This is a genomic window from Delftia sp. NA_296.1 (assembly GCF_052692095.1).
Window position 1 is genome coordinate 1 of the sequence record NZ_JBQZGF010000002.1, and the last position, 728,193, is coordinate 728,193.

The following is a 728,193-nucleotide window of genomic DNA, read 5'->3' on the forward strand; positions in this document are numbered from 1 at the left end:
AGGCATCCGGGTCGCCTTCTTTGACCTGACCTTTCTTGGCGAATCAAGAAAGGGCAGTCGGCTGCCGGGCCGAGACCCGGCCTCGAAAAACCACCACCCGGCAGGGTCAGATACAGCCCTATTACCCTGCAACAACGGCATGTGCAGCACCCGCCACATCCCGCGTGCGCCGCAACCCAGTCCACTGCAACTCAGCCAACACCACAACCACCAGCGCCTGGGCCAACACCCACGCCACCCCCCAGGCAGACAACCCCAACCCACCAAACGCCAACAGCGCAACACAGCCCACAGCCCACCCCAAATTCCCCACAACCACCAGCCCGATCAACCGCCGCGGCACAGGCGAGCGCGCCGCCATCCACGCAGCCAGCAGCGCATAGCCCAGCAAAAACCAGCCTGTGGACTGCAGCAGCGCCAGAGGCAACCCCGTCACATCCGACAGCGGCTGCCCCGCCACCAGTTGCAAGGCGCCCGAGGCGGCGCAGGAAGCAGCATCGGCCCACATCACGCGGGGCAGGAAACGGGGGGAAGCGAACATCGACATGGCGAACTCCTTGAGAGCAACAGGCACACACCGTGCATGCCATGGACTGCATGGTCCGCCGCAGGCTGCACAGGGTCGATAACCTCGCAGGTCATGGCCGCCACGCCGGCCCCGCCGCTACGATGCGGGCCATGACCTCCACCGCCCATCCCCCGTCCGCGCGCTCGCCCTTCGGCGACCATCTGCGCCACTGGCGCCAGCACCGCCGCCTGAGCCAGCAGGGCCTGGCGCTGGAGGCCGAGATCTCCACGCGCCACCTGAGCTATGTGGAAACCGGCCGCGCCCAGCCCAGCCGCGAGATGGTGCTGCGCCTGGTGGAGCGCCTGGGCGTGCCGCTGCGCGAGCGCAATGCCCTGCTGGTGGCCGCTGGCTATGCGCCCATGTACCAGGCCCGGCCGCTGGACCACCCTGACCTGGCCGCCGCGCGCCAGGCCGTGGACCTGGTGCTCAAGGGCCACGAACCCAATCCGGCCCTGGCCGTGGACCGGCACTGGAACCTGGTGGCCGCCAACGCCATCGTGCCGCTGCTGCTGGCCGGCGTGGCGCCCTGGCTGCTGGAGCCGCCCGTCAATGTGCTGCGCCTGAGCCTGCACCCCGAAGGCCTGGGCCCGCGCCTGGCCAATGCAGCCCATTGGCGAGCGCATCTGCTGCACCGCCTGCAGCAGCAGATTGCCGCCACGTCGGATGCGCAGTTGCAGGCGCTGCACGACGAGATTGCCGCCTATCCGGTCAAGGAAGATGAAGCGGACTCACACGGCGCAGCACCTGCCAGCCACATCGCCGTGCCCTTCGCGCTGGACACCGACCATGGCCGCCTGAACTTCATCAGCACCATCACCATCTTCGGCACGCCGGTGGATGTGACCCTGCAGGAGCTGGCCGTGGAGTCGTTCTTTCCGGCGGATGCGCAGACGCAGGAGGTGCTGGGGCGGTTGAGGAAGGCGAATTGATCCAGAAGGCAGGAAGCCCACCCAAGCGGGCCTCCAACGGAGACTCCCGCGTGCGCCGCCTCAAGGCTTGAGCCTGTCGGCAAGCCGCGCCATCAAATCCATGCGCTCGTGCAGTATGGCGACCACCAAGGCGGGCGCATCTTCGCGCAGCAGGCAAAACACATGGTGATGTTCGCACCGAGCCACGCGCAAGCCGGGGAAGACTTCGCCGAGGTCCTTGACGCCTGCCTTTCCTGCCACCAGGCCGGCAATCCCCCGCTCCAATGCACTGATGTATTGCCGTACCTGTTCATCGCCCCATTGCCTGCGCGTATGGCGGATGATGCCGCGCAGGTCGGCCTCTGCCGCAGCGGTGAGCCGGTAATGTCTCAACGCCGCCCCTCGCCCAGCTCTTCATCAAGAATCTCGCCAATGCTCTTGCCGGAGACCTTGCCAGCAAGTCCTTCATTGATGCGCTCTCCCAGCACGGCCGCCAGTTCCTGCCACGCCTGACCGGCATCCGCGTCGCCGGGAAACAGCCGCTCAAGCGTGTATTGCTCGATCGTTTTGCCCTGCAACGCGGCAGACGCCTGGAGGCTTTGGTGCTGCTGCGGGGTCATGTCGATGGTCAGGCGGCTCATGGCGAGGCTCCACTGGTTCACTTGGTTTCCACGTTAGCACATGCTCAAAAGCATGCTTGCAGACATGCCAGATGCCCAGACAGACCCATCGCAAAAGACAAAGCCCGCCGAAGCGGGCTTTGCTCATGGAGCCGGATCAGGCCGGACTCAGGCGCTCACGCCCCTGGCCACGTCCGCGTACTCTTCGATCTGGTCGAAGTTCATGTAGCGGTAGACGCTGGACTTGTCGGCATCGATCACGCCCATTTCCTTGAGGTATTCCTCCTTGGTGGGCAGCTTGCCCAGGCGCGATGCGATGGCGGCCAACTCGGCCGAGCCCAGGAACACGTTGGTGTTCTTGCCCAGGCGGTTGGGGAAGTTGCGGGTCGAGGTGGAGATCACCGTCGCGCCTTCGCGGACCTGGGCCTGGTTGCCCATGCACAGCGAGCAGCCCGGCATTTCGGTGCGAGCACCGGCCGTGCCGAAGGCTGCGTAGTGGCCTTCCTTGATCAGCTCGTTCTGGTCCATCTTGGTGGGCGGAGCCACCCACAGCTTGACGGGGATGTCGCGCTGGCCGCCCAGCAGCTTGGCTGCTGCGCGGAAGTGGCCGATGTTGGTCATGCACGAACCGATGAAGGCTTCATCGATCTTGGTGCCGGCCACTTCGGACAGGAACTTGGCGTCATCGGGATCGTTGGGGCAGCAGACGATGGGTTCCTTGATGTCGGCCAGGTCGATCTCGAACACGGCAGCGTATTCGGCGTCCTTGTCGGCTTCGAGCAGGTCGGGCTTGGCCAGCCAGGCTTCGACCTTCTCGATGCGGCGCTGCAGCGTCTTGGCGTCGGCGTAGCCGTCGGCGATCATGTTCTTCATCAGAACGATGTTCGAGGTCAGGTACTCCTTGATCGGCTCGGGGTTGAGCTTGATCGTGCAGCCGGCAGCCGAGCGCTCGGCCGAGGCGTCGGACAGCTCGAAGGCCTGTTCCACCTTCAGGTCGGGCAGACCTTCGATTTCCAGGATGCGGCCCGAGAAGATGTTCTTCTTGCCAGCCTTGGCCACGGTCAGCGCGCCTGCCTTGATGGCGTACAGGGGAATGGCATGCACGAGGTCACGCAGGGTGACGCCGGGCTGCATTTCGCCCTTGAAGCGCACGAGCACGGACTCGGGCATGTCCAGGGGCATCACGCCCGTGGCAGCGCCGAAGGCCACCAGGCCGGAACCTGCGGGGAAGGAGATGCCGATGGGGAAGCGCGTGTGCGAGTCGCCGCCCGTGCCCACGGTGTCGGGCAGCAGCAGGCGGTTGAGCCAGGAGTGGATCACGCCGTCACCGGGACGCAGGGCCACGCCGCCGCGGTTGCTGATGAAGGCAGGCAGCTCGCGGTGGGTCTTGACGTCCACGGGCTTGGGGTAGGCAGCCGTGTGGCAGAAGGACTGCATGACCATGTCGGCCGAGAAGCCCAGGCAGGCCAGGTCCTTGAGCTCGTCGCGGGTCATGGGGCCGGTGGTGTCCTGCGAACCCACGGTGGTCATGCGCGGCTCGCAGTAGGTACCGGGGCGCACGCCCTGGCCTTCCGGCAGGCCGACGGCGCGGCCGACCATCTTCTGGGCCAGCGTGAAGCCGGCGTTCGAAGCAGCGGGCGCCTGGGGCAGGCGGAACACGGTGGATGCGGACAGGCCCAGGAATTCGCGGGCCTTGGCGGTCAGCGAACGGCCGATGATCAGGTTGATGCGGCCGCCGGCGCGCACTTCGTCGAACAGCACGTCGCTCTTGAGCTGGAACTCGGCGACGGTCTCGCCGTTCTTGACCAGCTTGCCGTCATAGGGCAGCACGTCGATGACGTCGCCCATCTCCAGCTTGGTGACATCGACTTCGATGGGCAGCGAGCCCGAATCTTCCTGCGTGTTGAAGAAGATGGGAGCGATCTTGCCGCCCAGGGTCACGCCACCGAAGCGCTTGTTGGGCACGAAGGGGATGTCCTGGCCCGTGGCCCAGACGATGGAGTTGGTGGCCGACTTGCGCGAGGAGCCGGTGCCGACCACGTCGCCCACGTAGGCGACCAGGTGGCCCTTCTTCTTGAGGTCGTCGATGAACTGCATCGGGCCGCGCTTGCCGTCTTCCTCGGGCTTGAAGGCCGCGTCGGGACGGGTGTTCTTGAGCATGGCCAGGTAGTGCAGCGGGATGTCCGGACGGCTCCAGGCATCGGGCGCGGGCGACAGGTCGTCGGTGTTGGTCTCGCCGGGCACCTTGAAGACGGTGACGGTGATCTTCTTGTCCACTTCGGGGCGCGAGGTGAACCACTCGGCGTCAGCCCAGCTCTTCATGACTTCCTGGGCCTTGGCGTTGCCGGCCTTGGCCTTGGTGGCCACGTCGTTGAAGAAGTCGAACATCAGCAGCGTCTTCTTCAGCGCATCGGCGGCCACGCCGGCGACTTCGGCGTCGTCCAGCAGCTCGATCAGGGGATGCACGTTGTAGCCACCCACCATGGTGCCCAGCAGCTCGGTGGCCTTGGCCTTGGAGATGAGAGCCACCTGGATGTCACCGTGGGCCACGGCTGCCAGGAAGCTGGCCTTGACCTTGGCGGCATCGTCCACGCCCGGAGGAACGCGGTGCGTGAGCAGGTCGAGCAGGAAGGCGTCCTCGCCAGCGGGCGGGTTCTTGATCAGCTCGATCAGTTCGGCAACCTGCTTGGCTTCCAGCGGCAGCGGGGGGATACCGAGCGCGGCGCGTTCGGCCACGTGGTCACGGTAGGCTTTCAACATGATTCTCTCTCCATGGTTTTCTAAAGTGGGGCTGCTTGCGGGACGCTCAGGTCCGGGCCTGGATTACTGGCCGGCGGGCTTGGGCGCTTCCAGCAGGCTGGGAGGCGGGTTCTTCTTGATGGCCTCGGCCACCTGAAGCTGATCGGGGCTCATGCATTCGTCGGCCAGGCGCTGGCCGACCTTCTGGTTCATGAGCATCGATTTGTTGGCGATCTGCAGCCAGACGGCGCCGGCATGCTTGTCTTCCAGACGCACGGTGCCGGTCGAGGTCTTCACGGGCGACATGTGGTACTTGAAGCCCTTGCCGTCGATGTTGAAGTAACCCGGGTTGGCCTGGTCGGCCGTCACATTGACGAAGGCGCCCAGCTCGCAGGGGATGCGGCCGGTGTGCACGCGCTCGGAAATGGCCAGGTCTTCGGCGGACAGCGGCTGTTGGGCAGCAGTTGCGACGGCGGCCGCACCGCCGACGGCGGCAGCGCCGGCAGCGGCCTTGGCCGTGGTGGCCTTCTTGGCGGGGCCCTTCTTGGCCGCAGGCTTGGCAGCGGCCTTGGCCGGTGCCTTCTTTGCGGTGGCGGGCTCGGCGGCGCTGGCACCCAGGCCCATGGCCAGCAAGGGGGCTGCGATCAGGATGGAGGCGATAGCTGTCTTCATACGTTGGGCTCCTGCAAATTCCCGGTGTGGGCTAAGCAAGTGATTCTGATGCAAACCAGGGCTGCACCTGTGGGGGCAGCGCCTGGCCGGTCTGGTGGGCACGTGTGAGCAACTGCCAGAAATAGCGGTAGCTCGCCCGGTCATGTAATACACCATCCACGCTGACGGGCGCCCAATCGGCGGCCTCGGCGGCGGTAAGTATTTGTGCGGCCTGCGCCACTTCGTCGGCCTGGGGCGCGAAGGCGGCGAGGATGGGGCGGATCTGGTCCGGGTGGATGCTCCACATGCGGGTATAGCCGAGCCGCCGTGACGCCTGTGTGGCAGCGGCCTGCAGCGCCTGTGGATTCCTGAATTCGGTGACCACGCAGTGCGAAGGCACCTTGCCGTGCGCGTGGCAGGCGGCTGCGATCTCCAGCTTGGCACGCACGACCAGCGGATGGTCGAACTGGCCGGCCGAGCCCATGGCCGAGGCAGGAATCGCACCGCCATGGGCCGAGACGAAGTCCATCAGGCCGAAGGAAATGCTCTGCACGCGCGGGTGCGCGGCGATGTCGAAGGCACGGTGCACGGCGGCGGGCGACTCGATGAGCACATGCAGCGGCAGTTCGCGGCAGCCCAGGCGACCCAGATGCCGCTCGGCCAGCAGCACGTCGTCCACGCTTTCCACCTTGGGCAGCATGAGGTGGCACAGGCGGTCGCCGGCCTCGCCGACGATGATGTCCAGGTCCTGCGCGAAGCTGGCGTGGTCCACGGCATGCACGCGCGCAGCCACGCGGGCACCGGGCGCGGCATCGCGCGCCAGCGAGGCCACCAGGCGCGCATGGGCCGCCTCCTGGCCCACGGGGGCGCCATCCTCGCAGTCCAGCGTGACGTCGAAGACGCAGGTGCCGAACTCGGCCATCATCTCGGCCTGCAGCTGCAGGCTCTTGCGCATGCGCACTTCCACGCCGCTGTAGTGGTCACAGACGGGCAGGTGCAGGGCACCGCCCTGCGCATCGAGCAGCACCTGGGCCGGGTGTGCGCGAGAGGGTGTGGACGTGGCGGCGGTCATGGCTTGCGCTGGGCGACGATGAACAGGCGGGGGAAGGCCAGCAGGCGCCGGCCGTCGGCGCGCACGCCGTAGGCGGCGTCCACGCGGTTTTCGTATTCGGTGAGGAAGTCGGCCTGCAGGGCTTCGGGCAGCCCTTCGACGAAGGGCTTGAGGCCGGTGCCGCGCAGCCACTGGACGATGGCGCCGGCCGAGTCCATCGGATGCTGGTAGACGGTGTGCCAGACATCGACGGCGCCGGCCTCGACGCCGGCCTGCTCCTGCGGACCGGCCAGCAGGTCGTAGTAGCTGCGGATGGGCAGGATGTCGGCCCGCACCTTGGCGGCATCGCCGATGTAGGCGGCAAACTTGGGCAGGCTGGCGATCTCGCGCATCACGCGGTGCGTGGCTTCCTGCCGGTTGTCGGGCATCTGTATCGCCAGCACGCCCCCTGGCGCCAGTTGGGCGAACAGGCGGGGTATCAGCGTTTCATGCTCCCCCACCCACTGGAGGGAGGCATTGGCATAAATCAGGTCGGGAGCGCTCTCGCCGGGGGCGGGCGTCCAGGAAGCAATGTCGGCCAGCGCGAAGCGGGCCTCAGGCAGATGCTGGCGCGCGGTGGCCAGCATCGCCTGGGAATTGTCTATGCCGGTGATCGTGGCACCGGCATAGCGCTGTGCAAGCAGCTCGGTGGAATTGCCCGGCCCGCATCCCAGGTCCACCACATGGCGGGCCTGGGCCAAGGGCACACGCGCCAGCAGCTCGGCTGCGGGGCGCGTACGCTCATTGGCGAAACGCAGGTAAAGCGCGGGATTCCAGTCGAGCATGGCTTGCCGGCGGCTTACAGCAGGTGCTTGACGCCGTCCTGTTCGCCTTGCAGCTCGGCCAGGGTCTTGTCGATGCACTCTTGCGAGAAGGCGTCGATTTCCAGGCCTTCGACGATCTTGTATTCGCCGTTCTCGGTGGTGACCGGGAAGCCGAAGACGATGCCGGCGGGGATGCCGTATTCGCCGTTGGAGGGCACGCCCATGGTGACCCATTCGCCGCCCGAGCCCAGGGCCCAGTCGCGCATGTGGTCGATGGCAGCGTTGGCAGCCGAGGCAGCGGAGGACAGGCCACGAGCGGCAATGATGGCGGCGCCACGCTTGCCGACGGTGGGCAGGAACACGTCCTTGTTCCAGGCCTGGTCGTTGATCTTGGCCTTGACGCTTTCACCGTTGACGGTGGCGAAGCGGTAGTCGGCGTACATCGTGGGCGAGTGGTTGCCCCAGACGGTCAGCTTGCGGATGTCGCCCACCTTGAAGCCGGCCTTGGCAGCCAGCTGCGAGGCAGCGCGGTTGTGGTCCAGGCGCAGCATGGCGGTGAAGTTCTTGGCCGGCAGGTCCGGAGCCGACTTCATGGCGATGTAGGCGTTGGTGTTGGCGGGGTTGCCGACGACCAGCACCTTCACGTTGCGCGAGGCAGCGGCGTTCAGCGCCTTGCCCTGGGCCGTGAAGATCTGTGCGTTGGCAGCCAGCAGGTCGGCACGTTCCATGCCGGGGCCGCGGGGACGCGCGCCGACCAGCAGGGCGTAGTCGGTGTCCTTGAAGGCTTGCAGGGGGTCGGAGTGGGCTTCGATGCCGGCCAGCAGGGGGAAGGCGCAGTCTTCGAGTTCCATGATCACGCCCTTGAGCGCGTTCTGGGCCTTCTCGTCGGGAATCTCCAGCAGTTGCAGAATGACGGGCTGGTCCTTACCCAGCATTTCGCCGGAGGCGATGCGGAACAGCAGGGCGTAACCAATTTGACCGGCGGCACCGGTGACGGCGACACGAACGGGCTTCTTGCTCATGATGAAACTCCAGGGATGGGGAAAAAATCAGGTGTTATCGGCGCCAGGTCGCACCAGCGTCAGAAACCAGCAGCCCGTGCTCCGCAAACAACGCGAAAGTGTACTCCCGATTTCGAAGCCCGGTCAATTTGTCTTATGTCTTATATAAGATATGATCGACGTCTGTTTCCAAGTCTTTCATCTGCGTCGCCGGGAGCCTCCCCACCCCGAACTTTTCCATGCCAGTCCTGCCTCCCCTCGCCTCAGACAACGCCGCTCCCACCATCGGCGCGGGCGCATCGACCCCGGCCTTCAGCCCTTTGTATCAGCAGATCAAGGGACTGATACTGCAAAGCCTTGAAGCAGGCGAGTGGCGGCCCGGCGAACTGATTCCCAGCGAAATGGAGCTGGCCGCGCGCTTTCGCGTGAGCCAGGGCACGGTGCGCAAGGCCATCGACGAGCTGGCCGCGGAGAACCTGGTGATGCGCCGCCAGGGCAAGGGCACCTTCGTGGCCACCCACGCGGCCCAGCATGTGCAGTACCGCTTTCTCAAGCTGCAGCCCGACGGAGGCGACCAGCAGGGCGAGGGCCGTGCCGAGCGCCGCATCATCGACTGCCGGCGCCTGCGCGCATCGGCGGACGTGGCGCGCGGCCTGGCGCTGCGCAGCGGCGATGCCGTGATGCATGTGCGCCGCGTGCTGTCGTTTTCCGCAATCCCGACCATTTTGGAAGACATCTGGCTGCCGGGCCACGCCTTCAAGGGCCTGACCGCCCAGCAGATGTCCGCCTACCAGGGCCCCACCTACGCCATGTTCGAGCTGGACTACGGTGTGCGCATGGTGCGCGCCGACGAAAAGATCCGCGCCGTCCTGCCCGAGGCAGAACAGGCCCTGCTGCTGGATGTCCCCAGCACCACGCCCCTGCTGAGCGTGGAGCGCACCGCTTACACATACAACGATGTTCCCATGGAGTTACGCCGTGGCCTGTACCGCACCGACACCCATCACTACCGCAACGCGCTGAGCTGAACGATCCGTTCCCCAGAGAAGCGGGCGAAAATACGCAATTCCCAGCAAAGCTGTTTTTATTGCATTGCAATAGAATTTTGCATCGCCGCCCCTGAGCGATTACGAAGCAGTTACATCCACGAAAGTACCCTGCCATGACTGAGCAAGCCAAAAAGCGGCCAGAGTTCCGCAACATCAACTTCTTCAAGGACCTCCCCACCTACCGGTTGCCGCCGGCCGGCATCGTGTCCATCCTGCACCGCATCAGCGGCCTGCTGATGTTCATCCTGCTGCCTTTCATCCTGTGGATGATGGACATGTCGCTGACTTCGGAGATCTCCTTCGACGGCTTCACCTCGGTTTTCGCGGGTCCCTTCGGATGGTTCCTCAAGCTCGTGTGCCTGGCATTGATCTGGGCCTACCTGCACCACTTTTGCGCCGGCGTCCGCCACCTGTTCATGGATGTGAACCACCACGCCGTCAACAAGCAGTTCGGCAAGTCCTCGGCCCTGGTGGTGCTGGTCCTGAGCGTTGGCCTGACCCTGATCCTGGGTGCCAAGCTGTTCGGCCTGTACTGATTCACGATCTCTCCCTCACGATAAGGAAAAAGAACCATGTCCGTGAATTACGGCTCCAAGCGCACCGTGGTCGGTGCGCACTACGGCATCCGCGACTGGATGGTGCAGCGCGTCACCGGCGTGCTGATGGCACTGTTCACCATCGTGCTGCTGGCCAAGCTGATCTTCAGCACCGGCTCCGTCGGCTATGACCTGTGGGCCGGCATCTTTGCCCCGCAGTGGATGAAGTTCCTGACCTTCGCCGTGATCGTCTCGCTGGCCTGGCACGTCTGGGTCGGCGTGCGCGACATCTGGATGGACTACGTCAAGCCCGTGGGCCTGCGCCTGGTGCTGAACGTTTTCACCCTGGTCTGGCTGGTCGGCTGCGCCGGCTGGGGCATCCAGATCCTGTGGCGTATCTGATAGAGACGCGGTCTCCACGATTGAAGGTTAAGAATGAGCTACTCCAAAGCAAACATCACCAAGCGCAAGTTTGACGTCGTCATCGTCGGCGCTGGCGGCTCCGGCCTGCGTGCCGCGCTGGAACTGTCGCGCGCCGGCCTGTCCGTGGCCTCGCTGTCCAAGGTCTTCCCCACGCGCTCGCACACCGTGGCTGCGCAGGGCGGCGTGTCCGCTTCGCTGGGCAACATGAGCGAAGACAACTGGCACTACCACTTCTACGACACCATCAAGGGCTCCGACTGGCTCGGCGACCAGGATGCCATCGAGTTCATGTGCCGCGAAGCGCCCAACGTCGTGATCGAGCTGGAACACTTCGGCATGCCGTTCGACCGCAACCCCGACGGCACCATCTACCAGCGCCCCTTCGGCGGCCACACGGCCAACTACGGTGAAAAGCCCGTGCAGCGCGCCTGCGCCGCGGCCGACCGTACCGGCCACGCCATGCTGCACACGCTGTACCAGCAGAACGTCAAGTCCAAGACCAACTTCTTCGTGGAGTGGATGGCGCTGGACCTGATCCGCAACACCCAGGGCGACGTGGTCGGCGTGACCGCCATCGAACTGGAAACCGGCGACCTGTACGAGCTGCACGCCAAGGCCGTGCTGCTGGCCACGGGTGGCGCAGGCCGCATCTTCCAGGCATCGACCAATGCCTTCATCAACACCGGCGACGGCCTGGGCATGGCTGCACGCGCAGGCATCCCGCTGCAGGACATGGAGTTCTGGCAGTTCCACCCCACCGGCGTGGCCGGCGCGGGCGTGCTGCTGACCGAAGGCTGCCGTGGCGAAGGCGCCATCCTGCTCAACAGCGAAGGTGAACGCTTCATGGAGCGCTACGCTCCCACGCTGAAGGATCTGGCACCGCGTGACTTCGTGTCCCGCTCCATGGACCAGGAAATCAAGGAAGGCCGTGGCTGTGGTCCCAACAAGGACTACATCCTGATGAAGCTGGACCACCTGGGTGCAGACACCATCCGCAAGCGCCTGCCTTCGGTGGAAGAGATCGGCCACAACTTCGCCAACGTGGACATCACCAAGGAACCGATTCCCGTGGTGCCCACCATCCACTACCAGATGGGCGGCATTCCCACCAACATCAACGGCCAGGTCGTGGTGTGGGACGGCCAGCAGAACAACGTGGTCAATGGCCTCTATGCCGTGGGCGAATGCTCCTGCGTGTCGGTGCACGGCGCCAACCGCCTGGGCACGAACTCGCTGCTGGACCTGCTGGTCTTCGGCAAATCGGCCGGCAAGCACATCGTGCAGTTCGTCAACGGCTTCGGCGACCACAAGGCCGTGCCGGCCGATGGCTCCGAGCGCACGCTCACGCGCCTGAACCAGCTCGACGACTCCAAGGAAGGCACCTACGCCCAGGACCTGGCTGGCGACATCCGCGCCACCATGCAGCAGCATGCCGGCGTGTTCCGCACGCAAAAGAGCATGGACGAAGGCGAAGTCAAGATCAACGCCATCCGCGAACGCGTGGGCTCCGTGACCCTCAAGGACAAGTCCAAGGTCTGGAACACCGCCCGCATGGAAGCGCTGGAAGTGGACAACCTGATCGAAGTGGCCCAGGCCACCATGATCTCGGCCGCTGCCCGCCACGAATGCCGCGGCGCCCACACCGTGTACGACTACGAGCATCCTGCCGACCACGCCGAGTTCCCGCTGGGCCGCAATGACAAGGAATGGCTCAAGCACACCCTGTGGTACAGCGCCACCAACAGCCTGGACTACAAGCCCGTGAACCTGAAGCCCCTCACGGTGGACAGCGTGCCGCCCAAGGTCCGCACGTTCTAATCCAGCAGCCCACGAGAGAACAGACAAATGAAGCGCACTTTCAAGATCTACCGCTACGACCCGGACAAGGATGCCAAGCCCTACATGCAGACCGTCGAGGTCGAGCTGGACGGCCACGAGCGCATGCTGCTGGACGCCCTGGTCAAGCTCAAGGAGATGGACCCCTCCATCTCGTTCCGCCGCTCCTGCCGCGAAGGCGTGTGCGGCTCGGACGCGATGAACATCAATGGCAAGAACGGCCTGGCCTGCCTGACGAACATGAAGACCCTGCAGGGCGACATCGTTCTCAAGCCCCTGCCCGGCCTGCCCGTGATCCGCGACCTGATCGTGGACATGACGCAGTTCTTCAAGCAGTACCACTCGATCAAGCCGTACCTGCAGAACGACAGCTTCGCGTCTCCCACCAAGGAACGCCTGCAGTCGCCTGAAGAGCGCGAAGAGCTCAACGGCCTGTACGAGTGCATTCTGTGCGCCAGCTGCTCCACCAGCTGCCCCAGCTTCTGGTGGAACCCCGACAAGTTCGTGGGCCCGGCCGGCCTGCTGCAGGCCTACCGCTTCATCGCGGACAGCCGCGACGAGGCCACGGGTGACCGCCTTGACAACCTGGAAGATCCGTACCGCCTCTTCCGTTGCCACACCATCATGAACTGCGTGGACGTGTGCCCCAAGCACCTGAACCCCACGCAGGCCATTGGCAAGATCAAGGAACTGATGGTCCGCCGGGCCATCTGATGACCATGACGAATACTCTGCTCGACGAACGCGAGCGAGACCTGCTGCGCTGGCGCTGCCGGCGTGGCCTGGTCGAGAACGACCTGTTCATCGCGCAGTTCTTCGCCACCTACGGAGACCAGCTCACGCGGAGACACGCGAGCGGTCTGTCTGCCTTGATGGACCTGGCAGACAACGACCTGATGGACCTCTTCTTGCGCCGCAAGGAGCCTGAAGGTGAACTCGATACCCAAGAAATCAGGGAAGTTCTGGAACTGGTGCGCAAGCGCAAGCCCGGTTCTCTCCCGCTAGTAGGCTAGGCAATCTAGAGAAGGAAGTTTGGAAATGAAACTCGCAGACAACAAAGCAACGCTGTCATTCAGCAACGGCGCTCCCAGCGTCGAGCTGCCCGTCTACCAGGGCAACGTCGGTCCCGACGTGGTGGACATCCGCAAGCTGTACGCGCAGACCGGCATGTTCACCTATGACCCGGGCTTCCTCTCTACCGCCTCGTGCCAATCCGCCATCACCTACATCGATGGCGACAAGGGCGAGCTGCTGTACCGCGGCTACCCCATCGAGCAGCTGGCCAAGAACTGCGACTACCTCGAGACCTGTTACCTGCTGCTGTACGGCGAGCTGCCCAACGAGTCCGAGAAGGCCGACTTCGTCGAGCGCGTGACCAAGCACACCATGGTCAACGAGCAGATGCAGTTCTTCCTGCGTGGTTTCCGCCGTGACGCCCACCCCATGGCCGTCCTGACGGGTCTGGTCGGCGGCATGTCGGCCTTCTACCACGACAACATGGACATCAACAACGCCGAGCACCGCGACATCGCCGCGATCCGCCTGATCGCCAAGATGCCCACGCTGGTCTCCATGGCCTACAAGTACGGCATCGGTGCGCCGTACATGTACCCCAAGAACGACCTGAGCTACGCCGGCAACTTCATGCGCATGATGTTCGGCAACCCCTGCGAGGAGTTCAAGGTGAACCCCGTGGTCGAGCGCGCGCTGGACCGCATCTTCATCCTGCACGCAGACCACGAGCAAAACGCCTCCACCTCCACCGTGCGCCTGTGCGGCTCGTCGGGCACCAACCCCTTCGCCGCCATCTCGGCCGGCGTGGCCTGCCTGTGGGGCCCTGCCCACGGCGGCGCCAACGAAGCCTGCCTGAACATGCTGGAATACCTGCAGGCCAACGGCGGCGTTGCCAAGGTCGGCGAGTTCATGGAACAGGTCAAGGACAAGAACAGCGGCGTCAAGCTGATGGGCTTCGGCCACCGCGTCTACAAGAACTACGACCCCCGCGCCAAGCTCATGCAGGAAACCTGCAATGAAGTGCTGGCCGAACTGGGCCTGGAAAAAGACCCCCTGTTCGCCCTGGCCAAGGAAGTCGAGAAGATCGCCCTGGAAGACGACTACTTCGTGCAGCGCAAGCTCTACCCGAACGTGGACTTCTACTCCGGCATCGTGCAGCGCGCCATCGGCGTGCCCGTGAACCTGTTCACCGGCATCTTCGCCCTGGCCCGCACCGTGGGCTGGATCGCCCAGCTCAACGAGCAGATGGCCGACCCCGAGTACAAGATCGGCCGTCCCCGCCAGCTGTTCACGGGCTCCGTGTCCCGCGACGTCAAGCCGATCGGCCAGCGCTGATCGCAGGTCCGGGCCTAGCGGCCCGGCACCCAAAAGCCCCATGCCTTTGCATGGGGCTTTTTTCATTTGCGAGCCCACCGCTCCAGAAGGCCGCACCAGTCCTAGGAACACCATTTTCCCTATCGTGGCATGCCCATTGATTGAGCCTATCCACCTTAAGGTGGCCGTTGACCCTCCCTCAAACGGGATGGAGCCGCAGCGCAATGCCCGCTGCCATTCAACGCAACCCCGGGACTCACATGCTTGTCGAAATCAACAAGGACGGAATGCTCATCCATGCGCGCGTCAAGAATGCGCGCAGCCCCGCCATCGAGAGAGGAAAGCGGACCGCCGCCATCACCGGCATCGTCGTGCATCAGACCGATGCCAACACGGCCCAGTCTTCGCTCAACAGCTACAGGAACCCGAAGGCCAATGGGGCGCACTTCCTGATCGACAAGGACGGCACCATCTACCAGACTGCTGCCATCTATCAGCGTGCCAACCATGTGGGCCCGCTGAAGGCGAGATGCCTGCTTGTGGGGAAATGCAAGGCCAGGGACTATGAAGGACTGAAGGCAAAGGGGGTACACCGCATCGAGATGCTGAAGGCTCCTGGTGAACGCTATCCGAGCAATATGGAGGCCATAGGTATCGAGATGGTCGGCCGAGCGGAGCTGCCGAAGGGGTTCAAACCTTCCTCCAACGAAGCGGATTTGCCCCCCGAGAGATTGCGAGGAGAGCGCGGCCTCTATCCCGCCCCGACCCAAGCTCAGAACCGGTCACTGACATGGCTTGTTGAAGCACTGCAGGACTCCATGCAACTGTCGCCCGGTGAAGTCTTCAAACATCCCGAGGTAAGTTGGAAAAATCTGACCGAAGCAGAAGGTGCAAACTGGAACCTTCCTACGAACACACCATGAAGTACCACCAATTTTTTTGGGCAATAACTTCAGCGATGGTCATGGCCTCGCCGATTCATGCTGCTGACGCCCGGTATTCTGCAAAGAACATCCAGAAAATCAATATCTTCGCCCCCTCATCAAGCAACCCCCCTTGGGAGGATAAAAAATGGCTCGATTGCGACGATGTGATCCTGACCGAGGAGGATGTGCGATATGCATTGCAGCATATACGCCGAATTTCGGAAAAAGCCTATTTCAGCGAAGAAAACATGGATAGATCCGGATGCTCCGGAGGTGCGTCCGTCACGTTCAAGAGCGGAAAGATCATCGTCATGGATATCGAGCCAACAGGGCGAATCAGAATCTTCGAGGCGAACAGGAAGCTTGAGCCCCTTGGAGTGCCCTCACGCTACTACGACTGCGCTCCTTGCAACAAACGCAAGATGCACCTGCTGCAAGACGCCTTGGACCGCGCCACGGAAAGGCGGCTCAAGGAGCTGAAGAGGCTGGGCCGGCTCCCGCCTTGAGTCACGGTCTGGTCTTCTCTTGCGCGCCGGTTTTGGCAATGGCTCTGACGCTTTACTCAACGCTTCGTGCGGCCGATGCCAGATTGCCGCTCAGGCACGCGCCACCGACCCGGCTGCAACGGCAGGCGGCCTGGTGAACGACCTGCTGGCCGGCCGCGCCGCCTGGCCTGAGAGCCAGGGCCAAGCCCCCTGCTTCACGCAGCGGCGCGGTTTCGCCGACAATGCCCCCCCGGCCCTCGTGGCCGGCCCTTTCTTGCGCCGGGGTTCCGGCCCCAGCCACTCCCTGCACACCATGAACTTTGCCTCCCTTGGCCTGAGCCCGGCGCTGGTCTCCAGCCTCCAAGACCTGGGCCTGGTCGATCCCACGCCCATACAGACCCAGTCCATCGCCCCCGTGCTTGCGGGCCGCGACCTCTGGGCCTGTGCGCCCACGGGCTCGGGCAAGACGGCCGCCTACCTGCTGCCGCTGCTGCAGCGCTGGATGGATGGCGGCAAGGCCCAGGGTGTCCAGGGCGGCTTTGTGCGAACCCTGACCACGCTGATCGTGGTGCCCACGCGCGAGCTGGCCCAGCAGGTGGGCGAGACGCTGTCCGACCTGGGCCGCGCGCTCAAGCAGCCGCCGCGCATCGGCGTGGTCTATGGCGGCGTGTCCATCAACCCGCAGATGATGATGCTGCGCGGCAGTGCCGATTTCCTGGTGGCCACGCCGGGCCGCCTGCTGGACCTGGTGGAGCACAACGCAGTGCGCCTGTCCGCCGTGCGCCACCTGGTGCTGGACGAGGCCGACCGCCTGCTGGACCTGGGCTTTCAGGAAGAGCTGCAACGCGTGCTGGCCCTGCTGCCGAAGCAACGCCAGACCCTGCTGTTCTCAGCCACCTATCCCGATGCCGTGCAATCGCTGGCCACGGGCCTGCTGCACGATCCCGTTCAGGCCCGCGTCGATGCCGCCGAAGGCCAGGATGCCGCCAGCCCGCAAAGCATCACCCAGCGCGCCATTGCCGTGGACCGTGCGCGCCGCACGCAATTGCTGCGCCAGCTGGTGCAGGGCGACACCGCTGCGGGCACCGACCCTGTCACGCTCGAACGTGCCCTGGTCTTCGTGGCCACGCGCCACACGGCCGAACTGGTGGCTGAAAAGCTCTACAAGGCCGGCATCTTCGCCACGGCCTTCCATGGCGACCTGAGCCAGGGCGCACGCAAGGAAGCGCTGGCCGACTTCAAGGCCAAGCGCTGGCAGGTGATGATCACCACCGACCTGGCGGCGCGCGGCATCGACATCACCCAGCTGCCCCTGGTCGTCAACTACGACCTGCCGCGCTCGGCCACCGACTATGTGCACCGCATCGGCCGCACGGGCCGCGCGGGCGAGGACGGCACGGCCATCAGCTTCGTGACGCCGGCCGACCAGGCGCACTGGGCGCTGATCTGCAAGCGCAACCAGCTGGACCTTGAACTGGAGCAGCTGCCGGGCTTCGAGCCCACCGAGCCCGTGCCGCCGCCTCCGGTGGCCCAGGACGGCAACGGCGGCATCAAGGGCCGCCGCCCAAGCAAAAAAGACAAGCTGCGTGCCGCGGCCGCCGAAGCAGCCGAGACCGCAAAAAAGAACTGAGCGTTTCCGGTTCAGCCCGCGCCGCCTCGCCCACCAAAGCGATCCCGGTACGCCACCGGGGTAATGCCCAGGTGGCGCACGAACAGGTGGCGCAGCGCCTGCTCCGAGCCCAGGCCCACGCGCGCGGCCACGGTCTTGAGCGGCAGATGGGCCTGGCTTTCCAGCAGCTGCTTGGCCGCCTCCAGCCGCGCGCTCTCCACAAAGGCCGTGGGGCTTTGCCCGGTTTCCTGCTGGAACACGCGGCGCAGGTGGCGCTCGCTCATATGGGCCTGCTCGGCCATTTGCGCAAGGGTCAGGGGATCGGCCAGATGGGCCATCACCCACTGCTGCACGGCCTGCACGCCGCCGTGCTGCGCGGCCTGGGCCGCCAGCGGCACGCTGAACTGCGACTGGCCGCCGGGACGCTTGAGGTACATGACCAGGTCACGCGCCACCTCCAGCGCCAGCGCGTGGCCGAAATCCTCCTCCACCACGGCCAGGGCCAGGTCGATGCCGGCCGTCACGCCGGCCGAGGTCCACAGCTGGCGACTGCCTTCGCCATCGCGGATCTCCTCGCGCAGGTAGATGGCATCGGCATCGACCTGCACGCGCGGATGGCGCTGGGCCAGTTGCGCCGTCACGCTCCAGTGCGTGGCCGCGCGCCGGCCGTCCAGCAAGCCCGCCTCGGCCAGGAAGAAGCTGCCCGAGCACAGCGCAATCAGCCGCTGCACGCGCGGCGCCACGCGGCCCAGCCAGGCGACCAGCTCGGCCGAGCCGCCCAGCACCTGCTCGATATGGCGCGAGCCCACGACGACCACGGTGCAGCCCATGCCTGCAGCCTCCAGCCCGGCCAGCGTATGCGTGGCCTCCAGCGACATCAGCGTGTCCGAGCGCACGGGCCCTTGCCGCTGCGAGACCACGCGCACCTCGTAGCCGTCGCTCTGGCCGCGCGCGCGCAGGTGCACGTTGGCATAGTCGAACACCGACATGGGCCCTATGGCCTCCAGCGCCTTGAAGCCGGGGTAGACGACAAGATCGATGCGGTGGGCGCTGGCGTGGCGGTGGTCCATGGGAAACGGCGGGCTCGGAGGCGGTCAGGGTGGAAAGAATGGGGCGGACTATACGAAAAGACGCAAGCACCCACGGCCAGCAGGCCCGGCCGAAGCCGGCCACACCCCTCAGATTCGGACATATCACCTGGGGCTGCGGCCATGATGCGGCCGGGCCGCCCGGCCATGGCCTACATTCAAGGCTTCGCGGAGCGCGCGCACTGCCGTTCCTGAGCCACCCCGACAGAAAGACACGCCCATGAAATCCAAAGCCGCCGTCGCCTTCAAGGCTGGAGAACCCCTGCAGATCGTCGAGATCGACGTGGCCCCCCCGAAGAAGGGCGAGGTCCTGATCAAGATCACCCACACCGGCGTCTGCCACACCGATGCGTTCACGCTGTCGGGCGACGACCCGGAAGGCATCTTCCCCGCCGTGCTCGGCCATGAAGGCGCGGGCATCGTCGTCGAGGTCGGCGAAGGCGTGACCAGCGTCAAGCCCGGCGACCACGTGATCCCGCTGTACACCGCCGAATGCGGCGAATGCCTGTTCTGCAAGAGCGGCAAGACCAACCTGTGCGTTTCCGTGCGCGCCACCCAGGGCAAGGGCGTGATGCCCGACGGCACCACGCGCTTTTCGTACAACGGCGAGCCCATCTACCACTACATGGGCTGCTCCACCTTCAGCGAATACACCGTGGTCGCCGAAGTCTCGCTGGCCAAGATCCACCCCGATGCCAACCCCGAGCAGGTCTGCCTGCTGGGCTGCGGCGTGACCACGGGCCTGGGTGCCGTCAAGAACACCGCCAAGGTCCAGGAAGGCGACACCGTGGCCGTGTTCGGCCTGGGCGGCATCGGCCTGGCCGTGATCCAAGGCGCCAAGCTGGCCAAGGCCGGCCGCATCATCGCCGTGGACACCAACCCCTCCAAGTTCGACCTGGCCCGCACCTTCGGCGCCACCGACTGCGTGAATCCCAAGGATTTCGACAAGCCCATCCAGCAGGTCATCGTCGAGATGACGGGCTGGGGCGTGGACCACAGCTTCGAGTGCATCGGCAACGTCAACGTGATGCGTGCCGCCCTGGAATGCGCACACCGCGGCTGGGGCCAGTCGGTCATCATCGGCGTGGCCGGCGCGGGCCAGGAAATCTCCACACGCCCCTTCCAGCTGGTGACGGGCCGCAAGTGGCTGGGCACGGCCTTCGGCGGCGTCAAGGGCCGCAGCGAGCTGCCCGGCATGGTCGAGCAGGCCATGAGCGGCGAGATCCAGCTGGCCCCCTTCGTCACGCACACCATGGGCCTGCCGGAAATCAACGAGGCTTTTGACCTGATGCACGAAGGCAAGTCCATCCGCTCCGTCGTCGTGTACTGAAGCTCCCCCTGAGGCGCTGCGCGCCTTCCCCCGTTGCACGGCGCCTCTCTACTCGCTACGCGAGGGAGGGGGACGACGCCCTCGGCTGGGCGCCCCCGCCGCGAGGCGGCTCTTGCTCGGCGCCTCTCGCCTGGGCAGCGCCAGTTTCATGGGCCGTTGACCGTGTATAGCGTATCAACTCCCATCTTTGAATGCTGCACGCACCGCTTGCCAAGGTGCCCGTAGCATTTTTCTTTTTGAGGAACACCATGTCCGCACTGCCGCCCCTGGAACTCAAGAACGCCCATGCCTGCTTCGGCGGCGCACAGCGTTTCTACGAGCATTTCTCCGCCGAGATCGGCCTGAACATGAAGTTTTCGGTCTTCCTGCCGCCCAAGGCCGTGGCCGGCGAGAAGGTGCCTGCCGTGCTCTACCTGGCCGGGCTGACCTGCACCGAAGAGACCTTCATGACCAAGGCCGGCGCCCAGCGCCTGGCCGCCGAGCTGGGCATTGCGCTGATCGCGCCCGACACCAGCCCGCGCGGCGCAGGCCTGCCCGGCGAGGCCGATGCCTGGGACTTCGGCGTGGGCGCGGGCTTCTACCTGGACGCCACCACCAAGCCCTGGGCACTGCACTGGCGCATGGAAAGCTATCTGCTGGGCGAGCTGCTGCCGTTGATCGCCGCACGCCTGCCCATTGACGCGCAGCGGCTGGGCATCTTCGGCCACTCCATGGGTGGCCACGGCGCGCTCACGCTGGCGCTGCGCCATCCGGGCCGCTTCAAGAGCCTGTCGGCCTTCGCACCCATCGCCAACCCCGTCAACTGCCCCTGGGGCCAGAAAGCCTTCTCAGGCTATCTGGGCGATGACCGCAAGGCCTGGGAAGCGCATGACGCCAGTTGCCTGATGGCCGCGCAGACCCAGGCGCCCTACCCGGCCGGCATCCTCGTGGACCAGGGCCTGGCCGACAAGTTCCTGATCGAAAAGCAGCTGCTGCCCGAAGCCTTCGAGGCTGCCTGCGCCCAGGCCGGCCAGCCGCTGACGCTGCGCCGCCACGGCGGCTACGACCACGGCTACTACTTCATCCAGAGCTTCATTGATGACCATCTGCGCCATCATGCAGAGCAGTTGAGTACCCCCTGAGGCGCTTCGCGCCTTCCCCCTCTCTCGCTTCGCGGGAGGGGGACGACGCCATCGCCGCGAGGCGGCTCTTGCTCGGCGTCCCTGTTTTTTTGGCCGCGCCAGTTTCAAAGGGTGATGAGCCCAACAGGTGCAGGGCAGATTGCCTCAACCTGGCCTATGGCCAGCGCGCATGTCCTGCGCAATACGCTCCAGCACCTGGGGCAGGTCCTTGACGCTGGCGATCACGTGGTGGGCGCCGGCTGCGCGCAGCTTGGCCTCGGCGCGGGCCACGCGCTCGCGCACTTCTTCGGTGGGGGCGGCGGCCAGTTCGGCGGGGGAGTAGCCGACTTCGTTGCCGGACAGGGTCAGGCCCACGGTCCACATGCCGGCGTTGCGGCCTTCCTCGATGCCGGGCACGGTGTCGTCCACCTTCACGCAGGCACGCACGTCGCCGATGCCCAGCGCCAGCACATTGGCCAGCGCCATGAAGGGGCCGGGGCGGCCGCCTGCGGCCATTTCATCGCCGGCCACCACATGGTCGGGAGCCAGGCCGTTGGCCGCTGCCTGGGGCAGCAGCTGGTTCAGGACTTCACGCGGATAGCCCGAGCACGAGCCCACCTTCAGGCCCTGCGCGCGCAGCCAGCCCAGCAGCTCGGGTGCCCCTTCGATGGGTGCCGAGAACTCACCGACCTTGGCGATCTGCATGGGCATGAAGCGGGCGTAGATGGCATCCACGTCGGCGTCGCCAGGCTGCTGGCCGAAGGCCTTGTGCCATTGCGCGCGGATGCCTTCGTCCTGCAGCAACTCGTGGATGTGCTGCCACTTGGACAGGCCCATGGGGCCGCGCGCCTGGGCCAGGGTGATGGTGATGCCGAAGCTGGCAAAGGCCTCGACAAAGATCTGCGTGGGCGCCAGCGAGCCGAAATCGACCAGGGTGCCGGCCCAGTCGAAGATGACGGCCTGCAGCGGCGACAGATCGGCGGCGGCGGCGGTGGAGACGGTGGTGTGGTTCATGGTGCTTTTTGACTAGGAAAGAGGTTCAAACAGAAGAGGGCCGCACGCGCCTGTTCATTCCAGCGTGCGGATGAAATTGCGCCCGCGCGGGCCGGATGCGGCCGACTGCAGCAGCTGCTGCCACTCATCCCCAGGCACGCCGTAGTGGGCGGGATCGGTGGCCACGCCCAGGCCTTCGAGGAAGTTGCGCAGGCGCTGCACGGCCAGCTCGCCCGTGGCGGCATCGAAGACGGACAGCAGGGCCGCGTCGGCCTCGTCGTCGGCGCCCAGGGCCATCTCCAGCACCAGCGGCAGGCTGAACGAGCAGGCAATGCCGTGGGCCACGCCATGGCGCAGCGTGATGTCGTAGGACAGCGAATGCGCCAGCGCCGTGCGGGTGTTGGAGAAGGCCAGGCCGGCCATCAGGGCGGCCTCGGCCATGCGGCTTCGCAGCGGCAGGCTGCCCAGGTCCTGCATCAGCGCGGGCAGCGTGGCCAGGGTGCGGCGCGCGGCGCCCACGGCCAAGGTGGTGGAGACGGGATTGCGGTGCCGGTTCCAGATGGACTCCAGCGCATGCGACAGCGCATCCAGCCCCGATGCCAGCGTGGCGCCGGCCGGCAGGCTTTGCATGAGCTGCGCGTCGATGATGGCCGCCTCGGGCCAGGTCCAGTGCTGGTGCAGCGAGTGCTTGCGGCCAGCGGCCTGGTCCCAGATCGTGGCCCAGGGCGTGACCTCGCTGCCCGTGCCGGCCGTGGTGGGAATGGCGATCAACGCCTTGTGGCCTGCGGCCGGCAGGGCCAGCCCCTGCTCCAGGGCCTGCAGCAGCTCGCCGAAACGCCGCGTGGGCGTGGCGCACATCAGCGCCTTGGCCGAGTCGATGGCGCTGCCGCCGCCCAGGGCCACGATGCACGGGACCTCGGCGTATTCGCGGTGCACGCGGTCATACAGCGGGGCCAGCCACTGCACATCGGGATTGGGCGCAATGCCGTCCACCACGCCGCGCAGCTGGCTGCCCAGCCGTTGGCGCAGCTGCTGCACCAGGCCCAGGGATTCGGCCTCGGGAAACGTCACCAGCAGGCAGTCGCGCCCGGCCAGCAGCTCGGGCAGGCGGTCCAGGCGGCCGGGGCCGGCATGGATGGCAACGGGGTTGTGATAGGTCCACACAAATCGGTCCTTTGAATGAAACGGGGGCGCCGAAAAAAGCGCTGCCCTCAATGGCGGGTGCCCTGCTGGATGCGGCTGCGCAGCCAGTGGGAGACGAGATCGGCGGCGATCACCATCACGGTGATGACCACGATGCAAGTGGCCGTCTCCTGGTAGCGGAACAGCTTGAGGCTGCCGACCAGCTCGAACCCCAGCCCGCCCGCGCCCACCATGCCCAGCACCGTGGCCGAGCGCAGGTTGACCTCGAAGCGGTAGAGCACGACCGCGATCCAGGCCGTGATGGCCTGCGGTATCACGCCGAAGACGATGAGCTGCAATTGCGTGGCGCCTGCGCTGCGCAGGGCCTGCAGCGGGCCGTCGTCGATCTCTTCGATGCTCTCGGCGAAGAACTTGCCCAGCATGCCCATGCCATGCAGGGCCAGAGCCAGCACGCCGGGAAACGGCCCCAGGCCCACGGCCGAGACAAAGACCAGCGCCAGGATCAGCTCGTTGATGCTGCGCACCACGTTCAGGAACTGCCGCGTGATGCGCCGCAGCCAGTGCCAGCCATGCAGGTTGCTGGCCGCGATGAAGGACAGCGGCAGCGCCAGCACCACGGACAGCAGCGTGCCCCAGATGGCGATCTGCACCGTCTCCAGCGCGGGCGCCATCAGGCGCGGCAGCATGCTCCAGTCCGGCGGCACGGAGCGCGCCACGAAATCCGCGATCTGGGGCATGCCTGCCGCCAGTTCGCCCCAGCTCATCTGCGCGCCGCCCGCGCTCCAGTGCAGCACCCAGGCGATGGCCAGGGCCGCAGCCGCATAGCCTGTCCAGCCCAGGGCGCCGTGGGGGCGCGGCGCCGTCCATTGCCAGCGGTCGCGCGGCTCAGGGCTCCAGGAATTGGCGCTGGTCATCACAGTCCTCCTGCGGGCGCGCTGGCCCGCATCCACGAGGCAGGCACCGGCGCCTGCGCATGCAGGCCGGCAGGCACTATGGCCGCCGTGCCCGGTGGTGTGTCCGGTTCTGCGCCCTGCCCTGCAGTGGGCTGCGCATGGTAGATGGCCTGCAGCGCGGCCTCGTCCAGCGCCTGCGGCGATCCGTCAAAGACCATGCGGCCCTGGGCCAGGCCCAGCACACGGTCGCCGAACTCCCGCGCGTAGTCCACCTGGTGCAGGTTGCAGACCACGGCAATGCCCAGCTCGCGCGTGGCATCGCGCAGGTACTGCAGCACGCTGCGCGCGGTCTTGGGGTCCAGGCTGGCCACGGGCTCGTCGGCCAGGATGACCTGGGGCTGCTGGGCCAGCGCGCGGGCAATGCCCACGCGCTGCATCTGCCCGCCCGACAGCGCCTCGGTGCGCTCCAGCGCCTTGTGGGCCAGGCCCACGCGCTCCAGGCACTGGTCGGCCAGGCGGATATCGCTTTCGCGGAACAGCTGCAGCACCGAGGCCAGGGTGCCGGTCTGGCCCAGGCGCCCGGTCAGCACGTTCTTGCGCACCGACAGGCGCGGCACCAGGTTGTGGTGCTGAAAGACCATGGCCACATGGCGAGCCAGCTCGCGCCGGCTGTGCCTGCCGCCGCCCAGCATCAGGTCCATGCCGCCCACCTCCAGCGTGCCGCTGTCGGCGCGGGCCAGGCCGTTCATGCAGCGCAGCAGCGTGGACTTGCCGGCCCCCGACAGGCCCAGCATGACGACGAACTCGCCGGGCTGCACATCCAGGTCGATGCCATGCAGCACATGGTTGCTGCCATAGCTCTTGCGCAATTGGCGGATGCGGATCATTTCATGCTCCCCAGGTCGAGCTTCAGGGCCTTGGCCGTCTGGCGGACCACGTCATAGGCCTTGTCATCCGTGGCCGCGAAGCCGTCGAGCACGCCCTGGTCGCCCCAGGGCAGGTCCTTGACCTCGGCCAGGGCCGCAGCCACCTTCTGCTTGGTGCCTGCGTCCAGGTTCTTGCGCCAGGTCATGGGCGACTCGGGAATGGGCTGGGAGCGCCAGACGATCTGGAAGTCCTCGCGCTTGACCAGGCCCTTGCTCACGGCCGAGTCGAAGATGCGGTCGGCCACGGCCGCCGCATCCACCTTGCCGTTGGCCACGGCCATGATGCTGGCGTCGTGCGAGCCCGAGAAGATCACGCGCGAAAAGCCCTTGTCGGCATCGAAGCCCTCGGCCATCAACCCGGCCTTGGGAAACAGGTGGCCCGACGCCGATGTCGGGTCCACAAAGGCAAAGCTGCGGCCCTTGAGATCGGCCACGCTGGCGGGGCCCTTGTCCTTGCGGGAGATCACCATGCTGTGGTACGCGCTCTTGCCCGTCTTCTTGGTCACGGCCACGGCAAAGGCCTCGGCGCCTGCCACCTGGCTGGCCAGCACGTACGAGAACGGGCCGAGGAAGGCGATGTCGATCTTGTTGGAGCGCAGCGCCTCGATCACGCCGTTGTAGTCATTGGCCACGAAGGGCCGCACCTTCATGCCGGTGCGGGTGGCCAGCTGGTCCATGACCTGCTGGCTGGCGCGGATCATGGCCTGCGCGTCCTCCGAGGGGATCAGGCCCACGCGCAGCTCGGCGCTCTGGGCAAAGGCGGCAGTGGTAGCGGTGGTAGCGGTGGAGGCGGTGGCGGCCAGGGCCAGCACGGCTGCGGCATGGCGCAGCCAGGTCTTGCGGTTCATCTTCATGAGAGCGTTCCTTTGCATCAGGTCAGGCACATCGGCAGATCGGTGGATCCGTGAATCGCCGGCCAAATCGCCAGGCGGGTGGGGATGGCTGAATGCTAGGAGCGACATATTTCTGCCATGTGAAAGTTTCAGAATCGGTTTTGACAGCATCCATAGACAAAACCTTGAGATACCGACTTTCGTGAGCAACGCCCGCTACCGCGCCTTCATCGCCGTCGCCCACCACGGCAGCCTCAGCGCTGCCGCCCGCGCACTGGGCGTGAGCCAGCCCACCATCTCCACCCAGATCGCCACGCTGGAGCGCCAAAGCCAGATCGAGCTGTTCCACCGCCGCGGCTACCGCATGACGCTCACGGGCGCAGGCGCCAGACTGCTGCCCATGGCGCAGAAAATCATGGCACTGGAGGCCGAGGCCGAGTTCTTCCTGCGCGACTCGGGGCAGTTGCACCAGGGCGAGCTCAAGATCGGCGCCGTGGGGCCCTTCCATGTGATCGAAATGGTGGCCGCCTACCGCGCACGGCACCCGGGCATGCAGCTGTCCATCCGCATGGGCAACTCGCAGCAGGTGCTGGCCGACCTGGAACGCTACGACACCGACGTGGCCGTGCTCGCCGGCCTCTACGACCGCCCGGAGCTGCTGGCACGCGAGTACGCGCGCCACGCCATCGTGCTGTTCGCCCATGTCGCCCATCCCTTCGCGCGGCGCAGCGAAATCGCGCTGTCCGAACTGCAGGGCCAGCCTTTGCTGCTGCGCGAGCACGGCTCGACCACGCGCACCGCGCTGGAATCGGTGCTGCAGGCCGCCGGCGTGCAGCCGCGCACCGAACTGGAGATCGGCAGCCGCGAAGCCATACGCGAAGCCGTGGCGCGCGGCCTGGGACTGGGCGCCGTGTCCGAAGCCGAATTCATCCCCGACCCGCGCTTTCGCCCGCTGCGCATCGCGGGGGACCCGGCCAGCACCACCACCTATGTCTACTGCATGCGCGAGCGCAGCGACAGCCTGCTGGTGAGGTCTTTTCTGGAGGCGATTTGAGGGCCGCGCCGGGCCACCTCGGCAACCCGCCTCAGCCCTCCACCCTGATTCCGCGCGCCTGGATCAGCCGGGCCCACTTCGCCCGTTCATCGCGCATGAAGGCGTCAAAGCGCTGCGGCGTCCCCCCTCCATCCTCTGCGCCGAACTCTTCGAGCTTGGCCACCACATCGGGCATGGCCAGGATGCGGTTGACGTCCGCATTGATGCGGGCCACCAGATCGGCAGGCATTCTTGCGGGGCCCACCAGGCCGAACCAGATGCTCGCGTTGAACCCGGAATAGCCCTGCTCCGCCACGGTGGGAATCTCCGCGAAGGCCTTGGCGCGCTTCACACCCGTCTGAGCCACGGCATGGACTTTTCCGCCCTTGATGAAGGGCGCTGCCGTGGTCATCCCCTCGAACGCATAGTCGATCTGGCCGCCCAGCAGATCCGTCATCACGTTCGACGCGCCCTTGTACGGGATATGGAGCGCGGACACCGCCGCAGTCTGCTCGAACAGCGCCAGCGCAAGGTGCTGGGCCGACCCCGTGCCCGAGGAGCCGAAGCTGACCTCCCCCGGCTTTTGCTTCAATGCGGCCAGCAGGCCCTGCATGGTGGCGGAAGCCTTGGGGCTGGCAACCAGGACCTGCGGGGTCTGGCCCACCAGGGCGATGGCGGAGAAGTCCCGCTCCGGCGAGAAGCCGAGCCTGGGGTTGAGCGCAGGGGCAATGCCCAGGGCATTGATGTGGCCCATCATGAGCGTCTGCCCATCGGGCGCGGCCCTGGCGGCCTCGGCAGCGGCGATCAGCCCCGCCGCCCCTGGCCGGTTCTCGACGATGACGGGAATGGCCCACAGCTGGTTGAGCCGGTTGGCGATGATCCGCGCCAGGATGTCCGTGCCGCCGCCTGCCGAGAAGCCGACGAGGATTTTGACCGGGCCCGCTGGCGGCCTGGCCTGTGCAAAGCCCGGATGGGCATGCAGGGCGGCGGCTGCGGCGGCCGAGGTCAGGAACTGTCTGCGTTGCATGGCTTGTCTCCTTGGATGATGGGCTGGCGGCGGTCTTACGCCACCGAGGTCCAGCGGCCGAACCGGGACACCTGCGCCTCGTCGAAACTGAAGCCGAGCCCCGGCGTCTGGTGCAGCACGACACGGCCCTTTTCCTGCGCCAGCTGGCGGTCCAGCAGGCGGCGGAAGTTCAGCACCTGGTCATCCCAGAAGAACTCGACATAGCGCGCATTGGGGGTCGCGGCCACCAGCGGCGCGTGCACATCGTGGAACCAGTGCGGACACATCTGCAGCCCACAGCCCGCCGCCATGGCGGCAATGCGCTTCCACTCGGTAATGCCCCCGCAGACTGCGGCGTCGGTCTGCAGGATGGATGCGGCGCCCATGTCGAGCAGATGCTTGTGGTACCAGCGGCCATAGCCGATTTCCGCGGTGGCCACGGGAATTCGGGTGAGCTTTGCCAGGCGGGCGTGGCTTTCGACATCGTCGGGGCTGAACGGCTCCTCGATGAAATAGGGGTCGTATGCCTCCATGCGGCGCAGGTACTGCATGGCCTGCACGGTGTCCACCCAGCCGTTGTTGCAGTCCAGCATGAGCTCCACGTCCGGGCCGATGGCTTCGCGCGCCGCCTTCACGCGCGACTCCTCGCCCTGGGGCGACCAGCGGCCGGTCTTCATCTTCACGGCCTGAAAGCCCAGTTCGACATAGCCGGCCATCTCCTCGCCGACATGGCCGGCGGTCTTGCCGTCCACGTAGTAGCCGCCGCTGGCATAGGCCGGCACCGTGTCCAGCTCCACCGCGCCCAGGTACTTGTGCAAAGGCAGCTGGGCGGTTCGGGCATTGAGGTCCCACAGCGCAATGTCGAGTGCGCTCAGTGCCCGCATCACGGTGCCCATGCGGCCTTGCAGCAGCGCCTCCTGGTACATCTCCTTCCACAGCCCTTCGACGGCCAGGGACTCGCGGCCCAGCAGCACAGGACCGAGCAGCTGCTCGACCGCGACGCGGAACAGCTCGCCCGCCGCATTGCCGACATAGCAAAAGCCGATGCCTTCGACGCCGTCGCTGCTGCGGACCTTGACCAGCCCGTAGTGGCGGTCGACCACGGTGCGGTTCGACAGATAGGTGACCTTGTCCAGCGGCACGCGGGCAACGCAGACTTCAATGGATTCGATGAGGGGCATGAGCTCTCCTGACATGGTTTGGAAGCGGGAACGAGCGAACTTTGCGCTTCAGGAGATCTGCAACAAAGATGGTGTCCCATGGTTCAGATGACGCAAAATGCGTCGCATGGATTCGCGCTTTCTCCAGAGCTTCATTGCCGTCGTGGACTGCGGCTCGATGGCCGACGCCGCGCGCAGGCTGGACCTGCCGCCCACCACCGTGGCCCAGCAGATGCGTGCGCTGGAGGCCGACGTGGGCTGCGCACTGCTCACGCGGGTGGGCCGGACGGTGCGGCCCACCGTCGTGGGCGCCCGGATCGTGGAGCATGCGCGGGAGGTGCTCAAATCCGTGGAGAACCTGAGGTCGGCCGCCTCGGCCACCGAACTTCCCGCAGGCCCATTGAGGCTGGGGGCAACGCCCACGGCGCTGATGGGCCTGGTGCCCCCGCTGCTGCGCCGGTGGATGAGCTCCCATCCGGCCGTGCGCGTCTACATCGAACCCGGCACTTCCTCACTGCTGCTGGACCAGGTGCAGGCCGGCCATCTGGATGCGGCCATCCTTGTGCACCCGGCCTTCGCCATGCCCAAGACCTGCGAGTGGCGGCTGATGCGCAGCGAGGCGCTGATTCTTCTCGCGCCCCGGGACATGAAGGTGCGCGATCCGCTGCTCACGGCCGCACGCGAGCCCTTCATCCAGTACGACCGCAAGGTGGTGGCAGGAAAAATGGCGGATGAATACCTGCGGGGCCACGGCATCAAGCCAAAGGTCCGCTTCGAGCTGGACGGCATCGAGCAGATCGCACAGCTGGTTGCGGAAGGCTTCGGTGTCTCCATCCTGCCGGACTGGCCCGTGCTGGGACCGCCGGATGCCAGAACGCGCCGATGGCCGCTGCCCCCTCCGAGCCCGTCCCGCGAAGTGGGCATGGTGTGGCTGCGCTCTTCGGTGCGCTCCCCGCTGGCGGCCGCCTTGTCCGAGCTGATCGATTCCCGCTAGCGGACCATGCCCTGACCTGTGTCTGGCACGCAGGCTCTCAGAACAGGCTGCGTTGCGGCAGCAAAAGCGACGGGTGGTAGAGGCTGCAATCGAGCCGCAGCGGCTCGCGGTTGAACCCATGCCGACGGCAGGCCAGGGCAAAGCGCTGGCGCAGCAGCTCGGCCCAGTGGCCGGTACCTTTCATGCGCTGGCCGAACTCGGCGTTGTACACGCGGCCGGCCTCGCGCTGCTCGCCCTGGATGCCATGCAGGTCGCGCACGCGCTCCATCACGCGGCGGGCGCGGTCGGGGTAGTGCACCTGCAGCCATTGCTCGAACAGCGGCGCCACTTCCCAGGGCAGGCGCAGCACGGCATAGAAGGCGTGGCGCGCGCCTGCGTCGGCGGCCGCCTCCAGCACCTTCTCCAGGTCTTCGTTGATGAAGGGAATCTGCGGTGCCAGGCTCACGCCCACGGGCACGCCCGCCTCGGTCAGCGCGCGGATGCTGCGCAGCCGGCGGTGCGGCGCGGCGGCGCGCGGCTCCAGGTGGCGTGCCAGGTCGGCATCCAGCGTGGTCAGCGTGATGTGCACCGAGGCCAGGCCCTGGCGCGCCAGCGGGGCCAGCAGGTCCAGGTCACGCTCCACCCCGCTGCCCTTGGTGACGATGGAAAACGGGTGGCGCGCCTCGGCCAGCACTTCGATCAGGCGGCGCGTCAGCCCCAGTTCGCGCTCCACGGGCTGGTAGCAGTCGGTGACCGAGCCCAGCATCACGGGCGCGGCCACATGGCTGGCGCGCGACAGCTCGGCGCGCAGCAGCTCGGGCAGGTTCTGCTTGGCGATGAGCCGGGTCTCGAAGTCCAGCCCCGGCGACCAGCCCAGGTAGCTGTGCGTGGGCCGGGCATAGCAATAGATGCAGCCGTGCTCGCACCCCCGGTAGGGATTGAGCCCCATGTGAAACGGCAGGTCGGGCGACTGGTGGCGGCTCAGCGCCGAGCGGGCCTGCTCCCAGCGCAGTTCGGTGCGCAGGGGCGCGGCTTCCTCGCCTTCGGCAGGCGCCTCAAGGCTGCCCCAGCCGTCATCGAAGGCCTCGCGCGGGTCGGTGGTGAAGCGGTGGGCCAGCTGGCTGGCTGCGCCCCGGCCCTTGATGGCGTGCAGGGGAATGAAGGCCGGCTCCGGAGAGAGGTCTGGGTTGGCGCGCATGGGGTTCGCTCCCGCAACGATGAATACTGTACAAACATACAGATCATAGCTGCGCAGCAGCCCGTTATCCAGAACGATGACAATGCCCCTGATCCATGCCATCCAGACCCATGCACCACATCCGCCCTGCCATCGAGAGCGACTTCCCGTCCTTGCTGGCCTGCGATCCATATGCCCGCAGCCATGCTGAACGCCAGGCCTTTCTGCGGGAGAAAACGGCCGCTGGCGCGGTATTGCTGGCCGAGCGGGATGGCTACGTGCCGGGTTTTGTCGTGCTGGAGCCCGGATTCTTCGGCCATGGGTTCATCTCCCTCATCGCCGTGGCAGATGCAGCGCGGCGCAGCGGCGTGGCGCTTGCACTGCTGGCGGCGGCCCGGCAGCGCTGCACCACGGACAAGCTCTTTACCTCGACCAATGCATCGAACCTGGCCGCGCAGGCGCTGTTCGCCCAGGCGGGCTTTGTGCCCAGCGGGCGCGTGGACAACCTGGACCCCGGCGACCCCGAGCTGATCTTTTTCAAGGCCCTGGGCAGCACGCGCGCGCAGTAGCGCTCGCAGCAGGCCGCGTCAAGCCCACGCCAATCCGCACCGCACCGTGCGGGTTCGCTTGGCAGAACCCACACGGGCCTGCACAATGGGCCTATCGCACCAACTTGGTGCTTTTCTCTTTTCTGAAGATGCCTTGGCCCGGACAACCGCGTTGCCCGGGCTTTTGTCCGTTTGGGCGCCGCTGCCCTTCACTGCAGCCACGGCGCAAGCACACAAGGGAGCCAACACCATGGAGCGCAAGCCCCACATCATTCTTTCGTCCCTGGACCTGGAGCGCATCGAGGCCCTGCTGGACAAGCAACCCGCCTTCCCCGGCCGCGAGGCGCTCGAGGCCGAGCTGGACCGCGCCGACGTGCTCGAACCCAAGGAAATGCCGCCCAATGTGGTGACCATGAACTCCACCGTGCGCTTCACGCTGCTGGAGTCGGGCAAGTCCAATACGCTGACCCTGGTCTATCCCAAGGAGATGGATGGCAGCTCCGACAAGGTGTCGGTCTTCGCGCCCGTGGGCATTGCCCTGCTGGGCCTGAGCGTGGGCGACCAGTCGCGCATGGCCGGCCCCTCGGGCCAGGTCACCGTGCGCGTGGATGCCATCGAGTTCCAGCCGGAAAGCGCGGGCGAGCTGCACCGTTGAACGCCGACCGGCGTGAAGCGAAAAAGGCAGCCAACCGGCTGCCTTTGTTGTTTGTTGACTGACGCACGGCGCCTCAGCGCAGGCCTGCCAGAAACGCCGCGATCAGGCCGGTGCCCACCAGGCCCGCCTGCCAGCGCAGCGCCATGTGCCAGCTGGGAACGTGGCGCTCCACGCGCTCGTACAGCAGATGGCCGGCCGCAATCGACAGCACAAAGGCCGTGCACATGCCCAGCAGAGCGGCGGGAATGGAATGTGGCCAGAAATGGCTTTCCACGGCATTGACCAGCAGGCAGACCGAGAAGTGCACGAGAAACACCGAGTACGAAATCTTGCCCAGCCGACGCAGCGGCGCCCAGCCTTGCGCCTGCGCAAACGCGGGGCTGCGCATGGCCACGACCAGGGCCAGCGCCGTGGCACCGGCCAGCGCGATGCGGTCGCGCCACTCCAGTGCCAATGCCGCCACGACCAGGGCCACGATCAGCAGGGACCAGCTCCAGGCCGTCGAGGACTTGTCCGCATGCGCGGCCCAGTAGGCCAGCATGCCCAGGCCGTAGGCGCCAAAGAAGTACGGCGCCCACACATCCCATTGCGCATCCAGATTGAAGCCCAGCAGCGAAGCCGCCACGCCGATCACCACCAGCGCCTGCGCCACGCTCAGCGCCCAGGGCCAGCAGCGTGACAGGGCGTCGCCGCCAAAGCGGCGGCGCAGCAAGGCACCGCCCCAGCGCGTGCCGGCCAGCAGCAGCGCCGTCAGCGCAAAAAGCTGGAAGTCGATGGACACATACCAGACGCCCGCAGACAGCGACTCCTCGCCCACGATGTTCTGCAGCAGCAGCGCATGCGCCACCAGTTGCCAGAGATCGGGCTCGCCGGAGACCGAGGCATGGTCGAACCAGGGCCGCACGACCGCCGAGACAACGACGGCCACGACCAGCGCCACCGCATAGGGCACGACCAGGCGCACGAAGCGGCGCCCGATGCGGGACCACGGATCGCTGTGCTGCCCATGGCCTTGGGGCGCCATGCTGGCTGCCGCCAGGTAGCCGCCCAGCACCAGGAAGATCTGCACGGCCATGCGCGCATATTCATAGAGCCAGTCGATGAGTTCCGGCGCGGCCGGATGGGCGATATCGGACATGGGGCCGTAGAAGGCCAGGTGGTGCCAGACGATGGCGGCACAGGCCAGGCCCTTGGTGCAGTCGATCAGCGCACTGCGGCTAGCGTGGGACATGGGGCAATCTGCAATCTGCGAACGGGTCGGTAAGCGGGAGGCGCTGGGCCCGGGCCGCCTGGCCGCAAGCCCGCAAAGGCGCCATTGTGCGCCTTTTGACCGCGTCTTGCAGAAAGCTGACGCACCGCTTTCCAAGCCGCCCAGGACATGCCGGCACGCGAAGGCACAATGCATGCCATGACGCAATCCAAACCTCTTCCGGCGTTGAACCGGCAGTTCGTCTCGCACTTCGGCGAGATGGGCAGCCGCTGGGGCATCAACCGCACGGTAGGCCAGATCTACGCTCTGCTGTTTCTTTCGCCCGAGCCGCTCAATGCCGACCAGATCGCCGAGACGCTGGAGTTCTCGCGCTCCAACGTGAGCATGGGGCTCAAGGAATTGCAGGCGTGGCGCCTGGTGCAATTGCGCCACCAGCCCGGCGACCGGCGCGAGTATTTCGAGGCGCCGCAGGATGTCTGGGAAATCTTCCGCCGCCTGGCCGAGGAACGCCGCCGCCGCGAGATCGAGCCCACCCAGTCCATGCTGCGCGCCGCCATGCTGGAGGAAGTCACCACCGAAGAGGAACGCTACGCCCAGCAGCGCATGCGCGACATGTACGAGCTGATCGACCGGCTCATGAACTGGTTCGACGACGTGCAGCGCCTGTCGCCCGAGACCGCCATGCAGCTCATGGGCATGGGCACGGCCGTGACGCGGCTGCTGGATCTGAAGGACCGCATCACGGGCGGCAAGGGCCGCGCCAAGGCGGACGACACCGACGATTGAACCTGGCAAGCCTGCGTACAAAAATGAGCTCCCGAGGGAGCTCATTGTGTTTACAGCAATGCTTCATTGGCGGTAAGCGCGTGCAAAAACTGGCGTAGCCCAAAGCGAGGGACACCGAGCAAGGGCCGCCCCCGCAGCGAGGGTGTCGTCCCCCTCCCGAAGAGAGAGGGGGAAGGCGCGAAGCGCCTCAGGGGGAGCTTTATTTCTCCCGGGCCAGGAGTTCGCGGCGCGTGGCCTCGTCGTCCATCAGTTCGTACCACATCGCGTTGAGCACCGCGAAGGCGGCCGCCAGCGGCAGGCCGAGCAACCAGGCGAAGTACCACATGGTGTTGTGTCCTTTCTTGACGTTGAATGTCGTTGCTTGATTCGGTGGATCAGTACGAGTGGCCGCGGCCCTCGATGATGGCCATCGGGTCGACCTTGCCGCGCAGCACGCTGTAGACCCAGCTGGTGTAGGCCACGATGAGGGGCACGAAGATCAGCGCGCACACCAGCATGATGAACAGCGTCACATGGCTGGACGAAGAGTCCCAGACCGTGAGGCTGTGCTGCGGGTTCAGCGACGAGGGCAGGATGAACGGGAACATGGACGCCCCCACGCTGGCGATGATGCCCGCAATGCCCAGGCCGCTGGACAGCAGGGCCAGCCACTCGCGGCGCAGCCACAGGCCCAGCGCCGCCAGCAGCGGCATCAGCAGGCCGATGGCCGGCACGGCCCAGAGCACGGGCCGGGCCTGGTAGTTGGCGAACCAGGCGCCCGCCTGCAGCGCAGCCGTCTTGAACAGCGGATTGGACGGTCCGGTGGTGTTGACCTCGCTGGTGATGCGGTAGCCGTTGAGCGCGGCCAGCCACACGCCGGCCGCCGCGAACAGCACCGTGGTGGCGACGGCAGCCACCATGCCGAAGCGGCGCGCGCGCGCGGCCACATCGCCCTCGGTCTTGAACACCAGCCAGGACGCACCATGCATGAGCAGCATGCACAGCGAGACCAGGCCGGCCAGCAGCGCAAACGGGTTGAGCAGGCCGAAGAACGTGCCCTCGTAGTAGATGCGCATGTCGGGCGCCAGGCGGAAGGGCACGCCCTGCAGCACATTGCCAAGGGCCACGCCGAAGATCAGCGCGGGCACCACGCCGGCCATGCACAGCACGGCATCCCAGCGCGCGCGCCAGGCCGGCTCCTCGCGCTTGCTGCGGAACTTGAAGGCCACGGGCCGCAGGATCAGCGCCACCAGGGCCGCGAACATGGCCAGGTAAAAGCCCGAGAACGAGACCGCGTACAGCTGCGGCCAGGCCGCAAAGATGGCACCGCCGCCCAGGATGAGCCAGACCTGGTTGCCTTCCCAGACCGGGCCCAGAGAGTTGATGACGACGCGGCGCTCCACGTCGGTCCTTGCCGCCAGCGGCAGCAGCGCGGCAGCGCCCAGGTCAAAGCCATCGGTGACGGCAAAGGCGATGAGCAGCACGCCCAGCAGGCCCCACCACAGCAGGCGCAGGATGTCGTAGCTGATCAGTTCGTGAAGAATCATGGTGACAATCTCCCTTGGTCATTGCCCGCGGGCGAGTTTTTGCATCAGAGGGAAGTAGGTGGTCAGGTGCGGCGCGCTTTCCTCCTGAGGTCCCTTGCGGATGGCCTTCACCATGAGCTTCATCTCGATGACGAAGAGCACGGAGTAGATGGCGATGAAGCCTGCAATCGTCAGCAGCAGCGTGCCTGCGCCCAGGTTGGAGACGGCCAGCGCCGTGGGCAGCACGCCTTCGATGATCCAGGGCTGGCGGCCCACCTCGGCCACGATCCAGCCGCACTCGGCCGCGATCCAGGGCAAGGGAATGGCGATCACGGCCAGCTTGAGCATCCACGGATGGGCGTCCAGCCTGCGCCGCACCGACAGCCAGAAGAAGGCGGCCGTGAGCGCGATGAAGAACATGCCCAGCCCCACCATGATGCGGAAGGCCCAGAACAGCGGCCCCACGGCCGGCACGGTGTCCCAGGCGGCCTGGGCGATCTGCGCGTCCGTGGCCTGGCGCGGGTCGTCCACGTAGCGCTTGAGCAGCAGCGCGTAGCCCAGTTGCCCGCCCTTGTCCTCGAAGACGGCCTTGGCGTCGGCCGGCACCTGGCCCGTGGGGCCGGCGGCGCGGATGGCCTCCAGCGCGCCATAGGCCTCGATGCCGTTGCGGATGTACTGCTCGGTGCGCTGGACCAGGTCGTTGATGCCGGGGATCTCGGTGGTCAGCGAGCGCGTGCCGATCAGGCCCATGACCCAGGGAATGTGCACGGCATAGTGCGTCTCGCGTGCGGCCTTGTCGGGGAAGCCGAAGGCCGTGAATGCGGCCGGTGCGGGCTCGGTGTCCCACATGGCCTCGATGGCGGCCAGCTTCATCTTCTGGTGCTCCGACGACAGGTAGCCGCTTTCATCGCCCAGCACCACCACCGACAGCGCGGCGGCAAGGCCGAACGAGGTGGCCACCGTCATGGAGCGGCGCGCCAGCTGGATGTGCCGGCCCTTGAGCAGATACCAGGCCGAGACGCCCAGCACGAAGATGGCCGCCGTCACGTAGCCGGCCGAGACCGTGTGCACGAACTTGGCCTGGGCCACGGGGTTGGTCAGCACGGCAAAGAAGTCGGTGACCTCCATGCGCATGGTCTGCGGGTTGAACGCCGCGCCCACGGGGTTTTGCATCCAGCCGTTGGCGATCAGGATCCACAGCGCCGAGAAGTTCGAGCCCAGGGCCACGCACCAGGTGGTCACCAGATGGCCGACCTTGCTCAGGCGATCCCAGCCGAAGAAGAACAGGCCCACGAAGGTGGCCTCCAGGAAGAAGGCCATCAGCCCCTCGATGGCCAGCGGTGCGCCGAAGATGTCGCCCACGTAGTGGCTGTAGTAGCTCCAGTTCATGCCGAACTGGAACTCCATCACGATGCCCGTGGCCACGCCCATGGCGAAGTTGATGCCGAACAACGTGCCCCAGAACTTCGTCATGTCGCGCCAGATGGTGCGGCCCGTCATCACGTAGACGGTCTCCATGATGGCGATGATCACGGCCAGGCCGATGGTCAGCGGCACGAACAGGAAGTGGTAGAGCGCCGTTACCGCGAACTGCAGCCGCGATAGATCGACGATGTCGAGGTCCATGGTGAGATCCTTTCTCTCGGGGTACTTGGTGAAATCCTTGATCAGCCGTCCTGCCGCAGGCGCGCCAGGGCCGCCTCGAACGGCGGTGTGCCGCGCAGCGCCTCGGACACCACGCGGCCCTGCTCCACCCACAGCAGCCGGTCGGCCAGTTGCGCCTCCCGCAGCTTGTGGGTGGCCAGCACCAGGGTGCGGCCCCGGGCTGCACTGTCCAGCCGCACCAGCAGGTCGGCGGCCGTGCGTGCATCCAGGCCTTCGGTCACTTCGTCCAGCAGCCAGCAGCGCGCGGGGCTCAGCAGCAGCCGCGCCAGCGCCAGGCGCCGTGCCTGGCCGCCGGACAGGCCCAGCCCGCCCTCGCCCAGCCGCGTGTCCAGGCCCTGCGCCATGGCGCGCACATCGCCGGCCAGCCCGGCGACTTCCAGCGCCGCCCACAGCGTGTCCTCGGCGGCCTCGGGGCAAGCCAGCAAAAGGTTGTCGCGCAGGCTGTCCTCGAACAGTTCGGTGCGCTGCGTCATCCAGGTGCAGCGCCGGGCACGCACGGCGCCGGCCAGCGGCTGGAGCTCGCCGGCCATCAGGGACAGCAGCGTGGTCTTGCCTGCGCCGCTGGCGCCCAGCAGGGCGACACGCTCGCCTTCGGCGATACGGATGTCCTGGGCCAGCACGGCGGCACGGGGTGCCACGACCTGCTCCAGCTCAACCGCCAAGCCCTGCCTGGGCGCAGCCGGTTCGCAGGCACCTTGCGCAGCGCCGTCGCGCAGGGCAGGCGCCAGCCGGCGCGCGGCCAGCCAGCTGCGGCCGGCCTCCAGCGCGCCACGGCGCAACGCAGCAAAGGGCTCCATGGCCGTCAGCGCCAGCAACAGGGCCAGCGCAGCCACGGGGGCGCCCAGCAGGCCGGCCTCGGCCAGCCAGCCCACGCCCAGCAGCACACCGGCCAGGGCCAGGGCGCCGCACAGGCCTTGCACGAAGGAGGTTCGGGCCTCCAAGCCGTGGAGCTCGGCGTCGGCCTCGGCCACGCGGGCGTCCAGGGCAGCAATGCGTTCGCAATGCGCGGCCAGGGTGCCGGCCATGGCCAGCTCTGCCTGCCCGGCCACCAAGTCGGCCGTGCGGGCGCGCAGGGACTCCAGCGCCAGCGCGCGGCGCACGGCGGGCCGGCGCGCACTGCGCGCCAGCCACAGGGCACTGCCCAGGCCGGTGGCCAGCAGCCACGCAGCCAAGGCCATGCCCAGCCACCAGCGCATCAGGCCCAGCGCCAGGGCGGCCATCAGCGTGGCACCCGTGGCGGCCAGCAAGGGCACGAACAGGCGCAGGTACAGGCTGTCCAGCGCATCCACGTCGGCCGTCAGCCGCTGCAGCAGGCGCGCGGGCCGCAGGCGCAGGCTCAGGGCGGCGGCGGGCGTGGCCCAGCTGCGCAGCAGCCGCTCGCGCAGGGCGGCCAGCACGGCAAGGGTGGCGTCATGGGTGACCAGCCGTTCGGCATAGCGCGTGCCCGTGCGGCCCAGGGCCAGCAGGCGGATGCCGGCCGAGGGCATGAAGACGTCGAAAACGATGGCCGTGGCCGGCAGCAGCCCGGCCAGCGCCGTGGCCGTGATGAACCAGCCCGACAGGCCCAGCAACGCCATGCCCATGAGCACCGTGAGCAGGGCCAGCAGCGCGCCGCCCAGCCACAGGCGGCGGGGTGCCATGCGCGCCAGGGCGGCAAGCACGGGCCGGAGGGTGGAGCGGGGCTTCATGCGGCCAGCTCCTGCGGGGCGGCATGGCCCGCCAGCTCCACCACGCGGTGCATGGCGGCCGCCAGTTCGGCATCGTGGGTGGCGACGATCAGCGTGCGCCCGCGTGCCAGCTGCAGCAGGGCATCGGTGACCTGGGCGGCCGTGGCCGGGTCCAGGTGGGCCGTGGGTTCATCGACCAGCAGCAGGCCAGCATCGCGCGACAAGGCCAGGCGTGCCAGTGCCAGGCGCACGATTTCGCCGCCCGACAGGCCGGCTCCGCCCTCGCCCAGCGTGGCGCCGGGCCGGGTCTCGGCCAGCTTGCCCAGCCCGGCCAGCCGCAGGGCCTGGCGCAGTTCGCCGAAGGTGAATCCCGGGCGGCCCAGCCGGAGGTTTTCGGCCACCGAGCCGGCGAACACATGGGGGCTCTGCCCCATCCAGGCCATGCGCGCGCGCAGCCGGCCGGCCGATTCGCCGTCGAGCAGCTGGCCGTCGATATGGATGCGCCCAGGCTCGGCCACCGGCAGCAGGCCTGCAATCTGCGCCAGCAGCAGCGACTTGCCGCTGCCGCTGGGGCTCCACAGCGCCACATGCTCGCCAGGCCGCACGTCCACCGTGAGCGCCGGCAGCGTGACCGCGCCGCCTGGCGCCTGGGGCCGCACCTGCTCCAGGTGCAGGGCGCAGGCCTGGCCGGCAGCCCTGCCGGGCGCAGCCAATGCGCCGGGCAGCGGCTGCGCATCGCGGCCCAGATCGCCCAGGGCCTGCAGTGCGGCCTCGCCGCTGGCGCGGTCGTGCCAGACGGCAGACAGCTCACGCAGGGGATCGAAGAAGCTGGGCGCCAGCAGCAGCACGAACAGCGCCTGGCCCAGGCTCAGTGTCTGGCCCCAGCTGCCAAAGGGCAGATGGCCCAGCAGGTGAAAGCCCACGTACACGGCCACCATGGCCACGCCCAGGGCCGAGAACAGCTCCAGCACCGCAGAGGACAGAAAGGCGAGGCGCAGCACGCGCATGCTGCGTTCGCGCAGGGATTCGGCATTGGCGCGCAGCCGCTGCGCCGTGGCATCCACCGCGCCCAGGGCGCGCAGGGTGGACAGGCCGCGCAGCCGGTCGAGCAGGAAGGCGTTCATGCCGCCCAGCTCCAGCATCTGCGCCTGGCTGGCCGCCTTGGCGCGCCAGCCGACGATGGCCATGAACAGCGGGATCAGCGGTGCGGCCACCACCAGGATCAGCGCCACCACCCAGCTCTGGCTGGCCACGGCCAGCGCAATCACCAGCGGCACGGTGCGCACGCGCCACATGGCGGTCTGGTAGCGCGACAGCCAGGGCACGATGGCCTCGGCCTGCTCGGCCATGGCGCTGGCCGCCTGGCCCGAGGCCGCGCGCTGGCGGTCCAGCGGCGAGGTGCCCGCCAGCGTGCGCAGCACCTGCGCGCGCAGCGCACTCACCAGGCTGCGCGCCTGCAGGTTGGCGCGGCGTGTGCCGCTGGCATCGCACCAGGCGCGCAACCCGCCCAGCAGTGCCACGCCGGCCGCAAGCTGCCACAGTGGCCACAGTGGCCACAGTGGCCACAGAGGCTCCCTGCCCGCGCCGTCGGCCATGGACTGCACGGCCAGCGCCAGCAGCGCCGCCTGGGGCAGCCACAGCAGCGAGGCCAGCACCAGGCGCCCCGTACCCGCCATCGGACGACGCGCCAGTTGGTGGAACTCAGGCAATGACGGGGTACAAGGTTTGTTCATTTATTCTGTAATTTCAGTATTTACTGAAATTACGCAAAGAATTCTAAACAAACTTGCTCCAGGCAAGTCGCTCGTAGGGGGAAGCCGAGTGAAGCAGTCAAGCGTGCGCAAGGGGTTTTGCGCAAACAACTTCGAGAACCGGTCCCGCACAGCGTGGGTAATACCCAAAGAAAACGGCGCCCGAAGGCGCCGTCTGGCAGGGTAGGAGAAGAGCCCGTCCTGGGCTCCCCGACCTTACGGGGTGGACAGCAGGCGGTCGCGCGCCTGGTTGTATTCGCGCTTGAGACGCTCGACCAGCTCGCCCGCACCCGTGACTTCGCGGATGGCGCCAATGCCCTGGCCGCAGCCCCAGATGTCCTTCCAGGCCTTCTTGGCATCGCCGCCGAAGTTCATCTTGCTGGGGTCCGACTCGGGCAGGTTGTCGGGGTCCAGGCCTGCCGCACGGATGGACGGCGCCAGGTAGTTGCCGTGCACGCCCGTGAACAGGTTGCTGTAGACGATGTCGTCGGAGGTGCCGTCCACGATGGCCTGCTTGTAGGCGTCGTGCGCACGCGCCTCATGCGTGGCAATGAAGGCCGAGCCGATATAGGCGAAGTCCGCTCCCATGGCCTGGGCCGCCAGGATGGCGCCGCCCGAGGCGATGGAGCCCGACAGCGCCACGGGGCCGTCGAACCATTCGCGGATTTCCTGGATCAGCGCGAACGGGCTCTTGACACCCGCATGGCCGCCGGCGCCCGCCGCCACGGCGATCAGGCCGTCGGCCCCCTTTTCGATGGCCTTGTGCGCGAACTTGTTGTTGATGATGTCGTGCAGCACCACGCCGCCCCAGCTGTGCACGGCCTGGTTCACGTCCTCGCGCGCACCCAGGCTGGTGATGACGATGGGCACCTTGTACTTGGCACACATCTGCATGTCGTGCTCGAGCCGGTCATTGCTCTTGTGCACGATCTGGTTGATGGCGAACGGCGCCGAGGGCCGGTCCGGATGGGCCTTGTCCCAGGCGGCCAGGGTCTCGGTGATCTCGGCCAGCCAGTCTTCGAGCTGCTCGGCCGGGCGCGCGTTGAGCGCGGGCATGGAGCCCACGATGCCGGCCTGGCACTGGGCGATCACGAGCTTGGGGTTGCTGATGATGAACAGCGGCGAGCCGATCACTGGCAGGGCCAGTTTCTTCAGCGCCGGGGGAAGCTTGGACATGCGTTGTCTCCGTTGGTTCTCGGTGTCTCTGTCTGCGTTGTGCCGTGCGCAAGCGCCGGGTCAGAAGGCGTCCATGGGCAGTGCCATCACGCTGGCGCCGCCGTGCACGATGGCATCGCGCAGGCCCGCCGCCTTGACGAGGATGTGCTCGGCATAAAAGCGTGCCGTCGCAATCTTCGCGCGCATGAAGGCCGCGTCCTGTCCCTTGTGCAACAGCTGCTCGGCCGCCAGCAGGGCGCGGCCCATCTGCCAGCCTGCGACGAGGTTGCCCGCCAGCATCAGGTAGGGAACGCTGCCGGCGTACACGGCATTGGGCTCGGCCTTGGCCTGGCCCGAGACGAAGTGCACCGCCTCCACGAAGGCCTGGCGCGCGGCGGCCAGCTGGCGGGCCACGGCCAGTGCCTCGGGCGTGCCGCTGGCGGCCAGCTCGGCCTCGGTCTTCTCGATCTGGCCCGCAATGGCCAGCGCGGTCTGGCCGCCATCGCGCGCCGTCTTGCGGCCCACCAGGTCATTGGCCTGGATGGCGGTTGTGCCTTCGTAGATGGTCAGGATCTTGGCGTCGCGGTAGTACTGGGCGGCGCCCGTCTCCTCGATGAAGCCCATGCCGCCGTGCACCTGCACGCCCAGGCTGGTGACTTCCAGGCTCATCTCGGTGCTGTAGCCCTTGACCAGGGGCACCATGAATTCATAGAAGGCCGCATTGGCCTCGCGCACCTGGGCGTCGGCATGGTGATGGGATGCGTCGTAGGCCGCGGCGGCCGTGGCCGCCATGGCGCGGCAGCCCTCGGTGTAGGCACGCATGGTCATGAGCATGCGGCGCACATCGGGGTGGTGGATGATGGTGGCGCTGGCCTTCACACTGCCGTCCACGGGGCGGCTTTGCACACGCTCGCGGGCATAGGCCACGGCGTGCTGGTAGGCGCGCTCGGCCACGGCAATGCCCTGCACGCCCACGGCGTAGCGGGCCGCGTTCATCATGATGAACATGTATTCGAGGCCGCGGTTTTCCTCGCCCACCAGGTAACCGATGGCGCCCCCGTTGTCGCCGTACTGCAGCACGGCCGTGGGCGAGGCCTTGATCCCCATCTTGTGCTCGATGCTCACGCAGTGCACATCGTTGCGTGCGCCCAGCGAGCCATCCTTGTTGACCAGGAACTTGGGCACCACGAACAGGCTGATGCCCTTGACGCCCTCGGGCGCCCCGGCCACGCGGGCCAGCACCAGATGGACGATGTTCTCGGCCATGTCGTGCTCGCCATAGGTGATGAAGATCTTGGTGCCGAAGACCTTGTAGCTGCCATCGGGCTGCGGATCGGCCTTGGTGCGCACCAGGGCCAGGTCGGAGCCGGCCTGGGGCTCGGTCAGGTTCATGGTGCCGGTCCACTCGCCGGTCACCAGCTTCTCGAGATAGGTGGCCTTGAGCTCATCGCTGCCTGCCGTGAGCAGGGCCTCGATGGCGCCGTCGGTCAGCAGCGGGCACAGCGCAAAGCTCAGGTTGGCGCTGTTGAGCATTTCGACGCAGGCCGCGCCAATCGTCTTGGGCAGGCCCTGGCCGCCAAAATCCTGCGGATGCTGCAGCCCCTGCCAGCCGCCTTCGGCGTACTGGCGAAAGGCCTGCCTGAAGCCCGCCGTGGTGGTGACCACGCCGTCCTTGAGGCTGGAAGGCGCCACGTCGCCCGGCAGGTTCAGAGGTGCCACCACGCCTTCGCACAGCTTGGCGCATTCCTCCAGCACGGCCTGGGCCGTCTCCAGGCCAGCCTCCTCGAAACCGGGCAACTGCGCCACCTGGTCGATCTGCGCCAGATGCTCCATGGCGAACAGCATGTCTTTGAGGGGAGCCGAGTAAGTCATTGTTGAACCTTCCTGAACAGAGCCTGGACCGCCGGCGCGCAGCGCGCGGCGACCTGGGACAGCGGGCACGCCGCCACGGCACTACTGCATTGCAGCGTTATTGCGTGACGCGGCCCGATGCGTTGACGATGGACAAATCCACGAATTTCGAGCCCGCCTGCGAGCCCGGACGATAGGTAACCCAGTAGCCGCCCAGATCGAAGGCGTCCAGGCCGCGCAGCGAAGCGGCCAGCTTGTCGCGCGTCAGCGGCTGGGTGCGGCGCATGGCCTCCACGATGACGCGGGCGTTCACATAGCCTTCCATCATGGCGTAGCTGACCGGCACGGTCAGCGACTTGCCTGCGGCGGTGGCCGCGTCCCTGAACTCCTTGTTCAGGCGCATGGTCACCTTGTAGGGACTGGGCACGACCTGGGCAATGGACAGGCCGCTCATGAACTCCACGGGCAGGCGCTTGGCCAGTTGCTCGATATCGGCTTCGGACGTCGCGTAGATCTGGGCCGTGCCACCCGCCATGCGGTACGCCTCGACAAAGGCCGAGGTCACGGGGCTGGAGGCCACCACCATCACGGCCTGCGCCGAAGGCTGGGCCTTTTGCAACTGGGACACGGCCTTGTCCATGGCGCCCTTGCCCGTGCTCAGCGAGGCGCTGACCACCAGCTTGGCCTTGGAAGGCGCAATCGCCTTGTCCACGAGTTCCGCCACGGCCTTGGCATCCGGGCGTTCGTCATGCAGCAGGGCCAGGCGCGTGATGCCCACGGTGGCCAGGTGCGAGGCGATCTTGGCCATTTCCTCGGGCAGGTTGGCGCGCGTGCTGAAGATCTGGGGATTGCTCAGCACCCGCGTGTCCGTGCTCTGGTAACCCACGAGGGAGATCTGGGACTGGTCGAGCAGCTTGCTGTCCAGCAGCGCCGCCATGTTGCGGTTGCCGAAGTAGCCGGCCAGCACCACGGGCTTGGACTCGTCCAGCAGCTTGCGGGTCTTGTCCACGGTTTCCTCGGGGTGGCCCACATCGTCCACGGTGACCAGTTGCACGGGCTGGCCCTGCACGCCGCCGGCCTTGTTGATCTGGTCGAAGTACAGGCGCATGCCCTGGGCATAGGCACGGCCCTGCGTCGCACCGGCTCCCGACATGGGTGCCACCTGCCCCACCACCCAGGCATTGGCCTCGGCGGCCAGCGCCATGGCGCCACAGACAAAGGCCACGGCCGTGCGGGCCAGGCGCAAGCGCATCATCTTCATTTCAATCTCCCTCTCGGTTCATGCCATCGCCAGCACCGGCTGGCGGCCAAGTCCGTTGTTGTAGTCGGTGGTGCGCGCCGTGACCAGCGGACCATCCCGGAATCCATGACGGAAAAAGAGGGGCCTATGCCCCTCATTTTTCAGCTTCAGCCGCTTACAGCGCCTGCACCAGTTCCGGCACGGCCTGGAACAGGTCGGCCTCCAGGCCGTAGTCGGCAACCGAGAAGATCGGTGCCTCAGGGTCCTTGTTGATCGCCACGATCACCTTGGAGTCCTTCATGCCGGCCAAATGCTGGATGGCGCCCGAGATGCCCAGGGCGATGTACAGCTGCGGCGCGACGATCTTGCCGGTCTGGCCGACCTGCAGGTCATTGGGCGCATAGCCCGCATCCACCGCTGCGCGCGAAGCGCCGATGGCGGCACCCAGCTTGTCGGCCAGGGGGGTGATGACTTCCTGGAACTTCTCGCTGCTGCCCAGCGCACGGCCACCGGAGACGATGATCTTGGCGGCCGTCAGTTCCGGGCGGTCGTTCTTGGTGACCTCGCGGCCCACGAAGCTGCTCTTGCCGTTGTCGCCAGCGGCTGCCAGCTGCTCCACCTGGGCGCTGCCGCCCGTGGTGGCCGCTGCGTCAAAGCCCGTGCCGCGCACGGTGATGACCTTGATCTTGTCGCTGCTTTGCACCGTGGCAATGGCGTTGCCGGCGTAGATGGGGCGCTCGAAGGTGTCGGCGCTGTCCACCTTGGTGATGTCGCTGATCTGGGCCACGTCCAGCTTGGCGGCCACGCGCGGCGCAGCGTTCTTGCCGCTGGCGGTGGCGGGGAACAGGATGTGGCTGTAGTTCGAAGCAATCGCCAGCACTTGCGCCGCAATGTTCTCGGCCAGGCCGTCCTTCAGGCTGGCGCCATCGGCGTGGATGACCTTGGCAACGCCGGCGATCTGGGCCGCGGCCTGCGCAGCGGCGCCGGCATTCTCGCCCGCCACCAGCACATGCACGTCGCCGCCGCAGGCCAGGGCCGCAGTGACGGTGTTGAGCGTGGCGCTCTTGATGGAAGCGTTGTCGTGTTCTGCAATAACGAGGGATGTCATGTCGCTGTCTTCCTTAGATCACTTTGGCTTCGTTCTTGAGCTTGCTGACCAGGGTCGCCACATCGGGCACCTTCACGCCAGCGCCACGCTTGGCGGGCTCGGCCACCTTGAGCGTCTTCAGGCGCGGGGCCACATCCACGCCCAGCTCTTCAGGCTTGACGGTGTCCAGCTGCTTTTTCTTGGCCTTCATGATGTTGGGCAGCGTGACGTAGCGCGGCTCGTTCAGGCGCAGGTCGGTGGTGATGACGGCCGGCAGGCTCAGGGCCAGGGTTTCCAGGCCGCCGTCCACTTCACGCGTGACATTCACCTTGTCGCCAGCGACTTCGACCTTGGAGGCGAAGGTGGCCTGGGGCAGGTCGGCCAGGGCCGCCAGCATCTGGCCGGTCTGGTTGGCATCGTCGTCGATGGCCTGCTTGCCCAGGATGATCAGGCCGGGCTGTTCCTTGTCCACCAGCGCCTTGAGCAGCTTGGCGACGGCCAGGGGCTGCAGCTCCTCGGTGGTCTCGACCAGGATGCCGCGGTCGGCACCGATGGCCATGGCCGTGCGCAGGGTTTCCTGGCACTGGGCCACGCCGCAGGAGACGGCGATGACTTCGGTGGCCACGCCCTTTTCCTTGAGGCGAACGGCTTCTTCGACGGCGATTTCGTCAAAGGGGTTCATGCTCATCTTGACGTTGGCGATGTCCACGCCCGTGCCGTCCGACTTCACGCGGACCTTCACGTTGTAGTCCACGACACGTTTGACGGGTACAAGGATTTTCATGAGAAAGCTCTTTCCTGGTTTTTGAAGTACGACTTACGCAAGAAGGAACAAGGCAAGCGGCTTGCCAGGGGGCGCAGCACGTTGTCGCATCCTGTTTGCGTAAGCCCTGTGAAGATGGGCGGTCAGCGGGCCAGGCCTGCCAACCGCTCGTTGATCAGTGCATGGGCCTGGTCCATGATGCCGGAGATCAACTGCTGGACCGTGGGCACGTCGTTGATCAGGCCGGCCACCATGCCACAGGACCAGACGCCTGCGTCCATGTCGCCGTCATGCATGATGCGCGGATAGACGCCGGCCACTTCGGGCGCGATGTCGGCGAAGGTGATGGCCGCGCCCAGCTCGCGCTCCTTTTGCAGCAGGCGCTCGGTGGCCGGGTTGGTCAGCACGCGCTCGGTGTTGCGCAGCGGGCGCATGACCAGGCGCGTGTCCAGCTCGCTGGCCGCGACGATGGCCTGCTTGACGTTGTCGTGCACGGGCGCTTCCTGCGTGGCGATGAAGCGCGTGCCCATGTTGATGCCCTCGGCGCCCAGCGCCAGCGCAGCCACCAGCGAGCGGCCGTCGGCCATGCCGCCCGAGGCGACAAAGGGAATCTTCAGTTCTTCGGCCGCGCGCGGCAGCAGGATGAAATTGGGGATGTCGTCCTCGCCCGGATGGCCGCCGCATTCGAAGCCGTCCACGCTGATGGCGTCGCAGCCGATGGCCTCGGCCTTGAGCGCATGGCGCACCGAGGTGCACTTGTGGATGACCTTGATGCCGGCTTCCTTGAGCGCGGGCAGCCATTTCTGCGGGTTGTTGCCCGCCGTCTCCACGACCTTGACGCCGCCTTCGATGATGGCCTTGACGTAGCCCGGGTAGTCGGGCGGGTTGACCGAGGGCAGGAAGGTCAGGTTGACGCCGAAGGGCTTGTCCGTCATCTCGCGGCAGCGCGCGATCTCGCGCGCCAGCAGCTCGGGCGTGCGCTGGGTCAGGCCCGTGATCAGCCCCAGGCCGCCCGCGTTGGAGACGGCGGCGGCCAGCTCGGCCAGGCCCACATGGTGCATGCCACCCTGGATGATGGGGTGCTCGATGCCAAAGAGTTCGGTGATGCGTGTCTTCATGTCGTTGTCACTCCACTGCAATGCCCTTGTCGCGGATCAGCTGGCCCCAGCGCGTGTAGTCCTGCTGGATGCGCTGGCCCAGCTGGGCGGGGTTCTGGTAGGCGGCGATGGCGCCTGCGTTGAGCAGCTTTTCCTGGATGTCCTTGTCGGCCAGGATCTGCTGAACTTCGCTGGCGATACGGTCGACCACGGCCTTGGGGCTACCCTTGGGCGCCAGCAGGCCGCCCCAGGAGACAGCGTCGTAGCCCTTGATGCCCTGCTCGGCAATGGTCTTGGTGTCGGGCAGCATGGCCACGCGCTGGGGTGATCCCACGGCGATGGCGCGCAGCTTGCCGGCCTGGATGTGGGGCAGTGCGGCCACGAGGTCGGCATACATGATGGGCACCTGGCCGCCGATGGTGTCGGTGATGGCGGGCACGCCGCCCTTGTAGGGCACGTGCTGCATGTCGAAGCCGGCCATCTGCTTGAGCAGCTCCATGCTCAGGTGGCCGAAGCTGCCTGCGCCCGAGCTGGTGTAGTTGAGCGCGACCTTCTGGGCCTTGGCGTGGGCGATCAGGCTCTTGAGGTCGGTGACATCGGGCAGCAGCGTGGGGTTGACCACGATGACGATGGGCAGGTCATAGACCGTGGCCACGGGCGTGAAGTCCTTGACGGTGTCGTAGCCGGCCTTCTTGTACAGGTGCGGCGCCAGCAGCGTGGGCGTGGCCAGCATCATCAGCGTGTAGCCGTCGGCCGGGCTCTTGGCAACCTGCACGGCCGCGATGGAGCCGGAGGCGCCAGGGCGGTTTTCCACCACCACGGTCTGCTTGAGGCGCTCGCCCAGCTTCTGGCCCACGATGCGCGATGCCGTGTCGGTGGGGCCGCCCGCCGGGAAGGGCACGACCAGCCGCAGCATCTTGCTGGGCCAGCCGGTCTCGGCCAGGGCGCCGCCGGCCATGCCGGCCAGCAGCGGGGCTGCGGCCAGGGCCAGAACGCTGCGCCGCGTGGGGCGTGCCGGGGATGCGGGATTGCGCGTGTACATGAAGTCTCCTCTCAAAGCTGTCTCAGCAGTCGTCGGTGGCGGCCCGCTGCCGCGGGCCGGAAAAATCAATCAAGCTTCGCGCCAGCCTCATCGACCAGCGCCTTCCAGATGGGCATGTCGCGCTGGTAGTTCTCGCGGAAGGCCTGCGGGCTGTTCATCAGCGGCATGAAGCCTGCGCCCACGGTGCGCTCCAGCACCTTGGGGTCCTTGGCGATTTCGCGCAGGTGGCCGTAGAGCTGGTCCACGATCTCCTTGGGCACGCCGGCCGGTGCGCCCATGGCCACCCAGCCGTAGATGGCGTAGGCGTCGTCGGTCACGCCCTGTTCATGGATGGTGGGCAGCTTGGGCAGGATTTCCATGCGCTCCTTGCCCGTGACGCCGATGGCCTTGAGCTTGCCCGAGTCGATGAAGGGCTTGGTGTTGAGCGCGCTGGAAAAGCACATCTGCAGCTGGCCGCCGATCAGCTCCTGGATCATGGGCGCCTCGCCCTTGTAGGCGGCGTGGGTCATGTCGGCGTCCATGGTCTTGCTCATGTAGGCACCGGCCAGGTGGGCATACGAGCCCACGCCCCAGGAGCCGTACGAGAGCTTGCCCTTGTTGGCCTTCACGTAGGCCAGCAGCTCCTTCATGTTGTTGGCCGGCACCGAGGGATGGACCACCAGGGTGACGGGCGCCGCCGCGATCTGGGTGATCAGGGCGATGTCCTTTTGCGGGTTGTAGGGCAGCTTGGTGTAGAGGAACTGGTTGATCAGCATGGAGGTGCTGAGCGAGACCAGCAGGGTGTGGCCGTCGGCGGGCGCCTTGACCACGGCGTCCGTGCCCAGGATGCCGGCCGCACCCGCGCGGTTGTCGATGACCACGGGCTGGCCCACGCGCTTGGCCAGGGCCTCGCCGATGGTGCGCGCAATGATGTCGGTGGCGCCGCCCGCGTTGAAGGGCACGACCACGCGGATGGGCTTGGTGGGCCACGCTGCCGGCTTGCCGGCCTGTGCGAGGGCGCTGGTGGCGCCCGTGGCCAGCAGGCTGGTGCCGCCGATGGCGGCCAGCCCTTGAAGAATGTCGCGGCGTGTGACTTGGTTGCTCATGGTTTTGTCTCCTGGGTATTGCTGTCTATGGGTGCCGTCTTGGTGCGGCATGCAAACCTGGCGGGTCGGGAGCCGGGCATCAATGGCCCCCGTGGAATCAGTCGCGTGATCGGTCCTCTTATCCCTGTTGCGCGGGGGTCTCGGGCAGGGTCAGCACGCCCTTGGACTGCAGCTGCTGCAGCTGCTCGTCGCTCATGCTCAGCAGCCGGTGCAGCACCTCGCGCGTGCCCTCGCCCAGCGTGGGCGGTGCATGGCGGATGGGCAGGCGCTGGCCGTCCAGGCGGTAGGGGGGCGCGAACACGGGCGTGGTGCCGACCACGGGGTGGGGCATGTCCTGCAGCAGGCCGCCACGGCGCGTGCGCTCGCTGGTCAGGGCCTCGTGCAGGCCGGCCACGCGGCCGCAGGGGATGCCGGCGGCCGTCAGGCGCTCCAGCAGCAGATCGCGCGGGAAGGAGCGGATCAGTTCCTTGAGCATGGGGCCCAGTTCCAGGCGGTTCTTGGCGCGGTTGACGTTGGTGGAGAAACGCTCGTCCTCGACGATGTCGGGGCGCATCACCACCTGGCGGCAGAACTTGTCGAACTGGGCGTTGTTGCCCACGGCGATGATCAGCGGGCCGTCAGCGGCCTCGTACATGCCGTAGGGAACGATGGAGGGGTGGGCATTGCCGTAGCGCTCGGGGTCGTGGCCGAGCTGCATGGCGTCCAGGCCGTAGTAGCCGGTGATCATGATGCCGCTGTCGTACAGCGCCATCTCGATGAGGCGGCCCTTGCCCGTGCGCTCGCGGCGGAACAGCGCGGCCAGGATGGCCTGGGCCGCGTACATGCCGGTCATGAGATCGACCACGGCCACGCCGAACTTGAGCGGCGGCGTGCCGGCCTCGCCGTTGAGCGCCATGAGGCCGGCCTCGCCCTGGATGACCAGGTCGTAGCCGGGGCGCTTGGCCTCGGGGCCGCTGCTGTCATAGCCGGCCACGGCGCAGTAGATGATGCCGGGCTTGATGGCCTTGAGCTGTTCGTAGCCCAGGCCCAGCTTCTCGGCGCCGCCGGTCTTGAAGTTGTGGATGACCACGTCGAACTGGGGCAGCAGGTCGTGGACGATCTTCACGCCCTCGGGGGTCTGCAGGTCCAGCGTGATGGACCGCTTGTTGCGGTTCATGCTGTTGTAGTAGGTGGTCTCGGTCTTGCCGATGCGCAGGCCCCAGTCGCGCGTGTCGTCGCCGCGGCCCGGGTGCTCGACCTTGACCACTTCGGCGCCGAAGTCGGCCAGCACCATGCCGCACAGCGGCCCCGCGAACACGCGCGAGAGGTCGAGCACGCGCACACCCTCCAGCGGGAAGTCGATGTCCTGGTTCTGATCGTTGTGGCTGTCGGCCATGTGCGTTGTCTCCTTGGAAAGTCTTTTAGGTCTTGAGCGGTTTCAGCCGCGCAGCTTGGTGAAGTCGGCAGCGCGCTTTTCGAGGAAGGCGCCAATGCCTTCGCGCGATTCCTCGCTCTCCTGCGAGCGCACCATGTACTGCGCCTCCAGCTCCAGCTGCTCTTCCAGCGTGTTGCGCGGCGCCTGGCGGCACAGGTCCTTGATCAGGGCCATGGCCTGATCGGGGCCGGTGGCCACCTGGGCGGCCAGCGCCACGGCGTCGGCCTGGGCCTGGCCCGGTTCGGACAGGCGGTTGACGGGGCCCAGGGCATGCAGGCGCTCGCCGCTGATGCGCTCGCCGGTCAGGCACAGCTCGGTCAGCACCTGGCGCGAGACGAATTCGGCCAGGAAGGCGGTGGCGCCGCCATCGGGCGTGAGGCCGACCTTAACGTAGGCGACCGAGAACACGGCGTTCTTCGCCGCCACCAGCATGTCGCAGGCCAGGGCCAGCGACAGGCCCGCGCCGGCCGCCGCGCCTTCGACCGCGGCGATCACGGGCTTGGGAAAGTCGCGCACGCTGCGGATCAGGTCATGCAGGCCTTCGAGCTTGGCGCGTCGCTCCTGCACCGGCAGCTCGCGGCGCTTGGCCAGCTGGCGCAGGTCGCCGCCCGCGCAGAAGTGGCCGCCCTCGCCCGTGAGCACCACGGCGCCCACGGTGGGGTCGGTCGCCGCGCTCTTGAGCGCCGCCGAGACGGCCGCGTAGAACTCGGGCGACAGCGCATTGCGCGCGGCCACGTTGTTGTTGGACAGCACCAGCACGGCGCCTTCGCGGCGGGTCAGCAGGACTTGGTTCGCTTCGGTCATGGCGGCTTTCCTTGGCTCAGTGTTGCGAGCCGAGTGCGATGTAACGCGACAGATGGTGGTCCTCGTCGCCGAACTGGTGGTCGATCATGACCAGGCGCTTGGCGTAGTGGGCCAGGGGCAGCTCCCAGGTCATGCCGATGCCGCCATGCATCTGGATGCTTTCCTCGGCCACCAGGGTGCCGATGCGGCCGATGCTGTACTTGGCGGCCGACAGGGCCTTCTCGCGCGCCACGCGGTCTTCGTCCGCAATGGCGGCGGCCGCGTTGATCACGGCCGAGCGCGCCTGCTCCACTTCCAGCAGCAGGTCGGCCATGCGGTGCTGCAGGGCCTGGAAGCTGCCGATGGGCACGCCGAACTGCTTGCGCGTGCGCAGGTACTCCAGCGTCTGGTCCTTGGCCACGTCCATGGCACCCACGGCCTCGGCGGTCAGCGCCAGCACGGCGTAGCCGCTGACACGTTCCAGCAGGGGCAGGCCCCGGCCTTCTTCGCCCAGCAGGGCGTCTGCGCCGACCTGCACCTTGTCCAGCAGCAGCTCGGCCGCGCGGCCGCCTTCGATGCGGTTGTAGCCGCGTTTTTGGATGCCTGCGGCATTGCCGGGGACCAGGAACAGGCTGATGCCGGCCTCGTCGTACTGGCTGCCCGAGGTGCGGGCCGAGACCAGCAGCAGGTCGGCCTTCTCGCCGAAGGCGACCACGCCCTTGGCGCCGTTCAGCACCCAGCCGTCGCCGCTGCGCACGGCCGTGGTGGCGACGTTGTTGAGCTCGTAGTGGCTGCCGGGCTCGTCATGGGCCAGGGCCGCAATGGACGTGCCGTCGATGATGGCTGCCAGCTGTTCCTTTTGCGCATCGCTGCCAGCCGCGATCAGGGCCTGGCCCACGACCAGGGCGCCCAGCAGCGGCTCGGCCACCAGGCCGCGGCCCAGGCATTCGAAGACCACGCTGATGTCGAAGCCCTGGCCGCCGAAGCCGCCAGCGTCCTCGGGGAACAGCGCGCCGATGGCGCCGATGTCCGCGAACTGCCCGTACAGCAGCGGACTGTGGCCTTCCTCGCCATAGGCGACGTGGTTGCGCGCCTCGATGGCGTACTGCTCGGAGACGAAGCGGTTGAGGCTGTCCGCCAGCATGCGGCGGTCTTCGGTGTGTTCGAAGTTCATGTTCCGTTTTCCTTGCTGCCGATCACAGGCCCAAGATCATCTTGGAGATGATGTTCTTCTGGATTTCGTTGGAGCCGCCGAAGATCGACAGCTTGCGGTAGTTGAAGTACGCGGCGGCGGCCGTGGCGGCAGCCGCGTCGCCGATGGCGGGCTGGTCGTAGCCGGCCTGCAGGGCCTCTTCGATGAAGGGCGCGGCGTACGGCCCCATGGCGCGGCGCACCAGGGACAGGATTTCCTGGCGGATCTCGGTGCCGCGGATCTTGAGCATGGAGCTTTCGGCGCCCGGCACGCCGCCGCCGGCCACGGCGGCGATCACGCGCAGGTTGGTGGTCTTCATGTTCTCCAGGTCGATCTCGACCTTGGCCAGGCGGGCCGCGAACAGCGGGTCCTGCGTCAGCGGCTTGCCGTTGCGCAGCATGCGGCCGGCGACGGCCTTGAGCTTTTCCAGGCCGGCCACCGAGAAGCCCACGCCCGCGATGTTGGTGCGCTCGTAGGTCAGCAGGTACTTGGCGTAGGTCCAGCCCTTGTTCTCCTCGCCGACCAGGTTCTCCACGGGCACCCTGACGTCGGTGAAGAAGACTTCGTTGACCTCGTGCTCGCCGTCCAGCGTGATGATGGGGCGCACCTCCACGCCGGGCGAGTTCATGTCCACCAGCAGGAAGCTGATGCCCTGCTGCGCCTTGGCTTCGCGGTTGGTGCGCACCAGGCAGAAGATCATGTTGGCGTGCTGGCCCAGCGTGGTCCAGGTCTTCTGGCCGTTGACGATGTAGTGATCTCCATCGCGCACGGCAGACGTCTTGACCGAGGCCAGGTCCGAGCCCGAACCCGGCTCCGAATAGCCCTGGCACCACCAGTCGGCGCCATTGAGGATGCGCGGCAGCCAGTGGGCCTTCTGCGCCTCGTTGCCGTACTTGATCAGGACGGGGCCCAGCATGCTCAGCCCGAAGGGCACGATGCGCGGCGTGCCCGCCAGTGCGCATTCATGCTCGAAGATGAATTTCTGCACCGCGCTCCAGCCCGGGCCGCCGTGCTGCTCGGGCCAGTGGTTGGCCAGCCAGCCGCGCTCGTTGAGGATGGCGTGCCAGCGCTCCATGTCCTGCTTGCTCAGCTGCAGGCCGTTCTTGACCTTGTGCGACAGGTCCTCGGGCAGCTTGTCCTTGAGGAAGCCGCGAACCTCGTCGCGGAAGGCCAGTTCTTCAGTCGTAAATTGCAAATCCATTGCTATTCCCCAGTAATCCGTGGCGTTGTAAGCCGTTTGCAGCCCTGAAATTGGCGTGCCCTAAGCGAGGGACGCCGAGCAAGGGCCGCCCCGCAGCAAGGGCGTCGTTCCCCTCCCGCGAAGCGAGAGAGGGGGAAGCGGCGCCAGCCGCTCAGGGGGTGCTTATTCAATAAATTTCGAACAGGCCTGCGGCGCCCATGCCACCTGCGATGCACATGGTGACCACGCCCCACTTGGCCTTGCGGCGCCGGCCTTCCAGCAGGATGTGGCCGGCCAGGCGCGCACCCGTCATGCCGAAGGGGTGGCCGATGGAGATGGCGCCGCCGTTGACGTTCAGGCGCTCGTTGGGAATGCCCAGCTTGCGCTGGCAGTACAGGGCCTGGGAGGCGAAGGCCTCGTTGAGTTCCCACAGGTCGATGTCCTCGACCTTGAGGCCGTGGCGCGCCAGCAGCTTGGGGACCGCGAAGACGGGGCCGATGCCCATTTCGTCAGGCTCGCAGCCGGCCACGGCAAAGCCGCGGAAGGCGCCCAGCGGGGACAGGCCCAGGCGCTCGGCCTGCTTGGCTTCCATCAGCACGCAGGCCGACGATCCATCGGACAGCTGCGAGGCATTGCCAGCCGTGATGAACTGGTCCGGGCCCTTGACGGGTTCCAGCTTGGCCAGGCCTTCCAACGTGGTGGAGGCGCGGTTGCAGTTGTCCTTGGTGGCGACCACGTCGCGGTAGGTGATCTCGCCCGTGTCCTTGTTCTTCTCGGCCATGCGCGTGGCGCAGGCAATGATTTCGTCCTTGAACAGGTCGGCGGCCTGGGCGGCGGCCGTGCGCTGCTGGCTTTGCAGCGAGAAGGCGTCCTGGTCCTCGCGGCTGATGCCGTAGCGGCGCGCCACGATGTCGGCCGTGTCGATCATGGCCATGTACAGCGCGGGCTTGTGCTCGACCAGCCAGGGGTCCATGTCGGTGGGCAGGTTGTTGCCGGGGCGGATGCCCGAGATGGTCTCGATGCCGCCGGCCAGCATGGCGTCCACGCCCTCGGCCACGATGCGGCCCGCCGCGATGGCGATGGACTGCAGGCCCGAGGCGCAAAAGCGCGTGATGGTCGTGCCCGCGATGGACAGGGGCAGCTCGGCGCGCAGCACGGTCTGGCGGCCCAGGTTGCGGCCCTGGAAGCCGTCGGGGTTGCCGCAGCCCAGGATCAGGTCCTCGATCATGGCCGGGTCGATGCCCGAGCGCTCGACCGCGGCCTTGACCGAGAAGGCCGCCAGCTGGGCGGCGGGCGTGACGTTGAACTCGCCGCGGTGCGACTTGGTCAGGGGCGTGCGGGCAGTGGAAACGATGACGGCTTCGCGCATGGTCGGTCCTTGCTTGTCTCTGGAAAATTGTTGTGGTTGTGCACGGCCCTGCCCGCTCTGCGTTGGACGGAGCGGGTCAAGGGCATGGCGGGGAAACGCGGGGGCGGCTTACGCTGCCTTGTTCAAGCTTTCGAAATCGCGGCCTTCTGCCACGAGCTTTTCGAGCAGGGGAGCGGGCTTCCAGAACAGCGCGTCTTCCTTGGCGAATTCGCGGATGTCGGCCAGCACCTTGTCCAGACCTTGCATGTCAGCCCACTTCATGGGGCCGCCACGAAAGCGCGGGAAGCCGTAGCCGGACAGGAAGGTCACGTCCACGTCCAGCGGGCGCAGGGCAATGCCCTCCTCCACCACCTTGGCGCCTTCGTTGACCATGGCGGCCATGTAGCGGCGCATGATTTCCTCAGGGGTGAACTTGCGCGGCGTCACGCCCTTCTTGGCGCGCTCGGCATCGACGATGGCCAGCACTTCGGGGTCGGGCTGGCCGACGCGCGCGCCCTGCGGGTAGAGGTAGAAGCCACGGCCCGTCTTCTGGCCGAACCAGCCGCGCTCGCAGACGCGGTCGGCCACTTCGACGTAGCGGGCCTTGGGATCGCGCGTGGCAGCGCGGCGCTTGCGCGTGGCCCAGCCGATGTCGCCGCCGGCCAGGTCGGTGACCTGGAACGGGCCCATCGGGTAGCCGAAGCCGCGCACGGCCTCGTCGATCTCGTAGGGGCTGGCGCCGTCTTCCATGATGTAGTCGGCAGCCTGCTTGTAGACGGCCAGGATGCGGTTGCCGATGAAGCCGTCGCAGACGCCGGCGCGCACAGGCACCTTCTTCATGCGCTTGGCCAGCTCGAAGGCCGTGGTCACCACGTCGGGCGCCACCTTGGCGGGCACCACGATCTCCAGCAGCTTCATGATGTTGGCGGGGCTGAAGAAGTGCAGGCCGATCACGTCCTGCGGGCGCGAGGTGGCGGCGGCAATGGCGTCGATGTCCAGGTAGGAGGTGTTGGTGGCCAGCACGGCGCCCGGCTTGCAGACGCGGTCCAGTTCCTTGAACACGGCCTTCTTGACTTCGAGGTCCTCGAACACTGCCTCGATCACCAGGTCCACATCCTTGATGTCGTCATAGGAGGTGCTGGGCGTGTAGCGCGCCATGACGGCGGCCTTGGCCTCCTCGGTCATGCGGCCCTTGGCGATCAGGCCGTTGTAGACCTTCTCCACATTGGCCTGGCCGCGCGCGATGGAGTCGGCGTCGCGCTCGATCATGGTCACCGTGAGGCCCGCGTCCAGCGCGGACACCGTGATGCCGGCGCCCATGGTGCCGCCGCCGATGACGGCGATCTTGGCAAAGTGGCGCGGCGCGGCAGCCTTGGCTTCGGGAATCTTGGCGGTTTCGCGCTCGGCGAAGAAGGCGTGGATCAGGCCTGCGCGCTGCGGGCTGTTCAGGCATTCCACGAACAGGGCACGCTCCTTGGCGATGCCTTCGTCGAAGGGGAGCTCCACGGCGGCGCGCACGCATTCCACGATCTTCAGCGGCGAGAACAGGCCGCGGCTCTTCTTGGCGGTGTCGGCGGCCAGCGCGTCGAGTTCGGCCAGGGCGGCAGCCTTGTCGGCGATTTCAATGTCACGCGTGCGGCGCGGCGCGGTATTGGTTGCCAGCAGCTCGTTGGCATAGGCAAGGCCGGCGGCCGTGGCGTCGGTGCCGTCCACCAGCTTGTCCACCAGGCCGGCAGCGAGCGCGGCCTTGGCCGACAGGTGCTTGCCGCTGAGCATGAGGTCGGCGGCCGCCTTCACGCCCATCAGGCGCGGTGCGCGCTGCGTGCCGCCAGCGCCGGGCAGCAGGCCCAGGTTGACTTCGGGCAGGCCGAGCTTGGCAGCCGGCAAAGCCAGGCGGTAGTGGGCCGACATGGCCACTTCCAGGCCGCCGCCCAGGGCCGGGCCATGGATGGCGGCGACCACGATCTTGTCGGAGGCTTCGAGACGATTGAGCACCTCGGGCAGCGAGGGCGGCATGGCGGGCTTGCCGAATTCGCGGATGTCTGCTCCGGCGATGAAGGCCTTGCCCTCACCCACGATGAGCACGGCCTTCACGGCGGCATCCGATTCGGCCTGCTCCACGGCAGCCAGCAGGCCGGCGCGCACGGCCTGGCCCAGGGCATTCACGGGGGGGTTGTTGATGCTGACCACCAGCACGGCACCATCAAGGCGGGTCTGGACCACGGAAGCCTGGGCTTGTTCGCTCATCTGTATGTCTCCGAACTTGGGTTTTCCACTCAAAACATCCATTCTTGCCACGACAATGGTTCTTTACAATCCCATGAATGATTGACAGACTGTAAAAAAATCTTTGACATTGAAGCGCTTGCGCGCCTTCCCCCTCTATTTGCTGCGCGAGGAGGGGGACGACACCATCGCTGCAGGGCGGCACGGCCGGCGTAGGCCCTTGCTCGGTGTCCCTGGTTTTGGAGCCCCGCCCATTTCATAGGCTGTGGGCGAAGCAAAGTATCTGGACATATCCATGGATCTGAACTCGCTGACCCTGCTGGTGGAAATCATCGATAGCGGCAATCTGAGCCAGGCGGCGCGCAAGCTGAAGATGACGCGGGCCAATGTGAGCTATCACCTGACGCAGCTGGAAAAATCGGTGGGGGTGCAGCTGGTGCGGCGCACCACGCGGCGCGTGGAGCCGACCGAGGTGGGGATGCGGATGTACGAGCATGGCCGCGCGATCCAGAACGAGATGATGTCGGCGCGCGAGACGATCACGTCGCTGGGCCAGGGGATGGCGGGCCGCGTGGGGCTGAGCGTGCCCAGCGGCTATGGGCAGATCGTGATGAGCGACTGGCTGATCGAGTTCAAGCGGCTGTATCCGGGCATCGTGCTGGATGTGCTGTTCGAGAACCGGGCCGACCATTTGCGCGACGAGGTGGACATCGCCATCCGCGTGATCCAGGAGCCGCCGCTGTCGGTGATTGCGCGCAGCCTGGGCAATGTGCACTACGTGGCCTGCGCCTCACGCGAGTATGCGCAGCAGCACGGCCTGCCCACCACGCTCTACGAGCTGCGCAACAGCCCGCTGATCACGGCCGGCGTGATGGGCCGCCAGCTGCGCCTGTCGGCCTACCAGGGAACGGACCGCCAGGAGGTGCTGCTGGCGCCGACCATGATCTCCGAGCACTTCCCCTTCCTGCGCCAGGGCATTCTGGCGGGCCTGGGCGTGGGCCTGGTGCCCGACTACGTGGTGCAGGACAAGGTGGCCAGCGGCGAGGTGGTGCTGACCCTGCAGGAGTACCGCCTGAGCATCTTCGGCACCCACATGTACTTGCTGTACCTGCCCGACCGTCATCAGACGCGGGCCGTGCGCACCTGCATCGACTTCCTGCTGGCCAAGGCCGGCCAGGGCGGCAGCGGCGACGCTGCCGCCACCTGACTCAGCGGCGGTACCAGCCGCCCGGGCGCTGGTACCAGCCACGCGGGCCATGGTCCCAGCCGTGCGGACGCCAGCCATAGCCAGGGTGCGGCGGCGCGGCCCAGTAGCCGGGGCGCCATGCATAGCGGCCACCGCCCCAGCCCCAGGAGCCACCGATCCAGACATGGACGGGCGAGGGAGCGACCGGAATGACCTCGGTCTGCAGCGGCGGCGGCGCCATGGGCGCGTAGACCACCTCCCCCGAAGGACCTACGGGATAGGCAGGCGCCACCACGCAGCCGGTCAATGCCACGGTGGCGGCAGCCAGGACCAGGGCCGGAACCAGGCGACGGCCCGGCGTTTGAATCGATACAGACTTCACGATGCACTCCTGGCCGCGCTTAGTGCGGCGATGCAGATACAACGAAAAAGCCCCTGCCGGTTGTTGACAGGGGCTTGTGAAGTCTGGGTAAAGATCCGCCGCCAAAGGTAGCGGTGGGATCGGTCGCTCAGAGGTTCTGCGCGTTTTGCAGCGCGGCAATGCGCTCTTCGATCGGCGGGTGGGTCGAGAACAGCTTGCCGATGCCGCCGGCAATGCCCATGGCGGCCACGCTCTTGGGCAGCTCGCCGGGGTGCATGCCGCCCAGGCGGGCCAGCGCATTCATCATCGGCTGCTTGCGGCCCATGAGCTGGGCGGCGCCCGCGTCAGCGCGGAATTCGCGCTGGCGCGAGAACCAGGCCACGATGATGGCGGCCAGGAAGCCCAGCGCGATGTCCAGCACGATGGTGGTCACGTAGTAGCCGATGCCGGGGCCCGAGCTGCTTTCGTCGTTCTTGCGCAGGAAGCTGTCCACGGCATAGCCGATGACGCGCGACAGGAAGACCACGAAGGTGTTCATCACGCCCTGGATCAGGGTCATGGTCACCATGTCGCCATTGGCGATGTGGGCGACCTCGTGGCCGATCACGGCCTCCACCTCTTCGCGCGTCATGCCTTCCAGCAGGCCCGTGGACACGGCCACCAGGGCCGAGTTCTTGAAGGCGCCGGTGGCGAAGGCATTGGGCTCGCCCTCGTAGATGCCGACTTCGGGCATGCCGATGCCGGCACGGTCGGCGAAGCCGCGCACGGTGTTGACGATCCAGGCCTCATCGGCGTTGCGCGGCTCGTTGATCACGTGCACGCCCGAGCTCCACTTGGCCAGCGGCTTGGAGATCAGCAGCGAGATGATGGCGCCGCCAAAGCCCATGATGAAGGCGAAGCCCAGCAGGGCCCCGAGGTTCAGGCCATTGGAAGTCAGGAAGCGGTTGACGCCCAGCAGGCTGGCGACGATGCCCAGCACCACCACGACGGCGACGTTGGTCAAAAGAAAAAGTGCGATGCGTTTCATCAGTGGGTTCTCCACAAAGTGGGGAAAGGGGGAAGGATCTGGGCCCTGCAGCGTTGAAAAGTGAGGGCCCCACCGGCTGTTTTCAAGCCGGGTCCTGCGCCGTTGCCATTCCTTGTTGTGATGCTTGTGCGGAACGGGGCGCCCGGAACACGAGAGAGTCATCATAGAAGGAAAAGTTCTCGTTCTCGTGGCACCAGCCGGGCACGCCCAGCACGGGCAAGGGTGCAAAAGGCTTGCACGCCAGGGTGTCAGCCTCCAGCCAGATGCTGCCGGCCAGCCAGGCGTCGATGTCCGCCGTGGCGGGGCCTGCCGTGGCGCCTGCACCATCCGTGTGCACGCACAGCACATGGGCCGTGATGGGCTTGCGCGGCTGCACCAGCTTTTCCAGCAGCGCATGGCCTATGGGCAGCAGCCTTGCCTGGCGCCACAGCGCGCGCCGCTCCACGAAGAGCTGGTGCCAGCGCCGGTAGCGCAGCGCCTCGCACAGCGCGGCCGGCGCCAGCAGCAGGGCGCCGTTCTCGTCCAGCACGGTGACGGCATCGCGCAGCGGCCCGCGCTGCGAACCCACGCCCGCCTGGGCAATGGCGCGGGCCTGCAGGGTATTGCAGCGCTGCTTGAGCGCGGGCCAGCGCAGCCAGATCAGGCCGTTGAAGAAGTCATGCAGGTTGTCGCGCGTGGGAATGCAGCGCGTCTCGAAGATGAATTGCTCGTAGGCCGTGCCTTCGGGCAGATCGTGCTGGGGCACAAAGCGCCAGGGCAGCGCCTGCGCATCGGCCAGCGACTGCAGGGCCCGCCAGACCGGCCAACCCTGCGCCACCCGCTGGCAGGCCGCCCTGCCCTGCGTTTGCAGCCCCTGCAGCCAGGGCGCATTCCAGTCGATGGGAAACGTCAATTGCCGGACGGCCTGGACTGCGCCTTGGCCAGGCGCTTGTCGCGCACGGCCACGCGCGAGGTGCCTTCGTCGCGCATCTCGAACGCCTGCGTGGCCGCCAGCAGCTTGGTGAGCGTGGCGTAGCCGTAGTTGCGCGCATCGAACGAGGCCTTGTTGCCGATCTGCGCGCCTACGGCGCCCACATGGGCCCAGCCGCTTTCGTCCTGCGTGGCGTTGACGGCGCTGCGCAGCATGCTCAGCAGGCGCGTGTCCTGGCGCAGTTCCTGCGAAGGAACACGCAGGCAGGGGCGCTGCGGCTCGGGAGCGGACAAAGAGGAAGGTGCCTGCTCGGCCTGGGCGCGCTCCTTGCCCGTACCAGCGGAGGGCTGGACAGAGGCCGCCACCGCAGCTGCAGCCACGGGCGGCACCGCCGCCTGGCCCGCCTCATGCGCGGCGTCCTGGCCATTGCCGTTGGCGGGCGCCGCCTCGCCCAGCGCCTCCAGGTACAGGAAGCGCGAGCAGGCATTGACGAAGGGCTGGGGCGTCTGCGCCATGCCGAAGCCGTAGACGGCCGCGCCCTTGGAGCGCAGGTGCATGACCAGCGGGGTGAAGTCGGCGTCGGAGGAGACGATGCCGAAGGCGTCGGGCCGCTCGGTGTAGAGCAGCTCCATGGCGTCCACGGTCATCGCCATGTCGGTGGCGTTCTTGTGCTTGGAGTAGTCGAACTGCTGCATGGGCCGCAGTGCGAAATCGAGCAGCTTGCGCTGCCAGCCGCTGAGCGAATGCTTGGTCCAGTTGCCGTAGGCGCGGCGGATGTCGATGACGCCGAAGGTCGACAGCTCGGTCAGGATCTCGTCGATCATCTCGGCCGGCGCGTTGTCGGCGTCGATCAGCAGGGCGATGCGTGGTTGCGGCTCAGGCATGGCAATCCTCTGGCGGGTGGCAGTCCCGCCAGCTTAAACCAGCTTCCAGGGCAGGGCTTCGCCGGAGCGCAGGGGCTTCAGTTGCGCCTCGCCGAAGGCGAAGCTGTCCGGCGGCGTCCAGCTTTCGCGCACCAGGGTGATCTTGCCGGTGTTGCGCGGCAGGCTGTAGAAGTCCGGGCCGTTGAAGCTGGCGAAGGCTTCGAGCTTGTCCAGCGCGCCGGCATTGTCGAAGGCCTCGGCATACATCTCGATGGCGGCGTGGGCGCTGTAGCAGCCCGCGCAGCCCGTGGCGTGTTCCTTGAGATGGGCCGCGTGCGGCGCGCTGTCCGTGCCCAGGAAGAACTTGGGCAGGCCGCTGGTGGCTGCCTCCACCAGGGCCAGGCGGTGCGTCTCGCGCTTGAGCACGGGCAGGCAGTAGTAGTGGGGACGGATGCCGCCAGTGAAGATGGCGTTGCGGTTGAACAGCAGATGCTGGGGCGTGATGGTGGCGCCCACGAAGCGGTCGGCCTCGGTCACGTACTGGGCGGCTTCGCGCGTGGTGATGTGTTCGAAGACGATCTTGAGTTCGGGGAAGTCGCGGCGCAGCGGGATCAGGTGCTGGTCGATGAAGGCGGCTTCGCGGTCGAACAGGTCGATGTCGCTGCTGGTGACTTCGCCGTGCACCAGCAGCAGCAGGCCTTCGCGCTGCATGGCTTCCAAAGTGGGGTAGATCTTGCGCAGGTCGGTAACGCCGTGATCGCTGTTGGTGGTGGCGCCTGCCGGGTAGAGCTTGCAGGCCACGACGCCGGCCGCCTTGGCGCGCACGATTTCCTCGGGCGGCAGGTTGTCGGTGAGGTACAGCGTCATCAACGGCTCGAAGGCCATGCCTTCGGGCACGGCCGAGAGGATGCGCTGCTTGTACTCCAGCGCCTGCTCGGCGGTGGTCACCGGCGGCTTGAGGTTGGGCATGATGATGGCGCGCGCAAACTGCGCGGCCGTATGCGGCACCACGCTGCGCATGGCTTCGCCATCGCGCACGTGCAGGTGCCAGTCATCGGGACGGGTGATCGTGAGGGTGTTGGTGGAGGCGGTCATTCCGCCATTTTCCCATCGCCGCGAAACCGCGCGCCAATTGCGGGGCACGCCACCCTCGGGACTGGCGCGTGGCTAACGCGGTCGCAGGTGCTGCGGCCCCAGCTGCTGCAGGTTTTGCACGCCGATCAGGGCCATGTTGCGCCGCATCTCGGCCGCCAGGATGGCGATGGCGTGCAGCACGCCGGCCTCGCCGCCCACGGCGCCCGCATAGTTGAAGGGCCGGCCCACGAAGACGAAGTGCGCGCCCAGGGCCAGCGCCACCAGCACGTCGTTGCCCCTGCGAAAGCCGCTGTCGATCATCACCGGGTAGTCCGGCCCCAGCGCACCCACCACCAGGGGCAGCATGTGCAGGGGCGCGACCGCGCCATCGAGCTGGCGGCCGCCGTGGTTGGACAGGATGATGGCGTCGGCCCCGGCATCGCGCGCGGCCAGCGCGTCCTGCGGGCTGAGGATGCCCTTGACCACGAGGCGGCCCTTCCAGCGCCGGCGTATCAGGGCCAGGTGTTCCCAGCTCAGGTGGTCGCGTGCGCCGAAGTCGCGCGTGACGGTGGACGAGAGAATGGGCGCGCCGCGCGTGGCCTGCGAGTTCTCGAAGTGCGGCATGCCGTGCCGCACCAGGGTGCGCAGCGCCGTGCCCAGCAGCCAGCGCGGATGGGTGATGCCCTCCCACGCCAGGCGCAGGCCGGGCCGCAGCGGCGTCGAGAAGCCCGCGCGGATGTTGTTCTCGCGGTTGCCCGACACGGGCGTATCCACGGTGACGACCAGGGTGGCGAAGCCTGCGGCCTCCACGCGCCCCAGCAACTGCACGATGCGTTCGGTCTCGCCGGGCACATAGGCCTGGAACCAGGCCTGTGGATTGGCCTGGACCACCTCCTCCATGCGGATCAGCGAGGTGCCGCTCAGGATGGCCGGGATGCGGGCGGCCGCCGCCGCGCGCGTCTGCACCAGGTCGCCCCGGTAGGCCGACAGCGCGCTGATGCCCATGGGCGCGATGCCGAAGGGTGCGGCCCAGGTCTGGCCCAGCAGCGGCGTGGCCAGCGTGCGCCGCGAAGTGTCGGTGAGCACGCGCGTCACCCAGCGGTGGGCATCGAAGGCCTCGCGGTTGGCGCGCAGGGATTTGTCGGTCTCGCAGCCGCCGCTGACGTAGGCGAAGATCGGCGCAGGCAGGTGGTGGCGCGCCGCCCGCTCGAAATCATCGAGCGACAGGATGCGCCTGAGCCTGCGCGGCGTGGCGGAGGCCTGGCCTGCGCCTGCGGGTGCGGAGGAACTGGGGGTGTCGAGCCGGTCGACCTCGATTGGGGCTGCCATGGTCAATTGATCTGGAACTTGCCCTCGCGGATCAGCTTGCCCCATTTGGCGTGCTCGCTGCGAATCCACTCGCCGAACTGCGCGCCATTGGCAGGCGTGGCCATGCTGCCCTCCTGGGCCAGCTTCTCTTTGACCTCCTTGGTGGCCAGCAGCTTCATGGTCGCGTCGGCAATGCGCTCGGCGATGGGGGAAGGCAGGTTGGCCGGCCCCACCAGGCCCAGCCAGGTGGAGGCCTCGAAGCCCGGATAGCCCTGCTCGGCCACCGTGGGCACGTCGGGCAGGGACGGCACGCGCTGGGCCGAGGTGACGGCCAGCGCACGGATCTTGCCCGTGGCCAGCTGCGACATCACCGACACCGTGTTGCCGAAGTACAGGTCCACCTGCCCGCCCATCAGGTCGGTGAGGGCGGTATTGGCGCCCTTGTAGGGCACCTGCAGCACCTCGATGCCCGCGCGGCGGGCCAGCATTTCCCCGGCCAGGTGGCCTACCGTGCCATTGCCGGCCTGGGCGATGCCGTAGGTGCCGGGCCTGGCCTTGGCCGCCTTGATGAAGTCCTGCAGGTTCTTGAAGGGCGAGTCGCGCCGCACGGTCAGCACCACGGGCTGCAGGGCCACGCTGGCGATGGGCGTGAAGTCCTTGAGCGCATCGAAGGGCATCTTGGCGTAGAGGCTGGGATTGATGGCCAGGTTGGCGGCCTGCCCCATGCCGATGGTGTAGCCGTCCGGCGCGGCCTTGGCCACGGCATCCAGGCCGATGTTGCCGCCCGCGCCGGGCTTGTTGTCTATGACCATGGTCCAGCCCATGGCGAGGTTGAGCCGGTCGGCCACCAGGCGCGAGGTGGCATCCGTGCCGCCGCCGGGCGGAAACGGCACGACCAAGCGCACGGGCCGCTGCGGCCATTCGCCCTGGGCCAGCGCCAGTGCAGGGAAGGCCGTGGCCAGGGCGGCGGCAGCGCCGCCCAGAAGATGCCGTCTGCGCATTGTCATTGTTTGTCTCCTTGGAATCGTTTTGGCGGGAAAAAGTCGGGCGCAGCCTGCGCAGGGGACGCTAGACCGGCAGGCCCTTGGCGCGCAGCACGGCGTCGAAGCGCTCGGGGTCGGCCGTGCCGCTGCGGTTGGTCTCGCGGATGACGGCCTCGCGGGCCAGGTGGGCCTGGCTGCGGCGCAGCACCTCGGCGGCCTCGGCCGCGGGCACGGCGATCACGCCGTCGGCATCGCCCACGATCAGGTCGCCGGGCAGCACGGCCAGGCCGGCGCAGGCCACGGGCACATTGATCTCGCCCGGGCCGTCCTTGCTGGGCCCGCGGTGCGTGTGGCCGCGCGCAAAGATGGGCATGCCGTCCTGCGCCCATTCGCACAGGTCGCGGATGGCGCCGTCGATGACCAGGCCGCCCAGGCCGCGCGCCAGGCAGGTGGTGCGCATCAGGCCGCCGACCAGGGCCTGCGAGACATCGCCGCCGCCGTCGATGACCAGCACGTCGCCGGGCTGCACCATCATCAGCGCCTTGTGGATCATGAGGTTGTCGCCGGGCCGCACGCGCACGGTGACGGCGGGGCCGCAGAGAACGGCCTCCAGCCGCGCGTGGTACTGGCGCAGGCCGATGGCGCCGACATTGCGGCTCATGGCGTCGCCGATGGCGGCCACGGGAATGGCCTTGAAGGCCTGGACGACGCCGGCCTCGGGGCCTGCGGCGCGCGGATGGATGCGGTAGCCCGCAGGCCATTGGCTGGATGGGGTGGTCATGGCAAATCTCCGGGAAAAACAGCTCAGCGCAGAACCTCGGGGTTCACGCAGTGGGAAGGGTCGGCGGGGCTGCCCTGCAGCCAGCCCAGCACATTGGCGGCGGCCATGCCGGCCATGGCCGCCAGCGCAGCGGGCGTGGAGCCGCCCACATGGGGCGTCAGCACCACGTTGTCCAGCGCGGCCAGGGCGTGGCCTACAGGCAGGGGCTCCTCGGCCATGGTGTCCAGGCCGGCGGCGGCCAGGTGGCCGCTGCGCAGGGCGTCGATCAGCGCCGCCTCGTCCACCACCTCGCCCCGCGCGGTGTTGACCAGCAGGGCGCCGCGCGGCAGCTGGGCGATGCGGCCGGCATCGAGCAGATGGCGCGTGCGAGCATTCAGGGGCACGTGCAGGCTGAGCACATCGGACAGGGGCAGCAGCTCGTCCACCGAGCCCAGCATGCGCACGCCCGCCACGGTGCCGGGCCCTGGGGCGCAGGCCGGATCGAACGCTGGATCGAAGGCCACCACCTGCATGCCCAGCGCCAGCGCCACGCGCGCCACGCGCTGGCCCACCTGGCCAAAGCCCAGCAGGCCCAGGGTGCGGCCGCTCAGCTCCAGGCCGTCCTGGGCGCGGGACCAGCGGCCGGCGCGCAGCTCGGCATCCATCCAGGCGATGCGGCGGGCGGCCGCGAACATCAGGCCCAGCGTCATCTCGGCCACGGACTGGGCATTGGCGCCCGGCGTCACATAGACCGGAATGCCCCGCTGGCTGGCCGCGGCCACATCGATATTGCTCACGCCCACGCCGTGCTTGGAGATGACCTTGAGCGTGGGACAGGCCGCGATGGCAGCGGCCGACAGCGTGGCCGTGCGCGAGATCACGGCATCGACGCTCTCGCGTGCCAGCACGGCGGCAACCTCGGCCTCGCCGCCGCCGTCTTGCAGGTACAGCACGCGGCAGTGCGCCGCCTGCAGGCGCTGCAGCCCGGCGGGCGCCAGGCGTGGCGCGGTCACGAAAACGGTGGGCGGGTGGGTAGTGGCGGTCATGGAAACGGGCAATTCGCTTTGTCGATGCACCGCATTCTTGTGAGCGCCACCCATTCCGTCCATTCGATAATGTTCATTCAAACATCACTTTTATTCATCGATGGACCTGCACCTGCGCGACCTGCGCTTCTTCGAGATCGTGGCCGACCTCGGGCACCTGGGCCGGGCCGCAGAACAGCTGGGGCGCACCCAGCCCGCGCTGAGCAAATGCATACAGCGCCTGGAACTGACTGTGGGCGGCGCGCTGTTCGAGCGTGCCGGGCGCGGCATACGCCTCACGCCGCTGGGCGATGTGCTGCTGGCCCGCGCGCGCATGCTGCGCAATGCCAGCCAGGAGGCGCTGCGCGAGGTGCGCGACTTCAACGAAGGCCATGCCGGCCATGTGCGCATCGGCAGCGGGCCGGTGGCCGCCGACCACCTGCTGCCCGAGCTGTGCAGCAAGGCACTGGCCGACGGGCGGCGCATCACCATCAGCATCGTGATCGGCCCCAGCTGGGAACTGCGCGACCGCCTGCGCGAGGGCCAGCTGGACCTGCTGATCGGCCTCACGGCCGAGGGTGATCCGGAGCTGGTCTCCCACCCGATCGCCGAGGACGTGGTGGTGGTCGCGGCGCGCCAGGACCATCCCGTCTTCGAGCGCCAGCGCATCACCATGGCCGCGCTGCTGCGCCATCCCTGGGCCCTGCCCAGCGCCAACATTCCCAGCCGGCAATGGCTGGACCAGGCCTTCACCTCGCGCGGCATGCCGGCGCCCACGGTGCAGGTGGAGGCGGGCTCCATCCCGCTGCTGCCGCGCATGGTGGCCAAGACCGATCTGCTGACCTTCGTCTCGCGCCACACGCTGCGGCTGGAGCGCAGCCGCACGCTCAGGGAAGTGCGACTGCCGGCCACCACGCTGCGCCGCCACCTGGGCGTGACCTGCCGGCGCGACGGCTATCTGTCGCCCGCGGCCCGGCACATGCTGGAGCTGCTGCGCGCCGACGGACAGGCCCTGTTCGGCGAGGATGCATCGCCTCTGGACGAGGACTGATTCCCGCGGACCGGGGCTAGGGCCCCGGCCGCGCGCCCGCATCGGCCAGGCGCAGCAGGCCCGCCAGGTCGACGATGGTCAGCCGGCCATAGGCGGCCTGCAGCAGGCCGCGCTGCTCCAGCAGGCGCAGCTCCTTGTTGATGGTCTGGCGCGAGACCGACAGCATGGCGGCCAGGTCGCTCTGCGAGATGCGCAGCACCACGCCCTGCCCGTCGGGCGCGGGCTGGCCATGCGTGGGGGCCAGCCGCGCCAGCAGCTCGGCCACGCGGTTGTCGATGTTGCTGAAGGCGTGGCGCTGCTGGACGACGATCAGCTCGTGCATGCGCGCCAGCACCAGCAGGCAGATGTCCTTCCACAGCGGCGGATGGGCATCGAGCAGGGCCAGGAAGGACTCGCCGGGGATCTCCACCAGCACGGTGGGCTGGTGCGCGTGGTAGTCGTAGACGAATTGCGTGTGCTCCAGCAGCCGCGCCAGGCCGACGATGTCGCCCGCGCTGTGCATGGACAGCACGAAGCGCGAGCCCGTGGCGTCCACGCCGCCCACTTCCACGCAGCCCGAAGCCACCACCAGCACCTCGCGCCGCTTGGGGTCGGCGGCGCGCACCTGCTGGTGGCGCTCGTAGCGGCCCAGGCGGGACAGCGCCGTCAGCTCATCCAGCACCTCGGGCGGCCAGTTGCGCAGCATGCGGCACAGGCCCAGGGCGCGGCGGATCAGCGCCGAAGGGTCGGCCACGGGAGCAGGCTTGGAGCGCATGGTTCTCTCACGATGTCGAAGGCCCCGGGTTAGTCCGGTGCCCATGTACCGCCATTTGTCAATGGCTTGACAGAGTGCATCCCCTGTCGCTCGGGATAGTAGCAAGCAAGCCACCGGGCAAAGCATCCGGGGCGCTACCAAGGAGACAAGTTCGTGAAGCACAAGCATTGGCTGGCCGCCGGCGGCATGGCGGCCCTGGGCACGTCCGCGTGGGCCCAGAGCAGCGTGGAGATGTTCGGCATCGTCGACGTCCACATCAACAGCGCAAGGTCGGGCGCCACGCGCCTGAGCCGGCTGGAGGACGGGGGCAGCGCGGCATCGCGCATCGGCTTTCGCGGCAGCGAGGACCTGGGCGGCGGCCTGCGCGCCCAGTTCATGCTGGAGGCCGGCGTGGCGCCGGACACGGGCCTGGGCACCATTCCCGGCCCGGGCCTGGCCTTCACGCGCCAGGCCTGGGTAGGACTGAACAGCGGCTGGGGCGCCGTGGAGATGGGCCGCATGTACACGCCCATGTTCGGCGCGCTGTTCCGGGCCGATCCGCTGGGCATGAACGCGCTGTTTTCCTCGCTGAACCTGGTGTCGGCCACCGATGCCCAGGCCGGACTGCGGCCGTTTGCGGCGCGGGCCAACAACCTGGTGCGCTACCGCACGCCGGCAGGCCAGCCCTGGCTGGCGGACCTGGCCTATTCCTTTGGCGAAGTGGCTTCGCCGAACAGCAGCAACGGCCGCCTCTATGGCGCCACGCTGGGCTGGAACCAGAAGCCCTGGTTCCTGGCCTACAGTTTCCAGAAGTCCGTGGAAGGCAGCGCCGCCGCACCCGTGGCCGCGCCCGCCACCAGCCAGTACCAGGCACTGTCGGCCAGCTGGGAGGCCCTGGACGGGCTGCGCCTGACGGGCAACTACGTCATCAACCGCGTGGACCGTGCAGGCACACCCAAGGCGAGGCTGGCCCAGCTGGGCGCCGATTGGAGCGTGGATGCGCGCTCCAAGCTGCTGGTCTCGGTGGCGCGGCGCGAGGTGGGCGGCACGGACCGCGCCCAGAACACCTGGACGCTGGGCTACGACTACGCGCTGAGCAAGCGCACCGTGCTCTACGCGCGCTGGCTGCAGCTGGGCAATGCGGCCAATGCCTCGGCCGCCATTGCCAACGTGCCGGTGGCCGCCAACAGCGGCGACGGCGTGCGGTCCCTGGCGCTGGGCGTGCGCCACAACTTCTGAGGGACACCCATGACCGACAGCCATTGCTTCGACACTTCCCGGCTCGACGCGCTGTTCGCGCCGCGCTCCATCGCCGTGGTCGGCGCCTCGGACCAGGCCAGCAAGATCGGCGGCATTCCGCTGGACTACCTGCTGCGCTTCGGCTACGGCGGCGCGCTGTATGCGGTGAACCCGCGCGCCAGCCGCGTGCAGGGCCTGCCCGCGCACGAGCGGCTGGCCGCCATCGGCGCGCCGGTGGACCTGGCCATCGTCGCCGTGCCGCAGTCGCAGGTGGCCGGCGTGCTGGAGGATGCGGCCGCCGCGCGCGTGCAGTCCATGGTGCTGTTTTCCTCGGGCTATGCCGAGACCGGCTCCGACGGCACGGCCGCCCAGCAGGCGCTGGCGCGGCGCGCGCAGGAGGCGGGCATACGCCTCATCGGCCCGAACTGCCTGGGCTTCATGCGCCCCGGCCACCAGGTCTACGCCACGTTCTCGCCCGCGCCGGGCGGCGGCCTCGTGCGGCCCGGGCGCATCGGCATGGTCAGCCAGTCGGGCGCCTTCGGTGCCTATGCCTACAGCCTGGCGCGCGAGCGCGGGCTGGGCCTGTCGCTGTGGGCCACCACGGGCAACGAGGCCGATGTGCAGCTGGCCGATGGCCTGGCCTGGCTGGCCCAGGACCCCGAGACCGACGTGATCATGGCCTACATGGAAGGCTGCCGCGACGGCCCCCGGCTGCGCGCGGCCCTGGCCCTGGCGCAGGAGCGCGGCAAGCCCGTGGTCATGTGCAAGGTGGGCACCAGCGCCCTGGGCGCGGCCGCCGCCGCATCGCACACGGCCTCGCTGGCGGGCAACGATGCCGTCTATGACGCGGTGTTCCGCCGCTACGGCGTGCTGCGCGCGCATTCCATCACCGACTTCTTCGCGCTGGCGGCCAGCGCCTCCATCGCGCGGGCCCCCAAGGGGCGGTCCATCGGACTGTTCACGGTCTCGGGCGGCGTGGGCGCCATGATGGCCGACGACGCCAGCGCAGCCGGCCTGGACGTGGCACCGCTGTCCGATGCGGCCCAGCGCCAGTTGCGCGAATGGGTGCCGTTTGCCGCGCCGCGCAACCCCGTGGACATCACGGGCCAGGTCACCAACGACATGACGCTGCTGGAGCGCAGCGCCCGCCTGATGCTGGCCGACCGGCAGTTCGACAGCTGGCTGGGCTTCTTCGCGGCAGGCGGCCTGTCCGACGCCTTCTGGCCCGTGCTGCAAAGCCTGGTGCAGACGCTGCGCACCCACCATCCCGACACCCTGCTGGCCGTCAGCACGCTGTGCCCGCCCGAGCGCCGCGATGCGCTGGAGGCGCTGGGCTGCCTGGTGTTCGCCGACCCGGGCGCGGCCATACGCTGCATTGGCGCGCTGGCCCGCCTGCATGAAACACCGCAGGCGCTGCCCGCGATGGCCGATGCAGGCAGCGCACTGCACCTGCCGGCGGGCACTCTGTCGGAGCAGCGCAGCATGGCCCTGCTGGCCGAGGCCGGCGTGCCCGTGGTGCCGCACCGGCTGGTGCGCACGGCGGCCGAGGCAGCGCAGGCCGTGCAGGCCGCGCAGGAGATGGGCGGACGCATTGTCCTCAAGGTCTGCAGCGATGCCATCGCCCACAAGTCCGACGTGGGCGGCGTGGCACTGAACCTGACGGATGCGGCCGGCGCCCAGGCCGCCTTCGACCGCATCCTGGCCAATGCGCGCCAGGCCAGGCCCGATGCGCACATCGACGGCGCGCTGGCCGCGCCCATGGTGCAGGGCGGTGTGGAGTGCATCGCCGGCGTGCACCGCGACCCGGTATTCGGCCCGGTGCTGATGTTCGGGCTGGGCGGCATCCATGCCGAGATCCTGCGCGATGTCTCGCTGCGCCTGCTGCCCATCACGCGCGACGACGCGCTGGCCATGGTGCGCGAGCTGCGGGCCTTTGCCGTGCTGGACGGCGCGCGCGGCCGCCCCCGCGTGGACCTGGACAGCATTGCCGACACGCTGTGCGCCCTGGCCGGCTTTGCGCAGCGCGCAGGCGCCACGCTGGAAAGCGCCGAGATCAACCCCCTGATCGCCCGCCCGCGCGAGGACGGCGGCTGCGTGGCCGTCGATGCGCTGGTCATCGGCAGGGAGGCTGCATGAAAGCCAATGCCCATTCCATCTCCCGCCCGGAGGCCACCATGAACACACCCCTGCTGCGCACCGCCGCGCTGACCTGCCTTGCCCTGGCCTGCAGCGCCGCGCTGGCCCAGGACGGCTATCCCGCCCGGCCCGTTCGCATCGTCGTGCAATACCAGGCCGGCGGCTCCACCGACACCGTGGCGCGCATCCTGGCCGAGGGCCTGGCCAAGCGCCTGGGCCAGCCCGTGGTGGTGGACAACCGCAGCGGCGCGGGCGGCATCATCGGCACCGAGCATGTGGCCAAGAGCGCGCCCGACGGCCACACCCTGCTGCTGACCGTGCCCGGGCCCATCACGGCCAACCTGGTGCTCTACAAGAAGCTGCCCTACGACCCGCGCACCGAGCTGCGCATGGTCTCGGACGTGGTCTCGCCCTCCATGGTGATGGCCGTCAACCCGGCCGTGCCGGCCAAGGACTTCAAGGGACTGGTCGAGGCCGTGCGCCAGTCGCCGGGCAAGTACGCCATGGGTTCCTGGGGGGCGGGCACGCAGCCGCACCAGGTCCAGGTCTTCATGGACAAGGCCTACGGCCTGCAGTCGCTGCACGTGGCCTACAAGGGCGAGGGGCCCATGTCCATCGACCTGATCAGCGGCGTGATCCAGATGACGCTGGGCTCGGCCGCCACGCTCAAGCCCTTCATCGACGCCGGCAAGCTGCGCGCCCTGGCCGTGGCCGGACCGCGCCGCAGCAAGGCCCTGCCCGATGTGCCCACCTTTGCCGAGCAGGGCTACCGCGAGCCCGTGTATGCCATCACGGGATCGATCTCGCTGATGGCGCCCGCGCGCACGCCCGACGCCATCGTCGAACGCCTGGGCCGCGAGGTGGCCGCCGTGATGCGCGAGCCCCAGGTGCGCCAGCGTGTCGAGGCGCTGGGCCTGGAGGCCCAGGGCAACAGCCCGGCCGAGGCCAGCGCCGCCTACGCCGCCTTTTTGCCCGTGGCGCTGGACCTGGCGCGCTCCACGGGCGTGACCCTCGACTGACCCCCTCATCCCCTGAAGAAAACAATGGACACGAACCTGACCCCTCCCTCCCTGCCCGAAGTCCGCCGCGCCCTGGCGCGCTCCATCGGCCTGGCTGCCTTTGTCTACGGCTATCCGCTGATAGAGACCTACCGCACCTGCCGCCTGCAGACCGATGCCGGCGCCGCACGTGCCACCGGTTTGGGCCTGGACATGCGCGGCGACTTCGACACGCTGCACCACAGCCAGCGCCCCTCCACCCATGAGGACCGCGACGTGGTCACGCCCGCCAACGACCTGCTGTACTCGCTGGCCTGGATCCACCTGGCCGACGGCCCGCGCCTGCTGACCGTGCCCTCCAGCGCCGCGCATCCGGGCCGCTATTTCGTGCTGGCCCTGTACGACGCCTATACCGAGAATTTCGAGAACCTGGGCCCGCGCAACTGCGCGCCCGAAGGCGAGACCGTGGTCCTGGTCGGGCCGGGCGGCCAGGTGCCGGAACACCTGGTCGGCCACCGTCTGGTGCACTGCCCCAGCAACCTGGTCTGGCTCATCGGCCGCACCGTGGTGGGCGATGCGCCCGACTGGCCTGCGGCCCGCGCACTGCAGGCCGACATCCGGCTGGAGCCCGCGCCAGGCACGCCGAAAGGAGGCCGCCCGGCCGCCGTCGCGAACTGGGTCGGCCCGCCCGTGGACGCCATGGCGGCCGCCTTCGAGAACCAGGAGCCTGCGGCCGAGGTTGCACCGCGCTTTTTTGCCAACCTCTGCCATGCGCTGGCCGAGGCACCTGGCCGCAAGGAGGACCAGGGGCTGCTGGCCTGGTTCGGCCAGGCCGGCCTGGTGGCCAGCGCCCACATGGCGTGGGAGCAACTGGAGGAGCCCGTGCGCGAAGGCCTGACCGAGGGCTTTGCCGACGGCGTGCGCACCGTGGCCGCCATGGGGCGCAACCGCCGGCCCCGGCCCTGGACCATGACGCCGTCCACCGGCCGCTACGGCAGCGAGTACCTGGGCCGCGCACGCACCGCCTACCTGGGCCTGGGCGCGCTGGCCACCAGCGAGGCCATCTACGCCGCCGCCCACCACGACGCAGGCCTGCAGCCGCTGGACGGCAGCCAGCGCTATGTGCTGCGCTTCGATGCCGCCGACATGCCGCCGGCCGATGCCTTCTGGTCCGTCACCCTGTATGACGCCGACCGCTTTCTCTACGGCAACGAGATCGGCCGCCACTCCATAGGGGACCGCACGCCGGGATTGCTGCGCGAGGCCGACGGCAGCCTGCAGATCGACCTGGGCCATGCCCGGCCGGCACAGGGCGCCGCCAACTGGCTTCCCACGCCGCACGGGCGCTTCTATCTCATCCTGCGCATGTACCACCCGCAGGCAGGCGCGCACCAATGGCCTGTTCCGCCCCTGCAGCCCGTGGCCGCATGAGACACGCCATGGACCTGAGCACCCTGGCCGAGGAGGCCGTCACCCACACATGCCCGCTGTACGAGATGCGCCGCATGCGCGCGGCCACCTCGCCCCGGCGCAATGCGGCGGGCGAGGCCGCGCCCGCACCGCTGCGCTGGTGCAACCAGTTCGTGCATGCACGCCAGCTGCTGCGCGCCGGCACCAGCCGCGTGGTCACGCCCAACAACGACACGCTCTACACCAACGCCTGGCTGGACCTGGGCGCCGGGCCGCTGGTGATCGATGTGCCCGACACGGCGGGCCGCTACTACGTCCTGGGCCTGCTGGACTTCTTCACCAACCCCTTCGCCCACCTGGGCCAGCGCCTGACGGGCACGGCTGCGCGCTCCTTCCTTGTCACGCCGCCCGGCTGGCAGGGGGCGCTGCCGCCACCGTTCGATGCGCCCGGCGCACACATTGCCGCGCCCACGCCCTGGCTGTGGGTGATAGGCCGCATCCTGGTCGATGGCGAGCACGACCTGCCCGCCGTGCACGCGCTGCAGGACGGCTTTGCGGTGCGCCCGCTGGCCGACTGGCAGGCGGGCACTCCCTCGCAGGCCCGTGCCTTCGACCCGGACTGCAATCCCCAGGCCGCACCCGACGCCGTGCCCAATGCCGTGCCCAACGCTGCGTACTACGCCGCCCAGGTCAATGCCGCGCTGCGCGACAACCCGCCACCAGAGGAACACACCGCACTGGTCGCACGCTTTGCTGCCGTGGGCCTGGGCGCCGGGCTGGGCGCACCCGATGCGGAACAGCAAGCCGCACTGCAACGCGCCCTGGACAGCGTGCTGCCCCGGCTGCGCGCGGCCAGCACGGGCCGGCGCCTGGACTCGGGCTGGGAACTTCCCGCTCTGGTCGAAGGCAGTTTTGGCGACGACTTCCAGGCCCGCGCCGAAATTGCGCTCAAGTACATCGGCATGCTGGAAAGCCGCGAGGCCATCTACCCGCTGGCCTGGCATGACGCCCAGGGCCGGCCCCTGCATGGCAGCCGCCGCTACCGGCTGCGCTTTGCCCCAGGCGCGCTGCCGCCCGTGCAGGCCTTCTGGTCCCTGACCCTCTACGGCGCCCACGACTGCATGCTGGCGGACAACCCCATCGACCGCTATGCGATCGGCGACCGCACGCCGGGCCTGCGCCCCGACACTGATGGCGATGGCGGGTTGACTATCCACATCAGCCACGCGCCACCGGCCAGCGAAGACCACCGCGCCAACTGGCTGCCCACGCCGCGCGAAGGCTTTTACCTGTGCCTGCGCGCCTACATGCCACGGCCCGAACTGCTGGACGGCCGCTACGCCCTGCCCCCCATCGAACCAGACCCGGAGACCCCATGAGCGCCAGAGACGACGACAAGCCCTTTTTGCTGGTGGGCACCGGCAGCGAAACCGTGGCGCCGGGCCTGCACATACTGCGCGGCCAGGGCCAGTCCTTCGTGGCCGAGACCGACGCGGGCCTGGTGGTGATCGACGCCGGCCCCGGCGGCAAGGTCAGCCAGGACATGATCGCCAGCCTGCGCCAGCTCAGCGACGCGCCCGTGCATGCGCTGTGCTACAGCCACGGCCACATCGGCTACAACGCGGGCGTGCCCGCCTGGCTGGAGCATGCGGCCGCGCGCGGAGAACCCGTGCCGCGCCTGATCGCCCACCGTAACCTGCCACGCCGCCAGGCACGCTACCGCGAGACCCGGGCGCTGCAGCACCGCATGGCCGAGATCCAGTTCAACCGCAGCGCGGGCTTTTTCGAGCACCGGCTGGACATGCACGAGCCCACCGAAACCTTCGACACGCGGCTGGAGATAGGCAGCGGGGACAGCCGCATCGAGCTGTTCTGGGCGCCGTCCGAGACCGACGACGCCATCGCGCTGTGGAGCCCCGGCCAGCGCGTGCTGTACGGCGGCGCGGCGCTGCTGGACTCCATACCCAACATCGGCACGCCCTTTCGCACGCTGCGCGACACCGTGCGCTGGGCCGACACGCTGCAGGCCATGGCCGCGCTGCGCCCGCTCAAGGCCGTGCGCGAGTTCGGTCCCGTGATCGAGGGCGAGCAGGCCGTGCAGCAGGTGCTGCTGCACACCGCACAGGCGCTGCGCTGGCTGCGCGCCGAAGTCGTGCGCCTGATGAACGAGGGCCTGAACGAGCAGCAGGTGCTGGCGGCCATGGACTATCCGCAGGAGCTGTTCGGCGTGGAGTGGATGAAGCCCACCTATGGCGACCCCAGCTACATCGTGCGCGACATCTACCGCTCGGAAAACGGCTGGTGGGACCGCAACCCGACCACGCTGCACCCGGCCCCGCCCGAGGCCGCAGGCGCCGCCATTGCCGAGGCCATCACCGACAAGCCCGGCCTGGTGGCCAGCGCCCAGGCACTGGCCGACGCGGGCCAGTGGCAGCTGGCCCTGCATGTGATCGACGTGCTGGCCACGGCGGCCGGCGACGCGCCCGAGATCGGCCAGGCCCGCAGCCTCAAGGCCGCCTGGCTGCGCGAGCGTGCGCGCGAGGTGGACAGCTATGTCTCGCGCAACCTCTACCGCGTGGGGGCCGACATGATCGAGCAGGGCACGCAGGCGCGCCTGGGGCTGCGCTGACGGGGCCGCGCACAGGAAAGGCGTCACAAGGCGTCACAAGGCGACACAAGGAGACAAGTGCATGAAGATGATGAAGAAGCACGGCATGGCCCTGGCACTGCTGCTGGCCATGGCCTGCACGGGCCACGCCCAGCCGGCACAGGATGCCGGCAACTACCCCGCCCGCCCCGTCACGCTGATCGTGCCCACGGCCGCCGCCGGCGGAACGGACACCATCGCACGGGTGTTTGCCGAAGGCCTGACCCGGCTGCTCAGGCAGCCCTTCGTGGTGGACAACCGGCCCGGCGCCAACGGCCTGGTCGGCGTGGAGCAGGCCGCGCGCAGTGCGCCGGACGGCTACCGGCTGCTGTTCACCTACACGGCGTCGATGGCCGTGAACCCCAGCCTCTACCGCAAGGTTCCGTATGACCCGATCAAGGACTTTGCGCCCATTGCGCAGATCGGCCGCGCCGGCAATCTGCTGCTGGTCTCGCGCGACCTGCCCGTGCACACGCTCAAGGAGTTCGTGGCCTATGCAAGCGCCCGGCCCGGCCAGCTCAGCTACTGCTCCTGGGGCCAGGGCTCGGGCGGGCACCTGACCATGGAATTCCTGCTCAAGCAGGCCGGCCTGCAGATGCAGCATGTGCCCTACAAGGGCAGCAGCCCCTGCGTGCAGGGCCTGCTGGGCGGGCAGGTGCAGGCGGCGTTTGCAGACACCTCGTCCACCGTGGAGCTGGTGCGTGCGGGCCGCGTGCGCGCCATCGCCCACAGCGGCGACAAGCGCATTCCCAGCCAGCCGGACCTGCCCAGCCTGACCGAGGCGGGCTACCCGTTCCACAACTATTCCTGGTACGGCGTCTTCGCGCCCGCCAAAACGCCGCAGCCCATCGTGGACAAGCTCAACGCCGCCATCAACCAGTTGCTGCAGGACCCGGCCACGGCCAAAAAGCTGGGCGAGCTCAACCTGACCGATCTGCCCCGGACCACGCCCGCGCAATTCGCCGACACGCTGCGCCAGGACCTGGCGGACTGGGGGCGGCTGGTGCGCGAGGTGGGTGTGCAGTTGGACTAGCAGCTCACTCGGCGACGATGCCCGTCCTGCGCACCACCTCGCCAAAGCGCTTGAGGCGGTCGGACATCATGGCCTCGAAAGCCGCGGGGCTCATTTCCTCGGGCGGGGTCACGCCCCGGTCCTGCAGGCTGGCCACCATGGCCGGCGCCGTGGCGGCCTGGCGCACGGCCTTGAAGAGGGCCTGCACCACGGGTGCAGGCGTGCCGGCCGGCGCGGCCAGGCCGGTCCAGGAGCTCATGTTCAGCTGCGGGTAGCCGACCTCGGCCAGCGTGGGCACATCGGGAATTTGTGCCACGCGCTGCTCGGAGGCCACGGCCAGGGCGCGCACCTTGCCCGCCTGGATATGGGGCAGCATGGAGATGAGGTTGTCGAAGAACACCTGCACCTCGCCCGCCAGCACCGAGGTGACCAGCAGCGTGCCGCCCCGGTAGGGAACATGGGTGATGTCCAGGCCCGCATCGGCCTTGAACATCTCCATGTTGAGCTGGCCCATGCTGCCCGTGCCGCCGCTGCCGTAGTTGAGCTGGCCAGGGTGCTTTTTGGCATAGGCGATGAACTCCGCGAAGCTGCGGATGGGCAGGCTCGCGGGCACGACCAGCACATTGGGCAGGCGGCCCAGGATGGCGATGTTCTCGAAATCCTTGATGGGGTCGTAGCCCACCTTGGGCTGGGTCAGCGGATTGGCCAGGTGGCTGCTCTGCGAGGACACGACCAGGGTGTAGCCGTCCGGCCTGGCGCGCGCCACGGCCAGCGCAGCCACCGAGCCGCCCGCGCCGGGCCGGTTCTCCACCACGATGGGCACGCCCAGGATGCGCGCCATGGGCTCGGCGTACTGGCGCGCCATGGCGTCCACCGAGCCACCGGCCGGAAACGGCACGATGAAGCTGATCTGGCGCGTGGGGTAGCCGGCGGCCTTGCCTTCGGCGGCCAGCGCCGCAAGCGGGGCCAGCACACCCAGGCCCAGCCCCGCGCCGAGCACGCGGCGGCGGGAAGGGTGGCTGCCAGCCTGGCGGGCGATAGGGGTCATGCTCATGTCTCCTCCTTATGGAAATACGTCGGCTGCGCCCGGCCATCCAGGGCGCCCTGGGGGCTCCCTGGGCGTGCCCTGCTTACTCGGCCACGATATGGGCCTTGCGCACCACCTCGCCGAAGAGCTTCAGGCGCTCGGCCATCATCTTCTCGAAGGCGGCGGGGCTCATCTCCTCGGGCGCGACCACGCCGCGCTCCTTGAGGCTGGCCACCATGGCCGGCGCCGTGGCCGCCTGGCGGATGGCCTTGTACAGCGTCTGGACGATGGCGTCGGGCGTGCCCGCAGGCGCCGCAATGCCGGTCCAGGAACTCATGTTGAGCTGGGGATAGCCGACCTCGGCCATGGTGGGCACGTCGGGCAGCATGGGCAGGCGCTGCTCCGAGGCCACGACCAGGGCGCGCACCTTGCCCGACTGCACGTGGGGCAGCATGAAGACCAGGTTGTCGAGGATGAACTGCACCTCGTTGCCGATGGCCGCCGTGACCAGCGGCGAGCCGCCACGGTAGGGGATGTGCGTGGCGAAGATGCCCGTGGCGGCCTTGAGCATTTCCACATTGAGCTGGCCCATGCTGCCGATGCCGGCGCTGCCGTAGTTGACCTGGCCGGGGCGCTTTTTCACGTACTCGATGAACTCCTGGAAGTTCTTCACAGGCAGGCTGGAATGCACCATCAGCGCATTGGGCTGGCGGCCCAGGATGGCAATGTTCTCGAAGTCCTTGATGGGGTCGTAGCCCACCTTGGGCTGGGTCAGAGGATTGGCCAGGTGGCTGCTCTGCGAGGACACGACCAGGGTGTAGCCGTCCGGCTTGGCGCGCGACACGTACTGCGTGGCCACCGAGCCGCCCGCGCCGGGCCGGTTCTCCACCACGATGGGCACGCCCAGGATGCGCGACAGGGGCTCTGCGTACTGGCGGCCCATGATGTCCACCGAACCGCCGGGCGGAAACGGCACGACCAGCGTGATCGGGCGCGAGGGGTACTTGTCATCGGCGCGTGCGGCCAGCGGCGCCAGCGCGGACAGGCCCGCCAGGCCAAGGCCTGCGCCCAGCAGCTTGCGGCGGGTGTTCAGGGAGGGGTTCACGGACAGATTTTTCATGGGTATCAGCGCAATCAGGGGTGATCAAAGATGGCGAGGGCCACGGCCTGCGCACGCGGCACGAAGGTGGCCAGCTCGCAGTACTCGCGCTCGGTATGGGGATGGCCGCCCACGGGGCCGGTGGCGCACAGCGTGGGCACGCCCACCGACGCGGTCAGGCCGCTGTCGGCCGCACCGCCCGTGAACTCGCCCTGCACATCAAAGCCCAGCGACTGCGCGCCGCGCCGGTACAGCTGCAGCAGCGCATCAGGCGTGGGCGCCATGGGCAGGGTGCGGCGCACGGCGGTGACGCGGCCCTGGGTGCGGGGCACGGACTCTTCCTCCACGATGGCGCGGATGCGCTCCATCAGCGCATCGGGATCGGTCTGGGCCGTGTAGCGCACATCGAGCTCGGCCTTGGCGTGGGGCGCCACCATGTTCGGCACGATGCCGCCCTGCAGCACGCCCACATTGGTGGTCGTGCCCGTGGCGGGATCGGTCAGCGCATGCAGGGCCAGCAGCTTGCGCGCCATGGCCTCCAGCGCGCTGGCGCCGGCCGCGTGGTTGATGCCCGCATGGGCGGCCACGCCCTGCACCTCGAACTCCACGGCCATCGATCCCTTGCGGCTGGTCACCAGGTTGCCGCTGACGCGGCCCGGCTCGGCGTTGAAGACGGCGCGCGCACCGCGCACCGTGTCCATGATGGTCTGGCGCGTGGCGGGCGAGCCGATTTCCTCGTCGCACGAGAAGAACAGCTTGAGCGGCGCCTTCAGGCCGCCACAGCGCGCAAAGGCCTCGGCCACGAAGACGTTGAGCACCAGGCCCGACTTCATGTCGGCCACGCCGGGACCGTAGGCCCTGCCCTCTTCCACGCGGAAGGGGCGGCGCGCCACGGTGCCCGCCGGGAAGACCGTGTCCATATGGCCCATCAGATAGATGGGCGCGCCTTCGGCCGGGCCGTCCCCGTCGGGACCGACGACATCGGCATGCAGCAGCACGCCGTAGCCGGGCACGTCCTCGAAACGCACGGCCACGCCGGCCGCCTCCAGCCGCTCGCGCAGCGCCTGGGCCACGGCCAGGATGCCGGCTTCATCGCGGCTGCCGCTGTCGATATCGACAATCCTGTGCAACAGATCTTGCATGGCCTGCTGCTGGCCGCCCAGCCAGTCCAGCAGTCTCGCGCGCTGCTGCACGCGGCTTTGTTCGAGGGTATCGTGCATGGTGGAATCTCCAGAGTGCATGCAGTGTTGCACGCGACCCCCTATTTTGCAACACACGTTGCATATACAAGAAAAATATGAAATCACCATTGCAAAAAGCCACACTGCTGCTGCCGCAGCGCCTGGCGCAGCAGGGCGCGGAGCTGACGGCCAGCGAACTGACGCTGGCCCAGACCCTGGGCAGCAACTACCCGCATGCGCTGCTGGAGTCAGCCACGGCGCTGGCCGCGCACACGGGCACCAGCGCCTCGACCGTGGTGCGCCTGTTCGCCAAGCTCGGCTATGCCAGCTATGCCGAGGCCCAGCGCGAGGCGCGCGGCGAGGTGACGGCGCTGCTGCAGACGGCCGCCCAGCGCGCGCCCGTGCTGCTGGGCGCGCAGCGCAGCCTGAGCGAGTGCGTGGACGATGCGCTGCTGCACGACCAGCACAACATCCAGGCCACGCGCGAGGGGCTGGACATGGCGGCCTTCGAGGCCATGGCCCGCAAGCTGGCCCAAAGCGAGGGCCGCGTGTTCGTGCTGGCCCAGCTCAACAGCTCGCCGGTATCCGCCTGGCTGGCCCTGCACCTGAACATGTGCCGCCCCGGCGTGCAGGAGCTGGATGCCGGAGCCATCGCGCCGGCCGACCAGCTGCTGTGGATCGGCCCCTCGGACACGCTGCTGGCCTTCAGCGTCAGCCAATATTCGCGCGGCACCTTCGAGATAGCGCAGCGCTTTGCCGACGCCGGCGCCCAGGTGCTGGCCCTCACCGACAGCCCCGCCGCGCCGCTGGCCACCGTGGCCCACCACTGGCTGCAGGTACGCACGGCCAATGCCTCGCCCTTTCACTCCTACACGGCGGCCTTCTACCTGTGCAACGCCCTGGTATCGGCCGTGGCCCAGCTGCGCCACAAGGATGTGTCCGAGGCCCTGGCCCGGCGCGACGCGCTGTGGAAGGAGTTCAACCACCAGCTGATCAGGACGCCCGAGCCGCGCGGGCCGGCTCGCGCCGCGCGCAAGCCACCCGCGCGCAGGTCTTCTACATAGACCAGTAGTACTTGAAGCTCAGCGTGGCCTCGCGATCCACGCCGCGGAAGATGCCTGCGAAGTACTTGCGGTTGAACAGGTTGTTGATGTTCAGCGCGATGCGGTACTGCGGCGTCTCGTAGGCCAGCGCCAGGTCGGCCAGTGTGGCGGAGTCGTTGATGTTCAGCGTGCCGTCCGCTGCCACGTTGTAGGGAGAGCGACCCTTGTAGCGCAGGCCGCCGGCCACCATCAGGCCCGGCACCGCGCGCGGTCGGTAGTCCAGCCACAGGCTGGCCATGTGGCGTGTGGTCTGTATGGTCTGGCGGCCGATTTCGGCGGGCCGGTTGCTCTGCGTGGTGCGCGGGTCCAGGTAGGTGTAGCTGGCCAGCGCGTTCAGCTCGCGCGTGAGCGCGAAGCGGCCTTCCAGCTCCAGCCCCGTGGAGCGCACCTCGCCCGTCTGGATGCTGAAGCGCGGGTGGTCAGGGTCCAGCGTGGTGACGTTGGTCTGGCGCAGGTCGAAGACCGAGGCCGTGATCAGCGAGGTGCTTCCCGGAGGCTGGTACTTCACGCCCGCCTCGTACTGCTTGCCGCGCCGGGGCTCGAACGGATTGCCGTCGTACTGCAGGCCCGTGACCGGATCGAAGGAGGTCGCGTAGCTCGCATAGGGCGCCCAGCCGCTGTCGAACAGGTAGAGCAGGCCCGCGCTGCCGGTGGTGGCGCTGTCGCTCATGCGCGGCTGGGTGCTGCTGTTCTGCGTGGTGCGCGCCTGGTCATGGCGCAGGCTGAGATTGGCCACCCAGCGGTCCCACTTGAACTGGTTGAGCGTGTAGATGCCGGTCTGGCGCAGGTCCGTGCGGCTGTCCTCCAGCTCTGGATAGGCGATGGACTGGCCATAGGCGGGGTCGAGCATGTCCAGGTCGGGCACATCCCAGCCAAAGCCCAGGCCGCCGCGCTCCCTGTACTTCACATGGTCCATGCCGAAGGCCATCCGGTGCTGCAGCCCGCCCCAGCGCAGGTCCTTCTGCAGGCGGGTGTCCAGCGCCAGCGTGCGGCCCTTGGTGCGCTGGGCCAGGCTGGCGCGCGAGACGCTTCGGCCGTCGGCCAGCACGTCCATGGCGTAGATGTGGCGGTAATCGATGTCGATGGTGGAGTAGCGCAGATTCTGCGTGAGCTGCCAGCCGCTGTCGGTCTGGTGCGAGAACTCGTAGCCCAGCGATCGCGTGTCGCGGTCGAAGCGGTCGAAGGACGGGTCGCCGGCCGTCAGGTGCGCGGGCAGGTCCTTGATCTGCGGGTAGGTGAACAGGCTGGGCCACCAGGACTTGGGCGTGCCGCGCTCGCGCGAATAGCTGCCCAGCACGGTCAGGTGGGTGCGGCCGGAGAGGTTCCAGCGCAGCGAGGGCGCGATGGAGATGCGGTCATCGCGCGAGCCCACGGTGCGTCCGTCGCTGTCACGCGCCTTGAGGTTGAGCCGGTACAGCAGGTCGCCCGAGGCATCCAGCGCGCCGCCCAGATCGGCCGTGGCCTGGGCGCGCTGGTAGCGGCCATAGGACAGGCCCACGCTGTTCACATGGTCGGCCTCGGGTTTCTTGGAGACCACGTTGATCACGCCGCCCGGCCGCCCTTGGCCAAAGAGCACGGAGGCCGGGCCCTTGATGACCTCGATGCTGTCCAGCTCGTCGATCTCGTCGTTCCACGAACCATAGGTGCCGGCTGAAAACTGCCGCAGGCCGTCCTTGTAGTAGGAGCTGCCATCGCTGAAACCCCGGATGATGGCGCCCGTCATGCGCAGGTCCGCGCCCGTGACTTCGGTGGACACGCCGGCCGTGTACGACAGGGCCTGCTCGATGCTCTTGGGCGCCTGGTTCTGCAGCTGCTCCTGGGTGACGATGGAGATGGAGCGCGGCGTCTCGATCAGCGGCGTGTCCAGCTTGGTGCTGGCGCTCCTGCCGCTGCCCACGTAGCTGCCCGGCGCGGCCATGCGCTGCGATGTCACGTTGACCGTGGACAGCGTGGTGCCCGCCGACGGCTGAGGCTGCGGCGCAGGCGCCTTGCGCAGCGTGAACGTGCCCTGCTCGGTGCTGTGCGCGGTCACACCGGTGCCAGCCAACAGCCGGTCCATGGCCTCCTGCGGCGTGAAGCTGCCTTGGAGGGCCGGCGCCTGGCGGCCGCCCAGCACGGCTTCGTCGTACAGCACCTGGAACTGGGTCTGGCGGCCAAAGGCGCGCAGCGCGTTGATCAGCGGCTGCGCCGGCTGGTCAAAGGCCAGGCGCTGTCCGGATGACGGCATCGGTGAAGAGGCGGCCGGCTGCTGAAGCTGTTGCGCACGGGCGGACGGCGCGGCCCCCATGCCGGCCACGGCACCAGCCACCAGCCACGCCAGCAGGCGCGGCCTGGCCTGCGGGCCGGCGCCCTGCTCCTTCATGTTCCTGTGTCGGGCATGCGTGCCCCTGCCTGCGAATTCCCTGCCTGCTGCTTCTTGCGCTCTCATTGCCACTCCGTTGCTGTGCCGTTGCACGGGCACGCGACGGGCAGGCTGCAGGCAGCCGTCGCGGGCGATCAGGAACCGCGTCGGACAAGCCATTCCAGCCCACCCGCGCATGCGCGTCAGGTGTTGCGGCCGTTGGCTGGGGCGTGAGGGACGAGCGCCCTCGGTGGTCCTTGGCTGGCAGCCGTGCGGGCCTGGAAAATCCACGCCCCTGCCCCTATAGAAGCCAAGACCGGTGCAAAGCTGGAACCTGGGGTTGGCCGTCAGTTTGAAACAAATTGTTTCTCAACCTTCGATTCATCCCCGCACGATCAGCCACCCTCCGCCGCTGCGCGGCTGCACGCGTACCGCAATCAAGGCAGGCAGCGCGCGCACAAAGCGCTCGGGCGCGGCCGTGGCCAGCAGGCCCGAGACACGCAGGCGGCCCAGCGACTCGTCGCCCAGCTCCACGGGTGCACCCAGATAGCGCGACAGCTCCTGCGCCACCTCCGCCAGCGGCGTGCCGCTGAAGCGCACCTGGCCCGTGCGCCAGTCGCCCACGCTGTCCGCATCGGCCACCACGGAGCTGTGCCGGCCGGCGCTGTCCACAGCCACGCCCGCGCCTGCCGCCAGCAGCAGAACATCGCCCCCGGCCCGCTCCCGCTCGGGCCGCAGCTGCACCTTGCCCTCCAGCACCTTCACCACCAGCCGCGGCGGCCCGGCGCGCACATTGAACGCGGTGCCCACCACCCGGACGCGGCTGGCGCCGGAGTCCACGGTGAAGGGCCGGTCCGGGCCGGGCGTGACCTCGAAGAAGGCCTCGCCCCGATCCAGCACCACCTCGCGGCGGCGCGGGTAGTAGCGCACCTGAAGTTCGCTGTCCACGTTGAGGGCCACGCGCGAGCCATCGGGCAGCTCGATGCTCTGCGTCTGCCCGGGCGCCGTGCGGGCCTGCAGCGTATAGCCCGGCGTGTGATCCCAGCGGTACCAGCCACCCCAGGCCAGCAGCGAGACCACCGCCAGCACGGACAGGGCTGCTGCAGGGCGGCCGGGCCAGCGGGCATGAACGCGCTGGCCCGGCGGCGCGGCCGCTGGTGCAGCGCAGACGGCAGGCGCGGCGGGCGGCACCGCTGCGCCAAACTCATCGGGAAACAGTTCCCTGAGCTGTGGCGCGCCATGCCAGTGGCGCGACATGCCTTCGAAGATGCTGCGGTGCAGCGGGTTGGCGCCCAGCCACGCATCCAGCGCGCGCTCATCGGCGCCCGTCCAGTCCGGCTGCTGGCGGCGCACGAACCAATCGGCCGCCCTGTCATGCAGCCCCACCAGCTCCTGCGGCGAAACGCCCGGGGGAAGTTCGTTGCTCATCGTGTGTTCTCTGCGGCGCCCGGCCGCTGCTCGTCTGCGCGCAGCAGGGCACGCATTTGCTCGGCGCTGGCGTAGCGTACGCGGATCTCGCAATAGGACAGTGCCCGGCTCAGGTGGCGCGAGACCATGCGCACGGTGATGTCCATGCGCTCGGCCGTCTGCTCCAGCGTCAGTTCCTGCACGCGGTGAAGCACGAAGGCCTGGCGCTGGCGCTCGGGCAGCTCGTTCAGGGCATCGCGCAGCCGGGCCAGGCGCTGGCGGCGCTCATCGTCCAGCGCATGATCGGCTCTGTCGCGGGCCGGCAGGGACTCGACCTCGTCGCGGCAATCCTCCACGGACACCAGCCGCACACCGGCCTGCTGCGGCGCCGTGCGGTGCGCGAAGGCCGCCACGCTGCGCACGACCTGATGCAGATAGGGCCGCTCTTCGTCCACGGGCAGGCACTTGTCGGCCGACAGCATGCGCACGAAGACCTCCTGGGAGGCATCCTCGATATCGGCCGGGCTCTTGAAGTACCGCGCCAGCATGCGCTGCAGCGGCTTGCGCCAGCGGGTGTAGAGACTGCGGGAATGGCCACCGGGCTCTCCCGGGGCGTCGTCGCGCTTCATGGCAGGCATGGCACGGCGGACGTGGAAGTTGTCCGGCGGCGGGGTAATGGGGGCGGAATCTGGAGCACGATGCAAACAGCTGAGCCGGCGATTGTATCGAGAACGATTCTCATCATCAGCTCGCCTTGGCCACAAAAAAAGGGCGCCGAAGCGCCCCTTGATTGCCGTGCCCGCAAGGGCCGCACCGGTTCAGTGCTGCAGGATCTTGTTGAGGAATTCCTTGGTACGCGGCTGGCGCGCTTCGGGGTTGCCGAAGAATTCGTCCTTGGAGCAGTCCTCCAGGATCTTGCCGCCCACGTCCATGAAGATCACGCGGCTGGCCACCTTGCGTGCGAAGCCCATTTCGTGGGTCACGCACATCATGGTCATGCCTTCGTTGGCCAGGCCAATCATCACGTCCAGCACTTCACCGACCATTTCGGGGTCCAGCGCAGAGGTGGGTTCGTCGAACAGCATCACGATGGGGTCCATGGACAGCGCGCGCGCAATGGCCACGCGCTGCTGCTGGCCACCCGACAGCTGGCCCGGGAACTTGTCCTTGTGCGCCGTCAGGCCCACGCGGTCCAGCATCTTGAGGCCACGCTTCTTGGCATCGTCCGGGCTGCGACCCAGCACCTTGATCTGGGCGATGGTCAGGTTCTCGGTCACCGACAGGTGCGGGAACAGCTCGAAGTGCTGGAACACCATGCCCACGCGGCTGCGCAGCTGGGGCAGGTTGGTCTTGGGATCGTGCACAGCCACGCCGTCCACGAAGATCTCGCCCTTCTGGAAGGGCTCCAGCGCGTTGATGGTCTTGATCAGCGTGGACTTGCCCGAGCCCGAAGGGCCGCAGACCACCACGACCTCACCCTTCTGGATGTTGGTGGAGCAGTCGGTCAGCACCTGGAAGCTGCCGTACCACTTGGAAACGTTCTTGAGTTCAATCATTGGTTCACTCCGACTCGTGTCAGTTGTCCATCGCCGCGCCGACAAGGGGCGCGGTCATGGGGGCGGGACGGCCAGCAAGGGCCGCCCCGCAGCCAAGGCCGTCGTCCCCCTTCAAGGGGGAAGGCGCGAAGCGACTCAGGGGGTGGTGTGTCATCGAATGATGGCAATCTTTTTGTGCAGGCGCTTGACTGCCCACGAGAGCGAGTAGCACAGCACGAAGTAGGTCACGCCAGCGGCCAGATAGGATTCGATGGGACGGCCATAGTTCTTGCCCGCCACTTCGAAGCCCTTGAGCATGTCGTAGGCACCGATGGCATAGACCAGCGAGGTGTCCTGGAACAGGATGATGGTCTGCGTGAGCAGCACCGGCAGCATGTTGCGGAAGGCCTGGGGCAGGACCACGAGGCGCATGTTCTGGCCGTAGGTCATGCCCATGGCCTGGCCCGCGGAGACCTGTCCGCGCGGGATGGACTGGATGCCCGCGCGCATGATCTCGCTGAAGTAGGCCGCCTCGAAGGCGATGAAGGTGATGATGGCCGAGACCTCGGCGCCGATGGGCCGACCGATGATCAGCGGCATCAGCAGGAAGAACCACAGGATCACCATCACCAGCGGCACGGAGCGCATGCCGTTGACGTAGAGCGTGGCGGGCACATCAAGCCACTTCTTGCCGGACAGGCGCATCAGCGCCAGCACGGTGCCGAAGAGCACGCCGCCGATGGTGGCGATGACGGTCAGCGTCAGGCTGAAGTACAGGCCCTTCAGCACGAAGTTGCTGAACAGGTCCCAGGTGAAGAACGACCAGTCGATTTGCAGGTTCATGTCAGTGTCCTCCGCCGCTGGCAGCGATCAGGCCCGGGACGCGCGAACGCTTCTCGATGAAGGCCATGATGCGGTTGATGGCAAAGGCGGAAACCACATACAGGCCGGTGACGGCCAGATAGATCTCGATGCCGCGCGAAGTCTCTTCCTGCGCCTGCATGGCGAACATGGTCAGCTCGGCCACGGACACGGCGAAGGCCACGGACGAGTTCTTGAACACGTTCATGGTCTCGCTGGTCAGCGGCGGGATGATGATGCGGAACGCCATGGGCAGCAGCACGTAGCGGTAGTACTGGAACGTGGTGAAACCCATCGCCATGCCCGCATAGCGCTGGCCGCGCGGCAGCGCCTGGATGCCCGAACGCACCTGCTCGGCGATACGCGCCGAGGTGAAGAAACCCAGCGCCAGCACCACGAGCACGAAGCCCGGCAGCGACTTCAGCGCAGGAACAAAGGACGGAACCACGTGGTACCACATGAAGATGTGGACCAGCAGCGGAATATTGCGAAACAGCTCCACCCAGGCATTGCCCAGCCGCACGATCCACGGCCGGCCCTCCAAAGTGCGCAGCGTGCCGATCAGCGATCCGACGACCAGTGCGATCAACAGCGACAGCAGCGACACGGAAATGGTCCAGCCCCAGGCCGACAGCATCCAGTCGAGGTAGGTGATATCGCCGTTCTTGCCGAAGCAGCTTTGACCGACCTCTTGGGTAATGGTGTCCTGGCAGAACACCTGCCAATCCCAACTCATAGGAGCACCCCTTCATTCAAAACACGAAATGCGTGCCGGCAGAAAAACCGGCGACGCAACAAAAAACGCCCCTTCCAACCGCATGGCAGAAGGGGCGGCATTCAGCTGGTGCTTACTTGACTTCGTACGACTCCATGGGCTTGTCGTTGGGGTGGGCCCATGCGTCCTTGGTGGCGTCGGACAGTGGCAGGCCGACCTTCACGTTGGCCGGGGGAATCGGCTGCATGAACCACTTGTCATAGAGCTTGGCCAGCGAGCCGTCGGCGATCTGGCGCTTGATGGAGTCGTCCACGGCCTTCTTGAAGGCGGGGTCGTCCTTGCGCAGCATGCAGGCGATGGGCTCGACCGACAGGGTTTCGCCGACGATCTTGTACTCGGCAGGTGCCTTGGACTTGGAGATGTTGGCGGCCAGGATGGAGCCGTCCATGATGAAGGCATCGGCACGGCCGGTTTCCAGCATCAGGAAGCTGTCGGCGTGGTCCTTGCCCATGACTTCCTTGAAGGTCAGGCCGTCGGCGCGCTTGTTCTTGCGCAGGGTCTGCACCGAGGTGGTGCCCGTCGTCGTGACGATGGTCTTGCCGTTCAGGTCCTTGATGCCGGTGATGCCGGAGTTGCCCTTGACGGCGATGCGCACTTCTTCCACGTAGGTGGTCACGGCGAAGGCCACATCCTTTTGGCGGGCCTGGCTGTTGGTGGTGGAGCCGCACTCGATGTCCACGGTGCCATTGGTCACCAGGGGGATGCGGTTTTGCGAGGTGACGGGCTGGTACTTGATGTCCAGCTTGGCCAGGCCCAGTTCCTTCTGGATGTCGGCCAGCACGCGCTCGCCCATCTCGGTGTGGAAGCCCACGTACTTGCCATTGCCCAGCGTGTAGCCCAGGCCGGAGGATTCACGCACGCCCAGCGTCACGGCGCCGGAGGACTTGATCTTGGCCAGGGTGTCACCAGCCTGCGCGAAAGCGCTGCCTGCAGCCAGGGCGGTCACGGCGATGGCCAACAAATGCTTCTTCATACGGGTCTCCTGAGATGAGAACGAAAACGGTCTTGATGAGAACGGTCGAGTCGCCTTGTGGGCTTGCTCGAACTATCAACGATGTGACACATATTGTGCAATCACGCACGGTGCTGGAGCACCGACACGTGCTAGGGCTTTCCAGCACGTCAGCCGGATTCAGGTAAGCAACTGCCGTGCCATGGCACGCGTTTTTTGCCCGATCCAGCGCACCGGCGGTCCTGCACACGGCGTGGTTGCTGTGCGCGCACTCTAATGCCAGGGCCGGTGGCACAGCCAATGCCGTTTGCAAAAGCCCTTATGCATGCTATGCATAATAGGTGTTTACCCTAGGCATAACCCGTGCACCAAGTCGGGCTCTTGCCGGGCACCCGCATGCACCAACGTGCAGCAAAAAGGGGCTGCGAGAGCCCCTTTTTTCCTGATGCGTGCCGTTTGGCGTGTCAGCCGATGGTCTCGCCCTGCTCCAGCAGGAAGTTCCACAGCGCGCCGGCCACGCCCTGGGGCGCGTCCTTGCTGGCGGGTTTTTCACGGTAGGCGCGCACTTCCATGTCCATGCGAAAACCGTTGTCGCCCGCAGGCGCGGCGCTGACCAGGCGCCCGGCCTCCAGCTCGTTGCGCACGGCGCTGAACGGCAAAAACGCGACGCCATGGCCTTCCAGCGCCATCGCCTTGAGGCCTTCGGCCATGTCGGTCTCGTAGACGCGTTCCAGGTGCACGGCCTCGGCCGCTTCCTTGAGGATGAGCTCCGTCACCCGGCCCAGGTAGGCGCCGGGCGCATAGCCCAGATAAGGCAGCGGCTGGCCCTGGCGGCCCGGCAGCTGGTGCAGCGGCAGGCCATCGGCGTCGGGCTTGGCGTAGGGGGCGAGCACCTCATGGCCCAGGCTGACCATCTCGTAGCGCGCCGGGTCAAGCTGGAAAGGCTGGGACGGATGGAAGTAGGCGATCAGCAGGTCGCAGCCGCCTTCGACCAGGCGCATCACGGCGTCATGCACATTGAGCGCGAACAGCCGGCTGCGGAACGGCCCGAACTTGGCCTGCACGCTGGAGACCCAGTTCGGGAAGAAAGTGAAGGCCAGCGTGTGCGGCACGGCAAACCCCACCATGCCCTTGCCCGCGCTGACGTGGGCACGCAGCATGGTGCGCGTGCTCTGCAGCGACTGCAGCATCTCCAGCGCCTGGTCATACATGGTCTTGCCGGCCGGCGTGAGCCGGGTCGGGTAGGAGCTGCGGTCCACAAGGTCGGTGCCGGCCCAGGCCTCCAGTGCCTGGATGCGGCGCGAGAACGCAGGTTGCGTCACGTGCCGCAGTTGGGCGGAGCGGCTGAAACTGCGTGTTTCAGCCAGGCTGACGAAATCTTCTAGCCATTTGGTTTCCATGCCCGCCATTATCCGCCGGGCCGTGACGGGTGCCTGACAGGGCAGGGATGGTCCCTCTGGCACACCGCATGGATGCGCACATAATGGCGCTGCGCCGCATTTACCCAATGTGACATTTTTTCCTCACGGCCCCCGGCACACGACGCCGAGGAAGCTCAGTGACTGCATCTGCCCCGCCATGTGTAATTTTCTGACTCCCCGCGTCCATGTCATCCCCTCCCACCGAAAACGGCGCCGCTGAGACGCCTTCGCAGCCGGACGAGCCGCGTTCGCTGCGCATCGAGGACTGGCTCACCGTGGTGATCATGGCCCTGCTGGCCCTGATCACCTTCGCCAATGTGCTGGTGCGCTACTTCACCTCCTCCTCCTTCGCCTGGACCGAGGAAATCTCGGTCTTCCTGATGATCCTGCTGGCCATGGTCGCGGGCTCGGCGGCCGTGGCGCGCAACGCCCATATCCGCATCGAGTACTTCGCCGAAGGCGGCAGCGCCCTGCGCAGGAAGCGCCTGGCGCGCTTCGGCACGCTGATGGTGGCCCTGCTGTTCGCCGTGATCGCCGCACTGAGCGTGCGCGTGGTCTGGGACGACTACCGATTCGAGGAAACCTCGCCCGGCATCGGCGTGCCGCAGTGGTGGTATTCGATGTGGCTGCCGATTTGCTCGGCCCTGATCACGGTGCGCGCGCTGCAGCTGTTCCAGCGCCAGGGCCGCCCTGGCGCCTTCGATGACAGCACCGGGGAGAAGGCGCAATGATCGCAACCCTGCTCTTCATCGCCTTCCTGGGCCTGATGTTCCTGGGCGTGCCGATCGGCGCGGCCCTGGGCCTGGCGGGCGCCGCCGCCATCGCGCTGGCCAGCCCCGACACGCAGTGGTTCGGCCTGCTGGCCGTGCCGCAGAACTTCTATGCGGGCCTGGGCAAGTACCCGCTGCTGGCGATTCCGATGTTCGTGCTCGTGGGCTCGATCTTCGACCGCTCTGGCGTGGCGCTGCGCCTGGTGAACTTCGCCGTGGCCATCGTGGGCCGCGGCCCCGGCATGCTGCCCCTGGTGGCGATTGCCGTGGCCATGTTCCTGGGCGGCATCTCGGGCTCGGGTCCGGCCAATGCCGCCGCCGTGGGCGGCGTGATGATCGCGGCCATGAGCCGCGCCGGCTATCCCGGCAGCTTCTCGGCCAGCGTGGTGGGCGCGGCTGCGGCCACCGACATCCTGATCCCGCCGTCCGTGGCCTTCATCATCTACTCGGTGCTGGTGCCCGGCGCCTCGGTGCCGGCGCTGTTTGCGGCCGGCATGATCCCCGGCATCCTGGCCGGCGTGGCGCTGATCATTCCCGCCGTGTGGATGTCGCGCAAGCACAAGATGGGTGCGCTGGAGTCGTCCATGCCGCGCCCGCCGTTCTGGCGCAGCCTGCGCGAGGCCTCCTGGGGCCTGGCCGCTCCGGTGCTGATCCTGGGCGGCATGCGCGCCGGCTGGTTCACCCCCACCGAGGCCGCCGTGGTGGCCGTGTTCTACGGCCTGTTCGTGGGCATGGTGATCCACCGCACCATCACGCTGCGCGACCTCTACCCCATCCTGCGCGAGGCCGGCGAGCTGTCGGCCGTGATCCTGCTGGTGGTGTCGCTGGCCGGCATCTTCGCGTTCTCGCTGTCCACGCTGGGCGTGATCGATCCGGTGGCCAAGGCCATCGTGGACTCGGGCCTGGGCGAGTACGGCGTGATGGCTCTGCTGATCCTGCTGCTGATCACCGTGGGCATGTTCCTGGACGGCATCTCCATCTTCCTGATCTTCGTGCCGCTGCTGCTGCCGATCATGCAGCACTACAACTGGGACCCGGTGTGGTTCGGCGTCATCCTCACGCTCAAGGTGGCGCTGGGCCAGTTCACGCCGCCGCTGGCCGTGAACCTGATGGTGTCCTGCCGCATCGCGGGCGTGCGCATGGAGTCCACCGTGCGCTGGGTCGGCCCCATGCTGCTGGCCATGTTCCTGGTGATGATCGCCGTGATCGCCTTCCCGCAGCTGGCTCTCTGGCTCCCAGCACGCCTGGGCTACTGATTTCCCAAAAATTCAACAAGGAGACCTTCGCAATGAAACTTCGCACTTTCCTCGCCAGCGGCCTGGCCGCGGCTGCGGCCCTGGCCCTTTCGTCCGCTCCCGCAGTGGCGCAGACTCCGGCCAAGTACAAGAGCGAGTACCGCATGTCGCTGGTGCTGGGCACGGCCTTTCCCTGGGGCAAGGGCGGCGAGATCTGGGCCAACAAGGTGCGCGAGCGCACCAACGGCCGCATCAACATCAAGCTCTACCCGGGCGTGTCCCTGATCCAGGGCGACCAGACGCGCGAATTCAGCGCGCTGCGCCAGGGCGTGATCGACATGGCCGTGGGCTCCACGCTGAACTGGTCGCCCCAGATCAAGGAGCTGAACCTGTTCGCCCTGCCCTTCCTCATGCCCGACTACGCCGCCGCCGACGCGCTCACGCATGGCGAGCCCGGCAAGCGCCTGTTCCAGCGCCTGGAAAAGGCCGGCGTGGTGCCGCTGGCCTGGGGCGAGAACGGCTACCGCGAGATCAGCAACTCCAAGCACGCCATCAAGACCCCTGCCGACCTCAAGGGCCTGAAGATCCGCGTCGTGGGCTCGCCGCTGTTCCTGGACACCTTCACCGCGCTGGGCGCCAACCCCACGCAGATGAGCTGGGCCGATGCCCAGCCCGCCATGGCCAGCGGCGCCGTGGACGGCCAGGAAAACCCCGTCTCGGTCTACATGGCCGCCAAGCTGCAGTCCGTGGGCCAGAAGCATCTGACGCTGTGGGGCTACATCAACGATCCGCTGATCTTCGTGGTCAACAAGGACATCTGGGCCACCTGGACCAAGGAAGACCAGGACATCGTGCGCCAGGCCGCCGTGGACGCCGCCAAGGAGCAGATCGTGATCGCGCGCAAGGGCATGATCGAGGCCGACAAGCCGCTGCTCAAGGACCTGGCCGCCAACGGCGTGACCGTGACCCAGCTCACGCCGGCCGAGCGCGAAGCCTTCGTCAAGGCCACGCGCCCCGTCTACGACAAGTGGAAGCAGCAGGTCGGCGCCGACCTGGTGGATGTGGCGGAGAAAGCCATTGCCGCGCGAACTCGTTAGAATGCTATCGGTTGATCGCACACTCCGGTAGAAGCAAAAGGCCCCGCTCTGCGGGGCCTTTTTTTCGCCATCCTCCTGCGCAGGAACGGCCCGGGCCTCCGGCACGCCATCAACGAACGCCATGCCCCATGATGGCCTCGGCGAATGGAACAGCCTCTATGAGGCAGCAGCGCCGGCGCCCTGCACGCCACCCAGCAACATGTCTGTCCCCATCTCGCACAGCAGCTCCTCCAGTGCGCCCGAGGCAATCAGCGGCGAAGCCTCCAGCGAGGCGAAGCGCACCGTGCCCAGCACGGCCCGCGTGGCCACGTAAAGGCGCGCATAGGACAGCGAGGGGCCACCCCAGCGCTGCAGGTGGGCGGCCATGCGCTCGGCGGTCTCGCGCATGGACAGGGCAATGCGCTCGTCACCATCCTGGCGCCAGGCAAAGCGCGCCAGCTTGCGCCGCGCGGGCGTACGGCCCGCAAAGCCCTCGACGATGCAGGCGACCACGCCGCGCGCCACGGCCTCGCGCGGCAGGCCCTGCTCCGACGCCTGCTCCAGCCAGGCCTCGATGGCCGCGACGGCCGCACGGCGCTGGCCATCGACCATGGCACGGAAGACAGCCTGCTTGTCGGGGAAGTACTGGTAGAGCGTGCCGATGGAGACGCCTGCGCGCTCGGCAATGCGGTTGGTGGTGAGCGCGGCTTCGCCCTCCTTGACCAGAATCTGAGCTGCTGCCTGAACAATGGCCTGCAGCGTGCGCTGCGCACGGGCCTGTACGGGCTGTCTTCTTCTCTGGGATTCAGTGGTAGCGGAGGTATGGGAGGGCATGCGGCAAAACCTGAGCACAAGGCGAGTTTTCTGCCCGGAGTTTAAGCACTACAGTGGCCGGCCATTGCAGCAAATCCCAAGGAATACACCATGAAGAAGCATCAGCACACCGGCGCGTGGGAAGCCCTGCCGTGAAGGGCGTGCAACTGCTGGCCCTGGTCGCCGCCCTGTTCGACACGGCGGCCGCGCTGGCCCACTTCGCCTGCATCGTATGGGGGGGACGTGGGCTGCGGCTCATGGGGGCCGGCGAGCGCATGGCGCGCATGGCCGAGGCCGGGCACTGGTATCCGCCACTGGTGTCGGCGGCCATCGGCGTGGTTCTGTCGCTGCTGGCGGGGTATGCGCTGGCAGGCGCGGGCCTGCTGGGACCCCTGCCCTTCATGCGCCCGGTGCTGGCCGGGGCCGGCCTGGTGCTGGTGGCGCGGGCCGTGGCCTTTCCGTGGCTGAAACCACGTTTTCCGGACAACAGCGACCGCTTCTGGCACGTGTCCTCAGCTATCTGCCTGGTCATGGGACTGCTGCACCTGGCAGCAGCCCTTGGGAGGTAAAGGGCTGAATCCAGCCTCAGGCCGTGACGGGCGAGACCAGCGGGCGGCCTTCCAGGTGGCAGCGCATGTTGGCGATGAAGCGGTCCACCGAGGCCTGCACGGCTTCGGGCGACCAGCCGCCCACATGGGGGGTGAGCACCACGGCGTCCAGGTCCAGCAGTTCGGCCGGGGGCGCGGGTTCGCTTTCGTAGACATCCAGGCCCGCGCCGGCGAGGCGGCCTTCGCGCACGGCGGAGGCCAGGGCGGCGGTATCGACCACGCTGCCGCGCGCGATATTGACCAGATGGCCCTGCGGGCCCAGCGCATCCAGCACCTGCGTGTTGATGAGGTGGCGCGTGCCCGGGCCGCCCGGCGTGGCGACCAGCAGCACATCGGCCCATTGCGCCAGGGACAGCAGGTCGCCGAAGTAGCGGTGGGGCAGCTCGCTGCGCTGGCTGCGGTTGTGGTAGCCGATCTCCATCTCGAAGCCCAGCGCGCGCTGGGCGATCTTGGCGCCGATGGCGCCCATGCCGAGGATGCCCAGGCGCTTGTGCGAGACATTGGGCGGCAGCGGCATGGCGGTGCGCCAGACGCCGTCGCGCGTGGCGCGGTCCAGGCGCACCAGACCGCGCACGGAGGCGATCAGCAGGCCCATGGCGTGGTCGGCCACGCAGTCGTCATTGGTGCCCGCGCCATTGCCCACGGCAATGCCATGGGCCTGCGCATGGGCGACATCGATGTTCTCGTAGCCCGCGCCCAGTGCGCAGACCAGCCGCAGCGCAGGCATGCGCTGCATCTGCGCGGCCGACAGGCCGATGGAGCCGATGGTCAGCACGGCCTGGATGCGTGCGCCGTGCTCGGTGAGAGCCGCCTCGCATTGGCTGGCGTCGGGCGTGTAGAGCAGGTCGAAGGAGGGAAAGGCCTGGGCCATCTGGCGCAGATGGCCTTCGGCGTTGAAGTTCAGGACAAGCAGGGCAGGTTGCATGGCGAAAGAGCGGCGCCCGCTGCCGCGGGGAAATCAGCGGCTTCAACGGGCTGTGGGCAAGGGAAAACCCATTGTCCACCCGCCAGGGGCCCTGCGCAGTGCCGCCCTACAGGTCCAGCACCAGCCGGGCGGATTTCGCGCGCGAGCAGCAGGGCAGGAACTGGTCGCAGGCGGCCTGCTCGTCCTCGGTCAGGTACATGTCGCGGTGCTCGGGCTCGCCCGAGAGCACACGCGTGAGGCAGGTGCCGCACACGCCCTGCTCGCACGAGGTCTGCACCTCCACGCCGATGCCGGCCAGCGCCTGGACGACGGTCTGCTCCGGCGCCACGCGCACCACCTGGCCGGTGCTGGCGATCTCGATCTCGAACCCGGCATCGCCCTCGCGCTGCACGGCCTCGCCCGCGAAGAACTCGTAGTGCAGGCTGTCCTCGCCCCAGCCCGACGCGCGGGCATGGCCCAGCGCCGCGTCCATGAAGCCGCGCGGGCCGCAGACATACAGGTGCAGGCCCGCCTGCGGGGCGCCGAGCAGCTGCGCCATGTCGAGCGCGCCCTCGCCATCCACATGCAGGTGCACGCGGTCGGCCCAGGGCATGGACTGCAGCAGGGCCGTGAAGGCCATGCGCTCGCGCGAACGCGCGCAGTAGTGCAGTTCAAAGTCGGCACCCTCGCGCGCCAGCTGGCGCGCCATGGCCAGCACGGGCGTGATGCCTATGCCGCCGGCCAGCAGCAGATGCCGCGCAGGGCCGTCTGCATGCAGCGCGAAGTGGTTGCGCGGCGCGCCGATGGCGATCTGCTGGCCTTCCTGCACCTGTTCGTGCACGGCGGCCGAGCCGCCGCGCGAGGCGGCTTCGCGCAGCACGCCGACCACGTAGCGGCCCGTGTCCTGCGGGTCGTTGCACAGCGAGTACTGGCGCACCAGGCCGCCGGGCAGGTGCAGGTCGATGTGCGAGCCGGCCGTGAAGGCGGGCAGGCTTTCGCCGTCCAGCGGCACGAGTTCAAGGCTGCAGATGTCCTGCGCCTCGGCGCATTTGCGCGCGACGCGCACCTGGAGGATGGGGTTGGCTTGCATGGGGAAACGTGGGAATGGAGGGGTTCGGAAAAATCAGGCCGCCGCCCGCGCCTGGGCGCTGGCCTCGCGCAGCCGGTGGATGACGCGGCGCGCGCGGTTGGGGCCGGCGTCCACGTGGATGTCGATGACGGGGCGCGCGCCAAAGCGCTGCTGGTTGCGGAACTGGGCCTCGATGACGACCTTGTCCTCCTCGAAGGTGGCGGCCGTCTGGTCGATCACCAGGCGCATGGTGTCCTGCATGTCGGGATGCGGGTTGGTGGCAATGGTCCAGAAGTAGTGGGCCGAATGCTCGGTCTCCGGCGTCACGCCGTGAAATCCCCGCATGTGAAAGCCTTCGCGCTGCGGATCGTCCAACTGCCCGCTGCCTGCGTCCATGGCACCGGTCCAGATGCGCACATGCGAGGGGTGGAACTCCACCTCCTGCCAGCGGTCGATGCGGCCCGCGAACGGCCAGGCCGCCGCATAGGTGGGCGGCGGGTCGGAGTCGGGCATCCAGCGCAGCACGGTGACGCTGTCGCCCTCCTGGCGCACCTTGAGCTCGGCATTCATGTGGACGCCGGCATTGCCGCCGATGGTCTTGAGGTGCACATAGCCCAGGTGGCTGAGGTCCAGCAGGTTGTCGTGGATGAGCTGGTAGGGCGCGTCGTAGTGGTAGACATCGCCGCCGAAGCGGTAGCGCGCATCGCCGTGCACGGGATAGGCGGGCGGCTCCTGCGCGGGCACGGAATCGGGCGTGGCGCCCATCCAGATCCAGAGGATCTGGTCACGCTCGCGCAGGTCGAAGGACTTGACGCAGGCCTTGGGCGGTATGCGCTGCTGCCCCGGAATCTCCAGGCACTGCCCGGCGCGGTCGAACAGCAGGCCGTGGTAGCCGCAGCGCAGGCCGCGCGCCTCCACCGTGCCGCAGGACAGCGGCAGCTCGCGGTGGCAGCAGCGGTCTTCCAGCGCGGCGACGCTGCCATCGGGCGTGCGAAACAGCACGACGGGCCGGTCCAGCAGGGTGCGGGCCAGTGGCGCGTCCTGCAGCTCCCAGGCAAAGCCGGCGACATACCACTGGTCCAGCGGGAAGGCGGGCGTGGAGGCAGGTGCAATGGTGGTGCATTCGGTCATGGGGTTCTCCTTCTTGTCTGCAAGTCGCGCTCAATGCGCCGACAGCGCGCGGCCCGCGGCTGCGGACCTGCCGGCTTCGGGCCCTTGCAGCCGGTGCAGCGACACGATGCAGGCCGCGAACACGAAGGCCGCGCCATAACCCACGTACAGCTGGCTGGCCGACCAGGAGGCGTCGAGCAGCGAGCCCGCGACCATGGGCGAGACGATGGCGCCGATGCGCCCTATGCCTATGCCCCAGCCCACGCCGGTCACACGCACCTCGCCGCCATAGACCATGGGCGCGATGGCATAGAGCCCCGCCACGCAGCCGTTGACGAAGACGCCGATCAGGAAGGCCAGCGCATACGACAGCAGCAGCGAGCCCGGATTGCTCACGATGAAGCACAGCAGCACGGCCGTGGCCAGCATGAAGCCGGCCAGTGCGCGGTGCACGGGATAGCGCGCCGCCAGCAGGCCCAGCAAGGTGGCGCCCAGGATGCCGCCCAGGCTCAGCAGCACGCCGCCCGTCACGCCCTGCTCGGGCGTGAGACCCGAGGCGGCCAGCAGCTTGGGCGTCCAGCTCATGACGAAGTAAAAGCCGAACATCACCGCGAAGAACGACAGCCAGACCAGCAGCGTGGGCCGGCGCAGGCCCGGCGCGAACAGCTGCAGCGGGCCACGCCGCGCCGACCCCGCCGCCGAGGGCGCGGCAGGCGGCAGCGCAGCCAATGCGGGCAGGCCCAGCCGGCTGACCAGGGCGTTGAGCCGCTGCAGCGCGCCGGCCGGGCGCCGCGCCAGCAGGAAGTCCATGGATTCGGGCAGTCGCCACCAGGCCAGGACCAGCACGCCCAGCGTCACGCAGCCGCCGAAGAGGAAGACCGCGCGCCAGTCATGGCGCCCCAGCAGCCACACCGCGATGGAGCCGCCAATGCTGGCGCCCAACGCATAGCCCGTGGACTGCAGGGTGACGGCCAGGCTGCGCCAGCGCTGCGAGGCGTATTCGCTGGCGATCACGTTGCTGCAGGCCAGGATGCCGCCCACGCCCAGGCCCGTGAGCACGCGCAGCGCCGCAAGCTGGATGGCGCTGTGGCTGAAGGCCGAGCCCAGCATGCCCACGCCCGAGAGGGCCAGGCAGGCCAGGATCAGCGGTCGGCGGCCCAGCCGGTCGGCCCAGGGCGCGATCAGCAGCGATCCGCCCGCCATGCCGAACAGGCCCGCGCTGAGCAGAAAGCCCAGCTGGGCGCCGCTGAGCTGCCAGTGCGCCGACACGGCCGAGGCCGTGAAGGCCATGACCAGCACGTCGAAGCCGTCGATCATGTTGAGCACCATGCACAGGGCTATGACCGACCACTGGAAGCGTGTCATGGGCCGCTGGTCCACGCTGGCGCGCAGATCGGCGCTCATGGCCGCACCCCCTGCGAAAAGGGGATGGAAGATGCGGCGGCGCGGGGCCGCTGCAGGCGAGGGGCAAGCAGGCAGGCAGTCATCGTGGGTCTCCTTGGGGTGGAAGCTCTGACCGAGCTTTCTTGTGTTTTCAGCCGTTTTCAGCAGTTCATTACGTATGCTGAATGTGATTCAGTTTACTGAATGATGATGTACGTCAAATACCGGGTTTCCCCGATCAGGATCGGCTCGCCATGCGCGCTGGCGGCCAGGCCGCCCTCAGTCGGGGGACGATGTTTCCGTGGATTCGCGCACGTCGTGCAGCTGCACGAACTTGCGCAGCAGGCGCTTGAACTCGGCCTGCTCTTGGGGTTCGAGCGCGGCCAGCATGCGCTCGTGCAGTTCGTGGACATTGGGCACGAAGCCGGCCAGCATGGTCTCGCCCTCGGCCGTGAGTGTCAGGCGCCGCTGGCGCCGGGGCAGGATCTCGCGCAGCACCCAGCCCTTGGCCTCCAGGCGCGCCGCGATGTCGGCCGTGGTGGAGTTGTCCAGCGCCACCAGCCGCGCCAGCGTCACCTGGTCGATGCCCGGCTTTTCCTGCAGCATGCGCAGGATGGCGTACTGCACCGGCGTCACGTCCGGCCCCAGCACGTCGCGGAACAGCTGCGCCGCGATCTGCTGCGCGCGCCGGATCAGGTGGCCCGGCTGGTCGTAGAGGTCGATGGAAAGCGGATCGGAGGCGGAGTGGACCATCGGTGGCGGCAGGCCTTGCGGCCCTGGGGTTGAAGCCCGCCGAGGTTACCCCATCCCCGGCACCGCCCGCGCCTGCTGGCCTGGCCATGCCGGCAGCCTCAGGCCACGGTGGCGGCAGGCTGGGCCGCTGCTGCGGCCACCGCCGCCGCCTGCTGCTCCTGCGCAATCCATTTGTCGATGACCTTGCGCGACTGCACGCCGCCCGCATCAATGTTGAGCTTGAGCAGCTTGCGGTCGGGGTGGGCACTGAGGTTGCGCTGCTGCAGCTCCAGCATCTGCAGGTCTTCGCTGAAGATCTTGTGCTGGCCCTCGCGGATGCGGTCGGTGACTTCGGCATCGCCCGGATTGAAGCGGCGCGCCATGCCCCAGAAGTACCACATGGACTCCTCGGTCTCCGGCGTGATGAAGTCCACCACCATGCTGTAGACCTTGTGTTCGTCGGGCGCGTCGTAGCCGCCGTGGCCTGCATGGGCCACGCCGACCTCGATCAGCACATGGCTGGGCGGGGTGAAGCGGCAGACCTGCCAGCGGTCCACGGGCACCTCGTCGGCCAGGCCGTTGCTGCGCAGCGCCATCTTCCAGAACGGGGGGGCGGGGATGTCGTTCATGAAGCGGCTGGTGACGACCTCGACATCGGCGCCCTCGCCGCGCGTCTCGGTCTTGCAGGGCGTCTCGTCGATCTCGGCCTGGCCGATGGAGCTGGCGTGCACATAGGTCTCGTGCGTCAGGTCCATGAGGTTGTCGATCATCAGCCGGTAGTCGGCCTGGATGTGGAACATGCCGCCGCCGTAGGCCCATTCGGGGTTGTCGTGCCAGGGCAGCTTCGGAATCAGGGCGGCATCGGCCAGCGCCTTGTCGCCAGGCCAGACCCAGATGAAGCCGTGGCGCTCCTCGACGGGATAGCTGCGGATCTCGGGGAAGCCGCGCACGCGCTGGCCCGGCATGGCAATGGTCTTGCCGTCGCAGCCCATCTCCAGCCCGTGGTAGCCGCAGACCAGCTTGCCCTCGCAGACAAAGCCCAGCGACAGGGGCGCGCCGCGGTGCGGGCAGAAATCCTCCACGGCGGCAACGCCGTGCTGCGCGCGGTAGAACGCAATGCGCTCGCCGCAGATGCGACGGCCCAGCGGCTTGTCCTGGATCTCGTCGGACGTGGCGGCCACGTACCAGGTGTTCTTGGGGAATGTGCTCATGGGGGGTCTCCTTTATGGGTGGGTCCGCAGTCCTTGGCGCTGCGGTGGCTGGGGCACGGGCGGCCGAGGCCGCCGGCACGTATCAAGCGCAGATCAAGCGCAGATCAGACTCGAATCAGGCTCGGATCAACTGCACGCCGGGAACCGCATGGCTGCCGGGCTCGCTCACGGCCTCGCGCAGGTTGCGGCGCGCAATGCGCGAGTGCTCCTTCATCAGCGCCTCGGCCCGGGCGCCCTCGCGCGCGGCAATGGCGTCCAGCACCTGGCGGTGCTGATCCTGGGCCACCATCAGGCTGTGGCGCGCACGCGGCGATTCGGCCCGCGCCAGCACAAAGCCCGAGGGCGAGGCGAAGGGCATGCGCACCACGCGCTCCAGCTCGCGCTGCATGACGCTGCTGCCGGCCATGGAGTGCAGCAGGTCGTGAAATTCGGAGTTCAGCGCCACATAGCGCGAGAAGGCCTCATCGCCCCAGTCGGCCGTCTCCAGCACACGGTCGATGGCGTCCAGGCAGCGGCCGGCCTGCGCCAGCAGCGGCTCTGCCACGCCGCGCTCGGCCGCCCAGCGCGCGGCCAGGCCTTCCAGCGTGCCGCGCAGCTCGATGGCATCGGCCACATCGGCTTCGGAGAACAGCCGCACGCGGTAGCCGCGCCCGCCGGCCATGGCTTCGAGCAGGCCTTCCTGCTCCAGCCGCATCAGCGCGGCGCGCACCGGCGTGCGCGAGATGCCCAGGCGCTGCACCACGGTCAGCTCGGCGATGCGCTCGCCTGCGGGCAGTTCGCCCGCAAGAATCATCTCGCGCAGTTGCAGCTGGGCCTTGATGACCTGGGAGTGGCTTTCCGCTTCGGAGGCGGCGGGGGCAAGCTGGGGGCTCATGGGGCTTTGTCTGGATGGAATGGCGTGAATGTATACATCCAAGGCGATTCATGGTGCATTTTTCCGCAAAAACACGGGAAAACACCAATCAAATGTATACAACCAATCCCAGCAAAGACAGTGACCCGCCTGTTTGTATACATCGCCATGGCATCATGGCCGGCTCCCTTTTTCCCCTGCCGCTGCAACCCAGGAGGTCACCCTTGCCGACGTTTTCCCGACACCCCGCCATGGCCGCCCACATCCTCAACCTGGCACGGGATGCCAGCGCCGATGCGCAGGCTCCGCAGGCCTATCCGATCAAGGACTTCTTCCGCAATCCGGAGCGCGGCTTCTTCCGCCTGGCCGATGACGGAAGCATGCTGGGCTTCATGCAGCCCGTCAGCGTGGACGGCCATCCGGCGCGCATGAACATCCATGTGCAGGCGCTGGCGGGCAGCACCCCTGTGGGCGAGCCGCGCCGCATCACGGCCGAGACCGAGCGCGACATCAGCAACTTCTTCTGGAAGGGCTCGGATGTGGTGCTCTACCAGAAGGACTTCGGCGGCGACGAGAACTTCCACGTGCTGGCGGTCAACGCGCGCAGCGGCGAAGCCACCGACCTGACGCCCTGGGACGGCGTGCGCGCCAGCATCGAGGACGACCTGGAAGACGACCCCGACCATGTGCTGATCAGCCACAACCAGCGCGATGCCGAGGTCTTCGACGTGTACCGCGTGAACGTGCACACGGGCGCGGCGCAACTGGTGGCGCAGAACCCCGGCAACATCGTCGGCTGGCAGACCGACCATGCGGGCCGCGTGCGGGCCGCCGTGGCCAGTGACGGCCTGAACAGCGCCCTGCTTTACCGCGACGACGAGGCCGGCGAGTTCCAGACCCTGATCACCACCGACTACCGCACCAGCGTCAGCCCGGCCTTCTTCACCTTCGACGACCAAAAGCTCTACGCCCTGTCCAACCGGGGCCGCGACAAGCTGGCCCTGGTGGTCATCGACCCGGCCCGGCCCGACGAGGAAGAGGAAATCTTCGTGCCCGAAGAAGTCGATCTGGGCGCGGCGGCCTATTCGCGCAAGCGCCGCGTGCTGACCCTGGCCGCCTACCAGACCGACAAGCCGCAGTACCGCTTCTTCGATGCCGAGACCGAAGCCCTGTACGGCCGGCTGGCTGCGCAGCTGCCGGGCTACGACTTCGCCATCCAGGGCGCCAACCGCGCCGAGGACAAGTTCATCGTTGCCGCCTTCAACGACCGCACGCCGGGCGCGCGCTACATCTACGACGCGGCCGCCGATGCGCTGACCAAGCTGGCCGACATCAACCCGGCCATTCCCGAGTCCGCCATGTCGCGCGTGCAGCCCGTCAGCTACACCAGCCGAGACGGCCTGACCATCCACGGCTACCTGACCCTGCCGGCCGGCCGCGAGCCCAGGAACCTGGCCTGCATCATCAACCCGCACGGCGGCCCCTGGGCCCGCGACGGCTGGGGCTACAACCCCGAGGTGCAGTTCCTCGCCAACCGGGGGTTCTGCGTGCTGCAGGTGAACTTCCGGGGCTCCACGGGGTATGGCCGCGCGTTCTGGGAAGCGGGATTCGGCCAATGGGGCCTGAAGATGCAGGACGACATCACCGATGGCGTGCACTGGCTGATCGACCAAGGCATTGCCGACCCTGCGCGCATCGGCATCTACGGCGGCAGCTATGGCGGCTATGCCACGCTGGCCGGCGTGGCCTTCACGCCCGACCTGTATGCGGCGGCCGTGGACTATGTGGGCGTGTCCAACCTGTTCACCTTCATGAAGACCATTCCGCCCTACTGGAAGCCGCTGCTGGACCAGATGCACGCCATGGTGGGCGACCCCGAGCGCGACAGGGAGCGCCTGGCCGCCACCTCGCCGGCCCTGCATGTGGACCGCATCAAGGCCCCGCTGTTCATCGCCCAGGGCGCGCGCGATCCGCGCGTGAACAAGGACGAGAGCGACCAAGTGGTGAAGGCGCTGCGCGAGCGCGGCGTCGAGGTGCAGTACATGGTCAAGGACAACGAGGGCCACGGCTTTCACAACGACGAGAACAAGTTCGAGTTCTACGAAGCCATGGAGCAGTTCCTGGTCACGCACCTCAAGCCCTGAAGCCGTCCAGGCGCCCGGCCACCCGGTCGCCCGGCCGCCCGGTCGCACCGCGCTACAGCACGGCGGGCTCCCCGCTTTGCTGCAGCGCCCACATGTCCGCATAGCGCCCGCCCGCCGCGACCAGCTGGGCGTGGGTGCCGCGCTCGACGATGCGCCCGGCATCCATGACCAGGATCTCGTGCGCATCGACCACGGTGGACAGGCGGTGGGCAATCACCAGCGCCGTCTTGTTGCGCGCGGCGCTTTGCAGCTCGGCCTGGATGGCGCGCTCGTTGGCCGAGTCCAGCGCCGAAGTCGCCTCGTCAAAGATCAGGATGGGCGGGTCCTTGAGCAGGGTGCGCGCAATCGCCACGCGCTGCTTTTCGCCGCCCGACAGCTTGAGGCCGCGCTCGCCCACGCGCGTGGCATAGCCCTGGGGCGTGGCCTCGATGAAGTCGTGGATGCGCGCGGCGCGCGCGGCCGCCACCACCTGGTCGCGGCTGGCGCCGGGGCGGCCGTAGGCGATGTTGTATTCCACCGTGTCGTTGAAGAGCACCGTGTCCTGCGGCACGATGCCCACGGCGCCGCGCACGCTGTCCTGGGTCAGCTCGCGCAGGTCGCGCCCGGCAATGCGCACATGGCCGGACTGCACGTCGTAGAAGCGGAAGATCAGCCGCGCCAGCGTGCTCTTGCCCGAGCCCGAAGGGCCGACCACGGCCACGGTCTTGCCGGCGGGAATGATGAAGCTCACATCCTTGAGGATGGGCCGCTCGGGGTCATAGGCAAAGTCCACATGCTCGAAGCGCAGCTCGGGCGGTGCGCCGTCGGCCGGCAGGGGCCGGGCGCCGGGCGCGTCGGCCACCTCGCGCTCCTTGTCCATGAGGGTGAACATGCGCTCCAGGTCGGTCAGGCTCTGCTTGATCTCGCGGTAGATCACGCCCAGAAAGCCCAGCGGGATGTAGAGCTGGATCATGAAGGCATTGACCATGACCAGGTCGCCCAGCGACAGCCGCCCGTCCACCACACCCTGCGTGGCGCGCCAGAGGATGGCGACCAGGGCCGTGGCGATGATCAGCTGCTGCCCGCAGTTGAGCATGCTCAGAGTGGTCTGGCTCTTGAGGCGCACGCGGCGCAGCGCCTCCAGGTTCTCGTCATAGCGCCGCGCCTCGAAGCCCTCGTTGCCGAAGTACTTGACGGTCTCGTAGTTCAGCAGCGAGTCGATGGCCTTGGTGTGCGCCGCCGACTCCTGGGCATTGGCCTCGCGCCGAAAGCGCGTGCGCCACTCGGTCACCGTGACCGTGAACGTGATGTAGAACACCAGCGCCGCCAGCGTGATGACCGCGAACCAGATGTCGAAGCGCAGCGCCAGGATGCCCAGCACCAGCGCCATCTCGATGAAGGTGGGCAGGATGCTGTAGAGCGAATACGAGATCAGCGACTCGGTGCTGCGCACGCCGCGCTCGATGTCGCGCGTCATGCCGCCGGTCTGGCGCTCCAGGTGAAAGCGCAGGCTCAGCGCATGCAGGTGTTCGAAGGTGGACAGCGCAATCGCCCGCGAGGCGCCCTGCGTGGCCTTGGCAAAGACCAGGTCGCGCAGCTCGGTGAACAGCGAGCTGGAAAAGCGCAGCAGCCCGTAGGCCAGCAGCAGGGCCACGGGCACGACGAGCACGGCCCGGGCGTCGCCGGCCTTCAGATCCAGCGCATCGACCAGGTGCTTGAGCAGCACCGGCACGCCCACGTTGGCGAGCTTGGCCCCGATCATGAAGCCCAGCGCCGCCAGCACGCGCCACTTGTATTGCCACAGGTAGGGCAGCAGGCGCCGCAGCGCGTTCCAGTCCCGCGACGGTGCCGGGGTTGGGACTAAGGGTAAATCCGTAGGGGAAGCGCTCTCGCGTCGCATGAAAGACAATTCTCGGTTGTTATATTGACCCGATTGTGCCCATGCCACCCCGCCCCGACCTCCCGCCCCATCCCTTGCCCGCAGACAAGGAGCTGGTTCTCAAGGTCATTCCCATGCCCGCCGATGTCAACGCCAATGGCGACATCTTCGGCGGCTGGGTCATGGCGCAGGTCGACCTGGCAGGTTCCGTGCTGCCCTCGCGCCTGGGCCAGAGCCGCATGGTCACCGTGGCCGTGAACGAGTTCATCTTCAAGCAGCCCGTGCGCGTGGGCGACATCCTGTCGTTCTACTCCAGCGTGCAGCGCGTGGGCCGTACCTCGGTCACTGTCGATGTCGAGGTCTATGCCGAGCGCTTTGCCGACCAGGGCCGCTTCGTCAAGGTGACCGAAGCCCTGCTGACCTACGTGGCCATCGACGGCCAGGGCAAGCCCCAGTCACTGCCGGACAACGACCAGGTGCGCTCCTGGCGCGCAGCGGCCGAGCGCAATGCAGAACGCAAGCAGCAGCAGGCCGGCTGAACCCGCCCCGCCTCTGCAGCCATGAAAAAAGCGACCTTCGCAGGTCGCTTTTTCATTTCCGGCAGCAGAGATGGCTCATGCCAGCGACGGCGTGACGCGCGGCTGCAGCGAGGCCGCTGCGGTGGCCGCAGCAGCCAGGGCAGCGGAACTGCTGGCGGCGCTGTCGCTGGAGACGGCCGACGAGGAGGACATGCTGGAGGCGCTGGATGCCACGGCCGAACCCGAAGATGAACGCGGCGAGGAACCGGCCTCGATCTGGCCCGTGAGCTCGCCGCCCTCTTCGATCACCACCTTGCCATAGCGGATCTTGCCGCTGACCTTGCCCGTGCCGTAGATGACCAGCTTCTCGCGCACGGTCAGCGTGCCGTCGAACACGCCATGGATCTCGGCGATGTCGATCTCTGCCGTGCCATGGAAGGCGCCCTGCTCGGCGATCTGGATCACGCGCGAGTCCATGGTGGCCTCCACCGTGCCTTCGACCACCAGCGTGTCGCAATCGGTGATCTCAACGCCCTTGAGCTTGATGTTGGGGCCCACGGTGAGCTTGCTGCCCGGAGAGTCCTGCGACACAGGCGAGGCCTGGCGCTGGGTGGATGCCGGGCTGCTCACGCTGGAGCTGGGCATGACGGCTCCCGAAGGGCTGCCGCCCGTGCTGGCGGCGCCTGTGCCGCTGCCCAGGGTGTTGCGGGAGGTGAAAGCATCGTTGTCGCGCTTGCCAAAGAACGGGTTCTGAACAGCCATGGGTGGGTCTCCTTCGGAAAAATCCGATGCTACGCACACGAACTGGCAACAAATGCCGGCATCTCGCAAGAACGGTAACGAGATGGTTCTCCCGTTTCATGTGCTTGCAAGCCTTTCTCGATCACACACCGCGCATGCGCAGGTCGCGCAGCGGACATGCGCAAATCGATAGGTGCATCTACACTCATTTCCATTCCAGGCCACCTGCCCCACGCCCCATGACCTCCTCCACCTCAAGCGCCGCCAGTCCGGTCTGCACCTGCTTCATGGTGCGCAGCCTGTCGCGCAAGATCTCGCAGCTCTATGACGACACGCTGGCGCCCAGCGGCCTGCGCGGCACGCAGTTCAGCCTGCTGGTGCAGGCACGCAATGCGCCCGACGGCCCGCCCACGGTCTCGGCCCTGGCCGAGCAGTTGCACACCGACCGCACGACGATGACGCGCAACCTGCGCACGCTGCAGCAGGCCGGCTTCATCGACCTGGTTCCCGGCGCGGATGCGCGCAGCCGCTGCGTGGTGGTCACGCCCGAAGGCCGCGCCCGCATCCGCGAGGCTGCCGCCCTGTGGCGCCAGGCCCAGCAGCGCGTGCGCGAGCTGTGCGGCAGCGAGCAGATCGGCGCGCTGGAAAGCCTGGTGCTGGGCATGCTGCCCGTGCTGGAAACCGCCACGCAGGAGAGCGCGGAATGAGCGCCGCCCTGCCCTCCGCAGCCCCTGGCGCTGCGGCCAGCGGGTCCGCGCATCCGTTGGTCAGCGGCCCCATCGCCTCCACCCTGATGCGCCTGGCCGTGCCCAACATGGTGGCGCTGAGCATGTCGGTGCTGGTCGCCGTGGCCGAGACCTACTACGTGGGGCAGCTGGGAACCGTATCGCTGGCGGCCATGGCCCTGGTGTTTCCGCTGGCCATGCTCACGCAGATGATGAGCAACGGTGCCATGGGCAGCGGCGTGTCCTCGGCCATCAGCCGCGCGCTGGGTGCGGGCGACGGCGCGCGTGCCTCGGCACTGGCCCTGCACGCCATCGTGATCGGCGCCATCGCGGGGCTGCTGTACTCGCTCATCTTCGTGCTCTGCGGCGCCACCTTCTACGGCTGGCTGGGCGGGCGCGGCGAGGTGCTGGCAGCGGCCACGGGCTTTGGCGCCGTGCTGTTCAGCGGCGCCATCCTGGTGTGGCTGTGCAATACGCTGGCCTCGGTGGTGCGGGGCACGGGCAATATGCGCATGCCGTCGGCCGTGATCTTTGCGGCCTCGCTGGTGCAGATCGCCGTCGGCGGCACGCTGGGGCTGGGCCTGGGGCCCATGCCGCGCTGGGGCATGCCGGGCGTGGCCGTGGGCAACATCGTGGCCATGGTGCTGGCCGTGGCGGCCTTCCTGGCCTACCTGCAGTGGGGCCAGCAGCGCCTGCAGCTGGACTGGCGCACGCCGCGCCTGGCCTGGCCCATGTTCCGCGACATCCTGCGCGTGGGCGCCCTGGCCTGCCTGTCCCCCGTGCAAACGGCGCTGGCCGCGCTGCTGCTGACAGGCATGGTCGCCCGCCTGGGCCCGCTGGCCCTGGCCGGCTACGGCATAGGCCAGCGGCTGGAGTTCCTGCTGATTCCCATGGCCTTCGGCGTGGGCATGGCCGCCGTGCCCATGGTGGGCATGGCCATGGGCGCCGGCCAGGTGGCACGCGCGCGCCGCGTGGCCTGGTCGGGCGGCGCCATGGCCGCTGCCCTGCTGGGCGTGCTGGGGCTGGTGGTCATGGTCTGGCCGCAGCTGTGGTCAGGCATCTTCACCGGCGACCCGGCCGTGCGCGCCTACGCCGACCTCTACCTGCGCACCGTGGGCCCGGCCTTCGGGCTGTTCGGCCTGGGACTGGTGCTGTACTTCGCCTCCCTGGGCGCAGGCCGCGTCTGGGCTCCCGTGCTGGCCGGCACGGTGCGCCTGCTGATCGTGGTGGTGGGCGGCGGCTGGCTCATGTCCAGCGGCCTGGGCAGCGCCCAGTCGCTGTTCATCCTGGTCGCCGTGGCCATGGCCGCCTATGGCGCGGGCACGGCCTGGGCCGTGTGGCGCGCGCGCTGGGGGTGAAGACACGCAAAAAAGAAGGCCCGCAGTCAGCGGGCCATGCTTCAAGAAACGATGTACGCCGCCGTCCCCGTGGACAGCAAGCTGCCATCGGCCCCCAGGAATTCCATGCGCGTATTGGCCACGCGCGAGCCCAGCCGCAGCACCTCGGCGCGCAGGATGAATTCGCTGCCTATGCCGGGGCGCAGGTAGTCCACGCGCAGGTCGATGGTGCCCAGGCGCGAGAAGCGATGCAGGCGCTGCAGCGGCGCATCGTCCATGTGCTTGGCGCCGATGGCGGCCATGACGGCCAGGCCGCCCATGGAGTCCAGGCCGGCGCTGATCACGCCGCCGTGGATGCGCTGGTAGGCGGCGTGGCCTATGAGCTCGGGCCGCATGGTGATGCGGCCTTCAACCCGCTCGGGCAGCACTTCGGTGATGCGCAGGCCCAGCACCTGGTTGAAGGCGATCTGGCGCTCGAACACTTCGCGCAGCCCGGCGATGAACTCGGGCTCGAACTGCACGGGCGCCTCGGAGGCCTTCGTGGATTTCAGCACTGGCTGAAGTCCGGCTTGCGCTTTTCCATGAACGCGGTGAACGCCTCCTTGGCAGCAGGCCCGCCCATCAGCTTGCCGAAGCTCGCTCCCTCCTCGGCCATGCGCTCGCGCACCAGCCCGGACTGGCCGGCCTTCATGAGGCGCTTGGTCTCGATCAGAGCCGACAGCGGCTTGGCCGCCAGCTTCCTGGCCTGGGCCTGGGCCAGCGCATTGCATTCGCTGGGCGGCACGACGCGGTTGACCAGGCCCACTTCCAGGGCGGCTTCGGCCAGGAAGGGCTCGCCCAGCAGCAGGGCCTCGGCCGCGCGGTGGTAGCCGAGCATCTGGGGCAGCAGCAGGCTGGAGGCCGCTTCGGGGCACAGGCCCAGGTTCACGAAGGGCAGCGAGAAGGCCGCGTTGTCGCCTGCATAGACCAGGTCGCAGTGCAGCAGCAAGGTGGTGCCGATGCCCACGGCCGGGCCGCAGACGGCGGCGATCACGGGCTTGGGAAAGGCGGCGATGTTGTGCAGGAAGCGCCAGACGGGGCGCTGCTCGCCTTCCGGCCTGGCGGCGCCGCCGGCCGACTGCTTGAGGAAGTCGGCAATGTCGTTGCCCGCGCTGAAGATGGCCATGTCGCCCTGGAAGACCACGCAGCGCACGGCGGCGTCTTCGCCGGCCTGGGCCAGCGCATCGGCCATGCTGGCGTACATGGCCTCGGTGATGGAGTTCTTCTTGTCTGCGCGGTTGAAGGTGATGGTGCAGACACCGGCTTCGGTGTGCACGAGGATGTCCTGGGTGGTTTCGCTCATGATGGTCTTGCCTTGCTTATTCCTTGAAATACACGATCTGGTGGCTGCTCGCCAGCATCACGCCGGCCTCGCTCCACAGCTGGGCGCTCTGGTCGAAGAAGCCGTTGCGAAATTCCTGGCCGCGCGCCTGGGCCAGCAGGTGGCCCGTGCCTGCCGCGGCCAGTTCCTCACGCCCCGCATGGAAGTAGACGGTGATGGACACCGTGCCCGCCGGGGTGCGCTGTGCGCGGCGCAGCCACACGCGCGGGAAGAATACGTCAGCCAGGCCGGCCAGCGCGCAAAAATCCAGTGCGCGCGGCGGCTCGTCGCGCACCCACAGGCGCGTGAGGCTGTCGGTCTCGCGGCCATCCCAGGTCTGGGGAATGATGCCGTCGAGAAAGCGCATGTCGTAGCGGTTGAGCCATTCCACGCCGCCCAGCGGCGGCACGCGCGGCACGGCGGCGGGCGACGGCACCTCGGGCATGGCCAGGTCGGTACCGCCCCAGGTGCTGCGCCGCACGGCCGTGACGGCCGTGGCCGTGGTCACGACCTGGGCATCGCCGTCCTGGTCGGGCTGGGTGATGGTCAGCAGCCAGTGCTGGGTGGAGCGGTTGGTGCGCACGGGGCGGGCCTCGATATCGAAGCGCCCCGCGCCCAGCGCGGCCGCGTAGTTGACGGTGATGGACAGCGGATCGCCCAGGCACAGCGGATGCTGCTGGATGGCCTGCACCAGTGCGGCGGCGGTGATGCCGCCGTACGGGCCCACCATGTTCCAGTAGTCCTGCGTGGTCTGGCCCTGGTAGTGGCCAACGGCGCCGGTGGGCGTGAGCGCCACGGCCTGGTCGAGAGGATGGATGTCTGTGCTCATGGCAAACGAGTGTGATGGCAAGCGTCGCCCGCGTCCGTCAAGCCGGCGACTCTGCGGGTGAGGGAAAGCGCGGGTGGGCCGCGGCGGCCGGCGCCTTGGTCCAGCCCGAGAACACGTCCACGGCCCGGCCCCAGAGCGCGTCGCGCATATCGGCGCGGAAGAAGCCGAAATGCCCTATGCGCCGCAACTGCAGCGCCTTGGGTTCGATGCGCTCGATGCGGCTGGGGGCATTGGCATAAAGCGCGAACAGGTGCTCGGTGCCGCGCCAGGTCATGAGTTCGTCGTCGCTCATGGACAGCGCCATCACCGGAAAGCGCACGGCGGCGTAGCTGCGCGCGGCGGCCTCGCCCTCGGCACCCACGCTGTAGCGCGGGTTCAGGCACCAGCGGCGCCACTGCAGCATGACGCCGGCCGGCAGGTCGCCCACCTTGCGCAGGCGCCGGCCCGGAAAGTAGCCGCACAGGCGCGTGGCCACGGGCACCAGCACATGCCAGAAATAGGGAACCATGCGCTTGAGGCGGGGCGCATTGTCGCGCCAGTAGCCGCTGCCGGCCGCAATGCTCAAAAGGCCGTCCACCAGCTGCGGCGTGCGCAGCAGTCCCGGCAGCTGGGCGCCCAGGCTGTGGCCGATCAGGAACAGCGGCTGGTCCGGCAGCTGCGCCTTGGCATGGGCGATGACTGCCTCGTAGTCGCGCGCCCAGTCGCACAGGTCGGCACGCACCTGGCGCAAAGAGCCTTGCAGGGAATCGCCATGGCCCCGGTAGTCAAAGCTGGTCACCCGATAGCCCTGGCCAGCAAGCCAGGTGGCAAAGGCCTCGTAGAAGGCCTGGCGCACGCCCATGGCCCCGCCGATGACCACGCTGGCGCGCGGCGGGCCAGCGGGCGTGTAGACGCGCAGCGCCAGCGTGGCGCCATCGCTGCTGAGTTGGTGTTGTTCCATGGCTGTCTCCTGGTCGGTGCCGTTTCTGTGCCGGCTCGCATGGATGGGAAAGAATGGGATGAGCGAAAAAGACAAAGCCCCGCGAACGGGGCTTTGAGCAACGGTCAGACCCGCTCGAAGATGCCGGCGGCGCCCTGGCCCATTCCGACGCACATCGTCACCATGCCGTAGCGCAATTGCTTGCGGCGCAGCGCATGCACCACGGTGGCCGAGCGGATGGCGCCCGTGGCACCCAGCGGGTGGCCCAGGGCAATCGCGCCGCCCATGGGGTTGACCTTGGCGGGGTCCAGGCCCAGCGTGTTGACCACGGCCAGCGACTGGGCGGCAAAAGCTTCGTTGAGTTCGAACCAGTCGATGTCGTCCTGCTTGAGGCCCGCATAGCGCAGCGCGGCCGGAATGGCCTCGATGGGGCCGATGCCCATGATGGCCGGCGGCACGCCCTTGCTGGCATAGCTCACGAAGCGCGCCAGCGGCGTGAGGCCGAAGCGCTGCACGGCGGCGCCGCTGGCCAGGATCAGCGCGCCTGCGCCATCGCTGGTCTGCGAGCTGTTGCCGGCCGTCACCGAGCCGCGCGCCGCGAACACGGTGCGCAGCTTGCCCAGGCCTTCCAGGCTGGTGTCGGGGCGTGCTCCCTCGTCCAGCTCCACGGTGCGCGTGCGCACCACGGGCTCGCCCTTGGCCAGGTCCAGGCCCCGGTCGGTGACCTCGATGGGCGTGATCTCGTCCTTGAACTCGCCGGCCTGCTGCGCGGCCAGGGCACGGCGGTGCGACTCCAGCGCAAAGGCGTCCTGCGCATCGCGCGAGACCTTCCACTGCTGGGCCACCTTCTCGGCCGTCAGGCCCATGCCATAGGCAATGCCCACGTCGCCATCACGCTCGAAGATGGACGGCGACAGCGAGGGCGCGTTGCCCATCATGGGCACCATGCTCATGCTCTCGACGCCGGCCGCGATCATCACGTCGGCCTCGCCCACGCGGATGCGGTCCGCCGCCATGGCCACGGCCGACAGGCCCGAGGCGCAGAAGCGGTTCACGGTGATGCCGCCCACGCTGGTGGGCAGGCCCGCCAGCACGGCGCTGATGCGCGCCACGTTCAGGCCCTGCTGGGCCTCGGGGATGGCGCAGCCGCAGATGATGTCCTCGATGGCAGCCGGATCCAGCCCCGGCACCTGGGCCAGCGCGGCCTTCAGCGTGGTCGCCAGCAGGTCGTCGGGACGGTAGTTGCGGAAAAAGCCCTTGTGCGACTTGCCGATGGGCGTGCGCGTGGCGGCGACGATGTAGGCGTCTTGGATTTGTTTCATGGAGATTGCTCCTAGATCTCAGTTATTCGCGGCCCGCAACGCAGGCATGTCCCAAGTCAGGGACAGCAAGCAAGGGCCGCCCCGCCGCGAGGCTGTCGTCCCCCTGGGGGGGAAGGCGCGAAGCGACTCAGGGGGGACATATCAATTCCGGACGGGCTTGCCGGTGTTCAGCATTCCGAGAATGCGTTCATGGGTCTTCGGATGGCCGATCAGGTGGCAGAACGCCTTGCGTTCGAGCTTCATCAGATAGGCCTCGTCCACCAGGGTGCCCGCATCCACGTCGCCGCCGCAGACCACGTTGGCGATCAGGCTGGCCACATGCTGGTCGAACTCGCTGATGAAGCCGCCGTCACGCATGTTGACCAGCGAGCCCTTGATGGTGGCCACGCCGCTGCGTCCCGCCACGGGGAAGCTGCGCGGCAGCGGCGCGCGCCAGCCGCCTGCGGCCATGGACTTGGCCTCGTTGATGGCGACGAAGAGCAGCTCGTCCTTGTGCGGCACGATGAGGTCGCTGTCCAGCAGGTAGCCCAGCTTGCGCGACTCGATGGCACTGGTGCCCACCTTGGCCATGGCCGCGGCCGTGAAGCCTTCGGTCAGGAAGGGCAGCAGGTCCTTGCCCGTGCTGGTGGCGGCGTTCTCTGCCGCGCGGCGCGCGATGTAGGTCAGGCCGCCCGCGCCGGGCACCAGGCCCACGCCGACTTCCACCAGGCCGATGTAGCTTTCCATGTGCGCCACGCGGCGCGCGCTGTAGACGGCAAGCTCGCAGCCGCCGCCCAGCGCCATGCCATGGATGGCCGCAACCACCGGAACCTGGGCGTAGCGGATGCGCAGCATGAGGTTTTGCAGCTCCTGCTCCACGCTTTCGATGGCGTCGGCGCCGCCGATCACGAAGGCCGGCATGGTGGCCTCCAGGTCGGCGCCCACGCTGAACGGCGCATCGCCTGACCAGATGACCATGCCCTGGAAGTCGGCCTCGGCCACGTCCACGGCCTCCATCAGCGCTTCCATGACTTCGGGGCTGATGGCGTGCATCTTGTTCTTGATGCTGGCGATCAGGATCTGGCCGTCCAGCGTCCAGGTGCGCAGCGCCTTGGATTCGGCGATCGTGGTGCCGGCCGTCTTCCAGTCGGGCAGGCTGTCTTCGCCCAGCAGCTTCTCGGGGAAGATCTGGCGCTCGTAGACGGGCAGCACGCGGCGGGGCACGAACTGGCCCTTGGCAGGGCTCCACGAGCCCTGCGCCGTGTGCACGCCGCCGGCCTCGGCCACGGGGCCTTCGAAGACCCACTTGGGCAGAGGTGCCTTGCTCAATGCCCTGCCGGCATCGATGTCCTCCTGGACCATCTTCGCCACTTCCAGCCAGCCCGCTTCCTGCCACAGCTCGAACGGGCCCTGCTTCATGCCGAAGCCCCAGCGCATGGCCTGGTCCACGTCGCGGGCGGACTCCGCAATGCTCTCCAGGTGGATGGCCGCGTAGTGGAAGCTGTTGCGCAGGATGGCCCACAGGAAGCGGCCCTGCGCGCCCTCGGCATTGCGCAGCAGCTTCAGGCGCTCGGCAGCGGGCTTCTTGAGCATGCGGCCATAGACCTCGTCGGCCTTGCCGCCGGCGGGCACGTAGTCCTCGCTGTCCAGCTCGAACTGCAGGATGTCGCGGCCGACCTTCTTGTAGAAGCCCTTCTTCGCCTTCTGGCCCAGGTTGCCCAGCTCGATCAGCTTGGCCAGCACGGGAGGCGTGCCGAAGCTGCCGTAGAAGGGATCGGTCTCGGCGCTGAGGTTGTCCTGCAGCGTCTTGATCACATGGGCCATGGTGTCCAGGCCCACAACGTCGGCCGTGCGGAAGGTGCCGCTGGATGCGCGGCCCAGCTTCTTGCCGGTGAGGTCATCGACCACGTCGAAGGTCAGGCCGAAGTTCTCGACCTCTTTCATGGTGGCCAGCATGCCGGCGATGCCGATGCGGTTGGCGATGAAGTTGGGCGTGTCCTTGGCGCGCACCACGCCCTTGCCCAGGCCGCTGGTGACGAAGGCTTCGAGCTGGTCCAGCACCACGGGCTGCGTGGTCGGCGTGGCGATCAGCTCCACCAGCGGCATGTAGCGCGGCGGGTTGAAGAAGTGGATGCCGCAAAAGCGCGGCTTGATCGCGTCGGGCAGCGCCTCGGACAGCTTGGTGATGGACAGGCCCGAGGTGTTGGACGCCACGATGGCGTGCTTGGCCACATGGGGCGCGATCTTGGTGTACAGGTCGAGCTTCCAGTCCATGCGCTCGGCAATGGCCTCGATGATCAGGTCGCAGCCCTTGAGCAGCTTGAGGTGCTCCTCGTAGTTGGCGGGCTGGATCAGGTCCGCGTCCTCGGCCACGCCGATGGGCGAAGGCTTGAGCTTCTTGAGGTTGGCGATGGCGCGCTCGGCAATACCGCTTTTCGGGCCTTCCTTGGCAGGCAGGTCGAACAGCACCACGGGAACCTTGACATTGACCAGATGGGCCGCGATCTGCGCTCCCATCACGCCAGCGCCGAGCACGGCGACTTTCTTCACATTGAATCGGGACATGGATGTTCCACAAGTGGGAGGAAGGCGGCCGCTGCGGCCGCCCTCCGGAATGGTTACTGCACGCGCACCCAGGTCTGGGTGCGGCCGAAGGGGCCGATGGAGCCGCGCACCTCGAGCTTGGCGCCGCCTTCGATGGGCGTCAGGCGCAGCGTGTAGGTCTTGCCGTTTTCAGGGTCGAGGATCTTGCCGCCTTCCCAGACGTCCTTGCCCTCGGCCTTCTTGGCGCCGCGGATGATCTCCAGCCCCTTGAGCGGCTGGCCCTTGCGGTCGTCCGAGCATTCGGTGCAGGTGGCGGCCGGATCGGCGCCCTTGCGCAGGATCTGCTCGATGCGGCCCGTGACCACGCCGTCGTTCTCGGCCACGCGGATCTCGGACTTGGTCTCGCCGCTCTTGTCGTCGACGCTCTTCCACAGGCCCACGGGCGTCATCTGCGCCTGCGCTGCGGCAGCCGTGAGGCCCAGGACCATTGCTGCCAGTGCTTGATATGCCTTCATTTCAAACCCCCTTCGCCTAGAAAGGTGCGCAGGCCAGGCTGATGCGCACAGCCCGCGCTCCCATGTTGGAGTGAAGCCGTTCAGGCCAGCGCTGCGTCCGTGTCCATCAGCGACTTGCTGCCCGCGCGGGCCGTGCGCATCAGCGTGGCGGTCTCGGGCAGCAGCTTGGCGAAGTAGAAACGCGCGGTCTGCAGCTTGGCCTGGTAGAACGGGTCGGTGTTGCCCTTGGCGATTTCGCGCAGCGCCACCTGGGCCATGCGGGCGAAGAAGTAGCCGAACACCAGGTGGCCCGCCACACGCAGGTAGTCCACGGACGCGGCACCCACCTCGTCGGGGTTTTGCATGCCCTTGAAGCCGATCTCGGTGGTGAACTTGGTCATCTGGTCGCCCAGGTAGGCGATGGGGTTGATGAACTCGGCCATCTTCTCGTTGACGCCCTCTTCCTCCACCAGCTGCGCCACCAGCTTGCCGAACTTCTTGAGCGATGCGCCCTGGTTGCCCAGCACCTTGCGGCCCAGCAGGTCCAGCGCCTGGATGCCGTTCGTGCCTTCATAGATCATGTTGATGCGCGCATCGCGCACGAACTGCTCCATGCCCCATTCGGTGATGAAGCCATGGCCGCCATAGACCTGCTGGCTCATGGTGGTGGCCGTCCAGCCGTTGTCAGTGATGAAGGCCTTGACGATGGGCGTCAGCAGCGCCACCAGCTCGGCGCTGTCCTTGCGCACCTTCTCGTCGGGGTGGTTGAACTCCTTGTCGATCAGGAAGGCGCAGTAGGTCACCAGCGCGCGGCCGCCTTCGGCATAGGCCTTGGCCGTCAGCAGCATGCGGCGCACGTCGGGGTGGACGATGATGGGGTCGGCCGGCTTGTCCTTGGCCTTGGTGCCCGACAGGCTGCGCATCTGCAGGCGGTCCTTGGCATAGGCCAGGGCGTTCTGGTAGGCCACCTCGGTCAGGCCCAGCGACTGGTTGCCCACGCCCAGGCGGGCGGCATTCATCATCACGAACATGGCCTGCAGGCCCTTGTTCGGCTGGCCCACCAGGGTGCCGATGGCGCCGTCGATATTGATCTGTGCCGTGGCATTGCCGTGGATGCCCATCTTGTGCTCCAGCGCGCCGCAGAAGATGGGGTTGCGCTCGCCCAGCGAACCATCTGCCTTGACCACGAACTTGGGTACCACGAACAGGCTGATGCCCTTGGAGCCGACCGGCGCATCGGGCAGGCGGGCCAGCACCAGGTGGACGATGTTGTCGGTGAAATCGTGCTCGCCCGCGCTGATGAAGATCTTGTTGCCCGTGATCTTGTAGGTGCCCTCGGGCGCGCCGGCCACGGGCTCGGCCTTGGTGCGCAGCAGGCCCAGGTCGGTGCCGCAATGGGGCTCGGTCAGGCACATGGTGCCGGTCCACTCGCCGCTGGTCAGCTTGGGCAGGTACAGCTTCTTTTGCTCTTCCGTGCCGTGCACATGCAGGGCCTCGTAGGCGCCGTGCGACAGGCCCGGGTACATGGTCCAGGCCTGGTTGGCGCTGTTGAGCATCTCGTACACCGCCGAGTTCACCGCAAAGGGCAGGCCCTGGCCGCCGTAGGCCGTATCGCAGGACAGCGAAGGCCAGCCGCCTTCCACGTACTTCTGGTAGGCCTCCTTGAAGCCCTTGGGCGTGGTGACCTCGTGGGTTTCCTTGTTGAGCACGCAGCCCTCGGCATCGCCGCTGATGTTCAGCGGAAACGTCACATTGGCCGCGAACTTGCCCGCCTCTTCGAGCACGGCATTGATGGTGTCGGCATCGACCTCGGCATGCGCCGTCATCTGCTGGTAGTCGTCCGTGACCTTGAACACCTCGTGCATGAGGAATTGCATGTCGCGCAGGGGCGGGTTGTAGCTGGGCATTTGTCTTCTCCTGTGATGGCGGGGTTTGCAGTGGATGCGGTGAAAACGGTGGAAGCGAAAAAATCAGGCCGGGCTAGCGTAGCGCGCCAGAATGCTCTCGAAGCCGTCGATGGCGCGCTGCATGGAGCCTTCATTGCGCAGAAAGCGCGCCTCGTAATGCAGGGCCAGGATCAGGCCGTGGATCTCGAACAGCAGCTGGTTCTCGTCCAGGTCGGCACGCAGGTCGCCGCTTTCGCGGCACTGCACGATGGTGCGGCGCATGGCCGCGTGCCAGGTCTGGACCGAGGCCGTCAGCGCATCGCGCACCGGCCCCGTGCGGTCGTCGAACTCCACGGCGCCGCTGATATAGATACAGCCCGAGTCCAGCTCGATCGAAGTGCGCTTCATCCAGTTGTCGAACAGCGCCCGCAGACGCGCCACGCCGCGTGGCGCCTCCAGCGCGGGAAAGAACACTTCCTGCTCGAAACGGTCGTGGTACTCATGCACCACGGAAATCTGCAGCTCCTCACGCGAGCCAAAATGCGCGAACACGCCGGACTTGCTCATGCCCGTCAGCTCGGCCAGAGCGCCGATGGACAGGCCCTCAAGCCCGATGTGCGTGGCCAGGTTGAGGGCAGCCTCCACAATAGTGGCCTTGGTCTGCTGCCCCTTGTGCAGCGCGCGGCGGGGCGCGGGCGCGGCAGCTTCGTGCACGGAAGAGCCCGCCTTGGGATCGGCCGTGGCGTCAGCGGTCAAACGGGTGGTGCGGCGTGGGGCGGAAACGCTGGACATGCGAAATTCTTGTTAAAACGAACGTTCGTGCTATTTTGCATGGAAAGCTTGTCGCGGCGAAGACATGCGGGGGAAAACACCTAGCTTGTGGGCAGGCGCAAAAAAGCCAGCAGGTGCCGGCTTGGTTGTTTGTCACGCCTCAGAGCAAGTCATGCCTCCACGGCAAATACCTTGATGCCCTTGAAGCGCATGTGGCGTTCGGGTGGCAGGTCGGCGTTGATCATGGCTTCGGTCAGCTCCCAGACACGACTGTCCTCGAAGTGAATGGAGAAAGTGATGATGCCTTGCTTTATCTGGGCCGCAACTACGCGCTCGCGCCCATCTCGGCTACGGAACGCAAAACGAAATGAGTCATCGACAAGCAATATTTCTCCCGACTTTCGCAGTTCCGCTCTAAAAAACAATCTCCCCCCTACAGATACAAATACCTCAGAGAGCTCCTTTGAATACTCAAATTCTGAATTCTGATCAGAAGCAATTTCTACAATATGAACTTCTGGCATATTATTTTCAATTGACAAAAAACTCACACCATCCCATTTTTTACCAATGTCAGATTCATCATATTTTTGACGATTAATCATATTGCTCTCTTTTATGAGATATGGCGTCTGCAAAATTGAAAATGCAATTCCATTTTCGTCAATTTGCGCATAATAATACATAATCCAATCCTTCAATTAAACTCTATAACTTCCCATGAGGTTGAAATCGGACCAAATCCGTTGTTATTACCTTTAAAAGAAGTTATTTCCAACTGGCTTGAATTAATAAGCTGCGCCTCAATAGTCGAGTAGTTTTCACCACCAGGATAGCCCTGCGTAAGTACATTAACCATTGTTTTCGCAGGATTCACAGGAGATATCGTTACATTGATCGAAAAATGTCCACTTTGTGGAGCTGTCTTTCCTCTCTGTACGCCCTTCACTCCACCACCCCCAAAAAGCTGAGAAAAATTCGGCATTTCTTACACCCATCCTTTCGCTGAGCCGGAATACACAAGCGAGCCGGCTGCCCGCAGAACATCGAGAGTCATCACGCCGCTCGCTCCGCGGATGAGAGCGCCATTGGGATGGATGGCCACGGCCATCGAATCGGACAGGTCCGTGATCTGGACCACATCGCTCAGTGCCGGCGCTGCCGGCAAAGTGAGCGTGAGCGCCGCTTCGATCACGTAATGCATGCGTGTCTGCGCCAGCGTGTCGGAGCTGATGCGCTGGATGGGGGCCGACATGGGCGCCCCCATCACCCACCAGTTGACGGTATCGGAGCTGGGGTCATTGCCGCCGCTGCCGGCAAGCTTGCGGCGGTAGTTGAGGCCATTGGCCGGACTCCAGACCACGGCGCCCTCCGCATAGGCTGTGCCCGCAGTCCATTTCACGGCACCAGCGGCTGCCGCAGCAGCTATGGCGCTTTGCGCGGCGGCGGCCTCGGACTGCGAGGCACCGCGCGCAGCGCCCTCGGCTGATCCGGCGCGCTCCTCTACATGCAATGCGTTGGTGTAGGTCGCATCGTTCGTGGCGTTGATCTGCTGGCGATGCGATTCGAGCTGCCCCAGCAGGGCATCGGCATGCGCGTCGAAATCGGGATCTCCGACATAGGGAGCGACGGGAAGTTGTGCAATCAGAGGTGGTTTGACAATAGGCATTACATGGACTCCAAATCAATTTGGCTGTACGAGTCTTTCGCGTTGTTGAGGTCGATGGGAAAGCGCCGGTAAGGGCCGAAGATCGACGCGGCTTCGGCATATCCATCGGTGGTGTCGTCATCCAGTGCAGCCCACAGTGCCGGGGCCGCATCCAGCTCCCTGCGCAGACGCAGTGCGGTATCGACGTTGTCCTTGGGGATGCGGACCTTAATTGAAAGAGTTGGAACGCTGCGCACCGGCTGCAGCTTGATGCCGCCGTACTTGTCGCGCTCGACCACCGAAAAATTCAGCGCGTCATTGCGCGGCGCCCATTCCGCATCGCCAATCCAGCTCTTCATGCCTAGTGCCGCATGCTCCACACGTACCGGGCGGCCACCTGCACGCACCAGCGTGACCACGATTTCCGCTCCGGTGAATGGAGGCAGGTCCGATATCAGAACCGTGGGAATCAGCGGAAATTCGCCAAAGAAATAGCCTGACCAGGTGCGCGTGGCGCGCGCGTTCAGCTTGCGCTCGCGTTGGGCGACGACGGCGCCCGCGGACTTGACCTGCATCACCACCTTGTCGGCCTGTACCCCCCGCATGAACAGGGTGTCGAAGCGCTTGCCTGGGCGCAGGGTGAAGCTCAACGTCGCAGGGGCTTCGGTGGCATCGTTCGTGAGATGGCGGAACATGGCCCAGCGATTGCTGGGACGCAGGGGCATCCAGCGCCTGGAGTCCTGTTCGGGAGGCGTCGCATCGACTCCCGCAATGCTGTTCTCATAGCGCATCTGCGTCTCCAGCCGCAGAACCTGCGCGCCACGTTCATAGTGGGTTATTGGCGACCACAGTTTCTCGCCTGCAGAGGCATCCACCTCCGGAACACTGCAGTCGATCAGGCCAGTCGCCGTGATGGGCATGGGGGGGACAACTATCATGGTTTCCTCAAACGATGTTCCACCAGATGTTGGTGCCGTCCTTCCAGACGCACACCAGCCGAAAGCCACCCACGGCCACGTCGCAGACGAGATGGCTGTCGTGGCCATGGATGTAGGTGCCCGACTCCTGCCGGGCAACGGTGAACTGCGCGGACGCAGGCCAGGTGAGGTGAAGATTCGTGAACTCGACGAAATCGCCGAGCGCAACCTCGCTCTTCTTGGGCAGATGCATGGTGATCGCGCCGCCACCCGTCCAGATGGCATAGCGCCCCCCGAGCTGAAGCACGCCACCATTGGCCTCGCGCAGATAGCCGGCTCTTGCCAATTCGCGACCCCACGCCAGGGTTGGAATGGCCACCGGGCCCTGGGGTCCGGGAACGCCGGCATCTCCCTTGGCACCTGCCGTGCCCGGTAGACCCTGGGGTCCTGTTGCTCCCTGCGGCCCCTGCAGTCCCTGAGCCCCCACATCCCCCTTGGGCCCGGCAGGCCCCTGAAGTCCTTGCTGCCCCTGCAGGCCTTGCACGCCGGCCTCGCCTTGAGGACCTGTCGCCCCACGCGGACCTGTTGCTCCCGCAGCGCCCGGATCACCCTTCGGTCCCTGCGGGCCGGCGATGGCCGCCGCAGCGATGGCATACGTGCGGCCCGTCCGGCGCAGCAGTGTCAGGTCGCCCGGCATCAACGATGCCGCCTGCTCGAGTTGATCAATCGTTGGCATCAGAGCTCCAATACGGCGCTGCCGCCAGCCGATTGCATGGCCATGCCGCCACGCGTTACACGCAACAGCACCTCAGCCGTATCGCGCACATGCTGTTTGATGTCCTGCAAGGCAGGATCCTGCTGTTCGATAGCGCGAATCAGGCGCTCGATAGCCAAAAGCAAGGGATTGCCAGCAGCATCCGCACCACCGATCAGCGCCTGTCCCAGTTGGCTCTGGTTCCAAAGGCGCGCCGGTCCGGTGGCTTCGATCTCCCAACCGCTTTCACCCACCATGCGCAAGCCACCACCGTGCAGGCCACCTTTCGCGAAGGCCGGAATGCCAGCGCCTTCGAACCACCTGCGCCAATCGGATTCATAAAGACCGGAAAGCTCCGCCAGATCTGCGGCGGTCAGCTTGTTGTCCTTGATCCATTGGTTCAGTCCGCTGGCGTCCCCGGTTCCGTCGAAGGCGTGGTAGCCATCGTTGTACTTGTCCAGATGCGCTACACGATCCTTGTCAGTGACTGGCTCATACCAGGTGCCACCCGAACCATCCGTGCGTGCCCGGCGGTAACGCGCATCCTGGCCCGCTCCAGGCGAAGGCGCCCCCCCAGGCCCCAGTACGGCCACATCGCCTCCCCCAGGGCCGGACTTTCCGCCGCTCTTCTCCTCCAGCAGCTTTGCCTGGAAATCACGCACCGCTTCATCGACGCTGCGCACGCTGATGTCTATGCCACGAGCAGCGTCCAGTTGCTGCTTGGCGGAAAGGATCAGTTCATCCAACCGCGCCAAGGAAGTCTCTTCGGCCGCCAATTGCTGTTCGGCCACGGACAGCTGCTCCTGCCCCTTCTCACCGAGTTGTTCCAGATCTGCGGCCAGCGCTCGCCTTGCCCGCTCCTCATCGATACGACTGGCGTAGGCCGTGCGCGAAAGGCCATCGCGCGCCGCAGTGATGGCTTCGTCGAGTGCTTTTTGCTCTGGCAGGTAGCCGGTATTTCGGACAGCCGAGACTGCATCCTGGATGAACCGTCCGGCCAACGATGCATCCATTGCAGCAACCGTATCGACCTCACCCCAGAGATCACGTGCGGCACCGCGCGCCAGGTCCACCACGCCACGTGCAAGCTCGACCTGCTCGCGGGCGGCATCCAGACGCGCCTGAGCCAGGGTGCGCTCCGCATCGACGGAACGCTGCAGCAGGCTCCACGCCGCATCCGTATCGGCCTCGTTCTTCTTCCTCGCCTCCTGCGCCTGCTCCTCCTGCTTGCGCTTGGCTTCCTCCGCCTGTTTGGCCGAAGCCGCCGCAGCATCCTCGGACGTCTTGGTAACGGCCTTGAACGTGTCGTTGAGCTTGAGCAGCTCGGCAGCGGTCTCGGCCGAAGACTTACCGGTGCCGCCGATATTGCCGATCAGCTTGTCCATACCGGCAGTGAAGTCGGCCAGCGACGTGCTGGTGTTTGCCAGGTTCTCGAGATCAGCCGCGAGTTTCCCGATATCGCCCGAACCTTCTCCCAGGGTGGAGCTGGCCCAGTCCTTGAAGGCACCAGTCTTGGCCATGTCCTTGAGGCCTTGCGTGCCCTGGACCTTGGAGATGGCGTCCTTCAATACCTTGGCATTCGCCTCCTCGGAGTTGGCTGCCTTGAGCTTGTCCTCCACCAGCTTGCGGAACCGGGCCTGGGCGTCGTCGGCATCCAGGTCGATGTCCACGCCCAAGTCCTTGAGCTTGCTGCCCACCTCGCGCTTGGCGATGGTCTTGCGCTCGTCCTCGCTGTAGTAGTTCTGGTAGAAGCTGCCGGCGTTGGCGTTCAGCGCCTCGATGCCGCCCGAGGCCTTGATCAGGGACTCGAAGGCCAGGTCGGTAAGGTCGGCAAAGCCCGTGATCTTCTTGCCCAGTTCCTCGAAGGAGCGGCCGATCAGGTCGATGGTCTGGAAGGCTGCCTGCAGAGCCTCGACATTGGGTGCTTCGCCCAGCGAGTCCAGCGTGGTGCGCATCCAGCTGGGCAGGTCCGCCTTCTTGAGTTCGGACACCAGCAGGGAACCGGTCTGGCCCAGGAAGGCCTTGTAGGCCTCTTCCGGGTTGTTGCCCAGCGAGCGGTTCTCGAAGCCGGCCAGCACTGTGCCCGTCACCTTGTCGATGATCTTGGCATAGCCGTAGGCATCCTCGTCGGTGTACTTTCCGTTGACGGCAAAGCCGCCGACCAAGTCAATGCCGCGCGCGCTACCCGTCGCGTATTTGCTGAGGGACCCATAGACCGAGGCCAGGCCATCCAGGCTGGTCTTGAGCTGCTTTTCGACGGCATCGCTGTGGCGCTGCGTCAGGTCGTCATACCAGTCTCCGGCCGCACGGCCGAACAGCTGTTCGGCGGCCTTGTCGTTGCCGACGCCAGCGGTGCTGTAGGCGGCACCGGCGTGGTTAGGGCCGCGGGAGCCGAAAACATCGCTGCTGAGCAACGAATACAGTGCCAAGCCCCCAGCGATCCATGGCATCGCAGCGCCCAACCCCATTGCGCTACCCGCGGTTCCGGAGCCCAGCCCAGCGCCGATGGAGCTCGCACCTGCCCCGGAGGCAGTCAAGCCCAGCCCGCCTCCAGCCGTAAGGCCTAAACCGCCTCCAGCGGTCAACCCAAGACCTGATGCAGCTGCTGTCGAACCGCCGAAGCCAAGCCATCCCCCAACGGTTCCCGCCAGACTGCCTAGCATTCCGCCGCTGCCAGCCAGAGACAAAAAGTTGCCTGCGTTGCCGGCCAACCCGAGCAAGCCGCCTGAACCCGCCCCGCCGAGCCCCAGCGCCGCGCCAAGGTTGCCGATGAATCCTTGCAGTTGCGCTATCACAGGCATGACAAGCGGCCGCGCGAACGCCTTGTACATCTCATCGGCCACCGTGGCCTTGAACGTCGCGCTCAGGTTCTTGGTGAACGTGCGCCAGCCTTCCGTACCGTTGGCCAGCATGTCTGCGAAGCCCTTGCGGAACATCTCGTCCATCTGGTCAACGGACTTCTGGGTTTCCTGCATGCGGGTGCGCTCGGCGACATTGGCCTTGGCCTGGTTCGCAGCGGCGGTGGCGTCTTCCTTGAGCTTCTGGGCAGCTGCGGCGTCCGTGGGATTCTTGGCCGCGATGCCCTGCAGCTTTTTCTGGAGATCTATCTCGATCCTGTACTGCGCCAGGGCAATCTCCCGATCGCGCTGCGACATGGCGGCCAGGGACTGTTCGAACTGGGTCGCCTCGTTGGCCTCCTTCACGCTTTGCGCGTACTCGGCCACCATGCGTGCCGAGTCGTTATAGCCTTTGACCCTGGCGAGTTCGCGCGTGGCATCGGCCTCTTTGCCCACGGCCTCGGCGACGTCCTTCGAGCATCGGACGCTCTCTTGCTTGGCTGCGTTGTCTTGCAGTTCCGCGATGATCTTTTCGACCTGCTCCTGCCGCAGCTGTCCCAACGCATCGCCAGTCAGACCGATCGCGAGGGTCTCCTGCCGGGCGAGGTCCAGGTTCTTTTCTGCCAGTTCGGCCTTGGTCTGGTGTTCCTTGACGAGCTGCGCCACCTCCTGCTGCCTTTTCTGCAGTTCCTGATCGCGCTTGAGCTCCTCATTGTCCTGCTGCGTTCTGGCTGGCGCGGCCGGTGGTGCGTAGCTGACGGTGCGGGGTACCGCAGGCGGCTCTTTCTTCTGCGCAGGCGCATCGGTTTTCTTGCTTTGCTCCTGCGGCTGTGGCTGTGGCTGTCCCACCAGCGGCGGATTGATGAACCCGCGGCCACCGCCTGCATTGCGCTGACCCTGTGCCGCCATCAATTCGCGCTGCACCTGCTGCAGTTTTTCGACCAGGCGCTGGGCATCGTCATGGGCCGTGCGCACCCACACATTGCGCGATGTCGCTGCCCCCTTGGCCTGCAGCATCTCCAGTTCAGCCCTGGCGCGCGGAAGCTCCTTGGCCAGATAGGCTGCCTTTTCCGCATTCGACTGGAAGGCCGTGCTGATGTATTGCAAGCCCGCCGCGCGCCCGGCGATGTTTCCCAGCCCGCTGCTGATCTGGCCCAGGAAGCCCGACCCGTTGTCACGCGCGCGCGACATGGACTCCGAAAAGGCGTTCATGTCGTTGGCCGCTGCATTCATGCCAAAGGAGATCATCTGGCTGATGCCGGAATCTCCCACGGCGGACTTGAGCTTGTCCCAGGCGTTGGCCATGCGTTGGGTGCCGGCATCCAGCCTGTCCGCCGCCTTGTCCGTCCCCTCTCCCAGGGAGCTTTGCAGCGCCTGCGAGAAACGGGGCAGAAAGTCCTGCGTCACGACCTCGCCGGTCTTCAGCATCTGGGAGAACCGCTCTTGTGTCACATCCAGGGCCTGAGCGCCGACCAGCGCCGCATCCGGGATATGTCCCAGTTTCTCGCTGAAGTCCGACGCGCCTATCGTCCCCTTGCCCATCAGGTCGAGTACGGCTGCCAACGAGGCATTGCCCTGCTCCACGGAAAGGCCCATGGCAGCGTTGGCCGAGGCAATCCCCGTGAAGATGGTCTGCACCTGCGCGCCTTCCAGCGCCGTACCTCGCGCCTTGGTGGCGAAGTCGGCGTAGGCCTGGCCGGTGGCATTGAGCTGCAGGCCCAGCCGATCGGCCAGGGCCGTGACATAGGCAAGGTCCTGCGCGCCCTTGCCGCCGGTGGCAAGGTCCAGCCGCGTACGCAGATTCTCTGTCTGGGCACTGGCCGTATAGAGCGCCTCTCCCACCTTGGCCGCCGAACCCGCCACCTCCAGCAGGGCATTGGCGCGGCCTGCAATCTTGCCCATGGAAGTAGACAGGCTCTCGACATCGACGCTGGCACGCGCCGATACAAGTCCCGTATCCGTTGAGGCACCTGCGAACTGCGACATGCCGGCATACGCCTGCTGCAGCTTGCCGTGGAGTTTGTCGAGCTCCTGGGAGAACTGGGCATTCTGCGCACGCAGCTCGCTCAGGCTGGGCGTCTCGGCGATGCCTATGCTTTTGACCGCTGTACTCATGCTGATCTCTGTTCGGTATGCTTGACCGCTTGTGTTTGTCTTGAAAGGCCGGAGCCGAGGCCCCTATGCCTCAGCCCCGGTTGAGCTGGCGCAGCGCCTGCGCCTCCAGTACCTGCAATTGCGCGAAGACCTCGCCGCGCTGCGCGGCGGGCACCGCGTAGCGGCGCATCACGATCTCGACCCCGGCGTAATCAAGCCCGTCCCAGTGCCACTGGCCCCAGGGCGTGGCCGTCCTGCGCCACTGGGTGGAGCAGCCGAGGTACACGCTCCAGGCCATCGCATGCTCCGGCCACAGTTCGTAGTCCTCGGGGTGCTGGCGTTGCAGATCGCCGGGCACCATCCGGTCGGGATCGATCCCCATCTGCGCGCACTGGGCACGCAGCTCGTCGTCTACGAGATAGCGGTCTGCGCCGTCGAGGCCGAGGTGATGCCGGACAGCGCCACGAAGTTTTTTGTGGCGGCATCCCGCTGGTGCACGTTGAGTCCGTCGAACCAGGCCACGGCCATGGCCTGCTCCAGTCCCGGGTAGGCCTCCTCGGCCGCCAGGCGCTCGTCGCGGCTGTAGGGCACGGGTGTTCCTTCGTCGCCCAGCATCCCCTCCCAGCCCACAACCACTTCGTCGAGCAGCTCAGGGATGGTCATGCGCCGTACCTCCTGCGAGCCATCGGGCTGCGAGGCGGGCTTGCCGACGACGATGAGTTCATTGATCTCGTCACGCCGCGCCTTGCCCAGGCGCTTGAACACGACGGCAAAGTGATGGGCTCCGAACCTGCCCTCATCGACGGGCAGGTACAGCGTTGCGGGAACGGAGATGGTGGGCTTGAGCCCGGAAATCTTGACGGCCATGGTGATCCTTGGATGTGTAGTTGTCAGGCAGGGAGGTGACGCGTCAGATCTCGATGGACCATTCGTCGTTGCCCGCGTCGGAGGGAATGAACGACAGGGGGATGGTGATCATCTGCACGCCATCGCTGTCGCTGTAGGTCGGCTTGCCGATCTGGGCTCGCGCGCTCTTGAAACTGACGGTGTTGGTGGCGCCGGGGCCGTGCTTGAGCGTGACGGGCACGATGGCGCTGGCACGCGCCAGGCCGATCCAGTCCTTGGTGGCCACGCTGGTGTTCTCGAAGGTGACGCTGCCCGTGGACTTTCGGTCCGTGATTTCCACGGTGTCCACGTTCATCAGGTCGCGCTTGACCACCTGGTTGCCGCACTTGAAGCTGAAGGCGCTGCAGGCCACCGCCAGGCCGTCGAGGGTCAGTTGGGTGTTGGTCTTGTTGACGCCCAGGGGAGCGACGAAGTCGCTGTAGTCCACTGCCGGCAGGGCCTCATCCACGGCGGGGACGAAGGATCCCGTGAACTCGAACTTCCACTTGGGAATGGCCTTGGCATCGGTGCTGAACTCCACCTCGCCGCGTGCACCATGCATCTTGTAGAGGGTGCCGTCCACGTTGCCGTAGATGGTCACGCTCTGGATGCCGTCGGTCACGGGAGAGAAGACCGTCTTCACGCCAGTCTCGGTGCTGGCGCTGGCGGCGCACGCACGCAACAGGTCGGTCACGCCGGGACGCTCACCCGCTGCGGCCACACCCGCGAATTCCACGGAGAACGCCACCTTCTGGTATTCGGTGACCAGGGTGCTGCCGCTGGAGCCGAAGAAGGGACGGATATTGTTGCGCTCGACCACATCGCCCTCGATGGGGGTGAGGGTCACGTCGCTGACCAGCATGGCATTGGCCGCCAGCGGCACGACGGCCGTGCCGACAACGGTTTCAACCAGGGCCAGGAGGGCCATCTTGCGCATGATCTTTGCTGCCATTTGGAAAATCCTTTGAAGAGATGAAGAGAGGTTTCGCGGCCTCGGGCGCCGTTCTCCAGCGCCGCGGGCCACAGGGGTTGCGGGAAAGTTGCGGGTATCCGGTCTAGGCCCGGTTCGGGGGTGTGCAGGTCACAGGTAGCTCCAGGTTCTGAGTTGCAGGACAACGGAGTGGCAACGCACTCCCGCGAAATCCACAGGCTCGGCACGCACGAGTTGCACGCCATCGGTGCTGTCGTCGCTGCCTGCCAGGGGGCCGGGCTGGCAAACGCCACCCAGGGTCGGATCGGCTCGCACCAGGGCGCGGAACTGCTCGACCAGGTCGTCAAGCAGCAGCTCGCTGGCCTGGGTGTCGGCGATGGCCAGGTAGCCATGCAGCGTCCATTGGTGCACGCTCACCGTGCGGGCCGTGCTGCTGCCGTGCTCGGCCGTGCTGCTTCTGCGCAGCCACCAGCCGCGGACATGGGCCGTGCCTGCTGCAGGCGGCGTGTACGTGAACAGGGCGGCCAGCTCGGCATCGCTGGTGGCATGGCGTTCGCGGTCCTGCACAACGCCGATCTGCGGCACCGAGGCCAGGATGGCCACGATGGCGTTGCGATGCTGGGCCAGTGCATTCATGAGCGCAGCACCGGAAAGGCCGCTGCCACGCTCGCCGCAGCCTCGGCCACGATGGGCCGCAGATGAGCGGCAAAGAGCAGGAACAGTTGTGCGATGGCGTACATGGGTCACTCCGTGGGGGACGCAGAAAAAGATGCGTCGTTGCGATGGAGTGACTGTGCCGAGACAGGCAAAAATGAATAAGGCCTGCATATGCAGGCCCGATTTCAGCGTCCACAGGAGCGCGCCTTCTCAGGCGCAGCGGATCTGGATGCCAGGCACATGTGCCTTGGCCCGGCACATCCCAACGGCCAGGCAAGCGCAAACGTCCTGCCGCTCGGGCAGGCACGGACGCACGAAAGAGGTGGACGAGAAAGGCTGGGAGAAGACGGAAACGCCCAGGCTCGCCTCAGGCCTGCGGCAAAGTCTCTGGAGCGGTACCGGGCGGCGCGGCCCGGGGGCTAGAGTTCTCCGCCGTGCCAGAGGACCCGGCCGCAGATGCGCAGCCGGTTGGCCGCTTCGCCTTCCAGGACCTGGGGCGGATAGGCGGGGTTGTAGCTGACGATGCGCACACCGCCCGTGCTGAAGTCGCGCTCCAGCAGCTTGACGTAGTTCTCGCCCTCCAGCTCGATCACATAGACACCATCCTGGGTCAGCGTATCGACCGAGGTGTTGACCAGCAGGATGTCGCCGTCGTTGATGCGGTCCGCCATGGATCTTCCACGGGCACGCACGATCTTGGCGTTGTGCCTGCCCAGTCCTTTGGACTGCAGCCAGGACGTACGGAAGGCGAAGCGGCCTATCACCTTGTCGGGGCCGTTGACGGCCCCATGCCCTGCGCTGACGTGCGCATCGAGCATCTCGATCTGCGTGAACTCGTCTTCGGCCGCCCCACCATGCCGAGCGACAGGCTTCGCCGCGCCCGTGCCGTTGAAATACTCCAGCGGCCGGCCCGCTCGCTGCGAGGCCCGCAGCAGTTGCCGTGCTGGCACTTCGCCGCGCTTGCGCCATGTCCGCACCGTTTCAGGCTGAACCTCCATGCCGGCCATCCAGTCGGGTCCCAAGGCTTCAGCCATGCGCGCCAGTACCTCATCAACGTTGGATGTAAGCGCATAAGTCACAGGTTTTGCAGGCATGGCGAATCTTGACAGTGGTTCGTTATGGACCAAGAATATGGTTCAAATTGAACCGTTTCCTTTTGAACCAAGAGCGTACAGCCAAAATGCATTCCGAACACCATCCGGCACCTGCCTTCCAGGGCTTTCGGCCTGCTGCCCTGCCCCCCACCATCGGCATGCACGCGCCCGTGGCAGCTGCCTTGGACCAGCATCATGGCACTTGCAGCGATCTGCTTCCGCCCCTGCTGCAGGACTTCGAGCGCCTGATCGGGCTGCAGCCCACGATGGCCCTGGTGCAGCGCTGGGGTGGACTGCGCATCTACATTCCCACACCGGACAAGGTCACAGCCGAGCATCCCTATGCGGCCACCATCGGCGTGCCAGCCTTGCTCAAGCTCGCCCGTGAGTATGGAGGCCTGCCCCACTTCCAACTGCCCAGGGCAGCGCGTGCACTGCAGGCACTGCGCAACCAGCGCATCGCCGCAGACTACGCCACGGACAAGACGGCCCGGCAACTGGCTGCCGAGCATGGGATTACGGAAGGCCAGGTGGGGCGCATCGTTGCGGCGCTGGGCGTGACAGCACCGGCCAGGCGACGGCGCAATCTCGTGGGCTGAGCACAGCCACCGCGACGAAGCAAGGCCCTGGTCGCAAAAAAAGCCACCGGCGCAAGCGGGTGGCTTTGCTGCAAAGCGGACCCTGGGGTCCGCTGGGCCATGTTCAGACCATCAAGGCCAGGCTGGCTTCCAGATGCTCAGTCGGCAGGCGGCGGAAACCCGAGCGCGCGTAGCGCTGCAGGCGGCCCAGCGCGAACGATGTCAGCACGCTGGCGGCCACCTGTGCATCGACCGTCGGGGCGGAAGAGCCCAGCGCACCGGCGGCGGGGCGCAGGCACTGGCGCAGCGTGGATTCGATGCGGTCGAAGAACTGGTTCATGCGGGCCTGCAGGCGCTCGTGCTCGAAGACGATGGCATCGCCCACCATGACGCGCACCATGCCGGGGTTGCGCTCGCCAAACTGCAGCACCAGGGAGATCACGCGGCTGGCCTGGCGCATTCCATCCACTGCGGGCCGCTCTTCCTCCGGCACATCCCGCCCGACGATCTGCTGCACCAGCGTGAAGACGGATTGCTCGATGAACTCGATCAGTCCTTCGAACATCTGGGCCTTGCTGGCGAAGTGGCGGTACAGGGCTGCCTCGCTGACGCCCAGATGGGCCGCCAGCGCTGCCGTGGTGATGCGTTCTGCGCCCGGCTTCTCCAGCATGGCCGCAAGCGCCTGCAGGATCTGCTCGCGCCGCTCCCCGGGTTTGGGGCGTTTGCGCGCAGGCGTAGGGGCGGAAGCGGAGGCGGCTTCGTCGGAAACGACATCAGCGCCAGGAGCGGATAAAGGCGACAGGACTTCAGACTCGGACATAAGCAGATCAACTATTTGTAAGTAATTCTCTCACAGCCCTCGGCGGCAACTCCGCACAAAGCTGTCCCCATGAGCGCAACCGTCAGGATCGCTTGCCTGTTGCTTGCGCTGCTATTGTTTCCGAGAGCATGGCCGGCATTTGCAATGGAAGCTCCAAGCGTACCAGCAGGCCCTTGCCCTGCGCTGCGGCACCGAAAGCCAGAGTGCCCTGGTGCAGCAGGGCGATTTCTTCGGCAATGGCCAATCCCAGCCCCGTGCCGTCGCCGGCCGCGCCCTGCGCGCGGTAAAAGCGCTGCGTGATCTGCGAGCGCTCGGCCTCGGGCACGCCGGGGCCGTCGTCCTCGATCTCCAGGAAGGCCCAGCCTTGCGGCTCATCCGCAGACTGTGCCGCGCCATGGTACATGCCGCAGCGCAGCGTGACGCTGCCGCCGGGGGGCGTGTACTTGATGGCGTTGTCCACGAGGTTGGACACCAGTTCGCGCAGCAGCCAGCTGTGGCCCCAGACACTGGCCGGAGCAACGTCAAGGCCGAAGTCCAGCCCCTTGGCGCTGGCCTGGTCGAAGAACATTTCCAGCATGCTTTCGCACAGGTCCTTGAGGTCCACCTTCTGCAGCGGCTGGACTTCGGCATTGCGGGCGTCGGCACGTGACAGCGCCAGCAGCTGGCGTGCCAGCTGCGAGGTGCGCCGCGTGGCGTCGCGCAACTGCTCGATCTGCGTCACGCTGAGCACCACCTGGGCCTCGGTGCCCTTGCGCCTCGCCTCGGCCTGGGCAGCCTGCGCGCTCAGCGCCCAGGCCTCGACCTGGGCTTGCAAGGCCGCCAGCGGCGTGCGCAATTGATGGGCCGCATCGGCCACAAAGCGCCGCTGGCCTTCGGCCTGTGCGTTGACCAGTGCAAACAGGCGATTGAGCGAGCGCACCAGCGGACGGACTTCGGCCGGCGAGCTGTGCTCCGAGATGGGACTGAGGTCGCGCGGCGAGCGCCGCTCCACAGCCTGGGTCAGGGTCAGAAGCGGCCGGAAAGCCCGGCTGACCGACCAGTAGATGGCGATGCCGGCACCCGCGATCAGCAGCACGCTGGGCAGCAGCACATGCAGCAGCAACTGGCGCACCCATTGCTGGCGCACATCGCCGCCATCGGCCAGCACCAGCACCATTTCACCGGCGCCATAGGTTTCGGCGCGCATGACGGCCACGCGGTAAGTCAGGCCATCATGCTCCTGGCTGTGGAACTCGGCCAGCGGCGTGGAAGGCACGTCGAAGCGGATCCAGGTGTCGCCGGCAACGACATGGCCCTGCAAGTCACCTATGGCATATCCGACGTCGTCGCCGCGCTGGCGCAAGACGTCCTCGATGGCGGGCGTCAGCGCCACCAGGGGCGGCGTTCCCTCGGCGATCGACGGCGCCAGCACCGAATCGGCCAGCGCAGGCAGCAGGCGCAGCAAGCGCTGGTCATGCTGGGTGGAGGCTTCGTCTGCCGAGCGATAGCCGAACCAGCCGCCCATCAGTGCCAGCAGCGTCAGCGGCACCACCAGCAGCACCAGCAGGCGAAGGCGCAGATTGGCCGTCATGGGCGGTCAGCGCCTGGGACCATGCGCCATGTCCGCATCAGGCGGCGGTATGCGAGAGTTCCAGCCGATAGCCGAAGCCCCGGATGGAACGAAGCGCCACGCCATGCGGCTCCAGCTTGCTGCGCAGGCGAGAGACATAGACCTCGACGGCATTGGGCGTGATCTCGCGGTCCCAGCCCGTGAGCGCCTGCAGCAGCTTGTCCTTGCTGGCAGGCTTGGGCGCGTGGATCAGCAGGTATTCCAGCACGGTCCATTCGCGCGGACCCAGGTCGATGGGGAGCAGCTTTCCCTCGCTCTCATCGTCTTGCGCAGGCTGGCGCGCGCCGGCGCGGCGGCCTGCTGTGTCCAGCTCGATGGGACCGAAGCTCAGGACGGCCGATGTGGCTGCCTGCGAGCGGCGCAGCAGCGCGCGCAGCCGGGCCAGCAGTTCGGGAAGCTCAAAGGGCTTGACCATGTAGTCGTCGGCGCCCTGGTCCAGGCCCTGCACGCGGTCCTGCAGCGCATCGCGCGCCGTCAGGATCAGCACGGGCATGGCCGAGCTCTCCACCGCGCTGCTGCGCAGGCGGCGTGTGAGCTCCAGCCCGTCGATGCCCGGCAGGCCGATGTCGATCACGGCCAGGTCGAAGGCTTCCTGGGCCAGCACCTCCAGGGCGCGCTCGGCACTGCCGACCCAGTCCACGGCATACCCCGCATCGGACAGCCCCAGCTTGATGCCGCTGGCCACCATCACATCGTCTTCCACAAGAAGCAAACGCATATCAAACCTAAAAAACAAAAGCCGCCCAAAGGCGGCTTGCAGCAAACCGGCCCAGGCCGTCAGACCACGCCCGGGCCATGCGCGATGGTAACGCGAACCGCAAAGTCCGCGCCATCGGGCCTCAATGGCTGCGGATCATGGTGCCGTAGGCCTGGTCGGTCAGGATTTCCAGCAGCATGGCATGCGGCACGCGGCCATCGATGATGTGCACGGCGTTGACTCCCGCCTTGGCGGCATCCAGGGCGCCGCTGATCTTGGGCAGCATGCCGCCCGAGATGGTGCCGTCTGCGAACAGCGCGTCGATCTCGCGTGCCGTGAGGTCGGTCAGCAGGCTGCCGGCCTTGTCCAGCACGCCGGGGGTATTGGTCAGCAGCACGAGCTTTTCGGCCTGCAGCACGGTGGCCAGCTTGCTGGCGACCACGTCGGCATTAATGTTGTAGCTCTCGTTTTCCTCGCCAAAGCCGATGGGGCTGATCACGGGGATGAAGGCGTCATCCTGCAGTGCGCGCACCACGCTGGGGTCGATGGAGACGATGTCGCCCACCTGGCCCACGTCGTACTCGATGTTCGGATCCTTGTTGTCGACCATCTTGAGCTTGCGTGCGCGGATCAGGCCACCATCGCGCCCTGTCAGGCCCACGGCCTTGCCACCGGCCTGGTGGATCAGGCCCACGATGTCCTGCTGCACCTCGCCGGCCAGCACCCATTCCACGACTTCCATGGTTTCCGCGTCGGTCACGCGCATGCCCTGGATGAACTCGCCCTTCTTGCCCAGGCGGTTGAGGGCCGTCTCGATCTGCGGCCCGCCGCCGTGCACCACCACCGGATTCATGCCCACCAACTTCAGCAGCACCACGTCTTCCGCGAAGTCGGCCTGCAGGGCCGGATCGGTCATGGCGTTGCCGCCATACTTGATGACCATGGTCTTGCCATGGAACTTGCGGATGTAGGGCAGGGCCTGGGCGAGGATTTCGGCCTTGTCGCGGGGGGCAATCGAGAGGATATCGTTCATGGTGCTAGCCCTGGGGCGTGGAAGTAGTCAACAACAAGGCGGGCATTGTGCCGCAACTGCGCGGCAGTGTTGCATGCCCGGATGACGGAACGCCCATGGCGCCCGGACATCATCCATTGTTCTGCATCCAGCCAGGCAGCTTGAAGCGCACGATGGCCAGATAGGCGATCACATAGCTGACCACGAACAGCAGGCAAAAACCCACCAGAACGGGCGTGTTGCTCCAGAACAGCAATGCCGGCACCACGGTCAGCAGCGTGAAGGCCCACAGATAGGGCGAAGTCCGGTTATTGCGGCGCAGCATGCGCCGTGCCAGATCGTCGTCGAACACGCCGCGCACGATGCGCCGGTAGATCAACTGGTGGAAATGCAACGCATCCGCCATGCCCGGCGACATGCCGCGCATCAGTTTGCGGTAAATGGAAAACACCGTCTCCCAGACCGGATAGATCAGCAGCAGCATGGGAAACCATGGCGAGACTGCGGAATTGCGCTGCACCAGGGCAATGCTGGCCAGGGCAATCGCCAGCCCCCAGACATAGGCCCCGCCATCACCTGCAAACATCATGCCGCGCGGGTAGTTCCAGACCAGGAAGCCGCAGGTGGCGGCGGCCAGCGTCACCAGCATGGCGGCCAGGGTCCGGTCCCCCACCTGCAGGGCCACGTGGGCCAGCGCCAGGCAGATGATGGTGGCCACCATACCGGCCAGCCCGTTGTAGCCGTCGATGATGTTGAAGGCATGGGGCAACCCCGTCAGGGCCAGCACGGCCAGGCCCATGCCCAGCCAGGGCATGGCCGGACCCAATGCCTGCTCCAGCCAGGGCCAGCCGAGCCGGGGCACAGTGAGGCCGCACAGCATAACAGCCAGCACGGCGCTCAGCAGGGTCAGCACCAGCCGGTAACGCACGCTCAGGCGCTGCGATACATCCTCGATGATCCCCCCGACCACGGCCGGCAGCATGGCGGCCAGGCACACGACAACCCACAACTGCATGCGCAGCGAGGAAGGATCTCCGCGCATGCTCAGCCAGGTGCCCACCCCCCAGGAGACGGCCAGTCCGAGGTACATGGGCACGCCGCCCAGCCGTGGCACCTCGCCCACATGGAAACGCTGCGGCTTGTCGTAACCGTAGGAACTCTTCGCGTACCGCCCGGCCCAGCGCACCAGCAGTGCACAGCCGGTGCAAGACACCATGAAGGCCAATACCGCCATCCAGATCACGATGGCTCCCCGTGCAGACTGCGCAGCGAGGTCGCTGCCTGCGGCAGGGCTCGGGCCTTGCGGTAGGCCGGACGGCTCCACAGCCGCAGCAGGCTGGCCACGTGCCATGCGCCATGGCGCAGGCTGCGCCGGCTCGCCCTCTGACCCGCATGGACGACAGGCAACTCACCGCGCCGAAGCTCTCCGCCCAGCACCCGCAGGCGAAGGCACAGATCCACATCCTCACAATACATATAGAAACCTTCGTCAAACCCACGCAGCCGCATCCAGCTGTCCCGGCCCAGCACCAGGCAGGCCGCATTGACCCATTCCACACGCTGCTCCACACGTCCGTGCAACTTGCGTCGCAGCAAATTCCAGAAAGATGGCAGCTCCCGCTCGAAATCCTGCAGCGTGCCGTCTTCGCCGATCTGCGGGGGATAGGCCAGGGCCAACCCCGGCCGGGCCGCCAGCGCCAGAAGCTCTTGCAGCGGCTCTTCCTGCGCTCCCCAGTACACGTCAGGATTGATCACGCAGACAAACGCCTCCCGGGCATTCGCCAGCGCCCGGTTGTGGTTGCAGCCAAAACCCAGGGGTTGCGCATTGCGCCGGATCTCCAGGACAAAAGGCCAGCCGGTCGCTGGAGCCAGGGGCTCCGGTTCGGGAATATTGAGCGTCAGCACCACGCGGGACATCGGCGCAAGGCGCGCCGACCCCAGGCATTCAAGCAGCCTCTGTATATGAGCGCCATGTCCGTGGCTCACCACCGACACGACCAACGATGAACCCATCAATGCCGCCCTTCAGATCTTCAAATTCCAACCCGCTTACCTGCGCCGAAAAAACGGCGGCTCCGAGTATTCAGCGGAAGGCGCCCGGAAGGCGTCAGCGGGTATGCCGTGATGCAAGGAAATGCAACAGCCGCACAAAATGTCATTAACCCGCCATGCCAAGCAATCACTGCGGTGGCCGGGATTATGATGCGCGACAATCTGCCGCCCGGACTTCCGGGATTTTTTGCGCCTGGCGTGGGCGTGCTCCGCCGCTCTCTGCGGACCGGCCACGGTCGACTGGCGCAGATGAATATGACGGGCGATCGATCCCTGCCCGGACCGCGCCTGGCACCTCATTTCCTATGACCACACCCATTCCCGATCCCCACGTCTACCTGCGCACCGTCGATCTGAACGAGCGCACGTCGCTGTCCGTGCTGGCCGGTCATGTCCGGGCCCAGGCGCACATATTGGATCTGGGCTGCGGCAGCGGCGCGCTGGGCGCCTTTCTCGCCGAGCACAAGCAATGCGTCTGCGACGGCGTCACCCTGAGCCAGGAAGAGGCCCGCCATGCCGCGCCCTTCTACCGCCATGTCCATGTGGCCGACCTGGAGGACTGCGACCTGGACCGGCTCTTCGGCGACACGCGCTATGACTACATCGTCTGCGCCGACGTGCTCGAGCACCTGCGCCAGCCAGAGCGCATCCTGGCTGCCTGCCGCAAGCGGCTGACATCCGAAGGCCGTCTGCTGATCTCCGTGCCCAATGCAGGCTACAGCGGCCTGGTGGCAGAACTGCTGCACGGCGAATTCCGCTACCGCGAAGAAGGCCTGCTGGACCGCACCCACCTGCGCTTTTTCACGCGGCGCTCGCTGTCGCGCTTTCTGGCCGAGCAAGGCTGGCAGGTGGACGACATCGACACTATCGAGCGCGCTCTTCCCGAATCCGAATTCCGCGTCGCCTACGACAGCCTGCCCCCTGCCGTTGCCCGCCACCTGCTGGCCACGCCCGATGCACTGGCCTACCAGTTCATCGCCAGTGCGGCGCCCGCCGCCCAGGCGCTGCCCATCGAGCCGCCGCTGAACTACCCCCAAGGGCATGCGCTGTTCACGGCCCAGCTCTACATGGCACGCGCTGGCCGCTATGAGGAAGAGAGCAAGCTCTCCACCACCGGCATCATTGGCCAGGCACGTCAGACATTGCGCTTTGCACTGCCCGACCACAACACTTCGCTGAGCCATCTGCGCCTGGACTTGGCCGACCGGCCGGGCTTCGTGCACCTGTACCGGCTGGCCTTGCTCGATGCGCAAGGCGCCGTCGTCTGGCAATGGCGTCCCGAGGATTCGGATGCCGCCTTGCTGGGGCAACGCCCTCACCATCAGCTGGTGTGGAACGGGCCCCATCCGGCAGGCGCATTCGCGCTGATGCTGCTGCTGACCGGCGATGACCCCTGGTTCGAACTTCCCATTCCCGCAGAAACCCTGACCCCCTTGCGTGGCGCCTCGCTGGAGATCGAGATGGGATGGCCCATGTCGGCCGACTATCTGGCACTGGCCGGGGCCGTGCAGCCGCTTGAGCGGCAGATCGCGCAGGAGCGCAGCCGGGCCAATGATCTGCAGGATCAGTGGCACACACAGCGCATGCTGCTTGAGCAGCAGCACGCGCAGGATGTCCAGCAACTGGAAGAGCGAAGCGCTGCGATCCATAGACTGCAGCACCGCAATGCCCTCCTGGAAGACAGCCACCAGTCGCAGAGCAAGGAGCGCGCCATCTGGCAGCAAGAGGCCACCCGCGTACAGCGGGACTTCGCACGGCTGGAACAGCACCTGCGCGACATAGAGAACTCCACCGTCTTCCGGGCCACGCGCCCTCTCGTCCACGCCAAGATGCGCATTGACCGCCTGCTGGGCCGCACGCCCGTGCCTGCCCCCGTCCTCCATACCCCCGTACCCCAGCCGATGCCCCAGCAACCCGTCGATGTGATCGTGCCCGTATACCGGGGGCTGGACGACACACGCAACTGCATCGAGTCCGTGCTGGCCAGCCCCTGCCGCACGCACTGGCAACTGGTGGTCATCAACGATGCCAGCCCGGAGCCCGAAGTCACGGCCTGGCTGCGCGAGAAGGCGGCACAAGAGCCCCGCATCACCCTGCTGGAGAACGAGGAGAACCTCGGCTTCGTCGGCACCGTCAACCGGGGCATGGCGCTGAACACCGCCCATGACGTGCTGCTGCTCAACAGCGACACCGTGGTCGCCAATGACTGGCTGGACCGCATCCGCCAGGCTGCCTACGGCGATGCACGCATCGCCTCCGTCACTCCGTTCTCCAACAACGCCACCATCTGCAGCTACCCGCGCTTTTGCGAGGGCAACGACCTGCCGCCCGGCATGGATACGGCCGCCATCGACGCACTGTGCGCGCGCACCAACCCCGGCCAGGTGGTGGACGTGCCCACCGGCGTGGGCTTTTGCATGTACATCCGCCGCGACAGCCTGAACGCCATCGGCCTGTTCGATACCGAGCACTTCGGCAAGGGCTATGGCGAAGAAAACGACTTCTGCCAGCGTGCCGCAGAGGCTGGCTGGCGCAACCTGCATTTGCTGGACACCTTCGTGCTGCACACGGGCGGCGTGAGCTTCGGCGAAAGCAAGAGCCCGCGCGAACGTGCCGCCATGGAAACCCTGCGCCGCCTGCATCCGCGCTACGAAGCCGATGTCATGGCCTTCGTCCAGGCCGACCCTGCGCGCACCGCGCGCCTTGCGCTGGACGTGGCACGCCTGCAGGCACAGGCCGCACACCAGCCTGTGGTGCTGGCCGTGCTCCACGACCGGGCGGGCGGCACGGTGCGCCATGTGCGCGAACTGGCGCAGTTCCTGCAAGGCAAGGCGCTGTTCCTCATGCTCTCGCCAGCCGCAGGTGGCACCGTGGTATTGCGCCGTGCCGAGGAAAAGGAAGCATTCGAGCTCGCCTTCCGCATCGCCGACCAGATGGAGGAGCTGGTGCAGGCCCTGCGCCAACTGGGCGTGGTGCACGTGCACTACCAGCATCTCCTGGGCCACAGCGAAGCCATCCTGGACCTGCCAGCACGCCTGGGAGCTGCCCACGACTTCACGGCCCATGATTTCTATACCTACTGCAAGAACATCTCGCTGACCGGCATAGACAACCGCTACGTCGTGCCGCTCCGCGCGGGCGAGTGCGGCTGCTGCGAACCCACGGACACAGCCCCCTATGCCGGCACCGTGGCCCAGTGGCGCCACCGCAATGCGCTGCTGCTGAACAACGCGCGCCATGTGCTGGCCCCCAGCCAGGACACGGCCAGCCGGATTGCCGGTTTCGTGCCCGGTGCGCGCGTCCAGGCAGTTGCCCACACCGACCTGCCGGCACAGCTGCCGGCCCCGGTGGCACACCCGCTGGCCGCCACGGCCCCGCTCAAGATCGTCGTACTGGGAGCCATGAGCGCCATCAAGGGCGCCGACGTACTGGAAGCCGTGGCGATCGAAGCAGCCAAGCGGGGAGCTCCTGTGGAATTCCATCTGCTCGGCTATGGCTACCGCAGCCTGCAGACCCAGCCGCGCGCACGCCTGACCGTGCACGGCGGCTACAAGGAAGAAGAGCTGCCTGCTCTGCTGCAGTGGTTGCAGCCCGACCTGGCCTGGTTCCCTGCCCAATGGCCGGAGACCTACAGCTACACCCTGAGCGCCTGCCTGGCCGCCGGGCTGCCGATCGTCGCGCCCGACATAGGGGCCTTTCCCGAAAGGCTGGCGGGCCGCGACTGGTCCTGGGTCATGCCCTGGGACGCCAGCGCCGCCCAATGGCTGGACTTCTTCGCGCAAATACGCGAACGCCACTTCATTGAAGGGCAGCCACCGCAGCAACCCACCGCGACAGGGAGTGCGGCTGCCCAGCCGGGAGCCACTTTCTATGGCGACGGTTATCTCCAGGGGCTGCAGCCGCGCGATCAGGCCCTGCTCCAGCCACTGGATGCGGCCTTCCTTGCCACACATCGCCTGCAACGCCAGGACCATGCTGCAAGATCGGGGGCCTTGATCCTGCTGGCCCATCTGCGCTCGCTACCCATCCTGCGCGGCGTGGCCAGACGCATTCCCGCGCACTGGCAGCGCCGGGTCAAGAATTGGCTGCAGGCCTAGGCGCCGCCCAGGCAACGCCCGCCATCGCTGCGCCATCCGGATGCAGGGCCGCTCCACGCCATACCATGACATCAAGGCCAGGCCCAATGTCAAGGCAAGCGACAGCAGCATGCAGATGCCCAATGACCAGCCCTCACGCAGGCAAATGGCCGTCATGGCCTGCTGGACGGGGAAGGCGTAGATGTAGACGCCATAAGAAAGATCGGTGCGCCAACGGTGGCTTGCGGCCACATGGCCTGCATGGGCAAGATAAAAACTTGCGCAGGCCACCAATCCCCATACTGCCACTTGGCGCATCCAGGTGCTGGCGGTGAGCAATGCGCATACAGCCAGCACCAGCGCGGCTGCAGCCATCCATGTGCGATGGCGTATGCCATACGCAGCCATCGTGCTTCCCAGAAAGAAGGGAACACCAAATCCGCAGAAGTCCCGCCAGCGGAACATATCGACCAGCGGGGTGTGGATGGCATCCAGGCCCTGGTCCCACCCCTTGACTCTGGACATCTGCCACAGGATCGCCAGTACGCCAGCCATGAGGGGATGGATCCAGCGCTTGCCTCTTGCAAGCCATGCCAAGGTGGCCAGCACAAGGTACATCGCCAGCTCATACCGCAACGTCCACAGGGACCCGTTGACCGTATAGGCAAAGGGATTGGATTCGAATACGCCCGGCAGTATCTGAACCGTGGCCTGCCCTGTCATATTGTTGATCAGATGACTCCAGGTTTGCGGTGACTGCCAGTACTGCAGCGAATCAAGCGAGGTCATCGCCCAGCCGATGACGAAAACCGAGAAAACCACGGCCATGATCAGGCCCGGAAAAATCCGCATCAGCCGCCTCAGCCAGAAGGCATGCCAGACCGGCTCGCGCATCCAACTCTGGCATACCAGATACCCGCTCATGAAGAAGAATACATAGACCGCAAGCGACCCCAGGCTGTGGCCGGCAAAGGGTTCGGCAAGACGCAGGCGGTAAAGAAACTCTCCGTGCGCAACAAACACTGCAAGCGCCGCCGTCAAGCGCAGCATGTCAAAGCGGTTCCCCCTCTCTTCAACGCTGCGCATGACACTCCCTTCTAGGTGCGGAACACCAAGTGTTTGAGCCGCAGCATCGGCGACTCGACCAAGTGCCAGGAGGCATAACCAGCAGCCAGCGCAAGCAGCCATGCAAGCGCCAGACTGGAGTGGAATGGCAGCTGAGGCCACAGTGCCTGAACTGCCTGCTGGATGGGACAACCCAGCACGTAGACACCATAAGAAGGATCTCCGAGTCGATGCAACCCGGAAAACACCCTAGAGCGCATGGAACCCAAATAGATGAGCAGCGGCGGCAGCAGCAGCAGGCCGGCAGAGTGCTCCAGCTTCAAGCCAAAGAAAAGCACCGCAGCCACAGGTGCCAGGATCAACAGCAAGTTTCGACCATGGGCAGCAAAGGCAGGCTGCAATAGCGCGATCAGCGAGCCATAGGCGAAATAGGCCGGATACTCGAACCAATGAAACATGGTTCCAGCCAAATCGGCATTGCGCTGTGTCAGGAAAAAGACCAGATATCCGGCTGCGGCCAGGCTGGCAAGAAGCCTGGACCGCAGCACGCCCAATATGCCCAGTGCAGCAAGCACCACGTAGCACATCAGCTCGATGGGGATGGTCCACAAAGGGCCGTTCATCAACCCTGGCAGCGGATTGGAAGAAAACACGCCCGGCATGAAGGCGTAGTCCTTGATCAGCAGCAGATTGCGCCAGTGATCCAGGGTCTGCGGATGAAGCCAGAACTCCTTCAGCGGCAATGAAGTAAATGCCGGGCCGAACAGCAGCACGCCAGCCACAACAGCCACCAGCATGCCCGGCCACAACCGCAACAGACGCTTGGCCATGAATGCCGTCGCACGGGGATCACGCAGCCAGCTCAGCGTGACAAGAAAGCCGCTGATCGTGAAGAAAGTCATCACTGCCACGCCGCCCACCATGTCCGCATGCAGCCACGATGGTGGTCTGGTGCCCGTGATATGGAAATGATGGCTGTAAATGACTGCAGATGCAGCGGCTATGCGCAGTGCATCAAAGCCATTGGAATATGCAGGCCGCACGGGTGAAGAGATCGTGGGGGCCGGCTCCTGCATGGCTTCGTCAGGTCTTGCCCAACAGCAGCAAAATCTCGTTGTTGCGCAGCCACTCCTCGGGGTAGCGCCCCGCCAGCGCCTCGGGAATGGCCATGTCCACCTGGCGCCGCTCCTCGCGCAACACCTCAAAGCCGGCCTGGCGAGCGATATCGACCAGCTCGTCTGCCGTCAACCGGTTCAGCGCCTGGTACTCCTTGAAGACAAAGCGCTTGTAGCCATCGACACCGAAATCGGCAAAGCCGAAGTCCACCTCGGCGGCGTCCAGCGGACCTTCATGCTTTTCGATGATGCTCCACAACTCCTCCTCCGACGCCAGCAAGTGGTGCCAGGGCACATCGTCGTAGCGGCGCAGGTGCGAGCCCCAGGGAGAATGAAACAAGGGCTCGATCTGCAGGAAGAACACGCCTCCCGGGCGCAGGCAGGCATGCAGGTCGGACAGGATCGGCAGCACCTTGTCGCGCTGCACATGCTCGAAGGTAGACCAACTGAGCAATCCGTCATAGTTCGCATGCCGGCCGGCCAATGGCGAATTCGGCACGATGGTCTCGAAGCTCAGCGCAGCGGGAATGCGCGACATGCCCAACTGCTCGCGTGCAATGCGCGGCAGCTTGGCGTACTCCTGGCGGATATCGATGCCATGGATGGAGGTTGCGCCATGGCGCAGTACCAAAGCCAGATCGGTGATGCCATCGCCGCAGCCGAAATTCAGCAACCTGGCCTTGGACAAATCCAATGACTGTCCCAGCCAGTCATGGACCAGATCCGCTGCATAGTTGAAATGCGCACGAAACCACTCATCGGTGATCTTGCCGGCGTCCCATGGCGCCAGGCCCAACAGCCTCTCCTGCAAACGCAGCATCCAACTCATGCAATCATCCTCTTTGTTCTATATACAGCGCTTACAGCCGCTGCAGCACATAGGCATCCTGGTGGTTCCAGAAATGCACAAGTGATCGATGGCGCAGCGCATCGGCGCCCCAGGTTTCGGCAATGCGATCCAAGACGAATTGCTCGGAAGTGAACGCCGTTCCATACTCATTGGCATCGATGGCATTCGACTCGCTGGACGGGGCAAAGAAAAATCCCTCGTCATCCAGCTTCACGCTGTCGAAATCTGCGGCCTTCATGCCGTGCGTGCTGAAAACCAGCAACCCGCCAGGAGCCACCGCATCACGCAGCACCTGCAGCCAGCGCGTCCAGGTCGAGCGCGGCAGATGGCTGAACAGCGAGAGCACGAACACCAGTTCGTACTGCTGCGGCCAGCGTACCTGCTCCGGCACGCTGGCCGACGCAAAGCCCTTCACGCCGAAGGTCTGCTGCGAAAAATCCACAGCATCGACCACGATGTCCGAGACCGTGACCCGTTCCGCCCCCAGCGCCTTGACCAGGTGCCGCGTAAAGCGGCCGTGACCACTCGCGAACTCCAGGACGCTGGCCGTGCGCAGCAAAGGCTTGTCCACAGCCTCCAGCAGCAGCATCAGCTCCGACAGCGTGCGCCAACCGTCGGCGAAGTAGTCGCGCAGGGGATTCAGGCTGGAAGGGTGGCCGCAGAAAAATCCGAAGATATCGTCCTGGGGCGAAATCCGGCACTCCAGCCCCATGATGTTGGAGAACGAGCCCACAAGGCCATGGGCCTCAATCAGTTCATGCGCCTGAAGCAGCGTATCGCGCTCGCTGCGGGCCCGCACCAGGACCTGGGCTGCTCCAGCCAAGTCTCCTTGAACCAAAAGCTGCTGCGCCTCAAGCAACAGTCGCTGTCCTTCACTGGTTATCGCGGGGGAAGAATTCGTTGTATTCATCGGTATATCAAAAATTGCGGGAGATCGGCTTTGCCGCCGACCTCAGCTCACCAGGCGCCTCAACCCGGGAATCGAAAAAAGAGTCAGCGAGGTCAGGGCAGACAAGGCAAACACCACCAGCGTCAGCACTGGCCAGTATCCGCCTGCCTGCGGCAGGCCATAGCCCCAGCGCGCCAGCATGTCGATCCAGAATGGGTGGATGGCATAGATGCCCAGGGTCACCTTGCCCAGGTGGTTGACCCAGGCGGGCACGGCTTGAGGCGGCAGGCGCAATGCCAGCAAAAACACCGAGAAAGTCAGCAGCATCGCAAAGGGGCTGCGGTTGCTGTAGAAAAGCACGAAGGCCCAATCCTTGAGCACCGGATAGGCCACCGCCACGCCAACCGCCATGCCCGCAACACCCAGCACTACACCGGCCACAAGCTGCCAAGTGGCAATGCGCACCGGACGCCGCAGCAGATAGTAGCCACCCAGGAAATAGACAACAAACAAGGGAGCAAGGCCAATGAAGCTGGCATGCGATGTCTTTTGCAGCGTCTGAGCGATGGAGGCAAACCAGGTCATTCCTGCCGCCACCATCAAAAGGTGGCGCCAGCCTGGCCCCTCCCCCACGCCCAGGACCGCGTAACGCATGGCCGGCATCATCAGATAAAGGCCCAGCATCATGTACATGAACCACAGGTGGTACCAGGGGCTGCCCAGCACGACATCCTGCACGATACCGGGCCAGGTGATGCCGCCCCACATCCATTCACGCCAGGCGAAATAGAACACCGACCAGAACAGCAGTGCAGGCAGCAGGCGGGACAATCGCTGGCCGACAAAACCCCAGGGATCACGCTCTGCAGGACGCGCCAGCAATACGGCTCCCCCGACCATCACGAACATCGAGCTGCCGAAACGCCCTGCCGCATCGCCAATATTGGCCACCCACCAGCCCAGGCTGTGCACGTCTACCTGAGAGACCCGCAGAACCGCCGTGTGCACCATGATCACGGCGAACGATGCCAGCACCTTGAGCAAATTCAAGCGCGGATCAACGCCCCTCCTCGCTTCGCCGGTGGGTGACGCGTGCTGCTGCAATCGTGCCGACTCCTGCGCCATCGTTCAGCTCCAGTGATGAGGAAGGCGCACAAGCCCTGGCAACGGCTTTGGGAAGATAAAGCGCAGATGCAGGAACTGGAACCACTCGTCATAGACGGCAAGTCCCGTCTCATCGAACAGGAAGGCACTGATCACATAGTCCCCGCTGTGCAAAGGCAGCTCGGGAAAGGTCAACACCGTCTGCCAGCTTCCATCCGGCAGTTGACGCGGGAACGCATTGTCTTCGTGGGTGGCCAGCGAGGTGATTCCCACGCCTTTGGATTGCTCGATCATGAAGCCTATGTGGGGCCGCTCATTGCCACGTCCTCGCGCCGTGATGGTAACCACCAGATCCTGGCTCTGCAGCAGTCCAGGTTGGTCGCCCACGGGCTCCGCAAGGTCCTTCACATCCACCGACAGGATGCAGGCCGTGCCGCTGTCTACCGCAGCCACGGGGCTTGCAGGAGACGCCGTGGCCTCGCATGCCTTTTCCTCCTCATGGCCCGGCACCTGCGGCGCAACCGCGCCCTCCAGTGCCAGCTGCTCACGCTCCTGGCGTTCGCGGGTATGCAGATCGTAGGCGGCCAGCACCGGCTCGGTATCACCGAACTGTGCCACCTGTCCACCGCGCAACCACAGCGCAGCATCACAGAGATGGCGAATGTGATACGGACTGTGGGAGCAGAACAGGATGGTGCAGCCGCTGTTGCGGAACGCCATGATGCGCTCTATGCACTTCTTCTGGAAATGCTGGTCGCCCACGGCAAGAGCCTCGTCGATGATCAGCACATCCGGCTGCACCGCCGTCACCAACGCAAACGCCAACCGAACGGTCATGCCTGACGAATAGGTCTTGACCGGGCGCTCCATCGCCTCGCCCAGCTCTGCAAAGGCAGCAATCTCAGGCTCCAGCTCGCGCATGCGTTCGGGACTGATGCCGATCAGGCTACCGCCGAAATACAGATTGTCCCGGCCGCTGAAATCAGGATGGAAGCCCGCGCCCAACTCAAGGATGGCCGTCACCCGGCCCACCCGCTCGATCGTTCCGAAACTGGGCTGCAAGGTGCCCGCCAGCAGCTTCAGCAGCGAGCTCTTCCCCGCACCGTTATCTCCGATCACGCCAATGCACTGGCCGCGGCGCAGTTCGAACGACACATCACGCAGCGCCCAATGGCTACGGTGCGTGGCAGCGCCCGTCAGCAGCGCCTTGAACCGTGCACGCGGCGACGGGTAAAGCTTGTATTCCTTGCCCAGGTCACGCACGCGCAGGACCAGATCTTCGGGCAGCTCGACATGCTTGGCGTTCATAGCCAGTCCACCAATTGATCGCGGCTGCGCCGCACCAGGCCGTTGAGCAGCACGGCCAGCACCAAGAGCCATGCGACAAGCGCCACCCACACGGAGGCCTGCGGCCACAATCCCTGAAGCAACACGTTCTGGTAACCCAGCACCAGCGCCGTCATGGGGTTGGCCCAGAGCACCCAGCGCCACCGCTCAGGAAACAAGGCCAAGGGAAACAGAATGGGTGACAGATAAATCCCCACCGACAAAAGGAAGGTCACCAGCTGGCCTACGTCACGCAGCGCCGCCGTCAGGATGGCCAGTGCATAGGCCAGCAGTGCGCACAGCAGCAATTGACCCAGCAACAGCGGCACCAAGGCCAGCATCGATGCATTCAATCCGTGCTGCGGCAGATAGGCCAAAGCCACCAGCACGAGCAGCGGCCCGAAGATCACGCTGCTGGCCAAAACGGCCCGCAGGGGGAACAGCACAGGCGGCAGAGGGTTCTTCTGCAGGATGCCGCCCGCCTCGATGAGACTGTTCATGCCGCGCGACGTGGCATCGCAGAACGCCATCCAGGGCAGGGCGCCTACGACCAGGAACGCACCTACGGCATGCGTGGGCGCGTTGTCCCCCAGGCGCATGGAGAACACCACGTCAAAGACAAGATAGTAGGCCGCCACCGTGAGCAGCGGCTGCAGATAGGGCCAGAGCACGCCAGCGGCCGTGCCTGCGTGGCGAGCCGCCACCTCGCGCCGGGTCATCACCCACAGCAGGCTGCGGGCCTGCCACAGCGCGCGGCATTCGCCGAGTAGAGAGTACATTGTTATGCGAAAAGTGCCGCAGCCGCCCCATGGACGATGCGGCACCTAGAGTCATGCCAAACCTCGTATTTTCGCGCATCATTTCTGAATGCGCTCGTCTTTATGGTGAAGCTTTCATTCGCTTGCAACCAAGCAAAGTGTGCATGCCCCTGCCCAGGGGGCCATGTACCCAAGATTCAGAGGATGGCCTTGCGCCTGCCAAGCATCAAGGATTGGGCGACTTGGTGGTAGCAAAGGACTCTGCGGCAGCAGCATCCAGAGTGCCATCCTTGCGGATTTTTTCGGCGGCGATGGCGCGCGCTTCCTGAGCCGCAGAGTTACGAATACCCTTGACCAGTTCATCACGTACTTCCGCAAAAGGCTTGACACCGGCTGGCCGCAACTCCTCCAACTGGATGATGTGGAAGCCGAACTTCGACTCCACCACGCCACTCAAGTCACCAGGCTTTTGCAGTGCGAAGACCGCCTGCTCGAATTCAGGCACCATTCGGCCCTTGCCAAAAAATCCCAACTCACCGCCCCGTGCACCACTGCCCTTGTCAGCGGAATGCTCCTTGGCCAGCGCAGCGAAGTCCCCGCCATTCTTGATCTCATCCAGTAGTCGATCCGCCTTTGCCCGTGCTTCGGAATCCTTGCCGGAGATCAGGATGTGTCGCGCACGCACTTCCCCGTCCACCTTGAAACGATCGGGTTGGGCTTGGTAAAGGGTAAGCGCCTGCTTTTCAGCCACTTCGACGCTGGGCATGTTTTTCTCGTCAAGCGCAGCCAGCCAAGCGTCAGCTAACACCTTGTCGCGCGCTACCTGGAGAGATGCCTGCACCTGTGAATCGCGATCCATGCCATGTTGTTGCGCCATCTGGGCCATCGTACGCAACACATAAAGGTCTGACGCCATCTTCCCCACGTTCTGCGAGCGGCCAAGAATCATGGGACGCACCTCGGGCGGAATGCGCTGCGCGTCGGCCAGCACATCCTGCGAAGAAATGGCGATGCCTTTGCCTTGCACTAGCACGGACGGAGCAGTTGCAGGCTGTGCCGCAACCGGGGCAATCTTGTCAGCCGAATGCGCACCATGGGCAGCGAAAGCCAGAACCAGGGCCAGCGAAACCGAGCTCAAACGTTGAATAGATACAGTCATAAGCCTTTGTGTTGATACAAGCGAAAAAAGGCGGGAGTTTCCTCCCGCCTTTCCTAGATCACGCTTGCGCGTGAAAGTGCCCGCCGATTAACGGTATGCGTGGGGCCAAGTGATGCCGTAGGTGCCCACGGTACCAGGAGCGGCTTCGGGGTTGGTCAGCTTCAGGAAAGCTGCACCCAGCACAGGAGCCTTGGTGGAGAAGCTCATCTGGCTCCAGCCGTTGACGTACGGAGCAGCAACGCTTTGGCGTGCCACTTGTGCGCCCAGGGCAGAGTTGTCGGTCGAGAATGCCAGCACGCTGACTTCGCCGCACAGACGGGTCTTCTGCACGTCGCTAGGCGACCACACTGCACCATCTTGCTGCTGCGACTCTTCACGATCCCAGAAAGGCTGCTCGGAAGCGGTCACGCAGATCTGACCAGCATCGTTCACATCGGTGTTGGAACCCGTTGCGAAGATGTTGTCAACCTTTGCGATTTCATCGTTGATGAAACGATAGGCTGTGGTGTCACTAACAGCACCAGCGCCGCCCGTCAGGTTCGTACCGGTCACCAGGCCAACCTTTTGGTTCACTGCACCAGCTGCGTAGTTAGCAGCGATGGTGTAGCGACGTGTGGGCATGGAGAACACCCAGTCGGTCTTGGCCGAGATGGCGGGAGCCGTAGCGAACTGGTTGATCACCGAGGTGCGGGCAATGGCAGCCGTCAGGGCAGCAGCTTGCACGTCAGCGTCGGTCACGCCAGCTTCGTAAGGCGTCGACAGATCAGGCACGTCGTAGTGCTGCGAAGGCAGCACGCCAGACACGATCAGCGGATCAGCCGTTTGCAGCAGAGCCGTGCCGTTCTTCTGGGGCGAGAACACGTTCACCGTGGTGGCGTCCGACACGATAGCAGGCGTAGCGCCCGAGAAAGTGGTGGATTCAGCCACGTTGATCACATACCACGAACCAGTCAGACCACCGGTGGGGATGGTCAGATCGTTCACACCGCTGCCAGGCAGGGCGAGGTTGGTTGCGTTAGGCGCAGGCGTGACATTCAGAGTCTGCTGCAGCACTGCGGGCGTGCAAGGAGCCACGCCATTGACGTGCTTGATGGCCTTGTACAGACCCTTGTCAGCCGTAGTAGCCGGAATGTCTGCCATGTTCAGGATTTCGACATAGCCTTCGCGAGTTTGCGCGGCCTTGTCGGCAGCTGTCCAGCCAGTCTTGCTCAGACGGTTGGTCACGAAAGGATACTGTTGACCCTTGGCCATAGCGGGCAACGTGCAGGTGTTGTCGCTGGTAGTCAGTTGAGCCTTGCCGCCAGCGTCTGCCGTCACGGCACCAGTCCACACGTCACCAGGCGACAGGAAGACTTGGAAGTCAAGCACGTCGTCGGAGTTGGAAGCGCCGCGGAAACGCACCTTCACAGCCTTACCGTTCAGGGTATCGGTGTTGGTCAGGTGGAACACGGACATGTTGCCATTCTGGACGGTGTAGTAAGGCACCACCAGGATGTGACCCAGGCCGCTCTCGTTCACGCTCAGGGCTGCGGAAGCAGCACCGGCGAAGCCCAGGCCACCAACCATGGCAGCAATGCTCAGGGCCAGAACATTTTTCTTCATAAGAACTATCTCCAGTAAAAAGATAAGGTAGTTGCAACCACCACGATTGATCGCCGGGGAATCGTAGCACAGCCAATCGTGCCCCCATATCGCTTTTTGGAAGCACTCAAGCGGAGTTTTGCGAAAAAAACAACACTCCCCCTAGCGAGCGCCGTTACAGGGACTGCGCATTATCCCAAAGATTTGACACCGCGCACAACCCACTGCTAGGCATCTACGTTGCCGTAGGCTACTCCACGAACAGCCACCACTGGCCGTCCTGCTTGACCCAGATCTCACTGATGGCGATGGGGATACGTGCACCTGTCATCAACGGCGTTGATGTCGTGAAACTCTTGCGCACCTCGCATCGGGCCTCCTCACACGTGACCGATATCACCTCGCCACCTTTGAGGATGGGGACCGCCCCATACTTCAAGCGAAATTTTTCCTGATCATTCAAAGCACGATAACTTGGCGTGGTGACGGCGTAGGTCTTGGCCACCTCGCCAGCCATCCGTGCCTTCCAGTAGTCGTTGGAGCGTTGCAGCACGACCTCCTCGGGCTTCTGAGTGCCCCCCAGGTTGGCGCAGCCGGCTAGAACCGTGGCGCAGACCAAGGCACTGCCCCATCGTGGCCAACGTGCGCGCGTCACTTCAGAAAATTTCGTCAACATGTTCATATGTGTAGTTGGATACTGGGAAAAGCTTGGAACACCTCGCCAGCCGAATGTTCCAAAGATCTGGATCGCTATCGCTGCCCAGGCGCGAGAGGCCCCACCTCAACAGAGGCCTTCCCGCCTTGATCTCCGGGAGGCAGTGACGTGGAATTTTTCAGCAAAGGTGTCAAGGCCTGCATCTTTTCACGCAGATCGTCACTTACCTCGCGGACGTCGATATCAGTGCGTACCACACGTGGCGTGATGATGACAATAAGCTCGGTACGCGCTCCCGAGTTATTGGTGGTGCCGAACAAGTTACCTACGACCGGCAAGTCATACAAATATGGAATTCCCGAGCGTCCAGAACTTGAATTTTCCTGGATTAAACCACCCATGACGATGGACTCGCCCGAGCGCACCGCCACTCGACTTGAGATCTGTCGCTGAAGGAATGCACGCTGTCGAGTGATGTCGTCTTGAGCCCCTACGTCGGTAACTGACTGGTTAACAGTCATGGTAACAATGTTACCGGCATTTACCGATGGCACGACCTGCAGGTTTACGCCTGTGTCCTTGTACGCAAAGTTGTCTACGGTGGTCCCCGACGTGCCTGTGATCGTCGTTCCCGACTTATAGGGCTGCTGGGTGCCCACTGCAATTGCAGCAGGGTGATTGTCTAGCACCATTAGCGTAGGACTAGCCACGACCTTAACTTCGGTTTTACCGGCGAGAGCCGTCAGAACAGCCTTGATATTGCCTAATGAATTCTTGAGCGTGTAATTGAAGCCTGCACCAAGCGCAACCCCCCCCAATCCTCCACTATCAGCCAAGGCAGAAGCTCCGGGAGCCGCCCCTTCCCCCCCAGCTGCCAACAGCCCTCCGTTGCCGCTATAACCCTTATTACCCACATCGCCGCTGAATGCCCATTGCAGGCCATACCGCAGCGTGTCATTGAGCGTGACCTCCACGATACTAGCCTCAATCAGCACCTGGGTCGGTGGTAGATCAAGCTTCTTCAGGGCAACCTCGATGCGTTCGAACTCCGCAGGCGTGCCCCAGACCAGTACTGAGTTGTTAAGTTCGTCAGCCATGACGCGGATGCTACCGATGCTCGCTGCAGTGGGAGCAGCGCCCTGCACGCCTCCAATCTGCCCCGACTGCCCGAAAGCAGTGCTGCCAAAGCGCGTGCCGGAGCCAGTACTGCCAAATCCGCTGCTACCGAAACTGCTACCGCTTCCAAAGCCACTACCACCAAAGCCACTACCACCAAAGCCACTACCACCAAAGCCGCTGTTTCCAAAGCCACTGGCATTGCCAAAGCTGCTGCTGCTCCCAAACCCGCTGTTGCCCATGGTAGATGTGCCCAAGCCGGGTGCTACACCGCTATTGGCTGCGGTTCCGCCGCCCGCCCCCCCAAAGATGCCGGCCAACACGCTAGCCAGATGCCTTGCATTCCCGTTTTGCACACGATAGATGTTCAACTGCGGCAGCGCCCCCCCCGAACCGGGCTGATCAAGCTTGGCAATCCAGCGACGCGCCTCTTCAAGATAGGCAGCACGTGGCGTGATCACCAATATGCTGTTGAGCCGCTCGATCGGCATGATGCGCAGAGCACCAAACAAGGGATTGCCCTCACCCAGCGCTGCTGACGCACCTGCTCCGGCAGCAGCTTGTTGCGCGGCAGCACCAACCCTTGCACCACCTGCAGCACCGGGTGTTGCGGCAGCACCGGGCGCGCCTGCAGCGCCCCCTCCGCTCATCAATTGCAAGGCAGCGCTGACCTCCTGAATGGACACATACTTCAAAGGAAAGACGCCAACGGACATGCCTTCGAGCAGGTTCACGTCGAAGGTACGAACCATCTCAAGCCAACCCTCGGCCTGAGCGCGCGAACCGCCCATGACCAGCAGATTTCGAACATTGTCTACACGCAATATGGCGTCACTGGGGACCATGGGCCGCAAAATGGCCGCCATTTCGTTGGCGCCTATGTAATTTAGCTGAACGATGATGGCCCCATATCCGGGTGCAAGCGGCTGACTTGTCGAGGCCTGCCGCACAGATGCCCCCAAACCTCTGAGAGCATCAACCCGACCAACATGGTAGGTGCCACGGGCATCACGAACGATGGCTTGACCATTGGCCTGCAATGCAGCCTCGAGCAAATACAACGCCTGGTCGCCTGAGACATTCTTTTGCGTGCTCAGCGTGACCGTGCCGGTGATCGGCGGATGGAGCACATAGTCGAGAGAGAGTATGTCTCCCAGTACAGTGCGCACGACCTGAGATAGCGGCGCGTCTTCAAAGCTGAGCTTGACCTGAGCGTCCTTCAATGCTGGCGAGGGCTTTGCTTCTGCAAGCAGCTTCCCCGTACCTGACAATATGCGAGGCTCCGATGCTGACGTTTTTTCAGCATCTTTCTTGACCGGCACCTCATCGTCATTGAAGACATAGCCTTCCGACTGAGCACCGACGCCGAAATGGCTGATGAAATTGTTCTTGGGCGGCTGTGCGCAAGCGAGAAGCAGTTGACAGACCGCCAATGCCAATGCCGTGTGAATGTATCGGTTATGCAATTTCATGGTGTGTTTGACCGGTCTTTCTCTTTACTTTGGCGGCGTTCCGCCAAAAACAGCCTGTGGAGGCTCTTCAACCTGAGCCCCATCATGACTAGGCGTGTCTTGAGGCCTCGCCTGAACTGTTGTTCGTTGTGATGGCGGTACGCGCATTCCGGGCGGAATGTTAGGTCCTTTGTCCACGACCGCCTTCACCAGTTGCAACACGCGAGTCCTCCCGTTACTTTCAAGAACGACGCTCCCTCCTTGAACGCTTTGAAGCTTCCATCCAGCCAGATTCTGGTTGAGAAGCAAGCGCCGCTCCTTGCCCTCCAGCGAAAAGATGATGCCGGTGATAGCCCCTTCAAAAACACCAGTGACACGGGCTTGGTTCCAGATATCGGGAACTTCTTGTTGCGCCTTCTTGTCCGGCGGCGGCGGTGGAGGTGGGGGGGGGGGAGGCCTGCGACTGATCACGAAAAGCGGCCGCTCCTGCATTTCCAGCAATTGCTGCTCGTCGCGTTTGCTCTGGTCTTCAGGTACGTTGGCAGGGGGAACGAGCGCCTGGATGTCCGCCTTCAGCGGCTGCGGCGGTATCCAGGCAGTGTTTTTCAGTTGCAACTCAGGCGTCAGCCACGCCCAGGCCAGCGCGCCCCCCAGCAACGCCGCGGGCAGGGCCAGTCCTGTAGTCCAAAGAGTGCGCTGGTTCACGGCTTGCTCCGCAGAATGCTGAAAGTGAATTGCGCGCTGAGCTTTGGCGGCACCTTGGGATTGTTGCTTTCAAGATTACCCAGCAGATTGAGCTGCAAGTCATCCAGCCACACGGTGGGGGAGACGTCCCGCAGGGACAGCAAAGCCAGCTGGATTGCAGGCCATCCACCTTCCGCCGTCATGGAAACTGCTATGCGCTCATACGGACCCAGACTCTGGCTCTGGTCTTCCGACTCCGAGGAGGGTCGTACCTGGCTGCTCACCACAGAAAGGCCCGCCTTGTCGAGCAGCGCCCGCAGTCGCTGCTGAACCGCATTGCCCGTTTGCGTGCTGTCTTGCTCTGCTGGATAGATGTGCAGCGCCTTCACGGTCTCTATCTGCTCCAGCGCCTCTTGGATTTCCTGCGCCTGCTCCTGAATACCGGCAAGTCTTGCGTAGCGGGGCTCCAAGGTCTCCACTTGCTCCTGAGCCCATACATGCTTGGAGTAAACCCAGGAGCCCAAGGCGGCCAGCGGCACAATCAGAATCAAGCCGATTCCTCCCAGCAGCAACCACTGGCGAGGCGTGAGTTTCTGCGAACCGGCGGTCATTGCGCCTCCTTGGGATCCGCATCGCCCTCAACGGACGGTTTTTCCTCTGCAGCCTTGGCCAGCAGGCCCAGCACATTGGGATCAATGTTGGCTTCAAGCACAAAATTCTCCTTGCCCGACCCTGGTGCACGCGTCACCGCCGTGGGCAAACGCACATCCAGGAACCCGGGAGTTTTGGCCAGCAAGGCCACGACATTGGATGCGTTGCTGGTCAAGCCTTGGACCGTCAACTTGGTTCCTCGGAGCACTACGCGCTGGGCCGCTGAATCATCGGGCAGCACCTTGGTCAACACGGCCAGCACCTGCAGATGGTTCAGTTGCTGCTGCAGTCGCTCCTGCAGCTTGCCAAGATTCTCCCCACCTTCGACCAGCGCCTGGCGCTGGGCCATGACCTCGGCCGATGTCTTCGTCAATGCGGCCAACTGCTGACTGGCATCGATGGCCCTCATCCTCAGTTGCAGTGATGGAGTAACAGCCAATGCCACGCCCAATGCCAGCACGATGCCCAGGCCCATCAAGATCCAGTTGCGTCGCTTGGCTTCGCTGCGCAGGCGCGCAGGCTCGCCAAAGCCCGGCAAGACAACCAGCTCCGCGCCGGCAGGAGCCCAGACTTCGGGATGGCCATCTCCAGGCAACCTTGCCGACTGAAGGCGCAGCGCCTGCTCCACCTGGTTTCGCGATGCGATCACCACCTCGACCCGCTGCCGTCCCTGTGCTTTCGCCAGAGGACGCTGGACATACGACCAAAGCGTGTCCTGGGGCGCAAATGGCGTCATGGTCTGCACGTCGAGTTCAATGGCACTGCGCAGGGCTGCAGGTGCCATCGGAGGCAGCGTCAGGGAACGCTGCAACACCTGCTCGGAATCCAGCAGAACTGCAGTATGGGTAACGCGCTCAAGCACATCGCTGGACAAATCGGTCCATTCGATTTGCATACCCTGGGCCCTGGCGCCAGCGATGGTTGCTGCATCGCCAGCCACCTTCACAAGGGTAACGGGCATGGCTCTGCGCAGCCATGGCAGGCGCACCAGCTTGTGGAACGCATCGCGCAGTTCCGCGGTCAGCTCGCGCAGATCCAGACCAAACAGCTTGGCATCGGATGTCATCAGTCCCATAAAACGCCGCATCCGTTGAACAACATTGCTTTCACTTCTTTCTTCCTTCTTGCTCCTGCAGCACCATTGAAACAAGCACCTGACAGCGCTTGCCCAAGGAAATGCCGAAAGGCTCGCTATATACGACCTACCCAGGACTGCGTGGCCGAAAGCAACGTCCAGGGCAAAGAGCCCCGACTGCCACCGCCGATGACATCGACGTCTCGCGCCACCATGACCGATCCACCGTCAAACACAACACGTGCGGTCAGACGATAGCGGGGACTGGTAAGACTCTCCTGAAAAGCTGCAGCACCAGCGCCGTCAAGCGCGGCCAAAAGATCGGCAGGTGCCGCCTTGGGGTTGATGCCAGTGCGCCCATCGGTATCCGCCACGATGAAAGGTCGTATCTGTGCGTAGATACCATAGGTCACCCCAGGAATCTGCAGCAGATCTTCGGGCGCCTCCCACGCCACGCTGTTGACCATTCCTTTTCCTGCCTGGCGAAACTCGACCAGGGCTTGCGCAAGCGCCGGCGCCTGCCCGACGCCCATGCGAGTAAACAGTGCTCCCATCAGTTCCTGCGAGGCCGCATTGATATTGACCAAGCCACTCCAGGGCAGAATTTCGACCTCTATTATCTGCCCCCCCCAAGGAACCTGCTCCACCCTACGCTCGCGGAACTCATGGGGCTTGAGAGCAATCTGCTGCAAAATCTGGTAGATGGCCGCGTCCCCCTGGGCTCGTCCCGCAGCCATGTTTCGCGTAATACCAACCACCGAAGCCTCTTGGCGAACCACTTTCCCCAGACTAGTGGCAAAAATTGAAAGTGCTGCAACAATCCAAAGCACAAGCACCAGGGCCATGCCCTGGTGTTTCTTCGCCCCTCCTTCGTAAAGCCGGCTCATCAGCGACTCCCTCCGAATACGGCGCCACCGCTGCCAGAGCTTCGGTTCGTGGCAGGAGGAGTGTAGAAAGCAATCGCCATCAAGGGCCAGGCACCGCCGGCCGATTGCAGCTGAATCTGGACCGCAGAAGGCAGCTCTTTGTCATCAACCCACTGCGGCTGCCATTTCGCAACGCCCGATTTCGCGTTCTGGTAGCTCAGCACGAAGGCCGTGACGGCCCGCTCCAGAACATAGGATTGGCCCTGCCCCCAGTCAGGAGCGACGTCCACCCCCTTCCAGGGAGCGAAGCGCAGCACCAAAGCGTCACCGTCCAAGGCCAACTGGAAATGGGTTCGCCCACCCATGCCAAACCGGGCCGGCATGATTCCCAGCCACTGCATTCCCTTGGGCCCGCCTTCAAAGAAATACTCGCTCTCTCCCTGCTTTCGCATACCGGTCTGCCTCTGGGCAGCGGAAATCTGCCCCAGCACAGAGCGCAAGAACCCGATCGACACCCGCTGATGGTCCATGCGGTCAAGCCGGGCATCCACACGTTCCTGCGTCTGCGAGACTGTTGACATGACCGAAGCCAACCCCAGGGTGAGCATGGACAGCAGCACCATGGCCACGAGAAGCTCTACCAGCGTAAAACCTTGCGCGCGGGCGCGAGGTGCCCTAAACACCCTCATCACCTTGTCACCTCGCCAGGTTGCAGCGGCCGCTGGGGGCGAAGTGTCTCGAACACCCAGCTGCGCCCCTCAGAGAATATGGTGATGCGCAAGGCGTGCAAAGGAGCCGCCGTTTCCGGCAAATCACCTGTCGAAAATGGGGCTGAAATGACCTGCCAGGCATAGGCGCCATCCTGCCCGGAGGCTTGGTTTCCGCCAGGATCGACCATGGGGAAAGCGTCCATCAGTGATTCGGCCAACATGGCCACGCCCTGGGTCTGCTCCAGCTTGGCCACGCCACGCGCAGAACCGCCAACGGCGCGATAGATCAAAGCGACCGATATGGCCATGATGGTCAGGGCGACCAGCAGTTCCAGCAGGGTCATACCCCGCACCGCAGCGCGAGAGCCAGAGCGTTGCGGCATCACAGTGTTTCTTTGGTGACCTGGCCGGACAGCCAGTCCACCCGCAAGCGCACGCCACCACCGCCTTCACCTCGTATCAACGAGATGCTGCCACCCGTCGCGCCTCCCTCGGGCAGGAAAACAATGGTCTGACTGCCGTCGGCAAGTGCGGCACCAGCCGCCGTGACAAGCTGCACCTTCAGACCGTCGGGAACCTTGGCAGAACCCTGCCCGGCAATACCGTATTGCTGGCTCGCCGTGTTGAAGGCAAACGCCACGGGCATGCCCTGCAGCGTCGCCTGCTGCCGTGCCTTGCGCAGCAGGGCCGTGACGTCCTGCACGGTCTGGCGGTAGGCGACCGCATCCCGCAGCTTGCCCATGGCAGGCGGCACGATGCCGATGATCGCGGCAAGGATGCCGAAGACCACCAGCAACTCGATCAGCGTGAAACCATGGGCGCGCTTCAAGACATATTCCCGGCACGGAGGCAGCGTTGCACTACGGCGTCAGACCAGCAACTTACTTGGTGTTGCGGATATCGGAGGCCTCGCCGTCGCCACCGGGTGTGCCGTCGGAACCCAGCGAGAGGATCTCGAGGTCGCCATTGGCAGCCGGGTAGGTGTAGCGGTAAGGGTTGTTCCAGGGATCATTGGGCACGCCGCCCTTGAGGTAGGGGCCTGCCCAGCCGGCAACGCCGGCAGGCTGCTTGACCAGCGCGTCCAGGCCCTGCTGCGAGGTGGGATAGCGGCCCACGTCGAGCTTGTACAGCTCCAGCGCCTTTTCGATGTCGGCGATCTGCACGCCGGCCGTCTTGGTCTTTGCTCCACCCAACTGGTTCAGCACCTTGGGGCCGACCAGGCCGGCAAGCAGCGTCAGGATGGCCAGCACGACCAGCAGTTCGATCAGCGTGAAGCCACGCTTGCGGGCGCGGGAGGACAGTTGCTTTTGCATGCGCATCATCTTCTACATACCTTTCAGTCAATTCAGATTCATCAGACGGCCAGATCGTTGACGGACAGGATTCCGAGCAGGATCGACACGATGATGGAGGCGATAAGGATACCGAGGACCAGGATCAGCGCCGGCTCCAGCATGGTCAGGAGGCGTTTGATCGCGTTTTCGACCTCGCGGTTCAATATGTTGGACAGCTCCAGCATCATGTCGCCCAGGCGGCCGGTTTCCTCGCCCACCCGCACCAGATTCAGGGCCAGGGGCTCGAATTCTCCGGTTTTCTGGGCGGCATGGGCCATGCGATGGCCTTCCTTGACCATGGGACCCATTTTTTCCAGGCGCTCGCGGATGGCGACGTTGGAGACCGTGTCGCTGGCAATGCGCAGTGCGGTCAGCAGCGTGACGCCGTTGCCCAGCAGCGTGCCCAGCGAGCGGCTGAACAGGGTGAGCTGGTACTTGCGTACCACGCCACCCAGGCCCGGCAGGCCCAGCAGCCACGATTGCCAGGTCTGGCGGCCCTTGGGACTCTTGGCCCAGCGGGTTAAGACCCAGCCCAGCGCGCCCAGCACGATGAACACCGCCCAACCGTAGCTGCGAAACGCATGGCCCAGCCCCATCACGAACTGCGTGGGAAGGGGCAGCGCGTCACCCATGTCGTTGAAAAGCTGCTCGAACTGCGGCACGACGAAGCCCAGCATGGCCACCAGGGACAGCACGGCCACGCCCAGCAGGATGGCGGGATAGATGGTGGCCGAGACCACGCTGTCGCGCAGGGCCCGCTGGCGCGCCATGTGCTCGACCAGCCGGTTGAGCACGCCCGACATCTGGCCGCTGGCCTCGCCCGATCGCACCATGTTGATATAGAAGTCGCCGAACAGGTCGTGGTGCTTGCCCAGTGCCTGGCTCAGCGGCATGCCGGCCTTGACGCTGTCGAGCACGGACTGGAGCATGGCCTGCATCTGCACCTTGTGGCTCATCTCGACCAGGACCTTGAGCGCGTTGTCCAGCGACAGGCCGGCACGCATCATGATGGCCAACTCGGTGGTCATGCCCTGGATGTCGTCGGCCTTGATGCGGCCTTTCTTGAGCGCACGCACCGCAAGCGGCACATTGCCCAGGCCCACGGCTTCCTCGACCTTGATGGGCGACAGCCGGCTCTTGCGCAGGTGCACCACCACCTCGGCCACGGCCGCAGCGGAAAAAGTGCCCTTGACCATCTGGCCGCGGCTGTCCACGGCCTCCCAGCTGTAATCAGGCATCGCTCTGGTCCTGGGTCACGCGCAGCACTTCGTCCAGCGTGGTGGCGCCCGAGGCCACCTTGCGCAGGCCGTCGTCGTAGAGGCTCAGCATGCCGCTCTTGGCCGCCATGGCATGCAGGGCGTTGGCGTCCTGGCCTTCGATGATGGCGCGGCGCAGCGGCTCGTCGATGACCATGAGTTCATGGATGCCGGTACGGCCCTTGTAGCCCGTGCCCCGGCAATGCTCGCAGCCGACGGCGCGGTAGATGGGAGAGCCCTCGCGCAAAAAACGCTTGAGGCCGCTGCCCTCGACGGCGGCGGCCGGCAGCGTGTCGGGCTGCTTGCAGTGCGAGCACAGCGTGCGCACCAGGCGCTGGGCCAGCACGCCGTTGACCGAGGACGTGATCAGGTAGCTCTCCACCCCCATGTCTCGCATGCGGGTGACGGCGCCTGCGGCCGTGTTGGTGTGCAGCGTGGACAGCACCAGGTGACCTGTCAGTGCGGACTGCACGGCGATCTGCGCGGTTTCTCCGTCACGCATTTCGCCGATCATGATGATGTCCGGGTCCTGGCGCAGGATGGAGCGCAGGGCGTTGGCAAAGGTGAGGTCGATCTGCGGATGGACCTGGATCTGGTTGATGCCGTCGAGCTGGTACTCGACCGGGTCCTCGACGGTGATGATCTTGTTGGAAACCGCGTCGATCTTGGACAGGGCCGCGTACAGCGTGGTGGTCTTGCCCGAGCCCGTGGGCCCAGTGACCAGCACGATGCCGTGCGGCTTGGCCAGCAAGGTGTTGAAGCGCTCCAGCGTATCGGCCTCGAAGCCCATGCTTTCCAGGCGCAGGCGCACGTTGGCGCGGTCCAGCACCCGCATGACGATGCTCTCGCCATGCACCGTGGGTGCGGTGGAGACACGCAGGTCCAGTTCGCGGCCCTTGGCGCGGGTCTTGATGCGGCCGTCCTGCGGCAGGCGCCGCTCGGCAATGTCCAGATGGGCCAGCAGCTTGACGCGCGAGCCCACGGCTGCGCTCAGCCGTGGCGGCACGAGTTCGGCCGCATGGATCACGCCGTCCATACGGTAGCGCACCTGCAGGCCGGCCTCGAAAGGCTCCAGGTGGATGTCGGAGGCGTGCAGCTCGATGGCGCGGGAAATGATGCCCGTGACCAGGCGGATGACCGGCGCCTCGCTGGCCAGGTCCTTCAGGTGCTCGACGAAGTCGCCACCCGTGGCGTCCGACTCCCAGTCCTGGCCTTCTTCGCCTTCGGGTTCCTGGCCGGCTTCGGACAGGGCCTTGCGGATGTCGGCTTCCAGCGCCAGCACGGGCTTGATCTGCAAGCCGGTGGCAAGGCGCAGCGCCTTGGTGATGAAGGGGTCCTGCGGCACGGACATGGCCACTTCGAGCACGCCGTCCTGCAGCGAAATGGGGCAGACGCACTGCGCATCCAGAAAGCTGGCCAGCAGGCCCGGCACATCGGGCAGCAGATCGGGAAACTCTTCCGCGCGCAGCCAGCGCATGTGCAGCTGCTCGGACAGCGCCTGGGCCACGTCGGCTTCCGCCACCACGCCCAGCTGGACCAGCACCTGGCCCAGGTAGCCGCCCAGCTCCTGCTGCGCCTGCAGGGCGTTTTGCAGATCGCGCTCGTTCAGCTTGCCGGCGGAAAGCAGGCGTTCGCCCAGCCGCCCCTTGATCGGGGCTTCGACACCGGCAATCGGTTCCATGACGTGATTGGTGGAAGACATTGCCGCGGATTATCCACTGTCGCCGCATCCCCTGCGAAAGGCTCCGGATGCGGGGTCCAAGGCCGCCCCTGCACCCGGCACCAGCGCTGTCATCAACTGTTACGCAACGGATATAACGGCGCGATGCTGCGCCGCACGATCGAAGTGGCTTCAGGCCGCTTTGACCGCGTCGGCAGGCAGGCCGCTGGCATCGCCCCAGCGGCGCTGCGCCATGACCAGCAGGCCTTCGAAGATGAGGTTGTCCACCAGCTCGAAGGGCCGCGTCATGCTGGGCACCATCTTCCAGCCTGCACCGCCGGCCATGACGCAGGCGGGCTCCATGCTGCAGTGCATGTACAGATGCTGGTACATGCGCTCCACGGCCCCGGCGATGGCGTAGGTGCCGCCACTGGTCAGCGCGTCGCTGGTGTTGGTGGGGAATGGCGTGACTGCACCCGTGGGCACGTGCAGGCCGGCCGTGCCGCTTTCCAGGGCGCGCAGCATGATGCCGTGCCCCGGCAGGATCAGACCGCCCATGAAGTGGCCGTGCTGGTCCAGCGCATCCACAGTGACGGCGGTGCCGATCATGACCACGATCAGGGGCCGCTCTGGCCCGCGCTGCAGGATGTGCTGGCGCGCGCCGATCATGGCCACCCAGCGGTCCGCCCCCAGGCGCGAGGGGAAGTCGTAGCCGTTGGTGACTCCGGCCTCGGCCGCGCCGGGCACGGCCCACTGCGGCTCGAAATCCCATCCCAGCATCATGTCGATCTGGTCGTGCACGCGCCGGCGCGCCGTGTCGCCGGCGACCACGCAGCCCAGCATGCGCGTAGGCGTGGGCAGGTCGCTCCACGGCCCTTCGGCCAGGTGCTCGATGTGCTCCAGAAACTCCGCGCCGTGCGCCAGCAAAGCGGCGCCAGGCCGATGCGCGTCGTACATCGCCCATTTCAAGCGGGTGTTGCCGATGTCTATGGCCAAAAAAGTCATGGGCGCGATTATCGGAGTTTTCCGGAGGATAGCGTCAGCCATGGACGACAACTGAGTGAGGACGTGAACGCAAGAATGGCGCAAATGTCAAAAATCCGGGAGCGCTCCTGCCCGGCAGCGCGCGCCGCCACTGTTAGGCGTTACATTGGCCTTTCCGTTTTTCCACCCACCAACAGGAGTCACCCATGGGACTTTTCAGTTTCATCAAGGAAGCCGGCGAAAAGCTGTTCGGCGGCAGCGCCGCACAGGCAGCCGAGCCTGCGCAAGACCTGAATGCCAAGGCCGCCAAGGCCATCGAGACCTATATCGGCACGCAGAACCTGGGCGTCAGCGACGTGAAGGTGCAGTTCGACGGCTCGCAGGGCAAGGTCACGGTGCTGGGCACGGCGCCCACCCAGGCGGTCAAGGAAAAGGTGACGCTGTGCTGCGGCAACGTCTCCAGCGTGCAGTCGGTGGACAACCAGATGACGGTGACCAACCCCGAGCCCGAAGCCCAGTACCACGACGTGGTGCGCGGCGACACGCTGTCGGCCATTGCCAAGAAGTTCTATGGCGATGCCAACAAGTACCCGGTGATCTTCGAGGCCAACAAGCCCATGCTGAGCCACCCCGACAAGATCTACCCCGGCCAGAAGCTGCGCATCCCGGCAATCTAAGCCCCCCTGAGCGGCGTCGCCGCTTCCCCCTGAGGGGGACGACACCCTCGCGGCGGGGCGGCCCTTGCTCGGTGTCTCTGACCTGGCTCATGCCAGTTCTGGATGCCGCGAATTAGACCTACCCCGCTCCGAGAAAGGCCGCAATAGCGGCCTTTCTCAAGGAAAGATTCAGTATTTACCGCTCAACAGCGCACCGAATCCCGGAACGGCTGTCGGCAAGCCCAGGCGCTTGAGCATCATGAACGTCGTGGCCACCGAGGAAGACAGTACCGGCAGGCCCACGCGGTCCTCGATGGGCTTCACCGAGGCCAGCGAGGGCATCTGCACGCAGGCCGAGGCGATGACCGCGTCGGCGTTGGCCGTGTTCAGGCGCCGCGTGATCTCGATGGGTGCGCGCGCATCCTGGGCGCCCACCTGCAGGTTGTCGGCAATCTCCAGCGAGATGCTGTCCACCACTTCGATGCCTTCGTTCTCTATGTAGTCGATGACCAGTTGCGTCAGCGGCTTCATGTAGGGCGCCAGCAGCGCCACCTTCTTCGCGCCGATGGCGTGCAGGCCATCGACCAGGGCGCCGGCGCTGGTGACAACGGGCGCGGGGCCGCCGTTGTCCACGGTGCGCTGGTGCAGGCGCGCTTGCGAGACACGGTGATAGCCGCGCCCCATGCTCATGATGGCCACCAGGCAGGCATAGCCGAGCACATCGACCCGCGCATCCGACAGTTCCAGCGCGCAGCGGTCGCTGTCGCCGTCCATGGCGGCCAGTTCCTCCTTGGTCACATGCTTCATGCGCATGCGGCTGGAGTGGAAGGTGAAACGCTCGGGCGCCAGGGCCTCGCGGGCGCGCAGGATGGCGGGGATCTCGGTCTCCATCGTGGTGTTGGAGCTGGGCACGATCTGCCCGATGCGGAAATGGGTTTTGGCTGTCATGTCAATCCATCGTGATGTGGTTGGCCTTGATGACCTTGCCCCAGTGGTCCGTCTCGCGCTGGACCAGGGCGCCCAGCCCCTGCGGGCCGAGGAATCGCGGCTCCACGCCCTGCAGGGCCGCGCGCTTTTGCACGTCGGGCGACTCCAGGGAGGTCTTGAGCGCGTCCGACAGTCTGGCGATGGCCTCGGGCGGCGTGCCCGCAGGCGCGAACAGGCCGACCCAGGCTTCCAGCTCGAAGCCCGGCAGGCCCGCTTCGGCCGTGGTGGGCACATCGGGCAGCATGGGATGGCGCGTCTTGCTGGTCACGGCCAGGGCCCTGAGCTTGCCCGTCTGCACATGGCCCAGCACCGAAGGCGGCGTGGTGATGAACATCTGCACCTGGCCGCCCAGCACGTCCTGGATGGCAGGGCCGGACCCCTTGTAGGGCACATGCGTGATCTGGGTCTGGGTCACCTGGGCGAACACGGCCGTGCCCACATGGGACAGCGAGCCATTGCCCTGCGACGCGTAATTGACCTTGCCCGGGTTCTTGCGCAGATAGGCAATGAACTCCTGCAGATTGTTCGCCGGAACGGAAGGATGAACGGCGATCACATTGGTGGCGGCCACGATCAGCCCCACGGGCGCCAGCTCGGACTGCGCCCAGGGCAGCTTGGGGAACAGTGCCGGATTGCCCACGTGGTAGGCCGAATACGAGGCCAGCAGCGTGTAGCCGTCCTTGGGCGACCGGGCCACCATCTGGTAGGCGATGTTGCCGCTGGCGCCGCCCCGGTTGTCCACCACGACCGACTGCCCCAGCAGGCGCGACAGCGGGTCGGACGCCAGGCGTGCCGCCGTGTCCACCACGCCGCCGGGCGGATTGGGGACCACGAGGGTGATGGACTTGGTTGGAAAGGCCTGGGCCTGGACGGTTCCTGCGCCCAGCAGGGCGGCCGCTGCCAGGCCGGCGGCCTGCAGCACAATGCGTCGATTCATGCTTGTCTCCATGTTCTCTTTGTACCGGCGCATTCTTGCGGGCCTGCACGCGGCCGAACAGCCGTATCTCGTTGATCCATCCTTCGTCTGCGGTAGAGGATGGGAATGATCAACCTGCACCGATTCGATCTGCTGACGCTGCGCCTGTATGTGGCCGTGGTCGATGCCGGCAGCCTGACGGCCGGCTCGCGCACGCTGGGGCTGTCGCTGGCGGCCGCCAGCAAGCGGGTGGCCGAGCTGGAGCAGCACTGCGGCGTGACCCTGCTGGTGCGCAGCAAGCGCGGCGTCACGCCCACGCCCGCCGGTCAGAGCATGTACCACCATGCCGTGGACGTGGTGGCCCGGCTGGAGCACCTGGCCCTGGCCATGGACGACTTTCGCAGCGGCGCCACGGGCCAGTTGCGCCTGTGGGCCAACAACTCCGCATTTGCGGGATTTCTGCCCCGGCTGCTGGCCGACTTCATGGCCGCCCACCCGGGTGTCTCGGTGGACCTGGAAGACGCGCTCAGCGAGGAGTCCGTGCGCGCCGTGCTCAGCGGCGTGGCCGAGCTGGCCATCATCGGGGAGAACACGCCCCTGGAAGGACTGAGCACCCAGGTCTGCGATGTGGACGAGCTGGTGCTGGTCATGCCGCGCGGCCATGCGCTGGACACGGACGACGCCTCCCCCGTGCCCCTGGCCACCGTGCTGGACCACGACTTCGTGAGCCTGGCCCGCTCCACCTCGCTGATGCGGCGCATTGCGGCCGAGGCCGAATCCATCAACCGGCCCGTGCGGATCCGCATCCAGGTGCGCAGCTTCGACGCCATGTGCCACATGGTCTCGGTGGGTCTGGGCCTGGCCATCCTGCCGCGCGCGGCCACCGCGCCGCACCTGGCCGCGCGGGCACTGCGGCTGCGCCCACTGGGGGCGCTCAACACCCGGCGCCGGCTGCTGCTGGCCATGCGCTCGCAGGCCACGCTGTCAGGACCGGCCCAGGCCCTGGTGGACATGGTGGCCGCCCGGGCGGTGGCGCTGGGATTCGCGGAGCCGCCGCTCTGAACGACGCCAGGCTGGCGCCGGCTTACTGGCGCCAGGGCAGGCCGCGCAGGCGCCAGCCGCCGACATGGCCGCGCTGGCCGTTGGCGTCCACATCGCCCTCAAAACCTTCGAGGATGTTGTAGGCCTCGATGCCCAGTTGCGCCGCGCGCTGGGCTGCGGCCACCGAGCGCACGCCGCTGCGGCACAGCAGGACCACCTTGCCGCCTTCAGGCACGGCGGCGCGCAGCTGGCTGTCGAAATCGGGGTTCATCGCCATGGACGGCCACTGCTTCCAGGCCACGGCCACGGCACCCGGCACACGGCCCACCCAGTCGCGCTCGGCATCGGTGCGCACATCGACGAGCACGGCTTCGCCGGATTGCTGCCATTGCCAGGCGAGTTCGGGAGGAATGTCGCCTGCATAGCCCTGTGCGGGCTGGACGGTCAGGGGAATGGCTGCGGGAACGGGAGCGTTTGCGGACATGGATTGGCTTTCTTGATAGGACGCGGTTGTGTGCCCGGCAAGAATAACCGTCCAGCCCGACTGGCGCCGGCTCGCCGGTGCCCGAATCGCCTACTCCCAGGGAGGCAGCAGCTTGTCACGCAGCACCTGGCGCTGCGCCTCCCAGCCCGGCATCACGCTGGCCACCGTGGACCAGAAGCGGGGGCTGTGGTCCATGTACCGCAGGTGGGACAGCTCGTGCACGACCACGTAGTCGATGACCTCGGGCGAGTGCTGCATGAGCCGCCAGTTCAGCCGTATGGCGCCGGCCGTGTTGGCACTGCCCCAGCGCGTGCTTGCGCTGGTCAGTCTCAGGCTGGTCCACTGCACGCCCAGGAGCGGCGCGTGGCGTTGCAGGCTGGCCGTGAACCAGGATCGCGCCTCGCGCAGCATCCAGGCCTGCACGCAGGCGCGCACCTCGGCGGCCGATGCCCCAGGCGCCAGCGGCAGGTGCAGGGACTGGCTGCCGTCGGCCGCCTGTTCACGGTGTACCTGGCGCGTGCGCAGCGGCTGGGTTTCGCCGCCGGTGAGGCACAGCTGCAAGGGGCGGCCCAGATAGCCGATCTCTGCGCCGTGCTCCCAGCGGATGCGTGCCGCATGCTGGGCTTGCTGGCGCTGGCCGGCCTCATGCAGCTTGCGCAGTATCCAGCCCGATTTCGCCTCCAGCGCCTGCGCGATGGCAGCCATGTTGACCCAGGAAGGTGCGCTGACCACCAGCCCCTGCGCGCCGATGGTGAAGCCTATGGTGCGCCGGCGCGAGCGCTGCAGCCGGTAATGCAGCACCTGCCCCTGGAGGACCGCCTGCTGGTTGGCGTCCGGGTGGATGCGGGGACTGGGCTCGGGGATGGTGGATGGAGATGGGAGAGATGGAGGAGAAGGAGGAAGAGGCGCGGATGAAGGCTGGGCGGGGGCAGCAGCCCTGTCACGGCGCGGCTTCAGCCCACCGTCCTGCGTTTGCACGGCAGGTGGCAGCAGCCAATCCCAACTGCGCTGTGCCGGGTCCGCCATGCCGCTCTCCGGCGCCTCAGGCGCGGTAGGCCTCGGGGTCGAGGCGCTGCATTTCGGCCTCGATCCAGTTTTCGACTTCCACCATCAGCTCCTCGTGCTTGCGGCCCACGGAAGGAATGGGCTTGCCGATGGAGACATCGACCACGCCCGGCGTCTTGATGAAGGCCTTGCGCGGCCAGCACTTGGCCGAGGTGACGGCCACGGGCACGACGGGCACGCCGGTCATGATGGCCAGGCGCGTGGCGCCGGTCTTGTACTCGCCCCTTTGGCCGCGCGGGATGCGCGTGCCTTCGGGAAACATGATCACCCAGGTGCCCTGGCCCAGCAGGCGCTTGCCCTGCTCGACCACCTTGTGGAAGGCGCGCGAGCCGTGCTTGCGGTCGATGTGGATCATGTCCATGCTGCCGATGGACCAGCCGAAGAAGGGCACCATGAGCAGCTCCTTCTTGAACACATAGGCCAGCGGGCGCGGCATGATCGCCGGCATGAGGAAGGTCTCGTAGGTGGACTGGTGCTTGACCAGCAGCACCACGCCCTGCTTGGGGTCGGTGGGCAGGTTCTCCATGCCCTGCACGCGGTGGCGCACGCCCATGATGACGCGGGCGCTGTCCACCGACAGCTTGAGCCAGGCGCGCGCCACCGCATAGACGCGGCGCGGCCCGCCGCCCAGCCAGCGCGTGAGCAGCACGGCCAGGGTGTAGGGGATCACGGTGATGCCCATCCAGAGCATGTGGAGGGTGGAGCGGATCAGGGACATGGCGGCAGTGTGGTGCAGAAAGCGGCGCAGCGGCCGGGCGGCAGGCCCGGGCCTTGCGCCCTCAGGAATCGGAATTCACAAAGATAGCATTGTGCGCAGGACGGCAGGCCGGCGGCGCATGGGCAAATTGCCGTTCGGGCGTTCAGGCGTTCAGGGAGCGGGTGCGGCATCTGCCGGAACCAGCGCATCGGCCAGCGCGGCCAGGCTGGCATGGCGCTGGGTGCCGGGCGGCAGTCCGGGCGGCAGCGCCCCATCCAGAGACACTCCGGCGCTGGCGCCCGTGCAGACCAGGTGCAGGCGCGCGCCCATGGCGGCACCGGCCTGCAGGTGGGCCACGCAGGAGCCAATCACCCACAGCTGGTGCCCCTCGACGCCGAAGCGCTCGGCAATCTGCTCGAACAGCGCCGTGCCGGGCTTGCGGCAATGGCATTCCTCGTCCGGCGCATGGGGGCAGTAGAAAACCGCATCGACGCGCGCGCCTGCCGCCGCCATTTCGCGGTGCATGCGCGCGTGCACGGCATTGAGTTCGGTCACGTCGAACAGGCCCCGGCCCAGGCCCGGCTGGTTGGTGGCGACCACCACATGCCAGCCGGCCCGGTTCAGGCGCGCCACGGCTTCCAGCGCCCCGCGCTGGGCCTTCCAGGCCTCGGCAGAGCCGATGAAGCCCTCCTCACCGATCTGGTTGAGGGTTCCGTCACGGTCCAGGATCGCAATTTTCATGGTCGGGTCCCAAGAATGTCAGAACTCAATTGCGCGCGTCCCAAGACGAGGGACACCGAGGAAGGGCCGCCCCGCACCGAGGGTGTCGTCCCCCTCCCTTGCGAAGCAAGTAGAGAGGGGGAAGGCGCGAAGCGCCTCAGGGGGTGCTCCATTTACGCCAGTCGCGAAAGGTCCGCCACGCGGTTCATGGCTTCGTGCAACGTGGCCAGCAGGCCCAGGCGGTTGGCCTTGAGCGCCGGGTCTTCGGCGTTGACCATCACATGCTCGAAGAAGGCATCGACCGGGGCGCGCAGCGCAGCCAGGGTCTGCAGGCTGGCCGTGTAGTCGCCGGCAGCAAACTGCTGCTGCGCCTTGGGCGCCACCGATTGCAGGGCTGCGTACAGGTCCTTCTCTGCCACCTCGGCCAGCACGGCCGCGTCGACCTGGGCCTGCACGGCCTGGTCGGCCTTCTTGAGGATGTTGCCCACGCGCTTGTTGGCGGCGGCCAGGGCCGGTGCCTCGGGCAGCTCGCCGAAGGCGCGCACGGCCTCCAGGCGCTTTTGCACGTCGGACAGGCGCTGCGGGCGCAGGGCCAGCACGGAGTCCACTTCCTGGGCCGAGAAGCCCTGCTCGCGCAGGTTGCCGGCCAGGCGGTCGTAGATGAAGTCGGCCAGCTGGGGCGTGGCGTCCTCGATCTTGTCGCCGAAGGCAGGCAGCACGCTGACCAGCAGGGTTTCCAGGTCCAGCGCCAGGTCCTTCTCGACCAGCATGCGGATCACGCCCAGCGCATGGCGGCGCAGCGCGAACGGGTCGCGGTCGCCCGTGGGCAGGTTGCCGATGCCGAACATGCCGACCAGGGTTTCCAGCTTATCGGCCAGGGCCACGACCACGCCGGCGTTGCCGCGCGGCAGTTCGTCGCCCGCAAAGCGGGGCTTGTAGTGGTCCTCGATGGCATCGGCCACGGCCACGTCCAGGCCGTCGTTGAGCGCGTAGTAGCGGCCCATGGTGCCCTGCAGCTCGGGGAACTCGCCCACCATGTCGGTCACGAGGTCGGTCTTGGCCAGTTGCGCGGCCAGGTCGGCCTGCTGGGCCAGGCCCGTGTCGCCCAGCTGGCGGGCAATGCTCTTGGCGATGGAGCGCACGCGCTCCACGCGCTCGCCCTGGGTACCGAGCTTGTTGTGATAGACCACCTTGCCCAGCCCGTCCACGCGCGAGGCCAGGGTCTTCTTGCGGTCCTGGTCGAAGAAGAACTTGGCGTCGGCCAGGCGCGGGCGCACCACGCGTTCGTTGCCGCCGATGACGGCGCTGGCATCCTGCGGGCTGATGTTGCTGACCACCAGGAACTGGTGGGTCAGCTTGCCGGCGGCGTCCAGCAGCGGAAAGTACTTCTGGTTGGCCTTCATGGTGAGGATCAGGCATTCCTGCGGCACGTCGAGGAATTCCTTCTCGAACTCGCAGACCAGCACATTGGGGCGCTCGACCAGGGCCGTGACCTCGTCCAGCAGGGCCTCGTCCTCGATGGGACGGACACCGCCGCCCACGCGCTCGGCAGCAGCCTGCAGCTGGCGCGCGATCTCGGCACGGCGTTCGGCGAAGCTGGCGATGACGGCGCCTTCCTCGCGCAGCTGCGCGGCGTAGTCATCGGCGGAGCGGATGACCACGGGATCGACCGCCGCCTCGAAGCGGTGGCCATGCGTGGCCGTGCCGGCCGTCAGGCCCAGGGCCTTGACGCCGATCAGCACCTCGGTGCCGTGCAGCACCACCAGGCCGTGGGCCGGGCGCACGAAATGGACGCTGCTCCAGCCGTCGGCCAGCTGGTAGCGCATGACCTTGGGGATGGGCAGCTTGGCAATGGCTTCGTCCAGCGCCTTTTGCACGCCGTCGGCCAGCATCACGCCGCGCACGGTGGAGGCGTGGAACAGGGCTTCGGCCTTGCCTTCGCCCTGGCGGGTCAGGCCGGCAACGGCTTCTTCACCGGCACCCAGGGCGGCCAGCTTCTTGATCAGGGCGGGCGTGGGCTTGCCGTCGGCGTCCAGGCCCACGGAGACGGGCATGAGCTTTTGCGACACGGCCTTGTCCTCGGCCTGGGGCAGGACTTCGGTGATATGGGCGGCCAGGCGGCGCGGCGAGGCATAGGCCGTCAGGCGCGCTTCGCTGGAGGCCAGCAGGCCCTGGGCCTTGAGCTGATCGAACAGCACGCCGGCAAAGGCGTCGCCCAGCTTTTGCAGCGCCTTCGGGGGCAGCTCTTCGACAAACAGTTCAACAAGAAGATTCGATGCGTTCATGGTCTGGTGTTCTCTCGGTGCAGCGGTGTCCGCCTCAGGCGGCCTTCTTGCCCTGTTGTTCGGCGGCCTTGGCCAGCTCGGCCAGCACTTCGTCGGCATGGGCCTTGGGCGCCATGGGGAAGCCCAGGCGCGCACGGCTGTCCATATAGGCCTTGGCCACGGCGCGGGCCAGGTTGCGGATGCGGCCGATGTAGGCGGCACGCTCCGTCACGCTGATGGCACCGCGCGCATCGAGCAGGTTGAAGGTGTGGGCGGCCTTGAGCACCTGCTCGTAGGCCGGCAGCGCCAGCTGTTCGCCGATCAGGTGGTTGGCCTGCTTTTCGTAGGCGCCGAAGGCGGTGAACAGGAAGTCGGCGTCCGAGTGCTCGAAGTTGTAGGTGGACTGCTCCACCTCGTTTTGGTGGTAGACGTCGCCGTAGCTCAGGCCGTCGGTCCAGGTCAGGTTGTAGACGTTGTCCACGCCCTGCAGGTACATGGCCAGGCGCTCCAGGCCGTAGGTGATCTCGCCCGTGGCGGGCTTGCAGTCGATGCCGCCGACCTGCTGGAAGTAGGTGAACTGCGTCACCTCCATGCCGTTGAGCCAGACTTCCCAGCCCAGGCCCCAGGCGCCCAGCGTGGGGTTCTCCCAGTCGTCCTCGACGAAGCGGATGTCGTTCTTCTTGAGATCGAAGCCCAGGGCTTCGAGCGAGCCCAGGTACAGCTCCAGGATGTTGTCGGGCGCGGGCTTGAGCACCACCTGGAACTGGTAGTAGTGCTGCAGGCGGTTGGGGTTGTCGCCATAGCGGCCGTCCTTGGGGCGGCGGCTGGGCTGCACGTAGGCGGCCTTCCAGGGCTCGGGGCCCAGGGCGCGCAGGAAGGTGGCGGTGTGCGAGGTGCCCGCGCCCACTTCCATGTCATAGGGCTGGAGCAGCGCGCAGCCCTGGTCGGCCCAGTAGGACTGCAGCTTGAGGATGATTTGTTGGAAAGTGAGCATGACTTGTTTCAGGCGTCGCACGCAGGCCGGGGCCGCGCCGGTGAATGAGAGGCGGCTCGCGCCGCGCAAACGACGATTTTAAGGCGCCGCCCGGCCCTGCGCCGTGGCGCGGGCCTGCGGCCCCACGGCAGACGCTCCACAGGGCGATCTGCATCAAAAAACGGAGCAGGCGACACATGCCGGCAAAGGCCGTGGCGCGCGAAGACCCGAAAGCCCGCCTTGCACGACGCATCCGGATCATTTTTTGACAATTCACCAGGGCAGCGGCCGGTGACCGTTCGCCACGCCGCCATGCACGCCCCCTAGAATGGCCCACTGACCTTTTTTGTCGTGGACCACCACCGCCCCGGAGCCTGCCATGAACCTGATGAACATCATCACCAAGCAACTGATAGAGATCATCGAGTGGACCGATGACTCGCGCGACACGCTCTCCTACCGCTGGCCCGACGACGACAAGGAAATCAAGAACGGCGCACAGCTCATCGTGCGCGAGTCGCAGCAGGTGCAGTTCGTCTCGGCCGGCCAGTACGCCGACCTGTTCAGCCCCGGCAAGCACACGCTGACCACGCAGAACATTCCCATCCTGTCCACCATCCAGGGCTGGAAGTACGGCTTCAATTCGCCGTTCAAGTGCGATGTCTACTTCATCAACACGCGCCTGTTCACGGGCAATAAGTGGGGCACCTCCAACCCCGTGATGGTGCGCGACAAGGACTTCGGCGCCGTGCGCCTGCGCGCCTTCGGCACCTACGACTTCCGCATCGTCGAGCCGGCCAAGTTCCTCAAGGAAGTGGCGGGCACGGACCAGAACTTCCGCATCGACGAGTTCGCCGACACCATGCGCTCGCGCATCATCAGCGTGTTCACCGAGTCGCTGGCCAAGGCCCGGGTGCCCGTGCTGGACGTGGCCCAGCGCTATGGCGAGCTGGGCGATGCGCTGCTGCCGCTGATCAACCCGGCCATGACGGACAAGTACGGCCTGGAGATCACCAGCTTCGTGCTGGAGAACGTGTCCGTGCCGCCCGAGGTGGAGCAGGCCATCGACAAGCGCTCCAGCATGACGGCCATCGGCAACCTCAACGACTACGTCAAGTACCAGATGGGCCAGGCCATGACCACGGGCGGCGAAGGCGCTGCCGCAGCCACCCTGCCCGCCACCATGGCCATGGGCTTCGGCATGGCGCAGGAGATGATGAAGAGCATGCAAAGCGGCGGCGGTGCCGGTGGCGCACCGGCCGGCCAGGGCCAGGCGTCCGATCCGTTCTCGCCCGCTGCCGCACAGGCGGCCCAGGCCCCCGCAGCGCCCGCCGCCGGTGGACTGCAGGTGCTGACCCCGGCGCAGGCGGCCCAGGTGCTCGGTGTGAGCGAGGCCGATGTGCTGGCCGAGATCCAGGCCGGCAACCTCAAGGCACGCCAGATCGGCAGCCAGTGGCGCATTGCGCAAGCCGCACTCGATGACTTCCTGCGCGGCTGACATTTCCGTGGTTTGACCCTTTGCGGCGCCAGGCCCTGCCTGGCGCCGCGTCCCGTTTTCCAGGACCGATGCCGTGAGCGCGCCCTCCTCCAGTTCCTCCAGCACCTCGACTTCCCCCGCCTCCGGTTCCTGGGAGGCCGCAGCCGCCGCGCCGGCCATGGTGCGCAAGCACCCCTGCCCCGAATGCGGCGCCAACCTCGAATGGAATGCCCAGGCCCAGGCGCTCAAGTGCCCGTACTGCGGCACCACGGTGCCCTGGAGCGAGGAAACGCGCGAGGAACTGGGCCGCGATGTGGTCGAGCAGGACCTGGCCGAGGCGCTGCGCAACCCCAAGTCCGGCCGGGGCTGGGGCACGGAGGACCGCTACGAGGTCCAGTGCCAGAACTGCCGTGCCATCTCGGTCTTCGTGAACCGCACCGTGGCCCAGCGCTGCGACTTCTGCGGCTCGCCCTCCATCGTCGCCCATGAGGAGCAGGGCGATGCCATCACGCCGCAGAGCATCCTGCCCTTCAAGATCAGCGACGGCCAGATCCGCGACCGCATCCGCCAGTGGTATGGCAGCCGCTGGTTCGCGCCCAACCGCCTGAAGTCCGCCGCGCTGACCGACACGCTGCACGGCGTCTACCTGCCCTACTGGACCTTCGACGCCCACGCCAGCGCCGACTGGCAGGCCGAGGCGGGCTTCTACTACTACACCACCGAGTCCTACCGCGACAGCAACGGCAACGTGCAGACGCGCCAGGTGCGCCATGTGCGCTGGGAGCCGGCTTCGGGCAGCCTCGCCCATTTCTTCGACGACGAGCTGGTGCCCGGCACCGTGGGCGTGCACGCCAACCTGCTGCGCCAGGTGGAGCCCTTTCCCACCACCACCGACCTCAAGCCCTACACGCCGGAATTCGTGCGCGGCTGGACGGTGGAGCGCTACCAGATCGACCTGGGCAAGGCCGCCCAGGTCAACGTGCAGGACATGGACGAGCAGCTGCGCGCCCTGTGCGCGCGCCAGGTGCCCGGCGACACCTACCGCAACCTGCAGATGCAGCGCGAGTACCAGGGCCGCACCTTCAAGCACTTCCTCGTGCCGGTCTGGCTGGTGGGCTACACCTACGGCAGCAAGACCTTCCAGATCATCGCCAACGGCTACACGGGCCAGATCGCGGGCGAGCGCCCCTACAGCGCCCTCAAGATCACGCTGGCCGTGCTGGCCACGATCATGGTGCTGGCGCTGCTGTGGGTGATGTTCGGCAAGTAGGCCGGCTGCCGCTCACCACGCGCTCCAGACCTCTTCGGCAAGCCCGAAGGCAGTGCTCGCGCCGGAACCTCCGGTGACCGCCACCACGCGCGTGGCCTCGTCGGGCGCATGCACCACGCAGGGCGCGTCCTGCGCACTCGGGTAGACGCCCACCCAGCGCTCCACCACCTGCGCATCGCGCAGGTGCAGGGCCTCGTTCATGTGGCGCAGCATCAGCCGGTCCACGGCTTCGCTGGCAAAGGGCGGGGGCGCTGCGCCGTAGTGGTGGGAATCGCCCACCACCAGGCTGCCGTCGGCGCTTTGCACGGCGATCAGGTGGATGCCGTGGGCCAGGCTTTCGCCCTCCTCCCGCTCCAGTTCGGCGCGCAGCGCGGCGGCTTCGGGCAGGGCGCTGTAGCCCTCGTATCTGACCATGCTCAAGTCACCCATGACCGAGCCCTTGAGCCGAAAGCCCGGCTGCGGCCGCACGCGCAGCATCTGCAGCTGGCACAGCTGGATGCGGTGCGGCGCCCACAGGCCGGCGAACAGGCCGCCCGGGTCGGCGTTGTTGCAGACCACCACGCGTTCGCCGTGGTAGCTGGCGCGCGTGCTGCGCACCCGGGGTGCCGACACCTCGAGCACGGCCTCGCCAAAGCGGAAATCCACGCCCATGGCCTGCTCCAGCCACTGCGCCAGCCGGGCAATGGCCGTGCGCGACTCCACGCGCAGTTCATGCGGGCTGTAGAGCACAGCGGACAAATCCCCAGTACGCAGTGCAGGATGGCGCTCGGCGGCCTGGGCCGGCGTGAGCAGCTCGCAGCGCTCGCCCATCGCCGTGCTCAGGAAGGCATGGAGCACGGCCTCGGCGCTGGGGCGGCGCGCCGTCAGCCACAGGCCGCGGTGCACGACCTCGATGCCGGCCTGCGGCGCAATCTCGGCCCAGGTGTCGCGCGAGCGCATGGCACGCCGCCAGTGGGCACCGGCCTGCTGCCCCGTGACGGTCACAAAGCCGAAGTTGCGGATGGAGGCGGAGATGCAGGCCGCGTCGCGCTCGATGACGAGCACGCTGCGGCCACGGCGCGCAGCCGCATAGGCGTGGGCCAGGCCGACAATGCCGGCCCCCACCACGATCAGGTCGTAGTTCTTCATGGGAAAAAACGGAGGGAGGAAGAGAGAAGGAATCAGCGCTGGCGCCAGCGCTGCGTGCGCCGCTGCACCCAGGCATCCAGCGCCGCGATCAGCAGCCGGCCCGCAGCGGCCGTGGCAAAGATCAGCGTGGCCATGGCGGCGGCGGGCGCGGTGTCGCCCGCGTCGTCCATGGCCAGCACCGCCACCGAGGCCAGCGTGGTCTCGGGCGAGTAGAGGAACACCACGGCCGACACCGTGGTCATGGCGTTGACGAAGAAGTAACCGGCCACCTGCATCACTACGGGCAGGCACACCGGCAGGTGCACGCGCCACAGCAGCGTCCAGAAGGCCACGCCCAGGGAATCGGCCACGCGCTCGTATTCGGCATCGAGCTGCTGCAGCGCGGCCAGTTGCGTGATGTGCGCCACCGAGAAGAAATGCGCCACCGAACACAGCACCAGGATGGCCATGCTGCCGTACAGGAAGTGCAGCGGATTGCCCTGGGCATTGAAGAACAGGATGTAGCCCAGGCCCAGCGCCAGCCCCGGCACGGCCATGGGCAGCGTGGCCACGGCATGCAGCCACTGGCGCGTGCGCGCCCAGCGCTGTGGCTTGGCCACCAGGTAGGCGGTCACAAAACTCAGCACCGCCCCCACCACCGCCGTGGCCAGCGCCATGGACAGCGAGTTGCCATAGCTGGCCCAGCCGCCGCCGTCCATCATGTCGAAGCGGTAGTTCTTGAACGTCAGCGTGAGGTTGTAGGGCCAGTAGCTGACCAGGGAGGCCAGCACGGCCGTGCCCATGACGGCCAGCAGCGCCAGCGCCACCAGCGCGCAGTAGGCAAGCAGCGCGCGGTCCAGCGGCGCATGGGGCTGAGGCACCAGCGGCACGGAGCGCACACCCATGGTCGCCGCCTGCCGCGCACGCAAATGGCGCTCTGCCGCAAAGGCCAGGCCGGCCGGCACCAGCAGCAGCATGGCCACCACGGCACCCATGGACAGCTTTTGCTGGCCGATGACCTGCTTGTAGATATCGGTGGCCAGCATGGCCGTGTTGCCGCCAATGACCTTGGGCACGCCGAAGTCGGTCACCACGAGCACGAAGACCACGATCCAGGAAATCATCAGCCCGTAGCGGCTGGCCGGCAGCGTGACCTGACGGAAGCTGCGCCAGCGGCTGGCGCCCAGTGTGGCGGCCGCCTCGTACAGGCGCGCATCGCCCGAGGCCAGCGTGGTGCACAGGATCATCAGCGCATGCGGAAATGTCCAGAGCACCGAGCCCACGATGATGCCGAAGGGCCCGTAGGCCGAGCCCCCCTGCAGCCAGCCCTTGAGCAGGCCCTGGCTGCCGAACAGGTAGATCAGGCTGATGGCCATGAGCAACGAAGGCGCCAGCAGCGGCACCAGGGCCAGGCCCCGGAACCAGCGCGCCAGCGGCATGCAGCTGCGCACCACGCCATAGGCGTAGACATAGGCCAGCAGCACGCAGACCGTGCTGCTCACGGCCGACAGCCACAGGCTGTTGAACAGCGATTGCGCCACGCCCGGCATGCGCGCATAGGTGATGAACTGGGCCAGGCCCGTGAAGCGGCCCGTGTCGTCCCAGAAACTCCTGCCCAGCAGGCTGGCGACCGGCAGGGCGATGGTGGCCAACAGCCAGGCCAGTGCGCCCAGCACCAGTGCGCCCAGCCACCAGCGCTCCCAGCCTGCGCTGTGCCCCCGCGGACGCACGGGCCCTGCAGGCGCGCTGCGGCGGGCGGGAACGGAGCGGTCCACCGGCACGGGGACGGGCACGGGCACAGGCACGGAAATGGCCGTGTCCATGGGATGCGCGCTCATGCGGCCTTCCTCACGTCGGGCGCCGCCAGCGGCTGCAGCGCGGCGGCGGGCAGCTCCATCAGCACCTCGCCCTGCAGCCAGTCGGGCAGGCCCACGTCGTGGCGCAGCGGCCACTGGGCGTCAACCTGGCATTGCAGCGTGGGGCTAAACAGGCGCACCAGGGCCATCGATCCCAGGAACGAGGTCTCCACCACGCGGGCGCGGAACAGGTTGGCCAATGCCGTGGGCTGGGCCGGGTGCAGCACCACGCTCTCGGGCCGCACGCCCACCAGCAGGGCAGCGCCAGGCTCGAAACCGGCCAGCGCGCAGCGCAGGCTGGCTTCGCCGATGCGCACCTGGTCCGCCGATTCGGCCGTGGCCGGCAGCAGGTTCATGCGGCCCACGAAGCCGGCCGCGAACTGGCTCACGGGCCGGGCATAGAGCTGCTCGGGCGAGCCCTGCTGCTCGATGCGGCCCTGGTGCATGAGCACCACGCGGTCGGCCATGGACAAGGCCTCTTCCTGGTCGTGCGTGACCATGATGGAGGCGATGCCCAGCTGGCGCTGCAGCTGGCGGATCTCGCTGCGCAGCTCGGTGCGCACCTGGGCATCGAGCGCGGACAGCGGCTCGTCGAGCAGCAGCAGGCGCGGCCGGGGCGCCAGCGCGCGGGCCAGGGCCACGCGCTGCTGCTGGCCGCCCGACAGCTGGGCCGGGTAGCGCTGGGCCTGCGCGCCCAGGCCCACCAGGGACAGCATCTCGGCCACACGCTCGCGCGCCTGCGCCGCAGGCTGCCCGTTCAGCCCGAAGGCCACGTTCTGCGCGGCCGTGAGATTGGGAAACAGCGCATAGCTCTGGAACACCACGCCAAAGCCACGGCGTGCGGCCGGCCAGCGCGTGATGTCATCGCCCTGGAACAGCACCCTGCCCTCGTCAGGCATGTCGATGCCGCAGACGATGCGCAGCAGCGTGGTCTTGCCGCAGCCCGAAGGGCCGAGCAGGCTGACGAACTCGCCCGCCTCCACGTTCAGGTCAATGCCGCGCAGCACCTGCTGCTCGCGGTAGCGCTTGGCGATATGGTCTATGCGCAGCATGGCGTGGCTCCGGCTTACTTTTTCTCTGCCTTGGCTTCGTAGCGGCGGCTCCACTCGGCCAGGATGCGGTCGCGGTTATCGGCGGCCCAGTTGAAATCGTTCTTCGCCAACCGCTTTTCCAGATCGGCAGGAATGAACTCCAGCTTCTCCTGCGCCTCGGGCAAGGCCAGCACGGCGAAGTTGGCGGCGTACAGCTTGTTGGCCTCTGGCGTGACGGCCCAGTCGGCCAGCGCCTTGGCGGCTTCCTGCTTCTTGCTGGTCTTGAGGATGGCCGTGGCCTCCACGTCCCAGCCCAGGCCTTCCTGCGGGAAGACGATGTCGATGGGCGCGCCGTCCTTCTTGGTCTTGCTGGCGCGGTACTCGAAGCTCAGGCCCACGGGAAACTCGCCGGCCCCCGCCTGGCGGCAGGGCTTGGAGCCGCTGTGCGTGTACACGCCCATGTTCTGGTGCAGGCCGTCCATGTAGGCCCAGCCCTTTTCCTCGCCCATGATCTGCAGCCAGGCCGCGACCATCAGGTAGCCCGTGCCGCTGGAGGCCGGGTGGGGCATGGTGATCGTGCCCTTGAACTCGGGCCTGACCAGGTCGGCCCAGCTGGCGGGCACGGGCAGCTTGCGCTTGCCGGCCTCCACGGTGTTGAAGCAGATGGCCGAGGACCACAGGTCCATGCCCACCCAGGTCGGCTGCGCGCGCGGATCGCGCATGTTGGCGCGCACCTTGTCCAGGCCCTTGGGCGCGTAGGGCTGGAGCATGCCCTGCTTGTCCAGCAGCATCAGCGAGGTGGCGGCCACGCCCCAGATCACGTCGGCCTGGGGATTGGCCTTCTCGGCCAGCAGGCGGGCCGTGATGATGCCCGTGCTGTCACGCACGAACTTGAGCTCGATCTCGGGATGGGCCTTCTCGAAGCCGCTCTTGTAGGCCTTGATCTGGTCGGCTTCCAGCGCGCTGTAGACCAGCAGTTCGGTCTTGGCCGCGTGGGCAAGGGTGGCGAAGGAGGCGACGGTCAGCGCCGCAGAGGCAATGGCGAGGCGGCGGCCCAGGGAGGCAAGGGTGTGGCGCATGGCGTGGCAGTTCCGTTGTGGGTTCGTGGACAGGTGGCAGGTTCACCACCTCTGACACCCACTTTAGGAAGCGCAGGTGAAACGCCCGTGTCACACAACGGAAATTTGGCGAAGCGGGTATTGGCGGATTTGGGTGCCCCACCCATCGCCCACCCCGTCTCTTCAGCCGCGCGGCTTGCCCCTGCCTGTGCGCGTTGCCTGGGCGGCCTGGGCCGCCTGGGGCTGCAGCGCATCCAGCAGCCGGTCCTGCAGGCGCGCGCGGTGGGCAAGGTTCTGATCCAGCCTGGCGGCCAGCGCGTCGATGTGCTCGCGCATCAGTTGCTCGGCGCGCGCCATGTCGCCGGCCGCCAGCGCATCGACGATGGCCTCGTGGTCGGCATTGGAGTGCTGGGCCTCGGTCTGCGACTGGTACAGCGCAGACACCAGGGTGGTGCGCGCCGAGAGGTCGGCCATCATGGCCGTGAGAAAGCGGTTGCCCATCTGCTCGGCCAGGCAGACGTGGAAGTCGGCCAGCAGCACGCTGCGCTGGCCGGCGTTGTCGGCCTCTGCGATGGCGCCGCGCTCCTGGGCCACATGCTCGCGCAGCGTGCGTATGGCCGCCTGCAGCGGCCGGCCCGCGTCGCGCAGCATGCCGGACTCCAGCACGCGGCGCGCGGCATAGGTTTCCTGGGCTTCCTCGAACGAGGGCTCGACCACGTACCAGCCCTGGCGCGAGCGCACCTCGACGAAGCCGCGCGCCTGCAGCTGCATCAGCGCCTCGCGCACCATGGTGCGGCTCACGCCGAAGACCTCGGCCAGTTCCTTTTCGCCCAGGCGCTCGCCAGGGCGCAGCTTGCGCTCGACGATGGAGCGCATCACGCGCTCGGCGATCAAGGCCGGCCCGGTGGCCGGCACATCCTGTGGCTCGGACATGGCGGCCTCCTCAGGCCGCGGCCGGAATGCGGCGCGGGCGCAGCGTGGCCATCACCCAGTACACGCTGCCGCCGATCAGCACGCCGAAGAACCAGCCGTAGGTGCCCCACCAGACCGGCAGCAGGCTGGTGAAGTTGGGCAGGATGGTGGAGAACACGCTGCCGATGCCCGTGGCGATCAGCGCGTTGACGTTCCAGCCGCCCTCGTAGCGGTACTCGCCATGCTCGTCATACAGCGCGGCCACGTTGATGTTGCCCTTGGCCACCAGGTAGTAGTCCACCAGAATGATGCCCAGCAGCGGCCCCATGGTGGCGCCGATGGCGTTCACGAAGTGGGCAGCGCCGCCCTCCCATGGTGCAAAGGGGTAGAGAGCCAGGGCGATCAGTGCGGCGATGTATCCGCCGCGCTTGAAGTCGATGCGCTTGGGAAACACGTTGGAAATATCGAAGGCCGCCGAGACGAAGTTGGCCACCACGTTGATGCCCAGCGTGGCCACGGCAAAGGTGACGGCGGCCAGCAGGGCCAGCACCCAGCTGTCGAACTTGGCCGAGATCTGCTCGGGGTGCAGCAGCACCTCGCCATAGACCTTGAAGGCCGCAATCGTGGTGATGCCGGCCACCAGCGAGAACGCAATCAGGTTTACGGGCAGGCCCCAGAGGTTGCCCTTGGCGACCGCCTCCTTGTTCTTCGCATAGCGCGAGAAGTCGCAGAAGTTCAGGTACAGCGCCGCAAAGTAGGTGATCCAGGTCGCGCCCACGGCCATCAGCGCCCAGAAGCTGCCCGGCGCGCCGCTCACCCCCGCATCCTTGGTCTTGTCCAGCAGCACATCCATGGGAATGCCGTGGTCGAAGCTGAAGCCGCCGGCCTTCACGCACAGGCCGATGGCCAGCACCAGCATGGCGATCCACACGGCAGGCCCGGCCCAGTCCTGGAATCGCCGCACGGTCTCCATGCCCCTTTGGATGATCAGCAGTTGCAAGGCCCAGATGACCACGTAGCAGATCACCTCCAGCCCCGAATGGCCCAGCCAGTGCGTGGTCTGGTGGAAGGACAGCAGGGCGTCATTGCGCACCAGCAGCGCCACCATGGCGCCCGATGCGGCCGCCGTCTGCGCCCCGTACCAGAAGCAGGCCACGACGGCGCGCACCAGTGCAGCCAGATTCGCACCCCAAACCCCGAACGAGGCACGCGCCAGCACCGGGTAGGGCACGCCGGTCTTCTCGCCCGCATAGCCCACCAGGTTCATCAGAAAAAAGATGACCAGGGAACTGATGCCGATGGCGATCAGAAAATTGACGAAGCTGCCGCACAGCAGAAACAGGCTGGCCGCCAGGTAGTAGCCCCAGAGGCTGTGCACGTCCGAAGTCCAGACGTTGAAGATGCTGAAGGCGCCCCAGCGGCGGTCCCTGGTGGGCGCCAGATCTTCGTTGTAGAGACCTGGCGAGGGGTTGCGGATGTCCATTGATGCGCTCCTTGACCACGAGTAATCACTGACACAAGACCAGCCGAAACCCATGATCAGCTGGCACACAAACTGGCACGCAAACTGGTATGCAAGAAGTGTGCCTTCGGGCGCAGGAGTTTTTTCCCGGGACATACCCGGCCACCGCAGGCCTTCAGGCTGCGGCGACATGGTGAAATATGGAGCCGCCCCCCTTCCTCCAACCCCGCCATGTTCGTCACGCAGCTCAAGTCCTTTTTCTGGGTCGCCCGCCTTGGCAGCATCACGCAAGCCGCGCGCCAGCTCGCACTGAGCCAGCCCACCGTGACCACCCAGATCCGCGCGCTGGAAGAGCACTACGGCGTGGAGCTGTTCCATCGCCAGGGCGGACGGCTGTCCATCACCGATGCCGGCTTGCGCCTGCTGCCCCAGGTCGAGCAATTGCTGCTGCAGACCATCCAGCTGGAGTCGGCGCTGCGCCATTCGGGCGATGCCAGCCAGGGCCAGCTGCGCATAGGCGCGACGGCGCCCTACTACGTGCTGGACATCGTCAAGCGCTACCAGCGGCGCTTCGAGCGGGTGGAAGTGGCCATCGTGGGCGGCAACTCGCGCCAGATGGTGCAGGCGCTGGTGGACTACCAGGTGGACCTGGCGACCTCATCGCACCTGGAAGGTGATCCTCGCCTGCTGCGCGTGGAGCTGGGCCAGGACCCGCTGGCCCTGCTGGTGCACCGCAGCCACCGGCTGGCGCAGCGCACCATGGTGCAGGCGTCCGATCTGGTGCACGACACGCTGATCCTGCGCGAGCGCGGCTCCATGACGCGCCAGCTCACCGAACAGATGCTGGCCGCCGCCGGCCTGGCACCGCGCCACATCATGGAAATCGCCAGCCGCGAAGCCATCCGCGAGGCCGTGATCCGCGACATGGGCATCAGCGTCTTCGCCCGGCATGAAGCCTCGGCCCACCCCGACATCGTCGTCCTGCCCTTCGCAGGCCCCGTGCCGCGCCTGCCCGAATACCTGTACTGCCTGCGCGAACGCCGCCAGGCCCGGCTGATCGCCGGCTTTCTGGAGGAAGCCGTGCCGGGCGGTGTGCTGCCGGACCAGATGTAAACCGGCTCAGGCCAGCTCGGCATCCGCCAGCAGCGGCTGCTTGAGATCCTTGTCCGACAGCGACATCTCCACATCGAGCTGCGGCCATTGCACGCCGATGGCCGGGTCGTCCCAGGCAATGCCGCGATCGGCCTGGGGCGCGTAGAAGGCCGTGGCCTTGTAGAGGAAGTCGGCGCTGTCGCTGAGCACCACGAAGCCGTGGGCAAAGCCTGGGGGCACCCACAGCTGGCGGTGGTTGTCTTCCGTCAGCTCGGCGCCCACCCACTGGCCGAAGGTCGGCGAGCCCTTGCGGATGTCCACGGCCACGTCGAACACGGCGCCGCGCACCACGCGCACGAGCTTGCCCTGGGCATGGGGCGGCAGCTGGTAGTGCAGGCCGCGCAGCACGCCCTTCTTGCTGCGGCTGTGGTTGTCCTGCACGAACTGGTGGTCCGTGCCCGTGGCCTGGTTGAAGGCCTGCTGGTTGAAGCTTTCGAGGAAGAAGCCGCGATCGTCGCCAAACACCTTGGGCTCGATCAGCATCACCTCGGGGATGGCCAGGGGTGTTGCCTTCATGCGTGCACCTTTTCCTTGAGGATCTGCAGCAGGTACTGGCCGTAGCCATTCTTGGCCAGGGCCTGGCCCAGCGTCTCGAGCTGGGCGCGATCTATCCAGCCCTGGCGGAAGGCGATCTCCTCGGGGCATGACACCTTCAGGCCCTGGCGCTGCTGCAGCGTGGCGATGAACTGGCCTGCCTCCAGCAGGCTGTCGTGCGTGCCCGTGTCCAGCCAGGCATAGCCACGGCCCATGAGCTCCACATTGAGCTGGCCCTTGTCCAGATACAGGCGGTTGAGGTCGGTGATTTCCAGCTCGCCGCGCGCCGAGGGCTTGATGGACTTGGCCAGCTCAACGACCTGGTTGTCGTAGAAATACAGGCCCGTGACCGCGTAGTTGCTCCTGGGCTGCTTGGGCTTTTCCTCCAGGGAAAGAACCCGGCCCTGGGCATCGAACTCGGCCACGCCATAGCGGTCCGGGTCCTGCACATGGTAGGCAAACACCGTGGCGCCTTCGCTGCGCGCGTCAGCGCGTTCGAGCAGGCGGGGGAAATCGTGTCCGTAGTAGATGTTGTCACCCAGCACCAGGGCGCTGGGGGCGCCGGCCAGGAAGTCTTCGGCGATCAAAAAGGCCTGGGCCAGGCCATCCGGGCTGGGCTGGACGGCGTACTCCAGCTTCAGGCCCCACTGCGAGCCGTCGCCCAGCAACTGCTCGAAGCGCGGCGTGTCCTGCGGGGTGCTGATCACGAGGATTTCGCGGATGCCCGCGAGCATGAGGGCGCTCAGCGGGTAGTAGATCATCGGCTTGTCGTAGACCGGCAGCAGTTGCTTGCTGATGGCCAGCGTGGCCGGGTGCAGGCGGGTGCCGGAGCCGCCAGCGAGGATGATGCCTTTGCGTTGCGCGTTCATGGGGTGGGTCCTGTCGTTCGTGCTGAGTCGCGAGACCGCGCTCAGATGATTTCCTGCAGCATGCGGTCCACGCCGGCCTGCCAGTGCGGCAGGCGCAGGCCGAAGGTCTGCTGCAACCGGTCGGTGTTCAGCCGGGAATTGTGCGGACGCTGCGCCGGGGTTGGAAAGGCGCTGGTGGGCACGGCAGCTATGCGCTGCACCTTCCAGGGCCGGTCGGGCGCGAGTTCGCGGGCGCGGGCGATCACGTGGCTGGCATAGGCGTGCCAGGTGGTCTCGCCACCGGCCACCAGGTGGTACAGGCCCTGGTCGCCGGGTTGGCGCTGCAGCTGGCGAATGGCATGGGCCGTGACGTCGGCGATGAGGTCCGCGCCCGTCGGTGCGCCCCATTGGTCGTCGATCACGCTCAGCGCCTCGCGCTCCTGGGCCAGGCGCAGCATGGTCTTGGCGAAGTTGCCGCCGCGCGCCGCATAGACCCAGCTGGTGCGAAAGATCAGGTGGCGGCAGCCCGAAGCCTGGATCAGTTGCTCGCCTTCGAGCTTGCTGCTGCCATAGACGGACAGCGGCGCCGTGGCCTCGGTCTCCGTGCGTGCGGCGCTGCCGCTGCCGTCGAAGACATAGTCCGTGCTGTAGTGCACCAGCAGCGCACCGGTCTGCGCCGCCTCCCGGGCCAGCACCTGGGGTGCCAGCGCGTTGAGCAGCCGCGCCTGGTCAGGCTCGCTTTCGGCCTTGTCCACGGCCGTGTGGGCCGCGGCATTGACGATGACATCGGGGCGCAGAGCGCGCACGGTGCGTGCAAGCTCATCGAGGCGCGAGAGATCGCCGCACAGGCCCTGGCCACCGGCGTCGCCCTGGCGGTCCAGCGCAATCAGTTCGCCCAGTGGCGCCAGGCTGCGCTGCAGCTCCCAGCCCACCTGGCCATTGCGGCCCAGCAGCAGCAGCTTCATGCGCCGGCTCCGTCGGTGTACTGGCGGCTGACCCATTCGCGGTAGGCGCCGGACTGCACATCGGCCACCCATTCGGGGTTATCCAAGTACCACTGCACGGTCTTGCGGATACCGGTCTCGAAGGTCTCGGCAGGCTTCCAGCCCAGTTCGCGTTTGAGCTTGCGCGCGTCAATGGCATAGCGCCGGTCATGGCCGGGCCGGTCCTTCACATAGGTGATCTGTGCGCTGTAGCTGGTGCCATCGGCCTTGGGGCGCAGCTCGTCGAGCAGCGCGCAGACCGTGTTCACGATCTCGACGTTGGGCTTTTCGTTCCAGCCGCCCACGTTGTAGGTGTCGCCCAGCCTGCCGGCCTCCAGCACGCGGCGGATGGCGCTGCAGTGGTCGCGCACATAGAGCCAGTCGCGCACCTGCATGCCGTCGCCATAGATGGGCAGCGGCTTGCCGGCCAGGGCGTTGACGATCATCAGCGGGATCAGCTTCTCGGGGAAATGCAGCGGGCCGTAGTTGTTGCTGCAGTTGGTGGTCAGCACGGGCAGGCCGTAGGTGTGGTGCCAGGCGCGCACCAGGTGGTCGCTGGCGGCCTTGCTGGCCGAGTACGGGCTGTTGGGCTCGTAGAGGTGGTCTTCGGTGAAGGCCGGTGCCGCAGGCGCCAGGCTGCCGTAGACCTCGTCAGTGGAGACATGCAGGAAGCGGAAGGCCGCCTTGGCCTCGGCATCCAGCGCGCTCCAGTAGCCACGCACGGCTTCGAGCAGGCGGAAGGTGCCGACCACGTTGGTCTGGATGAAGTCCTCGGGGCCATGGATGGAGCGGTCCACATGGCTCTCGGCCGCGAAGTTGACCACGGCGCGCGGCCTGTGCTCGGCCAGCAGACGGGCCAGGGTCTGGCCGTCGCCGATGTCGGCCTGCACGAAGACATGGCGCGCATCACCTTGCAGGCTCTCCAGGCTTTTGAGGTTGCCGGCGTAGGTGAGCTTGTCCACGTTGAGCACCGGCTCATCGCCGGCAGCCAGCCAGTCCAGCACGAAATTGGCACCGATGAAGCCGGCGCCGCCTGTGACAAGAATCATGGTTCAACCTTGCAAAATTTCATTGTTCTTGGGGCGGGGATCCGGCAGCAGCATGGGGTGCAGCCTCCCGCCCGGCCTGGGCATTGTCGGCGCTCGCCAGTAAAAAAGCCCGCAGGAGGCGGGCTTTTTCCTTCAGGACACGCCTTTTACACACCAGGGCGTGTTCACTGGCCCTGCCAGCGGCGCAGCACCAGCGAGGCGTTCGTGCCACCGAAGCCGAAGCTGTTGGACAGCACGGTATTCAACTGGGCATCGCGCGTGCGGGTGACCAGGGGCATGTCGCCCAGTGCCGGATCGGGCGTGTCCACATTGACCGAGCCTGCGATGAAGCCCTTGTTCATCATGATCATGCAGTAAATGGCTTCCTGCACGCCGGTCGCGCCCAGCGAGTGGCCGGTCAGCGACTTGGTGGAGGAGAACGGCGGCACCTGGTCGCCGAACAGCGCGCGCATGGCGCGCACTTCCTGCATGTCGCCCACAGGCGTGGAGGTGCCGTGGGTGTTGATGTAGTCCACGCCGCCTTCGATGCCTTCAAGGGCCTGCTGCATGCAGGCGATGGCGCCGTCGCCCGAGGGCGCGACCATGTCCTCGCCATCGCTGGTGGCGCCAAAGCCCACGACTTCGGCCAGGATGTTCGCACCCCGGGCCTGGGCGTGCTCCAGGCTTTCCAGCACCACGGCACCGCCGCCGCCTGCGATCACGAAACCGTCGCGGTTGGCGTCATAGGCGCGCGAAGCCTTTTCGGGCTGGTCGTTGTGCTTGCTGGACATGGCTCCCATGCCGTCGAACAGCAGGGCCATGCCCCAGGACAGCTCTTCGCCACCACCGGCAAACATCACGTCCTGCATGCCCCAGGCAATCTGCTGTGCCGCAGCGCCGATGCAGTGCGCCGAGGTGGAGCAGGCCGAGGTGATGGAGTAGTTGATGCCCTTGACCTTGAAATTGGTCGCCAGGCAGGCCGACACCGTGGAGCTCATGCAGCGCGTGACCTGGTAGGGACCGACGCGGCGAATGCCCTTCTCGCGCAATGTGTCAGCCGCCTCGATCTGGTTGGCAGGCGAGCCGCCGCCCGAGCCCATGATCAGGCCCGTGCGCGGATGGCTGACCTGCTCGGGCGTGAGGCCGGCCTGGGCAATGGCATCTTCCAGCGCGATCTGCGCATAGGCAGCGGCATCGCCCATGAAGCGCAGCTGCTTGCGATCGATCCGTGCCTCGACGTCGATCTCCGGCACACCGGCCACCTGGCTGCGCATGCCCAGTTCGGTGAACTTCGGCATGGCCTTGATGCCCGTGCGGCCCTCGCGCAGCGAGGTCTCCACGGTATCGAGGTCGTTGCCGATGCACGAGACAATGCCCGCGCCGGTGATGACTACGCGACGTTTGGTCATGCTGCCGTTCCCTGGCCTTCACCCTCGCGCAGGAACAGACCCACGCGCAGGTCATTGGCCACGTAGATTTCCTTGCCATCGGCCAGCAGGCGTGCATCGCCGATGGCCATGTTGAGCTTGCGCTTGATCACGCGCTTGATGTTGATTTCGTAGGTCACCAGCTTGACGTCAGGACCCACTTCGCCCGTGAACTTGACCTCGCCGGCGCCCAGGGCGCGGCCGCGGCCGGGAAGGCGCAGCCAGGTCAGGTAAAAGCCGATCAACTGCCACATGGCGTCCAGGCCCAGGCAGCCGGGCATGACGGGATCGCCCCGGAAATGGCAATCGAAGAACCAGAGATCAGGCTTGATATCGAGTTCGGCGACGATCTTGCCCAGGCCGTGGGCGCCACCATCGGTGTCGATGTGCGTGATGCGGTCGAACATCAACATGGGAGGCAGGGGAAGACGTCCGCTGTCTGCGGAAAACAGCTTGCCTTCGCCCGAAGCGATCAGTTGCTCATACGAAAAAGAATCGGCCATTGTCTAACTTGCTCCACGGCGGCACTGACGCCACCTCTATCTCTGAATGGGTGCGGCCCGCAGCGGACCATGCAGCCGCGCATTATCGGGGTTGAACGTTGCCAGACTGCAACAAAACCCCGAGGCCGCATCAAAACTCTGCCACAAAAGCCACGCCGACCCAGGTCGCGGGCCTTGGCTACAGCCCCTGGACCGGCCGCTTGCGGCGCCTGATCCACGCCACCGCCAGCACCGCCAAGGCAGCCAGGCACAGCGGCACCAGACCTGCCGCGTGCACCCAGCGCGCGAATGGCGTCAAGGCCTCGCGCCCCTGCACGCTGGCCTGCAGCACGGCGCGCTCGTAAGGCACCAGCGCCTGCGTGACCACACCCCGGTGGTCGATGGCAACCGTGGCGCCGGTGTTGGTGGCGCGCAGCATGGGGCGCTCGAATTCCAGCGCGCGCATGCGGCTGATGGCCAGATGCTGGTCGATGGCCACGCTGTCGCCAAACCATCCGATGTTGCTGAAATTCACCAGCACCGTCGGCGCCGTCGCCGCGTTGCCAAAATGCGCCCCCAGCTCCTCGCCAAACAAATCCTCGTAGCAGATGTTGGGCGACAGACGCTCGCCGGCCCAGGCCATGGAGGGCTGGCCCAGCGCGCCGCGGTTGAAGTCGCCCAGCGGTATGTTCATCATTTGCGTGAACCAGCGGAACAGCGGCGGGATGAACTCCCCGAAGGGCACCAGATGGTGCTTGTCGTATTGGTAGTCCTGGATCTGGCCGGGCTGCCAGCCCACGACCGAGTTCGTGTAGCCGGCCTCTTCCGACCCCAGGGGAATGCCCAGCAGCGCAGCCTGCCGGCCGTCCTTCTTCAGATACGGTTCGCGCAGCAAGTCCAGGTATTCCTCGGGCAGTTGCTGGGGCAGCAGGGGAACGGCCGTCTCAGGCGCCACCACCAGTTGCGCGGTGGCCGCGCGCAGCTCGCGCCCGTACCAGCCCAGCGCCAGCGGAATGCCGCTGCCGGCCTCGAACTTCTCATCCTGCGGGATATTGCCCTGCAGCAAGGCCACGCTCAGCGCCGGCCGTTCGGCCGACGGTGCATTGATGGCGGCATCGCGAAGCCACCACAGCCCGCCCCAGGCCAGGACCAGTGCCGCTGCAGTGGCCACCAGGCGGACGGGCCGGAGACCCTGTCTGTCCAGCAAGGCAGCCAGCCCATACGACAGCCCATATGCCAGCCAGGCCGCCACGGCGCCCGTGCCATAGACGCCAATCCAGCGCGGCAGCACGGACAAGGGGCCTTCCACATGGGCATAACCGCCCGCGCCCCAGGGAAAGCCGGTCCACAGCCAGCCACGCGCCAGCTCGGCCAGCAGCCAGACGGCGGAAAACAGCAGCGCGCCACCCGCCGCACCAGCAGGGCGCAGCCTTTGCCAACCCCAGGCGGCCACCGCGTAGTAGCTGCCCAGAAACGCCGCAAGCGCCAGCACGGCGGCAACGGCCAGCGGCGCAGGCAGGCCGCCATAGACATGCATGGAGATGAACAGCCACCAGAAGGTGGCCACCAGCCAGGCCGTGGCAAAGAGCATGGCACGCCCTGCCGCCTGGGCCGGACGCTGCGCCGTCTGCAGGGCGCGCGCCAGCACGGCCAGCGACAGAATTTGCAGCCACCACAGCGGGCGGCCATAGCCGCCGATGAGGCTCAGCGGCCCGTCACCTTGCCCGCGCGCCCAGGGCCAGGCCAGCGACAGGGCCTGTGCCGCACCCGCGACAAGCAGCAGCACCCCATGGGCGAACCGGCCCATGCGCCGGCCGTCTTGCGAGAAAGCGGAAGAACTGGACAGGGGCATCGGCCGGTTGTGCGCAAAAAGAGGTAGGTCTCGGGTGAGAGAGGTCCAGCCAAGAGCAGGTTCAGGCGCAGCCTCAGCTGCGCAGCAGGCTGTCGGCGGCGGGATCGCGCACCACCTTGAACCAGCGCACGGCGCCGCCCTTGGTGTGCAGCACGGTGAATTCCAGGCCCGCCAGATGGATCTGCTCGCCGCGCTTGGGCACATGGCCCATTTCGTGGGCGATCAGGCCGCCGATGGTGTCGAACTCATCGTCGGGATCGCGGGCATGCAGGGCGACCTCGAAGGTCTCGTTGACATGCTCGATGGTGGTGTCGCCCGCCACGCGGTAGCTGTTGTCGGCCAGGGCGAAGATGTCGCCCTCGTCCTCGGGGATGTCGAACTCGTCCTCGATCTCGCCGACGATTTCCTCCAGCACGTCCTCGATGGTCACAAGGCCCGCCACGCGGCCGAACTCGTCGATGACCACTGCGAGGTGGTTGCGGTTGCCCCGGAATTCGCGCAGCAGATCGTTCAGGCCCTTGCTCTCCGGCACGAAGGCGGCGGGGCGCAGCAGGGCGCGGATGTTCAGGTCCGGCGAACGCTGCAGCTTGAGCAGGTCCTTGGCCAGCAGGATGCCGATGATGTTCTCGCGCTCGCCCTGGTAGACCGGGAAGCGCGAATGGGCCGTGGTGATGACCTGGTGCAGCAATTCATCGAACGGCGCGTCGATGTTGACCAGGTCCATGCGAGGGGCTGCGACCATGACGTCGCCGGCCGTCATGTCGGCCATGCGGATCACGCGTTCGAGCATGACGCGCGACTCGGGGCCGATGACCTGATTGTCCTCGGCGTCGGCCAGGGTCTCGATCAGCTCGTCGGGAGAGTCGGGGGCCGGGTGAATGAACTCGGCCACCTTTTGCAGGAAGCTTCGCTTGCTTTCCTTCTCGGAAGAGCGCGCAGGATGGGGGTCGGACACTGTCTTGGAGTGCAGGACGTGCGGTAGTGAAACAAGCTGCAAGGATAGCGGATTGCTCCGTCACCCCTGCATGCGCTGCGCCAATTCCCTTGCGGCGTTTTGCGCTTATTCGCCGGCCTGGTGGCGGCCATCCTGCACGCCACGGCGGATTTCCTGCACGTCGGCCAGGAAATCCCAGAACTGCTTGGCCTGCTTCTTGAACTGGTAGTCCACCTCGCCGATGTGCTCGGTCATCAGAGACGCCATGTGCGTGTCGATGCCGGCGGGCGGCAGTTGCAGGTAGGCCTCGGATTCGGAGCCATCGCGCTTGATGGTGGCGCCGGCCTTGCGCGCAATCCTGAGCATGGCCGTGTTCTCCGACAGCGCGTGGATGAACATCATGGACACGCCCTTGGTGCGTGCATGGATCACGGCGCGGTTGAACAGGCGCCCGCCATAGCCACGGCCACGTGCCTGCTTGAGCACGGAGACGCCGAATTCGGCGCAGCTCTTGTGCTCGGGATGCGAGGCAAAGGCCAGGTGCGCCATGGCGATCAGCTCGAGCCGGCGGTTGTAGATGCCGAAGATGTCATCGCGCTCGAAGTCGAGCTGCATGGCATAGCGGCGGACCTGCTCGTCGCTGGCGGCATAGCCGAAGCGCAGGTAGCGGTCGCCTTCATCGAGCTTGAGCAAATGCGCCACCACGCGCTCGCGGTGGGACGGGCCCAGCGAGCGAATGGGCACCATGGACGCGGAGCGCCCATCGGGACGGTGCGGCTGGCCTGCGCTCGCACGCAACATGTCCCGGCCGGCCTGCCAGGACGCCTTCAACCAGTCTTTGGATGCATTCATGGCTCAAATATAGGTAAAAACCCGATGTCGAGCAACGGAGATATTGCAATGCAACAAAACCGTAAGGTTTTGGCATGCAAACCAATTTTCCCTCCCTGCACTTCTTGACGGCCAGGCCCCTGTCCGAGCCTTCGTGGCTACAGAGGCACCGCCGTGGTCACCTTCACCCGGTCCATCACGAAGCTGGTCTTGCAGTCCTGCACGCTGGGGTGCTTGAGCAAGGTGTCCATGACGAAGCGCGTGTAGTGCTGCATATCGGCCACGACCACGCGCATCAGGTAGTCCATTTCGCCGGTCAGTGACACGCATTCCACCACCTCGGGCCAAGTCTGCACGCTGGCGCGGAACACGTCCATGGGGTTGCGCTTGCTGGTCTCGGTGTACTTTTCCAGGCGCACGTTGAGATAGGCGGTCAGCCCCAGGCCCACCGTCTCGGGCTGGACCAGGGCCACGTAGCGATCGATCACACCGCCGTCTTCCAGGCGCTTGACCCGGCGCAGCACGGCGCTGGGAGACAGGCCGACCTGCTCCCCGATGACGTCATAGGTTTCCCGGCCGTTGGCCTGCAGGCGGCGCAAAATGGCCCGATCCAGTTTGTCGATGTTGTGCGTGGCGCTCATGGCGGTGGACTCGTAAATAAGTACGGATTTCTTCAGGGTTAACCCGAATTAACCAGTTAAATTGCGATAAACGAAAGAATTCCGCAATTTTCATGCATTTCGCATTTTCCCTCCACGGGCAAACGGCAAAAAGCTGAAGCCCCTCCCGCCTACAGTGACAGCACCGATCGAGAAGACGCAGGCGCCGGCCATGGCGCCCGTCCGACTGTCCTGCACTGAACTGGCCGGAGATCCCCATGAATGCCCCGCTGAACCAGGCTGCCGCCCAGGCCTGCGCGCAAACAGTCAAGCGCCAACGGGACATGCATCGTCCACGCCTTCCGGCCTGCCCACGCTGCCTATACTGCGGGGATCGCCTTCATTTCGCTTCACGCCATGACGCCCCGCCACGACGCCAACCGCGCCATGTCACGCCATGCCCGTGCGCCTGCGCCAGCCGGCCCGCAGCCGTCGGCCCGGTTGGCGCGGCGCAGCCTGCTGGCAGCACTGGCCGCCCTGCCCTGGCTGCCTGCGGCGGCGCAGGCCCAGCAGCCCTCCGCCGCCCAGCCGCGCGATGCGAAGTCCGACTCCCTGACCCTGATCGTTCCCTATGCGGCCGGCGGCCCGCTGGACCGCACGGCACGGCCGCTGGTCGAGGCCAGCACCGCGAAGCTGGGAGCCATCCAAATCCTCTATGTGCCGGGCGACGGCGGCGCCAAGGGCTCCAACATGGTCGCCCAGGCCACCGCCCAGGACCGCTTGCTGCTGATGGGCGCGGCCGCCACCCATGCCGTGCTGCCCTGGCTGCAACCCCAGCTGGGCTACGACCCGCTGCGCGACTTCCAGCCGCTGGTGCTGGTGGCGCGCATGCCCAATGTGCTGGTCATGCGCAGCGATCTGGCACGCCAGTGGCGCATACGCACGCCGCTGGACCTGCAGCGCTTTCTTGCCAAGCACCGCCAGCCGCTGCGCTATGCCTCGGGCGGGCCGGGCAGCAGCGGCCACCTGTCGGGCGAGATGTACCAGATGCTCACGCGGCTGCCGCTGCTGCACCTGCCCTTCGGCGGCACGCAGCCGGCACTGTCGGCCCTGCTCGACGGCTCGGCCGACCTGCTGTTCGACAGCCTGGCGTCTTCGCTGCCGCACATCCGCGCAGGGCGGCTGCAGGCCCTGGCCGTGACCACGCTGGAGCGCGCGCCCCTGCTGCCCGAGGTGCCCAGCCTCAACGACACGGTGCAGGGCTTCAACATGGCCAACTGGTTCGGCCTGTTTGCGCCGGCCAGCTGGCCCGCGGAACAGGCGCAGCGCCATGCCGCCGCGTTCTCGCAGGCCATGCGCAGCCGCCCGGTGCAGGACACCCTGTCCGCCATGGGCGTGCTGCCCGAAGAGCTGCAACTGCAGGAGTTCGCGCGCTTTGTGCGTTCCGAGCACAGCAAATACGGCCTGCTGGTACAGGCCGCCCGAATCCGCCAGCTCTGAGCCGCGCAGGTGCCTTGCCTGCCCCCGGCCCGGGGCGGCAATGACAAGATCCTTGGAGAGCACCATGATGAGCACCGCAGCGACCCCCACCTCGTCCCACGTCCCCGCCCACGCCCCCGGTGTGGCACCCGTGGTCTACGGCCAGGCCGACCGCCCCCCGCGCGGCGACTACAGCCGCGCCAGCAACGACTACACCTGCGCGCAGGACTACGACGCCTACACCGAGGCCGACCACGACACCTACCGGCGCCTGTACGAGCGCCAGTCCGCCCTGCTGCCGGGCCTGGCAAGCCAGCACTTCATCGACGCCCTGCCCTCGCTGGGCGCCAAGGACCGCATTCCGCGCTTCGAGGAAGTCAACGAGCGCCTGCGCCGCGCCACGGGCTGGGAAATCGTCGGCGTGCCCGGGCTGATTCCCGAGGTGCCCTTCTTCTCGCTGCTGGCCAACCGCAAATTTCCGGTCACGGACTGGATCCGCAAGCCCGAGGAGTTCGAGTACATCGTCGAGCCCGATGTCTTCCACGACCTCTTCGGCCATGTGCCGCTGCTGTTCAACCCCGTCATCGCCGACTACATCCAGGCCTACGGCCAGGGCGGGCTCAAGGCGGCCGAGCTGGGCGCCTGCGAGATGCTGTCGCGCCTGTACTGGTACACCATCGAGTTCGGCCTGATCCGCGAGCAGGGCGGCCTGCGTGCCTATGGCGCGGGCATTCTCAGTTCATCGGGCGAACTCAACTACTCGGTGCGCAGCCCCGAGCCGCAGCGCCTGCCGCTGTCGCTGGAGCGCGCCATGCGCACGCTCTACAAGATCGACAGCTACCAGCACACCTACTTCGTGATCGACGACCTGCAGCAGCTGTTCGACCTCACGGCCGCCGATTTCGAGCCGCTGTACCGCCAGCTGCGCGATCAGCCCACCGTCGCGGCAGATGCGCTGCTGCCGGGCGAGGTCGCTCTGTAGGAAGCGGCCCTGCAGGAATCTGCAGCCTGAAGCCGCTCGCGCAGCGCCAGGCAAAAGCGCCAGACGCGCTCGTCGAACACCAGCTGCACGTGGGCCACATCGTCCAGGCGGTGCGCATCCTGCCCCGGCAGCGTGGCCACGGGGAATGGAAAGACGATGTTGTCGCAGCAGCTCCACCAGCAGCTGAAGGGCACGTCCGAGGGCGGCGGCCCCAGGCGCTGCAACCAGGCGCTGTCCGGGCGCATCTGCAGCGCCGGCAGGCCATGGGCGAAGCGCGCCATCCAGGTGCCACGGTGCGGCGTGGCCAGCGTCACCACGTGGGCCGCCAGTTGCGGGCGCTCCTGCGCCGACAGTTGCCCCAGCCAGGCCCGCACCACCAGTCCACCCATGCTGTGCGCCACGATCAGCGGAGCGCGCCCCGTGGCCTGGGCCATGCGGCGCGCGCAGGCGTCAAGGTCGGCCACCATGGCATCGATGGATGCGCCATGCGCCGGCTCCAGCGTCATGGCAGCGCAGGCAATGCCGCCTTTCTTGAGCCGCCGCAGCCAGGGCGCCCAGACCGCGCGGTTGCAGAAGAACCCGTGGACCAGCACCACGCCCACCTGGCCCATCGCACCCACTTGGCCGGTGGTGCCGCCGTCAGGCCAGCCATCGGCCTGGGCACGGGCACGAAACGGCAGCCGCCAGCCAAACACCTGCACGGCCAAACGCCACTCGGCCAGCCAGGCCGCCGCCACCGTGCGCCACGACGGCACAGGTGCCCCCGCCTTGCGCACCACGCGGCGCATCAGCAGCATCTGCAGGCCCAGGTGCAGGCCCGGCCAGCACAGGCCCAGCAGCGCCCCCGCCAGCGCCAGCCCGGGTGAACGCGGCCACCACCATGCCAGCCAGGCCGCGGCGCCCGCCAGCGTGCCCAGCGCCACCATTTGCAGAATGCGTGCGTTCACGGCAGCCCGTCCCCAATGAAAAAAGAAGCCAACGTAGCACAGGCCCTAGGACAACCCCGTGTAGACCGCAAAGCACCCGCCTGACCAGAATCGGCCGCAGCGGTGGCCGGCCGACCGGCGCCTGCAACTTCGCTGTCCCCCTGTCTTCCCAGCAACCCAAGGTACCCTGCATGGACGCTGCGCCCTGGCTCAAGAACTATCCCGCCGATGTGCCTCACGAGGTGCATCCCGAGCAATACCGCTCGCTCACACACCTGCTGGAGGAGGCCTTCACCCAGCATGCGGACCTGCCCTTTTCGGTCTGCATGGACCGCTGGATGAGCTACCGCGAGCTGGACCAGCTGTCCACCCGCCTGGGCGCCTGGCTGCAGGGGCTGGGCCTGGAGCCCGATGCACGCGTGGCCATCATGCTGCCCAATGTGCCGCAGTTCGCCGTGAGCATGGCGGCCGTGCTGCGCGCCGGCTACACCTGCGTCAACGTCAATCCGCTGTACACCCCGCGCGAGCTGGAGCACCAGCTCAAGGACTCGGGCGCCACGGCCATCATCATCCTGGAGAACTTCGCCCACACCCTGGCCGACGTGATCGAGCGCAGCGCCATACGCCATGTCTGCGTCACGGCCATGGGCGATCTGCTGGGCGGCATGTACGGCAGCTGGATCACCTTCGCCGTGCGCCACCTGGCCAAGATGGTGCCGGCCTACAGCCTGCCGCTGGACGGCGCGGGCGGCACGGTGCGCGAGGTCACGACCTTTTCCCAGGCGCTGGCGCGCGGCGCCCAGAAAGAGCTGCGGCCCAGCCAGGCGGGGCTGGATTCGGTGGCCTTTCTGCAGTACACGGGCGGCACCACGGGCCTGTCCAAGGGCGCCGTGCTCACCCACCGCTGCATCGTGGCCGCCACGCTGCAGGCCCATGCCTGGTTCACGCCCGCGCTGCATGGCCGCGTGAAGGCCCAGGACACGCACATCATCGCGGCGCTGCCGCTGTACCACATCTTCGCGCTCACGGTGAGCCTGTTTGCCATGCGCATGGGCGCCAGCCTGAGCCTGATCCCCAATCCGCGCGACATCCCCAAGTTCGTCAAGGTGCTGCAAAAACGGCCCTTCCACATCCTGCCGGCCGTCAACACCCTGTTCAACGCCCTGCTCAACAACGCCCAGTTCCGCGAGCTGGACTTCTCGCAACTGCGCGTGTCGCAGGCCGGGGGCATGGCCGCCAGCGAGGGCACGGCGCGCCAGTGGCAGCAGGTCACGGGCAGCGTGATGATCGAAGGCTGGGGCATGAGCGAGACCTGCGCCATCGGCACCAACAACCCCGTCATCACCACCTCCTTCAGCGGCACCATCGGCCTGCCGCTGCCGGGCATCTCCATCGCCATCAAGGACGACGAAGGCCGCGACCTGCCCATGGGAGAGGCCGGCGAGCTGTGCATCAAGGGGCCCAACGTCATGCGCGGCTACTACAACCAGCCGGACGAAACCGCCAAGGCCTTCACGGCCGACGGCTACATGCGCACCGGCGACATCGGCGTGATGGACCAGGAGGGCTTCACCCGCATCATCGACCGCAAGAAGGACATGATGGTGGTCAGCGGCTTCAACGTCTATCCGAACGAGCTGGAGAACGTGATCTCCATGTGCCCCGGCGTGCTCGAATGCGCAGCCGTGGGCGTGGCCGACGAGCGCCAGGGCGAGGCCATCAAGGTCTACGTGGTGCGCAGCGACCCGGCACTGACCGAGGAACAGGTGATGCGCTTTTGCCATGACCAGCTCACCGGCTACAAGCGCCCGCGCACGGTGGAGTTCCGCGACGAACTGCCCAAGACCAACGTAGGCAAGATCCTCAGGCGCGCCCTGCGCGATCCCGCCTGAAACCCGCACGGCCGCAGCTGTAGCCCACGCGTCAGCCGTGGCTGCCTGCGGCTGTTAGCCTTGGGCAAAAGCCGCCCCGCCTCCTCATGACAACTTCCGCCCCAACCAGCGACAGCGCCGCGCTGCCCCCCGGCATGACCGTGCTGGAGCGCGGCTGGCTGTCGGCCAACAACATCGTCTTCGCCGCCGATACCGATGTCCCTGTGGACGACCCGCAGGACGACGGCGCTGCCGTGGTCGATACCGGCTACGTCAGCCATGCCGGGCAGACCGTGCTGCTGGTCGAGCAGACGCTGGCCGGCCAACCGCTGGCACGCATCCTCAACACCCATCTGCACAGCGATCACTGCGGCGGCAATGCTGCCTTGCAGGCGCGCTGGCCGCAGGCCCGGACCTACGCCGCACCGGGCCAGGCCGCCTTCGTGCGCGACTGGAACCCCGCTGCACTGAGCTACACGCCCACCGGCCAGGAATGCCCGCAATTTGCGCTGACCGGCGTGCTGCAGCCCGGCACCAGCGTGCGGCTGTCGGGGCGCGACTGGCAGATCCATGCCGCGCCCGGGCACGATCCGCACTCCATCATCCTGTTCGAGCCCGCCAGCCGCACCCTGATCTCGGCCGACGCGCTCTGGGAAAACGGCTTCGGCGTGGTCTTCCCCGAGATCGAGGGCCTGAGCGCCTTCGACGAGGTGGCCGCCACGCTCGACGTGATCGAAGGCCTGGCACCGCTCACCATCGTCCCCGGCCACGGCGGCGTTTTCACGGGCGTGGCCGCCGCGCTGGACACGGCGCGCCGCCGCCTGGACGGCTTTGTGCGCGCCCCCGAGCGCCACGCGCTCTACGCGGCCAAGGTGCTGCTCAAGTACCGGCTGCTGGACTGGCAGCGCATACGCACCACCGATCTGCTGGCCTGGCTGGCCGCCACGCCCTACTTCGGCATGCTGCATGCAGGCTATTTCAGCCACGAAACCGCCGAGCACTGGAGCCGCACGCTGGTGGATGCGCTGGTGCAATCGGGCGCGGCGCAGCGCGAGGGCGAATGGGTTCACAACGCCTGAACGAAACAGATCTGCGATAGACGTAAAAGAAATTAAGAATGCTCTGATAGATTTCACAAATGGCAATGACTAGCATTCGCTGATCAGCAAAAAGGCGCTCCTGACGTCCACGGGAATCGCACTGCAGGCCAAGTGCCTGCGCTGATCAGAGCGAGCCTCAGGCCTGCCACATGACGCGCTCCGCGTCCAGCCGCCCCGCCAGCCAGCATCCAATCATGCACAGCGAGGGAGGCGGGCATGGCTCACCACACCAATCACATCACCGGCCGCAAGCACTGCGCGGCTGCGACACGGCCGCATGCCGTGGGCATCGCCGCCACGCTGATGGCACTGAGCCTGCCGATGCAGATCCAGGCGCAGCCCGCCGCGCCAGCTCCGCTGGACCAGACACTCGGTGAAGTCCAGGTCCGCGACCGCCATGACGGCGGCTACAAGGCGCAAAAGGCAGCATCCCCCAAGTTCACCCGCCCGCTGGTGGACACGCCCCAGACCCTGTCGGTGATACGCCGGGAAGTCATGGAGGAACAGGAAGCGACCACCTTGCAGGAAGCCTTGCGCAACACGCCCGGCGTGACCCTGTTGCTGGGAGAAGGCGGCAACTCCAACAGCAAGGACAACATCTTCATGCGCGGCTTCGACACCACGGGCAGCATCTTCATCGACGGCGTGCGCAACCTGGGCAGTTCGGTGCGCGACACCTTCAACATCGAGGACATCGAGATCGTCAAGGGCGCCTCGGGTTCCGAGTACGGGCGCGGCGCGCCTTCCGGCAGCATCAACATGCGCACCAAGCTGCCGATGCTGGGCGATCTGTCGCAGATACGCCTTGGCACCGGCACCGCCGACACCAACCGCGCCACCGCAGACCTGAACCGGCAGCTCGGCGACACCGCCGCCCTGCGTCTGAACGCCATGGTCCAGAGCAGTGGTGTCGCAGGCCGCGACTTCGTGCGCGACCAGGGCATGGGCATGGCGCCATCGCTGGCCCTGGGGCTGAGCACGCCCACGCGCCTCATCGCCGACATGCAACTGCTGCAATACGACAACCGTCCCGATGGCGGCGTGCCCACCGTGGGACTTCCAGGCTTCTACAACGGCGCATTGTCCATACTGGGCATCAAAGACATACGGCCCGTGGACCCGTCCAACTTCTACGGCAGCCTGGACGACTTCAGCAAGACCGAGCTGAACCAGGCCACCGTGCGCTTCGAGCACGACCTGTCACCCGGCACCACGGTGCGCAACATCACGCGCGTGGGACGCAGCAAGATCGACCAGTTGCTCACGGGCACCTCGGGCATCGTCAGCGACGGAAGCGGCGCAAGCGCCGTGGGTCGCCCGGACCCCGCCACCTGGACTGCCTCGCGCTCGCGCCAGTTGCGCTGGCAATCCAACCAACTGCTCACCAACCAGAGCAATCTTTCATCGAGTTTCAAGACCGGCGGACTGCAGCACGCGCTGAGCGCGGGCCTGGAACTGATCTACGAGAAGCAGACCTCCAGGGGACGCACGGGCGCCGGCACCATGGCGCCCGCCAACCTCTATGACCCCAACGTCAACGATCCAATCACGGGCCAGGACATCCGCTACACAGGCCAGATCAGCGAAGGCAACACCAGAACCGTCGCGCTGTATGCCTTCGACAGCATCGAGTTCAGTCCGCAGTGGCAGCTCAATGGCGGCCTGCGCTGGGACCGCTACCGCAGCGCCAACGACAACACCACCGCACCCAATGCCGCCACGGGTGCGCAGACCACCAGCCAACTAAGCAGCAGCGGCAGCCTGCTAAGCACAAAACTGGGGCTGGTATTCAAGCCGGTGGACTACGGCAGCATCTACGCCGGCATCTCGACGTCGCAGCAGCCGCCGGGCGGCAGCAACTTCTCGCTCAGTGCTACGGAGGGCAACATCAACCACTCCAGCATGGACCCCTCCAAGGCCGCCAACCTGGAAGTGGGCACCAAGTGGGACATCCTGGATCGCCGCCTGCTGCTGACGGCCGCCCTGTTCCAAACCACGGTGCGCAACGACCTGGGCACCATCGACAACGTCACGGGTGCCGTGACCCAGTATGGCAAGAAGCAGGTCAAGGGGATCGAGCTGGGCGCCGTCGGCCAGATTACGCCGGCCTGGAACGTCACGGCCGGCCTGGCACGCATGAACACCAAGATTGAGCAGGGCACGTCTTCACAGACCGGCGCACACCTGAACTGGTCACCCAAGCTCAGTTTCACCAGCTGGACCACGTACCGCTTCGGCAACGGACTGACGCTGGGTGGTGGCGCACGCTACATGGCCAGGATGGCGCGCCTGGTCAGCAATTCCGCCGTGCCGGACACCACCAACATGCCCAGCACACGCGACTACTGGGTCTACGACGCCTTCATGGCCTATGAGGTCAGCAAGCACCTGCGCCTTCAACTGAACGTCTACAACCTGGCCGACAAGAAATATGTGGCCAGCCTCAACAACAACGGCGCACGCTACATGCCGGGCCCAGCACGCTCGGCCCGGCTCGTGGCCACGCTGAAGTTCTGATGCCAGCGAGGTGTTGCCGAGCGGCAACGAACAGACAAGGCGATATCAGATAGTTCTTATATTTTTATTAAGAATCACTATCATTTTCACTACAGACATAGACCTCTGTTACAGCCAGCACCGGAGCCGTCCTGCACGCCATCCGACCAGCAAGCCAGCACATTCACCGCCCACGGCGCCCTCCCGTGCGCCGGGCATTGCGCCCTCCTCCAACATGGCGAACTCCAACACGTACATCAAAAGCCGCAAACACCATGGTGCCGGCCGCCCGTCGTCGGCCGGTCTCATCGCTGCTGCCGCAGCCCTGGCCACCCTGGGCCTGCCCGCAATGGCCCAGACTTCTTCCCCTGGCACCAATGCCGCGCCCAGCCTCAAGGAAGTGACGGTCGAAGGCGCACGCAGCACCGGCTATGAGCCCGCGCAGGTCTCCTCCCCCAAGTTCACCCAGCCGCTGGTGGACACCACGCAGACCATCTCCGTCATCAAGGAGCAGGTGCTGCAGGAACAAGGCGCCACCACGCTGACCGAGGCGCTGCGCAACGTGCCCGGCGCAGGCACCTTCTACGCGGGCGAGAACGGCAACACCAGCACGGGTGATGCCATCTACATGCGCGGCTTCGACACCTCCAACAGCATCTATGTGGATGGCGTGCGCGACGTGGGTTCCATCTCGCGCGACGTGTTCAACACCGAGCAGGTGGAAGTCACCAAGGGCCCGGCCAGCACCGACTATGGCCGCAGCGCACCCACCGGCGCCATCAACATGGTCACCAAGCAGCCCAGCCTGACCGACAGCTTCGGCGCCTCGCTGGGTGCGGGCTCGGGCAGCTACAAGCGCTCCACCGTGGACTGGAACAAGAGCCTGACCGGCATGGGCGGCGCGGCCTTCCGGCTCAACGCCATGGTGCAGGACGCCGGCGTCGCCGGCCGCGACCGCGTGGCCAACGACCGCTGGGGCATCGCACCGTCGTTCGCCTTCGGACTGAACACCGACACGCGCACCTACCTGAACGTGCTGCACGTCAAGCAAAGCAATGTGCCGGACGGCGGCGTGCCCACCATCGGCCTGCCCGGCTACAGCAACACCGACGCGCGCCTGAACGCGGGCCGCCCCGTGGACCCCAGCCGCTTCTACGGCACCAGCGCCGACCACGACGACGTGACGGCCGACATGGTCACGCTGCGCGTGGAGCACGACTTCACGCCCGACACCACGCTGCGCAACACCACGCGCTGGGGCCGCACCAAGCAGGACTACCTGCTCACGGCCTTCATGACGCTGTCCGCCAACAACAGCAGCAACCCCGCCAACTGGACCGTGGCGCGCAGCCTGCCGACCTTCAAGAACCAGGTCAACGACATCGTCACCAACCAGACCAACCTGACGACCAAGCTGGCGACAGGCAGCGTGCGCCACGAGCTGAGCACCGGGGTGGAGATCACGCGCGAGAAGCAGAGCAACTACGGCACGGGCACCACAGGCGCCTGGCCCGATGCCAATCTCTATGACCCGCAGGTGCCCAGCTCCGGCCTGAACTGGTCGCGCAACGGCGCCGACAGCAAAGGCTCGACCGACACCTTCGCGCTGTACGCCTTCGACACGCTCAAGTTCAATGAGCAATGGCAGGCCAACGCAGGCCTGCGCCTGGACCGCTACAAGACGCAGTACGACGCACGCGCCGTCTGCGGCGGCCGCAGCGGCCCGGCCTGCGGCAGCAATCCTGCAGGCACCGTGCTGCCCAGCGCCGTGGGCCTGGAGGCCTCCGACACCCTGCTGAGCTGGAAGATCGGCGGCCTCTACAAGCCCGCGCCCAATGGCAGCGTGTACGTGAACTACGCCCTGTCGCAGCAGCCACCGGGCGGTGCCAACTTCACGCTGTCCACGGCCGCCAACAACGCCAACAATCCCAACATGGACCCGCAAAAGGCCAAGACCGCCGAGCTGGGAACCAAGTGGGAGCTGATGGACAAGCGCCTGCTGCTGACAGGCGCGCTGTTCCGCACCGAGATCACCAACGAGATCGTCACCAACCCTGACGGCACCGTGGGACAGACCGGCAAGAAGATCGTGCAGGGTCTGGAGCTGGGCGCCACGGGCCAGATCAGCCCGGCCTGGGGCGTGACGGCGGGCTACACCATCCAGAACACCAAGGTGGACACAGGTGCCACCGTGGCGCAGGATGGCTCCAGCGGCCTGACCTACACGCCCAAGAACGCCTTCTCGCTGTGGACCAGCTACCAGTTCCCGTTCGGCCTGACGCTGGCTGGCGGGGCGCGCTACTCGGGCGGACTCAAGCGTGGCACCGACGGCGCCGTGGGCACGCCCAACTTCACCGATGCCTACTGGGTCTTCGATGCCATGGCCAGCTACCGCATCAACAAGAACGCCGACATCCAGCTGAACTTCTACAACCTGTTCGACAAGGAATACGTGGGCGCCATCAACAAGAGCGGCTACCGCTATTTCCCGGGCACACCGCGCTCCGTGCGCGTGTCCGCGAACTTCCGCTTCTGAGTGGATGCAAGACGGGCCGCCGCGCCGGCCTTGCCGCGCGCAGAGCGCCGACAATCCCAGTACCGCCCCGGCCCCGCCGGGGCTTTTTCCATGCGAGGAGGACCCGCACCATGATGCTGCACATTCCCGACGTGCTCACGAGCCAGCAGGTCACTGCCATCCGCACAGCCATCGACGCCGCCGACTGGGTGGATGGCCGTGCCACGGCAGGCAGCCAGGGCGCCCGGGTCAAGCGCAACCGCCAGTTGCCCGAAGACTCGCCCGTGGCACTGGAGCAGGGCCGCATCATCGAGCAGGCGCTGGCGGCCAATGCGCTGTACTTCAGTGCCGCCCTGCCCGCACGCACCATGTCGCCGCTGTTCAACCGCTATGCGGACAGTGAAACCTATGGCCTGCACGTGGACGGTGCGGCGCGGCGCCTGTCAGGCGCGCAGCAGTGGATGCGCACCGATGTGTCCTGCACCCTCTTCCTCTGCGATCCCGAGGACTACGACGGCGGCGAGCTGGTCGTGGTGGACACCTACGGCACGCACGAGGTCAAGCTGCCGGCCGGCGATCTCATCCTCTACCCCTCCACCAGCCTGCACCGCGTGGAACCGGTCACCCGGGGTGAGCGCGTGTGCTCCTTCTTCTGGGCGCAGAGCATGGTGCGCGACGACACACGCCGGGCCATGCTGTTCGAGATGGACCAGACCATCCAGCGCCTGCGCGAAAAACTGGGCGAGACCGACGAAACCCTCAGCCTCGCGGGCCAATATCACAACCTGCTGCGCATGTGGGCGGAGACCTGAGGAATCGGATCGCTTCAGGGCTTGTGCTTTTCCGCGCAGCCGATCAGGTGGTTGTAGCTGTTGGACATGCACTGGTACATGGCCTTGGAGCGGCCCGTGGCGGCCTGGCAGTCGGCCACCGTGGCATGGGTGCGCGCCTCGCGGAACTTGCCCGCAGTTGCATCGAACTGCGCCTGGGTGATGTAGCCGCCCTTGACGTTCTTCTGCCCGTTCTCGACCATGGTGTCCACCTGGCTGCGGATGTTGTCCACGGCGGCGGCGCAGTTCAGCGGCACCTCCTTGGAGTCGACCTTGCTCAGGCCCTTGGCCACGCCGTCCGCCAGCTCGCGCACCTGCTTGGGCAGCTTCTTCGTGCCGTCGGGATTGCGCTCTTCGCCAAACCGGCCCGAGCCTGCGCCCGAGCTGCCATTGGGCGACACCTTGATCTGGCCGGCATCAGCCTGGTCGGTGGGCAGCTGCGATCCGTAATGCGTGCGCCCCTCCGCGTCCACCCATTTGTAGACCGGCTGCGCTGCCGCCGTACACGCCCATGCAAGACCCAGCGCGGCCCAGGCCGCGCGGCTCCATGTTGTTGTCATTGTTGAAACCCCTGCGGTATCCGGGGCCGCGGCATGCGGCCCGCCTGTCGGTAACCAAGTGTAGCAACGCCAGGCGACGCTGCACCCCGCAGGAATGTCAAGTGCGGCTCAGGGCAGGTCCTTGCTGGGGTCGGGCGTGGCTGCATCGCGGGGGCCGATGGTGCCCAGGCGGCTCTTGAGCGACTGGGGCTGGCCCGTGATGAGCGCCGCGTAGTTGGTGGTGTTGGACAGCACCTTCTTCACGTAGTCGCGCGTCTCGGTGAAGGGAACGTTCTCGGCCCAGATGGCGGCGTCGAGCACCGGGCCGTTGCGCCAGTTGCGCGGGCGGCCGGGACCGGCGTTGTAGCCGGCCGCAGCCAGCGCCATGGAACCGTCGAAATCGTCCAGCGCTAGCTTCAGATAGGCGGTGCCGATGGTGATGTTCACCTCGCGGTCATTGATCATGGACGGGGAAAAGTCCGTCATGCCGATCTTGCGCGCCGTCCAGCGGGCCGTGGCCGGCATGACCTGCATCAGGCCCGAGGCGCCCACGCCCGAGCGGGCGTCCATGATGAAGCGGCTTTCCTGGCGGATCAGGCCATAGACGTAGGCCGGGTCCAGGCCGATGGAGCGCGAGCGCGCCAGCACCGTGTCGTGGAAAGGCATGGGAAAGCGCTGGTTCCAGTCGGCAAAGCTGCGGGTGCGCTCGCTGGTGTTGATGCAGCGGTCCCAGACCTGCTGCTGGCAGGCCAGATCGGCGGCGGCCAGCAGTTCGCGGTCGCTCATGCCGCCGGCCTGGTGCAGGTTGGTGGCGTAGTTCCATTCGCGCACGCCTTCGCTGCGCAGGCCGTTCTGGATGGCGTAGAGGCCGCGCACCAGGCTGGGGTTGGCGCGGGCGGCGGCCTTCTCCTGTGCCGTGGGCGGCGCAGGCGGAGGTGGCGCCGCCACGCGCTGGCCGATATCCTCCAGCGCCAGCTGCTCGTAGAAACTGCCGGGGCCGGCCATGTCCTCCAGCAGTTGGCGCGCCTCGGAGCGCTCCTGCTCGCTGGGGCGGCCTGACAGCAGGGCACGCGCCTTCCAGTAGGTCCAGGTGGGATCGGTACGCTCGGCACCCATGGCGTCGATGGCGCGGCGCACCGTGCGCCAGTCGCCGGCGCGCAGCGCGGAACGCACCTTCCAGCCCAGCAGTTCATCGCTGAGGTCGCCGTCCTTGCGCACCTTGCCGAAATAGGTCGCCGCCTCGGGCTGCAGCTTGAGTGCTGCCTGCTTGCCGATCACGCCCCAGGCCCAGTTGTTCTCTTCGGCCGTCAGCCGGGCGCCCCAGCCGCCTTCCAGCTGGGTGGCCGCCGCCGCCGGGTCGCTGGACGCCATGCGGATCAGCGCCAGCAGCGCCAGTTCCTTGGGCACGGCACCGCGCACGCGCGTCTGCCCGGCCAGGTACTTCGCCGGCGAGGCGAACACCTGCGCCACCTGGGGCAAGGCCTCGGGAGCGACGATGGCCACCGCATCGCGCGTGGCCTTCTGGCGATTGGCCTCGGCCGCCTGGCGCGCCTTGCGCCAGACTTCGGGTTCGCTGATCTGCTTGGCCGCGTACAGCTCGCCGGCGGCGTAGGTGCAGCCGTCGTCGGCGTCGCGCTGGGCCCACCACAGGTCGCGCACCTGCTGGCCCAGGTTGGCAGCAGGCTGGCCCTTGATGCTGTCGATCAGCAGGGCGTAGCAGCTGACGGAGCGGTCATCGCGCATGCGAAATGCACCATGCACCTGGTCGAACATGCCCCAGTCGCGGCGCTGCCCCAGCAGCAGCAGCCAGTCGTTGCGCAGCCGGTCTTCCTGGTAGGTGCCGGGCCAGCGCTTGAAAAACCCCAGAATCTCATCGGCACTGGCTTCATCCAGCCGGGCCTTGAGTTCCCAGTACGCGGCCCAAGGTTCGAGCACATGGCCACGCGCAGAAGGCAGCAGCTGCGTGAGCTTGGCCTTGTCGCCTTTGCGGAAGGCCTGCTGCATTTCCAGCAAGACATCGTCGCCACGGTTTTGCGCCAGCGCAGGCGTGGCTGCGGTGGTCCAGAGGGAAGCCGCCAAAAGCGGTGTCAAAATCTTCAGCCAGTGCATGGAGGAAATTATCTGATGGACAAAGCAGCCCTGCGCCGCAGCTTGATAGACCAGCGCCTCAATCTTCCCGACCGACTGCAGCGCGCCGACGCACTGCAACAGGTCATGCGCTTTTGGCTGATACAGCGGCCCGACACCGTGATCGGCGCCTATTGGCCGATCAAGGGAGAGTTCGATCCGCTGCCCGCGCTTCACCGCTGGAAGGAAGATGGCGAGCTACAGGGTACCCCACAAAGGCGCCGAATCGGACTGCCGGTGATTGACAAGCAGCGTAAGACACTCAGCTTTCACGCCTGGTACCCGGGCTGTCCCATGGAAGAGGATGCCTACGGCATTCCCAAGCCCAAGGACACCGAGACCCTGACCCCCACCCTGCTGTTCGTGCCCTGCGTGGGCTACGCGGCCGGCGGCTACCGCCTGGGCTATGGCGGGGGGTTCTACGACCGCACCCTGGCCGAACTGCAGCCCAAGCCCTTCACCGTGGGCCTGGGCTACGGCTGCGGCTATGTGGACGAGTTCGAGCCCGAGCCGCATGACCTGCCGCTGGATGCCATCCTGAATGACCATGGGGTCGTCTGGCCGGTGTAGAAAAAGCACCCCCTGAGGCGCTGCACGCCTTCCCCCTCTCTACTTGCTTCGCAAGGGAGGGGGACGACACCCTCGCTGCGGGGCGGCCCTTGCTCGGTGTCCCTCGCCTTGGGCCGCGCCGGTTTTGCGCGCTGCGCCAGATGGCTCTTTGCCGGCGCCTAGCTGGCCTGTGCGCGCTGTACCTGCCACTGCTTCCAGCCGCGCGAGCGCAGGTCGCAGGCGGGGCAGGTGCCGCAGCCGTAGCCCCAGTCGTGCAGCGTCTCGCGCGTGCCCTGGTAGCAGGTGTGGGTGTCGCGCTGGATGAGGTCCACCAGGGTGTCGCCGCCCAGGTCGTGGGCCATTTGCCAGGTCTGGGCCTTGTCTATCCACATCAGGGGCGTTTCGATGCGCAGGCGCCGCTCCAGGCCCAGGTTCAGGGCGAGCTGCATGGCCTTCATGGTGTCGTCTCGGCAGTCGGGGTAGCCGGAGTAGTCGGTCTCGCAGACGCCGGTGACGATCACCGACAGGCCGCGCCGGTAGGCCAGCGCGCCGGCCAGGGTCAGGAACAGCAGGTTGCGGCCGGGCACGAAGGTGTTGGGCAGGCCGTCGGCCTGCATGGCGAAGGCCACGTCCTCGGTCAGGGAGGAGCCGCCGATCTGTTGCAGCACGTCCAGCGAGAGGACATGGTCATCGCCCAGGCGCGGAGCCCATTGGGGAAAGTCCCTGGACAGCCGCTCGCGCACCTGCTGGCGCACCTGCATTTCCACGCTGTGGCGCTGGCCATAGTCAAAACCCAGGGTCTCGACGCGCTCGTACAGCGACAGCGCCTGCGCCAGGCAGGTGGTCGAATCCTGGCCGCCGGAAAACAGGACCAGCGCAGCCGTGTGGCGCGCCGCTGGCGCCTGGGGAGAAGAGCTATCGTTTTGCATGGCACGCATTAGAGCGCGCCCAGGCAGCGCCCGGCTCCTACATGGGTTTTCCTGCCATGCTTGCTAAGCTGTAGGGCCTATCGCGGAGGTTGCGGCCATGCTCACGCTCTATATCGGCAACAAGAATTATTCGTCCTGGTCCATGCGCCCCTGGGTGCTGATGCGCCAGGCCGGCATTGCTTTCGAAGAGGTCATGCTGCGCTTTGACAGCTTCGAGGAGCAGTCCGCCTTCAAGCAGCGCGCCCGCGCGCTCTCGCCCTCGGGCCGCGTGCCTGTGCTCATGGATGAAGGCATGGCCATCTGGGACAGCCTGGCCATCTGCGAGTACCTGGCCGAGAAATTCCCTGAAAAGCACCTGTGGCCCACGCTGGCGCTGAACCGCGCCCGCGCGCGCAGCCTCTGCGCCGAGATGCACAGCGGCTTCGGCGCCCTGCGCTCGCTGTGCCCGATGAACATCGAGGCCCAGCTGCCCGAGGTCGGCGCGCGGCTATGGGCAGAGAACGTCGCACTGCGCGACGATGTGCAGCACCTGTCCGAGCTGTGGCAACCGCTGCTGTCCACGGCCAGCGGCCCCATGCTGTACGACCAGTTCAGCATCGTCGATGCCTTCTTCGCCCCCGTGTGCATGCGCCTGGCGACCTATGAGCTGCCCGTGGCACCGGCCATCGACGCCTATGTGCGCCGCGTGCGCGCCCTGCCGGGCGTGCAGGACTGGGTGCAGGGCGCACTGGCCGAGCATGATTTCCGGCCATTCGAGGAACCGTACCGCACGGCTGCAGCAGGCTGAGTGCCTCCTGTCTGCTGCCAGTCTGCCGCCTGTCAGAACGGCTCGGCCAGCAGATGCACCAGGCTGTGCACGCCATCGAAGTAGTTGCCCAGGCGCATGTTCTCGTCAAAGCTGTGCTGGTTGTTGTCGGCATTGACCAGGGGCACGATGACGAAGGGAATCTTCAGCGCCTGCACGGCCGCGCCCGTGGGCACGGTGCCGCCCATCATGCGGATCTGCACCGGGTCGCTGTCCCAGGCCTTGTTCATGCCCTTGCGCAGCCACTGGCCGACAGGGGCGTCCAGCGGTGTGCGAACGGCAGAGCCGGAGGCTGATACACCGCCCAGCTTGAGGGTGGCGAGCCTGGGGTGGCTGGCACGCTGCTCGGCCGTGGGCGGGCCATCGACCAGATGGAAGCCCTGCGCCTCGATATGGGTGCGCAACAGCTTCTCCAGCCGCTCGGGAGGCGTCTCGGGCACGGTGCGCATGTCGATCTCGGCCACGGCCACGGAGGGCACCACGGTACGCGCCTTGCTGCCCACCTCGGCGCTTTGCAGGCCGCGCACGTTCAGCGAGGGGTACTGCATGGACTCCTGGTAGTTGCGTCCCACGGTCTCGGCCTTCGCAATGCCCAGGCGCTTGCGCAGGGCGGCCTCGTCGTCGGGCACGGCCTGCATCACCTCGCGTGCCTGCGCATCGAACTCGATGCCGTCGTAGTAGCCCTGGATCAGCACCTTGCCGTCATCGCCCTTCATGCTGGCCAGCAGGCGCGCCAGGGTCTGGGCCGGATTGGCCGCGTAGTTGCCGTAGTGGCCGCTGTGCAGCTCCTGGCTGGCGCCATAGACAGTGAGCGTGGCCTGGGCAATGCCCCGGTTGCCGAACACCAGGGTGGGCCGGTTGCTGGCGTGCATGGGACCGTCGAGCACCACCATGGCGTCGGACTTCAGCGCGCCCAGGTTCTCGCCGATCACGCGGCCCAGCGTGGGAGAGCCCTTTTCCTCTTCGGAATCCAGCAGCACCTTGATGTCCACGCCCGGCTGCTTGCCCTGGGCCTTGAGCGCATCCAGCGCCGCCAGCAGCATGACGATGGGCGCCTTGTCGTCCGAGGACGAGCGCGCAAACACGCGCCACTGCGGATCGGGCTGCTCGCCGTACAGCTGCTCCAGCGGCAGTGCGGCCCAACGGCCGTCCGGCTGGCGCTGCTTGAGCGTGGCCTGCCAGGGGCTGGCCTGCTGCCACTCCTCGGGCTTGACGGCCTGGCCGTCCAGGTGGGCGTAGAACAGCACGGTCTTGCGCCCGGGTCCAGCCGACGGCAGCGTGGCCATGAGCATGGGCTTGTCGCCATTGGCCAGTTGCCGTACCTCGAAGCCCCGCCGCTCGAAGGCCTTGGCAAACCAGGCCACGTTCTTCTGGATGTCGGCCGGCACATTGGCATCGTTGGGCAGGGCCAGCACCTCTACCCATTCATGCAGGCTGGCACGGGCCGCCTGCCGGGTGGTGTCGGCCAGCGGTGCGGCGCTGGCTGCGGACAGCAGGCCAGCAGCCGCCAGGCCCAGGATCAGGGCGGGAACACGCGGTCGAAAGGACCAAGCCATGGTTTTGTCTCCAAATGGAAAATGGGCATGCGGCGCCCCTCGGCGCCCGGTGCAGCCCGCCATCATGTCACCGCCCAGGCCGTACCATTGAGGGATGAGCGAATTTCAGGTGTACATGGTGGGCGGCGCGGTGCGCGACCGCCTTCTGGGGCGGGCCGTGCATGACCGCGACTGGGTCGTGGTCGGCGCCACGCCCGAGCAGATGGCCGAGCGCGGCTTCATGCCCGTGGGGCGGGACTTCCCCGTCTTCCTGCATCCCGAAACCCACGAGGAGTACGCCCTGGCGCGCACCGAGCGCAAGAGCGGGCCGGGCTATCGCGGCTTCGTCGTCCAGGCGGCGCCCGACGTCACGCTGGAGCAGGACCTGGCCCGGCGCGACCTGACCATCAACGCCATGGCCGCCCCCCCGGACTGGGATGGCAAAGGCGCCATCGACGACCCCTACGGCGGCCAGGCCGATCTGCAGGCCCGGGTGCTGCGCCATGTGACCGATGCCTTTCGCGAAGACCCGGTGCGCATCCTGCGCGTGGCGCGCTTTGCGGCACGGTTCCACGAATTCACGGTAGCACCTGAAACCATGGCCCTGATGCAAGAGATGGTGGCCGCTGGCGAGGTGGATGCCCTGGTGCCCGAACGCGTCTGGCAGGAGATCAGCCGGGGCCTGATGGAGCGCCAGCCCTCGCGCATGTTCGAGCTGCTGCGCGAATGCGGCGCGCTGGCCGTGCTGCTGCCCGAGCTGGAGCGCCTGTGGGGCGTTCCCCAGCGCGCCGAATACCACCCCGAGGTCGATACCGGCGTGCACGCCATGATGGTGCTGGACATGGCCGCGCAGCTGGACACCCCGCTGCCCGTGCGCTACGCCTGCCTGGTGCACGACCTGGGCAAGGGCACGACCCCGGCCGATGTGCTGCCGCGCCACATAGGACACGAGCACCGCAGCGCCCGCCTGGCCGAAAAGGTGGGCGAGCGGCTGCGCGTGCCCACCGACTGCCGCGAACTGGGCGACGTGGTGGCGCGCGAACACGGCAACATCCACCGCAGCGGCGAGCTCAACGGCGCCGCCATCGTGCGCCTGCTGGAGCGCTGCGACGCCATCCGCAAGCCCGCGCGCTTCGAGCAGGCCCTTGCGGCCTGTGAATGCGACGCGCGGGGGCGCCTGGGTTTCGAGGACCGGCCCTACCCCCAGCGTGCCCGCCTGCGCGATGCGCTGGCTGCCGCGCTGTCCATCTCCACCTCGGACATCGCGGCCCAGGCCGCCGCGCGCGGCAAACAGGGCAAGGCCATAGGTGAGGCCGTGCAGGCGGCGCGCGCGCAGGCCGTGGCCGATTGGCTGGCGCAGGCGGCCTGAGCGCAAAGGCCACCACACACGGGAATCAGGCTCGCGCCACGGGCAGGACCAGTCGCAGGCACACGGGCTGCTCGCCTCCTGCCGTCAACAAGGCCACGCTGCCGCCCAGCCGCTCGGCGATGCGCCGCACCAGGTACAGCCCCAGCCCGGCGCCTGGCCGGTGCTGGGCGTTGCGGCCACGGTAATACCTTTCGAACAACTGGTCCTGGTCCGCCTGGGCAATGGGCTCGGAGGGGTTCGAGACCTGGATCTCCAGACCCTCACCCTGCTTGGTCACGTCCAGGCGGACCGATTCGCCCTCGGGCGTGTGGCGGTCTGCATTGGCCAGCAGATTGCGCAGCGCGATGCGCAGCAGGCCGGCATCTGTGATCAGTTGCTGCGTGCCCCCGCCCAGGTGGCAGACGATGCGGCCGGGCGCAAAGTCCAGGCACAACCCATCCACCAGCGCATGCAGGTCGCAGGGCTGCAGGCGTGGCTCGGCATGGGGCTGGGGGTCGGCCATGCGGTCGTCGGCCAGGCAGTCGTCCACCAGCGCCAGCAGGCGCTGGGCGGCTTCGCGGATGTTGCGGCTGCGTGCCAGCGTCTTGTCGGGCGGTGCCGCCAGATTGCGCGCCAGTTGCTGCGCACTGGTCAGGATGATGGCCAGCGGTGTGCGCAGTTCGTGCGAGACCATGGCGACAAAGTCGCGCTGCTCCTGGCGGACCCTGCGCTCCAGCACCAGCGCCTCGCTGAGTTCACTCTCGCGCAACTGGCGCTGCACAAGCTCGGCCTCCAGCAGCACCTGCTCCCGCTCTCGAACGCGGCGCCTGTGCTCGTATCCGCCGATGATCCAGCCGCTGAGCAGCAGCATGTGCGCCATGGTGCCCAGCGCGGACGCATGCGTGGACACCAGCGCGGTCAGCGCGTTCATGGGCAGCCAGCCCAGGTTGCGCAGAAAAGAGATCAGCACGCCGGCATAGAAGATGCCGAACGCCAGCATGAAGAACCGTGCCGGGGCATGGCCGCGCCGCCACAGCCAAAGGGCGAACGCGAGAAAGCCCAGGGTCAGCGGCAGGGTCATGGCCTGCACCGGGATCATGCCCGCCGAGTAGTGCCCCGACACCACCAGCAGCATGCAGCACAGGCTGAACAGCCACAGCAGCGGCACGATCTGGCGCACCAGCCGCGGGTACAGCGACGCCAGGTCCAGCTGCCTGCAGGCCAGTTGCATGGAGATCGCCAGGGCGGCGGCAATGCCGCATCCCAGCAAACGGTCGCTCCAGAACCCCGGCAGGCCCGTCAGCTGCTGCACCAGCCCCAGCGATACCACCTCATTGAGCACGCAGACGCTGAGATAGGCCAGGAACAGGCCGCTCAAGGGGGCCCGCGTGCCCAGCCAGAACACCAGTTGCACGCCGATCAACAGCAGGTACAACCCGAAATACAGGCCGAACGACAGGGCCTCACGCCGCGTGTGGTTGTCGAACGCCAGTCGCTGCCACAGATCGATGCGGGTGACGAGCGCGTTGCGCGCGCGCAGGCGCACCAGCAACTCGTAAGACCCGGCAGCAGGGGGCTCGAACTGGAATGCCGGACTGCGGTAGTCCACCGGCCAGGCGTGGCGCGGCACTTCTTCGCCGCTGCGCCCCAGCAGCTGCCAGGGGCCACCGGATCTGCGCACGTGAACCTCCACCTCGTCCAGCAGGGCATTGCCCAGCAGCAGCATCCAGCTGCCGGGCTGCTCCACCTGCAGCGGCATGCGCAGCCAGACCGCCGCCTGCGTGAAACTGGCGTTCAGGTGCCCGGGCAGCGGCTGCCATCCGGGGGCGGCGTCGGCCTGCCCGGCGTCGAGCAGGCCAGCGGCGTCATCGAGCCGCTGCCACTGACCGGCGGTCTCCAGCATGGGCACATCGGGGTTCAGCAGGAGCGCCTGGGCCTGGGTCAGCAGCGGACACAGCAGCCAGGCCAGCAGCAGGAGGGTTGCACGGTAATATCGCATCGGAGGTCCACCACAGGGCCGCCAGCGTACACCAGCCTCCCGGCCTCGCCGCTCAGCCCCCTTCCCCCATGCTTGATGTGATCCTGCTCGAAGACGAGCCCGTGCTGCGCCATGAACTGGGTGAATTCCTGGAGGGCCTGGGCTACGCGCCGCAATGCGTTGCCAGCCTGCAGGAGTTCGACCGCCACTTCGACGCCCGGCGCCACCGTCTGGCCATCATCGACATCGGCCTGCCCGATGGCAGCGGCCTGGCCCTGATCCAGCGCCTGCGCCAGCAGGGCCAGCAACTGGGCATCATCGTGTTCAGCGCGCACAACACCAGCGCCAACCGCATCCACGGCCTGGAAAACGGAGCCGACCACTACCTGGGCAAAGGCTGTGATCTGGACGAGCTGGAGGCCACGCTGGCCGCGCTGGTGCGCCGCCTGGGCCTGCAGCAGCGCCAGGCACGCTGGCTGTTGCAGCTGGGCCCGAGCCGCCTGCTGCCCCCCTCGGCCCCGCCGGTCGCGCTCTCCCAGCAGGACCTGCTGGTGCTGCAGTGCCTCATGGGTCAGGCAGGCACCGAGGTGAGCCGCCGAAAGATCGTGCAGGCCCTGGGCGGCGACTACCTGGTCTACGACCAGCGCCGCCTGGACACCCAGATGCGCCGGCTGCGCCGCAAGGTGGAGGAGGCCAGCGGCCAGCAACTACCCGTCAAGACGCTGCGCAACAGCGGCTATTGCTTCTACCAGCCTGGCGAAGTGCAGGCCTGAGGGCGGGCTTGAAGGCGCCCGGCCTTGGGGACCCGCAGGGAAATCAGACGACTGAACGCACCCAGCGCACGATCTCGCCGGCCGGCAAAGCGCCGGAGACACGGGCGATCTCGCGTCCTTCCTTGAACACCACCATGGTCGGGATGCTGCGGATGTTCCAGGGCGCAGCGGCCTGGGGATGGGCTTCGGTATCGAGCTTGGCCAGCTGCACGCCGGGCGCCAGCGCCTGCGCCGCCTGCTCGAAGGCCGGCGCCATCATGCGGCAGGGGCCGCACCAGGGCGCCCAGAAATCGACCACCACCGGCGCCTGGCTGCGCCCCACATGCCTGGCAAAGCTTTGCGCATCCAGCGCCACGGGCTGGCCGGTGACCAGCGGCTGGTGGCAGCTGCCGCAGTCAGGCGCACTGCCGAGCTGGTCGGCCGCAATGCGGTTGGTGGTGTGGCAATGGGGGCAGACGAAATGCAGCTTGTCGGACATGGGCGGCCTCTTGTTCGGAAGTCATGGGGCAATGCCTGCATATACGGGCGGCGCGCCCGTGCTTCAAGCCATGCTCAGACCAGCTTGGCGATCAGGGCGGCAATCACGCTGAGCAACACGGTGCTGGCAATGGGCAGAAAAATCACGCGGCCGAACAGGCGAAAGCGGAAGTCGCCCGGCAGGCGGCCCAGGCCTATGCGCTCCAGCCAGGCGTGCAGGCCATTGAACAGCAGCAGGGCCAGGAAGATGACGAGGAGCCAGCGGATCATGGCGCCGAGTGTACGGCGGCGGCGCGTCATGGGCGGGACACATGAGCGTCCTACATTGGGAAAGTCCCGTGGCGGGAGGCTTCGGGACCATTCGCGACAAGCCCCCTTCTTCCATGGCTCCATGCCGCAGCAAGACAACCCCACCATGCAACACACATCCAGGCGCCTTCTTCTCGCCATCCTGCCTGCCGCCCTGCTGGCGGCCTGCGCCAGCGCTCCGGCCCCCACCACGGCAGCCGCAGCGTCGGGCGCCATCGACAACAGCGCCCTGCAGCGCAGCGATTTCCGCGCCCACCAGGCCACCTATGGCCTGGTCTACCGACTGCCGGCCGATGCCACGGCCATCATGGACAGCCAGGTCACGCCCGTGGTGCACGAGCAGTTGCTGCGCCTGAAGCTGGTGACCGAAGCCAACACCTTCAACCTGCCCCATGTCACCGTGGTGCATATCCACAGCGCCGACCCGTCCACACCACGCAAGATGCTGGCCGCCCTGCCGGCATTGCCGCCCGTGCTGCAGGACGTGCACCTGAAGAATTTCTACACCACCGAGGCCGCCAAGGGCGCCGGCAAGCCGTGGTGGCTGGACCTGGGCATCGTCAAGTCCGGCCCGGCCTACGAAGCCATGATGGACTTCAACACCCGCGCCACCGCCGCCATGGCACCGCTGCGCGACGGCCCGCTGCCGCGCGTGACGGGGCCCGTCTATGCCCGCATGAACGATTCGGCCAAGGCCATGGTGCAAAGCGTGGGCGTCAGCGGCATCAACCAGGTGCAGGCCGGCAAGGAGGTGCGCAGCCACAACCCGCACAACACCCTGGTCTACAGCGAAGCCACCTTCACGCCCGAGATCGAGCGCGCCATGGGCGAGACCGCCGCGCGCCTGAACCGCATCCTGCCCGGCGGCTTCACGACCACGTTCGAGAACCTGTCCATCGTGGAGCTGGGTTTTTCCGGCAACGTCACGCGCGAGATCTACCGCATCAACCTCAAGGACCAGACGGCCTACGAGGTGAGCAACGGCCGCAGCGTCCAGCGCTGAGGCCGGGGCAGAGCTCTGGCCGGCGGCTACAGGCGGTGCGTGCGGTCGCCGCGCACAAAGCCCAAGGCGTCCCAGGGCTCCACGCCCTTGGCCAGGCCGATGACCTTGAACAGCTCGCCCATCTCGTGCTCCATCATCAGCTTGGTGGCCATGGCGCGCGGCCCCTGGGCCAGGGCGTCGAGCTTGGGCCCCAGGCCGCAGTTGATGAGGAAGTGGGCCTGCGAGGTATAGCCCAGCACCTCGAAGCCGGCCTCCTGCGCGGCCACGGCCGTGCCCGTGAAGTTCACGTGGGCGGTGATGTCCTTGAGGCCGACCTCGGCCAGCGGGTCATCGTCCACCTTGTGCAGGCGGTGGCAGACCAGGGTGCCCATGTGGCGCTGCGGGTGGAAGTACTCGGACTCGCCGAAGCCGTAATCGATGAAGAAGGCAGCGCCCCGCGCCATGCGCTCGCCCAGCGTGCGGATGAAGGCCTCGCCCTGCAGATGGATCTCGGTCAGGTAGTCGTGCTCGCCCTCGATTTCCATGGGCGGGCGCAGCTGCGTGGGCCGGTCTTCCCAGCCCAGGCTGCCGTCCGGCTGCAGCACCACGCCGCGCTCGTGCCAGACACCTGCCTTGCGCACCAGCAGTTGCACGGGCATGGCATCCAGCACCTCGTTGCCGATGACCACGCCTTCGAGCCGCTCGGGCAGGGCATCGGCCCAGTGCACCAGTCCTTCGTACTTCACCAGCCTGAGCTGCTGGCGCGCGCGCAGCGTGCCCGACAGATCGACGATGGTGTAGCGGTCCGGCCGCACGCCCAGGGCGGCCAGCTCGTCCAGCACCTGCAGCGCCAGCGCGCCCGTGCCGGCACCAAACTCCCAGACTTCGCGGGTATGCGTGCGCTGCAGCGCCTCGGCCACCTGGGCGGCCAGCAGCTGGCCGAAGACCGGGGACATCTCGGGCGCGGTCACGAAATCGCTGCCCGACGATGGCATCAGCCCGAACTTGGCGGTGTCATTGGCGTAGTAGCCCAGGCCCGGCTCGTACAGCGCCAGGGCCATGAAACGGTCGAAAGCCAGCCAGCCTCCAGAGGACGCAATCTCTTGCGCAACACGGGATTGCAGGGCGGCCGTTAAAATTGAGGGTTCTGTCGTCACGATCCGTACATTGTCCTCGAATGTCCACACCTGCCCGAACACGCACCGTTTTGGTGACCGGCGCGGCCCGCCGCCTGGGGCGCGACATCGCGCTCGCGCTTGCCAGCGCCGGCTGGCAAGTGGCCGTGCACTACCGCGACTCGCACGACGAGGCGCTGGAGACGGCCGCCGCCTGCGCTGAACTGGCCGGCGACAGCGCCGCCCTGGATGCCGATTTCTTCAACGAGGACTCGGTGCGCTCCCTGGTGCCGCGCGCCGTGGCGCACTTCGGCCACCTGGATGCCGTGGTCAACAACGCCTCGCTGTTCGAGCATGACGATGCAGGCAGCTTCAGCTACGTGGCCCTGGAAGCCCACCTGCGCAGCAACACCGGCGCGCCCATCCTGCTGGCCCAGGCGCTGCACGCCCATATCGAGGACCGCGTGGCGGCCGGCGAGGAGCATGCCAGCGGCGCCGTGATCAACATGCTGGACCAGAAGCTCTGGAACCAGAACCCCGATTTCCTCAGCTACACGCTGTCCAAGGCGGCTCTCGAGGCCGCCGGCACCATGCTGGCGCTGGCACTGGCCCCGCGCGTGCGCGTCGTCGGCGTGGCCCCGGGCCTGACGCTGACCAGCCACATGCTGAGCCAGGAGCGCTTCGAGTCGCTGCACCGCCTCAGCCCGCTGGGCCGCTCGTCCAGCGCGGCCGACGTGGCCGCCACCGTGTGCTTTGCGCTGGACAACCAGTCCATCACCGGCACCACCTTGCTGGTCGATGGCGGCCAGCACCTGCAGCGCTTCGAGCGCGACTTTTCCATGATGTAGGCGCCTGCGCGCGCCACCCCAAACACTCCACGGCTTTTCCCCATGCACTCCGCCACCGGACAACAGATCCTGACGCTCACGGGTTTGCGCTTCGACGCCAACCTGGGCATCCTCGCCCACGAAAAACAGATGCCCCAGCCCATCCAGGTCGATGCCGAGCTGAGCCTGGGCCCCCAACCGCTGGCGCCGCGCGACGACGACATCCTGCATGTGCTGGACTACCGCAAGGTGCGCCAGATCATCATCGATGAATGCACGGCCGAGCATGTGAACCTGCTGGAGAGCCTGATCGGCAAGCTGGCCCAGCGCCTGATGCAGCTGCCCGGCGTGCTGGGCGTGCGCGTGAAAATCGCCAAGCTGGAAATCTTTGAAGACTGCGAAGTGGCCATTCGCATAGAAACCGGACAATGGTGAACCCCATGAATGCAGTGACCGACAACCCCTGGCTGGCCGAAGAAGCCGCCCCCGAAACCGCCGCCGCCGATGCGGATGCCCAAGCCCATACCGCGAACGGCAACCGCATCAAGATCGAGCGCGAACAGGTCAAGCTGGAAAAGCGCCTGTGCCGCGAGGTGGGCCGCGCCATCACCGACTTCAACATGATCGAGGAAGGCGACAAGATCATGGTCTGCATGTCGGGCGGCAAGGACAGCTACACGATGCTGGACGTGCTGCGCAAGCTGCAAAAGCGCGCGCCCGTCAAATTCGAGCTGGTGGCTGTGAACCTCGACCAGAAGCAGCCCGGTTTTCCCGACCATGTGCTGCCCGAGTACTTCAAGAGCATCGGCGTGGACTACCACATCGAAACGCAGGACACCTACAGCGTGGTCAAGCGCGTCGTGCCCGAGGGCAAGACCACCTGCGGCCTGTGCTCTCGCCTGCGCCGCGCCATCCTGTACAAGGTGGCCGACGAGCTGGGCTGCACCAAGGTGGCCCTGGGCCACCACCGCGACGACATCGTGCAGACGCTGATGCTCAACATGTTCTACGGCGGCCGCATGAAGGGCATGCCCCCGAAGCTGGTCTCGGACGACGGCAAGCATGTGGTGATCCGCCCGCTGTGCTACGTGCCCGAGAAGGACACCGTCCGCTGGGCCCAGTACCAGAACTTCCCCATCATCCCCTGCAACCTCTGCGGCAGCCAGGACGGCCTGCAGCGCGTGGCCGTGGGCGAGCTGCTGCGCGAATGGGACAAGAAATTCCCGGGCCGCGTGGAAAGCATGTTCCGCGCCATGGGCCACATCGTGACCACGCACATGATGGACCCCGAGCTGCACGACTTCAAGAACGCCAAGGCCACCGGCATTGCCGACCCCAATGGCGACATGGCCTTCGACCATGAAGAGATGCCCGTCTCCGCATCACTGCCCGGCCTGCAGGTGGTACAACTGTCGTCCTGACGGCTGAACCTATAACAATCGCCCCACTCCAACCAAGGCCCGTGCAAACGGGCCTTTTTTCGACCAAGGAGTACACCATGAAGCTGCGCTGCATCCATGTCCTGGCCATCGTGGCCACGGCCTTGCTCACGGGCTGCGCCAGCGTGCGCGAAGTCCAGAGCACCGTCCAGAGCTATTCCACGCTGGGCGCCCTGCCCGCGCCGCCCACCTACCGCCTGGAAGTGCTGCCATCGCAACGCGAGGCGCAGACGCACTTCGCGGCCATCGAGTCCCAGGCCCAGCAGGCCCTGGGCCGCGTGGGCCTGCAGCGCGACGACTCCCGGGCCAGCCTGATCGTGCAGATCGGCGCCGACGCACGCTATGCGCGCGACTACGCCGCCTGGCCCTACTACGACCGCTGGGGCGGCCCGCGCTGGGGTTGGGGCGTGGGCTACGGGCGCGGCTGGGGCATGGGCTTTGGCGGCAGCTTCATGTTCGACGGCCCGCCGCTGGAGTACTACCGCGCCGTCAGCATCGTGATGCGCAACGCCACCACGCAGCAGATCGTCTACGAGACCTCGGCCCAGCGCCAGGATGTCTGGACCGATGACCCGGCCATCTTCGGCATCCTGTTCGACGCAGCCCTGACCGGCTTCCCCAACCCGCCCAAGGGCTCGCGCGTGGTGCGCACCACCATCGGTCCGGTGCAGCAGGGTGGCGCACCGGCGCAGCCGCCGGCCCAGGGGGCGCCTGCAGCGCAGGCAGCACCGGCCACGCCAGCACCCGCCCGGTAAGCCATCGTGTCTCAGAAGCAAAGGCCTGCATCCGCAGGCCTTTTTTTGGGTCCATCGCTGTCATTCGTTCCTGGGAACATGAGAACGCTGTAAGTCATGTGGACAGCGCCTTGCAGCGTTGGTAACTCATAAGTTACCATCCAACCATGCGAATCCAGCTCCAGGAGTACATCCGCGAAGACGGCAGCAGCGCGTACCAGACATGGTTCAACGGGCTGGATGGCCAGGCGGCCGCCAAGGTGGCCGTCGCCATGGCCCGCATGGAGTTGGGCAACACCTCCAATATCGAATGGTTCCGGGGTATTGGCGAATACAAGATCGACTGGGGCCCGGGCTACCGCATCTATCTCGCCAAGGACGGGGAAAGATTGATCATCCTGTTCGGGGGCAGCACGAAAAAGGGCCAGCAGAAGGCCATCGACGAAGCCGTGGTCCTGCACAGCGAATACAAGGCTCGCAAGAGGCAACGCCCCTCGGACAATGCCAAAAAAGGAACGAAGGCATGACGCTCACCCGCGATTTCAAACAAACGGTCATTCAGCGCATTGAGCGCGACCCTGCTTTCGCACAGGCGCTGCTTGATGAGGCGGCCACTCTTTTTCTGAGTGGTGAGCCAGAAACGGCACGCCTCGTCCTGCGCGATCTCGTCAACGCAACGGTGGGATTCGAGACGCTGGCCGACCTCACGCACAAGCCGAGCAAGAGCCTGCACCGCATGCTTTCGCCGAAAGGCAACCCCAGCATGGACAATCTTGCCGCGATCTTTGCCGCCATCAAGAACTGGCTTCAGGTCCGGTTCGACGTGCGGGTCGTTGCCGCGACCTGAACGCCAGGCCATGGCAGTGCACCCGCCTCAGTGCACATGCTCCATATCCGGCACGGCAGCCATCAGCGCACGCGTGTACGCATGCTGCGGCGCATCGAGCACGGCGCCGGCCTCGCCGGTCTCGACCAGGCGGCCGCGCTGCATGACGCCGATGTCGTCGCACATGTGGCGGATCACGGCCAGGTTGTGGCTTATCAGCAGATAGGTCAGGCCGAACTCCTCCTGCAGGTCGCGCATGAGGTTGAGCACCTGGGCCTGGACCGAGACGTCCAGGGCCGAGGTGGGCTCGTCGCAGATGATGAACTCGGGCCGGCTGGCCAGGGCGCGCGCGATGGCGATGCGCTGGCGCTGCCCGCCCGAGAACTGGTGCGGGTACTTGCGCGCATCGTCGGGCTTCATGCGCACGCGGCGCAGCGCCTCCTGCACGCGCTCGGCCGTCTCGTCCTTGCCGGCCGTGAGGGCCAGCACCTGCAGGGGCTCGGCAATCAGTTCCTGCACGGTCCAGCGCGGGTTCAGGCTGGCATACGGGTCCTGGAAAATCATCTGGAAGCGCCGGCGCATGGCCACGGTCTGGGCGGCCGGGCTCCACTTGTCCACGCCGTCGAACAGCACGGTGCCGCTGGTGGGCGGCGTCAGCCCCGCCACCATGCGCGCCACCGTGGATTTGCCCGAACCGGACTCACCGACCAGGCCGAAGGTGGAGCCCCTGCGGATGGAGAAGCCGACGCCGTCCACGGCCTTGAGGATCTTTTTGTCCTCGCGCGCCAGCAGCCGGGCCAGCCAGCCGCTGGACAGGTCGAACTCCTTGCACAGATCCCTGACCTCCAGCAGGGCTGCCGCGGGCTCCTGCGCTCCGGCCCTGGGCTGCCAGGGCACGGCGGGCGCGGCCGGGCCGCCGCCCACCTCGGGCACGGGCAGGCGCTGCACGCGGTGGTGCACGCTGGGAATGGCGCCCATCAGCACCTGGGTGTAGGGCTGCTGCGGTGCGTCCAGCACCTGGCGCACGGGGCCGGTTTCCAGCACGCGGCCCTGGTACATGACCATGACGCGGTCGGCCGTCTCGGCGATCACGCCCATGTCGTGCGTGATCAGCATGGCGGCCGCGCCGCGCTCCTTGCACACGCGGCGCAGCAGGGCAATGATCTGCGCCTGCACGGACACGTCCAGCGCCGTGGTGGGCTCGTCGGCAATGATGAGTTCGGGCTCGGCGCACAGCGCCAGGGCGATGGCCACGCGTTGGCGCATGCCGCCCGAGAACTGGTGCGGATACTGGGCCATGCGCTCGCGCGCCTGCGGGATCTCCACCTCTTCGAGCAGGGCCAGCGCGCGCGCCTCGGCCTCCTTCTCGGAGACGGGCAGGTGCGTGCGGATGGTCTCCACCAGGTGCCGGCCCACGGTATAGACCGGGTTCAGGCTGGTCAGCGGGTCCTGGAAGATGGAGCCTATGCGCCGGCCGCGTATGCGCCGAAGGTCCTCGCCGCGCAGCGTGTCGATGCGCTCGCCGCGCAGCTGCACCGTGCCGGCCGAGATGCGGCCCGGCGGCTCGATCAGGCCGATCACGGCGGCGCCCGTCATGGACTTGCCCGCGCCAGACTCGCCGACCACGCCCAGGATCTCGCCGGGCGCGATGTCGAAGGACACATCGTCCAGCACCTGCACGGGGCCCTTGTAGGTGTCGAAGGTGACGGACAGGCCGCGAACGCTCAGCACCGCAGGCTGTGCAGGGGGCTGCCCGGATTCTTGTGTCGTGCTCATTGCAGCTTGGGGTTCAGTGCGTCGCGCAGCCAGTCGCCGACGAGGTTGACGGACAGCGCCAGCGCCAGCAGCACCAGCGAGGGGAACAGCAATATCCACCACTCGCCCGAGAACAGGAAGCCCTGGCCGATGCGGATCAGCGTGCCCAGCGAAGGCTGGGTGGGCGGCAGGCCCACGCCCAGGTAGGACAGCGTGGACTCGGCCACGATGGCATGCGCGAAGCTGATGGTGGCGATGACCAGGATGGGCGCCAGCAGGTTGGGCAGGATGTGGCGCACCAGGATGGCCACGCGGCTGCGGCCTATGAGCTGGGCCGCCAGCACGTAGTCCTTGTGCTTTTCCACCATCACCGCGCCGCGCACGGTGCGTGCGTACTGCACCCAGTCGGACAGGCCGATGGCCACGATGATCACGAAGACCGCCATGTCGTCGCGGTAGCCCTCGGGCAGCAGGCCGCGTGCGATGCCGAAGACCAGCAGCGCCACCAGGATCACGGGAAAGGTCAGCTGCACATCGGCGATGCGCATCATCAGCGTGTCGAACCAGCCGCCCGCATAGCCGCAGACCAGGCCCAGGGGCACGCCGATCAGCAGGGAAAGCCCCACGGCCGACACGCCCACCAGCACCGACATGCGCAGCCCGTAGAGGATGGCGCTCCAGACATCGCGGCCCTGGTCGTCCGATCCCAGCGCGTACAGCGTGCCGCTGGTGCCCGCCTGGCCCGGGGGCGTGAAGGCGTCCATCAGGTCCAGATTGGCCGGATCGAAGGGGTTCTGCCAGGCCAGCCAGGGCGACAGCAGCGTGGCCGCCACGATCAGCGCCAGCACCAGCGCCGCCGCCTGCACCAGGCGCGAGCGTGCAAAGGCGCGCTTGACCGGCGAGTCGCTGGCGCGCCAGCCCGTGGGAGGGATTGCTTGTTTGGCGGAATCGGTCATCGGTTTCTCAAGCGGGGGTCCACGATCACGTACAGGAAATCGACGAGCAGGTTGATACCCACGTACAGCAGCGCGATGAACATCAGGTAGGCGGCGATCAGCGGCACGTCCACGCCCTGGATGGAGGAGATGAACAGCAGGCCCACGCCGGGCCACTGGAACACGGTCTCGGTGACGATGGCAAAGGCGATCAGCGAGCCGATCTGCAGGCCCGCGATGGTGATCACGGGAATCAGGGTGTTGCGCAGCGCATGGCCGAAGTACAGGTCGCGCTCGCGCAGCCCGCGCGCACGGCCGAAACGCATGTAGTCGGCGCGCAGCACCTCCAGCATCTCGGCGCGCACCAGGCGCATGATCAGCGTCATGTTGTAGAAGCCCAGCGTGATGGCCGGCAGGATCAGCGCCGACCAGCCCGAGGCCGTCAGCAGCCCGGTCTCCCAGCCGCCCAGCTTCACCGTCTCGCCGCGCCCGAAGGACGGCAGCCAGCGCAGCTCCACGGCAAACAGGTAGATCAGGGCGATGCCGATCAGGAAGGTGGGCAGGGACACGCCCACCAGCGACACCGTCATGATCGAGCGGCTCAGCCAGCCCTCGCGCCGTATGGCCGTATACACGCCCAGCGCCACGCCGATGACCAGGGCGAACAGCGCCGCCGTCATCGCCAGCTCCAGCGTGGCGGGCAGGCGCTCGGCAATGATCTCGGTCACGGGGCGCTTGAGCCGGTAGGAGATGCCCAGGTCGCCCTGCAGCACCTTGCCCACGTAGCCCAGGTACTGCAGGGGCACGGGCTTGTTGAAGCCCAGGCTTTCCGTCAGCGCCTCGCGCTCGGCAACCGTCGCGTCCTCGCCCAGCAGGCTGATCGTGGGATCGCCGATATGGCGGAACACCATGAACGAGACAAAGGAAACGGCCAGCAGGACCAGGGCGGACTGGCCCAGCCGGCGCAGCAGATGGACCAGCATCGGTGCTTACTTCTTCTCGAACTTGACGAACTTGAAGTGCAGCGCGTTGTCCGGGTGCACGGGCACATTGATCCGGGGCACGGACGCGAAGTGGATCACCTGGTCATGCAGCGCAATGTAGAAGCGCTCCTTTTGCACGGTCTCCCAGATGCTCTTGATGGTGGCATCGCGCTTTGCCTTGTCGCTCTCCGAGGACAGGGACAGGATCTTGGCATCCACATCGGCATTGCTGTAGTGCGTCGCGTTCTGCGCGCCACGGCTGTCCTTGCCGCGCGTATGCACCAGGAAGTCGAAGATGTAGGCCGAGTCATAGGTGGGCACGCCCCAGCCGTACAGGTAGAAGTCGCTGTCCGCCTTGGTCAGCGACACGCTGTGCATGGCGATCGGCCGGGCCGAGACTTCGGTCTTGATGCCGATGCGGCCCAGGAAGCCCGCCACCGCCGTGGCAATGGCCTCGTCGTTCACATAGCGGTCATTGGGCGTGTTCAGCGTGATGGTGAAGCCGTTGGGGTAGCCCGCCTCGGCCAGCAGCTGCTTGGCCTTGGCGGCATCCGCCTTGGGATAGGCCGCAAAGGCCTTGTCATAGCCATTGACGAACGACGGCGCGATCACGCCCGTGGGAATCGACAGGCCGCGCATCACCGAGCGCTTGATCGCATCGCGGTCGATGGCCAGCTCGATAGCCTGGCGCACCTTGGGATCGGCCAGCGGATTCTTGCCCTTGACGTTGCTGCTCTTGAGCTCTGCCGCACCCACGTTCAGGCCCAGGAAGATGGAGCGGTTCTCAGGGCCTTCATTGATGCGCAGGCGCTTGTCCTGTTTCAGGCGCGCCACGTCCTGCGCGGGAATGTCCTGTGCGAAGTCCACCTCGCCCGACAGCAGGGCCGCTACGCGCGTGGCCGGGGACTTGATGGGCAGGTAGATCAGCTCGGTCACCTGCAGCGGGAACTGGCCCTTGCCCCAGTAGTCGGGATTGAGCTTCATCACCGTCTTCGAATCGACCTCGCGGCTGGCCAGCACATAGGCGCCCGTGCCGTTGGCCGCGCGCGTGGCGCCGTTCTCGGTCTTGCTGGCCGTGTCCTGCGTGGTCTCGGCGCCGTTGGCCTTGGACCACTTCTCGCTCATGATGAAGAGGTTGGTCAGGTTGTCGGGGAAGATCAGGTTCGGGCCCTTGGTCTTCACCTGCACCGTGAGATCGTCCACGGCCTTGGCCTCCTCCATCGAGGACAGCAGGGACTTGACCTGGGCGTTCTCGCCCTTGGCGCGGTTCAGCGAGAAGACCACGTCGCGCGCCGTGAACGGCGTGCCGTCATGGAACTTGACGTTGGGACGCAGCTTGAACTCCCAGACCGACGGGTCGGAGGTCATCTTCCACGAGGTGGCCAGCGTGGGCACCAGCTTGCCGTCGGCCGAGCGGATGACCAGGGTTTCGTAGATCTGGTGCAGCAGCACGAAATTGGTGCCCACGTTGAAAGCATGCGGGTCCAGCGAAGTCGGATCGGAGCCGCGCGCCCAGCGCACGGTCTCGGCCTGGGCCAGCGCGGCCGAGGTCAACAGGCCTGCGGCCAGCAAAGAACTGCCCAGAATCTTCATGATCATTTGTCTGCTCCCCTGTGGATTGATTGGAATGGCGGCGGTCATGCGACGCAGCAGCCCGGACGCCGCAAGAAGCGGGCCATATAGGTGCGCCCCACTGTAAATAACTTTTACAGCTTGTTGAATTGATTTTTATACTTAAAAGCCATTTCCAAATAACAAGACCGCCGCCTGCGGCCCGCCATTGGCGTGCGGCCATCATGGACAGGCCAACGGCTTTGACAGCTAGTGAAAACGCGAAAGACCGCCACGGCCTGCTCTGGCAAAGGTTTGCAATCGGGCACAGGTCTGCGCCGCACGGCGTGCTAATTTCAGGCCCTGTATCGAGCCTGCGGGTTGCCGCGGAAAGGAAGCATCCATGAAGACATCCATTGCCAGCGCACTGCTATGCGCCATGCTGGGCCTGGGCGCCCTGCCTGCCCAGGCGTCGGGCCTGGGCGACTCGCTGCGCCAGGCCTCCGGGCTTGGCGGTGACAAGGCCGCCGCCAGCAGCGAAGGCGCCGGCTCCGGCCTCGGCGGCATGCTGGGTGCGGGGGCAGGCGGTGCGGGTGCGCTGTCCGCCCTGGGCCTGAGCCCCTCGGCCACGGCCGGCAATGCGGCAGGCGTCATCTCCTACTGCATGAAGAACAACTACCTCAATGCCGACAAGGCTGCCCAGGTCAAGGACCAGTTGCTGGGCAAGCTGGGCATGCAAAAGCAGGAAGAGCCCAAGGACACGGGATTCCAGAACGGCCTGGGCGGCCTGGTCACCGGCTCCAACGGCAAGAGCTTCAGCATCGACAAGCTCAAGGGCGACCTCAAGGAGAAGGCCTGCGACTTCGTGCTGGACAACGCAAAAAGTCTTATTTGATCCCCCTGAGGCGCTGCGCGCCTTCCCCCTGAGGGGGACGACACCCTCGGTGCGGGGCGGCCCTTCCTCGGTGTCCCTGGGTTTAGGGCGCGCCAGTTTCGCCTTTTAGTTGACTATGCCAAGGATCCACTTGGCCTGCGCACCTGGGCCATGCAGGCTCCCGCAGCTTGCAGGACAATGCCTGCTCTTTTTGCAGCTTCCCCACGCCAGCCCCTCATGCAAGCCACGCGCATCATTGCCATCCGCCACGGAGAAACCGCCTGGAATGTGGACGCCCGCATCCAGGGCCATCTGGACATTCCTCTGAACGACATGGGACTTTGGCAGGCCGCCCAGGCCGGCAAGGCCCTGGCGGGCGAGCCGGTGGCCGCCATCTACAGCAGCGACCTTCTGCGTGCCTATGTCACGGCCGAGGCCGTGGCCGCAAGCACGGGGGCGACGCTGACGGCCGACAAGGGCCTGCGCGAGCGCTGCTTCGGCAGCTTCGAGGGCCAGACCTTCAACGATATCGAGGCGTCCCACCCGGAGGATGCGCTGCGCTGGCGCAAGCGCGATCCCGAGTTCGTGCCCGCAGGCGGCGGCGAGTCGCTGCTGATGCTGCGCGACCGCATCTCGGCCACGGTGAACCGGCTGGCCAGTGGCCATCCCGGCGAGCAGATCGTGATCGTGGCGCATGGCGGCGTGATGGATGTGCTCTACCGCCTGGCCACGCACCAGGAAGTGCAGGCACCACGCACCTGGGCGCTGGGCAACGCGGCCATCAACCGCCTGCTGTGGACGCCCCAGGGCCTGGGCCTGGTCGGCTGGGGCGATGTGCAGCACCTGGAAGGCGGTGCGCGCGACGAGGTTTTCAGCTGAACGCCCGCACTGCAGCGCAGTCCCTCATTCCACCTGGATATTGGCGGACTTGACGATCTGCGTGTAGCTCGCCTTTTCCTTCTTCAGGAACTGGGCGAACGTGGCCGGCGTGCCCGAGCCGGGCGTGGCGCCACTGTCCTGCAGGCGTTTGCGGACCTCGGGCAGCTTCAGCACCTCGGCCAGTTCGGCGGCCAGGCGGCTGACCACGGGTTCGGGTGTGCGGGCGGGGGCGAACAGGCCGGTCCAGGCTTCCAGCTCGAAGCCCTTGAGATCGGGCGCCTCCGCAAAGCTCATGACCTCTGGAATCACGTCGATGCGCTGTGCCGAGGTCACGCCCACGCCTTCCAGCTTTTTCTGCTGCACCAGCGGCGTGGCGCCGGTGGTCATCAGAATGCCCAGATCGACCTGGCCGCCCATGACCTCGCTGGTCACCTGGGCCACGCCGCGATAGGGCACATGGACCAGGCGGATGCGGGCGCGCTCCTGCAGCCGTTCCATGGCCAGGTGCAGCACCGTTCCCACGCCCGGCGTGGCATAGGTCAGCGCGCCGGGCCGGGCGCGGGCCATGCTGATCAGCTCGTTGAGGTTGTGCACCGGCAGGCCAGGGCGGGCCACGATCACCATGGGCGCCACCGAAGTCAGGCCCACGGGAGCCAGATCGCGCTCGGCGTCATAGCGCACGGAGGAGTTCACCAGTTGCGCAATGCTCACCGGCCCGTCAAAGCCCAGCAGCAGCGTGTAGCCATCGGCATGCGAGCGCGCCACCTTGCTCACGCCCAGCACGCCGCCTGAGGCCGGCACGTTGTCCACCACCACCGACTGGTGCAGCCGCGCACCCAGCTTTTCGGCGATCAGCCGCGCCGTGGCGTCCACATCGCTGCCCGCGCCAAAGGGCACGATCAGGGTGATGGGCCCGGCTGCCGGCCAGGGCTTGCCCGCGCCCGGCGTGGCATGGGCGGCGGGTGCAGCGGCAAGGGCCGCAGCCAGTGAGGCGGCAGCCGATAGCAGGGAGCGGCGGGACAAGGGCATGGGGCTTGGGCATGCAAGGCGCATGCCGGCAAAGGCGGTGCGGGCTGGCGATGGCCTGCAGGGCAAGCACGTCCAGCGCGTGGAAAGCGGGCGATTCTGCCATAGGGCGCAATTTTCCTGCCACGTGCTTGCCATGAAGCCCCATTTATTGCAATCCGTTTCAACCCTTGTGATTCCGTGTCCTAGGGTTCTCGCCTAAGGCGCTGCCCCGCCGCCATGCCCAGAATCGGCTGACCATGCTCTCACCCAGCCAAGTCATTGTCTTCGCCACGCCTGCCTTTTTGCTGCTGATCGCGCTGGAATGGGGCGTGAGCCTATGGCGCGGGCGCAATGCCTACCGGCTGGCCGATGCCGTCAGCTCCATCAGCCTGGGCATGCTCAGCCAGACCAGCGCCGTCTTCACCACGCTGCTGCGCGTGGGCCTGTACACGCTGGCCTTCGAGCACCTGGCGCTGTGGCGCAACGATGCCTTCTGGACCAGCATTCCCGGCTGGCTGCTGGCCCTGCTGTTCTACGACTTTTGCTACTACTGGCTTCACCGCATGGGCCACGAGGTGGCCGTGCTGTGGGCAGCCCACGCCGTGCACCACCAGAGCCAGGACTACAACCTGTCGACGGCGCTGCGCCAGACCAGCTCGGGCGCGCTGCTGGGCTGGCTGTTCTACCTGCCCATGGCGCTGGCCGGCGTGCCGCCGCTGGTGTTTGCCATCGTGGGACTGATAGACCTGCTCTACCAGTTCTGGGTCCATACCGAGCAGGTTCGGCGTCTGGGCTGGTTCGACCGCTGGTTCTGCGCGCCCAGCAACCACCGCGTGCACCACGCAGTCAACGACGCCTACCTGGACAGGAACTACGGCGGCATCCTCATCGTCTGGGACCGCATGTTCGGCACCTTCAAGCCCGAGGACGACAGCGACCCCTGTGTCTACGGCACGCGCGGCCTGCTGCAGAGCTGGGATCCGCTGTGGGCCAACGCCGTGGTGTACCGGCAACTCATCCATGACAGCTGGCATGCGCGGCGCTGGAGCGACAAGCTGCGCGTCTGGCTCAAGCCGCCCGGATGGCGCCCCGCCGATGTGGCGCAGCGCTTTCCCAGGCCGGCCTTCGACCTGGACGCGCACCGCGTGCTCTACGCACCGGGGATGGAGCGCGGCCTGCGCTGGTTTGCAGGCCTGCAGTTCGTGGCGCTGATCGCCGGGGTGTCGCTGTTTCTCTGGCATGCCGACCAGTCCTCGACGGCCCGCAATGCACTGTGGTTTGCCGTGCTGCTGGCTTGCCAATGGGCGTTGGGCGCAGCCATGCAGGGGCGCATCAGCCTGTGGCTGGCACTGGCCGTCGAGGCCGGCGCACTGGCCACCGCCACCGCCGCGCTGGACATGCTGCACTGGCACTGGCTGTTCAAGCCGCTGACCATGGTCTTTGCGCTGATCGCCGTCATGCAGCTGTGGCGCGGCAGCACGGCTTTCTCGGCACTGGCGAAACCCGCGCGCGGCGCCTGCTGGCTGGCCGCGGCACTGGCGGCATCCCTGGCGGGCGACGTGTTCCTGATGCTGCCCGATCTGTTCATCCCGGGCCTTGCCAGCTTCCTGCTCGCCCACCTGGCCTATATCGTGCTGCTGCGCCAGGACGCACCCTGGTTTGCACACCGGCCCTCGCTGGCCGCCACGCTGGCCCTGGGCGCGGGCATGTATGCCGTGCTCTGGCAGGGCGGCCTGCCCGCCGCGCTGCGCCTGCCCGTGGCCGCCTATGTGCTGGTCATTGCGCTGATGGCGGCGCAGGCCCTGGGCCGCGCGCGGCATCAGGGCAGCAAGGCGGCCTGGCAGGTGGCCATGGGTGCCTGCTTCTTCATGGCCAGCGACTCGCTGCTGGCCATCAACCGATTTGTGCAGCCCTTCGACGGCGCGCAAGCCGGCGTGCTGTCCACCTACTACGCGGCGCAACTGCTGATCGTGCAGGGCTGGCTGGCCCGTGGCGCATCGACATCAGGGTTGACCCGAAGCAGCTCGCAAGGCACAATCGAGGGATCGCATTTTCAGGAGTCCTCCGTGGACAGTGCCAGTTCAACCAGTGACAAACAGCGCGCCGCAATGGCTTCGCTGCTGGCTGACTGACCGACTCCTGTGATGGGAGCGGCCATGTCGGTCGGCTTCCATCCATTGCTGCGTTTCCCCTTGGATCTTCGCGCCGCCCGGCGCTGCAGTTGCGCTTGGCATGCATCAGGCACGCCGCTCCTGCACCGAAGATTCCAATAGCTGTTGATCACTGACCGCGTGCCCGTGTGGCTGCCATCGAGCAGCGCCCGGCCCACGCTGCTTGACGGCCCTGCCTACGGCGGTCTTCCTGGTTCGCCAAGGAGAAAGCCATGTCCACACCGTTCGTCCGCCCCGCAATGCAACGCCTGCAGCCTGCCACTGCCGCGCCCTGCCCCGGCGCCACCGGCACGCGCGTGGCTGCCTCCCAGGCAGCAATGCAGGCCAAGGCACAGGCACAGATGCAAGCCCAGGCCCCTTCGGCCATGGAGCACGCCATGCACCTGGACCTGCAGACCCACTGGCCCACGCACCGCATCCGCAGCTTTCTGAGCCTGCAGCCGCGCTGAACGCGCGCCGCAGCCTTGTCCGCCCCATCGTCAGAAAGGAGTTCCCCCATGGACCCCGATCCGAGTCGATCTTGCCCTGACCCCTCCGATACGGTCCGGCCGCACATGCCTGCGGCCCTTCCGCACCTTCCCAAGGCCCCGGCCGGGAGACCCGCGCACGTCCATTGACGGATAGGTGCCGGGCTTCTTTCGGCCGCAACGAAAAAAGCCCGCCATGCAACACGTCATCACCGCGCTGCGCACCACGCCGGCAACCACGCCCGCCACAGCACCCGTCTCCGCGCGCGCCAGCCACACCTCCCGCGCCAGCACCCTGCAACTTGCCCTGCAAGCCGCCATTGCGGCACGCCATACCGGGCAACTGCACGCCCTGCTGCAGCAACACGGCCCCGATCTCTTCGCCCACGCCCTCGTGGCGCTCACGCAGCGCCAGCAGGCCGACGTTCTGTCCCTGCTGGCGGCGCAGGAGCGCGCCGAGGTCTACCGCCACCTGCCTGCCCATGCCCGGCGCCAATGGCTGCAGTCGGCCACCGTGACCCGCCCGCCGCTGCGCCGCCGCCTGCTGTGCGCCTGCCAGCGCAACTGGCACTGGCTGCGCGCCACCCTTCGTTCGAGCCAGGCCTGAGCCGTCAGGGAGGTCACCATGAAAAGCCTCAAGCACCTGTTCCAGGCGTTTCTGCGCAGCCGCCACGCCCTGGGACTGTTCCGGCGCAATGCCCTGCCCTCGGGCACGGCCGTGCACCACTCGCGCTCGGTTTCGCCAACCCTCACACGCGAGCTGCTGCGCGCCTCGCGCGATGACATTGCCGCCGTGCTGGCGCGCACCGGCTCCAGCGAGGACGGCCTGACCCGGGAGCAGGCCCGCGCCGCGCTCACGCGTTTGGGCCCCAACGAGGTCGAGCACGAAAAGCCGCTGCCCGGCTGGCTGCACCTGTGGTACTGCTACCGCAATCCCTTCAACCTGCTGCTGACGCTGCTGGCCGTGGTCTCCTACGCCACGGAGGACATGAAGGCCACGGTCGTCATCGCCTCCATGGTGCTGCTGTCCACGCTGCTGCGCTTTGTGCAGGAAGGCCGCTCCAACCGCGCCGCCGCGCGGCTCAAGGCCATGGTCAGCAGCACGGCCACGGTGCTGCGCCGCAATGGCGGCCCCACGGCGCCGGCAGATGCCGACTCCGCAGACGCCCCGCACAGCGGCTTCGGCCAGCAGGCGCGCCGCTACGAGGTGCCGCTGCGCGAGGTCGTGCCCGGCGACTTCGTGGTGCTGTCGGCCGGGGACATGATCCCTGCCGACTGCCGCGTGCTCAGCGCCAAGGACCTGTTCGTGAGCCAGTCCGCCATGACCGGCGAATCCCTGCCCGTGGAAAAGCGCGCCGACGCCAGTGCATCGAATGGCACCGGCGTGCTGGATGCCAGCAACCTGCTGTTCATGGGCACCAACGTGGTCTCGGGCACGGCGCTGGCCGTGGTGCTGGCCACGGGCAACCGCAGCTATTTCGGCACCATTGCAACGCGGGTGACTTCCAACGACCGCGCGCCCACGGCCTTCGAGACCGGGGTCAACAGCGTCAGCTGGCTGCTGATCCGCTTTGCGGCGGTGATGGTGCCCGTGGTGCTGTTCATCAACGGCTACACCAAGGGCGACTGGGCCGAGGCCTTCCTGTTCGCGCTGTCCGTGGCCGTGGGCCTGACGCCCGAGATGCTGCCCATGATCGTGACCTCCACCCTGGCCAAGGGCGCCGTGGTGCTGTCGCGCCGCAAGGTCGTGGTCAAGCGGCTGGACGCCATCCAGAACTTCGGTGCCATGGACGTGCTGTGCACCGACAAGACCGGCACGCTGACCCAGGACCGCATCGTGCTGGAGCGCCACACCGACGCCTTCGGCCAGCCCTGCGATGAGACGCTGCGCTTCGCCTACCTCAACAGCCACTACCAGACCGGCCTGAAGAACCTGCTCGACCATGCCGTGCTGGAACACGTGGAGCTGCACACCCAGATGCGCCTGGCCGAGGACTACCGCAAGGTCGATGAAATCCCCTTCGACTTCGAGCGCCGCCGCATGTCCGTGGTGGTGGCCGAACGCAACCACCACCACGAGCTGATCTGCAAAGGCGCGGTCGAGGAAATCCTGGGCGCCTGCACCCGCCTGCGCGAAGGCGACGGCACGCGCCCGCTGGACGAGGAGCAACTGGCCCGCGTGCGCCGCGTGACGCGCGAACTCAACCGCGAGGGCCTGCGCGTGGTCGCCGTGGCCATGAAGGAAGTGCCGCCGCACAAGAGCGACTACGGCGTGGCCGACGAGTCGGAGCTGACCCTGATCGGCTACATCGCCTTCCTGGACCCACCAAAGGAAACCACGGCCGAGGCGCTGGCCGCCCTGGCCGCGCACGGCGTGGCCGTCAAGCTGCTGACCGGCGACAACGAACTGGTAGCCGCCAAGGTCTGCCGCGATGTGGGGCTGCCCGCAGACCACATCATCCTGGGCACGCAGATCGAGCACATGAACGACGAGATGCTGCGCCAGACGGTGGAGCGGCACCAGCTGTTCGCCCGGCTCACGCCGCTGCACAAGGAGCGCATCGTGCATGCGCTACGCGCCAACGGCCACATCACCGGCTTCATGGGCGACGGCATCAACGACGCCCCGGCCCTGCGCGCGGCCGACATCGGCATCAGCGTGGACAGCGCCGTGGACATCGCCAAGGAAGCGGCCGACATCATCCTGCTGGAGAAAAGCCTGATGGTGCTGGAGCAGGGCGTGATCGAGGGCCGGCGCACCTTCAGCAACATGCTGAAGTACATCCGCATGACGGCCAGCTCCAACTTCGGCAACGTGTTCTCGGTGATGGTGGCCTCGGCCTTCATCCCCTTCCTGCCCATGCTGCCGCTGCACCTGCTGGTGCAGAACCTGCTGTACGACCTCTCGCAGATCGCCATCCCCTTCGACAACGTGGACGACGAACTGGTGCGCCAGCCGCTGCGCTGGAACCCGGCCGACCTGGGCCGCTTCATGGTGTTCTGCGGGCCCATCAGCTCGCTGTTCGACATCCTGACCTTCGCGCTGATGTGGTTCGTCTTCGCCGCCAACACGCCCGAGCAGCAGACGCTGTTCCAGTCGGGCTGGTTCGTCATCGGGCTGCTCACGCAGACGCTGATCGTGCACATGATCCGCACGCCCAAGATCCCCTTCCTGCAAAGCCGCCCGTCCTGGCCGCTGCTGCTGGCCACGGCGGCCGTGATGGCGGCCGGCATCTTCCTGCCGATGGGGCCGCTGGCCGGCTACTTCAAGCTGCAGGCGCTACCGGCGGCCTACTTCCCGTGGATGATTGCCATATTGCTGGGCTACGCTTGCCTGGCCACGCTGCTCAAGCGCGTCTACATCCGCCGCTACGGCTGGCAGTGACGCACCCTTCAACCCATTCACCAGGAAAGCCCGGAACCCCATGCAGGCCCTGCAGAACCTCAACCCCGGCGCCATGCTGGACACCTTCGTCAGCCTGACCACGGCCTTCGTGTTCGGCGCCCTCATCGGCCTGGAGCGCCAGGTGCGCCAGCGCACGGCGGGGTTGCGCACCAACACCCTGGTCGCCGTGGGCGCGGCCGTCTTCGTGGACCTGGCCGTGCGCCTGGGCGGGGCCGAGGGCGCCACGCGCGTGGTGGCCTACGTGGTCTCGGGCGTGGGCTTCCTGGGCGCGGGCGCCATCATGAAGGAAGGGGCCAACATCACCGGGCTGAACACAGCGGCCACGCTGTGGGGCTCGGCCGCCGTGGGCGCCTGCGCGGGCGCCAGCCTGGTGGCCGAGGCCGGCCTGGCCACGCTGTTCGTGCTGGCCAGCAATACCTTGCTGCGCCCCGTGGTCAACCGCATCAACCGCCGCCCGGTGGATGACGAATCCACGGAATCGACCTACTACGTCTACGCCATCTGCCACCGCGGCGCCCAGGGCGATGTGCGCGAGCAGATGCTGGAGCTGCTGGAGAACGCCAGCTACCCCGTGCGCGGCGTGGAAACCCATGCCTTCGGCCCGCAGGACACGGAGATCGAGGCCATGCTCTACGCCACCTCGGTGGACTCCGACGAGCTGGACCGCGTGATCGCCGCCATCGAGGCCCTGCCCGGCGTGCTGCAGGCCTTCTGGAACGCCGGCACGGAGGAATGAGCCGTCGTCAGCTGGCGTCGTCGCCCGGCACGGGAAGGCCCAGGTGGCGGTACGCCGCCTGGGTCGCCATGCGCCCGCGCGGCGTGCGCTGCAAAAAGCCCTGCTGGATCAGGTAGGGCTCGATCACGTCCTCGATGGTGCCCGCCTCCTCGCCGATGCTGGCCGCGATGTTGTCCAGGCCCACGGGGCCGCCGTCGAAGCGGTGCACCACGGCCTCCAGCAGCTTGCGGTCCATGATGTCGAAGCCCTGGGGATCGACATCGAGCATGGCCAGCGCACGGTCGGCCAGCTCGCGCGTGATGCTGCCGTCGCCGCGCACATCGGCATAGTCGCGCACGCGGCGCAGCAGGCGGTTGGCAATGCGTGGCGTGCCGCGCGAGCGGCGCGCGATCTCGAAGGCGCCCTCGTCGTCAATCGGCGCGTTCAACAGGCCTGCACTGCGCCGCACGATGCGCGCCAGCTCCTCGGCCGTATAGAACTCCAGCCGCGCCACGATGCCGAAGCGGTCGCGCAGCGGATTGGTCAGCATGCCCGCGCGCGTGGTGGCGCCCACCAGCGTGAACGGCTGCAGGTCCAGCTTGATGGAGCGCGCCGCCGGCCCCTCGCCGATCATGATGTCGATCTGGTAGTCCTCCAGCGCCGGGTAGAGGATTTCCTCGACCACGGGCGACAGGCGGTGGATCTCGTCGATGAACAGCACATCGTTGGCTTCGAGGTTGGTCAGCAGCGCCGCCAGGTCCTTGGGCTTTTCCAGCACGGGGCCGCTGGTCTGGCGCAGGTTCACGCCCAGCTCGGCCGCGATGATGTGCGACAGCGTGGTCTTGCCCAGGCCCGGCGGGCCGAACAGCAGCACATGGTCCAGCGCCTCATTGCGCTTTCGGGCCGCGCCGATGAAGATCTCCAGCTGCTCGCGCGCCTTGGCCTGGCCCACGTACTCCTGCAGCAGCTTGGGGCGCAGCGCGCGCTCCATGGCCTCTTCCCCGCGCGAGACCGGCGCGGCCGAAATCATGCGCGGCTTGTCCGGTGCCTTGTCTGGCGGGAAGCCGCCCTGCCCGAAATCGTCGGTATGGATGCTCATGCGCCGCTCACTTGGCCAGCGCCTTCAGCGCCAGCTTGATGCCTTCGGTCACGCCCACGTCGGGCGGCAGCTTCTTGAGCGCGGCGGCCGCATCCTTGTCGGAATAGCCCAGCGCCATCAGCGCCTGCACGATGTCGTTCTGGTCGTTGTTCACGAACAGCGACTGCGCGCCCGTATCGGCGCCGATCTTGCCCTTGAGCTCCAGCAGCAGGCGCTCGGCCGTCTTCTTGCCGATGCCCGGCACCTTGATCAGGCGGCCCACCTCCTGCAGCGTCACGGCCTGGGCCAGGTCCTCCACGCTCATGCCGCTGAGCACCGACAGCGCCATGCGCGGGCCGATGCCGGTGATCTTGATCAGCTCACGGAACGCCTGGCGCTCGCTGTGCGTGCCAAAGCCGTACAGAAGCTGCGCATCCTCGCGCACCACGAAGTGCGTCAGCAGGCTGACCTTGGCCCCACTGGCGGGCAGGTTGTAGAAGGTGCTCATGGGCACCTGCACCTCGTAGCCCACGCCGCCGCAGTCCACCAGCACCTCGGGCGGGTTTTTTTCCAGCAGCGTTCCTGTCAATTTGCCTATCATTGGTGTCCTTTGCCGCCCTGGGGGCGGCTTTTCATGCCCGTCCGCAACCGAACGCCGGCCCATTCACAGGGTATGGCACCACGCCCTCGCGCTGGCCGCCGCCCGGAATCTCTGGAATTATCCGCGTGATCCTGCGCCACACCTTCACACCCCACGACAACAACCGGTTGAGCCACGTCTGCGGCCCGGCCGACGCGCACCTGCGCACCATCGAGATCGCAATGGGCGTCAAGATCGCCCACCGCCACGAGCAATTCAAGATCGACGGCCCCAAGGCCAAGGCCAACGACGCACTGGAGCTGCTGCAGGCCCTCTACGAGATGGCCGACGACCCTATCCTGGACGACTCCCTGCAACTGATGCTGGCCGGTGACACCGAACTCATCGAGCAGCCCCAGGACGCCATCCAGCTGTCCACGCGCCGCCCCGACCTGCGCGCGCGCACGGCCAACCAGTCGGCCTACCTGGAGAACATCGCCCGCCACGACATCACCTTCGGCATCGGCCCGGCCGGCACCGGCAAGACCTACCTGGCCGTGGCCTGCGCCGTGGACGCGCTGGAGCGCAGCGCCGTGCAGCGCATCGTGCTCACGCGCCCGGCCGTGGAAGCGGGCGAGCGCCTGGGCTTCCTGCCCGGCGACCTCACGCAGAAGGTCGACCCCTACCTGCGCCCGCTGTACGACGCGCTCTACGACCTCATGGGCTACGAGAAGGTGCAAAAGGCCTTCGAGCGCAATGTGCTGGAGATCGCGCCGCTGGCCTTCATGCGCGGGCGCACGCTGAACAACGCCTTCGTCATCCTGGACGAGGCGCAGAACACCACGCCCGAGCAGATGAAGATGTTCCTCACGCGCATCGGCTTCGGCGCCCGCGCCGTGGTCACGGGCGACGTCAGCCAGATCGACCTGCCCAAGGGTGCCCTGAGCGGCCTGATCGATGCCGAGCGCGTCTTGAAGCGCGTCAAGGGCATCGCCATCAACCACTTCACCAGCGCCGACGTGGTGCGCCACCCGCTGGTGGCCCGCATCGTGGACGCCTACGACGCACGCGGCCAGGCCCCGGCACGCCGTGCCGCACCGCGCCTTGCAGCGCATTGATCCAGACAGCCACAGCAGACGCCCGCCTACGGGCGCTCCAAAGCACAAGCTCACGCCCACGCACTTCCCCATGTCCCTGAACCAACTGCAACTGTCCCTGCAATTCGCGCGCTTTGCCGAGGCGCCCGTCCACCGCGCCGTGCTGTCCCGCAGCAAGGTCACGCGCTGGATACGCCACGCCCTGGCCGTCGATGCCGAAATCACCGTACGCATCGTCGACGCCGAGGAAGGCCAGCAGCTCAACCGCGAGTACCGGCAAAAGGACTACGCCACCAACGTCCTGACCTTCGACTACCAGCAGGAGCCCACGGCCATGGCCGACCTGGTGCTGTGCGCCCCCGTGGTCGAGCGCGAGGCGCGCGAGCAGAACAAGACGCTGGAGGAGCACTACGCCCACCTGCTGGTGCATGGCACGCTGCATGCCCAGGGCTGGGACCATGAAACCAGCGAGCAGGACGCCGAGGAAATGGAAGCCTACGAGACCGAGATCATGGTCGAGCTGGGCTTTGCCGACCCCTACGCCAAGTAGGGCCCGCGCGGGCCTCAGCGCGCCGTATCGATGACGACCCGGCCGCGCACCTGGCCGGCAAGCAGCCTGGGCGCCAGCGCAACCGCATCGGCCAGGCCCGCCTCTTCGGTATTGCGCTCCAGCACCTCGCGCGGCAGTTCGGCAGCCAGCCGCGCCCAGGCCTGCTCGCGCCGCGCCTGCGGCGCATAGACGCTGTCGATGCCCAGCAGCGACACGCCGCGCAGAATGAACGGTGCCACGGAAGCCGGCAGGTCCAGCCCCTGCGCCAGTCCGCAGGCCGCCACGCAGCCGCCGTAGCGCAGGCTGGCGCACACATTGGCCAGCGTATGGCTGCCCACGCTGTCCACGGCCGCCGCCCAGACCTCCTTTTGCAGCGGCTTGCCGGGCGCATCCAGGCTGCTGCGCTCCACGATCCGCGCCGCGCCCAGCGCCTTCAGGTGCTCGGCCTGTTCGGGCCGCCCGGTGCCGGCATGCACCTCGAAACCCAGGCGCGACAGCAGGGCCACGGCAATGCTGCCCACGCCGCCATTGGCCCCCGTCACCAGCACCGGGCCGCTGGAAGGCGTGATGCCATGCGCCTGCAGCGCCATCACGCACAGCATGGCCGTATAGCCGGCCGTGCCTATGGCCATGGCATCCCGTGCGCTGAAGGCCTCGGGCCGGCGGATCAGCCAGTCGCCGTTCACGCGCGCCTGCTGGGCGAGCCCGCCCCAGTGGGTCTCGCCCACGCCCCAGCCGTTGAGCAGCACGGCATCGCCGGGCTGGAAACGCGCGTCCTCGCTGTCCAGCACCGTGCCGGCCAGGTCGATGCCCGGCACCATGGGGAACTGGCGCACCACGGGCGAGCGCCCCGTGATGGCCAGTGCATCCTTGTAGTTGAGAGTGGAATGCGAGACGGCCACGCGCACCGCGCCGGCAGGCAGGCTGGCTTCGTCCAGCTCCACACACTCGGCACGGGTTTCACGTGGTACGGGTTGGGTCAGCAGCAAGGCTTTGAACATGGGGTCTCCAGCAAGGCAGTGGCAAAGGAATCCAAAGGCAATCAGGACTGCGGCGCGCCCAGCACGCCGCTGCGGCACAGGCGGACGATGGCCTCATCCGCCATCCCCAGCTCACGCAGCAGCGCGAGATTGCCATCGCCCAGGGCGGGGGCCGGCGCACCCGGCAGGGGCTCGGCATCCATCCACCGGAACCCCAGCCCCGGAGTGTCCACCGCAGCGCCGCCGGCGCCATAGCTCACAGGTGACACGGTGCCGGCGGCGCGGGCCTCGCCCAGGAATTCGCCCAGGCGCCGCACCCTGGCCGCAGGCACGCCCACGGCGTTGAGCCGGGCTTCCATGTCCCGTGCGCTGCGTGCGGCGAAGGCCTCGGCCAGACATGCCTGCAGCCGCTGCAGCGCGGACGCATCGCGCGCGGCAACAAAGCCGCCCTCGGGCGCGTTGAAGGCATCGAGGTCCAGCAGCGTGGCGTCCTCGCATAGGGCATCGAGCTCCAGCACGCTGGCGAGCCTGCGAAACTGCTGCGGCGTGTTGGCGGCCGTGGACAGCCAGCCGTCGGCGCAACGGTAGGTGTCGGCCGCCGGGCTCCCCGTATAGCCCCGGTTGCCCACGCGCCGCGGCTCCACGCCATGGGTGAGATAGGTACAGGCATGCGGGTACATCAGCATCAGCGAGGCCTGCAGCATGGAGGCATCGATGTGCTGGCTGCGCCGCTCGCCAGGCGCCCAGGCGTTGCGCTGGTGCAGGGCCGCCGTGACCGACAGCGCCCCCAGCATGCCCACCGCCACGTCGATCACGGGAAAGCCTACCTTCACGGGCGGCGCTTCCTCGTCGCCCCCCGCCATCATCATCATGCCCGTGAGCGCCTGCACCACATGGTCATAGGCGCCCCGCCCGGCCCACTCGCCCTGCTGGCCAAAGCCCGAGATGGAGCAATACACCACGTCGGGACGCACCGCCCGGATGTCCTCGTAGCCCAGGCCGTGGCGCGCCACCACGCCGGGGCGGAAGTTCTCGATGAACACATCGGCCGTGCGCGCCAGGGCACGCACGATGTCCGCGCCCTCGGGCTGGCGGATGTCCACCGCCAGCGAACGCTTTCCCGCATTGAGCGCCACGAAGCCTGAAGGCATGCCACCCCCGGGCTCGCCGGGCGCCCGGCTGTTGCGCATGACCTCGCCACGCGTGGGCTCGACCTTGATGACCTCGGCCCCGAGCTGGGCCAGGTAGTGCGAGGCCAGCGGCCCCGCGATCACATGCGACATGTCGATGACGCGCACTCCTTGCAGCGGCTTGTCCATACCCGTCTTGCCTTTCCCTGGTTCAACTGTTGGCGGTGATGCCGGCCAGCTCGATGATGGCGGCCCACTTGCGGTTCTCGCTGCGCACGAAATCAGCGAAGGCCTGCGGCGAAGCGCTGGCCGTGGCCTCGTTGCCGACAGCCTCGAACGAGGCGCGCAGCGCTGGCTGGGCGGCGGCCTGGCGCACGGCGGCGTGCAGGCGCTCGACCACGGCAGGGGGCGTCCTGGCCGGAGCCCACAGCCCGAACCAGGACTCCTGCACCGCCAGCTCGCTGCCCAGCACCTCCTGCAGCGTGGGCACCTCGGGCAGCTGCGCCAGGCGCTTGCGGCTGGTCACCGCCAGGGCCCGCAGCTTGCCGCCCTGCACCTGGGGAATGCCGGTGCCCGCCACCGGAAACGCATACTGCGTATCGCCGCGGATCAGCGATGCCGCAATCTCCACCGATCCCTTGAGCGGTATGTGCGTGACCTGCAGGCCCGCCAGCGAGGCCAGCGTGGCGCCCGCCAGATGGGCCGAAGTGCCTATGCCGCCCGAGCCGTAGTTGGCCTGCGCCGGCTGTGCCTTCAGCCCCGCGATCAGCTCCCGGGCCGTGCGCCAGGGCGCATCGGCACGCACCACCAGCACCGTGGGCGACGAGGCCAGGTTGCTGACGGGCGTGAAGTCGCCGATGGGGTCGAAGCGCAGGCCCGGCTGCAGCAGCTTCTGGATCAGGTGAGTGTTGGAGCCCATCAGGCAGGTGTAGCCATCGGCGGGCTGCTGCGCCACATACTGCGCGGCCAGCACGCCGGCCGCACCCACCTTGTTCTCGATCACGATGGACTGCCCCAGGATCTCCCCCAGCACCGGGCCGGCCTGGCGCAATTGCACATCAGGCCCCCCGCCCGCCGCATACGGGGAAATCACCCGCACCGGCCGGCTCGGAAAATCGCTGGCCCGCACCAGCGGAAGCGCGGCAGCCGCCAGGCTGCCTGCCAGAAAGACGCGTCTGTCCATGGTCCTGTCTCCTTGTCGCTTGTCGTCGTGGGGTCACGATAGAACGGCAGGTCCATTTCCAATAGTGATATGTTTGGATGGATGGCAAACCTCCGGTAATCACTCCACCCCCGGGAACATGCACGACTTCGACCCGCAACGCCTGCTGTCGCGGCTGCGCTTCAAGCACCTGCAGCTCCTGCTGGCCCTGCACCAGGGAGGCAGCCTGCGCGCCGCCGCCGGCCTCATGCATTTGACCCAGCCCGCGCTGAGCAAGGCCCTGGGCGAGATCGAGGCGGCCTTCGGCGTGACGCTGTTCCTGCGCAATGCGCGCGGGCTCGAACCCACGGCCCAGGGCGAGATCGCCATCCGCGGCGCGGCCATGCTGCTGGCCGAGCTGCGCCATCTGGGCAGCGAGACCGCCCAGCAACCCGCCATCACCTTGCTGCGCATCGGCACCCCGCCCTTCGTGGCACAGGGCTACCTGCCCGGCGTACTGGCGGACCTGGCCGCACAGCAGCCCCATGTGCGTGTACAGCTCAAGGAAGAACGTGTGCCTCTGCTTGTGCAATGCCTGCTGGACGGCCAGCTCGATGCCCTCATCACCAGCTACCCCACCGAGCTGCCCGAGGCTGCAGGCCAGCCGCTGCGCTACGAAAAACTGTTCGACACCGGCTTCACCGTCATCGCCCCGCCGGACCACCCTGCAGGCCACGCGCGCAGCAACCGCTGGGAGGAGCTGGCGCGCCAGCGATGGATCCTGCCCACGCGCAGCTCCATGCTGCGCCGCATGATGGAAGAGGTGTTCCGCCGCGAAGGCGTGATCGCGCCCACGCCCGTCATCGAATCCACCAGCCCCTTCACCAACCTGCAACTGGTCCGGGCCGGCCTGGGGCTCAGCGCCGTACCCGACTCCACGCTGCAGGCCTCGCCCCGGTCGCTGGGGGTGCGCAGGGTGCATGTCACACCCGCCATCTCCATGGGCCCCGTGGCGCTGATCTACCGCAGCGCCGTCGCCAACCCACGCGTCGCCCTGCTGCGCGCCACGCTGGGCCTGCCCGGCCCGGGGGTGGAGCCGCCCTAGTCGCCAGGCGGCCACCACGCCAGCGCGATCCTGTCCTTTTGCGCAAAGCAGCCCTGACCCCGCCGCCATGCCGGTGCGACAGCCCGGCCGATGGACCGGCACTAAGATCGGCCTCGACCTATAACACCGGCCTGGCCGCGCAAGGCCACGGCGGCCTGCCGATGCCTGGCCCCAGGAGGAGACAACACCCATGTGGGACATCGCACTGCTCATGAGCGCCGCCTTCGTGGCCGGCGCGCTCAATGCCGTTGCCGGGGGCGGCAGCTTCCTCACCCTGCCCGCCCTGGTCTTCACCGGCGTGCCGCCCGTGGCCGCCAACGCCACCGGCACCGTCGCCCTGCTGCCCGGCTACATGGCCGGTGCCTGGGGCTTTCGCCAGGACATGGAGCCGCCGCCCGGCCTGGGCATGCGCGGCGTCATCGTGCTGTCGCTCATCGGCGGCTCGCTGGGCGCGGCCCTGCTGCTGGTCACGCCCGACCACCTGTTCCGCAAGGTCGTCCCCTGGCTGCTGCTGGCAGCCACCGCCATGTTCGCCTTCGCGCCCCAGCTCAGGCGCATGGCATCACGCGGCAGCGCCGAGCATGCCGCCCATGCATCGCCCCTGAAGGCCGGCGCCGGCATGCTGGCCGTGGCCATCTACGGCGGCTACTTCAACGGCGGCCTGGGCATCCTGCTGCTGGCCCTGTTCGGCCTGCTGGGCCAGACCAGGCTGCACGCCATGAACGGCATGAAGAACCTGGTCTCCGCCCTGCTCACGGCCATTGCCGTCGCCATCTATGCGGCCGGCGGCGTCGTGCAGTGGGAACAGGCCCTGGTCATGATGATTGCCGCCACCGCAGGCGGCTACGGCGGCGCCCGCCTGGCGCGCCGCATCCCGCCCGAATGGCTGCGCGCGGGCATCGTGCTGACGGGGCTGGTGATGGCGGGGGTGTTTTTCTGGAGGCAGTGAGGCGGGGCTTTTGAAGAAGGGCCGCTGCTCAGGCTTTCCTTGGCCGCGGCCTATTCTTTGGCGGCTGTGCATCCACCGGTGCTGTCTCAGCAGACACCAATGGCATTGCACGCAGGCTTTCAGCAACCCTGCGTGCGACGTCCTCTTTCCATGAATCATCCTGGGTCAGCGTCAAAACGGCCACATCCGCAAGCGACGCCGCCATCGCGGACCGAACGGCCACATCCTTTCCAAAGTCTGCTTTGGCGCCGGTTGCGTCAAGGCTGCTCTCCAGCCTCGCAATGATTTCTGCGTTCACGCTGCGATTGTTGTTCTTGGCAACGAGGGTGAGCTTTTCACGCAGCTCCACAGGCATACGCAACGGGTAGGACGGCACTTGCTTGTCAGTCATCCGCCAGATTCTGGACATCAGAAAGATTCATGACAAAGAATCTATTTGACATCAATCAATCACAGATATCTAATAGATTCAGAGTGGCTCGCCACGCCCCAATACCGAATCGGGAGGAGTTACCGACATGGATGCCGCGTCCAAGCAGTCGCACCCAGTAGACACCGCTGCCTGGCCAACCATGCAGCAAATGATCGCCCTGTCCATTGCCCGCGCAGAGATGGGGCTGGTTGCTCTGATCGAAACACGCTGTGCCGACATGGACTGGCATGACGCGGATGTAGAGGTGGACCTGGCCGCAGACCTGGCGCTGAACCACATCCGGCAAATTCGGCACAAGGTATTCGAGGACGCCAGCGAATTCGACAACGAGTGGTACCTCGCCCGCGCAGCCATCGCCCTGGCCGCCCAGGCCTTCAATCGTCCACATAGTCTCTACGCCCGGCGCCTGAAACTGCTCTTGCAACTGTTTGATGAAGCACCGTCCTTTGTGGAATACGCGGAGCATGGCCCGGAGGGCTGAATGCAGGCAGGCCTCTGCCGCATCCAGGGCAGTCGGCTTTCATGTGTCGAATGACTGGGCGGAAGTGGATGAAAAAAAGCGCCTTGCTTTCACAAGGCGCTTTCGCATTTCAATAGCCGGAGAGTGTCACTGCATCTGCTTCAGATTCCCGATGCGCACCAGCATTTCCGTGAACATCTGCATGTCAGCGCGCAGGTCCGGCAGTTCCTTGTATTCGAGCGCGTTGTGCGCCGTGTACTTCTTGCCGGGCATGGCGGGGCCGAAGTTGATGGCGTTGGGCATGAGCTTGGCCGTGGTGCTGCCGGCCGTGGGCACGGGTTTGGCGTCCAGGCCCGTGGTGTCGCCGAAGATGTTGAGCAGGGTGGACAGCCAGGCGCCCTTGGGGTCGCGCGCCATCCAGTTGCCCTGGGTGTATTGCAGGGTCAGGGGGACCTTGGCGGCCGCGCTCCAGCGGGTGATGCGTTGCTCGACTTCGGTGCGCAGTTGCTCGGGCGTCTTGCCGCGCGGCATGCGCACGTTGGTGGTGACTTCCAGCTTGCCGTCTGCCGCCTTGATGAGGTTGGGCGACAGGGTCAGCGGGCCCATGAAGTCGTCGGCATAGGCAACGCCCAGCTGCTTGCCGAAGTAGTCGAGGCCGAAGGCGCCGTTGATGTAGCGCAGGGCGTTGCTGTAGGCATTGGACTGGACCAGGGCCACGCCATCGGTGGGCATGAGCACCTGCTGCAAGAACAGCGTCAGGCGCGGCACGGGGTTGACGCCTTCCTCAGGGCGCGAGCCGTGGGCCGAGGTGCCCGTGACCTTGATGGTGGCTGCAGTGCCGCTGCGCTGGATGTCGATGGTGAACGGCCCGCCCTGCCCTGCATAGCTGGTGGTGAAGTCACCCTTGGCCGCCTGCAGGCGTGCGGCGATGGCTTCGATGGCGGCTTCGTCGCCGGCCGTGATGGTGGCGGTGGCGGTCTGCGCAATGGCGTTGGCCGAGGCGGCGCCGGCCATGGCGGTGATGGCGGGCTGGGCGGGGTCGGCCTTCACGTCGTCGAATACGGCCTTGAGCGCGCCCGAGCCTTTTTCCGCGACGACGGCGGGGTACTTGCTGTCCAGCACGATGTTGTAGGCAGGCAGCGTGGTCTTGCCCTGGTAGTACTTCATGGCGTCGCCGCCGGTTTCCTCGGTGGTCTCGATCATGAGCCGTATGCCGCGCGACAGGGGCAGGCCGCTGTCCTTGACGGCCTTCATGGCAAACAGCACGGTGGCGATGGAGCCCTTGTCGTCGATGGTGCCGCGCCCGTAGAGCTTGTCGCCCACGCGCGTGACCTTGAAGGGGTCGATGGCCTGGCCGTCCAGCACCCATTCGGCGGGAACGACGGGGACGACGTCTGCATGGGTGAGGATGCCGAATTCATCGGCACCCGCGTTCGCGGTGTTCGCGGTGGTCGCAGGCAGGGTGACTTCGAAGATGCGGTTGTCCACGTTGCGGTACTGCAGGCCGAAGTCCCTGGCCATCTGCTGCACCAGTTCGCCGAAGGCCAGGATGGCCGGGCTTTCGTGCGGCGGCACCTTGGCATCGCGCACCGTGGGCAGGGCGACCATGCGCTCGATGCTGGCCAGCACCGCCTGCTCCTGCGTGAGCCGCGTGTACAGGCCCAGCAGGCGGGCGATGTGGTTGAGTTCATCCCCCGTGAGCGCGGCGCCTGCGGCATGGCGCTGCACGGCCTGGGCGATGGCAGGCTGCGCGGCTGCGGCCTGCTTCAGGAAGCTGGCGAAGTCGGTGGGTGCCGGCTGCGCCTGGGCCAGGGCGTCCAGCGCGGGCTTCCTGAGGGTGTCGGCGCCGGCCGCGCCGCTCCACGCCAGGGCCATGCTCATGGCAAGGGCCAGGGTGGAGGCTTTGAACGGATGGTTCTTCATGGTCGTCGGTCTGTCGATGAATGCTGAGGCCGCAAGAATACGGGCTTTGCAGCCCTTCTCCGGCCAGGACGTGCTCGCAGATCGCGCCAGAATCCGCCCCAGAACAGCAGGTCTGCGGCAGCTATGCGGCCGCGGCCGGGGCTATCGACAGCGGAATGGTCACGGGCCCGTCGTTGAGCAGGTGCACCTGCATGTCGGCCCCGAAGCGGCCCGTGGCGACTTCCGGGTGCAGGGCGCGCGCCCGCTGGACGATGTAGTCGTACAGGCGCTCGCCCTCGGCCGGTGGCGCGGCGCGCGTGAAGCTGGGGCGGTTGCCGCCGCCGGTGTCGGCCGCCAGCGTGAACTGGCTGACGATGAGCAGGCCGCCGCAGGCGCCCTGCCCGTCCAGGTCCTGCACGCTGCGGTTCATCTTGCCCGCGTCGTCGGCAAAGATGCGCAGCTTGAGCATCTTGGCCAGCAGCTTGTCGGCTTCGGCCTCGGTGTCGCCGCGCTCTGCGCAGACCAGGGCCAGCAGGCCGGGTCCTATGCTGCCGGCGACCTGGCCGTCGATTTCCACGCGCGCCTGTTTCACGCGCTGCAGGATGCTGATCATTGTTCGGGGTTCGGGTTCTTGTCGGTGGATGGGGAAGGAGTGTCCGCCTGGCCTGCCGCCTCGATGGCGGCTTCCATGGCGGTCTGCATGCCCAGGGGCAGCAGCTCGATGCGCGCATACAGGCCGGGCACGGCCTGCAGAAGTTCGGCCTCGATCTCGGTGCGCAGCCGGGCGGCGCGGGCCACGCTCCAGTCGCCGGGCACATGCATGTGCAGGTCGGCAAAGCTGCGCTCGCCGGCGCGCCGGCTGGAGATGTTGTCAAAGACCACACCCTGCTCGCGGTGCGCGTGGCGGTCCAGAACGGCGTCGATGCGCAGGCGCTCGGGCGCGTCCAGCGCCTGGTCCATCAGGCCCTGGGAAGATTGCCAGACCAGTTGCGCGCCCTGCACGCAGATGTTGAGCGCCACGCCTATGGCCACGGCCGCGTCCAGCCACAGCCAGCCCGTGAGCGATGCGCCGATCAGGCCGATGACGACGCCGGCCGAGGTCCAGACATCGGTGAGCAGGTGGCGGGCATCCCCCTCCAGCGCCATGGAGCGGTGCTGGCGCGCCGAACGCAGCATGGCCACGGCCAGCAGGCCGTTGAGGGCCGAGCTGACCACGGACAGCGCCAGGCCCCAGCCCAGTTGCTCAAGCGGCTGCGGGTTCCACAGCCGCGCCAGCGCCGCCCAGGCGATGGCCAGGCTGGCGCCGATGACCAGGATGCCCTCGAAGCCCGCAGAGAAGTACTCGGCCTTGTGGTGGCCATAGGGATGATCGGTGTCGGCCGGCCGCTTGGCGATGGTGACCATGGTCAGCGCGAACACGGCACCGGCCAGGTTGACGAAGGATTCGAGCGCGTCCGACAGCAGGCCCACCGAACCCGTGAGCCACCAGGCCAGGGTCTTGAGCACGATGGTCAGCAGTGCCACAACGACCGAGATGCGCAGCAGGCTGTGCGGCGCCATCCAGTCGGGTGCGTTGGCGGTAGATGGAGTGGACTCGGCCATGCTGCGCTGCGATAGGTGGGGGTGCTGCGGATTAGACCACTGCCTGCGCGGGCCGCATGCCAGAATCCGCGCCATGAATGGATGGCAGCGATCAGCGGGGTGGGTGCTGGCCTGGGCCGTGGCCGCAGGCTGCGGCGCGGCCTGGCTGGCGCATGGGCGCCTGCAGTCGCTGCGCGAGGTCTTCGATACCGATGCCCGCATTGCCCACCGGCTGCTGAGCCAGCGCATGGTGCAGCACGACGCCATCCTGGGCACGCTGGCGCTGCTGCAGCCCCGCCAGCCCGCGCCAGACCAGGCCTCATGGAAGCAGTTGCCGCGCCTGTATCCGCAGGTGCTGGATGTGGCGCGCCGCTCGGCCGCCGCAGGCGAGTCCTGGCCCGCGCCCTGGCCGCACGGCATGGCCGAGGCCGAGCGCCGCTCCCAGGCCAGCGGCCATGCCGAACTGGCCCTGGCCGATCTCACCCGGGGCCGCCTGTACCTGGTGCAGGCCGGGCTGCCGGCCAGCTATGCATTGCTGCTGGACCTGCGCGCCACCATTCCCGCCGACGAATGGCCCATGCCACCGGCCACCAGCCCGGTGCGCGCCTGGCTGGCCCTGGGCGGGCAGGAATTCCTGATCCAGCCCGGCAGCACCGGCTCGCCAGGCTGGAACACATGGTCCTGGGAGGTGAGCAAGACCCTGGCCTCGCCCAGCCAGCCGCTGGTGCTGTACCTGCGCCAGCCGCTGGACGCCTCGGTGCTGCCCTGGACGGCCATGCTGGGCTGGGCCCTGGGCTGCGCGCTGGCCGTGGCAGCGCTGCGCGCCCTGCTGCGCCAGCGCGTGGCCCGCCGCCGCGCCGAGCAGTTGCTGCAGCTGGGCCAGGTGGCGCGGCTCAATACGCTGGGCGAACTGGCCGCCGGCATGGCGCATGAGCTGAACCAGCCGCTGACGGCCGTGCTGTCCAACAGCCAGGCCGCGCGCCGCCTGCTGGCCGAGGACCCGCCCGAGATGGACGCCGCCCGCCAGGCCATGACGCAGGCGGCCGAGCAGGCCAAACGCGCGTCCGCCGTGGTAGGCCGGCTGCGTCGCCTGGTGGAGCAACCGGGGCTTGCGCCCCAGGCCGAGCCGCTGGATCTGAACCAGGCCGTTGCCGAAGCGCTTTATCTGCTGGAGCCCGAGCTGCGGCGCCGCCAGGTCCAGGTCAAGGTGCAGATGAAAGTGCAGGCCGCCGATCTGCCCGCCGCCCAGGCCGACCCCGTGGCCGTGCAGCAGATACTGCACAACCTGCTGGTCAATGCGCTGCAGGCCATGCAAGAGCAGCCGCCCGCAACACGCCATCTGCGGGTGGAACTGGAACGACGCGACACCCGCCTGCTGGTGGCGGTGCAGGACAGCGGACCCGGCGTGGTGCCCGAGATGCGCCAGCGCCTGTTCACCCCGTTTGCCACGGGCCGCGCCCAGGGGCTGGGCCTGGGCCTGACGTTGAGCCAGAGCCTGGCCGAATCCATGGGCGGCAGCCTGGAGCTGGCCGCCTCGGGACCGGGCAGCGGAGCCCGCTTCGAGCTGCTGCTGCCTGCGGCGTGCGCCAGTGCATGCGCCAATGCATCCACGGCACGCGCCGCCCCCACCGCATCCACACCACCACCACCGAACCCATGACCGCCGCGCCTGCCCAAGACCTGTCCCCGCTGATCCATCTGGTCGATGACGACGAGGCCGTGCGCGACAGCCTGGCCCTGCTGATCGGCACCGTGGGCCTGCGCGTGCAGTGCTGGGCCGATCCGCTGGCCTTTCTCGAAGGGCTGGACCGCCAGGGCATAGGCGCCATCGTGATGGACGTGCGCATGCCCGGCATCGGCGGACTGGCCCTGCTGGGCCGGCTGGTGGAGCAGGGCGTGGACCAGCCCGTGATCATGCTCACCGGCCATGGCACGGTGGACATGTGCCGGCGCGCCTTCAAGGCCGGCGCGGCCGAGTTCCTGGAAAAGCCCGTGGATGACGAGGTGCTGATCGACGCGCTGCAAGGCGCCGTGCGCCAGCATGTGCAGTCGCGCGAACGCCAGCAGGCCGACCGCGATGCGCAGCAGCGCTTCGCCCAGCTCTCGGCGCGCGAGCGCGAGGTGCTGGCGCTGATCGTGCAGGGCCTGACCAACAAGGAGATAGGCCGCAGCCTGGAGCTGTCGCCGCGCACGGTGGAAACGCACCGGGCCAACCTCTTCGCCAAGCTGGAGGCGCCCAGCCTGGCCCAGCTCATACGCCGCTACGCCAGCCTGGCAGACACGGCGGCAGGCGCCTGAAGCGCCACCTCCTCGCCCAGCAGCGCGCCTGGCTTCTCCGTATTTCTACGCAGCGCCGCGCGTAGCCGTCCGAATGGTGCGCGGCGGCGGCATTTTCTACAGTGCATGCATGCCGTCCGGGCGTGTGGCCCGGGCCGTACTGACCCCCAAGGAGAAGACCATGCAACGCCACGCCACCAAGCTCGCCACCCTCGCTGCCCTGACGCTGGGCCTGATCACCACCGCCGCCCAGGCCGAGGCCGTGCGCACGGAAAAGAACATGTCGCTGGAGCTGGCCAACCAGATCGCCGCACGCAGCGTGGCCGCCTGCGCCGCCGACGGCTATGCCGTCACCGCCACCGTGGTGGACCGTGCCGGCACCGTGCGCGCCGTGCAGCGCGCCGACAATGCCGGCCCCCACACGCTGGAGGCCAGCCGCCTGAAGGCCTATACGGCCGCATCGGCCAAGAACAGCACGCTGGCCATCATGGAAGGCGCGCAGAAGAACCCCGGCGCCGCCAACCTGGTGAACATTCCCGGCTACCTGCTGCTGGGCGGCGGCCTGCCGGTGAAGGTGGGCAACGAGGTGATCGGCGCCGTGGGCATCGGCGGCGCGCCCGGCGGCCATCTGGACGACAAGTGCGCCCAGGCTGCACTGGGCCAGGTGCAGGACCTGCTCAAGTAAAGAAGCCGCGCCGCACGTGATGCGGCGCTGCAAAAAAAAGACAGGCCGCCATGGCGGCCCCCGATGCCCGACAGCCGCACGCGCTCCCACGCGTCAGCGGCCGCTCACCCTCGCACAAGAGCGCTATCAAAATCTCGGCGATTCCGCTATAAATCCCCAGCGAGGGGGACGCATGCCAGAGAACATCGATGCGCAAGACACGGGGCCCGACGATGCGCTGTTGCGGCTGATAGCAGATACGGCTCCGGCCATGCTGGCCTACTTCGATGCGCGCACGCTGCGCTGCCGCTTCGCCAACATCAACTACGCACGCAATTTCGGATTGACGCCCGCCGAGGCGGTCGGCAAGACCGTGCGCGAGATCGTGGGCGAAGCCGTGTGGCAGCTCATCGCCGAGCATGTGGAGCGCGGCCTGCGCGGCGAACATGTGCGCTACGAGCGCGAGGTGCCCCAGCCGGATGGACCGCCTCGCCATATCGAATCGCTGCTGATGCCGCACTTCGAGCACGGGCAGCTGCAGGGCGCCGTGGTGCAGATCACCGACGTGAGCCACCACCACCATGTGGCGCAGAAGGTGCGCGACAGCGAAGAGCGCATGCGCAAGTTCACCGAGGTCACGACCGAGGCCATCGTCATGCACCGCGACGGCCTGATCATCGACGGCAACGAGGCCCTGTCCCGCCTGGCCGGCTACACGCTGGACGAGCTGACCGGCCGCCCCATCCTCGACTACATCTGCCCCGAATTCCGCCTCTACGCACTGCAGTACATGCGCAGCGGCCGCGAGGACCGCTTCGACGGCGCCATCCAGCACAAGGACGGCCACCGCATCCCCGTGGAGATCGAGGCCAAGACCATGCCGGCCGAGGGCGGGCCCTACCGCATCGTGCTGGTGCGCGACATCACGCTGCGCCAGCTGGCGCAGGAGCGCATGGACTTCCTGGCCCAGCACGACCAGCTCACGCAGCTGCCCAACCGCGTGCGCCTGATCCAGATGCTGCGCCAGGCGCTGTCGCTGGCTTCGGTCAAGCAGCGCACGCTGGCCGTGCTCCTCATCGACCTGGACCATTTCAAGACCATCAACGACTCGCTGGGCCACCAGGCCGGCGACCTGCTGCTGTGCGAGGTCGCCCAGCGCCTGCGCGGCAGCGTGCGCGCCCACGATCTGGTGGCGCGCGTGGGCGGCGACGAGTTCGTGGTCGTGCTCACCGATGATCCCGATCCGCAGGAAACCGAGACACAGGCCAGCCACCTGCAGCGCATCATCGAGGCGCCCTGCGCCATCGATGGCACGCCGCTGGTGATCTCGCCGTGCATGGGCATCGCCATGTACCCCGGCGACGGGAAAAACGCCGAAGAGCTGCTCAACCGCGCCGAAAGCGCCATGCACATGGCCAAGGACAGCGGCCGGCGCAACCTGCAGTTCTATGCACCCGCCCAGGACGGCCAGGCCACCCAGGCCCAGATGCTGATGCAGGAGCAGCAGTTGCGCGGCGCGCTGGAGCGCGGCGAGTTCGAGCTGTACTACCAGCCCCAGACCTTCACGGCCGATGGCCGGCTGGCGGGCTTCGAGGCGCTGGTGCGCTGGCGCCACCCGCAGCGCGGCCTGGTGCTGCCCGGCGAGTTCATCGGCTTTGCCGAGGCGCGCGGCCTGATCTCGGCCATAGACCACTGGGTGCTGCGCGAGGCCTGCCGCCAGGCGCGCCAGTGGCAGGACGAGGGCCTGGCGCCGGTGCCGCTGTCCGTGAACCTCTCGGCGTTGGAATTCCGCCAGCGCGACATGGCGCGCGAGGTGGCACAGGTGCTGGAGGAAACGGGGCTGGAGGCGCGCTGGCTGCACATCGAGCTGACCGAGTCCACGCTGATGCACACCAGCGGGCAGGTGCAGGACACCTTGCAGGCGCTGCAGGCCCTGGGCGTGGGCCTGGCCATCGACGACTTCGGCACCGGCTACTCCTCGCTGGCCTACCTGCGCCGCCACCCGATCAACCAGCTCAAGATAGACCGCTCCTTCATCGCCGACGTCCCCGATAGCGAGGACGACACGGCCATCGTCACCGCCATCGTGCAGATGGGCCACAGCCTGCACCTGGACATCGTGGCGGAAGGCGTGGAAACACCTGCCCAATTGGCGCTTTTGCGCGAGCTGGGCTGCGGCATGATGCAGGGATACCTTGTGGCGCCCCCCCTGCCGGCCGAGAGGGCGCGCGCCTGGCAATTGCACAACAGTCATCCAGTCCAACGACAATAGCCCATGGTTTTGCTTCACAACCCCTCGCAGGCCTCCAGGGCCGCAGCCACCTTGCACACCGACCCCCAGCGGGCCCTGGAGCACGTACAGCAGATCTACCGGGAGCAGATAGAGCACCTTCGCTCGAACATGCAGCGCTTCGTCTCCGGCGAAACCCCGGCCGCTCCCGTCCACGCCTACTACCCCTTCGTTCGCATGCACACGAGCACCGTGGCGCGCGCCGACACGCAGCTGGCCTACGGCTTCGTCGAGGGCCCGGGCACGCACGAGGCCACGCTCACGCGGCCCGACCTGTTCTCGCGCTACTACGCCGAGCAGTTCCGCCTGCTGATCAAGAGCCACGGCGTGCCGCTGGAGGTGGGCCTGAGCGACAAGCCCATTCCCATCCACTTCTCGTTCGCCGAGAACGACCACATCGAGGGAACGCTCACGCGCGAGCGGCGCCAGCTGATGCGCGACGTGTTCGACCTGCCCGACCTCGAAGCCATGGACGACGGCATTGCCAACGGCACCTGGCGCCCGCATCCCGGCGAGGCCCTGCCGCTGTCCCTGTTCACCGCCCCGCGCGTGGACTACTCGCTGCACCGCCTGCGCCACTACACGGGCACCCAGCCCGAGTGGTTCCAGAACTTCGTGCTGTTCACCAACTACCAGTTCTACATCGACGAATTCATCCGCCTGGGCCACGCCGAAATGGCCCGGGAGGACAGCGAGTACGTTGCCTTCATCGAGCCCGGCAACGTGGTCACGCGCCGCACCGGCCTGCCGGCCCAGCCCAATGACGAGCTGGGCACACCGCCGCCGCGCCTGCCGCAGATGCCGGCCTACCACCTGGTGCGCGCCGACCACAGCGGCATCACCATGGTCAACATCGGCGTGGGTCCGGCCAATGCCAAGACCATCACCGACCACATAGCCGTGCTGCGCCCGCACGCCTGGATGATGCTGGGCCACTGCGCGGGCCTGCGCAACAGCCAGCAACTGGGCGACTACGTGCTGGCCCACGCCTATGTGCGCGAGGACCATGTGCTGGACGAGGAACTGCCGCTGTGGGTGCCCATTCCCGCGCTGGCCGAAATCCAGCTGGCACTGCAGCAGGCCGTGGCCGACGTCACGCAGATGGACGGCCCCGACCTCAAGCGCATCATGCGCACCGGCACCGTGGCCAGCACCGACAACCGCAACTGGGAACTGCTGCCCAACAACCTGCCCCAGCTGCGCTTCAGCCAGAGCCGCGCCGTGGCGCTGGACATGGAAAGCGCCACCATCGCGGCCAACGGCTTCCGCTTCCGCGTGCCCTATGGAACGCTGCTGTGCGTGTCCGACAAGCCGCTGCACGGCGAGATCAAGCTGCCCGGCATGGCCAACCACTTCTACCGCGAGCGCGTGGACCAGCATCTGCGCATCGGCATGCGCGCCATCGACATCCTGCGCGAAGGCGGCACCCAGCGCCTGCACAGCCGCAAGCTGCGCAGCTTCGCGGAGGTGGCGTTCCAGTAGCGCCCCGCCACCGGCCACCGCTTCTCACGGGCCACGCTTCGCACCGCCATCCAGGGACGCACATGCCATCCACGCTGCCTACCCTGGACTTTTTCTCCATGACCGCCGTCGTGGCCATCAACATGATGGCCATGTCGGCCGCCCTGCCGCTGGCCATGGGGCGTCGCGTCAGCGGTGCGGCGCGCCATGCGCAGCACTTCTTCCTGATGCAGGCCCTGGCCTGGACCCTCATCCTGATCGCCAGCCGCCTGCCCCAAGGCCTGATGGGACGTGACCTGCTGTCGCTGGGCGCGGCGGCGTTGGCCGCCACCGCCCAGTGGCAGATGGCGCGCGCCCTGCGCGAATGGCTGGGGCCGCGCCCGATGCTGCTGGAGCGCGGCCTGATCGCGCTGTGCGTGCTGGGGCCGCTGGGCTTTGCGCTGCTGCTGCCCCAGGCGGCCCTGCGCACCGGCTGGTTCAGCGCCGTCCATGGCCTGTGCCTGATGGCGCTGGCCGGCCTGTGCCTGGACCCACAGCGGCCCGTGGCGCGCAGCTGGCGCTACCTGATGTGCGGCGTGGCCGCCTTCATGGGGCTGATGCTGTTCGTGCGCAGCTACCTGGCCCTGGCCACGCCCTTCCTGCCCAGCTTCACCGCAGACAGCGGCGCCAACCAGATCTTCGCCCTGCTGACCACGCTGAGCAGCACGCTGCTCATGGTGGCCGTGCTCGTGGCCTGGCGCGACGAGACCAGCCAGCAACTGCGCGACCTGGCCTTGCAGGACATGCTCACCGGGCTGCCCAACCGCCGCGCCCTGCTGGAGCGCGCACCCGCCATGCTGGCCCATGCCCAGCGCCACCGCCAGGCCCTGGCCCTGGTGATGCTGGACCTGGACCACTTCAAGCATGTCAACGACGAGCACGGCCACGCCGTGGGCGACCAGACGCTGTGCCTGTTCGCCCGCCTGCTGCAGCAGCAGCTGCGCAGCGACGAAATCGCTGCGCGCTGGGGCGGCGAGGAGTTCTGCCTGCTGCTCTACACCACGGACGACGGCGTGGACACCCTGTGCACCCGCCTGCAGTCCGCGCTGCTGCAGGCCTCGCGCAAGGTGCTGGGCTTCGAAGTGCGCTTCAGCGCCGGCTGCGCCCACGCACCCCAGGCCTGGAACGGCCTGTGCCTGGAACTGATGCTGGCCCCCGCAGACGCCGCCCTCTACGCCGCCAAGCGCCGCGGGCGCGACTGCTGGACGCAGGTGCGGCTGAGCCCGGTGGCCGCGTCCGAGGAGCAGGGGCCGCAGCCGTCGGCCTCCATCCCGGAGCAGGCCATGGCGCACGGGCGCACGCCAGGCACCTAGAGGGCTCCCCCGCGGATCATGTCCACCGCCTTCTCCGCAATCATCACCGTGGGCGCATTGGTGTTGCCGCTGACGATACGCGGCATGACCGAGGCATCGACCACGCGCAGGCCCTTGATGCCGTAGACACGCAGCTGCGCATCGACCACGTCCATGGGCCCCGGCCCCATGCGGCAGCTGCCCACGGGGTGGTAGATGGTGTCGGCATGGCTGCGAATGAAGGCCTCGATGCCCGAATCATCCTGCGCGCCGGCCGAGGCCGGCATCTCGCGCCCGCCCAGGGCCGCCAGCGCCGGCTGGGCCAGGATCTCGTGGGCGCGGCGCACGCCGTTCACCATGCGCCGCAGGTCCTGCGCGTCGGAGAAAAAGGCCGGGTCCACCAGCGGCAGGGCCAGCGGGTCGGCGCTGGCCAGGCGCAGGCTGCCGCGGCTGGCCGGCTGCAGCACGCAGACATGCAGCGAATAGCCATGGCCCCAGACCGTCTTGCGCCCGTGGTCCACCAGCTTGGCGACGACGAAGTGCAGTTGCAGATCGGGCGCAGGCTCGCCAGGGCTGCTGCGGATGAAGCCGCCCGCCTCGGCAAAGTTGGTGGTCAGCATGCCGCGACGCTGGCTGCGCCATTGGCCCACGGCGGCCAGCAATCTGCGCGCACCGCCCAGTGACAGGCCGAAGCTGTCGGTCAGCTGTGCGCCATCGACCACCAGCACCACATCCGGGTGGTCATGCAGATGGGCGCCCACGCCGGGCAGATGGTGGACCACATCGATGCCCAGCGAGCGCAGGTGATCGCCCGGCCCCACGCCAGACAGCATCAGCAGCTGCGGCGACAGCAGTGCGCCGCCGCAAAGCAGCACCTCGCGCCGGCAGTGCAGTTGCTGCACCGTACCGCCCTGCAGGTACTCCACGCCCACGGCGCGCCGGCCCTCGAACAGAATGCGCAGCACCTGGGCACCCGTTTCCACGCGCAGATTGGGCCTGGCACGGTGCGGCGCCAGATAGGCCTTGGCGACATGGTGGCGCTCGCCGTTGCGCTGGGTGACCTGGTACAGGCCCACACCCTCCTGCGCCTGGCCGTTGAAATCCGCGTTGTGCGCATGGCCGGCCTGCACGCCAGCCTGCACGAAGGCCCGCGACAGCGGGTTGGGATCGCGCAGGTCGGCCACGTTCAGCGGCCCGCCCGCGCCATGCCAGGCATCGGCGCCGCGCTCGTTGTGTTCGGCGCGCAGGAAATAGGGCAGCACCTCGCTCCAGCTCCAGCCCGGGTTGCCCTGGGCCGCCCAGTGGTCGTAGTCGGCCGGCTGGCCGCGCACATAGACCATGGCATTGACCGCGCTGGAGCCGCCCAGCACCTTGCCGCGCGGCTGGTGGCCACGCCGCCCGCCCAGGCCCGGCTGCGGCACGGTGGACAGGCCCCAGCTGTGGCGACCGCCCTTGGCCATGGCGGCCATGCCTGCAGGACAGTGGATGAGCACGCTGGAGTCGGGGGGCCCGGCCTCCAGCAGCGCCACCGGCGTCTCGGCATCCTCGCTGAGCCGCCCGGCCAGCACCGAGCCCGCCGATCCCCCTCCGATCACGATGTAGTCCAGCATGTCTCCCCTCCCCTGCGGTGTAGCCATCCACTGTTGCAGTCGCCTGCGCGGCGCCGCAAGCCGGGGCAAACCCGGTGGATGCTCCGAATCCCGCTACGATCGCCGGATCGCATTCACGTTCGCATTCACTTTGTTCGTTTGAGGAGACTGACAGTCATGGCAATTCAAACCGTAGGCATCATCGGCGCAGGCACCATGGGCAACGGCATCGCGCAGGCCTGCGCGGTATCGGGCATCGACGTGGTCATGGTGGACATCTCGGAGGCCGCCGTCCAAAAGGGCGTGGCCACCGTCTCGGGCAGCCTGGACCGCCTGATCAAGAAGGAAAAGCTGACCGAGGCAGAGAAGACCGCCGCCCTGGCCCGCATCAAGACATCGACCGACTACGCGGCGCTCAAGGGCGCGCAACTGGTCATCGAGGCCGCCACCGAGAACTACGAGCTCAAGGTCAAGATCCTCAAGCAGCTGGACGCGCTGCTGGATGCCGACGTCATCGTCGCCACCAACACCTCGTCCATCTCCATCACCCAGCTGGCCGCCGTGACGGGCCGTGCCGACAAGTTCATCGGCATGCACTTCTTCAACCCCGTGCCCATGATGGCGCTGGTGGAGATCATCGTCGGCCTGCAGACCAGCGATGAGACGCACGCCACGGTCAAGGAACTGTCCGAGCGCCTGGGCAAGAGCCCCATCACCGTCAAGAACGCGCCCGGCTTCGTGGTCAACCGCATCCTGGTGCCCATGATCAACGAGGCTTTCTTCGTGCTGGCCGAAGGCCTGGCATCGGCCGAGGACATCGACGCCGGCATGAAGCTGGGCTGCAACCAGCCCATCGGCCCGCTGGCCCTGGCCGACATGATCGGCCTGGACGTGTGCCTGGCCGTGATGGAGGTCTACCTCAAGGAATTCGGCGACAGCAAGTACCGCGCCTGCCCCCTGCTCAAGGAAATGGTCGCCGCCGGCCGCCTGGGCCGCAAGACGGGCCGCGGCGTGTACAGCTACTGATACACCGCCCCCAAGGCCAAGCGAAGGCGAAGGCAGCTCAGGCTGGCCTTCGCCTTTTGTTTTGGTGGCCGCGCGCTACTTGGTTTTGCGCACCAGCGCCAGCATGTCCTCGATGACGATGTGACGTATCGACCTGAGCATTCTCAGGTGGGCGCTTCTTGTGGAATGGTCCATTGCAGAATCGGCAGGCTGGTGGAGCTGGCCAGCCTCGAATTCTGCGATCAACGCATCGGCCTGCGGAGCCAGCATGCCAAGCATCCTGTCGAGCACACGTCCGCTTGTGCTCTGGGTCAGGCCCAAGGCCGTACCTGCGGCCAGCAGCTTTCCGTAGGTCACGTCGGCAAAGAAGGCCGCACCCGCAAGCGGAACCGTCAGCCGCTCCTGTGGCCATACCGCATGTTCATCGGCGTAAGCCCGCGTGTGATAGACGGCGGTGCTCAGGAGATCGTAGAACGGCGCCAGCCTGACGCCGCCCCGGTCCACCAGGAACGACAGATTCTTCAGATGACTGTCGCTGTTGCCCACCAGGGTGTTGAACAGCAGCCACTGATAGATGCCCATCCGGGCTTGCGCCTTTTCGCGGCAGCGGTCCATCAACGACGCCAGTGTCTGGATGCTGGCTCCTTGATATTTGAAAGTCCGGGCCAGGTCGAGCAGTTGGCAGGCATCCACCACATGCAGTCGCAGCCACTCCTGGGACGCTTCATCAAACACGCGGTCAAAGCGGTTGATGACATAGGCCGGCTCGGGCGTGTACAGCAGGTGTACCGGCGGCACATCAAGCCCCAGGCGCCCGGCAAGCTTCATGGTGAAGGCCTCGTTGACGGTCGAGTGCGGATAGCCTTCGGCCGTGGAGTCCGGCTTGAGGATATGGCTGGAAGCCGTCCCTTGGAAGGGCTCCTGCAGGCGAGCGGTTTTCTCGTCGTACAGCACCACCATTTTGTGCTGCGCTCCCGCCAGGGACATGCGCTTGGGTGATCCGGCATGCAAGGACGTGCGCGGCAAGTTCCTGAGTCTCAGCGACAGTTCGCCGAACTCCAGCCTCCTTGCGCCGCGCTCCGCTGCGCCCGCCCCAGGCGGCAGCAGGACCAGGGATCCGGCCGATTCCGCGCCAAGGGCCTGCAAAAGGCCGAAGGCATCGTGCTCATTCACCTCCAGCTCTTTGCTGATCGCACTGCGCAGTGCTTCCTCGGGCAGCAGGTTGTCGAAGAACCATTGGACGCTGCGGTGCGTAGATCCGTCGATGTGCCTGCGCTTTGCCAAGGAAATGCCGGGCGCCAATGGGAAGGCGCGAGGGTCGCCCATCCACTCCTCCTCATAGGCAAAGCCCCAGACATCCCTGTTTTCGACCAGCTTTCCGGCAAGCCGGCCGTTGATGAATACGTCCAGGATGCGTGCGGTCACGGCCTGTTCTTTTCGAAGGCAGTGCGGAAGAACGCATCGTCCGAGTCACGGGCACCGGGCTCCTCCCTGACTTCAGCGGCTGGCCCTCCGTCCGGTGCGCCCTGGCGCGTTCGGTACTCGTGGGAACCATGGGGCTCAGGTGGCAGCCTGGCCTGGCGGCGCTGCAGATAAGCCTGCTCGGTTCCCTCGGGAAGGTCGATGAGCACCTCGATTCCCAGTTCGGACAGCAGTTGCAGCACGCGCCCGAATTGGACCGTGGGCTTGCCGCGCTCCACGTCCCGCACAAAGACATGGCTCACGCCTGCGGCGCCTGCTGCATCGTCCTGGCGCAAGCGTCGCGCCTTGCGAACGGCCCATACCGCGTCACCGAGTGCATCCACAGAGTCGATGGAGATCTTCATGGCTTCAATGAAATCGAAAGCATGGTTTCGATCTTATCGAGCCGCAACGACGCTGGCAATGAATCGAAACGATCTTATCGATTTTCATCGAGCAGCTTCCCAAACCTCAGAAAACGAAAGCATTGCTTAGATATTCATTCCGTTTTCTACCGTCCTCTGCGCGACTGCACCCATCCCTGGCCTGCACTAAGGTCCATGCGCAGGAGACAACCATGGACATCAACACCCCCTCCCCGCCGCCCGAAGGCTGCATCAGCTGCGAAGTGCGCGGCCATGTGCTGCTGATCGGCATCAACCGCCCCGCCAAGCGCAACGGCTGGACGCCGCCAATGTTCCAGCAACTGGCCGAGGCCTATACGCGCCTGGACGACGATCCCGAGTTGCGCGTGGGCGTGCTGCATGCGTTTGGCAGCCATTTCACGGCGGGGCTGGATCTGCCGGTGATGGCGGAGTACCTGCGCTCGGGCAGGAAGGCCATCCCGCAAGGCCTGGTGGAGCCGCACGACTACGGCCTGGTCGGCTACCGGCGCCGCGCCAAGCCCATGGTGGTGGCGGTCAAGGGCATTTGCTTCACGGTGGGCATCGAGCTGATGCTGGGCGCCGACATCGTGGTCGCGGCCGATGACTGCCGCTTTTCCCAGCTGGAAGTGCAGCGCTGCATCATGCCCACGGGCGGCGCCACGCTGCGCATGGCCGAGCGTGCGGGCGTGGGCAATGCCATGCTGCACCTGCTCACGGCCGATGAGTTCGACAGCGCCGAGGCCTATCGCCTGAACTTCGTGCAGAAGGTGGTGCCGGCCGGCCAGGAACTGGCCGAGGCCCTGCGCATTGCCGAGCGCATTGCCGCCCAGGCCCCGCAGGCCGTGGTGGCCACGCGGCTCAATGTGCTCAAGGCCATCGAGCTGGGCCAGGCCGCCGCCGTGGCCGACTTCATTCCCGTGCAGCAGCGCCTGGCCGGCAGCGAGGATGCCGCCGAAGGCGTGCGCTCCTTCATCGAGAAACGCCCCGCGCGCTTCACGGGCCGATAGGCCTTTCTCACCCTCCCGATCTTCCCCCTCCGATCTGGAGGGATTTCCACAATTAAGTTGTGCACAATTTAATTGACAGCAATAATTCAACCCATGCCACGCAACGCCCTGCCCACCGACACCCCCGAGCTTCTGCGCCTGGACAACCAGGTCTGCTTTGCGCTGTACTCGGCGTCGCTGGCCATGACCAAGCTCTACAAGCCCCTGCTCGACGGCATCGGCCTGACCTATCCGCAGTACCTGGTGATGCTGGTGCTGTGGGAGCGCGACGGCCTGACCGTGTCGGAGATCGGCGAGCAGCTGACCCTGGATTCGGGCACGCTGACGCCGCTGCTCAAGCGGCTCGAAGGCGCGAACCTGCTGGAGCGGGTGCGCGATGCGCAGGACGAGCGCCGCGTGCGCATTACGCTCACCCCGCAAGGCCGGGCACTGCGCGATGCGGCTGAAAAGATTCCCGCCTGCGTGCTGCAAAGCACGCAGTGCACGCTGCCCGAGTTGCAGGCGCTGACGCAGCAACTCGGCGCACTGCGCGAGCGGCTGGCGCCGCGCCGCAGCGACTGACAACGGATTGCCGATTTCCTCCACCCGTCCGCACAGCCGGACAACTTTGCAAAAGGAAGACACCATGGCCCAGCTCGAAAAAGTCCTGTACACCGCACGTGCCCACACCACCGGCGGCCGCGACGGCGCCTCGCGCACCGATGACGGACGCCTGGACGTGACCCTTTCCTCGCCAGGCACCAGCGGCACGGGCACCAATCCCGAGCAACTGTTCGCCGCAGGCTACTCGGCCTGCTTCATCGGCGCCATCAAGGCCGTGGCCGGCAAGCAGAAGATCAGCCTGCCGCAGGACCTGTCCATCGACGCAGAAGTGGACCTGGGCACCATCCCCAACGCCTACGGCATCGCTGCCCGCCTGAAGGTCAGCCTGCCCGGCATGGACAAGGCCGCCGCCCAGGCCCTGGTGGACGCAGCCCACCAGGTCTGCCCCTACTCCAACGCCACGCGCGGCAACATCGACGTGCAGATCACCCTGGTCTGATCAGGCCCAGCCCGGCCGCTCCCGCCATTGCAGCCTGCGACCCCGGAGGTCGTAGCGTGCATGGCAGGTCAACGGGCCGTGCAAGGCGTCGGCCGCATAGCTGACCAGCGCGATCTCGCCCACGGCGGCCTGCCAGTGCTCCAGCACCGGCAGGCCGCTTATCCATTGCAGCACCTGGGCGCGTGGCCAGGCGGCGTTCCAGGCGCCCAGCGTCACATGGGGCACGTAGGGGCGCAGCGCCTCGGTCAGCGCCAGTTCGGGCCTTGCCGGCCTGAGTGCACCATGCAGCATGCCCAGCGTGGGCCCGCCCTGGCTGCGGTCGCGCACCTGCAGATACGGCACCATCTCGAAACTGCCCCAGCCGCCGAATTCCAGCTGCAGCGGTGCGGCCGGCAGGTCCTGCAGCGCGTGCAAGTCGCGCGATAGTTCCGCCGCGCCGTAGGCGTCCGGCAGGGCCGCTTCGCCATCCAGAAAGCCGGCCGTGGCCAGGGTCACATGCAGCTGCCGCTCGTACCGAGGAACCAGCGCAGCGGCCAGGGCCTGGCGCGCCTGCGCACAGGCGCGGCGCACGGCTTCGCCCTCGGCAGGGCCCAGCGCATGGAGCTCCAGCACCCAGACCGCATAGCGGCGCCGGCCCAGGTGCCAGCCGCTCCAGTCGTCGGATGCGCCTGCCGCACTGGAGCTGGCGCTGGCGCTCGCTATGGCATGGGATTGCAGGAAATGGGGCAGCAGCGGCACGGCGGGCGAATCGGCGAAGGCTAGGCAGCCGCACAGCTTAAGCCAGCCCGGCGACAATCGCCCCATGTCCGCCACACCGCACGATCCTGATCTGAATGTCGTCCCCAACGACGACTCGCACGCCTATGCCCGCCTCACGCCCGACGTGGTGCTCGACGCCCTGGCCTCGGTCGGCCTGTGGGGCGACGGCCGGCTCACGGCCCTGGCCTCCTACGAGAACCGCGTCTACCAGGCCGTACTGGAAGACGGCGATCGCGTCGTGCTCAAGTTCTACCGCCCGGGCCGCTGGAGCCGCGATCAGATCCTGGAGGAGCACGCCTTCAGCGCCGAGCTGACGGCCGCCGAAGTGCCCGCCGTGCCCCCGCTGGTGCTGGAAGGCGCCACGCTGCACAGCCACGCGGGCTTTGATTTCTCGGTCAGCCCCTGGCGCGGAGGCCGTCCGCCCGAGCTGGACGACTTCGAGGTGCTGGAGTGGACCGGGCGCTTCCTGGCACGCATCCACACCGTGGGCGCGGCCCGGCCCTTTGCGCACCGGCCGGCGCTGGACCTGGCCACCTTCGGCCACGACTCCATGCAGTGGCTGCTGGACCGGCAAATGATTCCGCTGGAAGTGGAATCCACCTGGAAGGCCGCCTGCCAGCGCGCCCTGGACCTGATGGCACCCGCCGCCGACGGCATGAGCGCAGCCGGCCACTTCGGCCTGCACAGCGCGCGCACGCTGCGCCTGCACGGCGACTGCCATCCCGGCAACGTGCTGTGGACGCCGCTGGACGACGAAGGCCGCGGCGGCCCGCATTTCGTGGACCTGGACGATGCGCGCACCGGCCCGGCCGTGCAGGACCTGTGGATGCTGCTGTCGGGCGACCGGGGCCAGCGCACGCGCCAGCTGGGTGCCCTGCTGGATGGGTACGAACAGTTCCGGCCCTTCGACCGCCGCGAGCTGGCCCTGATCGAGCCGCTGCGCACGCTGCGCCTGATCCACTACAGCGCCTGGCTGGCGCGGCGCCAGGACGACCCGATCTTTGCCATCAACTTCCCCTGGTTCGGCACGCCCGACTACTGGCGCGGGCAGGTGGACATGCTCAACGAGCAGATCGAGGCCATGCAGGAAGAGCCTCTATACGCCTGAGGCCACCGGGCTGCCTGCCTCCCGAAGACAGATATCTTTACAAATTGTCCAAGCCCGCGGCGCCCTATCCAGGGCTGCGGGTTCCGGGGTATTCTCGGCCCGAAATCCCATCGGCCATGCCCTACTCCGCCTTCCCACCATCGCTGCCCAACCCGCTACAGCCCTTGCCTGCCGCGCAGAAGGTGCTGGTGGTGGACGACGTTCCGGACAACGCCACCATCATCTGCCAGGTGATCAAGGATCTGTGCGGCCCGCTTGTGGCCTACACCGGCGAGGAGGCGCTGGCCCTGGCCCGCCAGTACCTGCCCGACCTCATCCTGCTGGACATCCGCATGCCGGAGATGGACGGCTTCGAGGTCTGCCGCCGCCTCAAGGCCGACCTGCAGACCGCGCATATCCCCATCATCTTCCTCACCGCGCTGACCGAGCCCCATTGCGAGGAACTGGGCCTGAACCTGGGCGCCGTGGATTTCGTGACCAAACCCTTTCGCCCGGCCGTGCTCAAGGCACGCGTGCGCACGCATCTGGAGATTGCGCAGCAGCGCCAGATGCTGCAACTGCTGTCGCACAGCGACGGGCTGACGGGCGTGGCCAACCGGCGTTTCTTCAGTGCCCAGCTGGAGCGCGAGTTCATGCGCCTGCAGCGCCTGGGCGAGCCGCTGTCGCTGGTGATGATGGACGTGGACCACTTCAAGGCCTACAACGACCACTACGGCCATCTGGTCGGCGATGAATGCCTGAGCCAGATCTCCCAGGCCATTCAGGGCGCACTGCACCGGCCGGGCGACCTGCTGGCGCGCTATGGGGGCGAGGAATTCGTCTGCCTGCTGCCCCATACGGCGCTGGATGGTGCGGTGCTGGTGGCGCAGGGCATCGTCGATGCGCTCAGGCTGCTGGACCTGCCCCATGCCGCCTCGCCCCTGGGCCAGGCGCTGACCGTGAGCCTGGGCGTGGCCTGCATTGCGCCTTCTTCCACCAACAGTGCCCAGCAACTGCTGGCGGATGCCGATCGGCGCCTTTATCTCGCAAAAAACGCTGGTCGCGACCGCATCGTCTGGGCTGGGTGACAGGGAACACCCCCTGAGGCGCTACGCGCCTTTCCCCTCTCTCGCACCGGCTCAGCAACGTCCATCGACGCGGCAGGTCGGCACGACCTGACCGCTGGCATCACGCCATTGCACCTGGCCGGCCGGGGTCTGAGGCGGGGCTGCAGGCGCTGGCTCCTGGGCCGGTTGAACGTTGGAGCGCTGCGGATCGTGCAGCACGGTGGATGAGCCCACGCCCACGCCGACCCGCGCGCCGCCCACACCCGTGGAGGCGCCCACGCCTGCGCTGCCCAGCACCTGGCCGCTCTGGTTGACGCCGACGCCAACGCCGACCGGGCCCACGCCGGTGCCGACTCCGGCACTCAGCCCGCCGCTGCCCAGCCCCACGCCCACCGACACGGGGCCAACCGGAATTCCGATGCCCACGCCGCCGCCCACCGAGCCGCAGCCGGCCAGCAGCAGCGCGCAGGCGCCAAGCGCGGTCCACGCTGCCTTGCGGGATGGCTGGGAGGTAATGAAAGCGGAGGATGGAACTGGCATGCCGGACTCTCTGGACAAGGGAAAACACAGGGACGGCCACAGGGTACACCCGCCCGCCCGGCGCACGTTGCCAGCCGTATGCCCGGGTCCATGCCAGGGGCTCGGAGGCAGCGAAACACTCAGGACACGCGGGTTTCTTAGAATTCACCCATTGGCCTGCGGGTCATTCCAGATTCCATGCGCTCCCGGACAGTGCCGTGGCGCCCCGGTGGCGCCAGGCCTGCGCAGCGCCGCTTTCCCCTTCGCTTTCTTCGCGCTCCCTTTTCTATGCAAACCCGTTGGCCACCCTATGCGTGGGTGTGTTTTTCCATGTGCGTGGGTGTCATGGGCACGGCCCTGGCCAGCCCGCTGTACCCGCTGTACCAGCAGGCCTGGGGGCTGCAGCCCAGCCACATCACGCAGATCTTCGTGGCCTATATGTTCGGCGCGCTGGCCAGCCTGCTGTTCCTGGGCCGGCTGACCGACCGTTTCGGCTTTGTCACCGTGCTGCGCGCCGGGCTGATCCTGATGACGCTGGGCGTGCTGGCCTCCGCCGTGGCCTGGAACGTGCCCAGCTTTGCGCTGGGGCGCGTGGTGATCGGCGTGGCTTCGGGGCTGATCACCACCTCGGCCTCGGTGGGCATGACCCGGCTCAACAACCGGGGCGACCTGCAGCGCGCCGCGGCCACGACCAGCCTGACCATTGCCTTCGGCTTCGGGCTGGGCCCCGTGGTGGGCGGGCTGATCGCGCAGTGGCTGCCCTGGCCGCTGGTCACGGCCTACATTCCCTCGCTGGGGCTGGGGCTGCTGGCCGTCTATGCGCTGTACCAGGTGCGCATCGCCGAGCCGGCGGAGCTGGCCTCCACCCAGGCACGCGCGCTGCACTGGCGCGATTTCATGCCCACCATCACGCTGCCGGAGCGCCGCTTTGCGCGCCACTACGCACTGGGCGGCATGTGCGCGTTCTGCGCCTTCGGCATGTTCAGCCTGTTCGCATCGCTGGCGCCCAGCTTCATGCAGCGCATGGTGCCCTGGCACGGGCCGGCTGTCTCGGGCCTGTCCATCGGCGTGATCCTGTTCCTCTCGGCGGGCTTCCAGTACCTGGCGCGCCCGCGCCCGACCAAGGGCTCGGCCATTGTGGGTTTTGCCTGCCTGGTGGCCTGCAACCTTCTGCTGCTGGTCAACAGCTTCGCGGGCTCGGCCCTGCTGTTCGCGCTCAGCGTGATCACCACGGCGGCGGGCCACGGCCTGTGCAATCTGGCGGGCATGTCCATCGTCAACAAGGTCTCGACGCCGGCCACACGCACGGGCCTGCTGTCCACGTACCTGGTAGTCGGCTACCTGGGCACCATCGTGCCCATCCTCGGCCTGGGCTGGCTCTCGGACCATATCGGCATCACCGAGGCCCTGGTCGCCTACTGCATCGTCATGGGCGCGCTGGCCGGCTGGCTGTGCTGGATGTGCACGCGCACACCCACGCTGCCCATGCCCAAGCACTAGTTCCGTCCAGGGCGCATGCCTGTTCAGCGAAAGTGCGGTCCCGGCCCGTCTTCGGCCAGGCAGTCGCCGTCATTGCGCAGCGGGCAGACCTTGAGGGACAGGCAGCCGCAGCCAATGCAGCCGTCGATCTGGTCGCGCAGCTGGGTCAGGCCCTGGATGCGCGCATCCAGCGCATGGCGCCAGCGCGCGGACAGCGCAGCCCAGTCGGCCTGCGTGGGCGTGCGGCCGCTGGGCAGGTCCTGCAGCGCCTCGGCAATCTCGGCCAGCGGCACGCCCATGCGCTGGGCCACCCTGATGACCGCCACGCGCCGCAGCACGGCACGCGCATAGCGGCGCTGGTTGCCGGGCGTGCGCAGGCTCTCGATCAGCCCCTGGCGCTCGTAGAAATGCAGGGCCGAGACGGTGATGCCGCTGCGCCGGGCGACTTCGCCCACGGAAAGGATGGCCGGCCCGTCATGGTCGGACGCGGTGGCACCGGCAGAAGACAGATTCATGGCAGCAGGAAAATAGGCGCAGGAAAAATAGGTCCAAGCAGGCCTGCATTTGACCTCAACTTTGGTTGAGGTTTCACACTGGCAAGCCTCGCCGCCCGGTCCGGCCCACTCTCAGACTCCAAGCCACACATGCCACACGACGCACTTGCCACCTCCTCGGCACAGCCCGCCGCTTCCACGGCCCCGCAACTGCACCATCTGCAGCCCGCAGGCCTCTACGACGCCACGCCCAACGGCTACACCCATGTGGTCACCGTGCACGGGCCGGCGCAATGGGCCTTCGTCTCGGGCCAAGGGGGCGAGAACCAGGCGGGCGACCTGCCCGAGAGCTTCGCGGTCCAGGCGCAGCAGGCCCTGTCCAACCTCAAGCTGGCGCTGCAGGCGGCGGGCACGGACATGGGCCAGGTGGTCAAGCTGACCCTGCTCATCGTCGACCACTCGGAGGCCCGCTTCAACGACTGGCAGGCCGCCGTGCGCCTGCATTGGAGCGACGGTGTCCCCGGCGATGGCGCCCCCAGCAATACCCTGCCGCGCTTTCCGGCCTGCACCCTGATCCCCGTGCCCCGGCTGGCCCTGCCCGGCATGCTGATCGAGGTCGATGCCGTGGCCGCACCGCCCGCCCACGCCCAGCCCGCACGGCCGCCGCTGTGGGTCTGAGCCATCCGTTTGCCACCCATAAGCAGATAACACAGGCATTCGTCCGATGAACAGATCCTCCCCGGCCCCCGCCCTGCCCTCGCCGCCCATGCAGGCCACCGCCACGCCCGTGCTGCCCCAGAGCACCCTGCTGCTCATGGCCACGGCCTGCGGCCTGTGCGCGGGCGCCAACTACTTCAACCAGCCGCTGCTGCACTCCATCGCCATCGACCTGGGCATCAGCGAGGCGCGTGCCTCGCTGACGGTGACCATGGCCCAGGTCTCCTATGCGCTGGGGCTGCTGCTGCTCGTGCCGCTGGGCGACATGCTGGAACGCCGCCGCCTGGTGCTGGGCCTGATGCTGCTGGCCGCGCTGGGCATGCTGGCCAGCGGCATGGCGCACAGCTTCACCCTGCTGGCGGCGGGCACGCTGATGACCGGGCTGTTCTCGGTCGCGGCCCAGGTGCTGGTGCCCATGGCGGCCAGCTTTGCGGCGCCCGGCGCCAGCGGGCGCGCCGTGGGCCTGGTCATGAGCGGGCTGCTGATCGGCATCCTGGCGGCGCGCAGCGTGGCGGGCCTGTTGTCGGAGCTGGGCGGCTGGAATGCCGTCTACTGGGTGGGCGCCCTGGCCACGGCCGGCGTGGCCCTGCTGCTGCGGCGCGCGCTGCCCCTGGCGCAGCCGGCCCAGCCCATAGGCTATGGCGCGGTGATGCGCTCCCTGCTCACGCTGGCGAGCGAGCAGCCGCGCCTGCGCAGCCGGGCGCTGATCGGCGGCATGGGCTTTGCCACGGTGAGCGTGCTGTTCTCGACCATGGCACTGCTGCTGGCCGGGCCGGGCTACGGTTTTGGCGATGCGCAGATCGGCCTCATCGGCCTGGTCGGCGTGGCCGGCGCCCTCATGGCCAACATGGCCGGCCGGCTGGCCGACCGGGGGCTGGAGCAGCGCACCACGCTGGCCGGCGGCCTGCTCATGCTGGCGGGCTGGGGGGCGCTGTGGCTGGGCGGCACCAGCCTGTGGTGGTTTCTGGCGGGATTGCTCATCGTCGATGCCGCGCTGCAGGCCCTGCACATCAGCAACCAGAACGTGATCTATGCGCTGGCACCCTTGGCGCGCTCGCGCATCAATGCGGTCTATATGACGGGCTATTTCATCGGCGCCTCGGCAGGCTCGGCTGTGGGCTCGGCGGTCTGGCTGCACTGGGGATGGACAGGTGCCAGCGTGGCAGGCCTGATTCTGAGTCTGGCCACGCTGGCCGTCGTGGCCTGGGACAGAAGCCTGGCGCGTCAGACCCGGGCAATCGCGTAAGAAAGAGCACCAGCCTGCGGCACGCTGCGCAAGAATGCACTGCAAACGTGCCGTCTTGCGCGCCTTGCCATGCAGGAAACGCACCAATCCGATGCGCCAGCGCACCAGCATGGCGCAACCGCCACTGCACCGGATTGGCACGCTAAATGCATGACAAAGGCCGTTACAACCACCACGCCCTGTACCGTCCGCCCCGCCCATGTCCGCAGCGCTACCGATCACCGCCGTGCCCGCTTGCGCCTCGGGCTGGCAGGCCATGCTGGACCTGCGCTTCGGGCACCGCGCCAGCCAGGGCAGCGTGCTTTCCCACGCACGCCACAGCGGCCCGCTGCGCGTGCAAAAACCGCTGCACCCTGAAGGCCCCGGCATCTGCCATGCCGTGCTGCTGCACCCGCCCGGCGGCGTGGCCGGCGGCGACCAGTTGCAGATCGATGTGACCGTGGAGCCCGGCGCCCACGCCCTGCTGACCACGCCGGGCGCCACGCGCTGGTACAAGTCCCAGGGCCGCCCGGCCGCGCAGCGCGTGCGGCTGCGCGTGGAAGAAGGCGCCATCCTGGAATGGCTGCCACAGGAAAACATGCTGTTCGCCGGTGCCGACGCCACCATGGCGCTGGACCTGGATCTTGCGCCGGGCGCGCGCGCCATCGGCTGGGACGCCGTGGTGCTGGGCCGCTATGGCGCGGGCGAGCACTGGAACCACACCGGCGCCGCGCCCACCGCTGCCGCGCGCCTGCAGCTTCACAACCGGCTCGCATGCGGCGGACGGCCGCTGTGGCTGGAGCAAGGCGAACTGCACGCCGGCCATGCCCTGCTGTCCAGCCCCGTTGCCTGGGCAGGCTTGCCCATACAGGCCAGCCTCTGGGCCGTGGCCCCCGAACCCCTGGCGGCCATGGAGCCATTGAGCGAGCAACTGGCCGCCAGCCTGCCCTGGAGCGATGAAGTGCGCGCCGGCGCCAGCCTGCTGGCCGGCCAGGGCGGCGCACCCTCGGTGCTGCTGCTGCGCGTGCTGGCACAGCGCATGGAGACGGCACGGGCCGTGCTGCATGAAGGCTGGCGCCTGCTGCGCCCGGCACTGCTGGACATGCCTGCCCGCCCTCCCCGCCTCTGGGCCACCTGATCAACGGAGACTCATCCATGGAACTCACCCCGCGTGAAAAAGACAAGCTGCTGCTGTTCACCGCAGCCCTGGTGGCCGAGCGGCGCAAGGCGCGCGGCCTGAAGCTCAACTACCCCGAGGCCGTGGCGCTGATCAGCGCCGCCGTGCTGGAGTGGGCACGCGACGGCAGGACCGTGGCCGAGCTCATGCACCTGGGCACCACGGTGCTGACGCGCGCCGATGTGATGGAGGGCATTCCAGAAATGATCCCGGACATCCAGGTCGAAGCCACTTTCCCGGACGGCACCAAGCTGGTCACCGTTCATCATCCAATAGTTTGACCCCCTGAGCGGCTACGCCGCTTCCCCCAAGGGGGACGGCGCCATCGCTGCGGGGCGGCGCGGCCAGCTTAGGCCCTTGCTGGGCACCCCCAACCAGCCCGCTGCATCCGCTTGTGCCGTGGGCAGATCCAGTCTCGATAGCGATCAAGGAGATCTCCATGTTCAGATTCCGCAACACTTTCAACTACCTGCTCGCCCCGGCCCTGCTGGCCGCCGCCACGGCCGCCAGCGCCCATACGGGGGCCGGCGCGCACCTGCACGCCGGCGACGGCGCCATGCAGGCCCTGATGGCCGGGCTGTCCCATCCCATCGCGGGCCTGGACCATCTGCTGGCCATGCTGGCCCTGGGCCTGTGGTGCGGGCTGATGCTGCAGCGCCAGTGGCTGCCGCCCGTGGCCTTTGCCGCCTGCATGGCGCTGGGCCTGGCGCTGACGCAGACCCCGCTGGAGCTGCCGGCCGTCGAGCCCATGGTGGCTGCATCGCTGCTGGCCTTCGGCCTGCTGCTGGTGGCCCAGCGCCGCCTGCCCGTGGCCCTGGCCATGGTGCTGGCCGGCGCCTTCGCGCTGTTCCACGGATACGCGCATGGCGAGGTCTTCCCCCACGCGCTGCCCGCAGCCGTGTTCTGGGCCTACATGGCGGGCATGGTCGCCACCACGCTGGTGCTGCATGCCTTGGGCGTGGCCTTTGGCCGGGCCATGCGCGGCGGCACGGCGTCGGCCTGGGCTGCACGCCTGGCCGGCGTGGCCGCCATGGGCTACGGTGCCGTGGCGCTGGCAGGCTGAGCGCGGGAGCCGCACATGACCGAGCGCATCATCCCCGGCGAGCTGCTGGCCGAGCCCGGCGAGATCCTGCTGAACGCAGGCCGGCCCGTGCAGACCCTCACGGTCACCAACACCGGCGACCGGCCCGTGCAGGTGGGCTCGCACTTTCATTTCTTCGAGGTCAACGAGGCCCTGCACTTCGACCGCGCCGCCGCACGCGGCTGGCGGCTGAACATCGCGGCCGGCACGGCCGTGCGCTTCGAGCCGGGCCAGGAGCGCACGGTGGAGCTGGTGGAAATCTCCGGCGACCGCATCATCTTCGGCTTCAATGCCAAGGTGATGGGCAGGCTTTGAAGTACCCCCTGAGCGGCTACGCCGCTTCCCCCTCTCTCGCTTCGCCGGAAGGGGACGACACCCTCGGTGCGGGGCGGCGCGGCCGGCATAGGCCCTTCCTCGGTGTCCCCGGGTTGGACCACGCCGGTTTTAAGTACAACGAGCAACGCATAGCGTCGTAGACAACAGAAAGGGAATGCTATGGCAAGCATCACGCGCCAGGCCTATGCCGAGATGTTCGGCCCCACCGTGGGCGACCGCCTGCGGCTGGCCGACACGGCCCTGGTCATCGAGATCGAGAAGGACCACACGATCTACGGCGAAGAGGTCAAGTTCGGCGGCGGCAAGGTCATCCGCGACGGCATGGGCCAGAGCCAGCGCATGGCCGCCGACTGCGCCGACACCGTCATCACCAATGCCGTGATCATCGACCACTGGGGCATCGTCAAGGCCGACATCGCCATCAAGAACGGGCTGATCGCAGGCATAGGCAAGGCCGGCAACCCGGACATGCAGCCGGGCGTGACCATCGTCATCGGCCCCGGCACGGAAATCATTGCGGGCGAGGGCATGATCGTCACGGCCGGCGGCATCGACACGCACATCCACTTCATCTGCCCGCAGCAGATCGACGAGGCGCTGACCAGCGGCGTGACCACCATGATCGGCGGCGGCACGGGCCCGGCCACGGGCACCTTCGCCACCACGGTCACGCCCGGTCCCTGGCACATGGAGCGCATGCTGCAGGCCGTGGACGGCTACCCCATGAACATCGGCCTGCTGGGCAAGGGCAACGCCAGCCAGGCGGCGCCGCTGCGCGAGCAGATCGCGGCGGGCGCCATCGGCCTGAAGCTGCACGAGGACTGGGGATCGACGCCCGCCGCCATCGACTGCTGCCTGGGCGTGGCCGACGAGACCGACACCCAGGTCGCCATCCACACCGACACGCTCAACGAGGGCGGCTTCGTCGAGGCCACGGTGGCCGCCTTCAAGGGCCGCACCATCCACACCTACCACACCGAAGGCGCGGGCGGCGGCCACGCGCCCGACATCATCAAGGTCTGCGGCGAGGCCAACGTGCTGCCCTCGTCCACCAACCCCACGCGGCCTTACACGGTGAACACGCTGGACGAGCACCTGGACATGCTCATGGTCTGCCACCACCTGGACGCCTCCATTGCCGAGGACATCGCCTTCGCCGAAAGCCGCATCCGCCGCGAGACCATCGCCGCCGAGGACGTGCTGCACGACCTGGGCGCCTTCTCCATGATCTCCAGCGACAGCCAGGCCATGGGCCGCGTGGGCGAGGTCGTGCTGCGCACCTGGCAGACCGCGCACAAGATGAAGGTCCAGCGCGGCAGCCTGCCGGGCGACAACGCACGCCACGACAACTTCCGCGTCAAGCGCTACGTGGCCAAGTACACCATCAACCCCGCTCGCACGCATGGCATCGCCCATGTCGTGGGCTCGGTCGAGGTCGGCAAGCTGGCCGACCTGGTGCTGTGGCGGCCGGCGTTCTTCGGCGTCAAGCCCAGCCTCATCCTCAAGGGCGGCAGCATCGCCAGCGCCGCCATGGGCGACCCCAACGCCAGCATCCCCACGCCCCAGCCCGTGCACTACCGGCCCATGTTCGCGGGCCAGGGCAGCGGCGTGGCGGCGGCCAGCCTCACCTTCGTCTCGCAGGCCGCCCAGCAGGCCGGCGTGGCAGACCGCTACGGCCTGCGCAAGCGCACCGTGGCCGTGGAAAACTGCCGCAGCGTCAGCAAGCGCGACATGGTGCACAACGACTGGCAGCCCGACATCAGCGTCGATCCCGAGACCTACCAGGTCGTGGCTGACGGCCAGCTGCTGACCTGCGAGCCCGCCACCGAGCTGCCGATGGCGCAGCGGTATTTTCTGTTCTGATCACCCCATGCTCACCGTCAACAAACACATGCCCCAGGGCGGGGGCCTTGCCGCCGTGCTGGTCAGGCGCGCCGCCACGCTGGAACTGGACTGGGACATGCGCCAGAAGAGCCGATTTGCGGCCATCGACTCCACGGGGCGCGAGCTGGCCGTGGTGCTGGCGCGCGGCAGCGTGCTGCGCGGCGGCGATGTGCTGGTGGCCGAGGATGGCAGCCTGGTCGCCGTGCGCGCCGCGCCCCAGGCGGTGTTGCGCGTGACGGCGGCCACGCCGCTGGGCCTGCTGCGTGCGGCCTACCACCTGGGCAACCGACATATCCCGGTGGAGGTCACGCCCACGCACCTGCACCTGGAAAACGACCCCGTGCTGCACGACATGCTGCTGCGCCTGGGCGCGCAGGTGGCCCTGGTGGATGCGCCCTTCGAGCCCGAGGCCGGCGCCTATGGCGGCGGCCACCGCCACGGCCATGACGCCAGCTTTGCCGAGGACCAGGCGCTGGCGCAGAGCGTGTATGCGCTGCATGACCATGGGCACGCACACGGCCATCCACACGACCATTCCCACGATCATTCCCACGGGCATGAACATGGCCACGATCACAGCCATGACCATGACCACAAAGGCTGCTGCGGACACGGGCACAGCCATCCGCATGGCTGACCTGTCGATACAGGGGCTGTGCGCCCTGCTGCACCTGGCATCGCCCCAGCTGCCCGTGGGCGGCTTCAGCTATTCGCAGGGGCTGGAGGCCGCCATCGAGCACGGCCTGGTCACGGACGCTGGCACGGCGCGCACCTGGATTGCCGATGCGCTGGCCCACGGCTTTGCACGCTGCGAGGCGCCGCTGTGGCTGCTGCTGCGCCGGGCCTGGAGCGCAGGCGACGAGGGGGCGGTGCGCGAATGGAACCAGTGGTTCATCGCCAGCCGCGACAGCCGCGAGGCCCGTGCCGAGACGCTGCAGATGGGCTGGTCGCTGCACAGCCTGCTGCGCTCCGTGCCCTGGGGCGGCGAGGCCTTTGCGCCCCGCATCGCACAACTGGGCGCCCTTGTGGAGGGGCCGGGCCTGGCCTATCCCACGGCCTTTGCCTGTGCCTGCGCCGCCGTGGATGCAGACGAGGACCATGCCCTGCTGGCCTATGGCTTTGCCTGGCTGGAGAACCAGGTGGCCGCCGCCATCAAGGCCGTGCCGCTGGGCCAGGTGGCGGGCCAGAGCCTGCTGCTGGCCCTGCATCCGCTGCTGGAGCAGGCCGTGGGCGAGGCACGCCGCCGCGCCAGCGAGGCGCCGCCCCGGCTGGACACCATGCTGCCCCAATGGAGCGTGCTGCAGGCGCGGCACGAACACCAGTATTCCCGGCTCTTCCGGTCCTGATCACTCACCCCAAGTCCACCATGAACACCCGCACCAAGAAACTCCCCCCGCTGCGCGTCGGCATCGGCGGCCCGGTCGGCTCCGGCAAGACCACGCTGCTGGAGATGCTGTGCAAGGCCATGCGCGCCCACTACGACCTGGTGGTCATCACCAACGACATCTACACCAAGGAAGACCAGCGCCTGCTGACGGTGGCCGAGGCCCTGCCGCCGGAACGCATCATGGGCGTGGAGACCGGCGGCTGCCCGCACACGGCCATCCGCGAGGACGCCTCCATCAACCTTGAAGCCGTGGACCGCATGCTGCGCCAGTTCCCCGAGGCGGACATCGTCTTCATCGAAAGCGGGGGCGACAACCTGGCCGCCACCTTCAGCCCCGAGCTGTCGGACCTGACCATCTACGTGATCGACGTGGCCGGCGGCGAGAAGATTCCGCGCAAGGGCGGCCCCGGCATCACCAAGAGCGATCTGCTGGTGGTCAACAAGACCGACCTGGCGCCCTACGTGGGCGCCAACCTGTCCATCATGGAAGCCGACACGCAGCGCATGCGCGCCCACAAGCCCTATGTGATGGGCAGCGTGAAAAGCGGCAAGGGCCTGCGCGAGGTGATCGACTTCATCACCGGGCGCGGCCTGCTGCCGCCCATGCCCGCGCAGGGCTGAGAAAACAGGGCCTGCCCGCCAGCCGGGAAGTGCAGGCCTACTGCGCCGGCCCCGTGGTCTTGGCCTTGGCCCGTGGCAGGGTGGCTGCGCTGCTGGAGGACACCAGCGGGTTGCCGGTGGAGGTGGCCGCGCCATCCGTCTGGCGCCATGCCGAGGGCTTGGGCGCCACCACGGGCTGCGGTGCGGCGGCAGCACGGCTGCGGTTCCAGGCCGGCAGCAGCACGCGGCGCACAAAGCCCATGTCCAGCACCAGCCACAGCAGTACAGGCGCCAGCGTGGGCACCATTAGGCCCCCCATCTGGTAGCCGTAGACAATGGCATTGAGCTGCCATCCCTGGAGACCCAGCACATTGAGGTCCAGCTTGGCGGCCAGGCACAACTGCATCAACACCTGCGTGACCACGCTGAAGGTCTGCAGCGGCAGCAGCGCCACATAGCCCACCAGGATGCGCCACCACCGGCCCGGACCCCAGGCCGCCAGCAGCATGGCCACCAGCACCGGCAGGCCGTAGCCGTAGCGGGCGGGATCGACCTCGACGATGGCCTCGGCGCGGCGCCAGCCGGTCTGCTCGTTGGAGACCTGGACCGAGGAATTGACGACCAGGCTGCGGGGCGTCTCCAGGTCCACGCGCTGCACCCAGCCGTTGGCGGCGTTCTCCAGCACCCACTTGCTCATGCCGGACACCGGCACGGCCAGCCAGCCGGCCGCCAGCGTCCAGGCCAGGGTCAGCACCACGATGCCGCCCATGGCCAGGGCCGCGAAGCGCGAGATGGGATTGCGTCCGATCATGGCCTGCTCCTCAGGCGGCCACGGCGGCGGAAGCTGCAGCGGCGGGCGGCAGCGGCGGCTGGCCGCCATCATCCTGCGACGGCGCCTTGCGGCCGCTCCAGCGCACCCACAGCAGCCAGAACACCAGCACGTCCAGCATGATCAGCGCCTGCCAGAGGTACTCGTGCGCGAAGTTGAAGGCCGTGGTGCTCCACTGGCCCAGGTAGAACAGGCTGATGACGCGCAGCACATTGATGGCCTGCACGGCCACGAAGCCGGCCAGCAGGCCCACCAGCTTCTGGCGCCATGACGAGGGGAAGGCCATCACGGCGGCAAACAGCACGATGTAGGCCTCCAGGCCGTTGCAGCCGGCCTCGATGGAGACGCCAAAGCCCGTGGCCGTGTTCCACAGCACCTTGCCCGTGGCCGAGGCCGTGCTGTCGAACCAGGTCACCAGCGAGGCGCAGATGTGCGCCAGGAACGCCGTCCAGGGCAGCACGATGTGCTGCTGCACCCAACTGAGCAGGTTCAGCCCGAACATCGTCAGCTGGATGGCCAGAAAGATCAGAAAGAAGCGCAGCATGGCAGGTCTTGGAGTGTTGGTTGCCGGGCTTGCGACCTGGCAGTTGCGAAACAGTGTCCCTCTATAGGCTCGCATTATCTTCGGACCGCTCAAAGACGACAAAGGCCGGTGCGTGAATCACGCCACCGGCCCTTGCCGTCACGGGCGCATCACCGACGCTCGCGCCTGCGCATGGTCCCCAGCGCCATCAGTGCCAGCAGGGACGACATCAGCATCAGGCCCCACTGCGACAGCGTGGGAATGCTGGCCGTGGTGTCCGGGCCCGGCTTGAGCGGCGTGGTGGTCGTGCCCTTGTCGTTGTCGGGATTGCCGTCACCGGGCACCGAGACCGTGGCCGAGTTGACCAGCGGGCGGGCGCCCTTGTAGGGCTTGTCCAGCTTTGTCTCCAGCGTGAAGACCGCCGTGCCGCCCTGGGCCAGCTGCGGCACGCTGCAGGTCACGGTGCGCGTGCCGCTGGCGTAGCTGCAGCCTGCCGAGGCAGAGACGAACTCCAGCCCGGCGGGCAGCACGTCGGTCACCGAGCCGCCCGCGGGCGACTGCGGATCGCGGCCGTAGTTGGTGACGGTCAGCGTGTAGCTGGCCGTGTCGCCATCGTCCAGCGGGCCGGCGGGGCCCTGCTTGCCGATCCCCAGGTCCACGGCATTGCCCTGGCGGCTGGTGGAGGTCCGGTCGGTGGTGGTGTTGTTGACGATCACATCGCCGCCATTGCTCAGCCATTCCGTCTCGAAGGGCTTGACCGAGGCCTCGTGGTAGATGGTGCCGCCCGATGCCTTGTCGGGCAGGGTCTGTGCGCGCATCTTGAACTTGATGGTCATGCTCTGGCCCGGCGCCAGCGCAGGGATGGTGCACTGCAGCGGCCCGCTGGTCGCGTTCAGCGCCGGCTGCACGCCGCACCAGGATGCGGAGGCGCCGGGAATGCCGGCCAGCGCCAGGCCGTTCTGGTAGCTGAAGGTGGCCGTGGAGCCCGATGCGGGGAACTTGTCGGTCACGACCACCTGGGTGGCGTAGGAGGGGCCGGAGTTGGTCACCGTGATGGTGTATTCGGTGTCCTCACCCAGCACCAGGCCGTCCGCCGTGTGGCGCATGCTGATGTTCACATCCAGCTCGGCACGCTTGAGCCGGGCCTTGGCCTCGGCCTGGTTGTTGGCCTTGGTCAGTTCCTCGGTGGCGGTGTCCACGGCGACCGTGTTGAGGATCTCCGTGTCGGCCGCCAGATCGCCGCGCGAGCGCATCTTGTAGCTCACGGTGTACTGCGCGCCTGTGGGCAGCGGATTGGTCCAGGCGCACTCCAGCGTTCCTCCCTGCACGCCATCGGTGGCAGCCGGAGTACAGGTGCCGCCGCCGGAGACCGTGGGCGTGCCGATGAAGATGGCGTCTGCAGGCAGCACGTCCTTGAGCGTGACATTGGCGGCCGACGAGGGGCCGTAGTTGGGCACCGTGACCGTATAGGTCAGCGGCTCGCCCGCAGCCGCCACCTTGGGCGAGACCTGCTTTTGCGCGGCGATTTCCGCGATGGCCTGCACGGTGATGCTGGCCGTCGAGGAATCGTTGCCGGGATCGGCATCATGGATGTCCAGCGACTGGGCCGAGGCCGCGTTGGCATAGGTGCCGGTGGTGGCGCGCTTGGGGCGGATCTTGACCTCGATCACCACCTCGGCCTCCGGGGCCATGGAGGAGATGTCGCAGGTCAGATCGCGCGTCTCGCTGTTGACGCCGCCCGAAGGGGTGCCGCAGCTGGCGTTGGCGCCGGAGACGATGCGGCTGGAGACAAAGCCGCCGCCCGGGTATGCGTAGGGCACGGGGTTGCCGGCCTCGTCCACCGGGTTGCCGCCCACGATACGCACGCCGTCAATTTGCTTGACCAGGGACTGCAGCGCGTCGCGCACGCGGACATTCGTCACCGTCGTGCTGGCCGAGTGGTTCTTCACCACCAGCTGGTAGGTGACCTCTTCACCGCTCTTGATGGAGGCCGGCGGCACAGGGCTGACCACGCTCTTGACGATGCCCACATCCACCTTGTCGGCAGACACGGTGACGGTCGCGGAGGTGGTGGCCGACGCATTGTCCCGGCCGATCACGCCCGCCGAGGCGTTATTGGTGAAGTCCAGATGGCCCGAAGCCAGCGTGACCTTGGCCCTGACCTTGATCTGGCGGCTGGCGCCCACGGCCAGGCCCGCTATCGAGGTGCAGCTCAGGGTGGAGCAGGTCCAGTCCCCCGCGCCGGTGCCCGCACCGGACATGCTGACGATGGCCATGCGGCCGTCTGCGGGGTTGTCGGTCACGGTGATCTGCTGATTCGGCAGCACGGGCATGGGGCCGGTGTTGGTCACAGTGATCGTGTACTCGAACTCCTGGCCTGCCAGCACCGGGCGGCCAGGGCCTGCCTTGGCCAGCCTCAGCCGCGCATCGTTGCTGAAGTCCACGGCCGCGCTGGCCGTGTTGTTGGTCGTATTGGGCTCGTTGAGGCCGGGTGCCACACCGATCACGCCCTGGTTCACCAGCTGCGTGCCAGGTGTCCCACCCGCAGCCACGCTGGCCTTGAAGCGGATGGCCTGCATGTTGGCGTAGCCGGCCACCGGGTACTCGCCCGCATGGGTGCAGGTGATGGTGCCGCTGTTGTGGCCGCAGTTCCAGGGCGCCGTGCTGCCGTCGAAGCCCGTGAAGGTCACGCCGGCCGGCAACGTGTCGGTGATGGTGAGATCGCGCGGCACGAGCGAGCCGCCTTCGCGGCGCGGCTGCAGCGTGTAGGTGACCTCGGTCGCCTGCAGCGCATCCAGCACCGTGGGCGCCACCTGCTTGCGCAGCGAGACATCCACGAACTCGCTGCCGCTGGAGACCACGGCGGCGCTGGCGGTGTTGTTGCCGGACTGGCCGTCCGGCATCTCCGTGCTGGCGTCCTTGTAGCCCTTGACGCTGGCAGCGCCGGCAATGGTGCCGCTCATGTTGGCGATGGCCGGCACGGTGATGGCTGGCAGCACGGCGCCCGGCAGCACGGGGCCGCTGCGCGTGCAGCTGAGCTCGCCCGATATCAGCGGATAGCCCGAGGCCGGCGTGCAGCTCCAGCCGCTGCCTGAGGGCACGCCCGTGACCACGGCGCCGTTGGGCACGGGGAAACGCACCACGGTACGGCCACCGGCGGGCACCTCGGACGGGCCCTTGTTCTGCACGTCGATGGTGTACTGGAAGGCGCCGCCGTTGGCGACGCTGGCGGGAGCCGCCATCGCGATGGCCAGATCGGCGGCCTCGGTGGTGGTGAAGTTGCGGTCCAGCTGCGTGTTGTTCTGGTCGTTGTCGTAGTCGGGCGAGGCCATGCGCGCGCTGGCCACGGCGCGCCAGTTGGTGCCGACGGTCGGCAGGATGACCTCGAAGCCCACGGACTTGAAGCCATCGGCGGGCGCCAGGTTGCCGATGTTGCAGACCAGCGTGTTGTTGCCTGCGGTGAGCACCGTACCGGCCGCGGGTGCCGTGCAGGTGATGCCGCCCGGGCTGCTGCTGTAGCCCTGGAACACGGCGCCCACGGGCAGCACCTCGGTCAGGGTGACGCCTACGGCGTCGGGACCGATGTTGTTGTGCCTGACCTTGGCCACATAGGTGAAGGTGCCGCCGGCAGGGCCTGCCGATGCGTCCTGTCCGTCATAGAGACCGTCCTGGTTGACCAGGATGTCGGTGTCGGCCGGCGCCGCCACGGCAGCCGCTGTTGCCAGCAAGCCGCCGGACAGCAGCGCACGCGCCAGCCAGCCCTTTCTCGTGAAAGCCATACAAACCTCTCTTTTGCTTCGTTGACAGCGCCGAATGCCGCAGGCACGGACGCACGAGGTGCCCGGCTGGAACAGCTCTGTCAGAAAGCCGACTACCGGACGCACCAAAAGGAGGCATGATGGTTCTTTATTACCAAAAGTAAATATGATCTGGAATTTTTAACAAAAGTGAGTATTTAGAAGTATTTGTGAGTTTTTCGTGAGTCGACCTTTTCCGGTCGGTTTTCCTCACGGAACGCAGACGTGAAAAAGCCGGTGGCAGCTTGGCTGGCACCGGCTTGCAATGCTGATCTGCCGCGCGCTGGCGCGACAGTGAGCAGGCACTGAGGCCTAGGGAATGCGGCGGGGCAATCCTTGTGAGGAACTCACGCCAGCAGCGCGTTCACGCGCCTGACGTAGGCGGCCGGGTCTTCGGGCATGCCGCCTTCGGCCAACACGGCCTGGTCGAACAGGATGTTGGCCAGGTCATGGAAATGCACCGAACCGTCCAGCTTCTTGACCAGCGGATGCTCGGGATTGACCTCCAGCACGGGGCGGGCGTCCGGCGCCTGCTGGCCGGCCTGCTTGAGCAGGCGCGCCAGTTGCAGGCTCATGCCGCCGTCCTGCACCACCAGGCAGGCGGGCGAGTCCACCAGGCGCGTGGTCACGCGCACGTCCTCGGCCTTGTCCTTGAGCGCTTCCTTGAGCTTGGCCAGCAGGGGCTTGAAGGTCTCGGCAGCTTCCTCGGCGGCCTTCTTTTCCTCTTCGTCCTGCAGCTTGCCCAGGTCCACGGCGCCCTTGGCCACGGACTGCAGCGGCGTGCCGTCGAATTCGGTCAGGTAGCCCATGGCCCATTCGTCCACGCGGTCGGCCATCAGCAGCACTTCGATGCCCTTCTTGCGGAAGACTTCGAGCTGCGGGCTGTTGCGTGCGGCGGTCAGGGAGTCGGCCGTGATGTAGTAGATCGCGTCCTGGCCTTCCTTCATGCGGGCCTTGTAGTCGGCCAGCGAGACGATGGCCTCGTCCTGGCTGGTGGAGGAAAAGCGCAGCAGCTTGGCGATGCGTTCCTTGTTGGCAAAGTCCTCGCCCAGGCCTTCCTTGAGCACGGGACCGAACTCGGCGTAGAACTGGCTGTACTTGCCTTCCTTGGCCTTGTCCTCTTCACTGACCACGTCGGTGACGCCGTCGGCCGCCGCGTCAGCGGCAGCGTCGTGGCGATCGTGCTTGGCCAGGTCTTCCAGCATGGACAGCACGCGCTTGGTCGAGCCGTCGCGGATCAGGCGCACGTCGCGGCTTTCCTGCAGCAGCTCGCGGCTGACGTTCAGCGGCAGGTCGGCCGAGTCGATCACGCCCTTGACGAAGCGCAGGTAGCCGGGCATCAGCGCCTCGGCGTCATCCATGATGAAGACGCGCTTGACGTAGAGCTTGACGCCGGCCTTCTTGTCGCGGTTGTAGAGGTCGAACGGCGCCTTGGCCGGGATGAACAGCAGCTGCGTGTACTCGGTGTTGCCCTCGACGCGGTTGTGGCTCCAGGTCAGCGGGTTCTCGAAGTCGTGGCTGATGGCCTTGTAGAAGTCCTGGTACTGCTCGGCCGTGATGTCCTTCTTGGGACGCGTCCACAGCGCGCTGGCCTTGTTGATGGTCTCCCACTCGCCCGTCTTCTCCATGGTGCCGGGCTGGTCGTTCTCGCCGTCCTTCCACTCCTCTTTTTCCATGAGGATGGGCAGGCTGATGTGGTCGGAGTATTTGCCGATGACCTGCTTGATCTTCCAGGCGTTGAGGAACTCCTCGGCCTCGGGGCGCAGGTGCAGCGTGATGCTGGTGCCGCGCTGGGGGCGCTCGATCTGCTCGACCTCGAACTCGCCCGTGCCGCCGCTGGTCCAGCGCACGCCTTCGGAGGCCGGCAGGCCCGCGCGGCGTGTTTCCACGGTGATCTTGTCGGCCACGATGTAGCCCGAGTAAAAGCCCACGCCGAACTGGCCGATCAGCTGCGAGTCCGACTTCTGGTCGCCCGACAGCTTGTCCATGAAGGCCTTGGTGCCGCTCTTGGCGATGGTGCCCAGGTTGTCGATGGCTTCCTGCTCGCTCATGCCGATGCCGGTGTCGGCAATGGTCAGCGTCTTGGCAGCGGCGTCGAAGGACACGCGCACTTCCAGGTTGGGCTGGTCCTCATAGAGGGAGGCATCGTTCAGCGCCTCGAAGCGCAGCTTGTCGCAGGCGTCGGAGGCGTTGGAGACCAGCTCGCGCAGGAAGATCTCGGGGTTGGAGTACAGCGAATGCGTGACCAGGTGCAGCAGTTGTGCAACTTCGGCCTGAAAAGAATGGGTTTGCTTGCTCATGCAGACAGTGTCCTATGTCCTATGGGTTCACAACAGGGAAAAAATCAGCCCTCATCTCGGGCCGGCGAGCGCATTATCAAGACCCCGCCGCCCCTGTGGCGACGCAGGCTCTGGACGATTGTTCACTTTTTCGCCCTCACGGCGGGGCCGGCGCAGGGCTATAACTGCGCCACTTTCCGCTGTGCGGCGGACGGTGCGCGCAGGGCCCGGGCGCAATGGCGGGCCTGCTTCAGGAGATTTTCCATGCACAGCTCTGTTCAAAAATGGTCCGCAGAATTCCTCGGAACCCTGTGGCTGACCCTGGGCGGCTGCGGTGCGGCCGTGCTGGCCGCCGCCTTCCCGCAGGTGGGCATCGGCCTGGTCGGCGTCTCGCTGGCCTTCGGCCTGACGGTGCTCACGGGCGCCTATGCCTTCGGGCCCATCTCGGGCGGGCACTTCAACCCGGCCGTCTCCGTGGGCCTGGCCATGGGCGGGCGCTTTGCCTGGAGCGAACTGCCGGGCTATGTCGTGTCCCAGGTGCTGGGCGCCATCACGGGCGCAGGCATTCTCTACGTGATCGCCACGGGCAAGGCCGGTGCCGACATCGGCGGCTTTGCCACCAACGGCTTCGGCACGCATTCGCCGGGCGGCTACGGCATGACGGCAGCCCTGGTCACCGAGGTGGTGATGACGGCCTTCTTCATCCTGGTCATCCTGGGCGCCACGGCCAAGCGCGCGGCAGCCGGCTTTGGCGGGCTGGCCATCGGCCTGTGCCTGACGCTGATCCACCTGATCTCGATTCCCGTGACCAATACCTCGGTCAATCCCGCGCGCAGCACGGGCCCGGCCCTGTTCGGTCCCGAGATCGCCATCTCGCAACTGTGGCTGTTCTGGGTGGCCCCCATCGTGGGTGCGCTGATCGGCGCCGTGATCTACAAGGCCCTGCTGGCCAACCCGGCCAACGAATAAGGCCAGGGACGGGCGCGGCAGGCGCCCCGCAGAAGACTCAAGCGGCTGGCGACAGCCGCTTTTTTCATTGAATCTTTGGTGAAACACGGTTTTCGTTTGTTGCATGGCGGCAACGCGAAGGACTTTCACCCGGCACAAACCGGCCAACTTTACGAAGCAGAAACCGAACACTAGTGATTCGCAATAACAATCCGCGGGCTTTCATCGGAGTGAACATGAGCAAAATCCAACAAATCCTCCCCCCCGCGAACCTCACCCAGCTGGCCCTTGCCACTGCCCTGTGCCTTGCTGGCACCCCGGCCTTCGCACAGACCAGCACCACGCTGGGCACCGTGAACGTGACGTCTTCGACCGAAGCGCCCGTCAAGACCGACAACGCCTCCTCGGCCAAGTTCACGGCCCCGCTGGTGGACACGCCTAAGACGGTGCAGGTCATCAACGAGGAAATCATCAAGCAGACCGGCGCGACCAGCCTGCAGGAAGCCCTGCGGTCCACGCCCGGCATCACCTTCGGCAACGGCGAAGGCGGCAACCCCTCGGGTGACCAGCCCTTCATCCGCGGCATGGATGCCCAGGCCAGCACCTTCGTGGACGGCATGCGCGACATTGCGGCCGGCACGCGCGAGGTGTTCAACCTGGAAGCGGTGGAAGTCATCAAGGGCGCCGATTCGGCCTATGCAGGCCGTGGCGGCGCGGGCGGCTCCATCAACCTGGTGACCAAGAAGGCCAGGAACGAGAACTTCATCAGCGGCGACGTGGGCCTGGGCACGGACAGCTACCGGCGCGCCACCATCGACGCCAACCGCGTGCTGGGCGAAGGCGTGGGCCTGCGCCTGAACGCCATGGTGCACGACGCCGACGTTCCCGGCCGCAGCGGCCCCGAGAACAAGCGCTGGGGCATTGCCCCCACGGTGACCTTCGGCATGGGCACGCCCACGGAGGTCTCGCTGTCCTGGCAGCACCTGCAGACCGACAACATTCCCGATGGCGGCGTGCCCTACCTGTACAGCAGCACGGCTGCGGCCGGCCTGCGCGGCGGCAGCGTGGTGCGTCCCACCTACGGCAACAACCGCGACAACTGGTACGGCCTGACCAGCCGCGACTACGAAAAGGAAAAGAGCGACCTGTTCACGGCCACCGTGGAGCACAAGTTCACCGACACCCAGAAGTTCCGCAACAGCCTGCGCTACAGCAAGACCGAACAGGACTACCTGTGGACCCAGCCCGACGACAGCAAGGGCAATGTCGTCAATGGCTACGTGTTCCGCCGTGGCAATGCCCGCGTGGCCGACATCAAGACGCTGCAGAACCTCTCGGAATTCACGGGCAAGGCCCAGACCGGCAGCGTGGGCCACAGCTACTCGTTCGGTCTGGAACTGTCCAAGGAGAAGGCAGAATCCCGCACGGCTGCCGTACAGACCACCAACACCACCTGCACGGCCGCCAGCCTGTGGTGCGCCTCGCTGAACAACCCCGACAGCAGCCCGCTGTGGAACCTGCCCGTGACGCTGGGCGACCCCAGCCACAACCAGATCGACACCGTGGCGCTGTACGGCTTCGACACGCTGAAGTTCAACGACCAGTGGTTGCTCAATGCCGGCCTGCGCATGGACCACTACAAGATCAGCTCCTCCGGCCCCGCTGGCCGCAACACGCCCGCCTATGACCTGAGCCGTTCGGACACATTGTTCAACTACCAGCTGGGCCTGGTCTACAAGCCGGCCACCAACGGCAGCATCTACGCCAGCATCGGCACCTCCTCGCGCCCCGGCGGCTCCATGCTGGGCAACGGCAACGAGGACCTGGGCATCTCCACCGACCAGCTGGCCAACCTCGCTCCCGAGAAGACCCGCTCGCTCGAGCTGGGCACCAAGTGGGACCTGATGGAAAAGCGCCTGGCGCTGACCGCCGCGCTGTTCCGCAACGACGTGACCAATGCGCGCATCACCGAAAACGGTGTCACCTACATGGGCGGCAACAAGGTGGTCAACGGCGTGGAACTGGGCTTCACGGGCAGCGTGCTGCCGGGCCTGAGCGTCTTCGGCGGCTACACCTACATGGACAGCGAGCAGAAGAACGCAGGCGCGGGCAGCGTGGCCAATGGCCAGCCCTTCCCCAACACGCCCAAGCACAGCTTCAGCCTGTGGACCAGCTACAAGCCCATGGCAAAGCTGACCTTGGGCCTGGGCATCTACGCCCAGAGCAGCGTGAACCAGAGCTACATCCTGTCCACGGTGGATGGCGGCATCGTCACCAAGGGCGCCAGCGGCTATGCGCGCTACGACGCCATGGTGGCCTACCAGATCGACCGCAACCTGACCGTGCAGCTGAACCTGTACAACCTGGGCGACAAGGTTTACTACAGCGGCATCCGCTCGCCCCACTACGCGACCATGGCCGCAGGCCGCTCGGCCGTGGCCTCGCTCAAGTGGACGTACTGATCTGCTGATCGCCCCGGGCGACCGCGCAGCGGCTTGACGCTGCGCAGATCACCGCAAAGCCCCGCAGGCCATCGCCGCCTGCGGGGCTTTTTTGCGGGACACTCGCTGATTCCCCCTGAGGACCGCCTGCCATGATGCTCCGCATACCCGCCCTGCTCAGCCCCGACGAAGTGCGCCAGTGCCGCCAGGCGCTGGAGCAGGCCCCGTGGCAGGACGGCCGCGCCACGGCCGGCCCTCTGGCGGCCCAGGTCAAGGCCAACCTGCAGCTGCCGCTGGACAGCCAGGCCGGCCAGGCGATAGGCAATCTCATCCTCGACAAGCTGGGGGCCAGCGCGCTGTTCATGTCGGCCACGCTGCCGCTGAAGGTGCTGCCGCCGCGCTTCAACCGCTACGAGGGCGGCGGCACCTACGGCAACCATATAGACAACGCCATCTTCACCATCCCCGGCACGGCCATCAAGGTGCGCAGCGATGTCTCCACCACCGTGTTCTTCAGCGAGCCCGATGAGTACGAAGGCGGCGAGCTGATCGTGGAGGACACCTTCGGCCACCAGAGCGTGAAGCTGGCCGCAGGCGACGCCATCGTCTACCCCGGCACCAGCCTGCACCGCGTCAACCCCGTCACGCGCGGCACGCGCTACGCCAGCTTCTTCTGGACGCACAGCCTCGTGGCCTCGGACGAGAAGCGCCGCATCCTGTTCGACCTGGACCAGCAGATCCAGCAATTGACGGTGCGCCACCCGGGCGACCCCGCGCTTTCCGCGCTGTCCGGCACGTACCACAACCTGTTGCGGATGTGGTCGCAGGCCTGACGACAGAGCGGTCCGGGAGCCGCATCAGAACCTGTACCGCGCAGTCAGCAGCACATTGCGCGGATCGTCATACACGCCCGTGCCATAGGAGCCCAGGCCCGGCATATAGGTCTTGTCGAACAGGTTGTTGACGTTCAGCGTCACCGACCACTGGCGGTCCACGTCGTAGCGCGCCATCAGGCCGACCAGCGCATAGGCGCGCTGGTCGGCGCGTGCATAGGGGGCGGAGGATTGCTGGTAGTAGGTCAGGCTCTGCCAGGCCAGCGACCCGCCCACGGTCCACTGCGGGTTGAGACGGTAGCTGGTGCTGAGCTTGAACAGGTGGCGCGGCTGGTTGGTGTTGACGGCGCTGAGGATCACATCGGGCTGGGCCGGCGCGCGCGAGGTACGGTAGGTGTAGCCGCCGTAGATATTCCAGGCCGGCGTGATGCTGCCCGACACTTCCATCTCCACGCCCTTGCTGGTCACGCCGTCGATGGCCGCATAGACCTCTTCCCCGGTTTCCGGATTGGCGCTGACGTACTGCGCGGCATTGCGCTGCTGGATGTGGAACAGCGCCAGCGAGGCGTTGAGCCGGCCGTCCAGGAACTCGCCCTTCACGCCCACTTCGCGGCTGCGGCCGGTGAGCGGCGGCAGCGGGCTGCCGGCAGCGTCCTTGTAGTAGGTCTGCGGATTGAAGATGTCGGTCTGGCTGGCGTACAGCGACAGCTGGCGGCTCAGGTCATAGACCAAGCCTGCATAGGGCACGGTCTTGTGCGCCACGCGCAGCGCGTTGTTCACGCCGTAGCTGCCGTCCAGGCCCGTGGTGTCGTCCAGCATGTCGTACCAGCTCACGCGCGCGCCCAGGATCACGGACAGCTCGTCCGTGGGCCGCAGGCGCGCGGCGCCGAAGACGCCCTTTTCCACGATGCGCGTCATGCGGTGGTCGCGCAGCTGGAAATCGGGCCGGGGCACCTGGCCGTCCCACTCGAAGTAGTTGCCCACGGGGCCGTAGGCGTTGGTGTAGCCGGGTGCATGGCGGCGCTGGCGCGACCAGCTGGCGCCGAACGACAGCTCGTGCTCGCGCCCGAACAGCTGCAACGGCCCGGACAGCGCCGCATTCACGGCCTGCGTGGTGGCATCGGTGGGAATCTTGTTGGACAGCATGTTGATGCCCAGGCCGCTGACCGGGTCCACCATGCCGTGGGCGGCCACGCCGACCTCCACGTCGCGCGACTGGCGCAGCCGGCTGGCCGACAGGTCCGCCTTCCAGCCATTGCCGAAGCTGTGCTTGAGTTCGGCAAACAGGTTGGTGCTGTCGTTGTCCCAGTACGACCAGCGCGCGGCCGGGTTCAGCGAGGTGGGGAAATGCGTGCGGCTGCCATCCTTGAAGAACAGCGGGATGTGGCCGAAGCTGGCCCCGTTGGCGCGCGTCTGCATGTGGTCAATGCCCAGGCTGGCCACCGTGCTGGGACCCAGGTCGGCCTCGATGATGCCGTACAGGCTGCGCACGTTGCGGCTGTAGTCGTCCACATGGGACTTGGCGTTCTGCGCCACGGCCACTACGCGGGCGCGCACGCGGCCGTCCTCTGTCAGGGGAGCGGAGATGTCGCCCACGCCGCGCAACCGGTCATGGCTGCCGATGGCCGCCTCGGCCGAGGCCTGGAAGGTCTTGGTGGGCCGCTTGCGCACCAGGTTGACCACGGCCGACGGATAGCCCGCGCCCGTGAGCAGGCCGGTCGCTCCCTTGACCACTTCCACGCGGTCATAGATGGCGCTGTCGGCCAGCGAGGTGGTGTACTGGTTGGCCGAGTCCATGGTGTTGGGCACGCCGTCGAACTGGAAATTCTCGATGGCATAGCCGCGCGAGTAGAAGGTGGTGCGCTCGCTGTCGTTGCGGCCCACGGTGATGCCGGGCGTCTTCTCCAGCACCTCCGGCAGGCTGGTCAGGCCCTGGTCGTCCATGAGCTGGCGCGTGACCACGCTGACGGACTGCGGCGTCTCGCGCTGCGACAGGCCCAGCCGTGTGGCCGTGCTGGACTGGCGCGTGGCGTAGGAGCCCGTGCCTTCGGAGACCGCGCTGCGCTCGGCAGCGGCCGTCACGTTGACCGTGGCCAGCGTGGCGCCTACAGCGGCAGCGGGCACCACCTGCTCCACCCGCCGCAGCGCATAGGCGCCGCTGGCCTGGGGCACGGCCTGCCAGGCGGTGCCGGCCAGCAGGGCCTCGAAGGCGCCCTCCACCGTATAGCTGCCGCGCAGGCCCGCGCTGCGCTGTCCGGCTGTCTGATCGGCCGTGAAGATCAGGGCCACGCCGGCCTGGGCGGCCGTGCTGCGCAAGGCGGCATCCAGCGGGCCGGCAGCGACGTCATAGCTGCGCTGGGCCTGGGCCAGCACGGCGGCGGGCATGAGCGCGATGGCCAGCGCCAGCGCGGGGCGGGGCATGAAAAGGGGTTGCATGGTCCTGGGTTCTCCCTGTGTTCCGATGTCGAAAATCAAAGCTCTCGGAAGCAAGGAAGCGCGGCGCGGGAAATCGGGTCACCCCCGGCGCAAAAAATGCGAAAAAGAAGAAAGAGCCTCAGCCGCGCGCCTGCGCAGGCTCCACCACCACCCACCAGCGCGTGCGCCAGCGCAGCTGCACGGGCAGCGCTCCGGGCAGCATGGCCAGCACGGCGTCCGTGCCATCGATGCCGCCTTCGTCCAGCGGGAACACGCCCGAGAACCGCAGCCCGGCCACGGCCGGATCGGCATGCAGCCAGCCGGGGCGGTAGCGGTTGAGTTCGGCCAGGAAGTCGTCCAGGCGCTGGTTGTCCACCCACAATTGGCCCCGGCTCCAGGCGTCGTCCGCAGGGCCGGCCGGCTGCACCGTACCCCAGCCGGTGCGCGTGAAGTCCATGGCCTCGCCCGCCTGCAGACGCAGTGCGGATGCGCCTGTACCGGCCGTGCGCAGTTCCACGGCGCGCTCGAACACCGCCACGTGCGCACCTGCATGGCTGCTGCGCACCATGAAGCGCGTGCCCAGGGCGCGCACGCGGCCGTGGGCGGTCTCCACCACAAAGGGCAGATCGCCCAACGTTCCTGCGGGATGGCCGGTGGTGAACAGCGCCTCGCCGGCCAGCAGGCGCAGCCGGCGTTCGCTGCCGTCGAACTGCAAGGCCACGGCGCTGCCGGGGCCCAGCAGCATGTCCGTGCCGTCGGGCAGGGTCCAGCGGCGGCGCTGCGTGCCCGAGGCGTAGTCGGCCGCCATCTGCTGCCACTGCGGCGTGCGGCTGGCCAGCCAGCCCGCGCCCGCCGCCGTGCCCAGGCCCGCAAACAGGCCCAGCAGGCGCCGCCGCGCAGCCCGGGGAGCGGCGGACAGGCCGCGATAGCCCGCGCCGCCGGCGTTGAGCCCCGTCAGCGCGCCCGTGACGGCCTGCAGATGGGCCCAGGCGCGGCCATGGTCGGCGTCTTCATCGAGCCAGCGCTGCCAACGCGCCCTGTCGGCGGCCGAGGCCTGGCCCGATTGCAGCAGCGCAAACCAGCCGGCCGCCGCTCGCGCCACGCCGGCCGGCAAAGGCCGGCCGAGCGCCTGGGGCGCCTGGATACTGCTGCCGGGTAGCGGCGCGGCGCTGGACAGGCGCCGAGGATCGGAAGGAGGCACCGGCGCCATCAGGACAGCGCCAGCACGAAGCAGCGCTCATAGCCCTGAGCCAGATAGCGCTTGACGCTGGTCATGGACACGCCCAGGCGCGTGGCGATGTCCGCATAGCTCAGGCCTTCGAGGTGGGCCAGCAGGAAGGCCTCGCGCACCTTGGGCGCCAGCGCGTCCAGCGCCTGGTCCACGGCCTGCAGCGATTCGAGGGCGATCAGCCGCTCTTCGGGCGAAGGGGCAAGTTCAGCGGGCAACAGGGCCAGGGTGTCGAGATAGGCGCGCTCCAGCAGCCGGCGCCGGTGCTGGCGGATGACCAGATGGCGGGCCACGGTGGCCAGAAAGGGGCGCGGCTGCTCGATGCGGCCGGCCATGCCCGAGGTGATCACGTTGACGAAAGTGTCGTGCGCGATATCGGAAGCCTCGAACACATTGCCCAGCTTGCGGCGCAGCCAGCCTTGCAGCCAGCCGTGGTGTTCGACATAGAGGGTGTGTACGGGATCGGCCGGTGCGCGCATGAAAAGACGGACGCGCCCCGGACTGGCGTGCCGCAGCGCTGAAGCTCGTTTGAGAATGGTTCGCATTCTAAACACGAGCCGTGCGCTCACTGAAACCGGCGCGGCCCAAGACCAGAGACACCAAGCAAGGGCCGCCCCGCCGCGAGGGTGTCGTCCCCCTCCCCCGCGAAGCGGGTAGAGAGGGGGAAGCGGCGCAAGCCGCTCAGGGGGTGCTAAAAGCCTTCATGTGCACCCAGGTAGCGCCACTGGCCCACAGGCAGGTTGCCCAGCGTCACGCGGCCGATGCGGATGCGCTTGAGGCCCACCACGCGCAGGCCCACCAGTTCGCACATGCGGCGGATCTGGCGCTTCTTGCCTTCGGTCAGCACAAAGCGCAGCTGCTCGGGGTTCTGCCAGTCCACCTTGGCGGGCTTGAGTGCCTCGCCATCGAGCGACAGGCCATGGCACAGGCGTGCCAGCTGTTCGGCCGGGAACACGGATTGCACGTCGATGTCGCGGTCACCGTAGGTCACGCGCACCAGGTACTCCTTGTCCATCTCCGAGTCTTCGCCAATGATCTGGCGCGCCACGCGGCCATCCTGGGTCATGACGAGCAGGCCCACGGAGTCGATGTCCAGCCGGCCGCAGGGAGCCAGGCCCTTGAGCTGCGCGAAGTTGAAGCGCGTGCGGCTGGTGTCCTGGTTCCAGTGGTTCTGGGGCGTGACCAGGACCACGGCGGGCTCGTGGCCGTCCTCGGCCTGGCCGCTGACATAGCCCATGGGCTTGTGGATCAGGATGGTGACCTGCTGGTCCTGGCGCTCGCGCGCCTCGCGCTCGACGGTGATGCGGTCGGCCGCCACCACGTTCTGGCCCATCACGGCGAGTTCGCCATTGACGCGGACCCAACCCTTGTCCACCCACTCGTCGGCCTCGCGGCGCGAGCACAGGCCCATGTCGGCCAGGCGCTTGTTGATGCGCACGCCACCGGGAACCTGCTCCTGCAGCGGCTCGGGAGCACGCTTGACGGGGATTTCGCGGCTGGCGCCACCGTCGGCGGGACGGTAGGTGCGGATGCCGCTGAGCGGACGGTAGGCGGGCTCGGCCTGGGGCGCCTCGTCGCGGCGCGGGCCACGGGCGTCATCACGGCGGGGACCACGGGCGTCGTCGCGGCGCGGTCCGCGCGCATCGTCACGGCGGGGGCCGCGAGCGTCGTCGCGGGGACGGTCGCGGAAACCACCTTCACGCGGGCCGTCACGGGGACCGTCGCGCTGGCCGTCACGCTGGCCATCGCGCGGACGCTCATCGCGCTGGCCATAGGGCCGGTCGCGGCGATCGTCCGGGCGGGGCGGGCGCGGGGGGCGGGCATCGCGCGTATCACGGGCATCGCGCATGTCGCGCTGCTCGCGCGGGGCACGGTTTTCGCCGCCGCCCTGTTCGCGCCAGTCGCCACGCGGCTGGGAACGGTCCAGGTCCTCGGCACGGCCGAAACCGCTGCTGCGCGGGCGCTGGTCACGGGCGTCGTCGCGGGGTGCTGCACCGCGGGCATCGCCTCGGGGTGCCCCACCGCGGGCATCGCCGCGAGGGGGGCCATCACGGCGGTCGGAGCGCTCGTAACGATCATTGCGGCCGCCACGGTCGCCGCCACGTTCATTGCGGTCGTTGCGGTCACTGCGCGGGCCGCCGCGTGCGCCCGCAGATTTGCCCGCGCCACCCGAAGGGCGGCGGGCATCGCCAGCCGGCTCGGCCTGTGGCTTTTCGGGGCGGCGCAGCACAGGGCGCGCGGAGGGCGCTGCCGCCTCGTCGGCGCCGGGCCGGGACGGTTTGGAAGAAGTAGGGGATGACATTAGACCGCCATTGTCGCGCGGCAAGGCCCGCAGCGGCTGCGCCCTGCGGCCAATACGGGCATTGCGCTCGGCTATCGGGCGGCTATCGGGCGGCCTGCGGGCAGGCCGCCAGGGCCCCCTTGCCAGCCCCGCCGCCCGGCCCTGCGCCCCGGCGGGCTCGCCATGTTCCGCACCACACATTCATGCCCCATGCAATGCGCCTGGCGGCCGCACCATCCCGATCGCTGTATCCAGCGCGATATGCACAACCGGATGAATCCTCAATGAAAAATCGACAAGAAGCGAATCACATCGGCAAAACATCTTCAATCCGGCCGATTGGGATCTTCCTATGCACGGCATGCGATATGTAAAAAACTGTATTTTATTTGGGCGATTTCATTCATTGGCGATTGCGAATCAACCCATTGGGCTTGCCATTGCCCATACATCTCCCCATAGAATGGCGCCCGTCCAGAAACGGGGGGCTTTTTCGAGACAACAGCCCTTCGCGCAGCGCCTGCTGCGGTATCCAGACCATCCCGCCCGGACTCCCGCCTCATTCAACAAGGAAAACCATGAGCGATACACCCAACCTATCGAATTCCACTCCATTGAAAGAACAATTCAAGGCGCTGCTTATCACCAAGCCGGACTTGACTGGAATCGAGTGGTCCGATATGGAGACCGCCATCGGCCCGAATGCTGAAAAATACCGGCCACTGTGGGAGCGCATGGTCAGCGGGAAAAAAGGATTTTTCGCATCCATGAGTCCCTGCTGGACCGCCATTCCCTTCATGGGCGTTTCCTGGGCCATTGCGCGCCGCGTCTACGCCTATGCCGTGGTGGCCTTCATCACCCTGTTGATCATCAATCTGCTGATGCCCGGCACGGGCGGCGCCGGGCGCGTGCTCGGCATCGCGGTGGCCATCTCGTTCACGGTCAAGCGCACCTACCTGCAATGGCTGGTCACGCGCATACAGCAGATCAACCAGAGGGGCCTGGTGGGCGCTGCGCGCGAAGAGGCGCTGCGCCAGATCGGCGGCCTGGACCAGAAGAACGGCTGGATCTCCTTCGGCGTGCTGCTGGCCATCGGCATCGTGCTGGCCGCTTTCTGAAGCGCCAGGCCCGCAGATCAGCGGTCCACGGGCAGCCGGTCGCACAGGGCCACCAACTGCGCCAACTGGGGGCCCACATCCCGGATCAGCGTGCGGGCCGGCATGCGCAGGCCCGGCACGGCGCAGTTGAACAGCAGCCGGCGCGACCCGTAGCGGATGCGCGAGGCCGCACCCACGGCGCACACGCCCAGGCCGGAGTCGCCCATGTTGACCGCGAAGCCCCGGGCGGCATAGTGCGCCAGGCTTTCGCTGGCGTTGTCCATGCAGCGCGCATATTCCTCGGGCCGCTGGCTGCGCACGCGGTCCAGGAAGCGCTGAAGTTCCCCGGCATCGAGCTGGGCCAGCCCTGCCCGGCCCATGGCCGTTTCCAGCACGCCGCGCACGGCGCCCACGCCGGGTCGCTTGAGCGTGCCGCCCTCCCAGGCGCAGGTATCCAGATAGACCACATCCAGGTCCATGACCACGCCCACCGACACCGCCCCCTTCACACGGTCGGCCAGCGCCTGCATGGGCAGGCGCAGCGGGCCGAGCAAGGGCGTGTTGATCACATAGGGGTAGCCCAGGGCGACGGCGGCCGGGCCGACGAAGTAGCGGTCCAGCCGCTCGTCATGGTCCAGGTAGCCCATGGTCTGCAGGCTGCGGCACAGCCTGGACACGGTGGGGCGCGGCAGGCCCAGGCGGCGGGCCAGCTCGCTGTTGGCATGCGGGCGCGGGTCGCTGACGAAGCACTGGAGAATCATCAGCCCCTTGGCCAGCGTGCCAGCGAAATACGGGTCCTGCTCGCGGATGCGGCAGACATCCTGCGAGTCCCTGGGTTGGTGGGCAATGGGGGTGTGGGGCACGTGGCGATTGTGCGGACCACGGCCGCAAAGCCGCAACTGCATTTCAATATTTGAAACTGCATTGCAGCCCTGGTGCCCGCGCTTCCTACAGTGCGGCCCATGAGCCAAGCCCCCACCCCCCATCCCGCCGACGCCCGCCTGCAGGCGTTGATTGCAGACATCCGCCATTTCGTGCGCCACCGCTGGCATCCGCTCGAAGAGCAGATCGAGCGCGACGACAGCATTCCGCCCGCCGTGGTCCAGGAGCTGCGCGACAAGGGCTATTTCGGCTGGAGCATTCCCCAGGCCTATGGCGGCCTGGGCCTGGGCACCGAGGAGCTGGTGCGCTGCGCCTTCGAGCTGTCCCAGGCCTCGGTGGCGCTGCGGGCCCGCGTGGGCACCAACACCGGCATTGGCTCGGAAGCCCTGGTGGCCGACGGCACCGAGGCGCAAAAGCAGCGCTGGCTGCCGCGCATGGCGCGCGGCGAGCTCACGGGTTGCCTGGCGCTGACCGAGCCGGACGCGGGCTCGGAGGCGAGCAACATCCAGACCACGGCGCGCCGCGAGGGCAACCACTACGTGCTCAACGGCAGCAAGCGCTTCATCACCAATGCGCCGCTGGCCGATGTCTTTACCGTCATCGCCCGCACCGGCGAAGGCAGCACGGGCAGCGAGGGGCTGACGGCCTTCTTCGTGGAGCGCTCGCCGGGCCTGGTGACAGGCCAGCCCTATCGCAAGATGGGCCAGGCGGGCTCGCCCGTGTCCGACGTGCATTTCCAGGACTGCCGCGTGCCGGCCGACCAGATCATCGGCGGGCGCGAGGGCCAGGGCTTCAAGACCGTGATGAAGGTGCTCAACAAGCAGCGCCTGCACCTGGCAGCGCTGTGCACGGGGCCGGCGATCCGCATGCTGGACCTGGCGCTGGCCCATGTGCGCCAGCGCGAGCAGTTCGGCCAACCGGTGGCGAACTTCCAGCTGGTGCAGGCCATGCTGGCCGACAGCCGCACCGAGATCTTCGCGGCGCAATCCATGATCCTGGAGGCCGCCCGCGCCCGCGACCGGGGCGAGGACGTGGCGCTGTCCGCCTCCATGTGCAAGTACTTCGCCTCCGAGATGTGCGGCCGCGTGGCCGACCGCGCCGTGCAGATGTTCGGCGGCGCAGGCTATGTGGCCGACTTCAGCCCCATCGAGCGCTACTTCCGCGACGTGCGCCTGTTCCGCCTCTACGAAGGCACCAGCCAGATCCACCAGCTCAACATCGCCAAGCTCATGCTGCGCGAGAGCGCCTGACACCGGAGGCCCCCATGACACCCCCCCTCACCTCGAAGCACCTGGCCACCCTGGGCCTGCTGGCCGCGCTGTGTGCCTGCGCGCAGGCTGCCCAGGCGGCTTTTCCCGATCGGCCCGTGCGCGTGATCGTTCCCTTTCCCGCAGGCGGCAGCACCGACCTCGTGGCCCGCGCGCTGTCGGTGGAACTGGGCCAGGCCCTGGGCCAGCCGGTGGTGGTGGAGAACAAACCGGGCGCAGGCAGCCTGGTCGGCTCGGAACTCGTGGCCCGCGCCGCGCCCGATGGCTACACCCTGCTCATGGCAGGCCTGAGCAATGTCTTCCTGCCCCATGTGCACGCCAACCTCAAGTGGAATCCGCTGACCGACTACGAGTACATCGGCCTGGTGGCCGACCTGCCCAACGTCATCGCCGTCAACGCCAAGACCCCCTACCGCACGCTGGCCGAACTGGTGGCGGCCGACAAGGCCAGGCCCGGCACGCTGTCCTTCGGCTCGGCCGGCACGGCCACGCCCTCGCACCTGGTCTGCGAGATGGTCAACCACCGGCTCGGCACGAAGATGCAGCACCTGCCCTACAAGGGCAATGCCCCGGCCGTCAACGACCTCATGGCCGGCCACATCCCGGTGATGTGCAACAACCTGGGCGGCACCCTGCCCTACATGCAGGGCGGGCAGATCCGCATCCTGGCGCAGACCGGCAAGAGCCGCTCGCCCGCAGCGCCCGACATTCCCACCTTTGCCGAGCTGGGCGTGGCCGGGCTGGACACCGGCCTGTGGGTGGGCCTGGCCGCGCCCAAGGGCACGCCGCAGCAGATCGTGGCCACGCTCAACCAGGCGCTGGCCAAGGCCATGGCCTTGCCCGAGACGCGCGACAAGCTGGCGCGCCTGGGTGCCACGCCGCTGCCCACGCAGACGGCGGACTTCCACAAGCGCGTGGCCGAAGACCGCCGCGCCTGGGAGCCCGTGCTGAAGAACGTGGACCTGAAAGGCAACTGATGCAGCGCCAAGGCTATCCGCTGGAGGGTGTGCGCATCCTCGACATGGCCACGGTGCTGGCCGCCCCCTTCTCGGCCACGCTGTGCGGCGACCTGGGCGCCGATGTCGTCAAGCTGGAGCTGCCCGGCGGCGGCGACACGCTGCGCAGCCTGGCCCCCGTGCACGACGGCCACGCCGTGTTCTGGAAAACCGCCAACCGGGGCAAGCAGGGCATCTCGCTGGATGTGCGCAAGGCCGAGGGCCGCACGCTGTTCCTGCGGCTGATCGAGGATTTCGACGTGCTCGTGGAGAACTTCCGCACCGGCACGCTGGACCGCTGGGGGCTGGACCTGGCCACCTTGCATGCCCGCAACCCGCGCCTCATCGTGCTGCGCCTGACGGGCTTCGGCCAGACCGGCCCCTATGCGCGCCGGCCGGGCTTTGCGCGCATCTTCGAGGCCATGAGCGGCTTCGCCCACCTCACGGGCGAGGCGGGCGGCCCGCCCCAGCACATGAACTACCCGCTGGGCGATGCCGTGGCCGGACTGTTCGGCGCCTTCTCCATCGCGGCCGCACTGGCCGAGCGCAACGCGCAGCCGCCGGGCGAACGGCGCGGCGTGGAGATCGACCTGTCGGCCACCGAAGCCATGCTGCGCCTGCTGGATCCGCTGGCGGCCGAGTACCAGCTGGGCGGACAGGCACGCAGCCGCACGGGATCGTGCGCGGGCTACACGGCGCCCTCCAACGTCTACCGCACGCGCGACGGCGCCTGGCTCACCGTGGTCGCCACGGGCGACGCCATCTTCGCGCGCCTGTGCCAGGCCATGGACCGCGCCGACCTGGCCGCCGACCCGCGCTTTGCGGACAACGCCGCGCGCATCCGCCACCTGCAGGCGCTGGATGCGCTGATCGTGCAATGGTGCGCAGGCCTGGACTGCGCCCAGGCCATGGCCGCACTGGCCGCGCACGACATTCCGTTCAGCAAGGTCTGCTCGGCCGAGGACGCGCTGCAGGACCCGCATTTCGTGGAGCGCGGCAGCTTCATCACCCTGCCCGACCCCGACCTGGGCCCCCTCGCCGCCCCCGCGCCCGTGCCACGCTTTACCGGCCGCCAGGCACCTTCGCCCCGCAGCGGCCCGGCCACAGGCCAGGACAATGCACGCATCTATGCGGCGTTGGGGCTGGATGCGCAGCAGCAGGAGAGGCTGCGGCGCGAAGGCGTGATCTGAGGCCGCAAGTGGTTGGCAGTGGGCGGCGTCAGGCCGCCCGCCGCGCCGCCGCAAACAGACCGCTGCGCAGCGCTTCCAGGTCGAGCACGCGCAGGCCGCCGTACTCCACGACGATGGCGTTTTCGCGCTGCAGCACGGACAGCGCCTCGTTGACGCGCTGGCGCGACAGGCCCACCAGGTAGGCCAGTTCCTGCTGGGTGATGCGCAGCACCTCGCCCACGCCCGGGTACAGCAGCGGGTGAAAGAGCGCGGCCAGGCTGCGGGCCACGCGCAGGTCGGGGTTGGTGAGGCGGTCGATTTCGCGGGCCGAGATGAATTGGCCCAGGCGCTCGTTGAGCTGGCTCATGACGAAGCGGTTGAAGCCGATGGAGTGGTCCAGCAGCCAGTGGAAGGTCTCGATCGGCAGGCCACCGACCACGCTGCGGCGTATGGCCTGCACGTTGTAGCGATAGGGCTCGCGCTTGACGGCCGTGCCTTCGCCGAACCAGCCGCCCGGGGGCAGGCCGGCCAGGGTCATGCTGGCGCCATCGGCGCCGTCGGTGTTCATCTTGAGCAGGCCTTCGACCACGCCGAACCAGTAGGTGGGCGCGCGGCCGGTGCGGCAGACATAGTCGCCGGGCTGGGCGTCGCCGACGACCAGCGCCTTCTGGGCCCGTTCGCGCTCGGCGGGCTGGAGTACGGCCAGCCAGGGAATGCCTTCGAGTTCCTCGGGCCGGGGCGCGCGGCGGCGCTGGTGCAGTGACAGTTCTTGGCTCATGGAGTCGCGGCGAGGGTGCGCGGATCAATCATCAAAACCACCCAAGCATTGCCCGAGCCCGGTGGCTGGCGTGAGCGGGATTTCCAGAAGGACCGCGGCACGCGCACATTCCCGGATGCGCAAGCCCCCAAGCGGGACATGAGACCGTTTTGGCACCTTTTGTTACGGCGCGTTTTCCCGATGATGAGTTTCCCGCGGATTGTCGTCAAACAGACACCACGGCGTCAAAGCCAGTCCTAGGATGCAGTCCAAGCCGGTAGGTCACAGCCTGGGCATCTGCACCATGCGACCACCATTCACGAACATCCAAGGACATGGAATGACGACCACGTTCCCGCACCTGCTGCTCCAGCATGCCGCCCAGCGCCCCCAGGCGCCGGCGCTGCGCGAGAAGGAATACGGCATTTGGCAGACCTGGAGCTGGAGCGAGGCCGCCGAGACCGTGCGCCACATGGCCTGCGGCCTGGCGGCCCTGGGCCTGGCACGCGGCCAGAATCTGGCCTTCATCAGCGACAACCGGCCCCATGTCTACATGGGCTTCATTGCCGTGCAGGCGCTGGGCGGCGTACCGATCCCGCTGTACCAGGATGCCGTTGCCGCCGAGATGCGCTTCGTCATCGAGGATGCCGAGATCGACTTCGCCTTTGCCGAGAACCAGGAGCAGGTCGACAAGCTGCTGGAGGTGCGCGAGAGCGTCTCCGGCCTCGGCCACATCATCTATGACGACCCGCGCGGCCTGCGCCACTACGACCAGCCCGGGCTGATCAGCACCGAGGCGCTGCTGCAAAAGGGCCAGGAGTGGGATGCCGCACACCCGGGCGCCTGGGATGCGATGCTGGCCGCGCTGTCGCCCGACGATGTCTCGGTCATCCTCTACACCTCTGGCACGACCGGCAAGCCCAAGGGCGTGTGCCAGACGCACCGCAGCTTTGGCGAGTCGGCACGCGGCGGCGTGCAGGTGGACCGCCTGGGCCCCGGCGACAACGTGATCTCCTACCTGCCACCGGCCTGGGTGGGCGACCACCTGTTTTCCTTCGCGCAGTGGCTGGTGGCGGGCTTCACCATCAACTGCCCGGAGTCGGCCTCGACCGTGTCCATCGACCTGCGCGAGATCGGCCCCAGCTACTACTTCGCGCCACCGCGCATCTTCGAGGGCATGCTGACCTCGGTGTCCATCCGCATGGAGGATGCCGCGCCCTTCAAGCAATGGATGTACGGCCGCGCCATGGCCGTGGCGCGCCGCGTGGGTTCGGACATCCTGGACGGCAAGACGGTGGGCACGCTGGACCGCCTGAAGTACGCGCTGGGCGACCTGTGCATCTACGGGCCGCTGCGCAATGCCATGGGCCTGTCGCGCATCCGCGTTGCCTATACGGCGGGTGCGGCCATCGGGCCCGAGCTGTTCCGCTTCTTCCGCTCCATCGGCATCAACCTCAAGCAGCTCTACGGCCAGACCGAGACCTGCGCCTATGTGTGCATACAGCGCGACGGGCAGGTGGAGCTGAGCAGCGTGGGCCAGGCCGCACCGGGCATCGAGCTGAAGATCGCCGACAACGGCGAGGTGCTGCTCAAGGGCGTGTCCGTGCTCAAGGAGTACTACAAGCGCCCCGACGCCACGGCCGAGGTGGTGGATGCCGATGGCTGGTTCCACACGGGCGATGCCGGCGTGATCGACGCCAGCGGCCAGCTGCGCATCATCGACCGCGCCAAGGACGTGGGCAAGACCAGCCGGGGCGCCATGTTCGCGCCCAACTACATCGAGAACAAGCTCAAGTTCTTCCCCCAGATCAAGGAGGCGGTGTGCTTCGGCCACGGCCGCGACCAGGTCTGCGCCTTCATCAACATCGACTACGAGGCCGTGGGCAACTGGGCCGAGCGCCAGGGCCTGCCCTATGGCGGCTATGTGGACCTGGCATCGAAGGCCAAGGTACTGGAGATGGTGGCCGACTGCGTGGCCCAGGTGAACGCCGACCTGGCCGCCGAAGCCGGCATGGCCGACACGCAGGTGGCGCGCTTCCTGGTGCTGCACAAGGAGCTGGACCCCGACGACGACGAGCTGACCCGCACGCGCAAGGTGCGCCGCGGCTTCATTGCCGACAAGTACGGCGTGCTGGTCGATGCGCTGTACACGGGCAAGCGTGAGCAGTTCATCGAGACCCAGGTCAAGTTCGAGGACGGCCGCACCGGCAGCGTCAGCGCCACGCTGTCCATCATCGATGCCAAAACCCATTCGGTGGCTGCCACCGCCAGGGCCTGACCGGAGCCGCTGACATGACCCACAAGAAGATCGGCGATGTCATCCTCGACATCAAGAACATCAGCCTGCGCTTCGGCGGGGTGAAGGCGCTGACGGACATCTCGTTCGATGTGCGCGAGCACGAGATCCGCTCCATCATCGGCCCCAACGGCGCGGGCAAGAGCTCCATGCTCAACTGCATCAACGGCGTGTACACCCCTTCCGAGGGATCGATCACCTTCCGGGGCAAGACCTTCAGCCACATGAACAGCCGCCAGGTGGCCGAGATGGGCGTGGCGCGCACCTTCCAGAACCTGGCGCTGTTCAAGGGCATGAGCGTGATCGACAACATCATGACCGGCCGCAACCTGCAGATCAAAAGCGGCATCCTGATGCAGGCCCTGCGCCTGGGCCCGGCCCAGCGCGAGGAGATCCGCCACCGCGAGTTCGTCGAGCACATCATCGACTTCCTGGAGATCCAGGCCTACCGCAAGACCCCCGTGGGCCAGCTGCCCTACGGCCTGCAAAAGCGCGTGGACCTGGGCCGCGCCCTGGCCATGCAGCCGCAGGTGCTGCTGCTGGACGAGCCCATGGCCGGCATGAACGTGGAGGAAAAGCAGGACATGTGCCGCTTCATCCTCGATGTCAACGACGAGTTCGGCTCCACCATCGTGCTGATCGAGCACGACATGGGCGTGGTCATGGACATCAGCGACCGCGTCGTGGTGCTGGACTACGGCAAGAAGATCGGCGACGGCGCACCCGACGAGGTGCGCCAGAACGAAGACGTGATCCGCGCTTACCTTGGCACAGGCCATTGAGGGGACTGACATGGGATTTTTTCTGGAAACCTTGTTCGGCGGCCTCATGGTAGGCACGCTGTACGCGCTGATCGCCATCGGCTTCGTGCTGATCTTCAAGGCCTCGGGCGTGTTCAACTTCGCCCAGGGCGCGATGGTGCTGTTCTCGGCCCTGGCCATGGCGCGCTTTTCCGAGTGGATCCCGAAGTGGATCGGCATGGAGCCGGGCTGGTTCACCAACCTGCTGGCCATCTGCGTGTCGCTGGCCATCATGGTGGTCGTGGCCTGGGTGATCGAGCGGCTGGCACTGCGCCACCTCGTCAACCAGGAGCCCATCACGCTCTTGATGGCCACGCTGGGCATCGCCTACCTGCTGGACGGACTGGGCCCGATGATCTTCGGCAGCGCCGTCTACAGCATCAACGTGGGCATGCCCAAGGACCCCATGTTCATCCTCGAGGGCCTGCTCCAGGGCGGCGTGCTGCTCAGCCAGGAAGACCTGTACGCGGCCTGCATCGCCGCGCTGCTGGTGGCCGCGCTCAGCGTGTTCTTCCAGAAGACCAAGACCGGCCGCGCGCTGCGCGCCGTGGCCGACGACCACCAGGCGGCCCAGTCCATCGGCATCCCGCTGTCGCGCATCTGGGTCATCGTCTGGTCGGTGGCCGGCGGCGTGGCCCTGGTGGTGGGCATCATCTGGGGCTCCAAGCTGGGTGTGCAGTACTCGCTGTCGCTGGTGGCCCTGAAGGCCCTGCCCGTGGTGATCCTGGGCGGCCTGACCTCGCTGCCCGGCGCCATCATCGGCGGCCTGATCATCGGCGTGGGCGAGAAGCTCTCCGAGGTCTACCTGGGCCCCATGGTCGGCGGCGGCATCGAGACCTGGTTCGCCTACGGTCTGGCCCTGTGCTTCCTGCTCGTGCGGCCCCAAGGGCTGTTCGGCGACAAAATCATTGATCGCGTTTGACCGTTACGGAGAACTTGCACCATGTTTTATCGTGAGAACGGTCAATTCAAGACGACCTACGCATCCGACCAGCAGATCTTCGGCGTCGCCCAGGACCGCTGGGCCATCGTGGCGCTGCTGGCCGTCGCCTTCCTGGTGATTCCCTTCAGCGTCAGCGACTACACCTTCCAGGCCGTGCTGATCCCCTTCCTGATCATGTCGCTGGCGGCGCTGGGGCTGAACATCCTGGTCGGCTACTGCGGCCAGATCTCTCTGGGCACCGGCGCCTTCATGGCCGTGGGCGCCTACGCGGCCTACAACCTGCAGGTCCGCTTCGAGGGCATGCCGCTGCTGGTGGCCCTGATCGGCGGCGGCGTGCTGGCCATGGTCTTCGGCGTGATCTTCGGCCTGCCCAGCCTGCGCATCCGCGGCCTGTACCTGGCCGTGGCCACGCTGGCCGCCCAGTTCTTCGTGGACTGGCTGGCCAGCCGCGCGGCCTGGGTGACGAACAACTCTTCCTCGGGCTCGGTGAGCGCAGGCCCGCTGTCCATCATGGGCTGGAAGATCGACACGCCCATGGAGAAGTACCTGCTGTGCCTGGGCATCCTGTGCGTGCTGGGCCTGGCCGCCAAGAACCTGGTGCGCGGCGCCATCGGCCGCGAGTGGATGGCCATGCGCGACATGGACGTGGCCGCCAGCGTGATCGGCATCCGCCCGACCTATGCCAAGCTCAGCGCCTTTGCCGTGAGCAGCTTCATCGTCGGCGTGGCCGGCGCGCTGTGGGGCTTCGTTCACCTGGGCGCCTGGGAGCCCGCGGCCTTCAGCCTGGACCGCTCGCTGCAGCTGCTGTTCATGATCATCATCGGCGGCCTGGGTTCGGTGGTGGGCAGCATCTTCGGCGCGGCCTTCTTCGTGCTGCTGCCGCTGCTGCTCACCCAGGTGCCGCACTGGATGGGCCTGCCGCTGTCCACGGCCACGGCGACCTACCTGGAGCACATGATCTTCGGTGCGCTGATCGTGTTCTTCCTGATCGTGGAGCCGCATGGCCTGGCAAAACTGTGGGCCACAGCCCGCCAGAAGCTTCGCGTCTGGCCCTTCCCGCATTGAGTTGATCTGTATCGAGACAGGGCGCCACAGAGTGCCGGATAACCGGGGAATCTTCCCCAGCCAACTAGGAGACAACGTCATGATGTTCAAGAAAGTCGCCATCGCCGCCGCCACGGTCGCTGCTGGAATCGGCGCTCTCGTGGCCGCCCCTGCCGCACAGGCCCAGGACCAGTTCGTGCCGCTGCTGGTCTACCGCACGGGCCAGTTCGCGCCGCTGGGCATTCCATGGGCCGATGGCAAGCAGGACTACATCAAGCTGGTCAACGCCAAGGGCGGCATCAATGGCGTGAAGATCGCCTACGAGGAATGCGAGACGGCCTACGACACGGCCAAGGGCGTGGAATGCTATGAGCGCCTGAAGGGCAAGGGCGGCGGCGCTGCCGGTTTCGATCCGCAGTCCACCGGCATCACGTTCGCCGTGACGGACAAGGCGCCGGGCGACAAGATGCCCATCATCACCACGGGCTATGGCCTGTCGCAGTCGGCCGACGGCAAGGTCTTCGAGTGGAACTTCCCGCTGCTGGGCAACTACTGGACGGCGGCCGATTCCATCATCCAGGACATCCTCAAGAAGGAAAAGGGCAGCCTCAAGGGCAAGAAGATCGCCCTGGTCTACCACGACTCGCCCTACGGCAAGGAACCCATTCCGCTGCTGCAAAAGCGCGCCGCCAAGGAAGGCTTCGACCTGACCTTGCTGCCCGTGACGGCGCCCGGCGTGGAGCAGAAGTCCACCTGGCTGCAGATCCGCCAGCAGCGCCCCGACTACGTGCTGCTGTGGTCGGCCGGCGTGATGACGCCCACGGCCGTGCGCGAGGCGCAGGCCACCGGCTACCCGCGCGAGAAGATGTACGCCATCTGGTGGGCCGGCTCGGACCATGACGTGAAGGACATCGGCGCCGGCGCCAAGGGCTACAACACCGTGACCATCCACAACACGGCCGAGCACGACAAGGTGCACGACGAGGTCAAGTCCATGGTCTACGACAAGGGCCAGGGCACGGCCACCGACGCCAAGGAACTGGGCGCCATGGCCCACACGCGCGGCATGGTGATTTCCATGCTGCAGGTGGAGGCCATCCGCACGGCACAGGAAAAATACGGCAAGGGCAAGGTCATGACCTCCGAGCAGGTGCGCTGGGGCCTGGAGAACCTGAACCTCACGCAGGAGCGCCTCAACGAGCTGGGCTTCGGCAAGATCATCCGCCCCGTCAAGACCAGCTGCGACAACCACCTGGGCACCGACTGGTCGCGCATCGCCCAGTGGGATGGCGCCAAGTGGAAGGTGGTCTCCGACTGGTACCAGGCCGACAAGTCCATGGTCGAACCGCTGGTCAAGGAGTACGCGGACAAGTACGCCAAGGAAAAGAACGTAAAGACTCGGACCTGCACCCCCTGAGGCGCTGACGCGCCTTCCCCCTCTCTCGCTTCGCGGGAGGGGGACGACACCCTCGGTGCGGGGCGGCCCTTCCTCGGTGTCCCTGAGTTGGGGCATGCCCCGCGCAGAGATGCTCCGAGAGTTGCGGCCCCGCACTCCGCTTTCGTATCAACGCCCATGGACGACGCCATGACCACCGCACCCACCTCCGCCCCGGCCGCCAGCGATCCGCTGCTCGTGGTCAATGGCATCGAAGTCATCTACAACCATGTGATCCTGGTGCTCAAGGGCGTTTCGCTCCAGGTGCCGCGCGAGAGCATCGTGGCCATTCTGGGCGGCAACGGCGCGGGCAAGACCACGACGCTGCGCGCCATCTCCAACCTGCTCAAGGGCGAGCGCGGCGAGGTGACCAAGGGCACGATCGAGCTGGAGGGCGAGCGCATCGAAAGCCTCACGCCGTCCGAGCTGGTGCAGCGCGGCGTGGTCCAGGTCATGGAGGGGCGGCACTGCTTCGCCCACCTGACCATCGAGGAAAACCTCATGACCGGCAGCTACACGCGCACTGACAAGGGCGAGATAGCAGCCAACCTCGAGAAGGTCTACAACTACTTTCCGCGCCTGAAGACGCGCCGTACCTCGCAGGCCGCCTACACCTCGGGCGGCGAGCAGCAGATGTGCGCCATCGGCCGTGCGCTGATGGCCAATCCGCGCATGGTGCTCCTGGACGAACCCTCGATGGGCCTGGCCCCGCAGATCGTCGAGGAGGTGTTCAACATCGTCCGCGACCTCAACAGCAAGGAGAAGGTCACCTTCCTGCTGGCCGAGCAGAACACCAACATGGCGCTCAAGTACTCGGACTACGGCTACATCATGGAAAGCGGCCGCATCGTCATGGACGGCGCGGCCTCGGACCTGGCCAGCAACGAGGACGTCAAGGAGTTCTACCTGGGCGTGGGCGGCGGCGAGCGGAAAAGCTTCAAGGACGTCAAGAGCTACAAGCGCAGAAAACGTTGGCTGGCCTGACCGGCGGACATTTCCCAGCCCCTGCCCCAGACCCTTCTTCCACAGGACTAGCCATGAGTGCCTTCTACGACGCGCTGGAGACGCGCACCCCTGACGAACGCGAAGCGGCGCTGCTGTCCGCCCTGCCCCGGCAGATCGCCCATGCGCAGCAACACTCTGCCGCCTTCGCCCGGATCCTGGCCGGCGTCGATGCCACGCAGATCACCAGCCGCGAGGCCCTGGCCCGCCTGCCGGTGACGCGCAAGTACGAGCTGCTGCAGCGCCAGGCCGAGCAGCGGCCCGCGCAGATCTTCGGCGGCTTCAACGCCATCGGCCTGGGCCAGCCCATGCCGCGCCTGTTCTGCAGCCCCGGCCCCATCTACGAGCCCGAAAGCCGCCGCCCCGACTACTGGCGCATGGCGCGCGCGCTGCATGCCTCGGGCTTTCGGCCCGGCGAGCTGGTGCACAACTGCTTCAGCTACCACTTCGTGCCCGCGGGCTCGATGATGGAAAGCGGCGCCCATGCGCTGGGCTGCACGGTGTTCGCAGGCGGCACGGGCCAGACCGAGCAGCAGGTGCAGGCCATGGCCGACCTGCGGCCCGCCGGCTACGTGGGCACGCCCAGCTTCCTCAAGATCATTGTGGAAAAGTCCCTGGAGATGGGTCTGCCCATCCCCTCCGTGACCAAGGCCATGGTCTCGGGCGAGGCCTTCCCGCCCTCGCTGCGCGACTGGCTGGCCGAGCGCGGCATCGCGGGCTACCAGTGCTACGCCACGGCCGACCTGGGCCTGATCGCCTACGAGACCGAGGCCCGCGAAGGCCTGGTGCTGGACGAGCAGGTCATCGTCGAGATCGTGCGCCCCGGCACGGGCGACCCGGTGGCGCCCGGCGAGGTGGGCGAGCTGGTGATCACCACGTTCAACCCCGACTACCCGCTGATCCGTTTCGGCACGGGCGACCTCTCTGCCGTGCTGCCCGGCCAGTGCCCCACGGGCCGCACCAACGCACGCATCAAGGGCTGGATGGGACGCGCCGACCAGACCACCAAGGTGCGCGGCATGTTCGTGCACCCGGGCCAGATTGCCGACGTCGTGCGCCGCTTCCCCCAGGTGGGGCGCGCGCGGCTGGTGGTCACGGGCGAGATGGCCAACGACCAGATGCAGCTGCTGGTCGAAACCCGCGAAACCTCACCGGGCCTGGCCCAGCAACTGTCCGATGCCGTGCGCGAAGTCACCAAGCTGCGCGGCGATGTGCAGATGGTGCTGCCGGGCACCCTGCCCAATGACGGGAAGGTCATTGAAGACGCGAGGTCGTACAAGTAGCCACCGAGGCGCGGGGACGGCGGCCTCGCCGCCGAGCAGCCTTCGCAGACCCTGAAAACATGACGCCTGTCAAGACTCCCAGGGTTTGCACTAGATCAATGGCAAGGGAATCTGCTGCGGCGCAATAGAAACAATTCTTAAAATCCGTCTCCTCGTGCATTCGGTTTCTCTTGCGTGTTTGCCCTCGAAGGCAAATGCGCATCGCCCCCTATCATTTGCACGCTATTTACTTGGAGACACTATGAAAGCATTGTTCAAGATCGCAGCCATTGCGCTGGCAGCCGGTGCAGCCCTTGGCGCCCACGCGCAGGACTATCCTGCCGCAGGCAAGACGATCACCCTCATCGTGCCGTTCACCGCAGGCGGCCCGACCGACAAGGTGGCCCGCGATCTGGCCGAGTCCATGCGCAAGCAGTTGAACAATGCCACCATCGTGGTGGACAACGCCGACGGCGCCGGCAGCACCATCGGCACGGCCAAGGCCGCACGTGCCCGTCCTGACGGCTACACGCTGCTGATCAACCACATCGGCATGTCCACGATCCCGTCGCTGTACCGCAAGCTGTCGTTCAACGTGCTCAACGACTTCGAGTACGCCGGCATCATCAACGACGTGCCCATGACCCTGATCGGCCGCCCCAGCCTGCCGGCCAAGAACTTCGCCGAGGTCAAGGACTGGATCGGCAAGAACCAGGGCAAGGTCAACCTGGCCAATGCCGGCATCGGTTCCGCCTCCCACCTGTGCGGCCTGATGCTGCAGGCGTCCATGAAGACGGAAATGACGCCCGTCCCCTACAAGGGCGCCGCCCCCGCGATTGCCGACCTGATCGGCAACCAGGTGGACCTGCTGTGCGACCAGACCACCAACACCACAGGCCAGATCACGGCCAAGAAGGTGCAGGCCTATGCCGTCACCACGCCCAAGCGCCTGACCATGCCCGCGCTCAAGGACCTGCCGACGCTGGCCGAGGTGGGCGTGCCCGACTTCCAGGTCACCATCTGGCACGGCCTGTACGCGCCCAAGGGCACGCCGGCCGACATCGTCAAGAAGGTCAACGAGGCCATGAAGGCCGCCCTGAAGGACCCCGAGTTCATCAAGCGCCAGGAAGCCCTGGGCGCCGTGATCGCCAGCGACGGCCGCATCGAGCCCGAAGGCCACAAGAAGTTCGTCCAGGCCGAGATCGAGAAGTGGGGCAAGGTCATCAAGGCAGCCGGCACCTACGCCGACTGATCCCGAGGACCACCACCGCGACGGATCGCCCGGTTGCAACCACGATCAAGCCCGGCTTCGGCCGGGCTTTTTCGTTGGCGGGAGCCGCGCGACAGCAGCGGTGCAGTCTCAGGGCGCCGGCCCGCGCAGCGCCATCACGGCCTGCCAGCTGCCGCCGCGCTGGCTTGCGTTGTAGAGGTTGCTCTGCGTGTTGCCGGGACCTTCGTAGTAGCTGCCGCGCAGCAGGCATTGCGATCCCGAGGCCGTGCAGTGCACGAGTTCGACGCCGAACATCAGCGCCGGCCGTCCGCTGGCCCGGTCCAGCACCTGCTCGCCGCCCTTGCCCACGTCGCAGGCCGAAGCCGGCCGCACATGGCTTTGGCCGCTGAGCAAGGCCAGCGTGCCCGCATCGGGGTCCAGCAGCGCCCAGCCCCGGCCGTTGCCTATGCAGTAGGCCGCCGCCTTGGGGCCGAGGTTGGAGGCGTTGTCCAGAAACAGCAGCGAATACACGGCAGCCGCCGCTCCCGGGGGCGCCTGCGGGCCGGTGGGCGCCTTGGGCCTGTCGGCGCATGCGGTCAGCGCCAGTGTGGCGGCCAGCGCGCCCAGCCAGGGCAGGAATCGGGAGGAATGACGGAGGCGGTGCATGGAAGTCCTTTCTTTCTCGCAATCTGCGTGCGTGTTTAACACGGCGCGCGGCCCCTGCTGCGGCTCAGGCCGGGCCTTCGAGTTCGGCATGCCGCCGCTCGAACAGTTCAATGAGGTGGTCGGCCACGGCACGCACGCGCCGCGAATGGGCAAGGTCGGCATGCATGGCAAGCCAGATCGGCTGGTCGGCGCCCAGCTGCGGCTCCACGCAGACCAGCCCCGCCTGCCGCGCCAGGAAATGCGGCAGCACGGCCAGGCCCAGGCCGGCCTGGGCCGTGGCCAGCTGCGCGGACAGGATGTTGGTCTCCAGCCGGCAGGGACGCCCGTGCAGGGCGCGCGCCATCCAGCGTGCGGCAGGCAGGTGGGCGTGGCTGTCGTCCCAGCCGATGAAGGCATCGCCCTCGAACGGGTCCGAGCCGTGGGTGCCCGCGCTTCCGTTTCCGCCGGCGCGGCCTTGCACATAGCCGGCCGATCCATACAGGCCGAAGCCCAGCGTGCCCAGGCGCCGTATCGTGAGGTGGCCGGCCTCGGGCTGGGTCATGCGCACGGCCAGGTCGGCGTCGCGCCGGTGCAGGTTCAGCGTCTGCACGCCGCTGACCAGCTGCACGCGCAGACCCGGGTGGCGGGCGAACAGAGGGACCAGCGAGGGCGCGATCAGCGGGTTGGCCAGGTTCTCGGCCGTGGCCAGCCGCACCACGCCGGCGACCTGCGCCTGGCTTTGCGCGGCATCGCCCAGGGCCTGGGCCGCCTGCTCCAGCGCCTCGGCAGGGGCCAGCAGTGCCTGGCCGTCGGCCGTGAGCCGATAGCCGCTCTGGTGGCGGCTGAACAGCGGCATGGACAGCGCGGACTCCAGCCGGTCCAGCCGGCGCGAGACCGTGGCCACGCCCAGCCCCAGCGCGGCCGAGGCACCGCTCAGGCTGCCGGCGCGGGCAATGGCCAGGAAGATGCGGGCGTCGTCCCACTGCAATGGAATGCTCCTTTGTTTTCAGGAATGTTTTTCGGGAATTTTCTCGGGAATGCTTTCCGAAAATGGAAGATCAAAGCGCGATTTTGTCAGTAGCCAAGGCCGCTTCGGAAAACCATACTGGCCCCTTGTTTCAGCAAGAGGATATGCAATGCAACAACGCAAACTCGGCCACGATCTGCAGGTATCCGCCCTGGGCCTGGGCTGCATGGGGATGAGCGAGTTCTATGGTCCGCGCGACGACGCTCTGGCGCTGCAGGCGCTGGACCACGCCGTGGAGTCCGGCATCGATTTCCTGGACACGGCCGATGTGTACGGGCCGCACCACAACGAGGAGCTGATCGGCCGCTTCCTGGCCACGCGCCGCCCGCGCGTGAAGATCGCCACCAAGTTCGGCATCGTGCGCAAGGCCGGCGAGTACCGGCGCAGCATCGACAACAGTGCGCAGTACGCACGGCAAAGCTGCGAGGACTCGCTGCGGCGCCTGGGCGTGGAGCGCATCGACCTGTACTACGTGCACCGCGTCGAGGCCACGCGCCCCATCGAAGAGACCATGCTAGGCCTGGCGCAGCTGGTGCAGGAAGGCAAGATCGCCCGCATCGGCCTGTGCGAAGTCAGCGCGGCCACGCTGCGCCGAGCCCATGCCGTGCACCCGGTGGCGGCGGTGCAGACCGAGTATTCGCTGTGGACGCGCGAGGTGGAGGACGAGGTGTTGCCCGCCTGCCGCGAGCTGGGCGTGGGGCTGGTGGCCTATTCGCCGCTGGGGCGCGGCTTTCTCACGGGGCGCTTCCATGCAGGCACGGCCTTCGAGCAGGGCGATTTCCGCGCCAGCCTGCCACGCTTTCAGCCCGGCAACATCGACACCAACCAGGCCCTGGTGGGCGCCGTATCGGCCCTGGCGCAGCGCAAGGGCAGCACGCCCGCGCAGATCGCCCTGGCCTGGCTGCTGGCCCAGGGGCCGGACGTGGTGCCCATTCCGGGCACCCGGCGCATCGCCCATCTGCAGGACAACCTGGGCGCGCTGTCCGTGGCACTGACCCCCGCCGAGCTGGACGAGCTGCGGCGCGCCAGCGACGAGCTGCCCGTGGCCGGGCAGCGCTATACGGAGGAAGGCATGAAGGGCATCAACGCCTGACGTGCCAGCGGGAGGCGCCGGCTACCAGGTGACGTCGCTGTTCTCGGCGGCGCTGCGTCGCAGCATGTCGATCATGGGCGCGGCGCGCTGGCGCAGGCTGACGGCGTCGCGCGCGCCCGCTGCGGCGCTGTCCTGCTCGCCGTCCTGGGACTCGTCTTCATGGCTGGCCTTGCGGCGGGCGTCGTCGTCGGCGACGGCGGCCTCCAGCGCCTCGATGGCGGCGGGAATCTGCTGCACCGTGATGATGCCGCTGGCGCCGGGCGTCTTGCCGACGATCTCCAGGACCTGGCGGCCGTTGGATTCGAGCATGATGACGTCGGCCGTGGCACGGGACTTGAACTTGTAGAGCATGGCTATCCTTTTTCTGTGTGGCGTGTCATGCACTCAGCGGTACATGTACTCGCGGTTGAAAGCATAGTCCGATTGAGCCCCCACCATGGGTCCCGACTGAAGTCGTCCATCGGGATGCGTGCACAGCATCTGGTGCAGGGCGATCCAGCCGCGCTCGAATCCCATGGCGCAACCCGCCAGATAGAGCCGGTAGGCGCGCAGCACCTTGGCGGCACCTTCGGCATCGGCATGCTGCTCAAGGATACGCTGCGCCTGCGGCAGCCGGGCTTCCAGTGCGTCGGACCAGTTCCACAGCGTGCGTGCGTAGTGGGGCCGCAGGTTCTCCGTGTCCACCATTTCCAGCCCGCTGTGGCCCATGTCGTGCAGCACGCGGCTCACATGCATCAGCTCGCCGCCGGGGAAGATGTAGCGGTCGATGAACTCGCCCATGCCCGCGCCCAGCTCGGTGTTGTCCACGCCGCCCGCCGTGATGCCGTGGATCAGCGCCATGCCGCCCGGGCGCAGCAGGCGGTGCACGGTCTGGAAGTACTCGGGCAGTTGGGCCTGGCCCACATGCTCGAACATGCCCACCGAGCCTATCTTGTCGAAGGGCTGGCCGGGCGCCAGCGCGCGGTAGTCCAGCAGTTGCATGTCCACCTTGCCCTGCAGGCCGCGCTCGGCAATCAGCTGCTGCACGTAGCGGTGCTGGTTGTGCGAGAGCGTGATGCCCGTGGCCGTGACGCCGTAGTGCTCGGCCGCCCACACCAGCAGCGCGCCCCAGCCCGCGCCGATGTCCAGGAAGCGCTCGCCGGGCCGCAGGTCCAGCTTGCGGCAGATGTGGTCCAGCTTGGCCTCCTGGGCCTGGGCCAGCGTCATCTGCGGGTCGCGGAAATAGGCGCAGGAATAGACGCGGCGCGGGTCCAGCCACAGGCCGTAGAAGTCGTCGGAGATGTCGTAGTGGAACTGGATCTGCTGGGCATCGCGCGCCAGCGTGTGCGCGGCCATGGAGCGCATGCGGGCCATGGCATGCCCCCACCAGTGCGATGTGCCGCGCACCGGATCGGACTGCAGCAGGCTGGCGGCCACCGCCATCACGTCGCGCATGCGGCCATCGATGCGCACCAGCCCTTCCACGATGGCACTGCCCAGTGTCCCTATCTGCCCGGCCGCAAGGCTGGCCATGGCCGACATGGTCTGGAAATGCAGCACCACCTGCGCATCCGCAGGACCAGCGCGCTGGCCGGACGGCAGGATCACGGCCACGGGGACAGGGAGAGACGCCAGCCGCGCCTCGATGGAGCTCAGCACTTGTGTCATGGCGTTCATTTTTGACAGCAAGCAGCACTGCGTCAATCGCAGCCTGGGCTGTGCATGGCGGGGCATTGCGCCCAGCCACGGCGGGAGTGATCAGGCGATCAGCTGCCTGTAGTCGCGCCGTGTCTGATCCGTCACCGAAGCAAGCACTTGCTCGAAGGGCGTCTTGTGCCGTGCGACCAGCCGCAGGGATGCCACGGCGCGCGATTTGCAAAACCAATGACAGGTGTACTGCATGAGCAACAGCTCGGCCGTCATCGTGAAGGCGCGTGCACGGCGTTCGTCCTCGTTGCGGCTGTCGGCCACGCGCACGGAGGCAATGCCGCGCGCATGCAGCTGCATGGCGTCGCGCAGATCGAAGGACGACGAGGGAAAGAGCCGGTCCAGATAGGGCAGCGCCACGGGCAGTGTGCTCACGCGCGTGAGCTGCGGATCGGCCGTGGCCATCTCCTTGGCAAAGCGCTGGAACTGCTCGGCCAGGTTGGCCTCGGTGTTGTCCAGCACGGTCCAGATCTGGGCACGGCGCTGCTCGTCGCTCTCACCCAGGGCGCGCAGATAGCCTTCGATCAGGCCGCCCATCAGCTTCTCGATCTGGAATCGTCCCAGATACTGGGCCAGCAGCAGGGTATGCCGGCGCTGTTGCTGCGTCTTGAGCAGGTAGATTGCGATGAAGACAATGATCGCCAGCGTGAAGAAGTCCATGAAAGCAGCAAGGGGGCCAAGGGTGCGAGAAGGCTTGAGTGTAGTCAGGCGCGGCCTGCCCGCGATTTTGGTGGGCATAGGCCTGCTGCTGGGCGGCTGTGCCAGCCGGGGGGCCGGTGGCGACGGACTGGGCTATTACTGGCAAAGCCTGCGCGGGCAAATGCACCTGCTGCAGGCCAGCCGCCCGATTGACGACTGGCTGCAGGACGAGAACCTTGCGCCCGCACTGCGCGAGCGCCTGCTGTCGGCCCGGCGCATGCGCGCCTTTGCCGTGGAGCGCCTGGGCCTGCCCGACAACGCCAGCTACCGCCGCTATGCCGATCTGCAGCGGCCATTTGCCGTATGGAACGTGGTGGCCGCGCCGCCCGACAGCCTGGAGCTGCACCGCTGGTGCTTTCCCGTGGCCGGCTGCGTGGGCTACCGGGGCTACTTTGCCGAGGCCGACGCCATGGCCCAGGCAAGGCAACTGGCCGACCAGGGCCTGGAGTCCGGCAGCTACGGCGTGCCCGCCTATTCCACGCTGGGCTACCTGAACTGGCTGGGCGGCGATCCGCTGCTCAACACCTTCATCGGCTGGGGCGAGGGCGAGTTCGCCGGCCTGCTGTTCCACGAACTGGCCCACCAGGTGGTCTATGTGGCGGGCGACACGGCCTTCAACGAATCCTTTGCCACCACCGTGGAGCGCCTGGGCACGCCGCTGTGGCTGGCCACCGAGGCCGGCCCCGCCGCCCGCGCACGCTGGGATGCAGGCCAGCTGCGGCGCGCGCAGTGGCGGGCACTGACCGGCCACACGCGCCAGGCGCTGCAGCAGCTCTACCAGGACCCGCAGCAGCGCGGCCCCGCCATGCCGCAGGCCAAGGCGCAGATCTACCAGCAGTTCCGCAGCGACTACGCTGCGCTGCGCGCGCAATGGCGCAGCGCCGATGCGGCCCTGCTGACCACCGATGCACAGCGCCAGCTCTACGACCGCAACCAGGCGCGGCTGGACCAGTGGGTGGCCGATGCCAACAACGCCAGCTTTGGCGCGCTGGCCGCCTACGACGACTGGGTGCCGGCCTTCACCGCGCTGTGGAAAAAGGCGCAGACCCAGGCGCAGACCCAGGCGCCGGCCCAGGCCGGCGGCGAGGCCGCCCAGGGCTGGCAGCGTTTCTATGCCGAGGTAGAGAAACTGGCCGCCCTGCCTGCCTTGCAGCGCAACACAAGGCTGTGCGGTCTCATGCCCGCCGATGCGCTCCTGCCGCCTGCCTGCGCCCCGGATCAGGCCGGGGCGTCGGAATCCGCGGACGGATCGCGCCCCGGCAACTGAATGCGTGCCAGCAGGCCGCTGGAGCTGCCAGGCGGTGGCGACTGCAGCTCCAGGCTGCCGCCATGCTGGGCCACGATCATGGACACGATGGACAGGCCCAGGCCGTAGCCCGGCGACGCCAGCTCCCGCACGGTGCCCTGGGGCAGGCGCAGGTCGTCCACATGGCGCACATGGCGCTCGCGCGCGGTGCTCAGCGCCGCCGCATCCATGCCCGGCCCCTCGTCGCGCACCTGGACGGTGTGGCTGTCGCAGACTTCGAGCAGCACCTCCGAGCCATCGCTGTAGCGCAGCGCGTTCTCCACCAGGTTGCGCAAGGCGATGGCCAGCGTGTCCACATCGCCCGCCACCGGCCCGCAGGGCTGCTCGGGCAGCACCACGTCCAGCCGCAGCTGGGTGGATTCGTCCTGCTGCCAGAACTCGGAGGCCACCATGCTGGCCAGCGCGTCCAGCCGCACCTCGTCCTGCGCCAGCGCCGAGCCCGAGGCCGCGCGCGACAGCTGCAGCAGCTTTTCCGTTCGCTGGCGCAGCCGCTCCAGCGCCTCATAGGCCGCGCGCACATCGGTGTTGTCCACGCCCCTGTCCAGGGCCGTCTGCAGGCGCAGCGTGGCGACGGCCAGCGGCGTGCGCAGCTCGTGGGCCGCATTGGCAGCCATGGAGCGCTCCACCTGCAGCGCATGCGACAGGCGCTGCATCAGGTGGTTGATGCCCCGGCCCAGCCGCCACAGCTCGCGCGGCATGGCGTCCAGGTCCAGCGGCTCCAGGTTGGAGCCGCCGCGCTCACTCAGCTGCAGCTGCATGTCGCGCAGCACGCGCAGGCGCCGCCGCGCGGTCACGCGCAGCGCCCAGCCCATGAGGGCGAGCATGACCAGCATCACCGCGCCCAGCGCCAGCAGCGCCCGCTGCAGCGCCTCGCTGCGCTCGACCATGGGATCGGCCAGCATCAGGAACAGCGGCTGCCGGGGATGGGCCACCACATAGATGCGCCAGCCCTCGCGCTCGTAGAAGCCCTCGCGCATGGGCACGGCAAAGGCTGCCACGGGGGCGGCCTGGGTGCGCAGCAGCACGTTGCCGCGGCCGTCCTGCAGCTGGTAGACCAGATCCTCGGCCTCGTCGCCCGGCTGCGAGGCCACATGCGGGCGCTGCACGCCCTCTCGCGAGTGGTCCTCCTGTTCCAGCTGGTGCACGGCCACCTCCAGCAGGCGGTGGCCGCTGTCGATCATTTCCTGGTCGAAGTTGTGGTGCACGATGTGGCTGACATACCAGGCCAGCGCCAGCACGCAGGCCAGCCAGACGGCGGCCAGGGCCAGTGTCAGCTCGCGGGCCAGCTGGTCGGCCAGACGGGGCGGCAGCGCCAGGCTGTAGCGCTGCGGCTCATCCATGCTCGAGGGCCAGGCGGTAGCCGGTACCGCGCACGGTCAGGATGCGGTCGCGCCCGAGCTTGCGGCGCAGCCGGCTGATGAATACTTCCAGCGTGTTGCTGTCGGCCTCGGCATCGAAGCCGTAGAGCGCATCGAGCAGATGCTCGCGCGCGTGCACACGCTGCGGCTGGGCCGTGAGCACGCGCAGCAGCGCCCATTCCTTGGGCGTGAGCAGCAGGGTGCGGCCGGCATCGCGCACCATTTCGCGGGCCAGGTCGATCTCCAGCGTGCCCATGCGCAGCACCGCGTCCTGCCCGGCCTGCATGCCGCCGCCGCGCCGGCTCACGGCGCGCAGGCGGGCCAGCAGTTCCTCGGGGTCGTAGGGCTTGACCAGATAGTCGTCGGCCCCCGCGTCCAGCCCGCGGATGCGGTCGCTGACCTGGTCGCGTGCCGTCAGCACGATGGTGACGGGAGGCTGCTCCAGCCGGCGCAGCGTGGGCATGAGCGCCAGGCCGTCGCCGTCGGACAGGTGCAGGTCCAGCAGCACGGCCGCGTAGCTGGCACCGGCCAGGCAGGCGCGCGCCTGCGCCAGAGAAGGCACGCTGTCGATCAGAAAGGCCTTGGAGCGCAGATAGCTGCCCACCGCCTGGGCCAGTGCCTCATCGTCTTCGACCAGCAGGATTCGCATGGGAGGCTGGGCCTTCGCACATCAGGGTGTGCACCGGGTACGGGCGCAACAGAGGGGACGGGAGGGGTTCAAGCTGAACGGAGTCTGAACGCGGGGTTCAGATGTTCTTAAGCTGCGAATTCTACGCTCGCGGCCATGTCAGAACGCCTGCTCGCCCGCCCCCCCTTTACCGGCTCCTCCGGCACCGGCCAAGCCCCGGCCCCATCCTCTGCCCAGCCTGCCCCCGCCAGCCTCCCGGCACGGCTGCGCACGGCCTGGAGCGCCCCGCGCTCGCCCCAGGCCGTGGCCGTGGTGCTGGCTCTGTGGCTGCTGGCCACCGCGAACTGGGCGCTGTGGCTGCGCCTGCCCCACCTCGAAGGCTATGACGGCAGCCTGGCCACCCTGGTGCTGCGCCTGCTGCCGCTGGGCCTGGGCGGCATCCTGCTGCTGCTGTCGCTGACGGCCTGGCCGCGCGGCATGAAGCCGCTGTGGATCGCCCTGCCCTGGATTGCCGGCTCGGCCCAGTACTTCATGACCGCCTACGGCACGGTGATGGACGGCGGCATGATCAACAACATCCTGCAGACCGACCTGCGCGAGAGCAGCGACCTGTTCAACCCCCAGTTGCTGCTGCAGCTGCTGCTGGTGGCCGGCCTGCCCACGGCCTGGCTGCTGCGACTGCGCATCATCCGCCCGCGCCGCAGCACGCAGACGGTGCTGCGCACGCTGGGGCTGCTGGCCGCCTCGGTGGTGCTGCTGGCGGCATCGGTCTTTGTCTCGTACCGCGAGCTGGCCCCCGTGATCCGCAACAACCTGTGGATGCGCCACATGCTCAACCCCGTGAGCCCCGTGCTGGCCTCGCTGGACGCGGTGCTCAAGCCCATCCTGCGGCCCAAGCGCCCGTTTGCCAGCATTGCGGCCGGCGCCACGCTGGGCGCCACCTACGCGGCCGAGCGCAAGCCGCCGCTGTTCGTCATCGTGGTGGGCGAGACGGCGCGCGCCGCCAACTGGGGCCTGAACGGCTATGCCCGCGACACCACGCCCGAGCTGGCCAGGCGCAAGGTGCTCAACTGGAGCAACGTGACCTCCTGCGGCACCAGCACGCGCGAATCCGTGCCCTGCATGTTCTCGCACCTGGGCCGCACGGGCTTCTACAAGAGCAAGGTGGACTACGACAACCTGGTGGACGTGCTGTACAACGCCGGCCTGGCCGTGCTGTGGGTGGACAACCAGGCTGGCTGCAAGGGCGTGTGCGAACGCATTCCCAACGCCAGCACGGCCGACCGCCTGAACACGCCCGACGGCAAGGCCCTGTGCTCCAGCGACGGCGAATGCCTGGACGGCATCCTGCTCAGCGGCATCGACGAACGCATCGCCGCCCTGCCGCGCGAGCGCCGCGAGCGCGGCGTGGTGCTGGTCATGCACGAGATGGGCAGCCACGGCCCGGCCTACTACAAGCGCTCCACGCCCGAGACCAAGGTCTTCCAGCCCGAATGCCTGACCAACGCGCTGTCCAGCTGCACGCGCGAGCAGGTGGTCAACGTCTACGACAACTCCATCCGCTACAACGACCATTTCCTGTCGCAGACCATCGACTGGCTGGCAAGCCAGCAGTCGCGCTACCAGACCGGCATGGTCTACATGTCGGACCATGGCGAGTCGCTCGGCGAGATGGGCATCTACCTGCACGGCATGCCCTACGCCATGGCGCCCGACGAGCAAAAGCACATTCCCATGATTGCCTGGCTGGGCAACCTGGGCGAGCGCACCGGCGTGTCCGAGCGCTGCGTGCGCGGCCAGCTGGACGCGCCGCTGTCGCACGACAACCTCTACCACACCACCCTGGGCCTGCTGGACGTGACCAGCCCCACCTACCAGAAGCCCCTGGACGCGCTGGCCGGCTGCCGCAGTTGAGCGGGCGCGGGGCGCAGCCGCCGTTCAGCGCTGCTGCCAGAAGCCCCGGTGCGGCTCCAGCATCTCCTCGTGCAGCGCAGGCACCGGGCCGATGACCTGCACGGCGCGCTGCCCGCGCGCAAAGACCTCGCGGCAAGGCAGGGACAGCGTGGGATTTTCGGGATGGTCGCCCGTCAGCGCCAGCAGCGCCGTTTCCTCGGCGCCGTAGAGCACGCGGCCTATGCCGGCCCAGTAGATGGTTCCGGCGCACATGGCGCAGGGCTCGAAGGTGGTGACCAAGGTGCACTGCGCCAGGTAGGCGCCCGGATAGTTGGCGGCCGCCGTGCGCGCCAGCGTGGACTCGGCATGGTTCACCGTGTCGATGTTGCCCTGCTCGGCCAGCACGGTCTCGCCGTCGGGCGCCAGCAGTAGCGCGCCAAAGGGGTGGCGGCCCATGGCCCTGGCCCGCCCGGCCACGGCGCCTGCGCGGCGCAGCTGGCGGGCCGCCTGTTCGTCGGTCAGGGGCGTCATGGGCGTCATGGAAGGCGGCGTCGTGGGTGCGGGCATCATGGCCGGATTCTCACTCACTCACCCTGCGAGCCGCGCCGGGCCCAGCCGGTGGTGCGCTTTTCGATGGCGCTGAACAGCTCGTACATGACCATGGCCATGGCGCCCACCACGATCAGGCCTGCAAAGGCCAGGCCCATCTGCATGGACGAGCCGGCCGACACCAGCAGGTAGCCGATGCCTTCGTTGGCCGCGGTCATCTCGCTGACCGTGGTGCCCACGAAGGCCAGCGTGATCGCCACCTTCAGCGAGCCGTAGAAGTAGGGCATGGAGCGCGGCAGGCCGACCTTGATCAGCACGTCCCAGCGCCGGGCGCCCAGCACGCGCAGCACATCCTCCAGCTCGGGCTCCAGCGTGGCCAGGCCGGTGGCGATGTTGACCATGATGGGAAAGAAGCTGATCAGGAAGGCCGTGAGGATGGCCGGCCCCGCGCCGATGCCGAACCAGACCACCAGGATGGGCACGAAGGCCGCCTTGGGCAGTGCGTTGAAGGCTGTCATCAGCGGATAGAACGCCGCATAGGCCAGGCGCGAGGAGCCGATCAGAAAGCCCAGCAGCACGCCCACCACGATGGCGATGCCAAAGCCCGCCATGGTCACCCAGTAAGTGCGCCAGGCGTGGGCGGCGATGATGCCGCTGAACTCGGCCAGCTGCCGGCCGATGGCCCAGGGGCTGGGGAAGATGAATTCCGAGACCTCGAAGGCCGAGCAGATGACCTGCCACAGCAGGATGACCGCCAGCAGCAGCACCCAGGGCGCCCAGCGTTCCGCGTATTTCTTGTGCATGTGAATCTCCCCCGTTCTATTGTTGGATGGCCGCGCCGGTCTTGCGCATGGCGCCGATGTGGCCGCGCAGCTCGTGCACGATGTCGGTGAATTCGCGCGTGTAGGTCAGCTCCAGCTCGCGCGGGCGCGGCAGCTCGATGTCGCGGCGCACCACGAAGCGGCCCGGGCTCTTGCTCATCACGTACACGGTGTCGGCCAGGAAGACGCTCTCGCGCAGGTCGTGCGTGACCAGGATGACGTTGAAGCGCTGCTCGGCCTGCAGGTCGCGCAGCACGCACCACAGCTCCTCGCGCGTGAAGGCGTCCAGCGCGCCGAAGGGTTCGTCCAGCAGCAGCATCTGGGGCTCGTGGATCAGCGCGCGGCAGATGCTGGCGCGCTGCTGCATGCCGCCAGACAGCTGCCAGGGGTACTTGTCCTCGTAGCCGCCCAGGCCCACCTTCTGCAGCAGGGCGCGCGCACGCGCCTCGTACTCCTTGCGCTTTTGGCGGAACTGCGAGCGGTGCGGCTCCACGATCTCCAGCGGCAGCAGCACGTTGTCCACCGTGGTGCGCCAGGGCAGCAGCGACGGCGCCTGGAAGGCCATGCCCGAGATCTTCAGCGGCCCGGTCACGCGCTCGCCGTTGACCATGACGCGGCCCATGGAGGGCATCTTCAGCCCCGTGGTCAGCTTCATGAAGGTGGACTTGCCGCAGCCCGAGGGGCCGACGATGGCGATGAACTCGCCGCGCCGCACCTGCAGGTCGATGGCCTCGACCGCGAAGTGGTTGGCGCGCAGCAGCTCCTCGTTGTAGGCAAGCCAGACGTCGCGGAACTCGACGAAGAAGGCGTCGTCATCGCCGTGGGATGTGGAGGAATTCATGGCAGGCAGCAGGCAAGGGCCGGCGCGTCGCCCGCTGGCGCACGCGCACGGTGTCAATCACTTTGTCGTCACTTCTTGGGCAGGATGTTCAGCTCGGCCGCAGACGGCAGGAAGCTGCCGTTCCAGACCTCGGCCGGGTTCACGCGCGTCTTGGTGGCATAGACATCGGAGACCTGCGACGCCATCAGCGACAGCCGCGTGGGCACGACCTGGCCAAAGCCCTCGGCACGCGCGTCGGCGCTGTTGACCACGGTGTCGATGGCCAGTTGCAGGCGGCGTGTCTCCAGCTGGGTGTTGACGATGCCGTCGCGCTCCTTCACGTAGGCAATGGCCGCGCCCGGGTTGGCGATGACTTCCTTGGCCCCCTTGGCGAAGGCCTGCAGGAAGGCCTTGATGGCGGCCGGGTTCTCCTTGATCAGCTTCGGGCTGGCGATGATGGCGTTGCCGTACAGCTTCACGCCGAAGTCCGCATAGGGCATGACCACCACGTCGGCGGCCTTGATGCCCCGCGCCTCCAGGTTCAGCAGCGAGGTGAAGGTGAAGCCCGTGATGGCATCCACATCGCCGCGCACCAGCATGGTCTCGCGCAGCGGCGGGTCCATGGCCGTCCACTGCACGGTGCCGACCTGGTTGGCCTTGGCGAACAGCGGGAAGGCGCGGCGGCCCGCATCGAACACGGGCGCGCCCAGCTTCTTGCCGGTGAGGTCGGCCGTCTTGGCGATGCCGCTTTTCTTGAGCGCCATCACCGAGGCCGGCGTGTTGTTGTAGACCATCATCACGGCCACGGGCTTGTTGGGCATGTCCGGGTTGTTGGCCTGGAACTCCATCAGCGCCGCGATGTCGGCAAAGCCAAGGTCATAGGCGCCCGAGGCCACGCGCTGCACCACTCCGCCCGAGCCGCTGCCGGCATCGACCGTGACATCCAGGCCCGCGTCCTTGAAGTAGCCCTTGGCCACCGGCTGCAGGAAGAAGGCGGCCGGCCCCTCGAAGCGCCAGTCCAGCTGGAACTTCAGCGGCGTGGCCGCGTGGGCCTGTGTCTGGGCCGTTGCCAGGCCTGCGCTGGCGGACAGGGCCAGGACGGTGTGCAGGAACAGTCGTTTTTGCATGGTGGGCTTCCTCTCTGATGGTCAAAAGAAACGGTGGGGACGGAACGGGGCCGGATCAGCTTTTCCAGGCGCCCTGGTGCGAAGCGGCGGCCTCGCCGATCAGCGCCGGGCCTATGCATTCGATGGCGTGGGACGAGGCGGCGAACACATCGCGGCAGGACAGCTCGGCATCCTTCTGGTCCAGGCGCTCGCCGCGGAATTCGCGCAGGCGCACCGCGTCTATGCCGTAGACCACGCGGCCTATGGCCGACCAGAAGATGGCGCCCGCGCACATCACGCAGGGCTCAGCCGATGAATACAAGGTGGCTGCGGACAGCGCCTCGCGGTCATGCAGGGGGCTGGCCAGGCGGATGGCCGACAGCTCGGCATGGGCCGTGCAGTCGCCGCTCTCGCCATTGGCGTTGGAGGCCTCGGCCAGCACGCGGCCATCGGCGGCCACGATGAGCGCGCCGAACGGGCGGTTGCCGCGCTGGCGCGCGCGGTCGGCCATGGCGATGGCGCGGCGCAGGTAAAGGCCGTCGCGCTCGTCGAGCGAGGCCTCAAGGGGCAGTGAAACGGTGGCGTGGTCCATGTGCACTCCCTCAGGCCTTGGCCATGCGCGCGGCCAGCGGCGGCAGCAGGCTGCGGTTGAACAGCGCATCGGCCGACACGGGTGCCTTCAGGCCGAAGGCCTGGCTGACCTGCTCGGCCTGGCGGGCCAGCAGCTGCGGGTCGATGTCGCCCAGGCCGTGGCGCTGCGTATCGGGCGCGGCCAGGTACTGCGAGGTGATGGCCCAGCGCGCCAGTTCCAGCTTTTCATCCAGGATGGGCTCGCGCTGGCGCACGGCGGCCACGGCCAGCGCGGGCTGGGCCAGGCATTCGATGAGGGCGCGGTTGCTGGCGCGCAGGAATCCCGCCACCAGCGCCGGCTGCTCGGCCACCAGCGCGCTGGAAGCCAGGATGGCGTTGCCATACAGCTGCACGCCCGCATCGGTATAGCGCAGCACCGACAGCTCCTCGGGCTTGATGCGTGCGAACAGCGACACGGCCGAGTCATGGAAATAGGTGGCCGCATCCACATCGCCGCGCACCACCACGTTGTCGCGCGCCGAGAACTCCGTCGTGGTCCAGGCGAACAGGTCGGCCGGCAGGTTCTGGCGCTGCGCGACCAGGGGCCAGACGCGGCGCGTGGACTCCACGGCGGCGGCGGCCACCTTCTTGCCCTTGAGGCTGGCGAACTCGCCCGTGATGCCCCGGTCCTTGCGGCCGATGATGGCGAACGGCGCGCGGTTGTAGTACTGGTAGACGGCCTGCACGCGCGCCGCGCCCGCATTCTGCGCCTGGAACTCGATCAGCGAGCTGATGTCGCCCAGGCCCAGCTGGTAGGCGCCGCTGGCCACCCGCGTGATGGATGCCACCGAGCCCGAGCCCACGTCGATGCTCACGTCCAGCCCCTCGTCGCGGTAGTAGCCCTTTTGCAGCGCCACGAAAAAGGGCGCGGTCTGCGAGGTCACGCGAAAGTCCAGCGTGAACTTCAGCGGTGTCAGCGCCTTGCCCTGGGCGAAGGCACCGGGCATCACGGCACTGGCAGCGGGAAGGGCGGCGGCAAGGAAATGGCGGCGTTGCATGGTGGAACTCTCAGTCGCTATCAACATGGGGACCGGCCGCTGGCATGGGGCCGGGCGGCTGGCGTGACATGAGCAATTTCCGGGCAACGCGCACTGGGCGCGTGCTGAACGCTTCTACTCAACGATGCTTGTATGCAAAGTGCGTACCACCCCCTGAGTCGCTTCGCGCCTTCCCCCTCTCTCGCTGCGCGGGAGGGGGACGACACCCTCGGTGCGGGGCGGCCCTTCCTTGGTGTCTCTGAGTGGGGCCGCGCCAGTTTCAAGCGCTGCGGGCATGCATCACCTTGGTGCACCGCCAGCTAGATGTGGGGCAACAACACGATTTCGGCTGACAGCTGCACCACGATGGAACGCGCGCAGCGACGAACCGGCCTGCGCGGGCTGGCGCGCTGTTTGCTTGGGTGGTTGGCAAGAGTAGAAGCGTTCAGCTTGCCGGCCTGTGCCGGCGCGGGTCATTGCTCTTGAAGCGGGTGCGGGAGCGGCGTGGCTGCGACCTGTGCCCTGTCAGCCACTTCAAGAGCGACGGGCGGGATCGGTGTCTTTTTGCGCCGGCCGCTGCGTGCCTTGCCACTGCCTTTGCGGCAAAGGAAACAGACCATGAACATGCTTGCCAACCCCACCCTGACTTCGGCACCGGCTTCAGATTACGCCTTGGGTGAACTCGCCAAGGAGGCCCGCATGGGCGGCCAGGGGCAGGAGACACGCGCACGGGAGGTGCGGGTGATCGATATCTCCGATTTTGACCGCCGCAAGGCCGAGATTGCCGATGCGATCTGGCAGGCCTCGGTGGAGATCGGCTTCTTCCAGGTGTCGGGCCACGGCATTCCCCAGCCCGATATCGATGCGGCCTTCGAGCGTGCCGAGCAGTTGTTCGCCCTGCCGCGCGAGGTGAAGGCGCAGTGGCCGCTGTCGCGCAATGCGGGCTGGGAGCACAAGGCGCAGATCCGGCCTTCCACGCGCACGCCCGACCAGAAGGAGTCCTACCAGATGACGCGCCCGCGCATGGCCGGCCTGTGGCCCACGGAGCAGGAGCTGCCGGGCTTTCAGCAGGCCACGCTGGGCTTTGAGCGCCAGTGCTGGCAGGTGGGCATGCAGCTGCTGTCGTGCTTTGCGCACAAGCTGGGCTTTGATGCGGACTTCTTCACGCGCGCCCACGACCCTTCGGTGCCCGCCTACCAGAGCACGCTACGCATGCTGCACTACTTCGCGGTCGATCCCGCGCTCAAGGACGAGCTGGGCCTGTGGCGCGCAGGCGCCCACACCGACTTCGACTGCCTGACCCTGCTGTTCCAGCGCGCAGGCCAGGGCGGCCTGCAGGTGCTGCCGGGCAAGGAAATGGAAGGCCAGCAATGGACGCCCGTGGACCCGGTGGAAGGCGTGATCACCTGCAACATCGGCGACATGCTCACGCGCTGGAGCGACGACCAGCTGCCCAGCAACTTCCACCGCGTGCGCAACCCCCTGCCCCATGAATACCAGGGCGCGCGCTACAGCCTGGCCTTCTTCTGCCAGGCCAACGAGGACGCGGTGATCGAGGGCCCGCAAAAGAAGTACCCACCCATCACGGGCGCGGAGTACCTGCGCCAGCGCATCAGCGCCAACTTCTCCAACAAGTACTGAACCCGGACGGGGCCGTGGCCGGAAACGACAAGGCCCCGGAGTCCGGGGCCTTGTCTGTGTCTGCGATCGGTGGTGGTGCGGATCAGCGCAGCGACTCGATCAGGTCGATGTACTGCTGCTTGGCATCGTCGGCCGAGGTGTCCTTGAGCTTTTCCCAGGCGTCCCACTTGGCGCGGCCGACCATGTCGGTGAAGCTGGGCTTCTTGGCCTCGTTGTCGCCTTCGGTAGCCTGCTTGTACAGCGCGTAGAGCTTGAGCAGCGTGGCATTGTCGGGGCGCTCGCTGATCGAGGTGGAGTTCTTGACGGCGGCCTCGAAGGCGGCATTCAGATCGGACATGGCGGGTCTCCTGGTGGGCGGTTCGTGTAGCGGCACAGTGTAGCCAAAAAAGCAGGAATTTAGAACGACCGTGCTTTTTTCTCAGTCAACCGCACCGAGACCGGCCACTCCGCCCCTATGCCGCTCCCATGCCGTTCCTACGCCGCGCTGCACAGGTGCCCGGCCATGGGCCATCGGTCTGCCTCGCAAGGCGCGGGGGCCGGCAGCTGGCCCCGGGCGCTGCCCGGTTGCAGGATGCGGCCGTGCTCCATCACGACCACGCGGTCGGCGACGGCGAAGGCCTGCTGGCGGTCTTGCGTCGCATAGACGGCCGTACACCCCAGGCTGCGCAGCAGCCGGGGAATTTCCTCGCACAGGCGCTCGCGCAGGTTGCCGTCGAGGCCGGACAGGGGTTCGTCAAGCAGCACCAGACGCGGGCGCTCCACCACGGCACAGGCCAGCGCTGCACGCTGCTGCTGGCCGCCCGACAGGCTGCCGGGAAGGCGCTCGCCCATGCCCTGCAGCCCGACCAGGCCCAGGGTCTGCTGCACCCGCTCGTGGATCTGCGCGCGAGGCAGTCCGCGCATCTCCAATGGGAAGGCCACGTTGGCCTGCAGGCTCATATGGTGCCAGAGCGCATGGTCCTGGAGCACCATGCCCAGCTCGCGCCGCTCGGGCGGCAGGGACTGCGAGGCGCTGGCCACGCACTGCCCGCCCATCCAGACTTCGCCGCGGCTGGGCTGCTCCAGCCCGGCCAGGATCTTGAGCAGGGTGGTTTTGCCGCAGCCCGAAGGACCCAGCAGGGCCAGCACCTCGCCGGGGGCGATCTGCAGGCTGATGTCCTGGAGCACGGCGCGCTCGCCGTAGATGCGCTTGAGCTGCCGGGCTTGGACGGCCACGCCCTGCGCGGCGGCCGAGGAGGATTCGATGGAGGTCACAGGGACCGCATGCTAGGTGCGGTGTGTGACATGCCGGTGTCGGCCGGACCCTGCAAGGGCCTCAGCGCGTGGGCTCGCTCAGCCAGCGCTGGGCCAGCTTCACCCAGAACGTGGCGCCCTGCGGGATCAGCTGGTCGTTGAAGTCGTAGCTGGGGTTGTGCAGCGTGCAGGGACCGCCGCCGTGGCCGATGGCGCGGTGGTCGCCGTCGCCATTGGCGATGAAGCAGTAGGCGCCGGGCTTTTCCAGCAGCATGAAGGCAAAGTCCTCGGCGCCCATCGAGGGCTCCTGGGGCAGTACATTGGCCTCGCCCACGACCTCGGCCATGACGCGGCGCGCGAACTCGGCCTCGGGCGCGGAGTTGATGGTGGGCGGGTAGTTGCGCACGAACTCGAACTCGCAGCGCGTGTCATGCGCGGCGCAGATGCTCTCGGCCAGGGTCTTCATGCGCCGCTCGATCAGGTCCAGCACCTCCAGCGTGAAGGTGCGCACCGTGCCCTGCAGCTCCACGCTGTCGGGCACCACGTTCGTGGCCTCTCCCGCGTGGACCATGGTCACCGAGACCACGCCCGCCTCGATGGGCTTGACGTTGCGGCTGACGATGGTCTGCAGGCCCAGGATGAGCTGGGCCGCCACGGGCAGCGGGTCGATCACCATGTGCGGCATGGCCGCGTGGCCGCCCTTGCCGCGCACGACGATGCGGAATTCGTTGCTGGACGCCATGGCCGGGCCCGGGCCCACGGCCATGGTGCCGGCCTTCATGCCCGGCCAGTTGTGCATGCCGAACACGGCCTGCATGGGGAACTGGGTGAACAGGCCGTCCTCGACCATCTCGCGCGCGCCGCCGCCGCCCTCTTCGGCCGGCTGGAAGATCAGGTGCACCGTGCCCTCGAAGCTGTCGCGGTGCGCGGCCAGGTACTGCGCGGCGGCCAGCAGCATGGCGACATGGCCGTCATGCCCGCAGGCATGCATTTTTCCGGCATGGCGGCTGGCGTGCTCGAAGGTGTTGAACTCCTGCATGGGCAGGGCGTCCATGTCGGCGCGCAGGCCGACGGCGCGGCCGCTGGCGCCGCCGTCACGACCGTGGATGGTGCCCACCACGCCCGTGCGGCCCAGGCCGCGGTGCACGGCAATGCCCCATCCCTCCAATTGCCGGGCCACGAGGTCGGCGGTGCGGATCTCCTCGAAGCACAGTTCGGGATGGGCATGTATGTCGCGGCGCAGCGCGGTGATCTCGGGTGCGCGGTCCAGCAGTTCCTGCAGCAAGGCCATGGGGTTCTCCTTTTAGAGCGTGTTATGCACTTTTAAGTACCCGCGTTGGCTCTGCGCGCTGGTGATCGCAAGGCGCAGTGTGCCGCCAAGGCTGAAGCCTTGGCAAGCGCTGCAATGCCGCGAGCGCCTGCGCGCAGAGCCAACCCGAAGGGAAAGCCTACACCCGGACCTTGCCGTCGCCGGTCAGCATGGACAACTCCACGAAGCGCGGCTTGGCCGATTGCGGCTTGAAGGCCAGCGGAAAGCCGGCCACCTGCTGGCCGTGCATGGCATCGAGCGCCGCGACCAGTCCGTCGCGCGTGGGCTTGCCCGAGGCCGAGGCTTGGCGCAGCGCATCGGCGAACACGCGTGCCGCCAGATAGCCTTCCATGCTGGAGTAGTTGGGCGTCAGCTTGCCGCCGCCCTTCTGGATGGCCGCCAGGAAATCGCGCGTGATCTGGCGCGAGGTCTGGAAGGGCGAGGGCACGACCTGGGTGACGACCACCCCTTCGGCATCCTTGCCCAGCGTCTGCGCCAGTGCCTGGGAGCCGACGAAGGAGACGTTGTAGAACTGCCCGCCAAAGCCCGCCTGGCGCGCCGCGCGCACAAAGGCCGCGCTGGCCGAGTAGGTGACGATCTGCACGATCACATCGGCGCCCAGCGGCACCAGCGTCTTGACGGCGGCGGCCACATTGTTCGAGTTGCGCTCCACCGTGGCCGCGCCCACGGGCTCCAGCCCCTTGGCGGCCAGCGCCGCCTTGACGCCGGCCAGGCCTGACTCGCCATAGGCATCGTTCTGGTGCAGCACGGCCACCTTCTTGAGGCCCAAGCCAGTGAGGTGCCGCACCATCAGCGCCGTCTCGTCGGCATAGGAGGCGCGCACGTTGAAGACCAGTTGGGCCAGTTGGGGCTGGCGCAGCGCGTCGGCGCCCGTCAGCGGCGCAAACAGGGGCACGCGCGCCTTTTGCAGCAGCGGCAGCGCAGCCATGCTGGTGGAGGTGCCCACGTAGCCGAAGAGGGCGAACACGTCGTCGGACAGGAAGCGCTGGGTATTGGCCGCGCAGCGCTCGGGCTCGTAGCCGTCGTCCATCACGCGCAATTCGATGTTGCGCCGGGCAATGCCCCCCTGCGCGTTGAGCTGTTCGAAGTACAGCTTGGCGCCTTCATGGAAGGGCTGGCCGATCTGTGCCGCGGGGCCCGTCATCGGGCAGGACTGGCCCAGCACGATGGTGCCTCCCGCGTCCTGGGCGCGCACTGCGCCGGTCCAGGTGGCGGCAGCAGCCGTGCTGGCTGCGATGAACTGTCTGCGGCTGAACGCCGTCTTGGGTCGGAGCATGAACTTGCCTGTTTTTGTCACTGGAATCGGCGCCGTTGCTGCGTGCAGCCGGCTGCAAGGGTCCGCATAATAAAGACAAGCGGCGATTGCGGCATGCAAGACCGGCACCGCCCCTTGCCCGTGACGGCCTTTTCCCGTTTTCCCGGCTTTCACGGTTTTTTCGCAAAGTACCCACCCTGTCCGAGACCGCTGCCACCATGTCCTCCGCCACGCCCCCACTCCAGGCCACCTCACAGGTGCTGGGCGCCTGCCCCCATGACTGCCCCGATACCTGCTCGCTGGTGACCACGGTCGAAGACGGCATTGCCAAAAGAGTCCAGGGCAACCCCGCCCATCCGCACACGGGCGGCGTGCTCTGCGCCAAGGTCAGCAAATACACCGAGCGCAGCTACCACCCCGAGCGCGTGCTCACCCCGCTGCGCCGCGTGGGCCCCAAGGGTTCCGGGCAGTTCGAGCCCGTGGGCTGGGACGAGGCGCTGGCCGACATCGCCGCGCGCCTGCAGTCCCTGGCGGCGCGCGATCCCGAAACCATCCTGCCCTACAGCTACGCAGGCACCATGGGCCTGGTGCAGGGCGAGAGCATGGACCGGCGCTTCTTCCACCAGCTCGGCGCCTCGCTGCTGGACCGCACCATCTGCTCCAGCGCCGGGGGCGAGGCCCTGAACCTGACCTATGGCGGCAAGCTGGGCATGCGCGTGGAGCATTTCACCGAAAGCCGGCTCATCCTCATCTGGGGCAGCAACAGCATCGGCAGCAGCCTGCATTTCTGGCGCTATACGCTGGAGGCCAAGCGCAACGGCGCACGCCTGGTGTGCATCGACCCGCGCAAGACCGAGACCGCCGACAAATGCCACGAGCACCTGCAGCTGCTGCCCGGCACCGATGCCGCCCTGGCACTGGCCCTGATGCACGAGCTGATCACGCACGGCTGGCTGGACCATGACTACATTGCGCGCCACACGCTGGGCTGGGAGGAACTCAAGGCCCGCGCCCTGCAGTGGCCGCCCGAGCGCGCGGCCCAGGTCTGCGGCTTGCCCGTGGAGCAGATCCGCCAGCTGGCGCGCGACTACGGCACCACCACGCCCGCCGCCATCCGCCTGAACTATGGCGTGCAGCGCGCGCGCGGCGGCGGCAATGCCGTGCGCGCCATCGCCTGCCTGCCGGCCCTGGTGGGCGCCTGGCGCCACCGTGCGGGCGGCCTGCTGCTGTCCGCCTCGGGCGCCCTGCCCGCGCAGCGCGCCCGACTGCAGATGCCGCACCTGCTGGGCGAACGCCGCCCGCGCACCATCAACATGAGCACCATCGGCGACGCCTTGCTGCACGAAGGCGGCAATGGCTTCGGCCCGCGCGTGGACGCCATCGTGGTCTACAACAGCAATCCCGTGGCCGTGGCGCCCGAGTCGGCCAAGGTCGTGGCCGGCTTTGCGCGCGAGAACCTGTTCACCGTGGTGCTGGAGCAGTTCATGACCGACACGGCCGACCTGGCCGACTACGTGCTGCCGGCCACCACGCAGATCGAGCACTGGGACATCCACGGCAGCTACGGCCATACCGACGTGCTGCTCAACCGCCCCGCCATCGCGCCGCTGGGCCAGGCGCGCAGCAACGGCCAGATCTTCCGCGACCTGGCCGCGCACATGGCGCGGCACGATGCCGCCTTTGCCGCTGCCCATTTCCAGACGGGAGACGAGCAACTGTGCCGCGAAGCCTTCGAGGGGCGCGGCGTGGACTTCAACGAGCTGCTGGACAAGGGCTTTGCCACCCTGGCCCTGCCCGAGGCCCCCTTTGCCGAGGGCGGCTTCGCAACGCCCTCGGGCCGCTGCGAATTCACCAGCGCCGAGCTGGCGCGGCGCGGCATGGACCCGCTGCCCGACTACCTGCCCAACTACGAAACCGCCGAAACGGATGCGCGCTACCCGCTGGCCATGATCTCGCCGCCGGCACGCAACTTTCTCAACAGCAGCTTCGTCAACGTCAAGAGCCTGCGCACCATGGAAGGCCGCCCGCTGGTGGAGCTGCACCCCGACGACGCCGCCCCGCGCGGCGTGGCCGAGGGCGACCGGGTGCGCGTCTTCAACGACCGGGGCAGCTACGAATGCCACGCCACCCTCAACGGCCGCGCGCGCCGGGGCGTGGTCAACGGCCTGGGCATCTGGTGGCGCAAGCATGGCGACAACGGCACCAACGTCAACGAGCTCACCCACCAGCGCCTGACCGACCTGGGCCGCGCGCCCAGCTTCTACGACTGCGCGGTGCAGGTGCAGCGGCTGGCCTGAGCCCCGCCCCGGAGGCGGGCGATTCCTGCGCAATGGCGTCTGGCGCATCGGCACAATGGACCGCATTGCCACCACCGACAGGAGATGCCCATGCTGCAAACCGCCGTGGTCGCCGTGCGCGACCGTGCCCGGCTGCAGGAAATCGTCGGCGTGCTGCTGCGCTTCGGGCTGGCCGACCTGGTCGACACGCTGGGCCTGGCCCGCTTCGCGCCGCGCGGCAGCCAGCCCCATCCCGAGCATCCGCTGGATGCCAGCCGCCCGGAGCGCCTGCGCATGGCCCTCGAACACCTGGGTCCCAGCTTCGTCAAGCTGGGCCAGATCATGGCCACGCGCTCGGACCTGCTCGCGCCCGAATGGACGGCCGCACTGCAGCAACTGCACAGCCACGCCGCCCCGCTGCCCTGGGAGACGGCCCAGCCGTTGATCGAGCAGTCGCTGGGCCTGCCCGTGGAGCAGGTGTTCACGCATTTCGATCCCGTGCCGCTGGCCTCGGCCTCCATGGCCCAGGTGTACCGCGCGCGGCTGCCTGCGGCTGAAGACCGGGATGACCGGCAAGACCAGAAAGACGGCAGCGACAGCGACAGCACCCCTGCGGCCAGCGCTGCCGACATCGAAGTCGTGGTCAAGGTCCAGCGCCCCGGCCTGCGCCCCCAGATCGAGGCCGACCTGCGCCTGCTCGAGCACCTGGCGCTGCTGGCCCAGGAACAATGGCCGCAGCTGGCACGCTACCGCCCGCGCGAGGTCACGCGCCAGTTGGGCCAGGCGCTGCGCGAGGAACTGGATTTCACCGTCGAAGCCCACAACGGCGACGCCGTGGCGCGGCACTTCGCGGCCCAGCCCGAGATCGTCGTGCCGGCCATCCACTGGGCATTGAGCGGGCCGCGCCTGCTGGTGCAGGACTTCGTGCCGGGCGTGCCAGCCTCGGCCGTGGGTGCGGACCCCGCGCTGGACGGCCCGCTGCTGGCGCGCCGTGGCGCCTGCGCGTTTTTGCAGATGGTGCTGCGCGACGGCCTGTTCCACGCCGACCCGCACCCCGGCAACCTGCTGGCCCTGCCCGGCAACCGCGTCGGCTTCATCGACTTCGGCATGGTCGGGCGGCTGTCGCCCCAGCGCCGCCGCCAGGTGCTGGGCCTGATGCGCGCCCTGGTCGAGGGCCAGGGCCGCAGCCTCTCGGGCGTGCTGCTGGAATGGGCGGCCGAAAGCGAAATGCCCGGCCGCGCCCCGCCCTCGGCCGCGCGCATCGAGGCTGCCGTGGACCGCTTCGTGACCCGCCATGGCCCCGGCGCCAGCAATGGCCGCCTGGTCATGTCCCGCGCGCTGCAGGACTTCATGGCCCTGGCCCGCGAAACCGGCGTGGCCCTGCCCGCCGACATGGCGCTGCTGCTCAAGGCCCTCATCACGGCCGACCAGGTGCTGCTGCAGCTGGACCCGCAATTCGACGTGGTGCAGACGGCCACGCCCCTGGTCAAGGCCCAGCTGCTGCAGCGCTACTCCCTGCGCAGCCTGGCGCGCCAGCGCCGCGCCGCCATGGCGCAGTGGCTGGAACTGGCCGACGACGCGCCGCACACCCTGCGGCTGGTGATGCAAAGACTGCGCTCGGGCCGGCTGCAGGCCGACCTGGACATACGCCACATCGACCGGCTTTCACTGGCACTGGAACGCGCCGCCACCCGCCTGGCCCTGGCCGTGGTCTCCGGCGCCTTCATCCTGGGCCTGGCCCCCGGCCTGCTGACCATGGGCCCGCGCCTGTGGGGCATCCCCCTCTTCGCCGCCCTGGGCGTGGCCGGCGCCGCCGCCAGCCTGGCCGTTCTTTTCACCACCATGCGCAGGCAGAAGGCGCTGGATTGATGGCTGGATTGATCGCTGGATTGGCGATCAGGAACGCCAAAAAAAAGCAGCACCAGCGCATCAGATCAAAGCCGGGCGCCGCCCCCAAAACCGCCACGGCCCAACCCAGAGACACCGAGGAAGGGCCTACGCCGGCCGCGCCGCCCCGCACCGAGGGTGTCGTCCCCCTCCGCGAAGCGAGAAGGGGCGACGTGCAACGGGAAGGCGCACAGCGCCTCAGGGGGTCAGTCCAGCTTCACGCCCGCGCTCTTGATGATGGCCCCCCAGCGCTTGGATTCCGCGCGCGACATGGCCAGGAACTGCTCGGGCGTGCCGGGCAGCGCCTCCATGCCGAAGTCCTGCATGCGCTTGACCACGGCGGGGTTGGCCAGCGCCTTGTTGAGCTCGGCGTTCAGGCGCTGCACCACGGCGGGGGGCATCTTGGCCGGGCCCAGGATGCCCTGGAAGGCATAGACCTCGGTATCGGGCACGCCGACCTCGGCCAGCGTGGGCAGCTCGGGCAGGCTGGGCACGCGCTTGCCCGTGCCAATGGCCAGGGCGCGCACCTTGCCCGACTGGATCACGGGCAGGCCCGAGGCCAGGTCCAGGAACATGCAGGGCACCTGGCCGCCCATCACGTCGGCCAGCGCAGGCGCCGCGCCGCGATAGGGGATGTGCGTCAGGAAGGTGCCCGTGCGGTTCTTGAACATCTCCATGGCCAGGTGGTGGGGCGAGCCGTTGCCGGGAGAGGCGTAGTTGACCTGGCCCGGATGCGCCTTCACGTAGGCCAGGAATTCCTTGAAGGTCTTGGCCTCGAAGTTCGGGTTCACCACCAGCGCCATCGGGAAGCGGCTGATGCCGCCGATGTAGGTGAAGTCTTTTTCAGGATTGAAGGACAGCTTGCTGAACAGGTGCTCGTTGTAGGCCAGCACGGCGTTGTCGGCCGACATGATGGTGTAGCCGTCGGGCTTGGCCGTGGCCACGATCTGGGCGCCGATGTTGGTGGAGGCGCCGGGGCGGTTGTCCACCACGATGGTCTGGTTCAGCGTCTGGCGCATGGCCTCGGCCACGGTGCGCGCCAGCACGTCGGTGCCGCCGCCGGGCGGATAGGGCACGACCCAGCGGATGTTGCTGGCGGGCCAGTCCTGCGCCTGTGCAAAAGGCGCGGCCATGCCGGCGGATGAGGCCGCCACGGCGGCCAGGAATTGTCTACGGTCCATTGTTGTCTCCTGTGGGATGGGTGTGGATGGGTCCTGGCCGCGCCCTGTTGCTCTTGTTCATGGAGGCGGCGGCAGTGTGTTTCAGGGCGGGCTGGCTGCGGGGAACTCCACGCGCTGCACCTTGAAGCCCTGGGCCGCCAGCAGCGCCGGCAGGCCGCGCGTGCCCACCATGTGCAGGGCGCCCACGGCGGCGAACACGCTGCGGCCGGAACGGATCTGCCGCGCCACTTCGCGCGCCAGGCCGGGGTTGCGGCCATAGACCATGCGGTCGTAGTCGGCGCGCTCGGCGGCATTGGCCATGCAGTCGCACCAGTCGGGCAGGCTCTCCAGCAGGTGGATGCGGCCATCGGCCCAGACGCGTGCGATCAGTCCCAGCTTCTGGGAGGCGATGCCGCTTTCCAGCTGGCGCAGGCCGGACTCCACCGTCTCGGCCACGCGCGCGGGGTCGTCCGAGACCAGCTCGCGCAGTTGCAGCTCGGGCGTCTCCAGCGACAGCACGGGCTTGCCCAGGGCCAGCGCCACGCCGGCCAGCGAGAAATCGATGCCATAGGACGCGTCCAGCCCCTCGCTGCGGCCGGCCAGCGACAACAGGGAGATCACCTGGGCGTCGGGGCGCAGCAGGGCCAGCTCGGGGCCGGCGCAGGCCAGGCGCCTTTGCTCCTCAAGCCGGCGCTGGAGGTCGCCGCGCAGCGGCGGCGCATCGGGCCGCGCCTGCATGCCTGCGAACAAGACCTTCATGACCTCGGGATCGAGGATGTTCAGCTCCAGTGCCAGGCTGTCGGAGGCGCGCAGCGCGTCCGCCACCGTGGGGCCGGGCACGCTCCAGTCGAGCTTGGCCGCGTGCATGGTCCCGTAGAGCCAGCTGGTGCGGCCCCGGTGCTCGATGCGCCACAGCAGCCCACGGTCCTGCGCCTTGCGCTGCATGGCGCGGATCTCGTCCGGGCCGGGCATGCGCGCCTCGGGCGGGCAGGTGACGGGGTCCGCGGCCGGGGGCGCCGCGAATGCCCCCGCCAGCGGCGACAGCGCCAGCGCGGCCAGGCCGGCGCGCAGCGACCTGCCCGCCAGGCGCCACCAGGGTGCGCAGACGCGGCTCATTCGGCAGGCTCGACGATGTTCTGGTCGATGGCGCCGAAGATGCTCTGGCCGTCCTTGCCCTTCATCTCGATGCGGATGGTGTCGCCGAAGCGCATGAACTCGGTCTTGGGCGCGCCGTCCTGGATGGTCTCTATGCAGCGCTTCTCCGCAATGCAGCTGTAGCCCTTGGGCCACTCCATGCGCCGGTTCTTGCCCTTGCCGCTTTCCACGCCCTTGTTGCTCACGGTGCCGCTGCCCACGATGGAGCCGGCGCGCACATTGCGCGTCTTGCAGATATGGGCGATGAGCTGGCCGAAATGAAAGCTCATGTCCTCGCCCGCATCGCACATGCCGACCTTGCGGCCGTTCCAGGTGGACTGCAGCGTCAGGTGCAGGCGCCCGCCCTTCCAGGCGTCGCCCAGCTCGTCCAGCGTCACGGCCACGGGGCTGAAGGAGGTGGCGGGCTTGGACTGGAAGAAGCCGAAGCCCTTGGACAGCTCATTGGGGATCAGGTTGCGCAGGCTCACGTCGTTGGCCAGCATGACCAGGCGCACGCCGCCCAGCGCACGCTCGGGCGTGGCGCCCATGGGCACGTCGGCGGTGATGACGGCGATCTCGGCCTCGAAGTCGATGCCCATGGACTCGCTGGGCACCACCACATCGTCGCAGGGGCCCAGGAAATCGTCGCTGCCGCCCTGGTACATCAGCGGGTCGGTGTAGAAATTGGCGGGCACCTCGGCGCCGCGCGCCTGGCGCACCAGCTCCACATGGTTGATGTAGGCCGAGCCATCGGCCCACTGGTAGGCGCGTGGCAGCGGCGCCATGCACTGGCGCGGATCGAAGGCAAAGGCATGGACCGCCTTGCCGCTGTTGAGCAGGTGGTACAGGTCCTGCAGCTGGGGCGCCATGTAGCTCCAGTCGTCGAGCACCTGCTGCAGGCGGCTCGCTATGCCGGTCGCATAATGGGCCTGGCTCAGGTCGCGTGACACCACGACCAGTTGCCCGTCCCGCGATCCGTCCTTGTATGTGGCAAGTTTCATGCTGCTCCCCCGTGCTGCCGCCGCGCGCCACGGCATCCGGGCAGCAGCCTGGATACCCATGGCGACGCAGCCACGAATTACGATAAGTTAAATTGATTTAACTAAACAAAACCAAATTCTATTGCAATGGACAAGGAACGCGCAGGGATTCAATCGGTCGAGGTCGGTTTTACATTGCTGGAGGCGCTGACGCGCGCCCGGGGCCCGCAGATGCTCAAGGACCTGGCGTCCGACGCCGGCATGAGCGCCGCCAAGGCGCACCGCTACCTCGTGAGCTTCCAGCGCATCGGCCTGGTCACCCAGGACGCGCGCACCTCCCGCTACGACCTGGGCCCGGCCTCGCTCAAGCTGGGCCTGGCCTCTCTGGCCCGGCTGGACCCCGTGCGGCTGGCGCGCGAACGCATGCCAGCGCTCATGGAGCGCATCCACCACACGGCGGCCATCGCCGTCTGGGGCAACCACGGGCCGACCATCGTGCACTGGGAGGAAAGCGCGCAGTCGGTCACCGCCAACCTGCGCCTGGGCGACGTCATGCCCATGCTGGCCTCGGCCACCGGGCGCTGCTTCGCGGCCTGGCTGCCGCGCGAGGTCACGGCCCCGCTGCTGGAGCCCGAAGTGGACAAGGCCCGCCGCATCCAGCGCAAGGACCTGCCGCTCACCCCCGAGGCCATAGACGCCATGCTGGCCGAGGTGCGCGAGCGCGGCACCGCCCGCGTGGTCGATACCGTGCTGCCCGGCATCGTGGCGTTTTGCACGCCGGTCTTCGACTCCTCGGGCCATATCGTGCTGGGCCTGACCACGCTGGGCTCGATTGCCACCTTCGACCCCGAATACGGCGGCGCCATCGACGCGCCGCTGCGCGAGGCCTGCGTCCAGCTGTCCCAGGACCTGGGCTGGAATGCCTGAAATGCACCTGCGCCAGCGCGCCCTGCCCGCCCTCACCGCCGTGGTGCTGGGCGTGCACGCGCTGGCCCTGCTGGGCCTGCCGCTGTGGAGCCAGGTATCGGCGCCGCACACCGAGGTGGCAGCCATGCAGACGCGGGCGCTGTCCCTGCCCGAGCCACCGGCCCCCCCGCCTGCAGCGCCCGTACCCGCATCGAAGGCGCCTGCGCCCAAGCCGCAGCAGCCTCGCCCCAAGATCCAGCGCCCGGCACCGGCCGCACCCGCGCCCACGCCCGAGCCGCTGGACACGCCCATCCGCGAAACCGTGGAGCCCTTGCCGATGGCCGCAGCGCCGGAGCCTGCCGCATCGGACGCCTCTGAAACCGCCGCTGCCGGCAGCGGGGCAACCCCGGCCACGCCGCCGGCGCCGCCCGCTCCCAAGCCCGAACCCGAAACACCGCCCACGCCCTCGGCCGGCCCGGCCCAGGGCATGGCCATCACCTCGCCCGATGGCACGCCGCTGGCCTCCGACGCCCCCGTTCCCGTGCAACTGCCCGATCCCGCGCGGCTGTCGTTCGCCGTCACCGGCCAGGCCAAGCGCTTCAACTACTCGGCCAGTGCCGAGCTGGTCTGGCGCCATGCCAACGGCCAATACCAGGCCAGCCAGGAAGTCAGCCTGTTCCTGCTGGGCTCGCGCTCGCAGACCAGCGAGGGCCGCATCACCGACAGGGGACTGGAGCCCAGCCGCTTCAACGACAAGGCACGCAAGGAGCAATCGGCGCAACTGGCGTTCGACCAGAACCTGGCGCACTTCAGCACGGGCGCGCCCGATGCCGCCATCGCGCCCGGCGCGCAGGACCGGCTCAGCGTGTTCCTGCAACTGTCGGCCCTGCTGGCGGCTGCGCCGCAGCGCTACCCGGCGGGCACGCAGATCAGCTTCATCACCGTCAGCGCGCGGCGCGCCGACCGCTGGACCTTCCGCGTGGGCGAGACCGAGACGCTGGACCTGCCCTCGGGCAGCACGCAGGCGCTGCGGCTGGACAAGATCGCGGCGGCCGGCGATGACCAGCAGGCCTCGCTGTGGCTGGCGCCGTCCATGCAATACCTGCCCGTGCGCATCCGGCTGGCGCAGGACAACGGCGACTTCGCCGACCTGCAGCTCAAGGGCCGCCAGGCGCCCTGATCGCGGGTAGGCCGGCACTTGCAGGCACCGCTGCCGCCCGCCTACCACAGCGCGGCCTGCGGCGCACGCCGCCGCGCATGCCAATCCGTGGAATACTGCATGCAAGTGCCTGTGATAGATCGGGACCCCCACGGTTCTTGAAATCCGGCGCTTCGCAGCCATGTAGGCTGTGCGACGCCCGGCAACGGGCCAGAAAGGGAACACCATGCAAATGCTTTACGACTCCGAATCTTTTGTGGTGCTCCATCTGCGTCCCGACATGGATCCGGATGCAACGACTGGCAATGAGGCAGTCGATACCGCCCGTCAACTGCCACGCCACGGCTTCGAGATCGTGGACAAGCGCTCGGGCAAGGAGGTCTACCTGGACGGCTCCTGGGCCGAGATGTTCCAAAAGCAGATCATTGCCTGGCAGCTCGACGCCCCCACCGAGGAAGAGGTGGAAGACGCGCTGGAGCGCTACGCCGGCCTGGCCCAGCAACCTGTCGTGGTCCACTGACGCCGCGCTTTTCACCTCCCTCCAACCCATAAGAAAGCCGGGAATGCGATGAGCATTTCCGGCTTTTTCATTGGGCTTTGGGCTGGGCGGACCCAGCCCCTTTCCACCGTCAATCCCTGGACGCAGCCCTGATCGAAAGTGCCGCCATCCCGGCCAGCATCAGGGCCAGCATCATCAGCGCCCACTGGCTCAACGTGGGGATGGCTGCCACATTGCCAGCCGCCGCCGTCAGCTCGTTGGTGAAAGCCGCTGCGTTGCCCGTGGCCGCCACCGTCAGCGTGACGGCCGCCGGCATCCTGCCCCACGCCAGGCCTGCGGGTGCCGAGGGCAGCGTGGTGCTTTCGCTGACCGAGCAACTCACGCCTTGGGGCACGTTGGTGATGGTGCCTGTGCCCGTGGTCGCATTGGCCAGCACCACGGTCCCCGTGAAACTGCCACTCGCGCCACAGCTGGCCGTGAAGGCAAAGCTGCCGCTCACGCCGCCTGCAGGCGCGCCCGTGACGTTCTTGGTCAGGCTGATGGCGGCGGTGCTGCGCACCAGGGTATTGGTGAAAGCGGCCGCATTGCCGGAAGCCACCACCGTCACCGGCACGGCAGCGGGCATGACGCCCCAGATGTAGTTGACCGGCGCGATAGGCAAAGGCGTGTTCTCGGTGACCACGCAGCTCGCGCCTTGCGGAACACCGGCGATGCCGCCCGTTCCCGACGAGGCATTGCTCAGCGCCACGGCGCCGGTGTAGTTGCCGTCCACGCCGCAGCTCGCAGTGAAGTCGAAGTTGCCGGTTACGCCCGCTGCAGGGCCGCCCGCCACGGTCTTGGTGAGCGCAATCGATGCGGCGCTGCGCGCCAGCGTGTTGGTCAAGGCCACGGCAGGACTGCCAGGTGGCGCCAGCAAGGCCACGGTGCCGCTGGGCGGGCTGACCTCCACCCACTGGTGATTGGCCGGTGCCGCTGGGCGGGAGGTTTCGGTCACCGTGCAGCTGCCGCTGGAGATGACGGGCGTGACAGAGACGGCGCCCGCCGTGGGCGTGCTCAGCGTCACGCTGGTGGCAATGCTCGGCACCACAATGCCGTCCGTTCCTGTGCAGGAAACGCTGACGGGGAAGCTGCTGCCCGTCAGATCCGTGGCCTGACTGCCTGCGGCCCAGGCCACCGTCTTGCCCACGGCCAGCGTGCCGGGCTGGCAGGTCAGCGTGGCCGTGGCGTTGTTGCCCAAACCTGCGGGTGTGAAGTCCACACCGGGCCGGATGATGTTGGTCACGGTGCGTGCCACAGGGTCCGCGCAGGCTGCGCGGCCTGCCGCGTCATTGGGCCAGACCACGGGCACGGTGATGGAGCAGCCCGTGGTGTGGGGAATACCGAAGTCATCCAGATTGACCGTGCTGGAGCCCTCAGTCGCGGTCAGCGTGCCGCCCGTGCAGGTATGGGTGACGGGACCGCTGCCGATCAGCAGGGGGCTGGGCAGGGCATCGGTGACCTTGGCATGGGCCACGTCCTGCAGCGTGTCATTCTGAAATTCGATGGTCAGCTGCGCCGTGTTGCCGGCGCCGCCCAGCAGCACATCGGTCTTGTCAAAGCGCTTGGTCACCGTGGGCAGGCCGCAGGCACCACCCGGATCAGTCACGGCGCGCACAAAGGCCTGCGCGATCTTGCCGCCGTTGCGGGCGAGGGTCATGTCCGCATCTCGGAAGCTGGACACATCCACGGTGGCAAAGACGCAGGCGCCCTGGCCATTGTTGGACTGGGCGACGGGCACCAGCAAGGCGTAGACGCCATTGACCAGGGCGGTGGAGCCCGCAGGCGGGAAGCCGGCAACGGGTGTGCCGTTCGCCAGGTACAGAACGTTTTCTCCGGGGACGTTGTTGATGTAGTCGAAAAATCCACCGTAGACCGGGTCGAGACTGGTGAACGAGCCCGAATAGGCAGAGTTGGCATTCAGCGGATAGCTCTGAAAGACTCCCACCTTCGTGCCCAATGTGAAATTCCGCCCGGTATTGGCATTGAGCAGCTCCAGCATCTGCACGTCGTTGGTCAGCGTGTCGTCATAGCCATCGACGAAGAACAGCACGCTGTTGGCCCAGCGATTGGCCACGGCCTGTGACAGGACAGCCCAGTTCGTGGGATGGATGGCCCGATAGTGGCTGGCGACCACCACCATGTCGTAGGGCCCGCCGGGCGGGTTGAAGGTGGCTGCGCTGATGCCATTGGCTGTGAACAGAGTGGACACCCGTGTCACGTTGGCTGCGCCCACCACGTTGGAGAATTCCGTTCTCATATTGGTGAACTCGGACTCCTCGACGGAAGAGTTCACCCCGCCCGCGTCCGTGGTCAGCATCAACATCTTCTGCGCCATTGCCTGACTGCCCAGCAAAAGCATGCTGGCACACAGCAACAGCCTTGCCCATCGTCTGATTGACATCATGGGTTCCCTCCCTCTATTTCATCTGTTTAGACAATTAATCGAAAAATCCTATTGTCTTTTTCTATCGCTCGAGAAACAGAGTGAAACACGCGCAGCGTTCGCGCCACAGGAAAAACCAATGCTTGCCGGCCCTGCCTGCCGCCTGCTATTAGCGCGCCTGATAGCCCGGCGCCTTCGCCCTGGTGCTTCTACCGATACTGCGCAACCCCTGCTATTTCCTAGAATCCCGGGCACAGGTTCAAGATTTGAAGACCATCTGTGAGATGGTCTTGTCACGCCTGTGTGGTGTGCGCCGGCCTCTTGCAGACAACCAGGAGGCAGCGATGCAAACCACAGGCCACAGCATTCGTGGCGTTCAGGATGTCATCTCGTACATCGACGCACGCCAGGGCATTTCAGGCCGCGCCGGCACCATCTGGTGGCTGGCACTCGGCGGCCTTTTCCTCGACGCCTTTTCCAACTCCGCGCTCAGCGTGGGCCTGGGGCCCATGACGCGCGACCAGCAGCTCACGCCGGCCGAGGTGGCCTGGATGACGTCGCTGGCCTCCTGGGTGTCCATCGCCTTCAACCCCATCGGCGGCTGGATGGCCGACCGCTGGGGCCGCATGCGCCCGCTGGTCATCGCCAAGGTGCTGGCCGTGGCCGGTGCGCTGCTGGTCAGCATGGCGCCCGACTACGCCACCATCCTCTTCGGCCGCTTCTTCGTGGGCGCGGCCTATGGCATCGACTTCGCCATCGCCATGGCGGTGCTGGCCGAGTTCACGCCCGCACGCCTCAAGAGCCGGCTCAATGTCTGGCAGGGCATGTGGTACATGGCCGTGTGCAGCAACCTGGTGCTGGCGCTGTGGTTCCACTCCTGGGACGTGGGCGATTCGCTGTGGCGCTACTCGGTCGCGGCCACCGCCGTGTTCGGCGTGTTCATCCTGGGCATGCAGGCCGCGCTGCTGGTGGAAAGCCCGACCTGGCTGGCTCGCAAGGAGCGGCTGGACGACGCGGCCCGCGCCATGACGCGCATCTATGGCCAGACCTTCAGGGCAGCGCCCCTTGCCGAGCGCCTGCCCGTGCTCAACCCGGCCCGGCGCGGCCTGGCCAATGTGCTGCTGATCTTTCGCGGCATCTACCTGCCGCGCACGCTGCTGGCGGCCACGGTGCAGATAGGCCAGTCCATCCAGTACTTTGCCGTGGGCTGGTACCTGCCGCTGATCAGCGCCTCGCTGTTCGGCAAGGACTTCCGCGAGGCCACGCTGGGCGCGCTGGTGTTCAACGTGTTCGGCATCGTCGGCGGCTTCCTGTCGCCCGTCATCGGGCGCCGGCTGGGCCTGCGGCGGGCCTCGGCCTTCGGCTTTGCGCTGGTGTTCCTGATGCTGCTGGTGCTGGGCCTGTTCAACGGCCGCATGCCCATCTGGCTGGCCGTGGCCGTGCCCTCGCTGTTCATCCTCTTTCACTCGGGCGGGCCCGGCGCCAACGGCAAGAGCCTGTCCACGCTGTCGTTCCGCAGCGAGCTGCGCGCGGGCGCCAACGGCGTGATCGGCGCGCTGGGCGCCATGGGCGCGGCGCTGGGGCTGCTGGTGTTCCCGCTGTTCCGCCAGCAGTACGGGCTGGAGAACACCTTCCTCATCCTGTCCGTGGTGCCGCTGCTGGCCAGCATCGTCTGCTTTTCCATCCGCTGGGACCCCACGCGCACCACCGTGAACCCCGACGACGAGCCCGGCGCGCCCCAGTTCGCGGAAGACGCCGCCCCGCCCGCCAAGGTCGCTCAAACCACCGCCTGAAAGAGACCACCCCATGCACCATGAAGCCGTGATCCTTTGCATAGACGAAGGCACCTCGGGCACGCGCGCCGCCGTCGTGGGACGCGACGGGCAGGTGTCCGCCCAGGACTATCTGCCGCTGGAAATCCACTGCCCGCGCCCCGGCGTGGTCGAGCAGGACGCCGACCTGCTGCTGGAGCGCACGCTGGACGTGTGCCGCCGCGCCATCGCCCGCGCACAGGGCTGCGGCCAGCAGATCGTGGCCCTGGCCATTGCCAACCAGCGCTGCTCGGCCGTGCTCTGGGATACGGTCACAGGCCGGTCGCTGGCGCCCATCATGGTCTGGCAGGACTCGCGCTACCGCGACGAACTGGCCCTGCTGGCCGGCGACTGGGATGCCCGGCTGATCCGCCACGCGGGCCGGCCCGTGGGCGTGCGTTCGCCCTACCTGTGGGCCGCGCGCAAGCTGCGTGAGGATGCGGCCGTGGCCCGTGCCTGGCAGCAGCGCCGCCTGGCCTTCGGCACCATCGACTCCTGGCTGCTGTGGCATCTGTCGGATGCGCGCGCCGTGGTCACCACGCCCACCAATGTGACCTCGGGCAACGCCTATGCATTGGGCGATCACCGTTATCTGCAGGACTGGCTGGACGCGCTGGAGTTTCCCGCCGAACTGCTGCCCCGCCTGTGCGAGGACGTGCAGGACTTCGGCCGCACGCGCACCGAGCTGCTGGGCCTGGCCGTGCCCATCCTGGCCTGCGCGGGCGACCAGCATGCGGCCGCCGTGGGCCTGGGCTGCCTGGAGCGGGGCCAGGCGCTGTGCGTGCATGGCACGGGAAGCTTCGTCGATGTGCTCACGGGAACAAAGCTGCCCGCGCATGACGCGGCCCATGAAAGCTCGCTGACCATGACGGCGCGGCGCATGGGCGGTGTCTCGCGCTATGCCATCGAGACCTATGTGCCCACCACCGGCTCGGCGCTCAACTGGATCTGCGAGAAGCTGCAGTGGTTCGACAACCCGCAGCAGATCAGCGCCCTGGCCCGCGAGGCCGAGACGCCGGCCGACCTGGTCTTCATCCCCGCGCTCACGGGCCTGCGCCTGCCTGCCATGGAGCCGGGCGCGCGGGCCTCGATCTCGGGCGTGTCCATGGCCACCTCGCGGCCGCAGCTGGCGCGCTCCATCCTCGAAGGCATTGCGCATTCCGTGGCCTCCTGCGTGCAGGCGGACGAGGCGGCCTCGGGCACCGAGGTGGGCGAGCTGCTGGTGGGCGGCGGCCTGTCGGGCAGCGATGCGCTGCTGCAGATCCAGGCCGACCTGGGCGGCCTGCCCGTGCGCCGCCTGGCCGATACCGACAAGGCCAGCCTGCGCGGCATCGCCTTCATGGCCGGCAGTGCGGGCCTGCTGTGGGACGGGCTGGAACAGGCCTGCGCCACGCTGCGCACCGAAGCGGTCTTCACCCCGCGCATGGCCGCCGACGAGCGCGGCGAGCGCCGCCGCATCTGGCGCGCCCGCGTGGGCGACGAACTGGCCCGCGCCCGGGCCCCCGGGCGCAGCGCCGCCCTGGAGGGCTGCGCATGATGCAATGGCCCTTTGGCAAGGAGCGCAGGGACAGCGCCGCACTGACCCAGACCGTGCCGCTGCAGCTGCAGCGCGCGGACCAGCTCGCGCGGCTGGGTGACGAGGCCTTCGACCTGCTGGTCATCGGCGGCGGCATCACCGGCGCCTATGCGGCGCTGGACGCCAGCCTTCGCGGCCTGCGCGTGGCGCTGGTGGAGAAGGACGACTTCGCCTCGGGCACCTCGTCCAAGTCCTCCAAGATGGTGCACGGCGGCCTGCGCTACATCGAGCAGGGCAACCTGGGACTGGTGCGGCACTCGCTGCTGGAGCGTCAGCGCCTGCGCCGCAATGCGCGGCACCTGGTGCAGCGCCTGCCCTTCCTGTTTCCCGTGATGGAGCGCGACGGCGTCTTCGACGCCCGCCTGGCCAAGGCCTTCGGCAGCCTGCTGTGGACCTATGACCTGGCCGGCGGCTGGCGCGAAGGCATCCTGCACCGCAAGCTCGGCAAGGCCGAGGTGCTGTCGCACTGCCCGAGCTTTCGCGAAGAGCAGCTCCTGGGCGGCTACATGTACTTCGACGCGCGCGTGGACGATGCGCGGCTCACGCTGGCCGTGGCGCGCACCGCGGCCTTCCACGGCGCGGCCGTGCTCAACCACTGCCAGGCCACCGCCGTCACGCGCAACGCCCACGGCCGCGTGGATGGCGCCATCGTCCAGGCCGATGGCCGCGAGATCACGGTGCGCGCGCGCAGCGTGGTCATGGCCACGGGCGTGTGGCTGCGCGACTGGGATGGCCGCAAGCCCGGCCAGGAGCCCCGGCTGCACGTGCGCCCCGCCAAGGGCGTGCACGTGGCCATTCCCTGGCTGCGCATACGCAACGACTGCACCGTCACCATTCCCGTGCCGGGCCGCAGCCGGCGCGCCACCATCACGCGCTGGGGCGATGTCTCCTACCTGGGCACCACCGACGAGGACTACGCGGGCGGCCTGGACGACGTGCACTGCACGCGCACCGAGCTGGACTTCCTGCTGGAAGGCGCGCGCTCCGCACTCAAGGTGGACCTGTCGCCCGAGGATGTGGTCGGCTCCATCGCCGGCTGCCGCCCCCTGGTCGGCCCGCCCGGCGGCAAGACCGTGGAGATGAAGCGCAACCACGAAATCCATGTGGCGGCCGACGGCCTGGTCACCATCGTGGGCGGCAAGCTCACCACCTCGCGCCACATGGCCGAGCAGACCGTGGACGCCGTCGAGAAACTGCTGGGCCGGCGCACGCGCTGCACCACCACCTCGGCCTTTGTGCTGGGCGCGGCTGGTTACGACGCCCAGGCCATCACGGCCACGGGCGGCCTGTCGGCCCACCTGGGCGAGCGCTACGGCACGGAGGCGCGCTTCGTCAGCGACCTGCTGGCCGTGCGGCACGAACTGGCCCGGCCCATCGTGCAGGGCCTGCCCCATACCGAGGCCGAAGTCCTCTACGCCGTGCGCCACGAAATGGCGGCCAGCGTGGACGACGTGCTCTCGCGCCGCCTGCGCGCCCGCCTCATGGCGCGCGATGCCTCGGCCCACGCCGCGCAGCGCGTGGGCGACATCCTGGCCGATGAACTGGGACTGACACCCGCGCAGGTCGCGCAACAGGTCCACGACTACCGCCGCGCCGTGGAGCGCGAAAAACAGATTTTGATGGGAGACATCCAATGCTGAGCAAAGACGCAATCGCCCGCGGCTACAACCGCCGCAACTACGTGGTGGGCGCCCCCACGACCCCGGGCTGGGCGGCGCAGGCCGCACCTGCAGCCGACCGCCCTGCCTCCGAAGGTCCTGCCTGCGGCCTGCAGCACGAACCCGTGGCCGTGCCCGAGGCCGCGCTCGCCGCGCTGCGCACCGCCTGCGACCGCGTGCAGACCGAGCGCGCCGACATCGTCGCCGGCACGCGCGACTGGTGGGCGCGCACCATGGTGGCCGAGACCTCGGGCCACCCGGCCACGCCGCAGGCCGTCATCGCCCATGCATCCACCGTGGAGCAGGTGCAGGCCGTGATGCGCATTGCCGACGCGCATGCCATTCCCGTCACCGTCTCGGCCGGGCGCAGCAACGTCACGGGCGCGGCCCTGCCCCTGCGCGGCGGCATCGTGCTGGACCTGTGCGAACTCAACCGCTTCATCGCCATGGACGAGCAAAGCCAGATCGTCGAGGTCGAGGCCGGCATGTTCGGCGACGTGTTCGAGGAAACCATCCAGCGCCGCCACGGCATGACCATGGGCCACTGGCCCTCGTCCTTCGGCATCAGCACCGTGGGCGGCTGGGTGGCCTGCCGGGGCGCGGGCCAGCTGTCCACGCGCTACGGAAAGATCGAGGACATGGTCCACGGCATGGACGTGGTGCTGGCCGATGGCCGCCTCGTCACCGTGGGCGGCTACGCGCGCGCGGCCATCGGGCCGGACCTGCAGCAGCTGTTCATCGGCTCGGAAGGCACGCTGGGCGTGATCGTGCGCATCCGCTTCAAGCTGCACCGCCTGCCCGACCACGGCCGCGCCATCGCCTATGGCTTCGCCAGCTTTGCCCAGGGCCTGGAGGCCTGCCGCCAGATCCTGCAGCAAGGCGCCAACCCCGCCGCGCTGCGGCTGTACGACGCGCTGGAAAGCGGCGTGCAATTCGGCCGCAGCGACCTCAACGTGCTGCTGATCGCCGATGAAGGCGCGCCCGAGATCGTCGATGCCGTCATGGCCATCTGCGAGCGTGTGTGTGCACCTTGGGGTGAACGGCTGGACGGCGCCGCCACCCTGGAGCGCTGGCTGGACACGCGCTACCTGACCGGCAAGAGCGCCGAGGGCTTCAAGAAAGGCCCGGGCTTCGTCGCCGACACGCTGGAGATGTGCGGCCCCTGGAAAGACCTGCCGGCCATCTACGAGGAAGTGGTCGCCGCCCTGCAGGCCATCCCCGGCACCCTGGCCGGCTCGGCCCACCAGTCGCATGCCTATGTGGATGGCGCCTGCCTGTACTTTTCGCTGCGCGGCGAGGTGGCCGTGGACCAGCGCGCCCAGTGGTACCGCGCGGCCTGGGACGCGGCCAACGCCGTGCTGCTGCGCCACGGCGCCACGCTCAGCCACCACCACGGCGTGGGCCTGCTGCGCGCGCCCTACATGCGGCAATCGCTGGGCCCGGCCTTTGCCCTGCTGGAGGCCACCAAGCGCATGCTGGACCCCAAGAACCTGCTCAACCCCGGCAAGCTGGGGCTGGACCTCTGACATGGGCCGCCCGGACAACTCCCTGGGCGCGCGGCTGGCGCGCCGCCCCGTCATCGCCACCCTTTACGGGGCCGAGCAGATGGACGCGCTGCTGGCCAGCCAGGCCGAAGTCGCCATCGTCGCCAACATCGAACTGCGCCGCCTGCGCTCGGTGATCTCCACCATCACCGGGGCGGGCAAGATCGCCATCGTCAACATCGACAGCTGCGACGGCATCTCGCCCGACAAGGGCGGCGTGGACTACCTTGTGGATCTGGGCGCCAGCAGCCTGCTGTCCACGCGCGTGGCCACCATCCAGCGCGCCAACAAGGCCGGGCTGCTGACCATGCAGAAGGTCTTCGTCACCGACCGCTCCACCTGGCCGCGCAGCATCAAGGCCGTGGAGCAGAGCGACCCCAACCTCGTGCAGATCATGCCCGCCCCCATGCTGGCCCACATCACCGAGGCCGAGCGCCGCATCCTGCCGCCGCTAGTGGCCTCGGGCTTCGTCTGCAGTCAGGAGCAGGTGCAACAGGCGCTGGCCGGTGGTGCGATTGCGGTGTCTACCAGCGACAGTGGGCTGTGGTGAGGTGGGCCCTAGGCCGTGCGCGACGCGGCCGGCCCGCGCGCCTCCACCCAGCGGAACAGCGGCGCCACCAGCAGCAGCACGGCGATCAGCCGGCAGACCTGGAAGGCCGTGACCACGGGCACGCCCAGCTGCAGCACCTTGGCGGTGATGGCCATCTCGGTGATGCCGCCCGGCGAGGTGCCCAGCAGCAGCGTGACCCAGGGCAGGTCCACGGCCAGGTGCAGCAGCCAGGCAAAGCCCGCGCAGATCGCCATGAGCCCCACGGTGCCCACGGCCACGGAGCCCAGCCAGCGCGGCGCGGTGTGCAGGAATTCGCGCTTGAAGCGCACGCCCAGGCTGATGCCGATCACCAGCTGCGCCGCATTGACCAGGGCCTGGGGCACGGCTGACAGTTCCTGGCCGCACATGGTCAGCAGCATGGACACCAGCAGCGCGCCCAGGAACCAGGGGTTGGCCCGCTTGAGCCGGTCCATGGCCCAGGCGCCCAGGCCCGTGAGCACGGCCAGCAGCGCCAGCCCCGGCCATTCGACGATGCGGATGCTGGGCGGCGTCAGCCCCTCCAGCCCGTGCAGGCCGCTCCACTGCAGCGCAAACGGAATGCTCACGGTGACGATGACCAGGCGCAGGCTGTGGCTGGCCGCCACCAGGTCGGTGCGCGCGTTCTCGCGCTCGGCCAGCAGCGTCATTTCAGAGGCCGCGCCAATGGCACCCGCGAAGTAGGTGGTGGCGCGCATCTCGCCCGCCGGTATCTGCGGCATGCGCGGCGCATGCACGCGGTACAGCCAGGCGCCGAAGCCCCAACCCAGCAGCAGCGCCCAGACGATGGCCACGGCAATCGCCCACCACAGCCCCGCGATCAACTGCACCACGGCCGGCGTGAAATACAGGCCCAGCGAGGCGCCGATGATCCACTGCCCGCCGTTGCGCAGCCGGCCCGCGCTGGCCGTGGGCGCGCCCAGGATGGAGGCCAGCGAGGTAGCGATCAGCGGCCCCAGCATCCAGGGCAGCGGCGTGCGCAGCCACAGGCACAGCTGGGCGGCGGCAAAGGCGCCCAGCAGGGTCAGTGCAATGCGAAGCAGGAAAATGGGGCGGCGCTCGGGCATGGCAGGCGAGGCAGGGGCAGGTCCAAAGCCTGCGAGTATCGCCGCGCCGGCTCCCGCGCGCAGCCGGCGGCGCTATCTCCGTGACAGGTCTGCGCCCCGGCGCACGGCCATCTCACGGCCCATGGCCGCCTGCGTTGCCTCTGGCAGCAGGCCGCGCGCCTGGGGGTAGGCCAGCCGCTCTTCATTCTCGACATGGCTGGCATAGCAGGCCGCGAAGCGTTCGAACACCGCCTCGTCAGCCGCGCCAAAGCCCTGGCAACGCCCCTCGGCCATGTCCAGCAGCGGCTGGCGCGCCAGCGCCCAGTCGGCGCTCATCAGGCCGTGCTCGCGCTGCAGGCGCTGCACCAGGGCCACGGTCTGCGCATCGCCCTGCTCCAGCAGCGGCGGGAAGACATACAGCTCCTCATCCTCATGGTGCAGCGGCGCCGCCTGGTCGAAGTAGCGCAGGATGTCGCGCGCCGCCTGGCGTGCGCTGTCGTCGCAACCTTTGGTCCGGAGATACACGCGCAGCCGGTCCAGCAGCGCCAGCATGCGCAGCACGCGCTCGTGGCAGGCTTCGAGCATCTCGAAGGGCTGGTCGAAGCCCGTGCCGGGCGCGCGCCAACCGGGCACGGCATCGCCCTGCGGGCGCGGGGCCACGGTAACTTTCACCCGCAACTCCCCAGGTTGCCGCAGGCCGTGCAGTACTCGCAGCCGTCCTTGCGGATCACGGCATGGGCGCCGCATTCCTCGCATTTGCGGCCGGCCATGACCATGGGGTCGGTGGCCAGAGCCTCGGGCTCGGGCAGCGGCGATGGGGCGGGCGGTGCGCCGCTGCCGCGCCGGGCCAGGATGTTCTGCACCGCATAGGCGATGGCGGCCACCTCGGAGTCGTGCCACATGGGCACGCGCGTGCCGTCGTCGCGCTGGTGGGTGCCCAGGCGCACGGGGCCCCGGTCCCAGGCCACCTTGCGCATGTCGCTGAGGGCGCGCTCCAGGAAGCCGCCGCGCGCGGCCAGTGACAGCAGGCGCATGCTGGAGGTCACCCATTGCTGGGACTCGCCGCTCTGGCCCACGGGCATGAAGAATTCGATGGCGCGGTCCACCGTGCGGCCATCGGGCAGGACCACGGGCAGGAAGGAGACGACCAGGTACAGGCGCTTGGGGCCTTGCTGGGTCCAGTACTCGATCTTCTCGGCCACGGCGTCCAGCGCGCCCTGCGGGCGGCTTTCTATCACGGTGCGCAGGGGGTCGGGTGCGGAAGCCGCGGCCCCTGCCGGCGCGGGGGAGGCCGGCTTTTCAGCAGATTCAGGCGCATGGGTTTCGAGCACAGCGCCCAGGATGGTGTTGGGCCGGTAGGTGGCCAGGCCCTTGAGGCCGGCCTTCCAGGCCTGGCGGTACAGGTCCTTGAAGTCCTCGTAGGGATAGTCGGCGGCCACGTTGACGGTCTTGGAGATCGCCGTGTCCACGAAGGGCTGCACGGCCTGCATCATGGCGATGTGGCCGGCCGCAGGCATCTGCAGCGCGCTGACGAAGTAGTCGGGCAGCTGCTGCACGTCGCCCCCCAGCGAGCGGTACAGGCGCCAGGCATGGTCCTCGACCGCGTACTCGGCGCTGCCGCCATCGGCCGTGCGTTTCTTGCGCTTGTAGGTCCAGGAGAACGGCGGCTCTATGCCGTTGGAGGCGTTGTCGGCAAAGGCCAGGCTGACCGTGCCCGTGGGCGCAATGGACAGCAGGTGACTGTTGCGTATGCCGTGCGTGCGTATGCGCTGGCGCAGCGCCTCGGGCAGGCGGCTGGCGAAGGTGCCTTCGGCCAGGTAGCCATCGGCGTCGAACTTGGGGAAGGCCCCCTTCTCGCGCGCCAGCTCCACTGAGGCGCCATAGGCCGCATCGCGCATGCGCTCGGCAATGCGCGCGGCCATGGCCCGGCCCTCGGGCGCGTCGTAGCGCAGGCGCAGCATGGCCAGCGCATTGCCCATGCCCGTGAAGCCCACGCCGATGCGCCGCTTGGCCTCGCTTTCCTCGCGCTGCTGCGGCAGCGGCCACCAGGTCAGCTCCAGCACGTTGTCCAGCGCACGCACCTGCACGGCCACGGCGCGCTCGAAGGCCTCGAAGTCGAACACAGGCTCGCCCGCGAAGCCGAACGGATGGCGCACGAAGCGCGTGAGGATGACGGGGCCGAGGTCGCAGCAGCCGTAGGAGGGAAGCGGCTGTTCGCCGCAGTTGTGCACATACAGGCCATTGGCGTCGAAGGCGTGGCAGTCCGCCACCGTGACGTCATAGACCATTTCCTCGCCGTCGCTCTCCAACGCCTGGACGGTGGCAGTGAAGCGCTCACGGTTCGGGGTGCGCCGGTACTGGGCCAGGGCCTGCTCCAGCCGTTCGGCCTTGTCGGTGTCCGCAAGGCCTATGCGGTCGGCGAAGATGCCAAGGTTGTCGCCGCTGATGACCAGTTCATGCTGTGCCTGGGTTGCATAGTCGCGCTGGCCGCCTTTGCCGTCGGGCATGGCGCGCAGTTGGGCTGGCCGACGGTTCTCATAAATCGTCGAAGCCATGCCCTGGCGCAGCAGCATGCGCTGCACGGTACGCAGCAACTCAGAATCGCTCTGGGACAGGCGCAGGCTCACGCCCTTGTCCTGTGTGCCCTGGACCGATCCATCGGCATCAAACAGGCCGCGCAGCAGCCCTGCGGAAAATGCAGAAGAGGCCGCTTCCATGGACTTGGTGATGCACTTGCGCCCTGGCTCCATCCCCATGCCAAGCGCCAGATCGCGCAATGCGGCACTGGCCATGCGCGCCTCGCCACGTCCCGCCACTGGCCGCTGGAATCCACGGAAATCCGCGCGGTGGCGCAAGCTGGCTGCTGCAGCCTCGGCGGCCTGCATGATGCCTGCCGCGCCCGTGGCGGCATAGGCCACCGCACTGCCGGCGTTGCCTGCGACCTGGCGCAGCTCGGGCGCCCATACGCTGATCACAGCCTTGTCGGCCTTGAGGGTTCCATCGCCTATCAGCAGGCCCAGCAGGTAGCCTTCGGCCTCGGTGCCCTGCCCATCCCAGCCTTGAAACGCACGGTGGTTGTGCAGCAGTACCTCGTCGCCTGCCTGCAGTTGGGCGGCCGGAGTCCATTCAGCCTGCAACGCATAGCGCGTGCGGCGAGCGACACGCCGCACCAGATGGTCTGCGGTCAGGCGCAGCACCTGGCCCTCGCGTGTGGTCAGCCGCAGCACCGGCTTGCGGCCGGTGGCAAAGAAGCCCGCACTTTCGGTGGCGTAAACCTGGCCGTCGACCACGGCGCCAAATGTCTTTCCGACGAGGTCTGCAACCTGGGCTGGTCCCGACTCGGTGAGCACCCAGGTATCTGCCGTGACGCAAGGATTCGTCGCCGCGATCTCCTCGCAGTAGCGCAGGTTGTTGTCGTCGTTGATGTGGTCCAGGAAGAGGATGCCGGGCTCCGCGAAGTCGTAGGCCGAGCGCATGATGGTGTCCCACAGCGTGCGGGCGGGCAGGGTCTGGTAGACCCACTGGCCGTCGGCGCGCTGGTGGGCACCCTGCTCCAGCAGGGCGGTGCCGGGGCGGGCGCGGTGCACCAGGTGCCAGGGCTGGTCTTCGGCCACGGCTTGCATGAAGGCGTCGCTGACGCCGACCGAGACGTTGAAGTTGTTCCAGCGGCCCGGCGTGCGCTTGGCGGTGATGAATTCGAGCACGTCGGGGTGGTCGATGCGCAGCACGCCCATCTGGGCGCCGCGCCGCGCGCCCGCGCTTTCCACGGTGGCGCAGGACTGGTCGAAGACGTTGATGTAGCTGCACGGGCCCGAGGCCAGCGAGGCGGTGGCGCGCACCTCGGCGCCACGGGGGCGGATGCGCGAGAAGTCGTAGCCCACGCCGCCGCCGCGGCGCATGGTTTCGGCGGCTTCGCGCAGGGCTTCGTAGATGCCGGGGTAGCCGCCGTCGTCCACGCCCTGGATGCAGTCGCCCACGGGCTGCACGAAGCAGTTGATCAGCGTGGCCTGCAGGTCGGTGCCGGCCGCGCTCATGATGCGCCCCGCGCCTATGGCGCCGGCCTGCAGGTTGGCCAGGAACAGGGCCTCGCATTCGGCGCGGCGCGCTTCGGGCTCGACCGAGGCCAGGGCGCGGGCCACGCGGGCGTAGAGCTCGCCCACGCCGGTCTCGCCGTTCTTGAGGTATTTTTCGCGCAGCACATCGAGGCTGATGGGCTGCAGATCCGCCGCGTCCTGCGCGCGGCCCAGGTTTTCGCGATGCATTGGCATGGCTCCCGTGTTGACTTGCCTGCCGCCGTCCCTGGCACTTGCTCGGGCCTCAGTCGACAAGCACTTGTCCATCATGCTCCACGTAGGGCGGGTACGGCCCGGTGCCGCTGTGCGGAGCTTGAGATGCCGCAACAAAGCGGCCGGTCTGGACATCGAAGACATGGACTTCGCCGTCTTCGATGACATAGTGCCATCCGTGCAGGCTGAGCTGCCCGGCCTCTACCCGCGATCGCACCATGGGATAGTCCATCAACCGTTCGAGCTGCAGCACGACGGCGCGCTGCTCGGTGCGGCGCAGCGCCTCGGGGCCGGCCTGCACGGGCAGCACGGCCTCGCGGCCCAGGTCCAGCCAGCGCTGCAGGTTGCGCGCCTCGGGCGAGACTTCTCCATACAGGGCCTTGATGGCCCCGCAGTGGCTGTGGCCGCAGACCACGATGCGGCTGACCTGCAGGTTGAGCACGGCGAATTCGATGGCCGCCGCCGTGCCGTGGTGGCCGTGCGATCCGTCGTACGGCGGCACGAAGGCGCCCACGTTGCGCACCAGGAACAGCTCGCCCGGCGGCGCCCCCGTGAGCAGGTAGGGCACGAGGCGCGAGTCCGAGCAGCCGATGAACAGCGTGGTCGGGTGCTGGCCCTCGTCGACCAGGGTGCGGAACTGCGCACGGTACTGCGGAAAGGCGTGCTCGTGGAAGCGCCGCAGGCGCAGCAGCAGTTCGTCGTCGGGCATGGGCACTTCCCCGGCTATTGCACCAGCGGCGAGTCGGCCGCATTGATGCGCACGCCCACCACCTCGGACTGGCCGGCCAGCAGTTGCAGGTACTGGTGGAGTGCGCTCACCCAGGTCTGCTGGTGCAGGGCCTGGGCGACGGCCGGGCGCGCCTGCTGCCACTCGGGCAGAACGCCCGCCTCGCGCGCGCAGACCTCGACCACATGCAGGCCGAAGCGGCTGTGCACCAGGCGCGGCAGCACGCCGATTTCCTGGGAGGCAAAGACATCGCGCGCGAATTCGGGCGCGCAGTCGCTGCGGCCCAGCCAGCCCAGTTCGCCGCCGTGCTGGCCGCTGGGGCAGTTGGACCATTGGCGCGCGGCCTCGGCAAAGCGCAGGCCGGCGTCGTCGGCGCAGCGCAGCTCGATCAGCAGGGCCTCGGCCCGCTGGGTGAGGGCGTGCACGTCCACGCCGGGCGTGACGGCAAACAGCACGTGGCGCAGGCGCACGCGCTCGCCCTGGGCGAAGCGCGCGGGGTTGGCATCGAAGTGGCGGCGGCAGGCGTCCTCGCCGGGCTCGGGCAGGTGCAGCGATTGCTCCAGCAGCTGCTCTATGGCCTGGGAGGCGCGCTCGCTGATGACGCCGTCGTCGCCGGCCGCATCATCGGCGCCCAGCAGGCCTTCGCGCTGGGCCGCCTGGCGCAGCAGCTCGGTGCAGGCGCGCTGGCGCAGTTCGCGCTCGGGCGGGCGCTGTCCGGGTGCGTGCAGCGGCGTGTTGTTGATGCGGGCCACCTCGGCCCCGGCCTCGCCCACGGGCTGGAAGGCGGGCACTTCGGGAATCGCCGGGAGATCCCCCATCGGGGAAGAAGTAGAAGAAGTAGAAGAAGAAGAAGAAGAAGGGGTTGGAGACGCGCAGCCGCAGTGGCCGCCGCCCGATCCGTTGCATCCATGTTCCATGTCGATCTCCTCAATGGCCGGGTTTGGCATCACGGCGTGCCGACGATGCGGGCAGGCCCAGGCGGCGCGAGCGCACCAGCTGGTAGGGGCGCAGCAGGTAGACCAGGGTGCCGAAGCCGCTCCAGACATGGACCAGGCGCGTGAACGGGAAGACCAGGAAGATGCTCATGCCCAGGAACATGTGGGCCTTGAACACCCAGCCGGCCTCGGCCAGCAGTTCGGCCGCGCCGCCACGGAAGGTGACGATGCGCTGCGCCCATTCGGCCAGGGCCATCATCATGGAGCCGTCCATGTGCTTTGCCGACAGCGGAATGGTGGCCAGGCCCAGCAGCAGCTGCAGCCACAGCAGCCAGAGGATGGCGATGTCGCTGAACCTGGAGTTGGCGCGGATGCGCACGTCCGACAGCCGGCGGTGCAGCAAGATGGTGAGGCCAATGAAGCCCAGCGTGCCCGCGATGCCGCCGCTGACCATGGCCAGCAGCTGCTTGGCGCCTGCGGCCATGAAGGGCTCGTAGACGAAGTGCGGCGTGAGCATGCCCACGGTGTGGCCGAAGAACAGGAACAGCACGCCGATGTGGAACAGGTTGCTGCCCCAGCGCAGGCTGCCGCTGCGCAGCAGCTGCGAGGAGTCGCTCTTCCAGGTGTACTGGTCGCGGTCGAAGCGCAGCCAGCTGCCGATGAAGAACACGGCCAGGCAGATGTAGGGGTAGAGGCCGAAGAGCAGGTGGTCTATCCAGGAGGGGGTCATGTCAGGCTCCTTTGGCGGGGTCCTTGGGCTTGGGGCGCCGCCGTGCGGCGCACGAAATGCACGGGCTGCTCGGCGCCGGGGCGGGATTTGCCCTGGCTGCTGCAGCCGTCGAAGGCGGCGGGTTCGGCCCAGGCCTCGTCCATGGCGGGCTCGGGGCGGATTTCCACGCGCTCGGCCCTGTGGCCGGTGATCTCCAGCACGGCCGCGATCACGCTGGCGTAGGGGCTGTCGCGCCGCGCCAGCGCCGTGAACAGGGCGTTGAGGATGTGGGCCATCTCGCCCAGGAATTCACGGGCGATGGCCGGCGGCTGGGTGGAGGCGAACTCCAGCACCACGGCCAGGTGGTCGGGCAGTTCGTCGGCCTCGAAGGCCAGGCCCGCGCGCTCGTAGGTCTGCTGCAGGTCGATCAGCGCCGGGCCCCGGTCGGCCGAGTCGCCGTGCACATGCTCGAACAGGTGCAGCGAGGTCTGGTGGCCCCGGTCGAAGGTGTCCACGTAGCGGGCCTCGGCCTCGAAGGGGTCCATGGACTGCAGCTGCTCGGCCAGCTGCTGCAACTCGCGCAGCCGCGCGGGCGCCACGGATTGCTCCAGGCGCAGGGCGTCGATCAGGCCCGGCAGCAGGGCGCGCAGCTCGGCGCCGGGGTAGCCGATGAGGCAGGCCAGCGCGCGCAGCGTCAGGCGCACGGGGGAGGAGGTGTTGTGATTGAACATGGCGGCAGTCCTCACATTTGCGCGCGGATGGGGATGGTGCGCGGCTTCTTGCCGCCGAACAGGCTGGCGTCGGTGCTGCCGTCGGAGCAGCCGTTGCCGAACGAGAAGCCGCAGCCGCCGCGCAAATCGAACGCGCTTTCGGCGTATTCGCGGTGGGCCGAGGGGATGACGAAGCGGTCCTCGTAGTTGGCGATCGCCATGGTCTGGTACATGTCCTCGACCTCGTCCACCGTCAGTCCCGCGTACTGGAGCACGGCCAGGTTCTGTTCCTGGTCCACGTGCTTGCTGCGCTGGTACGCGCGCATGGCCAGCATGCGCTCCAGCGCGCGCACCACGGGCGTGGTGTCGCCGGCGGTGAGCAGGTTGGCCAGGTACTGCACGGGGATGCGCAGCTGCGAGACATCGGGCAGGTCGCCATTGATGGGGCTGCGGCCGACACTGTCGAGATGCCCGGCGTTCGCCGCCGAGGTGATGGGCGACAGCGGCGGCACATACCAGACCATGGGCAGGGTGCGGTACTCGGGGTGCAGCGGCAGGGCCACCTTCCAGTCCACGGCCATCTTGTAGACGGGGCTGGACTGGGCGGCCTCGATCCAGGCGTCGGGGATGCCGTCGATGCGGGCCTGGCGGATGACCTCGGGGTCATTGGGGTCCAGGAAAATGTCCAGCTGCGCCTGGTAGAGGTCGCGGTCGCGCTCCACGCTGGCCGCCTCCTCGATGCGGTCGGCGTCGTACAGCAGCACGCCCAGGTAGCGGATGCGGCCCACGCAGGTTTCGGAGCAGACGGTGGGCTGGCCGGCCTCGATGCGCGGGTAGCAGAAGATGCATTTTTCGGCCTTGCCGCTTTGCCAGTTGTAGTAGATCTTCTTGTAGGGGCAGCCCGAGACGCACATGCGCCAGCCGCGGCACTTGTCCTGGTCGATGAGGACGATGCCGTCCTCCTCGCGCTTGTAGATCGAGCCCGAGGGGCAGGACGCCACGCAGGCCGGGTTCAGGCAGTGCTCGCACAGGCGCGGCAGGTACATCATGAAGGTGTTCTCGAACTGGCCGTAGATGTCCTTCTGGATCTGCTCGAAGTTCACGTCATGGCTGCGCTTGCTGAATTCGCCGCCCAGGATTTCCTCCCAGTTCGGACCCCATTCGATCTTCTCCATGCGCTGGCCCGAGATCAGGCTGCGCGCGCGCGCCGTGGGCGCGGCCTTGCTTTCCCTGGCCGACTGCAGATGCTCGTAGTCGTAGGTGAAGGGTTCGTAGTAGTCGTCGATCTGGGGCAGGTTGGGGTTGGCGAAGATGCGCATCAACAGGCTCCACTTGCCACCCTGGCGGGGCGCGATGGAGCCGTCCGTGCGGCGCATCCAGCCGCCGTTCCACTTGGCCTGGTTTTCCCACTCGCGCGGGTAGCCGATGCCGGGCTTGGTCTCGACGTTGTTGAACCAGGCGTATTCGACGCCGGGGCGGCTGGTCCAGACGTTCTTGCAGGTGACGGAGCAGGTGTGGCAGCCGATGCACTTGTCCAGGTTCAGCACCATGCCGATCTGTGCGCGGATTTTCATCGTGTTTCTCCTTGTTGTTCAGGCATGGGCGGCCGCGCCGGCCGGAGCTTCGTCATCCAGCCAGTCGATGCGGCGCATCTTTCGGACCAGCACGAACTCGTCGCGGTTGGTGCCGATGGTTCCGTAGTAGTTGAAGCCGTAGCTGTACTGCGCGTAGCCGCCGATCATGTGGGTGGGCTTGAGCACGATGCGCGTGACCGAGTTGTGGATGCCGCCGCGCGTGCCGGTGATCTCCGAGCCCGGCGTGTTGATGGTCTTCTCCTGCGCGTGGTACATCATCACCATGCCCGGCTTGACGCGCTGGCTGACCACGGCCCGCGCCGCGATGGCGCCGTTGGCGTTGTACAGCTCCACCCAGTCGTTGTCGGCGATGCCGGCGCTCTTGGCGTCGTCCTCGCTGAGCCAGACGATGGGGCCGCCACGCGCCAGCGTGAGCATCATCAGGTTGTCGCCATAGGTGGAGTGGATGCCCCACTTCTGGTGCGGCGTGATGAAGTTCAGCGCGATCTCGGGGTGGCCGTTGGGCTTTTGGCCCTGCACTTCCTGCAGCGCCTTCATGTGCACGGGCGGGCGGTAGCTGACGAAGCCTTCGCCGAAGTCGCGCATCCACGGATGGTCCTGGTAGAACTGCTGGCGGCCGGTGAGGGTGCGCCATGGGATCAGCTCATGCACGTTGGTGTAGCAGGCGTTGTAGCTGACCTTCTCGCTTTCCAGGCCCGACCAGGTGGGCGAGCTGATGATCTTGCGCGGCTGGGCCTGGATGTCGCGAAAGCGGATCTTCTCGTCCTCGCGGTGCAGGGCCAGGTGGGCGTGCTCGCGCCCCGTCTGCTTCGACAGCGCCTCCCAGGCCTTGACGGCCACGTGGCCGTTGGTCTCGGGCGCCAGCATCATCACCACCTCGGTGGCGTCGATGTCGGTGACGATGCGCGGGCGGCCCTGGCTCACGCCTTCCTCGCGCACCAGGCCGTTGAGCTCGCCCAGCTGCTCCACCTCGGTCTCGGTGTTCCAGCCGATGCCCTTGCCGCCGTTGCCCAGCCTGTCCATCAGCGGGCCCAGGGCCGTGAAGCGCTTGTAGAGGTTGGGATAGTCGCGCTCGACCACGGCAATCTGCGGCGCGGTCTTGCCGGGGATCAGGGCGCACTCGCCCTTCTTCCAGTCGCGCACGCCATCGGGCTGGGCCAGCTCGGCGGGGGTGTCGTGCATCAGCGGCGTGAGCACCACGTCCTTTTCAACACCCAGGTGGCCCACGCAGACCTCGCTGAAGGACTTGGCGAAGCCCTTGTAGATCTCCCAGTCGCTCCTGGCCTGCCAGGCCGGGTCCACGGCCGCCGACAGCGGGTGGATGAAGGGGTGCATGTCGCTGGTGTTGAGGTCGTTCTTCTCATACCAGGTGGCCGTGGGCAGGACGATGTCCGAGTACAGGCAGGTGGTGCTCATGCGGAAGTCCAGCGTGACCAGCAGGTCCAGCTTGCCTTCGGGCGCCTTGTCGTGCCAGCGCACTTCCTGCGGCTTGGCTTCATCGTGGCCCAGGTCTTTTCCTTGCACGCCATGGGTGGTGCCCAGCAGGTGCTTGAGGAAGTACTCATGGCCCTTGCCCGAGCTGCCCAGGATGTTGGAGCGCCACACGAACATGTTGCGCGGCCAGTTGGCCGGGTGGTCGGGGTCCTCGCAGCTCATGGACAGCGAGCCGTCCTGCAGGGACTGCACCACGTGGTCCTTCACGTCCAGGCCCTGGGCCTGGGCGTCGCGCACCAGCTGCAGCGGGTTGGCCTGCAGCTGCGGGGCGCTGGGCAGCCAGCCCATGCGCTCGGCGCGCACGTTGTAGTCGATCATGGCGCCGCCATACTGGCTGCGGTCGGCCAGCGGGGACAGCACCTCTTCCACGCCCAGCTTCTCGTAGCGCCACTGGTCGGTGTGGGCGTAGAAGAAGCTGGTGGAGTTCATCTGGCGCGGCGGGCGCAGCCAGTCCAGCGCAAAGGCCAGCGCGGTCCAGCCGGTCTGCGGGCGCAGCTTTTCCTGGCCCACGTAGTGCGCCCAGCCGCCGCCGCTCTGGCCTATGCAGCCGCACAGCATCAGCATGTTGATGATGCCGCGGTAGTTCATGTCGCAGTGGTACCAGTGGTTCATGGCCGCGCCGATGATGACCATGGACTTGCCGCGCGTCTTCTCGGCGTTGTCGGCGAACTGGCGCGCAATGGCGATCACCTGGTCACGCGGCACGCCGGTGATCTTTTCCTGCCAGGCCGGGGTGTAGGGCGCATCGGCGTCATAGCCACCATCAGCGCCCTCGCCTTCCAGACCGCGGTGGATGCCGTAGTTGCCCGCCAGCAGGTCGAACACGGTGGCCACGATGGCCTCCTCGCCGTCCAGCACCATGCGCGAGACGGGCACGCGGCGCAGCAGCACATCCGTGCCCTGCTCGTTGGCGTCGAACCCCGGCGACTGCAGGCCGCCGAAGTAGGGGAAGGCCACGTCGGCCACTTCACTGTCCACGCCCTGGCCGTCCAGCACCGAGAGCTTGAGCTGCACGTCGTTGCCCGTGCGCGCCTCCTTGGATTCGAGGTTCCACAGGCCCTCGTCGGCGCGGCCGGCCTCGCCCCAGCGAAAGCCGATGGAGCCATTGGGCAGGGCCACGCCGCCGTCCTCGCCGTAGGCCACGGTCTTCCACTCGGGATTGCTGTCCTGGCCCAGGTGGCCGTCGAAGTCGCTGGCGCGCACATAGCGCTCGGGCACCAGGGCCGTGCGGCCATCGGGCAGTTGCTGGCGCTTGAGGCGGATCAGCAGCGGCAGGTCGGTGTAGCGGCGCGCATAGTCCTCGAAATAGGCCGGCCGGCCGCGCTCGCCGAAGTAGAACTCCTTGAGGATGACGTGGCCCATGGCCATGGCCACGGCGGCATCCGTACCCTGCTTGGGGTGCATCCACAGGTCGGCCAGCTTGGCGACCTCGGAGTAGTCGGGCGTGACGGCCACGACCTTGGCGCCCTTGTAGCGGACCTCGGTGAAGAAGTGGGCGTCGGGGGTGCGCGTCTGGGGCACGTTGGAGCCCCAGGCGATGATGAAGTTGGAGTTGTACCAGTCGGCGCTCTCTGGCACGTCGGTCTGCTCGCCCCAGGTCTGGGGGCTGGCCGGCGGCAGGTCGCAGTACCAGTCGTAGAAGCTCATGCACACGCCGCCGATCAGGCTCAGGTAGCGGCTGCCTGCGGCATACGAGATCATGGACATGGCCGGAATCGGCGAGAAGCCGATGATGCGGTCCGGCCCGTGCTTCTTGATGGTGTAAACGTTGGCCGCCGCGATCATGCGGTTGACCTCGTCCCAGCTGCTGCGCACGAAGCCGCCCAGGCCGCGCTGCTTTTGCCACTCGCTGCGCGCATCCACGTTCTCGACGATGGCGGCCCAGGCATCGACCGGGCTCCTGGCCACGGCCAGTGCGGCGCGCCAGTGCTTGAGCAGCCGGCCGCGCACCATGGGGTATTTGACGCGGTTGGCGCTGTACAGGTACCAGCTGTAGCTGGCGCCGCGCGCGCAGCCGCGCGGCTCGTGGTTGGGCAGGTCGGCACGCGTGCGCGGGTAGTCGGTCTGCTGGGTCTCCCAGGTCACGATGCCGCCCTTGACGTAGATCTTCCACGAGCACGAGCCCGTGCAGTTCACGCCGTGCGTGGAGCGCACCACCTTGTCATGCGCCCAGCGGTCGCGGTAGGCGTCTTCCCAGGTGCGGTCCTCGCCCGTCACCTGGCCATGGCCGTTGGAGAATTCCTGCCGGGGCAGGGAGAAGTAGGAAAGCTTGTCCAGAAAATGGCTCATCGCGGGACTCCTTGTTGTTCGTTGCGGTGCGTTGCTGTTCGGTGCAGTAGTGCCTGCGGCCCGGGGCTCAGCAGGGCATCTCGGCGTTCCTGCGCGCGTAGTACCACCAGGTCACGCCCACGCACAGCACATAGAAGGCGGCAAACACCCACAGCGCCAGCTCGGGCCCGCCCGTGGCGGCGATGGAGCTGCCGTAGCTCTTGGGGATGAAGAAGCCGCCATACGCTCCCAGCGCGCCCGCAAAGCCCAGGGCGGCCGCGCCTTCGGTATTGCCCTCCTTGAGGGCATGGGCCTGCGCTTGCTCGCTGGGATGGGCGCCGAGCTCGCGCTGCTTGAGCGCCAGGAAAATCGCCGGGATCATGCTGAAGGTCGATCCGTTGCCGATGCCCGTGGTCAGGAACAGCACCAGGAACATCAGGAAGAAGCCCATGAAGCTGCCCTCGGCGGGGCCGAAGCCCAGCGCGTAGCCGCCGCTGCCCTTGGGCAGGAAATACAGCACGCCCACCACGGCCACGGCCATGACGAGGAAGTTCCAGAACGTCACGCGCGCGCCGCCCGCCTTGTCGGCCAGCCAGCCGCCAAAGGGCCGCGACAGCGCGCCCAGCAGCGGACCCAGCCAGGCATAGGCCAACGGATTGACCGCCGGGAACTGGCTCTTGATCAGCAGCGGAAAGCCGGCGGCAAAGCCGATGAACGAGCCGAAGGTGCCCAGGTACAGCAGGCACATCACCCAGTTGTGCTTGCGCCGGAAGATGGCGGCCTGGGCCGCGAAGCTGGCCTTGGCGTCGGCGATGTCGTTCATGCCGAACCAGGCGGCCAGCGAGGCGATGGCGATCCACGGCACCCAGATGAAGGCCGCGTTCTGCGCCCACACCCGGGTGGTCTCGCCGGCCTTGGTGATGGTCTGCGCATCGCCGCCGAAGACGCCGAAGATGCCGGCCGTGATCACCAGCGGGCTCAGGAACTGCACCACCGACACGCCCAGGTTGCCCAGGCCCGCGTTCACGCCCAGGGCCGAGCCCTTGCGCTCCTTGGGAAAGAAGAAGCTGATGTTGGCCATGCTGGAGCTGAAGTTGCCCCCGCCCAGGCCGCACAGCAGGGCCAGAATCAGCATGGTCGGATAGCCGGTGCTGGCGTCCTGCACGGCGTAGCCGATGCCGATGGCCGGGATCAGCAGCGAGGCCGTGGACAGCGCCGTCCAGCGGCGCCCGCCCATCAGCGGCACCATGAAGGAATAGAAGATGCGCAGCGTGGCGCCCGACAGCGCGGGCGCGGCCGCTAGCCAGAACAGCTGGTTGGTGGAGTAGGTGAAGCCCAGCGCGGGCAGGTTCACGGCCACCACGCTCCAGACCTGCCAGATGGCAAAGGCCAGGAACAGGGCGGGCACCGAGATCCAGAGGTTGATCCTGGCGATGGCCTCGCCCTCGCGCTCCCAGAACTGCCTGTCCTCGGGGCGCCAGAGGGTCAGCACGCTGCCGGGGCGGCTGCGCGCGGATGCCTTTGCGGCGGTCTTGGTGTTCGCATGCATGTGCAACTCCTGCGGTTCAGCGCGCGGCCGGCTGCACATCGCTGTGGCCGCCGTGGCTGTTGAGCACGTCGGTGCTGCGCACCTCGGTGAAATACATCCAGATCAGCGACACCCAGACCACGCCGTACAGCAGCATGAAGGCGCTGGAGCGGATGCCCGTCCAGTCCAGCAGCATGCCGAACAGGATGGGCAGGATGAAGCCGCCCATGCCGCCGGCCAGGCCCACGATGCCGCTGATGGCGCCGATGTTTCCTGGGTAGTCGTCGCTGATGTACTTGAAGACGCTGGCCTTGCCGAAGGCCATGGCAATGCCCAGCACGAACATCAGCGCGGTGAAGGCATAGACGTTCAGGCCCAGGTGAAAGCGGGTGCTGCCCTCGGTGGTGAGCACCGTGAAATCCGTCTGCGGATAGGACAGCAGGAACAGGCAGATCCAGCACACCCACAGCACCCACCAGGTCACGCTGTGTGCGCCGTACTTGTCCGACAGCCAGCCGCCGATGGCGCGCAGCACGCCGCCCGGCAGCGAAAAGCAGGCCGCCAGCAGGGCCGCCACGCGGATGTCCAGGCCGTACTCGCCCACGTAGTACTGCACCATCCACAGGCTCAGCGCCACATAGCCGCCGAAGACGATGCTGTAGTACTGGCAGTACTTGAGCACGCGCGGGTCCTTGAGCGCCTTCAACTGGTCGCTGAAGCGCACGTTGCTGGGCACCAGGTGGGCCGGGTCGCTGTGGCTGAACAGCCAGAACAGCACCAGCGCGCCCAGCATGATGGCCGCATAGGCATGCGGCACGGCGGCCCAGCCGAAGGCCACCAGGATCACCGGCGCCACGAACTTGTTGACCGCCGCACCCGAGTTGCCCGCGCCATAGATGCCCATGGCCATGCCCTGGCGCTCCTTGGGAAACCAGCGCGCCACATAGGGCGTGCCCACCGAGAACGAACCGCCCGCCAGGCCCACGAACAGGCCGATGGTCAGGAAGTGCCAGTACTCGGTGGCATAGCCCATCACCCAGATCGCGGGCACGGTGACGGCCATCAGCACCGCCATCACGATGCGCCCGCCGAAGCGGTCGGTCCAGATGCCCAGCGGCACGCGCACCAGCGAGCCCGTGAGCACGGGCATAGCCGTGAGCAGGCCGAACTGCGTGGCGTTCAGATCCAGCATCTTCTTGATGGGGATGCCGATGATGCCGAACATCATCCAGACCATGAAGCAGACCGTGAAGGCCAAGGTGCTGACGGCCAGGACCGACCAGGCCTGGCGGTCGTGGCGTGTGCCTGTGCTGGTGCTCTTGCGGGGGTCGCCCTGTGCGGTGGGCGCTGTGTTTGCCATCTTGTTTTCCTCGTGGGGGCTATGGCTTCCATGGTCCCGCGCGAGGGCCGCGCCGCACATCCGCCAGCCGTACGCTCGGACAAGGCGGAAGAACTAGGAGCGCGCAGGCGGGCCTAGTTCCAAAGAACTATCGGGGACAAAAAGGCTTGACGTAGATCAGGAGCGGCGGCCAAAAACGGACTTCGGGCTGCGCCCGTAGAACCGCGTGAACGCGGCACTGAAGTTCGACGGATGGGCATAGCCCACCTGCCAGCCGGCCTGGGCGACCTGGCAGCCGGTCTCCAGCAACGCCCAGGCGCGGCGCATGCGCAGCTCCAGCAGCAGGGCCTGGGGCGTGGTGCCGAAGACGGCGCGAAAGCCCTGCTTGAGCCGGTGCTCGCCCAGGCCCACGGCGGCGCTCAGGTAGGCCAGGGTCAGCGCGCGGTCCATCTGGGTGGACAGCAGTTCGCGCGCCTGCTCCAGCCGGGCCAGTTCGTCGGCCGACCAGCGCGGTGCCGCCTTGGCCGGCTGCGGCGCAGGCGCGAGGTGGCGCAGCTCCAGCGCGGCCAGGCTCAGCATGGCGATGTGGCGGTCCAGCGCATCGGTGGGCTGGTGCCCGGGCGGCTGGGCCAGGCGCCGCGCCAGCGCCAGACTGGCCGGCAGGCTGGCACGGTGGTCCAAGGGCCGCACGCCGGCCGCGCCGTCCACCTGGGTCAGGCGCTGCGAGAGTTCAGGCCCCAGATAGCGGTCGAGCGCCGCGCCCGACAGCAGCAGGCGCAGTTGGCGCACGGTCTGGCCTGCCGCATAGCGGCGCTCGCCCTGGCTGCCGCGAAAGGCTGCCAGCGTGGTCTGCCCCGCGCCGAAACGCAGCGCCGCACCCGTACGCGCCACAAAGCCCGATTCCCCGGCCAGCCCCAGCGTGATGACCAGGGTGCGGCCCTGGTCCGAGGCATCGGCCTGCACGCTGTCCTCCACCAGGTCGCGCAGCGGGCAGTAGTGCGAGCGCGCCAGCACGATGCCGTCGCCCAGCGTGAAGCGCTCCGCATGGCAGTCGCCCAGCTCGGCGGGCAGGGCATGCCGCGTCCAGCCCGGCGCACAGGGCTGGGGCAAGGCAAGCGAGGAAGGGATGCGGGAGGTCATGTGCGAGGAATGGATGCGCGCTTCGCATAGGAAATGCTCCGGCGCGCATACGTTTTTAAATGATAGCGATTCTCATCTTCCCTAGCATCGGTCTCCAACGAGATTCCCTTTTGGAGAGGACGAGAAAACCATGGCATTCCCCCTTCGCTGGCCGGCCGCGCTGGCCCTGGCCCCCTTCACGGTGGCGGCCCAGGGCCAGGCGCCCGAAGCCGCCCTGCCCGAGATCACGGTCACGGTGAACAAGCAGGCCGAGAGCCTGGACGCCGTGCCCGCCAGCGTCTCCGTCTTCGACGGCGCGGCGCTGGAGGCGGCCGGCGTGCGCGGGCTGGACGCGCTGTCCGCACAGGTGCCGGGCTTTGTGTTCCAGGCCTTCGGCCAGTCGGGCGTGCAGCCGCCCGTGATGCGCGGGCTGACGGCCAACTTCGTGTCGTTCTCCTCGTCCACGCTGCTGCTGGTCGATGGTGTGCCCACGCTGATGGCCCAGGGCTTCGAGCACAACCTGCAGGGCGTGGACCGCGTGGAGGTGCTGCGCGGCCCGCAATCGACGCTGTACGGCCGCAATGCCGAAGCGGGCGTGGTCAGCATCGTCACGCGTCAGCCCGGCGACGCGCCCTATGCATCGATCAGCACCGAGGCCGGCAACCACGGCCAGCGCGCGGGCAGCTTCGAGCTGGGCCGCGCCCTGGTGCCGGGCCAGCTCTACATCGGCCTGTCGGGCGAGTGGCGCGCGCAGGACGGATTCATACGCCAGCAGGCGACGGGAGCGCGCGTGGACGACCGCGAGCGCGCCAGCGGCCGCCTGGCCCTGCGCTGGACGCCCACGGCCGAGACCGAGGCCACGCTGCGCTACGCCCAGCAGCGCTGGGACGACGGCGCCGCGCAATGGGGCAGCATTGCCGCGCCGCGCGCCACGGTGAACTCGGGCACGGACAGCTGGAACCGCTCGCGCGGGCAGACGCTGTCGCTCGATGTCTCGCATCGCTTTGCCTCGGGGCTGCGGCTGCGCTCCATCACCGCGCGCAATGTCTTCGACGACCGCGTGCTGCAGGACACGGACTTCCAGAGCGCCGACCTGCTCCATGTACGGCGCGACTACCGCCTGGCCACGACCTCGCAGGAACTGCGCCTGGAGGGCGAGGCCGCAGGCCTGCGGAACGCGCGCTGGCTGGCCGGCCTGTACCTGGACCGCGACGACCATGACCTGCGTTACGAGCAAAAGCTGCCCGCCGCGCTGATGCGGCCCACGGCCGGACTCAAGGGCAGCACGGCGGCGCTGTTCACGCACTGGACCGTCCCGCTGTCCGAGCGCTGGACGCTGGCGGCCGGCGCGCGCGTGGAGCGAAGCCGGGTCGAACTGGCGCCGCAAGGCGCAGCGGCCCGCAGCGACAGCTGGACGCGCTTGAGCCCCAAGCTCTCGCTGCAATACCAGTGGTCGCCCCAGGGCCAGGTCTACACCAGCCTCAGCGAAGGCCAGCGCGCGGGCGGCTTCAACGTGTTCTCTCCGGCCATGGGCTATGCGGCCTACGAGCCAGAGACCGTGCGCGCCTGGGAGATCGGCGCCAAGGGCCGGCTGCTGGGGCAGCGCCTGCGTTATGCGGCCTCGGTCTACACCCAGCAGGTGCGCGACATGCAGGTACAGCAGATGGGCCTGCCGGGCGTGGTCTACATCACCAATGCGGCGCGGGCGCGCTCCACGGGTGCGGACTTCGAGCTGGACTATGTGTTCGGCGGCGGCTGGCAGCTGCAGACCGCCCTGGGCCTGAACCGCACGCGCTTCGGCACGTTCCGCGACGGCGCCGCCGTCTACGACGGCCACCGCAACCCCTTCGCGCCCGACATGACGGCCCATGTGGCGCTGCGCTACGACGCGCCCGGCCGCTGGTGGGCGCAGGCCGCCGTGCAGGGCACGGGCAAGGTCTACCTGGACGCCGCCAACGCCTACCGCCGCCCCGGCTACGGGCTGCTCAACCTGTCGGCCGGCTATGCCCAGGCGTCCTGGGAAATCGCCGCCTACCTGCGCAATGCCGCCAACCGCCGCTACGACGCCGTGGGCTACCTCAACGGCCAGGTCGTGGTCTACAGCCCGCCGCGCGAGTTCGGCGTGCGGCTGACCTGGCGCATGTGACTCCCTTTCGTGAAAAGGACCTTCCGATGAATACACCCCGCTGCGAATCCCCTACCCACACCCCCTCCCACGCCCTGCAACCGCTGTGGGACCTGGCCGCCGCCCAGGTCCAGGCCGAGGCCCTGGTGCTGGCCCTCGAATCGGGGGCGCTGGACCGACTGGCCACGCCCCAGACGCCGGCCGAGCTGGCCCAGGCCCAGGGCTGGAACGAGGCCAATACCTCCCACTGGCTGGAATTGCTGTGGAGCATGGGCCTCCTGCGGCGCGGCCAGCACGAGCCCGTGAGCTACCTGCTGGCCACCGACGCGCTGCGCTACCTGCACAGCGCATCGCCCGAGTCCTGCGGCGCGGCCTGGCTGTTCCGCCTGCGCTCGCTGCGCCACTCCGCCACGCTGCTGCGCGGCCTGGTCGAGCACGGCCCTGCCGGGGACGGCATGGCTTGCAGCGCCCCCATGGCCACGGGCAATGCCGAAGGCTGGGCCGCCGCCGCGCGCGCCCAGATCGGCCAGGAGCAGCGTGCCGTCAGCGTGCCTGCCGCGCTGCAGGTGCTGGACCAGGTGCCCGAGGTCGCTGCCGGTGCGGGTACCGCGCGCCGCATGCTGGACCTGGGCGGCGGCCCCGGCTGGATCGCGCTGGCCCTGCTGCGCCAGCAGCCCGCGCTGCAGGCCAGCGTTTTCGACTGGCCCGAGGCCGTGGCCGTGGCGGCGGACAACGCCCGCCAATCCCGCCTGTCCGACCGCTTCACCGCCCTGGGCGGCAACCTGGCCACGGACGGCATAGGCAGCGGCTACGACCTGGTCTGGTGCTCGTCCGTGCTGCACTTCATGCCCGATGCGGCAGCCGTGGTGGCCAAGGTGTTCGACGCGCTGGCGCCCGGCGGCGTCTTCGTCTGCGCCCATGCCGAGGTGGATGAGACGCCCGAAGCCGCCCTGCGCACCCTGCCCTACTACCTGCCCATGCGCCTGCTGGGCCGCAGCGTGACCCGGCGCGGCGAGCTGCAGGCGCTGTTGGCGCAGGCGGGTTTCGAGCGCATCGAACGCATCGAGTCGCGCGAGTTTCCGATGGCGCCGCTGGCCGTGCTCATTGCCCGCAAGGCCGCGCCATGAAGGCCGCAGCTCCCCGCCCTGTCTGGCTGCTCCAGGCCCTGTTCGGCTGGCTGCACCTGGCGCTCACGGCGCCCAGCGTCTACCTGTGGCTGGGCCTGCCCCTGGTCATGCGCCAGCATGGCTGGTCGGGCACGGCCATCGGCCTGTTCCAGCTGGCGGGGCTGCCCGCGCTCATCAAGTTCGCGCTGGCCGCGCCCGTGGAAGCGCGCAGCGCGAACGGCCAGCCGCGCTACCGCGCCTGGGCGCTGGCCCTGTGCCTGGCTTATGCGGCCGTGCTGCTGGCCCTGGGCTGGCAGCAGTTGCTGGCCGAGCGCCTGTGGCTGTTCGGCCTGGCCTTCGCGGCCGCGCTGGCCGCCACCTGGGCCGACATTCCCGTCAGCGCCCTGGCCATCCGCCTGCTGCCCGCGTCCGAGCGCATGCGCGCCGGGGGCGTGCGCGCAGCGGCGCTGTCGCTGGGCGCCATCGTGGGCGGCGGGATGATGCTGCTCATGCAGGCGAAATGGGGCTGGCGCGCGCCCTTCCTCTGCCTGGCCGGCGCGCTGGCCCTGGGCGCCCTGCTGCTGGCCTGGGTGGTGCGCCATGAGCCCGGGGAGGCGCCCTCGCCTGTGCTGCTGCCTGCGCCCAAAGCTGGACTGGCCACCATGGTCCGCGGCTATGGCGCGCAGCCCGGCGCCTGGCGCTGGACCCTGGTGCTGGTCAGCTACTTCCCCTTCATCGGCGCGGCCTGGTTCTACCTGAAGCCGCTGATGCTGGACCACGGCTTCGCGCCCGCCCAGGCCGCCCTGCTGGCCGGCATGGGCGGCGGCGTGGTGGCTGCGCTGGCGGGCGCGGCCTCGCCCCTGCTCACGCGCCGCCTGGGCACCCGGCGCGCCCTGCCCCTGTATGCGGGCTGCAACGTGGCGGCGCTGGCCCTGCTGGCCGCCGTCATCGCAGCCGGCGCCCCGGCCCCGGGCCTGGTCGCGGCCGTGGCCTGCGTGGCAGCGGCCATGGGCGCCTCCTCGGCCTGCGTCTTCGGACTGATGATGCAATTCGCCCGCCCGCGCTGGCAGGCCTTCGACTACGGCCTGCAGGCCAGTCTGTTTGCCGCCAGCCGCATGCTGGTGCCGCTGGCGGCCGGCGTGGCGCTGGACGCCATGGGCGCGGCGGCCATGCTCACCGGGCTGACCGTGGCGGCCGCGCTGGCGTGGGTCTGGGTGCTGCGGTGTGCGGGGGATGGGTGGGTGCAAGGAGATGCGGGGACGACTGGAACGCAATGATCCGTTGGCCTCTGCCAGCATGCGTGGCAGGGGATGAGAAGCCAGCGACATTCACGTGCACAATTTCGACTGTTCACGAACCAGCCGACATCCCACGGCTGCCCCGTGCTTGAAACGAAGGCATGCGCCATGCGATTGAAATCCGTCACGCTCAACAACTTCCGTTGCTTTGAATCCCTCACGCTGGATCTGGACCCACGCCTTACGGTCATCGTGGGGGAAAACGGTGCGGGCAAGACGGCACTTCTGGATGGCATTGCCAGCGGACTGACGCCTGTGCTGACCCACTTGTCCTCGGCAGACCAGCGACTGACAGGCCGTGGCATCAAGGACTCGGACTTTCGCCTGCAGGCCTTGTCAGGACCACGCGGAAAAGCGCAATGGAGCACAGCCGACTACGCACAGATCATGACCACCACCGTAGGTGATCTGCGCTGGGATTACTGGCGCCCTTCCGCTAGCGGCAAGGGACGGAAACCCGCACAGACATGGGGCGAGACGGCTCTCAAGGAGCACCTGAATTCGATCACCGACAGCTACAAAACAGAGAGTCCGGCTCCGACGCCCGTATTCACCTACTACGGGGCAAGCAGAGGCCACATCGAGGTGCCTGAGCGTTTGCGCTCCGCAAAGAACAACTACGAGCACCCGACATCCGCGCTTGTGGATTGCTTCAACCCCCGCAGCGACTTCCGGGAAATGCTGGCCTGGTTCGATCAGGAGGAGTCTTCCGAACTGCGCGCAAACAAGGGCGTGACAGGCGAGAACTACAAGCCGTTTTCCTCGCTGGAAGCGGTGCGCGCCACCGTGGTTTTATTGCTGGGCGGAGCCTTTCGCAACCCCCAGTTCAATGCACGGCACAAGTTCGTTCTGGAGCGCGCCAGCGATGGGGCCGAGCTGCTGGTCAGCCAGTTGAGCCAGGGCTATCAAAGCATGTTGGCGCTGGCCATCGACTTTGCGCGGCGGCTTGCCATTGCCAACCGGTATGCCGAGTACGGCAACATCCACGCGCACCAGCAGTTTCTGATACACGCAACATCTGTTCTGGATGAGCATGATCCAGGCAGCTATGCGCCGTTTCAGCACGCGCTGACCATGAGCGCTCCGGCCATCATGCTGGTCGATGAAATCGACCTGCACCTGCACCCCACCTGGCAGCAGCGCGTGCTGGATGACCTGATGCGCACCTTTCCGGCGACGCAATTCATTGTCACCACGCACAGTCCGCAGGTCTTGACTTCGGTACGGCGCGAGAAGATCCGTATCCTGGAGCAGCACGAAGGCCGCCTGCGCGTGCGCACGCCTGACTTCAGCCCGCTGGCCCATGAATCGGGCGATGCGCTGGCCAAGATCATGGGAACCCACCGGGAGCCGCCGTTGCCACTGCAAGACGACATCCGCCAATACGAGCAGTTGGTGCGTGAAGGCCAGGAGCAGACCGAAGCCGCGCAGGCCCTGCGCGTCACCTTGCAGCAAGCAGGCTATCAATTCCATGAAAGCGATCTGGCCACCTGGCGCTTCCTCGCCGCGCGCAATACCGGCAGGGCGCATTGACCATGGTGGACCTGGAACATCGCGCCATTCCTACGGCGGCTCTCACGGCCTTCGTCGCGGCAACCCCACGCCCCACGGTCGCGGACTTCGACAGCCTGGCATTCCGCGCCGTCAAAGCGGCAGTCAAAGCCGACCTCAATCAGGACCAGGGAGGTCTGTGCGTCTATTGCGAAAGCGCTTTGGATGCAGAGGACGGGCAGGTGGAGCACATCAAACCCAAGGCGGGCCGCAACGCGCATCCGCACCTGTGTTTTACCTACACCAACTACGGCCATAGCTGCATCAACCACAAGACCTGTGGGCAGAAAAAGAAGAATGGTCTGCTGCCCATAGAACCCGGCCCTGGCTGCAATGCACAGTGGGCGCTGTCCACCGACGGAACCATCGAGCCTCGTCCAGGCTTGAATCGCAAACAGCGGCATCGCGTGACCCAGACCCGCGACATGCTGGGCCTGAACGCCGACTCCAATCTGGTGGATGAGCGCAGACGCTGGCTGGCGAACAGCATTGCCATCCTGCAGCAAGCGCCGGATGGCATTCAAGCCTTTTTGCAGTTGGCACCGTATCGCCACATGCTGGCAACGGCGCTGTAGCCGCCTGCGTTCTTTCTCTTGCAGCGCCTAATCCCGCTGCCGCTCCGACGCATACACCGCCGCCTGCACGCGCGAGCTCAGGCCCAGCTTGCGCAGGATGTGTTGCACATGGATCTTGACCGTGGTCTCGGCAATGTCCAGCGTGCGGGCGATTTCCTTGTTGCTGGCGCCCCGGGCGATCTGGACCAGCACCTCTTCCTCGCGCGGGGACAGCGGCGAGGCCGGGGCCTCGTCCGGCTCGGGCGCCTGGGGCTCGGGCGCGCCCTGGGACTGGAAGGCGGCCACCAGCTTGCCCATCATCTCGGGGCTGACCACGGGCTCGCCGCGCGCGGCGCGGCGCAGGGCCTCGGACAGCAGGTCGCCGTCGATGGTCTTGAGCAGATAGCCCTGGGCACCGTTGCGCAGCGCGGCCGCCAGGTCCTGGCCGTCCTCGCTCACGGTGAGCATGACGACGCGGCTGCCGGGCGATGCGGCCCGCAGGCCCGCGATGGCATCGACGCCCAGCACGCCGGGCAGGTGGTTGTCCAGCAGGATGACCTGGGGCGCCAGCGCGGGTACCAGGCGCAGGGCCTCGCCCGCGTCGCCGGCCTCGCCGACCACGCGCAGGCCTGCGTCCTGGGCGATGAGGGCGATCAGGCCGCGCCGGAACAGCGTGTGGTCGTCGATGACGAAGACGGAGATGGGGCTGGAGAAGGACATGGGGCGGTCTTTTTCTTGCGGGAGCGTGTCACGCGTTCGAGGGGAGGGCCTGCGCTGGCGCGCCGGCCGAGGCCGACGGCGGCAGCTCGATGAGCACGCGCGTGCCCTCGCCTGGGCGGGAGTGGACATGGACCAGCGCCTGCGCCAGCAGGGCGCGCTCGCGCATGATGCCCAGGCCCACATGCAGCGAGTCCGGCGCAACGGCGGCGGGGACGAAGCCGCAGCCGTCGTCGCAGACTTCGAAGCGCCAGGGGTGGCGCCCCACGCGCAGCTCCACATGCCTGGCACCCGCGTGCTTGCGCACGTTGGACAGCGCCTCCTGCACCATGTGCAGCACCTGGATCTGCACGTCGGGCGCCAGCGGCAGGCCCTGGCCCGACATGCTCAGCGAGGTGGCGATGCCCGTCTGGTGCTCGAACTTGGACAGCGTGGCGCGCAGCGCGGCCTCGATGTCCTCGGCGCTGGTGCGCGTGCGGAAATGCACCAGCAGCTCGCGCACGTCGGCATAGCATTCGCGCACGCCCACTTCCAGCTCGCCCAGGCTGCGGTCGCGCGCCTCGTCGCGGCCCTTGGCCACGGCGTCGCGCAGCAGCTGGGTCTGTATCTTGAGAAAGGCCAGCGACTGGGCAATGGAGTCATGCAGCTCGCGCGCGATCAGGCCGCGCTCCTCGGCCACGGCGGCTTCGCGCTCCAGCGCCGTGGCGCGCAGGCTTTCCATGGCGCTGGCCAGGTGGCGCGCCATGGCGGACAGCAGGTCGCGCATGTCGTCCGTGAGCACCACGGTGGAGCGAAAGAACAGGTTGACCTCGCCCAGCAGGCGCTGCTGCAGTTGCACGGGGATGCTGACCACGGTCTGGAAGCCGGCCTCGCGGCAGTGCGGCAGCTGCAGGTCGCTGGCCGGCGTGATGGGGATCACGCGCAGCCGCGCCTGCTCGCGCGGCTGGCCGCACAGGCAGGCGCCCGTGTGCAGGCAGTGCTCCTGCACCGACATGGACTGGGGCAGGCCGTCGCCGGCCAGCAGCACATAGCGCTCGTTGGCCTCGTCGGACCAGCGCACCGTGGCCGCATCGGCCTGGGCCGCCAGGCGGACCTGGCGCACAAAGCCTTCGGCCAGGGACTGCAGGCTGGCGGCCTCCGACGCCTGCACGCTGACTGCGTACAGCGCCTGCAGCTGCTGGTGCTGCACGTTGAGGCTGGCGGTCTTCTCGCGCACCTTGTCTTCCAGCTCGGCGTGAGAGCTTTGCAGCGACTGGGCCATGAGGTTGAAGCCGGCCGCCAGCTGGCCGAACTCGTCATCCACCTCCACGCTCATGCGCGTGTCCAGGTGTCCGCGGCGCATGCGCTCCAGCGCCGAGCGCAGCTGGCCCACGGGATGCAGCACCAGCCAGTAGCTCGTGGCCATGAAGCTCACGGCCGCGATGATGGCCAGCGCCATCAGACACATCTGAAACAGGTGCAGGATGGCCGTCCAGCGCGAGAGCCGGTCCTCGATGGCCTCGACAAAGCCGTCCACCTCGCGCACGAAGGCATCGGCGCTGCCCATGATGGCCTGCGCATCGACATGGTCCTCGGCCTGCCACTGCGTGCGCAGCGCACTCCAGTCGCCGCGTATGCGCTCGTAGCGCGCGCTGACCGCATCGCTCCAGGGCACGAACAGCGGCCGCGACATGTCGCCGCTGCGCAGCAGGTCCAGGCTGGCGTCGAACTGACGTGCGCGCTCCTGCCACTGCGCAGGCGCCTCGTTCTGGCGCGCCATGGCCATGCGCACCATGCTCATGCGCAGCCGCCCGGCCTCGTTCACCGCCGCCGCACCGCCTTCCAGCTGCCAGGCCACCCACAGCGTGAAACCGATCGATGCCACGGCCGCGAGCAGGCAGGCTGCGCCCATGAGCAGCAGCTTGGTCGAAAGCGAGGGCTTGCCATGCATGGTTGCACTGTAGCCACCGCACATTTGCGCGTCTTGACCTGAATCAAGCGCCGCCCGTTTGCGCCGTGCTCCCGCCCCGATTCCTAGGATCCTTTCAACTGCCCCCAACGCCCACAGGGCCTATGGCGTCCCCGGGCGAGGCCAGTGTTTAGCATGGGGCCATGCAAGTCCGCTCCATCCCCCGCCCCTTCATCCGCACCCCGCGCCTTGCCGGCCTGGCTGCGGCCGCATTGCTGGCGGCAGCCCTTGCCGGCTGCGCCAGCTCCTCCGCCCCGGCGCGGGACTGGACGCAGCAGTTGCAGCGCTGGTCCGACGCGCCCATCGTGCTGCTGGGCGAGCAGCACGATGCGGTCGCCCACCAGGCATGGCAGCAGGCCACGGTGGAGCAGTTGGCAAAACAGGAGCGCCTGGCCGCGCTGGTGATCGAGATGGCGCCGCGCACGGGCTCCACCGCGTCCCTGGCACGCGATGCCTCCGAGGACGCGGTGCAGCAGGCCCTGCAATGGCAGGACGCGGCCTGGCCCTGGCCGCGCTACCGCGGCGTGGTCATGGCCGCCGTGCGCGCGGGCGTGCCCGTGCTGGGGGGCAACCTGCCGCGCGCCGACATGAAGCAGGCCATGCGCAACGAAAACCTGGACACCCACCTGCCGCCCGAGGGCTGGCAGCGCCAGCTCGACGCCATCCGCGAAGGCCACTGCGGCCTGCTGCCCGACACCCAGCTGGCGCCCATGGCCCGCATCCAGCTGGCCCGCGATGCCAGCATGGCCGAGGTGGCCAGGGCCGCTGTCAAGCCCGGCAAGACCGTGCTGCTGGTGGCCGGACGCGGCCACGTGCTGCGCGGCGTGGGCATTCCCACCTGGCTGCCCGAGGCCGCAGGCGCCATGGTGGCCGTGGCGCAGGCGGGGGAGACATCGGTGGCGCAGGCCTCGGATGTGGATTGGCTGCAGAAGACGGATGCCCTGCCCGCCAAGGACCACTGCGCCGAGCTGCGGGAGAAGTTCAGGAATCCGCCGGCGCCGCGGGCCGATGCGAGCTGAAGCACGCTGATTCTTGAAGAGGTTGCGGCCGGCCTTGCGACCGGCCGGAAATCAGCGGTAGAAAGCTTCCACGGCGCCCTTGAGCTTGATCAGCAGGGGCTTTCCCTTGCGGTCCACCGTCTTGCCGGCCGGCACCTTGATCCATCCCTCGCTCACGCAGTATTCCTCCACATCGAAGCGCTCGTTGCCGTTGAAGCGGATGCCGATGTCGTGCTCGAACACGGCGGCCACATGGTGCGGGCTGCGCGGGTCGATGGACAGGTGGTCGGGCAGTGCGGGGCGATCGGCGGGTGCGTTGGCGTCGGTCATGGTCTTGTTCTCGCAAGAGGGTTCTGAAGAAAGCCGGTATTGTCCGCGCAATTCGCAGGCAGGCGCTGGCTGACAGGCTTTGGCGGCAGGCATCGTCATGCGGATGGCGGACGGGCGTCGTATGCTGCGCTCCATGCTGTCGCCAGAGCAACGTCAAACACTGAAGTCGGCCAAGCGCCTGCCGCTGGCGCTGCTGCTGTTCGTGGCGCTGGGCTTCGTGGCCTCGTCCGTGGCGGCGGGGCACTGGCAGCAGGTGCCGCTGTGGCTGGCCTGCATCAAGGCCGTGACCGAGGCCTCGCTGGTCGGCGCGCTGGCCGACTGGTTTGCGGTGTCGGCGCTGTTCCGGCGCATTCCGCTGCCCCTGGTCGGGCGCCATACGGCCATCATCCCGCGCAACAAGGACCGCATCGGCGAGAACCTGGCGAATTTCGTGCGCGACAAGTTCCTGGACGGCCCTTCGCTGGTGGCGCTGATCGAGCGCCATGATCCTGCGCGCGTGCTGGCCGGCTGGCTGACCACGCCGGCCAACAGCACCCTGCTGGGGCGGCAGGTGGCGCGGCTGGCGCTGGCGGCGCTGGAGATGGTGCAGGACCGGCAGGTGGAGCGCTTTCTGACACAGGCATTCAAGGCCTTGCTGGCCCAGGTGGACCTGCCCCGCGCGGCGGCGGATCTGTTGTCGGGGCTGACCAAGGACGGCCGCCACCAGGCCGTGCTGGACGATGTGCTGGCCCGCGTCAGCGGTGTGCTGCGCGAGGCCGAGACCCATGTGCTGATCGCCCAGACCATCGTGCTGTGGCTCAAGCGCGAGCATCCGCTCAAGGAAAAGATGCTGCCCACGGACTGGCTCAGCGAAAAGGGCGCCAGCGCCATTGCGGGCGCGCTCGACAGCCTACTGCAGGACATCGCCAGCAATCCCGAGCACCACATGCGCAAGGCCTTCGACGCCTCCGTGGACCGGCTGGTCACGCGGCTGCAGTCCGACCCCGCCATGTCCGAGCGCGCCGAGCGGCTGCGCCACTACCTGCTGCACGACGAGAAGCTGGCCGGCTACCTGCGTGCGCTGTGGCTGGGCCTGCGCGCCAAGCTGCAGGCGGACCTGGCCAACGAGCATTCGCAGGTGGCGCGCAAGACCGCCGCCATGGGCCGCTGGCTGGGCCAGTCGCTGGCGCACGACGAGGCGCTGCGCAGCTCCATGAACGAGCGCCTCAAGCGCTGGGCCCAGGCGCTGGCGCCCGATGTCTCGCAGTTCCTGGCCCAGCACATCGCCGATACCGTGCGGCGCTGGGATGCGCGCGAGCTGTCCGAGCTGATCGAGCTGCACATCGGCAAGGATCTGCAGTACATCCGCATCAACGGCACCGTGGTCGGCGGTGCCGTGGGCCTGCTGCTGTTCCTGGTCTCCAATGCGGGGCGGATGTGGTCCTGATCTTCGTATCAGGATGTTGCCTGCGGGCCACATCGGGCCAACTTTACAAAGCCGCCGTGCTCGCCGGAACGCCGTGAATCGTGCCGGGCGCTGCACGCGCCCGGGCACTGGCGGCCCTGCATGTCATTGATGAACAAGGCAACATTCAGCATTCTGAATGAATTGCTCACAGATCGGTCCGCTTGTAAAGAAAAACAGCAGCTGCGCTGCCGTCGGCCAGGCCGTTGTCGACGGGAAAATAAAATAAGAACGATTCGCACTCATCAAAAACAACAGAGCGGATGCGCACCCCGGTCGTTCGACCGTCCGTGATTCTTCTTGCGAGCTTTCCCATGCACAACTGCACAGCCCCCGCGGCGGGCCGTGGCTTTGCCCTGTCCGCCCTTTGCACCTCCCTGCGTGCTTCGTTTCCCTCCACCGCCGTTCCCCTGCGCCGCACCGCGCTGGGCGCCTGCCTGGGCCTGCTGGCCTCGGGCAGCGCGCTGGCCCAGGCAGCAGGCGGGGCCACGCTGGAAACCCTGGTCGTGACGGCCAGCGGCTTCGAGCAGGAGATCAGCCAGGCGCCGGCCTCGATCTCGGTGATCACGCGCCAGGAACTGGAGCAGGGCGCCTACCGCAACCTGCACGATGCCCTGCGCGATGTGCCCGGCGTGATCCTCACGCCCTCGGACAACAACTCCAACGACATCTCGTTGCGCGGCATGGGCGCCAACTACACCCTGATCCTGGTGGACGGCAAGCGCATGAGCACGCGCGAGACCCAGACCAACGGCAGCACCGGCACGGACCAGAGCTGGATTCCGCCGCTGGAGGCCATCGAGCGCATCGAGGTGGTGCGCGGCCCCATGTCCTCGCTGTACGGCTCGGACGCCATGGGCGGCGTGATCAACGTCATCACGCGCAAGGTGGCGAAGAACTGGCATGGCTCGGTGCGCGCCGACGCCACGCTGCAGGAGCGCTCCACCTCGGGCGATGCCTACCAGACCAACTTCTACCTGTCAGGCCCGATCAAGACCGACCTGCTGGGCCTGAGCCTGTATGGCAACTACAGCAAGCGCGACCAGGACCGCATCTACCAGGGCTACAACAAGAGCGACAACCGTTCGCTGAACCTGCGCCTGGCGCTGACCCCCAGCAAGGACCACGACCTGATCGCCGAGATCGGCACTTCGCGCCAGCACTTCGTTTCGTCGCCTGGCATGACCCTGCTGCCCACCGATGCGCCCAGCGACCGCAAGTTCGAGCGCGAGAACTACTCGCTGCAGCACAAGGGCCGCTGGGGCTGGGCTTCCTCCGACACCTATCTGCAGCGCGAGGAAACGCGCAACCTGTCGCGCGACATGACCATCAGGAACACGGTGTTCAACAGCAGCTGGGTAGCGCCGCTGGGCCGCCAGCACCTGCTGACCACGGGCGTGTACTACAACCAGCAGGACCTGCGCGACACGACGACCAATACGCTGCCGGGCTCGGCGCGCACCACGGCCGATCGCACGCAGTACGCCTGGTTCGCCGAGGACGAGTGGCGCCTGCGCGAGAACTTCGCCCTGACCGGCGGCCTGCGCTACGACCACGACAGCAAGGGCGGGGCGCAATGGAGCCCGCGCCTGTATGGCGTGTGGAACCTCGACGCGCAATGGACCGTCAAGGGTGGCGTGTCCACCGGCTTTCGCGCGCCCTCGTTGCGCCAGACCCTGGGCGACTGGGGCCAGTCCAGCCGCGGCGGCAACATCTACGGCAACCCCGACCTGAAGCCCGAAACCTCGCTGAGCAAGGAACTGGGCGTGCTCTACAACAACGGCGCCGGCCTCTCGGCAGGCCTGACGGTGTTCGACAACGAGTTCAACGACAAGATCACGCGCATCGCCTGCCCCGAGTGCGGGCCGGCCAATTCCTCGGGCAACACGCCCACCACCAACGTCAATATCGACAAGGCCATCACGCGCGGCATCGAAGCCACGTTCAAGGCCCCGCTGGCGCGCACGCTGGACCTGAGCAGCAGCTACACCTTCACCAAGTCCGAGCAAAAGAGCGGCGAGTTCGCGGGGCAGCCGCTGAGCCAGCTGCCGCGCCACATGCTCAACCTGGCGCTGAACTGGAAGCCTTCGCAGCAATGGGCGGGCTGGGCCAAGCTGTCCTACCGGGGCAAGGAAAGCCAGCCCACGGGCGGCCGTTCGGCGCGCACCTGGGTGGCTGGCAGCTATGCCATGTTCGACATGGGCGGCTCCTACAACTACAGCAAGGACGTGACCTTCTACGCAGGCATCTACAACCTGTTCGACAAGGACGTGTACTACGAGGACTACGCCACGGTGCAGGACGGCCGGCGCTACTGGATCGGCATGAACGTGAAGTTCTAGGCATCCCGGCCGCAAGGGCGGCCGCTGCCCGTGGCCTGCGGATCAGGCCGCGCCGCTTCCCGGCGCGGCACCCGCCTCCGGAGGCCGGAACTCCTTTCATTTTTTCCTGGGATTCTTTGCCATGACCTTCGATATCACGCGCCGCGCGGCGGCGCTGGCCCTGCCGGCCTTGTTCCTGGGGACTGCGGTGGCGGCCCCGCTGTCCGTGCGGCATGCCGGGGGAGCGGCCAGCCTGCCCGGCGCACCCCGGCGCGCGGTGGTTTATGACCTGGGGGCGCTGGATGCACTGCATGCGCTGGGCGTGCCCGCGTCGGCGGTCGCAGGCGTGCCCCGGGCGCAGCTGCCCCGGTATCTGGACAGCTTCGCGCAGCGGCCTGCGGCGGGCGGGCTGTTCGAGCCGGACTACGAGGCGCTGAGCCGCCTGGCGCCCGACCTGATCATCGTGGGCGGGCGCTCGGCCGGCAAGGCCGAGGTGCTGGGACGCATCGCGCCCACGCTGGACCTGAGCGTCAGCGGCAAGCACATGCTGGCCGATATCGAACGCAACATCGCCACGCTGGCGCTGCTGTTCGGCCGCCAGGCGCAGGGCCGTGCGCTGGTGCAGCGCATCCAGGCCGAGCTGCAGGGCCTGCGTGCCCAGGCCTCGCAGGCCGCGCCGGGCCTGCTGCTCATGGCCGTGAACGACAAGCTCCTGCCGCAGGCGCCGGGATCGCGCTTCGGCTTTCTGTTCGATGTGTTCGGCGCGCGCTCGGCGCTATCGGCTGCGCAACTGCCAGCCCGCGGCACCGCCTACGGCTTCGATGATGTGGCGCGGCTGGACCCCGAGTGGATCTACGTCATCGACCGCAACACGGCCACGGGCCAGGCGGCAGGCGGCGGCGAGATCATGGCTTCACGCAAGGTGTTCGACAACGCGCAGATCCACGCCACGGCGGCCGGCCGCAAGGGGCAGGTCGTCTTCCTCGATCCCAAGGGCTGGTACCTGATGGGCAGCGCCGGGCCGACGGCGCTGCTGGACAACATGGCGCAGCTGCGCCAGGCCTATGGCGCGGCGTCATCGCGTTGACCGCGGGCCAGGGCCGGCTCCCGGTCCCGGCCCCACAGCGCAATCACGCGCACATAGGCCAGCTCGGCCAGCAGCTCCACCAGCGTCTGCGTGACGATGACGGCCGGCAGCACGGGAATGGCGCCAGGCACGGCCAGGGCCAGCGGCAGCACGACCAGCGAATTGCGCGTGCCCGCGCTGAAAGCGACGGCGCGGCCTGCGGGCGCAGGCAGTCGGAAGGCGCGCGCCACCAGCCAGCCCAGCGCGGGCGCTGCCACCGCAAAGGCCGCGTAGACGGGCACCATGCTCCAGGCCGCGTGCGTGGCAGGGCCCAGTTGGGGCAGCACGGAGGCGATCACCACGAACAGCACCAGCGCGGTGGCCGGCACGGGCAGCAGGCCCAGCCATGCCGAGACGCTGGCGCCGCGCCGGCTGCGGGCCGCCCACAGCTGGGTGGCAGCGGCCAGGGCCAGCGGCACGGCGATCAGCCACACGAACGCATGCAGGAAAGGCCCCGCCTGGACCAGCCGCGCCGCATCGTCACCCAGGAACAGGCCCAGGTAGCCGGGCAGGGCCAGCATCTGCGCGATCAGCAGGGCCGGCGTGGCCGCCAGCAGCAGGCGCGCGTCGGCGCGTCCCAGGTGGGAGAAGGTGACCACGTAGTCGATGCAGGGCGCCAGCAGCACCAGCAGCGCGCCCAGGCGCAGCAGGGGGTCGGCGGGCAGGAACTGCAGCAGGGCCCAGACCAGCACCGGCACCACGATGAAGTTGGCCACCATCAGCGCCGCCAGGAAGCGCACCTGGCCAAAGGCACGCCGCAGTTCGGCCACGGGCACCTGCAAGAAGGTCACATAGAGCATCAGCGCCAGCGCGGGGTTGATGGCACGCTCCAGCACGCCCGTGCCGGGCAGCGCCCAGGCGGCGGCCGCGGCCAGGGCCACGGCGGCGAAGTAGATGGGGATCTGGCGCTGTTCGAGCGCGTCTCGGGTGTCTTGCATTCGGGGCGCCGGGTGCGGCATAGGCGGCAGGGGCGGCAATGGGTACGGGGTGCCTAGTATGGCAACGGTGCGGCCAGCCGCTGTCTCGAATTCCCTGCCCTCGGCCCGACAGGCTCAGCCGGGCGATGCCGCGCCCAGCACCTTGTAGAGGTAGGAGCGCGAGATGCCCAGCTCCTGCGCGGCCAGCTTCTTGTTGCCGCCGCAGCGTGCGATGGCGTCGAGGATGGCGTTGCGCTCCTGGTCCTTGAGCGGGGCCACGGCGCCGGTGGAGGGCATGTCGGCCTCGGCAACGGGCAAAGGTCGTGCGCCGGCCAGCGGGTCCTCGTGGCGCGCGAAGTTGTCCACGCCCAGCAGGTGGCCGTCGCAGAACACCAGGGCCTCTTCCACGCGCTGTCGCAGCTGGCGCACATTGCCGGGCCAGGCCTGGCGGGCCAGGTAGGGCATGACACCGGGCGCGATGCGCGGCAGCGCAATGCCGTTGCGCTCGCAGAACGACTGGGCAAAGCGCTGCACCAGGGCCGGGATGTCCTCCAGGCGCTGGCGCAGGGCGGGCACATGCAGCACCACGCCGCTTAGGCGGTAGAACAGGTCCAGCCGGAAGCGGCCGCTGTCGATGAGGCCGCGCAGGTCGCGGTGCGTGGCGGCCACGATGCGGAAGTTCACCTGCCGGCCGCTGTGCGCGCCCAGGCGCTGCACCTGGCGGTCCTCCAGCACGCGCAGCAGCTTGACCTGGATTTCCATGGGAATGTCGGCCACTTCGTCGAGGAAGAGCGTGCCGCCCTCGGCCTGCTCCAGCTTGCCGGGCTGGCCCTGCCGGCGCCCGCCCGTGAAGGCGCCGGCCTCGTAGCCGAACAGCTCGGACTCGATCAGCGTGGCCGGCAGGGCCGCGAGGTTGAGGCTGACCAGGGGCGCGTCGGCATCGCGGCCGCGCGCATGCAGGGCCTGGGCCACCAGCTCCTTGCCGCTGCCGCTCTCGCCCAGGATGAGCACGGGCACATCGAGCCGCGCCACGGCGTCGATCTCGCGGGCCAGCCTTTGCATGGGGGCACTGGCGCCCACCATCTGCGCCGTGGGCGTGCCGCCGCGCAACTGGCTCAGTTCGCGCTTGTAGTGCTGCACCTCGTCATGCAGCTGGTTCAGCCGCTGCTGCATGCGGTTGAGCGCCTCCACGCCGCTGAAGCTGACCTGGCCCACGGCACCCACCACGGCGCCGCCCTCGTAGACCGGCATGCGGTTGACGATGCGGCTCACGCCCGGCCCCAGCTGCTGCAGGTCGCCGATCTCGGCCCGGCCGCTGCGCACCACGTGGGGCAGGCGCGAGTTGGGGATCACGTCCTCCGCGCGCCGGCCTGCGGCCGTGCCGGGCGCCAGGCCGAAGAACTTCTCGTGCACGGGGCTGATGTAGCGCATCAGCCCTTCATGGTCGGCCACCGTGATCGCCTGGTACGGGTTGGTCAGGAACATGTTGAGGATGGCGAAGGCGAAGGGCACGCTGGCCACCATGTCGAACAGCGCTGCCGCCTCGTCGGCCGGGCGCAGCAGGGCGACCTCGCCCTCGGCATCGGCCAGCACCACGGCCACATGGCGGGCCACCGTGCCGCGCGGGCCCGGTGTTTCCACGTGCAGCAGCTGGCCATGGCTGATGGGGTTGTGCCCGTCGCCGTGCGCGCGGGCCAGGGCCTCGGTGACGGCTGCATGCAGCAGCGGCTCCTGCGCAAGGCCCAGCCGCGCCACGGGCTCGGGCGAGTCGCGTCGCCAGACGAGAACGCCGAATCGGTGGTCGGGGGAGCTGGGCATGGGCATGGCGGGCAGTGGCTGGGGTGAACGCACTCTAGCGGCGCGCAGGCCATGGGTCTGTCCCCGTGGTGTCTCCATTGAAGACAGTGCCCAACCCGTGTCTTCGAGGTTGTCCTTGATGTGGACACGTGAAGGTCGACTGTGGAAAAAATCCTTTGAATTCAATGCACTGCGTTCTGGCACGCCTTGTGCATCTTCACAGGCACAAGGAGACACGACGACATGAGCTGGCAACCCGAAGTGGACGAGATCGCATACCGCCGCGCGCTGGCGGCCAAACTGGGCGGAGAGGACAAGGTGGCGCGGCACAAGGCCGCGGGCAAGCTCACGGTGCGCGAGCGCATCGATGCCTGCACGGACGCGCAGTCCTTCGTGGAGGTGGGCTCGCTCACCGGCTCGGGCCAGTACGACGGCCTGGGCAGGCTGACGGACTTCACGCCATCCAACCTCATCATGGGGCGGGCGCGCGTGGGCGGGCGGCCCGTGGTCGTGGTGGGCGACGATTTCACGGTGCGCGGCGGCGCCAACGACGGCGCCGTGGGCGACAAGCTGATCTTTGCCGAGAAGATGGCGCACGACCTGCGCCTGCCCATGGTGCGCCTGGTGGACGGCACGGGCGGCGGCGGCTCGGTGCGCAACATCGAGACCAAGGGCTACACCAGCGTGCCCACCATGAAGGTCTGGAGCCAGGTGGTGCAGAACCTGTCCACCGTGCCCGTGGTCTCGCTGGCCCTGGGCTCGGTGGCCGGCATGGGCGCGGCGCGCGTGGCCTCCAGCCATTACTCGGTGATGGTCAAGGAGACCGCCCAGCTGTTCAATGCCGGCCCGCCCGTGGTGGCGCGCATCGGCCAGAACGTGACCAAGAACGAGCTGGGCGGCAGCCAGGTGCACACGCGCAACGGCGTGGTCGATGACGAGGTGGCCACCGAGCAGGAGGCCTTCGAGCGCGTGCGCCGCTTCCTGTCCTACCTGCCATCGTCGGTGTACGAGCTGCCTGCGCGCACCGCGCCGCAGGACGATCCGCGGCGGCGCGACGAATGGCTGCTGTCGGCCATTCCGCGTGATGGCCGCAAGGTCTACAAGATCCGGCCCATCGTCGAATGCCTGGTCGATGAGGGCTCCTTCCTGGAGACGGGCCGCCACTGGGGCCGGGCCATCGTCACGGGGCTGGCGCGCATCGACGGCTGGCCCGTGGCCGTGGTGGCCAGCGACCCGTACTTCTACGGCGGCGGCTGGGACGGCCCTTCGGCCGAGAAGTTCACGCGCTTCGTGGACATGGCCCAGACCTTCCACCTGCCCGTGGTCAACCTGGTGGACATCGCGGGCTTCCAGATCGGCGTGGAGGCCGAGAAGGCCGGCGTCATGCGCTACGGCGTGCGCGCCCTGGCCGCCGTCTACCAGGCCACCGTTCCCTGGTGCAGCCTCCTCATCCGCCGCGCCTACGGCGTGGCGGCGGCCGGCCACCAGCACATGGGCCGCTTCAACTTCCGCTATGCCTGGCCCTCGGCCAACTGGGGCTCGCTGCCCATCGAGGGCGGGCTGGAGGTGGCCTACAAGGCCGAGATCGAAGGCGCCGACGACCCCGTGCAAAAGCGCGCCGAGATCGAGCAGCGCGTGCGCAGCCTGACCTCGCCCTTCCGCACGGCCGAGGCCTTCGGCATCGACGAGGTGATCGATCCGCGCGACACGCGCGCCCTGCTCAGCGAATTCGTGGAACTGGCCGCGCCGCTGCGCGAGGCCGGAGCGCCGCAGTTCGGCCTGCGGCCCTGAACGCATAAAAAACCCAAGGAGACAAAGCAATGGCAACCAGACAACCGCGCGCGCCCTCGCGCCGCACCGCCCTGGCCCTGTGCCTGGCGCCGTGCCTGACCATCTGCGCCGCGACGGCGGCCCAGGCCCAGGTCCCCCAGGAGGACAAGTGGCCCACGCGCCCCGTGCGCATCGTGGTCGGCTTCCCTGCAGGCTCGTTCACCGACACCATTGCACGTGCGCTGTCCGAGCCGCTGAGCAAGTCGCTGGGCCAGCCCGTGGTGGTGGAGAACAAGCCCGGCGCCAACGGCGCCATCGGCGTGGGCGAGGTGGCGCGCGCCGCGCCCGACGGCTACACCCTGCTGGTCACCAACTCCAGCAGCATCACCATCAACCCCCAGATCTACAAGAAGATCACCTACCGCGCCAAGGACTTCGCGCCCATCACCATGGTGCTGGATGCGCCCTTCATCCTCACCGTCAACCCCGAGTGGGCGCAGAAGCACCAGATCCGCTCGGCCAAGGATGTGATCGCCTTCGCCAAGGGCCATCCCGACAAGCTCAGCTACGGCTCTGCCGGCCCCGGCAACATCGCCCACCTGGCCTATGCGGCCTGGAGCAACCGCACCGGTGTGAAGACCACGCATGTGCCCTACAAGAGCGCATCGCAGGCGCAGATGGCCGTGCTCAGCGGCGAGCTGGACACGCAGTTCGACACCTGGAGCGCGCTGCCACACATCGCCAGCGGCAAGCTCGTGGCGCTGGCCGTCACCGCGCCCCGGCGCATGCAGCAGCTGCCCGAGGTGCCCACCATGGCCGAGGCCGGCTATGCCGATTTCGACGTCACCTTCTGGGCCGGCCTGCTGGCGCCTGCGGGCACGCCGCCGGCCATCGTCAACCGGCTCTACGAGGCCTCCAGGGGCGTGCTGCAGGACGCCCGCATCCGCGCCGTGCTCAGCAGCCAGGGCGAGCCCGTGATGATGCCGCCCGCGCCGTTCGGCCAGCGCATCGCCAAGGAAGTGGCCGACTGGGGGCAAGTGATCCAGCGCGAAGCACTTTCCCTGGATTGATGAGGTACGCATGTCTCTGTTGCAAGCACTGAACCCCCGCTCCGTCGCCATCCTCGGCGCATCCGACAACCCCATCAAGGCCGGTGGCCGGCCCATCGACTACCTGCGGCGCCACGGTTTCGCAGGCCGCATCCTGCCCGTCAATCCCAAGCGCTCCGAGGTCCAGGGCCTGGCTGCCTACCCCTCGCTGCGCGCGCTGCCCGAGGCGCCCGATGCCGTGGTCATCAGCCTGCCCGGCGAGGACGTGGCCGCCGCCATCGACGACTGCGTGGCCGTGGGCGCGCGACTGGCCGTGATCTATTCCTCGGGCTTTGCGGAGCTGGGCGAGGAGGGTCGCCGGCAGCAGGCCGACCTGGTGGCGCGGGCGCGCCGGGCGCCAGGCGGCGGGCTGCGCCTGTTCGGCCCCAATTGCCAGGGCGTGGCCAACTTCGCCACGGGCGCCATCCTCAACTTCTCGACCATGATCAACGAGAACGCGCCGGCCGACGGCCCCGTGGCCATCGTCAGCCAGAGCGGCGCGGGCGCGGCCATTCTCTACGGCGGCCTGCGCCGCGCGGGCATCGGCGTGCGCTACATGCTGTCCACGGGCAACGAGGCCGATGTCTGCGCAGCCGAAGCCGTGCGCGCCGTGGTCGAGGACGAAGGCATCCGCCTGGTCGTGCTCTACATCGAGACGCTCAGGCAAAGCGCCTGGCTGGCCGAGGCCGCGCGCCTGGCGCATGCGCGCGGCGTCACCATCCTGGCCGTGAAGGCCGGCCGCACGCGCGCAGGCCAGGCCACGGCCAGCTCGCACACGGGCGCGCTGGCGGCCGAGGACGCGCTGGCCGATGCCTTCCTGCGCCAGCACGGCATACCGCGCCTGGCCGACTTCCGCGAGCTGATCGACTACGCGCCGCTGTTCCTGTCCCAGCCTGCGCCGCGCGGTCGCCGCGTGGTCAGCATCAGCAATTCGGGCGCCACCTGCGTGCTGTCGGCCGACGCGGCCGAGGAATACGGCCTGGCCCTGGAGCCGTTCGATGCCGCCACGCTGGACGGCCTGTCCCAGGCCCTGCCGTCCTATGTCACGGCGCGCAATCCCATCGACATGACCACGGCCCTGCTGGGCAGGCCGCAGACCTTTGGCGACACGCTGCGGGCCTTGTCGGGCAGCGGTGCGGCGGACCTCGTTCACGTGGGCTTCCCGATCGGCGGCGAGGGCTATGACTTCGCCGACTTCGCGGGCCAGGCCAGCCGCTTTGCGCGCGATACCGGCGTGCCCATTGCGGTCAGCGTCAACCAGGACTGGGTGGCCCAGGCCTTCCAGGACCAGGGCGTGCCCACCTTCTGGAGCGAACGCGCCGCCATGCGCGGCCTGGCGCTGCTGGCCGAGCAGGCCGGTGGCAGGCAGGCACAGGCGCCGTCTGCCGAGGCATCGGTGCCGGTGCCGGCATCCCGCTCCCTCACGCTGGTTACGCTGGACGAGCCCTCCAGCCTGTCCGAACTCGCCCGCGCCGGCCTGCCGGTGATGCGCCATCTGGTCTGCAGGAGCGAGGACGAGGTGCGCGCCGCCATCGAGTCCCTGCCACGGCCCCTGGTGGCCAAGGGCGTGTCCGCCGATCTCTCGCACAAGTCCGAGCATGGCCTGGTGCGGCTCAACATCCGCGAAGCGGAGCAGGCGCTGCAGGCCTTTGGCGACTTCGCCGCCACGCTGGCCCGCCTGGGCGTGGCCGATGGCGGCCTGCTGCTGGGTGCCCAGCACAAGGCCGACTTCGAGCTGGCGCTGGGTGCCCATGTCGATGCCGAGTTCGGCGTGGTGGTCATGGTCGGCCAGGGCGGCGTGCTGGTGGAGGCGCTCAGGGACGTGCAGTTCCTCGTGGCTCCCTTCAGTGCGCGGCAGGCGCTGGATGCCCTTGCGCGCCTGGCCATCGCCCCGGCCTTTGCGGCCGTGCGCGGCATGCCGGCCGTGGAGCTGGACGCCGTGGCCGCCATGATGGTGCGGCTGGGCGACTGGATGCTGGCCCAGGGCGGGCGCGTGCAGTCGGTCGATGCCAATCCCGTGCTCGTGGCACGCGGCGCGCAGGCGCCGGTCATCGTCGATGCGGTGGTGGCCGTGGCCGCCGCGCCAGCTGCGTCCTCGGAGGCGGCATGAGCGGCGCCCCGCACCCCATCCGCCGCGTGCTGGTCGCCAACCGGGGCGCCGTGGCCGCGCGCGTGATCCGCACGCTGCGGCGCATGGGCCTTGAATCCGTGGCCGTGTACTCTGAGGCCGATGCCGGCCTGCCCTATGTGCGCGCGGCCGACCAGTCCGTGTGCATAGGCCCTGCGCCCGCCGCGCAAAGCTATCTGGACCAGGCGCGGCTGCTGCAGGTGGCGCGCGAGACCGGTGCCGATGCCGTGCACCCGGGCTACGGCTTTCTCTCCGAGAACGCGGAGTTCGCCGAGGCCGTGCAGCGCCAGGGCCTGTGCTTCATCGGCCCCTCGCCGCACTGGATACGCACGCTGGGCCACAAGACCCAGGCGCGGGCCTTCATGGCCGCCCAGGGCATGCCGCAGGCTCCCAGCTCGGCCGTGCTGCCCGGCGTGCAGGAGGCGCAGGCGGAGGCGGCGCGCATCGGCTTTCCCGTGCTGGTCAAGCCTGCAGGCGGGGGCGGCGGCATCGGCATGCTGCCCGCGTGCAATGCGCAGGAATTGGACGGAGCGTGGGCCAAGGCCAGCGGCATGGCCGCCAAGTACTTCGGCACGGCCGAGCTGTACCTGGAAAAGCTGATCGAGGCGCCGCGCCACATCGAGTTCCAGGTGCTGGCCGACCGCCATGGCGAGGTGCGCGTGCTGTTCGAGCGCGACTGCTCGGTGCAGCGCCGCCACCAGAAGGTGGTGGAAGAGGCCCGCCCCGCAGGCATTCCCGCGCAGGCCCTGGCCGACATGCGGCAACTGCTGGCCGGCCTGCTGGCGCGCACGGGCTATGACGTGATCGGCACGGTGGAGATGCTCTACACGCCGCAGCAAGGCTTTGTCTTCCTGGAGATGAACACGCGGCTGCAGGTCGAGCATGCGGTGACCGAGGAGATCACGGACATCGACATCGTCGAGGCCCAGATCCGCCTGGCCGCCGGCGAGCGCATGCGGGATGTGCTGCCCGCCGAACCCGTGGCCCGCGGCCATGCCATCGAGGCGCGCATCTATGCCGAAGACCCCGTGCGCTTCCTGCCCTCGCCAGGGCGCCTGGAGCGCTTCGAGATGCCCCAGGGCGAAGGCCTGCGCGTGGAGACCGGCTATGCCCAGGGCTGCAGCGTCACGCCCTTCTACGACCCCATGGTCGCCAAGCTCGTGGCCCATGGCAGCGACCGCGCCCAGGCCATCGCACGGCTGCGCCAGGCACTGGCGCAGACCCGCATCGAGGGCGTGAAGACCAATATTCCCTTCATCGAACGCATCCTGGGTCACGCCGATTTCCTGGACCTGCGCATCGACACCGGCATCGCCCAGCGCGTGCTGGCCCACCTTTGAAAGCCCTACCCATGACCACCACCCCAAACATGATCACAAGCCCCATCGCCGGCCTCGTGGCCGCTGTGGAAGCCGCCGAAGGCGGCACCGTCGCCCTGGGCGACACCCTCATCATCGTGGAGTCCATGAAGATGGAGATTCCCGTGGAAAGCGAGGTGGCAGGCGTCGTGCGCCGCATGCTCGTGGCCGTGGGCGAGCCGGTGGCCGAAGGCCAGGCGATTGCGGAGATCGGATGAACGCCGTTGGAATCTCCACCGCCCCGGACCTGGAGGCCGCCGCGCTGGCGCGCGGCTACTTCGGCATCGACGTGCCCTTCATGTCCCATATCGGCCTGGAGCCCGTGAGCCTGGCGCCCGGCCTGGCCCGCACGCGCCTGCCCATGCGCCCGCACCTGGCCAACAGCCGGGGGCATGGCCATGGCGGCGCGCTGATGAGCGCGCTGGACTTCACGCTGAGCGCGGCCGCGCGCTCGTCCAACCCGCTGGGACTGGGCGTGGTGACCATCGAGATGAGCACGCATTTCCTCGCCTCGGCCACCACCGACCTGCTGATCGAGGCCCGCGTGCTGCGCGCAGGCGCGCGCACCGTGTTCTGCGAGGGCAATGTGCTGGACAGCGCGGGCCAGGCCGTGTGCACGGCGCGGGCCGTGTTCAAGCTGATCGCGCTGTAGCCTGGCTTCAGGCGCCGTCGCCTTCGGGCGCTGGCGGCAGCAGGTGCTGGCCGATCTGCTGCCAGGCCTTGGCCGCGTCATGCTGGCCGCCGAACATGTGGCAGCTGGCGGCCGTCATGGCCAGGCGGCCGTTTTCGGGTTCCAGGTCGAACGCCAGCTCGCATTGCGCAGCGGCGTTGCGCCACATCACCACGGCGTCTGGCGATTCTTCCTTTTGCAGCGCATGGGCTTCGGCCATCCAGGCCTGGGCCAGGCGAAACGCGCCCTCGGCCTGGTCGGGGTCGGCCTTGTGGGCCAGGTAGAAGTGCTTGCCGGCCTGCTGCCACAGCGCCCGGGCCTGGGCGAAATCCTGGGTGGCGGCCCGCTGTGCCTGGGCCACCAGAGCATTGCCTTCGGCCAGCAGCGTTGCGTAGGAGGAGGGGGCGTCTTGCGTCATGGGGCGCCATTGTGCCGCCGCTCCGGTGCCTGTGTTCAGGCCGGGGAATCGCGCGGCGGGCTCGGGCTGTCGGGCAGCTCCAGGCCGATGCGCGTGAAGCCGCCTTCGGACTCGGCAAAGCAGCGCCCGCCGTGCATGCGCGCGATGGCGGCCACGATGGCCAGGCCCAGGCCATGGTTGCGGTCGGCCTGGCTGCGCGCGGCGTCGGCGCGGTAGAAGCGGTCGAACAGGCGCGGCAGGTCGGCGGGGGCTATGGTCGGGCCCCGGTTGAGCACCGCCAGCGCCACATCACCGGCGCCACCGTGGTGGGCACAGGGCCGTGCGCCTATCTGCACGGTGATGGTGGAGCCGCGCTGTGCATAGCGTGTGGCATTGCCCAGCAGGTTGGACAGCGCCCGGCGCAGCAGCCGCGCATCGACCTCGGCGGCCGCGTCGCCCTGGACGACGACCTGCAGGTCGGCCTCCTGCAGCGCGGCCTCGTGGAAGTCGATGACCTCGTGGGCCAGCGCGGCCAGGCTGGCCCAGGGCGCCAGGCGCGCGCCCTGGCCGCGGTCGGCCTGGGAGAGAAACAGCATGTCGGCCACGATGCCGGCCATGCGCCGCAGGTCCTCCAGGTTGGAAGCCAGCACCTCGCGCAGCTCGGCCTCGCTGCGCGGCTTGCGCAGGGCCAGCTCGCAGCTGCTGATCAGCGTGGTCAGCGGCGTGTTCAGCTCATGGGCCACGTCAGCGTTGAAGGCCTCCATCTGCCGGTAGGCCACGGCCAGCCGTTCCAGCAGGGCGTTGAATTGCGCGATCAGCGGGCGCAACTCCTGCGGCTGTCCGCTGTCGTCCAGGCGCCGCTGCAGGTCCTGGGCCGACAGCTTGCGCGTCTGCTCGGTCAGTTCGCGCAGCGGCGCCAGGCCCAGGCGCACCAGCCAGATGCCGGTCAACGACACCAGCAGTGCGCCGCCCACGGCGGCCAGGGCCAGCGTCCAGGCCAGCAGGGACAGCTGCCGGTCATCGTCGGCGCGGTCCAGGGTGAGCTGGGCCTGTGCATGCTGGCCGCTGTCGGCCAGCACCACCTCGAAGCTGCGCTGCAGCGTGCGGCCCGGCGTCTTGGGAATGCGCAGGCGCTCGTAGATCACGCGGCCCTGCAGGTCGGTGATGCGCAGCGACATCTCGTCCAGGCCCGTGAGAAAGTCGTCCAGCATGTGGGCCAGACCGGCCTCGTTGTGGGCGCTGCGGCTTTCCGTCATCAGGTGCAGCACGGCCTGCTGCTTGAGGTCCAGCGTCTCATGCTGGTGCTGCTCCAGCGTCATCGAGGCCACCCCGTAGACGGCCGCGCACACCAGGCCCAGGCCCAGCATGGTCTGCAGCGCCAGCCAGCGCGACAGGCGCCGGCCCAGGTGGGGAATGTCGGCGGGGGCCTTGACGTTCACGGTGCGCGCGACTCCAGCACATAGCCCATGCCGCGCACCGTGTGCAGCAGGGGCTGCTCGAAGGGCTGGTCCAGCTTCAGGCGCAGGCGGCGCACGGCGACCTCGACCACATTGGTCTCGCTGTCGAAGTTCATGTCCCAGACCTGGGAGGCCAGCTCGGTGCGCGACAGCACCTCGCCCTGGCGGCGCAGCAGCAGGCTCAGCAGGTTGAATTCCTTGGCCGTGAGGTCCAGGCGCTGGCCGGCGCGCGTGGCGCGTCGGCGGATCAGATCCAGCTCCAGGTCGGCCATGCGCAGCATGGTGGCCTCGGCCGCCGGATGCGCCGTGCCGACACTGCGGCGCAGCAGCACATGCATGCGCGCCACCAGTTCGGAGAAGGCAAAGGGCTTGACCAGGTAGTCGTCGGCGCCGCCCTGCAGGCCGCGCACGCGGTCCTCCACCTGGCCGCGCGCCGTCAGCATCAGCACCGGCGTCTGGCGCGACTGGCGCAGCGCCGCCAGCACGGCCAGGCCGTCGATGCCGGGCAGCATGCCGTCGAGCACGATGAGGTCGTAGGCCAGCTCGGTGGCCAGGTGCAGGCCGTCGATGCCGTCGTGCGCGACATCGACCACGAACCCCTCCTCGGTCAGGCCCTTGCGGAGGTAGTCGGCCAGCTTGATTTCGTCTTCGATGACCAGGACTTTCATGCCGAGCATTGTCGGGGAAGGGCATGGTTTGCCAAGATGACAAATTTGTCATGTGCCCGACAGCCACAGGTCGCCGCACGGCCCTAGACTCGCCAGCTTGGGGGAGTCGTGGTTGTGGGCAAACGCCATGCACGACAATCCCCACCTGCCCCATGCCCTCCTCCATGACCCGGCCCCGTCTCGCCGCCCTCGCCGTTCTCGTGATCGCGCTGCTGTTCCAGTGGAGCTGGATGGCGGCCGCTGCACTGTGCCGGCACGACGGACATGAGACCCGGCACTTCGGCCACCATGTTCACGGCGTGAGCCTGCATGGCATGGGCGCCGAGCGCCATGCCAACGCAGATCCGGGCGCTGGCGCCGAACCGGGACAACCGGCAAAGAAGGCGGACCAGGGCCAGCCGTCGTCGCTCAGCGTCGATTGCTCCATGTGCCATGCCTGGGTGGCCGTCGCCACCCACTACGCCAAGGCCGCGCCGGTGGCGCCTCCCCCCATGCCATTCGCCGAGCCGCTGCGCCGCCATGCCTCGGCCATGCTGCTGCGCCCCGATCGGCCCCGCTGGCAGGGCTGACGCCCCCTGCAGCCGCCGGCCGGGCATGGCCCTGTTTCTGCCCCGGACCGGCATTCCCCTGAAATCCCCTCGCGCTCAGCGGCCATGGGCCGTGCGCGCCCGCCGCAGCGGCCTGACCGGCTGATGAACGATCAGGCCTGACCTGCGCGCGGGCAAGGAGTCCGTGTATGTCTTTCCCTTCGTCCTTTCCGTCGAGGACGGCTTCCCACGCCCCATGGAGCGCCTGGCCCGGGCCGCGCGCCCTGCTGGTGATGGCCGTGCTGACCGCTTGCACCGCCGTGCAGGCGGGCGAGCCTGCCGATGCGGCTGCGCCATCTGCAGCCGCTGTTTCCGAGTCCACACCGGCCGGCCCGCCGCTGGATCTGCAGCAGGCCCTGGCCCTGGCGCTGGACGGCAACCCCGGCCTGCGTGCGGCCCGCCGTGCGCTGGAGGCCAGCGATGGCGCCGTGCTGCAAAGCCGTGCCCGGCCCAACCCCGAGCTGGCCTGGTCGCAGGAGGACACGCGCCGCAGCACCCGCACGCTGACCGTGCAGCTGAACCAGACCCTGGAAGTGGGCGGCAAGCGCGAGGCCCGCATGCGCGTGGCCGAGCGCGGGCGCGACCTGGCGCAGGCCGAGCTGGCGGGGGCCGAGGCTGCGCTGCGCGCCGACGTGGGCACGGCCTTCTTCGGCGTGCTGGCTGCGCAGCAGCGCGTGGTCCTGGCCGGGCAGACGCTGGAGATCGCCAGCAGTGCGCGCGAGGCCGCAGCCCGGCGCGTGGCGGCCGGCAAGGTGGCGCCGCTGGAGGAAACCCGGGCCCGCGTGGCCGAATCCGGCGCCCGCCTGGAGCAGGCCCAGGCCCGCTCGGGCCTGCGCGTGGCGCGCGGCCAGCTGCAGGCGCTGTGGGGCGAGCGAGTGCGCCCATTCGGCCAGGCCGAGGGCGCGGTGGACGCCCTGCCCCAGTTGCCTGAGCTGGCCGCCCTGCAGCAACGCATCGAACAGGCTCCCGCCGTGCTGCGTGCGCGCCAGGCGCTGGAGCAAAGCCGCGCCACGGCCGACCTGGAGCGTGCGCGGCGCCTGCCCGATCCCACCGTCAGCCTGGGCGTCAAGCGCGCCACCGAGGTCGGGCGCAACCAGCTCGTGGTCGGCGTCTCCGTGCCCCTGCCCGTGCTCGACAGCAACCGGGGCAACCAGCTGCAGGCCCTGCGCCTGGCCGACCAGGCCGAGGAGCAGTTGCTGGCCACGCGCGTTCAGCTGCAGGCCCAGCTGTTCGAGGCGCGCGAGCTGCTGCAGGCCAGCCGCGAGCAGGCGCGCCAGCTGGCCGAGGAGGTGCTGCCCACGGCACGCACGGCCTACGAGCTGGCCTCGCGCGGGTTTGCGCTGGGCAAGTTCGGCTACCTCGACGTGCTGGACGCACAACGCACCTGGTCCGAGGCGCGCAGCCAGTACCTGGACCAGTTGCTGGCCACCCACCGCGCCGCCGCCGACATCGACCGCCTGCTGGGCACCGAATCCGGCCTCTGATTCCGATAGCAACCTGATTGCATCCAGACCATGAACACCAAGCCCTCCTCCTCCCCCCTCGGACCGCGCCGCACCCTCGTGGCCATTGCCGTCATCCTGGCCCTGGGCGCGCTGGCCGCCACGCTGATCCTGCGCAGCGGCACGCCGGGCGCAGCCAAAGCCGACAGCCATGGCCACGGCCACAGCGAGGCCGCAGGCCATGCCGATGGCGAGCACCACGGTGCCGCCGCAGCCGCAGCCGATGGCCACAAGCACGACGAAGGCCATGCCGACGATGAACACCATGAAGACTCCAAGGCGGAAAAAGCCGAGGCCAAGCCTGCCGCCCAACCTGCCGCCAAACCGGCTGCAGAAGCCGGTCATGGCGACGAAGAAGGCCTGATCGCCATGGACGCCCAGCGCATGCAGGCGGCCGGCGTGCGCCTGGCCGAGGCCGGCCCGGCCACCGTGCGCTCCGTGCTGCAGCTGCCCGGGGAGATCCGCTTCAACGAAGACCGCACGGCCCACGTCGTGCCGCGCGTGGCCGGCATTGCCGAGAGCGTTCCCGCCAATCTGGGCCAGAACGTGAAGAAGGGCCAGTTGCTGGCCGTGCTCAGCAGCGCCGCCGTGTCCGAGCAGCGCAGCGAACTGCTGGCCGCCAGCAAGCGCCTGGAGCTGGCCCGCACCACCTACGCACGTGAAAAGCAGCTGTGGGAGGAGAAGGTCTCGGCCGAGCAGGACTACCTGCAGGCGCGCCAGGCGCTGCGCGAGGCCGAGATCGCCGTCTCCAACGCCCAGCAGAAGCTGGCCGCCACGGGCGCCGGCGCCGGCGGTGGTGCGGGCGGGCTCAACCGCTTCGAGCTGCGCGCGCCGTTTGACGGCGTGATCGTGGAAAAGCACCTGTCCGTGGGCGAGGCCGTGCAGGACACCACCCAGGTCTTCACCATCTCCGACCTGCGCAGCGTCTGGGCCGAGATGCGCGTGGCCGCGCCCGACCTGCCCGCCGTGCGCGTGGGCGAGAAGGCCACGGTGCGCGCCACGGCCTTCGACTCCTCGGCCACGGGCGAGGTGGCCTATGTGGGCGCACTGATCGGCCAGGACACGCGCACGGCCCCCGCGCGCATCACCCTGCCCAACCCCGACGGCGTGTGGCGCCCGGGCCTGTTCGTGAATGTGGAGCTGACGGCATCGTCACGGCAGGCACCGCTGGCCGTGGCCACGCAGGCGCTGCAGAAGATGGAGCAGCAGACCGTGGTCTTCGTGCCCGTGCAGGGGGGATTTCGCGCCCAGCCGGTGCGCGTGGGCCGCGCCGACGGCAAGACCACCGAGGTGCTGGAAGGCCTGAAACCCGGCCAATCCTACGTGGCCGAGGGCAGCTTCATGCTCAAGGCCGAGCTGGGCAAAGCCACGGCCGAGCACTCCCATTGATGCGGGCATGAACGGAGAACTCCATGTTTGAACGCATCATCCGATTTGCCATAGAGCAGCGCTGGCTGGTCCTGCTGGCCGTGCTGGCCATAGCGGGCCTTGGCATCTACAACTACCAGCGCCTGCCCATCGACGCCGTGCCCGACATCACCAATGTCCAGGTGCAGATCAACACCCAGGCCAGCGGCTACTCGCCGCTGGAGACCGAGCAGCGCATCACCTATCCCATAGAGACGGTGATGGCTGGCCTGCCGTATCTGGAGCAGACGCGCTCGCTGTCGCGCTACGGCCTGTCCCAGGTCACCGTGGTGTTCAAGGACGGCACGGACATCTACTTTGCGCGGCAACTGGTGGGCGAGCGCATACAGCAGGCGCGCGACAGCCTGCCTGCGGGCATCACGCCCACGCTGGGCCCCATCTCCACGGGCCTGGGCGAGATCTACCTGTGGACCGTGGAGGCCGAGGACGATGCGAAAAAGCCCGACGGCACGCCCTACACGCCCATGGACCTGCGCGAGATCCAGGACTGGGTCATCAAGCCGCAGCTGCGCAACGTGCCCGGTGTCACCGAAATCAACTCCATCGGCGGCTACGCCAAGGAGTACCTGGTGGCCCCCGCGCCCGAGAAGCTGGCCGCCTACGGCTTCACGCTGGCCGACATCGTCACCGCCCTGCAGCGCAACAACAGCAACGTGGGTGCGGGCTATATCGAGCGCCAGGGCGAGCAGTACCTGATCCGCGCGCCGGGCCAGGTCGGCGGCATCGCCGACATCCGCGAGGTCATCGTGGGCTCGGCCCAGGGCCAGCCCATCCGCATCCGCGACCTGGCCGAGGTAGGGCTGGGCCAGGAGCTGCGCACGGGCGCGGCCACCGACAACGGCCGCGAGGTGGTGCTGGGCACGGTGTTCATGCTGATCGGCGAGAACAGCCGCACCGTCTCGCGCGCCGTGGACCAGCGCATGGCCGAGATCAACCGGGGCCTGCCCCCGGGCGTCAAGGCCATCACCGTCTACGACCGCACGAACCTGGTGGACAAGGCCATCGCCACGGTCAAGAAGAACCTGGTGGAGGGCGCGGCCCTGGTGGTGGTCATCCTCTTCCTGTTCCTGGGCAACCTGCGCGCGGCGCTGATCACGGCGTTGATCATCCCGCTGTCCATGCTGTTCACCTTCACGGGCATGGTGCACTACAAGGTCAGCGCCAATCTCATGAGCCTGGGGGCGCTGGACTTCGGCATCATCATCGACGGCGCCGTGGTCATCGTGGAGAACTGCGTGCGCCGCCTGGCGCATGCGCAGGAGGCGCGAGGACGGTCGCTGACGCGCAGCGAACGCTTCCATGAAGTCTTCGCCGCCGCGAAGGAAGCGCGCCGCCCGCTGCTGTTCGGCCAGCTCATCATCATGGTGGTCTACCTGCCCATCTTCGCGCTCACGGGCGTGGAGGGGAAGATGTTCCATCCCATGGCGCTCACGGTGGTCATCGCGCTGGCCGGCGCCATGCTGCTGTCCATCACCTTCATCCCGGCGGCGATTGCGCTGTTCATGGGCGACAAGGTGGCCGAGAAGGAAAACCGCCTCATGGGCTGGGCGCGCCGCGCCTATGCGCCCGTGCTGGCGCGCGTCATGGCCGCGCCCGCCGTGGTGCTCACGGCCGCCGCCGTGGCCGTGGCGCTGAGCCTGCTGCTGGCCACGCGCCTGGGCAGCGAGTTCGCGCCCAACCTCAACGAGGGCGACTTCGCCATCCAGGCGCTGCGCATCCCGGGAACCAGCCTCACGCAGTCGCTGCAAATGCAGATGCAGATCGAGACGGCGCTCAAGAAGGAGTTCCCCGAGATCGACCGCGTGTTCGCGCGCACCGGCACGGCCGAGATCGCCTCCGACCCCATGCCGCCCAACATCTCGGACGGCTACATCATGCTCAAGCCGCGCAGCGAGTGGCCCGACCCGGCGCGCCCGCGCGATGACCTGCTGGCCGCCGTGCAGGCGCTGGTGGACAGCATCCCCGGCAACAACTACGAGTTCTCCCAGCCGATCCAGCTGCGCTTCAACGAGCTGATCTCGGGCGTGCGCAGCGACGTGGCCGTGAAGATCTTCGGCGACGACATGGCCGTGCTGGAGAAAAGCGCCCAGACCGTGGCCGGCATGCTGCAGCAGATCGCGGGCGCCTCCGAGGTCAAGGTCGAGCAGACCACGGGCCTGCCCATGCTCACCGTGCAGATCGACCGCGAAAAGGCCTCGCGCTATGGCCTGAACATGGGCGATGTGCAGGACGCCATCAGCACCGCGATGGGCGGCACCGAGGCCGGCACGGTATTCCAGGGCGACCGGCGCTTCGACATCCAGGTGCGCCTGCCGGACGCCGTGCGCAACGACCTGCAGGTCCTGAGCCGCCTGCCCATCGCCCTGCCGCGCGGGGCGGACGGGCGCATCGGCTTCGTGCCGCTGTCGGCCGTGGCCACGTTCGAGACCGCGCCCGGCCCCAACCAGATCAGCCGCGAAGACGGCAAGCGCCGCATCGTGGTCAGCGCCAATGTGCGCGGGCGCGACATGGGCTCCTTCGTGGGTGAGGCACAGCAAAAGCTGCAAGGCCTGTCGCTGCCGCCCGGCTACTGGACGCGCTGGGGCGGCACCTTCGAGAACCTGGAGTCGGCCACGCGCCGCCTGCAGATCGTCGTGCCCGTGGCCCTGCTCATGGTCTTCGTGCTGCTGTTCGCCATGTTCGGCAATGTGCGCGACGGGCTGGTGGTCTTCACGGGCATTCCGTTCGCGCTCACGGGCGGCATCCTGGCGCTGTGGCTGCGCGACATACCGCTGTCCATCTCGGCGGCGGTGGGCTTCATCGCGCTGTCGGGCGTGGCCGTGCTCAACGGCCTGGTCATGATCTCCTGGATCAGAACCTTGCGCGAACAGGGCGCCAGCGTGCCCGACGCCGTGACCGAGGGCGCGCTCACCCGGCTGCGCCCCGTGCTGATGACGGCCCTGGTGGCCTCGCTGGGCTTCGTGCCCATGGCCATTGCCACGGGCACGGGCGCCGAGGTGCAGCGGCCGCTGGCCACGGTGGTGATCGGCGGCATCCTGTCGTCCACGCTGCTGACCTTGCTGGTGCTGCCGCTGCTGTACCGGCTGGTGCATCGCAACGATCCGTCGGAAGCGGACGCGGCCGGCGCAGTGCCCACGGCATCGGCACCAGCCGCGTAGCACGCCACCCACGCCCCCATGCCGCCTGGCAGGCCCTGTGGCCGCCAGGCGGCGCGGGGCTTTTTTCATGCCCGGCCGCCTCGGCACCAGGGGCTGGCCGGCTGGCCAAACATCTTTTCCAGTCGATGTGAACGTCGCGCATCAGGCATGGAGCGGCGGCAGGCTCCTGCCTAGAATTTGTCCCACAACAGCAAGGACAACGGGAGGGAGACAAGGCCATGAACAGCCCCGCCAGCGGACAGCACGGCCGTGCCCGCATCGCCGTGGAGAGCCGGTCCATCGACTGCATTCCCGACAGCGAGCGCCATGCGCGGCTCGCCGACCAGGGTCCGTTCTGGTTCCTGGGCAACTTCCACTTCTTCACGCTTTCCATCGGCTTCGTCGGCCCGTCGCTGGGGCTCTCGGCGCCCTGGAGCGCCCTGGCCGGCACGCTGGGCATCATGTTAGGCACGCTGTTCATGGCGTTGCACGGCGCGCAGGGGCCGCAACTGGGGCTGCCGCAGATGATCCAGTCGCGCGCGCAGTTCGGCTTTCGCGGCGTCACCCTGCCGCTGTGCGCCACGCTGCTGGTGTTCACGGGGTTCAACGTCGTCAACGTCTCGCTCATCATGCAGGGCATGCAGGCCGTGTTCGGCCTGCCGCCAGCGCCCACGGCCTGCGTGGCCGTGGCGGTAGGCGCCTTGCTGGCGGTCTGCGGCCACGATGTGATGCACAGGGCCTTCCGCTGCGCGCTGATGCTGGCGCTGCCGCTGTATGCGCTGGCCACGCTGGCGTTGCTGGCAGGCGTGGGCGAGCCCGCCTTGCACGTTCGGCCGGAGCCATTGCCAGGATTCGCATGGAGCGCCTTTGCCGCGCAGTTCACCATCGCGGCCAGCTACAACATCTCCTATGCGCCCTATGTGTCCGACTATTCGCGCTACCTGCCGCGCCATACCGCGCCCCGGCGCCTGATCGCGGCCATCTTCCTGGGCGCCTCGCTGTCCGGGGCCTGGATGATCGGGCTGGGCGCGTGGATGGCGCAGCGGCTGCAGGCCGGCGACGCGCTGGCGGCGCTGGGACGGATCGGCACCGGCCTGTTCCCGGTCGCGGACCGGCTGCTGCCTGCCCTGGCCGTCGTGGCCTTCGTGCCCATCATCGCCCTCAACACCTACAGCGCGGCGCTGACCGTGCTCACGGCGGCGGATTCGCTGGGCGGCCTGCGCCCCACACGCAGTGCACGCATCGGCGCCATCGCCGCCATCAGCGCCACCATCCTCGCGTGCGTACTGTCCATCCAGGGCAGCGGCGTGGCATTGCTGCATTCCTTCCTGGCGCTGCTGCTGTACTTCCTGGTGCCGTGGACGGCGGTCAACCTCGTGGACTATTTCCTGGTGCGCAAGGGCCGCTACGCCATCGCCGATTTCTTCACGCCACAGGGCATCTACGGCGCCTGGGGCTGGCGCGGCATCTGCGCCTATCTGGGCGGCTTTGCGGCCATGGTGCCGTTCATGCACATCCACGACGCCACCGATGGCCACGCGGTCTTCATCGGCTGGGCTGCGCAGCGGCTGGGCGGCATGGACTTCGCCTGGCTGCCGGGCATTCTCGTAGCCGGCGGCCTTTACTGGGTGCTGGCCCGCAACCTGGATCTGCAGGCCGAGGAGGCCGCCAGTTGCCAGCCGCGGCAGGACAGCCACCCTTTGCATCTCAAGGAGCGCACACCATGACGGAGCACCGCATCCGCATCATCCAGCCCCGTCTGCGTGACGGCGACATTGCCGGCAACCTGGCGATGACGCTGAAGACGATCAGGGCCAGCGCGGGTCAGGCCGACCTGCTGGTCTTTCCCGAAACCTGCATCAGCGGATTTCCCCGGCCGGACAACGTGGCGCAGCTGGCAGAGCCGCTGGATGGCCCCTCGGCCACTGCGCTGCGCGAAGCCGCGCGGCAAGCCGGCGTGGCCGTCGCCATCGGCCTGGCCGAAGCAGACCAGGGCCGCCACTTCAACGCAGGCCTGCTGATCGATGCCGATGGCCAGGTGCTGCTGCACTACCGCAAGACCATGCTCTACGACTCGGACCACGGGGTCTTCGAGGCCGGGGATCGCCAGCCCGTCTGCACATGGCGCGGCCTGCGAGTGGGACTGCTGATCTGCTTCGACATCGAGTTTCCGGTACCGGCCCGCGCCCTGGGCGTGCAGGGCGTGGACCTGATCGTGCTGATGGACGGGATGATGCACCCCTACGGCCACATCCATCGCCACGCCGTGCCCGTGCGCGCCATGGACAACCAGTGCTACATCGCCATGGCCAACCGCGCCGGTCCCGGCGACAGCTACGCCTTCTGCGGCGAAAGCCAGTTCGCCGATCCCTTCGGCCAGACGCTGGCGCGCATCGCGGGCGATGCCGAGGGTCTGCTGGACGTGCGCCTGGACCCTCTGGCGCCCGGCCGCGCGCGTGCGCAGTACCGGGGATGACGAGCGCCGAGGCGCCGCAGTGTCTCGGTCATCGCGGTCATCTGTGTCGGTTGCATGACAGCAATGTCACCATCCTGTGGGGCTGGTGTGGGCACGTGATTTCTACATTGGAGTCCTCTCCTCGGCGTTCCGCATCGCGGGGCGTGGGGAGAACGAATTACCAACGTGCCTGAAAGGAATCACATCATGTCGCAACGCCGCTTCACCCCCGCCACCCTCATCGCCGGCCTGGCCGCATCGGCAGCGCTGCTGCTGCCCGGCATGGCATCGGCGGCCGGATACATCCACCCGGCCAACAACGAGGCGGGCGCCGTCGTCCACCCCGAGCATTTCAAGAGCAGCAAGACACGCGCCCAGGTGACGGCCGACGCCGAGGCAGCCGTGCGCCAGGGCGGCACCTCGCGCTTCAATGCCAGCGTCTATCCGGCTCCCGCACCGCAGACCGGCGCGGGCAAGACACGCCAGGAAGTGATCAATGAACTGATCAACGAAACGCCCGCCCAGCGCGATGCACGCCAGCGTGCCATGGGTGGCTGATGCGCAGGCGGGGCCCGTGCCCCGCAGGTGCCGGATTGATGCAAACCCGACGCGCCGCCTGGCTACGAGCCTGCGGCGCGTTCCGCTTCCTCGGCATCATGGGCGCGCGCAATGGCCAGGATCACGTCGCGCGCCAGCCGGCGCTTGGGCACGGGAAGGCGCAGGTAGATCTTGAACAGCTCGTTGTCCTCGTAGCCCAGGCCTGCGGACCAGGTGCTCTTGGGCTCGCGCACCTCGCGAACCTGCTGCGGCGAGCGCAGGAATTCCTCCAGCGGCACCTGCAGCCAGTCGGCCAGCGCAGCGAGTTTCTTGGCGTTGGGCATGGTCTTGCCGACCAGCCAAAGGCGCACGCCGTGCTGGGACATGGGCTTGCCCCAGAAACGGGAATTGAACTCGTGCTCGAGCACGGCAGGCCTGGCTTCATAGCCCTGGGCCTGCATCGAATCACGTAATTTTTGAGCAAACCGCTGCTTTGCATCCTGCATGCGCGAACGCTATGGGATTGGTCTGATTGAGATGTGAGTATTGATAAAAATCACATCTCTTTTTGATTGATAGTTAATATCAACCATCGATCTGGAAATCACATGCACGGGGGAGCAAATGCGTTGGCAACGAGTGTGGCTGCTGCCCTCGAGCCTTGTACTGGTGCTGGGCGGTTGCGGCGGTGACGACGGTGATGTCCTGGCGGTCCAGGCCGCATCCTGGGGCGGTGCATCGGGGGTTTCGATAGGCCAGGTGCTCCAGGAGAGGAACGCATGCGCGCGCAGTGCATGGCGCAGCGTGGGCGATGGAAGCGGCGGGCGCATCGTCGAGTACACCTGCGAGAGATCAGGCACGCATGGATACCTGCAGCTGCGTCTGCGCCAGGATGCCGAGCAGCTGCAGCAAGCGGCCGATGGCGAGCAGGCGCGGTTCGAGGCCCGGCTGCGTGGCGGCTGGCGCGAATTGCTGATGCTGGAGCGCCAGCGCCAGGAGATGCTGGGTCGCCATCGGCTTGAGGCGCAGAAGGACGCGGAACGCATGCGCCTGCACCTGGAAGACCTGCGCATGCTGGAGGAGATGACAGACTGCCGCAGCTTCCGTCCGCAAGGGCTGGGCGCCGAAGCAGCTCCGCAGCGGCTGGTGCTGGCCGCCGACGCTTGCGTGCGTTCCGGACGCCCCGCCGAGCCGGCCTACGCACGCGAACGCAAGCAGACGCTGGAGCGCATGCGTGCAGCCCTGCCGCGCTACGACGAGGCACGGCTGGGGCGCGAGGCGGCTCTGCGGGCACTGGAGCGCACGCTAGAGCAGCAGGAGGCGGCGCTGCGCAGACTGGAGGAGGACCGACCCGAGACAGGGGAGCGCATCCGCAGATCCCTGGCCGAGCGGCTGGAGGCGATGCGCCTGCGGCTGAACCAGGTCGGCCGTGTGCGCGAACTCACGCGCTGGGGCGTGGCCGGTGCGCGCGTGGCCTACCTGGACACAGCCTTGGCGATGGAATGCGGCATGCGCACCCTGTCCCATGCCGTACCACTGGAGGCCATGATCGAAGACCTCGCAGAGGACCTGGCCGTGCCCCGGCAGGAAGCTGCGCTGGCCCGCGCGCTCGATGGGCTGTGGCTGCGCTGCCTGCAGCAGCCGTGACCAGCGGGTTGCATGGTGGTCGTTGCACAGTGCTCGTTGCACGGCGCCGGTTGCACCGCGCCCGTTGCACGGCGCCTCAGAATCTCGGCAGGTCCGGGTGGGAGATCTGGCCGCCGCGCACCAGCATCTTTCCGTACTCGGCGCAGCGGTTGAGCGTGGGAATCACCTTGCCGGGGTTGAGCAGGGCCTGCGGGTCGAAGGCGGCCTTGAGCGCGAACATCTGGTCGTTCTCGGCCGTGGTGAACTGGGTGCACATGGAGTTGAGCTTTTCCACGCCCACGCCATGCTCGCCCGTGACCGTGCCGCCCATGGCCACGCTGGTCTCCAGGATGTCGGCGCCGAACAGCTCGCAGCGGTGCAGCTCGTCGGGGTCGTTGGCATCGAACAGGATCAGCGGGTGCAGGTTGCCGTCGCCCGCGTGGAAGACGTTGGCGCAGCGCAGGCCGTATTTCTTTTCCATCTCCTGGATGGCCAGCAGGATGTCGGCCAGGCGTTTGCGCGGGATGGTGGAGTCCATGCACATGTAGTCGGGGCTGATGCGCCCGCTGGCGGGAAAGGCGTTCTTGCGCCCGCTCCAGAAGCGCAGGCGCTCGGCCTCGCTTTCGCTGACGGTGATGGCCGTGGCCCCGGCGCCGCGCAGCACCTCGCTCATGTGGGCGATCTCTTCCTCGACTTCCTCGGGCGTGCCGTCGCTCTCGCACAGCAAGATGGCCTCGGCCGTGAGGTCGTAGCCGGCCTTGACGAAGTCCTCGACGGCGGCCGTCATGGGCTTGTCCATCATCTCCAGCCCCGCCGGGATGATGCCGGCCGCGATCACGGCGGCCACGGCGTCGCCGGCCTTGCGCACGTCGTCGAAGCTGGCCATGATGCAGCGCGCCAGCTGGGGCTTGGGGATCAGCCGCACGGTGACTTCGGTGGTCACGGCCAGCATGCCTTCGCTGCCGACCAGGATGGCCAGCAGGTCGAAGCCCGGCGTATCCAGCGCCGTGGAGCCGAACTCCACCGGCTCGCCCTCCACGGTGAAGCCGCGCACCTTGAGCACGTTGTGCACGGTCAGCCCGTACTTGAGGCAGTGCACGCCGCCCGAGTTCTCGGCCACGTTGCCGCCGATGGTGCAGGCGATCTGGCTGCTGGGATCGGGCGCGTAGTACAGGCCGAAGGGCGCGGCGGCCTCGCTGATGGCCAGGTTGCGCACGCCGCACTGCACCACGGCCGTGCGGCTGGCCGAATCGACCTGCAGGATCTTGTTGAACTTGGCCAGCGACAGCGTCACGCCCATGGGATGGGGCAAGGCACCGCCCGACAGCCCGGTGCCCGCGCCGCGTGCGATCACGGGCACCTGGATGGCGTGGCAGGCTCGCAGCACGGCCTGGACCTGGGCCTCGGTCTCGGGCAGGCAGACCACCAGCGGGCGCTGGCGGTAGGCCGTGAGGCCGTCGCATTCATAGGGCGTGGTGTCCTCGGCATTCCACAGCAGGGCGTGGGCGGGCACATGGCGGGCCAGCGCGGCCACGACCTCGGCCTGGCGCCGTGCGCGCTCGGAGACTGTGGGCTGCTGGTGGGCCGCATCGGCGGCGGCCGACGCCATGGCGCCGGGAGCGGGGCTGGCTGGGGAGCTGGCGGAAGTCATGGAGCCTGACTTTAGGCGATGCCGCCGTCTTTGTGCAGCGGGGCTGCGCTGATGTTTATTGCAACGGCGCGTGAAATCCGTGAAATCCGCGAAATCAGTTATGGGCGCCTCAGCAGGCCATCGCCCTCTTCAACCATTCAGCAAAGGCCGCGCATTCCCAGCGGTCCATCGTTCCGGTGCGCCAGCACAGGTAGTGGGCATGGGGGCTGGCCGTGTCCACGTCGAACAGGCGCACCAGGGTGCCGTTGTCCAGCCAGGGCGCGCCCAGCTTGTGGCGCACCAGGGCGATGCCCATGCCGGCCGAGGCCGCGTCGCACATCAGGCCGATGTCGTTGAACTGCGAGCCCTCGTGCGGCTCGGGCCAGTCCAGGCCGGTGGCGCCGAACCAGGTGCGCCAGGGCTCCAGCGGGCTGCGCAGCAGGGGCATGCCTTCCAGGTCCTGGGGCTGCTCGAAGGGGCCGTGCTCGCGGATGAAGGCCGGCGAGGCCAGCGGCGTGACCACGTCGCGCGCCAGCTCGATGTGCTCCACATCGGCATAGTGGCCGGGGCCGAAGCGCACCATCAGGTCGGCATCCTCGGCCACCACGTCCAGCAGCGGGATGGAGACCTGCAGGGCGATGTCGATCTCGGGATAGGTTTCCGTGAACTGGCGCAGGCGCGGGATCAGGATCACGCGCGCAAACGTGGGCGTAACGGCGAGCTTGAGCCTGCGGCGGCCCGGTGCCGTCACCTCGCCCGGAAAGCGCTGCAGCGCGCCCAGGCCCTCGCGCACGTGGGACAGGTAGGCGCTGCCTTCGGTGGTGAGCGAAAAGTCCGAGCGGCCGAACAGCCGCGTGCCCAGGATCTGCTCGAGCTGGCGCACGCGGTGGCTGACGGCGCTGGGCGTGACGCACAGCTCCTCGGCCGTCTGCGTCACGCTGCGCAGCCGCGCCAGCGCCTCGAAAGTGAGCAGGCACTGTATGGGCGGGATGCGGCGGGCGCCGCTGCCGGGCGGGGCAAAGCCGCTGCCGGCGGCAAGGGTCACGTTCGCCATGGGCGGCCGGGAGCCGGCTTCAGCGGAAGACCACGGTCTTGTGGCCGTTGAGGATGACGCGGTGCTCGCTGTGCCACTTGACGGCGCGGGCCAGCACCTGGCTCTCGGTGTCGCGGCCGCGGGCCGTGAGGTCCTCCACGGTGTCGGTGTGGTCGGCGCGGGCCACGTCCTGCTCGATGATCGGGCCTTCGTCCAGGTCGGCCGTCACATAGTGGGCCGTGGCGCCGATCAGCTTCACGCCGCGGTCATGGGCCTGGTAGTAGGGCTTGGCGCCCTTGAAGCTGGGCAGGAAGCTGTGGTGGATATTGATCGCGCGGCCTGCCAGCTTGGTGCACAGGTCGTTGGACAGCACCTGCATGTAGCGCGCCAGCACCACGAGTTCGGCGCCTTCGGCCTCGATGATCTCGAACTGCTTTGCCTCGGCCTGGGCCTTGGTGGCAGCCGTGACGGGGATGTGGTGGAAGGGGATGTTGTAGCTGGCCGCCAGCTGGTAGAACTCGCGGTGGTTGCTGATGATGGCGCGGATGTCCACCGGCAGCAGGCCGCTCTTCCAGCGAAACAGCAGGTCGTTGAGGCAGTGGCCTTCCTTGCTGACCATGAGCACGGTCTTCATGGCTTCGGCCTTGGTGTGCAGGCGCCACTTCATCTGGTACTGGCCGCCCAGGTCGGCCAGGGCCGCCCTCAGAGCCGCGGGATCGCAGCCGTTGCAGGCAAATTGCACGCGCATGAAGAACAGTCCGGTGGCCGGGTCGTTATACTGCGCGGCCTCTTCGATGTTGCCGCCTTGCTCGAGCAGAAAGCCCGAGACGGCATGTACCAGACCGAGCCGGTCGGGGCACGAAAGGGTAAGAATATAGGCTTGGGTCATAGCGGCGCAATTGTCGCAGCATGGACACGACCCTGCGCAAGTCACACGTTCTGGGAACGTTCTGAGGAACCACATGCAAGATCAGGGAGAGCAGCCCCGAATACCGCTCTGGGGCGCAATGACCCTGTACGTGTGCGCAGGTCTGCTGTGGCTCTGGGGCGTGGAATGGCTGCTGGCGCACCTGCAGATTCCGCCCGAGGCGGCGGCGCAGCGGCGCATGCTGTCCTCGGTGACCCTGGTGCTGGTCACGGCCGTGGGCGGCGGCTGGCTGCTGTGGCGCATGCGCCGTGGAGAGCGCACTGCCCATGCCGCGATGGCCGCCGGGCGGGAGGCCGACGAACGCCAGCGCCTGGCCACCGCCGTGGTGGACAACACCATGGAGGGCGTGGTCGTCACCGACGCGCGCAGCCGCATCCTCTCGGTCAACAGCGCCTTCACGCGGCTGCTGGGCTATACCGAGCAGGAAATGCTGGGCAAGACCCCGCGCATGTTCAAGTCCGGCCGCCATGACAAGGCCTTCTACGAGGCCATGTGGGACAGCATGCAGGCCACGGGCCACTGGCAGGGCGAAATCTGGAACCGCCGCAAGAACGGCGAGGTCTTCCCCGAGCGCATGTCGCTCAGCGCCGTCAAGGACGCACAGGGCAAGGTCACGCACTACGTGTGCATGTTCACCGACATCTCGGCCGAGAAGGCGCGCGAGGCCCAGCTCGAATTCCTGGCCCACCGCGACATGCTCACCGGCCTGCCCAACAGCGTGCGCTTCACAGCGCTGCTGGAAGACGCCGTGGCCGAGGCGGCCGCCGAGCAGGGCACGCTGGCCGTGATGCTGCTGAACATCGATCGCTTCAAGGACGTCAACGACAGCTACGGCCACGCCATTGGCGACCAGGTGCTGCGCCACATCGCCGCCCGTGTGCACGACTCCCTGGGACCCCAGGACCTCATAGGTCGCATGGCCGGTGACGAACTGGCCGTGCTGTGCAAGGGCATGAGCGAGCGCGGCGACGCCATCGCCCGCGCACGGCAACTGATCGCGGCGGCCGGCCAGCCCTGGAGCTCGCCCGACGGCCTGTCCGTCATGGCCGGCGTCAGCGTGGGCATCTGCATGTATCCCTCCCACGCCGGCAATGCCCAGGACCTGCTGCAGGGCGCGCACGCCGCCGTCTACGGCGCCAAGTCGCGCAGCGGCCGTGCCTGGTGCTTCTTCGAGGAAGACATGACCTCGGCCGCGCGCGAGCGCCTGGCCATGGAGGCACGGCTGCGGCAGGCCATAGACCTGGGCCACCTGCGCCTGTACTTCCAGCCCCAGATCGACCTGGCCACGGGCCGCCTGGTGGGCGCCGAGGCCCTGGTGCGCTGGCTGGACCCGGACGAGGGCCTCATCTCCCCGGCACGCTTCATTCCCGTGGCCGAAAGCTCGGGCGTCATCGGCGCGCTGGGCCTGTGGGTGCTGCGCGAGGCCTGCGCCCAGGGCCAGCGCTGGCGCGATCAGGGCCTGCCCGAGATGACCATCGCGGTCAATGTCTCGCTGCACCAGTTCCTGCTGACCGACATTGCCGGCGCCACCGCCGACGCGCTGGCCGCCACGGGCTTCGCCCCGCACTGCCTGGAACTGGAAATCACCGAAAGCGCCCTGGCCGAGCGCCCCGAGGAGGCCCTGGCCGTCATGCGCCGCCTGCGCGCCCAGGGCCTGCGGCTGGCCATCGACGACTTCGGCACCGGCTATTCCTCGCTGGCCCACCTCAAGCGCTTTCCGCTGGACCTGCTCAAGATCGACCAGGGCTTCATCCGCGATATCCCGCACAGCGCGGACGACATGGCCATCAGCGGATCGGTGATCGCGCTGGGGCATGCCATGGGGCTCAAGGTTCTGGCCGAGGGCGTGGAGACGGCCGAGCAACTAGCATTCCTGCGCGGCAAGGGGTGCGACTTCTTCCAGGGCTATCTGTGCAGCAAGCCCTTGCCCGCACAGGCGTTTGGGGAGTGGGTGTCGGACAACCAGGGCATGTGGGCCGTGCAGGGCTGATCGCCCGATGCACGGCGGGCCGAGGCCCGACCCCTGCTCCACCACTCAGGCCAGGGGACCCGAGCGGATCGACGGCAAATCAGGCCAACGCCTCCGCCGGCCCAAAGAATTCATAGCGGACCTGCCCTTCCGGCACCCCCAACACCCGCAACGACTCCTTCACCGACCGCATGAACGGCCGGGGCCCCAGGAAATACACATCGGCATCCACTGAAGGCAGCCACTGACCCAACTGCCGGGCGGTCAGCAGTCCCTGCGCATCGACCTCATCGCCCTCCTCCACCCGGTCATAGCAGTAGTACCGGCTGAGCTGCGGATGCTCCGCGGCCAGCGCATCCACACGTTCACGGAAGGCGTGAACACCGCGCTCGCGTGCGCAGTGGATGAAGACCACGGGACGCTTGCTGGGCAAGGCCGCATCCAGCATGGGCAGGGTCGGCGTGATGCCCACGCCGCCGCTGATCAGCACCAGCGGACGCTCGCCGGGCTGCAGCGTGAAGTGTCCTGCGGGCGGGAACAGCTGCAGCGTGTCGCCGACGCGGACCCGGTCGTGCAGGAAGCTGGAGACCTTGCCGCCTGCCTCGCGCTTGACGCTGATGCGCAGGCTGCGGCCATCGGCGGGCGCGGACAGCGAGTAGTTGCGCCGCTGCTCCTGGCCGTCCACCACCAGGCGCAGGCCGATGTACTGGCCGGGCTGGTGGGCGATGACGGGGCCGCCATCGGCCGGCACCAGGTAGAACGAGGTGATCTCGGCGCTTTCCGCCACCTTGTCCTCGACCACGAACGCACGCTCGCCGCGCCAGCCGCCCTCGGCCGCCGCCGTGCGGTCATAGGCCTGGCGTTCGGCGCCGATCAGGATGTCGGCCAGCTGCTGGTAGGCGGCACCCCAGGCATCGATGACCTCGTCGGTGGCGATCTCGGCGCCCAGCACCTCGCGGATGGCGCGCAGCAGGCAGGTGCCGACGATGGGGTAGTGCTCGGGCTGCACCTGCAGCGCAACATGCTTGTTGATGATCTGCGCGGGCAGATCGCCCAGGGCTTCGAGCCGGTCGATGTGCTTGGCGTACATGAGCACGCTATAGGCCAGGGCACGCGGCTGGGCACCGCTTTGCTGGTGGGCCATGTTGAACAGGGCGCGTACCTCGGGGTACTCGCCCAGCATGGTCTGGTAGAAGTGGGTGATCAGCGCCTCGCCGCCGGTTTCAAGCAGCGGGACGGTGGATTGGACGATGGCACGTTGGCGGTCGGTCAGCACGGGAAACTCCTTGGGTACGGGGACGGGCATGCCCGGTGCGATGCCGGGCATGCCTTGACAAAGGCAAGTGCCGTGCCAGGACTGCAGCCCTTGCAGAACAAGGGTTTGGCGTTTCATGCGTCAATATGACCTTCGTCAAAACAAGTCTTTTTGACAGCTATTGCAGTCTTTATGACCACATCCACCGCCCTGCATGCCCTGACCCCTCTGGTGGCCGACCTGGCCCAGGACCTGCCCGAGCGCGAGCGCTTTCGCCGCCTGCTGGCAGCGCTGCGCGCCGTGCTGCCGGCCGATGCCGCCGCCCTGCTGCGGCTGGAAGGCGAGTGGCTGCGGCCCGTGGCCATCGATGGCCTGGTGCCCGATGCGCTGGGCCGGCGCTTTCGCATTGCCGAGCACCCGCGCTTCGCCCAGCTGCTGGCGGCGGGCCAGGCCATGCGCTTTGCGCCCGACAGCCCGCTGCCCGATCCCTATGACGGCCTGGTGGCCCAGGGCCACGGGCCGCTGGAGGTGCACGACTGCATGGGCTGCGTGCTGCAGACGGGCGGCCTGCCCTGGGGCCTTCTCACGCTGGACGCGCTGGACCCGGGGCGCTTTGCCGACCCGGCCGCGCTGGCGGCGCTGCAGGCCTTCAGCAACCTGGCGGCGGCCACCGTGACCACGGCCGAGCGGCTGCGCCGGTTGGCGCGCAGTGCGCGCGCCCTGCCCGCGCCCGGCGCCGCCCCGGGGGGCGATTCATCGCGTCCGCTGATCGGCCAGAGCCCGGCCATGCGCGCGCTGCAAAAGGACATCGCCCTGGTCGCGGCCAGCGACCTCAATGTGCTGATCACGGGCGAGACCGGCACGGGCAAGGAACTGGTGGCCCAGGCCGTGCATGCGCAGTCGGCGCGTGCGGGCCGCGCGCTGGTCAGCATCAACTGCGCGGCCCTGCCCGACAACCTGGTCGAAAGCGAGCTGTTCGGCCATGTGCGCGGCGCCTTCACGGGCGCGCTGTCCGAGCGCAGCGGCAAGTTCGAGCAGGCCGACCAGGGCACGCTGTTCCTGGACGAAGTGGGCGAGCTGTCCCTGGCCGTGCAGGCCAAGCTGCTGCGCGTGCTGCAAAGCGGCCAGCTGCAGCGCCTGGGCTCGGACCGCGAACACCATGTGGACGTGCGCGTGATCGCCGCCACCAACCGCGACCTGGCCGCCGAGGTGGCGGCAGGCCGCATGCGCGCCGATTTCTTCCACCGCCTGAGCGTCTACCCGCTGCGCGTGCCCGCGCTGCGCGAGCGCGACAGCGACGTGCTGATGCTGGCCGGCTTCTTCCTCGAGGAAAACCGTTCGCGCCTGGGCCTGGGCGGACTGCGCCTGCACCCCGCTGCGCAATCGGCCTTGCTCGCCCAGGACTGGCCCGGCAATGTCCGGGAGCTGGAGCACCTCATCAGCCGCGGCGTGCTGCGGGCGCTGAGCCGTGCGCCCTCCACCACTCCAGCCGGTGGCCGGGCACGCATGGTCACGCTGGGCCAGGCCGATCTCCGGGATGACGCACAGCCCCCGGCGACGGCCACCCCGTCCCTGCCCGTCCCACAGGCCGCATCGCCCGGCGCCAGCCCCCAAGGCCTGCGCGAAGCCGTGGAGAGCTACGAGCGCCATCTGATCGACGCCAGCCTGCAGCGCCACCAAGGCAGCTGGGCCGCCGCCGCACGCGAACTGCAGATGGACCGCGCCAACCTGCAGCGGCTGGCGCGGCGGCTGGGACTGGTCAGGCAGGACGCCTGAGCGACATCAGCCACCCATACCCGCTCACCAGCAGCACCCCCGCCAGCACCATCAGTGCCCCGGCCAGGAAGTTGGGCTCGATGGGCTCGCTGAGCAGCCAGGCACCGAAGACCACGCCGAAGATGGGCGTCATGAACGAGAACACGCCCAGGCGCGAGGCCAGGTATTGCGTGAGCAGCCAGAACCAGACCAGGAAGCTCACAAAGCAGACCAGCACGGACTGGAAGGCCAGGCCGGCCCAGGCCAGCGGCGTGGGCTCGAAACGGGTCTGGCCCAGCAGGAAGGCGGCGGGCAGCAGCAGCGCAAAGCCGGTGGCCAGTTGGTAGAGCAGGGTCTGCGCGGCGGGCAGCGATGCCAGCCGCGTGGTGCGGATGGCCACCGTGGTGGCGCCCCAGGCCACGCCGGCGGCCAGCGCCAGCAGGTCGCCCAGCAGCATGGCGGCGCCGGCTGCCTTCGAAGGCTTGCCGCCGCCCAGGAAGGCCAGCGCTATGCCGGCAAAGGCCAGTGCGATGCCCAGCCATTGCAGCGGCGCCAGGCGCTCCGAGGGCAGCTTCCAGTGCAGGCCCAGCGCCGCGAACACGGGAGCGGAATACAGGAAGACCACCACATGGGCGGCCGAGGTGTGGTTGATGCTCTCACCCACCAGCAGGAATTCCAGCGCAAACAGCGTGCCCACGGCCAGGCCCGGGCGCCAGCTGCCGTCGCCCCACTGCACGCGCATGCCGCGCCAGTGCATGAACAGCCACACCAGCACGGCGCCCACGCCCGAGCGCAGCGCGATCTGCAGCGTGGGCGCAATGGCATCGGCCGTGGCCTTGAGCAGGATCTGCTGCAGGCTCCAGATCAGGCACAGCATGAGCATCAGCGCGGCGGCGCGCGCGTCCAGCGGTTTGCGTGAATCCACGGCATATCCCTTTCAACGACCGTAAAAAAGCCGGCCCGCAGGCCGGCTTTGCATCAAGCGGGGGCTGGCCCGGCCAGCGGGCCGGCCATCACTTGATGCCCAGCAGTTCCACCTCGAAGTTCAGCGTGGCGTTGGGCGGGATCACGCTGCCCGCGCCACGGCTGCCGTAGGCGATGGAGGGCGGGCAGGTCAGCTTGGCCTTGCCGCCGACCTTCATCTTCTGCACGCCTTCGGTCCAGCAGGGAATCACGCCGGTCAAGGGGAACTCGATGGGCTGGCCACGCGTGATGGAGCTGTCGAAGTCCTTGCCCGTGTCGGGGAAGTAGCCGCGGTAGTGCACGCGCACCGTGTCGCTGGCCTTGGGGCTGGCGCCCGTGCCTTCCTTGAGGCTTTCATAGACCAGGCCGCTGGCCGTGGTGACGGGCTGGGCCGCATGGGCTGCCACGCCGGTCAGTGCGGCGAGCATCAGGCCGCAGGAGACGGCCAGGGTGGTGAGGGTCTTGTTCATCAGGGTTCTTTCAATGCAATGTTTGCAGCGGGTTCACGCCTTGGCGGGGACACCGATATCGTCAAGGGCCTTGGCGATGTGGCCGACGGTGCGGTCCACGTTGTGCCATTTTTCCAGGCCGAACAGGCCGATGCGGAAGGTCTTGAAGTCCGGGCCTTCGTCGCACTGCAGGGGCACGCCCGAGGCGGTCTGCAGGCCGGCTTCCATGAACTTCTTACCGCTCTGGATGCCGGGGTCGGTGGTGTAGCTGACGACGACGCCGGGGGCCTTCCAGCCTTCGGCCGCCACGCTGGGAAAGCCGCGCGACTCCAGCAGGGCTCGCACCTTGGCGCCCAGGGCGATCTGCTCGTCGCGCACCTTGGCGAAGCCGTAGGCACGCGTCTCCAGCATCACGTCGCGCAGGCGGACCAGGGCGTCGGTGGGCATGGTGGTGTGGTAGGCGTGCTGGCCCTTTTCGTAGCCCTCGGCGATCTGCATCCACTTCTTGAGGTCGCAGGAGAAGCTGGAGCTTTGCGTGTGCTCGATGGCTTCGCGCGCACGTTGCGAGAGCATGACCATGGCGCAGCACGGCGAGCTGCTCCAGCCCTTTTGCGGCGCGCTGATCAGCACGTCCACGCCGGTCTTTTCCATGTCCACCCACATGGCGCCCGAGGCCACGCAGTCCAGCACGAAGAGCGCACCCACCTCGTGCGCGGCATCGGCCACGGTGCGCAGGTAGCTGTCGCTGAGGATGATGCCGCTGGCCGTCTCCACATGGGGGGCGAACACGACCTTGGGTTTTTCAGTGCGGATGGCGGCGGCCACGTCCTCGGCCGCGCAGGGCGCCCAGGGGTCCTGGCTGCCCGGTCCCTGGCGACGCGCCTTGCAGACCACGGCGCCACCGCCCAGGCCGCCTTCCTCGAAGATCTGGGTCCAGCGGTAGCTGAACCAGCCGTTGCGCACGATGAGCACCTTTTCGCGGTTGGCGAACTGGCGCGCCACGGCCTCCATGCCGAAGGTGCCGCTGCCCGGCACCAGCACGGCCGTGTGGGCGTGGTAGACCTCCTGCAGCGTGGTGAGGATGTCCTGCATCACGCCCGCGAAGCGCTTGGACATGTGGTTGAGCGCGCGGTCGGTGTAGACCACCGAGAATTCGAGCAGGCCGTCGGGATCGATATCGGGCAGAAGTCCGGGCATGGGGAGTCTCCAGAGGCAGCGGGGCCCGCACGGCAGGCCCGCCATCATGTTCGTCGGAAAGGCGGCCAGCTTAGCATGCCGTCCGTGGCGTTTTCAGGGCCTACCAGGTGTCCACGAAGCCGGCTTGGGCAGGCGCAACGCGCGCCCCTGCCAGGCCGCGCGACAGCCAGGCGCGCGTGTCGGCGGGGTCGATGACGGCGTCGATCTCCAGCGTGCCGGCCATGTGCATGGCCTCGCCGTGGGCGTACTGCTGGGCCAGCAGCCGGTCGAACAGGGCGTTGCGTTCGGCGCCCTCGGGCAGGGCCTGCAGTTCCTTGCGAAAGCCCAGGCGCACGGCGCCTTCCAGACCCATGGCACCGAACTCGCCCGTGGGCCAGGCCACGTTGAACACCGGCGCATGGAAGCTGCCGGCCGTCATGCCCATGGCCCCCAGGCCGTAGCCCTTGCGCAGCACCACGCTGAAATACGGCACGCGCAGCTTGGCCGCCGTGACGAACAGGCGGCTGACATGGCGCACCTGGGCCGTCTTCTCGATCTCGGGGCCGACCATGAAGCCGGGCGTGTCCACCAGGCTCACGATGGGCAGGCCATGGGCATTGCACAGTTGCATGAAGCGCGCGGCCTTGTCGGCCGCATCGGCGTCGATCGCGCCGCCCAGGTGGGAGGGGTTGTTGGCCATCAGCCCCACGGGCCGGCCTTCGATGCGCGCCAGCGCCGTGTGGATGCCTGCGCCAAAGCCCGTGCGCAGCATCAGCAGGCTGCCTTCGTCCACCAGATGCGCCATGGCCGCACGGGTGTCATAGGCACGCAGCCGGTTCTCGGGCACCACATGGCGCAGGGCGCGCGTGTCGGGCGCGGCCCACTCCGTGGTGCGGCCCTGGAAGAAGGACAGGTAGTGGCGCGCGGCGGCCACGGCTTCGGCCTCGTCCTCGACCAGCACGTCGATCACGCCATTGGCATGCTGCACGCTGCTGGGACCGATCTGCTCGGGCCGGAAGACGCCCAGCCCGCCGCCCTCGATCATGGCTGGCCCGCCCATGCCGATGCAGCTGGCGCGCGTGGCGATGATCACGTCGCTGCAGCCCAGCAAGGCCGCGTTGCCCGCAAAGCAGCGGCCATGGGTGATGCCGATCACGGGCACCTGGCCCGACAGCGCCGCATAGGCCGCGAAGGTGTGCACATGCAGGCCCGCGACCACGGGCGTGTCGGTGTCACCGGGCCGCCCGCCGCCGCCTTCGGCGAACAGCACCACGGGCAGCTTCTGCGCCAGCGCAATGCCCAGCATGCGGTCGGTCTTGGCATGGTTGCGCGCGCCCTGGGTGCCCGCCAGCACGGTGGCGTCATAGGACATGACGACGGCGCGCGAGCGCTCCTGGCCGAACTGCGCGCCGTTGATGGAGCCCATGCCCGTGACCATGCCGTCGGCCGGCGTGTTGGCGATCAGGTCGTCCATGCTGCGCCGGCGCGTCTGCGCGGCAATGGCCAGCGCACCGTATTCGATGAAGCTGCCCTCATCGCAAAGATCGGCGATGTTCTCGCGCGCGCTGCGGCTGCCCTGGGCATGGCGCTTGGCCATGGCCTCGGGCCGGGCGGCATCGCGCGTGAAGGCATGGCGGTCGATGACGCGCTGCAGGTCGGCGCGGATGTGGTCCGGGTCCTGTGCGGACTGCTGCGCGCGTGCGTCGGCCTGCACGCCTTCGGCGGCGGCCAGCACCAGCAGGGGCTGGTCCTGGGCCACATAGGCACCGGCCTCGGCCAGCAGTTGGGTGATGGTGCCGGCCTGCGGCGCCAGCAGCACATGCTCCATCTTCATGGCTTCGAGCACGCCCAGCTCGGCGCCTGCAGCCACGGGATCGCCCACGGCCACGCTCCACTGCACGATGCGCGCGGGCATGGGGGCGGTGATGGCGCCTTCGGGGACGGGCGCGCCAGCAGCCTCGGCCGCCGCCGGAACCTCGGGGGCCACAGCCGTGCGGCGCGCGCCTTCGGCCAGCGCCTGGGCGTCCGCCACCAATTCGGGAAGGGCCTCTTCAAGCCAGCGTGTGTGCACGGCCTGCGACGCCATCTCGGGCCGCCTGGCCAGCGCCTGCAGCAGCGGCAGGTTGGTGGCCAGCCCGTCGATGCGGCATTCGGCCAGCGCGCGACGTGCGCGGCGAAGCACGTCTTCAAAGCGCGGTCCGCTGCTGTGCACGATGAGCTTGGCCAGCAGCGTGTCGTAGTGCGGCGAGGGGCTGGCGCCCGCCACCGCATTCGTGTCGATGCGGATGCCGGGGCCGGCCGGCCACTGCAGTGTGCCTATGCGCCCGCTGCCCGGGCGCGACTGGCCTGCGGCATCCAGCGTCTCGGCATTGATGCGCCACTGCATGGCATAGCCGCGCGGCGCGGGCGGTGTCCTGGCATCCAGGCCCAGCTCGCCCAGGTGATCGCCGGCAGCAATGCGGATCTGGGCTTGCACCAGGTCGATGCCGAAGACCTCCTCGGTGATGGTGTGCTCGACCTGCAGGCGCGGGTTGGCCTCGATGAAGACATAGGGCAGGGAGTCGGAGGCGGCATCGACCAGGAATTCGAAGGTGCCCAGGCTCTCGTAGCCGATCTCGGCGGCCATGCGCAGCGCGTCGCGCGTGATGCGCTCGCGCAGCGGCTGCGCCAGGCTGGGGCTGGGCGCGATCTCCACCAGCTTCTGGAAGCGCCGCTGCAGCGTGCATTCGCGCTCCCCCAGCGCGATGGGGCCTGCGCCGCCGTCGCCCAGGATCTGCACCTCGATATGGCGAGCGCCCGTCATCAGCCGCTCCACATAGACGCCGTCCACGCCGAAGGCGGCGCGCGCCTCGCTGCGGCAGCGATCGTAGGCGGCAGGCAGGTCCTCGGCGCGCGCCACGGCACGCATGCCGCGCCCGCCGCCGCCGCCGATGGCCTTGACCATGATGCCGCTGGCGCCCCCGGCCTGCTGCGCCTCGAAGAAGGCCTGGGCCTGTTCCAGCGTGACAGCCTCGCTGCTGCCCGGCATCAGCGGCACGCCGCAGCGGCGCGCCAGATCGCGTGCGCGGGCCTTGTCGCCCAGCAGCGCCAGGTGCTCCGGCGTGGGGCCGATGAAGCGCAGTCCCGCATCGGCGCAGGCCTGGGCAAAGCCGGCGTTCTCGCTGAGAAAGCCGTAGCCGGGATGAATGCCGTCGCAGCCGTGCTCGCGCGCAATGCGCAGCAGGTGGGCGCCGTCCAGGTAGGCCGAGGGGCCGCTGGCGTCCAGGGGCACGGCTGCATCGGCAGCGGATACATGGGGCGCCTGCGCATCGTCTGCGGCAAAGACGGCCAGGCTCGGCACACCCAGCTCGCGCAGCGCGCGCACGATGCGCAGCGCGATCTCGCCGCGGTTGGCAATCAGGATCTTCTGGAACATGGGACTTCGGTCTTTCTCATTGATCGCGCAGCAAGCGACGCAGCACCTTGCCTGCGCCGGTGGCGGGCAGCGCCTCGATGAAACGCACCTCGCGCGGCGCCTTGTAGCTGGCCATGTTCTCGCGCGACCACTGCACCAGGTCCTCGGCCGCGATCTGCTGGCCCGGCCGCGTGACGATGAAGGCGCGCACGACCTCGCCCTTTTGCGGGTCGGGCACGCCGATCACGGCGGCCTGGGCCACGGCCGGGTGCTTGATGAGGATGGCTTCCACCTCCTCGGGGAAGACGCTGTAGCCCGAGACCTTGATCATTTCCTTGAAGCGGCCGATGAAGGTCAGGTAGCCATCGGCGTCGATGCGGCCCATGTCGCCCGTGTGGACCCAGCCGTTCTTCAGGGTCCTGGCCGTGGCCTCGGGCTTGTTCCAGTAGCCCTTGAAGTTGCCGGGGCCGCGGATGGTGATCTCGCCCACTTCGCCGGCCGGCAGCGGCTCGCCCGTCTCGGGGTCGATGATGCGCACCTCGTTGCCGGGCAGCGGCTTGCCGTGCGTGCCCCAGCGGATGGCGTCGCCGGGCATGGATGTGTCCATGGTGTGGGTCTCGCTCAGGCCATAGGCCGCCTCGCTGGAGATGCAGTTCGGGGTGAAGCGCTTCCACTGCCGCGCCAGCTCCTCGGTGTAGGCAATGCCGAAGCTGGTCACGGTGTTGCGGCGCAGCGCGGAAAAGTCCATGGCCTCCACGCCCGGCAGCTGCATCACGGCCACGTTCATGGGCGCGATGCTGTACCACCAGGTCACGCGGTAGCGCTCCAGGGCCTGGGCCACGGCCAGCGGGTCGAAGCGGTGCAGCAGCACGCAGGTGGCGCCGCTGTGCACGGGCATGTTCACGCCCATGGACATGCCGGCAATGTGATAGAGCGGCGCCACGGCCAGCAGCATGTCCTCGGCGTTCACGCCCGTGGCACTGGAGGCGCCGGCCGTCTTGCTGGCCGCGTTGCCGTAGCTGAGCATGGCACCCTTGGGCAGGCCCGTGGTGCCCGAGGTATAGGTCATCAGCGAGACATCGTCCATGGCGACATCGACGGGCACGGGCTTGGCGCCGCTGTGCATGACATCCCAGAACGATTCCACGCCCTCGGGCAGCGGCTGCACGGGGGCCTGCAGTTCGGGCGGCAGCGCCAGCGTGGCCGATTCAGGAAGCCAGTCGCCATAGCGCACGGCCAGCACATGCCTGAGCGCCGTGCTGGCGCGCACCTTGTCCACCACGGGCAGCAGCACATCGGCCGCGACGATCACGCGGGCCTTGAGGTCATCGAGCTGGTACTGCAGCTCATGCTCCTTGTTCAGCGGCCCGCAGGGGCAGACGATGGCGCCGATCTTCTGGATGCCGTAGTGCGCCACGATGTACTGCGGGCAGTTGTTCATGAACAGCGCCACGGGCTCGCCCCGGCCCACGCCCAGAGCCTGCAGCCGCGCGGCAAAGGCGTCGCTGGCCGCATCCACCTCGGCCCAGCTGATGTGGCGGCCATACCAGATGTAGGCGTCGCGGCCGGGGTGGTTGCGCGCATTGCGGCGCAGGGCCTCATGCAGGGGAATGAGGGTCTCGGAATCCGCCATGCTTGTCTCCTTGGCTCTATTTATTGCACGTTGCTCGGCGTATCGCCTCCAACCCATAAATCAGGCGCGGCCCAGCGCAGGGACACCGAGGAAGGGCCGCCCCGCACCGAGGGTGTCGTCCCCCTCCCGCGAAGCGAGAGAGGGGGAAGGCGCGAAGCGACTCAGGGGGTGTAGTCGTTCTTAGGGATAGCCTTGATCTGATTTTTGGATCGGCGTCTTGCCAATATATACCCGCTGGTAGAACATTGCTACCCATCGGTATAACCATCGCAGCCACCGACGCGACACGAGATTTCCCGCATGCCCAAGCCCCCTGTCACCCCGCGCGGCCGCCAGCGCCTTCCCACGGCCGGCTCCGATGAAAAGCGCGAACGCATCCTCAAGGCGGCCGAGGCCCTGTTCGACCGCAACGGCTACGCCAACACCACGATGGAGCAGATCGTCCAGGCCCTGGGCGTGACCAAGCCCTTCGTCTACTACTACTTCCGCAACAAGCAGGAGATCTTCGAGACCCTGTGCTGGGCGCCCACCGAGGCCTGCTTCACGGTGCTGGACTTCGCGGCCGACGATCCGCGCGCCGCGCACGAGAAGGCCGTGGACGGCCTGCAGCGCCTGATCGCGGCCACCATTGCCCACTATCCGGCGGCCTTCTTTCCCTACCGCGAGCCCCAGGCCTTCAGCCCTGCGTACATGAAAGCCTCGCGCACGCTGGCGCGCCAGTTCTACCGCCAGTTCTGCGCGCTGCTCGAAGAAGGCCGCGCCAGCGGCCACCTGGACTTTCGCGAGACACGCATCACCGCCCAGGCCGCCTGCAGCCTGCCGGGCTTTCTCTACAACTGGTACCGCCCCGGCGGCCGCCTGGGCACGGCCGAGATGGTGGCCGAGCTGACCGAGCTGGCCAGCCGCGTGCTGGGCCTGCGCACGGCACCAGCCACCCCGCCCGAAGCCATTGCCGCATCCCCCGCGAAAAAAACGCCTGCACGGCGCAGCCGGCCCCGCGCCGAGCCGCCCGGCAAAGACTGACGACCATTCCTTCGAGGAGACAAGACATGCCGATCCGCCGCCATTGCATCCGACGATATTCCCAACCATCCATCGTTCTCGCCGCCGCCCTGCTGTGCAGCACGGCCGCCCACGCCCAGGGCGGCGAGACCTTCAAGATCGCCTTCATCGATCCGCTGTCCGGCCCCTTCGTCAGCACAGGCGAGCTGATGCGCGACCACGTGCAATACGCGGTCGAGGATGTGAACGCCAAGGGCGGTCTGTTCAACGGCACGAAGCTGCAGCTGCTGCAGTTCGACAGCAAGCTCTCGGCCCAGGAGAGCCAGGCCGCGCTGCAGGCGGCCATCGACCAGGGCGCGCGCGTGGTGGTGACCGGGGGATCGGGCTCTTCGGTGGTGGCGGCCCTGGTGCAGGCAGCCTCGCGCCACAACCAGCGCAATCCGGGCAAGGAGGTGCTGGTGCTCAACCACTCCTCCATCGACCCCGAGCTGACGGGCAAGGCCTGCAGCTTCTGGCATTTCATGTTCGATGCCAACACCGCCATGCGCATGCAGGCGATTGCCAGCTACATCAAGACCCAGCCGGGCATCCGCAAGGTCTACCTGCTCAACCAGGACTACGCCCACGGCAAGCAGTGGGCGGCCTACGGGCGCCAGATGGTGAGCGCGGCCCGGCCCGACATCCAGTTCACGGGCGAGATGCTCCACCCCATAGGCCGGGTCAAGGACTTCGCGCCCTATGTGGCCAAGATCAAGGAAACAGGTGCGGACTCGGTGATCACGGGCAACTGGGGCCAGGACCTGACCCTGCTGCTCAAGTCGGCCGCCGACTCGGGCTATGACCTGCGCTACTTCAACCACAGCGCGGGCGGCATGCCGGGCACGGTGACATCCTTCGCCCAGACCCGCATCGGCCAGCTGACCTGGGTGGCCGAATGGCACCCGGGCCAGGCCGGCCGCCCGCTGGCCGACGCCCGCGCCCAGGAATACAAGGCCCGCATGGGCAAGGACTTCCTGGCCCCGCGCATGGACCTGGTGCCGCGCATGCTGGCCGCCGCCATGGCCAAGGCACAGTCCACCGAACCCGTGAAGATCGCGCTGGCCATGGAGGATTTGCAGATGGACACCGTGGTCGGCCCCGTGCGCATGCGCGGCAAGGACCACCAGCTGCTGCTGCCCCAGGTGGTCAACACCATCGCGCCCGTGGACGGCAAGCTGGTCAAGGCCGGTTGGGAAGGCACGAACTACGGCTTTCGCACCGATGCCGTCTACACGCCCGAGCAGGTGGAATTGCCCACGGACTGCCAGATGAAGCGGCCCGGCGGGCGCTGAGGCGGCCTGCCCCGCCAGCCAAGCCAGCTACGCCCTGGTCAGCGCGGGGCGTAGTTTCGTTGGCCAAAGATGCCGCTGCCCACGCGTACCATCGTGCTGCCTGCGGCCACGGCCGCTTCCAGGTCGCCGGTCATTCCCATGGATACCGTGTCGAAGCGCTCCAGCCCCGGCAGGCCGCTGGCGCGGATCTGTTCGAAGACGGCGGTGGCGCGGGCATGCACCTCGCGCTGGGCCTCGAAGCCCGCCACATCGTCGGGAATGCTCATCACGCCGCGCAGCGCCAGGCGCGGCAGCTGCACGATGGCGGCGGCCAGCTCCAGCGCCTGCTGCGGCGCCACGCCGGCCTTGGTCTCGCCGCCATCCACGTTCAGCTGGATGCAGACCTGCAGCGGCGCCAGGCCCTCGGGGCGCTGGGCCGACAGGCGCTCGGCGATCTTCAGGCGGTCCACGGTCTGGGCCCAGTCGAAATGCTCGGCCACCAGGCGCGTCTTGTTGCTCTGGATGGGGCCTATGCAATGCCATTGCAGGGCCTCGCCGCCCGGCAGGCCCATGGCGCGCACGGCGGCGATCTTTTCCACGCCCTCCTGGATGTAGTTCTCGCCGAAGCTGCGCTCGCCGGCCAGCACGGCCTCGCGCACGGCGTCGGCGCCGAAGGTCTTGGAGACGGACAGCAATTGCACCGAGCCGGACGCCCTGCCCGCCTGCACGCAGGCCGAGGCAATCCGTTCGTGAATCTGTTGAAGCTTGTTTTCAATCGTCGTCATAATTGCCGCCAGCGTACCAAACGAGGGAGCGAACTCCGTGGACATCACCCAATTGCTGGCATTCAGCGTCAAGAACAAGGCCTCCGACCTGCACCTGTCCGCGGGGCTGCCGCCGATGATCCGTGTGCACGGCGATGTGCGCCGCATCAATGTCGATCCGCTGGACCACAAGACGGTCCACGCCATGGTCTACGACATCATGAGCGACTCCCAGCGCAAGGCCTACGAGGAGTTCCTGGAGGTGGACTTCTCGTTCGAGATCGAGGGGCTGGCGCGCTTCCGTGTCAACGCCTTCAACCAGTATCGGGGCGCGGCCGCCGTCTTCCGGACCATTCCCAGCAAGATCCTGACGCTGGAGCAGCTCAACGCGCCGCGCATCTTCGGCGACCTGGCCCTGAAGCCGCGCGGCCTGGTGCTGGTGACCGGCCCCACGGGCTCGGGCAAGTCCACCACGCTGGCCGGCATGGTCAACCACCTCAACGAGACCGAGTACGGGCACATCCTGACGGTGGAGGACCCCATCGAATTCGTGCACGACTCCAAGAAGTGCCTGATCAACCAGCGCGAAGTCGGGCCGATGACGCAGTCGTTCTCGGCCGCCCTGCGCTCGGCGCTGCGCGAGGACCCGGACGCCATCCTGGTGGGCGAAATGCGTGACCTGGAAACCATCCGCCTGGCCATGACCGCGGCCGAGACGGGCCACCTGGTCTTCGGCACCCTGCACACCTCCAGCGCCGCCAAGACCATCGACCGCATCATCGACGTCTTCCCCGCCGAGGAAAAGGAGATGGTGCGCGCCATGCTCTCCGAATCGCTGCAGGCCGTGATCTCGCAGACGCTGTGCAAGACCAAGGACGGCCAGGGCCGCATCGCCGCCCACGAAATCATGCTGGGCACCAGCGCCATCCGCAACCTGATCCGCGAGGCCAAGGTGGCCCAGATGTACTCCACCATCCAGACGAGTCAGAATGTGGGCATGCAGACGCTGGACCAGAACCTGACCGATCTGGTGCGGCGCAACCTGATCAGCCCGGCGGAAGCCCGCGCCAAGGCCAAGATACCGGACAACTTCCCGGGCTGACCGCCACCCGCCCAGCCTCTCGCCACGCGCCATGAAAAGCATTTTCCGCAAGCTGCGAAGCGGCCAGGAGCCTTCGGCCCCGGCCTCCGAGTCGGCCTTCTTCACGACCACGCTGGCGGCGCATGGCTTCATGGACCCGCACACTCCTCCCGTTCCCTGGGAGGCGCGCGCCATCGAGGTCGGGGCCACGCGGCTGCCGCGCGGCGGCGGGGGCCAGCTGGAGCAGCTGTGGTCGCGCGACCGCTACCTGGGCCAGCTGGATGCGGCCAGCCTGCAGCGGCTCAGTGAATACTTCATCTACGCGGCCGTGGCACCGCAACGCGACGTGATCCGCCAGGAGGAGAACGGCAGCTTCATGGCCGTGGTGCTGTCCGGCCAGATCGCCGTGGAGCGCCAGCAGCCCTGGGGCGAGCGCATGCGCCTGGCGCAGACGCGGCCCGGCGACATCCTGGGCGAGATGTCCCTGCTGGACGGCGGGCCGCGCTTTTCCAGCTGCACCACGCTGACAGACTGCGAGATCGGCGTGCTCAGCGCCGAGGCGCTGGACGAGATGATGGCCAAGGACGCCGCGCTGGCCGCCAAGCTGATGGCGCTGCTGGCGCGCAAGCTCTCGTTCCGGCTGCGCGCCATCAGCGTGCGCCTGGGCGAAGAGCAGCACACATAGACAGTGAGTGAGTGAGTGAGTTGAATATGAGGACGCCTGGCCCCTGCGGGCCGGACCGGCCTACCTGCAAATAACAAAACAACCTGTGCGCCACAACGGCGCGCAATGCCCGGGGGAATACGGCAATGGAAAGAGATCAGGCCACCAAGTTCATCAACGACCTGCTCAAGCTCATGGTCAGCCGCAACGGCAGCGACTTGTTCATCACGGCGGAATTCCCGCCGGCGATCAAGATCGACGGGCGCATCACCAAGGTGTCCCCGCAGCCGCTGTCGCCCGTGCACACGCTGACGCTGGCGCGCTCGGTCATGAGCGACAAGCAGATCGCCGATTTCGAGCGCACCAAGGAGTGCAACTTCGCCATCTCGCCGCCGGGCATAGGGCGCTTTCGCGTCAACGCCTTCATCCAGCAGGGCCGCGTGGGCATGGTGATGCGGACGATTCCGCTGGCCCTGCCCACCATCGACAGCCTGGGCGTGCCCCAGGTGCTCAAGGAGGTGGCCATGACCAAGCGCGGCCTGTGCATCCTGGTCGGCGCCACGGGCTCGGGCAAGTCCACCACGCTGGCCGCCATGGTGGACTGGCGCAACGAGAGCTCCTACGGCCACATCGTGACCATCGAGGATCCCATCGAATTCGTGCACCCGCACAAGAACTGCGTGGTCACGCAGCGCGAAGTGGGCCTGGACACGGACAGCTGGGACGCGGCGCTCAAGAACTCCCTGCGCCAGGCGCCGGACGTGATCCTGATGGGCGAAATCCGCGACCGCGAGACCATGGAGCACGCCATCGCCTTCTCGGAAACCGGCCACCTGTGTCTGGCCACGCTGCACGCCAACAGCGCCAACCAGGCGCTGGACCGCATCGTCAACTTCTTCCCCGAGGACCGCCGCCCGCAGCTGTTGATGGACCTGTCGCTGAACCTGCGCGCCATGGTCTCCCAGCGCCTGCTGCCCAAGCAGGACAGCAAGGGCCGCGTGGCCGCCATCGAGGTGATGCTCAACTCGCCGCTGATCTCCGACCTGATCTTCAAGGGCGAGGTCACCGAGATCAAGGAGATCATGAAGAAAAGCCGCAACCTGGGCATGCAGACCTTCGACCAGGCGCTGTTCGACCTGTTCGAGTCCAACCTGGTCACCTACGAGGATGCACTGCGCAATGCCGACTCGGTCAACGACCTGCGGCTGCAGATCAAGCTGGGCAGCCAGCGCGCCAAGTCGCTGGACCTGGCGGCGGGCACCGAGCATTTCGCCATCGTCTGAGGGGCGTGCCATGCACGCCCTGACCGCGCCTTCAGTGCGCTGAGCCGGCATGCCGGCTCCTTCCAGGGCCGCGCCGGACGCGGCCCTGCGCCACCCGCCTCCCACCACCTCTCAGGATTGCTTCCATGTCCGACTCCTCCATCGCCGCCCGCAGCTATGCGGACACCGCCCCTCTTTCCGTGGCCTTCCTCGGGCTGGGCGTCATGGGCTACCCCATGGCCGGCCACCTGGCCACGGCGGGCCACCGCGTCACGGTCTACAACCGCACGCCGGCCAAGGCCCGCGCCTGGTGCGAGGAGTTCAACGGCGGCCATGCGGCCACGCCGCGCGAGGCCGTGGCCGGCGCCGACATCGTGTTCAGCTGCGTGGGCAATGACGATGACCTGCGCTCGGTCGTGCTGGGGCCGGACGGCGCCTTCGCGGGCATGCGCCGCGGCGCCATCTTCGCCGACCACACGACGGCATCGGCCGAAGTCGCGCGCGAGCTGCATGCGGCCGGGCTGGAGCTGGGCCTGCAGTTCATCGACGCACCCGTCTCGGGCGGCCAGGCCGGCGCCCAGAACGGCCAGCTCACCGTGATGTGCGGCGGCGACGAGGCCGCCTTCGCCACCATGCAGCCCGTGGCCATGGCCTTCTCGCGCGCCTGCACGCTGATGGGCGACAGCGGCGCCGGCCAGCTCACCAAGATGGTCAACCAGATCTGCATCGCGGGCCTGGTCCAGGGCCTGTCCGAGGCCATCGCCTTCGGCCAGCGCGCGGGACTGGACATTCCCAGCGTGCTCGATGTCATCGGCAAGGGCGCCGCCCAGAGCTGGCAGATGGACAACCGTGGCCGCACCATGGCCGAAGGCAAGTTCGACTTCGGCTTTGCCGTGGACTGGATGCGCAAGGACCTGGGCCTGGTGCTGGCCGAAGCCCAGCGCAATGGCGCGCGCCTGCCCGTCACGGCCCTGGTGGACCAGTTCTATGCCGATGTGCAGCAGATGGGCGGCAGGCGCTGGGATACATCGAGCCTCATTAAGAGGCTCACCCCCTGAGCGGCTTACGCCGCTTCCCCCTCTCTACTTGCTTCGCAAGGGAGGGGTACGACACCATCGCTGCGGGGCGGCCCTTGCTTGGTGTCCCTGGCTTTAGGCCCTGCCAGATTCAAGTGCTATGCCCTGAGGAACGAGATCTTCCTATGCCCAAAACAAAAAGCCGGAACATGTTCCGGCTTTTGCTTTCAGGCGGCGGTGATCACTTCACCGGGGTGGCGGTGGCGCCTGCGGGGGTGGACAGGCTGCTTTCCGAGAGGCTGGTGGGAGCGCTGGCTGCCGCGGCCTTGCCGGAGTCGTCGGTGACCACGGGGGCGGACTGGGGCTGCATGCGGGCCAGTTCGTCCTCGGAGATGACTTCCACCACGCGCACGACCTTGGTCACGTCGTTGATGCCGCGTGCAATCTCGGCGCCGCGCTTGGCTTCGCGCGGGGTGACGATGCCCATCAGGAAGACGACCTTGTTCTCGGTCACGACCTTGAAGGCCGAGGCCTGGATGTCCTTGGCGTCCAGCAGGCTGGCCTTGACCTGGGTGGTGATCAGCGTGTCCTTGGAGCGCTGGCTCAGCGTGGAGGTGAAGGGAGCCACCACCACTTCGTTGAAGACATTGCGCACCGTGGGCTGCTCGCGCACGAGCTTCTCGATGGTCTGGCGGTCGGCCTCATTGCCGGCCTCGCCGGTCAGCAGCACCTGGCGGTTGTAGCTGGTGACGTTGACATGGGCCTTGTCGCCCAGCACTTCGGCGATGCGGTTGTTGGCGCGCAGCTCGATGCCCTGGTCTTCCACCTGGGTGCCGGTGGTGCGGCGGTCCGCCACCGACATGCCGGCCATCACGGCGCTGCCGCCCACCAGGGCGACGCAGCCCGACAGGGCGGCGCCCAGGGACGCGACGGCGAGAACACCGCAGGCGGCGCGGGACCAACGGAACTTCATAGAGGCATCTCCTGTTCACCAAGTAACTGGGCATCCACGCCGTCGCACAGGCAGTGCAGCACCAGCGTATGGGTTTCGCGCACGCGCGCCGCACGGTCGTGCGGCACGCAGATCAGAACATCGGTCTCGCGCACGCGGCCGGCCAGGGAGCCGCCCGTGCGGCCGGTCAGCACCACGGCCATCATGTCGCGCTCATGGGCGGCATCCAGCGCCTCCAGCACGGCCACGTCGTTGCCCGTGGCGGACAGCACCAGCAACAGGTCGCCGGGCTGGCCCAGGGCACGTATCTGGCGCGCCAGGTACTGGGTGGCGTTGCCGCCCGAGCCCGTGGCGCCCACGGTGCCCAGCAGGCCGCCGTCGGAGACCAGGGCCACGGCAGCCAGCTCGGGCCGGTCGCGTTCGAAGCCGGCCACGCACAGGGCGGCGAAGAGTTGGGCATCGCTGGCAGAGGCGCCTGCGCCGCAGGCCAGAACCTTGCCGCCACTGGTCACGCAGGCCAGCATGGCCTGCACTGCCGCCGCAATGGGCTGGCTCAGCGCCTGGGCGGCCTGGTATTTCAGGTCGGCGCTGTCGATGAAATGCTGTTGGATACGTTGCTCAAGCATGGAGGCCCGATGATAACTGCCGCCCTTGAAGTCTTTCGTAGCCAGGCGTTATTTGTGCTGCAGCGGTAACGGATCAGGCGCCTTCGGCGTCAAAGGCGGCCTGCAGCCACTGCACGGCGGACCCGGCGCCGGGCTCGACCAGCACCACGTCGAAGCGGCAAGGCGGCGGCGCGGACCAGCGCATCAGGTAGTGGCGCGCCGCAAATACGATGCGCCGCTGCTTGGTGGCACCGATGCTGGCGCCGGCACCGCCGAAGGCGCGCGTGCCGCGGCTGCGCACCTCGACGAAGACCACGGTGCCGTCGCGCGCCTGCACGATGAGGTCGATCTCGCCGCCGCCGCGGCCCGGCGTCCGATAATTGCGCTCGACCAGAAGCAGGCCGGCCGCCTGCAGATGGGCCAGCGCCGCATCCTCGGCCTGCTGGCCCCGATGCCGGGTCGTGAGGGCAGACGGCCCCGCGCCTGCCGGCTTTTTCGCAAGGAAACCCATTGACTACCTCTTTCGCCACCGCGCTGGGCGCAGCCAAGGATGCTGCGGCATCCCAGCATTATCCGCAGGGCGCCCTCTACGTGGTGGCCACTCCCATCGGCAACCTGGCCGACATCAGCCTGCGCGCCCTGCATGTGCTGCAGCTGGTGGACTGCGTGGCCTGCGAGGACACGCGCCACACGCAGGGCCTGCTGCGCTCCTATGGACTGGACCGGCCCGGCAGCCAGCTGCTGGCCGTGCACCAGCACAACGAGGCCGAGGCGGCCCAGCAGATCGTGGCGCGGCTGCAGCAGGGCCAGCGCATCGCCTATGTCAGCGATGCGGGCACGCCCGGCGTCAGCGACCCCGGCGCACGCCTGTGCGCAGCCGTGCAGGCCGCGGGCCTGCGCTGCATTCCGCTGCCCGGCGCCAGCAGCATCACGGCCGCCATCAGCGTGGCCGGTGCGGTCACGCCTTCGCAGGGCGAGGGAGGTTTCGTCTTCGCAGGCTTTCTGCCCACCAAGTCGGCCGAGCGCCTGGCCGCCGTGCAGCAACTGGCCCTGCAGCCGCGCTGCACCGTGCTGCTGGAGGCGCCCCACCGCATTGCCGACCTGGCCGCCGCGCTGGCCACGCTGGGCGATCGTCCGGTGACGCTGGCACGCGAGATCACCAAGCAGTTCGAGGACATTGCCACCATGCCCGCCAGCGCGCTGCCGGCCTGGCTGCAGGCCGTGCCCCAGCGCAGCAAGGGCGAATTCGCCGTGGTGCTGCACCCGGTGGCCCTGGGTGGCGATGAGGCCGACGCCGACGCCCTGCGCGTGCTGCGCCTGCTGCTGGCCGAACTGCCCACCAAGACCGCCGTGCGCCTGGCCGCCGAGATCACGGGCACACCGCGCAACCGCCTCTATGACGCCGCGCTGGAGATCAAGCAGGCCGCCGAGGAGGACGGCGACGCGGATTGATCAGGCATACGCGAGGCCGGTGGCCACGCCACCGAACAGGTCGCCCTCGACCTGCGGCACGCCGGGGAAGGCCTCGCGCAGCGCATCGCGCAGCGTGCGCAGGGCCGATGAGCCGCCCGTGAGGTAGATGGCGTCCAGCGCCTGGGGCGCCACGCCGGCCAGGCGCAGGCAGTCCTGGGCGCAGGCAACGACCTGTTGCAGGGGGCCTTGCAGTTGCTCGTGCAGCACCTCGGGCGAGATGGCGGCGGACAGGCCCGATTCCAGCCAGCCCAGTTCGATGGCCGCTTCGGCATGGCGCGTGGAGGCCTCGATCTTGGCCTGCTCCACCACGGCGGCCAGGCGGTGGCCTTCGCGCAGTTCCAGCACGTCCATCAGGCGCTTGTGCAGGCGCTGGTCGCTGTAGTCGGTGCGCAGGTTGCGCGCCTCGGCCAGGGCCTTGGGCGAGTACAGCCACTGGATCAGGTGCCAGGTCGAGAGGTCGAAGAACACGCGGCTGGGCACTTCGCGGCCGCTGGGACCGATGTGCCGGTAGCCCAGCAGCGGCATGAGCTGGGCCAGGTTGAGCCGGTGGTCGAAGTCCGTGCCGCCGATGTGCACGCCGCTGGTGGCCAGGATGTCGTCGCGGCGGTCGCTGCGGCCGGCCTGCTCGGGACCCAGGCGCACGACGGTGAAGTCGGAGGTACCGCCGCCGATGTCCACCACCAGCACCACGGATTCCTGCGTGAGGCGCTGCTCGTAGTCCAGCGCGGCGGCAATGGGCTCCATCTGGAAATCCACTTCGCCCAGCCCTGCGGCGCGCGCGGCATCGGCCAGGGCCTGCTGGGCCTGGCGGTCGCGCTCGGGATGGTCGTCCACGAAATGCACGGGCCGGCCCAGCACCACGCGCTCGGGCAGGCGGCCGTCCAGCGAGGCACGCGCCCGGTCGGCCACGCGGCGCAGGAACAGGCCGATGATGTCCTGATAGCTCACGAACTGGTCGTGCACCGCCGTCTTTTCCTGCAGCAGCGCACTGCCCAGCAGGCTTTTGAGGGAGCGCATGAGCCGGCCCGGCTCGCCGTCCAGGTACTGGGCCATGGCGTCGCGCCCGAAATGGGTGCTGTGCTCGTCCGTATGGAAGAACAGCGCCGTGGGCATGCCGCAGGCATCGCCCTCCAGCGGCAGCAGGCGTGCGGTCTGGCCGGGGGCGCGCCAGGCCATGGCGGAGTTGGAGGTACCGAAATCTATGCCCAGCGTGGCAGGAGTGGAAGCAGTCGTCATGGCAAGCAGCGCCGCGCCACGGCGCCCCTCAAGGAAGGCCGCGGCTGCAACGAAAACGCCCACCGGGGTGGGCATGGGTGTCAGCGGGGCGCCATTCTAGCGCCCACGCATTTCGCCTAGGCGGCGGCGGTTTCCCTGGCCGGGGAAACCTGGGCCAGCACGATGCGCGCGCCATGCGTGGCGGCCTCGTCCAGCGCCAGTGCAGACGCGGGCTGGCGCACCTCCAGCTCGATGGCATAAGGGCCTTCACCGCGCGTGGCCAGACGGTGGCCAAGGGTGCCCGTGGCAACGCCCTGGGCAGGCGCAGCCAGCACCAGCGCGGTGGCGCCCAGCGCAGTGGCGCCCAGCCTCAGCGATGCGCGGTAGGCGCTGCCGTCGTCCGACAGCCGGGCCTCGCCAATGTCGGCGCCCTCGCCCAGCAGCGCGCGCCAGCGTGCCAGGCTGGCGCGCAGGTCATGCACGGCCACGTACAGCCGGGCCACGCCGGTGGCGCCGTTGGGGTGCACGCGCGCCTCTCCTTCGGGCACACGCAGGGCGCGCGGCGTGAGGTCGCCGCAGAGAAAGGGCAGGTCCTGGCTGCGGGCGCGTGCATTGCGCCAGCGCAGCTGCGCGCCGTCGGGGCGCAGGCGGCCGCCTTCGTAGGGCGCCTCGTAGTCCAGGCCGCGCGCCTGGGCGGCGGCAACCACGGCGCCAGTCTCGGTGGGCAGCAGCGCGAAATCGACAATGCCCTCGCCATGGCGCTGCAGCTGCTGCCACCAGCGCTCCTCGGGCGCGGGTGCGCGCCAGGCGATGAGTTCGAAATAGGCGCCGTCGGCAAACACCACCAGGGCGTTGTGCGTGGAGCGGCCCGGGTGCTCGCCGCCGCGCAGCACGTTGAAGCCCAACGCGGTGTAGTCGGCAATGGTGCGTTCCAGGTCCTGGACCGCGATGACGATGTGGTCGAGTGGCAGGGTCATGGCAGGGGTGCTTTCCGCACGGTGTTCAGGCTGCCAGGCGCGCGGCGGCGCTGGAGTCGGTGTGGCGCACTTCGGCGCGGATGTTCTGCGGATTGCGCAGCAGGTTGAGGATGGGGCAGGTGCGCTCCACGGCCTCGAACAGCGCATCGATCTCGGCGCGGCTGGCGGGCGAGTCGATGTGCACGGTGTAGCCGATCTCATGCGGCCAGATGGGCGTGGCCTCGTGGCCGGGCTTGCCGCCGCGCGGGTCGATGATGCCCGTGACCTCGACCTCCAGGCTCTCCACGGGCACCTGGCGCTCGGCCGCCTGGATCAGAAAGATGTGGGTCACGCAGGTGCCCAGCACGCCCAGCTGCAGCTCGGGCGAGCTGGGGCCGAGGTTGTAGCCCGCGAAGTCGGGCGGGCTGTCGCTGATGACCTGGTGCTCGCGGATGCGCAGGCGGCGCACGCCGCTGCGGCCCTCGGCGCGCACATGGGCCTTGAGGTGGGCGGGCTGTGCCGTGCCGGCCGCGACGGCGGCGCTGCGGGCGAGCACGGCGGCGCGCTTTTCGGCGAGGTATTCGTTGAGATGGCTCATGGACGGGCTTTCGGTGAAGGAAGTACCAGCCCATTGTTGGGACCGCCGCATGCGCGGCAAACAAACGAATCCGTCTGCGCTTATGCACTGGGCAGATATGCGGGGCTCCCATCCCTTAGTCGTTTTCCAAATAACGATGCAACTCGATATATGAGCGCAAATATTTGGCATCGATAGCATGAAAAACATGGAGCCGGTCTTGTGGCCGGCAGTCTTGTTTTTCAGCGCCCCAGCGGCGGCGAGGTACGAACGTGTTTTCCCAATCGAAGGCGGGTCAGGTGGCATGGAAGGCCGCGATAGCGGTATTGGCGGGCAGCAGCCTGCTGCTGGCGGCGTGCTCCAGGCAGGCCGATACGGCCCAGGCGGGCGCGGCTGCTGGCCCCGTGGAAGGCGGCACCCTGGTCTACCTGGAGCAGCAGGCCCATACCAACCTCTATCCGCCGGCCGGAGGCTTCTATCCCAACGGCGGCGTGCTCAACCAGATCACCGACAAGCTGACCTACCAGGACCCGAAGACGCTGGAGATCCAGCCCTGGATCGCCGAGTCCTGGACCGTGAATGCCGACGCCACCGAGTACCGCTTCAAGCTGCGGCCCGGCGTCACTTTCTCCGACGGCACGCCGCTGGACGCTGCGGCCGTGGCGCGCAACTTCGACACCTATGGCCTGGGCAACAAGGCGCTCAAGCAGCCGGTGTCCGAGGTGATCAACAACTACGAGCGCAGCGAGGTGGTCGACCCGCTGACGGTGAAGTTCTTCTTCAGAAAGCCTTCGCCGGGCTTCCTGCAGGGCACTTCGGTGATCGGCTCGGGCCTGGTCTCGCCGGCCACGCTGGACCGCCCCTTCGAGGAGCTGGGCGACGCCACGCGCATCATCGGCTCCGGCCCCTTCGTGGTGGCCAGCGAGACGCTGGGCAAGGAGCTGGTGCTCAAGGTGCGCAAGGACTATGCCTGGGGTCCCGCCAAGCTGGCCCACCAGGGCCGCGCGCGGCTGGACGAGGTGAAGTTCATCGTCACGCCCGAGGACAGCGTGCGCATCGGCGCGCTGCTGGCCGGGCAGGCCGGGCTGATCCGCCAGATCCAGGCCTATGACGAGAAGCGCGTCGAGGACCAGAAGTTCAGCATCTACGCCCCGCCCACGCGCGGCGTGAACAACAGCGTGGCCATCCGCCCGGACAACGCCCTGGTGGCCGATCTCAAGGTGCGCCAGGCCCTGCTGCACGGCACCAATGCCAAGGAGATCGTGGAGACGCTGTTCTCGCCGCGCTATCCGCAGGCGCGCTCGGTGATTGCCTCCACGGCGGCCGGCTTCGTGGACCTGTCGGCCAAGCTGGCCTATGACGAGGCCAAGGCGAAACAGCTGCTGGACGAGGCCGGCTGGACGCTGGGCGCCAACGGCCTGCGCCAGAAGGACGGCCGCGATTTCGTGCTCTCCACCTACGAGTCCCTGCCCCAGCCGCAGAACAAGGAGACGCTGCAGCTCGTGGCCCAGCAGTGGGCGCGCATCGGCGTCAAGCTGAACGTGCTGTCGGGCGACGCGGGCAGCCGCGCGGTGGACACGCTGGACCCCGACAAGACCGGCGTTCTGCCCGGCATGGTGGGCCGCGCCGATCCCGACGTGATCAAGAGCAACTACTACCCGACCAACCGCAACGTGCTGCTGCAAAAGGGCGGCGTGAGCCAGAAGGTGAAATCCTTCGAGGACACCAAGCTCAACGGCCTGTTCGACGCCATCGCGGCCGAGACCGATGCCGCCAGGCGCCTGGCGCTGGCCGGCGAGGTGCAGAACTACCTGATCGACCAGGCCTATGTGATCCCCATCTTCGAGGAACCCCAGGCCTTTGCGGGCGCGGGCTGGGTGCGCGACGTGGGCTTCGAGGCCGTGGGCCGGCCCAGCTTCTACAGCACCTGGCTGGCCAAGCGCTGACCGGAACGCTCCCTGAGGAACCACTCCCATGCCGCGCCGCTATCTGCTCAGCCGCATCGCCCAGGCCGCCCTGGTGCTGTGGGCGGCCTTCACGGTCTCGTTCATCCTGCTGCAGCTGCTGCCGGGCGATGCCGTACTGATCAAGTTCCTGAACCCCGAGCTGGGCCTGGGCCCGCAGGAGATCGCCGACATCCGCGCCGCCTACGGCTCGGACCAGCCCGTGTGGCAGCAGTACCTGCACACGCTGGGCCAGTTCCTCACGGGCCATTTCGGCTATTCGCTGCAGGCCGGCGTGCCGGTGAGCCAGGGCCTGGCCACCAGCCTGCCGCCCACGCTCAAGCTCGCGGCCCTGGGCTTTGCCGCAGCCGCGCTGCTGGCCGTGGCGCTGGCGGCGGCTGCCAGCCTGGCGCCCTTTGCCTGGCTGCGCAACGCGCTGTATTCGCTGCCTTCGGTCTTTGTCTCGGTGCCCGTGTTCTGGCTGGGGATCATGCTGATCCAGGTGGTGTCGTTCCGCCTGGGCTGGATCGCCGTGATCAATCCCGGCCCCTGGGAAGGACTGGTGCTGCCCACGCTGACCCTGGCCGTGCCGATCTCGGCGCCGCTGGCCCAGGTGCTGCTGCGCAATATCGACGCCGTGCTGGCCCAGCCCTTCGTGGCCGTGGCACGGGCCAAGGGCGCCTCGCGCCGCTGGGTGCTGCTGCGCCATGTGGCACGCAATGCCCTGCTGCCCACGCTGACCATTGCCGGCGTGCTGTTCGGCGAGCTGCTGGCCGGCGCCGTGGTGACGGAGGCCGTGTTCGGCCTCAACGGCCTGGGCACGCTGACCCAGCAGGCCGTGGGCAACCAGGACACGGCCGTGCTCCAGGCCGTGGTGGTCGTCTCGGCCGCCGCCTTCGTACTCATCAACCTCGCCGTGGATCTGCTGTACCCGCTGCTTGATCCGCGCCTGCGCCATTCCGTGGAGAACCGGCCATGAACACTGCCGTCTCAAGCGCTCTTTCCCCAGCCCTGGATGCCCAGGCCGCGCCCGCCACTCCTACTCCCATTCCCACGGCGCTGCCAGCGTCGTCCCCGGCCCCTGCGCCAGCCGCCCCGCGCCGCAGCTTCGCCTTGCCGGCCCGCCTGCAATCCCTGAAACGCCTGCCGCCCACGCTGGCCCTGGCCTGGCTGGTGATTGCCGTGGCCGCGCTGTGGGCGCTGGCGCCCGGCTGGTTTGCCCACCAGAATCCGATCGCGGGCCAGGCCGGCCAGCAGTTGCTGGCGCCCAGCGCCGCGCACTGGCTGGGCACGGACGCGCTGGGGCGCGACCTGTGGGCGCGCGTGGTGCATGGCGCCGTGCATTCGCTGTCGGGCGCCTTCGTGGCCGTGGGCGTGGGCCTGGCCGTGGGCACGCTGATCGGCCTGCTGGCCGGGGCCACGGGCGGGCGCACGGAAGATGCGCTGATGCGCCTGGTCGATGTGCTGCTGGCCGTGCCTTCGCTGCTGCTGTCGCTGACCATCATCATCGTGCTGGGCTTTGGCACCATCAACGCGGCCATTGCCGTGGGCGTGGTCTCGGTGGCCAGCTTCGCGCGCCTGGTGCGCTCGGAGGTGGTGCGCGTGCGCCGCTCCGACTATGTGGAGGCCGCCTTTGGCAGCGGCGGGCGCTTTGCCGCCGTGCTGTGGCGCCATGTGCTGCCCAACTCGCTGACGTCGGTCATCGCCATGGCGGCGCTGCAGTTCGGCTCGGCGATCCTTGCGATTTCCACCCTGGGTTTTCTGGGCTACGGCGCGCCGCCGCCCACGCCCGAATGGGGGCTGCTGATCGCCGAGGGCCGCAACTACATCGCCACCGCCTGGTGGCTGACCACGGCGCCGGGCCTGATCGTGGTGGCCGTGGTGCTGGCGGCCAACCGCATCGCCACGGCCTTCGCACGGAGGCCTGCATGAGCGCCGCCATCGAGGAACGCATCCACGCCGCACCAGCAGTGGCAACCACCGCCCCCGTGCTCGAAGTGCAGGACCTGGCCGTGGCCTACCGCGATGCCGCAGGCCAGGCGCAGCGCGTGGTGCACGGCGTGTCGTTTTCCGTGGCGCCGGGCGAGGTGGTGGCCCTGGTCGGCGAATCGGGCTCGGGCAAGACCACCACGGCCCAGGCCGTGATCGGCCTTTTGGCCGACAACGGCCACCGCGAGCACGGCAGCATCCGCCTGCAGGGCACCGAGGTTTCGGAGTGGCCGGCCGCACGCTGGAACGCCATCCGCGGCCGCGTGGTCAGCCTGGTGCCGCAGGACCCCACCATGTCGCTGAACCCCGTGCGCACGGTAGGCGACCAGGTGGGCGAGATCCTGCGCATCCACGGACTGCGCGACCGCACGGCCGTGGAGGCGCGCGTGCTGGAGCTGCTGGCCCGCGTGGGCCTGTCCCAGCCCGCGCTGCGCGCACGCCAGTATCCGCACGAACTGTCGGGCGGCATGCGCCAGCGCGTGCTGATCGCCATCGCCATCGCGCTGCGGCCCGCCCTCATCATTGCCGACGAGCCCACCAGCGCGCTGGACGTGACCGTGCAGCGGCGCATCCTGGACCTGATCGACGCGCTGCGCCGCGAGACCGGCACGGCCGTGCTGCTGGTCACGCATGACCTGGGCGTGGCGGCCGACCGTTCGCACCGCCTGGTCGTCATGCAGGGCGGCCGCATCCAGGAGCAGGGCCCCACGCTGGAGCTGCTGCGCAATCCGCAAAGCGCCTATACGCGGCGGCTGCTGGCCGATGCGCCTTCGCTGGCGCCCGCGCCGCGCCGCACGCCCAGGCCCGCCACGGCCGATGACTGGGCCATCGAGGTCGAGGACCTGGTGCACGAGTTCGCGGCGCCCGGCCATGCCTCGGCCCACGGGCGCGGCATCTTCCGCGCCGTGGACGGCGTGTCGCTGCGCGTGCGCCGGGGCAGCACGCATGCCATCGTGGGCGAGTCGGGCTCGGGCAAGACCACCACCATCCGCGCCATCGTGGGCCTGGGCCGGCCCACGGCGGGCCGCATCCGCATCGAAGGCACCGAGGTCACGGGCCTGCGCGGCGAGGCCCTGCGCCAGCTGCGCCGCCGCGTGCAGCTGGTCTACCAGAACCCGTTCAGCTCTCTGGACCCGCGCCAGAGCGTGTTCGACATCATCGAGGAGCCCCTGCTGAACTTCGACCCGCTGCCGGCCGATGAGCGCCGCCAGCGCGTGCACGACATGCTGGAGCGCGTGGGCCTGCCGGCCGGCGTGCTGCAGCGGCGCCCGCATGCGCTGTCGGGCGGCCAGCGCCAGCGCGTGGCGATTGCGCGCGCCCTGGTGCTGCAGCCGCAGGTGCTGGTGCTGGACGAGGCCGTATCGGCCCTGGACGTGACGGTGCAGGCGCAGATCCTCGCCCTGCTCGCCCAGCTGCAGCAGGACCTGGGGCTGACCTATCTCTTCATCTCGCACGACCTTGCCGTGGTGCGCCAGATTGCCGACACGGTGTCGGTGCTGCGCGCGGGCCGGGTGGTGGACGCGGGCAGCGTGGAGGAAGTGTTCCAGCGCCCCACCAGCGACTACACGCGCGAACTCATGGACGCCATTCCCGGCAAAAGGAGCATTGATTTTGTCCCTCACCCCGCCTGATACCAACCGTGGCCACGGCTCCCGCAACGGCCCACGCCTGGGCTTCTTCAGCCGCCTGCTCGACGACGCGCCGGCCGGCGAGCGCTACCGCCTGGTGGCCGAGCAGATCGCCCATGCCGAGGCCCAGGGCTTCGACTCGGCCTGGGTGGCCCAGCACCATTTCCATGAAAGCGAGGGCGGCCTGCCCTCGCCCTTCGTCTTTCTCGCCCATGTGGCGGCGCGCACGCGGCGCATCCGCATCGGCACGGGCGTGATCACGCTGCCGCTGGAAAACGCGCTGCGCGTGGCCGAGGACGCGGCCGTGCTGGACCTGCTGACCGGCGGCCGCCTGGAGGTGGGCCTGGGCACGGGCGGCACGGCCGAATCCTTCGAGGCCTTTGGCGTGCAGGGCGCCGAGCGCGGCGCAGTCTTCGCACGCAACTTCGGCGTGCTGCAGGACGCCTGGGCCGGGCGTGCGCTGGCCGGCGGCGTGCACCTGTACCCGGCCGCGCCGCAGCTGCTGGAGCGCGTCTGGCAGGCCACGTTCTCGGCCGAGGGCGGCGCGCGGGCCGGTGCCAACGGCGACGGCCTGATGCTGTCGCGCACCCAGCCACGGCCCGAAGGCGCGCCGCAGGCCACGCTGTCCGAGATCCAGAACCCCATCATCGACGCCTACCTCGCCCGCCTGCCCGCAGGGCGGGCGCCGCGCATCCTGGGCTCGCGCACGCTGTTCGTGGCCGACCGCCGAGACGAGGCGCTGCGCTGGGCCGAGGCCGGCCTGCGCCGCGTGGCCCTGCGCCATGCGGCCCAGCCCTCGCAGTGGGCGGCCCGTGTCGATCCGCAGGCGCCGCTGGCCGATCTCATCGCCGCCTACGACGTGCATGTGGGCACGCCCGACGAGGTCATCGCCTCGCTGCGCTCCGACACGGCGCTGGCGCGCGTGAGCGACATCGTCTTCCAGGTGCATTCCATCGACCCGCCGCACGCCGCCATCCTGCGCTCCATCGAACTGACGGCCGCCCATGTGGCCCCGGCCCTGGGCTGGCGCCGTGCCGATGAGTCCACATCCACGTCCACCCCAGCGCCCTCTTCCCTCCCGGCAGTCCGGGCCGGACTGCTGCAAGCCGCATGACCATGAACACCACCGCAACGCCCCGCTTTCCCGGCGACGTGATCGACCACCTCGCCGACATCACCCCCGGCAGCGCCCTGGACCGCGTGCGCCGCCACCGCACCGAGGCACGCACGCAGGCCCAGCAAAGCTTTGCCGCCCTGTTCACGCCTGCCGAGCCCGTGCCCGGCACGGTCTCGCTGCGCGAGCGGCTGGCCCTGGCCGCCTTCACGGCCGGGCTGCATGGCGAGCCGCGCAGCGCCGTCTTCTATACACGCGCGCTGGCCACCGAGGATGCGGAACTGGCCGCCGTGGTGGCGTCCGAAGTGGTGCGTGGCCGCGCCCAGAGCCTGCAGGCCGGCAGCGGCCCGCACGGCCCCTACGGCAGCTACCCGGCAGGCCCGCTGAGCCGCGAGGACCAGCCCGGCCCCGCCTATGCCGTGGACCCGGCCCACGCCGCACTGCTGGGCGCGCGCCTGGCCGCGGCGCTGGCCCATGCCCACCTGCTGGCCTACCACCCGCGCGACGCCAGCGCCGGGGCCCTGCAGGCGCTGCAACAGGCGGGCTGGAGCGAGACGGACATCGTCATCCTGTCCCAGCTGGCGTCCTTCCTGTCCTTCCAGATCCGCGTGGTGGCGGGGTTGCGCGTGCTGGCTGCACGCCCCGCGCCCCCGGCAGCCCATCAACCCACCACCCTGCAAGCCCAGCCATGACCTCAACGAACTCCGCCGCTCCCCAGGTCTTCACCCAGGAACAGCTCGACTGGCTGCCATGGATCGAACCGCTGGACGAAAGCGAGCTGACCGAACGCCACCATGCAGGCCTGGTCGATGCCTCACGCGCGCAGTCGCCCTACTTCCGCCTGCTGGCGCGCGACCCCGACACGCTGGGCGCACGCACGCGCACCGACAAGGACATCTTCTACAACCCCGACGCCGGCCTGCCGCGTGCCGAGCGCGAGCTGGCCGCTGCGGCCACCTCACGCGCCAATGGCTGCATCTACTGCGCCTCGGTGCACGCACGCTTTGCCACGCACTTCTCGCGCAGGGGCGGCGACGTGCAGCGCCTGCTCGACGAAGGCCCGGGCACGGACCTGGGCCCGCGCTGGAACGCGATCGTCACGGCGGCCGTGGCGCTGACCCAGACGCCGCCTGCGCTGGAGCCCGCCCACATCGATGCGCTGCGCACCGCAGGCCTGGACGATGCCGCCATCTCCGATGTGCTGCACGGCACGGCCTTCTTCAACTGGGCCAACCGGCTCATGCTGTCGCTGGGCGAGCCACGGACCACGGCTTGAGGGCGCCCGCCCTCACCACAGGCCCAGCAGCTTCCACCAGACACTGCCGACCACGGCAAAGATCAGCAGCTCGATCACGCACATGGCCGCGCCCACGCGCCACCAGTTGCCCAGCGTGACATAGCCGCTGCCGAAGATGATGGGCGAAGTGCCGGTGGCGTAGTGGGTCAGCGTCATCATGATGGCCGAGCCGGCCGTCATCATCAGCATGAAGGGCACGACATAGTCGGCCGGAATCAGCTGCGCACCCACGGTCAGGAAGGCCAGCATCATCGCGCTGATGTGGGCCGTGGTGCTGGCGAACAGGTAGTGCGAGAACACGAACACGCCCACCAGGATGGCAGCCACCGGCAGCCAGTCCAGGCCGCTGGCGACGATGGCGTTCTTCATGCCCACGGCAAACCAGGACACCACACCGAGCTTGTTGAGCTGCTCGGCCAGCATGACCAGGGCGCCGAACCATACCAGGGTATCCCAGGCGCTTTTCTCGGACAGCACGTCATCCCAGTCGATGGTGCCCGTGATGATCAGCACGAACAGGCCCAGGAAGGCGACCACCGTGGGGTCCAGCACGAAGGCCGGGCCGAACAGCATCTGCGGCACGTTGGCCCACAGCAGCAGCATCAGGCCGAAGGTGCCCAGCATCACGCGCTCCTTGCCCGACAGCGGCCCCATGCGCGCCATCTCGCTGCGCGCATACTCCACGGCATTGGGCGTGGCCTTGAGCTCGGGCGGCGACAGCAGGTAGATCACCAGCGGCATCAGCAGCAGGCACAGCAGGCCCGGCAGCAGCATGTACAGCGCCCAGGTGGTCCAGCTCAGGTGCAGGGCCTGGCCCGTGGCCTTGGCCACGAAATCCACCACCAGCGGGTTGGGCGCGGTGGCGGTCAGGAACATGGCCGAGGTGATGGGATTGGCGTGGTAGTTGACCAGGGCCAGGTAGGTGCCCACCTTGCCCTGCGTGCCCTTGGCCGGGTCCGACTCGAAGGCATTGGCGATGGACTTCATGATCGGGTGCACGATGCCGCCGCCGCGCGCCGTGTTGCTGGGCGTGAACGGTGCCAGCACCAGCTCGCAGATCGCCAGGCCGTAGCCGATGCCAATGGTGCGCTTGCCCAGCAGGGCGATGAACATCAGGCCGATGCGGCTGCCCAGCCCCGTCTTCTTGAGGCCGCGCGAGATCAGGATGGCCACCACGATCAGCCAGATCAGCGGGCTGGAAAAGCTGCTCAGCGCATCGGTGATGGCACCCTTGGACGAGCCGGAGGTGACCTGGGACAGCGAGACGATGACGATGGCCATCAAGGCCATCACGCCAATGGGCATGACCTTGAGGATGATGGCCACGATGGTGGTCAGGAAAATGGCGACCAGCTGCCAGCCCTTGGGCGTCAGTCCCTCGGGCACGGGCATCAGCAGCAGGCCGAACAGCACGGCGGTGGCAATCAGTGCCGGCACCAGCCGGAACGGCACGGCCGCCTTGAAATAGCGGAACAGCGAGGCGATCTTCTCGAGCATGTGGATCCTTTGCGTTGCCGGAGCGGCGCCGAGAGAGCATGGCCTGCCGGGAGCAAAAGCCCACCAGCCTGCACGGGCACTGGCGGCCGCGCCGCATGACTGACATCATGATGCAGTGCAGCATGAGCCCGGCTTCCAGCGGGCGCCTGCGCCACCGAAGTTTGACAGGCATCAAGGCCGGGCCAGTAAACCTGGCGACCCAGGCCACCGAGCCCCGCTCACATGACAGCATCCCCAGACCGGGTGCCTTTCGCCCCGGTGTACCCATGCAGTGAAAAAAGGAGAAAAGCCGACATGCCAGCCAACCGATTCTTGCCCGAGGAATGGGAATGCCGGCTCCAGGAAATCGACCTGGAGATCGCCCGCCACGCCGTCATCTGCAAGATCCCGCTGCTGCAGGCCGGCGTGGTGGAGCGCGTGCTGGCCAATGACGCCAACGTCTGCGGCGCCGAGCACGAGGCCGCATTCAAGACCCTGCGCGGCCTTCTGTGCATGCACTACACCGAGCTGCTGCACATCAGCGAAGTGCTCAGCCCCGAGGTCGCCCAGGAAATCGCCCACCGCGTGCGCCTGCGGCTGGGCCAGCGCATCGGCAACCAGCTGGGCGGCTGATGCCGGGCTGTCAGCATAGCCTTTGCCCTGGCGCGAGGGCATGAAAAAAGGGCTACGACAGTGTCGTAGCCCTTTTCAATTTGGTTGCGCGAGAAGGATTTGAACCTCCGACCTTTGGGTTATGAGCCCAACGAGCTACCAGACTGCTCCATCGCGCGGTATTCCAAAATTATAGCAGATTATTCAGCTGCCTTGGCTTCGGCGGCGCCTTCTTCAGCGCGCTCGACCAGTTCCACGAAGGCCATGGGAGCGTTGTCGCCCACGCGGAAGCCCATCTTCAGGATACGGGTGTAGCCACCAGGACGCTTTGCGAAGCGGGGGCCCAGCTCGTTGAAGAGCTTGGTCACGCTGTCGCGGTCACGCAGGCGGTCAAATGCCAGACGGCGGTTGGCAACGGTGTCGACCTTGGCCAGGGTGATCATGGGCTCGATCACGCGGCGCAGTTCCTTGGCCTTGGGAACGGTGGTCTTGATGGCTTCGTGCTCGATGAGCGAATTCATCATGTTCTTCAGCATCGCCAGGCGGTGCGAAGAGGTGCGATTGAGTTTGCGGAGGCCGTGACCGTGACGCATGGTGCTTTATTCCTAAAATATGTAATTAGGGCTTGCGCAAACAAGGATGCAAGCCTGGACCCGTTACCGGATCTGCAGCTTGCCTCAACCGAATTTGCGCAAGTTGTTGATTAATTCGTGCAGCCGTATCAGGTACTGCCCGAGGCACTGAGGCTCTCCAAAAAGGAGAGCCTGCAATTATAGTGCTTAGCGCTTTTCCAGGCCAGCAGGCGGCCAGTTCTCGAGCTTCATGCCCAGCGTCAGACCGCGGGAAGCCAGGACTTCCTTGATCTCGTTGAGCGACTTGCGACCCAGGTTCGGGGTCTTGAGCAGCTCGTTTTCGGTACGCTGGATCAGGTCGCCGATGTAGTAGATGTTCTCTGCCTTGAGGCAGTTGGCCGAACGCACGGTGAGTTCCAGCTCGTCCACGGGACGCAGCAAGATGGGATCAAAGGCGGTTGCGGCACCACGGCCACCGGCCGGAGCATCGAAGACGCTGGCGATATCGCCGCCGTCCAGCTGAGCGAACACGGCGAGCTGTTCCACCAGGATCTTGGCGGATGCGCGCACGGCGTCCTCGGCAGTGATCGCACCATTGGTTTCGATCTCCACCACCAGCTTGTCGAGGTCGGTGCGTTGTTCAACGCGGGCCGATTCGACGGCGTAGCTCACGCGCTTGACGGGCGAGAACGAAGCGTCCAGCACAATGCGGCCGATCGACTTCGTGGACTCGTCGCCATAGCGGCGCACGTTGCCGGGCACATAGCCGCGGCCCTTCTCCACCTTGATCTGCATGTCCAGCTTGCCGCCTTGCGACAGGTTGGCGATGACATGATCAGGGTTGATGATTTCCACGTCGTGGGGCGTCTGGATGTCGCGCGCCGTCACGACGCCTTCGCCATCCTTGCGCAGCGAGAGCGTGACCTCATCGCGGTTGTGCAGCTTGAACACCACACCCTTGAGGTTCAGCAGGATGTTGACCACATCTTCCTGGACACCGTCGATGGACGAGTACTCGTGCAACACACCAGCAATCGTCACTTCCGTCGCTGCGTAACCCACCATGGACGAGAGCAGGACACGGCGCAGGGCGTTGCCCAGCGTATGGCCGTAGCCACGCTCAAACGGCTCCAGAACAACTTTGGCGCGATTGTGGCCAAGCTGCTCGACATTGATCGTCTTGGGCTTCAGCAAATTGGTTTGCATGCAGACTTCCTCTCAATACCCCCGGCTCGTTACACCGGTAAGGCTGGTGAAGCACCCCAGCGCGATGCCTCGCGGCTGGGGGACGGTTTTACAGAAATGTCGCTGCGCGGAATTAACGCGAGTACAACTCAACGATCAGGGATTCGTTGATGTCTGCACCGAACTCGTCGCGGTCAGGCGACTTCTTGAACGTGCCTTCAGCCTTGTCGGCAGACACTTCCACCCATGCGGGGAAACCGACTTGACCAGCCAGTTGCAGGGCTTCGACGATGCGGGCCTGCTTCTTGGACTTTTCACGCACGGCGACCACGTCACCCACCTTCACCATGTAGGAAGGGATGTTGACGGATTGGCCGTTGACCGTGATGGCCTTGTGCGACACCAGCTGACGCGCTTCCGAGCGGGTCGAGCCGAAGCCCATGCGGTACACCACGTTGTCCAGACGCGACTCCAGCAGCGACAGCAGATTGGCACCGGTGTTGCCCTTCTTCTTGTCGGCGGCTTCGAAGTAGCGGCGGAATTGCTTTTCCAGCACGCCGTACATGCGCTTGACCTTCTGCTTTTCACGCAGCTGCAGGCCGAAGTCGGAAGTACGCTGACCGGAAGTGCGGCCGTGCTGGCCGGGCTTGGTGTCGAACTTGGACTTGTCGGCGATCGAGCGACGTGCGCTCTTCAGGAACAGGTCAGTGCCTTCACGGCGGGAGAGTTTGGCCTTGGGGCCGATATAGCGTGCCACTTGATTTCCTTTGTGTCATCTGCCGTGCACAAGCACGGGAGCCGCCCGCGATGTTACACATCTGGGCGGCGGTGGGCTTGGTGAAAAAGCTTAGATACGACGGCGCTTTTGAGGGCGGCAGCCGTTGTGGGGAACCGGCGTCACGTCCGCGATGGAGGTGATGCGGATGCCCAGGGCGCCCAGGGCGCGAACCGAGGATTCACGGCCAGGACCGGGACCCTTGATTTCGACGTCCAGGTTCTTGATGCCCTGTTCGATGGCAGCACGACCAGCCACTTCCGAAGCCACCTGGGCAGCGAAGGGAGTCGACTTGCGCGAACCCTTGAAGCCCTGGCCACCCGACGAGGCCCACGACAGAGCGTTGCCTTGGCGGTCGGTGATGGTGATGATCGTGTTGTTGAACGAAGCGTGCACGTGGGCAATGCCGTCCGAAATGTTCTTACGGACTTTCTTGCGAACGCGCTGTGCAGCGTTGTTTGCGGGAGACTTAGCCATAGTGATCTTTCAATCTCTTTATTTCTTCAAAGCCGCGGCACCCTTGCGCGGACCCTTGCGGGTACGTGCATTCGTGCGGGTACGTTGACCACGCATGGGCAGGCCACGACGATGACGGAAACCGCGATAGCAACCGATGTCCATCAAACGCTTGATGTTCATCGTTGTTTCGCGACGCAGATCACCTTCCAGAGTCAGGGAAGTCAGCTGATCACGGATCTTTTCCAGATCACCGTCAGTCAGTTCCTTGATTTTCTTGGAATATGCGATGCCAGCGGCTTCGCAGATCTTGCGTGCAGTGGTGCGACCGATCCCATAGATAGCGGTCAGGCCGATTTCAGCGTGCTGATGCGGCGGGATGTTAATGCCAGCGATACGTGCCATTATTCGTCCTCAAACTTTCCTATCAACCCTGGCGCTGCTTGTGGCGCTGGTCCGTGCAGATCACTCGCACCACACCTTTGCGGCGGATGATCTTGCAGTTACGGCAGATTTTTTTGACCGAAGCCGAAACTCTCATTTCATTCTCCTAAAACTCTACATCCGTTACGGCCTATCGACCGGGAAACATGCCCGCGATGGATAGATCGAGTGGGCGTCTACTAACTCTTACTGGACCCGCCGGCACCGCCGGCCAGGCCCATCACTTAGTTCAATTGCCAAGTGTCGCTTTGAAGTTCGCCTTTTTGAGGAGCGATTCGTACTGTTGCGACATCATGTAGTTCTGCACCTGGGCCATGAAGTCCATGGTCACCACCACAATAATCAGCAGTGATGTGCCACCGAAGTAGAACGGAACGTTGTACTTCAGGATCAGGAACTCGGGCAACAAGCACACGAATGTGATGTACACCGCGCCAGCCAGGGTCAGGCGAACCAGGATCTTGTCAATGTAGCGGGCCGTCTGGTCACCGGGACGGATCCCGGGGATGAAGGCACCACTCTTCTTCAGGTTGTCGGCGGTTTCCCGGCTGTTGAACACCAGGGCCGTGTAGAAGAAGCAGAAGAAGATGATGGCAGTGGCGTAGAGCATCACATAGATCGGCTGACCGGGGGTCAGCGTGCTAGCAATGTCCTTCAGCCAGCGCATGGATTCCCCTGCACTGAACCAGTTCACAACGGTCGCCGGCAGCAAGATGATCGAGGAAGCGAAGATGGGAGGAATGACCCCCGCCATGTTCAGCTTCAGCGGCAAGTGCGAAGACTGGCCACCATACACCTTGTTACCCACCTGACGACGCGCATAGTTCACCAGGATCTTGCGTTGTCCCCGCTCGACAAACACGACGAAGTACGTCACGGCTGCCACCACGAGAACGATGAAGATCGCGGCCAGGATGCTCATGGCACCGGTGCGCACCAGCTCCAGCAGACCACCGATGGAGCTCGGCAGACCTGCGGCGATACCTCCAAAGATGAGGATCGAGATGCCGTTGCCCAGACCACGTTCCGTGATCTGTTCACCGAGCCACATCAGGAACATGGTGCCGGCCGTCAGGCTGACCACCGCCGTGAGGCGGAAGCCGAAGCCAGGGCTCAGAACCAGACCTGCGGAGCTTTCCAGAGCCACGGCAATTCCCAGGGACTGAAAAATCGCCAGGCCCAAAGTGCCGTAGCGGGTGTACTGGGTGATCTTGCGACGACCCGATTCACCTTCCTTTTTCAGCTGCTCGAATGTAGGGACCACGTAGGTCATGAGCTGCATGATGATCGATGCCGAGATGTACGGCATGATCCCCAGTGCGAACACCGTGAAGCGCGAGAGCGCCCCACCCGAGAACATGTTGAACAGATTGAGAATGCCGCCCTGCTGGCCATTGAACAGCTGCTGCAGCTGCGCTGGATCGATGCCCGGCACGGGGATATGAGCCCCGATTCGGTAAACGACCAGCGCGAGCAACAGAAAAACCAGACGGCGGCGAAGATCGCCGAATTTTCCGGTTTTTGCAATTTGAGCTGCGCTAGTAGCCACGGATGTCTTCTTTCAGATCATTAATCAGGCGATGCTGCCACCGGCAGCTTCGATGGCAGCCTTGGCGCCGGCGGTAGCGCCGATGCCGTTGAGCTTGACAGCCTTGCTGATTTCACCGCTCTTGATGATCTTGACCACCTTTGCGATTTCACCAACCAGACCGGCTTGCTTCAGAGCTGCCAGATCGACTTCGGCAAGGCCCAGCTGTTCCAGAGCGGACAGGGTCACTTCTGCATTGAACTTCAGCAGATGCGACTTGAAGCCACGCTTGGGCAGACGGCGCTGCAGAGGCATTTGACCGCCTTCGAAGCCCACCTTGTGGTAGCCACCCGAACGCGACTTCTGACCCTTGTGACCACGGCCGGCAGTCTTGCCCAGGCCGGAGCCGATGCCGCGACCGACACGGCGCTTGGCGTGCTTGGAGCCCTCTGCAGGCTTGATGCTATTGAGTTCCATCATCAATCCTTTCAGAGAACTTTGACCAGGTAGCTGATCTTGTTGATCATGCCGCGCACGGCAGGCGTGTCCTGCAGTTCGCTGATGCTGTTCAGCTTGCGCAGGCCCAGGCCACGGACAGTGGCGCGGTGCGATTCCTTGGTGCCAATGGGGCTGCGCACCAGTTGCACCTTCACGGTTTGTTGCGTTGTCATGTGATTGACTCCGATCAGGCGGTGAAGATGTCTTCAACCGACTTGCCGCGCTTGGCTGCCACTTCCGAAGGGGTCGTGGAGTGCTTCAGAGCGTCAAAAGTCGCGCGGACCATGTTGTAGGGATTCGACGAACCATGGCTCTTGGCCACGATGTCGGTGATGCCCAGCACTTCGAAAACGGCGCGCATCGGGCCGCCGGCGATGATGCCGGTACCCTTGGGAGCGGGGTTCAGCATCACGGATGCTGCGCCATGCTGACCCATCACGGTGTGATGGATCGTGCCGTGCTTCAAAGACACCTTGATCATGTTGCGACGGGATTCTTCCATCGCCTTTTGCACGGCTGCAGGCACTTCCTTCGACTTGCCCTTGCCCATGCCAACGCGGCCATCACCATCGCCAACCACGGTCAGTGCAGCGAAGCCGAGGATACGACCGCCCTTCACAACCTTGGTGACGCGGTTCACCGCGATCATTTTTTCGCGCAGACCGTCGTCACGACCTTCGTCTTGCACCTTGGGAGAAAACTTTGCCATTTCTATCCGCTCCGCTTAGAACTGCAGGCCGGCTTCACGAGCGGCTTCTGCCAAAGCCTTCACGCGGCCGTGGTATGCGAAACCAGCGCGATCGAAAGCCACTTTCTCCACGCCGGCAGCCTTCGCCTTCTCGGCAATGCGCTTGCCAATCAGCGTAGCGGCAGCCACGTTGCCACCCTTGCCGATGGCGCCCAGTTGGGTGCGCACTTCGGCTTCGGCGGTGGAGGCCGAAGCCAGCACCTTGGTGCCGTCTTCCGACACCACGCTTGCGTAGATGTGGAGGTTCGTACGGTTCACGCTCAGACGTGCCACGCCTTGCTGTGCAATGCGGATGCGGGTCTGGCGGGCACGACGGAGACGCTGCTCTTTCTTGGTCAACATAATGCAGCTCCTTACTTCTTCTTGGTCTCTTTGATCACGACCTTCTCATCCGAGTAACGGATGCCCTTGCCCTTGTAGGGCTCGGGAGGACGAACGGCACGGATCTCAGCAGCCATTTGGCCAACGGCCTGGCGGTCAGCACCCTTGACCAAGATTTCGGTCGGTGTGGGGGTGGTGACAGTGATGCCGGCCGGCATTTCGAAGTTCACCGGGTGCGAAAAGCCGATCGCCAGGTTCAGCTTGGAGCCCGAGGCCGAAGCCTTGAAACCCACGCCAACCAGCGACAGCTTCTTCTCGAAGCCCTTGCTCACGCCCACCACCATGTTGTTCACCAGCTGACGCATGGTGCCGCTCATGGCGTTGGCTTCGCGCGAGTCATTGACGGGCTCGAAAGACAGCTTGCCTTCGTTGTTGGAGATCTTCACCAGAACGTTCTGGGCTTGCGACAGCGTGCCGCCGGTGCCCTTCACATTGATCTGGTCGTCTTTGATGGACACATCCACGCCTGCGGGGATGGCCACGGGAGTCTTTGCTACGCGAGACATTTCAGTATTTCTCCTTAATGTCCGTTAGGCCACGTAGCACAGCACTTCGCCGCCCACGCCAGTGGCGCGTGCCTTGCGATCCGTCATCACGCCCTTGGGAGTGGTGACGATGGCAACGCCCATACCGTTCATGACCTGGGGGATTGCGTCACGGCCCTTGTACACGCGCAGGCCGGGACGGCTCACGCGCTCGATGCGCTCGATCACCGGACGGCCGGCGTAGTACTTCAGGGTAATTTCGAGTTCGGACTTGCCAGCGTCGGTCTTCACTTGGAAGCCGTCGATGTAGCCTTCATCCTTCAGCACCTGGGCGATGGCAACCTTGACCTTGGAGGAAGGAGCCGTCACGGTGGTCTTGGAGACCATTTGTGCATTGCGGATGCGGGTCAGCAAGTCAGCGATGGGATCACTCATGCTCATGTTTAATCTCTCCTGCTTGCTTACCAGCTGGCCTTGGTGACACCGGGGATGTCGCCAGCGAAGGCCAGTTCACGGATCTTGGCGCGGCCCAGACCGAATTGACGGAAGGTGCCACGGGGACGACCCGTGATCTCGCAGCGGTTGCGCTGGCGAGTGGGGTTCGCGTTACGGGGCAGCTTCTGCAGGCCCAGGCGAGCGGCGTCGCGCTCTTCGTCGCTGCGCTTTGCGTCAGCGGCGATTGCCTTCAGTTCTGCGTATTTGGCAGCGTACTTGGCTGCCAGCTTTTCGCGCTTGAGTTCGCGCTGGATCAATGCAACTTTAGCCATGCGCCACCTCAGTTCTTGAAGGGGAAACGGAAAGCGGCGAGCAGTGCCTTGCACTCATCGTCGGTCCGAGCTGTCGTCGTGATGCTGATGTTCAGACCACGCAGAGCGTCCACCTTGTCGTACTCGATTTCGGGGAAGATGATCTGTTCCTTGACGCCGACGTTGTAGTTGCCGCGACCGTCGAAAGAACGGCCGGAGATACCACGGAAGTCACGCACGCGGGGCAGAGCCACGGTGACGAAACGGTCCAGGAATTCATACATCTGAACGCCACGCAGGGTCACCATGCAGCCAATGGCCTGGCCTTCACGGATCTTGAAGCCGGCGATAGCCTTCTTGGCCTTGGTCACCACGGGCTTCTGACCAGCAATCTTGGTCAGGTCAGCCACGGCGTTGTCCATCACCTTCTTGTCGGCCACGGCTTCGCTCACACCCATGTTCAGGGTGATCTTGGTCAGACGGGGCACTTCCATGGAGGAGGTGTAGCCGAACTTTTCCTTGAGTTCAGCCGCGATCTTTTCGCGATACAGTTTTTGCAGTCGTGCCATGTGTTACCCCTTAGGCCGCCTTGATTTCGGCGCCGCTGGACTTGAACACGCGAACGCGTGTGCCGTCGGCCTGCACCTTGATGCCCACGCGATCAGCCTTGCCGGTCGCTGCATTGAAGATGGCCACGTTGGATTGGTGGATAGGCATGGCCTTTTCCACGATACCGCCGGTGGTGCCCTTCATGGGGTTCGGCTTGACGTGCTTCTTCACCATGTTGATGCCATCGATCAACAGGTGGGAGTCGTCCTTGCGAGCCGAGACCACGCCTTGCTTGCCCTTGTCACGGCCGGTCAGCACGATGATTTGGTCGCCCTTGCGAATCTTGTTCATGGTGCTTCCTTTAGAGAACTTCAGGTGCCAGGGACACGATCTTCATGAACTTTTCGTTGCGCAGTTCACGAGTCACGGGGCCAAAGATGCGGGTGCCGATAGGCTCCAGCTTGGCGTTCAGCAGAACGGCGGCGTTGCCGTCGAACTTGACGAGCGAGCCATCAGCACGGCGAATACCCTTCGCCGTACGCACCACGACCGCGCTGTAGACCTCGCCTTTTTTGACGCGTCCACGCGGTGCAGCTTCCTTGATGGTCACCTTGATGATGTCACCAACACTCGCATAGCGACGATGAGAACCGCCCAGCACTTTGATGCACTGAACAGACTTCGCGCCGGTGTTGTCGGCAACCTCTAACCGAGATTCTGTTTGGATCATTTCAATATTCCCAACTTGCTCCAGCAAACACTCGACAGCCCCAGAGTCTTCTCAAGGGCCGCGAGCAGCCAGTCAGTCTTGGGCCCGTCGTCCACGCCGAAAACCATTTCTCGGCGCTTCCACTGGGCAGATAACTTCACGATTTTCACGTGAAGCATGGGATTGTCCCAGAAATTCCTTTGCGCGTCAAACCCTTAGCTGCCTTTTCCACCCCTGGCCAGCAGCGTTGCGCAACCCCCACAAGAGCGCTATCAACCCAGGAGCAAGCTGGGCCTGCCGATGGCCGCACACCATCGGAAACGCCCATAAAAAAGCCGAGCCTGGCGGGCTCGGCAAAGGGTGGCAGACTCAACGCAATCGTCTGCTGCGGGCTGGCCTCGCGTACTACGGCGGCGCAGACATCGCAGCGGCTTGGGGCCACCGCGTTGGGCTCGGGCACGGCCCTTGCCCTGCGGAAAACGGACTTTCAAGCGCTTTCTTCATCATTCCCCCTCCCTCGTCAGCCTTGTGCTGGCTGCTGTTCGCTGGCACCGCTACAAGATGCCATGGGCAGCATTCTGATTCATAAAAACAATCAAAGATAGATATCCATCAATTTTGACAATCTTTCCTTGGCTTGCATCTGCCTCCAAAAGCAAAACGCCCTGCAGTGCAGGGCGTTTTGCTTGAGAGGGACTTCAGCCGCGATCAGGCCGGCAGGTACTGGGCCGCCAGCGGCATGAAGTCCGCCAGGCCGGCGTCCTGCCCCAACTCCTCCTGAAGGATGGCTGCCACGCGCGGCGCCACCTCGGCGGCCTTGCGCGCATCGAGGAACAGCAGGCGGCTGCGGCGCGCCAGCACGTCTTCCACGGTGCGCGCGTATTCGAAGCGCGCGGCAAAGCGCACCATGGCTTCGTTCAGGCCGTCTGCCAGCCATTCGTCGTTGCCCGGCAACGCCTCCACCGCCGAGGCTTCCGTGCCATAGGAATGCAGGCCCTGAACCTGGTTCATGCGGTGGTGCACGGCGGACTCGGCCGGGGCGCCAGCCAGCGGCAGGCGGGCCGTGACGCCACCGGGGCGGTGCGGCAGGCGGCCGATGGCAAAGCACTCGGAGAGCACGTCTTCGGCCATGGCGCGGTAGGTGGTCCATTTGCCGCCCGTGACGGTGACCAGGCCGGTGCGGCTGGACATGACCGTGTGCTCGCGGCTGATCTTCTTGGTGTTCTCGCCGTCGTCGTCCTGGGGCTTGACCAGCGGGCGCAGGCCGACCCACATGCTGCGCACGTCGGCCAGCGTGGGCTGGCGCGTGAGGTAGCGTCCGGCCTCGGTGAGGATGAAGTCCAGCTCCTCGGGGAACGGCAGGGGCTCGCGTGCCAGGTCGTTGCGCGGGGTGTCGGTGGTGCCCAGGATGACCTTGCCCAGCCAGGGCACGGCAAAGAGCACGCGGCCATCAGCCGTCTTGGGCACGAGCAGGGCGTGATCGCTGGGCAGGAAGTCGCGGTCCACGACCACGTGCACGCCCTGGCTGGGCGCGACCATGGGCTTGACGGGACGGCCCTGGGCCTCGGCATCCTGCTGGCGGAACAGGTCCACCCAGGGGCCGGTGGCGTTGACCACGCACTTGGCGCGCAGCGTGAAGCGCCGACCCGATTCCGTGTCTTCGCAGACCAGGCCGGCGACCTTACCGCCTTCATGCAGCAGTTCAAGCGCGGGGCAGTAGTTGACCAGCAGCGCGCCCTTGGCAGCGGCCGTGCGGGCCAGCGCCAGCGCCAGGCGGGCATCGTCGAACTGGCCGTCCCAGTATTTGACGCCGCCCTTGAGGCCTTGCTGGCGCACGGTGGGCAAACACTTGACGGTGCTGGAGCGCGAGAGGAATTCGGTGGCGCCCAGGCCTGCCTTGCCGGCCAGCGCGTCATACATCTTGAGGCCGATGCCGTAGAACGGCGTGTCCAGCAGCTTGTAGGACGGCATGACAAAGGCCAGCGGCTGCGCCAGGTGGGGCGCGTTGTGCAGCAGCGTGGTGCGCTCATGCAGCGCTTCGCGCACCAGGGCAATGTTGCCCTGGGCCAGGTAGCGCACGCCACCATGGACCAGCTTGGTTGCACGCGAGGACGTGCCCTTGGCGAAGTCATGCGACTCCACCAGCACGACCTTGAACCCGCGCGCCGCCGCGTCCAGGGCCACGCCCAGGCCGGTGGCACCGCCGCCGATGATGGCCAGATCGTAGGTTTCAGGCTGGGCCAGGCGTTCCAGCAGGGCGGCGCGGCCGGTGGGCAGAGGGGAAGCAGCGAGGGACATGGATCTTCGACGAAGGAATGTGGGGCAAGTTAACAGGGCGCCATGTAGCCGCCATGTCAGCACCCGGGACGCCACGCCTGCGCCCAATGCGAAGGGGACGGAATCGGGTTTTCCGCTATTTTCGCTCGTTTTTGTATTTTTTTCTTCGCTATCTTTCGTTTCATGTTTTTGGCGACCCAGGAAGCCCCAACGATGGACTGCGATGCCAGCACAGCGCATGCCGTCCAAAACCGGCGCGGCCCAACTCAGGGACGCCAAGCAAGAGCCGCCTCGCGGCGAGGGCGTCGTCCCCCTCCCCCGCGAAGCGGGTAGAGAGGCGCCGTGCCACGGGGGGAAGCCGCGCAGCGGCTCAGGGGGTGTCACCTCACCTTGCCGTTTTTCCAGGCATTGAGCAGCGTGTCATACGCAATCGTCTCGCCCTTGGGCTTTTCATTGGCCAGCTTCTTCCACGGCGCCTGCTTGTCGCTGAGCCACTTGGCCGGGTCGCCCTTGGGGTTGAGCTTGGGCGCGCAGTGCGCCATGCCGGCACGCTGCAGGCGGGACATGACCTGGTCCATTTCCTCGGCCAGGTTGTCCATGGCGCCCTGGGGCGTCTTCTCGCCGGTGACGGCCTGGGCCACGTTCTTCCACCACAGCTGGGCCAGCTTGGGGTAGTCGGGCACGTTGTTGCCGGTGGGCGTCCAGGCCACGCGGGCGGGGCTGCGGTAGAACTCGACCAGGCCGCCGAGCTTGGGCGCCATGTCGGTCATGGCCTTGGAGCGGATGTCGCTTTCGCGGATGGGCGTCAGGCCGACGATGGTCTTCTTGAGGCTGGTGGTCTTGGCGGTGACGAACTGCGCGTAGAGCCAGGCGGCGGCCGTGCGGTTGGCGTCATGGTCCTTGAAGAAGGTCCAGCTGCCCACGTCCTGGTAGCCGTTTTGCATGCCGTCCTTCCAGTACGGGCCGTTGGGGCCGGGCGCCATGCGCCATTTGGGCGTGCCGTCGGCATTGACCACGGGCAGGCCGGGCTTGGTCATGTCGGCCGTGAAGGCGGTGTACCAGAAGATCTGCTGCGCGATATGGCCCTGGGCCGGCACGGGACCGGACTCGCCGAAGGTCATGCCCATGGCTTCCTTGGGCGCGTATTTCTTCATCCAGTCCACGTACTTGGTGAGCGCGAACACGGCGGCCGGCGAGTTGGTGGCGCCCCCGCGCGAGACCGAAGCGCCCACGGGCGTGCACTTGTCGTCGGCCACGCGGATGCCCCATTCATCGACGGGCATGCCGTTGGGAATGCCCTTGTCAGCCGCGCCGGCCATGGACAGCCAGGCATCGGTGAAGCGCCAGCCCAGCGACGGGTCCTTCTTGCCGTAGTCCATGTGGCCGTAGATGGGCTTGCCGTCGATCTGCTTGACGTCGTTGGTGAAGAACTCGGCGATGTCCTCGTAGGCGCTCCAGTTCAGCGGCACGCCCAGCTCGTAGCCGTACTTGGCCTTGAACTTGTCCTTGAGGTCCTTGCGCTCGAAGAGGTCGGCGCGGAACCAGTAGAGGTTGGCGAACTGCTGGTCGGGCAGCTGGTAGAGCTTGCCGTCGGGCGCGGTGGTGAAGCTGGTGCCGATGAAGTCCTTGATATCCAGGCCCGGATTGGTGAAGTCCTTGCCCGCGCCGGCCATGTAGTCGGTCAGGCTCATGATGCGGCCGTAGCGGTAGTGCGTGCCGATCAGGTCGGAGTCGGAGATCCAGCCGTCATAGATGGACTTGCCCGACTGCATCGAGGTCTGCAGCTTCTCGACCACGTCGCCTTCCTGGATCAGGTCGTGCTTGACGGTGATGCCCGTGATCTCGGTGAAGGCCTTGGCCAGCGTCTTGCTCTCGTACTCGTGCGTGGTGATGGTCTCGGAGACCACGGCGATCTCCTTGACGCCCTTGGCCTGCAGCTTCTTGGCCGCCTCGATGAACCACTTCATCTCGGCCATCTGCTGGTCCTTGGACAGCGTGCTGGGCTGGAACTCCGCGTCGATCCACTTCTTGGCTTCCGCCTCTCCGGCCCAGGACGCCTGCCCCGCCGCCAGCAGGGCCGCCGCGAGGGCGATGGTATGAAGTCGTTGTTTCATCTGCCGTCTCCTAGATTCTTGCTGTCTCCCCGACATGCACATGCACCAGCGGGCCCCGGGGGAGCTTCGGACCCGGCTGTTGAGAAAAGCTTCAAATATTCATGGCGCTGCGAATAGAGCAGGCATGTCCCAAGCGAGGGACAGCGAGCAAGGGCCGCCCCGCAGCGAGGCTGTCGTGCCCCTCCCGCGAAGCGAGAGAGGGGGAAGGCGCGCAGCGACTCAGGGGGTGCTTCATTTCAGCCTTTGCGCATGACCACGGCCAGAACGAGCATGGACAGCACCAGGCTGATCCACACCGAAGGCTCGGCCTCCAGCGAGAACCACTGCACCATCCTCTCGCCCAGGCCCACCCAGGCCAGATTGACATAGGCCGCCAGCAGCAGCCCGATGAACAGCCGGTCCCCGCGCGTCGTCGCCATCGGCAGCCAGCCCTTGCGCATCACGGTCGGGCTGCGCAACTCCCACAGCGTCATGCCCACCAGCATCAGCACGATGCAACTGAAGAACACCGCCACCGGCAGCGTCCAGGCCATCCAGGAAAACATTGACGAGTCCTTTCAGAAATCCAGCATCAATACCGCAGCTTCTCGAAACCGGCAGAGCCCAGCCCAGGGACACCGAGGAAGGGCCGCCCCGCCCCGAGGGTGTCGTCCCCCTCCCCCGCGGAAGCGGGTAGAGAGGGGGAAGCGGCGTAAGCCGCTCAGGGGGTGCCTCAAACTCTCCCCATTGCGAAACCCTTGGCGATGTAATGCCGCACAAACCAGATCACGATGGCGCCCGGCACGATGGTCAGCACGCCCGCCGCCGCCAGCGTCGCCCAGTCCATGCCCGAGGCCGAGACGGTGCGCGTCATGGTCGCCACGATGGGCTTGGCGTTCACGCTGGTCAGCGTGCGCGCCAGCAGCAGCTCCACCCAGCTGAACATGAAGCAGAAGAAGGCCGCCACGCCCACGCCGGCCTTGATCAGCGGCAGGAAGATGGTGAGGAAAAAGCGCGGGAAGGAGTAGCCGTCGATATAGGCCGTTTCGTCGATCTCGCGCGGGATGCCGCTCATGAAGCCCTCCAGGATCCAGACGGCCAGCGGCACGTTGAACAGCAGGTGGGCCAGGGCCACGGCGATGTGCGTGTCCATCAGGCCCACCGTGGTGTAGAGCTGGAAGAAGGGCAGCAGGAAGACGGCCGGCGGCGTCATGCGGTTGGTCTGCAGCCAGAAGAACACATGCTTGTCGCCCAGGAACTGGTAGCGCGAGAACGCATAGGCCGCGGGCAGGGCCACCGTGAGCGAGATCACGGTGTTGATGGCCACGTAGATAAGGCTGTTGATGTAGCCCGAGTACCAGGAGGCGTCGGTGAAGATGGTTTGGTAGTTGGCCCAGGTGAAATGCTGGGGCCACAGCGAGAAGCTCGACAGGATCTCCTCGTTGGTCTTGAAGCTCATGTTGACCATCCAGTAGATGGGCAGCACGGCGAACAGCAGGTAGGCGACGAGGAACAGCGTGCGCTTGTGGAAACGGCGGTCTTCAGTCATGTCCGGCCTCCCGCAGGGCCACCCCAAGGCAGGCCGAGCCCCCTCGGGGGGCAGCGAACGAAGGGAGCGTGGGTGTCATTCTCTTGCTCCTTCTTTGTCTGCCGTGCCCACGCGCTGCATCCAGTTGTAGAGGATGAAGCACAGCAGCAGGATGATGAGGAAATAGATCAGCGAGAAGGCAGCCGCCGGCCCCAGGTCGAACTGGCCCACGGCCTTTTGCGTCAGGTACTGCGACAGGAAGGTGGTCGCATTGCCAGGGCCTCCGCCCGTGAGCACGAAGGGCTCGGTGTAGATCATGAAGCTGTCCATGAAGCGCAGCAGCACGGCAATCATCAGCACGCCGCGCATCTTGGGCAGCTGGATGTAGCGGAACACCGCGAACTTGCTGGCGCCGTCGATGCGCGCAGCCTGGTAGTAGGCGTCGGGAATGGAGCGCAGGCCCGCGTAGCACAGCAGGGCCACCAGCGGCGTCCAGTGCCAGACATCCATGACCAGCACGGTGAGCCAGGCATGGGTGGCATTGCCCGTGTAGTTGTAGTCCACGCCCAGCGCGTTGAGCGCCGCGCCCAGCAGGCCGATGTCGGCGCGGCCGTAGATCTGCCAGATGGTGCCGACCACGTTCCACGGAATCAGCAGCGACAGCGAGACCACGACCAGCACGGCCGAGGCCTTCCAGCCCTGGGCCGGCATGGACAGGGCCAGCGCGATGCCCAGCGGGATCTCCACCAGCAGCACGGCCAGCGAAAAGCCGATCTGGCGCAGCAGGGCCGAGTGCAGTTCCTCGTCGCGCATGACCTGGGCAAACCATTCCGTGCCCACGAACACGCGCCGGTCGGGACTGATGATGTCCTGCACCGAGTAGTTCACCACCGTCATCAGCGGGATGATGGCCGAGAAGGCCACGCAGATGATGACCGGCAGGATCAGCAGCCAGGCCTTCTGGTTGACGGGCTTGACGGTCTGGCTCATGCCTGCAGCTCCTCGTTGACGTAGTAGCAGGTGTGGGGGCCCTGCAGCTGTACCCATACCGTTTCACCCACGGCGGGCAGGAAGGCGTCGGCACCGCAGCGCAGCTTGAGCAGCTGCTCGCCCAGGCGCGCCACCAGCAACTGGTGCGTGCCCACGTCCTGCACGCGCTCCACCGAACAGGCCACGGCGCCGGGCGCGTCGGCCGAGGCCAGCGCCAGGTACTCGGGGCGTATGCCCAGGCTCAGGGGCAGGCCGGGCGCCACGCTGGCCAGTGCGGCGGGCAGGGACAGGTACTGGCCCTCGGCCAGCAGCCGGCCGCCGTCCTGCTGCAGCGGCACGAAGTTCATGCCCGGCGAGCCGATGAAGTGGCCGACAAAGGCGTGGCTGGGCCGCTCGAAAAGCTGGGCGGGCGTGCCCACCTGCACGGCGCGCCCGCGCGTCATGACCACAACGTGCTCGGCAAAGGTCAGGGCCTCCACCTGGTCGTGCGTCACATAGATCAGCGTGAGCCGCAGCTCATGGTGGATCTGCTTGAGCTTGCGGCGCAGCTGCCACTTGAGCTGGGGGTCGATCACCGTGAGCGGCTCGTCGAACAGCACGGCCGAAACATCGGGCCGCACCAGGCCCCGGCCCAGCGAGATCTTCTGCTTGGCATCGGCCGACAGGCCGGCCGCGCGCTGGTCGAGCTGGCCGCTCATCTCCAGCATCTCGGCGATCTGGCCGACCCGCGCGCGGATGCGCTCCTCGGGCATGCGGCGGTTCTTCAGCGGAAAGGCCAGGTTCTCGGCCACGGTCATGGTGTCGTAGATCACCGGGAACTGGAACACCTGGGCGATGTTGCGTTCCTGGGGCGTGGCGCGCGTCATGTCGCGGCCGTCGAACAGCACCTTGCCCTGCGAGGGCACCAGCAGGCCCGACATGATGTTGAGCATGGTGGTCTTGCCGCAGCCCGAGGGGCCGAGCAGCGCATAGGCGCCGCCGTCCTCGAAGACCATGCTCAGCGGCAGCAGCGCATAGTCGCTGTCCTGCTGCGGGTTCGGCTTGTAGGAGTGGGCCAGATCGAGTTCTATGCGGGCCATCTCATCGTCCTCCGGGCCGCGCCGGCGCCAGCAGCAGCGCGCCGTCCGTGCCGAACACGTAGGCATGGGCCGGGTCCAGGTGCAGCGTGACCGCGCTGCCCAGGTCCAGGTGGTGCACGCCCGTGACCTGGGCCACCAGCTCGCCCCAGGGCGTGGTGGCATGCACGAAGGTGTCGGAGCCCGAAATCTCGGCCAGCTCCACCACGCCCTGCAGTGCCAGATCGCCGGGCCGGGACTGCAGGCGCAGGGCGCTGGCGCGCAGGCCCAGGGTCAGTGGGCCGGACACGGCCAGATCCGCAGGCAGCGCAACGGGCAGCCGCGCGCCGCCCGGCAGTTGCAGCCCGCCCTCCACGGCACTGGCCACGATCAGGTTCATGGGCGGATCGCTGAAGGCGCGCGCCACGCGCAGCGAATTCGGCTGATGGAAGACCTCGGCCGTGGGGCCGTACTGCAGCAGTTCGCCCTCATGCAGCACAGCCGTGTAGCCACCCAGCAGCAGGGCCTCGCCGGGCTCGGTGGTGGCATAGACCACGGTGGAGTCGCCCGTGGCGAACAGCTGGGTCAGTTCCTCGCGCAGTTCCTCGCGCAGCTTGTAGTCGAGGTTGACCAGGGGCTCGTCCAGCAGCATCAGCGGAGCGCCCTTGGCCAGGGCGCGCGCCAGCGCCACGCGCTGCTGCTGGCCGCCCGACAGCTCGGCCGGGTAGCGGTCCAGGAACATCTCGATGTGCAGCCGCTCGGCCAGGGCGCGCACGCGCTGCGCCACGTCGCGGTCGCCGCGCAGCTTGAGCGGCGAGGCGATGTTGTCCGCCACCGTGAGCGAGGGATAGTTGATGAATTGCTGGTAGACCATGGCCACGTTGCGCTCGCGCACGGGCATGCCGGTCACATCGACGCCATCGGCGCGCACACGGCCTTCGGTGGGCACGTCCAGGCCGGCCATGATGCGCATCAGGCTGGTCTTGCCGGCCTGCGTGGCACCCAGCAGCACGGTCACCGCGCCGCTTTCCAGTTCAAGGTGCATGGGGTGCAGCCAGGTCTGGCCGCCCACGCGTTTGCTGATTCTCTCCAACACCAGTTCCACGACCGCCCTCACTGACGAGGCCGCCTCGGGGGCAGCGATTGAACAAGGAGAAACATCTCGCTCAAGGCGGCGATTGCGCGCCATCCGAAAGCAAGAACGTGATCATTTTTGTTCTTTCCAGATCGCAGCCCATCAACACATACCCTAGGTGCTGTTCTTTTTTCTTCGTTTTAAAGTTCCCCAACCCACGGCCGGCCAGGGGCAAATGCGCTATAAACCGGTCGCCCCGCCTTGTTTGCCTGAGAACGCACCAGATCTGGAATCGCCGCCGTGAACACCAATCCCCGACAACTACAGCTGCTCGACGAAGTGCGCAGCCGCCAGTCCACTTCGGTGGAGCAGCTGGCCGAGATCCTGGGCGTGACCCTGCAGACCGTGCGCCGCGACATACAGAAGCTGGCCGATGCGGGCCTGATGGTGCGCTTTCACGGCGGCGTGCGCGTGCCCAGCGCCACGGTGGAGAACCTGGGCCACACCCAGCGCCAGGTGCTGCATGCCGAAGGCAAGTCGCGCATTGCGCGCGCCGTGGCCGAGGCCATTCCCAACGGCTGCTCGCTGATCCTGAACATCGGTACCACCACCGAGGCCGTGGCCCAGGCCCTGCTCAAGCACCGGGGCCTGCGCGTGATCACCAACAACCTCAACGTGGCGGCCATCCTCAGCTCCAACGCCGACTGCGAAGTCATCGTGGCCGGCGGCGTGGTGCGCACGCGCGACCGGGGCATCGTGGGCGAGGCGGCCGTGGACTTCATCCGCCAGTTCAAGGTGGACATCGCCCTGATCGGCATCTCGGCCATCGAGCCCGATGGCAGCCTGCGCGACTTCGACATGCGCGAAGTCAAGGTGGCCCAGACCATCATTGCCCAGTCGCGCGAGGTCTGGCTGGCCGCAGACCACAGCAAGTTCCACCGCCAGGCCATGGTGGAGCTGGCACGCCTGGACCAGATCGACCGCCTGTTCACCGATACCGCGCCCCCCGCCCCGTTCGATGCCCTTCTGCGCGAAGCAGAAGTGCAATGCGTGGTGGCGCAATAAGTTTTCCGCAGCCGCTGCGCCACCGCCCGCACAGGACACGCGCACCGGCCCTGCTTTTCCTGGATACCGCACCATGACCTATCTGCTTGCCCTGGACCAGGGCACCTCCAGCTCGCGCAGCATCGTCTTCGACACCCAGGGCCGCATCGTGGCCTCGGCCCAGCTGGAGCTGCCGCAGATCTATCCCCGCCCCGGCTGGGTCGAACACGATCCGCGCGAGATCTGGCGCACCCAGCTGGCCACGGCGCGCGAGGCCCTGGCCAAGGCCGGGCTGGCGGCGGCCGACATCCGCGCCCTGGGCATCACCAACCAGCGCGAGACCACCGTGGTCTGGAACCGCGCCACGGGCCAGCCCATACACCACGCCATCGTCTGGCAGGACCGCCGCGCCGAGCCGCTGTGCGCCCAGCTGCGCGAGGCCGGCCATGCCGACACCATCCAGCGCAAGACCGGCCTGCTGATCGACGCCTATTTCTCGGGCACCAAGCTGCGCTGGATCCTGGACAACGTCAACGGCGCGCGCGCCGCCGCCGAGCGCGGCGAACTGGCCTTCGGCACCGTGGACAGCTGGCTGATCTGGCAGCTCACGGGCGGACGCCGCCATGTGACCGATGTCTCCAACGCCAGCCGCACCATGCTGTTCAACGTCCACACCAACCAGTGGGACGACGATCTGCTGGCGCTGCTGGAGATTCCGCGCGCGCTGATGCCCGAGGTGCTGCCTTCCGCCGCCGATTTCGGCCGCACGGCAGCCGAGGTGCTGGGCGGCGAGATCGCCATCGGCGGTGTGGCCGGCGACCAGCAAAGCGCCCTCTTCGGCCAGGCCTGCTTTTCGGCCGGCATGGCCAAGAACACCTATGGCACGGGCTGCTTCATGCTCATGCACACGGGCGGCGTGTTCCAGACCTCCGCCAACGGCCTGCTGACCACCGCTGCGGCACAGCCCACCGCTGCGCCGGCCTATGCGCTGGAAGGCAGCGTCTTCGTGGGCGGCGCCGTGGTCCAGTGGCTGCGCGACGGGCTGCGCGCCATCGAGCACAGCGGCCAGGTGCAGCAACTGGCCGAGAGCGTGCCCGACTCGGGCGGCGTGATGATGGTGCCGGCCTTCACCGGACTGGGCGCACCGTACTGGAAGCCCGATGCGCGCGGCACCATCACGGGCCTGACGCGCGGCACCACCATCGCCCACATCGCGCGGGCCGCGCTTGAATCCATTGCCTTCCAGAGCGCCGCCCTGCTGCTGGCCATGAGCCGCGACGCGGTGGCCAGCGGCGGCGCGCCGGTCAGCGAACTGCGCGTGGACGGCGGCGCCTGCGTCAACAACCTGCTCATGCAGTTCCAGGCCGACCTGCTGGGCATTCCCGTCGTGCGCCCGGCCTGCGTGGAGACCACGGCCCTGGGCGCTGCCTACCTGGCAGGCCTGTCCTCGGGCGTGTACCAGAGCACCGAGGAACTGTCGGCGCTGTGGAAGGCCGAGCGCCGCTTCGTGCCCACGCTGGACAAGCACCGCGCCGACGAGCTGATGGCGCGCTGGGAGCATGCGGTGGCCCAGACCGCGCTGGCGGCCTGACAACGGGCTCACGGCCTTGCTCAAGGCGGCCAGCCTGGTGCTTTCCGGCCTGCTGCTGGCCGGCTGCGCCGCGCCGCCCCAGGCCCTGCCGGCCCCGCAGTCCACGGCATGCGCGCGCCTGCAATGGCTGGGCAGCACCACGATTGCGCGCGATGAGCCCATCCATGGCGCCACCACCGGCGGCATCTCGGGCCTGGACTACGACGCGCGGCGCGGCGACTACGTGGCCATCAGCGATGACCGCTCGGCGCGCGGCCCCGCGCGCTGGATGCGCCTGCGCATAGAGCCGCTGGACGCGGGCCAGCGGGCCGGCCCCAACCCCTGGCAGGCGCAGGTCACCGAAGTGCACCCGCTGCTGGATGCCGAGGGCCGCTGGCTTCGCCCGCGCCATGCCGCGCCCGCCACCCAGCCCGTGCCCGACCCCGAAGCCATCCGCCTGCTGCCGGACGGCGGCCTGCTGTGGACCGATGAAGGCGACCCGGGCCGGGGCTTTGGCACCTCGCTGGTGAGGACCGACGCCACGGGCCGCCAGATTGCGCGGTGGTTCTACGCATTCAAGGACGAGGACGGCAGGCCGGGCCTGCGCTCGAACTTCGGCTTCGAGGGGCTGGCCGTCACGCCGGACGGCCAACAGGCCTGGCTGGCCCTGGAAGCGCCACTGCGCCAGGACGGTCCGCGCGCCAGCGCCGCCACGGCAGGCGCGCCCGTGCGCATCAGCCTCGTCAGCCTGGACGATGGCCGGCTGCTGCGCCAGATCGCCTACCAGCCCGATGCCGTGCCGGCCGCCAGCTGGGCCCTGCCCCAGCGCGAGGTCAACGGCATCAGCGAGATCCTGCTGGACGACCCCGGCCACCTGCTGGTACTGGAGCGCTCCTACAGCCCGGGCCACGGCTTTGGCGCGCGGCTGTACCGCATCGGCCTGGAGGCACCTGACACGCTGGCCCTGGCCAGCTTCGCGCAAACGCCGCCACAGGTGGCGGTCAAGCAATTGGTGGCCGATCTGTCCACCGTGCAGCCCGGCCGGCTGGACAACATGGAAGCCATGTCCTGGGGCCCGCCGCTGCCCGACGGCACCCGCGTGCTGGTGTTCGCCAGCGACGACAACTTCAACCCGGCGCAGGCCAACCAGATCCTGATCACCGCCTACCGGCCCTCGCCGCCCTGCGCACCCTGAAGGCGCTTCAGGGCGTGGCCTGCACCTGCTCCTGCGGCAGGTAGATGCGCGTCAGCCCGCGCGCAATGGCCTCCACGATCTGCTCGCGCCGCAGGCCGATGTGCTCGGCCATCAGGCGCTCGCTGGCCTGGGCGTCGCGCGCGCGCAGGGCCTGCAGGATTTCCAGGTGCTCGTGCTGGGTGGAGGCGCGCCCCACGTTCTCCATGTCGATCCACCGGATGAAGCGGATGCGCTCGTTCAGGCTCGCCAGCATGCGCCGCAGCTCGGCGTTGCCGGCCATGTCGGCAATGCGCAGGTGGAATCCCTCGTCCAGGTCCACCAGCTGCCGGATCGGCGTGTCGGAGGCCACGCGCTGGCTCTGCTCCAGGTAGGCCAGGGCCTCGTCGAGCTGGGCATCGGTGGCGCGCTCCACGGCCAGCCGCACGCATTCGCGCTCCACGGCCACGCGGGCCTCGTACAGGTCCAGCGACTCCTTCACGTCCAGCTCGCGCCGCATGTAGCCGCGGCTGGCCGGCAGCAAAAAGCCATCGGCCACCAGCCGCGTCAGTGCCTCGCGCACGGGCGTGCGGCTCACGCCCAGGCGCAGGGCCAGTTCGCTCTCGCTCAGGCGCTCGCCTGGCTTGAATTCGTAGGAGATGGCCATGTCACGCAGCGTGCTGTAGACGCTGGAGCCCCGTTCATGGCGGATGTTGGAGATTTTCATGGCGCCATTGTGCCCTTTGGCGCTGCGCATTCTTTTAAGTATACTGAAATGGATTCTTAAAAATCCCGTCACCCAACCTGCCTGGAGACCCCCGACATGACCACCGCTTTCAATGGCGCCGACGCCATGGTCCGCATGCTGCAGCTCAATGGCGTCAAGCACATCTTCGGCCTGTGCGGCGACACCAGCCTGCCCTTCTACGACGCCATGGCGCGGCTGGACCACGGCATGGACCACATCCTCACGCGGGATGAGCGCAGCGCCGGCTACATGGCCGACGCCTATGCGCGCGTCACCGGCAAGGTGGGCGTGTGCGAAGGCCCCAGCGGAGGCGGCGCCACCTACCTGCTGCCCGGCCTGGCCGAGGCCAATGAGTCCTCGGTGCCCGTGCTGGGCATCACCTCGGACGTTTCCGTGGGCGCACGCGGCAAGTTCCCGCTGACCGAACTGGACCAGCAGGCGCTGTACAGGCCCCTGACCAAGTGGAATACCACCATCGACCGCGTGGACCAGATTCCGCACGCCGTGCGCAGCGCCTTTCGCGCCATGACCACGGGCCGGCCCGGCGCCACCCATATCTGCCTGCCCTATGACGTGCAAAAGCACACGCTGGATCCGGCCGATGTCTGGGCCCAGCCAGGGCATGACCACTATCCGGCCTACCGGTCCGCGCCCGATCCGGCGGCCGTGGCCGAGGCTGCCGACCGTCTGGTGGCGGCCCGCTGCCCCGTACTGATCTGCGGCGGCGGCGTGCTGATCGCGGGCGCCAGCGCCGCACTGGATGCGCTGGCCACCCTGCTCAACGCGCCCGTGTGCTCCAGCGTCAGCGGCCAGGGCAGCCTGGCGGGCAGCCATCCGCTTAATGCCGGCGTGGTGGGCACCAATGGCGGCGTGGAGGCCACGCGCGCCGTGGTGGCGCAGGCGGACCTGGTGATGTTCATCGGCGCCCGTGCCGGCTCCACTACCACCGAGCACTGGCAGATGCCCTCGCGCAAGGTCACCATCGTCCATCTGGACGTGGACGCCATGACCATAGGCACCAACTACCGCACCGACGTGGCCCTGGTGGGCGACGCCCTGCTGGGCCTGCAGGCGCTGCACGCGGCCGTGCAGCAGCGCATCGCCCGCCGCCCCGCTGATGCCTCGGACGGTGCCGCGCTGGCGGCCACCGCGCGCGCCGCCAAGCAGGCCTTCTTCGCGCCGCTGGCCGCCTCGCTGGAGCGCCCCATCAAGCCCGAGCGCGTGGTGGACACGCTCAACCGCCTGCTGCCCGCGCGCGCCATCGTGGTGGCCGACCCCGGCACGCCCTGCCCCTATTTCACGGCCTATTTCGACGCGCCCCAGGCCGGCCGGCACTTCATCACCAACCGCGCGCACGGGGCGCTGGGCTTTGCCATGTCCGCCGGCTTTGGCGCCGCCATCGGCCAGCCCGATTCCGTGGTGGTCGCGGTCATGGGCGACGGCAGCTTCGGCTTCACCTGCGGCGAGCTGGAAACCATCGTGCGCCGCAACGTGCCGCTGAAGATGATCGTGTTCTCCAACAGCGTGTTCGGCTGGATCAAGGCCAGCCAGAAGTCCGGCTACGATGAACGCTACTTTTCAGTCGACTTCAACCGCACCCACCATGCCCGCGTGGCCGAGGCCTTCGGCGTCAAGGCCTGGCAGGTGCATGACCCGGCAGATCTCGAAGCCGCGCTCAAGGCCGCGCTGATGCACGACGGCCCGGCGCTGGTGGATGTGATCTCGCAAGAGCTCCAGGACACGGCCGTGCCGGTGAGCCAGTGGATGGGTTGACTCCAGGCCCCACGCACAGATTCCCGATTTCCTGCCCGCCAATGCGCTTGAAAAGGAGCCTTCCCATGCCCCATCCACCCTCACGCCGCCAGCTGCTGCTGGCCTCGGCCGCCGCATGCCTGCTGGGGCCGTCCGGCACGGCATCCGCGCAGGGCGCCGCCCCGCTCAAGCTGGTCATCACCTTCCCGCCGGGGGGCAGCACCGACATCGCCGCCCGCATACTGCAGCCGCGCCTGGGCGAGGTGGCCGGGCGCCCGGTGATCGTGGAGAACCGCCCCGGCGCGGCCAGCCAGATCGCCACCCAGTACGTGGCCAAGTCCGCCCCGGACGGCAACACCCTGCTGTTCAGCTTCGACACCCATGCCATCAATCCCATCGCCAAGTCCCGGCTGCCCTACGACACCTTCAAGGACTTCACGGGCGTGTCGCTGGCGCTGCGCTTTCCGCTGGTGATCGGCGCCTCGGCCTCGGTGCCCGCCAGGGACCTGGCCGGCTTCCTGGAGCTGGCGCGGCGCAACCCGGGCAAATACAGCTACGCATCGACCGGCCTGGGGTCCATGAACCACCTGGTGATGGAGGACATCAAGCGCCGCTCGGGCACCTACGTGCTGCACGTGCCCTACGGCGGCGGCGGCCCGGCCGTGCAGGCCGTGCTCGGCAATGTGTCCGACCTCACCCTGCTCAGCTATGCGGCGCTGCGCGGCCAGATTTCGGCGGGCAAGATCAAGCCGCTGGCGGTGACCGGCCTCAAGCGCCTGCCCGAGCTGCCCGACGTGCCCACCGTGGCCGAGTCCGGCTTCCCGGGCTTCGAGGCCTATTCGTGGATCGGCGTTTTCGCACCTTCCGCCACGCCGGCAGCCACGGTGCACAAGCTCACCGAAGACTTCCAGGCCACGCTGAACACGCCCGACATCCGCAGCAAGCTCATGCAGTCGGGCTTTGAAGTCATGGCCACGGACGGACCCGCCCTCGACCGCTGGGTGCGCCAGGAATATGAGCGCTGGGGCCGCTTCGTGCGCGACAACAAGGTCCAGCTCGAAGACTGAGAATCCGGACGGCACCCCCTTACACCACACAGGAGCATTCATGGCACTTCCGCTGGACCACATCGTCATCGCCGTGCAGGACCTCGAGGCCGCCGTGGCGGACTACCGCGCGCTGGGCTTCCAGGTCGCCATCGGCGGCCGCCATCCGGGCCGCACCTCGCACAACGCACTGGTCGTGTTTGCCGACGGCGCCTACCTGGAGATCATTGCCTGGACCGCCCCGGCGCCCGAAGAGCGCTGGTACCGCACGCTGCGCGACCATGGCGAAGGGCTGGTGGACTTCGCCCTGCTGCCCCAAAGCACCGCCCAGGCCCTGGCCGAGGCGCGCGGGCGGGGGCTGGATACCCTGGTCGGCCCCGTGGACGGAGGCCGCGTGCGCCCCGATGGCGCGCAACTGCTGTGGCAGACGGCGCGCCACGCCACGCCCGACTTGCCCTTCCTGTGCGGCGACGTCACGCCGCGCGCGCTGCGCGTGCCCGAAGGCAGCGTGCGCGAGCATCCCAACGGCGCGCTGGGCGTGGCCTCGCTGACCGTCGCCGTGCACGATCTGGACGCCAGCCTGGACCGCTACCGGGCGCTGCTGGGCCCGGGCCTGCCGTTGGAGAGGCTGGACGACCAGGGCGCGCGGCTGGCATTGCCGGGGTTCGACCTGCTGCTGCAAGGCGCACAGGCACTGGCGGCCTCCGACGCACTGCGCCAACGCCTTGCCACGCGCGGAGAGGGCCCTTGCGCGCTCACCCTGCGCCAGCGGCCCGGCGCCCCGGCACAGCCCCTGGACCTGGCCGCCAGCCATGGCGTGGACATGCGCTGGCACGGTGGGAACACGCTCTAAACTCTTCGTTTTCCTTCTCCACCGCCACCAGCATGAACACCGTTTCCACAGCCTCCCCTGTCATCGCCTTCATCGGTGGCGGCAACATGGCCAGCGCCATCATCGGCGGACTGATCGGCCAGGGCCAATCCGCAGACCGCATCGTTGTCGTCGAACCCTTCGAGGCTGCGCGCGACGCGCTGCGCACGAACTTCGGCATCACGGCGCATGCCGATGCCGCGGCCGCCGCCAGCGCGCTGGACGGTGCCAGCATCGTGGTCTGGGCCGTCAAGCCCCAGACCTTCAAGGAAGCCGCCCAGGCCGTGGCGCCGCACACCGCCCAGGCCCTGCACCTGAGCGTGGCCGCCGGCATTCCCACGGACTCCATCGCCCAGTGGCTGGGCACGGGCCGCATCGTGCGCGCCATGCCCAACACGCCCGCCCTGGTGGGCAAGGGCATGACGGGCCTGTTCGCCCGCGCCGAGGTCGATGCCGCAGGCAAGAGCGCTATCGAGCAGGTCGTTGCCACCACGGGCCAGTTCGTCTGGGTCGACCAGGAAGCGCACCTGGACGCCGTGACCGCACTGTCGGGCTCGGGCCCGGCCTATGTCTTCCTGTTCCTCGAAGCCATGACACAGGCCGGCGTGGACATGGGCCTCACGGCCGAGCAGTCCTACCGCCTGGGCGTGGCCACCTTCCAGGGCGCATCGGAACTGGCCGCCCGCTCCACTGAAAGCGCCGACGTGCTGCGCCAGCGCGTGACCAGCAAGGGCGGCACCACCCACGCCGCCATCACCCACATGCAGGCGCAACAGGTGCCCGAGCATTTCGTGGCCGCCATGCGGGCAGCGGAAACACGGGCCAAGGAGCTGGCCGCCGAATTCGGCAGGTAGGACACGCCCGCGCGCGCCCCTCTTTGTGGTGGCAAGGGGACGGTGCGCCAGATTCCTACCAAAACCAGATAGTTCTGATGGTGGAAGCAAGCGGCACTCGGTAGAAATCGGCAATTGACCGGCAGCGCGGAAAGCCCCGCGCCGGTCATGACCTGCCACCGCAGTTTCCACCAAGCATCCGCCTCGGCGGGACGTGCATCGCCTGCCCGCCCCTGTCCATGGCTTGCCTTGGATTCGCTGCATCCAAGGAGAAAGCATGCGTTTCCACCCCCCTTCCTTGCCCAGGCGCTGCGGCAGCAAGCCGGCCCTGGCGGCATGCCTGCTCTGGGCATCGGCTGGCCTGGCCCACGCAGTACCCGGCCCCTCCCAAGGTCCTGCCCACCACCGCGCGCACTCACCAGCGCACTCACTAACACATGCCCCAGCACATGGCTCCGCCCAGCCCCGGCAGATACAGCACGCGCAGCATGCCCTGCAGGGCATGTCCGTGCCGTTCGAGGCCAACAGCGGCCAGTTCGACCCTGCCGTGGCCTTCACGGGCCGCACCTTCGCGGGCGCGATCCACGTCACCCGCCAGGGCCAGATCGTCTACAGCCTGGCCGCGCCCACGCAGCAGCAGGGCGTGACCTCGGCCCCCCCGCCCGAGATGCCTCCCCAAGCACCTCCCAAGAAGCCGCCCAGGACGCCCGCAGGCACCAAACCCCAGGCACCGCCCCAGACCCCTCCGGCCACCCAGTCCCTGTCCGGCTGGAGCCTCACCGAAACCCTGGCCGGCGCGCTGCCGCTGTCGCCCACGGGCGGCGAGGCCGCCGCCACCCAGATCACCCGCTTCAGCGGCCCCCACAGCTACCAGCCAGCCACCTACCGCAACCTGCACCTGGGCCAGGCCTGGCCTGGCGTGCAGGTGGAACTGGCCATGCGCGGCGCCAATGTGGAAAAGCTCTTCCACGTGGCCCCGCAGGCCGACCCCGGGCAGATCCAGGTGCGCGTGGACGGCGCGCTGTCCCTGCGCCTGGGCAAAGGCGGCGAACTGATCGCCGCCACAGGCCATGGCGACGTGGCCTATACGGCGCCCGTGGCGTTCCAGGAAGTTACCGGGCAGCGCGTGGAGGTGCCTGTGCAGTACGCCCTCAACAGCCAGGGCGACGGCTACGGGTTTGCGCTGGGGGCCTATGACCGGGCGCTGCCGCTGGTGATAGATCCTTTGTTGCAGAGCACGTATCTGGGTGGAGATGGTGATAGCACGGTCCTGGCCCTGGTCATTGCGCCCTCGGGCGAGGTGTTGGTGGGCGGCATCACCGCGGACAATTCATCGCTCGGCGCATTCCCTGGCACGGCGGGCGGCGCCCAACCATCCACTGGTGGGACCGACGGCTTCATAGCGCGCCTGTCCGCTGACCTGCGGACCCTGGAGCAGAGCACCTATCTGGGCGGCTCGGGCCAGAACTCTGTCATAGCCCTGGCCATATCCCCCTCGGGCGAAGTATTGGCGACAGGCATTACCAGCTCCACCGACTTCCCCGGCACGGCGGACGGCGCCCAGTCAGTCGCCGCTGGTGGGTCCTACGACGGCTTCATCGCACGCCTGTCCGCCGACCTGCGCACCCTGGAGCAGAGCACCTACCTGGGCGGCCCGCAATCCGAAGACCCCCGTGCCATGGCCATTGCACCCACGGGCGAGGTATTGGTGGCAGGCAATACCAGCTCCACCCAGTTCCCCGGCACGACGGGCGGCGCCCAGCCGGTCGCCGCTGGCTGGGGCAATGACGGGTTCGTCGCACGCCTGTCCGCCGACCTGCGGACCCTGGCGCAGAGCACCTATCTGGGCGGCGCAGGCTACAACGTTGTCCAAGCTCTGACCATCTCCCCCTCAGGTGAGGTATTGGTGGCAGGCGATACCAGTTCCACCGACTTCCCTGGCACGGCGGGCGGCGCACAGCCGGTCGCCGCTGGCGGGCGCGACGGCTTCATCGCGCGCCTGTCCGCCGACCTGCGCACCCTGGAGCAGAGCACCTACCTGGGCGGCTCGCAATTTGAAGACCTCCATGCCATGGCCATTGCACCCACGGGCGAGGTGTTGGTGGCAGGCAGTACCAGCTCCACCCAGTTCCCCGGCACGGCGGGCGGCGCCCAGCCGGTCGCCGCTGGCGGGGGCAATGACGGGTTCGTCGCACGCCTGTCCGCCGACCTGCGGACCCTGGCGCAGAGCACCTATCTGGGTGGCGCAGGCTACAACGTTGTCCAAGCCCTGACCATCGCTCCCTCGGGGGACGTGCTGGCGGGAGGCTATACCGATGCCATCCACTTCCCCGGCACGGCGGGCGGCGCCCAGTCAGTTATCAATGGCGGGTTCTACGATGGCTTCATCGCACGCCTGTCCGCCAGCCTGCGAACCCTGGAACAGAGCACCTATCTGGGCGGCACCGACATGGAAGCCATCAGTACGCTGGCCATAGCCCCCTCGGGCGAGGTGCTCGTGGGCGGGTTGACGTACTCGCGGAATTTCCCGGGCGCGGCAGGCGGGGCGCAGCCAGGGACCAACAGCAGCGGCGTCATAGGCTTCATCACACGCCTGTCCGCCGACCTGCGCGCCGTCTCCCCCCAGACCATCACCTTTGCGCCACAGGCCAGCCAGGTCCTCGGCAGCCCTGGCTCCACCTTCACCATAGACCCTCCCGCCATGGCCAGCTCCGGCCTGCCGGTGGACTACGGCAGCGCCACCCCGGCCATCTGCACCGTCTCGGGCACCACCGTCACAATGCTCGATGACGGCATCTGCACGCTGGTCGCCCGCCAGGCGGGCAATGCCCAGTGGCAGGCCGCCGACGCAAACGCCGATGTCCGCATCCGCAGAGCCCAGGCCATCCGCTTCCCGGCACAGGCCAGCCGGTCCTTCGAGGCGGGAACGGTCTTTGCCATCGACCCGCCCGCCACGGCCAACTCCGGCCTGCCGGTGGAATACGCCAGCACGACCCCAGGCATCTGCACGGTCTCGGGCAACAGGGTCACGATGGCGGGCGAAGGCATCTGCACGGTGACCGCCAGCCAGCCCGGCGATGCGCGGTGGATGCCGGCCACCGGCGTGGCGCAGGACATTGAGCTGACTGCGGTTGTGCCGCCTCCTGTAACTCCCCCCGTAATTCCCCCTGTGACACCCCCTGTGACACCTCCTGTGACTCCACCTGTGCCGCCGCCCGCTCCGGCGCCCATTCCCGCACTCGGCGCCTGGCCGCTGGCGCTGCTGGGTGCCATGGCGGCAGGCTTCGGTGCGCACGCACTGCGGCGGCGTGGCGTCTTCAGCGCAAGGCAAATCCCAGCGCCACGCCTGCGAACAGGGCGGCACCGATCCAGTGGCTCTTGCTGAAGGCGACGAAGCAGCCCTCGCGCGTGCGGTGGCGGATCAGGGTGAAGTGCCAGATCACCTGCGCCGCGGCCACGGCCAGGCCCAGCCAGAAAGGCCAGGCCAGGCCATAGGGCGCCAGCGCCCAAATAGTGAGCAGGCCGCAGAGCACGAAAAAGCCCATGACGGCCACCACGTCGAAGCGGCCCAGGGTGATGGCCGAGGTCTTCATGCCGATCCTGAGGTCGTCGTCGCGGTCCACCATGGCGTATTCGGTGTCATAGGCCAGCACCAGGAACATGTTGGCGAGCCACAGAATCCAGGCCGTGGCCGGCACCTGGCCCTGCACGGCGGCGAAGGCGATGACGATGCCGAAGTTGAAGGCAATGCCCAGGAAGGCCTGGGGCATGGCGAAGAAGCGCTTGGTGAACGGGTAGAGGATGGTGAACAGCACGGCGGGCACGGACCAGGCCACGGCCTCCCAGCGCGTGGTCAGCACCAGGCCCAGCGAGACCAGGGCCAGGGCCGCGCCCAGCAGCGCGGCCTCCTTGACCGAGACCTGCCCCGAGGTGATGGGCCGCTGCGTGGTGCGCTTGACGTGGCGGTCGAAGTCGCGGTCGGCGATGTCGTTGATGCAGCAGCCGGCGCTGCGCATCAGCACCGTGCCCAGCACGAAGACCACCAGCAGATGCCAACCCGGAAACCCGCCCGCTGCCACCCACAGTGCGGCCAGCGTGGGCCAGACCAGGACCAGCCAGCCGGCCGGCCGGTTGAAGCGGACCAGGTCCAGATAGAGCGACAGTTTGCTGCGCCGGGGCGCGGGCATGGGCGTAGAGGAGGAGGTGGGCATGGCGTCTGGGCGCCGATGGCGGCCGTGGGCCGACCATCGCACGCATCACATTCGAAAATGCCCGCATTGTCGCCGCTGGACGGGCGGGCTCGGCGGCGCGCCTCAGCAGCGCCTGCCGGCAACGCGGGTTTGCGCCCACTCCACGGCACAGATCACCAGCGCCATCCAGGCCAGGCCCAGCAGCCAGCCGGCCAGCACATCGCTGGCATAGTGCACGCGCAGCACCACGCGGCTGGCGCCCACGCCCAGGGCGACAGCCAGGGCCGCCAGGCCCACGGGCCAGCGCCAGGCCTGGCGCAGGTACGGCAGCAGCAGCCAGGCCAGCATCAGATAGAGCACGAAGGTGCCCGCGCTGTGGCCGCTGGGGAAGCTGAAGCCGCCTTCAGGCACCCAGCCACCCACGGGGCGCGGACGGCCCACGCTGGTCTTGATGGCGCGTATCCACAGGCCCACGCCAGCCGTGGCCACCACCCAGGCGGCCGCATGCAGCCAGTCGCGCCGCCACAGCAGCAGCGCCAGCACGGCGGCCGACAGCGACACCATCCAGGCCACATTGCCCAGTTGGGTGAAGGCGACCACGGGGCGCACCCAGGCATCGGTGGCATGGCCGGCCAGCCACAGGTGCAGGGCCTCGTCGAGCACCGGCCAGTCGGTGCAGGTGGCGCAGCCTGCGGGCTGGGCCAGGCCCAGCATGTCGCGCACCATCACGGCCAGTGCCAGCAAGGCCAGCACGCCGGCGGCAGCCAGGCCCAGCCATGCGGCCCGCGGCATGGGCAGGCCTGCGTGGCGCAGCCGGGCCGTGGCAGGCAGGCGCAGATAGAAAAAAAGGCCGCCCAGGGCGGCCAGTACCAGGCACAGGCCGCCCGTGGCGGCGTGTGCGTCAATCCAGGTCCAGAGCATGCGGTGGCATCACTCCCGGGCCAGGGTGGGTACGCGGGAAGACTGGGGTTTGCGCAGCATCAGTCTTCGAGCAGGGCGCGCAGCATCCAGGCGGTCTGCTCGTGCACGGTCAGGCGCTGGGTCAGCAGGTCGGCCGTGGGTTCGTCGCTGGCCTTGTCGGCCAGGGGGAACAGACTGCGCGCCGTGCGGGCCACGGCCTCGTGGCCGGCGACCAGGATGCGCACCATCTCCAGGGCCTTGGGCGGATCGTGGGGCACGTCGGCCAGGCTGGTGAGCTTGCCGAAGTCGGCATAGGAGCCCGGCGCGAAATGGCCCAGCGCACGGATGCGCTCGGCGATGGGGTCGACGGCGTTCCACAGCTCCGTGTACTGCCCCATGAACATGGTGTGCAGCGTGTTGAACATCGGGCCGGTGACGTTCCAGTGGAAATTGTGCGTGGTCAGATACAGCGTGTAGGTGTCGGCCAGCAGGGCCGACAGGCCCTTGGCGATGGCCGCGCGGTCCTTGTCGCTGATGCCGATATGGATGGCGGAGGAGCGCACGGACGCCGGTGCCACGTCGGCCAGTGCGGCCTTTGCAGGCTGCACTGCCTTGTCCGCCTTGTCGGCCTGCACGGCCTCTGGCTTCTTTGCACCGGACTTGTCTTTGCTGGCATTTTTGGCCATGGGATCCCTTTCAGCTTCGTACAAACGGAAGATGCTCCCGGCAGGTCGCCCGGGAGCCAGTTGCAACGATAACGCAAGCGCAGCGGCCCCACAGGCCCGGAGCGCGCGCCGGTGCGGTCATCAGGACAGGCGTTTGACGCCGGGCAAGGCGCAGGCGTAGACCGCGTTGCGCAGGGCGGCGATGGCCTCGTAGCGCGTGAAGCTGCGGCGCCAGGCCAGGACTACGCGGCGTGTCGGCGGGGCCGAGCCGTCGTCCTCGAGGATGGGCAGGTAGCGGATGTGCGGCTCGTCGGTCTTGCGGCGGCGCGCCGTGGTCTCCAGCGCATCGGCGGGCACGGACAGGCGCGGCACCAGGGTCACGCCCATGCCGGCGGCCACCATGTGCTTGATGGTCTCCAGCGACGAGCCTTCGAAGGTGCGGCGAATGCCTTCGGCATTGCTGGCATAGCGTGCGAACTCGGGACAGACCTGGAGCACATGGTCGCGGAAGCAGTGGCCCGAGCCCAGCAGCAGCATGGTCTCGTTCTTGAGATCGCTGGTGGAGACATGGTCCTTCTGGGCCAGCGCATGGGTGCTGGGAACGGCGGCCATGAAGGGCTCGTCGTACAGCGGCGCCAGCGCCAGGCCGGTGTCGGGGAAGGGCTCGGCGACGATGGCGCAGTCGATCTCGCCGGTGCGCAGCATCTCCAGCAGCTTGATGGTGTAGTTCTCCTGCAGCATCAGCGGCATCTGCGGCGTGCGCATGATGGAGTTGCGCACCAGGTCGGGCAGCAGGTAGGGGCCGATGGTGTAGATCACACCCAGGGTGAGCACGCCGGACAGCGGGTCCTTGCCGCGCTTGGCGATTTCCTTGATCTCGGCGGCCTGCTCCAGCACGCTTTGCGCCTGACGGATGATCTCCTCGCCCAGCGACGTGACCGACACTTCGCCGGCACTGCGCTCGAAGAGCTTGACATCGAGCTCCTCCTCCAGCTTCTTGATCGCCACGGACAACGTGGGCTGGGACACATAACAGGCTTCGGCGGCGCGGCCAAAATGCTTTTCACGTGCCACGGCCACGATGTATTTGAGTTCGGTAAGTGTCATTGGCGAGCTGTGTCTGGGAGGGAGCCTCGGAAAATACGATGGTCTTACACCAAGAACCTGTGCCGGAACCTTTGTGCAATCAGGCCTTGCGGCCGGCTTGCCGGGGTGCTCCCCTCAAAAGTTCCTGCACAGGTTCTAGGATTTGTCCTAATTCGATTGTGCCAGTCCTCGTCCGCGCATGACCACTGCGCGCTCCCCGACCCGCCGGCTTTTTGTATTTATCCACCTAGTGCAACGGCCGGCGCATCCGGTCGCGTTGCTGCATGAGCTGGTCCATGCCTATCAATGCAGCCAGGCCTATGGCCACAATCACGGTAAAGACCGGAAGGTCCAGGGCGCTGATCACGGCAAAGCCTTGCGGCCTAGCATAACGCTGTGTCTCTGAAATGCATACGAAGTCCGCTGCGGCCATGCCGGTGTAGTGCATGGAACAGACCGCTGCGCCCATGACGGCGGCGGCCAGCGCACGCATGCCCGGCGAGCTGGTGCGAAACGACAGCCACAGCGCGGCGCTGGCAGCCGCCACGGCGATGCCCACGGACAGCAGCACGGTGGGAACGGACCAGACGATGAAGCCCGGAAAGCGCATGCCATACATGCCCAGGTAATGCATGAAGGCCACGCCCAGGCCCAGCAGGGTGCCCGCGCCCAGCACGCGCGCCCCGCTTTCGGGCCGCCGCGCGACAAAGGCCAGCGCCACCGAGGTGGCGGCAACGGCGGCGCACAGGGACAGCAGGGTTTCGACCATGGAGTAGCCCGAACCCATGCCCAGGTTCAGCGCCAGCATGCCCGTGAAATGCATGGACCACACGCCGATGCCGCCCAGCGCCGTGCCTGCCGCCAGCAGGTTCAGCCAGCTGATGCCCTCGCGTCCCCGGATGCGCTGCGCCGCAGTCAGGGCCACGAAGGAGCCCAATACGGCAATGCCATACGACAGGACCACCAGGCCCATGCGCCAGGAGGTCTCGACGATCTCATTCGCTTGAACGGCTTCATTCATGTTGGCAGCTCCTCATTCGCAGAAAAATGGGACAACACAAGAGTGATCGCGGCCTTCCTCCCCGTGGGGGAGGCTTGGCAGGCCATCCCCTCCCGGATGGAGCTACCCTGTTTTTTGTGACTCAATGTACCAAAAGGTCACAAATATTCAATGCCGTAACGGGACGGCGCTGTCACCGCCAGGACGGCATGAAGCGCTCCATTTCGATGGCTACAACGCGTGTGGAAACCATGTCTGGCGCGGGCTGCAGGCCTGCGGAAGAGGCCGCGGCCAGGCCGCGCCTGGACACGTAAAAATACGTAACACAGCCACCCGACAGGAATGGAACGGGCCGATCAGGCCTTGAGGAATTCGGCCTTGCCGCCCAGCCAGCGGCCCACATGGCGCTGGGCCAGTTGCGGGTGCTGCTCCAGCATGCGCGGCGCCAGTTCGCGTGCCCAGTCGAGCAGCATGAGGTCCTGCTCCAGGTCGGCAAAGCGCAGCATGGGCGCACCCGATTGGCGCGCGCCCAGGAATTCCCCGGGGCCGCGGATCTCCAGGTCGCGCCGCGCGATCTCGAAGCCGTCGTTGGTCTCGGCCATGGCGCGCAGCCGGTCCTTGGCCGTCTCGCCCAGGCGCCCGCTGTCTCCCACCGAATACAGCAGCACGCAGGCCGAGGCCGCCGCACCCCGCCCCACGCGCCCGCGCAGCTGGTGCAGCTGCGACAGGCCGAAGCGCTCCGCATGCTCGATGACCATGAGCGAGGCGTTGGGCACATCAACGCCCACTTCGATCACCGTGGTGGAGACCAGCACGCCCATGACCCCGGCGGAGAACAGCTCCATCACGGCCTTCTTCTCGGCCGTGGGCATGCGCGAGTGCAGCAGGCCGACCATGACGTCGGGCAGCATCTCGCTCAGATAGGCATGGGTGGCCGTGGCGTTGGACAGGTCCAGCGCCTCGCTTTCCTCGATCAGCGGGCAGACCCAGTAGACTTGGCGCCCTTCCGCGACCTGGGCGCCTATGCGCTCGATGACCTCGTCCTTGCGGCTGTCGGCAATGAGCTTGGTGACGATGGGCGTGCGGCCCGGTGGCAGCTCGTCGATGGTGGATACATCCAGGTCGGCGTAGTAGCTCATGGCCAGGGTGCGCGGGATGGGCGTGGCGCTCATCATCAGCAGATGGGGCTCCATGCCCGAGGCCGCGAGCTTCTGGCGCAGCGCCAGCCGCTGGGCCACGCCGAAGCGGTGCTGCTCGTCGATGACGGCCAGCGCCAGGTTCTTGAACTGCACCTGGTCCTGGATGACGGCGTGCGTGCCCACGACCAGGGCCGCCTCGCCGCTGTGGACCAGCTCCAGCATGGCGGTGCGTTCCTTCTTCTTCTGCGCGCCGGCCAGCCAGGCCACGCGCTTGCCCAGTGGGGCCAGCAGCGGCTCCAGCCAGCCGACCAGCTTGCCGAAATGCTGCTCGGCCAGGATTTCGGTGGGCGCCATCAGCGCGCACTGCCAGCCGGCCTCGATGCAGGCCACGGCCGACAGCGCCGCCACCACGGTCTTGCCCGATCCCACATCGCCCTGCAGCAGCCGGTGCATGGGCATGCGGCGCTCCATGTCGGCAAGGATCTCGGCCACCACGCGCTGCTGGGCGCCGGTCAGGCCAAAGGGCAATTGGTCCAGGAACTGGCGCGCCAGGCCCTGGGCGCTGCCCATGGGCTGGGCGCGCAGCACGGGTGCCCTGAGCCGCGCGCGTTCGCGCTTGGCCTCGTATTGGGACAGTTGCTGGGCCAGCAGCTCCTCGGCCTTCAGGCGCTGCCAGGCCGGGTGCGAATGGTCTTCCAGCGTGGCCAGGGCCACATCGGGCGTGGGGTGGTGCAGGAACTGCAGCGCATCGCGCAGGCTGAACAGCGGCGGCAGCCCGCCGTTGCCATGGAACTGCGCCACGGGCGGATGCTCGCCCTGGGGCAGGGTATCGGAGAGATCGGCGCGCAGCATGGCCGTGACCGCCGCGCGGCGGATGTAGGCCTGGGGCAGGCCCGCCACCGTGGGATAGACGGGCGTGAGCGCCGTGGGCAGGTCGCCGCCCGCCGCGCGAAACGCCGGGTGCAGCATCTGCCGGCCCCAGAAGCCGCCCTTGACCTCGCCGCGGATGCGCAGCCGCGCGCCCACGGACAGGGTCTTCTGGTGCGAGGGGTAGAAGCTGAAGAAGGTCAGCACGCACTCGGCCGTGCCATCGTCCACCGTGACCTTGAGCATGCGGCGCGGGCGCAGTTGCACCTCGCTGTGGGTCACCGTGGCCTCGATCTGCACCGTGTCGCCCTCGCGGGCATTGCGCAGCGCGGTGATGCGCGTCTCGTCCTCATAGCGCAGCGGCAGGTGCAGGGCCAGATCGATGTCGCGCACCAGGCCCATCTTCTGCAGCGCCTTCTGCGCGGCGCTGGCTGCGGGCTTGGCGGGCGCTGCGGGCTTGTCTCCTGCCTTGTCCGCTGCCTTGCCGCCCTTGCCTGCGGCCTTTCCCTTGCCGGCACGCGCGGCCTTGCCGCCGGGGGCGTCGCGCCCCAGATCTGGGAAGGCAGAGGAGACGTTCAAGGGCATGGGCTATCCTGTTTCAGAGCATGCGCATGGACATGGGCGGGCATGCAGCATAGTGTATGAATATACAGGTGTAGGCAACACGCCACGTTCATGCCGGATGCCCTTGCCCAAAGCACCCTTGAGGCCCCGGGTCTCTGGGGAAGCCGCTACCATGCACGCTGACGTTACGTAGTGTTACCCCGCCACCGAATGCCATGTTGAAGCGTATCAATGTCCAGCATGTCACTCTGGGCATGTTCCTGCACGAGTTCTGCGGCTCCTGGATGGAGCATCCTTTTTGGCGAACCCGTTTCCTGCTCCGCTCCGAGGCCGACCTCCAGCGCCTGCGCTCCACCTCCATCCAGGAGGTCTGGATCGACGTGCGCAAGGGCCTGGACGTGGGTGTGCAGGTGCCTTGCCTGCGCTTTGACCCGCAGGACGAGCTTCGCCACCAGATCCCGGACAGCGCCCGCCCTGTCTCCGAGCAGAGCACGGCCCCCATTTCCACCGCCACCGAGCTGCGCCGCGCCGCCCAGACCTGCGTGCAGGCCAAGCAATTGCTCAGCCGCCTGTTCAGCGACGCGCGGCTGGGCCGGCCCGTGGACGCCACGGCCGCCGGGCAGCTGGTGGACGATGTGACGGCCTCCGTGGCGCGCAATCCCCACGCCCTGATCGGCCTGGCACGGCTGAAGACGGCCGACGACTACACCTACATGCACAGCCTGGCCGTGTGCGCGCTGATGGTGGCGCTGGCCAAGCGCATGGGCCTGGACGACCACAGCCTGCGCAAGGCCGGCATGGCCGGTCTCATGCACGACCTTGGCAAGACCGCGATCCCGGTCGCCGTGCTCAACAAGCCCGGGCCGCTGGACGATGCCGAATGGTCGCTGATGCGCGCCCACCCACGCCATGGCGAGCAGCTGCTGCGCCCGCTGGGCCTGGACGACGAGGTCATCGATGCCTGCCTGCACCACCACGAAAAGGTGGACGGCAGCGGCTACCCCGACGGACTGCAGCAGGGCGACATCGGCCTGCTGGCGCGCATGACGGCGATCTGCGATGTCTACGACGCCATCACCTCGGACCGGCCCTACAAGAAGGGCTGGCCGCCCTCGGAGGCGCTGCGGCGCATGGCCGAGTGGAGCCCCCGCCATTTCGACAAGCGGCTGTTCGAGCAGTTCGTGCAGACCGTGGGCATCTATCCGCTGGGCTCGCTGGTGCGCCTGCATTCGCAGCGCCTGGCCGTCGTGGTCGATGCCTCGCCAGGCAGCCTGCTGGCGCCGCGCGTCAAGGTGTTCTATTCGCTGCGCCAGGCCTGCCGCATCACGCCCGAGATCGAGGACCTGTCCGAGAGCCAGGGCAACGACCGCATCATCGCGCGCGAGGACCCGGCGAACTGGGACTTCCCGGATCTGGAGACGCTGTGGCTGGAGTTCGAGCGCCAGCCCCAGACACAGGCCCAGATGGCCAAGTGACCGCCGCGAAATTCCGGGGATGACCCCAGGGTTTGCGACAATGGCGGACTTCCGTTCAACGAACTTGGAACGGGCCATGTCCGGCCCTCAAGCACTGCATGTCCTCCCTGTCCCGTGTGTTTTCGCTCAGCGATTTCGACTTCGAGCTTCCTGAGAACCTGATCGCCCAGCATCCTGCCGCCCAGCGCAGCGCCTCGCGCCTGCTCGACGGCCGCGACGATGCCACCCCGCCCACCGACCGCATCTTCCACGAGCTGCCCGACCTGCTGCAGCCCGGCGACCTGCTGGTGTTCAACGACACGCGCGTGCTCAAGGCGCGCATCTTCGGCGAGAAGGCCAGCGGCGGCCGGCTGGAGCTGCTGGTCGAGCGCGTGCTCGAAGGCAACGATGTCGTGGCCCACATGCGCGTCAGCAAGAAGCCCCTGCCCGGCTCGCGCATCCACCTGTGCGGCGGCAAGAACCGCGGCGGCTTCGACGCCGTGCTGCGCGGCCGCTGGCCCGACGAGAACGGCCCGCTGTTCCACCTGAGCTTCGAAGGCCCGCGCGGCGAGACGCCGCACGAGCTGATGGAGCGCTTCGGCCACCTGCCGCTGCCGCCCTATATCGAGCGCCACCAGGACACAGGCAACGACCCCGACGCCGCCGAAGACAGCGAGCGCTACCAGACCGTCTTCGCGGCCCGCCCCGGCGCCGTGGCCGCGCCCACGGCCGCCCTGCACTTTGACGACGCCGTGCTGGCCCGCCTGGCCGAGCGTGGCATCGAGCGCGCCAGCGTCACGCTGCACGTGGGCGCCGGCACCTTCCAGCCCGTGAAGACCGAGAACCTGGCCGACCACCAGATGCACAGCGAGTGGTACGAGATCCCGCTGGCCACGCTGGCTGCGCTGGAACGCTGCCGCCAGCGCGGCGGCCGCGTCGTCGCCGTGGGCACGACCACGGTGCGCACGCTGGAGTCCTGGGCCCAGACGGGCCAGTTCTCCGGCGACACGCGCATCTTCATCACGCCCGGCTTCGAGTACCAGGTGGTCGATCTGCTGATCACCAACTTCCACCTGCCCAAGAGCACGCTGATGATGCTGGTCAGCGCCTTCGCGGGCTACGAGCAGGTGATGGCGCTGTACCGCCATGCGATTGCGCAGGAGTACCGTTTCTTCAGCTATGGCGACTCCATGCTGTTGAAGAAGAAAAGCCCCCCCTGAGTCGCTTCGCGCCTTCCCCCCGTTGCACGGCGCCTCTCTACCCGCTTCGCGAGGGAGGGGGGCATACGGGCAGCCGGCGACACCCTCGCGGCGGGGCGGCGCGGCCGGCTTAGGCCCTTGCTTGGTGTCCCTCGCCTCAGGCCGCGCCAGGTTCAAGCGCCAAGCCCGAAACACCGCATGCTCAACCAAAGTAATGGCAGAGCCTGCGGCCCTTGACCTCGTGCACGCTGACGGGGATGCCGTAGAGGCTGCTGAGGACTTCGTCCTGCACGACCTCGGCCGGCGTGCCCGCCACGGCCAGGCGTCCGTCCTTGAGCGCGATGATGTGGTCGGCGTAGCAGGAGGCGAAGTTGATGTCGTGCAGCACCATGACCACGGTCTTGCCGCGCTCGGTGACGGCGCGGCGCAGCAGGCCCATCATGCTGACGGCGTGGGCCATGTCCAGGTTGTTCAGCGGCTCGTCCAGCAGGATGAAGGGCGTGTCCTGGCAGAGCACCATGGCGATGTAGGCGCGCTGGCGCTGGCCGCCTGACAGTTCGTCGAGAAAGCGCTCGGCCAGCGGCGTGAGCTGCAGGTACTCCAGCGCCTCGTCCACATGGCGCAGGTCTTCGGGGCCCAGCCGGCCCTTGCTGTGCGGAAAGCGGCCAAAGCCCACCAGGTCGCGCACCGTCAGACGCAGCGTGCTCTGGTTGTCCTGGCGGAGGATGGCCATGATGCGCGCCAGCGCCTCGGTGGGCGTGGTGGCCACGTCGAGGCCGGCCACCCGCACCTTGCCCGCCGTGATGGGCATGAGGCGGCTGACCAGGGACAGCAGCGTGGACTTGCCCGCCCCGTTGGGCCCGATGATGGCCGTCAGCGCCCGCTCGGGCACATCGAAATTGAGCTCCTGCAGCACTGCCGTGCCGCCATGGCGCTTGAGCAGATCACGCACCTCGATCATTGGGTCCCCTTGCGCATGAGCAGCACGATGAAGACGATTCCACCCAGGAACTCCACCACGATGCTCAGCACGGTATTGAATTGAAAAAGCTGCTCCAGCAGCACCTGCCCGCCCATGAGCAGCACGCAGCCCCAGAGCACGGCCGCAGGCAGCACCCAGGCATGGCGGCGCGTGCCCATGGCGTGATAGGCCATGTTGCTGACCAGCAGGCCGAAGAAGATCACCGGGCCGACCAGGGCCGTGGACACGGCCACCATGCAGGCCACCACGGCGAGCAGCCGCAGCACGCGGCCCTCGTAGTCCAGGCCCAGGCTGACGGCGGCATCGCGCCCCAGCGAGATCACGTCCAGCACGCGGCGCTGGCGCCAGATCCAGGCGCTGCACAGGGCGATCAGCAGCAGCGACGGCAGCAGCAGCTGCAGGTTCACCGCGTTGAAGTTGGCGAACATGCGGTCCTGCAGCGCCGTGAACTCATTGGGATCGAGCACGCGCATGGCCAGCCCGGCCAGGCTGCGAAAAAAGATGCCGCCCACCATGCCCACCAGCAGCATCAGGTGCAGGCTGCTGGCATGGCCCACGAACAGCCAGCGCATCAGCAGCACGCTGAAGCCCATCATCAGCACGATGTTGAGCGCATAGCGCCCGACCTCGCCCATGGCGGACACGCCCGCCGCGCCCAGCATCAGCACCATGGAGGCCTGCACGAACAGGTACAGCGCATCCAGCCCCATGACGGAAGGCGTGAGGATGGTGTTGTGCGACACGGTCTGGAACACCACGGTGGACAGGCCGATGGCACAGGCCACCAGCGCCATGGTCAGCACCTTGGCGCCCCGGTGCTCCAGCACGAAGGCCCAGTCGGTCTTGACGCCCACGGTCATGAAGGCCAGCAGGCACAGCAGGGCCAGCGCGCCCAGCAGCGCCAGGCGCGCGCCATGGCCCCAGCTGCGCGCTGCAGGCTCATCGGAAGCCACGGATTGCGGCAGGCTGCTCATGCACGGTCCTTGCGGCGGCGCAGGATCAGCGTCAGGAACAGTGCACTGCCCAGCACGCCCAGCACGGTGCCCACGGGAATTTCATAGGGAGCGATCAGCAGCCGCCCGACCAGGTCGCACAGCACGGTCAGGCCCGCGCCGATCAGCGCCACCCACAGCACGCTGCGGCGCACGTTGTCGCCCAGGACCAGGCGCACCACGTTGAGCACGATCAAGCCCACGAAGGGCAGGCTGCCGGCGGTGACCACCACGGCCGAGGTGGCCACGGCCACCACCACCAGCCCCTGCCAGACCAGGCGCCGGTAGTTCAGGCCCAGGTTGGTGGCAAAGCTCTCGCCCAGGCCCGCCACGGTGAAACGGTCGGCCGCCAGGCAGGCCAGGGCCGTGACGCCCAGCGACAGCCACAGCAACTCGTAGCGACCTTGGACCACCAGCGAGAAATCACCGTTGGACCAGGACTTGAGCGCCTGCATCATGTCGAACTGCAGCGCCAGAAAGCTGGCGGCTGCCTCCAGCACGCCGGCCAGCACCAGGCCGACCAGGGGCACCATCCACGACGAACGCAGTCGGATGCGCGAGAGCACGGCCAGGAACAGCGCCGTGCCCAGCAGTGCCGCCACGGCCGAAATCCCCATCTTGGCCATCACCGGCCAATGCGGCACCCAGAGGAACGCGGCCAGCATGCCCAGGCTGGCCGACTCCACCGTGCCCACGGTGGAGGGCTCCACGAAATGGTTGCGCGCCAGCATCTGCATGAGCAGGCCGCAGACCGCCATCGATGCGCCGGCCAGCACCAGGGCCAGCGTGCGCGGCACGCGGCTGTACACCAGCACCTGGCTGGCCAGGTCGTCCTCGTTGCGCGACCACAGCACGCTCCAGTGCATGTCGCCCGCGCCCACCATCAGGCTGGCCAGCGACAGCGCCAGCAACAGGCCCAGCGCGAAAAGCCAGGCAAGGGCCTGGCGCGATGGGCGTGACATGGGCGCGGCGTGCGCGGCGGCGACAGGGGGGCTCAACGCTTTGACGTCATGTGCGGGCAAAGGCATCCGACAATTGCTGGATATTGGCCTTCAGCGCGCCCGGCCCGGCGTTGGACAGGGTGTACCAGTTGGCCGCATTCAGATAGACCACCTGCTTGCCGCGCCATGCCTTGGTGGCACGCACCAGCGGGTTGTCCAGCAGTTGCTGGGCGGTCTTGCCATCCTGGCCGATGGCCACGTCGCGGTCGATGACGAACAGCCAGTCGGGATTGGTCTTGAGCAGGAACTCGAAGGAGACCACCTGCCCATGGCGCGCCACCGTCAGGTTGTCGATGGCCGGCTTCACGCCGAACACATCGTGCAGCATGCCGAAGCGCGAGCCCGGACCGTAGGCGCTGAGCTTGCCGCCCGAGGTCAGCAGTACCAGCCCCTTGCCTGCGTCCTGCGCCTTGCCATGCAGTGCGGTGATGGCCTGCTCCACGGACCGGACCTCGGCCTCGGCCTTGTCCTGCAGGCCGTAGACGGCGCCCAGCGTGCGGATGTTGCGGTAGATGTCGGCCATCTGGTGCTGGTCGCTGACACTCAGATCCAGCACGGGGGCGAAGCGCGACAGCTCCTTGTACTTGGCCTCGGAGCGGCCGCCCACGATGATGAGGTCGGGCGACAGCGCCTTGATGGATTCGTAGTCAGGCTCGAACAGGCTGCCGATGCGTGCGTATTTCGCATCGGCATAGCGGGCCAGCAGCGGCGGCATCTTGAACTCGGGCACTCCCCGCACCTCGCCGCCCAGCGCCTGCAGCGTGTCCAGCGCCGCCAGCTCGAACACCAGCACGCGCACGGGCTTGAAGGGCACCTGGACCTCGCCCTTGGCATGCGGCACGGTCACGGTCTTGCCAGCCGCTGCCGTCTGGGCATGGGACATCTGCGCCGCCAGCGGCAGCGTGACCAGCACGCCCAGGCCCTGGCCCATCTTCGCCAGGATCCGGCGACGGGAATGATTTGCATTCATGGTGTTCATCCTTACAGTGATTGCTGTATTGCCAGGAAGTTCAAACATTGGCCTTTGCAGCATCAGGGAAGTGCCGGCGTGCCGTCCGGCATGCGCTCGCAGGCCGGCAGGCCCTGGGCAAAGCGCCCGGGGTTGAGCAGGGCCACCAGGCCGCAGGCCAGCGAGCCCTGCCACTGCAGGTAGTCATGGCTGGTCTCGTGCTCGGCCTGGGTGACCTCGTAGCCCTTGGCGCGCAGCACATCGGCCAGGTGGCGGTTGGTTTCCAGGATGCCGTCCTGCCCGCCGCGTGCGCGCTCGTAGCGGCCCGCATCCAGATAAAAGCGCACGGGCTGGCGTGGCTCCTGGGCATAGCGGCGCTGCACCCAGCCCGGCACCTCGCCGACCGGCGACCACCAGAACGATCCCGACATGCTCAGCACGTTGCCGAACCAGCGCGCATTGACCAGACCCGCATAGGCCGAGGCCAGGCCGCCAAAGCTGGAGCCGCCGATCACCGTGCGCGCCGCAGGCTGGCCCAGGCCCTGTTCACCCACCCAGGGCATCAGCTCCTCATCCAGAAAGCGTGCGAAAGCAGTGTTGGGCGGCAACTCCCTGCCGCGCGCCTGCGGGCTGGCGTTGTCCACCAGCACCACGGCCGTGGGCGGGATCAGGCCGTCGGCCATGAGGTTGTCGATGAGGGTGGGCGTGGACACCTGCTTCGCATAGGCGTTGCCGTCGAACAGCACCAGAAGCGCCTCGGGCGCCTGGCCGCCCGCCGGGCGGTAGGTCCAGACATCGCGGGTGTTGCCCAGCACGCGGCTGGACAGGCGGTGCTGCACCAGCGCCCCCTGGGCCACGCCCGCGCGCGGCGCCACCCAGGGCTGGGGCGGTGCCTTGGGCAGTTCCAGCACGGAGGCGCCCTGGAAGGCGTCGATGAAGCCGCCCTGAGGCGACTTTGGCGGCTGCGGAAACACCTTGGGATTGAGCGGGTCGCGCTGCGCCGTGGCCAGCAGGGCGCGGCGCTGCTCCATGGCGGAGCCTGCGATCAACGGCACATCGGGCGCCAGGCGGTAACTGAGCCGCGCGTTGTCGGCCATGCGGAAGCTGGCCCACCAGACATCGCTGCCGGCCAAATGCTGCAGCGGATCATGGTTGCCGGCCGGGCTGCCGAACAGGCGAACCCCCTGCATGCCGGCGCGCGGCTGGCCACGCCACAGGAAGGTGACCAGGGACTGGCCGCCGGGCAGCGGCTCCACCATTGGCGCGCCCTCCTCCTGCACGCGCCGCCAGAAGGCGTCTGCCGCCACGCCCGAACCCGCGCCGCGCTGGATGGCCTGCGCCAGGGCCTGCAGGCGTGGGCTTTCCAGCGCAGGCCGCTCCGGGGCCTGCACAGCCTTGGCGCCCAACGGCGCAAGACTGGAGGTCAACCGCAGCGCAAAGCGGCCGGCTGCGGATTTCACCTCGCCGGCCATCAGCGCGTCCGTTGCGATGTGGCGCGCCACCAGCCTTTGCCTGCCGGCCCCCTCCGTGACCCACATCAGCGACTGCGCACCGCCATCGGGCCGCGCCAGGCGGCGCAGGTGCCGGCCCTGGGCATCCTCCAGGTCCAGGGCCACGCCCTGCCCTTCGAATTCACCCTGGACCACGTGGCCGGCGGGCAGATCGACGCGCCAGGACTCGCGCCCACCGGCAGCCAGGACCCCTGTGGCCGCCTGGCCCGGCGCCAGCGTGCCCGGCCGTGCGGCCAGGGCCTGCCGCGATGCGGCTGCCGTCATATCTTCACCGGCATGGACGGCTGCGCCCAGCAGGCACAGCAGCGAGGCGGCCAGGCACAGGCCTTGTCGTGCAGCTTGCGCCATGGCGTCAGAAGTCCACCGTGGCCGAGACACGCACCGTGCGCGGGCCGCCCGTGGTGGCGAAGTTGTCGTTGAAGCTGCCGGCCCAGTAGGACTTGTCGAACAGGTTCTCCACCGTGGCGCGGAAGGTGACGGGTTTGGCCGCGATGCGGGTGGCATAGCGCGCGCCCACGTCCACGCGGGTCCAGCTGGGCATCTTCAGCGTGTTGGCCGAATTCACCCATTGCGCACCCGTGTAGATCAGGCGGCCGGTGAGCGTGGCGCCCGGCAGCGCGGGCACGTCCCATTCGCCGCCCAGGTTGGCCGTCCAGCGCGGCACGCCGTAGACGCCGAAGCCATCGCGCGCGCCGCCCTGGGTCTTGCTCTGGATGGCCTGGGTGTAGGCCAGGCCGCCCAGCACGCGCGTGCCGCGCAGCGGCTCGCCGAACACATTCCACTCCAGGCCCCGGTTGCGCTGCTCGCCATCCATCAGCAGGCGGTTGGTCGCGGTCTCCACCACGGACGAGGGCCGCTCGATCTGGAACAGCGAGACCGTCTGCGTGAAATCACCCGTGCGCCACTTGGCGCCGATCTCGAACTGCTTGGTCTTGTAGGGCGCGAACACTTCGCCGGCATTGGCATAGGTGGCGCCGACGATGGAGCCCGCGCTCAGGCCCTGCACATGGTTGGCATACAGCGAGACCGCATCGCCCCAGGGCTTGACCACCAGGCCCAGCGCGGGCGAGACGGCCTGCTCGTTGTAGCCCGCCATCTTCTGGTTCACGCGCTGCAGGCGTGCGCCCACGGTCAGTTGCACGGCATCGCCGCCCCAGCTCAGCGTGTCGGCCAGGGCCAGGCTGCTGAGCACGTCGTCGCGCTCCTGCTTGATGGCGCCGTAGGGGCCGGCCAGCGTGATGGGCGCGGGGTTGTAGATGTTGGTGATGTAGCTGGCGCTGGTGGCCACGGCCGCGCGCCCGCCCTTCTGGTTCATCCAGTTCAGGGAGGCCACCAGCAGATGGTTCACGCCGCCCGTGCGCAGGCGCCCGCGCACGCCGAACTCGGCCGCCGTGCTGTCGGTATAGCCGTACTGGTTGTAGGTCTGGCCCACGGCCGAGCCGTCGCCCTGGGCGCGCAGCACCACGCGCGTGCCGTTGAGCATGCCGTCGTAGGCATGCTGTGCCGTGCCTGCGGAGCCGAACAGCGTCCAGTCCGCGCCCAGGTCCACCGAGCCGCGCAGCATCAGCGCATCGCTTTGCTGCTTGGCGTGTATGCCGGGGAACAGGTTGGTCGTGGCGTCGGGCGCCGCGATGACCTGCTTGAGGTTCTGCATGCTGACCATCATCGGGCTGCCATCGCGGATGGTGGAGCGGTAGCTGTAGGCATCCAGGCCGAGCGTGAAGCCGTCGCCCTGGTAGTCCAGCGCCAGCGCGCCCAGGCCATGGCGGCGGTTCTGGCCGTCGATCTCGGTGTCGCCGCTCGAGGTGCTGCCGTTGACGCGTATGCCCAGGCGGCGCTCGGGGCCGAAGCGGCGCGAGACATCGGCCTGCAGGCCCAGCTGCGAGCCGCTGCTGAACATGGTGGTCACGCGCGTGAGATCCTGGGCCAGCGGGCGCTTGGTCACCAGGTTGATGGTGCCGCCCACGGCGCCGCCGGGCGTCATGCCGCTCATCAGCGCACCGGGGCCCTTGAGCACCTCCACGCGCTCGATCATCTCGACGGGCACGTGGCCGTCGGGCGCCAGGCCATACAGGCCGTTGAAGCCCAGCTCCGAGGCATTCACCCCCAGGCCGCGGATGGTGAAGTTCTCGTAGGCATGGCCGGTGTTGGTGGTGAAGCGCACCGAAGGATCGTTTTCCAGCACCGACATCAGCGTGGCCGCGTTCTGGTTGGCAATGCCTTCGGCCGTGTAGGAGGTGATGTTGAACGGCGTGTCCATCACATCGCGCTGGCCCAGCACGCCCAGGCCCGCACCCTTGGCCACCTGGCCGCCCGGGGCCACCGTGGGAAGGGTCTGGGGATCGGTGGTGCCGCGCACCATGACCTCGTCTAGCTCGGCGTCAGCGGCCCAGGCGCCCGCGGGCAGCGCCGCGGCAGCCACCATGGCGCAGACACGGGCGATGGTGCCCAGGCGGTGGAGCGTGCAAACAGGGGTGCAAACAGGGGTGAAGGGGCTGACGGCGCCTGTGCGCGGCAGGCCGATGCGGGTACGGGAAGACATCCGGGAGGGCTTTCGAGACGGAAGGAAATGCGCCGCATCCAGCCCGGAGCCACTCGGGCACAGGCCGGATACGGCATCTGCCCGAATTATAGAAAATGAGAATTATTCTTATTAAGAAAGCAACAACAACGCACCGCGCGCAAACATGGGCGCACGGCCAGCAAACAATCGCGTTGAAAACAGTGGGGGCCAGGCAACAGGCGGCCCGGCCTCGGCGACGCCAGCGGCCGCTAGAAGGTGTCGCCGCGCTCCATGGCGCGGCGGTGGCGCTGCACGAATTCCTGGTAGGTGTCGATGCCGCGCAGCTGCAAGATGGCATTGCGCACGGCGGCCTCGACCAGCACGGCGATGTTGCGGCCCGCCACCACCTGGATCACCACCTTGCGCACGGGCACGCCGAGCACATCCTGCGTCAGCGGCTCGGCCGGCAGGCGCTCGTACTCGCGCTCCATGGTTTCCTTGCGCACCAGGTGCACGATGAGCTTGAGGCGCATCTTGCGGCGCACGGCCGTCTCGCCAAAGATCGCGCGGATGTCCAGCAGGCCGATGCCGCGCACCTCCAGCAGGTTCTGCAGCAGCTCGGGGCACTTGCCCTCGATCGTCGTCTGGTTGATGCGGTACAGGTCCACCGCGTCATCGGCCACCAGGCCGTTGCCGCGCGTCACCAGTTCCAGTCCCAGCTCGCTCTTGCCCAGGCCCGACTCGCCCGTGATCAGCACACCCATGCCCAGGATGTCCATGAACACGCCATGCATGGTCGTGCGGTCGGCGAAATGCTTGGCCAAGTAGGCACGCAGCACATCGATCACGAAGGCCGACTGCTCGCGCGTGGAGAACATGGGAATGTGGGCGCGCTCGCACATGGACAGCAGCGCCTCGGGCGCCGTCTGCCCGTCGGCCAGCACCAGCACGGGCGGCTCCAGCGTGACGATGCGTGCCACGCGGCGCTGGCAGTCCTGCGGCGTGGCATTGCTCAGATAGGCGATCTCGCGCTCGCCCAGCACCTGCAGCCGGTAGGGATGGATGTAGTTCAGGTAGCCGACGAGGTCCGCGCCGGAGCGCGCCGAGCGCACGGCCATCTCGTCGAAACGGCGCTCCGAGGCTCCCAGGCCCGCCACCCACTCCCAGCGCAGGCTGGAGCGGAACTCCTCGAACAGGACATCGGCGCTGATGGCACTGGGTCTCATGGCAAGGCCCGTGAAAAGGGGAAGGAAAAAGTCTGGAAGACTAGACCAGGGGCGCAGCGGAGGACTGCCAGCCGGCAATCATTCCATGCAGTCGGGCCGCATCGGCGCAGGACTTCAGGCGCTCGCGCAGCTGGCTGTCGCTGAGAAGCTCGGCGATTTCGGACAGGATTTCCAGATGCTTCTGGGTGGCCGCTTCGGGCACCAGCAGAAAGATCAGCAGGCCCACGGGCTGCTCATCGGGGGCATCGAAACCAATGGGATTGTCCAGTTGGAACACGGCCGCCATGGGAGCGGTCAGGCCCTTGATACGCCCATGGGGAATGGCCACGCCGTGGCCAAGCCCCGTCGAGCCCAGGCGTTCGCGTGCAAACAGGCTGTCGGTGATGAGTGCGCGGGACAGGCCATGCAGGCTCTCGAAGAGCAGACCTGCTTCTTCGAAAGCGCGCTTTTTGCTGGTGACGTCGACGCTCACGAGCACTTGAGCGGCGGGCAGGATGGAGGCAAGACGGTTCATGGTTCGGGAAACAATTATGCACCGCAGTGCCGGAAACCGTGGGGAAACCCTGACCCCCATCAAAAACCGCCCCGAAGGGCGGTGGTCGTGCGTGGCTCATCAGCCACATAAGCGCAGGTATTGTAAGCGCCCGCACAGGGCTGGCGCCTTACCTGTCACCCGACTGACGCCAAGGTCAGCCCAGCATCATCGAGTCGCTTGGCCGAACCATAGCGGCTGCCCTGCTGGCGGGTCTTGTAGCGCACCACCACGCGGTCCAGCTTGTCAGCCAGCGCATCGACGGCGGCGTAGAGATCGAAGTGAGAGGTCTCGACAAAAAGATCCTGGCCCTTGACGCGCAGCGTGCAACCGGCACGTTGGCGCTTTTCCTTCTCCTTTTGGTTATGAACGGTCAGCAAGACCTTTACATCCACCACCTGGTCAAAGTGTCGAAGAATGCGTTCGAGCTTGGCCATGACGTAACTGCGCAGCGAGGGAGTGACCTCCAGGTGATGCCCACTAATCGTCAGATTCATATCTAAACACTCCTTGCTCTGGATGAAAACAGCCCGGTCCACCGGGAGACGATCCGCAGGGACAGGTGCTTGCAGGCCGGAATGCGCATTCGTTTGCTTGCGAATCCACTATGCGCCGGGGTCTGCCCAAAAGCAACGCCGCAAGCCGATAGCGCAGGACGGTGCAGGGCCTTGGAGGCGGGTTTTGCGCGCCATGCAATTGGGCGCACAATCGGCGGGTTTGCCAGGCTGCGCCCCTGGGGTGGGGCTTGCCACGGGCCGCCCGTCACCGTGAGGCGCCGTTGGTTAGAATCGCGCTCCTGCGCGTGCCGCTTGCAGCCATCCGGCCGCTGCAGCCTCTTTGCCAGATTGCCCCTTGCCTCACATGACCACCCAGTCCCGCCCCTCCGCCCTGCACACTTCCAACATTGCCTCGCTGCCGCTGCTCGCGCGCGGCAAGGTGCGCGACAACTATGCCGTGGGCGATGACCGCATCCTGATGGTGGCCTCGGACCGCCTGTCGGCCTTCGACGTGATCATGGGCGAGCCCATCCCCGGCAAGGGCGAGCTGCTGACGCAAATGGCGCTGTTCTGGTTCGACAAGCTCGGCCACATCTGCCCCAACCACCTGACCGGCGAAGCGCCCGAGTCCGTGGTCACGCCCGCCGAAGTGCCCCAGGTCACGGGCCGCTCCATGCTGGTCAAGCGCCTCAAGCCCGTGCTGATCGAGGCCGTGGTGCGCGGCTACCTGGCCGGCAGCGGCTGGAAGGAATACCAGGAATCGCGTTCGGTCTGCGGCGTGCCCCTGCCCGAAGGCCTGACCAACGCCGCCAAGCTGCCCGAGCCCATCTACACGCCGGCCGCCAAGGCCGAGATGGGCGACCATGACGAGAACATCACCTACGAGCGCACGGTGGAGATGGTCGGCGAGAAGCTGGCCTCCCAGATCCGCGATACGGCCATCCGCATCTACAAGGAAGCTGCGGCCATCGCCCTCGAAAAGGGCATGATCATTGCCGACACCAAGTTCGAATTCGGCCTGGACGAGAACGGCGAACTGGTGCTGATGGACGAAGTCCTCACGCCCGACAGCTCGCGCTACTGGCCCGTGGAGGGCTATGCCCAGGCCCTGGCCAATGGCGAGAACCCGCCCAGCTACGACAAGCAGTTCGTGCGCGACTGGCTGGAGCAGGCCCAGGTCAACGGCAAGCCCTGGGACAAGAAGGCCCCGGCCCCGCGCCTGCCCCAGGAAGTGACCGAGAAGACGGCCGCCAAGTACCGTGAAGCCCTGCAGCGCCTGACGGCCTGACGGCCCGCCGTAGCCCGGCCCCGCGCGCCTTTCCCCGCAAAAGAGAGCTTCGGCTCTCTTTTTCGTTGCGGGCCTGCGTTTTTGCAGCCGGTCATGCCTGCGTCACCGACGCTGCCACAATGTTCGCTTCCTCTGGCTTTTTCTGAAGGAGCAAGCACATGGCTGGCAAGAAGATTCTGATGATCTGTGGCGACTACTGCGAGGACTACGAAACCATGGTCCCCTTCCAGGCCCTGCAGGCCGTGGGACACACGGTGCATGCGGTCTGCCCCGACAAGAAGGCCGGGGAACACATCAAGACGGCCATCCATGATTTCGAGGGCGCGCAGACCTACAGCGAAAAGCCCGGCCACAACTTCACGCTCAACGCCAGCTTCGCCGACATCAAGCCCGAGCAGTACGACGCCCTGGTGATCCCCGGTGGACGCGGCCCCGAGTACCTGCGCAACTACGACGCCGTGCGCGCCGCCGTGCGCCACTTCTTCGACAACAACAAGCCCGTGGCCGCCGTCTGCCATGGCGCCCAGCTGCTGGCCGGAGCCGGCGTGCTCAAGGGCCGCACCTGCTCGGCCTACCCGGCCTGCCGTGCCGAGGTCGAACTGGCCGGCGGCACCTACGCCGACATCGGCGTGGACCAGGCGCACACCGAAGGCAACCTGGTCAGCGCCCCCGCCTGGCCGGCCCATCCGGCCTGGATCGCCCAGTTCCTGACGCTCCTGGGCACGCGCATCAGCCACGGCTGAGCACGCAGCCGCCGTTAGCGCCGGGCGGATCAACCGCCCCAGCGCACCAGCACGATGCCGCCGAACACCAGGGCCGAGGCCAGCATGCGCACGCGGCCCAGGCGCTCGCGCATCAGCCAGGCGGCAATCCAGCCCGCAAACAGCACGCTGCTTTCACGCAGCGCAGACACCAGCCCCATGGGCGCCTGCGACAGCGCCCAGGTCGCCATCCAGCTGGCACTCAGCTGCATGGCGGCGGCCAGGGCGCACAGGCGCCAGGTGCGTGCATCGGCACGCAGCACGGCGGGGCCGCGCCGCCAGGCGACGATCAGCACCGTGGCCAGGCCATCGCCCAGCGTGAGCAGGGCCGCATAGAGCAGCGCGGAACCGGATGCGCGCGCCCCCAGCCCGTCGATGACCGTATAGCAGGCAATCATGGCGCCCGTGGCCAGCGCATAGCCGCTGCCGCCATAACCGCTGGCCGCGCCGCTGCGCACCGACAGCGCCAGCACGCCCAGCGACAGGCACAGCACGCCGGCCAGCCCGGGTACGCCCGGCCACTCACCGGCCAGCAGCGCCGCGCCCAGCGTGACGAACAGCGGCGCACTGCCGCGTGCCACCGGGTAAACCACGCCGAACTCGCCATGCTGGTAGGCGCGCGGCAGCACGAAGTGATAGACGGTGTGCACAGCCACCGAGGCCGCCAGCCACCACCACACCGATGCGTCCCACAGCCCCGCCGCGCGCCAGTCCAGCCAGGGCAGCACCAGCAGCGACCACAGGCTGGCCAGCCCCGTGGTCAGCGCCATGGCGACCATCTTGTCGCCGCCCAGCTTGATGGCGCTGTTCCATCCCGCATTCATCAGCGCGGCCCCCAGGGCCGCGGCCAGCACCGCATTGCTCAATTCCATTCCATGGCCTCGCTCTTGATACGGGACGGGATGATGGATTCGCACCCAGATTAGATAAAGTCGAATCTTCAGAACATCATCTTCAGGAAACCTGATGCGACGCCTGAACCTTGACCAGCTCCAGACCCTGGTGGCCGTGGCCGACCTGGGCACGCTGGCTGCCGCCGCCCAGGCCCTTCACCTGTCGCCGCCAGCCGTCAGCCTGCATATCCAGGAGCTGGAAGCGCGCCTGGACACCCCCCTGCTGGTGCGCGGCAAGCGACAGGCGCAGCTGACGCCCGCAGGCGCTCTGCTGGCCGAAGGCGGACGCCGCCTGCTGGCCGATAGCGAATCCCTGCTGCGCCAGGTGCGCAAGCGTGCCGAGGGCTTTGGCGCCAGCGTGCGCATAGGCGCCTCGGCCGGCGTCAGCCCCTTGCTTTTGCCCGAACTGCTGCAATGGCTGGCCGAGCACGCGCCCGGCGTGGAACTGCGCCTGGAAGTCGTGAGTTCCGCCCAGGCCATGCAGCGCCTGGCGACTGGCCACCTGGACCTGGCCCTGGTCGGACTGCCCCAGCCCTTGCCTTCAGGCCTTGAAATGCGTGCCTGGCGCAACGACCCCATGGAGCTGTTTGCCCCGCCGCAGATGCCGCTGCCCGACCAGATCACGCCCGAATGGCTCAACGCCCAGCCCTGGATAGGCTTTGCCGCCGGCACCCAGATGCACCGCCTGCTGTCCCAATGGTTCGCCCAGGCGGGCCTGCTGCCGCAGCCACGCATGGAAATGAGCTTTCCCGAAGGCATACGCGCCCTGGTCGCCGCCGGCCACGGCCCCACGGTCCTGCCACGCGAGGAGCCCATGGACGCCGTCAGCCGCACGCTGCAGCAGCGCGGACTCAGCCCCGCACTGACACGCCCGCTGGGACTGGCCTGCCGCAGCGCCGCGCAACAAGACCCGGCCGTGCTGGCCGTGGTGCGCGGGTTGATGCGATTTGCCGATCCCGTACGGCAGTAGGCGCTACAGCCCGGCCTCCTGCAGCACCCACGCACGCAGCGCCTCGATGGCCGGCTGGCCCTGGCTGCGTCGGGGGTACAGCAGGTGGTAGGCATAGGCCGGGCCCAGGCCCACGGTGATGTCGAACAGGCGCACCAGGCGGCCACGGGCCAGGTCTTCGGCCACCAAATCCTGCTCGACCAGGCCCACGGCGCCACCGTCCATCACGGCCTGCACGACATGGCTGGAGTCGGTGAAGGCGATGCAGCGGCCTGCGTCCAGGCCCTCCACGCCGGCCGCCGCCATCCACATCGGCCAGTTCGGCCAGACCTGGCCGTCCACCCTGCAATCGACATGGCACAGCGTGTGCGCCAGCAGATCAACGGGCCGGGCCAGCGGCGGGCCGGACTGCAGCAGGGACGGGCTGCAGACGGGGAGCACCCTGGCATCGAACAGGCGCACCGCAAGGGTGTGCGGATCACGGCCGGTGCCGAAGCGGATGGCGGCGTCGATGTCATCGGCGTCGAAGTCGCGCACCTCGTCGCAGATGTCGAAGCTCAGTTCGATCTGCGGATGCGCGGCGCGAAAGCGCGGCAGCCGGGGCAGCAGCCACTGCGTGGCAAAGCGCGCGCCCAGCGACAGGCGCAGCCGCGTCTCGCCCCGGGCCAGCTGGCGGGCACGGCCGGTGGCGCGCCGCAGCAGGCCCAGCGCCTCGGCCGTGGCCTCCAGCAGCACGCTGCCTGCGGGCGTGAGCTGCATGCTGCGGCTGTTGCGCGTGAAGAGGACGAGGCCCAGCTGTTCCTCCATCTCCTTGATCTGGTGGCTGACCGCCGCCGGGGTCAGCCCCAGTTCGTCGGCCGCGCGCGTGAAGTTCAGATGGCGCCCTGCAGCCTCGAAGCTGCGCAGGGCGCGCGTGCCGGGTGGAAGCTGGCGCATGGATCTTCAAATTTTTCTTGATGAAGTGCCGAATACTACTTGCTTCCTCTTTTGGGACTGCCATCGAACAATCAAGAAAACTTGATGGATGAACCCATGGAAACCGCCTCCTTCTTCACCAGCCTTATCGATGGGCAGCCCGCTACGGCGGCCGAACTCGCCGCCCTGGCCTTTGCCGGCCATGCCCATTTCACGGCCATGCAGGTGCGCGGCGGCAGGCTGCGCGGGCTGGACCTGCATCTGCAGCGTCTGCGCCAGGCCTCGCTGGAGCTGTACGGCCAGGCCTTGTCCGATGACCATGTCCAGGCGCAGCTGCGGGCAGCGCTTGCCAACGGCCCGCAGGATGTTTCGCTGACCGCCACGGTGTACTCGCCTGCCGGGGAATTCACGGCCGCCGATGCGCGGCCGCGCATGCTGGTGCGCACCTCGGCACCCGCCTCGGGCCCCGCCGGGCCCTTGAGCCTGGCGCTGTTCGAGCATGAGCGCATGCTGCCCCACCTCAAGCATGTGGGCGAGGTGGCCAAGACGCATCTGCTGCGCCGCGCCGTGGCCCAGGGCTTTGACGACGCCGCCTTTGCCGACCGCCACGGCCGCATTGGCGAGGCCACCATCTGGAACCTGGCCTTCTGGGATGGAGATGCCGTGGTCTGGCCGCGCGCCCAGGTGCTGCCGGGCACGACCGAGTCCATGCTGCGGCGCCAGTTGCAGCGCCTGGGCGTGGCGCAGCGCCAGGCCGTGCTGACCCTGGCCGACCTGCCATCCCTGGCCGGCGCCGTGGTGATGAATTCGTGGTCCCCGGGCATTCCGGTCAGGCGCCTGGCCGATGTGCGTCTGCCCGATGCGCCCGGCTTCGTGCAGTTGCTGCACCGCGCGCATGCGGCCGAGGAACCGGTTGCACCCTGAGCCCTCGCCATGAAAAAGGGGAGCCGCAAGGCTCCCCCGTCTCTTCACCCGTGCAGCGCCGGTCTCAGTTCAGCGCCATGCTGAGCTTGCGGCGGTAGCTGTTGACCAGTTGCGTGGCTTCGTCCTGCTCGGCGCCAGCCTTGCCCAGCAGCTCGATGCCGCCGCTGCTCTTGCCGGGGATGGCGTCCTGCTTCTTGGGCTTCGGGGGCGTGAGCAGCTCCAGGATGCCCACGTAGAGCTTGCGCGCAGCCTGGCCGTTCCAATCCTTGTCGCGCATGATGATTTCCAGCAGTTCGTCCATGCTGGCTGCCCATTGGCCTTCGGCGGCCAGGGCCCGGGCCTTGCCGAAGCGGGTGTCGAAGTCGCGCTTGTTCTGCGCGATGACGGCGTCGAACTGCGCAAACTCCCAGTTGCCACGCTCGTCGTTGTGCACGAACAGCATGCACTGCAGCCACTGGTTGAGCGCCTCGAAGCGCGTGGCCTGGGGAATGCGCTTGAGCGGCTCGGCCAGCAGGGCGCCGGCCTCTTCGTAGCCGCCCGTGGCGATCAGCAGGCGCACGTAGTCGAAGCGCGCATCGTCGTTGGCGGGGTCGGCGGCCAGGGCGTCGGCCAGCTTTTGCAGGGCGGCCTGGGTGTCGCCGGCTTCCAGCAACTGGTGGGCCTCGTCGGCTTCGGCCTCGGCGGCCAGTTCGCCTTCGGAGGGCAGGTGCTTGTCAAGGAACTCGCGCAGCTTGCCTTCGGGCTGCGCGCCCATGAAGCCGTCCACGGGGCGGCCGCCCATCATCAGAATGCAGGTCGGGATGGAGCGGATGCCGAACATGCCGGCCAGTTGCTGCTCCTGGTCGGAGTCGATCTTGACCAGCTTGAAGCGGCCCTCGTAGGCCACTTCGAGCTTTTCCAGGATGGGGCCCAGCGTCTTGCACGGGCCGCACCAGGGCGCCCAGAAGTCGACGAGCACCGGCACCTGCATGGAGGCGGCGACGACTTCGGCTTCGAAATTCTCAATGGTGACATCAATCATGTGATCAGACCCTGTGGCAAGGCGCGCGGCCAGGGCGCGCGGACTGTGGCGGTTCGGAGTTCGGCGGCCGAATGCCTCCGATACGGACCGTGTGATTCTCCAGCAATTCCAAGGCCCAGGGCGTGAACGCCCTGGGCGGCAGCCACCCCAGATGGGAGCAGGCTGCGCGCATTTCAAGCCGCCCGGCCGAGGGCGCGGCGCGGCAGCGCTGGGCTATATTGGCGCGCTGTGCCGCCATTGCGGCCTGCCATCAACGCAATGAGGGAGGGCTCGCCTTGATCAAGGTTTCGCAGCTGGTGTTCGAGTACCCAGGCCACCGCGCGCTCGATGGCGTCAGCGTCCATATCGCCGCAGGCACCGTCACGGCCCTGGTGGGGCCCAACGGCGCCGGCAAATCCACGCTGATGCGCTGCATCGCCGGGCTGGACCAGCCGCTGTCGGGCCAGGTCCAGGTGCATGGCATTGCCGTGCAGGAGCAGCCCCGCGAAGTGCACCGGCACCTGGGCTATCTGTCGGATTTCTTCGGCCTCTATGACCGCCTGAGCGTGCGGCGCTGCCTGCAGTACGCGGCCCTGTCCATGGGCGTGCCCCCGTCCGAGGCACCGCAGCGCGTGGCGCACGTGGCCGGGCAGCTGGGCCTGGCCGATCTGCTGGAGCGCCTGCCCACCGAGCTGTCTCGCGGCCAGCGCCAGCGCGTGGCCATCGGCCAGGCCATCGTCCACCAGCCGCGCGTGCTGCTGCTGGACGAGCCGGCCAGCGGCCTGGACCCCGAGGCCCGCGCCAGCCTGTCCCAGCTGATGCGGGCGCTGCAGGCCCAGGGCATGACCCTGATCGTCTCCAGCCACATCCTCAGCGAACTCGACGAGTACTGCACCCACATCCTGAGCCTGCGCGGCGGCCGCGTGGAAAGCCACGAGGCCCTGCACGGCGGCATTCAGGCGCCGGCCGCCGGCGGCGATGTGCCGCTGGCGCTGTACGCGCTGGAGCTGGCACCGCCCCCAGGCGCCTCGGCCGGGTCGCTGGCGCGGCAGCTGCACCAGGTCCTTCCCGACACCCCTGTGCCGCCGCCCGATGACCAGGGCCTGGTGCATCTGCAGCTTTGGCTGCCCACGCCGCCGCGCGAACGCGCCGATCTGCTGGCACGCCTGGTTGGCGCCGGCCTGCCCGTGGCCAGCCTGGCGCCTGTGCGCGAGCGCCTGCAGGACCGCTACGCACGCGGCCTGCAGGCCGCAGCCCCCCTCACCCCTGCGGAGCAGCCATGACGCACAACCCGGAATTCCAGCGCCAACTCTGGCTCAACTGGCGGCCCGCCCAACTGGGCTGGAGCCTGCTGCTCACCGCCTTGCTGCTGGCCACGCCAATGGTCCTGGTCCAGCCCGAAGACCGCCTGCATGCCCTGCTGGTTGCTGCCCTGATCGGCATGTGGATCGCCGCGGCCGGCCTGGGCAGCGTGCTGGCCGGGCGCGGCCTCAACGAAGAGGCGCACCAGCACACCTGGGACTGGCAGCGCCTGTCGGCCCTGACGCCCTGGCAGATGGCCTGGGGCAAGCTGCTGGGCGCCCCGCTGCCGGCCTGGCTGTACATGCTGTGGTGCGCGCTTGCCGTGCTGGCCACCTCGGCGGGCCAGCCGGGCGGGCTGGCCTGGGGCGTGCACGCCGTGCTGCAGGCCGTGCTGTGGGGCCTGGCCCTGCAGGCCTGGAGCATGCACTCCGTGCTCATGGGCTGGGGGCCGAAGGAGCAGCCCGCGCGCCGCATCCGCTTCGTGCTGGTGCCGCTGCTGTTCGTGATGGTGCTGCCCGGCCCCATCCTGGGCCGGTTGACCGAGCAGCTGGGCCGCGAAGAAGGCCGCCCTGTGCTGTGGTGGTCCGTGCCGCTGCATGGGCGCGGCGCCATCTACCTGTTCGGCGCCATCGCGCTGGGGCTGGGCCTGCTGGCCCTGTGGCGGCTGCTGTGCACGCGGCTGGATGTGCGCACCCTGCCCTGGGCCTGGCCGCTGGGCCTGTGCGTGGCGGGCCTGGCCTTTGGAGGCATGCACCTCGATGCAATGCAGTTGCAGGGCCCCGGCCCGGCCTCCTTCTTCGCTTGGACCACCGGGCTGGCGCTGGCGGGCACGGCCTATGTCTGCCTGCACGGCATGGACGAGGGCCTGCGCAGCTGGCGCCAGGTGCAGTGGTGCGTGTTGCAGGGGCGCTGGCGTGGCGCGCTCGAAGCGCTGCCGCTGTGGCCCGTGAGCTGGCTGCTGGCCGTGCTGGCCTGCGCGCTGTGGCTGCTGTGGCCCGCGGGCGGCCAGCCCATGGTGCCGGGCGCGGCCCAACTGGCGGCGCTGGCCACGGCGCAGTTGCTGCGCGATGCCGCGCTGGCCACGGGCTTTTCCCTGCTGGCCGGGCGCATCAAGTCGCCGCTGGCCGCGTTTGCCGTCACCTGGCTGCTGGTCAACATCGTGCTGCCGCTGCTGGCCTTTGGCCTGGCCGGGGCCGATGCCGCCGTGCTGGCCCAACCGCTGGCAGCCGGCCTGACAAAGCCCGTCACCAGCGGAATGTGGCTGTCGCTGGCCGTGCAGGTGGGGCTGGCCCTGGCCTGGCTGACCCATGTGTTTCGCCAGCGCGTGCTGGGTTTTGCGCGCGAGCAGCACACGGCTGTGCGGTGATTTGGCGCATGGATTACGCGAATTAGGACTAAAAAAGTAAAATCGCGGGTTCCACTAGGCCGGGCCGCAGGCGCCCTCACGACATGAACTCCATCCAGATCGGTGTGGTCATGGGCTCCAGCAGCGACTGGGAGACCATGCAGCACGCAGTTGCCATTCTTCAGCAATTTGGCATCGCCCATGAAGCCCAGGTCGTCTCGGCCCACCGCATGCCCGACGACATGTTCGCCTACGCCGAGGCCGCTGCCGGCCGTGGCCTGAAGGCCATCATCGCGGGTGCGGGGGGCGCTGCCCACCTGCCCGGCATGATTGCCGCCAAGACCGTGGTGCCCGTGCTCGGCGTGCCCGTGGCCAGCCGCCACCTGCAGGGCGTGGACTCGCTGCACTCCATCGTGCAGATGCCCAAGGGCGTGCCCGTGGCCACCTTCGCCATCGGCGCGGCCGGTGCGGCCAATGCGGCCCTCTTCGCTGTGGCCCTGCTGGCCAATGAGGACCCGGCCCTGCGCACCAGGCTCGAAGCCTTCCGCGCCGAGCAGACCGCCGCAGCGCGCGCGATGACGCTTCCCCCGGTGGCCGTATGAGCGCAGATGTGATCCTGCCGGGCGCCACGCTGGGCGTGCTGGGTGGCGGCCAGCTGGGCCGCATGTTCGTGCAATCGGCCCAGGCCATGGGCTATTTCACGGCCGTGCTCGACGCCGACCCGACCAGCCCTGCCGGCCTGGTCAGCCACCACCACATCCGTACCGGCTACGAAGACCCGCAGGGTCTGGCCGAACTGGCGCGCCTGTCGGCCGCCGTCACCACCGAATTCGAGAACGTGCCCGCCGCGGCGCTGAACCTGCTGGCCGCCCAGCGGCCGGTCTCGCCGGCTGGCTCCTCCGTGGCCATTGCCCAGGACCGCGCCCAGGAAAAGGCCCACTTCGTGCGCTGCGGCGTGCCCTGCGCGCCCTACGCGGTGATCGAGACTCCCGCCCAGCTGGCGGCCGTGCACGCCAGCCTGCTGCCCGGCATCCTCAAGACCGCCCGCATGGGCTACGACGGCAAGGGCCAGGTGCGCGTGAAGAACGCCGCCGAGCTGGCCACCGCCTGGGAGCAACTGGGCCGCGTGGCCTGCGTGCTGGAAAAAATGCTGCCGCTGGCCCATGAATGCTCGGTCATCGTGGCGCGCGGCCGTGACGGCTCCATGGTCAACCTGCCCGTGCAACGCAATCTGCACCGCGAAGGCATCCTCTCCGTCACCGAGGTCTACGAAGGCAACCTGCCGCAGGCCCAGGTCGAGCAGGCGCTGGCCGCCGCACGTTCCGTGGCCGATGGCCTGGACTACGTGGGCGTTCTCTGCGTCGAATTCTTCGTGCTGCAGGACGGCATGCTCGTGGTCAACGAGATCGCGCCGCGCCCGCACAACAGCGGCCACTACAGCCAGAACGCCTGCGATGTCTCGCAGTTCGAGCTGCAGGTGCGCTGCATGACCGGCCTGCCGCTGACGCAGCCGCGCCAGCACAGCCCGTCCATCATGCTGAACCTGCTGGGCGACCTGTGGTTCAAGGACGGCGAGCAGGTCAAGGCGCCGGCCTGGGACCAGGTCCTGGCCCTGCCCGGCTGCCACCTGCACCTGTACGGCAAGCACGACGCCAAGCGCGGCCGCAAGATGGGCCACCTGAACGTCACCGGCCCCTCGCCCGAGGCCGTGCGCTCCACCGCCCTGCAGGCCGCTGCCATCCTGGGCATAGAGCCGTTCTGAAGGCCCGCGCGATGATTCTCGATGGAACGCTGGCGGCCTCTGTCCAGGCCGCCGCACAGGCGCTGCAGCGCGGCGAACTGCTGGGCCTGCCCACGGAAACCGTCTACGGCCTCGCGGCCGATGCCGACAACGACGCGGCCGTCGCGCAGATCTTCACCGCCAAGGGCCGGCCGCCCAACCATCCGCTCATCGTGCATGTGGCCGACAGCGGCGCCATTACGCGCTACGCACGCGAAGTGCCGCTGTTCGCGCAGCAGCTGATCGACGCCTTCTGGCCCGGCCCGCTGACCCTGATCCTGCCGCGCCTGCCCCAGGCCGCCCGGGCCTCGACCGGCGGCCAGGACAGCGTGGGCCTGCGCTGCCCGTCACACCCCGTCGCCCATGCCGTGCTGGCCGCCTGCCAGCAACTGCAGCCGCCCGTCTGGGGCGTGTCGGCGCCCAGCGCCAACAAGTTCGGCCGCGTCAGCCCCACCACGGCGGCCCATGTGGCCGGCGAGTTCGGCGACACGCTGCTGGTGCTGGACGGCGGCGCCTGCGAAGTGGGGATTGAATCGACCATCGTGGACTGCACGCGCGGCGTGCCCGTGCTGCTGCGCCCCGGCGCCATCACGCGCGACGACATCGAGCGCGCCTGCGGCCAGCGCCCCCTGTCCAAGGAAGAGCTGCAGGAAAACACGCCACGCGCCTCCGGCACCCTGCTGGCCCACTACGCGCCCAACGCCCAGGTGCGCCTCATGGACGCAAAACAGCTGCAGGCCGGGCTGGACGTGCTGGGCGCCGACGCCAGGAACCTGGCCGTCTACCACCGCACACCGCTGCGCACCGCCTCGCGCGCCGTCACGCTGCGCGCCATGCCCGCCGACGCCGCCGCCACCGCACGCGAGCTGTTCGGCGCCCTGCGCGACTTCGATGAAGTCGGCGCCAGGCTGATCTGGATCGAGACTCCGCCCGACACGCCGGACTGGGAAGGCGTGCGCGACCGGCTGCTGCGCGCGGCGGCTGCGGGATAGAAGAGGCCCCCCGGGACTGCAGTGCCGCATCGGGCATCAACCCGCGCGCCTGTCCAACGGCGTGCGGCGCAGGAACAGGCGCCGTTCCAGGCCTTTGAATGGCAGGAGTTGCTAGAATCGCGCTACACAATCCCTTCGCGGTGTCATTCAGTTGGCTCAGGCTTAGGGCGAAAAGGCCACCGCAAGGTGGTCTTTTCATTGGTGGCTTGGACATTGACCAGAACAACCATCTACATCGACGGCTACAACCTCTACTACTCGCGGCTCAAGGGCACGCCGTACAAGTGGCTGGACATTGCTGCGCTGTTTCGTGATCGCATCCTGCTGCCGCAAGACCCTGGGGCAGAGGTTGTCGCCATCAAGTACTTCACGGCCCCCGTCAAAGCCTCGTACGCCCGGCATGGCGAGGCATCGGTCCAGGCACAGACCCAGTACCTTCGCGCCCTTCAGGCACGAGACCCTGGCCTGATCCAGATCGTCAACGGCTTCCACGTCTTCGAACCCACATCCCTGCCGAGCTACCAAGCGGGCGCCAACCCGAGCAAGAACAACGTGTCGCGCGTCTGGATGATCGAAGAAAAGCAGACCGACGTGAACCTTGCGCTGCACGCCTACCGTGATGCAGTACGTGGCGAATGCGACCAGCTGGTGATCTGCTCCAACGACAGTGACGTGGAACCCGCACTGCGCATGCTGCGCGAGGACGTGCCCGCCGCCAGGCTGGGGCTGGTCATGCCATTGCGCGACAGGACCGCAGCAGACGGCAAAGTGCCCAACAAGCGCTTGACGGCGTTGGCGCACTGGGTTCGCCATCACATCAGGGACGACGAGCTGGCGCAATCGCAGTTGCCGCTGAACGTGCAGACGCGGAAAAAACCAGCCAGCAAGCCTGCGCATTGGTGAACCCCCACAAAGCGGCCCTGGGCGGAACGCTGCCGCCTAGGACCTCTTCACCGAAGGCTCGTATGCCAGCTCCATCCGGTAGGCCAGCGCCAGGAACAGCGACTGCGCCAGGGTCAGCGTGCTGGTCAGCGAGCGAAAGCCGAAAGTGGCTGCGTCCTGGGCCAGCAGGGTGACGGTGGCGCGGGATGCCAGGGGGCTGAGCTGGCTGTCGGTCAGCGCCAGCAGGCGCGCGCCGCGTGCCAGGGCCGCGTCCACCACCTCCAGCGTTTCGGGCGCATAGGGCTCGAAGGAGACGGCCAGCATCACGTCGCCGGGCGCCAGCGCGCGCAGCTCGCCCTTTTGCATGGCGCCCAGGCCGTGCAGCCAGTGCACGGGCTTTTCGGTGTGCTGCAGCGCATAGGCCAGGTAGGCGCCCACGGGGAAGGCGCGGCGCGAGGCGGCCAGCCACAGCGAGGGGGCATCCAGCATGAGATCCACCGCCGCCTCGAACTGCTCGGGCGGCAGGCCGCGCTGCAGGGCCTGCAGGCTTTCGATGCTGCCTTCGATGACCTCGTGCGCCAGGCGCGCGCTGCTGCGTGGCTCGTTGCCCGAGGCGATCAGGCCCCGGATGCGGTCCTGGTAGTCATGCTGGGCCGAGAGCTGGCGCGCCGCATCGGCGCGGAACAGCGCCTGCAGTTCCGAGTACCCCGAGAACCCGAAATGCTTGGCAAAGCGCACCACGGCCGAAGGCTGCACGCCACATTGCTCGGCCGTGGCCTGGATGCCCTCGAAGGCCAGGCGATCGCCCTGCATTTCCACATGGCGGCCGATGGCCTTGAGCTGGCGGCTAAGGGCCTCGAAGCCTTCGCGCAGCACGGTGAGGAAGGCGGCGCGGTCGGCGTAGGGGCCGGCCAGCGAGGGGGCACCTGCATCGCCAAGGGTTTTTCTATTTTTCATATATATGGAAAACTTTTTCTATTTCGATCTATGATCGCATGCACGCAACGATTATGGACAGGCCCGCACGCGGGTGTCCGCAACGCACAGGCCTATGACGATGAGCATGCTGAACTTTCCCTCCGACCGGCCGCTGGACGTGGCCTGCCTGGGCCGACTGGCCGTGGACCTTTACGCGCAGCAGATCGGCTGCAGCCTGGAGGAGGCCGGCAGCTTTGCCAAGTACCTGGGCGGCTCCTCCGGCAACATGGCTTTCGGCACGGCGCGCCTGGGGCTGCGCTCGGCCATGATTTCGCGCGTGGGTGATGAACAAAATGGCCGCTTCCTGGTCGAGACGCTACGCCGCGAGGGCTGCGACACCAGCCAGGTGCAGGTCGATGCCCAGCGCCTGACCGGCATGGTGCTGCTGGGCATCAAGGACCAGGAAACCTTCCCCCTGCTCTTCGCCCGCGAGAACTGCGCCGACATGGCACTGGACGCCGAGGCCATCAGCGAGGCGTTCCTGGCCCGCTGCCGCTGCCTGGCCATCACGGGCACCCACCTGAGCGCGCCCGGCGTGCTGGCCGCCAGCCGCAAGGCACTGGAGATGGCAGGCCGCCACGGCCTGGTGCGCGTGCTGGACATCGACTACCGGCCCGTGCTGTGGGGCCTGGCCTCGCGCGGCGACGGCGAGACACGCTATGTGGCCAGCGCCGAGGTCAGCCGCAGGCTGCAGGCCGAGCTGGGCCAGTTCGAACTCATCATCGGCACCGAGGAGGAATGGCTGATCGCCGGCGGCGTGGAGGGCGACCTGATCGCCAGCCTGCGCCGCGTGCGCGAATGCAGCCGCGCCGTCTTCGTGGTCAAGCGCGGGCCGCTGGGCTGCTCGCTGATCGAGGGCGAGGTGCCCGATGCGATCGCCGATGCGCCCACAGTGCTGGGCGAGCGCGTGGAAGTGCTCAATGTGCTGGGCGCGGGCGATGCCTTTGCCTCGGGCCTGCTGTCCGGGCTGCTGCGCGGCAAGAGCCTGGAGGAATCTGCGGCGATTGCCAACGCCTGCGGCGCCATCGTGGTCTCGCGCCATGGCTGCGCGCCGGCCATGCCCACGCAGGCCGAGCTGGCGCACTGGTTCTCGGGCCACCGCCATCCGCGTCCCGACCAGGACCCCGAGCTGTCCCACCTGCACCGCATCAGCCGCGCGCGGCCGCAGTGGCCCGCGCTGTGCGTGCTGGCCTATGACCACCGCAGCCAGTTCGACGATCTGGCGCGCGAGGCCGGCGCAGCGCCCGCGCGGCTGCGCCCGCTCAAGCGGCTGATCAACGAGGTGGTCGCACAGGTCGAGCGCGATCCGGGCAACGCGGGCCGCATGGGCGTGCTGATCGACGGCCGGCACGACCTGGGCGAGGCCGCGCTGCACGACGCCACGGGACGCGGCTGGTGGATAGGCCGGCCCATCGAGCTGCCGGGCTCGCGCCCGCTGCGCTTTGACGGCACGGACTCGCTGGCGTCCGAGCTGCTGCACTGGCCGCAAAGCCATACCGTCAAATGCCTGGTCTTCTACCACCCCGACGACACACCCGCACTGCGCGCCGAGCAGGATGCCTGGCTGAAGCAGGTATGGACCGCCACGCGCGCCAGCGGCCATGAGCTGCTGCTGGAAGTGATCCCGCCAAAGGACACGCTGGCGCCCGACGACCGGGGCGAGGCCGTGCTGCGCGCCATACGCCACTTCTACGACCTGGGCCTCAAGCCCGAATGGTGGAAGGTCGGCACCATGGCGCGCGAGAACTGGGAGGCGCTGGACGCCCTGGTGAACGAACGCGATCCCTGGTGCCGGGGCGCCGTGATCCTGGGGCTGTCTCAGCCCGTGGAGCAACTGGTGCAGGGCTTTGCCCAGGCGCGGGCGCCCGTGGTCAAGGGTTTCATGATCGGCCGCAGCGTCTGGGCCGGACCCGCGCTGCAGTGGCTGCGCAACGAGCTGGACGACGCCGCGCTGCGCGATGCCGTCGCCGCCAACTTCCGCGCGCTGATCGCGGGCTGGGATGCCAGCCGCGTGGACGCGCGCCAGGACATCACCGAAGGAGCCGCGGCATGAGCCCCCGCCCGGCCGCTCCGAAGGGGGCTCGCACCGCAGCCCGTGAGGGCGAAGGTCTCCCAATGAGCCTTCTCGTCAAGGCCGCGCCCGGCCGCGTCGTCACCGACATCACGCCCGCCAGCGCGGGTTGGAAGCACATCCACTTCAAGGCCCTGAGGCTGCAGGCGGGCGAGGTGGAGGTGCTGTCCACCGGCCCGCTTGAATACTGCATCACCGTGCTCACCGGCCAGGTGGATGTGCAGGTCGGCAGCCAGGCGTTCAGCGCCCTGGGCAGCCGCGCCAGCGTGTTCGAGGAGAGTGCGCCCACGGCCGTCTACGTGCCGCCCGGCCAAAGCCTGCGCATCACGGCGCGCGGCCCGGCCGACGTTGCCTTGAGCGCCGCACCCGCCACGGGCCGCCATGCCACGCGCGTGATTGCGCCCGAAAGCATGCGCCGCAGCGTGCGCGGCCAGGGCAGCAACACGCGCCATGTCTGCGACATCCTGCCCGAGACCGAGGCGGCCGAGTCCCTGCTGGTGGTCGAGGTCATCACGCCCGCAGGCAACTCGTCCAGCTATCCGCCGCACAAGCACGACAGCGCCGACCCCGCCGCACCGGACGCCGAGACCGTGCTGGAGGAGACCTACTTCCACCTGCTCAACCCCAGCCAGGGCTTTGCCTTCCAGCGCGTCTACACCGATGACCGCAGCATCGACGAAGCCATGGCGGTGGAGCACCGCGACACCGTGATGGTGCCGCGCGGCTACCACCCCTGCGTGGCCCCGCACGGCTACGACCTCTACTACCTCAACACCATGGCCGGGCCCGAGCGGCGCTGGGCCTTCCGCAACGACCCCGCGCACGAATGGATGCTGCGGCCGCGCTGAAGCACGGCGCAACAGACACCCATAAAAACCACCGGAGACAACAAATGCTGTTCAACCCAATGGCCCTGCACCGCCAGGCCTGGCTTTCCTGCGCCCTGCTGACGCTGGGCATGGGCACCGCCCAGGCGCAATCCGCACCAGCCCCGTCCTCCCAGAGTGCGCCAGCCTGGCCCACCCAGCCCGTCAAATGGGTGGTGCCCTACGCACCGGGCGGCACCACCGACGTGATCGCGCGCCAGCTGGCCGTGCAGATGGGCAAGGACCTGGGCCAGCCCGTGGTGGTGGACAACCGTCCCGGCGCGGCCAGCATCATCGGCGCCACGCTGATCGCACGCGCCCCGGCCGATGGCTACACGCTGGGCACGGCCGACTCGGGCACGCTGGCCTTCAACCCCGCCATGTATGCGCGCCTGAGCTATGACGCGGGCAAGGACTTCAGCTACATCGGCGGCCTGGGCCGCATGCCGCTGGTGCTGGCCGTGCATCCGTCCTTCCCTGCGAAGAACGTGCAGGAATTCCTGGCGATGGCGCGCAAGGAGCCGGGCGGCATCTCCTCGGCCTCGTCGGGCCCGGGATCGCCGCTGCACGTGGCGCTGGAGCTGTTCAAGCAGCGCACGGGCACCCAGATCCTGCACGTGGCCTACAAGGGCTCGGCCCCGGCGCTGCAGGACCTCATGGCCGGCCAGATCCAGTCCATGTTCGTGGACCTGCCGCCCAGCATCTCGGCCATCCGCGCGGGCAAGCTGCGCGTGCTGGCCGTGGCCACGCCCCAGCGCCTGCCCATCCTGCCCGACGTACCCACCATGGCCGAAGCCGGCGTGCCCGGCTTCGAAGCCTATGCCTGGCAGGGCTTCGTCGGCCCCGCCCACCTGAGCCCCGCGCTCACCGAGCGCCTGAACAAAAGCCTGGCCACCGCCCTGCGCCACCCCGAAACGCGTGCCAAGCTCGAAGAGATCGGCATACAGCCCATGGAGATGACGCCGCAGCAGTTCGCAGGCTTCGTGCGCTCGGAACAGGCGCTGTGGAGCGGCGTGATCAAGGCCGCCAACATCAAAATGGATTGAAGCGCAGACATCGCCACATAACAAAGATCCCGGAGACAAGCCATGACCCTCGCATCCCGCCGCCAATTCATCCACTCGCTGGCCGCCCTGGCCGCAACGCCGGTCCTGCCCGCCATGGCGCAGGCACCGGCCGGCGCCTGGCCCCAGCGCCCCATTGAACTCATCGTGCCCTTTGCCGCTGGCGGCGGCACCGACGTGCTGGCACGCGCGCTGGCCGAGGTGGCGCGCAAGCACCTGCCGCAGGACCTGATCGTGCTCAACCGCGCAGGCGCCAGCGGCGCCGTGGGCTGGACCGAACTGGCCAATGCCCGGCCGGATGGCTACAAGATCGGCATCATCACCGTCGAGCTGACCATGATCCCGCACATGGGGCTGACCAAGATCAGCTCCGACGCCCTGCTGCCCGTGGCCCGCCTGAATGCCGACCCCGCCACCATCGCCGTGCGTGCCGACTCGCCCTATCGCAGCATCGAGGAACTGATCGCCGCCGCGCGCAAGGACGAGGCCGCCGTGCGCATCGGCAATGCCGGCCCGGGCTCGCTGGGCCACCTGGCCGCCGCCGCGCTGCAGGACAAGGTGGGCGTGAAGTTCAACCACGCGCCCTACCGCGGCGCCAACCCCGCCGTGCTCGACCTGCTGGGCGGCCACATCGAGGCCGTGGCCGTCACGCCCGTGGAGGTGGCCACCTATGTGGCGGCCGGCAAGATCCGCCCGCTGGCCATCATGGCCGAGCAGCGCATACAGGCCGGCTGGGAAGCCGTGCCCACGCTCAAGGAGCGCGGCATCGACCTGCTCATCGGCGGCTGGCGCGGCCTGGCCGTGCCCCGCAACACGCCCGACGCCGTGGTTCAGACCCTGCGCAAGGCCATGGCCCTGACCCTCAAGGACCCCGTCCTGCGCGAGACCATGGCCAAGCAGAACATGGGCGAGGGCTACCTGGACCAGCCCGAATTCAAGGCCGTGATCGACCGCGACAACGCGGTGTTCAAGCAGTTGGTGGACAAGCTGGGGATCAAGGCCTGAGGAGCAGCAGCCTTCACCGAATGAACCCCGCCGCAAACGACGCCCGCAGGAACTCCACGAACACTGCCACCGCGCGCGGCACGTGGCTGGCGTAGGGGCGTATCGCGAACAGGTGTTCGCCGAAGGCATCGACGGGCCGCCAGCCGGGCAGCACCTCGCGCAGGTGGCCGGAGGCCAGGCCCGACTGGGCGCTGAAGTCAGGCACCAGGGCGATGCCCAGGCCTGCCATGGCGGCGTCGCGCAGCATTTCGCTGTTGTTGGCGGCAAAGCCGCCGGCCACGGGCACGACGGTGCGTGCGGCGTCTGCACCGGCGTCCGCACCGGCATCGGCATCGGCGGGCACGAAGCTCCAGGCCATGGCGCCCTGGGTGCGCGGGTAGTGCAGGCACTGGTGCGCGGCCAGGTCCTGCGGGGTGGCCGGGGTGCCGTGCGCGGCCAGGTAGTCCGTGCTGGCCACCAGCAGCGAGCGCGTGGGCGCCAGCGCCCAGGCCACATGGGTTTCGGGCGGGGTGGAGGCATGGCGCACGGCGATGTCGAAGCCCTCCATCGCCAGCGAGCGCAGGTGGTCAGACAGGTCCAGCTCCAGCCGGATCTGCGGATGGGCGCGCAGGAAGGCCGGCAGCCGGGGCATGAGCTGCTGGCGCGAGAAGGCCACGGGCGCGGTCACGCGCAGCAGGCCGCGCGGCTCGGCCGCCAGGTCGCGCACGCCCGCAAAGCTGTCGGCGATGTGCTCGAAGGCGCCGCGCGTCTCGTCCACCAGACGCTGGCCCGCTTCGGTCAGGCGCACGCTGCGCGTGGTGCGTGTGACCAGGGCCACGCCGGCCGCGCGCTCCAGTTCGGCCACGCGCTGGCTCATGGCCGCCTTGCTCACGCCCAGGCGCGCGGCGGCCGAGGTGAAGCTGCCTTGCTGCTCCAGCACGACCAGCCAGTGCAGGTGGCTCCACAAGGCCTCGGCCTTGGCATCGGGTTTTTCATTTGCCATGCAGGGATTGTTCAGCAAAATGAACAATCAATTCAAGCGCAGCGCCTAGGCAGGCCGAAAGCGCACTCCTAGACTGGCTGGCATGAACACCGCAAACACCTCCTTCGCTTCCATCGTCCATTACGTCAACGGCCAGCGCACGGCAGGTGCCAGCGGCCGCGAGCAGGACGTGACCAACCCGGCCACCGGCCAGGTCACGGGCCGCGTGGCCCTGGCCTCGCGCGCCGATGTCGATGCCGCCGTGGCGGCCGCCCAGGCGGCCTTCCCCAAGTGGGCCGACACGCCACCGCTGCGCCGGGCGCGCGTGATGTTCCGCTTCCTCGAACTGCTCAACCAGCACAAGGACGAACTGGCCCACGCCATCACGGCCGAGCACGGCAAGGTCTTCACCGATGCGCAGGGCGAGGTCAGCCGCGGCATCGACATCGTGGAGTTCGCCTGCGGCATCCCGCAACTGCTCAAGGGCGATTTCACCGACCAGGTCTCCACCGGCATCGACAACTGGACGCTGCGCCAGCCGCTGGGCGTGGTGGCGGGCGTGACGCCGTTCAACTTCCCCGTGATGGTGCCGATGTGGATGTTCCCGGTGGCCATTGCGGCGGGCAACACCTTCGTGCTCAAGCCCAGTCCCATCGATCCCACGCCCTCGCTGCTGATCGCCGACCTGCTCAAGCAGGCCGGCCTGCCCGACGGCGTGTTCAACGTGGTCCAGGGCGACAAGGAAGCCGTGGATGCGCTGATCGAGCATCCCCAGGTGAAGGCCGTGAGCTTTGTCGGCTCCACGCCGATTGCCAACTACATCTATGAGACGGGCGCCCGCCACGGCAAGCGCGTCCAGGCCCTGGGCGGCGCCAAGAACCACATGGTGGTCATGCCCGACGCCGATATCGAACAGGCCGTGGACGCACTGATCGGCGCCGGCTACGGCTCGGCCGGCGAGCGCTGCATGGCCATCAGCGTGGCCGTGCTGGTGGGCGACGTGGCCGACCAGCTGCTGCCGCGCCTGATCGAGCGCACCAAGGCGCTGAAGGTGCTGGACGGCGAGGACCTGGCTGCGGAAATGGGCCCCATCGTGACGCGCGCCGCGCACGAGCGCATCAGCGGCTACATCGACCTGGGCGTCAAGGAAGGCGCGCAGCTGCTGGTCGATGGCCGGGGCTTCGACGGCAAGGCGGCCGGCGCCGCCACGGGCACCGACACCTCGGGCGGCTTCTGGCTGGGCGGCACGCTGTTCGACCATGTCACGCCCGACATGCGCATCTACAAGGAAGAGATCTTCGGCCCCGTGCTGGCCGTGGTGCGCGCCAAGGACTTCGCCGAGGCCGTGCAGCTGGTCAACGACCATGAGTTCGGCAACGGCGTGGCCTGCTTCACGCGCGACGGCAATGTGGCGCGCGAGTTCGGCCGCCGCATCGAGGTCGGCATGGTCGGCATCAACGTGCCGATTCCCGTTCCCATGGCCTGGCACGGCTTCGGCGGCTGGAAGCGCAGCCTGTTCGGCGACATGCACGCCTACGGCGAGGAAGGCGTGCGCTTCTATACCCGCCAAAAGAGCATCATGCAGCGCTGGCCCGAGAGCACGCCCAAGGGCGCGGAATTCGTGATGCCCACGGCCAAGTAGGCGCAGGCCCGCTCCATGAAAAACCAGCCCGCGGGCTGGTTTTTCTTTGGGGACTGCGACCTGTCAGAAGCGGTATCCGATGCCGATGGCGTAGACGTTCGGGTTCAGCTTGAGCGACACGCTCTGGCCCGAGGACAGGTGTGCCGTGGTCTTCAGGAAGCTCTTGTAGTAGGCCACGTCCAGGAACCAGCGCTCGTTGAAGTTGTAGACGAAGCCGATCTGCGGCGTCAGGCCCCACTTGCTGTCCACCGAGGCCGTGGTGGGGTTGGCCAGCGTGCCGCCGGTCAGGCCGTTGAGGGAGGCCGTGGTGCGCTCGCCGAAGAACTTGGCATAGGTCACGCCCAGGCCCAGGTAGGGGCGGAAGGCGGAGTTGGCCTCGCCGAAGCGGTACTGCGCGAACACGGTGGCGGGCAGCACCTTGGTGCGGCCGAGCTTGCCCGTGCCGGAGATGGCGCCATCGCCCACGAAGTCGTGCTTGAACGGCAGGCCCATGGGCACGTCGATGGCCCAGTTGTTGGTGACCATATAGGTCACGCCGCCCGTGAGCTGGCTGTTGGCCTTCACGTCCACGCGGGTGTCGGGGAAGCTGGGCGTGCTCAGCCAGCCGCTGCTGGTCTGGGGATCGATGCGCGTGGCGCCCAGGCGCACGCTCCAGGTGCCGGCGGACTGGGCGGTGGCGGCCATGCAGGCCGTGGCCATCGCCACGGCGGCGGTGATACGCAGGAATGTCTTCATGGATGTGTCTCCTCGTGCTGCGTGTCTGCTATCACAGCCAGCCGGCGCGGGCCAGGGTGCGGGAGGCCAGCTGGCTCATCTGCTGGTGGCCATAGGGCGTGGGGTGGAAGCTGTCGGCAAAGGCATAGCTCTTCCACCAGTTGGCGCTGGTCTCGCCCACGGGAATGGAGGCGGACAGCGCGGCCTCGGTGCAGGTCGGGAAGCTGTAGGTGGGCAGGCCGTCGGCGCCCACGCCGGTGGCAGGGCAGGCCGCCTTTTTCACGTTGGTGTAGGCGTACTGGGCGGGGTCAGCCATCTGCTGGCGGAACTCGCTGTAGAAGTCGATGATGGCCACGCGGCTCTCGCCCGCGAAGCCGGCCGCGACCTGCTGGTTGAAGGCCTTGACCCAGCCGTCGAACACGGTCTCCAGCTGCGCGGCGGCGGCCGAGCCCTGCTGCTGGGCCACGGACTGCAGCACCAGCTGGAAGCGCGGCGTCAGCGTGATGGCGGGCACGTTGAGGATGGCCACGCGCGTGGCGCCCTTGCCCAGCACATTGGTCTGGATGCTGGAGACAAAGCCCTTGGCCAGGTTCTGCATGTACAGGCCACCGGCCTGGGCCATGCCGGCCTGGCCCTGCTGCAGCAGCGCGCCCAGCGTGGCCGCGTCGATCTTGGTGGACAGCAGCGCCTTGAAGTTGGCGCCCTGGTCCCTGGAGGCGGCCAGGAAGGCGCCGATCACATCGGCCGCGTCATTGGCGCCGCCGTCGATCACCGCCAGGTCATCGGCCGTGAAGCCCGCCGCACCTGCCAGCAGGATCTGCTGCGTGATGGAGATGGGCGCCGTGGGCGCGCTGGTGTAGTTGATGCGGCCGCCGCCCACGGCGTAGTTGTTGCACGAGGTGTTGGGCGTGAAGGCCGTGCCGTTGAAGCGCGGGCACAGGGAGATGTTGTACAGGCCCGCCACGCGCTCGGCCCAGACCTGGTTGGAGCCTGCGCCCGTCAGCGTGGCGTTCTGGACGGTGAACTTGTAGCCGAAGGTGCCGCTGTCGGAGAGGCTGTCGCCCATCACCTTGACGGAAGTGATCTTGGCGCGGGGGGTGGTGTCGGCGCCGCTGCCGCCGCCGCAAGCGACCAGCAGGCCGGCCGTGGCCAGAGCGGCCGCGAGGATTCGATAACGATTTGCCAAGATGGAATCTCCGTGAAGTGTTATGAATAGCACGACCGTGCTTTTTTGCTAAAGCCATCGTAACGACACTTGCGCATTGGCGACACCGGGCAACTACGGATAGAAATCGCACGCCGACAAGGCAATTCGCACGCGGGCGAACAGACGATAAGGATCGCCGCATGGCCCGTAGGTAGGACAACGTCCTTGCTGGAAAAACAATGAAAAAGGGCCTGCGAAAGCAGGCCCTGCACAAGACGCGAAGGCGCCCGATCAGCGGTCGCGCGCCGTCCAGTCCACCAGCGCATCCCAGGCCGCGCGCGCGGCCGGGGCGTTGGTGTGGTTGGCCATGGCCACCAGCACGTAGCGGCGGCCGCTGGCCCCGTCCACATAGCCGGCCAGGGCCGAGGCATCGCGCAGCGTGCCGGTCTTCAGATGCGCCATGCCCTGGGCCCGGCTGAGGCTGCGGCGCAGCGTGCCATCCACGCCGACGATGGGCATGGAGGCCACGAACTCCGGCATCACCGGCGAGGCCCAGGCCTGCTGCAGCATGCGGCCCAGGCCCGAGGCGGTGATGCGCGCCTCGCGGCTCAGGCCCGCGCCGTTGTCGGCCACGGGCTGCTCGGCCGCGCCCCAGCGCGCCTGCCACCACTGGCCCAGGGCCTGGCGCGAGGACTCGAAGCTGGCCACGCCCGTGCGCTGCATACCCATGGTCAGGAACACCTGCTGGGCCATGACGTTGTTGCTGTACTTGTTGATGTCGCGCACCACCTCGGCCAGCGAAGGGGATTCGTTCTGGAATGCTGGCTGCAGCCCGGCCGGCACGCGGCCGTCGTGCACGGTGCCGGTGAGCTTGCCGCCCAGCTCGCGCCACATGCCCTCGATGGCGCGGGCCGCGAAGGCCTCGGGCTGGGCCGGCGCCAGCGACCAGCTCTTGTCGCCGCAGCTGGCCGGGAACGGGCCGGCAAAGGCGATGCGCAGCGGGTCGGCCATGTCCAGCTGCAGCCGGGCGCGCCAGTCGCCGCACTCGCTGCCAGCCGGCGCCAGTGGCACGGTTTCCTGCTGCTGGATGCCGGCCAGCGGCGGGTCGTATTGCAGCCGCGCCACGCCCGCCGCCGCGTCGGGCGTGAAGCCCACGGTCACGGCCTTGTAGTTGACCAGCAGCGCGTCGGGCGCCACGTTGTAGGGGCGCCAGGGTTCGTTGTCGAAGGTGGCCGCGTCATGGCCGCTCACGGAAAACGCGCTGCGGTCCAGCACGATGTCGCCCACGATGACCTTGATGCCCATGCCCTGCAGGCGGCGCAGCATCAGCCACAGCCGCTCCATCACGAGCTTGGGATCGCCCTGCCCCTGGATGTACAGCGGCCCGCGCAGCACGCCGTCCTGCACCGGCCCGCCCAGGAAGACGGGCGTGCGCCAGACATGTGCGGGACCCAGCTGGTCCAGCGCCGCATAGGTGGTGACCAGCTTCATGACCGAGGCGGGGTTCATGGCCACGTGGCTTTGCCAGTCCAGGCGCGGGGCGGCCCGGCCATCGACCTCGACCACCAGGGCCGAGACCGCGTCGCGCGGCAGCTTGGCGCGCGCAAGCGCCGCCTCCACGGCCGGGGGCAGCCGGCTTTCGCGTGCAGTCTTGGTGGACAGCGAGGCCGGCGAGGTGGGCGCATCTGCCTGGGCGCTTGCCACGCCGGGCAGGACAGACGCCACCAGCAGCGCGGCCGCCAGACCCCGGCGTGAACGCGGCGTTCCGAGTGAGAAGGCGGAGGAAATCGAGGAAATAAGGGAAGAAGACGGCGAAAGATGCAACATGGCCGGCAAGTCTACGCCGGTCATTGCAGCCCTGCCGGGCGCGGGACGGGCGGGGCACCGATAATCCTGCACTTGCTGCGGCACCGCCGCCTGCCCCAAGCCATGAATCTTCTTGCCCTAGACACCAGTACCGACACCCTCTCCATCGCCGTGCAGCGCGGCGATGCCGTCTGGGAGCACAGCGGCCCCGGCGGTCCGCAGACCTCGACCGAGCTGATCCCCGCCATCCTGGCGCTGATGGCCCAGGCCGGCCTGGAATTCGCCGAGCTGCAGGCCATCGTCTTCGGCCGGGGTCCGGGCTCGTTCACGGGCCTGCGCACGGCCTGCTCCGTGGCCCAGGGGCTGGCCTTTGCCGCCCGCGTGCCCGTGCTGCCCATGGACAGCCTGCTGGCCGTGGCCGAGCAGGCCCGCATGCAATACGGCTGCACCGACCTCATCGCCGTGATCGATGCGCGCATGAACGAGGTCTACCACGCCGCCTACCACTGGAGCGACGGCCGCTGGAACGACATTGGCGAGCAAAGCGGCGACTTCGGCCTGTGCGCGCCCGAGGCCCTGCAACTGCCGCCCGGCACCGTGGTGGCCGGCAACGCCCTGGCCGCCTACGGCGAGCGCCTGGCGCCCCAGGCCAGCCACCTGGCCGCCCTGCCCACCGCCGCCGCCATGCTGCGCCTGGCCCCGGCCCTGCTGGCGGCCGACCGCGCCTTGCCGGCCGACCAGGCCCTGCCGCGCTACATCCGCGATAAAGTCGCGCAGACCACGGCCGAGCGGGAGGCTGCCAAGGCGGCCGCCGCGCTGGCCCTGGCCACGCCCACTCCAGAGGCCACCCCACCCGCACCATGAGCACGCACACGCCACAGCCCTCGCGGCCGCAGCCGCCCCTGACCGACGCTCCGGCGCCGGAGCGGGACAGCGTGCGCTTCGAGCCGCTGAACGTGCTGTCGCTCGACATGCTGCTGCCCGTGGAGCAGCAGGCCTACTCGCATCCCTGGTCCCGTGGCAACTTCATCGATGCCATGGCGGCCGGCAATGAAGCGCAGCTGCTGGTCGATGCGCGGGGCGAACTGGTGGGCTACTTCGTCGCCATGATCGTGCTCGACGAGGTCCACCTGCTCAACATCACCGTGGCCCCGTCGCGCCAGCGCCAGGGCTGGGCCCGCATTCTGCTGGACGCGCTGGCCCTGTGGGCGCGCCAGCGCAAGGCCCAATGGATCTGGCTGGAAGTGCGCGAGAGCAATGTCCGCGCACGCAGCATCTACGCCGCGCATGGCTACCAGGAGGTGGGCCTGCGCAAGAACTACTATCCCATGCACGACGGCCCGCGCGAGCATGCCGTGCTCATGAGCCTCAAGCTATGGCCCTGAATCTAGACACCCGCCAGCGGGCCATGCTGCACGCCATGGGCATCACCGTCTGGCTGCCCGAGCCCGAGACCGCACCCGCCGTGCTGTCCGAGGCCCTGGCTGCGCCCGCCGATGCGCCTGCAGCGGCGCCCCTGGCAGATCCGCCGGCGGCCCGCCCCGTGCCGCCGCCCGTGCAGGAGGCGCCCCCCCCGGCGCCTGCTGCACCGGCGCCTGTCGCCGCGCCAACGCCCGCACGCGTTCAGGTGCCTGTTCAGGCGCCGCCGCCTCCCGCACCCGTCATTCCCGAACGCGAACGCCCGCCGCGCCGCTACGTGCAGCAGCCCGTGGCCGGCGCCCCGGGGCTGGGCTGGCGGCTGGGCCCCGTGCGGCCCGTTTATGCGGCAACGCCGCCTGCCGGTGATGGCGGCGAAGGCGGCTGGCTGATCCTGCTGGAGCCGCCCGCCAACTCCCTGCCCCTGCCACCCGCCCAGCGCCCCGGCCCCGACTGCGCGCGCACCGCGCTGGAAGGCGACGCGGCCCGGCTGCTGGACAACATGCTGCGCGCGCTGAACCTGCAGGACCATCCGCGCCTGTACAGCGCCGCCCTGCACCGCGTGCAGCCTGCGGCCGAAGGACAGGAGGCGCCCGAGGTCCCGGCGCTGCAGCCATCGCTGGAGGCGCTGCTGCGCGATCTGCGCCCGGCCTGCGTGCTGGTGCTGGGCCTGGCCACGGCGCGTGCCGTGCTGCAGCGCCAGGAGGCGCTGGGCCGCCTGCGCGCCGAGCCGCACCGCATTGCGGGCGTGCCCGCCGTGGTCAGCTACGACCCCAACTACCTGCTGCGCGCGCCCCAGGCCAAGGCTGGCGCCTGGGCCGACCTGTGCCATGCCCAGGCTTTTGTGACAGGCCGCCAGATGCCCCCTGGAGCCGCTTCCGAATAGCGCAGCCGGCCCGCATGTTGCAGCGCAACGCTGCATAATCCAACGCTTTGCATCTTGGAGAAAGCTCCGTGGAAACCTACCCCAGTTGGTAGCTTTCAACTCCCGGTTGGCCTGTGGGGTTGAAAGCACCTCCGATACCCCGCACGCCTGAGAAGAACACCTGGAGTGAGCCTATGCTCAACATCTTTACGCTGGCCAATGGCCGCCTGGTTCAAGAAGAGATCGAGTCGCTGGAGGAGCTGTCCCGCTTCAAGCCGATCTGGGTGGACCTGGAGTCGCCCACGGTCGAGGAAAAGCGCTGGATCAAGCAGCACTACGAGCTGTCCATCCCCGAGGATGCGATGGACGACGACATCGAGGAATCCGCCCGCTTCTACGAAGAAGACAACGGCGAGCTGCACATCCGCAGCGACTTCCTGATCGACGATGACGAGGACCCGCGTTCGGTGCGCGTGGCCTTCATCGTCAACGAGCACAACAAGAACCTGCGCAGCTGCGGCGTATTGTTCTCCATCCACGACGAGGACGTGCCCGTCTTTCGCCTGCTGCGCATGCGCGCGCGCCGCGCGCCGGGCCTGATCGACGAGGCCAAGGACGTGCTGCTCAAGCTCTTCGACGCCGACGCCGAATACTCGGCCGACACGCTGGAGCGCATCTACGACGACCTCGAAAAAGCCAGCCAGATGGTGCTGTCCGGCGACGTGACCGACGACGTGGCCCGCGAGGTGCTGGGCGCCATTGCGCGCCAGGAAGACTTGAACGGCCGCATCCGCCGCAACGTCATGGACACGCGCCGCGCCGTCAGCTTCATGATGCGCTCCAAGATGCTCAATGCCGAGCAGTTCGAGGAAGCGCGCCAGATCCTGCGCGACATCGAATCGCTGGACAGCCACACGGCCTTCCTCTTCGACAAGATCAACTTCCTGATGGATGCCACGGTCGGCTTCATCAACATCAACCAGAACAAGATCATCAAGATCTTCTCGGTGGCCAGCGTGGCCCTGCTGCCACCCACGCTGATCGCCAGCGTCTACGGCATGAACTTCAAGTTCATGCCCGAGCTGGAATGGGAGTTCGGCTACGTCTACGTCATCGGGCTCATGGTGCTCAGCGCCGTGGGGCCCATGCTCTACTTCCGCAAGCGCGGCTGGCTGAAGTAGCGGCAGCCGGCCCCCTCGGGCCGGGCTTTCTTCAGGCCAGCGCCACGGCCTCGATCTCCACCTTCAACCCGAAATGCAGCGCCCCCGTGGGCACCACGGCGCGCGCGGGCCGGTGCGCGCCGGCCCAGTCCGCGTAGATGCGGTCGAAGGCCGGCCAGTGCGCCATGTCGTCCAGGTACACGCGCACCTGCAGCAGCCGCGGCACGCCGCTGCCGGCCAGCTCCAGCGCCGCTGCCAGGTTGGCCAGCGCCTGCCGGGCCTGGTCCTCGAAACCGGCATCCACCAGGCGCGTGCCGTCGGGCCGTATGGGCAGCTGCCCTGACACGAAGACCAGCCCCTGGCCCGTGGCCGTGTGGCTGTAGTGGCCGCCCGGCGCAGGCAGGTTCGGCGATGCATGGCGCAGATCGATCCCGTTTTCACCAGCCATGGAGCCGCTCCCAGGTTTGCACCGAGCCATCTGCCGCCAGCGCCTGGTAGGCCGGGAACTGCGCGCCCGTGGCGCAGGCATGGTTGGGCAGGATGCGCAGCCGCGTGCCCAGAGGAAAGCGCGTGGCGATGTCGGCCTCCGCCGCGCCATCGGCCCGGGCCAGAATGCCGTGCTCCTGGTTGGCGCCCGTGAGCACGAAGCCCGGCATCACCCGCCCCTGCAGGTCGCAGACCTGGCCGTAGCCGAAATCCTGTTTCTGCCGGGCCGTTCCGCGGTCGCGGCTCATGGCCATCCAGCCCGCATCCACGATGGCCCAGCCCTTGTCGGCCTGGTGGCCGATCACGGTGGCCAGCACCGACAACGCCACGTCCTCGGCCGTGCACACGCCGATGTTGCGCATCACCAGGTCGAAGAACACGTAGACGCCTGCGCGCACCTCGGTCACACCGTCCAGCCGGCTGGCCGCCAGCGCCGTGGGCGTGGAGCCCACGCTGACCACGGGGCACGGCAGGCCGGCCGCGCGCAGGGCCTCGGCGGCCTGCACGCAGCCGGCGCGCTCGCGCTCGGCCAGGGCCTGCAGCGCCTCGGGCGTGTCCAGCTCGTAGCTGGAGCCTGCATGCGTGAGCACGCCGCCCAGGCGCATGCCGCCATCGTGCAGCGTGCGGCCAATGGCCAGCAGCAGCGGCGTATCGTCTGCGCCCACGCCAGAGCGGTGGCCGTCGGTGTCGATCTCTATCCACACCTCGAAGGCCTCGCCCTGCTCGTGGCCGAACGCGGCAATGGCCTGGGCCGCCGCCACGCTGTCCACGATGAGCTTGAGGTCGCAGCCGCGCCGGCGCAGTTGCAGCGCATGCGGCAGGCGGTGCGGCGCCATGCTGACTGCATAGAGGATGTCGGTGGTGCCTGCCGCAAAGAACTGCTCGGCCTCCTTCAGGGTGGAGACCGTGATGCCCGAGGCCCCGGCCGCACGCTGCGCGGCGGCCACGGGCACGCTCTTGCTGGTCTTCACATGGGGGCGCAGGCGCACGCCCTGCGCGTCCATGCGCTGCTGCATGCGGGCGATGTTGCGCTGCATGCGGTCGAGGTCGATCACGGCAGCGGGCGTGTCCAGCGTCAAAAGAGTGTCTTGCATGGCGGCTCCTGAAAAAGACTTGGCACAGTCAGCGGCCTGCGGCAAAACCGCGCAGCCAGGGCAAGGCGGGGGTCAGCGTGGAAGCTTCAGCTTCGGCGGCAGGCGCTCCATCGGGCCGCGACAGACCCACGCGGTTGTGCCAGAAGGTGCGCAGGCCCACGGCCGAGGTGCCGAACAGGTCATAGCCCGATCCGGCCACAAAGGCGGCCTGGTCCGCAGGCAGCCCCAGCCGGTCCAGCGCCAGCTGGTAGGGCCGGGGGTCGGGCTTGTAGAAGCCTGCTGCTTCGGAGGTGACCACCACGTCCCAATCCACGCCCAGCAGCGCGGCGGCACGCTGACCCAGGCGTTCGGAGCAATTGGTCACCACGGCCAGGCGGCAGTGCGGGCGCAGGGCGGCCAGCAGCTCGCGCGCGCCATCCCAGGGCTGCAGCTGGTCCCATTGCGCCTCCAGCCGGTCGGTGGCCGAGGCGGGCAGGCCCCGGTTGCGGGCCGCCTCACGCACCAGGTCTTCATAGGGCTGGTAGGCGCCGCAGCCATAGGTCAGGCGCAGGTACTCGGCGCGCCAGTCGCGCCCTGCGGCCTCGCTGCCGGCAGCGCTGTTCCAAACCGTCCAGGAGTCGAGCAAGGCGGTCAGCAGGTCGAAAAGCACGGCACGGGGCCAGGCGGCGGCGGTCGGTTCCGTCAGTGGGGCTGGGGTGTTCATGGCCTGGAACTGTACGGATGGAACCTGTGCCCGTGGTTAAATCCGCCGTCATCAATCGTTAAGGCAAATTGAATGATTGCCATCGAAGACCTGCAGCTTGCCGCCGCCCTGCTGCGCGAAAGCTCGCTGAGCGCGGCGGCCCGTGCGCTCGATGTGACGCCGCCTGCCCTGTCCATGCGGCTGCGCCGGCTGGAGGCCGAACTGGGCCTGTCCCTGGCCAACCGCAGCGCGCGGCGCCTGGCGCTGACGCCCGAGGGCGACCGCTTCGCCCGCGAGGCCGTGCGGCTGCTGGGCCAGATCGAGGAGCTGCGCGACTCGCTGCACGGCGATGCCCGCCAGCTGGGTGGCACGCTACGCATTGCCGCGCCCTTTGGCTACGGGCGCAGCCGGCTGGCCCCGGCCCTGGTGCCCTTCACGCGCCAGCACCCGCAACTGAAACTGCAGCTGGACCTGCGCGAAACGCCTTTCCCCGACCGCCACGATGCCGACGCCGTGGTCCACATCGGCGTGGTGCGCGACTCCTCCTGGGTGGCGCGCGAGCTGGCCGCCAATGACCGCTGGCTGTGCGCCAGCCCCGACTACCTGCGCCGCCGCGGCACGCCCGCCACGCCGCGCGAATTGCTGGAGCACGCCTGCATCTGCATCCGCGAGAACGAGGAGGACGTGACGCTGTGGCACCTGCGCCCGGCCGCCAGCCGGCGCGCCGTGGACGGCCAGACCCTGCGCGTGACGCCGTCCTACGTCACCAACGATGGCGGCGTGGCCCGCCACTGGGCCGAGCAGGGTCTGGGCCTGGTGCTGCGTTCGCAATGGGACATGGAGCAGGCCGTTGCCGAGGGCCGGCTGGTGCGCGTGCTGCACGACTGGCATTTCGGCAGCGCGCCCGTCACCCTGCTGGTGCCCACGCGCAAGGGACGCACGGCGCGCGTGCAGGCCCTGGTGACGTTTCTGGAGCAGTGCGCCGCAGCGGGCGCGCTGTAGTGCAGCTCAGGCCGTGCGCGCGGACCTGTCCCGGGCATCGCTGGCACTGCCGGTGCCCTGGCCGCGCTCGCGCAGCCACAGCACCAGGCCGCAGACCATGACCACCAGCTGCGTGCCCACCAGCAGGCTGAAGCCTGCGACGAACCCGCCACCGGCCGAATGCGAGGTCCAGCCGATGACGGCCCCCATGAGCGCAGGCATGAAGCCCGCCACCAGGGTCGCCGTGCCGTTGACGACGCCGTAGGCGCTGGCCACATGCTCGGGCCGCGCGCAGTACTGCACGGTGCTGGGAATGGCCGGGCTCATCAGGCCCCAGCAGAAATTGGCGGCGATCAGGCAGTAGGCCGCCGCGTAGCGGTCTTCCATGTGGATGGCCAGCCAGATGGCCAGCGCCAGGCCCAGGCTGCCGCCGACGAAGATCAGCGGCACCTGGCGGCGCGGCAGGCGGTCGATGACGATGCCGCCGACCAGCACGGCCAATACCGTGGCGTACTGCGGCAGCGAGGCCAGCCAGCCCATCTCGCGCAGCGAAAAGCCGCGCGATTCCAGATAGGCCGGCAGCCAGTTGCTGCTGCCCCAGAGGTAGGAGAAGAAGGCCGCCGACAGCACGGCCACCAGCACCAGATAGCGCGTGTGCATGGCGCCGCGCACGATCTGCCCGACCTGGCCCACGGCCTCGCCCAGCGAGCGCGGGCGCGGCATGCCGGTGTCCACGCGGGGCATGCGGATGAAGGCCAGCACCAGCGGGATGCCGATGGCCACATTGATCAGGCCCAGCACGTGGAACGAGGTCTGCCAGTCATGGCCGACCACCAGGTAGCCGATCAGCGGGTAGCCCACCGCCAGCCCCAGGCCCGTGCCCATGTTCACGAAGGAGTTGGGCAGGCCGTTCTCGTGGCTCTGGAAATGCGCCTTGATGTAGCTGCCCGCCAGCGAGTACAGCGGCCCTTCGGAGATGCCCAGCAGGATGCGCGAGGCCAGCAGCAGGCCATAGCTGTTCATGGCCGGGGACAGAAAGGACACGGCGCCCCACAGCAGCAGGCCGACCACCAGGCTTCGGCGCACGCCGAAGAGCGCCGCGCAAAACGGCGTCAACACGAAGGAAGAAACGCCGTAGCCCACCATGAAGGCCGTGGCCAGCAGGCCCTGGCGCGTGCGGTCGTCGTGCGTCAGCCCGATGTGGTCCAGAAATCCCTGGTCGAGGATGAGGATCGAAAGGTTGATCCGGTCCACATAGGAGATGGCGACGATGATGAAGAGGCTGATCACCCCCCACCAGCGGGCCGCACGCATATCTTTCATGGCAAGTCTCTATCGCCCGATGGGCTGTATCAGAAGAAGTGGCGCACGCCCACCTCGAAGCCGGAGGAGCGGCCGCCCAGCGTGGTGCCCGGGGCCGACAGGCCCTGCACGCCGATGGACTTGGCCGCGCCGTCCTTGTTCTTGAGGAAGGCCACCGTGCCGTAGACCTGGGTGCGCTTGGACAGGTTGTGCCCGTAGCCCACGCTGATCTTGTTCCAGTCGGCATTGCTGCCGTCGGTGTTGTAGTGGCCGTAGGAGGCCTTGAACTCGCCCATGCCCAGGGGCGCGGTCACGCCCAGCTGCAGGGCGGTGACCTTGAGGGCGCCGCGCTTTTCGCTGGCCCACAGCAGCATGGGCTTGGCCACGCCGAAGTCCCAGCTCAGGCCCACGTTGCTGGCCGTGAGGTTGGTCGCATCGCTGTCGCCATAGAACTTGCCCGTGGCCAGCGCGCCGTTGAAGGGGCCCTGGCGGTAGCCGAAGCGCAGGCCGCGGTAGTCGCCCTGGTTCTTGTTGGGCGCGCTGCGCGCCTGCTCGCCCATGGCCACCTGCACCTGGCCGTAGAAGCCGCCCAGGTTCTGCGGCAGGAAGTAGCTGACCGCGTTGCTGATCTGGATGGGCGCGCCGCCCGTGGCCGTGCCCGTGCCGGGAATGCCCAGCATGGTGAAGCCCATGGTGCCGCCCACGCCGTTGGTGAGGAAGGGGTCGAAGATCAGCGTGCTCAGGAAGGTGGCCGAGTCATCGCGGCCCAGGCGCACTTCGCCGAAGTCGCCCGACAGGCTCACGGTGGAGCGGCGGTTGAAGCTCAGGCCGCCACCGCTGGCCTTGCCCGAGCCGCTGTCCACGTCCATGCCCGCCTCCAGCCAGAAGCCCGCACGCAGGCCGCCGCCCAGCTCTTCCGTGCCGCGAAAGCCGATGCGGCTGATGTTGGCGCCGCCCGTGGACAGGCCGGTCTTGGAGGGGCCGGAGCCGTTCAGGTGCGTGACGCCGACATCGACGACGCCGAAGATCTCGACCTTGGACTGCGCCGAAGCGGCACCGGGCAAGGACGCCAGGCAGGCTAGCGCCACGCCCAGCATGGGCGTATGGATGGTTTTCATGGGGTTGTCTCCTCTGGGGGTGGTGGCTTGGGGGGCTTGGGGGTGGTGGGTTGTTGCCGTGCAGGTCTGATTGCCTGCTCAGATATCGAGCACTAAACGTTCGCTCTTGCAGCCGGAAACGCAGACCATCATCACTTTGTTGCTGGCCTTTTCCTTGGGGCTGAGCACCGAGTCGCGGTGGTCCGGAATGCCTTCGAGCACGCGCGTCTCGCAGGAGCCGCAGACGCCTTCGCAGCAGCTGTGGTCCATCTGGATGCCGGCATCCAGCAGGGTGTCGAGCAGCGACTTCTCGGGCGTGATCTCGATGAAGCGGCCGCTGCGCTTGAGCTCCACCGTGTAGTTGCTGCGCGCGTCATCGGCGGCCTTGACCTCCACGGGCGTGAAGCGCTCGACGTGGGCGTTGGCGTGGCCCAGCTCGGCGCAGAACTTCTCGAAGGCGTCCAGCATGGGCGTGGGGCCGCAGGCGTAGTGGTGCGTGCCCGCGTCGGGCTGCCGTTGGGCCAGCAGCGCGCGCAGGTCGGGCGGGCCGCCGGCCTCGCTGTCGAAGTGCAGGTGCAGCGGCATGCCCAGCGCCTGCAGCTCTTCCAGGAAGGCCGCGCCCTTGCGCTCGCGGGCGAAGTACAGCATCTCGAACGAGCGGCCCTGGCCCTTGAGCCGGCGCGCCATGCACAGCAGCGGCGTGATGCCGATGCCGCCGGCCACCAGCACGGTGTGCGCGGCGCTTTCGTCCAGCGCGAAATGGTTGCGCGGCTCGGAGATGGTGATGGGCATGCCCACGCGCAGCGACTCGTGCACGCAGCGCGAGCCGCCGCGGCTGGCGCGGTCGCGCAGCACGCCGACCACGTAGCGGTGGCGCTCATCGCTGGGGTTGCTCAGCGAGTAGCTGCGCACCAGGCCGTTGGGCAGGTGCAGATCGATGTGCGAGCCCGGCGTGAAGGCGGGAAGCTCCCCGCCCGCCACGGGCCGCAGGTCCACGCTGATGGTGTCCTGGGCCTCGAAGCGCAGCGTGTGCACGAAGGCCTGGAGGTTGGTGCTCATGATGCGGCGCCTTCGTCGATCTGCTCCTGGGCCAGGCGGCGCAGGTGGCGGCGCAGGCGCACCAGGCCGATGTCGTGCTGGTAGAGGTTCTCGCGCTCGTTGGCGTCCAGCTCCATCTGCTCCATCATGATCCGGTCCTGCTCCAGCACGGCCCAGTGGCGCGCCTCCAGGCGGTTGCGGTACAGGAAGCGCCAGGTGTCGCGCATCCAGCCCTGCACCTTGCGGCAGCGCCAGAAGAACACGGCGCACAGGTCGGCGCTGATGGGCGTGACGCAGGCCACGATGGCGAAGTTGCCGCCGGGGCCACCGGTCTTGGGGTACGGAATCTCCAGGCGCATCCAGTGCACGCCCGTGCTGCCCCACTCGGTCCAGTCGAAGTTCACGCCGCGCTGGCCCACCTTCTCGAAGACGAAGCCGTCATCGGTCTCGCGCACCTGGAACGTGGCCTTGCTGTCGCCCTCGGCCATGGAGTGCGACTGCTTGTGCAGGAAGGTGCCGTGCATGGGGTCCATGACGTTGTCCAGCGCATAGCGGTAGTCGCTGCGCCACTCGGCATAGCACAGGAAGTTGGAGTACTCGGGCGAGGTCAGCTCCTCGGGCAGCGTGAACTCGGGCGCCTCGTCAACGGCCTTGTCGCTGTTGTAGAGAAAGATGGCGCCATGCGCCTCGCGCGCATGGAAGGCCAGCGCCGCGCGCGAGCCTTCGAGCTTGCAGCCGGGGCTGCCGGGCACCTTGGTCACCGTGCCGTCGCCGCGCACTTCCACGCCGTGGTAGGGGCAGGCCAGGCGGTCGCCCAGGATCACGCCCTGCGACAGCGGCGCGCCGCGGTGCGGGCAATGGTCTTCCAGCGCGTGGACCTGGCCGGCGGCATCGCGCCACAGCGCGATCTTGCGGCCGAAGCGGCGCACCGACACGGGCTGGGTCTTCACGAAGTCCGAGGGGCAGACCGCGTACCAGAGGTTCTTCAGGCCTTTGTTGAGCAGGCCGTCCACCGGATCGATGGTGATGGTTTGTACGTTCATGGGGCTCTCCAGTCCTGCTCGGTATCAATAGCCCAGCCGCGCCATCAGCGCCTGGAAGCTGTCTTCGGTCCAGGCCTGGCCGTTTTCGCCGGCGGGGCCGCTGCGGTTGAGATAGGCCACCAGTTCGGGCAGGGTCTGCACGCCTTCGCCGAAGGCGCGTTCGATGGAATCGCCCAGCAGGTCTTCCATCAGGGTGGGGGCACGTTCGCGCGCCTGGTGCGGCTCGAGATAGCGATCAGCGGCCATGGTTCTCTCCTTCGAAAACTGTCTTGTGTGGGGGGTGCTCAATCAGCCCTGATATCCAGGTCTTTGATGAGCTTGCCGAAGCGGTTGAAGTCCGCTGCATTGGTCTTCTCAAGCCTCGCGGGCTCGCCGCCTGCTGGCAGCGCGCCGAAGGTGGCCATCTTGGAGACCACGTCGGGCATCTTCAGGATCTCGTTGAGGTGCGTGTTCAGCAGCTTCACGGTCTCGGGCGACATGCCCTTGGGACCGAACAGGCCCTGCCATGCGGACACTTCCACGTCCTTGACGCCCAGCTCGGCCAGGGTGGGCACATTGGGGGCCAGCGCGCTGCGCTGGCTGTCGGCCACGGCCAGGGCGGTGACCTTGCCGCCGATGTAGGGCGCAATCGGGCCCCAGGTCATGAAGGTCGTGGGCACATGGCCGCCGATCAGGTCGTTGACGGCAGGCGCCACGCCCTTGTAGGGAATGTGGGCGATGCGCGTGCCGGCGGCACGGTTGAACATCTCGCCCAGGATGTGCATGGGCGAGCCGCTGCCGGGGCTGGCGTAGGTCAGGCCGTCGCGCTTGCCCTGGGCGATCAGGGTCTTCATGTCCTTGATGCCCGAGGCCTGGTTGGTGGCCACGAACATGGGCTGCACGCTGGTCTGCACGATAGGCGTGAAGCCGTGCAGCACGTCGTAGCTGGAGCCCGAGGCCGTCTTGAGCACGAATTGCGCGATGGCGAAGGTATTGGGCGCCAGCAGCAGCGTGTAGCCGTCCGGCGCGGCCTTGGCCACATGCACGCTGCCGATGGTGCCGCTGGCACCGGGGCGGTTGTCCACCAGCACGGGCTGGCCCAGGCGCGTGGACAGCTTCTCGGCATACAGGCGCGCCATGGCATCGGTGTCGCCACCGGCCGGATAGGCCACGATGATGGTGATGGGCTTGGCCGGATAGGCCTGGGCCATCGCGGTGCCGGACAGCGTGGCTGCAGCCAGGAATGCAGCGGCAAGAGAAACCTGGCGACGTGTCTTGTTCATGGTGGGGGCCGTGGGGTGGTTGGGTTGTGGGGTGAGCCGTCAGGCGCGGTCTCAATGCCGCTTGTCGGTGATGAATTTCCCGTCGCTGGTACCCACGCCCTTTTGGCGCCGGGTGTTGCCGTCGATGCCGCCATCGATGGCCCATTCGGCAAACACCGTGGGACCGGGCTCGAACTCGCGCGGCTGCCAGTCGGCGGTGAGCTGGTCCTCGTCGGCGTAGTACTCGACCAGAGCGCCGGCCGGATTGCGGAAGTACCAGAAATAGGCCGAGGACACGGGATGGCGGCCCGGGCCCAGCTGGGTGTCCCAGCCGCAGCGCGAGATGTGCATGCCGCCGCCGAAGACCTCGTGGATGTCGCGCACCGTGAAGGCCACGTGGTTCAGGCCCGCGTCCTTGGCGGGGCGCTGCAGCAGGAAGATGTCGTGGTGGCCGCCGTCGGGTGCGCAGCGCAGGAAGGCGCCGCGCTCGGGGTAGCGGTCCGAGGCCGCGAAGCCGAAGTTGTCCACGTAGAAGCGCTCGCAGGCCTGCACGTCCTTCACGAAGAACACCACATGGCCGACCTCGATGGGCTGGGCGCGCTCGTAGGCCGGGCTGGCCTGGTTGACGCGGTCCTTGCGGTTCCAGGTGTTGTAGGCGGCGCCTTGCACATCCACATCACGCTTTTGCGTGACCTGCAGGCGCACGGACAGGCCGTTGGGGTCGGTGCAGCCTATGCGCCCCTGGCCCGGGCCCTGGCCCTGTGTGAAGCCCGGCAGCGCGGCAATGCGGCTGGCGTACAGCGCAAGGTCCGCCTCGCTTTCCACACCCCAGACCACTTCGCGCAGCGTGGGGCCGGCCTCGATGGCGGGCGGCAGATCGGGATGGTCCGCGGCGGCCACGATCACGCGGCAGCCGTTGAGGGTCTCGAACACCAGCCGGTCGTCCGCTTCCTGCACCAGCGCCAGGCCCCAGTCCAGGAAGAAGCGGCGGCAGGTAGCCAGGTCGTCCGCGCCGTAGGTGATTTCGTCTATGCCCAGTACGCTCATGTCGATTCCCTTTCAGTTCGCCCAGGCCAAAGGCTGGTCGTTCAAGCCCCAGTACATGCTCTTTTGCTCCATGTACTGCTGTATGCCCAGCCGTCCCTTCTCGCGGCCCAGGCCGCTGTCGCGCCAGCCGCCGAAGGGTGTGGAGATGGAGAACTGCTTGTAGGTGTTGATCCAGACGGTGCCGGCCTGCACGGCGCGGCCAATGCGCCAGGCGCTCTTGTAGTCGCGCGTCCAGATGCCGGCGGCCAGCGCGTAGACGCTGTCGTTGGCCTGGGCGAGCAGGTCGTCCTCGTTGTCGAAGGGCATGGCCACGAGCACGGGGCCGAAGATTTCCTGCTGGCAGATCTGCCAGTCGTTCTTCACGCCGTCGATGATGGTCGGGCGGTAGTAGTAGCCGCGCTCGAACTGCGCGCCCTCGGGCCGCTGGCCGCCCGTGAGCAGCCGGCCGCCCTCGGACAGGCCCAGGGCCACATAGCTCTCTATGGATTCGCGGTGCTTGGCGGTGATCAGCGGGCCCATCTGCGTGCGCTCGTCGGCGGGGTCGCCCACCTGCAGCGCGGCGGCCTTGGCCGTGAGGCGCTGCATGAATTCGGCATGCAGGCTGCGTGCCACGAACAGGCGCGAGCCCGCAATGCACGACTCGCCCGAGGAGCTGAAGATGCCGTAGAGCACGCCGTTGACGGCATGGTCGATGTCGGCATCGGCCAGCACCATGGTGGCCGACTTGCCGCCCAGCTCCAGCGAGACCGGCATCATCTTGTCGGCCGCGATGTGGGCGATGTGCTTGCCCGTGGACGTGCCGCCCGTGAACGACACGCGCTTGACCAGCGGGTGCTTGGTGATGGCGTCGCCGATCACCGAGCCACGGCCCGGCAGCACGCTGACCAGGCCCTTGGGCACGCCGGCCTCTTCGCAGATCTTCGCCAGCTCCAGCGCCAGCAGCGGCGTGGCCTCGGCGGGCTTGACGACCACGGCGTTGCCGGCGGCCAGCGCGGGCGCCAGCTTTTGCGCCTCGCTGGCGATCGGCGAGTTCCACGGCGTGATGGCCGCCACCACGCCCATGGGCTCGTACACGCTCATGGTCATGAAGTCGCCGCGCGAGGGCGTGATGGTTTCCTCCATGGTCTCGCAGGCGGCTGCAAAGAACTGGAAGGTGGCGGCGGCGCTGGCCACCAGCATGCGTGTTTCCTTGATGGGCTTGCCGTTGTCCAGGCGCTGCAGCTGGGCCAGGGGCTCGGCGCGCTCGCGGATCAGCTGGGCCACGCGGTGCAGCACGGCCGCGCGTTCATGGGGCTTTTTCTGGGCCCAGCCGCTGGTGCGGAAGGCGTGGTCGGCCTTCTGGATGGCCTCCTCCACATCCTCCAGGCTGGGCGCTCGCAGGCGGCCCACCACTTCGCCGGTGGCGGGATAGAGCGTGGTGGATTCGCCACCGCCGCCCAGGCGCCATTCGCCGGCGATATTGATGGGGAGCAGTTCCAGGTTCGACATGGTGAGCCTCTCTCGTTCGTTCGAATCCAGCCGCCTCAGGCGGCCTTGGACGCCGTGGTGGTGGCCGGGATCTGGTCCAGCTTGTTCACGGGCGGGCCCGAGAACGTGGCCTTGAAATTGCCGATGGCGCGCATGTCGATCTCCAGCAGGAAGGGGCCCTTCTTCGGCCAGGCCGAGGCCAGCACGGCCGGCAGCTCGTCAAGGTTCTGCACGCGGGCATGGGGCAGCTGGATGGAGGCGCACAGCTGCGCGTAGTCGGGCGTGTGCAGTTCCACATAGCAGCGGCGGCCGCCGTAGGAGGCGTCCTGGATGTTCTGGATCACGCCGTAGCGCTGGTCGTTCATCAGCACGATCAGGGTGTCGCACTCTTCCTGCACCAGCGTGGCCAGCTCGCCCAGGTTCAGGATGAAGCCGCCGTCACCCGCCAGGCCCAGCGTCTTGCGGCCCGAGCCGCTGACCGCCGCGCCCACGGCCGCGCCGATGGCCATGGGCATGCCCATGCCGATGCCGCCGCCCGTGGCGTGCACGCCCGCGTTGGGCTCGAAAAAGCGCAGCTCGCGGTTGCCCCAGGTGCTGTTGGAGACGGTCACGTCACGCACCCAGTTGAAGTTGCGGCCCACGGCCTTTTGCAGCTCCTGCACCAGCACGCTGTACGGGCCCAGGCCGTCGCGCATGGTGGCCACGGCCTCGTCGTGCACCTGGCGCAGGTCGGCCAGCAGCTCGGGGTCGGCCTTGTAGCCGCGTGCCTCCAGCCGGTCGGCCAGGCCCGTCAGCGCCAGGGCCGAGTCGCCGCAGACAAAGCCGTCATCGGCATAGCAGCGGCCCTGCTGGGCGGCGTCCACATCGATGCGCAGCAGCGGGCGCGGCAGCTTCAGTTCGTACTTCAGCGTCTCATTGCTGCGCAGGCGCGTGCCCACGGCCAGCATGGCGTCGCAGCGCTGGTAGAAGGCCTCCACTGGCTTTTGGATGTTGTAGGCGCCCAGCGAGGCCGGATCGTCCTCGGCCACGATGCCGCGGCCCTGGCCCGTGCTGACGATGCCGAAGCCCAGCGCCTTCAGACGCTGCACGGCAGCGACTGCGTGGCGTGCGCCGCCACCCAGCCACAGCAGCGGGCGGCGTGCCTTGGCCAGCGTGTCGGCCAGCGCATCCAGCGATGCCTCGCTGGGTGCCAGCACGGCCACCGGCAGCGGCGACAGGTCGGCCGGCATGTCGATCACGGTCTGCTGGATGTCGATGGGAATCTCCACGCTCACCGGGCCCGTGGGCGCGGTCATGGCGGCCTGCACGGCGGCCTTCAGGGTGGACAGGCAGGTCTCGGCGCTGCGCACGCGGAACGCCGCCTTGGACACGGCGCCCAGCATGGTCAGCTGGTCGGGCGCCTCGTGGATGTACGACAGCTTCTGGTCCAGGTACTGCGTCTCGATCTGGCCCGTGATGTGCAGCAGCGGCGTGCCGGCCGTATAGGCCTCCACCAGGCTGCCCGCAATGTTGCCGGCGGCCGGGCCGGTGCTGGTGATGCACACGCCCAGGCTGGAGGTGGAACGCGCGCAGGCATCGGCCATGTTGCCGGCGCCGGCCTCGCCGCGCGCCATCACGAAGCGGACATGGCCGCGCGCATTCATCGCGTCCAGGATGGGCATGTTGTGGATGGAGATCACCCCGAACGCGGCCTGCACGCCGCAGTGTTCGAGGAACTGGGCCACAACGGCGCCGACGGTGATTTTGGATGCGGAAGAAGTCATGTTCTGCTTTGAATCGGGTGAAGGGGCTGAAGCACTACGCTTGCCGTGCAAGGCCACCGGAGACGTCGATGTGGCTGCCGGTCGTGTAGGAGGACAGGGGCGTGGCGAGATAGAAGATGGCGCGCGCGGCCTCGTCGGGCGAGCCCAGGCGGCCCAGCGGAATGGACTTCTTGCGCGCGAGGTCGGCGCTCCAGGCGTTCCAGTCCTGGCTGCGGTCCTCGCGCGCCTCGAAGCGGCGGCGCCACTGGCCGGACTCGATCAGGCCGACCAGGATGCCGTTGACGCGCACACCCTTGGGCGCGAACTCGGTGGCCATGGAGCGCACCAGGTTCTTGAGGCCGGCGCGCGCGGCCGATGTGGCCACCATGTGCGGCTCGGGCTGCGAGGCCAGCAGCGAATTGACGCAGACGATGGCCGGCTCAGCCGTGCGCTCGAGCTGCGGCAAAAAGGCGCGCGTGGGATGCAGCACCGAGAAGAACTTCAGGTGCAGCTCCTCGGTCCAGGCCGCATCGTCGGTGCTGGCAAACGTCGAGACCCGGCCCTGGCCCGCGTTGTTCACGAGGATGGAGGCCGGACCCAGCGCAGCCTCGCTGTCGCGCGCGAACTGCTGCACCTGGGCAGCGTCGAGCACGTCGCAGGCCTGGGCGAACAGGCGGGCCTCGGGATGGCGCCCGCGCAGCTGCTGCACGGCCTGCTCCAGGCGTTCGGCGCTGCGCCCGCACAGGGCGACACGCGCGCCCTGCGACAGCAGCAGATCGACCGTGGCCAGGCCAATGCCCGAAGAGCCGCCGGTGACGACGGCCGTGGTGTCCTTGAGTTGGGAATCAAACATGGCCGCCTCCTGCGCGCCGGGAATTGAGGGAAAGCAGCTGTGCCGTCTGCGTTTGCGTTTGCGGGCGGTAGTTCAGCAGCTCGGACAGCTCGGCCGCCGCGTCGCAGACGCCGGCGATCAGGGTCTCGGCACGGCCCTCCTCCACATGGGGCGCGGGAACCGTCGTGCCCAGCGCCGCCACCACGCGGCCGCTGTGGTCGCGCACGGGGGCGGCGATGGTGCAGATGGAGCTTTCGTAGAAGCCTTCGCTGAACACATGGCCGCGCTCGCGGTCGGCCTCGACCAGGTTGAACAGGTCCAGCACCGTGCGCGGCGTCTTGGGCGTGTGCGCTTCCAGGTGCTCCTCGGGGTAGAGCGCGCGCAGCTCGGGCAGGGACAGGTCGCCCAGCAGCACGCGGCCCAGGGCCGTGGCATGGGCAGGCAGGCGCGTGCCCACACGCACCGAACTGGTCAGCGGCGTGGGCGGCGTGACCTTGGCCACGTAGACGATGGAGCGGCCATCGCGCACCACGATGTTGCAGGGATAGCGGATCTCGCCGCACAGCCGCGCGATCACGGGCTGGCCCAGTTCGGTCAGGTCCATGGACGACAGGAACTCGAAGCCCAGGCGCAGCACGGACAGGCCCAGCCGGTAGTCATTGCTGCCCTCGGCACGCTGCAGAAAGCCCATGGCCTCCAGCGTGTTGAGCATGCGGAAAATCGTGGCGCGCGGCAGCTGCAGGCGGCGGGCCAGCTCGGGCGCGCCCAGCGTGGCATTGCCGCGCCCGAACTCCTGCAGCAGGCGCAGGCCGCGCTCCAGCGCGGGCACCATGTACTTGTCGGCGCCGTTGTCCGCGCTCTCGGCGCTCTCGGCATTCCCGGAAGGGGTGGTGTCGGTCATGGCGAAACCCCTTCAATTCATGACGAAGCCGCCGTTGACGGGCAGCACCTGCCCCGTCACGAAGCGCGCGCCATCGGACAGCGCATAGGCCACGGCGCCCGACACATCCTCGGGCCGCTGCTCGCGCTGCAGCGCGCGCTGGTCGATGTACAGGCGGTGGCGGTGCTCGGGCACGTACTCCGTGGCCTCCACCAGCACCAGGCCCGGCGCCACGGCGTTGATGGTGATGCCGTCGGCGCCCAGCTCGCGCGCCATGGAACGCGTCATGGCCATCACCGCGCCCTTGCTGGCCACATAGGCCATCAGGTTGGGGGCGCCCCACATCGCGGTGTCGGACGCCAGGTTGACGATGGCGCCCCGGCCGCTGTCGCGCAGTGCGGCGCGGCAGGCCCGCGTCATCAGCCACACGCCGCGCACGTTCACGTTCATCACCTGGTCCCACTTGTCCAGATCGATGTCGTCCATGCCCTTGCCGCCCGAATCGGTCACGGCCGCGTTGTTCACCAGGCCGTCCAGCCCGCCCAGCGCCTGCACGGCCTGCTGCGCGCAGCGCTCTATCGACTCCGGATTGCCGGCATCCAGCCCGAAGCCATGCGCCTCGAAGCCCTGCGCGCGCAGCCGGGCCACGGACTCGGCCAGCAGCTCCTCGCGCAGATCGGCCATGGCGACACGCGCGCCCTGCTCGCAAAAGGCCTTGGCGAACGCAAAGCCCAGGCCGCGCGCCGAGCCTGTGACGAGAATGCGGCGGCCGGCAAGCTGGCCTGTGGAGGGCGTGGTGTTCATGGCGTACCTCAATCGAAGGGGGTTTGTGTCTGTTTCAAATTTGAAATGACACTTTTTTCTTGAAACAAGCGTGAGTTTAGGACTGATGGTTCGGGGTGGGATTGGGGAAAACACGGAGGCGTGTGGGAAATGGATGACAGAGGTGTGTCTGGGTGTGTTTTGGATGGGGGCTTTTTATGGCTTGTGAGGACATGCGCCCGCCCTGCGGGCGGGAGTCGGGTTTCGGCCCGGCGGCCGACCGCAGCGAGCCAGATGACGAAGCAGTCCTGTCCTTCGGCAGGACTGCAACCCCGCAACCACCACGCCGCAGGCGCGTTCATACGGGGAGTGGATGCGGGCCGTCGCTTCGCTCGGCCTGGGGTTTGAGGCGGGGTTGTGGAATGCCTCTATGATTTCGGTGGCCCCCTGTTCCGGGGCTGGTGCTTGAAAACACCATCAACACACAGCGGCAGAGCCTCCCCGAAAGAGAGGCCTCGTCACGTCTGAACACTTGGACAGTGGGCATCGCACCCGCACGTCCACACGGTTTTGGATGGGATGGGGCTACCCGCAAGGCTGCCCGCACGTCTGTGTGCGTGTTTTCAACATCCCATCCACCCTTTCTGCGCTTGAAAACGCAGGTCGGGTGTTTCCGTCTCGCACAGGAGTACGAAAACATGGACGATCAGCGCACCGCTCTTCCCACGCGCGCCAGCTTCGAGCAACTGGCTCGCACCATCACCGACACCAATGGATGGGTACAGGAAGGCTGCAACGAAATATGGGCCCTGGCCCAACTTGTGTTGGCCAGCCTCAATGCACCAGAAGACTTGCGACGTCCGCAAGCCATGGCTCACGCACTGCGCGCCATCCGCGACGGCGCTGAGTCACTGGCCGACTATGTGCAGGGCGAAGCCAGAAGCGTAGGTTGCGACCACACTCAAAGCCCATAGCCACGAGTGCGGCCACATCCGGCCGAGCGCAGCGAAGGGGTCGCGGGCATTCGGGTTGCCGTCTTTGACCTGACCTTTCTTGGCGCATCAAGAAGGGCCATCGGCTGCCGGGCCAGGAACCAGGCATCAAAACCAAGCAATCGCAGTGGCAGGAATTCCCCTCGCGTCCAGCGTCAAGGCTTTGGCCTCCGATGACACACGGGCTACACGGTCATCAGTAACGACACGCAGCAAAATAGTACTTTTTTAGATACACTTTTCCGATGGAAGAGCCCATTCTTTCCGTTGTCTTCTACCGATCCGATGCCGGCAAGGAGCCCGTGCGTGACTGGCTTCGTGAACTTACGGTGGAAGACCGCAAAGCCATCGGCGCCGATATCAAGACCGTCCAATACAACTGGCCTCTGGGCATGCCGGTAGTACGCAAGATGGAGCCAGGACTGTGGGAGGTGCGGTGCAGCATTGCCGATGGCATCGCACGTGTCCTATTCACGGCCCAGAATGGAAAAATGGTTCTGCTGCATGGCTTCATCAAAAAGTCGGCCAACACCCCCGGGCCGGATCTGACAACTGCCAGAAACCGGCTCAAGAAGCTGAGGAATACCCCATGAACAAACATCTAGGCAGCAATTTCGATGACTTCCTCGAAGAAGAAGGCCTGCTTGAGGAGGCCACAGCTATCGCAGTGAAGCGGGTGATTTCCTGGCAATTCGCACAGGCGATGAAAGCCCAGAAAGTCAGCAAGACCGAGATGGCGACACGCATGCGCACCAGCCGCATGGTGGTGAACCGCCTGCTGGACGAAAACGACACCGGCGTCACCCTGGCCACGTTGGCCCGCGCCAGCGTGGCGCTTGGCACGGCTTTGCACTTTGAACTGGACGATGCGACGGTTCTCCAGGCATCAGCGGCATAAAAGCACTACCGCTCAGCGCTGCGTCGACAGCCGCCGCAAAAATCCATCAACAACCCGCAACGCATACCGACTAGCCACCACCCTCACAAACTCCGCAAAGTCCACATGCGCACTGTCATCCGCCCGATCGGAAACAGTCCGCATGGCAGCAAACGGCACGCCATAGTCCAGGCAGGCCTGCGCCACGGCGGCGCCTTCCATCTCCACCGCCAGCACCTCATGCCCTGCAGCACGCAGGCCGTGCGCCAGGGCGGAAGAAGCGCCCGCCGTGCCCACGAACTGGTCACCGCTGGCAATCAGTCCCTGGTGCGCGCGCGGCGCAGTGGTGGCGTGGGCGGCGCGCAGGTCTTCGCCCGCCTCGGCCACGCAGGCCTGGGCGGCCGCCAGCAGCGCGGCGGTCATTTCGGGGTCGCAGGGCAGGCGCGTGCGTCCGTAGCCGGGCATTTCCCAGCGCGGGAAGATGGGCGAGGCGTCCAGGTCGTGCTGCAGGTATTCGTCGGCCACGACGACATCGCCCACGCGCACGCCTTCGCCCAGGCCACCGGCGACGCCGGTGAAGGCGATGCGGCGTACGCCGAAGCGCTCGATCAGCGCCGTGGCCGTGGTGGCCGCTGCCACCTTGCCTATGCCCGACAGCGCGCAGACCACGTCGTGCCCATGCAGGCGCCCGCGCCAGAACATGCGGCCGGCGTGGGCCGTGCCCTGGGCGTCGGACAGGGCATGGACCAGGCCTTCCTGCTCCTGCGGCAGGGCACTGAGGATGGCGATGGTCATGGTGGCTTCTCTTTCAACGTTTCAACGGCACAGGCAAAAAGCAAAGGCGGCCCGGGGGCCGCCTGCGGGGCGAAAGCGCCCATTGTGCCGCGAGCCTGTGCCCGGTGCGGCTCAGATGGCGATGGCCGTGGCCTGGTTGAGCACGGCGCGCACCACGCTGTAGACGGTGAGGGCCGAGGTCTTGGGGTTGGCCTCCAGCGGCTTGCCGCGCATGGTCAATTCCATGGAACCGAAGGCGCCGCGCGCGGCCACATGGTGCACGTTCTCGTCCACGCCCGGGTCGGCGTACAGGCGCACCGTGGTGCGGTCCAGGCCCATGCCGGCCAGCGACAGGGTGGCGGCCACGTTGGCGTTCTTGGGGTAGAGCTGGGCGGCCTCGCGTGCGCTGCCTTCGAAGATGCAGAAGGCTTCCTTGAGGCTGGCGAGGTCGCAGCGCTGTTCTGCGGGCGTGCCGGTCCAGGCCAGGGGCGGCTTGCGGCCGGTGTAGACCACTTCGTCCAGGCCGCCGATGCGGGCTGCGGCCAGCGCATCCACGCCGCCGATGGCGCCCGACAGCAATTGCACCTGGGTGCCTCCGGCCTCGGCCGCCGCCTGCACGGCCTCGGCCATGCCCGGGGCGCTGAGTGCGCCGATGGAGGCCACGACGGCAGGAATGCCCCGCTGCAGGGCGGGCAGCACATGCTCTTCGATGGCGGTATGGCCTGCGCATTCGACGATGAGATCGGGCCGGTCCTCAGTCGTCAGCGCAGGCAGTGCGCGCGCCTGGGGCGCATGCCGGGCCAGGGTGGCGCGCACGGCGTCCGTCACTTCGGGCACAAGCACCCAGCCCACCTGCACCGCGGCATGGCCCTTGAGCAGTTCGAGCACGCTGGCGCCAATCGCACCGCAGCCAATCACAGCAATATTCATCGTCATTTCTTTCTGAACAAGAACGCGCTGAAGGCCGGTGGGAGCACCAGTTCCTCAGCGCAGAAAACCAGGATGCTGGGTGCGCAGGTGGCCCGTCAGTTCGACGGCGGCCTCGCGCACCTGTTCCACCCAGTGCGCCATGCGCCCGGGTGCGATTTCGGTAAATGCCACGGCCATGCCCAGGCCCGCGATGATGCGGCCCTGCGCATCGCGCACAGGCGCGGCAATGCTGGAGACGCCGGGCTCGTAGAAGCCCTCGCCCATGGCGTAGCCGCGCTCGCGGTCCTGCAGCAGCAGCTGCTGCAGTTGCTGCACGTCACGCGGGGTGCTTTCCGAGAATTGCGGCAGTTCGCTGCCGCCGAAGAGTTCTCGCAGCTGGTCTGCGTTCATATCCTGCAACAGGGCACGGCCCAGCACGGTGGCATGGGCCGGCAGGCGCGAGCCCACGCGCACGGCGCCCTGGAAGGCGCCGGCCGGCGCAATGCGCGCCACGTAGACCACGGAGGTGCCGTCCAGCAGCGCCAGGTTGGTGGTGAAGCCCAGGCGCTCGCACAGCGCCTGCAGCACGGGCTCGGCCAGCTGTGCCAGCGGCTGGGTGGACAGGTAGTCGTAGCCCAGGCGCAGCACGGACAGGCCCAGCCGGTACTCGGTGCCCGAGCGTTGCAGATACCCCATGTTCTCCAGCGTCGTCAGCATCCGGAACACCGTGGAACGCGGCAGCGCCAGGGTGCGCGCCAGGTCGGGCGCGCTCCACACGGGCTGCGAAGGCGTGAAGCATGCCAGCAGGCGCAGGCCGCGCTCCAGCGCGGGGACGGTGTAGCGGTCGTTGTCGTTCGAGAGGGTTTCGGAGGTGTCGCTCATCGCAATTCGGGCCGGTAGGCCATCAGGTCAGCAGGGTGGCCAGCCTCTGTGCGACATCCGCAGGTTGTTCGACGACAGAGGCATGGCCGGCTGCCGCAAGCGTAACGTACCGCGCGCCCAGCCTTGCTGCCCAGGCCGCGCAGGCGGCGGGCGGCGTGACCACGTCGTGCTCGCCCACCCAGACCTCGACCGGCATGGCCAGTTGCCCCGCCGCCTGCCCCAGGTCGCTGCCGCACAGCAGCTCCACGGCCTGGGCGTAGCCGGCAGCATGCAGGCGCGCCGTGTTCCAGCGCACCCATTGGCGCACGGGCTCGGGCGCGGCGGGCGAGACCAGGCGCTGGTCGATGGCGGCGGCCAGGCCTTCGATGCCTTTTTCCTGCAGGGCAGCAAGACGGCCCTGGCGTACCTTGGCTTGCTGCTCGCCCATGCCGGGTGCGCCATAGCCGCCGGCGGGGCTGATCAGCACCAGTTGCTGCACGCGCCCGGCACCGGCCTGCACCGCCCAGGGCGTGCCCATGAGCGCACCCAGCGAGTGACCCACCAGCAGGCAGCGGCGTACGCCCAGCGCCTGCAGCGACTGCTCCAGCATGCGGGCGTAGTCGGTGCCCGTGGGCGCGGCGGATGCCAGCGGCGTGGAGCGGCCATAGCCGGGCGCGTCCCAGGCCAGCACACGCGTGCGCGGCGCCAGCTCCAGGGCCACGTCCAGCCAGGAGGCGGCGCCCGAGCTGATGCCGTGCAGCATCACCACGGCAAAGTCCGAGGCCGTGTCGCCGGCCTCGCGCCAGGCGGCCTGAGCGCCACCGGGCAGGGCGATGAGGTGTTCGGGGAACTGCGCCTGAAGGCGCTGTTCCATGCGCTGCAGCGTCTGCGCGGTCATGGCAGGCCCGCTACTCAACGTTTGATTTTTGCCAGGGGGTGTTCTGGGGGATAGGTGGGCGTGATGGGCTTCTTGGCGCCCAGCATCACGCACATCAGCGCGTCTTCGTCGCCGATGTTGATTTCCTCGCGGTACACGCCGGGCGGCACGGAGACCACGTCGCGGTCGGTGAGGATGGTCTCGAAGCGCTGGCCGTCCTTCTCCAGCACGAGCTTGAGCTTGCCGCGGATCAGGAAGAAGACTTCCTCCACATCGGTGTGCAGGTGCGAGGGGCCTTCATTGCCGGCCGGGATGACCATGGTGGAGAAGGTGAAGTTCTCGGACGGGATGGTGTTGCTGTCCGCAGCCACGCCCGTGCCGCCCGTGCCGATGTAGCGCATCTGGCCACGGCGGTACTTGGGGTCGAAGTCGGCCTGGAACTTCAGCGCGTCGAAGTCGTACTTGCGCGTGGAAAACCGCGCCACGCGCGACTCCATCCATTGTTCGAAGCTGGAGCCTTCGGGCTGGTCCCAGGTGCGGGGCGTGTTCTGAGCGGATTCGGACATGTGTCTCTCCATCAACGTCGGTGGATCATGGCGGGGAAGGCGCCATTTGTTTTATCCATGAATCGCAGTTCATGGGGTAAAACAATTATAGGAAGATTGATCGCACGCAACAAGGGCCACATGCGCAGTGGCATGTGGCCCCTTTGCTGCCCAGTCTGTTGAGGGAACAGCGATGCGGGTGCAACAGCGATGCGGGTGCCTCAGGCAGCCATGCTGCGCCGCCCAGGCCGAAAGCCCGCCTGGCTGGCCGGCCAGACCACGGACAGGCAGGCCAGTGCCAACACCGCCAGCGCCCAGGGCAAGGCGCGGGCACCCAGCCAGCCCAGCAGCAGTCCGCCGGCCACGCCGCCGCTCGCCACGGCCAGGTTGAAGACCGTCACCAGCATGGACTGGGCCACGTCGGCGCCCTCGCCTGCCGCGTCGGCCAGCGCGGTCTGCAGCAGCGTGGGTGCGCCGCCAAAGCTCAGGCCCCAGGCCGCAACCCCGATCAGAACGGCCACGGCCGACTGCCCGGCCAGCCCCAGCACCAGCGCAGACACGGCGAACAAGGCCAGGCTCAACACGGTGAGCGCGCGCAGCCAGCGGTCCACCAGCAGGCCCGTGAGCCAGATACCGGCAATGGCCGCAAGGCCGAACAGCAGCAGCACCCCATCCACCCTTTGCCCCAGACCCGCCGAAGCCAGGAAGGGCGCGATGAAGGTGTAGAGCATGTTGTGTGCGAGCATCCAGCCGAACAGCGCCAGCAGCACGGGACGCACGCCGGGCACGAGCAGGATGCGCGCCACGGGCTGACGTTGGTGCGCCGTCTGCCCGGCGTAATCCGGCACACCCAGCCGCACCCAGGCCAGCAGCAGCAGGCACAGCGCGGACAGCGCCCAGAACACGCCGCGCCAATCGAACAGGCTGCCCAGCCAGGCGCCCAGCGGCACGCCGGCCGCCAGGGCCAACGGTTGGCCCACACCCGCCACGGCCAGTGCACGCCCCTGCAGATGCGGCGGCACCATGCGCCGCGCATAGCCGGCCACCAGCCCCCAGATCACGCCGGCAGCCATGCCTGCGGCAAAGCGGGCGACCAGAGTCAGGCCGTAGTGGCCGGACAGCGCAGTGAGGCTGTTGAACAGCAGCAGCCCGCCCACCGCCGCCATGAACAGCGGCCGGCGCCTGAGCCCGCGCGTGGCGGCCACGACGGGAATGGCGGCCAGCACCGAACCCAGCGCGTACAGCGTGACCATCTGGCCGGCCATGGCTTCGGACACTGCCAGTCCCGTGCCGATCTGCGGCAGCAGGCCGGCCGGCAGGGTCTCGGTCATGATGGCCAGAAAGCCTGCCATCGCCAGGGCCAGCAGCCTGCCCAGCGGCAGGCCCGTGTCGCCGGAGGTGTCCATGGGCTGGTTCATTGCCTTTTCCTCGCTGCGCATCTCAGGCATGGGAGGCTGGATGGGATGCCAGGTGGGATGCCGCCATGTCCTTGTCGCCATGCCCGGCGGCCAGCGCGCGCTCGAAGCGGCGCAGCCCGGCCTGGGCGCCATCCAGCAGCAGGCCTGCGCCGGCGGCGGCATCGGCCACCAGTTGCGCGTCCTTGACGGCATTGGCCACGGTGAAGCTGGCGTCGTAGCGGCCTGACAGCATGGCAGCGGCCTTGGCCTGGAAGAAGCCACTGTCCATGGGCCCGCCCGTGACGGCTTCGACCACCAGGGCCGGTTCTATGTCCAGCCCCTTGGCCAGCGCCAGGCTTTCGGCCAGGCCATGCGTGAGTGCGAAGGCCCAGTGGTTGAGCGCCAGCTTGAGCCGGCTGGCGGCGCCTGCCTGCTGCGCAATCCACAGGCTGCGTTTGCCAATGGCATCGAACACCGGCTGCACCTGGCCGCGCTGCGCCAGCGGGCCTGCGGCCAGGATGACCAGCTGGCCCTGCTCGGCCGGCTGGCGCGTGCCCTGCACGGGGCAGTCGTAGAACACCAGGCCATGCCGATCGGCGAACTGCGCCAGCGGCGCGATGGCGTCCACACCCACCGTGCTCAGTTGCAGCCACAGTGTGCCCGGCTGCAATGCGGGCGCTGCAGCCTGCATGGCCTGCAGCACGGCCGGCCCGTCCTTGAGCACGGTGACGACGATGCGGGCGCCACGCACGGCGTCGGCCGCATCGCCACAGGCCTGAACGCCGTCTGCCGCAAGGGCCTGGGCCTTGGCGGCCGTCCGGTTCCAGGCGCGGACGGTGAAGCCCTTGCGTTGCAGGTTGCGCGCGACGGGCGCACCGATCAGGCCCGTGCCGAGCACGGCAATGGTGGTTTGAAGGTTTGAATGCATGGGAACTCCAGGGTGATGAGAGAGTGAAACAGACAAGGAAAACTGAAATCCGGATTACTGGAACGATCATTCCAATTCAAGGAAAATAAAAACCCGCAACGGCACGACATGCGCGCGGCGGGTGGCGGGTGGCCGGCTACTGCGCCTGCAGCGCCATGTCGACCACGTCGACCACGTCCATCAGGCACTGGCGGCGCTGCGGCGCGCTGCTGCCCTTGCCCAGCACGCGCAGGCCCTGCACGGTGTTCAGGACGAAGCGCGCCAGGGCGCGCGGCTTTTTGCTGTCGGTGATGTCGCCTTCCTGCTGGCCGCGCAGGATGAGCTTTTCCAGCGCCTTTTGCAGGCGCTGGAAGTTGCCGGCCACCCTCTCGGCCACGGCCTCGTCATGGCCGGCCAGCTCCAGCGCGGCATTGGCGACCAGGCAGCCACGGCGCCCGGCATCGCTCAATTCGTCCTGCACGATGCGCAGCAGCAGCTGCCGCACCAGGTCCCGGGCGCGTCCGGGGCCAGACAACAGTTCCACGTTGGAGGTGGTCACGGCCTCATAGCGGTGCAGCGCATGCTGGAACAGCCCCTGCTTGTTCTCGAAGGTGCCGTACAGGCTGCTGCGCGACAGGCCCGTGCCGTCCACCAGGTCCTGCACCGAGGTGGCCGCGTAGCCGCGCTGCCAGAACACCTGCATGGCGGCGTCTGCGATGTCATCGGGGTCGAAGTCCTTGGTGCGCATGGTGGCTCATTGAATTGGAACGATCATTCCACTCAATGTAGGCGGCCGTTCCGCGGCTGTCAAGATTGCGCCAAAGGGCCTTCACTCGCAGGGAATTTCCAACCCCACCTTCACGCGGTCCAGCGCCACGATGGTCTTGAACCATTTGACGTTGGGGTTCTCGGCGAACAGGCGCCGCGCCAGGGCCTCGTACTCCTGCATGGTGGCCACGGTGAGCACGAGCACGAAGTCCACCTCGCCCGTAACGTAGTAGCACTGCTGGACCTCGGGCACGGCGAAGTGCGACTTCATGGCGTTGAGCGCGTCGATGCTGGTGCGCTCGGTCATGACCTCCACGATGATGGTGATGGGCCGGCCCACGCGCGTGGGGTCCACGGTGGCGGCCTGGCCGGTGATCACGCCTTCGGCCTGCATGCGCTTGAGGCGGCGCTGCACGGCGGCCGTGGACAGGTTGACCTGCTCGGCCAGCAGGCGCAGCGGCACCGTGCTGTCGCGCTGGACGATGGCCAGGATGGCGCGGTCGAAGCCGTCCAGGTCGGCCAGGTGAGCAGGGTGGGCGGTGTGCTTGGTCATGGGAAGCGAGGACTTTTGGAGGGTGAGAAATTTTCTCGCAAACACCCCCAATTCAGAGACCAAAAAACAGGTGCCGCGAAATAGTATTTCGTCGTTTTCCGCATCCAACGCATGCGGACCTGCCTGCCGAGAAAGCCCATCCCATGGCCACCCTGCTCCACCTGTCTCCCGTGTTTCTTGTGATGTCCATGCTCATGGTTTTGCGCCGCCCGCCTGTGCAGGCGGCCATGGCCGGGGCGGCGCTGGTCGCCCTGCTGTGGCTGGTCGATGCCTGGATGGCGACGGGCACCTCCGCTTCCGGCGCCGCCCTGGCCGCAGCGCGCGACACGGGCGTGCTGTTCCTGAGCACGGCCTTCGTGATCGTGCCGGGCCTGGGCTTTGTGATCCTCATCGAACGCATGGGTGTCAACCAGGCGCTGAGCCAGTGGGTGCGCTCGCTGGGCCTGGGGCCGGCCGATCAGGTGGTGTTCATCGTGCTGGGCCTGGCGCCGCTGCTGGAGGCGATGACGGGCTTTGGCGTGTCGCTGATCGCCACCGTGCCGCTGCTGCTGAGCCTGTTCGAGCGGCGCGCCGCACTGCGCATGGCGCTGGCGGGCATGGCCATCATGCCCTGGGGCACGCTGGGCCTGGCCACCGTGATCGGTGCCTCGCTGGCCCATGTGGACGCGGCCGCGCTGGCCGCTGTGTCCTCGCTGACCAGCGCGCCGGTATTCCTGGTGCTGGGCGCCCTGTCCCTGCACCTGGCCGGCGAGCGCGGTGCGCGAGCCTGGCTGCTGCTGGGCGGCTTCGGCCTGCTGTTCGTGGGGGTGCTGCATGGCATCAGCCGCTGGCTGGGCCCCGAGGTGGCGGGCGTGGGTGCGGGCTTTGCAGTGGCGCTGGGCATGCTGGTGCGCGCGCTGCTGCTGCGCGGCACGGCCCAGGCGGCACCCGGCTGGCCGCGACAGGCCTGGCCGTATCTGGCGCTGGCTCTTGCCATCGTGCTGCTCAAGCTGCTGGCCCTGGCCACGCAGTGGGACCAGCGCTGGATCGTGCAGGGCGCCCAGGTGGCCTGGAAGCCTCTGGCCTCCCCGGGCGTGGCGCTGACCCTGGTGCTGGCCCTGGTGCTGGCCCTGCTGCTGGCGCGCGGGGCCGGCCGTGGCGTTGCCCTGGCTGGTGCTCTGGCCGCCCGCGCCAAGCGCCCGCTGCTGACCATCTTCTTCTTTCTGGCCATGTCCCAGATGATGGTCAAGGCTGGTTTCCTGTCCGGCCTGGTGCAGCTGCTGGCCGAGCTGGCGCCCGCTGCCCTGGCGCCCATCGTGGCGGCCTTCGGTGCGCTGGCCGGCTACATGACGGGCTCCAACGTGGGCGGCAACGCGATCTTCATGCCCGCCATCGCCCTGCTGCCCGAATCCTCGCGCCTGCTGCTGGCCGCCGTACACAACAGCGCCGCCGGGCATGCGGCACTGGGCTCCCTGTCCATCGTGATGCTGGTGCTGGGCCTGGCACGGACCAATGCCCAGGAAGAAGGCGAGCTGGTGCGCTTCGGCTTTGCGCTGGCGTGTGCCAATGCGGCTTTGGTGGCGTTGGCGGCCTTGGTTGTGGGTGGGGTGGGGGTGGTTTGATACTCGTTAAACAGCATTTTTCCGTCAATAAATTCAATAGTTTTGAGAATTTGCGTCAATTCTGTCTGTTCATTTGCACAAGCTTCCAGTTTTCCGACAAACCTTGTGCCTCGCCAATGCATGGATTATTGAAGTTTTGCGACATTTATTTAAGTAAATGCAATAATTTCCGTCAATCATCCAATCGCTGGTCCACCAAACCATGAAGAAAACGTCAATCCTCGATGACACGCTTTTGCTCAACGCGGAGCTCACGGCTGCGCAGCAGCGAACGGTGCAGCGCCGGGTGGCAAACGGCGAGCTATTCCGGATTCGCGCGGGCGTGGCCACCTCCATCGGCAAAGAGTCGGAGTGGCCTGCGCTGCTGAGCCGCAACCTCACGCGGATCGTGGCGGCATTTGCACCTCAAAGCGTGCTCAGCTTCAACACTTGGTTCACTGGCGGCCGCACGGTCCGTGGGGAAGTCCACCTGGTGGGAGAAGCGCGCAAGACGGTGAGGCTGCCCGGCCTGACCCTTCAGGTCTGGCAAGGGGCGCCTTGCCAACCCGGCGATGTGCCCATGAGCGGCCGCCCTGTCTACTTCGCTTCGCAAGAACGAGGGCTGCTGGAGAACCTGTGGCGCAATGTGGGTTCCAGGGCTGCGGGCAAGGCCGGAGTGGAAGAGAAGCTTCTGGAAATCTGCGATGCGCGGGGCGAGAAAGCGCTGAACCAGCTGCGAGACCAAGCTCGCGCGATTGCGCCTGCGCTGGGTCGCCAGGCAGAGATGGCAACGCTGGAGAACCTCATCGGAGCGATTTTGAGCACACGGTCACCCGCTCATCTTCTGACGGACAAGGCCAAGGCGCGCCGGGCAGTCCCGCCTTACGACAGCGACCGCATGGGCCTGTTCGAGACTCTGGCTGCGCATCTGCGCAGCACGGAATTTCCCCGCATCCCTTCGGTCGCACGCAGCGATGCCGCAAAACGCCATTTCGCCTTCCTGGAAAGCTACTTCTCCAACTTCATCGAAGGCACCGAGTTCGAAGTCTCTGAAGCACGCGGCTTCGTGCTGCAGGGCGTTCCCATCGAGCACAGGCCCCAGGACTCTCACGACATCATCGGGGTCTACGAGCAATGCCTGAGCCCCAGCTGGTCGACCCTGACCTTGCCGGCCGGTGAGCCCGTGCTGCAGCAATTGCAGGATCGCCATGCCTTGCAGATGAAGTACCGCCCCGAGGTCGCCCCAGGCGCTTTCAAGCTCAAGGCAAACCAGGCCGGCAACTCTGCCTTTGTGCTGCCCGGGCTCGTGCGCGGGACCCTGATCGAGGGCAGCAAGCTGCTTGCCAGCATTCCGGAAGGCTTGGCGCGTGCGCTGTTTTCCATGTTCCTGGTGGCCGAGGTCCACCCCTTCGACGACGGCAATGGCCGGCTGGCGCGTCTGGTCATGAACGCTGCGCTGACCCTGGTCGATGAATGCCGGATCATCATCCCGACGCTGTACCGGGAAACCTATCTGGACTGCCTGCGCCGCCTGACCAGAGAGGCCGACCCTGTGCCGTTCGTGAAGGCCATGACGCACATCCAAAGCTGGACCAGCCGCTTCGACTATGAAGACATGGACCAGGTCATCGCGGCGATGCAGTCGTGCAACGCCTTCGAGCGTTCGCTGACGCAATACAAGCTCAACATGCCTGCGTCACGCGAGTAAGAACTCCCAATGGAAAGAGGCGCCGCAGCGCCTCTTTGCAAACACGGCAAGCCGCCTGCGTTACTTGCTGTCGCGCAGCTCCCGGCGCAGGATCTTGCCGACCGGGGTCTTGGGCAGTTCGGTGCGGAACTCGATCACGCGAGGCCGCTTGTAGCCCGTGAGGTTGTCGTGGCAAAAGTCGCGCACGGCCTGTTCGGTGAGGCTGTCGTCCTTGCGCACGATGACCAGCTTGACGGCCTCGCCGGTCTTCTCGTCGGGCACGCCGACCACGGCGCATTCGAGCACGCCGGGGCAGTTGGAGACCACGTCTTCCACTTCATTGGGATAGACGTTGAAGCCGCTGACCAGGACCATGTCCTTCTTGCGGTCCACGATCTTGAAGTAGCCGCGCTCGTCCATGGTGCCGATGTCGCCGGTGCGGAAATATCCGTCGGCGGTGAAGACCTTGGCGGTTTCGTCGGGGCGCTGCCAGTAGGCGGCCATGACCTGCGGGCCCTTGATGGCGACCTCGCCGCGCTCGCCGATGGTGGTCACGTCGTTTCCTTCGTCATCGACGAGCTTCATCCAGGTGCTGGGCAGGGGCACGCCGATGGTGCCCGAGAACTCGGTGGAGTTGACCGGGTTGCAGCTGACCGAGGGACTGGTCTCCGACAGGCCGTAGCCCTCGCAGATGGGGCAGCCGGTCTTTTGCAGCCACAGCTGGGCCACGGCACTTTGCACCGCCATGCCGCCGCCGACCGAGACCTTCAGGTGCGACCAGTCCACGGTATTGAAGTCCGGGTGGTTGGCCAGGCCGTTGAACAGCGTGCTCACGGCCGGGAAGCTGTGAAAGCGCTGCGTGGACAGTTCCTTGAGCGTGGCCTTGAGGTCGCGCGGATTGGGAATCAGGATGGTTTTGCCGCCCGTGCGCATGGACAGCATCATGTTCACCGTGAAGGCGAAGATGTGGTACAGCGGCAGCGCGCAGATGCTGGTGGGCTGCTCGCCGGCCGGCACCTTGCCCATGGCGGGCTGGTTCCAGGCCTCGGACTGCAGCACGTTGGCGATGATGTTGCTGTGCAGCAGGACCGCGCCCTTGCTCACGCCCGTGGTGCCGCCCGTGTACTGCAGCAGGGCCATGTCGGAGGCCTGCAGCTGCGGCGCCTGGAAGGGCGAGCGCATGCCCTTGGACAGCGCGTCGTTGAAGCGCACGGCCCCCGGCAGCGAGAACGGCGGCACCAGCTTCTTGACCTTGCGCACCACGTAATTGACGATGGCGCCCTTGAGCATGCCCAGCTGGTCGCCCATGGTGCACAACACCATGTGCTGCACGGGCGTGGCGGCCTTGCAGGCCTGCAGCGTGTGGGCGAAGTTCTCGATGATGACGATGGCCTTGGCGCCCGAGTCCTTGAGCTGGTGCTCCAGCTCGCGGGCCGTGTACAGCGGGTTGACGTTGACCACGACGAAGCCCGCACGCAGCACGGCGGCCACGGCCACGGGGTACTGGGGAATGTTGGGCATCATCAGCGCCACGCGGTCGCCCCGGGCCAGGCCCAGGCTCTGCAGATAGGCGGCGAAGGCGCGGCTTTGCGCATCGACCTGCGAGTAGGTCAGCTCCTTGCCCATGAAGGAATAGGCCACGCGGTCCGCGTAGCGGCTGAAGGCCTCCTCCATCAGGGCCACCAGCGAGGGGTATTGGGAGGGATCGATGTCGGCGGGCACACCTGCCGGATAGGCACCCAGCCATGGGCGGTCACTCATGCTGCTCGTCTCCTGGTTTCTCGATTGAACGTGCATTCTCATAAAAAGCACGGTCGTTCGATACTGTGATAACCCTAGTACTACCCCTAGGGTCACCATTGCGTTGCTCCAGGTCAAAGCCCACCGGGCCGCGCAGGCCCCCGATCACAGCCCCCCGTTCAATCCCAGGCGGGAGCCAGGCCGTCAGGGCTGACCTGGCGGTCGCCGCGTTCCAGCGCGGCGATGCGCTGCATGTCTTCGGCGCCCAGCACCAGCTGGCAGCTGTCCAGGTTGGCCTGCAGGTGGGCGCGCTGGGTGGACGAGGGAATGACGGCATAGCCCATGGCCATGGCCCAGGCCAGCGCCACCTGGGCGGGCGTGGCGCCGTGGGCGGTGGCGATGTCGGCCAGCACGGGATCGGCCAGCAGCTTGCCGTAGCCCAGCGTCATGTACGAGGTGGTGTGAATGCCCTGCTGGCGTGCGAAGTCGGTGACGGCACGGTTTTGCAGATAGGGGCTCAGTTCGATCTGGTTGGTGGCGATGTTCGCGGCGCCCACGGCGGCGATGGATTGCTGCAGCAGCGCGATGTTGAAGTTGGACACGCCGATGTGGCGCGTCAGCCCCTGCTCCCTGGCGCGCATGAGCGCGCCCAGGCTGTCCTCCAGCGGCACGCTGCGCGAGGGCCAGTGGATCAGCGTCAGCTCCACATGGTCGGTGCGCAGGGCTTCAAGGCTGCGCTCCAGGCTGGGGATCAGCGCGTCGGCAGACAGGTTCTCGGTCCAGATCTTGGTGGTGAGAAAGAGCTGATCGCGCGGCACGGCGCTGGCGGCGATGGCGGCACCCACATCGGCCTCGTTGCCGTAGATCTGGGCGGTGTCGATGGCGCGGTAGCCCACCTCCAGGGCCTGGCCCACGGAGTGGCGCACCACCTCATCCTTGAGGCGGAAGGTGCCCAGGCCGAACGCGGGCACCACGGAAACGAGAGAGGCAGTCGATGTCATGCAGGTCTTTCAAAAAAGCAAACAAGGCGCGGAACCACGCCCCGAAGACTGCAGTCTGGCGGGTTAGCGCTTGCAGATAAAGCCTGGTATCAGCAGAAAATATTTGACGCTGCAGCAACAATTGCGCCAAGCTGGCGCCCCATGAAAACCACGCTGGACGAACTGCAGGCCTTTCGCGCCGTGATCGACTGCGGCAGCATCACGGCGGCGGCCGAGCAGTTGGGACAGACCACCTCGGGCATCAGCCGCAGCCTGTCGCGCCTGGAGAAAAAGCTGGCCACCACCCTGGTGCGGCGCACCACGCGCAGCCTGGAACTGACCGAGGAAGGCGAGCGCTTCCTGGCCCGCGCGCGCGAGGTGCTGCAGGCCCTGGACGCGGCCGAGGATGAGCTGGCCGCGCGGCGCCAGGCGCCGGCCGGGCTGCTGCGCGTCAACGCGGCCTCGCCCTTCATGCTGCATGCCATCGTGCCGCTGGTCGGCGAGTTCCGCGCGCTCTATCCGCTGATCACGCTGGAGCTGAACACCGATGACCTGCACATCGACCTGCTGGCCCAGCGCACCGACATCGCCATCCGCATCGGCGAGCTGCGCGACTCCACGCTGCATGCGCGGCTGCTGTGCCACAGCGTGCTGCGCGTGCTGGCCAGCCCCGCCTACCTGCAGGCCCATGGCCCCGTGGCGAGCGTGGCCGCGCTGGCGCGCCACCAGCGCATTGGCAACAGCCAGGTGCCAGGCCTGAACCACTGGCCGCTGCGCACGCCCGATGGCGGCGACCGCTGGGATGCCGCGCCCCAGCTCACGGCCTCCAGCGGCGAGACCATGCGCCAGCTGGCCCTGGCAGGCCAGGGTGTGGTCTGCCTGGCCGACTTCATGACCGTGCGCGATCGCGCCCAGGGCGAGCTGGTGCAGGTGCTGGCGCGCGAGACCGTGCAGCAGCGCCAGCCCATCCACGCCGTCTACTACCGCAACACGGCGCTGGCCGCGCGCATCACGGCCTTCCTGGACTTTCTCGCGCAGCGCATGGCGCAGTCCTGAGGGCCGTGTGACGTCCGCCTGAACGGCCTGAACGGCTTGATCGGCCCGTTCGGCTTGTGCATGCAGGGCGCATGCATATGCGTTTTGCTTCGTTGCCGCAGGGCTGGCGGTTTTACAGAATCCGGGATTCGCCGCAGCAGGCATGGGCCGGCTGCGGCCGGAGACCGTCTTGCCCCACCTGATCGAAAGCTTTGCCGACATGGCGCCCTTCGTGGCCCTGCGGCGCGACCTGCATGCCCACCCCGAGCTGGGCTTCGAGGAACACCGCACCTCGGCCATCGTGGCCGAACGCCTGGCCTCCTGGGGCGTGGAGGTGCACACCGGCCTGGCCGGCACGGGCGTGGTGGGCGTGGTGCACGGCAGGCATACGGACGCACGCCATGGCATGCGCACCATCGGCCTGCGCGCCGACCTGGATGCGCTGCCGCTGCAGGAAGAAAACCGGTTTGCCCACCGCTCGCAGCACGCAGGCCGCATGCATGCCTGCGGCCATGACGGCCACACCACCATGCTGCTGGCCGCGGCCTGGCATCTGGCGCGCACGCGCGACTTCGCGGGCACGGTGCACCTGATCTTTCAGCCGGCCGAAGAGATGGGCAAGGCCGGCGCACGCAGGATGATCGACGAAGGCCTGTTCGAGCGCTTCCCCTGCGATGCGGTCTTCGCACTGCACAACTTCGCGCTGGACCGCGTGGGCAGCTTCGCGCTCAACCCGGGCGCGCTCATGGCCTCCAGCAACACCTTCCGCATCGTGCTGCACGGGCAGGGCACGCATGCCTCGCTGCCGCACACGGGCATCGATCCGGTGGCCGCCACCATTGACCTGGCCCAGCAGCTGCAGACCCTGGTCGCGCGCCATGTGGATTCGCGCGAACGCGCGCTGCTGGCGGTCACGCAGATCCAGGGCTCGGACGCGCCCAACGTGATTCCCGACAGCGCCTGGGTGGGCGGCACGGTGCGCACCTTCTCCGTGGCGGCGCTGGACATCCTCGAAGCCGCTCTGCGCCGCCAGGCCGAGCACACGGCCCTGGCCCATGGCTGCAGGGCCGAGATCCATTTCCGGCGCGCCTCGCCGCCCCTGGTCAACCACGCGGCCGAGGCCGCCTTCGCCGCCGCCGTGATGCGCGAGATCGCGGGCGACGACGCCGTGGACACGCAGTTCCCCGGCGTGCTGGCGGCCGAGGACTTCGCCCACATGCTGCAGGCGCGGCCCGGCTGCTACGCCTTCATCGGCAACGGCCAGGGCGATCACCGACTGCCCGGCCATGGCGACGGCCCCTGCCTGATCCACAACCGCTCCTACGACTTCAACGACGACATCCTTGCCATCGGCGCCAGCTACTTCGTGCGGCTGGTGGAGCGGTGGCTTGCCGTCACCCAGGAAACTTCCCCATGAAAACCTCTCACCCTTCCCCCGTCACCCGCCGCGTTCTGCTGGCAGCAGCCCTGGCCCTGGGACTGGCACCGGCCGTGCATGCCGAACGCGTGATCCGCATCGTCGTGCCCTTCGGCGCAGGCGCCACGCAGGACACGGTGGCACGCACCTTCAGCAATGAACTGGGCCAGGCCCTGGGCGCCACCGTGGTGGTGGAAAACCGGGCGGGCGCGGGTGGCAGCGTGGGCACGGCCCAGGTGGCCAAGTCCGCGCCGGACGGCAACACCCTGGTGCTGGCTGCCGCCAGCCACAACCTGGCCGGCCATCTGTACGCGAAGCTGCCCTATGACCCGCTCAAGGACTTCGTGGGCGTGTCCTTCCTGGGCCGCACGGGCTATGTGGTGGGCGTGCCGGCCGCCTCGGGCGTGCAGACCCTGGGCGAGCTGCTGCAGCGCGCCAGGGCCCAGCCCGGCCAGCTCAACTATGCGTCGGCCGGCAATGGCAGCGCCTCGCACCTGGCCTCGGCCTCGCTGGCCGCGCAGGCGGGCATCAAGCTGCAGCACATCCCCATGAAATCCACGGGCGACGCCACCACCGAACTGCTGGCCGGCCGCGTGCAGCTGGTCACGGGCGCCACCATCGGCATGCTGGCCTTCCAGAAAGACCCGCGCGTCAAACTGCTGGCCTACTCGGGCCAGCAACGGTCGCGCTTCCTGCCTGACCTGCCCACGGTGGCCGAGTCCGGCGTGCCCGGCTATGCCTTCGACTCCTGGCTGGGCCTGCTGGCACCGGCCGGCACGCCGCCCGCCGAAGTGGAGCGCATCAACACCGCCGTGCGCAAGGTGCTGGCCGAGCCCGTGGTCCAGGAGCGCCTGGCCCGCGTGGGCGTGGAAGCCGCCACCCTGCCGGCCGCCGAATTCCAGCGCCTGCTCAAGGACGACTGGGAAGCGTCCGGGCGCATCGTCAAGGCGGCCGACGTGCGCATCGAATAGTCACCCAGGCCAATAGTCACCCAGGCCGTCACAGCAGCTTGGTGCCCAGCGGCACCTCGCGGTCGGGCACGCACAGCGCCACCTCGCCGTTCTCGTTGTGGAATCCCGTGACCAGGCATTCCGATCGCATGGGACCGATCTGCTTGCTGGGAAAGTTCAGCACGGCCACCACCTGGCGGCCTATCAGTTCCTCGGGCCGGTACAGCGCCGTGATCTGGGCGCTGGACTTGCGCAGGCCCAGCTCCGGGCCGAAATCGACCTGCAGCACATAGGCGGGGCGGCGCGCCTCCTTGAACACCTGGGCGTCCACGATGCGGCCCACGCGCAGCTCCACCTTGAGGAAGTCGTCAAAGCCAATGGTCTCGTGCAATGCGGATGAAGTAGTCATGCGGCCATGATGCCGCGCCGCCGGTGCCCGCTTTGTCGAGCAACGCTTGCAGTGCCAGGGCACACTGTCCGCCATGAAAAAGGCCGGCATCGCGTCCGATGCCGGCCTGGTGCGGGGCCCTCGACAGGCCCCGCAGCGGTTCGCGCCAGGATTACTTGGCGGCGACCACGCGCACCATTTCCAGGCACTTGTTCGAGTAGCCCCACTCGTTGTCGTACCAGGACACGACCTTCACGAAGGTCTTGTCCAGGGCGATGCCGGCTTCGGCATCGAACACCGAGGTGCAGGACTCGCCGCGGAAGTCCGTGGCCACGACCTTGTCTTCGGTGTAGCCCAGCACGCCCTTGAGCGCGCCCTGCGACTGGGCCTTCATTTCGGCGCAGATCTCTTCGTAGCTGGCTTCGCTGTTCAGCTCCACCGTCAGGTCCACCACCGACACGTCGGAGGTGGGCACGCGGAAGGACATGCCGGTCAGCTTCTTGTTGAGCTCAGGAATCACCACGCCCACGGCCTTGGCTGCGCCCGTGCTGGAGGGAATGATGTTTTCCAGGATGCCGCGGCCGCCGCGCCAGTCCTTGTTGCTGGGTCCGTCCACGGTCTTTTGCGTGGCGGTGGCAGCGTGCACGGTGGTCATCAGGCCGCGCTTGATGCCCCACTTGTCGTTGAGCACCTTGGCCACGGGAGCCAGGCAGTTGGTGGTGCAGGAGGCGTTGGAGATCACGTCCTGGCCGGCGTAGGTCTTGCAGTTCACGCCGAAGACGAACATCGGGGTGCTGTCCTTGGAAGGCGCGGACATGATGACCTTCTTGGCGCCGGCAGCCAGGTGCTTGCGTGCGGTCTCGTCGGTCAGGAACAGGCCGGTGGCCTCGATCACGATGTCGGCGCCGACTTCGTTCCACTTCAGGTTGGCGGGGTCGCGCTCCTGCGTCAGGCGAATGGTCTTGCCGTTGACGATCAGGTTGGAGCCCTCCACCGAGACCTCGCCCTTGAAGCGGCCGTGCACGCTGTCGTACTTGAGCATGTAGGCCAGGTAGTCGGGCTCGAGCAGGTCGTTGATGCCCACGACTTCGATGTCGCTGAAGTTCTGCACGGCAGCGCGGAACACCATGCGGCCGATGCGGCCGAAGCCGTTGATACCGATCTTGATCGTCATATTTGCCTCTTGGATTGACGGATTGCGAAAAACGGAAAAACTGAAACGGTGAGGGCCAGGCCGGGCCTGGCGGGCGGCAAAAAGGGGCCACAGGCCCCTTCTCGCAGCTTTACTTGCCGGCGCGCTGCAGCGCAGCCTGCACGGTGTCGGCCACGTTCTCGGCCGTGAAGCCGAAGTGCTTGAACAGCACGGGCGCTGGGGCCGATTCGCCGTAGGTGTCGATGCCGACGACGGCGGCGCAGCCGTACTTCCACCAGAAGTCGGTCACGCCCATTTCCACGGCGATGCGCGGCAGATTGGCCGGCAGCACCTGGCTCTTGTACTTGGCGTCCTGCTTGTCGAAGGTGGTCGTGCTGGGCATGGAGACCACGCGCACGGCGACCTTGCGCTCGGCCAGCAGCTTCTGGGCGGCCAGGGCCAGTTGCACTTCGGAGCCGGTGGCGATGATGACGGCCTGGGCCTTCTTGTTCAGGCCGACGGCCTTGGGCTCGGACAGCACGTAGGCGCCACAGGCGATGTCGTCCAGCGCGTCTTCGGTCTTGGCTGCGTAGGCCAGGTTCTGGCGCGACAGCAGCAGGGCCGTGGGCTTGTTCTTCTGGCTCAGGGCCACGGTCCAGGCGACGGCGGTTTCCGTGGTGTCGGCAGGGCGCCAGACATCCAGGCCCGGGATCAGGCGCAGCGAGGCGGCGTGCTCGATGGACTGGTGGGTGGGGCCGTCTTCGCCCAGGCCGATGGAGTCGTGCGTGAAGACGTGGACCACGCGCTGCTTCATCAGCGCGGCCATGCGGATGGCGTTGCGGCTGTAGTCGCTGAAGGTCAGGAAGGTGCCTGCGTAGGGGATGTAGCCGCCATGCAGGGCGATGCCGTTCATGATGGCGGCCATGCCGAACTCGCGCACACCGTAGTTGATGTGGCGGCCGATCTTGCCGTCTTCGGTCAGGACCACGGCACCCTTGTCGTCCACGCGCAGCGAAGGCGTGCTCTTGGTGTTGGTCAGGTTGGAGCCGGTCAGGTCGGCCGAGCCGCCCAGCAGTTCGGGCAGGGCTGCGGTCAGGCCTTCCAGGGCCAGCTGGCTGGCCTTGCGGCTGGCCACGGTGGCGCCTGCGTCATGCGCGTCGGAGGCGATCTGCGCGGCGATCTCGCCGAAGTTGGCAGGCAGGTCGCCGGCCATGCGGCGCGTGAAGTCGGCAGCCAGTTCGGGGAAGGCCTTGGCGTAGGCGGCGAACTTCTTGTTCCAGGCCGCTTCGGCCTTGGCGCCGGCGGCCTTGGCATCCCAGTCGCCGTAGACGCTGGCGGGGATGTCGAAGGGGCCGTGCTCCCAGCCCAGGGCCGCGCGGGTCAGCGCGATTTCCTCGGCGCCCAGGGGCTCGCCGTGGGCCTTGGCCGTGTCCTGGCGGTTGGGCGAGCCCTTGCCGATGCTGGTCTTGCAGCAGATCAGCGTGGGCTTGGAGCTGTTCTTCTTGGCAGCGGCGATGGCGGCATCGAGGGCCTGGACGTTGTGGCCGTCCACGTCGCGGATCACGTTCCAGCCATAGGCTTCGAAGCGGGCGGGCGTGTTGTCGATGAACCAGGGGGCGACCTTGCCGTCGATGGAGATGCCGTTGTCGTCGTACAGCGCCACCAGCTTGCCCAGCTTCCAGGCGCCGGCCAGGGCCGCGGCCTCGTGGCTGATGCCTTCCATCAGGCAGCCGTCACCCAGGAACACGTAGGTGTGGTGGTCGACGATGGCGTGGCCGGGACGGTTGAATTCGGCAGCCAGCAGCTTTTCGGCCAGCGCGAAGCCCACGGCATTGGTGATGCCCTGGCCCAGCGGGCCGGTGGTGGTTTCCACGCCGGGGGTGATGCCCACTTCGGGGTGGCCGGCCGTCTTGCTGTGCAGCTGGCGGAAGTTCTTGAGCTCGTCGATCGGCAGCGCGTAGCCCGTGAGGTGCAGCAGCGCGTAGATCAGCATGGAGCCGTGGCCGTTGGACAGGATGAAGCGGTCACGGTCAGCCCATTGCGGGTTGACGGGGTTGTGCTTGAGGTGACGGCTCCACAGTGCCACGGCCATGTCGGCCATGCCCATGGGGGCGCCGGGGTGGCCGGAGTTGGCTTGTTGAACGGCATCCATTGCGAGTGCGCGGATCGCATTCGCCATTTGTTGAGTGTTGGCCATCAGGGCGCTCCGTGAAGGAGGGGGTAATCAGAATAAGCCGGCCATTTTAAAGGACTGGGGTTTTCGGCTCCCGCGCGCGGGACAATGGCCGCTGGCAATGGTCTACAGTTGCCCTCCATGACCGCCCAGCCCATCCCGCCGTTCCCCGCCGCCAAGGCGCTTTCCCTCACCGAACAGCCGCCTGCCATGCTGCTGGCCGCAGGCCGTGGCGAGCGCATGCGGCCGCTGACCGATACCTGCCCCAAGCCGCTGCTGCAGGTGCAGGGCCGGCCGCTGCTGCAGCACCACCTGCAGGCCCTTGCGCAGGCCGGCGTGCGCCGCGCCGTGGTCAACACGGGCTGGCTGGGCGAGCAGATTCCCGCGCGCTTCGGCGCGCGCTTCGCGCCCGACACAGGTGGCGAGCCGCTGCAGTTGGCCTATTCCCCCGAGCCCGAGCAGGCGCTGGAGACCGCCGGCGGCATTGCGCGCGCGCTGCCGCTGCTGGGCGATGTGTTCTGGCTGGCGGCCGGCGACGTCTACGCGCCCGACTTCGATTTTCCGTTCGAGGCCGCCCGGGAATTCGCGGCCAGCGGCCGCCTGGCCCATCTGTGGCTGGTGCCCAACCCCGAGCACCATCGGCGTGGCGACTTCGGCGTGGACGAACTGGGCCTGGCCTGCGACTGGCCCGAGGGCGATGCCCGCCCGCGCCAGACCTACGGCACCATTGCGCTGCTGCGCGCCGAGCTGTTTGCCGCGCCCTGGTGCGACATCCCGCCCGGCAACCCCGAGGGATGGCGCGTGCCGCTGGTACTGCTGCTGCGCCGCGCCATGGCGGCCGGCCAGGTGGGGGCCAGCCTGTACACGGGCCGCTGGACCGACGTGGGCACGCCCGAGCGGCTGGAACGCCTCAACGCGCCGGGCTGATACACCGCGCGTCTGTGAGTGCGGCCTGGCGATCGGCGGCTTGGCGCCCTGCCTCCTGCGCCTGCAGGCAGCGGCGGGCGCTTCGTGATAGCGTCGCCGGTTCGGCGCAGCGGCGCGCCAGAAAGCCTTTCGATGAGCGTGATCCAGTATGTGATGTTCCTGGCCCTGGTGGGCCTGGCGACGTTTTGCCAGAACCTGACGGGCTTTGCCTTCGGGCTGATCTTCGTGGGCGTGGCCGGTGCCACGCACCTGATGGGCATTGGCGATGCGGCCAACGTGGCCTGCCTGCTGTCCGTGGTCAACGGCGTGGCCTACCTGCGCGCCCACCGCCAGGTGCCGCAGTGGACGCTGCTCAAGCCCATGCTGATCAGCAGCGTCATCGGCGTGATCGGCGGCGTGCTGCTGCTGCAGTGGCTCAGCGGCAATGCGCTGAGCGGGCTGCGCATGCTGCTGGGCCTGGCCATCGTGGCCTGCGCGCTGTTGCTGTTGCTGCAAAAGCAGGTCAACGCGCAGGTGTCGGGGCCGGTGTCGCTGTGGGTGGCCGGTGTGGCATCGGGGGTGCTGGGCGGGCTGTTTGCCACGCCGGGCCCGCCCATGGTCTACCACCTGTACCGCCAGCCACTGGACCGCCTGGTGGTGCGCCAGTGTCTGTTTGCCATGTTCCTCACCTGCGCGCTGCTGCGCCTGGTGATGGTGGCCTGGGAGGGCGAGATCACCGCCAGCGTGCTGCTGGCGGCGGCCCTGGCCTTTCCCGTGGTGACGGTGGTGACCTGGCTGCACATGCGCCATCCGCCCGCCCTGCCCAAGCGGCTGGTCGAATGGATGGTCTGCCTGCTGCTGGTGCTGTCGGGCACCAGCCTGCTGGTGTCGGGCTGGAACGCCAGCCACCCCCAGCCCGTGGTGCCCGATGACGAGATGGCCATGGCCGTGCCCCAGCGGTCCCCGGCTGCGGCCCCCGCGCCGCGCTGAAAACAAAAAAGCCCGCCGGGCGGACCGGCGGGCTTTTTTGAAGGGGAAGGAACCGATCAGTTCACGACCTGCTGCAGCGAACCGGCAGCGTACTTGGCGGCCATCTGCTCCAGCGTGTAGCCCTTGATCTTGGCGCCCTGGCCTTCGCAGCCGAACTCGATGTAGCGGGCCTTGCAGATCTGCTTGGCGGCTTCGCGGGCGGGCTTGAGCCATTCGCGGGCATCGAACTTCTCGGGGTTCTCGGCCAGGAACTTACGCACGGCGCCGGTCATCGCCAGGCGGATGTCGGTGTCGATGTTGATCTTGCGCACGCCGTGCTTGATGGCTTCCTGGATTTCCTCGACGGGCACGCCGTAGGTTTCCTTCATGGCGCCGCCGTACTGGCGGATGATTTCCAGCAGTTCCTGGGGCACGGAGGAGGAGCCGTGCATGACCAGGTGGGTGTTGGGCAGGCGCGCGTGGATTTCCTTGACGCGCTGGATGGACAGGATGTCGCCCGTGGGCTTGCGCGTGAACTTGTAGGCGCCGTGGCTGGTGCCGATGGCAATGGCCAGCGCGTCCAGCTGCGTGGCCTTGACGAACTGGGCCGCTTCCTCGGGATCGGTCAGCAGGGCCGAGTGGTCGAGCACGCCTTCGGCGCCCACGCCGTCTTCCTCGCCGGCCATGCCGGTTTCCAGCGAGCCCAGGCAGCCGAGCTCACCTTCGACGGTGGCGCCCAGCTTGTGGGCCATTTCCACGACCTTGCGGGTCACGTCCACGTTGTATTCGAAGGAGGAAGGCGTCTTGCCGTCTTCCATCAGCGAGCCGTCCATCATCACCGAGCCGAAGCCCAGGTTCAGCGCGCCCTGACAGATGGCGGGCGAGGTGCCGTGGTCCTGGTGCATGACCAGGGGGATGTGGGGATACTGCTCGGCAGCGGCCTGGATCAGGTGCTTGATGAAGGGCTCGCCAGCGTACTTGCGGGCGCCTGCGCTGGCCTGCAGGATGACGGGCGCGCCCACTTCGTCGGCGGCCGACATCACGGCTTGCACCTGCTCCAGGTTGTTGACGTTGAAGGCGGGAAGACCGTAGCCGTTTTCGGCAGCGTGGTCCAGCAGTTCGCGCATCGAAACGAGAGGCATGTGTAGGGTCCGTATCAAGTTGTTGAGAGGGGGATGCCCCTGCCGCATGGCAGCCGCCGCTGCGTCATGGGTGCGCTGCGGGGCCACGGCCGGGGAATCGCGGCAGTAACCGCTTGGTAACTGGCGATTTTAACCAGCTGCCGCCAACCCTGTCCCGGGCATTCCCATGCGGTAGCAGGACGTGAAGCCTTCGGGCGGCGCGGCCTCGCCAAAGCTTCCCTGGTGGGCGCGCAGCACGCGCGCCACGATCTCGTGGCCCAGGTGCAGGCTGTCCACGGGCGCTGCCGCGCGCTCTGCGCCATCGCGGCGGCCGTCGCTACGGCGGCCGTCGTCGCAGACCTGCAGCCAGACCTCGCCATCCGGCCCCTGCCCGGCCTGGACTTCGATCTGCGTGCCGTGCGGCGTGTGCTTGAGGGCGTTTTCCACCAGGTTGCGCAGCGCCAGCTCCAGCAGCACGGCATTGCCCATCACGCCCAGTGCCTCAGGCGCCTGCACGGACAGGCTGCAGCCGCGCTGCCAGGCCGCCTGCGCATGGGCGGCCCCCACCTGCCGGGCCAGCGCGGCCAGGTCCACGGGCACGGGCGGCTCGGCCAGCATGGCGCGGCCTGCGCGCGCCAGTGCCAGCAGCTGGCTGAGCACATGGCCGGCATGCAGCGCGTCCTGGCCTATCTGCGCCAGCGCCTGGCGCTGGGCCGGTGCGTCCATGGCACCGGCCGGCGCATCGCCCAGGGCCCGCGCCTGCAAGGCGATGGAGGCCAGCGGAGTGCGCAGTTCATGGGCCACTTCGTTGGCCAGGCTGCGCTCGCGCTCCAGCGCCTCCTGCTGGCGGTCCAGCAAGGTGTTGATGGAGTTCACCACGGGCATGAATTCCCGCAGCGCGTGGTGGTGCGAGACGCGCTCGGCCTGGGCCAGGTCCAGGCGCTCCACCTCGCGCGAGAGTTCGTTGAGCGGCCGCATGCCCCGGCGAATCGCCAGCCCCAGCGCCAGCGCCACCACGGGCAGCAGCCACAGGCCGGGCTCGACCATCTGGCCCGCAATGTCGTCGGCCAGTTCGTCGCGCTCCTGCAGCTCGATCATCACGCTGACCTTGCGCGCATGGTCGCGGCTCCACTGGGTGAAGCTGCGCCAGGCGCGGCGCTCCGGGCCCAGGCGTAGCGTGGCAAAGCCCTGCTCGGTGTCGAAGGAGGGCTCGGGCGCATCGCCCGTGCGCGAGATGAGCCGGCCCGAGCCATCCCACAGGGCCACGCTCAGCGACTGCTGGTAGTCGTGGGCCATGAGGCCGGGGGGCTCATGCACGGGCGTGGCTGCTCCCTGGCCTACGGCGCCTGCGACTTCCAGGTTGAGCACCAGCGCAGCCACGCCGGCCAGGTGGCCGTCGGTCAGCTCGTCGGCCTCGTGCACGCCGGTCTGGTAGCCCAGTGCCACGAAGCTGGCCCAGACCACGACCAGCGCGCCCAGCATCCAGGCCATCAGATGCCAGATCAGCGAGGGGCGGCGGTCCGGCGCGGTGCTCATGTGTTCTCCACGGGCAGGAAGTAGCCCACGCCACGCATGGTGACGATGCTGGCATTGCCCAGCTTCTTGCGCAGGTGGTGGATGTGGACTTCGACGGCATTGCTTTCCACGGCCGTGCCCCAGCTGTAGAGGTGCTCTTCGATCTGCTGGCGCGAGAGCACGCGCCCGCGCGCCTGCAGCAGCACCCAGAGCACGGAGAACTCGCGCGGCGACATCTCCACCAGCTTTCCGTCGCGGCGCACGGTGCGCGCGGCCGGGTCGACCTCCAGCTCGCCATGGCGGATCACGGGTGCCGCCTGCCCGCCTGCGCGGCGCAGCATGGCGCGCAGCCGCGCCTCCAGCTCGTCGATGTCGAAGGGCTTGACCAGGTAGTCGTCGGCACCCAGGTCCAGCCCGGCGATGCGCTCGCGCACCTGGTCGCGCGCGGTCAGGATGAGCACGGGCGTGTTGGGGTCCGGCAGGGCCTTGCTGTCGCCACCCGGGCGGCGCGGGCCCCGCAGGCGGCGCAGGATTTCGCTGCCGTCGCCATCGGGCAGGCCCAGGTCCAGCAGCACGGCGTCGAAGCGCTCCATCTCCAGCGCATGCCAGGCCTCGGCCACGGTGGTGCAGACATCGACCGCATAGCGGCGCTGTTGCAGATTGGCCTGCAGGCCTGCGGCAATGCCCGCGTTGTCTTCGACGACCAGTATTCGCATGCGCGCATTGTGCAATGGCCGCTGCCGGCTGCGGCGCCAGACGATGGCCGCACGCCGGGACATGCGTTAAGACGGGTTTAAGCCGCGCTTCTCATGCTGCCGGCCATGCCGACACCTGAACCCCGAGATTTCTCCGCAGCCCCCGCGCAGGGCCCCTCCTTCAAAAGCACCCTGCTGTGGACCCTGGCGGCCCTGGCCGTGGTCCTGGCCTGGGATGCCAGCGCCCTGGACCTGGCCATGGCCCGCTGGTTTGGCGACGCCGATGGCTTTGCGCTGCGTTCGGACTGGTTCTTCGTGAACATCGCCCACGAAGGCGCACGCCGCCTGGCCTGGCTGGTGGTGCTGGGCCTGACGCTGTGCGTCTGGCGGCCCGTGGGCCCGCTGCGTCTGCTGCCCCATGGGCGGCGCGTGCAGCTGGTGGCGGGCATCTTGCTGTCGCTGGCCCTGATCTCGCTGCTCAAGTACACCAGCGCGACCAGTTGCCCCTGGGACCTGGCCGAGTTCGGCGGTGTGGCGCGCCATGTCTCGCACTGGTCGCTGGGCCTGGCCGACGGCGGGCCGGGCCGCTGCTTTCCCGCAGGCCATGCCTCGGCGGGCTTCGCCTTTTTGGCCGGCTATTTCGCGCTGCGCCGCCATGCACCGCGCGCAGCCTGGATCTGGCTGGCCGTCTCGCTGGCCGCAGGCCTGTCGATGGGCCTGGCCCAGCAGATGCGCGGCGCCCATTTCATGAGCCACACGCTGTGGACCGGCTGGCTGTGCTGGACGGCGGGCTGGCTTTTCGACCTGGCGGTCACGCGTGCGCTGCGCACCCGGGACGGCGCGCCTGACTCCCTGTGGCCCGCCGCCAGCCTTCCGCCTTCCGCACCCTGATCGAGCATTGCCATGCTGCCCCTGGACCCCGCCCTGTTCACGCTGCTGAACGCCAACGCGCAAACGCCCGCCATCTCGATCGAGGCGGCGCGCGCCATCTCGTCCTGGCTTCCCTCGCTGTGCGCCCTTCCCGTGATGGCCGGGCTGCTGCGCGGCTCGCCCGCCCTGCGCCGCACGCTGGTGCTGGCCCTGCTGTCCATGCTGGCCGCCTGGGCCGTGGCGCGGCTGATCCGCTGGGGCTTTCCTGCGCCGCGTCCTGCCCAGCTGGGCATGGGCGTGCAATGGGTGGAACACGCGCTGCGGTCCAGCTTTCCGAGCATGCACGCCACGGGCGCCTTTGCCCTGGCCCAGGCGCTGACCCTGGGCTGCACGCGCCACCGCCGCTGGGTCATGGTGTCCGCCTGGTCGCTGGCCCTGGGCATGGCCTGGAGCCGCGTGCACCTGGGCGTGCACTTCCCGTCCGATGTGGTCGGCGGCGCCATCGTGGGCATCTGCAGCGCCACCCTGGTCTGGCATGCCGCGCTGTGGCGCCGCCGTGCAGGCGGACCGCTGCTGGCACGCCTGGGCTCAGGCACGCTCTGAAACAAAAAACCCGGGAAGGCCTGTGGGCCTGTCCCGGGTCGGGTTCAATCACTGACGCGCAGCGGATGCGTGCGCATCAGTTCACACGACATATCTTCAGCATGTTCGTGCCACCGGGCTGGCCCATGGGCTCGCCGCAGGTGATGGCATAGACATCGCCGCTTTGCACGATGTTGCGCGCGCGCAGATGGCCTTCGGCCTGGTCCAGCGCGGTGTCGCGGTCGGCGCTGGTGTCCATGAGCAGGGGGCGCACGTTGCGGTACATGGCCATCTTGCGCTGCGTGGAGATCTTGGGCGTGAGCGCGTAGATGGGGATGTGGATGCGGTGGCGGCTCATCCACAGCGCGGTGGAGCCGCTGTCCGTCATGGCGACGATGGCCTTGGCACCCAGGTGGTGGGCCGTGAACAGCGCGCCGATGGCGATCGACTGGTCGATGCGCGAGAACTGGCGGCCGGTGAACTCGGCATCGCTGTCCGGGTCTTCGGCGGCTTCTGCGGCAGCGCAGATCTTGGCCATTTCCTGCACGGTCTCCAGCGGGTACTTGCCGGCGGCGGTCTCGGCGCTGAGCATGACGGCGTCCGTGCCGTCCAGCACGGCGTTGGCCACGTCGCTGACCTCGGCGCGCGTGGGCACGGGGTTGGTGATCATGCTTTCCATCATCTGCGTGGCGGTGATCACGAACTTGTCCATGTCGCGCGCCATGCGGATCATCTTCTTTTGCAGCGCGGGCACGGCCGCGTTGCCCACTTCCACGGCCAGGTCGCCACGGGCGACCATGATGCCGTCGGAGACATGCAGGATCTCTTCCAGGCGCGGAATGGCCTCGGCACGCTCGATCTTGGCGATCAGGCCGGGCTTGTGGCCGTACTGGGCCGCAGCCACGTTGCACAGCTGGCGCGCCATCTCCATGTCGGTGGCGTTCTTGGGAAAGCTCACGGCCACGTAGTCGGCCTGGAAGCTCATGGCGGTCTTGATGTCCTCCATGTCCTTGGCCGTCAGCGCCGGGGCCGTCAGGCCGCCGCCCTGCTTGTTGATGCCCTTGTTGTTGGACAGCTCGCCGCCCAGCTTCACGGTGGTGTGCACCTCGTCGCCGCGCACATGGTCCACGGTGAGCACGATCAGGCCGTCGTTGAGCAGCAGCACATCGCCGGGCTTCACGTCGCGCGGCAGCTCCTTGTAGTCCAGGCCCACGCCGCCCAGGTCGCCGGGCGCTGTGCGCGATGCGTCGAGCACGAAGCGCGCGCCGGGCTCCAGCATGACCTTGCCTTCGGCGAACTTGCCGACGCGGATCTTGGGGCCCTGCAGGTCGGCCATGATGGCCACCTCGCGGCCTGCGCGCTGGGCCGCCTCGCGCACCATGGTGGCACGGTCGATGTGGTCCTGCGCCTTGCCGTGGCTGAAATTCAGGCGCACCACGTTGACGCCTTCACGCACCATCTGTTCCAGCAGTTGCGGGTCGCTGGAAGCGGGGCCCAGGGTGGCGACGATCTTGGTGGCACGGCGGACTTGCATGGAATGTCTCTCGCTCAGGGTTTGTAATCGGGTTTCAATTCTCACACGAATGCGGTTACATGAAGGCAACATTCCGGCATGTGGCCAGGGGCTGAAAGCCAGGCCCCAGGCACCCCGCAGATCGCGCAGGCGCGGCACGCAGCGCATCGCAAAGCACCGTGGCGCCTGGCCTTTGCCGCTATGGGTTTTGATGCTGCAGCGCAGCATCGCCGGCGCAGGCACGCCGCCATGCCTGCCGCCTGTGAAAGCAGTTTTGCCCGGGACGTTCGCAATGCCTGCCGCCCGCGTGTCGAACCCGCGACAGCCTCGCGCCCCTCCTGGCGTTTGAATGCCCTGCGCGCCTTGTTCGACAAACCAACGACAGGAGACAGACATGGGACATGCTCACGACCATGGACATACGCACGACGACGCCCCGCTGATGGAGGATCTGCTCAGGAAGACCCCCAGCAACTGGGGCCGCTGGGGACCCGACGACGAGGTCGGGGCGCTGAACTTCCTCACGCCCGCCGAGGTGCTGCGCGGCGTGTCCCACATCCGCTCGGGCGAGACGTTCACGCTGCAGCGGCTGATCGGCGACCCGCGCGGCGATCCGGTCTGGCCCGGTCGCACACCGGCCGAGCGCACCATGGTGTTTGACGAGTCCAGCTGGGACGGCCCCGATGCACCCCGGTTCCCCGGCGGCCTGCACTATGCCGATGACAAGCTGGACGCCTTCCTGCAGGGATCGACCCAGTACGACGCGCTGGGCCATGTCTGGTACGGCGGGCGCATCTGGAATGGCTATGACGCACGCACCACCATCGGCGGGCTGGACAAGGCCAGCGTGGAGGCGCTGGGCGCGCGCGGCATCGTGGGGCGCGGCGTGCTGCTGGACATGGCGCGCCACCGCGGCAAGGCAGCGCTGGAGCGTGCCGAGACCTTCACGCACGAAGACCTGATGGCCTGCGCCAAGGCCCAGGGGCACACCATAGAAAAGCACGACATCCTGATCGTGCGCACCAATTTCCTGTCGGGCTTCTACGAAGACCAGGCGAGCTTCTACAACGACTTCTGCGAGCCCGGCCTGACCTACTCGCCCGAACTCGTGGACTGGTTCCATGCGATGGAGATCCCCAACCTGGTCACCGACACCATCGCCAACGAAGTCACCATGGACCCCGTGCACGGCGTGGCCCTGCCGCTGCACTGCGCGCTGATGCGCAACCTGGGCGTGACGCTGACCGAGATCTGCGACCTGGAGGCCCTGGCCGACAGCTGCGCGCACGACGGCCGCTACACCTTTCTGTACGTGGCCGCGCCGCTGAAGATCCACCGCGCCACGGGCTCGCCCGTCAATCCCGTGGTGATCAAATGAGCGCGGCCCCATCGCACGACAGGCCCTGGCTGGGCCTTTACGCGCCGGGCCAGCCGGCCGAGATGCGGCCGCAGTTCAGCAGCATGCTCGACCTGTTCGAAGCCTCGCTGGCTGCGGCACCCGGCTGCGCCATCGTGCGCTACTTCGACGGCGGACTGAACCTGCGCGAACTCGACCAGGCCGCCAGCGCGCTGGCCCATGCGCTGCAGGCGCGGGGCTTTGCGGCCGGCGACCGGCTGGCCCTCTATACGCAGAACAATCCGGCCTTCGTCATCGGCCTGGTGGCGGCCTGGAAGCTGGGCGGTATCGCCGTGCCGGTCAATCCCATGAACCGTCAGCGCGAGCTGCACTACATCCTGCACAACGCGGGCGCCCAGGCCCTGCTGTGCCTGGACCAGCTGTACCTGGACGTGGCCCGCGAAGTGCATGCGGCCGGCGGCCTGCCGCTGGCCACCGTGGTCACCACATCGGCGCTGGACTGGCAGACGCGCGGCGATGCGCGCGTGCTCGGCGACGGTCCGCGCCTGCCCGTGGCCGATGGCACGCTGGACCTGCTTGCGCTGGTGCAGGCTGGCGGCCAGCCCGCGCCGCTGGCGCGCCGGCCCTCGGCGGACGATACGGCCGTGATCACCTACACATCGGGCACCACGGGCCAGCCCAAGGGCGCCATGAACACGCACGGCAACCTGGCCTTCAACGCCCAGACCTACCGCGACTGGATAGGCATCACGGCGGACGACAGCGTGCTGGGCCTGGCGCCGCTGTTCCACATCACCGGCCTGGTCGGCCATGTGGCCCTGGCCCTGCTGGTGCCCTGCCCGCTGGTGCTCAGCCACCGCTTCCATCCCGCGACCATGCTCGAATCCATGCGCGAGCACCGGCCCAGCTTCACCATCGGCGCCATCACCGCCTTCGTGGCGCTGATGAACCACCCGGGCGTCTCGCGCGAGGATTTCCGCAGCTTCAAGGCCTTGTACTCGGGCGGCGCGCCCATTGCGCCGGCCGTGATCCAGGCCTTCGAGCAGCTGTCGGGCCTGGCCATCCACAACGCCTTCGGCATGACCGAGACCTGCTCGCCCACGCACTTCGTGCCGCTGGGCGCGCGGGCGCCGGTGGACCCGGCATCGGGTGCGCTGTCCATCGGCGTGCCGGTCTATGGCACGGTGGTGCGCATCATCGACGACCAGCACCGCGAGGCCGCGCCGGGCGAGATCGGCGAGATCGTCTCGGCCGGCCCGCAGATCATGTCCGGCTACTGGAACCTGCCCGAAGCCACGGCCGACGCCATGTTCGAGGGCGGGCTGCGCACGGGCGACGTGGGCTTCATGGACGAGCGCGGCTGGTTCTACCTGGTGGACCGCAAGAAGGACATGATCAACGCCGCCGGCTACAAGGTCTGGCCGCGCGAGGTCGAGGACGTGCTCTACACCCATCCCGCCGTGCGCGAGGCCGCCGTCATCGGCGTGCCAGACGACTACCGGGGCGAGACCGTCAAGGCCGTGGTCTCGCTGAAAGCGGGCCGGCAGGCCGCGCCCGAGGAACTCATCGCCCATTGCAAGGCGCACATGGCTGCCTACAAGGTGCCGCGCATCGTCGAGCTGCGCGAGGAACTGCCCAAGACCGTGACCGGAAAGATTCTGCGCAGGCAGCTGCGCTGAGTCCTCCTGCATCGCTCTGCAGAATCAGACGGGGCCGCATTGACCCGGCAGGCGGCCCCTCCCTAGCATCGCCTGTTCATATCTGCGGCCCCCGGGTTCGCAGGCAGCAGCCAGAACATCCGGTGCCCCTTGGTTTCGCATGCTCAGCCAACCCGTCCACCGCTTTGCCATGCCACCAGAAAATCCAACATGCTCGACCGGAGACATTTTGTTCTGAGCGCCCTCGCCTCCTCGGCGCTGACCGCCTGCGGCGGCGGCGCACCCGCCAACCGCTACCTCCAGACACCCCTGCTCGCCAGCCATGCTGGCTACGGCGCGCGCTTCACGGAACCCGACTTCGTCAACGGCTGGGGCATTGCCATCCGCCCGGCCGGCGCAGGCGGCCATTTCTGGATTGGCGGCGGTGGCACTTCCTGGCAATTCCTGGGTGACGTCTCGCGCTCGTCCGAGCCAAGCCTGCGCACACTGCGCCAGGACGGCCTTCGCAAGGTGGCCGTGCCTCAGTCGGACTCCCGCATCGACGACGGCAGCGCAGGCAAGGTCACTGGCGTGGTCTACCACGGCGCGCCCCTGGAATCCCACCTGTTCCGCGTGCGCAGCCAGCCCGCAGGCGGGCGCCTGCTCGACGGCGCGGCGCGCTTCGTCTTCGTGACCGACAGCGGCAGCGTCAGCGCCTGGACCGAGCGCGACGCCGAGACGGGCGCCATCGTGCGCGTGGACGGCCCAGCCGTCGAGGTCTTCGATGGCACGGGCCGGGGCATGGCCTTCTTCGGCGCGGCCCTGCATACGGGCCGCTGGGACCGTCTGTGGCTGGCCGATTTCGGCGACCAGCCTCAGATCCGCACACTGGACGCGCAGTGGCAGCTCACCCCCACCCAGGGCTTCGTCAACCCCTTCGCCAGCGGCCCTGCCGGCGTTGCCAGACCTGGCGATCCCGTGCCGTTCAACATCCAGGTTGTCAACGACGGCTCAAGAGACCGCGTCTTCGTGCTCTACGCCATGAGCCAGCCTGACCCCGAGGACGCCAGCGCCTTCTTCGCGGGTGAGGAAGATGCCATGGATGCAGAGCGCGAGGCCGCAACCGGCAACCGCCCCGCGCGCGGCAAGCTGGTCGAGTTCGATCTGGACGGCCGCCTGCAGCGGATCTATTCAGACGATGGCAGGCTCAACGCGCCCTGGGGCGTGGCCATCGCACCGCCCGACTTCGGGCCGCTATCGGGCCGGTTGCTGGTGGGCAACTTCGGCGGCGCGGGCCGCATCTGCGCCTTCGACCTGGACAGCGGCAGCTACGTGGACGAGCTGCGCGATGGCCAGGATCGCCCGGTCGCCATACCGGGCCTCTGGGCGCTGCAGTTCGGCAACGGCGTGGCCCTGGGCGACAGCAATGCCCTGTACTTCGCGGCCGGCCCCAAGGATGAGACCGAAGGCTTGTTCGGCTCGCTGAGGTTTGGCTAGAGTCACACCAGCCCGTGCGAGAGCAGATAGGTGATCGCATGGGCCACCATGGCCGCCTCCAGGCCATAGCGCCAGAACAGGAAGCCGCCCACGGCGCCGTGGACGATTTCGAACAGCAGCAGCTGCAGCACCAGCCCGTCCGACAGGCCGCCCCAGGTACCCCAGGCCAGCGCCAGCTGCAGCAAGCCCCAGAGCAGGGCCGACAGCATCACCGACCACCAGCCCAGCATCCAGCCCGGGCGGCGGTCGGTGCGCCCGCTCAGCCGCCACAGCAGCCACATCACCAGCGTCATGCCGCCCAGGCGCATCACCAGCTCGGCCGTGATGCCCGCGTACAGGATCTTGGCGCCCAGCGGCATGGCGTAGACGGGGTCGATCAGGGTCAGGTCGTCGGGCCAGGCCAGGGCCAGGGTCACCAGCCAGGCCGCGCCGACCACGCCGCCGGCCAGCCCCGGCAACGTGAGGTAGCGCACGGCGCGCTGGGGCGAACGCCCGGCCACCCAGGTGGTCAGCAGCGGTGCGGACAGGCCCAGCCTTGGCCCCAGCCACACCCCGACGCCCACGGGCAGGGCCAGCAGCGCGGCCATCACGCCAATGCCGGCCAGCGGCGTGGCCAGCGGCTCCACGGGCAGGCCCAGCAGGCGCATCCAGTCGGGCAGCACGAACCAGGCCATGGCCGCCACGCCGGGCAGGCCCAGCAGCCAGAGCACCGTGAAGATGCGCCAGCTCAGCCGTGGCAGCGCGGGCGGGACATAGGCCGATGGGGCGGGCATGAGGGTGGACACGGGGCCGGTGGTGGGCAGGCTGGCGTTGTCAGTCACGCATCAAGGCTTCTATCTCGTCGGGCTCCACGGGCACGCCGCGCGTGATCAGCTCGCAGCCCGTCTCGGTGACGATGGCATCGTCCTCGATGCGGATGCCGATGTTGTGGAACTGCTCGGGCACGCCGGCCGCAGGGCGTACGTAGATGCCCGGCTCGATGGTGGTGCACATTCCCGGGCGCAGGATGCGGCTGGGGCGGTTGGTGATGGTCTCGCCCGACAGCGGGTCCTTGCGCTCGTGCGACTGGCCCAGCTCCGAGGGCTCCACATAGCTGCCGCAGTCGTGCACGTCCATGCCCAGCCAGTGGCCCGTGCGGTGCATGTAGAACTGGAAGAAGGCGCGCTGCTCGATCACGTCCTGGGCGTTGCCATAGACCTTTCTGTCCAGCAGGCCCAGGTCCAGCATGCCCTGCGCCAGCACGGCCACGGTGGCGTCGTGCGGATCGTTGAAACGCGCGCCGGCGCGCGTGGCCGCCACGGCGGCCTTCTGGCTTTCCAGCACCAGCTCGTAGAGCGCGCGCTGCGGGCCGGTGAAGCGGCCATCGGCGGGGAAGGTGCGCGTGATGTCGCTGGCGTAGCCGTCGAGCTCGCAGCCCGCGTCGATCAGCACCAGCTCGCCCGCATGCACGGGCGCCTTGTCGGCCTGGTAGTGCAGCACGCAGGCGTTGGCGCCGGCCGCCACGATGGAGCCGTAGGCCACGTACTGCGAGCCCTGCTGGCGGAATTCATGCAGCAACTCGGCGTCCAGGTGGTATTCGCGCACCTCCTGGCCTGCGCGCAGCATGCGTGCCGAGCGCTGCATGGCACGGATATGGGCCTGGGCGCTGATGGCGGCGGCGCGGCGCATGATGTCCTGCTCATGCGCGTCCTTGACCAGGCGCATCTCGTCCAGCAGCGTGCACAGGTCGCCCTGCTCGGCCGGGCACAGCGCGCCGAAGCGCACGCGCGCGCGCACCTGGCCCAGCCAGCCTTCCACGCGCACGGCCAGGCCTTCATGCGTGGCGAACGGATACCAGAGGCGGCCCCGGTTCTCCAGCAGGCGGGGCAGGCGCGTATCGATCTCGGCGCTGGAGAACGCCTGGCTCACGCCCAGCGTGGCCACGGCGGCCTCGGGGCCCAGGCGGATGCCGTCCCAGATTTCGCGCTCCAGGTCCTTGGGCTGGCAGAACAGCACGCTGGTGCCGTCGGCGGCCAGCACCAGGCAGGCATTGGGCTCGGCAAAGCCGGTCAGGTAGTAGAAGTAGCTGTCGTGGCGGTACAGGTAGCCGGTGTCCCGGTTGCGCTGGCGCTCGGGAGCGGTGGGAATGATGGCGATGCCGCCAGCGCCCAACTGGGCGGCCAAGCGTGCGCGGCGTTGAGCGTAAACAGATGTCATACAGCTATCGTACTGCCGTCCGGGGTTCTCCACAGTCCCCTGAACAGGGGAACTTGGGGGTCGGACATCAGGCGTCAGGCTGGATTCAGTGCAGGCGCCGTCACTGCCCCAGGGCGCGCCGGTTCCAGGGCGCCTTCATCAGAACGCGCGCCAATCCGCAAAAGCCCGTGGCACCGGCCACGATCAGGCCGCAGCCCACGAAGGCCGACAGCAGGTGCCACCACGGGGACACCGTGGCGCCGAGCACGGCGCCCAGCAGCGCCAGCCCGCCCGCGCCCAGTTGCACCTGGCGCTGCAGCTCCAGCGGCTGGCGGCTGTCGCGCAGCACGGGCAGGCCTTGTGCCTTCCAGGCGTCCAGGCCGCCGTCGAGCACATGGCCGGCACAGCCGGGCGGCAAGGCTGCCGCCAGGGCCTGGGCGTTGAGACGCGTGCGGTGGCCGGAGCGGCAGTGAAACACCACGGCGGCGGGCGCGCCGGCCAGGGCTCCCGCCGCCAGGCGGTCCATGGGCAAGCTGCGGGCGCCGCCTATGCGTTCGCGCGCATGTTCGTCCGGCGCGCGGATGTCGATGAGCCAGGCGCCCTGCTCCTGCATCTGGCGGGCGGCTTGGGAGGAGACGGAGGAAAGGGACATGGATCAGCTCCTTGGGAACAGAGGATTTCAGGCGCAGAAGATGCTCTTGAGCGTGGCCACCAGCTTTTGCACATCGGGATTGGCGATGCGGTAGTACAGCGTCTGCGACTCGCGGCGGTAGGCGACCAGACCCTCTTCGCGCATGCGGGCCAGATGCTGGGACAGGGCCGACTGGCTCAGCGGGATCTGCTGCAGCAATTCGCCCACGGACAGCTCGCCATGCTCGATCAGCAGGCACAGCACCAGCAGGCGCCTCTCGTTGCCCACGGCGCGCAGCAGCGCGGCGGCACGTGCAGCGCCCTGCTGCAAAAAGGCCTGTTCGGGAGATAGCGTCGGTTCGGTCATGGTTTATCAAGAACAATCTAATTTAGCAAATTCTAATATAATTGCCGACAGGCTGCACACGAGCCATCGAACCAGGAGTGCCTCCATGACATCACCGCTGCGCATTGCACCGTTCTTCGACGCCAACACCCACACCGTGACCTACCTGGCCTGGGACGCGGACACGGCCGAGGCCGCCGTCATCGACCCCGTGCTCGACTACGACCACGCCAGCGGCCAGGCCCACACCGGCTCGGCCGATGCCGTGCTGGACGCCGCGCAGGCCCAGGGCCTGCGAGTGCGCTGGATCCTGGAAACCCATGCCCATGCCGATCACCTCAGCGCGGCCCCGTACCTGCGCGAGCGCACGGGCGCCCCGATTGCCGTGGGCGAGCACATCCGCGAGGTGCAGCGCATCTTCCGCTCCGTCTTCAACCTGCCCGCGTCCGGCGGCAACCAGCCCTTCGACCGGCTGCTGGCCGACGGCGACAGCCTGCCGCTGGGCGGGCTGCGCATCGAGGTGATGCACACGCCCGGCCATACGCCGGCCTGCGTGTCCTACCGCGTCGCGGACGCGGTCTTCGTGGGCGATACGCTGTTCATGCCCGACTACGGCACGGCGCGTGCCGACTTCCCCGGCGGCGACGCGGGCACGCTGTTCCGCTCCATTCAGCGCCTGCTGGCCCTGCCGCCCGCAACGCGGTTGTTCATGTGCCATGACTACAAGGCGCCGGGCCGCGACCGCCATGCCTGGGAAACCACGGTGGACGCGCAACGCGCCGGCAATGTGCATGTGCACACGGGCGTGGACGAGGCAAGCTTCGTGGCCATGCGCAACCAGCGAGACGCCACGCTGTCCGCGCCCGCCCTGCTGCTGCCCGCCATCCAGGTCAACATGCACGCAGGCCATTGGCCTGCGGCCGAGGCCAATGGTGTGCACTACCTCAAAATCCCGCTGCGCATGAAGCACCGGCCCCAGGCAGCGGACGCGAAGCAGGCGTAGAGTCGTCCGTTGCCTCTCCCACCCCTCTTGCGACACCCCAGGACAAAGGACCTTCCATGATCCACAGCGCCCACGCCACCAGCACGGACACCCCCTATCGCGTCACGCTTGGCGACCCCCAAGGCCACCGCTGGCATGTGGACGAGCCTGCGGACAAGGGCGGCGGCGACACGGCGCCCAACCCGCTGCAGCTGCTGCTGTCGGCCCTGGGCGCCTGCACCACGGTCACGCTGCAGATGTACGCGGCGCGCAAGCAGTGGAAGCTGGAGCAGGTGGACGTGCAACTGCGCCTGAACCCCGAAGGCACACCCGCCAGCGGCAACCTGATCGAGCGCCAGATCACGCTGCAAGGCGCGCTGGACGACGAGCAGCGCCAGCGCCTGCTGCAGGTGGCCGAGGCCTGCCCCGTGCACAAGCTGCTGGCCGGCGAGGTGCACATCCAGACCGCGCTGCAGCTGCCGGCCTGAGCCCGGGCCGGGCTACCATGCAAAAAGCCCTGCAGCTGTCAGGCCGCAGGGCTTTTGGGAGTGGATGGGGACATGGCCGGCGTCAGGCTTGGCTGACCTCGATCTCCCCGGTATCGACATAGAGCTCGAACTCGCGCTTGGCCAGCGACACGGTGATCGGCTGCTCGTCCTGGGTCCAGGACAGCACATAGCTTCCAATGGCCGTGGCCACCTGCACACGGGTGCCGCGCGGAATGTCTTCCAGGGGGCCGTCGCCTACCCGGTGCTGCACATTGCCGGTGACCGTGGCTTCGAACTTCTCGGGGAATCGCTGGACTTCCACGGCGCTCTGGACCGCCTCTTCAGCGGCTTCGGCTTGCGTCTGTACGGATGTATTCATGGCGTTTTCTCCTGTAAGAGTGAGGCCGGCGCCCGCCAAAATGGCGGGCGCCGGTCCGTTCTTCGAATGTAAACAATGTTCCTGAGAACGCGCTGTCAGCGAACAGGCCCAATCCATGCGAGCCGCGTTTGCCTGCTGCGCCGCCCTGCACGACACTGGTGGCTTCCCCCACGAAACAGGCCGATCCGACCATGTCCGACACGTCCCAGCCCCAGTCCCAGCCCCAGCACCTGCCCACCCGCACCGCCGATGTGGGCGGCATTCCCATCCAGCGCGCCATTCCCCAGCGCGCCCTGCGCAAGGTCGGCGCCTGGTGCTTTCTCGACCACGCCGGTCCTGCCGACCCCGCGCCACCGGGCATGCAGGTCGGCCCGCATCCGCACATCGGCCTGCAGACCTTCACCTGGATGATCCGCGGCGAAGTGCTGCACCGCGACAGCCTGGGCCACACCCAGATCATCCGCCCCGGCCAGGTCAACCTGATGACGGCCGGCCACGGCATCGCCCACTCCGAGGAAAGCCAGACCCCTTCTCACATCCACGCCGCGCAGCTGTGGATTGCGCTGCCCGAGTCGCACCGCAACGGTCCGCCGCGCTTCCAGCACTACCCCGAGCTGCCCAGGACCACGGTGGGCGACTTCACGGCCACGGTGCTGGCCGGCGAAGCGCTGGGCCTGACGTCGCCGGCCGAGGTGCACACGCCCCTGATGAGCGTGGACCTGCATGCGGACAGCGCGGGCAATGGCAATGCCGTCGCCACGCTGCCGCTGCGCGCCGATTTCGAGCATGCCGTGCTCAGCCTGGAAGGCAGCGTGAGCGTGAACGGCCAGCCCCTGCCGGTGGAGGAACTGCTCTACCTGCCCCTGGGCACGGCCTCGGTCGCCATCGAGACCACGCCTGGCAGCCGCCTGCTGGTCATTGGCGGCGAGCCCATGGATGAAGCCATTTTGCTGTGGTGGAACTTCGTGGCCCGCACCAGCGAGGAGATCGCCGAGGCCCGCGCGCAATGGGAAGCGGAGGCCGGTCAGAATGCGCAGGCCCTGCCCGCAGGTGCGGCGCGCCGCTTCGGGCCGCCGCTGGCATCGCCCCTGAAGCCGCTGCATGCGCCTTCGCTGGACGGCGTGGTGCTGCGCGCCTCGCGCTGAACACGCTTGCTGCGGCGATCGACCTGCAGCCATGGCCCTGCCCAACCAAAAGGCGCCCCGAATGGGGCGCCTTGCCGTTTGTGTTGCGGGAATTTCGAGGGTCAGGCCGGGCTGGCCGCATCCACCTCGGTGCCGTCTTCCACGCCGCGAACGCTCTCGCGGCCGTTCTTGTCCTTGAGCTTGCCCAGGTCGGTCTCCACGGCCCGCTTCAGCTTTTCAATGGCCGCGTTGAAGGCATCCTTGACCTTTTCAGCCTCGGCGTTCACGGCGATCGGCGGGCGGCCATTGGCCCGGGTCTCCAGAACGCAGCGCTTGCCGGGAGCGCCGGAGGTCTTGAGCGCATCGACGCCGGTGAGGAAAACCTCCACGCGTACCACGTAGTCCTTGAACCTCGCCAGCTTGGCGTTGATCTCTTCCTGCGCCCATTGCGCCAAGGACTCGCCACCCTGGATCGAATCGTCGGCATGAACCTGAACTTGCATGCATATCCTCCTAGTCGCCAAAAGCCGCACCACCGGCGCGGCGGGGTTGTCGGGGCCATTGATGAACTGGCGAATCCATCGTAACGCCATGCGGGCTGCCTGCACAGCAAGTCGCACCCTGCGTCGTCAGGTTTTTCGCGCTGCAGCATCCGCAGCCCCAACCCCTGCCTACAGGCTACACCCGCAGGCGGGGCGCCTGCACGAATGGACGGAAAAAGCTTGAGATGCCTCAAGACAACTCTTGCATTCACCTACACCTATTTGCAGTGATGGCCCTGCGCCGGTCGCGGGCGTTCAACCCCTTCCTACAGGTCGCAGGCACGATTGGGCTTACAACGTGACCATCAGGACTTTCCCCTTGCCCACCACCCCATGAGCCCACTTGCCTCACGCCGCCTCAAGATCGGCCTTTCGGCCTGTTTCTCCCATGCGGACCCGCAGCGTCCGCTTTTCACGGGCAAGACGCTGCAGTACGTGGAGCAATCGATAGCGCACTGGATCATGTCGGCCGGCGCCATGGTGGTGATGGTGCCCTGCCCCACAGGCGAGACCGCGCGCGGCGACGTGACGCTGGAGCACTATGCCGAATGGCTGGACGGCGTGGTCATGCACGGCGGCGCCGATGTCTGGCCCGGCAGCTATGGCGAGGAACCCATGCGCCCCGAATGGCTGGGCGACCGCGTGCGCGACCTCTACGACCTGGCCGTGGTCGAGGCGTTTTCCCAGGCCGGCAAGCCCATCTTCGGCGTCTGCCGCGGTCTGCAGCTGATCAACGTGGCCTTCGGCGGAACGCTCTACCAGGACATCGAGACCCAGGTGCCCGGCTCGCAGCTGCACCGCAATCCCACCGAGTACGACCGCCACTACCACGACATCGCCATCGTGCCCGGCAGCCGGCTGGAGGCGCTGTACCCCACGCTGGACCGCGCACGCGTGAACAGCATCCACCACCAGGGCATCAAGGACGTGGCGCCCGAGTTCGATGTGGAGGCATGGAGCCTGCCCGACCGCATTCCCGAGGCCATCTTCCGCAAGCCCGGCACGCTCAAGAGCTATATCGCGGCCACGCAGTGGCACCCCGAATTCCAGTTCCGCAACCCGGACACCAGCACGCTGGATGACAGCGTGCTGCTGCGCGACTTCCTGGCCGCCTGCTCACGCGCCCGCGTGAGCCCGGCCGTGAGCCACAGCCCCTTCCAGATCCGCAACCGCGCCGCGCGCCTGCTGCGCCGCGCCTTGCTTCGCAGGCATTGACGGCCCGGCGCCGCCAAGCGCCTGCGCCACCACCTGCTGCAACTGCCCGCGCAGCCACGCATGGGCTGGATCGGCCTGGTGGCGCGTATGCCAGATCATGAACATGGGCAGCGGCGGGCAGTCCACGGGCACGACAAAGCTGGCCAGCGATGACAGGGCCGTGCGGCCCAGCAGCGACGGCGCCGTCGCCAGCAGCGGCGTGCCGCGCACAAAGGCGGCCAGCGCCGCAAAGCCCGGCACGCGCACGGCAAAGCGGCGCTCCAGCCCGCGCGCCTGCAGTTGCAGGTCCAGGTCCAGCGCCTGGCGGTCGGCATAGGCCACGGTGGCGTGGTCGGCCTGCAGATAGTCGGCCAGGCTGGCCGGCGGCCGTCGCACGGCGCTGTCATAGAAGACTGCGTACTCATCGCTGAACAGGCGCTTTTGCACGATGTCCGTGGCATCGGGCGGGCGCGGGCTGATGGCCAGCAGGCAGGCGTCCGAGCGCAGCAGTTCGGCATCCGGCGCGCCGCTGTCGATCACGCGCAGCATGGCTGCGGGCGCTTGCGTGCGCAGGCGCCGGGCCAGCGCGGGCAGCAGCAACTCGCGCTGCAGGTCGTTGGCGGCAATGGTGATCTCGGCACGCCAGTGCGCGGGGTCAAAGCTGGGCCCCTGGCCGAACTGCTGCATCTGCCGCAGCAGCTCGCGCGCCGGGGCCTGCAGCGCCAGCGCATGGGCCGTGGGCGCAATGCCCCGCCCCTGCCGCACGAACAATCTGTCGCCCGTGATGGCGCGCAGCTTGTCCAGCAGATGGCTGACGGCCGACTGCGTCACGCCCAGGCGCTGCGCCGCCGCCGTGACGCTGCCGGTCTCCAGCACGGCCAGCAGCAGTTGCAGCAGCCGGCCGTCCAGCTGCGATCCATCGATTTGTCTCATGCATTCCATGATTGGCCGCCGCTTTATCTTTGGCAACGCGGGCCGGACACTGCGGCTGATCCAACGCAAATACCGGAGACAAAACATGGCCGACCAGCCGCAGATTCCCGGCACCACCCTGTTCGACGGCAGGCAGGCCCGCAAGGGCTATGCGCTCAACAGCATGTGCTTTTCCTTCAACGAGCTGGCCAACCGCCAGGCCTTCCTGGCCGACGAGGAGGCCTATATGCGCAGCTACGGGCTGAACCAGGAGCAGGCCGATGCCGTGCGCGCGCGCAACGTGCTGCAGATGATCGCGGCCGGCGGCAACGCCTACTACCTGGCCAAGCTGGCCGGCATCTTTCACCTGGACATGCAGGACATAGGCGCCCAGCAGACCGGCATGACCAAGGCCGAGTTCCAGGCCCTGCTGCGCTCGCACGCCTGAGCCCCGCCGCAGACCACACGCAAGACACAGCACAGGAGACACCCACCATGACACATCTCATCGGCGGCCTCGGCACCTCGCACATCCCCGCCATCGGCAACGCCATCCACAAGGGCCTGCAGAACGAGCCCTACTGGAAGCCCTTCTTCGACGGCTTCCCGCCCATCCGCGAATGGCTGGCCGCCCAGCGCCCCGACGTGGTGGTGATGTTCTACAACGACCACGGCCTGAACTTCTTCCTAGACAAGATGCCCACCTTCGCCGTGGGCGCGGCCGAGCGCTACTGCAACGCCGACGAAGGCTGGGGCATTCCCACGCTGGCACCGCTGCGCGGCCACACGGAGCTGTCATGGCACCTGATCGAGTCCCTGGTGGGCGAGGATTTCGACGTGGTCAGCTGCCAGGAAATGCTGGTGGACCACGCCTGCACGCTGCCGCTCAAGCTGTTCTGGCCCGAGGGCGACTGCCCTGTGGCCGTCGTGCCGGTGTGCATCAACACCGTGCAGTTCCCGCTGCCCTCGGCGCGCCGCTGCTATGCGCTGGGCCAGGCCGTGGGCCGGGCGATTGCGCGCTGGAACAGCGACCAGCGCGTGGCCGTCATCGCCTCAGGAGGCCTGTCGCACCAGCTCGATGGCGAGCGCGCGGGCTTCATCAACAAGGCCTTCGACCTGCAGTTCCTTGAAAGCATGGCCACCAATCCCGAATGGGCCACGCAGTTCAGCGTGCATGAACTGGTGGAAAAGACCGGCACCCAGGGCGTGGAACTGCTGATGTGGCTGGCCATGCGCGGCGCCCTGTCCGCGGCTGCGCCCGGCGTGCGCCGCGTGCACGGCAACTACCACATACCGATCTCCAACACCGCCACGGCCGTGCTGGCGCTGGAGGCGGTCTAGTCGGAAAACACAAAGGCCGCCGGGCATGCCAGGCGGCCTTTGTGCTTTGCGGGGCCGTGCGGACCGGGTGTATCCCGGCCCTGCCTCTCAATGGTGGTGGCCGTGGCCGCCGTGCACGTGGCGGTGCTCGATTTCCTCGGGCTTGGCCGCGCGCACTTCAGTCACCTTGCAGGCAAAGTGCAGCGCCATGCCGGCCAGCGGATGGTTGCCGTCCAGCAGCACCACGGGGCCCTTGATCTTGACCACGTGGTAGATCTGGGGCTGGCCCTGGTCATCGGTGCCGCGCAGCTGGCCGCCGACCTTCACGCCGGGCGGGAACTCGCCCTTGGGGATGGTGCGCGTCAGGCTCTCGTCGCGCGCGCCGAAGGCGTCTTCCACGGCCAGGTCCACGGTCAGCGTGTCGCCCACGGCCTTGCCGTCCAGGGCGGCTTCCACCTTGGCGAAGATGTTGTCGTAGCCGCCGTGCAGATAGGCCACGTCGCCCTTGTCGAGCAGCTTGCCCAGCTTGTCGGTGATCTTGTAGTTGATGGTGACGGCGGTGTCTTTGGTGATGTTCATGGCAAAGGTCTTGGAAAACCGCAGCGCAGAAGGCGCGCCGCGCAAAGCTGCCATTGTCGGCGACCTGGGGCATTCCAGCGTCGCGGCCGTGGGTTCACCGGCCGCCCAACCTCAAGCCAGGCACTCGCGCGCGCATTCGAGCAGGCTGCGCGCCCAGCGCGCGCGGGCCGAGGTGTTGAGCCACAGCAGGCCGACCTTGCGCGCATCGGCAGGCCGGGGGCCCTCGCCGCCGGCCTGATCGGGCAGCGCCAGCACGCGCACGTCGCGGCCCTGGGAGAGCACGGGGCCTATGTCGGGCACCAGGCCCACGCCCAGGCCCTGGTCCACCATCATGGCCACGGCCAGCACCGAGTTCAGTTCCATGCGCTCCAGCGGCGCAATGCCCTGGGCGCGCAGGTAGCGGTCGGCCAGCCGGCCACCGGCCAGGGATCGGTCGTAGCGCACCAGGGGCCGGGTGCGCAGCAGGGCCAGCGGGTCCTGCTGCGCATCGCGGGCGCGGCACAGCACGACCAAAGGCTCCTGGCGCAGCTCGGCCCAGCACACGGTCTTGGGCAGGTCGAACGAGGGTTGCAGGCAGATCAGCACGTCCAGCTCGGACTGAACCAGGGCCGTGTACAGCTCGGGCGTGAGGCCGGCGCGCACGCTGATGCGCACCTCGGCGTGGCGCGCCACGAAGGCCCGCATCACGGCGGGCACAAAGCCGTGCAGCGCCGTGTTCACGGTGCCCAGCCGCAGCTCGCCGCCGTCCGCGTCCGAGGCCACCCATTCGCGCAGGCCCTCGAAGTCCTGCAGCAGCTGGCGGCCGCGCTCGAACAGCCGCTCGCCCGCTTCGGTGGCGCGCACGCTGCGGCCATGGCGCACCAGCAGCGGCGCACCCAGCTCGCCTTCCAGCACGCGCATCTGCTGGGCAATGGCCGAGGGGCTCAGGTCCAGCTGGCGAGCGGCCTCGGACATGGAGCCGGTGTCCACCACTCTCAAGAAATTGTGTATGTATCTCACGTCCATTTCACACATTTTCTTGAATCACAACGCAGATGCAACTGCTGTTTTCCCCGGCTGCGCTGCACCACACTGCGTGACAACGACTATTTCAGGAGACAGACGCATGGATTCCCGGCCCAACTCTCAAACCGCTCAAGCCTCTCAGACCTCTTTGCCGCGCCGGATGTGGCTGTCCACCGCCGCCGCCGCGCTGGCCGCCTGTGCGCTGCCGGCCTGGGCCCAAAAGCGCGGCAGCCGCCTGGTGGTACCGTTTGCGCCGGGCGGCGGCAACGATGTGTTCGCGCGGCAGATGGCGCATGGCCTCAACGAGTCCTTCGGCTACGGGATGATCGTGGAGAACAAGGCCGGCGCGGGCGGCAACCTGGGTACGGAAGCCGTGGTGCGTGCGGCCGGCGACGGCAGCACCTGGCTGCTGGGCCACACGGGCACGGTGTCCATCAATCCCTCGCTGTATCCGGGCCTCAAGTTCAATGCGGCCACCGATCTGCAGCCGGTGGCCATGTTCGCCTCGTCGGCCCTGCTGCTGGTCGTGCCGGCTTCCTCGCCCGCGCGCAGCGTGGCCGATCTGGCCGAGCAGATGCGCAAGCGCAGCGGCGAGATGAACTACGCCTCCAGCGGCTCGGGCACGGGCGGCCACCTGACGGGCGAGATGTTCGCCCACGCGCTGGGCGCCAAGGCCATCCACGTGCCGTACAAGGGCACGGCCCCGTCGCTGACCGACCTGGTGGGCGGCAATGTGGACTTCAGCTTTGGCGTGATTCCCGCGGCCATGGCCCTGGTGAAGGCCGGCAAGCTGCGCGCCCTGGCCGTGACCGGCGCCAAACGCCAGCCCCAGCTGCCCGACGTGCCCACGGTGGCCGAGTCCGGCGTGCGTGCGCTGGCCGACTTCGAGAGCTCGCTGACCTACGGCATCCTCGCGCCCAAGGGCACGCCTGCCGAGACGGTGCGCGCGCTGGGGCGCGACATCCTCAAGGTGGCGTCTGCCGAGTCCTTCCAGTCGCGCCTGGGCATCGAGGGCGCCGTGCCGCTGCTGGGCGATGGCGCGCAGTACGCGGCCCGCATCCAGGTGGAGAGCGCCAAGTGGGCGGCCGTGATCAAGGCCTCGGGCGCCACGGCCTGAGACCGGCAAGGACAGCATGTCATTGGTGAAGGACTATCTGGGCCCCGCCGACAGCGGCCACTGGTTTGCAGACGCGCGCTGGCTGGACGCGCTGCTGCGCTTCGAGAGCGCGCTGGCCCAGGCCCAGGCCGACTGCGGCCTGGTGCCGCGCCCGGCCGCCGAGGCCATTGCGCGCGCCTGCGCGCAGGCGCCGCTCACGTGCGAAGGCGTGGTGGAGCAGGCACGCGCCAGCGGCGCGCTGGGCCTGGCTGTGGTGCGGCCGCTGCAGCAGTGGCTGCAGGCCCACGCCCCCGAAGGCCTGCCCTGGCTGCACTGGGGCGCGACCACGCAGGACGCCGTGGACACGGCGCAGGCCCTGCTCACGCAGCAGGCCCTGCAGGCGCTGCTGGCCGAGCTGGGCGCGCTGCAGTCCGCACTGCAGGCCCTGGCCCGCACGCACGCGGCCACGCCCATGCTGGCGCGCAGCCTGCTGCAGCCCGCGCAGATCACCAGCTTCGGATTCAAGTGCGCGCAGTCGGCTGCCGCCGTGGGGCGCAGCATCGAACAGCTCGAAAGGCTTGCCACCGCTGCGCTGTGCGTGCAATTGGGCGGCGCCGTGGGCAATGGCGCCGTGCTGGGAAGCCACCGTGCCGAGGTGGAGCAGGCACTGGCCCGGCGCCTGGGCCTGTCGGCCTGCGGCCGCAGCTGGCATACCCAGCGCGACGACTGGATGCGCCTGGCCATGGAGGCCGCCGTATGCGGCGGCAGCCTGGCCAAGCTGGCCAAGGACTGGTCGCTGATGTCGCAGTACGAGGTGGGCGAGGTCAGCGAGGCGCCGCGCGGCAGCACCTCCAGCGCCATGCCGCACAAGCGCAATCCCGTGCACCTGATGCAGGCGGTGGCACAGGCCCAGGCCGTGCCCCAGCTTGCGGCCCTGCTGCTGGGCTGCATGGCCCAGGCCCATGAGCGCGCGCTGGGCGAGTGGCAGGCCGAGGTCGCGCACTGGCCCGACCTGTGGCGCCATGTGCATGGCGCCGCCGCCGCATTGCGCCAGGCCGCGCAGTCGCTGCAGGTGCATCCGCAGCGCATGCTGGGCCATGTGCGGGGCCTGCACGGACTGGTGTTTTCAGAGGCCTGCGTGCACGCCATGGCGCCCTGGACGGGCAAGCCCGAGGCCCTGGCCGCCGTGGAGCTGCTGGCCCCGCAGGCGCTGGAGCAGGGGCGCGAGCTGCGCCTGCTGCTGGCCGAATGGGCTGCGCCCCGGCTGAACGCAGCGGCCCTGCAGGCGCTGCAAGATGCGCTGGCCCGGGCCTGCGACCCGGCCCGCGCCGTGCAGGCATCGCATGATGCATGCCTGGCGCTGCTGGCAGCGCCGCAGACCCACGCCCACGCCAATGCCCATTCCCATGCTTGACACAGGACCCCCCGCCATGACCGAATCTTCCGCCGACGCCCTGCAGCGCGGCCTTGCCAACCGCCGCCGCGTGCTGGGCGATGAATGGGTGGACCAATCCGTGGCGCGCGCCAACGAACTGAATGTGGAGTTCCAGCGCATGATCACGGCCTATGCCTGGGACGGCATCTGGAGCCGCCCCGGCCTGGAGCGCCGCACGCGCCGCATCATGGTGCTGGCCATCACGGCCTCCATGGGCCGCTGGGAAGAGTTCGAGCTGCACATCCGCACGGGCCTGCTGGCCGACCCGGCCGATGCCGAGGCCGCGCCGCTGGACCTGGACACCATCCGCGAAGTGCTGCTGCAGACCGCTGTCTATGCCGGCGTGCCCGCAGGCAACACCGGCATGGCCATCACGCTGAAGATCCTCAAGGAGCTGGGGCGCACGCCCGCGCCGGCCAGCTTTCATCCACCCGCAGACGCGACCTGACGCGGCCTGACCGGACTCAGGCGGCCGGCGGCTGCTCCTCGGCCGCAGCGCCCGGGTAGCGCGCAAAGCGCCGGTTCTCTGCGCCATGCACCGGGTCCTGCTCGGCCCAGGGCCATCCGCCGAACTGGGTGCGCCGGTAGTCCTGCATGGCCTGCATGATTTCCTGCTGCGTGTTCATCACGAAGGGGCCGTACTGCGCCACGCTCTCGCCAATGGGGCGGCCCTGCAGCACCAGGCATTCCACGGCGTCGGCGCCGCTGTTGTGCAGTTCCCAGTCCTGCGTGGCATCCACATGCAGGGCCGCATGCTGTGCCAGCGCCGTGGGCCCGACCTGCAGTGCCTGGCCTGCAAAGAAATACAGCATGCGCTGCGTGTCCGCGCCGGCTGCGCGCGGCAGCGTCCAGCGCGCGCCAGGCTCCAGGCGCAGCGTCCAGATGGCCACGTCGCCCTCGAGTTGCGAGGCCCAGGATTCGGGCGGCGGAGGCAGGGCGGCCGCCGTGCCGGGCAGGCTGCCTGCCACCACGGTGACCACGGTCCTGCGGCCTGCGGCGTCTGCGTGCTCCAGGCGCGGGATGCGCTCGTTCCAGAACATGGTGAAGTGCGGCTCCACCATCTTGGAGCGCGCAGGCAGGTTCAGCCAGATCTGGAACAGCTCCAGCGGATTGGGCGCGTCGCTGTCGAGCAGAGGAAACATCTCCGAATGCTGGATTCCCTTGCCGGCCGTCAGCCACTGCACGTCGCCGCCGCCAAAGCGCGCGGCCGCGCCCAGCGAATCGGAATGGTCGATCAGGCCCTTGCGCACCAGGGTCACGGTCTCGAAGCCGCGGTGCGGGTGGCCGGGAAAGCCCGGCACGCCGTCGCCGTGGTACATGGAAAAGCCGTCCTTGCGGCTGAAGTCGCTGCCCATCTGGCGGCCTTCCAGGTCCACGGCCTGCACGCCCAGGCGGCCATCGCTGGGCGGATAGGCATCGTCATGGTGGGCACAGAACAGGAAGGGGTCCATGGTGGGCCACAGCGGGCCCAGCGGCTGGCTCTGGAGGACGGGGGTGGTGGCTGCGGTCATCGTGGCTCCTGTGAGGCTGCGCCCGCAAGAAAAAAGGGGGCGCTGCATTCTCGGACAGATGCGGCCCCCGCGCCGGTTTTGAAAGCCACCATGGCTGGGACAGTGCGGCCCAGGAATGCAACGCCCGCCGGGTCAGTTGCGCGGCGGCGTCACCAGGCCCTTTTGCACGGCCGGGCGCGCCACGAAGGCGGCCAGCACGCGCTGCAGCTCGGGAAAGCGCTCCCAGCCCAGCAGTTCGGCCGCGTTGTAGCCCTGCTCCACCACCATGTTGCGCACCCAGGGCCACAGGGCGATGTCGGCAATGGTGAACTGCTCGCCCATCACCCAGGCGCGCCCTGTGAGGCGGCGCTCCAGCACACCCAGCAGGCGCACGGACTCGTTCACGTAGCGGTCGCGCGGGCGCTTGTCCTCGAAGTCCTTGCCCGCGAATTTGTGGAAGAACCCCAGCTGGCCGAACATGGGGCCGACGCCACCCATCTGGAACATCAGCCACTGCAGCGTTTCATAGCGCGCTGCCGGGTCAGCGGGCAGCAGCGGGCTGCCGGACTTCTCGGCCAGGTAGACCAGGATGGCGCCCGATTCGAACAGCGCCAGCGGCTTTCCGCCCGGACCCTGCGGGTCCAGGATGGCCGGGATCTTGTTGTTGGGGAAGGTGTCCACGAACTCGGGCGAGAGCTGGTCATTGCTCTCGAAGCCCACGCGGTGCGCCTCATACGGCAGGCCCATCTCCTCCAGAGCGATCGACACCTTGACGCCGTTGGGCGTGGGCAGGGAATACAGCTGGATGCGGTCCGGCTGCGTGGCCGGCCACTTGCGCGTGACGGAAAAGGCGGAAAGCGGATTCTGTGAAGTCATGGGGCACCTTGAAGGCTGGACGGGTTCGCCAAGAAATCGATGGCCGCTGCATCGTAACGTTCGGCGCCCAGCCATGCTTGGCACGCTAAATAATGGCGGACCCGGCCCTGCCGCCGGGTCATAACAATCAACGGAGACATGCATGACAAGACATTCCACCCGCCGCCACGCACTGGCCCTGCTCGGCACCACCGCCGCCGCCTGGGCGGCCCTGCCCCTGGTCGCCACAGCGGCCGGCTACCCCGAGCGCCCCGTGACCGTGGTCGTGCCCTACTCGCCCGGCGGCGGCGTGGACATCATCACGCGCCTGGTCACGCCGCCCATGGCCGAGCTGCTGGGCCAGTCCCTGGTGGTGGACAACAAGCCAGGCGGCGGCACCAACATCGGCATGGGCGCGGTGGCACGCGGCGCGGCCGACGGCTACCTGCTGCTGACGGCATCCAACACGCTGACCACCAACAAGGCGCTGTACGCCAAGCTCAATTTCGATCCGCTCAAGGACCTCATCCCGGTGGGCCGCATCGGCGAGGCGCCGCTGGTCGTGGTGGTCAACGCCAAGTCGCCCCACAAGAACCTGGCCGAGCTGATCGCCGCCGGCAAGGCCAAGGCCGGCGCGCTGTCCTATGGCACGGCTGGCGTGGGCAGCTCGGGCCACATGGCCAGCGCCCTGCTGGAGCGCGCAGGCGGCTTCCAGGCCGTGCACATCCCCTACAAGGGCGGCTCGGCCGCCGTGACCGACCTGCTGGGCGGGCGGCTGGACTTCATGGCCATCAACCCGCTGGAGGTGGCAGGCCATGTGGGCAGCGGTGCGCTGCGCGCCCTGGCGGTGCTCAACCACAATGGTTCGCGCCTGTTGCCGGGCGTGCCCACGGCACGCTCGCTGGGAGTGAATGTGCAGGCCACCGTGTGGTGGGGCCTGGTGGCGCCGGCCGGCACGCCGCCGGCCGTGGTGCAGGCGCTGAACCAGGCTTTGAACAAAAGCCTGGCCCAGCCCGCCGTGCTGCAGAAGCTGGCCGACATCGGCGCATCGCCCATGGGCGGCACGCCGGCCGAGTTTGGCGCCTTCATTCAGGCCGAGAGTGCCGAGCTGGGCGAGGTGATTCGCGCGGCCAATATCCGCGCGGACTGAGGCGCGGGCGAAGGTGCGCCGCTGCGCTCAGCGCGGCGCGACGGGCTTCTGGACCAGGGCCACGCTCAGGCCGTCCGGCGTCACCGTGATGGCGCCGGGCTCCATGTTCAGCGAGTCCATCAGGGCCAGTTCCTTGTCCTGCAGCTGGTAGAGCACGAGCTGGCCCAGCGCCTGCTCGGCCAGCGCGCTGGCGTAGGTGGTGAGCATGTCGCTCATGGCGGGCGCCAGGTCGTTGATGACCAGGCTGTTGACCTTGATCTGGTGGGCGCGCAGCGTGCGGTCCGTGGGCTCGTAGCGCAGCGCGAAGTCCAGGTTCAGATGGCCGCCATAGCCCTGCTTGAGCACGGGCCCCGACAGATCGGCCTGCAGCACCGCATTGAGCGCGTTGCGCTCGGGCAGCAATCCCAGCACCGGCGAATGCAGCTTGAGCTGCAGCATGCCGGCCACGGGGAACTGCCGGGGAAAGCGCTGGGCCACCACCTCCTGCAGCCTTTGCCGCGAAACCGAGACATTCCCAGGTCCGGACTTTCCCGAACATCCGGTCGCGGCCAGGCTCCAGCCCGCTGCCACGACCATCAACAAAAAGCGGCGATTCATCACGACAGCACAAGCCTCAGAAAGCCCGACACGAAACCCTGAAGCGCCATGCATGCCATACGCATGGCGCTATGTTTTTTGAGAGCGACATTGTCCCGCCAGGGGCTATTCCCTGTCCCGGCAGTGGGTGTTGCCCGGCACCTGCGCGCAGCCACTTCGAGAACGAAACGACATAGCAGCTAGTGCCCGCCGGACATAGGCAGTACCGGCTCCCATACGGAAACTCGGCCGCTCGCAAAGTTCCCGCCTTCCAGAAGAAATCAAGGAGACACCATGAAGAAGAACATCGCCCTCGCCCTGCTGGCCACAGGCTGCGCGGCCGGCCCCGCCCTGGCGCAGTCCACCAGCAGCGTGAGCCTGTACGGCATCATCGACGTGTCGGTGCGCGCGCAAAGCGGCCTGTCGGGCGCCAATGCGCCGGCTGCGGGCAGCATGGGCTCGGTCAACAGCGGCGTGGGTCCCACCAGTCGCTGGGGCATACGCGGCAGCGAGGACCTGGGCGGCGGCCTGCGCGCCATCTTCAACCTCGAATCCACGCTGGGCGCCGACGTGGGCGGCATCGGCGGCGTGGCCGGCACCTTCGACCGGGCGGCCATCGTGGGCCTGGCCGGCCACTGGGGCGCGGTCACGGCTGGCCGGCAGAACACGCTGATCTCCGACTCCGTGGGCCTGGTCGATCCCATTGCCCTGCGCTTTGCGGGCCTGAACCCCAACATCCAGGTCACCAGCCTCACGGGCCACGGCCTCAACAACGAATGGGGCGCCACCAACACCAAGGTGGGCTCCAACCGCGTCAACAACTCCATCAAGTACTCGGGCAGCTTTGGCGGCCTCACGGCGCGCGCCATGTACAGCTTCGGGGAGACCGGCGTGTCGGCCTCGCGCCTGGACACGCGCGGCCTGGGCCTGGACTGGCGCCAGGACGACCTGGTGCTGACCAGCGCCTACACCCAGTTCCACGACGCCAGCGGCCGCACGCTGGACGCCGCCAACATCGGTGGCGCCTGGAGCCGTGGCGACCTGCGCCTGATGCTCAACTACGGCCGCAACAAGGCCGAGACCAGCGACACCGCGAAAACCACGAACAAGATCCTGGCCCTGGGCGCACGCTATGCCGTCACGCCCGTCATCGGCCTGAACGGCGGCTACTACAAGGTGGACCGCGAGCGCACGGGCCAGGGCGACGACGGCTTCCAGCGCCTGATCGGCTTCGTGGACTACCAGCTGTCCAAGCGCACCAGCCTGTTCCTGGAGCTGGACACGACCAAGTGGAAGAACGGTTACCAGGGCGCAGGCAACAAGACACGCGCCAGCGGCATCAGCCTGGGTATCACGCACAATTTCTGACCCCCTGAGCGGCTGGCGCCGCTTCCCCCAGGGGACGACGCCCTCGGCTAGGCGCCCCCGCCGCGAGGCGGCTCTTGCTCGGCGTCTCTGAGTTGGAGCACGCCAGTTTCACAGGCTGTGATCGTGATTCGCAGACCTGCAAGCCGCCGCGAAATCCAGCTTTGCCGCGCCCTTGGGCGCGGTTTTTTTATCTATTCATATATCCATTCATGGATTTGCATAAATCCTTGATTTTCAATAAATTAACCCCTTGTTTCATCCATTCATGAATTGATTCCCCATGGCCACTGAAGACCTCTCCCTGCAGGTGCTGGCAGCACTGCGCCGCCAGGGCGGTGCGCTCGCGGCGCGCGAGTTGCAGCAGATGCTGGGCGTGAGCCAGCCCACGGTGTCGCGCGCGCTGGCACCGCTGATCCAGTCGGGCCAGGTGCGCAAGGTGGGGGCGGCGCGCACGCAGCGCTATGTGCTGCCGCGCCAGGTGGCGGGCGTGGGTGCCGAGGTGGCCATCATGCGCGTGGACACCGAAGGCCATGCATCGCCCTTCGGCCGCATGATCGCCCTGCACGGCGGCGGCTTCTGGGTGGATGAGGCCGACGGCCTCAGCGAGCAGCACGACGGCCTGCCCTGGTTCCTGGACGACATGCGGCCCCAGGGCTTCATCGGCCGCAGCTTTGCGCACAGCCACCCCGAACTGCAGCTGGGCGGCGACCCGCGCCAGTGGGGCGAGGACGATGTGCTGCGCGCCCTGGCCCGCTTTGGCGAAGACCTGCCGGGCAACCTCATCGTGGGCGAAGCCGCCTTCGAGCGCTTCCACTCCCTGCCCGCGCGCATGCTGCGCGCCGCCTCTGCGGCCGACTATCCGCGCCTGGCCATGCAGGCCATGCAGGGCACGCATCCGGGCTCGTCGGCGGGCGGCGAGCAGCCCAAGTTCTGCTGCATCACGGACGGGCGCAGCGTCATCGTCAAGTTCTCCCCGGCAGGCAACGCGCCGGCCGAGCAGCGCATCCGCGACCTGCTGGTCTGCGAGCACCTGGCGCTGCAGACCCTGGCCGAAGACGGCCTGCCCGCGGCGCGCACGCGGCTGTTCCTCGATGGCGGCCGCGCCTTCCTCGAATCGGAGCGGTTCGACCGCAGCCAGCCGGCGCCGGGCGATATGCCAAGCGTTGTGCCAGGCGATGTACCGAGCGATGTGCCAGTCTCACAGGCCCACCCGGGCAGCAACCCTGGACGCATCGGCATGGTGTCCCTGCAGGTGCTCAATGCCCAGTACGTGGGCGAGGTGGACAACTGGGCAGCCACGGCCAACCGCCTGGCCGCACGCGGCCTCATCACCGAGGCCGACGCGCGCAGCCTGCGCCTGCTCGAAGCCTACGGCCAGCTCATCGCCAACACCGACCGGCACTACGGCAACATCTCCTTCGTGCTGCCGCAGCCCCATGGCGACTGGGCGCTGTCGCCCACCTACGACATGCTGCCCATGCTCTACATGCCCATCAACGGCGAGATCGTGGAGCGCGACTTCGGCGCCCAGCCCCAGCGCCCCACGGCCGCCACGCTGGCCGAATGGCCGCATGCCCAGGCGCTGGCACGCCGCTTCTGGCAGACCGTGGCGCAGGATGCGCGCATCTCCGGGGAATTTCGCAGCATCGCTGCGCGCAATCTTGAATTCATGAGTGCCTGATTGACAGGCATCAGCAATGAAATACGAACAAATATCTGTTGATAACTCAGGTAATTTCTATTGAAAAACCTGTGCACATCCTCTTGAAAAACATTTGCACAAGCTGTGCTTCATCTGCGCAAAACCGCCATCCACAAGGGCAGTACGCCACCGCCTGCACAATCGAAGGCTTCCTCATCCGACAAGAGCCTGGCCACCGATGACAAGCATTGCCCCTTCTCACGCCGCAGACCCGCGCATCGCAGACGTGCTCAGCTACTGGCTGGGCTCCGCGCATCCTGACAACGCGGGCGCCCTGGCCTGCAAGAACCTGTGGTTCATCAAGTCCGATGCCACTGACGACCAGATCCGCGAGCGCTTCGGCGCCCTGGTCGAAGATGCACTGGCCGGCCAACTGGACGGCTGGGCCGGCACGGCGCTGGGGCGGCTGGCGCTGATCGTGTTGCTGGACCAGTTCACGCGCAACCTGTTCCGGGGCACGGCACGCAGCTTTGCAGGCGACCCGCAGGCGCTGCAACTGGCGCTGGACGGCATCGCCCTGGGCCATGACCGCCATGCCGACCTGCCTGCCGTGGCGCGCATCTTCTGCTACCTGCCGCTGGAGCATGCCGAGGACATGGCCCTGCAGGACCGCAGCGTGGCTGCCTTCCAGGCCCTGGCCGACCAGGCCGTTGACGCTGGCGGCGAGGGCGTGCGCGAGTTCCTCGCCGGCACGCTGGACTACGCCCACCGGCACCGCGACGTCATCGTGCGCTACGGCCGCTTTCCGCACCGCAATGCCATCCTGGGCCGCACCAGCACGGCCGAGGAACTGCAGTACCTGTCCCAGCCCGGCTCAGGGTTCTGAGAGCGCAGCGGATCTCCTTCACCCACAAAAAAAGGGAACGTGCCAACGTTCCCTTTTTTGCTTTCGGCGCGCTGCCGGCATTCAGGCCGGCTGCGCCTGCGGCTGGCGCTCGCCGCCCTTGCGCTCGCCATCGCGCATGCGCAGCGCCCAGCGCTCGATCGTGTAGAACGACAGCGCCGACAGCGCCACCGAGATCGCCAGGCCCAGCGCCACCACCACGGGCCACGAGAAGTCGGCGCGCAGATAGCGCACCACCGGGTAGTGCCAGAGGTAGACGCCATAGGACAGGCGGCCCAGCTTCACCAGCGTGGGCGACGACAGCATGTCGAAGACCAGGCCGGAGCCCTGGCTTGCCGCCACCAGCAGCACCACGGCGGCGCATTCCACCACGGTGATGCCCCAGACCATGGCGTCCTGGTTGTCCCATTGCAGCGCCATCAACAGCGGCACGGCCAGCGGCACCCACATGGCGTGGTGCATGCGCGCCTTCAGTGCAGCGATGAAGTCGGGCCGCTCGATCATCACCGCCGCCAGCAGCGCACCGGCGAACAGGCCCGAGGCACGGGTGTCGAAGCGAAAGAAGATCTCATAGAAGTGCTGGCCCTGGTCCACCCAGTACACGCGCCACAGCCAGCTCAGCGCCCACAGCAGGGCAATCGGGCGCCACAGACGGCCCGGCTTGGAAAAGCGCAGCAGCAGCACCAGCAGCGGCGGCCAGATCAGGTAGAAATGCTCCTCCACCGACAGCGACCACATGTGCAGCAGCGTGTCCGGGCTGTCGAAGAAGGCGATGCCGTAGTCGGCCAGATAGAGGATGGAGACCAGCGCATCGGTGTAGATGTCGTTCAGGTCCGGCCACAGCAAGGGCGCGAAGATGCAGTACGCGCCCAGGAACAGGGCCAGCGCCGGCATCAGGCGATAGAAGCGGCGGCGGTAAAAGCGCCAGAAGCCGATGCGGCCTTCGGATTCGTTCTCCATCAGCAGCAGCGAGGTGATCAGATAGCCGCTGAGCACGAAGAACAGGTCCACCCCGAAGAATGCGCCATCGAACAAAGGCGCATGGGAGTGCGACAAGATCACCAACAGGATCGCCACGCCCCGCAGCCCGTCAAGGGCGGGGTTGTAGTGCAGTTTGAAATCCTTGACCACCAAAACCGGACACCTTTCCAACGCCGGGGCATACGCCCCGGGCCATGAACAAACCCCATGAAAAATGGAGCACGCGGACATGGCGCAGCCGGCCCCGGGAGGGTCGCAACGCATGGTCCAGCGCGATAAGAGAGACGGCACGCCCCAAGGTTCCCGGCAGATGCTGTGACCAGCAATCCGCGAGCCGCGGCTGCGGCGCACCTGGAGGATGCGGGCCGCCTCTACGGGCGGCCCTGCGTGCACGAACATGCCCTGCAGTGCAGGGCAATGGCTGATGAATTTCAGCGAAATCCGATTTTAGCCATCACCGCCTGCGGGCCAGGTTCGATGGACATTCGGCCTGGAGTCCTGGGTCACCCCGCTCTGCCGCCTGTCCACCTCTCATCGCACGCCGCGAGTATGGGCAGCGCACCGCGGCCGGAACGTAACAGGAAGTTGCCGCCGACGCTGCTGCGCCCGGCCTCACGCCGCCCTGCGCCGCCCTGTTGAGCCACTGGCGAACACAGGGCAAGGGGAGTTGGATGCGCCGTCAACAATTTGGAACAAAACGCCAGCAATCCCAATGAACACCAGCATCTTCCGCTATCGTTTTTAACAAGCAGGCGGACAAACGGAAGAGATCGCGTCCTGCAGACCACGGCGCGCGTCACTGTCTGTCTGCACCGGCTGCTGGTTCTTGGCCCGCAGATAGTGCTCGGTGAACAGCGCCAGGTAGCTCTCCAGCGCGCGGCCTGCGCGCCGGTCGCCTCCGTCGCCCGTCAGCTCCAGGCACAGGGCCGCCACCTCGCTGGTGCAGAAATGGTCTTCGCGCTGCGAGCGGCGCAGGCGGTACTGCGACACCTGGTCCGGGTGCAGGCTCAGCACCGGAAAGCGGTCCAGGTAAGGGCTCTTGCGGAACATCTTGCGCGCCTCGGGCCAGGTCGCGTCCAGCAGGATGAACAGCGGGCGCCTGCCTTGGTTCGGTTCGACCCCGGCTCGGGGCGCCGGCAGCGCATGCACCACGCGCTGCGGCGGCTCCACGAACTCGCCGGGAAACACCACATAGGGCTGCCACTGCGGATCATCGAGCAAGGCCAGCAGGCCCACATCGGCCTCGGTGCGCGCCCAGCCGAAGGCTTGCGTCTGCTCCACCACATCGGCGATCAGCCAGCCCGTATTGCTGGGCTTGAGCGGCTCGGCATCGTGCATCAGCAGGCAAAAGCCTGCCCGCGTCGGCAGCATGGGACGCAGCGCGCAAAGGCAGTGCGAAGGCCGCAGCCGGCATCCCTCGCAACGCTCACCGCGCGGCCCGCCGCGCGACAGAAACGGCCGCGTGCTGCGCGCCAGCCGCTGCGTGCGCAGCCGCGAGACCGCATGCGGCGCCACGCCGGAGTCCACGCCGCGCAGATAGGACAGAGGCACGCAGGCATCCTGCGCCGAAGCAGGCACAGCTGACATTTCCAGGCTCATCCCACGCTTTCCAGCTCGAACAGCGGCAGCTCGGCGCGGCGGCTCAGCCACACGCCGCCTCCCAGTTCCTTGAAATGCTCGGCCAGCCCGCGCCGGTACAGATCGGCCCGGTGGCGGAACAGGCGCGGATCGGTCAGATCCTCATCGATCACGCCGCGTTCGTAATCCTCGCGCGCCACCGCCTCCACATACAGACCGCCTCGGCTCAACCGCCCCAGATTGGCCAGCGCGCGCTTGAGATCCGACGGGCTCAGATAGGGCAGCACGCCCTGGCAGATCACCAGATCGAAGGGCTCTGCAGGATCATGCGCCGCATAGTCCACCACCGAGCCACGCTCCCAACCGAAGCGCCCGCACAGGTACTCGCTGAACTCCACGCCGTGGTAGCTGGCACCGGGGAAGTGGCGCTGCACCGCCTCGCGCCAAAGACCGATGCCGCAGCCTACATCCAGCACGCGGCGCATGGGCACGCGCACATAACTCAGATAGGAACAGACGAAAGCGCCCAGACGGTTCACATGCTCGGTATCGACCACGCTGGTCTTCTTGTCGAAGTAGTAGCGCTGGTAGTACGCCTCGTCGAACCACTGGTCACTTGCTGATTGCACGCATTCTCCTTGGGGGTGAGCGCCCGGCGGGCGCGTTCGGGCGGGAGTATGGCGCAGAGGGGTTTGTATATGCCGGGATGCGGTATTCGCTCAGGCCTTCGGCGGCCGATGCAACAGGCACAGCTTGTTGCCATCCAGATCCCGCACATAGGCCAGGTACAGCCGGCCACCGGGCGAAGCCTCGCGCCAGCCGGGCGGATCCTCGCAGGTCACGCCGCCGGCTGCCACGGCGGCAGCATGGGCCGCGTCGGCCTGCTCGGGCGACTGCGTCGCAAAGCCGATGGTCGCGCCATTGCCGTGGCAGGCAGACTCGCCGTTGATCGGTGTGGAAATGGCAAACGTGCCGCCCGCGCTGCGGTAGAAATAGCGGTTCTTGTTGGCCATGCCCGGCGCAACGCCGAGCGCGCCCAGGAATGCGTCGTAGAACTGCTTGGATTTTTCGAGGTCGTTGACCCCGACCATGACGTGGCTGAACATGCCTGTGTCTCCTTGGTTGATGCGAACCGGGATGTTAGCTGCGGCACGCCGTCCTGCTGTCACCCATGCGCGCCAGCGACCATACTGTCGCCCCCGCCACAGCCGGCGGACATTGCACCGATACCGCGATACCGAAACCATGCGCCTTCTTCACACTTCCGACTGGCACCTGGGCCAGCACTTCATGGGCAAGAGCCGCCAGGCCGAGCACGCTGCGCTCATCGACTGGCTGCTGGAGCAGGTCGATGCCCAGGCGGTGGATGCCGTGCTCATCGCGGGCGATATCTTCGACACCGGCGCGCCGCCCAGCTATGCGCGCGAGCTGTACAGCCAGCTGGTGGTGCGCCTGCATGCGGCGGGCGTGGCCCTGTTGCTGCTGGGCGGCAACCACGACTCCGTGGCCACGCTGGCGGAGAACCGCGAGCTGCTGGCCTGCCTGGACACCACCGTGGTTGCCGCCGTGGGCGAGACGGCCAGCCACGTGGTCGAGCTGCCGCTGCGGCGCCGGCCGGGGCAGCCGGCCGCGCCCGGCTGCATCGTCTGCGCCCTGCCCTTCATGCGCCCGCGCGACCTGGTGCTGAGCCAGCCCGGCCAAAGCGCCGAGCAAAAGCAGCAGGCGCTGCAGGCCGCCATCGAGTCGTGCTACCGCAGCGTGCACGACGCCGCCATGGCACGCCGTGACGCGCTGGCCGCCGCATCCGGCCAGCGCCTGCCCATCATCGCCACGGGCCATCTCACCACCGTGGGCGCCAGCAGCAGCGAGTCCGTGCGCGAGATCTACGTGGGATCGCTGGACGCCTTCCCCACCTCGGCCTTTCCGCCCGCCGACTACGTGGCCCTGGGCCACATCCACCAGCCGCAGAAAGTGGGCGGCCTGGAGCACATCCGCTACAGCGGCTCGCCCATTGCGCTGAGTTTTGACGAGGCCCGCCAGTCCAAGCAGATGCTGCTGGTGGACCTGGGCCCCGAAGGGCTGCAGGCCGTCACGCCGCTACCCGTGCCCTGCTTTCAGCCCATGGCCTCGGTGGCAGGCAGCCTGACCGCCTTGCCGGATCTGATGCGCGCCACCGCCCAGGCCGGCAGCCCTGCACGGCCCGTGTGGTTGGAGGTGGTGGTGGAGCAGGACGACTACCTGCCCCAGCTCACCGACCGCGTGCAGGCCCTGGCCGACGAGCTGCCGGTGGAGCTGCTGCGCGTGCGGCGCCAGCGCGGCCGGGCGGTGGCCGGCATGGCCGCCGCCGCTGGCGAGTCGCTGCACGAGATCAGCCCCGCCGACGTCTTCGAGCGCCGACTGGCGCTGGAAACACTGGAGCCCGGCCTGGCCCAGGCCCTTACCCGGCGCTACCAGGAAGTGATGGCCGGGCTTGATGCGCCCCAGCCAGGCGCCGGCGAACACGGCGAGGAGGCCCGCGCATGAAGATCCTTACGCTGCGGCTCAAGAACCTCAACTCGCTCAAGGGCGAATGGCGCATCGACTTCACGCAGGCACCGTTCGCGGGCAACGGCCTGTTCGCCATCACCGGGGCCACGGGCGCGGGCAAGTCCACCCTGCTCGATGCCATCTGCCTGGCGCTGTACCACCAGACACCCAGGCTGAACAACATCTCGGCATCGGCCAACGACCTCATGACGCGCCACACGGCCGACTGTCTGGCCGAGGTCGAATTCGAGGTCAAGGGGCAGGTCTACCGCGCCTTCTGGAGCCAGCGCCGCGCACGCGACAGGCTCGATGGCGCGCTGCAGGCGCCCAAGGTGGAACTGGCCCGGGGCGACGGCAGCATCCTCAGCAGCCAGACGCGCGACAAGCTGGAGCAGACCGCTGCCATCACGGGGCTGGACTTCGAGCGCTTCACCAAGTCCATGCTGCTGGCCCAAGGCGGCTTTGCGGCGTTCCTTGAAGCCAATGCCAACGTCCGCGCCGGCCTGCTGGAAGAGCTGACAGGCACCGAGATCTACGGCCTCATCTCGCAGAAAGTCTTCGAACGCGCCCGCGATGCGCGCCAGCGCCTGGACCAGCTCAAGGCCCAGGCCGATGGCGTGGAGTTGCTGACGCCCGAGGCACGCGATGCCCTGCAGGCCCAGGCCGACAGCCTGGTAACGGAGCAGGCCACGCTGCAGGCCGACTACCTGCGCACCCAGGCCCAGCACCAATGGCAGCAGCAACTGGCCCAGGCCACCCAGACACTGCAGGCCGCCGGCACCGGCTGCGCAGACGCCGCCCGGGCACTGGAGCAGGCCACGCCCGAACTGGAAAGCCTGGCCCATGACGAGCCCGCGCAGGCGCTGCAGCCGCTGCACCAGGCCTGGCAGCGCAGCACCGCCGCCTGCGATGACAGCCGCCAGCAACTGCAGCAACTGCGCGAGCACGAACAGCAGACCCAGGCCCGGCTGCTGCTGCAGCACCGCCATGCCCAGGCCCTGTCCGCCCGCCTGGCCCAGGCTGCGCAAGACACCCTGGCCCGCCAGCAGGCCGAGCACCAAACGCTGGAACAGTTCTGCACCCACCATGCCGCACATGCCCTGCTGGGCGAGCGCCTGGGCAGCTGGCGCCAGCAGTTCAAGCTGCGCGCCAGCCAGCAACAGCAAGCGGCCAACCAGCAGCAGGCCCTGCGCAAGCTGGATGCTGAACAGGCCCGCATGGCGCAAAGCGCCGAAGCCGGCACGGCCCAGGTCCAGGCCGCCACCGACGCCCAGGCCCGCGCCAGCGCCACACTCCAGCACGCGCAGGACGAACAGGCGCAGCGCCTTCAAGGCAGCGGCGGCATGGCCGAGCTGCGCGCGCGCGAGCAGGCAGAGCAGGACCGCCTGCACCTGTGGCGCCAGGCAGAAACCCAGGCCGCGCAGCGCCGCGAACTTGCGCGCCAGCAAGCTGCGCTGGAGCAGGAATTGCGCGATGGAGAGGCACAGGCGCGGGCGCAGGACACATCGCTGCAAGCCCTGCGGCAGCAGTACAAGAGCGTCAAGGAACAGGTCGCGGACAAGCAGACCCTGCTCCTGCAGGAGCAGCGCATCCAAAGCCTGTCCGAGCACCGCCACGCCCTGCAGCCCGGCCAGCCCTGCCCGCTGTGCGGCGCGCACGAGCACCCGGCCGTGGCCGCCTACGAAGCGCTGGACGCCTCAGCCACCGAAGCCGCGCTGCGCCGCAAGCAGGATGAACTCGACGCCCTGCAAACCCAGGGCGAAACCGCCCGCGCCACGCTGGCCGCCACCACGGCCGCGCAGGCTGCGCGCCAGCGCCAGGCCGACGAACTGGAACAGGACATCGCACGCTGGCACGACACATGGCAGGGCCTCACGCAACCCCTGCAACTCGCGCCAGACAGTTGGCAACAGGCCGACACCCTCGCCGCATCGGCCCAGGCCTGCGCCCGCCAGCTGGACACGCTCAAGCGCGCCGTGCAGGCCGCCGAGCAGGGCGAGCAGGCCGTGCAACAGGCCAAGGACGCCGCCCAGCACAGCCGCCAGTCACTGCAGACCGCGCAAGGCCAGCTTGCGCTGCAGCAGCAGGCCCTGGCCGACCACAGCGCACGCCGCGACGAACTGCAGCAATCCGTCGCCGGCCTGCAGGCCGAAGCCCAGGCGCTGAACGCGCAGTTGCAGGCTTCACTCGGCGAGGCCGGCCACACCCTGCCCGACGACGCCCAGCCCTGGCTTGAAGCGCGCGAAGCCGAATGGCAGCACTGGCAACAGGCGCGGCACGACCTGCAGCAACTGGCCCAATCCATGGCCTTGCAGCGCAAGGAATGCAAGGCGGCCGAGGCCGATGCGCAGCGCTGGAAAAAACAGTCGGAAACACAGTGGGAGGCACAGTGGGAGGGGCAGAGAACGGCGCAGCCCCATCCCGCCGATACGGCTGTGGCAGAGCCGCCTTCACTGCCCTTGCCGCCCGTGGAACAGCTGCCGCAGGCCCTGGCCGAATGCGCCAGCGACATCGCCGCTCTCACGCGGCGGCAGGATGCCCTGCAAGGCCAGCAGCAACAGGCCCAGGCTACGCTGGCCCGCCAGCGTGAGGAAGCGGCCCAGGCCGAATCCGCATGGCAGGCCGCCCTGGCCGCCAGCCCCTTTGCTGACGAGCCCGCCTTCCTGCAGGCCCTGCTGCCCGCACCCGAACGCCAGCGCCTGGCCGCGCTGCGCCAGCAACTGCAGGCGGCACAACAGCGCGCGGCCACCCTGCTGGAAGCCGCACAGCGCGAGCACGCGCAACTGCAAGCCCAGGCCCTCACCGACCTGACACCCGAAGCCATCCAGGCGCTGCTGCAAACACTGCAGGAGCGCCATACGGCACTCAGCGAACAGCTGGGCGGCGCCCGCGCCCAGCTGGCCGACGACCAGCGCCGCCGCCAGGGCCAGCAGGCCCTGTTCGAGCACATCGCCGCCCAGGCCAGCGACAGCGACCTGTGGCAGCACCTGGACGGCCTCATCGGCTCGGCCAAGGGGGACAAATACCGGCGCTTTGCCCAGGGCCTCACCCTGGACCACCTGCTGCACCTGGCCAACCTCCACCTGGCGCGCCTGCACGGCCGCTACCTGCTGCGCCGCAAGCCCGAAGGCGAGCTGGAACTGGACATCGTCGACAGCTGGCAGGGCGACACCCCGCGCGACACGCGCACGCTATCGGGCGGCGAAGCCTTCCTCGTCAGCCTGGCCCTGGCTCTGGCGCTGTCCGACCTGGTCAGCCACAAGACCTCCATCGACTCCCTGTTCCTCGACGAAGGCTTCGGCACGCTCGATGCCGACACGCTGGAGATCGCGCTCGACGCACTCGACCGGCTCAACGACAGCGGCAAGATGATCGGCATCATCAGCCACGTGGAGGCGCTCAAGGAGCGCATCGCCGTGCAGGTGCGTGTGGAGAAAGGCGGTGGCGTGGGGCATTCGAGGCTGGTGGTTTCTTCGTGATCCGAATCGTTTCAAAATCTCTTAGGCTGTTGTTTTGAAAAGAATTTCGGTACGTTTCTGGTTTTTTGAGAAACGTACCGAAAAAGGCTCTTTCGATTTCTGCAGGTAAGTTGTTGCGTGCTACCGCTTCGCCCGACTCTGCTTGCGGGGCTGTGAGTCACTACAGAACTGTCACCAAACTGCCGCCCAACGCCTGCACCATCCTGCGGGCACGGCCTGCCTGGCCGCCGTTCACTCCTTTTCAAGGACCGTTCCATGCATGTGCGCTTTCCCAATCCCTTCGGCCTGGCACTGCCCGACGCCCAGGCGGTGCGCGACTACCAGGCCGCGCAAGGCTTCTCCGACGCCTACGCGCAGTTCCTGATCACGCAGAACGGCCTGGACTTGGACCGGCTCGAAGCGGCGCCCGACCGCGAGGACTACCTGCAGGCCGACGACGAGACCGGCGACAACCACGCCTGGCTGCGCACCTTGCACCACTTCCGCGCAGGCTCGGAGCACTGCGACGTGGAGGACCACCAGCGCGAGAACCTGTTTGCCGCGCACTTCATGGTCATTGGCCATGACCCCGGCGGCAACCCCTTCGTGGAAGTGCTGCACGGCGCCTTCAAGGGCCGCATCGGCAGCCTGGACCATGAGCTGTTTGCAGGCTGCGAGGACCTGGAGCAGTTCCTCGAAGAGATGGAACTGAGTGGCTTTGCCGCCGCCAGCGTGGACGAGCAGACTGACATGCTTTGCGACGAAGACCAGGGCCTGATCTGGTTCCACGCCCGCAGCCTGGACAGCTTCTTGCAGCAATGCGTGTTCTGCGACGAGGACGGCTCGGGCTTCGTGGTGGACGAGCCGGGGTTGGAAGAGGATTGAAGGGTCGGCAGAGCCTGCCCGCGGCGACCGGGGACCTGCCGAACTGCACGCTCAGCACTCTGCAGCAAGAACCAAGCTGAAGCTGAAGCTGGAGCCACAGGAACGTGCCAAGCGCAGCAAAGGTCCGAGCCCACTCCCGTATGTCAGTGCCTGCGACGTGGCGGTTGCGGAGTTGCCCGCAGCGCAGCGGAGGGTCGCGGGCATTCGGGTCGCCTTCTTTGTTCTGACCTTTCTTGGCGAACGGCGGGTGTCAAGACAATCGGCTGCCGGGCCGAGACTCGGCATCGCAAAACAACCGCCCGGCAGGGGCTCAAAGCAGTCCCCGTATCAGCCCTTCAGTGCCGCAGAACAAGCCGCCAATCGGCGCAACCGGTCGGGATCGTCATACCCGCAACAAGCCCCGCCCGTCTCGTCATCCACAAAGTCCTCCAACCTCTGTACCGCATCACGGATGGCCAGCAAGGCACTGGCCACCACCTCCAGATCGCGGCAGCCCGCCGGCGTCTCCAGCCAGACCAGCGCCATCTGCGCCAGCGAAGACACCTCATTGCAGCCCTGCCGGGTCAGCCGGCCGACCTCGACCAGAGCTTGGCGCAGCGGCTCGGTATCGGAGTGCGGATTGGAAATGGCGTTCATTGTTCGGCCCTCTGCCGGGCACGCACGCCAGCCTCGGACCAACGAACAAAAAAGATGGGACGCAATGCCAATGTGGCTGCAGCCACAGACAAGCTTGGGGCGCCGGGCATCCGGGCGCAAGCCAAAGGGTGAGAAACGTCGTACATGGCTCCGTGCTCCTTGCTGAGATCGAAACCACCAACCCGCGTTCTTACGCGCAGACAGGTGGACGGGATGTTAAGAACACGAAGCAAGCCGTGCGGACGCCCTTGCGGGTAGCCCCATCCCGCCCGTAACCGCGTGGACGAGCGGGCGCGATGCCCACTCTTCCGAGTGATCAGACGTGACAAGGCCTCGCTCACGGGGAGGCAGCGCCGCTTACTTGATGGTGTTCTTACGCACCAGCCCCGGTACAGGGGGCCAGGGTGAATGATAGCTGTGGATGCCCTCTCACCGCCGAATGCCTGCAGTTAGACATAAAGGGAGTAGACAGCGCTCTCAACACTGCTCTACAGCAGCTGACCTCAAACTTCGAAAAAACGGGCTATTAGCGAGGCGTACTAACTAAACATATCAACTGCGCTCGCACATAAAAGCCAGATAAATCCAATAGGCAATTTTCCTCAAATATCGTCGCCAATTTTTAAATTGAAATACTCATCAATAGCAAAAATAATCAAGAATTCAATCAAGAAATAGTATTTCAAGACTTCATAGAAATTTTCTACAAAACCTCATTTTTTGAATTAGTTTCATGATACTGATTTATCATTTTCTCGAATTCAATCGCCTTCGTAACAGCGAATGATTTTCTAGCAAAAAATATCATCATTATTAAGAAAAACACCAACCACGCTCCTGCAAGCCAGCTCTGCTCCTTCACTACCTTGGAGTGAAATTCATTATTATCAGATTTTATATTGCCACATATCGCATTAACCTCAATTGCAGTTGCTCCAGTATTTTTCTCCACCTTTACTTCATCATCACAGTCAACTCTTCCAACACTCTTTCCATCAATGATTGCTCTATTCTTATAGAGATAGACAACCTTTTTCGAGTCATTGAACTTCAAATAGGCAACTTTACCGTAATCAAAATCAACCACGGTTTTTAAGATTATTGGGGCTGTTGTCAATAAATAAGAAATAATCGTAAACAAGAAGAAAAATATCTGAAGCCTTCTGAAGTTAACCTTTCTCAAGGCTAATTTTGAAGTATCAAAATATATCGCAAAAGGAATCAGATCCCTGAACCCCATTTTATATTTCTTCAAATATATATCAACGTCCTTTATATTCTCTATTGTACTAATATTCAGTCTAGTTCTAAATCTGAAAGCCTCAATCTCCCGAAGATCATTCCATATAGTCTCAATATCCTTGCTCTTAAAAACTCCGCCACCACCAATAATCAGCCATATCTTATCGAAAACAAAGAACCATGACTCAGCTCTATATGCCACATAAATAAGCAGTGCTGCATATAGAAGAACAATTAACACAGTTCCCCACAAACCAAATTCTTCTGCAATCTTCAACACAGAATTAATCGCTATTGATTCCATAAATCCTCACTGTAATTGTCAAAACACCAAAACCCGTCTCAAATCCCAAAAACTCGCACCATCCCGCAGATCCATTCACAAAATAGGAAAAATCCAATCTATTTAAAAAGATAGTCAAAAATTATTTGCAAGATTAAATTTTTATTTCAAGCACTTACTTAATAAAGTAAAACGAACATCATACAACCACATTCCTCTTTTATCTAAAAAACATACAACCCCATTGTTCATCCGAACTAAGGCCTGGCAATCCACAAACCCTCAGCCTGAATGCCTTCGACAGTGATGCGGGCATGGGCGCTTGAAAGCGGCAGTGCGATTGCGGCACTTTTACCGGAATCTGCGGAACATACGTGCCAGAATTCCCGGTGCCCGTTCCTCAATGGCCAGAACATCGGATTCGGGCCCATCGCAGACTCCTTGAATTCAGGACCACCACATGCGTTCAATCAAGCTGATGACCCTGGCACTGGCCGTCTGCCTGCCCGCATGGGCCCTGGCGACCGAGATCACGCCCACGCCCGGCGAGCGCGCGCTGCGCGAGGAATGCAGCGTGCACTCCCAGGCCGGAATGCGCGAGTGCCTGGCGCACAGGCTGGCTGACAGCCACAAGGCCTTGAAGCAGGCCGAGGAACAGGCAGCCAGCGCACTGGGGCAATGGGATGAGGATGCCAAATATGCCGCACAGGCCAAGGCCAGGCTGTCCGCCTCCGGCAAGGAATTCACGCAGTACCGCGATGCCCAATGCAGCTGGCTTGCTTCTCTGGCTGGCGGCGCAGCCGGCAACGCGACGGAGATCAGGCGCCTGTACTGTGCTGCAGCACTGAACTTCGGGCGGGCCGCGCAGCTGCGCGATGCCACATCCGAGCTGCCGTTGAAATAGCACGGAGCGCCCGCTGCGGGCGCGCCTGAGGAGCGTGTCAGCGGAACTTCACCGGCTGCACCCCCAGGTGCTTGGGCCTGACCACCACGGTGCCCGCAATCTTGTCGTGCCAGCCCTGCTTGCGCGGGTCAAAGGCCACCCAGATCAGCCCCAGGCACAGCGGGATGATGGACACGAAGTAGGCCAGGTAGCGAATGATGGCCTGCCGTGTGCTCATGTCCGCGCCGGTCTGCGCGTCCACGATCCTGGCGGCGATGAGCATCTTGCCCGGCGTGGCCTGTTTCTTGATCCAGAAGATGACGACGGCAATGGCAGGCAGCACCCAGGTGATGGCGAAATCGGCCGGGCCGTGCAGCAGTTTTTCGGACTCCAGGTATTCCCAGCCATAGATGGAGATCAGGGCCGGAAGCATGAGCACGAGCAGGATCAGGGTGTCGATCAGCGCGGCGCCGGTGCGGGCCCAAAAGCCCACGTATTCGAGATCGTCATCCTGCATGGTGCGCCCTGGTTGGCATATGAGGCTGCCAGTGTGCCACCTCGGTGCCCGCCAGAAATGCCGCGCAAGGCCAGGGCCTGCGCGGCAGGGTTGCGGCGGCCTGTCGGTCGAACTATCGATCGAATACCGCCTGCAGGTCCTTCTGCCCCGTCACGCCGGACTGCAGCGCCAGCATCAGCAGGATTCGCGCCTTGGGCGCGCGCAGATCGTCGGCCATGACGGCGCCGGCCTCGAACGAGGTCTTGCCGCCGCCCTCGAAGCCGTAGCTGGGCATGACGCGGCCGTTGTGCACGCGCGTGCTGACGACCACGGGCACGTTCTTGCCGATGGCGTACTTGGCGGCATCGAGCATGGCGACGTTCATGTTGCCCATGCCCAGGGCGTCGATGACGATGCCCTTGACGCCACGGTCCACCGCTTGGCGAACGGCCTGGCCGTTGGCGCCGCCGTACATGGGGAAGATTTCCACCTCGGGCATGGTCTGCGCCTGGATGGGCAGGTGCTGGCGGCGCGCGGGGGCGGAGGCGAAGTTCACGCGGTCCGGGTAGACCTCGCCCAGAAAGCCGAACTCACCCGAGCGGAAGGTCTCCACGTTGGCCGTGTGTGTCTTGGTGACGTAGCGCGCGGCGTTGATCTGGTTGTTCATGGCCAGCATGGCGCCCTTGTCGCGCGCCTTGGGGTCCACGGCGATGCGCACGGCGTTGAGCAGGTTGCGCGGGCCGTCGAAGTCGGACACCGAGGCATTGCGCTGCGCGCCTATGAGCACGACGGGCTTGGACGACTGCACGGTCAGGTCCAGCCAGAAGGCGGTTTCCTCCAGCGTGTCCGTGCCGTGCGAGACGATGGCGCCGGCCACCTCAGGGCGGGCCAGCGCTGCCTGTACGGCCTGGGTGAGCTGCACCCAGCGGGCCGGGTCCATGTAGTCGGAGGGCACGTTGGACAGGTTGTTGACCTGGATGCGCGCGTACTTGCCCACGTCGGGCACGGTGGCCAGCAGGTCGTCGCCCGAGATCGCGGGCACGGGCGCGTTCTTGACCGGGTCGATCTTCATGGCGATGGTGCCGCCCGTGGCGATGAATTGGACCACGGGCTTGTCCTGGGCGGCGGCGCTGGTAGCAATCATGGGCAGGGTGCAGGCGGTGAGCAGGGCGAGGGCGGTGCGGCGGAAGGCTTTCACGGGTGTTGTCTCCTTGTTGTGATGTCAAGGAGCATGCTAACCATGGCGTGCGGCCGGCCCGCACTGACGGCCCTGCGTGAAACCCTGATGGACAGGCGCGATCAGCGCGCCTCAACGCGCATCAACGCGTCAAGGCGCCAGCGCGGCCTCGATGTCCGTGGACAGCTTGGCCGGCGCATCCTGCGGCGCATAGCGGCGGATGACCTGGCCGTCGCGGCCAACGAGGAATTTGGTGAAGTTCCACTTGATGGCCTTGGTGCCGAGCACGCCCGGCGCCTCGGCCGTGAGCCAGCGGTACAGCGGGTGGGCGTTGGCGCCGTTGACGTCGATCTTGCCCATGAGCGGAAAGCGCACGCCAAAGTTCAGGTCGCAGAAACTGGCGATTTCCGATTCGCTGCCCTTTTCCTGGGAACCGAACTGGTTGCACGGAAAGCCCAGCACCACCAGGCCGCGCTCGCCGTACTGCTCATGCAGCGCCTGCAGTCCCGCGTACTGCGGCGTGAAGCCGCAGGCGCTGGCAGTGTTGACGATGAGCAGCACCTTGCCGCGGTAGTCCGACAGGGGGACGGCCTGGCCCGTGATGGAGGTGGCCTCGAAGTCGTAGGCCGAGCGGGGCGCGGCGGCGGTGTCATTCATGCGGGTGCTCCTGGAGTGGAGCGCCCATGGTAGCGCCGGGATAGCCAGGGACACCCAGGGGCGCGCTGGCCGGGCATGGGGATGCGGACTTGTCTCACAGACAGCAGGCGGCCAAAAACTTACCTTGGAAGACAACAGGCGGGCACATCGGCCCGCCTGGTCCCGTTTCGCTGGCAGGTGTTTACAAGCCGCATAGGCGCATGCCTGCCGTAGTTTCCGTCCCACGATGAAGAGACCACGTATGAATCCCAACAGCACCCCCACGAAGCAAGCCAAATCCAACGCCGGCAACGGCCACCTGGCGCTGGACCCCAAGGCCCTGGAGGCCGCCAAGCACAGCCTGGACGATGGCGCAGTGACCCCGCACTTCGGGCCCTGGCGCGAGGACATCATCAAGCTGCTCAATGACTCGCTGGCCACCGAGCTGGTGTGCGTGATGCGCTACAAGCGCCACCACTTCACGGCCGTGGGTCTGGCTTCGCCCGCCATTGCCGACGAGTTCCTGGTCCATGCCAACGAGGAAATGGCCCACGCCGACAAGCTGGCCCAGCGCATCGTGCAGTTGGGCGGCGAGCCCGACTTCAACCCCCAGACGCTGACCCAGCGCAGCCATGCCGACTACAACGGCGAAATGGACCTGAAGGCCATGATCCGCACCAACCTGATCGCCGAGCGCGTGGCCATCGAGGCCTACAGCCAGATGATCGACCTGATCGGCGACAAGGACCCGACCACGCGCCGGCTGATCGAATCCATCCTGGAGCAGGAGCAGGAGCATGCGGACGAGCTGTCCGACTGGCTGGAGAAATAAGCACTTCCCGCCAGTACCCGCCAGCCCGACAATACCGGGGCTTGGCCCATAGGCAAGGCACCCCGCGCGAGCGGGGTGCCGTTTTTTTGGGCATTCTCTCGGCTTCGCGGAATGGTCCCGCCCTATCGGCCCTGATGTCCTGTCATCAGGGCCGTCTTGCAATATGCGCTTTTCTTTCAATGACTTGAAGCTGCCCGACGCTGTGCTCGCAGCCTGGCAAAGGCTGCTGGCCAGCCGCATCGGCCAGCGCGTGGCGGCCCTGCCCTGGTGGCACCGCTGGCCCACGCGGCGCGAATGGCTGCTGTTCGCCGCCGCGCTGCCGCTGCTGTTCGCGCTGTATGTGCTGGCCCTGATCCCGTTCACGCCCGGCATCCGCGACATACGCAAGGCCAAGCTGGAGCAGCCCGCCCAGATCATGAGCGCGGATGGCAAGCAGCTCGCGCAGTTCAAGCGCAGCAACCGGCAGTGGGTGAAGCTCGACGAGATGTCGCCCTCGGTGATCAAGGCGCTGATCGCCACGGAGGACCACCGCTTCTACGAGCACCACGGCATGGACTGGCGGCGCACGCTGGGCTCGGTGGTGCACACGCTGCGCGGCGATCCCCAGGGCGGCTCCACCCTCACCCAGCAGCTCGCACGCAATCTGTACCCGACCGAAATCGGCCGCGCGCCCACGCTCAACCGCAAGCTCAAGGAGGCGATCACGGCCTTCAAGATCGAGGCGCTCTACACCAAGGACGAGATCCTCGAGACCTATCTGAACACCGTGCCCTTCCTCTACAACGCCTTCGGCATAGAGATGGCGGCGCGCACCTATTTCGACAAACCGGCCGCGCGGCTGACGGTGCTGGAAAGCGCCACGCTGGTGGGCATGCTCAAGGGCACGAGCTACTACAACCCGGTGCTCAACCCTGACCGCGCGCTGTACCGCCGCAACACGGTGCTGTCGCAAATGGTCAAGCGCGGCGTGCTGCAGGAGGCCGAGTTCGCCCAGCTCAAGAAGCGCCCCATGCGCATCAATTTCGAGCGCCAGGAAGAGCCCCTGGGCATGGCGCCCCACTTCGCGCAGCAGCTGCGCAAATGGCTGATCGACTGGGCCGACCGCAACGACTACAACATCTACACCGACGGCCTGGTGGTGCACACCACCATCGACTCGCGCCTGCAGAGCTGGGCCAACCAGGCCGTGGCGCGCCAGACGCGCACGCTGCAGGGCGTGGCCAACGGCGCCTGGAGCCAGCGCGACGGCTGGAATGCCGCCAACCCGCTGGTGCAACAGCTGGTGCGGGAGACCCCCGCCTGGCGCGCGGCGCGCAAACGCGCGGACGGCCAAGGCAAGGACAAGGTAACGGACAAGGACAGCGAGGAAGACACCCTCAAGGCCCTGCTGGCCGACAAGGCCTTCATGAAGCAGCTGCGCGAGGACAAGACGCGCGTGCAGGCAGGCTTTGTGGCGCTGAACCCGGCCACCTCCGAAGTGCTGGCCTGGGTGGGCAGCCGCGACTTCACGCAGGACGCCTACGACCATGTGCAGCAGGCACGGCGACAGCCCGGATCGACCTTCAAGCCCTTTGTCTATGGCGCCGCGCTGCAGCAGGGCGCCACCCCCGACGACAGGCGCGTGGACGGCCCCGTGGAAATCAAGCTGCCCGGCGGCGAAGTCTGGCGCCCCACCGACGCCACGCCACCCACGGGCCGCGAGATGACGCTGCGCGACGCCCTGGCCTACTCCAAGAACACCATCACCGCCGAAGTCATGCAGTCCGTGGGCCCCGCCCGCGTGGCGCGCCTGGCGCGCGCCCTGGGCGTGCGCCAGAGCCCGCTGGACGAAGTACCCGCCCTGGCCCTGGGCAGCAGCCCGGTGTCGCTGCTGGAAATGGTCAACGCCTATGCCAGCCTGGCCCACGGTGGCCGCTGGCTGCCACCCATGATGGTCACGCGCATCGAGGACGCCGACGGCAAGGTCATTGCCGAATTCAGTCCGCCCAAGCCTGAGCGCGCGCTGGACGAAGACCACGCCTACGCCCTGGTGGACATGCTGCGCGCCGTGGTGGACAAAGGCACGGCCGTGGCCGTGCGCCAGCGCTACGGCATCCACGCCGACGTGGCCGGCAAGACCGGCACCACCCAGGGCAATGCCGACGGCTGGTTCATCCTCATGCACCCGGAAATCGTCACCGGAGCCTGGGCCGGCTTCAACGACCCGCGCGTCACCCTGCGCAGCGACCGCTGGGGCCAGGGCTCGCGCAGCGCCCTGCCCATGGTGGGAGACTTCATGTCCCGCGCCCTGCGCAGCCCCGTCATCGACGCCAAGGCCCGATTCGAGCCGCCCGAACAAAGCCACTGGTGGTCCGACATGGTCGGCCGCCTGCGCGAACGCATGCAGGACTGGTGGCCTGACCAGCCGCCGCCCGCCCAGCCCGGCCAACCCACCACCCCGGATCCAGCACCTACCCCGGAGCCCGCACCCGAGCCCACGGAGCCACCCGGCCCGGGCCTGTCGCCCGGCGAGGAAATCATAGAAAGCACCCCCGCCCTGCCCGCACCCAGCATCCCCCTCACCCAGGGCACGCTGGGCCCCACGGACCAGCGCGCAGTGCAGGAAGCCACCCCCGCCACGCCAGCCCTGCCCGGCGGCGAAGACGCCCCCGCAGGCACCGGCGTGGTGATCACGCCGATCCAGCCCTGACCCGGCTGGCTGTTGGCTGTTGGCTGTTGGCTGTTGGCTGTTGGCTGTTGGCTGTTCCCCAGCCTCCCCCTTCTGCCCACGCCTGCGTTGGGCGGGATGCGGGGTGGCAGCCCTGCCGAAGGACAGGGCTGCTTCGTTGTCTAGCTCGCCGTGATGTTTGAGTGAAGCGCGCAGCGCGCAACGAGTTTCACGGCGCACCCCGCATCCCGCCCAACGCAGGTCGCCCGTAGCGAAGCGAAGGGTCGTGGGCAGTGGGGCGCGCTTCTTTGCCTACTTTCTTGCCGCGCGGCAAGAAAGTCGGTCGGCCGCCGGGCCGAAACCCGGCCTCGAAAAACAACCACTCGGCAGGGACAGATCCAGCGAAAGAATCAAAGCACAAACCGAGTCACCGCGAAGTCCGCGTATGACTCACATTGGCATCCACAGTCCCAAACACCGTCACCCCACTGCCACTGGACGCCTGGCTCCCGGAAACATCCCCAGGCACCCCGCCCGCGCAGCCAGCCAGCCCCACACTCAGGGCCACCAGCACCATCGCGGCCAGCCCACGCATGCCGTACTTCATCGCAATCTCCTTCATCTCCGGCGCAACCGACCGGCACAGCCCATGTTAGCCGCGCCAACCCGCCGCCCCGTGAGCGAAGGTAATCACCCTTCCAGGTAAAGCGCAGCCAGCCGCTCGCGTGCAGCGCTGTCGATGCCCAGCGCATCCCGCAGATACCCCTGCATTCCACCGAAGTCGGCCCGCACCATGTCGGTGGCCGCCGCCAGGTAGGAGGCCTGCACGCGCCACAGCACATCCATCACCTCGGCCGGCATGGGGGCGAAGGTGGTGGCGGGGCGCTGGTAGAGCTGGTTGGTCAGCAGGTAGTCCTGCATCACGGTGTCCTCGTCCACGCCCAGCGCGGTGAGCAGCAGGGCGGCGGCCCAGCCCGTGCGGTCCTTGCCGGCCGTGCAGTGGAAGACCAGCGGGTCCTGGCTGTCCAGCAGCAGTTGGAACAGCTGTGCAAAGCGTGGCGCGTAGTCGTGCACGAAGCTGCGGTAGGTGTCCTGCATCAGCTCCTCGGCATGGGCGGCCGTGAGGTCGTTGCCTGCGGCAATCAGGGCGCTGGCGCGCTGCACCACGGTGGGCTCGACGATGAGCGCATGGCGGGCAATGCCCGGCCATTCGTAGGCCAGGTGGGCGCTTTCCATCTTGCCCCGGAAGTCCGCGCTGCGCGCGAGCTTCAGGCCCTGCAGCACGTCCAGGTCCGCCGCGCTGAGGCCCGCCAGATGGTCTGCACGGAACAGCGTGCGCCAGCGCACGCGCCGGCCATCCAGGCCCGCGTAGCCACCGAGGTCTCGGAAGTTGGAGGCGCCGTCCAGGCGGATGGAGCGCGAGGGCGCCGGGGAGGAAGCAGCGGCGGCAGCCGCTGCCGGGGTGAGCATTTCGGTATCCATGCCCGCTAGATTAGCCCAAGCATGTGTTGTCCCCGTGTCAGGCCGGCGACCCGCTGGTGTAGAGCTCAAACACTGCCCTCAAAACTGGCGCGCCCCAAAGCCAGGGACACCGAGGAAGGGCAGCCCCGCACCGAGGGTGTCGTCCCCCTCCCTCGCGGAGCGAGTAAAGAGGGGGAAGGCGCGTAAGCGCCTCAGGGGGTGAGATGTTTCCCCACGATGCCGGCCAGCTCGAACATGTTCACGCTGTCCTTGCCGAAGACGGGGCGCAGCTTGTCATCGGCGCGGATGACGCGCTTGTCCTTGGGGTCCTGCAGGTTCTGGGCCTTGACGTATTCCCACAGCTTCTTGACCACTTCGGTACGCGCCACCGTGCCTTCGCCGATGACGGCGGCCAGGGCCGCGCTGGGCTGCAGCGTGCCGGCGGCCGGCTTGCGCGCGGTCTTGGTGGCCGTCTTTGCCGTGGTCTTGGCTGCGGCTTTCTTGGCAGGCGCCTTCTTGGCCGGCGCGCTCTTGGCGGCCGCCGTCTTGCGCGGCGGGTACTTGCTGTCGCGCTGCTCGAACTCGAAGTTCACCTTGCCGGCCGCGCCATCCCAGACCAGGAAGGCCTTGAAGCTGCGGCGCGTGCGGTTGGAGACGAACTTGTCCAGCAGGTCGGTCTTGCCGGTCTGCAGCAGCTTTTGCATCTGCTCGCGCTCTATGGGCTGCTGCAGGATGATCTGGCCGCTCTTGAAGTCGCAGCTGGGTGTGGCCTGGGCCAGCGTGGGCACGGCCTTGGCGCAGACGTAGTTGCTGCCGTGCTCGAAGACCGGCGCGCCGCACTTGGGGCAGGGGCCCAGCGATTGCTGGCTGGCAAAGTCCACCAGCTCGCCCGTGTCTTCGGAGGCGGCGTCGTCGCCAAAGTCGAACTCGAGCTTGTAGTTGCCGCCTTCCTCATCGTGCACGATGGTGACCTCGGCCACGAAGGGCCAGCCTGCCTTGGAGCGAAAGCCGTCCAGCGGGCCCAGGCGGCGGTCGCGCAGCAGTTGCTCGGCCTCGGCCGTCTCGAAGGTGCGGCCTGCAGGCGACTTGGTGAACGAGAAGCCGCAGCCCGCGCCCTGTCCGTCGCTGCCCGTGCAGCCGTAGCGGCGATAGTTCTCCTTGACCACGCCGCCGCAGTTGGGGCAGGGGGTGGACAGGGTGGCGTAGTCGCCGGGCACGGTGTCTCGGTCGTATTCCTTGGCCTTCTTGACCAGCTTTTCCGTCATGGACTGGATCTGCTGCATGAAGGCATCACGCGAGAGCTGGCCCTTTTCCATCTGCGCCAGCTTGTACTCCCATTCGCCGGTGAGGTCGGCGCGCGAGAGTTCTTCCACGCCCAGGCCGCGCAGCAGGGTCATGAGCTGAAAGGCCTTGGCCGTGGGAATCAGCTCGCGGCCTTCGCGCAGCATGTACTTTTCGGTCAGCAGGCCTTCGATGATGGCCGCGCGCGTGGCAGGCGTGCCCAGGCCCTTTTCCTGCATGGCCTCGCGCAGCTCGTCGTCCTCGACCTGCTTGCCGGCGCTTTCCATGGCGCCCAGCAGCGTGGCTTCGGAGTAGCGCGCGGGCGGCTTGGTCTTGAGGCCCTTGGGATCGACCTGGCCGGCGCGCGGCTGCTCGCCGGGCTGCACCGCGACCAGGGGCTGGCCCTTGTCGCCGTCCTTGCCGCCTTCGACCTCGTTGGCGGCCTCCTTGCCGTAGATGGCCAGCCAACCGGGCTTGACCAGGATCTTGCCTTCGGTCTTGAAGCTGTGCTGCTCGACCTTGCTGATGCGCGTGGTCACCTGGTGCTCTGCGCTGGGGAAGAACACGGCCATGAAGCGGCGCACGACGAGGTCATAGAGCTTTTGCTCGGCCTCGGACAGGCCGCTGGGCGCCTGCGTGGTCGGGATGATGGCAAAGTGATCCGACACCTTGCTGTTGTCGAAGATGCGCTTGGTCGGGCGCACATAGTTCTCGTCCAGCGCCTGCTGGGCAAAGGGTGCCAGGTGGCGCATGCCGCTGCCGGCCAGCATGGCGAAGGTCTGGTGCGCCACGGGCACGTAGTCCTCGGGCAGGGCACGCGAGTCGGTACGCGGGTAGGTCAGGGCCTTGTGGCGCTCGTACAGGCTTTGCGCCAGCGACAGCGTGGTCTTGGCCGAGAAGCCGAACTTGCCGTTGGCCTCGCGCTGCAAACTGGTCAGGTCGAACAGCAGCGGGCTGGCCTGGGACGTGGGCTTGGACTCCTCGGTGACCTGGGCCGGCTTGCCGCGCACGGCGTCGGCAATGGCCTGGGCGTCGCGCTGGTTCCAGATGCGGTCGGCGCGGGCTTCCGCATCCTCGCTCTTCTTCCATTGGGGATCGAACCACTTGCCCAGGTATTGGCCGGCCTGCGCATCGAAGGCGGCATGCACTTCCCAGTAGTCGCGGCTCACGAACTTGCGGATCTTTTCCTCGCGCTCCACCACCAGGGACAGCGTGGGCGTCTGCACGCGGCCCACGGTGGTCAGGAAGAAGCCGCCATCGCGCGAATTGAAGGCCGTCATGGCGCGCGTGCCGTTGATGCCCACCAGCCAGTCGGCCTCGGAGCGGCTGCGCGCGGCGCTGGCCAGGCCCAGCATCTGCGCATCGCTGCGCAGGTTCTGGAAGCCGTCGCGGATGGCCTGCGGCGTCATGGACTGCAGCCACAGGCGCTTGACCGGCTTGCCCAGGCCCTTGCCGTCGGGCTTGGCGCCTGCGGCGTACTGCTCGATCAGGCGGAAGATCAGCTCACCCTCGCGGCCCGCGTCGCAGGCGTTGATGAGTTCGGTGACATCCTTGCGCTTGGCCAGCTTGACCACGGCATTGAGCCGGCTCTTGGTCTTGTCCACGGGCTTGAGGTCGAAATACGGCGGAATCACCGGCAGGTTGGCAAAACTCCATTTGCCGCGCTTGACGTCGAATTCCTCGGGCGCCTGGATTTCCACCAGGTGGCCCACGGCGCTGGTCACGACGTAGTGCTCGCTCTCGAAGTATTCATCGTGCTTGTCGAATTTGCCCGCCACCGGAGTCAACGCGCGGACGATGTCCTGCGCGACCGAAGGCTTCTCAGCAATCACCAGGGTCTTTGTCATTGTGTGTACTCGTCATTCCCCGCAGGACCTGCATGTCGCAGCCTGCGCTTCTACAATCCATGGCTCACGCGTGTACGTACGTGTACGCGCACGCGCATGTGTGCCTATTCAAGTTATCAGAGAAAACATGCCCCGCACAGCTTTGGCCCCTTCCGGCGGCCGCCGTATCCAGACCCGCCGCTCGGGTGTCCATGGCAAGGGCGTCTTCGCCGCGCAGGATCTTGCCGAAGGCGAGGTCCTTGTCGAGTACGTAGGGGAAATCGTCAGCTGGCAGGAAGCCCAGGACCGGCATCCGCACGACCCCAGCCAGCCCAACCATACCTTCTACTTCCACGTGGACGAAGACCGCGTGATCGACGCCAACTACGGCGGCAACTCCTCGCGCTGGATCAACCACAGCTGCGCTCCCAATTGCTACACCGATGAGCGCGATGGCAGGATTTTCATCGTCGCGCTGCGCAACATCGCCGCCGGCGAGGAGCTGAGCTACGACTACGGCCTGATCATCGACGAACCCTACACCAGGAAGCTGAAGGCAGAGTATCCATGCTGGTGCGGCGCGGCCACCTGCCGCGGCACGCTGCTGGCGCCCAAGCGCGGCTGGCGCCCGCCCATGCCCGGCGATGCATTGCCGGCCAGCGCAAAGCCGGCATCGGAACAATCTGAAAAGACAAAGCGGGCCAAAAAGCAGCAGGTCAAATCGGCAAAGCCTTTGGAAAAGCATTTGGAAAAGCCCCCCCAAAAGCCAAGGAAAAAATCCCGCAAATCCTCCACAAAGGCCGGCGCATGATGGCATCGTCCCCCATTCACTGGCCTGCGGAATCGCTGTGGCAGGCCATCGAGCCGCAACTGCCGGGCTTTTCCGTGGAAATCGTGCCCAGCATCGGCTCGACCAATACCGAGCTGATGGCGCGCGCCCGCGATGGCCGCAACGAACCCGTGCTGCTGGTGACCGAAGTGCAGACCGCCGGCCGGGGCCGGCTGGGCCGCCAGTGGACCAGCGGCGTGGGCGATTCGCTGACCTTCTCGCTGGGCATGCCGCTGGCGCCTGCCGACTGGTCCGGCCTGTCGCTGGCCGTGGGCCTGAGCGTGGCGCAAAGCCTGCAGCCGCAGTTGCCTGCCCCGGGCTCGCAGCGCCCGCGCATCGGCCTCAAATGGCCCAACGACCTGTGGATCGACGGCGACCGCAAGCTCGGCGGCATCCTGATCGAGACGGCCAGCTTTGTCGGCAGCGCCGCGCATGAGCCCGGCACGCCGCGCTACGTGGTCGTGGGCATCGGCCTGAACGTGCGCCCGCGCCCCGGCGACGGCATGCGCACGCCCCCGGCCAGCCTGCTGGAGCTGGACGAACGCCTGGACGCACCCACCGCCCTGGCCTGCGTGCTGCCGGGCCTGGTCTCCGACATCCAGACCTTTGCCGCCCAGGGCTTTGCGCCGCTGGTGGAGCGCTTTGCCCAGCGCGACCTGCTGCGTGGCCGCGCCGTCAATCTCAGCGATGGCGAAAGCGGCACGGCCGAGGGCGTGGGCCCCGATGGCGCGCTGCTGGTACGCACGGCGCGCGGCCTGCAGGCCATCACCAGCTCGGAAATCAGCGTGCGCCCGGCTGCTGTAGGCTAGGGCGGGTGACTCATCACTAGGGCCCAAGAAACGACATGCTGCGAATCGCCTTCCTGCTGCTGGTGCTGGCCAATGCCGGCTACTACCTCTGGAACCACGGCCAGCTCCAGGCCCTGGGCCTGGCACCGCCATCCCAGACCGAGCCCGAGCGCCTGGGCCAGCAGGTGCGCCCGGAGGCGCTGAGCCTGCTGAGTGTGGACAACGCGCCAGCCCCCTCCTCGTCCACCCCGGGTACGGCTCCTGCATCCCCTGCCGCACCCGCCACACCCGCGGCACCCGCAGCACCTGCGGCTCCTGCAGGTGGCGAGGAACCCGCCGCACCGGCTCGCCCCGAGAAAGCCGCGGGCCAGCCCACCAGCTGCCTGGTGGCCACGGGCATCGAAGACCGCCATGCCGAGGCGCTGCGCCGCGGCCTCATCGCCCAGGTCGCCAGCGACCAGTGGGACCTGAGCAGCACGCACCAGCCGGGCCGCTGGATGGTCTACATGGGCAAATTCCCCGATGCCGAGTTCCTGGAGCGCAAGCGCGCGGAACTGCGTGCACGCAAGATCGACTTCGACCGCGCAGGCGGCGCGCTGGAGCCGGGCCTGTCGCTGGGCCGCTTCTCCTCCGAGGAAGCGGCCACGCGCGAGCTGACCAACGTTGCGCGCCAGGGCGTGCGCACGGCCCGCGTGGTGCAGGAGCGCCCCGACATCACCCTCTACACGCTGCGCCTGCCCCAGGCCACGCCCGCGCTGCGCAGCCAGGTCGAGTCCATGGGCGGCAAGGCCTTCGAGGGCAAGCCGTTCAGGCCCTGTTGAGCCCCGCCAGGGCACGATGAAAAAAGGCCCGCGATCCTGTGATCGCGGGCCTTTTGCATTTCACTCGCAGGGGCTTCAGAGCGTACGCGGATCGGTGGCCATCAGCTGCTCCACCAGCACCTTCAGGTCGGTGGTCAGGCGCAGGTAGCCGGCCTGGTCGAGATCCAGGGTCTGCTCGTTCATGTAGAGCTTGCGGTTGATCTCGATCTGGATGCTGTGGCGGTGCTCGGCGGGCTTGCCGTAGCGGCGCACCAGCTCCACGCCCTTGTAGGGATGGTTGTAGTCCACGCTGTAGCCGCGCTCGCGCAGGAAGGCGCAGATGCGCTCGGACAGCGCCGGGCTGGCCGTGCTGCCGTCGCGGTCGCCGATGACGAAGTCGGCATGGACCAGGCCCGGGTGCAGCGTGGCGTGGCTGGCTGCGACGGAAGGCATGGAGTGGCAGTTGATATGGATGCTGTAGCCATGGCGCGCATGGGCGCCGTCGATGGCGCGCTCCACGGCGGCGTGGTAGGGCTTCCAGCAGCGCTCGATGCGCTGCAGCAGTTCAGCGGCGGGCAGCTGGCGGTCATAGATGGGCACGCCCTCATCGGTGAACTTCCAGATCAGGCCCTTGCCCAGGCGCACCTTCTGCAGCACGACCTGGTCGGTGGTGACGGGCAGCGGCCACTGGCCCTCGATCATGGTGGTGTCGATCTCGGTGGTGTCGCGGTTGGCATCCAGGTAGATGCGCGGGAAATGCGCCTCCACCCAGCTCACGCCCAGGCCCGGCGCAAAGGCGTAGATCTTCTCCACATGCGTGTCCTCGGCCTGGCGCAGCGTGGCCAGCGGCAGGCAGGAGCCGAAGTCCGCCGGGTAGACCGTGCCGCTGTGCGGCGAGTCCAGCACCACGGCACTGGCGCCGGCAACGCTGGTGACCATGGGCGGCGCGGCATCGGCCGCGCCGGAGCCTGCCGCGCCGGGCAGGGATTGCAGGAAGTTCTGACTGATCAGTCGCAGGACGGGATGCATGAGGAAGTGGTCTATCTCGGTTACGCATTGCACCGCTGCGCTGCGGCCAGCCCGCCATGAAACTGGCGCGTCCCAGGCCAGGGACGCCGAGCAAGGGCCGCCCCGCAGCGAGGGCGTCGTCCCCCTCCCGCGAAGCGAGAGAGGGGGAAGGCGCGAAGCGCCTCAGGGGGAGCCTTTAATCCAGCTGGATCTGGGCCGTGGCGGCAATCTTCTTCATCTTGGCGACTTCGCTGGCGATCTGCTTGGTGAAAGCGTCGCTGCTGGTGCCGGAGATGTACAGGCCCTGGGCCGCCATGCGCTTTTGCACGGCCGGGTCCTTGAGCGCGGCCGCGATGGCCTTTTGCACGCGGGCGATCTGCTCGGGCGGCGTGCTCTTGGGGGCCACGAGACCGAACCACGAAGGATCGTTCAGGTCGGCATGGCCGGCTTCGGCGTAGGTCTGCACGTCGGGCAGGACGTCCAGGCGCTCATGCCAGGACACGGCCAGGGCCTTGACCTTGCCGCCCTTGATGTGGGGCAGGGAGGAAGCCACCTGGTCGAAGTACACGGGCACCTGGCCGCCGAGCACGTCGTTGATGGCCGGGCCTGCACCGCGGTAGGGAATGTGCTGCATCTCGGTGCCCGTGCTCTTCATGAACTGGGCGCCCCACATGTGGCCGATGGTGCCGTTGCCGGGGGTTGCGAAGCTGACCTTGCCGGGGTTGGCCTTCAGGTACTTCACGAACTCGGCGAAGTTGTTGGCGGGCACCAGCTTGGGGTTGATCACGATCACGCCGGGGGCCTTGACGATCTCGGTCACGCCGACGAAGTCGTTGATGGCGTCGTAGGGCAGCTTCTTGAACACGGCGGGGTTCACGCCGTGCGTGGACAGCGTGGCGATGCCGAAGGTCACGCCGTCGGTGGCACGCGCCACTTCGGCCATGCCGATGGAGCCGCCAGCGCCGGCCTTGTTCTCGATCACCACGGCCTGGCCGCCCAGCAGCTTGGGCAGCACGTCCTGCATGTTGCGCGGGACCATGTCGGTGGAGCCACCAGCAGGGAACGGAACGACGATGCGCAGGGGACGGGAGGTGTCCTGGGCGAAGGACATTCCAGGAACGACAGAAGAAGCGGCGATGGAAGCAAGGAAATGACGTCGTTGCATAGGATCTTTCTTACAAACAAGTTCAGATTAAAAGAAATCTGCTCACAAAAAAAGCAAATACTGTGCCTGTTAATATTCCAAACAGGAATACTTTCATCATATCCCTGTCATGAGTTTGCGCCGCCTCAACCCGCCCACGCATCTGCTGCGCGCTTTCTCCACCGTGGTGCGTTTTGGGGGCGTCTCGCGCGCGGCCGAAGCCTTGCACCTGACGCAAAGCGCAGTCAGCAAGCAGATCCAGGAGCTGGAGAAATGGGTGGGCGTGCCGCTGTTCGAACGCGAGCGCAAGCGCTTGAGGCTGACGCCCGCGGGCGAGCGCTATGAGCGCGCAGTGCGCGCCCTGCTGGGCCAGCTGGAGGCAGCCACCCTCGAACTCATCACCAGCGATGACAGCCGAGGCGCGCTGCACCTGTCATCGCTGCCGACTTTCGCGGCCAAGTGGCTGATCCCCAGGCTGCCCCAGTTTCAGCAGCGCTATCCACAGATCACGCTGCACTTTGTACCCTACGTACACAGCTACCAATTTGACAGTCCGGGGCTGGACTGCGCAATTTTGTTTGGCGACGGGCACTGGAATGGCGCGCATGCCCACTATCTGGTGGGCCGCCAGGTGGCGCTGATCGCACCGCCGCGCGGCGCGGGCCCCGAGGCACGCATCACCACCCCACAGGACGTGGCGCGCTGCACCCGGCTGCGCCATGTGACCATTCCCGATGCCTGGGCGCGCTGGAGCGAGGCCCATGGCGTCAACGGCATCAGCCCCCTGGCGGGCCCGCAGTTCGACCAGTTCCAGACCATCATCCGCGCCGTGATGGCCGGCATGGGCATCGCCCTGGTGCCGCGCTGCCTGGTGCACGACGAGATCGCGGCCGGCCTGGTGAACGAGCCCCTGCCCCAGCACGGCTACCAGAGCGCCCTGGGCTACTGGCTGTGCTACCCGGCCGACCGTGCCAACCACGGCACCCTGGGCATCTTCCGCAACTGGCTGGTGGACCATGCCGCGCAGACGCCGGGACGGATCGCGGTGGCGCCTGTGGCTCCCGGGGAATCTGCGGCAGCCGGGGATGCCCCGCCACCTATGCCGCAGGCTTGGGCGACGGCGGCGAGCGCAGCGCCGTGAAGCGCACGCTGAAACGCGCACCCGGCGGCTGCTGGCCAGGATGCGCATCTTCCAGCACCACCTGGGCGCCATGCTGGCGAGCGATCTCCAGCACGATGGGCAGGCCCAGGCCCGAGCCATCGGCCTCCGAGCCCAGCACGCGGTAGAACGGCTGGAACACCAGCTCGCGCTCGGCCTCGGGCACGCCGGGCCCCGAATCCTCCACCTGCAGCAACAAAACCTGGCCGAAGGGATCGGCCAGCACGCGCACCGTGACCATGCCGGGCCGGCTGCTGCTGGAAGGCGTGTAGTTGATGGCGTTGTCCACGAGGTTGCGCACCAGCTCCGTCAGCAGCGTGGCGTTGCCCTGCAGCCAGACGCCGGTGGCCGATGACTCGGCGCCGTCGTATCCCAAGTCCACATGCTTGTCCATGGCGCGCGGCAGGCAGTCGCGCACCACGTCGGTGACGATGCGCACCAGGTTGCAGGGCTGCATGGCCAGGCCGCGGCCCACGCCGGCGCTCTCGGCGCGCGCCAGCGCCAGCAACTGGTTCACCGTGTGCGTGGCGCGAATGCTGGAGCGCGCAATCTGTGCCAGGGACTGCCGCAACTCCTCCGTGCTCACGCCCTCGCGCTGGGCCAGTTCGGCCTGCATGCGCAGCCCGGCCAGCGGTGTCTTGAGCTGGTGGGCCGCGTCGGCCAGAAAGCGCTTTTGCGTGGCCAGCGAATCACCGAGCCGGCCCAGCAGATCGTTGACCGAGTCCACCAGCGGCACGACTTCCAGCGGCACGTCCTTGTGGTTGATGGGCGAGAGGTCCTCGGGCCGGCGCGCGCGGATGCGCTCCTCCAGCCGGTGCAGCGGCTTGATGCCGCGAGCCAGCGCCAGCCACACCAGCAAGGCGGCCAGCGGCAGGATGACGAACTGGGGCAGCATCACGCCCTTGATGATTTCCGTGGCCAGCACGCTGCGCTTTTCGCGCGTTTCGGCCACCTGGACCAGGGCCTGGGGCTCGTCGGGCAGGGGCATGCGCACCCAGACATGGGCCACGCGCAGGTCAATGCCGCGAAACTCCGCATCGCGCAGTTGCACGGCCCCGCCGGTCGGTGCACCGCCGGGCGATAGATCGCCGGATGGCGGATCGTCGGACTCGGGCGGCAGCGGCAGATCGCGCTCGCCGGCCAGGTACTCGCCCTTGACGCCCAGCACCTGGAAATACACGGTGTCCGACTCGTCGGCGCGCAGGATCTCGCTGGCCGATTGCGGCAGGTTGAACAGCACCTTGCCCTGCTGCACCATCACCAGCTGCGCCAGCGCCTGGGCGTTGTACTCCAGCGCGCGATCGAACGGCTTGTTGGCCAGGCCCTGGGCCACCAGCCAGGTCAGCGCCAGGCTCACGGGCCACAGCAGCAGCAGCGGCGTGAGCATCCAGTCAAGGATCTCGCCGAACAGTGAGCGCTGTTCACGCTGGAAGATTTTCATCGGCGGGCAGCCCTCACGACGGGTTCACGGCCCCGTGGCATCCGCCACTATGCGCAGGCAAGCCAACCCGGGCCTGACAGCCAGGGCAGCGGCCTCAGGAAGCGATCTTCTCAAGGCAGTAGCCCAGGCCGCGCACGGTGGCGATGCGGATGGGGCCGCGCTCTATCTTCTTGCGCAGGCGGTGGATATAGACCTCGATGGCGTTGTTGCTGACCTCGTCGCCCCATTCGCACAGGCGCTCGACCAACTGGTCCTTGCTGACCAGCCGGCCCGCACGCTGCAGCAGCACTTCCAGCAGGCCCAGCTCGCGCGCCGACAGCTCGACCATCTTGCCGTCGATGGTGGCCACGCGGCCGGCCTGGTCGTACACCAGGGGGCCGTGCTTGATGGTGCTGCTGGCGCCACCCATACCGCGCCGCGTGAGCGCGCGCACACGCGCCTCCAGCTCGGACAGCGCAAACGGCTTGGCCATGTAGTCGTCGGCGCCGTAGTCCAGCCCCTGCACGCGCTCTTCCACGCTGTCGGCCGCCGTGAGGATGAGCACCGGCAGCGCATCGCCCCGGCCGCGCAGCTTCTTGAGCACTTCGAGCCCGTGCATCTTGGGCAGGCCCAGGTCCAGGATGAGCAGGTCGAACTCGCTGCTGGTCATCAGCGCGGTATCGGCCTCGCTGCCGTTGGCCACATGGCTGACCACGGCGCCCGAGCCGCGCAGGCTGCGCAGCAGACCATCGGCCAGGACCTGGTCGTCTTCGGCAATCAGAATGCGCATGGGGTTGTCTCCTGAAATACAGACGCGCTCTGGATGTTGGAAATGCGCGTCTTTGATTCCTAGGATTCTAGGATGCGCCCCGCCCCACGGGCAGGGACCTTACCCGAGTGAGCCGCCGCCCGCATAGGCCTCCAGCCCCAGCGCCACCACGGTGGCGATGTCGTCGCCGACTTCCTCGCGGAACTCGGCCTCGGCCTGGGACACGGCGTCATGGAAGGCCTGCAGCCATGCCAGGCCCGCAGGCGTGAAGCGGATGCGGCGTGCGCGCGCATCGCGCTCGTCGCTTTCGCGCGTGACCAGGCCCCAGGCCTCGCACTGGGCCACCAGGTCGCCCATGGACTGCTTGGTCATGCCAGCGCGCTCGGCCAGGTCGGTGAGCCTGTCGCCAGCCAGCGACAGATGCCGCGTGATGTGGATGTGGGCCGCACCCACCTTGTCGCGCGCCGCAAGATTGGACAGCGCCAGCGGAACCTCCACATCGCGCGCCATGAGCTGCAGCACACGCGCGTCGAACCGCCGCATGGCATGGCCGAGCAGGCGGCCCAGGTGGGTCTGGCGCCAGGCGTCGGCGGGCGGCGTGACGGGGGAAAACTCACTCATGGATGCATTGTGGAGGTAAATCCAACAAGTCAGGAAAACTGACTAAAAACACCAACAAAACAAACCAACAAGCCCATAAACTACTGTTCAAGCATCCAGCCTGAATGCAAATACAGAGCTGAAACCCCAGCCAACCCAGGAGTCCGCATGAACACCGCCGTCACCACCGCCAACAGTGAAAAAGCCAAGGCCCTGCAGGCCGCACTCGCCCAGATCGAAAAGCAGTTCGGCAAGGGCACGATCATGCGCCTGGGTGAAGGCGAAGCCATCCAGGACATCCAGGTCGTCTCCACCGGCTCGCTGGGCCTGGACATCGCCCTGGGCGTGGGCGGCCTGCCCCGTGGCCGCGTGATCGAGATCTACGGCCCTGAATCCTCGGGCAAGACCACGCTGACGCTGCAGGTCATCGCCGAAATGCAAAAGCAGGGCGGCACCTGCGCCTTCATCGACGCCGAGCACGCACTGGACACCAGCTACGCCCAGAAGCTGGGCGTGAACCTCAACGAAGTGCTGATCAGCCAGCCCGATACCGGCGAGCAGGCCCTGGAAATCGTGGACAGCCTGGTGCGCTCGGGCGCCGTGGACATGATCGTCGTGGACTCGGTGGCCGCCCTCACACCCCGGGCCGAAATCGAAGGCGAGATGGGCGACCAGTTGCCCGGCCTGCAGGCCCGCCTGATGAGCCAGGCGCTGCGCAAGCTGACAGCCACCATCAAGAAGACCAACTGCATGGTCATCTTCATCAACCAGATCCGCATGAAGATCGGCGTGATGTTCGGCAGCCCCGAAACCACCACGGGCGGCAATGCGCTGAAGTTCTACGCCTCGGTCCGCCTGGACATCCGCCGCACCGGCACCATCAAGAAGGGCGACGAGGCCATCGGCAACGAGACCAAGGTCAAGGTCGTCAAGAACAAGGTCTCGCCTCCGTTCAAGACCGCCGAGTTCGACATCCTCTTCGGTGAAGGCATCTCGCGCGAAGGTGAAATCCTGGACATGGGCGTCAACGCCAAGATCCTCGACAAGTCGGGCGCCTGGTATGCCTACAACGGCGAGAAGATCGGCCAGGGCCGCGACAACGCCCGCGAATTCCTGCGCGAGAACAGCGGCCTAGCCGTGGAGATCGAGAACAAGGTGCGCGACAGCCTGGGCATCGCCCTGCTGCCCACGGCCGGTGGCGATGCCCCCGAAGCCAAGGCCGCCAAGGCGGGCAAGGCCAAGGCCGACAAGGACGGCGTGATCGAAGCCTGAGCGGCCTGACCCCTCACTGCAGGCGCCGCCGCGCCTGCACACACTGTGTTTGCCATCTTGGCGCAGGCTCACGTCTGCGCCTTTTTTATCGCCGGGACGCCCCAAGGCAAAAAAGCGGCCCCCTTGGGGGGCAGCGGACCTTGCGCAGCAAGGGGAGCGTGGGGGCCTTTTTTATTCGGGACGATTCAGGAGACATTGCCGCATGGGATTCGCCAAGCTGTCGCTCAAGGGCCGGGCGCTCAAGCTGCTGGGCCAGCGCGAACATTCACGGCTGGAGCTGGAACGCAAGCTCGCCCCCCATGTGGAGGAAGGCGAAGACCTGGGCGCCATGCTCGACGCGCTGGAGCAGCGCGGCTTCATCAGTGCCCAGCGCGTGGCCGAATCCGTGCTGCACCGCAAGGCCGCGCGCTTTGGCACGGCACGCGTGGTGCAGGAGTTGCGCAACAAGGGACTGGACGACGGCCTGGTACGCGCCGCCGCAGAGCAACTGCGCGCCACCGAACTGCAGCGCGCCCTTGCCGTATGGCGCCAGCGCTTCGGCGCACCACCGGCCACACCGCAGGAACGACTCAAGCAGATGCGCTTTCTGGCTGCGCGCGGTTTTGGTGGAGAAATTGCGAGCAAGGTGCTGCGGGGGCGCAGCGAAGACTGGGACGCAGGAGCAGAGGACGAAGGCTAATCTGCGCGCCGGGTCGCACCCCAGCACACCAGCGACCCCACGGTCACCAGCACCACGCCCTGCCAGAATCCCCAGCCCGGCTGCACCTGCAGCCAGGCACTGGCCAGCAGCGCCGAGAACACGGGCGTGAAGTACGAGGCGGCAGCCATCACGGCCAGATGCCCGTGCTGTATGCCGTGCTCCCAGCAGCTGTAGCCCAGGGCGGTGAGCCCGCCCACGGCCAGCAATTGCAGCACCACGGTGCCCGACCATTGCATGCCGCCTTCACCGCCCAGCCACAGCCATTTGATCCACAACGCCAGCGCAGTCCATATCAGGAAAAGGCCCACAGCATTGTGGCCACCGCCCCAGCGCCGCGCAGCCAGCGAATAGCAGGGCCACAGCAGGGCCGCGCCAAAAGCCAGTCCATACGCCAGCGGGTTGGACAGCATGTGGTCCGCCATGCCCCGCAGTTGCAGGGAATCACCGCCCAGTACTCGCGTCAGCCCCCACAGGCACAGCAGCACGCCGGGCCACAGCCACCAGCGCGCATGCTGCTGGCGCAGCAGCACGGCCAAAACGATGGTCAGGCTGGGCCACAGGTAATTGATCAGCCCCAGCTCCAGCGCCTGGGCGCGGTCCTGCGCCAGGCCAATCGCCAGCGACAGGCAGATCTCGTAGACCGCAAACAGCAGGCCGCAGCCCCAGAAGTAGGCCGGATGCATGGCCCGCCACTGCGAGGGCCTGGGCAGGCCGCGCACGGCGGCCACGCACAGTGCGCTGACCGTGTAGAGCATGGCGGCGCCGCCCACGGCACCCAGCGGCTCGGCCACCGAGCGCATCAGGCCCACGGTGCAGCTCCAGCACACCACGGCCAGTAGTCCGATGGCGGTGGCCCGGCCGGCGGCCACGGGGGAGTTGTTCTGCAGGGAAGACACGTCGATGGCTGCGCGCGGCAGATCAGTGCGGTTGCAGCAGCTGGCGCAGCGAGTGGTACAGCGCATCCGAGCCATGCGCGGTGTTGTCCGCATCGAACGAGAACTCGTTGCTGGACTGCGTTCCCGTCGCATCCTCGGGCCGGGCTTCCATGAAGAAGGACAGGAAGCGCGCGCCCTGACGGCGGTGCATGGTCAGCACTTTCTCCAGCCGCTGCGGCGACAGGGCCACCAGCGGATGGAACTCCGTCACGCCATAGGCCGTGTGGCCATAGCGGCGCAGCATCTGGCCGACCAGCGGGCCGTAGGCATCTTCGCCGTACAGGCTGACACCCAGGGACAGCCCCGGCATGCGCTGCAGGCTGCGCTCCACGGCATAGCGGTTGGCATCCCAGCTCGGATTCGCATGGGGGTTGAGCTGGTGGGCAAAGCGAGGAACCCGGCCCAGGCAGCCGTGGCCGATGTGCTCGGAAAAGCCCTGGATGTAGTCGGCCACCTGCTGCTCGCGGAAATCGTTCCAGTCCGTGACCAGCGGGTTGTAGAACAGCGCCAGCCGGTCCTGCGGGCTGTCCACCCAGAATTCCACGCCGTCCGGCAGCTTGCCGAAGTCGGGCAAGGCCTCGGCGGCATGAGGCCTGGGCTCGCCCTGGTTGCGGTCCATCACGGCGATCTGGCGCGTGGCCAGCAGGCCCAGGCTGCGTCCACCGGCCTGCAGTACCACGTCGATGCGGTGCAGGCCCTCGCCCAGCGCCGGATAGCGGATGTCGGCACGCCAGCCCACATCGGGCGTGAGGAACCCGGGCTTGGCCTGTGCCACGTCCTGGCGGTGCATGTGCACGGGGGCATGCGAGTAAGGGCGCCCGTCCACGAAGACGGCCACGGCCAGCTGCTTTTGCAGCTTCGCATCGGGCGAGTGGACCCAGCCGGACACGGGCACGGTGCCGGCTGCATAGCTGTCGATGTGCTGGAAGAAGTTCTGCAGCGGCTCGCTGCGGATGTTGCGCGATGGCGGCTCGACCGCGTCGAAGCTGTCAAAGCCGGACTTCAGGTGGGCATTGAGCCGCGCGATGTCGCCATAGCGCTGGCGCAGGAATGCATGGAAGCCCGCCACGGAGGCAGGGCTGTAGTCGGTGACCGCATAGCCTTCGGCCGCGAACCCCATGCCGGCCTCGAACCCCGGAAACAGCTGGTGCGTCTCGCCCAGCACGGTGAGGGCGCGCAGCTGGTGCATGGCGGCATCGCCTGCGGCGCACATGCGCTCGGCCAGGGCATCGACGACCAGCTTGCGCACGCGCGTGACTTCGTTGTCCTGCCGCGCGACCGACCACGGGAAGATGCGCGCGCCCAGATAGCTGTCCAGCGGCAGCGGCCCCTTGGGTGTCCACGCAAGATTGGCGGGATCGGCGGCCAGGCGCTCCTCGGCCTTGGAGTGCACTTCGAAATGCGTGGCGAACAGATACAGTACCACGGGCCGGTGCGCCTGCGCCACCGTGCGCACCACGCGGTCCAGCGCCTCGCCCCGGACTTCCCAGGCCTTGCCATTCCACTGCACATAGCGCAGCAGCGGCACGCTGAGCGTATAGCCCAGGTCCAGTTCACCCTGGGGCCGGCCCAGGCGCTGCAGCGTGGCTTTCACCATTTCTGCGGCCGAGCCCTGCGGCCCCAGGCAACTGGCGGGTATCTGCTGAAATTCCTTGGGAAAATCCTCGCGCAGCCCGTCCTGCACCAGACAGGCCTCCATATTGCCCAGCAGCGGACTCAGCAGCAGGCGCGATGAAGACGGCAATGCCGGCCGCAGCTTCCAGGCAAACACAACGACCAGCAGGCACAGCACGGCCAGGGCCAGGACATGGCCCCAGACCGGACTGCGCCGGCCCGGCAGGGACGCGGACGGTGGCGTGGCCGGGCTCACAGGCCCAGCATGATCTGCAGGTTCTGCACGGCGGCGCCGCTGGCGCCCTTGCCCAGGTTGTCCAGACGGGCGATCAACACGGCCTGGCGGTACTGCTCATTGGCGAACACGCGCAGCTCCAGCTTGTTGGTGTCGGTCAGCGTGTCGGCGGCCAGCTTCATGTCCTCGGTGGGCGGCAGCACCGACACCCATTGCTCCGGCGTGTTGGTGGCCGCGTAGTGGGAGGCCAGCGCATCGTGCAGGTCGGCCGCCTTGGGCGCGCCCGGCAGCAGGTCCAGATGCAGCGGCAGCTGCACCAGCATGCCCTGGCGGAAATTGCCCACGGCGGGAATGAACACCGGGCGGCGCGTCAGGCCGGTGTATTGCAGGATCTCGGGAATGTGCTTGTGCGTCAGGCCCAGCGCGTAGGCCTCGTACGGCGCGGCCGTGCCGGCCTCATAGGCTTCGATCATGCTGCGGCCGCCACCCGAATAGCCGGACACCGAGGGCAGGCTCAGGCCGTGGTCGGTGGGGATGAGGCTCGCGGCGACCAGCGGGTGCAGCAGCGCGATGGCTCCCGTCGCATAGCAGCCGGGGTTGGACACGCGCTTGGCAGTCTTGACCGCCTCAAGCTGGCCGGCACGCAGCTCCGGAAAGCCATACACCCAGTCGGGCGCCACGCGGTGGGCCGTGGATGCATCGATGATCTTGATGGCACGGCCGGTCTCGGCCTCAATGGAATCGACCATGGCCACGGTCTCGCGCGCGGCATCGTCATGCAGGCACAGGATGACCAAGTCCACGCCGGCGATCAGCGCACGCTTGGCGGCAGGATCCTTTCGCAGCTCGGGGGCAATGCTGACCAGCTCCACGCCGGACAGATCGACCAGACGCTCACGGATCTGCAGCCCTGTCGTGCCTGCTTCGCCATCGATAAAGACTTTTGCCATCGCTGTATTTCTCCTGCTGCGCGGCCCTCCTGGAGCCGCTGCGGCACCATTGCCGCGTTCCAGCTGCGGATTCTCACCGAAACCGGGTCCCCCTGCGCCCGTTGTCGCAAAACGGTTGGCAGCGGCGATCAAGGGCCTGCTGACATGCGCCTGTTACAAACAGCGGGCAGCGCCGTCTGCAGATCCTCTATAAGACAAAAGAGCTGTGGCGCCTGAAAGAAATGTCGGGAAACCGTCTTTTCCCTGACATATCAATGCATTGCACAGTTCCTGGCATGCTGCTTGGCCCGCAGGAAATTGTGGATTCTGCGCATGGGGGCGTGTCGGATGGCGCAGTGCAGCATGGTACATTCGGCGATTGCCAGGTCACTCCGCCTTGAGGCAGCACCCCAGGGCTACCGGGTCAATCCCCCCCTATTTGTTTGAGAGAGACATCATGAAGATTCATGAATACCAAGGCAAGGACATCTTGCGTCAGTTTGGTGTGCCTGTACCTCGCGGTATCCCTGCGTTCACAGTGCAAGAGGCCGTCGAGGCCGCCCAGAAGCTTGGCGGCCCCGTGTGGGTCGTGAAGGCCCAGATCCACGCTGGTGGTCGCGGCAAGGGCGGCGGCGTGAAGGTTGCCAAGAGCATTGACGACGTCAAGGCACTGGCTGGCCAGATCCTGGGCATGCAGCTGGTCACGCACCAGACCGGCCCCGAAGGCCAGAAGGTCCGCCGCCTGTACATCGAAGACGGCGCCGACATCCAGAAGGAATACTACCTGTCGTGCGTGACCGATCGCGGCACGCAGAAGGTGGCCTTCATCGCTTCCAGCGAAGGCGGCATGGACATCGAGGAAGTGGCCCACTCCACTCCCGAGAAGATCATCACCATCTTCGTTGACCCTCTGGTCGGCCTGACCCAGGCCCAAGGCGAAGAACTGGCCAAGGGCATCGGCATGCCTGCCGACTCCACCGCCCAGTTCATCGACATCTGCCAGAAGCTCTACAAGTGCTACATGGACACGGATGCCTCGCTGGTCGAGATCAACCCGCTGAACCGTGACAGCAAGGGCAACGTGGTTGCCCTGGACGCGAAGTTCAACTTCGACGCCAACGCCCTGTTCCGCCTGCCCGAAATCGTGGCCCTGCGCGACCTGGACGAAGAAGATCCCGCTGAAGTCGAAGCCTCCAAGTTCGATCTGGCCTACATCTCGCTGGACGGCAACATCGGCTGCCTGGTCAACGGTGCAGGTCTGGCCATGGCCACCATGGACACCATCAAGCTGTTCGGCGGCGAGCCGGCCAACTTCCTGGACGTGGGCGGCGGCGCCACCCCCGAGAAGGTCACCGAAGCCTTCAAGATCATGCTCAAGAACCCCAAGGTCGAAGGCATTCTGGTCAACATCTTCGGCGGCATCATGAAGTGCGACACCATCGCCACCGGCGTGATCACTGCCTGCAAGGCCGTGAACCTGCAAGTGCCCCTGGTCGTGCGCATGAAGGGCACGAACGAAGAACTGGGCAAGAAGATGCTGGCCGAGTCCGGCCTGCCCATCATCAGCGCCGACACGATGGCCGAAGCGGCCACCAAGATCGTCGAAGCCGTCAAGTAAGCAGGCCCGGAGAAAACACCATGTCGATCTACATCAACAAAGACACCAAGGTCATCACCCAAGGCATCACGGGCAAGACGGGCCAGTTCCACACTGAAAAGTGCATTGAATACGCGAACGGCAAGAACTGCTTCGTGGCCGGTGTGAACCCCAAGAAGGCCGGCGAAAAGATCTTCGACGTGCCAATCTACGCCTCCGTCAAGGAAGCCGCGCAAGGCACGGGCGCCACGGTCTCCGTGATCTACGTTCCCCCCGCAGGCGCTGCCGCCGCGATCTGGGAAGCCGTGGAAGCCGACCTGGACCTGGCCATCTGCATCACCGAAGGCATCCCCGTCCGTGACATGCTGGAAGTGCGCAACAAGATGCGCGCCAAGGAAGCCGCAGGCGGCAAGCGCACCCTGCTGCTGGGCCCCAACTGCCCCGGCCTGATCACGCCCGACGAGATCAAGATCGGCATCATGCCCGGCCACATCCACAAGAAGGGCCGCATCGGCGTGGTCAGCCGCTCCGGCACGCTGACCTATGAGGCCGTGGCACAGCTGACCGAACTGGGCATTGGCCAGTCGTCGGCCGTGGGCATCGGCGGTGACCCGATCAACGGTCTCAAGCACATCGACGTGATGAAGGCCTTCAACGACGATCCCGATACCGATGCCGTCATCATGATCGGCGAAATCGGCGGTCCCGACGAAGCCGAAGCTGCCCGCTGGTGCAAGGACAACATGAAGAAGCCGATCGTCGGCTTCATCGCTGGTGTCACTGCCCCTCCCGGCAAGCGCATGGGCCACGCCGGCGCGCTGATCTCCGGCGGTGCCGACACGGCCGACGCCAAGCTGGCCATCATGGAAGAGTGCGGTTTCGTCATCACCCGCAATCCTTCCGAAATGGGTCGCCTGCTCAAGGGCCTGATCTAAGCGGCACCGGTTCTGCGCGACATCCTGGGGTTCGCCCCAGGAAAAAATTACGCAGAATTACGAATCGGTAAGGCGGCAAGTCCGCCCTACACTGACGACTCCAAAAAAGAAAAAGCGCCAGAGGCCACCGCCCTGGCGCTTTTCAACTCATAACAGCGGAGAAACCATGGAATACCTGCAAAGCGCCGATTTCTGGATCGGCCTGTTGAAGATCGTCTGGATCAACATCATTCTGTCTGGCGACAACGCCGTCGTCATCGCCCTCGCAGCACGCTCGCTGCCCCCCGCACAGCAAAAGAAAGCCGTCATGTTCGGCTCCGGCGCCGCCGTGGTGCTGCGGATCATCCTGACCGTGGTCGCGGCCAAGCTGCTGGAGCTGTCCTTCCTGCAGATAGTGGGCGGCTGCCTGCTGCTGTGGATCGGCCTGCAACTGCTGACCGGCGAAGAAGATGATGAAGGCGAATCCAAGGGTCACGGCAGCATGATGGTCGCCATCCGCACCATCCTGATCGCCGACCTGGTGATGAGCCTGGACAACGTGATTGCCGTGGCCGCCACGGCGCAAGGCAACATGGTCCTGCTGATCCTGGGCCTGGCCATCAGCATCCCGCTGGTGATCTTCGGCTCCACGCTGATGATCAAGCTCATGGAGCGCTTCCCCGTCATCATCACGCTGGGCGCTGCCCTGATCGGCTGGGTCGGCGGAGAAACCATCGTCAACGACCGCCTGCTGCACGACTACGCCATCAGCCATCCCTGGCTGCACTACGTGGCGGCTGCCGCCGGTGCCGTGCTGGTCGTCGGCATTGGCAAGCTCCTGCAGTCGCGCTCCGGCGCCAAGCACGCGGCACAGGCCTGATACTGCCGCAGGCGGCCCCTCGCCACCTCCACAACGCACTGCCTCGGCAGTGCGTTTTTGCTTTGTGTGGGTCCATTCTTGATGTGGCGTCAAGCTGACGAGCCGCTACGCCGGTCCATTCTTGGCACTTGGGAGCACTGTTTTCAATTACGCTGTGCACCGGCTTCACCATTGCATCTGCACACAGGGACTGATGGCAACACCGCCGCGCCCACCCTTCGCCACCATGCCCAGCGCACCCAAGACCCCGGACCAGCCCTGCCGACAGGCAGTCCCTGCACAACACTGCGCCATGGTTGCGCGCACCGATGTGGGCCGGCGCCGTGACAACAACGAGGATGCGGTCACCATCCACCCCAGCGCCCAGCCCTGGCCCATTGCGGTGCTGGCCGATGGCATGGGTGGCTACAACGCCGGCGAAGTCGCCAGCGCCATGGCCATCAGCCTGGTCTCAGTGGCACTGCAAAGCGTAGCCACCGAGACGCCGGCAGCCAACACTCCACAAGCCCGCCAGGAATTGCAGCAGTCACTGGCCAATGCCTTGAACCTGGCCAACGCCGCCATCCTCACCGCCGCCCAGAAAACACCCGGCTGCCGCGGCATGGGCACCACCATCATTACCGCAGCCCTGCTGCCAGGCCTGCTGATGCTCGCCCACCTTGGCGACTCGCGGGCCTACGGCTGGCGTGAGGGACAACTGCTGCGCCTGACCCGGGACCACACCTGGCTCCAGGAAGAAATCGACGCAGGCCGCATCCAGGACCACGAAGCCCGGCAATCCGGCCTGGGCCACCTGCTCACCCAGGCCCTGGGCGTCACGCCGGACGTCACGCCCGATTTCAATGAGTGGCCGCTGCAACCCGGCGACCGCATCCTGCTGTGCTCCGACGGCCTCACCGACATGCTCGATGACCAAGCCATCGCCGCCCTGTTCACCCAATCCAGCCCGCTGCCCGTCTTGCTGACCTCGCTGCTCGCTGCCGCCAATGAAGCCGGCGGAAACGACAACATCAGCGCGGCGCTGATCGAGATACAGGCCAGCCCGCCCCCTGCAGCCAGCACCTCCCTCGATTGAGCCCACACAGCGATCGACGGCAGATCCCAACCGATGGACGCGCTTGCCTGCACCGCCCTCGCAGGTTCCAATTGTTAAAAATGATTGCAAATCCAACAATCAGGAAAAGACAATCCATAGTCTGTATCAAATACCATGGCAGACCTCGGCGCGCGCAGGCCGCAGACATAATATTTAGATACACCCCAGCTCCGGATCGCCCAGTGGATGGTGCAAGCCGGGCATAACAAAGGAACTTTGAGCATGCCGACCCTGGTCATCTCCATCGACGGCGCCGTCATCAAGGAAGTGCAGCTGGCCAAGGAGCGCACCACGCTGGGACGCCGCCCCTACAACGACATCGTGATCGACAACCTCGCCGTCAGCGGCGAGCACGCCGTTCTCAGCATCGTCGACGGCACCGTCATCATCGAAGACCTGCGCAGCACCAACGGCACCTATGTCAACGGCCAGCCCATACTGCGCCAGACCCTGAACCACGGCGACCTGCTGGACATCGGCAAGTACAAGATCCGCTTCGTGCAACAGCAGGTCAGCGCGTCCTCACGCTCGGCCCTCGCGGCCATTGCCGCAGCAGTGGAGGCAACCCGCCCAGCCCCCTTGGCGGAAGACCTGCCATCGCAGTTCAGCACCCAGACGCCCTCAGGCTTCGACCACACACTGCCGCCTTCGATGGCTGGCTTGGCCACGCGCCAGGCTGCCATCCGCATGCTCAACGGCAACGCCGCTGGCCGCGAAGTCCCCTTGGTCAAAGTCGTCACCACCCTGGGCAAGCCCGGCGTGGCGGTCGCCTCCATCACCCAGAAGCACCACGGCTTTGTGCTGGCCCAGCTGGAAGGCGACTCCCCCAGCCTCAAGCTCAACGGCCAGGAAATCGGCCGCCGCGCCATGCCGCTGCAACATGGCGATACGGTGGAACTGGCAGGCACGCAGATGCAGTTCCTGGTGGCGTGAGGGACCAGCTCGATCCCGTCGACAAGCTGTGCATGACGTCTGTAGCAAGCGCCACGATCTCTGACAAAAACGTCACAACAAGTGGATCAATTTGTCAGAGAATGGCGTCCAACCGTGTCAGTTGCAACCAAACCATACATAGACGTGGACCTTGGCCCTCTGGATCGACTGGCACGGCTCTTGCTCAATAGAGCATGCAATCAACCCCTATGAGGAGAAGTTCATGAAGCGTTCCATCCAGCAAGGTTTTACCTTGATCGAATTGATGATCGTTGTGGCGATCATCGGCATTTTGGCAGCCGTGGCGCTGCCGGCTTATCAGGATTACACGAAGCGTGCCCGCGTTTCGGAAGCCCTGTCGCTGATGAGCGGCGCCAAGGCCTCGGTGACCGAGTACTACTCTACAAACAACACATGGCCTAGCAACAATGCGTCTGCAGGTTTGGCCCCGATGCGCTCCATCTCTGGGGGCAGCGTGCTCAGCGTCGAGGTTACAGGCAGCAAGATCACTGCCGTGGTTCGGACCAATATCGAATCGGGCAGCAAGAAGGTGGTCCTCAAGGGTACGGCAACGACTGGCGGAGTGACCTGGAGCTGCAAGAACGCCATTTCCGGCACCGATGTGAACGCCAAATTCCTGCCAAGCGAATGCCGCTAATCTAAAAAATATAAATAGCCACCAGTATAGGTGGCTTGGTTACAAGCCTAGCGCATCGCCCAAAGTGGAGATGCGCTTTTTTTTGAGGCGCAGATGGCTAAAGGCTTCACATTGATAGAACTGATGATTGTTGTGGCAATCATTGGCGTACTGGCAGCCATTGCGCTACCAAATTACCAGGACTATGCCTCTCGCGCCAGGGTGACAGAGGCGCTCAATCTGATGGCCGGCGCAAAAATATCGGTAACAGAATACCGACTCAGCCGAAATTCATGGCCCTCCAATAATACAGACGTGGGTTTGGCTCAACCCACCTCCATAAAAGGCTCCAGCGTCCAGTCAGTAGAGGTCAATGGCAGCGTGATCACGGCGACCATGCGCAGCCTTGCGATTCCTGGTGGAGGAGTGGTTGTTTTGAAGGGAGGCAACACGGGAGACTCAATGACCTGGCAATGCACCCCCTCTGCTGGAACGACCGTTCAGACAAGATTTCTTCCATCAGAGTGCCGTCAATAGAAATAAATCTAAAATACCCATACGTGCAGAGCTATTGACTAATAATGGAAATCAACAAATTCTTGCTGAATCACAAGAGAAATCCAGAAGATATAAATGGGCGCTTGCTGGCAGCATGGATGGCAATATTATTTGCCATCTTTTTCGCTTATAGCCAAGGGCTTGATGGGTCATTCATATTTGATGACTTTCCAAACATAGTAGACAGTGACCAGCTGGTGCTGAAGAATCTTTCACCAGCAGAATTATGGCGCGCAGCATTTTCAGGAGATGCGGGTCCACTACGACGACCAGTGCCCGTTCTCAGCTTTGCCTTGAATATCTACTTCAGCGGGCTTGATCCATGGTATTTCAAGTTGACCAATATATTTGTGCATCTTTCCTGCACGATTGCCATCGGACTCTTGGTCTCCCGGTTTCTGCGAGCCTGGAATTTACAGCAAACCGCCGGATCAGCTTCTGAACCTGGCCATAGGGCATGGGCTTGGGGTGGCTTGCTGGCTGCGTCCATCTGGGGTCTGCATCCACTCAATTTGACCAGCGTGCTCTATGTGGTGCAACGTATGACGAGTCTCGCAGCGCTTTTTGGCCTGCTGGCAGTTGCAGTGTACATCGAGGCGCGTTCTCGCAGCGCTTTCATTCCCAACGTTTCAAATACATCGAGATCAGGAATTCATCACTATGCGAGTGTCGTGGTTTTGCTTGTCCTGTCATGCCTGAGCAAGGAAAGTGGGCTTCTTTTTATTCCGTTGATCATTCTATGTGAATTTTTCCTTTTTAAATTCAAAAATCGTGGCTCAAGCATCACAGTGTTCGGCCAATCTCTGCAGCACTGGGCCATTTATGCAGTTATCTTGGTTGCCGTTTGCATTCTTATCTGGATCACTCCAAGAATACTGGATACAACGCGCATTCCATATCGGGATTTCTCCACTCCCGATCGTCTCTTGACGCAAAGCAGAGTACTTGTTTTTTATCTCAGTGAATTTTTCATCCCCCAAATTTCAGAAATGTCTCTGTATCATGATGATATAGAGATATCCCGCTCATTCTGGCAACCGCTGACGACAACATTGGCGATAAGCTTTGTATCGATCGTAAGTTTGAGTCTATTTAAGTTACGAAAGAATTACCCCATCCTTCTATTCTCCTGGCTCTGGTTTTTGATCAGCCATAGCCTGGAATCCAGCATTTTTCCGCTTGAACTTGTGCATGAGCACAGAAACTATTTCGCGACCGCAGGATTCTGCATCGCCTTCGCATATTTCTCGATTCCATTTTTTGTCAAGGCGGGTAATAAAATATGGATCATCGCACCTGCCCTCATTATACTTCTAGGATCGTCAACTGCAATTCGCGCAATGGAATGGTCATCGCCTCTGGTGTTGGCCACCATGGAAGCATCAAGGCATCCATTATCCATGCGAGCCAACTACCAATTAGGCAGTGAATTAATATTCGCCGCCGACCAAGCAACAGACAAGCGGTCTTTGCTAGCACAAGCCAAATCCGCTTTTGAAGCGGCTGCTGCCTCTCGCAGCGACTCTGTGTCTTCGTATTTCGGTCTGCTTGCGGTGAAATTTGCCTTGGCTAAAGAAGAAGATGCACACGCCGATGTACAGGACATCGTAGACTCACTGATTTTTCGGCTGAAAAACAATCCCGCAGAGGCTGCTATTCCGGCACATATTGCAGCGCTCTCCCACTGCCAGCTGAGCGGTCCGTGCAGCCTCCAGGACATGGATGCCCTCGCACTGATCACGGCCCCTATTGAGAACCCATCCATGTCCCCCTCCGCCAAGGGTGAAGTCCTCAAGATGGCGGCAGAGTATGCTATTGCCCGCGCCAATGACTGGACATTGGCTCAAACCATGGTCGAAGAAGCCCTGAACCTCTCAGATGTGCCCAGCACACGTATTGTTTATGCCCAGGTGCTACGCAATAGAGGAGATTTTCAGGAGTCCAGACTACAACTCGACGTCGCTAAGAGAATGGATGGTTTCGGGCGATACACTTCCGCAATCGAACGGGAAAATCTACTGTTGAAACAATCCACCTCCGAAGAGAAAGCACAATGACAAACCCTGTATCTAAGACTGATCTGGCTCAGGTCAGCATTGTTCTTCCTGCCAAGAATGAAGTGGATGCAGTCGGTCAGACTGTGACCAAGATAAGGCAGCAGTTTCCAGAAATCCAGATTCTGGTCGTGGACGATGGCTCTTCGGATGGAACGGCAAAAACAGCCATATCTGCAGGGGCGCAGGTAGTCCGGCATCCATACAGCAAGGGTAACGGCGCTGCAATCAAAACTGGAGCTCGTGCGGCAGCAGGAGAAATCATTGTATTCATGGACGCCGATGGACAGCACGATCCAGCGGATATTCCTCGTTTGCTTGAAAAAATACACCAAGGCCATGACATGGTGGTTGGCGCTCGTCAAAAAGGCTCTCAGGCAAGCGTTGGGCGAGGACTTGCAAATGGTTTTTACAACCGTCTTGCAAGCTGGATGACGGGGCATCCAATCGCCGACCTGACATCCGGATTTCGTGCAGTAAGAACCGCCAAGTTCCGCGAATTCCTGTATCTCCTACCCAACGGCTTCTCATACCCCACAACATCCACAATGGCATTCTTCCGGGCAGGCTATTCTGTAGCCTATTTACCGATACATGCATCACAGCGTATAGGTAAAAGTCATATTCACTTACTGAAGGATGGAACCAGATTTCTCTTGATTATTTTCAAGATAGGAACGTTATTTTCACCTCTTAAAATATTTGCCCCAATCGCGTCAATCATGTTTATTTTGGCATCTGGCTGGTATCTATACACTTACTTGAGTGGCAATCGATTCACCAATATGAGTGCACTGCTCTATTCTGGAAGTGTACTGATATTTCTGCTCGGCCTCATCTCGGAGCAAATCACCGCTCTCATGTACAAAGACGGCAAGTGACCACAATACCGCATGACTGTCAGAGTCCAGGAGCCTACGTGGAAAACAAGCCCTCAATTCCGCAAATAACCACGGTCATACCCACCTATAAAAGACCAAGTAAGCTCAAACGCGCCATCGTCAGTGCGGCCCAGCAACTGGGCATCTCTACCAAGGTAGCTGTCTTCGACAATCACTCCTTGGATGAAACAGAGGATGTAGTGAATGAACTTCAAAAGACATATTCTCAAATAATTTATCATTGCCACCCCGAGAATATAGGAGCCCTGGGAAATTTCATCCATGGAGTCGGCACAGTCGATACTCCATTCTTCTCCATTCTTTCTGATGACGACTATCTTCTACCGGACTTCTACCGTCGAGCCATAGATGACTTGAACGATCATCCAGAGGCGATGTTTTGGGTGGGTTTGGGATTGCACTTTGATGAATCGAAAAAAATCATTGATGCCAGGGTTCAACGCTGGCCCAAAGAAGGCATTTATACCCCCCCCGAGGCTGCCTATTGCATTGCTGGCGGATTACTTCCTGTATGGACAAGCATTGTTTTTCGCCGAGAAATCCTGGATGACACAGGATTCATAGATACGAGCATGCTGGGCGTAATGGACTATGAGTTTTTATTAAGGCTTTCCCTTCGATACACACTTATCCTAAGGAAGCATCCTAGCGCCGCTTTCTTCATATCTCAAGATACATATAGTGGCTCTCAGCCACTTTCCTCATTTTGGCCTGGGTGGAAAAAGATGTTCAAAAAACTAGAATCTTATTCCGAAACATCTAAAATACACCACGATAACCTATCAAGAATGCTCAGGCTTAGCGGTGAAAGAATGCTTTTCCGCCGAGGAGTTAATGCAATTGTACATAGACGGTATGATTTTGCGAAAGATGCATCCACGGCACTCAAGGAGGATTGTGGAAAGCTCCTTACCTCGTCCATACTCAGTGCAGCGACAATCATCTGCGAGCATTCCAATTTTGCACACAAAATATTTTCGCGCATCTACCGAAATCTCGAAAAACGACTGATCAATTCAAGGCGTCATCTGCAGGATGATTTTGGCCATCTCCTGGATAAATTATGAGTCAACTATTTGTCGACCACTTAAGCCATAAAAAATAGAGACATCCTACAGAGAGCAGGCTGACAAAAACAATTGCCGGCAATGCAACCGGATCGCCCACTAATTGCGCAAATAATGGAAATATCATCCCAATGGAGCATACAACTACCACTGAAAATATACTTGGCAAAATGATATCCGCAACATACCATTTCATCATCTCTCCTTTCAGTATTTTCCTGTGCATCAGAAAAATACCCAGACTGACATAGGTCAAGTTCAGCAGAGGCCACGCACATGCCGCACCCAGCGCGCCATATCTATCCGCCAAATACCAGATCATTGGTACCAGCCAAATAATCGAAAACACATTGAGCAATAGCGATAGTCTGGTGTATCCATAAGCCAGCTGTATAGCATATGGGAGATTCATGATCCCATTCAAGGCGGAGCCGATCACTAAAAGTACAAAGACCTGTGCATTGCTTGCTGCAAAAAATCCGTCCCCCGTCCAAAGCTTCAATATGCCTTCCGCGTAGAGAACCATGATGGCAGCCAAAGCGGAAACAATCACCGCCAGAACTCTATTGCTTCTATGGTATAGGACTATTAAATCCTCAATATTTCCTTGTGCCACAAGGCGGCTGTAGCGAGGATAAAGTGCGGAGAAGAAGGGCGTGAACACACGCGACAATGCTCCAGCAGCCGTTGCTACTAGAAAGTAGTGCCCAAATGCATCCAATGGTAGAACACGCGCCAGTACAATGCGATCAGTCTGGGCCAAAACAAACGACACGCATGCAATTCCGAGCATACCCAGTGCAAAGTGCCTTATACTGAAAGCAATGCTACGTTGAAATCGCGCATGCCGAACAGGGATCGGCAGTTTATAAAAAAATATGGCTCGCGCGACTAACGTTTGAAGAGCGGCAATGAATACTTGCCACCATGCAAAAGTTTCTATGCTTGAATCCGTGAATATCAACAAAGGTATCACGACTATCCAACGCAGCGAACTAAAGACTATCTGTATAACATTCTGTGATATTTGGCGTTCAAGCCCCGCTAAGCCTCCTGCATAAAATGAAGAAGGCCATTGCAGAGCAATGGCCAATGCCAATATCGAAATAGCATAAGATACTTCGCTTTGGCTCATATTTACAGGCTTGAGCCAATATGTGGAAATCAGATGACCGATGATTGGCGCCGCCATCAAGGTCAGCACGCACAACGGAAGAAACAGGCACTCCAATGTGCGAACCGTATCGCGTGCAGATTGTGCGGACGTTTCAACTGGATCATGCCGCGCCAACTCACGATTCAAGGTGGTGGCCATACCTGCATCCAAGGTATACCAAAGCGCCTGAAGACTGATGTATACACCCACAAGGCCATATGCTTCTCCACCCATCACTCTCAAATAGACCGGCATGAAAAGGACACCAAGAAGCGCTGTCCAGACCTGCCCGACCAGATTTGCAATGATATTGTGATGAAGTTTCGTCACCGGATTCGATTTGAATATTATTTCGTTCTGCGCAAATATCCATCCGGAGCAACTGTGATCCGAATCTTGGACTCGATATCACGGTCAATCTCGAAATTATCATTTTCCTTCAGAAATTCTTGAACAGCAGTCTTGGGATTGTCTCCTACGTCCCAGGGTCTATCCGGAAAGGAACCGGGTTGCAAATCTTCCACAACGGTGTCAAAAACGACGCAATACCCCCCCACACTGACTAGTGGCGCATATGCACGTAACTCAGCCAACACATGAGCGTGAGTATGATTGGAGTCTAACACTACGATAACTCGCTTATCCTTAGCCAGCTCGCGCACTTGATCGACGATATGCTGGTCAATGCTGGACCCCTCTATCATCCGAATACGCTTGAACATACTGTGATTTTCTATCTCAACCCTGTTGTGAGGACGTATATCTATATCTATCCCCAGAACCTCACCATGTCCTACCAGTTCACACAACGAAGCATAGTATATCAGTGACCCTCCATGCGCTATTCCCGTTTCTATAATCAAATCAGGTTTCACGTTCCAAATTATTTCTTGCATGGCAAGCATATCCTGGGGGTATTGAATAATTGGGCGCCCCATCCAGGAAAAATTGTAGGAGTATCTATCTTCAATGCTTTTATGCATCCATTCTCTAGAGAGATCCTGCATATCTTTCTCATTCGAATTCATCATCACTCGCCTCTAAAGTAAAAATTTTCCAGAAATACAGATTTTACAAGAACACCAGTTTGGTATCTATACACTCATCTGTCAGAATTCTCTTATTCTCATCCATATAGTTTGGATTCATCACCACGGCATAAGCAACATGGCGGTCCTTGAGCCTTTTAGGACCTACAACGGGATGCCCTGTCCCTGAAATAAAAAAACCCTGTTTAGCAGGATTCAAATCAACGATACAGTCAATCAGTTTCTTTTGAGGGTCAATTAAATTAGCCAACGTAACGCCCTTGGCACCCGCTCCCCATAGCGCTATGGGTCCAGAGCTTTTCATTCGCGTTATTTTCTCCTGGAAATCCAGAATCGAATTCTTCTCCTGAAGTGAAAATTTCCTTGCAAGGTCCACTATCCTCTCAGAGGAATATACCATCGGCATCGATGCTCCTGTGACAGCACCTTCAATCCAAAGATATTGCCCACCGAACACCTTACCAACGCTTTCGACATGAAATCCCACATGTTGGAAAGCCGTCATCAGTGACTTTGCGGTGAACAAGGAACAATGTTCATAAAAAAAGTCCCAAAGCACTCCATTTTCAAGAATCCACTCGACGCATGGCGTTTCGAAGAAGATTTTTGCTCTCGGTGAGCCTGCAAGCGCCTTCCCCACAGATTGCAGCAATTCGACCGGATTTCGCACATGTTCAATCACGTGTCTGCATATGATGACGTCGGCAGCCACGTCCGTGCAATTTTCGTCATAGAAGCATTTGCGGAACCGTATTCGGCCATCTAAGTCAGTATCAGGACCCACATAACTTGGGTCAAATCCATAGCCTTTGTTATTGGCACCAGGATAGTCGATCAGCTTTTTAAGAAATTGCCCTCGACCACAGCCCACTTCAACAATAACCGAATCTCTAACATCATTCTCGTTGACCAACTTTTCGACAATTTCATCCAAGTACGAATTAAAATGCTCGGAGCATGTTTGATTATTATCGTAGCTTGGCCCATAACTCAGCAATTTTTCATCAAAGCTTCGGTTGAAAACAAAGCCACAGGACGCGCAAACGCACATGTCTAAATCTCCTCGAGCACCCATGCGTGCGGATTCACTCGATGGAAAGATGATGTTTTGATGCACGGGAACGTCTGTTCTTTTCAGAAATTCGATCACCTCACTGCTTCCACACAACATGCATCCCTTATTCATTTTCGCCTTGCCTTTCTTTGCATATGTCTCTCAGACCCTGCTGCAAATCAACCGCGGGATGCCAACCGGTCGCCAACAAACGCCTATTGCAGCCAATGAGCAAGTCAACCGTTGGCAGATCTTTTTCCTGCAAATCGAGCATGCAATCCGGATTCGCATTGAGTATTTTTGCCAACTCGACCACAACATCTTCCAGCGCCACAGGGCTTCCTGAACAAATATTGTATGCTCCTGAAAAATCCTGCCCAAGCAGAGTGACCATTGCACTAGCAACATCAGAGACATGAAGTAAATCCCTGTACGCTTTTGCTTTGATCTCAAAGGCCTCACGCCGCCCTTGGAACACATCAATCAACGAGGGAATAAGACGCTCTGGTCTTTCGCCTATACCAAACGGATAAAATATGCGTCCCCAGACACATGAAACCCCATATTCAAAGCATATCTTCTCGGCAATTCGCCTCGTGACATCTTTTGCCACTCCATAGGTGGTTGAAGGTTCAAGAGGTGTCGCAGCTTCCCTGCAATAACCAGAACTCCAGTCATACTCTGCACATGTGCCAGAAAAAATTATTTTCTTTCCACCAGAAACACAAAATGCCTCTACCATCTTGGTAGTAGCATCAACCCATCTCCAGTTTTCTGGCGACGTCCAGAATTTCGAATGTTCGACATACCAAGCCAGATGAATGAAATGGGTTATCTCATTTTCCGAGAATATTTTCTTCCAGTCATTTTCTGCCAACAGATCTACATGATGGAAGCAATCAGCGCCGTCAGGACAGGTGCGCCCCACAACAATCGTATCTATCCCACGATGCTGCAGCTCACGCAAAACATGCCGGCCAATAAATCCGCTGGCCCCAGTTATCAGAACTCTCATATCGGCATGTTTTCGAGGATTTTCAAAGCAGGCACAGCAACAGCAAAGCGACCACCCCATTCCCGTACATAGTCAAGCTGAGTCACTATTTCATCTTTCAAATTCCAAGGCAGAATGATCACTATATCTGGGCGATCCTCTCGCAATCGCGACTCATCCACAATAGGAATTCGACTGCCAGGCATATAGAAACCTTGCTTTGATGGATTCTTATCTACTACATAGGCCAACATATCTGCGCGCACACCTGCAAAATTCAGCAAGGTATTACCCTTTGCCGCAGCTCCATATGCAACCACCTTCTGACCATTGAATTTTGCTTGCAACAAGAATGTAAGCAATTCATCTTTTATACGAAGAGCTTGGGCCTGGAAATTTCTATAAAAATCCGAGCTACGTATACCTGCCAGATCTTCTCGTTCTTGCACAAAAGAGACTGCAGCTTCCGTTTTGAATGGAGTGGGAGAATCACTTCTCTGCGCAAAAATACGGAGACTGCCGCCATGGGTAAATAGCTCCTGCACGTCAAATATCTGCAGGCCATTTTCCACAAAAATGCGCTGCACTGCAGTGAGCGAAAGATAGGAAAAATGCTCGTGATACAGTGTATCGAACTGAGCTTGTTGGACGAGCTGCAGCACGTGTGGAAATTCAAAAGTCGCGACACCTGCCGGTTTGAGCAATATAGAGAAGCCGGCAACGAAATCATTAATGTCGGGCACATGCGCCAGTACATTGTTGGCGACCATAAGATCAGCTGCATGGCCTTGCCCATGCAACTCTAGAGCCAATTCACGGCCAAAAAAACTTTCCACGACCTGCAGGCCCTTGTCTCGGGCTGCGGCTGCCGTGCTCGCAGTGGGCTCTACCCCAAGACAGGGAATCCCTAGTTCTGCCACATACTGGAGCAGATAGCCGTCGTTGGATGCAATCTCCACCACGTGGCTGGTTTTTTCAAGGCCGAAACGATCGCGCATGGTATTCGCATACCGGCGCGCGTGGTCGAGCCAACTGCTGGAAAAAGAACTGAAGTAAGCATAGTTCGCATCAAACAGTTCATGGGCCTGCGCAAAATCTTCAGTCTGCACAAGCCAGCAGCGTTCGCACACGAGAACACGCAGCGGATACCACCGCTCAGGCTCATGCAAAGCCGCAGTGCTCAGGTAGGCATTGGAAGGAGGTGAGGTCCCCAGGTCAGCCAGAGGAAGGGAAACCAATGCGTCACAATGACGGCAGCGCATGCTCACAATGCAATTCCTTCAAAATCTGCGCCAAGAGGCGGGTGGCTGGCATCTCGGGCCGAACGCTCCCGTACGGGCAACGGCCAAGCAATCGACAGGCGCGGGTCCAGGGCATCGGCCCCAGCCTCGTGTTCAGGAGAATGTGGGACAGAGTGCAGATAGACCAGCTCACTGCCTTGCTCCAGCGCCTGAAAGCCATGTGCAAATCCGGGGGGGATTAACAAAGACACTTGATTAGCGGCGGAAAGACACTCTGCATGCCACTTCAGGAACGTGGGTGAACCGCAGCGCAAGTCCACCACCACATCCCACACAGCCCCGCGCAAGCAGTTCACCAGTTTGGCCTCCACCATGGGAGCGCACTGCCAGTGCATTCCGCGCAGCGTTCCAACGTTCTCAGTTTGGGTATGAGTGATCTGAGCGATCGGCCAGGTCCAGCCTGCATGGGCGAGCTCCTGTCCGCAAAACATGCGCGTCAGAAATCCGCGTTCATCTCCACGACGCTCACGCTGGATGCGCATTACTCCCGAAAGAGGCGTAGCCGATACAACAAAGCGCGAGGCGGTCATGGGTAAGAAATGGCATCTGTGGCCATGAATGCTTCGAGATCTGCATCGCATAATGCGCGCGCACATGCTCCCGTACTCAACGCCTTGTACCAGCACATGGTACGCAGTATGGAAGCCTTCAGCTGCCACCGAGGCACAATACCGAGACACTCACGCGCAAGCGCCGTCTCCAATGCCAGAAGACCCGCTTCATGGGGCCCCGAGGTCTCGTCCCCATAAGAGACCGCAGCTGATGGATAGGTACTACGGGCAATCTCCACGACCGCCCGGACAGAGGCTGCATCCTGAGGTGAGGGGCCGAAATTGTAGGCTCCGGCGAGGGCGCCATCGCGCCATAGGACCTGGGCCAGGCAAAGATAGGCGGCCAAAGGCTCGAGTACATGCTGCCATGGTCGCGTGGCCCGGGGCCGTCGGATCATCAATGGCTGCCCCGCCTCCCAGGCACGTACAGCGTCGGGCAATAATCGGTCTGCTGCCCAATCCCCCCCACCAATCACGTTGCCCGCACGAGCGGTGGCAACGGCAATCCCCAGATCCGACAGAAAAGCCTGTCGATAACTGGCAACCACCAATTCTGCAGCCGCTTTGCTTGCACTGTACGGATCATGACCACCCAATGCGTCCTCTTCACGATAGGGATAGGCCCATTCCCGGTTACGGTATACCTTGTCCGTCGTCACCACTACAACAACGCGCACGCAGCCTGAGGTTCGCACGGCTTCAAGTAAATGAACGGAGCCCATGACATTGGTAGCGAATGTATCCACGGGTGCAACGTAACCAGGCCGAACCAAGGCCTGGGCGGCCAGATGGAGCACAATTTCAGGCCGGGCACCGCGTACGACATCGGCCAAGGCCTGGGCATCGCGGATGTCGCATAAATGGCTCTCTGCCATGCCTTGCTCCACCCCTGCCAGGTTGTAGAGCGCAGGGGTTGTTGCAGCAGGCAGCGATACGCCTGTGACATGGGCACCCAGACGCTGCAGCCACAATGCCAGCCACGCTCCTTTGAAGCCGGTATGACCCGTCAGCAGCACACGCTTGCCACGCCAGAAATCGACGCACGGGATCATCGCCAAGTTTTCCATGGGGGTGCTCCCGTTTCCCAAAGTTGCTCCAGCTTGATCTTGTCACGCAGCGTGTCCATCGGCTGCCAGAAACCGGCATGACGGTAAGCCGATAGCTGGCCTTCCTGGGCGAGGCGCTCCAGTGGCCCTCGTTCCCAGATGTCATCATCGCCGGCAATGTAGTCAAGTACCTGGGGCTCCAGTACAAAGAAGCCGCCATTGACCCATGTGCCATCGCCTTGCGGCTTCTCCGTGAAGCTGGTGATACGCTGCCCATCCAGATCCAGCGCTCCAAAGCGGCCGGGCGGCTGAACGGCACAGACCGTGGCCAACGTGCGGCTGCTGTCATGGAAGGTGATTTGCGCTCTGATGTCGACGTTGGCAACACCATCTCCATAAGTAAAGCAAAACCGCTCCCCCTGCAGATAAGACGCGACGCGCTTGAGGCGCCCACCAGTCTGGGTATGTTCTCCTGTATCCACCAACGTAACGCGCCACGGCTCGGCGTGTCGTGAATGCACTTCCATTCGGTTGTGCTCCATGTCGAACGTCACATCCGACATGTGAAGAAAATAGTTGGCAAAATACTCCTTGATCAAGTATCCCTTATATCCACAACAAATCACGAAATCATTGATGCCATGTGAGGCATATATTTTCATGATGTGCCAAAGAACCGGCCGACCTCCAATCTCAATCATGGGTTTTGGACGAACACCTGTTTCTTCGCTTATGCGGGTACCCAGCCCTCCAGCCAAAATTACTGCCTTCATTTAACACCACCTTTTATTTCAAAACCTCTCTGTATAGAGCAATGTATTTATTAAGCATCTTCTGAACAGAAAATTTTTCAACCGCGACTTTTCTCGAGTTTACAGAGAATCTGGAATACATTTCTGATTGCGAGGCAATTTTACGGATACTATCAACAAATCCTTGGATATCGTCCATGGCAGCGAGCAGACCTGTTTCCTCATGTTTCACCAACTCTTTTAGCGATGAGCCACACGCCGCTACTACTGGCAATCCACAGGCCATAGCCTCCAATACAGACAAAGGCAGTCCCTCACTTCGGGAAGGAAACAGCAAGGCATCAGCCTGCTGCATAGCCAATACGACCTCCTTAGCATCGTGGAGACGACCTATATCGTGCATATTGGGACATAGTTGCCTCTTTTCGGACATCGAGGCAAGCCCGCCGGTAAATGCTAATTCATAATCTTCACCCAGAATTCTCATGATGGGTTCCAGCAAATCCACACCCTTGAGCAATTTCCAACTTCCAATGTACAGCAGCCTGAAGGGCCTGCATCCACTTCGCTGCACACCTGGAATGAACAGGGACGTGTCTACACCGTTGTGAATGACATGCATAGGAGACTTCAGCAACGTAGCAACTGCTGCATCCGCAGCAAATCTGCTGACAGCCACCACTTGATTTGCAGCACCCATGTTAGCTCTTTCAATCTTCTCAATCCAATGTCGATGATAAAAGGATCGCAGATTTCCTTTATAACGGACTGCATCAGGATGATGAATGGAATGATGCAATGTCGCAACCACCGGAAGATGCTTCGGAAGAAACCGAGGATGCAACCAAGTATTGACATGAGCAATATTCGCCCAGTCTGGCGGTCGAGGAATCTTTACAGACCAAGGGGCATATTCTGCTCGCAGTGGCAGCCAAGTAATCTCCGCGCGCAAACCATTTTCCCGCAGGCCTTTCGCAAGCACTTCAGTAAATACATCAGTACCCGTTCCTGCACGTACGGTAGGCAGCCAAACAGCGGGCTCTTTCTTCATGATTCTGAAATACGCTCCATGTCGTCAAAACCACACTCTAGGAGGTTATCGATATAAACAGAAAATGCAGTGAAATTTTCAAGCACTTTACATACCCTGAAGGTTACGTCACCCCATGAATCACATCCAGAAATTTCCAAAATGGATTAATAGCCACCATTATTCGCAACATGGCATCACATCTATGACATACTATTAGATGTTATCCATAGCTTTCTTATCTTTCAGTCTTACTGATAAATCATCGATTCTCAATGCGGCATTCATTTTTACTCCAAACTCTGTCCACTCAAATTGGCGCGCAAAGCTTATACATCCCTCGCGCCAAGATTTATTTTCGGGGGATCGCCTCAATATATTCAATACTGTCCTTGCCATTCCTTCATAGTCATCAGGCGGCAAAAGTTCACCGGACCGACCTACAGCAACGGCATCTATCACACCTCCGTTGGCGAATGCGACTGTCGGAACCCCATGAGCTGCAGCCTCAATAGCCACCATACCAAAGCCCTCTGGATCATTTGGAATATTTCTTATTGGAAATATATGTAATGAAGCACACTCAAATGCGGTCGCCAACTCCGCCTCACTCACCGAACCTAATAATCGAATATTTTTTTCAACTTTTCCTGCTCGCGCAGTATCCATAATACTCTGCGGCGACTGCAAATCTGCGCCAAGTGCATTTGAAGGCGATTCACCAATAATCACCAAAACTGCATGAGGGTGGGCATACACAATGCCAGGCAAAGAATTTTGAACAAACTCTCTCAATCCTTTCCGGGACGTGAGCCTCCCAACAGAAATCAGCAAACTTTTCCCTTCTAGCCCATACTTCCCCAAGAAGTGCTGCTTTGCTTCCAGAGAAGCAGGTTGCGCAGGTAAGCTAACTCCAGGGTATACGGTATGAATTCTATCCTCTGTGACATTTGCAGCAATTGCCAATCTTCGAGTAACAGAGCTATTGACTATAATCGTATCCATACGCCTAATGAATGGAAGCCAAGCGTATTGATAGATAGGATGCTTTACCGTAATATCTAGACCATGAACATAGGCTGTACAACGGGCTTTGGCCACTTTAGCCCCAAAATACGCTGCAGGTGCTGTGAGTCCACTTCCCGCCAAAACCAGGTCGGGTCGCCATTCTTTGGCTATTCGTACTGCATTCGTGGCAGATAAAAACAAAAACTTCCATAATGGATGCAATGCCACTTCTGTGAACGTAACCCCCTTAGGACCTTGAGCCGCAGAGCCTTCGGGCCCGATGATATGCACTTCGGCAAGACGCGAAAGTTCCTCCGCCATATGCCAATTTAACCGTTCCATCCCGCCTACCAGCGGGGGCAAATTGCGAGTAACGACCAGTACGCGTGGGCGACGATTGGAAGAAGACACTGATGACATCTATATTTACCCCTTGGCGACCCCCGCAGCAAGTCTTTTATGTTCAGATTGCTTTTACAAACCATCTAAAGTCTTCGCAACTTTATTTCTAAAATTTTTATTTATCTATTAGATAAGATAATTTTAAATCTGCGCCTTGATTTTATATAAATAATAAAATTCATCATAATCGATAGACCGCTCTACACTCTCGAAACTATCCACAGCTCCGAGCGCCAGCGGTACGCATTTAAAATAAATTGATGCACGTCTTGTCAACCGCGATCTTCATCTCGTGGGACCAGTCCAATGGCGACACTGAGGTGAATGCTCTCCGGCAGCTTATTCATTTCAGCTGCCTTGGTGCTGCTGAGAGGCGCCATGATCATGCATTTTTCACTAGGCAAGAATAATATTTCTGCTGCTTTTTAAGCGGCCACGTGTATCCACAAATATCTTCGCATTCCTCTCCAGAAGAGAGTAGTCAAACCCATCATGATCTGTGGCCAGCAACACACAGTCATAGCTCGCCACGGATTCCTCATTCAAAGATATAGAACGCAAATCAAAATAGTAGTTACGCTTGATTGGAAACACCGGCACGTGCGGATCACTGTATTCAACATTCGCGCCCTTGGCCTGTAGCAAGTCCATGATCTCCACAGCGGGCGATTCCCTCGTATCGTCAATATTCTTCTTGTAGGCCAGCCCCAGCACCAATATACGGCTCCCTTTGACGGCCTTGCCTCGCTCATTAAGTGCATCGGCGACCTTGCCCACCACCCAGTGCGGCATATAGTGGTTGATTTCACCAGCCAGTTCGATGAAGCGCGTATTTACGCCATATTCACGCGCCTTCCATGTCAGGTAGAAGGGGTCGATGGGAATGCAGTGGCCGCCGAGGCCGGGACCGGGTCGATAGGGAACAAAGCCGAAGGGCTTGGTCGCCGCAGCGTCGATGACTTCATGGATGTTGATGCCCATCTTGTCGGCCACGATCTTCATCTCGTTCACCAAGCCGATGTTGACGCTGCGGTGGATGTTCTCCAGCAGCTTGGTCATTTCAGCCGCCTTGGTACTGCTGACGGGCACCATGGTCTGGATGGCATGTTGGTACAGCGCCATGCCCAGTTCCAGGCAGCTGGCAGTGCACCCTCCGATCACCTTGGGGATGTCCTTGGTGCCGTAATGCGGATTGCCAGGATCTTCGCGCTCCGGGGAGAACACCAGAGCGCAATTGGAGCCAGGCTCCAGTCCACGGCTGCGCAGGCGCGGTGCCAGCACTTCGTCCGTCGTGCCGGGCCAGGTTGTGCTCTCCAGGCTCAGCAATTGACCTTCGCGCATGTGAGGCAGCGCCGCCTCCACCGTGTTGATGATGAAGCTCAGGTCGGGCTCGCGGTGAATATTCAGGGGCGTGGGTACGCAGATGATCAGGGCATCTATTGCTTCTGTCCGTGCAAAGTCAGTGGTGGCCTCGAATCCCTGTTCCAACGCACGTCTGATCTGCTCGGGAGTGATTCGCTCTATATAGCTGCCGCTTTCGCCCAGCGTACGGACCTTGGCCTCGTCAATATCAAAGCCCACTACCTTGATGCCGACCTCGGCGAAGCGAAGGGCCAGAGGCAAGCCCACATAGCCCAGACCGTAGATACCCACGCGCACGGAGCCATGGGAGATTTTTTCCTTGAGGCGCGTAAGGGCCCCCGGGTTGCCAGCATGCATGGTGTTTCCCTCTGATTTCTTGTCGTTCTCTGTCACGGACATCCCGCGACCTTCCAGCAGTTATTGTGAACCGGCCTTTCTTGCTCTGGTACCGGCAATCGCACGACAGACGCTACTGCGCCACAAAGCTCCCCGTCTTGCCTCCGTGCTTCTCCAGCACCCTGATTCCCTCCATCACCATGCCCTTGTCCACCGCCTTGCACATGTCATAGACCGTGAGCAGGGCCGCCTGCACGGCTGTGAGCGCCTCCATCTCCACCCCGGTCGGACCAACGGTCTCGACGGTGGCAAGACAGCGGACGGACGACGTTTCGGGCAACGGATCAAACTCCACAGCCACCCGCGTCAACGCCAGCGGATGGCACAGCGGTATCAGGTCACTGGTTTTCTTGGCGGCCATGATGCCGGCGATGCGCGCAATGCCCAGTACGTCACCCTTCTTGGCGGTGCCGCTCTGGATGATGGCCAGGGTGGCGGGCTGCATGGTGATGCGGCCTTCGGCGACCGCGATGCGGTGGGTTGCCGGCTTGGCGCCGACGTCGACCATGTGGGCCTGGCCCTGGGCGTCGAAATGGGTGAGGGAAGACATGGCAACTCCAAAAAATGCACTGGCCGGTCTACGGCAGTCCTGACACGCTGGTCAGTCCTGCCATGAACGTTTGGCGAACCGAGGCATCATAGTGGGGTGTTTCACCGCCCCGTGCCTATGCACGGGCCCGGCCCCTTGGTTCTTACCTGCCCATGCGCCCATCACGCCTGAAGACACATATCGCCGTCGGCCTGCAGTTGCTGGCGGCCTCTCTCACCATCGCAACGCATGCCCCCGCACAGGCCCAGTTGCGCCTGCCCACGCTGGGCGACGGCGCGGCCACGACGACCAGTGACGAGCGGCGGTTGGGTGACCGCATCATCCGCTCGCTGTACCGCGATCCGGACTACATCGACGATGCGGTACTGCAGGAGTATGTGGAAGGCATCTGGCAGCATCTGGTCGATGCGGCACGCACGCGTGGCGAGCTGTCGGATGAGCTGGAAGAGCGCTTTGCCTGGGAGATCCTGCTGGGGCGGGACCGATCGGTCAACGCCTTTGCGCTGCCCGGCGGCTATCTGGGGGTGCACCTGGGCCTGATCGGCGTGGTCAGCACGCGCGACGAGCTGGCATCGGTGCTGGCACACGAGCTGAGCCACGTCACCCAGCGCCATATCGCGCGACTCATTGCCCAACAGGGCAAGCAGACGCCGCTGATGATAGGCTCGATGATTCTGGGCGCGCTTGCTGCCAGCCGCAGCCCCGATGCTGCCATGGCCATGATGATGGGTGGCCAGGCGCTGGCCGTGCAGAACCAGCTCAATTTCTCTCGCGACATGGAGCGCGAGGCCGACCGCATGGGCTACGGGCTGATGGCGCCTGCAGGGTTCGCGCCGCAGGGCTTTGTGACCATGTTCGACAAGCTGCAGCAGGCCAACCGCCTGAATGACAACGGCAGCTGGCCCTATCTGCGCAGCCATCCGCTGACCACGGAACGCATGGCCGACATGCATTCGCGCCTGCCGCGTGGCGTTGCGCCTGCGCCAGCACCATCTCTGGAACACGTGATGATGGCCGCACGGGCCCGCGTGCTGTCGCGCCCCGGCGTGGATGTGCTGCGCCAGTGGGCCGAGCAGCCGCGCTCCACCAGCTTTGGCAGCCAAACCCAAACCCAGCAGGTGGCGCAGCTATATGCCGCCACGCTGAGCGCCGTGCAATTGCGTGATTGGGCCGAAGCGCGGGAAATGTCCGGGCGGCTTCAAGTGGCAACCGCCGCAGATGCCGGCGCCCAGCGGCAGGCCAGGCTGCTGCAGGCCGAACTGGAGCTGACGGCCGGCAAGCCCGGCGCCGCGTTGCAGGCGTTGCCACCGCTCTATCTGCCGGCAGCTGCGCCTGCCCAGCCCAATCCCACGGAATCCATCCCCGCCAAGACAACGGAAAGCGGCCCCAGTCTGGCCACCGTCAATGTGGTCGAAAGCCGCGCGGTGCGCCGGCCCGAGCTGCTGATGCGCACCCAGATACTGCTGCGCGAGCAAGGCGCTGCCAGCATGGCGGGCCCGCTGCAGACCTGGGTGACGGACCACCCGCGTGATGCCAGCGCCTGGCAGTTGCTGGCCCAGGTGCAGCGAGCCCAGGGCCAGGAGTTGCGCGCGCTGCGCGCCGAGGCCGAGGCCCAGGTCGCGCACTACGACTACGCGGCGGCAGTGGACCGTTTCAAGGCTGCGCAGGACCTGGCCCGCAAGGGTGGGCCCAAGGTGGATTTCATCGAAGCCTCCATCGTGGACACGCGGCTGCGTGCCGTGGAAGAGCTGCTAAGGGAACAGGCGCGCGAGAAGTGATTCGATGGCCAGGCCCAGCAGCGAGTAGATGAGCGCGCCCAGCATGGCCGCCCAGAAGCCCGCGACGTGAAAGCCGCTGAGCAGGCCCGAGGCTGCCCAGAACATCAGTCCGTTGACCACGAAGAGAAACAGCCCGACCGTCACGATGGTCACGGGCAGCGTCAGCACCACGAGGATGGGGCGCAGCACCGCATTGAGCAGGCCGATGACCAGCGCCGCGATCATGGCCGAGCTGAAGCTGTTGACCTGCACGCCGCCGTAGAGATAGGCCACGACCAGCAGGGCACCGGCGCTGAGCAGCCATTTGATCAGGATTTTCATGCGGGCAGCATAGCAGCAGCCGGCAGATCCAGGTTGAGGCCGCGCACTGGAAACCGTGGACGGGAGAACCCCATGAAAAACGGCATCCCGTTTCCGGGATGCCGTCCTGAAAGTGATCGCCTGACCAGAGCGGCCAGGCAGATGCCAGCCTTTAGATCATCGCTTCCTCGAACACCAGGCCCATCAGCGCGCCGATGGCCGCCAGCGTTCCCGGAAGATTCCAGCGCCGGCCCAGCGGGGCGGCAGGCGCCACGGCGGGAGCCGTAGCTTCCTGCTTGGGGCGGCGTGCATCGACGATCTGGGCCGTGCCGTGCTCCTGCTGGAGCTGGGCCACCAGTTCGGCCAGCGGGCCCTTGGCCAGCACTGGCGTGATCCTGCCAGCGCTGTCACCGAACACCGGCAGCAATTGGGCGAACAGCTTGTCCGCCCACTTGCCGCGCCAGCTTTCGCGCGCGCTGTGGCTCACCCATTTGCTGACCCGGTGGGTAATGCGCGGCGCGCAGGCCACCAGCAGCCAGTGCGAGGACTGTGCCTGCGGCGAGGCGGCCAGGGCCTGTACCAGAGGCAGAGCGTAGGAAGCGTCATCCACGTAGACGATGATGGGGTTCAAAGCAAGTCCTTGTCGAACTGGGTTTGCGGGAGTGGGAGAGGCAGGCGGCCGGGGCCGCCCTTGCCATGGATTGTCGCGAATCGGCGCGGGCGGCCCATCGGGCCAACCCGGCGCCCACCTCAACTTTTCAGCGGATCAGGCTCCGTGGGCACCGGCCTTGGGAGCAGGACGGCGCGAAGCGATGTACTTGCCCAGTGCCAGCACCAGCAGGGCTCCGAACACGCTGGCACCGTACTTGAGCATGTCGGTCTGGGGCAACTTGACCATCCAGTCCCACTTCTCCGTATTGGCGAAGACGGGGTCGGTGACCAGCATGCCGCCGGCAATCCAGCCCAGCAGCATGCCGCCGGCCACGATGATGATGGGGAAGCGCTCCATCAGCTTGATCACGAGCTGCGAGCCCCAGACGATGATGGGGATGGAGATCAACAGGCCCAGCACGACCAGCAGCATCTGGTGCTCGCCCGAGCTCTGGGCGGCGCCGGCAATGGCGATCACGTTGTCCACGCTCATCACCAAGTCGGCAACGATGATGGTCTTGATGGCAGCCAGCAGCTTGTCGCTGCCCTGGATGTTGTCGTGGCCGTCTTCATCAGGGGCAATCAGCTTGATGCCGATCCACACCAGCAGCAGTGCGCCGACGAACTTCAGGAAGGGCAGCGCCAGCAATGTCATCGCGAAGGCGATCAGGATGACGCGCAGGATGATGGCACCCGCCGTGCCCCAGATGATGCCCTTCTTGCGTTGCTCGGGCGGCAGCTTGCGGCAGGCCAGCGCGATCACGACCGCGTTGTCGCCGCCCAGCAGGATGTCGATGATGATGATTTGGCCCAGGGCCACCCAGAACGGGGCGTGAGTCAGAAAGTCCAAGTCCATAAGGTCCTCGCTGTTGAGTAAGGCCGGCGAGAACTCCTCCCTCCTGGAGAAACACCCACCGGCACAGAAAGACCGATGCAACGCCGCAGCGCCTACCCGGGCAAGGACATGCCTGGCTCAGGGGAGAACACATTGATCGACCGTCATCAGGTCCATCAAAGGTCTTGCTCGGCTGCGGTATACACCGCAACCCGGAAGGCCGGAAGCTTGCGCTTCGTATTGACGACCATTCCGATGCCGGCACCGTGGCTTTGCAAAAACCACCTCCGCCGGCAGAGAGCTACTCCCCTTCGAACCTGTGGATTGCAACACAAAGCCGCCACGGCACGCAAGTGAAAAAACCCTTCATTTCCACGGAAAGCACAAGTCGCGCATCCCCCAGACCATTTATCTGCCTACCTCAAATGCTTCACTATCCATAGCAACCCTTGAACCAACGGAGTGTTGCAGCCATGCCCGGCCATGCGCGGGCAGGCGTCTTATCATCGCTGTCCCTTGCCCCTGACCGTCCATGACCGCACTGCACATCACCGACATCGAAGCCGCCATCAACTACTGGCGCGAGCGCCATCCGTCCCCGGACGGCGTGCTGCTGCAGCCCGAAGTACGAGCCCTGGCCGAGGTGTACGCGCTGATGATCTTCTGGCATGAGAGCGAAGTACAGGTTGAGGGCTTTCCCTCGCACGCCATGGCGGCCTGGCTGGCCTGGTACGACACCACGCCCGATACGCCCTGCATCGCCATCTGCTCCACCAGCCAGGGCGACGAAAGATGCAAGGGCTGCGGCCGCAGCTTTGACGAAGTGCAGCTGTGGACCGCGATGGAGCCGGCACAAAAGCGGATGGTCTGGCGCAGGATCACGGCAGAGGGCGACTCCTGGCGTTTCACCCGCTATGCAGAGCGTGCGGCCGAGCGCACGGACACATCGCGTGACTCTGGCTGATTGCTGGTTGATTGCCGGCTGATCTGCCGGATACCGCACCGGACCAGTGCGATGTTGCAGACGGCCTAACATCGGCCGCCATGCTGCAGACCGCCGCTTACCGCCACAGCCACCTCCGCCTTTGCTTGCGCCTCACGGCACGTGATGCGGGCGAGACGCGCGTGCCGGCCGGCAAGGCCTGGCCCGCCACGGCCACGCGCCTGCGCGAGCGTGACGCAGCACGGCTGAACATCGGCCCCCGACAGGCCGCACGGTCTTGATGCGCTGCCCTGCGCGGAACCGGGCAGCGTCGCTTCACTGAATCCGCTCTTCTTGCGCCGCCTTCACCCTGAAGCCTGAAGGCGGTTGGATTTTCACGCGTCTGCCCGGCCACAAGGCCAGCCGACGAAGCGAGCCCTGCCGTGACCTGTCTAGCCCTTGCCCCAGCCGGGCACTCTTTTGCCGCCCCCTCTTTTTCCACGCTCTTGCGCCATCTGCGCCATCTGAGCGATACCTTGGCGCATCGCGCCCTGCCCCGCTGCGCGCCACGCCACGTCACCGAACTGCGCATCGACGTGATGCAGCCGCTGGTGGAGGGCGAGCTCGAAGCCATTCACGAGCGCCTGTACCAGCCCGGCAACAAGCTCCATGGCCTGGAGCGCCGCCCGTTGCACGACCCGCAGTTCCAGCTGCACTGGCGTGAAGCCGACGGCGAATGGTTTGCCTACGTGGAGGACATGGAGCGGCGCTGCCTGGCCGGCTACACGGTGTTCAATCGCCTGGTCGAGGTGGACAAGCGCACCGACCGGCGCGTGCGCTCGCCGCATTCGCGCTTTGCGCCGCATTACCAGCGGCGCGGCATTGCCAGCGCCGTGTATCGCAGCGTGCTGGACAAAGGCACCTGCCTGGTCAGCGGCGCACGCCAGTCGCCGGGCGCCCACGGCCTGTGGAACCATCTGGCGCGAAGCTATGACGGCCGATATGTGGGAATTGCGGACAGCAAGTCGCTCATCCATCTGGGCCGCAATGTGCCGGACGATGTCATGGACCGCCTGTCCACGCGCCGCATGCTGCTGGGCGCGGGCTGGACCGTGGAGTCCTTCGCCCAGGCCGTCCGGATGCAGTTGCCGGGTTGAGACAGGGACCTTGAGCGGGAGCCCGTTTACTTCCAGCGCAGCGGCTCGATGAAGACCGTGCCCAGGTTGCTGCTGAGCGTCAGCGCGCCTTCCTGGATGGTGGCCTGCAGCTGCATGCTGCGCTCGGCCAGCTCCGCCAGGGATTGGGATGTTTCGGAGGGAATGCGCCAGACCTGCAGCTTGTTCAGCCGCGCCAGCTTGCCCTCCAGGCCCTTCCACCAGACCTCGGCCGCATGGTGGAAGGCGTAGAGCACCACCGCATCGGATTTGTTGCAGGCCTTGGCGATGGGCTTTTCCTCGGGCTGGCCGACCTCGATCCACAGGCGCTTGGCGCCCGTGAAGTCGGTCAGCGAGACATCGGGGTCTTCGGGATCGGACAGGCCTGCGCCAAACGCCAGCGTGCCGTCGCCCTTGCACATGTCATTGAGCTGGTGTGCATTGAGGGCCAGGGCCACCAGGCGCACCATCATGCGTTCGTCCGTCTCGCTGGGATGGCGCGCCAGGGTCAGCGCATGGTCGGCGTAGTAGCCGTGGTCGATGTCGGCGATGGACAGGTTCGCCTTGAAGATGGTGGATTTGAGGGCCATGAGACAGAACCTATCAAAAACAAGAGCTGCCGCAGCAAGTCTGTGCTTGCATCGGCAGCCCTGAATGGTTGAAGCGCGCCCTTCATGGCGCGGCAAAGGATGGATTAGACGCGGCGGGCCAGCTCGGCCGCCTTGCCCACATAGGAGGCAGGCGTCATGGCCAGCAGGCGGTCCTTGTCGGCCTGGGGGATTTCCAGGCCGTTGATCAGGCGGTGCAGGTCTTCGGCCTGCACGGTCTTGCCGCGCGTGACTTCCTTGAGCTTTTCGTAGGCGCCCTGCACGCCGTAGCGGCGCATGACGGTCTGGATGGGCTCGGCCAGGACTTCCCAGGCGTGGTCCAGGTCTTCCTGCAGGCGCTCTTCGTTGAGTTCGAGCTTGTTCAGGCCCGTCATCAGCGAGCTGTAAGCCAGCGTGGCATAGCCCATAGCCACGCCGATGTTGCGCAGCACGGTGGAGTCGGTCAGGTCGCGCTGCCAGCGCGAGATGGGCAGCTTTTCGGCCAGGTGCTTGAGCAGGGCGTTGGCCAAGCCCAGATTGCCTTCGGCATTCTCGAAGTCGATGGGGTTGACCTTGTGCGGCATGGTGGACGAGCCGATCTCGCCGGCCTTCAGGCGCTGCTTGAAGTAGCCCAGGGACACATAGCCCCAGACATCGCGCGAGAAGTCGATGAGGATGGTGTTGGCGCGCGCGATGGCGTCGAACAGCTCGGCCATGTAGTCATGCGGCTCGATCTGGATCGAGTAGGGCTGGAAGCTCAGGCCCAGGCCCTGGGGCTCGGGCGACTCGATCACCTTCTTGCTGAAGGCTTCCCAGTCGAACTCGGGCCAGGCCGACAGATGGGCGTTGTAGTTGCCGACGGCGCCATTCATCTTGGCCAGGAGCTTGACCTCGGCGATGCGGGCAGAGGCCTTTTCCAGACGCACCAGCACGTTGGCGATTTCCTTGCCCACGGTGGTGGGGCTGGCGGTCTGGCCGTGCGTGCGGCTGAGCATGGGCACGGCCGCGTAGGCGTGGGCCATCTCGCGCAGCTTGGCGGTGATGCCCGTCAAGGCCGGCAGCAGCACGCTGTCACGACCGGCGCGCAGTTGCAGCGCATGGCTGGTGTTGTTGATGTCTTCGCTGGTGCAGGCGAAATGCACGAATTCGGCGGCCTTGAGCAGCTCGGGACGGCCGTCGAACTTGCCCTTGATCCAGTACTCCACGGCCTTGACGTCGTGGTTGGTGGTCTTTTCGATGTCCTTGATGGCCACGGCATCGGCCTCGGAGAAGTTCTTCACCAGATCCTGCAGATAGACGCGGGCGCCTTCGGTCAGGGGCTTGAACTCGGCAAAGCCGGCGTCCGACAGGGCGATGAACCAGGTCACCTCCACCTGCACGCGGCGGTGCATGTATCCCATCTCGCTCATGATCGGGCGCAGAGGAGACAGTTTGGCGGCGTAGCGGCCGTCGAGCGGGGACAGGGCGGAGATGTGCGGCAGATTCATGGGCCGTGATTGTAGGTGCGCGCGGCAAAAACGGGGGCTGTAGGGGGAGATCGCCGGGCAGCGCATAGAATCGGCTGCCCGCCCATGGGCCGCCTCTTCGCCACGGAAAACAGCCATGAAACTGATAGGTTCCTCCACCAGCGCCTACGTACGCAAGGTACGCGTCGTACTGGCCGAGAAAAGGCTCGACTATCAGTTCGTCGAGGAAAACCCCTGGAGCCGCGAGCTGTCTCCCGGCACCGGCAACCCGCTGGGCAAGGTGCCACGCCTGGTCATGGACGGCAGCGATGCCATGTTCGACTCGCGCGTGATCGTCGAATATCTGGACACACTTTCCCCGGTAGGCAAGCTGATCCCCGGCACAGGCCGCGAGCGTGCCGAGATCAAGACCTGGGAAGCCCTGGCCGATGGCGTGCTGGACGCCGGAGCTCTGGCCCGCCTCGAAGCCACCTGGGATGGTCGCAGCGAGGAGCAGCGTTGCCAGGCCTGGATAGACCGCCAGCTGGCCAAGGTGCGCGCCGCACTGAACGTGATGTCCCAGGGCCTGGGCGACAAGCCCTATTGCTGCGGCATCCACTTCACCCTGGCCGACGTGTGCGTGGGCTGTGCCCTGGGCTGGCTGGACTTTCGCTTTCCCGAACTGGACTGGCGCGCCGACCACCCCAATCTGGCCACCTTGCAGGCCAAGCTGGCGGAACGCGCCAGCTTTGCGGCCACACGCCCGCCCCAGCCCTGAAAACGGGTCACCCCCGCAACGACAACTGCAACTGCAGCGGCAACAAAAAAGGCCACCCGATGGGTGGCCTTTTTGCTGGCATAAAAAAGTTGCGAAGCATCCCGAAACGAATAAAGAGAGGGAGGGAGGAGAAGCGCTTCGGGCGGAACAGTTCAGGACTGTGGCCCCAGAGGCTTCGCAACGTGAAATTCGGTCTGGATACCCTCTCTCGTCAACCTGTCCAATAGATGAGCTACTTTTGCAGAAGTTCCAGGGGTCGGGGGCGGGAAAAATGTAACATTTTGACGAGGAGCGTCATTCTGCTGTAGGCCGTGTTCGATGGATGCTGACGGGACGGCGTCGGCCAGGGCCGACCACCTTCCCTCCCCGCATCCTCACACCAGAGCGGCCCCCGTGAAAACCGCTTCCCACAGGGCCTTGACCGGCGCACTGAGCGGCTCGGCCTGGCCCGGCACCAGTTGGGCCGTTCGCTCGTCCAGCCGCGCCACGTGCTGCAGGCGGCGCAGTTCACGGTAGGCCCGGGCTGCCTGCTGGCCCACGCCTGCAGGCAGCAGGCCCGCCTCTTCCGCACGCTGCAGCAGCGCGATGTTGCCAAGATTGGCCATCAGCCCCGGATGCAGGGCCGATTGCGAGAGAACCAGGTACTGGACGGCGAACTCCACATCGACCATGCCGCCGGGGCTGTGCTTGACGTCGAAGAGGCCGCCGCGCACCGGATGCGCGCTGCGCACGCGTTCGCGCATGGCCACGATCTCGTCGCGCAGGGCCGCGGCGTCGCGCGGCGCGGTGATCACGGCCTCGCGCACGGCGTCGAAGCGGGCCTGCAGATCGTCGCTGCCCAGCACGAAGCGCGCCCGCGTCATGGCCTGGTGCTCCCAGGTCCATGCCGTGTTGCTGCCGCGCTGCTGCTGGTAGTTGGCATAGGAGGCAAAGCTGGTCACCAGCAGGCCGGAGTTGCCGTTGGGGCGCAGCGCGGTGTCGATCTCGAACAGATCGCCCTCGCCCGTCTTGACGGCCAGCCAGTTGATGAGCTTGCGCACAAAGGCGGCATAGATCTCGGAGGCGTGCTCGTCGTCGTCATCGAAGACGAAGACGATGTCCAGGTCGCTGCCGTAGCCCAGCTCCTTGCCGCCGAGCTTGCCGTAGCCAATGATGGCGAACTGCGGCGACTCGCGGTGGCGGTTCTTGAGCCGGCTCCAGCACCAGCTGGCCGTCACACGCAGCACGCAGTCGGCCAGCGCACTGAGGTCGTCCGCCACCTGCTCGACCGTGATGCGGCCCTCGATATCACGCGCCAGCGTGCGGAAGACCTCGGCATGGTGGGCGCGGCGCAGCAGGTTCAGCAGGGTTTCGTCGTCGTCCTCGCCCGTGGTCTGCAGCGCGGCCAGGCGCAGGGCCAGCTCATGCTCGAAATCCATGGGAGAGAAGCGCTCGCCCAGCATGGCGTCGTTGGCCAGCTCGTCGATCACGCCCGGGTGCTGCTGCAGATAGCGCGCGGGCCAGCGCGCCGCGCCCAGCAGGTCCAGCAGCCGCTCGTGCACGGCAGGGCGCTCCAGCAGCAGGGCCAGATAGCTTTCGCGGCGCAGCAGCGGCTCCAGCCAGTTCAGAAAGCGCACTGCGGCGTCTTCAGGCACGCTGCGCTCGGCCACCCATTGCGCCGTGCGCTGCACAAGGCGGAACAGCCGGCTGCGCGCCTCGTCGCGCAGGTTGGCGATGCGGGCGTTGCCGCGCCAGTCGGCCACGTGGGCGGCCAGGGCGGGTGGCAGCTGCTCCATGAGTCCATCGATCTCGCGCGGCGTTCCTCCCTGGGCAGGGCTGCGGGCGCCGTTGCAGCGGCCCGCGCTGCATTGCGGGGGAGCCGAGCCGCCGAGCAGGGTGTCGAACTCCTCGGCCACCTTTTCGCGGTGGGCGTCGAACTGGTGCAGGAAGGCGCAGGTATCGGCAAAGCCCATGGTGCGCGCAATCCATTCGAGGTCGTCATCGCGCGTGGGCAGCACATGGGTCTGCTGGTCGTCCAGGTACTGGATGCGGTGCTCGACACGGCGCAAAAAGGTATAGGCCGCGCCCAGGGCATCGGCCACTTCCTGGCTCATGAGGCCGGCGCGCGCCAGGCGCCCCAGCGCCTCCAGCGTGGGGCGGCAGCGCAGCTCGGGGAACTGGCCGCCACGCACCACCTGCAGCAATTGCACGGTGAATTCGATCTCGCGGATACCGCCGCGCGAGAGCTTGACGTCATTGGAGCGGCCGGGATGGCCTGCGCTGCGCCGCGCCGCATGCTCGCGGATCTGGCGGTGCAGCGAACGCAGCGCATCGAAGACCGCGTAATCCAGATAGCGGCGAAAGACGAAAGGCAGGACCACGGCGCGCAGCGCCTGCACCTGCGTGGAGCGCACGCTGTCCATGGGCGCAACCACCCGGCTCTTGAGCCAGGCGAAGCGCTCCCACTCGCGGCCATGGGTCTGCAGATACTCTTCCAGCGAGGCCAGCGAGACAGCCGACGGCCCCGAGTTGCCGTTGGGCCGCAGCGCCAGGTCCACGCGGAACACGAATCCGTGCTCGGTGGTGTCGCCGATCAGGCCATAGATGCCCTTGACAACGCGTGCGAAGTACTCATGGTTGGAGAGAACGCCGCGCCCGTCAGGCAGGCCGGCCGTGTCGCCGTCCTGCTCGTAGACGTAGATCAGGTCGATGTCGCTGGAGACATTGAGCTCGCGCGCGCCCAGCTTGCCCATGCCGATGATCCACAGCTGCACGGGCCGGCCCTCGGGGCCTTGCGGTGCGCCATGGCGCGCATCGAGTTCGGCGCGCACCTGGATGCAGGCGCGCTCCAGCGCCAGCTCGGCCAGCTCGGTCACGGCCCGCGTGACCACGGCCAGCGGCGCCTGCTGCTCGCAGTCGAGCACCATGGTGCGTTCCATGACCAGCTGGCGCAGCACGCGCAGCGCGGCCGACAGGTCCAGCCCGCGCTCCAGCAGCGCCGACAGGGCCTGCTCCATGGAGGCGCGCTCGGGCGGGCCCGGCGGCAACAGGCTCAACTCGTCGCCATAGCGACGATGCAGCCGTTGGTGGAAACGGGAATAGGCGGCCTGTGCGGGGACATTCAAGGCCGTGTCTGCCATTGCGTGCTCTGAGGATTGCATACGGAACGCGAAAGAAGCGGCCACTCACGCGCAGAGGGATCGCAGCAACCCTTGGTTACCGTCCGGCCCCTGAGGGTGCCGGTCATAATTCCCGTCATAGCTGATGCCGCCGATGATCGAACCGAAACCGCACCCCACACGCCTGACCCGTTGGATGGCCGGCCTTGCGCGGTGGTCACTGGGGCTGGTCCTGGCCTTCTGGCTGGTCCTGGGCTCCGTGTGGGGGGTGCTCCATGGCTGGATTGTGCCGCGAATCGGCGAATGGCGTCCTCAGCTGGAATCCCTGGCCTCACGCACGCTGGGCCTACCCGTGCGCATAGGCAGCATCACGGCCCGCAGCGAGGGACTGGTCCCCCGGTTCGAGCTGGGCGACGTGGTGGTCGAAGACCCAGAACACTCCGCGAACGCCCTGCGCCTGCCCAGCGTGGTGGTGGCCGTTTCGGCCCGCTCGCTGATGCGCCTGGGCGTGGAGCAGATCTATATCGACCGCCCCGAACTCGTGGTCCGCCGCGCGGCCGATGGCCGTGTCTTCGTGGCCGGCATCGAGATCAGCCCTTCATCGGGCGGGGACAATGCCGCCGCCGACTGGCTGTTTTCCCAGACCGAGCTGGCCCTGCGCGGCGGCAGCCTGCTGTGGGTGGACGAGCTGCGCCAGGCACCGCCGCTGGCCTTGCGCGATGTGGATCTGGTGCTGCGCAACAAGGGCTGGAGCCACGGAATGCGCCTGGACGCCACGCCGCCCGAAGGCTGGGGCGAGCGCTTCATGCTCGCCGGCCTGTTCCGCGAGCCGCTGCTGTCCACGCACGAGGGCAACTGGCAGCGCTGGAGCGGACAGGCCCATGCGATGTTCACGCAGATAGACCTGTCCCGGCTCGGGCAGTACATGGACACGTCCGACCTGCGCCTGCAGCAGGGCCGGGGCGCACTGCGCGCCTGGATCGACCTGCGCCAGGGCCAGCCCGTGGGTGCCATGGCCGATGTGGCGGTGAATGCCCTGCAACTGCAGTGGCGCGAGAACCTGGAGCCGCTGCAACTGCAGGCGCTGACGGGCCGGCTGAGCGTGCAGCACCAGGACGGCTGGCGCTTCGCCGCGCAGAACCTGGAGTTCTCCACGGGTGACGGCCTGCACTGGCCTGCCGGCAACCTGCGCGCGCGCTACAACCCTGCGGGCGCCAGCACGCAGGGGGCGCTGGGCGAGCAGGGCGAGTTCCAGGCCGATGGCATTGACCTGGCCATCCTTGCCCAGTTGGGCCAGCGCCTGCCGCTGCCCGAGCAGCTGCAGCGCCATCTGGCCGACATGGCCCCGGCCGGCCAACTGCGCCAGTTCCAGACAAGCTGGCGCGGCCCGCTGCAGGCTGTGCAGCAGTACAAGGCCAGCGGCGAGCTGCAGCAGCTGTCGATCGACGGCGTGGCATCGTCCGAAGGCCCCACGAAGCCGGGCATGCCCGGCATCAAGGGCCTGAACGCACGCTTCTCGCTGGACCAGGACGGCGGACAGGCTCAGCTGGAGATGGAGGGCACGGGGCAGCAGCCGGCTGCGCTGTCCTTTCCTGGCGTCTTCGAGGAACCCGAGATCCCGCTGCACCGCCTGCAGGCCAGCCTGCGCTGGCAGTTGCGCGGACAGGCCATCAGCGTGCAGGTGCCCAACCTGCGCTTTGCCAACGATGACACCGAGGGCGAGGCCCGCGCGCAGTGGCACACCGGCGACGGCAGCGACAAGCACCCGCGCTTTCCGGGCGTGCTGGACCTGCAGGGCCAGTTGCGCAACGCAGACGGCACGCGCGTGCACCGCTACCTGCCGCTGGAAATCCCCGCCGATGCGCGCCACTACGTGCGAGAGGCCATCCACGCCGGGCGCGCAAGCACGGTGAACTTCAAGGTGCGCGGCCACCTGGACCACGTGCCGGCAGAAAAGCCCAGCCAGGGCGAGTTCCATATCGCTGCCAAGCTGCATGACGTGCACTATGAATATGTGCCGCCCCATCTGCTCACGCATGGCGAGGCGCCCTGGCCGGCCCTGGTCGATCTGTCGGGCGAGCTGGTCTTCGACCGCTCGTCGATGGCCGTGCGCAATGCACGCGGCGAGTTCGCGGGCTACCCGCAGCTGCAGATGCGCGACATCCAGGCCAGCATTCCCAACCTGGGCCACACCGAGGTGGCCGTGACCGCCAAGGGCCAGGGCCCGCTGGCCGACATGCTGGGCGTGGTCAAGACCTCGGCCCTGTCGGCACTGACCGGGCACGTGCTGGACGGCAGCGAGGCCACGGGCGCCGCGCAACTGGCCCTGCAGCTGCAATTGCCCATCGACCATCTGGACCGCAGCAAGGTGTCCGGGCAGGTCACGCTGGCGGGCAACTCACTGCAGCTCGATGATCAGACGCCCCATCTGAGCCAGCTGCGCGGGGCCGTCAAGTTCTCAGAAACCGGCTTCTCGCTGGCCGGCCTTCAGGCGCGCGCGCTGGGCGGTGAGCTGCGCGCCGATGGCGGCATGCAGGCGCTGGCGCGCAATGCGCCGGCCACCGAATCGTCCGTCAAGGTGCGCGTGCAGGGCACGGCCACGGCACAGGGGCTGCGCGAAGCCAGGGAACTGGGCTGGGTGGCCGACCTGGCCCGCCATGCCGAGGGCCAGTCGCCCTATTCGCTGCTGCTGAAGGTGCGGCGCGGTACACCCGAAATCCAGGTCCAGTCCAGCATGCAAGGCATGCGCATCAACCTGCCCGCCCCGCTGGGCAAGGCGGCGGAGTCCATCCAGCCATTGAACGTGAGCCACCAGCTCGCACCCGCCAGCTTCACCTCGCCCGATGCCCCGCTGCGCGACCAGATCAGCGTGCAACTGGGCGATACGGGCTCGGTGTTCTATGAGCGCGACATCAGTGGCAAGCACAGCCGTGTGCTGCACGGCAGCATCCTCATCGGCCAGGAAGCGGGCACGGCTTCCACTTCGGGCCAGGGCGTGCAGGCCCACGTGCAGCTGCCGCTCTTCAATCTCGACGACTGGCTGGCACTGGCGCCGCAGTCCAGCGGCGCCAAGCCGGAGCCCGCCGATGCCGCGGACCCGGCGCGCGAATACCTCCCCGACCGGCTGACCCTGCGCGTCAAGCAGCTGCAGGCCAAGGGGCGGCAGTTGCACGACGTAGTGGCGGGGATATCGCGCGATGGCGGCTCGTGGCACAGCAACCTCGCCTCCCAGGAGCTTGACGGCTACGTGGGCTTTCGCGAAGGCACGGATGCCCAGCCCGAAGGGCAGCTGGTGGCCCGGCTGTCGCGCCTGACGGTGCCCGAGGCCAAATCCGACCGCGTGGACGCCCTGTTCAGCGAGGGGCCGCGCCAGCTGCCGGCCCTGCAGATCGTGGTGGACGACATGCACCTGTCAGGCCACGCCCTGGGCCGCCTGGAAGTGGAGGCCCGCAACCGCCCCGTTCCCGGCGATGCGGCGGCGCGCGAATGGCAGTTGTCACGCTTCAACATCGCCACGCCCGAGGCCACACTGACGGCCAGCGGCCAGTGGCGCCTGCCCCAGGGCCAGTCCGAGCACCCGGGGCGCAGCCAGTTGCAGTTCCAGCTGGACCTGCGCGACGTGGGCAAGCTGCTCACGCGCTTCGATATGCCCGGCGTGGTGGGCAACGGCAAGGGCGTGCTGCAGGGATCGGCGGGCTGGACGGGCTCGCCCATCACGCCCGACTTCCGCAGCCTCTCTGGCTCCATGCACCTGGATGTGCAGACCGGCCAGTTCCTCAAGGCCGAACCGGGCCTGGCCAAGCTGCTGAGCGTGCTCAGCCTGCAGGCGCTGCCCCGCCGGCTGACGCTGGACTTCCGCGATGTGTTCAGCAACGGCTTCGCCTTCGACTTCATGCGCGGCGACGTGCAGATCACCGACGGCGTGGCGCGCACCAACAACATGCAGATGAAGGGCGTCAACGCCGCCGTGCTGATGGAGGGCACGGCCGACCTGGTCCAGGAGACGCAGAATCTGCATGTGGTGGTGGTGCCCGAGATCAATGCCATGACGGCCTCCCTGGTGGCCACGGCCATCAACCCCGTGGTCGGCCTGGGCAGCTTCCTGGCGCAGGTGCTGCTGCGCGGCCCGCTGATCGCGGCGGCCACCAAGGAATTCCGCATCGACGGCAGCTGGGACGAGCCCCAGGTCACGGCCCTGCCGCGACGCCGGGCCACGACACCCTCCGATCCTGCCGCCAACAACCCCGCCAGCACGCCCTCCGGCGCCACCGAGCCCGCTTCTTCAGGAGAGAACCCATGAAAATCGCAGCCCTGCAAATGGTGTCGGAACCCGATGTGCGCGCCAACCTCGACCAGGCGCTGGCACTGCTGCGCCAGGCGCGCGACCAGGGGGCCGAACTCGCGGCCCTGCCCGAGTATTTCTGCGCCATGGGCCTGCGCGACACCGACAAACTGGCCTACCGCGAGAGCTTCGGCCCAGGCCCCATCCAGGACTTCCTGCGCCGCGCAGCACGCGAGCTGCAGCTGTGGATCGTGGGCGGCACCCTGCCCCTGGTGGCCGATGACGATGCCCACGTGCTCAACAGCTCCCTGGTGTTCTCGCCCCAGGGCGAATGCGTGGCGCGCTACGACAAGATCCACCTGTTCCACTACGACAACGGACGCGAGCGCTACACGGAAGCCGCCGTGGTCCAGGCGGGCCACACGCCCGTGACCTGCGACATCACCTCGCGCGAGGGCGAGACCTGGCGCCTGGGTCTGAGCGTGTGCTACGACCTGCGTTTTCCCGAGCTGTACCGTCGCCTTGCCGAGCAGGGCGCCGACCTGCTGCTGGTGCCCGCCGCCTTCACCCACATCACGGGTCTGGCGCATTGGGAAGTGCTGCTGCGCGCCCGCGCCATCGAAAACCAGGCCTACCTGCTGGCACCCGCCCAGGGCGGCCACCATGAAAACGGCCGCCGTACCTGGGGCCACAGCCTGCTGGCCGATCCCTGGGGCATGGTGCTGGCACAGCAGGCCGAGGGCGCCGGCGTGGTGCTGGGCGAGATCAAGCGCGAGCGCCTGGCGCATGTGCGCCGCCAGCTGCCGGCCCTGGAGCACCGCGTCCTGTGAATCCACCGCACCCGCCCATGCCGCCCATGCCGGCCATGTCACCGATGTCGCCCATGCCCGAAGGCCGCTGGCCCTGGCGCCGCTGGCGCACGGCCTGGCGCCGCTGGTCGCTGTGGAGCCTGCTGGTCGCCCTGGTCCTGAGCATGCTCGTCACCATGGTCTGGCTGGCCGGGCGCTACGAGGCCTCCCAGGTCCAGGACAAGCTGGAGCGCGACACGGCCAATGCCGTGGCCGACATACGCGCCGCGCTCAACCGCAACCTGCAGGACCTGCAGGCGCTGAACGCGCCCGACAACGAGCCCGCCGAATGGAAGACCCGCGCCGCCGAGCTGCTGCAGGTGCGCCGCGAGCTGATGCGCATCGAGTGGCGCGACGCAGGCCTGCAGATCCGCTCCCATGCCGAGACCCCCTATCGCAACGTGCAGTGGGAAGACCAGCTGCGCACGAACAACACCCACCCCGAGGCCGTGCTGACCTGCACCCACGCGCGCCGCCTGAACGGCCCCGCCTACTCGCCCAGCTACTTCCAGCTGCTGGCCGAGGGCCTGGGCACGGAGATGATGGAGGTCTGCCTGCCGCTGACGCAAAGCGGCCACATCATCGGCTTCGTCATCGGCACCTACAGCCTGCAAAGCCTGCTCATCACCCAGGTCAGCAAGAACCTGCCGCGCACCCAGGAAGTGTCCTTCACCGAGCCCGACGGCACGCGCCTGGCCCTGCTGGGCGCCTCCTGGCGCGGCACGCGCATGTTCACGGCGCAGCAGCTGCTGGACCTGCCCGGCAGCACCCTGGTGCTGCGCATGGACAGCTGGCACCGCGCGCCCAGCGTGTTCCCCAACGTTCTCACGGCCCTGGTGACGCTGATGTCCATCGCCCTGGTCTCCGTGGTCGCCGTGCTGGTACGCGACAACCGCCGCCGCCTGCGTGCCGAGCGCGACCTGGGCGATGCGCTGGCCTTTCGCAAGGCCATGGAGGACTCGCTGGTCACGGGCCTGCGCGCGCGCGACCTGCAGGGCCGCATCAGCTATGTGAATCCGGCCTTCTGCAACATGGTGGGCTTCACGGCCGAGGAGCTGCTGGGCCTGAGCATCGCGCCCTACTGGCCGCCCGAGCGCGCCGAAATCTACGCGCGCCGGCGCGACAACCGCCTGTCCGGCAACGCACCGCCGCCGCGCGAGGGCCACGAAAGCATCTTCATGCGCAAGGACGGCACACGCATTCCGGTGCTGATCTTCGAGGCGCCGCTGATCAACGCCCAGGGCCAGCACACGGGCTGGATGAGCGCCTTCATCGACATCAGCGAGCAAAAGCGCATGGAAGAGATCTCGCGCGCCTCGCAGGAGCGCCTGCAGGCCACGGCCCGCCTGGCCACCGTGGGCGAAATGGCGTCGCTGCTCAGCCATGAACTCACCCAGCCGCTGGTGGCCATCTCCAGCTACGCCACGGGATCGCTGAACATGCTGGGCAGCGACGACGGTGCGGAGGGTAGCGCCGGCAACGAAGCCCATCTGCGCCAGCAGTTGCAGGACTTGCGCATGGCCATGGAGCGCATCAGCTTCCAGGCCGACCGTGCAGGCCGCGTGATCAAGAGCGTGCGCGACTTCGTGCGGCGTCGCGACCAGTCACGCGAAGTCATAGGTGCCGCCGAACTCATAGACGCCGTGCTGCCGCTGGTCAGCCTGCAGGCGCGCAACCTGGGCGTGCGCGTGACCACCGATATCGAGCCCGGCCTGTCGCCCGTGCTCTGCGATCCGACCATGATTGAGCAGGTGCTGCTCAACCTGGCGCGCAACGGCATGCAGGCCATGGACTCGCCCGAGACCGTGGACCGCGAACTGCAGTTGCGCGTGCGGCGTGCGGCCGCCAGCACGCGCCGCAGCTGGGTGGAATTCGCCGTCATCGACTGCGGCAGCGGCATCCCCAAGCATGTGGCGGAGCAGTTGTTCACGCCCTTCTTCACCACGCGCAACGAGGGCATGGGCCTGGGCCTGAGCCTGTGCCGCACCGTGGTCGAACAGCATGGCGGCCACCTGCAGCACAGCCCGCACAGCCCGCGCGGAACCGTCTTCGCCTTCACGCTGCCGACCCACAACCCGGCACAGGTGGAACCATAGATGGAACAATAGGCCCATGGAACCTGTACCCGACGCCACCGTCTACATCGTCGATGACGACACCGATGTACGCGAAGCGCTGGCCTGGCTGCTGCGCTCGCGCCGCCTGCTCAGCGAATGCTATGACAGCGCAGAGGCCTTCGACGCCATGCTGCAGTCGCGCCCGCCGCCACGCAATCCCTGCTGCCTGCTGCTGGACATGCGCATGGGCGGCATGAGCGGGCTGGCGCTGTTCAACCTCATGCTGGAGCGCAACCAGATCGCGGGCATGCCCGTGATCTTCCTGACCGGCCATGCCGACGTGCCCACGGCCGTGGACACGGTCAAGCGCGGCGCCTTCGATTTCTGCGAGAAGCCCTTTTCGGACAACGCGCTCGTGGACCGCATCGAGCAGGCGCTGGAACTGTCAGCCCAGCACCAGGCCGAGACCCGTGCGCGCGAGGCCGTGCGTGCGCGCTTCAACGAACTGACGGAGCGCGAGCGCGACGTGATGCGGCTGGTGGTGGAGGGCATTCCCAACAAGCTCATCGCCGACCAGCTGGACATCAGCGTGCGCACCGTCGAAGTCCACCGCGCGCGCGTCTTCGACAAGATGCAGGTCAAGTCGGCCGTGGAACTGGCCAACCTGCTGCGCACGCACGGCTGACGTCTTCAGAAATACGTGGCGATCACGTCGACCACGTCGTAGCCATCGTTGACGACGGCCATCTGCCGCCATTTGTCGAAGGTCAGGCAGGGGTGGGAGATATCGAAGGCCAGCATGTCGCCGACGCGCAGGCCATCGTCCTCGGCCACCTTCAGGAAAGCATGCTGGTCCATCATGGCCGTGACCTCCCAATGGGGCGGTGCGGCCACCGGCGCGGCATCACCGGGGCGGTAGCGCAGCGCGGGCCGGGGCGGCACGGCCTCGAAGGCGGTATCGCGCTTGCCCAGCGCCACGATGGCGCGGCCGGGCTCGGGCAGTGACTGCACATAGGCCCAGACCTGCAGCGCAGGCAGCAGGCTGGCACGCATCTGCTGCGCCACGGGGTTGGTCTGGTCGATGCGCTGCTGCGCTGCCTGGTAGATGCCCGCATCATGCGTGAGATAGCAGCCGGGGCGCAGCACCAGATCCAGCGCTCCCCCTATATCGGCCTTGCCGAATTCCTGGGCCACCACGTCGTACCAGGCCGAGCCGGCTCCCGTGAGCACGGCCGGGCTGCGCTGCAATCGTCCGTCGCTTGCGAGCCGCTCAAGCCAATGAACGGCGCGCCGCAGCAGGGTGCGGATGGCATCCTCTTCCTTGAGCACGCCCTCGTAGACCTCGATGCCGGCCAGCCGCACGGCCGCGCCAGCCCTTGCCAGCGCATCCAGCAGCGGCTGCATCTGCGCATCAGAGCGCACACCCGTGCGCCCGCCGGGCGGGCCCAGCTCGATCAGCACCTGCACGGACTGGCCCGCCGCGCCAAAGAAGGCTGCCAGTTGCTCGACCTGCTCGGCGCAGTCCACCAGGCAGAAGAACTCGAAACCGGGATCGGCCAGCAGCTCGGCCACAGCGGCCATATTGCGCCGTCCGATCAGCTGGTTGGCCATGAGCACGCGGCGCACGCCGTGGGCATGGGCCACGCGTGTCTGCTGGGCGGTCGCCAAGGTGATGCCCCAGGCGCCCGCATCGATCTGCTGGCGGAACAGGCGGGGCGCCATGGTCGTCTTGCCGTGGGGCGCGAGCTTGGCGCCGTAGGCGTCCACAAAGCGCTGCATCCAGGCAAGGTTGTGCGCCAGGCGCGACTGCGAGAGCACGGCGGCCGGCAGGCCCAGATCCTCGCGCAGCAGGTTCCAGCCCTGCGCTGCGGCGTCCTGCGGCGTGCAGGGCGCCGACAGTGCACCCAGGCCCTTGTCGAGCGGGCTGACCACGTCGGCCATGCCTGCTGTGCTTGCTTCACTCATACGACTCCCCATTGATGGATGGGTGCCAGCATAGGGCAAGGCAGGTGGCCGCCCACGCAAAAACGCCCCGCGTTGCGGGGCGTTGCATCCGGGCCAGAGCCGGGATCAGCGGGGCTGCTGGTACTGGGGCTGGTATTGCGGCTGCTGTTGATACTGGGGCTGCTGCTGTTGCTGCGGGATCTCGCCCACGAAGATTTCAACGCGGCGGTTCATGGCACGGCCGCTGGCCGAGTCGTTGGAAGCCACGGGCTGGTGCGAGCCACGGCCTTCGGTGGCGATGCGAGCGCCCGAGACGCCGCGCATGGTCAGGTAGTTGCGCGTGCTGTTGGCGCGGTCCAGCGACAGCGGGTTGTTGATGGCGTCCGAGCCGGTGCTGTCCGTGTGGCCGATGATGCGCACCTCGGCATTGGGGTTGTTGCGCAGGCCTTCGGCGAAGCGGTCCAGGATGGGGGCGAAGTTGCCCTTGATGTCGGAACGGTTGGTATCGAACGAGATGTCGCTGGGAATGTCGAGCTTGAGCTGGTTGTCAGCCGTCTGGCTCACGTTCACGCCCGTGCCCTGGGTGGCCTGCTCCATCTCGCGCTTTTGCTTTTCCATGTTCTGCGACCAGATGTAGGTGCCCAGTGCACCCACGCCGGCACCGATCACGGCGCCCGTGCCGGCCCTGCCGCCGGTGACCGCGCCCAGCACGGCGCCGGCTGCAGCGCCCACGCCAGCGCCCGTGGCCGTTCGGCGCTGGGTGTCGCTCATGTTCGCGCAGCCGGAGATGAACAGTGCGGCAGCCGTTGCGGCGGCCAGAACGATGTGCTTGCGCATGGGAAACTCCTTTTTGAATCTTGGGAACGCACCGTGCGGTAGCGCCAGGGTCCCCATTGTGGAAAGCAGGCTGAGCACAGCCTATCAGTGCGGGCAGGGCATACCCGTAGGACGGCGCCCGCTCCGCGAGGCTGCCTCCACGGCCGTCACGGGCCGCTGCGATCCTGCCCGGGAGAGGGTTTGTCTGGAGACGGATGGGAATCCCGTGGCGTGTCCACGGGCAACTCGCCCTTGCGGCGCCCGGAGAACATGGTCCACCACACAATAGCGACCAGAATCACCAAGGCCAGCAGTGCTTCGAGCAAAATCAAACCCATGAATTTCCACCTCCTGCGCCATGCCGCGATGGCGCTGATTGTAGGGACGCTGGTCGCCTGCACGACCACCACCAAGCCGGTCTATGACCCTTCGCCCGTGCCCGACCTGCAGCCGGGAGGCCCGGTCACCGTGACACCCAGGCCCCCGCTGGTCACCAGCACCCCCACCAAGAGCCGCTGGATCGCAGCCGACTGGAGCGAATTGCCCGGCCTGCAGGAAGACGCGCTGCACGAAGCCTGGAATGCCTGGCTCAAGAACTGCGAACGGCCCAGCTCGGTCTTCGCGGGCCTGTGCCGGGACGTGCGCCAGCTGAGCATTGCCACGGGCGACGAGCAGCGCGCCTGGCTCATGGCCAATCTGCAGCCCTACCGCATCGAAGCGCTGGGCGGTGGCCCGGACGGCATGCTGACCGCCTACTACGAGCCCCTGTTCGAGGCGCGGCGCCTGCCGGGCGACGGCTTCAACGTGCCGCTGTACAAGACGCCGGCCGGCGCCGGCTTCGGCAGCCGCAAGCCCTGGTTCTCGCGCCAGCAGATCGAGACGATGCCCGAGGCCCAGGCGGCCCTGGCAGGCCGCGCCATCGCCTGGCTGCGCGACCCCGTCGATGCGATGGTGCTGCACATCCAGGGATCGGGGCGCCTGAACATCACCGAGCCCACAGGCGCGCAACGCACGATCCGCGTCGCCTTTGCGGGCACCAATGACCAGCCCTACAAGAGCGTGGGCCGCTGGCTGCTGGACCAGGGACTGGTGCGCGATGCCACCTGGCCGGGCATCAGCGCCTGGGTGGCCGCCAACCCCGGCCGCGTCAATGAAATGCTGTGGAGCAACCCGCGCTATGTCTTCTTCCGCGAGGAGCCGCTGGAAGGCCTGGACCTGCAATTCGGCCCCAAGGGCGCCCAGGGCGTGGCCCTGACCCCGGGCCGCTCCATCGCCGTGGACAAGCAGAGCATTCCCTACGGCACGCCGGTCTGGCTGTCCACATCCGGGCCCACCGTGGCCCTGAACCGCCTGGTCTTTGCCCAGGACACGGGAAGCGCCATCGTCGGCGCCGTGCGCGCCGACTACTTCATGGGCTGGGGCCCCGAAGCCGGCGACCTGGCCGGCCGCATCAAGCAGAACCTGCGCCTGTGGGCCTTCTGGCCGCGGAGCCTTGCCAGCCAGGCACCGCACTTGAGGTGACCCCCTGAGCGGCTACGCCGCTTCCCCCTCTCTACTCGCTTCGCGAGGGAGGGGGACGACAGCCTCGCTGCGGGGCGGCCCTTGCTCGCTGCCCCCCCGCTTTGGGGTGCGCCAGTTTTATCCTTTGCGCCAAGGCTCGCCCCGCATGGCACAAGACCAGCGCAGACACACCTCCATCCACTGTCCCTCGCTCTGGCGCGGCCCAACGCCAGGGGCGCCGAGCAAGAGCAGCCTCGCTGCGAGGGCGCCGTCCCCCTCAGGGGGAAGGCGCGCAGCGCCTCAGGGGGTATCGAAGTACCTCGTGACGCGCGGCGGTTCCTTGCCCTTGTGATAGGCCAGCTTGCGGTCGCGCAGGGCCACGTCGGCGGCGGTGACGCGGTCGAAGCGGCGCAGGTGCTCGGTCCAGGACTCGTCGATGATCTGCTCCACATAGCGCTCGGGATGGCTCATGCTGTGCAGCAGGCTCCAGCCCAGCGCGCCCTGGCGCATGCGGCTGCGGCGGCTTTCCTGCATGAGGGCGCGGAAGGCCTCGGCCTGGATGGGGTCGATCTGGTACTCGATGGTGACGACCACGCGGCCGGCTTCGGGGATGTTGACCTCGGGGCGCTGGAAGGCCTTGGAGGGACTCAAATCCTCCTCGATCTGGCGGTCGCGCACCAGGCGCTGGACCAGCAGCATGCAGACCACGCCGCTGGCAGCGGCCACCATGAGGCTGCCCCGCACGCCCACCATGCTGGCCACCTGTCCCCAGAGCGCGGCGCCTGTCGCCGTACCGCCCATGATGGACATCTGGTAGATGGACATGCCGCGCGCCCGCACCCAGTTGGGCAAGGCCATCTGGGCCGAGACGCCCAGCACGTTGGCGGTGGAGATCAGCGCCATGCCGGCCAGCATCATGGCCGGCACGGCCATGTAGACATTGGGCGACAGGGCCACGGCCAGCGTGGCCAGCGCATGCACGGCAGAGCCCGACCGGATCAGACTTTCCTTGGACATGGCCTGGCGCAGGCGCGGCAGGAACATGGCGCCCACGATGGCGCCCGCACCCATGGAGGCCAGCAGCAGCGTGAAGGTCTCGGCGCCGCCCCCGCCCTCGGTGGGGCCGTGCAGGCGCTGGGCCACCAGGGGCAGCAAGGCCATCACGGCCGTGCACTGCAGGAAGAAACACACCGTGCGCGCCAGCACCGCATGCATGCGGGGCGACTCGCGCACGAACTGCAGGCCCACGCGCATGGCCGAGGGCAGGCGCTCGCGGCCCAGCGGGTTGGCCACATGGCGGCGCTTCCAGCGGATCAGCACGATGCCCGAGAGGATGGACAGCACGGCGTTCAGCACGAACACCCATGCGCTGCCCAGGCTGGCGATGATGGCGCCGGCCACCAGCGGGCCGATGATGCGCGATGCATTCATGGCCACCGCGTTCAGCGCCATGGCCGAAGGCAGGTGGTGCTTGGGCACGAGTTCGGGGATCAGCGCCGAGAACACGGGCCAGCGCATGGCCAGGCCGATGCCGTTGGCAAAGGTCAGCACCAGCAGCCAGTGCGCCGTCATCTGGCCGGACAGCACGAACAGGCACAGCACCAGGGCCACGGCCGCCACCCAGAACTGGGTGACGATGAAGTAGCGGCGCCGGTCCAGGATGTCGGCCAGCGCGCCGCTGGGCAGGCCCAGCAGGAAGACGGGCAGCGTGGAGGCCGATTGCACCAGGGCCACCAGCACGGGCGAGGTGGTCAGCGAGGTCATGAGCCAGGCCGCCGCCACATCGTTCATCCACATGCAGGTATTGGCCGCCATCCAGATCAGCCATAGCATGCGGAAGGTGGGGCCGGACAGCGGCGCCCAGACGCCCTGCTGGACCTGGGCCGTCTTCTGGCCTTCGGCCTCGGCAGCCGCCTTGTCGGCGGCCGTCATGCCTGACGGGTCTTCGATCAGGGTGCCCGGCGCCCCCATGCCCGAAGGCTCGGCCGGGGGCGGGGTGGAAGGCTCGGGTTCAGAGGCAGGCGGCTGGGCGGGGACTGGTGTTGTTTGTTCTGCGGCCATGTGCCCCTGATTCTCGGCCCAAACGCGGGGGTGGCGCCAGAAATGGTTGTTGCACTAAGAACCACGATCACCGCCTTGCACGGCAGGCGTTTTTTGCTCCTTTTGCAGGAGCACACTGTCGCTTCGGCGCGACCTTCACAGGCCAGTCCGCCGGCCTGCGGCTACTGGTCCGGCAGGCCCTTGCCCGCCATGGGCCCCAGCTGGGACAGGGGCAGCGCATGGCTGGACTTGATCTCGCCCAGCGAGAAACTGGTCTGCATGTCCTTCACATTGGGCAGGTTCAGCAGCGTGTTGCGCGCGAACTGCGCAAAGCTGTCCAGGTCGCGCGCCACCACCTGCAGCTCGAAGGTGCCGGTGCCGCTGATGTAGTGGCAGGTCACGACCTCGGGCAGCTTGCGGATGGCGTCCTCCATCTCCAGCGTCAGCGTGCCGGCCGTGCGCACGGCATCGAGCCGCACGAAGGCCAGCACGCCCAGGCCGATCTTGTGGCGGTCGATGTCGGCGTGGTAGCCGCGGATGAAGCCCGCCTCCTCCAGCGCCCGCACACGGCGCCAGCAGGGCGCGGCCGACAGGCCCACGCGCTGGGCCAGCTCGGCATTGGTCAGGCGCGCATCGGCCTGCAGGTGGCCGAGGATGGCAATGTCGAATTTGTCCAAAGTTTGCACAAAACACCGTCTTCAAGAAAGATTCTTGCCAAGAATACTTGAAACAGCGCAAAGAAAGCAAAGACCTATCAGACGAGCACGAATACACTGAAAAAAGGCGATTTGGTTCAGACAACGAGTGCCGTGCATGCCTCTTTCCCGTTCCGGGCAGGACATGACAGGGCGCCGACCATCGATGGAGACAAGCCATGAATGCCCCACTGCCCGAAGACGTGCGCCGCGCCCTGGAGACGGTCACTCTCGACGACAAATACGCTCTGCAGCACGGCCGTGCGTTCATGAGCGGAGTACAGGCCCTTGTGCGCCTGCCCATGCTTCAGCGCCAGCGCGACGCTGCAGCGGGCCTGAACACCGCAGGCTTCATCAGCGGCTACCGGGGCTCCCCTCTGGGCGGCTATGACCAGGCGCTATGGGCCGCGAAAAAGCACCTCGAATCCAACAACATCGTCTTCCAGCCCGGCGTCAATGAAGAACTGGGCGCCACGGCCGTCTGGGGCACGCAGCAGCTGGATCTCTATCCCGAGACCAAGAAGTTCGACGGCGTCTTCGGCCTGTGGTACGGCAAGGGTCCGGGCGTGGACCGCTGCTCCGACGTGTTCAAGCACGCCAACATGGCGGGCACGGCCCGGCACGGGGGCGTGATCGCGCTGGCCGGCGACGACCATATCAGCAAGAGCAGCACGGCCGCCCACCAGAGCGACCACATCTTCAAGGCCTGCGGCACGCCGGTGTTCTTTCCCAGCAATGTGCAGGACATCCTGGACATGGGGCTGCACGCCTTTGCCATGAGCCGCTTCTCCGGCCTGTGGTCGGGCATGAAGACCATCCAGGAGGTGGTGGAGTCCTCGGCCAGCGTGTCGGTGGAGCCGGACCGCGTGAACATCATCCTGCCCGAGGACTTCCAGATGCCGCCCGGCGGCCTGCACATCCGCTGGCCCGATGCGCCGCTGGAGCAGGAGCAGCGGCTGATGAATTACAAGTGGTATGCGGCCCTGGCCTATGTGCGCGCCAACCGGCTCAACCACAACGTGATCGACGGTCCTAACGACCGCTTCGGCCTGATCGCCAGCGGCAAGGCCTACAACGACATGCGCCAGGCCCTGGCCGACCTGGGCCTGGACGACGACACCTGCCGCCAGCTGGGCATACGCGTGCACAAGGTCAACGTGGTCTGGCCGCTGGAGGCCACCATCACGCGCGACTTCGCGCGCGGCCTGCAGGAAATCCTGGTGGTGGAGGAAAAGCGCCAGGTCATCGAATACCAGATCAAGGAAGAGCTGTACAACTGGCGCTCCGACGTGCGGCCCAACGTGGTCGGCAAGTTCAGCGATGAGCACGGCGGCGAATGGTCGGTGCCCAATCCCAGCCAGGACTGGCTGCTGCGCCCCAATGCGGACCTGACGCCGGCCCTCATCGCGCGCGCCATCGTCCAGCGCCTGACCAAGATCGGCGTGCCCGAACACATCGCCCAGCGCATGCACGAGCGCATTGCCGTGCTGGACGCCCGCGAGGCCGCGCTCAAGGCCGCCCAGAGCCAGCCCACGGGCGACCGCGTGCCATGGTTTTGCAGCGGCTGCCCGCACAACACCAGCACCCGCGTGCCCGAGGGCAGCCGCGCCGTGGCCGGCATCGGCTGCCACTACATGACGGTGTGGATGGACCGCTCCACCAGCACCTTCACGCAGATGGGTGGCGAGGGCGTGACCTGGGTGGGCCAGGCGCCCTTCACCAAGGACGCGCATGTCTTCGCCAACCTGGGCGACGGCACCTACTTCCACAGCGGCCTGCTGGCGATACGCCAGAGCATCGCGGCCGGCGTGAACATCACCTACAAGCTGCTGTACAACGACGCCGTGGCCATGACGGGCGGCCAGCGCGTGGGCGAGCGGCCCGAGGGCCACTCGGTGCTGCAGATCATGAACAGCCTCAAGTCCGAGGGCGTGGCCAAACTGGTCATCGTCACCGACGAGCCCGCCAAGTACGACGGCGTGCCGCTGGCCGAGGGCGTGACCGTGCACCACCGCGACGAGCTGGACCGCATCCAGCGCGAGTTCCGCACCCTCAAGGGCTGCACGGCCATCATCTACGACCAGACCTGCGCCACCGAAAAGCGCCGCCGCCGCAAACGCGGCACGCTGGCCACGCCCGACAAGACCGTGGTCATCAACGAATTGGTCTGCGAAGGCTGCGGCGACTGCTCGGTGCAGTCCAACTGCCTGTCGGTCGAGCCGGTGGAGACCGAGTTCGGCCGCAAGCGCCGCATCAACCAGAACACCTGCAACAAGGACTACTCCTGCGTGAAGGGCTTTTGCCCCAGCTTCGTCACCATCGAAGGCGGCCAGCTCAAGAAGCCCAAGAAGGAGAAGAAGGGCGACCTGTCCGTGCTGCCCGCCATCCCGGAGCCTGTGCTCCCCGTGGCCGAGCAGGCCTGGGGCATCGTGGTGGCCGGTGTCGGCGGCACGGGCGTGATCACCATCGGCTCGCTGCTGGGCATGGCCGCCCACCTGGAGGGCAAGGGCGTGATCACCCAGGATGCGGCCGGCCTGGCGCAAAAGGGCGGCTCCACCTGGAGCCACATCCAGATCGCCAACCGCCCCGAGGCCATCTACACCACCAAGGTGGACATGGCCAAGGCCGACCTGGTGATCGGCTGCGACCCCATCGTCACGGCCACGCCGACCACCATGTCCGTGATGCAGCCAGGCCGCACCTTCGTGGCGCTCAACAGCCACGGCTCGCCCACGGCAGCCTTCGTCACCAACCCTGACTGGCAGGCGCCGGACGACCGCTGCGCCAGCGCCCTGGCCCAGGCCGTGGGACCCGAGCTGCTGGGCAGCTTCGACGCCGAGCAGGTGGCCGTGCAGCTGCTGGGCGACAGCATCTACACCAACCCGCTGATCCTGGGCTACGCCTGGCAAAAGGGCCGCGTGCCGCTGTCGCACGCCGCGCTGATGCGCGCCATCGAACTCAACGGCGTGCAGGCCGACAACAACAAGGCCGCCTTCGAGTGGGGCCGCCGCTGCGCCCATGACCTGGCTGCCGTGCGTGCCCTGTTCCAGACGGCCCAGGTGATCCAGTTCGTCAAGAAGCCTTCGCTGACCGAGATGGTGGCCAAGCGCGTGGACTTCCTCACGGGCTACCAGAACGCCGCCTATGCGGCCGAGTACCAGGCCTTCGTGGACAAGGTCCATGCCGCCGAGCGCGGCGTGGCGGGCTCCGGCACGCGCCTGTCGGAGGCCGTGGCCCGATATCTGTTCAAACTCATGGCCTACAAGGATGAGTACGAGGTCGCGCGCCTGCACACCGATGCGGCCTTCAGCCAGCGCATCGCCGGCATGTTCGAGGGCGACTACCGCGTGGTCCACCACCTGGCGCCGCCATCGTCGGCCGGCAAGGACGAGCACGGCCATCTGGTCAAGAAGTCCTACGGTCCCTGGATGCGCAAGGCCATGGAAGTGCTGGCGAAGATGAAGGGCCTGCGCGGCACGGCGCTGGACCCCTTCGGCCGCACGCAGGAGCGCCGCACCGAGCGCGCCCTGATCCAGGAATACCGCCAGTGCATCGAAGGCCTGCTGGCCGAACTCACGCCCGAGCGCCTGGCGCTGGCCGTAGAGATCGCCAGCATTCCCGAGGACATCCGCGGCTACGGCCATGTCAAGGAGCGCAACCTGGCAGCGGCCCGCATCAAGTGGAAGGCGCTGATGGCACGCTGGAGCGCACCGTCACGGGGTGCCGGCAGCGCGGGCAAGCCCGCCGTCGGCGTCGCCTGAAACCACACGGACCGCCCCGCTCCAGGGGCCTCCTGTAAGATCGCTGCCGCCGCCCGCACCACAAGGTGTGGGCGGCGCGGCTCCGTCAGGGTCCGTTCCATGGACCGTCAAGCCGGGCGCAAAAATCACGAAAAACCGCGCTCCACCCCTTTAAAAACGGCAGATGGCAGCCAGTTGCAGCCATCGTCGCCGAAAAACCCGCAGCCGCCAGATCCTGGCAGCCCATGTGGGTCAGGGCTGACGCATACAATGCTCCGTTCTCCTGCGCGGGCCCGTGCATACGGCGTGCGCAGCGACCCTTTTTCGACCTTCCAATTCTGGAGTCTTGCCCGTGTTTATTTCTTCCGCTTTTGCCCAGACCGCACCCGCAGCAGCAGCCTCCGGTGGCGACTTCATGTCGCAGCTGTACGGCATGGCACCACTGGCACTGATGTTCGTGGTGCTGTACTTCGTGATGATCCGCCCCCAGATGAAGCGCCAGAAGGAGCACCGCTCCATGATCGAGGCGCTGGCCAAGGGCGACGAAGTGGCAACGTCCGGCGGCATCATCGGCCGCGTGACACGCATGTCCGAGCAATTCCTGCACATCGAGATCGCCTCGGGTGTGGAAGTCCAGATCCAGCGCAGCGCCGTCGTACAGGTGCTGCCCAAGGACACGCTGAAGTAAGCGCTGTCCCTGTCTTGCGGGTGTGCGGACCGCGCAGGCGGCAGCACACCCTTTTGTGCGTTGCTGTCTACAAAGAGCGAAGAGCGCGATCATGAACCGATATCCGGTCTGGAAGTACGCGATCATCGTGATCGCGCTGCTGGTGGGGGTGCTCTACACCCTGCCCAATTTTTTCGGTGAGGCGCCTGCGGTGCAGGTCTCCTCGGCCAAGGCCACCATCAAGGTGGACAACGCGGTGCTGCACAGGGTCGAGGAGGCCCTGAAGGCTGCCGATGTCAAGCCCGATGTGCTGACCATCGAGGGCACCTCGGTGCGGGCGCGCTTCAACACGCCCGACGAGCAGCTCAAGGCCAAGGACGTGATCCAGAAGGCCCTGATCCCCGATGCCAACGACCCGGCCTACATCGTGGCGCTGAACCTGGTGTCGCGGTCGCCGCAATGGCTCACGGCCGTCGGCGCCAAGCCCATGTACCTGGGCCTGGACCTGCGCGGTGGCGTGCACTTCATGCTGCAGGTGGACATGGCTGCGGCCCTGACCAAGAAGGCCGACTCCTTTGCCGGCGACCTGCGCACCTCGCTGCGCGACAAGAACATCCGCCACGGCGGCGTCTCGCGCAACGGCAACACCGTCGAGATCCGCGTGCGCGACGAGGCCATGCTCACGGCCGCACGCAATCTGGTCACCGACCAGTTCCCCGATCTGGCGGCCACCTCCGAGCCTGATGGCGCCGGCTTCAAGCTGCTGGCCTCCATCAAGCCCGAAGCCCTGCGCAAGGTGCAGGAGCAGGCGCTCAAGCAGAACATCGTCACCCTGCACAACCGGATCAACGAGCTGGGCGTGGCCGAGCCCGTGATCCAGCAGCAGGGTCTGGACCGCATCATCGTCCAGCTGCCCGGCGTGCAGGACACGGCCAAGGCCAAGGACATCCTGGGCCGCACGGCCACGCTGGAAGTGCGCCTGGTCGACGAATCCTCCGAGGCGCGCGGCGCCGAGCTGGGCTCGGGCCCCGTGCCCTTCGGCTCCGAGCGCTACCTGGACCGCAACGCCCAGGCCGTGATCGTGCAAAAGCAGGTCGTGCTGACCGGCGAGAACCTCACCGACGCACAGCCCGGCTTCGACAGCCAGACCCAGGAACCCACGGTCAACCTGGTGCTCGATGCCAAGGGCGCGCGCATCTTCAAGGACATCACGCGTGAGAACGTGGGCAAGCGCATGGCCATCATCCTGTTCGAAAAGGGCAAGGGCGAGGTCGTGACGGCTCCCGTGATCCGTACCGAGATCGGTGGCGGACGCGTGCAGATCTCGGGCCGCATGACCACGGCGGAAGCCAACGACACGGCCCTGCTGCTGCGCGCCGGCTCGCTGGCCGCGCCCATGGAGATCATCGAGGAATACACCATCGGCCCCAGCCTGGGCGCCGACAACATCAACCGCGGCATCCACTCCGTGGTCTGGGGCCTGGTGGCCATCGCGGCCTTCATGTGCGTGTACTACATGCTGTTCGGCGTGATCTCCACGGTGGCCCTGTCGGTCAACGTGCTGCTGCTGCTGGCCATCCTGTCCATGCTGCAGGCCACGCTGACCCTGCCCGGCATCGCCGCCATGGCGCTGGCTCTGGGCGTGGCCATCGACTCCAACGTGCTGATCAACGAGCGCATTCGCGAGGAACTGCGCGGCGGCGTCTCGCCGCAGGCCGCCATCCATGCGGGCTACGAGAACGCATGGCACACCATCCTGGACTCGAACGTGACCACGCTGATCGCGGGCCTGGCGCTGCTGGCCTTCGGCTCCGGCCCGGTGCGCGGCTTCGCCGTGGTGCACTGCATCGGCATCCTGACCAGCATGTTCTCGGCCGTGTTCTTCTCGCGCGGTCTGGTCAACCTCTGGTACGGCCGCCGCAAGAAGCTCAAGAGCATCTCCATCGGCCAGGTCTGGAAGCCGGAAGACACCAGCCAGCTGCGCTCCGTGGCTGCCAAGGGTTCCAGCGTCGCCGATTCCGGCGCCAACAACTGAAAGGGGGAAGACCATGGAGTTCTTCCGCATCCGCAAAGACATCCCCTTCATGAAGTACGCGTTGGTCCTCAACGCGATCTCCTTCATCACCTTCGCGCTGGCCGTGTTCTTCCTGCTCACGCGCGGCCTGCACCTGTCCGTGGAGTTCACGGGCGGCACCGTGATGGAGGTGGCCTATACCCAGACCGCCGACATCGCCAAGGTGCGCGATACCGTCTCCAAGCTGGGCTACAGCGACGTCACGGTGCAGAACTTCGGCACGTCGCGCGACGTGATGATCCGCCTGCCCGTGCAAAAGGACGTGTCCTCCGCGCAGCAAAGCGAGCAGGTGCTCACGGCGCTCAAGAAGGAAGACGCCGAAGTCACGCTGCGCCGCACCGAGTTCGTGGGCCCGCAGGTGGGTGACGAGCTCATGCACAACGGCCTGATGGCACTGGGCTTCGTGGTGCTGGGCATCGTGATCTACCTGGCCATGCGCTTCGAGTGGAAGTTCGGCGTGGCCGCCGTGATCGCCAACCTGCACGACGTGGTCATCATCCTGGGCTTCTTCGCGTTCTTCCAGTGGGAGTTCTCGCTGTCCGTGCTGGCCGGCGTGCTGGCCGTGCTGGGCTACTCGGTCAACGAGTCGGTCGTGATCTTCGACCGTATCCGCGAAGCCTTCCGCAAGTTCCGCAAGCTCAGCACCACCGAGGTGATCGACCACGCCATCACCAGCACGATGAGCCGCACCATCATCACCCACGCCTCCACCGAGGCCATGGTGCTGTCCATGTTCTTCTTCGGCGGTCCCAGCCTGCACTACTTCGCGCTGGCGCTGACCATCGGCATCCTGTTCGGGATCTATTCCTCGGTCTTCGTGGCCGCCGCCATCGCCATGTGGCTGGGCGTCAAGCGCGAGGATCTGATCAAGGCGCCCAAGGCTTCCACGGACCCCAACGATCCCAACGCCGGCGCCACTGTGTAAGCGAATGTTCTAGCTCCAGACCGGCTTACACTCGCGGGCATGCCCTCCCTGCCCACCCCTTCCAACGCGCCTGCTGGCACCCAGTCTTCACTGGGCCAGCAGGCGCGTTTGCATTGGGTGCGTGGACTGTGCAAGGGCCTGCCCGGCGTGGCCCAGCAGCTGCTGGCCCAGATGGAACAACAAGCCCAGGCCGTGGGCACCGCACGTGAAATGCAGGAGCGTCGCGAGGCCTGGTCCAGCTACCGCCAGCACCAGGCGGCCTGGCTGAATGCCTGCATGCAGGCCCTGCAGGGCGCACTGCAGCCGGGCAGGGCCACACCGGCCTCCGTGCCACAGCGCGGGGCGCTGCAGTTCGAACTGCTCAGCGACGATGTGGTGGAGAACAAGATCCTGGCCTCCCGCATGGCGCTGGCCATGGGTGAAACCACGGCACCCGTCTTCGATACGCTGCGCCTGCGCATGCAGGCCATCGAAAACCAGGAACTGCCATCCGACGACATTCTGCGCAGCGAGTCCGTGTGCCGCCATCTGGTCGAGCAATGGCTCGCCAGCGGCCTGCAGCGCGGCGATCTGCAGCGCGTGAACGATCTGCTGCAGACAGCCCTGGCACCGCTGCTGGTGGCCGGATACCAGGCGGCCCACCAGCTGCTGGACGGCCAGGGCGTCACCCGTTCGCAGGACGTGGCCATGCGGGTGCGGCGCACCGAGGGCGGCCACTCCACGCGCGCCATGGGCCTGGGCCCGGCCACGGCGCCTGCCTCGACCTCGCAGCCTTCCTCGGCCTATGCGCCCACGCAGATGGGTGGCGTGCCGGGCGCTGCCGCCTCCTATCCGCCCAACGGAGCACTGCCCCAGGGCCAGATGCCCGTGGGCCTGACAACACTTTCGCGTGCACGCCACCGCGCCCATGAAGTCGTGGGCCAACTGCGCCGCCTGCTCATGCAGCCGGGCGTGGGCGTGCCGGGCCTGGTGCCCGGCGTGGGCGGCGTGGGCGGTGGCCTGCAGCAGGCCCCCGCATCGGCCGCGCTGACCCAGGCCCTGCTGGAGCAGCGCGTCGTGGCCCAGACGCAGTACCAGCAGATGCTGGCCCGGGGACTGACCACGCTGCAAATCGATGCCAGCCCGGCCGCCATCGGCCAGTTGGTGGGCCAGGTGCGCGAGCGCTCGGCCGAGCTCAAGCGCAAGGCCACAACCTCGGGTGAAAAGGCCACCATCGAGATCGTGGCCCTGATGTTCCAGGCCATCCTGACCGAGGACCGCATCCCGCCCTCGGTGCGCGTATGGTTTGCCCGGCTGCAGGTGCCCGTGCTGCGCGTGGCCCTGGCCGAGCCGGAATTCTTCAGCAACCTGCGCCACCCGGCCCGGCTGCTGATCGACCGCCTGGGTTCGTGCGTGATGGGGTTCGACGCCTCCAGCATCAGCGGCAGCGCGCTGGAGTCGGAGATCCGGCGCATCGTCCAGGTCATCGAGCAGTACCCGGAGACCGGCCAGAAGGTCTTCGTGCTGGTGCTGCGCGAGTTCGAGGACTTCCTGGCGCGCTACCTGACCCAGTCGCAGGACAAGGCCAAGATCGTCAGCGTGGCCCAGCAGGTGGAGCAAAAGGAAACCCTGGCCATCCAGTACACGATCGAGCTGCGCCACCTGCTCACCGACATGCCGGTGCGCGAAGAGATCCGCGAGTTCCTGTTCAAGACCTGGACCGAGGTGCTGGCCCTGGCCGCCGTGCGCCACGGCGCCAAGGACGCGCGCACCATGCGCTTCAAGCAGGCCGCCAGCGAACTGGTCTGGGCCGCCAGCGCCAAGCCCACGCGCCAGGAACGCTCGCGCGTGATCCAGACGCTGCCGACGCTGCTGCAGACGCTGCGCGAAGGGCTGGCCCTGATCGGCGTCACGGGCGAGGGGCAGTCCGCACGCATCAAGCTGGTCACCGACACGCTGGCCGAAGCCTTCGTCTCCAAGACAGCGACCATCGCACCGGCCCGCATCGAGGCCATGGCCCAGCGACTGTCCCATCTGGAGCAGTACATCAGCGAAGACGGCATGCTCGACGAGGACATGCCGCTGTCGCCCGAGAACATCGAGATGATCCTGGGCGTGGACACGGCCGGGCTCAACGTCATCCCGAGCACCAACACCCCCGTGGACCCGGTGATGCTGGAGTGGGCCACCTCGCTGGAGCCGGGCCGCTGGTTCACGCTGGACCACAACGGCGCGCGCATCCAGGTGCAATACACCTGGCGCAGCCGCCGCAAGCAGCTGCACCTGTTCGCCGCGCTCGATGGCACCTGCCACCTGCTGCAGCTGCGGCGCATGGCCTCCTACCTGCAGTCCGGCCTGCTGTCCGTGCATGACGAAGAGGCGCTCACGGTGCGCGCGACGCGCGATGCGCTGGAGAAGATTCAGGCGAACCCTGAAAGACTCGGCACCCCCTGAGGCGCTGCGCGCCTTCCCCCGTGGCACGGCGCCTCTCTACTTGCTTCGCAAGGGAGGGGGACGACGCCCTCGGCTAGGCGCCCCCACCGCGAGGCGGCTCTTGCTCGGCGTCCCTGATGTTGGAGTGCGCCAGTTTTTGAGCTCAGGCCTGGGCCAGGCGCTGGAACAGGCCGCCGGGCAGGCGCTCCACGCGGCCTTCCAGTTCAAGCTCCAGCAGGTGGGCCTGCAGGGCTGCGGCATCCATGCCGGTGCGGTCCATGAGCTCGTCCAGCGACAACGGGTCGTGGGCCAGGGCGCGCAGGGTGGCGTCGTTCTCATGGTCCTGTGCGGACTGGACAGCTGCCGCTGCCGGTACCTGTTTGGCAAGCGGCAGGCGCACGGCCGTTCCCTGCAGTTCATCGAGCACGTCCTGCGCCGTTTCCACGAGCTTGGCGCCCTGGCGCAGCAGCGCATGGCAGCCGCGCGACTGGGGCGCGTGGATGGAGCCGGGGATGGCAAAGACCTCGCGGCCCTGTTCGCTGGCCAGCCTGGCCGTGATCAGCGAGCCCGATTGCAGGGCCGCCTCGACCACCAGCGTGCCCTGGGACAGGCCCGCAATGATGCGGTTGCGCTGCGGAAAGTGAGCGGCCATGGGGCCGGTGCCCAGCGGATATTCGCTGACGATCAGCCCGTGGCAGGCCACTTCGCGGGCCAGGCCGATGTGGCGCCGTGGATAGACCTGGTCCAGGCCCGTGCCGACGACGGCAATGGTGACGGGCGCCGCCTGGGCGCCGGTGCGCAGCACCGCGCGCAGTGCGCCCTCATGGGCAGCGCCATCAACGCCCTGCGCCAGTCCGGAGACGATGCACAGGCCGGCCTCGGCCAGCGCCTGCGCCATGGCGCGCGCATTGGCGGCGCCCTGGACCGTCGGCCCGCGGCTGCCGACCATGGCCAGGGACTGTGGATAGGGAAACCAGGGACCAGAACCTACCATGCAGCGCTCGCTGCCCTGCACATGCAGCAGCAGCGGCGGATCTTCGGTCTGCAGCAGCGCCTGCGGATACTGGGGATGGCCCAGCGCAAGCACGGCATGCAACTGCCCGGAAGCGGGCTGGTCCAGCCATTGCACCGTGGCCGCCACAAGCTGCTCCAGGCGCTGGGGCACGGTCTGCAGCGAATGGGCCTGTGCCGCCGTCACCAGGCCGTGCCAGGCGGCTGGAGGGCCGCTCCAGATGTTCTGCGCGCCACCGCAGGCCGCCAGCAGGCGCCGCGCCGTGGTGCGGCCCACACCGGGCGTCAGCAGCAGCCGAAGCCAGGCGGACAGCTCCTCGGGAGCGAGCCGGTCGGTGGACTGCAAGGCGGCCGCCATGGCGTTGCCGGCAGGCCGCTGGGGCTCAGGGAGCCGGCGAGGTCAGGCTGTCGCCCACCTCGACGCCGCGCCGTGCCTCCAGGATCAGCGCGTAGGAGACGCGGTCGAAGGTGCGGAACACCATGGCGTGGCCATTGCGTTCGTCGGGCAGCTGCACTTCTTCCTTCTTGTCGCCCGTCTTGTCCACGATGCGCGCGCCACGGCGGATCAGCTCCAGCACCGTGCCCACGTCCATGCCGTCCTGCGTGCCCTTGTTGATGGCAATGACCTGGTTGTTGGCCGCCCAGCGCACGGCCTGGTCGCCGTACAGGGACACCACATGGGCCTTCACGGCAGCCTGCGGCGCATGCGGCGCATAGTTCATGTAGGTTCGTTCCGGTGCGGGCAGCAGGCGGTCGCCAGCACGCATCTCGGTCTTGACGCGCGACAGGTCCACCGTGGCGGGAGAGGCCTGCTCGTGCTTTTCGCCCTTGCTGTCCACGATCTCCAGCGAGGTCTCGCCCTCGATGAGATCGGCCAGGCCCAGGTACTTGGCCTCGTAGCCCAGCACCTCGCCGGAGATGGGGTCCTTGAGCGCCACCGCATCGCGGAAGACACGGTACTGGCGCGGCAGGCCGTCGCCCTTGCGCAACGGCGCCTCGGCCGTGCCGCGTGCATAGGCACGGTCACCGCTGGCCATGAGCACGCGCTCGTCCGTGGTGGCGATGAGGCGGGGTGCGCGCAGCAGCGTTTCGGCATCGACCACCAGCGGCTCGGCCAGGAAGGGCTCGATCAGATGGGGCTGCAGCGTGGGCAGGGCCGCCTGGGCCAGGGATTCGCTGCGCGTGCTCGGAGACACGCGCACCACACCGGGCTCGCCACCGTCGCCCATGGGACGCGCCGTGCTCAGGCGGGCATAGCCATCACGCTTGTCCAGGTACAGCACCTGGCCCGGATAGATAAGGTGGGGATTGGCGATGGCCTGCATGTTCATGCCCCACAGCTCGGGCCAGCGCCAGGGACGGCGCAGGTACATGCCGGAGATGCCCCACAGCGTGTCGCCGCGCTTGACGGTGTAGCTGTCGGGCGCATCGGGCGCCAGCTCGCCCACGGGAACGCCCTGCTGGGCCACCTGCTGGGCGGCCGAGCGCTGCGATGCCGTCACCGGAAGCTGCTGCGCGTGGGCCGCTGCGAACGCAGCGATCAGGGCCGTTGCGACAGTCCAGGTACGAGCTGTGGCGAATGCAGTCATGGAATTCCTCTTCTTGTGGCTGACGCAGCGTCCCTCCTAGGCACTGCGGCACGACCGATCTTGTCATGAACGGCCATACAGGTCTTACAAATCAGCAAAGATTCTGCGTGCAAGGCCATGAGAGGGCAACGCTTATTGCGTCGTCCCGCTGCGCCCAGGCAGAAAAGTGGCGAAAATAACGACATTCACCGACCACGCCATGTCCATTCTGCCCATTCTTTGCTATCCCGACCCCCGCCTGCACACCGTCGCCAAGCCGGTTGCCAAGGTCGATGACCGCATTCGCCAGCTGGTCCAGGATATGTACGCCACCATGTATGACGCCCAGGGCGTGGGCCTGGCAGCCACCCAGGTGAACGTGCACGAGCGCGTGGTCGTGGTCGATGTCTCCGAAGGCCGTGACGAGCCCTTTGCGCTGATCAACCCGGAGCTGCTCTGGGCCAGCGAGGAAACGCAGCTGGGCGAAGAAGGCTGCCTGTCGGTGCCCGGCATCTACGACGGCGTCGAGCGCTCCACCGCCATCAAGGTCAAGGCGCTGGACGAGAACGGCAACGAACGCATCATCGAGGCCGAAGGCTTCAAGGCCATCTGCATCCAGCACGAGATGGACCACCTGATGGGCAAGGTCTTCGTCGAGTACCTGTCGCCGCTCAAGCGCAACCGCATCAAGACCAAGCTGCTCAAGCAGCAGAAACAGGCAGAACGCGCATGACCCACCTGCCAGCGCTTCGCTTCATGCCGCGCTGGAAGATGGACGGCGCGGGCCTCGTTGCCTGGGCGCTGCTTGCCCTGGCCTTGTCCCTGCTGCTTGCCGGCTGCGCCGTGCCCGAGTGGCAAAAGCCCGGCACGCCGCGCTCCGAGATCGAGCGCTCCATGGGCCGCCCGACCCTGAGCCTGCCGCTGGACGGTGGCGGCACGCGCCTGGTCTACAGCCGGCAGCCTGCGGGCCAGCAGGTCTACCACATGGATTTCGACGCCAGCCAGCGCCTGGTGCGCGTGGAGCAGGCGCTCACCATCGAACGCTTCCACGCCCTGCGCAATGGCGAGGACACCCGGGAAAGCGTGCGTCAGCTCTTCGGCCCGCCTGCGCTGATCGAGAGGGTCTACAGTTTCAACGGCGACATCTGGACCTACCGTATTCTGGAAAATGGCATTCGCCGCCAGGCCCATGTGTATATCGACCCCGCCGGCGTGGTGCGCCGCGTGATGTTCACCGACGAAGTGTTCAACGACGACGACCGTCGCTGAGCCGGCACACCGTCCCACTGTCCCTACTGGATTGCATGAGAGTCATTTTTGCCGGCACGCCCGAGTTCGCGCGCGTTGCCCTTGAACGCCTGCTCGCCGCGGGCTTTACCGTCCCCCTGGTGCTGACCCAGCCCGACCGTCCCGCCGGGCGCGGCATGAAGCTGCAGGCCTCGCCCGTCAAGCAGTGCGCGCTGGAGCATGGCATTGCCGTGGCCCAGCCGCGCAGCCTGCGCCTGGACGGCAAATACCCCGAAGAGGCCGCCGCCGCCCGCGCCGCCATCGAAGCGGCCCAGGCCGATGTCATGGTCGTGGCCGCCTACGGGCTGATCCTGCCTCAGTGGGTGCTCGATACGCCCCCGCGCGGCTGCCTGAACATCCACGCCAGCCTGCTGCCGCGCTGGCGCGGCGCCGCCCCCATCCACCGTGCCATCGAGGCCGGCGATGCCGAGACCGGCGTCACCATCATGCAGATGGACGCGGGCCTGGACACGGGCGACATGTGCCTCATCGAGCGCCTGCCCATCACCGCCGACGACACCACGGCCAGCCTGCACGACAAGCTGGCCGACCTGGGCGGGCGCCTCATCGTCGAGGCGCTGGAGATGAGCGCCTGCGGCGGCCTGCCGCGCACGCCCCAGCCCTCCGAGGGCGTGAACTACGCGCACAAGATCGAAAAGGCCGAAAGCCAGATCGACTGGCGCCAGGATGCCGAGGCCATTGCCCGGCGCCTGCGCGCCTTCAACCCCTTCCCGGGCGGAGCCACGCAGTACGGCGATGAAGCCATCAAGGTCTGGGAGGCTCACGCCGACCCCGCCATCGCCGTGGCGACGGCAGCCCCGGGCACCGTGCTGTCCGCAGGCGCCGACGGCGTGCGCGTGGCCTGCGGCCATGGCGTGCTGTGCATGACGCTGCTGCAGCGCGCGGGCGGCAAGCGGCTGGCGGCGGGCGATTTCCTGCGCGGCTTCGATCTGCCTGAAGGAGCCGTTCTGGACGGCGCTGCCAGCGGCGGCACGCCATGAACCTGCAGCCCCTGGTGGAGCGCGCACGCGGCATTGCGCGCGATCCCGCCTTCATGACCGGCGTGCGCGACATGTCGGGCACGGCGCTGGGCATAGGCGCCTGGGGCCTGGTCACGGGCGTGGCCATGATCAAGAGCGGCATGTCCCTGCCCCTGGCGCTGTTCATGGGCCTGCTGGTCTATGCCGGCAGTGCCCAGCTGGCCGTGCTGCCGCTGATGGCCGTGGGCGCGCCCATGTGGGTGGTCTGGTTCACGGCCATCTGCGTGAACCTGCGCTTCGTCATCCTCAGCAGCATGTGGCGCAGCTACTTTGCCCACCTGCGCCTGCGCCACCGCCTGGCCATCGCCTATTTCAGCGGCGACGTGATCTTCGTGGGCTTCATGAAGCGCTACCCCGATGCCCGGCCCCAGCCCGAGCAGCTGCCCTATTTCTGGGGTGCCGCCTCGACCAACTGGCTGGCCTGGCAGATACCGTCCACGCTGGGCATCCTGCTGGCCGACCAGGTGCCCCTGTCCTGGGGACTGGGCTTTGCGGGCGTGCTGGCCCTGATGGGCGTGCTGCTGTCCATGCTCAACGACCGTGCCACCTGGGTGGCAGGCGTGGTTGCGGCCAGCGCGGCCGTGGCGGCCTTTGCGCTGCCGCTCAAGCTCAATATCCTCGTGGCCATCGCTGCAGCCGTGGCCGCAGGCCTGCTGGCGGAAACGCTGCAGCAGCGCCTGCGCGCCCTGCAGGCGCCTGAAAAAGGGGAGTCGGGCCCGGTGATTCTCCCGCCCGATACAGCCCATGGCGAGCGCCATGCCCGGCTGCCGCTGGACGAAGACGCCCGGACCGTGCAAACCAAGGAAAAGGAAACGCTCTGATGGATCTGTCCTGGCTGTGGCCCTGGCTGGCCTGCGTGGGCCTGGCGGCCATCACGCTGTTCACACGCGCCTTCTTCCTGATTCCAGAGCGCGAGGTGCCCCTGCCGCAATGGCTCAAGCGCGGCCTCAAGTACGCGCCGCTGGCGGCCCTGGCGGCCGTGATTGCGCCCGAGATCGTGATGACCAACGGCCGGCTGATCTCCACCGTGGTCGATGCGCGCCTGCCGGCCCTGGCTTGCGCGGTCATGTATTTTTTTTACAAGCGCAGCATCATGGGAACGATCGCGCTTGGCATGGCGGTCTATCTGCCACTGCATATCGGCCTGGGCTGGTAGGCGCAGCGCGGGCGAGAGCGGCCGAGAGCGCCCGGCTCCCCGGCTGAAACCGGATTACAGGCGGCTACCGATGCCCCGGATCGCCGGTGCGCACGCCCGCTGCCGGGGCGGGCACGCCGCCTACAATGGCCGCGCTTTACCTCTTTTTCGTTTCAATTCCATGGCGATCGCCACCGATCGCAACGCCGCCGTCATGAACATTCTCCGTTTCTCCGATCTGTGCGCCCAGGGCAAGGCCCAGGGCCAGCGCGTCTTCATCCGCGCCGACCTCAACGTGCCCCTGAACGATGCCGGCGAGATCACCGAGGACACGCGCGTGCGCGCCTCCGTGCCCGCCATCGAGATGGCATTGAAGGCCGGCGCCGCCGTGATGGTGACCAGCCACCTGGGCCGCCCCACCGAAGGCGAGTTCAAGCCCGCCGATTCGCTGGCGCCCGTCGCCCGCCGCCTGGGCGAGCTGCTGGGCCGCGAAGTGCCCCTGGTCGCCGACTGGGTGGACGGCGTGCAGGTGGCGCCCGGCCAGGTCGTGCTGCTGGAGAACTGCCGCGTGAACGTGGGCGAGAAGAAGAACAAGGAAGAACTGGCCCGCAAGCTGGCCGCGCTGTGCGACATCTTCGTGCACGACGCCTTCGGCACTGCCCACCGCGCCGAAGGCACGACCTACGGCATCGCCCAGTTCGCGCCCATTGCCTGCGCGGGCCCCCTGCTGTCGGCCGAGATCGACGCCATCACCAAGGCCCTGGCCAACCCGCGCCGCCCGCTGGCCGCCATCGTGGCCGGCTCCAAGGTGTCGACCAAGCTGACCATCCTGCAGTCGCTGGCCAAGAACGTGGACCAGCTCATCGTGGGCGGCGGCATTGCCAACACCTTCATGCTGGCGGCGGGCCTGAACATCGGCAAGAGCCTGGCCGAGGCCGATCTGGTCGGCGAGGCCCGCGCCGTGATCGACGCCATGGCCGCACGCGGCGCCGAGGTGCCGATTCCCACCGACGTGGTGGTCTCCAAGACCTTTGCGGCCGACGCGCCCGCCACCGTCAAGAAGGCCACCGAAGTGGCTGACGACGACATGATCCTGGACATCGGCCCCGAGACCGCCGCCCGCCTGGCCGAGCAACTGCGCAAGGCCGGCACCATCGTCTGGAACGGCCCCATGGGCGTGTTCGAGTTCGACCAGTTCGCCAACGGCACCAAGGTCGTGGCCCAGGCGATTGCCGAGTCCGACGCCTTCAGCATCGCCGGTGGCGGCGACACCCTGGCCGCCATCGCCAAGTACGGCATCGAGGACAAGGTCGGCTACATCTCCACGGGCGGCGGCGCCTTCCTGGAGGTGCTGGAAGGCAAGACCCTGCCCGCCTTCGAGATCCTGCAAAAGCGCGCCAACGGCTGAGCACGGCAACATCCGGATACGGGGCACTTTCTTGTCAGTGCCTCGCGGCGAAGCCACAATCGACACTTTGCGCAGCTGCAGCAATCCGCCGCAGCGCGCCCCCGCACCGAGGAGAAATCCATGCGATCGTTCAAATCCGCTGGCGGCCTGGCCCTGGCGGGCCTCTGCCTGGCCCTGGCGGGCTGCGTCAATGCACCGATGACCAGCTACTTCGAAGCCACGGCCCAGCCCAAGATCGGCGCTGCCGGCCACTGGGACTCCGTGGCCAACGATGTCGTCGCCAAGACGCTGGAGACACTGCAAAAGACCGGCATCGAGCGCACCACGCCGGTCCACGTGGCCCTGCCGGCCGAGCCCAGCCAGTTCGACAAGGGCTTTCGTGAGCTGATCATCACCAAGCTCGTGCAAAGCGGCGTGACCGTCATGCAGCAGCCGGCCCAGGCCCAGCTGCAGGTGAGCTACGGCGCCCAGGTCGTGCGCCACGGCAAGCGCCTGCCCAACCCCGAACTCGTGCTGACGACGACGGTGGTGCGCAACAACCAGTACCTGGCGCGCAAGACCGACGTCTACTACCTCGAAAAGAGCGACGCCGTGCTGTTCACGGCCGAGGACGAGCGCCCCGAATTCCCCGCCAAGAACCTGAAGGTGGTGGGCCAATGACACTGCGCACGCCCCTCCTGCCGGCCGCGCTGGCTGCCGCGGCCCTGCTGTCCGCCTGCGCCGTGCCCGCTCCCGTGACCACGCCCGAATCGTCGGCCGCGCGCCGCGGCGAGCCCACCTACCAGTCGGCCGCAGCCAACCCCTTCATCGCCAGCAGCCGCGCTGCCGTGGACGAGCTGGTCAAGGGCCTGAACACCGAGGAACTGGGCGAGGCGCCCGTGCTCGTGGCCACCGTGGTCAACGTCAACGACCTGACGCGCTCGGCCCCGCTGGGCCGCACGCTCAGCGAGCTGTACGCCTCCCAGCTGTCCGCCAAGGGCTACAACGTCAAGGAGCTGAAGCTGCGCGGCGATGTGTACGTCAAGGAAGGCACGGGCGAGCTGCTGCTGTCGCGCGAGATCAAGGACATCGCCCGCAACCACAATGCGGCCCTGGTCCTGGTGGGCACGTACTCGGCGGCTGCCAAGTACACCTATGTGAGCCTGAAGCTGGTTCGCACCGACGACAGCCGCATCGTGCGCAGCCACGACTACGCGCTGCCCAACAACATCGACATCCAGCGCCTGCTGGGCGCCCCGGCCACGGCGCAACGCTGAGGCCCTGCAGCCTGACTGCGCCCGTGTGCGCAGTCAGGCTGCGTCTTCTTCTCCCGACCTTCCCCTGCTTGCCCTCAGCGGCCGCGCGCCGGCCACAGCACCGAGGCGATGGCCACCACCATCAGCGCCACGGCCGTCCAGTCCTGCCAGTGCAGCACCTCGCCCAGCCACCAGGCGCCGCTGAACACGCCCAGCACGGGGATCATCATCACGCTCAGCGTGGACGCCACGGGCGGCAGGCTGCGCGCCAGGAAGAACCAGACCGTCTGGCCAAAGCCCAGCACCAGCACGCCGTTGAAGACGATGGCGCCCGTGGCCTGGGCGTCGGGCCAGTGCCACAGGTGGCGCTCGAAGACGAAGGCCAGCACCGTGAGCGTCAGCGCGGTCAGCGCCACCATCCACAGCGTCATCGTCAGCAGGGGCACGGGCACCTCGGCGCGGCGCAGCTTCTGCGTGCCGAAGGCCCAGCTCAGCGCGGCGGCCAGCATCAGGCCCACGCCGATGGGGCGGCTGCCCAGGGCACCGACCTCATGCCACAGCAGCAGGAGCACGCCCGCCAAGGCCGCCGCCACACCCGCCCAGGCACGCGGCGCCAGCCGGTCATGGAAGAACAGGCTGCCCAGCACGGCCGAGAAGATGGGCATGGTGTAGCCCAGGATGGCCGCCCGCCCGCTGGACAGCATGGGAATGGCAATGATGATCAGGCTGTTCCACAGCACCATGTTGAACAGCGTCAGCTGCGCCAGCCGGGGCCAATAGGCGCGCGGCACGGCCAGCGGCAGGCGGCGCCAGACCACGAAGGCCGCCAGGATGGGCAGACCCACCCACATCGAGGCCATGCGGAAACTCAGCGGCGGGAAATGCTGCACGCCCAGCTTCATCACCGGCCAGTTGATGCCCCAGATCAGGGTCAGCGCGATCAGCAAAAGGATTTGTCGGGCGGTGAAGGCAGGCATAGGCCGCCGATTGTGCCCGCGGGCCGCCAGGCCCGCTGGATGCCCGGCGACAGGCCCCGGGAAGGGCCGATCGCTAAAATCGCGCCCCATGACCTTTCTCGACATGCTGCGCAATGCCACCGCCCAGAACCAATCCATGCTGTGCGTGGGCCTGGACCCCGAACCCAGCCGCTTTCCTGCGGCCATGCGCGGCGATGCAAGCAAAATCTACGACTTCTGCGCCGCCATCGTCGACGCCACGGCCGACCTGGTGAACTCCTTCAAGCCCCAGATCGCCTACTTCGCGGCCCACCGCGCCGAAGACCAGCTGGAAAAGCTCATGGCCCACATGCGCGCCGTCGCCCCCCATGTGCCCATCATCCTGGACGCCAAGCGCGGCGACATCGGCTCCACGGCCGAGCAATACGCCAAGGAAGCCTTCGAGCGCTACGGCGCCGATGCCGTGACCCTGTCGCCCTTCATGGGCTTCGACTCCATCACGCCCTACCTGCAGTACGAGGGCAAGGGCGCCTTCCTGCTGTGCCGCACCTCCAACCCCGGCGGCGACGACCTGCAGGCACAGCGCCTGGCCGACCTGCCGGGCCAGCCCCACCTGTTCGAGCATGTGGCGCGCCTGGCGCAAGGCCCCTGGAACACCAACGGCCAGCTCGGCCTGGTGGTGGGCGCCACGCGCCCGCAGGAGATCGAGCGCGTGCGTGAATTCGCGCCCTCGCTGCCGCTGCTGATTCCCGGCGTGGGCGCCCAGGGGGGCGATGCGGTGGCCACGGTCAAGGCGGCGCGCATCGGCGGCGGCCCCATCATCATCAATTCCTCGCGTGCGGTGCTCTATGCATCGCAGGGCGACGACTTCGCTGCCGCCGCGCGCACCGCCGCCCAGGCCACGCGCCAGACGCTGCAAGACGCAGCCGCTGCCTGAGACGGCAGGGAAGCCCGGCCATGCAAGGAAAATGGCTGGAAGACTTCCTGCTGCTGGCCCAGGAGCGCAGCTTCACGCGCGCGGCCGAGCTGCGCCATGTCACCCATCCGGCCTTCGGGCGGCGCATCCGCGCGCTGGAGGCCTGGGCCGGCACGCCCCTGGTCGAGCCCGGTGGCGGCCCCGTGCGGCTGACGCCGGCCGGCGAAGCCTTCCGCGATACGGCCGAGCAACTGGTGCGCACGCTGGCCCAGTCGCACGATGAACTGCAGGCCGTGGCCGGGCGCCAGGCCCGCGTGATCACCCTGGCCACGGGGCGCACGCTGGCGCGCACCATCGTGGCCGACTGGCTGACGCGCCACGGCAGCGTGCTGCAGACGGCCGAGCTGCGCGTGGTCACACGCACGCTGGACGAGACCGTGGCCATGCTGCAGCGCGGCGAAGTCAGCTTCACGCTGGTCTACCACCACGCCGCCATTGGCGTGCGCCTGGACGGTCGCCAGTTCAGCTACCTGACGGTGATGCAGGACAGGCTGGTGCCCGTGGCCCGCGCCGATGCCCAGGGCCGTCCGCTGTACGAGCTGTCGGCCAGCCACCAGCCCGTCGCTCCCGTGCCCTACCTGGCCTTCTCGCACAGCATGGCCCTGGGCCGCCTGGTGGAAGACCACCTGGCCCGGCATCCGCTGGCGCCGCGCCTGCGCCGCTGCGTGGACTGCGACTCGGCCGACGCCCACTACGAATACGTGCTGCGCGGCCTGGGCCTGGCTTGGATGCCGTGGTCCATGGTGCGCGGCGACTGCCAGGCCGGCCGCCTGGCCGTGGCCGGCGACCCGGGCCTGGAAGTGCACTTCGACGTGCGCCTGTACCGTCCCAAGCGCCACCTGGGTCCTGCAGCCGAGCAGTTCTGGAGCGACATCACGGGCGCCTGATGGGTGCATGCATGCGCCCTCCTGGTGCAAACCCGCACCGGGCTGTGGAACAAGCGGGTTTTGGTGCTGCAATGGCTCCGCCTCGTGCCGAATCAGCACCAAATGCCTGGGTAGTCCTTCGCACAATCAATCTCATACATTTCAGGAATAACCCCATGCCCAGCAACTCCCTCCTGCGCCGCACCGCCCTGGCCTGCGGCCTGCTGATCGCCGCCACCGGCAGCGCCTTGGCCGACGACGCCGCCAGCTACCCCAACCGCGCCATCACCATGATCGTGGGCTACCCCGCCGGCGGCAGCACCGACCTGGTGGGCCGCTTCGTGGCCGATGGCCTGGCCTCGCGCCTGGGCCAGCCCGTGGTGGTGGAGAACCTGGGCGGCGCAGGCGGCGCCATCGGCGCGCAAAAGGCCGTCAAGGCCACGCCCGACGGCTACACGCTGTTCGTGGGCGCCAACAACGAGCTGGCCATCGCACGGCTGATCAACAAGAGCATCAAGTACTCCATCGGCGACTTCACGCCCATCGGCATGATCGGCTCCCAGCCCATGGTGCTGGTGGCCTCGCAGAAGGCCGGCGTCAAGACAGCCGCCGAGTTCAGCGCCCTGGTGGCCAAGAACCCGGGCAAGTTCAGCTACGGCAGCTCGGGCGTGGGCACGGCACTGCACCTGGCCGGTGAAATGATCAAGGAGCAGGGCAAGCTGCACATGACCCACATCCCCTACCGCGGCGTGGCGCCCCTGACCACGGACCTAGTGGGCAACAACATCGAGTTCGGCATGTTCGTGCTGTCCTCGGGCCTGCCCCAGATCCGCGCGGGCAAGGTCATCGCCCTGGGCACGACGGAGGCCAAGCGTTCGGCCATCACGCCCGACATCCCGGCCCTGTCCGAGCTGCCCCAGTACAAGAACGTGGACATCAACGTCTGGTTCGCGCTGATGGCACCCAAGGGCCTGCCCGCACCCGTGGCCGCCAAGGTCAAGAAGGCGCTGGACGAGACCATGGCCTCCCCCGAGTTCCGCAAGAAGATGGAAGAGGCAGGCTCGGTGGTGGCCGATCCCAAGACGGATGCCGGCAAGTACATCAACGCCGAGATCGCCAAGTACACAAAAATCGTCCAGTTTGCCCATATTGAGAACTAAATAACCCCCTGAGTCGCTTCGCGCCTTCCCCCTTGAAGGGGGACGACAGCCTCGCTGCGGGGCGGCCCTTGCTCGCTGTCCCTCGCCTGGGTCACGCCAGTTCCAAAGGCAGTGCGCATTGCATCAGGGTTGTAGACCACGGAGTGAGTGATGGAAACTTTGCGATTTGACCTTCCCCTGCCCGACCTGAGCGCCTGGCGCGCGGGCAATACCGGTACCGAGGGCGTGTGGCAATTCGACTCGGGACGCCCGGGCCGCCACGTGATGATTTCCGCGCTGGTGCACGGCAACGAGATCTGCGGCGCCTGGGCCGTGTCCGGGCTGCTTCAGGCCCTGCACAACGGCTTGGCGCTGGACAACGGCCGCCTGACCCTGGTGCTGGCCAACCTCGATGCCTTCGACCGCTTCGACGCGGCCAGCCACGATGCCTCGCGCTTCGTGGACGAGGACATGAACCGCCAGTGGATAGACGCACGCATCGACGAGGGCAATACCCGCGAGCGCCGCCGCGCCGCCGCGCTGCGCCCCTTCGTGCAGCAGGCCGACTGGCTGCTGGACCTGCACTCCATGCACGAGCCCTCGGCCCCGCTGCTGCTGACCGGCATGCAGCCGCGCAACCGCGATCTGGCACGCCAGATGGGCGCGCCGGCGAACATCGTCGTGGATGCCGGCCACAAGGACGGCACGCGGCTGCGCGACTATGGGCGCTTCGGCCTGCCCGACGCCGAGGCCGGCGACTCGCGCTCGCTGCTGATCGAATGCGGCTTCCACGGCGATCTGGCCAGCCGCGACGTTGCGCACGACCAGTGCCTGCGTTTCCTCGAAGTGGCCGCCATCTTCGACAACAGCGCGCTGCACGCCGCCCTGCCCGGCTGGAAGCAGGCCGACGCACCGGCCCAGTGGGCGCTGGAAGTCACGGCGCCCGTAGTGGCCAAGAGCAGCGGCTTTCGCTTCACGGCGCCGTTCACGGGGCTGGAGCGCTTCGAGAAGGCCGGCACGGTGATCGGCGACAACGATGGCGAGCCGGTGATCACGCCCTATGGCGACTGCGTGCTGGTCATGCCCTCGGTGCGCCAGGCGCGTGCGGGCGTGACCGTGGTGCGCTTTGCGCGGCGCTCGCCGCTCTGAGCGGCACGCTTCAACCGAACCTCAGCCGCGCTGGCAGCGCGCGGGCGACAGCCGTTCAGGCTGCACGCCCTGCGCGGCCAGGCGCGCATCCAGCGGCTCGCCGCGCAGCAGGTTGCGCGCCAGCAGGCTGTAGCCGAAGGCGCTCTGTATGCCGTAGCCGCCCTGGGCGGCCACCCAGAAGAAGCCCGGCAGCGGCGCAGGCGAGGCATCCCAGCCCACGGCCATCTCGCCATCGGCCACAAAGCTGCGCAGCCCGGCCCAGGTGTGGGAGGGGCGGCGGATCTGCAGCGTGGTCACTTCCTCGATGCGCCAGATGCCCGTGGCCACGTCCAGCTCCTCGGGCGCCACGTCCTGCGGCGCCACGGGGTCGGCGTTGGCGGGCGAGCCCAGCAGCTGGCCTGCATCGGGCTTGAAGTAAAAGCCCTCGTCGGCGCTGATCACGGCGGGCCAGTGCGCGGCGTCCATGCCTTCGGGCACGGCAAAGGTGAAAGCACTGCGCCGCTTGGGCACCAGGCCGATGGGCGCTGCGCCCGCCAGCGCGCCCAGCGCATCGGCCCAGGCGCCAGCCGCGTTGACCACGCAGCGCGCACGCACCTGGCTACCGTCGGTCAGGTCCACGGTCCAGACACCGCCGTCCTGCGCCAGCGCGCGGACCTCGGCGCTGCAGCGCAGCTCGCCGCCGCACTGGCGCAGGCCGCGCAGGAATCCCTGGTGCAGGCCATGCACGTCGATGTCGAGCGCGCCGTCGTCCGCAAAGCCATCGACCAGCAGCGCGGTATTCAGGCAGGGCACCAGGGCCTTGAGTTCATCGGGCCCCAGGCGCCGCGCCTGGGGCGAGTGCAGGAGCGCCTCGGCATGGGCGGCATCGAGCAGGTCCTTCTGCGCAGCCGTGCCCACATAGAGCACGCCGCGCGGCGCCAGGATGGGCGCCTGCACAAAGCCCTGCGGCGGCTGCTCGTAGAAGGCGCGGCTGGCCCGCGTCAGCGCCTGGACCTGCAGCGGGCCATAGTGCTCCTCATACAGAGCGGCCGAGCGGCCCGTGCTGTGGTAGCCAGGCTGGGATTCGCGCTCCAGCACCAGAACCGAGGCGCCGCCATCGCGCGCCAGCTGCCAGGCCACCGAGGCACCGGCCATGCCCGCGCCCACCACCACGAAATCACGGATGCTGCTGTCCATGGCCGGCCTCACTTTGCGCTCTTGCGGCCTGGCTTGGCCTGCGCGGGAGCCGCCGCTGCCTCCAGGTAGGGCCGCAGATAGCGCCCCGTATGGCTGGCCGGGTTGGCAGCCACGTCCTCGGGCGTGCCCGTGGCCACCACCTGGCCGCCGCCCGAGCCGCCTTCGGGGCCCATGTCGATGATCCAGTCGGCCGTCTTGATCACGTCCAGGTTGTGCTCGATGACCACGATGGTGTTGCCCGCATCGCGCAGCTGCTGCAGCACCTTGAGCAGCAGGGCGATGTCGGCGAAGTGCAGGCCCGTCGTGGGCTCGTCCAGGATGTAAAGCGTGCGCCCCGTGTCGCGCTTGGACAGTTCCTGGGCCAGCTTGACGCGCTGCGCCTCGCCGCCCGACAGCGTGGTCGCGCTCTGGCCCAGCCGGATATAGGACAGGCCCACGTCCAGCAGGGTCTGCAGCTTGCGGGCGATGGTGGGCACGTCCTTGAAGAAGGCATGGGCGTCCTCCACCGTCATCTCCAGGATCTGGGAGATGTTGCGGCCCTTCCACTGCACCTCCAGCGTCTCGCGGTTGTAGCGCTGGCCGTTGCAGATGTCGCAGGGCACATAGACATCGGGCAGGAAGTGCATCTCCACCTTGACCACGCCGTCGCCCTGGCAGGCCTCGCAGCGGCCGCCGGCCACGTTGAACGAGAAGCGCCCGGGGCCGTAGCCGCGCTCCTTGGCGGTGTTGGTCTCGGCCATCAGGTCGCGGATGGGCGTGAACAGGCCCGTGTAGGTGGCCGGGTTGCTGCGCGGCGTGCGGCCTATGGGCGACTGGTCCACATTGATGACCTTGTCGAAATGGCCCATGCCGATGATGTCGTCGTGCGGCGCAGCCTCGCCGCCGGCACGGTGGATCTGGCGCGCGGCCTCGGTATAGAGCGTGTCGTTGACCAGCGTGCTCTTGCCCGAGCCCGAGACGCCGGTCACGCAGGTCAGCAGGCCCACGGGAAAGTCCGCCGTCACGCCCTTGAGGTTGTGGCCGCGCGCACCCACCACGCGCAGGGCCTGCAGTTGCGGCGCGCCGGGCGCGGTTGCGTTGTCGGGATTGGCCGGGGGCTGCTGGGCGCGGGCCGGAAAGCCCCTGGCCGCTGGCCGGGCCTCGCCCTCGGCCGTTGCCTCCAGCACCGGTTGCCAGGGCGTGCGCCGCGCAGGCACGTCGATGCGCTGGGTGCCCGCCAGGTAGCGGCCCGTGGGTGAATCGGGGTTGGCGCGCACCTCTTCGTAGCTGCCCTGGGCCATGACGCGGCCGCCATGCACGCCAGCGCCGGGCCCCAGGTCGATGATCTGGTCGGCCGCGCGCATCATGTCCTCGTCGTGCTCGACCACGATGACGCTGTTGCCGATGTCGCGCAGGTGCTGCAGCGTGCCGATGAGCTTGTCGTTGTCGCGCTGGTGCAATCCGATGCTGGGCTCGTCCAGCACATACATCACGCCCGTCAGGCCGCTGCCGATCTGGCTGGCCAGGCGGATGCGCTGGGCCTCGCCGCCGGACAGGGTGTCCGCGCCGCGCTCCAGGCTCAGGTAGCTCAGGCCCACGTCGTTGAGGAACAGCAGGCGCGAGGCGATCTCGCGCACCACCTTGCCCGCGATCTCGGCCTTGGCGCCCGACAGCTGCAGGGACGCGCACCAGGCATGGGCCTCGGCCAGCGTGGCGTGGCCCACCTCGTAGATGGCGCGGGCCTGCTCGCCCTCGCCGATGCGCACGAAGCGCGCCTCGCGGCGCAGCCGCGTGCCGCCGCAGTCGGGGCAGACGGCGACGCTGCGCAGCCGCGCCAGATCGTCGCGCACCACGCTGGACTCGGTCTCGCGCCAGCGCCGCGTGATGTTGGGGATGATGCCCTCGAAGGGATGGCTCTTGACCATGGACTCGCCCTTGCGCGCGCCGCTGTCGAAGACGTAGCTGAAGGGCATTTCCTCCTCGCCCGAGCCCCAGAGCACCACATGGCGCACCTTCTCGGGCAGCTCCTCGAAGGGCAGCTCCACATCGGTGCCATAGTGGCGCGCCACGCTCTCCAGCATGGAGAAGTAGTAGCCGTTGCGCCGGTCCCAGCCCTTGACGGCGCCGCTGGCCAGGCTCAGCGTGGGGAAGGCGACCACGCGCTCGGGGTCGAAGGACTCCGTGCAGCCCAGGCCGTCGCAGCCCGGGCAGGCGCCCATGGGCGAGTTGAACGAGAACAGGCGCGGCTCCAGCTCGGGCAGCGAATAGCTGCACAGCGGGCAGGCGAACTTGGCGCTGAAGAGGTGCTCTTTGCCGCTGTCCATCTCCAGGGCGATCACGCGGCCGCCGGCGTCGGCGCCGCCCGCGCGCAGGGCGGCCTCGAAACTCTCGGCCAGGCGCTGCTGGGCGTCGGCGCGCACCTTGAGGCGGTCGATCACCACGTCGATGTCGTGGCGCTCGTTCTTCTCCAGCGCGGGCAGGGAATGGGACTCGTGGATCTTGCCGTCGATGCGAAAGCGCACATAGCCCTGGGCCTGCATCTGCGCGAACAGCTCGGCGAACTCGCCCTTTTTGTTGCGCGCCAGCGGCCCCAGCACCATGAGGCGCGTGTCCTCGGGCAGGGCCAGGGCCGCATCCACCATCTGGCTGATGGTCTGGGACTGCAGCGGCAGGTTGTGGTCGGGGCAGTAGGGCGTGCCGGCGCGTGCGAACAGCAGGCGCAGGTAGTCGTTGATCTCGGTCACCGTGCCCACGGTGGAGCGCGGGTTGTGGCTGGTGGCCTTCTGCTCGATGCTGATGGCGGGCGACAGGCCCTCGATCAGGTCCACATCGGGCTTGTCCAGCCGCCCCAGGAACTGGCGCGCATAGGCCGACAGACTCTCCACATAGCGGCGCTGGCCCTCGGCATACAGCGTGTCGAAGGCCAGGCTGGACTTGCCCGAGCCCGACAGCCCGGTGATCACCACCAGCCGGTTGCGCGGAATGTCCAGGTCGATGTTCTTGAGGTTGTGCGTGCGCGCACCGCGGATGGCGATGCGTGACTGCGCCAGCGCCAGGCCAAGGTAGCGGCCGTCGGGCTGGGAGCGGGAGTCTGCGGCCCGGTCCAGGCCGCCGTCTTCGGAAATCGTGTGGGAACCAGGCATCGGGAAAACCCCTGCGAAGGCGAACCCGCCATGATAGGTCAGAACCCGTGCCACCGCATGGCGGCTCGGTCTGCGGGGCGGCAGGGCCTTCTGCGGCGCCCCTTCACAAAACTGTCTTGCACTGCCTTGCATAACCCAGCCACCCCGCAGCGCCGGCCTATGGGCGAGAATGGCGGATTGCTTGCCCCCACAACAGTGCACCCCGTGCTCGATTCCCCCACACCCGTCCACGGCGCCCAGGCGCCAGCCCCCTCCTCGGCCGCATCGGGCCGCATGACCCCGCAGGAACGCCGATCCAGCGCCAGCCTGGCGCTGATCTTTGCGCTGCGCATGCTGGGCCTGTTCCTGGTGCTGCCGGTGTTCGCGCTGGAGGCCCGCAAGTACCCGGGCGGTGACGATCCGGCCATGATCGGCCTGGCCATGGGCCTGTACGGGCTCACCCAGGCCGTGTTCCAGCTGCCCCTGGGCCTGGCTTCGGACCGTTTCGGGCGCAAGCGTGTCATCGTCGCCGGGCTGCTGGTCTTTGCGGCGGGCAGCCTGCTGGCGGTCACGGCCGACTCGCTGCTGGGCCTGATGTGGGGCCGGGGCCTGCAGGGCGCGGGCGCCGTCTCGGCCGCCGTGACCGCGCTGCTGGCCGACCTCACGCGCGACAGCGTGCGCACCAAGGCCATGGCCATGGTGGGCGGCAGCATCGGACTCATGTTTGCGCTGGCCCTGGTGCTCAGTCCCCTGCTGGCGGCCTGGGGCGGGCTGCCCGGCATCTTCGGCCTGACCTGCGCCCTGGCGCTGGCGGGCATTGCCGTCGTGCTCTGGGTCGTCCCGCCCGAGCCCGCGCGCCACGCCGACCAGCCGCGCGGCCGCATGGCCGAGCTGTGGCGCCATGGCGACCTGGTGCGCCTGAACCTGGGCGTCTTCGTGCTGCACACCGTGCAGATGTCCATGTGGGTGGCCGTGCCCGCCATGCTGGTGCAGGCAGGCCTGGACAAGCAGGCGCACTGGCATGTCTACCTGCCGGCCGTGGTGCTGTCCTTCGCCGCCATGGGCGGCCTGTTCGCCATGGAGCGGCGCGGGCGCCTGCGCGCGGCCCTGCTGGGCGCCATCGCCCTGATCACCCTCGTGCAGATCGGCCTGGGCCTGCTGGCGGCCGGCGGCGCGCAGCCGCCGCTGTGGGCCATGGCCGTGCTGATGTTCGTGTTCTTCTGCGGCTTCAACGCGCTGGAGGCCACCCAGCCCAGCCTGGTCTCTCGCATGGCACCGGCTCCGCTGCGCGGCGCGGCGCTGGGCGCCTACAACACGCTGCAATCGCTGGGCCTGTTCGCAGGCGGCGCGCTGGGCGGCGCCGTCGCCAAATGGGCCGGCATGCCGGGCCTGTTCACCCTGACGAGCGTCCTGGCCGTGCTGTGGCTGGTCGTCACCTGGCCGCTGCGCCCCGTGGGCCGCCACGGCTGAACGGCGGATTTTCAGACGGTTACAAGCCGCCACCACAGGCGGTTGCCACGGGATATCCGCCCCCTGCCATCGGCGGACGGCTTGCGGCACAATGGCGCGTCTGGCCCGAGATCCATCCCTCTATGCCCGGGCCACTTCCCTATGTAAAGGTATTTCACTCATGGCATCCGTCAACAAAGTCATCATCGTCGGCAACCTCGGACGCGACCCCGAAATGCGCACCTTCCCGAGTGGCGATCAGGTGGCCAACGTGACCATCGCCACCACCGACCGCTGGCGCGACAAGAACACCGGCGAGAACAAGGAAGCCACCGAGTGGCACCGCGTGGTCTTCAACGGCCGCCTGGCCGAAATCGTGGGCCAGTACCTGCGCAAGGGCAGCCAGGTCTATGTCGAAGGCAGCCTGCGCACCCGCAAGTGGACCGACCAGGCCAGCGGCCAGGAACGCTACGCCACCGAAATCCGTGCCGACAGCATGCAGATGCTGGGCAGCCGCCAGGGCGGCGGCGGTGGCCAGCAAGGCGGCGGCTACGGCGATGAAGGCTACGGCGACAGCGGCTACGACGCCCCTCCCCAGCAGCAGCAACAGCGCCGCCCGGCCCCTGCCCCCATGGCAGCGCCCGCACCGCGCCAGGCCCCTGCCCAGCGCCCCGCTCCTGCGCCTATGGCACCCCCGCCCCAGCGCGCGGCCTCGGGCTTTGACGACATGGATGACGACATTCCGTTCTGATTCGGACCATCAAGGTTCTTGAGCATCCAGACCCGCTTTCCCCGGAAAGCGGGTTTTGTTTTTCCAGGCGCCCGACGACAAATCCCATGCTCCTGCCGCGTGCCAGAACCCTGTTGTGGAGTCTTGTCCTGTGCCTGCCACTGGCCGTGTTCGGCTGGCTGGCTGCAGCCCTATGCCTGATCTCGCAGGAGGACTACACGCCCGAGCCCGGCAGCTTCACCTACTACATCGGCATCTCGTCCCTGGTGCGCCATGCGCCGCTGGTGGGCGCGCTGGGCAAGGCGGAGTACTTCGGCACCGTAGGCGACGGCAACAAGCCGCCACACGGCCTGGTGTCCTATGACGTGGAGTTCGCAAGCATTGGCCCCGCCACGCACGCCTTCGATGCCTACCTGCTCGGCAAAGGCTATTCCCGGACTGCGGACGACGAAACGCCCGGCCCCTCCTACGGCATGGGGCGGCGCGTTCGCCATGCCAGGTACACGGCGGCTTCGGGCCAAGTCGTCTACGTGGAAGTGGTGCAGGCCTCATCGGCCGAGCAAGGCCCTGTGCGCTACCGCGCCACCATGGCGCACTACGACTGATTGCGGCCAGGGGTCCATCCCACGGCAGGCAGCACCCCCTCGTACAATCGCGCCCGTGATTTCAGTCCACCGGCACCGTCAACCAGGGGCTCGCCAAGCGCGCAGCCGCGATGCCGCACGCCTTCACAGCTTCACGCTGGCCCGCATCGCGCGCGGCTCGCAGAGCCGGCGCTCGGGCTGCACCCGCCTGGCGCCGCCGTAGCACGGTCGAACCGTACAAGCCGCCAGGTTTCGGGCATGGCCCGACGCCCGGCATGTTCATTCCCGTCTACAAAATCCTGCCCCGCCCTGCCACACACAGCGCGACGGGGCCGGCCATTTCCATGTCGAAACACCCCCATCCCTTTCGCGCCGAGTGGGCGCCCAGCATTCCGCGCGAGCTCATGGCCGGCGCCGTGGCCACCTTTGCGCTGATCCCCGAGGTCATCGCCTTCTCCTTCGTGGCTGGCGTCGATCCCGCCGTCGGCCTGTTCGCCTCCTTCATCATCAGCATCGTCATCGCCTTCACCGGCGCGCGCCCGGCCATGGTGTCGGCGGCAGCGGGCTCGGTCGCCCTGGTGGCCGCTCCGCTGGTGCATGCGCATGGCGTGCAGTACCTTTTTGCGGCCGGCATTCTTGCGGGGGCCGTGCAGATCCTGTTCGGCCTGCTGCGCCTGGGCGTGCTGATGCGCTATGTGTCGGGCTCGGTGCGCACGGGCTTCGTCAATGCGCTGGCCATCCTGATCTTCTCGGCCCAGATGCCGCATCTGATCGGCGCCAATGCCGCCACCTGGGCCATGGTGAGCGCCGGCCTGCTGATCATCTACGGCCTGCCCCGGCTGACCACGGCCGTGCCCTCGCCCCTGGTCTGCATCGTGGTGCTGACGGTGGCGGCGCATTGGCTGGACCTGCCCCTGAAGACGGTGGCCGACCTGGGCCTGCTGCCGGACGGCCTGCCCAGCTTCGGGCTGCCGCAGGTGCCGTGGTCGCTGGAGACGCTGCGCCTGATCGCCCTGCCCGCGCTGGCGATCGCCATAGTGGGATTGCTGGAGTCCATGATGACGGCCAGCGTGGTCGATGAACTCACGGACACGCCCAGCTCCAAGAACCGCGAGTGCAGCGGCATCGGCGTGGCCAACATCGCGGCCAGCCTGTTCGGCGGCATTGCCGGCTGCGCCATGATTGGCCAGACCGTGGGCAATGTGCGCTACGGCGGCCGCGGCCGGCTTTCCACGCTGTTCGCGGGCGCCTTCCTGCTGATCCTGATGGTGCTGCTCAAGCCCTGGGTGTCCCAGGTGCCGGTGGCGGCGCTGGTGGCCATCATGGTGATGGTGTCGGCCTCCACGCTGGACTGGGGATCGGCCCGCGCCCTGCTCAGGCATCCCAAGCTGTCCAGCGCCGTCATGCTGGCCACCGTGGTGGTCACCGTCGCCACGGACAACCTGGCCGCCGGCGTGGGCGTCGGCGTGCTGCTCAGCGGGGTGTTCTTCACCTTCAAGGTCTCAAGGCTGCTGTCCGTCGAGAAGACGCAGGACGATGCAGGCCTGACCTACCGCGTATCGGGCCAGGTCTTCTTTGCCTCGGCCGACCTGCTGGTCGATGCCTTCGACGTGCGGGACATCGAAGGCTGGCCCGTGCGCATCGAACTGACCAACGCGCATTTCTGGGACATCACGGCCGTCAATGCGCTGGACAAGGTCTGCCAGCGCCTGCGCAAGCACGGCAGCACGGTCGAGGTGACGGGCCTGAACGAACACGGCCGGGCACTGGTGTCGCGGCTGGATATCGGCATCGAGTAGGCCCGCGGCCGTCCCCGGGCGGGACGGCCCTCACCGCTCATCGAACGACAGCACCACGCGCTCAGTCAGCGGATGCGCCTGACAGGTCAGGACAAAGCCGCAGGCGACCTCGTTCTTGTCGAGGGCAAAGTTGCGCTCCATGCGCACTTCGCCCTCGACCACCTTGGCGCGGCAGGTGCCGCAGACGCCCGAGGTGCAGGAATAGGGCACTTCCAGCCCGGCCGAGGAGGCCGCGTCCAGGATGCTGGCCTGGCCGCGCGTGAAGGGGATCTCGCGCGAGAGGCCGTCGCGCACCAGGGTGATGCGGGCGGTGGCGGCGTCGCCGGGCTGGGCCTCGTGCACCACGGCGCCCACCGTGCCCTGGCCTGCGGCCGGCAGGGCCACGCCGAAGCGCTCGATGTGGATGCGCTCCTCGGCCACGCCGGCGGCCAGCAGGGCGGCCTCGGCCTCGTCGTTCATCTGGAAGGGTCCGCAGATGTAGACATGGTCGATGTGTGCGGCCGGCACCACGCCCTGCAGGAATTCGGCGATCTTGCTGCGGTCCATCACGCCCATGTTCAACGGCAGGTCGGTGTGCTCGTCCGAGAACACATGCTGCAGCGACAGCCGCGACATGTAGCGGTTCTTGAGGTCCTCGATCTCCTCCTTGAACATGGTGGACTGCAGCTGGCGGTTGCCGTAGATCAGCGTGAAGCGGCTGGCGGGCTCGCGCGCCAGCACGGTCTTCATGATGGACAGGATGGGCGTGATGCCGCTGCCGCCGGCGATGCCCACATGGTGGCGCGCGGCCCCGGGCTCGATGGGCACGAAGAAGCGGCCCTGGGGCGCCATGACCTGCAGCGTGTCGCCGGGGCGCAGATGCTCATTGATCCAGTTGGAGAACTGGCCGCCGCGCACCTTGCGCACACCCACGCGCAGTTCGCCGTCATCCACGCCTGCGCAGATGGAGTAGCTGCGGCGCAGGTCCTGGCCGTCGATCTGGTGGCGCAGGGTGAGGTACTGGCCCTGGGTGAAGCCGAAGACCTCGCGCAGCGCGGGCGGCACGTCGAAGGAGACGACCACGGCCTCGGCCGTGTCGGGCGCAATGCTGCGCACGCGCAGCGGGTGGAACATCGTGGTCGTGGTCATATCGGCTTGAAGTGTTCGAAGGGTTCGCGGCAGTCCAGGCAGCGGTGCAGGGCCTTGCAGGCCGTGGCGCCGAAGGCCGACAGCCGCTCGGTGTGCACGCTGCCGCAGTGCGGGCAGGCAACGGGCTCGGGCACGGCAATGCCCTGGCGGCGGCGCACCAGGCGGATGGGCGAGGTGCCTTCCGGCAGGCCGGAGTCGCCGCAGCGCCCGGGGGGCGCGATGCCGTACTCGCGCAGCTTGCGCCGGCCGTCGTCGCTGATCCAGTCCGTGGTCCAGGCCGGGGCGCGGCGCAGCACGGCGCGCGCAGGGCCCAGGCCTGCGGCCTCGATGGCCTCGAGCACGCTGCGCTCGATGACCTCGGTGGCCGGGCAGCCCGAGTAGGTGGGCGTGAGCACGATCTCCATGCCCTGGCCTTCGGGCAGGGCATGGACCTCGCGCACGATGCCCAGCTCGCAGACCGAGATCACGGGCACCTCGGGATCAGGCACGTCCTGCAGCGCGGCCCAGGCCAGGCGCTCGCGCTCGGCCAAGGCGGATGTGACGGCCACAAGCCGTGCGGCAGCCATCACCACACCCCACCGGGATAGGCGCGCTGCAGGTGCTGCATCTCGGCCAGGATGAAGCCCATGTGCTCGCTGTGCACGCCGTTGCGGCCCGTGCTGCGGAAGGCGGATTCGGCCGGCATGTCCAGCGTGGCCTCCTGCAGCAGGGCGGCCATTTCGGCCTGCCAGGGTTCGCGCAGCTCGGACCAGGCCGGGCCCAGGCCGCTGGCACGTGCGGCAGCGTCCGTGGCGTCGTCGGTGAACAGCTCGGCCGCATAGCGCCACAGCTGGGCCAGCGCAGCTTCCATACGCTGGCGCGATTCCTCGGTGCCGTCGCCCAGGCGCACCACCCAGTCGCCCGCGTGCTGCTCGTGGTAGCGCGCCTCCTTGAGCGCCTTGGCGGCGATGGCGGCCAGCTCGGCGTCGCTGGAGTGCACCAGACGCTCCCACATCAGGCGCAGCCAGGTGGCGGCCATGGCGTTGCGCAGCACGGTGAAGGCGAAGTCGCCGCGCGGCAGCTCGGCCAGCGTGGCGTTGAAGTAGTCGCGTTCGTCGCGCAGAAAGGCGAGCTGGTCCTCGTCGTGCGCGCGGCCTTCAAGCTGGCCGGCGCGGGTCAGCAGCGCACGCGCCTGGCCGACCAGGTCCAGCGCCATGTTGGTCATGGCGATGTCCTCTTCGAGGATGGGCGCGTGGCCGCACCACTGGCCCAGGCGCTGGGCCAGGATCAGGCAGGTATCGCCCAGGCGCAGCAGGTACTGCACCTCGGGGCGGGCGTCGATGGCGATGGAGGAGGCGGAGGCGGAGGCGTTCATGGCAGCTCCCCGCTCACATGTGGTCCACCGAGGGCGGCAGCTGGTAGAAGGTCGGATGGCGGTAGACCTTGTCCTGGGCCGGGTCGAAGAACATGTCCTTGTCGCCGGGGTCGCTGGCCACGATCTGGTCCGAGCGCACCACCCAGACGCTCACGCCCTCCTGGCGCCGCGTGTAGACATCGCGCGCCATCTGCAGCGCCATCTGCGGGTCGGCCGCATGCAGGCTGCCGCAGTGCTTGTGGTCCAGGCCGGCCTTGCTGCGGACGAAGACTTCCCACAGCGGCCATTCGTTGGTGATGTTCTGTTCGGCGGTGGTCATGCGGCCTCCTTGCGGGTCTGGTTTCTCTGTGTCTGCTTGCGGGCATGGGCCAGGGCGGCCTCGCGCACCCAGGCGCCTTCGTCCCAGGCCTTGACGCGGGCGCCCAGTCGCTCGCGGTTGCAGGGGCCGTCTCCGGCGATCACGCGCCAGAACTCGTCCCAGTCGATGGGGCCATGGTCATGGGCCTGGCGGGCCTCGTTCCATTTCAGGTCGGGGTCAGGCAGGGTGACGCCCAGCACCTTGGCCTGGTCCACCGTGGCGTCGATGAACTTCTGGCGCAGCGCGTCGTTGGAGATGCGCTTGATGCCCCAGCGCATGGACTGCGCGCTGTTGGGCGACTGGTCGTCGGGCGGGCCGAACATCATGATGGACGGCCACCACCAGCGGTTGACGGCGTCCTGCACCATGGCCTTCTGCGCCTCGGTGCCCTGCTGCATCATGGTCAGCAGCGCCTCGTAGCCCTGGCGCTGGTGAAAGCTCTCCTCGCGGCAGATGCGCACCATGGCGCGCGCGTAGGGCGCATAGGAGCAACGGCAGATGGGCACCTGGTTCATGATGGCCGCGCCGTCCACCAGCCAGCCGATGGTGCCCATGTCGGCCCAGGTCAGCGTGGGGTAGTTGAAGATGGAGCTGTACTTGGCCTTGCCCGTGTGCAGCGCGTGCAGCATCTGGTCGCGGCTGCTGCCCAGCGTCTCGGCGGCGGCGTAGAGGTACAGGCCATGGCCGCCCTCGTCCTGCACCTTGGCCAGCAGGATGGCCTTGCGCTTGAGCGTGGGCGCGCGGCTGATCCAGTTGCCCTCGGGCAGCATGCCGACGATCTCGCTGTGCGCGTGCTGGCTGATCTGGCGCAGCAGCGTCTTGCGGTAGTTGTCGGGCATCCAGTCCTTGGCCTCGATGAATTCGCCGGCATCGATGCGCTCGTCAAAGCGCTGCTGCAGGCGCATTTCGTCGGCCGAGCGCACGGCCTTGCCGCCATCGCCCGCTTCCTTGCCCATGGTGTCCATGGCCTGGGTATACATGTGCGATCTCCTTGAATGAAATGGTTGACGACGGCCGGCGGTGCCTCAGCGCGGCCGTCTGTCGTACACGCGCCGGGCCTTGCCGGTCTGCGTGCGCTCGATGGTGTCGGGATCGAAGACGCGCACCGCCGTGGAAATGCCCACCAGGGTCTTGATGCGCTGCTGCACCCACTGCGCGATCTCGCCGCGCTCGGCATCGCCCAGGCCGCGCCGCTGCGGCTGCAGCTCGCAGTGCACCTCGACGGTGTCCAGCAGGCCTTCACGGCTGATGTGCATCTGGTACAGGCCCGTGAGGCTGGCATTGGCCAGCACGATTTCCTCGATCTGGGTAGGAAAGACGTTGACGCCGCGGATGATCATCATGTCGTCGCTGCGCCCCACGATCTTGCCCATGCGCCGGAAGCTGCGCGAGGTCGGCGCCAGCAGCCGCGTCAAATCCCGCGTGCGGTAGCGCACGATGGGCATGGCCTCCTTGGACAGCGACGTGAAGACCAGCTCCCCCTCGCTTCCATCGGGCAGCACCTCGCCCGTGTCGGGGTCGATGATCTCGGGA

At 67.2% G+C, this 728,193-nt stretch carries 660 protein-coding genes, 1 tRNA gene and 1 pseudogene; 276 read left to right on the forward strand and 386 right to left on the reverse strand.

The window, feature by feature from the left end; genetic code table 11:
* Positions 1–121: 121 nt before the first annotated feature.
* Positions 122–547, reverse strand: a complete 426-nt coding sequence (locus ACUTR7_RS04480) for a hypothetical protein (RefSeq protein WP_445608242.1) — start codon at positions 545–547, stop codon at positions 122–124.
* 131 nt (positions 548–678) lie between these two features.
* Here ACUTR7_RS04480 and ACUTR7_RS04485 point away from each other — a divergent pair, with 131 nt between their 5' ends.
* Positions 679–1,497: a helix-turn-helix domain-containing protein gene (locus ACUTR7_RS04485; RefSeq protein ID WP_445608243.1), complete on the forward strand. Its 819-nt coding sequence runs from the start codon at positions 679–681 to the stop codon at positions 1,495–1,497.
* A gap of 60 nt (positions 1,498–1,557) precedes the next feature.
* On the opposite strand, the gene ACUTR7_RS04490 is transcribed toward ACUTR7_RS04485, so the two are convergent.
* From ACUTR7_RS04490 to ACUTR7_RS04520, 7 genes are all read right to left on the reverse strand, one after another.
* Positions 1,558–1,869 (reverse strand): type II toxin-antitoxin system RelE/ParE family toxin, encoded by a 312-nt coding sequence (locus tag ACUTR7_RS04490; protein ID WP_183021037.1) that lies wholly within the window; start codon positions 1,867–1,869, stop codon positions 1,558–1,560.
* Complete coding sequence (locus ACUTR7_RS04495) at positions 1,866–2,117, reverse strand: antitoxin (protein ID WP_012204354.1); 252 nt, start codon at positions 2,115–2,117, stop codon at positions 1,866–1,868. Before ACUTR7_RS04495 ends, ACUTR7_RS04490 begins: the two co-directional genes overlap by 4 nt.
* 147 nt (positions 2,118–2,264) lie before the next feature.
* Positions 2,265–4,856: a bifunctional aconitate hydratase 2/2-methylisocitrate dehydratase gene (gene acnB, locus ACUTR7_RS04500; protein WP_012204353.1), complete on the reverse strand. Its 2,592-nt coding sequence runs from the start codon at positions 4,854–4,856 to the stop codon at positions 2,265–2,267.
* Between the two features lie 63 nt (positions 4,857–4,919).
* On the reverse strand, positions 4,920–5,507 hold the full coding sequence (locus ACUTR7_RS04505) for a hypothetical protein (protein ID WP_445608244.1): 588 nt from the start codon (positions 5,505–5,507) through the stop codon (positions 4,920–4,922).
* 31 nt (positions 5,508–5,538) lie between these two features.
* Entirely contained in the window at positions 5,539–6,558 is a 1,020-nt protein-coding gene (locus tag ACUTR7_RS04510) for an HpcH/HpaI aldolase/citrate lyase family protein (protein ID WP_012204351.1), read from the reverse strand.
* A complete protein-coding gene (tam, locus tag ACUTR7_RS04515; protein ID WP_013803434.1) occupies positions 6,555–7,361 on the reverse strand; it encodes a trans-aconitate 2-methyltransferase in 807 nt (268 codons plus the stop codon). The genes ACUTR7_RS04510 and tam overlap by 4 nt, the downstream gene beginning before the upstream one ends.
* A 14-nt stretch (positions 7,362–7,375) precedes the next feature.
* Positions 7,376–8,362, reverse strand: a complete 987-nt coding sequence (locus ACUTR7_RS04520) for a malate dehydrogenase (RefSeq protein WP_013803435.1) — start codon at positions 8,360–8,362, stop codon at positions 7,376–7,378.
* A 218-nt stretch (positions 8,363–8,580) separates the two neighbouring features.
* Between ACUTR7_RS04520 and ACUTR7_RS04525 the strand changes: the two genes are divergently transcribed.
* The 10 genes from ACUTR7_RS04525 to ACUTR7_RS04570 all read left to right on the forward strand — a co-directional run bounded on the left by ACUTR7_RS04525 (position 8,581) and on the right by ACUTR7_RS04570 (position 17,554).
* The gene (locus ACUTR7_RS04525; protein WP_445608245.1) at positions 8,581–9,369 is read left to right on the forward strand and encodes a GntR family transcriptional regulator; all 789 of its coding nucleotides are present in this window, start codon (positions 8,581–8,583) and stop codon (positions 9,367–9,369) included.
* A gap of 134 nt (positions 9,370–9,503) precedes the next feature.
* A complete protein-coding gene (gene sdhC, locus ACUTR7_RS04530; protein ID WP_012204347.1) occupies positions 9,504–9,926 on the forward strand; it encodes a succinate dehydrogenase, cytochrome b556 subunit in 423 nt (140 codons plus the stop codon).
* Between the two features lie 36 nt (positions 9,927–9,962).
* On the forward strand, positions 9,963–10,328 hold the full coding sequence (gene sdhD / locus ACUTR7_RS04535) for a succinate dehydrogenase, hydrophobic membrane anchor protein (RefSeq protein WP_012204346.1): 366 nt from the start codon (positions 9,963–9,965) through the stop codon (positions 10,326–10,328).
* A gap of 33 nt (positions 10,329–10,361) precedes the next feature.
* Positions 10,362–12,167: a succinate dehydrogenase flavoprotein subunit gene (gene sdhA / locus ACUTR7_RS04540; RefSeq protein WP_012204345.1), complete on the forward strand. Its 1,806-nt coding sequence runs from the start codon at positions 10,362–10,364 to the stop codon at positions 12,165–12,167.
* A gap of 27 nt (positions 12,168–12,194) precedes the next feature.
* Positions 12,195–12,899 carry a succinate dehydrogenase iron-sulfur subunit gene (locus ACUTR7_RS04545; RefSeq protein ID WP_012204344.1) on the forward strand — a complete coding sequence of 235 codons (705 nt, stop codon included), beginning with the start codon at positions 12,195–12,197 and terminating at the stop codon, positions 12,897–12,899.
* On the forward strand, positions 12,899–13,198 hold the full coding sequence (locus ACUTR7_RS04550) for an FAD assembly factor SdhE (protein ID WP_012204343.1): 300 nt from the start codon (positions 12,899–12,901) through the stop codon (positions 13,196–13,198). The genes ACUTR7_RS04545 and ACUTR7_RS04550 overlap by 1 nt, the downstream gene beginning before the upstream one ends.
* Positions 13,199–13,223: 25 nt before the next feature.
* Entirely contained in the window at positions 13,224–14,534 is a 1,311-nt protein-coding gene (locus tag ACUTR7_RS04555) for a citrate synthase (RefSeq protein ID WP_012204342.1), read from the forward strand.
* A 203-nt stretch (positions 14,535–14,737) separates the two neighbouring features.
* The gene (locus tag ACUTR7_RS04560) at positions 14,738–15,436 is read left to right on the forward strand and encodes a peptidoglycan recognition protein family protein (protein WP_445608246.1); all 699 of its coding nucleotides are present in this window, start codon (positions 14,738–14,740) and stop codon (positions 15,434–15,436) included.
* On the forward strand, positions 15,433–15,945 hold the full coding sequence (locus ACUTR7_RS04565; RefSeq protein WP_445608247.1) for a hypothetical protein: 513 nt from the start codon (positions 15,433–15,435) through the stop codon (positions 15,943–15,945). The genes ACUTR7_RS04560 and ACUTR7_RS04565 overlap by 4 nt, the downstream gene beginning before the upstream one ends.
* Positions 15,946–16,237: 292 nt before the next feature.
* Positions 16,238–17,554: a DEAD/DEAH box helicase gene (locus ACUTR7_RS04570; RefSeq protein WP_445608248.1), complete on the forward strand. Its 1,317-nt coding sequence runs from the start codon at positions 16,238–16,240 to the stop codon at positions 17,552–17,554.
* 11 nt (positions 17,555–17,565) lie between these two features.
* On the opposite strand, the gene ACUTR7_RS04575 is transcribed toward ACUTR7_RS04570, so the two are convergent.
* On the reverse strand, positions 17,566–18,603 hold the full coding sequence (locus tag ACUTR7_RS04575) for a GlxA family transcriptional regulator (RefSeq protein ID WP_445608249.1): 1,038 nt from the start codon (positions 18,601–18,603) through the stop codon (positions 17,566–17,568).
* A gap of 238 nt (positions 18,604–18,841) precedes the next feature.
* Between ACUTR7_RS04575 and ACUTR7_RS04580 the strand changes: the two genes are divergently transcribed.
* Both ACUTR7_RS04580 and fghA read left to right on the forward strand, forming a co-directional pair.
* A complete protein-coding gene (locus ACUTR7_RS04580) occupies positions 18,842–19,951 on the forward strand; it encodes an S-(hydroxymethyl)glutathione dehydrogenase/class III alcohol dehydrogenase (protein ID WP_012204334.1) in 1,110 nt (369 codons plus the stop codon).
* 248 nt (positions 19,952–20,199) lie between these two features.
* Entirely contained in the window at positions 20,200–21,072 is an 873-nt protein-coding gene (gene fghA, locus ACUTR7_RS04585) for an S-formylglutathione hydrolase (protein ID WP_013803440.1), read from the forward strand.
* 144 nt (positions 21,073–21,216) lie between these two features.
* On the opposite strand, the gene phnX is transcribed toward fghA, so the two are convergent.
* From phnX to phnD, 5 genes are read right to left on the reverse strand one after another with little or no spacing between them, the layout of a single operon-like run.
* Entirely contained in the window at positions 21,217–22,065 is an 849-nt protein-coding gene (phnX, locus tag ACUTR7_RS04590; RefSeq protein ID WP_445608250.1) for a phosphonoacetaldehyde hydrolase, read from the reverse strand.
* Positions 22,066–22,119: 54 nt separating this feature from the next.
* Entirely contained in the window at positions 22,120–23,208 is a 1,089-nt protein-coding gene (gene psrA, locus ACUTR7_RS04595) for an iron-containing alcohol dehydrogenase PsrA (protein WP_313238335.1), read from the reverse strand.
* Between the two features lie 47 nt (positions 23,209–23,255).
* Positions 23,256–24,101, reverse strand: a complete 846-nt coding sequence (gene phnE, locus ACUTR7_RS04600; RefSeq protein ID WP_017406123.1) for a phosphonate ABC transporter, permease protein PhnE — start codon at positions 24,099–24,101, stop codon at positions 23,256–23,258.
* The gene (phnC, locus tag ACUTR7_RS04605) at positions 24,101–24,967 is read right to left on the reverse strand and encodes a phosphonate ABC transporter ATP-binding protein (RefSeq protein ID WP_445608251.1); all 867 of its coding nucleotides are present in this window, start codon (positions 24,965–24,967) and stop codon (positions 24,101–24,103) included. The genes phnE and phnC overlap by 1 nt, the downstream gene beginning before the upstream one ends.
* The gene (gene phnD / locus ACUTR7_RS04610) at positions 24,964–25,860 is read right to left on the reverse strand and encodes a phosphonate ABC transporter substrate-binding protein (protein ID WP_445608252.1); all 897 of its coding nucleotides are present in this window, start codon (positions 25,858–25,860) and stop codon (positions 24,964–24,966) included. Before phnD ends, phnC begins: the two co-directional genes overlap by 4 nt.
* 181 nt (positions 25,861–26,041) lie before the next feature.
* On the opposite strand from phnD, the gene ACUTR7_RS04615 reads away from it, so the two are divergent.
* Positions 26,042–26,893 carry a LysR substrate-binding domain-containing protein gene (locus ACUTR7_RS04615; protein WP_043823861.1) on the forward strand — a complete coding sequence of 284 codons (852 nt, stop codon included), beginning with the start codon at positions 26,042–26,044 and terminating at the stop codon, positions 26,891–26,893.
* A gap of 31 nt (positions 26,894–26,924) precedes the next feature.
* Here the strand turns inward: ACUTR7_RS04615 and ACUTR7_RS04620 are convergent, their stop codons facing one another.
* On the reverse strand, positions 26,925–27,899 hold the full coding sequence (locus tag ACUTR7_RS04620) for a Bug family tripartite tricarboxylate transporter substrate binding protein (protein WP_013803447.1): 975 nt from the start codon (positions 27,897–27,899) through the stop codon (positions 26,925–26,927).
* A gap of 35 nt (positions 27,900–27,934) precedes the next feature.
* Positions 27,935–29,059 (reverse strand): mandelate racemase/muconate lactonizing enzyme family protein, encoded by a 1,125-nt coding sequence (locus tag ACUTR7_RS04625; protein ID WP_445608253.1) that lies wholly within the window; start codon positions 29,057–29,059, stop codon positions 27,935–27,937.
* A 106-nt stretch (positions 29,060–29,165) separates the two neighbouring features.
* On the opposite strand from ACUTR7_RS04625, the gene ACUTR7_RS04630 reads away from it, so the two are divergent.
* Positions 29,166–30,032: a LysR family transcriptional regulator gene (locus tag ACUTR7_RS04630; protein ID WP_310637513.1), complete on the forward strand. Its 867-nt coding sequence runs from the start codon at positions 29,166–29,168 to the stop codon at positions 30,030–30,032.
* A 37-nt stretch (positions 30,033–30,069) separates the two neighbouring features.
* On the opposite strand, the gene ACUTR7_RS04635 is transcribed toward ACUTR7_RS04630, so the two are convergent.
* On the reverse strand, positions 30,070–31,209 hold the full coding sequence (locus tag ACUTR7_RS04635; protein WP_445608254.1) for a PA0069 family radical SAM protein: 1,140 nt from the start codon (positions 31,207–31,209) through the stop codon (positions 30,070–30,072).
* A 95-nt stretch (positions 31,210–31,304) separates the two neighbouring features.
* On the opposite strand from ACUTR7_RS04635, the gene ACUTR7_RS04640 reads away from it, so the two are divergent.
* Both ACUTR7_RS04640 and rnk read left to right on the forward strand, forming a co-directional pair.
* Positions 31,305–31,757, forward strand: a complete 453-nt coding sequence (locus tag ACUTR7_RS04640) for a GNAT family N-acetyltransferase (RefSeq protein ID WP_445608255.1) — start codon at positions 31,305–31,307, stop codon at positions 31,755–31,757.
* Between the two features lie 229 nt (positions 31,758–31,986).
* Positions 31,987–32,391 (forward strand): nucleoside diphosphate kinase regulator, encoded by a 405-nt coding sequence (gene rnk / locus ACUTR7_RS04645; RefSeq protein ID WP_012204322.1) that lies wholly within the window; start codon positions 31,987–31,989, stop codon positions 32,389–32,391.
* Between the two features lie 73 nt (positions 32,392–32,464).
* On the opposite strand, the gene ACUTR7_RS04650 is transcribed toward rnk, so the two are convergent.
* A complete protein-coding gene (locus tag ACUTR7_RS04650) occupies positions 32,465–33,622 on the reverse strand; it encodes an acyltransferase family protein (protein ID WP_445608256.1) in 1,158 nt (385 codons plus the stop codon).
* A gap of 168 nt (positions 33,623–33,790) precedes the next feature.
* On the opposite strand from ACUTR7_RS04650, the gene ACUTR7_RS04655 reads away from it, so the two are divergent.
* Positions 33,791–34,387, forward strand: a complete 597-nt coding sequence (locus tag ACUTR7_RS04655) for a GbsR/MarR family transcriptional regulator (protein WP_012204320.1) — start codon at positions 33,791–33,793, stop codon at positions 34,385–34,387.
* A 199-nt stretch (positions 34,388–34,586) separates the two neighbouring features.
* Here ACUTR7_RS04655 and cydX read toward each other — a convergent pair whose 3' ends face one another.
* From cydX to ACUTR7_RS04750, 19 genes are all read right to left on the reverse strand, one after another.
* The gene (cydX, locus tag ACUTR7_RS04660; protein WP_012204319.1) at positions 34,587–34,712 is read right to left on the reverse strand and encodes a cytochrome bd-I oxidase subunit CydX; all 126 of its coding nucleotides are present in this window, start codon (positions 34,710–34,712) and stop codon (positions 34,587–34,589) included.
* 49 nt (positions 34,713–34,761) lie between these two features.
* The gene (gene cydB / locus ACUTR7_RS04665) at positions 34,762–35,913 is read right to left on the reverse strand and encodes a cytochrome d ubiquinol oxidase subunit II (protein ID WP_123692306.1); all 1,152 of its coding nucleotides are present in this window, start codon (positions 35,911–35,913) and stop codon (positions 34,762–34,764) included.
* An 18-nt stretch (positions 35,914–35,931) separates the two neighbouring features.
* On the reverse strand, positions 35,932–37,518 hold the full coding sequence (locus tag ACUTR7_RS04670) for a cytochrome ubiquinol oxidase subunit I (protein ID WP_013803454.1): 1,587 nt from the start codon (positions 37,516–37,518) through the stop codon (positions 35,932–35,934).
* A 41-nt stretch (positions 37,519–37,559) separates the two neighbouring features.
* Positions 37,560–39,245, reverse strand: coding sequence for an amino acid ABC transporter ATP-binding/permease protein (locus ACUTR7_RS04675; protein ID WP_445608257.1), 1,686 nt, complete (start codon positions 39,243–39,245; stop codon positions 37,560–37,562).
* Positions 39,242–40,900, reverse strand: a complete 1,659-nt coding sequence (gene cydD / locus ACUTR7_RS04680) for a thiol reductant ABC exporter subunit CydD (protein WP_445608508.1) — start codon at positions 40,898–40,900, stop codon at positions 39,242–39,244. Before cydD ends, ACUTR7_RS04675 begins: the two co-directional genes overlap by 4 nt.
* A gap of 291 nt (positions 40,901–41,191) precedes the next feature.
* Positions 41,192–42,151 carry an NAD(P)H-dependent flavin oxidoreductase gene (locus tag ACUTR7_RS04685; protein ID WP_012204314.1) on the reverse strand — a complete coding sequence of 320 codons (960 nt, stop codon included), beginning with the start codon at positions 42,149–42,151 and terminating at the stop codon, positions 41,192–41,194.
* A 60-nt stretch (positions 42,152–42,211) separates the two neighbouring features.
* The gene (locus ACUTR7_RS04690; RefSeq protein WP_445608258.1) at positions 42,212–44,002 is read right to left on the reverse strand and encodes an acyl-CoA dehydrogenase; all 1,791 of its coding nucleotides are present in this window, start codon (positions 44,000–44,002) and stop codon (positions 42,212–42,214) included.
* Between the two features lie 97 nt (positions 44,003–44,099).
* Positions 44,100–45,242: an ABC transporter substrate-binding protein gene (locus tag ACUTR7_RS04695; RefSeq protein ID WP_013803458.1), complete on the reverse strand. Its 1,143-nt coding sequence runs from the start codon at positions 45,240–45,242 to the stop codon at positions 44,100–44,102.
* A gap of 154 nt (positions 45,243–45,396) precedes the next feature.
* Complete coding sequence (locus tag ACUTR7_RS04700; protein WP_199135303.1) at positions 45,397–46,329, reverse strand: electron transfer flavoprotein subunit alpha/FixB family protein; 933 nt, start codon at positions 46,327–46,329, stop codon at positions 45,397–45,399.
* A gap of 13 nt (positions 46,330–46,342) precedes the next feature.
* Complete coding sequence (locus tag ACUTR7_RS04705) at positions 46,343–47,092, reverse strand: electron transfer flavoprotein subunit beta/FixA family protein (protein WP_012203332.1); 750 nt, start codon at positions 47,090–47,092, stop codon at positions 46,343–46,345.
* 122 nt (positions 47,093–47,214) lie between these two features.
* Positions 47,215–48,189: an NAD(P)H-dependent flavin oxidoreductase gene (locus ACUTR7_RS04710; RefSeq protein ID WP_012203331.1), complete on the reverse strand. Its 975-nt coding sequence runs from the start codon at positions 48,187–48,189 to the stop codon at positions 47,215–47,217.
* Positions 48,190–48,196: 7 nt separating this feature from the next.
* Entirely contained in the window at positions 48,197–49,210 is a 1,014-nt protein-coding gene (locus tag ACUTR7_RS04715; RefSeq protein WP_043819980.1) for a Bug family tripartite tricarboxylate transporter substrate binding protein, read from the reverse strand.
* A gap of 65 nt (positions 49,211–49,275) precedes the next feature.
* Entirely contained in the window at positions 49,276–50,295 is a 1,020-nt protein-coding gene (locus ACUTR7_RS04720; protein ID WP_445608259.1) for a Bug family tripartite tricarboxylate transporter substrate binding protein, read from the reverse strand.
* Positions 50,296–50,413: 118 nt separating this feature from the next.
* Positions 50,414–51,670 (reverse strand): CaiB/BaiF CoA transferase family protein, encoded by a 1,257-nt coding sequence (locus tag ACUTR7_RS04725; RefSeq protein ID WP_034390422.1) that lies wholly within the window; start codon positions 51,668–51,670, stop codon positions 50,414–50,416.
* 42 nt (positions 51,671–51,712) lie between these two features.
* Positions 51,713–52,513: an oxepin-CoA hydrolase, alternative type gene (locus tag ACUTR7_RS04730; protein WP_013804147.1), complete on the reverse strand. Its 801-nt coding sequence runs from the start codon at positions 52,511–52,513 to the stop codon at positions 51,713–51,715.
* A 16-nt stretch (positions 52,514–52,529) separates the two neighbouring features.
* Positions 52,530–53,666 (reverse strand): acyl-CoA dehydrogenase family protein, encoded by a 1,137-nt coding sequence (locus ACUTR7_RS04735; RefSeq protein ID WP_445608260.1) that lies wholly within the window; start codon positions 53,664–53,666, stop codon positions 52,530–52,532.
* Between the two features lie 22 nt (positions 53,667–53,688).
* Complete coding sequence (locus tag ACUTR7_RS04740) at positions 53,689–54,885, reverse strand: acyl-CoA dehydrogenase family protein (protein WP_013804149.1); 1,197 nt, start codon at positions 54,883–54,885, stop codon at positions 53,689–53,691.
* Between the two features lie 166 nt (positions 54,886–55,051).
* Positions 55,052–56,233, reverse strand: coding sequence for an acetyl-CoA C-acyltransferase (locus ACUTR7_RS04745; protein WP_043819975.1), 1,182 nt, complete (start codon positions 56,231–56,233; stop codon positions 55,052–55,054).
* 108 nt (positions 56,234–56,341) lie between these two features.
* A complete protein-coding gene (locus tag ACUTR7_RS04750; RefSeq protein ID WP_269197466.1) occupies positions 56,342–58,459 on the reverse strand; it encodes a 3-hydroxyacyl-CoA dehydrogenase NAD-binding domain-containing protein in 2,118 nt (705 codons plus the stop codon).
* 274 nt (positions 58,460–58,733) lie between these two features.
* On the opposite strand from ACUTR7_RS04750, the gene ACUTR7_RS04755 reads away from it, so the two are divergent.
* Positions 58,734–59,645: a LysR family transcriptional regulator gene (locus ACUTR7_RS04755; protein ID WP_071954384.1), complete on the forward strand. Its 912-nt coding sequence runs from the start codon at positions 58,734–58,736 to the stop codon at positions 59,643–59,645.
* 1 nt (position 59,646) lies between these two features.
* Here ACUTR7_RS04755 and ACUTR7_RS04760 read toward each other — a convergent pair whose 3' ends face one another.
* The 9 genes from ACUTR7_RS04760 to ACUTR7_RS04800 all read right to left on the reverse strand — a co-directional run bounded on the left by ACUTR7_RS04760 (position 59,647) and on the right by ACUTR7_RS04800 (position 67,956).
* Positions 59,647–60,006: a YXWGXW repeat-containing protein gene (locus tag ACUTR7_RS04760; RefSeq protein WP_034398157.1), complete on the reverse strand. Its 360-nt coding sequence runs from the start codon at positions 60,004–60,006 to the stop codon at positions 59,647–59,649.
* A 127-nt stretch (positions 60,007–60,133) separates the two neighbouring features.
* Positions 60,134–61,012: a protease HtpX gene (gene htpX, locus ACUTR7_RS04765; protein WP_445608261.1), complete on the reverse strand. Its 879-nt coding sequence runs from the start codon at positions 61,010–61,012 to the stop codon at positions 60,134–60,136.
* A gap of 82 nt (positions 61,013–61,094) precedes the next feature.
* Positions 61,095–61,904, reverse strand: a complete 810-nt coding sequence (locus tag ACUTR7_RS04770; protein WP_445608262.1) for a DUF3025 domain-containing protein — start codon at positions 61,902–61,904, stop codon at positions 61,095–61,097.
* Positions 61,901–62,806 (reverse strand): NYN domain-containing protein, encoded by a 906-nt coding sequence (locus ACUTR7_RS04775; protein ID WP_238003762.1) that lies wholly within the window; start codon positions 62,804–62,806, stop codon positions 61,901–61,903. Before ACUTR7_RS04775 ends, ACUTR7_RS04770 begins: the two co-directional genes overlap by 4 nt.
* A 33-nt stretch (positions 62,807–62,839) precedes the next feature.
* Positions 62,840–63,880: a dihydroorotase gene (pyrC, locus tag ACUTR7_RS04780; protein ID WP_012203315.1), complete on the reverse strand. Its 1,041-nt coding sequence runs from the start codon at positions 63,878–63,880 to the stop codon at positions 62,840–62,842.
* A gap of 72 nt (positions 63,881–63,952) precedes the next feature.
* Complete coding sequence (locus ACUTR7_RS04785) at positions 63,953–65,188, reverse strand: alpha-hydroxy acid oxidase (protein WP_445608263.1); 1,236 nt, start codon at positions 65,186–65,188, stop codon at positions 63,953–63,955.
* Positions 65,189–65,190: 2 nt separating this feature from the next.
* Positions 65,191–66,174 carry a Bug family tripartite tricarboxylate transporter substrate binding protein gene (locus tag ACUTR7_RS04790; protein WP_445608264.1) on the reverse strand — a complete coding sequence of 328 codons (984 nt, stop codon included), beginning with the start codon at positions 66,172–66,174 and terminating at the stop codon, positions 65,191–65,193.
* 61 nt (positions 66,175–66,235) lie between these two features.
* A complete protein-coding gene (locus tag ACUTR7_RS04795) occupies positions 66,236–66,931 on the reverse strand; it encodes an RraA family protein (RefSeq protein WP_012203312.1) in 696 nt (231 codons plus the stop codon).
* Between the two features lie 23 nt (positions 66,932–66,954).
* A complete protein-coding gene (locus tag ACUTR7_RS04800) occupies positions 66,955–67,956 on the reverse strand; it encodes a hydroxyacid dehydrogenase (RefSeq protein WP_063327251.1) in 1,002 nt (333 codons plus the stop codon).
* 100 nt (positions 67,957–68,056) lie between these two features.
* On the opposite strand from ACUTR7_RS04800, the gene ACUTR7_RS04805 reads away from it, so the two are divergent.
* Complete coding sequence (locus ACUTR7_RS04805; RefSeq protein WP_013804160.1) at positions 68,057–68,986, forward strand: LysR family transcriptional regulator; 930 nt, start codon at positions 68,057–68,059, stop codon at positions 68,984–68,986.
* A 16-nt stretch (positions 68,987–69,002) separates the two neighbouring features.
* On the opposite strand, the gene ACUTR7_RS04810 is transcribed toward ACUTR7_RS04805, so the two are convergent.
* On the reverse strand, positions 69,003–69,740 hold the full coding sequence (locus ACUTR7_RS04810) for a Crp/Fnr family transcriptional regulator (RefSeq protein WP_013804161.1): 738 nt from the start codon (positions 69,738–69,740) through the stop codon (positions 69,003–69,005).
* Positions 69,741–69,893: 153 nt separating this feature from the next.
* Here ACUTR7_RS04810 and ACUTR7_RS04815 point away from each other — a divergent pair, with 153 nt between their 5' ends.
* The 7 genes from ACUTR7_RS04815 to ACUTR7_RS04845 all read left to right on the forward strand — a co-directional run bounded on the left by ACUTR7_RS04815 (position 69,894) and on the right by ACUTR7_RS04845 (position 79,182).
* Positions 69,894–70,958, forward strand: coding sequence for a porin (locus ACUTR7_RS04815; protein ID WP_238003758.1), 1,065 nt, complete (start codon positions 69,894–69,896; stop codon positions 70,956–70,958).
* Between the two features lie 9 nt (positions 70,959–70,967).
* The gene (locus tag ACUTR7_RS04820) at positions 70,968–73,094 is read left to right on the forward strand and encodes an acetate--CoA ligase family protein (protein WP_445608265.1); all 2,127 of its coding nucleotides are present in this window, start codon (positions 70,968–70,970) and stop codon (positions 73,092–73,094) included.
* The gene (locus tag ACUTR7_RS04825) at positions 73,091–74,113 is read left to right on the forward strand and encodes a Bug family tripartite tricarboxylate transporter substrate binding protein (protein ID WP_238003756.1); all 1,023 of its coding nucleotides are present in this window, start codon (positions 73,091–73,093) and stop codon (positions 74,111–74,113) included. The genes ACUTR7_RS04820 and ACUTR7_RS04825 overlap by 4 nt, the downstream gene beginning before the upstream one ends.
* A 24-nt stretch (positions 74,114–74,137) precedes the next feature.
* Positions 74,138–75,523 carry a DUF1254 domain-containing protein gene (locus tag ACUTR7_RS04830; protein ID WP_445608266.1) on the forward strand — a complete coding sequence of 462 codons (1,386 nt, stop codon included), beginning with the start codon at positions 74,138–74,140 and terminating at the stop codon, positions 75,521–75,523.
* Positions 75,524–75,531: 8 nt separating this feature from the next.
* Complete coding sequence (locus tag ACUTR7_RS04835) at positions 75,532–76,881, forward strand: DUF1254 domain-containing protein (protein ID WP_445608267.1); 1,350 nt, start codon at positions 75,532–75,534, stop codon at positions 76,879–76,881.
* Complete coding sequence (locus ACUTR7_RS04840; RefSeq protein WP_445608268.1) at positions 76,878–78,131, forward strand: alkyl sulfatase dimerization domain-containing protein; 1,254 nt, start codon at positions 76,878–76,880, stop codon at positions 78,129–78,131. The genes ACUTR7_RS04835 and ACUTR7_RS04840 overlap by 4 nt, the downstream gene beginning before the upstream one ends.
* 61 nt (positions 78,132–78,192) lie before the next feature.
* Positions 78,193–79,182 carry a Bug family tripartite tricarboxylate transporter substrate binding protein gene (locus tag ACUTR7_RS04845; protein ID WP_445608269.1) on the forward strand — a complete coding sequence of 330 codons (990 nt, stop codon included), beginning with the start codon at positions 78,193–78,195 and terminating at the stop codon, positions 79,180–79,182.
* Between the two features lie 4 nt (positions 79,183–79,186).
* Here the strand turns inward: ACUTR7_RS04845 and ACUTR7_RS04850 are convergent, their stop codons facing one another.
* From ACUTR7_RS04850 to ACUTR7_RS04860, 3 genes are all read right to left on the reverse strand, one after another.
* Positions 79,187–80,215: a Bug family tripartite tricarboxylate transporter substrate binding protein gene (locus tag ACUTR7_RS04850; protein ID WP_180318104.1), complete on the reverse strand. Its 1,029-nt coding sequence runs from the start codon at positions 80,213–80,215 to the stop codon at positions 79,187–79,189.
* A gap of 76 nt (positions 80,216–80,291) precedes the next feature.
* Entirely contained in the window at positions 80,292–81,308 is a 1,017-nt protein-coding gene (locus ACUTR7_RS04855; protein ID WP_013804170.1) for a Bug family tripartite tricarboxylate transporter substrate binding protein, read from the reverse strand.
* Positions 81,309–81,322: 14 nt separating this feature from the next.
* Positions 81,323–82,507 (reverse strand): M20 family metallopeptidase, encoded by a 1,185-nt coding sequence (locus ACUTR7_RS04860; protein WP_034390363.1) that lies wholly within the window; start codon positions 82,505–82,507, stop codon positions 81,323–81,325.
* A 77-nt stretch (positions 82,508–82,584) separates the two neighbouring features.
* Between ACUTR7_RS04860 and ACUTR7_RS04865 the strand changes: the two genes are divergently transcribed.
* Positions 82,585–83,532: a MurR/RpiR family transcriptional regulator gene (locus ACUTR7_RS04865; RefSeq protein WP_230357208.1), complete on the forward strand. Its 948-nt coding sequence runs from the start codon at positions 82,585–82,587 to the stop codon at positions 83,530–83,532.
* Here ACUTR7_RS04865 and ACUTR7_RS04870 read toward each other — a convergent pair.
* The 8 genes from ACUTR7_RS04870 to ACUTR7_RS04905 form a co-directional block, all read right to left on the reverse strand.
* Positions 83,525–85,933 (reverse strand): TonB-dependent siderophore receptor, encoded by a 2,409-nt coding sequence (locus tag ACUTR7_RS04870; protein WP_034398155.1) that lies wholly within the window; start codon positions 85,931–85,933, stop codon positions 83,525–83,527. The genes ACUTR7_RS04865 and ACUTR7_RS04870 overlap by 8 nt on opposite strands.
* 360 nt (positions 85,934–86,293) lie before the next feature.
* Complete coding sequence (locus tag ACUTR7_RS04875; protein WP_445608270.1) at positions 86,294–87,340, reverse strand: FecR family protein; 1,047 nt, start codon at positions 87,338–87,340, stop codon at positions 86,294–86,296.
* Complete coding sequence (locus ACUTR7_RS04880) at positions 87,337–87,948, reverse strand: RNA polymerase sigma factor (RefSeq protein WP_228676818.1); 612 nt, start codon at positions 87,946–87,948, stop codon at positions 87,337–87,339. The genes ACUTR7_RS04875 and ACUTR7_RS04880 overlap by 4 nt, the downstream gene beginning before the upstream one ends.
* A gap of 189 nt (positions 87,949–88,137) precedes the next feature.
* Positions 88,138–88,875 (reverse strand): amino acid ABC transporter ATP-binding protein, encoded by a 738-nt coding sequence (locus ACUTR7_RS04885; RefSeq protein ID WP_012203297.1) that lies wholly within the window; start codon positions 88,873–88,875, stop codon positions 88,138–88,140.
* Positions 88,876–89,025: 150 nt separating this feature from the next.
* Entirely contained in the window at positions 89,026–89,697 is a 672-nt protein-coding gene (locus ACUTR7_RS04890) for an amino acid ABC transporter permease (RefSeq protein WP_012203296.1), read from the reverse strand.
* Between the two features lies 1 nt (position 89,698).
* Positions 89,699–90,451 carry an amino acid ABC transporter permease gene (locus tag ACUTR7_RS04895; protein ID WP_013804176.1) on the reverse strand — a complete coding sequence of 251 codons (753 nt, stop codon included), beginning with the start codon at positions 90,449–90,451 and terminating at the stop codon, positions 89,699–89,701.
* A 112-nt stretch (positions 90,452–90,563) separates the two neighbouring features.
* Complete coding sequence (locus ACUTR7_RS04900) at positions 90,564–91,463, reverse strand: transporter substrate-binding domain-containing protein (RefSeq protein WP_063327262.1); 900 nt, start codon at positions 91,461–91,463, stop codon at positions 90,564–90,566.
* A 443-nt stretch (positions 91,464–91,906) separates the two neighbouring features.
* A complete protein-coding gene (locus ACUTR7_RS04905; protein WP_170962088.1) occupies positions 91,907–92,842 on the reverse strand; it encodes a LysR substrate-binding domain-containing protein in 936 nt (311 codons plus the stop codon).
* Between the two features lie 206 nt (positions 92,843–93,048).
* Between ACUTR7_RS04905 and ACUTR7_RS04910 the strand changes: the two genes are divergently transcribed.
* Genes ACUTR7_RS04910 through ACUTR7_RS04920 form a run of 3 tightly spaced genes read left to right on the forward strand, consistent with a single transcriptional unit; the run spans position 93,049 to position 95,965 of the window.
* A complete protein-coding gene (locus ACUTR7_RS04910) occupies positions 93,049–93,594 on the forward strand; it encodes a TRAP transporter small permease (protein WP_013804178.1) in 546 nt (181 codons plus the stop codon).
* Positions 93,591–94,889, forward strand: coding sequence for a TRAP transporter large permease (locus ACUTR7_RS04915; protein WP_043819923.1), 1,299 nt, complete (start codon positions 93,591–93,593; stop codon positions 94,887–94,889). The genes ACUTR7_RS04910 and ACUTR7_RS04915 overlap by 4 nt, the downstream gene beginning before the upstream one ends.
* Positions 94,890–94,921: 32 nt before the next feature.
* Positions 94,922–95,965 (forward strand): DctP family TRAP transporter solute-binding subunit, encoded by a 1,044-nt coding sequence (locus ACUTR7_RS04920; RefSeq protein WP_097203683.1) that lies wholly within the window; start codon positions 94,922–94,924, stop codon positions 95,963–95,965.
* A gap of 156 nt (positions 95,966–96,121) precedes the next feature.
* On the opposite strand, the gene ACUTR7_RS04925 is transcribed toward ACUTR7_RS04920, so the two are convergent.
* Entirely contained in the window at positions 96,122–96,778 is a 657-nt protein-coding gene (locus ACUTR7_RS04925) for a TetR/AcrR family transcriptional regulator (protein WP_065348000.1), read from the reverse strand.
* A 116-nt stretch (positions 96,779–96,894) separates the two neighbouring features.
* Between ACUTR7_RS04925 and ACUTR7_RS04930 the strand changes: the two genes are divergently transcribed.
* Positions 96,895–97,326, forward strand: a complete 432-nt coding sequence (locus ACUTR7_RS04930; protein ID WP_445608271.1) for a hypothetical protein — start codon at positions 96,895–96,897, stop codon at positions 97,324–97,326.
* A gap of 16 nt (positions 97,327–97,342) precedes the next feature.
* Here the strand turns inward: ACUTR7_RS04930 and ACUTR7_RS04935 are convergent, their stop codons facing one another.
* The 7 genes from ACUTR7_RS04935 to ACUTR7_RS04965 form a co-directional block, all read right to left on the reverse strand.
* Complete coding sequence (locus tag ACUTR7_RS04935) at positions 97,343–98,290, reverse strand: 2-hydroxyacid dehydrogenase (RefSeq protein ID WP_216293899.1); 948 nt, start codon at positions 98,288–98,290, stop codon at positions 97,343–97,345.
* Between the two features lie 106 nt (positions 98,291–98,396).
* Entirely contained in the window at positions 98,397–99,359 is a 963-nt protein-coding gene (locus tag ACUTR7_RS04940; protein WP_216293898.1) for a PDR/VanB family oxidoreductase, read from the reverse strand.
* A gap of 33 nt (positions 99,360–99,392) precedes the next feature.
* On the reverse strand, positions 99,393–100,469 hold the full coding sequence (locus ACUTR7_RS04945) for a Rieske 2Fe-2S domain-containing protein (protein WP_445608272.1): 1,077 nt from the start codon (positions 100,467–100,469) through the stop codon (positions 99,393–99,395).
* Between the two features lie 30 nt (positions 100,470–100,499).
* Positions 100,500–101,852, reverse strand: a complete 1,353-nt coding sequence (locus ACUTR7_RS04950) for an MFS transporter (protein ID WP_445608273.1) — start codon at positions 101,850–101,852, stop codon at positions 100,500–100,502.
* Between the two features lie 258 nt (positions 101,853–102,110).
* Positions 102,111–102,584 (reverse strand): MarR family winged helix-turn-helix transcriptional regulator, encoded by a 474-nt coding sequence (locus ACUTR7_RS04955; RefSeq protein WP_445608274.1) that lies wholly within the window; start codon positions 102,582–102,584, stop codon positions 102,111–102,113.
* Between the two features lie 98 nt (positions 102,585–102,682).
* Positions 102,683–103,774, reverse strand: coding sequence for a Rieske 2Fe-2S domain-containing protein (locus ACUTR7_RS04960; protein ID WP_445608275.1), 1,092 nt, complete (start codon positions 103,772–103,774; stop codon positions 102,683–102,685).
* A gap of 115 nt (positions 103,775–103,889) precedes the next feature.
* Positions 103,890–104,648 (reverse strand): GntR family transcriptional regulator, encoded by a 759-nt coding sequence (locus ACUTR7_RS04965; RefSeq protein WP_012203281.1) that lies wholly within the window; start codon positions 104,646–104,648, stop codon positions 103,890–103,892.
* A gap of 230 nt (positions 104,649–104,878) precedes the next feature.
* Here ACUTR7_RS04965 and ACUTR7_RS04970 point away from each other — a divergent pair, with 230 nt between their 5' ends.
* Entirely contained in the window at positions 104,879–106,771 is a 1,893-nt protein-coding gene (locus ACUTR7_RS04970) for an alpha/beta hydrolase family protein (protein WP_445608509.1), read from the forward strand.
* 52 nt (positions 106,772–106,823) lie between these two features.
* Here the strand turns inward: ACUTR7_RS04970 and ACUTR7_RS04975 are convergent, their stop codons facing one another.
* Positions 106,824–108,650 carry an ABCB family ABC transporter ATP-binding protein/permease gene (locus tag ACUTR7_RS04975; protein WP_445608276.1) on the reverse strand — a complete coding sequence of 609 codons (1,827 nt, stop codon included), beginning with the start codon at positions 108,648–108,650 and terminating at the stop codon, positions 106,824–106,826.
* Between the two features lie 41 nt (positions 108,651–108,691).
* Here ACUTR7_RS04975 and ACUTR7_RS04980 point away from each other — a divergent pair, with 41 nt between their 5' ends.
* Positions 108,692–109,168 (forward strand): acyl-CoA thioesterase, encoded by a 477-nt coding sequence (locus ACUTR7_RS04980; protein ID WP_012203278.1) that lies wholly within the window; start codon positions 108,692–108,694, stop codon positions 109,166–109,168.
* 75 nt (positions 109,169–109,243) lie between these two features.
* On the opposite strand, the gene ACUTR7_RS04985 is transcribed toward ACUTR7_RS04980, so the two are convergent.
* On the reverse strand, positions 109,244–109,909 hold the full coding sequence (locus ACUTR7_RS04985) for a bactofilin family protein (protein WP_445608277.1): 666 nt from the start codon (positions 109,907–109,909) through the stop codon (positions 109,244–109,246).
* Between the two features lie 218 nt (positions 109,910–110,127).
* Here ACUTR7_RS04985 and ACUTR7_RS04990 point away from each other — a divergent pair, with 218 nt between their 5' ends.
* Positions 110,128–110,595, forward strand: coding sequence for a MarR family winged helix-turn-helix transcriptional regulator (locus ACUTR7_RS04990; protein ID WP_013804191.1), 468 nt, complete (start codon positions 110,128–110,130; stop codon positions 110,593–110,595).
* A complete protein-coding gene (locus ACUTR7_RS04995) occupies positions 110,592–111,971 on the forward strand; it encodes an MATE family efflux transporter (RefSeq protein ID WP_043819903.1) in 1,380 nt (459 codons plus the stop codon). The genes ACUTR7_RS04990 and ACUTR7_RS04995 overlap by 4 nt, the downstream gene beginning before the upstream one ends.
* Positions 111,972–112,012: 41 nt before the next feature.
* Here the strand turns inward: ACUTR7_RS04995 and ACUTR7_RS05000 are convergent, their stop codons facing one another.
* From ACUTR7_RS05000 to ACUTR7_RS05095, 20 genes are all read right to left on the reverse strand, one after another.
* Positions 112,013–112,504 carry a thioesterase family protein gene (locus ACUTR7_RS05000; protein ID WP_043819902.1) on the reverse strand — a complete coding sequence of 164 codons (492 nt, stop codon included), beginning with the start codon at positions 112,502–112,504 and terminating at the stop codon, positions 112,013–112,015.
* Entirely contained in the window at positions 112,498–113,292 is a 795-nt protein-coding gene (locus ACUTR7_RS05005) for an enoyl-CoA hydratase (RefSeq protein ID WP_013804194.1), read from the reverse strand. Before ACUTR7_RS05005 ends, ACUTR7_RS05000 begins: the two co-directional genes overlap by 7 nt.
* A 16-nt stretch (positions 113,293–113,308) precedes the next feature.
* A complete protein-coding gene (locus ACUTR7_RS05010) occupies positions 113,309–114,139 on the reverse strand; it encodes an acyl-CoA thioesterase (RefSeq protein ID WP_034365068.1) in 831 nt (276 codons plus the stop codon).
* 37 nt (positions 114,140–114,176) lie between these two features.
* Positions 114,177–115,079, reverse strand: a complete 903-nt coding sequence (locus ACUTR7_RS05015) for an alpha/beta hydrolase family protein (RefSeq protein WP_099750804.1) — start codon at positions 115,077–115,079, stop codon at positions 114,177–114,179.
* A gap of 104 nt (positions 115,080–115,183) precedes the next feature.
* A complete protein-coding gene (locus tag ACUTR7_RS05020) occupies positions 115,184–116,380 on the reverse strand; it encodes an acetyl-CoA C-acyltransferase (RefSeq protein WP_016446429.1) in 1,197 nt (398 codons plus the stop codon).
* Between the two features lie 141 nt (positions 116,381–116,521).
* Positions 116,522–118,924 (reverse strand): 3-hydroxyacyl-CoA dehydrogenase NAD-binding domain-containing protein, encoded by a 2,403-nt coding sequence (locus tag ACUTR7_RS05025; protein ID WP_445608278.1) that lies wholly within the window; start codon positions 118,922–118,924, stop codon positions 116,522–116,524.
* A 53-nt stretch (positions 118,925–118,977) separates the two neighbouring features.
* Positions 118,978–119,418, reverse strand: coding sequence for a DUF2147 domain-containing protein (locus ACUTR7_RS05030; protein ID WP_445608279.1), 441 nt, complete (start codon positions 119,416–119,418; stop codon positions 118,978–118,980).
* Between the two features lie 80 nt (positions 119,419–119,498).
* Positions 119,499–121,304, reverse strand: coding sequence for an acyl-CoA dehydrogenase C-terminal domain-containing protein (locus ACUTR7_RS05035; protein WP_012203267.1), 1,806 nt, complete (start codon positions 121,302–121,304; stop codon positions 119,499–119,501).
* Between the two features lie 63 nt (positions 121,305–121,367).
* Entirely contained in the window at positions 121,368–122,075 is a 708-nt protein-coding gene (locus tag ACUTR7_RS05040; RefSeq protein WP_013804200.1) for a TetR/AcrR family transcriptional regulator, read from the reverse strand.
* A gap of 149 nt (positions 122,076–122,224) precedes the next feature.
* On the reverse strand, positions 122,225–122,755 hold the full coding sequence (locus tag ACUTR7_RS05045) for a hypothetical protein (RefSeq protein WP_445608280.1): 531 nt from the start codon (positions 122,753–122,755) through the stop codon (positions 122,225–122,227).
* Positions 122,752–123,039, reverse strand: a complete 288-nt coding sequence (locus tag ACUTR7_RS05050; RefSeq protein WP_445608281.1) for a hypothetical protein — start codon at positions 123,037–123,039, stop codon at positions 122,752–122,754. The genes ACUTR7_RS05045 and ACUTR7_RS05050 overlap by 4 nt, the downstream gene beginning before the upstream one ends.
* Positions 123,040–123,042: 3 nt before the next feature.
* On the reverse strand, positions 123,043–123,723 hold the full coding sequence (locus ACUTR7_RS05055; protein WP_123694087.1) for a hypothetical protein: 681 nt from the start codon (positions 123,721–123,723) through the stop codon (positions 123,043–123,045).
* On the reverse strand, positions 123,723–124,622 hold the full coding sequence (locus ACUTR7_RS05060; protein ID WP_445608282.1) for a hypothetical protein: 900 nt from the start codon (positions 124,620–124,622) through the stop codon (positions 123,723–123,725). Before ACUTR7_RS05060 ends, ACUTR7_RS05055 begins: the two co-directional genes overlap by 1 nt.
* A 25-nt stretch (positions 124,623–124,647) precedes the next feature.
* Complete coding sequence (locus ACUTR7_RS05065; RefSeq protein ID WP_080736793.1) at positions 124,648–125,355, reverse strand: collagen-like protein; 708 nt, start codon at positions 125,353–125,355, stop codon at positions 124,648–124,650.
* Positions 125,355–130,325 (reverse strand): tape measure protein, encoded by a 4,971-nt coding sequence (locus ACUTR7_RS05070; RefSeq protein WP_445608283.1) that lies wholly within the window; start codon positions 130,323–130,325, stop codon positions 125,355–125,357. Before ACUTR7_RS05070 ends, ACUTR7_RS05065 begins: the two co-directional genes overlap by 1 nt.
* A gap of 70 nt (positions 130,326–130,395) precedes the next feature.
* On the reverse strand, positions 130,396–130,686 hold the full coding sequence (locus ACUTR7_RS05075) for a DUF1799 domain-containing protein (RefSeq protein ID WP_016446439.1): 291 nt from the start codon (positions 130,684–130,686) through the stop codon (positions 130,396–130,398).
* Positions 130,687–130,715: 29 nt separating this feature from the next.
* A complete protein-coding gene (locus ACUTR7_RS05080) occupies positions 130,716–131,171 on the reverse strand; it encodes a hypothetical protein (protein WP_445608284.1) in 456 nt (151 codons plus the stop codon).
* A 43-nt stretch (positions 131,172–131,214) separates the two neighbouring features.
* On the reverse strand, positions 131,215–132,141 hold the full coding sequence (locus ACUTR7_RS05085; RefSeq protein WP_012203258.1) for a phage tail tube protein: 927 nt from the start codon (positions 132,139–132,141) through the stop codon (positions 131,215–131,217).
* Positions 132,142–132,270: 129 nt separating this feature from the next.
* Positions 132,271–132,756 carry a hypothetical protein gene (locus tag ACUTR7_RS05090; RefSeq protein ID WP_445608285.1) on the reverse strand — a complete coding sequence of 162 codons (486 nt, stop codon included), beginning with the start codon at positions 132,754–132,756 and terminating at the stop codon, positions 132,271–132,273.
* A 440-nt stretch (positions 132,757–133,196) separates the two neighbouring features.
* Positions 133,197–133,811, reverse strand: a complete 615-nt coding sequence (locus ACUTR7_RS05095; protein WP_445608286.1) for a S24 family peptidase — start codon at positions 133,809–133,811, stop codon at positions 133,197–133,199.
* A 146-nt stretch (positions 133,812–133,957) separates the two neighbouring features.
* Here ACUTR7_RS05095 and ACUTR7_RS05100 point away from each other — a divergent pair, with 146 nt between their 5' ends.
* The gene (locus ACUTR7_RS05100) at positions 133,958–134,470 is read left to right on the forward strand and encodes a Mor transcription activator family protein (RefSeq protein ID WP_445608287.1); all 513 of its coding nucleotides are present in this window, start codon (positions 133,958–133,960) and stop codon (positions 134,468–134,470) included.
* Between the two features lie 103 nt (positions 134,471–134,573).
* Here ACUTR7_RS05100 and slmA read toward each other — a convergent pair whose 3' ends face one another.
* From slmA to ACUTR7_RS05130, 6 genes are all read right to left on the reverse strand, one after another.
* Positions 134,574–135,269 carry a nucleoid occlusion factor SlmA gene (gene slmA, locus ACUTR7_RS05105; RefSeq protein ID WP_012203254.1) on the reverse strand — a complete coding sequence of 232 codons (696 nt, stop codon included), beginning with the start codon at positions 135,267–135,269 and terminating at the stop codon, positions 134,574–134,576.
* An 82-nt stretch (positions 135,270–135,351) separates the two neighbouring features.
* Positions 135,352–136,839 carry a sensor histidine kinase gene (locus ACUTR7_RS05110; protein ID WP_123694099.1) on the reverse strand — a complete coding sequence of 496 codons (1,488 nt, stop codon included), beginning with the start codon at positions 136,837–136,839 and terminating at the stop codon, positions 135,352–135,354.
* A gap of 37 nt (positions 136,840–136,876) precedes the next feature.
* The gene (locus tag ACUTR7_RS05115; protein ID WP_012203252.1) at positions 136,877–137,596 is read right to left on the reverse strand and encodes a response regulator transcription factor; all 720 of its coding nucleotides are present in this window, start codon (positions 137,594–137,596) and stop codon (positions 136,877–136,879) included.
* A 121-nt stretch (positions 137,597–137,717) separates the two neighbouring features.
* Positions 137,718–138,608, reverse strand: coding sequence for an acetylglutamate kinase (gene argB, locus ACUTR7_RS05120; protein WP_012203251.1), 891 nt, complete (start codon positions 138,606–138,608; stop codon positions 137,718–137,720).
* Between the two features lie 109 nt (positions 138,609–138,717).
* Positions 138,718–139,821, reverse strand: coding sequence for a glycosyltransferase family 4 protein (locus ACUTR7_RS05125; RefSeq protein ID WP_202757976.1), 1,104 nt, complete (start codon positions 139,819–139,821; stop codon positions 138,718–138,720).
* 5 nt (positions 139,822–139,826) lie between these two features.
* Positions 139,827–140,600, reverse strand: a complete 774-nt coding sequence (locus tag ACUTR7_RS05130; protein WP_445608288.1) for a glycosyltransferase family 2 protein — start codon at positions 140,598–140,600, stop codon at positions 139,827–139,829.
* 344 nt (positions 140,601–140,944) lie between these two features.
* On the opposite strand from ACUTR7_RS05130, the gene ACUTR7_RS05135 reads away from it, so the two are divergent.
* Positions 140,945–144,736 carry a methyltransferase domain-containing protein gene (locus ACUTR7_RS05135; protein ID WP_445608289.1) on the forward strand — a complete coding sequence of 1,264 codons (3,792 nt, stop codon included), beginning with the start codon at positions 140,945–140,947 and terminating at the stop codon, positions 144,734–144,736.
* Here the strand turns inward: ACUTR7_RS05135 and ACUTR7_RS05140 are convergent.
* The 22 genes from ACUTR7_RS05140 to ACUTR7_RS05245 all read right to left on the reverse strand — a co-directional run bounded on the left by ACUTR7_RS05140 (position 144,659) and on the right by ACUTR7_RS05245 (position 167,025).
* Positions 144,659–145,801: an acyltransferase family protein gene (locus ACUTR7_RS05140; RefSeq protein WP_445608290.1), complete on the reverse strand. Its 1,143-nt coding sequence runs from the start codon at positions 145,799–145,801 to the stop codon at positions 144,659–144,661. The two genes, ACUTR7_RS05135 and ACUTR7_RS05140, sit on opposite strands and share 78 nt — an antisense overlap.
* An 11-nt stretch (positions 145,802–145,812) precedes the next feature.
* Positions 145,813–146,856: an acyltransferase family protein gene (locus ACUTR7_RS05145; RefSeq protein ID WP_232533513.1), complete on the reverse strand. Its 1,044-nt coding sequence runs from the start codon at positions 146,854–146,856 to the stop codon at positions 145,813–145,815.
* 7 nt (positions 146,857–146,863) lie between these two features.
* The gene (locus ACUTR7_RS05150) at positions 146,864–147,724 is read right to left on the reverse strand and encodes a class I SAM-dependent methyltransferase (RefSeq protein ID WP_445608291.1); all 861 of its coding nucleotides are present in this window, start codon (positions 147,722–147,724) and stop codon (positions 146,864–146,866) included.
* A gap of 31 nt (positions 147,725–147,755) precedes the next feature.
* Entirely contained in the window at positions 147,756–148,568 is an 813-nt protein-coding gene (locus ACUTR7_RS05155; RefSeq protein WP_232240475.1) for a class I SAM-dependent methyltransferase, read from the reverse strand.
* Between the two features lie 129 nt (positions 148,569–148,697).
* Complete coding sequence (locus tag ACUTR7_RS05160) at positions 148,698–149,759, reverse strand: acyltransferase (protein ID WP_445608292.1); 1,062 nt, start codon at positions 149,757–149,759, stop codon at positions 148,698–148,700.
* 3 nt (positions 149,760–149,762) lie between these two features.
* Positions 149,763–151,046 carry an ABC transporter ATP-binding protein gene (locus ACUTR7_RS05165; RefSeq protein WP_445608293.1) on the reverse strand — a complete coding sequence of 428 codons (1,284 nt, stop codon included), beginning with the start codon at positions 151,044–151,046 and terminating at the stop codon, positions 149,763–149,765.
* Entirely contained in the window at positions 151,043–151,843 is an 801-nt protein-coding gene (locus ACUTR7_RS05170) for an ABC transporter permease (protein ID WP_445608294.1), read from the reverse strand. Before ACUTR7_RS05170 ends, ACUTR7_RS05165 begins: the two co-directional genes overlap by 4 nt.
* Positions 151,844–152,048: 205 nt before the next feature.
* Positions 152,049–152,981: a foldase protein PrsA gene (locus tag ACUTR7_RS05175; RefSeq protein ID WP_096915026.1), complete on the reverse strand. Its 933-nt coding sequence runs from the start codon at positions 152,979–152,981 to the stop codon at positions 152,049–152,051.
* Positions 152,982–153,068: 87 nt separating this feature from the next.
* Positions 153,069–154,583 (reverse strand): cell surface protein, encoded by a 1,515-nt coding sequence (locus ACUTR7_RS05180; protein WP_445608295.1) that lies wholly within the window; start codon positions 154,581–154,583, stop codon positions 153,069–153,071.
* Between the two features lie 229 nt (positions 154,584–154,812).
* Positions 154,813–155,244 (reverse strand): hypothetical protein, encoded by a 432-nt coding sequence (locus tag ACUTR7_RS05185; RefSeq protein ID WP_096915021.1) that lies wholly within the window; start codon positions 155,242–155,244, stop codon positions 154,813–154,815.
* A 68-nt stretch (positions 155,245–155,312) separates the two neighbouring features.
* On the reverse strand, positions 155,313–157,805 hold the full coding sequence (gene gspD, locus ACUTR7_RS05190; protein WP_445608296.1) for a type II secretion system secretin GspD: 2,493 nt from the start codon (positions 157,803–157,805) through the stop codon (positions 155,313–155,315).
* Between the two features lie 24 nt (positions 157,806–157,829).
* Positions 157,830–158,489, reverse strand: coding sequence for a hypothetical protein (locus ACUTR7_RS05195; RefSeq protein ID WP_157760043.1), 660 nt, complete (start codon positions 158,487–158,489; stop codon positions 157,830–157,832).
* A complete protein-coding gene (gene gspM / locus ACUTR7_RS05200) occupies positions 158,486–159,079 on the reverse strand; it encodes a type II secretion system protein GspM (RefSeq protein ID WP_445608297.1) in 594 nt (197 codons plus the stop codon). The genes ACUTR7_RS05195 and gspM overlap by 4 nt, the downstream gene beginning before the upstream one ends.
* On the reverse strand, positions 159,076–160,185 hold the full coding sequence (locus ACUTR7_RS05205) for a PilN domain-containing protein (RefSeq protein WP_157760042.1): 1,110 nt from the start codon (positions 160,183–160,185) through the stop codon (positions 159,076–159,078). Before ACUTR7_RS05205 ends, gspM begins: the two co-directional genes overlap by 4 nt.
* Before the next feature lie 125 nt (positions 160,186–160,310).
* On the reverse strand, positions 160,311–161,081 hold the full coding sequence (locus ACUTR7_RS05210; RefSeq protein WP_445608298.1) for a type II secretion system minor pseudopilin GspK: 771 nt from the start codon (positions 161,079–161,081) through the stop codon (positions 160,311–160,313).
* Complete coding sequence (locus tag ACUTR7_RS05215) at positions 161,081–161,749, reverse strand: prepilin-type N-terminal cleavage/methylation domain-containing protein (protein WP_445608299.1); 669 nt, start codon at positions 161,747–161,749, stop codon at positions 161,081–161,083. The genes ACUTR7_RS05210 and ACUTR7_RS05215 overlap by 1 nt, the downstream gene beginning before the upstream one ends.
* Positions 161,749–162,153, reverse strand: coding sequence for a type II secretion system protein (locus ACUTR7_RS05220; protein ID WP_445608300.1), 405 nt, complete (start codon positions 162,151–162,153; stop codon positions 161,749–161,751). Before ACUTR7_RS05220 ends, ACUTR7_RS05215 begins: the two co-directional genes overlap by 1 nt.
* On the reverse strand, positions 162,153–162,599 hold the full coding sequence (locus ACUTR7_RS05225; protein WP_445608301.1) for a GspH/FimT family pseudopilin: 447 nt from the start codon (positions 162,597–162,599) through the stop codon (positions 162,153–162,155). Before ACUTR7_RS05225 ends, ACUTR7_RS05220 begins: the two co-directional genes overlap by 1 nt.
* A 52-nt stretch (positions 162,600–162,651) precedes the next feature.
* Positions 162,652–163,092 carry a type II secretion system major pseudopilin GspG gene (gene gspG / locus ACUTR7_RS05230; protein WP_043819862.1) on the reverse strand — a complete coding sequence of 147 codons (441 nt, stop codon included), beginning with the start codon at positions 163,090–163,092 and terminating at the stop codon, positions 162,652–162,654.
* A gap of 32 nt (positions 163,093–163,124) precedes the next feature.
* Positions 163,125–164,342: a type II secretion system F family protein gene (locus ACUTR7_RS05235; RefSeq protein ID WP_445608302.1), complete on the reverse strand. Its 1,218-nt coding sequence runs from the start codon at positions 164,340–164,342 to the stop codon at positions 163,125–163,127.
* Positions 164,335–166,041 carry a type II secretion system ATPase GspE gene (gene gspE / locus ACUTR7_RS05240; RefSeq protein ID WP_034390268.1) on the reverse strand — a complete coding sequence of 569 codons (1,707 nt, stop codon included), beginning with the start codon at positions 166,039–166,041 and terminating at the stop codon, positions 164,335–164,337. Before gspE ends, ACUTR7_RS05235 begins: the two co-directional genes overlap by 8 nt.
* A gap of 171 nt (positions 166,042–166,212) precedes the next feature.
* Positions 166,213–167,025: a type III pantothenate kinase gene (locus ACUTR7_RS05245; RefSeq protein ID WP_034390266.1), complete on the reverse strand. Its 813-nt coding sequence runs from the start codon at positions 167,023–167,025 to the stop codon at positions 166,213–166,215.
* A 185-nt stretch (positions 167,026–167,210) separates the two neighbouring features.
* Between ACUTR7_RS05245 and lysM the strand changes: the two genes are divergently transcribed.
* Positions 167,211–167,681, forward strand: a complete 471-nt coding sequence (gene lysM / locus ACUTR7_RS05250) for a peptidoglycan-binding protein LysM (protein WP_012203227.1) — start codon at positions 167,211–167,213, stop codon at positions 167,679–167,681.
* A 168-nt stretch (positions 167,682–167,849) separates the two neighbouring features.
* Here the strand turns inward: lysM and ACUTR7_RS05255 are convergent, their stop codons facing one another.
* Both ACUTR7_RS05255 and ACUTR7_RS05260 read right to left on the reverse strand, forming a co-directional pair.
* Entirely contained in the window at positions 167,850–168,608 is a 759-nt protein-coding gene (locus tag ACUTR7_RS05255) for a maleate cis-trans isomerase family protein (RefSeq protein WP_445608303.1), read from the reverse strand.
* Between the two features lies 1 nt (position 168,609).
* Positions 168,610–169,584: a Bug family tripartite tricarboxylate transporter substrate binding protein gene (locus tag ACUTR7_RS05260; protein ID WP_445608304.1), complete on the reverse strand. Its 975-nt coding sequence runs from the start codon at positions 169,582–169,584 to the stop codon at positions 168,610–168,612.
* Positions 169,585–169,689: 105 nt separating this feature from the next.
* On the opposite strand from ACUTR7_RS05260, the gene ACUTR7_RS05265 reads away from it, so the two are divergent.
* Positions 169,690–170,625 carry a LysR family transcriptional regulator gene (locus ACUTR7_RS05265; RefSeq protein WP_063327302.1) on the forward strand — a complete coding sequence of 312 codons (936 nt, stop codon included), beginning with the start codon at positions 169,690–169,692 and terminating at the stop codon, positions 170,623–170,625.
* Positions 170,626–170,647: 22 nt separating this feature from the next.
* On the opposite strand, the gene ACUTR7_RS05270 is transcribed toward ACUTR7_RS05265, so the two are convergent.
* From ACUTR7_RS05270 to glyQ, 6 genes are all read right to left on the reverse strand, one after another.
* Positions 170,648–171,088, reverse strand: a complete 441-nt coding sequence (locus tag ACUTR7_RS05270; RefSeq protein WP_310638420.1) for a rhodanese-like domain-containing protein — start codon at positions 171,086–171,088, stop codon at positions 170,648–170,650.
* Positions 171,089–171,178: 90 nt separating this feature from the next.
* Positions 171,179–172,114: a M48 family metallopeptidase gene (locus ACUTR7_RS05275; RefSeq protein WP_445608305.1), complete on the reverse strand. Its 936-nt coding sequence runs from the start codon at positions 172,112–172,114 to the stop codon at positions 171,179–171,181.
* Between the two features lie 16 nt (positions 172,115–172,130).
* Positions 172,131–172,871: a lysophospholipid acyltransferase family protein gene (locus ACUTR7_RS05280; protein WP_013804242.1), complete on the reverse strand. Its 741-nt coding sequence runs from the start codon at positions 172,869–172,871 to the stop codon at positions 172,131–172,133.
* Between the two features lie 150 nt (positions 172,872–173,021).
* Positions 173,022–173,591 (reverse strand): D-glycero-alpha-D-manno-heptose-1,7-bisphosphate 7-phosphatase, encoded by a 570-nt coding sequence (locus tag ACUTR7_RS05285; protein WP_012203220.1) that lies wholly within the window; start codon positions 173,589–173,591, stop codon positions 173,022–173,024.
* Positions 173,592–173,743: 152 nt separating this feature from the next.
* Positions 173,744–175,855 carry a glycine--tRNA ligase subunit beta gene (gene glyS / locus ACUTR7_RS05290; RefSeq protein ID WP_445608306.1) on the reverse strand — a complete coding sequence of 704 codons (2,112 nt, stop codon included), beginning with the start codon at positions 175,853–175,855 and terminating at the stop codon, positions 173,744–173,746.
* A gap of 34 nt (positions 175,856–175,889) precedes the next feature.
* A complete protein-coding gene (gene glyQ, locus ACUTR7_RS05295; RefSeq protein ID WP_012203218.1) occupies positions 175,890–176,828 on the reverse strand; it encodes a glycine--tRNA ligase subunit alpha in 939 nt (312 codons plus the stop codon).
* Between the two features lie 358 nt (positions 176,829–177,186).
* Here glyQ and ACUTR7_RS05300 point away from each other — a divergent pair, with 358 nt between their 5' ends.
* Both ACUTR7_RS05300 and ACUTR7_RS05305 read left to right on the forward strand, forming a co-directional pair.
* Entirely contained in the window at positions 177,187–178,305 is a 1,119-nt protein-coding gene (locus ACUTR7_RS05300; RefSeq protein WP_445608307.1) for an SPFH domain-containing protein, read from the forward strand.
* 73 nt (positions 178,306–178,378) lie between these two features.
* Complete coding sequence (locus ACUTR7_RS05305) at positions 178,379–179,554, forward strand: zinc ribbon domain-containing protein (protein WP_445608308.1); 1,176 nt, start codon at positions 178,379–178,381, stop codon at positions 179,552–179,554.
* 12 nt (positions 179,555–179,566) lie between these two features.
* On the opposite strand, the gene ACUTR7_RS05310 is transcribed toward ACUTR7_RS05305, so the two are convergent.
* The 6 genes from ACUTR7_RS05310 to ACUTR7_RS05335 form a co-directional block, all read right to left on the reverse strand.
* Positions 179,567–180,682 carry a TIGR03364 family FAD-dependent oxidoreductase gene (locus tag ACUTR7_RS05310; RefSeq protein ID WP_445608309.1) on the reverse strand — a complete coding sequence of 372 codons (1,116 nt, stop codon included), beginning with the start codon at positions 180,680–180,682 and terminating at the stop codon, positions 179,567–179,569.
* A gap of 32 nt (positions 180,683–180,714) precedes the next feature.
* Complete coding sequence (locus ACUTR7_RS05315; RefSeq protein WP_445608310.1) at positions 180,715–182,499, reverse strand: putative 2-aminoethylphosphonate ABC transporter permease subunit; 1,785 nt, start codon at positions 182,497–182,499, stop codon at positions 180,715–180,717.
* Positions 182,496–183,569, reverse strand: coding sequence for an ABC transporter ATP-binding protein (locus ACUTR7_RS05320; RefSeq protein WP_123694153.1), 1,074 nt, complete (start codon positions 183,567–183,569; stop codon positions 182,496–182,498). Before ACUTR7_RS05320 ends, ACUTR7_RS05315 begins: the two co-directional genes overlap by 4 nt.
* A gap of 14 nt (positions 183,570–183,583) precedes the next feature.
* Positions 183,584–184,627: a putative 2-aminoethylphosphonate ABC transporter substrate-binding protein gene (locus tag ACUTR7_RS05325; RefSeq protein WP_099752597.1), complete on the reverse strand. Its 1,044-nt coding sequence runs from the start codon at positions 184,625–184,627 to the stop codon at positions 183,584–183,586.
* A 162-nt stretch (positions 184,628–184,789) separates the two neighbouring features.
* On the reverse strand, positions 184,790–185,539 hold the full coding sequence (locus ACUTR7_RS05330) for a GntR family transcriptional regulator (protein WP_279210555.1): 750 nt from the start codon (positions 185,537–185,539) through the stop codon (positions 184,790–184,792).
* 10 nt (positions 185,540–185,549) lie between these two features.
* The gene (locus ACUTR7_RS05335; protein ID WP_065345363.1) at positions 185,550–187,001 is read right to left on the reverse strand and encodes an NCS1 family nucleobase:cation symporter-1; all 1,452 of its coding nucleotides are present in this window, start codon (positions 186,999–187,001) and stop codon (positions 185,550–185,552) included.
* Positions 187,002–187,211: 210 nt separating this feature from the next.
* On the opposite strand from ACUTR7_RS05335, the gene ACUTR7_RS05340 reads away from it, so the two are divergent.
* Positions 187,212–188,093: a LysR substrate-binding domain-containing protein gene (locus ACUTR7_RS05340; RefSeq protein ID WP_012203209.1), complete on the forward strand. Its 882-nt coding sequence runs from the start codon at positions 187,212–187,214 to the stop codon at positions 188,091–188,093.
* A 6-nt stretch (positions 188,094–188,099) separates the two neighbouring features.
* Here ACUTR7_RS05340 and rfbC read toward each other — a convergent pair whose 3' ends face one another.
* The 10 genes from rfbC to ACUTR7_RS05390 form a co-directional block, all read right to left on the reverse strand.
* Positions 188,100–188,648 carry a dTDP-4-dehydrorhamnose 3,5-epimerase gene (gene rfbC / locus ACUTR7_RS05345; protein WP_065345362.1) on the reverse strand — a complete coding sequence of 183 codons (549 nt, stop codon included), beginning with the start codon at positions 188,646–188,648 and terminating at the stop codon, positions 188,100–188,102.
* Entirely contained in the window at positions 188,645–189,535 is an 891-nt protein-coding gene (gene rfbA, locus ACUTR7_RS05350; protein ID WP_099734707.1) for a glucose-1-phosphate thymidylyltransferase RfbA, read from the reverse strand. The genes rfbC and rfbA overlap by 4 nt, the downstream gene beginning before the upstream one ends.
* 41 nt (positions 189,536–189,576) lie before the next feature.
* The gene (gene rfbD, locus ACUTR7_RS05355) at positions 189,577–190,479 is read right to left on the reverse strand and encodes a dTDP-4-dehydrorhamnose reductase (RefSeq protein WP_047217745.1); all 903 of its coding nucleotides are present in this window, start codon (positions 190,477–190,479) and stop codon (positions 189,577–189,579) included.
* Positions 190,476–191,546, reverse strand: a complete 1,071-nt coding sequence (rfbB, locus tag ACUTR7_RS05360; RefSeq protein WP_445608311.1) for a dTDP-glucose 4,6-dehydratase — start codon at positions 191,544–191,546, stop codon at positions 190,476–190,478. The genes rfbD and rfbB overlap by 4 nt, the downstream gene beginning before the upstream one ends.
* Before the next feature lie 164 nt (positions 191,547–191,710).
* Complete coding sequence (fabB, locus tag ACUTR7_RS05365) at positions 191,711–192,934, reverse strand: beta-ketoacyl-ACP synthase I (RefSeq protein ID WP_088166011.1); 1,224 nt, start codon at positions 192,932–192,934, stop codon at positions 191,711–191,713.
* Entirely contained in the window at positions 192,931–193,455 is a 525-nt protein-coding gene (gene fabA / locus ACUTR7_RS05370; protein ID WP_012203203.1) for a bifunctional 3-hydroxydecanoyl-ACP dehydratase/trans-2-decenoyl-ACP isomerase, read from the reverse strand. Before fabA ends, fabB begins: the two co-directional genes overlap by 4 nt.
* A gap of 178 nt (positions 193,456–193,633) precedes the next feature.
* Positions 193,634–195,286 carry an apolipoprotein N-acyltransferase gene (gene lnt, locus ACUTR7_RS05375; RefSeq protein ID WP_445608312.1) on the reverse strand — a complete coding sequence of 551 codons (1,653 nt, stop codon included), beginning with the start codon at positions 195,284–195,286 and terminating at the stop codon, positions 193,634–193,636.
* Between the two features lie 73 nt (positions 195,287–195,359).
* Positions 195,360–196,241, reverse strand: coding sequence for an HlyC/CorC family transporter (locus ACUTR7_RS05380; RefSeq protein WP_013804259.1), 882 nt, complete (start codon positions 196,239–196,241; stop codon positions 195,360–195,362).
* A gap of 105 nt (positions 196,242–196,346) precedes the next feature.
* Positions 196,347–197,072: a GNAT family N-acetyltransferase gene (locus ACUTR7_RS05385; RefSeq protein WP_013804260.1), complete on the reverse strand. Its 726-nt coding sequence runs from the start codon at positions 197,070–197,072 to the stop codon at positions 196,347–196,349.
* Between the two features lie 137 nt (positions 197,073–197,209).
* Entirely contained in the window at positions 197,210–197,692 is a 483-nt protein-coding gene (locus tag ACUTR7_RS05390; protein WP_012203199.1) for an Lrp/AsnC family transcriptional regulator, read from the reverse strand.
* Between the two features lie 375 nt (positions 197,693–198,067).
* On the opposite strand from ACUTR7_RS05390, the gene ACUTR7_RS05395 reads away from it, so the two are divergent.
* Positions 198,068–199,150 (forward strand): Bug family tripartite tricarboxylate transporter substrate binding protein, encoded by a 1,083-nt coding sequence (locus ACUTR7_RS05395; RefSeq protein ID WP_123694167.1) that lies wholly within the window; start codon positions 198,068–198,070, stop codon positions 199,148–199,150.
* Positions 199,151–199,214: 64 nt separating this feature from the next.
* Positions 199,215–200,111: a phenylalanine 4-monooxygenase gene (gene phhA / locus ACUTR7_RS05400; protein WP_445608313.1), complete on the forward strand. Its 897-nt coding sequence runs from the start codon at positions 199,215–199,217 to the stop codon at positions 200,109–200,111.
* Here the strand turns inward: phhA and ACUTR7_RS05405 are convergent.
* On the reverse strand, positions 200,060–201,058 hold the full coding sequence (locus tag ACUTR7_RS05405) for an esterase/lipase family protein (protein ID WP_445608314.1): 999 nt from the start codon (positions 201,056–201,058) through the stop codon (positions 200,060–200,062). The genes phhA and ACUTR7_RS05405 overlap by 52 nt on opposite strands.
* A gap of 170 nt (positions 201,059–201,228) precedes the next feature.
* Between ACUTR7_RS05405 and ACUTR7_RS05410 the strand changes: the two genes are divergently transcribed.
* The 5 genes from ACUTR7_RS05410 to ACUTR7_RS05430 all read left to right on the forward strand — a co-directional run bounded on the left by ACUTR7_RS05410 (position 201,229) and on the right by ACUTR7_RS05430 (position 209,831).
* Positions 201,229–202,929, forward strand: coding sequence for an AMP-binding protein (locus ACUTR7_RS05410; RefSeq protein ID WP_099751857.1), 1,701 nt, complete (start codon positions 201,229–201,231; stop codon positions 202,927–202,929).
* 86 nt (positions 202,930–203,015) lie between these two features.
* Positions 203,016–203,987, forward strand: a complete 972-nt coding sequence (locus tag ACUTR7_RS05415; RefSeq protein WP_013804265.1) for an MBL fold metallo-hydrolase — start codon at positions 203,016–203,018, stop codon at positions 203,985–203,987.
* Between the two features lie 237 nt (positions 203,988–204,224).
* On the forward strand, positions 204,225–206,525 hold the full coding sequence (locus ACUTR7_RS05420; RefSeq protein WP_445608315.1) for a catecholate siderophore receptor Fiu: 2,301 nt from the start codon (positions 204,225–204,227) through the stop codon (positions 206,523–206,525).
* A gap of 214 nt (positions 206,526–206,739) precedes the next feature.
* A complete protein-coding gene (locus ACUTR7_RS05425) occupies positions 206,740–209,040 on the forward strand; it encodes a catecholate siderophore receptor Fiu (RefSeq protein ID WP_013804267.1) in 2,301 nt (766 codons plus the stop codon).
* Between the two features lie 110 nt (positions 209,041–209,150).
* Positions 209,151–209,831 (forward strand): Fe2+-dependent dioxygenase, encoded by a 681-nt coding sequence (locus ACUTR7_RS05430; protein ID WP_445608316.1) that lies wholly within the window; start codon positions 209,151–209,153, stop codon positions 209,829–209,831.
* A 14-nt stretch (positions 209,832–209,845) separates the two neighbouring features.
* Here the strand turns inward: ACUTR7_RS05430 and ACUTR7_RS05435 are convergent, their stop codons facing one another.
* Both ACUTR7_RS05435 and ACUTR7_RS05440 read right to left on the reverse strand, forming a co-directional pair.
* Positions 209,846–210,409 (reverse strand): DUF4124 domain-containing protein, encoded by a 564-nt coding sequence (locus tag ACUTR7_RS05435; RefSeq protein WP_373791843.1) that lies wholly within the window; start codon positions 210,407–210,409, stop codon positions 209,846–209,848.
* Positions 210,410–210,517: 108 nt separating this feature from the next.
* Positions 210,518–212,497 carry a lytic transglycosylase domain-containing protein gene (locus tag ACUTR7_RS05440; RefSeq protein WP_088166003.1) on the reverse strand — a complete coding sequence of 660 codons (1,980 nt, stop codon included), beginning with the start codon at positions 212,495–212,497 and terminating at the stop codon, positions 210,518–210,520.
* A 15-nt stretch (positions 212,498–212,512) separates the two neighbouring features.
* On the opposite strand from ACUTR7_RS05440, the gene ACUTR7_RS05445 reads away from it, so the two are divergent.
* Positions 212,513–213,085, forward strand: coding sequence for a 5-formyltetrahydrofolate cyclo-ligase (locus tag ACUTR7_RS05445; RefSeq protein WP_012203191.1), 573 nt, complete (start codon positions 212,513–212,515; stop codon positions 213,083–213,085).
* Between the two features lie 158 nt (positions 213,086–213,243).
* Here ACUTR7_RS05445 and queC read toward each other — a convergent pair whose 3' ends face one another.
* The gene (gene queC / locus ACUTR7_RS05450; RefSeq protein ID WP_230357175.1) at positions 213,244–213,993 is read right to left on the reverse strand and encodes a 7-cyano-7-deazaguanine synthase QueC; all 750 of its coding nucleotides are present in this window, start codon (positions 213,991–213,993) and stop codon (positions 213,244–213,246) included.
* A 97-nt stretch (positions 213,994–214,090) separates the two neighbouring features.
* Between queC and ACUTR7_RS05455 the strand changes: the two genes are divergently transcribed.
* Complete coding sequence (locus ACUTR7_RS05455; RefSeq protein WP_012203189.1) at positions 214,091–214,780, forward strand: glutathione S-transferase family protein; 690 nt, start codon at positions 214,091–214,093, stop codon at positions 214,778–214,780.
* 32 nt (positions 214,781–214,812) lie between these two features.
* Here ACUTR7_RS05455 and ACUTR7_RS05460 read toward each other — a convergent pair whose 3' ends face one another.
* On the reverse strand, positions 214,813–216,354 hold the full coding sequence (locus ACUTR7_RS05460; RefSeq protein ID WP_096914959.1) for a M20/M25/M40 family metallo-hydrolase: 1,542 nt from the start codon (positions 216,352–216,354) through the stop codon (positions 214,813–214,815).
* Between the two features lie 94 nt (positions 216,355–216,448).
* Between ACUTR7_RS05460 and ACUTR7_RS05465 the strand changes: the two genes are divergently transcribed.
* Positions 216,449–217,702, forward strand: a complete 1,254-nt coding sequence (locus ACUTR7_RS05465) for a multifunctional CCA addition/repair protein (RefSeq protein ID WP_012203187.1) — start codon at positions 216,449–216,451, stop codon at positions 217,700–217,702.
* A gap of 25 nt (positions 217,703–217,727) precedes the next feature.
* Here the strand turns inward: ACUTR7_RS05465 and ACUTR7_RS05470 are convergent, their stop codons facing one another.
* Positions 217,728–219,680: a sensor histidine kinase gene (locus ACUTR7_RS05470; RefSeq protein WP_445608317.1), complete on the reverse strand. Its 1,953-nt coding sequence runs from the start codon at positions 219,678–219,680 to the stop codon at positions 217,728–217,730.
* 68 nt (positions 219,681–219,748) lie between these two features.
* On the opposite strand from ACUTR7_RS05470, the gene ACUTR7_RS05475 reads away from it, so the two are divergent.
* Positions 219,749–220,432, forward strand: coding sequence for a response regulator transcription factor (locus ACUTR7_RS05475; protein ID WP_192367284.1), 684 nt, complete (start codon positions 219,749–219,751; stop codon positions 220,430–220,432).
* 43 nt (positions 220,433–220,475) lie between these two features.
* Here ACUTR7_RS05475 and trxC read toward each other — a convergent pair whose 3' ends face one another.
* Together trxC and ACUTR7_RS05485 are read right to left on the reverse strand one after the other, a co-directional pair.
* Positions 220,476–220,910, reverse strand: coding sequence for a thioredoxin TrxC (gene trxC / locus ACUTR7_RS05480; protein WP_012203184.1), 435 nt, complete (start codon positions 220,908–220,910; stop codon positions 220,476–220,478).
* A 74-nt stretch (positions 220,911–220,984) separates the two neighbouring features.
* The gene (locus tag ACUTR7_RS05485) at positions 220,985–221,179 is read right to left on the reverse strand and encodes a DUF2905 domain-containing protein (RefSeq protein WP_012203183.1); all 195 of its coding nucleotides are present in this window, start codon (positions 221,177–221,179) and stop codon (positions 220,985–220,987) included.
* A gap of 145 nt (positions 221,180–221,324) precedes the next feature.
* On the opposite strand from ACUTR7_RS05485, the gene ACUTR7_RS05490 reads away from it, so the two are divergent.
* Positions 221,325–222,221, forward strand: a complete 897-nt coding sequence (locus tag ACUTR7_RS05490) for a hypothetical protein (RefSeq protein ID WP_445608318.1) — start codon at positions 221,325–221,327, stop codon at positions 222,219–222,221.
* A gap of 26 nt (positions 222,222–222,247) precedes the next feature.
* Here the strand turns inward: ACUTR7_RS05490 and ACUTR7_RS05495 are convergent, their stop codons facing one another.
* Positions 222,248–223,261, reverse strand: a complete 1,014-nt coding sequence (locus tag ACUTR7_RS05495) for a class I SAM-dependent methyltransferase (protein ID WP_445608510.1) — start codon at positions 223,259–223,261, stop codon at positions 222,248–222,250.
* Positions 223,262–223,377: 116 nt separating this feature from the next.
* On the opposite strand from ACUTR7_RS05495, the gene ACUTR7_RS05500 reads away from it, so the two are divergent.
* The 6 genes from ACUTR7_RS05500 (at position 223,378) to ACUTR7_RS05525 (ending at position 227,162) form a co-directional block, all read left to right on the forward strand.
* Positions 223,378–224,163: an SDR family oxidoreductase gene (locus tag ACUTR7_RS05500; RefSeq protein WP_012203180.1), complete on the forward strand. Its 786-nt coding sequence runs from the start codon at positions 223,378–223,380 to the stop codon at positions 224,161–224,163.
* Between the two features lie 42 nt (positions 224,164–224,205).
* On the forward strand, positions 224,206–224,577 hold the full coding sequence (locus ACUTR7_RS05505; RefSeq protein ID WP_099751843.1) for a dihydroneopterin aldolase: 372 nt from the start codon (positions 224,206–224,208) through the stop codon (positions 224,575–224,577).
* On the forward strand, positions 224,571–225,563 hold the full coding sequence (gene ttcA / locus ACUTR7_RS05510) for a tRNA 2-thiocytidine(32) synthetase TtcA (protein ID WP_013804282.1): 993 nt from the start codon (positions 224,571–224,573) through the stop codon (positions 225,561–225,563). The genes ACUTR7_RS05505 and ttcA overlap by 7 nt, the downstream gene beginning before the upstream one ends.
* 77 nt (positions 225,564–225,640) lie before the next feature.
* Complete coding sequence (locus tag ACUTR7_RS05515; protein ID WP_065345344.1) at positions 225,641–226,336, forward strand: DUF4136 domain-containing protein; 696 nt, start codon at positions 225,641–225,643, stop codon at positions 226,334–226,336.
* Between the two features lie 146 nt (positions 226,337–226,482).
* On the forward strand, positions 226,483–226,842 hold the full coding sequence (locus ACUTR7_RS05520; protein ID WP_315530075.1) for a type II toxin-antitoxin system RelE/ParE family toxin: 360 nt from the start codon (positions 226,483–226,485) through the stop codon (positions 226,840–226,842).
* On the forward strand, positions 226,839–227,162 hold the full coding sequence (locus ACUTR7_RS05525; protein ID WP_012203174.1) for a helix-turn-helix domain-containing transcriptional regulator: 324 nt from the start codon (positions 226,839–226,841) through the stop codon (positions 227,160–227,162). Before ACUTR7_RS05520 ends, ACUTR7_RS05525 begins: the two co-directional genes overlap by 4 nt.
* Before the next feature lie 27 nt (positions 227,163–227,189).
* On the opposite strand, the gene ACUTR7_RS05530 is transcribed toward ACUTR7_RS05525, so the two are convergent.
* The 4 genes from ACUTR7_RS05530 to ACUTR7_RS05545 are packed head-to-tail and all read right to left on the reverse strand — an operon-like array spanning position 227,190 to position 232,413.
* Complete coding sequence (locus tag ACUTR7_RS05530) at positions 227,190–228,917, reverse strand: dipeptide ABC transporter ATP-binding protein (protein ID WP_123694194.1); 1,728 nt, start codon at positions 228,915–228,917, stop codon at positions 227,190–227,192.
* Entirely contained in the window at positions 228,914–229,852 is a 939-nt protein-coding gene (locus ACUTR7_RS05535; RefSeq protein ID WP_012203172.1) for an ABC transporter permease, read from the reverse strand. The genes ACUTR7_RS05530 and ACUTR7_RS05535 overlap by 4 nt, the downstream gene beginning before the upstream one ends.
* Complete coding sequence (locus ACUTR7_RS05540; RefSeq protein ID WP_012203171.1) at positions 229,849–230,814, reverse strand: ABC transporter permease; 966 nt, start codon at positions 230,812–230,814, stop codon at positions 229,849–229,851. Before ACUTR7_RS05540 ends, ACUTR7_RS05535 begins: the two co-directional genes overlap by 4 nt.
* A 6-nt stretch (positions 230,815–230,820) precedes the next feature.
* Entirely contained in the window at positions 230,821–232,413 is a 1,593-nt protein-coding gene (locus tag ACUTR7_RS05545; protein ID WP_012203170.1) for an ABC transporter substrate-binding protein, read from the reverse strand.
* Between the two features lie 355 nt (positions 232,414–232,768).
* On the opposite strand from ACUTR7_RS05545, the gene ACUTR7_RS05550 reads away from it, so the two are divergent.
* Both ACUTR7_RS05550 and ACUTR7_RS05555 read left to right on the forward strand, forming a co-directional pair.
* Positions 232,769–233,260: a DUF2501 domain-containing protein gene (locus ACUTR7_RS05550; protein WP_016446524.1), complete on the forward strand. Its 492-nt coding sequence runs from the start codon at positions 232,769–232,771 to the stop codon at positions 233,258–233,260.
* 216 nt (positions 233,261–233,476) lie between these two features.
* Complete coding sequence (locus ACUTR7_RS05555; protein ID WP_065345339.1) at positions 233,477–234,118, forward strand: histidine phosphatase family protein; 642 nt, start codon at positions 233,477–233,479, stop codon at positions 234,116–234,118.
* Between the two features lie 24 nt (positions 234,119–234,142).
* Here ACUTR7_RS05555 and ACUTR7_RS05560 read toward each other — a convergent pair whose 3' ends face one another.
* On the reverse strand, positions 234,143–235,147 hold the full coding sequence (locus ACUTR7_RS05560) for a Bug family tripartite tricarboxylate transporter substrate binding protein (RefSeq protein ID WP_445608319.1): 1,005 nt from the start codon (positions 235,145–235,147) through the stop codon (positions 234,143–234,145).
* Positions 235,148–235,383: 236 nt separating this feature from the next.
* Between ACUTR7_RS05560 and ACUTR7_RS05565 the strand changes: the two genes are divergently transcribed.
* From ACUTR7_RS05565 to ACUTR7_RS05585, 5 genes are all read left to right on the forward strand, one after another.
* Positions 235,384–237,258, forward strand: coding sequence for a lysoplasmalogenase family protein (locus ACUTR7_RS05565; RefSeq protein WP_445608320.1), 1,875 nt, complete (start codon positions 235,384–235,386; stop codon positions 237,256–237,258).
* Between the two features lie 251 nt (positions 237,259–237,509).
* Positions 237,510–237,746 carry a hypothetical protein gene (locus ACUTR7_RS05570; RefSeq protein ID WP_012203161.1) on the forward strand — a complete coding sequence of 79 codons (237 nt, stop codon included), beginning with the start codon at positions 237,510–237,512 and terminating at the stop codon, positions 237,744–237,746.
* A gap of 214 nt (positions 237,747–237,960) precedes the next feature.
* Positions 237,961–238,371, forward strand: a complete 411-nt coding sequence (locus ACUTR7_RS05575) for a hypothetical protein (protein ID WP_043780774.1) — start codon at positions 237,961–237,963, stop codon at positions 238,369–238,371.
* An 18-nt stretch (positions 238,372–238,389) separates the two neighbouring features.
* Positions 238,390–241,149 (forward strand): magnesium-translocating P-type ATPase, encoded by a 2,760-nt coding sequence (mgtA, locus tag ACUTR7_RS05580; protein WP_445608321.1) that lies wholly within the window; start codon positions 238,390–238,392, stop codon positions 241,147–241,149.
* 40 nt (positions 241,150–241,189) lie between these two features.
* The gene (locus ACUTR7_RS05585) at positions 241,190–241,906 is read left to right on the forward strand and encodes an MgtC/SapB family protein (RefSeq protein WP_012203158.1); all 717 of its coding nucleotides are present in this window, start codon (positions 241,190–241,192) and stop codon (positions 241,904–241,906) included.
* A gap of 7 nt (positions 241,907–241,913) precedes the next feature.
* Here the strand turns inward: ACUTR7_RS05585 and ruvB are convergent, their stop codons facing one another.
* Positions 241,914–242,984, reverse strand: a complete 1,071-nt coding sequence (ruvB, locus tag ACUTR7_RS05590; RefSeq protein ID WP_043825727.1) for a Holliday junction branch migration DNA helicase RuvB — start codon at positions 242,982–242,984, stop codon at positions 241,914–241,916.
* Positions 242,985–242,991: 7 nt separating this feature from the next.
* On the reverse strand, positions 242,992–243,564 hold the full coding sequence (gene ruvA, locus ACUTR7_RS05595) for a Holliday junction branch migration protein RuvA (protein WP_333905052.1): 573 nt from the start codon (positions 243,562–243,564) through the stop codon (positions 242,992–242,994).
* Between the two features lie 125 nt (positions 243,565–243,689).
* On the opposite strand from ruvA, the gene ACUTR7_RS05600 reads away from it, so the two are divergent.
* Both ACUTR7_RS05600 and ybeY read left to right on the forward strand, forming a co-directional pair.
* A complete protein-coding gene (locus ACUTR7_RS05600) occupies positions 243,690–244,661 on the forward strand; it encodes a PhoH family protein (RefSeq protein ID WP_012203155.1) in 972 nt (323 codons plus the stop codon).
* Positions 244,662–244,731: 70 nt separating this feature from the next.
* Positions 244,732–245,190 carry an rRNA maturation RNase YbeY gene (gene ybeY, locus ACUTR7_RS05605; protein ID WP_012203154.1) on the forward strand — a complete coding sequence of 153 codons (459 nt, stop codon included), beginning with the start codon at positions 244,732–244,734 and terminating at the stop codon, positions 245,188–245,190.
* 14 nt (positions 245,191–245,204) lie between these two features.
* Here the strand turns inward: ybeY and acuI are convergent, their stop codons facing one another.
* The 3 genes from acuI to ACUTR7_RS05620 are packed head-to-tail and all read right to left on the reverse strand — an operon-like array spanning position 245,205 to position 248,483.
* A complete protein-coding gene (gene acuI, locus ACUTR7_RS05610) occupies positions 245,205–246,191 on the reverse strand; it encodes an acrylyl-CoA reductase (NADPH) (RefSeq protein WP_012203153.1) in 987 nt (328 codons plus the stop codon).
* Between the two features lie 41 nt (positions 246,192–246,232).
* Positions 246,233–247,489, reverse strand: coding sequence for a CaiB/BaiF CoA transferase family protein (locus ACUTR7_RS05615; RefSeq protein ID WP_141830485.1), 1,257 nt, complete (start codon positions 247,487–247,489; stop codon positions 246,233–246,235).
* A 22-nt stretch (positions 247,490–247,511) separates the two neighbouring features.
* Positions 247,512–248,483 carry a tripartite tricarboxylate transporter substrate binding protein gene (locus ACUTR7_RS05620; protein ID WP_013804299.1) on the reverse strand — a complete coding sequence of 324 codons (972 nt, stop codon included), beginning with the start codon at positions 248,481–248,483 and terminating at the stop codon, positions 247,512–247,514.
* Positions 248,484–248,601: 118 nt separating this feature from the next.
* On the opposite strand from ACUTR7_RS05620, the gene ACUTR7_RS05625 reads away from it, so the two are divergent.
* Entirely contained in the window at positions 248,602–249,546 is a 945-nt protein-coding gene (locus tag ACUTR7_RS05625) for a LysR family transcriptional regulator (protein WP_034390154.1), read from the forward strand.
* A 190-nt stretch (positions 249,547–249,736) separates the two neighbouring features.
* Positions 249,737–250,495 carry a sulfite exporter TauE/SafE family protein gene (locus ACUTR7_RS05630; protein WP_012203149.1) on the forward strand — a complete coding sequence of 253 codons (759 nt, stop codon included), beginning with the start codon at positions 249,737–249,739 and terminating at the stop codon, positions 250,493–250,495.
* A 28-nt stretch (positions 250,496–250,523) separates the two neighbouring features.
* Here the strand turns inward: ACUTR7_RS05630 and ACUTR7_RS05635 are convergent, their stop codons facing one another.
* Positions 250,524–250,886, reverse strand: coding sequence for an Arc family DNA-binding protein (locus ACUTR7_RS05635; RefSeq protein ID WP_445608322.1), 363 nt, complete (start codon positions 250,884–250,886; stop codon positions 250,524–250,526).
* A gap of 127 nt (positions 250,887–251,013) precedes the next feature.
* On the opposite strand from ACUTR7_RS05635, the gene ACUTR7_RS05640 reads away from it, so the two are divergent.
* Positions 251,014–251,409: a hypothetical protein gene (locus ACUTR7_RS05640; RefSeq protein ID WP_445608323.1), complete on the forward strand. Its 396-nt coding sequence runs from the start codon at positions 251,014–251,016 to the stop codon at positions 251,407–251,409.
* A gap of 126 nt (positions 251,410–251,535) precedes the next feature.
* Here ACUTR7_RS05640 and ACUTR7_RS05645 read toward each other — a convergent pair whose 3' ends face one another.
* From ACUTR7_RS05645 to ACUTR7_RS05655, 3 genes are all read right to left on the reverse strand, one after another.
* A complete protein-coding gene (locus tag ACUTR7_RS05645; RefSeq protein WP_445608324.1) occupies positions 251,536–253,311 on the reverse strand; it encodes a dipeptidase in 1,776 nt (591 codons plus the stop codon).
* Between the two features lie 121 nt (positions 253,312–253,432).
* Positions 253,433–253,903 carry a D-aminoacyl-tRNA deacylase gene (gene dtd / locus ACUTR7_RS05650; RefSeq protein WP_141830508.1) on the reverse strand — a complete coding sequence of 157 codons (471 nt, stop codon included), beginning with the start codon at positions 253,901–253,903 and terminating at the stop codon, positions 253,433–253,435.
* Entirely contained in the window at positions 253,900–254,892 is a 993-nt protein-coding gene (locus ACUTR7_RS05655) for a cation diffusion facilitator family transporter (RefSeq protein WP_207443717.1), read from the reverse strand. The genes dtd and ACUTR7_RS05655 overlap by 4 nt, the downstream gene beginning before the upstream one ends.
* Before the next feature lie 73 nt (positions 254,893–254,965).
* Here ACUTR7_RS05655 and ACUTR7_RS05660 point away from each other — a divergent pair, with 73 nt between their 5' ends.
* From ACUTR7_RS05660 to ACUTR7_RS05685, 6 genes are all read left to right on the forward strand, one after another.
* Entirely contained in the window at positions 254,966–256,531 is a 1,566-nt protein-coding gene (locus ACUTR7_RS05660; protein ID WP_445608325.1) for a sensor histidine kinase, read from the forward strand.
* Positions 256,528–257,169, forward strand: a complete 642-nt coding sequence (locus ACUTR7_RS05665; protein WP_013804314.1) for a response regulator transcription factor — start codon at positions 256,528–256,530, stop codon at positions 257,167–257,169. The genes ACUTR7_RS05660 and ACUTR7_RS05665 overlap by 4 nt, the downstream gene beginning before the upstream one ends.
* Positions 257,170–257,329: 160 nt before the next feature.
* Positions 257,330–257,833 carry a GlcG/HbpS family heme-binding protein gene (locus ACUTR7_RS05670; protein ID WP_170962090.1) on the forward strand — a complete coding sequence of 168 codons (504 nt, stop codon included), beginning with the start codon at positions 257,330–257,332 and terminating at the stop codon, positions 257,831–257,833.
* Positions 257,834–258,005: 172 nt separating this feature from the next.
* Positions 258,006–260,084, forward strand: a complete 2,079-nt coding sequence (locus ACUTR7_RS05675; protein WP_034390137.1) for a putative bifunctional diguanylate cyclase/phosphodiesterase — start codon at positions 258,006–258,008, stop codon at positions 260,082–260,084.
* Positions 260,085–260,087: 3 nt separating this feature from the next.
* Entirely contained in the window at positions 260,088–261,584 is a 1,497-nt protein-coding gene (locus ACUTR7_RS05680; RefSeq protein WP_012203132.1) for an AMP nucleosidase, read from the forward strand.
* A 98-nt stretch (positions 261,585–261,682) separates the two neighbouring features.
* Positions 261,683–262,915 (forward strand): GGDEF domain-containing protein, encoded by a 1,233-nt coding sequence (locus tag ACUTR7_RS05685; RefSeq protein WP_445608326.1) that lies wholly within the window; start codon positions 261,683–261,685, stop codon positions 262,913–262,915.
* On the opposite strand, the gene ACUTR7_RS05690 is transcribed toward ACUTR7_RS05685, so the two are convergent.
* Entirely contained in the window at positions 262,912–264,504 is a 1,593-nt protein-coding gene (locus ACUTR7_RS05690) for a GMC family oxidoreductase (RefSeq protein WP_445608327.1), read from the reverse strand. The genes ACUTR7_RS05685 and ACUTR7_RS05690 overlap by 4 nt on opposite strands.
* 156 nt (positions 264,505–264,660) lie before the next feature.
* Here ACUTR7_RS05690 and ACUTR7_RS05695 point away from each other — a divergent pair, with 156 nt between their 5' ends.
* Positions 264,661–265,509 (forward strand): 3-hydroxybutyryl-CoA dehydrogenase, encoded by an 849-nt coding sequence (locus tag ACUTR7_RS05695; protein ID WP_012203129.1) that lies wholly within the window; start codon positions 264,661–264,663, stop codon positions 265,507–265,509.
* Between the two features lie 75 nt (positions 265,510–265,584).
* Here the strand turns inward: ACUTR7_RS05695 and ACUTR7_RS05700 are convergent, their stop codons facing one another.
* Both ACUTR7_RS05700 and ACUTR7_RS05705 read right to left on the reverse strand, forming a co-directional pair.
* The gene (locus ACUTR7_RS05700; protein ID WP_096914910.1) at positions 265,585–266,913 is read right to left on the reverse strand and encodes a HipA domain-containing protein; all 1,329 of its coding nucleotides are present in this window, start codon (positions 266,911–266,913) and stop codon (positions 265,585–265,587) included.
* On the reverse strand, positions 266,910–267,314 hold the full coding sequence (locus ACUTR7_RS05705; protein WP_043825756.1) for a helix-turn-helix domain-containing protein: 405 nt from the start codon (positions 267,312–267,314) through the stop codon (positions 266,910–266,912). Before ACUTR7_RS05705 ends, ACUTR7_RS05700 begins: the two co-directional genes overlap by 4 nt.
* A 212-nt stretch (positions 267,315–267,526) precedes the next feature.
* Between ACUTR7_RS05705 and ACUTR7_RS05710 the strand changes: the two genes are divergently transcribed.
* The 3 genes from ACUTR7_RS05710 to ACUTR7_RS05720 all read left to right on the forward strand — a co-directional run bounded on the left by ACUTR7_RS05710 (position 267,527) and on the right by ACUTR7_RS05720 (position 269,384).
* A complete protein-coding gene (locus ACUTR7_RS05710) occupies positions 267,527–268,342 on the forward strand; it encodes a crotonase/enoyl-CoA hydratase family protein (protein WP_445608328.1) in 816 nt (271 codons plus the stop codon).
* 93 nt (positions 268,343–268,435) lie between these two features.
* Positions 268,436–268,903, forward strand: coding sequence for a MarR family winged helix-turn-helix transcriptional regulator (locus tag ACUTR7_RS05715; protein WP_012203127.1), 468 nt, complete (start codon positions 268,436–268,438; stop codon positions 268,901–268,903).
* A gap of 64 nt (positions 268,904–268,967) precedes the next feature.
* Positions 268,968–269,384, forward strand: a complete 417-nt coding sequence (locus tag ACUTR7_RS05720; protein ID WP_012203126.1) for an organic hydroperoxide resistance protein — start codon at positions 268,968–268,970, stop codon at positions 269,382–269,384.
* Here ACUTR7_RS05720 and ACUTR7_RS05725 read toward each other — a convergent pair whose 3' ends face one another.
* The gene (locus ACUTR7_RS05725) at positions 269,385–270,188 is read right to left on the reverse strand and encodes a 2'-5' RNA ligase family protein (protein ID WP_445608329.1); all 804 of its coding nucleotides are present in this window, start codon (positions 270,186–270,188) and stop codon (positions 269,385–269,387) included.
* Here ACUTR7_RS05725 and ACUTR7_RS05730 point away from each other — a divergent pair.
* A complete protein-coding gene (locus ACUTR7_RS05730; protein ID WP_445608330.1) occupies positions 270,187–271,251 on the forward strand; it encodes a serine/threonine protein kinase in 1,065 nt (354 codons plus the stop codon). The genes ACUTR7_RS05725 and ACUTR7_RS05730 overlap by 2 nt on opposite strands.
* 116 nt (positions 271,252–271,367) lie before the next feature.
* Positions 271,368–272,318, forward strand: coding sequence for a diguanylate cyclase (locus ACUTR7_RS05735; protein WP_445608331.1), 951 nt, complete (start codon positions 271,368–271,370; stop codon positions 272,316–272,318).
* Positions 272,319–272,369: 51 nt separating this feature from the next.
* Here the strand turns inward: ACUTR7_RS05735 and ACUTR7_RS05740 are convergent, their stop codons facing one another.
* Positions 272,370–272,837 carry a hypothetical protein gene (locus tag ACUTR7_RS05740; RefSeq protein WP_445608332.1) on the reverse strand — a complete coding sequence of 156 codons (468 nt, stop codon included), beginning with the start codon at positions 272,835–272,837 and terminating at the stop codon, positions 272,370–272,372.
* Between the two features lie 309 nt (positions 272,838–273,146).
* Here ACUTR7_RS05740 and ACUTR7_RS05745 point away from each other — a divergent pair, with 309 nt between their 5' ends.
* A complete protein-coding gene (locus tag ACUTR7_RS05745) occupies positions 273,147–274,316 on the forward strand; it encodes an MFS transporter (protein WP_034390128.1) in 1,170 nt (389 codons plus the stop codon).
* Between the two features lie 23 nt (positions 274,317–274,339).
* On the opposite strand, the gene soxR is transcribed toward ACUTR7_RS05745, so the two are convergent.
* Entirely contained in the window at positions 274,340–274,810 is a 471-nt protein-coding gene (soxR, locus tag ACUTR7_RS05750) for a redox-sensitive transcriptional activator SoxR (RefSeq protein WP_445608333.1), read from the reverse strand.
* Positions 274,811–274,939: 129 nt separating this feature from the next.
* On the opposite strand from soxR, the gene ACUTR7_RS05755 reads away from it, so the two are divergent.
* From ACUTR7_RS05755 to ureG, 10 genes are all read left to right on the forward strand, one after another.
* Positions 274,940–275,467 (forward strand): RidA family protein, encoded by a 528-nt coding sequence (locus ACUTR7_RS05755; RefSeq protein ID WP_445608334.1) that lies wholly within the window; start codon positions 274,940–274,942, stop codon positions 275,465–275,467.
* 46 nt (positions 275,468–275,513) lie between these two features.
* Complete coding sequence (locus tag ACUTR7_RS05760) at positions 275,514–276,752, forward strand: MFS transporter (RefSeq protein WP_445608335.1); 1,239 nt, start codon at positions 275,514–275,516, stop codon at positions 276,750–276,752.
* Between the two features lie 199 nt (positions 276,753–276,951).
* On the forward strand, positions 276,952–277,869 hold the full coding sequence (locus ACUTR7_RS05765; protein ID WP_445608336.1) for an urease accessory protein UreD: 918 nt from the start codon (positions 276,952–276,954) through the stop codon (positions 277,867–277,869).
* 17 nt (positions 277,870–277,886) lie between these two features.
* A complete protein-coding gene (locus ACUTR7_RS05770) occupies positions 277,887–278,189 on the forward strand; it encodes an urease subunit gamma (RefSeq protein ID WP_012203116.1) in 303 nt (100 codons plus the stop codon).
* Between the two features lie 158 nt (positions 278,190–278,347).
* Positions 278,348–278,971 carry a HupE/UreJ family protein gene (locus ACUTR7_RS05775; protein ID WP_013804329.1) on the forward strand — a complete coding sequence of 208 codons (624 nt, stop codon included), beginning with the start codon at positions 278,348–278,350 and terminating at the stop codon, positions 278,969–278,971.
* A gap of 27 nt (positions 278,972–278,998) precedes the next feature.
* The gene (locus ACUTR7_RS05780) at positions 278,999–279,304 is read left to right on the forward strand and encodes an urease subunit beta (protein ID WP_175403235.1); all 306 of its coding nucleotides are present in this window, start codon (positions 278,999–279,001) and stop codon (positions 279,302–279,304) included.
* Positions 279,305–279,484: 180 nt separating this feature from the next.
* Positions 279,485–281,188 carry an urease subunit alpha gene (gene ureC / locus ACUTR7_RS05785; protein ID WP_012203113.1) on the forward strand — a complete coding sequence of 568 codons (1,704 nt, stop codon included), beginning with the start codon at positions 279,485–279,487 and terminating at the stop codon, positions 281,186–281,188.
* A gap of 7 nt (positions 281,189–281,195) precedes the next feature.
* Positions 281,196–281,846, forward strand: a complete 651-nt coding sequence (gene ureE, locus ACUTR7_RS05790) for an urease accessory protein UreE (protein ID WP_445608337.1) — start codon at positions 281,196–281,198, stop codon at positions 281,844–281,846.
* Entirely contained in the window at positions 281,839–282,555 is a 717-nt protein-coding gene (locus tag ACUTR7_RS05795) for an urease accessory protein UreF (RefSeq protein WP_445608511.1), read from the forward strand. Before ureE ends, ACUTR7_RS05795 begins: the two co-directional genes overlap by 8 nt.
* 20 nt (positions 282,556–282,575) lie before the next feature.
* The gene (ureG, locus tag ACUTR7_RS05800; protein ID WP_445608338.1) at positions 282,576–283,217 is read left to right on the forward strand and encodes an urease accessory protein UreG; all 642 of its coding nucleotides are present in this window, start codon (positions 282,576–282,578) and stop codon (positions 283,215–283,217) included.
* Between the two features lie 37 nt (positions 283,218–283,254).
* On the opposite strand, the gene ACUTR7_RS05805 is transcribed toward ureG, so the two are convergent.
* The 4 genes from ACUTR7_RS05805 to htpG all read right to left on the reverse strand — a co-directional run bounded on the left by ACUTR7_RS05805 (position 283,255) and on the right by htpG (position 290,645).
* Positions 283,255–284,007 (reverse strand): exosortase H-associated membrane protein, encoded by a 753-nt coding sequence (locus ACUTR7_RS05805; protein WP_141830542.1) that lies wholly within the window; start codon positions 284,005–284,007, stop codon positions 283,255–283,257.
* Positions 284,008–284,017: 10 nt separating this feature from the next.
* Positions 284,018–284,569: an exosortase H gene (gene xrtH, locus ACUTR7_RS05810; protein WP_034390117.1), complete on the reverse strand. Its 552-nt coding sequence runs from the start codon at positions 284,567–284,569 to the stop codon at positions 284,018–284,020.
* 149 nt (positions 284,570–284,718) lie between these two features.
* Complete coding sequence (locus ACUTR7_RS05815; RefSeq protein ID WP_445608339.1) at positions 284,719–288,327, reverse strand: IPTL-CTERM sorting domain-containing protein; 3,609 nt, start codon at positions 288,325–288,327, stop codon at positions 284,719–284,721.
* 365 nt (positions 288,328–288,692) lie between these two features.
* Complete coding sequence (gene htpG / locus ACUTR7_RS05820) at positions 288,693–290,645, reverse strand: molecular chaperone HtpG (protein WP_012203106.1); 1,953 nt, start codon at positions 290,643–290,645, stop codon at positions 288,693–288,695.
* 243 nt (positions 290,646–290,888) lie between these two features.
* On the opposite strand from htpG, the gene aqpZ reads away from it, so the two are divergent.
* The 3 genes from aqpZ to ACUTR7_RS05835 all read left to right on the forward strand — a co-directional run bounded on the left by aqpZ (position 290,889) and on the right by ACUTR7_RS05835 (position 294,846).
* The gene (gene aqpZ / locus ACUTR7_RS05825) at positions 290,889–291,593 is read left to right on the forward strand and encodes an aquaporin Z (protein ID WP_239973553.1); all 705 of its coding nucleotides are present in this window, start codon (positions 290,889–290,891) and stop codon (positions 291,591–291,593) included.
* Positions 291,594–291,808: 215 nt separating this feature from the next.
* Entirely contained in the window at positions 291,809–294,034 is a 2,226-nt protein-coding gene (locus tag ACUTR7_RS05830) for a TonB-dependent receptor (RefSeq protein WP_445608340.1), read from the forward strand.
* Between the two features lie 131 nt (positions 294,035–294,165).
* Positions 294,166–294,846: a Fe2+-dependent dioxygenase gene (locus tag ACUTR7_RS05835; RefSeq protein ID WP_012203103.1), complete on the forward strand. Its 681-nt coding sequence runs from the start codon at positions 294,166–294,168 to the stop codon at positions 294,844–294,846.
* Between the two features lie 24 nt (positions 294,847–294,870).
* On the opposite strand, the gene ACUTR7_RS05840 is transcribed toward ACUTR7_RS05835, so the two are convergent.
* The 4 genes from ACUTR7_RS05840 to ACUTR7_RS05855 all read right to left on the reverse strand — a co-directional run bounded on the left by ACUTR7_RS05840 (position 294,871) and on the right by ACUTR7_RS05855 (position 300,791).
* Positions 294,871–297,282 (reverse strand): TonB-dependent siderophore receptor, encoded by a 2,412-nt coding sequence (locus ACUTR7_RS05840; RefSeq protein ID WP_445608341.1) that lies wholly within the window; start codon positions 297,280–297,282, stop codon positions 294,871–294,873.
* Positions 297,283–297,400: 118 nt separating this feature from the next.
* On the reverse strand, positions 297,401–298,471 hold the full coding sequence (locus ACUTR7_RS05845) for a FecR domain-containing protein (protein WP_445608342.1): 1,071 nt from the start codon (positions 298,469–298,471) through the stop codon (positions 297,401–297,403).
* Positions 298,471–298,968, reverse strand: coding sequence for a sigma-70 family RNA polymerase sigma factor (locus tag ACUTR7_RS05850; RefSeq protein ID WP_013804342.1), 498 nt, complete (start codon positions 298,966–298,968; stop codon positions 298,471–298,473). The genes ACUTR7_RS05845 and ACUTR7_RS05850 overlap by 1 nt, the downstream gene beginning before the upstream one ends.
* Positions 298,969–299,180: 212 nt before the next feature.
* Positions 299,181–300,791 carry a pseudouridine synthase gene (locus tag ACUTR7_RS05855; RefSeq protein ID WP_445608343.1) on the reverse strand — a complete coding sequence of 537 codons (1,611 nt, stop codon included), beginning with the start codon at positions 300,789–300,791 and terminating at the stop codon, positions 299,181–299,183.
* Positions 300,792–301,537: 746 nt separating this feature from the next.
* On the opposite strand from ACUTR7_RS05855, the gene ACUTR7_RS05860 reads away from it, so the two are divergent.
* Entirely contained in the window at positions 301,538–301,888 is a 351-nt protein-coding gene (locus ACUTR7_RS05860) for a hypothetical protein (RefSeq protein ID WP_230357125.1), read from the forward strand.
* Positions 301,889–301,905: 17 nt separating this feature from the next.
* On the opposite strand, the gene ACUTR7_RS05865 is transcribed toward ACUTR7_RS05860, so the two are convergent.
* Positions 301,906–302,772, reverse strand: a complete 867-nt coding sequence (locus ACUTR7_RS05865; protein WP_013804345.1) for an IclR family transcriptional regulator — start codon at positions 302,770–302,772, stop codon at positions 301,906–301,908.
* 57 nt (positions 302,773–302,829) lie between these two features.
* Between ACUTR7_RS05865 and ACUTR7_RS05870 the strand changes: the two genes are divergently transcribed.
* From ACUTR7_RS05870 to ACUTR7_RS05880, 3 genes are read left to right on the forward strand one after another with little or no spacing between them, the layout of a single operon-like run.
* The gene (locus ACUTR7_RS05870; RefSeq protein WP_445608344.1) at positions 302,830–303,999 is read left to right on the forward strand and encodes an acyl-CoA dehydrogenase family protein; all 1,170 of its coding nucleotides are present in this window, start codon (positions 302,830–302,832) and stop codon (positions 303,997–303,999) included.
* 14 nt (positions 304,000–304,013) lie between these two features.
* Positions 304,014–304,994: a Bug family tripartite tricarboxylate transporter substrate binding protein gene (locus tag ACUTR7_RS05875; protein ID WP_445608345.1), complete on the forward strand. Its 981-nt coding sequence runs from the start codon at positions 304,014–304,016 to the stop codon at positions 304,992–304,994.
* Positions 304,994–306,202, forward strand: a complete 1,209-nt coding sequence (locus ACUTR7_RS05880) for a CaiB/BaiF CoA transferase family protein (RefSeq protein WP_445608346.1) — start codon at positions 304,994–304,996, stop codon at positions 306,200–306,202. The genes ACUTR7_RS05875 and ACUTR7_RS05880 overlap by 1 nt, the downstream gene beginning before the upstream one ends.
* A gap of 28 nt (positions 306,203–306,230) precedes the next feature.
* Here the strand turns inward: ACUTR7_RS05880 and ACUTR7_RS05885 are convergent, their stop codons facing one another.
* Positions 306,231–306,959, reverse strand: a complete 729-nt coding sequence (locus ACUTR7_RS05885) for a Crp/Fnr family transcriptional regulator (RefSeq protein WP_012203091.1) — start codon at positions 306,957–306,959, stop codon at positions 306,231–306,233.
* 319 nt (positions 306,960–307,278) lie between these two features.
* On the opposite strand from ACUTR7_RS05885, the gene ACUTR7_RS05890 reads away from it, so the two are divergent.
* The 8 genes from ACUTR7_RS05890 to ACUTR7_RS05925 all read left to right on the forward strand — a co-directional run bounded on the left by ACUTR7_RS05890 (position 307,279) and on the right by ACUTR7_RS05925 (position 316,972).
* A complete protein-coding gene (locus ACUTR7_RS05890) occupies positions 307,279–309,216 on the forward strand; it encodes an AMP-dependent synthetase/ligase (RefSeq protein WP_012203090.1) in 1,938 nt (645 codons plus the stop codon).
* A gap of 14 nt (positions 309,217–309,230) precedes the next feature.
* Entirely contained in the window at positions 309,231–310,016 is a 786-nt protein-coding gene (locus ACUTR7_RS05895) for an ABC transporter ATP-binding protein (RefSeq protein ID WP_012203089.1), read from the forward strand.
* 10 nt (positions 310,017–310,026) lie between these two features.
* Positions 310,027–310,956: a branched-chain amino acid ABC transporter permease gene (locus tag ACUTR7_RS05900; RefSeq protein ID WP_445608347.1), complete on the forward strand. Its 930-nt coding sequence runs from the start codon at positions 310,027–310,029 to the stop codon at positions 310,954–310,956.
* 21 nt (positions 310,957–310,977) lie between these two features.
* Positions 310,978–312,042, forward strand: coding sequence for a branched-chain amino acid ABC transporter permease (locus ACUTR7_RS05905; protein ID WP_012203087.1), 1,065 nt, complete (start codon positions 310,978–310,980; stop codon positions 312,040–312,042).
* 79 nt (positions 312,043–312,121) lie between these two features.
* A complete protein-coding gene (locus ACUTR7_RS05910) occupies positions 312,122–313,438 on the forward strand; it encodes an ABC transporter substrate-binding protein (RefSeq protein WP_141830554.1) in 1,317 nt (438 codons plus the stop codon).
* 168 nt (positions 313,439–313,606) lie between these two features.
* Complete coding sequence (locus ACUTR7_RS05915) at positions 313,607–314,440, forward strand: ABC transporter ATP-binding protein (RefSeq protein WP_016446597.1); 834 nt, start codon at positions 313,607–313,609, stop codon at positions 314,438–314,440.
* A 53-nt stretch (positions 314,441–314,493) separates the two neighbouring features.
* Entirely contained in the window at positions 314,494–315,741 is a 1,248-nt protein-coding gene (locus ACUTR7_RS05920) for a phenylacetate--CoA ligase family protein (RefSeq protein WP_445608348.1), read from the forward strand.
* 241 nt (positions 315,742–315,982) lie between these two features.
* Positions 315,983–316,972, forward strand: a complete 990-nt coding sequence (locus ACUTR7_RS05925) for a tripartite tricarboxylate transporter substrate-binding protein (RefSeq protein WP_012203083.1) — start codon at positions 315,983–315,985, stop codon at positions 316,970–316,972.
* 108 nt (positions 316,973–317,080) lie between these two features.
* On the opposite strand, the gene ACUTR7_RS05930 is transcribed toward ACUTR7_RS05925, so the two are convergent.
* The gene (locus tag ACUTR7_RS05930; protein WP_445608349.1) at positions 317,081–317,596 is read right to left on the reverse strand and encodes a hypothetical protein; all 516 of its coding nucleotides are present in this window, start codon (positions 317,594–317,596) and stop codon (positions 317,081–317,083) included.
* A gap of 64 nt (positions 317,597–317,660) precedes the next feature.
* Positions 317,661–318,563 (reverse strand): LysR family transcriptional regulator, encoded by a 903-nt coding sequence (locus ACUTR7_RS05935; RefSeq protein WP_445608350.1) that lies wholly within the window; start codon positions 318,561–318,563, stop codon positions 317,661–317,663.
* A 148-nt stretch (positions 318,564–318,711) separates the two neighbouring features.
* Between ACUTR7_RS05935 and ACUTR7_RS05940 the strand changes: the two genes are divergently transcribed.
* A complete protein-coding gene (locus ACUTR7_RS05940; protein ID WP_445608351.1) occupies positions 318,712–319,695 on the forward strand; it encodes an aldo/keto reductase in 984 nt (327 codons plus the stop codon).
* 21 nt (positions 319,696–319,716) lie between these two features.
* On the opposite strand, the gene ACUTR7_RS05945 is transcribed toward ACUTR7_RS05940, so the two are convergent.
* Genes ACUTR7_RS05945 through ACUTR7_RS05955 form a run of 3 tightly spaced genes read right to left on the reverse strand, consistent with a single transcriptional unit; the run spans position 319,717 to position 322,041 of the window.
* Positions 319,717–320,046 (reverse strand): DUF1840 domain-containing protein, encoded by a 330-nt coding sequence (locus tag ACUTR7_RS05945; RefSeq protein WP_013804357.1) that lies wholly within the window; start codon positions 320,044–320,046, stop codon positions 319,717–319,719.
* A gap of 33 nt (positions 320,047–320,079) precedes the next feature.
* Positions 320,080–321,408: a class I SAM-dependent methyltransferase gene (locus tag ACUTR7_RS05950; RefSeq protein WP_445608352.1), complete on the reverse strand. Its 1,329-nt coding sequence runs from the start codon at positions 321,406–321,408 to the stop codon at positions 320,080–320,082.
* Between the two features lie 24 nt (positions 321,409–321,432).
* Positions 321,433–322,041, reverse strand: coding sequence for a hypothetical protein (locus tag ACUTR7_RS05955; RefSeq protein ID WP_192367323.1), 609 nt, complete (start codon positions 322,039–322,041; stop codon positions 321,433–321,435).
* Between the two features lie 22 nt (positions 322,042–322,063).
* Between ACUTR7_RS05955 and ACUTR7_RS05960 the strand changes: the two genes are divergently transcribed.
* Positions 322,064–323,347, forward strand: a complete 1,284-nt coding sequence (locus ACUTR7_RS05960; protein WP_445608512.1) for an aminopeptidase — start codon at positions 322,064–322,066, stop codon at positions 323,345–323,347.
* Here ACUTR7_RS05960 and ACUTR7_RS05965 read toward each other — a convergent pair.
* Together ACUTR7_RS05965 and ACUTR7_RS05970 are read right to left on the reverse strand one after the other, a co-directional pair.
* Positions 323,299–324,726 (reverse strand): ATP-binding protein, encoded by a 1,428-nt coding sequence (locus tag ACUTR7_RS05965; RefSeq protein ID WP_123694264.1) that lies wholly within the window; start codon positions 324,724–324,726, stop codon positions 323,299–323,301. The genes ACUTR7_RS05960 and ACUTR7_RS05965 overlap by 49 nt on opposite strands.
* Complete coding sequence (locus ACUTR7_RS05970) at positions 324,719–325,393, reverse strand: response regulator (protein WP_013804362.1); 675 nt, start codon at positions 325,391–325,393, stop codon at positions 324,719–324,721. The genes ACUTR7_RS05965 and ACUTR7_RS05970 overlap by 8 nt, the downstream gene beginning before the upstream one ends.
* A gap of 135 nt (positions 325,394–325,528) precedes the next feature.
* On the opposite strand from ACUTR7_RS05970, the gene ACUTR7_RS05975 reads away from it, so the two are divergent.
* Positions 325,529–327,286, forward strand: a complete 1,758-nt coding sequence (locus ACUTR7_RS05975; RefSeq protein WP_445608353.1) for a phosphoethanolamine transferase — start codon at positions 325,529–325,531, stop codon at positions 327,284–327,286.
* A 24-nt stretch (positions 327,287–327,310) separates the two neighbouring features.
* Here the strand turns inward: ACUTR7_RS05975 and ACUTR7_RS05980 are convergent, their stop codons facing one another.
* The 6 genes from ACUTR7_RS05980 to ACUTR7_RS06005 all read right to left on the reverse strand — a co-directional run bounded on the left by ACUTR7_RS05980 (position 327,311) and on the right by ACUTR7_RS06005 (position 332,189).
* The gene (locus tag ACUTR7_RS05980) at positions 327,311–327,835 is read right to left on the reverse strand and encodes a nucleoside deaminase (RefSeq protein WP_445608354.1); all 525 of its coding nucleotides are present in this window, start codon (positions 327,833–327,835) and stop codon (positions 327,311–327,313) included.
* A 14-nt stretch (positions 327,836–327,849) separates the two neighbouring features.
* Positions 327,850–328,617 (reverse strand): ABC transporter permease, encoded by a 768-nt coding sequence (locus tag ACUTR7_RS05985; RefSeq protein WP_012203071.1) that lies wholly within the window; start codon positions 328,615–328,617, stop codon positions 327,850–327,852.
* 16 nt (positions 328,618–328,633) lie between these two features.
* Positions 328,634–329,476: an ABC transporter ATP-binding protein gene (locus ACUTR7_RS05990; RefSeq protein WP_017406667.1), complete on the reverse strand. Its 843-nt coding sequence runs from the start codon at positions 329,474–329,476 to the stop codon at positions 328,634–328,636.
* 68 nt (positions 329,477–329,544) lie between these two features.
* Positions 329,545–330,582, reverse strand: a complete 1,038-nt coding sequence (locus ACUTR7_RS05995; RefSeq protein WP_012203069.1) for an ABC transporter substrate-binding protein — start codon at positions 330,580–330,582, stop codon at positions 329,545–329,547.
* 55 nt (positions 330,583–330,637) lie between these two features.
* Positions 330,638–331,153 carry a nucleoside deaminase gene (locus ACUTR7_RS06000; RefSeq protein WP_012203068.1) on the reverse strand — a complete coding sequence of 172 codons (516 nt, stop codon included), beginning with the start codon at positions 331,151–331,153 and terminating at the stop codon, positions 330,638–330,640.
* 10 nt (positions 331,154–331,163) lie between these two features.
* Positions 331,164–332,189: an ABC transporter substrate-binding protein gene (locus tag ACUTR7_RS06005; protein ID WP_374006212.1), complete on the reverse strand. Its 1,026-nt coding sequence runs from the start codon at positions 332,187–332,189 to the stop codon at positions 331,164–331,166.
* 597 nt (positions 332,190–332,786) lie between these two features.
* Between ACUTR7_RS06005 and ACUTR7_RS06010 the strand changes: the two genes are divergently transcribed.
* A complete protein-coding gene (locus ACUTR7_RS06010; protein ID WP_445608355.1) occupies positions 332,787–333,809 on the forward strand; it encodes an isopenicillin N synthase family dioxygenase in 1,023 nt (340 codons plus the stop codon).
* 82 nt (positions 333,810–333,891) lie between these two features.
* Here ACUTR7_RS06010 and ACUTR7_RS06015 read toward each other — a convergent pair whose 3' ends face one another.
* The 4 genes from ACUTR7_RS06015 to ACUTR7_RS06030 form a co-directional block, all read right to left on the reverse strand.
* Positions 333,892–334,146: an acyl-CoA-binding protein gene (locus ACUTR7_RS06015; RefSeq protein WP_012203065.1), complete on the reverse strand. Its 255-nt coding sequence runs from the start codon at positions 334,144–334,146 to the stop codon at positions 333,892–333,894.
* A gap of 137 nt (positions 334,147–334,283) precedes the next feature.
* On the reverse strand, positions 334,284–335,063 hold the full coding sequence (locus ACUTR7_RS06020) for an ABC transporter ATP-binding protein (protein ID WP_445608356.1): 780 nt from the start codon (positions 335,061–335,063) through the stop codon (positions 334,284–334,286).
* Between the two features lie 61 nt (positions 335,064–335,124).
* Positions 335,125–336,333 (reverse strand): M20 aminoacylase family protein, encoded by a 1,209-nt coding sequence (locus tag ACUTR7_RS06025; protein WP_043825815.1) that lies wholly within the window; start codon positions 336,331–336,333, stop codon positions 335,125–335,127.
* Positions 336,334–336,490: 157 nt separating this feature from the next.
* Positions 336,491–337,648, reverse strand: coding sequence for an ABC transporter substrate-binding protein (locus ACUTR7_RS06030; RefSeq protein WP_016446617.1), 1,158 nt, complete (start codon positions 337,646–337,648; stop codon positions 336,491–336,493).
* Positions 337,649–337,845: 197 nt separating this feature from the next.
* On the opposite strand from ACUTR7_RS06030, the gene ACUTR7_RS06035 reads away from it, so the two are divergent.
* Positions 337,846–339,924, forward strand: a complete 2,079-nt coding sequence (locus ACUTR7_RS06035) for a molybdopterin-containing oxidoreductase family protein (protein ID WP_445608357.1) — start codon at positions 337,846–337,848, stop codon at positions 339,922–339,924.
* Positions 339,925–340,014: 90 nt separating this feature from the next.
* Entirely contained in the window at positions 340,015–341,772 is a 1,758-nt protein-coding gene (locus ACUTR7_RS06040) for an ABC1 kinase family protein (protein WP_445608358.1), read from the forward strand.
* Positions 341,773–341,996: 224 nt separating this feature from the next.
* Here the strand turns inward: ACUTR7_RS06040 and ACUTR7_RS06045 are convergent, their stop codons facing one another.
* The 3 genes from ACUTR7_RS06045 to ACUTR7_RS06055 all read right to left on the reverse strand — a co-directional run bounded on the left by ACUTR7_RS06045 (position 341,997) and on the right by ACUTR7_RS06055 (position 345,085).
* Positions 341,997–342,971: a Bug family tripartite tricarboxylate transporter substrate binding protein gene (locus ACUTR7_RS06045; RefSeq protein WP_016446620.1), complete on the reverse strand. Its 975-nt coding sequence runs from the start codon at positions 342,969–342,971 to the stop codon at positions 341,997–341,999.
* Between the two features lie 81 nt (positions 342,972–343,052).
* On the reverse strand, positions 343,053–344,066 hold the full coding sequence (locus ACUTR7_RS06050; RefSeq protein WP_065347329.1) for a TraB/GumN family protein: 1,014 nt from the start codon (positions 344,064–344,066) through the stop codon (positions 343,053–343,055).
* The gene (locus tag ACUTR7_RS06055; protein WP_034390060.1) at positions 344,063–345,085 is read right to left on the reverse strand and encodes a fumarylacetoacetate hydrolase family protein; all 1,023 of its coding nucleotides are present in this window, start codon (positions 345,083–345,085) and stop codon (positions 344,063–344,065) included. The genes ACUTR7_RS06050 and ACUTR7_RS06055 overlap by 4 nt, the downstream gene beginning before the upstream one ends.
* Before the next feature lie 126 nt (positions 345,086–345,211).
* Between ACUTR7_RS06055 and ACUTR7_RS06060 the strand changes: the two genes are divergently transcribed.
* From ACUTR7_RS06060 to ACUTR7_RS06070, 3 genes are all read left to right on the forward strand, one after another.
* Complete coding sequence (locus ACUTR7_RS06060; RefSeq protein WP_012203056.1) at positions 345,212–345,991, forward strand: IclR family transcriptional regulator; 780 nt, start codon at positions 345,212–345,214, stop codon at positions 345,989–345,991.
* The gene (locus tag ACUTR7_RS06065; RefSeq protein ID WP_445608359.1) at positions 345,984–347,150 is read left to right on the forward strand and encodes a DUF3108 domain-containing protein; all 1,167 of its coding nucleotides are present in this window, start codon (positions 345,984–345,986) and stop codon (positions 347,148–347,150) included. Before ACUTR7_RS06060 ends, ACUTR7_RS06065 begins: the two co-directional genes overlap by 8 nt.
* Before the next feature lie 205 nt (positions 347,151–347,355).
* Positions 347,356–347,649: a BTH_I0359 family protein gene (locus tag ACUTR7_RS06070; protein ID WP_445608360.1), complete on the forward strand. Its 294-nt coding sequence runs from the start codon at positions 347,356–347,358 to the stop codon at positions 347,647–347,649.
* A gap of 109 nt (positions 347,650–347,758) precedes the next feature.
* Here the strand turns inward: ACUTR7_RS06070 and ACUTR7_RS06075 are convergent, their stop codons facing one another.
* Positions 347,759–349,984 carry an IPTL-CTERM sorting domain-containing protein gene (locus ACUTR7_RS06075; RefSeq protein WP_445608361.1) on the reverse strand — a complete coding sequence of 742 codons (2,226 nt, stop codon included), beginning with the start codon at positions 349,982–349,984 and terminating at the stop codon, positions 347,759–347,761.
* A 410-nt stretch (positions 349,985–350,394) separates the two neighbouring features.
* Here ACUTR7_RS06075 and ACUTR7_RS06080 point away from each other — a divergent pair, with 410 nt between their 5' ends.
* The 5 genes from ACUTR7_RS06080 to ACUTR7_RS06100 are packed head-to-tail and all read left to right on the forward strand — an operon-like array spanning position 350,395 to position 357,189.
* Positions 350,395–351,843 carry an MFS transporter gene (locus tag ACUTR7_RS06080; RefSeq protein ID WP_013804377.1) on the forward strand — a complete coding sequence of 483 codons (1,449 nt, stop codon included), beginning with the start codon at positions 350,395–350,397 and terminating at the stop codon, positions 351,841–351,843.
* Positions 351,844–351,856: 13 nt separating this feature from the next.
* Positions 351,857–353,398, forward strand: a complete 1,542-nt coding sequence (locus ACUTR7_RS06085) for an FGGY family carbohydrate kinase (RefSeq protein WP_012203052.1) — start codon at positions 351,857–351,859, stop codon at positions 353,396–353,398.
* The gene (locus tag ACUTR7_RS06090; protein ID WP_445608362.1) at positions 353,395–355,077 is read left to right on the forward strand and encodes an FAD-dependent oxidoreductase; all 1,683 of its coding nucleotides are present in this window, start codon (positions 353,395–353,397) and stop codon (positions 355,075–355,077) included. Before ACUTR7_RS06085 ends, ACUTR7_RS06090 begins: the two co-directional genes overlap by 4 nt.
* Positions 355,071–356,621 (forward strand): FAD-binding oxidoreductase, encoded by a 1,551-nt coding sequence (locus ACUTR7_RS06095; protein WP_445608363.1) that lies wholly within the window; start codon positions 355,071–355,073, stop codon positions 356,619–356,621. The genes ACUTR7_RS06090 and ACUTR7_RS06095 overlap by 7 nt, the downstream gene beginning before the upstream one ends.
* 1 nt (position 356,622) lies before the next feature.
* On the forward strand, positions 356,623–357,189 hold the full coding sequence (locus ACUTR7_RS06100; protein ID WP_012203049.1) for a glycerol-3-phosphate responsive antiterminator: 567 nt from the start codon (positions 356,623–356,625) through the stop codon (positions 357,187–357,189).
* A gap of 8 nt (positions 357,190–357,197) precedes the next feature.
* Here ACUTR7_RS06100 and ACUTR7_RS06105 read toward each other — a convergent pair whose 3' ends face one another.
* The 12 genes from ACUTR7_RS06105 to ACUTR7_RS06160 form a co-directional block, all read right to left on the reverse strand.
* Positions 357,198–358,292 carry an AbrB family transcriptional regulator gene (locus ACUTR7_RS06105; RefSeq protein ID WP_043820322.1) on the reverse strand — a complete coding sequence of 365 codons (1,095 nt, stop codon included), beginning with the start codon at positions 358,290–358,292 and terminating at the stop codon, positions 357,198–357,200.
* 72 nt (positions 358,293–358,364) lie between these two features.
* Positions 358,365–358,943, reverse strand: coding sequence for a hemerythrin domain-containing protein (locus ACUTR7_RS06110; RefSeq protein ID WP_445608364.1), 579 nt, complete (start codon positions 358,941–358,943; stop codon positions 358,365–358,367).
* Positions 358,940–362,533 (reverse strand): LAGLIDADG family homing endonuclease, encoded by a 3,594-nt coding sequence (locus tag ACUTR7_RS06115; RefSeq protein WP_445608365.1) that lies wholly within the window; start codon positions 362,531–362,533, stop codon positions 358,940–358,942. Before ACUTR7_RS06115 ends, ACUTR7_RS06110 begins: the two co-directional genes overlap by 4 nt.
* 55 nt (positions 362,534–362,588) lie before the next feature.
* Positions 362,589–363,266 (reverse strand): carbonic anhydrase, encoded by a 678-nt coding sequence (locus tag ACUTR7_RS06120; RefSeq protein WP_013804384.1) that lies wholly within the window; start codon positions 363,264–363,266, stop codon positions 362,589–362,591.
* Between the two features lie 14 nt (positions 363,267–363,280).
* Positions 363,281–364,102: a peptidylprolyl isomerase gene (locus ACUTR7_RS06125; protein ID WP_445608366.1), complete on the reverse strand. Its 822-nt coding sequence runs from the start codon at positions 364,100–364,102 to the stop codon at positions 363,281–363,283.
* Positions 364,103–364,211: 109 nt separating this feature from the next.
* Positions 364,212–364,949, reverse strand: a complete 738-nt coding sequence (narI, locus tag ACUTR7_RS06130; protein ID WP_071954236.1) for a respiratory nitrate reductase subunit gamma — start codon at positions 364,947–364,949, stop codon at positions 364,212–364,214.
* A complete protein-coding gene (narJ, locus tag ACUTR7_RS06135; protein ID WP_043820331.1) occupies positions 364,946–365,659 on the reverse strand; it encodes a nitrate reductase molybdenum cofactor assembly chaperone in 714 nt (237 codons plus the stop codon). Before narJ ends, narI begins: the two co-directional genes overlap by 4 nt.
* Positions 365,660–365,670: 11 nt before the next feature.
* Positions 365,671–367,212 carry a nitrate reductase subunit beta gene (gene narH / locus ACUTR7_RS06140; RefSeq protein ID WP_012203041.1) on the reverse strand — a complete coding sequence of 514 codons (1,542 nt, stop codon included), beginning with the start codon at positions 367,210–367,212 and terminating at the stop codon, positions 365,671–365,673.
* Between the two features lie 18 nt (positions 367,213–367,230).
* Positions 367,231–371,016, reverse strand: coding sequence for a nitrate reductase subunit alpha (locus tag ACUTR7_RS06145; RefSeq protein WP_445608367.1), 3,786 nt, complete (start codon positions 371,014–371,016; stop codon positions 367,231–367,233).
* A gap of 67 nt (positions 371,017–371,083) precedes the next feature.
* On the reverse strand, positions 371,084–372,544 hold the full coding sequence (locus ACUTR7_RS06150; protein ID WP_012203039.1) for an MFS transporter: 1,461 nt from the start codon (positions 372,542–372,544) through the stop codon (positions 371,084–371,086).
* A 16-nt stretch (positions 372,545–372,560) separates the two neighbouring features.
* Positions 372,561–373,883, reverse strand: coding sequence for an MFS transporter (locus ACUTR7_RS06155; RefSeq protein ID WP_445608368.1), 1,323 nt, complete (start codon positions 373,881–373,883; stop codon positions 372,561–372,563).
* A gap of 156 nt (positions 373,884–374,039) precedes the next feature.
* On the reverse strand, positions 374,040–375,002 hold the full coding sequence (locus ACUTR7_RS06160; protein WP_013804390.1) for a helix-turn-helix transcriptional regulator: 963 nt from the start codon (positions 375,000–375,002) through the stop codon (positions 374,040–374,042).
* A 130-nt stretch (positions 375,003–375,132) separates the two neighbouring features.
* Between ACUTR7_RS06160 and ACUTR7_RS06165 the strand changes: the two genes are divergently transcribed.
* The 5 genes from ACUTR7_RS06165 (at position 375,133) to ACUTR7_RS06185 (ending at position 381,636) form a co-directional block, all read left to right on the forward strand.
* On the forward strand, positions 375,133–377,127 hold the full coding sequence (locus ACUTR7_RS06165; protein ID WP_445608369.1) for a TonB-dependent receptor: 1,995 nt from the start codon (positions 375,133–375,135) through the stop codon (positions 377,125–377,127).
* A 26-nt stretch (positions 377,128–377,153) separates the two neighbouring features.
* Positions 377,154–378,233 carry a class I SAM-dependent methyltransferase gene (locus ACUTR7_RS06170; protein WP_445608370.1) on the forward strand — a complete coding sequence of 360 codons (1,080 nt, stop codon included), beginning with the start codon at positions 377,154–377,156 and terminating at the stop codon, positions 378,231–378,233.
* Positions 378,230–379,489, forward strand: a complete 1,260-nt coding sequence (locus tag ACUTR7_RS06175) for an MFS transporter (protein WP_445608371.1) — start codon at positions 378,230–378,232, stop codon at positions 379,487–379,489. Before ACUTR7_RS06170 ends, ACUTR7_RS06175 begins: the two co-directional genes overlap by 4 nt.
* A 129-nt stretch (positions 379,490–379,618) precedes the next feature.
* Positions 379,619–381,043 (forward strand): AAA family ATPase, encoded by a 1,425-nt coding sequence (locus ACUTR7_RS06180; protein WP_238003645.1) that lies wholly within the window; start codon positions 379,619–379,621, stop codon positions 381,041–381,043.
* A gap of 2 nt (positions 381,044–381,045) precedes the next feature.
* On the forward strand, positions 381,046–381,636 hold the full coding sequence (locus ACUTR7_RS06185) for a retron system putative HNH endonuclease (protein ID WP_445608372.1): 591 nt from the start codon (positions 381,046–381,048) through the stop codon (positions 381,634–381,636).
* A 27-nt stretch (positions 381,637–381,663) separates the two neighbouring features.
* Here the strand turns inward: ACUTR7_RS06185 and ACUTR7_RS06190 are convergent, their stop codons facing one another.
* Both ACUTR7_RS06190 and ACUTR7_RS06195 read right to left on the reverse strand, forming a co-directional pair.
* Positions 381,664–382,335 (reverse strand): response regulator, encoded by a 672-nt coding sequence (locus ACUTR7_RS06190; protein WP_012203037.1) that lies wholly within the window; start codon positions 382,333–382,335, stop codon positions 381,664–381,666.
* A gap of 28 nt (positions 382,336–382,363) precedes the next feature.
* Positions 382,364–384,262, reverse strand: coding sequence for a type IV pili methyl-accepting chemotaxis transducer N-terminal domain-containing protein (locus tag ACUTR7_RS06195; RefSeq protein ID WP_239973481.1), 1,899 nt, complete (start codon positions 384,260–384,262; stop codon positions 382,364–382,366).
* Between the two features lie 161 nt (positions 384,263–384,423).
* Here ACUTR7_RS06195 and ACUTR7_RS06200 point away from each other — a divergent pair, with 161 nt between their 5' ends.
* A complete protein-coding gene (locus ACUTR7_RS06200) occupies positions 384,424–385,299 on the forward strand; it encodes a ChaN family lipoprotein (RefSeq protein ID WP_445608373.1) in 876 nt (291 codons plus the stop codon).
* Positions 385,300–385,350: 51 nt separating this feature from the next.
* Here the strand turns inward: ACUTR7_RS06200 and ACUTR7_RS06205 are convergent, their stop codons facing one another.
* On the reverse strand, positions 385,351–385,608 hold the full coding sequence (locus ACUTR7_RS06205) for a DUF3297 family protein (RefSeq protein WP_013804396.1): 258 nt from the start codon (positions 385,606–385,608) through the stop codon (positions 385,351–385,353).
* 121 nt (positions 385,609–385,729) lie between these two features.
* On the opposite strand from ACUTR7_RS06205, the gene ACUTR7_RS06210 reads away from it, so the two are divergent.
* Positions 385,730–387,034, forward strand: coding sequence for a DUF445 domain-containing protein (locus ACUTR7_RS06210; RefSeq protein WP_445608374.1), 1,305 nt, complete (start codon positions 385,730–385,732; stop codon positions 387,032–387,034).
* A gap of 166 nt (positions 387,035–387,200) precedes the next feature.
* Here ACUTR7_RS06210 and ACUTR7_RS06215 read toward each other — a convergent pair whose 3' ends face one another.
* Complete coding sequence (locus ACUTR7_RS06215; protein WP_185750894.1) at positions 387,201–387,368, reverse strand: hypothetical protein; 168 nt, start codon at positions 387,366–387,368, stop codon at positions 387,201–387,203.
* Here ACUTR7_RS06215 and ACUTR7_RS06220 point away from each other — a divergent pair.
* Positions 387,367–389,394 carry a ligand-gated channel protein gene (locus tag ACUTR7_RS06220; protein WP_445608375.1) on the forward strand — a complete coding sequence of 676 codons (2,028 nt, stop codon included), beginning with the start codon at positions 387,367–387,369 and terminating at the stop codon, positions 389,392–389,394. The two genes, ACUTR7_RS06215 and ACUTR7_RS06220, sit on opposite strands and share 2 nt — an antisense overlap.
* Positions 389,395–389,515: 121 nt before the next feature.
* Positions 389,516–390,460 carry a siderophore ABC transporter substrate-binding protein gene (locus ACUTR7_RS06225; protein ID WP_445608376.1) on the forward strand — a complete coding sequence of 315 codons (945 nt, stop codon included), beginning with the start codon at positions 389,516–389,518 and terminating at the stop codon, positions 390,458–390,460.
* Here the strand turns inward: ACUTR7_RS06225 and ACUTR7_RS06230 are convergent.
* Together ACUTR7_RS06230 and ACUTR7_RS06235 are read right to left on the reverse strand one after the other, a co-directional pair.
* On the reverse strand, positions 390,436–391,437 hold the full coding sequence (locus ACUTR7_RS06230; RefSeq protein ID WP_445608377.1) for an arsenic resistance protein: 1,002 nt from the start codon (positions 391,435–391,437) through the stop codon (positions 390,436–390,438). The two genes, ACUTR7_RS06225 and ACUTR7_RS06230, sit on opposite strands and share 25 nt — an antisense overlap.
* A gap of 114 nt (positions 391,438–391,551) precedes the next feature.
* Positions 391,552–393,234, reverse strand: coding sequence for a sigma-54 interaction domain-containing protein (locus ACUTR7_RS06235; RefSeq protein ID WP_445608378.1), 1,683 nt, complete (start codon positions 393,232–393,234; stop codon positions 391,552–391,554).
* A 222-nt stretch (positions 393,235–393,456) separates the two neighbouring features.
* On the opposite strand from ACUTR7_RS06235, the gene ACUTR7_RS06240 reads away from it, so the two are divergent.
* The 6 genes from ACUTR7_RS06240 to ACUTR7_RS06265 are packed head-to-tail and all read left to right on the forward strand — an operon-like array spanning position 393,457 to position 400,209.
* The gene (locus ACUTR7_RS06240; protein ID WP_445608379.1) at positions 393,457–395,004 is read left to right on the forward strand and encodes an acyl-CoA carboxylase subunit beta; all 1,548 of its coding nucleotides are present in this window, start codon (positions 393,457–393,459) and stop codon (positions 395,002–395,004) included.
* 29 nt (positions 395,005–395,033) lie between these two features.
* Positions 395,034–396,053 carry a Bug family tripartite tricarboxylate transporter substrate binding protein gene (locus tag ACUTR7_RS06245; protein WP_445608380.1) on the forward strand — a complete coding sequence of 340 codons (1,020 nt, stop codon included), beginning with the start codon at positions 395,034–395,036 and terminating at the stop codon, positions 396,051–396,053.
* A 10-nt stretch (positions 396,054–396,063) separates the two neighbouring features.
* Positions 396,064–398,181: an acetate--CoA ligase family protein gene (locus tag ACUTR7_RS06250; protein WP_445608381.1), complete on the forward strand. Its 2,118-nt coding sequence runs from the start codon at positions 396,064–396,066 to the stop codon at positions 398,179–398,181.
* Positions 398,178–399,539, forward strand: a complete 1,362-nt coding sequence (locus ACUTR7_RS06255; protein WP_445608382.1) for an acetyl-CoA carboxylase biotin carboxylase subunit — start codon at positions 398,178–398,180, stop codon at positions 399,537–399,539. Before ACUTR7_RS06250 ends, ACUTR7_RS06255 begins: the two co-directional genes overlap by 4 nt.
* An 11-nt stretch (positions 399,540–399,550) precedes the next feature.
* On the forward strand, positions 399,551–399,775 hold the full coding sequence (locus ACUTR7_RS06260; protein WP_012203026.1) for an acetyl-CoA carboxylase biotin carboxyl carrier protein subunit: 225 nt from the start codon (positions 399,551–399,553) through the stop codon (positions 399,773–399,775).
* Positions 399,772–400,209, forward strand: a complete 438-nt coding sequence (locus ACUTR7_RS06265; RefSeq protein WP_012203025.1) for a PaaI family thioesterase — start codon at positions 399,772–399,774, stop codon at positions 400,207–400,209. The genes ACUTR7_RS06260 and ACUTR7_RS06265 overlap by 4 nt, the downstream gene beginning before the upstream one ends.
* Positions 400,210–400,216: 7 nt before the next feature.
* On the opposite strand, the gene ACUTR7_RS06270 is transcribed toward ACUTR7_RS06265, so the two are convergent.
* From ACUTR7_RS06270 to ACUTR7_RS06280, 3 genes are read right to left on the reverse strand one after another with little or no spacing between them, the layout of a single operon-like run.
* The gene (locus ACUTR7_RS06270; protein WP_016446659.1) at positions 400,217–400,645 is read right to left on the reverse strand and encodes a hypothetical protein; all 429 of its coding nucleotides are present in this window, start codon (positions 400,643–400,645) and stop codon (positions 400,217–400,219) included.
* Between the two features lie 35 nt (positions 400,646–400,680).
* Entirely contained in the window at positions 400,681–402,063 is a 1,383-nt protein-coding gene (locus ACUTR7_RS06275) for a heavy metal sensor histidine kinase (protein WP_445608383.1), read from the reverse strand.
* Positions 402,060–402,749, reverse strand: a complete 690-nt coding sequence (locus tag ACUTR7_RS06280; RefSeq protein WP_169807217.1) for a heavy metal response regulator transcription factor — start codon at positions 402,747–402,749, stop codon at positions 402,060–402,062. The genes ACUTR7_RS06275 and ACUTR7_RS06280 overlap by 4 nt, the downstream gene beginning before the upstream one ends.
* A gap of 164 nt (positions 402,750–402,913) precedes the next feature.
* Between ACUTR7_RS06280 and ACUTR7_RS06285 the strand changes: the two genes are divergently transcribed.
* From ACUTR7_RS06285 to ACUTR7_RS06315, 7 genes are all read left to right on the forward strand, one after another.
* Entirely contained in the window at positions 402,914–403,318 is a 405-nt protein-coding gene (locus ACUTR7_RS06285; RefSeq protein WP_445608384.1) for a hypothetical protein, read from the forward strand.
* A gap of 167 nt (positions 403,319–403,485) precedes the next feature.
* Entirely contained in the window at positions 403,486–404,820 is a 1,335-nt protein-coding gene (locus ACUTR7_RS06290) for a TolC family protein (protein WP_445608385.1), read from the forward strand.
* Between the two features lie 30 nt (positions 404,821–404,850).
* Positions 404,851–406,227, forward strand: a complete 1,377-nt coding sequence (locus ACUTR7_RS06295) for an efflux RND transporter periplasmic adaptor subunit (RefSeq protein WP_445608386.1) — start codon at positions 404,851–404,853, stop codon at positions 406,225–406,227.
* A 23-nt stretch (positions 406,228–406,250) separates the two neighbouring features.
* Positions 406,251–409,424 carry a CusA/CzcA family heavy metal efflux RND transporter gene (locus ACUTR7_RS06300; protein WP_445608387.1) on the forward strand — a complete coding sequence of 1,058 codons (3,174 nt, stop codon included), beginning with the start codon at positions 406,251–406,253 and terminating at the stop codon, positions 409,422–409,424.
* 218 nt (positions 409,425–409,642) lie between these two features.
* Positions 409,643–411,130 (forward strand): purine-cytosine permease family protein, encoded by a 1,488-nt coding sequence (locus ACUTR7_RS06305; protein ID WP_445608388.1) that lies wholly within the window; start codon positions 409,643–409,645, stop codon positions 411,128–411,130.
* A complete protein-coding gene (locus tag ACUTR7_RS06310) occupies positions 411,127–411,879 on the forward strand; it encodes a carbon-nitrogen hydrolase family protein (RefSeq protein WP_445608389.1) in 753 nt (250 codons plus the stop codon). Before ACUTR7_RS06305 ends, ACUTR7_RS06310 begins: the two co-directional genes overlap by 4 nt.
* 186 nt (positions 411,880–412,065) lie before the next feature.
* Positions 412,066–412,416, forward strand: coding sequence for a DUF4148 domain-containing protein (locus ACUTR7_RS06315; protein WP_043820380.1), 351 nt, complete (start codon positions 412,066–412,068; stop codon positions 412,414–412,416).
* A gap of 62 nt (positions 412,417–412,478) precedes the next feature.
* Here ACUTR7_RS06315 and ACUTR7_RS06320 read toward each other — a convergent pair whose 3' ends face one another.
* Positions 412,479–412,901, reverse strand: a complete 423-nt coding sequence (locus ACUTR7_RS06320) for a hypothetical protein (RefSeq protein ID WP_063327414.1) — start codon at positions 412,899–412,901, stop codon at positions 412,479–412,481.
* Between the two features lie 118 nt (positions 412,902–413,019).
* On the opposite strand from ACUTR7_RS06320, the gene ACUTR7_RS06325 reads away from it, so the two are divergent.
* Positions 413,020–414,042 (forward strand): hypothetical protein, encoded by a 1,023-nt coding sequence (locus ACUTR7_RS06325; RefSeq protein ID WP_445608390.1) that lies wholly within the window; start codon positions 413,020–413,022, stop codon positions 414,040–414,042.
* Positions 414,043–414,118: 76 nt separating this feature from the next.
* On the opposite strand, the gene ACUTR7_RS06330 is transcribed toward ACUTR7_RS06325, so the two are convergent.
* The 3 genes from ACUTR7_RS06330 to purU all read right to left on the reverse strand — a co-directional run bounded on the left by ACUTR7_RS06330 (position 414,119) and on the right by purU (position 417,573).
* Positions 414,119–415,630 carry an FAD-linked oxidase C-terminal domain-containing protein gene (locus tag ACUTR7_RS06330; RefSeq protein WP_445608513.1) on the reverse strand — a complete coding sequence of 504 codons (1,512 nt, stop codon included), beginning with the start codon at positions 415,628–415,630 and terminating at the stop codon, positions 414,119–414,121.
* A 151-nt stretch (positions 415,631–415,781) separates the two neighbouring features.
* Entirely contained in the window at positions 415,782–416,705 is a 924-nt protein-coding gene (locus tag ACUTR7_RS06335; protein ID WP_012203013.1) for a LysR substrate-binding domain-containing protein, read from the reverse strand.
* A gap of 19 nt (positions 416,706–416,724) precedes the next feature.
* A complete protein-coding gene (gene purU, locus ACUTR7_RS06340) occupies positions 416,725–417,573 on the reverse strand; it encodes a formyltetrahydrofolate deformylase (RefSeq protein ID WP_013804418.1) in 849 nt (282 codons plus the stop codon).
* Positions 417,574–417,646: 73 nt separating this feature from the next.
* On the opposite strand from purU, the gene ACUTR7_RS06345 reads away from it, so the two are divergent.
* A complete protein-coding gene (locus tag ACUTR7_RS06345; RefSeq protein ID WP_180318231.1) occupies positions 417,647–419,602 on the forward strand; it encodes a putative bifunctional diguanylate cyclase/phosphodiesterase in 1,956 nt (651 codons plus the stop codon).
* A gap of 79 nt (positions 419,603–419,681) precedes the next feature.
* Here ACUTR7_RS06345 and hmpA read toward each other — a convergent pair whose 3' ends face one another.
* A complete protein-coding gene (gene hmpA, locus ACUTR7_RS06350; RefSeq protein WP_445608391.1) occupies positions 419,682–420,908 on the reverse strand; it encodes an NO-inducible flavohemoprotein in 1,227 nt (408 codons plus the stop codon).
* 120 nt (positions 420,909–421,028) lie between these two features.
* Between hmpA and norR the strand changes: the two genes are divergently transcribed.
* A complete protein-coding gene (norR, locus tag ACUTR7_RS06355) occupies positions 421,029–422,612 on the forward strand; it encodes a nitric oxide reductase transcriptional regulator NorR (RefSeq protein ID WP_445608392.1) in 1,584 nt (527 codons plus the stop codon).
* On the opposite strand, the gene ACUTR7_RS06360 is transcribed toward norR, so the two are convergent.
* The 5 genes from ACUTR7_RS06360 to ACUTR7_RS06380 form a co-directional block, all read right to left on the reverse strand.
* The gene (locus ACUTR7_RS06360) at positions 422,596–423,516 is read right to left on the reverse strand and encodes a DMT family transporter (protein WP_445608393.1); all 921 of its coding nucleotides are present in this window, start codon (positions 423,514–423,516) and stop codon (positions 422,596–422,598) included. The two genes, norR and ACUTR7_RS06360, sit on opposite strands and share 17 nt — an antisense overlap.
* Positions 423,517–423,604: 88 nt before the next feature.
* Positions 423,605–424,024: an FKBP-type peptidyl-prolyl cis-trans isomerase gene (locus tag ACUTR7_RS06365; protein ID WP_445608394.1), complete on the reverse strand. Its 420-nt coding sequence runs from the start codon at positions 424,022–424,024 to the stop codon at positions 423,605–423,607.
* A 33-nt stretch (positions 424,025–424,057) separates the two neighbouring features.
* Positions 424,058–425,200, reverse strand: a complete 1,143-nt coding sequence (locus tag ACUTR7_RS06370) for a pyridoxal-phosphate-dependent aminotransferase family protein (RefSeq protein WP_192367361.1) — start codon at positions 425,198–425,200, stop codon at positions 424,058–424,060.
* A 100-nt stretch (positions 425,201–425,300) separates the two neighbouring features.
* Positions 425,301–428,594, reverse strand: a complete 3,294-nt coding sequence (locus tag ACUTR7_RS06375) for a carboxyl transferase domain-containing protein (RefSeq protein WP_445608395.1) — start codon at positions 428,592–428,594, stop codon at positions 425,301–425,303.
* Positions 428,595–428,610: 16 nt separating this feature from the next.
* Positions 428,611–430,206 carry an AMP-binding protein gene (locus ACUTR7_RS06380; protein ID WP_445608396.1) on the reverse strand — a complete coding sequence of 532 codons (1,596 nt, stop codon included), beginning with the start codon at positions 430,204–430,206 and terminating at the stop codon, positions 428,611–428,613.
* A gap of 300 nt (positions 430,207–430,506) precedes the next feature.
* Here ACUTR7_RS06380 and ACUTR7_RS06385 point away from each other — a divergent pair, with 300 nt between their 5' ends.
* Both ACUTR7_RS06385 and ACUTR7_RS06390 read left to right on the forward strand, forming a co-directional pair.
* Positions 430,507–431,229 (forward strand): TetR/AcrR family transcriptional regulator, encoded by a 723-nt coding sequence (locus tag ACUTR7_RS06385; protein ID WP_349613970.1) that lies wholly within the window; start codon positions 430,507–430,509, stop codon positions 431,227–431,229.
* 26 nt (positions 431,230–431,255) lie between these two features.
* Complete coding sequence (locus tag ACUTR7_RS06390; RefSeq protein WP_445608397.1) at positions 431,256–432,539, forward strand: branched-chain amino acid ABC transporter substrate-binding protein; 1,284 nt, start codon at positions 431,256–431,258, stop codon at positions 432,537–432,539.
* A gap of 38 nt (positions 432,540–432,577) precedes the next feature.
* Here ACUTR7_RS06390 and ACUTR7_RS06395 read toward each other — a convergent pair whose 3' ends face one another.
* The gene (locus ACUTR7_RS06395) at positions 432,578–433,303 is read right to left on the reverse strand and encodes a YggS family pyridoxal phosphate-dependent enzyme (protein ID WP_445608398.1); all 726 of its coding nucleotides are present in this window, start codon (positions 433,301–433,303) and stop codon (positions 432,578–432,580) included.
* Positions 433,304–433,340: 37 nt separating this feature from the next.
* Between ACUTR7_RS06395 and ACUTR7_RS06400 the strand changes: the two genes are divergently transcribed.
* From ACUTR7_RS06400 to ACUTR7_RS06415, 4 genes are all read left to right on the forward strand, one after another.
* Positions 433,341–434,384 carry a type IV pilus twitching motility protein PilT gene (locus tag ACUTR7_RS06400; RefSeq protein ID WP_012202999.1) on the forward strand — a complete coding sequence of 348 codons (1,044 nt, stop codon included), beginning with the start codon at positions 433,341–433,343 and terminating at the stop codon, positions 434,382–434,384.
* A 31-nt stretch (positions 434,385–434,415) separates the two neighbouring features.
* The gene (locus ACUTR7_RS06405; RefSeq protein ID WP_012202998.1) at positions 434,416–435,048 is read left to right on the forward strand and encodes a cyclic nucleotide-binding domain-containing protein; all 633 of its coding nucleotides are present in this window, start codon (positions 434,416–434,418) and stop codon (positions 435,046–435,048) included.
* A 125-nt stretch (positions 435,049–435,173) separates the two neighbouring features.
* Complete coding sequence (locus tag ACUTR7_RS06410; RefSeq protein ID WP_012202997.1) at positions 435,174–436,310, forward strand: PilT/PilU family type 4a pilus ATPase; 1,137 nt, start codon at positions 435,174–435,176, stop codon at positions 436,308–436,310.
* Between the two features lie 125 nt (positions 436,311–436,435).
* Positions 436,436–437,347: an NAD(P)-dependent oxidoreductase gene (locus ACUTR7_RS06415; RefSeq protein ID WP_012202996.1), complete on the forward strand. Its 912-nt coding sequence runs from the start codon at positions 436,436–436,438 to the stop codon at positions 437,345–437,347.
* Between the two features lie 199 nt (positions 437,348–437,546).
* Here the strand turns inward: ACUTR7_RS06415 and ACUTR7_RS06420 are convergent, their stop codons facing one another.
* The 3 genes from ACUTR7_RS06420 to ACUTR7_RS06430 form a co-directional block, all read right to left on the reverse strand.
* On the reverse strand, positions 437,547–438,278 hold the full coding sequence (locus tag ACUTR7_RS06420) for a BON domain-containing protein (protein ID WP_063327425.1): 732 nt from the start codon (positions 438,276–438,278) through the stop codon (positions 437,547–437,549).
* Positions 438,275–438,883, reverse strand: a complete 609-nt coding sequence (locus tag ACUTR7_RS06425; protein ID WP_012202994.1) for an SIS domain-containing protein — start codon at positions 438,881–438,883, stop codon at positions 438,275–438,277. The genes ACUTR7_RS06420 and ACUTR7_RS06425 overlap by 4 nt, the downstream gene beginning before the upstream one ends.
* 73 nt (positions 438,884–438,956) lie before the next feature.
* Positions 438,957–439,373, reverse strand: a complete 417-nt coding sequence (locus ACUTR7_RS06430; RefSeq protein ID WP_445608399.1) for a YraN family protein — start codon at positions 439,371–439,373, stop codon at positions 438,957–438,959.
* Between ACUTR7_RS06430 and rsmI the strand changes: the two genes are divergently transcribed.
* Positions 439,373–440,314: a 16S rRNA (cytidine(1402)-2'-O)-methyltransferase gene (rsmI, locus tag ACUTR7_RS06435; protein WP_445608400.1), complete on the forward strand. Its 942-nt coding sequence runs from the start codon at positions 439,373–439,375 to the stop codon at positions 440,312–440,314. The two genes, ACUTR7_RS06430 and rsmI, sit on opposite strands and share 1 nt — an antisense overlap.
* Here rsmI and ACUTR7_RS06440 read toward each other — a convergent pair whose 3' ends face one another.
* From ACUTR7_RS06440 to ACUTR7_RS06450, 3 genes are all read right to left on the reverse strand, one after another.
* Positions 440,315–441,571: an Hsp70 family protein gene (locus tag ACUTR7_RS06440; RefSeq protein ID WP_088166339.1), complete on the reverse strand. Its 1,257-nt coding sequence runs from the start codon at positions 441,569–441,571 to the stop codon at positions 440,315–440,317.
* Between the two features lie 116 nt (positions 441,572–441,687).
* The gene (locus ACUTR7_RS06445; RefSeq protein ID WP_445608401.1) at positions 441,688–442,527 is read right to left on the reverse strand and encodes a VOC family protein; all 840 of its coding nucleotides are present in this window, start codon (positions 442,525–442,527) and stop codon (positions 441,688–441,690) included.
* A gap of 25 nt (positions 442,528–442,552) precedes the next feature.
* On the reverse strand, positions 442,553–443,104 hold the full coding sequence (locus ACUTR7_RS06450; RefSeq protein ID WP_013804436.1) for an OsmC family protein: 552 nt from the start codon (positions 443,102–443,104) through the stop codon (positions 442,553–442,555).
* Positions 443,105–443,355: 251 nt separating this feature from the next.
* Here ACUTR7_RS06450 and ACUTR7_RS06455 point away from each other — a divergent pair, with 251 nt between their 5' ends.
* From ACUTR7_RS06455 to ACUTR7_RS06485, 7 genes are read left to right on the forward strand one after another with little or no spacing between them, the layout of a single operon-like run.
* Positions 443,356–445,029 carry a TIGR04028 family ABC transporter substrate-binding protein gene (locus ACUTR7_RS06455; RefSeq protein ID WP_269197639.1) on the forward strand — a complete coding sequence of 558 codons (1,674 nt, stop codon included), beginning with the start codon at positions 443,356–443,358 and terminating at the stop codon, positions 445,027–445,029.
* A 28-nt stretch (positions 445,030–445,057) separates the two neighbouring features.
* A complete protein-coding gene (locus ACUTR7_RS06460; protein ID WP_012202987.1) occupies positions 445,058–446,005 on the forward strand; it encodes an ABC transporter permease in 948 nt (315 codons plus the stop codon).
* Complete coding sequence (locus tag ACUTR7_RS06465; RefSeq protein WP_428139453.1) at positions 446,002–446,958, forward strand: ABC transporter permease; 957 nt, start codon at positions 446,002–446,004, stop codon at positions 446,956–446,958. The genes ACUTR7_RS06460 and ACUTR7_RS06465 overlap by 4 nt, the downstream gene beginning before the upstream one ends.
* Positions 446,955–448,646, forward strand: a complete 1,692-nt coding sequence (locus ACUTR7_RS06470; protein WP_445608402.1) for a dipeptide ABC transporter ATP-binding protein — start codon at positions 446,955–446,957, stop codon at positions 448,644–448,646. The genes ACUTR7_RS06465 and ACUTR7_RS06470 overlap by 4 nt, the downstream gene beginning before the upstream one ends.
* On the forward strand, positions 448,627–449,757 hold the full coding sequence (locus ACUTR7_RS06475) for a putative FMN-dependent luciferase-like monooxygenase (protein ID WP_034389965.1): 1,131 nt from the start codon (positions 448,627–448,629) through the stop codon (positions 449,755–449,757). Before ACUTR7_RS06470 ends, ACUTR7_RS06475 begins: the two co-directional genes overlap by 20 nt.
* The gene (locus ACUTR7_RS06480; protein ID WP_445608403.1) at positions 449,754–450,449 is read left to right on the forward strand and encodes a CMD domain protein; all 696 of its coding nucleotides are present in this window, start codon (positions 449,754–449,756) and stop codon (positions 450,447–450,449) included. Before ACUTR7_RS06475 ends, ACUTR7_RS06480 begins: the two co-directional genes overlap by 4 nt.
* Positions 450,446–451,033, forward strand: coding sequence for an alkylhydroperoxidase domain protein (locus tag ACUTR7_RS06485; protein WP_012202982.1), 588 nt, complete (start codon positions 450,446–450,448; stop codon positions 451,031–451,033). Before ACUTR7_RS06480 ends, ACUTR7_RS06485 begins: the two co-directional genes overlap by 4 nt.
* Positions 451,034–451,045: 12 nt before the next feature.
* On the opposite strand, the gene ACUTR7_RS06490 is transcribed toward ACUTR7_RS06485, so the two are convergent.
* The gene (locus ACUTR7_RS06490) at positions 451,046–452,551 is read right to left on the reverse strand and encodes a DASS family sodium-coupled anion symporter (RefSeq protein ID WP_034389959.1); all 1,506 of its coding nucleotides are present in this window, start codon (positions 452,549–452,551) and stop codon (positions 451,046–451,048) included.
* Between the two features lie 294 nt (positions 452,552–452,845).
* Between ACUTR7_RS06490 and ACUTR7_RS06495 the strand changes: the two genes are divergently transcribed.
* Positions 452,846–453,163 (forward strand): hypothetical protein, encoded by a 318-nt coding sequence (locus ACUTR7_RS06495; protein ID WP_445608404.1) that lies wholly within the window; start codon positions 452,846–452,848, stop codon positions 453,161–453,163.
* Positions 453,164–453,244: 81 nt separating this feature from the next.
* Here the strand turns inward: ACUTR7_RS06495 and ACUTR7_RS06500 are convergent.
* The 25 genes from ACUTR7_RS06500 to ACUTR7_RS06620 all read right to left on the reverse strand — a co-directional run bounded on the left by ACUTR7_RS06500 (position 453,245) and on the right by ACUTR7_RS06620 (position 471,266).
* Positions 453,245–453,321, reverse strand: a tRNA-Met gene (locus tag ACUTR7_RS06500).
* A 21-nt stretch (positions 453,322–453,342) separates the two neighbouring features.
* The gene (gene rplQ / locus ACUTR7_RS06505) at positions 453,343–453,735 is read right to left on the reverse strand and encodes a 50S ribosomal protein L17 (protein WP_012202979.1); all 393 of its coding nucleotides are present in this window, start codon (positions 453,733–453,735) and stop codon (positions 453,343–453,345) included.
* Between the two features lie 186 nt (positions 453,736–453,921).
* Positions 453,922–454,920, reverse strand: a complete 999-nt coding sequence (locus ACUTR7_RS06510) for a DNA-directed RNA polymerase subunit alpha (RefSeq protein WP_012202978.1) — start codon at positions 454,918–454,920, stop codon at positions 453,922–453,924.
* A gap of 112 nt (positions 454,921–455,032) precedes the next feature.
* A complete protein-coding gene (rpsD, locus tag ACUTR7_RS06515) occupies positions 455,033–455,656 on the reverse strand; it encodes a 30S ribosomal protein S4 (RefSeq protein WP_012202977.1) in 624 nt (207 codons plus the stop codon).
* Between the two features lie 90 nt (positions 455,657–455,746).
* Positions 455,747–456,151: a 30S ribosomal protein S11 gene (gene rpsK / locus ACUTR7_RS06520; protein WP_012202976.1), complete on the reverse strand. Its 405-nt coding sequence runs from the start codon at positions 456,149–456,151 to the stop codon at positions 455,747–455,749.
* 18 nt (positions 456,152–456,169) lie between these two features.
* Positions 456,170–456,535 carry a 30S ribosomal protein S13 gene (gene rpsM, locus ACUTR7_RS06525; protein WP_012202975.1) on the reverse strand — a complete coding sequence of 122 codons (366 nt, stop codon included), beginning with the start codon at positions 456,533–456,535 and terminating at the stop codon, positions 456,170–456,172.
* A gap of 22 nt (positions 456,536–456,557) precedes the next feature.
* Positions 456,558–456,671, reverse strand: a complete 114-nt coding sequence (rpmJ, locus tag ACUTR7_RS06530; RefSeq protein WP_003050535.1) for a 50S ribosomal protein L36 — start codon at positions 456,669–456,671, stop codon at positions 456,558–456,560.
* Between the two features lie 132 nt (positions 456,672–456,803).
* Positions 456,804–458,123 (reverse strand): preprotein translocase subunit SecY, encoded by a 1,320-nt coding sequence (gene secY / locus ACUTR7_RS06535; protein WP_012202974.1) that lies wholly within the window; start codon positions 458,121–458,123, stop codon positions 456,804–456,806.
* 24 nt (positions 458,124–458,147) lie between these two features.
* Complete coding sequence (rplO, locus tag ACUTR7_RS06540; protein ID WP_012202973.1) at positions 458,148–458,579, reverse strand: 50S ribosomal protein L15; 432 nt, start codon at positions 458,577–458,579, stop codon at positions 458,148–458,150.
* Between the two features lie 11 nt (positions 458,580–458,590).
* Positions 458,591–458,773 carry a 50S ribosomal protein L30 gene (gene rpmD, locus ACUTR7_RS06545; protein ID WP_012202972.1) on the reverse strand — a complete coding sequence of 61 codons (183 nt, stop codon included), beginning with the start codon at positions 458,771–458,773 and terminating at the stop codon, positions 458,591–458,593.
* Between the two features lie 14 nt (positions 458,774–458,787).
* Positions 458,788–459,309, reverse strand: a complete 522-nt coding sequence (gene rpsE, locus ACUTR7_RS06550; RefSeq protein ID WP_012202971.1) for a 30S ribosomal protein S5 — start codon at positions 459,307–459,309, stop codon at positions 458,788–458,790.
* Positions 459,310–459,324: 15 nt separating this feature from the next.
* Positions 459,325–459,690: a 50S ribosomal protein L18 gene (gene rplR, locus ACUTR7_RS06555; protein WP_012202970.1), complete on the reverse strand. Its 366-nt coding sequence runs from the start codon at positions 459,688–459,690 to the stop codon at positions 459,325–459,327.
* An 11-nt stretch (positions 459,691–459,701) separates the two neighbouring features.
* On the reverse strand, positions 459,702–460,235 hold the full coding sequence (gene rplF, locus ACUTR7_RS06560; protein WP_013804444.1) for a 50S ribosomal protein L6: 534 nt from the start codon (positions 460,233–460,235) through the stop codon (positions 459,702–459,704).
* Between the two features lie 24 nt (positions 460,236–460,259).
* The gene (rpsH, locus tag ACUTR7_RS06565; RefSeq protein ID WP_012202968.1) at positions 460,260–460,655 is read right to left on the reverse strand and encodes a 30S ribosomal protein S8; all 396 of its coding nucleotides are present in this window, start codon (positions 460,653–460,655) and stop codon (positions 460,260–460,262) included.
* A 20-nt stretch (positions 460,656–460,675) separates the two neighbouring features.
* Positions 460,676–460,981, reverse strand: coding sequence for a 30S ribosomal protein S14 (gene rpsN / locus ACUTR7_RS06570; protein ID WP_012202967.1), 306 nt, complete (start codon positions 460,979–460,981; stop codon positions 460,676–460,678).
* Between the two features lie 8 nt (positions 460,982–460,989).
* A complete protein-coding gene (gene rplE, locus ACUTR7_RS06575; protein ID WP_012202966.1) occupies positions 460,990–461,529 on the reverse strand; it encodes a 50S ribosomal protein L5 in 540 nt (179 codons plus the stop codon).
* Between the two features lie 10 nt (positions 461,530–461,539).
* On the reverse strand, positions 461,540–461,860 hold the full coding sequence (gene rplX, locus ACUTR7_RS06580; RefSeq protein WP_012202965.1) for a 50S ribosomal protein L24: 321 nt from the start codon (positions 461,858–461,860) through the stop codon (positions 461,540–461,542).
* A gap of 10 nt (positions 461,861–461,870) precedes the next feature.
* Complete coding sequence (gene rplN / locus ACUTR7_RS06585) at positions 461,871–462,239, reverse strand: 50S ribosomal protein L14 (protein ID WP_012202964.1); 369 nt, start codon at positions 462,237–462,239, stop codon at positions 461,871–461,873.
* A 687-nt stretch (positions 462,240–462,926) separates the two neighbouring features.
* Complete coding sequence (locus ACUTR7_RS06590; RefSeq protein ID WP_012202963.1) at positions 462,927–464,516, reverse strand: glycerol-3-phosphate dehydrogenase/oxidase; 1,590 nt, start codon at positions 464,514–464,516, stop codon at positions 462,927–462,929.
* Between the two features lie 359 nt (positions 464,517–464,875).
* Positions 464,876–466,609, reverse strand: coding sequence for an ABC transporter substrate-binding protein (locus ACUTR7_RS06595; protein ID WP_012202962.1), 1,734 nt, complete (start codon positions 466,607–466,609; stop codon positions 464,876–464,878).
* 236 nt (positions 466,610–466,845) lie between these two features.
* Positions 466,846–467,154: a DUF2160 domain-containing protein gene (locus ACUTR7_RS06600; protein WP_043820414.1), complete on the reverse strand. Its 309-nt coding sequence runs from the start codon at positions 467,152–467,154 to the stop codon at positions 466,846–466,848.
* Between the two features lie 167 nt (positions 467,155–467,321).
* Positions 467,322–468,137 (reverse strand): carbohydrate ABC transporter permease, encoded by an 816-nt coding sequence (locus tag ACUTR7_RS06605; protein ID WP_445608405.1) that lies wholly within the window; start codon positions 468,135–468,137, stop codon positions 467,322–467,324.
* A 75-nt stretch (positions 468,138–468,212) separates the two neighbouring features.
* Entirely contained in the window at positions 468,213–469,106 is an 894-nt protein-coding gene (locus ACUTR7_RS06610; RefSeq protein ID WP_012202959.1) for a carbohydrate ABC transporter permease, read from the reverse strand.
* Complete coding sequence (locus tag ACUTR7_RS06615) at positions 469,103–470,185, reverse strand: ABC transporter ATP-binding protein (RefSeq protein WP_445608406.1); 1,083 nt, start codon at positions 470,183–470,185, stop codon at positions 469,103–469,105. The genes ACUTR7_RS06610 and ACUTR7_RS06615 overlap by 4 nt, the downstream gene beginning before the upstream one ends.
* A 1-nt stretch (position 470,186) precedes the next feature.
* A complete protein-coding gene (locus ACUTR7_RS06620; protein ID WP_269197644.1) occupies positions 470,187–471,266 on the reverse strand; it encodes an ABC transporter ATP-binding protein in 1,080 nt (359 codons plus the stop codon).
* 270 nt (positions 471,267–471,536) lie between these two features.
* Here ACUTR7_RS06620 and ACUTR7_RS06625 point away from each other — a divergent pair, with 270 nt between their 5' ends.
* From ACUTR7_RS06625 to ACUTR7_RS06635, 3 genes are all read left to right on the forward strand, one after another.
* Positions 471,537–472,301 carry a DeoR/GlpR family DNA-binding transcription regulator gene (locus ACUTR7_RS06625; RefSeq protein WP_012202956.1) on the forward strand — a complete coding sequence of 255 codons (765 nt, stop codon included), beginning with the start codon at positions 471,537–471,539 and terminating at the stop codon, positions 472,299–472,301.
* Between the two features lie 73 nt (positions 472,302–472,374).
* On the forward strand, positions 472,375–473,871 hold the full coding sequence (glpK, locus tag ACUTR7_RS06630; protein ID WP_012202955.1) for a glycerol kinase GlpK: 1,497 nt from the start codon (positions 472,375–472,377) through the stop codon (positions 473,869–473,871).
* The gene (locus ACUTR7_RS06635) at positions 473,840–475,045 is read left to right on the forward strand and encodes an esterase-like activity of phytase family protein (protein WP_445608407.1); all 1,206 of its coding nucleotides are present in this window, start codon (positions 473,840–473,842) and stop codon (positions 475,043–475,045) included. Before glpK ends, ACUTR7_RS06635 begins: the two co-directional genes overlap by 32 nt.
* Positions 475,046–475,052: 7 nt before the next feature.
* Here the strand turns inward: ACUTR7_RS06635 and ACUTR7_RS06640 are convergent, their stop codons facing one another.
* Positions 475,053–475,748, reverse strand: coding sequence for a GntR family transcriptional regulator (locus tag ACUTR7_RS06640; protein WP_099735218.1), 696 nt, complete (start codon positions 475,746–475,748; stop codon positions 475,053–475,055).
* Positions 475,749–475,844: 96 nt separating this feature from the next.
* On the opposite strand from ACUTR7_RS06640, the gene ACUTR7_RS06645 reads away from it, so the two are divergent.
* The 5 genes from ACUTR7_RS06645 to ACUTR7_RS06665 all read left to right on the forward strand — a co-directional run bounded on the left by ACUTR7_RS06645 (position 475,845) and on the right by ACUTR7_RS06665 (position 483,656).
* Positions 475,845–477,542, forward strand: coding sequence for a thiamine pyrophosphate-binding protein (locus ACUTR7_RS06645; protein ID WP_099734825.1), 1,698 nt, complete (start codon positions 475,845–475,847; stop codon positions 477,540–477,542).
* Between the two features lie 65 nt (positions 477,543–477,607).
* Positions 477,608–478,588 (forward strand): tripartite tricarboxylate transporter substrate binding protein, encoded by a 981-nt coding sequence (locus tag ACUTR7_RS06650; protein WP_445608408.1) that lies wholly within the window; start codon positions 477,608–477,610, stop codon positions 478,586–478,588.
* Positions 478,589–478,628: 40 nt separating this feature from the next.
* Entirely contained in the window at positions 478,629–479,420 is a 792-nt protein-coding gene (locus tag ACUTR7_RS06655) for a VOC family protein (protein WP_445608409.1), read from the forward strand.
* A gap of 32 nt (positions 479,421–479,452) precedes the next feature.
* A complete protein-coding gene (gene proC / locus ACUTR7_RS06660; RefSeq protein ID WP_445608410.1) occupies positions 479,453–480,292 on the forward strand; it encodes a pyrroline-5-carboxylate reductase in 840 nt (279 codons plus the stop codon).
* A gap of 481 nt (positions 480,293–480,773) precedes the next feature.
* The gene (locus tag ACUTR7_RS06665; RefSeq protein ID WP_445608411.1) at positions 480,774–483,656 is read left to right on the forward strand and encodes an IPTL-CTERM sorting domain-containing protein; all 2,883 of its coding nucleotides are present in this window, start codon (positions 480,774–480,776) and stop codon (positions 483,654–483,656) included.
* Here ACUTR7_RS06665 and ubiA read toward each other — a convergent pair.
* From ubiA to recG, 6 genes are all read right to left on the reverse strand, one after another.
* Positions 483,589–484,458 (reverse strand): 4-hydroxybenzoate octaprenyltransferase, encoded by an 870-nt coding sequence (ubiA, locus tag ACUTR7_RS06670; RefSeq protein WP_043822543.1) that lies wholly within the window; start codon positions 484,456–484,458, stop codon positions 483,589–483,591. The two genes, ACUTR7_RS06665 and ubiA, sit on opposite strands and share 68 nt — an antisense overlap.
* A 126-nt stretch (positions 484,459–484,584) precedes the next feature.
* Positions 484,585–485,382: a phosphatase PAP2 family protein gene (locus tag ACUTR7_RS06675; protein WP_445608412.1), complete on the reverse strand. Its 798-nt coding sequence runs from the start codon at positions 485,380–485,382 to the stop codon at positions 484,585–484,587.
* Between the two features lie 59 nt (positions 485,383–485,441).
* Positions 485,442–486,047 carry a Dps family protein gene (locus ACUTR7_RS06680; RefSeq protein ID WP_043822499.1) on the reverse strand — a complete coding sequence of 202 codons (606 nt, stop codon included), beginning with the start codon at positions 486,045–486,047 and terminating at the stop codon, positions 485,442–485,444.
* Positions 486,048–486,167: 120 nt separating this feature from the next.
* The gene (locus tag ACUTR7_RS06685; RefSeq protein ID WP_013804463.1) at positions 486,168–487,133 is read right to left on the reverse strand and encodes a LysR substrate-binding domain-containing protein; all 966 of its coding nucleotides are present in this window, start codon (positions 487,131–487,133) and stop codon (positions 486,168–486,170) included.
* 226 nt (positions 487,134–487,359) lie between these two features.
* The gene (locus ACUTR7_RS06690; RefSeq protein WP_013804464.1) at positions 487,360–488,133 is read right to left on the reverse strand and encodes an MHYT domain-containing protein; all 774 of its coding nucleotides are present in this window, start codon (positions 488,131–488,133) and stop codon (positions 487,360–487,362) included.
* A gap of 335 nt (positions 488,134–488,468) precedes the next feature.
* Positions 488,469–490,703 (reverse strand): ATP-dependent DNA helicase RecG, encoded by a 2,235-nt coding sequence (gene recG / locus ACUTR7_RS06695; protein ID WP_445608413.1) that lies wholly within the window; start codon positions 490,701–490,703, stop codon positions 488,469–488,471.
* Positions 490,704–490,897: 194 nt separating this feature from the next.
* Here recG and ACUTR7_RS06700 point away from each other — a divergent pair, with 194 nt between their 5' ends.
* Both ACUTR7_RS06700 and queA read left to right on the forward strand, forming a co-directional pair.
* On the forward strand, positions 490,898–492,157 hold the full coding sequence (locus tag ACUTR7_RS06700; RefSeq protein WP_192367379.1) for an HD-GYP domain-containing protein: 1,260 nt from the start codon (positions 490,898–490,900) through the stop codon (positions 492,155–492,157).
* 98 nt (positions 492,158–492,255) lie between these two features.
* Positions 492,256–493,356, forward strand: coding sequence for a tRNA preQ1(34) S-adenosylmethionine ribosyltransferase-isomerase QueA (queA, locus tag ACUTR7_RS06705; RefSeq protein ID WP_445608414.1), 1,101 nt, complete (start codon positions 492,256–492,258; stop codon positions 493,354–493,356).
* Between the two features lie 181 nt (positions 493,357–493,537).
* On the opposite strand, the gene ACUTR7_RS06710 is transcribed toward queA, so the two are convergent.
* The 9 genes from ACUTR7_RS06710 to hpf all read right to left on the reverse strand — a co-directional run bounded on the left by ACUTR7_RS06710 (position 493,538) and on the right by hpf (position 503,528).
* Positions 493,538–494,296, reverse strand: coding sequence for an iron ABC transporter ATP-binding protein (locus ACUTR7_RS06710; RefSeq protein WP_013804468.1), 759 nt, complete (start codon positions 494,294–494,296; stop codon positions 493,538–493,540).
* The gene (locus tag ACUTR7_RS06715) at positions 494,293–495,291 is read right to left on the reverse strand and encodes an iron chelate uptake ABC transporter family permease subunit (protein WP_445608415.1); all 999 of its coding nucleotides are present in this window, start codon (positions 495,289–495,291) and stop codon (positions 494,293–494,295) included. The genes ACUTR7_RS06710 and ACUTR7_RS06715 overlap by 4 nt, the downstream gene beginning before the upstream one ends.
* Complete coding sequence (locus tag ACUTR7_RS06720; protein WP_445608416.1) at positions 495,288–496,271, reverse strand: ABC transporter permease; 984 nt, start codon at positions 496,269–496,271, stop codon at positions 495,288–495,290. The genes ACUTR7_RS06715 and ACUTR7_RS06720 overlap by 4 nt, the downstream gene beginning before the upstream one ends.
* A 46-nt stretch (positions 496,272–496,317) precedes the next feature.
* On the reverse strand, positions 496,318–497,328 hold the full coding sequence (locus ACUTR7_RS06725) for a siderophore ABC transporter substrate-binding protein (protein ID WP_445608417.1): 1,011 nt from the start codon (positions 497,326–497,328) through the stop codon (positions 496,318–496,320).
* Positions 497,329–497,342: 14 nt separating this feature from the next.
* Entirely contained in the window at positions 497,343–499,118 is a 1,776-nt protein-coding gene (locus tag ACUTR7_RS06730) for an enterochelin esterase domain-containing protein (protein ID WP_445608418.1), read from the reverse strand.
* A 4-nt stretch (positions 499,119–499,122) separates the two neighbouring features.
* The gene (locus tag ACUTR7_RS06735; protein ID WP_445608419.1) at positions 499,123–501,312 is read right to left on the reverse strand and encodes a TonB-dependent receptor; all 2,190 of its coding nucleotides are present in this window, start codon (positions 501,310–501,312) and stop codon (positions 499,123–499,125) included.
* 230 nt (positions 501,313–501,542) lie between these two features.
* A complete protein-coding gene (gene hprK, locus ACUTR7_RS06740; RefSeq protein ID WP_012202934.1) occupies positions 501,543–502,499 on the reverse strand; it encodes an HPr(Ser) kinase/phosphatase in 957 nt (318 codons plus the stop codon).
* A 40-nt stretch (positions 502,500–502,539) separates the two neighbouring features.
* The gene (locus tag ACUTR7_RS06745; protein ID WP_013804474.1) at positions 502,540–503,013 is read right to left on the reverse strand and encodes a PTS sugar transporter subunit IIA; all 474 of its coding nucleotides are present in this window, start codon (positions 503,011–503,013) and stop codon (positions 502,540–502,542) included.
* Between the two features lie 155 nt (positions 503,014–503,168).
* Positions 503,169–503,528 (reverse strand): ribosome hibernation-promoting factor, HPF/YfiA family, encoded by a 360-nt coding sequence (gene hpf / locus ACUTR7_RS06750; protein ID WP_012202932.1) that lies wholly within the window; start codon positions 503,526–503,528, stop codon positions 503,169–503,171.
* 364 nt (positions 503,529–503,892) lie between these two features.
* Here hpf and ACUTR7_RS06755 point away from each other — a divergent pair, with 364 nt between their 5' ends.
* Both ACUTR7_RS06755 and ACUTR7_RS06760 read left to right on the forward strand, forming a co-directional pair.
* Positions 503,893–504,816 (forward strand): phosphoribosylaminoimidazolesuccinocarboxamide synthase, encoded by a 924-nt coding sequence (locus tag ACUTR7_RS06755; RefSeq protein ID WP_012202931.1) that lies wholly within the window; start codon positions 503,893–503,895, stop codon positions 504,814–504,816.
* Between the two features lie 158 nt (positions 504,817–504,974).
* Entirely contained in the window at positions 504,975–505,559 is a 585-nt protein-coding gene (locus tag ACUTR7_RS06760) for a DJ-1/PfpI family protein (protein WP_012202930.1), read from the forward strand.
* A 29-nt stretch (positions 505,560–505,588) separates the two neighbouring features.
* On the opposite strand, the gene ACUTR7_RS06765 is transcribed toward ACUTR7_RS06760, so the two are convergent.
* A complete protein-coding gene (locus tag ACUTR7_RS06765) occupies positions 505,589–506,449 on the reverse strand; it encodes a transporter (protein ID WP_445608420.1) in 861 nt (286 codons plus the stop codon).
* A 94-nt stretch (positions 506,450–506,543) separates the two neighbouring features.
* Here ACUTR7_RS06765 and ACUTR7_RS06770 point away from each other — a divergent pair, with 94 nt between their 5' ends.
* A complete protein-coding gene (locus ACUTR7_RS06770) occupies positions 506,544–507,440 on the forward strand; it encodes a LysR family transcriptional regulator (protein WP_445608421.1) in 897 nt (298 codons plus the stop codon).
* 3 nt (positions 507,441–507,443) lie between these two features.
* Here ACUTR7_RS06770 and ACUTR7_RS06775 read toward each other — a convergent pair whose 3' ends face one another.
* Positions 507,444–508,355, reverse strand: a complete 912-nt coding sequence (locus tag ACUTR7_RS06775; protein WP_445608422.1) for a LysR substrate-binding domain-containing protein — start codon at positions 508,353–508,355, stop codon at positions 507,444–507,446.
* A 96-nt stretch (positions 508,356–508,451) separates the two neighbouring features.
* Between ACUTR7_RS06775 and ACUTR7_RS06780 the strand changes: the two genes are divergently transcribed.
* Entirely contained in the window at positions 508,452–509,258 is an 807-nt protein-coding gene (locus ACUTR7_RS06780) for an aminotransferase class IV family protein (protein ID WP_445608423.1), read from the forward strand.
* 64 nt (positions 509,259–509,322) lie between these two features.
* Here the strand turns inward: ACUTR7_RS06780 and trxA are convergent, their stop codons facing one another.
* Positions 509,323–510,279: a thioredoxin gene (gene trxA, locus ACUTR7_RS06785; RefSeq protein ID WP_012202925.1), complete on the reverse strand. Its 957-nt coding sequence runs from the start codon at positions 510,277–510,279 to the stop codon at positions 509,323–509,325.
* A gap of 275 nt (positions 510,280–510,554) precedes the next feature.
* Between trxA and ACUTR7_RS06790 the strand changes: the two genes are divergently transcribed.
* The 6 genes from ACUTR7_RS06790 (at position 510,555) to ACUTR7_RS06815 (ending at position 516,580) form a co-directional block, all read left to right on the forward strand.
* On the forward strand, positions 510,555–511,541 hold the full coding sequence (locus tag ACUTR7_RS06790) for an ABC transporter ATP-binding protein (RefSeq protein WP_445608424.1): 987 nt from the start codon (positions 510,555–510,557) through the stop codon (positions 511,539–511,541).
* Positions 511,538–512,926, forward strand: coding sequence for a hypothetical protein (locus tag ACUTR7_RS06795; protein ID WP_445608425.1), 1,389 nt, complete (start codon positions 511,538–511,540; stop codon positions 512,924–512,926). Before ACUTR7_RS06790 ends, ACUTR7_RS06795 begins: the two co-directional genes overlap by 4 nt.
* Positions 512,927–513,009: 83 nt before the next feature.
* Positions 513,010–513,507, forward strand: a complete 498-nt coding sequence (purE, locus tag ACUTR7_RS06800) for a 5-(carboxyamino)imidazole ribonucleotide mutase (protein ID WP_012202922.1) — start codon at positions 513,010–513,012, stop codon at positions 513,505–513,507.
* On the forward strand, positions 513,504–514,667 hold the full coding sequence (locus ACUTR7_RS06805; protein ID WP_445608426.1) for a 5-(carboxyamino)imidazole ribonucleotide synthase: 1,164 nt from the start codon (positions 513,504–513,506) through the stop codon (positions 514,665–514,667). Before purE ends, ACUTR7_RS06805 begins: the two co-directional genes overlap by 4 nt.
* Before the next feature lie 11 nt (positions 514,668–514,678).
* Positions 514,679–515,677, forward strand: a complete 999-nt coding sequence (locus ACUTR7_RS06810; RefSeq protein ID WP_034389903.1) for an L-threonylcarbamoyladenylate synthase — start codon at positions 514,679–514,681, stop codon at positions 515,675–515,677.
* Between the two features lie 213 nt (positions 515,678–515,890).
* Positions 515,891–516,580, forward strand: a complete 690-nt coding sequence (locus ACUTR7_RS06815; RefSeq protein ID WP_225971041.1) for an NYN domain-containing protein — start codon at positions 515,891–515,893, stop codon at positions 516,578–516,580.
* A 36-nt stretch (positions 516,581–516,616) separates the two neighbouring features.
* Here the strand turns inward: ACUTR7_RS06815 and ACUTR7_RS06820 are convergent, their stop codons facing one another.
* On the reverse strand, positions 516,617–517,516 hold the full coding sequence (locus tag ACUTR7_RS06820; protein ID WP_445608427.1) for a MurR/RpiR family transcriptional regulator: 900 nt from the start codon (positions 517,514–517,516) through the stop codon (positions 516,617–516,619).
* Positions 517,517–517,616: 100 nt separating this feature from the next.
* Here ACUTR7_RS06820 and ACUTR7_RS06825 point away from each other — a divergent pair, with 100 nt between their 5' ends.
* From ACUTR7_RS06825 to ACUTR7_RS06840, 4 genes are all read left to right on the forward strand, one after another.
* Positions 517,617–519,590, forward strand: a complete 1,974-nt coding sequence (locus tag ACUTR7_RS06825; protein WP_445608428.1) for a bifunctional 5-dehydro-2-deoxygluconokinase/5-dehydro-2-deoxyphosphogluconate aldolase — start codon at positions 517,617–517,619, stop codon at positions 519,588–519,590.
* Positions 519,591–519,652: 62 nt separating this feature from the next.
* Positions 519,653–520,456, forward strand: coding sequence for a 5-deoxy-glucuronate isomerase (gene iolB, locus ACUTR7_RS06830; RefSeq protein ID WP_192367389.1), 804 nt, complete (start codon positions 519,653–519,655; stop codon positions 520,454–520,456).
* Between the two features lie 44 nt (positions 520,457–520,500).
* On the forward strand, positions 520,501–521,520 hold the full coding sequence (locus ACUTR7_RS06835; protein WP_012202915.1) for a Bug family tripartite tricarboxylate transporter substrate binding protein: 1,020 nt from the start codon (positions 520,501–520,503) through the stop codon (positions 521,518–521,520).
* A gap of 42 nt (positions 521,521–521,562) precedes the next feature.
* On the forward strand, positions 521,563–522,543 hold the full coding sequence (locus ACUTR7_RS06840) for a Bug family tripartite tricarboxylate transporter substrate binding protein (RefSeq protein WP_269197665.1): 981 nt from the start codon (positions 521,563–521,565) through the stop codon (positions 522,541–522,543).
* A gap of 13 nt (positions 522,544–522,556) precedes the next feature.
* On the opposite strand, the gene ACUTR7_RS06845 is transcribed toward ACUTR7_RS06840, so the two are convergent.
* Complete coding sequence (locus ACUTR7_RS06845) at positions 522,557–523,525, reverse strand: LysR family transcriptional regulator (protein ID WP_445608429.1); 969 nt, start codon at positions 523,523–523,525, stop codon at positions 522,557–522,559.
* A gap of 82 nt (positions 523,526–523,607) precedes the next feature.
* On the opposite strand from ACUTR7_RS06845, the gene ACUTR7_RS06850 reads away from it, so the two are divergent.
* Positions 523,608–525,146 carry a CoA-acylating methylmalonate-semialdehyde dehydrogenase gene (locus ACUTR7_RS06850; RefSeq protein WP_034389893.1) on the forward strand — a complete coding sequence of 513 codons (1,539 nt, stop codon included), beginning with the start codon at positions 523,608–523,610 and terminating at the stop codon, positions 525,144–525,146.
* A gap of 63 nt (positions 525,147–525,209) precedes the next feature.
* Here the strand turns inward: ACUTR7_RS06850 and ACUTR7_RS06855 are convergent, their stop codons facing one another.
* From ACUTR7_RS06855 to dacB, 3 genes are all read right to left on the reverse strand, one after another.
* The gene (locus ACUTR7_RS06855; protein ID WP_013804492.1) at positions 525,210–525,881 is read right to left on the reverse strand and encodes an OmpW/AlkL family protein; all 672 of its coding nucleotides are present in this window, start codon (positions 525,879–525,881) and stop codon (positions 525,210–525,212) included.
* A gap of 31 nt (positions 525,882–525,912) precedes the next feature.
* Positions 525,913–527,046 carry an SGNH/GDSL hydrolase family protein gene (locus ACUTR7_RS06860; protein WP_428139249.1) on the reverse strand — a complete coding sequence of 378 codons (1,134 nt, stop codon included), beginning with the start codon at positions 527,044–527,046 and terminating at the stop codon, positions 525,913–525,915.
* A 252-nt stretch (positions 527,047–527,298) separates the two neighbouring features.
* On the reverse strand, positions 527,299–528,834 hold the full coding sequence (gene dacB / locus ACUTR7_RS06865) for a D-alanyl-D-alanine carboxypeptidase/D-alanyl-D-alanine endopeptidase (RefSeq protein ID WP_445608430.1): 1,536 nt from the start codon (positions 528,832–528,834) through the stop codon (positions 527,299–527,301).
* Between the two features lie 102 nt (positions 528,835–528,936).
* Between dacB and tsaB the strand changes: the two genes are divergently transcribed.
* The 4 genes from tsaB to corA all read left to right on the forward strand — a co-directional run bounded on the left by tsaB (position 528,937) and on the right by corA (position 532,275).
* Positions 528,937–529,677, forward strand: coding sequence for a tRNA (adenosine(37)-N6)-threonylcarbamoyltransferase complex dimerization subunit type 1 TsaB (gene tsaB, locus ACUTR7_RS06870; RefSeq protein WP_034398089.1), 741 nt, complete (start codon positions 528,937–528,939; stop codon positions 529,675–529,677).
* Entirely contained in the window at positions 529,674–530,198 is a 525-nt protein-coding gene (gene rimI / locus ACUTR7_RS06875; protein WP_013804496.1) for a ribosomal protein S18-alanine N-acetyltransferase, read from the forward strand. Before tsaB ends, rimI begins: the two co-directional genes overlap by 4 nt.
* Positions 530,189–531,115 carry a uracil-DNA glycosylase family protein gene (locus ACUTR7_RS06880; protein ID WP_445608431.1) on the forward strand — a complete coding sequence of 309 codons (927 nt, stop codon included), beginning with the start codon at positions 530,189–530,191 and terminating at the stop codon, positions 531,113–531,115. Before rimI ends, ACUTR7_RS06880 begins: the two co-directional genes overlap by 10 nt.
* A gap of 173 nt (positions 531,116–531,288) precedes the next feature.
* The gene (gene corA, locus ACUTR7_RS06885; RefSeq protein WP_013804498.1) at positions 531,289–532,275 is read left to right on the forward strand and encodes a magnesium/cobalt transporter CorA; all 987 of its coding nucleotides are present in this window, start codon (positions 531,289–531,291) and stop codon (positions 532,273–532,275) included.
* A 31-nt stretch (positions 532,276–532,306) separates the two neighbouring features.
* On the opposite strand, the gene ACUTR7_RS06890 is transcribed toward corA, so the two are convergent.
* Genes ACUTR7_RS06890 through ACUTR7_RS06900 form a run of 3 tightly spaced genes read right to left on the reverse strand, consistent with a single transcriptional unit; the run spans position 532,307 to position 534,537 of the window.
* The gene (locus ACUTR7_RS06890) at positions 532,307–532,702 is read right to left on the reverse strand and encodes a RidA family protein (protein ID WP_043822535.1); all 396 of its coding nucleotides are present in this window, start codon (positions 532,700–532,702) and stop codon (positions 532,307–532,309) included.
* Positions 532,692–533,834: a DSD1 family PLP-dependent enzyme gene (locus ACUTR7_RS06895; RefSeq protein WP_445608432.1), complete on the reverse strand. Its 1,143-nt coding sequence runs from the start codon at positions 533,832–533,834 to the stop codon at positions 532,692–532,694. Before ACUTR7_RS06895 ends, ACUTR7_RS06890 begins: the two co-directional genes overlap by 11 nt.
* A gap of 28 nt (positions 533,835–533,862) precedes the next feature.
* On the reverse strand, positions 533,863–534,537 hold the full coding sequence (locus ACUTR7_RS06900) for an HAD family hydrolase (protein WP_445608433.1): 675 nt from the start codon (positions 534,535–534,537) through the stop codon (positions 533,863–533,865).
* 72 nt (positions 534,538–534,609) lie between these two features.
* Here ACUTR7_RS06900 and ACUTR7_RS06905 point away from each other — a divergent pair, with 72 nt between their 5' ends.
* On the forward strand, positions 534,610–535,518 hold the full coding sequence (locus tag ACUTR7_RS06905; RefSeq protein ID WP_445608434.1) for a LysR family transcriptional regulator: 909 nt from the start codon (positions 534,610–534,612) through the stop codon (positions 535,516–535,518).
* A 6-nt stretch (positions 535,519–535,524) separates the two neighbouring features.
* Here the strand turns inward: ACUTR7_RS06905 and ACUTR7_RS06910 are convergent, their stop codons facing one another.
* The 12 genes from ACUTR7_RS06910 to ACUTR7_RS06965 form a co-directional block, all read right to left on the reverse strand.
* Positions 535,525–536,820 (reverse strand): MFS transporter, encoded by a 1,296-nt coding sequence (locus tag ACUTR7_RS06910; protein WP_445608435.1) that lies wholly within the window; start codon positions 536,818–536,820, stop codon positions 535,525–535,527.
* Between the two features lie 29 nt (positions 536,821–536,849).
* The gene (locus ACUTR7_RS06915; RefSeq protein WP_445608436.1) at positions 536,850–537,917 is read right to left on the reverse strand and encodes a porin; all 1,068 of its coding nucleotides are present in this window, start codon (positions 537,915–537,917) and stop codon (positions 536,850–536,852) included.
* A gap of 78 nt (positions 537,918–537,995) precedes the next feature.
* Positions 537,996–538,955, reverse strand: a complete 960-nt coding sequence (locus ACUTR7_RS06920; RefSeq protein WP_445608437.1) for a PDR/VanB family oxidoreductase — start codon at positions 538,953–538,955, stop codon at positions 537,996–537,998.
* Positions 538,952–539,977, reverse strand: coding sequence for an aromatic ring-hydroxylating oxygenase subunit alpha (locus ACUTR7_RS06925; protein ID WP_012202896.1), 1,026 nt, complete (start codon positions 539,975–539,977; stop codon positions 538,952–538,954). The genes ACUTR7_RS06920 and ACUTR7_RS06925 overlap by 4 nt, the downstream gene beginning before the upstream one ends.
* 24 nt (positions 539,978–540,001) lie before the next feature.
* On the reverse strand, positions 540,002–540,223 hold the full coding sequence (locus ACUTR7_RS06930; RefSeq protein WP_012202895.1) for a recombinase-like helix-turn-helix domain-containing protein: 222 nt from the start codon (positions 540,221–540,223) through the stop codon (positions 540,002–540,004).
* Between the two features lie 38 nt (positions 540,224–540,261).
* Positions 540,262–541,239, reverse strand: coding sequence for a Bug family tripartite tricarboxylate transporter substrate binding protein (locus ACUTR7_RS06935; protein WP_013804505.1), 978 nt, complete (start codon positions 541,237–541,239; stop codon positions 540,262–540,264).
* Positions 541,240–541,290: 51 nt separating this feature from the next.
* Positions 541,291–542,265: a VOC family protein gene (locus ACUTR7_RS06940; RefSeq protein WP_445608438.1), complete on the reverse strand. Its 975-nt coding sequence runs from the start codon at positions 542,263–542,265 to the stop codon at positions 541,291–541,293.
* Between the two features lie 12 nt (positions 542,266–542,277).
* Complete coding sequence (locus tag ACUTR7_RS06945; RefSeq protein WP_047217884.1) at positions 542,278–543,753, reverse strand: aldehyde dehydrogenase; 1,476 nt, start codon at positions 543,751–543,753, stop codon at positions 542,278–542,280.
* Positions 543,754–543,788: 35 nt separating this feature from the next.
* The gene (locus ACUTR7_RS06950; protein ID WP_043825870.1) at positions 543,789–545,495 is read right to left on the reverse strand and encodes a thiamine pyrophosphate-binding protein; all 1,707 of its coding nucleotides are present in this window, start codon (positions 545,493–545,495) and stop codon (positions 543,789–543,791) included.
* Positions 545,496–545,529: 34 nt separating this feature from the next.
* Positions 545,530–546,327 carry an SDR family oxidoreductase gene (locus tag ACUTR7_RS06955; protein WP_047217882.1) on the reverse strand — a complete coding sequence of 266 codons (798 nt, stop codon included), beginning with the start codon at positions 546,325–546,327 and terminating at the stop codon, positions 545,530–545,532.
* Positions 546,320–547,207 (reverse strand): IclR family transcriptional regulator, encoded by an 888-nt coding sequence (locus ACUTR7_RS06960; RefSeq protein WP_445608439.1) that lies wholly within the window; start codon positions 547,205–547,207, stop codon positions 546,320–546,322. The genes ACUTR7_RS06955 and ACUTR7_RS06960 overlap by 8 nt, the downstream gene beginning before the upstream one ends.
* Positions 547,208–547,219: 12 nt before the next feature.
* The gene (locus ACUTR7_RS06965) at positions 547,220–547,990 is read right to left on the reverse strand and encodes an SDR family oxidoreductase (protein WP_012202888.1); all 771 of its coding nucleotides are present in this window, start codon (positions 547,988–547,990) and stop codon (positions 547,220–547,222) included.
* Between the two features lie 656 nt (positions 547,991–548,646).
* On the opposite strand from ACUTR7_RS06965, the gene ACUTR7_RS06970 reads away from it, so the two are divergent.
* From ACUTR7_RS06970 to ACUTR7_RS06980, 3 genes are all read left to right on the forward strand, one after another.
* Positions 548,647–548,922 carry a hypothetical protein gene (locus ACUTR7_RS06970; RefSeq protein WP_445608440.1) on the forward strand — a complete coding sequence of 92 codons (276 nt, stop codon included), beginning with the start codon at positions 548,647–548,649 and terminating at the stop codon, positions 548,920–548,922.
* A 263-nt stretch (positions 548,923–549,185) separates the two neighbouring features.
* Positions 549,186–549,533: a type II toxin-antitoxin system RelE/ParE family toxin gene (locus ACUTR7_RS06975; RefSeq protein ID WP_071954163.1), complete on the forward strand. Its 348-nt coding sequence runs from the start codon at positions 549,186–549,188 to the stop codon at positions 549,531–549,533.
* The gene (locus tag ACUTR7_RS06980; protein ID WP_013804512.1) at positions 549,530–549,838 is read left to right on the forward strand and encodes an XRE family transcriptional regulator; all 309 of its coding nucleotides are present in this window, start codon (positions 549,530–549,532) and stop codon (positions 549,836–549,838) included. Before ACUTR7_RS06975 ends, ACUTR7_RS06980 begins: the two co-directional genes overlap by 4 nt.
* Positions 549,839–549,850: 12 nt before the next feature.
* On the opposite strand, the gene ACUTR7_RS06985 is transcribed toward ACUTR7_RS06980, so the two are convergent.
* The 9 genes from ACUTR7_RS06985 to ACUTR7_RS07025 form a co-directional block, all read right to left on the reverse strand.
* Positions 549,851–550,612 carry a 5'-methylthioadenosine/adenosylhomocysteine nucleosidase gene (locus ACUTR7_RS06985; protein ID WP_445608441.1) on the reverse strand — a complete coding sequence of 254 codons (762 nt, stop codon included), beginning with the start codon at positions 550,610–550,612 and terminating at the stop codon, positions 549,851–549,853.
* Between the two features lie 111 nt (positions 550,613–550,723).
* Positions 550,724–551,521 carry an aspartate dehydrogenase gene (locus tag ACUTR7_RS06990; RefSeq protein WP_239973385.1) on the reverse strand — a complete coding sequence of 266 codons (798 nt, stop codon included), beginning with the start codon at positions 551,519–551,521 and terminating at the stop codon, positions 550,724–550,726.
* Between the two features lie 54 nt (positions 551,522–551,575).
* Positions 551,576–552,382 carry an IclR family transcriptional regulator gene (locus tag ACUTR7_RS06995; protein WP_445608442.1) on the reverse strand — a complete coding sequence of 269 codons (807 nt, stop codon included), beginning with the start codon at positions 552,380–552,382 and terminating at the stop codon, positions 551,576–551,578.
* A gap of 22 nt (positions 552,383–552,404) precedes the next feature.
* On the reverse strand, positions 552,405–553,259 hold the full coding sequence (locus ACUTR7_RS07000) for an alpha/beta fold hydrolase (protein ID WP_445608443.1): 855 nt from the start codon (positions 553,257–553,259) through the stop codon (positions 552,405–552,407).
* A 14-nt stretch (positions 553,260–553,273) separates the two neighbouring features.
* Complete coding sequence (locus ACUTR7_RS07005; RefSeq protein ID WP_012202881.1) at positions 553,274–553,804, reverse strand: cupin domain-containing protein; 531 nt, start codon at positions 553,802–553,804, stop codon at positions 553,274–553,276.
* Positions 553,805–554,004: 200 nt separating this feature from the next.
* Positions 554,005–555,201 carry an MFS transporter gene (locus ACUTR7_RS07010; protein WP_192367543.1) on the reverse strand — a complete coding sequence of 399 codons (1,197 nt, stop codon included), beginning with the start codon at positions 555,199–555,201 and terminating at the stop codon, positions 554,005–554,007.
* 22 nt (positions 555,202–555,223) lie between these two features.
* Entirely contained in the window at positions 555,224–556,108 is an 885-nt protein-coding gene (locus tag ACUTR7_RS07015) for an NAD(P)-dependent oxidoreductase (RefSeq protein WP_192367403.1), read from the reverse strand.
* Positions 556,109–556,244: 136 nt separating this feature from the next.
* Positions 556,245–556,835 (reverse strand): TetR/AcrR family transcriptional regulator, encoded by a 591-nt coding sequence (locus ACUTR7_RS07020; protein WP_445608444.1) that lies wholly within the window; start codon positions 556,833–556,835, stop codon positions 556,245–556,247.
* A gap of 81 nt (positions 556,836–556,916) precedes the next feature.
* Positions 556,917–557,408 (reverse strand): Lrp/AsnC family transcriptional regulator, encoded by a 492-nt coding sequence (locus ACUTR7_RS07025; RefSeq protein WP_016449824.1) that lies wholly within the window; start codon positions 557,406–557,408, stop codon positions 556,917–556,919.
* A gap of 143 nt (positions 557,409–557,551) precedes the next feature.
* Between ACUTR7_RS07025 and ACUTR7_RS07030 the strand changes: the two genes are divergently transcribed.
* Positions 557,552–559,009 carry a transporter gene (locus ACUTR7_RS07030; protein ID WP_445608445.1) on the forward strand — a complete coding sequence of 486 codons (1,458 nt, stop codon included), beginning with the start codon at positions 557,552–557,554 and terminating at the stop codon, positions 559,007–559,009.
* Between the two features lie 235 nt (positions 559,010–559,244).
* Positions 559,245–560,696, forward strand: coding sequence for a Fic family protein (locus tag ACUTR7_RS07035; RefSeq protein ID WP_392414595.1), 1,452 nt, complete (start codon positions 559,245–559,247; stop codon positions 560,694–560,696).
* 60 nt (positions 560,697–560,756) lie between these two features.
* On the opposite strand, the gene ACUTR7_RS07040 is transcribed toward ACUTR7_RS07035, so the two are convergent.
* On the reverse strand, positions 560,757–562,436 hold the full coding sequence (locus ACUTR7_RS07040) for a long-chain-fatty-acid--CoA ligase (RefSeq protein WP_445608446.1): 1,680 nt from the start codon (positions 562,434–562,436) through the stop codon (positions 560,757–560,759).
* Positions 562,437–562,594: 158 nt separating this feature from the next.
* Positions 562,595–563,416 (reverse strand): 2,5-didehydrogluconate reductase DkgB, encoded by an 822-nt coding sequence (gene dkgB, locus ACUTR7_RS07045; RefSeq protein ID WP_445608447.1) that lies wholly within the window; start codon positions 563,414–563,416, stop codon positions 562,595–562,597.
* Between the two features lie 141 nt (positions 563,417–563,557).
* Between dkgB and ACUTR7_RS07050 the strand changes: the two genes are divergently transcribed.
* The 3 genes from ACUTR7_RS07050 (at position 563,558) to ACUTR7_RS07060 (ending at position 566,818) form a co-directional block, all read left to right on the forward strand.
* The gene (locus ACUTR7_RS07050; protein ID WP_445608448.1) at positions 563,558–564,451 is read left to right on the forward strand and encodes a LysR substrate-binding domain-containing protein; all 894 of its coding nucleotides are present in this window, start codon (positions 563,558–563,560) and stop codon (positions 564,449–564,451) included.
* 142 nt (positions 564,452–564,593) lie between these two features.
* Positions 564,594–565,847 carry a M20 aminoacylase family protein gene (locus ACUTR7_RS07055; RefSeq protein ID WP_445608449.1) on the forward strand — a complete coding sequence of 418 codons (1,254 nt, stop codon included), beginning with the start codon at positions 564,594–564,596 and terminating at the stop codon, positions 565,845–565,847.
* Positions 565,844–566,818, forward strand: coding sequence for a tripartite tricarboxylate transporter substrate binding protein (locus ACUTR7_RS07060; protein ID WP_063327476.1), 975 nt, complete (start codon positions 565,844–565,846; stop codon positions 566,816–566,818). Before ACUTR7_RS07055 ends, ACUTR7_RS07060 begins: the two co-directional genes overlap by 4 nt.
* A 28-nt stretch (positions 566,819–566,846) precedes the next feature.
* Here ACUTR7_RS07060 and ACUTR7_RS07065 read toward each other — a convergent pair whose 3' ends face one another.
* From ACUTR7_RS07065 to tkt, 3 genes are all read right to left on the reverse strand, one after another.
* A complete protein-coding gene (locus ACUTR7_RS07065; protein ID WP_026062619.1) occupies positions 566,847–567,206 on the reverse strand; it encodes a tRNA-binding protein in 360 nt (119 codons plus the stop codon).
* Between the two features lie 151 nt (positions 567,207–567,357).
* Positions 567,358–568,359: a type I glyceraldehyde-3-phosphate dehydrogenase gene (gene gap, locus ACUTR7_RS07070; protein ID WP_012202871.1), complete on the reverse strand. Its 1,002-nt coding sequence runs from the start codon at positions 568,357–568,359 to the stop codon at positions 567,358–567,360.
* Between the two features lie 109 nt (positions 568,360–568,468).
* The gene (gene tkt / locus ACUTR7_RS07075) at positions 568,469–570,514 is read right to left on the reverse strand and encodes a transketolase (RefSeq protein ID WP_012202870.1); all 2,046 of its coding nucleotides are present in this window, start codon (positions 570,512–570,514) and stop codon (positions 568,469–568,471) included.
* 117 nt (positions 570,515–570,631) lie between these two features.
* Here tkt and ACUTR7_RS07080 point away from each other — a divergent pair, with 117 nt between their 5' ends.
* Complete coding sequence (locus ACUTR7_RS07080) at positions 570,632–571,417, forward strand: nucleotidyltransferase family protein (RefSeq protein ID WP_445608450.1); 786 nt, start codon at positions 570,632–570,634, stop codon at positions 571,415–571,417.
* Positions 571,418–571,549: 132 nt separating this feature from the next.
* Complete coding sequence (locus ACUTR7_RS07085; protein ID WP_043825425.1) at positions 571,550–572,386, forward strand: sulfite exporter TauE/SafE family protein; 837 nt, start codon at positions 571,550–571,552, stop codon at positions 572,384–572,386.
* Between the two features lie 56 nt (positions 572,387–572,442).
* On the opposite strand, the gene fba is transcribed toward ACUTR7_RS07085, so the two are convergent.
* The 3 genes from fba to ACUTR7_RS07100 form a co-directional block, all read right to left on the reverse strand.
* Positions 572,443–573,507, reverse strand: a complete 1,065-nt coding sequence (gene fba / locus ACUTR7_RS07090) for a class II fructose-bisphosphate aldolase (protein ID WP_013804528.1) — start codon at positions 573,505–573,507, stop codon at positions 572,443–572,445.
* Between the two features lie 129 nt (positions 573,508–573,636).
* Positions 573,637–575,022, reverse strand: coding sequence for an ATP-binding protein (locus tag ACUTR7_RS07095; RefSeq protein ID WP_445608451.1), 1,386 nt, complete (start codon positions 575,020–575,022; stop codon positions 573,637–573,639).
* The gene (locus tag ACUTR7_RS07100) at positions 575,019–575,717 is read right to left on the reverse strand and encodes a response regulator transcription factor (RefSeq protein WP_445608452.1); all 699 of its coding nucleotides are present in this window, start codon (positions 575,715–575,717) and stop codon (positions 575,019–575,021) included. The genes ACUTR7_RS07095 and ACUTR7_RS07100 overlap by 4 nt, the downstream gene beginning before the upstream one ends.
* Before the next feature lie 93 nt (positions 575,718–575,810).
* Here ACUTR7_RS07100 and ACUTR7_RS07105 point away from each other — a divergent pair, with 93 nt between their 5' ends.
* Both ACUTR7_RS07105 and ACUTR7_RS07110 read left to right on the forward strand, forming a co-directional pair.
* Positions 575,811–576,587, forward strand: a complete 777-nt coding sequence (locus ACUTR7_RS07105) for a phosphatase PAP2 family protein (protein ID WP_445608453.1) — start codon at positions 575,811–575,813, stop codon at positions 576,585–576,587.
* Positions 576,588–576,599: 12 nt separating this feature from the next.
* Positions 576,600–577,169: a phosphatase PAP2 family protein gene (locus tag ACUTR7_RS07110; protein ID WP_034389851.1), complete on the forward strand. Its 570-nt coding sequence runs from the start codon at positions 576,600–576,602 to the stop codon at positions 577,167–577,169.
* Between the two features lie 76 nt (positions 577,170–577,245).
* Here the strand turns inward: ACUTR7_RS07110 and pyk are convergent, their stop codons facing one another.
* Positions 577,246–578,682: a pyruvate kinase gene (gene pyk, locus ACUTR7_RS07115; protein ID WP_012202862.1), complete on the reverse strand. Its 1,437-nt coding sequence runs from the start codon at positions 578,680–578,682 to the stop codon at positions 577,246–577,248.
* Between the two features lie 373 nt (positions 578,683–579,055).
* Between pyk and ACUTR7_RS07120 the strand changes: the two genes are divergently transcribed.
* The 3 genes from ACUTR7_RS07120 (at position 579,056) to ACUTR7_RS07130 (ending at position 583,152) form a co-directional block, all read left to right on the forward strand.
* Positions 579,056–580,039, forward strand: a complete 984-nt coding sequence (locus tag ACUTR7_RS07120) for a cyclase family protein (protein ID WP_216293716.1) — start codon at positions 579,056–579,058, stop codon at positions 580,037–580,039.
* Positions 580,036–581,697: an AMP-binding protein gene (locus ACUTR7_RS07125; RefSeq protein WP_216293715.1), complete on the forward strand. Its 1,662-nt coding sequence runs from the start codon at positions 580,036–580,038 to the stop codon at positions 581,695–581,697. The genes ACUTR7_RS07120 and ACUTR7_RS07125 overlap by 4 nt, the downstream gene beginning before the upstream one ends.
* A 189-nt stretch (positions 581,698–581,886) precedes the next feature.
* On the forward strand, positions 581,887–583,152 hold the full coding sequence (locus ACUTR7_RS07130; RefSeq protein WP_445608454.1) for a TIGR03118 family protein: 1,266 nt from the start codon (positions 581,887–581,889) through the stop codon (positions 583,150–583,152).
* A gap of 2 nt (positions 583,153–583,154) precedes the next feature.
* On the opposite strand, the gene ACUTR7_RS07135 is transcribed toward ACUTR7_RS07130, so the two are convergent.
* The 4 genes from ACUTR7_RS07135 to ACUTR7_RS07150 all read right to left on the reverse strand — a co-directional run bounded on the left by ACUTR7_RS07135 (position 583,155) and on the right by ACUTR7_RS07150 (position 586,324).
* A complete protein-coding gene (locus ACUTR7_RS07135) occupies positions 583,155–583,973 on the reverse strand; it encodes a hypothetical protein (RefSeq protein WP_012202858.1) in 819 nt (272 codons plus the stop codon).
* Entirely contained in the window at positions 583,966–585,348 is a 1,383-nt protein-coding gene (locus tag ACUTR7_RS07140) for an aminopeptidase P N-terminal domain-containing protein (protein ID WP_043825414.1), read from the reverse strand. Before ACUTR7_RS07140 ends, ACUTR7_RS07135 begins: the two co-directional genes overlap by 8 nt.
* Before the next feature lie 100 nt (positions 585,349–585,448).
* On the reverse strand, positions 585,449–585,979 hold the full coding sequence (locus ACUTR7_RS07145; protein WP_088165822.1) for a rhodanese family protein: 531 nt from the start codon (positions 585,977–585,979) through the stop codon (positions 585,449–585,451).
* A gap of 27 nt (positions 585,980–586,006) precedes the next feature.
* The gene (locus ACUTR7_RS07150) at positions 586,007–586,324 is read right to left on the reverse strand and encodes an ArsR/SmtB family transcription factor (protein ID WP_012202855.1); all 318 of its coding nucleotides are present in this window, start codon (positions 586,322–586,324) and stop codon (positions 586,007–586,009) included.
* A gap of 85 nt (positions 586,325–586,409) precedes the next feature.
* Here ACUTR7_RS07150 and ACUTR7_RS07155 point away from each other — a divergent pair, with 85 nt between their 5' ends.
* Positions 586,410–587,306: an MBL fold metallo-hydrolase gene (locus tag ACUTR7_RS07155; RefSeq protein WP_216293712.1), complete on the forward strand. Its 897-nt coding sequence runs from the start codon at positions 586,410–586,412 to the stop codon at positions 587,304–587,306.
* Between the two features lie 56 nt (positions 587,307–587,362).
* Positions 587,363–587,773 (forward strand): OsmC family protein, encoded by a 411-nt coding sequence (locus tag ACUTR7_RS07160; protein WP_065346860.1) that lies wholly within the window; start codon positions 587,363–587,365, stop codon positions 587,771–587,773.
* Between the two features lie 82 nt (positions 587,774–587,855).
* On the opposite strand, the gene ACUTR7_RS07165 is transcribed toward ACUTR7_RS07160, so the two are convergent.
* Positions 587,856–588,152 carry a hypothetical protein gene (locus tag ACUTR7_RS07165; RefSeq protein ID WP_012202852.1) on the reverse strand — a complete coding sequence of 99 codons (297 nt, stop codon included), beginning with the start codon at positions 588,150–588,152 and terminating at the stop codon, positions 587,856–587,858.
* 191 nt (positions 588,153–588,343) lie between these two features.
* Here ACUTR7_RS07165 and ACUTR7_RS07170 point away from each other — a divergent pair, with 191 nt between their 5' ends.
* The gene (locus ACUTR7_RS07170; protein WP_445608455.1) at positions 588,344–589,297 is read left to right on the forward strand and encodes a pirin family protein; all 954 of its coding nucleotides are present in this window, start codon (positions 588,344–588,346) and stop codon (positions 589,295–589,297) included.
* Positions 589,298–589,398: 101 nt separating this feature from the next.
* Here the strand turns inward: ACUTR7_RS07170 and ACUTR7_RS07175 are convergent, their stop codons facing one another.
* Complete coding sequence (locus ACUTR7_RS07175; RefSeq protein WP_012202850.1) at positions 589,399–589,779, reverse strand: HPF/RaiA family ribosome-associated protein; 381 nt, start codon at positions 589,777–589,779, stop codon at positions 589,399–589,401.
* A 372-nt stretch (positions 589,780–590,151) separates the two neighbouring features.
* Between ACUTR7_RS07175 and ACUTR7_RS07180 the strand changes: the two genes are divergently transcribed.
* Positions 590,152–591,033, forward strand: coding sequence for a gamma-glutamyl-gamma-aminobutyrate hydrolase family protein (locus ACUTR7_RS07180; RefSeq protein ID WP_012202849.1), 882 nt, complete (start codon positions 590,152–590,154; stop codon positions 591,031–591,033).
* On the opposite strand, the gene ACUTR7_RS07185 is transcribed toward ACUTR7_RS07180, so the two are convergent.
* Positions 590,935–591,954 (reverse strand): LysR family transcriptional regulator, encoded by a 1,020-nt coding sequence (locus ACUTR7_RS07185; RefSeq protein WP_445608456.1) that lies wholly within the window; start codon positions 591,952–591,954, stop codon positions 590,935–590,937. The two genes, ACUTR7_RS07180 and ACUTR7_RS07185, sit on opposite strands and share 99 nt — an antisense overlap.
* A 76-nt stretch (positions 591,955–592,030) precedes the next feature.
* Here ACUTR7_RS07185 and ACUTR7_RS07190 point away from each other — a divergent pair, with 76 nt between their 5' ends.
* Together ACUTR7_RS07190 and ACUTR7_RS07195 are read left to right on the forward strand one after the other, a co-directional pair.
* The gene (locus ACUTR7_RS07190; protein WP_012202847.1) at positions 592,031–592,372 is read left to right on the forward strand and encodes a protocatechuate 4,5-dioxygenase subunit alpha; all 342 of its coding nucleotides are present in this window, start codon (positions 592,031–592,033) and stop codon (positions 592,370–592,372) included.
* 47 nt (positions 592,373–592,419) lie between these two features.
* Positions 592,420–593,265 (forward strand): class III extradiol dioxygenase family protein, encoded by an 846-nt coding sequence (locus tag ACUTR7_RS07195; protein ID WP_445608457.1) that lies wholly within the window; start codon positions 592,420–592,422, stop codon positions 593,263–593,265.
* An 87-nt stretch (positions 593,266–593,352) separates the two neighbouring features.
* Here ACUTR7_RS07195 and ACUTR7_RS07200 read toward each other — a convergent pair whose 3' ends face one another.
* Both ACUTR7_RS07200 and ACUTR7_RS07205 read right to left on the reverse strand, forming a co-directional pair.
* On the reverse strand, positions 593,353–593,823 hold the full coding sequence (locus ACUTR7_RS07200) for an FKBP-type peptidyl-prolyl cis-trans isomerase (protein ID WP_034399899.1): 471 nt from the start codon (positions 593,821–593,823) through the stop codon (positions 593,353–593,355).
* 111 nt (positions 593,824–593,934) lie between these two features.
* On the reverse strand, positions 593,935–594,828 hold the full coding sequence (locus ACUTR7_RS07205; protein WP_070080722.1) for a LysR family transcriptional regulator: 894 nt from the start codon (positions 594,826–594,828) through the stop codon (positions 593,935–593,937).
* Positions 594,829–594,928: 100 nt separating this feature from the next.
* Here ACUTR7_RS07205 and ACUTR7_RS07210 point away from each other — a divergent pair, with 100 nt between their 5' ends.
* From ACUTR7_RS07210 to ACUTR7_RS07220, 3 genes are read left to right on the forward strand one after another with little or no spacing between them, the layout of a single operon-like run.
* On the forward strand, positions 594,929–595,945 hold the full coding sequence (locus ACUTR7_RS07210) for a Bug family tripartite tricarboxylate transporter substrate binding protein (RefSeq protein ID WP_445608458.1): 1,017 nt from the start codon (positions 594,929–594,931) through the stop codon (positions 595,943–595,945).
* A gap of 16 nt (positions 595,946–595,961) precedes the next feature.
* Complete coding sequence (locus ACUTR7_RS07215; RefSeq protein ID WP_445608459.1) at positions 595,962–597,338, forward strand: lyase family protein; 1,377 nt, start codon at positions 595,962–595,964, stop codon at positions 597,336–597,338.
* Positions 597,339–597,354: 16 nt separating this feature from the next.
* Positions 597,355–597,807: a carboxymuconolactone decarboxylase family protein gene (locus ACUTR7_RS07220; protein ID WP_197944778.1), complete on the forward strand. Its 453-nt coding sequence runs from the start codon at positions 597,355–597,357 to the stop codon at positions 597,805–597,807.
* Between the two features lie 16 nt (positions 597,808–597,823).
* Here the strand turns inward: ACUTR7_RS07220 and ACUTR7_RS07225 are convergent, their stop codons facing one another.
* Positions 597,824–598,870: a pirin family protein gene (locus ACUTR7_RS07225; RefSeq protein ID WP_445608460.1), complete on the reverse strand. Its 1,047-nt coding sequence runs from the start codon at positions 598,868–598,870 to the stop codon at positions 597,824–597,826.
* Between the two features lie 132 nt (positions 598,871–599,002).
* The gene (locus ACUTR7_RS07230; RefSeq protein WP_043825393.1) at positions 599,003–599,725 is read right to left on the reverse strand and encodes a glutathione S-transferase C-terminal domain-containing protein; all 723 of its coding nucleotides are present in this window, start codon (positions 599,723–599,725) and stop codon (positions 599,003–599,005) included.
* 142 nt (positions 599,726–599,867) lie between these two features.
* Here ACUTR7_RS07230 and ACUTR7_RS07235 point away from each other — a divergent pair, with 142 nt between their 5' ends.
* Positions 599,868–600,854, forward strand: a complete 987-nt coding sequence (locus ACUTR7_RS07235) for a Bug family tripartite tricarboxylate transporter substrate binding protein (RefSeq protein WP_013804548.1) — start codon at positions 599,868–599,870, stop codon at positions 600,852–600,854.
* A 27-nt stretch (positions 600,855–600,881) separates the two neighbouring features.
* On the opposite strand, the gene ACUTR7_RS07240 is transcribed toward ACUTR7_RS07235, so the two are convergent.
* Positions 600,882–601,451 carry a DUF1439 domain-containing protein gene (locus ACUTR7_RS07240; RefSeq protein ID WP_065346849.1) on the reverse strand — a complete coding sequence of 190 codons (570 nt, stop codon included), beginning with the start codon at positions 601,449–601,451 and terminating at the stop codon, positions 600,882–600,884.
* 273 nt (positions 601,452–601,724) lie between these two features.
* Between ACUTR7_RS07240 and ACUTR7_RS07245 the strand changes: the two genes are divergently transcribed.
* The 3 genes from ACUTR7_RS07245 to ACUTR7_RS07255 all read left to right on the forward strand — a co-directional run bounded on the left by ACUTR7_RS07245 (position 601,725) and on the right by ACUTR7_RS07255 (position 605,326).
* The gene (locus tag ACUTR7_RS07245) at positions 601,725–602,798 is read left to right on the forward strand and encodes a porin (protein ID WP_013804550.1); all 1,074 of its coding nucleotides are present in this window, start codon (positions 601,725–601,727) and stop codon (positions 602,796–602,798) included.
* Positions 602,799–603,078: 280 nt separating this feature from the next.
* Positions 603,079–604,479, forward strand: coding sequence for a type II toxin-antitoxin system HipA family toxin YjjJ (yjjJ, locus tag ACUTR7_RS07250; protein ID WP_445608461.1), 1,401 nt, complete (start codon positions 603,079–603,081; stop codon positions 604,477–604,479).
* Between the two features lie 199 nt (positions 604,480–604,678).
* Positions 604,679–605,326 carry a DUF924 family protein gene (locus ACUTR7_RS07255; RefSeq protein ID WP_445608462.1) on the forward strand — a complete coding sequence of 216 codons (648 nt, stop codon included), beginning with the start codon at positions 604,679–604,681 and terminating at the stop codon, positions 605,324–605,326.
* 81 nt (positions 605,327–605,407) lie between these two features.
* Here the strand turns inward: ACUTR7_RS07255 and ACUTR7_RS07260 are convergent, their stop codons facing one another.
* From ACUTR7_RS07260 to ACUTR7_RS07275, 4 genes are all read right to left on the reverse strand, one after another.
* Positions 605,408–606,556 carry an acyltransferase family protein gene (locus tag ACUTR7_RS07260; RefSeq protein WP_013804553.1) on the reverse strand — a complete coding sequence of 383 codons (1,149 nt, stop codon included), beginning with the start codon at positions 606,554–606,556 and terminating at the stop codon, positions 605,408–605,410.
* A gap of 510 nt (positions 606,557–607,066) precedes the next feature.
* Positions 607,067–607,912: a tRNA-uridine aminocarboxypropyltransferase gene (locus tag ACUTR7_RS07265; RefSeq protein WP_445608463.1), complete on the reverse strand. Its 846-nt coding sequence runs from the start codon at positions 607,910–607,912 to the stop codon at positions 607,067–607,069.
* Between the two features lie 8 nt (positions 607,913–607,920).
* On the reverse strand, positions 607,921–608,532 hold the full coding sequence (locus tag ACUTR7_RS07270; RefSeq protein WP_445608464.1) for a class I SAM-dependent DNA methyltransferase: 612 nt from the start codon (positions 608,530–608,532) through the stop codon (positions 607,921–607,923).
* Positions 608,533–608,622: 90 nt separating this feature from the next.
* Positions 608,623–609,009 (reverse strand): VOC family protein, encoded by a 387-nt coding sequence (locus tag ACUTR7_RS07275; RefSeq protein WP_013804558.1) that lies wholly within the window; start codon positions 609,007–609,009, stop codon positions 608,623–608,625.
* Positions 609,010–609,148: 139 nt separating this feature from the next.
* On the opposite strand from ACUTR7_RS07275, the gene sbcD reads away from it, so the two are divergent.
* The 3 genes from sbcD to ACUTR7_RS07290 all read left to right on the forward strand — a co-directional run bounded on the left by sbcD (position 609,149) and on the right by ACUTR7_RS07290 (position 614,772).
* Complete coding sequence (sbcD, locus tag ACUTR7_RS07280) at positions 609,149–610,426, forward strand: exonuclease subunit SbcD (protein ID WP_445608465.1); 1,278 nt, start codon at positions 609,149–609,151, stop codon at positions 610,424–610,426.
* Entirely contained in the window at positions 610,423–613,908 is a 3,486-nt protein-coding gene (locus tag ACUTR7_RS07285; protein WP_445608466.1) for an AAA family ATPase, read from the forward strand. The genes sbcD and ACUTR7_RS07285 overlap by 4 nt, the downstream gene beginning before the upstream one ends.
* Positions 613,909–614,163: 255 nt before the next feature.
* On the forward strand, positions 614,164–614,772 hold the full coding sequence (locus ACUTR7_RS07290) for a hypothetical protein (protein ID WP_445608467.1): 609 nt from the start codon (positions 614,164–614,166) through the stop codon (positions 614,770–614,772).
* Between the two features lie 327 nt (positions 614,773–615,099).
* Here the strand turns inward: ACUTR7_RS07290 and ACUTR7_RS07295 are convergent, their stop codons facing one another.
* Positions 615,100–615,408, reverse strand: a complete 309-nt coding sequence (locus ACUTR7_RS07295; protein ID WP_445608468.1) for a hypothetical protein — start codon at positions 615,406–615,408, stop codon at positions 615,100–615,102.
* 703 nt (positions 615,409–616,111) lie between these two features.
* A complete protein-coding gene (locus tag ACUTR7_RS07300) occupies positions 616,112–616,927 on the reverse strand; it encodes a DUF6216 family protein (protein ID WP_445608469.1) in 816 nt (271 codons plus the stop codon).
* 466 nt (positions 616,928–617,393) lie between these two features.
* Here ACUTR7_RS07300 and ACUTR7_RS07305 point away from each other — a divergent pair, with 466 nt between their 5' ends.
* On the forward strand, positions 617,394–617,837 hold the full coding sequence (locus ACUTR7_RS07305) for a lysozyme inhibitor LprI family protein (RefSeq protein WP_445608470.1): 444 nt from the start codon (positions 617,394–617,396) through the stop codon (positions 617,835–617,837).
* A gap of 37 nt (positions 617,838–617,874) precedes the next feature.
* Here ACUTR7_RS07305 and ACUTR7_RS07310 read toward each other — a convergent pair whose 3' ends face one another.
* From ACUTR7_RS07310 to ACUTR7_RS07320, 3 genes are all read right to left on the reverse strand, one after another.
* Complete coding sequence (locus ACUTR7_RS07310) at positions 617,875–618,333, reverse strand: RDD family protein (protein WP_445608471.1); 459 nt, start codon at positions 618,331–618,333, stop codon at positions 617,875–617,877.
* A 112-nt stretch (positions 618,334–618,445) separates the two neighbouring features.
* Entirely contained in the window at positions 618,446–619,510 is a 1,065-nt protein-coding gene (locus ACUTR7_RS07315) for an asparaginase (protein WP_016449874.1), read from the reverse strand.
* 129 nt (positions 619,511–619,639) lie between these two features.
* Positions 619,640–620,146, reverse strand: a complete 507-nt coding sequence (locus ACUTR7_RS07320; RefSeq protein WP_096914692.1) for a glutathione peroxidase — start codon at positions 620,144–620,146, stop codon at positions 619,640–619,642.
* A gap of 241 nt (positions 620,147–620,387) precedes the next feature.
* On the opposite strand from ACUTR7_RS07320, the gene ACUTR7_RS07325 reads away from it, so the two are divergent.
* Complete coding sequence (locus tag ACUTR7_RS07325; protein ID WP_013804567.1) at positions 620,388–620,957, forward strand: ferritin-like domain-containing protein; 570 nt, start codon at positions 620,388–620,390, stop codon at positions 620,955–620,957.
* A 163-nt stretch (positions 620,958–621,120) separates the two neighbouring features.
* A complete protein-coding gene (locus ACUTR7_RS07330) occupies positions 621,121–623,646 on the forward strand; it encodes a penicillin-binding protein 1A (RefSeq protein WP_445608472.1) in 2,526 nt (841 codons plus the stop codon).
* Between the two features lie 648 nt (positions 623,647–624,294).
* Here ACUTR7_RS07330 and ACUTR7_RS07335 read toward each other — a convergent pair.
* Together ACUTR7_RS07335 and ACUTR7_RS07340 are read right to left on the reverse strand one after the other, a co-directional pair.
* Positions 624,295–625,074 carry a tyrosine-protein phosphatase gene (locus ACUTR7_RS07335; protein WP_034398074.1) on the reverse strand — a complete coding sequence of 260 codons (780 nt, stop codon included), beginning with the start codon at positions 625,072–625,074 and terminating at the stop codon, positions 624,295–624,297.
* Between the two features lie 203 nt (positions 625,075–625,277).
* Positions 625,278–628,193 (reverse strand): DNA topoisomerase III, encoded by a 2,916-nt coding sequence (locus ACUTR7_RS07340; RefSeq protein WP_445608473.1) that lies wholly within the window; start codon positions 628,191–628,193, stop codon positions 625,278–625,280.
* Positions 628,194–628,320: 127 nt separating this feature from the next.
* Between ACUTR7_RS07340 and ACUTR7_RS07345 the strand changes: the two genes are divergently transcribed.
* The 3 genes from ACUTR7_RS07345 to ACUTR7_RS07355 are packed head-to-tail and all read left to right on the forward strand — an operon-like array spanning position 628,321 to position 630,610.
* Positions 628,321–628,983, forward strand: coding sequence for an SET domain-containing protein-lysine N-methyltransferase (locus tag ACUTR7_RS07345; protein WP_445608514.1), 663 nt, complete (start codon positions 628,321–628,323; stop codon positions 628,981–628,983).
* Complete coding sequence (locus ACUTR7_RS07350; protein ID WP_012202814.1) at positions 628,980–629,810, forward strand: biotin--[acetyl-CoA-carboxylase] ligase; 831 nt, start codon at positions 628,980–628,982, stop codon at positions 629,808–629,810. The genes ACUTR7_RS07345 and ACUTR7_RS07350 overlap by 4 nt, the downstream gene beginning before the upstream one ends.
* Before the next feature lie 35 nt (positions 629,811–629,845).
* Complete coding sequence (locus tag ACUTR7_RS07355; protein WP_445608474.1) at positions 629,846–630,610, forward strand: SPOR domain-containing protein; 765 nt, start codon at positions 629,846–629,848, stop codon at positions 630,608–630,610.
* 75 nt (positions 630,611–630,685) lie between these two features.
* On the opposite strand, the gene ACUTR7_RS07360 is transcribed toward ACUTR7_RS07355, so the two are convergent.
* Together ACUTR7_RS07360 and ACUTR7_RS07365 are read right to left on the reverse strand one after the other, a co-directional pair.
* Positions 630,686–631,618: an N-formylglutamate amidohydrolase gene (locus tag ACUTR7_RS07360; RefSeq protein ID WP_034389801.1), complete on the reverse strand. Its 933-nt coding sequence runs from the start codon at positions 631,616–631,618 to the stop codon at positions 630,686–630,688.
* A 175-nt stretch (positions 631,619–631,793) separates the two neighbouring features.
* On the reverse strand, positions 631,794–632,762 hold the full coding sequence (locus tag ACUTR7_RS07365; RefSeq protein ID WP_012202811.1) for a Bug family tripartite tricarboxylate transporter substrate binding protein: 969 nt from the start codon (positions 632,760–632,762) through the stop codon (positions 631,794–631,796).
* Between the two features lie 109 nt (positions 632,763–632,871).
* Here ACUTR7_RS07365 and ACUTR7_RS07370 point away from each other — a divergent pair, with 109 nt between their 5' ends.
* The gene (locus ACUTR7_RS07370; RefSeq protein WP_199138212.1) at positions 632,872–633,882 is read left to right on the forward strand and encodes a LysR substrate-binding domain-containing protein; all 1,011 of its coding nucleotides are present in this window, start codon (positions 632,872–632,874) and stop codon (positions 633,880–633,882) included.
* Here the strand turns inward: ACUTR7_RS07370 and ACUTR7_RS07375 are convergent.
* From ACUTR7_RS07375 to ACUTR7_RS07385, 3 genes are all read right to left on the reverse strand, one after another.
* On the reverse strand, positions 633,839–635,341 hold the full coding sequence (locus ACUTR7_RS07375) for a sensor histidine kinase (RefSeq protein ID WP_065347270.1): 1,503 nt from the start codon (positions 635,339–635,341) through the stop codon (positions 633,839–633,841). The two genes, ACUTR7_RS07370 and ACUTR7_RS07375, sit on opposite strands and share 44 nt — an antisense overlap.
* A 94-nt stretch (positions 635,342–635,435) precedes the next feature.
* Complete coding sequence (locus tag ACUTR7_RS07380; RefSeq protein WP_012202808.1) at positions 635,436–636,110, reverse strand: response regulator; 675 nt, start codon at positions 636,108–636,110, stop codon at positions 635,436–635,438.
* Positions 636,111–636,209: 99 nt separating this feature from the next.
* Positions 636,210–636,710: a MarR family winged helix-turn-helix transcriptional regulator gene (locus ACUTR7_RS07385; protein ID WP_012202807.1), complete on the reverse strand. Its 501-nt coding sequence runs from the start codon at positions 636,708–636,710 to the stop codon at positions 636,210–636,212.
* Positions 636,711–636,857: 147 nt separating this feature from the next.
* Between ACUTR7_RS07385 and recA the strand changes: the two genes are divergently transcribed.
* Together recA and recX are read left to right on the forward strand one after the other, a co-directional pair.
* Entirely contained in the window at positions 636,858–637,961 is a 1,104-nt protein-coding gene (gene recA / locus ACUTR7_RS07390; protein WP_012202806.1) for a recombinase RecA, read from the forward strand.
* 202 nt (positions 637,962–638,163) lie between these two features.
* A complete protein-coding gene (recX, locus tag ACUTR7_RS07395; protein ID WP_063327512.1) occupies positions 638,164–638,640 on the forward strand; it encodes a recombination regulator RecX in 477 nt (158 codons plus the stop codon).
* Here the strand turns inward: recX and yddG are convergent.
* The 3 genes from yddG to argC are packed head-to-tail and all read right to left on the reverse strand — an operon-like array spanning position 638,637 to position 642,395.
* A complete protein-coding gene (gene yddG / locus ACUTR7_RS07400; protein WP_012202804.1) occupies positions 638,637–639,557 on the reverse strand; it encodes an aromatic amino acid DMT transporter YddG in 921 nt (306 codons plus the stop codon). The genes recX and yddG overlap by 4 nt on opposite strands.
* A gap of 22 nt (positions 639,558–639,579) precedes the next feature.
* Positions 639,580–641,466, reverse strand: coding sequence for a hypothetical protein (locus ACUTR7_RS07405; protein WP_445608475.1), 1,887 nt, complete (start codon positions 641,464–641,466; stop codon positions 639,580–639,582).
* Complete coding sequence (gene argC / locus ACUTR7_RS07410; RefSeq protein ID WP_445608476.1) at positions 641,463–642,395, reverse strand: N-acetyl-gamma-glutamyl-phosphate reductase; 933 nt, start codon at positions 642,393–642,395, stop codon at positions 641,463–641,465. Before argC ends, ACUTR7_RS07405 begins: the two co-directional genes overlap by 4 nt.
* Positions 642,396–642,831: 436 nt before the next feature.
* Between argC and sucC the strand changes: the two genes are divergently transcribed.
* The 10 genes from sucC to ACUTR7_RS07460 all read left to right on the forward strand — a co-directional run bounded on the left by sucC (position 642,832) and on the right by ACUTR7_RS07460 (position 653,012).
* Entirely contained in the window at positions 642,832–643,992 is a 1,161-nt protein-coding gene (gene sucC, locus ACUTR7_RS07415) for an ADP-forming succinate--CoA ligase subunit beta (RefSeq protein ID WP_012202801.1), read from the forward strand.
* Positions 643,993–644,012: 20 nt separating this feature from the next.
* Positions 644,013–644,906 carry a succinate--CoA ligase subunit alpha gene (sucD, locus tag ACUTR7_RS07420; RefSeq protein ID WP_012202800.1) on the forward strand — a complete coding sequence of 298 codons (894 nt, stop codon included), beginning with the start codon at positions 644,013–644,015 and terminating at the stop codon, positions 644,904–644,906.
* Between the two features lie 166 nt (positions 644,907–645,072).
* Positions 645,073–645,765 carry a TerC family protein gene (locus ACUTR7_RS07425; protein WP_013804582.1) on the forward strand — a complete coding sequence of 231 codons (693 nt, stop codon included), beginning with the start codon at positions 645,073–645,075 and terminating at the stop codon, positions 645,763–645,765.
* A gap of 292 nt (positions 645,766–646,057) precedes the next feature.
* On the forward strand, positions 646,058–646,840 hold the full coding sequence (locus tag ACUTR7_RS07430; protein WP_445608477.1) for a PP2C family protein-serine/threonine phosphatase: 783 nt from the start codon (positions 646,058–646,060) through the stop codon (positions 646,838–646,840).
* Between the two features lie 243 nt (positions 646,841–647,083).
* Positions 647,084–647,794, forward strand: coding sequence for an FHA domain-containing protein (locus tag ACUTR7_RS07435; RefSeq protein ID WP_013804584.1), 711 nt, complete (start codon positions 647,084–647,086; stop codon positions 647,792–647,794).
* 223 nt (positions 647,795–648,017) lie between these two features.
* Entirely contained in the window at positions 648,018–648,452 is a 435-nt protein-coding gene (locus ACUTR7_RS07440) for a pilin (protein WP_445608478.1), read from the forward strand.
* Between the two features lie 93 nt (positions 648,453–648,545).
* Positions 648,546–648,968 carry a pilin gene (locus ACUTR7_RS07445; RefSeq protein ID WP_445608479.1) on the forward strand — a complete coding sequence of 141 codons (423 nt, stop codon included), beginning with the start codon at positions 648,546–648,548 and terminating at the stop codon, positions 648,966–648,968.
* A gap of 44 nt (positions 648,969–649,012) precedes the next feature.
* Entirely contained in the window at positions 649,013–651,046 is a 2,034-nt protein-coding gene (locus ACUTR7_RS07450) for a hypothetical protein (RefSeq protein ID WP_445608480.1), read from the forward strand.
* Positions 651,043–651,924: a glycosyltransferase family 2 protein gene (locus ACUTR7_RS07455; RefSeq protein ID WP_445608481.1), complete on the forward strand. Its 882-nt coding sequence runs from the start codon at positions 651,043–651,045 to the stop codon at positions 651,922–651,924. The genes ACUTR7_RS07450 and ACUTR7_RS07455 overlap by 4 nt, the downstream gene beginning before the upstream one ends.
* Positions 651,925–651,962: 38 nt before the next feature.
* Positions 651,963–653,012: a glycosyltransferase family 2 protein gene (locus tag ACUTR7_RS07460; protein ID WP_445608482.1), complete on the forward strand. Its 1,050-nt coding sequence runs from the start codon at positions 651,963–651,965 to the stop codon at positions 653,010–653,012.
* Between the two features lies 1 nt (position 653,013).
* Here ACUTR7_RS07460 and ACUTR7_RS07465 read toward each other — a convergent pair whose 3' ends face one another.
* The 12 genes from ACUTR7_RS07465 to moaC form a co-directional block, all read right to left on the reverse strand.
* Positions 653,014–654,498 carry a lipopolysaccharide biosynthesis protein gene (locus tag ACUTR7_RS07465; RefSeq protein WP_445608483.1) on the reverse strand — a complete coding sequence of 495 codons (1,485 nt, stop codon included), beginning with the start codon at positions 654,496–654,498 and terminating at the stop codon, positions 653,014–653,016.
* Positions 654,499–654,515: 17 nt separating this feature from the next.
* Positions 654,516–655,199, reverse strand: coding sequence for a cephalosporin hydroxylase family protein (locus ACUTR7_RS07470; RefSeq protein WP_445608484.1), 684 nt, complete (start codon positions 655,197–655,199; stop codon positions 654,516–654,518).
* A 40-nt stretch (positions 655,200–655,239) separates the two neighbouring features.
* On the reverse strand, positions 655,240–656,367 hold the full coding sequence (locus ACUTR7_RS07475; RefSeq protein ID WP_445608485.1) for a class I SAM-dependent methyltransferase: 1,128 nt from the start codon (positions 656,365–656,367) through the stop codon (positions 655,240–655,242).
* A gap of 28 nt (positions 656,368–656,395) precedes the next feature.
* Positions 656,396–657,286 carry an NAD-dependent epimerase/dehydratase family protein gene (locus ACUTR7_RS07480; RefSeq protein ID WP_445608486.1) on the reverse strand — a complete coding sequence of 297 codons (891 nt, stop codon included), beginning with the start codon at positions 657,284–657,286 and terminating at the stop codon, positions 656,396–656,398.
* Positions 657,283–658,527 (reverse strand): methyltransferase domain-containing protein, encoded by a 1,245-nt coding sequence (locus ACUTR7_RS07485; protein WP_445608515.1) that lies wholly within the window; start codon positions 658,525–658,527, stop codon positions 657,283–657,285. Before ACUTR7_RS07485 ends, ACUTR7_RS07480 begins: the two co-directional genes overlap by 4 nt.
* A 2-nt stretch (positions 658,528–658,529) precedes the next feature.
* Positions 658,530–659,096, reverse strand: coding sequence for a dTDP-4-dehydrorhamnose 3,5-epimerase family protein (locus ACUTR7_RS07490; protein ID WP_192367445.1), 567 nt, complete (start codon positions 659,094–659,096; stop codon positions 658,530–658,532).
* Positions 659,093–660,184, reverse strand: a complete 1,092-nt coding sequence (rfbG, locus tag ACUTR7_RS07495) for a CDP-glucose 4,6-dehydratase (protein ID WP_445608487.1) — start codon at positions 660,182–660,184, stop codon at positions 659,093–659,095. Before rfbG ends, ACUTR7_RS07490 begins: the two co-directional genes overlap by 4 nt.
* Positions 660,166–660,936 (reverse strand): glucose-1-phosphate cytidylyltransferase, encoded by a 771-nt coding sequence (rfbF, locus tag ACUTR7_RS07500; RefSeq protein ID WP_445608488.1) that lies wholly within the window; start codon positions 660,934–660,936, stop codon positions 660,166–660,168. Before rfbF ends, rfbG begins: the two co-directional genes overlap by 19 nt.
* A 13-nt stretch (positions 660,937–660,949) precedes the next feature.
* Entirely contained in the window at positions 660,950–661,966 is a 1,017-nt protein-coding gene (locus ACUTR7_RS07505) for a glycosyltransferase family 4 protein (RefSeq protein ID WP_445608489.1), read from the reverse strand.
* Positions 661,967–662,161: 195 nt separating this feature from the next.
* Complete coding sequence (locus ACUTR7_RS07510; RefSeq protein ID WP_445608490.1) at positions 662,162–663,373, reverse strand: glycosyltransferase family 4 protein; 1,212 nt, start codon at positions 663,371–663,373, stop codon at positions 662,162–662,164.
* 378 nt (positions 663,374–663,751) lie between these two features.
* Positions 663,752–665,110 carry a nucleotide sugar dehydrogenase gene (locus ACUTR7_RS07515; RefSeq protein WP_445608491.1) on the reverse strand — a complete coding sequence of 453 codons (1,359 nt, stop codon included), beginning with the start codon at positions 665,108–665,110 and terminating at the stop codon, positions 663,752–663,754.
* Between the two features lie 76 nt (positions 665,111–665,186).
* Positions 665,187–665,663 carry a cyclic pyranopterin monophosphate synthase MoaC gene (moaC, locus tag ACUTR7_RS07520; RefSeq protein ID WP_192367450.1) on the reverse strand — a complete coding sequence of 159 codons (477 nt, stop codon included), beginning with the start codon at positions 665,661–665,663 and terminating at the stop codon, positions 665,187–665,189.
* 152 nt (positions 665,664–665,815) lie between these two features.
* On the opposite strand from moaC, the gene ACUTR7_RS07525 reads away from it, so the two are divergent.
* Positions 665,816–667,441 carry a M48 family metalloprotease gene (locus ACUTR7_RS07525; RefSeq protein WP_445608492.1) on the forward strand — a complete coding sequence of 542 codons (1,626 nt, stop codon included), beginning with the start codon at positions 665,816–665,818 and terminating at the stop codon, positions 667,439–667,441.
* Here the strand turns inward: ACUTR7_RS07525 and ACUTR7_RS07530 are convergent.
* The 3 genes from ACUTR7_RS07530 to ACUTR7_RS07540 all read right to left on the reverse strand — a co-directional run bounded on the left by ACUTR7_RS07530 (position 667,415) and on the right by ACUTR7_RS07540 (position 669,248).
* Positions 667,415–667,762 carry a phage holin family protein gene (locus ACUTR7_RS07530; protein ID WP_012202791.1) on the reverse strand — a complete coding sequence of 116 codons (348 nt, stop codon included), beginning with the start codon at positions 667,760–667,762 and terminating at the stop codon, positions 667,415–667,417. The genes ACUTR7_RS07525 and ACUTR7_RS07530 overlap by 27 nt on opposite strands.
* 151 nt (positions 667,763–667,913) lie before the next feature.
* A complete protein-coding gene (locus tag ACUTR7_RS07535) occupies positions 667,914–668,372 on the reverse strand; it encodes a hypothetical protein (protein ID WP_065347262.1) in 459 nt (152 codons plus the stop codon).
* A 135-nt stretch (positions 668,373–668,507) separates the two neighbouring features.
* Entirely contained in the window at positions 668,508–669,248 is a 741-nt protein-coding gene (locus ACUTR7_RS07540) for a TerC family protein (protein ID WP_012202789.1), read from the reverse strand.
* A gap of 511 nt (positions 669,249–669,759) precedes the next feature.
* On the opposite strand from ACUTR7_RS07540, the gene ACUTR7_RS07545 reads away from it, so the two are divergent.
* The 3 genes from ACUTR7_RS07545 to ACUTR7_RS07555 all read left to right on the forward strand — a co-directional run bounded on the left by ACUTR7_RS07545 (position 669,760) and on the right by ACUTR7_RS07555 (position 671,306).
* Positions 669,760–670,191, forward strand: coding sequence for a DUF3717 domain-containing protein (locus tag ACUTR7_RS07545; protein ID WP_012202788.1), 432 nt, complete (start codon positions 669,760–669,762; stop codon positions 670,189–670,191).
* An 80-nt stretch (positions 670,192–670,271) separates the two neighbouring features.
* Positions 670,272–670,451, forward strand: a complete 180-nt coding sequence (locus ACUTR7_RS07550) for a hypothetical protein (protein ID WP_013804595.1) — start codon at positions 670,272–670,274, stop codon at positions 670,449–670,451.
* A 141-nt stretch (positions 670,452–670,592) separates the two neighbouring features.
* Complete coding sequence (locus tag ACUTR7_RS07555; RefSeq protein WP_445608493.1) at positions 670,593–671,306, forward strand: N-acetyltransferase; 714 nt, start codon at positions 670,593–670,595, stop codon at positions 671,304–671,306.
* 26 nt (positions 671,307–671,332) lie between these two features.
* Here ACUTR7_RS07555 and ACUTR7_RS07560 read toward each other — a convergent pair whose 3' ends face one another.
* Both ACUTR7_RS07560 and purB read right to left on the reverse strand, forming a co-directional pair.
* The gene (locus ACUTR7_RS07560) at positions 671,333–671,893 is read right to left on the reverse strand and encodes a YaeQ family protein (RefSeq protein ID WP_012202786.1); all 561 of its coding nucleotides are present in this window, start codon (positions 671,891–671,893) and stop codon (positions 671,333–671,335) included.
* A 104-nt stretch (positions 671,894–671,997) separates the two neighbouring features.
* Positions 671,998–673,377 (reverse strand): adenylosuccinate lyase, encoded by a 1,380-nt coding sequence (purB, locus tag ACUTR7_RS07565; protein WP_034389767.1) that lies wholly within the window; start codon positions 673,375–673,377, stop codon positions 671,998–672,000.
* A 115-nt stretch (positions 673,378–673,492) separates the two neighbouring features.
* Here purB and ACUTR7_RS07570 point away from each other — a divergent pair, with 115 nt between their 5' ends.
* Positions 673,493–674,113 carry a glutathione S-transferase family protein gene (locus tag ACUTR7_RS07570; protein ID WP_013804599.1) on the forward strand — a complete coding sequence of 207 codons (621 nt, stop codon included), beginning with the start codon at positions 673,493–673,495 and terminating at the stop codon, positions 674,111–674,113.
* Positions 674,114–674,487: 374 nt separating this feature from the next.
* Here ACUTR7_RS07570 and glnE read toward each other — a convergent pair whose 3' ends face one another.
* Entirely contained in the window at positions 674,488–677,232 is a 2,745-nt protein-coding gene (gene glnE, locus ACUTR7_RS07575) for a bifunctional [glutamate--ammonia ligase]-adenylyl-L-tyrosine phosphorylase/[glutamate--ammonia-ligase] adenylyltransferase (protein WP_034389764.1), read from the reverse strand.
* A 133-nt stretch (positions 677,233–677,365) separates the two neighbouring features.
* Between glnE and ACUTR7_RS07580 the strand changes: the two genes are divergently transcribed.
* The 4 genes from ACUTR7_RS07580 to ACUTR7_RS07595 are packed head-to-tail and all read left to right on the forward strand — an operon-like array spanning position 677,366 to position 685,083.
* Complete coding sequence (locus ACUTR7_RS07580; RefSeq protein WP_445608494.1) at positions 677,366–681,511, forward strand: YhdP family protein; 4,146 nt, start codon at positions 677,366–677,368, stop codon at positions 681,509–681,511.
* Positions 681,508–682,323, forward strand: a complete 816-nt coding sequence (locus ACUTR7_RS07585; protein WP_445608495.1) for a carbon-nitrogen hydrolase family protein — start codon at positions 681,508–681,510, stop codon at positions 682,321–682,323. The genes ACUTR7_RS07580 and ACUTR7_RS07585 overlap by 4 nt, the downstream gene beginning before the upstream one ends.
* Before the next feature lie 26 nt (positions 682,324–682,349).
* Positions 682,350–684,437, forward strand: a complete 2,088-nt coding sequence (locus ACUTR7_RS07590) for a PAS domain S-box protein (RefSeq protein ID WP_088165787.1) — start codon at positions 682,350–682,352, stop codon at positions 684,435–684,437.
* 16 nt (positions 684,438–684,453) lie between these two features.
* Entirely contained in the window at positions 684,454–685,083 is a 630-nt protein-coding gene (locus ACUTR7_RS07595; RefSeq protein ID WP_012202778.1) for a response regulator transcription factor, read from the forward strand.
* Between the two features lie 5 nt (positions 685,084–685,088).
* Here the strand turns inward: ACUTR7_RS07595 and ACUTR7_RS07600 are convergent, their stop codons facing one another.
* The 3 genes from ACUTR7_RS07600 to ACUTR7_RS07610 form a co-directional block, all read right to left on the reverse strand.
* Positions 685,089–686,363 (reverse strand): amino acid deaminase, encoded by a 1,275-nt coding sequence (locus tag ACUTR7_RS07600; protein WP_445608496.1) that lies wholly within the window; start codon positions 686,361–686,363, stop codon positions 685,089–685,091.
* Between the two features lie 105 nt (positions 686,364–686,468).
* Entirely contained in the window at positions 686,469–687,179 is a 711-nt protein-coding gene (locus ACUTR7_RS07605) for an OmpA family protein (RefSeq protein ID WP_017404061.1), read from the reverse strand.
* A 146-nt stretch (positions 687,180–687,325) separates the two neighbouring features.
* Entirely contained in the window at positions 687,326–687,496 is a 171-nt protein-coding gene (locus ACUTR7_RS07610; protein WP_016449371.1) for a hypothetical protein, read from the reverse strand.
* Between ACUTR7_RS07610 and mltA the strand changes: the two genes are divergently transcribed.
* Positions 687,495–688,679, forward strand: coding sequence for a murein transglycosylase A (gene mltA / locus ACUTR7_RS07615; protein WP_034389752.1), 1,185 nt, complete (start codon positions 687,495–687,497; stop codon positions 688,677–688,679). The two genes, ACUTR7_RS07610 and mltA, sit on opposite strands and share 2 nt — an antisense overlap.
* A 279-nt stretch (positions 688,680–688,958) precedes the next feature.
* Here mltA and ACUTR7_RS07620 read toward each other — a convergent pair whose 3' ends face one another.
* Together ACUTR7_RS07620 and ACUTR7_RS07625 are read right to left on the reverse strand one after the other, a co-directional pair.
* Positions 688,959–690,629: an MFS transporter gene (locus ACUTR7_RS07620; protein WP_445608516.1), complete on the reverse strand. Its 1,671-nt coding sequence runs from the start codon at positions 690,627–690,629 to the stop codon at positions 688,959–688,961.
* Positions 690,630–690,880: 251 nt separating this feature from the next.
* On the reverse strand, positions 690,881–691,384 hold the full coding sequence (locus tag ACUTR7_RS07625) for an Lrp/AsnC family transcriptional regulator (protein ID WP_012202773.1): 504 nt from the start codon (positions 691,382–691,384) through the stop codon (positions 690,881–690,883).
* A 188-nt stretch (positions 691,385–691,572) separates the two neighbouring features.
* Here ACUTR7_RS07625 and ACUTR7_RS07630 point away from each other — a divergent pair, with 188 nt between their 5' ends.
* The 5 genes from ACUTR7_RS07630 (at position 691,573) to ACUTR7_RS07650 (ending at position 701,232) form a co-directional block, all read left to right on the forward strand.
* Complete coding sequence (locus tag ACUTR7_RS07630; protein ID WP_445608497.1) at positions 691,573–695,154, forward strand: indolepyruvate ferredoxin oxidoreductase family protein; 3,582 nt, start codon at positions 691,573–691,575, stop codon at positions 695,152–695,154.
* A gap of 331 nt (positions 695,155–695,485) precedes the next feature.
* Entirely contained in the window at positions 695,486–695,821 is a 336-nt protein-coding gene (gene yajC, locus ACUTR7_RS07635) for a preprotein translocase subunit YajC (protein ID WP_012202771.1), read from the forward strand.
* Between the two features lie 91 nt (positions 695,822–695,912).
* Complete coding sequence (gene secD, locus ACUTR7_RS07640) at positions 695,913–697,835, forward strand: protein translocase subunit SecD (protein WP_043825337.1); 1,923 nt, start codon at positions 695,913–695,915, stop codon at positions 697,833–697,835.
* Positions 697,836–697,848: 13 nt separating this feature from the next.
* Positions 697,849–698,799 (forward strand): protein translocase subunit SecF, encoded by a 951-nt coding sequence (gene secF, locus ACUTR7_RS07645; protein ID WP_012202769.1) that lies wholly within the window; start codon positions 697,849–697,851, stop codon positions 698,797–698,799.
* Positions 698,800–698,838: 39 nt separating this feature from the next.
* Complete coding sequence (locus ACUTR7_RS07650) at positions 698,839–701,232, forward strand: DUF1631 family protein (protein WP_333906282.1); 2,394 nt, start codon at positions 698,839–698,841, stop codon at positions 701,230–701,232.
* 142 nt (positions 701,233–701,374) lie between these two features.
* On the opposite strand, the gene dprA is transcribed toward ACUTR7_RS07650, so the two are convergent.
* Positions 701,375–702,580 carry a DNA-processing protein DprA gene (gene dprA / locus ACUTR7_RS07655; protein WP_445608498.1) on the reverse strand — a complete coding sequence of 402 codons (1,206 nt, stop codon included), beginning with the start codon at positions 702,578–702,580 and terminating at the stop codon, positions 701,375–701,377.
* Positions 702,581–702,605: 25 nt separating this feature from the next.
* Positions 702,606–703,811 (reverse strand): LysM peptidoglycan-binding domain-containing protein, encoded by a 1,206-nt coding sequence (locus tag ACUTR7_RS07660; RefSeq protein ID WP_445608499.1) that lies wholly within the window; start codon positions 703,809–703,811, stop codon positions 702,606–702,608.
* Between the two features lie 199 nt (positions 703,812–704,010).
* Here ACUTR7_RS07660 and def point away from each other — a divergent pair, with 199 nt between their 5' ends.
* The 8 genes from def to ACUTR7_RS07700 all read left to right on the forward strand — a co-directional run bounded on the left by def (position 704,011) and on the right by ACUTR7_RS07700 (position 709,916).
* On the forward strand, positions 704,011–704,523 hold the full coding sequence (gene def, locus ACUTR7_RS07665) for a peptide deformylase (protein ID WP_012202765.1): 513 nt from the start codon (positions 704,011–704,013) through the stop codon (positions 704,521–704,523).
* Positions 704,520–705,059, forward strand: coding sequence for a hypothetical protein (locus ACUTR7_RS07670; RefSeq protein WP_445608500.1), 540 nt, complete (start codon positions 704,520–704,522; stop codon positions 705,057–705,059). Before def ends, ACUTR7_RS07670 begins: the two co-directional genes overlap by 4 nt.
* 35 nt (positions 705,060–705,094) lie before the next feature.
* Entirely contained in the window at positions 705,095–706,078 is a 984-nt protein-coding gene (gene fmt / locus ACUTR7_RS07675) for a methionyl-tRNA formyltransferase (protein WP_445608501.1), read from the forward strand.
* A complete protein-coding gene (locus ACUTR7_RS07680) occupies positions 706,075–706,938 on the forward strand; it encodes an AzlC family ABC transporter permease (protein WP_043825325.1) in 864 nt (287 codons plus the stop codon). The genes fmt and ACUTR7_RS07680 overlap by 4 nt, the downstream gene beginning before the upstream one ends.
* On the forward strand, positions 706,938–707,273 hold the full coding sequence (locus ACUTR7_RS07685) for an AzlD domain-containing protein (protein ID WP_012202761.1): 336 nt from the start codon (positions 706,938–706,940) through the stop codon (positions 707,271–707,273). The genes ACUTR7_RS07680 and ACUTR7_RS07685 overlap by 1 nt, the downstream gene beginning before the upstream one ends.
* 193 nt (positions 707,274–707,466) lie before the next feature.
* On the forward strand, positions 707,467–708,660 hold the full coding sequence (locus ACUTR7_RS07690) for a phosphoglycerate kinase (protein WP_043783159.1): 1,194 nt from the start codon (positions 707,467–707,469) through the stop codon (positions 708,658–708,660).
* Positions 708,661–708,780: 120 nt separating this feature from the next.
* Positions 708,781–709,320 (forward strand): hypothetical protein, encoded by a 540-nt coding sequence (locus ACUTR7_RS07695; protein ID WP_012202759.1) that lies wholly within the window; start codon positions 708,781–708,783, stop codon positions 709,318–709,320.
* Positions 709,317–709,916 carry a FlgO family outer membrane protein gene (locus ACUTR7_RS07700; RefSeq protein WP_445608502.1) on the forward strand — a complete coding sequence of 200 codons (600 nt, stop codon included), beginning with the start codon at positions 709,317–709,319 and terminating at the stop codon, positions 709,914–709,916. The genes ACUTR7_RS07695 and ACUTR7_RS07700 overlap by 4 nt, the downstream gene beginning before the upstream one ends.
* 74 nt (positions 709,917–709,990) lie before the next feature.
* Here the strand turns inward: ACUTR7_RS07700 and ACUTR7_RS07705 are convergent, their stop codons facing one another.
* Complete coding sequence (locus tag ACUTR7_RS07705) at positions 709,991–710,872, reverse strand: DMT family transporter (protein ID WP_034389732.1); 882 nt, start codon at positions 710,870–710,872, stop codon at positions 709,991–709,993.
* Between the two features lie 88 nt (positions 710,873–710,960).
* On the opposite strand from ACUTR7_RS07705, the gene pyrF reads away from it, so the two are divergent.
* From pyrF to ACUTR7_RS07725, 4 genes are all read left to right on the forward strand, one after another.
* Positions 710,961–711,788, forward strand: a complete 828-nt coding sequence (gene pyrF, locus ACUTR7_RS07710) for an orotidine-5'-phosphate decarboxylase (protein ID WP_012202756.1) — start codon at positions 710,961–710,963, stop codon at positions 711,786–711,788.
* 20 nt (positions 711,789–711,808) lie between these two features.
* On the forward strand, positions 711,809–712,714 hold the full coding sequence (locus ACUTR7_RS07715; RefSeq protein ID WP_012202755.1) for a LysR family transcriptional regulator: 906 nt from the start codon (positions 711,809–711,811) through the stop codon (positions 712,712–712,714).
* 155 nt (positions 712,715–712,869) lie between these two features.
* Complete coding sequence (locus tag ACUTR7_RS07720; RefSeq protein ID WP_043825320.1) at positions 712,870–713,853, forward strand: Bug family tripartite tricarboxylate transporter substrate binding protein; 984 nt, start codon at positions 712,870–712,872, stop codon at positions 713,851–713,853.
* Positions 713,854–714,003: 150 nt separating this feature from the next.
* Positions 714,004–714,981 (forward strand): succinylglutamate desuccinylase, encoded by a 978-nt coding sequence (locus ACUTR7_RS07725; protein WP_445608503.1) that lies wholly within the window; start codon positions 714,004–714,006, stop codon positions 714,979–714,981.
* A gap of 21 nt (positions 714,982–715,002) precedes the next feature.
* On the opposite strand, the gene ACUTR7_RS07730 is transcribed toward ACUTR7_RS07725, so the two are convergent.
* The gene (locus ACUTR7_RS07730; protein ID WP_445608504.1) at positions 715,003–716,157 is read right to left on the reverse strand and encodes an NAD(P)/FAD-dependent oxidoreductase; all 1,155 of its coding nucleotides are present in this window, start codon (positions 716,155–716,157) and stop codon (positions 715,003–715,005) included.
* Positions 716,158–716,165: 8 nt separating this feature from the next.
* A complete protein-coding gene (uvrA, locus tag ACUTR7_RS07735; RefSeq protein ID WP_445608505.1) occupies positions 716,166–719,279 on the reverse strand; it encodes an excinuclease ABC subunit UvrA in 3,114 nt (1,037 codons plus the stop codon).
* A 273-nt stretch (positions 719,280–719,552) separates the two neighbouring features.
* Here uvrA and ACUTR7_RS07740 point away from each other — a divergent pair, with 273 nt between their 5' ends.
* The 4 genes from ACUTR7_RS07740 (at position 719,553) to ACUTR7_RS07755 (ending at position 723,820) form a co-directional block, all read left to right on the forward strand.
* On the forward strand, positions 719,553–720,728 hold the full coding sequence (locus ACUTR7_RS07740) for an MFS transporter (RefSeq protein ID WP_445608517.1): 1,176 nt from the start codon (positions 719,553–719,555) through the stop codon (positions 720,726–720,728).
* Positions 720,729–720,888: 160 nt separating this feature from the next.
* Complete coding sequence (gene ssb, locus ACUTR7_RS07745) at positions 720,889–721,458, forward strand: single-stranded DNA-binding protein (RefSeq protein WP_099752182.1); 570 nt, start codon at positions 720,889–720,891, stop codon at positions 721,456–721,458.
* 86 nt (positions 721,459–721,544) lie between these two features.
* Complete coding sequence (locus ACUTR7_RS07750) at positions 721,545–722,042, forward strand: hypothetical protein (RefSeq protein ID WP_445608506.1); 498 nt, start codon at positions 721,545–721,547, stop codon at positions 722,040–722,042.
* Between the two features lie 323 nt (positions 722,043–722,365).
* Positions 722,366–723,820, forward strand: a complete 1,455-nt coding sequence (locus ACUTR7_RS07755; protein ID WP_445608507.1) for a SulP family inorganic anion transporter — start codon at positions 722,366–722,368, stop codon at positions 723,818–723,820.
* 30 nt (positions 723,821–723,850) lie between these two features.
* Here the strand turns inward: ACUTR7_RS07755 and paaE are convergent, their stop codons facing one another.
* From paaE to ACUTR7_RS07785, 6 genes and pseudogenes are all read right to left on the reverse strand, one after another.
* Positions 723,851–724,948 carry a 1,2-phenylacetyl-CoA epoxidase subunit PaaE gene (gene paaE / locus ACUTR7_RS07760; RefSeq protein WP_013804628.1) on the reverse strand — a complete coding sequence of 366 codons (1,098 nt, stop codon included), beginning with the start codon at positions 724,946–724,948 and terminating at the stop codon, positions 723,851–723,853.
* The gene (gene paaD, locus ACUTR7_RS07765) at positions 724,945–725,514 is read right to left on the reverse strand and encodes a 1,2-phenylacetyl-CoA epoxidase subunit PaaD (protein ID WP_071954092.1); all 570 of its coding nucleotides are present in this window, start codon (positions 725,512–725,514) and stop codon (positions 724,945–724,947) included. Before paaD ends, paaE begins: the two co-directional genes overlap by 4 nt.
* Positions 725,514–726,302: a 1,2-phenylacetyl-CoA epoxidase subunit PaaC gene (paaC, locus tag ACUTR7_RS07770; protein ID WP_013804630.1), complete on the reverse strand. Its 789-nt coding sequence runs from the start codon at positions 726,300–726,302 to the stop codon at positions 725,514–725,516. The genes paaD and paaC overlap by 1 nt, the downstream gene beginning before the upstream one ends.
* Before the next feature lie 13 nt (positions 726,303–726,315).
* On the reverse strand, positions 726,316–726,621 hold the full coding sequence (gene paaB, locus ACUTR7_RS07775) for a 1,2-phenylacetyl-CoA epoxidase subunit PaaB (protein WP_013804631.1): 306 nt from the start codon (positions 726,619–726,621) through the stop codon (positions 726,316–726,318).
* The gene (gene paaA / locus ACUTR7_RS07780) at positions 726,618–727,640 is read right to left on the reverse strand and encodes a 1,2-phenylacetyl-CoA epoxidase subunit PaaA (protein WP_012202742.1); all 1,023 of its coding nucleotides are present in this window, start codon (positions 727,638–727,640) and stop codon (positions 726,618–726,620) included. The genes paaB and paaA overlap by 4 nt, the downstream gene beginning before the upstream one ends.
* Before the next feature lie 45 nt (positions 727,641–727,685).
* Positions 727,686–728,193: pseudogene (locus ACUTR7_RS07785) on the reverse strand (phenylacetate--CoA ligase); the annotation flags it as partial.

What these genes read in the sequence shown, in the direction of transcription:
- ACUTR7_RS04480 (WP_445608242.1), bottom strand. Translation starts at nt 547, where the DNA reads ATGTCGATGTTCGCTTCCCCCCGTTTCCTGCCCCGCGTGATGTGGGCC.
- ACUTR7_RS04485 (WP_445608243.1), top strand. Translation starts at nt 679, where the DNA reads ATGACCTCCACCGCCCATCCCCCGTCCGCGCGCTCGCCCTTCGGCGAC.
- ACUTR7_RS04495 (WP_012204354.1), bottom strand. Translation starts at nt 2,117, where the DNA reads ATGAGCCGCCTGACCATCGACATGACCCCGCAGCAGCACCAAAGCCTC.
- acnB (WP_012204353.1), bottom strand. Translation starts at nt 4,856, where the DNA reads ATGTTGAAAGCCTACCGTGACCACGTGGCCGAACGCGCCGCGCTCGGT.
- ACUTR7_RS04505 (WP_445608244.1), bottom strand. Translation starts at nt 5,507, where the DNA reads ATGAAGACAGCTATCGCCTCCATCCTGATCGCAGCCCCCTTGCTGGCC.
- ACUTR7_RS04510 (WP_012204351.1), bottom strand. Translation starts at nt 6,558, where the DNA reads ATGACCGCCGCCACGTCCACACCCTCTCGCGCACACCCGGCCCAGGTG.
- tam (WP_013803434.1), bottom strand. Translation starts at nt 7,361, where the DNA reads ATGCTCGACTGGAATCCCGCGCTTTACCTGCGTTTCGCCAATGAGCGT.
- ACUTR7_RS04520 (WP_013803435.1), bottom strand. Translation starts at nt 8,362, where the DNA reads ATGAGCAAGAAGCCCGTTCGTGTCGCCGTCACCGGTGCCGCCGGTCAA.
- ACUTR7_RS04525 (WP_445608245.1), top strand. Translation starts at nt 8,581, where the DNA reads ATGCCAGTCCTGCCTCCCCTCGCCTCAGACAACGCCGCTCCCACCATC.
- sdhC (WP_012204347.1), top strand. Translation starts at nt 9,504, where the DNA reads ATGACTGAGCAAGCCAAAAAGCGGCCAGAGTTCCGCAACATCAACTTC.
- sdhD (WP_012204346.1), top strand. Translation starts at nt 9,963, where the DNA reads ATGTCCGTGAATTACGGCTCCAAGCGCACCGTGGTCGGTGCGCACTAC.
- sdhA (WP_012204345.1), top strand. Translation starts at nt 10,362, where the DNA reads ATGAGCTACTCCAAAGCAAACATCACCAAGCGCAAGTTTGACGTCGTC.
- ACUTR7_RS04545 (WP_012204344.1), top strand. Translation starts at nt 12,195, where the DNA reads ATGAAGCGCACTTTCAAGATCTACCGCTACGACCCGGACAAGGATGCC.
- ACUTR7_RS04550 (WP_012204343.1), top strand. Translation starts at nt 12,899, where the DNA reads ATGACCATGACGAATACTCTGCTCGACGAACGCGAGCGAGACCTGCTG.
- ACUTR7_RS04555 (WP_012204342.1), top strand. Translation starts at nt 13,224, where the DNA reads ATGAAACTCGCAGACAACAAAGCAACGCTGTCATTCAGCAACGGCGCT.
- ACUTR7_RS04560 (WP_445608246.1), top strand. Translation starts at nt 14,738, where the DNA reads ATGCCCGCTGCCATTCAACGCAACCCCGGGACTCACATGCTTGTCGAA.
- ACUTR7_RS04565 (WP_445608247.1), top strand. Translation starts at nt 15,433, where the DNA reads ATGAAGTACCACCAATTTTTTTGGGCAATAACTTCAGCGATGGTCATG.
- ACUTR7_RS04570 (WP_445608248.1), top strand. Translation starts at nt 16,238, where the DNA reads ATGAACTTTGCCTCCCTTGGCCTGAGCCCGGCGCTGGTCTCCAGCCTC.
- ACUTR7_RS04575 (WP_445608249.1), bottom strand. Translation starts at nt 18,603, where the DNA reads ATGGACCACCGCCACGCCAGCGCCCACCGCATCGATCTTGTCGTCTAC.
- ACUTR7_RS04580 (WP_012204334.1), top strand. Translation starts at nt 18,842, where the DNA reads ATGAAATCCAAAGCCGCCGTCGCCTTCAAGGCTGGAGAACCCCTGCAG.
- fghA (WP_013803440.1), top strand. Translation starts at nt 20,200, where the DNA reads ATGTCCGCACTGCCGCCCCTGGAACTCAAGAACGCCCATGCCTGCTTC.
- phnX (WP_445608250.1), bottom strand. Translation starts at nt 22,065, where the DNA reads ATGAACCACACCACCGTCTCCACCGCCGCCGCCGCCGATCTGTCGCCG.
- phnE (WP_017406123.1), bottom strand. Translation starts at nt 24,101, where the DNA reads ATGACCAGCGCCAATTCCTGGAGCCCTGAGCCGCGCGACCGCTGGCAA.
- phnC (WP_445608251.1), bottom strand. Translation starts at nt 24,967, where the DNA reads ATGATCCGCATCCGCCAATTGCGCAAGAGCTATGGCAGCAACCATGTG.
- phnD (WP_445608252.1), bottom strand. Translation starts at nt 25,860, where the DNA reads ATGAAGATGAACCGCAAGACCTGGCTGCGCCATGCCGCAGCCGTGCTG.
- ACUTR7_RS04620 (WP_013803447.1), bottom strand. Translation starts at nt 27,899, where the DNA reads ATGCAACGCAGACAGTTCCTGACCTCGGCCGCCGCAGCCGCCGCCCTG.
- ACUTR7_RS04625 (WP_445608253.1), bottom strand. Translation starts at nt 29,059, where the DNA reads ATGCCCCTCATCGAATCCATTGAAGTCTGCGTTGCCCGCGTGCCGCTG.
- ACUTR7_RS04630 (WP_310637513.1), top strand. Translation starts at nt 29,166, where the DNA reads ATGGATTCGCGCTTTCTCCAGAGCTTCATTGCCGTCGTGGACTGCGGC.
- ACUTR7_RS04635 (WP_445608254.1), bottom strand. Translation starts at nt 31,209, where the DNA reads ATGCGCGCCAACCCAGACCTCTCTCCGGAGCCGGCCTTCATTCCCCTG.
- ACUTR7_RS04640 (WP_445608255.1), top strand. Translation starts at nt 31,305, where the DNA reads ATGCCATCCAGACCCATGCACCACATCCGCCCTGCCATCGAGAGCGAC.
- rnk (WP_012204322.1), top strand. Translation starts at nt 31,987, where the DNA reads ATGGAGCGCAAGCCCCACATCATTCTTTCGTCCCTGGACCTGGAGCGC.
- ACUTR7_RS04650 (WP_445608256.1), bottom strand. Translation starts at nt 33,622, where the DNA reads ATGTCCCACGCTAGCCGCAGTGCGCTGATCGACTGCACCAAGGGCCTG.
- ACUTR7_RS04655 (WP_012204320.1), top strand. Translation starts at nt 33,791, where the DNA reads ATGCATGCCATGACGCAATCCAAACCTCTTCCGGCGTTGAACCGGCAG.
- cydX (WP_012204319.1), bottom strand. Translation starts at nt 34,712, where the DNA reads ATGTGGTACTTCGCCTGGTTGCTCGGCCTGCCGCTGGCGGCCGCCTTC.
- cydB (WP_123692306.1), bottom strand. Translation starts at nt 35,913, where the DNA reads ATGATTCTTCACGAACTGATCAGCTACGACATCCTGCGCCTGCTGTGG.
- ACUTR7_RS04670 (WP_013803454.1), bottom strand. Translation starts at nt 37,518, where the DNA reads ATGGACCTCGACATCGTCGATCTATCGCGGCTGCAGTTCGCGGTAACG.
- ACUTR7_RS04675 (WP_445608257.1), bottom strand. Translation starts at nt 39,245, where the DNA reads ATGAAGCCCCGCTCCACCCTCCGGCCCGTGCTTGCCGCCCTGGCGCGC.
- cydD (WP_445608508.1), bottom strand. Translation starts at nt 40,900, where the DNA reads ATGGCGGGTACGGGGCGCCTGGTGCTGGCCTCGCTGCTGTGGCTGCCC.
- ACUTR7_RS04685 (WP_012204314.1), bottom strand. Translation starts at nt 42,151, where the DNA reads ATGTCCAAGCTTCCCCCGGCGCTGAAGAAACTGGCCCTGCCAGTGATC.
- ACUTR7_RS04690 (WP_445608258.1), bottom strand. Translation starts at nt 44,002, where the DNA reads ATGACTTACTCGGCTCCCCTCAAAGACATGCTGTTCGCCATGGAGCAT.
- ACUTR7_RS04695 (WP_013803458.1), bottom strand. Translation starts at nt 45,242, where the DNA reads ATGAAGATGATGCGCTTGCGCCTGGCCCGCACGGCCGTGGCCTTTGTC.
- ACUTR7_RS04700 (WP_199135303.1), bottom strand. Translation starts at nt 46,329, where the DNA reads ATGACATCCCTCGTTATTGCAGAACACGACAACGCTTCCATCAAGAGC.
- ACUTR7_RS04705 (WP_012203332.1), bottom strand. Translation starts at nt 47,092, where the DNA reads ATGAAAATCCTTGTACCCGTCAAACGTGTCGTGGACTACAACGTGAAG.
- ACUTR7_RS04710 (WP_012203331.1), bottom strand. Translation starts at nt 48,189, where the DNA reads ATGAAGACACGCATCACCGAACTCTTTGGCATCGAGCACCCCATCATC.
- ACUTR7_RS04715 (WP_043819980.1), bottom strand. Translation starts at nt 49,210, where the DNA reads ATGTACACGCGCAATCCCGCATCCCCGGCACGCCCCACGCGGCGCAGC.
- ACUTR7_RS04720 (WP_445608259.1), bottom strand. Translation starts at nt 50,295, where the DNA reads ATGAGCAACCAAGTCACACGCCGCGACATTCTTCAAGGGCTGGCCGCC.
- ACUTR7_RS04725 (WP_034390422.1), bottom strand. Translation starts at nt 51,670, where the DNA reads ATGGCCGACAGCCACAACGATCAGAACCAGGACATCGACTTCCCGCTG.
- ACUTR7_RS04730 (WP_013804147.1), bottom strand. Translation starts at nt 52,513, where the DNA reads ATGACCGAAGCGAACCAAGTCCTGCTGACCCGCCGCGAAGGCGCCGTG.
- ACUTR7_RS04735 (WP_445608260.1), bottom strand. Translation starts at nt 53,666, where the DNA reads ATGAACTTCGAACACACCGAAGACCGCCGCATGCTGGCGGACAGCCTC.
- ACUTR7_RS04740 (WP_013804149.1), bottom strand. Translation starts at nt 54,885, where the DNA reads ATGGATTTGCAATTTACGACTGAAGAACTGGCCTTCCGCGACGAGGTT.
- ACUTR7_RS04745 (WP_043819975.1), bottom strand. Translation starts at nt 56,233, where the DNA reads ATGCGCGAAGCCGTCATCGTTTCCACTGCCCGCACGCCCCTGACCAAG.
- ACUTR7_RS04750 (WP_269197466.1), bottom strand. Translation starts at nt 58,459, where the DNA reads ATGAGCGAACAAGCCCAGGCTTCCGTGGTCCAGACCCGCCTTGATGGT.
- ACUTR7_RS04755 (WP_071954384.1), top strand. Translation starts at nt 58,734, where the DNA reads ATGGATCTGAACTCGCTGACCCTGCTGGTGGAAATCATCGATAGCGGC.
- htpX (WP_445608261.1), bottom strand. Translation starts at nt 61,012, where the DNA reads ATGAAACGCATCGCACTTTTTCTTTTGACCAACGTCGCCGTCGTGGTG.
- ACUTR7_RS04775 (WP_238003762.1), bottom strand. Translation starts at nt 62,806, where the DNA reads ATGCCTGAGCCGCAACCACGCATCGCCCTGCTGATCGACGCCGACAAC.
- pyrC (WP_012203315.1), bottom strand. Translation starts at nt 63,880, where the DNA reads ATGACCGCCTCCACCAACACCCTCACGATCACCCGTCCCGATGACTGG.
- ACUTR7_RS04785 (WP_445608263.1), bottom strand. Translation starts at nt 65,188, where the DNA reads ATGGCAGCCCCAATCGAGGTCGACCGGCTCGACACCCCCAGTTCCTCC.
- ACUTR7_RS04790 (WP_445608264.1), bottom strand. Translation starts at nt 66,174, where the DNA reads ATGACAATGCGCAGACGGCATCTTCTGGGCGGCGCTGCCGCCGCCCTG.
- ACUTR7_RS04795 (WP_012203312.1), bottom strand. Translation starts at nt 66,931, where the DNA reads ATGACCACCCCATCCAGCCAATGGCCTGCGGGCTACCGCATCCATCCG.
- ACUTR7_RS04800 (WP_063327251.1), bottom strand. Translation starts at nt 67,956, where the DNA reads ATGACCGCCACTACCCACCCGCCCACCGTTTTCGTGACCGCGCCACGC.
- ACUTR7_RS04805 (WP_013804160.1), top strand. Translation starts at nt 68,057, where the DNA reads ATGGACCTGCACCTGCGCGACCTGCGCTTCTTCGAGATCGTGGCCGAC.
- ACUTR7_RS04810 (WP_013804161.1), bottom strand. Translation starts at nt 69,740, where the DNA reads ATGCGCTCCAAGCCTGCTCCCGTGGCCGACCCTTCGGCGCTGATCCGC.
- ACUTR7_RS04820 (WP_445608265.1), top strand. Translation starts at nt 70,968, where the DNA reads ATGACCGACAGCCATTGCTTCGACACTTCCCGGCTCGACGCGCTGTTC.
- ACUTR7_RS04825 (WP_238003756.1), top strand. Translation starts at nt 73,091, where the DNA reads ATGAAAGCCAATGCCCATTCCATCTCCCGCCCGGAGGCCACCATGAAC.
- ACUTR7_RS04830 (WP_445608266.1), top strand. Translation starts at nt 74,138, where the DNA reads ATGGACACGAACCTGACCCCTCCCTCCCTGCCCGAAGTCCGCCGCGCC.
- ACUTR7_RS04835 (WP_445608267.1), top strand. Translation starts at nt 75,532, where the DNA reads ATGGACCTGAGCACCCTGGCCGAGGAGGCCGTCACCCACACATGCCCG.
- ACUTR7_RS04840 (WP_445608268.1), top strand. Translation starts at nt 76,878, where the DNA reads ATGAGCGCCAGAGACGACGACAAGCCCTTTTTGCTGGTGGGCACCGGC.
- ACUTR7_RS04845 (WP_445608269.1), top strand. Translation starts at nt 78,193, where the DNA reads ATGAAGATGATGAAGAAGCACGGCATGGCCCTGGCACTGCTGCTGGCC.
- ACUTR7_RS04850 (WP_180318104.1), bottom strand. Translation starts at nt 80,215, where the DNA reads ATGAGCATGACCCCTATCGCCCGCCAGGCTGGCAGCCACCCTTCCCGC.
- ACUTR7_RS04855 (WP_013804170.1), bottom strand. Translation starts at nt 81,308, where the DNA reads ATGAAAAATCTGTCCGTGAACCCCTCCCTGAACACCCGCCGCAAGCTG.
- ACUTR7_RS04860 (WP_034390363.1), bottom strand. Translation starts at nt 82,507, where the DNA reads ATGCACGATACCCTCGAACAAAGCCGCGTGCAGCAGCGCGCGAGACTG.
- ACUTR7_RS04865 (WP_230357208.1), top strand. Translation starts at nt 82,585, where the DNA reads ATGAAATCACCATTGCAAAAAGCCACACTGCTGCTGCCGCAGCGCCTG.
- ACUTR7_RS04870 (WP_034398155.1), bottom strand. Translation starts at nt 85,933, where the DNA reads ATGAAGGAGCAGGGCGCCGGCCCGCAGGCCAGGCCGCGCCTGCTGGCG.
- ACUTR7_RS04875 (WP_445608270.1), bottom strand. Translation starts at nt 87,340, where the DNA reads ATGAGCAACGAACTTCCCCCGGGCGTTTCGCCGCAGGAGCTGGTGGGG.
- ACUTR7_RS04880 (WP_228676818.1), bottom strand. Translation starts at nt 87,948, where the DNA reads ATGAAGCGCGACGACGCCCCGGGAGAGCCCGGTGGCCATTCCCGCAGT.
- ACUTR7_RS04885 (WP_012203297.1), bottom strand. Translation starts at nt 88,875, where the DNA reads ATGATTGAACTCAAGAACGTTTCCAAGTGGTACGGCAGCTTCCAGGTG.
- ACUTR7_RS04890 (WP_012203296.1), bottom strand. Translation starts at nt 89,697, where the DNA reads ATGAACCTGCAAATCGACTGGTCGTTCTTCACCTGGGACCTGTTCAGC.
- ACUTR7_RS04895 (WP_013804176.1), bottom strand. Translation starts at nt 90,451, where the DNA reads ATGAGTTGGGATTGGCAGGTGTTCTGCCAGGACACCATTACCCAAGAG.
- ACUTR7_RS04900 (WP_063327262.1), bottom strand. Translation starts at nt 91,463, where the DNA reads ATGAAGAAGCATTTGTTGGCCATCGCCGTGACCGCCCTGGCTGCAGGC.
- ACUTR7_RS04905 (WP_170962088.1), bottom strand. Translation starts at nt 92,842, where the DNA reads ATGGAAACCAAATGGCTAGAAGATTTCGTCAGCCTGGCTGAAACACGC.
- ACUTR7_RS04910 (WP_013804178.1), top strand. Translation starts at nt 93,049, where the DNA reads ATGTCATCCCCTCCCACCGAAAACGGCGCCGCTGAGACGCCTTCGCAG.
- ACUTR7_RS04915 (WP_043819923.1), top strand. Translation starts at nt 93,591, where the DNA reads ATGATCGCAACCCTGCTCTTCATCGCCTTCCTGGGCCTGATGTTCCTG.
- ACUTR7_RS04920 (WP_097203683.1), top strand. Translation starts at nt 94,922, where the DNA reads ATGAAACTTCGCACTTTCCTCGCCAGCGGCCTGGCCGCGGCTGCGGCC.
- ACUTR7_RS04925 (WP_065348000.1), bottom strand. Translation starts at nt 96,778, where the DNA reads ATGCCCTCCCATACCTCCGCTACCACTGAATCCCAGAGAAGAAGACAG.
- ACUTR7_RS04935 (WP_216293899.1), bottom strand. Translation starts at nt 98,290, where the DNA reads ATGCAACCTGCCCTGCTTGTCCTGAACTTCAACGCCGAAGGCCATCTG.
- ACUTR7_RS04940 (WP_216293898.1), bottom strand. Translation starts at nt 99,359, where the DNA reads ATGCAAGCCAACCCCATCCTCCAGGTGCGCGTCGCGCGCAAATGCGCC.
- ACUTR7_RS04945 (WP_445608272.1), bottom strand. Translation starts at nt 100,469, where the DNA reads ATGACCGAATGCACCACCATTGCACCTGCCTCCACGCCCGCCTTCCCG.
- ACUTR7_RS04950 (WP_445608273.1), bottom strand. Translation starts at nt 101,852, where the DNA reads ATGAGCGCCGATCTGCGCGCCAGCGTGGACCAGCGGCCCATGACACGC.
- ACUTR7_RS04955 (WP_445608274.1), bottom strand. Translation starts at nt 102,584, where the DNA reads ATGGTCCACTCCGCCTCCGATCCGCTTTCCATCGACCTCTACGACCAG.
- ACUTR7_RS04960 (WP_445608275.1), bottom strand. Translation starts at nt 103,774, where the DNA reads ATGAGCACATTCCCCAAGAACACCTGGTACGTGGCCGCCACGTCCGAC.
- ACUTR7_RS04965 (WP_012203281.1), bottom strand. Translation starts at nt 104,648, where the DNA reads ATGAGCCCCCAGCTTGCCCCCGCCGCCTCCGAAGCGGAAAGCCACTCC.
- ACUTR7_RS04970 (WP_445608509.1), top strand. Translation starts at nt 104,879, where the DNA reads ATGGCCGCCCACATCCTCAACCTGGCACGGGATGCCAGCGCCGATGCG.
- ACUTR7_RS04975 (WP_445608276.1), bottom strand. Translation starts at nt 108,650, where the DNA reads ATGCGACGCGAGAGCGCTTCCCCTACGGATTTACCCTTAGTCCCAACC.
- ACUTR7_RS04980 (WP_012203278.1), top strand. Translation starts at nt 108,692, where the DNA reads ATGCCACCCCGCCCCGACCTCCCGCCCCATCCCTTGCCCGCAGACAAG.
- ACUTR7_RS04985 (WP_445608277.1), bottom strand. Translation starts at nt 109,909, where the DNA reads ATGGCTGTTCAGAACCCGTTCTTTGGCAAGCGCGACAACGATGCTTTC.
- ACUTR7_RS04990 (WP_013804191.1), top strand. Translation starts at nt 110,128, where the DNA reads ATGACCTCCTCCACCTCAAGCGCCGCCAGTCCGGTCTGCACCTGCTTC.
- ACUTR7_RS04995 (WP_043819903.1), top strand. Translation starts at nt 110,592, where the DNA reads ATGAGCGCCGCCCTGCCCTCCGCAGCCCCTGGCGCTGCGGCCAGCGGG.
- ACUTR7_RS05005 (WP_013804194.1), bottom strand. Translation starts at nt 113,292, where the DNA reads ATGAGCGAAACCACCCAGGACATCCTCGTGCACACCGAAGCCGGTGTC.
- ACUTR7_RS05010 (WP_034365068.1), bottom strand. Translation starts at nt 114,139, where the DNA reads ATGAGCACAGACATCCATCCTCTCGACCAGGCCGTGGCGCTCACGCCC.
- ACUTR7_RS05015 (WP_099750804.1), bottom strand. Translation starts at nt 115,079, where the DNA reads ATGGAACAACACCAACTCAGCAGCGATGGCGCCACGCTGGCGCTGCGC.
- ACUTR7_RS05020 (WP_016446429.1), bottom strand. Translation starts at nt 116,380, where the DNA reads ATGAAACAAATCCAAGACGCCTACATCGTCGCCGCCACGCGCACGCCC.
- ACUTR7_RS05025 (WP_445608278.1), bottom strand. Translation starts at nt 118,924, where the DNA reads ATGTCCCGATTCAATGTGAAGAAAGTCGCCGTGCTCGGCGCTGGCGTG.
- ACUTR7_RS05030 (WP_445608279.1), bottom strand. Translation starts at nt 119,418, where the DNA reads ATGAAGGCATATCAAGCACTGGCAGCAATGGTCCTGGGCCTCACGGCT.
- ACUTR7_RS05035 (WP_012203267.1), bottom strand. Translation starts at nt 121,304, where the DNA reads ATGCCCAGCTACAACCCGCCCCTGCGCGACATGCAATTCCTCATGCAC.
- ACUTR7_RS05040 (WP_013804200.1), bottom strand. Translation starts at nt 122,075, where the DNA reads ATGTCCAGCGTTTCCGCCCCACGCCGCACCACCCGTTTGACCGCTGAC.
- ACUTR7_RS05050 (WP_445608281.1), bottom strand. Translation starts at nt 123,039, where the DNA reads ATGCCGAATTTTTCTCAGCTTTTTGGGGGTGGTGGAGTGAAGGGCGTA.
- ACUTR7_RS05055 (WP_123694087.1), bottom strand. Translation starts at nt 123,723, where the DNA reads ATGCCTATTGTCAAACCACCTCTGATTGCACAACTTCCCGTCGCTCCC.
- ACUTR7_RS05060 (WP_445608282.1), bottom strand. Translation starts at nt 124,622, where the DNA reads ATGCCCATCACGGCGACTGGCCTGATCGACTGCAGTGTTCCGGAGGTG.
- ACUTR7_RS05065 (WP_080736793.1), bottom strand. Translation starts at nt 125,355, where the DNA reads ATGCCAACGATTGATCAACTCGAGCAGGCGGCATCGTTGATGCCGGGC.
- ACUTR7_RS05070 (WP_445608283.1), bottom strand. Translation starts at nt 130,325, where the DNA reads ATGAGTACAGCGGTCAAAAGCATAGGCATCGCCGAGACGCCCAGCCTG.
- ACUTR7_RS05075 (WP_016446439.1), bottom strand. Translation starts at nt 130,686, where the DNA reads ATGGGGATCGATCCCGACCGGATGGTGCCCGGCGATCTGCAACGCCAG.
- ACUTR7_RS05080 (WP_445608284.1), bottom strand. Translation starts at nt 131,171, where the DNA reads ATGGCCGTCAAGATTTCCGGGCTCAAGCCCACCATCTCCGTTCCCGCA.
- ACUTR7_RS05085 (WP_012203258.1), bottom strand. Translation starts at nt 132,141, where the DNA reads ATGGCAGCAAAGATCATGCGCAAGATGGCCCTCCTGGCCCTGGTTGAA.
- ACUTR7_RS05090 (WP_445608285.1), bottom strand. Translation starts at nt 132,756, where the DNA reads ATGAATGCACTGGCCCAGCATCGCAACGCCATCGTGGCCATCCTGGCC.
- ACUTR7_RS05095 (WP_445608286.1), bottom strand. Translation starts at nt 133,811, where the DNA reads ATGGCTGAAGCCTTGGGACCCGACTGGATGGCCGGCATGGAGGTTCAG.
- ACUTR7_RS05100 (WP_445608287.1), top strand. Translation starts at nt 133,958, where the DNA reads ATGCATTCCGAACACCATCCGGCACCTGCCTTCCAGGGCTTTCGGCCT.
- slmA (WP_012203254.1), bottom strand. Translation starts at nt 135,269, where the DNA reads ATGTCCGAGTCTGAAGTCCTGTCGCCTTTATCCGCTCCTGGCGCTGAT.
- ACUTR7_RS05110 (WP_123694099.1), bottom strand. Translation starts at nt 136,839, where the DNA reads ATGACGGCCAATCTGCGCCTTCGCCTGCTGGTGCTGCTGGTGGTGCCG.
- ACUTR7_RS05115 (WP_012203252.1), bottom strand. Translation starts at nt 137,596, where the DNA reads ATGCGTTTGCTTCTTGTGGAAGACGATGTGATGGTGGCCAGCGGCATC.
- argB (WP_012203251.1), bottom strand. Translation starts at nt 138,608, where the DNA reads ATGAACGATATCCTCTCGATTGCCCCCCGCGACAAGGCCGAAATCCTC.
- ACUTR7_RS05125 (WP_202757976.1), bottom strand. Translation starts at nt 139,821, where the DNA reads ATGGCGGTATTGGCCTTCATGGTGTCTTGCACCGGCTGTGCACTGCTG.
- ACUTR7_RS05130 (WP_445608288.1), bottom strand. Translation starts at nt 140,600, where the DNA reads ATGGGTTCATCGTTGGTCGTGTCGGTGGTGAGCCACGGACATGGCGCT.
- ACUTR7_RS05135 (WP_445608289.1), top strand. Translation starts at nt 140,945, where the DNA reads ATGACCACACCCATTCCCGATCCCCACGTCTACCTGCGCACCGTCGAT.
- ACUTR7_RS05140 (WP_445608290.1), bottom strand. Translation starts at nt 145,801, where the DNA reads ATGCGCAGCGTTGAAGAGAGGGGGAACCGCTTTGACATGCTGCGCTTG.
- ACUTR7_RS05145 (WP_232533513.1), bottom strand. Translation starts at nt 146,856, where the DNA reads ATGCAGGAGCCGGCCCCCACGATCTCTTCACCCGTGCGGCCTGCATAT.
- ACUTR7_RS05150 (WP_445608291.1), bottom strand. Translation starts at nt 147,724, where the DNA reads ATGAGTTGGATGCTGCGTTTGCAGGAGAGGCTGTTGGGCCTGGCGCCA.
- ACUTR7_RS05160 (WP_445608292.1), bottom strand. Translation starts at nt 149,759, where the DNA reads ATGGCGCAGGAGTCGGCACGATTGCAGCAGCACGCGTCACCCACCGGC.
- ACUTR7_RS05165 (WP_445608293.1), bottom strand. Translation starts at nt 151,046, where the DNA reads ATGAACGCCAAGCATGTCGAGCTGCCCGAAGATCTGGTCCTGCGCGTG.
- ACUTR7_RS05170 (WP_445608294.1), bottom strand. Translation starts at nt 151,843, where the DNA reads ATGTACTCTCTACTCGGCGAATGCCGCGCGCTGTGGCAGGCCCGCAGC.
- ACUTR7_RS05175 (WP_096915026.1), bottom strand. Translation starts at nt 152,981, where the DNA reads ATGACTGTATCTATTCAACGTTTGAGCTCGGTTTCGCTGGCCCTGGTT.
- ACUTR7_RS05180 (WP_445608295.1), bottom strand. Translation starts at nt 154,583, where the DNA reads ATGAAGAAAAATGTTCTGGCCCTGAGCATTGCTGCCATGGTTGGTGGC.
- ACUTR7_RS05185 (WP_096915021.1), bottom strand. Translation starts at nt 155,244, where the DNA reads ATGAACATGTTGACGAAATTTTCTGAAGTGACGCGCGCACGTTGGCCA.
- gspD (WP_445608296.1), bottom strand. Translation starts at nt 157,805, where the DNA reads ATGAAATTGCATAACCGATACATTCACACGGCATTGGCATTGGCGGTC.
- gspM (WP_445608297.1), bottom strand. Translation starts at nt 159,079, where the DNA reads ATGACCGCCGGTTCGCAGAAACTCACGCCTCGCCAGTGGTTGCTGCTG.
- ACUTR7_RS05205 (WP_157760042.1), bottom strand. Translation starts at nt 160,185, where the DNA reads ATGACATCCGATGCCAAGCTGTTTGGTCTGGATCTGCGCGAGCTGACC.
- ACUTR7_RS05210 (WP_445608298.1), bottom strand. Translation starts at nt 161,081, where the DNA reads ATGAGCCGGCTTTACGAAGGAGGGGCGAAGAAACACCAGGGCATGGCC.
- ACUTR7_RS05215 (WP_445608299.1), bottom strand. Translation starts at nt 161,749, where the DNA reads ATGAGGGTGTTTAGGGCACCTCGCGCCCGCGCGCAAGGTTTTACGCTG.
- ACUTR7_RS05220 (WP_445608300.1), bottom strand. Translation starts at nt 162,153, where the DNA reads ATGCCGCAACGCTCTGGCTCTCGCGCTGCGGTGCGGGGTATGACCCTG.
- gspG (WP_043819862.1), bottom strand. Translation starts at nt 163,092, where the DNA reads ATGATGCGCATGCAAAAGCAACTGTCCTCCCGCGCCCGCAAGCGTGGC.
- ACUTR7_RS05235 (WP_445608302.1), bottom strand. Translation starts at nt 164,342, where the DNA reads ATGCCTGATTACAGCTGGGAGGCCGTGGACAGCCGCGGCCAGATGGTC.
- gspE (WP_034390268.1), bottom strand. Translation starts at nt 166,041, where the DNA reads ATGGAACCGATTGCCGGTGTCGAAGCCCCGATCAAGGGGCGGCTGGGC.
- ACUTR7_RS05245 (WP_034390266.1), bottom strand. Translation starts at nt 167,025, where the DNA reads ATGACTTTTTTGGCCATAGACATCGGCAACACCCGCTTGAAATGGGCG.
- lysM (WP_012203227.1), top strand. Translation starts at nt 167,211, where the DNA reads ATGGGACTTTTCAGTTTCATCAAGGAAGCCGGCGAAAAGCTGTTCGGC.
- ACUTR7_RS05255 (WP_445608303.1), bottom strand. Translation starts at nt 168,608, where the DNA reads ATGACAGCCAAAACCCATTTCCGCATCGGGCAGATCGTGCCCAGCTCC.
- ACUTR7_RS05260 (WP_445608304.1), bottom strand. Translation starts at nt 169,584, where the DNA reads ATGAATCGACGCATTGTGCTGCAGGCCGCCGGCCTGGCAGCGGCCGCC.
- ACUTR7_RS05265 (WP_063327302.1), top strand. Translation starts at nt 169,690, where the DNA reads ATGATCAACCTGCACCGATTCGATCTGCTGACGCTGCGCCTGTATGTG.
- ACUTR7_RS05270 (WP_310638420.1), bottom strand. Translation starts at nt 171,088, where the DNA reads ATGTCCGCAAACGCTCCCGTTCCCGCAGCCATTCCCCTGACCGTCCAG.
- ACUTR7_RS05275 (WP_445608305.1), bottom strand. Translation starts at nt 172,114, where the DNA reads ATGGCGGACCCGGCACAGCGCAGTTGGGATTGGCTGCTGCCACCTGCC.
- ACUTR7_RS05280 (WP_013804242.1), bottom strand. Translation starts at nt 172,871, where the DNA reads ATGTCCCTGATCCGCTCCACCCTCCACATGCTCTGGATGGGCATCACC.
- ACUTR7_RS05285 (WP_012203220.1), bottom strand. Translation starts at nt 173,591, where the DNA reads ATGAAAATTGCGATCCTGGACCGTGACGGAACCCTCAACCAGATCGGT.
- glyS (WP_445608306.1), bottom strand. Translation starts at nt 175,855, where the DNA reads ATGAACGCATCGAATCTTCTTGTTGAACTGTTTGTCGAAGAGCTGCCC.
- glyQ (WP_012203218.1), bottom strand. Translation starts at nt 176,828, where the DNA reads ATGCTCACTTTCCAACAAATCATCCTCAAGCTGCAGTCCTACTGGGCC.
- ACUTR7_RS05300 (WP_445608307.1), top strand. Translation starts at nt 177,187, where the DNA reads ATGAACCTGATGAACATCATCACCAAGCAACTGATAGAGATCATCGAG.
- ACUTR7_RS05310 (WP_445608309.1), bottom strand. Translation starts at nt 180,682, where the DNA reads ATGAAGAACTACGACCTGATCGTGGTGGGGGCCGGCATTGTCGGCCTG.
- ACUTR7_RS05315 (WP_445608310.1), bottom strand. Translation starts at nt 182,499, where the DNA reads ATGAGCGCGCATCCCATGGACACGGCCATTTCCGTGCCTGTGCCCGTG.
- ACUTR7_RS05320 (WP_123694153.1), bottom strand. Translation starts at nt 183,569, where the DNA reads ATGCTGCGCATAGACCATATCGCCAAGCGCTACCGCGAGCAGCAGGTG.
- ACUTR7_RS05325 (WP_099752597.1), bottom strand. Translation starts at nt 184,627, where the DNA reads ATGCGCCACACCCTTGCCTCCCTGGGCCGCCGCCTCGCCATTGCCTCT.
- ACUTR7_RS05330 (WP_279210555.1), bottom strand. Translation starts at nt 185,539, where the DNA reads ATGTCCGAGCCACAGGATGTGCCGGCCACCGGGCCGGCCTTGATCGCC.
- ACUTR7_RS05335 (WP_065345363.1), bottom strand. Translation starts at nt 187,001, where the DNA reads ATGGACATCCGCAACCCCTCGCCAGGTCTCTACAACGAAGATCTGGCG.
- ACUTR7_RS05340 (WP_012203209.1), top strand. Translation starts at nt 187,212, where the DNA reads ATGTTCGTCACGCAGCTCAAGTCCTTTTTCTGGGTCGCCCGCCTTGGC.
- rfbC (WP_065345362.1), bottom strand. Translation starts at nt 188,648, where the DNA reads ATGAAGGCAACACCCCTGGCCATCCCCGAGGTGATGCTGATCGAGCCC.
- rfbA (WP_099734707.1), bottom strand. Translation starts at nt 189,535, where the DNA reads ATGAACGCGCAACGCAAAGGCATCATCCTCGCTGGCGGCTCCGGCACC.
- rfbD (WP_047217745.1), bottom strand. Translation starts at nt 190,479, where the DNA reads ATGAAGCTGCTGCTGCTGGGCCGCAATGGCCAGGTGGGCTGGGAGCTG.
- rfbB (WP_445608311.1), bottom strand. Translation starts at nt 191,546, where the DNA reads ATGATTCTTGTCACAGGCGGCGCCGGCTTCATCGGTGCCAATTTCGTG.
- fabB (WP_088166011.1), bottom strand. Translation starts at nt 192,934, where the DNA reads ATGACCAAACGTCGCGTAGTCATCACCGGCGCGGGCATTGTCTCGTGC.
- fabA (WP_012203203.1), bottom strand. Translation starts at nt 193,455, where the DNA reads ATGGCCGATTCTTTTTCGTATGAGCAACTGATCGCTTCGGGCGAAGGC.
- lnt (WP_445608312.1), bottom strand. Translation starts at nt 195,286, where the DNA reads ATGCCCCTGTCCAGTTCTTCCGCTTTCTCGCAAGACGGCCGGCGCATG.
- ACUTR7_RS05385 (WP_013804260.1), bottom strand. Translation starts at nt 197,072, where the DNA reads ATGAATGCATCCAAAGACTGGTTGAAGGCGTCCTGGCAGGCCGGCCGG.
- ACUTR7_RS05390 (WP_012203199.1), bottom strand. Translation starts at nt 197,692, where the DNA reads ATGAGCGCCACGCACAACATCGACAAACTGGATCGGGCCATTTTGCGC.
- ACUTR7_RS05395 (WP_123694167.1), top strand. Translation starts at nt 198,068, where the DNA reads ATGACGCCCCGCCACGACGCCAACCGCGCCATGTCACGCCATGCCCGT.
- phhA (WP_445608313.1), top strand. Translation starts at nt 199,215, where the DNA reads ATGATGAGCACCGCAGCGACCCCCACCTCGTCCCACGTCCCCGCCCAC.
- ACUTR7_RS05410 (WP_099751857.1), top strand. Translation starts at nt 201,229, where the DNA reads ATGGACGCTGCGCCCTGGCTCAAGAACTATCCCGCCGATGTGCCTCAC.
- ACUTR7_RS05415 (WP_013804265.1), top strand. Translation starts at nt 203,016, where the DNA reads ATGACAACTTCCGCCCCAACCAGCGACAGCGCCGCGCTGCCCCCCGGC.
- ACUTR7_RS05420 (WP_445608315.1), top strand. Translation starts at nt 204,225, where the DNA reads ATGGCTCACCACACCAATCACATCACCGGCCGCAAGCACTGCGCGGCT.
- ACUTR7_RS05425 (WP_013804267.1), top strand. Translation starts at nt 206,740, where the DNA reads ATGGCGAACTCCAACACGTACATCAAAAGCCGCAAACACCATGGTGCC.
- ACUTR7_RS05430 (WP_445608316.1), top strand. Translation starts at nt 209,151, where the DNA reads ATGATGCTGCACATTCCCGACGTGCTCACGAGCCAGCAGGTCACTGCC.
- ACUTR7_RS05435 (WP_373791843.1), bottom strand. Translation starts at nt 210,409, where the DNA reads ATGACAACAACATGGAGCCGCGCGGCCTGGGCCGCGCTGGGTCTTGCA.
- ACUTR7_RS05440 (WP_088166003.1), bottom strand. Translation starts at nt 212,497, where the DNA reads ATGCACTGGCTGAAGATTTTGACACCGCTTTTGGCGGCTTCCCTCTGG.
- ACUTR7_RS05445 (WP_012203191.1), top strand. Translation starts at nt 212,513, where the DNA reads ATGGACAAAGCAGCCCTGCGCCGCAGCTTGATAGACCAGCGCCTCAAT.
- queC (WP_230357175.1), bottom strand. Translation starts at nt 213,993, where the DNA reads ATGCAAAACGATAGCTCTTCTCCCCAGGCGCCAGCGGCGCGCCACACG.
- ACUTR7_RS05455 (WP_012203189.1), top strand. Translation starts at nt 214,091, where the DNA reads ATGCTCACGCTCTATATCGGCAACAAGAATTATTCGTCCTGGTCCATG.
- ACUTR7_RS05460 (WP_096914959.1), bottom strand. Translation starts at nt 216,354, where the DNA reads ATGGCTTGGTCCTTTCGACCGCGTGTTCCCGCCCTGATCCTGGGCCTG.
- ACUTR7_RS05465 (WP_012203187.1), top strand. Translation starts at nt 216,449, where the DNA reads ATGAGCGAATTTCAGGTGTACATGGTGGGCGGCGCGGTGCGCGACCGC.
- ACUTR7_RS05470 (WP_445608317.1), bottom strand. Translation starts at nt 219,680, where the DNA reads ATGCGATATTACCGTGCAACCCTCCTGCTGCTGGCCTGGCTGCTGTGT.
- ACUTR7_RS05475 (WP_192367284.1), top strand. Translation starts at nt 219,749, where the DNA reads ATGCTTGATGTGATCCTGCTCGAAGACGAGCCCGTGCTGCGCCATGAA.
- trxC (WP_012203184.1), bottom strand. Translation starts at nt 220,910, where the DNA reads ATGTCCGACAAGCTGCATTTCGTCTGCCCCCATTGCCACACCACCAAC.
- ACUTR7_RS05485 (WP_012203183.1), bottom strand. Translation starts at nt 221,179, where the DNA reads ATGATCCGCTGGCTCCTCGTCATCTTCCTGGCCCTGCTGCTGTTCAAT.
- ACUTR7_RS05490 (WP_445608318.1), top strand. Translation starts at nt 221,325, where the DNA reads ATGCAACACACATCCAGGCGCCTTCTTCTCGCCATCCTGCCTGCCGCC.
- ACUTR7_RS05495 (WP_445608510.1), bottom strand. Translation starts at nt 223,261, where the DNA reads ATGGCCCTGGCGCTGTACGAGCCGGGCCTGGGCTACTACGCCAATGAC.
- ACUTR7_RS05500 (WP_012203180.1), top strand. Translation starts at nt 223,378, where the DNA reads ATGTCCACACCTGCCCGAACACGCACCGTTTTGGTGACCGGCGCGGCC.
- ACUTR7_RS05505 (WP_099751843.1), top strand. Translation starts at nt 224,206, where the DNA reads ATGCACTCCGCCACCGGACAACAGATCCTGACGCTCACGGGTTTGCGC.
- ttcA (WP_013804282.1), top strand. Translation starts at nt 224,571, where the DNA reads ATGGTGAACCCCATGAATGCAGTGACCGACAACCCCTGGCTGGCCGAA.
- ACUTR7_RS05515 (WP_065345344.1), top strand. Translation starts at nt 225,641, where the DNA reads ATGAAGCTGCGCTGCATCCATGTCCTGGCCATCGTGGCCACGGCCTTG.
- ACUTR7_RS05520 (WP_315530075.1), top strand. Translation starts at nt 226,483, where the DNA reads ATGCGAATCCAGCTCCAGGAGTACATCCGCGAAGACGGCAGCAGCGCG.
- ACUTR7_RS05525 (WP_012203174.1), top strand. Translation starts at nt 226,839, where the DNA reads ATGACGCTCACCCGCGATTTCAAACAAACGGTCATTCAGCGCATTGAG.
- ACUTR7_RS05530 (WP_123694194.1), bottom strand. Translation starts at nt 228,917, where the DNA reads ATGAGCACGACACAAGAATCCGGGCAGCCCCCTGCACAGCCTGCGGTG.
- ACUTR7_RS05535 (WP_012203172.1), bottom strand. Translation starts at nt 229,852, where the DNA reads ATGACCGATTCCGCCAAACAAGCAATCCCTCCCACGGGCTGGCGCGCC.
- ACUTR7_RS05540 (WP_012203171.1), bottom strand. Translation starts at nt 230,814, where the DNA reads ATGCTGGTCCATCTGCTGCGCCGGCTGGGCCAGTCCGCCCTGGTCCTG.
- ACUTR7_RS05545 (WP_012203170.1), bottom strand. Translation starts at nt 232,413, where the DNA reads ATGATCATGAAGATTCTGGGCAGTTCTTTGCTGGCCGCAGGCCTGTTG.
- ACUTR7_RS05550 (WP_016446524.1), top strand. Translation starts at nt 232,769, where the DNA reads ATGAAGACATCCATTGCCAGCGCACTGCTATGCGCCATGCTGGGCCTG.
- ACUTR7_RS05555 (WP_065345339.1), top strand. Translation starts at nt 233,477, where the DNA reads ATGCAAGCCACGCGCATCATTGCCATCCGCCACGGAGAAACCGCCTGG.
- ACUTR7_RS05560 (WP_445608319.1), bottom strand. Translation starts at nt 235,147, where the DNA reads ATGCCCTTGTCCCGCCGCTCCCTGCTATCGGCTGCCGCCTCACTGGCT.
- ACUTR7_RS05565 (WP_445608320.1), top strand. Translation starts at nt 235,384, where the DNA reads ATGCTCTCACCCAGCCAAGTCATTGTCTTCGCCACGCCTGCCTTTTTG.
- ACUTR7_RS05570 (WP_012203161.1), top strand. Translation starts at nt 237,510, where the DNA reads ATGTCCACACCGTTCGTCCGCCCCGCAATGCAACGCCTGCAGCCTGCC.
- ACUTR7_RS05575 (WP_043780774.1), top strand. Translation starts at nt 237,961, where the DNA reads ATGCAACACGTCATCACCGCGCTGCGCACCACGCCGGCAACCACGCCC.
- mgtA (WP_445608321.1), top strand. Translation starts at nt 238,390, where the DNA reads ATGAAAAGCCTCAAGCACCTGTTCCAGGCGTTTCTGCGCAGCCGCCAC.
- ACUTR7_RS05585 (WP_012203158.1), top strand. Translation starts at nt 241,190, where the DNA reads ATGCAGGCCCTGCAGAACCTCAACCCCGGCGCCATGCTGGACACCTTC.
- ruvB (WP_043825727.1), bottom strand. Translation starts at nt 242,984, where the DNA reads ATGAGCATCCATACCGACGATTTCGGGCAGGGCGGCTTCCCGCCAGAC.
- ruvA (WP_333905052.1), bottom strand. Translation starts at nt 243,564, where the DNA reads ATGATAGGCAAATTGACAGGAACGCTGCTGGAAAAAAACCCGCCCGAG.
- ybeY (WP_012203154.1), top strand. Translation starts at nt 244,732, where the DNA reads ATGTCCCTGAACCAACTGCAACTGTCCCTGCAATTCGCGCGCTTTGCC.
- acuI (WP_012203153.1), bottom strand. Translation starts at nt 246,191, where the DNA reads ATGTTCAAAGCCTTGCTGCTGACCCAACCCGTACCACGTGAAACCCGT.
- ACUTR7_RS05615 (WP_141830485.1), bottom strand. Translation starts at nt 247,489, where the DNA reads ATGGACAAGCCGCTGCAAGGAGTGCGCGTCATCGACATGTCGCATGTG.
- ACUTR7_RS05620 (WP_013804299.1), bottom strand. Translation starts at nt 248,483, where the DNA reads ATGGACAGACGCGTCTTTCTGGCAGGCAGCCTGGCGGCTGCCGCGCTT.
- ACUTR7_RS05625 (WP_034390154.1), top strand. Translation starts at nt 248,602, where the DNA reads ATGCACGACTTCGACCCGCAACGCCTGCTGTCGCGGCTGCGCTTCAAG.
- ACUTR7_RS05630 (WP_012203149.1), top strand. Translation starts at nt 249,737, where the DNA reads ATGTGGGACATCGCACTGCTCATGAGCGCCGCCTTCGTGGCCGGCGCG.
- ACUTR7_RS05635 (WP_445608322.1), bottom strand. Translation starts at nt 250,886, where the DNA reads ATGACTGACAAGCAAGTGCCGTCCTACCCGTTGCGTATGCCTGTGGAG.
- ACUTR7_RS05640 (WP_445608323.1), top strand. Translation starts at nt 251,014, where the DNA reads ATGGATGCCGCGTCCAAGCAGTCGCACCCAGTAGACACCGCTGCCTGG.
- ACUTR7_RS05645 (WP_445608324.1), bottom strand. Translation starts at nt 253,311, where the DNA reads ATGAAGAACCATCCGTTCAAAGCCTCCACCCTGGCCCTTGCCATGAGC.
- dtd (WP_141830508.1), bottom strand. Translation starts at nt 253,903, where the DNA reads ATGATCAGCATCCTGCAGCGCGTGAAACAGGCGCGCGTGGAAATCGAC.
- ACUTR7_RS05655 (WP_207443717.1), bottom strand. Translation starts at nt 254,892, where the DNA reads ATGGCCGAGTCCACTCCATCTACCGCCAACGCACCCGACTGGATGGCG.
- ACUTR7_RS05660 (WP_445608325.1), top strand. Translation starts at nt 254,966, where the DNA reads ATGAATGGATGGCAGCGATCAGCGGGGTGGGTGCTGGCCTGGGCCGTG.
- ACUTR7_RS05665 (WP_013804314.1), top strand. Translation starts at nt 256,528, where the DNA reads ATGACCGCCGCGCCTGCCCAAGACCTGTCCCCGCTGATCCATCTGGTC.
- ACUTR7_RS05670 (WP_170962090.1), top strand. Translation starts at nt 257,330, where the DNA reads ATGCAACGCCACGCCACCAAGCTCGCCACCCTCGCTGCCCTGACGCTG.
- ACUTR7_RS05675 (WP_034390137.1), top strand. Translation starts at nt 258,006, where the DNA reads ATGCCAGAGAACATCGATGCGCAAGACACGGGGCCCGACGATGCGCTG.
- ACUTR7_RS05680 (WP_012203132.1), top strand. Translation starts at nt 260,088, where the DNA reads ATGGTTTTGCTTCACAACCCCTCGCAGGCCTCCAGGGCCGCAGCCACC.
- ACUTR7_RS05685 (WP_445608326.1), top strand. Translation starts at nt 261,683, where the DNA reads ATGACCGCCGTCGTGGCCATCAACATGATGGCCATGTCGGCCGCCCTG.
- ACUTR7_RS05690 (WP_445608327.1), bottom strand. Translation starts at nt 264,504, where the DNA reads ATGCTGGACTACATCGTGATCGGAGGGGGATCGGCGGGCTCGGTGCTG.
- ACUTR7_RS05695 (WP_012203129.1), top strand. Translation starts at nt 264,661, where the DNA reads ATGGCAATTCAAACCGTAGGCATCATCGGCGCAGGCACCATGGGCAAC.
- ACUTR7_RS05705 (WP_043825756.1), bottom strand. Translation starts at nt 267,314, where the DNA reads ATGAAGATCTCCATCGACTCTGTGGATGCACTCGGTGACGCGGTATGG.
- ACUTR7_RS05710 (WP_445608328.1), top strand. Translation starts at nt 267,527, where the DNA reads ATGGACATCAACACCCCCTCCCCGCCGCCCGAAGGCTGCATCAGCTGC.
- ACUTR7_RS05715 (WP_012203127.1), top strand. Translation starts at nt 268,436, where the DNA reads ATGCCACGCAACGCCCTGCCCACCGACACCCCCGAGCTTCTGCGCCTG.
- ACUTR7_RS05720 (WP_012203126.1), top strand. Translation starts at nt 268,968, where the DNA reads ATGGCCCAGCTCGAAAAAGTCCTGTACACCGCACGTGCCCACACCACC.
- ACUTR7_RS05730 (WP_445608330.1), top strand. Translation starts at nt 270,187, where the DNA reads ATGTCCGCCACACCGCACGATCCTGATCTGAATGTCGTCCCCAACGAC.
- ACUTR7_RS05725 (WP_445608329.1), bottom strand. Translation starts at nt 270,188, where the DNA reads ATGGGGCGATTGTCGCCGGGCTGGCTTAAGCTGTGCGGCTGCCTAGCC.
- ACUTR7_RS05735 (WP_445608331.1), top strand. Translation starts at nt 271,368, where the DNA reads ATGCCCTACTCCGCCTTCCCACCATCGCTGCCCAACCCGCTACAGCCC.
- ACUTR7_RS05740 (WP_445608332.1), bottom strand. Translation starts at nt 272,837, where the DNA reads ATGCCAGTTCCATCCTCCGCTTTCATTACCTCCCAGCCATCCCGCAAG.
- ACUTR7_RS05745 (WP_034390128.1), top strand. Translation starts at nt 273,147, where the DNA reads ATGTGCGTGGGTGTCATGGGCACGGCCCTGGCCAGCCCGCTGTACCCG.
- soxR (WP_445608333.1), bottom strand. Translation starts at nt 274,810, where the DNA reads ATGAATCTGTCTTCTGCCGGTGCCACCGCGTCCGACCATGACGGGCCG.
- ACUTR7_RS05755 (WP_445608334.1), top strand. Translation starts at nt 274,940, where the DNA reads ATGCCACACGACGCACTTGCCACCTCCTCGGCACAGCCCGCCGCTTCC.
- ACUTR7_RS05760 (WP_445608335.1), top strand. Translation starts at nt 275,514, where the DNA reads ATGAACAGATCCTCCCCGGCCCCCGCCCTGCCCTCGCCGCCCATGCAG.
- ACUTR7_RS05765 (WP_445608336.1), top strand. Translation starts at nt 276,952, where the DNA reads ATGTCCGCAGCGCTACCGATCACCGCCGTGCCCGCTTGCGCCTCGGGC.
- ACUTR7_RS05770 (WP_012203116.1), top strand. Translation starts at nt 277,887, where the DNA reads ATGGAACTCACCCCGCGTGAAAAAGACAAGCTGCTGCTGTTCACCGCA.
- ACUTR7_RS05775 (WP_013804329.1), top strand. Translation starts at nt 278,348, where the DNA reads ATGTTCAGATTCCGCAACACTTTCAACTACCTGCTCGCCCCGGCCCTG.
- ureC (WP_012203113.1), top strand. Translation starts at nt 279,485, where the DNA reads ATGGCAAGCATCACGCGCCAGGCCTATGCCGAGATGTTCGGCCCCACC.
- ureE (WP_445608337.1), top strand. Translation starts at nt 281,196, where the DNA reads ATGCTCACCGTCAACAAACACATGCCCCAGGGCGGGGGCCTTGCCGCC.
- ACUTR7_RS05795 (WP_445608511.1), top strand. Translation starts at nt 281,839, where the DNA reads ATGGCTGACCTGTCGATACAGGGGCTGTGCGCCCTGCTGCACCTGGCA.
- ureG (WP_445608338.1), top strand. Translation starts at nt 282,576, where the DNA reads ATGAACACCCGCACCAAGAAACTCCCCCCGCTGCGCGTCGGCATCGGC.
- ACUTR7_RS05805 (WP_141830542.1), bottom strand. Translation starts at nt 284,007, where the DNA reads ATGATCGGACGCAATCCCATCTCGCGCTTCGCGGCCCTGGCCATGGGC.
- xrtH (WP_034390117.1), bottom strand. Translation starts at nt 284,569, where the DNA reads ATGCTGCGCTTCTTTCTGATCTTTCTGGCCATCCAGCTGACGATGTTC.
- ACUTR7_RS05815 (WP_445608339.1), bottom strand. Translation starts at nt 288,327, where the DNA reads ATGGCTTTCACGAGAAAGGGCTGGCTGGCGCGTGCGCTGCTGTCCGGC.
- htpG (WP_012203106.1), bottom strand. Translation starts at nt 290,645, where the DNA reads ATGAGCAAGCAAACCCATTCTTTTCAGGCCGAAGTTGCACAACTGCTG.
- aqpZ (WP_239973553.1), top strand. Translation starts at nt 290,889, where the DNA reads ATGCACAGCTCTGTTCAAAAATGGTCCGCAGAATTCCTCGGAACCCTG.
- ACUTR7_RS05830 (WP_445608340.1), top strand. Translation starts at nt 291,809, where the DNA reads ATGAGCAAAATCCAACAAATCCTCCCCCCCGCGAACCTCACCCAGCTG.
- ACUTR7_RS05835 (WP_012203103.1), top strand. Translation starts at nt 294,166, where the DNA reads ATGATGCTCCGCATACCCGCCCTGCTCAGCCCCGACGAAGTGCGCCAG.
- ACUTR7_RS05840 (WP_445608341.1), bottom strand. Translation starts at nt 297,282, where the DNA reads ATGCAACCCCTTTTCATGCCCCGCCCCGCGCTGGCGCTGGCCATCGCG.
- ACUTR7_RS05845 (WP_445608342.1), bottom strand. Translation starts at nt 298,471, where the DNA reads ATGGCGCCGGTGCCTCCTTCCGATCCTCGGCGCCTGTCCAGCGCCGCG.
- ACUTR7_RS05850 (WP_013804342.1), bottom strand. Translation starts at nt 298,968, where the DNA reads ATGCGCGCACCGGCCGATCCCGTACACACCCTCTATGTCGAACACCAC.
- ACUTR7_RS05855 (WP_445608343.1), bottom strand. Translation starts at nt 300,791, where the DNA reads ATGTCATCCCCTACTTCTTCCAAACCGTCCCGGCCCGGCGCCGACGAG.
- ACUTR7_RS05860 (WP_230357125.1), top strand. Translation starts at nt 301,538, where the DNA reads ATGAGTCCCTGCTGGACCGCCATTCCCTTCATGGGCGTTTCCTGGGCC.
- ACUTR7_RS05865 (WP_013804345.1), bottom strand. Translation starts at nt 302,772, where the DNA reads ATGCAGTTGCGGCTTTGCGGCCGTGGTCCGCACAATCGCCACGTGCCC.
- ACUTR7_RS05870 (WP_445608344.1), top strand. Translation starts at nt 302,830, where the DNA reads ATGAGCCAAGCCCCCACCCCCCATCCCGCCGACGCCCGCCTGCAGGCG.
- ACUTR7_RS05875 (WP_445608345.1), top strand. Translation starts at nt 304,014, where the DNA reads ATGACACCCCCCCTCACCTCGAAGCACCTGGCCACCCTGGGCCTGCTG.
- ACUTR7_RS05880 (WP_445608346.1), top strand. Translation starts at nt 304,994, where the DNA reads ATGCAGCGCCAAGGCTATCCGCTGGAGGGTGTGCGCATCCTCGACATG.
- ACUTR7_RS05885 (WP_012203091.1), bottom strand. Translation starts at nt 306,959, where the DNA reads ATGAGCCAAGAACTGTCACTGCACCAGCGCCGCCGCGCGCCCCGGCCC.
- ACUTR7_RS05890 (WP_012203090.1), top strand. Translation starts at nt 307,279, where the DNA reads ATGACGACCACGTTCCCGCACCTGCTGCTCCAGCATGCCGCCCAGCGC.
- ACUTR7_RS05895 (WP_012203089.1), top strand. Translation starts at nt 309,231, where the DNA reads ATGACCCACAAGAAGATCGGCGATGTCATCCTCGACATCAAGAACATC.
- ACUTR7_RS05900 (WP_445608347.1), top strand. Translation starts at nt 310,027, where the DNA reads ATGGGATTTTTTCTGGAAACCTTGTTCGGCGGCCTCATGGTAGGCACG.
- ACUTR7_RS05905 (WP_012203087.1), top strand. Translation starts at nt 310,978, where the DNA reads ATGTTTTATCGTGAGAACGGTCAATTCAAGACGACCTACGCATCCGAC.
- ACUTR7_RS05910 (WP_141830554.1), top strand. Translation starts at nt 312,122, where the DNA reads ATGATGTTCAAGAAAGTCGCCATCGCCGCCGCCACGGTCGCTGCTGGA.
- ACUTR7_RS05915 (WP_016446597.1), top strand. Translation starts at nt 313,607, where the DNA reads ATGACCACCGCACCCACCTCCGCCCCGGCCGCCAGCGATCCGCTGCTC.
- ACUTR7_RS05920 (WP_445608348.1), top strand. Translation starts at nt 314,494, where the DNA reads ATGAGTGCCTTCTACGACGCGCTGGAGACGCGCACCCCTGACGAACGC.
- ACUTR7_RS05925 (WP_012203083.1), top strand. Translation starts at nt 315,983, where the DNA reads ATGAAAGCATTGTTCAAGATCGCAGCCATTGCGCTGGCAGCCGGTGCA.
- ACUTR7_RS05930 (WP_445608349.1), bottom strand. Translation starts at nt 317,596, where the DNA reads ATGCACCGCCTCCGTCATTCCTCCCGATTCCTGCCCTGGCTGGGCGCG.
- ACUTR7_RS05940 (WP_445608351.1), top strand. Translation starts at nt 318,712, where the DNA reads ATGCAACAACGCAAACTCGGCCACGATCTGCAGGTATCCGCCCTGGGC.
- ACUTR7_RS05945 (WP_013804357.1), bottom strand. Translation starts at nt 320,046, where the DNA reads ATGCTCTACAAGTTCAAGTCCCGTGCCACGGCCGACGTCATCATGCTC.
- ACUTR7_RS05950 (WP_445608352.1), bottom strand. Translation starts at nt 321,408, where the DNA reads ATGCCCCGCCATGCACAGCCCAGGCTGCGATTGACGCAGTGCTGCTTG.
- ACUTR7_RS05955 (WP_192367323.1), bottom strand. Translation starts at nt 322,041, where the DNA reads ATGGACTTCTTCACGCTGGCGATCATTGTCTTCATCGCAATCTACCTG.
- ACUTR7_RS05965 (WP_123694264.1), bottom strand. Translation starts at nt 324,726, where the DNA reads ATGGATGAGCCGCAGCGCTACAGCCTGGCGCTGCCGCCCCGTCTGGCC.
- ACUTR7_RS05970 (WP_013804362.1), bottom strand. Translation starts at nt 325,393, where the DNA reads ATGCGAATCCTGCTGGTCGAAGACGATGAGGCACTGGCCCAGGCGGTG.
- ACUTR7_RS05975 (WP_445608353.1), top strand. Translation starts at nt 325,529, where the DNA reads ATGTCAGAACGCCTGCTCGCCCGCCCCCCCTTTACCGGCTCCTCCGGC.
- ACUTR7_RS05980 (WP_445608354.1), bottom strand. Translation starts at nt 327,835, where the DNA reads ATGATGCCCGCACCCACGACGCCGCCTTCCATGACGCCCATGACGCCC.
- ACUTR7_RS05985 (WP_012203071.1), bottom strand. Translation starts at nt 328,617, where the DNA reads ATGCACAAGAAATACGCGGAACGCTGGGCGCCCTGGGTGCTGCTGCTG.
- ACUTR7_RS05990 (WP_017406667.1), bottom strand. Translation starts at nt 329,476, where the DNA reads ATGAATTCCTCCACATCCCACGGCGATGACGACGCCTTCTTCGTCGAG.
- ACUTR7_RS05995 (WP_012203069.1), bottom strand. Translation starts at nt 330,582, where the DNA reads ATGCAAAAACGACTGTTCCTGCACACCGTCCTGGCCCTGTCCGCCAGC.
- ACUTR7_RS06000 (WP_012203068.1), bottom strand. Translation starts at nt 331,153, where the DNA reads ATGGACCACGCCACCGTTTCACTGCCCCTTGAGGCCTCGCTCGACGAG.
- ACUTR7_RS06005 (WP_374006212.1), bottom strand. Translation starts at nt 332,189, where the DNA reads ATGCAACGCCGCCATTTCCTTGCCGCCGCCCTTCCCGCTGCCAGTGCC.
- ACUTR7_RS06010 (WP_445608355.1), top strand. Translation starts at nt 332,787, where the DNA reads ATGAACATGCTTGCCAACCCCACCCTGACTTCGGCACCGGCTTCAGAT.
- ACUTR7_RS06015 (WP_012203065.1), bottom strand. Translation starts at nt 334,146, where the DNA reads ATGTCCGATCTGAATGCCGCCTTCGAGGCCGCCGTCAAGAACTCCACC.
- ACUTR7_RS06025 (WP_043825815.1), bottom strand. Translation starts at nt 336,333, where the DNA reads ATGGCCTTGCTGCAGGAACTGCTGGACCGCGCACCCGAGATCACCGCG.
- ACUTR7_RS06030 (WP_016446617.1), bottom strand. Translation starts at nt 337,648, where the DNA reads ATGCTCCGACCCAAGACGGCGTTCAGCCGCAGACAGTTCATCGCAGCC.
- ACUTR7_RS06035 (WP_445608357.1), top strand. Translation starts at nt 337,846, where the DNA reads ATGTCCTCCGCCACGCCCCCACTCCAGGCCACCTCACAGGTGCTGGGC.
- ACUTR7_RS06040 (WP_445608358.1), top strand. Translation starts at nt 340,015, where the DNA reads ATGCTGCAAACCGCCGTGGTCGCCGTGCGCGACCGTGCCCGGCTGCAG.
- ACUTR7_RS06045 (WP_016446620.1), bottom strand. Translation starts at nt 342,971, where the DNA reads ATGGACCGTAGACAATTCCTGGCCGCCGTGGCGGCCTCATCCGCCGGC.
- ACUTR7_RS06050 (WP_065347329.1), bottom strand. Translation starts at nt 344,066, where the DNA reads ATGAGCCGCGTCTGCGCACCCTGGTGGCGCCTGGCGGGCAGGTCGCTG.
- ACUTR7_RS06055 (WP_034390060.1), bottom strand. Translation starts at nt 345,085, where the DNA reads ATGAAACTTGCCACATACAAGGACGGATCGCGGGACGGGCAACTGGTC.
- ACUTR7_RS06060 (WP_012203056.1), top strand. Translation starts at nt 345,212, where the DNA reads ATGGACAAGGAACGCGCAGGGATTCAATCGGTCGAGGTCGGTTTTACA.
- ACUTR7_RS06065 (WP_445608359.1), top strand. Translation starts at nt 345,984, where the DNA reads ATGCCTGAAATGCACCTGCGCCAGCGCGCCCTGCCCGCCCTCACCGCC.
- ACUTR7_RS06070 (WP_445608360.1), top strand. Translation starts at nt 347,356, where the DNA reads ATGCAAATGCTTTACGACTCCGAATCTTTTGTGGTGCTCCATCTGCGT.
- ACUTR7_RS06075 (WP_445608361.1), bottom strand. Translation starts at nt 349,984, where the DNA reads ATGCTGACCACGGACGCGGGCGGGGTGAACTCTTCCGTCGAGGAGTCC.
- ACUTR7_RS06080 (WP_013804377.1), top strand. Translation starts at nt 350,395, where the DNA reads ATGCAAACCACAGGCCACAGCATTCGTGGCGTTCAGGATGTCATCTCG.
- ACUTR7_RS06085 (WP_012203052.1), top strand. Translation starts at nt 351,857, where the DNA reads ATGCACCATGAAGCCGTGATCCTTTGCATAGACGAAGGCACCTCGGGC.
- ACUTR7_RS06090 (WP_445608362.1), top strand. Translation starts at nt 353,395, where the DNA reads ATGATGCAATGGCCCTTTGGCAAGGAGCGCAGGGACAGCGCCGCACTG.
- ACUTR7_RS06095 (WP_445608363.1), top strand. Translation starts at nt 355,071, where the DNA reads ATGCTGAGCAAAGACGCAATCGCCCGCGGCTACAACCGCCGCAACTAC.
- ACUTR7_RS06100 (WP_012203049.1), top strand. Translation starts at nt 356,623, where the DNA reads ATGGGCCGCCCGGACAACTCCCTGGGCGCGCGGCTGGCGCGCCGCCCC.
- ACUTR7_RS06105 (WP_043820322.1), bottom strand. Translation starts at nt 358,292, where the DNA reads ATGCCCGAGCGCCGCCCCATTTTCCTGCTTCGCATTGCACTGACCCTG.
- ACUTR7_RS06115 (WP_445608365.1), bottom strand. Translation starts at nt 362,533, where the DNA reads ATGCATCGCGAAAACCTGGGCCGCGCGCAGGACGCGGCGGATCTGCAG.
- ACUTR7_RS06120 (WP_013804384.1), bottom strand. Translation starts at nt 363,266, where the DNA reads ATGCCCGACGACGAACTGCTGCTGCGCCTGCGGCGCTTCCACGAGCAC.
- ACUTR7_RS06125 (WP_445608366.1), bottom strand. Translation starts at nt 364,102, where the DNA reads ATGGGGGATCTCCCGGCGATTCCCGAAGTGCCCGCCTTCCAGCCCGTG.
- narI (WP_071954236.1), bottom strand. Translation starts at nt 364,949, where the DNA reads ATGACCCCCTCCTGGATAGACCACCTGCTCTTCGGCCTCTACCCCTAC.
- narJ (WP_043820331.1), bottom strand. Translation starts at nt 365,659, where the DNA reads ATGTTCAATCACAACACCTCCTCCCCCGTGCGCCTGACGCTGCGCGCG.
- narH (WP_012203041.1), bottom strand. Translation starts at nt 367,212, where the DNA reads ATGAAAATCCGCGCACAGATCGGCATGGTGCTGAACCTGGACAAGTGC.
- ACUTR7_RS06145 (WP_445608367.1), bottom strand. Translation starts at nt 371,016, where the DNA reads ATGAGCCATTTTCTGGACAAGCTTTCCTACTTCTCCCTGCCCCGGCAG.
- ACUTR7_RS06150 (WP_012203039.1), bottom strand. Translation starts at nt 372,544, where the DNA reads ATGCATGCGAACACCAAGACCGCCGCAAAGGCATCCGCGCGCAGCCGC.
- ACUTR7_RS06155 (WP_445608368.1), bottom strand. Translation starts at nt 373,883, where the DNA reads ATGGCAAACACAGCGCCCACCGCACAGGGCGACCCCCGCAAGAGCACC.
- ACUTR7_RS06160 (WP_013804390.1), bottom strand. Translation starts at nt 375,002, where the DNA reads ATGACCTCCCGCATCCCTTCCTCGCTTGCCTTGCCCCAGCCCTGTGCG.
- ACUTR7_RS06165 (WP_445608369.1), top strand. Translation starts at nt 375,133, where the DNA reads ATGGCATTCCCCCTTCGCTGGCCGGCCGCGCTGGCCCTGGCCCCCTTC.
- ACUTR7_RS06170 (WP_445608370.1), top strand. Translation starts at nt 377,154, where the DNA reads ATGAATACACCCCGCTGCGAATCCCCTACCCACACCCCCTCCCACGCC.
- ACUTR7_RS06175 (WP_445608371.1), top strand. Translation starts at nt 378,230, where the DNA reads ATGAAGGCCGCAGCTCCCCGCCCTGTCTGGCTGCTCCAGGCCCTGTTC.
- ACUTR7_RS06180 (WP_238003645.1), top strand. Translation starts at nt 379,619, where the DNA reads ATGCGATTGAAATCCGTCACGCTCAACAACTTCCGTTGCTTTGAATCC.
- ACUTR7_RS06185 (WP_445608372.1), top strand. Translation starts at nt 381,046, where the DNA reads ATGGTGGACCTGGAACATCGCGCCATTCCTACGGCGGCTCTCACGGCC.
- ACUTR7_RS06190 (WP_012203037.1), bottom strand. Translation starts at nt 382,335, where the DNA reads ATGTCCTTCTCCAGCCCCATCTCCGTCTTCGTCATCGACGACCACACG.
- ACUTR7_RS06195 (WP_239973481.1), bottom strand. Translation starts at nt 384,262, where the DNA reads ATGCATGGCAAGCCCTCGCTTTCGACCAAGCTGCTGCTCATGGGCGCA.
- ACUTR7_RS06200 (WP_445608373.1), top strand. Translation starts at nt 384,424, where the DNA reads ATGCAAGTCCGCTCCATCCCCCGCCCCTTCATCCGCACCCCGCGCCTT.
- ACUTR7_RS06205 (WP_013804396.1), bottom strand. Translation starts at nt 385,608, where the DNA reads ATGACCGACGCCAACGCACCCGCCGATCGCCCCGCACTGCCCGACCAC.
- ACUTR7_RS06210 (WP_445608374.1), top strand. Translation starts at nt 385,730, where the DNA reads ATGCTGCGCTCCATGCTGTCGCCAGAGCAACGTCAAACACTGAAGTCG.
- ACUTR7_RS06220 (WP_445608375.1), top strand. Translation starts at nt 387,367, where the DNA reads ATGCACAACTGCACAGCCCCCGCGGCGGGCCGTGGCTTTGCCCTGTCC.
- ACUTR7_RS06215 (WP_185750894.1), bottom strand. Translation starts at nt 387,368, where the DNA reads ATGGGAAAGCTCGCAAGAAGAATCACGGACGGTCGAACGACCGGGGTG.
- ACUTR7_RS06225 (WP_445608376.1), top strand. Translation starts at nt 389,516, where the DNA reads ATGACCTTCGATATCACGCGCCGCGCGGCGGCGCTGGCCCTGCCGGCC.
- ACUTR7_RS06230 (WP_445608377.1), bottom strand. Translation starts at nt 391,437, where the DNA reads ATGCAAGACACCCGAGACGCGCTCGAACAGCGCCAGATCCCCATCTAC.
- ACUTR7_RS06235 (WP_445608378.1), bottom strand. Translation starts at nt 393,234, where the DNA reads ATGCCCAGCTCCCCCGACCACCGATTCGGCGTTCTCGTCTGGCGACGC.
- ACUTR7_RS06240 (WP_445608379.1), top strand. Translation starts at nt 393,457, where the DNA reads ATGAGCTGGCAACCCGAAGTGGACGAGATCGCATACCGCCGCGCGCTG.
- ACUTR7_RS06245 (WP_445608380.1), top strand. Translation starts at nt 395,034, where the DNA reads ATGGCAACCAGACAACCGCGCGCGCCCTCGCGCCGCACCGCCCTGGCC.
- ACUTR7_RS06250 (WP_445608381.1), top strand. Translation starts at nt 396,064, where the DNA reads ATGTCTCTGTTGCAAGCACTGAACCCCCGCTCCGTCGCCATCCTCGGC.
- ACUTR7_RS06255 (WP_445608382.1), top strand. Translation starts at nt 398,178, where the DNA reads ATGAGCGGCGCCCCGCACCCCATCCGCCGCGTGCTGGTCGCCAACCGG.
- ACUTR7_RS06260 (WP_012203026.1), top strand. Translation starts at nt 399,551, where the DNA reads ATGACCACCACCCCAAACATGATCACAAGCCCCATCGCCGGCCTCGTG.
- ACUTR7_RS06265 (WP_012203025.1), top strand. Translation starts at nt 399,772, where the DNA reads ATGAACGCCGTTGGAATCTCCACCGCCCCGGACCTGGAGGCCGCCGCG.
- ACUTR7_RS06270 (WP_016446659.1), bottom strand. Translation starts at nt 400,645, where the DNA reads ATGACGCAAGACGCCCCCTCCTCCTACGCAACGCTGCTGGCCGAAGGC.
- ACUTR7_RS06280 (WP_169807217.1), bottom strand. Translation starts at nt 402,749, where the DNA reads ATGAAAGTCCTGGTCATCGAAGACGAAATCAAGCTGGCCGACTACCTC.
- ACUTR7_RS06285 (WP_445608384.1), top strand. Translation starts at nt 402,914, where the DNA reads ATGACCCGGCCCCGTCTCGCCGCCCTCGCCGTTCTCGTGATCGCGCTG.
- ACUTR7_RS06290 (WP_445608385.1), top strand. Translation starts at nt 403,486, where the DNA reads ATGTCTTTCCCTTCGTCCTTTCCGTCGAGGACGGCTTCCCACGCCCCA.
- ACUTR7_RS06295 (WP_445608386.1), top strand. Translation starts at nt 404,851, where the DNA reads ATGAACACCAAGCCCTCCTCCTCCCCCCTCGGACCGCGCCGCACCCTC.
- ACUTR7_RS06300 (WP_445608387.1), top strand. Translation starts at nt 406,251, where the DNA reads ATGTTTGAACGCATCATCCGATTTGCCATAGAGCAGCGCTGGCTGGTC.
- ACUTR7_RS06305 (WP_445608388.1), top strand. Translation starts at nt 409,643, where the DNA reads ATGAACAGCCCCGCCAGCGGACAGCACGGCCGTGCCCGCATCGCCGTG.
- ACUTR7_RS06310 (WP_445608389.1), top strand. Translation starts at nt 411,127, where the DNA reads ATGACGGAGCACCGCATCCGCATCATCCAGCCCCGTCTGCGTGACGGC.
- ACUTR7_RS06315 (WP_043820380.1), top strand. Translation starts at nt 412,066, where the DNA reads ATGTCGCAACGCCGCTTCACCCCCGCCACCCTCATCGCCGGCCTGGCC.
- ACUTR7_RS06320 (WP_063327414.1), bottom strand. Translation starts at nt 412,901, where the DNA reads ATGCAGGATGCAAAGCAGCGGTTTGCTCAAAAATTACGTGATTCGATG.
- ACUTR7_RS06325 (WP_445608390.1), top strand. Translation starts at nt 413,020, where the DNA reads ATGCGTTGGCAACGAGTGTGGCTGCTGCCCTCGAGCCTTGTACTGGTG.
- ACUTR7_RS06330 (WP_445608513.1), bottom strand. Translation starts at nt 415,630, where the DNA reads ATGGCGTCGGCCGCCGCCGATGCGGCCCACCAGCAGCCCACAGTCTCC.
- ACUTR7_RS06335 (WP_012203013.1), bottom strand. Translation starts at nt 416,705, where the DNA reads ATGGCGAACGTGACCCTTGCCGCCGGCAGCGGCTTTGCCCCGCCCGGC.
- purU (WP_013804418.1), bottom strand. Translation starts at nt 417,573, where the DNA reads ATGACCCAAGCCTATATTCTTACCCTTTCGTGCCCCGACCGGCTCGGT.
- ACUTR7_RS06345 (WP_180318231.1), top strand. Translation starts at nt 417,647, where the DNA reads ATGCAAGATCAGGGAGAGCAGCCCCGAATACCGCTCTGGGGCGCAATG.
- hmpA (WP_445608391.1), bottom strand. Translation starts at nt 420,908, where the DNA reads ATGCCCGGCATCGCACCGGGCATGCCCGTCCCCGTACCCAAGGAGTTT.
- norR (WP_445608392.1), top strand. Translation starts at nt 421,029, where the DNA reads ATGACCACATCCACCGCCCTGCATGCCCTGACCCCTCTGGTGGCCGAC.
- ACUTR7_RS06365 (WP_445608394.1), bottom strand. Translation starts at nt 424,024, where the DNA reads ATGAACAAGACCCTCACCACCCTGGCCGTCTCCTGCGGCCTGATGCTC.
- ACUTR7_RS06370 (WP_192367361.1), bottom strand. Translation starts at nt 425,200, where the DNA reads ATGCCCGGACTTCTGCCCGATATCGATCCCGACGGCCTGCTCGAATTC.
- ACUTR7_RS06375 (WP_445608395.1), bottom strand. Translation starts at nt 428,594, where the DNA reads ATGTTCCAGAAGATCCTGATTGCCAACCGCGGCGAGATCGCGCTGCGC.
- ACUTR7_RS06380 (WP_445608396.1), bottom strand. Translation starts at nt 430,206, where the DNA reads ATGGCGGATTCCGAGACCCTCATTCCCCTGCATGAGGCCCTGCGCCGC.
- ACUTR7_RS06385 (WP_349613970.1), top strand. Translation starts at nt 430,507, where the DNA reads ATGCCCAAGCCCCCTGTCACCCCGCGCGGCCGCCAGCGCCTTCCCACG.
- ACUTR7_RS06390 (WP_445608397.1), top strand. Translation starts at nt 431,256, where the DNA reads ATGCCGATCCGCCGCCATTGCATCCGACGATATTCCCAACCATCCATC.
- ACUTR7_RS06395 (WP_445608398.1), bottom strand. Translation starts at nt 433,303, where the DNA reads ATGACGACGATTGAAAACAAGCTTCAACAGATTCACGAACGGATTGCC.
- ACUTR7_RS06405 (WP_012202998.1), top strand. Translation starts at nt 434,416, where the DNA reads ATGAAAAGCATTTTCCGCAAGCTGCGAAGCGGCCAGGAGCCTTCGGCC.
- ACUTR7_RS06410 (WP_012202997.1), top strand. Translation starts at nt 435,174, where the DNA reads ATGGAAAGAGATCAGGCCACCAAGTTCATCAACGACCTGCTCAAGCTC.
- ACUTR7_RS06415 (WP_012202996.1), top strand. Translation starts at nt 436,436, where the DNA reads ATGTCCGACTCCTCCATCGCCGCCCGCAGCTATGCGGACACCGCCCCT.
- ACUTR7_RS06420 (WP_063327425.1), bottom strand. Translation starts at nt 438,278, where the DNA reads ATGAAGTTCCGTTGGTCCCGCGCCGCCTGCGGTGTTCTCGCCGTCGCG.
- ACUTR7_RS06425 (WP_012202994.1), bottom strand. Translation starts at nt 438,883, where the DNA reads ATGCTTGAGCAACGTATCCAACAGCATTTCATCGACAGCGCCGACCTG.
- ACUTR7_RS06430 (WP_445608399.1), bottom strand. Translation starts at nt 439,373, where the DNA reads ATGGGTTTCCTTGCGAAAAAGCCGGCAGGCGCGGGGCCGTCTGCCCTC.
- ACUTR7_RS06440 (WP_088166339.1), bottom strand. Translation starts at nt 441,571, where the DNA reads ATGACGACTGCTTCCACTCCTGCCACGCTGGGCATAGATTTCGGTACC.
- ACUTR7_RS06445 (WP_445608401.1), bottom strand. Translation starts at nt 442,527, where the DNA reads ATGACCCTGCCACTCGACCACATCGTCATCGCGGTCCAGGACCTGGAA.
- ACUTR7_RS06450 (WP_013804436.1), bottom strand. Translation starts at nt 443,104, where the DNA reads ATGAGCCATCTCAACGAATACCTCGCCGAAAAGCGCGCCGCCGTGCTC.
- ACUTR7_RS06460 (WP_012202987.1), top strand. Translation starts at nt 445,058, where the DNA reads ATGCCGCGCCGCTATCTGCTCAGCCGCATCGCCCAGGCCGCCCTGGTG.
- ACUTR7_RS06465 (WP_428139453.1), top strand. Translation starts at nt 446,002, where the DNA reads ATGAACACTGCCGTCTCAAGCGCTCTTTCCCCAGCCCTGGATGCCCAG.
- ACUTR7_RS06470 (WP_445608402.1), top strand. Translation starts at nt 446,955, where the DNA reads ATGAGCGCCGCCATCGAGGAACGCATCCACGCCGCACCAGCAGTGGCA.
- ACUTR7_RS06480 (WP_445608403.1), top strand. Translation starts at nt 449,754, where the DNA reads ATGACCATGAACACCACCGCAACGCCCCGCTTTCCCGGCGACGTGATC.
- ACUTR7_RS06485 (WP_012202982.1), top strand. Translation starts at nt 450,446, where the DNA reads ATGACCTCAACGAACTCCGCCGCTCCCCAGGTCTTCACCCAGGAACAG.
- ACUTR7_RS06490 (WP_034389959.1), bottom strand. Translation starts at nt 452,551, where the DNA reads ATGCTCGAGAAGATCGCCTCGCTGTTCCGCTATTTCAAGGCGGCCGTG.
- ACUTR7_RS06495 (WP_445608404.1), top strand. Translation starts at nt 452,846, where the DNA reads ATGCCAGCCAACCGATTCTTGCCCGAGGAATGGGAATGCCGGCTCCAG.
- rplQ (WP_012202979.1), bottom strand. Translation starts at nt 453,735, where the DNA reads ATGCGTCACGGTCACGGCCTCCGCAAACTCAATCGCACCTCTTCGCAC.
- ACUTR7_RS06510 (WP_012202978.1), bottom strand. Translation starts at nt 454,920, where the DNA reads ATGCAAACCAATTTGCTGAAGCCCAAGACGATCAATGTCGAGCAGCTT.
- rpsK (WP_012202976.1), bottom strand. Translation starts at nt 456,151, where the DNA reads ATGGCTAAGTCTCCCGCAAACAACGCTGCACAGCGCGTTCGCAAGAAA.
- rpsM (WP_012202975.1), bottom strand. Translation starts at nt 456,535, where the DNA reads ATGGCACGTATCGCTGGCATTAACATCCCGCCGCATCAGCACGCTGAA.
- rpmJ (WP_003050535.1), bottom strand. Translation starts at nt 456,671, where the DNA reads ATGAGAGTTTCGGCTTCGGTCAAAAAAATCTGCCGTAACTGCAAGATC.
- rplO (WP_012202973.1), bottom strand. Translation starts at nt 458,579, where the DNA reads ATGGAACTCAATAGCATCAAGCCTGCAGAGGGCTCCAAGCACGCCAAG.
- rpmD (WP_012202972.1), bottom strand. Translation starts at nt 458,773, where the DNA reads ATGACAACGCAACAAACCGTGAAGGTGCAACTGGTGCGCAGCCCCATT.
- rpsE (WP_012202971.1), bottom strand. Translation starts at nt 459,309, where the DNA reads ATGGCAAAGTTTTCTCCCAAGGTGCAAGACGAAGGTCGTGACGACGGT.
- rplR (WP_012202970.1), bottom strand. Translation starts at nt 459,690, where the DNA reads ATGTTGACCAAGAAAGAGCAGCGTCTCCGTCGTGCCCGCCAGACCCGC.
- rplF (WP_013804444.1), bottom strand. Translation starts at nt 460,235, where the DNA reads ATGTCTCGCGTAGCAAAGACTCCCGTGGCCATCCCCGCAGGCGTGGAT.
- rpsH (WP_012202968.1), bottom strand. Translation starts at nt 460,655, where the DNA reads ATGAGCATGAGTGATCCCATCGCTGACTTGCTGACCCGCATCCGCAAT.
- rpsN (WP_012202967.1), bottom strand. Translation starts at nt 460,981, where the DNA reads ATGGCTAAAGTTGCATTGATCCAGCGCGAACTCAAGCGCGAAAAGCTG.
- rplE (WP_012202966.1), bottom strand. Translation starts at nt 461,529, where the DNA reads ATGGCACGACTGCAAAAACTGTATCGCGAAAAGATCGCGGCTGAACTC.
- rplX (WP_012202965.1), bottom strand. Translation starts at nt 461,860, where the DNA reads ATGAACAAGATTCGCAAGGGCGACCAAATCATCGTGCTGACCGGCCGT.
- rplN (WP_012202964.1), bottom strand. Translation starts at nt 462,239, where the DNA reads ATGATCCAAACAGAATCTCGGTTAGAGGTTGCCGACAACACCGGCGCG.
- ACUTR7_RS06590 (WP_012202963.1), bottom strand. Translation starts at nt 464,516, where the DNA reads ATGTCCCTCGCTGCTTCCCCTCTGCCCACCGGCCGCGCCGCCCTGCTG.
- ACUTR7_RS06595 (WP_012202962.1), bottom strand. Translation starts at nt 466,609, where the DNA reads ATGAAACAACGACTTCATACCATCGCCCTCGCGGCGGCCCTGCTGGCG.
- ACUTR7_RS06600 (WP_043820414.1), bottom strand. Translation starts at nt 467,154, where the DNA reads ATGTTTTCCTGGATGGCCTGGACGCTGCCGGTGGCGGTGTTCTTCAGT.
- ACUTR7_RS06605 (WP_445608405.1), bottom strand. Translation starts at nt 468,137, where the DNA reads ATGACTGAAGACCGCCGTTTCCACAAGCGCACGCTGTTCCTCGTCGCC.
- ACUTR7_RS06610 (WP_012202959.1), bottom strand. Translation starts at nt 469,106, where the DNA reads ATGAGCCAGACCGTCAAGCCCGTCAACCAGAAGGCCTGGCTGCTGATC.
- ACUTR7_RS06615 (WP_445608406.1), bottom strand. Translation starts at nt 470,185, where the DNA reads ATGGCCCGCATAGAACTCGATCTGGCCCACTCCTACAAGCCGAACCCG.
- glpK (WP_012202955.1), top strand. Translation starts at nt 472,375, where the DNA reads ATGACCTATCTGCTTGCCCTGGACCAGGGCACCTCCAGCTCGCGCAGC.
- ACUTR7_RS06635 (WP_445608407.1), top strand. Translation starts at nt 473,840, where the DNA reads ATGCGGTGGCCCAGACCGCGCTGGCGGCCTGACAACGGGCTCACGGCC.
- ACUTR7_RS06640 (WP_099735218.1), bottom strand. Translation starts at nt 475,748, where the DNA reads ATGAAAATCTCCAACATCCGCCATGAACGGGGCTCCAGCGTCTACAGC.
- ACUTR7_RS06645 (WP_099734825.1), top strand. Translation starts at nt 475,845, where the DNA reads ATGACCACCGCTTTCAATGGCGCCGACGCCATGGTCCGCATGCTGCAG.
- ACUTR7_RS06650 (WP_445608408.1), top strand. Translation starts at nt 477,608, where the DNA reads ATGCCCCATCCACCCTCACGCCGCCAGCTGCTGCTGGCCTCGGCCGCC.
- ACUTR7_RS06655 (WP_445608409.1), top strand. Translation starts at nt 478,629, where the DNA reads ATGGCACTTCCGCTGGACCACATCGTCATCGCCGTGCAGGACCTCGAG.
- proC (WP_445608410.1), top strand. Translation starts at nt 479,453, where the DNA reads ATGAACACCGTTTCCACAGCCTCCCCTGTCATCGCCTTCATCGGTGGC.
- ACUTR7_RS06665 (WP_445608411.1), top strand. Translation starts at nt 480,774, where the DNA reads ATGTCCGTGCCGTTCGAGGCCAACAGCGGCCAGTTCGACCCTGCCGTG.
- ubiA (WP_043822543.1), bottom strand. Translation starts at nt 484,458, where the DNA reads ATGCCCGCGCCCCGGCGCAGCAAACTGTCGCTCTATCTGGACCTGGTC.
- ACUTR7_RS06675 (WP_445608412.1), bottom strand. Translation starts at nt 485,382, where the DNA reads ATGCTCTGGACCTGGATTGACGCACACGCCGCCACGGGCGGCCTGTGC.
- ACUTR7_RS06680 (WP_043822499.1), bottom strand. Translation starts at nt 486,047, where the DNA reads ATGGCCAAAAATGCCAGCAAAGACAAGTCCGGTGCAAAGAAGCCAGAG.
- ACUTR7_RS06685 (WP_013804463.1), bottom strand. Translation starts at nt 487,133, where the DNA reads ATGACACTTACCGAACTCAAATACATCGTGGCCGTGGCACGTGAAAAG.
- ACUTR7_RS06690 (WP_013804464.1), bottom strand. Translation starts at nt 488,133, where the DNA reads ATGAATGAAGCCGTTCAAGCGAATGAGATCGTCGAGACCTCCTGGCGC.
- recG (WP_445608413.1), bottom strand. Translation starts at nt 490,703, where the DNA reads ATGCCCTTGAACGTCTCCTCTGCCTTCCCAGATCTGGGGCGCGACGCC.
- ACUTR7_RS06700 (WP_192367379.1), top strand. Translation starts at nt 490,898, where the DNA reads ATGTTGAAGCGTATCAATGTCCAGCATGTCACTCTGGGCATGTTCCTG.
- queA (WP_445608414.1), top strand. Translation starts at nt 492,256, where the DNA reads ATGTCCTCCCTGTCCCGTGTGTTTTCGCTCAGCGATTTCGACTTCGAG.
- ACUTR7_RS06710 (WP_013804468.1), bottom strand. Translation starts at nt 494,296, where the DNA reads ATGATCGAGGTGCGTGATCTGCTCAAGCGCCATGGCGGCACGGCAGTG.
- ACUTR7_RS06715 (WP_445608415.1), bottom strand. Translation starts at nt 495,291, where the DNA reads ATGAGCAGCCTGCCGCAATCCGTGGCTTCCGATGAGCCTGCAGCGCGC.
- ACUTR7_RS06720 (WP_445608416.1), bottom strand. Translation starts at nt 496,271, where the DNA reads ATGTCACGCCCATCGCGCCAGGCCCTTGCCTGGCTTTTCGCGCTGGGC.
- ACUTR7_RS06725 (WP_445608417.1), bottom strand. Translation starts at nt 497,328, where the DNA reads ATGTTTGAACTTCCTGGCAATACAGCAATCACTGTAAGGATGAACACC.
- ACUTR7_RS06730 (WP_445608418.1), bottom strand. Translation starts at nt 499,118, where the DNA reads ATGGCGCAAGCTGCACGACAAGGCCTGTGCCTGGCCGCCTCGCTGCTG.
- ACUTR7_RS06735 (WP_445608419.1), bottom strand. Translation starts at nt 501,312, where the DNA reads ATGTCTTCCCGTACCCGCATCGGCCTGCCGCGCACAGGCGCCGTCAGC.
- hprK (WP_012202934.1), bottom strand. Translation starts at nt 502,499, where the DNA reads ATGAGACCCAGTGCCATCAGCGCCGATGTCCTGTTCGAGGAGTTCCGC.
- ACUTR7_RS06745 (WP_013804474.1), bottom strand. Translation starts at nt 503,013, where the DNA reads ATGAACCGTCTTGCCTCCATCCTGCCCGCCGCTCAAGTGCTCGTGAGC.
- hpf (WP_012202932.1), bottom strand. Translation starts at nt 503,528, where the DNA reads ATGAATCTGACGATTAGTGGGCATCACCTGGAGGTCACTCCCTCGCTG.
- ACUTR7_RS06755 (WP_012202931.1), top strand. Translation starts at nt 503,893, where the DNA reads ATGACCACCCAGTCCCGCCCCTCCGCCCTGCACACTTCCAACATTGCC.
- ACUTR7_RS06760 (WP_012202930.1), top strand. Translation starts at nt 504,975, where the DNA reads ATGGCTGGCAAGAAGATTCTGATGATCTGTGGCGACTACTGCGAGGAC.
- ACUTR7_RS06765 (WP_445608420.1), bottom strand. Translation starts at nt 506,449, where the DNA reads ATGGAATTGAGCAATGCGGTGCTGGCCGCGGCCCTGGGGGCCGCGCTG.
- ACUTR7_RS06770 (WP_445608421.1), top strand. Translation starts at nt 506,544, where the DNA reads ATGCGACGCCTGAACCTTGACCAGCTCCAGACCCTGGTGGCCGTGGCC.
- ACUTR7_RS06775 (WP_445608422.1), bottom strand. Translation starts at nt 508,355, where the DNA reads ATGCGCCAGCTTCCACCCGGCACGCGCGCCCTGCGCAGCTTCGAGGCT.
- ACUTR7_RS06780 (WP_445608423.1), top strand. Translation starts at nt 508,452, where the DNA reads ATGGAAACCGCCTCCTTCTTCACCAGCCTTATCGATGGGCAGCCCGCT.
- trxA (WP_012202925.1), bottom strand. Translation starts at nt 510,279, where the DNA reads ATGATTGATGTCACCATTGAGAATTTCGAAGCCGAAGTCGTCGCCGCC.
- ACUTR7_RS06795 (WP_445608425.1), top strand. Translation starts at nt 511,538, where the DNA reads ATGACGCACAACCCGGAATTCCAGCGCCAACTCTGGCTCAACTGGCGG.
- purE (WP_012202922.1), top strand. Translation starts at nt 513,010, where the DNA reads ATGAACTCCATCCAGATCGGTGTGGTCATGGGCTCCAGCAGCGACTGG.
- ACUTR7_RS06805 (WP_445608426.1), top strand. Translation starts at nt 513,504, where the DNA reads ATGAGCGCAGATGTGATCCTGCCGGGCGCCACGCTGGGCGTGCTGGGT.
- ACUTR7_RS06810 (WP_034389903.1), top strand. Translation starts at nt 514,679, where the DNA reads ATGATTCTCGATGGAACGCTGGCGGCCTCTGTCCAGGCCGCCGCACAG.
- ACUTR7_RS06820 (WP_445608427.1), bottom strand. Translation starts at nt 517,516, where the DNA reads ATGAAAAATAGAAAAACCCTTGGCGATGCAGGTGCCCCCTCGCTGGCC.
- ACUTR7_RS06825 (WP_445608428.1), top strand. Translation starts at nt 517,617, where the DNA reads ATGAGCATGCTGAACTTTCCCTCCGACCGGCCGCTGGACGTGGCCTGC.
- iolB (WP_192367389.1), top strand. Translation starts at nt 519,653, where the DNA reads ATGAGCCTTCTCGTCAAGGCCGCGCCCGGCCGCGTCGTCACCGACATC.
- ACUTR7_RS06835 (WP_012202915.1), top strand. Translation starts at nt 520,501, where the DNA reads ATGCTGTTCAACCCAATGGCCCTGCACCGCCAGGCCTGGCTTTCCTGC.
- ACUTR7_RS06840 (WP_269197665.1), top strand. Translation starts at nt 521,563, where the DNA reads ATGACCCTCGCATCCCGCCGCCAATTCATCCACTCGCTGGCCGCCCTG.
- ACUTR7_RS06845 (WP_445608429.1), bottom strand. Translation starts at nt 523,525, where the DNA reads ATGGCAAATGAAAAACCCGATGCCAAGGCCGAGGCCTTGTGGAGCCAC.
- ACUTR7_RS06850 (WP_034389893.1), top strand. Translation starts at nt 523,608, where the DNA reads ATGAACACCGCAAACACCTCCTTCGCTTCCATCGTCCATTACGTCAAC.
- ACUTR7_RS06855 (WP_013804492.1), bottom strand. Translation starts at nt 525,881, where the DNA reads ATGAAGACATTCCTGCGTATCACCGCCGCCGTGGCGATGGCCACGGCC.
- dacB (WP_445608430.1), bottom strand. Translation starts at nt 528,834, where the DNA reads ATGTTGCATCTTTCGCCGTCTTCTTCCCTTATTTCCTCGATTTCCTCC.
- tsaB (WP_034398089.1), top strand. Translation starts at nt 528,937, where the DNA reads ATGAATCTTCTTGCCCTAGACACCAGTACCGACACCCTCTCCATCGCC.
- rimI (WP_013804496.1), top strand. Translation starts at nt 529,674, where the DNA reads ATGAGCACGCACACGCCACAGCCCTCGCGGCCGCAGCCGCCCCTGACC.
- ACUTR7_RS06880 (WP_445608431.1), top strand. Translation starts at nt 530,189, where the DNA reads ATGGCCCTGAATCTAGACACCCGCCAGCGGGCCATGCTGCACGCCATG.
- corA (WP_013804498.1), top strand. Translation starts at nt 531,289, where the DNA reads ATGCTCAACATCTTTACGCTGGCCAATGGCCGCCTGGTTCAAGAAGAG.
- ACUTR7_RS06890 (WP_043822535.1), bottom strand. Translation starts at nt 532,702, where the DNA reads ATGGCTGGTGAAAACGGGATCGATCTGCGCCATGCATCGCCGAACCTG.
- ACUTR7_RS06895 (WP_445608432.1), bottom strand. Translation starts at nt 533,834, where the DNA reads ATGCAAGACACTCTTTTGACGCTGGACACGCCCGCTGCCGTGATCGAC.
- ACUTR7_RS06900 (WP_445608433.1), bottom strand. Translation starts at nt 534,537, where the DNA reads ATGAACACCCCAGCCCCACTGACGGAACCGACCGCCGCCGCCTGGCCC.
- ACUTR7_RS06905 (WP_445608434.1), top strand. Translation starts at nt 534,610, where the DNA reads ATGATTGCCATCGAAGACCTGCAGCTTGCCGCCGCCCTGCTGCGCGAA.
- ACUTR7_RS06910 (WP_445608435.1), bottom strand. Translation starts at nt 536,820, where the DNA reads ATGAAAGATATGCGTGCGGCCCGCTGGTGGGGGGTGATCAGCCTCTTC.
- ACUTR7_RS06915 (WP_445608436.1), bottom strand. Translation starts at nt 537,917, where the DNA reads ATGAAAACCATCCATACGCCCATGCTGGGCGTGGCGCTAGCCTGCCTG.
- ACUTR7_RS06920 (WP_445608437.1), bottom strand. Translation starts at nt 538,955, where the DNA reads ATGAGCACCAACCTCCAGGCCTTCGTGCACACGCTGCGCTTCGAGGCC.
- ACUTR7_RS06925 (WP_012202896.1), bottom strand. Translation starts at nt 539,977, where the DNA reads ATGAACGTACAAACCATCACCATCGATCCGGTGGACGGCCTGCTCAAC.
- ACUTR7_RS06930 (WP_012202895.1), bottom strand. Translation starts at nt 540,223, where the DNA reads ATGGCCGCTGATCGCTATCTCGAGCCGCACCAGGCGCGCGAACGTGCC.
- ACUTR7_RS06935 (WP_013804505.1), bottom strand. Translation starts at nt 541,239, where the DNA reads ATGAACAAGACACGTCGCCAGGTTTCTCTTGCCGCTGCATTCCTGGCT.
- ACUTR7_RS06940 (WP_445608438.1), bottom strand. Translation starts at nt 542,265, where the DNA reads ATGAGCGTACTGGGCATAGACGAAATCACCTACGGCGCGGACGACCTG.
- ACUTR7_RS06945 (WP_047217884.1), bottom strand. Translation starts at nt 543,753, where the DNA reads ATGTCGAACCTGGAACTGCTCCCCATCAATATCGCCGGCGAATGGCGC.
- ACUTR7_RS06950 (WP_043825870.1), bottom strand. Translation starts at nt 545,495, where the DNA reads ATGACTTCTTCCGCATCCAAAATCACCGTCGGCGCCGTTGTGGCCCAG.
- ACUTR7_RS06955 (WP_047217882.1), bottom strand. Translation starts at nt 546,327, where the DNA reads ATGTTTGATTCCCAACTCAAGGACACCACGGCCGTCGTCACCGGCGGC.
- ACUTR7_RS06960 (WP_445608439.1), bottom strand. Translation starts at nt 547,207, where the DNA reads ATGACCGACACCACCCCTTCCGGGAATGCCGAGAGCGCCGAGAGCGCG.
- ACUTR7_RS06965 (WP_012202888.1), bottom strand. Translation starts at nt 547,990, where the DNA reads ATGAACACCACGCCCTCCACAGGCCAGCTTGCCGGCCGCCGCATTCTC.
- ACUTR7_RS06970 (WP_445608440.1), top strand. Translation starts at nt 548,647, where the DNA reads ATGGACGATCAGCGCACCGCTCTTCCCACGCGCGCCAGCTTCGAGCAA.
- ACUTR7_RS06975 (WP_071954163.1), top strand. Translation starts at nt 549,186, where the DNA reads ATGGAAGAGCCCATTCTTTCCGTTGTCTTCTACCGATCCGATGCCGGC.
- ACUTR7_RS06980 (WP_013804512.1), top strand. Translation starts at nt 549,530, where the DNA reads ATGAACAAACATCTAGGCAGCAATTTCGATGACTTCCTCGAAGAAGAA.
- ACUTR7_RS06985 (WP_445608441.1), bottom strand. Translation starts at nt 550,612, where the DNA reads ATGACCATCGCCATCCTCAGTGCCCTGCCGCAGGAGCAGGAAGGCCTG.
- ACUTR7_RS06990 (WP_239973385.1), bottom strand. Translation starts at nt 551,521, where the DNA reads ATGAATATTGCTGTGATTGGCTGCGGTGCGATTGGCGCCAGCGTGCTC.
- ACUTR7_RS06995 (WP_445608442.1), bottom strand. Translation starts at nt 552,382, where the DNA reads ATGAGCGACACCTCCGAAACCCTCTCGAACGACAACGACCGCTACACC.
- ACUTR7_RS07000 (WP_445608443.1), bottom strand. Translation starts at nt 553,259, where the DNA reads ATGACCGCGCAGACGCTGCAGCGCATGGAACAGCGCCTTCAGGCGCAG.
- ACUTR7_RS07005 (WP_012202881.1), bottom strand. Translation starts at nt 553,804, where the DNA reads ATGTCCGAATCCGCTCAGAACACGCCCCGCACCTGGGACCAGCCCGAA.
- ACUTR7_RS07010 (WP_192367543.1), bottom strand. Translation starts at nt 555,201, where the DNA reads ATGAACCAGCCCATGGACACCTCCGGCGACACGGGCCTGCCGCTGGGC.
- ACUTR7_RS07015 (WP_192367403.1), bottom strand. Translation starts at nt 556,108, where the DNA reads ATGCATTCAAACCTTCAAACCACCATTGCCGTGCTCGGCACGGGCCTG.
- ACUTR7_RS07020 (WP_445608444.1), bottom strand. Translation starts at nt 556,835, where the DNA reads ATGCGCACCAAGGACTTCGACCCCGATGACATCGCAGACGCCGCCATG.
- ACUTR7_RS07025 (WP_016449824.1), bottom strand. Translation starts at nt 557,408, where the DNA reads ATGACCAAGCACACCGCCCACCCTGCTCACCTGGCCGACCTGGACGGC.
- ACUTR7_RS07030 (WP_445608445.1), top strand. Translation starts at nt 557,552, where the DNA reads ATGGCCACCCTGCTCCACCTGTCTCCCGTGTTTCTTGTGATGTCCATG.
- ACUTR7_RS07040 (WP_445608446.1), bottom strand. Translation starts at nt 562,436, where the DNA reads ATGAGTGACCGCCCATGGCTGGGTGCCTATCCGGCAGGTGTGCCCGCC.
- dkgB (WP_445608447.1), bottom strand. Translation starts at nt 563,416, where the DNA reads ATGACATCGACTGCCTCTCTCGTTTCCGTGGTGCCCGCGTTCGGCCTG.
- ACUTR7_RS07050 (WP_445608448.1), top strand. Translation starts at nt 563,558, where the DNA reads ATGAAAACCACGCTGGACGAACTGCAGGCCTTTCGCGCCGTGATCGAC.
- ACUTR7_RS07055 (WP_445608449.1), top strand. Translation starts at nt 564,594, where the DNA reads ATGGGCCGGCTGCGGCCGGAGACCGTCTTGCCCCACCTGATCGAAAGC.
- ACUTR7_RS07060 (WP_063327476.1), top strand. Translation starts at nt 565,844, where the DNA reads ATGAAAACCTCTCACCCTTCCCCCGTCACCCGCCGCGTTCTGCTGGCA.
- ACUTR7_RS07065 (WP_026062619.1), bottom strand. Translation starts at nt 567,206, where the DNA reads ATGACTACTTCATCCGCATTGCACGAGACCATTGGCTTTGACGACTTC.
- gap (WP_012202871.1), bottom strand. Translation starts at nt 568,359, where the DNA reads ATGACGATCAAGATCGGTATCAACGGCTTCGGCCGCATCGGCCGCATG.
- tkt (WP_012202870.1), bottom strand. Translation starts at nt 570,514, where the DNA reads ATGGCCAACACTCAACAAATGGCGAATGCGATCCGCGCACTCGCAATG.
- ACUTR7_RS07080 (WP_445608450.1), top strand. Translation starts at nt 570,632, where the DNA reads ATGACCGCCCAGCCCATCCCGCCGTTCCCCGCCGCCAAGGCGCTTTCC.
- ACUTR7_RS07085 (WP_043825425.1), top strand. Translation starts at nt 571,550, where the DNA reads ATGAGCGTGATCCAGTATGTGATGTTCCTGGCCCTGGTGGGCCTGGCG.
- fba (WP_013804528.1), bottom strand. Translation starts at nt 573,507, where the DNA reads ATGCCTCTCGTTTCGATGCGCGAACTGCTGGACCACGCTGCCGAAAAC.
- ACUTR7_RS07095 (WP_445608451.1), bottom strand. Translation starts at nt 575,022, where the DNA reads ATGAGCACCGCGCCGGACCGCCGCCCCTCGCTGATCTGGCATCTGATG.
- ACUTR7_RS07100 (WP_445608452.1), bottom strand. Translation starts at nt 575,717, where the DNA reads ATGCGAATACTGGTCGTCGAAGACAACGCGGGCATTGCCGCAGGCCTG.
- ACUTR7_RS07105 (WP_445608453.1), top strand. Translation starts at nt 575,811, where the DNA reads ATGCTGCCGGCCATGCCGACACCTGAACCCCGAGATTTCTCCGCAGCC.
- ACUTR7_RS07110 (WP_034389851.1), top strand. Translation starts at nt 576,600, where the DNA reads ATGCTGCCCCTGGACCCCGCCCTGTTCACGCTGCTGAACGCCAACGCG.
- pyk (WP_012202862.1), bottom strand. Translation starts at nt 578,682, where the DNA reads ATGCAAGTCCGCCGTGCCACCAAGATCGTCGCCACCCTGGGCCCCGCT.
- ACUTR7_RS07120 (WP_216293716.1), top strand. Translation starts at nt 579,056, where the DNA reads ATGGGACATGCTCACGACCATGGACATACGCACGACGACGCCCCGCTG.
- ACUTR7_RS07125 (WP_216293715.1), top strand. Translation starts at nt 580,036, where the DNA reads ATGAGCGCGGCCCCATCGCACGACAGGCCCTGGCTGGGCCTTTACGCG.
- ACUTR7_RS07130 (WP_445608454.1), top strand. Translation starts at nt 581,887, where the DNA reads ATGCTCGACCGGAGACATTTTGTTCTGAGCGCCCTCGCCTCCTCGGCG.
- ACUTR7_RS07140 (WP_043825414.1), bottom strand. Translation starts at nt 585,348, where the DNA reads ATGACATCTGTTTACGCTCAACGCCGCGCACGCTTGGCCGCCCAGTTG.
- ACUTR7_RS07145 (WP_088165822.1), bottom strand. Translation starts at nt 585,979, where the DNA reads ATGTCCCTTTCCTCCGTCTCCTCCCAAGCCGCCCGCCAGATGCAGGAG.
- ACUTR7_RS07150 (WP_012202855.1), bottom strand. Translation starts at nt 586,324, where the DNA reads ATGACCGAACCGACGCTATCTCCCGAACAGGCCTTTTTGCAGCAGGGC.
- ACUTR7_RS07155 (WP_216293712.1), top strand. Translation starts at nt 586,410, where the DNA reads ATGACATCACCGCTGCGCATTGCACCGTTCTTCGACGCCAACACCCAC.
- ACUTR7_RS07160 (WP_065346860.1), top strand. Translation starts at nt 587,363, where the DNA reads ATGATCCACAGCGCCCACGCCACCAGCACGGACACCCCCTATCGCGTC.
- ACUTR7_RS07165 (WP_012202852.1), bottom strand. Translation starts at nt 588,152, where the DNA reads ATGAATACATCCGTACAGACGCAAGCCGAAGCCGCTGAAGAGGCGGTC.
- ACUTR7_RS07170 (WP_445608455.1), top strand. Translation starts at nt 588,344, where the DNA reads ATGTCCGACACGTCCCAGCCCCAGTCCCAGCCCCAGCACCTGCCCACC.
- ACUTR7_RS07175 (WP_012202850.1), bottom strand. Translation starts at nt 589,779, where the DNA reads ATGCAAGTTCAGGTTCATGCCGACGATTCGATCCAGGGTGGCGAGTCC.
- ACUTR7_RS07180 (WP_012202849.1), top strand. Translation starts at nt 590,152, where the DNA reads ATGAGCCCACTTGCCTCACGCCGCCTCAAGATCGGCCTTTCGGCCTGT.
- ACUTR7_RS07185 (WP_445608456.1), bottom strand. Translation starts at nt 591,954, where the DNA reads ATGGAATGCATGAGACAAATCGATGGATCGCAGCTGGACGGCCGGCTG.
- ACUTR7_RS07190 (WP_012202847.1), top strand. Translation starts at nt 592,031, where the DNA reads ATGGCCGACCAGCCGCAGATTCCCGGCACCACCCTGTTCGACGGCAGG.
- ACUTR7_RS07195 (WP_445608457.1), top strand. Translation starts at nt 592,420, where the DNA reads ATGACACATCTCATCGGCGGCCTCGGCACCTCGCACATCCCCGCCATC.
- ACUTR7_RS07200 (WP_034399899.1), bottom strand. Translation starts at nt 593,823, where the DNA reads ATGAACATCACCAAAGACACCGCCGTCACCATCAACTACAAGATCACC.
- ACUTR7_RS07205 (WP_070080722.1), bottom strand. Translation starts at nt 594,828, where the DNA reads ATGGACGTGAGATACATACACAATTTCTTGAGAGTGGTGGACACCGGC.
- ACUTR7_RS07210 (WP_445608458.1), top strand. Translation starts at nt 594,929, where the DNA reads ATGGATTCCCGGCCCAACTCTCAAACCGCTCAAGCCTCTCAGACCTCT.
- ACUTR7_RS07215 (WP_445608459.1), top strand. Translation starts at nt 595,962, where the DNA reads ATGTCATTGGTGAAGGACTATCTGGGCCCCGCCGACAGCGGCCACTGG.
- ACUTR7_RS07220 (WP_197944778.1), top strand. Translation starts at nt 597,355, where the DNA reads ATGACCGAATCTTCCGCCGACGCCCTGCAGCGCGGCCTTGCCAACCGC.
- ACUTR7_RS07225 (WP_445608460.1), bottom strand. Translation starts at nt 598,870, where the DNA reads ATGACCGCAGCCACCACCCCCGTCCTCCAGAGCCAGCCGCTGGGCCCG.
- ACUTR7_RS07230 (WP_043825393.1), bottom strand. Translation starts at nt 599,725, where the DNA reads ATGACTTCACAGAATCCGCTTTCCGCCTTTTCCGTCACGCGCAAGTGG.
- ACUTR7_RS07235 (WP_013804548.1), top strand. Translation starts at nt 599,868, where the DNA reads ATGACAAGACATTCCACCCGCCGCCACGCACTGGCCCTGCTCGGCACC.
- ACUTR7_RS07240 (WP_065346849.1), bottom strand. Translation starts at nt 601,451, where the DNA reads ATGAATCGCCGCTTTTTGTTGATGGTCGTGGCAGCGGGCTGGAGCCTG.
- ACUTR7_RS07245 (WP_013804550.1), top strand. Translation starts at nt 601,725, where the DNA reads ATGAAGAAGAACATCGCCCTCGCCCTGCTGGCCACAGGCTGCGCGGCC.
- yjjJ (WP_445608461.1), top strand. Translation starts at nt 603,079, where the DNA reads ATGGCCACTGAAGACCTCTCCCTGCAGGTGCTGGCAGCACTGCGCCGC.
- ACUTR7_RS07255 (WP_445608462.1), top strand. Translation starts at nt 604,679, where the DNA reads ATGACAAGCATTGCCCCTTCTCACGCCGCAGACCCGCGCATCGCAGAC.
- ACUTR7_RS07260 (WP_013804553.1), bottom strand. Translation starts at nt 606,556, where the DNA reads ATGTCCGCGTGCTCCATTTTTCATGGGGTTTGTTCATGGCCCGGGGCG.
- ACUTR7_RS07265 (WP_445608463.1), bottom strand. Translation starts at nt 607,912, where the DNA reads ATGTCAGCTGTGCCTGCTTCGGCGCAGGATGCCTGCGTGCCTCTGTCC.
- ACUTR7_RS07275 (WP_013804558.1), bottom strand. Translation starts at nt 609,009, where the DNA reads ATGTTCAGCCACGTCATGGTCGGGGTCAACGACCTCGAAAAATCCAAG.
- sbcD (WP_445608465.1), top strand. Translation starts at nt 609,149, where the DNA reads ATGCGCCTTCTTCACACTTCCGACTGGCACCTGGGCCAGCACTTCATG.
- ACUTR7_RS07285 (WP_445608466.1), top strand. Translation starts at nt 610,423, where the DNA reads ATGAAGATCCTTACGCTGCGGCTCAAGAACCTCAACTCGCTCAAGGGC.
- ACUTR7_RS07290 (WP_445608467.1), top strand. Translation starts at nt 614,164, where the DNA reads ATGCATGTGCGCTTTCCCAATCCCTTCGGCCTGGCACTGCCCGACGCC.
- ACUTR7_RS07295 (WP_445608468.1), bottom strand. Translation starts at nt 615,408, where the DNA reads ATGAACGCCATTTCCAATCCGCACTCCGATACCGAGCCGCTGCGCCAA.
- ACUTR7_RS07305 (WP_445608470.1), top strand. Translation starts at nt 617,394, where the DNA reads ATGCGTTCAATCAAGCTGATGACCCTGGCACTGGCCGTCTGCCTGCCC.
- ACUTR7_RS07310 (WP_445608471.1), bottom strand. Translation starts at nt 618,333, where the DNA reads ATGCAGGATGACGATCTCGAATACGTGGGCTTTTGGGCCCGCACCGGC.
- ACUTR7_RS07320 (WP_096914692.1), bottom strand. Translation starts at nt 620,146, where the DNA reads ATGAATGACACCGCCGCCGCGCCCCGCTCGGCCTACGACTTCGAGGCC.
- ACUTR7_RS07325 (WP_013804567.1), top strand. Translation starts at nt 620,388, where the DNA reads ATGAATCCCAACAGCACCCCCACGAAGCAAGCCAAATCCAACGCCGGC.
- ACUTR7_RS07330 (WP_445608472.1), top strand. Translation starts at nt 621,121, where the DNA reads ATGCGCTTTTCTTTCAATGACTTGAAGCTGCCCGACGCTGTGCTCGCA.
- ACUTR7_RS07335 (WP_034398074.1), bottom strand. Translation starts at nt 625,074, where the DNA reads ATGCTCACCCCGGCAGCGGCTGCCGCCGCTGCTTCCTCCCCGGCGCCC.
- ACUTR7_RS07340 (WP_445608473.1), bottom strand. Translation starts at nt 628,193, where the DNA reads ATGACAAAGACCCTGGTGATTGCTGAGAAGCCTTCGGTCGCGCAGGAC.
- ACUTR7_RS07345 (WP_445608514.1), top strand. Translation starts at nt 628,321, where the DNA reads ATGCCCCGCACAGCTTTGGCCCCTTCCGGCGGCCGCCGTATCCAGACC.
- ACUTR7_RS07350 (WP_012202814.1), top strand. Translation starts at nt 628,980, where the DNA reads ATGATGGCATCGTCCCCCATTCACTGGCCTGCGGAATCGCTGTGGCAG.
- ACUTR7_RS07355 (WP_445608474.1), top strand. Translation starts at nt 629,846, where the DNA reads ATGCTGCGAATCGCCTTCCTGCTGCTGGTGCTGGCCAATGCCGGCTAC.
- ACUTR7_RS07360 (WP_034389801.1), bottom strand. Translation starts at nt 631,618, where the DNA reads ATGCATCCCGTCCTGCGACTGATCAGTCAGAACTTCCTGCAATCCCTG.
- ACUTR7_RS07365 (WP_012202811.1), bottom strand. Translation starts at nt 632,762, where the DNA reads ATGCAACGACGTCATTTCCTTGCTTCCATCGCCGCTTCTTCTGTCGTT.
- ACUTR7_RS07370 (WP_199138212.1), top strand. Translation starts at nt 632,872, where the DNA reads ATGAGTTTGCGCCGCCTCAACCCGCCCACGCATCTGCTGCGCGCTTTC.
- ACUTR7_RS07375 (WP_065347270.1), bottom strand. Translation starts at nt 635,341, where the DNA reads ATGAAAATCTTCCAGCGTGAACAGCGCTCACTGTTCGGCGAGATCCTT.
- ACUTR7_RS07380 (WP_012202808.1), bottom strand. Translation starts at nt 636,110, where the DNA reads ATGCGCATTCTGATTGCCGAAGACGACCAGGTCCTGGCCGATGGTCTG.
- ACUTR7_RS07385 (WP_012202807.1), bottom strand. Translation starts at nt 636,710, where the DNA reads ATGAGTGAGTTTTCCCCCGTCACGCCGCCCGCCGACGCCTGGCGCCAG.
- recA (WP_012202806.1), top strand. Translation starts at nt 636,858, where the DNA reads ATGAACACCGCCGTCACCACCGCCAACAGTGAAAAAGCCAAGGCCCTG.
- recX (WP_063327512.1), top strand. Translation starts at nt 638,164, where the DNA reads ATGGGATTCGCCAAGCTGTCGCTCAAGGGCCGGGCGCTCAAGCTGCTG.
- argC (WP_445608476.1), bottom strand. Translation starts at nt 642,395, where the DNA reads ATGGCAAAAGTCTTTATCGATGGCGAAGCAGGCACGACAGGGCTGCAG.
- sucC (WP_012202801.1), top strand. Translation starts at nt 642,832, where the DNA reads ATGAAGATTCATGAATACCAAGGCAAGGACATCTTGCGTCAGTTTGGT.
- sucD (WP_012202800.1), top strand. Translation starts at nt 644,013, where the DNA reads ATGTCGATCTACATCAACAAAGACACCAAGGTCATCACCCAAGGCATC.
- ACUTR7_RS07425 (WP_013804582.1), top strand. Translation starts at nt 645,073, where the DNA reads ATGGAATACCTGCAAAGCGCCGATTTCTGGATCGGCCTGTTGAAGATC.
- ACUTR7_RS07430 (WP_445608477.1), top strand. Translation starts at nt 646,058, where the DNA reads ATGGTTGCGCGCACCGATGTGGGCCGGCGCCGTGACAACAACGAGGAT.
- ACUTR7_RS07435 (WP_013804584.1), top strand. Translation starts at nt 647,084, where the DNA reads ATGCCGACCCTGGTCATCTCCATCGACGGCGCCGTCATCAAGGAAGTG.
- ACUTR7_RS07440 (WP_445608478.1), top strand. Translation starts at nt 648,018, where the DNA reads ATGAAGCGTTCCATCCAGCAAGGTTTTACCTTGATCGAATTGATGATC.
- ACUTR7_RS07445 (WP_445608479.1), top strand. Translation starts at nt 648,546, where the DNA reads ATGGCTAAAGGCTTCACATTGATAGAACTGATGATTGTTGTGGCAATC.
- ACUTR7_RS07450 (WP_445608480.1), top strand. Translation starts at nt 649,013, where the DNA reads ATGGAAATCAACAAATTCTTGCTGAATCACAAGAGAAATCCAGAAGAT.
- ACUTR7_RS07455 (WP_445608481.1), top strand. Translation starts at nt 651,043, where the DNA reads ATGACAAACCCTGTATCTAAGACTGATCTGGCTCAGGTCAGCATTGTT.
- ACUTR7_RS07470 (WP_445608484.1), bottom strand. Translation starts at nt 655,199, where the DNA reads ATGATGAATTCGAATGAGAAAGATATGCAGGATCTCTCTAGAGAATGG.
- ACUTR7_RS07480 (WP_445608486.1), bottom strand. Translation starts at nt 657,286, where the DNA reads ATGAGAGTTCTGATAACTGGGGCCAGCGGATTTATTGGCCGGCATGTT.
- ACUTR7_RS07485 (WP_445608515.1), bottom strand. Translation starts at nt 658,527, where the DNA reads ATGCGCTGCCGTCATTGTGACGCATTGGTTTCCCTTCCTCTGGCTGAC.
- ACUTR7_RS07490 (WP_192367445.1), bottom strand. Translation starts at nt 659,096, where the DNA reads ATGACCGCCTCGCGCTTTGTTGTATCGGCTACGCCTCTTTCGGGAGTA.
- rfbG (WP_445608487.1), bottom strand. Translation starts at nt 660,184, where the DNA reads ATGGAAAACTTGGCGATGATCCCGTGCGTCGATTTCTGGCGTGGCAAG.
- rfbF (WP_445608488.1), bottom strand. Translation starts at nt 660,936, where the DNA reads ATGAAGGCAGTAATTTTGGCTGGAGGGCTGGGTACCCGCATAAGCGAA.
- ACUTR7_RS07505 (WP_445608489.1), bottom strand. Translation starts at nt 661,966, where the DNA reads ATGAAGAAAGAGCCCGCTGTTTGGCTGCCTACCGTACGTGCAGGAACG.
- ACUTR7_RS07510 (WP_445608490.1), bottom strand. Translation starts at nt 663,373, where the DNA reads ATGTCATCAGTGTCTTCTTCCAATCGTCGCCCACGCGTACTGGTCGTT.
- moaC (WP_192367450.1), bottom strand. Translation starts at nt 665,663, where the DNA reads ATGTCTTCCCTCACCCATTTCGACGCCCAGGGCCAGGCCCACATGGTC.
- ACUTR7_RS07525 (WP_445608492.1), top strand. Translation starts at nt 665,816, where the DNA reads ATGCGCCCATCACGCCTGAAGACACATATCGCCGTCGGCCTGCAGTTG.
- ACUTR7_RS07530 (WP_012202791.1), bottom strand. Translation starts at nt 667,762, where the DNA reads ATGAAAATCCTGATCAAATGGCTGCTCAGCGCCGGTGCCCTGCTGGTC.
- ACUTR7_RS07540 (WP_012202789.1), bottom strand. Translation starts at nt 669,248, where the DNA reads ATGGACTTGGACTTTCTGACTCACGCCCCGTTCTGGGTGGCCCTGGGC.
- ACUTR7_RS07545 (WP_012202788.1), top strand. Translation starts at nt 669,760, where the DNA reads ATGACCGCACTGCACATCACCGACATCGAAGCCGCCATCAACTACTGG.
- ACUTR7_RS07550 (WP_013804595.1), top strand. Translation starts at nt 670,272, where the DNA reads ATGCTGCAGACCGCCGCTTACCGCCACAGCCACCTCCGCCTTTGCTTG.
- ACUTR7_RS07560 (WP_012202786.1), bottom strand. Translation starts at nt 671,893, where the DNA reads ATGGCCCTCAAATCCACCATCTTCAAGGCGAACCTGTCCATCGCCGAC.
- purB (WP_034389767.1), bottom strand. Translation starts at nt 673,377, where the DNA reads ATGAATCTGCCGCACATCTCCGCCCTGTCCCCGCTCGACGGCCGCTAC.
- ACUTR7_RS07570 (WP_013804599.1), top strand. Translation starts at nt 673,493, where the DNA reads ATGAAACTGATAGGTTCCTCCACCAGCGCCTACGTACGCAAGGTACGC.
- glnE (WP_034389764.1), bottom strand. Translation starts at nt 677,232, where the DNA reads ATGGCAGACACGGCCTTGAATGTCCCCGCACAGGCCGCCTATTCCCGT.
- ACUTR7_RS07580 (WP_445608494.1), top strand. Translation starts at nt 677,366, where the DNA reads ATGATCGAACCGAAACCGCACCCCACACGCCTGACCCGTTGGATGGCC.
- ACUTR7_RS07585 (WP_445608495.1), top strand. Translation starts at nt 681,508, where the DNA reads ATGAAAATCGCAGCCCTGCAAATGGTGTCGGAACCCGATGTGCGCGCC.
- ACUTR7_RS07590 (WP_088165787.1), top strand. Translation starts at nt 682,350, where the DNA reads ATGCCGGCCATGTCACCGATGTCGCCCATGCCCGAAGGCCGCTGGCCC.
- ACUTR7_RS07595 (WP_012202778.1), top strand. Translation starts at nt 684,454, where the DNA reads ATGGAACCTGTACCCGACGCCACCGTCTACATCGTCGATGACGACACC.
- ACUTR7_RS07600 (WP_445608496.1), bottom strand. Translation starts at nt 686,363, where the DNA reads ATGAGTGAAGCAAGCACAGCAGGCATGGCCGACGTGGTCAGCCCGCTC.
- ACUTR7_RS07605 (WP_017404061.1), bottom strand. Translation starts at nt 687,179, where the DNA reads ATGCGCAAGCACATCGTTCTGGCCGCCGCAACGGCTGCCGCACTGTTC.
- mltA (WP_034389752.1), top strand. Translation starts at nt 687,495, where the DNA reads ATGAATTTCCACCTCCTGCGCCATGCCGCGATGGCGCTGATTGTAGGG.
- ACUTR7_RS07610 (WP_016449371.1), bottom strand. Translation starts at nt 687,496, where the DNA reads ATGGGTTTGATTTTGCTCGAAGCACTGCTGGCCTTGGTGATTCTGGTC.
- ACUTR7_RS07620 (WP_445608516.1), bottom strand. Translation starts at nt 690,629, where the DNA reads ATGGGGGCGCCGGGCACCCTGATCGAAGACCCGTCAGGCATGACGGCC.
- ACUTR7_RS07630 (WP_445608497.1), top strand. Translation starts at nt 691,573, where the DNA reads ATGAATGCCCCACTGCCCGAAGACGTGCGCCGCGCCCTGGAGACGGTC.
- secD (WP_043825337.1), top strand. Translation starts at nt 695,913, where the DNA reads ATGAACCGATATCCGGTCTGGAAGTACGCGATCATCGTGATCGCGCTG.
- secF (WP_012202769.1), top strand. Translation starts at nt 697,849, where the DNA reads ATGGAGTTCTTCCGCATCCGCAAAGACATCCCCTTCATGAAGTACGCG.
- ACUTR7_RS07650 (WP_333906282.1), top strand. Translation starts at nt 698,839, where the DNA reads ATGCCCTCCCTGCCCACCCCTTCCAACGCGCCTGCTGGCACCCAGTCT.
- dprA (WP_445608498.1), bottom strand. Translation starts at nt 702,580, where the DNA reads ATGGCGGCCGCCTTGCAGTCCACCGACCGGCTCGCTCCCGAGGAGCTG.
- ACUTR7_RS07660 (WP_445608499.1), bottom strand. Translation starts at nt 703,811, where the DNA reads ATGACTGCATTCGCCACAGCTCGTACCTGGACTGTCGCAACGGCCCTG.
- def (WP_012202765.1), top strand. Translation starts at nt 704,011, where the DNA reads ATGTCCATTCTGCCCATTCTTTGCTATCCCGACCCCCGCCTGCACACC.
- ACUTR7_RS07670 (WP_445608500.1), top strand. Translation starts at nt 704,520, where the DNA reads ATGACCCACCTGCCAGCGCTTCGCTTCATGCCGCGCTGGAAGATGGAC.
- fmt (WP_445608501.1), top strand. Translation starts at nt 705,095, where the DNA reads ATGAGAGTCATTTTTGCCGGCACGCCCGAGTTCGCGCGCGTTGCCCTT.
- ACUTR7_RS07680 (WP_043825325.1), top strand. Translation starts at nt 706,075, where the DNA reads ATGAACCTGCAGCCCCTGGTGGAGCGCGCACGCGGCATTGCGCGCGAT.
- ACUTR7_RS07685 (WP_012202761.1), top strand. Translation starts at nt 706,938, where the DNA reads ATGGATCTGTCCTGGCTGTGGCCCTGGCTGGCCTGCGTGGGCCTGGCG.
- ACUTR7_RS07690 (WP_043783159.1), top strand. Translation starts at nt 707,467, where the DNA reads ATGAACATTCTCCGTTTCTCCGATCTGTGCGCCCAGGGCAAGGCCCAG.
- ACUTR7_RS07695 (WP_012202759.1), top strand. Translation starts at nt 708,781, where the DNA reads ATGCGATCGTTCAAATCCGCTGGCGGCCTGGCCCTGGCGGGCCTCTGC.
- ACUTR7_RS07700 (WP_445608502.1), top strand. Translation starts at nt 709,317, where the DNA reads ATGACACTGCGCACGCCCCTCCTGCCGGCCGCGCTGGCTGCCGCGGCC.
- ACUTR7_RS07705 (WP_034389732.1), bottom strand. Translation starts at nt 710,872, where the DNA reads ATGCCTGCCTTCACCGCCCGACAAATCCTTTTGCTGATCGCGCTGACC.
- pyrF (WP_012202756.1), top strand. Translation starts at nt 710,961, where the DNA reads ATGACCTTTCTCGACATGCTGCGCAATGCCACCGCCCAGAACCAATCC.
- ACUTR7_RS07715 (WP_012202755.1), top strand. Translation starts at nt 711,809, where the DNA reads ATGCAAGGAAAATGGCTGGAAGACTTCCTGCTGCTGGCCCAGGAGCGC.
- ACUTR7_RS07720 (WP_043825320.1), top strand. Translation starts at nt 712,870, where the DNA reads ATGCCCAGCAACTCCCTCCTGCGCCGCACCGCCCTGGCCTGCGGCCTG.
- ACUTR7_RS07725 (WP_445608503.1), top strand. Translation starts at nt 714,004, where the DNA reads ATGGAAACTTTGCGATTTGACCTTCCCCTGCCCGACCTGAGCGCCTGG.
- ACUTR7_RS07730 (WP_445608504.1), bottom strand. Translation starts at nt 716,157, where the DNA reads ATGGACAGCAGCATCCGTGATTTCGTGGTGGTGGGCGCGGGCATGGCC.
- uvrA (WP_445608505.1), bottom strand. Translation starts at nt 719,279, where the DNA reads ATGCCTGGTTCCCACACGATTTCCGAAGACGGCGGCCTGGACCGGGCC.
- ACUTR7_RS07740 (WP_445608517.1), top strand. Translation starts at nt 719,553, where the DNA reads ATGACCCCGCAGGAACGCCGATCCAGCGCCAGCCTGGCGCTGATCTTT.
- ssb (WP_099752182.1), top strand. Translation starts at nt 720,889, where the DNA reads ATGGCATCCGTCAACAAAGTCATCATCGTCGGCAACCTCGGACGCGAC.
- ACUTR7_RS07750 (WP_445608506.1), top strand. Translation starts at nt 721,545, where the DNA reads ATGCTCCTGCCGCGTGCCAGAACCCTGTTGTGGAGTCTTGTCCTGTGC.
- ACUTR7_RS07755 (WP_445608507.1), top strand. Translation starts at nt 722,366, where the DNA reads ATGTCGAAACACCCCCATCCCTTTCGCGCCGAGTGGGCGCCCAGCATT.
- paaE (WP_013804628.1), bottom strand. Translation starts at nt 724,948, where the DNA reads ATGACCACGACCACGATGTTCCACCCGCTGCGCGTGCGCAGCATTGCG.
- paaD (WP_071954092.1), bottom strand. Translation starts at nt 725,514, where the DNA reads ATGGCTGCCGCACGGCTTGTGGCCGTCACATCCGCCTTGGCCGAGCGC.
- paaC (WP_013804630.1), bottom strand. Translation starts at nt 726,302, where the DNA reads ATGAACGCCTCCGCCTCCGCCTCCTCCATCGCCATCGACGCCCGCCCC.
- paaB (WP_013804631.1), bottom strand. Translation starts at nt 726,621, where the DNA reads ATGACCACCGCCGAACAGAACATCACCAACGAATGGCCGCTGTGGGAA.
- paaA (WP_012202742.1), bottom strand. Translation starts at nt 727,640, where the DNA reads ATGTATACCCAGGCCATGGACACCATGGGCAAGGAAGCGGGCGATGGC.